The following is a 922,746-nucleotide window of genomic DNA, read 5'->3' as shown; positions in this document are numbered from 1 at the left end:
GCGACCAGATCTACGGCTGCATCACAGCGACCGGAGTCAACTACAACGGCCAATCGAATGGTATCACATCGCCGAACCCGGACGCTCAAGCCGATCTGATCCGCAGCGTGTATGACCGTTATGGAATCGATTCGTCTGACATCCAGTTCGTCATGTCGCACAGCACTGGGTCGAAGCTAGGAGATCCGATGGAGATCCAAGCGCTGACCAGCGCCTTTCGCAAGCCTGGCTCTCAAACGCAGAACTGTGCGCTCTCCTCGACCAAGCCGCTCATCGGGCACACGTTTGCCGCATCGGGCATCGTCAGCCTGATCAGCATGCTGATGGCGATGCGCGAACGCACCCTGTTGGGCTTGCACGGATTCGAATCAAGCAACGAGTACATCCGATTTGAGGAGAGTCCGTTCGTCGTCAGCACTGAGAACCGAGCGTGGACGACGCAGGAAGGCCGCCCGCGAGTCGGCGCGATCAGCACGACAGGGATCAGCGGCACGAATGCCCATGCTGTGATCGAAGAATACATTCCGACCGCGATGGCCGTGCAGGTAGAACGACTGGGCGCAGCACAGCAACTGGTGATCCTCTCGGCCCGAAACCACGACCGCCTGCAGCAAATGGCGGCTCGTCTGACCGAGCATCTCGCGAGCGAAGCGGGCCGATCCCTGACGCTCGCCCAGATCGCCTACACGCTGCAAGTCGGTCGCGAGCCGATGAAAAAGCGCGCAGCCTTCATCGTCTCTTCCAAAGAAGAACTACTGCAGCGCTTGCAGGAATACATCTCCTCGTCTGTTGTGGACGAGACACGTCCTGCACCAGATCGCCACCAAGCCAGAGCCCTTGTGGAAACCGCGCTGCAAGAGCGCAATCTTGAGCAGCTGGCCGCCCTCTGGCTCTCCGGCAGCAAAGTGCCGTGGCAGCGACTACATGACGACAAGAACGTGCAGCGCGTCTCGCTGCCGACCTATCCATTTGTGAAGCGTAGATGCTGGGTGGAGGGGCCGAAACCGCAAGAAAAGGAATTTGCCATCTCCAACAAGGCGGCCGAGTTCTATACGCGCGTCGTCGAAAGCGGAGACTCCGGCTTCCAAGAAGAGTATCTGACCTTCTGCCCGTTTGAGGAAAAAATTCCTGGCTTCTCGATCAGCCGCGTGTACCTGAACCCGGAACAATATCCAGCCGAACTTGAGATGGTGCGCAGCAAGCAGATCGAGATGCGCCGCGTGCTGTTCAGCCGAGGCGATTTCCAGCGCGCGCAGGCTCTGCTCGACATTGGATGCGGTCATGGGACAGACGTGATTCAGTTGGCCAAGCGTTACCCGCATCTGAAAACGCAGGGCTTTACGATCACGGAGGCGCAGGCGGACCTTGGCAACCGGAGAATTCAAGAACTGAACTTGGGCACACAAGCTGCCATCTTCCATGGAGACAGCTCCAAAGACCGATTCCCAGGTCGCTATGACATGATGATCGGAATCGAAGTCAGCTGCCACATCCCTGGCAAGCAGGGGCTGTTCCAAAACATGTCCTCGGCGCTCAACGAAGGGGGGCAGGTGCTGATGATGGACTTCATCGCGAACCTGTGCGGAGCCATTGCCGATCCGAGCATCGACATCTACATCCCGACTGTACATGGCTGGATCGACCTGCTGGCGGAGCATCACCTCGTTCTTGACGAAGTGATTGACGTCTCCAAGCAGGTCGCCAACTCTCTTCATGATCCTGAGCACGCGGAGAATACGAAAGGTCTTCCGGAAGTCGTACAAAATTCCATTCGGAACTTTGCCAATAGCTCGATCGCGCTTGAGAAAGGCTGGATCAGCTACTGTCTGTTCGTCATCATCAAAAATTCAGCTCTCAGCCCGACAGAACTGCGAGAGCACAACGCAAAGCAGATGTCCAACAGGACGCCGTATCTGGAAGCTCGGCGCAACATGTTGCAACAAATCTAAAGGAGTGAGGGAGCATGAGTTACGGGATGACCAGAACTGAGATCAAAGAGATCTTGTTCGAGATCTTCGAACAGACCTTGGGTTTGGAACGCACCGAACTGGAGCAAGCGGATACCTTCAAGGAACTGGGGATCGGATCGCTCAATGCGGTTGAACTGCTCGAAGCGATCAACGTCCGGTTCAACCTAAACCTGCCGACCAGCATCGTATTTGAATGTGCAGACCTTGAGTCTCTGGCAGTCTACATGGAAAAGCAGTTCCATACCCTCGGACAACCTGCAAAACAAGCACAGCCGACGGTATCGGTACCAACGCCGAAACCAGCACCAGCACCAGCACCGACACCCACTCCGCCCGCTCGCGAAGCACGGGTCGAGACCGATGAGATCGTCATCATCGGTCTCTCCGTCCGGAGTGCCGGGGCGAACGATCAAGAAGAATTCTGGAACCTGATTCGCGACGGGAAAAAATGCATCAGCGAAGTGAGCGATCCGAAACGGCTGGAATACATCCAAGATCATTCGTCCAATCCGTTTCCGATCAACTATGGCAAGATGGACGACATCGACCGCTTCGACCCGCTCTTTTTTAACATCTCGGCCATCGAAGCTGAGAAGATGGATGTCACCCAGCGTATTTTGCTGGAAGAAGCATACAAGTCTTTAGAAGATGCCGGCTACACCCCGACGCAGCTGCGCGGGCAGCCCGTCGGCACCTTCATCGGCACCGCCGGTTCCTCGGCGCTCGCTCAAGATTTTTCCCATTATTCCATGCTCGGATATGACATCAGCATCCTCGCGGCTCGCATGGCGTACTATCTGGATCTGAAAGGGCCGGCGCTGGCGGTGAACACGGCCTGCTCCTCTTCGATGGTGGCGATCGACCTGGCCTGCCAGCAGTTGAAGAGCGGGGAGATCAACCTCGCCATCGCAGGCGGAATCACGGTCTACAGCCATCCGGGCTCGTTCATCTCCATGCACAACGCCGGGATGCTGTCTCCTAATGGAGAGTGCCGTCCGTTTGACGATGGAGCGAACGGCATCGTTGTAGGCGACGGCGTCGGGGTCTTGATTCTCAAGCGCCTCTGCGATGCCGAGCGGGACAACGACCACATCTACGGCATCATCCGAGGCAGCGGCACCAACCAAGACGGCCAGACCTCCGGCATCACCGCGCCGAGCTTCCTCGCGCAGAGCCAACTGCAAGAATCGATCTACCGCAAGTACGAGATCGACGTGGAAGACATTCAATACATCGAAGCGCATGGCACGGGCACCAAGCTTGGCGATCCGATCGAGATTCACGCCCTTAACAACACCTTCCGCAAGTTCACGACTCAGAAAGGCTTCTGCGGAATCGGTTCGCTCAAGGCGAACATTGGTCACACGACGGCTGCAGCAGGCGTGCTGGGCGTGATCAAAGTCTTGATGAGCATGAAGCATGGAGAGATGCCGCCCTCCATCCAGTATGCACAGGGCAACAAGCACATCGACTTTGCCAACAGCCCGGTCTATGTCAACACAGCTCGTCGCGAGTGGACGCCAAATCGAAATGGCAAGCGCCTGGCTGCCGTAAACTCGTTCGGCTACAGCGGCACGAATGCCCATATGGTGATCGAAGACTATTCCAATTCGTCGCGTGCGGTTGCAACGCCGATCAACGAAGCGATGCCAGGTCTGTTCGTGCTGTCGGCCCAAAGTGTAGAATCGCTGCAAGCCAATGCCGATGCCGCGCTCCGCTACCTCCGCTCTCACCCGGACGTCTCGCTTTCCGACTTCCTGTACACCTATCAAGTGGCGAGAGAGAGCATGGCACAACGGCTTGCCATCGTTGTCAAAGACCGGGACCAACTGATCGGCCAGCTCGAACGCTACCTAGCAGGGGCCGGCAAGTCTGGAGAAATCTTCGTGGGCACCGTCGGCAAGAACGGCAGCGTCAACGGGATCAATCTGGCCGACACCGAAGAGGGACAAGCGTTCCTCCTGAGCCTGCTTCACAACTGCAAGCTCAAGACGGTTGCAGAACTGTGGGTCAACGGCAACCGGATCGACTGGGAAGGGCTCTACTCGGCGGGGACGGTCAAGCGACTGACCGGACTGCCGACCTATTCGTTTGCGCGAGAGCGCTACCCGCTGCCTGCGTTTGAAATCGTGCAGACAGGCTTCGGCAATCAGGCAAAATCTGCCGTCAACGCCCTGCATCCGCTGCTCCATCGCAACACGTCAGACCTGAACGAAATGCGCTACAGCACCGTCTTCGCCGGCGAGGAGACCTTCCTTCGCGATCGGATGGTGCCGGAATTCGCCCTGTTGGAGATGGCGCGCGCGGCTGTGGAACAGGCGTCCGGCGCTCTAAAGGAAGGTCGCACCCGCCTTCGCTTGCAAAATATCGTCTGGGAGTCGCCGCTCGCAGTGGGTGCTGACGGGTCGCAGGTGCACATCGCACTGTACCTGGCCGCTAATGGAGAGATCTCCTTTGAGATCTACAATGACGAGGAAGAGCTGCACGCATCAGGAAGCGCCTTGCTGACAGAGGACGAAGCGCCACTCCTCGATGCGTCCACCTTGCAGGAGCGGGGCGCGCGCGTCACGCTGCCGATGGTGCCTTCGCAGTTTCTGCTCCATCCACACTTGCTGGATGCCGTGCTGCAAGGGAGTGTGCCCGCCACCTTGCAAGAGGTCGCGATCTATGCCCCTTGCCCCGCCTCCATGTGGGTTGTGGCAGACGACGGCAACTTCACGTTCTGCGACGAACAAGGCAAGGTCTGTCTGCAAATCAGCGGTCTGCAAACGCAAAAGAACCGCCCGCAAGCGGTCTCTCTATCCGCCGAGCCGTTTGCCTTGATGACCTTTGAGGAGATCTGGCAAGAACAAGCTCGAAACAACCACACGCCGTCCAACTTGAACACGCTGCTCTGCTTCCTCTCAAATGCGGAGGCTCAGCGTGCGGTCGTGGAAGCGGTACAGGCGCGAAGCCCGCAGACGCAGGTCCTTTTCGTCGCGCAAGGGACATCCTGCCAGCAGGCGCTCCGCAGCGTCCAAGAACAACAGGGGGAAGTCGATGCCTTGCTCTACCTCTGGCCGCTGGAAGACGCTTCGCTCTTGGAGGACACGAAACCGATCCTCGACATCGTACAAGCCCTTGCGACGACGAAGCTTAAAGTCAAGAGCCTGATGCTCGTCGGCCAGCACCGAAATGCGACCGAGCGTGCGTACCTTGAATCATGGATCGGCTTTGAGCGCTCCTTGGGCTTGGTGCTCCCGGATACCCGAGCGGCTGTCATGATGCAAGAAGCCGGGGCCGTTTCCTTGCAGGAGAACATGCATCTCCTTCTGGACGAGCTTAATGCTTCCAAAATCGAAAGCGTCCTCTACCAAAACGGCAAGCGCCACGTCTGCAAGGTACAGCCGACCCGCATCCAAGCGGGCTCTTCCACCTTGCTGAAATCGGGAGGCACTTACCTGATCACTGGCGGTCTGGGCGGTCTGGGCTACCTGTTCGCCGAGCATCTGGCTGGCAAACACCCGGTCAACCTGATCCTGACCGGGCGCTCGGCGCTCGATGCTGCCAAAGAGGCGAAGATCGAAGCGCTTGAAAAACGAGACAGCCGCGTCTTCTATCTGCAAGCGGACGTCTGTGACCGCACGCGTATGGAGGCGGGGCTTGCAGAAGCCAGGTCGCAGTTCGGCCGTGTTCACGGCATCCTGCACGCAGCCGGCCACGTCGGAGCCGAGAGCATTCTCGACAAGGATGACCGCCGGTTCCAGCAAGTGCTCGACCCGAAGGTCAAAGGAACGCTTCTGCTCGACGAACTGCTGCAAGGGGAGCCGGAACTTGATTTTACCTGCTACTTCTCCTCTTCGTCGGCGATCATCGGGGACTTCGGCTCGTGCGACTATTCGATTGCCAACCGCTTCCAAATGGCCTATGGCGAGCTGCGCAACGGGACAACATTCGTCATCAACTGGCCGCTTTGGAAAGCCGGGGGCATGCATTTTGAGAAGAAAGAAAACACGGAAGCCTACTTCAAGACCAGCGGGCTACGCTTCTTGGAAGTGGAAGAGGGCCTTGCGATCTTTGACCGCATTCTGTCGCAGAACCGCACTCAGCATCTTGTGATGGTCGGCCAGCCGAGCCGCATCGAACGCATGTTAGGCCTCGAAAAGTCGGCAGCGCCCACTCCGGTGCCCGTGCATTCCGGCAGCAACACCTCTTGCGGCAAGGGAAGACGTCCGGAGATGAAAGGATTCACGCTCGAACAGTGCGTGGAGTGGGATCTCAAAGAGCAGATCAGCTCTGTTCTCAAGATTCCGCGCACAAAACTGAACGTCGAAGAGAACTTGGCCGATTTCGGGTTTGATTCGATCAGCTTGGCCGAGTTTGCCGGTTTCCTGTCGAAACACTACAGCATTGCCGTGACGCCCGCCTTGTTCTTTGATCATTCCACGATCAGAGCTCTGACCCAGTTTTACGCGGTCACACATGGGGAGGCAATGCGGGGCTTCTACCAAGAGCAAGCTGCATCCGCACCGGCGATCGGGGCAGCACCTGTCGCTCCAATCGTCAGCACCCCGTCCAAGCACCCTTCGCGCAAAAAGACCGGCAAGGTGCGATTCGCGGCCGGAGGAGCGGTGCGCAGTGCGCAGGAGCCGATTGCCATTGTCGGGATCAGCGGCAGATTCCCGCAGGCAAGCAACGTGCAGGAACTGTGGAAAAACATCCGAGACGGGAAGGAAGCGATCACGGTCGTCCTGTCTGACCGCTGGGACTGGCGGGAAGAGAAGGGCATGGGCAAATGGGGCGGATTTGTCTCGGACGTCGACTGCTTCGATCCCTTGTTCTTTAAGATCTCGCCCAAAGAAGCGGAGTATATCGATCCGAAACAGCGCCTGTTCCTGCAGGAAGCATGGCATGCGCTGGAAGATGCCGGCTATATGGGCGAGCGCATTCGTGGAACCGCATGCGGCGTCTATGTCGGGGTGGAAGAGGGAGAGTACGGGTTCTTGGCCGGAGAGGACAGTCCGCTGAACAGCAACCAAAACGCCACGCTCGCGGCCCGCATCTCCTATGCGCTCAACCTCAAGGGCCCGAACATGGCGATCACCGCCGCCTGCTCGTCCGGTCTCGTCGCGATTCACCAAGCCTGCCAAGCCCTGCGCCAAGGCGAATGCGACATGGCGCTGGCCGGCGGTGTCAGCCTGTTGATCTCGCCGGTGATTCACAACGGCATGGGCAAGCTCGACATGCTCTCCCCGGATGGCACCTGCTTTGTGTTCGACGGGCGTGCAAATGGCCTGGTGCCGAGCGAAGCGGTAGCTGTCGTCGTGCTCAAGCCGCTGAGCAAAGCGTTGGAGGATGGCGATCAGATCTACGGCTGCATCAAGGGCAGCGCCGTCAACTACGACGGCCAGACCAACGGCATCACCGCGCCGAGCCCTGCGAGCCAAGCAGACCTGCTTCATCAAGTCTATAAGCGCTTCGGCATCAACCCGGCCGACATCCAGTATGTACTCTCCCACAGCGTCGGTTCCAGATTGGGAGACCCCATCGAGGTGCAGGCGCTCACCAACGCCTTCCGCCGACACACCGACCGGACGCAATACTGCACGCTCGGCTCGATCAAGCCGTTGATCGGGCATACGTTCGCCGCATCCGGCGTCGTCAGCTTGATCTCCATGCTGATGGCGATGAAAGAGCGGACGATTCCGGCTCTGCACAACTATGAGTCAAGCAACGACTACATCAACCTGACAGACAGCCCGTTCGTGATTCATACCAAGAATAGATCGTGGACCACAGCCGATGAGCGCCCGCGCCTCGGTGCAGTCAGTACGACCGGCATCAGCGGCACGAACGCGCATCTTGTGGTCGAAGAATACATCCCGGCGCAGCAAGAGGCGGTCGATCACGAACCGACGGAAGCACCGCAGATCATCGTCCTCTCCGCGAAGAATCGCGAGCGTCTGGACGACGTTGCCGCACAACTGCTCGCGTTCCTCGAAGCCGACGAGAGCTTGAAGCTGCCTGACATCGCGCACACGCTGCAAGTCGGTCGTGACGAGATGGAGGCGCGGCTTGCGATGGTGGTACAAAGCCGCGACGAACTGATGCAAGGTCTGCGAGGCTATTTGAAAAAAGGCGACGCGCCCATCACGCTCTATCACGGCGATCTGAACGAGTCTCATTCCGAGATCCTCGATCTTCTGGCCGTGATCACCGGAGAGACCGTTCTTCGAGTCTTGCTGGCAGAGGGCAATCTTGGAAAATTAGCCCTCTACTGGGCGAAAGGCGGCAAGATTCCTTGGGAAGCGCTGCAAGGCGTCGCATCCGCCCGTAGCATCTCCTTGCCGACCTATCCGTTTGAGCGCCGCCGCTGCTGGCTGACCGCTCCGACAATCGCAAGACGAGAGCTGGCAACGCAGAGCCTGCCAGCAGTCGCTGCTGCTTCTGCTTCCGAGGCGGTTCCCGTCTGCGAGGAACAGGACCTCAACATCGCGGAGGATCTGCAGGAGCGAGTCATCGGCATCATCTCCGAACTGGTGGGCCTCATGCCTGCGGAGCTGAAGGTGAACAAGCCGCTCGACCACTACGGGTTTGACTCGATTCTGTTCATGCAGCTGCTGCAGCAGATACAAACGCAGATCGACCCTTCCTTCTCCTTCGTCAAACTGAGCGAGTGCCGATCGATGGAAGACCTGATTCGAGAGCTGGTCCCCAATGGGGCGACCAAGGCGAAACCGAAAGCGGAGATCGTGAGCCAGACTCCCGCACCGCCGCAAGCACCGCTCGCAGCACCACTGGCCCACAAGCCCGTGCAGACCAGCTTGCAGCAGTTCCCGGAACTCGTCCTGCTGAACCAAGCGACGGAAGGTCGTCCGATCTTCTGGATGCACGGGACGGCAGGCGGCGTCGGCATCTACTCGATGATCGCCAAAGTGAGCAACCGACCCTTCTACGGCATCAAAGCGCGTGGTTGGATGAGCAACCGCATCCCGATCCGAGGCATCTACGCGATGGCCGCGTATTACGTGCACATCATTCAGAGCGTGCAGCCGGAAGGGCCGTATGACTTTGGCGGCTATTCGCTCGGCGGCCTTCTCGCCTACGAAGTGGCCCGTCAATTGCAGGAATTGGGGCAAAAGGTGAACTCCATCATGTTCCTCGACACCTTGTATTCGGACAAAATCTATACCAAGACCATTTTACCGGAAGCGATGTTCAATAGAAAAACCGCGATCCTGCAGTCGGTCAACATGTCCCTGCTCACCGAGATTCAGCACGAGCCGGAGAAGATTCCGACCACATTGATTCACCGTGATGATCTGGACCCGACACTCTCGGATGAGGAATATTCCAAGCAGCTGCTGACCCTGGCCCGCGAGCGCGGCTACAAGCGCACGGAAGACTACCTGAACACCATGATTCAGAGTAGTTCTGACGTGCAGGAAGCGATCGACCGCAGCGGATTTACCATCTTGCCGTTGAGCTATCCGCAAGAGGTCAGCGCCTATTTCTTCCGCAACAAAAGCGGCTCGTTCCTCGGGGCACTGGAACCGTACTTCAAAGTCAAGACGAGCCCCGTATTCGACCAAGGGGATTATTGGTCCGAATTTGAACGTCAGATCGACGATTTCCACCTATTCGACATTGACTCGTCCAACCACATGATGCTGCTCTCGGAACCAAAAGCAGCTGCATCGATCCTTGCCTTCAGCCAAGAGCTCTACTCCGCATTTGGCCTGGACCCGACGTTCCTTGAAACGTTTGCCCATGAGCATCGCAGTCTCGTCGGCACCACTTCATAACGCCAAAAAGGGATTCTCACGCGGGTCGTGAGAATCCCTTTTTTTCTGTCTTCCAAATTAGTCTTTTTTGATCGCGAAGGTCAGTTCCGCTTCAGCGGCCAGCTCGCCGTCGACATAAGCAACGGCCTGTTCTTTGCCCATGACGCCTTTGAGTTTCGTGATCGAGACTTCGATGCGCAGTTGGTCGCCCGGAACGACTTGGCGGCGGAAGCGAGCACCGTCAATCCCGGCCAGGAAGGCAATCTTGCCTTTAAAGTCCGGCACGCTCAACATCGCGACGCCTCGAACCTGTGCCATCGCCTCGACGATCAGCACCCCCGGCATCACCGGAAATCCTGGGAAATGCCCTTGGAAAAACGGTTCGTTGATGCTGACATTCTTGAATCCGAAGGTACTGTCCCCAAGGAGGTCTCCGTCCGTCGAGATCCACAAAATCATAGCCCTCTGACAGCCCCCACGAACTCAGCGTTTGCCCGGAAAACCGCCCCACATCGGGGTCGCAGATGAGCACCCGAATCGCGCGCTACATTAATAAGGCGTTTCCGTAAGCCCGAGGTCCGAGCTCTGCCCGCGCACGCTGCGACCCGTGCAATACAACTGCTTCAAAGCGAAGAAGGGTACCACCTTTCGGTTCGTCGTATGATTGAACCCAAAAGTGTCTTTGGGCAACTGAAAAGTAACCGGGGATTCCGGCGTTTTCTGCTTCGTGGTTTGCCAAAAGTGAGTCTTGAGGTTGGGTGGCTTTCGCTGCCCACAATTTGCTCAAGTGGGCAACACTGAAGCAAAAGCGCAAGTTCTGGGGCTAGTTTAGCCCCGAAACTCGCGCTTTTTTTATATCATTCAAAATTCGAAGCGGTAAGGGCATCACAAGGTAGATAAAAAACTACTTTTGGGACAGCCCTTTTTTTCTTGTTTTTACCTGCTGCGGCGTGACTATCTGATTCCTGTTTTTCTCATACTAAAAGGGAAACGAACCCAAAGTACAGATAAAGGACTGATGACGGATGGATACGACGCAGCGGCAGCCTCTCTATTTGCGTTTACGCAAGCGGATTGGGATACGTCCCGAGAAGGAAGTGACGCTCGGGCAGGCGGCGAGGCTGCTTGGTGAGTCCGAAGAGCAGGAACAGCGCCTCGGCCAGCTCGTTCTATATCGTCACAGCAAGCCGGACGGCAACCGCGTCGTCATCGATTTGCTGCAAATTGTCAGCCGGCTGCGCGAGCTGGAGCCTGGTCTGTCTATTGAAGCCTATGGCGATCCGCAGGTACTGGTTATGATTGCGGATAAGCCGCCAAAGCCGCGCATTCCGCTGCTTATTTTTTCATGGCTGCTGCTTTTTTTCGGCGCAGGTCTGGCGATTATGAACTTCCATACGGATGTCAGTATGAAGGAGGTCCATATTCGGATCGTCGAGCTGATTACCGGAGAGCATAATGAACATCCGCTTTGGTTTCAAATTCCATATTCCTTCGGCATTGGGCTTGGCATGGTGCTGTTTTTCAACCATCTGTTCCGAAAAAAATTCAATGAAGAGCCGAATCCGCTAGAAGTAGAGCTGTTCACCTACCAGGAAAATGTGAACGCCTATGTTATCGCCGACGAGATGCGTAAAAAAAATGATCGCCAAACCGCTCGGAGTGAGGACGATGCTTGATTGGCCGATTCATGCGTTTATTGTCATGCTGGGCTTGTCGGGAGGGCTTGCGGTAGGCAGCGGACTGGTGGCGCTGCTAACAGTGCTGGATCTTATTCCGCGATTAGCCCAAATTGCCTATGCTTACAGCCTGTCCATTTGGTTTGAAACGGCGGTAATAAGCGGTGCGGTTTATTGGACATTCGCAGATTTTTTCGATTGGAAGCTTTCGCTTGCGGGCATTACGTCACAGATTGCTGTCGGGCTGCTCAATGGCATTTTCGTCGGCTTGCTTGCGGCGGCGCTGACGGAAGTGCTGAATGTGTTTCCCATCCTCGCCAAACGCATCCATCTGTCGGACTATTTAGTTGGCCTTGTGATGGCGATGGTGCTTGGCAAGACGCTCGGGTCGCTGCTGGACTGGCTTTGGTATCAATGGTAGGGAAATGGTAGAGAATGAGCAGGGCTATGCTGGAGAACTGAGGTGAAGGAAGAAGATGGATAAGGATCAAGAGCAGCACAATGTACCGGGGCAAGATTACAGGCAGGCGAGCATTCCTGGCATGATGAAGCTGGGAAATGAGCCGGACACCGAAGCGGGCAGGGAGAAGCATTCTTCCGGTAAAAGAGAGCGAGGCTGGCGGCAGGTGAAGGGGTTTATTCATGCCAAGCAGCTTGCTGGCGGGGAGAAGGAGAATCCGCATGTGGAGAGTAGAAGCGACCACCAGCAAAATAGGGAGGAAGGGCAGCATGGCCACGATCAGCCGCTGCATGCCCGTCCCAAAGCACAAGGAAGCAGGCAGGGACAGCGGCAAACGCAGGGACGAGGGAAGTCGCAAGGCAAAGAGCAAGGGCAGGATGGTCGCGAGGAGCGGATTCCTTCGGATTTGGATGATGTATTGGAGCGGCTGAAAAATGAGCTTGGCTACGGCAGCAGCTTCGATGTTGTTGTTCGGGAAATGATATTCGGCGAGCGGCGAGTCGCCCTCGTGTTTATGAACGGCCTCGCAAAGGATACGCTGCAAACAGAAGTGCTGAAGCGGCTGACCTACTTGCAGCCGGATGATTTATCATCCGATGCGCTGCATGCCTTTCTCGATATGTATGTGCCAGCATCTCAGGTCAAGTCCGAGCAGGATTGGAATAAGCTGCTGACGGGCATTCTCTCTGGCGGAACGGCGCTGTTCATCGACAAGGAAGCGACGGCGCTGCTTATTGACGCCAAAAACTTCCCGGCACGTTCGCCAGATGAGCCAAGCCTGGAACGGGTCGTCAGAGGCAGTCGCGACGGCTTCGTCGAAACGTTGATGATGAATATTTCGCTTGTAAGGCGCAGGCTGCGTGATCCGCAGCTTCGTTACGAGCTGGTGCAGATTGGCGAGCGCACACAGACCGATGTATGTATCGCTTACATTAATGATTTGGTAGATAAGGAATTGCTTAAATCCGTTAAGGAAAAAATTTCGCTGGTCAAGGTAGACGGCATTCCGCTTGCCGACAAGCAACTGGAGGAGGCGACCGTTAAACGGGGCTGGAGCCCATTCCCGCTCGTCCGTTATTCGGAGCGTCCGGATGTTGTGGCCTCGCATTTGCTGGAAGGAGCGGTTGTCGTCTTCGTGGACACATCGCCCAGCGTCATGATTTTGCCGACGACGTATTTCGATCTTATCCAGCATGTTGAGGAAAATCGCCAGACGCCGTTTATCGGCACCTATCTGCGCTGGGTACGGTTTATTGGCATATTCGCCTCGCTTTTTCTGCTGCCGCTCTGGCTGCTGTTCGTTATCCATCCGGAGCTGAAGCCGCAGGCGCTGGAGTTTCTCGGGCCATCGAAAACAGGCAAGCTGCCGCTGCTCGTACAATTTCTACTGGCGGAGGTAGGTGTCGATCTGCTGCGGCTCGCCTCGGTGCATACGCCAACTTCGCTGGCGACGGCAATGTCGCTCGTATCGGCTATTCTCATTGGCGATATTGCGGTCCAGACGGGCATTTTCGTCAATGAGGTCATTTTGTATATGTCGGTTGCGGCTATTGGGATGTTTGCGACGCCGAGCTATGAACTGGGGCTGGCGAACCGCATTGTCAGGCTTGTGCTCATTACGCTTGTTGCTGCCTTTCAGGTGCCGGGCTTCATTGTTGGGACGACGGTTATCCTGCTGTTTTTGTGCATGGAGCGTTCGTTCAATCGTCCCTACATGTGGCCGTTCATTCCGTTTGATTTCCGGGCGATGATGAATATCATTTTCCGGACGCCCGTGCTGCAAAATCGCAAGCGGCCCAATCTGCTGCGGCCCCAGCAACTCGATAAAATGCCCGAAACGGAGTAAAGCCGTAAATAATGCAAATGACTTGTTAAATTATCCATTACGCTTGCGGGTAGATTGCGATATACTGTTGCTATTGGTGTAAATCGAATCTATTCACGTATGGAGGAATAATAACAATGTACTTGCATGGAACGAGCAAAGTTAATGCTCAGGGGCATTTGGAAATCGGCGGCTGTGATGTAACGGAGCTGGCGAAAGAATATGGTACGCCGCTATATATTGTCGATGAGGCGCTAGTGCGAAAGCGCGCGAATGAATATGTGACCGCTTTTCAAAAATCTGGCCTGCAATTTCAAGTGGCCTATGCAAGCAAAGCATTCAGCACAATGGCAATGTGTGCGCTTGCCGAGCAGGAAAACCTGTCGCTTGACGTCGTTTCCGACGGAGAGCTGCACACGGCGCTGAAAGCGGGCTTCCCAGCAGCGCGCATTCACTTCCACGGCAACAATAAATCGCCGGATGAAATTAATATGGCGCTGGATGCAGGCATCGGCTGCTTCGTAGTAGACAATTCTACTGAGCTTAAAGTGCTTAATGCGCTGGCGAAGGACAAAGGCTTGACGGTTAAAATTTTGCTGCGGATTACGCCGGGTGTTGAGGCGCATACGCATGACTATATTTCCACGGGCCAACAAGATTCCAAGTTCGGCTTCGACTTGACGAATGGCGCGGCTAAACTGGCGATTAAGGAAGCGATGGAGCTGTCCAATCTGGATGTGCTTGGCGTTCATTCCCACATCGGCTCGCAAATTTTTGAAGTAGACGGCTTTAAGATGGCTGTTGAGAAAATGTCGGCGTTTGCAATTGAAATTCGCCAAGACCTTGGCTTGACGTTCCAGGTGATCAATCTTGGCGGCGGCTTCGGCATCCGTTATGTAGATGGAGATTCCCCGCTTCCAGTTGCTCAATACGTTGCAGCGATTACGGATACGCTCATTTCCAGCTTTACTGCAGCGGAATTCCCGCTTCCTGAAATTTGGGTTGAGCCGGGCCGCAGCATCGTTGGCGATGCAGGCACAACGCTTTATACAGTTGGAACTAGCAAGGAAATTCCAGGCGTGCGCAAATATATCGCTGTAGATGGCGGCATGATGGATAACCCGCGTCCGGCGCTTTATCAATCCGTTTATGAAGCGGTGCTTGCAAATCGTGCGAACGAGGCAAGCGAAGAGACGGTTACCGTAGCGGGCAAAGCCTGCGAAAGCGGCGACAAGCTCATTATTGATTTGGAATTGCCGAAAGCAAACAGCGGCGATCTGCTTGCAGTATTTTGCACAGGCGCTTATAATTATTCGATGGCGAGCAACTACAACCGTTTCCGCCGTCCAGCTGTCGTATTCGTAAAAGACGGCGTGTCTGATCTCGTCGTTCAGCGCGAATCTTTGGACAATATTGTCGGCAATGACTTGCTTCCGGCAAGACTTCGCAAAACAGCCCTTGCGAAATAAGGGTTAAATTTGGTAACGTAGTCTTATTCGGATATAGAAAGGTAGATGTTTAATAGATGGCAAAACAAGCGAAAATTACAATGGCAAACGGAGCAGAGGTTATTATTGACCTTTTTGATCAAGATGCGCCTAACACAGTTGCAAACTTTGAGAAGCTTGCAAACGATGGTTTTTATAATGGTTTGACTTTCCACCGCGTAATCCCGGGCTTCGTTGCTCAAGGCGGTTGTCCTACTGGAAATGGTACAGGCGGTCCTGGCTACACGATCAACTGTGAGATCAACCCAAACAAGCATGAGCGCGGTTCCCTTGCAATGGCACATGCTGGACGCAACACAGGCGGAAGCCAATTCTACATCGGCTATGCTCCACAGCCGCATCTGGATGGCGGACACACTGTATTTGGCAAAGTAGCTAAAGGCATGGAGCATGTTGACACGTTCCGCCAAGGCGAAAAAATGGAAAAAGTTGAAATTGTAACGGTTTAATCGTTTTGGGAAGGCCGCTTGTTTTTCCGATTGGTCGGGGGAACAAGCGGCCTTTTTTATAACAGGCTTGAACATCATGACTGCTAATTGAGAATCAGAATCGAAAACTCTTGCTTTTTCAATTTTGCGGTGGTAACATTTCATCAGAGTTACATTTTAAAAGTAAGTGACCATAAGAAAAAACGCCTGACGGCGTTCTTTCTATTTAAAAGCCATCGTTTGGCGAAACGTATAGACAAAAATAATACAGTGGCTTTCCTTCGGGGTCGGGTGAAAATCCCAACCGGCGGTGATCAGGAGGCTGTCTAAGCGCTTGGGATGTTGAAGCGACAGATGTGCTGCCTGTCAGTCCGTGACCCGTATACAATGAATTCAGAGCGTGTGAGCGCATGAACGGATTGTGTACGGCTGACCTGGTGCAATTCCGGGACCGACAGTACAGTCTGGATGGGAGAAGGAGACACTTTCAAGGCGTGATTTCATGCTTATTTGCTTGCACTTTTTTCGCTGGGCAATTAGGTCTGTTAAAATCGATTATTTGTGTACTTGAAAGCGGGTCTCTAAGATATACTCTCATCTCCGTTGGCTATGTTGCTAATGGAGGTTTTTTGCGTTCATGGATATTTTGAATGACAGTTATTATATGAGCTTAGCACTGGATATGGCAGAGAAGGCGGCTGGACAGACGGATATTAATCCAATCGTCGGCTGCGTCGTTGTAAAGGAAGGCCGAATTATCGGCATTGGTACGCATCTCAAGCGGGGAACCGGGCATGCTGAGGTGCATGCGCTGCAAATGGCGGGCGAAGAAGCGGAAGGCGCTACCGCGTATGTAACGCTGGAGCCGTGCAGCCATTTTGGCAAGACGCCGCCTTGCTGCGAGCGGCTTATTGATGCCAAGGTGGCAAGGGTAGTCGTTGCAACGACCGATCCGAACCCACAGGTAGCTGGGCGGGGGCTTGAACGGCTGAAGGAATGCGGCATTGAGGTTGAGGTGGGCCTTCTAGGGGAACGTTCCAACCAAATGAATGAAAAATTTAATAAATACATTACGACGAAGCTGCCGTTTGTCACCCTTAAGACAGCGAGCACGCTCGATGGCAAAATTGCTTCCCGCACCGGCGACAGCAGATGGGTAACGGGCAGTGCTGCAAGGGAGCAGGTGCATACGCTGCGCCATCAGCATATGGGTATCATGGTCGGTATCAGCACCGTTCTGGCAGACGATCCGCAGCTCACGACAAGAGCAGACGTACCGGCGCTGCATCCGGCGCGGATTGTCATCGACAGCAGCCTGAAGCTGCCGCTCACCGCGCGCGTGGTCACGGATCGGACAGCAAGAACGATCGTCATTGCGACTGAGCAGGCGGATGACGCCAAGGCGCAGGAGCTGCTGGCTGCTGGCGTCGAGCTCATTCGGGCAGGCTCCGGAGAGCAGGTTGATTTGCCGGAAGCGATGAGAAAGCTTGGCGAGCTGGTAATAGGGTCGATTTTGCTGGAAGGCGGAGGCAAGCTCAATGGCGCAATGCTAACAGCAGGACTCATCGATAAAATTATGATTTACATGGCTACCAAAATCATTGGCGGAGCAGCAGCTCCCGGCACCTTTGATTTTGAAGGCTTTGAAAAAATGGCGCAGGCTATTGAACTGGAGCGCACGCAGGTGGAGCAAGCGGGGACTGATATTTGCATAAGCGGCTACCCGGTCTACCGTCATGTTTAGAGAGGAGGGTTAGCCGTGTTTACGGGTCTGATTGAAGAAGTCGGCAAGCTGAAGCGGGTGGTCAAGCAGGGCGAGGCTATGGTAGTGACGATTGCCGCCTCCCGCGTCCTCGAAGGTGTGGCGCTGGGCGACAGCATAGCCGTAAACGGCGTTTGTCTGACGGTCATCTCCTTTACAGGCAGCACCTTTGACGCTGATGTAATGCCGGAGACATACCGGCGCTCCAATCTTCACCAGCTAAAGCCTGGTGAACAGGTCAATCTGGAGCGCGCGATGCTGGCTGGAGGGCGCTTTGGCGGTCATATGGTGCAGGGGCATATTGACGGCACAGGCGTCATTGCAAAAAGGGCAACCGACGCCAATGCTGTTATATTCAGCATTAAGCTGAACGATGCGGCAACGCTGAAATATGTCATTCCGAAAGGTTCGATCGCCATTGACGGCATCAGCCTAACGGTTGTTAGCACGAATGATTCGGGCTTCTCGGTGTCCGTCATCCCGCATACGCTTGGCGAAACGGCTTTGCTGGATAAGCGCATAGGCGATTCCGTTAATATCGAATGCGATATGATTGGCAAATATGTGGAGCATTTGCTGCATTTCAAGCCAGCTCGCGAGGCTGGAGCGACTTCCGGCAGCAAAGCTGGCACGGCAAGCGGAGCGAAGCTGAGCACTGCTTTTTTAAGTGAAAATGGATTTATGTAATAACGAATAGATGTTTAGTTGAAGTGGTGAACGATCAGGGAGGGAAGCTTTATGGGACAGCAGGATCAGCCTTTGGAGAAATCATTGTTTAATACGATTGAGGAAGCGCTTGAGGATTTGCTGCTTGGCAAGCCCGTTATCGTTGTAGATGATGAGGATCGTGAAAATGAAGGCGACCTCATTGCGCTGGCCTCAATGGCGACGCCTGAAGTGATCAATTTTATGATTACGAAGGCGCGCGGGCTTGTGTGCGTTCCGATTACCGCAGAGCGGGCGGAGCAGCTTGAGCTGCCGCCGATGGTAGCGCGCAATACGGATTTTCATGGAACGGCATTTACCGTTTCCGTTGACCATATTTCCACAACGACCGGCATTTCTGCGCACGAGCGCTCCGAGACGGTCAAGTCGCTCATTGACCCGAATACGAAGGCGGCGGATTTCCGCAAGCCGGGCCACATTTTTCCGCTGATTGCGAAAGATGGCGGCGTGCTCAGACGGGCAGGCCACACAGAGGCGGGTATTGATCTGGCCTTAATGTGCGGCTCAGAGCCCGCAGCTGTCATTTGCGAAGTCATTAATGAAGACGGCACGATGGCCAGATTGCCGGATCTCGTTGAGTTTAAGCGTGAGCATGATCTCAAGCTTATTACAATTCAAGAGCTGATTGTATACCGCAATGCGAAGGAAAAGCTCGTTGAGCGTGTCGTTGAGGTTAATATGCCGACGGATTTCGGAGATTTTAAAGCGATTGGTTTTACGAATGATGTAGATGGCAAGGAGCATGTTGCTTTTGTAAAAGGCGAGATTGATCCGGAAAGCCCGCTGCTTGTGCGCGTGCACTCGGAATGCTTGACGGGCGATGTATTCCATTCGCATCGCTGTGATTGCGGACCGCAGCTTGCGGCAGCGCTGACGCAGATTGAGGAAGCGGGCAATGGCGTGCTGCTCTATATGCGCCAAGAAGGACGCGGAATCGGCCTAATCAACAAGCTAAAAGCTTATGTGCTTCAGGAGCAGGGGCTCGATACGGTCGATGCCAATTTGCAGCTTGGATTTGCGCCGGACTTGCGCGACTACGGCATTGGAGCACAAATTTTGCGCGATCTCGGCATTCGCAAAATGCGCCTGCTCACCAACAACCCGCGCAAAATTAAAGGGCTGGAAGGCTACGGGCTTGAAGTTACTGAGCGTGTGCCGATTCAAATGGAAGCGAATAAGGACAATGACCGTTATTTGCGGACCAAGCAAGCGAAGCTCGGCCATCTGTTTGATTTTCAGGATCAAAATCAAGAACAACAGTAATATTACACGCATTATAAAAACCAATTGGGAGGAATTGAATTATGCCACATGTATATGAGGGACATTTAGTATCTGAAGGCTTGCGTTACGGAATCGTTGTTGGAAGGTTTAATGAATTTATTGCTGGCAAGCTGCTTAGCGGAGCGCTTGATGCATTTAAACGCCATGGCGCATTGGATAACGAGGTTGAGGTTGCTTGGGTACCTGGAGCTTTTGAAATTCCGCTTATCGCGCAAAAGATGGCAGAGAGCGGCAAATACGATGCGGTTATTACGCTGGGCGCCGTTATTCGGGGGTCAACACCGCATTTTGACTACGTGTGCAACGAGGCGGCAAAAGGAGTGGCGGCTGTTGGCTTGAAAACGGGCGTACCGACGATTTTTGGCGTATTGACGGTTGATTCCATCGAGCAAGCGATTGAGCGTGCAGGAACAAAAGCTGGAAATAAAGGGTACGAAGCTGCAGCCAGTGCAATAGAGATGGCTAATTTAACAAAATTGCTGCATAATTAAGCTTAAGGCTTGCAGCTCGCGCGAAGGGCCTCTGAGAAGAGGCCCTTCTATTTTTTATTGTAATGGATGAATGCTGTTGGTTGGCATCAGCTGTTTACGCTTACGAGTGGCGCAGCGATTTTATCGGAAGATTAGTCGGGAGGAAATGGCAGTGTCAGTGCTTTACAAGCTGGAATCTTTCGAAGGGCCTCTGGATCTGCTGCTGCATTTGATTGATAAAGCAGAAATCGATATTCATGAGGTATCAATCAACGAGATTACAGATCAGTATATGGACTATTTGAACGCAATGACGGAGATGGAGCTTGAGGTGACCAGCGAGTTTCTGGTGATGGCGGCTACGCTGCTGGCCATTAAGAGCAGGCAGCTGCTGCCGAAGCCGCCCGTGTTTGAGGAAGAGTATGAGGATTGGCCGGATGATGGCCTTGATCCTCGCGATGAGCTCATTCAGAAGCTCGTTGAATATCGCAAATTCAAGCAAATTGCCGAGCAGCTGCGCGAGAAGGAAACGCAGCGGAGCCTCGTTTTTTCGCGTGAGCCGGAGGACATGACCCCCTTTTTGCAGGAGCAGGACATTAACCCGCTTGAGGGCTTGCATGTGTCTGATCTGGTAGCGGCTTTTCAGCGTGCGCTCAAAAAGGCGGCGAGGCGCCAATTTGTGGCGACTGTGCAGCGGGACGAAATATCCGTAAAGGATCGGATTCGCGACATTGTTGAGGTGCTGCGGCAGTATGAGACGGTGCAGTTTTCAAAGCTGATTCGTGAAAATATGGACAAGCATGAAATCGTCGTAACGTTTTTGGCGATTTTGGAGTTGATGAAGATGAAGCATATTCGTTGTTTTCAGCATCAGCTGTTTGATGATATTGTGATTCATTGGAGAGGGGATGCGGAGGACAGTGGATTATCAGAAGTTGAAGTCGATTATTGAGGGCCTGCTGTTCATGGCAGGCGATGAAGGGCTGACGAAGCGGCAAATTGCAGATATTATGCAGTTTGATGCCGAGCTTGCTGCCGATTTGGTGTATGAGCTGCATCGGGATCTTGCTCGGGAGGAGCGAGGCGTTCAGGTAACGGAGGTTGCCGGTGCTTATCGATTGACGACGCATCCAGATCACGCCGCTTATTTTGAGCGGATGGCCTATACGCCAACACGTTCTCAGCTGTCGCAAGCAGCGCTGGAGACATTATCAATCGTTGCTTACCGCCAGCCGATTACCCGTATTGATATCGAGGAAATTCGCGGTGTCAAAACCGATAGAGCGATTCAGTCACTCGTCTCCAAAGATTTAATTGAAGAGGTGGGCCGCGCGGAAGCAATTGGACGTCCTATTTTGTATGGCACGACCAAAGCGTTTCTCGATTATTTCGGCTTGTCCAGCATTAAAGCTTTGCCAGAGCCGAAGCATATCGATGTGGAAGACGCCCTTGAAGAACAGACACAAATGCTGTTTGAACGCATCGGCGAGCGGCAAATGACGATTGACGAGATTCCACCGAATTAATCAGGCTTGCAGAGAATGAGATTTGACCGCCGGGTCATACTATATTCAACCCATAATAGGAAAACGGAGGAAGCACTATGCCCGGAAACCTTTACGGCTTGATGACGGCGGCAGGTCTCTTTTTTTTGTTCTTAGTGCTGCTTGCCCTTGCTTCGCCGGTACGCGTATATGGAAAGCTTAGAAGGAAGGGCGACCTTGACCATATCGATGTGCGAATTGTAGGGCTGTATGGACTGCTGCATTATAAGGTGAAGATTCCGCAAATGAAATTGCAGGGAGCCACAATCCGGCTGCATGAGCAAATAAGCACCAAGCAGGCGGGCGTGGAGCATTCCAAGGAGCTGCAGGGGAAAATTGACGCCGAAAATGTACAGCGGTTTATTGAAAAACTGAAGCATGCGCTGGAAGTAACCGATAATTTGCGAGGCTGGGTCAAGCAGCTGCTGAAAAAGGTGCAATTGACCGAATGGAAATGGTCGACAACGGTAGGCGTTGGGGACGCGATGTGGACGGCCATGACGACTGGGGCTGTGTGGTCGATTAAAACGACGATGCTGGGCGTCATATCACAGTTCGTATTGCTTAAAGCCGATCCGGTGCTCCAGGTGCAGCCGACGTACCAAGGGACTTATTTTCAGACAGAATGGCAATGTACGGCCAAGCTTAGCATGTTCCATGCGGTGAGATCAGGCTTGGCCTTGAAGCGGCGGCTCAAAAAAGGGTCGCAAGGCATTCAGGTGTGGCACCATATTTTGTTTGAATAACGGATGAGTAGAAACTGAATATTTCGAAATAAAGCAAAGCCGCCTCCTTAAAGAAGAGCGGGGTTTTGCTTTTTTTATTTTAGAAGCAATACATAAGTTTTCGTCGAACTGTGCTTTTATTTTTCTGACTGAAACGTACGGCGCCGTCAAAGGATGGCGACAGCCGTATACGTTTAGTACATACAATGTAGGGCTGCGGGAAACATTATTAGCGTAGCCTGCATTAAATTGATTTGTACAATTAGGAGGAGATGTCGTGAAAGAGCATCCAATACAAGGCCTTATGCAGACAGCAATGGAAAATATTAAAGAAATGGTCGACGTCAACACAATTGTAGGTGACCCCGTACAAACGCCGGACGGCAGCATTATTATGCCGATAAGCAAGGTCGGATTTGGATTTGTTGCAGGCGGCAGCGATATGCGGTTTAGCGGTGACAGCTCGACCTCGTCCAGCAGCTCAGATGACAGCCACAATGCTTCAGTAGTATCCCCATTTGGCGGAGGAAGCGGGGGCGGCGTATCGATCACGCCTATTGCCTTCCTCGTTGTTGGCACACAAGGCGTCAAAATCGTGCCGCTCGACAATAACACGCATCTGTTGGAACGAATTATTGATTCGACGCCGTATGTATTCGATAAGGTGCAATCCATGATGCGCAGCTCGTCCAGTGGCACGAGCCAATTAGCAGGCACCAATATGAATGCAGGCTATATGAGTACAACGGACTCAACCGTTATTTAAGGCCAAAGCTGCCCGCAAGGGCAGTTTTTCATTTAAAGCACAAAATTTTATAAGCGAAGCCGATATAAATAGGGTTTTATTTATGCGAAGCGGGATTTGTCCGCCGAGAAAAGGGTAAGTCATCTACACATTACAGTCTAATTTTGCCGAGACAAGCATACAGTGTACAAGGCGTTTAAAAATCTGTGGGGAAGGCAATGTCCTCTCATGAATATCGGACTTACACATAGGAAAGGGGCCGCGAACAATGATTAGCAATGTGAAAATAGCTCGTATATCGCTTTTGTTAGGTTTGGCGATCTGTTTGTTAGGGACAAGCCTGCCAGCGCCAGGCTACGCGGCTGAACCAGAACCGCTGAGCACACATGCATCAGCGTCGGCGCTGATTGATGTCACCTCGGGCAGATTGCTCTACAGTGAGGACGGAGACAAGCCGATGCTTATAGCCAGCTTAACCAAAATTATGACGGCAATTGTAGCGATAGAGCATGGCAATCTGTCAGGCACCGTCAAGACGGGCAAGCGGGCGGTAGGCAAGGAAGGCTCTTCGATTTACTTGCAGCTTAATGAAGAAATGAAATTGCAGGACATGCTATATGGCCTCATGCTGCGATCGGGAAATGACGCAGCAACCGCGATTGCAGAGCATGTCGGCGGTTCAGAGGAAGGCTTTGTTATGCTGATGAATGAAAAAGCGTCTTTTCTGGGAATGACAAACTCCCAATTTAAAAACCCTCATGGCCTTGATGAGAAGGGGCATTATTCCTCAGCTAACGATCTTGCTAAGCTGACCGCTTATGCGCTCCGCAATCCTGTATTCGCCAAAATTGTCAGTACACCCGTCAAGCAGGTCCCAAACCCGCATGAGCAGTGGCAATATAAATGGGTCAACAAAAATAAAATGCTCCAAATGTATGATGGCGCAGATGGCGTTAAGACTGGCTACACGAAACAGGCGCTGCGCTGCCTTGTCAGCTCCGCCACCCGAGGCGGTCAGCAGCTGGCAGCTGTCACGCTAAGCGATGGAGACGATTGGGCGGATCATCGCCATATGCTTGATTGGGGCTTTCAGCATTATCCGCTATCCCAAATAGCGGGCAAGGGACAGGCGCTCACCGGCTATCCTTATGCTGTAGGGCAAACCTTCAGCTACCCCCTAACGGAGGAGGAAAAAGGCCAGCTGACTTCACGGCTTATCGTTGTAAATACAGCAACGACGCGTTATGCATTAGGCGAAAGAGGATCGCTCGAGTGGTATATGAACGGGGCGAAAATAGGAGCTGTGCCTATCTATGATACGGGGAGCAGCAGACTTACGCTTCCGGAACGCAAAAAGGCTGAGGCGGATGCTTTTTTCAATGATGGATTGGGGAAGAAAAATTATTTGGCGTCGGCAGGCGAGGCTATTCGGGCTTTGTTTAAATGAAAAAGCCAGCAGCTTGCCTATTTTAATCGAATCTGAAACGGCTGCTTCGTTTTTGATAAGGTAGCCGCCGTTTACGCTTGACTGCTTGGGGAGGCGGGAAGCATGGTTAACTTTATTTGGCTGTTTTTAATTGTCATCAGCGTCGTCGTCGGCGCTTTTAATGGCAAAATTGATGCAGTAGCTGGAGCTGCATTCACAGGAGCGCAAGCTGGCGTGACGATCAGCTTCGGTCTGATCAGCATTATGGTGTTCTGGCTGGGCATGATGCGAATAGCGGAGGATGCAGGATTGTTGAAAAAGATGGCACAGCTGCTCGGCCCCATCGTTCGCTTCCTATTTCCGGATGTGCCCAAAAACCACCCGGCACTCGGCTATATTATGAGCAACCTGAGCGCCAACCTCTTCGGATTAGGCAACGCGGCAACGCCGATGGGCATTAAGGCGATGCAGGAGCTGCAGAAGCTAAACCCAGATCCGGCTGTCGCAACTCCAGCCATGTGTACGCTGCTCGCGTTAAATACATCCAGCATTACGCTGATTCCGACAACATTAATTGCAATTCGCATGAATTACAGCTCGGCGAATCCGGCGGAAATCGTTGGCACGACGCTCGCCGCTACGTTTATTGCTACCGCTGCGGCGATTGTGGCCGATCGCTGGTACCGGAGCAGGCAGAAGCCGCCTATTGTCAAAGGTCCGTCCCAGCCTCTTGCCCCAGCAGCCAAGCCGGGAGCAGCGGCAGCTTCGGGGGGAGGTGGCGGCATTGCTTGACGCTTTTACCAGAGCATCGGCATGGCTGATACCTGCTATTATCGTATTTATTCCACTTTATGCGGCTTTTCGCAAAGTTCCCGTCTATGAGACATTTACTGAAGGTGCCAAGGATGGCTTTGGTACAGCAATTGCAATTATTCCCCATCTCGTCGGGATGATGGTCGCAATCAGCATGTTTCGTGCTTCGGGCGCGATGGATTTTATGATTGGCGTCGTTCGCCCGCTGTTCGATTGGCTCAGCATACCGAGCGAGGTATTGCCGCTTGCGGTGCTTAGGCCGTTGACTGGGGCAGGGTCGCTTGCTTTTACCGCAGATTTGATTCAAACCTATGGGCCGGATTCGATGATTGGGCGAATTGCTTCTACTATTCAAGGAAGCACGGATACGACGCTTTATGTGCTGACCGTTTATTTTGGAGCTATCGGAATTCGAAAAACCAAATATGCGCTTAAAGTGGGCTTGTTTTCCGATCTGGTCGGTTTTTTAGCAGCAATTTTCATTTGCATGTACATATTCGGTTAACAGCGCTTGTGCTTTGCGCCTCATATCGTTATGATAAAGTTTGAGGTGAAAGTATTGGAACGTTTACAGAAAATATTAGCGCAAGCGGGCATCGCATCCCGGAGAAAATGCGAGGAAATGATTTTGGCTGGAGTGGTTGAAGTCAATGGCGAGAAAGTGACCGAGCTCGGTGTGAAAGCGGACCCTGCTGTAGATGTCATTCTTGTGAATGGCAAGCCAATCCGAAATGAGAAAAAAGTGTATGTGATGCTGAATAAGCCGAAGGGCGTTATTACGAGCGCGAGCGATCCGCAAGGCCGCAAAATCGTCTCCGACTATTTGCCGGGCATCAGAGAGCGCGTTTATCCGGTAGGCCGTCTGGACTACGATACGGAAGGGCTGCTGCTGCTCACGAATGACGGCGAGTTCGCCAATCTCCTGACGCATCCGAGCCATCATGTACCGAAAACCTATTATGCGACAGTAAAGGGCGTGCCTCACGGAACGCTGCTGGATCAATTGAAGAAGGGCGTTAAGCTTGAAGACGGCATGACCGCTCCTGCTGAGGTTGAGTACCAGGACGTGAATACGGAAGAAAATACATCAACTGTCCGTATTACGATCTATGAAGGCCGTAATCGTCAGGTTAGAAGGATGTTCGAAGCGATTAATCATCCGGTTGTTCGCTTGAGAAGGGTGAAGTTCGGCGAGCTGGGCTTGCATAATTTGGCAAGGGGGCAATTCCGCCATCTGACGCCTGTAGAAGTGAAAGAGCTGCGCGAAGCTGCTCGCAAGTCACATAAAGTTCATAAAAAGTAGACGGCGGCAGCGGCAATTGCCGCCAGCTTTTCGTTATAATGGATCTATCTATGTTGATACACTAACCGAAATGCAGGTGATGAAAGCTCTATGAAATCGTCACGCAAAATCATGCAGATCGTCATATTGTCAGCCGTGCTCATTATCGGAGGGTATGCGATTGGAACAACTTTGTTTGCTTCCGGCCAAAGCGGGGGCGTTCCGAAGGTGGGAGGAACACCTCCGGAGTTTAAGCTTGTAGATATACAGGGCAACGTACATCAGCTGTCCGATTACAAGGGCAAAGCGATTGTCGTTAATTTCTGGGGAACATTTTGCCCGCCATGCGTGAAGGAAATGCCGGAATTCGAACGTCAATTTGCCAAATGGCAAAATGATGGCCTCGAAATTCTGGCTATTAATTTAAGTGAGGATACACTCACCGTTAACAATTTTGTCCATCAGTTTGAGCTGAACTATCCGATATTGCGGGATGTGGACCGGAAGACGGAGCGGGAGTACGGACTAAGATCGTATCCGACTACTTTTTTCGTTAAACCGGATGGTACAATAATGGATATTACGGTAGGTGGAATGACTGAGGAATATATTGATGAGCGAATAGAGAAGCTGTTAACGTATTAGGAGGTTTCTTCCGTGTTAGCTATACATAACACCAAGTGTGAATGCGGGCATCAGAATGCGGTTGGAACCGTGCTGTGCGAAAGCTGCGGCAAGCCGCTTATGGAGGACCAGCAGCAAAGTGAGCCGCTGGAAATGCGTTATGACGGCATTGCCCGGCGTTCGCAGAAAAAAAACCAAAATCCAATCGACCGGATTTGGAGCTTTTTTTCTTCTGTGAAAATCGCCATTTATTTAATTGTGCTGACGTTTGTCAGCGCATCTCTCGGAACGATTTACCCGCAGGAAAACACATTTATCAATAATTTTGATATTGCGGCTTATTATGAAAGTACATATGGGACACCAGGCAAAATCTATCATATGCTAGGTTTGTCGCATACTTACGAGTCCTGGTGGTTCATTACGCTGCTTGTAATGATCGGGACATCACTCGTCATTTGCAGCCTGGACCGGATTTTGCCGCTTTATAGGGCGCTGAGCAAGCAGCAAATTCGCAAGCATCTCCAGTTCATCAATCGGCAGAAGACGGTATATTCCGCAAAAGTGGACGAGCCTGCCGAAGCATGGGTGGAGCAGTTTGCGGCTCAGCTAAAGCGGAAGCGCTACCGCGTTCATATGGACGGCTCGGCACTGCTTGCGGAGAAAAACCGATTTAGTAGATGGGGTCCTTATATTAATCATATCGGCCTTATATTGTTTCTGCTGTCGATACTCGCCCGCAGCCTGCCTGGCTGGCAAATGGACAGCTATATTTCGATTGCCGACGGCGCGACCGTACCGATTGAAGGCACCAACTATTATGTCAAAAATGAAAAGTTTACCGTTGATTTTTATACGGATGATGAGCTTCCGCCGGAGCTGAAGGGACAAGCAAGGGCAAAGCTTTATGAAACAGCGGCTGTGCTTTATACATGTACAAGCGGCTGCGAGGCTGGCGAGAAGCCGGTGCTTGAGGAAGTAGCGAAGCATGATATTATCGTCAACAGCCCACTGAAATACAAAGGTTTGAAGCTGTATCAGTTTGACTTCGATCTGACGCCGAAACTCATAAGCGTCCAGCCTATGCTGATTAACAAAGAGACGGGCGAGAAATACGGGCCTTTCGAGCTGACGATGAAGGATGCTGCGCTCGATTATGAGCTCGGCCCTTACAAAATGCGGCTGATCGCCAATTACATGGATTTTGCAGTTGGCGAGAACGGCGAACCAACGACGCTCGGGCGTGAACCAAATGCGCCAGCATTCGTCTTTCTGATTACCGGTCCGGGACTCCCTGAAGCGGGACAGCCTTATATGTATTTCCCGATGCAGAAGGACAAGGAGAAGTTTGGGCAAGATCAAATTAATGGCGCTTTAGCAAGCAAGTTTGAGATCAAGGTTGACGGGATGCAAAATGTCAACTTCTCAGAAGCTTCTACCTCGCTTAATGTTCGTGTGGACAAGGCGCTGAATTTTGTCTGGGTCGGTGCAGCTATATCAATGATCGGCTTGTTGATGGGTTCATACTGGCAGCATCGCAGAATTTGGCTGCGTATTGACGACGGCCAGCTGTCGCTTGGCGCACACACGAATAAAAACTGGTACGGCATGCGGGCGGATGTGGCAGGCGCGCTTCAAAAGATTGGCGTGACCGTAGATCCAAAGTCGCTAGATAACGGAGGGAATAACGCGTGAGTTTAGTTGATTTGAGCAGTGATGCTTTTATAGCCGCTTTTTTTCTGTATTGCTTTGCCTTTTTATTTTATGTCATTGCGATTGCGGGGAAAAAGTGGAGCAACCGCGATCCGTTTCAGCATGAGAAGCGTTGGGGACGCATTGCGTTTGTCACCTCAAGCTTGGGGCTGGCAGCCCATTTGACCTTCTTCTTCACAAGATGGGCAGGTAGCGGTCAAATTCCAACGAGTAATATGTACGAATTTATGACCTTCCTCGGTATGGCGATAATGATTGCTTTTACGATTATATATGCGATTTATCGTAAAGCACTGCTGGGCATGTTCTCCCTGCCGCTAACCGTTATTATCGTAGCTTATGCTTCGGTTTTTCCACAGGAGGTTCAGCCGCTAATTCCAGCGCTTAACTCCATATGGCTTAAAGTACATGTCACGACAGCTGCGCTGGGCGAAGCCTTTTTTGCCGTCGGTTTTGCTGCCGGGCTTATGTATTTGCTGCGGGTTGTTGATTTCAATAGCGAGACGAAGGAAGCGCGGAGATCGCGTTTTTGGGTAGAGTTTTCGCTATATACGATTATTATTATTATTGGTTTTCTGGTTGCGGTATTCGGTTTCCGTGCCGCTGGTTATGAAGCTCAGTTCTCGCAGGAGATGTCGACAGTTGACTCCAAAGGAATTGAGTCGTCTAAAGTCGAAACGGTTGATTATTCCCTGCCTCCGATTGTGAAGCCTTACAACAGCCAGGTCGTCCATTCTGACAGTTTCCTTGGCATGACCGACACGAAGCTGGAGGCACCATCTTGGATGAACGGCGTTAATGCAGGCCGTAAGCTCAATACGGTCATTTGGTCGATTATTGCTGGAACGATTTTGTATGGCTTGCTCCGCCTCGTATTCCGCAAGCCGCTTGGAGCAGTTATTCATCCGGTCATGGAGGGGGTAGACCCGGATGATCTGGATGAAATCAGCTATCGCGCCATTGCAATTGGCTTTCCGATTTTCACGCTCGGTGCGCTCATCTTTGCCATGATTTGGGCAAATATTGCATGGGGGCGGTTCTGGGGCTGGGACCCGAAGGAAGTTTGGGCGCTTATTTCCTGGCTTTACTACAGTGCTTATTTGCATTTCAGATTGTCGCGCGGTTGGCAGGGCCTGCGGTCCTCCTGGCTCGCGGTCATTGGCTTCGTCGTTATTCTCTTTACGCTTGTGGGTGTAAATCTGGTAATAGCGGGTCTTCATTCTTACGCGGGAACGAATTAATCGCGATTGGGAAAGGGGTTAGTGAATATGTCTAATTTCGCCAGCCGAATTTTGGTTGTTGACGATGAAGAACGGATTCGCCGTTTGCTCAAAATGTATTTGGAAAAGGAAGGCTACGTCATTGATGAAGCGGAAGATGGAGAATCCGCGCTGCAAATGGCTACGGCTACGGACTACGCGCTGATTTTGCTCGACGTTATGCTTCCGGGCATTGATGGCGTGGAAATGTGCTCCCGCCTTCGTCAAGTGAAAGCGACGCCTGTCATTATGCTGACGGCGAAAGGCGAGGAAATGAATCGCGTGCAAGGGTTTGAAGTGGGGGCTGACGATTATGTCGTTAAGCCATTTAGCCCGCGCGAAGTCATTTATCGGGTTAAGGCGATTTTGCGCCGCTCCTCGGCCACTGCTTTTTTGACGAAGGAAGTCAATTCCAGCAACAATATCGTATTTCCGCATTTGATCATTGAGCATGATGCCCACCGGGTAACAGCGGCAGGTCAGGAAGTGAGCTTGACGCCAAAGGAATATGAGCTCTTGCACTATTTGGCTGTTTCGCCGGATAAAGTGTTTTCCCGTGAGGAGCTGCTTAAGGATGTATGGAACTATGAGTTTTTCGGTGATCTCCGAACCGTTGATACACATGTCAAGCGCCTGCGCGAGAAGCTGAACAAAGTATCGGGCGATGCAGCAGCCATGATTACAACGGTATGGGGCGTCGGCTACAAGCTTGAGGTGCCAAAGTAATGAATTGGAGGAAGTACTCTCCTTTTCTACTGTGGCATAGCGTCGTAGGCAAGCTGTGGGTAACAATTATTTTGCTCGTGGCCGTCGTGCTGCTGACGCTTGGCGTATTTCTTATTCCGTATATCGGGTATTTATTTGAAAATGATGCCAGCCATGAAGTGATGCTGCTGTTCGTCATCGTTGCAGTTATCGGCTTTCTGATGTCGACCTTTTTTGCCTTTTTTCTATCGCGTAAAATTCAGCAACCGCTGCTCGAGCTGAAGGAGGCTGCGGATTCGATATCGCAAGGAAATTATCAGATGCGGGTGAAAATTCGCTCAAATGATGAAATTGGCGAGCTGGCGAATACGTTCAATAATATGACTGAGCAGGTCGATAAGCTAATTCATGATCTTAATCATGAGAAGGAGCATTTGTCGAGCATCCTGCGCAGCATGGGTGACGGAGTTATTACGTTCGATGCTGAAGGCGAAATCATTTTGACAAATCCGCCGGGGCATTTGCTTATAAACCGCTGGGCTGATCTGAATCAGGAGTGGGGCGATGCTTTTTACGATAGCACAAAGCCATACTCTTCTGTTCCTGGGCCGCTGCTTGATATATTCGAGAAGGTCATGGACGAAGGCCGCGATGTTTCGAATAAAGTATACGTGCACAACAGCATGTGGTCGGTCGTGATGGCTCCGCTGCTGCGCGAGGGCGTTGCCCGTGGAGCGGTCGCAGTTATTCGGAACGTGACGGAGGAGCATAAGCTGGAGAAGCTACGGCGTGACTTTGTGGCGAATGTTTCACATGAGATTAGAACGCCGCTTTCCATGATGCAAGGCTACAGCGAAGCGCTGCTTGATGATATTGTGGCTTCTCCAGAGGAGCGCAAGGAGCTTGTGCAGGTCATTTATGATGAGTCGCTGCGTATGGGCAGGCTAGTCAATGATTTTCTGGATATGGCACGTATGGAAGCTGGGCATGTGGAGCTGAATTTGCGGCAGGTCGATTTGCTGCAAATTATAAGGCGTGTGCATCGCAAGTTCCAAGTATTTGCCAAAGAACGGGAAGTTATGTTTAAGACAGAGCTGCCTGATATCCCGCTCTTGCTGCTAGGGGCGGATGAAGATCGGCTAGAGCAGGTGCTGACCAATTTGCTGGATAATGCGCTGCGGCATACGCCGCTTGGCAAGTCCGTGACGATTGCGGCAAGCCAAATGACGATTAATCAGACCCATTTTATTCAAATGCAAATTAAAGATGAAGGACAGGGCATTCCTAGCGAGGATTTGCCGTATATTTTCGAACGGTTTTACAAAGCGGACAAATCGCGCAAGCGAGGCTCCTCTGTTGGAACTGGTCTCGGTCTTGCGATCGTCAAAAATATTATTACCCAGCATAATGGGCAAATCGAAGTAGACAGCATACTCGGCAAAGGAACGACCTTTACGCTGTTGCTGCCTGTCGAAACGAAGCATTAGCTGTCAAGGCGCTCCTATCGGAGCGCTATTTTTTGTTGAAAAGAAGCATTAAATCTTGTTGCTCGTGAAACATTTTCATTAATAGAATAGAGTTTTCTAACAAAAAAAGTTTTTAAATGACAGGAACCTCGGATACGGCGAATGTATAGTTGATGCAGATGCAGTGGCTGCCTTACACTTTAGGTAGGAATGTCCTACGAGCTTAAGGGTCCAGATACGTTCAATCTTGGCGATAGCGGTGCATTGCTAATCACCTACAAGGCAAGACATTTAAGGCGGTAGAAGCCGATCAGGCCGTGTGTAGTGTGTAGTGTGTAGTGCATAGCAGCCTGTTGTCAGGAATATAGGAGAGAGGAGAGCCATAACAAGTCGATTGGCAAATAAAAACCCCTAAGTGGTCAATTAAGAACACTTAGGGGTTTCTTGCATGGACAGAAGTCCTTATTAGATTTTAATTTCTTTTGCAGTGTTCAGTTCAGTTAAGTTTGTAAGCTGCTCAAGAACCTCTTTCGGCGTTCCTTTGTCAACACGCAGCACCATAATCGCGGAGCCGCCCTCTAGCTGACGACCTACCTGCATCGTCGCGATGTTTACGTCATTCGTGCCAAGCAGCGTACCTACGCGGCCGATAATACCTGGCTTATCGTTATGCGAGATCAGAATCAGGTTGCCTTCTGGTGTAACATCGACAGGGAAGTTGTCAATTTGCACAATGCGAGGACCGTAACCTGTAAGCAGTGTGCCTCCAACAACGCGATCTTCCTTCTTCGTGCGCAGCGATACGGTTACGAGATTCGTAAAGTCCTTCGAAATATGCGATTTTTGAACGACAATGTTGACGTCGCGCTCTTTCGCAAGGTGCAACGAGTTGACGATATTCACTTGCTCTGTACCAAGGTGGTGGGACAGAATACCTTTGACAACGTAGCGAGTCAGTGGCTGTGTATCTACTTCCGCAAGATCACCCGAGTAGCCGACAACGATTTCCTGTACAGGACCGTCGGTCATTTGGGAAATAAAGCTGCCCAGCTTCTCTCCAAGAATGAAATACGGTTGAAGCTTGCTTTGCAGGCCAGCCGGAATTGGCGGCATGTTGACTGCGTTGCTGAACGGCTCATCACGCAAAATGTGCAGTACTTGCTCCGAAACGTCGATCGCAACATTTTCTTGGGCTTCTACTGTCGATGCGCCAAGGTGAGGCGTTACGATAATTTTCGGATGCTTCAGGAACGGGTGGTCCTCAGCAGGAGGCTCTACTTCGAATACGTCGAATGCTGCTCCAGCAACGATGCCTTGATCGATTGCATCAACCAAAGCAATTTCATCGATGATGCCGCCGCGAGCGCAGTTTATGATGCGCATGCCAGGCTTCATAACAGCAAATTGGTCTTTGCCAATCATATGATGAGTCTCAGGTGTAAGCGGGGTGTGCACGGTCATAAAATCCGCGTTACGGACAATTTCTTCCACCGATGCAAGCTTAATGCCAAGCTTCTCTGCACGTTCTTCCGTCATAAACGGATCGTAGCCGAGAATGTCCATGCCGAAAGCTTTTGCACGTTTTGCAACTTCGCTGCCGATACGGCCCATGCCAAGAACGCCGAGCACTTTGTTGCGAAGCTCTACGCCAAGGAAGGATTTGCGATCCCAAACGCCATTGACCGTTTTCATATATGCTTGAGGAATATGGCGGGCTACAGCCATCATCATGGCAAAAGTATGCTCGCAAGTTGTAATCGTATTGCCGTCAGGAGCGTTAATAACGATGATTCCGCGCTGGGTTGCAGCGTCCAGATCAATGTTGTCTACGCCAACGCCTGCGCGTCCAACGACTTTCAGAAGCTTGCCAGCTTCCATAATGCGTGCTGTTACACGCGTTTGGCTGCGAACGAGCAGAGCGTCATATTCGCCAATAATAGCGACGAGCTCGTCCTCGCTTAAACCTGGTTTTTTATCGACAATGATATCTTCCGCGTCTACAAGCTGTTGGATGCCCAGATCGCTGATGGGATCGGATACTAGCACTTTAAACATAAGTAGATTGCCCCCTAAAATTTTTGCGAATGTAAAAATCATTTCGTAAGCTACATCAGGTGTGATACTAAAATAAAAACCGCCCTTGCACACTATGCATGCGAGGCGAGAGTTTCATATAGTCAAACGGCTACTCGAATCATGTCGAACGGACAGAAAGGATAGCCTTTATCATTTTAAAGCATTAACATGGACAATTGCAATCCTCAAACTTGATCAAATGTGAAATTTTTTGATATGATTCATGCATTGCCTGCTTAAATAGATAAAGGGGAGAGACGAGACATGAACAATTGGGAAGAGATCGAAGCGGATGTTTTTTTGCAGCTTTTGGAGAAAGGACATATAGAGGCAGGGCAAGTCATTGACGTTCGTGAGTCATTTGAATGGGATTATTATCATCTGGAGCAGTCCACGCTTATTCCGATGAATACGATCCCTCAGCAATTGGGACAATTAGCGGATGACAAGCCGCTTTATATCGTATGCGCACATGGCGTTCGCAGCGCAAATGTATGCGGATATTTAGAAAAGCAGGGCTACGGCAGCCTCCTCAATGTGACGGGAGGAATGGCGGCCATAGCCCTGCTTCAAGGGTTTCAATACGATTAGCACCAGCGGGCGCTTAAGACGAGGTCGTGGTGAAGAAAGGCAGCAGCGGCAGCACTTCCTTGCTGTACATTTGCTCTGAGCCGCTGCTGTAGTCGCCGTTGCGTACTGCGGCTGTATTCATCAGCAGCTCAGCAATGGCAGCGATGGAGCGGATTTTCATTTTGCTCGCTTGCCCCGTCTTAATAAATTCATCGATCCGGATAACCAGATCCTGTGGATAGTAATTCGTTAGCTGCTTATGCGACAGCAAATGGTCGGCCATTAATTTGTTTTTCACAATAAGGGGCAGCTTGTTCCATTTGCTGATTTCCAAAATATTCGGGAATTTGTATTCGTTAGGAATATCACTGTTTACGGTAGCCGCCCATTTCATCATCGCGCTGTAATACGATTGCTGCGAGGATAGGGTTTGCTTCACGGCTGCTTGGTAAATGGAATCGTCATCAACGGCTGCAATGAGCTTCGCAGAATTGAGCGTCTTCGCTTTGTTTGCTGCTTTATTAGACGTTTGCTCAAACAATTCAAGGCTTTTAATGACGCTCGCCTGTGCTTCACCGAGCAGTGGCGATTGCTGCATGTTGAAGGAGGCGACCTCGGCGGCCTTTTTCTTGGCCAGCTTGGACAAATCCTTGAAAATGGCGTTGCCATCGGCTGAATCGTCCTGCTCCAGCTTCTTCATAGCATTGAACCATTCGTTTTGGAATTCACGGTAGGGCAGAAATACAGTATGATAGTAGGAGACGAGATCTTGCTGCTGATACGGAGTCGACTTGGATTTTGCCTCACTGTTTAACTGTTTCATTTCGTAGCTGGTTTTTGTCTGCTCACTGCCGTACTGTACACCGTAGAAAAATGCGCCAACTGCGCAAACCAGCATGAAAATAAAACCTATGCTGTAAAACATGGCGGAACGGGTTAGCTGCTTTTCCATAACAAAACTCCCTTTTTATGTATGTATTCATTATTGCTCTCTTTTGCAGCCTGTGCGTACAGGTGAATTTACTTCAAAAATACGAACCTCCAGGACGGGCGGGAAGTTATGAAAAAATTCGACATCCGTAAAATACGAGTGCGCAAGGTGACCGTTGACGAGCTTGACGATCGCATGCTGCTCATTAATTTGTACATGACGCAAGCACTTACTTTTATTATCGGCTTGATATGGGTTTTATTTCAGCGTCAAAGCATAATTACTTTATTTCATTTTCCGAAAGAGCTTGCCGTCGTATGGTTTGGACTAGGTTTGGCGGCGGTTGTACTGCTTGTAGATTTGTCTATTTCCCGTTTTGTCCCTGATGAAGCAGCCGATGATGGCGGTGTAAATGACCGGATTTTTCGTGAACGCCCGATTTGGCATATTATCGTATTGTCGTTTGTCGTCTCGGTATGTGAAGAGCTCCTCTTCAGGGGCGCTCTGCAGCATGCGTTCGGGCCGTATTGGACAAGCATTATTTTTGCAGCCATTCATGTCCGCTATTTAAAGCATTGGATTCCAACTGGACTTGTGTTTTCCATTAGCTACGGCTTAGGATGGATTTATATCGAAACCGGCAGCTTATGGGCCCCAATTCTTGCGCACTTTGCGATAGATATGATTATGGGCTTTATTATAAGATTCAGGAGGGAACCGAAAGGGCAATTATGAGCAGGGTACAAAAATTCGGGAAAGCGACGCGCAAAGGGCCGTCGCCCGAGACAACGGAAGCTCCCCGAATTGATGAAGAGGGAAGGGAGCTCCTTCCCCCAAGACGGAAAAAGTTCCCTTCGGGCGCTAGCAAAATAACGAGATGGTATTATAATGTATTGTTTTTCCTTTTTTTGAGCTTGGTCGGCTTATTGTTCTGGTACGGAGTGAAATATGCGAATTAAGCTGCTGTAGCGATTGGCTACCCCAGTTCTTTAATTCGTTTGCTCCGTATCAATTGCAGCCGGATCGATGAAGCCATAGCCCTTGTCTTCAAGCTGCGTCAGCAGCTTGTCAAGCGCTTCAGCGGTCCAGGCCAGCTCATGCATTAAAATGTTGGCGCCTGGATGGAGCTGCTCCAGCACACTCGCGACGACTTTATCAGGATCTCCGGGAGATTTCTGCTCCCAATCTAGTGAACCGTTGGACCACGTCATGTACAGCATGCCGTGGTTTTTGACGATTTCTTTGACGCTATCGTTGCCGGAGCCGTAAGGCGGACGGAAAAACTTTGGCGCTTCGCCGGTTAGCTTCATGACACGATCCTGAACATCAGCAACCTGCTGCTCCACTTTAGCGGCAGATTCTTTTTTCAAATTGATGTGGTCCCAGGAGTGGTTGCCGATCGTCTGTCCCCGCTCATGAATGAGCGAAAGCAAATCAGGATTCGCTTTAACCCGGTAGCCGTTTACGAAAAAGATCGCTTTGGCCTTATGCTTGTCCAGCGTATCGAGCAGACTGGTCAGCACCTCCTTGTTGTGCGGCCCATCATCAAAGGTCAGCAGCACGACTTTGTCCGTCACCCCTTTATCAATCGGCTTGAAGCGGTATACGCTGTCCATTTTGTAAAGCTTGGCTGCCGGTGCCTCGCTTGGCGACGGCGTTGCTTCGGCCTCTGTAGGCGGCGAGGCCGTTGGCTCCTCCTGCTGAAGGGTTGGCGAAGCGGCAGGCGACTGCCTTGCTGTTGGGCTTTCCAGTGCGGAAGCACTTTCCTGCGGCAGGCTGCTGCCTGAGGGGACGCTTTGCTGGCTGCAAGCGGCAGCAACTAAAGCGGCTCCCAGAACAACAGCGAGCGCTGCGGTCATTCGTTTAAACATAATGAACCTCCATTTATGTTGTAGTTGTCAATGGGTATTATTGTAGCATAATCAATAATGCTGTGTTTTGCAGGCTGCTGCATTTCCTTTATTAAGCAGGATAAATAAGGTGGGGCAAGCCACACTAAAAGGTGAAATCGAATATTGAATGGGGATTTTTTAAGGCCCTAAATCAAGGAGGTTTTGTCCTACTATGAGGCTAAGAGGATTTCTTCTCGGAGGGCTTGCCGGGGCAGCCGCTGCTCTCTATGTTGCCCGCAAGCGTCCAGGTACAGCTGCACTTGCAGCGGGCGTGCTGGCGAGCGCTTGCTCATCGATTAGCCATAAGGCGATGTCCTTGTGGAACGACAATTGGACGCAAAAGGCTGTAAATATGGGCCCAAAGCGTACAGACGATACCGCCGGAAAATCCGGAGACGGCTGGGTTCAGATTGAAGCAATGATGAACAGTGATCCGGAGCTGAAACAGCAAGCCGAGGAGATCATGGCGGAATCGTCGAACACGACACATTAACTAACAGTTTCTGGAAGGAATCGTTTGAACGAGGCACTGAAAAAGTGCAGATTCGAACGATTCTTTTTGCCTATTTTAGGTGCAATCCGAGTTTGAACATGATAAAGTAGTTACATAGTTTGATTTGACCATTTTGGTCACATCTTCTAATAAATTTCATACGCTGTTACAACAGATGCTGCAGAGGAGGATCCTGTCATGAAGATCGAACGACTTAGTCAGGACAAGATAAAAATATTTCTGACGTTCGACGACCTGCTGGAACGAGGGATCCAGAAGGACGACATGTGGCGCGAAATTCCAAAGGTGCACGAACTATTCAGTGAAATGATGGATCAAGCATACAGTGAACTTGGATTCGATGCCAGCGGACCGTTAGCGGTCGAAGTGTTTGCCCTGCCGGCCCAAGGTATGGTCGTGATTGTCACTCGCGGCAAAATGAACGGAAGCTCGGAAGAGAGAACTTCCGATGATGATGACGCAGATGACGAAATCTACGAAATGGAAGTGACGCTTGAGCAAAGCGATATCGTCATGTATTCCTTTCGGGATTTCGAGGATGTTATACAGGTTTGCAGACAGCTGCAAGCCGCTGCCCTGACAGAGGATGGGCGCCTGTATGCTTACAATAATAAATATATACTGGCGCTGGAACCGGCTTTGATTGAAACGTCCCGCCATAATGCTGTTATCGCCCTGCTGGCGGAATACGGCGAAGCCACATCGGTCACTTATGCGATGCTGGAGGAGTACGGGAAAGTAATTATGCCTTCCGAGGCTGTGAAAGAAATATGCACTCATTTTTTCAACTAGGCAATGCTTAAGCGAAGAGGGCGCAATGAACAGAGCATCTGCAGGAGTGTCAAGCCTGCTGATGCTCTTCTTCTTTTTTTTGTGAAAAAACAGGATTATAGTATCCCCCGCTTCTGCTAGGTGGCTCCACAGACAGGAAGAGCGTAGCGGTGCGGGGAGATGTCATTATGATAATAGGTATATCCGATGCGCCCGGAGCGTTGTATAATGAAGAGGAATTGAACATCCCTAATTTGTTGGACAAGCTGATTCAGACAGCATGCTGCTGGTGATGATTTCGAAATAGATGTGAAGCGGGATATATGAATAATACGCAGTTTGGTGCAAGTATGCGAAATCCATCAAAACCGTAAAGTGGATAGGCGGCTTGCCGCTTATATGGCGAAGAGCCGTAAAATGGAGGAAGCCTCCCTATCGGGGGCGGGTACAGCAAGGGGGTGAATAACGACGATGACCTGGATTTCTGTGTTGACAGCAGCAGTGGCACCGGGAATAGCGCTGCTGACTTATTTATACTTAAAGGACAAATACGATACGGAGCCGATACATATGGTCGTCCGGATGTTTTTGCTGGGCGTTCTGATTGTGCTGCCAATCATGGTTGTGCAGCGCGGCCTGCAGCTGTGGTGGGGGGACAATCCGATCGTATTTTCCTTTGTGCAATCGGCTGGCGTAGAAGAATTTATAAAATGGTTTGTTCTTTATCATTTTATTTATAATCATACGGAGTTTGACGAGCCTTATGACGGCATCGTTTATGCCGCCTCCATCTCGCTCGGATTTGCGACGCTCGAAAATGTGATGTATGCCTTCCTGACACCCGCAACGTTCGGATCGCTCATTATGAGGGCGCTGCTTCCGGTATCGGGGCATGCCCTATTCGGCATTATGATGGGCTATTATGTAGGTAAAGCGAAGTTCGAAAGCAATGGCAAAAAACGCAGAAATTATATCATTGTATCGTTTCTGCTGCCCATTATGCTGCACGGCAGTTATGACTGGATCATGATTACGATGCGTTCCAGCTGGATCTGGTTCATCATTCCGTTCATGGCCGTGCTATGGGTCGTCGGGCTCCGAAAAATGCAGCGGGCTAATTCGCGCTCTCCGTTTCGTTTTTTGAAGCGGGATGAAGAGGTTAAATTGTAACGATGCCGTCCATACTGTCAGCTAGAGGAAATTTTTCGAAAAGCTGGAGGTAGGGATGGAAGCAGTAAGAGTGAAAGTGACCATTCGCTGCAATGTATGTGGCGAGAAGTTCGTTTTGCGGGGCAAGCGCGAAAGCAGCGGCGTAGATACAGGTTTCAAGCAATGCATTTGCAACAACATCGACGATCTTGATATTGAAGAACATACTTTTTAACTGAATTGAATGCATAAAGCTCCTTTCGGCAAACCAAACTAACACCAGGTTTGCACAAGAAAGGAGCTTTTTGTATGGTTTATAAACGGATAAGCGCGGTGTTGTTCCCGATTGCTGCTATTTTGCTGGTCGGTTCGCTCTATTGGGGTTATCAGGAGCATCAGGAGAAAAATACGGTTTTGATGAAGGCGGAAAATCAGTATCAACGGGCGTTCCACGATTTAACTTACCATGTGGATAAGCTGCATCAGCAGCTTGGCAATACATTAGCCGTTAATTCCACATCACAAGCGTATCATCGAAAAGGGCTCGTTAACGTATGGCGGCTAACAAGCCAGGCACAAAACGAAATCAACCAGCTGCCGCTTTCGATGCTTCCATTTGACAAGGCGGAGGACTTTTTGTCGCGCATCTCCAATTTTGCCTATAAAACTTCCGTTCGCGATTTGACGAAGCATCCGCTGTCAGAGGATGAATTCAAAACCCTCAAAACGCTGTATGCCAACTCAAAGGATATTTCACAAGATTTGCAGGGCATGCAGGAAAAAGTGCTCTCTAATCATTTGCGCTGGATGGATGTCGAGCTGTCATTGGCTGCGCAGCAGGCTAAAGGCGATCAGACGATTGTGGACGGCTTCAAGGGAGTCGATAAAAAGGTAAGCGAGTATCCGGAAATCAACTGGGGACCTTCGGTTTCAAGCATGTACGAGAAGCGTCCGATCAGCATGCTGAGTGGTAAAGCTGTAACGCCGGATGAAATTAAGCAGCGTGCTGCCAAGTTTGCCGGCAAAAAAGGCGAGGGCAAGAACATTCGCGTGGAGGAAAATGGCAAAGGCACGGAATATGCTTCGTATTCCGCAGTATTGTCCGAGCATAAGTCCGGTAACTCGATTCATATGGATTTTTCGCAAAAGGGCGGCCAACTGATTGCTTATATGGATCCCCGTGATATTGGAGAGAAGCAGCTCGGCATCGAGCAAGCGAGGGCTGCGGCTGAAAAGTTTTTGAAAGAACATGGATTTGACGGCATGAAGGCAGTCAGTTATGACGCCTATGATAATGCAGGAACGTTCAGCTTCGTCGGCAACCAAGGCGATGTGCTGATTTACCCAGACAAGCTGACGATCAAGGTTGCCCTTGATAATGGAGATATAGCGGCTCTGCAGGCGAATGAATATGTTTTCGAGCATCATAAGCGGACGCTGCCTAAGGCAGGCATCTCCAATGCAGACGCGCGCAAGGCGCTGAATCCGCAAATGGAAGTGTCGAAAGAGCAGATGGCGCTGATCAAAAACGATGATGGCAATGAAGTGTTATGCTATGAATATACGGGCCGGATCAACGATAACGATTACCGGATTTACATTAATGCAGACAACGGCATGGAAGAATCGATTGAAGTTTTGACTTCGCTTGACAAAGTGGCAAGTTCCGGTAAATAACCTTATGGCTCCTCTCTATATGTCGTGTTATAATGACAGCATTATAGGGGGGAGCCAACTTGTTGCCGAAAATTAACCAAACGCTATTTTTCCAAATTGCTTCTTCTGATGAAGCAGAAGCTGCCATTGAGTACAAGGCGCGTATTGCCGAGGTGCTGGATGAAGGCTTTTTGATTGAGAACCCGATAAATAGCCAAAATGGCAGAATGAAAAGAATGTTTTTGGGCGACGAGCTTTCGGTCTATTTTGTATCGGAGGACGGAATCAAGCATTTCTTTAATTCCCACGTTCTTGGTTTCCGAGAAGATGTCGTCAAGCTGGTCAAAATCCGGAGGCCGGAGCTTGATCAGATTACAAAGGTGCAGCGGCGCAATTTTCTTCGAGTAGCTGCGGAGCTTGAAATCGCAGTGAAAACGCCGGAGCAGGTTCGCTTCGTGACGCTTACAGATGATGTTGGCGGCGGCGGAATTTCGTTCATTTGCGATGGTAAATGGCCGATTTCCCAAGGTCAGGTGCTGGAGTGCTGGCTGCTGGTTCCTTATAAAAATGGTTCTATAGAGCATGCATCATTTAATGCTGAAATTGTGCGGATTGTAAATCTTGAAACGGGGCGCAATCAGGCGATGATTAAATTTGCTGGCATTAATGATTCAGACCGCCAGCGAATTATTCGCTACTGCTTCGAGCGTCAGCTGGAATTCCGCAACCGCTGAATAGCGCAGGCACCCTCTAGGCATGCTATCCTTTAATAGGGATAGAAGGGAATGATTGCATGGCTCGAATGTTTGGGCAAAGCAAGAAACAGCAGGAGGGACAAGCTCCCGGCCAGTCTTTTTCAGCTCGGTTTGATCAAATAGGAAAAGGGCTTGGCATCATGGCTGCCGCGCTGCTTATCGCCTGTTTGCTTGCGCAAACGGCGCTGCAAAGCAGCGCGGTAAGACACTTGCTGTCGGGAGCCGAGCGTATGGAAGGAACCCGTCTAAAAGGACAGGTTTCTTCATAATGCGTTCAAATACTTGAAAGTGGGGTGGAGGGGTTTTTTGCATCCGCTCGTATAGTGTGGTATAATTTTCACGTCCGCAGGCAAAGCCTGCTTTTTTATTGAGAGGTTAGCGTCGCATCTGTCATGGTGTATCAAGCCAGCCATCTCGACATAAGGGGGGTTGACTTTTAGTGATGCAGCAAGACGGTGACGGCGAGCGGATCAACATTGCTATCGATGGACCTGCCGGGGCAGGGAAAAGCACAGTAGCGCGTAAAGTTGCCGAACAATTAGGATATGTTTACATTGATACAGGTGCTATGTATCGAGCCGTGACCTATAGTTCGCAGCAGGCGGGTATTAGGCCGCAGGAAGCTGGCAAGCTGGCTGACCATGTGACACATCTGGACATTAAGCTCCAGGCTGGCAACAATGGACAAACTGTATTTTTGAATGGAGAAAATGTCACTGAACAAATTCGTTCACGCGATGTGACGCTGAGTGTGTCTCATTATGCGGCGAATGAAGCGGTTAGGCAATTTCTTGGCGCAGCCCAGCGTAGGCTGGCTGAGGAAAAAGGCGTTGTAATGGATGGCAGGGACATTGGCTCCCATGTGCTTCCAAACGCTGAGTTGAAGGTTTTTTTAACAGCATCCGTTGAGGAGCGTGCGCTTCGCAGATACAAGGAGCTAGCTGGCAAGCAGCCAGTGACGCTGGAACAGCTTGCGGAAGAAATTTCGCAGCGGGACCAACTGGATGAACAGCGGGAGATTTCACCGCTCGTCCGCGCTGAAGATGCAATCCTGCTGGACAGCACAGCGATGTCGATTGAAGAGGTCGCCGAGGCTATTGTCAAATTAAGCAGAACCAAATTGGCGGGGGCGAAGTAAACTATGTTATACCTGTTGTTCCGATTTCTTCTCCGTGTGCTATATATATGCCTATTCCGTCTTGAAGCCAAAGGGCTTGAGAATATACCTGCTGACGGGCCCGTTATTCTATGCGCCAATCACGTCAGCAATTTTGACCCGCCTACGGTAGGTGTCAAAGTTAAACGGAAAGTCCATTATATGGCGAAAGCGGAATTGTTTAAAATTCCAGTTTTCGGGCCGCTCATTCGGGCATTTGGAGCTTTTCCAGTTAAGCGCGGAGGCGTGAGCAAAGAGGCGATCAAATCATCGATCACCCTGCTGAAGGAAGGCAATGTAATGGGGATTTTCCCGGAAGGCTCTCGCCGCAATCAAGGCGGGGAAGCGAAGAAGGGAGCCGCAATGATTGCGCTTCGCAGCAATGCGGTTGTTATTCCTGTGGCAATTGTGGGTAATTATTCCTTGTTTCGCAAAGTAACGGTCTATTATGGCAAGCCGGTTGATCTTACCGCATTTATTGATGATTCCTCACCGGATAAGCTGGACCGTCTGACTGATGCGATTATGAAGGACGTTCGCGCTCTTCTTGCAGCGAACAAATAAACATAGCTGTTTTAAATGCTGCTTAATGTTTTAATTTAGAACGTTGGCGGATTTAAATAAATTTGTAAGTTGAAAAGTTGTTGGATGAATTGAGGAGGTTATTTCAATGTCAGAAGAAACCAATGTGCAAGAGTCCGCAGTAGCGGAAAATCAAGAGGCTATGGATAATTTCGTATCCTTGAAAAAAGGGGATACAGTTAAAGGTTCGATCGTCAAAATCGAAGATAACCAAGCTTACGTAAGCCTTGGATATAAATATGACGGTGTTATCCCGATTCGCGAACTGTCCGCAGTTCAATTGGATAATGCAAACGATGCCGTACAAGTAGGCCAAGAGGTTGAGCTTAAAGTTATCAGCATTGATGACGAGAAAGAAAAGCTTGTTCTTTCCAAGAAAAGCGTAGATGGCGAGCGCGCTTGGGATTCGCTTCAAGCTCGTTTCGAGAGCGGCGAAGTATTTGAAGTTGTCGTAGCTGACGTTGTAAAAGGCGGCCTTGTCGCTGATGTTGGCGTGCGCGGCTTTATTCCGGCTTCGATGGTTGAGCGTCATTTTGTAGAAGATTTCAGCGACTACAAAGGCCGTACACTTCGCGTAAAAGTGAAAGAAATCGACCAAGAAAACGGCAAAGTTATCTTGTCTGCGAAAGAAGTATTGGACGCAGAATTCGAAGGCAACAAACAAAAATTGATCGCGGCTCTTGAGCCAGGCCAGCAGCTTGAAGGTACAGTTCAACGTTTGACACCATTTGGTGCATTCATTGATATCGGCGGCGTTGACGGTCTTGTTCACGTTTCCGAGCTTTCATGGCAGCACGTTGCTCATCCTAAGGATGTAGTAGCTGAAGGTCAAGCGGTAACGGTTAAAGTTCTTAAAGTTGATCCGGCTGCTGGTAAAATCAGCCTGAGCATCAAAGCTGCTCAACCAGGTCCTTGGGAAACAGCTGGAAGCCAATTCAACATTGGCGATATCGTAACAGGTACAGTTCGTCGCCTCGTTACTTTCGGCGCATTCGTTGAAATTGCTCCAGGCGTTGAAGGTTTGGTTCACATTTCCCAAATCGCTCACCGTCATATTGCGACTCCTTTCGAGGTATTGCAAGAAGGGCAAGAAGTTCAAGCGAAAGTTCTGGACTTCAACCCTGCTGAAAAACGCGTTAGCCTGAGCATCAAGGAAACAGAAGAAGCTCCTGAGCAACCGCAAAAGCCAGAAAGACAACAACGCGAGCGCGCTCCTAAACAAGAGGAACTGAACAATCCGAATGTTAGCTTGAACAGCCAAAGCATGAGCTACTCGCTGGCTGAGCGTTTCGGCGACAAACTGAATAAATTGAAATAATTCGTTTACAGGTATTCTCTCGAAAGGCCAGGCAGCTGCTTGGCCTTTTGTTTTTTTTATATAAGCAATTATATACCTCATTAATAGGGTGATATTATGACTATACATAAGCAATTGGAACGCATTAGGCAAAAGCTGAAGACCGCAGCTCAGACTGATGCAGACCATCAGCTATTTGGAGCGAGAAGCCATACATATGCAATGAACAGCCCGCTTAGCCTCGATGAGCTTCGTCAGTTTGAACAAGCGAATGGCGTCATTTTACCTGAGGAATTTTCAGCTTTTTTAATGCATATCGGAAATGGCGGTGCTGGACCCTATTATGGCATCCATCCATTAGGGACGAAGCAGGCTATTGATCTGGATCGAATAGGTGAGCCTTCTCCTTTGCAAGCAGCAATGACTAAGGAGCAATGGGAGAGCGAATATCCTTGGATCAAGGATGAAAGCGTATTAAGCGATGAAGAATACGGAAAATCGAGCGCAGAACTATTCCAAGGACTGCTCAATATAGGGGAACAAGGCTGCACATACGAAACGATGCTGGTCATTACAGGCAAAAACCGAGGAAAAGTCGTTTATATTGATCTCGATTATCAGAAGCCGTTCGTGACCTATGAAGCCCATTTTTTAGACTGGTATGAGCGCTGGCTGGATGAAGTCATTGCCGGGTATGTAACGAGCTGGTTTGGTACGAGGCGTGGTGGAGATGATAAACAGCTAGTTGAATTGTATCAATCTACAGCGGATGAACATGTGAAAATCGAGGCTTTGGATGGCATGTTTAAGCTAAAGGAGATTTCGCAGGAGACGATTAGCTTTTTAATAGGCGTGTATGCGGGACCTTCCATAGCCTTGCGATGCCTGTCGATGCAGGTGCTTGCAAAAATGAATGCTGCTGAGGCAGAAATTTTCATTAGGCAGGAGCTCACAAGCAGCCATGCTGAAAATCGTTTGCGTGCCATACAGTGCATTCATTGGTATATGCCAAAAGGAGATCCGCGCTTTAATCAGGAATTAATTGCGCTATTCTCAAAAGAGTCAGATGAGGAGGCGTTTCGCTTCATCTGTTATATTTTGCAAGCAGGCGGTGTTGACTTACTGCCTATGCTCCAGCCTTTTTTCAAGCATCCGAATGAAGAAATTCGCGTGCAGGCTGTATATCAGGCGGGCCAATCGAATAAAAAGGCAGATTATGTTGCCGATTTTATACAATTGCTTGATGATCCGGCGGTTAGAGTACAGCATATCACTTTGCAGGCACTGTCTGGAGTGACTAATCCGGTACTGCTCCCTATATATGAGCGTCTGCTGCAGCAGCATAAGACTGACAAAGATTATATTCGGTCTAATATTGAGAGACGGCTTAAGGAGTTTCCGTATAACTCTATGGAGCAGCTTGATAAGCTGCTTTCTTCAGCCTTAAAACAGGTTGGCAAGCTGTTTGGAAAAAAATGATGAACTTTAAATGCATGAACTGTAATTGAGGTTGTTCCTAATGTTTCATAATTAGGAATAGCCTCTTTTTTTTGGCGCATAATAGCTTCACGTGGGGTGATTTGGCTGTGAACGAAGGATATTTGTCGTTCTGGATTATGATTATGGCTTTCATATTAATGATGACAGGCTGGGCGGAATATGTCGGAGCAGGGCGCTCAAAGTTGTTCGTTGCTGCCTTGTGTCTACTTGCGCAGCCGTTTCATTATCTTGTAACCGTTTATGGGACAGCCATTGAGATTTATGGGAGTGTTATGGTTGCGGCAGCTGCTGTCTGCTGGACGCTGCGCAGAAGATCAGCCGGAGAATCCAGACGATACCTGCTGTTATGCGCTTGCTTGACCGGTATTATTTTGGGCGGTATTCAGAAGCTGTATCGGCTTGATCCGGTGTTTTATTGGCTTGACCCCGTTTCGGATGGAGGCCTGCTAGGCGGACTGCTCGCAGCTGCTTTTTCGGTGAAGGCGGGCCATCAATTTGGCCTATTGCTGCTTGCGGCAATAATGGCGGAATTAGCGAATGGGCTGTTATCAAGCGGCGGTTACATGGCTAGAATTGGCTCCTTGGCTTGGTGGGACAGCTTTTGGCTTGCTTTTGCTTGTGCGCGGATCATCAGTATTGCTTTCTATTTGCTCCGCGTTTCTTACAGCAAGGTGACTGGAGCGGGCTGGAGAAATAAAGGAGGGAGCTCCCCGAAATGAGCCACTATTTAATTGTGAATAAGCATCTGCTAGGTGTATTGCTTGGAATGACTTTCGGTATTGTAGCAAGGCTGCTGATGCTGAAAACCGATTATCGCCAATATCCGACTTATCCTCACGGAAGGATTATCCATATTTCGCTAGGCGTCATTGCTGCGGCGCTTGGGGCAGTGGCTGTTCCGGCGCTATACAGTAAAGACTATACGGCGATTACCTTTTTATCACTAGCCGCACAGCAATTTCGGGATGTCAGAAAAATGGAGCGTGAGACGCTGACGAAAATCGACAGCTTGGAGCTTGTCAGCCGTGGGGCAACTTATATAGAGGGCATCGCTATGGTGTTTGAAGGCCGCAATTACCTCGTCATTATGTCATCACTGCTTACTAGTCTTTTCGCTGTAATGGTTAATCTATGGGTTGGCCTGCTGGCAGGAGGAATATCGCTGCTGATCGTCCATCATTTTCGTTCGGGCAAAACGCTGTCGCACATTATTTCGGCGGAATCAGCAGAGGTACGCGTGGATGGGCCGGATTTGCTCGTCGGCGATATATATATTATGAATGTGGGGCTGAAGTCAAATCAGGATATCATTCGCGAGCGCGGAATGGGCTTTATATTGACACCTCTGAACGCGAACAGCAAGGTTACCATGGGTAATTTGGGCCAGCGTCAAGCGATTTTGTACGATTTGGCTACGATGCTGGGCGTTTACCGGGATGATGGCGAACCGGCCTTAATTCCAATGGCGAAACTAGATATGAAGGACGGCAGGCTTGCCGTATTTATGCTTCCGCAGGACAAGGACAAGAGCAAGGCGCTCAAGGTGATCGGGCGCGTTCCGATACTCGAATCGGCTGTACGCATGCCTACAGAAGCAAAAGTCAATAAGCAGGAGGGCTGAAAATGGCGAATATTGTAGCAGTCGTTTCGAGCAACCGGGATGTCTCAGGAGGCGGTGCACCAATCTTTTTCGCAGGCAGCGAGCAGGAATTGGAGCAGACTGCTTTTCTGCTGGAGAAGATTTTGAATGCGAACGCCCACAATCTTAAAAATGGCGTCATTATCCTCGTTAATCACCTTTAAGATGAAAAGTTAGCCAAGGCGGCTGTTTTTTGCTATGATGGTAAGCGTGAGAATTACTGAAGGAGTGAATCGATAACTATGGCAAGACCTGTTATCGCCATCGTCGGGCGCCCGAATGTGGGTAAGTCTACCATATTTAATCGGATAGTCGGCGACAGGCTGGCAATTGTAGAAGATAAGCCGGGGGTTACGAGGGATCGGCTGTACGGCACCGGAGAATGGAATGGCATAGCCTTTAATATTGTAGATACAGGCGGCATTGAAATTGATGGTGAAGATGAGATTATGAAATCGGTTCGGATGCAAGCCGAGCTGGCAATTGAAGAAGCGGATGTCATTATTTTCATGGCAGATGCGAAAGCGGGCCTCACCCATTCGGATGAAGAAGTGGGACAAATGCTGTTTCGCTCCCGCAAGCCTGTCGTACTCGCTATTAACAAGGTGGACAATGCGGGACGTATGGACGAGGTTTATGAATTTTATGGTTTGGGCTTTGGCGAACCGATTGCTATTTCCGGTTCCCATGGCATGGGCATTGGCGATTTGCTGGATGCAGCCGTATCGAAGCTGCCAGAAATTGAAGAGGTTGAATATGAGGACGACGTGATTCGCGTTGCCTTAATTGGACGTCCAAACGTAGGCAAATCCTCGCTTGTTAATGCGCTGCTTGGCGAAGAACGCGTGATCGTCAGCAATGTAGCAGGTACAACTCGCGACGCCATCGATACGCCTTTCGAGCGCGATGGACAGAAGTATGTGCTGATCGACACAGCTGGTATGCGCAAGCGCGGCAAAGTGTATGAATCTACGGAAAAATACAGCGTTATGCGTGCGATGAAAGCGATTGAACGCGCTGACGTTGCCCTCATCTTGATTAGTGGTGAGGAAGGCATTATTGAGCAGGACAAGCATATTGCAGGCTATGCGCATGAAGCGGGCAAAGCGTCTATTTTTGTTGTAAACAAATGGGATGTCGTCGAGAAGGATGAGAAAACGATGCAAGCTTTCTCGCAGACGATTCGCGACCACTTCCTGTTTATGTCGTATGCGCCGATCGTTTATTTATCCGCGCTGACGAAGTCCCGTCTGCATAAGCTGCTGCCTGTCGTGAATCACGTATCGGAGCAGCATGCTTTGCGCATTCAGACGCATTTGCTGAATGATATTGTTGGAGATGCGGTCGCTTACAACCCACCGCCGACGGACAAAGGCAAACGTCTGAAAATCAACTATGTGACACAAGTGGCGACAAAACCGCCGACGATTGTCATTTTCGTCAACGAGCCAGAGATGATGCATTTCTCATATGAGCGTTATTTAGAAAATAAAATACGGGCAGCGTTTAATTTTGAAGGCACGCCGCTACGGTTATTTACACGTCGCAAGTCAGACGAGGATTAGGGGAGAAGAGGCGTGCTGTACTCAGCCATTGCAGTTATTATCAGTTATTTATTAGGTTCCGTTTCATTCAGCATCGTCATCGCGAAATGGCTGAAAGGCATTGACATTCGCGAGCATGGCAGCGGCAATGCCGGGGCGACGAATACGATTCGCGTGCTTGGTAAAGGGCCGGGTATAACGGTCTTTTTGCTGGATATTGCAAAAGGGGTAGTCGCTGTGCTGCTGGGCCAGTGGCTCAGCGGGGGCTACGCTGAAAGCTGGACGCCTGTTCTATGTGGACTTGCGGCCATTGTAGGCCACAACTGGCCAATTTGGTTCCGTTTCAAAGGTGGCAAAGGCATAGCAACAACCGTTGGCGTCATTGTAACGCTTGCGTTCTTGCCAGCGCTGCTTGCGGGAATCGTCGCTATACTTGCGATTGCCATTACACGCTACGTATCGCTCGGTTCCTTGCTGTTCGCAGCATTGACGCCGATCTTTATTGCTTTGCTTACTTATTCCTTGCCGCTGCTTTGCGCGAGCCTTGTATTATGCGTATTCGCGTTTGTCCGTCACAAGGCGAACATTGTGAAGCTGCTGAAGGGAACGGAGAACAAGCTTGGCGCAAAGAAAGGAATGTGAGTCCAATATGGCAAAAGCAAAGTCTGAGCAAGCGCGCCGCGCTGCGGTGCTTGTAGCGGGAAGCTGGGGCACAGCGCTTGCTTCCGTTCTGGCTCGCAACGGCTATGAGGTGCTGCTGTGGACGCGTAATGCGGAGCAGGCAAGCAGCATCAATGAAAGCCGTATGAATGCTAAATATTTGCCAGGCGTAACGCTTCCGGATGGCCTTCGAGCAACGACCGATTTGCAGGAAGCGCTCAGCGGAGCGGAGCTTGCGCTGTTTGTTGCTCCATCCGGGGCGATGCGGGAAGTGGCGAAGCAGGCCGCTCCTTTTCTTGCAGCCGAGACGCTTTGCGTGCATGCAACGAAAGGGTTTGAAGCCGATACGCTTAAGCGGATGACGACGGTGCTTTCCGAAGAGCTGGGCCGTGCGCCTGAGCAAATTGTTGTGCTGTCTGGCCCGAGCCATGCGGAGGAAGTTATTAAACGTCAGCCGACAACCGTAGTTGTCGCTTCGGCAGACATGAAAGCAGCCGAGCAAGCACAGGATGCTTTCATGACCTCCGATTTTCGCGTTTATACGAATCCAGATGTCGTGGGCGTTGAGGTAGCTGGCGCGATTAAAAATATTATCGCGCTCGGTGCCGGCTTATCAGATGGGCTCGGCTTTGGCGATAACGCCAAGGCGGCGCTGCTTACGCGCGGGCTTGCAGAGATCGGACGCCTGGGCGCAGCCATGGGTGCCAATCCGCTCACCTTTGCTGGGCTAGCGGGGGTTGGCGACTTGGTTGTTACTTGTACGAGCCAGCACAGCCGCAACTGGCGTGCGGGGCATATGCTGGCGGATGGCACGCCGCTCGCCGAGGTGCTCACTAGGATGGGGATGGTCGTTGAAGGCGTGCGCACGACACGTGCCGCGTTTGAGCTGGCCAAGCGCTATGAGGTTGAGATGCCCATTACAGCACAACTGTACAAGGTGCTGTTCGAGGAGTTTTCGCCAAAGGCAGCGGTTGAGCATCTTATGGGCCGTCTAAAAACCCATGAGATTGAGAGTATCGGCTAAGACAGGCGCCTACACCAAACGATTGCCCGGCTCATATGATATCCCATCGGAGCTGAAGCTTAAGATCAACAAGCTGATGCGATTGCGATGGGAGGTAAAAGCATGGGGAAAAATATTTCAAAAGACGTGCTCGGCGCAATTAATAAAAAAACAGGCAAAAACATCTCCGAAAACTCGGTCAAGAAGCTGGCCAGCGGTGTAACGGATTCGACGATGCAGAACGAAGCCGAACTACGCAAGCTGATCAAGCAAGTGTCTGAGATGGCGAAGGTGCCTGTGGCAGAATCGACTATAAACGATATTGTCAAAGCCGTTAAGGCGACCGGCATGAATATGAACAGCATGGAATCGCTTGTCAAAATGATGATAAAGAAGTAACAAATCCTTATATTAGGGCAAAAGCGCAAAGCTTTGCTGCAGCGGAGCGATCCCGCTGCAGCTATTTTGCGCCTTTTGTCCTTTTTTGCAGTCAATGATATAATATGGGTTGCATTTATTACATTGGTGAAGAGTGGGAGAAGAGTCGACTATGGATGCTATGATGAAAATGTGGGTTTCGCTGATCGGCATCGGCTTAATGGCCATTTCGGCGGTAATCATTACATTTGCCCGGATTAAGACGAAGGGGATCGTTAAATTTATTTTATCGCTAATTGCTTTTGTTTTGCTGCTCATTGGTTTTATTTGCGGAGTCATTTCAATTATTTAACGGTTATACGAAAGGCATACATACATCCAGATAGAGAAGGGGACGGTTGCGCTTATGATTGAGCTTACGGGGAGAACGAGAACCGCGATTGTAGAAGCGGAGGACGGACTGTCGCTGCTGGACTTAGCGATGAAGCATGATGTGGATTTTGCTTTCTCCTGCACGCGTGGCACCTGTGCCCGATGTCGCTGTCAAGTGATCGAAGGAGCTAGCGGGCTCGAAGGAATAACGGATCAGGAATGGGATCGCATGGACCCGGAAGAGTTTGAAGAAGGCTATCGCCTTGCTTGCCAAGCGATTGTAAAGTCGGTCGATGTGAACATTAAAGCGGTTAATAAAACTTATTTTTAAAATACGAGCAGTTTTAAGTTTCACCTTGGCCGAATTGCCCCTCGTCATTTGCTGCTTTAACGAGTAGGTGAAGTTGATAGAGCAGCGCCGCCATTATTTTTGATAAAGGAAGTGCAAGTGATGAGCATTAGAAGACGAATCGAGCAAGCGCTGGCCTCCATCGCCCAACTGACAGCCGGAAGCGGTACCCCTTGGGTTGTTGGGGGCAGCGCAGGGCTTATGCTGAGAGGCGCGGCGCTGACCAGCGAACCTAGAGATTTGGATTTATACACCGATGAGGCTGACGTCGATCGTCTTCATGCCTTGCTTCAGCCATTTTCTACAGATATTCCAGTATTGGATGAGTCGGGCATATACCGTTCGAGGCTGAGCCACTATCTCATTGACGGCGTGACCGTTGAGCTTGTAGGCGGGTTTGTTGTGCGGGCACATGACAGCTGTTATGAGACGCAGGTGCGTTCGCTGCTGCTGCCATACGCAGAGCAGATAACGGTTGGTAAAGGCTCTGCTCTCGCTGCTACAGTGGCTGTTGTGCCGCTCGCTCATGAGCTATGGTTTAATGTGCTGCGTGATCGCCGAGATCGTTATGAGCTGATCATTGAAGCGTATTGCGAGGACGAAGCCCGCCATTCAGCAGCGCTTGAGCAGCTGGAAAGCCGCAATCAGCTGAGCACAGCACTGAAAGCGGAGGTGCGCCGCTGGATTGCGGAGCAGCGGGTAGGGCAGCTGATATGAGCGCCGAGGTGACGTTTCTGCCTGCTGGCAAAACAATCAAGGTACGCCCCGGTACGACGCTGCTGGACGCTGCAAAACAAGCGGGTATTGCGGTAAGAACGCGCTGCGATGGCAAAGCTGCTTGTTTTATGTGCAAAATGGAAGTAAAGCCGGGCAGCGAGCTGATGCCGATCGGCGATGTGGAACGGCGCAAGCTTGCAGGCTTGGAAGACGGCATGCGGCTTTCCTGCCAGGCGCGTGTGAAGGGCAAGGTACAGGCTGAAATTCCGATGGACCCGCTTCGCGCGGCGGTGCTTAAGCAGCTGGCGAGGCAGGCTGAGGAAGATGATAAGCTTTGGTAAGGCTTTGGAAGATAGGGGGACGCATTAAAATGTTTAATTTTGTGTTTGCGCATCCAATTAGCCGCGAGCTATGGGTGCGGAGGGCAGCGCTGCTGGCAACAGCCGCCGCTCTGCTGGTGTTAACCGGATGCATGTATCCGAATGATCGCCTATCGCAAAATCAAGGCGCTCCGAAAGAGGCAGTCCGGAATGTACAGGCTGCGATTGATGAGTATATGGCAGATACGGGTGTATTGCCCATTAAGAATAGCACGTCTGAAACGCCGTTATATGAGAAGTTCATCCTTGATTTCGTTCCGCTGCAAGGAAAAGGATATTTGGGCGATATTCCGTCAGCGGCGTTTGAGAAGGGCGGCAATTATTATTTTCTGATTACGGATGAAGAAACAGATCCTAAAGTTCGGCTGATGGATTTGCGCATTTATCAGCAGATCAACGATATTTCGAGCTGGGTGCAGGCGTATTCCACTGCTAATGCGGGCAAGCTGCCGAAAGGCGACGAGGCTTATCCGGGCTTTTACTACGTGGATTACAATTTGCTTGGCAAAAAAGCGCCTACGATTGTCAGCAGCTACTCCAGCTTGACGATGGCGGCAATGCTGGACGAGAAAGGCCAGGTTTATGCGGATTATGGCCCTGATCTGATGCAAGCGATCCAGAAGGATGGCAAAACGACCTTTGCGGCCGATTATGACCTGCGCCAGCTGTTGGTTGAGCGGGATGTTTTTGTCCCAGTAAAGGCGCCCGTCTATTATTGGGTGGACGGACAGCCGAAGGCGATATCGTAAATCTGTAATGATTTGATCTTCATAGATTCTGATAGTGGCGTCCTCCAAGCTTGATTCTTCGAGAATCGGTTTGGAGGATTTTTTGCTGTATTGGCATACTGCAGCTGTATTTTTCATATAACTCAATCTTGGAAGGGCAAGAGCGTGACTTAAGCTTTAAAAGAATTGATAACAATCGTCATAATTGGAGAGCTGGAACAATAGGATATTACTAGTCCTAAAAGCTGTACGAGTTGCGTCGCTGGCCTGCCCTCTTGTCCGGTGGAAGGCGGCGAACCGGGAAATCAATTGGGAGGGGATATTCAGTGGAGAAAGTAGACATTTTCAAGGACATAGCCGAACGTACCGGTGGGGATATTTACCTCGGTGTTGTAGGGGCTGTCCGCACGGGCAAATCAACGTTCATCAAGCGGTTCATGGAAACGGTGGTGCTCCCTAACATTACGAGTGAGGCTGATCGTGTACGAGCCGTAGACGAGCTGCCGCAAAGCGCCGCGGGCAAAACCATCATGACAACCGAGCCGAAATTTGTGCCAAACCAAGCGGTGAAATTGAAAGTAGCCGAAGGGCTGGAAGTAAACATGCGGCTGGTCGATTGTGTCGGCTATGCGGTGGAAGGCGCGAAAGGTTATGAGGATGAAAATGGGCCGCGGATGATTACAACACCGTGGTTCGATGATCCGATTCCTTTCCAGGAAGCAGCGGAAATCGGCACGCGCAAAGTCATCCAGGAGCATTCTACATTAGGCGTAGTCGTGACGACTGATGGTTCGATCGCAGAAATCCCGCGCAGCTCCTATGTAGAGGCCGAGGAGCGGGTCATCAGCGAGCTGAAGGAAGTAGGCAAGCCCTTTGTGCTGATTATTAACTCGACGCGTCCGCGCAGCGAGGAAGCGCTGCAGCTGCGCTCCGAGCTTCAAACGAAATATGATATTCCGGTCATTACGCTCAGCGTAGCAACGATGGGGGAAGAGGAAGTTATTTCGGTACTGCGGGAAGTGCTTTACGAGTTCCCTGTTCATGAAGTCAACGTGAATCTGCCAAGCTGGGTGATGGTGCTGAATGAAAATCACTGGCTGCGCAGCAACTATGAAAACTCGGTCCGCGATACGGTGAAGGATATTCGCCGTTTGCGGGATGTGGATCGGGTAGTAGCGCAGTTTATGGATTACGACTTTATCGCCAGGGCGGGACTCAGCGGCATGAACATGGGGCAGGGTGTAGCCGAGATCGACCTTTATGCGCCGGATGAGCTTTATGACCGGATTTTGATGGAAGTGGTCGGCGTAGAAATTCGCGGCAAAGATCATTTGCTCCAGCTGATGCAGGAATTTTCCCATGCGAAGCGGGAATATGACCGCTTCGCCGAAGCGCTGGAAATGGTCAAGGCGACTGGCTACGGCATTGCGGCTCCGACGCTTGCAGAGATGGCGCTGGAGGAGCCGGAGCTCATTCGCCAAGGCTCAAGATTCGGCGTAAGGCTGAAAGCGACTGCTCCATCTATCCATATGATCCGCGTCGATGTGGAATCGGAATTTGCGCCAATTATAGGCTCTGAGAAGCAGACCGAAGAGCTCGTAAGATATTTGATGCAGGATTTCGAGAGCGACCCGATCAAAATTTGGGAGTCCGACATTTTCGGCCGCTCGCTGCATTCCCTTGTAAGAGAAGGCATTCAGGGCAAAATTGCGATGATGCCGGACAACGCGCGCTACAAACTGCAGGAAACGCTGGGCCGCATTATTAACGAGGGGTCTGGTGGCCTGATCGCCATTATTTTGTAACGCTTCTAAACCTAGTTGAAAACAGCCGTTGCTTGAAAGGCCGATCAGGTCTTCAAGCAACGGCTGTTCTGCATTTGCGGCGGTTTGTGCTCAGGCGGCTGGGGCTTTGAAAATGAGGTTGCAATTTTTGAAAAGCGTTACTATAATGACAATTGTTGCGTCAATCGAGTTTTTTTGACAATATATTAAATTCCGATTGACATAGTGGGATAAAGTGATATGATTGCAAGGAAGCAATATACTGATGATGGTTGAGACATGAGATGGGGAGAGGGAAAGAACATGAAACAATGGGGTAAGCTTTCATTAACAATTTTTCTAGCTGCGGTACTACTGGTAATATCGGCTTGCGGAACGGCAAAAAACAATGCGCCTGCAGGTGAAGCATCGGCCTCGCCGACAGCATCAGCTGAAGCTACAGCAGACAATGCAGCTGGCGGAAGCAGCGATTTGGCCGCTTTAAAAGGTAAAAAACTTGCGCTCGTTATGCAATTTAATACAGGAACCTTTTCGTCCCAATATGTAGAAGGGGTGAAAGAGCAAGCCGGAAAATTTGGGGGAGAAGTAACGGTTTTCGCATCCGACAATGATTTGGCGAAAATGTCCTCAAACCTTGATGCAGCCATCAACCAAGGCTTTGACGGCATTTTGATTGACCATGGACAAGCTGCGGCGCTCGAAGCGGGAATTAAAAGAGCGAAAGAGCAAGGCATTTCTGTAGTCGTGTTCGATGCAGACGTGAAAGTGGATGGCGTGCCTGTATTGCAGCAGGATGACCAGAAAATGGCTGAAATTACGCTTGAGCAGCTCGCTAAAGATGCTGGCAGCAAAGGAAATATCGTTAAAGTATGGGTAGCAGGCTTTGCGCCAATGGAGCGCCGTCAAGTGGCCTACAAGCAGTTCCAAGAGAAATATCCTGACATTAAAGAAATTGCCGCTTTCGGTAATGCGAACAACCCAGCACTTGATACACAATCGCAGATGGAAGCGATTTTGCGCCAATACCCGAACAAAGGCGATATTACAGCGGTATGGGCGGCTTGGGATGAGTTCGCTAAAGGCGCTTCCCGTGCCATCCAGCAAGCTGGCCGTACAGAAATTAAAGTATACGGCATCGACATGAGCGATGAGGATCTGCAAATGATTCAAGACAAAACGAGCCCGTGGGTCGCTTCAGCAGCTGTTGATCCTAAAGATATCGGCCGTGTGCAAGTTCGTATTTTGTACAAAGAATTCAAAGGCGATGCGAATGAGCCTTTAGTCGTTCTGGAGCCGGTATACGTTCACCGTGATGCGTTGCCAGAAGCGAAAGTTAGCACTACGGAGCTTTCCGAGCATGTAAAAGGCTGGGGAAGCAGTTCGCAAGGTTATGAGGATTGGATGAAAGATTTGGAAGCATTGAAATAAGGGCTTGCCTTAAGCAATAGGCACATGCAGGGATGGAGAGATGCAAACGATGAGTGCAGACAAACAATTGCAAATGAAGGGAATCCGGAAAGCTTTTTCCGGCATTCCCGCTCTCCGGAATGTTGATTTTATCTTACAAAGCGGTGAGGTCCATGCGCTGCTTGGCGCCAATGGCGCGGGCAAAAGCACGCTGATGAAAATTTTATCAGGGGCCTACAGCCAGGATGAAGGAACCATTGTAATCGATGGCCAGCAAGTTCATATCAGTTCTCCAGGGGATGCCAAGTCATTGGGCATCCATTGTGTTTATCAGGAGGTTGATACCGCACTGGTTGCACAGCTAAGCGTAGTGGAGAATGTCATGCTGGATCGCATTTCGGCAAAAGGAAGCAAGGCGTGGTTGAACTGGGGCAAGCTGGAGAAGGAGGCAGAGGAAACTCTGGCTCGTTTAGGTGCGCGTATTCCCGTGCGGAGGAAGGCGGGAGAGCTGACGCTTGCGGAAAAACAGCTCGTATTAATTGCGCGCTTACTGACCGAGAAAGCTAAATATGTCATTTTTGATGAACCGACCGCCCCTTTGAGTTTGGAAGAAGCGGAGCGGTTATTCGGTGTTATAGCTCAGCTTAAGTCAGAAGGTATCGGCATCGTATTCATTTCTCACCGCCTGCCGGAAATATTTCAAATTTGCGATCGTGTCACCGTTATGCGTGATGGAGAGAGGATTGTTACCGAGGCTGCAGCGGCCATAACGATGCAGGATGTCGTCCACGCCATGCTCGGACGAGTGTTCGAGGAGGAGTATCCGAAGCTTGCTGCTGCAATTGGGAAGCCGCTTCTGAACGTTACCGGCATTCGTAGGGGCCATCAGGTTAAGGATGTAAGCTTTGATGTGAAGAGCGGTGAAATTGTCGCGATAGTCGGCCTTGTAGGAGCGGGGAAAACAGAGCTTTCCCGGCTGCTGTTCGGTGCAGACAAAGCGGATGGCGGTACGGTAAGCGTAAATGGACAGGCCGTCAATTTGGCTTCCCCAGCAGATGCTTTTAAAGGCGGGCTTGTGCTTGTGCCGGAGGAGCGCCGCAAGCAGGGGATTTTGGTAGAGGAATCGGTTAAAAATAATCTCAGCTTGCCGATTTTGAGCTTGCTATCCAAGCTCGGCTTTTTGTCAGGGAAGCGTGAGACGAATAATGCTGAAGCTGTAATTGGGCGGCTTGGGGTCAAAACCTCCTCACCGGAGCAAAAGGTCGCACATCTGAGCGGCGGGAACCAGCAGAAGGTGTCCATTGGCAAATGGCTGCCTACCGGCGCAAGCGTGTATTTGTTCGATGAGCCAACCAAGGGCGTTGACATTGGCGCCAAAAGCGATATTTTCAAAATTATCGGTACGCTCGCAACTCAAGGAAAAGCTATTGTGTATTTGACCTGCGAATTTGCCGAGGCGATCGGTATTGCCGACCGAATTATGGTTATGTGCGACGGGAAGCTCGTCAAGCAGTTTGGACGCGGTGAAGCGACGCAGGAGAAGCTGATGCTATATGCCAGCGGTGGAAGGGATGAAACGGTGTAATGGAGAAGTTTTCAAGCTTTTTATTTAAATATGGCTCGCTCATCGTTATTGCCATTGTCATTTTATTTTTCTCATTATGGGATGAGCATTTTTTCACTTATGCCAATCTTTCTGATATTTTGCGTTCGATTTCCATCGTGACCTTTGTTGCGATTGGCGTAACCTTTTCGCTGACGGTAGACGGCTTTGACTTGTCGGTTGGCTCGACGGTGTCACTGACAACGGTTGTAACCGCCGCTATGATGGTGTGGTTTCAGCAGCCGCTTATTGTTGTACTAATCGTGGCAATCGCGATCGGCGCCTTGGTAGGGCTGCTTAACGCGCTGCTCATCGTACGCATCCGAATTCCGGATCTGCTCGCTACGCTTGCCGTGATGTACATTGTAGCGGGTATTCACAAAACATATACGAAGGGTTACTCGATTTACAACAATATGCCAATGCCTGACGGTTCGACTGCGCCTGGCGTTTTCAACAGCTCCTTCCTGTGGCTGGGCCAAGGCAAAATCGGGCAAATTCCGGTACCTGTTATTTTGATGGTCATTGCTGTTATAGTCGTCCATCTGTTTTTCAAATACAGCAAATGGGGACGTCAAATGCAAACGACAGGCGGCAACGAAGAAGCAGCCCGCTTGTCCGGCATCCGCGTTCGCCGCATTCGTACAGCCGCCTATGTGGCTTCAGGGGTCTTCGCTGCGATTGGCGGGGTATTGTTCGCCGCACGTGTTGGAACGGGGCAAATTGACGCTGGAGCGCCTATGATGATGGAGGCCGTAGCGGCCGTATTTGTAGGTTATTCCGTGTTTGGCGCGGGCAAGCCGAATGTGATCGGTACTTTTTTTGGCGCGCTGCTGATTGGGGTGCTGCTCAACGGTTTGACCATGATGAAGGTGCAGTATTATTCCAATGATATTATCAAAGGTGTTGTGCTCGTTTTGGCGCTCGCCGTTACGTTCATTCATCTGAACAAACGCCGAAATGGGTAGCCTATTTTAATGAGAATCGTGAAAAAATGCGGAAACGCGCTGAAATACTTGAAATTGCCAAACGGCTGTATTACTATAGGTTTGGTAAATGCATAGAAAACTATGGCATGTATATTTTTAGGTGATTCCGTTAATAAGAGGGATAAGATGACTCTTCATTTGCCTAATAGGGAGGTGAAACGAATGAATAAAACGGATTTGATCAACAAGGTTGCTGAATTATCCGATCTGTCCAAGAAAGATGCGACTAAAGCAGTTGATGCAGTATTTGATGCCATCTCTGATGCGCTTCAAGGCGGCGACAAAGTCCAATTGGTTGGCTTTGGCAACTTCGAGGTTCGCGAGCGTCAAGCTCGTAAAGGACGCAATCCGCAAACCGGTTTGGAAATTGATATTCCGGCTAGCAAAATCCCGGCTTTCAAGCCAGGCAAATCGCTTAAGGATCTCGTATCCAACTAGCAGCAGCATTCGTTAAATCGGCGTCCGGACGTTAGCGTTCGGGCGCTTTTTAATAGATAAGCGTTTATAAGTGTGACACTTATAAACGACCTGTCTATCAGAGAGGAACGACAAGGGGGATGGAAAATGGAGCCGACAAACAGCGATTTTATCGTCATTAAGGCGAAGGATCAAGGGGTACAGGTTATTGGGCTGACCCGCGGACAAGATACGAAGTTTCATCACACCGAAAAGCTGGATCGCAACGAAGTGCTGATCGTGCAGTTCACGAACCATACTTCAGCCATCAAGGTGCGGGGAAAAGCGGTCATCATGACGAAGCATGGCCAAATAGAGACCGACCAATAGCGACCTGCCGCTCCCTTCTGCCTTGATGCAGGGCGGGAGTTTTTTTATGCGAAAACAGCCGCTCCAGGCATAGGCTGGACCAAATGTTTGTACAATGGGTATGAGGACATATTCGCGCGTACACACTTGGTATAAAAGGGCGAAACGAGCTTTTGTCACAAAGCTGGCAAAGCCGTTTACGCTTGAAATATAAGAATGATTGGGGTGTGTTGCCCATCATAAGGCTTATATTTCTACGCGAAACGAGCATTTGCCATTATTATGACAAAGCCGTTTACGCTTGAAAGGGGCGGTTATATTGCGCATGGCAAGGCCTTATTTGCTGTCGCTGGTTTTAGTGCTTGCGGTAATGGCGGGGCTTTCCCTGCTGCCAGATATGCGAAAGTCCGAATCGGGCGCGGAAGTGGCTGTATTTCGCCCATCTGCTGCAACAAGGCTGACGAACAGCAATCTTGTTGATATGATGATTGGCCTGCAGCTGGCTACGCCTATTATGCGGGTGGAGTGGGAAAATTCCCTGCTGACAGTGGAGTTTAAAGTGAAGGCGGGAAGAGAGCTGCCGGCAGAATGGACTCGCGATGTAGAGCAATTGCTGCGGTTGTCATTTGCCAGAATGGAAAATGTGAACCGAGTGCTGATCCGCTACGCTGTGCCAGCACATGAGGCAGCTTTACCAAGCAATGCAGGTTTGGCTGGAGGAGAGCGTACGGATCTAGCAGACAGCACGGTGAAATCACGGCTGCTGCTTGCGGCGGATATTCGGCGCACAGACAACTGGCTCGCAAGCCTTGGGGAGCTTGGCAGCGCTGATCCGCTGCATGATGAAATATGGCGGGAGAGGCTGCGGATGAGCTTCACATCGGAGTGGACGAAATGGTATGGGCCGGTGCCTACTTATTCTACCAGACCTGCTGCGGAGTAAAGGCTAATGGCCTGCTCCGACTTTCTCCTTGAAAAAATGCCAATCCTGTGGGCAGCTTCATATGCGCCTTACATAAAGTTGTGCTATAATAGTTTAGATTATTGAGCGGCAATATCTGCTTCTCTGTTCGGAGGCTTACCCCATGAAACCGTATCGTGTACCACAATTAGCGAAGAAGTACGTCGATTATGACATGATTCAAAACCATACGCAGCTTCCTGCTTTTCCCGATTCGCGTCTGCACCTGCTTCAAGCTTTCCTTAGCGAAACCCGCTCCTATGCGGAGAAGGCCGAGCTATTCGCGCTGGTGCTGTCTTTAGTGCAGCTAGGGCTGGATACGCATGATGAGATTGATGTAGAGGATGGAAGCCGCTCGGAGCGCGAGATGCGTTCAAGGCAGCTCAAGGTGCTTGCCGGCGATTATTTCAGCGGCCGTTTCTACCAACTGCTGGCACAAGCCGGAGAGATTGCAATGATAGCCAAGATCAGCCAGGCGGTATGCGAAGTCAACGGGCTCAAAATCACCCTTTATTTACGCATGCAGCAGGATGCCATTCAGGCTGACGATTATTTTAGCAGCATGGTCCAGCTGAAAAGTGGGCTGTTTCTTGCCTTTCAAGATTTGCTGGAAGGTACAGCAGCTCTTTATTGGACGGAGCTGCTCCACGCTTTAAGCTGCTGCGAGATTGTGCTGGAGGAGCTTGCGCGCTGCAAAGTGCCGGCGCGTTTTCACCAGAGCTGGGCCTACTGGCATGTTCTGCAGGTTGGTACGGATGAAGAGCAACTTGCGCTTGAAGGTCCGCAGATGGACGCTGGTTTCATTAGCGGCTTGTTTAACCAATATGATATTCATGCCAAGCTTGCTGTGCTGCTGCAGCAGGCTGTGGAAGATGTCCGGATGATTGCGGGCAAGCTGGAATCAGACAAGCTGATTCAGGAGCTGCAGCACATTTTGGACGCGGTGCTTTACAAGATTGCGGGTTTTGCTCCCGCTCTCAACGAGACGAGGTGACCTTAGACGAATGGATGCAAACTCCAAGGGGCATGTGCATGCAGTATTTGAAAACATCGCTCCCAAATATGATTTAATGAATGACCTGCTAAGCTTTCGGCGTCATAAGGCGTGGCGGAAGTTTACTATGCGTAAAATGAATGTACAGCGGGGCCAGACTGCGCTTGACTTGTGCTGTGGCACCTGCGACTGGACGATATCGCTAGCCCAGGCCAGCGAGAGCGGGGCCATAAGCGGACTTGATTTCAGCCAAAATATGCTGAATGTCGGCCATGAGAAAGTGAAGCAGCTTTCACTCGACAAGCAAATTACGCTTGTGCAGGGCAATGCGATGCAATTGCCTTATGAGGATAATTCTTTTGATTATGTAACGATTGGTTTCGGCCTGCGCAACGTACCCGATTATTTGCAGGTGCTTAAGGAAATGCACCGCGTCGTGAAGCCGGGCGGACAGGTCGTATGTCTGGAGCTTTCAAAACCGGGCTGGCAGCCATTCAAGGCCTTATATTATTTATATTTTGAACGGATTTTGCCAATGATCGGCAAGCTGGTAGCCAAGCGATTCCAGGAATATAAATGGCTGCCGGATTCATTAAAGCTTTTTCCTGACCTAAAGCAGCTGTCCGCACTGTTTGAAGAAGCAGGGCTTGAGCAGGTGAAAGGCTACCCGCTGACTGGAGGCATTGCTGCGCTGCATATAGGCATAAAGGAGAAGAAGCCAACATGATTCGCAAAATACGCATTATTCTTGAAATGATTAAATTTGAGCATACGATATTTGCGCTTCCTTTTGCTTTTATGGGAGCGATTCTGGGCGCTGTTGTCATGGAGCAGCGTCTTCCTTCTTGGGCGGAAATCGGCTGGGTTACACTTGCAATGGTAGGCGCCCGAAGCGCCGCGATGTGCCTTAATCGGCTCATTGATGCGGCGATTGATCTGCGCAACCCCCGCACAAGCAACCGGGCTATTCCGGCAGGCTTGCTGAAGTCAGCGGAGGTGCTTTTGTTTACGATTGTTTCCTTCGTGCTGCTCTTCGTTGCTGCGGCTAATCTGGCTCCGCTTGCGATGAAGCTGCTTCCAATTGCTGTCGTATTGCTGGTGCTCTACTCTTATACGAAGCGTTTTACTTGGTTGTGCCATGTTTTTCTGGGGCTAACGATCGGTTTGTCGCCGCTTGGCGGCTGGGTAGCCGTTACGGGTGGCTTTAACACGGCAGCATGGGTGTTCTACGTAACGATTGCGCTCTGGATTGCCGGTTTCGATATCGTCTATGCAACGCAGGATTATGAGTTTGACCGGAAGGAAGGCTTGAATTCCATTCCTGCCCGGTTTGGCGTAGCGAAGGCGCTGTGGATTGCCCGCAGTTTCCATATGGTGACGGCAGTAGGTTTTGTTACTTTGTTTATAATGACAAACTTGAGCTGGGTTTATTTGCTTGGAACGGTGCTTGCGATTGTTATGCTGTTCTATCAGCATTGGCTGGTGCGTCCAAACGATCTTTCCCGCGTTCAGCTTTCGTTTTTCGGAATGAATGGCACTTTAAGTGTCGTTTTGTTTTTGTTTGCGATTATTGATTTGATGGTATTGCACAAATGGTAGGGGGCGGAGCTGCTGGCGCAGCAGGCAGATGGGTAGTCGGAATAACCGGGGCGAGCGGCTCTATCTACGGCATTCGGCTGGCAGAGGAGCTGCTCAAAGCGGGCTTTGACGTCCATCTCGTTGTAACCGAGGCTGGCTGGAGAGTGCTTAAGGAAGAGCTGGGCTGGGTGTCGAGCCGCAGACAAGCTGCTGTCGAGCTGCATTTTGCAGAGGCAGTGCAGGCGAAGCGGCTTGTTTTGCATCCGAATGCAGATATTGGGGCTAGCATTGCCAGTGGCTCCTTCCGGGTACAGGGAATGGTCGTTGCGCCTTGCTCCATGGGTACGCTCGCTTCCATCGCTCACGGCATTTCCGATGATTTGCTGTCAAGGGCAGCAGACGTGATGCTCAAGGAAGGACGCAAGCTGCTGCTGCTGCCACGCGAGACACCGCTGCATGCGATTCATCTGGAAAACATGCTTAAGCTTGCAAAACTAGGCGTAACGATTGTTCCAGCTATGCCTGCCTTTTATTATAAGCCGCAATCGATGGATGACATGATTGATTTTCTGGTTGGCAAGTTATTAGACAGCATGGGAATTGAACATGCTTTGTTTACAAGATGGGGGGATGGGCCTGATGCTGACTAATGACAGCTTGCCCCTGATGATTGGAGAAATTGATTACGCGAATGCATGGCCGCTCTTTGTTGGTCTTGATCAGCGTCTTGATGCTTCTGAGCTGGGGCTGTGCTCTCGCATTCCGGCAGAGCTTAACCGCAAGCTGCGAGAAGGAGAGCTTCAGGCTTCGGCCGTCTCATCCTATGCTTACGGCTTAAACAGCAGAGACTACTTGCTGCTCCCTGAGCTATGCGTAGGATCGGAGGGCCGGGTTAATTCGGTTCTGCTGTTCCTTAAGCAGCCGATTGAGCGAGTGCGTCCACAGCGAATTGCGGTCACAACCGCTTCAGCCACTTCCGTTAATTTGCTCAAAATCCTTATGAAGCTTTATTACGATCTTGATGCGGAATATATTCCTGCTGAGCCGTCGCTTGACCAGATGCTTGAGGATGCGGATGGGGCGCTCATCATTGGCGACCCGGCTATACATGCTTCTTGGAGAAGTGAAGGGCTGCACATCATTGATCTTGGGGAGCTATGGCATCGCTGGACGGGTCTCGGCATGACCTTTGCGGTTGTGGCGGTTCATAAGGAAGCGGCAGCCGCCTTTCCACAGGAAATTCATGACTTGCATCAGGCGATGCTGGCGACTAAGCGTCACAATCTTGCCGACTTGTCCCCACTCGTGGACAAGGCTTGCAGCGAGCTTGGCGGCGAACGCTCGTATTGGCTGGACTATTTTACATGTCTGCAATATGATTTCGGACAGAAGCTGCGCGAGGGACTGGCGCTGTATTTCCGTTATGCGACACAATTAGGCCTGCTGGACCATGAGGCTCAGCTGGCGTTCTACGAAGACAATTCTGCCGAATAGGTGAAAGAATGAAACTATTAGATATGTACGCAAAATTAAAAGGCGATATAACGCAAATAGAGAAGGAGCTTGAACGCAGCGTCACTTTCGAGCATAAGCTGCTGAGCGAGGCATCCCTTCATCTGCTCAAGGCAGGCGGCAAAAGGCTGCGTCCTGTTTTTGTGCTGCTTGCAGGAAAGTTTGGGCGGTATAATCTGGAGGTCATGAAAAAAATCGCCGTGCCTCTTGAACTGATCCATATGGCCTCGCTTGTCCATGACGATGTAATTGATGATGCAGCTACCAGACGCGGCCAGCCTACGGTCAAGGCCAAATGGGATAATCGGGTCGCGATGTATACCGGAGATTATATTTTCGGCAGAGCGCTCGTTATCGCCACGGAACTCGGCAACCCGCAAATTCATCAGGTGCTGTCCAAGGCGATTGTACAAATGGGCATTGGCGAAATGGAGCAAATCCGTTATTTTTTCAATACGGACCAAACCATACGCCATTATTTGCTGCGCATCAGGCGCAAAACCGCATTGCTCATTGCAGTAAGCTGCCAGCTTGGAGCTATTGCAGCAGATGGGGACAGAGATACGGCAAACCGGCTGTATGAATATGGCTACAATGTGGGCATGGCGTTTCAAATTCGCGATGATTTGCTTGATTTGTTCGGAACCGAGAAGCAGATCGGCAAGCCGCCAGGCTCTGACATTAGACAGGGCAACATTACGCTGCCTGTTATTTTGGCTCTGCAGGATGAAGCAACCCGCGAGCGGCTGCTTGTGGAAATTGCCCGTATTCGCGAGCATAATGGCAATGTGGATACGCGAGATGCGATTGATTTGATCAAAAATAGCAAAGGCATTCATGTCGCTGAGCAGCTCGCAGCAAAGTATGTCGAGAAAGCTCTGGCTGCTTTGAAGGAATTGCCATCTATTCCGGCGAAGAAGAACTTATCCGATATCGCACATTTTGTCGGCAAACGCAATTATTAATCAAGATGCGAAAAGGAGCTGCTACAAGTGGAAAGAACTTTTTTGATGATTAAGCCTGACGGTGTTCAACGTGGCCTCATTGGTGAAATTATGTCGCGCTTTGAGCGTAAAGGGCTTCAATTGGTTGCAGCCAAGTTTATGACTGTAAGTCAGGAGCTTGCCCAAAAGCATTACGAGGAGCATGAAGGCAAGCCTTTTTATGAGCCGCTTCTAGCATTTATTACTTCTGGTCCCGTGTTTGCGATGGTTTGGCAAGGCGATAACGTCATTGCGCTAACCCGTGCTTTAATTGGCAAGACGAACGCAGTGGATGCGCTTCCAGGCACCATTCGCTCTGATTTTGCTGTACATACGAATTTTAATTTGATTCATGGCTCCGACTCGCCCGAAAATGCCGTGCGGGAAATTTCCATTTTCTTCACTCCTGAACAGCTTGTGGACTACGAACAAACGATGCAGCGCTGGGTTTAGCCAGTTGCGATACAAACGGAGGCTGAAGGCATAATGACGGACGATCGGGATTTTGCAACTTTTATCCAGAAGATGAGAGATAAGACCAACATTGATTTATCGCAATATAAGGAAGCACAGATGAAACGCAGGCTCACGACGCTGCGCATGAAGCATGGATTCCAGACTTTCGATGAATACTGGAGAAAGCTGGAGAATGACCGGACTTTGATGAATGAATTTCTCGACCGGATGACGATTAACGTCTCGGAGTTTTGGCGTAACCCGAATCGGTGGGAAGTGCTGAAAAATCAGTTTTTTCCAGAAATGCTGCAAAACAACAGCCGCCTGAAAATTTGGAGCGCGGCGTGCTCAACGGGCGAGGAGCCTTATACGCTCGCGATGATTTTGACGGAGATTGGCGCGATTGGCAAATCGTCGATTATGGCAACGGATCTGGATAATATCGTGCTGCAGAAGGCGCAGGAAGGCATTTATTTAGAGCGTTCGCTTAAGGATGTGCCGCCAGTATTCCGTCAAAAATATTTTGCTCCAGATCATGGGGCCTTTGCCGTATCGAATGATTTGAAAAAATCAATCCAGTTCAAGCAGCAAAATATGCTGCATGATACGTTTGACAGCGGATTCGACCTCATTGTATGCCGCAATGTTATGATTTATTTTACCGAGGACGCGAAGCGCATTTTGTACCACAAGTTTGCAAAAGCTTTGAAGCCGGGCGGCATTTTGTTCGTCGGCAGCACGGAACAGATTTTTTCGCCGGCCCAGTATGGCTTTGATACGGCGGATACGTTCTTTTACAGAAAAACGAGCAATTAATGTATATCGTCTTCCTTGTTCTCCTATACTAGTGGTAGTCAACACCATTTGGAGGCGGAACGAAAGATGGATAAACGCAAAGTGATTCAAGCCTATAAGCTTGGTTTTATATCGATTCAGGAGTGCGCTCAGATTTTGGGGCTGGACAGCGGCCAATTGCCGGGATTATTGAAAGCCCAGCAGTTCGCTTCCGATTACGCGGATTCGCAGAGCAAGCGCACGGTAAATAGCTGACGGAAGACCCATAGAGGGTCGTCGTTTGAAAAAGAGCAGGATCAGGTGCCCAATCAGGCCTCTGATCCTGCTTTTTTTTGACAAATAGGAAAGGATATGATTTTCCCATTCTTTCTCTATAGGTCTCGGACTGAAACGCGCCGCGCCGCCAGAGGACGGCTTTCGGCCGTTTACGCTTGAGATAAAAATGGCGTTTGGACGCGGATTGACGGTGCGCATTTCTTGTCAAACCCGCAAGGCTGTACTATAATGAGCAAAGATGTTTAGGGTAGCTGATGATAGCATGCGCCTAATAATCGGCAGAATGCGCACGCTTGCAGCGCCCCAGGCCATATTAGGTTGTTTGCGTTGAAGGAGGAGCTTTAGGTTGAGTTTACGATATTTGACAGCGGGGGAAACACATGGTCCCCAATTGACCGCCATTATTGAGGGTCTTCCTAGCAATTTAACCATTGATTTTGAGGAAATTAATTTTCAGCTTCACCGTCGCCAGAAAGGCCATGGCCGCGGTCGTCGCATGCAAATTGAGAAAGATACGGCAAACATTGTCGGCGGCGTTCGTCATGGTCGGACGACTGGCGCTCCTGTAGCGCTAATCGTTGAGAACAATGACTGGAAGCATTGGACAAGCGTAATGAACATCGCCCCGATCGAAGGCGGAGATGAAGAGAAGCGCCGGGTACACCGTCCGCGTCCTGGACATGCGGATTTGAACGGCGGTTTGAAATATAATTTGAAGGATCTTCGCAACGTACTGGAGCGCTCCAGTGCCCGCGAGACAGCAGCACGCGTAGCGGTGGGAGCGGTAGCACGTCAGCTTCTTGCTGAATTCGGCATTAAAGTAGGCGGACAGGTTATTCGCATTGGCGAGATTGAAGCGCCGGCAAACCAATTGCCGCTGGATGAGCTCATTCGCCTTACGGAAGAATCGCCTGTGCGCGTCGTTGATAAAGAAACCGAAGAGAAGATGACCGCGTACATTGACCAAATTAAAGCCGAAGGAGATTCCATCGGCGGCGTGGTTGAGTGCATTATTGAGGGCGTGCCAATTGGACTTGGAAGCCATGTGCAATGGGACCGCAAGCTGGATGCGCGCATCGCTGGTGCCGTCGTTTCGATTAATGCCTTCAAAGGCTGCGAAATCGGCATCGGCTTTGAAGCGGCGAAGCTGCGCGGCTCGCAGGTGCATGACGAGATTTTGTACACTGCACAGGAAGGTTATACGAGAGCGACGAACCGTCTGGGCGGATTCGAGGGCGGTATGACCAATGGCGAGCAAATCGTTGTCCGTGGCGTAATGAAGCCAATTCCAACGCTGTACAAGCCGCTTCGCAGCGTGGATATTGACACGAAAGAGCCATTCACAGCGCAAGTAGAACGTTCCGACAGCTGTGCAGTTCCGGCAGCTAGCGTTGTGATGGAGCATGTTGTGGCTTTTGAAGTAGCGAAAGCATTTCTTGAGAAGTTCGGCGGCGACTCCATTGAGGAAATCCGCTCGAACCTGAATCAATACCTAGAGCAAATAGGCAGGTATTAAAGGATGAGAGAGCTAACGGTTGATTTAGGCGAGCGCTCTTATCCAATCTATATCGGGGAGGGTCTCCTGCAGGAGGCTCCCTCTTTTTTCGAAAAGCATGGCATTAGCAAAAAATCTCCGCTGTTAATCATCTCGGATGACAAGGTGGCGCCCCATTATTTGGAGCCGCTTGCAAATGCGCTAAGCGCAGCAGGTTTCCAGCCGTCGACAGCAATCGTACCGTCGGGTGAAAGCTCGAAGTCTTTGGCGATGCTGGAGGATTTGGTTACTCATGCGCTGAAGGCTGGGCTTGACCGCAAGTCGGCGATCGTTGCCCTTGGCGGCGGCGTAGTTGGCGATTTGGCTGGTTTCGTAGCAGCGTCTTATATGCGCGGCGTGAAATTCATTCAAATTCCGACGACGATTTTGGCGCATGACAGCAGTGTTGGCGGCAAAGTGGCAGTCAACCACCCGCTGGCGAAAAATATTATCGGCGCTTTCCATCAACCGGAAATGGTGCTTTATGATTTGAATACGCTTCAGACGCTGCCGCCGCGTGACGTTTCTGCAGGCTTATCGGAAGTGGTCAAACACGGCTTCATCTGGGACGACGCTTTCGTGCAGTGGTGCGATGAAAACTCCGAGCGTCTGCTGGCGCTTGATCCAGAAGCACTCGGCTATGCCTTGTACAAGGGCTGCAGTGTAAAAGCGGCTGTCGTATCCAAGGATGAGCGCGAGAATGACCTGCGTGCGATTCTGAATTTGGGCCATACAATTGGACATGCGCTGGAGGCTGTAGCTGGCTATGGCGAGCTGCTTCATGGCGAGGCGATCTCCATCGGCATGATTGGCTCGGCCAAGCTTGGCCTACGTTATGGAGCGCCAGAGGACGTCTATACAACAACGAAGCGCGTGCTTGCGAAATGCGGGCTTCCGGTGAAGCTGCCGGAGCACTTCGATGTGGACGCGATTATGGAAGCGATGATGCATGACAAAAAGTTCAGCGAAAGCACTATGATTTTCGTAGTGCCGACGGCGATCGGCGAAGTGGAAATCAAGAAGGATGTACCGGCGTCATGGGTTCGGGAAATCGTGGAGGAATTGAAACAGGAGGCCGAGTAATATGAGCGTTAGGGGAATTCGCGGGGCAATTACCGTCGATACAAACGAGAAAGAGCCTATTTTAAAAGCAACACTTGAAATGCTGCATGCCATTGTCGCAGACAATGATGTTCAGCCTGACGATATTTGCAGCGTATTTATTACGGTGACGAATGATTTGGATGATGCGTTCCCTGCTGTGGCCATTCGCCAAATGAGCGGCTGGGAGCTTGTTCCACTCATGTGCGCGCTGGAAGTGCCAGTCAAGGGAAGCCTTGCACGCTGCATAAGGCTTATGGTTACCGTGAATACGGATAAAACGCAAGCCGAAATTAAACATGTGTACTTGGGAGGAGCCCAGGTGCTTCGTCCAGATTTAACGCAATCCTAATCTAATTGACGATCAGGCACAAGATGTTGTATATTGGATGAAGTAAATGAGACTAGTTGAGTAGCAAGTGAGCAGGTTTTAGTTGAAATTAGATGAGCAGAGCAGAGACGAGCATAGCCAAGTTGCGAATATAATGACTATAGAGCAGAGTGCGTAATTATGAAATAGATGATGTATAAGTTTAGCGCTTATAATCGCTTTCTATTTCATCGTGAGAAGAGCCTATCCATCTTATTAGATGGCGACAGCTGTTTTACGTTTACGAATGTACGTATGTGCAAGATGCTGCTATAGATTAATTTGCTGGCTGGCCTTTACTTTTTTGTCCTCATCTTAAATCAACGCCCCTGCCTTGGCAGGGGCTTTTTATTTTGAATGTTTCTACACATAGCGAGAAGGGGGACGTAACGATGAATAGTGAATTACAGCAAGTGGTCAAGCTCTCTGAGGAATACAATCTCATTCCGATCGTTCGTTATATGATGGCGGATACGGAGACGCCGATTCGGCTGTTTCAGCATTTTGCCAAGGAAAAGCATGCATTTCTGCTTGAAAGTGTAGAGGGCGGCGTGAAATGGGCGCGTTATTCGTTCATTGGAACCGATCCATTTATGATGCTGTATGGCAAAAACGGCGAAATGATTTTTGAGAAAAATGGTGAAAAAATCAGCTTCGACGATAAGCCGCTAAGCTTGCTGAAGGATCATCTTCGTTACTATCGCAGTCCGGCGATGTCCCATCTTCCGCCGTTTACGGGCGGGGCTATCGGGTTTTTCGGCTACGATTTGCTGCAATATTATGAGAAGCTTCCAGCCCACCGGATTGATGATTTGCAAATGAATGATTTGCAGTTTATGTTCTGCGATCAGGTCATTGTGTTCGACCACTTCAAGCAGCAGCTGCAAATTATCGGCAATGTGCATGTGCCGAAGGAGAAGACGCAGACGGGCATTGTTCAGTCCTACGGCGTCGAGGAAGCTTATAACGCAGCAGTTGCCAAAATCGAAGCGACGGTCGAGCGCCTGCAGCAGCAGGTGAAAATCCCCGTGCCAATCGGTGCTGGCGTGCCTACTATGCCCGAGGTTGGCGATGTGCAGTCCAATTTGACGAAGGAGCAGTTCATCGCCAATGTCGACAAAGCGAAGGAGTACATTCGCGCAGGCGATATTTTCCAGGTGGTACTGTCCCAGCGCTTCAGCATTGAGACGGATGTTGATCCGCTGCATGTGTACCGCGTACTTCGCACGATGAACCCTTCACCGTACATGTATTATTTGAAAATGGGTGAAGAGGTGATCGTTGGAACATCGCCGGAGGCGCTCGTTAAAGTAGATGGCAGCAAGGTGGAAACCCGCCCAATCGCCGGAACGCGCCCTCGCGGCAAAACGCCGGAGGAGGATCTGGCGCTGGAGCAGGATCTGCTGGCAGATGAGAAGGAGCGGGCGGAGCATCTGATGCTCGTTGACCTAGGTCGCAACGACATTGGCCGTGTATCCGAGTTCGGATCGGTGAAATGCGATTCCTTCATGGAAATCGAGCGTTATTCCCACGTTATGCATATCGTTTCGAATGTGACGGGCAAGCTGCGGGAGGATAAGGATTTTTACGATGCGTTTCTCTCTTGTCTTCCTGCCGGCACCGTATCCGGCGCACCAAAGCTGCGGGCGATGGAAATTATTGCGGAGCTTGAAAATGAAGCTCGCGGCGCTTACGCTGGAGCGATTGGTTATTTAGGCTTCGGCGGTTCGCTCGACACCTGCATCACGATTCGGACGATCATTTTCAAAAATGGCAAAGCCTACGTGCAGAGCGGGGCAGGCATCGTCTGGGATTCCGTTCCGGAGAGCGAATATACCGAAACGGTGAATAAAGCGAAAGCGCTGCTGACGGCCATTCGGGCCGCTGAGCAGCTGTTCGGCAAGCCAGGAGACGCTCGCGATCAGAGCTTCAATGCCATTAATAGCGATTATTACATTAAAGCAGGGGAGGGTTTCGTACAATGACAAACAGCCTGACACCGATTACGATGCAAAGCGCGTTAACTAAATTAATCGGCAGCGAGCATTTGTCACGGGAAGAAGCCCGCTCCGTTATGGATATTATTATGAACGGCGAAGCGACGCCGGTTCAAATTGCAGGCGTGGTGACTGCGCTGCGCATGAAGGGCGAGACGAAGGACGAAATTACGGGCTTTGCCCAGGCGATGCGGGCGCATTCGAGCCATGTGCAGACCGAGCAGGAGGGGCTGCTTGATACGTGCGGCACAGGCGGCTCCGGTATTCATAAATTCAATATATCGACGTCCTCGGCGATTATTGCGGCGGCAGCGGGCATTCGCGTAGCCAAGCATGGCAACCGTGCAATGTCGGGCAAAGCGGGCAGCGCTGATGTGCTGGAGGCGCTGGGCGTGCAAATTACGCTCACGCCGGAGCAGGCGGAGGAATGTCTGAAGCAGGTCGGCATTTGCTTCATGTTCGCGCAGCTGTACCATCCATCGCTTCGCCATGCTTCTGTTCCACGTAAAGAGCTGGGCATTCGGACGATTTTTAATATGCTGGGCCCGCTGACGAATCCTGCTGGTGCTGATCGCCAGCTAATCGGCTTGTATGATGCTAAGAAAACGGACACCGTCGCTTCGGTGCTGGCAGAGCTTGGCGTCAAACGCGCGATGGTCGTGAGCAGCAACGACGGGCTGGACGAAATCAGCATTTCGGCGCCAACTAGAGTATCGGAGCTGCGAAGCGGCGAGGTTCGCACGTATGAAATTACGCCGGAGGAGTTGGGCTTGACCCGCTATCCGATCAGCGAGGTGCTGGGCGGCGATCCTGCGGCCAATGCGGCGATTATTCGCGGCATATTCAGCGGAGAGCAGCGCGGCGCTTATCGCGATATCGTGCTTGCGAATGCAGGGGCTTGCATTTATGTGGGCGGAGCTGCTGCGAGCTTGACAGATGGTGTTAAAATCGCGGCGGACATGATTGATTCCGGATTAGCCGAGCAAAAGCTGCTGGGCCTCATTCAAACGACAGGAGAGCTGACCCATGTTTTTGGATAAAATCGTAGTAACAAAACGCGAAGAGGTTGAAGCATTATCGGCCACATTCCAATTAGCGGAATATGAGCGGACGATTGCCGAGCGTGCTCCGTGCCGCGGCTTTGAGCGTGCATTGACTGCGGGCCGCAAGCGCACCGTTGGACTCATTGCCGAGGTGAAAAAAGCCTCGCCTTCTAAAGGGCTGATTCGCCCTGAGTTTCACCCGGCGGAGCTGGCAGCTGCTTATGAGCAGGCCGGCGCGGATTGTATTTCCGTGCTGACGGATCGGCAATATTTTCAAGGGGCAAATGAGTATTTGACGCTCGTGAAGGATACGGTCAGCATTCCGCTGCTCCGCAAGGACTTTATTATTGATTACCGTCAGGTGTACGAGGCGAGAGTCATTGGGGCGGATGCGATTTTGCTCATTGCGGCGATATTGACGAAGCAGCAGATGTCTGAGCTGTATGATACAGCTGTTTCGCTTGGCATGGATGTGCTGGTCGAGGTGCATAATCGCGAGGAGCTGGAGGCGGTGCTTGAGCTGAATAAAGCGACGCTTATCGGAGTCAATAATCGCGATCTGAAAAGCTTTGTCACCGATCTGCGTACAACGGAGCAGCTGATCGGCTTGATGCCGCAAGGTGTGACCGTTATTAGCGAAAGCGGCATTGCCGGTCCGGCAGATATGGATTATTTGCAAGGTATTGGCGCGCAAGGGGTTCTAATTGGCGAACATTTCATGCGCCAGGCTGATGCAGGTCAGGCTATTATCGATTTGATGGGTCCGGTGGGCCGCTAGTGCAGATGCAGACGACTCCCCGTATTAAAATTTGCGGCCTGAAGACTGTGGAGACGATTCAGCAAATGGACGGATTGCCGTTCCATGATATTGGATTTATATTTGCGGCTAGCAAGCGTCAAGTGCTTCCTGCGCAAGCAGCAGAGCTGGTTGCGGCAGTACACAGCTTGAAGGCGGCAGCGGGGCAGCGTCCCCAAACCGTCGGCGTATTCGTCAATCCTGCGCTTGCGGAGCTGCGCGAGACGCTGGCTACTGCTCCGCTCGATGTGGTACAGCTGCATGGCAGCGAAACGCCTGCTTTTTGCCAAGCGGTCCGTGAGCAATTTGCGGTTAAGGTGTGGAAGGTGTTTTCTATACGTAATGAAGCGGTTGTTCAGTCTGAGGATTCCACAGGCAAGGGCGCTGACAAGGGCACGGATGCTCATACAAGTGCCGATGAGGCGGCTGCCCGACTCTCTCCTTATGCTGGCAAGGTCGATGCTGTATTGATCGACACAGCCGGGGGAGGTACGGGCAAAGCGTTCAACTGGGAGGTTATCGACGACTACCAAGCTGCGGCAGCACAGTTGAATGTGCCGCTTTATGTAGCGGGCGGTCTAAACCCGGACAACGTACAGGAATTGTTAGCTGCGTACGCTCCGAGTGGCCTTGATGTGTCCAGCGGAGTAGAGACGGACGGCGTTAAAGATATTGAGAAAATTAGATTATTCGTCAGAAAGGTGATGCAACGATGAACCGAGTACCGGATGAAAATGGTCGTTTCGGCAAGTTTGGCGGCCGTTATGTTCCCGAGACGTTGATGAACGCACTGCTTGAGCTGGAGGAAGCGTACAACCACTATTCCAAGGATGAATCCTTCCAAGAGGAAATCCGCAATCTGCTGCATAAATATTCGGGCAGACCTACCTCGCTCTATTATGCAGAGCGTCTGAGCGAGCAGCTTGGCGGCGCAAAAATTTATTTGAAGCGCGAGGATTTGAACCATACGGGCGCCCACAAAATCAACAATACAATCGGTCAGGGCGTCCTGGCGAAGCGCATGGGCAAAACGAAAATTATTGCTGAAACTGGCGCAGGCCAGCATGGGGTTGCTTCGGCAACGATTGCGGCATTGCTTGGACTGGAATGCAAAGTATTTATGGGCGAGGAAGATATGAAGCGCCAGCAGCTCAATGTTTTCCGTATGCAGCTGCTTGGAGCGGAAGTCGTGCCGGTTCTTTCGGGAACGCGCACACTTAAGGATGCCTGTAATGAAACGCTCCGCTACTGGGTTAGCCATGTAGACGATACTTATTATATTTTGGGTTCAGCGACAGGGCCGCATCCGTATCCGATGATCGTCCGCGATTTTCAGCGGATTATCGGTGACGAATCGCGCAAGCAAATTGTGGCAGAGGAAGGGCGCCTGCCGGATTATGTAGTAGCAGCGGTTGGCGGCGGCAGCAATGCAATCGGTATTTTTTACCCGTTCATTGAAGATGCGGCTGTGCGTTTGATCGGTGTTGAAGCTGCGGGACGCGGAGTAGAGACCGATGAGCATGCGGCTACCATGACGAAAGGCCGTCATGGCGTATTTCAGGGCTCGCTGAGCTATGTGCTGCAGGATGACAACGGACAAGTGCTGCCGGCGCATTCCATTTCGGCAGGTCTCGACTATCCAGGCATTGGCCCTGAGCATTCGTATTTGAAGGATTCGGGCCGGGCGGAATATTTTCCGATTACGGACGATGAAGCAATGGACGCTTTGCAGCTGCTGTCGCGTACAGAAGGCATCATTCCAGCGCTGGAGTCGGCGCATGCGATTGCCCAGACGGTCAAGCTGGCACCAACGCTTGCTAAAGATCAAATTATTGTCGTCAGCCTGTCCGGCCGCGGCGATAAAGATGTAGAGACGATTATGAGCAAGCTGGGAGGCGCAGTCGATGAATCTCATTGATACGGTATTTACAAAGCTACGTGAGGAAAAGCGTACCGCGCTGATCCCTTTTATAACGGTGGGGGATCCTGACCTCAAAACCTCACTGGCGATTATTAAGCAGCTGGAGGAGTCTGGCGCTGATCTAATCGAGCTGGGCGTTCCTTATTCTGACCCGCTCGCCGATGGTCCGGTTATTCAACGGGCTTCCGAGCGCGCCTTGAGAAGCAGCATTACGCTTCGCGACTGTATTGAAGCGGCAGCGCAAGCACGCGAAGCTGGCGTGAAGCTGCCTTTCATCCTGTTCACCTATTTCAATCCGGTGCTGCAGTTCGGTCTGGAAGCCTTTATGGAGTTGGTGAAAAATAAAGATATCAGCGGTTTGATCATTCCCGATCTGCCGATTGAAGAGGATGCCGAGGTCCGCCAGCTGGCGGAAGCCGCGGGCATTCACCTTATTCCGCTTGTCGCTCCGACCTCCAAGGATCGGGTCGTACGTATTTCGCAAAAGGCGAAAGGCTTCGTCTATTGCGTCTCCTCGCTAGGCGTAACGGGCGTGCGCGCCGAATTCCACAGTGGGATCGACGATTTCCTCGCTACCGTGCGGGAAGCGACTGATCTGCCGATCGCCGTTGGCTTTGGCATTTCGAGCCGCGAGCAAGTGGAGCGTTTCTCCAAGCAATGTGATGGTGTTGTGGTAGGCAGTGCAATTGTACGCAAAATAGAAGAATCCATTCCGCTGCTTGCAGAGGAGAAGACCCGCGCAGAGGGCTTGAAGCAGATCGGCGAGTTTGTAGCCGGGCTCAAAGGCTAGGGCATATTCAGCCTCTTAGCGAGAGGCATCATTTAAGAGGCGCAGAATACGAGCATATTCTGCGCTTCTTTTTTTTAGGCTAAAACGAACACACCTCACGTTGACAGTAAGGACCATGAGAACACAACGTCGAATAAGAAGATTATGTTGGTAACTTCATGTCTGTTTTCTGTGAAGGATACAAACGCTAAGCTTAGACGGATGGCTTATTGTTGAGCTTATGGTTAGTTTTTCCAAATAGTGTTAAAATGGTAGTATACCTAGAAGAGGAGGCAATCCATGTTTGATATTGAAAAAATAAAAGAGGTAGTTCCTCATAGATATCCCTTTCTTTTGGTTGATAGAATCTTGGAAATTGATGAGGGTAAAAAAGCTGTTGGAATTAAAAATGTGACAATCAATGAACCTTATTTCATTGGTCATTTTCCCGACTATCCCGTTATGCCTGGAGTCTTAATTGTAGAAGCACTGGCGCAGGTCGGTGGTATCGTTACGTCTAAAGGAGAAAGCAGTAAAATAGGATTATTGACTGGTATTGATAATTGTCGATTCAAGAGGCAAGTAAAACCAGGAGACCAACTTATTCTTACATTCGAAGTAACTCGAATCAAGGGGCAGATAGTTAAAGGAAAAGGCGTCGCCACGGTAAACAATGAACTGGTTTGTGAAGCCGAAATAATGTTTGCATTCAGCTCGATTTAGGTTTTTAAGCGGGGAACATCAGCAATAGAACGAACGCCGCAAGGCGTTTTTCTTAAGATATAGGAAAGTATATGATTTTCTCATCCTTACTCTATATTTCTCGGACTGAAACGCGCTGCGCCGCCAAAGGACGGCGATAGCCGTTTCACCTTATGTCAGCTCAAAAATAAGATTGATTATGCTCAAATAATGGCCTATACTAGCACTAGACCGACCGACGGTCTATAGAGGGGAGCGACGAAGCGGACGATGCGTATACTGAAAGATCCGGAAGAACGCAAAAATGAAATTTTAGATACGGCAGAAATGCTTTTTTATACGAAGGGCTACAATAAAACGACGATTAATGACATCCTTCAGAAGATTGGCATTGCGAAGGGGACCTTTTATTATTACTTTAAATCCAAAGAGGAAGTTATGGACGCGATCATTATGCGGATTGTGGCGGCGGATGTTGCTTCTGCAAAAAGCATAGCCGCAAGTTCGAATCTGCCAACCTTGGTCAAGCTGTTTCAAATTTTGATGGCTCAGAAGCCTAAGAATGGTGACCGTAAGGAGCTGCTGCTGGAGCAATTCCACCAGGTCGGCAATGCCGAAATGCATCAAAAAAGCCTCGTACAGACCATTATTCACTTGACGCCTGTATTAACAACAGTCATTGAGCAAGGCATAGAGGAGCAAGTTTTTCAAACCGAATACCCCAAGGAGACGGTGGAATTTTTAATTGTATCTTCCACTTTTCTGTTCGATGAAGGTTTATTCGAATGGCAGCCAGAGGAAATGATCCAGAAGGCGAAGGCTTTTATTCATGTTATGGAATTGACGCTGGGAGCGAAAAAAGGCAGCTTTGATTTTATTTTTGATATGCTGGCTAACCCGAATTAACCTTGAATAACCGCTTTAGCGCTGCATCCAAGCTGCCCATGAAAGGCGTGGCCGTTAGCGTATCCAGTTATCTGATACCTGTTCAATGGTTGGGTACGCTTGTATGCCGGCTTATTTTTTTGAATGTTATAGACTGACGGTCAGTCTATAAATGAACGAACCTATTTTTTAAGGAGGAGCTAATCGATGATACAAAGCCAAGCGAAAAAAGAGCTGTTCGGAAGAAGCTTCCAGCTGCTCCTATTGGGACAAATTATTTCGATTTTGGGCAGCGCTCTGCTGCGCTTTGGGCTATCGCTTTATGCGCTGGATCTTACAGGGCGAGCGGATATTTTTGGCACTCTCTATGCGTTATCCAGCATCCCGCTGCTGCTGTCGCCAATTGGCGGGGCCATTGCCGATCGCTTCAACCGCCGTCATTTAATCGTTATATTCGATTTTGCAAGCTGTATCGTTGTTCTGGGCTTTTTGTTCCTATTGGCGGGGGGGCACGCGACGGTTGTTGTTATTGGTATGGTGATGGTATTGCTTTCGCTGATCAGCGCGATGTACCAGCCTGCTGTGCAAGCGAGCATCCCGCTGCTGGTGCAGGAGAGCCGGCTTGAGCAGGCCAATGGAATGGTAAATGGCATCGGCGCCCTTGCCCAAATGGCTGCCCCGGTGCTTGGCGGCATCCTGTATGGCGTCCTTGGCCTGCAAACGTTAATGATCGGAAGCGGTATCGCTTTTTTACTGTCAGCCGTCATGCAGCTTTTTATGGAAATCCCGTTTGTAAAACGCGAGCAGAAGCGAAATATCGTCGCAACGCTTGCAGCAGATATGAAAGTCGGGTTTGCCTATGTAGCCCAGCAGCGCTCGATTTTAAAGGCGATGATATTAGCGGCGCTGCTTAATTTTATTTTAACGCCGTTTTTTGTCGTCGGCGGGCCGATTATTTTGCGGGTTACGATGCATAGCAGCGATACGCTTTATGGAGTTGGCATGGGCATTGTGGAATGCAGCACGATTTTAGGCGCACTAATGATCGGCATCTTTGCGAAAAAAATGCAAATGAGCTCTTTGTATCGGTGGCTGCTCATCATTGCTGCATTGATATTGCCATTATCGATGTCGCTAACGCCATGGATGCTGGGGCTTGGTTATTATCCAGCCTATGTTCTATTTATGGCAAGTGTCGTTCCGATTGCGATGGCACTGACGATGATTTCGATTTTTGTGCTGACCCGGGTGCAAAAGCAGACACCTAATGACCTGCTTGGAAAGGTGATGGCCATCATAATGGCGGTCGCACAGATCGCGGCACCTGTTGGGCAAATCGTCTACGGCAAGCTGTTTGAAACGTTTAGCTTGCAGGTTTATTTCCCTGCGCTGCTCATGTTCGTAGCAATGCTAGTGATGGCTTGGGTGACGAAAAGGTTTTATCACAATCAAATAGAGAAGGGGCAGGAAGATGCTAGAGAAAATGTGGAGAAAAGATATCGCAAGGAATAAGCTGGTTACCGCTATTTTATGTATGTTTATTATGATTTCCTCGCTGCTAGTGGCAAGCAGTGCAAGCATGCTTCTAGAGCTGTTTCGTTCGGTGGATGACTGGTTTGAGAAAGCGGGCGTCCCTCATTTTGTACAGATGCATGCCGGGGAAATCGACCAGCAGGAGATAGAGGATTTTGCCAGCCGCAGTAAGCTGGTGAAGGAGCAGCAAACGGTTGAGATGATTTCAATTGAACCGGCTCATGTTTATTTTGGCGCCAGCGGCGAGTCAGAGGCGGGCAGCGTCATGGAAATGAGCCTTGTGAAGCAAAACAAAGCGTTCGATTTTTTACTTGATTTGGACAATAAGCGGCTGGATGTGCTTCCAGGCGAAATAGCAGTGCCGATTTATTTTATGCAGCAGCATGGCTTGGAGCTCGGGGATACGGTGCGGCTGGCGACGGGCTCCTTTAGCAAAACCTTTACGCTAAAGGATTTTGTTAGGGATGCCCAGATGAATCCGTCTATTGTCAGCTCAAAGCGTATCGTTGTAAGCGATTCGGATTGGGAGACGCTTAAGGGCTATTTTGCCGAAAAAGAATATTTGATCGAATTTCTGCTGCATGATGGGGAGCGAACGAGCGAATTTGAACAGCTCTACCTAGCTTCTGGGCTTCCGCACCAAGGGACTGCGATTACATATGCTCAATTTCGGCTATTGAATGCGCTGACGGATGGCGTTGCGGCCGTTGTCATTCTTTTAGCCAGCGTGCTGCTGATCGTCATCGCCTTTCTCTGCCTGCGGTTTACAATGCTCGCTGCGCTGGAGGAGGAGGTTTATGAGATTGGCGTCATGAAGGCGATTGGTATAGCCGGAAGCGAAATCCGCCAGCTTTATTTAATGAAATATCGGCTGATCGCTTTGACAGCGACTATGGCGGGGTGGGTGCTTTCCTTATTTGCAGAACGGGCTTTCATGGCAAATCGGAGCCTATACATAGGCACAGCTGAAAAAAATACGCTAAGCTATATCATCCCCTTGCTGGGGGCAGGTTTTATTTTTCTATCTGTGATGTTGTTCTGCCGTGTGGTTTTGGGGAGATTTAAGCGAATATCAGCCGTTGAAGCCTTGCGCTCAGGCAGCACTTCGGCCAAAGGGCGGATGACAAAACGGCTGAAGCTCCATCGCAGCCGGCTTATCCCTGTAAATATATTTGTCGGCATTCAGGATGTGTTCGTCCGGATTAAAACATTCGGCTTGCTGGCCCTCGTATTCACGCTTTGCTTCTTCCTGATCATAGTGCCTGTGAATTTTTTGAATACGATGAAATCACCTGATTTTATGACTTATATGGGGGCGGGGAAGAGCGATATTCAAATTGATATGCGGCAAACAGGCGACGTAGCGCAGCGATACAGCGAGATGATCGCCTATATTCAACACGACAATGACGTGGAACTCTATTCTCCGCTCGTAACGAGTTCTTATAAGATGCGCAGCGACGATGGTGTCTATGAAAATGTGAGCGTGCAAACGGGCGATTTTTCGCTGTTCCCGCTAGCTTATTTAAGCGGGGCTGCTCCCGCTGCAAACGATGAGATCGCTCTTTCTTATCTGCATGCGAAGGAACGCGGCAAGCAGCTCGGAGACACGCTGACGCTCATCGTTGCTGGGGAAGAACGAGTGCTGAAGCTTTCGGGCATTTATCAGGATGTGACCAATGGCGGCAAGACAGCTAAAGCGCTGCTGCCTTATGAAGCACATTCCGTCCTCTGGTATATGGTCAGCTTGGATGTAAAGCCGGGCGTAGCAATTGGCGAAAAAAGGGCTGAATACGCAGATGCCTTCTACCCGGCTAAGGTGACGTTTATGGAAGATTATTTATCTCAGACACTTGGCTCCACCATAAGCCAGCTGCAAAAAATAACAGCGCTCACCTTAGCGGCAGCACTCGCCATTGCGCTGCTGATTACCGCTTTATTTTTCAACATGCTGATCGTGAAAGACGCTTCTGATATCGTCATTATGAGAAGCCTTGGGTTTTCCTTGAAAAATATCCGCCTGCAGTACATCATCCGCTCATTGACGGTATTGCTGGCGGGGATCGTGTTAGGTACCGCAGCAGCGGGAAGTCTTGGGCAGGGCGTAGTCAGCATGCTGATGTCATTTATGGGCGCAGCCCGCGTCGAATTCGTCGTTAATCCGTTTGTGGCCTACATGCTTATTCCTTTGATATTCCTCGCTGTAGGACTAGTAACGACGCTGCTTAGCAGCCTAACCATAACGGCAAATGTCAAAAGTGCTGGCGCAGCTAAATAATTTTCGAAAAGAGGGCATCATGATGACCATCGTGTTAGAGGCGAAAAACGTAAACAAAAGCTATTCTGTAGGCAAAAATAATGAACAGGCTGTGCTGAAAAATGTGAATCTGCAATTGCAGGCAGGTGAGTTCGTATCTATAATGGGGCCTTCTGGCTGCGGCAAGTCTACCTTGCTGTACACGATTAGCGGGATGGACAAAATGACGTCCGGCAGCGTTGCCATACAAGGGCAAGAGCTTGGCAGTCTATCCGAAGAGCGGTTGGCTCAGCTTCGCTTGAGCAAAATGGGATTTGTTTTTCAACAGAGTGGATTTTTGAAAAATCTCAGCCTGCTCGACAACATTATTTTACCCGCTTATATGGCGAAAAGAGAGAGCCGCGCTGCTATTGAACGGCGGGCCAGCGAGCTGATGCAGCGGACTGGAATTGCCGAGCTTGCCAATGCTGACAAGACGGAAGTGTCCGGCGGACAGCTCCAGCGGGCAGCCATTTGCCGGGCGCTTATCAACCAACCGGAAATCGTGTTTGGCGATGAGCCGACAGGAGCTCTTAATTCCAAGGCAAGCGATGAGGTCATGGCTATTTTAACCGAATTAAATCATGCGGGGACGACGATCATGCTGGTGACCCATGATGCGAAGGTGGCTGCCAAAACACAGCGCGTATTATTTATGCTGGATGGCCGCATCGTGGGCGAGCGGGTACTCGGTCAGGCTGAATTGAAGGTGCGGGAAGCAAAACTATCCTCATGGCTTGCCGAGATGGGATTTTAGATTTTTTCTTAAGGCAGACGCGATCAATTGCAATAGAACATCTTTTAAAGCGGGGCAAGATGTGAGACAATAAGCCTTATGCAATTGATATTTATATATCAATTAATCTGTAGATATATAAGAAGAGGTGGTCGGCAGCATGCAGCCAAAAAATAATATTTTACATCTCCCTGTCTATCAGCCTGGCAAGCCGGTTGAAGATGTGAAGAGAGAGCTTGGGCTAACTGAAGTCACGAAGCTGGCTTCCAATGAAAATCCACATGGTTGTTCGGAGCAGGCTAAAGCGGCAATCTTGGAAGAATTGAACCAAACGAATATTTATCCTGATGGCGCGAGCCTTGAGCTTGCAGCAGCACTTGCGGGCCATCTTAACGTAAAGCCGGAGCAGCTGATTTTCGGCACAGGCTCTAGTGAAATTATTTTAATGCTGGCTCGTGCGTTTCTCGTTGCAGGGGACGAAACGATTATGGCGGACGAGACATTCCCGCAGTACAAGCATAACGCTGAAATTGAGAACGCTCGCATCATCGAGGTGCCTTTGAAAGATGGCAAGCATGATCTTCCTGCCATGCTGGCAAAGGTAACGGAGCGTACGAAAATCATCTGGATTTGCAATCCGAACAATCCGACCGGCACCATTGTGACGAAGGATGAGCTGACTGCTTTTTTACAGCAGGTTCCGAGCCATGTGCTCGTTGTGCTGGATGAGGCGTATTGCGAGCTTGTTACAGATCCCGCCTTTCCTAATGGCATTGAACTGCTGAGCAGCTACCGGAACTTGATCGTACTCCGCACATTCTCGAAGGTATATGGATTAGCGGCGCTTCGTATTGGTTATGGCGTTGGCGACCCGGAGGTGCTTCGCTTTATTAATCAGGTGCGGGAGCCCTTTAATACAACGAGAATCGCGCAGGCAGCCGCTAAAGCGGCCGTGTCTGATCAGGCTTTTATTCAGCATGTTGTGCAGCAAAATGCAGCGGGCATCGCTTATTTTGCTGCGCAGTTTGACCGGCTTGGCCTTGTTTATTATCCGGCGCATGGCAATTTTATTATGGTCGATGTAAAGCGTCCATCTCCGGAAGTATTTGATGCGCTGCTGCGCAAAGGCTTTATTATTCGTTCCCGCTGGACGTATTACCCGACCTATATTCGGGTCAGCGTAGGCACGAAGCAGCAAAATGAGCAGTTTATAGCTGCTTTGGAGCAGGTTTTGCAGGAAGTGGCGGTGCAGTCATAAGGTTATGGTAAAAATAGCGATATTTGGCGTTGGATTAATTGGCGGATCACTTGCCCTTTGTTTTAAGGGCAAGCCGGACGTAACGGTTGTGGGCTATTCCAACCGGGCGTCCTCCGCAGAGAAATATGTCAATCGTGGCGTCGTTGATTCCGCAACGACGTCTGTTCGGGAGGCGGCTGTAGACGCTGACTTTATATTCCTCTGTGTTCCTGTAGGCAAGCTGGAGGAGTATGTAGATGAGCTGAGCCAGCTTCCGCTGAAGCCGGGCTGTATTGTGACGGATGTCGGCAGCACGAAAGCTTCCGTGGCGCTATGCGGACGCAGACTGGAGAGCCAGCCGGGCGTGTCGTTTATCGGCGGGCATCCGATGGCAGGCTCGGAGCGCTCTGGCGTTGAAGCGGCATCGACCCATTTGTTCGAAAATGCTTTTTACGTCCTCACGCCTGACGCGTCGACTCCGCAGGGCCAGCTGGACAAGCTCACCCAGCTGCTTGCGCTGACGAAAGCGCACATTGTTAGTGTGGATGCAAAGTCGCATGATGAAATCGTGGGCGCGATCAGCCATCTGCCGCATATGATTGCAGTTGCGCTGGTCAACCAGATCCGCGGCTACAATGAGCAGGATCAGCTTTATGCTTCGCTGGCAGCGGGAGGTTTTCGCGATATTACCCGTATCGCCTCAGGCGACCCGGTCGTATGGCGCGACATTTTGGTTAATAACAAAGGTGTGCTGCTTAAGCTGCTGAAAGACTGGAATGCAGAAATCGCTACATTCGTAGACCTGCTGGAGCGGGAAGATGGCGAAGGCATAGAGGAGGCGTTCCGTACAGCTGGGGAATTCCGCAGCAAGCTGCCTGAGCGCCGCAAAGGCATGCTGCATTCGATCTATGATTGTTATGTAGACGTACCCGATCATCCCGGCATTATCGGTAAAATCGCCAGCGACCTCGGCAAGGAGCGCATCAATTTGAGCAATATCCATATTATTGAGAGCAGAGAGGACGTTCCAGGCGTTCTAAGGCTTTCTTTCCGCACGCAGGAGGATTTGGATCAGGCTCAGCTTGTGCTTGCGGATGCGGGTTTTGCGGTTCATCAATAAAAATAGCAATTTGGCCCCGCAGCAGCTTTTGAGCTATTGCGGGGCTTTTTTATTTAGAAACCATGCTTCTGACGAACAAGCGACATTAGCTGGAAGGAATATAAGCGTTTTCAAAATATATTTCGAAAAAATGAAAACGCTTATTGACATATTGGAAGCGTATACATATAATAAAAGTACAGTATGGTTTCTCTCCACTCCTATCCAAAACTTATGTTCTGTAAATGAACATGGACCGCCTATATGGCGGTCTTTTTTTTGTTGTATTACGAAAGTAGCTTAAAGGACATTTATAGAGAGATAGTTCTAAATAAAAAAGGCTGACCAGAAGTCATTTCTAATGACTTCTGGTAACAGCCCTGTAGAGTAGACTAGATTATGCTAGTTTTTCAATGACAATAGAGGCACTCACGGTTGGCGTTCCGCCGCCGATAGCGTTTTGCAATACCACATTGCCCATGCTATCAATACGATTTAAAGTCAATACGCCGCCAGCGGTCAATTGCACAACGACTTGACCTTGGTAAGGATTGTTGCCTGCTGCTGTACCATAGTTGCTGCAAGGCACAAGTGTCGCGACAGTTGGGCCTGCTCCGTCCGGATCGAAGAATAAACCAAATGCAGAGTTTCCAGGGGTTGGGAATACTTCCCAGCTAATGTTGTAAAAGCCGTTTTCGTTAATGATAATATCGCTTGGTGGAGAGAACGTAAGCGCAGTTGCGCTAATAACCGTATTGTTAAAGGTTACTGCCCCTCCTTGCCCGCCTGGTACCGCTGCTGCTGCAACAATTTGTTCTTCCGTGCTGCATAGGAAGGCGAAGGAAGAAATACCGCCAGCTGGTCCTTGAGGCCCTTGAGGTCCTGTTAGCCCTGTTAGCCCAGTGGTTCCTTGCACGCCTTGAGGCCCTTGAGGTCCTGTTAGTCCCGTAGCTCCAGCAGGTCCTTGAAGTCCAGTAGCTCCAACTGGCCCTTGAGGTCCAGTAGCTCCAGTGGCTCCAGCAGGTCCTTGTGGACCCGTCAGCCCTGTTGAGCCAGCCGCACCTTGCAATCCTTGTGGACCAGGTGTAGGGGTAACATTAACTTTAACTTTAGGAGCAGGACACGATACTTTAACAACTTTTTTCTGTATAATAATATTCTTTTTTCTTTTAGGTTTACAAACCGTAATAACTTTTTTATGACAGCTTTTCATTTTCTTGTTTTTGTACTTATTAATCGTACAACTCAATGAATACACCTCCTAAGATTTGAGTTATCATACGTAGGAGGTGGAAATTTGGAAGGGTAAATACCCAAGGTTTACTAGACTAATATCTATCTTTGTGCAAGAAGGGCGAATAACGATAGATGATAGCCTTTTTTATAATAGAACGGATTGTCAAGGGGTTAATAATGGAGGCCATGCTAACTGTATTAGGCGTAGCGTTATGGCTGCAAGCTTAGCCGCATATCCTTTTGTCGAATAAAGCAGGATTTTGATTATGCAGTGCAAATTTATGTTTATCAGTACCTAATGAGTCAAAACATCTCTATCGGGAGTCCTATTAAAGGATCAATTAGAGAGCAATGGATCTCATTTTCTATATATTAATTTGGCTCGGTTTTATAAAAAACAAAGCAATTAAGCAGCATCCACAAGCAATAGCTACAAAAATATAAAACAACGATGCGATATGAAGTAGAAGCAGGGAAGCCACTAATGGACCACATGCAACGCCTATGAACCTTGTGCTGCTGTAAAATGAAGTGATAGTCCCACGCTGTTTTTTATCTATTCCTTCCGTAATTAACGCATCTAAGCTGGGTAGAACAAGGCCGATGCCTAATCCGCTAATAAACATGAGAGATATTAAGAAAAATAAGCTCTTCGTATTGGTTAATCCACAAATAAGCATGGCTGCGGCGATAAATACAAATCCAACCACGGTTAACCATTTCATTTTTATTTTATTTTTACCAATCCATTTCCCAGATGCAAAAGAAGCGATGCAAATTGCGCTGAGAGGGATGGCCAGCAGTGTGCCTTTCCAAATACCATCTATATGATAACTGTCTTCAAGGATGGATGATAAATAATAAAGAAAACCGAACATAATAAACATGGCACTACCGCCAAGTGTAAATATGACAAACAGCCACTTCCCATTTTCGGCAAAAATGCTTTTAAGGGAAACAAGAAAATCTCTAAAATCAAGCTTTGTTGTATTGGGCTGTTTAGGTGTTTTGACGAGAAAAATAACGGCCAGAATAGATACGGTTGAAATGACTGGAATGACAGCCAAAGGAAGAAACCAAATGATTAATGCTAATGCAGAACCTAGAATTGGACTTAAAACCTTTCCTAAAGTATTAGAGGTTTCAATGATGCCGAGTCCATTGCTAACTTCTTCCTCACTTTTATACATATCGCCAACTAATGGCATTACGATCGGGAATGCGCCAGCGGCTCCGATTCCTTGAATGAGTCTGCCTGCTAAAATGAATGCGTAAACATGATCATGCAGCAGCCATGCAGCTATACCTGAGATTAAACCACCGACAGCAGCAATACACAGCCCGATGACGATAATTCGTTTTCTTCCGAAACGATCGGAAAGATAACCGGCGAAAGGGATACATAAGATCGATATCGCGGCGTAGACTGTAATAATGAGGCTGGATTGAAGAGAAGAGATATGTAATTTTTTTTGAATAAGGGGAAGGACAGGAATGAGCATTGAATTCGCAAGCGTCATAATTAGCGGAATTGTTGCTAGAGCTGATAAATCCCACTTTTTTTTCTCATTCATATTCATTCCTCCCCTCGTTAAAGTATCATAACCTTGAGCAGTCGCCGTTATACGTTATTTTCGCCCATGTGAGTATTATCTGTAAGGTAGATAGGCAAACGCGATAGTGGCTGAGCAGGATTAGTTGCCTGCTTAACCACTTTTCTTTTGTTCAATAGGGTTAAGGAGGGGAGATTTTCAAAGGCAAGCTCTTTTTTCTAAAAAATTCCTCATTTATCCTTTTGTCGAATTAAGCAGGATTTTGATTGTGCGGCGCGAATTTATGTTGTTAGACCAGCGATTCGTAATTTTTATTATACATACCGCAACTTTTTGCTTCCGGCTTGGTACAATTTAATGATAACAGGGCCGGGAAGATGAATTCGCAGGTGGGGAGGTTCGCCTGTCATGACTGATTCCCAATTAATAAGGGAAATTAAAGATGGCAACATTGAGCTTTATTCAGAGCTAATGAGCCGTTATCAGCGCAAAATATTATCTTTTATTTTTCATATGCTCAAAAGCGCGAAGCTTGAGCTGCTTGCAGAGGATTTATGCTCGGAAACGTTTTATAAAGCCTATCGCAGTCTGCACTCGTTTCGTGAGGTGGATGCTTCTTTCTCCACGTGGCTTTACACGATCGCCCGCAACACAGTGCTTAGCGAGCTGCGCAAGCAGAAAGCAGCGAATTTGTCTCTGGATGAATCGGGCATTGTGCCGGTTACGGCCCCCGATGCTGGTCCGGAGCAGCTTGTGCTTCGCAATGAGCGCATGGCGATGGTGCGCGAAGCAATTAATAATTTGCCTGAAAAACAACGGTCCGCACTTATCCTTAGAGAATATGACCAGATGGACTACCAGGAAATTGCCAGCATTTTAGGGCAGACGGTCAGTTCTGTGAAATCCTTGTTATTCAGAGCCAGAGCCAGTGTGAAGGTTCAATTGGAGCCTTATTTTGGCGAAGCTCTCGGAGTGGAAGAATTTGAAGGGATGAAAACGCGATGAAATGCGAAGACGTTCAACACAAACTCCATATGTGCTGGGAGCTGCCGGAGGAAGATCCGCAGCGGCAGGAGATGGAGGCCCATCTGCTTGATTGTGAGCATTGCATGGAGCAGCTCCGTTTGTGGGAAGAGAGCGAGGAGCTGATTCGCTGCATTGCCGAGGATGATTCCATAGAACTGCCGCCAATGGATCATGTGACGCGCGGAGTCATGGATCGCATTTATGCAGAGGAATCTTGGCTCATGCCGGTTACACACAAAAGCTATCAGTTTTCTCCTTCCTTTCGTCGCAATGTAGCCCTTGTTGTGGCTGGCTGCATGGCGATGTTCGTTTGTGCGCTCGTATTTTTCGTCGTGGGCAACGAAACGAGTACAAGTCCGGATCAGTTGGCCCAATTAACAGGATTTATGGATACAGCTAATGCTTCGGGCAGCGGGCTCGTCATTAGCGCTGAATATGAAGTGCCGGTTGCAAGTATCAGCGATCCTTTTGTTCTTAAGGTTGTTCCGGCTTTTCCACAGTATTGGGTGGCGCTGTCGCTGCTTGGCATGGTCATGACGCTGCTTATGCTAAACTGGTTATCAAGAACGCGCAGCTAGCGCAGAGGGCTCCTTGACAGGGGTCCCTTGTTTGCGTTACCTTGCGGTAATAGAGTGCAATTAAGCTGGGGAGGCTGGCGGGATGATAATAGGTCTGGTGCGTCACGGCAATACGGATTGGAATAAGCTTGGAAAAATTCAAGGGCAAACCGATATTCCCTTGAATGAGCGGGGAGTTGCTCAAGCGATGGCACTCGCAAGCCGTCTGAGCGAAGATCAGAAGCTGTGGCATGCTGTTATTTCCAGTGATTTGCTGCGTGCCCGTGAGACAGCCCGAATTGTCGCGGATAAGCTGGACATTCCGCTGCTGGCACCGGATGATCGGCTGCGTGAGCGTTTTTATGGCGACATAGAAGGAACGACGGAGCAGGAGCGGATAGCGCGCTGGGGTGAGCAATGGCGCAAGGCTGAAGTTGGACAGGAGTCTGATGAGACTGTGCGCGTGCGTGGGCGTTCTTTTGTAGAGGAATGGCGGCAAAGCAATCCCGATGGGCGCCTGCTTGTCGTCACGCATGGAAGCTTTCTGGCGCAGCTGCTGGATGAGCTGTGCTCGGGACTCGATAAGCAGTTTCTCGATAATATGTCCTATTCCATCCTTCAGTTTAAGGAAAATGATTGGGAGTCCTTGCTCTACAATTGCAGCCGGCATTTGCAGCAGCTCGATCAGGTCGGCGTTTAAAATAATATGAAAGCTGCTCTATTATTCGCAGGAGCAGCTCGGTTATATCCATAGCAGCGCCATTCCTCTAACCGGAGGGATGGCGTTTTTTTTTGAAAAAAAAGCATAAAAACTATTTTTTCCGGAATTGCGGTTATAAAATCTGAGTTTCTTCCCATAATGGTAATAAAAAAGGCTGCTCTACAATCATGAGTGCAAGCAAGGCTGTTCATTAAAGCAGCAGTTAAGCGCGAAGGAGGAGAGACTATGAATTTATCGGATATGCTCGGCTGTGCAGATATCGGGCAGCTCAGCCGCATTGCCTCCGTCTATCAATGCGAGTGCAATAGCAACTCCAAAAATGAATTGATTCAGTCGATTCTCGGCGCTGTAAGCCGAAATGATGTTTTCGAGCAACAAATCAGCAGCATGGCGATTGAGGATTTGCGGTTTTTAAACTCGCTGCTGTTCGAGACGAGAGACGCTTTTAGTTTGGAGGAGCTTCTGGCTCGTGCGCAGCAGAGCAGGTTTAATGGCCCTGAGGCAGCGAGCGCGGTTCAAAAGGAAACAAAGGGTGAGCAGCCGGCTGCAGCAGAGAAAGCCTCATCTAATCAAAAGCCCGCCAAGCCTGCGCCGAAGCGCCGTTCCAAAAAAACGCCTGTTATGAAGGAAATCAGCCCCCGGGATATAATCGTTAAATTCAAGCATCAGGGCTGGCTGTTCAACGGCTTCACCGGGCAGAACCGTTATTTGTTTCAGGTCCCGGAAGATTTAAAGCAGCGGTTTCGTGAAACATTGAAACGCAAGTTTGCAGCACAGCTTGTGTATGCGGATGAGCCTCATGTGTACCGCGATGAGCAGGAACTGCTGCAGGCCGATATTCGCGGGCTGCTGCACTACATCCATCACAACGAGGTGACGATGGCGGCTGACGGTTCCCTATACAAGCGCTTTAGCTTGCAGCTGCTTGATTTGTTTTCGATCAAGGAGGAGCTGCCGGGCAAGGGAGAGTGGCGATTCGGCTACGGCAAATATTTTCACCATTATCCGAATCGAATGTCGCTGCTTTATGATTATTGCGTGCAAATGAACTATTTTGTAGAGGAGCCTCTTGGCTTAAAGCTTACGCCAGGTGGGCAGGAAAGGCTTCTTACAGCTCCGGCAAATGAATTGCAGCAGTTGTACAAATGCTGGCTTAAGCAGTATAAAGGGCCGATTCCGAACATTTTAGCGCTCGTCCAATGGATTGGCGGACTATCGGATCAGTGGGTAACGGCGCAATCGCTCAGCCAGGTACTGGTTCCGCTCATTAAACCATTTTATTATGATGATGCGGAGCGGATTTTTCAGCACAGATTGCTTGGTATGCTCGTCCATCTTGGTCTAATACGGCTAGGAGAGCATGAGCTGCACGGCATGGTCATCAAAACGACGAAGGCGGGCAAAGCGGTAATGTTGGGCATTAGCCTGGAAGAGCAGAACCGATTGTTCATGTATTGACAATGGCTGCGGCAGTTGATAGAATCACCCCACGCTAATGTAAAGGAATGGATGCATAGCAGTATGATGCTGAACTTCCATTGCAAATGAGAGGGGAATTTACGAGATGCTGCTGCCTTATTTGGGAGTAAGACCAACGATTCATTCCAGTGTTTATATCGGAGAAGGAGCGAAGCTGATTGGAGATGTGACAATTGGCCAGTACAGCACCGTATGGTTTAACGCTGTGCTTCGCGGAGATTTGGCGCCAATACATATTGGACATAGCTGCAATATACAGGATGGAGTTGTCGGGCATGTGAATACGAACCAACCGCTCATTTTGGAAGATGAGGTTTCCATCGGGCACGCGGCGATTATCCATGGCTGTACGATAGGCAAAGGCACATTAATTGGAATGGGGGCAATCGTACTTAACGGCGCGCAGCTTGGTGAATATGCTTTAGTAGGAGCCGGTTCGATTGTTACGGAGAATAAGAAGATACCACCCTATACGCTTTCTCTTGGTTCACCTGCTAAAGTCGTTAGAGAGCTTACGGAGGACGATTTGCTGCGAATGAAACGAACGATGGAAAGCTACGTGAAGAAAGGCGAAGAATATAGGATCTCTTAACGCCGGTGTGGAGGTGTATCCTATGGATAAAATGAAGGTAACGTATGAAGCGATGCTGTCGCTTGCAGCAGAAATGGCGCTGGATGAAGCGGTGCGAAAATTCCGTGCGGAGCGTATATACCGCGAAATTGACCAGTCGCTTGCGGCTGGCGATGAGGATATGTTTTATCGCTTAGCTAAAGAATTGAACGAAATGAAGTGAAGGCATAACGTGGATGCAAGAATGAAGGGCAAAATAAGCTTCCATCAGAGGCTCCGGCGAGAAAGCTCGCGGGCTGAGGTAGAAGCTTATTTTGCTGTGCATCACAAAGAATCGGCAGGCAGAAGGGGAAAACCCATTGGCAAATGGGGAATAAAACGTTAACATAGACAAAGGCTTGGTATATAAAATGGAGGCTCGTAGGCTTTCGCAAGCTGCGATAAGCCAGCTGTAGCTGCAAGCGGAAGGAGATCTTGGCAATGAAATTTAGCGATGTGCAAGAAGAACAGTGGGAAGAGCTGCGTCCTTATTTGGATACTTGTATGCTGCCTGTCACAGGCATGAGCGGCGAAGAGCAGCCTTATGAGGCGACTGCTGCTCTGGAGCGTCTGCGTGATGTTATGGATCTGATTGAAATTCCTTTTAAAGGGCGAGTCGTCACTTATCCAGCGCTTCATTATGTAGGTGCCCGCGCGGCTGTTGATATGATTAATGATGTATGCGCTTCACTTAGAGGCGCAGGCTTCCGATATATAATTGTAGCGACAGCATCCGGCAAGCTGGATTTGGCAGGCGTTCAAGCCGATTTGCTGCTGGGGCCAGATCAAGCGGGTGAACTGCCTCATGCTGCGGACGTGAAGGAGCGCGTTTCGCTCATGTGGAATCCAAAGCAGTCGACGGAATGATACACCCTGCGCCGCCAAGGACGGCTTTCGGCCGTTTCACCTTGAAATATAGGAAGGGATATGATTTCGTTATCCATTCTCTACATTCCACCCTCGAAACGAAAGCTTTGCTGCTAGAGGACGGAAAAGTCGTTTACGCTTGATTTGCATAATTAAACGATTTTATGGGGAAAACAAATGCCATGCAAGGTTAAATGTGACAAATTAATTACAAATTAAAAATCAACATTTTATTAGGCAGTCAATCATCAGCCATATTCTTGACGCTCCTAAGCACCTAGGCTATTATAAGTATGTCCTAGTTCGTCATGTGTTTTGCTATGCGCTAAAACACAAGAAATGGTTGGCAAAGGGGGTAGAACAGAAGATGAGTAACCACGAACATCAAGAATCGGCACACAAGCCGCTTCAACGCAAAGAGATGTCAAGACGGCAGTTTTTGTCGTATACGCTCGGTGGAACAACCGCTTTTATGATGGGCGGAGCCGTGCTTCCAATGGTGCGTTTTGCGGTAGACCCATTATTAGAGAAAAAAACCGAAGGCACCTTTGTTAAAGTAGTAGAAGAGAGCAAAATTACAACAGATCCGCAAGAGTTTAAGTTCCAAATTCACCAAGTTGATGGATGGTACGTCAGCGATCCTGAGCTGTCTGCTTGGGTGTCCAAAGACGCAAATAACAAAGTATTTGCGCTTTCACCAATCTGCAAACATCTGGGTTGCACGATTGCCTGGAATGCGAAGGGTAAAGATGAGTATGACTGCCCGTGTCACGACGCGCGTTATACGAAAGACGGCAAGAACATTACCGTAGCACCAAATCCATTGGATGAATACGAAGTGAAGATTGAGAATGGATTTGTTTACTTGGGTCCAGTTAAGCCAAATTCACGGGTAGGCTAAGGAGGCGAATGATCAGATGTTTAAAAGTGTATACAATTGGATCGATGAACGTCTTGACATTACGCCGTTGTGGAGGGACGTTGCGGACCATGAGGTTCCTGAGCACGTTAACCCTGCGCATCACTTCTCGGCGTTCGTCTATTGCTTTGGCGGCTTGACGTTTTTTATTACCGTCATTCAAATTTTGTCCGGCATGTTCCTGACGATGTATTATGTTCCGGATATTCTGAATGCTTATGCAAGCGTTGACTATTTGAACCATAAGGTCGCATTCGGCGGCATCGTTCGCGGTATGCATCACTTTGGTGCGAGTCTTGTTATTGTTATGATGTTTTTACATACGCTGCGCGTATTCTTCACCGGCTCTTATAAAGCGCCGCGCGAAATGAACTGGGTAGTAGGTATGCTTATTTTCTTCATTATGTTGGGCCTTGGTTTCACGGGCTACCTTCTTCCATGGGATAACAAAGCTTACTTCGCAACTAAGGTCGGCGTTCAAATCGCGGAATCCGTTCCGTACATCGGACCTTACATCGGGAAGTTCCTGTATGGCGGCGACATCGTAGGTGCGCAAACGCTGACTCGCTTCTTCGCGATTCACGTATTCTTCCTGCCTGGCGCATTGCTTGCTATGCTAGCGGCTCACTTCCTGATGATTCGGAAACAAGGTATTTCGGGACCACTTTAAGCGAAGGGAGGACTTTATGATGGCACATGGTCACAAATCAGACGAAAAGGTTGTATTCGTCGGAGATTCACGGGTGAAGAAAAACAATCATCCGAATATTCCGCCCGACTATACGTCTTTTCCAGGGAAGTCAGAGGCGTTTATTCCTAACTTCCTGCTGAAAGAGTGGATGGTTGGCTGCGTCGTACTCGTCGGTTTTCTCGTATGGACGATTGCAGAGCCAGCTCCGCTTGGCTATCCGGCAGATCCGACAAACGCAGCGTTTATTCCGATGCCGGACTGGTATTTCTTGTTTTTGTATCAATTTTTGAAATATCCATATGTTTCACAGGATTATATCGTGCTCGGTACGATGGGCATACCTGGCGTTATGTTCGGCGGCTTGCTGCTTGCTCCTTTCCTGGATACAGGCAAAGAGCGCAGATTTTATCGTCGTCCAATTGCTTCCTCGCTCATGATTTTATCATTGATCGCGACAGTGTATTTGACGGTTGTATCTTGGGATCACTACCAGCACCAGCTGGAAATTACCAATACAATTCCTGAGCATCACGTTCGTGAAGAGAAAGCCAGAGAAGCGGCGGCTAAAGGTGAAGAGGCTCCTAGCACGACGAAGAAGCCTGAAACCGCGGCTGTTGCAATTGTAGAAGCGGATGATCCAGCTCATAAGCTGATGGAGCAATCCAAATGTCTGACCTGTCATGCAGCAGACATGAAGGGTAACCCACCGCAAATTCCTGCACTTCGTGGTATTGGAGATGTCTTGTCCAAGGAAGAAATTGTTGCTACCGTCACGAACGGTAATGGCAATATGCCTGCCTTCAAAGACAGCCTGAGCGCTGAGCAGATTGATCAAATTGCAACGTGGCTTTCCAAGCAGAAAGCTGCAACTGAATAAATAAGTAACAGCAAGAACCTGATTGCTTCATTGCAATCAGGTTCTTTTCAAACTTATTAGGCAAGGCAATGCTCGCTTGGTACAACAAGGCTGGGAATATAGGGGCTGAAAACAATGGGATTGTCATGGTTATGGAGCCGCATGCTGTGGATGAATCGTACGATCTTGTGGCTGCTGTTTATCGTTAATTTTTTAGGGACCGTTTACGGTTACATATGGTACTGGAATCAATTGGTTTATACTTATGAACGTTTTCCGTCTTGGCTGCTTGTATTTGTGCCGGACAGTCCGACAGCTAGTTTGTTTTTTACCCTTACGCTGCTTTACTTGCTGTTCCCGCCGCCAGAATCGGCATCTAGATTCGTTCAGGTGACTAGAATGATTATCGAAGGACTTGCAGTTGTCACGTCGGTGAAATATGGCTTGTGGGCGGTGTCCATGATCGTGGCGACGGGAGCGCAGGGCGGGGAACTGAATTGGCAGCACGGCATGCTCGTTTTTTCTCATCTTGGCATGGCTGTAGAGGTGCTTCTGTATGCTCGTTTTATGAAAGCGGGATTCAAGGCTGTCGTTGTTGCCACAGCTTGGCTGCTGCTTAATGACACCATTGATTATTCGTTCGGCGTATTCCCGTGGCTGGCTGATGAGCTGATGGACGATTTGCCGCAAGTTCGCCTGTATACATATGGCTTATCCATCTTTAGCTTTGTCGTGGGCTGGCTGGCGCTCCGAGCGAGAAAACAAGCATAAAAAAGCATAACGATGGACATCCCCTCATAAGCTTAATTATGGGGGGATGTCCATGAGAACGCGTATTGCAATGCCCATTCTATTAAGTATCGCAATGCTGCTTGGCTCTGTTTCTGCGACTTGGGCTTATGCAGGCGAACAACCGCTTGGCGCAAGGCAAGCGGAGGCTGTCGATGCTGAAGTGCTCATGCGTCGTTTCGAGGAAGCGGCTAATTCATTATATAAGGCTTCTTACGCAGACAACCGCCAAGCTGGTTATAAATATGTCCAGCAGTTGGAGCGACTGCTGCCGCAGCTGGAGACTGGCATTGAAGGCCGCCCAGCTGGGTGGATTATGCTGCAGCAAAGCATACAGGCTGTCTCGGAGGAGCTTCTGAGCAAAAGGCAGCCCGCCGGGTGGCTGGCTACCTCTGCCCGCATTCATCTAACTGCGGATGCGATGCTTAGGCCAGCCAGTGGGTTATGGATGCAATATGAGCGGGTTATGCTCGAGGATGTAAGCCGTGTGAGAAAAGCATGGAAGCGCCCATATGAAGAGCGGGCTGCTGCTGCGAGGGCGGCGATAGACAACTTAAGCGCGCATTTGGCGCTTGTTGAAGGTCCTGCCTTTATGCTGCGTCCGGAAGGACGGACAGCAGAGCTGCATGAGCGGATACGCTATACGAATGTGCTGTTATCCGCTGGACCTCAAGACCAAGCGCAAGCGAGTCGAGTCGACGAGGCGCTGACGCAGCTTGGAGCAGCCGTAAGCAGATTGTTTACGGACAAGCCGCAATCTGTTGTTGAAGAGCCTGCGCTTGCGCCACCTGCATCGGCTAATCCGGTAAGCTGGACGCTGCTGCTCGGTGCTATTATTATGGCTGTGCTTGCCTATAAAAGCTGGCGTAAATACAAGCAGCAGCCTTACGGCATAAAGCCGCTCCCTTGATGGGAGCGGCTTTATGCTTTTATTCCTCGTTGAATCCTTCGCCCAGCACATCGTGGACATCATTAATGATGACGAATGCACGAGGATCAACGCTGCGAACGATTGCTTTGAGGCGGCGCAGCTCCTGCCGCTGAACGACGCAATATACGATTTCCTTTTGCTGACCGGAAAAGGCGCCTTTTGCCGGCATCAGCGTCACACCGCGTTCCATTTCAATCGTAATGCGCTGCGCCATCGGAGTCCCTTTGTCTGTAATAATCGAGAAGGATTTGGCGGCATAAGCGCCATCCTGAATGAAATCAATGAGCTTGGCGGCAACAAATACCGTTACGAGCGTATACAGCACTTTTTCGATAGGAATAAAAAAGAGCGAGCCCCCGATAATGACAATATCGAGAATGAGAATAATCTGCCCCATGCTCAGCGTTTTGCGACGTGATACGATTCGGGCTATAATATCCACGCCTCCAGTCGTTCCGCCAAAACGAAAGACGATGCCAAGCCCTGCGCCGAGCGTAACTCCCGCATACAAAGCAGCAAGTATGTAATCGGTTGAAGTGTGGAACGTTACGACCCAGCCTTTGGCAATAAGCTGCTCCATTACGGCTAGGAAGAAGGAAAGCGAAACGATGCCAGCGAGCGTATAAAGCATTTCGGTACGGCCAAGCGTCCTCCAGCCAAGCAGAAACAACGGAATGTTGAGGACAAGCGTCGTAATGGACAGCGGCCATCCGGCTGCATAATTTAGCAGAACCGCTATACCGGTTACACCGCCCTCCATAAGCATATTCGGTATAAGAAAATAGTGCAGCCCAAAAGCATATATGGCTGTGCCTAGCAGAATAGGCAGAATAATTTGTAATTGCTTGGTTACTTTACGAAACATCATTAGAATTCTCCTTTTTTAAAATATAAGCATATAAGTATAAAAAATCCATTATTTCACTTATTCGCTTCCCTGTCCACTGCTTGCGATAAATCTTCTAGAGGCGACAGCCGAAAAACGCCGATGATGATCAGATGGCGGTTTCCATTCTGTAGTATAGCGCAATTTTCATCGTTCAAAAACATTGTTTTCATCGTCTCTTTGCGTTAACATATGAATTATTGACAACAATTAGTTTTAGGCTTGTTTTCCAACTGCAATAGATGTGGGAAACGGTAGTCTTGAAAGAAGGGAATTTCACCTATGGCTCAAAAATCGTTGGCAGATATCCAGCAAGAAGTGGATGATTATATTTCTCAATTTAAAGAAGGCTATTTCAGTCCACTGGCACTGATGGCAAGAATGAGCGAGGAAGTCGGCGAGCTTGCGCGTGAAGTGAACCATTCCTACGGCGAGAAACGCAAAAAGGCGGATGAAGCCGACAACTCCATTGAAATGGAGCTTGGCGATATTTTATTTCTTTTATCCTGTTTTGCCAATTCGCTCGATATTGATTTAACGGAAGCACACAACAAAGTCATGGACAAATTTAATACACGGGATAAAAACCGCTGGACTTTAAAAAACGCTGAACAGTAATGCCGCCTCTCACATATGCTGTACCATCAACCTGTGTACAAGGAGGATGGGCGGTAATGAACGGGGAAGCTTGTATCAAAAAGGCGTATGCTTTCATTTTGACCAGCGATTTTGAACAGGCTATTATCTGGTTTGAGCAAGCGATTGCCGCAGAGCCTGACAATGCCAGTTATTATCATAAATGCGCTATTTCATGCGCGCGCAGCGGGAAATGGTCGAAAGCTTATGAACATGCCCGCAGGGCGCTTGAGCTGGCGGAGGATGAACCGGAATATATTTATCATTTTCAGACGATAGAAGCAAGGCTGCAGCTTTCGAATGCGCAGCAACTGTTGACACAAGAACCGCCGGCATTGGAAGAGGCGCTGCTGCTGCTAAAGCAGGCAGTAGAGCTTGATCCGCTGTGCTTTGACGCTTTTTATTGGATCGCAATGACGTATGCTGAACTTGGGCAGCTGGATGAAGCTGCTGAGCATGCGCGCGAAGCGATTCGGCTTGACCCGGGGCATTCAGCCGCCAGAAGGCTATTTGCTGATGTGAGCCGCCGGCGGCGCTTGATGCGCTACCGGATTAACGGACAACATAGACGAAGGAACAGGTGATGGATAAGTGGATACAATTAAAGTAGCAGTTATCGGAGCAGGCGGTCTTATGGGCCGTGAAGTGGTAAAAATGGTGCTGGAGGATGAGGCGCTGGAGCTCGTATCCGCCGTCGCGCCTTCAGCAGGCGCTGTAGATGCAGGAAGCTTTGCGAATAAGCCCAATACAGGCATCATCGCTTGCAAAACGATTGAAGAGGCGCTTAGCAGCGCAAAGGCCGATGTTATGGTAGATTTTACGGCTCCGCATGCTGCCTATGAACATACAAAAACAGCCATTGAATTTGGCGTTCGTCCTATAATGGGAACGACGGGTTTTACACCTGAGCAAATTGAAGAGCTTAACCAGCGTTGTATCGAGAAGCAGCTTGGCGGGCTCATCGCGCCTAACTTTTCGATTGGCGCTATTCTGATGATGAAATTTGCTGCACAGGCCTCAAAATATTTGCCGCATGTTGAAATTATCGAATATCATGGCGACCACAAGCTCGATGCTCCTTCGGGCACATCGATCAAGACGGCAGAGCTCATTGCTGAGGCTCGCCAAGAGCTGCGCCAAGGCAATCCTAATGAGAAGGAAACGATCGAAGGAGCAAGAGGCGGTTACTACAATGGCTTCCGTATACATAGTGTGAGACTTCCGGGCGTATTTGCGCAGCAGGAAGTTGTATTTGGCGGTTATGGCCAATCGCTCAAAATTCGCCATGACTCCTATGACCGTGCGGGCTATATGCCAGGCGTTAATGTAGCAATCAAGAAAGTGATGGGTTACAGCGGATTAGTATACGGGTTCGAGCATTTGATGGATTAGTAGAAGGATTGAACTAGACAGCGGAAGAGGGGCCTCACCTATGAAAATAGCATTCATCGCGCATGACCGAAAGAAAGAAGAGATCGTCAACTTTGTTATTGCCTACGAAAGGGTTTTTGTAGGCCATGAGCTCTATTCAACAGGTACGACCGGTACGAGAATTATGGAGCAGACGGATTTGAGCATCCACCGCTTCATGTCGGGACCGCTTGGCGGCGACCAGCAAATCGGGGCCCTTGTTGCCCAAAATGAAATGGATCTGATTATCTTCCTGCGTGACCCGCTTATGGCGCAGCCGCATGAGCCAGATATTATTGCGCTGCTTCGCCTTTGCGATGTGCAGGGTATTCCGGTTGCGACAAACGTAGCGACAGCCGAATTGCTAGTCAAGGCGCTGGAACGCGGGGATTTTGCTTGGAGAGAGCTTGTTCATAAGTACAAGCCTGAATTGCCGCTATGAGTGAGCCGTTAGATATTCTCGTATTTGGCGCTCATGCAGATGATGCTGAAATTGGAATGGGCGGCACCATTGCCAAACATACAATGGCAGGCATGCTGGTTGGTATTTGTGATTTAACCGAAGCAGAAATGTCTTCGAATGGCACCGTAGAGCAGCGAAGGCGAGAAGCCGATGACGCTGCTGCGGTGCTTGGTCTTTATTCACGGACCAATTTGCAGCTGCCGGATCGCGGACTTGAGCTTACCCGCAGCAACATCGACAGCATTGTGGCGGAAATTCGCCGCAGCCGTCCGCGCATCGTGTTTGCGCCGTATTGGGTTGATCGGCATCCCGATCATATTGCATGCAGCAAGCTGGTCGAGGAAGCTGTATTTAATGCCAAGCTGCGAAAATATATGCCGGAGCTTCCCCCTGTCCAGGTGCAGCAGCTGATTTATTATTACATAAATGACATGGAGCAGGTTTCGCTTGTTGTAGATGTCAGTGAGCAATACGAAACGAAGCGCCAATCGCTGCTTGCTTATCGCTCGCAGTTTCAAGCGGTTTCTGGGGCGGAAGACCGCGTTTCGACGCCGCTCACCGACCGTTATGTGGAACGGGTGGAAGCGAGAGATATGCTGCTCGGTCAAGCGCGCTCCTGGGAATATGCGGAAGGCTTTGCTTTGAAACGGCCGCATGAGGTGAAATTATTTTAGAAGGCCAGGCAACAGATTCGGCAAGATATACAAACCATTGGGAATAGAATTCATTATAAAAGCTAGAGACGGCAGGAGTGAGCAGGACATGGCACGTAAGTTGAAAATTGGGATAACCTGTTATCCTACGCTTGGCGGCTCTGGTGTCGTTGCGACTGAGCTCGGCAAGCTGCTTGCAGAGCGAGGACATGAAATTCATTTTATAACGCACAGCATTCCGTTCCGGCTAGGCCATTTTAATAAAAATATTTTTTTCCATGAAGTTGAAGTCAATGATTATTATGTGTTTCGTTTTCCGCCCTATGACTTATCACTGGCAAGCAAGATGGCACAGGTTGCCAAGATGGAGAAGCTGGATTTGCTTCATGTGCATTATGCGGTTCCTCACGCCGTCTGTGCCCATCTCGCCAAGCAGATGATAGGCGAGGAGCTCAAGACGGTTACAACGCTGCATGGAACGGATATTACGGTGCTCGCGCAGGATGAGTCGCTTAAGGACTTGATTAGGCTTGCCATTAATAAAAGCGATGCCGTAACGGCGGTTTCCCAGGATTTGATTCAGGAGACGAGAAAGCTGCTTGATATTACGAAGCCGATTGATCTCACCTATAATTTTGTTGACAAGCGCATTTATTATCCGCGGGATGTCGCCTCGCTGCGACTGGATTATGCCAGCCCGAATGAAAAAATATTAATGCATATTTCCAATTTCCGCCCGGTTAAGCGGGTATCAGACGTCATTGAAATTTTCCAGCAGGTTGCTAAAACGGTACCTTCGAAGCTGCTGCTAGTCGGAGAAGGACCGGAGCTATCGAAAATCCAGTGCAAAATCCGTGAAATGGGACTGGAGGATCGCGTCGTGTTTCTGGGTAAGCAGGAGGATGTGGCGCAAGTGATATCGCTTGCCGATGTGCTGCTGCTCCCTTCGGAGAAAGAGAGCTTCGGTCTAGTAGCGCTGGAGGCCATGGCTTGCGGCGTACCGACCATTGGCTCCACAGCAGGTGGTATCCCTGAGCTTGTGACGCATGGCGAAACGGGCTTCCTTAGCCCGATCGGCGATGTGGACAGCATGGCAGCCAATGCCATTCGTTTACTGACAGATGAAGAGCTGCATGCGAAATTTAAAGAAGCTTGTATTTACCGTGCCTGCCATAATTTCTGTAATGATCGCATTACGGCTGAATATGAAGAAATTTATTATCGCGTGCTTGGCATGGAAGCTGAGCTTCCTGCGTCTGCGGTCGTTTGCGAATAAGAGGACAGAGGGTGAGAAAATGGAGCGCTGCACCTCGATTCCGATAGCGATGCGAAAGGCGCTGCCCATTCTCGCAACCTTGAACGAGCACGGCTATGAAGCCGTGTTCGTTGGAGGCTGCGTGAGAGATACCGTTATGGGCCTCGCGCTTAAAGATGTAGATATTGCGACGTCGGCGACACCGGAGCAGGTAGTTGCCTTATTTGCGTATTGTATTCCAACCGGCCTGCAGCATGGGACGGTGACGGTGATGCAGGATGGCACCGGTTATGAGGTGACGACGTATCGCAAGGAATCGGTATATGAGAAGCATCGCAGGCCGGAGAGCGTGGCTTTTATTTCGGAGCTGAAGGAAGATTTGCTTCGGCGGGATTTAACGATTAATGCGATGGCGATGCGCGTAAACGGCGATTATTTCGATCCGTATGGCGGCATGGGCGACATTGAGCTCAAGCAGGTGCGCTGTGTAGGCGATGCGGAGGCAAGGTTTCAGGAGGATGCTCTTCGCATGGTGCGCGCTCTCCGCTTCGCTTCACAGCTTCGCTTTCGGATCGTGTATCGCACTTGGCGGGCGCTGCTTAAGCAGCGCGAGCTGCTGCGCTACGTAGCGATGGAGCGTGTGCAGGCCGAACTCGATAAAATGATTGGCGGCCCCGCTCCTCATTATGCAGCAGCGCTGCTCGCAGGCAGCGGGCTGCTTGCTTACACGCTTGAGCCTTTGCCGGCAGCTCGCGCCTTGCTAGCTGAAGCTGCGAGGATGGAGCGTGTTCAGCTCGATTATTTGACCACGCTCAGAGGCACGGACATTCGTTATGCCGCATTGATGACGCGCCCAGGCGTAACACAAGCGGAGGCCAAGGCGACGCTGCAGGCACTGCGCATCTCAGGAAGCCGCAGCAGCGTCATTATGGCGATTGTATCGCTTCATCATGAGCTGCTCGTAAACCGAAGCCTGACCGAAGAGAAGCTTCGTACAAGCTGGATCGAAGCGGTGCTGCGCTATGGGCGAGAGGCAGCCGCAAGCTGGCTGCATATTGCGGAAGCCAATGGGCAAGAGCACCCTTTTTCAGCTGATGTACCGCGTATGAAGCACTGGCTGTCGCATATGGAAATTTCCTCGCTGAAGGAGCTGGCGATAAACGGTAATCAGCTTGCAGCCTACTGTGATCGCAAACCGGGCGTCTGGATGGGTGAGACGCTGAAACGGCTGCTGCTCTTAGTTGCGCTTGGCGAGCTCTCTAATTCGCAGGAACAGCTGCAGAATCAAGTTGACAGATGGAAGGAAGAAACGGATGAGCCATGAAAACTTGCTGCGATTGTTTGCGGATCGTGAAGGCGAATATGTATCAGGCGAGCATATTAGTCGCGAGCTGAAAGTAAGCCGCACGGCAGTGTGGAAGCAAATACGCAAGCTGGAGTCCCAAGGATATGAATTTGAAGCTTCACGCAGACTCGGTTATCGTCTGCTTTCCATGCCGGACAAGCTCAATATGGCAGCCTTGCTAACCAGCCTTAATACCAAAAGATTTGGCCAAAAGCTGCAGGTGCTGGAATCGGTTGAATCGACGCAAAATATTGCGCAAGTGCTAGCAGAAGGCGGTGCGGAGGAAGGTACGCTCGTTGTTGCTGAGCAGCAGCTGAGCGGGCGGGGCCGCATGGGCCGGGGCTGGATATCTCCTCTCGGTAAAGGCATATGGATGAGCATGGTCATGCGCCCGACGGTGCCGATTTATTTTGCCCCGCAGCTGACGCTGCTTACGGCAGTAGCGCTTTGCCGCAGCCTTAAGCGGCTGACGAAGCTCGACATTGGCATTAAATGGCCAAACGATCTGCTCATCAATGGCAAAAAAATTAGCGGCATTTTACTGGAATCCGCCGCAGAGGATGAACGGCTGCGCTATGTCATCGCTGGTATCGGCATCAGCGTTAATTTGCAGCAGGCCGATTATCCCGAGGAGCTTTTGGAGAAAGCGACCTCCCTGCGTTTGGCAAGCGGCGAGAAGCAGGTGCGAGAAGCGATAATCGCCGATTTTTTGCTGGAGTGGGAGCAGCTTTATGAGCTGTATCAAAGCGAGGGCTTTGCCCCGATTGTGACCTTATGGGAGTCGCTATCGATATCGCTTCATAAGCCAGCAACACTCATAACCCCACAAGGCGTCGTTGAAGGCACGCCGAGGGGGCTTGATGCTAGCGGAGCGCTTATCGTAGAAAAGCTGGATGGCAGCCAGGCGCTTATTTTTTCGGCAGAAATGGGCGAGCCTCGGGGCAAGTAATATTTACGAATCGACATATTTTTGCTAGTATGGGGTTAACAGGCGGTATCTGAAAAGAGCTGCACTGTGCTAAACCTCATGCCAGCATTGGTATGGATTTGCAAGAAGGATTTGATTGCAGTAAAGGTAGTCTGCTCTGAGCCGAAAGGACCGAGACAGAAGGAAGCAGTAAAGTGATATACGTTTCCTTTTTCGAAATATAAGCATTTATAAGTTTCACACCTATAAATAGGCTTATATTTCTCGGGCTGAAACGCGCCGTGCCGCCAAAGGACGGAGGGCAGCCGTTTCACCATGTTTTGGGACCTTTTTAGCGACGGCTAAAAGGTTTTTTTGTGTTTATCCTAAAACAGAATTGAAGAAGGGATGAGGCCAAGATGAGGAAACGTTTAACGATAACGAACTTGCAGCAAATGAAAGAGGAAAACAACAAGCTCACCGTCATGACCGCTTACGATTATCCGTCGGCTATGCTTTCGGAGGAGGCAGGCGTCGATATTATTCTTGTAGGGGATTCGCTTGGCAATGTGGTGCTCGGTTACGATACGACGCTTCCGGTCACTTTAGACGATATGATTTATCATACGAAAGCGGTAGCACGCGGGGCTCGCCATACGTTCATTGTGACGGATATGCCCTTTATGACGTACGGCATCGGGCGTGAAGCTACGCTGCGCAATGCAGCCAGAATGATGCAGGAGGGCGGCGGCCAGTCGCTTAAGCTTGAAGGCGGGGAAGAAATTGCGAGCGAAGTGGCAGCGCTGGTTAAAGCGGGCATTCCGGTGATGGGCCATATCGGGCTTAAACCGCAATCGATTCATACGCATGGCGGCTTCAAGGTACAAGGAAAGCAGGAGGCGGAAGCTGAGCAAATACTTCGAGATGCCAAGGCGCTTGAACAGGCTGGCGCTTACGCCATCGTACTGGAGCTTGTAACGGAGACAATTGCGGACCGTATCAGCCGCGAGCTGTCGATTCCAACGATTGGCATTGGAGCAGGCCGCGGATGTGATGGACAGGTGCTTGTGTATCATGATATTTTGCAATATTCATCACCCGTTATTAAGAAAAAAATGGTGAAAGTGTACGCAGACATCGGTTCAACGATTCGCGATGCCATCGGAGCTTTCGTAAGTGAAGTCAAATCCGGTGAGTTTCCAGCGGAGGAGCATGTGTTCGGTAAAAGGTCTGAGGACGCTGTAGACAGCCTCTATGGCGGTTCAGCGACCCGCGAGCATGTGAATGGTGTCAAAGGTGCGGGTGATAGCGAGCAGGCTGGAGAGGGGGCTGAGCAGCGTGATTTTGTGCCGAACCATAGATGAGCTAAAAGCGCAGCAAAAGAAGATGTGGAGCGGCGGCAGTAAGCCAAGTATCGGTTTTGTGCCAACGATGGGGTATTTGCATGAAGGACATGCCAGTTTAATGCGGCAGGCAGCAGCGGAAAATGATATCACCGTACTTTCGATTTTCGTCAATCCGCTGCAATTTGGGCCAAGCGAGGATTTTGAAACGTATCCGCGCAATGAGCAGCGCGATCTATCCATTGCTGCTGAAAATGGCGTTGATCTAGTGTTTATGCCATCCGTCAGCGAAATGTACCCGCGCAAGGTGCTGACGAAGGTGCTTGTCAGCGATGTGACAGACCGCTTATGCGGTGCATCGCGCCCAGGCCATTTTGACGGCGTTGGGACGGTCGTCAGCAAGCTGTTTCATCTGGTGCAGCCACACCGGGCATACTTTGGCATGAAGGATGCTCAGCAGGTTGCGGTCATTGCGCAAATGACCGATGACTTGAATTTTCCGGTAACGATCGTGCCCTGCCCGATTGTAAGGGAGCCGGATGGTCTGGCGCTCAGCTCGCGCAATGTGTATTTGAATGCGGAGCAGCGGGCGCAGGCTGTCGTCCTTTCTTCGTCGCTTGCAAAGGCGCGGGAATGGATGAAGGAGGCTTCGCTAACGCCAGCAGCGCTCGAGAACAAAGTGCGTGCTGCGATCAGTGAAGCACCGCTTGCAAATATCGATTATGTCGAAGTGCTGGAATATCCAGCGCTTGCTACTCCTGTTGCGGAGGTACCGTTTCACCGGGGCCAGCAGAGTTATATTTTGGCTTTAGCCGTAAAATTTGGGTCAACCCGCTTAATTGATAATGAGTTGTTTGAACCTTGGGAGGTGAATGGCAATGTTTAGAACGATGATGAAATCAAAGCTGCACCGCGCGACGGTAACGGAGGCCAACCTCAATTACGTCGGCAGCATTACCATTGATGAGGATTTAATGGATGCGGCGGATCTTTGGGCCAATGAAAAAGTGCAGATCGTCAACAATAATAATGGTGCACGCCTTGAAACGTACGTTATAAAGGGGGAACGAGGCTCTGGCGTTATTTGCCTGAATGGCGCAGCCGCCCGCCTCGTGCAGCCAGGAGATACGGTCATTATCATTTCTTATGCATCGATGACGGAGGAAGAGGCTAGAAATTACAAGCCGCGAGTCGTTATTTTGGATGAGGCGAACCGTCCGGTTTCGCAATTGACAGAAGAAATACATGCGACGATTTTGTAAGCAGGCTGTTGTCAGTTCCTCCGTTATGTAAAGGCTGGTTCCAAGTATGAAAAGCACCCGCTTAACAAAGAATGAGGTTATCACTCCTCAATTCTTTGGTGAAGGCGGGATGCATGATGTTCCAGCATATGTTTGCGACGATGAACGAAATGCTCGACAACATTATTGATTCCTACCCTCTGGCGGCGGAGGAACAGAAGCAATATTATGATGAGCAGCTTTACGCTTTAAAGCAGATCAGCGATTCTTTAATTGAGCAATGGATTGATTTTGAAGAAAAATTTGCCGGTTTTACAGAGGATGAAGCTGAGCAATCCAATGCTTCACTGCTTACAGCGGCAGCGGAGTATGAAGGTCAAGCATTAGCGGCTGTGCAGCAAGTGTCGTCACCACTGCAAGCGGACAAACCAAACGTTTCGCAGCAGCCTATTTCTGGCATGACTGTGGAACAAGCGGAGCTCATATCCAAAGGACAGGGCTATTATCAATTATTTATGTTTTCCCATGCTGCAAAGCAGTTCCAGCTTGCTGTAAACCACCTGCCGGAATGCAATTTGGCAAGGCTGTTTTTGGCTATGACGAATATGCACCTGCAAAATTGGAGTGAGGCGCAGCGTCATTTTCAACTGCTAATTGGACTTACGGACTATCCGAAATGGCTCGCTTTAAGCTATAATGCCCTTGGGTGCATTCAAGCGGTTCATTTAAACTTGGAGCAGGCAGAGCAATTTTTCCTTAAAGCCTATGAGCTGGACCCAAGCTTTAAGGATCCGCTGAATAATTTGCAGAGCTGCCGGGAACGTCCACAGCAGTTGTCATTATTGTTCGGCAGCACGGAGCTATGCTGCTTGTGAGAGGATCGGATTTATTTTATGAAATATGCAGTGCTTGATTTGGAAACGACCGGACACAGCGCCTCCGATGATATTTTACAGGTGGGGCTGGTCCTCCTAGATGATGATCTTGAAGTTATTCATACGTATAATTCGTTTGTAAAGCCAACGATTGCCATACCGCCGTTTATTACGCAGCTTACCGGCATTGACGAGGCGATGGTGGCGGATGCGCCGGAGCTGTCTGATGTGCTGATGGACATGATTCCGCTGCTTGATGATGCGGTGCTCGTGGCGCATAATGTCAATTTTGACGCTGGTTTTCTAAACCAAGCGCTCGATCGCAGCGGGTACCATACGTTTGCAGGGCGCAGGCTCGATACAATTGAGCTGCTGCGCATTCTTTTTCCATCGATAACTTCTTATCAGCTTGGTGCTGTTTCTGAGCAGTTCGGCATTACGCATGAGCATCATCATCGCGCTGATAGCGATGCGATGGCGACCGCCGTTATATTTGCCAAATCGGTACAAAAGCTTCGGAGCCTGCCGCTGCTGACTTTGCAGCGGTTATCTTCGCTTGTAGACAATGGCAGCGATTTGAGCTGGTTTATTACGGTTACGCTAAAACAGGTAGAACAAAACATCGTAATGGGCGTCCCCGATTATGATTTTTTCAACCAGTTTGCACTGAAAGCTAGAGAATGGACAGAGGAAAAGCCCGCGCGCAGCGAAGAGGGAGCCTCGCCTTTGCAGGAGATGTCATTCGAGCAATATTTGGATGAAATCAAGCAGCGCTTTATTGAGCAATTTCCTAATTATGAAGAACGCGAAGCGCAGACGACGATGTTCCGTGAAGTGTTTGACTCGCTCGACAGCAAACGCCATTTGCTTATTGAAGCAGGAACGGGTACAGGAAAGTCTCTCGGCTATTTAATTCCCGCGCTCTATTATGGTATCCGCCAGGATGAGAAGATAGTCGTCAGCACGCATACCATTAATTTGCAAGAGCAGCTGAGGCATCGCGATGTACCGCTGCTTAAGCAGATTTTGCCGATAGAGTTTCGGGCTTCAATCTTCAAGGGCAGAGGGAATTATTTGTGCCTGCGCAAGTTTGAAAGTAAAATAAATACAAGGGATATGATGTCCCCCGTTGACGATGCGATTACAGCCTCGCAAATGGTCGTGTGGCTGGGCGAGACGGAAACGGGAGATCAAGAGGAGCTGAATTTCAGCAATAAGGGGACCGACTTCTGGTCTACCGTTGCCAGCGATGCAGATTCCTGTCTGAACCGGGCGTGTCCTTGGTTTAAACGCTGTTATTATCATCGTGCGAAGCATGAAGCCAATATAGCTGATGTGTGCATTACGAATCACTCCATGCTGTTCACAGACATTCAGGCCGATCATCGGCTGCTGCCGACCTACAGCCATTTGATTGTCGATGAGGCGCATCATGTGGAGGAAGTAGCAAGCAAGCATCTGGGCATGCAGCTCGGCTACTATACGATAACCAATGCGTTTACGCGTATGTTTAAGGACGCTCGTTCCGGGCTGCTGCCATCTCTGCGCATTCATCTCCAGCAGGAAAGCGATGAGCGGGTGCAAGGCTGGCTGGAAACGATTGATACCATTATTCCCGCCTTTACGGAAGTGAGGGAGCATTGGGAAAGGCTGTTTGAGATGCTGTACAGCTTTGTTCAAGCTTCTCCTGATGCGACGGGTGAAAACAATCAATCTGTGTACCGTTTGCGAGGCGATAGCCTCCCGGAAGGCTGGTCCGAAGTGCTCGCCGAAGAGACCAATATTCATACGGAGCTCATTCGGGTGCTGAAGACGGCTGAGAAAATGTCCGAGGAGATTAAAGATCGCATCGATGAGCTGGCGGTACAGGCGCTTGTAACGGACTTGAATGGCGCTTTACGCGATTTGACGAGAGTCAAGGATGATCTGCGCAGCTTTATGAAGGTCGATCAGACGACGGACGTGTTCTGGCTGGAAGCCAATATGACTTACAAGCATCGATCGCTGCATCTTTATGCGGTGCCGATTGATGTGAGCAGCCAGCTTCAGCAGTATTTATTCGATGTGAAGGACAGCATTATTTTAACGTCCGCCACTCTATCGGTACAAAAATCATTCCAGTTCGCTGAAGAGCAGCTTGGTCTTGGCGGCTTTGAAGAAGCGGGAAGGCTGCGTACCGTGCAGCTGGCATCGCCATTTAATTACCGTGAACAAGCGCTCGTTATTATTCCGCGCAATTTCCCTGTTCTTAAAGGCTCAGCGGGAGAGCCCGCATTTATTTCAATGCTCGTCTCTTCCTTAGCAGATGCGGTGCAGCAGACTAATGGCAGAATGCTAGTGCTGTTTACCTCTTACCGCATGCTAAAGCAGGTATACGATCCGCTTAAGGCGGCGCTTGCGGCCACCAGCATTCAAGTGCTAGGCCAAGGCATCGACAGCGGCAACCGTACGAAGCTGACGCGGCGGTTTTTACAGCAGCCGGAGTCTGTGCTGCTTGGCACAAGCAGCTTTTGGGAGGGCGTTGACATTCCTGGCGAAGCCTTAACTTGCCTTGCCATCGTCAGACTGCCATTCCAACCACCGAATCATCCGCTGCTGGAGGCGAAGTCGGAATTGCTGCAGCGCCAAAAGCAAAATCCATTTATGAAGCTGTCGATTCCGCAAGCGGTTATTCGCTTCAAGCAAGGATTTGGCAGGCTCGTGCGAACGGCGAAGGATAAAGGGATAGTCATTATTTATGATACGCGGGTTATTGAAACGTATTATGGCAAGCATTTTCTCTATTCTTTGCCTGGACCGAAAATTGAGCATATGCATATCGAACAAATTGTACCGAGAATGAGAGAATGGCTTGGTGCCGAGAAGGAGGAGGAGAACGGGTGAAGCAGACGAAAATATCGGAGGCCGTCGTAAGACGCCTCCCCATTTACCTGCAAGTGCTGAACGAGCTGAACAACCGGGAGGTGCAGACCGTTTCGTCCCAGGAGCTTGGCGTCAAGCTGGATTTAAATCCGGCGCAAATCCGCAAGGACTTGGCGTATTTCGGCGATTTTGGCCGCAAGGGCATCGGCTATGATGTGACATATTTAATTGAAAAAATTCGCCAAATACTCAAGCTTGATCAGACGATTAATGTGGCGCTTGTCGGTGCGGGTAATTTGGGTCATGCTCTATGCAATTATAATAAATATTCTAAAGACAATATGAAAATTATTGCGGTGTTTGATGTGCATCCATCTAAAATCGGCTCGCAAATTAATAATTTGACCGTAATGCCGATGGATATGCTGAAACATACGGTTGAGGAGAATAATATTCGAATTGGGATTATTACCGTTCCCGGATTTGAAGCGCAAAACGTTGCTAATCAATTTATAGATGCGGGCATTGAAGGCTTGCTCAATTTTGCGCCAGCGATATTGAAGGTACCAGAAGAAATTCGCATTCATCATGCTGACTTTACGAAAGAGCTGCTAAGTCTGGCGTATTACTTGGAGAGGGAAAGGAATGACGAAAATGAGCCAAATTTGGATTGAAAATGGACGTTTTGTAACGATGGAGGACGGCGAGCATGTGCTTCAAGGGCATATGGTTGTGACCGATGATCGCATTACATATATCGGAGCAGAAGCTCCAACCGGGCTGCAAGCCGATGTGCAGAAGCTGGACGGCAGCAAGCTTGCTTTTATGCCAGGCCTAGTAAACACACATGGGCATGCGGCTATGACCTTGCTGCGCGGCTATTCCGATGATCAAAACCTGCAAGTCTGGCTGGAGCAAAAAATGTGGCCGATGGAGGGCAAATACATCGACCTTGATACACGTGCGGGCAGCGCGCTTGCCGTGGTAGAAATGCTGAAATCCGGTACAACGGCTTTCGTGGATATGTATGACCGCATGGATCAGCTGGCCGAAGTCGTGGAACAGTCCGGCATTCGCGGCTGTCTGACGCGCGGTGTCATTGGCCTCTGCCCAGAGGATGTGCAGCAAGCGAAGCTGGCGGAAGCGATCGCTTTCGCACGCGATTGGAACGGCAAGGCAAATGGCCGTATTACGACGATGATTTCGCCGCATGCGCCTTATACATGCCCACCCGATTATATTGAGAAATTCGTGCAGGCTGCTCATGATTATGATTTGCCGCTGCACACGCATATGTCTGAATCGATTGCCGAAGTAGAGCAGAACGTTCGCGATTATGGCGTTCGTCCCGTTCAGCATCTCGACAATTTAGGCTTCTTCTCGCGTCCGGCACTTGTCGCTCATGCGGTGCATTTGAATGACGAGGAAATTGCGCTGCTTGCGCAGCGCAAAGTAGCTGTATCGCATAACCCGGTCAGCAACCTCAAGCTGGCAAGCGGCATTGCCCGTGTTCCTGATTTGCTTCGCGCTGGTGTAACGGTATCCTTAGGCACGGATAGCGCGGCGAGCAACAACAATCTTGACCTGTTCAAGGAGATCAACCTTGCGGCTCTGCTGCATAAGGGTGTTTCTGGCGATCCTACGGTTGTTCCTGCCATTGAAGCTTTGCGTATGGGAACGGTATACGGCGCTCGCTCCATTTGGCAGGAAGATTCAATTGGCCGCCTACGCGAAGGCATGAAGGCGGATTTCATCGCCATCGATATTGAACAGCCGCATTTTTACCCACAGACGGATATTGTGTCCCATCTGGTGTACGCGGGCTCGGGCCGCGACGTCAAGCATGTATGGGTAGACGGCCGTCAGGTTGTACGGGATGGCGAATGCACATTGCTTGATGAGGAGAAAATTCGTCACGATGCTCAGGCGAGCTTCGAGAGGTTGTTGAAGGCATAATGCGGGCGAGAACGAGAAAGCCGTTTTGGACGGTAAAACGGGCTGTCTTTATTTCAATTGTTTTTGTTATCGCCTTGTTGACCGTTACGATTGTTTATTACCGTGCTGTGCATAAGGAATTATGGGCAGAGGAAGCTCCAATTAAGGCGTATGCTGTAGAAGCCGCACAGTTGACGGAAGTTACGGGCATGACAAAGCAGGTGTGGGATGGCATTTCCTGGGTAGTAAAAGGGAAGACCGCGGATGAACAAGAAGTTTACGTATTTCTGACAACAGTCGAAAGTCCTGTGCTTACACTGAAAGCAACGGAGCATATTACAGCAGAACAGGCGGAATCTGCGTTACTGAGCAGTAAGCCGGATGCGGATGTTAAAAGGACACAGCCGGGATTGCTGAACGGCGAGCCGGTATGGGAAATTTTTTACAGCCGTGATGAAGCGATAACGAAATATTATTATGCCTATTATTCGTTCCGCGATGGCGCATTTGTGAAGCAATATAGTTTAGTAGGTGACAAGGCGTCCTAGCTGTATGGAATGCTTAAGCTGTAACAGCTGGAATTGCTGGCTATTATTACACCCCCTTATTCAAAGGGCGATGTGATATACTTTCGTGTATCGGAGTTGATATACGAGTGATATATCACCGTCATTTTGAGAGGGGGATTTTTACGATGTTCAAACTCAGGATCATGCCGATTTTGCTAACAGCTGCTGCGTCCGCCCTCGTTTTGTTTGGAGGCTGGCTTATTTATCATCAGGTTGCATTCGCAGCTCCGCTTGCCAAGGCGGTTGATCAAATAGAAGGCATTGCTTCATCCGACACACCTATTATGGATACGGACCGTATTACTTTCCCGCTGACGCTTACAGCCGGAGCGGATTTAAAGCATGTATATGAAACGATAGTCGAGCAAAGCAAATCAGTCGCCAAGAGTCGCGACATTCAGCTCGATATTGCGAATACCGGCTCGAATGCGAAGCTGGATCAGCTGTGGTCATCGTCTTTATTCAAAGTGGCCGAAGCGATGGAGCACAAAAACTATTCTGCTATTCCGGAGGCACTTAAAGCTTTGGCAGATGAACATTCGGGTGTGGAGGCCATTACCGATATCGATGACAGCAATGTCTATATTACGCTGAAAGATGGCAAGGCTACGAAGTATATCATCCTTCCGCGCGTTGCCCCGCAGCTGGAGGTGTCCAGCTATGCGTAAATACGGCATCGAAATGGCGATTGGCTTTGTTCCGGTATTAATTGCCTTTCTTTTATTTGTAAATGTGGATTTAATGCCTTTCGTACTGCTTGTCATTATCGCAGCTGCTGTCGTGTATTTAGCGACTGGCAGAGGCAAATTCGCACATGCTTCCGGAACGAAGCGGCGAAAGGTGTCAAGCAGCGTGCCCTTTTCCTTTGAGCAAATCGGCGGACAGGAGCGTGCCAAGCAGGAGTTGATCGAGGCGCTTGATTTTCTCGTCCGACATGAGGAACTGAGCAAGCTGGGCATTCGGCCCTTGAAGGGGATTTTGCTGACGGGACCTCCGGGAACCGGGAAGACGCTAATGGCGAAAGCCGCAGCACAGTATACCGACTCGATTTATCTGGCTGCCTCCGGCAGTGAATTTGTGGAGATGTACGTCGGCGTCGGCGCAGGCCGGATACGCGATTTATTCAAAGAAGCCCGGACGAAGGCGAAGAAAGCGGGCAAGGAAAGCGCCGTTATTTTTATCGATGAGATCGAGGTTATCGGGGGCAAGCGCGATGGCGGGCAGCATCGGGAATATGATCAAACGCTCAATCAACTGCTCACGGAAATGGACGGTATTCATGCCGATACAGCGCCGCGGCTGCTCATTATTGCAGCAACGAACCGTAAAGAAATGCTCGACAGCGCCCTGCTTAGGCCCGGACGGTTCGATCGCCATATTGGGGTAGAGCTGCCGGACAAAAAAGCGCGCCATCAAATATTGAATATTCATGCGGCCAACAAGCCGCTTGCCGATACGGTGGAGCTGGAGAAGGTAGCGGCCGAGTCGTTTGGCTTTTCCGGTGCCCAGCTGGAGAGCGTCATGAACGAAGGTGCGATTTATGCGATGCGGGAGCAAAGCGAGGTTATTGAAGAGCAGCATCTGGCTATGGCGATAGACAAGGTCATGATGGGCGAGAAGACGGACCGCGAGGCGACGAAGGAGGAGCGCGAGCGTGTGGCGCTGCATGAGCTCGGCCATGCGATTTCAGCTGAGCTGCTCCGCCCGGGCAGCGTATCTCAGGTTGCCTTGTCTCCACGTGGTCAGGCGCTAGGCTATGTTCGTCATAATCCAGAGCAGGACCGTTATTTATACACACGGGATTTTCTAAATGGGCAAATTATGATTGCGCTTGGCGGGGCGGCGGCCGAGGAAATCTTCTACGGCAATCGCAGCACAGGGTCGCGTGGCGACTTTGACCAGGCGATGAACATTGTCCGCACACTTGTCGAGTCGGGCTTAACGGAGCTAGGCATTATTCATCCCGAAATGATGACGCCTGATGCATGGGCGAAAATCAATCGCTCCATCCTTGACGAATTAATGGGCAAGACGATTGCAATGCTGGCACCGAAGCGTCAGGTTTTTCTAGACGCGCTAGATGTCCTGATCCGTGAAGAAACGCTCAGCGGCGCTGAGTTTCGTGAATTGCTTAAGAAGTTGTCACATAGCGCATCATAATACAGCATGAAAAATCCTCAATTTATTACAATTTGAAGGCAGACGACATGTCTGTCTTCTTTTTTCTCAGAAAACCGTTATAATTAACATTGAACATAACTATAAAGAGAATGTTTCTCATTTACATGGTGTAGGGAAACGACAAGGAGAGAATCATGTCTATTAAAAAAGTTGGCGTCGTTGGCGCTGGTACAATGGGCCAGGGCATTGCCGAAATGTTGGCCTCGAAAGGGCTGGACGTTCATTTAATCGAGATTTCGGAAGAAAGATTGACATATGGCAGGCAAATGATTGAGCTTAGCTTGGACAAGCAGATTGAGAAATGGGCTTTGACGCAGGCCGAGAAGAAATTGATTATGAATCGTATTCATATGACCCTGTCCTATGATGCACTGGCCGAATGTGAGCTGGTCATTGAGACGATTACGGAGGATCTGGAAAGCAAGAAGGCGGTCATTAGCCAAATCGATGACATTTGCGGCGCTGAAGTGATTTTGGCGAGCAATACGTCCACACTCAGCTTGACGGAGCTGGCTAGCGCCTCTGCACATCCGGAGCGGGTTATCGGGCTTCATTTCATCTATCCGGTACTCAAAATCGATTTGGTGGAAATTGTGCGTGGTCTTAAAACGAGCGAAGATACCTTCACAAGCACCAAACATTTCGTTGAAGAAGTTATTAATAAAAAAGGTGTCATGGTATTTGAATCCCCTGGATTCGTAACATCCCGCCTTATTTGCTTGTTCATAAACGAAGCTCTGCACGTATTGGAGGAAGGCGTCGCTTCTGCGGAAGACATCGACAGCGCGATGCGTGTCGGCTATTCCTTCCAGCATGGTCCTTTCGAGATGGCGGATCGCTTTGGCCTCGATTCCGTGCTTGCGGCACTGGACCGGATGTTTCGTGAATATGGCGAGCTCAAATACCGCCCTTCCATCGTATTGAAAAAAATGGTGCGTGCTGGTCAACTGGGTGCAAAAACTGGCGTTGGCTTTTTCAAATATGATAAGGATGGGGATCGGATCTAATGAAAGTACTCGTTATTAATGCAGGAAGCTCTTCTCTGAAATATCAGCTTTACGACATGCGCGATGAATCGGTGCTGGCTAGCGGGCGGGTTGAACGAATCGGGATGGACTCCTCCATCGTGACGCATGAACCAGCAGACAAGCCGGAAGTGCGCGATGTGAGCGAAATTTTAGACCATGTGACCGCAGTTAAAAAGGTTATTGACATGCTGACTCATCCAGAACATGGTGCAGTCGCGACAATGGATGAAATAGAGGCGGTCGGCCACCGCGTTGTGCACGGCGGGGAAGTATTTAACAGCTCGACGCTTGTTACAACTGAAGTCAAGCTTGAAATTCGCCGCTTGTTTGATTTGGCGCCGCTGCATAATCCGGCCCATATGATGGGGATTACTGCGGTTGAAGCAAATATGCCGGGTGTTCCACAGGCTGTAGTATTCGATACAGCGTTCCACCAGTCGATGCCGAACACTTCTTATCTGTATCCGATACCTCAGGTGCTGTACCGTCGCCACAAGGTACGCCGTTACGGCTTCCACGGCACATCTCACCAATATGTGAGCCAGCAAGGCGCAGAGCTGCTTGGAAAGCCGCTGGAGTCACTTAAAATGGTTACGGCTCATATTGGCAACGGCGCAAGCTGTACGGCGATTTTGGATGGCAAATCATTCGATACAAGCATGGGCATGACCCCGCTTGAAGGTTTGATGATGGGTACACGCAGTGGTGACCTTGATCCGGCGATCGTTCCTTTTGTCATGAATAAAGAAGAGCTGACACTTAGCGAAGTGAATTCCATGCTGAATAAGCATAGCGGCATGCTGGCGATTTCTGGCATCAGCAGCGATATGCGCGAAGTAACGGAAGCGATGGAGGAAGGCGATCGCAATGCGAAGCTTGCTTTTGATATGTATACGTATCGCGTTCGTAAATATATTGGCGCTTATGCGGCTGCGATGAACGGCATTGACGTTCTGTTGTTTACGGCCGGCGTTGGCGAAAACTCCTCGGCATTGCGCAAAGCGGTATGCGATGGCATTACCTTCCTTGGCATTGAACTGGATGAAGAGAAAAATGCAAAGCGCAGTAAGGATGCGCGGGTTATTTCGACAGACGCTTCGCGCGTGAAGGTATTGGTAGTTCCTACGAATGAAGAGCTGTTGATAGCTCGCGATACGTACACACTGGTACAGGCTCAGGCAGCGGGTGCAGCAAACGTTTAAGCAGGTTTTAATGGAAAGGCGGGCAAGCAGTGAGCAATGATGACATCTGGAAAGCTTATTCGCGCGGTATGGGGGCTGTAATGGAGGAGGGCGGTGTGCACATTTACGCCGTGCTGCTGCGTTCTTATCGGCAGCTTGGGCTGACGGATAGCGAGCTGCTGCTGCTGCTGCAGCTTAAGGCATTTCGGGATGTGGAGGGAAATGGCTTCCCGACGCCAGACGAGCTGGCGGAGCGTATGGACGCAAGCGAGCGCAGTATCGTCGAGCAGCTTGGAAAGCTGATGAAAGAAGGCTTTCTAGCGATTGATGAGCACCTGGACTCCCAAACAGGCATCCAATCCGAGCAGTATAACTGGAGCGGCTGGCTGCTTAAGGCAGCCGAATGGGCGGCTCTGGAAAAACGCGAGTCGAAAAAAGCGGATAAAGCGCAGCGCCAGCCGGTGCAGCGGGTAGCAAATCCGGTTAATCTGTTTAATATTTTCGAGCAGGAGTTTGGCCGGCTGCTGTCGCCAATCGAATGCGAAACCATCAGCGGATGGATGGATGAGGATAAATATGCGGAAGAGCTTATTCGCTTTGCGCTTAAGGAAGCGGTATTTGCTGGGAAGCTGAGCTTCCGCTACATTGACCGCATCTTAATCGAGTGGAGCCGCAATCGTGTGACGAACGAGGATGAAGCCCGCGCCCATGCGCAGCGTTTTCGCGGCGGCAGGGGATAGGGGCACGGCGCGCCTTGTTATTTTTGTCAGTGAGCCAATGAGTATTATGGGCTAATTATAGCAGCGGCCGTCATCCTTAATAGGGTGGCGGCCGTTTTATTGACTTTTTGGTTGCTGGGTAAATGCGTTCGAGCAGGCTTTCTTCTGCTATACGTTCTAGTGGGATTCGGATTATAAAAGCAGCACCAGCTTGCTGGCTGCGTGCAATAGAGATGCTGCCCGCATGCATATGCATGATCTCCTTGGCAATAGCGAGGCCCAGCCCGCTGCCGGGAATGCTGCTGTTGCGAGAAGCATCGACTCGGAAAAATGAATCAAATAAATAAGGTTTCGCCTCATCTGGAATGCCGCTGCCCTCATTAACGATTTCCAGTGCAAAATCGTGCTCTTCTTTTTTCATGGAAACGGTTATAACGGAGTGTTCGGGAGAATATTTGATGGCATTGCTGATTAAATTGTCGATGACGCGGCTCAGCAATTGCTTGTCTGCCCGTATAATGCCAACATAAGGCTGCTGCATGTTTACGAGGCGGAGCTCACGGCCGGCTGCGCGAATTTCTTCCTCCCAGTCTTGAATCAGCTCCTCCAGCAGAGCAGCTGCCTCCCAGTATTCAAGCCTAGGCTTGATCTGCTTCATTTCCAACAAACTCAAATCATTCAAATCTTTAACTAGCCGATTAACGGAGTCCAGCCTGTCATTTGCTTTACGCATATAGCGCCCGCTTTGCTCCGGCTTGATGGTCCCGTCAAATAAAGCTTCTAAATAGCCTTTTACAAGCGTGATCGGCGTTTTTAAATCATGTGAAATATTGGAGAGCCACCGTTTGCGCCAGCTCTCCATTCTAGCCAGCTCATCAAATCGGAGCTGCAGCTGGCCATGAGCCTGGCGCAGCGCATCTGTTCTTTCTGCTACCTTATGCTCCAGTTCCTCATTTTGCTGATGCTGGCGAAGCAGCAATTCCTCAATGGTAGCGGTCATGCGATTGAACATTTGCTGCAGCTTATTAAATTCACGGATATTGCCATCCTCCAGCCGAATGGAAAAATCGGCATGGCTGATTTTGCTAAATGCCTTCATCAGCGTGATGAGCGGCTTGGATATGCGCGACCAAAGCATCAAAGTCAGGGACAAGCACAGCAAAAGGGCGGCGCATAAAATCGTTATCAGCTGCTGCAGCAAAAGCGCGCGGGTTTCCTTGACCAAGGCGGCGGAAGCCTGTGTGGTGGGCAGCAAGAGCTCATCCCTCGGAACGACATAACCGAGAATCCAGCCAGAAGAAGGGACGGTTTTCGCAAACAGCAGCTTGGAGCTGCCGTTAATCGTTATTTCGCGGCTGCCCAATTGCCGTTCGATGTTGCTCAGCGCACTTCCCGGCAGCTCGTGAATTTCCTCCTGCCCCTGACTTTGAACAGCAATGAGCTTGCCATCACCTTCGAGTAGAAAAGCATATGCATTGTGCTCGGTAAAATGGACATCCAGCACATTTCGTACAAAATTTCGAGTTGTTACATCAGCGGCTACAACGCCTTTCAACTTGCCATTTGGCCCATATACCGGAGCAGTAGCCGTGAACATCCAGCCATTTGGCGTAATGTCATTATAGGGCTTGGTCCAAATGACGCGGTTTTCCTCAGGACCAACGGCAAGGGCATCCAGGTAAAAACTATAGGAGGTTAGCGGCTGCGCGAGCGGTCGATCCTGATAGAAGGAGGGATACAGAAAGCTGCCCGAATCGGGATGAATGTAATACATCGCCACTATATTAGGGTTTTGGCGAATTTCTTCCTTGAATTGAGGCTCTAAATAGCGGCTTTTTGTCAATTCCTCAAGCATAGGCTGTGTAGGGTTAGGCGACATGCCGGAGAAGCTGATTGTGCCTCGGTCGCGGTCAGGCTCGTCTACCGAAGAGAAGCGCTCATACTTGCTGTCATAGCGCAGCTCTGAAGCAGCAGCTGGATACTGGTCGGGAAGGGCGAATAGTTGCTCCGCAATAGCCCGCGCCAGCTTGACGGATTGCTCAACCTGTTGCAGCTCCCCCTCTATGGCATAAATATGGGCGTTCATATAGGTCTGATAAGTCTGAATGTAGCTTTGCTCGGTTAGCTGCTTTTCACGTGCAGAGTAGCTGTCGAGGTTTTCACTGGTTGTCCGCAAGGTGAGCAGGCCTGAAACCGATAAAGGCAGCACGGAGCAAAGCAATATAACGAGCAAAATTTGTGCGGCAAGCGAGGAGGGCCACCAAAAGCCTTTGCGCTTAGGCCTGCTCATTGTATTTGTAACCGATCCCTCTCACATTAATGATGGCAGTGGGCTTTGCTGGATCGCGCTCCACCTTTTTGCGTAGCGTTCCGATATGCACCTGAAGCGTTTTGGTATCGGTATCCGAGTGATAGCCCCATATCCGCTGCAAAATTTGCTCAAAGGACAGTACCTGACGGGGATGGCTCATCAGCATCGCAAGCAGCTGAAATTCTTTGGTGGACAATTCAATCGGTCTCCCGTCCAGCATTACCTCATGAGACAGCCTGTTGATTTGCAGCGAGCCTACTCCTGTCCAAGCATCCTTTACGCTGCCTCCTTCGGCAGAAGCAACGACCAATTTGCTGCGCCGCAAATGCGCCTTGATTCGCGCCAGCAGGGTGAGCGGACTGAAGGGCTTGCTGACAAAATCGTCACCACCGACGCTCAGCCCAATGACCATATCCATCTCGGTGTCCTTGCAGGTGAGAAAAAGAATAGGAACCGTTGTCGTTTTGCGAAGCTGTGAGCACAGCTCATAGCCTTCTATATCAGGAAGCTGCACATCTAAAATAATGAGCTGCGGCGTAAATGCGGCCACGAGGCGCAGCGCCTCTGCTCCAGAAGAAGCCGTACGAAACGGATACCCTTCCTTGTCCAAATACATGCCAATCAACTCCGATATATCAGGCTCGTCGTCAACGATAAGGATAAGCTCTCCTGACATCACGTTTCTCCCCCTTCTCTTGATAGCTATGAATCGCAAATCTTACTCCTAATATAGTGACCTGCTGCGAATTACGCAATATTTATGTTAGGTATCATAACATATAAATAATGGGTTTTACTTTTTCTTTACTTTTTATTTGGCGTTTCTTTAATATAGCGTGGTTATTAATTTACTCTCGTACTCTAATATTACGTTATCGAAGGTTGGCACAGCTGATATGTCATTAAATGTGACATAAAAAGAATGATGCAGGACCGCCAATCTTTCAGTACAGCATAATGGAGGAGAAGTTAATGAGAAAAAAGAGATGGACGATTGCTGCACTGGCTATGTCAGGCATCCTGTTGACCAGCGTACTGCCGGGAGTGCAAGTACCTACGTCTGCAGCGATTGTGGCGCCTAAGTCTGAGAATGACCCGCTTAATCCGCTGACCGCACAGGAGATCAACCAGGCCCGGAAAATCATTGCCGCAAGCCCGCATTATAAGAAGGGGATGGTGTTTAACGAGATTACACTGCAGGAGCCGAATAAGCAGGAGGTATGGAAGTGGGTCCTTGAATCGGCTTCTTATAAAGCGCAGACAAAGCTTAAGCGTGAAGCGAAGTTTGTTATTTCTGAGCAGCGGGGCGTTTATGAAGGTGTTATTGATTTGGATAAAGGCACACTCGTCTCCTGGAATAAAAATGAAACGGGCGGTTATTCCTACGTAGGTTCTTCTTCTGTAGCAACCGAGGTGCTGAGTAAAAATAAAGTATGGTTAGCTTCCTTGAAAAAACGCGGTGTCGACGACATTTCCAAGGTCATCGCTTTCGGACTGTCGCTTGGCTATTACGGTCCGACCGATGCTGATCCCAACCGGAGGCTCGTGAAATATAGCGCCTACTACAACACAGGGGATGGCAATTATTTTACACATCCGATCGAAAATTTGGTCGCTACCATCGATATTGATACGAATGAGGTTGTTAAAATTGAGGAAGGCGAAGTTGTGCCTATTCCCATGAACGATCACGGCTTTACCGGAAATGATAGCTCGGGAACGAGGGAGGCGCCGAAACCGATCCTCATTATGCAGCCGAAGGGGGTCAACTACCAAATTACCGGGCAGCAGATCAGCTGGCAGGGTTGGAAATTCCATGTCCGTCTTGATCCCCGTGTCGGTACGATCGTCAATGCCGCTACCTTCAACGATAATGGCAAAGAACGCAAAATTATGTATCAGGGCAATTTGGGCGGTATGACGGTTCCTTACGGTGATCCTTCAATGAACTGGTATTGGAAAACGTATATGGATGCGGGCGAATATGGTGTGGGCAAAAGCGGGCGTCCTTTGCTGCTTGGTTCTGATGTGCCAAACAACGCCAGCTTGATCGATGCAACCTTGAATGATGACGAGGGCAAGCCATATACCTCGCCTAGCGTTATCGGCGTTTTCGAGCGTTATGCGGATGCTGACTGGACGCATAAGGAAGGCGATATTACCGAAGCGCGTCCCCGTCTGGAACTGGTCGTCCGTTTCGTAGCGACGGTAGGCAATTATGATTACATTTTTGATTATGTGTTCCAGCAGAACGGCAATATTAAAATTAATGCTGGCGCCTCCGGCGTTGCTGCAATTAAAGGGGTAAAAACCAAAACCGTTTACAGCACGGACAAAGCTTATGTCGATACAAGCAATAAGGATTTGAACAGCGGGATACTCGTTGAGGACAATGCGCTAGCCGTCTATCATCAGCATATTTACAACTTCCGCCTCGATATGGATGTGGATGGCGAGAAAAATACCGTGCTGGAGCTGGACCCGCATGCCGAGAAAATTAGCGGAAATCCGGTAAAAGCAACCGCCATGGTGCTCAAGCAGAAAACCTATTTTAAAGAGCAGGATGCGATTCAAAAGTTTAATCCGGAAAAAGTCGTGCTTGTCACGAATCCAGATCATAAAAACAAGCAGGGCTACTTGACCGGCTATCAAATTATCGCCAATGCAGGCGGCACGCATCCGTTTGCACAAGAAGCATTATTCTCGGATGACGACTGGCTGATGAAGCGCGCAGGCTACTTGAAAAATCATATTTGGGTTACGCCATTTGCACCAGACGAGCAGTATCCAGAGGGTAAATATATAAACCAAAACCCAAGTGATACGGGCTTAGGCTCCTGGGTTAAACAAAACCGCAGCATCTACCAAACGGATGATGTTGTCTGGATTACGACAGGAACGACCCATATTCCGCGTGCTGAGGAATTTCCGATGATGTCGACGGAATGGGCGTCTACGATGCTCAAACCGTTTAATTTCTTGGATCGCACGCCGACGCTTGATTTGCCAAAAACGATTATGGAATAACAGGCTGAGAAAAAGGAGGCGGCACATGAATACGCATTGGAAATGGCTGCTGTTCGCTGGAGGCTCGGCAATCGCCTTGCTGGCGGTTGTCGCTGTTTATGGATTACCAGGTGTGAAGGGGGCAGCGCCTTCCAAGCCCGCCGAATTCAATCCGCATACCCAGCATAAAATGGCTGCTATGTCAGCATCGCTGCCTGCCGATATGACGGACCCTTATCTCGATCCGGTATCGCTCCAGATGAGCCATATGCATGCCTCCGAATCCGAACAGACGGAAGGAGAGAAAGCGGTCCGAGTGCAGTGGAGTTGGCCAGAGGGTGTGCCGGCAGCAGGGGAGCTGAAGAAGCTGCGGCTGTCGATTGCTGATGGTAACGGTCAGATGATTCCGGCCTTCATGGTTACCAATGAGAAGCTGCTTCATCTCATCGCTGTCAGCAGCGACTTGCGTTTTTTTCAGCATGTTCATCCTGTTTATAAAGGTGAGGGGATTTTTGAGCTTCCGATTACATTCGAGCAGGGTGGAAGCTATAAGCTGTATGCCGATTTTATGCCGGAAGGCATGGCAGAGCTGACTCGCACTGGCAGCGTCAAGGTAGAGGGGGCATTCGCAACGCCAGCTGAGCTGGTATCAAGCGCCTCAATGACCCAGCATGCAGAAGGGCTTATGGTAACGCTGCACAGCGGAGCTCTAATGGCAGGCATGCAGTCTGAGCTGACCTTCAGCTTTCGAGATGCACGGACGGGCAAGCCAGTCTACGATATGGAGCCGTATCTGGGTTCGATCGGCCATGTTGTTGCAATTGATGAGAAGCTGGAGCAATATCTTCATGTTCATCCTGTAAATTGGGCCGCAACTGGGCCAATAGCGGTATTCGGTGTTATGTTCCCCAAGAGCGGCTTATACAAAATATGGGGGCAGTTTCAGCGGGGTGGCAAGCCCTTCATTGTGCCGTTCGTCCTCGAGGTACCCTAAGCAGCAGCAACAGTAGTAGTGGAGCCTTATGAATAAGGGCTCCACTTTTTTTGCTGATAGGGATATTTTAGTTCGAATGATATGGCTCCCTATTTTTTATAAAACGGTAGGAACAACAATAGTAGAAAGCGAATGTAAGGGAGAGCATGATTAAAGGAGATGAGTAAAGCATGCAGCTTGCAAACAAAATTGGCGTAATTGTCGATAGCTTTGGCGTCGGCGTAAGCGAAGGCCTGCGTTTGGCGAAGGATGTTGGAGCGGAGGGTGTGCAAATATATGCAGTAGATGGGGAAATGGACCCAGCAGTACTGACAGGAGCCAAGCGCAAGCAGCTCAAGGAGGAAGTTGCTCAGCTTGGTCTTGAAATATCGGCGTTATGCGGCGACTTAGGTGGGCATGGATTTCAAGACAAATGGGCCAATCCGTTGAAAATCGAAAAATCCAAGCGCATTCTGGATTTGGCGGTCGAGCTAGGAACAAACATTGTCACGACCCATATTGGCATTGTACCGGACGATCCGAACAGCGAAGTTTACGCCTCCATGCAGCAGGCGTGTGAGGAGCTGGCGAATTATGCAACTCGTCAGCAGGCGTATTTTGCGATTGAGACGGGCCCAGAAACAGCAGCGCATTTGAAAGCATTTCTCGATACTTTAGGCTCTCGCGGCGTTGCGGTTAATTTTGACCCGGCGAATATGGTCATGGTCACGGGGGATGATCCTGTGAATGGGCTGCATATACTGAGGGATTATGTTGTACATACGCATGTGAAGGATGGCGTCCGCCACCGTGTTGTGGACCCCCGGCAAGTATATGGAGCGCTAGGCTATGAAAAAATGGATCATGGGCAAATCGCGCAAATGGCGTCCGAAGGCCCGGATTTTTCAGAGCTGCCGCTTGGCGAGGGCAGCGTAAATTTCACTGCTTATTTTAACATGATTCAAACGATTGGGTATAAGGGCTATTTGACGATTGAACGAGAGGTCGGCTCGCAGCCAGAGGCGGATATTCGCAAAGCTGTCGAGTTTATTAAACGATACCGCTAACGAGCTGAATATTAGCCTGATTGCACACAGGCCGCCAAGCCTCCCATCATCTCTTCATCAGCCAACCTCTCCATTAGGTCATGGAGAGGTTGTTTGGGCTGTTTGCTATTCAATGGACTAATAGTGGACCGTTTCCCTTGCCTTGAATCTGTAAATGGAATTTGATTAAAGTGATGGAGATATGTATAATTATTCATTGTGAAGAATTAATATTCATTTCAAGGGGGAGTTTTATGCAATATAAAGTATTTGTTGATGGCCAAGAAGGCTCGACAGGCTTGAAGATCTTTGAGTATCTGTCAAAACGATCGGACATTGAATTTCTCAGGATTGATTCCGACAAAAGAAAAGATCCTGAAGAACGAAGTAAATTTCTTAATGATGCAGATATCGTTTTTCTTTGTCTGCCCGATTCAGCTGCAAAAGAATCCATTGCGCTAGTGAAAAATGAAAAAACAAGAATCATAAATACCAGCACTGCCTTTAGAACGGATAAAAACTGGGTCTATGGACTGCCTGAGTTGAAAAATCAGAGAGAATTCATACAGTCCGCATCGAGAGTCTCCGTTCCTGGCTGTCATGCAACTGGCTTTATTCTGACGATTAAACCGCTAATTGAAGCAGGCATTCTCCCAAAAGATTATCCTGTTACGTGTTATTCTGTGACAGGCTACTCTGGAGCTGGCAAAAGCGGGATAGAGGAATATGAAAATTCAGCATTAATTGCTGAAAGAAAACTTCATGTTCCAAGACATTATGCGCTTCACCACAATCATAAGCACATACCTGAGATGCTGATGTATTCAGGACTTTCATATGAGCCATTATTTACGCCCATAAAAGCTAATTATGCACAAGGAATAGCCATGTCAGTCCCCTTAATGAGCAGGATTTTGTCCAAAAATGCTTCTGCAAAAGATGTACATGAAGTATTATCAGCGTATTTTGAATCGGAGCGTTTTGTTCATGTGATGCCATACGATTCAGCAGCATATCTTGATGAAGGCTGCTTCATGATTTCTGAGTGTAATCATACGAATCGACTGGAAATTTTTGTTTTTGGACAAGAGGGCAAAATAAATATTATTTCCAGATACGATAATTTAGGCAAGGGTGCATCAGGTGCTGCCGTACAAAACATGAATATCATGCTTGGATTGGATGAAGGTAATAGCCTGGTGAACTAAATCAGTTTATGCACAGCGTTATCCGCTTGCAGATAACGCTAGTTTTATAAAAAACGGCAGACTAGGTGGCGCCATGGCTATTGACGTTGAATTTGCTGCCGTCGCTCAAGGCTTCTAGCAAAGCGAGAGTTGTCAATGTGGCATCAGAGGCATCCCGCAATCATGGGGGGCTGGCGCTGCCAGAAGATTTAACGGATACAGCTGATTTTACAGCAAGGGGCTCGTCAGCCATCTATGGAAAAACAAAGCTGTTGAATATTATGTTTACCGGGGAGCTTTCCCGTCAATTATCTGGCACCTGCGTAGCTGTTCATGCGCTCAATCCCGGATTTAATGTAACAGGGCTTGGACGCGAGCTTTGATTTGCCCCGATGCTTGAACGAATATTAAAAGGGCTGCGAATTGGAGATCCGCGCAAAGGTGCCGAGATTATTACCCGTTTAGCGATTGACCCGCAGTATGGAGGAGTCACTGGCGGGTATTATAACGTTGGGACAGGCAAATCCATTCTTCCTGTGCATCCTGGCGGCGATAAGGCAATGCAGTCTAAACTGTGGAAGGAGACGCAGCGATTGCTGCAGCATAGGGAATGGATTTAATCATAGGTTTAAGCAGGTGTATGATGACTACTCCGGTTTTACCGCAAAAAGCATAACAGCGGCGGTATCTAACTGCTCCACGACGATGGAGTAGCGGTGCGACTTGAGCCATTCTTGAAGCTCATGCAAGTGTAACGGCTCGATAGGGACAGCAAGTGGCTTCCTAACAGCAGCAGCAGGAGCAGAATTAGATAAGCCTGCTTCCTCTTCGTTATCGAGGCTTATATCGGTAATAGCCAGTCGTCCTCCCGGCAGCAAAATACGGTCCATCTCAGCCAGAGCCAGCAGCTGCTGGGAGCCATTCAAATGATGCATCGCAAAGCTGCAAGCGATGAAGGAGCATACGCGATCCGGTAGCGGCAGGGTGAGCAGGTTGCCGAGCTTTGCTTCCACATGCGGCAGACGCCCGCGCAAAATGCTGAGCATTTGTGCTGATTGCTCAATAGCTGTTAAGTGTACGCCCGCCTCGGCGAGCTTGACTGACAGATTGCCGGTTCCGGCTCCAAGCTCGGCGCCGCACTCGCCCGCAATCGGGTCAATCCATTCCAGCGTTTTCATAAGCGCTTGTTCATAGCCAGAAGGGGTCAGTACCTTTGCTAATGCGGCCATTGGGGCCGCCTTGCCATGCTCCAGCGCCAGACGATCATAATCCCAGCGGTCATTCCAGCTGCTTCGCTCGGAGCGGAAGTGCTTCATCATATCCGCCGCGTCCTCAGCTGTGCTAAGCTCAGGCTGAGCTTGACGCTGCCATATGGCAATCGTATCATCAAGCGCCTGCAGCTTTTGACCCGCGGTGACCCATTCCTCATACAGTAGAGCCCGCGCACGATCGGCTAATCGCAGAAAATCATCATGCTGTTGTACCGTTTGCAGCACCTCGCCGATGACAGCCAGCGGCAAACCCAGCTCACGCAGCGCAATAATCCACCGCAGACGCTCCATATCTGCCTCGCTATACAGGCGATAGCCGTTTTCTCGCGCTTTCGTTGGCGCAACGAGCCCTTTTTCCTCGTAAAACCGCAGCGTACGCGGAGTTGTGCCAAGCAATCGTGCGGCTTCAAATACCTTCACAACGATTCCTCCTTTACTAAAGCATGAACCTTTCCCTAACGTAAAGGTCAAGCATTTTTTAAAATATAGGAAGTATAATTCCTTGAAAAAAGAGCCGCCTCCGCACCGTTGTGCATCGAGACAGCTCTTATTCGTCTTAATCTTTATATAGTTTGCGATTGAAGCGGCACATTATTTGCGGCCGTTCAACAGCTCCCAGCGATATACATATTCAAATATGAACTCAAACGCCTCCAAATGGCGCTTCGCTTCAAACGGATTTGCTCCCCAGGCGTAAATGCCATGCTTGCGCAGCAAAATGCCGGGAATTTCCGGCTGCAGGCGCTGAGTCACCTCGGGAACGATTTGCGGTATGTTGGCGAAGTTGGACACGATCGGAATGTCGATATGTGCTTCCTCGTCCCAAATATTGAACGCCTTAATCAGCTCGACACCATCGACTGGCACGGATTTGCGATCCCAGAACCATTCCGATATGACGCTGTTAAAGACGGTATGCACATGAAAAATAGCGCCTGCGCCCGTCTGGCGATAAATTTCGCAGTGGATCAGCGTTTCCGCTGAAGGCTTCAGCTTCGTCGCTTCGACAGCTTTGCCTTCTTTATCGACGAATAAGTAGTCTTCCGGTGTATGAACCGTTTTATCCTTGCCGCTTGCCGTAATGGCAAAATGGAACTGCTCGGGGTCGAAATCGCCGACGCGTACCGACAGATTGCCGCTCGTGCCAGGGAACCAGCCGCGCGAGGCGAACAGTTCCTTCACTTCACGCAGATCAGCCAGCGCTTTCTGCTTCTGCTCCGTTGTAATTTGCTCAAATGTCATTACGATTCATCCTTTCCCTTGTCAAGCACGCGAATAATATCATGGAACGTCTCATATTCGGAATGAGGCAGGCCAAGCTCTTGGCATCTCGTCGTCAGGTGCGAGCGGGAAAATACCGTATCCGCCAGCTTTGCGCCTTCAAAGTCCGTCACGCTGTCGCCAATGACAATACGTTCATATTGCTCAGCGGGGAAACGTCGCATAATGGTCGTTTTGCACATGCCGCATGCGTTGCTGCACTGTCCGTCACAAGGATGCGGCCATGTAATTTCAATATTAGGGCCGCTAAAATCGTGGCCATTGCAATAAATATGATCCTGCGGAATATCGAAGGGCTCAAGCACCGGATAGACGAAAAAGTCAATGCCGCCGCTTGTTACGTAAAATTCAATATCATTTTTCCGGCAGTAGGAGAGGAGCTCGCCAAAGCCTTCGCGAATGCGCGCATTCGTAATGCCGAAATGAACAACCTCGCTCATTATCGAGGAAGGGAGGAGGCGGAACAGCTGGCCCACCCCTTCACGGATCGAAATTTGCTGCGAAATCGTCTGCTCCACAATGGGCTCCCAGCCTGGCGGGTTAAAATGGCGGATAATCGCAATAATATTATCGTTTATCGTAATCGTTCCGTCGAAATCGCAGAAAATAATGCGTTTTTTTGATGCTGTCATTCTTTAATCCCCCAAGCGTCAATGGCAGCTTGCAGCGCTTCGCCGCCAGGAGCCGCGGCAGCTTCGCGCAGATGAACGCCATTCATCGCCGCATCAATTGCGAGGCGGAAGGCTTGTCCGCCAGCAGCAGTGCCCATTGGATGGCCGTGAATGCCGCCGCCCGCGTTGACGACTACCTCGGTGCCAAAGTCGCGCAAAATAAGCGGAACAAGGCCCGGATGAATGCCTGCGGATGGAACAGGGAAGCTGGCAAGCAGTTCGCTAGATGGTGCCAGGAGCGCATCCTTGACGGCGAGATTTTCTTCCTTCGGCATGACGACCGAGCCGTATGGAGAAGGGAACAGCACGAGATCAGCTCCCGCAAGGCGCATAAGCTTGCCAAGCAGCACGGAAGCGCCAATGCCATAGTGCGGCGAAGGATACATCGCGCCCGCCATAGCCGGATGTGCAGCAATAGGGACATTGATGGTTGGGTCTTTGCTAAGCTCATGCAGCACATCGTAGCCGTATGCCAGCACATTAAAGAGCAGGGCGTTAGCGCCAGCGGCAATTGCTTTGCGCGCCTGAGAAGCTAGCTGCGAAGTAGGACCAGTCAAATTGACGGCATAAAGCAGCTTTTGGCCTGTTTCCTGCTGGGCGCGCTCGGCAGCTTCCATACAAGCCTCAACGCGTTTTTCCAGCGGGGTCAGCGGATTTTCAAACAAAATTTCATCATCTTTAATCAGATCCACGCCGCCAAGCGCCTGCTTATAAAACTGCTCCTGCAAGTTGGCCAGATCATGTCCGACAACGGATTTGAAAATGCTCATCAGCAGCGGTCGCTCCTGTACGCCGAGCAGGTCCCGAACGCCCTGCAGGCCAAACTTCGGACCCGGGAAAGCAGAGCCGAACGACTGTGAAACCTCAATATCAATCAGCTTAATTCGACCGTCCATCGACAGCTTACCGAAAATCGTAACGAGCAGGGCAGGGATATCACGGCTGAAATTAATATCTGGATAAGCAATGCGAATATCAGCGAAGCGATTGCCTTCTCCGCCTTCATGCACCTCGACGGACAATACTTTGCCAAGATGCTTCTCCATTTCGGATTTGCGGGCTTCCGGCAGGTCGGTCCAGCTTCCAACCGTCAGGCCGACGGCGATGGATAACGCTTTTTTATCAAAATCTGCTTTATCGTCAAAGCTGCGGTAGGTAGCAATGCAAAATTCACTCATTATTTCAAGCTCCTCTCAATATCGGCTCCGATTTCGGCCGCGCGCTCGGCGGAACGCTTCATGCCGCTAGCAATTGTCTCGGCTAAGCCTTTCTGGCTCATCACCTCAAGCGCTGCTTGCGTCGTTCCGTTCGGGGATGTCACTTTGCGTCTCAATTCGGCAGGCTCCTCGCCAGTTGCGCGTACCATCTCTGCAGCACCGAGCACCGTCTGGGTGACAAGCTCCTTCGCAGCCGTTTCGCTAAGGCCCATTGCCTTCGCCGCATCAATCATCGATTCCATAAAATAATACACGTATGCTGGGCCGCTGCCCGATACGCCGGTAATGACGTCCTGATAATTTTCCTCAACGACGGAGGTTATGCCAACGGATTGGAAAATAGCTTCCGCCAGCTGCTGCTGCTCCTTCGTCACCGCTGCGGAATAACTAATGCCGGTAACGCCGAGCCCGATCGTGCAGGATGTGTTCGGCATTGTGCGGACAATGGACAGCTTGCGGCCAAGCAGCAGCTCAATTGACGCAATCGATAGTCCGGCAATAACCGAAATAATAAGCTGATGCTCCGAAATAAAAGGCTTAATGCCCGCAATCGCTTCAACCGCATCCTTAGGCTTCATCGCGAGAAAAATAATGTCGGCTTCCTTCAGAAACGCTTCGTTCGAGGAGCCTTGCAAAATCGTCTGAACGCCATACTGGCTATTGAGCTCGGTGAGCCGATCGGCATTTTGCCGATTGAGCATCGCAATGCGTCCCGGCTGGGTTAGCTTCTGATTAATCATGCCGCGGGCGATGGCTTCAGCCATGGAGCCGGCGCCATAGAACGCGATTTGCAGGGACTGAATACGATTACTCGTCTGGGTGTCTGTATCTATTGGCATAACGGTTTCCTCCAGTATTTTGAAATTGTAAAGGGAATGCGGAATTAGCCGCGAATTTGTCCTGAGCCAGTAATCCGGTATTTTGTTGATGTGAGAGCAGGCAAGCCCATTGGCCCGCGCGCGTGGAGCTTCTGCGTGCTAATGCCGATTTCGGCGCCAAAGCCGAATTCAAACCCATCCGTAAAGCGGGTAGAAGCATTGTGATAGACGGCGGCCGCATCAATTTCCTGCATAAAGCGTGCTGCATGGCCAGCATCCTCGGTCACGATGCATTCGGAATGCTGCGTCCCGTAGGTGCTAATGTGGGCGATAGCTTCATCCAAGCTATCAACGATTTTCACGTTCAGAATATAATCATTATACTCCGTCGCATAATCTTCATCAGTTGCTTGCTTAATGCCAGAAATGAATGGCATCACACGTTCGCAGCCGCGAAGCTCTACCTTTGCCTTCTTAAACTGCTGGGCTAGGGAGAGGAGCGATTCACTGGCAAAAGCCTCGTGAACGAGCAGCGTTTCCATGGAGTTGCACACGGAAGGGCGCTGTGCTTTTGCGTTAAGGGAAATACTTGCTGCCATTTCGGCATTTGCACTTGCATCAATATAAGTATGGCAAATGCCTGCGCCAGTTTCAATAACTGGGACGGTGGCATTTTCAACAACGGTGCGAATGAGCGCCGATCCGCCGCGTGGAATAATGACATCAAGTAGTCCGTTCAGCTTGAGCATTTCATTGACCGATGCGCGGTCCGAATCTTCAATGAGCTGGAGTGCGTCGGCTGGCAAAGCCGTCGTTTCTAGCGCCTGGCGCAGCACCTCGATAATTTTGCGATTCGATTCAAGTGCAGCCGAGCCGCCGCGGAGCACGACGCAGTTGCTAGTTTTGAGGCACAATCCAGCCGCATCGACCGTCACATTCGGACGCGCTTCATAGATGATGCCAATAACGCCGAGTGGTACACGCGATTTTTCAATATGCAGCCCATTCGGACGGTCGAACTGCTCCAGCAGCTCGCCGACTGGGTCAGGCAGCAGGGCGATTTCTCGGAGCGCTTGGGCAATAGCTTCAATTCTTGTTTCATCAAGTGCGAGACGGTCGAGGAGGGAGCGGCTAGTGCCGGCTGCTTCTCCGTTTTGCAAATCGAGCTTGTTCGCTTCCATTATGTCTGCTGTATGTGTAATTAAAGCGTCAGCGATCGTTAGCAGCGCCGCATTTTTCTGATCAGTCGTTACGGTATTCATGATGCTTGCAGCACGTTTTGCCAATGTGGCTTTTTGGACGACTTCGCTTGTCATAGATTTGTTCCTCCTAATAAAATAGTGAAATACAATCGGACCCTTACCTATGAAATAGCAGGCTTATTTTAATGAAACCCATTCATCCCGGTGGATCACTTCAATCCGGTTCACGTCAATTCTGCGCTTCACTTCTTCGCTGCCAAGTCCAGCTGCGGCTTTCGTTTGCCAGGCGGCGTAGTTGACGACGCCGCGCCCTATCGTATCGCCGCTCGCGCTAAGCACTTCAACGATATCGCCGGGATGAAAATCGCCGCTGCTTTCTATAATGCCGGCAGGGAGCAGGCTTTTGCCTCCTGTAAGCAGGGCAAGCTCCGCTCCTGCATCGACTGTAATCGTGCCTTGAGGCATAGAGTGAAAGCCCAGCCATTGCTTCTTCATCGGCAGGCTGTGCATTTCCGTATCGAAATACGTGCCTTGGCCGGAACCGCTTGTAGCAAGCGACAGATCGCCGGGCTGCTGTACTTTCCCGATAAAAGCGGGCACGCCGCCGCGCATGGCAATCCGGGCTGCTTCAATTTTGGAGCGCATTCCGCCCGTTCCAACTGCCGAGCCAGCACCGCCAGCGAACTTCATTATGTCTGCGGAAATGCTGTCGACACGCTCGATTTTGACTGCTAAAGGATTTTTGCGTGGATCTTCCGTATACAAGCCGTCCATATCTGTAATAATAATGAGCTGACCGGCTTTTGTCATCGTTGCGACCAGCGCCGACAAGTTGTCATTATCGCCAAATTTCAGCTCATCGGTTGCAACGGTATCGTTCTCATTAATTATCGGTATCGTGCGCAGCCTGAGCAGCTCTTCAATGGTCATCAAAGCGTTTTGAATTCGCTTGCGGTTCGAGAAGTCGGCCCTTGTCAGCAAAATTTGTGCCGCTCCAATGCCGAACTGGCTAAAAGCCTCCTGATAAGCCTGCATAAGCAGTGCTTGCCCAACTGCTGCGGCCGCCTGCTTCTCGTGAACGGCTTTGGGCCTTGACTCATAGCCTATTTGACGAAAGCCTGCGGCTACGGCGCCAGAGGTGACTAGTATGACCGAGCGGCCTGCTGCATGCAGCGCGGCAAGCTCAGATACAAAATAAGCGATGCGTTCCTTATTCAGTCCGCCTTCCTCAGAGGTTAGCGAGCTGCTGCCGATTTTTACAATGATTCGTTCCGCCATTTATCCATCATCCCATTTCCTGACAAAATAAAAAAGACTCCCGTCCGTAAAGGACGAAAGTCTTATAAGCTTCCGCGGTACCACCTTAATTGACTGTATGCCGCTTAAGGCAAACAATCCTGCTTGGGCCTCGTAACAGGAGGTGCTGTCCGATTCATCATCGGCCGTTCAGGGGCAGGTTCAGCGAGCAGTCGAGGTAAATTCTTGCAGCCTCTGGAATTCACTCTCTGGGCACGACCTAGTCAAGCTTACTAGTCCCGTCATAACGTTTCATGTTCAGTTGGTGTAAGCATATCATGATCGACTGGCTGCTGTAAAGAGAGGCATTCGCAGGCGGCTAGGCTTTGAAAATGCCAAGCTTGCCAATACGTTCAATCGCTTCCTCCAGCCGAGCTTCGCTCGTAAGCAAACCAAGCCGCACATACCCTTCGCCGAATGAGCCGAAGCCGACTCCGGGCGCGACAACGACATCCGCTTCCTGCAATACGAGATCCGCGAACGATTCAGACGTGTAGCCTTCCGGAACAGGCAGCCAGCAGAAGAAGGAGCCTCCTGGGCGCTCTGCTTTCCAGCCGATGCGGTCAAGGGCGCCGAATAAAGCTTCGCGTCTGCGCTCATAGGTAGCGTTCAGCTCCGTTACGCATTGCTGCGGACCGGTTAGCGCTTCAGCAGCCGCTTCCTGAATGCCGCCAAACAGGCTGCAATAATAATGATCCTGCATAAGATTGATTAAAGAAATGATCTGCGAGTTGCCCAGTGCAAAGCCTACGCGCCAGCCCGCCATATTGTAGGATTTGGACAAGGTATAAAACTCGATGCCCACTTCCTTTGCTCCCGGCGTTTGGAGGAAGCTGACTGGACGCTCGCCATCAAAGCCAATCGCGCCATAAGCAAAATCACTTGCGACAACGACGCCTGTGCGGCGGGCGAATTCAACCGTTTGGGCATAAAATTCTGGATTCGCGACCGCTCCGGTCGGATTGTTCGGATAGTTCATAAACATCAGCTTGGCACGCTCCAGCGCGGCTTCGTCAATGGCCCTATAATCGGGCAAAAAGCGGTTTTCCGCCGTTAGCGGCATAAAGTGCATATCCGCTCCAGCGAGTGCCACGCCTGACCAATAATCGGGATAGCCCGGATCAGGCACGAGGCAGATATCGCCGGGATTCAGCAGGCACTGGCTAATTTCCACCAGGCCTGTTTTGCCGCCGAACAAAATAGCGACTTCTGTGGTTGGGTCTATATCAACGTTATAATCTTCCTTATAACGTTTTGCGACGGCTTCCTTGAGAAAAGGGTAGCCGCTAAAAGGCGGATAACGGTGATACATGGGGTTAGCGGCAGCTTCTTGAAGCTTTGCCACAATGTGCGGCGGAGTCGGCTGATCGGGATTGCCTTGTCCAAGGTTAATAACGTCGCGGCCCTTGGCAACTTGGGCATTAGCCTTAGCAACCAATTTAGCAAAAAATTGCGTGGGCAAGCCCGTCATACGATCTGCTGGTTTAATGATATGCTGTTCCAGCTTTGTTTCCATTTTTATTCACACTCCACATCCAATAGTTGCTCATGAACAATAAGCCGTTAAGCATTACTGTAGCACGCAAAAACCATTTATGTCGAGTGATTCAGTTGGAATGGATTCTTAAGTGGCCGGAATGCCGACTTTTTTAATAAAAGCTGCGATGTCGGCTTTAAACAACAGCAGCAGCGGCCTGCGCTGTTCATCAAAAACCAACAGCTGAGGGGCTTTGCCTCCACATACGAATAAAAACACTTCTTTTACTTGGAGTGAAATATTATTCGTGCTCAGGTTGTATGCTTTTGCAAGTGGAACGCGATAAACATAGGTACAGGTGTTGTCATTCGTTAATTGGGGGGCAAGACCCGTTACAGAGTCCAGCCAACTGTTTGCCATCTTTTGATAGTCGTCGTCATTCGGTACAGTTAGAACGACCTTGCCGGCTTTTACATCAAAAACTTGAACTGGTCCCACGGTCGGTTGCTCTTTCGCTGTCTCCTGGGCAAAGCCGGTGGAGGCGAAAATAAATAGTGAGCAAGCTGCGCACAGGGCAGCTATCCATTTTTGCAGCTTCATGTTGGCATGCTCCTTGTCTGTATATGGCTTGGTAATTGTACTTGAGTTATCATCCCCATCTTGACACAGAACCATGTGAAGGTATCATTAGGGAAAATGAATGGTTGCATCATAATAGGAGGCTCGCCGAAAATGAATACTGAAAAATTAAACCTTGCGCTGCTGCAAATGGATATAAAAGCTGGAAATCCAGAGGCTAACTTTGCCAAGCTTGAGCAAATGCTGGAGAAAGCGGTAAGCGGTGGACGCAAGCTGGACGTTATTGTTTTTCCCGAAATGTGGAACACGGGCTATGCGCTGACGGAAATTGAAACGCTGGCCGATGCGAATGGAGAGCGGACGAAGCAGTTTTTGTCAGCCTTCTCGGCCAAGCATCAAGTGAATATTGTTGCGGGCTCAATCGCGGAAAGCAGGGCGGATGGGGTTTACAATACGATCTTTGCTTTCGACCGTGCAGGGGAAACGATAGCCGATTATTCTAAAATCCATCTGTTTCGGTTAATGGACGAGGAAAAATATTTGCAGGCTGGCGATAAGCTAGGCTCATTCCAGCTTGGCGGACAGGAAGCCGGCATGATGATCTGTTATGATATCCGTTTCCCTGAGCTTGCTCGCAAGCTGGCGCTTGGAGGCGCCAAGCTGTTATTCGTTCCAGCCGAATGGCCGAATCCGCGCCTGCATCACTGGAAAACGCTGCTGAGCGCCAGAGCGATTGAAAATCAAATGTTCGTCATTGCCTGCAATCGGGTTGGGCAAAGCGGCGAAACGAGCTTTTTCGGACATTCACTCGTGCTTGATCCGTGGGGGGAAACGATAGCCGAGGGTGGGGAGGACGAAGCGATTATTTATGCGGAAATCGATTTGGCGCTAGTTGATGCCGTTCGAGGCAAAATTCCCGTCTTCGAAGACCGCAGGCCGGGACTGTATTAGAAGCATGATGAAAAATCAGTTCTGCTGTCTGTTTCATCATGCTCCCCAGCAAACTTATTATTTATAGTGGACAATGGTTTTGTTCATCGTTCTAATGAAAGCTTCCGTAGCTTTAGACAGGTAACGGCCCTTGCGGCTGGCGATGACCAGCGTCCGTGATGCTTTGGGCGATAGCGGCAAATAGATGGGGGCGAATTCGCTCCCTCTTTGGCGTGTCAGCATTTTCGGGACGAAAGCGATGCCCATGCCGCCCGCGACGAGCGATTGGACGGTTTCAATATTGCTGCTTTCAAATACGATTTGCGGCGTAAAGCCAGAAGCTTGGCACAGCTCGACTGTAATTTGCCTGAAGCCCTGGCCTTTTTTTAATCCGATAAATGGTTCATTGCGCAATACGCTAATCGGTACAGGCTCTGTGCTTTCCGCAAGCGGATGCTGCGGCGGGATCGCCAAACAAATTTCTTCTTCCATTAATGGCTCCCATGCAAGCGAGGTGTCGGCTAGCGGAAGAGACAACAAGCTGAGGTCGGTGCCGCCGCTTGCTGTAAGCTGCTCCAGCTTTGCTGAAGTATCCTCCACGAGCACAACTTCAATTTGAGGATACTGGGCGCCGAATACCGGCAGGACGAGCGGCAGTATATGCGAGCCCGTAATCGGCAGCGTTCCGACGACGAGGCGTCCGCGCCGCATTTGCGCCATATCGTCCATTTCCTGCTTGAGCTGCTCGATTGCATCAAGGATCGTTTGGGATTTGTCGACAAAAACTTGCCCGGCCTGCGTCAACTCAACGGAGTTGGTCGTGCGCCGAAACAGCAGCACGCCAAGCTCCTGCTCCAGCTTCGACAGCTGCTGGCTGAGCGATGGCTGGGCGATATGCAGCTTTTCCGCTGCGCGGGAGAAGTTTTTTTCAATTGCGATTTGCAGCACATACTGCAGTTGTCTGAGCTCCATGGGCATCCTGCTTTCTTTGTTTTAAATATAAGAATTTATAAGTGTTCTCGTATAAATACGCTTATATTTCTCGGACTGAAACGCGCCGCGCCGCCAAAGGACGGCGATAGCCGTTTCACCTTGCTGGGAAGAGCTTCTTCATTTACCGTTATAGTTGTTACCTATAGACATTATAGATATTATATCTTGGATCAATCAAGTGCCAAGTGTTATGCTTAGAGCATCATTTTGAAGAGAAGTCGAACAATGGGGTGAATTTAATGGCTAAAAGAACGATGTTTGAGAAGATTTGGGACAATCATGTCATTAATCAAGAAGAAGGCAAGCCGAGTATCATTTATATCGATCTTCAACTGGTTCACGAAGTAACTTCGCCGCAAGCTTTCGAAGGTCTTCGCATGTCTGGCCGTAAAGTGCGTCGTCCAGATTTGACATTCGCAACGATGGATCACAACGTTCCTACGAAAGACCGCTTCAACATTACAGATCCTATCTCCAAGCAGCAAATTGATACACTGACGCAAAACTGTAAAGATTTCGGCGTAAAGCTGTTTGATCTTGACAATATTGACCAAGGCGTTGTACACGTTATGGGTCCTGAAATTGGCCTTACGCATCCGGGCAAAACGATCGTTTGCGGCGACAGCCATACTTCCACGCATGGTGCGTTCGGCGCGCTGGCATTTGGTATCGGTACTTCCGAGGTTGAGCACGTAATGGCAACACAATGCCTGCAGCAATCGAAAGCAAAAACGATGGAAGTTCGCTTCACGGGCAACCGTAAACCGGGCGTAACGGCAAAGGATATGATTTTGGGCGTTATCGCAAAATACGGTACGGACTTCGCTACTGGCTACGTTATCGAGTACACAGGCGAATCGATTCGCTCGCTGACGATGGAAGAGCGTATGACGGTTTGCAACATGTCGATCGAAGGCGGCGCTCGCGCAGGCCTGATCGCTCCTGACGAAACGACGTTCAACTATCTTCGTGGACGCGAGTATGCTCCAGCAGATTATGATGCGGCTGTAGAAGAGTGGAAATTGCTTTCCACTGATGAAGGCGCAACTTATGACACAATCGTTGATTTTGACGTTGATTCCCTGATCCCGCAAGTAACCTGGGGTACTAGCCCTGGTATGGGTACAGATATTACATCTTCGGTTCCTTTCCCAGCACAGCTACCTACGGAAAATGAGCGTAAAGCTGCTGAGAAAGCATTGGAATATATGGATCTGAAGCCAGGTACGCCTATGAACGAAATCGAGATCGATTATGTGTTTATCGGTTCTTGTACAAATGGACGTATTGAGGATCTTCGTGCTGCTGCTGAAATCGCTCGCGGCTACAAAGTTAGCGATAGAGTGACAGCAATCGTTGTTCCAGGCTCAGGCCGCGTTAAAATTCAGGCTGAAAAAGAAGGCCTTGATAAAGTATTTATCGAAGCAGGTTTCGAATGGCGTGAAGCAGGCTGCTCGATGTGTCTGGCGATGAACCCGGACGTTCTGCAACCAGGACAACGCTGTGCTTCGACATCGAACCGCAACTTCGAAGGCCGCCAAGGCCGCGGAGGCCGTACGCATCTTGTATCTCCAGCAATGGCTGTTGCTGCAGCTGTTATGGGCCGCTTTACAGATGTGCGTGATTGGAATGTCAAAACAGAAGTATTGAACTAATCAGGACGTGCGAGAGGGGTATTACCGATATGGAACCATTTAAACAGTTTACGGGCATTGTTGCTCCAGTCGATCGCGTTAACGTAGATACGGATGCGATTATTCCTAAACAATTTTTGAAGCGCATTGAGCGCAGCGGCTTTGGACAGTTTCTATTTTTCGAATGGCGCTTTCATGAGAACGGTGAAGTCAACGCTGAATTTGAACCGAATAAGCCTCGTTATCAAGGCGCTTCCGTGCTCATTTCACGCGCTAACTTCGGTTGCGGCTCCTCCCGTGAGCATGCGCCATGGGCGATTCTCGACTATGGCTACAAAGTCGTTATCGCACCGTCTTATGCAGATATTTTCTACAACAACTGCTTCAAAAACGGCATTTTGCCGCTTAAGCTGAGCGAAGAGCAGGTTGAAGATCTGTTCCAGCGTACGGCGAAGCATGAGGGCTACACGCTGAATGTTGATCTGGAAAATAATCGTCTGACTGATGATTACGGTCTGGAAATCAACTTTGAGCTGGATGAGCACCGCCGCCAGTTCCTTCTGCAAGGACTTGATGATATCGGCCTGACGCTGATGCATGAAGATAAAATTACAGCTTACGAGCAAAAACGCGCTGCAAAAGCGCAAGCATAAGCTGTAAACAAGGTGAAACGGCTATCGCCGTCCTTTCTATTAGACGCCATCGTTTTGGCGAAACGTATAGAGAAGGATGGAAAAACCATATACTTTCCTATATTTTAAAAAGAGGGCAATTTCCTGTCGGAAAATTTGTCCTCTTTTTTCCTCTATACGCAACTTTTTCTGACGCTATGCGTCTAATATTTTAGTCTGTTTAAGTCGAATGCACCCCATTCGATGAGGGCAATTTCAGTCATCGAGGTGGAAAATGAAGAAATTTGTATCGATTCTGTTGCTCATGTCGTTGTTATTCACGCTGTTTTCCAGTGCAGGACATGCTGCCGAGGTTGTGCCAAAGCTTTATTTGAATGGGGCTTTACTAGATTCGAAGGTAGCGCCGCAAATCGTAGACAACAAGTATACGCTTGTGCCAATGCGGCTCGTGTCGGAGAGTATCGGCTACAAGGTAGGCTGGTCGTCAGCTACACAGACAGTTACTGTACATAATGGCTCTGATTCAATCGTTCTTACTATTAATCAGGATGTCGCTTTTGTTAACAATGAGCAGGTGAAGCTGGATACGCCAGCACTGCTGCAAAAAGGGACAACCCTTATTCCGCTGCGTTTCGTTGGGGAATCTCTCGGAATGCAGGTCAACTGGGATCAGTCGACAAAATCCGTCCAATTGTTTAAAGAACCGGAACCAACGCCAACGCCAAGCCCATCAACAGATCCGGTTGTCACACAGCCTGATGGCGTTGTAACGGGTATTTCGTATGACAATGAAAATGCGATTATCATTCATTACGAGGGAAGCGCAGTCTACAATCAGCCCTTCAAGCTTGAAAGCCCAAAACGAATCGTAATGGACATTCCAAAGGTGTCTTATTCGGATACGCTTATAGCGCAGTTGAACTCAGGACAGATCAATCTTGAAGTAGGCGAGCATCCTTATTTGAGCGGCATACGCTATTCCTTGTTCTCGTCAAGCCCGGCAACCGTCCGCATTGTGCTTGATCTGAAAGCAGATGCCGATGTGGATGTCATGAACAGTGCGCTAGGCGAAATTCGCATTAATGTCATTGATCCGCTGCCAGTGGAAGCTACACCGACACCAACGCCGACGCCTTCTGCGACGCCAACGCCAACTGCGGGTCCGACACTGCCAGCAAACGGTGTTTATTCGATCGTAATTGACGCGGGGCATGGCGGCTCTGATCCCGGTGCCAAAGGAATTAACGGCAGATGGGAGAAAGAATTTAATCTCAGCATTTCTTTGAAGGTGAAGGCTTTGCTGGATAAGGAATCGAAAATAAAAGCTTATTTATCCCGTCCGGATGACAATTATGTGAAGCTGGAGGATCGGGTAAAGTTTGCTGAAAATCTTAAAGCCAATCTATTCCTGTCTGTGCATGCCAATAGCAATCCAAGCAGTGCCGCAACAGGCACGGAAACCTATTACACAAGAGCTAGCAGCAAAGCATTTGCCGATGCGGTGCATAAGCAGTTTGCTAAAGCAACAGGTCTTAGGGACCGCGGGGTCAAGCAGCAAAGCTTGCATGTAACGAGAGAAACGACGATGCCGGCGATTTTGCTCGAAGCAGGGTTTTTGTCTAATGCCGACGATTACAAGAAGCTGTTTGATGATTCCGTGCAAAACAACATCGCTGCCGGAATTGTAGCAGGAATCAAGGACTATTTAAAGCTATCGTAGAGAGAGGGGGATAACAGATGCTGCGAACAATAAGCCAGTTCATGTTGACTTTATGTATAGTTGGACTCGTTGCGGGCTGCGGCGCGGTAAACAAGCCGGCTGAATCAGGCGCAGGCAGCAGCCCGTCGCCTTCTATTCAGCCATCGGCTTCGCCATCCGCTGAGCCGTCAATTGAGCCTGAAAAACAGACACTAGAAATAAAGGTATATGCGGGAAATGAAGAGCTGGATGGTTTAGTGGAGCAGCAGGTTCAGGTTGCATACAGCTCAGATCTGGAATTAGTTCAAAACGCAATAACAGCACTGCAGCATGTGGAGGGCGAAGGCGCTGTATCACTGTGGAAGCTGATCGAAGTTAAATCGGTGCTGCTGGGAAGCGATGGACAGGTGACGATTGATCTTCATTTGTCTGACGAATCCCGGCTTGGTTCGCCTGGCGAAGTATTAGTGCTGGAGACGCTCCAAAAAACATTGTTCCAGTTCGACTTTGTAAAAGCCTATGATTTGCTCGTAGATGGAGACAGCGCTGATACGCTGATGGGCCATGTTGAGCTTGAGCATCCAACAGTCAAGCCTTAGCTTTGCCACCAAAGGACGGCGACAGCCGTTTACGCTTGAAATATAGGAAAGAATATGATTTTTCGATTCCTTCTCTATATTTCTACGCGAAACGGCAGCTTTGCCACCAAAGGACGGCGACAGCCGTTTACGCTTGACGTTTTGAAACTATTCGGGGGGAACGATAATTATGGCATTGTCACGATCATCAAAATCTATTATTGCAGGCACGATTGCATTTTCCGTTTTGGCGGGACCGTTTGTGGTTCCCGCCCCTATTTCGTATGCGGCGACAGTAAGCTCCAATCCGTTTAGCGATGTAGCATCGAATCACTGGGCGCAAAAGCATATCACTAAGCTTTCGTTTCAAGGCATCATTAATGGCTCAAACGGTCTATTCCGCCCAGCTGACAATGTTACGCAGCAGGAAGCTGTTCTTATGGCTTTGCGTTTTATTGGAGCAGCTAATGAAGCTCCAGCTGATGATACCGTTGCGTTCCCAGAAACGTTCGTCATTAAGAGCGACTTTAAGGGCGAAGTTAAGCTCGCTTTCGATAAAGGCTTGCTGGATCAGGCTGAAGAATATGCGCTTGCCGCTTCCGGCGATCAAGCTGTAGGCTGGGGACAGCGCCCAGCTACACGGGAATGGGTAACGAAGCTGCTCATTCGTGCTATTAATCAGAAGAGCACAGCGGACAGCCTGCAAAATGCCGTTTCATCGTTTAATGATGCGGATCAAATTGCCAGCAGCTACCGTGGTTATGTCAATGCTGCTGTTTCACTAGATTTGGTTAAAGGGATAACAGCAGTCAAGTTCGATCCTAAAGCGAATGTAAACCGTGCAAGCCTTGCAACACTGTTCAGCCGTGCTGAGAAGCTGTATCCGGTTGAATATGCAGGACAAGCAACGGGTGTGCTGCTGCAAGCCAGCGACACGGGTATTACGATTTACAGCAAGGAGCAGTCGGCTGTGTATACGCTCAGCGCGAATACGGCCATTTATCGTTATGACTCCGAAACGCCTATTGCAGCTAAGGATCTTGTACAATATGCAAATGTAACGGTTATTACGAAATCAGGTGCGGCTGCTTACGTGGAGCTTCAGGATGACAAGCCGCAAATTAAAACGATAACAGGTACGGTTGGCCGCGTGCTGCCGGATCAGAAGCTGCTATATGTATGGATCGATAATAAGCCGGTAGAGGTTTATTATGACGACTCGCTTATCGTAGCCGAAACGTCTGGCAAGACGATTGCCATTAGCGACTTGAAGGAGAACAGCGCAATTACAGTGACGCAGGATACGTTCCGTACATCCCCTAAAGCGCTGAAAATTACAGTTGATCAGCAAACAGGAGCTGCCGTGCTGAAAGGCACGTTTATTTCTGGCGATGCAAGTGTCCTTACGTATGAAGACAGCGCAGGCAAGCTGAACTCCAAATTTTTGAGCAGCACGATTGAAATTATAATCGAAGGCATCGTAGGGCCTACGATTGGCGATTTGATTAAAGATGTGGATCAATTGCAAATTACAACGAATGACCAGGATCAGATTACAAAAATCGAGGTCATAAACCGCAACGTTCAGACGCTTGTTGGCGCTCAGGTGGAAAGCTATAATGCGGACAAAAAATTCCTTGTCGTTTTTGACTCTACAGGAACAAAAGCATATCCGCTTTATTTGACTGAGAAAACGAGAATTGACAATAACGGCAATGCAATCAAGCTGGACGACATCGGAACATGGCTGACAAAAAACCGCAAGCTGACCATTACTTACAGTGGAGACAAGGTAGTGTCCTTGTCGATTGCAAGCAAATATACGGGCAAACTCGTTTCCATTAATGGCTCCAGCAATTCCGTTACGCTGAGCGTGCCTGGCGGCGTTGATGTTACGGTTGCTTATTCGGCGCCAACGGTAGAGGTTCCGGGCATTGCAGCGGCATCTCTGACTGATCTTAAAGTTGGCGATACGATTACAACGGTTATGAATGTGAATCAGGATCGGGCAACGCTCATTCAGGTTCATCGTCCAATCCAATATGAAGTGCGCGCAGTCAACACTGGCACCAAAAAGGTTACGGTCGTTAATGCGCAAAATGTACAGACAGATCTAGTGCTGTCGGGAATCGATATTACGAATGAGACTGGAAGCAAAGTAGCGATCGATACACTTGTTCCGGGCACTTTGATTAATGTCAGCTACATTGGCAAGCAAATGATTGCCGTGAAATCTATCGTCGTATCTTATGGAACTGTTCAATCGGTAGGCACAAACAGCATTACGCTGACGAATGAGAACGGTCAGACAATAACGGTTGCACTTGGTCAAACTTTCTTCATTACGAAGGGGACATCCACTTCTGCGACTACGTCAACGCTCGCAACTGGCGATCGGGTCCAACTGAGCAAAAATGAAAATGATGTGGTGCAGGTCACAGTAGCCGTTGGCCAGACGAGAACGTTTTGGCAGTATGACGCTACGGCTGGACAGCTGTGGACACTCAAAATGACCGACGCGGACAACGCCAATTATTTTTATGTGACAGGCGCAACGAAGCTGTTAAAAGATGGAAAGGCGATTTCGCTGCAGGACATTAAATACGGCGATCAGATCATCGTTTATGCTTTCAAAAATAAAGCGGTGGAAATTGTAAAAGTGTAAATTGGTAAGGTTATGTGACAAACTGCCCTACGGGGCAGTTTTTTTATGATTTTTTCAATATTTATGGTGGATTATAGTTGCATGGAGAGACGATTTTCGCTACACTTTGAACGATAGTGTTTGGAATGGGAGAGAGGACGATGAATGCGAAGCAGAAGATGCGACACATATTGGATACTCTTGCGGAGATGTTTCCGGACGCACATTGCGAGCTGAACCATTCTAATCCGTTTGAGCTGACGATTGCTGTCTTGATGTCTGCGCAATGTACTGATGAGATGGTGAATAAGGTAACCGCGAACCTATTTCAAAAGTATAAGCAGCCGGAGGACTATGTGGCGGTTCCGCTGGAAGAGCTGGAGCAGGATATTCGAAGAATCGGTTTATTCCGAAGCAAAGCTTCCAATATTCAAAAATTGTGCCGCATTCTCATTGATAAATATGATGGAGAAACTCCTTCCACGCATGAGCAGCTGGTTGAGCTGCCGGGTGTTGGACGCAAGACGGCGAATGTCGTCATGTCTAATGCGTTTAATGTGCCGGCTATTGCAGTCGATACCCATGTTGAACGTGTATCCAAGCGCCTTAGGGTAGCGAAGTCTGATGATTCTGTGCTGGAAGTTGAGAAGAAGCTCATGAAGCTTGTTCCCAAAGACGAATGGACCCTTACCCATCATCGGCTCATTTTTTTCGGCCGCTATCATTGCAAGGCGCAAAATCCGCAATGCGAGGTTTGTCCGCTGCTGGATATGTGCAATGAAGGAAAACAACGTATGAAGCCAGGCTTAAACAAGAAGACTGTTAAGAGAGTGGCTAAATAAGGTTGGCTAATAACCAATACTTTTAAAATGAAGGATGATGACAGTGAAGTGTATTTCCGTGTATACAAATAGTTTTGAGCTTTTCTCTGATATTTATGAGCAAGTGCTTAGCTCCCCGCCAGAAGAAAACGAAGATATCGTAGTGGAAGGCGTAACCGTTAGCGGCTCCGGCGACGTGCCTGACCAATACATCGAGCGTATGCGTCAAAAACCGGAAGTCGTTGTTATGCGCGAAAAAGAGCGTAACATTATGATTTTGCAGCATGGCAATGTATTCGAAATTTGCATGCCTTCCGATGATGAGGAAATTGCATAGATTATGGCTGAAATGACGGTACAACGCATTGAAGAAGCAACAATCCTGGCGGCCCGCGAAATGACGGACGCAGGTGATGCGCTGCACGCCAAACAAGTTATGGAGGTACACAGTAAGCTGGCCGAGGGTCGGCTTACTGTTGCTTTTTGCGGTCATTTTTCCGCAGGCAAGTCCACGCTGATCAATCGGCTGTGCGGGGCTCAGCTTCTGCCTTCGAGTCCGATTCCGACCAGTGCGAACGTAGTGTCCATAAGAGGCGGAGCAGAGGCGCGGGCAAGCATCATCACGGAGAAGGATGGCAAGGCGTCTAGCCTCAGTGTTTCTTTGGAGGATCTGGATCGCTATTGCGTAGACGGTGAGCAGTTCCAATCGGTCTCGATTACGTATCCAACAGAAAGATTAGGCAATCATACGGTACTTCTGGATACGCCGGGCATTGACTCTACGGATGATGCACACCGGATGGCAACGGAATCAGCGCTGCATTTGGCGGATGTCGTGTTTTATGTCATGGATTATAATCATGTGCAATCGGAAATTAATTTTGCGTTTGCCAAGCAGCTTAAGGATTGGGGCAAGCCGTTATATTTTATTGTGAATCAGATTGATAAGCACAGGGAACGCGAGCTAACGTTTGCTGAGTATCGCAAAAGCGTAGAAGAGGCGTTTCAAGCTTGGCATTTGGAGCCAGCGGGAATCGTTTATTTGTCGTTGCGCCAGCCGGATCATCCGCATCAGGAATGGGAGGCGCTTACGCGGCTGCTTGACGAGCTGAAGGAATTACGTGAGCCGCTTGCTGCTTACAGCGTCGATGCTTCGCTGCGCCATCTTGCAGCGGAGCATTTGAAATGGTGCGAGATGCAGGATGAACCGGAGAAGGAACGGCTGCTTGCCGAGGCAGGCGGAGAAGAGGAAGCGCAGCGGGTGAAGACGGAGCAGGGCGAGCTGATGCTGCAAACGAAGCAGCTCGAAGCAGAACCGGAACGTCTGCGTCTGGAGCTGCGCCGGGATTTGCAGGCGCTGGTAGACAATGCAATCATTACGCCAGCTCCAGTGCGGGATTTAGCGCATGCGTTTCTGGAAAGCAGGAAGCCGGGCTTCAAGACGGGGCTGTTGTTCGCTGGAGCGAAGACGGCGGCTGAGCAGGAACGCCGTGCGGAGCTGTTCTGTCATGATTTTGCTGGCCAAGTGAATGCGGCAGTTGATTGGCATGTAAAGGATTTACTGCGCCGCGCCGCTGAGAAAGTCGGCTACGCAGCGGAAACGCTGGAGCAGCAGCTTGCCGAGCAGTTTAGCTGGAAGCCGGATACTTCATGGCTCATTCAGCGCGTAAATACGGGAGCGGTATTCGGCAACGAATATACGATGACGTATACGCGCGAATTAGCCGCGGAGGTGAAGGAGCTTTACCGGAAGCGCGGCAATGAGCTGATTGACGCGCTGACGGCGCATGTGGCAGCGGCGAGCGAGACGGCCGCTGCAGATGTGCGAGGACGGCTTGCGGCGCTTGATGCGCAGGCCGGGGCGCTAGGGCTGCTTGCGGCGCTGGCGGAGCGCGCCGCGCAGCATGCGGCGCAGGTTGCGGGGACGCTGCCGCAGCCAGTTGCGCGGCCGGCGCTGCCGGCGCCAAAGCGCGCAGCGGCAGATGCACGCGCGCGCGCAGGTGTAGACGGCGGCGCGGCAGATGCCGCCGCCGGGCAAGAGCTGGGCCGCGCGAGCGAAGCTGCGCAGCGCGGCGATGGGGCGGCAGCGGGCGACGCTGCTGCCGCAAGGGCCAGTGGCGCGGGCGTTGCCGCGACGCCAGCGCAAACTGCGCTCGGCAGCGGCGAAGCGCTGTCGCAGCAGCATGGCGCAGCCGCGCGCTTGCTCAGCGCAGCCGCGCTGCTGACGCCGCACGCGCCGCTAGCCGCGGCCGCGCAGGCGATGCAGGACAAGGCGAACCGGCTCCGCAGCAGCCGGTTCACAATCGCGCTGTTCGGAGCGTTCAGCGCGGGCAAATCCTCGCTCGCCAATGCGCTTATTGGCGAGCCGGTACTGCCGGTGTCGCCGAATCCGACGACGGCGGCGATCAACCGTCTCGTGCCGCCATCGGGCGGCCGCGAGCATGGCACGGCGGGCGTCGTCATGAAATCCCGTGACGCCGTCCTGGAAGACCTGCGCTATTCGCTCGCTTTGCTCGGCGAAGACGCTTCTGACGCTGCGCTGCCGGACGCTGCCGCTCTCATGCGCGCGATCGACCGCCTGTCGCCAGATGCGATTCACGCCGGCGGACGGCCGCACTACAGCTTCCTGCGTGCTGCACGCGCAGGCTGGGAAGAGCATGAGGCGCTGCTTGGCCAGCGCCTCACCGTCTCACAGGCGGAGTACGAGCGCTTCGTAGCGGAGGAATCGCGTTCCTGCTACGTCAGCGAAATCGAGCTTTATTACGATTGCGAGCTGACGCGGCAGGGCATCGTTCTCGTCGATACGCCGGGAGCGGATTCCGTGAACGCCCGCCATACGGGCGTTGCGTTCAATTACATTAAAAATGCTGACGCTGTCCTGTTCGTCACCTATTACAACCATGCTTTTTCACAGGCAGACCGTCAGTTTCTCATGCAGCTTGGACGGGTCAAGGACCAGTTCGAGCTTGATAAAATGTTTTTCCTCGTCAACGCGGCCGATTTGGCAGCTGACCAGGAGGAGCTTGCGGGCGTCCTGAAGCATGTGGAGCATAACCTGCTCCAGCATGGCATTCGTTCGCCGCGTCTCTATCCGGTTTCAAGTCTGGACGGTCTCGACGCGAAGCAAAATGGCGATGGCGAGCTGCTGGAACGCTCGGGCATTGACGCTTTTGAGCGCTCCTTCCTGCATTTCGTAAGCGAGGATTTAGGACGGCTTGCGATTGACGCAGCTGAGCAGGAAATTGTGAGGGCGGCAGCTACCGTAAATGGCTGGCTGAACAGTGCCACAGGCGATGCGGCTACGAGAGAGCAGGAGCTCAGAGGGCTGGCTGCGCTTCAAGAGCAGGCACAGCTGCTGCTTGCTTCTTATCGTTCCAGCGAGGCGCCGCCTCAGCAGGCACAGGAGCTAAGCGAGCTGCTCTATTACGTCGTGCAGCGCCAGCAGCTTAGATTCGGTGAATTTTACAACTACGCGTTTAATCCTTCTGTCTTGCAGGATGATGGTCGCGATTTGAAGAAAATGATTTGGACGGCTTGGCTTGATTTGCAGCGGCAAATTCAGATGGAGCTCGCTCAGGAGCTGCAAGCGACCTCGCTGCGTCTGGAGCGAATTTTGAATGGCCTTTTGCGCAAGCAATTTGACAGCTGTGCATCCGAGCTTGCCGCTCTGCTAACGGGCTATCAATCCATCCCTTATGAGACGGCGGCCATTCCTACTCCGGAAATCGACGTCGATTGGACGACAACGGATATTACAGGCAAATGGCTGTGGAGCCGCTTTAAATCGCCGCGGCAATTTTTCGAGGGCGACGGTAAAGGGCAGCTGCGCAAGGAGCTTGAAGCGCTGCTCATTCCATCACTCCAGCAGTGGATGGCTGCCGAGAACAGGCAGTGGACCGAGCGCTACAGCGCGCTTTGGAAAAAGTACGCCGAGCAGTCAGGCGAGCAGCTGCAGCAGGACGTTGTCAACTATGTAGAGGGCAAGCGCATCTCGCTAGCGGATAATGCCGATGTGGGTCAATTGCGCGAGCTGCATCAGCAATTGATTCATCTTCATAGCGCAACAATTGCATAAGCTTTCATCTAATAATAGTCTGAATGCTTTCAGCGACTGATAACAGTTGCTGAAAGCATTTTTTATTTTGCCAGCCTGATTATAAGTTTCACACATGTAAGCGGTCTATATTTCACCCTCGAAACGACAGCTTTGCCGCCTGAGGACGGCGACAGCCGTTTACGCTTGTGGGATAATCCATTTATTTGGAATATGTTTTGAAAACCGTCTGTGTTTCAATAAAAAGTCTATTTATGCAGCCAAGCTACGTAAAATTGTTTAGGCTTGTTTTGTGTGTTTTTGTGCAAAAATGGCGTAAGACGCACACTTTAGGGATGATTTAAGACGATACTTGAGCATAGGTTAGTTAGTGTTTCCAAATTGCCATAATCGGCTGTTTCAATGTAATATACGGAAATTTACTCAGATTGCTCCTGTCATGGGTTGCTGATAATATTCATTCATGCTTACAAAAAAGAACAGGGAGTGGGATTTACTTGGACGTCTTTAGGCAACTCAAACGATTTTACTGGGTCGAACGAAAATTCCTTCTGACCTCCATCGTCTGCCTGATGTTTGCGACAGCGCTCGGACTCGTATATCCGAATTTGCTTCGCATCTTAATCGACGATGTCATTAAAGAAGAGCAGTATGGCAAGGTGCCAGCGTTAGCGCTAACCGTTGTGGGGGTTGTGACGTTAAAGGGATTAATGCAATTTTTACATGGTTTTTTTGGGGGAAGGATCGGCAACCGAGTAGCTTTTAGGCTTCGCAATGCTTGTTATGACAAGTTGCAATCGTTATCTTTTCAATATTATGACAAAGCGAAAACAGGCGATCTCATGTCGCGCTTGACCGCGGATTTGGAAGCGATTCGCAACTTTATCGGCTTTGGCTTCGCCCAAATTTTGAACGTGGTGCTGATGGTCGTGTTCGGCGGAGCGATGATGCTGTCCATCCACTGGCAGCTGACGTTAATTACGTTGGTTACGATCCCGCTGCTGGTGTTTACAGCTTTGCGCTTCGAGCGCAGAATCCACCCGGCCTTTCAGGAAATGCGCCGCGCGCTCAGCAGCCTGACGACGGCCGTTCAAGAAAACATTACGGGTGTTCGCACGGTGAAATCCTTTGCCCGCGAGCCGCATGAAGTGAACAAATTTTCAGTGAAAAACGAAGCTTATCAGACGAACCAGATCGGTGCAGCGAAAATCTGGGCGCATTATTTCCCTATTATGGAATTATGCGCCAACATAAGCGCAGTCATTCTGCTTCTAGCAGGTGGAATGCTCGTCATTAGAGGAGAGCTCAAGCTTGGCGAGCTAGTTGCCTTTTTCAGCTTAACTTGGTACATTATCGGCCCGATGTGGGGCATTGGGTTCCATATTAACAACTATACGCAATCCAAAGCTTCCGGCGAGCGGGTGCTGAACCTGCTGAACGAGCATGTCCATGTGAAAAACCTTGAGCATGCTATTGTGCTGGACGATCAGTTGGTTAAAGGGCATGTCCGTTTCAACAATGTAACCTTTCATTATCCAGATAAGGCTCCGGCATTAACGAATATCTCGATTGATGCGCCGGCAGGCTCGGTAATTGGTTTTCTGGGAGCTACAGGCTCTGGAAAATCTACGGTTATCCAGCTTCTCATGCGCGCCTACAATGTGAAAGAGGGCAGCATTACGCTTGATGGCATGGATATTCGGGACATTGACGTGTTCAGCCTCCGCAAACAGATGGCTCCTGTTTTTCAGGAAACGTTCCTGTTCTCCGCGTCCATTCGCACGAATCTGGCTTACGGCATGCAGGACGTAACGGATGAGCAGATTGAACGCGCTGCGAAGCTGGCGAAGGCCCATGATTTTATTTTGGAAATGCCGGAAGGCTATGACACCATTGTCGGTGAAAGAGGAATGGGTCTGTCTGGCGGACAGAAGCAGCGGATCGCGATTGCCCGCGCTCTTATTAAAAATCCGCATATTCTCATTCTTGATGATGCGACGAGCGCTGTAGATATGGAAACGGAGCATGAAATTCAGGCTGGCTTCAAGGAGCTCATGGCGGGCCGCACGACCTTCATTATTGCCCACCGTATTTCCTCGCTGCGCCATGCAGATGAAATTATCGTTTTGGATCAAGGCGTTGTCGTGCAGCGTGGCACGCATCAGCAATTGCTCGCGCAGCCTGGCCCTTATCGCGATACTTACAAAATTCAATACGCCGACTTTCCGCTCGAAGAGCTCGAGCAGGCGGGCGCGCAGTGGAAGGAGGGGGCGCTCTGATGAGCAGCACATCCGGCACGGATAAATACGATAAAAAAGAACGTTTTATTTACAAAGATGATGATGCGATCGAGAGGCCGTTTAACTGGGCGCAGGTGGGTAGATTGTTCGTTTATATGAAGCCTTATAAGCGCCAGCTGATCCCGGCCATCTTCATGATGATTATTGGCACACTGACGCGGCTCGCGACTCCCGCACTCGTCATCCTCGCGATTGACGAGGCCATCCAGCCGGCTGAAGGGGAGGCAAGCTTGCCAAAGCTTTACCTTTATGCCGGCCTTATGCTGCTGTTGTATGTCGTTCAATGGGCTGCCAACAGCTACCGGATCAAATATACGAATATTATTGGTCAAAAGGTCATTTATGACCTACGGCAGGATCTATTCAAGCATATCCAGAAGCTTAGCTTCCGCTTCTTCGACAAGCGTCCGGCAGGCTCCGTGCTTGTACGGGTTACGAATGACGTTAACGCCCTTCAGGACTTGTTTACGAACGGTGTTGTCAACCTGCTGATGGACTGCGTTCAGCTGCTCGGGATCGTTGTCATTTTGCTGATCTGGAATTTCAAGCTGGGGCTTGCGATCATGGTGACGGTGCCGCTGATGTTTATCGTTTCGACTGCGCTGCGCAAACGGATCCGCTTTGCTTGGCAGGATGTTAGGATGAAGCAATCGCGGATTAATGCCCACTTAAACGAAAGCATCCAGGGGATGAAAGTAACGCAAGCTTACGTCCAGGAAAAAGACAATATGCGTTTCTTCGACTACATGAATACGGTAAATGTGAAATCATGGAATAAGGCATCGGCGCTCAACCAAACATTCGGTCCGGTCATTGAAATCACCTCAGCGCTCGGTACATTTATTTTGTTCTGGTACGGTGCTCATCTGATTCAGCAAGGCGCGATTACAATCGGCTTGCTTGTCGGCTTCGCCAACTATATCGGCAACTTCTGGGACCCGATTAATCGGCTCGGCCAAATGTACTCACAGCTTCTGATTGCGATGGCATCCTCCGAGCGGATTTTTGAATTTATCGATGAGGAGCCAAATGTAGGCGAGAAGAACGCAGCGAAGGCGCTGCCGAATATTCGCGGCGACGTTGTGTTTGACAACATTATTTTTGAATATGAAAAAGGGCGCCAAGCACTCAAGGGCATTAGCCTGGAGGCTAAGGCTGGCCAATCAATCGCTCTCGTTGGGCATACCGGCTCCGGCAAAAGCACAATCATCAACCTGCTTTGCCGTTTCTATGATCCTGTAAGCGGCAGCGTGAAGATTGACGGGAAGGATATTCGCGATGTCACAATCGAAAGCTTGCGCTCCCAGGTCGGCATCGTTATGCAGGACACGTTCATATTTTCGGGCACGATTCGCGACAATATTCGTTACGGCAGACTGGATGCATCGGATGCGGATATTGTGGAAGCGGCTAAAGCGGTGCATGCCCATGACTTCATTATGAATTTGCCGGATGGATATGATACGGAAGTAGAGGAGCGCGGCAACATATTGTCGATGGGCCAGCGCCAGCTGCTTTCCTTTGCCAGAGCGTTGCTTGCGAATCCGCGCATTCTCATTCTCGATGAAGCGACAGCAAGCATTGATACCGATACGGAGCTGAAAATCCAGGAGGCGCTTAAGACGCTGCTTGCTGGACGGACATCCTTCATGATCGCCCATCGCCTGTCAACGATTCGCAATGCCGATGAAATTATCGTGCTGGATCACGGCCGCATCGTCGAGCAGGGCAAGCACGAAACGCTAATTGCCAAAAAGGGCATATACAATGGGCTGATTGAAGCCCAATATCGTTTCTTGTCAGCTTAAGTCGAATCGAAGCGGTCAAGGTCTTGATTTTTACTGCAGGAACCTCCACAATGGAAGAAAAAACAATTCGGAATCGGACTCGCTGCCCTGAAGGGGCAGCCACCGAAAATTATCCGGTTTGCTTCCAGGAGGTTCTTTTTATTATGTATGGATCACCATTGTCCGGAGCTTCGCGCAAGCTTATGCTGCTGGGATCAGGAGAGCTTGGCAAGGAGGTAGCGCTCGAAGCGCAGCGGCTCGGCGTTGAGACGATTGCGGTGGATCGCTATGAGAACGCGCCGGCGATGCAGGTTGCTCATCGCTCTTATGTGACTGATATGCTGGATGGTGCAGCACTTAGACGTATCATTGAAGAGGAGCGCCCAGACTATATCGTGCCGGAAATTGAAGCGATTGCAACCGAAACGCTGCTGGAGCTTGAACAGGAGGGCTTCCGCGTCATTCCAACGGCCCGCGCTGCGTGGCTGACGATGGACCGGGAAGGCATTCGCCGCCTCGCTGCCGAGCAGCTTGGCCTGCCGACGGCCGCCTACCGTTTTGCCGATTCGCTGGAGGAGCTGCGTGAAGCGGCAGCAGCGCTAGGTTTCCCATGTGTCATTAAGCCGATCATGAGCTCATCTGGCAAAGGGCAAAGCGTCTGCCGCAGCGAGGCGGAAATTGAAGCCTGCTGGAGCTACGCCATGGAAGGCGGTCGCGCAAAGAAGCAGCGGATTATCGTTGAAGGCTTTATTACGTTTGAATCGGAAATTACGCTGCTTACGATCCGCTCTGTATCAGGCACAAGCTTCTGTGCGCCTATTGGTCATGTGCAGAAGGATGGCGATTACATCGAATCATGGCAGCCGCATGCGATGAGCACCGAGCAAATCGAGCAGGCGGAGGAAATTGCCCGCAAAGTGACCGAAGAGCTGGGCGGCTACGGCCTCTATGGCGTCGAATTGTTCCTTACGCAGGGTGGTGTGCTGTTTAGCGAGGTTTCTCCACGTCCGCATGATACGGGCATGGTTACGATGGTGACGCAGGATTTGTCTGAGTTTGCGCTGCATGTTCGCGCTGTATTGGGCTTTCCGATTCCAACGATCAGATTGCTGTCGCCAGGTGCTTCACACACGCTCAAAGCGGATCGCGAAAGCAGCGAGTTCCGTATTGGCGGTGTGAAGGAAGCGCTGGCGCTGCCGCATACACAGGTGCGTGTATTTGGCAAGCCAGAGACGAAGGTTGGGCGCCGGATGGCTGTTGCGCTCAGCACGGCTGCAGATGTGGAGCAAGCACGGGAAACGGCGCGGCAAGCGGCGGAGCTGCTGCACATCACATACGGAGAATAAGCTGCAGAAGGGCTGCCGCGTCCAGTTATCGTATGGGCGCAGCAGCCCTTCTTTCCCGAAATATAAGAATTTATAAGTTTCACACTTATATCCGCTTAGAATTCTAAGGCAAAGCTCTTCGCTCGTCCTAAAAGGACGACGAAGTCGTTTTTGCTTGAAATATAAGAATTTATAAGTTTCACACTTATCATTAGGCTTATATTTCTCGGAGTGAAACGCGCCTTGCCGCCAAAGGACGGCGATAGCCGTTTCACCTTGCCTATTTTGTTTTTTTCCAATACACGCCTGTTGAATCTATCGTGATGAGCGGATCGGTAATATGATAGGCGTTGCGGAAATCGGTTACAGCTGCGGAGCAATAGCCAATGGAATAATCGTCAATAACGATAAAGCCGCCGATGGTTACTTTGGGATACAGATGGGTCAGCGCATCCATCGTCGAGGAATACATGTCGCCATCGAGGCGCGCTATTGCTATTTTATTCGTTGGCGCCGCTGGCAGCGTATCCTTGAACCAGCCTTTAAGAAAGATAATGCCATCGTCATACAAATCGTATTTTTGAAAATTTCTGACGACCTCAGGCAGGGAAACGCGCAAAAAGTCCTGTTCGTGAAATTTCGAGGTTTCGTCGATCGGACAGCGGGCCTCCGGCTTTGGCAGTCCTTCAAAGGAATCGGCGACGATGACTTTCCGGTTCGTTATGCCATGTACTTTTAGAAAGCCGCGCATAAAAATACATGTTCCGCCGCGCCATACGCCTGTTTCAATGAAATCACCCTCGATATTGTTGCTAATGACAGCATTCATAAGCTGATGCAGATGATTCATGCGGATACGCCCGATCATACTATGTGCTATGAGTGGCCAATCGAGGCCTTGAAAGCGATTTTCCTTCGTAGCGCCAGGCTCATGCTCCAGCCAAATTTCAAATAATATTGCTTTTTTCAACATTTCCAAATACATCTCTTTTGGTGTATTATTGCTCATAATCACAGTCCTTTTCTTTTTTTATGGTTAACGTATGAATATGAATCAAGTTTGAAAATGGCTTGTGTGTACGACCACTGGCGCGAAAAACTTATACATCGCCCATCATTTGTAAATGATTGTGAAAAAGGAGAGAGACAAGCGATGCGTTCATCCAAAAGATTAGGCATTTTAATTGGCAGCTGCTCCCTGTTAATCACGATATTAATGCTTGTAGGCATTGGTTATTCGATTAAGGATCAGTTGTTTCCCTCTGTTTCGGCACAGCCGCAGGGTACGGCGCTACCAGGCCAGACGCCTGAGAAAAATCAGCTTCGCATTGTAGCGATTGGCGATTCTTTGACCAAGGGTGTTGGTGATTCTACAGGCGAGGGTTATGTCAAGCAGGTCGTAGACAGCTTGGCTGCTGATCCGGACAAGCAGGCGGAGCTCGTCAACAATTTGGGCATTAGCGGCCTGAGAGCCGACCAGCTTGCAGGAAATTTAAAGACGGATAAGGGCATCGCTTATGCGCTTCAGCAGGCCAATGTCATTTTGCTGACGATTGGCGGGAATGACCTGTTTCAATCGCTGCAGGGTGCTGGGGATTCCAATACTTCTGCTGGAGCTGAACAAAGCATGTCGCTCGAGCTGGTAGAGAAAGGGCTTGAGGAGGGCTTGAAGCGGCTGGATGATGTTCTGTCGGAGCTGCACCGGATTAATCCGGACGCCCGCGTCATTTATATGGGCCTCTATAATCCGTTTTTTGATGTAGAAGAGCTGCGGGATGGCAGCTTGCAGGTACAGAAGTGGAATGAAAGAGCTTATGAAATGCTGCATGGATATTCGAATATGACGATGGTACCGACATTCGATTTATTTGAGGAACGGATTGGCAGCTACTTGTCCTCAGACCATTTTCACCCGAATCATGAAGGTTACAAACAAATTGCGCAGCGGTTCGTGCAGGCGTTGTAGCAGAAGGAGTCGCTATGGAACAGTCAAATTTAGTGCTGCAAGTGACAAATCTAAGCAAAAAAATTCGCGGCAAGCAAATTATTCACGATGTCAGCTTTGAGGTGCGGGCGGGTGAAATTTTTGGGTTCCTTGGACCCAATGGCTCTGGCAAAACGACGACGATCCGCATGCTGGTCGATCTGATTAAGCCGACCTCTGGGCAAATACGGATTTGCGGGCATGATGTGCAAAAACAGCCGGAGCAGGCGCTTCGCCATATCGGGAGCATTGTGGAAAACCCTGAAATGTATGGATTTATGACGGGCTGGGACAATTTGCAGTATTTTGCCAATATGCTTGATGATGTGGATGAGGCGAGAATTAGCGAGGTTGTCGAAATCGTCAGTCTGACAGAGCGTATTCATGAAAAAGTCAAAACGTATTCGCTCGGCATGAAGCAGCGTTTAGGCATTGCCCAAGCGTTGCTCGGACGTCCGAAGCTGCTTATACTTGATGAACCGACGAATGGGCTTGATCCTCTGGGCATCAAGGAGCTGAGGGCTTTTGTACGAATGCTTGCTGGAGAAGGCATCAGCCTGTTCATTTCAAGCCATTTGCTCAGTGAAATTCAACTGATGTGCGATAGAGTGGCCATTATTGACAAAGGCAGAGTGCTTGCCGTAGGCTCGGTGGATGAGCTGGTGCAGCAGGCTGGAACGTATGTATTATGGCAGCTGGAGCCTCGGGAGCAGGGTATTGCTTTGCTGCTGCAAGGCGGCAAGGCGGCAATCGTCTCGGAAGAGGAGCACCGTATTGATGAAAGCGTGCTTGCCAGCATGCCGGGGGCAGTGGTCACAACGATGCCGCTGGAGGATATTGCAGGTACCGTGAGCCGGCTGGTGGCAGCAGGCATTAGCGTAGAAGGGGTGCACAAAGCCGCTCCTACACTGGAAGAATTGTTTTTGAACATGACGGAGGGGAAAAGCCTTGCATAAACTACTGCTTCTTACCGAGAATGAAACCTTGAAGATGTGGAAAAAAAGAAGGTTTCTCGTCATTATCCTCGTACTTCTTGTTATTATTCCAATGTTCACGTATGCTCAGTTAACCGTAGCCCAGAACAATAAAGACAAATTTGCCGACTGGCGCAATGAGGTGCTGCAGCAAATTACGGATATGCAAAACAGGCTGTCGAGCAATCGGATTCCTGAGGAGTGGAAAAAGCAGCAGCGTATAGCCGTGCAGCAGCTCCAATATTATTTGGACCATGATGTCAATCCGAGCAGCCCAAACGGCGTGACGTTCACGCGGGAATTCATGAATAATGCGGTAGGGCTGTTTATTCCGCTGCTTGTCTTGACCATTGCCTCTGATCTCGTATCCGGAGAACGCGGCACCGGAACGATCAAAATGCTGCTCACCAAGCCGGTTCGCAGATGGAAGGTGCTGCTTAGCAAGTTTGCGGCGCTTACGCTTTATGTATCGCTGCTTGTCGGGGTGATGGTGCTGCTTTGTTATTTGATATCGGGCATGTTTTTCGGCTATGGAGGCTGGGGCTTGCCGATATTTACCGGTTTTACAATCAATGGCAGCGAGGTCGACACAAGCTTTGTGCACGTTGTTCCCCAGTGGCTGTATATGCTCATGCAGACGGGACTCGTATGGCTGTCCGCCATGACCGTAGCGATTCTCGCCTTGATGGTATCGGTTCTTGTCAGAAGCACGGCGGCAAGCATGGTCATTATGATGGCTTCCGTTATTGCAGGAACGATCCTTTCTAGCATGTCCTCCTCATGGGAGAATGCCAAATATTTATTCGCCGTGAACCTCAATTTACCGACATATTTGGAAGGATCACCACCGCCGATTGAGGGCATGTCATTTTCTTTTTCCCTTATCGTGCTTGCGATTTGGGCGATTGCGGGGCTTATTGTCTCGTTCAGCGTCTTTACTAAACAGGACATCTTGAATTAAAATAGCTTGAAGATACGGTAACGAATGTAACAAGTGCTGCAGATAAGGGGGGCGCATATGGCAGAGCATACAGATGTTTTTACACAAGCACCGGCCGCAGATCGGAATTATGAGGCCGATGATATACAGATTCTTGAAGGCTTGACAGCCGTACGGAAACGTCCGGGAATGTATATAGGCTCTACGAGCAGCTCAGGGCTGCATCATCTCGTTTGGGAAATCGTCGACAATGCTGTCGACGAGCATTTGGCAAAGTTTTGTTCCGCCATTGAGGTAACTTTGCACAAAAACGGCTCCATTACGGTCTATGACAATGGACGAGGCATTCCGACAGGGATGCATAAAAGCGGCATTCCAACGCCGCAAGTTGTATTTACGATCCTTCACGCTGGCGGGAAGTTCGGCGGTGGGGGATATAAAAAATCAGGCGGCCTGCACGGCGTCGGCGCTTCGGTAACAAATGCGCTATCCGAATGGCTGGAAGTGGAAATTTTCCGTGATGGAAAAATACATAAGCTTCGGTTCGAATATTGGGTAGATGCGGATGGCAAGGAGCATGTCGGCGAGCCGACAACGGGACTCGAAGTGACGGGAACGACGTCGCGTACGGGAACGAAGGTTACGTTTAAGCCGGATGGACGCGTGTTTCAGACGGGAACTACGCTGAATTACGATACTTTGGCGGAACGGCTTCAGGAAATCGCTTTTCTCAATTCGGGGCTGAAAGTGACGATCAAAGATGATCGCAGCGGCAAGCTCGATATATTCCACTATGAAGGCGGAGCGCGCCAGTTCGTCGAGTTTCTCAATGAGGACAAGTCGGTGCTGCATGACGTCGTTCATTTTACTGGCGAACGTGAGGATATCGAGGTTGAAGTGGCGCTTCAGTACAATGATGGCTATACGGAAACACTGGCGTCCTTCGTTAATGCCATTCCTACACGCGGCGGCGGTACGCATGAAACGGGCTTCAAAACCGCGTATACGCGCGTCATGAACGATTATGCCCGCAAAACCGCGATGCTGAAGGAGAAGGACAAAAATCTGGAAGGCAATGATCTGCGCGAAGGCATGATGGCGGTCATCAACATTAAGATGTCTGAGGTAGAGTTCGTCGGCCAGACGAAGGACCAGCTCGGCAGCGCATCTGCACGCGGCGTCGTCGATGCGATTGTGACGGAGAAAATGCAAGTGTTTCTCGAAGAAAATCCGCAGGTTGCGCAGCTGCTGCTCAAGAAGGCCGTTCAGGCTTCCAGAGCGCGGGAAGCGGCGCGCAAGGCGCGGGAAGATATGCGCAGCGGCAAGAAGAAGAGCGAAAGCTCCAATCTTGGCGGCAAGCTGACGCCGGCGCAATCGAAGGATGTTACGCGCAATGAGCTGTTTATCGTCGAAGGCGATTCGGCGGGCGGCTCGGCCAAGCAAGGCCGTGATTCGAAGCATCAGGCGATTTTGCCGCTCAAGGGCAAGCCGATGAATCCGGAGAAAGCTAAGCTGCATGATATTTTAAAAAACGACGAGTATAAAATGATTATCGCCGCGATTGGCGCAGGCGTAGGCCCGGAATTTGATTCCGAGGAATGCAACTATCACAAAATTATTATTATGACGGATGCCGATACGGACGGTGCCCATATCCAGGTGCTGCTTCTGACGTTCTTCTATCGTTATATGAAGCCGCTCATTGACAGCGGACGCGTATATATTGCTCAGCCGCCGCTTTACAAGCTGACGCGGAAATCCGGCAAGCTGGAAACGGTGCGTTATGCATGGACGGATGAGCAGCTGCAAAATTATTTAAAGGAATTCGGCAAAAACTTTGAGCTTCAGCGCTATAAAGGACTTGGCGAGATGAATCCGGACCAGCTGTGGGAAACGACGATGAATCCGGAAACGCGGACGATGCTGCAGGTGCAGATCGAGGATGCTGCGAAGGCGGAGCGCCGTGTGTCTGCGCTGATGGGCGACAAGGTTGATCCACGCAAGCGCTGGATTTTGGAAAATGTTGATTTTGCGGAATATCAGGAATAGGAGGCAAGCAGCATGAGCAATTTGGAACAGTTTCTTCCAGCTTTTCTTGAAGAAATCGTGGGCGATCGTTTCGGCCGCTACTCTAAATATATTATTCAGGACCGCGCTATTCCCGATGTGCGCGATGGCTTGAAGCCGGTACAGCGGCGTATTTTGTACGCAATGTACGATTCCGGCAATACGCCGGACAAGCCATATCGCAAGTCTGCGAAAACGGTCGGCGATGTAATGGGCAACTATCATCCTCACGGAGACTCGTCTATTTATGAAGGCATGGTGCGGATGGCACAGCCTTGGAAAATGGGACATATACTCGTTGACGGTCACGGCAACTGGGGCTCGATGGATGATGATCCCGCTGCGGCCATGCGTTATACGGAAGCTCGTTTATCTCCGCTGGCAATTGAACTGCTGAGAGATATTGATAAGCGTACGGTCATGTTCAAGGATAACTTTGATAATACGACGAAAGAGCCGGTTGTGCTGCCGTCTCGCTATCCCAATTTGCTCGTAAATGGGACCAGCGGCATCTCTGCCGGCTTTGCGACTGAAATACCACCCCATAACTTGCGTGAGGTCATTGATGGCTGTATCGCGGTTATGAACCGCCCAGAGACGACGCTCGAAGAGCTGATGCAAATTATTAAAGGGCCTGATTTTCCAACGGGCGGACTGATAATGGGTGAGGAAGGCATACGCGATGCTTATGCGACCGGCAAAGGCCGCATTTATTTGCGCGCCAAGACGGCGATTGAGGACATGCGTGGCGGACGCCAGCAAATTGTAATCACCGAAATTCCTTATCAGGTTGTCAAATCACGCCTCGTGACGGCCATGGAAAACATTCGTCTGGAGAAAAAGGTCGAAGGTATCGCTGAGGTTCGCGATGAGAGCGGACGCAATGGCCTGCGGATCGTTATCGAGCTGAAGAAAGATACGGATGCAAACGGCATTTTGGCTTATTTGCTTAAAAAGACGGATTTGCAGGTTGCCTACAGCTTTAATATGGTAGCCATTGTTAATAAAACGCCACAGCAGCTCGGCATACGCCAAATGCTGGACGCTTATATTGCGCATCAAAAGGAAGTTGTTACATTCCGTACGCAATATGATCTGGAAAAGGCTGAGGATCGTGCCCATGTGCTGGAAGGGCTAGTGAAGGCACTGAATTTGCTTGACGAAGTGATCGCAGCGATTAAAGCCTCCAAAAACCGTGCCGACGCACAGCAAAATCTCGTGCAGAAGTTTGCGTTCAGCGAGCGCCAAGCGGATGCGATTTTAACGTTGCAGCTCTATCGTCTGACGAATTTGGAAATTACGTCGCTGGAGAAAGAGCATAAGGAAGTAATGAAGCGCATCGCTTATTTGCGCAGTATCCTGAACAGCGATAAGAAACTGATTGGTGTCATTCGTGATGAAATGATGGAAATTCATGCGAAATTCGGCATTAACCGCCGTTCAGATATTCAGGGAGAAGTAGAAGAGCTTAAGGTAAACCTTGAGGTGATGGTTACACCTGAGGAAGTGCTCGTTACACTTAGCAATGAAGGCTACATGAAGCGGACAAGCATGCTGTCGTTTACACGCTCCGGCGGTGAGGTTGGCAACGCGGGCGTGAAGGAAGGCGATATCGTCCGCGGCTTGTACGCTGTCAACACCATTGATAATTTGCTGCTCTTCACGAAAAAGGGACAATATTATACGCTGCCCGTCCATCAAATTCCTGAGTTCAAGTGGAAGGATACAGGGACCGCAGTCGTCAATATCGTACCGATTCCGAAGGATGATGCGATTATCAGCGTCATCCCCGTGAAGGATTTTAATGTTCCAGGCGCTTCGCTTGTCTTTGTTACCAAACGTGGACAGGTGAAGCGGACCGAGCTGAAGGATTACATGTCAACGCGCTCGACCGCGATTGCAGCCTGCAAAGTATCCGAAGGCGATGAGGTCATTAAAATTATGCCGAGCGACGGTACGAAGCAGCTGATGCTAGTCAGCAAGCAAGGCTGGAGCATCCGGTTCTCCGAAAGCGAAGTAAACCCTATGGGGCGTGTCGCTGGAGGCGTGCGCGGCATGCAGCTGAAGGAAGACGACGAACTGATTGCGGCAGATTGGGTCTCCGAGGATGAGGGAGAATTATTCGTCATCTCTGACCTTGGATATGCCAAGCGCTCGCTGCTGCTGGATTACCCTGTTCAGGGCAGAGGCGGCAAAGGCGTTCAGACGTTTGAATTTAAAGAAGGCAAGCGCGTGAAGCCGAATGGCTCAGCACTCGTTTATGCTGTTTATTGCAAGGAAGCGATTGATCTGATCGCGCTAACCTCATCCGGGGCTAAGCTGCCGATTACGACGGAGAAATCGTCAATTGATGATCGCAGATCGATAGGGCGGGCTATCGTTCCGATCGAAAAAAATGATGCCATAACAGCGGTCATTGTCCGCCCGTCTGATGTCATTCAATCATAAGGGCGATTAGGCGGATCAAAGCGTTCAATTAACTGGATCATCGCATCCAACATAACCCACAATGGTACGAGCTCATCCGGGCGATCGAGCCATTGTGGGTTTTTTATAATGCCGTAAGCTTTGATTTTGCGAATAATTTCGGCTTTCTCGTTGTCCATAGAGGTTCACTCCTTATGAGGTGAGGATGGCGAAATAGGGAAAGCGCCCAGATTCATTGTATGTCTACTCTTGTCAAAACGTTCGGGTATATCGCAGTTTGTGAGGGAAATTATTAATTGGGTTAACCTTTTATTCGACAATCTCGGATGGTATAATTGGAATTAAAGAGAAATTGGACAGGAAGCGGGTGCATGAATGGTTTCTGATGAATTTACTCGATTGTGGACGAAGCTAAGCAGAGAATGGAGGACAGGTCTGGAAGAGGGGCTGGCGCCGCTCACTGAAGGTCAGCTGAATGTGCTGGATTTATTGCTGCAGAACCAACCGATGAAGCCATCTGATCTATTGCAGCATTTGGCCACGACACCGGCAGCGATTACAACTTTGCTCGATCGTATGGAGCGCAATGAACTAATTGTACGTACAAGAGATACAGCCGATAGACGAATTGTATGGATATCCGTTTCCGGCAAAGGGAAATCAGAGGCACAGCGTGGCAAGGAAGTACGAACAAAGCTCATTTCCGAAGCGCTGGATCGGATTTCCTCCCATAATCAGCAGCTGCTTGTTTACTTATTAGGCAAGGTAGCGAATCGATAGTTTGGCCATTGCAGAAGACAGGTGAATAGGCGAGCAAGGCAAGACGCCGGCGCTATATTCTGTGCATAAAACGGGCGTTGCCGTCTAAGGACAGCAACGCCCGTTAATGCTCAACCCTTCGGTCTGCTGCCTCGCATGCTCTAAGAAGCTTCTAAGACATTGATTCGAGCCTTGTACGCAGCAGGCTGAGATTTTTTTTCAGAGAAGCATATAGATCCGGTGTGAGCAGCTTGCTTGACTGCTCCGCCAGCGTCTGCTCGACAGGCAGTATGCGATAGCGATAATTATGATCCGGTTTGTAGCGGTAGACCCAAGTCGGAATCGCTTCAATATCGGCAAGCTGGATGCTGCCGTCCCCGTTATTTTTGCGAATAAGCACTTGATAAATAACGCCGTAATCCTTCGTGTCTCCACGCTGGTTGGAAATAAAATTGCCCATCGAATATATAATAAGTCCTTGGCGCTCGCGCCCGTTGTCATCCGTTGCCTCCAGCACCTCATAGGGCTGAATAACATGCGTATGCGAACCTGCTATAATGTCGGCTCCTTCCGCAATCAGCTTGCGGGCAAGCGTCTTCTGCTCCTCATTTGGCTTCGTCTGATACTCTGTTCCAAAATGGAGCGCCACCGTAACAAAATCAGCTCCTGCTTTCTTCAGCTTCTTAATGTCGCCAATCATTTTTTGCTCGTCAATTAGCGGAACCATATAGGGTTTTCCTTTAGGAATAGCAATGCCGTTCGTACCATATGTGTATGCGAGCAGCCCCATGCGAATCCCGTTTTTTTCGACGATAATATTTGTATCCGCTTCCTTTTGTGTGGCGGCGGAGCCTTTTATTATAAATCCTTTCTCCTTCATATGCGCAAGCGTCAGCAGCAGCCCTTTTTCGCCTTTGTCTAGCACATGATTGTTGGCATTGGTCAATATGTTGAAGCCGGCGTTTTGCAGCGCATCAAGCAGGGCAACGGGCGCATTAAACGTCGGGTAACCGGTATATTCGAATGCTGATCCGGCAACAGGCGTTTCTAAATTCGCCAAAACCCAGTCGCCTTCCTTCAATATCGACTCTACATCTTGAAAGAAAGGGTCAAAGTTATAGCTTTTCGTTTTTTTATTATAGGCCCCTGGCAGCTCCGGGGAGTGCATCATAATATCGCCAACTGCGACCCATAGCGCTTCCTGATAGCTCTTAGAAGGGCTGGATGGGGGAGAGGCTGCTTCCTGCGTTGTAGTCGGCACTGGTGATGGTTCAGATGAAGGCACAGGGGAGGTCGTTGCACTAGGAGCTGTTGTCGGTTGTGCGCTGGCGCCTGATTCCGACGCCACTTCCAGCGTGGAATCGCCGCTGTTAGCGGTAAAGCTAGCGGTAAACGGTAATGAGCTTGCTAGTGTCGGGAAGAAAATAATAAGGAGTCCTGCTGCTGCCAGCAGCAGCAGGAGCAAATTGACGGCAAGATGAATTTTAGTCCTTCGGCGCATGTGCGGAATCTCCTTCAGCCAAGTAGACGTCTGCTGCGGCTTCCAGCTCGGCTTGCGGCCACCAGCTCCAAGCTTTCGAGCCATAAGGGATGGAGCGGAAGCAGACGTGTTCCTTCGTTATGGGATGGGAAACCGAAACGGAAGTAGACCAAAGTGCGATATCGGCAACGCCGCCCGTTTGCGGCGCTCCATATTTGCGGTCGGCCACCAGCGGGCAGCCGATAAAGGCCATTTGCGCGCGAATTTGATGAGGCCGCCCCGTATGCAGCATGACCGCTACCAAAGAATAACGGTCTATACTGGATATAACGGTATATTCCAGCACAGCCTCCTTCGCTTCAGGTGCTTCCTGCTTGAATACGGTCACCTGATTCAGCTTCGCATCCTTGCGAATAAAGTGGCGAAGCTTGCCGCTTGCCGCATGAGGCTTGCCATGTACGACGCACACATAGGTTTTGCCAAAATTTCGGCTGCGAACAGCTTCGGAAAGCCGTGAGGCCGCTTTGGAGGTTTTGGCGAACAGCATTGCGCCGCCTACAGGCTGATCAAGCCGGTGAATAAGGCCGAGAAATACATTTCCCGGCTTATCGTGTCGTTTTTTTAAATCGCGTTTGAGCAGTGTCAGCATATCCGGCGTACCGGTGTGATCCTCTTGGGAGGGAATGCCCGGCTGCTTTACAACTGCCAAAATATGATTGTCCTCGAACAGCACTGGAATTTCGCCAATGCTGCCCCCAGAGGGGCCTGCCATTAGACAGACTCCCAGCGGCCCAATATGCCACAAGGCAGGTTAAGCCCGGATGCGGTAATAGGCAGGCCAATTTCGCCGCAATGAATGGCCCCGCCGAAGCGCTTCGCCATCGTCATATGAAGCAGATTATGCAGCACGGATGGGGATAGACCTGTTGTATACGAATTTATCAGCATAAACAATGGATTATCGGATAAAATCGTCGTGCAGAACTCAAGGAACGGGAACAGGTTCTCTTCCAGCTTCCATGTCTCGCCATTCGGGCCGCGTCCGTAGGATGGAGGGTCCATAATAATAGCGTCATATTGACGGCCACGACGCTGCTCACGTTGCACAAACTTGAATACATCATCGGTAATGAAACGGATTGGCTTGTCGGACAGCCCGGACAGCTGGGCGTTTTCTTTTGCCCACTGCACCATGCCTTTAGAAGCATCCACATGAACAACCTCTGCGCCGGCTGCTGCAGCGGCAACTGTAGCTCCACCGGAATAGGCAAAAAGGTTCAGTACGCGAATCGGACGGTCCGCCGTGCGGATTTTGTCCATCATCCAGCTCCAGTTTACCGCTTGCTCAGGAAATAGCCCCGTATGCTTGAAGCTTGTCGGCTTAATATGAAAGGACAGCTCTCCGTAGGATATCGTCCAGCGCTCAGGCAGCTGGGAATTGAACTGCCATTCGCCGCCGCCTGAGGAACTGCGATGATAGTGGCCGTCTGTTTTTTGCCACAAGCCGTCTTCCTTCGTTATGGGCCAAATAATTTGCGGGTCCGGCCTGCGAAGAATATAGGAGCCCCAGCGCTCGAGCTTATCTCCATTTCCTGTATCTATTACCTCGTAATCTCTCCATTTATCTGATACGTACATGATTTTAGTATTCCTTCCCAATTTCAAAATTTGTATTATAATATTATGGTCAACGCTAATTATAGCGAAGCAAACAAGTTGAAGCAATTAGGAGAGGATATTTATTCGAAAGGGATTTTGGGGATGGATCGCTGGATTTGCTGCAAGCGTGCTTATATTTGCATTAACTGCACAGCAGGCTGTACGCCTGGAGCTGTCACAGCTGGACAAAGAAACAGCCGCATTCGCTCAGCAAATGCGGGGAGAAGGCTGGACAGCTTTTTTTAGAGTGCTGTCTTATATGGGATCTTCGCTCTTTATTATCGCAGCGACTTTTGCGCTTTTTCTATGGTTCGGCTGGCGCAGCGGCTGGCTGAAAGCAGCACCGATTATAGTTGGTACTGGACTTGTATACATAACGAATACTTTGGCCAAAATGGCCTTTGACCGGGGTCGGCCAGAGGAGGCTTGGGGAATAGAGGCAGCTAGCACAAGTTTCCCGAGCGGGAATGCCATGATGGCGCTTTCGCTTTATGGGTTGGCAGCTATATGGATTGGAAGGGATGCCTGGTTCAGTCAAACGACGAAACGGATCAGCTATGTACTCGCCGGCTTGCTTATTTTATTAATGGGCGCCTCAAGGCTTTATTTCAGCGTCCATTACGCAACGGACATTATTGGCGGTTATGCAGCCAGCTTTGCTATCCTCGCACTGATGATGGCCGTTCTGACGGCTCGCCGCTAACGAAGGCAGCAGGGCATCAAGATGGCTAAGAATTATTCCGACTCGCGTAGGACACTAAGCATCTTGTCAATGGACGCTTTTCGCTTGTCTTCATCCATATAATTCAGCAGCCGCAGCAGCTCTTGCGTTTCTTCCCTGGCTAGCCCAGCCTCTTGCTGGCGGGTTTCACCTTCAATAATATAATCCGTCGTTACATGAAAAAAGAAGGCGAGCTTAATCAGCGTTTCATATACAGGCTGGCGATTGTTAATTTCGTAATGACTGTAGGCTGATCGGGTGATTCCGATCGCACGGGCAACGGCTTCTTGCGAAAGATTTTTTTGTAAGCGGAGTTCCTTCAATCGGTCTCCCATCGTCATTTTAGTGGCTCCTTCAAAAAGGCTGAAATAATAATACAAGCTTAACTATTAATTTATGATACAAAATGTATCATTGTCAATAGTTTTGGCGAAATTAGCAGGAAATATTTGTATTTAGGGAGGGCGAATAAACAGTGGTGCTAACCTTTGAATGTGTTTGCGGCAATCAAACCGGACTGTTCGCAACCGGAGATCGAGATGATCAGGGACGCGAATATTTGGAAGCGGAGGACGATGATCGCATCAGCTGGGTCGTGGGTGAGACAGGCATATTGTTCAAATGCTCCTTCTGCGGTCATACGTACCGATTAGAGAAGCAATAGCTTGTCGGGAGAGGTACCTTTTCGGAGTGTCATAGTAATGAGATTGAGTCGTCCGTACAACTTGAGTGAGATATGGGATTTAATCTTTTATTATGTACGTACAAGTTAGAGTGGCAATGCTGCTAACAAGCATTAATAGGAGGGAAAAAGCCGGATTTTACGCTTTATGCGTAAAGTTCGGTTTTTTTTTGCTTTTGTTTGTCACAAAAGAGGAGGCTTCTTTGTCTTATCTTATGAGAACCGAAAAACACCAACCTACCAGGAGGAATTTATAATGAAATTAAGAGTAAACTATCGCACGGCGAACCCGGCTGTATTTAAAGCGTTGATGGAATTGGAGAAAGCAGCATCAAGCTCCGGCATTGATCCTATCACCTATGAGCTTATTAAGCTGCGGGCGTCGCAAATCAATGGCTGTGCTTTTTGTCTGGATATGCATAGTGAGGATCTTATGAACAAGGGCGAAAGCTTGCAGCGCATTATGCTGCTAAGCGTATGGCGAGAAGCGCCAATTTATACGGAGAAGGAATGTGCCGTATTGGAATTGACCGAGCATGTGACTCAGGTTTCGGAAGCGGGAGTGCCGGATGAGCTGTACAATCGGGTGAGAGACTATTATGATGAAGCGGAATATACCGCATTAATTTTAGCAATTATTACAATCAACAGCTGGAATCGAATTGCCATTTCAACCAGCATGTTCCCTGGCTGCTTTGACTAGGGCGTGTCTGAGAACGCTGAGGACAGCAAAATTTGCCGAATTTTCGTTCCATGCAAGGCGCGCTTGTGAAGGCGTACCGGGGGTACGTCAAGCAAACGGAACGAAGCAGGGGGCGAAAAGGCGGTGAAAGGGGCCACTGAACGGGTTTTCAGACACGCCCTAAAGGGACATTATAGGAATTTATAAATTTGGTTATTTTGTTGAGGGAAAGGAAGTTTTGGACGCGAGATGGCGGATACTCAGGTGTTGTGGAAAGTAGCAGAGTGGTATGCGGATTATAAGTCGCTGCTTAGCTCGCTTGCATACAAGCTGCTTGGATCACGGCAGGAGGCGGACGATGTCGTCCAGGATGTTTTTGTGACGCTTCAGTCGGCGGAGCCTTATCCGCTGAGCAATGTCAAAGCCTATTTGTGCAAAATGACGGTCAATCGCTGTATGAATGTGCTGCAATCTGCCCGCCACAAGCGAGAAGCTTATATCGGCGAATGGCTGCCGGAGCCATGGAGCGGCAATTATGGTGATGAGCCTTTGGAGCAGCTTGCGCGCAGGGAAACGATCAGCTATGCGATGCTCGTCATGCTGGAGCATTTATCCCCATTAGAGCGTGCTGTATTTGTGCTGCGTGAAGGCTATGGCTATGGCTACGATGAGCTTGCTGAGCTGGTAGGCAAGTCAGAGGCAAACTGTCGCAAAATTTTAAGTCGTGCCAAGCAGGCGCTCGACCTGTACCGCCAGCTTCCACAATCGCATGCTGAAGAACGAGAGCTAACGGTGGACGCAGCTGCATTGGAGCCATTTGTTGCGGCATTTGAACAGGCCGATATTGGGAAGCTGCTTGCGTTGATGCGTCAAGATGCTGTGCTTATCACCGACGGCGGGGGCAAAGTTACTGCAGTGAGGCGGCCCGTTATTAGCGCACGCCGCGCTGTCATACTGTTGCGGAGAATGTCTACGCACAGCCTGCACGCTGCGAGCTTATCTGTCTCCATCATAAACGGGCAGCCAGCGCTCGTCTTTCGCCGTGAAAAGGCTGTACAGGCGGTTATATGTCTGGAATGGGTTCATACGGAGGCCGGCAGCCGTATCAAGCGTATTTATACGATGTATAATCCGGATAAGCTATCGCTTATTTAATGTGAGGTTCTACTCATAATTTGCTTGCGGGATGCAGAACATAAAGCTGAGTAAGCAGCAAATGAATGAGGGGGAACAGCATGATGAAGCGTATGACACTCCGGCTGCTAAGCCTGTGTTTGGCTGTATGGCTAGGCTGTCTTGGCATGGGCAGCGCGTTGGCACAGCCGGGGGTTTATCATTTCGGGTTTAAGAAAAGCACAGGAGGACAGCTGCCTTCGATTAATGAGGAGGGCTTTAAAGGCATCGTCCAGCAAAATGGGGCGATTTTCCTCGGCGATACGAAGCAAAAGGAGCTCTATCTGACCTTCGATAATGGCTATGAAAATGGCTATACGGCGAAGGTATTGGATACGCTTAAGGCGAAGGGTGTTCCTGCCGCTTTTTTTGTAACGGGCCATTTCATTAAAGATCAGCCGGAGCTAGTCAAGCGAATGGCGTCGGAAGGGCATATCGTTGGCAACCATTCCTGGAGCCACCCGGATATGACACAGCTAAGCTCAGGACAAATTCAGACCGAGCTCCAAAAGGTGGAGGAGCAGTCCGCGCTGCTGACGGGCCAGCAGCAAATGGCGTATTTGCGTCCGCCAAGAGGTATTTTCAGCAATCAGGTGCTTGCTGTCAGCAAGCAGGCTGGATATACAAGCGTATTCTGGTCGGTTGCCTATAAGGATTGGGACATTAACAGCCAGAGGGGCGCAGCATATGCCCAGGATCAAGTGATGCGCCAGCTTCATCCGGGAGCCGTTATTTTGCTGCATTCGGTTTCCTCCGACAATGCTGAGGCCTTAGGAGCGATTATAGACGGTGCGAGGGCGCAAGGCTATACGTTCAAAAGCTTGGATCAACTGACCAATCGCAGCTATTGATATCTACAGGCTGCTTTGCAACTTGAATGGTTGCAGCCGAATACGATGAGTAAAAATGGAAGATATGCAAAGACAAAAACCAACCCCGTGCTGCCCTAACTAGAGCACGGGGTTGGTTTTATGTGTATACTGAGCATGCTGTGCGCAGGAAGAGCGCCGTTATGTGTTATTTTGTTCCAGCGGTATATTGGGCACTTGGAAGTTCAACGGTCCAGCCAAATGGGTCGGCAATGACGCCCGTTTGGATGCCTGTTAACGTCTCATACAGCTTGCGTGACAAAGGTCCTGTCTCTCCGCCGCGCAGCAGCAGCTGCTCATCGAGGTAATGCAGCTCTCCAATTGGAGAAATAACCGCTGCCGTACCCGTTCCGAAAGCTTCCTCCAGCGTATCGTTATGATAAGCCTCGACTAGCTCGTCAATGGACAGCTTGCGCTCCTCAACGGGAATGTTCCACGATTTAAGCAGCTCAATAATCGATTTGCGCGTAATGCCGTCGAGAATGCTGCCATTCAGCGCCGGAGTTACAATTGTGCCATTGATGCTGAAAAAGACATTCATGCTGCCGACTTCCTCTACGTATTTGCGCTCAACACCGTCCAGCCACAACACTTGCGTACAGCCTTTAGCTGCCGCTTCTTCCTGGGCTTTCAGGCCTGCGGCATAGTTGCCGGCTGTCTTGGCATTGCCGACGCCGCCTTTAACCGCACGTACATATTCGGATTCCACAAAAATCTTCACCGGATGAATGCCTTCCGCGTAATACGAGCCGACTGGTGAAAGGATAATCATAAACATGTAGTTTTGCGAAGGGGCTACACCAAGTGATGATTCATTCGCAATAATGAATGGACGGACGTATAGGGATGTTTTATCCTCATCAGGGATCCAGTCCTGATCAACAGCAATGAGCTGCTTCAAAGCTTCCAGCGCAATTTCCTCGTCAAGATGCGGAATGCTCAGACGTTCGTTAGAGCGGTTAAGCCGTTTAAAGTTTTCTTCCGGACGGAACAGCAAAATGCTGCCTTTATCTGTGCGATACGCTTTCAAACCTTCGAACACCGTTTGTCCGTAATGGAACACCTTGGAAGCAGGGTCGAGCGTAATCGGCTGGTAAGGAACGATTCTTGGGCTATGCCAGCCTTTCGATGCTTCATAGTCCATAATGAACATATGGTCGGTATAATATTTTCCAAACCCAAGTTGATCGGCTTGTGGCTTTGTTTTTTTGGTAGCAGCTAATTCAATGGCAATCGGTTGGCTCATTTTTGAATCCTCCCACTTATATTCGTGATAGTCGTGTAGTTGAATCGTACCACTTAACCAAGTATATTGATAATATCTGTTTTGTCGGATCATCATACTTTTTAGGTATAGGAGAATGCATATGGATATACGTCAGCTCAAATACTTCCTGGCGATCGCCAAGGAAGGGCAGATTACGCGCGCCGCCAAGCTGCTTAATATGGAGCAGCCTCCGCTTAGTCGCCAATTAAAGCAAATGGAGCAGGAACTGAACGTCACTTTATTTGACCGCAATGGCAAAAGCCTTGTGCTGACCCACGCGGGAGAGCTGCTGCGCGATAAGGCGGAAAGCTTAGTCAACCAATTTAATGAAACGATGCAGGAGGTGCGAGAGCTCGATGCGGGCATTCAGGGCGTGCTGCCTATTGGCTCGGTCGTGTCCTGCATATCGTTGCTGCCGCCTGTCATTGAGCGGTTTCGAGACAAGCATCCCGAGGTAACGTTTAAAATTTGGGAAGGCGATCATTATTTGCTGGGCAGTCAGTTGGAGAAGCGCAGCATTGAGCTTGTCGTTGCCAGACTCCCGTTTGAATCGGCGTCTGATTCATTGCCTTATTCGATTTTGCCGCTGCCATCCGATCCGTTTGTAGCCGTACTGCCTTCAAAGTGGAGCACAGATCCACACAAGCAATCGATGCAGATGAGCGAGCTTAAGGATTTGCCGTTTCTTGCCCTTAAGACGGAGCGGACAACGGCGATGCATGAGAAGGTGATGATTGAATGCCGCGCTCATGGCTTTGAGCCGAAAATCATCTGCGAATGCTCCAGCGTCGCCATTATAATGGCACTTGTGGCAGCTGGGATCGGCGTTACCGTCTTTCCCAAATCGGTCATGGCCTCTTTCCCGCTGCCAACGATTCGCATGCTGGCCATCACGGACACGGATTTTCAATCAGATGTCGGTATCGTTTGGCTCAGGAATCGTTATCTTTCCAATGCCGCCCGTCATTTTATTCAAATGTTTCAGCAATAGCCGCCGCTTCGGGTTCTTCCGGCGTTATTTTGAATTTGCGCGTTTCTTCCCGCAGCTCAGTAGAGAGCGATGTTAACGCTTCTGACGAAGCGCTCATCTGCTGAACGGTCGCCATTTGCTCCTCGGAGAAGGAGGAAATGTTGCGAATGTCCTCGGCAATGCTTTGCGACATCGTAGCTAGGCGTTCCGACAAATCAGCCATCGTGCGCGAGTCATCGCCAAAATGGCTGACAGCCGCTGTAATTTCTCCAATATGAAGCGAAGCTTCTTGTACGGAAGTATCGATATTACGGAACGACTGGCCGGCCTGCTGGACCACCTTCATGCCCGCTTCCGTTTCTTCAATTCCTACGCCAATCGAATGGGAGGCGGTATTCGTATCCTTTTGAATATTGGCGATGAGCTCGAAAATTTGTTCTGCGGAGACGCGTGCTTCCTCTGCGAGCTTGCGCACTTCGCTTGCAACGATGGCAAAACCTTTGCCTTGCTCGCCAGCATGGGCCGCTTCTATTGAGGCATTCAAAGCGAGCAGATGCGTCTGGCTGGCAATCGCCGTAATGACATCGGCAATGGCGCCGATCTCCTGCGACCTTGCCGAGAGCTGATGAATGATCGCGAATGTCTCTTCCGTCGAATGTTTTATCTTCTCCATTTGAATAACGGTTTGTTCAATAACTGAGCCGCCATAATTTACCTCTTGAACGACTAGGGCAGACGCATTCAGGCTGATGTCCGCGGACTGCTTCATCATTTCAGCCCGTTCGAAGTTGCTTTCGGCTTTATGACGTGCACCCAGCATACCCTCATGCTGCTGCTGGACTTGCCCGGATATCGTAATGATATGAGCCGTAAGCTGTTTCGCGGCCACTGTATTTTTCTCCGAGCCGTCATGTAAAAGCAGGGAAGAGGTAGCTACTTGCTCAGCTCCTTGATTGATTTGTCCGATGAGCTGCAATAAATATTGCTTCATTCGGTTGATTGCCCGGGCGGTTTCACCAATTTCGTCATTTTGCTTCAGGGTCAGCTCAGAAACGAGTAAGTTTCCGTCGGCAATTTGTTCAATATTTCGCGATATGCGAACAACAGGCTCTGCTATGTAATGGCTGATGGCTCGTGCAACAATTAAGCCAAGCAATATAATGAGACACGTAAGAAGCGGAAAAAGCAATTCGGCAACGCTAGCGTTTTTTTCTGAACTGTCGTCCTGAAGAATGGTATTCAGCTGTTGCTGCTCATAGTCAAGCCATGCCCTGACTTTATCGGATGCTCCAGCATTTGTCGCTGCTGCGGCCGCATCGGCCAGTAGCTGTTGTCTCTCTGTATTGACGATGCTTTGCTTCAGTGCAGCATAATCCTTATCCTTGAGATTCAGCTCAAAATAGGAGAGGCCTGACAAACCGATAATTAAGACGAGAATGATTGAAAATCCGGCCATGATTTTTTTGCGAAGCGTAAAGGCTAGCAGCTGATGGAATTCAGATTTAAAGTCGTTCACCACAGTTCCTCCTGATAATTATAGAATGATTTTTTGGCATGTTCTTGTCGAATAATAACTGTTGTTGTCAGTTAATGTTATTGTACAATATAATCATTTTGTACCGTTAATACTATTTTTGTGATTCTTAAGGACTAAGGAGCTGAAGGCGTGTATCAACAAAGGCATTTGAAAAGGCTTGAAATGGGATCTTTTATATTAAGAATCGTAATGGGAATCATCTTTATATTTCACGGTGTCGACAAGTTTATTATGGGCATGGATAGCGTTTCAACGATGTTCAACAACTTTGGCATTTCGGGATTTTTCGCCTATGTGATCGCAACTCTTGAGGTAGTGGGCGGAGCTGCGCTGATTCTCGGCCTTGAAACCAAAATATTTGCCGCTTTATTCGGTATTCAAATGATTGTTGCGACCTTGTATGTATCGTGGGAAAAAGGCTTGATCAACGGCTTTGAAATTGATTTGCTGCTCTTTGCCTGCTGTGTCCATTTGACGATGAACGGCAGCAGCTGGCTATCGCTCGACAATGTATTTCATGGCGGCAGAAGAAGGGTTCAGTCAGAGGAGGCCTAAGCCTTTACGATACCTGTCATTGAGCGAGGACTGGCTTTTGTATATAATGAGGATACGTATGGGTGAGCTTGACGAGAAAGGTTGGAATGATGCAGTTGCCAAATGGAGAAAAGACGGCGGAGACAAAATCATCGAAGCGTTTACAGCCGATTACAACGCGATTCAAGCAAAATGAAGGTAAAGCGATCGTTTTGCAGCGCGCTGATCCGTGGATTTATAAGCATGTAGACGGCTGGTATTATTTCACGGCAACTGAGCCGGATTATAATTATATTGAGCTGCGCCGCTCGCAGACGATCGTTGGTTTGGCTGATGCGGAGCCGGTTGCAATCTGGCACAAACATGAAAGCGGCGAGATGAGCGAGAAAATTTGGGCTCCTGAAATTCATTTTATCGATGGCCGATGGTACATTTATTTTGCTTCGGGCAGGACGGATGCAGGCTTTGCTCATCGTACCTACGTGCTTGAAAATGAAAGCGCTAATCCGCTGGAGGGCGCATGGACGGAGAAAGGCAAAATCGTAATGAACTGGGAGTCCTTCAATCTGGATGCTACGACGTTTGAGCATAAGGGAGAGCGCTATCTGGTTTGGGCGCAAAATGATCCAGCGATTAAAGGCAATACGAACCTGTACATCGCGGCGATGGAAAACCCTTGGACGATTCGCGGGACTCAGATTATGATCGCAACCCCGGAATACGATTGGGAAAAAATCGGCTATTTGGTTAATGAGGGGCCAGCGGTCATTAAACGGGGCGGCAGCCTTTTCATCAGCTATTCTGCAAGCGCTACCGATTTTAATTATTGCGTCGGTTTGCTTACGGCATCTGAGGACAGCGACCTGCTTGATGCTGCTTCGTGGACGAAATCGCCGGAGCCGGTATTTAAGACGGATGAGGGGCGCGATCAGTATGGGCCGGGCCATAACGGCTTCACTGTAGCGGAGGATGGCGAGACGGATGTATTCGTGTACCATGCCCGCACCTATAAGGAGATTGAGGGAGACCCGCTAAATGATCCGAATCGTCATACGTTCGTCAAGCAGCTGCATTGGTCGGAGGATGGCAAACCTGATTTTAAGGTTTGGAATGAAGGCTGGACAAGGTGAAGGGGCTGTCGCCGTCCTCTGGCGGCGCGGCGCGTTTCATTCCGAGAAATAGAGAGAAAGGATGCAAACATCGTATCCTTTCCTATGTTTTCAAAAAAAGTGGCCCACATCTCTGTGGGCCTGTCCTAGTTATATGATCAACTGTGGGGTTGATAGTTATTATTATATAAACAAAACCTTAGTCGAACCTTAAAGAACTTTGTCTAACGATTGTCTAAAACGTGAATGATTGACGTCAAATGTGACAAAATTCGCTATAAGGTTGAAAAAATGCTCAAATCCAGCTGAAGCCCTTGCTTTAGCTGGATTTTTTTGAAATATAATCCTATTATAATGTTCCCCCTTAATATGGGCTTATTTTTCACCCGCGAAATGATAGCTTTGCCGCCAGGCGTTTTTCTTAGTTTTTCACTTTTGTCGATTAACCCATGGGAAACTGTCACAATTCAGCATTCTTTATTGTGATTTCAATCACAATCAAAAACGTATTCCTTGTTTATACTGGTGAAGATCAAGTTTGAAGGATACTTAAACCCGTGAGGAGAGTGCGATGATGCTGAGTGAGAAGACCATTGCCACAATTAAATCTACCGTTCCTGTATTGGAAGTCCACGGCACGACAATTACGAAGCGTTTCTATGAAACGATGTTTGCGGCTCATCCGGAGCTGCTTCATATTTTTAACCATGCCAATCAAAAACAAGGCAAGCAGCAAGCGGCGCTCGCAAATGCGGTTTACGCTGCCGCTCTTCATATTGATAATTTGGCTGCTATATTGCCAGTTGTGAAGCAAATTGCCCATAAGCATAGAAGCTTGGGGATTTTGCCAGAGCATTATCCGATTGTTGGCAAATATTTGCTTGCTGCGATCAAGGATGTGCTGGGCGATGCGGCTACGGATGATATTTTGCAGGCGTGGGCAGAAGCCTATGGCCTTATTGCCGATGCGTTTATCGGCGTGGAGAAGGAAATGTATAAGCAGGCAGAGCAGCAGCATGGCGGCTGGGAAGGGTTCCGGGCTTTTGTGGTCAATAAAAAGGTTCAGGAGAGCGACAACATTACATCCTTCTACCTCCTGCCGGAGGACGGCGGTGCAATTGCAAGCTTTAAAGCTGGGCAATATGTGAGCATGAAAAGGGAACTGCCGAACGATGCTTTTACCCATATTCGCCAATATAGTTTATCGGACTCGCCAAGCAAGCCTTATTACCGTATTTCGGTCAAACGCGAGGATGGGCGGGATGGCCAGCCTGCTGGCAAAGTGTCCGTGTCTTTGCATGAGCATTTGCGCGAAGGAGATGTCGTTCATTTGTCAGCACCGGCGGGCGATTTTACCGTGGATTTGGAGGATACGCGGCCTGTCGTGCTCATTAGCGGCGGCGTTGGGCTGACACCGATGATGAGTATGCTGCATGCTGTAGTGGAAGCCAGTCCAGAGCGGCCGGTTACCTTTATCCATGCGACCACGAATGGAGACACGCATGCGATGAAGGAGCAGGTAACCGCGCTTGCCGGCCGTCACCCGCAGCTGTCCGTCTTCTACTGCTATACGCAGCCTACGGCACATGACAAGGCGCTTAAAGATTACCATAAGGAAGGGCTGATCAATTTCCCATGGCTTCGCACAGCTATTCCGACGACGGATGCCAGCTTTTATTTTTGCGGACCACAGCCATTTATGAAAATGATCAATCGCGCCTTGCGGGTGTTTGACGTTCAGGCTTCCGATATTCATTTTGAGTTTTTTGGTCCGGCTGAAAGCTTGAACGATGGGCAAGGCGAGCAGCAGGAAACAGCCGATACCGTTTAATTAGAAGGATGCTTTCTTCACTGCGCTCTCGGTGGCCTTTGCGCGCAGCAGCCGATTGACTGTTTCGCGGCGCAGCCCGATCAGCTGTCCAATTTCATCCTGCGTCAGCACATCGCAAAGGGTAGCTGGTGAAATATACTGGTCGAACCATTGCTCCAGCTTGCGGAGCTTATCAATCGGTGCGGCCTGCGTCAATTGATCGATGCGCTGCTGCATCATGCGCAGCTTGTTTTGCAGCAGCAGCGCAATATCACGGCATTTTTCCGGCTCGCTCTCCAGCGTTTGGTACCATTCTCGGGGCGGCAACACCTCAATATTGCAGGTGACCAGCGCTACAGCTGTTCCGTGATACGCCTGCTGGGTAATGAGCGAATGATGGGGAATCGTTTCTCCAGCGGTGATAATATTCATTAGAATCGGATTGCCATCCTCATGCAGGCGAATAATTTTGAGCATCCCGCTTTTAATGTGGTAGAGCGGTCCTAGCTCTCCTTGACGGAACAGTGTTTCTCCTTTATGAAGCAGCATAACGAGCATCTTCCTTCCTAGTATTTCTAATATATAAATAATATCGGCATTTCATAGATGGGATCAATCAGTGCCAGGCTGATTGGTCTTTTTTTTGCAATATAGACATGCATGAGCTATTCTTTAGTGACCTATCTCACAGTGGTTTGGCACATTATACTGGTACATTGAAATAAATGAGAACAGCTTTTGAAAGGACGACCTTCTAATGAACATACACAAGGAGAAGAACGATAGCAAGCATCAGAGAAAAGCAGTGACGCTAGGCGACGCGCAGCAGGCCTTGCTCGATCGGGTCCATCAGGCCGGTACGGTCAAAATAGCACTGGCCGATGCAGCAGGCTATAGCTTGGCTGAGAATATTCACGCACGAGAAGCGATTCCGCATTTTCGCCGCTCCGGCATGGATGGCTACGCCATCAGAACGGCGGATTTGCAGCAGCTACCTGTTATGCTGGAAGTTATTGAACAGCTGCCAAGCGGTACTGTGCCGACAAAAGTGATTATGCCTGGCACAGCAGCACGAATTATGACTGGCGGGATGGTGCCGGATGGTGCCGATGCCGTCATTATGCTGGAAATGGCTGAGGAGGCCGAAAAGGCTGGCCAGCCTTATGTCATGCTGCGCAAGGCAGTACCCGCCGGAGCGAACATATCGCCAATCGGCCAAGAAGCACTTGCTGGTGAGCTAATGCTGGAGGCGGGTGAACGGATCGGGCCGGGGCAGATGGCTCTGCTGAGCGCACTCGGCTGCGCGGAGGTTCGTGTGCACCGCAAGCCGCTCGTTGCGATCGTTTCAACTGGGAGCGAGCTGTTGTCCATTAATGAGCCGCTGGAAGGCGCCAAGATCAGAAATAGCAATATTTATATGCTGGCGGCCCAAGTGCGGGCATGCGGCGCTGAACCGCTTTTCGTGGAGCACATTGCTGATCATTATGCGAACGCTGAAAGCATGCTGTACAAGCTGCTCGCAAGCGACGTGGATATCGTGATTGCAACGGGAGGCGTATCTGTCGGGGATTATGATATTATCGCTGATTTTTTCCAGCAGTGGGAAGGGGAAACGCTGTTTAATAAAATCGCGATGCGCCCAGGCAGTCCAACGAGCGCAGGCGTATGGAAGAATAAACTGTTTTTTGGATTGTCCGGCAATCCGGCAGCATGCTTTATCGGCTGTGAATTATTGGTGCGTCCCGTATTGCTCGCCATGCAGGGGGAGCATAAGTCAGCTGATGTTCAGGGGCATGATGCTTTTCTTGCAGCCGATTATAATAAGGTTAATGCCTACCCCCGCTATGTACGGGGCATTCGATATTTCAACAACGGACTGGTGTACGTAAAGCAAGAGGGCGTGGATATGTCGAGCGCGCTGGTTACGTTAAAGGATGCAAACTGCCTAATCGTCATTCCGCCTACGAAGACAGGCATCAAGGCGGGGACGCTTGTTACGGTCATTCCTCTTGCCGCTTCTACTTTATAAGATTGGGCAGTCCTGCACTGTACAAATTTGCCCTATAGCGTATGCCATGAAAAAGTGCCGCCCATTCACCTCCCGAGCTGTATCCGGAAGGGAAGAGGGGCGGTTTTGTGCGGCACAGCATAATTAGTGGTTAATGCGCACGGGATTATTGCGCAGCCCCCGCACTCGGCCATCCTAGGCGTCTAAATCAAGAGTCTGCTGCAGAGACGGCAGCGGCAGTGCTAACGCGGTCAACAGCGTCCTCCTTCATACGTTTGCGCGTATTCCAGTCAAAACGCCGCGCATTGCTCCAAAAATTATATTCTCCTGTATAGTACCCCTGTTCATCTACCTCGAGCTTTTTGCGGGCAATCATTTTGACATAACCGATGACGCGGCTGAAGGTGGCGATATCGTCGCTGCCGCATACAGGACAGGAGTGAATGTTTTTTCCATCTTCAGCGACGATTTGCTGGCTGCAAGTAAGACAGCTTGTCAGAGTCGGCGTGAGCGTAATATATTGAATCGGCTTCTCGAAAATTTTCTTTAAATAATCGGCGAGTCTCTCCGGAGCCAGCTTCGTTTCAAGGAAATGATGCAAAATGCTGCCAGATGTCGCATAAGCCTGAAATTCAGCGCTGTTCTCCACCTGGCGCAGAAAATCATCTTCGCTGAACGGCAGCATGCACCCCGAGGTTAAATAAACGTTATCCCCTGTACCCTGTACGAAAATACTGCGGTCATGGTTTTTTGCCCATTTAACATCATGACGGGCCAGCTTGATCGCGGCATTTTCACCCGGTGCATATTCGATGCCGCAGGCAACCTGATCGCGGACGATAAATTCATTGATCGTCTCTGTCATGAACTGCATGATTCGGTGGGCGAGCTGCTTGCCTGCCTCATTGTTCATCCCGCCCTCATAGCCGATATTGATTAGCCCCTCATGCATGCCAGTAACGGCAAACACATTAAAATAATTGGACAAATCACGGTTTAAGGCGAAAAAGGTCGGATACAGCTCTTTGTTTTGCTCAATCCACTTGCGCTTGGCCATATGACCTTCCTGCATAATGTTCAGCAGCTCCTTGATTTTCGCAAGCAGCGTATCTTCATGTCCGCCGTATTCCATTAGGACGCGGTTCATGTTTAAATTAAGAACTTGTACGGCACCGGTAGAGCCAGTGGAGCTGCCAAAAATCCCGCTTCCGAGACGTGACAATATCGTTAAGTCTATTTGCAGTCGGCAGCACAAGCTGCGGCTGACCTCGGGATCACGCGGTTTAATATAAGGGTTCAGACGGCGATAATGCTCGCTCTCGAACGGCTTGCTGCGGAAGTTTTCGAAATAAACGCCGCCCCATTGGTACATGCCATCCAGCAGCTCTAGAAACAACGGATTGCTGTAGTCAAAATAATCGTCAATCGGTACTGTCAAAAGCGGAAAGGTGAACGGGATGCCATTGCCTGTACCTTGCTTCATCACCGCAATAACCGCCTCGTTAATCCGGTCAAAGTAGGCGGATGGAATTTCCTTGTAGCGCATGTCCAGCGGCGAGCCGCCAATGACGACACAATCATCCTTGATTTCATCAGAAGGCTTGCCAAATTCAAGCGTAATGTTGGTGAAGGCAGATTGCGAACCACCGCGCAGCGGCATATTCATTTCCCAGATCAAGCTTTGGAACAGCTGCTCAAGCTCCGCGGCGGTGAAGCTATGGCCTCTGACAGTCTCCTCATAATAGAGATAGGAGGCGGATACCGTCGTCATCTGCGAAAGCATGACAGCGCCGGATACCTGCTGCGACATCAGTACGACGAGATTGCTGAAATGGCGCAGCAGCGTTTCGAGCTTTTTTGTCGGCTGCGAGGACATCATATTTTTCGCCAGTGTTGGGATGCCGTTCGCCGCAATATCCTTACAGCCTACACTTAGGCAATAAGGGCTAAGCTGCTTGTCGTGAATGTACACAACGCCGTCCCAATAGAGCTCGGTAAGCGCGGGCGGCAAAATATGCTCCAGCAAATACTCCTCCTCGGCAAAATTGTTCAAATTATGGCGCAGCAGCGGCAGCGAGTAGACAAAGTTGCTGTTTTCTCTTTTCAAGTAGTCGGCTTGCTTCGTCTCGGACCCGGAAGTAAACGTGTGGATAATATCGGTAGATTGGCTAAACATCATCGGCCTCCGTTCTATTTTTGCGGTGGATGGTAGGGATTCAGGTAATAAGGTACAATACTGTCATACTTGTCTTTCAACTGCTCAATATAGGAGGCAATCTGGACGAAAAACTCCTCGCTCAGCAGCGGATAACGAACCGTCCTTACTTGGCTCAGCCTGCTGTTGTGGCGAATGACGAGATCGACGGAGTCGAGGATGTCCTGACAGAAGCGGTCGGAAGGCTGGGCGCCGATAATCGCCTCGAATACCTCGGCATCCTCCACTGGGTCCAGCAGGTGAAAGGGCAGCTTCATATCGATATGAACGCCGTCGATCAGCGCCAGTTCCAGCAGATGCTTCAGTTTGCCAGGGAACGTGCCATTCGTCATAACAATGATTTTCCCTCTGAAAATAAGGCGCACACGCCGCAGGAAGCTTTCCAGCTCAGCCGCGCTGCTGATTAAAAATTCGCCCCCGCTGAACAGCACAGCGTCGAACAGCCCATCGCTGCCGCTCAGCCGCTCAAGCGTCTGCTCTGGGGTTAACAGCAAATGCGGAACCGGCTTCTGCGCGATTAATTCCGCATCATTATGGCAGCCGTAGCAGCGCATATTACAGCCGTTCCAGGCGTGAATCAGCAGGGAGAGATGCCCGGGCAAATCTGTAAAGGTACGGATGAACCGGGGGTAGAAGGTCAGCATCACATTCTCCTTCCTACTGAAATAACTACATTTAGTTTCAGAAGCTAATGATAATACAACATGTGGTAGTCGTGAAGTGATAGGGATCACAGCAGCGCGAGAAAAAGAAGGAGAGCGACCATTGCATACTTCCATTATTCAAATTGTCGGCTTTAAAAACACCGGAAAAACGACGCTGACCGCAGCGCTGGTCAAGCAGCTCGCCGAAGCCGGCTGCCGCGTCGGCACGGTTAAGCATGACGGTCATGATTTTGACATTGATCATCCGGGTACTGATACATGGCAGCATCGCGAGGCGGGTGCGCATAAAATCGCCATTACCTCGCCGCATCGCACGGCGATTATGGAGCAGCGGCCGACGCCGCTGAAGGAGCTGCTTCAGCAGTTTGGCGACATGGACTGGGTCATTGTCGAGGGCTTTAAACAAGAGTGCTATCCGAAGATCGTCTTGATTCGCGAGGAGGAGGACGAGGCGCTCGTTAAACAATTAGAGCAGGTCGTTGCGGTTGCATCATGGTATCCGGTGAGTTTTGGTGGGCTCCCGGTATTCGCTGTGCAGGACAGCGCTGGTATGGCAGCTTGGATTCAGGAGGAACGCGGCAAGGGAGCATTCGTGCTGGAGGAACCGACATAAGGGTATAAGCGGGGAAAGGTGAATTAAAGCAACCGCCTGCTGGAGTTGGTATCGCTCCGTGAGACGCTCGTAGTGTTACTAGGAATAGACAACAACACGAATAGGAATAGGCAAGCCGCGATGAGGATCATCGGCAGCTTGCTTATTTAGAAGGCTATTTTCTGAAATATTGTTGCTAAATAAAAAACAATTATAGTCATTATACCCTCGCAATAGATTCACTTAGAGAGGTATGATAGACATTAGTACAGTTTATAGAGGGAGATTTATTATGAATACAAATGCTCGTTCCGATTCCAAAGAAAACATTTTTGCGATTGAATGTAAGGATGTCATTCTACGAGAATTTTTAGTTACGGATTTAGATGATTTTCATTCACTCACCTGGCAACCTGAAATACATGAATTTTTGCCAGGCTGGAACGTATCGAAAGAGCAGAGGGAAGATTGGTTTATCAACTATGAAATTCCAGAAAATAAACAGTTTTTGAATGCTGTATCAACAAGTGAAGACATTGGTGAACTCCGTCTGCGATTAGGAATTATATTGAAAGAGACAGGAGAATTTATCGGTTGGTGTTGTTCAGGAATTAAAGAAGAATTGCCGCCGCCAAATCGAGAAATCATGTATGCAATATCTAAGGATCATAGAGGTAAAGGCTTTACAACCCAAGCGTCACAAGGAGTGATTAATTATTTGTTTGAGAGTACGAACGTTAAGGTGCTTAGTGCTATTGCTCTATTAAATAACGTTCCGTCCAATAAGGTAATACAAAAATGCGGTTTTAACTTTCAGAGTATTATTGAAATGGATAACGAAAAATATAACTATTATAAACTTGATAAAAAGGATTGGGCCGGCAAACGTTAGCTTTGCCACCCAAGGGCGGCGAAAGCCGTTTACGCTCGTACCTAGCAATAGCCTAGAAATTCCTTCGCCTCCTCCGACATCATGGCGGGCTGCCATGCAGGCTCCCAGACGACATTTACGTCGACGGAGGTGAAGCCCAGCTCCCCCAGCAGCACATGCCGGACGCCGCCAGCAATCATATCGTGCATCGGGCAGCCTGGCGTTGTCAGCGTCATGATCACGGTAATATGTTCATCTTCCCCATTCAAGTCGTATACAAGGCCGAGATCGACAATATTGACGCCCAGCTCAGGATCATGCACCTTGCGCAGCAATTCCCATACCTGCTCCTTCGTACTCTCTTCCAATTGTTCGCCCAAACGTTCATCTGATCGTTTCTCCATCCTGCTCCTCTCCCCTCCAAAGTTCTGCTTCTCATTTTGTAAATACCAAGGCGATTAATGAAATATAACCGAGTGAAAATAAGGAAAAGCCAAGTCCGCCTACAAGCGTCAGAAACGGCAGGCCAAACAGCAGCCCCGCAAACAGCAGCAGCAGGGAAAAAGCGATGCCGGTAAGTCCAAGATTGACGCCGTTATCTCCCAACAAAGCGGCCATGGTAGGTATGCCTGGCTTGCCGACCTGCGGACCGTATTTTTGCGTCCACCATAGGAAGGGGACGATTTTGGACAAGTAGCATAAAATCATAAAACTGGCCCAGCCGCCTAAATAAATCCAGCCCGCAGCTGTTACCAGCTCAGCTGAGCCAAACGCCTGCGGATAAAACGCCGTATAGATCAGCGCACTGATGGCAAACAGCGCAATAGCGCGGCAGCTGTTCAACGACCATACGATGCCTGCGCCGGGATGGCGCTTATGCCGATGCTTGCGAATTTGCGCAAGGTGAACATTGTAGGCAAGCAGCGCAAGCACGAGAAAGAGCAGCGCGGTCCATTTTGCCCAGAAGCCCCAGTCAAACAGGAAGGAGGCAGCGCCCATCAGCACGCCAGCATTCCATAAGCCGAGCGTGACATAGGACAGGCGTGCTGGAAAGCTGTGCGCCAAATAAAACATCGGCAGCATTTTATAGCTGAAGCCGGTAATGAGCAGCCCGAACCACCCTAAGGTGCCGAGCCAAATATGGGCACCGAACATGCGCTCATGCAGCCCGCTCCAGGCATTGAGGGCGAAGTTCAGCCCCATCCCCATGCCGGATAGCCCTGTGAGCGCCAAATACAATACAGCGCAAGCGGTGCTGAGCGTGATGGCATTCCACTGCTCGGCGCGCCATAGAGTATAAATGACATTAAAGGCGAACAGCAGCAGACCGATTAGAGCGAGCACGGCAAACCCGGCAATCCAGGCAACTTCGCCTTTAATGAACCCGTAAAGCAGTCCGCACACCCCGGCGGTGAAGCAGCCGTAATGGACATAAGCGAGCCGTTCGCTAAAAATTTTTGATTGTAAAATAACATGAATGAGCTGATATACAGCGCCCATTGCAATCATCGTTGCCCATCCAAGGATGATGAGATGGATGTTGAACCATCCTGTGGGCCCGCGGACAGGATCTCCTATCCAGTCGGCAAGCGACAAAAGGGAGGTGAGATGGAACAAGGTAAAACCGGTAATGCCTGTTGCGATAAAGAGAAAAGGGAGACGTAACATAAGCTGAGGCCTCCTAGCTTTTTTGAATGAACACTTGTGCGGTACCGTCTTCCTGCTCTTCAATTGTAAAGGCGTAACCAAGCGAGTTTAGCTCCTCAATGAGGAAGACGGGAACTCTATCATTATGAATGATGACTTCATCGCCGGTGCCCAGCTTCTCCAGCGCATGCAAGGTGCGAATCATCGGCTGAGGCGGCTCCAGTCCGCGGTTGTCCAGCCGAATGATTTTTTTGCCGGAATGCTCTGAAGAAGCTTGGGAGGCTGCCGCTTCGGTATCTACTGCCTCGTCCCTTACAGCATCCTCCATCGCTGCATCGGGCTCTGCATCCCATGCCTGCAGGAAGCTCTTGTTTTTTTTGTTGACGAAAGTGACGCTCCAGTGCTCAGGGCCAACCTGCTGAACTTTATTGGCGTAGCCCTTTACCTTCATCAAGCCAAGCAGCGGGAGCATGGAGCACGAGCACATCATGGGTTTCCAGCTCCTTCACCTGATCCATAATGAGCTGGAAGGGCTCCAGCTTTTGGCGCAAATAAGGCCTGACATCAAGCTCCACAATTCGGGTTTGCTTAGCTAGCATGGCTGCTCTCCTCCTCCGATCGTTAAAGGTAAAGCCTCGCTTCCTCGTACAGCCCCGTCATTCCTCCATATAAAGCATAGAAAAAGGAGTCCGGCGCATCGAGTGAAAAGGAGGTGTATTGCTTGGGGTCCGTATTCAGCATTCGCTCGAAAAGCGATGCGCTGTCGTAAGCATAAAAGCAAAAATACGTATAGTTGAACTGCGGCATTTTTTCCACCATGGTGACGATGTCGAACGCATATTCCGTAATATGGGTCTGAGCATCGCGGATCATGGTCAGCGCATCCTCCAGCTGGACCGCAATTTTAATCGTTTTTTCATTGACGATAGTCACTTCGGCCATTTGCTTGCCTCCTTATCGAAGCTATTTTACAAAGCTTTTTGCTGCTACAGCGCAAGCTTTCCGATTTTGACGCGAAAAAGCTCAGGGCCCTGCTCGATATATTCCCAATCAAACTGATCCTTGTACATCGATTCGAATTGGAAGCGGAGCGGCACGGGATCATGGTCGTTAATGAGCAGCATTGCTTCGGAAGGCTTAAGCTCCTGAAACGTTTGAAAAATAACTTTGTGCTTTAATTGCGGCGGATACTCCGTAGCGTTGACAGTTGCAGTGAAAGCTTGCATAAAACATTCCTCCTCGAAAAGATTGGTTTTGGCTATGTCTAAAGCATAATCGAAAGCGAGAGGCGGCTTTGTGACGGGAATCACATTGTGCGGGGCAAAGGGTATGCGAGCAGGAAGACGCTGCGGGTGACGGCTGTCACAGCCATCCTGTCTAGTTTGCTGTAGACTCGCGGTATAACGAAAGGAAAGGCCGCGCTGATTGAACGCGGCCAAGCGGGAGGGGAATATGGAGCAGCAAATGGAGCATAAAAAAGAGCTTGAACAGCAGGTGGACATTCGGGTGCTGCCAATGGGCAGCGATTTAGTCTTTCTCATCACCGGGGGAGCGGCCCATATTGGCGCTTCAGCTACCGCGTATTGGACAGCATGGGGCGCTCATTTAGCTGCTCCTAAATGTGATACCATCACACTGCCAGGACACCAAGAAGGAGAGCTGGCAGCGGAACTGGCGATGCTGGCGGCAAGCAGCCTCGGCGTAACCGCTACGGTGGTCGTGGGCATACATCTGGAGCAGCCGACTCGCAGCGAAATAACGAACATCGTCAATCGAACGAGAGAGGGCATGAAGCAGAAAATTGCGCTTCTGCGCTAATGCTTCATCGCTGGCTCATGCGTATCCTTGCCGTCTTTTGTTACGCGTAATATCGCGGTGGCGCCCTTGGCGGCATCATTAAACTGATGCGTCACAATCGGATAGTCGCCTTCTTCAGTTACAGTCACCTCGACTACAGCACCGCCGCTTGCCGGAAGCAAATAGGTTTGCAGGCCATACAGCACATTACGCGGATTGCCGTCCATATAAACCCGGTCCAGCAAGGTGCCTACAATATGAAACGAGCTGACCTCGTTCGGACCGGCGTTATTGACATAAAACCGCACCCGATCTCCGACTTTGGCAAGGAAAGGCTGTTCTTTCAGCCCAAAATCATTGCCATTAAACACGACATAGATAGGCTCATCATTTAAAAAAGCTTGATAGTCATGCTCCGTATACCACTCGCTTTGCACAATCGTGTATTCCCGGTCAATGTCTGCATCGCTAGGATAACCATTCGCAGGCGCTACAATAATCATGCCGTACATGCCGTTTGCGATATGGGCGAGTGCCGGACTTGTCCCGCAATGATACATAAACACGCCCGGCGACTGAGCTTTATAACTAAAGTGACCTTCTTCATTCGGCATCACATCGATGAATTTTTTGCTAGGTGCAGCATGAACAGCGTGAAAATCCATCGAATGGGGCACGTTCGGGTCCATATTTTTCAGCGTAAAATCAATCGTGTCGCCTTCGTTCACATGCAGCACAGGTCCGGGTACCGTCCCATTGAACGTCCACGCATTGTAAAAGACGCCTTTGGAAATTTCCACATCGGTTACCTGAGCAGTCATTTCAATCTTTACCGTGCTTCCCTCCCGGTGAATAATCGGTGCTATAGGCGGCTGATTCAACGTTTCCGCCGCTTCCGCAATAGCGGCCGCATCATTTTCCTCCGCAGGGATGTATGCGCAGAAAACAGCGATTGCCCCCAAAATTGCAAACACAATCATCATATGCCTCACATTCAGCATGGTCATCCTTCCTTTCAATCCAGTAGATGCCTAAAGTGATACCGTACACCTCAACAATAAAGTAAGGTGCCGCTTGCGAATGTGACGGGACGCACAGTTGCGCTCCAGAATGTTTTCTAAAATAAGGACAGTTTCTATTTTGCTAAGGAGAGGAGGGAGAAATATGAGCATGACAGTAAACAAACAGGAGCGCGATTACAACGTTAATCCATTTATCGTCATTTGGGAGGTGACCCGCGCCTGTGCGCTCAAATGCCTGCATTGCCGAGCGGAGGCGCAGTACAAGGCAGATCCTCGTCAGCTAACACTTGCTGAAGGCAAGCGGCTGATTGATGAAATCGCGGCGATGGATCGGCCGTTATTTGTTTTTACAGGTGGTGACCCGCTAATGCGGCAGGACTTGTTTGAGCTTGCTAAATATGCATCCGAGGAGCAGGGACTGCCGGTTTCGATGACACCTAGCGCCACGCCGAAGGTTACGTATGAGGCGATTTGCAAGGCAAAGGAAGCGGGCTTGTCGCGTTGGGCGTTCAGTCTGGATGGCTCGACAGCGGATATTCATGATCATTTTCGCGGAACGAGGGGCTCGTTTGACCAGACGATGAAAGGAATCGCATATTTGCAGGAGCAGCAAATTCCACTGCAGGTGAACACAACCGTGTCGCGCTACAATGTGGACGATTTGCCTGCAATCGCCGAGAAGGTGAAGGAATTGGGCGTCGTCTTGTGGAGCGTGTTTTTTCTCGTCCCGACGGGCCGGGGAATGGAGGCAGACATGATTTCGCCGGAGCAGCATGAGGCTGTAATGATGTGGCTGTGCCAAATTCAGCGAATGATGCCGTACGGAGTGAAAGCGACGGAAGCACCGCATTATCGCAGAGTTTTTATGCAGCAGCAAAAGCGGGAGCAATTGGAGGGGCGAAAACATGCAGGTGAGGAAATAGCGGGATGCATAGATAGAGGCGCGAGCATGGGCAAACATGCCGACATGCTGGGACGTGCGCCCAAAGGCGTCAATGATGGGGACGGCTTTGTTTTTATTAGCCACACGGGGGATGTTTATCCAAGCGGTTTTCTGCCGATTGCATGCGGCAATGTACGCGAGCGGCCGCTCGCAGACATTTACCAGCATTCCCCTATCATGCAGCAGCTGCGGGATAAATCGCTGTTAAAGGGGAAATGCGGAATCTGTCGCTTCAAACACATATGCGGCGGTTCAAGGGCGAGGGCCTATGCTCTCACTGGCGATTATTTGGAGAGTGATCCTTATTGTGCTTATATACCGAGTTTAAATTAAATAGGTAAAGGCGGGGAGTTCATGCCTTATAAAAAGCTATGGGCGGCATTGGCGCTCGTATTTGTTCTATCCTTTGGCGTATTGCTCTATTACGGCGGAGAAATTATTCAGGAGAAGCCGCCGATCCCAGAGCGAGTGGTCACGGAGCAGGGAGATGTGATTTTTACTAAAGCCGATATTATGTCGGGTCAACAGGTGTGGCAGCGAATGGGCGGTCAGGAGCTGGGCAGCATCTGGGGCCATGGCTCCTATGTAGCGCCGGATTGGACGGCTGACTATTTGCATCGGCAGCTTGTATTTATGAATGATTATCACGCGCAGCAAAAATACCAGCTGCCTTATAACCAGCTGACCGAGGAGCAGCAGGCGGAGCTTAAAGCCACGCTCAAGCGTGAAATCCGCACCAATACGTATGACGCACAGACGGGTGACCTTATCATTACAACGCTACGGGCATTGACGGCTTCTGAGCTGGGTGACTATTATGCAGCTGTATTCGGAGATGCGCCTGAATGGGCCGTATATCGCGAGCAAATCGCGCTGCCGGCCAATACGATAAGCTCAGCGGCGGACCGCGAGAAGCTAAACGCCTTTTTTTGGTGGGCGACTTGGTCGACCTCGACGAATCGATTAGGCTCGGATATTACGTATACGAATAACTGGCCGGGCGAGCCGCTCATTGACAATGAACCGACCAGCGTTTCGCTGCTTTGGTCCATTGTGAGCGTCGTTTTGCTGCTTGCGGGAGTAGGAGCGCTTGCTTGGTATTACGCAGTACAGCGGAGCAAGGAGCAGGATGATAGCGAGCATATACCGGAGCAAGATCCGCTCCTGCAAGTAAAAGCGACGCCTTCCATGCGCGCGACGATGAAATATTTCTGGATCGTGACGGCGCTGATCGCCGTGCAGGTAGGTCTCGGAGCGATTACGGCCCATTACGCGGTGGAAGGCAATGGCTTTTACGGCATTCCGCTCGCGGAATGGTTCCCTTATAGCGTCACGCGAACCTGGCATCAACAGCTTGCGGTATTTTGGATTGCGACCGCATGGCTTGCAACGGGTCTGTACATCGGACCAGCGATTTCGGGGCATGAGCCTAAATACCAGCGTTTAGGGGTGAACGTGCTATTTAGCTGCCTGCTGCTGATCGTTGCCGGTTCAATGGCGGGCGAATGGCTTGCGGTCAAAGGCTACATTACAAGTGCGACGCATAATTTTTATTTTGGACATCAGGGCTATGAATATGTCGATTTAGGCCGGGCTTGGCAAATTTTTCTGACGGTCGGCTTATTTATCTGGTTTTTCCTCATGGCGCGGGCAATTTGGCCGGCTCTGAAGAAAAAGGGGGAGAGCCGTCATCTGCTGACGCTGTTTCTGATCGCCTCGGTTGCGATTCCGACATTCTACATTCCGGGCTTAATGTGGGGGCCTCAGGCACATTTGACCATTGTGACCTACTGGCGCTGGTGGGTCGTTCATTTATGGGTGGAAGGTTTTTTCGAGGTATTCGCTGCTGTTGTTATCGCATTTCTGTTTTCTCGTATGGGGCTTATACGCACGGCAACCGCGACGGCAACGGTGCTGTTCTCAACCGTTATTTTTCTTGCTGGCGGCATTATTGGCACGTTTCATCATTTATATTTTGCCGGGACGCCGATTGGGGTGCTCGCTTTCGGTGCATCGTTCAGTGCGCTTGAGGTCGTGCCGCTGCTATTGATTGGGTTTGAAGCTTATGAAAATTTGCGTCATGGCCGGGCAAAGCCGTGGGTAAAGCGCTACAAATGGCCAATCTTTTTCTTCGTCGCCGTATCATTCTGGAATTTGGTCGGAGCAGGTCTCTTTGGCTTCCTGATCAATCCGCCCATTGCGCTGTATTATATGCAGGGGCTGAATACGACGGCGCTTCATGCGCATACCGCGCTGTTCGGCGTTTATGGCATGCTCGGAATCGGGCTTATGCTGTTCTGTCTGCGCGGGCTCACCGGAGAGAAGGAATGGCGGACGAAGCTGCTGAAATTTTCCTTCTGGTCGTTTAATATTGGCTTGATGACGATGGGGCTGGCAAGCCTGCTGCCCGTAGGCATACTCCAAACGCTGGCGAGCATGGAGCATGGGATGTGGTATGCGCGCTCTGCCGAATTCCTTCATACTCGCACAATGCAAAATCTCGTCTGGCTGCGGGCTGTCGGCGATACGATTTTCGCTCTAGGCGTAGTAGGCATTGTTATTTTTGTTATCGGTTTGGCGACAGGCCGATCCTATAAATCGGACGTTAGCTAATCATATACGCTTGCTGGAAATCGGCATGCTGTGGGGCTGTCAAGCGGCGGGCGAATCGCTGCTTGACAGCCCATCTTAGACGAAGGAGGGGGAAGGCTTGCCCAAAAGCTGGATTCATCTAACGCTTGGTTATTTCCTCGTAACGGCGGTAACTGGCCTGCTGATGCGCAGTATGGCATTTGTCACGCTGCCGGGGCTGCGATACGATTATTTGCTGCATGCCCATTCCCATTTAGCACTGCTCGGCTGGGGATATATGGCGCTGTTTATATTGTTTCTCGCTGTTTTTTTTAACTCAGCCAGTGGCAGGGTAGAGGGCGTCTTCAAGGAACTGAAAATCCGCGTGATGCTGGTGACAACACAGCTGACCCTATCCGGAATGTTTTTAGCGTTCTGTATCCAAGGCTATGCCGCCATATCGATCAGCTTCTCAACGCTGCAAATTTTGCTTTCCTACTGGTTTGCTGGATGGGTGTGGAGAAGCTTAGCGGCAATGGCAAGAGAAGGAACAAAACCGGATCGAGAAAAAGGCTCATATCCAAGCACGGGTCAGCCGCTCTCCTTTCTGTTCGTCAAAGGCAGTCTGCTATGTCTCGTCATTTCCTCGTTTGGTCCTTGGTGGCTTGCCCTGCTGAGTGCCAATGGATGGAAGGACAGTCCGCTATATGAAGCAGCGATTTATTTTTATTTGCATTTTCAATATAACGGCTGGTTTACGCTCGGCTTGCTCGCGGTGCTGCTGCGGTTGATGGAACAGCGGCAAATCGCCTATTCTGTGAAAGTCGTCAAGCTGCTGTTTTGGATGTATGCGCTGGCAATGCTGCCTGCATTTCTACTATCGGTGCTCTGGCTGAAAATAGGGCTGGCCGCCCAACTCGCCGCAGCGCTCGCTGCCGTCATTCAGTGGGCGGCTATGTTGCTATTTTGCGCCGTCCTGCTCAAAGCCCGCTTCGCCTTGTCCACCGTATTCACAGGCTGGGCGGCACGTTTGCTCATGCTTGCGCTGCTGCTCGCGGCAGTCAAGGCAACGCTTGAGCTGGGCCTTATCGTGCCGCAGCTGGCGGAGGCTATTTATCAATCGCGCAGCATCGTCATCGGTTATTTGCATCTGACGCTGCTCGGTTTCGTAAGCTGCCTGTGCCTAGCACTTTTTCTCCAGCAGGGCTGGCTGAATGGTAAGGGGAGGACGGTGCATATCGGTTATATGAACTTTATTGCTGGTTTTCTGCTGAACGAGCTGACGTTATTTTTACAAGGCTTATTCGATTGGACAGGTCGCGGGGCGCTTGTATTTGTACAGGAAGCCGTCTGGGCCGCAAGCCTGATAATGGTGACGGGCATCGCCTTAATCTGGGGAAAAAGAAAAGCCGCACAAGTGCAAGGCTAACCGCCTTCACTTGTGCGACCAGGTTTTTAATGCTTCATAGTCATGAATCAGGTAGCCGCTCCGCTGAGGCTCCAAAATCCCTTCCTTACGCAGCTGATTAATGAGCCGGTTGACCGTTTCCCTCGTCGTGCCAATTGTATTGGCAAATTCCTGATTGGTCATCGGCACCTCGACATGGACGCTGCCGCCGTGCTCCGTTCCATAATTTTCAGCAAGCTTGAGCAAGAAGGAGACGCCGCGGTCCTGCACATCCTGCCCTGTGAGCTCCTGCAATTTTTCCTGCAGCTCCATTATTTTACCGCTCAATACGCGCATTACCTTAATGGCGATCGCCGGCGTATTCATCATGAGCTGCTCGAACGCATGAATAGGAATGGCCAGCAGCTGCGTCTCGATAATCGCCTCTGCCGTTGCCGGGTACGGGTGCTGGTTGAAAAAGCCCGTGTGAGGAAACATATCCCCTGTTTTGAGGAAGGACATAATATGCTCATTGCCGTTTTCATCTGTTTTATAGGTTTTAATCAGCCCGTTCTGGACGAAAAATACGGCCTCTTTATGGCTGCCCTCCGTAAAAATAGCGGTCCGCTTGCGGTATGACCGAGGAATGACGATGGCCCATATCCGGGCCAGCTCATCCGGCGTCAAATCGCGAAATAAAGAAATTTGGCGCAAAAGCTCCATCTGCTGCATCACCGTACACCTCCGTTTTTTTCATTATAACTCAGACGATTTAGGCGTTATGTGACGCTAGTCACAGGTTTAGTCTATCTCTTCAATCATGTGCCGCCTATTTCCCGTTCGTATGACCCATATCACATCCGTTCCGTTTCCAGCATGGTATCGTAATCTGGACAGATGAAGGGGGATGGCAGAATTGGGAGAGGCACCTAAGCAAATCATCATCATTGGGGGCGGGATAACAGGTCTGAGCGCCGCCTTCTACATGCGACAGCTGCTGGATGGGCAGCAAATATCGGCAGAAATAACCCTTATAGAAAAAAGCAGCAGCCTTGGCGGGAAAATAAAAACGCTGCGCCGGGATGGCTTCCTCATCGAGCAGGGGCCGGATTCGTTCATGGCGCGCAAGCAGCCCATACTGGATTTGACAAGGGAGCTTGGTCTTGAGCCGCAGCTGGTAGCGGCGAATCCGAAAGCGAAGGCGAACTATATTTTGCATAAGGGCAGGCTGCATCAAATGCCTATGGGCCTGATGCTCGGCATTCCGACGGAAGTGACTCCGTTTATGAAGACGGGGCTGTTGTCGCCGCTGGGCAAGCTGCGTGCAGCCTTTGATTTATGGCTGCCGAAGCGGGAGGAGGCAGGGGATGAGTCCTTAGGTGCCTTCATTGAGCGGCGGCTTGGCCGTGAGGTGCTGGAGCAGGTTACGGAGCCGCTGCTGGCGGGCATTTATGCTGGAGATGCCAAAGCGCTCAGCCTGCAAGCGACCTTTCCGCAATTTCGGCAGCTGGAGCAGCGGCATCGCAGCTTGATTTTGGGCATGCTCGCCAGCAAGAAGCAGGCGCGTGTAATGCCGAAGGAGCTGCCGGAAATAGCCCGCCGCAGCCTGTTTCTCACGTTTAAAGGCGGGCTTGGAAGCCTGATCGAGCGTTTGGACGAGCAGCTTTGCTCCATCCGCCGGCTGACTGGACAAGCGGTCAAGGAAGTGACGAGGGAAGGGCGGCGCTATCAGGTTCGGCTTGAGCACGGAGAGGAGCTGCAGGCGGATGGCGTTATTATGGCGCTGCCGGCTTACGAGACCGCCGTTTTACTGGAAGGAAGCGCAGGAATGCAAGTTCAGACGCAAAGATCAATACAGGCGCTGCGCGACATTCCCTATGTATCGGTTGCTAATATCGCGCTAGCCTTCAAGCCGCAGGACATTAAGCTTCCGCTGAATGGCTCCGGATTTGTGGTGCCGCGAAGCGAGGGCCGAATGATAACCGCATGCACCTGGACGTCGTCGAAATGGCTGCATACGGCACCGAATGATCACATTTTATTGCGGGCTTATATCGGACATGCGGGGGCGCAAGCCTGGACAAAGCTCACGGATCGCGAGCTGCTGGATGCAGTTCGCCAAGATTTGCAGGCGATAATGGGCATTGCAGCTGAGCCGCTTTTTACGGAGCTGACCAGGTGGGGACGGTCGATGCCGCAGTATCCAGTGGGGCATCTGGAGCAGTTGGCAAAGCTGCGTGAGGGGCTTGCGGCTAGCCATCCCGGCATATTGTTGTGCGGCTCCGGCTATGAGGGAGTCGGTCTGCCGGATTGTATCGGGCAGGGAAGGCGAGCGGCTGAAGCGCTGCTGCTATTTTTCAAGCAGTGATCCTCATCACAAACATGCTGGCTGGCCTGCGCTATACTAACAGCAGCTCAAGCTTCATGAATATAAAAGGCCGGAGCTGCAACATTATTTTATGGAGGTGCGAAAAATGACCATGTTTAACGGTACAGAGAAAATTGGTGAAATTGTGACGCGTTATCCGGGGGCAAGCAACCTGTTTCGAGCCTATAACATTGATTTTTGCTGCGGGGGCAGTCGCTCGCTGCATACGGTGCTGCGGCAGCAGGGAACGGATGAAGCTTTGTTTTTAAGCGCGCTCAATGAAAATTTTGCCGAGGCCAGCAAGCATAAGGGAGAGGATATCGACTGGAGCAGCAGACCTTTTACGGAGCTGATTGAGCATGTGATTCAGACGCATCATGTGTATGTCCAGCAGGAGCTTCCGCTGCTTAGCGAGTTTACGACGAAAATATTGCGGGTGCATGGGCATAAGCAGGCTGATGTGCTGCCCCGGCTGCATAGATTATTCCACGAAATGAAGCTGGAGCTGGAGCAGCATTTAATCGACGAGGAGGAGCAAATCTTTCCGCTCATCCGCCAGTATGAGCAGGAGCCATCTCCCGAGCTGCACCAGAAGCTGACAGCGGCGATAACGGAGCTTGAGTCCGAGCACAGCCAGGTAGGTGATCTGCTCAAGGAAATACGTGCGGTTACGCATCATTTCGAGCTTCCGGAAGGGGCATGCCGTACGTATACGTTAACCTTTCAAAAGCTGGAGGAACTAGAAACCGATCTATTCCAGCACATTCATTTGGAAAATAATATTTTGTTCCCGCGCGTTCTTCAGAGCGCATAGCTTGATTTAATAGAGAACAGAGATTATAGAACAAATAGTATAAAGCAAATAAATAATACAGAAAAAAAGCCTTCCTACAGGTTGAACCATTGCAGGAAGGCTTAATTAAATGCGGCAAACCTCCTTCGGACATTGCTCGCAATTGCAAATCGCTTTCAGATGCTCGATGTCTTTCAGCACGATATAGCCGTGATCGAATGACAATACCTCTTGTTTTTTTAGCTCGCCGAGCATGCGGTTGACGCTTTCCCTAGCAGCGCCGATATAGTCGGCAAGCTCGGTATTCGTTATTTTCTCAGTAATCATCACGCCATCCTCCGTTTGCTTCCCGAAAGAGTTCGCCAGCCGAATAAGCGTCGAGGCCAAAGCTCCCTGCTTCCCATAAATGACGAGGTCGCGGAATTTGGTCTGGGTCAGACGATGCATAAGCCCCATCCACTTCATAAATTCAATCGCCAAATCGCCATGCTGCCACAATAAAATTTCCAAATCGCTTTTTTGAATAACGCCGATGGTGCAGTCCAGCACGGCCTTTGCGCTTGAGCTGTGGCAAGTAGGCTTGAAAGGATCGAACTGGCCCAGAATATCACCTGTTTGATATTGCGAGAAGACAAATTCCTTGCCATCGGTATTGTGTTTAATTAGTTTAACGCGGCCTTCCATTATGTAATAGAGCTTGTCGTCGGCATCGCCCTCCCAGAAAATATGGCTGCCGGCCGGAATATGATGGGTATACATAATTTCACTGAGTTTCTCAAAGCTGGTCTCTGAAAAACAAAATGTATTGTATACGGTTTGTGTGTAAGGTCTCGCTACTGTCATTGGTTTCATCCCCAATTACCGCCTTTGCTGCTAGTATAGCGGGACTATCCGCTTGAAATAACCTACTCCCAATGTAACAGAAGTCCATCATCGCCAGAGTGACTAAAATCACACTTTGGCCATAAAAATTGTAAATAAAGCCTAAGAGAGTGATATTTGTAACAGTATCGCCGTATAAAACCTTCTATAATGTAGCCAGAAAAGGGTGTCCACTACAGAACGGAGGGACATATATGCTGACGGGAGCCATATTAGCCGGCGGGCAAAGCCGCAGAATGGGCGGTCGCCATAAAGGTCTGCTTCCTTTTGTAAACGAAAGCATTGTCGAGCGGCAGATCCGCACGATGAAGCAGCTTTGCGCTGAAGTCATTTTAGTAACGAATGACCCGCGAAGTTATTTGCCGATTCTGGGGAGCAGCATTCGCATCATTACAGACTATATTCCAGGCAAAGGGCCGCTGAGCGGCATGCATGCCGCCCTAACCCTAGCGACACATTCGGACATTTGGGTCGTGGGCTGCGACATGCCGCTTATTTCAAGCGCGGTTGCCGAGCAGCTGTGGAAGGTGAAGCGGGAGCGTCGCTCTGCGGCGGCAGTTCCATCTATGGCTGGCAAGCTGCATCCACTGCACGGCGTTTATGACAAGCGCAGCGCTGGCGAAATTGAGAAGCTGCTCGATATAAAAGAATACCGAGTGATGACTTTTCTGAACCGGATTTGCTATAACGGAGTAGATTTGCAGCAACTCGAAGCACCGGCCGAGCAGCTTAGCTGTGTGGCGAATGTGAACACGCCTGAGGAATACGAGCGCATCATCAGCTTGTATGACGCAGCCTTGGCCTCTCAAACTTCAAATGCCTAGCTTCAGACAGATGCTTTGAATTCAATTTTCCTTAACGCTGAATAGAGCGGAGGAAAATTGTTTTTTTTTTGAACAAAAAGTGACGAAGGTTTTAGTGTGATGACAATCACAGCGATACATCCGTCTGCAATGGTTTAATGGGGGCAGAAAACATCGAAGAAGGAGAATTTGCCATGGATCGAGCCTTTGCTTCCAAATTTGCGAAAATGTATTTCATGACCGTAGTAGCGCTGCTGATTCTCGTGTACGTCGGCACCCGATTTTTCACCCATATCGACCTTGCCCTTTATGGCTATATGGTGGGCACGCTCGTTTTCATCGGGGGATTTTTCTATCGGTTTATTGCTTGGGCCGAGCGTCCACCGACGAAGCTGATTATGAAGAAGGGGCTTAAGCTGCTGTTTCGCAAAAGCACCCCGCAGACATCGGTTGAGCATCTGGCGACCTACCGTTTCATCTTCAAGCGTGGCGTTTACCGCTGGACACAGCACGTGCTGCTTGGCTGGGGATGTATTTTATCCTGCTGCGTTACGTTTCCGCTGGTGTTCGGTTGGATGTATTTTACGATGGGCGAAAATGGCCTGTACACCGTCGTCGCCTTCGGTATCAATGTAATGCAGGTGAAGGCAGACGGCTGGATCGCCTTTCTATTCTACAATGCGCTGAACATGACCGCCTTTATGGTTATCGCCGGGGTATGCATGGCGCTGTATCGCCGACTTAACGATATGCAGGCGAAGGCTGAACAGACATTTACCTATGATTTTTTGCCGCTGTTTTTGCTGCTCTTTATTAGCATTACGGGGCTGCTGTTGACGGTCAGCAACATTTTTCTGCATGGCTGGGGCCATCCGGTTATGTCGCTCATCCATCAATGGTCGGTTATTGTTACACTCATTTATTTGCCTTTTGGCAAGCTTGCGCATATTCCTTTCCGTCCTATGAGCGTACTCGCCAAAAATTATCGCGAAGCTTACGGCGAGCAGCAAATGAAAGCCTGTAAAGTATGCGGCAGCAGCTTCGTATCGACGGAGCAATCCAGCGATGTCATTCAGGTGCTTGCCCAAAACGATATTTCCTTCGAGATGAAGGAAGGCTTCCATCTCGCGGAGCTTTGTCTGCCTTGCAGACGCAAATACCGGATGTCCCGCTTTACTGGCATTCCGACACATGAAATCAAGGTCAAGGAGGCCAACCAGCATGCTAAAGGATAAGTTCCAGCAAGATATTCCCAATAAGCATCATCCGAAGGAAAAGCTGGTCAAAACCCACTGCGCCTACTGCGGCATGCAGTGCGGGATGAATTTGCGGGTCGATACCGACAAAAATACGATTATCGGAGTGGAGCCAAGATACGACTGGCCCGTCACACGCGGCAAAATGTGCCCGAAAGGCGTAACCGCCTATCAGCAGACGAATCATCAGGACCGGCTGCTAAAGCCGCTCATTCGGGATGACGCTTCGAAAAAAGGGACAAAGGAAGGCTTCCGCGAAGCCAGCTGGGACGAAGCCTATGATTTAATTGCCCGCCGCTTCAAGGAGCTGCAATCCGAATATGGCAAGGACACGCTGTCCGTATTCAGCGGTGTCTCGATGACGAATGAAAAATGTTATCTGACCGGTAAATTCGCCCGAGTTGGGCTGCAAACGAGATACATCGATTACAATGGGAGATTTTGTATGGCGAGCGCAGCAGCGGGCTTCCTTCGGAGTTTTGGGATTGATCGCGGCTCAACGCTGCCGTGGACGGATATTCATCAGACGGATTGCTTGTTCATCGCAGGAAGCAATACGGCAGAATGCCATCCAACGTCGATGTTCCGCGTCTGGGAAGTGCAAAATCGCGGTGGCTATCTCATCGTCGTCGATCCAAGGGAGACACCGATTGCCCGAAGGGCGGATGTCCATCTGGATCTCAGACCGGGAACGGATTTGGCGCTTGCTAATTGCATGGTAAATCTGCTCATTCAGAACGGTCATGCGGATCATGAATATATCGCGAATTATACGAGTGGCTTTGAAGAGACGGTAGAGATTGTGAAGATTTTCACACCGGAATACACGAGTGAAATTACCGGGGTAGCTCCGGAGAAGCTAATCCGGGCAGCGGAAATTTTCGGCAAGGCGCCGAATGCGATCGTCATGTTCGCCAGAGGCATTGAGCAGCAAGTTAAAGGCGCAGACAACGTCTCGGCCTACACGAATATGGCCCTTATTACCGGAAAAATTGGACGGCCCAAATCGGGTGTAGCGACGCTTACGGGACAGGGCAACGGTCAGGGCGGACGCGAGCATGGGCAAAAGTCCGATTTGCTGCCGGGCTATCGCAAGCTGACGAATCCGAAGCATGTGCAGGAGGTCTGCGAGGTGTGGGGCATTACGCCGGAGGAAATGCCACTGCCGGGTGTATCGGCCTTTGAAATGTTCGAGCTGATGGAACAGAAGACGATTCGCGGCTTATATCTGCTATGCTCGAACCCGGCTGTTTCCGCGCCGCATCTCAATTATGTGCGCTCGGTATTGAAGGATTTGGACTTTATGGTTGTCGCCGACTTCTTCCTGTCGGAATCAGCCGAATTCGCCGATGTTGTGCTGCCGTCTGTTACATGGTCGGAGGATGAAGGCACGGTGACGAATTTGGAGGGCCGCATTATTAAAATCAACAAGGCACAGGAACCGCTGGGTGAATCGAAGCCGGATTGGCTCATTCATGTAGAGCTGGCAGAGCGGCTTGGACGCGGTGACTATTTCCGCCATTTGCAGACGGCAAGCCAGGTTGCAGATGAGTTTCGCCTCGCTTCCAAGGGCGGATATGCTGATTATTACGGTGCCACTTGGGACAAAATCGATCGACAGGATGGCGTGTTCTGGCCCTGCAAGGATGAAGCGGATACGGGAACGCCCTATATGTTCGAGGATCACAAATATTTCCACCCCGATGGCCGGGCAAAAATTTGCGCATTGCCTTACCGCCCATCAGCGGAGGAGCCATGCGAGGAGTATCCGCTCCGCCTGACGACAGGGCGGGTTGTCTATCATTATTTATCGGGCAATCAGACGCGGCGGATTCCGTTTTTGCGTGATATGTGCCCAGAGCCGTATGTTGAGGTTCATCCTGAGACGGCCCAGCAGTATGGCATTGCGCATGACGAGGTTGTCAAATTGTACACCCGCCGGGGCGAATGCTTATATAAAGTGAAAGTGATTGAGGCGATCCGCAAGGATACCGTATTTGTGCCTTATCACTATGGTCATGAGCAGTCGGTCAATTTGCTGACGATTGCTGCCCTTGATCCGATGTCGCGAATGCCGGAATTTAAAGTCTGTGCCGCACAAATGACGAAGGTGCCCGCCGCAGGAAAGGAGGCAGCACGATGAAAAAGCTGCTTTACATTGAAATGGACAACTGCATCGGCTGCCGCAGCTGTCTCGCCGCTTGTACGCAATGCGGCGGACACGACGAGCGCAACCGAAACTATGTGTACGACGTCAACCCGCTGGTTGATCGCCAGACAATTCCGCTCATGTGCCTGCACTGTGTCAACCCGGCGTGCGCGAGAAGCTGCCCGGCGCAAGCGATTCAAATTACTGAGGAAGGCGCAGTGCTGTCTGCGCTTGTCGAGAAATGCATTGGCTGCCAAAACTGCACGATCGCTTGCCCTTATGGCATTCCTAAATTTGATGAAGAGCAAAATTTGATGTATAAATGTGACCTCTGCTACGACCGGACGAAGGAAGGCATCCCGCCGATGTGTGCTTCCGTCTGTCCGACCAATACGCTGCAATGGATTACAGAAGAAGAGCTGGCGGAGAAGCAGGAGCAGCACCGACTGGGCAAATGGGTTTCCAGCCACCAGCCGTTCGAGCCGCTTGAAGGCGAGACGAATGTAAAGATCAGCCTTCCCGGCATTTTGCAGGGTGTCCAAAAGCTGTTTTAAACGATAGGGCTTTACCGGCTTTGGCATTATGATGCGGCTTGGAACGTTAGCTAGTAGAAGGAGGTTCGGATGCAATGGACAATGAAGCAGGAAAAAATAATAAAGTGCCATTTGAAGAGGATAATTACACGCATAACATTCACAAAAATAATGAACGCCAGCTGGACCGCAGGGGCTTTCTGAAAACGATGGTTGGCGCAGCCGGCGTGTTCGCCGTATCCACGCTGCCTTGGGGCGGCCTTGCTGCGAAGGAACTGATGGGTTTTGGAAAAAGCAGCCATCCGAAGAAAAAAATCGCCGATGTGCGGGCGCTCAAAGTAGGAGAGGCGGTGGAATTCCACTACCCCGGCGACCATGAGTCAGCATTGCTCATTCGGCTAGGCGACAATCAGTATAAGGCTTACCAAAATGCCTGTACCCACTTGAAATGCCCGGTATTTTGGAGCCGCGAGGAGGATCAGCTCGTCTGTCCTTGTCATCATGGCTTTTTCGATCCGCAATCGGGCAAGCCGACAGCAGGACCACCACGGAGAGCGCTGCCTGAGATTTTGCTTGAACTCGATGGCGGAGCGATTTATGCGACAGGGGTGAAGCGGTATGAAACGTAGCTACAGAGGGGTGTTGCTGCTGTGCGCGGTGCTTTTTTTGAATATCGTCTGCACGCAGTACGTCGTTAATCATTATTTTCATGAAAAATATGAGCTTGTTCTCGTTTTTGCCTTGCTGAATGTACTGCTTTTCCCGCTGGCCCTATGGATTTATAAAAAGGAGGTTCGCAGATGAACGGAAATAAAACGCAATTATCGATTCAGACGGGAAGCCTAATTCTTGGGTTTATGGTTTGGGTTATTCTTTCATCGCTTATTCCGTTTATTAAGGAGGATATCCAGCTGACATCAGGCCAGCTTGCCTGGGTGACGGCGATTCCAGTGCTATTCGGCTCAGTGCTTCGGATACCGGTCGGCTATTGGACCAATCGCTATGGCGCGCGCAAGCTGTTTGGGTTTAGTTTTCTCCTTTTGCTTGCCCCCGTCTATTGGGTCAGCCTTGCAGACAGCTTTATCGATTTGATTATCGGCGGGATTTTCCTTGGTATCGGGGGCGCAGTGTTTTCGGTTGGCGTCACTTCTCTGCCGAAATATTACCCGAAGGAACGGCATGGCTTTGTGAACGGCATTTATGGCATCGGAAATTTGGGTACGGCGATTACAGCATTTACCGCTCCCGTAGCGGCTAACTATTTGGGTTGGAGCAAAACAGTTCTGCTGTATCTAGTGCTGCTCGCCATATTCATTTTGATTAATTTTATGCTGGGAGATCGCAATGAGCCGAAGGTGATGGCTTCTTTGTCGGAGCAGATCAAAGGGGTATACCGAAATGAAAAGCTGTGGGCGCTCTGTTTGTTTTATTTTATTACGTTCGGCTCTTTCGTCGCTTTCACGGTCTATTTGCCAAACTTCCTCGTCTCGCATTTTGAGCTGAGCAAGGTGGATGCGGGGCTGCGCACAGCTGGCTTCATCGTACTGGCGACCATCATGCGGCCTGTTGGCGGCTGGTTAGGAGACCGTTTCAATCCATTTGTGATTTTGATGTTCGTGTTTGGCGGACTTACGCTGTCAGCGGTCGTGCTGTCTTTCGCGCCATCCATCGGCATGTATACGGTGGGCTGTCTGATTATTGCGTTTTGCGCGGGTACTGGCAACGGGACGATTTTCAAGCTGGTGCCGCTGTACTTCACCAAGCAGGCGGGCATTGCGAATGGTCTAATATCCGCTATGGGCGGGCTTGGCGGATTTTTCCCGCCACTGCTGCTGTCCGTGCTGTACAACTGGACCGGCCATTACGCCATCGGCTTCATGGCACTGTCTGAGGTTGCGCTGGCGAGTCTAATCCTCGTCATTTGGCTGTACTATCAAGAGAAGCTTGGGCATGCTGAGCGCCTGATTCTGCAAAACGCTCAAAATGCGCAAAACGACCACAGCACAAGAAATAGACTGCCGGGGGATATGGTCAAATCTTAAAGGTTACAGGTCAGGCTCCATTTGATAGATGCACGGGGAGGGATTGACGATGAAATCGGAATTTATGCTGGATTTATGCTTCATCCGCAAGCAGGAGCTGGGAAGCTCATTTACTAAATCAATTGAAGGGCTGCTCCAGCAGCTGTTCGCCAAGAAATCCTCCTGGTTTCTGGAAGAGAAGCAGGAGGGGGAGCTTGAGGTCGTCAATGCGGCGGTAAAAGGCTACAGTGACTGGGAGAAGGATGAGGAGGTGCTGTTGTTTATTGAGGAGCAGGCACCTCCGGAATTTTGGGAGTGGATTCAGGGTTATAGGCTGGAGCTGGATTTGAAGCGTCCCGAGGAATGCAGGCACTGCGGCGAGAAAGCGGGCAGTCCAAATACGGGGGCAGGTGCAGCCTCATGATGGAGATGCAGCGCTTGGTGGATGAGCTGATGCCGTATGCGGGCAGCCGCATTAAGGTGTGGATGGAAGATCGTTCAGGGGAAAAGCAAACTTTGCCGAAGCCATATACGCTGTTTAAGGTAGAGGCGGCAAGTGACGGAACGCAGCTGTTGTTTTATTTTAACAAGGAGCAGTTTCTGTCGGTTCCGGTGTTTGATGAGAAGCATACGCTGCTGGAGCAGACGAAGGCCGGGCCGCGCTTTGTTTCGCATGATGAGCAGTCGCAGCTGCATTATTGGGTGTATTTTTTATAGGTGAGTATAGCCTTCGCTATAAAGCTCCAACGTCGCTGGGTTCGTGACGGCGGGGCTTGTTTTTATAATGTCGGTTTGACAGTATGGTTTTTATCAATTATCATTTAGATATTATCAAATCGACAATATTGAAAACGGAAGCGGGGAACGAGCCATGTTTGGATTCGAATTCGTTAAGTTTCAACCGAGCGATTATATTATTCAGGTGAAGAACGGGAAGGTTGTGAAAGAGGGCGTTGGTCTGTCCTTCTATTATTATGAGCGTGCGTCCTCGGTGGTCGTCATTCCGATTTCCTCGATCGATGTGCCGTTTATGTTTGAAGAGATTACTCGCGATTACCAGACGGTAACGGTGCAGGGACAGCTGACCTACCGGATTGTGGACTACCGCAAAATGATGGAAATTATGAATTATACGTACAACATAAAGAAAAAAGCCTATATTTCCGACGATCCGCTTAAGCTGTCCCAGCGTATGATTCAACTTGCCAAGGTGTTGACGAAGAAACAGCTGGCGCAGCTGCCGCTTAAGGAAGCGATCCAATCGAGCGAACGGCTGGCGAAAATGATTAGACAGGACATCAGCCAGCATGAGGAGCTGACGAAGCTGGGCATCGAGCTGATGGGCTTATCTATTTTGGCGGTGCTGCCGAACAAGGAGACGATGCGGGCACTTGAAGCGCAGTCGCGCGAGCAAATGCTTCAGGATGCGGATGAGGCGCTGTACGTGCGGCGAAATTCCTCCATAGAGCAGGAGCGGCGCGTGAAGGAAAATGAGCTGAACACGGATATTGCGGTTGAGCTGAAGAAGAGGCAAATTCGCGAAGCGCAGCTTGATGCGGAGCGCTCGGTGCGCCAGAAGCAAAACGAGCTTAAAGAGGTGCAGCTGCAATTTGATACGCAGCTTGAGGAGAAGAAGCAAGCGATAATTGAGCTGGCTGCTGCGAATAGGCGGTCTGAGGCGGATGCCAAGGCGTATGAGCTCGCCGCTGTTATGAAGTCGCTGCATGACACCCAGCCGTATGTGCTGCAAGCGATGACGAATATGGGCATGGATTCGAATAAGCTCATTGCGATTGCTTTCCAGGAAATGGCGGAAAAAGCGGAGCGGATTGGGCAGCTGAATATTTCGCCGGATCTGCTGCAAAGCCTGATTCCCGGAGCTGGCAATGCGTCGGGCTCGGGCAAGGCGGAAGCCAGAGGAGGGGCAGGACGATGAGCCGGGCAGCGGGTGCAGATGCAAAGTTTATCGTCGTAAAGCGGAAGACGAGGCTGGAGGAGCTGCTCGTTCGCTACAATACGGTGCAGCAGGCGAAGTTTTACATTGAGCGGCTTGGCGCTGACTTTGGCGACTATTGGCTGGAAAATGACGTGTATCAAAATGCTGTATCACTGGCGGTAAGCGAGCTGGAGCAGCAGGGCAGAGTTCAAGTGCTGGATCGCGAGCATGTGCCCAGCTTCCTATTCGGCGACCACGATATCGTCGTCGCAATTGGCCCAGATGGACTAGTCGCGGGTACGCTGAAATATTTGGACCGCCAGCCGCTCATTGGCGTCAATCCGGAGCCGCAGCGCTGGGAAGGCGTGCTGCTGCCCTTCACGGTTGGCGATTTGCGCCTGCTTATTCCCGAGGTGCTGCGCGGCAAGCGCCGGGTTCAGCCTGTTACGCTGGCAATGGCGCAGCTCAACAATGGCCAGTGCCTATACGGCGTTAACGATTTGTTTATCGGACGCAAAACCCATGTATCCGCACGGTATGAAATTAAGCTCGAGCAGCATGCCGAGCAGCATTCTTCAAGCGGCATCATTGTGTCGACTGGCCTCGGCGCAAGCGGCTGGCTGCGCAGCATTCTTGCCGGGGCGGCGGGCATTGTAAGCAGCGCGACACACCAGCCGCTGACGCTCACACCGGAAAATTTAGGCGCGCCTGAGGAGCAGGCAAAACGGCGGCTGGACTGGTCGGCGGACTCGCTTTATTTTACAGTGAGAGAGCCATTTCCAAGCCGGACGACCGCAGCTTCGATTGTGTTCGGGCAGATCAACGGGCAGCGCAAGCTGCGAATCACGTCGCAAATGCCGGAAGACGGTGTTATTTTCAGCGACGGGGTAGAGAGTGATTTCCTTACTTTCCATTCAGGGCTTGAGGCAACGATTGGACCCGCTGATCGACAGGGACATCTCGTTATTTAAGCAAGGTTTAGAATAAGCACAAGCACAAGATTAAGAACAGGGCGCAGGGCGCGATCATTTTGGAAATCTATAGGGAGATTCGCACGCCAGTCCGCAGCAATCATGCTATAATTGGGGCATGGGTTGATGGGGATGATTCGGATTAGCAGGAATACGCTTGTGAACCTAATCTAGAGATGAGAGAGTGATTTTGAAATGCTGCGTCGATTTTTTTCGTATTATCGTCCCTATAAGGGGCTGTTCTTTCTTGATTTCGGCTGCGCCATTCTTGCCGGATTGCTGGAGCTGGCTTTTCCGCTTGCGGTCAGTCAATTTATTAACGATTTGCTTCCCAGCCAGAATTGGACGCTGATCGTTGCTGCCTGTGCGGGGCTGCTTGCCGTTTATGCGCTCAATACGGCGCTGAATTATGTCGTAACCTACTGGGGGCATATGCTAGGCATTAACATTGAAACGGATATGCGGCGCAAAATGTTCGACCATATCCAAAAGCTCAGCTTCCGCTTCTTCGACAATCACAAAACGGGGCATTTGATCGGCCGCATTACGAATGACCTGAATGATATTGGCGAAGTCGCGCATCACGGACCAGAGGATGTATTTATTGCGGTTATGACGCTTATCGGCTCCTTCTCGCTAATGGCCTACATTAACCTCGAGCTTGCACTTATAACCTTCATCATTATTCCGGTTATGGCTTGGCTGATTATCGTCTTCGGCGGCAAAATGAGCAAAACGTACCGTCGATTGTTCGGCGATGTCGGCAATTTTAATGCCCGTATTGAAGACAATGTCGGCGGCATTCGCGTCGTTCAATCGTTTGCGAACGAAGAGCATGAGAAAAAGCTGTTTTCCGTAGACAACCAAAATTTCCGCCTGACGAAGCTGCTCGCTTACAAAACGATGGCGAAAAGCATTTCTGTCAGCTATATGATGATGCGTCTCGTTACGATTTTTGTCATGATTTGCGGCGCTTACTTCTTTATTCAGGGCAAGCTGGATATGGGTGAATTTATGGCGTTCATTTTGCTTTCGAACATTTTCTTCCGCCCGATTGAGAAAATCAACGCGGTCATCGAAAGCTATCCAAAAGGCATCGCCGGCTTCAGACGTTACACAGAAATCATTGATACAGAACCTGATATTGAAGATCGGCCAAATGCGACAGAGCTCAAAAAAGTCGTCGGTAATGTCCGTTTTCATGACGTGAGCTTTGGTTATGAAACGAACAATATGATTTTGCAGAAAATCAATTTGGATATTAACGCTGGAGAGACTGTGGCATTTGTCGGGCCGTCTGGCGCAGGGAAAACGACGATTTGCAGCCTGTTGCCAAGGTTTTATGATGTGCTTGCGGGCAGTATTACGGTAGATGGTAAAGATATTCGGGACATTAAGCTGGAATCGCTGCGCAAAAATATTGGAATCGTGCAGCAGGATGTGTTCCTGTTCTCGGGCTCCATTCGCGAAAATATTGCTTATGGAAACTTGAAGGCAACAGAGGACGAAATATGGGAGGCGGCGCGCCGGGCATCGCTTGAAGATTTGATCAGAAAAATGCCTGAAGGGCTGGATACCATTATTGGAGAGCGCGGCGTCAAGCTTTCGGGTGGACAGAAGCAGCGCCTGTCGATTGCTCGAATGTTTTTGAAAAATCCGCCGATTCTCATCCTCGATGAAGCGACCTCGGCACTGGATACGGAGACGGAAGTCGCGATTCAAAAATCGCTGTCCGACCTGTCCGTAGGCAGAACGACGCTAGTCATTGCCCACCGCCTGACGACGATCAAAAATGCGGATCGCATCATTGTCGTCGACGAGAGCGGCATAGCCGAGCAAGGAAGGCACCAAGAGCTGGTTGCGGCAGGAGGCATTTACAGCAAGCTGCATCAAGCCCAATACAGCACGGTCTAGCCATTACGGCGAAAGGCCGTTTACGCTAGATAGAATGGCCTGATAATCCTCCGGCGTATTCATATTAATGAACTGCTTGGCAATCGCCGGATTGTCAGGCTTGTAAGGAATGATGGACAGCTGGGGGAACACATCCATGACCTTCAGATTTCGGCTATACAGCGCGGCGGCCCATTTGCCCAGCGTTCGTCCATGGAAGATGGCAAACAAAGGATGGCTTCGCTCCTCGATGATCGGGATGACAGCATCTTTGGCTGGATGGCTGCCAAGCAGCGCCAGCATTTCAATAAAAGGCGCAGCGGTGAGCAGTGGATAGTCACAGGCCGCGACAACGTAAACCGTGTCCGGTTCCTGATCGCTCATTCCGGCATGCAGTCCGGCAATCGGGCCAAGACTTGGAAAGATATCAGGCTTAAATGTAATAGAGGGAGCAAGGAAGGGATATAATTCAGGCTCATTAGTAATGATAGAAATGCGGTCTGTTAGAACACTTAGCTGCTCGGTTATGATTTGAATAACAGGCTTGCCATTAATAACGAGCAATTCTTTACGCTGCTGCATGCGGCGGCTTTCTCCTCCTGCAAGTACAATAGCTTCCAGGTTCATCCTCGTTCACCTTGCTTTCCATAATTCGTTGATGTTAGGAACATTGACAAATACTTGACCTCTATTCATAATGTAAGGAACTTGTTCGCTATTTACCATAGTGTAAAGTATGAAGCTATGATTTAACAATATTCTCTTTTGTATAACCTGAGGTGAGGAGCTTGGAGCATTCAATAAAGGATCAATTGAACCGTGGTCTGCGGGACCTGCGTTTATCTGTTACCGACCGTTGTAATTTCCGCTGCCGTTATTGTATGCCGGCCGAAATTTTCGGCAAGGACTATCCGTTTTTGCCTGAGGACAAGGTGCTCAGCTTTGATGAGATAGAACGGCTCGTAACGATTTTTGTATCATTGGGTGTCAAGAAGCTTAGAATTACTGGCGGAGAGCCGTTGCTTAGAAAAGATTTGCCAACGCTGATCAAGCGCTTGAATGCAATCCCGGGCGTTGAGGATATTGCACTCACGACCAACGGGGTTCTGCTGCCCAAATCGGCTGCTGCACTTGCAGAAGCTGGAATGCGGCGGGTAACGGTCAGTCTGGATTCGCTGAATGACGAGCGGTTCCGGCTAATGAACGGAAACCGCAGCGGCGTACAGGCCGTGCTGGATGGCATTGAAGCGGCTTCTGCGGCAGGCATGCCAGTCAAAGTCAATATGGTTGTCCAGAAGGGCACCAATGATCAGGATATATGGCCGATGGCAGCTTATTTTCGCGAAAAGGGGCATATTCTTCGGTTCATTGAATATATGGATGTGGGCAATTCAAATGGCTGGAAGTGGGATCACGTTTTTTCAAGCAAGCAGATTTTGCAGCTTCTGGAAGAGCACCTGCCGCTTGAGCCGGTGGAAGCCCATTATGCAGGCGAGGTTGCTTCACGCTACCGCTATCTGGATGGATCGGGGGAAATCGGTTTTATTTCCTCCGTAAGCGACGCCTTTTGCAGTAGCTGTACACGGGCACGCATTTCCGCGGAAGGCAAGCTGTATACCTGCCTGTTCGCCTCGAAGGGCTATAATTTAATGGAGCTGCTGCGCGGTGACGAAACGGATGAGTCGATTCGCGAATCCATCGCCCGCATTTGGACGAATCGCGATGATCGTTATTCGGAGGAACGGGCTACCCGTACCCAGTCGCCAGCAAAAATCGAAATGTCCCATATCGGCGGCTAATTTCATAAAGAGTGACCGGCTAAGGCCCTCCCACCACGCTTCTGCGAGAAGCGTGGTTTTTTTTGTGAAAAAAACATCATAATCGTCTATCACTTTTTCTAATGGAAATCATCATAATTCTTAATTTATAAGGCTAAATCAGGGTAAAATACCCCCATTTCACTCGGATTTAGCCGCATTTTGCTTCTGAATCGACTTTTTGGGAAAAATTAGGTGGAAATGTGCGCATTGCCCGATTGCACTTAATATGTTAGTTTGAATATTAATGATGGACTAAAGTGTGTAAGCGCAGTTTACAAGGTGAAACGGCCGAAAGCCGTCCTTTGGCGGCGCGGCGCGTTTCAGTCCGAGAAATATAGAGAAAGGATGAGAAAATCATATCCTTTCCTATATTTTAAAACAGTATGATTTCATGTTTATGAGAGGTGGATTTTGTTGCAACTTCAGGTGACGAACAGTCCTTTTAATCAGGAGCAGGTTGAGCTTCTTAACCGCCTTCTGCCAACTTTGACGGAATCGCAGCATATATGGTTATGCGGATATTTGTCCGCAGTTCAGAGCACAGCAGCTTTTGCCCCTATTAGTGCAGAGCCGCAATTAAGCGCAGCACTTGCTGTAGAAGGTGAAGCGCTGTCAGCACCCGCTCAGCCAGCAGGCTCGCGAGAAGTGACGATTTTATTTGGATCACAGACAGGCAACAGCCAGCGGCTGTCCGGCAAGCTTGCAAGCAAGCTTGAGGCAAACGGCTTCCAGGTTACATTGTCCGCAATGAACAAATTCAAGCCTAATGGCTTGAAGAAGGTTGAAAATTTATTGATTATTGCAAGTACCCATGGAGAAGGCGAACCGCCGGATAATGCAATCTCCTTCCATGAGTTCTTATATAGCAAAAGAGCGCCGCAGCTGGATGAATTGTATTTCTCCGTTCTGTCGCTCGGTGATACTTCGTATGAATTTTTCTGCCAGACGGGTAAAGATTTCGACGTTCGTCTTGAGGAATTGGGCGGCAAGCGCCTGACGCCGCGTATCGATTGCGACTTGGATTATGATGAGCCGGCAGCAGAGTGGTTCAATCAAGTTGCGGCAGCGCTAAACGAGCGTTTGAATGGATCGGCAGCTGCACAGCCAGCAGCTGTATCCACAACGGCTTCGGTTAGCTCGACTGAATCCGAATATTCGCGTACAAATCCGTTTCATGCGGAAGTGCTGGCGAACATTAATTTGAACGGTCGCGGTTCAGACCGCGAGACGCGCCATCTGGAGCTGTCGCTTGACGGATCGAGCCTGCAATATGAGCCGGGCGATTGTCTGGGTCTTTTTCCAGAAAATCATCCGAAGCTTGTAGACGAGCTGATTCAGGCTTTGGGCTGGAGCGCGGATGAGAAGGTTCCATTTAACAAAAAAGGCGAAGAAGGCTCGCTGAGCGAAGCGCTTCTGAAGCATTATGAAATTACAGTATTGACGAAGCCGCTGCTGGAGCAGGCTGCGAAGCTTTCGGCAAATAGCGGGCTTCAAGAGCTTGCAGCGCCCGGCAAGGAGAAAGAGTTGAAGGATTACATCAACGGCCGCGATTTGCTTGATCTGGTGCAGGATTTTGCGCCTTGGAACTGGTCGCCTGCTGCATTTGTCGGTATTTTGCGCAAGCTGCCAGCACGTCTTTATTCCATTGCGAGCAGTTTCCAGGCCAACCCGGACGAGGTGCATTTGACGATTCGCGCCGTGCGTTATGAAGCAAATGGCCGCGAGCGTTATGGCGTTTGCTCGATTCATACGGCAGAGCGTCTGGAGCCAGGCGATACCGTGCCGATTTATATTCAGAACAACCCGAATTTCAAGCTGCCGGCAAGCGCGGAAACCCCGGTTATTATGATCGGTCCAGGCACAGGCGTAGCACCTTTCCGGGCATTCATGGAGGAGCGCGAGGAAACGGGAGTGGAAGGGAAATCATGGTTATTTTATGGCGACCGCCATTTCGTAACGGACTTCCTGTATCAAACGGACTGGCAGCGCATGCTGAAGGACGGCGTTCTGACGAAGCTGGACGTTGCGTTCTCACGCGACTCGGAAGAGAAGGTGTATGTACAACACCGTATTCTGGAGCAAGGCAAGGAGCTGTATGAATGGCTGCAAGCCGGCGCCCATGTATATGTGTGCGGCGACGAAAAGCATATGGCACATGATGTGCATTCCGCACTCATTACGGTCATTGAGCAGGAAGGCGGCATTAGCCGCGAGAAAGCAGAGGCTTATCTCGCCGACATGCAGCAGCAGCAGCGCTACCAGCGCGATGTGTACTAAACCGACTTAAAGCGAGTGTGAGAGGAGAAAGCAGCAATGGCAAATGATCAAATCGTAAAGCCTATCGGCGGCCCGCCGAGCGATGTTGAACATATTAAAATAGAGAGCAATTACTTGCGTGGAGCACTCGTTGAGACGCTTCGCAATCCGGTTACAGGAAGCTTGCCGGAGGACGACAACCGCTTGATGAAATTCCACGGCAGCTATATGCAGGATGACCGGGATCTGCGCAATGAGCGCGAGAAGCAGAAGCTGGAGGCTGCATACCAGTTCATGCTCCGCGTCGTTGTGCCTGGTGGTGTAGCGACATCCGAGCAATGGCTGGCGATGGACGAACTGGCCCATAAGTACGGGAACGGAACGCTGCGTCTGACGACTCGTCAGGCTTTCCAAATGCACGGCGTGTTGAAATGGAATTTGAAAAAGACGATCCGTACGATCAACGACAAGCTCATGACGACGCTTGCTGCCTGTGGCGATGTTAATCGTAATGTGATGAGCAATCCTAACCCGCATTTGTCTGAGGCTCATGAGCAAGTGAATGAGTGGGCAAGACTTATTAACAATCACCTCGCGCCGCGCACACCTGCGTATCATGAAATTTGGCTGGATGGCGAGAAGGTAGAAAGCTCGGAAGCTGCTGGCGAAGTGGAACCGATCTATGGACCGGTTTACTTGCCGCGTAAATTCAAAATCGGGATGGCCGTTCCGCCATCCAACGATGTAGATGTTTATTCTCAGGATCTGGGCTACATTGCGATTTTGGAAAAGGGCAAGCTCGTCGGCTTCAACGTAACCGTTGGCGGCGGCATGGGCATGACGCATGGCGATACGGCGACCTATCCGCAGCTTGGCCGCGTTATTGGCTTCTGTACGCCTGAGCAAACGATTGACGTTGCCGAGAAAACAGTTATGATTCAACGCGATTATGGCAATCGCTCTGTTCGTAAAAATGCCCGTTTCAAATACACGATTGACCGCCACGGTCTGGACTGGTTTGTTGACGAGCTGCACAAAAGAATGGGCTGGAAGCTGGAAGCGCCGCGCGAATTCCACTTCGACAGCAATGGCGACCGCTATGGCTGGCTTAAAGGCACAAACGGCAAATGGAACCTGACGCTGTACATTCAAAGCGGGCGGATTCAAGATGAAGGCGACTACAAGCTGATGACGGGCCTCCGTGAAATTGCGAAGATCCATACTGGAGACTTCCGCCTTTCGCCGAACCAGAACCTCGTTATTGCCAATATTACGACGCAGAAAAAACGCAAAATTTTGGAGCTGATCGAGCAATATAAGCTGACAGATGGCCTGCATTATTCTGCTTTGCGCCGCAGCTCGATTTCCTGCGTAGCGCTGCCTACCTGTGGCCTTGCGATGGCGGAAGCGGAACGGTATTTGCCGATTTTGATCGACAAGCTGGATGTGGTCATGGATGAAGCTGGTCTGCGTGACGAGTCCATCGTTATTCGCATGACAGGCTGCCCGAACGGCTGTGGCCGCCCAGCGCTGGGTGAAATTTCATTTATCGGAAAATCGCCAGGCAAATATAATATGTATTTGGGAGCAAGCTTCAACGGCGACCGTTTGAACAAGATGTACAAGGAAAATATTGACGAAACGGAAATCATCAGCACGCTGACGCCTATTATTAACCGCTTCGCGAAAGAGCGCGAGCAGGGCGAGCATTTCGGCGATTTCGTCATTCGCAATGGTTATGTGAAGGCTACGACGTCGGGGCTTAATTTCCACGACTAGAGGCTCCGCTGCAGGCTATAGCAGGCGAGCTTAGGAAAGGCGAATCATACGCTTGCCAGTTGCTCTATTTTTCTCAAAACGATAGATAGGAAATAAGGTCTGGGGCATTGGCTCCAGGCCTTATTTCGTATATTGCCTATTGAGCGGCTGATGCTTATAATAATTGAGTTGATGTAGAGATAGAGAATGCAATTGGACGTATGAAAAGAGAGGAGCACGTCATAGCGATGATGCCGGAAAAAAAAGTAACGTGGCTGGAGCTGTTTTATGATTTATTGTTTGTCGCGGCTGTCTCCAAGGCCACACATGTGCTGCTTCATGTCGAGCATAGCAGCATTACTTGGGAGCATTTATCCAAATTCATCTTGATTTTTGTGCCGATTTGGTGGGCATGGGTTGGACAGACGATGTACAACAATCGTTTTGGACAGGATACGCTGAAGCACCGATTATTTATCGTGGTGCAAATGTTTTTCGTCCTTATTATGACAGCAAGCTTGAATGTTGATTTTGACGCGTATTATGTGCCCTTTTTTATTGGTTATATCGGGCTTCGGATTATAACGACCGTGCAATATTTGCTGACGGCACGTTCAGAGGTGCTGCATAAGCTGCAAACCGCACGATTCTTTGGTACTTATTTTTGGCTGGGGATAGCGGTATCGTCATGTTCCTTGTTTTTTGATTCGTGGCTGCGTTACGCGATTCTGTATGCGGGCATTATTTTGGACATCATCGTTCCGTTAATTGGCCGCAAGCATCTCGTTGTCACGCCGATCCATACCCCTCATTTACTGGAGCGTTTTTCGCTGTTTACGCTGATTTTGCTGGGGGAATCGGTCGTTAGCCTGCTTTCGATTTTGGATGCCGGAGATATGAGCTTTACTTCTATTGCATTCGTTGCACTTTCCTTTATTCTCGTCATTGCGATTTGGTGGCAATATTTCGAGAACATGGAGAAAAATGTGGATAAAACGAAGCGAACGGCGGGGCAGACGATTATTTACGGCCATTTGTTTATCTATTTATCGCTTTGCATGATCGCTGCTTCGATTCAGCTGGTATTTTTGAACAAACTGGAATATGGCTTTATGCTTGGATTTGTTTTTGGCTCTGTGTTCATTTATTTTCTGTCGGTTATGTGCGTGTTATACAGCTACCGCTTTGAGCATTTGCGTCCAACCGTGAAGCATATTGCGCTGCTGTTGCTGCTGCTGCTTGTTTTATTCAGCGTGAACTTGCTCGTTGTAGTGCCGCCGACGGTCGTGCTTTTGGAGCTTGTGCTGTTCTTTATCGTATTTGCCAAAACAACGGCTTAGCTATTGAAGTACGAACGCTAGGCGGCTGTCAGAAGAAAATAATGTTTTAGATTGAAAAATATCAATAACTAATATAGAGCTCGAACTCTCTCCAAATAGGCTAGCACGTTATTATGATCGCGGGCAGGATATTCATAGTTAAGCTTGTCCGCAATCGGCTGTCCTAATTCGGCGGAATGAAAGATCGATTCTTACTCCATCCGTAAACAGCATGAGAAAAATGTATTCGTCCTCGCCATCCATCTTAATATCCGTTCTGCTGCATCATAATCAATTCTCCAAACGTTCCATTCCAATCCTGATGATCCATATAATATCTTGGCTCGGCAACAACAAATATTAGATCATAATCGCAAAAGATATCCTTCGTCACATTCGGGTTTACTCGCGATCCATTCAGGATAACGGCCCTTACCTTCTCATCCGAATAAGCAAATTGCAATAGTTGGTCGATAACTTCTAGTTCTGTTCTTACTTGCAGCCTCCTTTGTTTGTGGATTGAAGATATTTACATTGTATAGCTATATAATCGAAAATATCAATTCAACTATTGCCAATTAGCTGAAGGTGCCTAAGGTGAATAGAGAGGACCTATGAAGCCTAAGTGAATCGTATTGGATTTGGATGGTACTCTTCTAAATTCAAAAAAACAAATATCTAAAAGAAATTTGTTTGCTTTGCAGAAGGTGAAAGCTGAAGATAAAAATCGTCAGTTTACTCCCAGTTTGGTGGCATGAGTAAGTTAGAAAGTCTTTTTCTCGACAGTCTGAAAAAGTAGATCTATTTCGGAAAAATCAGTCCAGAAGGACGCTCAAACACCTTCCTCTCCCCATTACGTATAATCGGCTGGACAGCAAGCGCGGCATTCATTATGATTTAAGTATGAAAACGTTATCAAAATGGATGCGTTATTATGCGGGCAGGGGGCCAGGGGCTTGCGCAAATCGATGTTCGTCAGCTTGTTTGCTGGATGTTTGATTATTTTGTTTTTCACGCTAACCTCGATGATAAAGGTGTTCTCCTCCAATTTAATTGAGCCTGCGCTTACATCGGAGCAGCATAACAGCTACCGGCTCGTACTCATTACAAGCGAGCTGGATACTCCGTTTTGGGCGAAGGTGGAGAATGGGGCTATGGCAGCAGCCGAGCGCTATGGTGCAAGCTTGGAGGTATGGGGCACCTACGGCTCGAATCGCGATGATTTTCTGAAAAATATTGAGGTTGCAATTGTATCGAAGGTAGATGGCATTATTGTGCAGGGACTGGATACGGATGAATTCAAAAGCTTGACCAAGGTGAAGGCCGCAAGCAGCGGCATTCCGATTATTACCGTCGCAAACGATGTTCCGATGAATGAGAGCCTGCGCCGGACCTATGTCGGCTCTGATCATTTGGAAGCAGGCAGCATGATCGCGCGCCAGCTGGTGTCGGATATGGGCTTCGCGGGCAGAGTGGTGCTGATGGTCTCGGACCGTCAGGAATATTTCCAGCGCTCGCGCCTGACGGGCATTTTAAATGTGCTGAAGCCGTATCCCCAGATCGAAACGCTGATCGTTGCGGCAGGCGATTCGCGTGTGGATGTGGCCAGCGCTACGAATAAGCTGCTGAACGAGGCTCCTAACGTGGATGCCTTTGTTGCCGTGTCTGCGAATCATGCAGGCTCTATTATTCAGGAAATTAGCAAACGGAAGCAGGTCGAGCCATTTTACATCTATTCTTTCGATGATTCGCCAGAAACGTTGACCTTGATGCAGCAGGGCAAAATTGATGCGTTAATCGCACAGTCCCCGGAGGCGATGGGAGAGGAAAGCGTCACCCATATGATCAAGTGGCTGACTGGCGAGCAGGTGCCGCTAAACCCTGACGGTTATTTTACGGACATCAAGGTACTGCGGGCAGGGGAAACACGATGAACAGCATACAGCGAAAAATTTTGACAATGTCGGTTATTGTACTGTCCATTATGGTTTTGATTTGGGTCGTGCTCACTTACTATAATCAGAAAACACAAGCGCAATATAATGATATTCTTCAGCGCTATTTGCGCATGAATGAAGTAACTGATCACAGCCACCAGACGATTATTGCTTTAAATGACTATATGCAAAAGCCATCTGCGTTTAAGCTGAGCAAGCTTGACCAGAACAAAAAAAACATGCTGATGGCAAAGCTGCAGACGGTCACGCTGCGTAATAAAGACAACGCTTTTACCCTGACGAGCTATATCAATATGATTGATAGCCTGATCGCTTCAGCGGATTTGACGGTTATGTTTCTCGGACAAGGAAACGCGGAGCAATCGTCTGAGAAGTTCGAGGAGGCAACCCGCATTGACAAATATATTGCCGAGACGACGATTACCCTGATTGACAAAGAGGTGCGGACGTACGATGCGTTTTACCGCGGCATTATTGAGCAAAGCACAGAGCTAAAACGGCTTGGCGCTTGGCTGCTCTCCTTAATTACGATTATATTATTGCTGTTTACCTACTGGTTTTCCCTCAGCATTACCCGGCCGATTCAGAAGCTGACGGTGGCCGCCAAGGAGCTATCGCGCGGGCGATTCGACAAACCGATTGAAGTACACTCCAACGACGAAATTTCATTCCTCGCGAAGACGTTTGACCGTATGCGCGTAAATATCAACAATTTAATCTCCGAGATTCAACAGAAGGCTCAGCTTGAGAGTGAGCTGCAGCAAAGCAAGCTGCTCCTGAAGGAAAGCCAGCTGATCAGCCTGCAAAGCCAGATTAACCCCCACTTCTTGTTTAACACCCTAGATACCCTCTCTAAGAAAGCTTATCTCGATGGTTCTGAAGAAACAAGCGATTTAATTGCAAGCGTCGCTGGCTTACTGCGCTATAATTTGCGCCGTCTGGACCGGGCGGTAACGCTTGAGGAAGAACTGTCGGTTGCTTTGAAATATATCGAGATTCAAAGTGCGCGCTTCACCGATCGGCTTCGATTTGAGCAGGAGGTCGATGAGAGCTGCCTTCAGCTCAAGCTTCCCTGCCTTACGCTTCAGCCCATTATTGAAAACGCGGTAATTCATGCCGTAGAGCCGCTTGAGGATGGGGGGAGCATAACGCTTCGCATTTATGAAAGAGGGCAATGCGTTTGGATTGAAATTGAGGATGACGGAGCTGGCATGACGGCTGAGAAGGTGAACCATATTTTGATGGAGGGCGGCAACGCCGATGGTCTGGGGCACTCTACGGGAATAGGCTTCAGCAACGTGGTTAAGCGGCTGCGGCTGTTCGTCGGCGCTGAGGATGTCATTTCCATTGACAGTGAACCCGGCTGCGGAACCAAGGTAACGATAAAAATACCATTGGCGGGGAGCGAAGGCTAGCATGCTTAAACTATTAATTGTGGATGACGAACAGGTAGAACGCGAAGGCTTGCAGGCGATTTTGCACAAGGGCTTTCCTACCTGTGAATTTAAGCAAGCGAGAAATGGCGCAAAAGCGATTGAGCTGGCAAGCGAGTGGCAGCCGGACCTTATTCTGATGGATATTAAAATGCCAGGCGTAAACGGAATTGAAGCCATTGAGCGGATATCGGTCTTTTTGCCAGATGCAAAATTTATTATGGTAACGGCATACGACACATTTGATTATGCCTGTAAGGCGATTAAGCTGGGGGTTAAGGATTATTTGCTCAAGCCTAGCAAGGCGAGTGAAATTATAGCCGTTATCGGCAAGGTTATCGATGAAATTCTGCAGGAAAAAACCATACTGGAGCAGCGTTTGCTTGACGAGGAGAAGCTGCGGAAGATGATGCCGCTAGTGGAATCGGATGTTGTAATGCAGCTGCTGTTCGACCATATCCATGAAGTACATATTGATGACATGCTTCAGCTTCTAGGAGGAGAGATTACAAGTGAGGCATTCGTCATGCTCTTGATGCTGCCCAGCGAAGGAGCGGCAGAAGCGCTCTATAGCACATTGAAAGCAAAGGTGAGAGAGGTAGGAAAAGGCTGGGTAGGGGCCATGTCGGGCCGTCAAATTCCGATTATCGTGTTCCGCGAGGCGGCCAAAACATTCCGCGCGCAGGCGGCATCGCTCGTGCAGCAGCTTCTTCTGCTGCAGCGTTCCGCTGGTGGAGACTTTTTCATAGGCATAGGCAACTGCTACGCGGGACTTGGCAATGTTCGGTTATCCTACCAGGAAGCACTGCTTGCAAGCGCCAATACGAAGCAGCCCGCCAAGCATCAATTTTATGGAGAGATGGATAGGGAAGACACTTTCGGAAGCGGTTATCAGGACAAAGAAACAGAGAGGCAGTTCGTCGACCGAATTCGTTTAGGGCAGTGGCCGGAGGTGCGGAAAATGATTATGGGCTTAATTGACCGCTGTGACCAGAATCAGGCCTCCCTGACGGAAACGGGGCAATATGTACTGGAGCGGTTATGGCTCATCGCCCGTGTGGCTATGGAAATGGGAATTGAGATTGAGAAGCCGTTATTTTCCTTTCAAGTACGGCAGTATCAGCAGCTGCGCGCCGAAACCGAGGGTTTGCTCAGCAAGATGATGTCTACGCTTGAAGTCCATCAAGCAAATGTACAGCCCGATGCGGTAGGTCGAATGAAGCAGTACATTATAGAACATTCCGAGAAAGAGATTTCACTGGAGATGATGGCGAATCGAATAGGGCTGAGTCCCTTTTATATGAGTAAAATGTTCAAGGATCAGGAGGGCATCAACTATATCGATTTTCTCACCGAGTGCAGAATTGAGAAAGCGAAGAAGCTGATGGCTGACCCGGAACGCAGCTTAAAGGAGATCACGTTTGAAGTGGGCTATAACGATCCCAATTATTTCAGCAAGGTGTTCAAAAAGGTGTGCGGCACATCCCCAACCGATTACCGGCGGGCGATTATAGGCAGTAAGCGATGAGAGGGCAGTCCATCTTAAAAAAATGCAGATGATCGCAAAAGAGTGCTGGAAGTGGTTTGCTCGCCTATTCCAAATATATGCTATATTTGAAAATATAAGCATTACATTTTGTGAGATAAGGGAGCGAAGAAAATGGGGAAACGTTTGACAAGAGGCGGGGTTGTATCCATTGCATTAGCTTTGATTCTTGTTCTGTCAGCTTGCTCGGGCGGCAACGGCAACGGAAAAGAAGGTTCTGGATCAGGCACGAAAGAAACGACCGGGAAGGCGAACAATGCCAAGTCAGGGGATGAAAAGCTGGTCATTGGCTTCTCGCTGGATACGCTTCAAGAGGAACGCTGGCAGCGTGACCGCGATTTGTTCATTGCGGCAGCCGAGGCACTGGGCGCGAAGGTAGAAGTACAGGCAGCGAATAGCGATGACGCAAAGCAAATCTCGCAAGCGGAAAATTTGATCAGCCAAGGCGTCGACGTGCTGGTCGTTGTTCCTCATAATGCGGAAGCTACCGCTGCTATCGTAGAAAAAGCCCATGCTGCAGGCATTAAAGTGCTGGCGTATGACCGCTTGATCAAAAACTCCGACCTCGATCTGTATATCTCATTTGATAACGAAAAAGTAGGTGAAATGCAGGCTGAGGCTATCGTGAAGCTAGCGCCAAAAGGAAAATTCGTTTACATTGGCGGCTCGGAAACCGACAATAATGCTCATTTGTTCAAAAAAGGCGCGTTTAATATTTTGCAGCCGCTTATTGACAGCGGTGACATTCAGGTTGTCTTCGACCAATGGACGAAGGATTGGAATCCGGCGAACGCACTTACGAATATGGAGAATGCGCTTACAGCAAACGATAATAAAGTCGACGCCGTTGTTGCGGCAAATGACGGTACGGCAGGCGGTGTTATCCAGGCACTGGCCGCTCAAGGGATCTCTGGCAAAATTCCAGTATCCGGCCAAGACGCCGAGCTTGCGGCAGCACAGCGTATCGTTGAAGGCACACAAACGATGACGGTTTACAAGCCGATCAAGGATTTAGCTGAGAAAGCGGCCGAGTTAGCGGTGAAGCTTGCCAAAGGCGAGAACGTTGGCGCGGATAAATCGGTCAATAATGGTAAAATCGATGTGCCTTCGGTCTTGCTTGATCCCGTTGCTGTCGACAAAACGAATATCGATGCGACAGTGATTGCGGACGGCTTCCATTCCAAAGAAGATGTATACAAAAACATGAAATAGAGGCTTGCGACGAAGAATGAGGGGATGAAGCGATGGGCAACATGACGCGTCTCCCCTCTTTGTTATTTTCGGAGGTGTTTAAGGGATGACGGCTGCATTAGAGATGCGCAACATTACAAAGCAATTTCCAGGCGTTAAGGCGTTGAACGACGTAACCTTTTCGGTGAAAAAAGGCGAGGTGCATGCGTTATGCGGCGAGAACGGCGCTGGCAAGTCCACTTTGATGAAGGTGCTTAGCGGGCTTTATCCGCATGGCACCTACGATGGGCAAATCATGATTAACGGCGAAGAGAAGCGCTTCGGCAAAATTAAAGATGCGGAAGAAGCGGGCATCGCTATCATCTATCAAGAGCTTGCCCTTGTGAAGGAGCTGTCGATCGGCGAAAACTTGTTCCTCGGCAAGGAGCCCGCAGTCTTTGGCATCATCAACTGGGAGCGGGTGTTCAAAGAAAGCGGGCGGTGGCTGAAAGAGGTTGGCCTGCATGACGTAAATCCGGAGCATCCGATTGGTGCGCTCGGGATCGGAAAGCAGCAGCAGATTGAGATCGCCAAAGCACTGTCCAAGCGGGCAAACATCCTGATTTTAGATGAGCCGACAGCAGCATTGACGGAGCAGGAGGTCGAGATACTGCTCGGCATTTTGCGGGAGTTCAAGAAACGGGACGTTACCTGTATTTATATCTCCCATAAGCTTAATGAGGTGTTTGCAATCGCGGATACGGTAACGGTGCTCCGTGACGGGCAGACGGTGGGCACCTATCCGATCGCCGAAGTCAACGAGGATAAAGTTATTTCGCTTATGGTAGGACGAGAGCTGAAGGAGCGCTTTCCTAGAATGGCGGCGATTCCAGGCGAGGTCGTGTTGAAGGTAACAGACTATACCGTTATGAATCCCGAGCGTCAGGGGAAGAAGGTCATTGACAATCTTAGCTTTGAGCTGCGCAAGGGTGAGATTCTAGGTATTGCCGGGTTGATGGGGGCGGGCAGAACGGAGCTTGTCATGAGCTTGTTTGGCTCCTATGGCGGTCAAAACCAAGGGACGATCGAAATTGAGGGAAAGCCAGTCAAGCTCAAAAATACCCAGCAAGCGATCAAGGCAGGCTTGGCGCTTGTATCGGAGGACCGGAAAAAATATGGTCTTGTGCTTGGCATGGATATCAAGAGCAACGTGAGCTTAGCGAGTCTTGGCGCGATTTCCTCTGGCGGCATTCTTCGCCCGAATGAAGAAATAGCGGCAGGCAATCAATATTTGCGCTCGCTGCGCGTGAAGGCGAACTCGGTGGAGACGATTGTAGGCACATTAAGCGGAGGCAATCAACAAAAAGTGGTGCTCGGCAAATGGCTGATGACGGTTCCGAAAATATTGATTTTGGATGAGCCGACACGCGGGATTGACGTAGGCGCCAAATTCGAAATATATAGCATTATGAATGAATTGATCGGCCAGGGCGTTTCCATCATTATGGTATCCTCGGAGCTGCCGGAGCTGCTTGGCATGAGCCACCGAATTATGGTTATTGCGGAGGGCAAGTATATGGGGGAGTTTGCCGCTGAGGAAGCGACACAGGAAATGATCATGACGGCTGCCACAGGAGGAAAAGGACGATGAGCATGAATCAAGAAACCGTATTCAACCAAACGAAAACAAAGCGGCGTCCGAATTGGTTTAAATTTGATGCCCGTGCCTATACGATGATTGGAGCGCTATTGTCCATATGGGTGTTGTTTTCATTGCTGCATGAGCGCTTCTTGTCGCCAACGAATATTTCGAATTTATTTTTGCAAATGTCGGTAACGTCTATTCTGGCTATCGGGATGGTTCTCGTTATCGTTGCCGGTCAGATTGATTTGTCTGTTGGCTCACTTGTGGGGTTGACCGGGGGCATCGCAGCGATCCTGAATGTATGGTACGAATGGAATACATTTCCGGTCATTATAGCCACTATGGCCATCGGTGCTGCAATCGGCTTCATCCAGGGCTGGATCATTGCTTACCGGGCTGTTCCGGCGTTTATCGTCACCTTAGGCGGGATGCTTATCTTCCGGGGCATTTTGTTTGGGACGACAGGAAGTGTGACGATTGCTCCGCTGACGCCTTCCATGAAAGCGATCGGACAATCTTATTTAGGCGATTTAATTGGCTGGATTTTTGGCATTGCCGCTTTGGCGGTGGCTGGTTATTTGGTCATGCGCAAACGGTCGGCTAGAGCGAAATTCGGGTTCGATGTCGAGCCCTTTGCGGTAAGTGTGCTGCGTTTGGGTGTCATTGGTGTGCTTGTCATCGGCTTCGTGTATTTGATGAACAGCTATAAGGGCATTCCTGTTCCCTTCGTAATGGTCATCGTACTGGCACTCATTTTCACGTTCATTTCGAAGAATACGACGTTCGGACGTCAAGTCTATGCTATCGGCGGAAATGCCGAGGCAGCGCGTCTATCAGGCATCAATATCAAGCGGCGCATTCTGCTGGTATTCGTTCTCTGTAATACGTTAGCTGCGATCGCTGCGCTTGTTCTGACAGCCCGACTGAATGCGGCAACGATGAGCTCCGGGCAAAACTACGAGCTGGATGCCATTGCGGCATGCGTGATCGGGGGAACAAGCCTGATGGGTGGTACCGGAACCATCGTAGGAGCTATTATTGGGGCGCTCGTCATGGCGAGCTTGGACAACGGCATGAGTTTAATGAATTTAGAGTCCTTTTGGCAGTATATCGTCAAAGGCGGCATTCTCATTCTCGCGGTGTACGTGGACATTTATTCGAGGCAGCGGAAGAAGGTTTAAGCTTGCAGCAATACGGCAGGAGGCTGGAGGAACGGGGGACGCATTTGGAAAATGCACCTCCCGTTTCCTTTTATTAGCCTATGGTTGAGCTTTTAATCCGTTCAAATAGTCCTCGCGCAATAGGCCGTAATAGTCAATATCCTCGTAGTTATCCCATTTCAAATAATGCTGTAGAAACGTGCCCTCATACTTCATTCCCACTTTTTTCATGACGCTCGAGGAAGCGGGGTTTTTGCTCATCGCTGCCGCATGAATTTTGTGAAGGTCAAGCTCTTCGAAGCCAAAAAGGAAAAGCGGCACTTTCGGCGCCAGAAAGGCTTCTTTCATCTGCTTAGCGCTGTCCTGATAGAAACGAAGTGTTAGCGGTGAAAGGTTTTTGGCCTTGCAATCGAGAATAAAGGAATGAAGCAGATCTTCAAAACTGAGTTGTTATTTAGTTTGGCTTGGATTCTCTGCGTTTTCCAGCTTGTTCTGTCAACAAAGAACATTCATTTCCCATTCACCTCACTTTCTGACAGCAGGTGAAGTGCTTCGGCTAAATGTTCGACAGGATGAACTTCTCATGCTGGGCAAACTGCACCAAAGAGCTCGGCAGTCCACCCTTTTTCATATAAAAGCTGAGCAAAAGACTTATAGATGCGCAGGTTACAATTAAGAGTGCGTAAAGCTAGACCCTCGTCAAGCAGACTGGGCAGCACCTGCTTTTTGAAGACGGAAGGTGAGAGATCTCGTAGTTGTAGCCTCCAAATCATCGAGATGCTGGTGGAGTTTTTCCAAGCCATTGCGATAACGACGATTGCTCTCCCTACTGAAGTTCCTGACTTTGCAATCTTGAAGAAATAACGGTACACCATCGTTTCAATCCGAGTTTAATTTAAAGATCACACTATATTCACGCTGCAAACGGACATTTTATTTACTCGCCAGCATACCACTATTGTTTCGAAAAAATGGCATAATCGATTAAGAGGAGAAGACATGGAACAAATCATTATCCAACCAGTGACCACCGAAAATTGGGAAGAAGCTATTGAGATTTCTGTCAGTGAGGAACAGAGGAACTTCGTTCCGTCAGTGATTGAGTCACTCGCGTATGCCTATATCAAACCGTGGGATGAAGCGTTAGACCCGTTTGTCCAATCCATAAATGGAAAAATCATTGGGTTCTTTTATATTTCGTACACGCCCCACAGTTCTGATAATTACTGGATCGGCGGATTTCAAATTGACCAAAAGCACCAATGGAAAGGCTACGGAAAAAAAGCAATGGTTGCAATCATTAAGTTTATAAGGGAATGTCATCCGAATTGCAGATTAATTTCCTTAACCGTGGCACAAGAGAATCTTATTGCACAGAATTTGTATGAGGGAATAGGTTTTATCAGAGGACACCGTTCGAACCAGGATGGGGAGATTATCTATACCATGCAACTAAACTCAACGGTATTCATTTCATAATGGAGGTAGTTACTCTTTGACTAATATTAAATTACATAAAATTACAAAAGAGTTCGAAAGCGAGTGTACTCAATTAAGCGTGAGCAGCCAACAGCTTGACCTGGTCGCAAGTAATGGAAATTCACTGTTACATGCAGCTAATGAACCTACATCTGTTCCATACGGCATTTTTTCTGAAGGAATGATGGTCGGGTTTATACTTTTTGATAATGAAATATATAAAGACGGTTATTATTGGATTCTGAGATTTATGATTGACGAGAGATTTCAGAGAAAGGGTTATGGAAAAGCAGCGATTGAACAAGTAATTAAGATGCTCAGTGCCAGGGTGGACTGTAAACAAATCAGGGTATCACATATCCCACACAATATAACCGCAAATAAACTTTATAAGGATTTAGGGTTCGTAGAAACGGGAGAGTTGGAAGGAAACGGGGATATTATTTTGGCTTATTTTATGTGAGATTTTTGTCTCCCTGTTGCTTGAACTTAGGAGCAATTGCCCGATTGCAAAATAGATTAACGCTGGTTGTATTCACCTTTTGTGATAGATACATATGTCTATTTCCTCATACCGGGCCAACAGAATGTTGCTTAAGGATCATTAAACGAAATTCCAATTCATGTTAAAATAATAGAATTACAAATAGAAAGGTGCGTAATACGATGGGATCATGGGGAACGGCATCGCTGGAAAGCGATGAAGGACTTGACGTACTTGATGCTTTAAGCAAATTTGCAGTGGACCGCCAGTCTTTTAAGTTGAAGGAGCTTTTAGCTCATTATAGAGAGCTCGGATTCCTTGCGGAAGATCCGGAAGAGGAGGATTTCCTTTATGATAATTCGGCTATTGCTTTGGCTGAAATTGTGTGCGCCTATATCGAAAACGGCAAGACACAGTACGAGGCTCTGAGTGGTTTGAAGGAGATCGTCTGGGAAACGGAGGATCTGCTCGAGTTGAAACAATTGGTTCAGCAGGTGCTGGATAATAAAGGCGGAGAACGCGAGCTGTATGAACTGTGGGAAGGAAATCAGGACTGGATTAACCATATGGAAAATGTAGTTCGTATTTTATCAGAGCAGGTTTAAATAGTGAAAAAAATAGGCTGCAGCCGCATTAAGCGATTGCAGCCTATTTGCTATTTGCTGTTCATCATCAGCTTATATTATGCTTCATAAGCGGCAGTTTATAAAATCTGCTATTTTTTAATTTGTCCATTTCTTTTCTCTCAGTGCTCAATAATGACTCCATTCATATTATTATACTTTAACAAATTGAATCCACGTTTTACCTACTCTTTTCATCCTTTTTTTGTGAATTATTATAAAAAAATACAATAGAATATACCGATACTATGAATAGAAGAGAATAGCCCAAATAAATAAATGGAATAGGGGTGCGTTCAGAATGAAGATTTACAGCTCAGCCCAGTACGACTTGAATTTATATACCAACTCCAAACAACAGGCTGATAAGCCGGCCTTAGTCACAGGCACGATACCCGGGCTTTCACATGATACCGATATAGTGGCGATCAGCCCGGTCGCCAGACAGTTGGCGCAATCCGATATTGTGAACCATTCGGCTAAATACTTTGGAACCGTTCAAATTAATGATTCGCTGAACCGCCTTCTCACAGATCAGCCGACGGAGGTAAAGGAAGCTGTTTACGGCATTATTCAATCCAATATCATTACAGACAGAACTGGAGATGAGGAAAGATCAGCTTTATTAGAATTGGGACTTACTCAACTCCAAAACGAGGACGGTAGACCCTGAAACGAATGATTTCCGTTGCGAAACCCCGCCGCAAAGGCCTATTGGGGCTCCAGATAATTATATCGATTTGAACTATATAAGTTCAACTAATGATTTTAGTCTTGATGAGATTCTGTAAGGAAGATTCCTGACGGACACACAGAAGGTCGATGATGGCCCATTTGTTTTTGGAAATCTCGTCCATGAACGTCTTCACATTCTTACGGATCTCAGCCACTGTATGATAAAACACATGGTTAATGACATCGGTTTTCAGCCATTTCCATAGCCCTTCCACTATGTTAAGCTTCGGGCTATACGGAGGTAAGAAGGCGAATGCCAACCGGTCTTTCTGTTCTTCCAGAAAAGGCTACAGTCATTTCGCATGATGAATGCAGGCATTATCCAGTACCATCACAATCTTCCCTGCAGGGTAGTGAATAAGGACGGTTTTCAGGAAAGCCAAAAATGTTTCGGCTGTATATGGCTCATCTTCTTGCCATACGATTTCACCAGTCACGTAGTCGACCGTCGCGAGCAGCTTCACGCCACGATGGTTGCCAGTGATCGGAATGATCCGTTGCTTCCCTTTCTCGAACCAGGTTTGCTGCAAGGCTTGATAATCCCGGATCATACTTTCGTCTTCAAACAGCAGATGATGAATCTCATCGTTCATTACTCTTTTTTAACTGGGGAAACCGTTCGCGCACAAACTCCTTTTGCTTGCCTTCATCCGCTGCTTCAAGCGTATACGTCGGTCTGGTAAACCGCAGATCCAGTCGGTGCAGCAATTTGGCCATACCCGCTATCGTGTAGCTTCGTTCAAACTCATCCTTCACATAAGCGACAGCTATGATAGTGGAAATTACTTCAAAAAGATGATGATGGGTTCCGGAGCAGCGATTGATACAGGAACGTTAGGCGGAGCTGCAGGACCGGGAGACTTGGCTTATCCATGGAATCATTATAAGAATGAAATGCCGGCTCTGGGAGGCATGTTTATATGGAACGGGTTTGATTATCGCGGGGAGCCGGCTCCATGGAATTGGACAACCATAGAAGGTATTTCTTCTCATCGGTACGAATGATTTGGGATATGGAGATCAGCCAGCGAATCAAAAGCGGACTGCCAAAGGTTCATTTAATCGTCGAATCCGTTTTCCAGTCAATCGAAGCAGCACGATAGAATCCTTATTCCCGATGGTTGGCATCCGAACAAATGCGGCTATACGGCAATTAAACGAATACCTGCAGGGCTTGTGTTCCGAGATGAACTTGAATGACATGGACGTGTTCTCAAAATTGACGGACGAGAACGGGGAGCTTCAGAAATATTTATAAATTTTTTCATTTAAAACGCTATGGAACGTCACCTCATGAAGGTGGCGTTTTATTTCTGTTCTGTAAATTTTGCAGGCGGCAGGAACACTAAGTCGGAAAAGGATATCTGATGAGTCGTCCTGCGTATAACGCCTAGTTCGTTTCCCTGTGTACAATAACATTCAGTAGGAGATTCATACAACAGAGAAAGCACTTGATCGGGAGGCGAAATGAATGAAAGCAACGGCGGTATCGAAGTTGCCGGGCACGCGTAAAAAAAAGAAAAATTGGAAGTCTTATATACCTTTGTATTTGATGGCTTCGCCAGCGTTAATTTATCTTTTCATTAACAATTTCATGCCCTTGTACGGCATGCAAATCGCATTCCGGGAGCTTGATTTTTCCGGCAGCATATTCAATGGCACGTTCGTATGGTTCGATAATTTTAAGTTCTTGTTCGCTTCCGACGATGCTTGGATCATGACGCGGAATACGATTTTATACAATCTTTTATTCATTGTCGTGGGCACGTTATTTGCCATCGTCGTAGCGATCCTTTTTAACGAAATCATAAGTAAAAGGATCGCAAAGGTTTATCAGTCGGCCGTACTCATTCCATATTTCATTTCCATGGTTATTGTCAGTTACCTAGGATTCGCGTTTCTAAGCAGTGAGAACGGGTTTATTAATCACTCCATTTTGAAACCGCTAGGGATCGATGTCGTATCGTGGTACTCGGAACCGAAATATTGGCCTTTTATTCTTCTCTTTGTTAATAGCTGGAAGGGAATAGGGTATAGCTTAATGTTCTATACAGCAAGGATACTTACGATCAGCTCCGATTATTATGAGGCAGCAAAAATAGACGGAGCAACGAAATGGCAGCAAATTCTTCATATTACACTGCCTCTTCTCAAGCCCGTTGTCATCTTAATGACGATTATGGCTGTCGGCAGGATGTTCTATTCGGACTTCGGACTGTTTTACCAAGTGCCGATGAACTCGGGAGCCCTGTATGACGTCACCATGACGATCGACACGTATTCGTTCCGGGCGCTCATGAAGCTTGGCGATATCACGATGTCGACAGCAACAGGCGTGTACCAATCAGTTGTCGGGTTTGTACTCGTAATCATTGCAAATGCGGTCATTCGCAAATATAGCAAAGAAGATTCCCTATTCTGAGGACGGAGCGATCAACTATGATTGATTTAAAAGATAAAAAATGGTCCATTGCCGGACATACCCTGATGATTGTCCTATCCATTCTGGCTGTAGCGCCTTTCATTCTTCTCATAATGTCATCCCTCACGGATGAAGCAACCGCTCTGAGAAACGGTTACAGCTTTCTTCCGGAGAAGTTCTCGTTGGAGGCTTACAAATATGTGGCCAAGGAATGGGAGCTTATTGGGAGAGGGTACCTCGTATCGATATTCGTAACCGTCGTCGGTACGGTAGGCGGAGTATTCATTACCGCTATGCTTGCCTATACGCTAAGTAAGCCAGACCTTCCCGGCCGCGGATTACTCATGTTTCTGTTGGCCTTCACGATGTTGTTCAATGGCGGATTGACATCGACTTACATCGTGTATACGCAAATTTTCCATATCAAAGACACGATTTTAGGTTTGTTGCTTCCTAACTTACTAATGAATGCCTATTTTGTCGTCATGTTCAAAAATTATTTTGAACACACCTTACCGGGAGCACTGGTGGAATCCGCTCGAATCGACGGCGCTACTGAGTTTAAAATTTTTTATAAGATCGCAATACCGTTATCGATTCCGATGTTCGTCACAGTCGGGATGACTGCAGCTCTAACGTATTGGAACGATTGGATGAACGGGATGTACTTTCTTTCGACGAACAGCAGCATTCAAAGCATACAAACGATCTTGAACAACATTAATGAAAACATTAAGTTCCTGCAGCAGAATGACGTAGGCGGAGCAGTTTCAACGGCGGATTTGCCGTCAGTTACCGTACGTATGGCCATTGCTTTTGTCGGCGTCTTGCCAATGCTGTTATTATTCCCTATTTTCCAAAAATGGTTCGTTAAAGGCGCGACAGCTGGAGCGGTTAAGGAGTAATTCCGAAAATTCGAATAGGGAGGCTAAGAATCATGGAACGAAATTATGATCAGTTGATTTCGCAAATGACGTTGGAAGAAAAAGCTGGTATGTGCTCCGGTCTTGATTTCTGGAGATTGAAAGGTGTAGAGAGGCTTGGAATCCCGTCTATCATGGTCACGGACGGACCTCACGGCTTGCGTAAGCAAAAGGAGGGGGGAGACCATCTCGGTATTTTCAACAGCGTGCCGGCTACTTGCTTTCCTTCTGCTGCAGGCGTTGCAAGCTCTTGGGACCGAGAATTAATCGAAATGATGGGGAAGGCGCTAGGCGAGGAGTGCCAGGCTGAAGATGTGGCGATTTTGCTGGGACCCGGCGCGAACATCAAACGATCCCCTTTATGCGGGCGGAACTTCGAATATTTGTCGGAGGATCCTTTCTTATCTTCTGAGATGGCCGCTCATCATATTCGCGGCGTGCAGAGCCAAGGCGTAGGCACTTCCATTAAGCACTTCGCGGCTAACAATCAAGAGCATCGACGTATGACATCCGATTCCATCGTCGACGAGCGGACGCTGCGGGAAATTTATCTGGCGAGCTTCGAAGGTGCCGTCAAAAAATCGCAGCCGTGGACGGTAATGTGTTCTTACAATCAGGTCAACGGGACATTCGTATCCGAGAATGAGTATCTGCTGACGGATATATTGAAAGAGGAATGGGGACACGAAGGCTTTGTCGTGTCGGATTGGGGCGCCGTCAACGAAAGAGCGGATGCGCTATCCGCTGGCTTAGAGTTGGAGATGCCGTCCAGCGCAGGGGCTGGCGAGCAAAAAATCATCGAAGCCGTTCGCAGCGGAAAGCTGCCTGAAGAGAAACTCGACCGAGCGGTTGAAAGGTTGCTTCGCATTATTTTCAAAGCGGCGGACAACAAACAGCATGGCGTGGCCTACGATGCCGAGGAGCATCATCAATTGGCAAGAATCGTAGCCAGAGAAAGCATGGTACTGCTCAAAAACGAAAACGATTTGCTGCCGCTGGCCAAAGAAGGCCGGATTGCCGTCATCGGAGCGCTGGCGGAGTCGCCTAGATATCAGGGCAGCGGAAGCTCCCGCATTAACCCGACCAAGCTGGAGGACATTCGGGAGGAAATAAGGATAGCCGCAGGGAACTCGGCGAATGTCGTGTATGCCAAAGGCTACGAATTGGACAAAGACGCCGCAGTCGCTACATTGGTTGATGAAGCTGTTCAGGCGGCCGGCACAGCGGACGTGGTCGTGTTATTCGCGGGATTGCCTGACCGGTACGAATCGGAAGGTTATGATCGCAGCCATCTCCGACTCCCGGACAATCAGATTGCGCTGATCGAAGCGGTAGCTAAAGCTCAGCCGAATTTGGTGGTTGTGCTGAGCAATGGTTCTCCGGTGGATATGCCCTGGATCGGGAACGCGAAAGCCGTCCTGGAGGCGTACTTGGGCGGACAAGCGCTTGGCGGCGCTATCGCCGATTTATTGTTCGGGGATGCGAATCCTTGCGGAAAACTCGCAGAAACGTTTCCGGCGCGGCTCGAGGACACCTCGTCATACCTGTTCTATTTCGGCGAAGAGGATCGGGTGGAGTACAAAGAAGGCGTTTTCGTCGGCTACCGGTATTATGACAAGAAAAAGATCGAACCGCTTTTTCCGTTCGGTCACGGCCTAAGCTATACTAGCTTCACATATTCGGCTTTGACTTTTGCCAATAAGAGCATTCGGGACGATGAAACGTTAGACGTTCAGGTCACAGTGAAAAATACAGGAAATCGAGCCGGCAAAGAAATCGTTCAGCTTTATGTGCGCGAAACCGGCAGCAGGGTCATTCGTCCGGAAAAAGAGTTAAAAGGATTCGCAAAGGTAGAGCTTGCGCCGGGCGAAGAGAAAAAGGTGACTTTCACGCTGGATCAACGATCATTTGCTTATTACGATGTGGACTTAAAGGACTGGCGGGTCGATTCAGGATCTTTCGAGATTATGATAGGGAAGTCATCCAGACAGATTGAGCTGACGGACACGGTTATGGTTGAAGCGACAAAGGTTTACCGTAAAAATGCAACTCGTAATACGACGATAGGTGATTTGATGGCTGATCCGGCAAGACGTCCCATCATTGAAGGAATTCTGCAACAGCAAAACAGCATGGGTGACGCTAGCGATCATGGGGATGATTCGGAGATGATGGAAGCCATTATGGAAAACATGCCATTGCGTGCGTTAATCAACTTTAGCGGAGGTGCGATGACCGAAGAGCATCTTGATCACATTTTAAGCGCATTAAACGCGGAGCATTAAGGGTAAGAATGGAAAACAGAAGTAACCAAATAGAGGAAGAGGTGCACGAACACATGTATATATGCAATCCGATCAATATGGAATACAAATACCAATTTTTAGAGCAGATGGGCAGGGTGATGACCTTCCGGGAATCTGCAGATCCGTCGATGGTGATATTTAAAGAGAAATATTATCTGTTCCCCTCGATGACGGCGGGGTTTCTGGTCAGCGATAATCTGACCGACTGGGCCTTCCATTCGCTGAAGGGCTTGCCGATTCACGACTATGCTCCGGATGTGCGGGTTATTGGGGATTACCTTTATTTCTCGGCATCGCATATTTCTAAAAATTGTTCTTTTTTCAGAACGACTGATCCGGTTAACGGTTCCTTTGAAGAAATCGAGGGAACATTCCCTTTCTGGGACCCGAATCTTTTCGTCGATGACGATGACAGAATTTATTTCTATTGGGGATGCTCAAATCAAACACCTATCTATGGGGTTGAGCTGAATGCTGAGGATATGAAGCCGAAAGGGGAGTCTTTGGCACTCATTTATGGCAATACTTCTGTTATAGGCTATGAAAGAAATGGCGAGAATCACATACCCAAAACGCAAGAGGAAATAGATGGTATAGTTCAAGGGTACGCCAGCATGAATCCCGGTATGACGGAAGAGCAGTTAAATGTGCTTAGGCTGGCCGTAGGCAATGATCCATACATCGAAGGAGCATGGATGGACAAGCATAACGGTAAATATTATTTACAATATTCAGCTCCGGGAACTCAGTATAATACCTATGCTGACGGGGTTTACGTGGCAGATCATCCGTTGGGACCGTTTAAGCTGGCGAACAACAATCCTTACTCTTACAAGCCAGGCGGTTTCATTCCAGGAGCCGGTCATGGTTCGACCATGGAAGATAAGCATGGGAACTTATGGCATTCCGCAACGATGCGTATCAGCGTCAATTATATATTTGAACGAAGATTGGGGTTATGGCCTGCTGGATTCGATCAAGATGGCGAGTTATATTGCAATCAGCGCTACGGAGATTGGCCCTTCAAGCTCGAACAGTCGCGAATGAATCCTTGGAGCAATCCGGAGTGGATGCTATTGTCCTATGGCAAGTCTGCAAGTGCCTCGTCCTCAGTGGAAGGAAATGAAGCTTGGAAGGCGACGGATGAGAATATCCAGTCCTGGTGGAAAGCAGCTTCTTCCGCTCCCGGAGAATGGCTCGAAGTGGATTTGAACCATGTATGCGCTGTACATGCCGTACAAATCAATTTTGCTGATGACCAACTGAACGTTGAACTACCCGAAGGAGCCGTTATTCAAGAAGGAAGATTCATCGACGAACGTCAGCATGCCACCAGATGGACACTCGAAGGCTCGGTGGACGGCATATCGTACTTCATGATTGAGGATAAATCGGAAGCGAATACCGATCTGTCCCACGATCTCATCGTCAATGAAAATGGTTTCAAGGCAAGGTATATCCGCTGTACGGTCAAGGAACTCCCTTACAACCAACAGGCCTGTATCTCCGGCCTTCGCGTGTTCGGGCTTGGCGAAGGAGCACTCCCTGAGCAAACAAGCGGTGTCCAAACCGAACAATTAAGCGAGCTTGATCTTTCCGTATCGTGGGATAAAGACGAATCGATCGGATACAACGTGCTCTGGGGATTCGCGCCGGATAAACTGTATCACAGCCATATGATTTTTGGCGTAAATCAATTGACTGTCAAGGCCTTAGTCAAAGGCCAACCGGTTTTTCTCAGAGTGGATGCCTTCAATGAGCGAGGGATTACGGAAGGCGAAGTATACCAGGCCATAGAATAGTCGGATTTTCGGAATCCATGAAGTCGGAACACGTATAACGTTATCCAAGTCCTCTCTTGTATATTTATAGAGGGAGATAGCAAGCGAACTTATCTATTCAAGGGGGATATGACATTGAAAAAGAAAATCTTACTAGCAGTATTAGCTTCCTTCATGATGATTGGCGTGATCGGCTGCAGCAATGACAACAACGGAAATGCAACGACCAAGCCTAGCGCTCCTGCAGCAAGCGAAGGCGATGGAACTGGGAAAATCAATTTCGAGGAAGAGCCTTATACGATTAAAGTCAACTACGCGGTTCTGGGGCAAGAACAACCGGATCTGCCTAAGATCGAAGAGAAATTGAATGAAATTACATTGAAAGAAATCAATGCAAAAGTCGATCTTGAAGGCGTGAGCTTGTATAATATGGCGAACGTGTATGCGCTTAAAGCTTCCAGCGGCGAGAAAACGGATCTTATGCTCCTCATGCCGGGGAATCAGTATCTAGCTGCTTTCGCCAACAATAAGATGATTCGCCCGATTGATGAAGAATTGGCCGAATGGGGACCGACGTTACAGGAAACGGTAGGCGACCTGCTCCCTGCAGGACAATTTAAAGGGGGGCAATACGCGATTCCCCAGAGAATGGATCAGCAACTTACGTTTGGCATTAATATGAACAAGAGCATATTGGATAAATACAATATCGATTTCTTGAAAATTAAGACTTTGGAGGACATGGATTCCATATTCGCAACGGTGCATGAGAACGAGCCAGGCATGACCATGATCGCACCGGAAGTAGCTTCTGGCGACATTGCGGGAACCTTCGTTTATGCAGACGGTCTCGGCAATCAGTATGGCGTGCTCATGGATGGGACGGATACGAAAGTAACCAATTTGTACGAGTCGCAGGAATGGACCGCTACGGTGAAGAAAGTACGGGAATGGTACCAGAAAGGGTACATCTCGAAAGACGTCAGCACATCTCAAGAAGATGGCAGCGCGTTGCTAAACAGCGGGAAGGTGTTTGCTACGGCTGCGGGCTCGGTGGGAGTATCTCTGGGTCTATCTGAACCGATCGAGACAAAGGCGGTCGCCTTGAAACCGCCGGTTGAGCAGACGACGGATTCACAGTTGTTCTTGTGGTCGGTAGCATCTTCCAGTAAGCGACCTGACAAAGCGATTCAGTTTCTTAATCTCGTAAACTCCAGCTCGGAGCTGGCAGTCTTGCTAAATTTGGGGATTGAAGGGGAACATTATGAAGTGTTGGCGGACGGCACCATCGACAACACCAAGAGAGCAAATTACGACAATAACAATTGGCAGATGTTCGGCGATTACAACAAAATGCCGCTTAGCCAAGCTTTAGTAGGACCTACTGGACTGAGCGCGGATCAATTTAAAAAGGCAATGAAAAAGTGGAATGAGAATACAACGAAGTCGCCAGGGTATGGCTTTATGTTCGACCCTACGTCCGTAAAGACGGAAATCGCTGCGCTTGATGCGGTAACCGAACAATATAATAAAATCATCGGCAATGGCAGCGTTGATCCTGATGAGCTGGTCAAAAAATTTAACGATGCGCTATACTCTGCAGGTTTGCAGAAGGTTATGGATGAGAAACAGCGTCAGTTTGATGCTTGGCTTGCCGAAAGTAAAGAATAAGTCATCTTTAAAATAATGGACCCGAAGCTGTCCCGCCGCTGTTTAGCTGGCGGGACACTGCATTCTTACACGTTAAAAGGGTGATGGAACGATGACACAAAATTACATGACGTCTTGGCGGGAAACGAAAATAATTTTATTTTGCCGTTCTTCTGGCAGCATGGAGAAGACGAAAGCGTGCTTCGGGAGGAAATCACTCGCATACACGAATCGGGAATTCGTGCGGTCTGCATGGAGGCAAGACCGCATCCGGATTATCTAGGTCCGAAATGGTGGACGGATATGGACGTCATCATGGAAGAGGCAAGGACGCGCGGCATGCGGGTGTGGATTCTGGATGATGAACATTTTCCTACTGGATATGCTGCAGGGCGTTTGAAAGAAGTACCGAAAGAGATTCGCAGGCTCCATTTGCAGGAAGGCCATTGGCGTATCTTCCAGCTCATCGAAACTCCGTATGGCGGAGAGCCGACTAAGCTCGATTACGTGAATTACCTGAATGCGAATTCCGTTCGCGTCTTGATAAGTTAAAGGTCGATCTCCCATGGAGCAGGGCATTTCTTCAGGGCACTTGGCGGTCAGGATATGTCAGGTTTAGACGTTGTTCTTTGGCAGTTGAAACCTGGATTTGATGAAATGCCTGCCAGAGGGGTCACTTCGGAACTCGATTCCGAGTTTTTCAACTACGGGATGGCGAAGATGGCGGTTTCTCTTGCGCATCTCGATCTGAGGCTCAGGTAAGATAGAAAATAGCATTGAACAATAATGTTGATGCCATAATAGAAAGAGATGAGAAGTGCTATATGTTACGCAAATTTCCCGAGTCCTTTTTATGGGGGGCTTCGACAGCTGCTCACCAAGTAGAAGGACATAACGTTCATTCCGATTATTGGGTGATGGAAAAATTGGAAGACAGTATGTTCGCCGAACCATCCGGCAGCGCCGTTGACCATTATCGTCTGTACCGAGGCGACATTGGGTTAATGGCGGGACTCGGTTTGAATTCTATCGCTTCTCTATTGAATGGGCCAGAATCGAACCAGAGGAAGGCCACTTCGATGAAGCAGCCGTAGAGCATTACCGGGATGTGCTGGAAGCATGCAAAGAATATAACTTGACCCCGATCGTGACCCTTCACCATTTTACATCGCCGCAATGGCTTATTCGTAAAGGAGGATGGGAGTCCGGGGAGACGCCTACGCGATTCGCCCGGTATTGCGAGTATGTCATGTCAAAGCTCGGGGATGCCATTCCATATGTATGCACGATCAATGAAGCGAACATCGCGATCGGAATAAAGAAAATAATGGAATCGTATCAGTCGGGGGCGAAAGCCCAAGTCGGAATCAATACGGATATGACGAGAAATCAAAGCTATTATAGCGAACTCGGCAAAGCTTTTGGCGTATCTCCTCTCGAAATACACACGTTTCTGGCGCCGCGTTCCGATCGCGGCATGGAAATCGTTTTTCGCGCGCATGCAGAGGCAAGAGAGGCTATCCGCCAAGTGTGTCCGGCAGCGCGAATCGGGCTGAGCCTATCGCTGCATGATTTCCAAGCCGTCCCTGGCGGAGAGGAGCATGTCGCGAACGAATGGGAGGAGGAGTTCCTTCAATTCCTACCGTATCTTGAGGGAGATGATTACTTCGGCCTGCAAAATTTTACGCGTTCGGTATTTGGGCCCGATGGCCTTCTGCCTGCCCCTGAAGGCGCTGAAATGACGCAAATGGGCTACGAATTTTATCCGCAAGGCTTGGAGTCGGTCATTCGTTACGCCTACGACCATTTGAACAAACCAATCATCGTGACGGAGAACGGCGTAGGAACGGACGATGACGAGCGTCGCGTTGCCTTCATCGATCGGGCTCTGGAAGGCGTACATGCCTGCATCGCCGAAGGAATACCCGTGCTGGGCTACATGCACTGGTCCTTGCTGGATAACTTTGAATGGCAGCTCGGGTTTTCCAAGCGATTCGGCTTGATCGAGGTGGATCAATCCACGCAGAAGCGGCTGCCGAAAAGAAGCGCCTATCATTTCGGAAGCATCGCGAGAAACCAATCGATTTAATTAATCTTCCAAATAAATGTATATCGGAGGGTGCACAATAGGGAAATTATCCGGGAAAGTTGCCGTGATTACAGGAGCCAGCGGTGGGCTCAGCAAGTTTATTTCCATTTGTTTCGCGGAAGAAGGCGCAATGCTGGCCTTATGCGATATTAATGAAGAATGTTTAAACGAAACGGCGAAAATGTGCGAGAGCAAAGGAGCTGCTGTTGTCGCGACGACATGTGATGTCTCTAGTCTGGATCAAGTCCAGTCCTTTATCTCCTCGGCAGGAGAAAAATTCGGCGGGATCGACATCTTGATTAATTTGGCCATCGCGATCAAACCGCCGCACTCGATCCTCGAGCATGATTTGGAAACATTGGATGTCAGTTACCGTACGTGATTGCTATCGACATGGAATATGATTAAACTATGCTACCCGTACCTGAAGGTAAATGGGGGTAAGATCATTAACTTCGGTTCGGGAGCGGGAGTGGGGACCTGACAATATTAACGTGAACATCGTGAATCCCGGCGAGCCTTACGAAGACATCGCGCCGGTCGTTGTTTTCCTGACAAGCGATGATTCGAGGCACATAACCGGACAAACCTTTAATGTCGACGGCGGCGCTTCGATTCACGCCTAACAGACTCACAAGAAAAAAGCCATTCCTCGGAATGGCTTATTCTTCGTCTAGCTGAAAGGAATCGACTTGCTCGGTGAATTGGGCGGGAACAATGAGCTCGCTTACTGCGCCGTTTTGATTGAAGAAGCGCCACTTCGCTTTCCCCTCGAACAATAGGGAAAGGCGCTGCACGCTGTTACGGATCCCGATATGTTCGCCGTTTTGGTCAATGATGACTCTGCCTTGATTCAACCGTTCGAGTTGGTGATCCGGGTAGCCATATCCCGTATCGGAAATGATAATCTTGGCATAAGGGTAGAAGTCGACTTCGAATGATTCAACGTTGACCGAAATATGAATGTTTTTATCGGCTTGTATGGCATACTTAATCGAATTTTCCACGAAGTTTTGAATGAGCATGGGCGGCACGAGCATGTCCGCAATTAGCGGACTGGTTTCGATGGAATAGGTGAATTTGTTCTTATAACGGATCGATTGTATCTGAAGATACGTATTGACGTGTCTGATTTCTTCGTACAGAGGGACAAGATCAATATCCACCTTTACCATGTACCGATAGAAATCAACGGAATGCACGATCATTTTTTTTGCAGTTTGAGGATCATTGTTCTCTAATAGATTGTAGACCATATTTAACGAATTGATTATAAAATGCGGCTGTATTTGCATTTGAAGATTGCGTAGCCGGGATTTCTGGGCCTTGATTTCCTCTTCATAAACGCTTATTTTCAATTCCTGAACCTCATCCATCATCTGGTTAAAGGTTTGGTTGACGACGGCAATCTCGTTCGACACGCGATAGGGAGAAATACGGAATTGAAGCTCGCCTCGCTGGATATGTTTCATCGCATTATTCAGCTTTTGAATGGGTTGTACCACGATGGTTCTCAATAAAAAGTACGTGAAGGGCAGAAGCAATAAAACCATAATCGATACGATCAACGTATATTTCTGCATGAATGGCAAAGACTTCAAGATGGTATCGAAAGGGATGATCTCAACAAAAGAGATGGGCGCAGCTCGAGACGATACTGTAATGACAACGCCGCTTTCCGAATGCTCGGAACGAACCGTTGTTGCTTCCTGAGTTCGCAATAATAATAAGGAAATCTGGCTGTCGTTTGGGGTATAATGGCTTATCAGCCTGTCCAAATTCACGTAAAAACCGGTTACTACGCCATTGTCGCCAGTACTTATATACACCATGCTGAAATGGTTATTAATCTTTGCGATATTCCACCGCGATTTCATACCGTTCGTTTCGAGCTCCGGAGCCATTTCTATGACGTAGGATTTAACGGCGCTTCGTTCCGCAGTTTCCAGACTTATTTTGTGTGCAGGTATAAAATCATCGTCGGTAAAGACGAAGAGCGTATCGATAATATTGCCGATATTGACGATTTGTTCTGACAGGGTCAAAGAAATTCTTTGTTTGGCTAACACGGATTCTGATTCCTTGCTGCTTAGAGCAAGTTGAGGGTCGTTCTGGAACAAGGCGGTATTGATAGCGAAGGTGGCCGCATTGTTAAGCTGATTGTCGATTTGCAACCAATAGGACTCCAGCAAGTTCTTGTGCGTATCCTGAACTTGATTAACAAGCGTGTCGCGGGATTGGTAATTGTTGTAGATAAAAATTCCGATTACTGGAATTAAAATAGCAAAAATAGCGAGGATTTTAAAAAAAATCGAATTGTAAACATCCTTATGCAGCAATTGTTTCATCTAAGTTCTCCATAACATAGGATTTAGGCCGATCATGTTATACTCATTATAAGTCTGGAAGGATAGAAGTCAAGTCCGCATCAGGAGGAGATTCCGTATATGAATGTGCTGATTGTTGATGATGAAATAAGCGCGATCGAAGCGGTGCAAAATGGAATACAATGGGACAAGCTGGAGATCCGGAACATCTATACGGCAACGAATGTAAAGGATGCGATTCGCAGGCTAGGCGACTATCCGATCGACATTCTGCTTAGCGATATCGAAATGCCGATGGGCTCGGGGCTCGAGTTGTTAAAATGGACCAACGAGCATGTTCCAAACGTGAAGTGCATCTTTATGACTTGCCATGCGGATTTCCACTTTCTACAGGAAGCCATGCGATTAGGTAGTCTCGATTATATCTTGAAACCGTTAGACTACTCCAAAGTAGAGCATGTACTCTCGAATACCATAGAGAAAATCCATACAGAGAGCATCTTGAAAGAGAATAGCAACTCTTGGATTCAGAATAAGAAAACGGTGGTCAAGCAGTTCTGGAAAGATTTTTTTCTTGGAGAAATATCGCCGAACAGGGATAGTCTCACCAACTACTTCCGTCAGAAACGACTGGATTTCGATCTCGAGAAGGGATACCTTCCCATCTTGATCGTGACAAAGAAATGGACGGAGGAATTTAGTAAAGTCGATCAAAAATTATTGCAATATGCGCTCAGAAACATAGCGGATGAGCTTGTCGTTATTCACGAAACCGAGAAGGATATGATCTCTTTCTCGGACACGTCTGTACTAGTTATGCTCCGAATGAACCCAGGTTTGGATGTAAAGCATTTATATAAGAGAATCGAGGAATGCTGTCGTCTATTAATCGATGCCGCAGAAAAGTATATCAAGGAAATCGTCTGCTGCTATGTGGGTCTCAAACAGACTATTTACGACATGCCAGCGATCATTGAATCGCTTCAAGAGGGTGATTTCAATAATGTCATTTATGAATCCAATGTATTTTTTCTTCATCAATGGACCTTTCACAAAGCGGAGCTCGACTATTCGGACAATTCAACAGCCAAGTGGAGGGAATGGTTAAAACAAGGAAGGTATGACCAGGTACTGATCGAAATTTCTGCGCGGCTGACCACGCAGGAACAGAAGATCACGATAAACCGTGATTTTCTAACGAAATTCTCGAGAGATTTTTATTATTTGATTTTTGCTTTTGCCAGCGATCGTCATGTATTTATTAACGAACTGTTTGGCGACGAGCGTTCCTTTAAGTTGTTGGAAAGAGCTTCGGAATCTTTGGACGATCTGTTTGTTTGGGTGAATCACGCCATGGATTTAATGCGGAATTTCGATAAAACGAACGCGAATCGCGATAATCCGGTTGAGAGGACGAAGACTTACATCCAACTTCATTTGTCCGAAGAAGTTTCGATGGAGCAAATTGCCAATCATGTTCATCTAAATGCGGATTATTTAACAAGGATCTTTAAAAAGGAGGTTGGCGTATCAATCAGCAGATACTTGATCAATAAAAAAATGGAAATGTCGAAGGATCTGCTTATTCATACGGATAAAAGCATCGGGGAAGTTGCCATGTTGGTCGGATATTATAACTACTCCAGTTTTAATCGTATTTTCACCAAAGAGACCGGAATATCGCCTCAGGAATTCAAAAATAATTATAAGAGCAACGTGTGATCGAGCTGCCTCCCTGTAACTTCTACAGACGAGGCGGCTTTTTCATTTTCCGGAATGAAGTCGGAAAGTGATATAGGAAACGTCGTCATAAGGATAACGCCGCTTGCTATTTTCTTTGTAGAATATGCTCCAATAGGCTTCAATCAATCAATCATTCGAAAGCCGTTCATGAAGAAAGTGAAAGGCGTTAATTTGGGGAATTGGCTTGTGCTCGAGAAATGGATGAACCCGGCAATGTTCGAAGGAACGGAGTATGAAGACGAAACATGGCTATGTAGAACGCTGCCCCATGATATGAAGGTCGCCAGATATTCCTAACATCGGAAGACGTTTATCACGGAACGCGATTTTGCTTATATTGCCAATAAAGGGTTAAACACGGTTCGAATCCCGCTTCCTTATTTTATTTTCGGCGACGTTGAGCCTTTCGTAGGTTGTATCGAGTATTTGGATCGTGCATTTGGCCATACCTTTACCGCCAGTCCCAAGCTTGTGCTGGAGGGCGGACATTTCTGCCCGGTGTGTGAACGAGAAAGCTGGAATTACAAAGAGCGTGCGAAGCGGGAGCCATTTTTTGCCCAGGTATGGAACTCGTTTCATGGAAAAAATGATGGTCGGGTTTACAAAAAAATTGTCTCTGAGCTTGACGTTGAACTATAGGAGGGCGCAGGAATTTAATGCCGCAGCATCTCTTTCAGGGTGACTTCCGGATGATATTACTGCCAAAAGTATTAAATGTATCGAGTGAACAAATACCCGCCTGCTACTGTTTGGAGGAATGTAAAACAGGGCATGCGGGTATTTTACTTCTATTTATAACATAAGCTTAATCCGTACATGATGTAAATTAGCAGGGGAGGGAGATGGTTTCAATAAAAATACAATTGTACAAGCAGCTTGAGGACATTCTTGTCTCTTCTGTAGATAATAAAAACATATTTGGGACGGTTCTTAGAATAGAATCAGGAAATAAACAGTTGATATGGACAGGAGCGGCTGGCGATATGAGTCCAGGCAATCCGTTTTTTATCGCGAGCACAACTAAGCTTTATGTAACGGCAGCCATATTAAAGCTGAGAGAACTGGGGAAAATCCAGCTGACGGACAAAATAAGCTGTTACCTAGACTTGGAGCTTCTTGCGGGAATCCATCACTACCAAGGAACCGAATATTCTTACGACATTACGATTGGACAATTAATGGCCCATACTTCGGGGCTGCCCGATTACTTTGGGCAGGAAAGACAAGGCCGTAAGAGTCTAAAGGCTGAGCTCCTTGCTGGACATGATCATGCATGGTCATTCGAAACGGTGATGGAGGACGTAAAGCAAATGAAGCCACACTTCCCGCCTGGTAAGAAAGGCAAGGCATTATATTCCGATACCAACTATCAATTGCTTGGCAAAATTATCGAGAACGTAATGAATAACCATTTAGAAGATGTTTTCAAGTCGTTCATTTATGAGCCCTTAGCTTTATCTAAAACCTACCTCTATAGAAACAACCATGATCAAACTCCCAAGCCACTTTACTATAAAAAATCCTCCTTGCATATACCAGAGGCCATGGCATCCTTCGGCCCAGATGGGGGAATTGTCTCTACTGCAGATGAGCTGATGCGGTTTCTGAGGGCTTTTTTTGAAGGTGAATTATTTCCTAAACCATGTTTGAGTGAGCTATATGTTTGGAATAAAATCTTTTTTCCGTTACAGTACGGCATTGGAATCGCGAAATTTAAGCTTCCTAGGTTTTTCTCACCGCTGCGATCAATGCCAGAGTTAATCGGACATTCCGGTTTATCGGGGGCTTTTGCGTATTATTGTCCAGAGAGGGATTTGTATTTGTCAGGCACGGTCAATCAGATTTCCAATCCGAGCTTGTCCTATAGGCTGATGCTTCGAGTATTACAAGCCATGTAAACATATAAACCCTTCTTGACCGGAAAGCATCAAGGGCTGTCTTTTTTTGTGCGCCATTGTGAGTATAGGTTGAACTATAGTAAAGATTGAATGATAGAGAAAAATTTACAAATCTATTTTTATATTTTATTCCAAAATTCGATATGATTTGATATAATATCCCTTGCGAATAGATAAGAGACTCTCATTTCTAGTACCTGAAACACTCTTCCACGAAGAAGGGGGATGTCCGTATTCGCACCTCAATTTCATAACAACATGGCGCAGTCAGATTAGAAATGCTCGTTTTTTTGAAAATAACTAATTTTTCAGAGGAGACTGAAGCCATGAACAAAACCCTGCACTTTGAGCTCGTATCTAATTCAATGGAGGTACCGCTCACCTTGCATATCGGGCAGAAAAAGTATGCGCTGAACAATCATACACCGCAAACGCTGCTCGATTCGACTAGGACCAATAGTGCGCTTGCACTAATACCTGAACAGCATAGACAGAAATTCACGCATTTTGTTGAAATATCCGAGTCTGTGTTCCAAAGTGATCGTTTAACCCGCATCCGCGTAACCTCTCCTGATGACGATCCGAATGTATACCTCCCCAAGCTGCATCATGTATCCTTTCACATTCCGAAAGTACACCGAGTCAATCACTTGAAGGGCAAGCTTGCCGCTAACCCGCTGCATTTGCATCCCAAGCTGACAAGTCTTGGTGTCGTCCAGCTTAACACTTCTGATGCCCTTCAGGTCAACCTTGATACAGAGGATCTGTTAAGTCCATGGGATATTGCAACGTCAATTTTGTTCCACTACCCGGAGCTCTCCTCCAATAAACCTTATACAGCGAATATCGTTTTGAACGATCACATCGCACCACCTCAAAATATTAATCCTACCCAATATAACCAAGTGTACAATCTAGCAACAATTCTAAGCAAACAGGGTCCTGCATCCTCAACAGGCGGCTGGGCTAAAATTACAAATTCAGTCGATCAAAACGGCACTCCCCTTACGTACGGCTATGACATGGGTACCCATAAAGCCGGGGATGCGATTCTCATATATAGCTGGTCAGATTTAACTGTCCAAAACGCAACCTCACCAATGACGGGCGCCATGCAAAGTGCCAGCAACGATAATTCGCTGCAAAATCAGACCTGGTCGGTCAATCAGGGCAAGACTGCCTATCAGCAGGATGGAGGCTCCACAACGAGCTCGCTGCAAAAATCGTTCTCAGCATCCCGTGCAACGCTCAAGGCTGTTGGGGATCCGTCGTTCAAATGGACAGTGAAAGAGGAGACTCCTCACCACGGCCTTAGCGTTTATTCCGATACGATTTCCTTTAGTGACAAAGGCAATTTTTCCATACAAGTGAAAAATACGTATTTGCGCACCTTGACTGCCTATGCGGAATTTTTCAATGAGAACGGGGATGCGATCGCCAACCCTTCAGGCTGGGTAGATCAATTGCCATCCGTGATTTCCGGCTGGTTTGAGACGGACAAGAAGAAATTTATCTCTAGCGTATCTGCCGTCAATACGATTCTTGGTATTCCGATGCCAACGGATCCGACGACGCTTTCGTTCGTTTTTCCAGAGGATGCTACGCAGCTAAAGCTGCTCTTTGGGGGTCTCGGCACCTCAAAATGGGATGGAGATGTCGATCCATCAGGCGCGATTCTTACAGGTATTTTTCAATACGGTATTCCTTCGATATTCCTAATCGCTGGTGCAGCCATTACGAGCACCAAGTGGTTCAAGGACTTCGTGTCTGAAACCGAAAATATTGTGGCCGCCCTTGCGGTTGCGTTTCCGATTGTCGGCGGTGGCGTTACAACGGCTGCAGCCTTAACCAATGTCAAGTCTGTACTAATTAGCTTCGCGGACGCTATGGCTGGAATCCTGCTTGCTAAAGGGCTGGAGAAGCTGGCGCTTTATATCACAGGCCAGATCACGGTCGCAGAGCTGGAGGACGAGGTGCCGTTTGTCGGCTGGGCGCTGCGGGCAGCCAACATGGCGATCGACTTTGCGGAAATGATGGTTACGACTGGAGAAGTTCTGTCCTCGCCAGCTACGCTGTCCATTGACATCTGTCGTACGATGGATCTGAATTTCAAGCTGCAGCCAGATCCAGCCCATGGAGAGGCGGGGCATCCGGAAACAGCGGTATGGCCAGCTGTATCTGACCATTATCAGGTTACCGTGCAGTACAAAGGGGGCACGAACTTCGTGCTGAGCGGCAAGATGCCGGCTACAACATCGAACACGCCGCTGCAACTGACCTATGCGGATATGCCTGTCGGCGGGAGCATCCAGATCACAGCCGGTATCTATTCGGCCAACGGCTGGCTCTGTGGCAAATACCAGAGTGAATGGATGGATGCTTTCCCGAGCAGCGGCTCCTCTTCCCTTTCTCTGAGTGCGGATATCACCGAAATTTTGGTGCCGCTTACTCAGGATACACAGTACAACTACAAAGAGAAAATCGTATACGACCAAAACTCGGGTAAGCATGTGTGGCATGCCGGTGATCTGCCGACGGCCACAATATCTAGTCTGGACTGCAGCAGCGGTGGCCATTATATTTGCAAACCGGTCGATATTACGCTGAATGACCAAGCTTACCAGATTGGCTATGTATGGAGCGCCTCGGGTCAGAGTTATATGGCTCAGAACGTCTCTGTGCTGGCTGATCCACAGTCACGCTACAAGTCGTCCGAGGTTCAACTTACGGTGCAGCCTTATATCGCCTATGACCAATTCGGCCTTCAGCCAGATGGTAGCGGACAGGAGACTGTTAGCCTGAACAACTTCATTCTCGATACCCGGAACAGCCAAATGAATTTGCGCCAGGTTAACTTGATGGACGGCCAAAGCGGATTTGGTTTGAATGACCCGAATTTGAAGAGCTGGGGACGATTTAACCTCTCTAATATCGACGCGATGGTCGTTCATCCGGATGGAGCGGTTATTGCCGTCAGCTGGAAAGACAGCAAGATGGAAATTCTTCAAATTCCAGACGCGCCGAGCGACGATGCGCATGCGCCTGACGCTCAGATGGTATCCGGGCTTGGGGTTCGCCAAGGGCTGCTGCAAGGGCCGAAATCGATTTCCGTAACGCCAGACGGCCGCGTACTGATTCTTGAAACGCTTAATAAGCGAATTCAATCCTTCGATACGAAAGGCAATCCGGTTTCCAGCTTCCTTGGTGATAAGCTGTTCACGCTTGAAGCTGCGGACTATGCATCAGACCTGGATAAAGGCGTATTCTCGGCTGCGCTGCAGCTTCAATTCCAGAATAATGGCCTGACACATATTTTCGATCTAGCTGAATCGCTAGCAGAGAATCTGGATCAAGATCAGCTTACAGACAGCATCATTAATGCCTTTGCTGCTCAAGGCGTAAATCTGACCTACGAAAGCGATCAAATGGGCAATCATGCAGTCAGCACATACATTACCGTGATCACGCCGGGTGAGGCATGGACCATTACTGACCCGAACAAGAATGCAGACTACAGCATTAAGAAAAACGATCTAGTTCTCAACGTATTTGATGTACTGAACAATGTAACCATTGATGTCCGCGCGAAGGGCAGCGTTTGGGTGGTAGAGGATTGGAACGGCGCGCAATCGTATTACATCTCCACCGATGCGGCGAGCAGCCAGACTCTTAATGTCAGTCGCTATTTGTCCTTCATGCTGCTTTATAATCCTGAAAACCGCACTGACATCACGTATTTGGACGTAGCGGTCGAAGCGAAAGGCTATCTCTACGTGCTTTCTTATGTAGCTGGAGGCAAGGAGCCAAGCGATTACTTTTTGGACATCTATAACCCGGACGGCACGTTCCTTGTCCGTACACCGGATTCGAAATTACAGCCGACGAGTCCGCAGTTTATCAGCGCAGCGAAGCTTGTCGTTGACGTATGGCGCAATGTCTATACGCTGAACTACGAGCCCATTATAGGCCCGAACAACATGACGGAACCATCGATCAGTCATTGGATTCCGACTCCACCGCTGTTCGATTTGCCGCTCAGCGACCAGCCGAACTTCGATAATGCCAATGTTGCGGCGGTTCAGGCTGCTTTCTCAGCTAACGGTATTACGCTGGCGAACCCGACTACAATCCAAACTATAAATTCAAGCGGCTACTGGAAGGTATCCGATTCGACACAGACATATGAGGTCATCCGCAGCGGCGCGAATCTGGAGGTCTATTCCATTCCAGTGGCTTAAGGAGCAGCCTTCGAATCAATAGCAGCCATGAAGGAATACAAGAGTATGTGATGCAGCTTAAGCGTCATACAAACCTACATTCTGTAGCTGTATGGCGCTGGAACTGCAATCCTAACAGGCGAGGAAAGGGAGGAACGAACATGGGCGATTTATTCAGCCAAACGCTGCAGCTTCTCGGTTTGTCCGAAGCGGATGCAAGCAAAGGCACACTTACAACAGGGGATAAGACAGGGCCAACCTATCTATCAACTCGGCCGGAATTTGAATCCGCACTGGCAGCCAAGAATATGACGGTTAAAAGTTTAGAGCAGCTGCAGTCGATAATCGGAACCAACGATTCAAGCAGCAGTGAGCTTGACATTCCTGAGCCGTGGCCAGCAAGCAAATCCGGCTTGAAGACCCAGGATCTTACCGAGCTGGATGAGCGGCAGCTTTATGACGCGCTTCGCGCCTGCCTGGCTGGCCGGCAAAACGAGGTGCAGAGCTACAGCGAAATTTTAAATGCACGGTACTTTCCAATGAATCTAAGCGCGTTCACTGCTCAGAATATTGTCGTCTCCGCTGGCAGCCCGCTTATTATTTCCCCTCAAGGACATGATCCAGTGTCGGTCACATGCGATACGCTGACGCTTGAGCAAGGCGGTCAAATCATTTGCGAAGCACCGGTTATTCTCACCTGCAATACGTTCATTAAAAACTAACGGGCACCCCCCGATAACCTAGGAGGAACTATACAATGCTGACTGCACAAGATATCCGCAATCAATTTATGGCGAAATTTAGTTTGACCGATGAGATTATTCAAAAAGGAACGCTTACAACGAGCGGAGGCGGCACGTACATCTCGGCTAATCCAAACCATGACACCGCGATTAAGCCTTTATATGTAACGATTGAATCGATTGATGATTTCAAGTCATTTGGTGGGAACTCCGACGAGCATTATGCGAGCAATCTGCTTCAAGAGCATCATGAAGCACTCGCTGAATGGGATGCAAGCAACAACCATAAGACTTACTCGGAGCTGTCTGTACTCGAAAAATCAGCCGTCTGCAATGCCTATCAGACTTATATCTACGGCAACTCAAACAATGTCCAATCTTATAAAGAGGTGCTGCAAAAGCATTTCTTCCCGGCACAGCTTGCTGTCTGCGCAGGGCAAGATGTTGTGGTCACACCAGGAAACCCACTTATTCTGGCTGGCGATGGCGACAATCCGATTACCTATAGCTTTAATACCATTACGATTCAACCGGGCGGGCAAATTATTAACCAAGCGAATGCCACTTTGCTTGTCGATACGCTTATTCAGGAAGAGGGCGGAGCCATGCTTGCGGATTCGCCGCCGACCAACAACTTTGTAAGCATCGGAGCTGACGGACAAAGCGGGGCTGTAGGCGGCAACGCTGGCAACGGAAATCCTGGTAGTCAGGGCAGTGCAGGCTCTGACGGTAAAAATTCCTGTGACATACAAGCAGGACAAGGCGGCACAGGTGGAACGGGTAATCCGGGAACGCAAGGCGGCAACGGCTCTCGCGGCTCTGACTCTCAAGTCGTTAAAGCTACTCTAACTGTTGTGCAAGGGCCGATCGTGCTCATGTCATGCGGTGGTAATGGCGGTGCTGGCGGCGTAGGCGGCAATGCCGGCGCTGGCGGTGTAGGCGGTAATGGCGGCAGCTCGACCTCCCATTGCTCAGCTGGCGCGCAAGGTAAAGGAGGTCAAGGCGGCAACGGTGCTAACGGCGGCAACGGCGGTGATTCGGGCAATGGCCAAAATATTTACTGTACGTATCAATCGCTAGGTCCTAATGGCTCTATCTCCCTTGGCGTTCCGACGAAAGGGCAAGGCGGGCAAGGCGGAGCGGCAGGCAATGGCGGCAACGGTGGACAAGGTAATCCGAACGGCGGCGGCGGTACAGCGGGATCACCAGGGGCAAATGGCAAAAACGGCACGAGCGGAACGGTCTATATCAACAACGTCCCTCAGCAATAATCGCTACTTATTATAGAAGGAGGTCAGCAGAACATGAGCGCAAGCTACGATATTGTCATTCAAGGCGCAACCGGAACCAATGGGGCGAATGGCACGCAAGGCGAGAGTGCGGCGACAAGCGGCAGCAACGGCATGAACGGGACGTACAACAAAAAGGACACACCGCATTGTACCAGTGCTACGAATGGTCAGCAGGGCCAGAATGCGCTAGTCTCGGGTCAAAATGGCGAGCAGGGCAGCGCAGGCGCCTCAGCCTCCGCTTTCTTTTTGAAGTGCCAATCCATTGTTTCTCAGAGCCCGATTACGATCTTTAGCGCAGGTGGTGCAGGCGGTAATGGCGGTAGTGGTGGCAACGGAGGCAATGGCAGCAATGGCGGCAACGCCGGCCAGCAGAATGCCAAATGCTCCAGCTCCATCCCCCCAGCAATGGGTGGAAATGGTGGCAACGGCAGTAACGGTGGAAGCGGGGGAAATGGCGGAAATGGCGGCAACGGCGGCGATATTACCATCCGTTATGTGAGCGCATCGCTTACCATCCCAGTTCTTGCCCAATCAAACGGTGCTATTGGCGGGCAAGGAGGCAGTGCGGGCTTTGCAGGGGTAGGCGGTGTAGGCGGCGCGAATGGAACCGCACCGGGGCAAAACCCGTCCAATGCCGTTAATGGCGCTTCCGGAACGAACGGAGCACCTGGCGTGAACGGGAATTCAGGAATTAACGGCAGCGTCTCCATCAAGGAAGTCAGTCAAATATAATTAACAATCGGCGGGGGGAATACGAATGTCCTCGACCATGATGACATTTATCGGAAAATGGATATTCAGCGATACAGCTGGAAGCACATCTATTAGCCTGGATGGCTCTACCTCTCAACTGGTGGCTGTCCAGGCTTCCGCCGTCTCTCCTGACCAGCGCTTCAACGCTTATGGAGATATCGGCACCGGATTTTGGCTCCAGGCCAATAATGGCAAATATGTTGTCTATGCTGGAAGCAGCTATGCGGCAACAGAGGATCGGAGCGGGGCTCCTGCACGGTTTATATTAGTTTCAAGCGGCGATGCTGTCTTGCTAGTCGAGCAAGTATCGGGCACACAGTATGACGTCAATATGAGCGGAGGCACGATTAGCAGAGTAGCGGTCGACAATCCGCCAGCGACGGCTTTATTCCATCAGCAGTCAATCACACCGGGGCTGGTGCAAATTCAGCAGGCCTCGGTTATACATTCGGCCGATTTGTCATGGGCGTATTTAGCTAAAGCTGACCTCAGCCAAATTGATTTTTCCGGCTCCAATCTTAGCGGTGCAAATTTAGACTCCTGCAACTTGTTTGAAGCGACATTCCAAGGACCAGATACGATTATTACGAATTCGAGCTTTGCGAGCGCGTCAATGAGCTACGCCATTCTGGATAAGTGTACGGCTTTGAACGTCGATTTCAGCAACGCCACTATGAAATTTGTGTCGCTTTCCGATGCGAGCCTAGCTGGCTGTGATTTTACATCTGCCAACCTGTCTAGTGCTTCTGTAGACGGTGTTGACCTGACAGGGGCATGCTTGGCAAGTGCAAACCTTTATGGTACGGTGCTCATTCATTCTAATCTGACGAAAGCCGACCTGACCGGTGCCAATCTGCTGCTGGCGAATCTGGACAGCATTCAAATTCCCGGTGCTACGTTGACGAATTCGACACTAAACAACCAGGATTTGACGACAGCGATCATCGATTCCCAAACGAACTTTACGGGGGCTATCATGCAAAAGGTTCGCCTCAACAATTGTTCTTTAAAGAACGTAACCTTCACGCATGCGGATTTGACGGGTGCGCTGCTGGATGGCAGCAATCTAATTGGCGCTGATCTCAGCTTCGCGACACTGACCAATGCTTCCCTGCAAAATGGAGTCGCCCTGTTCAGCGCTTCCTTATCCAATGCGACGCTGACTGGCGCAAACTTGACGGGTGCGCAGCTTGGAGCCAAGCAGGAAGCGTTTACGCTAAGCACCTCGCTCATCTCCGATTTGAACGGCGGCGCTGTCACATCTGCGATCAGTCAGGCTTTTCAGAATGCAGGGTATCCGCTTTCGAACGCCGCGACCATCACGGTCCGCATTCCGAGCCAGAACTGGGTCATCACCGATAACAATACGGTATATACCATTACGAACGGCGGAGCTGTGCTGAACGTATGGCTGTATGTATCAAGCAATGATGCTGCCGTTCTAGCGGGTGCCTATATGCCTAATGCCATTTTTACCGATGCGAACCTGTATGCGGTCAATATGTCGGGCGTCAATTGGTACGGAAACTCGGCAAAAGCGGATAACGCCGATCTGGAGGAAGCCGATCTCGCCAATGCCAATCTCGGCAGCATGGATTTCTCGCAGGCCCGGATGTACGGCTGCAATCTGGATTCAGCCAATCTAATTGGAACGACGATGAACGGCACGTATTTGACGCCATCGATTAACAAGAAGCAGGCTTCGCTGGCTTTTGCCAATATTCAAGGGGCAATCTTCCAGCAGGCACAGCTGCAGAATGCAGTATTAACGAATGCAGCGGTATCGCTAAACGAAGGCCCGTTCTTTACGCTGCCGTCATCGTATGCGGTCGATCTAGACAACCAGACGATATCTGCTGCGCTGCGCAGCCAGTTCCAAAGCAACCATTATCCGCTGGATCCGGCGGCGACTGTAACAGCTGTAACACTGGGCAGCAACTGGACGATTAAAAATGCTTCAAATCCGATTTATCCGATCTATTCAATTATCAAAATAGACGCGCAGTTATACGTATCCGGCGGTCCGATTGGTGTTCATTTGTTTAATTTGCCACAGTCCATGAGCAAAGAGCTTGATTTGAAAAATCTAGCCTCTGACATTCAGAACGCTTTCAGCAGCGCGGGATATCCGCTCGTCTCCACTGCAAGCATCGACCAAGTCATCATCCCGGGCAGCAAATGGCATTTGAGCAATATCAGCACGGGTACTTCTCAATTACAGCAGGGCTATGTGGAATTTTATATTATTGCAAACGCTGATCAAACGCTGCATGTATACGGATCGGTGCTGATGGTGATTCGTTCTGATGACACCCATACGATGGAACAGGTTCGAATCGTGCTCGCTGCGACACAGATGACTCAGGATGTTATGGACGGTACGACGACATGTCCTAATGGGCAAAAGCTGAAGCAGTATTTGAACCAGCAGCCTCCACAGCACATTACATGGGAGCAGATGATGACGGCTGCTGCGCCGCCTAAGCCGCCCGCATGTGTGCCAGACCCGTTTCATTGGTGCTGATAAACCTATATCAAGGAGGTTATTAAATGGCAAGTCAGGTCGGTCCATCACCAATGGATTATGCAGTTCTGCTTGCGGGGGCGCATCCGGAGCTGTCTTCGCCGGATCCGGCAGTTCAATCCGAGGTCAACAGTCATATCAACAGCCAAACCAATTTGCTTTATGAACTCGCGACAGCATTCAGCAAACAAGGTCCAGCTTCTCCTAACGGAGGCTGGGCCACAATCGAGCAGATCGGGAAGCTCGGCACGGAACCCGTTTATCAATATACGCTGTCATCTACGACTGCCGCGGCAACTGGTCCAATCATTGGAGGAACGCTTGTACTCGTCAAGCAGGACGCCAAATTGCTAAATAAGCTATGGTCGGTTCAGCAGGGCGTCGCCGGTTCTTATCAGCCTGTTATTCCGCCAGCTGCTGGTTTTCAGTGGACGGCGGACAATTTTCAACCGCAATGCGGCATTACGGTACAGGCAGTCAGCGCAGATCCTCAATCGAATCAATTCCAAATTGTGCTGCAAAATAGTTATCCGGCATTCTACAGTCTTTATGCGGAATTTCTCGATGCTTCCGGTGCAGTCATAGCGCCTGGCTCAGGGGAATGGACATCAAGGCTTCAGTCAGGCTCGCGGTTTGAAACTGCGACGAAGAAGTTTATTGGACTCGTGCCGCCCACACTCGGAATTGAAGGTATGCCTGCCACTGCCAAGCAGACGACGCAGTCATTTCACATTCCGCAAGCAGCAGTAACTGTCCGGCTTACCTTTGGAACATTGGGCGCGCTTGGGTGGAACAGCGTTACGAATCCGCTGCCATTTTTTTTCTCGGCCGTGCTCGGCTACGCTGTCCCTTGGATCATGAAGTCCGCTGGTGAGTATACTTCGGCAACAGCCGCATGGTATTACGAGTTGTTTAGCGACAGCGGAATTAGAATAGAATTGGAAAAGAACGCGGGGCTGCTGGCATCTGCTGCTTCAACGTCGGATGCAATCAATCTGCTCTGTACACAGACAGGCAAGCTGCTCTTTGGCGGCTCTCTGCCTAAGCTGCTCGCCGCATTGCGTCTCAAATACAAAGACGATGCGCTTATTCAGGCAGCGCAAAGCACATATTGGCCGCTAGCGGGCATGTTGTCTTCTCTGCAGAGCGGTGTAGTAAGCGGTGTGGTAGAGACGCTGTCTGTTCCTGCAACGTTTACGCAGACTTATAGCATGAATATGATCGCAGCTTCAACGGTTGAGGTATATCCGGACCCCGTCCACGGCGCTTGGCCGCTTTCGGCTGCTTCCTATACGATTAAGTGGGCAGGAAATGGCGATGTGCAAACAGTGAGCGGATCGATGAACGGCATATGGAGTGATCCGCTGTTGAAGTCGTCGTTTGCCAATGTACCACATAATGCTGCCATATCCGCGACGGCGTTCATTTACGATGCTTCTGGAAATGTAGTTGGGCAGGGCGAAGCAAGCGCAGTGGCATCCTCCATCCTCAGCATCGTTATTCAAGAAAATGTCCCGGCGGCGGCAGCGAAGGGCTACCAGCAAACGCTGGCGCTGGCCTTTAGCGATGAGGCAGGTTTCAATTGGCAGCCGGCAGCTGAGGAAGATCCCTCGACGATTGCAAGCCTGGACTGCAGCAATGTCGGAACCAATCTATGCCAACTGACAGGTCTATCATTTAATGCTGCTGCTTCGGCGCTTGTGTATGGCTGGCGGGCATCTGGCACAGCGTGCGCGCCATGCAGCGGCGGCGGGGCAGGGGCGCAAATGTACAGGCTTCAATCTATTTCAATTTCGTCATCGCCTGCCCGTTCGCTCAAGCCTGCATCCTGTGGTTTCTATACGATGACGACCATTGCAAATGGCCACAATTGCGATGATAATCTGTTTTTTGATACACGTACGGCGCCGTATGCGCTCAGGAACATCACACTCGGAGATGCTGGCGTTTTTCAGTTTCCTACAGAAACAAGCCGAGGTTATTTGACGCTTAGTACGGTGGATGATTTGACCGCTCATCCAGCTGGATTTGCGGCTGCAGTCAGCGCAGCCGCAAACATGCTGCAGATTGTGCAGCTAAGCGCACAGCCGGTTGCGGATAGCGCGGCACCGGGACCTTATTCGGTAGGTGGAATGGGGACACGACCCGGACTGCTGCAGCAGCCCGTAGCAGTCGCAGCTGCGCCTGACGGTACCCTCATCGTACTGGAGGCAGGGAACAAGCGGCTGCAGGCCTTCGACGTGTTCGGCAACAGCCAGAATTATTTCGCTATGTCCCCTATGCTGCCGCTTCGCCAGACGTCCGGTATTTCGTACATTGATCTGGATATCGATACGGATGGCAATATGTATGTGCTGTCCTATTCCGGAAGCGGCAATCAGGCAAGTCAGTATTTGCTTGACGTGTACAGCCCGCAGGGAGCGCTGCTTTCTTCAACGGAGGGTGTAAATGCAGCGAAAATTGCCGTAGATGAATGGCGGAATATATATGCACTCGACTATAGCCTATTGCAAGGGCCGCAGGGAGATACAAGTCCTGCCATTCGGGTATGGACGCCGATAACGACTTGAGGTTGGAAAGGAAGGCTATCACGATGTCTATGCAAAAGCATCAGCAGTTCGCGAAGGAGCAGACTCACACGAATGAGGAAGCCATTGCAATTATCGGCATGGGCTGTCGTTTTCCCGGCGGAGTGAATAGTCCGGAGGAGTTTTGGGAGCTGCTCAAAAATGGTACAGACGCGATCGTGGAGGTTCCGCCAGAGCGATGGAAAAACACGGATTTCTATCATCCCGACCGCGACAAGCCGGGTAAAATGGTAACGAGGCACGGCGGATTTATCGACGCCATCGACCGATTTGATCCAGAATTTTTCGGCATTTCCCCGCATGAAGCGCATCATATGGACCCACAGCAGCGTCATTTGCTGGAGGTTACATGGGAAGCGCTGGAGGATGGCGGGCAGCGCCCCGAGCTTCTTCGTGGCCGGGAGGTTGGTGTGTTCGTAGGGGCATTCGCGCTTGATTACCACGCGCTGCAATTCGGCGATCCATTTCAGCGGGACGCCGGGCCGTATACCGCCGCAAGCAGCATGACCACGATGATTTCGAACCGGATTTCATACATTTATGATTTTTGCGGCCCGTCCATGACCATTGATACAGCCTGCTCGTCTTCACTTGTTTCGCTGCATTTGGCTTGCGAAAGCCTGCGTAAGGGCGAGAGTGAACTTGCGGTTGCTGGTGGTGTTGTGCTGATTTTCACCCCGCAATATACGTTGGTAGAAAGCAGAGGCGGTTTTCTGTCGCCGGAAGGCCGATGCAAAACGTTTGACACCACTGCGGACGGCTATGTCCGGGGCGAAGGCGTTGGCATGCTAGTGCTGAAACGACTGGAGAATGCTATAGCTGATGGCGATCCGATTCAGGCGGTTATTATGGCAAGCAGCGTCAACCAGGATGGGCATACACCTAGCATTACCGTGCCCAGCTCCGCGGCGCAGGAGCGGCTGATTCGAAAAACGCTGGGCAAGGCGGGCATTTCTGCAGCAGACGTGCAATATGTTGAAGCGCATGGAACAGGCACGCCGGTAGGCGATCCAATCGAGGCGCGAGCCATTGCCGCAGCCTATGGAGAAGGGCGGGCGGAATCGGAGAAGCTGTTCATCGGTTCTTGTAAAACGAATATTGGCCATACCGAGGCAGCGGCAGGTGTAGCTGGCCTAATAAAAACGGTGCTTTGCCTTAAACACAAGCAAATTCCACCGAACCTGCATTTTAACAATCCTAATCCGAACATCAAGTTTGATGAATGGGGCATCCGCGTACCTGTCAAGCTTGAGCCGTGGCCTGCTCATGATGGGGATGCGATAGCAGCGGTTAATTCATTCGGCTATGGCGGCACGAATGCGCATGTAATTGTGCGGGAGCTGTCTGTTGGCGAAAAGGATAGTTTGCCGCAAGCTGCGAAGCAATTGCTAGCCGTTCAAGCTGGTAATCGCTACGATGGTGAGCTGCTTCAGACAGCGGCAAGCAACAATTTGGACACGATGGCAGCAGCCGATCCATCCGTTGTAATGGAGCAATCAGACGCAGTCGCACAGCGCTCGTATTTACTGCCGTTCTCGGTACGGCGAGCGGAGGGGCTGAAGCTGCTCAGTAAAAGCTACATAGAACTACTGAACGACCCTCGCTTAGTACTCGATGATCTGTGCTGGAGCATTGGTGAACGTCGTGAGCATCATGCTCACCGTCAAGCGAATGTAGCCAAAGACTCCAATAGTCTGGCGGAGCTTTTGGCTACAGCTGGCGCAGGAGGAGCGGCCAAGGGCGTCATCACCGGCATGAACAGGCCAGGCGAGAAGCCGAAGCTTGCTTTCGTCTTCTCAGGTATGGGTCCGCAGTGGTACGGCATGGGAAGGCAGCTGTTGAAGCTGGAGCCTGTGTTCCGAGAGGTAATGGAGCAGTGTGACCGCTTGTTTGCCGAAATGGCCGGCTGGTCGATGCTGGCCGAGCTCGCGAAGGATGAGGCAGAAAGTCTGATGGACGAAACTGAAATTTCAATGCCGATCAGCTGCGCACTCCAGATCGCATTGGCGAAGCTTTGGTGCTCATGGGGAATCGTGCCGGAGTCCATTGTAGGCCACAGTGCAGGCGAGGTTGCCGCATTTTATGCAGCGGGCGTTTATTCCTTAGAGCATGCGCTTCAAATTGTTTACCACCGCAGCCGTCTTCTGCAGCGCTTAAGCGGTAGGGGAGGCATGGCAGCTGTCGGCGCCAGCGAGGAGGAAGCGAAGAAGTTATTGGAGGGCTTTGAAGAAACCGTAAGCATTGCTGCCATTAACAGTCCTTCCTCGGTCACGCTTGCCGGAACGATTCAGTCCTTGGACGATGTTTTGGCCTTGGCAGCAGAACAAAAATTATTTAATCGTAAACTGAAGGTGCAAGCTCCTTTTCACAGCCATTTTATGAAGGAGATTGAAAGGGAGCTGCTGGGCAGTCTGGAAGGAATTCCGTCCCTAACAGCGTCCATCCCGCTTTATTCCAGCGTCACAGCTGAGCCTGTTGACGGGGCGTCTGTAGATGCTCATTATTGGTGGCGCAATGTGCGTGAACCCGTCCGCTTCGCACCAGCGATTGAACAAATGCTGCACAACGGCAGTACAGTTTTTGTGGAAATCGGAGCGCATCCTGTTCTTACTGGAGCATTGAATGAATGCTTTGGCGCTCGCCGGGCTTTGGCTGTTGCCTCCATCCGCCGCAAGGAAGACGAGCATGAAGCGATGCTGCTCTCGCTTGCCGAGCTTTACACTTGGGGGCTCGACCCGAATTGGCGCGCGCTTTATCCACATGCGCAGTGGACGAAGCTTCCGGCCTATCCATGGCGCAAGGAAGCCTACTGGCATGAACCGGAGGTTATTCGGCTCATTCGGCTCGGGCTGCGCGACCATCCGCTGCTCGGGCGTCCTTTGCTTGGCGCAGCGCAAGCCTGGGAGGGCGAGGTCTCGCTCATTCGCTTTCCCTATTTGCGAGATCATCGGGTGCTGGATCAGACGGTTTTCCCAGCAGCAGCCTACATTGAAGCGGCTATGGCGGCTGTTCAGCACACATTAGGCGGAAGCGGGTATGCGCTTGAGCAAATTGAATTGCACCGCAGTCTTACGCTGCCGCAGCCGTCTACCGTCATGCTTACTCAGCATTATCTTGACGTGGAGAACGGCACGTTCCAAATTTATTCGGCGGCGGATACGTCGGGAAGTGCCTATACGCTTCACGCATCTGGCCGTGTAAGACAGCTCCAGGCGGTTGCTCCATCGGCACAGCTGAATCCGAGGCTCGCGAGTCAAACGATGCATCGTACCGTGGATCACGAGCAGGCCTATCGCATTTTAAATCGTATGGGCTTCGATTATGGACCGATGTTTCAAGGCTTGCAAACCGTCTATGTCGGAATGGATGAGGCTTGGGCAGAAATCGAAATGGAGCTATCGGCGGCGGATTCGGAAGGCTACACCTTCCATCCACAGCTTATGGACTCCTGCTTTCAGGCACTGTTAGCCGCGGAATTTCCACTTGAAGGCGAGACGCCAAAAGAAGCGAGAGATGAGTTTCGTCTTCCGGTGCGAATCGGTGAAATTCGCTTCTATCGGAAGGCGAAAGGGAAATTATGGGCGCATAGTCGATTGACGGAGCGAAACGAGAAGATTACAAAGGGAAACCTGCGCATTTACGACGGAGAAGGATACTTGGTCGCCGAGTTTCTTGGCTTCGTCAAACAGGCGGTCGACGCGGGTGTAGGCAAAATCAGCAGTGCTCAATTGAAGCGCTGGTTCTATGAGCCACAGTGGCAGCTTGCACCTGATCTGAGCGATCCGCCGCTGCGTGTGACCAAGAAGGATGTTTGGGTGTTTCTTGCCGATGATAGCGGTGTTGCAGAGGCAGCAAGCACAATTTTGCGCCAACAGGATTTTGAGGCGGTCATCGTAAGAGCTGCTGCTCAGGGTGAATATCACTTCGTACCTGCTTTAAAAGGGAGTAGCCTACATCCTGGTACGAAGCAGCATTACGACAGCATGGTGAAGGATGCCCTACAGGCATTTGGGAGCCGTCTTCGCGGCATTGTACATGCCTGGAATTTAGATCTCCCTGAACCGGGGAGCGTACATTTGCCTGCGCTTGAAGCGGAAGGTGTGCAGGGCAGCACGTGCTGGAGCAGTCCATGGATGGATGGAAAAGATAGCTTTACGCAGTATAAAGCGTTGTCTCTCTACTCTATGCTTTATTCGGTGCAGAGCATATCCAGTCATTCTACTAAGGTGCGTCTGTGGACGCTGACACGTGGAGCACAGCTCGTCCATCGCGGGAATGAGCTTGCCGTTACAAAGCCGCCAGCAGTATTTCAAGCTGCAGCATGGGGACTTGGGCGATCGATTGCTCAGGAGTTTCGCGATTATTGGGGCGGCCTATGCGATATCGATCCTGATGCCACCGCTTTAGAAGCGGCGCAGCAGCTTGTTCGGGAGCTGGTCAGTGAGGAAGCGGGACGCGAGGATCAGCTGGCCTTTCGGGATGGTGAGCGCCATGTGCTTCGCCTCAACCAGGCATCTCGTATCCCGGGAACGTCACTTCCTCTGCGCTGCCGTGAGGACGGCGCCTATCTCATTACTGGCGCCTTCGGCTCGCTCGGCCAGAATGCCGCGCGCTTGCTTGTCAAGCGGGGCGCCAGAAGGCTGATTCTAATTGGACGAAATCCATTGCCGGAACGGCATGAATGGAAAGGCTATTTTGCGGAGCATTCCAATCATCTGACAAAGGCTGCGCAAGCAGAGCGGATTGCCTTCGTATTAGAGCTGGAAGCTGCTGGTGTATATGTGCAGAGCCTTTGTATCGACGTAACAGACCAACAGAGCTTAGCAGCCTTTATGGACAATTATACGAGCAGTGGTCATCCCCCCATACGAGGCGTTATTCATAGTGCAGGTGCTGTTCAAGATATGCTGCTGAGGCAAATGCCGGCACGGATTTTCGATGAAGCCTATGAACCGAAGGTTAAAGGGGCATGGTACCTGCATGAAGCCACACGCTCCGAGCCGCTGGAATTTTTCGTCATGTTCTCCTCCATTGCAGCACTGCTGCCGCCAGCAGGACAGGGGAATTATGCCGCAGGCAATGCGTTTATGGATGGACTGGCACACTATCGCCTCAGTCAAGGGCTGCCAGCCCTGAGCATTAACTGGGGACCGTGGTTGTCCGGTATGGTCACCAGACTCAACTTGGCAGCTCATTTTCAGGAAAATGGAATAGATTGCATACTCGACGGAGAAGGTGAGCGGCTGCTTGAGCATTTGATCGGTCAGCCGATTGCCCAAGTAGCGGTCCTCTCCGCAGAATGGAATGCAGTCCGCATGCTGTATCCTGACACGCCGCTGCTAAATCTGCTTGAGCAAAAAGCGCTTAGTGAAGGTCAGCAGCTCGAAGAAGCGATCAACTGGTCAGAGAAATTAACAACACTTGAGCCAGCAGGAAGAGCTGCTGCTGTATTGGCGCAGCTCACGGCAATTATAGCGGAACTGCTTCGTTACGAGGCGGAGTTTCTGGAAACGACGCGCAGCCTTCCGGAGCTTGGGCTTGATTCCATGATGGCCATTAAACTCCGCAATCGCATTACGAGCGAATTTGGCTGCGCGCCAATGGTGGGCGATCTTCTCAGCGGGAACACGGTTGAAATGCTAGCAGATGTGTTAGTCAGCTTATTGGAAGAGGAGCAGCAGGGTGTAGAGCAGAGTTTGGAAGCGAGTGTACTGTAATCGTGCTAACCCAAAAAAGTCGCCGTTTTGGCGACTTTTTTGGGTTTACCATAACACTTACTACAAACAAGCGCTAGATCCAAGTATCAACGGCTTCTGTTAATTCGGACTCCGTCACGGGAGTAGTTGCAACGCGTTTAGGCTCTACCAGCATGAGATGACATTCCTTAACAGCAGAAGGCTTCATCTCGATGCCTTTCGGGACAATATACATCTCACCCTGGGAAATTTTCACTTGACCATCACGAAAATCAAGGATCATCTCCCCTTCGAGTGCAATAAATACTTTATCGGTATCCTGATGGACGTGCCATTCATAGTCCCCAACAATTTTAAGAAGCTTAAATTGATAATCATTCATTTCACCAATGACCTTCAGTGACCATAAGTCGTTGAATTTAGCTAGCTTCTCTTTCAGATTAATAGATTGATACTGGATATGAATCCCTCCATAGCTTTATGGTTTTCAATATAATGTTCGACAACATGTACTCTTTGATTTGACATTATTATAGTAAATTCATTTTAATATTAAAATGGCTGCTTGATTAAATTAACATGGATTATTGATGAACCTCTCGCGATATTCAGTAGGTGAGCAACCAAGCTGTTTTTTGAACACTCTGCTAAAATAAAAAGGGTCTTCAATTCCAACCGTGTACGCAATTTGTTGCACAGGAGCATCACTTGTAAGTAGCATTTTTTGCGCCATATTGATGCGATATTTCAATACATATTCGGCTGGTCCCATACCTGCATGTCTTCTAAACACATAAGAAAGCCGATTTCGATTAACGTTATTTAGTTCTGCAAGCGATGTAATAGTTAAGCTTTGATCATAATTTTCTTGAATATAATGACATACCCGTTCAAATAGCGTATGAGAATTACAACTATTTTGCCTATTATCCACACATAATAAGGCTTCATTTAGCACATCGCGAAACAGCATCTCGGTCTGAAACATGGAAAGACCTCCGCGCTGATTATAAACATGCCACAGACGCATAATTAATTCAGTAAGACGGGGAGATTGACCCGTTAATAATTCAAAATGCTGATGTGATAAGCTTGATTTTTCTAGTTCATTGTCACATATTCGGTATAAAACGAGGATGTATTCCCAGTCCGTTTTATCAAACATTTTTTGGGCGAGTTTCATTTTTGCACCCCCATGTACAACTTTTCCTGGCGAAAAGACATAGGGGGTGTCATTAAATTGAAATTGTATTTTTCCCGAAAGCGGAAATACAAATCCAGGAAAAGAATCTGTATAGTCAGCGTGAGGCACACCTGGATTTCTAGCATACCGATATACTCCCTGTACTTGAAAGGGAGTGTGTGCCAGATGCTCTGCTAACTGATTAACGTCTATTTTCACATTACATACCTCATTAAAATTTCATTTATTATCAAAGGGGTCTACATAAGGATAAGCAAAAGCATAAGGATACGGGTTATCCTCAACCTTTACATTATTGATAGCTATTATCAATGTCAACCTCAATGAATAATAAAACGCTGAACTGCACGACATTTTAAAATCGCAAAAATACCCGCCTGCCGCTGCTTGGACGAACTCCAAACAGGGCAGGCGGGTATTTATATGCAAAGCCTTATGGAGGAGGCTCGATTAAATTTCTTCGTCGGATTGGTTGATGAGCCATTGAATGCCGAATTTGTCCTTCAGGCTGCCGTACCCTTTGCTCCAGAAGGTTTCCTGCAATTCCATCTCGACGGTGCCGCCTTCTTTGAGCTTGTTGAAGACTGACTGCAGTTCTTCAAGGTCCTTGCTGACGATGGAGAGGCTGATGTTCGTGCCTTCAACGAAAGGCATATCTGGAAACACATCGGAAAACATAACTAAACTGCCCATAATTTTCAGCCGTGTATGCATGACCAAAGGCTTCACTGCTTCTGGCATCTCAAAATCCGGATTTGGAGGAGAATCCCCGAATGTCATAATTTCAGGCTTGTCCGTTCCGAAAACCTCTGCATAAAACAATACCGCTTCACGACAGTTGCCATTAAAATTCAAATACGCCTGAACAGCCACTTACGTCACTCCTTCATAGGGTTGAGTTGGGGTTAAGCATGGTTAATTACGCTCCTATTGTATCATTAAACGGAGCTTGTTCAAACCTGCGAGTTGAGAGGTGCTGTCGAGGGATTTTCACCAAGGATTAGGAATTAAACCGTCCATAAGACTTATTGTTCTCAGCACCCACCACGGATAAAATAAGAGAATAATCTTCGTTTGCAGTCGACACTGAGAGCTTGCAGCCTGAAGCGTTTCATAGCTTGCCTCAAAGCCGGGCCCCCATAGCGGGTGCCCTTTCATTTTTTTTCAAAGCTGATGTGTTCAGGTTTAATGAAATCGGGTATTAATTGTTGGTATACATAACGGTTATTGCTTAACTTTTAAAAAGGAAAGTGGAAGGTGAGTATAGACGATGGAGGCAGCACAACGAGCGGAAATAGATGAGATGAAACGAGAGATTCACCAGTGGTTCGACCAATTGGAGAAGCAGGATGGAGCAGACGTGATCAAGCGCACCAAGCTGCAAGTAGGGGTTTTTGATTATGCACGAATAGACTGTACAGCTCAAAAGATAGACATTATCGACCATGATCTGGGCATCGGCTGGCCGGATGAAAAGGATAAACAGCCTGACCCGCATGCGCTGTTTACAGTGGAGCAAATCGAGACGCTTGTTAAGCCGCAGCTTGCGGAGGAGATTGAGGAGCGACTTAAATTGCTGGCGGCATCACCCGTTACGGATTACCGCTTTGCTTTTTGCGGGAAGTTCCGGGCTGTGGAAAGCGTCATAGAGCTCCCGCTTGTGGAATACGCGAATGAGGCGAAAAAGCAGGAGCTGCTGGGAAATATACAAGCTTATGTGGCGCAAAAGCTGGATGCGGGCAAGTTTCCGACAAAGCCGCTGGAGACATTTTTTCTGGCACGGCACTTGCTCAGTGAGCAGCTTTTTCCACAGCTGGACGGCGAATGGATCATTGCCAAATTCGAGAAAATTTTAGAGCTCAATAAATCTCGTAGAGAAGCGCTGCAGGAGCATCGCAGCAACATCATTATCATGCTGAAAGCCTGGGTGGAAAACCAATTGCTGCCGCCGTTTTTTACCATAGAGGAGGGCGAGGATGGACGGAAGCAGTATAAATTGAAGTCCGGGGCTGCTGCCGAGTCTGTACAGCCGGGGCTAATTACGCTGCTGCTTTATACGGCTGTCGCTATTCTTCGCTTCGAGCCGAGCTACAGCAAGCAGAGGGGACTTACCTTTATCGATTGTGCCCGTCAGCTCGGAAGCGACAAAGCAGCGCAGCTGCTTGAAGAAGGCAGCGGTGCTTATCCGCAGGAAGATAGCGACTATAGCGATGCTTATGTGCATTGCAAGGCGAATGATGTATTTTCGACGATAACGATCGTCATCAAGCAGGAGGAGCAGCAGAGCTACGCACGGGCGGTAGCGTTCATCATTCGGTTGCTTCAGCAGGGCTTCCCTAAAAGCTATAAGATCAAGCTTAAATCGAGCGTTAAGCAATATTTGCCGCTGAAAGGGCTGGCCAAATCGGATACGCACCGCTTCTTTGCGAATGTGCTTGCCTTTGAAGAGCTGCATCCGCTGCTGGAGCAGTATGCGCGCGAGGCAATGGAGGAGTTCGAATGGTACGGCGATGCGGAGGATGAAAAAAGCTGCATGCCGGGAAGCTATGCTGTTTTCGGTCTTGGCCTAGCCGCTCCCCGTTATTTTCCGCTTGCTCAGCAATATATGAAGCTGGTAGATGTGGAGCATCAATTGGTGCAAAATAGATTTACCGCCGAGTTTGCGGCCCGCTATGGCGTTAATGCAGATTCTATCGCAACGCTTGTTGTTTGCATGCTGAATAGCACGGAAGAGCTGAAGCTCAAAATCAAGCCGACTTTCGAAGAGGAAGGCAATCTGGCGCTGCTGCTGGAGCAAGTGAAGGGGAGGCAGGATTATGAAGTGGAGCATCTCATTTATTTGATCTGGGGCGGGACAGACAAGCTGAAAGCGGCAGCTCGCAAAACAAAAGACGTGCGCCAGCCCCTTATGGAGCAACTGCTGCAAGCCGCCTATTAATATAGCTCAAGCGCGAGCACAAGCGGGAGCAAATGAGCAATAAGCAGAGCGAAGCGCTTTTTATAAAAGGAGGGGCCTGCCCATGTATATCGTATCGCCTAATGGTTCGCCTATACCGGCCGAGAAGCTGCATCAGCTGGAACAAGAGCAGCAGTTGACGCTGCCTGAAGCGTATGTCCGCTTCTTGGTTCTTCACGGCCCAGGCACTTATCGCGGCTGGTTTAATATTGAAGTCCCTGATCCCGGTGTGCTGAAGCCGTTCGCGGAGGAGGAGTTTTGGGAGCATGATGCTGCCAGCCCGATTACGCAGCAGCAAATCGCCGAATGCGTGTCGATTGGCACGACGATTGACGGCGACTTTCTCGCGGTGCATCCGGCTGTAAAGGGCATCCTTTGGCTGCCGCGGCATTCGGAGATCATTGAGCTGTATGCCGAGGGTGCGCTTGAGCATGCCGACTATACGGAATTTCTTAATCAAATATATGGCGAAAAGCTAGCTCAGGAAGCGGCGGTTCCGGCTTATTTTGAGCCGTGGACCCAAATGCGGAAGCATCAATTTTTTCATTTTGACCCAGATAAGGCCGGATTCGAGCTGCCGGAGCTGGCACGTGAGTGCAAGGAAAGCTTTGAGCCGGATTTGCAGATTGAAAATGCCTATACATGCCTATTGTTTTTGCAAGGTCTGGGCGGGTATATCCGTTTCAATTATGCTTACCGGCTGGAGGTTGCCATTTTCTATGAGGAGGGGCAGGAGCCGCTCTTGCAACAAATAACCGCTTTTTTGAAAAATCATAATTGTAAATCGTTAATCTAATCGAAAAGGTGGGAGCGAAATGGAAACATTAAATCGATTCGTCTGGAACAGTCTGCCGAGCCAAGAGAAGGAAATTGTATTGAAAATGCTGCTGGATAAGCTTCCGGAAGGGTTTGAATATCAAGGGCTGAAGGCGTTCCAGCGTTATGGCAGCGGGCTCGAAACGGGTGTTTATGACTATGAGGGCTATAAGTTCGTTTATGCGCCGGGAGACAAGGTAACGCTGGGCTGGGAGCGTTGGGAGCAAGGCTTGGATGCCGCAACAGCTGAAGATTTTCAAGAGACGATGAACGAATATGGTGTTGAGGATCGGGATGCGTTTATCCGCGATCAAATGTCGCCGGTCCGCGAGGCGGAAATTGGCGCTTTGCTCGTGGAATGCGAGACGCATTCGCTAGGCTGGTACGAGGTAGAGCTCGATGACGAGGATTTGGCCGAGGATGAGGATTTTCAGGAGGAATTGGAAAAATTCAAGCTCAGCACCTATTCAGAATACGAGCGTCATCAAAATTTTCGCTTCGTACGCGAAGGGGAGGACATCCTCGCTTATTTGTTTAATGATGAGCTGGACGCGGATATCGTCGCTGAGCAAATCGAGCAATCCGGCTTTAGCCTGCCTACGGAGGATGAGTGGGAATATCTTTACGGCGGCGGCTGCCGGACGTTGTATCCTTGGGGCGACAGCTTTGATTATGGGCTGAACCTCAGGCATTTTGAGGAGCTGGCAGAAGGCGAGAGAGGACCTTATGATTTGGAGCTGCCGAATGCGTTCGGTGTTTGCTTCTCGGGAGATCCTTACCAGTATGAAATGACGCTGAAGGATAAGGAGTTTTTTCCGAAGGGCGGAGATGGCGGCAGCTTGGTATGCGGAGGAACAGGACCGGTTGTAGGCTATTTGCCAGCGACAGCGGTCTACTATCGCGATCCTAATGTGTTTGAGCTGGACTTCGCGGATATAGTCGGCAATTTGCGCTTTAGACGCATTATCCGGTTGTAAAAGGGAGGGTGAGCAGCGTGGGATGGTTCGGGTTCGGATTTAATCGAAAAAGAGGATCGAAGCAGCTCCGGCAGCAGCAGGTTGCTTCGCCCGAAAAGGATGACCCGCAGCTCAGAAGCACAGCGCTGCTGGAGCTGAGCAGACGACTTGCCTTCGGGCAGTCGCAGATCGTGGACGAAGTTTCTGAGGCTATGCTGCATGAAGAGGATTATTTTGTGCGCTGGTTCTGCCAGTGAGGTGATGCGTACCGCGCATGCAGTGAATAGATGAGTTGTGTCAGTAGGGCTCAAGAATGTTGGCTGGTACTCTGTTCAATTTCCACTACTAAAGCAGGAAAATAGTTTAACTATCCAGAAAATACAAACAATAATGTTTCTTTAATCTTGGTCAAGAGTACTCAATAACTATTGAATCCAATGTTCTGGTAGAATCATTTTGTATCTTTTTCCCTGAAAGCATGGTTGAAGAGGTTTATCGAAATATGGTGACCACTAATGAGCAACTACTAGATAATGTACCTCTGTCAATAGAGTAGACACAAAAAACCGAGAGTCTTAAGCAGCCTTTCGGTACATACGTTCGCATTCATTGGGAGTGAGATACCCGATGGTCGAGTGAATACGTTTGTCATTGTAAAAACAGAGAATGTACTCAAGGATGCTGCTGTCTTGATACGCAAAGTAATGAACTAGGCTGCTATACTTTTATCCGAAATACCTCCGGCCGGAATGGCTCGGAGGTATTCCGGTTGAACTATATTAAACGATACGGATACTGCTCTATACCTGGAATCGTGTAGACTCTGCGATAGCCTGCATCTATAAGGACTTGTGCCGCTATAGAACACTTATATCCCCTTTGACAGTAAAGGATTAATGAAGTATCCTTTTGCGCGCATACCGAGAACGGGTTATTTGTTAGATCAAGTAACGGAATACAAATGCTTTCCCGAATATGCCCTGTTTGATAATCGTCATTAGTCCGCACATCTATTATCATTACAGTAGGATCATTTAACATCAGCTCCCATGCTTCATCGGGGGCTAGATGTTTACTTCGAAATACTCTGCCCTCAGTCTGAGGAATACGCTGCTCCCTATTAAGCATTCTTGCAACAACTTCTTTGGCTTCCGCATGAGTTAAGCTGCCAGCAACGTCGAATAGGTTAGGGTCACGCCCGGGCATTATACCTTTCACATACATCTGCGCGATATGCATGACGCAGGTATGGCAGGAATATAAGTCCCTAAGATTTTCTGCCGCCGACCATTCGTACTCATCTTTTTCTCCGAATTCTGTTAAAAGCACCTCATGAATGATTCTTGCAGCGGAGCGGCGCTCAATGGGTTTGCTTATGTTTGTTAGATCATAGTCCTCCATTACTCCCTTATGCAACGCGTAATCCATATACCCTGATGACCAACTGCCGCGCGTCGGCTCTATATGGCCTTTACTGCTTCTAATGACCATGGTCACAAACTGTTCAGTAGTAATATGATCTTCTGTTTCCATTTCTTTTCTCCTATTAAATGCGAGTAACTCTTAAGGTAATATTGTCATAGGCGTCAATGCCTGTAACAGAGAAGGTTCTTGAAGGGTTTGTTGTAACCGCACCTGTCCATAAATCCTTTAGGGAATAGCTTGCCGCATGTTTGAATTTTTCAGCATCAATCATTTTATTCCCAAGATAATCGATAATGCGGCTTACATCAACGGAATGCTCCGTCGTATCTCTTGAGTCGCTGAGATTGATAAAGGATATGGCAATATCTCCGTTCGCAAGAGGCTTTACCAGAATATCAACTCGGTTGTTATTGGCGATATAGGCTGTATCGGGATTGGCATTATCGATAGAGCAGTAAATTCTTTTGGCCTGGATACCGAGGGAATCCTGATTCAATGCGATGACCTCTTTGTTCGCAATAATTCTCCATAGCTCGTTACTCTTTGCAACCCGTCTTAAATCCATTCCAAGCATAATCGGAGAATTCATCATGCACCACATCGTCATATGCGTTTTACTCATGGTAGTTGTAATCCCGTTCATACCGATGACTAGCATATCGGGATCATTCCACCCCTTGTCAAGTCCAGCAAACTCATCCATAATAACCGCCTTACTATATTGCGAGGTTATACTTGCCGTATGGTTTGAACTCCATTCGGCGGAGCCCGGATTGCCATCGGAGCCGACACTGAAGGTTATATCATTAAGAATACGCCAGGAGTCTCCAACCTTATATCCCCAGTTTTGCGGCTGCGTTTTACCCCATTCACAGATTGAGAATACAATATCATGGTTAGGGTCAGCCATGTTCAAGCCCTCGAGCAAAACCGCATAGGAATTAAGGGTATTTTCCTGCCTTCTGTGGTTCATTAGACGTATGATGTTTTCTCCCTCATTCAAGAACACCTTTATTTCTTCCGAATTGGCAAAGTCAGTCGTACTTTCGATAAGAGGAAGCATTTGATCAAAATATCGAGTTTCATTCTCTGCGCTTCCTACTGCTAGCTGAAGCCAGCGTCCCGTGCCATCCTGTTCGCCGATTGCGTAATTTACGGTTATGGCGTATTTTCCGCCAGCCGGGGCGTTCACCGTAAACGCAAGCTCGCTCCAGCGGTCGCCCACAGGTGTTGTACCTACGTTTGTTCCGTCGAATGTACCGATATGGGTCACATAGTCGCCGCTATTTTTTGATGCACCCTGGCCTAGGAGCACACCGTCCTTAACCGCATTTAAAGTGATATTCAGTTCTTCGCCCGCAACCGTTATGCTTCTGATATTCGGGGCATAGGAATATTTGGCATTTGTTGAGTCTGAGAACGTGGCATTGTCCCAAAGGTAGTAGCAGTTATCAACCTTGATAAAGTCAACCCCCCAGTCTATATACGACCTCGTGTCGACATCCTCAAATCCGCAAGTGCCTACCGCAGAGCCTGCGCAAAGATGGGTGCCTATATCATTGTACATGCCGAATTTAAGTCCCTTGCCGCGGATGTAGTCGGATAACGCCTTAAAGCCGCTTGGAAATTTAATCGTTTCGTTTGAAAGCAATCCGTTGACGCGTTCGGACTTATAGCAGCCGTCATCGAGCACGACATACTTGTATCCCAGATCCGCAAGTCCCAAATCAACCATGGCGTCTGCCATTGCCTTCGTGAGCGCCTCGTTGTTCTTGCTGCCAAATGCATTCCAACTGTTCCAGCCCATGGCGGGGAGGCGTCCCTGCTTTTTATTCAGAAGCACCTTACCGTTCGAGAAAGCCGGAAACATATAGTCGTGATCCGTGATCTCGTCCGGCGCTGTCCTTGATGTAACTCTAGCCGTTACTTTGTCCATAAAAAATCCTCCTCGCAAGTCGCATTTTCATTGTTATGATAGGACAAATAAAGGTGTTGATAAATAGGTTTTTAACGAGTGATTATGGGGAAATGTGATATATTAATTGCGGGAGCTGATTTCAATGAAACTCTATTATGCGAAAAGCCCTTTAATCTCATCCGATGTTTATCCCATGCAATATGGTGAACAGCAGTGTGATCGCGGATATTCCTTTGGACCTGCAGTGCGAAACTTCTATCTCATCCATTACATTTACAGCGGGCAAGGCGAATTGCATATTAATAAAAAAGCTTATAAAGTACACGCAGGCCAGTTTTTCCTGATCTTTCCGAAACAAACGGCATATTATAAGGCGGATAACAATGATCCTTGGCTTTATCGCTGGATTGAGTTTGACGGCAGCTTCTCGGAGAAGATTATGTCTGTGACAGGCTTCTCACACGATAACCACGTTATAAATGATGATAACGGCGTCGGAATCGCGCTGAAGAATATAATAGATTTAGGCTGGACTGACTTTGAAACGATCATGAGCCATTTTTGGCCGTTTATCGCAGCGCTGACGAAGGGTAAATTATCGAAGAAAGATGAGAATACCGCAGAAACATATGTTTCTTATGCCAAAAACTATATTAGAAGCAATGTTCACAAACGGACATTCGTTTCTGAAATTGCACATTTTCTAAACATAGACCGCAGCCATCTGGCGCGTATCTTCAAAAGCATTTGCGGCATAAGCACACAGCAGTTTATCATTTCACTCAAAATGGATATGGCCTCACAATCACTCAAAAAAAACAGTATGACCATCAAAGAAGTAGCCAATAGTGTCGGATATGACAATCAGATGGAATTTTCGAAGCTGTTTAAAAAACACTTTAATATGACCCCCACACAGTGGAGAGAACAGGATTTCTTTCGACAGTCCATAAAAAACCATGAATAAAAGTAAGTATCCCGTCATGCTGAACGAGCTTTCGACCCAGCACGTTTATCTCGCTTGCGGCAGCACAGATTTCCGAAAATCAATATCGCTTAGTCAGCGGCAGGCACATCGCCATTTAGCAAATCATTCCTTACTTAAATCGCCATATGTCTCAGCAGGCATAGCATGTGCAAAGGTGAAATCTTACCCTATGGAAAATTGAACGGAATCTCCTAACCCCGAAGTACTCCAACAAAAAATTTTGAAGCAGGAACAGCAAATCGCCGAATTGTCTGCCAAGCTTAAATGGTACGAAGAGCAGTTCCGCCTGGCTCAGCAGAAGCGTTATAGTACTTCCAGCGAGGAGACGCATCCGGATCAAATGGACATGGAGCTGTTCAATGAGGCCGAAGTACTGACGGAGCGTCGAAACTTCGAGAATCGGCCTGCATGCTGCATTCGCATGTTCTTTAGAGGCCAGGTCGACTCCGGTGGTGGCCGCGATATTGTCACGCTTGAACATAAGCGAAAGGAGCTTGTCTCTGGCAACTTCCGCCAAGACGGTACCCGTCAGCTGAATCGGTACCATCGTGCCGGATCCGCCGCTGGCCGCGCAGAGGCTGTTCCAATTGGAATTGAAACATCAAAAAACATTTTCACTCAAGCTTGGCCATAATCACGTAAAAATGAATGCAGGCAATAGAAATAGTGCTGATGGGAGGTTAGACATTCTCCTATTACAATGAAAGAGAAACTTAGCTCTCTTAAAACTTAAACATGAGGGATTGGAGCTTATTGATGATGATCGCGATCAGGGGATTTCGTATGCTAGATTTCTTCCTGAAATAGCGCCGATTGTCATTGTTACAAACGGGATAGAAACTCGATGGCAGAGACCAAGATGAGCACAAACCAAGTCATCGAGAATTAAATAAGGCGATTGGATTGGTATCGCATGGTATCGGGAGTGGTTCATTTGTTTATCTGAGACGGATATTTGAAAACTTGTTTAGAAGAGGCTCACCAAGAAGCTAAACAAAAAGTTTCTTCGTGGGATGAACAACTGTATATAAAAGGGCGAGTGGTAGATAGAATTGAACTACTTTCAGATTTGCTTCCTCAATTCTTAGTCGAGAATAAAGCGATCTATTCAATCCTAAGCAAGGGAATGCATGAGTTAAGTGAGCAATCCTGTCTTGAAATGTTTCCAGTCTTGTTACTAAGTATAGAGTTAATACTTGATGAAAAAATAGAAATGCAACTGAAGCAACGTAAAATTAGTGGTGCAAGGAAATCAATATCCGCGCTGATGAATAAGTTAAAGTAGATTGGATTATTTTGTTAAGAAGCAAAGGTCATGTGTAATGAGCATAATGGCTGTTACTGATGTATTGCATCAGTAACAGAATTGTGCCTAGGATATTCACGTCCAATGCCGTTGTCGGCTCATAGCAGGTCTAATGCCGATCTACAAGGCGACCACAGAAGACGCTGCTCTCGGTGAGCTTGAACGATTCGAGGAACTCTGTGGTACGAAGTATTGTTCCTGGTGAAATAACGGGAAGGAACTGGCAACCTTCTTTAAATACCCACTGAGATTCAAAAGCTGATTTTCACAACCAACGTTATCGATGGTTACCACCGGCAACTACGCAAAGTCACGAAGTGGTCCTTCGGATGAAGTTGCCGGTGGAACGATTGGCAGTTTTGTTGGGGTAATAATCAGAATAGTTATTATGAAAGTCTTTCCATACTCAGAGGGGGGATTTTTTATAATCATTTATAATGTGGATTTATAAGGCGGGAGGTGGGATTTATCTGATAGTCATCATATACATAATAAAGTATTAAGGTGGTGTATTGCTTATGGCAAAAATAAGTAAGAAGAACCAACATTATCGGACAAAAGAGGAAATGGCAAATGATATTTATAACGTTCTACGGGTAGATACATTGTCACTGGCCGCCAAACATGCTGTGATTTTTCAAATCACATGGCATTGGACAGAGTTTTTCGGCAAGTATACAGGCTGTCCTTGCTGGTCAAAAAAGGCATTAGTAAATATAAATGTTCCTGAAAGTACAAAATCTAAACTGCTGAGACACGATCATGTTATTCCTAGAAAGACTATTTTGGATCATTTATTTAAGCATGGGGGCGGGATGAGTAGAAACGAGGTATATCACTTTTTAGATAAAAATTTAGTCGGCTGCATCCTACTAAAAGAAGAAGATTATGTAGTAAGTAAGCAGGGGAAACGACAAACCATGCCCGACGGGTGGGGGTTTGGAGATAATATCTGGGAGCGCTATATCTCAACTGATATCGAAGTGTTTAAAGTTGAATGGAAAGGAAGAAATGGTACAGTCCAGAAGGAAGTGAATTTCCGTCGAGACTAAGTTCTTATTAAATAATGCAGATGTTGGATAGATTTCTATTGCTTTTCATAGCCATCATTCCGGTCCCGTGTTTTTTATTTTCATCCTAACTCGGGTGGTTGAGAAAAAGATATCCGTTTAAATTTTGGTTCTACTAGAAGCTAAGGTCATCGCACAGATCAGGGGGGAATGCAGCAGGGAACATTTATCATGTTATTACCATTTATGGTTTAATTTAATTAAAAAAGAAGAATATAAAGGGGATATGAAACTTATTAGTTCATCAAAAATAGAATAATATAGAAAAACACAGGGGGTATTCAAAATTTGTTCGATTCTTTGTTTAAATCGTTATTAGATCCTGCTGTAGCCTTTAGTGGTTTTGCACTACTAATTATCTCAGGAATTCGTAAAATAAATCCGATTAGTCTACTTTCACAAGCTTCATTGGAAGAATAGAATTTCATGACTCGAGGAACAAGATGGTATAGAAAATTTTCACTGTCCTTCGACAGCATATGTCAGAGGACAAGAACGTATAGGGATTAGAAGCCGCATGAATTAAGGCTTTTTTATTTTAAAGATATAAGTTCTTGTCCAAACTCGAGGACAAGAACTTATATTTTTAGCCGATTTGGAGAACACATCATGCTTTCCAATAACCACTTATGATGAAGGTGTTGTCATTAAGCTATCTGGCAGTATTCCTATGGAGCGCCTGGTAATGATGGGTTTGTGGACAACACATCTAGGAGGCGCTCTTATTAAGAAGTTTAAGCAAACTGATGCACAAAATCAACGGATTGAACAGATTACCACCTCGCATCTTGTCATCGGGATCGACATGGCCAAAGAAACGCACGTTGCTCAGGAAATATCGATTAAAGTAGCTCATTATCGGCATGGAACCAACCGGTCACTACTGATTTAACTTAGCCAATTGGTTATCATATAAAGGCGTACATGTGGTCATGGTTAATCCGCCACGACCAAGAGAAATAAGGAAAACAGGGACAACAGCCCATCGAAGAATGACCCTAAGGATGCTCTTGTCATAGCAGACGGAGTGAGCCGAGGATTCAACTATGAGTACACACGTCGATCACTTGTGTTTCAACGAATAAAGACAATAATGAGTGATCGGGAGATCTGGGTGACTAATAGTGTACGGCTACAGAATCGGATAGTACGTTGGCTGGACATTCGGTTTCCCGAATATCCTTCTGTATTCTTGTAAACGATCATTGGCAACTCTTAAAACCTTTCCATGCCCACAGGATCTCGAGAACTATAGAGTACCGGATGTCATTGACGCCTGGAGAGTGCATATGCAGCGAACTGGGGGCTCAACAGGGCTTGAGAAGGCTGCACAACTTATCGCACTAGCGAAATGTAGTGTCGGAGAACAAGCCGCTGCATAAGAAGCAAAAGCAGATTTAAGACGGCTCATCGAAGAATTTGAGCGTGTAACTACGATGCTTGCTTGAACAGAGGTAACAGTAGCAGTAGCGGATGCGGTCGTATAAAAGATTGATATTGATCGAGCAGGCTTCCATCCGATCGTACTGCGAATAGGGGCATATTTGTAATCTGCCCAAGTAATTGAGAGACATAAACAATCTTTACCTCATCTAGATACATAGGATAGAGCCTCCCCCTTCATATAATGAGTAATATAAATGCAATCATAATCAAAATACTACAATTTGACCTATTGAAAAGTTTGTCGGAATAGGTAATCGAATCTGTCGCCTTGCGTATAACGTGAAAGCAATCCTCTACGTTAATATAGTTTCTATAAAGGTTTTTAATAGACTGCAAGAGAGGGGTTAATTATTATCATGACACGTGAATTTCCAAAGGAATTTTTATGGGGGGCATCAACTGCCGCTCATCAAGTAGAAGGAAACAACCTGAACTCTGATTACTGGTTAATGGAGAGTTTGGCAGGAAGTACGTTTGCCGAGCCATCTGGCAGCGCGGTTGACCATTACAATCTATACAGGGGCGATATTGGTCTTCTGGCGGGGCTCGGGTTAAATGCTTACCGGTTCTCTATCGAATGGGCTCGGATCGAACCGGAGGAAGGGCAATTCGATGAATCGGCCATTCGACATTACCAAGACGTACTGAAAGCTTGCAAAGAATACGGGGTCACCCCAATCGTAACGCTTTATCATTTCACGTCTCCGCAATGGCTTATTAGAGAGGGAGGATGGCATTCGGAAGAGACACCGGCTCGATTCGCCCGTTATTGCGAGTATGTCATGTCCAGACTGGGAGATGAGATCCCGTATGTCTGTACGATTAATGAAGCAAATATGCCCGTCGGAATCAAAAAAATCATGGAAAGGTATAAAGAAGCAGGGAAAGCGCAGGTCGGGATCAATACGGACATGTCTAATATACAATCCTATTATACCGAACTGGGAAAAGCCTTCGGCGTATCGCCGCTCGAAGTACACACCTTCTTGGCTCCTGCTACCGATCAGGGAATGGATATCATTTACCGCGCGCATACGGAGGCACGGACGGCAATTCGCAAGGTTAGCCCGAACACACAAATCGGAATTACGATGTCTTTGTTCGACGTCCAATCCGTTCCAGGCGGAGAGGAGCTCGCGGCGGAAGAATTGCATGAAGAATTCATTCAGTTCCTCCCCTATCTTGAACACGACGACTTCTTCGGGTTGCAAAACTATTCACGTTCGGTATATGGTCCCGATGGTCTTCTTCCTGTTCCTGAAGGGGCGGAAAAGACCCAAATGGGCTATGAATTTTATCCTCAAGGGTTGGAGGCTGTCATTCGTTACGCCTATGAGAGTTTGAAGAAGCCGATTGTTGTGACGGAGAATGGTGTCGGGACGGACGATGACGAGCGGCGGGTCGCTTTCATTGACCGTGCCCTGGAGGGGGTACATGCTTGTGTTTCCGACGGCATTCCCGTGCTAGGATATTTGCATTGGTCACTATTGGATAACTTTGAATGGCAGCTTGGGTTCTCAAAAACATTCGGCTTGATCGCCGTGGATCGCTCTACTCAACAGCGTTTTCCCAAGAAAAGCGCCTATCATTACGGAAGCATTGCAAGAAACCGAACAATCTAACTGTGCCCAAAACAAAAAAATGCGATGCAGCCTCCTGTATCCCTGCAAGTGTTATCCAAGCAAAATCCGGCATTCCCGAGCGGGAAGCATTCAGGATTCAAGGAAGGCGTTACAGAACTATCAACGAATGCTCAAAGAAAGAGCTACCCAGTACCGGACGAGGTTGAAGAGATCGTTCATGGAATGAGCGTGGAAGAACTAGCGCGATTGAGTGTGTGCGCTTCCCATGGCTGGGGGATGCATGAGAAGGGCGAAGCGGGTAGGGTTTACTTGATTGAACCTTATGAAATGCCTGAATATACCGTCGCCGACGGAAATAACGGTGTCAATATTGTGAAGCCGAATATCGGTATGCCTTGCAGCAATACGGTATGCGCAACCTTCAATCCACATTTGGCTTACGACATTGGCCGGGTCATCGCGGAAGAGGCCAAAGAGAACAATATTCATATGATTCTGGCTCCCGGAATGAACATCCACCGGAACCCGCTCAACGGCAGACATCCTGAATATTTCAGTGAAGATCCTTACTTGACAGGCATTATGGCGGGGAATCAAAGCAAGGGGCTTGAGGAGAATGGCGTTTCCAGTTGCTTAAAGCATACCGTAGCCAATAATTGTGAGTCTGCAAGAAAACGGAACAATAGCATCATAACAGAACGCGCGCTTCGCGAGATTTACCTGAAGGCGTTCGAAGTAGCGATCCGCGTGCACAAACCGGATGCAATCATGACTGGATATAATGCGGTGAACGGGGTATTCGCGGCCGAGGACGAGGAAATGATTCAGGGGATTTTCCGCCGGGAGTTCGGCTTCGAAGGATTCGTTATGACCGATTGGAATTCATACGATACGGCAGATGTAGTTGCGGCCATTCAAGCAGGAAATGGCTGGATGACTCCTGGTACTACGGATAACACGTTCGTTACACCGATCATAAACGGAGTTCGCGAAGGGAAAATCGACCTGAAGCGACTGCGTCATAACGTTAGCTCGATGCTGAGGGTCGTCGAGAAACGTACGGGACGCAAAATTGTGAAGAAGCAATAGCAGTCACGCTTAGACAACGAGACCCAAATGGGGTCTCTAATCCTATGATGAGAAAGAGGATGCTAAAAATGATTCGAGTTTCTTTTAACGATAACTGGACAGTAGGCAAAAAAAGCGGCTTTTTTTCTGAAATGACGAGTACACCGGTGCAGCCGAAGCCTGTTACTTTGCCGCATGACGAGATGATCGTAAGAAAACGTCAGAAGCCTGAGGATGGAAGCGATGCCGGTAAACATCTAAACGCCGTTGGCTATTTTCCTGAAGGTGAATACGACTACAAAAAGACATTTTTTGTCCCTGCTGAATACAAGGAAAAAAGAGTAACGTTCGAGTTTGAGGGCGTATATGCTAATGCGATGGTGTATATCAACGGCGATTTTGCGGGACAGTGTCCGAACGGCTATACGAATTTTTACATTAAAGCGGACCGATTCCTTAAATACGGCGAAGACAATGAAATCAAAGTCGTGGCGATGAATTATAAAGACTCCCGCTGGTACACAGGTGCCGGTATTTATCGCAATACGAAGCTTATCGTCGGAGAATTGGTCCATATCGCCCTTGATGGCGTGAAGGTATCCACTCCGGATATTACTAGCGATCGTGCAGTAGTTGCCGTAGCAAACGTCATCGAGAACGAAGGGATTCACACCCGCACAGTGAACGTGCAGACGGAAATCGTGGATGCAGGCGGGAAAGTCGTGGCCAGCGATGTCGCGACCATAACCCTATTCGCAGGGGAAAGCGCTACGCTTCGCCAACGTGTCTATGTCAGATCGCCCAAGCTGTGGAGCGTGGAGCAGCCGAATTTATATAGCTGCAGGACTCGTCTTGTGGCCGATGAGGAACAGATCGACGAGGAGATGAATACATTCGGCATTCGTTCGTTATCCATTGATCCAGACAAAGGACTTAGCATCAACGGGGAGGTCGTGAAGTTGCGCGGCGCTTGCATTCATCATGACAATGGCGTGATCGGGTCCGCAACGATTGATCGGGCTGAAGAGCGCCGCGTCGAAATTTTAAAAGAAGCGGGTTTCAATGCCCTGAGAAGTGCGCATAATCCGATAAGCAAAGCCATGCTGGACGCCTGCGACCGCCTCGGAATGCTGGTCATGGACGAGAGCTATGATATGTGGACTTCAACCAAGTCCGATTACGATTATGCGCTTCATTTTCCACTCTGGTGGGAGAAAGACATCGAAGCGATGGTCAACAAAAACTACAATCATCCATCCGTTATCATGTATTCAATCGGCAATGAAATCCCGGAAACAGGACGTGCCATCGATTCCGTGTGGGGGAGGAAGCTGGCGGAGATGGTTCGTTCCCTAGACAATACCCGCTTTGTAACGAATTCCATTAACTTTATGGTTTCCATTATGGACGAATTCAAGAAAATGAGGCAAAGTGGCGGCGACTCTGAGGACAACAGTGATGGCATCAATACAATGATGAACAATATGAAAGATATTATGGCCGCGATCACCGCGAGTGACTTAGCTACGGCAAAAACGACAGAGTCGTTTGCGTATGCGGACATTGCTGCCTATAACTATGGGGATTCCCGCTATTTAAAGGATAAGGAGCTTTTCCCGAACCGGGTGATCGTTGGCGGAGAGACGTATGCATCGAGCATCGATAAGAATTGGAAGTTGGTGAAGGAGAACAGCCACATTATAGGTGACTTTACCTGGACAGGCTGGGATTATCTCGGAGAATCGGGAATCGGAAAAGTCACTTATGACCAAAGTGAATTGGCGGGCGGTGTCTTTGGCGCTTATCCTTGGCTAACGGCTATGGTAGGAGATATCGATATTACCGGTTACCGTCGGCCGTTTTCCTATTATCGCGAAATCGTGTTCGGACTTCGTAAGGACCCGTACATTGCGGTGCTGCGGCCGGAGTATTATGACAAACAGGCGATTTCGTCGATGTGGGGCTGGAGTGATTCCGTCTCTAGTTGGTCATGGAACGGCTATGAGGGTAAGCCAATCAAGGTGGAAGTATATGCCGACGCAGAGGAGGTTGCGCTCCTAGTGAACGGCAAATCGGTAGGGAGAGCCGCCGTGGGCGAGGAGCAACGCTTCAAAGCGGAGTTCGACACGGTATACGAATCTGGCGAAATCGTAGCGGTAGCCTACGCAAAGGGAGAAGAAATCGGACGAATGACGCTTCGTTCGGCGACCGGCGCCATCACTTTGAAAATTGAGGCGGATCGCACTGAAATTGCTGCTTCTGATAGCGACCTTTCGTTCGTAACGATCTCCCTAACTGACGGGGCACGAAATTTATACAACACAGCCGACCGCAAAGTAGCGGTACAGTTAGAAGGACCAGGTGTGCTGCAAGGCTTCGGCAGCGCCAATCCGAAGCCCGAGGAAAACTTCTTCGATACCAAACGCACAACGTTCGACGGCAGAGCGTTAGCGGTCATACGTCCAACGGGCGCAGGCCTCATCACGGTTACGGTAACGGCGGAAGACTGCGCTTCACAATCAACGCAAATTCATGCCATATAAAACGAACGAGCGTCAGGGACATGGACACTTCCCTGGGTCTGAGGAACACGTGCTTCATAAAAGATGAAATAAATTATAGCCGTTACGGATCAGGACTTAATAGTAACAGCTATTCCAAAGTAAGATCAGATTTCAGTTTGTTGATTTTCCGACAGCCTTTTTAATGTGCGCCCAGCATGGACGCTACCTCTAGTGTTCAAGTCCCGAATGGTGAAGACAGTAGTAGCCATAGCTTAAGGCAAGAGTGCTTTCATAAAGTCGTAATGGAACCGCATTAAAACTTCACATTCATTTCCCATTTGCAGTTTAGACTGTCGAGGACGGCATATCTCACGAAGCGAAGGTTCCTCTATTCCAGTTCCATATCTAATTCGTCAAGGACGATGTTCGATAATAATGGACTCAGTGGACCTCCTTGCAAGAAAACAAAACTTAATCAGCCGCTGCCAAATTATTAGGCAGCGGCTGATTTTTATTTCGGAAATTATGGAAATGAAGTCACTAGCGTTGCATAAATGTTCTCTGAATTTTCAATGTTTTCTGTAATTACTGTACCTAGACATAAAAAAGATCCTTTACAATGGAATGGCAGGTAGTTCCTGTCCATAATCCACTAAAAAGGACCAATCGCATGGATAAGGATACCCTATTTTCTTCATTTGGTAAATGGATTTCACCTATTATTACGAAATCGTTCAAAGATTCCATCGCTGAAAGCGGCCAAGACAAGTATGTCAAAAAGCTGACGACAATCGCTTACTGCAAGCTTTTCCTGCATGCTCAGTTGCAAAACCGCGAAAGTCTACGGGACATTGCTGATGATGTCAGTAACCTTGAATTCCAGCGGGAACTTGGATTCTCATCGATCTCCGCAACTCAACTTTGTCGCAAACATAACCAAGTCGATCCCGGCCTACTTCAGCACGTATTCGAGCAGTTGGCTGCGAAAGTCTTGTCGCACCGTACTTCTCCAGATAAACGGACCGCGATGAAAGTGATCGACTCGACCACCGTTTCACTGTGTCTACAGCAATTCAAGTGGGCAAGCTTCCGGAAGACCAAAGCCGGTATTAAGCTTCATTTACGTTTAGCTTTTGTTGATGTAGACGATGTTGTACCAGAACGAGCCACAATTACGGAAGCCAAGAAAAATGATCGTACACAGATGGATTCGCTCATAAATGAGGAAGGCATGACATACGTCTTTGACCGTGGATATGTGGACTACGAAGCTTTTGACTCTTATTCTAAACGCGGCATTCACTTCGTTACTCGCCTTAAGATCAATGCGGTTATTGAACCATTAGAGAGCTTTGAAATCCCAACAGGCAGTAAGGTAACCATGGACGAGAAGGTACGTATAGGCTCTGCTCAAAAGCGTACCAACCACGTATTTCGCATGGTTGAAACAGCAGACTCCGAAGGAAACCTGCTCATTCTCGTGACGAATCGTTTTGATCTGACGTGTGATGAAATCTCAGATATGTACCGTAGTCGCTGGGCAATCGAGACGTTTTTCAAGTGGATGAAACAACATCTGCGACTCAAGCATTTCTATGGAACAAGCGAGGAAGCCGTTCGAAACCAAGTGTGGATCGCACTCATTGCCTTTTGTTTGCTTGCGCTAACGAAGCGAGAAGTCGAAGTCACACACTCGTTGTTGCAACTAAGCCGCTGGCTCAAAGCACTGTTGTGGAAACCTTATGGACAATGGTTGAATCGTATGAAACGACCACCCAGCCGAAAGTCGGTCGGAAGAAGACGTAAGGATTCCTCGTAAGAACGAAAGCGAAGAGTAGACAGACGATACCCAGTCTAACATACATAAATTACCAAGTGGATAGAAATACCTTTAAGGGCAGTTCTATCTTTTGATTTTTAAACAGCGATATTAATTTCTGAATTTTCTAACTAAATGTATCTGAACGTTTATGCAACACTAGTGAGAGGAATTAGAATGCTCAGAAAATATCGTTATCTTAGTAATGATGTAACTTATAGTCTACAAGTTCTATTTATAATGGGGTAGGGAAAAGTCCTTGTTTTAAGTATGATAGCGTAGCAAATTTATTTTTAAGGATGTTGGGTTGGTCAGTTCCCCCACAGACTGGATTTGATCGTGCCGGATAGTGACGAACGTTCTTAAATAATCTGAACTGATTGACTATTGGGAAGGAGGGCCATTGCCATGAAAGCTATGCAAGAAATAGAGATGCTGGCGATAGAGATCGCCGATGCCGACATAACGTCTTTTCAGACTCTTTTTGAAAATGGCGTACGTTACTATAACCCTACGCTATATACTACTGGCGAAGGACATGCGCCAATCATTTCCGTCTGGTCGTGGGAAGCTCCGGAGACGGAATCGTCCAGGCAAGGAGACGAAGTGGCACATCGGGATCGACGATTGCGGAACTCATCAAATGGTCCTATGCCATTTATCTCTATTGATTAGCGATACATCGATACAGCTGTTTCCACCGCCCGTGCCCTGCAATAAAATAGCCTCATGCTCCAGCTGCTCTCAAGTTGCATAATTCGCCAACGAACGCAAAATCCGCTCCGCGGCATTCGCATACAAGCTTTTCTCGCCGGGTTCCACAAGCTCTGCCAGTTCCAACATAAGCCCTCCACGATGACAAAATATAACCATTTGTATTCGGTTACATAATAATGGCCTTATACAGAGGAAGGACTCTAGAATTCGGAGCCTCTTTTTTTTTTTGCGAAGTGCTGTCCACTATCAAAACCGTATTTGGCGAGATACTGCGGATACGAATGAAGATGCATAGCCCTTGTCGTGCGCTGAGCTTCCTCCCGATGTTCTGGAACCTTCTCAGCCTCTACATAATCAGCCAGCACGTCGATGACGTCATCAAGCAGCTTCGCCCGAAAATATAGCTCCAACCGTTCGAGGGCCGCAGTCCCCGCTTCTGCCCGAACTTTATCTCTTCATACCGACCACGACGGATCCTTCGTTAATGGCCAAAGCAGTACCGAGTAGTCCATCGCCGCATCGCCCTGGCCAGTTAGGTCGTCCCAGTCGATTATCCGGAAGCCGTAATTGTCGCATGTTAATACGTTGTTGCTGTTCAGATCGTTATGAACAACATCGCTCGCAGGGTGTAGAAATGCTGGGGTGTGCCGAACGATATCCCGCAGCCTCTGAACCTCTTCCCCAAACCACAAAATCGTCTCGTCCGATACAAAATCACGGAGCAGCTCGCGCGAATTTCGGATTTCTTCGAGATCCTCCGTAAACCGGGTAATATACTCGTCCTCGAACGCCTCCGCATAATTGCGAGTCTCAGCCTTAGGCAGCATTCCGCGAAGACGTTCGTCGCGATGGAGCTTAGCGACGGTCTCTATGACCCCCGTTAGCGTAACCTCAGGATTCCGTGTTTCCATAAGCGGGATCGCTTTCTCGATAAATTCAAAAACGAGTCCGTAGGGATATCCCGGCACGAATTCGTACTCAATTGCATGGACCAGCCTGGGCGCGGTGTAGTTCTCGGCAAGATAATCACTGACGCCCGCCCATTGCCGCAGACGCGCAGCCTTGCTAGGTGGGGCCAGCTTGACATGAAGCTGAGTGTGGCCGTCCGTAAGCCGGACAGACAAGTTGCCGAAGCCTCCAGGGTTATAAATATATGACGCATGGATATGATTTGGCTCTAAACCAAGGGCATCGGCGTTCACTGACGCCCATTCCGCAATTATTTTTTCAACCATTTGTACCTGCATAGCTACACCCTGCTTTCGCGGCATATTTTGGTCAATTCCGAATAGTTTTGCATATGATTAGCCTGAAATATATTCCCCGAACAGCTGCCGCGCTTTATCCCAGTCTACGCCTAGCTCGCCCTTCCAGCCTGCCCATGGCATCTCCATATCGGAGCGTCCTTTCGTATTGCTTAGCTGAAGCTCGCCGTTCAAAATGTCCTCCATATTCGTCCAAGAATCAGGAGTGAGGGGGAGAACCGTATTGGGCAGTACCCCTACCGATGCTAGGGATTTCAGAATGCTGCGGCGCATGCCAGGTGTTCCTTTCAGAAGCTTCGCTGCGGTAAGGCGCTTCTCCAATTTGCCGGGCGTTTCATCGTCCTGGGCTTCATCAATGAAGTGCAGAAGCTGGGTGAACTTTTGAATATCCTCAGCCGTTGGAACAATGGGGCCATGCTCAGTCAACTCAGCTAGCTCGGTCAAATGGGCGTATGCGCCCACTGTCGAATCATAAGCATTGCCCAAATGAATGGCGTACCGAATATACGTTAGATGCTCGTACTGGTCTTTGCTGAATCCGCAATATTTGCAGCATACGAAACGCTCCGCCTGCTCATACGGATGCTCCTGCATATAAATCATCTGTTTATAGTTCATTAAAGAAGAGATACCTGCTGGAAAGCTGCCGCCGACGCCGGCAATGAATACGCCAGTAATGCTGCCCCATGAAAATGCTTCAATGGATTGAAGCGAAATGAGCTTGCGGTTCAGCTCGTCATGGGTAAGCAGCTCGATTTTATTAGCTTCCCACTTATAATGCTCAAGCAGTTCACGCTCACTTGGCTCCAAAATATCCGTGTTATATAAACTGATGCTGCGATCTGGATCGTAGTGGGAATTGGCATACTTATACAGCTTTTTGAGCGCTTTCATCCGTTTTTTATCCATTATGTAGACTCCTTGTCTAGTATAAATGATGTAGAATGCCCTTCAAACCTAAGCTTAATAGCAACGCATGGAAAAAGGCAAATCGGGGAGGAAGAATTGGTGGAATACGCTAATAGGATGGTACAATAGGAAGCAAGAGCATGGTGAGCAGGAAGCAGGAATAGTAGAAGCTAAAATGAAACAGAAGCTGGTTATTATCGGCAAGGAGGGCATGGATAATATGAAAGAAGAGCTTATGGAACGACTAAAGGCGTTCCTTTATCGGGAGGATAATCTTTCTTTAGTCGGCATTGCTGCCAGCCAAGAAGAAATCGCAATGGCACAGGAGCGGCTGAATGTAAGCTTTCATGCGGACTATGTTCATTTTATTCAGAAATTTGGCGGTGCGTATGCGGGTCTGGCTGTTCATGCGTTCTCGAATGGCTCCAGCATTGGAAAAGAAACGGTTGTTGATTTGACGCTGGAGTTTCGAGAGCAGTTTGAAGGAAGTTTACTTGCCGAGCTTTTGGAGAGCAGCTATGTGATATCAATGGATGGCTCCGGCGATCCTATTATCATTAATCCGGCTGGGCAGGTTCTCATCTGCTATCACGATAATGGGGAAATGAAGCCACTGGCAGACTCATTTGAGGCGCTGATTGAGGATTGTTTTTTGGAGTGGTGAGTGATGACGGACAAGAAAAATCAGGCTGGCGGAGATTGGGGCTCCCTAACGGAGGCTGAGCAGGAAGTCGCGGCTTTATGGCTGCTGGAAGCCGATATGTATAACGGCGGATTTTTGCAGTTTTTTTGCAACTGGGGATATGAAGCTTATTTGCACGCCGTTCGTGCTTTAAACACAATTGCAGCGCCAAAAGCGCTGGATATTCTCACAGGCTGCTATGCGGTGATTGATGCCTATAAGGATGATCCGCGATTGGAAGCGCTTTGGGACATCCCGAAGGTGCTGACGGAGGAAGAGAGCGATGCGCTCGAAGAGCAGGATGAGCAGTTTTGGGCGGATGAGGATAAGCTGTCCGAGAAGGCTTATGCGCATTATCATCTTTTGTTGCAGTTGAAGCCTTAATCATGGAGGAAATAGATGGGGACGGATATTCATTGTTTTGTAGAGCAAAAAATGTATCGGTATGCGGGCTTAGATGATACAGAAACATGGATTTCAATTGATAAATGGACTAGAAGCCGCTGGGCCATTCTGTATCCAGAACGTAACGAAGAGGCGCCTTGGGTAGTCGAGAGGGAGGATATGATTTTTAAAGATAGGAATTATGATCTCTTCGCCATTCTCGCCAATATTCGGAACCCTGACCAAATGCCTTTTATTAGTGAGCCGCGCGGATTGCCTGACGATGTTAGTCCTGAAATTCGGCTTCAAATGAAATATGGTGAGTATCACAGTACTACTTGGTTTACCGCCAAAGAAATCTTAGAATACGATTGGAACCAAGTGTTTGAATTCGAAGACGAAACGATGGACGGAAAAGTTTATATGGATACCGTAAATTATATGGAATGCAGCCGTGCTTTCTTGGATGTCGTCAACCGTTTGGTTGGAAGGAGAGAACCATCAGAGCTACGTCTGATTATTACGTTTGATTGTTAAAAAACCTTAAACGAACCCGTCAATTTGGTGCATGAACTGTCGGACTCCTTCGGGGCGAATTTGATACTCTACAAGTGTGGAAGGGAGGGCAACTAAAGATGCTTGAGCACATGAACCGTGCATTGGCCTATATTGAAGAACATTTGACGGAGGAGATTGATTTTAAAGAGGCGGCAAGGCGGGCGTTATGCTCGGAATATCATTTTAAGCGAATGTTCTCATTCCTTGCTGGGCTTACGATGTCGGAGTACATTCGCCGCCGGCGTCTAACGCTGGCTGCCTTTGAGCTGCAGCAAAGCCAGGTTAAAGTCATCGACGTTGCGATGAAATATGGCTATCAATCACCGGACGCATTTACGAAGGCGTTTCAGCTTTATCATGGGGTTACGCCATCCGAAGCAAGAAGCAGCGGACCATCGTTAAAGGTTTGCCCTCGCATGACCTTCCAGTTAATCGTTAAAGGAGGAGTCGAAATGAATTATCGCATCGAGGAAAAAGCGGGTTTTCGCATCGTCGGCATTCACAAGCGGGTGCCCATCCAGTTTAACGGGGTTAACCCGGAAATCGCGGCAATGTGGCAAAGCTTGGACGAGCAAAAGATAACAGCGCTCAAGCAGCTATCCAATAGCGAGCCTTATGGCATGATTAGCGGCTCGGCGAATTTCTCGGAAGGCCGGATGGAGGAGAAGGGCGAGCTGGACCATTATATTGGCGTGGCCACAACGCTCGCGTGTCCGGAGCCATTTTCACAATTGGAGGTTGCAGCATCTTCCTGGGCCGCATTTGAAGCAGTCGGGCCATTCCCGGGTACGCTTCAAGAAATTTGGGGCCGCATTTATTCGGAGTGGTTCCCGTCTTCCAGCTATGAGCAAGTGGAGGGGCCGGAGCTTTTGTGGAATGAGAACAAGGACGTCACGTCCGCAGCGTTTAGAAGTGAAATATGGATACCGGTCAGAAAGCGGATGTAAGACAGTAGCGATTGATGCAGCGTATAAGAAAGGGAAGCCGGAAGGAAGCGGGCTTCCCTTTTTGCATTCGTTGAGATTGCTGAATCAAGGTTATGGGCAACGCTCCAGGCAGCAGCTATGATTCCCACTATTTTCATTTTTAGCAGCATGCGCTATATTTGAGAGAAATAGAATGTAACGGTAAATGAGGGGTTTATAATCATTTTGAGAAAACAGATTAAGTTAAGCCACGTCATTTACTTAGTATTTTTTGTTTTGCTGCTGAGTGCTGTGCGCTGGAGCTGGCAAAATCAGCTCACCGTAGAGAAAACGCCAACGGTAAAGCAAGGCGTGCTGGATTTGCGCGGTGTGGAATTGGATGAATCCAAGCCATTTCTGCTGGACGGAGAATGGTTATTTTATGCGGGGCAATGGGTTGGCGCGTCTAATGTAGAAAGCGCTGTTAAGGGACAGCTGCTCCAGGTGCCGGGCAAATGGAATGCGGCCTTCGACCATGCTGCTCAAGAGGCATACGGATACGGAACGTATTATGTGCGGATTTTGCTCGATCGGCCTTCGGTGGAGCCACTTAGCGTGTGGTTTCAATCCATTTATACCGCTTCGGAGGTGGAGATTAACGGGGAGCTGCTGACCAAGTTCGGTGAGCTTGACGAGGGGCAGGAAGGACATGTTTCCGAAAATAAGTCATTCAAGGTGAGCTATGACGGTGAAAATCAAGTGGAGCTGGATTTGTTCATTCGAGCATCCAATTATGAAGCGCCGCTGAACGGCGGCATTATTCGTTCTGTACAGATGGGCACAGAGGAAGGCATTGACCGAATCTATACCTATTCCAGTGCTTTTCAGCTAATCGTCATTGTCATTTTCCTGCTGCATGCGTTATATGCGCTGATCATTTATTTGATTAATGTTCGAAAAACAGAATTTATTATGTTTTTTCTCATGATGATTGCAGCGGCCATGACGGTTGCCGTCCATCACCATGGGCTTTTATTCCAGTTAATCCCTGCTGATTTTGGATGGACGTTGAAGCTGAAAGCTTATGCGTACGCATGGTTCTCTTTCTTTCTGCTCATGATGGGCAGGGCTTTTATTGGGGTTACCCGCAAAGGACTGTTGTTTTATAGCTACGTCTGCCTACTAGCGGCGTATACGATTTTTGTCGCAATGGGTCCGCTAGAGCTGGTGCTTTATTCGATAGAATCGGGGCTATACATGCTGCTGTATTACCTCCCTTTGTTCTGGACGACCTATTATTTTATGAAAATGGTGTTAAATCAGGCAGAAGGCGCATTATTTCTCTTATTTTCCGTCGTATGTGTCATTAATAATATTTTGTGGGGAACGGTGTATTACGCCGGAACGTCGCAATATATGTTTTATCCGGTCGATTTAATTGCTGCGATTACCAGCTTCTCGGCCCATTGGTTTAAAAGATATTATCACAATTGGCATGAAAATGTTTCGCTCAACGCCCAATTGGCGGAGTCGAATCGCTTGAAGGATCGTTTTCTCGCCAATACGTCGCATGAGCTGCGCACGCCGCTGCACGGCATTATGAACATTGCCCAAAGCGTGCTGACAAGAAAAAAACACGTGCTGGATGGGCAAAGCCAGCGCGACATGGAGCTGCTCATTATGATCAGCCGCCGGATGTCGCTTATGCTGAATGATCTGCTGGACGTCGTCAGGCTCCAGGATAAAAGGATTCAAGTACGAATGACCGCGGTGAAAGTTCAGTCAGTAGCTGCTGGTGTGCTGGATATGCTGCGGTTTTTGACCGAGGGCACGAAGGTTAAGCTGCGGATGGACATGAAGGAAAATTTGCCGCGTGTTTATGCCGATGAAGAACGATTAGTGCAGATTATTATTAATTTGGTGCACAATGCATTGAAATACACCCAAGAGGGAAGCGTGGAGCTGGCTGCTGAGCTCATAAACAGGCAAGTGCAGATACGTGTGACGGATACAGGAGTGGGTATGGATGAGTTGATGCAAAAGCGTGCTTTCAAGCGCTACGAGCAAGGCGCTTCTGGCAGAGGGGGAATTGGGCTCGGGCTAAGTATCTGCAAGGACTTGGTCGAATTGCATGGCGGCGAGCTGTTCGTCCAATCCCAGCCGGGCAAGGGAAGTATGTTCAGCTTTAACTTGTCCGTGTTTGATGAGAGTGTGGAGGATGCGCTGACTCAACCGATGATTCTTGTGAAAAAGGAAGCGGAACCACTGGCGTCTGTCGGCGCACAGCTTGCAGCAGGAGCGGACGCAATAGCAGCCGCCCGTTATGATTTAACCAAAGTCGATCTGCCTGCTTTAAAGTCTGAAGGAGGTGCTGAACGAATTCGTGTGCTGGCCGTTGATGATGATCCTGTCAATCTTAAGGTGCTGGTTCATATTTTGTCCGCGGATATGTACCAAATTGAAATGGCGTTTTCCGCGCAAGAAGCATTGGACAAGCTCCACCGCGAGCAGTGGGACCTTGTTATTGCAGACGTTATGATGCCCGGCATATCAGGGTATGCATTGACGCGGTTAATTCGCGAGCGTTTTACGCTGTATGAGCTGCCGATTATTTTGCTGACCGCGCGCAGCGAGCCGGAAGACATTTATGCCGGTTTTGTGGCGGGAGCGAACGATTATGTTACCAAGCCCGTAGATGCGCTGGAGCTAAGGTATCGGGCGGGGTCGCTTTCATCGCTCAAGCAAGCGGTTAATGAACGATTAAGCATGGAGGCCGCTTATTTGCAGGCGCAGATCCAGCCGCATTTTCTGTTTAATGCTTTGAACTCGATTTTGGCGTTAAGCGAAGTTGATGCGGATAAGATGAGAAATCTAGCAGAAGCGTTTACATCTTACCTGCGTATTAGCTTTGACTTTCTCACCGCAGGCAAGCTGGTACCGCTGTCGCGGGAGCTTGAGCTGGTGGAAAATTATTTATATATTGAGCAGCAGCGTTTTGGCGAGCGGCTTAAGGTCGAGTGGGAAATACAGGCGGATGTTGATAAGGGCATGCCGATTCCACCGCTTACCATTCAGCCGCTAGTAGAGAATGCGGTCAGGCATGGACTGCTAAGCCAGCGCAAGGGTGGAACGCTGGGCATTCGTATTGTACAGCAAGCGGATACGGTGGAATTTTATGTGAGGGATACGGGGATTGGAATGGATGAGGAGCAGATTAGCCAGTTGTTGAAACCGGCAGGAAGAGAAAATCGCGGGATTGGGCTGCTGAATACGCATAGCCGCTTGACTCGGCTTTATGGTCGAGGGCTGAATATTGAGAGTAAAGAAGGTGAGGGGACCGTTGTAGGGTTTGGGATTTCAAGGTTTGGGAAGTAGAAGTTTTGCACAATGTGATAGGCAGGGAACGTGATGGCGTTCTAATTTTGCGGGAATTGAGGGAACAGATTTGGACTGGAGAAAAATGCTTGGTACGTTATTGACCGTTGTTGTTGTGCTGCTGCCCGGCAACACAGCGTATGCGGTATCATCGGAAAGCTATACGTGGAAAAATGTATCTATCGGGGGAGGAGGGTATGTGACAGGAATTGTAATTCATCCTTCTGAACCGGATCTGGTGTATATCCGCACTGACGTTGGCGGGGCATACCGTCTGGACCCGAATGATTCAAGCTGGATTCCGCTAATGGACGGACTGGGCCCAGAGCAGAGCAATTTGTATGGAATTGATGGTATTGCGCTTGATTCACAAAACCCTGATATCGTCTATGTATCCGCTGGAAAAACAGGGAGTGCATCCCCCAGTGATATTCTGAAATCTACCGACCGCGGGAATACGTGGTCCAGAACAAATTTGAACAAGCGCAATGAGGCTAACGGCAATGTGGAGCGGGCCATGGGGGAGAGTATTGCAGTTCACCCGAATCTATCTAACATAGTGTATGCGGGTACCCGGTATGACGGCTTGTATAGGAGTCAGGATGCAGGACAAACCTGGTCCAAAGTAAATGAGGTTCCCGCCGGGACAAGCGGCAAAGGGATTCGCAGCTTGATCTTCGGTAGCGTTCCCGGGGCAGCTAACCTGGAGACAGCACTTTATGTCGGTGTAATGGGAATTGGAATTTATGAGACACGAGGCGAGGGCTCTACTTGGAATCTGATTCCGGGAAGCCCTGCACATCCGGCGCGTTTGGCCGCAGGACAGGATGGGTCTTTGTATGTAACTACGCCCAATAACGGAGTGCATAGGTATAAGGACGGAAGCTGGAGCAATATTACGCCTAATGCAGCATATACGTCCTATTACGGCATTGATATTGATCCGCATAACGACAGCCATCTCTTGGCTGCGGTCAGGACAGGCGGAGCCCAGCTTCCGCTGTATCGTTCCATCAACAGGGGAGAGAGCTGGACGCTAGTGAACAAGGCTCAAACCTCCAAGCCCGGCTGGTGGCAGCCTAATATGTTCTTTTCAGCCACGTCTACTGTCGTGTTTGACCCACATCATGCCGGAACCGTTTATTCCGCAGACTGGTTTGGCGTCTATCGAACAAAGGACATCGGGACGTTGTGGACAAAGTGGGAGACCTTATCCAATGGCCATGAAGAGGTGGTTGCCCTCACAGGAGCTGCGCCGCCAGAAGGAGCACCGCTATTCACGGGAGTAGCCGATGTTATTGGCTTTCGTCATATGGATGTGAATGCTTCGCCTGCAGCTAGGCTGGAGATGAGTTCGATGCGGGAGATGGTTAGTGTTGACTATCACGAAGCTAATCCACAATATATGGCCTTTATCGGGAGTGATGACTGGTATGGAACAGTTACCCGCATGTTCGTTTCATCAGATAATGGGCTGACAATGGAAGCCCGCCCCGTACCTGCGGGCTCTAAGCTGGGCAGACTGGCTTATTCCGCTACAGATCTTAATACGATTCTATGGTTCCCTCAATCTGGCAGTCCAGTGCGGACAACAGACAGAGGAGCTACATGGGAGGCCATGACAGGGGCGCCGACGGGAACGGTGGGCGGGAGTATGATATTTTCATACAATCATCCGATAGCTGCTGATCGGGTGGACGGAAGCAAGTTTTATGCCTATAAATCGGGCTATCTGCATGTGAGCTCGGATGCAGGACAAAGCTGGTCCATCGCTAACCAAACGCCGCTGCCAGGGGGAAGTCCTGTGAAGGTTGAGGCAGCTCCCGGAATGGAAGGCGTGCTCTGGATTAGCTTAGGTGCCAATGGCGTATATGTCTCAGCCAATTCAGGAGCCTCTTTTACCAAGCTGGATCAGATCAAGGAGGCTAGATTGTTTGCATTCGGCAAAGCGGCCCCGGGACAGACACAGCCAGCAGCTTTTTTATATGGAGAGGTTGGAGGGATAAAGGGAATATTCCGTTCGGATGATAGGGGAAGCACATGGATTCAAATTAATTCGCCGCAAATGCAAATCGGAAATGAGCCTCAGGTTATGGTGGCAGACCGTCAGGAATACGGAAAAGTATATATTGGCACGAACGGGCGCGGCTTTATGGCCGGAACAAAGGATTAGGCTTGAGAGGCTGCGAAGTCTATAAAATCGCATTTCATTGAAGAGTTGCCCAATGATAATTATAACCCACGGTTTGTTTTTCCCATGTAATGGTTGCTGCGGTGACTTCATTATATAGGAAGCATCCGTGGGCTTTTTTTAACGCTGCAGATCAAATGAATGTGAGTCGATTGAAATCTCCTAATAATGAACAAAAAATTACAACAAAATCCAAAAAAAGTATAACTAAACGATTGATAAAATATGTTAGGATTGAATGGAAAACGTTTTCAATATTTAGAAAAAATTATCAATTAATTACGCTTGGCAGCATAATTGCACGATGTGTGTTTATTCCACTGGCTTCCTGCAAAGTGTTTTATTTCGGAAAAATGCAAGCGCTTTCAATGTGGTGTAGGCCATATTTCCAATGAAGACGGTATTAAAACCAACAATCGGAGCACGAACCTTTACAAAGGCTTTGGCGAGATAGATTAGGGGCGGTTCGGTTTCGGAATCACATATGTTGGGGAAAGTGGAGTTTAAAAAAAATAGGAGGAGGGCATGACAACTGAGCAGGGTCAAGCGACTGGCGGAACTGCAAATAATCGTAATTGATAACGGGACTTGGGATGCTAACGTAGATTATTTGGAAATTAATGAACGACAAATTTATTTAGGAGGATTTTAATATGTATAAGCGAATATCTCTTTTTTTATCGATTTTACTTTTACTCATGGGTATGATGTCAAACATCTCGATATCTTCAGCTGCCACTTTTACAAATCCATTTGTATATGCTGATGCTCCAGACAATGATGTGATCAGGGTGGGCAATACTTTTTATATGACGAGCACGACTATGCACATGAATCCTGGCGTTCCCATCATGAAATCTTATGACCTTGTAAACTGGGAAATCGTAAATTATGTTTACGATACCTATGCCAACAATGATGCACAAAATCTTAATAACGGGAAAAACGAGTATGGAAGAGGCTCGTGGGCAAGCAGCCTTCGATATAATAACGGAATCTATTATGTGTCCTTCGGCTCTAATTCTACCGGCAGAACCTATATTTATCAAACTAGCAACATAGAAACGGGTCCTTGGACATCTTCCGTGCTTGGCAGCTACTATCATGATGCATCGCTGCTTTTTGATAATGATCGTGTATTTTTGGTTTATGGCAGTGATGATATTAGAATCATTGAGCTTTCCGCAGATGCAAAATCGATCAAATCAGGTGGACTAAATCAGATCATCATTCCAAGTTCGAGTAACATTGCAGGGTCCAGCTTCATAGTCAAGGCCGAAGGCGCACACATACAAAAGATCAATGGAATGTACTATGTATTCCTTATATGCTGGCCATCGGGAAGCGGGCGCACACAATTAACCTATCGTGCAAGCAGCTTGACCGGAGCCTATACAGGTCAGGTTTCATTAAAGGATTCAGGCATAGCACAGGGAGGGATTGTTGATACGGCTTCTGGCGCTTGGTATGCTATGTTGTTTAAAGACAGTGGGGCAATCGGACGTATGCCGTATCTTGTTCCGGTTACCTGGGCAAATAATTGGCCGGTATTCGGCGTTAATGGCAAGGCACCTCTAACAATGAATCTTCCTGTTGAGGGTTATCCGGTTAAGAAGGTCTATGCATCAGATGAGTTTTCTTCGGATCAAACCCCGAGTCAGCTAATGGTAAACGGAGGATTTGAAGATGCAACCATAAGCCCTTGGACGAATAACAATACAGCAACTATCGCAGCCACCACTGCAGACTTTTTCAGCGGATCAAAAAGCCTGTTTGTTAGCGGCAGACAGCAAACAGCTGCTGGCCTAAAACAAGTCATTACGGGAAAAGTGACAGCAGGCGGCGTATATCAATTTTCCGCAAAAGTTAAATATACCGATGGTCCCGCGACTAAAGCATTTAACTTCAATATCCAAAACGGTCCAAGCTACACGGGTATAGCCATTCTTGGCTCTAGCACGCTAACCAAAGGTCAATGGGGCACGATTCAAGGAACCTATACACTTCCGGCAGGTGCCGATCTCTCGCAAACCTTTATTTTTATTGAGACACCCTACAGTTCAACCCCTAATCAGACAAATGACCTCATGAATTTCTATGTAGACGATGTTTCGTTTACAGGAACTGCTTCGTCAGGGGCGACTCTTGCAAAGGTGTGGCAGTGGAATCACAATCCTGACAATACGAAATGGTCCCTTGCACAGCGGCCCGGATTTATGAGGTTGACTACAGGAAAGCTGAGCACAAGTATTCTTGATGCCAGAAATACGCTTACGCAAAGGACATTTGGCCCCCAATCTACAGGAATCATTGCTATGGAAACAAGCGGCATGAAGGACGGAGATTATGCCGGTCTTGCGGCTTTTCAGGCTAAATATGGTTTTGTTGGTGTGAAAATGTCCGGAGCCTCGAAGTCCATTGTGATGGTAAATGCGAGCTCGGGAACGATGACTGAAGTGGCAAATATCCCGATCACTCAGGGCCGAGTATATTTTAAGCTTTTCTGTGATTTCACAAATCAGACGGATAAAGCCTATTTCTCCTACAGTCTTGATGGCACAAATTGGACGTCCATAGGCAATACGCTCCAAATGTCTTATACCTTGCCTCATTTTATGGGATACCGTTTTGCTCTGTTCAATTATGCGACTAAATCAACGGGTGGTTTTGTTGATTTTGATTATTTAAGATTGCAGTAATGAGATGGCTGTAAAGCATGCATCCGCAGTGTTCTGTGGGAGTGCTGCGGATGTTGACAGTGCCCGCTAGAGAGATAGCTGCAGCGGTTCGGAGGGACGAGATTAACGATACTAGTATTTAATGATTAGGAGGCACATGATGTTTAAATCAAAACTAGTTAGTGGATTAGTGGCATTGGCGCTTTCCGTTACGTTAATGTCCAGCTCAATGGTGCCAGGAGCCAGTGCTGCTGATGTGAACTGTCCGAACGGCTACGTAGGTTTAACATTCGACGATGGCCCCAATACCGGGAGCACGACAAATCTGCTCAATGCGTTGAAGCAGGCCGGATTGCGCGCAACGATGTTCAACGTCGGACAAAACGCACAAAATAACCCGTCTCTGGTGCGGGAACAAGTGGCCGCGGGCATGTGGATCGGCAACCACTCCTATACACATCCGCAAATGACTGCACTTAGCAGCTCGCAGATGACGTCGGAAATTACACGGACGCAGCAGGCGATTCAGTCCATTACCGGAACCGCGCCAAAGCTGTTCCGTCCACCGTACGGTGCTACCAACGCGACGCTGAAATCTGTCGTGGCTCAAAACGGTCTTAAAGAAGTGCTGTGGAACGTGGACTCCTTGGACTGGAACGGTGCCACCTCTGCTCAGATCGTGGCCGCCACGGGCAGGCTGCAAAACGGTGACGTCATCCTGATGCATGACCAGTTTCAGGCTACGCGCCAAGCGATCCCGCAGATTGCTCAAAGCCTCAAGAGCCGGGGCCTTTGCTCAGGCATGATCTCGCCGACCACGGGCCGTGCGGTCGCTCCTGACGGCGGCGGTACAACTCCGTCTCCAGGAACAGGTACGAAAGTGGAAGCTGAGAATATGACCAAAAGCGGTCAGTATACTGGAAATATTAACTCGCCATTCAACGGAGTTGCTTTATATGCCAACAATGATTTAGTGAAATACACGCAATATTTTGCGAGTGGCACTCATCATTTTTCACTGCGTGGTGCTTCGAACAACTCCAGCATGGCCAGAGTCGACTTGAAAATCGGTGGACAGACGAAGGGGACGTTCTACTTCGGCGGGAGCAATCCAGCGGTCTATACGCTAAACAATGTCAGCCATGGAACCGGGAATCAAGTGATTGAGCTTGTTGTAACAGCGGATGACGGCACATGGGATGCTTACCTTGATTATTTGGAGATTAACTAAAAAAACGAAGCGGTAAAGGAGTCTTTGCGTTAATGACTTGAATTCTAATCTTTATAACAAAAGCCTGGCGGGAGCCTCCCCGCCGGGCTTTTCGACGTTCACAGCATAGTAATCTGCCGAATCATTTGTTGGGAATAGGGATATAAAAATATCTATTGAAAACTAAATATAAATAATATATAGTATACATAAAATAGCCGATAGTTAGGATGAGTTAGAAATGTCATACTCCACGGCTCTATCGCAAGGAATTGCCATATTGCTCTATATTCACAGCATTGCGGAGGAGAACTGCTCTACCTTTTTGTCTACAAAAGTGATTTCTGAGCAATTGAATATTCCCGTTCCAACGACGGTTAAAGTCATCAGGAATCTGAATAATGCTAGGCTGACGCTTGCTAAAGAAGGAGCGAAGGGAGGCATTCTGCTGGCAAAGCCACTAGTAGAAATTACGTTATTAGATGTTTTTTTAGCGGTCGAACCTGGCAAAACGCTGTTCAAGCTTCATACCGATACCACGCTTCAAGGGAAAGAAGTAGACGCAGTCAAACAAAAGATTGCCTCCAGTCTGCAAACCGTTGAGATGGATATGCAAAATAACTTAAAAGAAGTGAGGTTAACCGACTTTTTGCACTGAAAAAGGGTTACCTTCTCTTTTTTTGAAATGAACTAGATATAATTAATATTTAATATATTATATTAATCACTTTTTAGTTATATCAAACGAGAGGGGCATGAATATGACTTTTGAAAATAGAACAGTAAAAGCGATCAATGGGGTTGAAATTCCGCAATTGGGGTTTGGGGTATACAAAATAACGAAAGAAAAAGAGTTTGAAACGGCGATCAGCGAGGCGATTCGAATCGGATATCGGCATTTTGATACCGCTAAAATTTACGGCAATGAGGAAGCATTAGGAAGAGAAATACAGAAAAGCGGTCTGCCGCGCGAGGATTTTTTTATTACGTCTAAAGTGTGGAATACGGATCTTGGCTATAAAGCGACCAGGAAGGCTTTTGAGCAAACTTGCAAAAAGCTGAAAGTAGATAATCTGGATATGTACTTGATTCATTTTGCCGCACCAAATGATTTGGAAGCGTGGCGAGCGATGGAAGAGCTGTACTCCGAAGGGAAAATCAAAGTGATTGGCGTTGCAAATTTTGAGATTCAACACCTTGAACGATTAATGAAGCATGCTAAAATCCCACCGATGATCAATCAAATTGAGACGCATCCCGAATTTGCCCAAAATGACCTGCATCAGTATCTCAATCAGCATCAGATTTTACATGAGGCATGGGGGCCGCTAGGGCAAGGGAATAAAGCGTTATTGGAGCATCCGGAATTAAAAAGAATCGCTGATTATCATCATAAAACAGTGGCTCAGGTCATTTTACGTTGGCACTTGGAGCGAGGCATCATCGTTATTCCAAAATCATCGAGCCCAAAAAGAATGAAAGAAAATAGTCAGATATTTGATTTTGAGCTGACTAGTGATGAAATGGAGCAGATCAACCAGCTGAATATAGGCAAAAGGTATTCGGTTAATCCAACGGGTTATATGATACATCCTATCTATAATAAACTGATGAAGCTATTTATTAAATAAATGCAGCTGGATTTAATTGATCAGTTTTGGCATATGGCTAGCGTATTGGATTGCCCTTAGATAAATAATAAACCAACGAATAGGCCACCGGGCAAACGGTGGCCTATTCGCGTGGGCGAAGTAGCCCCAACATTAAGGTAACATCACGCTCTTGCTTGCGGCTGAAGTCGATACTGCTTCGGACTGACGCCATAGCAGGCGCTGAAATGGCGCGTAAACGGGTGGATGGAGGGATAGCCGAGCCGCTCAGCAATGGCGGTTACACTAAGCTCGGTTTCCAGCAGGAGATTGGAAGCCCGCCTCATCAGCAGCTTGTGATGATAGGCTTTGGGCGGCCCATTTTTTATTTTAGCCAGGAATGGAGGGGGGCAATGAATATAATTTTCGCTTTTCAAACAAAGTATTAGATTAAAAATACTACCTTGACAGACATAGTAGTGTGCCGTATTATACAAATACGGAGGTGATTATATGAGTGAGAGCAAAATTACATCCGACCTGCTGCGCGGACATACCGATACAATGATTTTACGGCTCTTATCCGAAGCTGACCGATACGGATACGAGATTGTCAAACTAATTGCCGAGCGCTCGGGCGGCGAGTATGAATTAAAGGAAGCTACGATGTACTCCAGTGTCCGGCGGCTTGAGGCAGACGGCGATATCGAGTGGTATTGGGGGGATGAATCGCAGGGCGGGCGGCGCAAATATTTTAGGATTACCGATAAGGGCAAAGTGACTTACGACCGCAACAAAAGCAATTGGGAGTATTCAAAGCGCGTGCTAGAAAACTTATTATAAGGAGATGTGATGTGATGAATCAGAAATTGACCAGCTATTTGAATGGCGTGTTTACGCCATATGATGGGGTGAAAAGCGTCACCGAATTAAAGGCGGATCTGCACTCCGATTTGCAGGAGCGATATCATGATCTCAAAACCGAGGGCAAGGATGATGAAACAGCGTTTAACATGACCATTGAGAGCATCGGCGACATCGAACAAACGATAATGGAGGTCGCCAACCTCTCTCGCTCGCTGGAGCGGCAGGTGCTGACAAACCTTAGCGCAAGCAACTTGCAAATGAGCGACTTTGCTGGCGTTATTGCCCATAAAGGTCAATTTAAAGCTAGCGCATTGCGCGGTTCCGACTTTGCTGGCGCAGACTTGACTGGAAGCTCGTTTAAAAGCAGCGACGTACGTGAAGCCAATTTTGACGGGGCAAATCTGACGGACTGCATTCTATCCACCTCTGACCTTACGAAGGTTAGCTTTAAGCAATCCATCCTTGTACGCACTACCTTCAGCATGTCTGGGCTGGATGGAGCAAAATTCACAAGTATAAAACTGACCGACGTCACATTAAGCAAGACCGACCTTAGAAAAACAATCTTCGAAGGCTGTTCCTTTAATGGCGTGGACTTCGAATATTCCGACCTGAGCGGGCTGTGTCTGGATGGGCAGACCTTTATCGGCGTTAAGTTTGACAAAGCGGCATTAAACGAAGTTTCGTTTAGGGGCGCTACACTCAAAAATGTCTCCTTCAAGTCTGCGTTTTCCTTTTCTAAAAGGTATTATCGTGCAATCCAATCGATCTGCTTTGACGGCGCAATGATGGATAAACTGACCTTTGCTGTGCTCAAAGGCATGGAGGCCGATTTATCAAAAGTTAAGGTGATATAAGGAGGGGAAATATGAAAAATAAGTCCATTCAAGTGATTGGAATGACAAAGTCCTACAAGCAGCAACAAGTGCTAAAGGGCGTGGATTTCGAGGTGGAGGAGGGCAGCATTTTCGCCCTGCTCGGCTCTAACGGGGCCGGCAAGACAACGGTTGTCAAAATTCTAACTACGCTGCTCAAACTAGATAGCGGAACCGCCTCAGTAAACGGATTCGATGTTGCATCGAGCCCCGAGCATGTAAAGCAGGCGATCAGTCTGACCGGGCAATTTGCTGCCGTGGACGATATATGGACACCATCATCTCGGTCACCATCATGCCGATTGCGTTAATGCTGCTGTTCGTCTATGTATTCGGCGGTGCCATTCAAAGCGGAACGGATAACTATGTGAATTACCTGCTGCCTGGCATACTGCTAATTGCTATTGCTAGCGGTATATCCTACACGGCCTTCCGCCTGTTTACCGATGTGCAGCGTGGCATATTCGAGCGCTTTCACTCCATGCCGATTTCACGTTCCAGCTTGCTGTGGGGGCATGTACTGACCTCACTGGTGTCCAACACCATATCTGTTGTCGTCATCATTCTCGTAGCACTCGTTATGGGCTTTCGTTCGTCGGCGGGGATACTGTCATGGCTTGCAGTAGCTGGCATACTGGCTCTGTTTACGTTGGCATTAACTTGGGTCGCGGCCATTGCCGGACTGTCCGCCAAATCGGTGGATGGCGCAAGCGCCTTTTCCTATCCGATTATCTTCCTGCCGTTTATCAGCTCGGCGTTTGTGCCGACCGAGTCGATGCCGTCGGCCGTTCGCGCCTTTGCCGAAAACCAGCCGGTGACCTCAATCGTGGAAGCCATCCGTGCGCTATTGTCAGATCAATCGGTGGGTAACGATATATGGGTCGCACTGGCGTGGTGCGTCGGAATTTTATTCGCAGCATATTTTTTAGCAATGTGGGTGTATAAGAAGCGGGTGTGAATTTTATGGATGCCGTGAATTTTCTAAATGCCCCTGCAGCAGCTCGGCTTAAAGCACCTAAGAGGTGCTTTTTATTTTGTAACCTTCCAACTGCAATAGCTTGGTTTTCATCTCTATTCCACCTCGATAGCCAGTGAGTGTCCCGTTTTTGCCGATAACACGATGGCAAGGAATGGTAATGAGTATCGGGTTCGCACCAATGGCTGCACCAACAGCTCGAACCGCCGCGGGTTTTTGAATATGGTTGGCAATATCCGAATAGGACCAGGTTTGCCCATATGGAATGCTGCAAAGAGCCTGCCATACTGCCTCTTGGAAAGGTGTTCCTTGAAATACGGTAGGGATTGTAAATGTTTCAAGCGTTCCTTGCAAATATTGAGCCAGCTCAGCCTTATACGGAAGCAGCTTTTCAGCATCCCGAATCAATGGGCTATGCGGAATACGCGACGCAGCCCATTTCGCTAACTCTTCATAGGGCTGTTTCTGCGAACCTACAAAGCAAAGCCCTTCGTTTGTAGCTGCAACGTGCAGGCTCCAATCTTCATAACTAAACAGCGACCAATATATGCCCCCGCTAAATGAATTCTTCATTTTGGAGATCTCCTTTATTTGTTGTTATTCCACCATTGTTATGCCACTGTCGGTAGCCTTCTGGTGTATGCCCGGTTTTCTGCTTGAACAAGGTAATAAAATAAGGGGTATTTGACAAGCCGACATATTCGCCTACTTCTGCAATTGGTGTAGGGGAAGAGAGGAGTATCGCCTTGGCTTTTTCGATTCTAATTTGCTGGATATAATCGACGGGTGTTTTGCCCGTTACTTTTTTGAACGTTCGGTGCAAATGATACGGCGTGCCATGGCAAATGGATGCAAGGGTGGCAAGCGTTAGCTTTTCTTTGTAGTGTCGATCAATATATACGGTCACCATCGCGATCCATTCTTCATCTGGCAATCGTTGCCCGGTCGGTTTACAGCGTTTACATGGACGAAATTGGGCAGCCAACGCTTGCTCGGCAGTCAGAAAGAATCCGATATTTTCCCTGTTGGGCGGTCTAGATTTGCAGGACGGCCGGCAAAAAATACCCGTTGTTTTGACAGCGTAATAAAATTGACCGTCATATGAAGGGTCATTGCCTACGATGGCTCGCCATTGTTCATTAGACACAGGCGCGGGCGGGAATGGCTCGTCCTGATAGCGCAGGCTGTCAGAAATCTGATCCGGATTCGCTTTCCATTCGTCGGACATTGTCGTTCACCTCTAAGGTTAGTATAACCGTGAATGGGGGTATTTGTGTGCAATCTGGAATGTAATAGCAAGATAACGAAATGATCAGGCTTGAGTGGCCCATTGCTGCCATCTGAGGCAATAGGGGTCTTTTTTCGTTTGCACCCAGCCAAATCCATTGAGGTTTGCTGGTAAATGAATTATAATTTTGGTTGTTGATAATAATTCTCAATAATTGAAAAAACGACATAAGATTCTACATAAAAAGGGGCTTATCACTTGACTGTCACGATCAATGCGGAAGAGCATATCCAGCTATGGAATGCTGCTGCTATCAAGGTGATTGACGTAAGGCACTTCAGCATGATGCATGGCGAGGAGTTGCGGTCGTACCTCTTTCCGTCTAGTGTCTTCCTATATGCCATTCGCGGCGAGGCTCAGGTGCTGCTGGACGGGATCGAACATTCCGCGAAGCGCTTCCATCTATGGCACGGTGGAAAAGGGACCTGTCTGGATATTTTTCCAACGGAAGCGGAGTTTGAATATTATTTGATCTTCTATAAAGCAACGATTCCATCGACTGGCAGGCGGGAAATCTTGCATCTTATAGAGCGGTATAATCCGTTTCAACTGCAATATAGTTTGGCTCCACTGTATGCTGCTGTTTTATTTGACAAGGTGGATACCATGCTGAAAGAATGGCAGAGCTCGCGCACGTTAGAAAAATTTCATGTTAAAACGTTGTTTTATCAATTTGTTTATGAACTGCTATGGCAGCTGGAGCATCAGCAAATTGGCATGAAACGACCTGATCTTGCAGCCCAGGTCGTTCGCTATATTCAGGAGCATTACCATGAGCCTGTAACCCGCGAATCGATCGCGCAGATTTTTCACTACAGCGTCCCCTATGTATCCAGACAATTTAGACAGGAAACGGGCATAAGCATGATTGATTATGTGATAAAAGAGCGTGTTAACAAAGCCATGGAATACCTGCAGAAAACAGATATGACTGTGCAAGAGGCTTCCGCAAGTGTCGGCTATGACGATGTATCCTATTTCACGAGAATTTTCAAAAAACATACCGGGATGACTCCCAAGCAATTCAAGGATCAGGATAAAGCAAAGAAAGCGGGGTTCGATTATCCTATCATTAGGGTTGGATCGTCCCTTTTCCCGCGCAGGCTGCAACGTTATATTGGTAGTGGATATGAGAATCATTATCGATATAAAAGAGAGGGAGATTTATCGATGTACAGACACAAATCATCTATGGGGGTCACTTTACTATTATGCCTTACGCTGTTACTTAGCGCGTGCTCAGGAACAGGCAGCTCTAATAATGGATCAGTTGCGTCATCTGCCCCAGCAGCAACGACAGATGGAAGCACTCAAGTGCAGGCCTCAGCATCAAACAGTGGTGCAGCGAGCGCAGCGGAAATGGTGACTTATTCGGCAGTGAATGGCGAAGTTAAAATTCCCAAAAATCCGCAGCGTGTCGTTATTATAGCGGGCGCCTTTGTTGGCCATTTGCTGGCACTCGGCATTAAGCCGGTTGGTGCGGGAGAAGAGGCTTTTAACAGCTATACGGAAGGAAAGCTGGATGGGGTTGAAAGTATAGGTGATGGGATTGCGTATGAAAAGATTTTGGAGCTGCAGCCGGATCTCATTATCGTATGGAACGACCCAGCTGTTCTCGACAAGCTGAACCAGATTGCTCCGACGGTAGTTGTCGATTATGGCGTGCCTGTAAGGCAGCAGCTGCTGGAATTCGGGAAAATGACGGGCCGGGAGGAGCAGGCAAATGCCTGGATTACGGCTTGGGATAAAAAGATAGCCGATTATAAGCCGAAGGTGCAAGCGGCTGTGGGTGACAAAACCGTTGCTATCTTTGACTCTGGCAGCGCTAAAGAGTTTTATGCTTACGGCAATAAGCTTGGAAGAGGCGGCGAGATTATTTATGGCGAATTCGAGTTGAAGGCGCCGCCCATTATTCAGAAGGAAGCGATCGACAGCGGTACAGGCTGGGCGAAGCTGTCTTTGGAGCTGCTTCCCGAATATGCAGGAGATTATATTTTTATAAGCGAGTGGACAGGCAAGGACAATCCAGAGGCTGTTTTTGAAGGCAGCATGTGGGAGCAGCTGGAAGCAGTCAAAAACAATCACGTTTTCCGTGAAAAAGGAAGAGGCTTTATGTTCAGCGACCCTGTGTCTTTGGACGCTCAGTTGGAGTTTGTTGTAAAGAGCTTTATTGGGAAATGATTGGTTTTTGACAGGGAGAAGCCAGAACCGTGATATGCGGTTCTGGCTTTTTTAAAATATAGGAAAGGAAATGATTTTTCTATCCTTTCTCTATATTTCTCGGAATGAAACGCCCCGCGCCGCGCTGCCAGAGGAAGGCGAAAGCCGTTTCACCTTGACCTAAATTTTTTATTATTTTTAAAATCGGTATGGAGTTGTGGGGCTATAACCTTTATAATTTGACGAGAATACTTTAATAAAGGAATAGGTGTTATTGATGAGCATATTAAATGTAGAGCGGCTGAGTCACGGTTTCGGAGACCGGGCGATTTTCAGCGATGTATCATTCCGCCTTCTGAAGGGCGAGCATATCGGTCTGATTGGTGCCAACGGTGAAGGGAAGTCCACCTTTATGAACATCATCACAGGCAAGCTGCAGCCGGACGATGGTAAAGTTGAGTGGGCAAGACGCATGCGGACGGGCTATCTGGATCAGCACGCTGTGCTGACAAAGGGACAGTCCATGCGCGATGTTCTGCGCGGTGCGTTCCAATATCTGTTCGATATGGAGCAGGAAATGAACGACATGTATGGCAGAATGGGTGATGTCTCTCCAGAGGAGCTGGAGCAGCTTCTGGAGGATGTCGGAACGATTCAGGACACGCTAACGAATCAGGATTTTTATATGATCGATGCCAAAATCGATGAAACGGCTCGTGGTCTTGGACTTACGGATATCGGTTTAGACAAGGATGTTCATGATCTCAGTGGAGGTCAGCGCACCAAGGTACTGCTGGCCAAATTGCTGCTAGAGAAACCGGATATCCTATTGCTTGACGAGCCTACGAACTATCTCGACGAGCAGCATATCGTATGGCTTACCCGATATTTACAGGAATACGAAAATGCCTTTATTTTAATCTCGCATGATATTCCGTTCTTGAACAGCGTCATTAACCTGATCTACCATATGGAAAATCAGTCGTTGTCGCGCTATGTGGGAGATTATGAGTATTTCCAGCAGGTGTACGAGGCGAAAAAGCACCAGCTTGAATCTGCCTTTAAACGGCAGCAGCAGGAAATCTCGGAATTGAAGGACTTCGTTGCACGCAACAAGGCCAGCGTGGCTACGCGTAATATGGCGATGTCTAGGCAGAAAAAGCTCGATAAGATGGACGTTATAGAACTCGCAAGGGAAAAACCAAAGCCGCAGTTCAACTTCAAGCCGGCGCGCACTTCCGGCAAGGTTATTTTTGAAACGAAGGATCTCGTCATCGGCTATGATTCACCACTGTCGAGACCGCTGAACCTGAGTATGGAGCGGGGACAAAAAATAGCGTTGGTCGGTTCGAACGGGATTGGTAAAACAACGCTGCTGCGCAGTATTCTCGGGCAAATACCGGCGATTTCAGGCTCAGCAAGGCTAGGGGATCTGCTGGAAATCGGCTATTTCGAGCAGGAAATGAAGGAAACGAACAACAACACCTGTATTGAAGAGGTTTGGAAGGAGTTCCCGTCCTTTACACAGTTTGAAATCCGGGCGGCTCTTGCCAAATGCGGCCTGACAACCAAGCACATCGAGAGCAAAATCGTGGTGCTAAGCGGCGGAGAGAAAGCCAAAGTCCGCTTGTGCAAGCTGATCAACCACGAGACGAATCTGCTCGTGCTGGATGAGCCGACCAACCATCTCGACGTGGATGCAAAGGATGAGCTGCAGCGTGCGCTTAAAGCGTATAAGGGAAGCATTTTGCTGATTTCCCATGAACCCGAATTTTACCGCGATATTGTGACGGATACGTGGAACTGCGAAGATTGGACAACGAAAGTGTTTTAATGGTAAAACAGGAATACAGGGCTGCCCTCATAGAGGCGGCCTTTTTTTACTGGAGGAATGAACCATTTATACGATGAATCCGAGCTTGAAACGAAGCAATCGAAAGGAATGAGAGAGATGAAACACCCTTTTCATCTGAAGGCGGTATGGAATGGTGGGCGTAACAGTGAAGGACATATCAATGCCGGCGGGTTAAAAACGGTCGTTTCGATTCCGCAGGAGATGGGCGGGCCGGGAACTGGAACAAACCCTGACGAAATGCTTTTGGGGGCAGCAGCAACCTGTTATCTGATTACCCTTGCAGCGATGCTTGAACGCTCGGATATTACACCGCAGGAGCTGACTCTGGAGTCTGAAGCGATTGTAGATGTAACGAATAATGTGTTTACGTACGAACGGATTGTACACAAACCGCGAATTGTGCTCAAAGCGGATGCATCAGTGGCGGAACACACGAAGGCCGAGCGGCTGGCTTATAGGGCAGAAGAGTCCTGTATGATCTCCAGAGCAGTGGCAGGCAATGTCTCGATAGAGACGCAGCCTATTATTGTGATAACGGGGGCTGATGCAGATTAACATGCTGAATAGTGGGTAATGTGGATTGAAGTATAAGTTGCATTAATCCCTTAGTATACACAATAGATAGGCACGTGAAAATGCCTTCTCTTTACTGATAAAGCTGATACCTGCTCCTATTTAATCAATGATTTGAGCCTCTTTTAATATTTTTAAATGATGTAATACTGAGGGGCGAGATAACTTGGTCTGCTCTGTAATTTCACCAACTCTCATGCCAGGCATTTGCGAGCCCTTCATTAGAATGTTTCAATGGTTTTAGGATAAGCTTATGCTGGTAGTATTAGCAGGAGAGTATTAAAAAACTTCTACGTTCTTTAGGTAAATTAACAGCTGTATAATAATGCAATTAAATAATGAAGAGGAGTAATTATTATGAGGATTATTGCTGCAACTGATTCGCACTACGAATATATTAGAAAACATGACCATCACATTTCAGAACACTTAATCTTACCGAAAATTAGGGGGAATGAGATATATATTCTGCAGAATGAAGAATATAGTATCGTTGGGTGGATGCGGCACAGCTATTTTTGGGATAACACACCTTTTATGAATATGATTTGGATCGATGATACATATCGAAGTAAAGGATTAGGTAAGAAAGCAATTCTTTTTTGGGAAGATGAAATGAAGAAGCTCGGTTTTAACTTAGTTATGACCTCCACTTTAGCTAATGAAGGGGCTCAGCATTTTTATAGAAAATTAGGTTATCGAGATTCAGGATGCTTATTACTTGAAGATGAGCCTTTGGAAATTATCCTTACTAAGAGCCTGAAGTTATAGCAGTAAAGCTCGACTACGCCAACGAGGAACTTAATATTTTCTATATGAGGACAGGATTTTAGCGGATTGTTACCGAGAAAAGCCTGTTTTTTTAGTTAGGGGGCGAAAAGGCGGTGAAAGGTGCCACTGAACGGGTTTTCAGACACGCCCTAACATCGCTCTACCTAAAATCCGGTGCAGCAGATTAAACTTTAGAAATGAGCAGGGAGTTGGATTGACGACGGCCCTAAAATAAATTTGCAATGAAGGCTTCCTCTGCGAGGTGCAGCTCTAATTTATATATTAGTTCTTAATGCCTATGAACAAATAAAGATATAGTTTTAAAGTCATGGTCTAACTGATGATTAATTCTAGAAATATGATTCTTATAGATCATTTTTTTGGAATTGCTAATGTATTCCAGATATATTTCCGAATATTTTTTTAACCAGTGTTCAGGAATCCATATTAGAGAATAGGTAATCCACTTAGGGAGGAACTATCATTGTTAGTTAAAGATTATGAACAATTAATCGGTAAAACACTAACGAAAAGCATCCGCGACACAAAGGGAACGCTTTTAATCAGAAAGGGAACTATTCTTCTAAAAAGTCACACCGAGAGACTTGCTAAATTTAAGATCAAAATCGGGGAAGTCAAAACTATCGATGCGAATGCTTCTGAGCTGAATCAGGAGGTTTCTGAGCATACACCTAAACAAAAGCCAACCATCCGAGAATCATATGAAAGGGCTAAGCAGCATTTTAACGATATGGATCAGTTCGTTCGCCAAAACGGGATTGTTCCTATCGATGAGCTTGAACGAGAAGTTCTTCCCTTTATAAAGGAAATAGCGAAGCGATATAATCTATTTCAGTTATTTTCCGAGCTTAAGGAACAGGACGATTACCGGTACAGGCAATGTATAGGAACGGCCGTTATTGCGACATCTTTAGGTAAGCGGCTTGGACTGAAAGAAAACGAATTGGATTTGCTAACGACTGCGGCGAGTCTTTACGATATTGGACTGGTCAAGCTGCCAACTGCAATCGTTTCCAAACAGTCAAGGTTAGACCCTCATGAATACGCGATTATAAAGCAGCATACCATTCTCGGACACGAGCTATTACTCCAATCGGGGGTTGAGCCTCGGGTTGCTCTGGTCGCCCTTCAGCATCATGAACGAGAGGACGGCAGCGGCTATCCAAGTGGTCTGAAGGGGAATGGACTGGATCATTTTAGCAAAATTGTAGGTTTGACAGATTTTTATATGGATATCATCTCAGAAAGACCTTATCGGGCTGCGCTGAAATTTTTTGAAGCCATCGAAGAAATTCATCAACAAATTATTTTAAATCGCTTTGATTCGGTCATTGGGCTGACGTTTCTGGATATGCTTCTCTCCACCCAAATCGGTTGTGAGGTTGTTTTATCAGACAATAGAAGAGGAACGATTCTACTAAACAACTATAATTACCCGACTCGACCATTTATAGCGCTTGAAAATAATCAGTTTATTGATCTTAGTAAGTTTGATGATATTAAAATAATTGAAATTGTCGGATAAGAGGACTGGCATATAACTTAAGCATTACGCAGGGGCCATGAAGGCCCCTTATTTTTTTGTTAATAGCCGACTATTCCAATCCTCGAAACTAATGCAAAATGGATGGTCTGTATATGTTAAAATAGATAGTATTTGAGCTCAATGAATGGTGATGGAACGCTACATAAAAGGAGAAATGAATATGAGTCAAGACGAGTTTTTTATGAGAGAAGCGATCAAGCTTTCTAAGCTTGCGGTTGAGCATGGAAACGAGCCTTTTGGAGCAATACTCGTTAAAGACGGGGAAATTGTTTTTACAAATGAAAATCAAATTTATTCGGCAACCGACCCAACTTTCCATGCAGAGGCAGGGCTGCTGCGGCGATTTTGCGAGGAAACCCACATTACGGATTTACATGAATACACCTTATATTCGAGCTGTGAGCCTTGTTATATGTGCAGCGGTGCGATGGTTTGGACAAATGTGGGGCGACTGGTATATAGCGCAAGCAACATGGAATTGTGCAGTATATTGGGCGAGCAGGGAAGTCCTTGCTCTCAAATCGTATTTGAAAATTCTCACCATAAGCCTGATATCACAGCTGGGATATTACGGGAGGAAAGTCTTAGTGTATTGGCTGCCTATTTTTCGCACAACACAAAGGGCTGAAAAATTCCAGTAAGCAGCGATTGGAAAATTTAGCATATTAGGGAGCAAGCTGCTGAGGCATCTGCTCCCTATTTGTTGAAGAGTACAACGATACCATCGCATCCGAAAGTAACATTGCTCCCCCAAGGAGGCCTAATCTTGCAAACGATCATGATTGTCGAAGACGAGCCGGCTATTTCCCGCGTTTTGGCGGCGTATATACGAAAGGCAGGCTTTGCGAGCATTATTTTTGACCGAGGGAAAGAAGCGCTGGAACAGCTGGCTGTGCTTCAGCCCGCGCTTATTTTGCTCGATGTCATGCTGCCGGAAATGGACGGCTGGGAGGTGCTTCGTGAGGTGCGAAGGAGCAGCGTCTGTCCAGTCATTATGCTTACAGCTAAAGGGGAGATTGCTGACCGTCTGGCAGGTCTGAACAGTGGAGCGGATGATTACATCACCAAGCCGTTCGAGCCGCAGGAGGTAGTAGCACGCATTCAAGCTGTGTTGCGGAGAGGCACGCATGCTTTAATTGCGGAAAATCAGATTCAGTACGGCAGCCTGAAAATCAATCTAAACGACAGAAGCGTTTACTTAAACGATATATGTCTATCAATAACGCCGAAGGACTTTACGCTGCTGCTTTTTTTGACGGAGCATCCTAATCAAATTTTTCATCGGGAGCAAATCATCGAGCAGGTATGGGGAACAGGCTACGACGGGAGCGACCGGGCAGTGGATCATGCCATTAAACGCTTGCGTCAGGCGCTGCTGCATTTGCCTCCGGATGAAGGAAAAATCCGCACCTTGCGGAGAACGGGGTACCAATTTTATACCAGACGAGAAGAGTAAGCGAGGGCTGCTGCTTTGCACGTCCAGTCATAAAATGTCGGGTTAAGCCAAGCAAATGTAATGTCTCTATTTTTTTGCCATTTTCCTGACACATTCTTCCATTATTCTGTAAGGGTTAGATTCTCTGAGTGATCTACTCCAAGATGTAGCTAAAGATAAGAAGTCAAAGAGCTGCGAGCATCCACGATTGCAAACGTTGAATAGATGACGAAGAGGATTCTTTATTAAATAGAGCGGAAGGTGGATGAAGGATTATGGCGGATGTAATTGAATATCAGGTAATTGTTTCTAAGGCGAGGACTTCGGATAATAAGCTGCTTGTTATTACAGCGGCTGAGAGTGGGGAAGGCATAACGATTTTGCCACAGGTGTACGGAAATGAACATCAATTGTGGGAAAAAAGAAAGGTGCGCGCTGGAGATGACAATGCCTACGCGCTCGTTAACAAAGCGACGGGAAAATGCATCGGAAGAAAGGACTCCACGCAGGGCTCAAAGATTTATCAGGCGCTCGTTACAGAAGCGGACGTCAACGGTCTCATGGTATGGCGTGACGACAATGTTGCCGGAACGCACAATGCGATTAACAGCTATGTGGATTGGGAGCAGAAGCTTAATATTCCTGGCGACGGCCCATTTAAAAGCGGCGACTCGCTTGTTACGTGGGAATGGTGCCACGGACAGATAAATGAATTATGGGTTTTCGTACCCGATCGCAAGAAGATTACAGTCAAGAAAATGGAATTTCAAATGGACAGCAAAATTGTGATCAATAGTGTGCCGATCGTAGCAGCCAAACAGCTTGTAACCAATCATTCGAATGTCCAGCAAACGCAGCAAGTTACATTGAAATTTTCCAAAAGCCAAACGTACAATTTCAAATGGGAGAGAGGGCTGAAGGTGTCGGAAACGCTTGAGTTTAAAGCAGGGCTGCCGCTTGTGGGCGATACGGGTGTGAAAATCTCGGTAGAGGGCTCACGCAGCTATTCGGAATCCAAGACACAAGACGAGTCCCAGGAGGTTTCGCTGCAGGTTCCAGTCGTTTTGCCAGCAGGTGCAACGATCGAGGTTTCCGCTATTTTATTGCAGGGCGTTATCGATGTGCCCTATACAGTGACTTTTGAAGTGGAATACCCGACTGGAAAAACAACCGAAACAGCTTCAGGCAAATATACCGGCGTGAATACGTTTACTGTTAATACCGAATATAAAACGATCGTATAGCTTATGTATTCCATGTCATCATAATTTAAAGTTGAACGATAGCAGGCAGAGGGAGGCGGTAGCTTCTTTTTGACTGCTATCGTTTTTTTTTGCTCCGTAAAGAAATGGGTAGTTCCTACATATAAATTAAGTTAAACTAACATTAAAAGAAAATAGAAAACTAAGCGAGCAGGAAATTAAAGAAATTAATGAGGAAATTGAACAGCAATTTGAGAAGCAGCTTGAAAAACAGGAGGAGAAGCAAGAGGATACGCCAGGCAATAAGGAGAAGTAATTTATTCGTTGAGCGTCTTATGTTATATTAAACTCCTATTCAATGTATAGGACTATAACTCGAAAAATTCCTACTAACGAGGTGCACAATGGCAAGTTTAAAAATATTAAATCCGTCCGTTAACGACGACATATATGCTTTTCAAGCAGGTCCCGAGGATGAGGTGGCGGTACGTGAGTTGATTATGGAAACAGCTCGCTGGCTTAACGGCATGGGCTCAACGCAGTGGGGCGGCCTGCTTCAAGGAGAGGATAGCCATAATCTTGCAGGGGCGATAGCGCGTGGCGAGGTTTTTGCATTTCGCAAAGCAGGGGGAGAGGAGCTAGCGGGGTCTGTTATTTTGCAGCAGCAGCCTAGCGATTGGGATCGGAAGCTTTGGGGCGAAGTGGAAGCAGGCAAGGGAAGCGCGATCTTTTTGCACCGGTTAGTCGTTAATCGTCAGTTTTCCGGCAAAGGACTTGGCAGCGATATGATGGCTTGGGTTGAACGGGGTATTCAGTATTCCGGCAAAGACCGGATTAAGCTGGATTGTATTGCAAACAATGAAAAGCTTAACCGTTTCTACAAGCAATGTGGTTATACGTACAAAGGCGAAGCGAGTGGCTGGAGCATTTATGAAAAGCTGCTTCCAGATGTAAGAGTTCATTGAACAACGGCTGTTTATGAATAGGTCAAAAGTAATTCTAATGCAGGCAGACTAATGAGAAGGAAATTAGCAAATTCTGTCGAATACCTGTGAAATTATGCTAACTAAACGAAAAATAGTTCTCGTCACTGGTCTGTTCCTCTGTCTGCTCATATCGATCCGTTTAATTTGGATTTATATGACCATCCCTCCTGATCATCCTGCTATCGTGCAAGGGCAATTGGATTTGCGCGGGTATAGTCTGGCAGACTCGGAGGCCATCAGGCTGGATGGCGAATGGGAATTTTATGCTCATCAATTACGAACGCGCGGCCCAGAAAATGCGGAAGCAGCCAAAGGGCAGGCGTTCATTCAGGTGCCTGGAAACTGGAATACGGTGTTATCCCCGCAGGCGGATTCAGCGTATGGTTACGGAACGTATCGTCTGCGTATATTCATCGATTCAGTTAAAAGCCAAACGTACGGCATCCGCTTGAAGAACATTCCGTCGGCTTCCTCCGTGTATGTGGACGGAGAGCTTGTGGCTCAAGCAGGACAGCCAGCACCAGAGGAGGAAAGCTACACAGCACGCAACGTGCCTTATTCGGCGTCTTTCATATCCGATAAGCCAGTTATCGAGCTTGTTATTCAGGTAGCCAACTATGATTCATCGAGCTCCGGCGGCATACTTGGCTTCATTTCCTTTGGGACGGAGAAAGCAGTAAGCAAGGAAACGGCAGTTGGCCTCCATTTGCAAATGATGGTCGTCATTATTTTTTTACTACATACTGTGTATGCTTTTATTTTGTATTTTATTGGCTTGCGGCAGCGGGGGTTGCTGTTTTTCGCCGGCGCTATGACCTTCTCTGCACTTTGGCTCCTAGTATCGGACGATATGCTGCTGATGGTCTGGCTGCCAATGAACGATGATTGGAGCTTAAAGATCCAGTTTCTTTCCTATATGGGTGCTGCAATATTTATGCTTGAATTTACGAAGCGCTTATTAACCGAATACCGGAAAAAGCGAATTTTTCGCTGGTATACATCGCTCGGCATGTTGTTGGCGGTATATGTGCTGCTTGCGCCAGCCTCTTATGTATTAGCGGTAGCTGGCTTGCTCGGTATTTATGTTTTTCTTCCCTTCCTCGTCAATCCGGTCATCACCTTGCGAACCGCGATGAGAAGCGATAAGGATGCGATTGCGCTGCTGCTCGGTGTGGCTGCGATGTCGAACAATATCATTTGGAGCGTTGCAAAGGATGCAATTGGCGTAGAAAGCTCCTACTACCCTGTCGATCTGGTCGTCTCCTTTCTCGGGTTCGTATCGTATTGGTTTAAGCAATACATTCATACCTTCGCCCAGTCGAAGCAGTTTTCCGAGGAGCTGCAGCAGGCGGACAAGCAAAAGGATGATTTTTTGGCGAACACGTCCCATGAGCTGCGAAATCCGCTGCATGGCATGCTGAATATGACGCAAATTGTGCTGGATAGAGACAAGCAGGCGCTCAGTGATCAAAGCGTGAAGCAATTGGAGCTTATTTTAACGGTTGGCCGCCGGATGTCATTTATGTTGAATGATCTGATAGATTTGACCCAACTGAAAGAACAGCGTATTCGGCTGAATCGAGGCAGCGAGCAAGTACAGAGCGTCGCTGCTGGCGTAATCGACATGCTCCATTATATGGTGGAAGGAAAGCCTATTCGGCTGACCAATACGATTCCACCCGCATTCCCCCATGTCCTCGCTGATGAAAACCGTCTCATTCAAATTTTGTTTAACCTGCTGCACAACGCAATTAAATTTACTAGCGAGGGAAATATTGCTATCCATGGCGTCCACCAGGGCGGAATGGCCTGCATAAGCATAGCTGATACAGGCATGGGAATGGATGAGGAGACGCAGCGCACGATTTTTGAACCGTATGAGCAGGGAGATTCGGGCATGGCCGCTGCACCTGGCGGCGGAATTGGGCTTGGACTTAGTATTTGCAAGCATTTGGTCGAGCTGCATGGCGGAACGCTTGAGGTCCGTTCGCAGCCGGGGCAAGGCTCCGTGTTTACTTTTACGCTGCCGCTGGCAGAAATGGGTGCCGCTTCAGAAGCGAGTAACGAACATGACCATGATCATAAGCTTCTGCCGTCCGTTCCGTCTGCGGAAATGCTCGTTGCCGCGGCCAATGTCACAAGCACAGCCTATCTAGGGGAGCAATCAATAGAGCACACTGGCGATAGGCATCTACCTCTACCATCCCAAGCGAAAGATCGTCCAGCTATATTAGTGGTAGATGATGACACGGTTAATTTGCAGGTGCTCGAAAATATGCTTGGCGTGCGAGATTTTGACATTGTGTCGCTCACAAGCGGCAAGGAAGCACTAGCTCTGCTGGATTCGAGAAAGTGGGATTTGGTTATTACTGATATTATGATGCCTCATATGTCGGGATATGAGCTCACGCGCCTTATTCGCGAGCGTTATGCTCTCTCGGAGCTGCCGATTCTTCAGCTAACCGCACGCAATCGGGCGGAGGATATTGCCGCAGGCTTCCTGTCGGGAGCGAATGATTATGTGACGAAGCCGTCGAATGCGCTAGAGCTGAAATCGCGCGTGCTCGCTTTGATCCATGTGAATCGATCGATGAATGAGCGGCTTCGTATGGAAGCGGCCTGGCTGCAGGCGCAAATCCAGCCCCATTTTTTACTTAATTCGTTGAATGCGATTGCGGCTCTGAGTGTCATTGATTTGGACAAAATGCATGTGCTGCTTTGGGAGTTCAGCAACTACTTGCGGTCGAGCTTTGATTTTAGAAATTCAGAGCAGCTCATTCCTCTGGAGCGGGAGCTGGATTTTGTCCGTTCCTATTTATATATTGAGCAGCAGCGCTTCGGCAATAAATTGCAGCTTCATTGGCAGGTGGAGGCCAGTCTAAAAAGTATGCTTCCGCCGTTGACGATCCAGCCATTAGTCGAAAATGCGGTGAGGCATGGCGTGATGAAGCGTGCTGCGGGCGGAAGTATTTCAGTGCAAGTGTCCGAACGCGATGATCAGGTGGAGGTTGCGATTATAGACGACGGTGTCGGCATGGATGCGGCGGTATTGGATAAGCTATTGGATAGAAGTGCCAGCGAGCGGCAGGGAATTGGATTGCTAAACGTGGATCGGCGATTAAAGCAAATGTATGGACAAGGCTTGTTTATTCAAAGTGTATCAGGCCAAGGCACAACGGTGTCTTTTAAAGTGAGGAATTAAGCAGGAGGGTTACAGAGGAAGGGAGAGGGGAGGTAAGCCATTGTCTTTATCCACTGAATATTTGCATTATGAGCCGTTTATAAAATCGCTGCCGCTTAAGTCCCGATATGAGCCTGCTGATTTACTTGTTCCGGACTTTCTTATCGATCGTGAGGGGGAGGTTGAAATGTTTTACGCCCCGCATAACGAATACCGGAACAACTCGGCGAGCCTTTTAATTGTCGGTATTACGCCCGGCTGGACCCAGATGGAACTGGCCTACCGAACGGCAAAGCTCGCATTGGAGCAAAATAAATCGGCGGACGAGGTGTGCAAAGCAGCCAAAATCGCCGCCAGATTTTCCGGTGCGATGCGCCGCAACCTGATGCAAATGCTGGATAGCCTGAAGCTGCCAGAGTATTTTGGGCTTCCAGACAGCGAGGCTCTCTTTGCTGAAAATAATCCGCTCTTGCATACGACTTCGCTGCTCAAATATCCGGTATTTGTAGCTGGAAAAAATTACACGGGGCATAAGCCCCCACTTGCTAGCCATGCTTTTCTGCATACCTATGCGCTGAAATTTATTAAGGCTGAGCTGAAGCTGCTGCATAAGCCGCTCATCATTCCTTTAGGCAAAACGGTGGAAACGATGCTCAAAGAGCTTGTTGACAGCAAGGTACTGGGGGATACGCTAGAGGAAAAGCGCTGCTTATGGGGATTTCCCCATCCTTCCGGGGCTAACGGTCACCGCCACAAGCAGTTCGCTGATGCGAGAGATCAGATGGAGGCGAAGGTCGCCGCTTTTACCGCTGAAAGAGAGGGACAAGCTTAGGTGTATTCAAAGCAAATGACAGCCTTGCGCAGCTCTTTATCATAAAACAAAAATACATTATCTGCGCCATAAGCCTGAAAATAATAGCCGGTTATTGAGCCGATATAATCAAAGACCTCTCCGTTTGCTTTTTTAGGAACATGAAGGAGATTGGTGTTTTCGAATCTGCGCAGCTCTTCTACGGTTTCATTATACTTTTGTAAATACCCTTGGGCTTCATCGGACATAAATGCGATATCATCCCATATTCCATTAATCTCGGGATAGCTTAGTCCCCAACCATCCGCTTGCTTTTTGTTAAAATCCGCTAGCAGTTCCTCAGCAGAGGAGAATTCTTCGCTAAGTCGGGAATAGGGGTAAACTTTCTGATTGTTTTGGTAAAATTGCTTTCGGATCTGATAATCCAGCTCATTTTGCGCATAGGCAGCCTTCAAGTCCTCATCGATTTCTGAGTCTGCTGAATGCTCCTGCTGATGCAAGGTGAAGTAATTCCAGTCTGCCTCAAATTTGTATTTGCCATCTATGACATCAAACCCCAGCATATCTTCTTTCGTAAAAAGGGTATGGTAGCTTTGCGTGCTGTCACCCACACAGCCCTCATAAATTTCCTTGGCTGATACGACATGCAGCCATTCATCAAGCTCAGGATCGATGCATTTCAAATGAATGGAGCAAATGGGCAAAAAGTGCTTGCGATGATTTTCAATATCGTCATAAAAAACATCCTCATACGTGGGAAACGGCTTAATAAAGGCTTCAGGAATGTTCATCCGGCAGCATACCTCCAACTTATTCATTAGATTTTATTTCATTATAAAGTGGAAAGTGGGAACTCCTTTTATATTAAACGAACAGAGCTGAAATCAAAACAGGCTGTTCAAAAGATTCGCAAAAATTTCCTCTTTGGTTGACTTTGATAAGCTAATTAAGATAATATCTAATTAGATATTTATTAAATTAGATAACAGCGAAATTAGACATAAGTTTAATGACATGCATCAGTTATTCGATCAGGAGGTGAAAAACAATGCAATTGGACAAAGTGGTCGCTTACCATAAAGCGCTTGCCGATCCAACAAGGATCAAAATTTTAATTTTGCTGTCAGAAGGAGAACTTAATGGCCAGGTTTTAGCCGAAAAGCTAGGCGTCTCCCCGGCTACGATAACCCATCATGCAGCAAAGCTGCGTGAAGCAAGCTTGATTAATGAGCGAAGAGAGAAAAACACGATCTTCTTTACTTTAAATGATTACTTTATCAAAAACAGTGCCACAGCGGCTGCCGAGCTGATTTATAAAAACACAAACACAAAAACAAAAGGAGGTACAGATATTTTGGAGGATGACAAAAACAAGCGGCTTCAGCTTTCTGTTGTTAAAAACTTTTTTACGCTAGACAATAAATTGAAGCACATCCCCGCACAGCTCAAGAAAAAGCTAATTGTCTTGGAGCACCTGGTATCAGAGCTAGAGACAGGCCGAAAATACAGCGAAAAAGAAATCAATGCGTTCATTAAAAGCTATCACGAGGATTTCGCCACCATACGCAGAGAATTTATCATGCACCAATTCATGTTCAGGGAAAACGAAATTTACGAACTGAATCCGCCTGAAATGTGGGCGAAATGGGAGAATCTAGCGTGAGATTATGCTCCATTTTAAGCTAAGGAAGGTGTAGAAGCTGATTCACTTAAAGTTAGTAACTGATCCTCTATCGACAGAGAGTATAAAAATTCAAAAGACGATGATGAATTCACAGCCTGAGTTTAATCTCTTAGTCATTGGTAAGCGTTCTCAAACAATCGAAGATATTAGGGAGGAAAATAAGAAAAATCTCGAACATGGCGAAAAAATGTTTCACTTGATTGAAAATAACGCATGTGTTGGAATGATTACGTATCTCCCGCAAAATCCGAATGATCTTCATCCGTGGATTGGACTGCTTATTATTCATAAGGAGCATGAAAGGGCAGGAATTGGAACGCTAGCATTGAAATTATTAGATGACGAATTGGCAGCACAACGTATAGACAAAGTCAGACTTTGTGTTCAGCATGGCAACCATAAAGGAGCTTCATTTTGGCAAAAGAATGGCTTTCATAAAATTAGCGATGGGCTGGATAATTATAATAATCAAATTGATATCTACGAAAAAAAGAAATGAGGAGGCGCATACGATGCAAGAAGAGGATCACTTAAAGGTACAAGCTTTATCGGATATCGCTCATCTTAAGGTTCATGGAAGAACGACAGGCAAACTCTCTCCATTAACGTTATTTTGGACGGGAAGCTCCGTTGAATTAAATGCACAGGGGTCTGAGCTTTGGATAGAAGTAGAGGTGAATTACGACCAGTATGAGCCTTGGATCAGCATCCTGATTAACAGTATGCCGGTGAGCAGACAAATGTTAACGGCGGGCAGGTACTGGGTTTGTATATTTAGAGGCATGAACAAGGCCGCGATTAAAAATGTTCGCATCGTAAAGGATGTACAGGCGATGAGCGCCGATTCCAGCTGCCTCTTGCAGATTCACGCTGTGAAGGGTGACGGCGAATTTGCCCCGATTGAAGCAAAGCCATATCGCATCGAATTTATAGGCGACAGCATTACCTCTGGAGAAGGGGCCATTGGAGCGAGAGCCGAGACGGACTGGATTCCGATGTGGTTTAGCGCCGTTGACAATTATACGGCAATGACAGCGGAAGCGCTAAATGCAGAGTACCGTGTCCTTTCTCAAAGCGGATGGGGCGTGCTTACAAGCTGGGATAACAATCCGCATGCCAATCTTCCTGATTATTACGAACAGGTTTGCGGCCTTCTTACTGGCGAGAACAATAAAGCTTTAGGCGCGTTTGACAAAAATGATTTTGACTCCTGGCAGCCAGATGTCGTCGTCGTGAATTTGGGATCGAATGATGGCGGCGCTTTTCATTCTCCAGAATGGGTGGACACTGCGACTGGCAAAGCTTACAAGCAGCGATTAAAGGCAGATGGGACATTTGAGGATGAGGATCTAATGACATTTGAGGAGGCGGTTGTGCGCTTCCTTATTAAACTTAGAACATATAACCCAAATGCGCCTATCATCTGGGCCTACGGCATGCTGGGTCTACCGATGATGCCAGCTATTTACCGAGCTGTAAACGCTTATAGCAGGCAAACAGGGGATAAGCAGGTATCCATTTTTCAGCTTCCCAATACAAGAGACGAAACATGGGGAGCAAGACAGCATCCCGGAAAATTAGCCCATGCGGAAGCAGCCAGAGAGCTGACGGGTTATTTAAAAGAAGTTTTACGTTCCTCTTCTATGTCTTAGTCGGCCGAAACATCGCGACAACCATTACGACAAGCAGCGGAACGAGCAGCACGAGTCCCGTCCATAACGGATGAATTTCTGTTACAATATGTCCCCATTGGCTACTGCTGTCATAAGTGACGAGCCCCATCAGAAATCCGGTCAAAGCTAACGGCATAATGATGACATGGTTGTCCTTCATGCCGCAAAGCTTCGCCATAAAGAGGCTGAGCACATAGAGGGAAAGCGTCGCCTTCATATATGAGCCGAGAATGAGCGACATGCCAATAATGGACTCCACCCGTTGGAAAATTTCCTGGAATTCAATGAGCCGGGCTATGGAGTACAGCATATAGGGTCCAGCCCCTGCGCTTGTACCGAATACCATTAATGTACACACCGTCACAGCACAGAGTACGATTAGGTTTGCCGCGTAGGAGATAGACAAGGTCGTCATCAGCTTTTTTTTCAGTTTTTTCCCCGCAGCGAAGGGCAGGAGCATGCCAAACAAAAACACTTCAGAGTAAGGGAAGCCAAACGTGTAATAGGCTCCTGCCATCACGGGCGTCAGGCCTTTAGGCAGGATCGGAAGCAGCTGTTCAGGTTGGTATTCAGGAATGGCAAACAGCAGCACGACGACCATGAAAAAGGAAGTTAACAGCATAATCAGGGTGAACATGCGGGCTATAACTTCTATGCCTGCGCGTGCCGTAAAAGCAGCAATAAGAAAAATAAGGGAAGTAAAGGCGTACATCGGTGTTTCTCTCATCATCGCCCCAATCATGAACTGGCCTACGCCTACAACAATAGCCGCTTGCATATGCAGCAAATACGAGATGGTCAGCAGCCCTAACAGCACCGTCAGTACGTTGCCAATCAGCTTGCGGCTGTAATCAATGTAATCCAGGCCGGGAAATCGGCGATGTAAATACAGCAGTATCATTAGGATGCCAAACCCGATTGATCCAGACAGCAGCAAGGAGAGCCAAGCAGCAGCACCCGCTTTTCCAATCAGCGGCCCAGGCACAAAAATGATCGAGGAGCCGGTCATGAACACAAAGAAAAGCACGCCCAATTGAAAAGAACTGACCTTTTGTTTATTCAAGCCAAATTCTCTCCTTTCTTAGCTGTGCCCAGTTTTATCAACGAATTTCCACTCTAAATCTGCCCTTTATCGCTTCGCTGGCCGAAGCATTGCCACAACGGTGACAAGGACCAGCGGAGCAACGATGACAAGCACGATCCATAGTGGATAAAATTCCATTAAGAAATTGTTCCAATGCGTATTGCTATCGTAAGTGACCAGCCCCAGTAGCAAGCCGCACAGCGCAAGCGGCATAATGAGCGTATTGTTGTCTTTTAGTCTGAAAAGCTTCGCGATATACAAGCTTAGCAAGTATAAAGAAATGGTTGCCTTCATATAGGAACCGAGAATGAGGGACATACCGATAACGGATTCAATACGCTGTATAATTTCTTGAAATTCAATAAGCCGGGCTACGGAATATAGAACGAATGGGTTGAAAGCCGCTGTCTGGCCAAATACCATTAATATGCATACCGTCACTGCGCAAAGTGTGAGGATGCTGGCAGCTAGAGCAAGCGATAGGGATAGGTGCAGCCGCTTTGTCGACGTGTCCCCTGCTACGAATGGCAGCAGCATCCCAAACATAGTCACTTCGGCAAAAGGAAGCCCGAACGTAAAATAAGCTCCGTAAGTGATTGGCAGCATCCCTTTAGGAGAAAGGGGGAGCAATTGTTCCGGCTGGTATTCAGGGAGCGCAAATACAAGTACGATGATGATGAAGAAAGTAGTCACAAGCATGATGAGGGAGAACATGCGTGCTATTATCTCAATTCCTGCGCGTGCCGTACAAGCAGCAATGAGAAACACAAGAGAGGAGAACAGGTATAAGGGCGTTTCTCTCATCATGGCGCTAACCATAAACAAGCCAACCCCTTCGATGATAGAAGCTTGCATCGGCAATAGATAAGAGATGGCTGCAAGACCAAAAAGCATCGTCATTACGTTGCCGATTAACGCTCGACTGTAGTCAATATAATCCCGTCCAGGAAAGCGGCGGCTTAAATAAAACAGCATCATGAGAATGATAAAGCCAATTGCGCCAGAAAGCAGCAGGGATATCCATGCGCCAGCACCAGCTATGCCAATTAGCGGCCCAGGTACATAAATGACCGCAGCCCCAGTCAAAAATACATAAAGGAGCACAGCCATTTGAAAAGAACTGACTTTTTGACCATTCAATTCAAAGGGACTCCTCTCCTTGTTTTCTTAACCAGGTCCGCCCAGCATGCGATTAATCTGTTTAGCGGGGCCGGCCAAAATTTGCTCAACGACGTCAAAATAATCGAGCCAGTCCTTGTTTACTACATAATCAATAGCCATGTAGAGGCAAGCAGATACAAGTAAGGCATAGATCCACTTATCCTTTTTCGTTGTTTTCCCACGCAGCGTGATGCTGTCATAAATGAGCATTCCCCCAAAAACTACTGTCACAAGTAGCGTTCTTTCCCACATCGCATTTGTCCTTTCTACTAGCTATGAGGATGGTCGGCTGTTTATCGTTCCTCCTGTCACCAGCTTAAGCTCTGCTTTAACTTCAATCGGCAGCTGTGCAAACTGCTCATCCCAGTCTTGCTGCAGCTTCAGCCACTCTTTGGGGCTTTGACGGTACAACTGGTTGCCAATACCAATAACCTCAAGCTTATTTTTTTGTAAAAAACGAAGCGTTCCCCCCGTTTGCCGAACAATAGCTGCTGAAAATTTCTCAATAAATTTTTGTTCGTCCTCAAACGATATAATCGATGAGCATTTCAGTTCGGTAATCGCAAGCTCTCCTTTAATATGAAAGCTCACCTGGGGCCGACCATCATGGATTTTCGTTGTCATCGCCGTTTGAAGCGAGAGCACTTCGGCGGTTTCCTTTTCCCCTTTCATGCCTGAGCAGGGTGTCTCTAGCACGCCGGAATGATAGTCGTTACGCAGCATGAGCAGCCCTTCCACTTTATCCGGGGGCATAATTTTCTTAAGCTTGCCATCCTTGATCAGGGCAAGCCCGGCAGTGGACATCGATTCCTCTGGGCTAGCTTCGTTGTATACATAGGAGAGGACGGCGTCGGGATGAGCGCTTTCCCTTTGCAGCAGCAAGCTAAGTAGAGTGGTGTCCATCGTTTTAGCTGCATTGAGATAAGAAAACTCCTCTGTTCGCAAAATTTGCTGCGCCGTCGTTTGTTCAATAAGCGGCTGCTTCTCCAGCATTTTGTGGGCTGGACCCTTGGAGATAAGCAGCTTAACGCTGCTGCGCGGCTCATGATCACGGTAAAAAATGTCCAGTGTTTTGCCTAAATCCTGATTTCTTGCCAGCTTTTCTCCAACAATAATGATTCTGGTATGGCTCCACTGGGCTTTGCGACCCAAATGAATGGGTATGTCTCGAATCGCCTCCATCACCGTGTCATCATGCGTTCGAATGCTGACGCTGGACGTTTGGGTTGTCGCTGACTTGCCGGTTTCAACCGAGGCTGGGCGATAAATTTGCGTCAGCATTTCGATTTTTCCATCCTTCGTTTCATCCAGTGCGACGCCCATCACAAATCCACGCTCGGTCAGCTCATATTTGCTCCAGCAGCCTGTAAGCACAGTTGAGAGTAGTGTCAGCATGATGATTAATGAGGCTGGAAGGGGGAAATCGCCCGTTTGTTTTCTCATATCGATCCATTCTTTTTCATATTTTTGAGTTTGCTGCGGCTGGCAGCAGGTACTTAATGCCGATGCATTTTTTGCGGCTTTTGCAGCAGCCTTTTAAGCGGGATTCTCATAAGGACATCGCGAAGCTCGACCAGCCGAAAAGGTGCGAGCGGAGCCATATAAGGCTGACCAAGCGACCTCAGCTTGCATAGATGAAGCAAAATAAATAGAAAGCAAATCATCATTCCGAACCCGCCGAGCAGAGCTGCGGAGATCATAAGCGGAAAGCGTAAAATGCGAAGCGCAATAGCGATGCCGTATTGTGGAATGGAGAAGGAGGCAATCCCTGTCAGCGCGACGACGATAACCATAATGGGGGAAGCGATCCCGGCGCTTATCGCTGCGTCTCCAATGACGAGTGCCCCGACTATGCTGACAGCAGAGCCTACCGTCCTTGGCAGACGCACCCCAGCCTCACGCATCAGCTCGAAGAAAAATTCCATCAGCAGCGCCTCGAAGAAAGCGGGGAGCGGCAAACCCTCACGCGCATTCAGCACCGCAAGCAGCAGGACGGTCGGGATAAGCTCGGGATGAAAGGTCGATAGCGCAATATAGACGCTGGGCAGCGACAACGCGATAATAAAGGCAATAATTCGCAGCCAGCGTATCATCGTGGAAATTACCGTACGCTGGTAATAATCCTCGCTGGATTGGAAAAATTCAGTAAACATGCCTGGACAAATCAGCATGCCGCCGGTTCCTTGCACGAGCACGACGATTTTGCCGTTTAATAGCGCTGCCACAGCCATGTCTGTTCGTTCTGTATAGCGATGCTGAGGAAAAGGAGAATAGCTGGAATCTTCAATAAGCTGCTCGATATAGGAGGTTTCCAGTACATCGACCGTCTTAATGAGCTCCATTCGCTTCTTAAACTCGGCGAGCATTTCGTTATCCACTTTGCCTTCCAAATAACCGAATGCGACCGTTGTGTTTGTATCGCCGCCGCCGCTCATGAGCTCAATTTTAAATTTCGGCGTTTTCAGCCGCAGCCGAAGCAGCCCTAAATTTTTCTGCAGGTTTTCAACGGTGCTTTCCCGAGGCCCCTGCACGACCGATTCATTGACGGGCTCATTGACCTGTCTCGTCTCAACGGATTGGGCTTTAAAGCTGAGTGCCTGATTCCATCCATCGAATAAAATGAGCAGCTGTCCGCTGGAAATGCTGCCTACGACAGCATCTAAATCGTTTACGAGCTGTACTTTTTTACCGGAAGGGCCATGGTTCTCGAAAAAAAAACGGACCTCGTCAATTCCGGCTTCCATCCCGGGTCCGACTTCATGCGCTACAAGATCCTGCAGCGATATTTTCATATAGTTAATGGTATCGTCCTGAATGAGCGAGCTGTAGTAGATCGAGCATGCTTTATGCTTCATTTCGGGACCGTATTGCCAATGCATAAAGATGATGTCGGAGCTGCGATCAAAGACAGATTCCAGATAACGAAGATTGTCCTCCAAAGTGGAGTTAATCGGTTGCTTCCCATCCCCGCTGCCTGATTGTCCACTTTGTGGTACGGACGGCATCGTATGCTGAGTGCTGGTCCCCGTATGTCCATTCTCGGTTGTCATGTGCGCTCACCTAGTTTCCATGTTCTGGTTTCTTACATTTACCAGTATGGCTTGCGCTCTGGAAAACTATACGACATAAAAAGACAACGTCCACGAGGGAGGTTGTCTTGGTTTTCAAATTATTGCTGTATGAGCAGCGGCGCAATGTGCTGGCGGAAAACATCCGCTGGAGGCTTGCCTCTTTTCAGCCTGTCATTGGTGACGACTGCGACGATATGGAGGCTGGGAACAACGGTAATCGTCTGTCCGCCAAATCCTAAAGCATAATAAAAATCGAAAGCAGAAGGCGAAGCGGAGTCCGCAGCTGCTGAATAAGAATCGACCCACCAATGCCAGCCGTACTGGCCATGACGAGGAGACTCGGCGGCTATTGCCGGATAGACAGAGCGTTCTACTAAAGCTTGAGAGATAAGCTGCTGTCCATTCCATTTACCCTGCTGCAAATACAGCTCTCCCAGCTTCAGCATATCGGCAGGCAGCAGTCTTAGTCCGAAGCCCCCTGTATGAATGCCCTGTGGATCATGTTCCCATTCATATTGAGTAATGCCTAAAGGCTGGAACAGGTAACGCTCGGCAAATGCAGCAGTGGTCATGCCGCTTGCTTGTGCGAGAAGGGCGGACAGCATTTGTGAGAGGCCAGAGTTGTACTCCATTCGTGAGCCAGGCTCCTCCGACAAAGGCTGCTCCAAGGCAAATTGAATCCAGTTTGGCGTTTGCGTCATGCGGGGGAAGGAGTTTTGCCCGCCGAACTCCGTCCAGTTGAAGCCAGCAGACATCGTTAATAGATGCTCCAGCGTGATCGCTTGTTTTCGCGGATCAGGATCTTCAGCAAGCTGGGGGAAAAATGAAGCGGCGGGCGTCGATGCCCCCAGTAGAAGCTGCTTGTCCATCGCGATACAAATCAGCGCAGAAACGACGCTTTTGGTACAGGAATTAACTTTTGCAATTTCTTCTCTCGTACGCTCATTTCGGTAATGCTCAATGATAAGCTTGCCATTATATGACACCAGGCAGCTCCTTAAATCCAGCGGCTCAATAGCCGGGAGCAATGATGACAGGTTCATCTTTATTTTCCTACTTTCCTCATCTATATGTTCTTTCGATTATAGGGGGTTGGAGGAAAAGAAACAAATGGTGCCACTGAACGGGTTTTCAGACACGCCCTAATCTGCCGGCTTGCTTTCTACTTTGTACTTTAAGGCTGGCTATCTGGTTAAGGCAAGCAGTTGTGTCCATTGTCAGCAGCGGAAAATGAATCTATACTACCAGCGAACTTATAGAAGCTGGAGGCAGAAGATGAATAAACAATTGGAGCTTTATGATGTAACGATAATCGGTGGCGGTCCGGCTGGATTGTACACAACCTTTTATAGCGGCATGCGCGACTTGAAAACAAAGCTGATCGAATCACAGCCGGAGCTCGGAGGACGAATTCTAACCTATCCTGAAAAAATGATCTGGGATGTAGGGGGGATAACCCCGATCCGTGGAGAAAAATTGATCGCTCAATTAGTAGAACAAGCGAAAACCTTCGAGCCAACGATCGTACTTGGCCAGCAAATTTCAGGCTTTGAGCGGCAGGAGGATGGCACGATTGTGCTGACGGCATCGAGCGGCGAGCAGCATCATACGAAAACCGTTATTTTGGCCATAGGTTATGGAGCCCGCAAGCTGGTCAAGCTGGAAATCGAAGGAGCAGACCGTTTCGAAGTAACGAATTTGTATTACACCGTTCAGGAGTTGGAAGGCTTCCGCGGCAAGCATGTGCTCATTTCGGGAGGTGGCGATTCGGCAGTTGATTGGGCGAATGAACTAGAACCGATTGCAGCAAGCGTCACTGTTGTACATCGCCGCAGCCAATTCGGCGGACATGAGCGAAACGTCTCGAACATGAGAAGCTCCTCGGTGAAAATATGTACGCCTTATACCGTAGAAGCTCTGCAAAGCAGTAATGGGACTAGCATTAATCAGGTGACCATCGCTCATTTGGAAACAGGCGAGCGTGAGCTGCTGGAAGTCGATGCGGTGATCGTCAATCACGGGATGAAATGCGATTTCGGGCCAGTGGAGGGCTGGGGTCTTGACCTCGGAGCGTGGCATGTAACCGTCGGCGAACATATGGAAACGAATTTGCTGGGCGTATTTGCCGCAGGCGATTTCGTAACCTATGGCAGTAAAGTTGAGCTGATCGCTGGCACATTTACGGATGGCATTATGGCACTCAATAGCGCCAAGCAATATTTGGACCCGGAAGCCCCGATGATGGCCTATGTATCCTCGCATAATGAGAAGTTTAAAGAGAAAAATCGCGCGTTAGGCGTAACGGAGGACGAAGAGAGCGAATAGCCAGCCGAATAGATTAAAAATAATAGTGAACAAAAAGAACGGTGAGCATTGGATCACCGTTCTTTTTGTTGCATACAGGCATGAACTGCTGAATGCATAACGAATTTAGCCATGAAGCTGCTTGACTACTGTTCATATCGTTTACCGGTATATGTTGAACATTTATATGTTGAACTGATATATGCTTTATGTTAATATAGGTTTACACAATGATATTTACAAAGAAGGTGGGGAATTTTTTGAACAGCCAAGATGTGATTTTGGGTATTTTAATGGATGAAAATTGTTCGGGCTACGAAATCAAGCACAAATTTGAAACGCTGTTTTCGTATTTTTACAACGCCAGCTATGGAACGATTTATCCGACGCTCGGCAAGATGGAGAAACAGGGATTAATTACGAAGGAGAGCATTTTGCAGGACGGCAAGCCGAATAAAAACGTATATACAATTACAGAAGCGGGCCGGGAGCAGTTTATGCTTTATTTAAAAAGCGATATCCAGGCTGTGGAAACGAAATCCGATTTTATGGTGAGGCTCGTTTTTGGAAAATGGGCAGATCAGGAGCAAGTGATTCAATGGCTGGAGAAAACGATTGCCAAACAGGAGGAAGAGATTGCCCAATTAACGGCAGATTATGCAAATTGGAAACCCAACATGAATGCTACCCAAGAGCTGTGTATCACAATCGGTATTGCCAATCAGGAGAGCTCCCATCGAATTTTGGTAGAAGGATTACAGAAGCTGAAAGCTCAATTATAAGGAGAAGGGGTTCAACATGAACAAGGAAAAAACAGGGCTGATCATATTGGCAATGGCACTCGGCCTGCTAATGTCGTCTCTCGACAACACGATTACCTCTGCGGCACTGAGCCATATTATTAAGGACATTGGCGGATTTGAGCAGGTCAGCTGGGTATTTACCGCCTATATGCTCGCGTCAACGAGCATGATGCTCGTTTTTGGCAAAATGTCCGATTTATTCGGCCGCAAGCTATTTTATCTCATTGGCATATCGATTTTCCTCCTTGGTTCAGCCTTATGCGGCATGGCGCAGGATATCACACAATTAATCGTGTTCCGGGCTATTCAAGGAATTGGTGCGGGGGCGCTGCTGCCAATCAGCTTTACGATCATTTACACGGTGTTTGCCGATCCGAAGCAAGCTTCCAAAATGGCTGGCGTTTTTGCTGGTATCTTCGGCTTGTCTTCCGTTGCAGGACCGCAAATCGGGACGTTGTTATCAGAGGCTTGGGGCTGGAGATGGTGCTTTTACGTCAATGTTCCGATTGGCATCGTATCCTTTCTTGTATTGCTCTTTGCCCTCAAGGAATCTCGTTCGGAGCGGAAGCCAAAAATCGATTATTTAGGAACGGCATTCCTCATCATTTGCACCATTTCCTTGATGCTCGCTTTGGAGTGGGGTGGCAAGGACTACGCGTGGACGTCTTGGCAGATTTTATCGCTGTTCGCGGTGTCGGTTATCGTGGGCTTGCTGTTCATATCCGTTGAGCTGCGTGCAGAGGAGCCGATATTGCCCTTAGTTTTGTTCAAAAATCGGATGGTCGTCGGGCTATGTCTCGCTTGTCTCTGTCAGGGAGCGATTATGTTTTCGGCCATTGCTTATTTGCCGATTTTCTCAACCGCTGTATTAGGGCAGGAAAACTCCAACGCTTTGTTGACTCCGATGATGGTTTCGTTAATATCCGGAGCGGTTTTGTTTGGCTTTTTGCAATCCAAATTTGCTTATCGGACGCTTATTGCTTTCACAATGGCAGCCGGAGTTGTCGTGAGCTACTTGCTTAGTACGGTTAGCCATGATGCTTCCAAGTGGTATATGATTAGTCTGATGATACTGCTTGGGCTCGGAGCTATCGGCCCTTTGATGAGCATGTCGCAGACAGCTATGGCGGCAAGCGTGGAACGCAAATACATTGGCATTAGCTCGTCCATCGTTGGTTTCTGGCGCAGCATTGGCGGCGTTCTCGGCGCATCGATCATGGCGACCATAGTCAACAACAACTTGAAGACGCTGCTGTCGGATGGAGCGGCTGAGCACCACATTCCGCAAGATCAGATCGCAACGCTGGCGAATCCAGAACAGCTCGTGCGAGGGGCAGGCAATGTTCCGCAAGATATTATTGCTTTCGTACGTGATTCTTTGGGAACCGCGATTAATCATGGATTTATGCTAAGTATGGTCTTCGCTGTTCTTGGCATTGTGGCTGCATTCGTTGCAGGGCCAGGCAGGCAAAGCACTCCTAATGCACAATCCGCTGCCAAGCAGGCTTCATGAGCAGGTTAACTAAGCTGTATAGTTCCAGAGCCTGAAGGTAAGATGGTCACATGAGGTTTAAGGTCCAATAGGATTGCAAGTGAACAAAAGAACGACGAGCGTTGGGCTCGACGTTCTTTCTTTTGTATACAAGCATGATCTGTTGAATGCAAGCTGAAATCAGCCTTGAAGCTTCTTAATTAGCGTAATCAGCGTGCAAGCAGCAATTTCATTTGCGTATCCAGCTGCTTATGCAGCGAAATAGGGTCGCTAACGCGGAATTTTTCCAATTGTGTGTGATAGACGTGATTATTCTTCACTGCAGGAAGAGATTTCCACCATAAAGTAGCGGATAATTGCTTAAACCGATCGGGATCGACTATCGTCAAAAAGAGATGATCGCCCACATAAAGCGGGAGCTGCTCCTCCGAAATAATGCGGTATGCTTCCTTGTTAATCATTTCCCGCTGAATAATAGCTGGGGCAGCGAGTTCCAGACCGTCATATAAATTGTAGGCGCCTCTGCACCAGAAATTGCCGAACACATAAATCGAATCCGAGCGAATTTCAATAGAGGAGAACGTTTCGTCACTTGCAAAAATATCAGCTAATCGCGCCTTATGCCGCTCAGTTTTCCGATTGTATTGCACAATCCACTGCTCAGCCTCCTGCTGCTTATTGAACGTTTCTCCAAGCATTTGAAGTAGGGAGAGCGGGTTATGCTCATTACCTGACAACAATAGGGTCGGAGCAATGGTGGACAGCTTGTCGTAATCGTTTTGGCAAGGGGCAAGAATGAGCTCTGGCTGAAGATTGGCTATTTCCTCAAGCTGCATAGGGATGCTGTTAACCTTATGAATATCTGAGCTTAGCTCGCGAAGATGCAAATTGTTCGCCAGGTTTTTGGCAGCAGCAATGGGGCGAATGCCTAGCGCAAGCAAATGGCCGAGACAGCTCATCGCGCAAATGTTAACCTGCTGTTTTTTATGATTGCGAATGAATTGGCCGGGTGATATCCCTACGGTTTGCTTGAAGCGCCGATTAAAATAAAACTCATCCCGGTATCCGACGGTATCGGCAATTTCCTGCAGGCGTCCGCCGCTCAGCAGCAGCTGCTTGGCTTGATTTATCCGCAAAGCGGTCATAAAGCCGGATACATTGGTGCCGGTCAACAGCTTAAACCAATGGGTAAATCGGCGAATGCTGATTTTGGCTTGCCTGGCAAGCTCCTCAACGGATACGTCCTGCTGGTAATTCTCCTTCAACTTAGCGATGATTTCCAGCACAGCCTGTCGCGAGTTTTCTGTTTTTTTATGCGGTCCCAGATGCTGAAGCAGGCTGCCCATCAGCTTCTGAAAGCTGTTATGTGCAGCCATTTTCTCCTGAGCATCAGCTGTATGCTGGTGCTTGGCGATTTCCTTAAGCTCGCGGATTAACGCCTCGAAGGACGGGACGCTAAATTCCCCAGCGTTTAAAAGGGAAGGCGGATGACTCTCGTTCGTATGTATGGAAAAGGTTAAAATCCACAGCGATAGCGGGGATTGATCTGTATTTTTTATCTCAATCGTACAGTGTGGATTTAGCAGAAAGCAGGTGCCGTACATTAAGGAATGCTCTTCGTTGTTCCAAGTCAGGACACCTTCCCCTTGCTGTACAACGATCAGCGTGTACGTTGTAAGCTCCTGCTGTGGTACGATTAATGGGTGAGAATAGCTGCCTTGCAGCATGCCATGCAGTTGAAAGGATAGGGAGTTTACCGGGCTCGTGGCATGCAGCATATTCAAATTCAAAACAAACACCTCTTTTTGAGAATAGTTATCAATGGAATTGATTTTACACGAAATGTCCATTCATTACAATGCATCCGATTCGTCCATCTGCCTTCCGATTGGTGCAAAAAAACAGCCGTTCTATCCATTGTGGCACAATTAAGTGTAGCGATATAATAAATGATGTTGAGAATCATTATCGATATATAAAGGGGAATGTGCAAAATGAAAGCTTTATTGAACAAGACACCATGGTTATGGACGAGTCTTATGTTTATTTTAATGGCAACGATGATTAGCGCTTGTGGCAGCAGCAACGAGGCTAACTCGGTGCAGGGAGAAGCAGCGCCAGCCGCAACGGGAAATACGGAATCACAGGTAGCAGCAACGAAAACCGTGACGGATTCAACAGACAGAAAAGTAGAAATTCCTAGCTCGCCGCAGCGGGTCGTATATACAGACAATACGGTAGGCGATATTTTGTTATTTGGTATTCTGCCTGTGGGATTAGTGCAAGGCGGTTTGGAAAATGCCGTATATAAAGAGAAAATTAAAGATGTTGCAGATGTGGGCTGGCCCATTAGTGCAGAGAAGCTGATCGAGATTCAGCCGGATGTTATTATTACCTCGGTTACGGATGCCGCACAAATTGAAGCGATGTCCAAAATTGCTCCGGTTCTCGTAACGAACGAATGGGACCCGATGGCAGAGCGTATTAAACGAATTGGCGAATGGTTCGGTTATGAAAAGGAGGCAGATGCTTTTCTAAACGAGCATAATGGGAAAGTGGCTGACATGTGGAAGGCTTTGGTGACGGATGGAACGATCAAAGAGGGTGAAACAGCCTCTGTATTTCAGCATATGTTAACGGCGAACAGGCTGAGCGTATACACAACCAGCTATTTAGCAAGCTTTGTTTATGATAAGGACGGCTTTAAGCCGACTGAACCGATTCAAAAGCTGATTGAGGATCCAAAAGGCTATGGCTATGTCGATATATCTGCCGAAATGCTTCCGGAGTTGGCTGGCGACCGCATTTTCATCGTCTACATTGATGCAGAAGAAGGCGAAGCGGCGAAAAAAATGATCACTGAGCCGATCTGGAGAGATCTCCCGGCAGTTAAAGCAGGGAAAGTTTATTTTATTGATGGAAGCCTAGGCGTTTCAACTGATCCGCTTGCAAGAGAGAAGCTGATTGAAGTGCTGCCAGGGATTTTGAAGCAGTAGCAGCTCAATAGTTTTATATCAAGCTAGAAAAACAAAATAAGCCTTTGCATTCCATATGGAATGCGAAGGCTTATTTACTTCAAGAAAAGTGTTGCCAAGTGTTAACTTAATACATTGCGAATATCGCAGCAAACATAAAGCCGCCTACCCCAAGCACCGTCAGAAACAGTGGAGGCGCGGATAAAATAATGCCTGCAATTGCCATGCCTTTGCCGCTTGAGGAGCGCTTGGATGCTAAACCGAAAATAAAGCCGAGCAGGCTGAAGATGACAATAAGAATGCCAGAAATAATAAAGCTCGCCATTCCGACTGTGTCATCGGCATAAGGATTTAGCGCCGTTCCGATAAAGATGAGCAAGCCACCAATACACAGCAATACGCTAATAATGCCAAAAATAAGCGATATAATCGCTAAAGCCAGCCTATTTTTCGGTTGTTTGTTGTGCGCAACTGGTGCGGGTTGTGGTACAGGTCGAGCAGACGCAGGAGGAACGGCTTGGCGTGCTGCTGCAGTCGCTTGTCCGGAGGCCACTCGCGGATTGGCAACTGGCCGCTGAGTTTGGGCACGGGTAGGCCTCGCTGCTGAGGGCGGCCCGGGCCTATAGGGCGATGTTCCCGGTCTTCTAGGTGGTGTTTGCAAAGATATGACTCCCATCTATAGTTATATAGTCTCTCTATACCTGTCATCATTCGTCAAAGTTTTCCAAAATCCTTTTTTTAGAATAATTAATTATGGAAGACATAGGGCGAATAACTTAAAGTAATCTTACATAGAAGGTTAGAATAAATTTCCAAAATTATCAAAAAAAGCTTCACAAAGGAAAGACTCTCGTGTAATATGAAATCAGCTTCAAAAGTTTGAAAAAATTTCCTTATTAGGTAGGTGATAGGTTTAAGGCTGACTACTAGCAATGAAAGGTAAGTGGCCCGTCGCAACCGTCTCTCAACCCAGATAACAGCTTTGGCATTCGCCTGAATGAAAATCAACAGGTACTCGCTTGCATTTATACCATAGTATTCATATTGGAGGAGTGTGTTTTATGAAAAAGAGAGTAGCTTCCATTGTTGCAGGTATGCTGGTATTTGGTTCATTCGCCTCGATAGTCGCAGCAGAAGAAAATAGCGAGCCAAATTTCACTGATTCCTCGCAAATTTTCATTACGGCGCCGGATTGGGTAGCTCCTTTGGCTATATCTCCTGAGGAAAAGGTATGGGGCTATTTGGAAAGTGTAAGAGACAGATTGAATGTTGGCACAGAGGGTGACATTCGTGATCATTTCCGTATTGTAGAGCAGCAGATCAATGATTCAACCGGGACGATCCATTTTAGGCTGAGCCAATATGCGTCGGGCATTCCTGTATATGGTGCCGATCAGACGCTGCATGTTGATAGTGAAGGACAGGTGGCGTCCCTTCTCGGCAGCGTTGTTGAAAATGTGCAGGAAAAGCTGCCGCAAACGCTCGTTCCGGTCATTCCGATTAGCGAAGCAGACGCGATTGCCGCCGCCGAGGCTGACGTGGCACAGGAGTATGGCGCGCTTGGCGAGTCGCAAACGACTCCTAAAGCAGATTTGTATTATTTCGTACAGGATGGCCAGCCGGTATTATCTTATATTACAGAAGTGAATGTACTGGAGCCTGAGCCGCTGCGGGTTAGATATTTTATCGCGGCGGAGACAGGCAGCGTATTGTTTAAATATAATATTTTGCATCATATAACGGGTACGGGAACAGGTGTGAACGGAGACAGCAAAACATTTGAAACGAGGCAGGTTGGCTCCAATTATCAGCTGTATGATACAACGCGCGGGAACGGCATTGTAACTTATAATGCAAATAATGGACTGTCGCTTCCAGGAACGATTTTCTCCAGATCAACGAACATTTGGACGGATAGAGCAGCCGTTGACGCTCATGCTTATGCAGCTAAAACCTATGATTATTATTTCCAGAAATTCGGCCGCAACAGCTTGAACAACAATGGCTTGCAGCTCCGTTCTACGGTTCATTATTATACGAACTATAACAATGCGTTCTGGAATGGCGTGCAAATGGTATACGGCGATGGCGATGGTGTCACCTTTGTGCCGCTGTCTGGCGATTTGGATGTAGTCGGCCACGAGTTTACGCATGGCGTAACGGAATATACGGCTAATCTGGAGTATTACGGCGAATCGGGAGCTATTAATGAATCGATTTCCGATATTATCGGCAACTCCATTGAAGGGGACGGCTGGTTGATCGGGGATGATGTGTATACGCCAGGCATTCCGGGAGATGCGCTTCGCTCGCTAGCCAATCCAACTTTGTATAATCAGCCCGCCCACTACAGCAATCGCTATACGGGTTCCGCTGACAATGGCGGCGTGCATATAAATAGCGGCATTAACAACAAAGCGTTTTATTTGCTGGCGCAAGGCGGAACGTTTAGCGGGGTGAGCGTTACGGGCATTGGCAGGGAACAAGCGGTACAAATTTATTACAATGCGCTTGTATACTATTTGTCGACATTCTCTAATTTCTCCGCCACTCGTGCAGCAGTCATCCAATCGGCAACGGAGCTGTACGGCGCAACTTCGACGCAAGTAGCTTCAGTTAAGCAAGCTTATAATGCCGTAGGCGTCTTTTAAAAAATGTAAGTAAAATGATATATAATAGGGAAAAAGGCCAATCAGGAACGTCTGGTTGGTTCTTTTTTTGAAAAAATGTATTCGTTTATGAGCGTATGCTGCTGATAATCTTCTTTACGGATATTGCCTATAGCCTGCTATCGCGCTATGCTGGTATAAGCCTTTATTACAAAAGTTAGGGAACGATAAAAATGAAAATTGGTTTTTTGGATTCGGGTATTGGCGGGCTAACCGTAATGGCTGAGGCGCTTCGACGACTCCCTGCTCAGGATTATCTTTTTATGGCTGATAATTTGCATGTTCCTTATGGAACGAAGTCGAAGGAGGAAGTCAGAGCTTTTATTCTGGAGGCTGTGGAAACGATGGTAGGCGAAGGAATTGATGCCTTGGTTGTTGCTTGCAATACAGCGACCAGCATTGCTGTTGCCGAGCTGCGAACGATGTATTCTTTTCCCATTGTCGGCATGGAGCCGGCGGTTAAGCCAGCGGTTGAGATGAACCGCAGGACGGGGAAGCGGGTGCTGGTGTTCGCGACACCGCTAACGCTGCAGCAGCCTAAGTATTATGCTCTTGTGTCACGGGTAGACGATGAGGGGATTGTAGATTCCTTGCCGCTTCCTGAGCTTGTCCGCTATTGTGAGGACTTGCAGTTTGACAAGCGCATTATGGGCGACTATTTCCACTCCAAGCTGGCTGGGTATGATCTGGACCGTTATGGCATTGTCGTCCTGGGCTGTACCCATTACCCCTTCTATAAAGGGCTGCTCCGCGAAATATTGCCGCCACACATTCAGATTATAGATGGCAATGCGGGCACGATAAAACGCCTCACGGCGCTGCTAAGCCGAGTAGGCATGGTAGGCGGCGTAAGAAGCGGCAGCATTCGCTTTATGTGTACCGGCAATGATCCTGCTTACATTGAGAAAATACGAACAGCTTTTGAATTGATAAGCGAGAGCAATGTGCAGAACGAAGAAATTATGAACTAATGAAAATAAACAGTCTAAAGCGGACGCCTGTTATAACGGGGGCGGCTTTAGGCTGTTTGCTTTTTTCCAGTAATGCTTGGGATAGATAGCGCTCATTTGAGCTTCGTAATCCAGAAGCCAATCACGACGATGGCAAGCCCTGCAATTGTTTTCCAATTGGGCATTTCCCGCAAAAATATCATGCCAATGACTACACAGACCAAAATTTCAATGCCTTTTGACAAGGTGAGAGCAAAGGTCAAATTTCCAAATCCTTTATACAAAAATTTGACGCCAAATCCAATCATGACATTTGCAGCAAAAATGACTGGAAGCAGCTTGAACTGATACCATATCGTGGCCCAGAAAAGAGGATCAATATGCTTGCTCTGATAAGCGAATACGGCATTCACCGCGAATAATCCTCCAAGCAGGAGGGCGACAGCATAAACAAGCAGCATGGGTTTGCGGCTCCTTTCATTCAAATATTCCGTTGCGCTTATATGTTGCCCAAGGGAAAGATTTTTTAAAGGAGGCAATTGTGAAATATACAGTGGAAGGCCTCGAACATTGAAACATGCATCCAGATATGATACGTTGGGCAGTATGAGAACTGTAAAATTACCAGAAGCCAATGAAATGAAGCTCACAACGGTGCTGCATGCGCTGAGTGACCCTGTGCGGCTTAAAATTGTTTTATGCCTTGCCAAGGCAGGAGAGAAAAACTGCTCCTCCTTCGAGGTGGAGCATCTGTCCAAATCAACGCTATCGCATCATGTCAAAATATTGCGCGAAGCAGGAATCATTCAGCCGCGAATTGAAGGCAAGCAGCACTACTATTCCGTTCGCCGGGACAATCTCGACTTATGTTTTCCAGGGCTGCTGGATTCCATTCTGGGAACGGACGAGCGGTATATTTGAGAGAATTCAAGGGGGAAAAATAAAAAAAGCGGCTAAGCGGCCGCTTTTTTTAATGCGTATTAACGTTTCTCGGACACTGGAACCGCATTGTAATATTCATCAAGCGTAATGTCGCGCTCGTTAAGCTCTTTGGCCAGCTCCTTGCCGACATATCGAATGTGCCAAGGCTCATATTTATAGCCGGTAATGCTGTCTTTCCCTTCAGGATAACGAATAATGTAGCCATATTCCCATGCATGATCTGCGAGCCAAATTGCTTCAGGCGTGCCCGCAAAACAATCCTCTGCCGCACATTTGCCATCTGCACCCGTAACATCAATGGCTAGGCCGGTCTGATGCTCACTCGTACCCGGAACTGCGCTGTACATGCGAGCGGCTTCTTCGCCATCCTTTTTCACATAATTGTCGAACAGTGTTTTCTGGCGATCATAAGAACGATAGCCGGAAACGCCAGCTAGCTTAATGCCATCACCAGCTGCTCCGGCGAATAATTGCTCCAAAGCGTCAGCCGCTTCCTTGCGGAGCATGCGCTTGTCGATTTTCTCAGTGAAGGTGAATGCCACATCAGGATATACCAAATCCTGCGGCTCATAACCTTCTGGCAAGCTGTATTGCTTGTTTACGAGTACGACAGCTGCAGCAGGGTTCGCTACAACAAGCAAATCTTCAACGGTACCAGACGTTTCTTGCACAGCATTATCCACTGCTGGCCCAGCAGCTTCGGTATTCGTATTGCTCGCTGGCGATTGGCTAGCTATGGGCGATACGGTTTCTTGTGCGCCAGTACAGCCAAAGGCAAACAGCAGCAGCAGAACCGTCAGAGCCTGTCCTGTTCTTTTTATCTTCATGTTCAAAAATGCCTCCTTAAGTGATCCCTATGACGAATTATAACGGGCAATTGTTTCGAAATATGTAGAAAATGTATCGAAATTGTAACATTTTCAGTTTTGGAACTGTGGGCTTGTTTTGATGAAGATGAAACGGCATTTGTACCCTGTGGTAAAATGGAAGCAAAATGCATGGATATTGTGCAAGAGGGGTGCTGGATGAACATAAACAGGATAGCAGGACTTCGCCTGCAAAATCAAGGGATAGCATTAGTTGAAAGCAATTGGTCGCCTAAGCAGGTAGTCCAGCAGCTCGGCGCTGTGCAGGCTCAGGATTATATGCAGGCGATGTGGGCAATTGGCCTGCGTTCGCCTGGAGCAACGCTGTCCAAGGTTGAGCAGAGCATTGCAAGTCGCGAGATGGTACTGACCTGGACGCAGCGCGGAACGATTCATTTTGTGCCAACGGAGGATGTATTATGGCGGTTGTCACTCGCTGCCCCGCGCTTGCTTCAGCAGTCGAAACGGCGGAGGGAGCAGCTAGAGTTAGATGATGCAACGCTTACGCGCAGCGAAAGCTTGATTCACAATATGCTGCAAGGGGGAGCGCAGGTTTCGCGCGGAGCACTGCTAGAACAGCTGGAGCAGGCGGGCATACGCACGGACAGCCAGCGGGGTTATCATATTTTATGGCATAGCGCCTATAAAGGGCTGATTTGCTTTGGACCGATAAGCGGCAAGCAGCAAACGTTCGTGTTGCTAGATGAGTGGGCAACTGATGCGCAGAAAATGACGCGTGAAGCTGCGCTTGCGAAGCTTGCTTTGCGATATTTTACCGCCCATGGTCCTGCTACGGTTCATGATTTTGCCTGGTGGACAGGGATGACGCTTGCGGATGCAAGGGAAGGGCTCGAAGCAATAAAAGGCCAGCTGGATAGTGAGCGAATGGACGGGAATGACTATTGGATGCTAAAGCAGACAGCCGGTGCTTGGACAGAGCAGGGGGATAAGAGGCATTCGAAGGATGAGGAGCAACAGGGTAAAGCTTCCGGCGTTTATTTGCTGCCTGGCTTTGATGAATTTATTTTAGGCTACAAGGAACGCAGCGCCGTGTTGAAGCCTGAAATTGCTCCGCGAATTGTTCCTGGCAATAATGGCGTGTTTTTGCCGATGATTGTGGTTAATGGACAAGTCGTAGGCACATGGAAGCGAACGATTAAGAAGAAGGGAATCGATGTTGTCATTCATCCCTTCGAACCTCTCACTGGCTTCGAGGAGGGAGTTGAGCAGCAAGCAGAAGCTTATGCGAAATTTATGGAGCTGCCGCTTGGGAAGCTGGTGTTTGAGCAGGTGGTTAAGTAAGGCGCAAAAAAATGACGTCTTCAAAGCGATCATCCCGAATCAGGGGTTCATGCTAGCTTGATACACATCATCCCTACATTTTTTCTATAATGGAATTATCCAATCTAATTGCGCGTAGTTTCGTTGTCCTTTTTGATGAAAACGAATGGATTAAAAAAATAAAAGAATTCACTTTATTCCACTTTGCATAAAAGTGAAAATCTGATAGGATATATATTATAGTCTATAGATTTAGTAAGGATTAAAGGGAGGCATTTTTTTCATGGACAAAATGATGCTTGATTCCATAGATGCAACGACACATCTGGATCAACTCGAGGCTGAGGCGATTTATATTATTCGAGAAGTAGCGGCGGAATGTGAAAATCCCGTGATGCTGTACTCGATCGGTAAGGATAGCTCCGTGATGCTGCATTTGGCGTTGAAAGCCTTTTATCCGGAGAAGCCGCCGTTTCCTTTCATGCATATTGATACAACGTGGAAGTTCAAAGAGATGATTGAATTCCGTGACCGTAAGGCGAAAGAATTCGGAATCAACATGCTTGTTCACTCCAATCAAGAAGGGATTGAGCAAGGGATCAACCCATTTGATCATGGCTCCGCCTATACGGATATTATGAAAACCCAAGCCCTGAAGCAGGGCCTTGACAAATACGGATTCACAGCTGCTTTTGGCGGTGGAAGACGTGATGAGGAGAAGTCGCGTGCGAAGGAGCGGATTTTCTCATTCCGTAATAAAAATCATGCCTGGGATCCGAAAAACCAACGTCCGGAAATGTGGAAGCTTTTCAATACAAGAATTAATAAGGGTGAAAGCATCCGTGTATTCCCGATTTCCAATTGGACAGAAAAGGATATCTGGCAATACATTCACAGAGAGAACATTGATATTGTTCCTCTTTATTTAGCCAAAGAACGGCCTGTCGTTAATCGCGATGGACAGATCATCATGGCGGATGATGATCGGATGAGGCTCGAGCCGGGTGAGAAGATTGAAATGCTGAAGATGAGATTTCGCACATTAGGCTGTTATCCGCTGACTGGCGGCGCCCTGTCAGAGGCGGACACGCTGGATGCTATTATTGAAGAGACGCTTGGCGCGGTATCATCCGAACGGACAACAAGGGTTATTGATCAGGAAGAAGCGGGAAGCATGGAAAGACGTAAACGGGAGGGCTATTTCTAAGATGAAGAGTCTGCTTAAATTTATTACTTGCGGAAGTGTGGATGACGGCAAATCCACTTTAATTGGACATATGCTTTATGAGGCTAAGCTTTTGTTCGCTGACCAGGAGAGAGCCTTGGAGCTGGACAGCAGGCTGGGCAGCCGTGGCGGCAAAATTGACTACTCCTTGCTTCTAGATGGACTGCTTGCTGAACGTGAGCAGGGGATTACGATTGATGTGGCTTATCGGTATTTTACGACGGATCACCGTTCATTCATTGTAGCGGACACGCCGGGGCATGAAGAATATACACGCAACATGGCCGTAGGTGCATCTTTTGCGGATCTTGCCATTATTCTGGTGGACGCAAAAAAAGGAATTATTACGCAAACGAAGCGCCATACCCGGATTTGCGCTCTCATGGGAATCAAGCATCTGGTGTTAGCGGTAAATAAAATGGATTTGGTGGATTTTGATGCGAAAATATTTGATGAAATCAAAGAAGACTTTTCTCGCACCGCCAGTGAATTCCAGTTTGAAAGCATTCAGGTAATCCCTGTTTCTGCAACAGAAGGGGATAATATTACGAAAAAATCGCCTAATACGCCTTGGTACGAGGGTCTTCCTTTGCTGCCCTATCTGGAAGGTGTTGATGTCCATGCAAGCGACGATGAGTTGCCGTTTATGATGCCCGTTCAGCGGGTATGCAGGCCAGACCACACCTTCCGTGGATTTCAAGGACAGATCGAAGCGGGCAGCATTGCAGTTGGCGATGAGCTGACCACTCTGCCTAGCCGTGAGAAGGCGAAGGTCAAACGAATCTTTGTAACAGACCAAGACAGGGATTCGGCTCATGCCGGACAACCTGTAACGATTCAATTGGATCGGGAAGTTGACGTTTCACGCGGATGTGTATTTACGAAGGATGATCAGCTCCAAGAGGCCGACAGCTTTAGCGCCACGATTCTTTGGATGGATGATTCTGTCCTGACGCCGGGAAAAAATGTTCTGGTGAAGGTAGGTACAAAGGTTCTTCCTGGTACTGTGACGGCAATTAAACACAAAATCGATATTAATACAGGCAACACGGTTACAGCCGATCATGTGGTTAAGAATGAAGTGGCTAAATGTGAATTTTCATTATCGGATGGTATTATCTTTGATGCATTTGAAAAAAATAAAAGCATCGGTGGATTTATTCTCATCGATCGCGTAACGAATATGACATCCGCTTGCGGCGTCATTGACGAAGCTCTTCAAAGCTCTGATAGTGCGGGCCAGATCGATACGGAAATCACAAGAGATGTACGTGCCCAGCAAAAAGGGCAGCAGCCATTAACGCTTTGGCTTACGGGTTCAGCTTCGGACAACTTGGCTCTTGCGAAGGGAATCGAGAAACGGTTGGTAGCGAGAGGCTATCATACGATGCTAATCGATAACAGCTTAGGAGAATCTGTGCGGCAAATCGCTGGTTATGCCACATTGCTAAACGATGCGGGACTTATTGCCTTGGTACTGGTCGGTTCTGCAAGCGACAACGACCAAGCCATTGCGCAAGAAATAATCGGCCAAGCCTTTTTGCCAATCGATGCTGCTGTATACAGCTCTTCGATTGACGAAGCGGCTAACGATGCCGTGAAACGTGTTGTGAAGGCTCAAATATAAGTACAGCCAATCTAATAAAGTTTGCTTTATCAAAAAGGTCAAGCCAGAGGGTTAATAGCCCTCTGGCTTGACCTTTTTTCATCCATAAAATAAATATACAAATTATTTCAAACGGAGCATCATCGTCCATAGATCGGCGCTTTCGTAGCCAAGGCGCCACGCTGCAACACCTGCGAGATCATATTTTTTCGCCATATTGATGCGGGCTTGCACGGTTGAAGCGGTCTCTGCCCAAAATACATAGGTAAAACCATCTTTTACATAGGTGTATTTCGTTTGACCGGATGTTACATCCGGCGTGCCTATAGCGTTCGTATCTTTAATGAGCTGCGGCACTTCCTTCATATATATAGCGCGATTGCTAATAAGAGCACCTGCGCTATCCAGCTTCCACTCGCGGACGTAAAAAGGAATGCCGAGCATAAGCTTTTTGCGTGGAATGCCGTAATCGAGAAACTGTTTTACGCCCTCTTCAGCCCACGCCAAGCTGGAAACGGAGCCCGCTTCCGGGCCTGTGCTCCAGTGCTCGTCATAAGCCATAATAATAATCGTATCGACAATGCCTGCCAGTGCAGTGTGGTCATACGCCGTTGCCTGATTCCAGCTGGCGCTGCCGCGCGGCAGATCGATCGATACTTTCATGCCTTTGGCATGAACAGCTTTCGTGAGTGCTTTGACAAAAGCGGTATAGCTTGCCCGGTCCGACCCAGCTACCTCTTCAAAATCAATATTGAGGCCATAGACGTGAAGCGCCGCAAGCTTGGTGACGAGACTGCTAATGAAAGCTGCCTGCGCAGCTGGATTGGCGAGAAAGGCACTTGTCATCTTTTTGTCAAACTGGTTGTGCAGAAGCGGCATGACGAGAACGCCCTGAGCCTTCAAGGTGCTGGCGGTCGCAGCATCCGACATATCGTTCAGCTTGCCATTCGCGTCCCCTAGCTCGAACCAAGTCGGAGAATCAATATCAAGCCCTTGTGTCCCCGCAACATGCCCCATAATCGTCTGGCTGTTCGAAGATCCATTCCACCCCATATAAATCAGCTTTGTTGCATTGCTCCATAATACCCGTCCATCCGCATTTCGAACGGTGGCATTTGCGTAGCTTTTGGCTAGCGTCACTGCGGATTCTTTGGTGTGTACGCTTTTGATGATTTTATCGTTTTGATAAACGGATAAATAAGGCTTGTTGGTCCACCAGACTACGTTATTGTAAACGATATCTGCGCCAGCATATTTTTTGGCAAAGGGTATTGCGGCATCAACACTAATAAAAGCTTTGATGGTTTTGCCATTTTGCTGAACTTCGTAACTGCGAACATTGGAGAAAACGACCTTGCCTTTCGCAGTATTGGTTACTTCACTGCCTTCTTGCTTGGCTGCTGCTTGAACAGCGTCATAGAGGTAAGCGTATGTTTTGGTGCCGGAAATTTGCCCGCCATCCTTCGTTATCGTGTAAATCGCTTTGCCTGCACGCTGCCCTTTCTTTTGGGCAGCCGTCACATTGTCCCATACCCACTCATTCGTGGAGCGTTTAATTATATGGGAATTGCCCCAATTGGCAGCTTCCTTCTTAGCGGCTGCAAGGGTAGCAAAGCCCCAGCTGCTTTTCGTATTTTCGCCTTGATAGAGCTGGAACTTGGCATAAGATTCATAAACCCAGCCCGGCTGCTGTAAATCTCGAATATGTACTTGACCTAGCTGCTTCGCTGCGGCCTGTGCTTGTTCGTAGGTGCGATATTCCCACTTGGGATTGGAGGCGCCGCCTTGATATACCTTATACTTCGGAAAATTGTCCCATACCCACACTCGGCCCGAAATTTGCTCGACATGGCTGTAGGTAAAGCTTTGGGCATAGGCAATTGCCTGCTTCTCGGTTGCAAATTCCTTGAGCGCTGCATCGTTCTGATACACCCGGTACTTGGTTGCGGAGCTCGCAGCTATACTGCTGCCCGCGGCAAATGCCTGGCTCAGCATAAGCAGCACCAGCAAGGCGGTCAGCTTTCTCATTTTAAATTTCATAAGCGTTCTATCACTCTCCTCTAGTTTCTCTACTCTATTAGACGCAAGGGGAGGCTGGAGGTTGCGAACACAACTGCCTTATTCCATCAGGTAAAAAAATGAAATAAATATAAGCCTTATGCGGATAAAAAAGGTGGAAAACAATAACAATAAGGACAGCAAAGCAGGAGGTGGCAGCTATGAAGCGGCTGTATGCGAAGGAAAAGCTCGATGAGGAAGAGTTAGAACTGGAGGAGCTCGAGAGGAGCCTCGCTGAGGTGTGGCAGGTCAACCGCTATTTGGGCGGCAATCCGGTGCTGTTCAAGCATTTGGAGCGGCTGCTCAGACAGACGACTATCGCACGGCGAGCACAGGAGCTGGAGCTGCTATTTGGGCAGGGCGCCGGGCTGGAGCAAGGAGCGGCGAAGAATTCGCAAGGAAAACAGTGGGGATGGACCGGGTCAGGATCTAGGCCTGCGCAAGGCGATAGGGTGAAAATAAAGCTGCTCGATGTGGCGACAGGGCTGGCGGATATCCCGATCGCCTTGGAGAAATGGTGCAGCAGGCGCGGTATGGCGGTAGAAATTGTCGGCGTGGATATTCATCCTAAAATGGTGGAGCTTGCGGCAAAACGCACCGCTCATCAGACTGCCATACAGGTGCTGCAAGCAGATGGGACCGCTCTTCCATTCGAGGATAACAGCTTTGACATCGTCTTCAGCAATTTGGCGCTGCATCATTTGGATGACGGGGAGGCGAGCCGCATGCTGGGGGAAATCGACCGGGTTGCGAGGGTCGGCTGGGTCGTCACCGATTTGGAGCGGCACCGGCTGGCGCTGCTGTCCGCGCGAATGCTTGCGAAGTTCATCTGGCGCAGCCCGGTGACGAAGCATGATGGGCCAATGTCCGTCCAGCGCTCCTATACAGCGCGCGAAGCGAAGGAGCTGCTTGCACAGGCAGGTGTTCCCGCTGCTGTCGTGCATCGGCATTTTCCATTTCGCTTGGCGCTAGTGTGCCATGCATGATGTCATCATTGTCGGTGCAGGACCAGCTGGCAGCGTACTGGCAGCACTATTAGCTGCTCAAGGTGTAAAGGTGCTTGTGCTGGAGCGTGAATCGCTTCCGCGGCGCAAGCCGTGCGGCGAATCGCTGAATCCTGGCGCAGTCGCTGCGCTTGCGCGTGTACTGCCTGCTGGCAAATTCGCGGCGATCCTCAGCAGCATGGAGCATTCGCTCATCCATGGCTGGCGGCTGACAAGCGGAAAGGCGGAGCTGCTGGCGTCTTTCCCCGCAGGCCAATTCGGAATGGCCTGCGCCCGTGAAAAGCTGGATTATGCGCTTGCGCTGCATGCTGGGGAGGCTGGTGCGAAGGTCATAGAACAAATGCGGGTGCAGCGTCTCATTTGGGAGCAAGGGCGTGTGGCTGGTGTTGTCGCTTATTCCGCAGCGGGTCAGGCAGCGGAATTTCGGGCGCGCCTCGTTATTGGCGCCGATGGGATTCGCTCAGCAGTGGCCCGCTGCGCGGGGCTTAGCAGCTTCGGCCCGCTGCGCAAAACAGCGTTCACGGCACGGGTGAGCGGTGTGCGGGATTTGCAGCCACGTGTCGAGCTGTTCACTGGGCGCGGCCTCGTTGTTGGGCTTGCGCCGATTGGCGGAGGTGAGGCCAATATGACGCTTGCCCAGCTGTCGGGAGATGGGAGTGCGGCAGCAGTAGCCGCAGGCTTGAAAGAAAGCGGAGCTGTTAAGAATGAAGCTGGTCATGCGGATATGGATACATATACGGCTACGGATACGCAGATGGAGACGCTTGAAGCCGCATCGTTTTTTGTCAATGTAAGTGGAAAAGCTCCTGCCTCTTGCGATGGGACTGTCCGTGCTTCTGCTCCGGCTGAAGCGGATAACAGAGCTGCTTCTGCTAAAAGCAAGGAGGGGCGCGCTGCATGGCTGCTGGGAAAGGCGGGCGAGCTGCCAGAGCTGGCGGAGCGCTTGCAGGGTGTGGCTTGCACAGGCGAGGTGCTCGCCTGTGGGCCATTTGACCGCCGTGTGCGGGCAACGCAGCAAGCAGGGCTGCTGCTCATCGGCGATGCTGCCGGTTATTATGATCCGCTGACAGGCCAGGGCATTTACCGCGCGCTCAGCAGTGCGGAGCTTGCTGCGCCGCTGCTGCTTCAAGCGCTCGAGATCGACAGCGATGCGCCGCTTGCTCGCTATGCGGCACTTCAGCAAAGCCGCTTCGCACCAGCTATTCGGCTGCAAAAACTGATTGAATGGACGAGCAGGCATGAGCTGCTGTGGCAATCCGCTTTGCGTGGACTTGGCTCGCTGCCTGCCGCCCGCAGTCGCCTGGCGGCAGTAATTGGCGATTGCTTATGAATAGATACACATACAAGGAGGATTGAATACACATGCATACCTACAACGAGGTAACGATGCGCTGTGAGTCGCTGACGGCCTTCCAATATGCCCGAAAAATCGAAAATTGGCCGCAGCTGCTCCCGCATTACCGCCAGATCCAGTTTCGCTATGGCGGCAGTGAGCGGGGAGGACTCGTGAGAATGGCCGCCGTTCGGCCATTTAAACGGTTTCAGTGGCCGGTCTGGTGGGAAAGCGAAATGGTAGTGAATGAGGAGGAACTGATCGTTGGTTACCGCCATGTGCGCGGTGTAACGAAAGGGATGGAGGTAGAATGGCGCATTGTACCGGCTGGAGAGAAGGTTTCTGTATCGATTGTGCATCGCTGGAATTCTCCACCATGGAGCCGCAGGCTCTTCGCCGGTTTTATCGGCAAGCAGTTCGTCTATGCGATTGCGGAGAGAACGCTGCAAGGCTTGAAGCAGCAGGCTGAGCTTGAAGCCGCGCTTGCTGCCAAGAAGCAAGCTGTGCAAGAAGAGCTCCCTGATTCCGGGCAATGGACAGACCTGCAATGGGAGGCTCTAAGAGAACAATTAGCTGAGCAGTTCGCAAACGATGCGGCAGAGCAAGCCAGTATTCAACAAAGAGAGGCAGGTGGGCGCAATGGCTAATGCGATTAAGGCGGTCATAACCGGAATAGGCTGTGTAACGCCGATTGGCGCAGGCGTGGAGCAGTTATGGGAAGGTCTAGTGCGGGGGCAAAGCGCGGTGAGAGAAATTGAACGTTTTGTGCCGGAAGGGCTGCGGAGCCGAATAGCTGCACAAATTCCGGATTTTCAGGCGGAGCATTATATGGATAAAAAGCGGGCGCATCGCATGGACCGTTATTCGCAGCTAGCCGTTGCCAGCGGCGCACTGGCGCTGCGCGACGCCGGGCTGAACCCTGCCGATCTCGATGCTGATCGGGCAGGCGTATTTATGGGCAGTGCGCTGGGTGGCATCGCCTATGCGGAAGAGCAGTGCAGCCGCTACCATAATGGCGGCTTCCGGGCCGTGTCGCCGACGCTGGGGTTTTCCGTGTTCGGCGGCGCGGCCTCGTGCAATCTTGCCATGGAGTTTGGCATGACGGGCTTGAATGAGACGAACGCAATGTCCTGCGCTTCTGGTGCCGTCGCCATCGGCCGGGCGCTGCAAGCGATCCGGCGCGGCGAAGCGGACGTCATTATGGCAGGCGGCTCGGAAGCCCCGCTTGCGCCGCTTTCCTTCGGCGCCTTCGACATGCTGCGTGCGATGTCTACTCGCAATGAGTCGCCGGGTGTGGCAAGCCGGCCGTTTGACCGCAATCGCGACGGCTTCGTCATGGGCGAGGGCAGCGCCGTGCTCGTTATTGAAGCCGAGCATCATGCGAGGGCGCGAGGCGCGAAAATATATGGCGAGCTGGCAGGCTTCGGGCTGACCAACGATGCGCATCATATGAGCGCGCCGCTCCCATGCGGCACGCAGGCAGCACGCGCCTTGCGCCAGGCGCTGACGAGCGCGGATATGGCACCGGAGGACATTGACTATGTCAATGCCCACGGCTCTTCGACGCTGCTCAATGATGTGACGGAATCACGGGTCATCCGCCAAGTATTTGGCAACCATCCGGTAGCCGTCAGCGGCACGAAAGGCTTGTACGGCCATCCGCTTGGCGCATCAGGCGCTATTGAAGCAGCGATTACGCTGCTTGCGCTGCGCAATGGGTGGCTGCCGCCAACTACGAATTTGGATGAGCCAGACCCGGAGGCGCAGCTTGACTTGGTTGTCAAAAATCCGCGTACGGTGAAGTCCGCGGCAGCAGTGTCCAACTCCTACGGCTTTGGCGGAGTCAACGCGGTGCTTGCTTTTCGCCAGTATTAAAATGTACCTGGCATTGACTTATGGCTAGGCCATACCTATTATTGAAAATAGAGTTGACCGTAAAAGCGGAAACATCCTGATACAAGGGATGTTTCCGCTTTTTTTGAAATATAGGAAAGTATATGATTTCGCCATGCTTTCTCTATATTTCTCGGAGTGAAACGCGCTGTGCCGCCAGAGGACGACGAAGTCGTTTTTGCTTGCTTATGTCGATCTGGATAAAAAGGTTTCACATATAAGGAGGCGATTTTTATGAATGCACAAGCTGCGCTAGCCTATGTAGATACGTTGCGTGAGGAATTAATCGCGCTGCGCAGAGATTTTCACAAGCATCCCGAGGTATTATTTGAGGTGGGCTGGACTGCAGAGAAGGTAGCGGGCTATTTATCGGGATGGGGCTTGCAAGTTCAGCGGCATGTCGGCAAGCATTTTGGCAAAGGCGTTGTTGGCATTCTCAGCAGCGATAAGCCGGGACCGACGATCGTGCTGCGAGCAGATATGGATGCTCTGGCGATTACGGAGGAGAATACATTTGACCACCGTTCCGCGAGCGAAGGAGCTATGCATGCCTGTGGTCATGATGCTCATATGACGATGCTGCTAGGAGCAGCAAAGGCGCTCAGTCGGCACCGAGATATCTGGTCAGGAACGATTAAATTTGTATTTCAGCCCGCTGAGGAAAGTGCGCTTCCTAGTCCAATTGATGGGCGGATGATAAGTGGTGGTCGAGATATGATTGAGGCTGGGGTGCTGGAAGGTGTCGACCTATGCTTTGCCATGCATGTATGGCCGGAGCTGCCTACGGGTGTTGTTGGCATTCATCGCAAAGAGGCGATGGCGGCATCCTCGCATTTCCACATTGCTTTTCAAGGGTTGAACGGTCATCATAGTACGCCGCATTTGGCTGTGGACGCGCTGTCGATGGCGGTGCAATTTGTTTCTGATGTTAAATTCGCTCTTGCAGTGGAAACAGACCCTTGGGAAACGAAGGTGTTCGCATTCGGTACTTTGCATGCGGGTACTGCGATTAATGCAATTGCGGGGGAAAGCAAGCTGAGCGGGACCTATCGCGTTTTTCACCCGGAGCTGACTGCGCAAATTCATCAACTTCTGGAAAAGAGAGCAGATGCTGTCGCCAGCACTTATGGCGGCAGCTATACGTCGCGATATCGGCTAGGAACACCGCTGCTTAATAACGCGTCAGCCGTTCAGCTGACCATTCAGGCCGGGAGAATCGCCTTGGGTGACGATAAGGTTGTTATTTTGGACAAGCCTAGCCTTGCTGGGGAAGACTTTGCGCTGTATGTACAGAAGGTGACGGGAGCATTCGCGTTTATTGGCAGTGCCCATCCAGCAGCTGAAACGGTTTATCCGCTGCATCATCCCTTATTCGATATCGATGAAGAGGTTCTGACGGAAGGGGCAAAGCTGTTCGTGCAATGGGTGCAGCAGGCGGGGGAAGAGTATGTGAGCCAGTAAGGCTTGCATACCCCCCTTTCCAAAACCCAGCCTATGCGCTATAATAAATCGTAACGTTTACGAATAAAGCGATGTACTTCTCCAACTAAGAAAGGAAGACAACAAGGATGGCTATAAAGTTTTGAGCAGCAGCTGGAGCAGGTTGAAATCGAGCAGGAGGGCATCTTCTGGATTTCTTGAACATATGGCCGCCATTTAGCGCAATGGCCCGACCAACAAGCTGGGTTTTTCGCGCGAAAATTTTATCGAAGGAGTCTTGCTAACATGAGTAAAAATCAAAGCAATCACCGGCTGCCAAGGGCCAAAGGAACGGATATGGCTAGCTTTTACAGCCCGAAGGACTGTGCGAAAAAGGTGAAACGTATCGTGCTGCCGCCGATGAATCGGCAAATCGTGGAAGAATTTTTTACGATTATGGGCATGAAGGAAAAGTTTGAGGAGCATGATGTGCCAATTCCCAACAAAGTCGTTATGTACGGGCCGCCAGGTACGGGAAAAACATTGACCGCCTTCTACATTGCGCAGCGGTTGGATGTTCCGCTTATTTTGGTCAGGCTCGATGCGATTATCCATAGTCATCTAGGAGAGACGGCGAGCAATGTCCGCAAAATATTCGATTACGCCAAAGCGACCCCCTGCGTCTTATTTCTCGATGAGTTCGATGCGATTGCAAGGACCCGTGAAAATAATGATGAAGTGAAGGAAATGGCGAGGGTCGTTAATACGCTATTGCAGTGCTTGGACGAGTTTGATTGCGAAAGTATTTTTATTGCGGCAACTAATTTGGAGGAGGAGCTGGACAATGCGATATGGCGGCGCTTCGATACGAAGATGCATTACGGCATGCCGGATGATCGCAGCAGGTACGAATATATATCGCTTTTAATTGGAGATTTTGAACAGCAGGCTCATATATATGATACGGCCGCCAGTCTGCTTGCCGGATGCAGCTTTGCGGATATGGAGCAAATTGTGCTCAAGGCGAAGCGTAAGGCGATCATTGATAGCAGCCCGCTGCTCCAGTCTCATATTCAGGAGGCGTTGAGTGAATATAAACCAAAAATCATCGCGGTGTAGTGGTTAGCTTTTTTTGGCGATGTGGAGGGAAGGCTCGGTTTATACGATTTGGAGAGAAGGATGGTGAGGAAGCGTGTCTTATATGACAAGTTTGAGCATGGCTTGCGAAGCGGAAAAGGTAATAAGCATGCATGCTGCGCTGCGCTGGCAGCGGCGTGAACGGGAATTGCAGAACTGGCGGGCGCGTGAAAAAATAACCAAGCATCCGAAGCAAACGTTGCTGCTTGGGCATGTCGCGATAGATGCGGAGCTGCTTCCTGCGCTCACGCTGCTCAAGGAGCAGAGCATACCGACGGAATTTTCATGCGCTGGCGTGAGCGTGCTTGATGAGCCGGAGGATCATTCGCTGTATGCGTATATTACGTTTCTGGCTTGTGAGCAGACGGAGCGATTCATACAGCTTGCGATGAAGCGGATGAAGCATCGCCTGCTCGTAACGTTCGAACCGGCTCGGAATCGCTATGACCTATCCTCTTTTTATATTGGGCATAACCGATCTTTTTGTCTGATGATGCTGCGCTGCGCTCAAGCTGCAGCCAATGAGCAATGAGGAGCAGCGGCTGAAGGGGCAGTAAGGTATTTAGATGTAAGCTTACATAACCAAACACCCCGCCAGCAAACGGCTGACGGGGTGTTTGGTATTTTTTCTTCTAAGTTAAGCACTATTTCCATTTCTGCTCAATAAATTCGTCGCGGCCCGATTGTGCACGATCCTCTTTGTAATGCATTGGATTTTTCATATGGAAGTTTTGATGATATTCCTCCGCTGCATAAAACGTATCTGCCGCCCGAATCTCTGTTACGATCGGTTTATCGAAACGTCCGCTGCTTGCAAGCTTCTTCTTGGTAGCGAGAGCCAGAGCCTGCTGCTCTTCATTATGATAAAAAATGACCGTACGGTACTGGCTGCCGCGATCTTGAAATTGACCGCCTTCGTCCGTCGGATCAATTTGCGGCCAATACAGCTCAAGCAGACGCTCATAAGGGAACAGCTGCGGATCGAAGGCAATTTGCACAACCTCGGCATGTCCCGTCTCTCCTGTTCTCACCTGCTCATAAGTCGGGTTCTCCTGATGTCCGCCCATATAGCCAGATATAATACTATGTATGCCTGGGAGCTCCTCGAAAGGGGTAACCATACACCAAAAACAGCCGCCAGCGAATGTTGCATATTGCATAACGTATTCCTCCTTGACGCTTATAAACATTTAATAGACTAAACGTTAGCCTGTCTGGTTAAAGAAGTCAATTGTGATTAGAAAATGCAAAAACGATTTATATGGTTATTTTGCTTGCCTTTAGCAATTGACTAAGGGGAGGTATTGAAGGTGCAAAAAGACCCGAATTTGTTTTGGGTTGACGAAGAGAAGGAATAGTTTTATTAATGTTAAATTACTAAATCACAAACAAAATATTATGGGATTTTGTGGTATAAGCATACCCTAGTATTAACCCAATTTTCTAAAAATAGTTTTTAGTCTAGCGAATACAGGGTATTAGTCCATACCTAAAAAAACCGACTCACGTACACTGAACCATATATAGGGAGGTGTCAGTATTGAGTTGTCCCGCAACAAAAAAACGGTGTAAAAAGAAAACCACAATTGTGTGCCATCCAAAAGATAAAAAAAAGAAACGTCGTCATCGGGAAATTAAAAACAGGGTTTGTAAAAAGTGTCCCCCGCCTGAAGGACAGCAATTACTTCAAGGACTTGCGGGAGCGATAGCAGAAGCTGGGCCTCAAGGAGTTGCAGGAGCACTCGGCCCCCAAGGATTAGCAGGACTTGTCGGAGCAATTGGCGCACTTGGACCCGAAGGAATTGCAGGAGCACTTGGCCCCCAAGGATTAGCAGGACTTGTCGGAGCAATTGGTTCACTTGGACCCGAAGGAATTGCAGGAGCACTTGGCCCCCAAGGATTAGCAGGACTTGTCGGAGCGATTGGTTCACTTGGACCCGAAGGAATTGCAGGAGCACTTGGACCTCAAGGAGCAGCAGGACTTGTCGGAGCGATAGGTGCTCTTGGACCACAAGGACTAGCAGGACTAGCAGGACTAGCAGGAGCAATTGGTACGGTTGGACCAGCCGGACCTGCAGGACCAGCAGGACCTGCGGGAGCAGAGGGTTCAACTGGTCTAACAGGAGCAACGGGACCAGTGGGACCAGCCGGAGGAGTATTAGGCTTTGCAGATTTTTTTGCCTTGATGCCTCCTAATAATACAGCAACTGTTGCTCCCAACACGGACGTAAGTTTTCCGCAAGATGGTCCAATTAGCGGGACTGCAATTACCCGTATAAATGCGAGCTCCTTTAACTTGTCGGCAATTGGCACATATCAGGTTTTGTTTCAGGTCAATGCAAACGAAGCGGGTCAACTGATTTTAACATTAAATGGGGCTGATCTGGCCTATACGGTGGTCGGGCGTGCAACAGGTACTACTCAAATAGTAGGAATGGCGCTTGTGCAAACAACTACCATTAATTCAATCATCACCGTTCGCAATCCTGCTGGCAATTCTACGGCACTCACGATTTCTCCATTAGCTGGAGGAACATGGTCAGATTCCGCACACCTTGTTATTATGCGAATTGCATAAAAAGGAAAAAAATAATATTTTCCGATGAAATACCAAATAGGTAATAAAGGAAGACCTTCATATTTCTGTGTTACCATTCTTGGTACGTGGACATTGTGCGCCTCAGATACAACTATAGACATACCTTTATATTAAGGCAGTTGGAAAAGGAAAAGAAAAAAGAGAGTGTAAATCATTAATTTAATGTGCAGATGATTAAGTTAACAGAGCACGATAGTTCAATAAAACAGTGGCAGTCTAGGGCTTTATTTACTCGCCCAGGGCTGCCTCTGTTTTTATTTCTGGGGTCGGTATAATCCTTTATTTGCTTCTGATACAAGGGAGCAGCCTGCGAACGGTTTCGTCTAAACAAACCGTACCGTTATATCTCACCTTCATGCCTGCCAGGCAGGAGCTCGCGAGGATCATGAGAACGGCTTATTATTGTCACATTTTTTGCTGTGCAATAGCTCGATAGGGCTATTATCATTCAGGGCTTCTTAAGGTACGATGAGGCAGGTAATCTTGTATCATTTGAAAATATGGAGGTAAGCTTACATTGCATATGCGAAAAATCATCCCATTCATTCTATTCATCGGTTTGCTGCTGCTCGCGGCGGCCTGCTCCAAAGGGGCAAATACGAACGGAGAGCAATCACAACCGCCTGAGAAGGAGCTGTCCTTTCTGTTTAACTTTGCAAGCCAAACGATAGATCCACATCTGGATTACACCCCGCTCCGAGCAGGTGTTGTTGAAACGCTGGTCAAGCTGGGCGAAGACCTCCAAATCCAGCCTTGGCTTGCAAAGGAGTGGAGCAGCCCAGATGGGCAGCATTGGACGTTTAAAATTCGGGAACAGGTGACGTTCCAAAATGGTAAGGCGCTCGATGCGGATGCTGTCAAGCAATCCCTTGAGCGGGCGATGGAGCAAAACCCGGGCGTGAAGCAGGTTTTGAAAATCAAGCAAATGGAAGCCAGCGGACAAAGCTTGCAAATTACGACGGAGCAGCCATTTCCCCAGTTTCCATCGGAGCTGGTTCATCCCAATACAGCGATTATTGACGTGTCTGCACCGGAGCCGGATAAAAAGCCAATCGGAACCGGTCCGTTTCAAGTAGCCTCGTTCACTTCAGGCAGCTCGCTTAAGCTGGATCGCTACGACAAATATTGGGACGGTGCTGCAAAGCTCAACCATGCGACCTTCAGCTTTAATGAGGATGCCAATGCCCGCTTGTCAGCGCTCATGGCAGGGGATGCGGATATTGTGTACCGTCCGCCAGTTGAAAGCATGGAAACGATGAAAAATGATGCCAGCCTGCATTTGGATTCTGTTGTCAGCTTGCGGACACATGAGCTTATTTTTAATACGAAGCATGCAGATTTTCAAAACAAATATGTTCGCAAAGCTTTCGATGCACTCGTCAATCGCGATGAGTTGAAGGACGCCATTATGGGCGGCCAAGCGACGGTTGCCAGCGGTCCTTTTTTGCCGGAATTTCCGTTCGTGCCCGGCTATGAATCGAAGGAAAGCGGAGTTGACGCTGCTCTCAAATGGTTTCAGCAAGCAGGCTATGAGGTTAAGCAGGGCAAGGTGACCAAGGATGGCCAGCCGCTTTCCTTCAAGCTGGTCACGTACGCTTCGCGTGCGGAATTTCCATTGCTGGCCCAAGTGCTGCAATCGCAAGCGAAGGAGCTTGGCATTGCCATAACGATCGCACAAGTCGATAAATACGAGGATTATTTGCTGGAGAAGGATGATTGGGATTTGGGCACATACAGCCCGTTAATTGCGCCGCGCGGGGATGCGAGTTATTTTCTAAATGTAGCCTTTAAGCCGGATGGCTCGCTCAATTTCGGTAAAATCAACGACCAAGAGCTGAGCGCTTGGATTGATGAGCTGGATCAGACGGTGGATACGAATGCGCGTTATGCTTTAATTAAACAGGCGCTTACCCGCATTAATGAAGAAATGTATTATTCCTACCTCGTTCATCCCAATACGCTCGTTTTGTACCGTGACAAGGTGAAAAACTGGGTGACGAGTAAAAGCGAATATTATATGCTGACGAATGAGCTGGATGTAGAAGTGAAATGAGCATCGTTTGGAAAAGGGGCGTAGAGCTTGTTCTGTTTATTTTGCTGCTTTCCTTCGTCAGCTTCGTCTTCGTTAAGCTTGCTCCGGGAGATGCCGTTAAGCAAATGCTTCGTTCAGATGACGTTGCGATCACAAGCTCAGAAATCAAGCAACAGAGGGAGGAGCTGGGGCTAAACGAGCCGGTATTGGTTCAGTATGGCAGCTGGCTTGCCAGGCTGGCCCATCTAGATTTGGGAAAGTCGTATATGACGAATCGGCCAGTCAGCGAGGAGCTGCTTCGTAAAATGCCAGCCACGCTGCTGCTTACTGGCAGCTCGCTGCTCATTTTATTGCTCATTGCAGTTCCGCTCGGCGCTTTGTCGGCCCTTTATCCCAATCGTTTCATTGACCGCGCAAGTAGGCTTCTTGCTGTTTTGGGAACTTCAATCCCTAGCTTTTGGCTAGGGCTTCTTTTAATAGAAGGGCTATCTGTAAGGGCGGGCTTATTGCCGTCAATGGGAACGGGGACTCTTGCACATCTCGTGCTGCCTTCGCTGACGCTCGGGCTTACGATGTCTGCCGTTTATGTCCGCTTGCTTCGCTCCAGCCTGATGGATAGCTTAACGCAGGATTTTATTAGGGGAGCGAGGTCGCGCGGCATTGGCAGCGGAAAAATTTTGCTCCGTCATGCCTTTCGCCATGCGCTTACGCCCGTTGTGACGATGTTCGGTGTCAGCATAGGCAGCTTGCTCGGCGGCACGGTTGTCATTGAGGTGCTGTTTGCTTATCCAGGCATGGGCAAATTTATTGTGGATGCCATTCAGAGCAGGGATTATCCGGTCATTCAAGGTTATATGGTCGTGATGGGATTTGCCGTCACGCTTATTCATTTGCTGGTGGATTTGGCGAATCATGCTCTGAACCCGGAAATGCGTTTGAAAGGGGAGAACCGATGAAGAAAATAGGTTTTGCCGGATATATAGCCATGCTTCTTATCGCTGTGCTTTCTTTGTCGGTTTTCCTCGTTCCACATGATCCATACGTAGTGAATCTTAACGACCGCTTGCTGCCGCCGACGGCGCAATATTGGCTGGGAACCGACGGACTCGGCAGAGATTTGTTTTCGCGTCTGCTCCTTGGAGGTCGGAATACGATAGGCGCGAGTGTGATCGTGCTTGTGGCAGCGCTAAGCATTGGCATCCCTGTAGGGCTGCTGTCGGGATATATCGGCGGCTTCGTCGATCGCCTATTCATGCGTGTGTCGGATTCCTTTCTTGCATTTCCGGATTTCATCATTGCTATTGTGTTAAGCGGCCTGCTAGGACCGGACATTTTTAATCTGATTTTTGCCATTGCAGCGGTCAAATGGATCGCTTACTCACGTATTGTGCGCAATAGTGTCAGGTCTGAAAAGCACAAGGATTATATAGCGATTGCCCGCTTGAATGGCTTAAGCTCGCTCCATATCGTCATGAAGCATTTGCTGCCGCATGCCTTCAGCCATGTGATCGTTATTGCTTCGCTGGACGTGGGCAAAATTATTTTGATGATTGCGTCGTTATCTTATATTGGACTTGGCGTTCAGCCGCCGTCTCCAGAATGGGGAGCGATGCTGAATGAAGGCCGCGCCTATTTTCATCAGGCTCCGTATTTGATGCTTGCGCCGGGACTTGCGATTATGCTAGTTGTACTATTGTCCAACGCTTGGGGGGATCGGATTCGTGATCGGCTGGATGTGAAGCGCAGCAGGGAGTAAAGGAGGTCACAGCGATGAGCGTATTGAAAATAACAGGACTTAGCTTAAACGCAGGGCGGCAGCAGCTTGTTCAAGACCTTCATCTATCTATTGAAAAGCAGCAATGGCTCGCATTAATTGGTGAAAGCGGCAGCGGGAAAACGCTGACGGGCCTCGCGATCGCGGGTTTGCTGCCTCCGTCTGTGCGTATGACGAATGGCGAGATTTTGGTCAAGGGACAATCCCTTTCGGAGCTTTCGGCCCATCAAATAAACGGGCTGCGAGGCAAAGAGATTGCTTATGTTTTCCAAGATTATGCGGGGATGTTCAGTCCCTTTATTCGACTGGGGAAGCAGCTGGATGAAACGCTGCAAGCCCATAGTGGCTTAGGACGCAAGGAGCGGAGAAAGCAAATTTTGACTTGCTTAGAAGAGGTGCTTCTACCGGCAGAGCGCGTATTTAAGAGCTATCCGTGTGAGCTCAGTGGAGGCCAATTGCAGCGGGTTTCGATTGCGGCAGCCATGCTGCTTCAGCCGAAGCTGCTTATTGCCGATGAACCAACGACTGCGCTGGATCAGGAAACGGGAGAGGAAATACTCTGTTTGCTGAAGAAAATGCAGGAGCGAGTCGGCTGCGCTATTCTGTTTATTACACATGATTTAAAGCATGTCAGGCGTTATGCCGATCAAGTGGCCATTATGCGCGGAGGCTGCGTGCTCGAGTCGGGTGATGTGCGGTCTGTACTGGAACAGCCAGCCCATTTCTATACGAAGCAGCTCCTTGCGGCTGAGTCGGCTCTAGTGTCGTCACCAACAATAACGCTAAAACAAGAAGCGAAGCTGCAATTAGTAGATGCCGATCAAACGATGCTGGATCAGGGAACAGGGGCAGCATCTACGAGAGGGAATGCTATGCTTGCTGCTCAAAACCTTGTCAAAACGTACCCGAAAGGCATTAAGGCGCTGGATCAAGTATCTTTTACGCTGAAAGCTGGGGAGTGCTTAGGACTGGTCGGCGAGAGCGGCAGCGGTAAAAGTACAATGGCTAGATGCTTAATGCTTATGGAGCCGCTTGACGAAGGAGAGCTCCTGTTCCAGCAAATGCCGCTGCATAACCGGAAAGCTGCTGCAAGGTCGTTCATAAACGGACGTATTCAAACGGTATTTCAAAATCCAGCAGCCAGTTTGAACCCGAGGCTGACGATTGTGGATTCGTTAATGGAGCCGCTCGACGTATTCAAGGACAAAACACCAGCTTTTTTAGGTGATAGCCGATATAAACGGGATGAAGCGGCTGCTCTTTTGCTCGATATGGTGGGGCTTCCGGCTAGCGTCATGCGGCAATATCCCCATGAGCTGAGCGGAGGTCAGAAGCAGCGGGTATGCATCGCTAGAGCGATCAGCATTGCGCCTGATTTTATTATTTTGGATGAGCCGACCGCGAGCCTGGATATGATCATCCAAGCCCAGATTTTAAAGCTGTTGCAGCGATTACAGCAGCAGCTTGGTTTTACCTGCTTGTTTATTTCGCATGATTTAGCGGCCGTGCAGTTCATGTGCAGCCGAATTATGGTACTGGAGCGTGGGAACATCACAATCGAAGATGAACGATTTCCTGCTTCATCAATTCAATAAAGCGTTGTGCCGCTTTGGTCAAATAACGGTCCTTTAGCCAGATGAGTCCGGTGGCAAAATGAAGCTCGCTGTCTGAAATGGCGAATGATTGAATGTCATAGCCTTGATGCAGCTCAAGAACGGACTGTGGCACAATGGTTGCTCCATCCCCGTAGGCTACCCACTTCAACAATAGGGAAATATCGGAGCATTCTCCAATCACATTAGCCTGTAAGCCGCGATCAGTAAACTGCTGGATGATGCTTTTATAAAGGCCGAGCCCTTCCGCACTGGGTAAGATAAGCGGATAACGCTGAATATCACGGTAGGAGCATTTGTCAGCGGGGTGCAGGACACTGCTCGCGGCAACGAAATAAAAGGGCTCCGAAGGAAGCTCCAGCACTTCGAAATCACCTAGCTCAAGCGGCAGCCGCACGATGCCAAGCTCAATGGAACGTTCCTTGAGAAGCCGGACAATTTGGGCAGATTCATTTTGCTGAATCTTATAAGTGATAAGCGGATATGCTTCTTTAAACTTATGCAGCAGCTGTGGCAAAACGATGGATGACAACGTATTTATACCTAGCATTAATTTGCCCCGCGTACCACTGCCAATTTCTTTCACCTCCAGCTTGGTCTCTTCGAGCGCCTTTGTTAAGGATAAGGCACGCCTATATAAAGCCTCCCCGGCGTCAGTAAGCTCCAGCCATTTCCCGCTTCTTACAAAAAGCTGTACCCCGAGCTCTTCCTCCAGCCCTTTCAGCTGTTGTCCAAGCGGAGGCTGTGTCATATGCAGCCTTTCAGCGGCCGCTGTAATTTGTTTCTCTTCCGCGATCGCAATGAAATAACGAAGCTGGCGAATATCCATGCGGCAAATCCTTTCCATTCCAAACGAAAAAAGTATGGAAAACGAATTTTTTAAATATTTTTAGTATGATGATAGCTATGTTACCATAGTTTTAAGCTGAAATGAAAGCGGGGCTGACATGGTGAATACATCTTATTGGTTAACCAATGCAAGGCTGGAGCAAGGGTTTGAGTTTGAGGCTGGACGGATAACGGGTACCAAAACGGGCAACTGCCATTTGCGGATAGAAAACGGAACCATTGCTGAAATTTTGGAGGATGGGGTGGAGCTAGCCAGCACTCTGCCGAAATATGATGCAAAAGGATTATTGCTGCTGCCATCGTTTGAGGAAGGACACATTCATCTAGACAAAACCTATTTTGGCGGTCCGTGGAAAGCGGTCGAGCCTGTAGCGAGTATTTTCGAACGGATAGAGGAAGAGAAGGTTTTATTGCCCCAGCTTATGCCGACGGCGAAGCTGCAAGCAGAGCGTATTTTGTCACTGATTCAACGATTTGGCGCCACGCATGTGCGCAGCCATTGCAATATTGAACCCGTCAGCGGACTTAAGCGGCTAGAAGCTACGAAGCAGGCTTTGGAGACGTTCTCTGGTAAAATCTCGTCCGAAATTGTAGCTTTTCCCCAGCATGGCCTGCTTCGCTCTGATTCGGTTGCACTCGTCAAGCAATCATTGGCTGAGGGTGCCACCCATGTTGGTGGGGTAGATCCGTATTCAGTAGATGGAGATATTGAAAAATCGTTGCAAACGATCATTGAATTGGCCGTTCATTATGGTGCGGGCGTCGATATTCATTTGCATGATGGACACGAAACTGGACGGGAAACCTTAAGCCGGCTAGCGGAGCTGGCTGAAGAAGCGGGCCTGCACGGAAAAGTAACGGTCAGCCATGCCTTTTGGTTTGCAGGCGCTGAGCCGCAGGAGGCAAAAGAAATGGCTGGACGAATGGCTAAGCTGGGCATGTCCATTGCTTCTACAGTGCCGATTGGGAAAATGAATATGCCGCTGCCGATGCTGAGCCGTCAAGGCGTAAAGGTGAAGCTGGTAACCGATAGCCTCACGGATCACTGGTCGCCATTTGGCAGTGGGGATTTGCTGGATAAGGCAGGACGCTACGCTGAATTGTATGGTTGCCAAGAGGAAGCCTCGTTGTCCCAGACACTTGCCTTTATTACAGGCGGAATTACACCGCTCAATGCGAAAGGCGAGCAGGTGTGGCCCAAAGTAGGCGATGCCGCCAGTTTTGTATTGACGCACGCGAGCTGCTCGGCGGAGGCTGTTGCAAGAAAAGCGCAGCGGCAGTCCGTATGGTATAAAGGAAATTTGGTGAGTGGGGCTATATAAGCCTCATGAAACGAGCGAAATCAGCTAAACTAGCTAGAAAAAATGCCCGAAGGCTTTAATATAGGAGCCTTCGGGCATTTTTTAGGGCGTGTCTGAGAACGCTGAGGACAGCAAATTTTGCCGAATTTTCGTTCCATGCAAGGCGCGCTTGTGAAGGCGTACCGGGGGTACGTCAAGCAAACGGAACGAAGCAGGGGGCGAAAAGGCGGTGAAAGGGGCCACTGAACGGGTTTTCAGACACGCCCTAGTTAGCGATTATGAAAAATAAGGAAGTTAGCAGCACATAATGAATGAAGGCACGTCGTTACATAAATTTAATCCAGCTCGGCGCGAGTAAATAGATCGCTGATTAAATCATGATCCTCACAGGCTGCTTTGAAGGCTAACGCAAAATTCATCAGTGCTTTCCGATTGCTTGAATATACGCAGAACATATCTGCCTCTGGATCGAAGTGGATTTGCTCGGCAAGCTCAGGTGCTTTTTCCTCCAAAAACACGGCTGCAAGCGAGCCCCAGTCATAGCCGCTGCCTTGAAAGCCTTCTTCCGCCCTCGTATCAAACAGAGGCGTTCAACTGCTCAATCACCTGCTCGATAGCTTCATCCGTCATAGCGAGAGTGCGATCCGTTACGATGATCTTTCCCAGCTTGATACGATCATCGAGCCAGTCCGTAATAAAGGCTGGCGCATAGCCGCCTGTGCTAAACTCGCCTTCGCCGAATGCGATCAGCTTATCATAGTCGTCTAAATATTTTTTCCGTGCAGGATTCGGATAGGTTTTCGTATAAAGCCAAAATTGCAAATCATACATCAAGGTAGACAGCTCGTCGGCTTGAAAGACGAAATACCCTTTCTCCTCGGTAATCTGTCTGCCAATCGACCGGATTTTTCCTTCCAGCTCATCGGTTTCCGTCACAGCGGCACAAAGCTCAGCCAATAGAGGGGAAAATGCGCCTTCGGCTACTTTCTTCAGATCGGCTTCTTTCTCTTCAGCTGATCTATCGTACACATCATCATGAACGAGCCCTTTAATAAACTGTTCAAAGCTGCATGCCAAATAAGTAATGTTGTATTCGTCCTCTTGATTAACGTGAACGACGGCAGGTTCGCCTTCTGGCCCGCAGAAGCGGTAATCCAGCATGATGACATCATGACCTGCGGATGGACAGTCGCAAATAACGACCCCAAGGTCAGGATAGCCCCATTCTTCGATCATAAACCGGCTGCCCAAATCTCCGCCTAGCGTGTAGGATTTATTTCGTCCAATGCCCATAATGCCAGTAATCGCGACGTGATCTTCTGACCAGGAGGTTGGCTCCTCCGCTGGAAAGCGGCAATTGACCGGAATTCCGCCGTTTTGGCTGTTCATTAGGGCAATGTAGGAGGCTGGCAGCTTGTAGCTAAGCTCCTGCTCAATGGAGGCAATCAGCTCATCGGTTGGAGGCGGCAGCACATAAGACTTGCGGGCATAGTCGCTGTCCTCCCAAAAGCTTTGTAAATCAAGCGAGGACAATGGTGCGTCTTGCTCGGAGCCCCGATTTTGACTAGCCGCTGCGCTTTCCTCCACATAACGCTTGTGCTGGCGTACCATTTTATCAGCGAGCGGCTTGGTCCACTCCAAAAACTCTAAGGTTGGCTCGGATTTGGGGTCCAAGCGGAAGGACAGCTCAAAAGCCTGCAAGGCGTCCACGTAACGAGCCAGAAAATAAAAGGCATAGCCTTGGCGAAAATGCCATAAAGGGTCGTGTTTCCCTTGCTCGGAAATGAAGGAAAGCTGCTTTAGTGCATCGCGGTAACAATCTGTATTGTTAAGGGCTCGGGCAAGCTGGATAATGACCTCATAATCTCTGTCGGCTTCAGGGATTTCTTGCAGTCGATCAACAATGCTCTCGAACGCTTCTTCTTCATGCCAAAGGTTGATTTGTGCCAGAAGCTGCTGGTCCATAGGTATGCTTCACTCCTCATTATGAAATAGCTATATCTGTTATGATATATTGTTAATTATATCCTGAGACGAAGGCGGCTGGCTAATTGTAGAGCGGCTAAGCGGGAACGCGGGATGTAGTTCAAGATGTAGTATAATGAAGAAGTGTACAAATTAATGAAAAAGTAGGCGATCGAATATGAGCGAGAAGCAAGCCAATATACATATCGGATGGAACTTTGACAACAGCTATGCAAGACTGCCAGAAGGATTATTTACAGCAACAAACCCAACTCCGGTACGTTCTCCAGAGCTGATAATTTGCAATGATAAGCTGGCTGAAGCGCTAGGACTGGGTGCCGAGGCGCTGCAAAGCGAGGAAGGCGCGGCTATGCTTGCGGGCAATCTAATTCCCGAGGGCGCTTTGCCGCTTGCTCAGGCTTATGCAGGCCATCAGTTTGGTCATTTTAACCGCTTAGGAGACGGGCGTGCCTTGCTGCTGGGCGAACAAATTACACCCTCAGGCGAGCGAGTCGACATTCAGCTAAAAGGCCCAGGCCGAACGCCCTATTCCCGTGGTGGCGATGGCCGTGCGGGGGTTGGGCCGATGCTGCGTGAATACATCATTAGCGAAGCCATGTATGGGCTGGGCATTCCCACTACCCGCAGCTTGGCGGTCGTGAAAACAGGCGAGCCTGTTTACCGCGAGGATACACAGCAGGGTGCCATTTTGACCCGCGTAGCTGCGAGCCATATCCGTGTCGGAACGTTCCAATTTGCTGCACAATGGGCAGCGGCAGAGGAGCTGCGAGCACTGGCGGACTACACCGTGCAAAGACATTTTCCGCAAATTGCTGCAGATGACAATCGCTATCTTTCCTTGCTTCAGGAAGTGATTAAGCGCCAGGCATCACTTATTGCCAAATGGCAGCTCGTCGGTTTTATTCATGGCGTCATGAATACGGACAACATGGCGATTAGTGGCGAAACGATTGATTACGGCCCATGTGCCTTTATGGATGCTTTTAGCCTAGCGACAGTGTTCAGCTCCATTGACAGTCAAGGCCGTTATGCGTATGGCAATCAGCCTTACATTGCGGTCTGGAATTTGGCAAGATTAGCTGAATCGCTATTGTCGCTGCTGCATGACGATGAGGAGCAGGCTTTGAAGCTTGCGGAAAAAGCTTTAGCGGATTTTACAGACCAATATCACCGTCATTGGCTCGCAGGCATGCGTGGAAAACTGGGCATTTTCAATGAGGAGGAGCAGGACGACGAGCTGATGAAAGACCTGCTCACGTTGATGGAGAAGCATGGCGCAGACTACACCAATACGTTTGTGGCGTTAACGTTTAACAAGCTGGAGGACTCGGCTCTGTTTAGTAGCCCTGAATATACAGAGTGGCATGAGCGCTGGCAGAATAGGGTCGGCAGGCAGGAGCAGTCATTAGAGGAAGCGGGGCAGCTCATGCGCAGCAGCAATCCAGCCATCATTCCGCGCAATCATCGGGTGGAAGAGGCACTGGAGGCTGCGGTTAATGGAGATTATACGGTGATGGAGCGGCTGCTTGAAGCACTTGCCGATCCCTATGCCCATTCTCCAAAGCAGGCTCAATATGCAGCATTGCCTGAGCCGTCAGGCCGCGCTTACCGTACTTATTGCGGAACGTAAATGCACGAATATGGACATTGCTGCCATAATCCTGCATAATACACTCAGGAACGACATTTGGAAATAAGCCTGTAAACTATTGTCGAAATATATACGAAATGCGAGAGGTGGAATCGTTTTGCCCGAAACGGAAGAAATCACCGCTTTTATAGAAGCATTGGACGTGCCATGGCAGGTTGACGTATCGAATCAACTGCGCAGCCTCATACACGAGGTCATTCCAGACGTTCAGGAGCGATTGCAATATAAGAAGCCTCATTTTTTGAAAAATGGCAAGTATGCGGCGGTCATTTCGCCTTCTAAAAAAGCGGTTTCCTTTACCTTATTCCATACGACGGGTCTGGATTTGCCAGCGGAGCTGTTTGAAGGGCCGGAGGAGCGGAAAACAATTAAAATTCAAGAAAAGGATACCCCCGACTATTCGCAATTGACGAAGTATTTGGAGCAGGCGTCGAAAGAGCTTTAAGCCTTTCCCGCTCGCCTGAAACCTATAAAGCTGTCCAAGCACAAGAATGGAACTGAGGGGCTATTGCAGCTCACAGCACAACTTTCTGATTTGTGCGAGGACAGCTTTTTTTCTTAATACAATGCTATTACATGGCGAAACTTGAAAATGCAAGGAGAGGTCAATGAATAGGGAAGAGGCTTTAGTATTATTAAAATGTCATGCCTTTGCGTTTGAAGATATCGAGCAGGAGAAGATGACGAACGGATTTCTCGGCATGCTTCGCCCCTTTAGCGGCCAGCTCGTGGAGGATAATTTTCATGAGGTGATGGCCATTCTTGATGTGCTGTCGCCCGAATTAGCGAGCAAAAGAGAGAGGAACAAATGATGGAATGGACGCTTGAAGATGTAGAGCAGACCAGCAGGCTGTATCCAGACAGCTTCTTTATCCCGCCTGCGAAGGAGCGGCGGGCGCAAGAAGTAGGAAGACGGGTCAGATTGCATTTTACACTGGCAAACCCGGGTGAAAATGAGCCGAGAGCCGAACGAATGTGGGTGGAGGTTACAGGCTTTAACCAAGCGACTGAGCAATACACCGGGGTGTTGACGAACCAGCCGGTCTATTTGAAAAGCTTGAAGTCAGGAGACAGCCTAGTGTTCGAGCCGCAGCATATTGCCAGAACGATCCTGCGGGAGGGCGATGAGAGATGGCTTGCGGATGGCGAAAAGATGGCACTCGTATCTAGGCGCTGCTTGGAGCAGGGCGATGCCGTATGCTGGATGTACCGTGAAGCTGGCGACGATGAGCAGGACAGCGGCTGGCGTTTGTTCGCAGGTGATGAGGAAGACAGCTATATTAACGCCGATAATATTTTCAGAGTGCAGGTTTATGAAATGGTAGACCGGGACGCTAGTTTATTGGCGCCCTTTAAGGGAGCACATGGTTCGTCGGTTGAAAGGCAAGGAAGAGAAGCTGCCTGGGGAGAGGTAGTGGAGGAATAGTAGAATGACCCGCTACCCTTGCAAACGACAATTTATTTCTTTATTCTGGATTAATAGCGTAAATTCAGCATGCTAGATTAGTAGAGGAGAGAGCCTAATGTCTGATTTTGATGATCTCGCAGCGCAAAGGCGCAAAAATCTAAAGCTTATTCAATTCAATCAAGAGGATCAATCGCTTGTCGAGTCAGATAAGCCAGCGGAAACGTTCGATGATGTAGGCGGTTTGGAAGATGTTAAGAAGAAAATTCGCATGAACTTTATTTTGCCGCTAAAGCAGCCAGAATTGTTCGCAGCCTATGGCAAATCAGCAGGAGGAAGCCTGCTGCTGTTCGGGCCTCCGGGGTGTGGCAAAACGTTTCTTGCGCGAGCGGTGGCGGGCGAAATTGAAGCTAATTTTATTCATATAGAGCTGCAGGCAATTCTTTCGATGTATACGGGGCAGAGCGAGCATAACTTGCATGACTTTTTTGAAAAAGCGCGCCAGTGCAGGCCTTGTGTCATTTTCATAGACGAACTGGATGCAATGGGCGGCAGCCGGAACCAAATGCGCCAGCATCACGACCGCATGCTGGTCAATCAGCTGCTGCTTGAGCTGGATGGTCTGCAAGCGGAGAACGAAAATGTTTTTGTAATTGGAGCAACTAATACGCCATGGTATTTGGATTCCGCGCTTAGACGTCCTGGACGCTTTAACCATCTTGTATTTGTACCGCCGCCAGAGGAAGCGGAGCGCCAAACGATTTTGGGGCTGAAGCTGAAAGGCAAGCCCGTGGATTCGCTGAATTTGGAGCGAATTGCTGCCGAGACGAAATATTTTTCCGGAGCTGATTTGGAGCAGGTCGTTAGCGATGCGGTGGAATCGGCGATGGAACGCATGCTGGAGACGGGCGAAGTGCAGCCGATTTCCCAAAATGATGTGAAAGCGGCAGTGAAATCCCGCAAAGCGACAACGCTGGAGTGGTTTTCCACTGCGAAAAACTATGCCACCTTCAGTGATGTCAACCGTGACTATCAGGTTGTGCTGGATTATATGAAGAAGCACGGCATTAAGTAGCAGGAAGGGGCAGGGAGAAGCTTTGGCGGAAGAAAGAGATTTTGAGCAAAATACGTATGCTGCTGTATATCAATTGCTTGAGTGGAAGCGGTATAAGGAAGCTTTGGGGCAAGCAGAGCAGATTTTGCGCCATAACCCGGAAGATATAGATGCATTGGCACTTATAGCTCAAATTTATTTGCAAATGGAAGATTACGAAAAAAGCTTGTATTGGTCTGGTGAAGTGTTGAAGCGTGATCCGGACCATACGGTTGCTTGGTATGTACGCGTTGTCACCTTTTACGATACGGATGATGTGAAGGCCTTTTTCGAAGCGGCACATGAAGCTTTGCGAATTGAACCATACAGAGCTCATTACTACTTTTTGCTTGCTAGTCGAATGAACAAAATGGGGAAATTCAAGGAAGCGAAGGAGCATCTGCTGCAAGCGCTCCAGCTGAATGCGGAGTCGCCGCTTTATATGGCTGTGCTGAGCTATACGGAAGCGCTGCTGGGTCATTTTGAGGAATCGGAGCATTTGGACAGGCAGGCGATTCGGGCAGAGGCGGAAGAACCAGGTGTGCTGCTGCATCTCGCTTGGGCGGCAGGCCATCGGGGCGACTATACGCTGCAGGAAAAGTATATGCAAAGCGCCGTCAGGCTCAATCCAGAGGATAAGCAGTATCAGGATGAATATTTGAATGCCTTGCAAAACAGCAATAAGCTGTATCGTATCTTTTTAGCACCGATGAAGGTCATAAGGCGCATGAAACGCTGGCAGATTCTCGTTAGCTGGCTAGTGGCGGTGATCTTTTTTAAACCGCTCCTTATTGTGTTCATTGTACTGTATGTTTTAGCTCATTGGGCGACGAAGGGCATTGTGCATGTACGCGTTTTTGGATGGCGGCGTCGCGGTTCTTAAATGGTCCTTTTTGCAGCAAAAAAAATCTGAAGCGAGGCGATAAGCTGTTTCCGGTATTGCATCGGAGATGGCTTATTCGTCTATATTCCGACTGAATAGGCTGCAAAATTGAAGGCTCTAGGATGAAAGAAATGAAGGGAGGGTGGTCATGCACAATCTAGCAAACTTGATGAGGAGACTTATCTTTACTTCGATTCACTGCTTTTCTTTCCGGGGTCAAGCGGACGATCCATTAACCCCGAAATTAACTCCTAAAATGCTCCATACCTATGCCATAGGCTATGTAACCGCTGGCAAGGGTTTGCTGAAAATAAGCGGTCATGCCACTCCAGTCAAGTCAGGTGATTTATTTTTTCTACAGCCTGAAACGATGGTCGAAGGGTATTCTGATTCCAGGGATCCGATTCAATATTCATTGATTCTGTTTTCCTGTATGCATTTAAGCAAGCCGATAGAAGGCTGGTCGGTTAAGCGGCCCATTTTCCCATTGCAGGGGAAGCTTGCGTTAGTGGACGATCGTTCAGCCGTAGAGGGTTTAATCCAGCAATTGCTTGAGTTAAGTCGGCATTTCCGAGTACAGGAGAGGCATACGATCCATTATATTCTTTCAAAGCTGCTGCTGATGATGGGCAAAAGCAGGCCTGAGCAGCAGCAGACTGTAGGTATGGACCAGGTGCTGGCCTATATGAATGAAAATTACCAGAAGGATTTGCAGGTTAGCCAATTGGCGGAAATGGCAGGCTTCAGTCTGAATCATTTTACGAAAACGTTTAAAAATCAAATGGGCAGCACACCTACGGAATATCTTTTGCAACAACGGATTACAAAAGCAAAGCAATTATTGGTTTCCTCGATGAAAGCGAAGCGTGTAGCTGAGCAGGTCGGATACAAGGATGAGCATTATTTCAGCAGAGTTTTCAAAAAAGCCGAAGGCGTTGCCCCTACCTTATATATTAAAAATAAATGCCATCGCATTGCCGCGTTATATTATGGGCTGGATGACCATTTAATTACACTTGGATATGAGCCGGTTGCTGCGCTGTCCTATACGAATCGGGTTTCCTCGACCTGCACCATTCCGATGCTGAATGCGTACAGCCAGCAAAGCTCTATGCTCCAAGGCGGTCACACGAATTACGACAAGCTGCTGAGAACAAAGCCGGATCTGATACTGACAAGTGATCGCTTGGAGCGGGATGAGCTGCTGAATCAGATTGCGCCAACTGCGATGCTTAAGCATTCGAACAAATACGGACAGACGCTGGAGCAGCTTGCGGGCCTATTGGGCAGAGAGCAGCAGGCGGCAGCATGGATAAGCAGGTATGGCGAGAGAACGGAAAAGCTGAAGGAACGATTGAAGGCGCATTGGGGAGGACAGAGCGTTTATTTTATAAGGGTGAGCCAGAACTTTTATCGGGTATATGGAAAAAGCAATCAAACGGGCAGCCTTTTTTATGATGATCTGGGATTATCGCTTCCGGATCGGTTCCCTGCCCACGAATGGGCGCTCGATATCCAGCTAAACGACCTGCCATTATTTAATCCACAGCATATTTTTCTTATGGCTGACTCCACTAAAGGCTCGAAAATGCGCTTGCAGCATCTGCTTCAATCGGAAGAATGGCAATCACTTGATGCGGTACGTCGCCATCATGTTTATGACGCTAGTGATTTATTTTTCAAAGCGCTGGGTCCTTCCGGTAGGATGTGGGCGATGAACTATGCAGCATTAAAGCTCGGAATAATAGAGTGAAAAGATCCACCTTAATCGCATGGATTTATCCATGGTTATTGAAAGGGCCTTTCTTTATGATTAGTGATAATGATTATTATTACTATAAAGAGAGGGTTAAAAACAAATGAATAAGTATCGAATGATGTACCTTGTATTACTTTCTATGCTGCTGCTTGCGGTTACGGCTTGTGGTAAAGGAGAAGGTCAAGCGAGCGCACCCGAGCAAACGAATCAGCCTGTGAATCAACCAGTGGAAAACGCGACTCGTACCGTTACCCATCTGAAAGGGGAGGCGATCGTTCCTGCTAAAATCGACAAAATAGTCGTGCTTTCCGCTGCGTATATTGATCATCTGCTGACTATCGGTGAAAAACCAGTTGGTGTCAATGTGGAGACCCGTTATGGTGGAGACTATCTTCCTTATTTGGCAAGCGAGCTTGCAGGTGTACAGCTGGTAGGCTCTGCGGATAGTCCCAATTTGGAAGCGATTGTTCAGCTGGAGCCGGATGTCATTCTCATAGAGAGCCGGACTGCGGAAAATACGTATGATCAGCTGGCAAAGATCGCACCGACGATTGTGCTTGGAACGGAGTGGCTGGAGTATGACGATGATACGACCTACTGGACTGCAGATTTATTGAAAGTGGCCGAGCTGTACGACAAAGTGGATTTGGCTAAGGAGAAAATAGCCGAGCTTGATGAAAAGACCAGGCAAGCCAGCGAGAAGATACAGTCTATCGAAAATCTTAATCTTGCCTACTTAAGGGTCAGAGAGAAGAATTTGCAAATCTACGCGGAAAAAGGTCATCCTACCACTACGCTGTTGTACCATGATCTCGGCTTTTCAAAAACATCGTTGACGCCAGAGGAGCAGCGCGGCGAGCTGTCTTTAGAAGTGATTTCTGACCTCGACGCTGATTACATCGTGCTTGAAGTTGATCCTAATGGACAGAAAAATTTAAATAGCATGAAGGACAGCCCCTTCTGGAATAAGGTTTCTGCGGTGCAAAATAATGAGGTGTATGAAACAGACTCGTTTTGGCTGTTTAAAGGCTGGGGCGTCATTGGCCGTGGACAAATTATAGATGAAGTATTGAAAATGATGGAGTAAGCAGATGGAGGAGTATGCCCAGCAGGAACAGGCCGCTTGCTTTTTACAACAGAATTTTCGTATTTCCATAGGGGAATTGGAGAAGGAGGCCTATCCATTTTCTGCCGTAGAGCTTCTAGATCCTACCAGATGTTCTCACATTATGAGGCTCCAGTCCAGACAACTGGAAGATCCCGGCGATATCGTAGTGGGAACCTTGTTTGCAAAACGTTACGCCGTATTTTTTATGGGGCTGGTGTCTGCTGTTAGTTTATTTGATTGTAGACTTGCAATAGCGCCTGAAAGTGTGCGATTTCGAATAACGAGTCTTGCCGCAATGGAATATCAGGTAAGGACAGCGGCGCATCCATCACTGACCATTTTTGAGCTGGAACAGCGCAAAGTTGAGGTTGAAAATTGGACAGATCGTTTGCTGCAGCATACAGAAATGATTTTGGCGGCGGTATCCTCGCATACAGGTGCAAAGGTGAACATGATGTGGTCGCTCATTTCGAATTATGTTCAGAATAGCTATGTCCGTCTGGAGCAGAATGTGGATGTTTGGCGAACGGAACAGCGATGGCAGCTTATTTTGGCCGATCGGAGTATTTTGTTAGAACAAAGGAAGGGTAATCCGCTGGCTGTTTCATTTCGCGAATTTCATCATCCTCAATTTGAAGGGGCTCCAATTGTTTTACGCCGTTATTGCTGCTTGGCTTACCGGCTGAGGCGGGAGGGACAACAGGTGCATGGGTATTGCAGCACTTGCCCAAAAATCAGTGATGAGGAAAGGCTCGATCTATTGGGCTATGGTGCAAATAATTAGCGGTTAACGTATAGATTGGGTGTGCTTATATTGAGGCTCCTGCAGCGCAAGCTGCTGGGAGTTTCTTTTTTATTAAGGAGAAATTTTAAAGGCTTGTGAGATGAAAAGAGGGGGAAGTCAAAGAAGCCTGCTCGTGAGGGAGCCGGTTTCTTTGTGCTTTAAACTATTCTTATGAAGAAAAGGCATACGTACAAACCGTGTGCTTGAAAAATCCATTAACTAGTAGTAGAGAAGTAATGTCGAGGAATTGGTAAACAAAGCATGTTAGAGCGTTGGGTGAACGCTGACTTTCATATAACTCTCTTTATTAGCAGGGCAGGGCGAGAACAAATAGGTTTACTATTTTATCGTTAGCAATATTTTTATGATTCTAACGGTCTGAGGCAATAGGGAGAACCGCATAAAGGGAGTGGCTAGGCAGATGTATTTAAGCAGCTCGGGATATTGCAGCAATTGCCAAGGAGGTTCAAATAACCATTGTACTTGTGGCGGTCAGTTAAGCTGTAATGGAATACCCAGCAAGAAAGGCGTAACGGGGGCAACAGGGGCAACCGGTGCGACAGGAGGAACAGGAGCGACGGGAGGCACTGGAGCTACAGGTGAAACCGGGGTGACTGGAGGAACAGGAGCCACAGGAGCAACCGGGGCGACGGGTGGAACGGGAGCGACAGGTGGAACTGGGGCGACGGGTGGAACGGGAGCAACTGGTGGAACTGGGGCGACGGGTGGAACGGGAGCAACTGGTGGAACTGGGGCGACGGGTGGAACGGGAGCGACTGGGGCTACTGGGGCTACTGGGGCTACTGGGGCTACTGGAGCTACAGGAGCAACAGGTGGCACCGGCGCAACGGGGGCAACCGGTCCCAATTTTGCTACACAAGGATTTTCTGCATTTTTATCTAATATTGCGTTATCCGCAACTGGACAGCTTACAAACTGGTCGGTGGCGAATCCTTATTATGGACATCCGAATTTTAATGCCGTAACAGGGAATTTCACAATTCCGGCAACCGGAAGATACACGATTTTAGCGACTATAAATTATGCAACAACCGCTGCTCTGAGTGTCACACTTGGTGCAGGAATTAACCCATTTTTTGTTGTTCAAAGAACCTCTCCTACTGTGACTTCTTTAGTTGCAGGTCTGTTGCCTATACTAAATGTCAGCGTCGTGCTGGTGTTAACATTACGCGCTGTTCTCGGAAGTGGAGAAGTAACTTTAGCGGGCGAGGTTACGCTTACGGCAGGCGATGTAATTGGATTATTTTATAATGCGAATGGATTAACTATTGCACTTAACATTGGGAATGGGGCCACGAATGGCGTTGTTTGGTCCATGCACGAAATCACCTAAATCGTTTTTTGAAATAAATTCTCATCATGTATAACCATATGCGGAGGAGGAACATTTAATATAAGTGAGTGACTGAATTGTCGTTGTTGAAAGAGGGAGAATATGCTGAAAAAGGGACGTCGTTCAAGAAGAGAAGTCTTGCCAACGTTTATGATCGTTCTCAAAATGAATTCCTCCTGTATTCAGAAAATCAAACGCAAGCACAAACGCAAATTTAACTGCAAGGTAAAGAAAAGACGCTGTCGAAATCGCAGGCGAAAACGGAGAGTGCGTCCGGTTTTTTTAAACCGTCCCAAACGCTTCCGTAAAATACTATCCTTCCCAATTACATTCCCCACTGCACCTTGTTTAGATCCCGTGTACCCTGTGAATCCAGTAATTCCAGTGAATCCCGTGAACCCAATCAACCCAATCAACCCGGTAAAGCCTTGTAAAAATGCTAACGATATTGTCATTGAAAAAGAGTGCTGTGGTAATGTGCTCATTCAAGGTAAGCAGCCTGAATTTTTAATATGGGAGGCCGATGTCGACTCCCAAACAACGATTGCACAAATTAGCATTTTTTCTGATGCTGCGAGCACGGATGCTTTGAACGTAGACATAAACGGCGATGAGCTAAAGCGGATCATTGTATTGCCCGGAAATACATCTAATTTTATTGGGCAAGGTGTGAAATCAGTTAGATTATCAGTACAAGGCAATGATTTCACCTATGTGGAAGGGAAATATGTTATTTCAACCACCTTGCAATTATCTGCTGGCTCCTCCTCGCTGAACGGGCAATAAATAAGGTGGTTCTCCATCGAAATGGAAGAACCACCTTATTAAAACCTTTTTATTTTATAGGTTGTAACGTACAGTAATACAGAATTCGCCTTGTACAGCTGCGGTTGAAGTTAAGGAAATGGATTGAAATCGCGCTACAGTGAACGATGCGCTTCCTCCGACAGGAATAACGATCGTTTCAATGGGGGCAACAATTCCTGCAGCGAAAAAATTTACGGTTAGAGCACCCGTGCCTGTTTCATATTTCACAAAACCTGTACCGCTAATAATTTGAGGTATGTTATCTGAAAAAATAACTTGAGTACCTGCAGCAGCTAACTGCCAGTTGATACATACTTTATCTTGTACAATAATTTTGTCCGTACAACAACTAAGTGAAGGTGCAGTATCACACATATGCGTTTATACCTCCTGCGTCCTTTTTATTAAATAGGGTACCGGGTAGTAATACAAAACTCTCCTTGATAAGTGCCTGGAGATGCTGCCGGCAGTGTAATTTGGATAGCGCTGAAACGACGATAGGTAAATGCCATGCTTGTTCCAGGAGCAAGTGTAAAAGGAGTAGGGTTAATAGGGGTTCCGGTACTGTCAAGGAAATCAAAGGTGATATCAGCAGGACCGACGTCATATTGCAAATAACCAGTTCCTACAATATTTTGGTTAATATTATTCGTAAAAGTAACAACAAGGACATCAGCCGCTACAACTGTGCCACTCCAAGGCGTACATACTTTATCTTGAACGAAATTTTTATCTGAACAGCATGTAAGAGCAGATGCACTGTTACTACAAGCCATAGCGTAATACCTCCTAATGATAATTTCTAACTATTTAATGCAGGCAGAAGCTTGCTCGCTTGGACATATGCCTGATTTTCAAATATTAATTGAAATTAAGTATAGGTATTGTTGAGGGGAGATTGAAAAATCAAACCAAGAGGTTCGCCATAAAATGGTCGATAACGTCAATAAAGCGGTCAGCGTGGATGTAATATAAACAAGCTGTTGCTGCGAGTAAGTTGCACCGCTGCAGCGCAAAACGCTACAATGATTAGAAAGGCAGAAGGGGTAGATTGGTATGAGATATCCAGGTCATTATGTATCGTATTTAGTTGAGTTTCATGTAACGAGAGACTTTTTCGAATGCCATGAGCAGCTGGAAGAGTATTGGAAGGAGCATCCCGAAGATGAACGGGCGCTTATATGGGTAGGGCTGATCCAGCTGGCTGTTGGCCAATATCATGAGCGGCGGGGCAATCTTGCAGGTGCAGCAAAAATGTATGAGCAAGCGCTTGGCAAGCTGACTGTCGAATCACTGGACAGCCTCGGGCTAGATGGCGCTGTAGCTGTAATAGAACTGGAAGCTGCACTTTCAAGGTCAAAGCAGCTAGAAGATGCTACTTCGCCTGCTTATAAGGATATGAATCTCGTTATTGTCGATGCCCAGCTTCAATTGTTATGCGAGCAGCAATGCGCCGAGAGAGGAATGGCTCTGTCGCAGTGGGGATTGCCGAGTGATAAGACAGACGAAGCGCTTATCCATCGTCATATGTTGCGGGATCGCAGCGATGTCATTGCCGCGAGAGAAGAAGCGATTGCCGCGAGAAAAAAGAAGCCATCGACGCACAATCGTTGAACGGCTCTGCGAAAGCAGTGAACGGTTCAGCTTCCCTTTTGTGCGGGAATGGCTTCTTTATCAAATCAATAGATATTATGTAGGAAAGGCTTGCGGCTATTCTTGTTTCAGTCTGTCATAGCCGTTGACAATCAGATCGAGTTGTCCTGTTTCCGGCTCAATCGTCATGCCATGCACAGGAACATTAGGCGGAAGCAAGGGGTGATTGCGGATAATGCCTACGCTTTTCTCCACGCTTTCTTTCACATTGTCGAATCCGGTCAGCCAGCGCATGAAATTAAGCCCAGAGTGCCTTAGCGTTTCAACCGTCTGCTCGGGTACGCCGCGTTCCGTCATATGCTGAACGATGACCTCGGGATTAAGACCGGTCATGCCGCAGCCATGATGCCCGACGACAAATACTTCATCGGCTTGCAGCTCATAGATGGCGATTAAAACACTCCTCATAATATTGCCGAACGGCTGGGTGACGATGCCGCCAGCATTTTTGATAATTTTGGCGTCTCCATTGCGCAGGTTCATCGCTTTCGGCAGCATTTCGGTCAGCCGCGTATCCATGCAGGTGACGATGACCATTTTACGGTCGGGGAAACGGCTCGTTATGTACTGCACATAATCTTTGCGCTCGACAAAAGCTTTATTGTCGTTCATGATTTGGTTAACGTTGTTCATAGGCTCCTCCTATATCTGGTGTTGCAGGTTAATCTTAGTTAAAAGTTCATAAAATACAGTGTAGCTAGGCTGGAGCCGTCAGAAATCGCAAATTAAGGGAATAAATTTGTCCGTCGCTTTTCAAACTGAATGTTCCACGATCCGTATCGTAACCGATGCGCAGTTGAGGTTCAAAAAAAACTTCATGGCGGGGTTCATACAAAAAGGCGAAGGGTTGTCCTTGTGTTAATCGGTCGTCTGCACTAGATTCCTTTACAAGCTGTAGGGCGGGGACACCGCTGACGACGCAGCCGCAGCCTTCGGTATCATGCAGCAGCTTAAGCTGGTGAACGCCGTCTTCTAAATAGGGAGAAAGCTGCTCAACTGCGGATGGTGAAAAAGTTATAAACATAGGTGATGCCTCTCTTCCATATCAATTCGCACTTTAATGATGTTTAGATTAAAGTTGATTATACGTACAGTAATCGTTAAGATCAAGTTAAGATCAGATGAAAGATGAAGGAATGGTGTTATTCTTTGGCAGCAATTGCACATTTCATGTTGAAATAGGCTGATCTTTTATTTATTTGGAAAGGGTGATGAGAAATGACCGTACATAATTCGAAGGCGCTAGCTCCATTTCTAGAAACGGTGAAAAAATTGAAAGCTTACGGCGAGGCACTTGGCGTACTTTATTGGGATTTGCGCACCGGCGCTCCGCGCAAAGGGATGGATATGCGTTCAGAGGTCATCGGATCTTTGTCCGGCGACATGTTCAAGCTCTCCACATCGCCTGAATTAGGTGAATGGCTGAGTGAGCTGGAACAGCCAGAAACATTCAGTGGACTAAGCGAAATAGAGCGCAAGCTTGTAACCGATACAAGGGAAGAATACGATCGCAGCGTCAAAATTCCACCAAAGCTTTATGAAGAGCATGTCGTTATTTGCTCTCAGGCTGAATCCAAGTGGGAAGAAGCGAAGGCAGCGAACGATTACGAGGGCTTCCAGCCATATTTGGAAAAAGTAATCGACTACACGCAGCAGTTTATCGACCTCTGGGGACCGAAAGAAACCCGTTATGACACGCTGCTTGACCAATATGAGCCAGGCATGACCGTGAAGGAGCTGGATAAAGTGTTTGGCGGCTTGCGCGAGCAGTTGGTTCCACTCGCAGCAGCAATTGCTGCGTCCAAGCATCAGCCGGATACGTCCTTCCTGCGCCAAAACTATGATAAGCAAGCTCAAAAAGCATTCAGCCTGCGGATTTTAAAGCAGATGGGCTATGATTTTGAAGCGGGCAGGCTTGATGAAAGCGCGCATCCGTTTGCAACGGGACTCAACACAGGCGATGTGCGAATTACGACTCGTTATTTGGAAGACGATGTGACGAGCGCCTTGTTCGGCACCATTCATGAGGGCGGACATGCGCTGTATGAGCAAAATATTATGGCTGAGCTGGATGGAACGACGCTGAGCACGGGCACTTCAATGGGCATTCATGAATCGCAATCGCGTTTCTGGGAAAATGTCATTGGCCGCAGCAAACCGTTCTGGCAGCATAATTTTGCCGCTTTGCAGCAGCAGTTTCCGGGTCAGCTGGATGTGACGCTGGATCAATTTTATCGGGGCAATAATGTCGTTCAGCCGTCTCTTATTCGCATTGAAGCCGATGAGCTGACGTACAATCTTCATATTATTATCCGCTATGAAATCGAGAAAATGATATTTAATGAAGGTGCGAAGGCTGCAGATCTTCCAGCCATTTGGAATGAAAAATATAAGGAATATTTGGGTATTGAGCCGCCGACAAATGCAGAAGGCGTTCTGCAGGATGTGCACTGGTCAGGTGGCGCATTCGGCTATTTCCCGTCGTATTCTCTGGGCAACATGTATGCGGCGCAATTCGCCGATACGCTGGAGCGGGAGCTGCCGAACTTCTGGGAGCTTGTAAGTACAGGGGATCTGCTGCCGATTAAAGAATGGCTCAGCGAACGCATTTATAAATATGGCAAGCTCAGAACACCTTCTGAGTTGATCCAAAATGTAACCGGAAAGCCGCTGGACCCGCAATATTTGGTGAAATATTTGGAGAAGAAATATAGCGAGATTTATAAGCTGTAATAAGGAAATGGTTGTAAGTTGTAAGGAAAGATTGTAAGGAAAGCTTGCAAGGAAGGTTTGGTTAGTGGGGGAAGGGAGCTGCGACAGTGGCAGGAACCGACTCCCCACGCGAACCCCAAGCTGCCATGAAACCCCCGGGACGTTCGCACTCCGCGCCCAATAAGGGGAAATGCGGATTTTGGGTTAAATAATGGGACGGATAAGAGAGAGGGAAATGAGGTTCGCGAAAATGAGCCTTTTTTTCCTTGCTAGGTAAGGAGTGTTTGGGTGTGCTGTCGCTCCCCGTGCGGGAGCGTGGATTGAAACCAGTCTCCGGTAAAGGTGCCGACGAGGAAATCAACGTCGCTCCCCGTGCGGGAGCGTGGATTGAAACTGAGAATGAATGACGGCCACTAATCTAAATTAGTGTCGCTCCCCGTGCGGGAGTGTGGATTGAAATGTTTATTAACTTCTATAAAATGCAAATTTATTTTATTGTTTTCAAATGATGTGTATGCAAACGGAAGCTCTTCCTGCTGCACCTTGCTAAGTACGTATTCGAGGCCAATACCCTCTGACCATTCAAGGCTTAAGGAAGCACAGCCTACGATTGTTATTTAGAGCACAGTCACAGAGACCACTGTGGCTGAGAATATGTATTTTTGGAAACTTATTCCTTTTTTGAAGGACTGAGTTTCCGTTATTCTGCATTTCACTTCCATTTCGGGCCTTAAGCGGACAGAAGATCCGCTATTCCCTTCATAATACTCTCAAAATGACGATGGACAGCGCATTAGCGTCTCCTGAGTCCGCAGCCTGTGCCAAAACCAGTGATTCGGTTGAAATAGCGGCTGCTGTGTCCTCCAAGTCTATCTTTGTGTCTTTGTGTAGGGAGCAAAGCTCCAAAAAGAGCAGCATGAAGCTGCTTTTTGGTGAGTAGGCTCACATTTATGAGTTATGCCATTCTCAGCAGTAGAGGGAAGACGTTTGAACGCTGGCTTCTTTCGAGATCTAGCTTGCTAGCGTTTGCATACATGCCCTAGTAGAGCCGTTATTCCGCATCAGGTGGAATAACGGCTTTTTCATGCCCAAAAAGCGGCTAGCGGCAATCACCGCCGAGCGTGCGCACGCATAGGCTGGAGTACAACACGCAAGCTGTAAATAGCGGGAGGAGAAAAAGGATGAGGAGAAGATGGACAACGTTGCTGCTAGTTGTCACGCTGGCTGCAACCGCTGTGCTGGCAGGCTGCGGTGGGAAAAGTGAGAAAACAACGCTAAAAGTCGGCGAGGTCACGCGCTCCCTCTTTTATGCGCCACAATATGTAGCGCTGGAGAAGGGTTTTTTTGCTGAGGAAGGGCTGAATATTGAACTAACGACAACGGCTGGCGGGGACAAGACGATGACGGCGCTCCTGTCAGGCGTAATCGATGTGGCGCTTGTCGGCTCGGAGACGTCGATTTATGTGTATCAGCAGGGCGCGGATGACCCGATCATCAATTTTGGCCAATTGACGCAGACCGATGGTACGTTTCTCGTCGCTCGCGAGCCTGAGCCTAGCTTTGATTGGCAGTCGTTGAAAGGAAAAACTTTCCTTGGACAGCGGAAGGGCGGCATGCCGCAGATGGCTGGAGAATTTACGCTGAAAAAATTCGGAATTGACCCGCAGAAGGATTTGGAGCTGATCCAAAATGTCGATTTCGCCAATATTTCGGCAGCTTATGCTTCAGGAACAGGCGATTTTGTACAGCTTTTTGAGCCGACGGCGTCTATTTTTGAGAAAGAGGGCCGTGGCAAGGTTGTCGCTTCCTTCGGGGCGGAGAGCGGTCATTTACCTTATACCGTTTATATGGCGAAGCAAAGCTTTACAAACAAAAACAAGGGTGCGCTGCAATCTTTCACCAATGCGATTCATCGGGCGCAATTATGGGTGGCTGAAAATAATGCTGAAACCATTGCGGACGTTGTCATGCCTTATTTTGAAAATGTAGATCGCGGTATTTTGATAAGCTCAATCGATCGTTATAAGCAGCAAGGCTCTTTTGCGGATGACCCGATCATTGATCAGGAGGAATGGAATAATTTGCTGGACGTCATGACCTCGGCCGGCGAACTGAAGGCGCGAACCGAGCATGATGCCATCGTAAACACGGCCTTTGCGGAAGCTGCGATTGAAGCCGTGAAGTAACGATGGTTGCGAGGAGGAAAAACGATGGCGAATAGTGACCCCGCGCTTACGCTGCGGCAAGTGACTCATGTATATGTGAATGAGAAGGGCGCCTCGCTTGCTGTGGAGGATATGAACTTGACCGTTCAGCGCGGCGAGTTCGTCAGTCTGGTCGGCCCGAGTGGTTGCGGAAAAACGACGGTGCTCAGCATGCTGGCTGGCTTATTTTTGCCGACACGCGGCGAAGTGCTCCTGAACAATCGGCAGGTAGTAAAGCCGTCTACCCTTGTTGGTTATATGCTCCAGCAGGATTATTTGTTTCCATGGCGGACGATTTTGGATAATGCGACGCTAGGGCTGGAACTAACGGGGAAAAAGATGCATGCTGCGGTTGAAACCGTAGCCGATTTGCTGGCAGAACTCGGCTTGCCCGGAGCGGAAACCCGTTATCCGCATGAGCTGTCGGGCGGTATGAGGCAGCGTGTTGCCTTGGCGCGGACGCTGGCAACTGAGCCTGAAGTATTGCTGCTGGATGAGCCTTTTTCGGCGCTGGATTTGCACATCAAGCTTCAACTGGAGGATTTGGTACAGGAAACGCTGCGAAAGCTTGGAAAAACAGCGCTGCTTGTCACGCATGATTTATCTGAAGCTGTGGCGATGAGTGACCGCGTCATTGTACTGGCAGCAAATCCAGGGAGAATCCGCTGCGAGCTGACTATTCCGGATTCCATTCGGCAGGCATCGCCGATGAAAGCTCGACAGCTGCCGGAGTTTCAGCCGCTGTTCGATCAATTATGGGCAGAGCTGGATGCTGCCGAGAAGACCCTCTGGGAAGGGAGCGAAAGCAATGAAGGATGACGGGGAACATGCAGATAGAGAGCCAGAGCGAGTAGGGCAGGGACAGAAGCAATCTCCTTCTGATGTGAAAGAGGTCAGAGCAGAATGGCTAGACTGGCTGCATCGAGCTTATATGAAGCGGGCAAAAAGGACGACTGTGCTAGTAGGGGTTACACAGTTAATTATTTTAGTACTATTTATTGGACTATGGGAGGCCGCGGGACGAAATCGGTGGATTGATCCGCTGCTGTTCAGCTATCCAACGAAGATGTTCCATCAATTGTGGGGGACGATGTCGGACGGCTCAATCTGGCCGCATATCGGAGTTACCGTATCGGAAACGATTGTCGGCTTTGCGCTAGGCACACTACTGGGCACGCTGCTTGCTGCGCTGCTATGGTGGTTCCCTTTTGTATCGCGGGTTGCGGACCCTTATTTGGTCGTGCTGAACAGCATGCCGAAGGTCGCGCTGGGGCCAATATTTATCGTTTGTCTTGGCCCTGGCTTTCTCTCCATTGTAGCGGTCACTTTGTCAGTAACGGTTATTATTACGACTTTAAACATTTATAACCAGTTTCGCGAGGTGGACGCAGGCTATATTAAAGTTGTCCGGCTGTTCGGAGCGGGGCGGTCACAGCTTTTTCGCAGCGTAATTTTGCCAGCCTCGTTCCCGGTTATTATTTCGACACTGAAAGTGAATGTGGGTTTGGCATGGATCGGCGTTATTGTAGGCGAGTTTCTCGTTGCGAAGCTGGGGCTGGGCTACCTTATTATTTATGGCTTCCAAGTGTTCAACTTTACGCTTGTTCTTTCCAGTCTGCTAGTCATTGCGGCGGTTGCCACGGTTATGTACAAAGCCGTTTCTGCGCTGGAGCGCAAGCTGATGGCGGGCTGGCGTGAGCAATAGTACATTGTACGCAGTGATTTTTGTGTAAGCAAATTAGCTAGTGCGTGGTTGAAAAGAGGTACAAAAACAGGCTTTGGCATAATGGCCGGGGTGGCTTCATAACTATGAGTATAGTTCGATTTTAGCTGGCGCTTTCGTAATAGGAGCGGGAGCTGCAAGGGTGAAAAAAAGGATTTTGCGGCGAGCCTCCCGCAAGCTGCTCGTATATAGCGGCCAACTAAAGGCGGGGAAATGGGGAGCGAAGGTCTTGGGGAAACGTGGATTTACGTTTTGCAGCGGGTTTTGTGGGTGTTTTTTAAAACAATCTCTCTTTGTCTGCATTCGTTTTATCAACATTCGCCCACGTCCTGCATACACTTTAAGTGAATGATTGCATGGAGGAGGTTAAATCAATGGCTAATGCAGATAAACAGCTTCAGTACAGAGAAATTATCACCAAAGCTGTCTGCGGCAAAGGTCGTAAGTTTTCCACTGTAACCCATACCGTTACGCCGCCTCAACATCCGACCAGTATTTTGGGCGCATGGATTATCAACCATCAATATGAAGCGGTTCGTTCGGGCGATGGAATTGAGGTCATCGGTACTTACGACATTAACATCTGGTACTCGTACAGCAAAAACTCGCAAACCGAGGTTGCGAAGGAATCCGTTCATTATGTAGAAAATGTTCCGCTTTCGTTTGTCGATCCGAAGCATCGCGCTACAACCGTGGAAGTTTCAGCCGACGCGCTTCAGGAGCCGAATTGCATTGAAGCGAATGTTTCATCGAGCGGCTCCGGCGTTGTCATTCGGGTTGAACGCGAATTTTCGGTAGAGCTGGTTGCCGAGACGAAAGTGACGGTTGCTTGTATCCCTGGAGGTTTGGACGGCCTCGATGCCAAGGAATACGAGTACGGTCTCGACGATGAAGACTACGAAGATCTTGATCCGGATTTGCTCGACGACGAGCTTTAATCTGGCAGCCTGACGGCCGTATGGCTAGCGTGGATTGAATCTTCCCGGCAAGGAAGCTTAAATCCTCAACACGTCAGCTTAACGCCACTGTGCCTCGGCTTCTGTACGGTATGATATGCGGCAATGTCCGCAAACTTGAGGGCGAAAGCCCTCTTTTTGTTGATATTGAACATATTCGGGCGTATGCCCTGGGGCTGAAATGGAGAAGGGGGAGGTTTGGTCAGGAAATGGTGCTCATAAGTTAAGGGTGAGTAGGTTATGGCAGAAAGGAGCAATGAGATGGCGGCAGTGTGGTTGTGGAACAGCAGTACCGGGCGGTTGGAGCAGGCAGGTAAAGAGGCTGCTGCCGCTGGATCACCTCCGACAGCAAGCTTGCTTGATGAGGTTAAGCCTGGCGACGCGGTTATCGTGAGCAGCTGCGCTTTTGAGAAAAAGGAGGGGCTGCCTGCTTTGCCAAGCGGCATCTGGCTGCTGAATGAGGGCGAGCTCGGCTTTGCGGCGATGTCTGCCGCCGAGCAGCAGCAAAGGCTGCGCCGGGCAGGCCTGCTTCGGTGGCAGGAGCTGGGAGATAGCGACCGATTATATAGGGTCGCTATTGCGCATTTGGAGCCGATCGAGCTGCAGCGCCTCGATCGGTGGGGCAGGCCCGCAGCGGGGCAGCCGCTGCTGAGGGCGGAGCCAGGCGGCCATGCGGCAGCGCCATGGCCGCGGGATGCGGCTCTGCGGCGGGTCATCCGCGCCGCAGTCGCCGCTTTGTATGCACTCGGCCTCGATATGGGCGAGGCCGAGGTTGTGCTGGGCGCAGGCGGGCGAGCCGCCGTCCGCGCAGCGGGGGCTGTGCGCGATGCGAAGCTGCGCGCAGTGGGCTTGGCGCGAATGGCCGCCTGGTATGAGGCGGCCGCAGCGCCTTTGCCGGGAACGGCGCCCAAGCTGATGCTGGGCGCCGACCCGGAGTTTGCGCTGATGCGGCCGGATGGGCGAATTGTGCCGGCTTCGCGTTTCTTTGGCGATGGGGCCCAAGGGGCTGCGGGCAGCGATGCCATGCTTATTGGGCGACGGATCGTCTATCCCGTCGCCGAGCTGCGGCCCGAGCCGGCCGAAAGCCCGGCCGCGCTGGCCGCGAATCTCCGGCGGCTGCTGCTGCGTGCCGCCGAACGTATAAGCGACCCCAGCCTCTGCTGGGTCGCCGGAGCAATGCCCGTGCCGGGGCTGCCGCTCGGCGGGCACATTCATCTCAGCGGCACGCCGCTATCCAGCCGATTGCTGCGGCTGCTCGACAGCTACGCGGCGTTTCCGCTCGCTCTCGTCGAAGACCCGGCCGGCCGGGGCAGACGCCCCCGTTACGGCGCCCTTGGCGAATACCGCCAGCAGCCGCATGGCGGCTTCGAATACCGCACGCTGCCGAGCTGGCTCATCTCGCCAGCAGCGGCAAAAGCCGCGCTCGCGCTCGCGCTGCTATGCGCGCGCGAGACTAGAGCCCTCACAGACATACCGGCTCTTGACGAGCGGTATGTCGAAGCCTTCTACTCCGGCGACCGCACGGCGCTGGCCGGGTGCCTAGACCCGCTAGCCGCAGCTCTCGCGGCGACGCCAAGCTATGCGGCGCTTGCAGCCGACATCGAGCCTTTGCTCGATGCAGCGCGGCGCGGCATAATCTGGGATGAGCGGGCTGACATCCGCCACAAATGGCGCATCCCCATGCCAGCTCCTGCTTCTAACAGGTCGTCTAACAAAAAGACGACCTAATGTTTAGTCCGTAGTCCTTATTCTCTAATCTCTAATCTTTAGTCTTTAGTTTTTAGTTTTTAGTTTTTAGTTTTTAGTTTTTAGTCTTTAGTCTTTAGTCTTTAGTCTTTAGTCTTTAGTCTTTAGTCTTTAGTCTTTAGTCTTTAGTCTTTAGTCTTTAGTCTTTAGTCCTTAATCCTTAATCCTTAATCCTTAATCTTTAGTCTTTAGTCATTAATATTTAATGTCTATTGCATGCTTCATCTCAGTTCTATAATGGAAGCCAACGAAGCTGACATTATAACCAACCTACGCGCTAGCAGTTATCGCAGCGGCAAAGCGGGGAGCTCTTTTTTAACAAGTAAATCCTCCAAGCCTACGAGGGATATTCGTTTTTTTTTCAGATCGCCCTATTTTCCACACGTGTTCAACAATAGGGCTTCCCTGGGCTTTCAAAATGGCTTGTATACCAATCAAACAGGCCATTTCCCTCTTTTCTCCGCTTTACTTCCCGCTTTATTTCTCCCGTTACTTCTCCCTTTATTATGCAGACTCCCCCGGCTGTTCTCCCTTTATGCACACCCGGAAAAATAGACAAGTTGGCGCGGCAAGCCAACGCTTGATATAATAGTAGAAAGTTGCTTGATTAGAATTTCGGAGATTTGGCGGAATTTACGGCTCTGATGATACGATAAACCTAGATTGCGAACGCCCGCGTTCGCTTACAAAAATAAAGGAGGGGCAACAGTGGCAAGCTATACCCCGATGATTATGCAATACCTAGCGATTAAAGAAGAAGCGAAGGATGCGTTTCTTTTTTTTCGTCTGGGCGATTTCTATGAAATGTTTTTTGAAGATGCGATTGCGGCCTCGCGAGAGCTTGAAATTACACTAACCGGAAGAGAAGGGGGCGGCACTGAAAAAATTCCAATGTGCGGCGTACCCTATCATTCTGCGCAAAACTATATCGCAAGACTCGTTGAAAAAGGGTACAAGGTTGCCATTTGCGAGCAGGTCGAGGACCCAGCTGCTGCCAAGGGCGTCGTACGACGTGAAATTGTTCAGGTCATTACACCGGGAACGGTCATGGAGTCGAAGGCACTCTCCGATAAAACGAATAATTTTATTTCAGCCGTTGCCCTATTAAATGGGAAAGTATCGATCTCCTCCTGCGACTTATCCACGGGAGAGCTGTACGTTACTTCGTTCCCGCTCCAGATGGAAGCGCTGATTGATGAAATTAACGTCTATCAGCCCGCTGAAATTGTTGGTGATGAGGAATTGCTAGGCAAGCTTCAAGCTTCAAATGCTTTGAATCGCCCGATATTGCTGACGAAGCGCGAGCTCGTGCCGGAGCAAAAGCTGCTCGACCAGTTCGGCAAGCAGGAGCTTGTACAGCTGAATGAAGCATGCTTGCGCGCCGTGAACCTGCTGATTGGCTATTTGGATGATACGCAAAAACGTTCACTCGGTCATGTTCGCGCAATCCGCAGCTATGAGCCGGGTCAATATATGATTCTAGATCATTATACCCGCCGAAACCTGGAGCTGACTGAGACCGTGCGCGACCGCTCGAAGAAAGGCTCGCTGCTCTGGCTGCTCGACCGCAGCCAAACCTCAATGGGCGCAAGGCTGATGCGCCGCTGGATCGACAAGCCTCTGCTTTCGCGCACCGCGATCGAAGCAAGGCTGGAGGCCGTTGATACGTTGTATCGGAATTTGATTTTGCGCGATGATATTCGCTCTGAGCTGCACGATATTTATGATCTGGAGCGTTTGGTCGGCAGAGTGGCGTTTGGCAGTGCCAACGGACGCGACATGAATGCCCTCAAAACGTCCATTCAGCGCGTTCCTCAGCTAGTCCAGCTATGCAGAGACTCGGGATCGCAGCGGCTGGAGCAGCTGGTTGACGGACTGGATGATTGCACCGATTTGGCAGATATGATTGCGACGGTCGTCGTTGACGAGCCGCCAGTCTCGATTCGCGAAGGCGGACTTATTCGTGCTGGCTACGATGATTATTTGGATCAGCTTAAGGAAGCTAGCACTAATGGTAAAAAATGGCTCGCTGAGCTGGAGCGTGCGGAACGCGAAGCAACCGGCATTCGCTCGCTCAAAATCGGCTACAATAAAATATTCGGTTATTATCTCGAAGTTTCCAAAGCCAATCTCGCGATGCTGCCGGAAGGCCGCTATGAAAGAAAACAGACGCTTTCCAATGCTGAGCGATTCGTAACGCCTGAGCTGAAGGAGAAGGAGCGTCTTATTCTTGAGGCTGAGGAGAAAATGGTCGATCTCGAATATGAGCGGTTTCTAGAGCTGCGCGAGCATTTAGCAGGGCAGCTTCACCGTCTGCAGCTCCTTGCCGAGGTCATAGCAGAGCTTGACGTGTATCAGGCATTTGCGACGGTCAGCGCAGAGCGCAGATTTACCCGCCCATCGATTACCGATTCGTTCGATATGGTTATCGAAGAAGGCAGGCATCCTGTTGTTGAGGCCGTTATGGAAAATGGTGCAGCGTTCATCGCAAATGCGACGCAGCTTCATAAAGAAAGTAACACGATGCTGCTTATTACGGGGCCGAATATGGCAGGCAAAAGCACCTACATGCGCCAAGTCGCATTGATTGGCATTATGGCGCAAATCGGCTGCTTTGTTCCGGCAAAATCGGCACAAATTCCACTGACTGACCGGATTTTCACGCGGATTGGCGCGGCGGACGACCTGATTGGCGGACAAAGTACGTTCATGGTCGAGATGAAGGATATTCAAATTATGACCGAGAAGGCGACGGAAAGCAGCCTTGTCATTATTGACGAGCTGGGACGCGGCACATCTACGGGCGAAGGCATGGCCATTGCCCAAGCGGTTATTGAATATGTGCATCATCAAATTCGCTGTAAAGCGCTCGTATCGACCCATTTTCATGAGCTGTCGCATTTGGAGGATTCCTTGCCGCTGCTGACCAATGCTTGTATGGCGGTACAGGAAAGCGGCGATCATGTTACCTTTTTGCGTAAGCTGATACCTGGCGCAGCTGGAACGAGCTACGGCATTTATTGCGCGAAGCTGGCAGGCTTGCCAGAGTCCATTATTTCCCGCTCCTATGAGCTATTGGAAGTTTCGGAAGCAGTGGTTGAAACGAATGTGAGCAGCAAGGTGAGCACAGGTGCTGTTGCTGGAACAGAGAGTCAAACGGCTGATCAGCAAGCTCCTTATGTTGAATCAGAGAAGGAACAATTGTATGAAGCTATACAGTCTGGTGCTGCTTTATCCAATGCTACTGAACATGCCTATAACAGCAATTCCTCTGAAACAGATCATTCGGCCACCCAAGCATCGAATGCTGGCGTACGTGAAACTGCTGCGGCCATCCAGCTGTCCATTTGGGATGAGCCAGCTGCCGCGCAGGCTGATTCGGGCCGCCGTAAAGGAAATGCCAAATCCGAGCAGCTTGCTGATCAGCTGCGCAAGCTCGACCTATATAATATGACGCCGATGCAGGCGATGCAGTGGCTGGGTGATATGAAACGCAAAATGAACGACTAGAAGCGGCAAGTCCGCGTGGGAAGGAGGAGCATACAAATGGGTAAAATTCTCGTGCTGGACGAGCAGCTCGCGAATCAGATTGCCGCAGGCGAAGTGGTAGAAAGGCCTGCTTCGGTTATTAAGGAGCTGGTCGAAAATGCTGTCGATGCCGGCAGCTCCACAATCGACATCACAGTGGAAGAGGGCGGCTTAAACCTTATTCGTGTTATTGACAATGGCTCCGGCATTCCTGCCGAAGAAATTGAAACGGCATTCCAGCGCCATGCCACAAGCAAAATTGCCACGAGCAGCGACTTGTTCCGCATCGCAAGCCTAGGCTTTCGCGGCGAGGCGCTGCCAAGTATCGCGGCCGTTTCTCGGCTGGAATGCTTGTCTTCTACCGGACAGACCGGCTTAGGCCATAAGCTGTCCATCGAAGGCGGAACGATAACGGCCAGCATTCCGGCTGCTACTCCGCAAGGTACGGATATGACGGTGCGCGACTTGTTTTACAATACGCCTGCCCGGTTGAAATATATGAAGGCGGTGCAAACCGAGCTTGGACATATTTCAGATTATATTTACCGTATTGCGCTTGCGCATCCCGGCATCGCTTTTACACTTAAGCACAATGGCAATACGCTGCTGCGAACGCTTGGTACAGGCGACCGTCTGCAAGTAATCGCTGCTATTTACGGCTCGAATACGGCCAAGGCAATGATGGCAATACAAGGCGAAAGCCCGGATTATGAGCTGTTAGGCTATATTTCCAAGCCTGAGCTGACACGGTCGAATCGCAATGGCATAACCGTCATTGTGAATGGGCGGTATATTCGCAGCCATGCGGTTAATCAGGCGATGCTTCAGGCATATCATACGCTGCTGCCGATTAATCGTTTTCCGCTTGCGATTATTGAAATTGGCATGCATCCGAGCCTGCTTGATGTAAACGTACATCCCTCCAAAATGGAGGTTCGCTTCAGCAAGGAAGCAGAGCTGCGGACGCTCGTTGAGTCGGCTATACAGACTGCACTTGGCAAGGAGCGTCACATTCCAGGCCCGGATTCTATACATAACCAGAAAAGGTCCGGTCCGGTATTCGTTCAGGGAGCCATGTCCTTTCATCGTCCGGAGCCCAAAGCACCGTCTTCACCAGCGGGAGGCAGCAAAGGGGACAAGACGATTGCGCAAGCACCTTATTCCCCATTTGGACAAGGTGCTCCTAGAGAATTTGTGCCGAAGGATGCGGCGGAACGTTTGTACAAGCCTGCCCAGACTGGAAATGGTATGGCGCGCGAAGCAGGCGCAGCATGGGAGAACATTGCCTCTGAGGCAAAGCAGCCCCATGGACGTGTTGCGGCGAATCGTTCGCCGTCGCAAAGCCAAGACGCTCCGCTTCCAGCCGAGCCTTCCTGGATTCGTCAAGACGCGGCTAGCATGGCTAGCTCGCAGACTGTGGCAGACGGAAACGAGCCCGGCAACGGATTGGAAGGCATAGGGGCAGCAACTGCCGATTTAAGCAGTGAAGCTGCTGCCATTGTTAATCCGGCCTCCTTGCCCGACATGAATCTTGGACAAGGCAGCCAAGCGCCAGCTGCTCCAGAGCAGCCTTCAGCAGCGAATGAAGCGGGTTTTCCCGAGCTGCATTGGATTGGCCAGCTGCATGGCACGTATATAGTGGCACAGTCGGAGGAAGGACTGTATTTAATTGACCAGCATGCGGCGCATGAGCGAATCAATTATGAATATTATTATGCCAAGTTTGGCATGCCCGAGGCTGCAAGCCAGCAGCTGCTAGTGCCGCTTACGCTGGAGTTTACGCCGGGTGAGGCAGAGCAGTTGCGCGGCATGCTGCCGTTATTTAATGAAGCGGGCGTCGAGCTTGAGCCATTTGGCTCCCAAACGTTTCTTGTTCGAGCCTATCCGCAGTGGCTGCCGGATGGCGAGGAGAAGGACATTATTGAAGAAATGGCGGATCTGCTGCTCTCCGAGCGCAAATCGATAAATATTGCCAAGCTGCGCGAGAAGGCTGCTATTATGTGTTCTTGCAAAGCATCGATTAAAGCCAATGACAGGCTTACACGGGAAGAGGGCGAAGCGCTGCTCTTAAGGCTTGGAGCGTGCCATCAACCGTATACCTGTCCGCATGGACGCCCGATAGTCGTGCATATGTCCACCTATCAGCTTGAAAAAATGTTTAAGCGGGTGATGTCATGATCGTAACGACCGCCGATCGTCCGTCTGAGGCGACGGTAGCCAAGGCGAGAAGAATTGCAGGTGAACTCTCCGTTCCTTATCAGGCGAGGGGCAGAATGACGCTGCGGCAAATCGGCGCCGAGATGGCCGAGATTCGCCTGTTTGTTGTGACGGATCGCGAAGTCAGGTATTATGAAGGACAGACGGATACGCCGTTATTTTTTCACCCCAGCATGGCTTTTGTAAGAGTCAAGCGGCTTCGAAGGGGAGAAACAGATCCGCTCATCATGCTCTCCCGCTGCGAGGAAGGCGATACAGTTGTAGATTGTACAGCTGGACTTGCCTCTGATTCTCTCGTGTTCGCTTATGCGGCGGGCACATCCGGACAAGTTACCGCTATTGAAAGCGAGCAGGTGCTATGCGCCTTGGTGCGTGAAGGGCTTGCCGTCTATGAATCGGGGCTTGCTGATGTGGATGCGGCGATGCGCAGAATTCGCATGCTCAGCATGAACCATCTGGACTATTTGCGGCAGCTGCCAGATCAAAGCGTCGACGTTGTATATTTTGACCCGATGTTCCGGCAGCCGATTCATGAGTCGAGCTCGATTCAACCGCTGCGCCAATTGGTCAATGACAGCGCCTTGTCTGCCGAGGCAGTGGCCGAAGCGCTGCGAGTGGCGCGCAAAACCGTCGTGCTTAAGGAGCATCGCCATAGCGAGGAGTTTGCAAGACTCGGCTTTGAGCGGCGGCATTTACATTCTTCAAAAATTGCTTATGGAGTGATAGAGGTTGCCAGAACAAGAGAATAAGCGGGTAACCGCGCTGGGCAAAAAGCAGCCTTTGCTCGTATTAATTGGCCCTACGGCAGTAGGCAAAACCAATTTAAGCCTGGAGTTGGCCAAAGCTTGGCAGGCGGAAATCATCTCGGGCGATTCGATGCAGGTTTATCGCGGCATGGACATCGGAACAGCCAAGCTTCCTCTGGAAGAGCGCGAGGGCATCCCGCATCATTTAATTGATATTCGTGATCCGGATGACCCGTATTCGGTGGCAGACTTTCAGGCGGGCTGCGGAAGCAGTATTGAAGAGATTGCTGCTAGAGGGAAGCTGCCCTTCATCGTTGGCGGCACGGGCCTCTATGTGGAAGCTGTGTGCTATGGCTTTGAATTTTCAGAGAGCGGCTCTGATGAGGCCTTTCGCCAGGAGCAGGAGCAGTTCGCTTTAGCGCACGGCGCCGAGGCGCTGCATGGGAGACTCGCGCTCGTTGATCCGAAGTCCGCGGAGCGCCTGCATCCAAATGACCAAAGGCGCGTTATACGTGCGCTTGAAGTGTTTCATTTAACAGGCATCAAGCAATCTGAGCAGCTCGAGGGTCAGAAAAAAGAATCCCCGTACGAATTGTGTATCGTCGGGCTGACGATGGATCGGGCGGAGCTTTACCGCCGGATTGAGCTGAGGATTGACCAGATGCTGGAGCAGGGGCTGGTCGAGGAAGTGAAGGCGCTGCTTTCGCGCGGCGTTCCGCCTCATGCAGTAGCTATGCAGGGACTCGGCTATAAGGAAATAGCGTCATTTTTACGGGGAGAATGTACGCTTGAGGCTGCGGTAACTTTGCTTAAACGGGACACGAGACGCTTTGCCAAGCGCCAATTGTCATGGTTTCGTCACATGAAAGATATCGAATGGATCGATATGGGGGAAAATTTTCACAACAATTTACATCGGATTCATGGTATAATAGCAGGAAAGTTTCAAGTCCATCTTGAATATACTTCTAATCAATCATTAGTAGACGGAGGTAACGTCCAATGAACAAATCCATCAACATTCAAGATACGTTCTTGAACCAATTGCGTAAAGATAACATTCCTGTTACAGTTTTCCTGATGAACGGGTTCCAAATCCGGGGCGTTATTAAAGCGTTTGACAACTTCACCATTATTATTGATAGCGAAGGCCGTCAACAAATGGTGTACAAGCATGCCATTTCGACGTTTACTCCGCAGCGAAATGTATCTCTCATGCAGGACAACAGCAGCTCTGACTCGTAAGGCGCACGCCATTAGTGAAACTTTCTAATAGCGATCTGCGTTTAACTAGATAGCGGAAGGAAAGGGCAGCCCGCTTTAACAGGGGTTGTCCTTTTCATTCCGGGGGTATAAATAAGAAGACAGACAGCTTCTAGGAAGAAGCGCAGGAGGGGAGTCACTATGGCTGATCGCAGGCAAAGAACACAACCTGAGAAGAAAACGAAGCCTAAGAAGAAAAGAAGAATGTCGGGGAAAACGTGGTTTTTCCTGTTGTTTTTCACTGTAGTTATTGCTATTGTGTGCGGTATCATCGGGTATTCGCTTATTATTTTGAATGGAGAGCGGATGCTTAAGGAAAGAGCCGATATGATGGTCATGGGCGAAGCATCCATTGTTTATGATGCGAATGGAGATGAAATTTCGCGATTGTCTACAGCAGAAGAAAATCGTGAAATTGCCGAATACGATGAAATTCCGAAGGAAATGATGAATGCAGTTGTGGCGACGGAGGATCAGCGTTTTTACGAGCATGCCGGCATCGACTTTTTTGCGATTGGACGGGCACTCGTCAAGGACGTTATCGCTCGCAGCGCGGTTGAGGGCGGAAGTACGATTACTCAGCAGCTAGCTAAAAATATGTTTTTATCCTCGGATAAAACGTTGTTCCGGAAAGCGACGGAAGCTTCCATTGCCGTAGCTTTGGAAAACAACAAGACGAAGGAAGAAATATTGACGCTTTATTTAAATCGGATTTACTTTGGTAAAGGAGTTTACGGTGTCAAGGGAGCTGCTAAATATTATTTCAACAGCGAGCTGAAGGACTTGAAGCTTTGGCAAATGGCTACGCTTGCCGGAATGCCGAAGGCGCCAAGCCGTTATAATCCTGTAAATGATGCGGAAGGCTCCAAGGTGCGCCGCGGAGTTGTACTTCAGCTAATGTATGATCAGGGCTACATTACGAAGGACGAAATGGATGAGGCGAAGGCCGTCGATTATGTGACTCCTCCTTCAGTAGAACAAAGCAAGGATGAGCCTTACAAAGCGTTTGTTGACTATGCAGTAGAAGAAGCATTGAGAGTGATGCCGGATATGACCGAAACGGACCTGCGCATCGGCGGTTACCGGATCTATACGACGCTCAATCCAAAAGCGCAAATGGTCGTCGAAAAAGAATTTGCCGACGATTCCAATTTCGAGGAAAGCGTTGACGATAAGAAGGTTCAGGGTGCAATGGTCATTATTGACCATCGGGACGGGGCTATCCAGGCTATCGCAGGCGGACGTGATTACGAACGCAAAGGCTTGAACCGCGTGGAATTGCCGCGGCAGCCAGGCTCAGCATTCAAGCCGATTACTTCTTACGGTCCGGCACTAGAAACCGGTCAATATTTTCCGTGGACAGTTTTGAAAAATGATAAAACCTGCTTTGGCAACTATTGCCCTAAAGATTCAAGAGGCGCAACGCCGATTACGATGCAGGAGGCGGTTAAGCATTCCCGCAACTTGCCTGCCGTATGGACGCTGAATGAAATTGGCGTTAGCAATGGCGTGAAATTTGCGACAAAGCTTGGTTTTAAACTGAGCGACCAGGATCGCAATCTTGCGATTGCGCTTGGCGGATTGACGGAAGGTGTTACACCGCTGCAGATGGCGACTGCTTACAGTACTTTTGCCAACAGCGGCCAAACCGTTGATTCACATACCATTAGAGAAATTACGACGAGCAGCAATACGGCTGTTTATACGTATAAAGCTCCGTCAGCAGACCAGGTCATGAATACTGATACCGCTTGGTATATGACCGAGATGCTGCAGACGGTTGTCCAATCTGGCGGTACGGGAACAGGTGCGGCAATAGATCGCCCAGTTGCCGGCAAGACGGGTACGACTCAGCACGGTATTCCTGGCTTTAACTCCAGCGCAAACCGTGATGCTTGGTTTGTAGGCTACACGCCAGAGTGGACTGCCGCTGTATGGATGGGGTACGATCGAACGGATGAGCAGCATGTGCTCAAGAAGAGCAGTGCCCAGTCGGCAGCCATGTTCTCCAAGGTGATGAAGCAGGCGATGGCAGACATGCCGAAGTCCAGCTTTAAGAAGCCGCAGGGCGTGAAAGAGCCGGTTAAAGAGGTAGGTGCAGTCACGAATTTTAATGCGGTGTTTGTGCCGGAGCAAATGAAAGTTGCTTTGTCATGGCAAGGTGCAGCAAGCAGCAGCATTTCGTATAAGGTTTATCGCAAAGCGATGGACCAAGCAGATTACAGCTTGTTTGTTGATGCTGCTGGTACAACGGTTGATGATATGTCAGTAGCACCAGGCATGACGTATGACTATTATGTCGTAGCGATCGATGCGGAAAATAACCTGACTAGCAAGCAGTCCGAGACGATTACCGTACAAATTCCCGAAACGGTTATTGATGTTCCGGACGTCCCGATGGATTCCATTGATCCAGATGAAGGTGAAATTGAACTGCCATCCTTCAGTCCTGACAGCGGCATGACGCCAACCCCGACGCCGGGCACGGAGACGCCTCCGGTTGAATCCATTGACCCAGGGACAGTTAGTCCCGAGCCAACGGATAACCCTGCTAGCCCTCCAGTAGAGGAAGGCTGGCAAAATGGCGGCAACGCAGGTGGCGAGGACAATCCGGCGAACGCGACGCCGGATCCCGCCCAAGGGGATGGAACGACTAACGAAGCCGGGTAGCAAGCGGCAATACGTAAGGAGCTGGTTACAAGAATGAGCAGGAAACAGTGGACGGTATGCAGTGCTTTTCTAATGGCACTCCTCATAATGACATTGCTTGCCGGCTGTGGAGCGAAAGGGAGCTTGACCAGTCAAGGAGCTGCGGCGGAATCCGGCAATGCCGAAAAGGTGATGCGCTGGGAGCGCATGCCGGAGATGGAGCTGGATCTCAATAAATCGTATACCGCCGTATTTACAACGAATAAAGGGAATTTTACTGTGAAGCTGTACGCTAATGAAGCGCCTATAACGGTAAATAACTTTGTTTTTCTGGCGCGCCATGGCTTCTATGACGGTTTGACGTTTCATCGCATTATTGAATCATTTATGATTCAGGGCGGTGATCCGCAAGGCAACGGCGTTGGGACACCTGGCTATTCGATTCCCGACGAGCTGGACACGGAAATTAAATATGAGCCCGGTATTGTTGCAATGGCCAATGCTGGAAAGCCGAATACAGGCGGCAGCCAATTTTTCATTTGCACAGGCTCCGGCTCCGAGAATCTGAATCAGAACCCGAACTATTCGATTTTCGGCAAAGTCATAAGCGGCATGGATACGGTGGCTGATATAGCCAAGACACCAGTTGACAATAATGAGCCGCTTGAAGATATCATTATTCAAAACATAGTCATCGAGGAAAAATAGCACTGCTATCGCCGTCCCGTCACCGGGGCGGCGATTTTGCAGTTTGGGAAAGTGGAGCTTGGTTTATTTTTCAAGTCGGGTGGAGATGCGCGGCTGGTTATGGTAAGCTTTTTACAAAGCTATCCTTTACCTCGAAAGCCGTTGCTTCAGGGCTTATCTCAACGGAAAGGTACGTTCCGTATGAAACGAAAATTTTCTGACCGTGCGAACTGGCGTCGCATTTTGCGCAAGAGCTACTCTTGCATCACGCTGGACAATGATGAGTTCCGAGGCTTGGTAACCTTTTACCGCATTCACGAATTGCGTGAGCCGCTTTGGAAAGAGTACAACGGACGTCGGCTGTGTCTGGCCGATCGTGGCTATTTGTGGATGCAGCATTTTCCTCGTGGCGAGCATTTTGTCGTGACGACGATGTTTGATGACAAGGGCCGTGTTGTACAGTGGTACATTGACATTTGCAAGACTCAGGGACTGACGGATCAACAGGTTCCCTGGTTCGATGATCTGTTCCTTGATGTAGTTGTGCTGCCAAGCGGAGAAGTGTTTCTGCTCGATGAGGATGAGCTTGAGGATGCGCTGCGTCAGGGCGATGTTACTGGTAAGGAGGCTGCTATGGCACGCAAGACAGCCGGCAGACTGCTTTCCAATATCCGCAATGGGCGTTTCCGTTATTTTACGCTAAGCTTGAAGCATCGCAAAAGCTTGGCGGAGAAGACAGGGGAGTTAAGCGAGTCATGAAGCAAATGCTAAGGACAGGGAGCAGCCGGCGCAAGCGGCGGACGAATAAGCGTCCGGGGCTGCTCCTGTTTCGTATGCTGGCATGGTGTACGGTTGCTGGGGTTTTCTGGTGTGGTTATGTGTTATGGGTCATTAACAGCTATGATGCTGCTAAAGAGAGCAAGAAAGCAGAGGTCGGTATTGTGCTCGGTGCCGCACTTTGGGACAATGTGCCAAGTCCAGCACTTAAAGAGCGTCTAAACTTTGCTTATAAGCTGTATGAGCAGGGCAAGGTGGACAAGCTCATTATGAGCGGCGGTCTTGATGCAGGAGGCGCAGTTGTCACAGAGGCGGCGGGAATGAAGACGTATTTGGTTGATAAAGGCATTCCAGAGGACAAGGTGCTGCTGGAGGATCAATCGACAAGCACATATGAGAATCTGCTGTTTAGCAAAACCATTATGGAGCGCGAAGGTTTTGCGAGCGCTTTAATTATTACCCATCAATTTCATGCGCCTAGAGCATTTGAAATTGCGAAATTTTTGAACTACACATCGGTTGAGGCTGCTGGTACGCCTTCACAGGTGTTGAAGCCGTGGAATGCTGAGGGGCGTGAGGTTTTGGCATACACGAAATGGAAGTTTGATGCCCTGATGCTCTGGCTAGGCTGACCATATGACAGCTATAGTTATAAAATCTGTTAATAGGACCGTTTATGCCTGAATACACTTGTAAAGCGGAACAATGCCCAAGCAGCGAGGCTGCTGCTAGGGAGCGGCTTCTGCTTGAATGCAGCGCTATGTATTTGCGCTCATTCCTAATGACAAGTGCGAAGGATAGGTGATGCGTCAGATGAGCGGACATGTCAAATCGGGCACTAATAGCGGACCCAGGCCTTCAAGGCAAATTAACGTTATTCTCAGAAGCCATGAGACGTATGCAGTTGCAGCTTCTGCGCCCCTGATTGAAAGCGAGTCTCTGTCAGCGGTGAAGCCTTTGCCTGCGAGCGACCATTTTGCTGAAATTCAGAAAGAGCTTGAGCCAATGGTCGGGATGGAAAATGTGAAAACGCTGATTTATGAAATTTATGCACTTCTCTATATAAGCCGCATGAGGACGGAAGCAGGCCTTTTTGGCGGCTCGCATGTGTACCATATGATTTTCAAAGGCAATCCCGGCACTGGAAAAACGACGATTGCCCGCATCGTCGCCAAGCTGTTTCAGAAAATGGGTGTGCTGTCGAAGGGCCATCTGATTGAGGTGGAGCGTGCAGACCTTGTAGGCGAATACATTGGCCACACGGCGCAGAAAACGCGTGATTTGGTTCGCAAGGCCATGGGCGGCGTACTGTTTGTCGATGAGGCTTACAGCCTTGCCAGAGGTGGAGAAAAAGATTTCGGCAAGGAAGCGATTGATACGCTTGTGAAGTGCATGGAGGATCGGCGCAATGATTTTGTGTTGATTCTAGCCGGCTATCCGGCCGAGATTGATCATTTTTTACTGACGAATCCTGGATTGCCTTCGCGGTTCCCGATTCAGATTGATTTTCCTGACTATTCGGTGGACCAATTAATCCAAATTTCTGAGCTGATGTCCAAGGATCGTGATTATCATTTGGCTCAGCAGTCCATATTTAAGTTAAGGCAGCATTTAATGACGGAGAAGCAAAATGACATTTTTTCCTTCAGCAATGCAAGATACGTTAGAAACATATTGGAAAAGGCGATTCGCCATCAGGCGGTGCGGCTGCTAAATCATTATGCAAGCGGTGTACCGCCAAAGCAGGATCTGATGACCATCAGGCCAGAGGACTTCAAATGGGAGCCGAAAGCTTGATGGGAGAAACAAAGAACGATTGAGAGGGTAAACATATGCGAGAAAAGACGCACGATACACAGACTGATATTCAGGATCGCGCTATATTGGTCACTTTGGTCACACAACAAATTAAACGCGGCTCCAGCGATCCGGAGCATTCGCTTGAGGAACTGGTTAAGCTTGCCGAAACGGCAGGCGTTGAAGTGCTCACAACCTTAACGCAAAACCGTGAAAAGCCCGATACAAAATGGTTTATCGGCAAAGGCAAGGCAGAGGAGCTACGTCTGGTTGCCGACGAAATGGGTGCGACAACCGCTATTTTTGATCAAGAGCTTTCTGGGGCGCAGGTACGTAATCTCGAAGAGATGCTGGATGTGAAAATTGTAGACCGCACGCAGCTTATTTTGGATATTTTCGCCCAGCGTGCAGGAACGCGCGAGGGGAACATACAAGTTGAGCTGGCTCAGCTCAGTTACTTGCTGCCGCGCTTGTCGGGACACGGCAAAAACCTGTCGCGTCTTGGCGGCGGCATCGGTACGCGCGGTCCCGGCGAGTCCAAGCTGGAGACAGATCGGCGCCATATTCGGGGGCGCATCACTGATCTTAAAGCTCAATTGGATGAAGTTGTTCGCCATCGGCATTTGTACCGCGAGCGCAGAAAGAAATCCGGCATCATTCAAGTAGCGCTGGTCGGCTATACGAATGCGGGTAAGTCGACGCTGCTCCGTCAGCTGACGGATGCCGACGTATACGTGGAGAATCAGCTGTTCGCCACGCTAGACCCAACTTCACGCACACTTGAGCTGCCTAACGGCCGAGAAGTGATTTTGACCGATACGGTTGGCTTTATTCAAAATCTCCCGCATGATCTCGTTGCCGCTTTCCGCGCGACGCTTGAGGAAGTGAACGAGGCGGACTTAGTGCTGCATGTCGTAGACAGCAGTTCGCCGATGCGTGATGAGCAAATGTCCGTTGTTGATCGCATTCTGAACGATCTCGGGGCAGCAGGCAAACCTACGCTGACGATCTATAATAAAATCGATCTTTGCTCGCCTGAGGAAGCCTACACGCTTCGTTCTGGTGGAGATTCTCTGATCATTAACGCATACAAGGAAGCCGACTTGAAGCAGCTTTGCGATACGATTCAGGAAAAGCTTATGGGGGATACAGTTGTGTTTGCGCTGCCAGCCGCCAGAGGCGATTTAATTGCGCTTGCTTATCGTACGGGAGAAGTAATTGAGCAAGAAGTGGATGGGGAAGAGGGAGAACTGCTTCGTCTGACCATTCAGTTGAGCAAACAGGATTATGAAGTGAACGGGCACCGTCTGCATCCTTATATCGTCTAAGGATGCTTTGGAGCCGATCGACAAAAGGGAGAGACTACAGCAGCAATGAACGGAAATAGCGGAGTTGACAATGGACGGAATGGCAATGAAGAAGATTTGGTATGGAAACGGCTTGAGGAGCTTGCTGAGGAAGCAGAGGAGCTTGCAGGCGATCGAATGAAGGCGGTTGACCGCATTGCAGAACGAAATCAATGGAAGGTCATTCAGGCTTTCCAGAAGCATCGAGTAAGCGATTACCATTTTAGCGGCTCTACTGGCTATGGCTATAATGACCGTGGGCGTGAAGTGCTTGATTTGGTATATGCCGATATTTTCGGTGCAGAGGCGGCGCTCGTTCGCCCTCATTTTGTGTCGGGAACACATACGATTAGCTGCGCCTTATTTGGGGTATTAAGACCTGGAGACGAACTTTTGTATGTGACGGGCACACCATATGATACGCTGCATAAAGTCATTGGCAAGCCGGGCGATGGAAAGGGCTCCTTGCAGGATTTTGGCATCCAATACAATGAGGTGGCTCTGCTGGAAGACGGCGGACTTGACTGGGCAGGAATTGAAGGAGCCATTACAGCGCAAACTAAAGTAATCGGCATTCAGCGCTCTCGCGGCTACAGCTGGCGTGCTTCTTTTACTGTGCAGCAAATTGGTGAAATAACGAGCCGCGTCAAGCAGATCAAGCCTGATGTGCTGGTGTTTGTGGACAATTGCTATGGTGAATTTACCGAGCTTTTGGAGCCGACCCAGGTTGGCGTTGATATAATGGCAGGTTCATTGATTAAAAATCCTGGAGGCGGTCTTGCCTCGACTGGCGGTTATATTGCCGGTACATCTGCGGCAGTCGAGGCGGCGGCTTACCGCTTGACTGCTCCGGGCATTGGTGGCGAGGTAGGTGCCATGCTGGGGACGCTTCGTTCGATTTACCAAGGGCTGTTTCTAGCCCCGCACTTAGTGGGACAAGCAGTTAAAGGCAGCGTACTAGCTTCGGCATTATTCACTCAGCTTGGATTTGATACGCAGCCTCACTGGGATACACCGCGCACGGATTTAATTCAAGCTGTCAAATTTGGCAGCGCGGAGCACCTGATTGCATTTGTACAGGGCATTCAGCAGGCAGCGGCAGTTGACTCCCATGTTACACCAGAGCCATGGGACATGCCAGGATATGAACATCCTGTCATAATGGCGGCAGGAACGTTTATTCAAGGCGGAAGCCTTGAGTTATCTGCAGATGCGCCAATTCGCGAGCCTTATATCGCTTACATGCAGGGTGGGCTTACGTTTGCCCATGCGAAATACGGTATTTTGACGGCATTGAAGCGTCTCGTTGTTGAAGGATTAATTGTAATTAAACCTCACACGACTTGACACTTCCTTGGTAGGACGTTAAAATAGATGTAAATGAGCGACTGGAAGGTTGATGTGATATGGCTGACGAGATACGTAGAAATATGGCCTTATTTCCAATAGGCATTGTAATGAAGCTTACTGATTTAACAGCCCGCCAAATTCGTTATTACGAGCAGCATGATTTGATAGTACCGGCTAGGACGGCTGGGAACCAGCGATTGTTTTCTTTTAATGATGTAGAACGGCTGCTGGAAATTAAAGCTTTAATTGAAAAGGGCGTCAACATAGCTGGAATCAAGCAGGTTATGAATCCGGTTTCCAAAGAATCCGACGATGCGACTATTGTAAGTGAGCAATCGGAGGTTACGCGTAAGGAACTGTCTGATGCCCAGCTTCACCGCATGCTCAAGCAGCAGCTATTGGAGAAACGGCCTGGTCAGGCCTCGCTTATACAGGGTCAGCTATCGCGTTTCTTGCACAAGCGCTAGGATGCAATCGTACCATTATAATCAAGCAAACAAGGGAGATGACTTTTAGTGAGCTATACTAAAGAGGATATCAAGAGAATTGCCGAGGAACAAAACGTAAGATTCATCCGCCTTCAATTTACAGATTTGCTGGGAACGATTAAAAACGTTGAAATTCCAATGAGCCAGTTGGATAAAGCGCTTGATAATAAAATGATGTTTGACGGTTCTTCCATCGAAGGTTATGTGCGTATTGAAGAATCTGACATGTACCTTTACCCTGATTTAGATACATGGGTTGTATTCCCATGGGTTGCACAGGATCGTGTAGCTCGTCTGATCTGTGATATTTATATGCCCGACGGCACACCGTTCGCAGGGGACCCGCGTGGTATTCTGAAACGTGCGCTGAATGAAGCGGAAGAAATGGGTTATACGGCGATGAACGTCGGTCCTGAACCGGAATTTTTCCTGTTTAAAACCGATGAGCGCGGCGAGCCTACAATGGAACTGAATGATCAAGGAGGATATTTTGACCTTGCTCCTATGGACTTGGGCGAAAACTGTCGCCGTGAAATCGTTTTGACGCTTGAGGAAATGGGCTTTGAAATCGAAGCATCTCACCACGAGGTTGCTCCAGGACAGCATGAAATTGATTTTAAATATGCAGATGCGATTAAAGCCGCTGACCAAATTCAAACGTTCAAGCTCGTTGTTAAAACGATTGCGAGAGAGCATGGTTTGCACGCTACATTTATGCCTAAGCCGCTGTTCGGCGTGAACGGATCGGGTATGCACTGTCACCAATCGCTGTTCCAAGGCAGCACCAACGTATTTTATGATGAGAGCGACAAGCTGGGCCTTAGCGCAACCGCTCGTTATTATATGGCAGGTATTTTGGAGCATGCTCGCGCAATGGCTGCTATTACGAATCCGACAATCAACTCGTACAAGCGTCTTGTACCAGGTTATGAAGCACCTTGCTATGTGGCATGGTCTGCAAGCAACCGTTCGCCAATGATCCGTATTCCGGCTTCAAGAGGACTGAGCACGCGCGTTGAAGTGCGTAACCCAGACCCTGCAGCTAATCCATATTTGGCACTAGCCGTTATGCTGAAAGCTGGCCTGGATGGCATCAAGAACAAAACGACTCTTCCAGCTCCAACAGACCGCAACATCTACATTATGACTGAGGAAGAGCGTATTGAATCCGGTGTGCCAAGCTTGCCGGTTGATCTTAAGGAAGCGTTGGACGAACTGCTTCGCAGCGATGTTATCTGCAGCGCGCTCGGCGAGCACGCTCTGGCTCACTTCTACGAGCTGAAAGAAATTGAGTGGGATATGTACAAGACGCAAGTTCACCAGTGGGAAAGAGATCAATATTTGACATTGTTCTAGAAGGTGAAACTCTTGGGACTCCCTGATTGTGAGACGGGGATCAAAACACCTTGAAAGATTAAGCAGCCAGTTGCCGGGAATCTTCCGGTGACTGGTTCTTTATTTCTATTCCATCGGGGCATTATCAGTGGGCATTTCCTGTAGGGAGATGCTTATGGTAATGCCTTTTCCCTTTACCGCAGCTCGGCAGGTATGAGATATATTTATGCTAATATGATTACAACTATGGAGCTGTCTTTCGAGATGTATGAAATAACCGTGTACATTCGTATAACATTAAAATTCTGTCTTGCCAACATAGTTGCGATCATGCAATGATGAATGTATTAAAATTAAAATTAAAATCGATATTCAAAATAAAATAAAAGATGGTGGCGCCATAAATGGAGACAGCGAGTTATCTGCTTTTTAGCATATTGGATGCAATTGCGATGGTTGTATTGATGATTAAATCGTATAGGCAGCCACTTGCAGCATATAAATGGAATATCCTTTACGTATGTGTTGGAGTCGCCTGTTGGTCATATGTCGTCCGGGTTGTTATTGGCTTATCTCCCTACATAGATATATTTGGGCAATTTTTAATCTTTGCAGCGTTTTTTCGGTATTCTCTGAAAATTAGACTTGTTTATTCTGGTTTGATGGTAGCAGTAGGATATGCTGCCTATGTATGCATACAGTTTCCGATCTATTTTGCTGTGACTGCACTAGGTGTTAGCGATGTTGTTGCTCAAAATACGGGAGGCAACGGGGTTATTGCGATTCAATTTTTCACAGATACCGCTTCGTTGATGGTCGGATGGCTGATATCATTGTTTAATTATGGGTTTACTTTCATTGTCATTCCACCGCATGACTTAAGCCGCAAGGAGAAACTATTCACCGGAACGAATGGAATGCTTGCCGTATCAACATTGGCTGCAGCAGCAATAATCACGACATCTTTATATTTGACCGTTCATTACGATGCAGCCTTGTACGCGTACCCCTTGGTATTATTGATACTTGGCACCCTGTATTTCCTCTCTAGAAGGAGGGAATCAGAAGATGATAGAATTTTTATCACAAAAAACGGCGCTATTCATAAAAAGGTTAGATCCTAAGGGCGACGTGTCTGTAGAAGTGATGGCATTTTCTTTGGGGAATTGGATTTGTTCTGCGACTATAATCGTATTCACATTGATATTTGGGATTGCAACAGAATCTTTTATACCGTCATTAATCGGTCTATTGGCTTTTTGGATACTGAGAAAGTTTACTGGTGGCTTTCATTTCAAGTCTCTTACAACGTGTGTGGTTGTCTCAACTTTTCTTTTATCTATTATTCCACATATTGTCTTAAGTGGCACGGTCATGATAATATTGATATTGTTGAGTTTAACGTTATTGATTTGCTGGGGTAGAGGCAGTGAAAGGAATTTACCTTTGTTGCTCATTTTGTTAAATATATTTTTTCAATCAGATGTTGTTGCGTTAGCTTTCTTCGCTCAAATGGTATTGGTAATCATTCATCAAAGGGATGGAGGTGTTGAATATGATGCAAAAATTAGCGCGTAAAATTGCAGAGAAACTGCAAAAAGACGCTGAACGTTCCGTCGCAACTGGAAACCGGAAAGGGTTCATTGGGGCTCAACCAATCCCGAAAGAACTTCGTAAGTAGAGTGGTTATTATATGGATCTAACGACTGAGATTTTAGGACAACGAATTTACGATGGGGAAATCGATGGAGAGCAATTTGATACATTCAAATTAGGTGAAGTTTTTTTTGTAGATATATTTCAGCCCAAAAAAAACTATCATATCCCGAGATTCCATACCACTAAGGGCCTTTTTACATTTATAACGACACTAGAAGCATGTAAACAAATATTTTTGCCACTGGGATTTGTTGCATTGGATGTTAACAACCTCGTGAACGTACAACATATTATAGAGGTTACTAAAACATTCTACGCCATAACTGCGCATTTTGAAGGTGGTTACACAGCAAATGTAGCTAAGGGGAAATTGCCTTTAGTAGAACATTTACTAAAAAAGAGCTAAATCCAGAAATGGGTTAGCTCTTTTTTAATACACATTTTCATTATTATGTCAATAAAAATCGGTACTAGTATCGAACGTGTAAATAATTCGACAAAAAACGACAAAATGTATTGGTATCCTGTGTTATATTAAAAATGTAAAACAGAGGGAAACGAATATCATTATAGAGACAGAGATATTAAAGCAGCAATGATCGATTTCCATGCAGCGGGGAGATAAAGCCGCACTACATCTCGTCTCACAGTTCAGCGAACGGGAACTAGTTTCACTTCACTATACTGCTGAGTGCGGGATGTTGAGCTCTTCCTCGCTGGGTTCGATCAGATTCACAGCATCGAATGAATGAATGATTAAACAATAGCATAAGTAGTTCCGATAACCGAATGTAACTTCGGAGAAGGCTGACGCAAGCATGACTGATGTAGATATCAGTAGTGCTCTCGTCAGCCTTTTTATATGTAGTTAGTTATTGATTCGACACTACTGATTGTGATGAAACAAAGTTAAGTGAAGTGAATAGTCTGAATATTTTTATATATTTTTAATAATTAGGTCCAAATTCCTAAAATATACATCTCTTGCAAACGTAACGAACGGCTTAAGCGCTCCGGTATCGCAGAAATAGATAAGATGGAGGGCCGACAGTTTGAGAAATATCTTGGACTTCTTCAGAGGTCCATAGCTACAGGGTAACAGTGACACAGGCAGCAGGGTCATTTCCAATAGTGGATATACAGAAGCTGCAGTCACATTAGCCAAATCAAATGCGGTTACTAAATGTCGTCATACCGAAGCAGTCTGAGTAGAAAGTACGAGAGCTAGAAAAAATCCTCTGCCTAAATAAAAAAGCTGCATCCAGCCCGTTTCTTATGCGGGCAAGGATACAGCTTTCTTCATGTATGAAGAGTATGAAATATAAACGATTAATGGAAATCCCGGAACAAGCCAATGACTTTGCCTAAAATCGTAACATTCTTCAGGCGAATAGGTTCCATTGTTACGTTCTCAGGTTGGAGACGGATATGATCCTTCTCACGGTAAAAGGTTTTGACCGTTGCTTCATCGTGCTCAGTCATAGCGACCACAATATCACCGTTAGTAGCGGTTTGCTGCTGGCGCACAATAACGTAGTCGCCGTTATGTATGCCTGCTTCAATCATGCTCTCTCCAATGACATTCAGAATGAATACATCATCATCACCTACATAATGGGAAGAGATTGGGAAATATTCTTCAATATTCTCGGTAGCGGTAATCGGCACACCTGCAGTAACTTTACCGACGATCGGTACATGGGTAACAGCAGGGCGTATAATTCCATCGACATCTTCCTGGTCCAAAATCTCGATAGCACGTGGCTTAGTCGGATCGCGGCGGATAAGTCCTTTCTTCTCCAGACGGTCCAGATGACCATGTACGGTTGAGCTTGAAGCAAGTCCAACTGCTTCTCCAATTTCACGTACGGAAGGCGGATAACCCTTCTCGCGAACTTCGTTCTTTATAAATTCCAGAATCGACTGCTGGCGATTGGAAGCTTTGGACAACATGATCACTCCAGTTCACGCACTCCATGATGAGTGCGACAAGATTTTTGATTGAAACTTTGATTCAGGCACTGCATTCGAAGCGCAATATGAGTATTTATTTCTCAAATTATAACATGGAACCGCCGTTCGTACAAACATAAGTTCCTAAAAACAAAAGTTCGCATTGTGTGTTGACCGCAAACAAATGTTCGTGTTAATATCAAAACAGAACAAACGTTTGGGAGTGAGGGCAATGATCATTTATCCAGAATCCTATCAATCTATTTTTTCTGAGAAAGCACCTGTTAAGGTGGCAAAGATGAAATCGCAAATCAACATGGCTGCAGTTAGCAACTACGCTTTGAAGTTGGCAGTGTGTCTGGCCCTGTTTATTGTATTGTTTTCTGGTTTTTTATTGGTGCGTACAGAAGCTTCAGTAAATCATGTTGCACCAGCGTCTGCTGGAGAGCAGATGGTAGTAGTCGCACAAGGCGATACATTATGGGAGATTGCACGTAAATATTCGGACAGTTCTGATGATATACGCTGGTCCGTCTTTCAAATACGGGAGCGCAACCGGCTGTCGTCACCGGATATATGGCCTGGGCAGAAGCTGGTCATTCCTTCATCCTAGTGTCGTTTAGCAACAATCCTCTTTGGTATAGAAAGGTGCCAGCTTGATAGAAATCATATAGCTGAACTTTGGAGCTCAGGAAGTGCCAATACGCTATCTAAAATACAGAATAGATCGGAACAATGATAGCATTATCGTTGTACGATCTATTCTGTATTTAATTACACCCCCATTTTCTTGAAATATAGGAAATTATATGATTTTCTTATCCTTTCTCTATATTTCTCGGACTGAATCGCGCTGCGCCGCCAAAGGACGGTGACAGCCGTTTCACCTTGACAACAGCGTATTGGTAATGTCAAAGTAGAAAGAGTTTGGGAAAAGTACAGCAAGTGAGGTGAGCAACCAATGGAAGAGCTTATTGCAAGAATTAATGAATTATCCCGTAAAAATAAAACGATCGGTTTGACGCCCGAGGAACTGACGGAACGGGCTGAGCTGCGCAGTAAATATATGGAGCAGTTTAAAAGTAATTTTCGCCAGCAGCTTGATACGATTAAGTTCGTAGAAGATGAAGAGAATGAAGCGGAAGACGAGAAGCCACAGCATTAATCATTTTAATGGGAGAGGCGGGCTTTATTTATGAAATACCAATTGCTTGGACGTAGTGGACTGGCTGTTTCTGAACTTTGTCTTGGAACAATGACGTTTGGCAATACAACGAATGAACAGGATTCGCTTGAAATGATCAATCGTTTTGTTGAACGAGGTGGTAATTTTTTAGATACGGCTAACGTTTATGTAAGCGGACGCTCTGAAGAGATAGTTGGGAAAGCCATTAAAGGGCGTCGTTCGGAGATGGTCGTTGCGACGAAAGTTAGAATGACAACATCGCCTGATATTAATGGAGTAGGCTTGTCCCGCAAGCATATTATGGACGGCGTTGAAGCGAGCCTTAAGCGACTGCAAACCGACTACATTGACTTGTATCAGGTTCACGTATGGGATCATGCTACACCGATTGAAGAGACGCTGCGGACGCTCGATGACCTTGTCACATCAGGCAAGGTACGTTATATCGGCTGTTCCAACTTTTTTGCGTGGCAGCTTATGAAATCCTTAGCTTGGAGCGATGCTAGTCGTTATGTACGCTTTGTTTCGCTGCAGCCTCAATATAGCCTTGTCAGCCGTCAAATGGATCGCGAAATGATGTCACTTTGTCTGGAAGAAAACGTGGGTGTTATACCATGGGCTCCGCTTGGTGGCGGTTTTCTGACGGGCAGGTATGATCGCACTGAGCCGACAGAGGGCAGATTGACTAGCAAAGTAGGCGAAAGCGCTTGGGCAAATCGGGCAAGTGAGCACAATTTTGCTGTTTTGGATGCTGTAGTAGCGGCCGCCAAGGAGCTTGATAAAACACCTGCTCAAGTTTCATTAAATTGGCTGCTGCAGAGGGAAGGCATTACGTCCCCAATCTTTGGAGCTAGTACGCTTGCGCAATATGAGGATAATATGGGAGCTGTCGGCTGGTCGATGCCTGAAGAGGTATGGAATCGTCTGGACGAGGTCAGTGCGCTTGCCGAAGACTATCCGAATCGTTTTATTGCAAAATTCAAACGCCCGTTTTAACAGAGTGCAGTGGAAGCTATAGATAAACAGTGTCAGTCTGCATCACTTGTCAAACTAGAACGATAAAGTTTGATTTTGTGAGGCAGCATTATAAGGAGGAACGATTTTGTCACGTACATGGGAGCGCAAAGTGCGCCGAAATACGAATCAAATTAATAAAAATCGCAAAAAACAAGGCGGTCCGAGCTTTAAGCCTGCTGGACCCCAGTCAGATCGTTTTGTTGGCCGCAGCTATATTGCACCGATTTTGCTCCTACTGTTTATTGCCATGTACGTTATTCTTGCACAAATGGACCCGCAATTTAAATTCGACACCTTGCTGGGTGTGACGATTGGCTGTTATGTATTTCTGGCAATTGTGTTTTTCCTGCGGCGCCCGTATATTACAATCGGTAAAAACTATGTTCAAACTCGCAAGCTGACTGGAGACAAGCGTCTAGGTGCAGAGGCGATCAAGACGATTCGCGTACAGCCTGGCTATGTGTCGATTGAACCGCAAAAAGGGTCGACGTGGGCATTTTCACGAGCATTTCATCGGTATCCAACGGATGAAATCAGCGCGAAATTAGAGCAGTTTGCCAAAGAAAACGGCATAACATACGAACAAAAATAAATCGACCAGGAGAGTCTGTGAACAATGGCAAAGCTAGCGGTATTATTTGATTTGGATGACACGCTGCTATGGGATGACCGTAGTGTGCAAGAAGCATTTGATGCGACCTGTCAAGCAGGTGCGGAAGCAGCGGGCGTAGATGCGGTAGAGCTGGAGGAAGCTGTCCGCAAGGAGGCTCGCAGCCTATATGAATCGTATGAAACGTTCCCTTTTACGAAAATGATCGGAATTAATCCTTTCGAAGGCCTATGGGCCAACTTCCGTGAGGGAGAGCAGGAAGAGTTCAGAAAGCTGGAGCAGCTTGCACCAACTTATCGTCGTGAAGCATGGACGAAAGGACTTAAAGCACTTGGCGTTGACGATCAAGAGCTTGGTGCCAGACTGGCCGAGCAGTTTCCAGCAGAGCGTAGGGCGCGCCCGATCGTTTATGATGAAACGTTCCGACTGCTAGATGCGCTAAAGGGCAAATATAAGCTGCTGCTGCTGACGAACGGTTCTCCAGATTTGCAGCAGGAGAAGCTTACAGGCGTTCCACAGCTTGCTCCTTATTTTGATCATATCATTATTTCTGGCGCTTTCGGAGAAGGCAAGCCGGCAGCTTCGATTTTCCGCCATGCGCTGGACAGCCTGGGCATTGAACCGGAGCAGGGCGTTATGGTTGGGGACAAATTGACAACGGATATTCTGGGTGCTAATACGATTGGAATGGATTCGGTATGGATTAATCGCCATGGCGCTGTTCGCTCGGATGAAATTGTGCCTACATATGAAATCAAGCATTTAGAGGAATTGCTGCCGCTGCTGGGGTAATCGCGTATACTCGCGCCATTGCTGCTGCATAAGCATAAAAAGAAGCCCCTTGGTCCATTGGAAATGGCTCATGGGGCTTCTGCATATAATGACGAAAGTCAATAATGATATAATCAAGCTTTTGAGAAAGCAGGGTCTTCGAATGGGTGGGCAATCCAGCCTTCTGTTTCAATAAACAGACGAACAGCAACGATTTGGCGGTTGTCCATCAAAGTAAAGAAGTGAGGAATCGTTTCTGGAACCGAAATAACGTCTCCAGCTTCCAGCTCAACGTCGAAATAACCGACTTCTTCGCTGCCTTTAATAATAAAGATGCCGCGTCCGGCTGTAATTGCGCGTACTTCATCTTCTGTGTGCGTATGCACTTGCTCAAAACGTTTCAGAATATCATCAAGACCTGGTGTAGCGTCTGAAAGGGCAACAATATCCCATGTTTTGTAACCGCGACGCTGGGCAAGCTCACGAATTTCAACATCGTAAGTAGCGAGAATTTCCGCTTTCTCTTCATCGGATAATATAAATTTATCTTGCAGATGGCCTGGCAACTTGCTAGCATCCCAGTGTTCATAAAGGACTTCTTGGCTTTCCAAAAACGCGCGAACGTTCTGCTCGCCCGATATTCTTTCCTCAGTATTGCGAATTCTAATCTCAGCCATCACAATTCCCTCTTTTCCTATTGAAATTAAATGTTATATTAAATATATACTGATTATAATGCAAAATCAGTGGATTGTCGATTGCAATTGCTTTTCACATTGCGACGATTCTGTTAAACTGAACTTTAGTGATTTTCACAGGAAGGGTGCAGGAAATTGTCGAAACCAACCATACAAGAAATGATGCAAAAGCGGATATTGATTTTGGACGGCGCAATGGGAACGATGATTCAGCAGGCTGATCTTACCGAGGATGATTTTGGCGGCGAGGATATGGATGGGTGTAATGAAATACTCGTGCTGACGCGTCCTGATGTCATCCGTACTATACATGAACAATATTTAGAGGCAGGCACGGACATTTTGGAAACGAATACGTTCGGAGCTACAAGCGTCGTACTGGCTGAATACGATATACCTGAAAAGGCGCGCGAAATTAACCTTGCTGCGGCAAAAATTGCCCGTGAAGCGGCGGATAAATATTCGACACCTGAGCATCCGCGTTATGTGGCAGGGGCGCTTGGTCCGACGACGAAGACGCTTTCCGTAACAGGCGGGGTTACTTTTGAAGAGCTTGTAGACAGCTATTACGAGCAAGTTGTTGCGCTCATGGAGGCGGATGTAGATGCGCTGCTTCTGGAAACATCCCAGGATACGCTTAATGTGAAAGCGGGCAGCATCGGCATTCGCAATGCATTTGAGACGATGGGACGCGAGCTTCCGATTATGATTTCGGGAACGATTGAGCCTATGGGAACGACGCTGGCCGGTCAAAGCATTGAATCCTTCTACATTTCGCTGGAGCATTTGAAGCCAATATCCATGGGGCTGAACTGTGCGACGGGCCCTGAGTTTATGCGTGACCATATTCGTACCCTAAGCGAAATTGCCAATTCGGCAGTCAGCTGTTATCCGAATGCAGGCTTGCCGGATGAGAACGGGAATTATCATGAGTCCCCGGAATCGCTGGCGAAAAAAATGTCTGCTTTTGCCGAGCAGGGCTGGCTGAACATTGCTGGCGGCTGCTGCGGTACGACGCCGGAACATATCCGCGCACTTGTCGAGACGATGGCGAAATATCCGCCGCGTACCAAATATGGTGAGCATCCTGCAGCGGTATCCGGCATTGATACCGTCTATATTGAGCCTGAAAACCGCCCGATTATGATTGGGGAGCGCACGAATATTTCCGGCTCGCGGAAGTTCAAGCGTCTCATTAAGGAAGAGAAGTTTGACGAAGCTTCGGAAATTGCCAGAGCGCAAGTAAAAGGCGGAGCCCATGTCATTGATATTAACTTGCAGGATACGGATATTGATGAAGCATACGCCGTTCATAATTTTTTACCACAAGTCGTCAAGAAGATTAAAGTGCCGCTCATGCTCGATTCAACCTACGATCATATTATCGAGCTGGGCCTTAAATATTCGCAAGGCAAAGCAATCATTAACTCCATTAACTTGGAGGATGGCGAAGCTAAGTTTGAAAAAATTCTTCCCCTTATCCATCAATATGGCGCAGCTGTTGTTATGATTTTAATTGATGAGCGCGGTCAAGCGGTTAGCCGGGAAGCGAAGCTCGAAGTAGCAGAGCGTTCTTATAATTTGCTAGTGGATAAATACGGAATGAATCCAGAGGATATTATTTTTGACCCGAATATGTTCCCGGTTGGCTCTGGCGACCCGCAATATATTGGCTCTGCAGTGGAGACGATTGAGGGTATTAAGCTAATCAAAGAAAAATATCCGCTAGCCAAAACCATTCTTGGTCTCAGCAACATTTCATTCGGTTTGCCGGATGCGGGCCGCGAGGTGCTTAACTCGGTTTATTTGTACCATTGTACAAAAGCGGGACTCGATTATGCGATTGTGAACACCGAGAAGCTGGAGCGATACGCTTCGATTCCTGAAGAGGAGCGCAGACTGGCGGAGGAATTGATTTTTAATACGACGGATGAGACGCTAGCTGCTTTCGTTGCAGCCTTCCGCGAGAAGAAAGTGGTCAAGAAGGAGCTAATCTCCAACCTGACGCTCGAGGAAAGACTCGGTTCCTATGTCGTTGAAGGCACGAAGGAAGGGCTGCTTCCTGATCTGGATTTGGCGCTTGCCAAATATACGGCGCTGGAGGTCATTAATGGACCGCTCATGCGGGGGATGGAAGAGGTCGGCAGACTGTTTAATAATAATGAGCTGATTGTGGCAGAGGTACTGCAAAGCGCAGAGGTCATGAAAGCTTCGGTTGCTCATTTGGAGCAATTTATGGAGAAGGATGAATCGTCCGTAAAAGGGAAAATTATATTGGCGACGGTAAAAGGCGATGTGCATGATATCGGCAAAAACCTCGTTGAGATTATTTTGTCCAACAACGGTTACAAAATTATAAATCTCGGCATTAAAGTACCGCCTGAGAAGCTTATAGAAGCTTATCGCAATGAAAAGGCGGATGCGATTGGCCTGTCGGGCTTGCTCGTTAAATCTGCGCAGCAGATGGTCATTACGGCTCAGGATATGCGCAGTGCAGGCATTGACGCGCCGATTCTTGTCGGTGGTGCGGCGTTGACCCGGAAATTTACGAAGACGCGGATTGGTCCGGAATATGACGGCTTGGTGCTGTACGCCAAGGATGCAATGGACGGGCTTGATATTGCCAATAAGCTGATGGATAAGAACCACCGTCAACGGATGGAAGATGAAATGGCCGAATACAAAGCATCGGGCGGCGAAGAAGAGGTTCAAAGCAAAGAGCTGCCTAAGCTTACCCGGATCGAGCGTTCGAAAATTTCTGTAGACGCTCCTGTGTACATTCCACCTGATTTGGATCGCCATATTTTGCGCGATGTTCCGCTGCCGCATATTATTCCTTATATCAATATGCAAATGCTGCTCGGTCATCATCTTGGCCTGAAGGGCAATGTAGAAAACCTGCTGAAGGAAAAGAACGAGAAGGCGGTTCATCTCAAAGAAACGGTTGACAACATTTTGCATGAAGGAACGACGAACGGGATTTTAAAGGCTAACGGTATGTACCGCTTCTTCCCGGCGCAGTCCTCAGGCAACGATATTATTATTTATGACGCTAAAGATCAGACGAAGGAAATCAAACGCTTCACCTTCCCGCGCCAGCAGGTAGAGCCATTCCTTTGTTTGGCTGATTTCCTGAAGCCTGTAGATAGTGGCATCATGGATTATGTTGGATTCCTCGTCGTAACGGCTGGCGAAGGTATTCGTGATTTGGCAGGGCAATGGAAGGATCAAGGCGACTACTTGCGTTCGCACGCGCTGCAATCGGTTGCGCTTGAGGTGGCAGAAGGGCTTGCTGAGCGCGTCCACCATATGATGCGGGATATTTGGGGCTACCCAGATCCGCATACGATGACGATGAAGCAGCGCCACGGCGCACGTTATCAAGGGATTCGCGTATCGTTTGGCTATCCGGCCTGTCCGGATCTGGAAGATCAAGGCCCATTGTTCGAGCTGATGAAGCCGGAGGATATTGGGGTTGAGTTGACAGAAGGCTTTATGATGGAGCCAGAAGCATCGGTATCTGCGATGGTATTTTCCCATCCGGAAGCGCAATATTTTAACGTTGAAAAGGTTGAGCGTTAGGGAGCATAAATAGCAACATGAATAGCAGGGAAAGCCTCCGTAAAATCGTTTTTAACGATTGGCGGAGGCTTTATCCTATTTTTGAACAGGGGGCGGTAGGAGCATGGAAATTTGGTTTCTTGGAACAGGTGCGGGAAGGCCGTCGAAAGAACGAAATGTGACGTCGATCGCGCTGCGGCTGCCAGAGCCAGATGGCGGGCTATGGATGTTTGATGCAGGCGAAGGAACTCAGCATCAAATGATGCGATCCCCGCTGAAAATGGGCAAGCTGAATGCTCTATTCATTACGCATCTGCATGGTGATCACACCTTTGGCATTCCGGGACTGCTTAGCACAAGGTCTTATTCCGGGGGCAAAGGTCCGCTCCATTTGTTTGGTCCCGTGGGCATTGAAGAGATGGTGCGAACCGCGCTGCGGCTGAGCGGAACCCATATTGATTACGAGCTGATCATAACCGAGATCCAAGGGGATGGCGTTATTCATGAGGATGAGCGATTCGTTGTGGAAGCGTGGTCATTAGATCATCGCCTGCCCTGTTATGGCTACCGCCTGCTGGAGCGCGATTGTCCAGGCAAGCTTAATACAGAGCGTTTGAAAGCGCTTGGTGTTCCGTCAGGGCCGCTATATGGCAAGCTCAAGCAGGGCGAGGATGTGGAGCTGCCAGATGGCACGAAGGTGCGTGCTGCTGATGTAGCTGGAGCTCCATTGAAAGGCAGAATTATTGCGATTGCTGGCGATACCAGCCCATGTGCCAACATTGCCCGGCTTGCCGAAAATGCGGATTTGCTCGTTCACGAAGCGACGTTCGCGGCAGGACAGGAAGAGAAAGCGCATGAATATGGCCATTCGACGACGGTTGAAGCGGCGCAGGCTGCGAAGGATGCAGGGGTGCAGCAGCTTATTATGACGCATTTCAGCTCGCGTTTTATGCTTGAGGATATGCCGATGCTGAAGGAAGAGGCACAGCGTATTTTTCCGCAATCGGAAGCGGCCTATGATCTGTTTCATGCTAAAATAGCGCGGCGCAGCGACTGCTAGTCATCAAGGGCTTTTGTTCAGCCTAATACACTAGACTCAAGGTACCCTTACGAAATCAACATATGCTGAAAATAATGCGTTGACATTAGCCTCGTATGATGGCTGTGAACAATAGTTTACACATCGGGAGGCTGATTCGTGATGGATACAGCAAGCCATTTATTGTTCGGCGCAACACTTGGAGGACTCGCGATGCTCGACCCTGCACTGGCTGCGCAGCCAGCCGCGATGCTTGCCGTATGGACAGCGACGCTGCTCGGCAGCCATGCACCGGATTTTGATACGGTGATGCGCTTAAAAGGCCAAGCGGCCTATGTTCGCCATCATCGCGGTATTACGCATTCGCTGCCTGCGCCCGCCATTTGGTCGTTGCTGGGCTTGCCAATTGCGTGGCTTTATGGCGTGCCGGAGCTCGCCTGGCAAGTTGTAGGCTGGATGTTCGTAGCGGTCTGTTTTCATGTTTTGCTGGATTTGTTCAATTCCTTCGGGGTGCAATGCGCTAGGCCTGTTTCGCAGAAATGGCTGCATTTAGATACGTTATGCCTATTTGATCCGTATTTGTTTGTCTTGCATGCGTCAGGCTGTATTCTTTGGGCGTCAGGCATAGCCGTGCCAGGTCCGATGTTTGCCATTATTTACACCATAACGGCTTTCTACATCGGATGGAGGCTGCTAATAAGCCGAAAGGTGAAGCGGCTGCTCCGGGTAAGCTTTGGCATCAGTACAGGCATAACGCTTGTACCATCGCTGCTTGGCTATAGCTGGCAGTTTACAGCAGACTGCGGCGACCATTATGCGGCGGGAACGGTTGCTGGAGGTTTGGTTACAATCGAGACGACAGTCAGCAAGTCGGATAGTACGGAGCTGGCTCCGGTCGTGCGTGCGGCGATGAATGAAGAAGGGGTAAAAGCTCTTTTGTCTTTTTCCGAGCGGGTTCATGTGAATGTACAGGAGAAGCATGGTGGTTACGAAGTGACCTGGAGCGATGTGCGTTTTTGGAATAAGCAGCAAATGCCGTTTGGGGTAGCTGTGACGCTCGATGCAAATATGAAGGTGCTGAATCACCGACTAGGCTGGAATAAAAAAACGTGGGAGCCACCCCACGTTTAGTGAAATATTTTGAGGAAACGCACGGCTAGCGCTCTCCCAAGGGCGCTAATTTTTTTTGGCAACAAAGACCAGAGAGAAGACCGACAGGATGGATACGAGCACAACCACCGTCAGAAAGCTTATCAACTGCAGCATGCCTGGCAGGAACACCGTCACAATAATGAGAAAGCCGCCCCAGAAAAATATTTTGGCCGAAAGCTGATGGGTTTTGCGCCACACTTGTTCGTTGTTCAGTGTTAGCGGTGTTTTGATGCCGACAATGCGATTGGGCTTCATGCGCGGCAAGTAGTTCCCTATCGTAATGTACAAAATGCCGATAAACGGGATAACGACCATTTGAATATCAAGCTGGACGCCATAGCCATACGCGATGTTGAAGCCTTGAATAGCGGCTAGGCCAAGCATCAGTATTTGATTGATGGAATCGGTGCTTTTGATGGTGCTGGAGCTTGCAGCCAGCTTGGGGTCGATTTTCGGCAAATATTTAAATAACAGCATAAGCAGCACCATAATGGCCGGGATGAGAAATAGAGCAAACATTTTGCCAGCATACCGATCTGGTTCGCCATATACATTCCAATGTACGGGCAAGGTGCCAGGCAGAGAAGAGTAGGAGATCATCCCGGCAATAAAAGATAGTGCAACAATGAGCCAATTCCAAAGGTTCTTTTTCATCATTCATCGTTCCTTTCCAAGTCAGGTGGTTAATAAGTTAAGGTTTTATTGAAAAGAAGCAATCCATTTGAGCAAATCCTGAAAGACGGTCGTATTTAGCGAGTAGTAAATATGCTGGCCTTTACGCTCATCCGACACCAGCTCAGCTTGCTTAAGCAAGTTTAAGTGATGGGAAATGCTCGGCTTGGTCATTTGAAAATGGTCAGCAATTTCCCCCGCTGTCAAGTCCCGCTCTTTCAATAAATCAAGTATCGTGCGTCTCGTCGGATCGGATAATGCTTTAAACGCCTGGTTAATCGACAATGAGGAGCTATCTCCTTTCGATATTTAGATAATTATCTAACAATCTAATATAATCACATTGTAATCGCCATGCTCCAAGCTGTCAAGAAACGGATACCCAAAAAATAAAATTGCAGGCCGAACATGTATTCTTGTAAAATGTAAGAAACGAGTGGCCTTTATAAGTCAGGATACAAGGAGAGAAACAGTCATGAACCGCTGGACGGGAAAGACCTCGGGACTCGAGGAGTGGCTGGAGCTGCTGAAGCACGATCAGGACATAATGGATAATATCACCCATTGGCGGACCATTCCGCCGCGCGAGGCTAGTACTGCGGCATTGCCTGCGGATCTGCATCCGAAGCTTGCGGAAGCGCTGCGCACAAAGGGAATTGATGAACTATACACACATCAGGAGACGGCTTATCGGTTCGTACGAGAAGGCCATAGCATTGTAGCGGTTACCCCGACTGCCTCTGGCAAAACCTTATGCTATAACCTGCCGGTGCTCCAGTCATTATTGGAAGATGACGAAGGTCGAGCGCTTTATTTATTTCCGACGAAGGCGCTGGCGCAGGATCAGGTGGCCGAGCTTCAGACGCTTGCCGATCTGATGGACGTTGATCTCAAGACAAATACATACGACGGGGATACCCCTCCAACAGCGAGACAAGTAATTCGCAACGCTGGACATATCGTCGTGACCAATCCGGACATGCTGCACTCGGCGATTTTGCCGCATCATACGAAATGGGTTAAGCTGTTTGAAAATATTAAATATATTGTGATCGATGAGCTTCACGCATACAGAGGCGTGTTTGGAAGCCACGTTGCCAATGTGATCCGCAGGCTCAAAAGAATTTGTCGGTTTTATGGGTCGACTCCGCAATTTATTTGTGCATCAGCGACCATCGATAATCCCGCCGAGCATGCAGCAAAGCTAATAGGCGAGCCTGTGCGGCTCGTTGATAACAATGGTGCGCCGACGGGGGAGAAGCATTTTATATTTTACAATCCGCCTGTTGTGAACAGGCAGCTCGGCATTCGCCGCAGCAGTGTGCTGGAGACGAGGAAGCTGGCAGGCTTGCTGCTCCGCCAAGGCGTGCAGACGATTGTATTCGCCCGAAGCCGGGTGCGTGTGGAGCTGCTGCTGACCTATTTGCAGGACATCATTAAAGACAAGCTTGATGCGAAAACCATCCGCGGCTATCGCGGTGGATATTTGCCCAAGCTGCGTCGGGAAATTGAACGCGGTCTGCGCAGCGGTGAAATTCGCGGCGTCGTAAGCACGAATGCGCTGGAGCTTGGTATTGATATTGGGCAGCTGCAAGCTTGCGTGCTGAACGGTTATCCAGGCACAGTAGCAAGCACCTGGCAGCAATCGGGACGTGCGGGACGCCGCCAGGGCAGCGCGGTTACTTTTTTAGTGGCAAGCAGCAATCCTTTGGATCAATATATGATTCAAAATCCTGACTTTTTTTTCAATCGGCCGCCGGAGCGTGCGCTTATTCATCCCGATAATTTACTTGTGCTCATTGATCATGTGAAATGTGCGGCATATGAGCTTCCTTTTGAAGAAGGCGAGAAATTTGGGGAGGAATCGCTTGCGGACATGATGGAGTTTTTAACGGAGGAAAAGGTGCTGCACCGTGCGGGCAGCCGCTGGTATTGGATGGAGCAATCGTTTCCCGCCCATAACATTTCGCTGCGCTCCGCGGCTCAGGAAAACTTTGTCATCATTGACATGACCGAGGGCAGCCGAGTACTGGGCGAAGTCGATCGCTTCAGCGCACCAACGCTTATTCACGAAGAAGCGATTTATATTCACGAGGGCGTGCAGTATCAGGTCGAGAAGCTGGATTATGCAGAGAAGAAAGCTTATGTGCGCAAAGTCGATGTCGATTATTACACCGATGCGAATCTCGCAGTAGAGCTGAAGGTGCTATACGTAGACAAAGAGCGCGAATCGGGCGAGCTGACGCGGCAGTATGGCGAGCTGGCGCTGAATGCGAAGGCGACGATTTTCAAAAAAATCCGGCTGCGAAGCCATGAAAATATTGGCTCAGGTCCGATTCATTTGCCGGAGGAAGAGCTGCATACGAGCGGCTACTGGTTCTCGTTCAGTGAAGAGGCTGCAGCGCGCAAAAGCAAAAATGAAATGCAATATGCACTGCTGGGCATTGCGAATGTATTGGTTCATATTGCACCGCTTTATCTAATGTGCGATCCCTATGATATTCGCGTCGTGCCGCAGGTGAAGGCTGTGCATACTCAGAAGCCGACGATTTATTTTTATGACAGGTATCCAGGCGGCATCGGACTGAGTGAAAGATTGTTTGAGGTGCATGATGAACTGATCCGGCAGGCAAAGTCACTCATTCGCGGCTGTACTTGCTTGAGTGGCTGCCCTGCTTGTGTCGGACCGATTGAAGAGGTTGGACTGCTGGGCAAGGAGCAGGCACTAAAGCTTCTGGAAGAAGCGGAGGGAAATACATGAGCAGTTTGCGAGAGCGAATGAATCGCCTGCGCAGCAGCGCAGCTGGAGCAGCAAGCAGCACAGGCGGAGCACCAGAAGGTGCAGGGGAACAGCCCTATCGAGAGCCTGATTTAGAAGCCTCTCTAGAAGGCTCCCTAGAAACCTCGATAGAAGGAAATAAAGAAACCAATATACTAGCCAATAGCAAAGTGCATGAACTTGACGATTCCCATACTGCCAATATGGATGGCACTATTTTGGAAACAGAAACAGAAACAGAAACAGAAGCAGGCGCCGAGCAGCTTCCCGAGAGCTGGCTTGCTATGGGCGTCAAGCTGCAAACCAATGAAGTCGGCACCTTCTTGCTGCGTGAAGTGAAATATGCTGCCGCTCATCAGCATGGCATTCACCGGCTGTCGGAGCTTAAGGAGGCGAGCAAGGGGTTATCTGCTTTTCACGGGGAGCAGATTGGTGCAGAGCACTTGCTCATTCTGGATTTGGAGACGACCGGCCTCGGAGTCGGGACAGGCAATGTGCCGTTTATGGTCGGCATCGCCTACTGGCAGGAACAGCAGTTCATAGTAGAGCAGGCGCTAATTCGCCATCCGGCAGAGGAACGGGCGATGCTGGCCTATTTGAAGGAAAAGCTGACGGCCTATGCGTACCTGGTAACGTACAATGGAAGAACGTTCGATTGGCCCGTTATGCTAAACCGATTTATCTTGAATGGCTTTGGCAGCAAAGTTTGGGCGCCGCTGCATCTGGATTTTCTTCATCCTGCACGAAGCGTTTGGCGCAATACGCTTGCTTCCTGCAGGCTCAGCCATGTGGAGGAAGAGCGGCTTGGCATCGAACGTGTGGATGATGTGCCGGGCTCGCTTGCCCCGCAGCTGTATTTTCAATATTTAGCCGATCAAAATCCGGAGCCGCTGGCAGGCGTATTCCGCCATAATGAAATCGACATGCTTTCTCTTGCAAGCTTGGCGATCCGTTTTGGGCATTTGCTTAATGGCGAAGCGGGCTGCGGCCCGCTTCCGATGCCGGAAGAGCCGGAGGAAATTGTGCGAACAGGGCTGTGGCTCGAGAAGATGGGACAGGCGGAGAAGGCAGAACGCCTATTCGCGGTGGCGGAGCAGCTTCCGGGCATGACGCTTAATGCTTTGCTGCTGCTCGCTGCACGTGACAAGAAGGCTGGAAATTGGCGGCGAGCTGTGTTATTGTGGCAGAAGGCTGTAATGTTGCCGCTCAAATTTGGGGCAAGCGACGACAGTGCCTTTATCGAGCTCGCTATGTATTACGAACATAAGCTGAAAGATTATGAATCGGCTTTATTATATGCGGACGAAGCGCTGCAGATGGCGCTTAGCCATCCGCTTCGGGGGCGTCAGACTGCCAAGCAGCGGGCGGAGCTTGCAGAGCTTCGCAAGCGGTCATTGCGCTTGCAGGGCAAGATAGGAAGGAAGCTGGGGAATCATGGGACATAATTTGCCTGAAATGCGAGGCTTGCTCATCGATCTCGATGGCACGCTTTATCATGGAACGAGAAGAATTGTTGGTGCAGATGCCTTGCTGCGCAAGCTTAAAGAGCTGAATCTTCCTTACCGCTTCGTTACGAACAATTCCTCGGCCACGCCGGAAGAAGTAGCGGAGCGGTTGAACAGAATGGATATTCCGGCGGAAGCGCAGGATGTGTGCACATCGGCGCAGGCTGCTGCTGAATATGTGGCTTCGGTAAAGCCGGGGGCTTCTGTTTTTGTTATTGGGGAGGCAGGTCTGCGCGCGGCAATTGTAGAAGCGGGCTTGCGGCTAACGGAAGAACAGCCGGATTTTGTTATTCAAGGTATTGACCGAGAGCTTAGCTATTCGAGGCTTTCACTTGCGGTTCGCTATATTCATGGCGGAGCTCCGTTTATTTTAACGAACCCGGATTTGCTGCTTCCTTCAGAGGGCGGTTTAATGCCGGGGGCTGGTTCAATTGGAGCGATGCTGCAAGCAGCAGCGGGCAAGGAGCCGATTGTCATTGGCAAGCCTTCATCTATTTTGATGGATTATTCCTTAAAGCAATTGGGTCTTCCGGCTGCGGACACTTGGGTAATCGGTGACAATCTAGCTACGGATATTGCGGCTGGCCGCGCTTCGGGCTGTGGGACGCTGCTCGTGTTGACAGGACTTACAACAGAGAAAAATTATAAGCACTATTCGGAACGCGCGGGCTGCGAACCGGATAAAATATGTAGAAATTTAGATGAGCTGATCTCTTATATTACGGAAACTGCAAACTGCTGACATAGGGATAGCGTATAGACAGGAAGGAAGCGAACAGCAATGCCGGAATTGCCGGAAATTGAAAATTATCGCGTAATATTAACAGAACGGCTCGCAGGAGACCGGATTACAGGAGTGCAAGTGCTGCAAGAGAAGCTTCTAAATGTTTCTGCTGAGCAGTTTGACGAGGCGCTTACGAATAGAACGATCTGGTTTGTCGAGCGTCGTGGCAAGCATCTGCTGCTGCATCTTGATAACGGCAAACGTTTGTTTGCGCAGCTCGATGCTGGAGCGTCGCTGTTTTATGGGCAAGGCGATGAACGCCCGCAGAGCGAGGCGCAAATTGTCATTCAATTGGAAACGGGAAGCCTTTATGTTGTAGGAATGCGGCAGGGCTTCGTGCATCTTTTATCAGTAAAGGAGACTGGGCAGGTGCTGGCAGAATTGGGGCCAGATCCTTTGGATAAAAGGCTGACGCTTGAAAAGTTTACCCAGTTGTTCCGTAAAAAACGCGGAGCATTGAAGGCCGCAATGGCTGATCAGCAGGTGATAAGTGGAATCGGTTCCTTTTATGCCGATGAGATTGCATACGCTGCCGCTGTGCGGCCAGATATCAAAATTCCGCTTATTCAGGAAGAGGCATGGAAGCGTCTATATGAGGCGATGCACGCAGTACTGAAAGAAGCGGCGGGTAAGGGAGGCAGCGTGGAGCAGCCACTTACTATGGACGACAAGCTGACAGGCGGCTATTACACACAGCGCCGTGTCTATGAGCGTGCGGGGGAGGCATGCGGCACTTGCGGCACCCCAATTGAAGTAGTTGGCACTGCTGCGCGCAAGGCATTTGTATGTCCTTCCTGCCAGCCGGAGCAAGAAGAAAGCTAAAATCGCGAACGGGGGAATCGTTCATGATTCATCTTTTTTTAGACGATTACAGGCATTGCCCAAAAGGATTTGTACTGGCTTTGACAGCTCAGCAATGCAAACAAATCATTGACACGGAAGACATTGATATTTTATCTCTTGATTATGATTTGGGCTGGAACCAGGATACGGGTGCGGAGGTTGTTCGCCATATGGTGAGCACGGGACGTTATCCGAAGCAGGTTTTCCTGCACACCTCCAGCGCAGCAGGGCGGGTACAAATGTACCAGATGCTGTACGCCCATGCACCGAAGGAAACGAAAGTGCATAATGGGCCGATGCCGTTCTCGCTGCTGGAGGAAATTGCTTCATTGTAAAGGTTTGTGTGATGTTAGGGAGGTGGCGTTATGAGCCGGTGGATTGGTACGGCTAATCAAGGATATGCTGCCTATGCGGTCGAAGAGCTGAGGCGTTTATTAGGCCAGCTGAAAGTGACACAGCTTGCGGCTGGTGAAGTGTTTTTATTTGAAAGTCCGCTTTCAAGGGAAGAAACCTTGGAAGCGGTTCTGCGGCAGCTGCCGATTTTTTTGCGGCATTTGCAGCCGGTTGACCGTGTCATTGAGACGAGCGGCAATGCGGATGATTTGGAAGAGCTGTCCAGGGTTGTGCGGAATGCGCAGCTTTCTTTTGTGGACAAGCAGGTATCGATTCATTTGCGCAAGGCGAAGATAACCGTCTACCCATATTCTGCGGCGGATACGAAAGCGGTGCTGGATGCGGTACTCGAAGAAATCGGTGCCGAATCAGCGAGGCAAAAGCCAGATATGATTATTGCAATATACGCAGCAGCCGGGCAGCTTTATGTAGGCTGTGGCACACCAGGCGAGATGTTGTCTGATTGGCCGGGTGGCGCTGTGCGTTTTCAACGGGAGGAAGGACAAATTTCCCGTGCAAAGTTCAAGCTGCTTGAAGCGGAGCGGGAGTTCGGTCTGAATTATGAAACATTCCAGCAAGCGCTGGATATAGGTGCAGCACCGGGAGGCTGGACATCGCTGCTGCTGGAGCGTGGCCTTCGAGTAACGGCCGTCGATCCTGGCGAGCTGCATCCTTCGTTGAATGGACATTACGCTTTGACTTATCATAAGCGTAATGCGTCGGATGTGAAGCTGCCCGCAGAAGCCTATGATTTGCTCGTCTGCGATATGAGCTGGAGCCCCATGCAAATGAGCAGGCTCGTGCTTGACCTGCAGCAGTCATTGGCGCGTGAAGCTACAGCGATTATTACAATTAAGCTCATGCACCGCAAACCGCTGCAAACGATTCGAGATGTGTCAGAGCGGCTCAGCTCCGCTTTTACGATAGAGAGGGCAAAGCAGTTATTCCACAATCGCGACGAAATTACATTGTATTTAAAGTATCGCAAGGCCTAGAAATAGAAGCAATAGGTGATGAGCGCTCCAACCGGGGCGCTTATTGTCGATAAGGGGGCAGTTCCTTTGCGTAATATGAGAGCGCTTTATGCGAATTTGCGTATTAAACATAAGCTGTTCCTTCTCCTCTCCGCCGTCCTCCTAACCGTTGCGGTTCTTGGCGGCGTTCTTCAGCAATATGCCTTCGACATCTACGATCAGAAAATCTATGAGCAATCTGCCAAAGCGTTAAGTCTCTCAGCTGTAAGCATTGAGAATGAGCTTCGAAAAATCGAGCAGTTGTCCTATACGATTGCAACAGACACCAAAGTACAGGAATATTTGCGGACCATTAAGAGCGGTGGAACAGAATACGATAATTACGTGCTTCAAGTCAATATTCAGGACCGCGTCGTTAATTTAGGTGGTTTGGATAAATACATTCATTCCGTTCAGCTATATGATGTGCATGACAAGGCATATGCAACCGGCGTTCGAACGATAAATTTATCCAGTGCAAGACTGGAGCGGCTTAAGCTGGAGACGAAGCGAAATGAAGGGGGCAATACGTGGGTGGCGCCTGGCGAAAGTGACAGTGCGTTGTCGGCAGCCCGTGAAATTCGCAGCTATAAAAATTTGGATATGGATTATTTAGGCACCATTGTTGTGCGCGTAGATGCGGTTAAGTTGTTTCATGACTTGTCAGCCGGACTTGACAGCAGTGGAGCCAATATGATGATTGCCAGAGGTGCGGAATTAATATATCCGGACAATGCTATTTTTTCCATTGAAGAGCTCTTAAGTTTGACAGCAGGGTCCAGTGGATACCGCATTATGGAGCGGGAAGGCAATTCCTTTTTTGTCACCTACGTCGCGTCCAATCGAATGAATTGGTATTATTATACAATCATCTCGTTTGATGATATTTTTCGCAATGTGGTTTGGGTCAAAAATTTCGTTATTGCGGCTTTTGGCTTGCTGTTTATTATATCGGGCATATTTGCGCTGCGGGTTGCTAATGGCATCACCAAGCCGATTGAACGGCTTAATGCCAATATGAAGCGCATTCAATTGGGGTATTTCGATTATGTAGAGGACCCGGCGGAGCGGGCGCTTGCGATGGATGAGGTAGGCCAAATGCAGCGAAACTTCCGTATTATGGTCGAGCGAATCAATGAGCTCATTCATGAAAACTATGTCAAGCAGCTCGCGATCAAGGATACGCAGTTCAAGGCGCTGCAGGCGAACATTAATCCACATTTCTTGTACAATACACTGGATTCGATTAACTGGAGCGCTAAAATGAGCAATCAGCTGCAAATTTCACAAATGGTGGAGGCGCTCGGCTCCTTGCTTCGCACGTCGATCAACTTGAAAGAGTCGATTATTCCACTGCGGACGGAGCTGGAAATCGTCAATCATTACATTACGATTCAAACGTTTCGTTTCGAGGAGCGCCTTGATTTCAAGCTTGATGTTCCGGCTGAACTGCTCACTTGTGGCTTGCCAAAGCTGGCGCTGCAGCCGCTGATTGAAAATGCCATTCATTATGGATTGGAAGAAATGATTGACAGCTGTACCATTAGCATTCAGGCTTATACAGAGGAAGAGTACCTGTATATCGTTGTACGGGATAACGGGCCTGGCATGGAGCAAGCGTATGCAGATAAGCTGTTAAGCGGCGAAGCGAGGGCGAAAGGAACCGGGCTTGGACTGCGAAATATTGATGAGCGTATTAAGCTGTTGTATGGCGAGGAATATGGCCTTCATGTGAGCAGCCAGCCGAATGAAGGGGCGGCGGTCAGCCTGAAGCTGCCTTACGAAAGGAAGGATTAGCTTGTTCAAAGTGCTGTTAGTAGACGATGAACGTATTATTTTGGAAGGGATTTCACAAATTGTACCGTGGACAAGCTCTGGGGCAGAGTTAATCGGCACAGCCAGAAATGGCCTGGAAGCGTTGACTTTCATGGAAGAACAACAGCCTGATATTATTATTTCAGATATTAAGATGCCAGGCATGGATGGTCTTCAGCTCGTAGAACGGGTGAAAGAGCTGTATCCCCAAATTGCATTCATTTTGCTTTCTGGGTTTAGTGAATTTGACTATGCACGTACTGCGATGACTTATGGGGTCAAGCATTATCTGCTTAAGCCTTGTAATGAGACGAAGATTACGGAGGCGCTTACTGAAGTTATCGAAGAACTCCAGTCGCAGCTCACGCAGCATCAATTCGTTCAAACGATTCAAAGCGAGCTGACCAGAGTGCTTCCTCATGCGAAAGCGCAATTTCTTAAAGAGCTGGTTACGAATAAAACATATGGCAAGCGCGATTGGGATACGTACCGCAGGATGTTTCATATTTCGCATGAGACTTTGCCAATCAGACTCATATTGATGCAGGTGGAAGGAATGTTTGAATACGAGCATATTTTTGCGCTGACGAACATTGCCGAGGAAAAGCTTGGCGAGGAGATTGTTCTGCTTAGTACAACGATTGGTCGTCACGTCCTGCTGCTTATTCAGGAAACGGAGCAGCAGGAGCAGCTGTTCTCCCGGCTATCGGGCATGAAGTGCACCTTCACTGATTTTTATAAGCTTGAAACGACGATTGCCGTCAGCGGCGCCGGAGAAATTACCGATGCACGCAAAATGTACCGTGAGACGCTTGAATGCCTGAACTTCCGCTTTCATGTAGGGGAGGGGGCGATTATTACGCCACAGGATCTTTCAACCGCAGCAGCGGCGCGGCTTTCGAGCTTTGACTATGACGAGGAGCAGCTCGGCATGGAGCTTAAAGCGGGAAACTGGGAAGCAGCGAGCGAGGAACTGGGCCGTTTTTTTCAATTGCTCGCCGATCAGCGCATGGATACGGTGCTGACGAAATCATATGTCATTCCGCTCTTCGTTTCAATTGCTCGGCAAAGTACACCGGAACGCTTAAACGATTATTTGCAAATGCTGGCACGACTTGATGAGCTGGAGACGCTGAAGGCTATTGAAGCTTTCGTGAGCCAGGCGGCTAAAGACATCTGCGAGGCGAATTTTGATTCATTTTCCAGCAAGCAATCGACGGTTATTAAAAAGATGATTGAGGTTATCGCATCGAACATAGCTGATCCGGCATTGTCACTCAACTGGGTAGCCAATGAAATTTTATATATGAATGCTGATTATTTAGGAAAACTATTCAAAAAAGAAACGGGCGAGCGTTTTTCAGCCTACGTCATGAAGCTGCGTGTGGAGAAGGCGATGGAGGAAATTGTGCGGACGGAGGACGTTAGAGTATTCGAGCTGGCGGAGCGTTTCGGCTTCGGTGATAACCCGCAATATTTCAGCCAAGTTTTTAAAAAACATACCGGCTACACGCCATCCGACTACAAGAGATCACTATAACCGTATAGTGATCTCTGTTTTTTTAACAAAAAAAGCGGTTTTCTTTATTAAGAAAACGCATACAAAACGCTATAATTTGATTTGTAAGCAAGATAAATAATCACTAAGAAGAAATAAGGGGGAATACGAAATGAAGAAGCAAGCTAAAAAAGTTGTTCTCGCCCTCATGGCGTCCGCACTCATGCTGGCTACCGCTTGTGGCAGCAACGCAGGAACGAATTCGGGAACAGGCACAAATACAGGTACGAACAGCGGTGGCGGCGATAAGCCGATAACACTTCGCATGTCATGGTGGGGCTCTGAAACACGTCACGAATACACGAAAAAAGTCATTGACCTTTATAAAACAAAAAATCCAAATGTAACGATTGAAGTGGAATATGCAAACTACGATGACTATTGGAAAAAAATCGCTCCGCAAGCGGCAGCTAATGAGCTTCCAGACATTATGCAAATTGATACTGGCTATTATGCACAGTATGCAGGTAAAGACCAGCTAGCAGACCTTACACCTTACTTCGGCAAAGAAATTGATGTAACAAACATTTCTGAAAATGCTTTGAACGGTGGTAAATTGGGCGATGGCGTGTATGGGATGAACCTTGGCGTCAACTCTCTAGGTTTCCATTACGATCCGGCAACACTTGCTAAAGCTGGCGTAGACAGCATCCCGGAAAATTGGTCGTGGGATGATTATCTGTCCATGGCGGCGAAAGCGAAAGAGAACGGCATTTACATCGACGGCGGCATGCGCGCAGAAGTATTCTTCGGCTACTACCTCCGTACAGTTGGCAAGAAGCTTTATAATGAAGCAGGCAATGGACTAGGCTATGAAGATGACCAATTGTTCGTAGATTTCTTTGGCAAACTGGCGGATCTCGTGAAATCCGGCGCAGCGCCAACTCCAGATACACTCGCTCAAATTAAGGGTGTTGAGGATGATATGACGGTAAAAGGCACGCAAGTCGGCGTGTGGCAGTGGTCCAACCAGTTTGTTGCCCTTCAGCAAGCGGTGAACCGTCCGATGAAAATTGCTTCAATGCTGAACCCAGGCGCTAAAGAAGGCTTGTACCTGAAGCCAAGCATGTTCTTCTCGATTTCCAAAAACTCGAAAGCGAAGGAAGAAGCAGCTAAATTTATCAACTTCTTCGTTAACGATGCAGATGCAAACAAGCTGATTCTCGGCGAGCGTGGCGTTCCAGTATCCAGTGTTATTAAAGAAGAGCTTAAACCGCTATTGTCCCCAGAGCAAGTTCAAGTATTTGATTATGTAGCTTGGTCGGAAGAAAACAGCTCCCCAATGGATCCAGTTGATCCTATCGGTGCTATCGAAGTATTTGCATCGCTGAAAAGCTTGACGGAGCAACTGAACTACGGACAAATTTCGGCAGAGGATGCTGCTAAGAAATTTAGAAGTGAAGCAGAAAACGTTTTGAAAAAAAATAAATAAAGGTTGGAAAAGCGGGCGATGGAGCTTATAAGATGGCCCATCGCCCTTCCCTTAAACCGACTTAATAGACTTCACTAGGAGCAGGAGCTGGTATGATGAAATCATTGTCCTTGCGTAATAATCTCGTTGGTTATACCTTTATATCTCCATTTGTCATTGGCTTTCTTATTTTCACCCTTATACCTGCGGCTGCGTCCCTTTATTTCTCCTTTACGGATTATGATTTGCTGTCCGCGCCGAGCTGGATAGGGCTTGAAAATTATACTTCTATGTTTACCTCGGATGACCGCTATATGCAATCGCTTAAGGTGACGATGCTTTACGTGTTTCTGGGTGTTCCACTGCGGCTGATTTTCGCTTTATTCGTCGCTATGATCTTGAATACAACCTCGAAAGCTGTCGGGTTATATAGAACGGTGTATTATTTGCCTTCAATTATTGGAGGAAGCGTCGCAGTATCGATTATGTGGCGGAACTTGTTCGGTGATCAAGGGGTTATCAACGTGATGCTGAACTCGATAGGAATAGACAGCGTGCGCTGGTTCGGTGATCCCAATGCCGCATTGTTTATGCTCGTAACGCTATCGGTATGGCAGTTTGGTTCTTCCATGTTGATTTTCCTAGCGGGGCTGAAAAATATCCCGACTGAATTGTATGAAGCATCCGGTGTTGATGGTGCAGGCTTCTTTACAAAGTTTTTCCGCATCACGTTGCCAATGCTGACTCCGATTATTTTGTTCAATCTGATTATGCAATTAATTAGTGCTTTCATGACCTTCGTTCCAGCCTACATTATTTCCAAAGGCGAGGGCGGTCCGCTAGATGGCACGCTGCTGTATTCCTTGTATCTGTTCCGTCAAGCCTTCGTATTCTTCGATATGGGTTATGCATCGGCTATGGCATGGGTTATGCTCATCATCGTTGGTGTTTTGACAGCGGCAGTATTCGCAACATCCAAGCTATGGGTTCACTATGAAACAGAAGGAGGCCGCTAAACATGATACTTAAAAAATTTAAGTGGCCGATTTATCACATTTTTGTTGGTCTGCTGGCGATCGTTATGGTGTATCCTGTTATTTGGCTGCTCATGAGCTCCTTTAAGCCTAGTAATCTTATTTTTACAACATCGAGCTCACTCATTCCTGATCCATGGATTTGGAGCAACTACGTTACGGGATGGATTGGGTCCTCTGGACAATCTTTCATGAGCTTTATTACAAACTCGCTGGAAATCGTTATTCTCTCGACGATTGGAGCGGTATTGTCTTCCGCTTTTATCGCCTTTGGCTTCGCACGTCTGCAATTTAAGGGTAGAGCGATCTGGTTCGCTATTATGATGGTTACGCTTATGCTGCCACATGACGTAGTACTTGTTCCGCAATACATTATGTTCTCCAAGCTAGGCTGGATTGGTACGATTTCGCCAATTGTTGTCCCTCAATACTTCGGTGTTCCATTTTTCATCTTCCTGATGGTTCAATTTATACGGACCATTCCAAGAGAGATGGATGAAGCAGCTACGATTGACGGAGTTGGGAAGTTTGGATTGTTTTTACGAATTATTCTGCCGCTTATTATTCCGGCTCTGGCAACCGCTTCGATCTTTTCCTTCTACTGGCGTTGGGAAGATTTAATGGGTCCGTTGCTTTACCTGAATAAACCAAGCGCTTATACCGTATCACTAGGCTTGAAAATGTTCCTCGACAGCGAAAGTGTATCCAACTGGGGTGCCATGTTCGCGATGTCGATCGTAAGCTTGATTCCGGTGTTAGGTGTATTCTTCTTATTCCAGCGTTATATTGTTGAAGGAATAAGCACAAGCGGGTTGAAATAGCAATCATGCATAATGAGGAGACGAGTGAAATGCCACAGCTGCAATTTGATGAACAGCATATACGTGAAGTAATCGATAAAGTCGTAGACCGTACGTTTCGTATGGATTTTGGCTGGGATTGGCCCGGCGGCGTCGCATTCTTCGGCGTATGTGAAGCTTATGAGGCAACGGGAAATGAAAAATACTTAACGCTGCTAAAAGAATGGGTAGACGAGAAGCTTGAGGACGATCTTCCTAAGCTTTCGGTTAATGGCGTATCCATTGGCCACGCTCTCATTACGTTATATAAGGCAACCGATGACCGTAAGTATTTAGATATTGCAATTAAAATGGCAGATTATTTGCAAAACGATGCGGTACGGTTTGCAGAAGGCATTTTTCAGCATACGGTTAATTCTGAAACCTACAATTTTCCTGAGCAGGCGTGGGTTGATACGATGATGATGGCAGGCTACTTCCTCATTCGCATGGGCGAGCTTCTGGGGCGGGAAGATTATTTGGAGGACGGACTGCTGCAATATCATGGACATGAGCGTGTATTGCAAGACCCTGTCAGCAACTTGTATTATCATGGCTGGGATAATATTGCACAAAACCATATGTCGAGCATTTTCTGGGCACGCGGCAATGGCTGGGCTGCGCTTACGATGGCCAAAGCGCTTCCGCTCATTGCCGTACAGCACCCATCCTTTATGATTATTGAAGGGTCGCTGCGCGATCAGGCAGCTACGCTAGTGCGCCTGCAATCAGAGAAGGGACTCTGGCATACGATTGTGACCGACCCTGCCTCCTATGAGGAAACATCCGGTTCGGCAGGCATCGGGGTAGGCTTGTTCACTTTCGGGTCGCTGTACAATAAATACATCCAGAAGTCGATTGACGGCATTTTGGAGCAAATTACTGAAGATGGCGCTGTACAAGGTGTATCGGCTGGTACGGCTGTTATGAATGATGCGGAAGGCTATAAAGGAGTATCCTGTAAACGGATTCAAGGCTGGGGCCAAGGGCTGACACTCGCTTTCCTGGCAACGGTGCTGCAATCTAAAAAACGAGAGTTTTCGTAGCAGTAAAAAACGCTTCTCCACTTTAGGTGGGGAAGCGTTTTTTTTAATCTGCTTATCTACTCAGCCAAAGCCTTCTCTGCCAAAGGCTTAATTCCGCTCTGCAACTTAAATAATGGAAGGAGAATGGCTACACCTGCAAGGAAAAATAAACCTGCAATGATATACATAGGCGTGAGCGAAATGGCATTTTTCATTAAACCCGACAGCATCATCGTAATGACCATCGAGCCCATGAACATCGGAGTTAGAATGCCATTTACGCGGCCGATAAAGGATTCCTTTGTATTTTGTAAAATCAAAGTATTAATGCCAATTTGGATGCATGGCAGCGCAAAACCGCTTATAAACTGAAGACCAAGCGTGAACCAGTAATCCTTCGATAGTCCCATAGCGATCATTGCTAGGCTGTCGACCGTCATGCCAAGCGCCAGAAGCTTCTGCGGCGATAGTTTGCTGGAGAAGCTCATCGCAAGCACGCCGCCGATAATCATGGCTATGCCGTTCACTAATAGAAACCACTGCAAATAATCCTCCGGTTTCCCGAGCCGCTCCGTAATAAGGAAAATGCCCATTGGTTGAATCAAGCCGAGGCCAAGTCCAGCAGCAATGAAGCCGCCGCCGAGTGTACGCAGAATTTTACTTGACCATACGTAGCGGAAGCCGGCCTTAATGTCCTCCAGCACCCGGGAATTTTGCTGCTCCCCAGCATCGTTTCGATCATGCGGCAGGAAAGCTAGCGAAGCAGCAGATAGTAGAAAGGCTGCTCCCGTTACACCAATGGCCGTCTCGATGCCGTAGCTTTGGTAGACAAATGTCCCAACGACGGGGCCGAAAATCATAAATACGGCGAACAGCGTTTGATATAGCGACATCCCCGTCTGTACTAAATGCTCAGGAACATGCAGCTTGAACAGCTTCATGCCAGCAGGCTGAGAAAATTGAGACAAGATGGCTGAAACTAATGTTGCAAAAAAGACGGCATGCCAAGTCCCATTTTCCATGGCGAATAGCACGGCTAGAATGGATAGGGCGCTTAACAGGTCGCACCATACCATCGTTTTCTTGGGTCGCCAGCGGTCTGCGAACGTCCCGCCAATAAACGAAAATACGAAGATGGGCGCGAATTCCGCTACGGAGATGAGGGACACGGCAAATGCATCATCATTAGTCATTTTTTTCACATAAAGCAGAACCGCGATATTCCGTACCCAGATGCCGATTTGCAAAAATAAAGTGGGCATCAATATCGCTTGCACAAATCGATTGCTTAACAGCGAAAATGCTGAAGCAGGTTGATTGGCTGTCATCGTTTTCACCTTTCCTTTTTCACTTTTTTTAAAATATAAGAATTTATAAGTTTTCACGTATAAATTGTGCTTATATTTCTCGGACTGAAACGCGCTGTGCTGGTATATCCATAAGTATAATATTTTGTAAATCTAGGAAGCAGCATAAGGATACGATGTGGCTTATTGGGACGACAGCTTACGAACAAGCGATGCTGAGCGAAAAAGCAAAGAAAGCATCTGCCACCATCGAACTGACCTCGCCTGCAACAACTTATCGTTTTCCCGTACTGAACCGGGAGACAGCTAAGAGCGTTAAAGCAGGTGTCTATAAGGTGACGAGGGAAAAAGGAAGCTGGTGGTGACGGAGCCATCAGTAGAGTCAACGCCAACGGCTGCTCCAGCAACCGAAACTTCGAATGTGGAGGAGTCACCAACGGGTGTGGAAGATGCGGGAGCGAGCGCTGTACCAACACCAATTCCAACACCAATTCCAACACCAAGCTCAACTTGAAAGCGATAGTATTCAAGGTGAAACGGCTGTCGCCGTCCTCTGGCGGCGCGGCGCGTTTTATTCCGAGAAATATAGAGGGAGGATAGAAAAATTATATACTTTCTTATATTTTTAAAAAGCATGCAGGGAGCAATCGAGCTACACCCTGCATGCTTTTTTGCTGCCCTTTTTTTGGCTGAAAAAGGGCTGGATTTAGGGCATAACCACTATAATCCTCAACTCACATCTGGCTGTAACCCTTGCGCCACAAGGGATTGCGCCATAACATATGGCGTGGTGATTATAGGCAAACTGCCCCGGCGGGGTATACGATAAAAGGGTAACAAGAGCACCTAAATGAATTCCAAATTCGGGAGGTCAAAGCATGAGAAAGAAACAAATGGCATCAACATTTCGTGTCTTGTGTACTACGACATTAGCAGGCTGTATTTTGGCAGGTTGTGCATCAGGCTCAGGAGTGAAAGAGGGAAGCGCAACATCAGGCACTAATCAAGGAGGCGCACCTACGAGCGAAGCACAAGCTCCTTTTAAGCTGACAATAATGACAAACTTGCATACACCCGAAGTTCCTACAGATGCGATTGAGAAATTGCTAGAGGAAAAAACGAATACGGATTTGACGATTAACTGGGTACCAGATGGCAGCTATGAAGAAAAACTGAACTCGTCATTTGCAACGGGCTCCTTGCCTCAGGCTGTATACATGAAAAATCAGACCACCTACATTCTATTCCGCGACGCGATTCGCAATAACCAATTTTGGGAAATTGGTCCTTTCATTAAGGACTACCCGAACTTAAGCAAGCTCGATGAGCTGGTTGTGAAAAATACAGCAGTAGACGGCAAAACGTATGCTATCTATCAAGAGCGTCCGCTATCGCGTCAAGGCATTATTTTCCGCAAGGACTGGGCGGATAAGCTAGGTCTCGCAGCACCAAAAACGACGGATGAGCTGTACAATATGCTGAAGCAGTTTAAGGAAGGCGATCCGGATGGCAACGGCAAGGCGGATACGATGGGCCTGACCGACCGCAGCGATTTGGTGTATGGCGCTTTCAAAACGGTTGCCTCGTATTTTGGCACACCAAACAATTGGGGCTTAGCAGACGGCAAGCTGCAGCCGGAATTTATGTTCTCGCAGTATAAAGAAACGATGGATTACTTCAAGAAGCTGTATGACGAAGGCCTAATCAATAAAGACTTCCCGGTTACGAGCAAGGAAGATCAGCAGAATCTGGTCATTACAGGAAAAGCGGGCATGTACATTGGCTCGATGGCGGATGTGCAAAGCTTGCACCAGAAAACCGTGGAAATTAATCCAAACGCCCTTTACGATGTAGCGAATCACATTAGCGGACCGAACGGCGATGCGGGTATTTGGTCGATTCCAGGCTACGGAAACTTAGTATTGTTCCCGAAATCAGCCGTTAAATCGGAAGAAGAGCTGAAAAATATTTTAGCTTTCTATGACAAGCTGATGGAGCCAGAGCTGGCCAATCTCGTGAAATGGGGAGTTCCAGACAAGCATTACACGCTCGTAGAAGGCGGCTTAGTGCAAAAGGTCGAAGACACGAAAATGACAGACCGCGAGCAAAAGCCTTACGAAATTTTGCAAGTGGGCGGCGAAAGCACGATTGATATGCTGCGTCCCTACAACAAGCTTCCAGCTAAAGCAAAAGCAGAGGAACTCATTATCGAAAACAACAGCATGCTGATTAACGATCCAACAGCGGCACTTGATTCCAAGACATTTGGCGAGAAGGGTGTAGAGCTTCAGCAAATTATTAACGATGCGACGTACCGCTATATTCTAGGCAATCTGGACGCCGCAGGATTTGATGGTGAAATCGAGCGTTGGAAAAAAGGCGGCGGCGAGAGCATTATCGCTGAATACAATGATTCTTTAGCTAAATCGCAATAGGAATAGAACTCCTGTAAAAACAGGGAACCGAAAGGATGTTTCACATGAGCAGCAACTCAGCGTCAGCAGTAGCAGCCGTTAAGCCGGACATGAAGAAGCATGACCTTCGCCGGCGTATATTGAAAAATAAAGCAATCTACCTCATGATTTTGCCGGGACTGCTGTATTTCGTCTTATTCAAATACTTCCCCATGTGGGGGCTTGTGATCTCCTTCCAGGAATACCGTCCATACGACGGTATTCTCGGAAGTGATTGGGTAGGCTTCAAGCATTATCAGCGCCTGTTTACCGAACCGATGTTTTGGACTATTTTTCGCAATACGATCGTCTTGTTTCTGATGAACTTAATTTTCTTCTTTCCGGTCCCCATCATACTTGCGATCTTGTTAAATGAAGTAAGACTGCAAGCCTTCAAGCGTTTTGTACAAACGATTGTGTACATTCCGCATTTTATGTCCTGGGTTATCATCGTATCGATTTCTTTCGTCATGGTCACGATGGATGGCGGTATGATTAATGAGGGGCTTGATGCGATGGGCATGCAGAAAATCAACTTTCTGCTAAGCGATGAATGGTTCCGGCCAATGTACATATTGCAGGTCATCTGGCGTGAAGCCGGCTGGGGAACGATTGTGTACCTGGCGGCCATTGCGGCCATCGATCCGCAGCTGTACGAGGCATCGCGGATGGACGGTGCCAACCGTTTCCGCCAAATTTGGCATATTACATTGCCGTCAATCCGCAGCGTTATTGTAATCCTGCTCATTTTGAAAATTGGCGATGTCCTAGAGCTGGGATTTGAGCATGTGTATTTGCTGCTTAACGCGATGAACCGGAATGTGGCGGAAATCTTTGATACGTATGTGTATACAGCGGGGCTTAAACAAGGGCAGTTCAGCTACAGCACCGCGGTAGGCTTCTTCAAATCCTTCGTCGGTTTAGTACTGGTAATGTCCGCGAACTGGCTGGCCAAAAAATTCGGCGAAGAGGGCGTATATTAAGATATACGTTTGCCGCCGAATCAACATCTTGAGGAGGAAAGGCTATTATGGTGCATGACAAAACGATTGGCGGCCGCTTATTTGATGGCGCTGTCTATGTAATATTATTTTTAGTTGCGTTAGTGACAATTCTTCCTTTCCTGCATATTATTGCTGGATCGCTAACGACAGTTGATGAGCTTGCGCAAAAGCGGTTCGTCCTGTTCCCAACGAAAATTAGCTGGGATGCGTATGCCTATATTTTCTCAACGAATACCATTTTTCGCAGTATGCTGGTTTCGATTGGGGTTACTAGCTTTGGTACGCTGTTCAGCATGATACTTACGTCACTGATGGCCTATGGCTTGTCTCGACGTGATTTGGTTGGTCGCAAGCAGATCATGTTTATGATTGTGTTTACGATGCTGTTCAGCGGCGGGATGATTCCGACCTTCATCGTCGTCAAATCGCTAGGCATGATTGACAGCTATGCGGCGCTTATTGTGCCAACGGCTATTAATGCGTTTAACTTGATTATTTTGCGCAGCTTCTTTCAAAACTTGCCGGATGGTCTTGAGGAGTCGGCAAAAATCGATGGCTGCACGGATTGGGGCATTTTATTCCGTATTGTCATTCCGCTCTCCATGCCTGCGATTGCAACGATTTCCCTCTTTTATGCCGTAACGTATTGGAACACGTATTTGCCGGCGATTTTGTACATTGATAGTGCTGAAAAGTGGCCGATTCAAGTATTACTGCGGCAAATTGTTATTTTGGCAAGCGGCTTGACGGCGGATTCATCGGGCTTCTCGGGTGATTTCGTTACGCCTCCAGATCAGACGATCAAAATGGCCGTCATCGTGGTAGCGACCGTTCCGGTATTGCTCGTATATCCATTTTTGCAAAAGTATTTTGATAAAGGCGCTTTACTGGGCTCGGTGAAGGGGTAGTCTGCTTGCAGACACTTCCCTTCGGGGGTTCCCGGGGTTGTCATCCTTGTATCCTATATGAAGAGAGGTTGTAGTCAAATGAGTCTATCCACTTTAGCTGAAACGATGCGTGTACGCGATGCGTTAGCGCTGGAATGGGGCGTTGCCGCCTGCGATTCCTTAATGGCGAGATTTCCCCAAGCGCATGACTTGCCTCCAGCAAACCGCTGGCATTACCATCAAGGCGTATTTTTGTATGGTATGCTCAAGGTATGGGAGCAAAATGGCGACGAGCGTTATTTGCTTTATATTAAAAGCTATGCGGATGCCTTAATCGATTCATATGGGAATCTGACTTTTGATCGCGGCGAGCTGGATGCGATAATGGCTGGGCTGATTTTGTTTACGCTGGATGAACAGTTTGATGATCCGCGGTATCGCCTGGCGGCAGACCGTCTGCTCGGACTGTTCGGGACGCTTAATCAGACATCAGAGGGAGGCTTCTGGCATAAGGATAAATATCCGTATCAAATGTGGCTGGATGGTCTCTATATGGGCGGTGTATTCGCAATGATTTATGGTGCGAAATATGACAAGCCTGAGCTGCTGGATATGGCGCTCAAGCAGGAGCGATTAATGAATCGGCATATGAAGGATACACGGACAGGATTGCTGTATCATGCGTGGGATGAGACGCGAAGCATGCCATGGGCAAACCCGGAGACGGGCTGCTCACCAGAGTTTTGGGGCCGATCACTCGGCTGGTATGGCATGGCACTTGTAGATTTTCTCGATGTATTGCCGGCTACACATACGGGCAGAGCTGCAATCGAGCTGGAGGTCGCGGCCCTTGTTGAAGCGCTCACCGAGTTTCAGGATGATAAAAGCGGATTGTGGTATCAGGTTGTCAATAAAGGCGAGCGGGAGGACAATTGGCTGGAAACCTCGTGCACATGCCTCTTTCTATATACGATAGCGAAAGCGATTAAGCATGGGTGCATTTCGAAAGCTTATTCGGAGATTGCGGTAAAAGGCTATGAAGGGCTGCTCCGCACGCTGCATTCCGATGAGACGGGACTAATTGTGACCGGCATCTGCATCGGAACGTCAGCGGGGGATTATCGCAACTATGTGACGCGCCCAACTAGCGAAAACGATTTGCATGGTGTAGGAGCCTTCGTTCTGGCTTGTGTGGAGCTGGATGGCGTACTTAGTTTGCTGCCAGCTCAAGCACAACAGGAATTGGCAGATTAGCCGGGGGAGCAGTAATTGGCTACCCCGGCTGATGCAGCTCCCGGTATTTGCCGGGAGTTGTTCCTTCGAGCTTGCGGAAGGAACGAATGAAATTTTGCGGATTCGTATATTGCAGCCGCTCGGAAATTTCCTTGACCGATATATTGGTATCCTGAAGCAGGCCAAGCGCGATGCGGTGACGATGCGCAGCCAAATATTCGCTGAAGGAAGTTCCAGTTTCCTTGCGGAATACGCTGCTTACATAGTTCGCATTGTAATGCATGCTCGCCGCAATGGCTTCCAGCGTAATCTCCTGGTCATATTGCTGGTGAATCATATGAATGATCTCCTCAGAAATATTTTTATACTGAGAATTGGTTCGCTCCTCTACCGCTACAATAATCGGTTCCACGATGTTTTGCAGAAACCAGTTGCGAACTTCCTTCGGAGAGTGCGGCTTGAACAAATATTCAAATAAGGATGAATGGTCGCCAAGCTCCATCTCGTGAATGCCGAGCGACTGGGACAGATGAATCAAATCAATTAGCAGCCTTGCAGTCGTCAGCTCAAAATCATGGGCGCTCAGCTGCTGCTTAAACACCGCTTCGAATAGCTCCGCCAGCGCTTCGTCGCTTTTGGTGCGATCTCCAAGCTTGATAGCGTCATTTAGCTCCGTCTGCAGGCGTACCGGATAAGAAGTATTGAAGCTCAGCTTTTGTGGCAGATCCCGATAAAACATCGCCGAGGAGTCGCCAAACCGCTTTAGATGCTTATAAGCCTCCATACTTTCCTCAAGCGCAGTGCCCGCTGACTTGAGCTTGTCATGGTAGCCGCTAAAACCGAAGCTGACGGACAGATTCAGCACTTCTTTTACGGTTTGCGCAATTTGCTCTGCCAATGGAACCAATTGGGCAAAAAAAGTATCCTGATTATGCTCACGGTTCAGCAGAAGTGTAATTTGCGACTGTTCGTAGACGATAGGCGCCAGCCTGTCGCTCGCATCAACCAATTCCTCCACAATATTATTCACGGCGAACAGCAGCAAATCGGTATCGCCCTTCGAATAGCTCGTTCCTTCAAAAAAATCAATACGCAGCGTCATAATCGCATAGCCATTAAACGCCGTAGGCAAGGAAAGCGTCTTGAGCCGCTCTTCAATCGTTCGACTGTTGCTTTTTCCTTGGTACAGCTCCATCATGAACAATGTGCGCAAGCTGTCAATCTGATTGTTCATCGTGCTTTCCAATTCACTTTTCTCACGAATGACATGCCGAATTTGATCGGCAATATAGACGAACCCGTCGTGGCTTGGCTTATCATGCTTGGAGGGAAACAGCTGGAAGACGCTCACAAACAGCTGCTCAATCGGCTTATACAAGCGTTGAGAGCCGAACCAGGTCACAAGCAGCGTAATAGCAAGCAAAGCTAGGCAAATAAACACAGTAAACCAGCCAATGGCACGGGATTGCTTCGACAACGCATGGAGAGATGTAATAGAAGCATACGTCCATCCGTTATAATCAGACTTGCGGTAGGATACCGTATAGTCTGTCCCTTCAAGCTGCGTATCAAATTGAGCAAGGAGGGAGTCAGATTTAGTAATATCCTGAAAAAGGGCAGTGAATAAGCCCTCAGACGGCAGCAGCTCTTCATTTTGCCCAAACAGCAGCTCGCCTCTATCATTAAATACGAGCACAGCTTCACTATTTTTATCAAAGGAAAGCAGCTCGTTCAAATAGCAGGAAGGGATCGTCGACACCGCAAGCCCATTTTTGGTTGAAGCCGTCAGCGGCAGCTTCTTTACGAGGCTGATGCCGTATGTACAACGACTTGAGGATTGGCCAAGCAGCACAGTATTGCTGACGGGCTCCGTAATCCATTGCGAATCAAAGGGCAGCTCCTTATATTGAAGCAGCTGGTCTTTTTTGTCCAATTCACTCAGCCGATATAGGCCAGAGTTGTCAATATACCAATTTTCCCGGGTACTTAATAAAATAATATTTTCAATTCCTGTATCAAATGTCTGTAAATGGTTGACTTCTTGCTTGATTTGGTTAAATAATTGAAATTGTTCCACATTAAGCGGTTCCAACATGGCGGACTTCAAAAAAGACGAATTGACGAAATACGTCATGGAATGGTCTACGGTACGCATGACCTGCTCCACATTCATTTGCATTTGCTCCAACTGCAACAGCTTGGATGCGTTTACATTTTGCTGAATTGTGTCGGAGGATTTCATGTAGGAGAATAGTCCAACAATAATGACGGGTAAGGAACTAATTAGAAAGCCGAACAGCAAAATGCGCAAAAAATACCGGTTAGGTGGGGCTGTCATCATATCTCCTCCAAAACTATTGCGAGCCATACGCTGCACTGCTTCGCAACTTTAATTACTAGGGTATTATACCAGAAAGTGGGTCAAGTTGCCTATGAATTTTGTGAAGAGACAGATTCATCGCTGTGCGAAATTGGTTTTAACGGCCTTAGCATGCGGAGCAGCTGTAGTGATGGTTTCCTGCCAACAGCTCGATGAGAGTGTGGCCGCTCATAGCAAGGAAGCGCCGCTTGCTTTAACGTGGACAGCCGTTCAATACACGGAAAGCCCGCCATCCGATGTTGTGCTGGGGCATATTGAGGAAGCGACCAACACGAAGCTGTCCATTATTTGGGTCGCTGATGCAATGAAGGAGGATAAGCTGAACATCGCGCTTGCTTCGGATGCGCTTACCAAAATCGTCACGATTCAGGATATTCGCAATTCTGCTTTTTTGAGCGCGGTGCGTGCCGGTGCTTTTTGGGAAATTGGTCCTTATTTATCGCAATTTTCGAATTTGAACGCAATGGACAAAACGATTTTGCAAAATACATCAATTGATAACAAAATATATGGCATATATCGGGAACGTGACTTATCCCGCCAGGGCATCATCTACCGCAAGGATTGGCTCGACCAGTTGAAGCTGGAAGCTCCGTCAGATCTGGAAAGCCTTTATAAAGTAATGGAGGCGTTCACGAAAAATGATCCTGATGGCAATGGTTTAAATGATACTTACGGCCTAACGGATCGCAACGATTTGAAGTTTGGAGCTTTCCAAACGCTGGCCTCTTATTTTGGCACGCCTAATGATTGGGGCTGGATGGGTGGAGAGCTGCAGCCTGCATTTATGTTCAGCGCTTATAAAGATACGATGAAGTTTATGCGGGAGCTGTATGAAGGGAAATTGATGAATGAGCAGTTTGCGGTGACGAGCAAGCAGCAGCAATGGGAGGAATTTACGAAGGGGCGCGCGGGTGTTTATATAGGTAACATGGATGATGGCCGCAATTTATATAAGACGCTTATTCAAAGCAATCCAAAAGCCGAAATTGATTTGGTGAACCGGATCAACGGGCCTGACGGCAAGCCGCATGTATGGTCGCAGGCGGGGCATAATGGCATATTCGTATTCCCAAAATCGCAGGTGAAAAGCGAGGCTGAGCTGCTGCGTATTCTTGAATTTTTTAATCGGCTTGCTGACCCTGAGCTCATATATATGCTGAATTATGGCGTTGAAGGCATTCACTATAAGCTGGAAAATGGTGATATGGTAGAGCTGCTCTCCAATGAAAGCGAGCGATGGGAGCAGGAGGTACGGCCGCTTATTTCGCTGATGGGGCTCAGAGCGCTTGCTATTCGTCCGCAGGGTGATCCGCTTAGGGAAAAAAGTGACCGCTTGACAGAGGATAATCGCAGCTTCCTCGTCGTCAACCCTGCCGCCTCGCTTGATTCTCCAACCGCCAATGAACGTGGAGGCGAGCTGAATATCATTATTCAAAATGCGACCAACTCTTTTATACTTGGTTTGCTTGATGAGCAAGGGTTCGATAAGGAAATAGAGCGGTGGAAGAAGCTTGGCGGCGACCAGATTATTCAGGAGTTTAACGCGGGATATGCGGGCAGATCGTAACATTCGCATAGTGAATAATACTCAAATTGGTATTCTTTTTTTGATGTCTGCATGATATAATCAGCGTTAAAATAAAGCTTAATGTTATTTAAAACCATGAGCGGGAAAGCATCCCGGCTGGGAGACGAACGAGATTCGTCTGTCCAGCCGGGATTTTTTGCATTTCTAGGGAAGGGTGACCAACATGGAAAGAAGCAAAGTTATCCGTGAAGGAGAGCATGAACTCCCACTTTGGGAGGCGGGTTCAATAATAGCAGATCGCTATGCCGTTATCCGGGTGCTGGGCAAGGGCGGAATGGGCATCGTATATGCGGTGGAAGACCGAAAGCTTCAGGGCAAGCTGCGGGCAATTAAAATTACACCTCTATCGGTAGAGGAGGAAGTGGACGAAGCTCATTCAATTACCGCGGAGGCGGGCATGCTGGTGCGGCTAAATCATCCGAACCTACCTCATATCGTGGATGCTTTTCTGATACATAAACATTCTGTGCATGCGGTTGTGATGGACTTCATTCATGGAGAAACGCTTGCTGTACAATTTCAAAAACGACAGTGCCAAATGCTGCTGCTTGAGGTGGTTCAGCTTGGCCTCCAGTTGTGTTCGGCACTTAACTACCTGCACCGTCAAAGGCCGCAAATCATTCATCGGGATTTAAAACCGTCCAATGTCATGGTGGAGGAAGAGGGCGGATATCTGCGTTTAATTGATTTTGGCATTGCAAGGCAGGTTAAAGCAATGGCAGGCCCAGATACGCAAAAGCTTGGTACACCGGGCTTTGCAGCTCCTGAGCAGTATCAAGGCAGCAGCCAAAGAGATCCCCGAACGGATGTATATGGGCTTGGAGCACTGCTCTATTATTTGGCAAGCGGGGGTGAGCTGTATCAGCCCCTGCCCGTTGTTCCACGTCTAGAGCCTCACTTTCAATGGAAGGGTCGAATGAATGCAGAGAGCTCTCTCATGTTGGCTAATGTGCTTAGCAGGATGCTCGCCTATCGACTCGAGGAACGCACCGCAAATATGGAGCAAGTAGAGCGCGAACTGCTGGCAATCGTTCAACTTGCGGGTGGCGATCATGTCAGGCCGGCATTCGGCTGCCCCAATAGGCAAGGTCACGTTAGTGCGGAAGCAAATGGCGTAACGATTGCCCTATTATCATTGTCACCCGGAGCGGGAGCAACTTTTGCCGCTATTACGCTAGCCAAGCTGCTTGGCCAAAGCGGAGTAAGCTGCATCGCAGCTGAATTTCCAAGCAATCAGTCGGAATGGCATGCACTCCTGCCCTCTCAATATGCTAGCGGAAGGCTGGCATTCGATAATTATTGGACTTGGCAGGAAGGCGCCATTCAATGGCTTGCCCAAGAACCTGCCCGTATAGAGCCAGAAGCATACGACTTGGAAAAATGGGAGCTTTTTTTGAATCAGCAGCATTACGGAGTGAAAATTGTCGATTACTCGAGCTTTAATGAGCAGGCAGCAGGCGAGTGGCTGTCACGGTGTCAACTGGTTTGTATTGTCGCCGATCCTTTTCCGGCAAAATGGCAGCAGCCACAGCTGCGTCGCCTTCAAACGCTTCAGCAGAAGCTGAATGCTCAGGAAGGGCGTTTCGTATGGTTGGCCAATAAGGATAATCGCTTCGTGGAGCGGGAGCAATGGCTGCAATTATTGCCAAATCGGCCAGTAGCAGTGCTGCCTATGCTGCCAGCAGCCGAATGGCTTAATGGGCTTTGGAGCGGCAAGTGGGTGACGGAGGACAAACGGCTTGGCAAGCCTGTTAAGCAGGCATTTAATCCGCTGCTTGAGTTAATTGGCGAAATGGTGAAAAAGGGTAAAGGGAAATGAGGCTGCCGATGGAGCCAGTCGGTTTAACTCCCTTTGTCCACCTCACAGCAGCAGCGACCTGAAGAGACAAAGCTCACATTGAAATTTTACACAACAAAGCAGCTCTTGTGGTACAATAGATCGGGCATAAACATATGTAAGCTTAAAAACGACAAGTATTGCGCACCGACACAAACGCCGAAAAGGCAAAGTGATGCGGGCGTTTTCATACGATGAGGCTTTGTTTGTCCTATTCCCAGCCTGGGAATGGAGCAAATCCTTGCCATAAACAAGTGCATGAATGGAGCTAAGAAGAAATGAGTTTATTAACAGTAGAGCAATTATCCCATACGTTTGGCGACCGCGTTTTGTTCAAAAACGTATCGTTCCGCCTGTTGGCTGGCGAGCATGTTGGTCTTGTAGGCGCCAATGGAACGGGAAAATCGACAATGATGAACATTTTGACCGGAAAGCTGCTTAAGGATGAAGGCAAAGTAGAATGGACACCACGCGTCCGCTACGGCTATCTGGATCAGCATACGAAATTAACGCCGGGCAAGTCGATTCGGGATGTGCTGAAGGATGCTTTTGCACCGATGCTGCTGCTCGAGCAGGAATTGAATGATATCGCACTGCAAATGGGCGATGCCGATCCGGATACGCTGGAGCAGCTGCTGGAGCGGATGGGTGAAATTCAGGAAGAGCTGGAAATTGGCGATTTCTATTTAATCGATGTCAAGGTTGACGAGATGGCCAATGGTCTAGGGCTGAATGCGATTGGGCTTGAACGCGACGTAACGGCTTTGAGCGGTGGACAGCGGACGAAGGTGTTGCTTGCCAAGCTGCTTCTGGAGAAGCCGACGGTCTTATTGCTCGATGAGCCTACGAACTATTTGGATGAAGAGCATATTAATTGGCTCACGAACTATTTGAAGTCGTATCCTTATGCGTTCGTACTGATTTCCCATGATACGGGCTTTATGAACCAAGTGGTTGATATTATTTATCATTTGGAGTTTTCCAAGCTGACCCGTTATTCCGCCAACTATGAGAAGTTCCTTGAGATGGCAGATATGAACAAAGCCCAGCATATTGACGCTTATGAGAAGCAGAAGGATTTTATCAAGAAGCAGGAAGATTTTATTTCGCGCAATAAAGCGCGTGCTTCGACTTCTGGACGGGCGAAGAGCCGTGAGAAGCAGCTTGATCGGATCGATCGCATCGACAAGCCGGAGGAAGCGGCTAAGCCGACCTTTGGTTTTAAGGATGCCCGTACGAGCGGTAAAACGGTATTCGAAGCGGAGGGGTTGTCCATCGGCTACAATAAGCCGCTGCTGCCTAAGATGAACATGCTGATCGAGCGCGGTGACAAAATTGCGATCGTAGGCTGCAACGGTGTTGGCAAATCAACGCTGCTTAAAACGATTCTCGGCGTCGTTCCAGCGCTTGACGGTAAAGTTTATCGCGGCGATTATTTGCACCCGGCCTATTTCGAGCAGGAAGCAAAGGCACCAACGATGACGCCGCTGGATGATGTATGGAATGAATTTTCGAATATGACGCAAAGTGAAGTTCGTGGAGCTCTTGCCCGTTGCGGCTTGAAAAATGAGCATATTACGCGGGCGCTCAACCAATTGAGCGGCGGCGAGCAGGCGAAGGTTCGTCTTTGCAAGCTGATGCTACGCGAAAGCAACTGGATTTTGTTCGATGAGCCGACGAACCATTTGGATGTCATTGCAAAAGCCGAGTTGAAGCGCGCGCTTAGCGTATTCAAAGGCACCGTCGTTCTCGTGTCCCACGAACCTGATTTTTACGAGGATTGGGTTACGAAAACTTGGGATGTTGAAAGCTGGTCCATGCAAACCCAGAATTAAACGGGCTGCAGCTTGAAATATAGGAAAGTATATGATTTTGCCATACTTTCTCTATATTTCTCGGACTGAAACGTGCCGCGCCGCCAGAGGACGGTTTTCGGCCGTTTCACCTTGATCGTAATATCGCTTGAGGAAAACAAGCAAGCCGGACTGCAAGCGGCAGTAGTCCGGCTTGCTTGCATTTGAATCGAAGATTCCTTTATGATGAGTACAAAACGGGTCCATGCAGGACTATTTGCTAAGGTAGGTGAACGCTTAAGATGAAAGAACGTGTCCTGGTAGTAGAAGATGAAGCAGGCATTTCCCGCATTTTACAGCTTGAGCTTGAGCATGAAGGTTATACAGTAGGCACGGCTTTGGACGGACGGACAGGCTATGAAATGGCATCGTCAGGGGAGTGGGAGCTCGTGCTGCTGGATGTCATGCTCCCGGAGCTTAATGGTATTGAGGTTCTGCGCCGTCTGCGACAGGCGGGCAATACGGTTCCCGTTATTTTGCTTACAGCGAGAGATACGGTTCCCGATAAAGTTAGCGGCTTTGAGCATGGGGCTAACGATTATATTACGAAGCCGTTTGCTATGGAGGAGCTGCTGGCGCGCGTTCGCAATATTTTGCGCATATTCCAGCAAAATCCGCGTGAATCCGAAGGCTCGGATATGATTAAGGTAGGCGATTTGACGATTGAACTGCGCACGCGCAAAGTTTTCCGCAAAGATATTATTATCGAGCTGACGCCGCGAGAATTTGAATTGCTCGTTTATTTGGTTGAAAACAAAAATGAAGAGAAATCCCGTGAGGATATCCTCTCCGAAGTATGGGGGTATGATTTTATCGGCGAGACGAATCTGGTCGATGTGTACATCCGTTACTTACGGCAAAAGCTGGACAAAGGCTACCGTCACAAGCTCATTCATACCGTTCGGGGTGTTGGCTATATGGTCAAGGAGCCTGACGCATGACGCTGCGTAAACGATTTACGCTTTTCACGATATTCTGGCTTATCTTTATCTTGATTTTGTTTAATATTTTCGTTTATTTTTATGTCATTAAAATTACGACAGAAAGCGAAGAGCGCGTCATCGCGAACAAAGTCAATCTGATGCTGGAAAATCCGCAAATCCAAAGCGGCAAAGGGCTAAACAATTCGGATTTGCTTAGTGAATATTATAATGTGAATGAAATGATTCGCATTGTGCAGCCAGATAGCAAGGTCGTCAATATTACAGGCTCGGACCCTGTGCTGTTGGGTCTGCCAGCAGCTTTTGAAAACCAGCATGACACGGGGATGATTTCAAAGGGCGGCGAACGTATTTTGTACATGCGCGTTCCTCTGTATGATGGGACCGAAATCGTCGGCATGCTGGAAATTAACAGAGTTCTTAACGAGCTGGATAATTATTTGCAGATTTTAGTGGCCGCGCTCACGGTAACGAGTGCGGGGGCGATTTTGTTTGCGATATTCGGTACGTATTGGTTTACGTCCAGACTGACAGCGCCCATCCAGCAAATGGTAACGACGATGCGGGAAATCGACCGCAGCGGGAAGCTGCGGGTTATTGAGACGACTAGTCACGAGGAATCTGCGGAGCTGCAGCAGTTGATTAGAGCTTTCAATCAAATGATTGAGCGGCTGGATCGTACGTTTGAGAAGCAGAAGCAGTTTGTGGCAGACGCATCTCATGAGCTCAAAACGCCGCTAACGGTCATTTCCAGCTATGCCAATATGCTCAAGCGCTGGGGACGCGACGATGCCGCAGTGCGAGATGAAGCGATTGAAGCGATTGACCGGGAAGCGAAACGGATGCAGAACTTGACTAAGTCTATGTTAACGCTTGCTGAAGCTGAGCAAGAGGATTGGCTGAAGCAGGAGCAGTTCGATGTCGTTCAGGCTATCGATGAGCTGGCAGGTATGCTGCAGACAACGTTTCACCGTCCGATTCGGATTAAAACAAGCTCGAAAATTATTAGAATGTATGGCGATAAAGAAAAAATTAAACAACTGTTCGTCATTTTGCTCGATAATGCCATAAAGTATAGTAAGGATTCGATTGATGTTTCGGTTAGCCAAGTGAAAACAATCGTCAAGATTGAAGTCAAAGATAGAGGCGTAGGCATTCCAGAGAGTGATCTGCCGCATTTGTTTGAACGTTTTTATCGGGTCGACGGTGCTAGAAGCCGTGCGACTGGCGGAGCTGGACTCGGTCTATCCATTGCAAAACGAATTGTTGATTTGCATGATGGCAAGGTAGATGTATTCAGTCAGCAGGATATTGGCACGACGATTACACTTCAATTTAAACAACGAAAGTAACGGTAGGAGGGTCGGTTTTGAAATATAGAGTAGCGGCCGTTCAATACAAATTGGCCGACATCAGCTCTTTTGAGCAATTCGCCGAGCAGGTCGCGCATTATGTGCGCAATGCCTCGGAATACGGCACACAGTTTCTTTTATTTCCTGAGTTTTTTACAACGCAGCTGTTGTCGATCAGTGACAGCAGCGGCAAACCATTATCCTTTGACAAACTCCCGAGTTTTACAGCCGTCTATGAAGAACTGTTTGCCAAGCTTGCGGCGGAATACAATATGCACATTGTGGCAGGAACCCATGTTGTAGAAGTGGAAGGCGGCAAGCTTCGCAATGTTGCGCATCTGTTCCATCCGGATGGAAAGATCGACCGTCAGTCGAAAATCCATCTGACCCCTACGGAAGTGAGCGATTGGGCGATGTCACCAGGCGAAGGTCTGGAAGTGTTCCAAACCCCGTATGGCACAATTGCCATGCTGACTTGTTATGATATTGAATTTCCAGAAATCGTGCGTATGGCAAGAGCGAAAGGGGCGGACGTCATTTTCTGTCCATCCTGCACGGATGATCGCCACGGCTTTTATCGCGTTCGTTATAGCGCTCATGCACGCACGATAGAAAATCAAGTCTATGTGGTGACGACGGGTACAGTGGGCTCGCTGCGAAAGGTTGATTTTATGCGGGCCAACTTTGGGCAAGCGGCGATTTTGTCGCCCAATGATATCCCCTTTCCGCCGGGCGGCATTTTGGCAGAAGGAATCATTAATGATGATATGCTTGTTGTGGCTGATCTTGATCTGAAGCTGCTTGAAGATGTGCGCACCGCAGGCTCCGTTACAACGTGGCGGGACCGTCGCACTGATCTTTATACCGATTGGTATTAAAGCTTTCCCTGGCAGAAGGGATGTGGCATTATTCGTAAACAATTATATGTATATCATGAGGGTGCTCCGGTAGAGGCTGTCATTCGGCGCTACTCCGAGCAGGACTTTGCAGGGCTGATCGACGTACAGCGCGAAAGCTTCCCGCCACCGTTTCCTTCGGATTTATGGTGGAGCAAGGAGCAGCTTGCCGAGCATGTTTCCCGTTTTCCTGAAGGTTCGCTATGTGCTGAAATAGATGGCAGGCTTATTGGCTCAATGACAGGCCTTGTTGTTAATATGGATGATTATGGACATTCACACAGCTGGGAAGCCATTACGGATAATGGATTTATTCGCAATCATGACGGCAGCGGCGACACGCTTTATGTTGTAGATATTTGTGTGATTCCAGAGTATCGAAAGTCAGGCATTGGAAAATGGCTGATGCAGACGATGTATGAGACAGTCGTACATTTACAGCTGAAAAGGCTGCTTGGCGGAGGGCGTATGCCCGGCTACCATCGTTATGCAGACGAAATAACACCGGAAAATTACGTTAGTGGGGTCGTTGCTGGAACATACAGCGACCCTGTTCTGTCTTTTCTGCTGCGCTGCGGCCGTACTCCTACAGGGGTGGCGGCTAATTATTTGGAAGACGAGCAGTCCTGCGGCTATGCAGCTTTGATGGAATGGCGTAATCCATTTCTTGCTGCCGATTAAATCCAATACCTGTACATAATGAAAGGGGATAATTTCATGCTGTATCATCGTATTACGTCGATTGACGACCCTTATTTTGCGGAGCTGCATAAGCTGCTTCAAACGATTTTTCCGCCAGAAGAAGTGCTGGCTTATGAGCTGTGGAGAGAACCGCTCGAGGAAGCGGGTATCCATGTTTATGTTGCGGTAGAAGACGGCAAAGTAGTAGGCTCCACGGAATATCGTTATTATCCAGAGCTGCGCGTTGCGATGACCGACTTCACCATTATTGGACAAGCTGGCAAGGGGATCGGGCGCTTCCTGCTGCGTGCCAGGGAAAAGGATTTGGCGCGTCTGGCTGAGCAATCCGGTACAGAATCGATCGGCATGTTTGCGGAAATTTATAACCCATATGAAAGGGAAGAGCAGCATGCATTTGGTGGCGTAACGCCAATGAATCCATTTGTGCGCCGCGAAGTATTGTCGCATATCGGATATAACCGATTGGATTTCCCGTATGTACATCCGTCATGGGACCATGAGGGGCAAGCCGTAACGGGCCTTCAGCTCAGCTTCCTGCCTGCTGATGAGAATTTAGCGTTTTTGCCGGCTTCACTCATCGTGACTTTTCTTGAAGGCTACTATGAGGCGCTGCCTAATAAACCACAAGCTTGGCTCGATATGATCAATCAGCTGCGACAACAGGAGCAGGTCGCACTGCTGCCGCTATAATGCGCATTACATTTCGCGGGACAGGCGATTCGATGGGAGTTCCGCGTGTTTATTGCAGCTGCGCGGTATGTGAAGAGGCGAGAAGCACGGGTATTAATCGCCGCTTGCGTTCTCTTGTGCAGCTTGATGGATTGGGATCGGGACCTGCAGGTGTAGCTGATGAAACGGTATGGATTGACTGCGGCCCTGATTGGGGAAGGCAAATGGAAGCAGCAGGCCTCCGTTTCGTCAGACGGATTTTAATTACGCATGCCCATTTTGACCATATTGGCGGTCTAGTGGAATGGGCTGACGCTTGCCGCTGGATGAACGTGAAGGGCGAGGCTTTTGCAGCTGCTGAGGTGATTAGCGAAATTAACGCTCGTTTTCCTTGGCTGCAGCAGCAAATCGATTTTCATGCGATAGACGGCGGAAATTTGCGGATTGGCAGCTGGGATATAACAAGCTGGAGAATTAATCATGGCAAAAATGGCTATGCTTATGCTTTTCGCTTCGATCATGCGGTCGAAATGCGTTCATGGGCTTATTGCTCTGACGCCATTGGGCTGACCGATGAACAGCAGCAGCCGCTTTATGGTCTTGATCTGCTGGTGCTCGGCACTAGCTTTTATAAAGAACCGTTCGCCTATGAAACCCGTTCTGTTTATGATGTAACGGAAGCGCTGGAGCTGATTCAACTTTGGCGGCCGAAACATACGATTTTTACGCATATGTCTCACGACATTGATTTGAATAACGATTATGGACTTCCAGCTGCTGTACAGTTTGCAAGGGCGGCTCTGGAAGCGACGGTATAGCCTGGCCCGACAGAGCTTGAGCATGAAGTTTCTGGCGAATGCTAATGGGGTTGACAAGAGGCTTGTACTTGAAGTAAATTGGATTTATATTTTGTTGGCTGGATGGTTCAGGAAGGGGTTTATTTTATGTTGACAGGTGTTCTTAACTCATAAATTGGATAGATCAGATCGCGTTGAAGGCGAATGGGAGCTTGCTGGCTGCTTTGTGCAGTTAAGGCAGGTTTCTATGAACGTATCTTCATCAGCTGTCTGATACCAAGAGTTAAGAACATGTGGACTCCGCCTGAATGCTATTCGGCAGCGGCCTGACCACCGTGCTCTTGCAGCACGGTTTTTTGCGTTATTTCCAAATAATAACCGTTTATATATGGCGGTTGTATTAGGCTGAATAACGTTTGGTGAGGTATAGCAGCCGTTTAAACAGGAATGGAACGCTCATGCGTTCCATTCCTGTTTTTTTTGTGAATAGGCATCTATATCTGCACGAATTGGTCGTTTCACATAAGGCGACAACGTTGTGTAGGCTCGGTTTATTTCGAATCATTCACGCCAACAAAATAGGAAATACATCTGATTTTAATGAGGAGCGATTGAAAATGATGCACGAAGCTACGCTAAAGCGTTTGGAATATGACAAATTGAAGGAACAATTGATCGACTATACCGTTTCGCCAGCGGGGCGATTACTGGCGGAACGCCATATGCCCAGCATAGAAATCAGGCAAATTCAAGCATGGCTGTCGGAGACAGAGGAAGCCTCCGCATTGCTTGCATCCGGGGCAAGTGTTCCTTTATCCGCGATGGAGGGGATTGATCCTTTTCTGGCGCTGCTGGGCAAAGGACGAATTTATGTCGAGCAGGAGCTGGAGCAATTGCAGACATGGCTAGCTTCTGTTATGCAAATGAGGAGATATATGGCCAGTAAGCGGGGGATTGCACCGATCATTGCCAGCTATGCAGACTCCATGCATGATTGCCCGGAGCTGCGGGAGGAGCTGAGCCGCTGTATTCGTTACGGAAGCCTCACCGATCAAGCTAGCGCTGCACTCGCGGAAATTCGCAGGCATCGCTACGCGGTAGAGGATAAAATCAGTCGTAAAATGGAAGCTTCGCTTTCCAAATATAAATCAGCCTTACAGGAGTCGATAATCAGTAAACGAAGCGGCAGGCTTGTTATCGCCGTGAAGCGCGAGCTGCGCAAACAGGTGCCGGGCACGGTGTGGGATGAATCGGCTAGCGGGCAAACCTTATTCGTAGAACCGGTTGATGTGGCCGATTTGCAAGTAGAGCTGCGACAATGGGAGGCAGAGGAGGAGCGCGAGCGCACTGTTATTTTATCAGGCTTATCCGATTTGGCTGATGCGCACGAATCCGAGCTTAGACTCAATTTAGAGGCGATGGCCACTTTCGATTTAATTATGGCGCGCGGCAAGCTTTCGCGTTCCTACGCTGGTCAATCGTTTCAATTGACCGATGAACCTCACATCTCTTTATCACAAGCCCGTCACCCGCTGCTTGGCCAGTCGGCGGTTCCGCTTGATGTGGAGCTCGGTCCGAATTGGAGCCAGCTCATTATTACAGGGCCCAATACGGGCGGGAAAACAGCAACGCTGAAAACGATCGGCCTGCTTGCGCTGCTCGCTCAGTCAGGGCTGCTGGTTCCGGCGAGGGAAGGGAGTCGCTTCGGCATTTTTCGGACGATTATTGCAGATTTAGGAGATGGACAAAGCTTGGAGCAATCGTTAAGCACCTTCTCCTCGCATATTCGTGTATTAGGCGAAATGCTGGAATCAGCTGGACCGCGCTCCTTGCTGCTGCTTGATGAACTGGCGGCAGGCACAGATCCAGGCGAAGGCATAGCGCTATCAATAGCCGTGCTGGAGGAGCTTCACAATCGAAGAGCTTTGACGGCGGCAACGACACATTTTAATGAGATTAAGCAATATGCTTCGCGTACGAAGGGCTGTATGAATGCACGAATGGCTTTTGATCCGGATACCTTGCTTCCGTTATATCAATTGATCATTGGGGAGGCAGGGGAAAGTCAAGCTTTCGCAATTGCCCGTCGATATGGTTTGCCAGAGCGGGTGATGCAGCGGGCCGAGCAGCTTGCAGCTAATCGTCAGCAGATCGTAACACTAGGCCAAGATGAACTAAGCGCAGATGTTAAAGCAGAACAAATCGAAGCTCAAACTGAAGCTCAGACCGAGGCCAAAGTGAAAAATAGCAGCAAAAAAGAAGAGGACGCAGGCAAAACCGCCTTGCAGCCCTTACAAGCGGGCGACGCGGTATGGGTTTATCCGCTGAAGCGTCTGGGTATCGTTTTTCGTCCAGCTGACGCCCGAGGAGAGGTCATTGTTCAGGTGCAGGACCGCAAGCTGGCCTTCAATCGAAAGCGGCTGAAGCTGTCAATTGGTAGGGAGGAGCTGTATCCTGGGGAAGATTATGATATGAGTATCGTCTTTGATTCCAAGGAAAATCGCAAGCTCCGCAAACAGCTCAGCCGCAAGCATGTGGAAGGGCTGGTCATCGAGATGAAGCCCGAGGCTTTTGAATAATGCTTATGCTGTCAGTCGTTATTACTTAATCACGGCTCTGGATAATGAGCAGCATTCCGTTATCAATCGTAATGCTTCCTTCCGTCTCCGCGAGTACATTGCTTATGCCTAGAGATTGGCCGATCTTCAAGCTGGCATTATGCAGAGGATATTGAAAGCCGCTTAATGTAATGCCAGAAACAGCAGAAGTTAAGGGCAGCAGGGAAACATTCGAATAAAGCCCTTTCTGTATTACTCGTTTAGAGGAAGTGACAGTAATACAGTTATGTTCGTCGATAATACAGGCGGGGATACCCCGATGTTCGGCGAGCACAAGCAGCTGCACATTCGATAACGAATGATCAAAGCGAGTGCCTAAGGCGCCCAGTAAAATAATTTCATCCGGATTTTGCTCAAGCGCATAGCGCAAAGCCATTTCTGTATCCGTATAATCTTTATAAATCGGATCACAGGTGATGAGCTCTTTGCTTACTGAACGTATGAGCTCCAACTGCTCGTCCGTTACGGAATCAAAATCACCTATTGCAAGCTGCGGTGCATATCCCTGCTCTACCAAAAATAGTGCGCCGCGGTCGGCGCCAATGCGAAAGGCATCCTGCTTCAGATGCGGCAGCGCAAAGGCACCAAGCTCGCCGCCTGAGCAAATGACTATTCGTTGAGGCATATTCGCTTCCTTCTTTCTCTAACCTATTTGTTCAAATTATAAGCAAGTATAAGCTACACCTTTATAAGGGGCCTATATTTCACCCTCGAAACGGTAACTTTGCCGCAAAAGGACGGCGACAGCCGTTTCACCTTGTTGCTTGTCGCTTTTGCTAGTATATAGTTTCTTTGAGCAGAAACACCAGTAGCAGGTAGAATTTCGGCAGCAAATTGACGAAATATGTCGTTGCTTTACGAAAGCGTCGGGGCTAAAATGGGAAAGGATAGACCATTCGATAGATGACATTGGATGGGAGAACGGAAGCGGGGGCGTACACGTTGGATTTGGAGATTTTTGGCGTATTCAGCATTATCGGCACCATTGCCTTTGCCGTCAGCGGCGCGGTTGTGGCAATGGAGGAGGAATACGACATTCTTGGCGTTTTTGTGCTAGGTCTGGTTACGGCGTTTGGCGGAGGGGTTATAAGGAATTTGCTTATCGGCGTTCCGGTCACGTCGCTTTGGAGCCAGGGGAGCTTGCTGAAAATCGCGCTCATCGCAATGACGATTGCTTTTTTGCTGCCGGTTAAATGGATTTATACGTGGCGCAAAAGCGAAGCTTTTTTCGATGCGATCGGTTTATCAGCTTTTGCTATTCAGGGCGCGCTGTATGCGACGCAGATGAACCATCCCATTAGCGCCGTGATGGTAGCGGCTATGCTGACAGGTATCGGCGGAGGCATCATTCGCGATGTGCTGGCAGGGCGCAAGCCGCTTGTGCTTCGGGATGAAATTTATGCCGTTTGGGCGATGATTGGCGGTTTCGTTATTGGCAAAGGCTGGTTTCATTCGACGCTCGATTTGCTGCTCCTGTTCTTGCTCATTATTGTGTTCAGGATGCTGTCGGTGTATTACAAATGGAAGCTGCCGCGTCGCTCGCTGCGGGAGAAAATCGTTCAGGAGAAAGGAGAGGCCTAATTGAAGAAAAGAGTATTGTTTGTTTGTCTCGGCAATATTTGCCGTTCCCCGATGGCGGAAGCTGTTTTTCGCAGCAAGGTGGAGCAAGCGGGACTGTCAGACCAAATTATTGTAGACTCGGCGGGTACGGGAGATTGGCATATCGGCCATCCTCCGCATGAAGGCACACGCAAGGAGCTTGATTTAAACGGGATATCCTATACGGGTATGAAGGCGCGTCAGTTCACGCAGCAGGATGATGTGGATTTTGACTTTATCGTCTGCATGGATACGAAAAACGAGCGCGATGTGCGTGAAATTCTTGGAACGCGTGCGGGAAGCGCAGAGGTGCTGACCTTTATGAGCCTGCTGCCCGAGCGTGGCGTAACGGATGTGCCAGATCCTTATTATACGGGACAATTCGATTATGTATTTGAACTGGTGGATGCGGGCTGCGAGCGGCTGCTAGACCATGTGAAGCTTAAGTAAACTGGCCTTGTGAGAATGCAGCAGGTGAATAGCTCAAGGTGAAACGGCTCTCGCCGTCCATGGCGGCGCGGCGCGTTTCAATCCGAGAAATATAGAGAAAGAATAGAAAAATCATGCTTTCCTATATTTTTAAATAAACAAACAAAGCCTTGGCTTCCTCCTTGGGCGGGGGAAATCAAGGCTTTGTATCATTTTGGAGGCAAGACGGCAGCGCTTATTGACGCTCAATAAAATACATTAATGCTTCCGGTAGCTCTTTCTGCCAAAAGCCCCATTGATGTTGGCCTTCTTTTTCCGCATAATAAAAAGGAGCTTGTCTTTCTTCAAGCAGCCTTTTGGCTTCACGGTTTAATTCGACAAAATTATGCACGCCTTTATCCGTTGTTTCATAAGCCGTTTCCTGCAGGCCGACAATCATGTAGAGCTCCAGCCAGGAAAGATCATTCTGAGCAGCCATAATTTCAAGCGAGCGCTCGAAATAGGCGCCTGACAAGGAAAGCACGCGGCTAAACAGCTCCGGATAGGCTAGCGCAAGATGAAAGGAGATGGTGCCGCCAAGCGAATCGCCGGCAAGTACGCGATGCTCGGCCTCACGACGGACCGGATATTTTGCTTCTATATAGGGAAGCAGCTCCTCGCCGAAAAAGCGGACATAAGCCTCATGGCGGTCTCCGTCAGGAGCATATTCCGCTGTGCGGAATGTTTTATTCACATCGACGCCAACAATAATGAAGGGCTCCACGCCTTCATCCAAAATAATGCGGTTCGCCGTCGTCGCTATACGGCCGAAGTTGAAAAAATCTTCTCCGTCCTGGCAGTAGACGACGGGGTAGCTCAGCAGCTCATTGTAGCCGGGCGGCAAATAGACGCGAAGCGAGCGCTGGCCATCTTGCAAATAGTTGCTTGCAACCGTTTCCCTGAGGACGGTGCGTTTCAAATAACGTTCATCTGTCATCATTTCTTCCTCCGTTGGTTGAATGGAATGGGAGCATGTGGGTAAACAATAGATAGATGCCATAGTGATGCGGGTTCGGCAGCAGACGGAAAGGCTGTACAGGCTCCATAGTTTCAACATTGTATTATGCTGTTACATAACTTTTTAACAGCTGTTACATATACAATTTCTTAACAAAAAGGGCATAAGCGTTGAAAATACAACGTATTTTTTGCTTTTTGCTTTGACCATTTTTGTTAAACAGGTTTATAATAATTCTATAACAGAGTACTGTAATATTCAAATATTAATGATTGAGGTGAGCGTTCACAATGAGCAAAGTGCTTAGCAAACTGCCATATGAAGTTCAAACGGAGCCAGTTACACCATTGTCCGTCTTGTCGCTTGATGGTGAAGTTGTTAACCCGGATGAAATGCCGGAGCTTACGGACGACCAATTAAAAGAAATTATGTACCGTATGGTATTTACCCGTACATGGGATGATCGTGCCGTGAACTTGGGTCGTCAAGGCCGTCTGGGCTTCTACGCTCCAGTATCCGGTCAAGAGGCTGCTATGATTGGTAGCGAATACGCTTTGAATAAAGATGACTTCATCTGTCCGGGCTACCGCGATATTCCGCAGCTCGTATGGCATGGTCTTCCGCTGTACCAAGCGTTCCTGTATTCCAGAGGACATCAGCATGGCGGACAAATCCCTGAGGATGTTCACGTTCTAATGCCGCAAATCATCATTGGCGCGCAAATTTTGCACGCAACTGGTGTTGCCATGGCTTTCAAGAAAAAGAATGAAAAACGCGTTGCAATTACGTACACAGGCGATGGCGGTTCTTCCGAAGGCGATTTCTACGAAGGCATGAACTTCGCAGGCGCGTTCAAGCTTCCGGTTATTTATGTTGTACAAAACAATGGCTATGCGATTACAACTCCTTATGCTAAACAAACAGCTGCACTTTCTGTTGCGCACAAAGCGCTTGCTGCTGGTATCAAAGGCGTACAGGTTGATGGCATGGACGTACTTGCTGTTATTAAAGCAGTTAGAGATGCTGCTGAGCGTGGCCGCAATGGCGAAGGCGCTACGCTGATCGAACTTCTTACTTACCGTTATCGTGCGCATTCCATGGCAGATGATACGACAAAATATCGCACCAAAGATGAGGAAGCGGAATGGGCTCCTAAAGATCCACTCATTCGTTTCGGCAAATATTTGGAAAGCAAAGGTCTCTGGTCGGAAGAGGATACAGCTCGCGTGAAGGAAGAAGCGAAAGCTACAGTTAACGAGCAAATCAAGAAAGCGGAAGCTGTTGAGAAAATGACGGTTGAAGGCTTGATCGACTCGATGTTTGAAACAACGCCGCAGCACCTCGAAGAGCAAAAAGCTGATTTCCAATAATAGCCTTTAACGAAGGAGGAACTATAGATCATGGCTCAAATGAACATGAAAGAAGCGATCCGTGACGCAATGCGCGTTGAACTTAAACGGGATACCAATGTATTACTTTTTGGCGAGGATGTTGGTAAAGTCGGCGGCGTGTTCCGTGCGACCGAAGGCCTTCAAGCTGAATTTGGCGAAGACCGCGTATTTGATACGCCGCTTGCGGAGTCCGCTATCGGCGGTTTGGCAGTGGGTATGGGTATTCAAGGCTTCCGCCCAATTGCTGAAATCCAATTCGTAGGTTTCATCTATGAAGCGATGGACCAAATGTTTATTCAAGCGGCTCGTATGCGCTACCGTTCCGGCGGACGCTACAACTCGCCAATCGTATTCCGTACGCCTTTCGGCGGCGGCGTGAAAGCAGCTGAGCTGCACACAGATTCCCTGGAAGGTCTTGCTGTACAGACACCGGGTATCAAAGTTGTTATTCCATCCAATCCTTACGATGCAAAAGGTCTGCTTATCTCGGCTATTCGCGATAATGACCCTGTATTTTTCATGGAGCATTTGAACCTTTATCATGCTTTCCGTGCAGAAGTGCCAGAAGGCGAATATACAGTTGAAATCGGTAAAGCAAATGTCGTTCGTGAAGGCAGCGACGTTACAATTATTGCTTACGGGTTGATGGTTCACACGGCTGTTAAAGCGGCTGACGAGCTTGAGAAACAAGGAATCAAGGCTGAAGTTATCGACCTTCGTTCCCTTGTGCCTCTCGATATCGATACCATTGTCGCTTCTATCCAAAAAACGAACCGTGCAATTGTCGTTCAAGAAGCACAAAAAACTTCCGGCGTTGCCGCTGAAGTAATCGCTCAAATCAATGAAAAAGCAATTCTGCACTTGGAAGCTCCTGTGCTTCGGGTAGCAGGTCCGGATACCGTTTATCCGTTTGCGCAAGTTGAGGATGCATGGCTTCCATCGGTAGCCCGCATTTCTGCAGCTGTCCAAAAAGTACTTGATTTCTAAAGGAGGATACACGCGGTGGCTAAATTCGAATATCGTTTCCCTGAGCTTGGCGAAGGCTTGCACGAAGGCGAAATCATTAAAGTGCACATTAAAGCCGGCGACAAAGTAACAGATGATGACATTATTATGGAAGTGCAAAACGACAAGGCGATTGTTGAAGTGCCTTGTCCAGTTAACGGTACGGTGCTTGAAGTTTTGGTTAAAGACGGCCAAGTTTGCCATGTAGGTGAAGTAGTCGCTTTGATCGATGCTGAAGGCGAAGTGCCTGAGCAAGCAGCTCCAGCAGCTGAAGAGCCTAAGAAGGAAGAAGCAGCTCCGGCCCCTGCTCCAGAAGTGGCAAAAGCTGCTCCGGCAGTAGAAGCAGCTAAAGAAGCTCCTAAAGCTACAAATGCTTCTGTGCTTGCTACACCAAGCGTTCGCAAGTTCGCTCGCGAGCAAAATGTTGATTTGACACAAGTAAGCGGCACTGGCAAAAACGGCCGTATTACGCGTGAAGATGTTACAGGCTTTGACGGTTCTGCTCCTGCAGCGTCCGAGCAAGCGTCGGCTCCTGCTGAGCAGCAAGACAACGCAGCTGTAGCTGCGAAAGGTGCTGGCGAAGCGAAAGCAGCTCCAGTTGCTGCTGGTACAGCTTATCGTCCGGAAGAGCGCTTGCCATTCAAAGGCATTCGCAAAATTATTGCGGGCGCCATGTCCAAATCCGTTTATACAGCTCCGCATGTAACGATCATGGATGAAGTGGACGTTACTGAGCTTGTTGCACTTCGTGCGAAATACAAGCCTTATGCAGAGAAGAAAGGTGCTAAGCTTACGTACTTGCCATTCATCGTGAAGGCGCTCGTAGCTGCTGCCCGTGAATTCCCAATTATGAATGCGACGCTTGATGAAGCTAATCAAGAAATCGTTTTGCGCAAATATTACAACATCGGTATTGCTACAGATACAGACAACGGCTTGATCGTTCCTGTTATTGAAGATGCGGATCGCAAAAACATTTGGAAAGTGGCTGACTCGATTCGTGATCTGGCTGTTCGTGGACGCGACGGCAAGCTTTCGGCTAACGAGCTGAGAGGCAGCACGATTACCATTTCCAATATCGGTTCGGCAGGCGGTATGTTCTTTACACCGGTTATCAACTTCCCTGAAGTTGCAATCCTCGGTACTGGACGTATTTCCGAAAAAGCAATCGTACGCAACGGCGAGATCGTGGCTGCTCCTGTAATGGCTCTGTCACTGAGCTTTGACCACCGTCTAATCGATGGCGCAACCGCTCAAAACTTTATGAACTACATTAAACAGTTGCTGGGCAACCCAGAACTGTTCATTATGGAGGTATAAACGATGGTTGTTGGAGATGCTTCATTAGATATCGATACTTTAGTCATTGGTGCAGGTCCTGGTGGTTACGTAGCGGCAATCCGCGCTGCGCAATTGGGACAAAGCGTGCTTTGTGTAGATAAGGAATATGTAGGCGGTGTGTGCTTGAACGTGGGCTGTATCCCGTCCAAAGCTTTGATTTCCGCATCCCATCAGTATGAGTCCATCAGCCACGCAGACGCTTTCGGTATTACAGCTAGCGATGTGAAGGTTGACTGGAGTAAAGTACAGGAGTTCAAAAGCGGCATTGTCAAGAAATTGACTGGCGGCGTAGGCTCCTTGCTTAAAGCGAACAAAGTACAGTTTTTCAGTGGTGAAGTGATGTTCATCAATGATAACGAAGCGCGTGTATTCAACGATCAAGAAGCTCCGCGCTACCGTTTCAAAAACTGTATTATTGCTACAGGCTCCCGTCCAATTGAGCTGAAAGCATTCCCGTATGGCAAGCGTATTATCTCCTCTACAGGAGCTTTGTCGCTGCCTGAGCTGCCGAAAAGCGTTATCGTAATCGGTGGCGGCTATATCGGTATTGAGCTTGGTCAAATGTTCTCGAAATTCGGTACGAAAGTAACGGTTATCGAGGGCGGAGACAGCATCCTGCCAGGCTTTGATAAAGACATGTCTTCTCTTGTCGTTAAGAAGCTTAAAGGTACGAAAGTGGATATCGTAACAGGAGCTCTTGCACAAAGTGCTGAGCAAACGGATAACGATGTAACACTGACTTACAAAGTTGGCGACAAAGAAGAAAAAGTAACGGCGGACTACTTGCTGGTTACTGTTGGCCGTCGTCCTAACACAGATGGCGATCTTGGTCTTGAGCTGGCTAATATTACAGTTGGCGAGCGCGGTCTGATTGAAGTTGACGATCAATGCCGTACTAGCAACAAAAACGTCTATGCAATCGGCGATATTATTGCTGGTCCTGCACTTGCTCACAAAGCAATGTATGAGGGACGCGTAGCGGCAGAGGCGATTTCCGGCCTGCCTAGCGTGATTGATTATAAATGTGTTCCTGCTGTCTGCTTCTCCGATCCAGAATGCGCAAGCGTTGGCTACACGGAGAAGGATGCAAAAGACAAAGGGCATAATGTTAAAGTGGGTAAATTCCCATTTGCTATCAACGGGCGCGCAATGTCGCTTAATGCGGCTGAAGGCTTCGTTAAGCTCGTTGCGGATGCAGACAGCGGTCTTGTGCTCGGCGCACATATCGTTGGTATGGAAGCTTCCAATATGATTGCTGAGCTTGGTCTTGCAATTGAAATGGGCGCTACGCTTGAGGATATCGCTCTTACTATCCATGCGCATCCAACGCTAGGTGAGATCGTGCTTGACGCTGCAGAAGTAGCGCTTGGTCACCCGATCCACACGGTTCTTAAGTAATTAATTGCTTTGCTTCAATAAAATAGCAGCTGCCGTATTTGCGGCGGCTAGAGAAGAGGTCCCGCGGCTGCTGAAGCCTGCGGGCCTTTTTTAATGAAAAGTTAATAATTATGTGCTTGGGTGAGAATTTATACAGAATTAGCATAGGCAACTATTTTAAATGATTGATTATAATGATATAATACAAATCTATATGTCCAAAATAGGAGTTGTAAGTGAATGAGTGTTCATACTAGTGAGAACGAATACTTGCAGCTGCTGCGCAGCGTTCTGGAACGCGGCACGGTCAAAGAAGATCGTACCGGAACGGGAACGATTTCCACGTTTGGTTACCAGATGCGCTTCAACTTAAACGAAGGCTTTCCGCTCATTACGACGAAGCGCGTGCCGTTTAAGCTGGTTGTCAGCGAGCTGTTGTGGTTTATAAAAGGCGATACGAATATTCGTTACCTGCTCCAGCACAATAATAATATATGGAATGAATGGGCTTTTAAGAAGTGGATTGAGAGCTCTGATTATACAGGCCCAGACATGACGGGCTTTGGCCTGCGCTCGCAAAGTGATGAAGCTTTTAATGTGCTTTATTTGGAACAAATGGAGCTGTTCAAGCAGCAAATTTTGCGCAATGATGCTTTTGCGGAAAAGTACGGAGAGCTGGGTAATGTATATGGCAAACAGTGGCGCGACTGGAAAACCTCGCAAGGCGAATCCATTGATCAACTGAAGGATGTTATTCATACGATTAAGACCAATCCCGATTCCCGCAGAATGATTGTTTCCGCATGGAACCCAGAGGATGTTCCTAGAAATATGGCTCTACCGCCTTGCCATACGATGTTTCAATTTTACGTATCAGAGGGCAAGCTTTCTTGCCAGCTGTATCAGCGCAGTGGAGATATATTTCTCGGAATTCCTTTTAATATTGCCAGCTATGCCTTGCTCACACTGCTTATTGCCCATGAATGCGGCTTGCAGCCAGGAGAATTTGTGCATACGCTTGGTGATGCGCATATTTATTCTAACCATATGGAGCAGATTAAGACGCAGCTTGCCCGTGAGCCTCGCGAGCTTCCACAAGTACGGATTAATCCAGCCGTAAGCTCATTATTTGATGTGGAAGTGGATGATATTGTACTGGAAGACTACCAGCCTCATCCTTCAATCAAAGCGCCTGTAGCCGTATAGAAGGGATGGATACACGATGTCGATTACATTAATAGCAGCGATGGACCGAAACAGAACGATTGGAATTGGCAATAAGCTGCCATGGCGGCTTCCAGCGGAGATGGCGCTGTTCACGAAGCACACGCTTGGCAAAACCGTTGTAATGGGCCGTAAAACGTTTGAATCGCTGCCTAAGCCGCTGAAGGACCGCCATAACGTCGTCTTAACAAGGCAGTCTGATTTTGTCTCTGAAGGCTGTGAGACGGTTCATTCGATTGAGGAGGTTTTGTCGCGTTTCGGTGCGGAGGAGCTTATGGTTATAGGCGGAACGGAAATTTATACGCAGTTTTTACCGATTGCAGACAAGCTTCACCTGACAGCTGTGGATGTGGAAGTAGCGGGAGGCGACGCTTTTTTTCCTGCGTTCAATGAAGCGGACTGGGAATTGGTGGAATCCATCCCTCATCGCAAGGATGAACGCAATTTGCATGATTTTACATGGCAAACTTTTACACGTAAAAACCGTTAATCGGCTTTTTTCGCGAGGGCACAGAGGGCAAATATGACATCTGAAGCGCATTTATTTGAGTCGACTGGTAGAAACGTACGAACATTATGTTATAAAGTGCAAATGATTGTACGGATAATCCATTAACGATGGCAGGTAAGAGTGTTAGGATTTTGTAAAATGGCTCGCGAAAATTGAAAATGTTTGTTATTGAATAATTGCTGAATTCCCGATATAGTTTGTTAGAGAAGCCTTACAACGGTTGACGGGAATAACGGATGGAGGAAAAGCGATCATGTCTACACCTACTGGTTTTATGGAATATCAACGAGAACTCCCAGCCGATCGCGATCCGATTGAGCGGATTAAAGATTGGGAAGAATTTCATAAGCATTTGTCCGATGAACAGCTTCGTACCCAAGGTTCGCGCTGTATGGACTGTGGAACGCCTTACTGTCATTCGGGAATGGAGTTAGCTGGCTCAACGTCGGGTTGTCCGATTAACAACCTCATTCCCGAGTGGAACAATTTGATTTATCGCGGTTTATGGCGTGAAGCGCTTGATCGTTTGCACAAAACGAACAATTTTCCTGAATTTACGGGACGGATTTGCCCGGCTCCATGTGAAGGCTCCTGTACGGTTGGCCTGATTGGTGATGCGGTTACGATTAAGACGATTGAGCAAGCGATTATTGACCGCGGCTTTGACGAAGGCTGGGTTGTTCCACAGCCTCCGAAAGTGCGTACAGGCAAACGTGTAGCGGTTGTCGGTTCAGGCCCAGCGGGTCTTGCGTGCGCAGCGCAGCTTAACAAAGCGGGACATCTTGTAACGGTGTACGAGCGTGCGGATCGCATTGGCGGACTTCTCACTTACGGTATTCCTACAGTCAAGCTTGACAAGAAGGTTGTTCAGCGTCGTGTAGACTTGATGGCGGAGGAAGGCATAAACTTCGTTGTAAACACAGAGATCGGTAAAGATGTATCGGCTGATGAGCTGCAAGGTCAGTTCGATGCAATCGTATTGTGCGGCGGCGCTACGAAAGCGCGCCCGGTAGATATTGAAGGCCATGAGCTTGAAGGCGTTCATATGGCGATGGATTATTTGAACGGTACAATTAAAAGCTACCTGGATTCCAATCTGGAAGATGGCAACTACATTTCAGCGAAAGACAAAAATGTCATTGTTATCGGCGGCGGCGATACTGGAACAGACTGCGTGGCAACCGCGCTTCGTCATGGCTGTAAATCAGTTACGCAATTCGGTACGCATGCTAAGGCTCCACTGGTACGCGATAGTATCAACAATCCTTGGCCGCAGTTCCCGAACGTCTATACGCTTGATTATGCACACGAAGAGGCAAAAGCGCTGTTCGGCGAAGACCCGCGTGCTTTCTCCGTACTGACGAAGAAATTTGTTGGCGAGAATGGCAAGCTTACTGAGCTTCATACGGTACAGATTGAGCGTACGGTTGATCCGGAAACGGGACGCAGAATTTATACAGAAATCGAAGGCTCCGAGCAAGTATGGCCAGCTGATCTTGTATTTATCGCAGTCGGCTTTGAAGGCCCTGAAAATACACTGATTGATGCTTTTGGCCTAGAGCAGGACCGTCGTACGAATGTGAAGGCGCCTTATGGCAAATATACGACGAATGCAGAGAAAATATTCGCAGCTGGCGATATGCGTCGTGGTCAAAGCTTGGTTGTATGGGCGATTAACGAAGGTCGCGAAGCGGCTCGTGAAGTGGATAAGTTCCTGATGGGAGCTTCCTTGCTTCCCTAAATTAATGGTATGATGAATGGAATAGCAGCTTATGAGGAGCGCCTTCGGGCGCTTTTCTTGTCGATAGGAGGGAAATGAAGCGTTATGATTAAATATGGGCTGGATGCGGTAACAGAGCTAAAGTTTGAGAAAATCGTGGCGAGCATGGAGCGGCGCAATGATCAATGGGTGGATATTGAGCTGTTGTTTGAGCTTGCGGAGGAAACTCCTGCGCCTGACGATCTCATTGACTTCAGCGGACTGGTCATATGTACGCCGGAGGGCAGTATTGCTCAAATGGTGCCGCTGGACGAAGACTGTGACTGTGAATATCAATTTACTGCATCTGAGAAGGAACAAATTACAGCCTTTATTTTGCAGGAGCAAAATCAGCTGAGAATTAGGCAGCTCCCCTCCCCAATATAAGGAAAGTTGTGGTAAAATCAGTGTGAGATGACGTGAAGGAGCGATTCGTCATGCATGCTGAAGAAGCTTATGTGTTATCCCCGGCAGATGTCAGCAATATTCGAAAATATGTCCAGCATAAATATGGAGCGCTACCGCAGGAAAAGAAAACCGAAATGATTGCCGATGCGGTGAATCGCATTATACATAAGCAGCTTCCGTCTTTTGACGAGTCGATTAAGCGCCAGGTGACGGCGCAGCTTATTCGAACGGCAGTACTGGAGCAGAAGCGCCCCGTACGTGCAGATGATATTTTTGCAGCTTGTTTATTATTGCTTGACGACCGAGAGCAGGATATGGAGCAGCCGATGCATCAATGGGTGGAGAAGCAGTTGCAAAGCGTCGTCGAGATCGAGCGCTACCGGCAGGCGATGGACAAGCTGCGTAGTTCTATAGAGCACACGGACACGAGCGCGCTCTCTTTGCCAAGTGCAAGTCTAACGGTGAACGAGAGCTGGCTTCAGTTGAAAAATCATTTGCAGCCGGCTGACGATGAGCCACTGGCTGAAGATCTGCTTAGAACGGGGGCGGCCGGATCCCCCGGCTTGGCTGACGTCATACCACTGCCATTGCCGCTTGCAGCACCTCAGAACGCGCCAGTCCCTCATAAACGGCGCAATCACGTTATTGTGTACGGATTGCTCAGTATGCTGCTTGTGAGCGTTACGCTGCTGTATGGAGAGTCTCTGACTCGTACGTTAAGAGGGGCGCAGCCGGAATCTTTAATCTTTGCTCCCATTGAACCTGTGGAGATTGTAGAACTGGATGGTTTGCCGCAAGAGCTGCGTTATGTAGAAATTGATAAGAAGAGGCTGACGGAGTATTTGAATGGAAAGACGTCCATACTTGCCAGGAAACCTTATTTAGAAGCAATTATTGCCCAGGCGAAATCATTTGATATACATCCGCTGCTGCTTTTTGCTATAACTGGACAGGAGCAGGCTTTTGTTCCTACTACGAACAAACAGGCGAAGGAAATTGCGAATAATCCATTCAATGTGTTTCACAGCTGGAAGGAATATAATACGACGATTAGCGATTCCGCTGAAATTGCGTCGCGAACGATTGTGAATTTAAGCAAGGGACGTCCAGAAGGAATGGATCCCTTCACATGGATTAACCGAAAATATGCCGAAGACCCTAACTGGTCGAACGGCGTTCGGTCGATATTTGCTTCCATGAAGCAATATGTGGAGACAACAAGCAAGAAGTAAAGAGGCGATTTGTTGAAGACATTAATTATTGCGGAGAAACCGGATATGGGCAGGACGATTGCTGCCGTGCTTGAGCCAAAGGCAGCGAATCGCCGAACGTATCTGGAAGGCGACCGTTATATTATTACATGGGCGATTGGGCATCTGGTATCACTCGCTGAGCCTGACCAATACGACGCGCGCTACAAACGGTGGAATGATCAAGACTTGCCGATCATTCCGCAGGTGTTCAAGCTATGGCCGAATCCGCGAACGAAGGATCAGCTTAAGACGATTGGCGAGCTTGCCAAGCGATGCGGCAGACTTGTTAACGCATGCGATGCCGGGCGCGAAGGCCAGCTTATTTTTCACCTAATCAGACAATATTTGAAGCTGGCGCAGCCCACGGACCGGTTATGGATATCGGATTTGACAGCGGAGACAATTCGCCGCGGTTTTGACTCGCTGCGCAGTGATGACGAATATGAGCCGCTTACAAAAGCAGCACGTGCCCGCAGCGAAGCCGATTGGCTGATCGGCATGAATGCTTCTCGCGCTTTTACGATTCGCCATAAAGCCTTGCTTTCTGTGGGCCGTGTACAAACGCCGGTTTTGGCACTGCTGTATGATCGCCATAAGGAAATTACGGCGTTTCAGTCGGAAACTTATTTTGTCGTTAAGGCGGCGTTTGACCAGTCCGGATTTGGCTATTCTGGCATTTGGCAGGGGGAGCGTCTGACCGATAAAGCGAAGGCGGAGGCGTTGGCTGCAAAGACAGCAAATAAGCCTGCGAAAGTGGAAGATTACCAGGTGGCGGAAAGCAAAGAGTATCCGTTCAGGCTTTATGACCTGACGCTGCTGCAGCGGGAAGCCAATGGCAAGCATGGCTATTCGGCCAAGAAGACGCTCGATATTGCCCAAGCGCTCTACGAGAAGCATAAGGTCATTACGTACCCGCGGACCAACTCCAACTATGTAACCGAGGAGAACATTCCGGTCATGGGCAATGTATTAACGATGCTACAGGGCACTAGCGGCTATGGCGAGCTTGCGAAGGGAGCGGACCGTTCTCGTGTTCACAAAGGGAACAAAGCGGTGTGTAATCCATCCAAAGTCGAAGATCACCATGCCATTATGCCTACACCGAAGCGTGCTTCTGGCCTCAGCCAGGAGGAGCAAAACGTCTACGACATGATTGTCAGACGTTTTCTATCGCATTATTATCCGCCGGCGGTATACAAAAACCACACGGTGCTGACGGTCGTCGAAGGCGAAACCTTCCGCACAAAGGCGAAGGAACAGCTGGAGCCTGGCTGGAAAGTAGTGCTGCCCCAGCAGGATTCCACTGCGGCTAAGCCAGCTAAGCGAGGCAAAGCCAAGGATGATAAGGAAGCCGATGATGAGGAAATGCTGACCGATAAGCCATTTAAGCTGGACCCGCATGGAGCGGTTCATTGCAGCAGCGTTGAGGCGATGGAAAAAATGACTCAGCCGCCCAAGTCCTTTACAGAGGGCACGCTGCTCAAAGCTATGGAAGGCGCAGGAAAGTCCATGGAGGATGATGAGCTGAGGGAAGCGATGAAGGACACCGGTCTTGGCACGCCTGCAACACGGGCAGCGACAATCGAGCGGCTGAAGCATGTTGGCTATATCCAACTGGCAGGTAAGAAGCTGGATATTACGTCCAAAGGGCTCGCTGCGATTGAGCTTATCCGGAATGCAGGCGTTGAGCTGCTCGCTTCGCCAGAAATGACGGGACGCTGGGAGCAGCGGCTGCACCAAATTTCCAAAGGCGAAGCTTCGGATGATCGTTTTATTGCACAGGTGAAGCAATTCGCAGCAGTCATCGTCGATAAGGTTCGTCAGCAGCGTCCTGCCGCGCCTGGGACGTTCGAGGATACCTCTGCGAAAGGGAAGAAGGCAGCAGGCTCGACGAAAGGCGGAGGCCGTACAAGCAGCTCACGCTCGTCAGAAGCGAAAGCAGGCACGAAGTCGCCTGCCGGGGTTAGCAAGAGCAGGAGCTCCACACGGTCAGTCGGTAGCGAAGCGGCGAAGCCGTCCAAGCAAGCAGCGGCTTCTGCTGCTTCAAGAGGGCCGCTAGCTGCCTGCCCGAGGCAGGGCTGCAATGGCAGTATTATTGAAGGCAAGCGTGGTTATGGCTGCAGCAGCTTTCGCGAGGGCTGTTCTTTTGTTATTTGGAAGGAGCAGCAGGGGAAGAAGATTACGCTGCCGATGCTGCAATCCCTGCTGGAGAAAGGGGCAACCAGCCAACTCACCTTTAAGCAGTCTGATGGAAACAGCTTGAAGGGCAGGCTTGTATTGACCGACCGTGACAAAGGGACGCTCACGATTCGGCCTGCTGACTAGATATCTAACTTTCGTACCATAGTTGCTTGAGCATTTTTCGATTTGTTCAAGCGCTACCGAACATCGCAGCAAAATAAGCCGCCGAACCAACAAATCTGCTGGTAGGGCGGCTTATTTCATCTCGAAACGGTATCTTTGCCGCTAGAGGACGGCGACAGCCGTTTACGCTTGAGATTAATCTTGTATTTCTTTAACTAGCGATTAATATATCCATAGATGGCTTCCGGCACTTCAACTAAATCATTCAAAGTGAAAAAGGCCCCTTTAGGCTCAACTTCAATATTGACGACATTATATTGCCATTCGGTATCCTTGCGCATATGAATGGCGTGGATGCCGGCAGTCAAGGCAGGCACAACATCCGTACGAATGGAGTTGCCAATCATCCAAGTGCGAGCGCGATCCAGCGCGGTTTCTGCTAAAATATGCTCTAATGCCTCATTGGTTTTATGTTGGCGGATATAGATGCGGTTATTAAAATATTTGCTCAGATTGAGCTGATCGATTTTGCGGGTTTGAATCAACTGCTCGCCACCTGTATAGAGATGCAGCTCATGCCCCTGATTTGCTAAGGAGTACAGCGTCTCCTCCATATTTGGATAGGGCTCAGTATCATGCTCATATACGCTAAGCCCAAGCTTCCATAGAAAGTCCTGCTCAACAGTAGAGCGCTTCCGACCTGTAACGTCGGAGAAATAGGCGTAGCTGTCAACGAAGGATTGGGGGAAATGCTCGCTCTTGAAACCAAGCACAGCAATTCCGGCGATATCAATTTCTGTTTGTTTATCCCTTACAGCGTTTGCAGTAACGTCTTCATATCCGGCAAACCAGGTCGTCATCGCATCTACAAATTGACTAATGACCAAATAGAAATATTTATTACAATGAATTAATGTATCGTCGAGGTCAAACATAATGTGTTGCTTCATAAAAAGCACGGCTCCTTTAGCGCAAAATAGACGGTGTATGAAATCAATCTACAGTATCGGGAGCCTTACGTCAACGCAGCAAACCCGTTTTCACAACAGTAAATTAGGAAAATTAAGGATGAACAGTAGGACAGCCGGACATTTTTATGAAAAATCAAGCATATTTAAGCTGCGACACCAGCAGCGTTGTCTTAATAAAAGCGATGCGGCGGCGGATATAGAAATCCAAGCTGTCGCCCCGCAGGTCATTCGGAGAGATCACCTCCTCAGAGCTGTTATCAATAATCGTCAACTCTCCGTTTGCATAAAACTTAAAAGTTAAATCCCGACGTGGCCAATTTTTCTCAACGTAACGAAAATTTTCGCAAGTGCTCTTCATGGTGATCCTGCCTCCCTTATTAGATGTTTGAAAAATAGTCAATAGGAACCTTTGTTCTTGTTTTTATTATAGCAAACATTTGTTCGTGTGGAAACTGTTTTTTGTTTCCCGTAAACTAGATTTATATAAATGAGCATTTTGCATAAATCCCCTCAGCAACTTTCAATTTACAATATTTTGAGCGAAGCGGTTTTATCGGTCTAAATATTGCACCTGGGAGCGACCCGAATCGAATTATACAAAATGCTGAAAATATGATGCGTGAAACAAAGGGGCGCGGAAAATGATAAGAATTTCGAATTTGACGAAGGTAATTCCAGGAGGGCCGAAAGTGCTCGACGATATACATTTGGATGTGGAAGATGGCGAATTTATCGCCATTAAGGGCGCGAGCGGAAGCGGCAAGTCGATGCTGCTTAAATGCTTGGCGCTGCAGGAAAAATGGACGCGGGGAACTTACAAGCTGGATGGAACGGACGTACTAAAGCAAGGTCTAACCGGTAGATTTAAAGTTCGCCGTGAGGTGGCTTATTTGGAGGAGAAGCCTGCTTTGTATCCGAGCAAGACGGGACTGAAAAATGTGGTTATCGGATCGGTGACCCAGACGCCGGCTTGGCGGCGATGGACCGGCATGGTACGCGGCGACGATTATATGGGCGCCATGGATACGATAGAGAAGCTTGGCCTTCTCGATAAAGCACATCTGAAGGCGGAGAAGATGAGCGGGGGAGAACGCCAGCGCATCGCCGTTGCCCGTGCGCTCGTGCACGGCGCGAAAATCATTTTGGCGGACGAACCGGTATCCGGACTTGACCCGCACACGGCTGATCAGGTGCTCGGGGATTTAAAACGGCTTTGCACAGAGCAGCGCGTTACGGTTATTGCCGTGCTGCATCAAGGGGATTATGCGGAACGTTTCGCGGACCGCATTATTGGGCTCAATAATGGCAAGCTTGTCATTGACATTAGAGGCAGGCGCTTGACCGAACGGGAGAAAATGCTGCTATGAGCGAAGTAAAGCTGAGATTGATTCAGCAGCATGAGCTTTTACAGGCGCTGGAGCTTGAGCAGCGCTGTTACTCACCTGAGGCCGCGGCGACTGGAGCGGGATTTCAGTACCGTTTTCAAGAGTATCCTTCGTATTTCTGGTCCGCCTGGTCAGAGGATGGAGAACTGCTTGGCATAGCCAATGGGATTCGAACGGAGCAGGAAAGCTGCGGTGATGAGATGAAGGGAAGTCACCAAGGCGAATACGCGGGAGACAACTTTTGCATACTGACTATTGCTGTAGCTCCGGCGTTCAGGCGCAGGGGAATTGCTGCAAAACTGCTGGACAAGCTGATCCAAGCATGCGAAAATGAAAGGCTGAAAGCGATTATACTAATGTGCGAGCAGCCTCTTATTTCTTTTTATGAGCAGGCGAAATTTACATACGTAGGCAAGGCTTCTTCCACACATGGAGGAATTGAGTGGCATGAGATGAGGCGTAATCTGCATACAATGGAACATTCTAGCGAATAGGCAGGTGTAGCCCCATATGGCGTTCCAATCTCCTGTAATCGTTCAGTCTGTCCGCAGTACGTCTCCAAAGGCCGAACTGTGGCTGCCTCATATTAGCGGGGGATCCAATGAGGCAGCGGATAGTCAAATCAATGGGATCATTCACTCAGCAGCGCAGCATCTCATAGCCGAGCAAGGTACGCTTGAAGACCCGCATGCGGAGATGCAAGGATATTTTGAGCTCAAAAACAACCAGAAGGATGTGCTCAGCCTGTCTTTGTTCAACTATGCTTATACAGGAGGAGCGCATGGACTGACGCTGCAGCAGTCGCTTACCTTCAAGCTGACAACGGGACGTTCTTATGCGCTTGCTGAGCTGTTTAAGCCTGGCAGCAATTATATCGTCAAGCTGTCTGCGCTGGTCACCGCTCAAATCAGGTCACGAGATATTAGCACGCTGTCGCCGTTCAAAGCCATAAGGCCAGATCAGGACTTTTATATTGCGGACCGGACGCTGGTGCTTTATTTTGCCCTCTATGAGCTGACGCCTTACGCTTTTGGTTTTCCGTATTTCCCTATCTCCGTCTATGACATTGAGGATATGATTAATGAAAATGGCCCGCTCGGACCAATGGTCGTCAATTATTGATTTGTGCAACTTTGCAGCAGGAGAGAAGACAGCATGATGTATATTATTTTATTATGCGCTGTATTTGTCACGACGATCGCTTTCGTTGTTTATTTGCAGTATGTGAAAAAGGACACGGGGCCGAGCCTTTCCGCGCCCCCCGTTCGGCGACAGTCTTTAAGCTTGCAACTGAGTCCAGTAAAGAAAAGCTTTCCTGGCAAGCAAGGCATCGGGCGCAGCCAGCAGGCGCTCAAAGCTTTGGCTGGCAGCGCGGATGCAGCAAAGATAGCGGAAGGTAAAAAGCTGCTTATAGTTGACGACCAGCCGCTCATTCGGCTGATGCTGGCAGAGCTGTTTCAGAAGGCGGGATTTACCGTGTATGAAGCTGCGGATGGGATGAGTGCGCTTGAGCAATTCGAGCGTCATGGTGCGGACTGCATTTTGCTTGATTTTATGCTGCCTGATATGGACGGATTGGACGTGCTGTGCGCGATTCGCAAAAGCGATGCGAGCGTTAAAGTATTGCTTATTACCGCCTACGGGGAGCCTGAAAAAATGGAGGCTGCGGCTGAGCTGGGCATTACCGAGTGGATAGAAAAACCGTTTGATACCGACCAATTGTTGAATCGGGTGCTCGCGCTAGTATAGGGTGCCTGCTTTTGCCTAATAGTTAATGTCATAAATAATTAATGTCATGATTTATTCTGCTTGATTGCTGGCATGAGCCCTTCAACCCTCACATATAATGCTTAACGATGGGGGTGGTGGGATGATTGCGCTCGTAATCGGGCTAGCTTTATTTTTCGCTGTATGTGCGGCTGCATTAGCTGGGGCTGTGAAGGCGCAGCAAAGTATCAAATCTTCAAGCCATCAGAGCATGACGGCTTATGCCACCTATATTCAAATGCAGCAGGATAAGCATGATTTGAATCTGTTTGGGCTTGCCCAGCAGCTTAGACGCAAATTTGGAGCGGCTGCTTCATTCGGACTTTCATTCAACACGATGGGGCTGTGTGCAGCAGCTTTGTTGTTTCTCGCGCCTGCCCTGCAGCAGGGTGGGCCCATTGTCGTCGGCATCGGCATTCCGCTTGCTGCGCTGTTTGCCTTAATGGTAAGTGCATCGCTTGCTGAGTTGTCATCTGCTATTCCGACCGCCGGTGGCGTCTATCACTGGTCCTCCGCATTAGGAGGACGTGTATGGGGCTGGCATGCGGGCTGGTTTCACATGGCTGGATACATGGGTCTCCTGCTGCTGACCAATCTGCTATGCGCCTCCTTGCTGGATGGACTGCTTGCGGGCTGGCTAGGTTATATGCCTTCCATATGGACGAAGGCCATTATTGCCTTGGCAATGGTGATCACGCAGGCCGCTTTACACAGCCGGGGCGTCCGCCTGCTGGCTGTTCTGCTGCGCAGCGGACTGTGGCTGCAGCTTATCGCTGCAATCGCTGCAATCGGCATTCTAATGGCGCTGTATTGGCCGGGCGCTTTTTCACCAGAGCTGTTATTTACGCTTCCTGCCTATAACGGAGAGGGGAAGGGGCAGTCCACCATTGGCCTGCTTGCAGGCTTTCTGCTTCTGCAAAAGCTGTTTCTCGGCATGGACAGCGCTGCCCAAGGTGCCGAGGAGACATCCGATCCCCGCATTCGCGTGCCATGGGCGATCTATTTATCGACGGCTTACACGTTTATTATTGGCTTTGTGCTGCTGGCTGTGCTGACTCTTGTATGGCCTGGCTTCTCAAATGGAGGCATACCGACTGGCGGGAGCGTGTGGTTTGCGGGCAGTTTGCTGGATGCTATAAGCCGATCCCCGCTCGTGTCACTGCTTCTAGTCGTACTGCTCTATTCAAGCAGCAGCAGCGTCCTGATCGCTTGCTCGCGATTGTTGTACAGCCTGACGCGCGATAAGGCGCTGCCTTTCAGCAAGCAGCTGTCGGGCGTTAACCCCGCAACTCAATCACCCAGGAAATGCGTCTGGCTCGCTGCCGTTTTGTTTTTCTTTATCCTCGTGACATCCTGTTTGTTCATTCCAGAGCAGCTGCTGACGGCTGTCGTCCCCAGCTTCACACTGATTTGCCTATACACGGCGTATGCAATACCGATAGCGTTAGCGCTGCGCGCAGGCAAGAAGCACAAACTGCTCATAGATGCGCCTTGGCATCTCGGAAGGTGGAGCCCTGCGGTGAATATAACGGCACTGGTCTGGCTGCTGCTTAGCGTTGTGCTGGCGGCAATCGTGCTTGGCAAGGAGGGCATCATGGGAGCGGGTGCGGTGCTGCTTGTGTCGGCAGTGCTGGATTTGCGGTACCGAAGACGTCATCTAGAGACGCTGCAAAGCCGCCTGAATAAAACTCACGGAGAAATTATTAGAATTGAGCGAAAATTCGAACTAACGGAATGAGGAGCGAGTATGGGAAATAGAGAGGTGGAAATGAGCCGTCTATTTCCCGGGGAAGCGCACAATCCAACATGTTTAAAATGATTTCGACAGCAGGCTAACGATTGCCTAATAAAGCTTAAAACACGAGATAGCGTGTCTGCCCACAACAGATGGAGGGGGCAAAATCAGTGGAAACTAGATATGGCAAAATGAAGGCGCTCAGAAGCGATAAAGCAGTATCTAGCTGTTACAAAATGTGTCGAAGCTTGCCTGTAAAAGGGCACTTCAATTAAGGGGAAATAGCGAATGTCATCGGCTGATTTCCGCTTTTTTGCCAACTTCTGCTCCCAGCAAGTATAATAAAGGCAGCAACTGGTAGCTTAGGGGAGGACAAAACCATTGAGTCAGCATGATTTTTCAATATTTTTGGACCAATATGAGCTTGGCGCACGATGGGAAATAGCTGCCGGAGACAGCGGCATGAACAATACAACACGGATCGTGCAGGCGGGAAATAACCGCTATGTGCTGCGAATTTACAACAATCATCAGAATAAGTCCACCGTTTTGCTGGAGCACGAGGTGTTATTTGGGCTGTTGGGGCAAAAAAATCGCCATTTTGACGTTCCGATGCCTGTAGCGAACCGCGCAGGGCAGACCGTAACAGAGGCGCAGGGCGGCAAGTTGGCGACATTATGCCATTTCATTGAAGGCAAGCGACCTTCCGTCGAAAATAATTCCCACATTAGGGGACTCGGAACCGCTGCGGCTGCCTTATGCAAAGGATTAAGTGTCATTAAGCCACAGGGGGAGCCTATTTATGATCCCTATTACAAGCTGGAGCAATCTTATGAGGCCATAAGCATCCCAGCAATGCGTGATATTACCGGCGAAGCTGGGCTGCTGCCGGAATTTGAGGAGCAAATCACTTGCTTGCAGCAGGAACGAGAAAGCTTGCGCAGCTACCTGAAAAGCATAGCCGAGCTTCCCCATCAATGGATTCATGGCGATTTGAATTTCAGCAATTCCGTTGCACGTGGGGATGCTGTAGTCGGCTTGCTGGATTTTGAATTTTGTACCGTCGATGTAAGGGCAATGGAGCTTGCAGTCGTTATTGTGGATTTGATTGACTGGGCAGATGAAGGGCAGCTTGAGCGTATCGCCTTGTTTTGTGAAGGCTTTGGGGCGGAATTGCGGTTGACAGAGGAAGAGGCACACGCCATTCCGCTGCTGCTTAAGCTGCGGATGCTTGATGTGACGCTGCATTTTATGACACGCTGGCGAGAGCAGCTTGACGAAGCGGCGGTTTTGCAGAAAATTGTAATCCAAGCGGCAAATATCGTTGAATGGACAGGCAGCAATGAACTGCGTTTGAAAGCGCTATTTCAGGAGCGGCTTGCTGGTGTTGGTCAACCACAATAATTTGGAGGAGTTGGGCTCATGAGTGTTGCAGCCGCATTAGGATACAGCAGCGATGAAAGACTGCTCATTGTTAATGCAGATGATTATGGCTTATGTGGTTCAGTCAATAAAGCGGTGGAGCAGCTGTTGGAAGAGCGTGCAGTAAGCTCGGCAACGATTATGATGCCGTGCCCCGCAGCACGGGAAGCGGCGAGGTGGAGCGCACTGCATCAGGAGCATGATGTTGGTGTTCATTTCACGTTTACAAGCGAGTGGGATAATTATCGCTGGGGGCCCATAAGCAAGCCCGACGATGTTCCTTCTTTGCTCATAGAGGGCGGATATTTCCCGAAAGATAGCCGCACGTTCGAGCTGCAGGCCGACTCCGAGCAGGTTGAGCGAGAGCTGGTTGCCCAGATAGAGCTTGCCCTGCAATTAGGGATCAAGCCGAGCCATGCCGACAATCATATGGGCAGCTTGTATGGGCTTGCGACAGGCAAGCATTTTTTACCTATTGTATTCGACGTGTGCGCCAAATATGGCTTGCCTTTTCGCCTTCCGCGTCATTTGCTTGGTGATCGTGCACAAACAGCCTCTCCAGAGCTTGCTGAGCAGGCGAAGCAGCTCGGAATGCTGGCGGATTCCAAAGGCGTCATCATACTGGACTACTTAGTCGCCTTGCCATTTCAACTGCAGGCTGGGGAGACGTATGTGTCGTTCAAAGAGGCGATGAAACAGCAGCTGCGCAGCCTTAAGCCGGGTTTGACAGAGCTTATTATTCATCCGTCGCTCGTAACCGATGAGCTGTTTTCCTTCCATGGCCAGCCTGAGAAACGCGGGCTTGAGTTCCAGCTGTTCCGTGATCGCGAGATCGTGCAGGTACTGCATGGCGAGGGCATTCGGCTCGTTCGCTGGTCGGAGCTGCAGCGTGTGCAGCGCGAGCGCTGTGGCTGGGGCCAATAGAACATCTTATTCTATAGTGAAAAAAAGGAGCTGCTAATATGTCTTACCAATCCATTGCTGCATTATCTGAACAGCTGAGAAGCAATATTGGCCGCGTTATCGTAGGGAAAGAGCATATTGCCGATTTATTGTTTATCGCATTAATTACCGGCGGCCATGTGCTGCTGGAGGATGTGCCCGGAACGGGCAAAACGCTGCTGGCCAAATCGCTGGCGAAGTCGCTCAGCCTGACCTTTCGGCGTGTGCAGTTTACACCGGATTTAATGCCGTCAGATTTGACGGGCATTCATTTTTACAATCAGAAGCAGGGCGATTTTGAGTTCCGTCCCGGCCCTTTGTTTACGAATATGCTGCTGGCTGATGAGATTAACCGCGCCACTCCGCGAACGCAGTCCAGCCTGCTCGAATGTATGGAGGAGCGGCAAATTAGTCTTGAGGGCGAGACGATGCCGCTTGCGCGGCCGTTCATGGTTATGGCGACGCAAAATCCCGTCGAGCATCAAGGAACGTTTCCGCTGCCAGAAGCGCAGCTGGACCGTTTTTTATTCAAGATTAAAATGGGCTATCCCACAACGGATGAGGCGCTGCAAATTTTGAAGCGCTTTAAAGAACACGACCCGCTGGAGCAGCTTGCACCTATTGCAGGGGCAGACGAAATTGCTGAAGCTCAAGCGCTGTATTCCTCCGTACGCGTATCGGATGATGTGCTGCTTTATATGTTGAAGCTTGTAGAGCAGACACGGAGCAGAGAAGAAGTGCAGACGGGCGTAAGCCCTCGCGGCAGCCAGGCGCTGCTGAGAGCCTCGCAGGTGCAGGCGATTTTGCGGGGAAGAGATTTTGTAACGCCGGATGATGTTAAAGCGATGGCGCAGCCCGTGCTGGCCCATCGTCTTGCGCTTCGTGGACTGCAGCGTACACAAGGCAGCGCAGATAAAATTATTGAAGATATTATTAGGCGAACCGAGGTTCCTGCCGAGGCAGGGCTTCTCGTTAAATAGGCTAGTTAATAGACGATGCTTGTCTTTTCTTTTATTATCGCTGCAATCATTATTGTTATGCTTCAGGCTAAAATTTTTCGCAGATTTGCTCTGCGGAGCATTAGCTACTCTAGGCGGTTTAGTCAATCAACCTGTTTTAGTGGTGATCGTATGGAATTGGTGGAGCAATTGTCAAATGGCAAGTGGCTGCCAGTTCCTTGGCTTCGCGTCGAATCTCAATTATCCTCTCAGCTCATCTTTCGCTCGCAGGACAATCTTGCGGTGAGCAGCGGGGAGCATTACCAGAATCATAAAAGCTTTTTCAGCCTTATGCCTTATACAAAAATTACTCGCACGCATTCGTTCGTCAGCGCCAGGCGGGGGGTGTACAAGCTTCGCTCGGTTGCCCTGACCGGCGGCGATTTGCTGGGCATTCAGCATGATATGAAGCAAATGATGATTGAAGGCGAGCTGCTTGTATATCCGCTCCCTGCACAGGTACCGTTGGATGAGCTGCCCTCCCATAGCTGGCAGGGCGAGACGTCGGTGCGGCGCTGGATTGTGGAAGATCCATTCGTTGTGGTAGGCGCAAGAGATTATCGCCCTAGCGACTCCTTCAAGGCGGTCAACTGGAAAGCGACTGCTCGGGCAGGAAAGCTGCAGGTTCATCAATATGATTATACAGCTGACCGGAAGCTGATGATTTATTTGAATGTTGAGGATCATGAGGGCATGTGGCGTACGATTTCGGATGAAGCATTAATCGAACGGGGCATTGAATGGGCAGCAGGAGCAGCGGAGGCTGTTACGGCGAGCGGTATGGAAGTCGGCTTTGCCGCTAACATGCCGCTGCAAGGCGAGCTTGAAAGTGCCATGCTGCTGCCCCGCAGCGGACATGACCAGTGGCTGGCGATACTGGAGCTGCTCGCCAAGCTGTCGCTGACCCGGACGGAGCTGTTCAGTGATCTGCTGCAAAGGGAGAGCGAGCGCGGTGTTAGCGGCTGCGATGTGCTCATTATTTCTGCGTATTGGAATGAAACGCTGGAGCTTGCTGCCCAGGAGCTGCGTTTTGGAGACAACTCCGTCTCGGTTTGGCTATTAGCAGGGCAGGCTAACGAACAGCTGCAGGCAGGTGGCGTATCATGAACAAATCGCTTTCGCTTAGCGGAAAAATCGCAGGAATAGCTGTAGGGAAAGGCTTGCTGGAGCTGTTGTTTTTTCTGCCTTTCGTTTTGCCGTTCGGTGCTTATGCGCTCTCAGGCAGCCTCCTTATCGTATGGCTGATCAGCTTGCCATTATGCTATGGCGCTGGCTCGCTGCTGCTTGCCATTTCAGAGAAGCTGATTAACAGCAATCGGGCAACAAGACTATGCCTTGCTTTGTTGATTGGCATTTTACTTTCTGATGGCTTGCTTGCTATATGCGGGGCAATGGCTTCAGCATCAGGAGCAAGCTGGGAAGCTTGGTGGCCCGTGCTGGCTGTTTTCAGCAGCATCGCTGCTTACCGGGGAATGAATGAACGGCTGCACGGCTGGTCTTTTATATTTACAGGAAGTACGATGATGATAGGCATTTTCGGCTATTTAGCACTGCAATTGGCCCAATTTTGGCTCATCCCGCTGCAGCAATACTCGATTTTGATGACAGCGGGCGGAATCATAGCGTTGATTGTTTATTTTTTCATAATAAATGAGCGTCTTATGCAGCGCGAGACGAATCAGACGGGGCAGCATCGTCCAATCTCAGCTTCTATAGAAGCCTTCAAGCGTCAAAATAGATGGATGCTTGCATTGCTGCTGCTGCCTATTATTGCAATTGGCTTCATCAGGCAAATTACGCAGGGGATAGAATGGGCAGTGCGTTCCCTCGTTCAGCTGCTTCTGTCATTAATGACGGGACGCGAGGCAGAGACACCTGCCTCACAGCAGCCGGAAGCATCGCCGCCGCCCGCTTTTCCGCCTGTGGAGCAAAAAGATCCTGCCCCTTGGCTCGTTTGGATAGAAAACGTATTGAAAGTCGTTATTATAATTATCGTGCTTGCTGCGATAGGATTGACCCTATATTGGCTGCTGCGAACCGCCTATCGACTCTCGAAAAAATTTCTCGCCAAGATGGCAGAGCGCTCTGCTGAAAGGCTGGGAGCCGAACAGGGCTACACGGATGAGGTTGAAAGTTTAATGACCTTAAATAAATGGCAGAACGGCTGGCGGCTGCGCAGAAAAAGCAAAAGGGGAGAGCCTGCTGTTAAGTGGGAGGAGCTCACAGGAACGAGGGAGCGTATTCGCTATTTATACAGCCGCTGGGTGAAGCGCAGCATAAGCAAGGGTTATGTGTATCAGGCTCATTTGACGCCTAGGGAAACGGCCGAAGAACTGGTCAAATGGCAGGCGGCTGCAAAAACAGCGGATAGCTATAGCGAAGCAGAACAAAAGCAGCTAATCAAGCTTTATGAGGAGGCGCGCTATAAGGAGGAGGAGCCGCAGGAGGAAGCGGTAAATGCCTTGTATGCACGCCAGCAGAAACGCGGTAAATAGTTCAAAATAGCCTGGTCGGAGAATGGTCCGGTCAGGCTGTTTTGAATGGGTGTTCAAGGAAATGATATATACTTGTAGTTGGAGGTTTTGCGGTTTTTTCGTGTGGAAGTTCATACGCTAAAAGGTGTCGGACGTAAGAAATTCACCGTTGCGAACAGCGGACAGCAAGACATACTTTTTTGGAATTGGAGGGTTATAAATGAAGTACTTTTACGGAATATTATCTTTTTTGGGACTCGTCTTGCCCTATTCGCAATTCATCCCTTGGGTCGTGCACAACGGCCTCGATTTGTCTCTCCTATTTGCAGCCATAACCAATACGCGTATCGGAGCTTTTGCATGGATGGATGTTTTAGTTACCGCGATTGTGCTTATGGGATTCATTCTGTTAGAAGGCAACAGAAAGAGAATGAAATATTTATGGCTGCCGATTGCAGGTACGCTACTGGTAGGTCCTTCACTGGGTCTTCCCTTGTTTTTGTTTCTTCGACAATTACACTTGGAGAAAAACATTCTAAAATAAAATCAAAGGTGGGAACGGAAATATGGTTAAATGAATCAGTTTAAAAATATTCGGCATTTCTTGAACGTCATGATGCCACGATCGTTTGCTTGCTCAGATTGAGGCATCTTCCCTTACTCTTTTTCCCGAGTCATCAACAGAATTAAAGCCGCGGTTAGAAGAGTGGGAAACAAACGTCCGACAATAGAACTTATTGGTTCTTTAGTAGTGTACATCGTAAACGAGAGGTCTGATGTTGAAGTCGAAGTAACAGCTTTAGTTTGAAAACTTGCCGTTACTGACGGTGATGAATAATTTGTCACAAGTACCGGCAAGCCTTTATATGTAATTTTCTTCAAATGTAGGAATCGGAATGCTCATACGCCGACTTTTACGGGTTGAGCTCTTGTCGTTAAGTAAATTAACGATCAGGTTGCTTGGATAAATAAAAAAGAGCCGCGCATTATGCGGCTCTCAATCTGATTTTATCGACCAATCGTGTTCGAAGCCCAGACAGGAATCCAACTACTGGGATAATTGCTATTTGTCAGGGTTGAGTTATAGAGAACTAAATTCCCATCATTTTGCATGATTAGCGTGTCACCAGTTGTGTTAGTTGGCAAACCTCTTCCGTGCTTAGAAATCCAAGAGGCGGTATCGGTAAACCAAGCGTCTTGAATTTTAGTAGTGTCAATTACCCAAACCGTATCATACCCCCACCCATAGTGATATTCGAATTTACCTGTGGCGTGGTTGAATCCAAAACGATAAGCATATTGGTATACATTTATAGGTTTTGATCCATATTGGTACATTACCAGTTTCCCAGTGGGTTCAAATTTAAACGAAAAGGCCCCAATTTTATTAGTACGGCTGCTCCAAAGAGAAGAACCATTCTGATAGATGACAAAATTTCCGTCACTCTGCCAAATGGCTGAAAACCTACCATCCTGCGAGGTGAGATAGTCGCCCATTGCAAAGCTGCCACCTATAGTAAGCCTATCTCCAAGATTGCCTGCGGAAGCCGTCGCTGGTAAGGCAAATACCAAAAGCAACAAGTAAGGTATCAAAATACGAAAAAAACGGGAAAAAAGTGGTTTACTCATATGACACACTCCTAATCTTTATATTGGTTAAAGCTAAATGCATAGAATTACAAACTGTTTCAGTTAGTGCATGTTTCTGTACAGCATTCTGTCAGGGGTGGCAAAGGAGAAATTAACCCGCCCCAATTGGTATGAAACTGGAATTAAGAATGGAAGCCTCTGATTTTATTTATATTGCTGCATGAGGGGACCAAGCGATTTGGAGAACTGAGGCGAATGCTTCCGGTAATTACGCAGGGTATGCTTACCAATCAACTGCGGGAGCTCGAACGGGATGGGCTTGTCGAACGTCGTGTATATCAGGAGATTCCTCCTAAAGTTGAGTACAAATTAACCGTTCATGGACAAACGCATAGAATAGCATGCGGAAAGCAGGAATAGATTAACGAGACTTGCCGTTACAGAAAGCGCACTGAACCGTATCATAAATAAAGGCAGGTTTTTGTGAAGGACTCCATGCGGGGCATGGATTTGTATATATGTGTGTAGGATTAGGGCTATGGTTCATGAAAATGATAGATGTAAGAGAAATTACTTTTTTTGAAATCGAATTAATTCCATTTTTTTGTAGATATGGCATAGAATAAAGGTAGGCATTCAAGGACAGCAACGGTCTGCCCAAATACATAGCAGTTTTGGCTTAAAATTGTAGGAATTGGACCAGGCGGAGCTGTTTTATGTAAAGGTTTACAAAAAATAGCCTGAATGATTGCAACAAGAAGTCCGGGGAGGGTGGGACTTCTTCGATGTCAAATCTTAATAGTCTAGCCGGTCTGTGATATACCCGGATACATGCCATGTATTCGTGCTGTTATAAAATTTAAAATAATTTCCGACCGGTTGGCTTAAACCGTATACACTGCCAGGAATCGCCGAAGCGACCTTCACATTATTTTTGTAAATATCGAATTTGCCATTGATCTGATCGACGGTAGTCGATCCAAGACTGACTAGTCGGAATTCAAAACGGTCGGTTCCGACTATCGAGATTGCATTGAAAAATGCCTGATTTCCTGAGGCCAGCGGGGCTTCTGTCCAACTCGCTATCGCATTGCCGCTTGTCGAGGTCAGCCAATTGCCTGTCGTTCCATCCAATACATACAACGGTTTTTGTGAAAAAACACCGTGGACATATGTGGATGGTGCTGCCGAACTGCTTAAACTAAAACCCATTACAAAGATGGAAAACAATAGAACAATAGAAGTGACTAGCCTTTTTTTCATTATTCCACTCCTTTAAATTAATAATTGCCTCCCCACAAATGGAGCATATGATAATAAAACTAATATATACATAAATATGAAAATAAGGGTAATTTACCGCCGTTTTGTTCTCGATTAAATCGATCTCTATTTTCAACACAGAGTCAATCCTAAAGTTAGAATTGAAGTGATGATAGGCACAATGGCTGATCTCGTCAACGGTCCAGAACAAAAATGTCTTAAATTGCTTGAACCGGTTTTAACGGGCAGGAGAGTTGAATAACGAACTGAAGTTTAAGGCAGGTGTTGTAGATGTCAAATAACAGTCGACTTACGATATCACAAAATAGGGCGATTCAGCATATCAAGCAGTATGCTTCTTCGAGAAGGGTAGCTGCGCAGGCATCAATTCGAGAAATTCTCCATTTGTCGAATATCCCTTTGAGTAGTTTTGAAGATGCTGTCTCGAAACTTCGATCGCATGCCAGAGTAGCGTTGCATTTCCATCCTGATCGTCCACTTGCTGACAAGAAAAGCGTGGCACAAGCATTACTTGAGCAAGGGATATATAAGAGTCAGTTTGAGACGCAGATTTCTAATGGCAGCGTGTCCGCCTACCCGGGAGGCGCTCGGGATCTCTGGGAGATGAAGTTGTTTGGAGGCGCTTATCAGTTGGAAGGCATCACCAACAGTGAAAGGCCAAAATACGGCGCGTTAGATTTAATGTTGCATTCTGATGGTCCGTCTCCGAGGTTTGGTTCGTGTTATTTCCTTCTTGCTTCACAGGCATCCTATCGTTGCACATATACTTACGGTGGTTCTCAGGATGATCCTCTAGAAAAAGGAACCTATGAAGAATTCGATGACATTTTAGCCGCCGTTCTTAAAGATGCATTCTTCCGAGAATATGCTCTTGGAGAAAAGAATCTGTCGCCCCGAAAAGTGGTCGATTGGCTTTTGTTCTGCTTAAATCTCCCTATCACTGAACGTATAAAACAGATGCCTAGTCGAAATCTTAATCACTTCATTGAGGCCCAAATTCACGGTGATATTTTTCTGCAAGATGACGTGGAAATACTGGTGGCCGATCCTTCATTTCAAGGAACAGACATAGAGGGAACTTTTGAGAAGCTATGCTTAAAATATTCAATAGAGCTTCATTGGCATAAGGGATTTGCTATCCAGGCCGATAAAGTACCACCGGATTTTAGGGGGTCAACCATGCCATTACTCGCCAAACGTATAGCCATCGACAATCTAATTGACGTTAGAGCAGTCGGAACTGCGGTCAATGATTTGATATGCACTCCGGATCTTTGGAGTGATAGAGGAAATTTAGATGGGGTGCTTCAGGAATTAAAATACATGTGGCACGTGCTGGTGCGATTCGGAGAACCGTACCATAAGTAGCGGCAATTTTTTTTGTTGAAACGTAAAGAAGATGATTTAAACTACTTAGGAAAGATGGTATCTTGGATACAGATTATGGTGAGAGCGAGTCATTTTTGATGATAATTAAATTGTACAGGGAAAGGGTGAGTGAATAACAATAGAGGAGGTAAGCCTTTGTACAACCATTTAGAACTAATGAGCATTCAAGCAGAAGTTCTCTATATTCATGATCATGCTGGACGTATCACAACGATTAATGAGCCAACGAACCAGCCTGCTCCTCGATTTTTTTTGGGACAGACCGTTGCTGGTCGCATTGTAAGATTCCGTCGCGACGTACCAAATCGCCTAGTCCATGACATTCTGCAATTCATGGATCAGGGTGATTCAACCGAGCAACTTGCTAATGTTATTCGCACGTTGGAGAAGGACAGAGAAATTAGAGGCTTATGGATGGGCCCGGCTTTTACATTTCATGAAACTGTAAAGGATTACACAGGCGCCACCTTGGTTACTGAAGACAATAAATACTACTTGGAACCAGGGTTTCCTACTCTGTTATCGGAACTGAAGTTTCGAGGACCTTGTTTTATGGTGACGGAAAACAACATGGCTGTATCTGTCTGTTTTAGCGCAAGAAGTAGCAATAAGGCTGCAGAGGCCGGAGTCGAGACATTGAAAGATTATCGAGGAAAAGGATATGCGATGCGCGTAACATCCTCATGGGCCCAAGCGATAAGATGGTCTCAGAGGATCCCTTTATATAGTACATCATGGGATAATTATTCTTCGCTGTCCATTGCAAAACGCCTCCGTCTTCACCTTTATGGAACGGATATTTCAATACATTAAGATTTACATCTAAAAGAAAGGCCATCCCGAAAAGGATGGTCTTAAAACTTGCCGTTACGAGCAGCGCGGAGAGAGGAAATATTATCCCGTTATTCCGAGTATTTGGTACGAACCATGAGGTAGTGTGCCCCCCTTGTTCGGCAGCATATTCTTCACTTAACCATACCAGACCTGCCGGCAAAAAATAAAGCTTGAATTACAGATTTACTTTGTCTATAATAATATTTGCAGCTCAATAGTGGATATTAAGTATCTTTAATAGGTGGTTTTAAAAAGATATTTTATACAAAAAAAGGTGTGATATTTTTCCAATCTCTAAATAATCGTAGCACAATAGAAAACGATGAGAATTAGAATGGTTTTTTTTATTTTTCAATTAAAGACATTAAAACTCTCGGAAGGTGGTTAATATGGAACAATTGATGGATGTTGCGATTATTGGTGGAGGGCCGGCAGGGCTTAGTGCCGCGCTAGTATTAGGCAGAGCGAGGAAGAGTGTTATCGTCATTGATGAAGAGCGTCCGCGCAATCGGGTGACACAGGAGTCGCATGGCTTTTTAACGAGAGATGGAATTAAGCCTGGCGAGTTTCGTCAAATCGCGCGCGAGCAGATCAGTGTCTACCCATCCGTTCATTTTGAAAATGATTCAGCCGTGGCGATAACGGGAGTCGATGGGGCATTTATGATTACGACCGCAAAAGGATCAGCCTTCGGGGCCAAAAAGCTGCTTTTTGCCGTAGGGATGAAGGATCTTCCACTTGATATTGAAGGATTAAATGACGTTTATGGAAAAAGCGCATTTGTGTGCCCATATTGTGATGGCTGGGAAATGAGGGATAGGAAGCTAGTTATAATATCCAAGGGGGATCATGCGCTGCACTTTGCCAAAATAATAGCAGCCTGGACAAGCCAATATACCATTTGCACCGATGGTCCAGACGAAATGACTGCTGAGCAGCGCGAGGAATTGCAGCAGCATGATGTGCCCATATTTGACTCGAAAATTCAGCGAATTGAAGCAGCTAACGGCAGCGTTCAGCAAGTTGTGCTGGAGGATGGATCGATCCTATCGTGCGAAGGTATCTTCTTTGTGCCAAAGCTGGCGATTGGATCGGATCTTCCGCAGACAATAGGCTGTGCAATGACAGAAGCAGGGGCTGTTATAGTCGATGAGTTTGGCAAGACGAATGTGCCGGGCATCTATAGTGCCGGAGATGCTGCTTCCCAAAAGTATCAGGTCGTTGCGGCGGCTTCAATGGGATCAATGGCGGCTGTAAGCATCAATAGTGAATTATTGGGAAAAGCATGGAGCGAGCGGGGCTAACCGTTTCATGACAGATTTATAAAAGAGGCTGCCCATACTCAGGTGCACAGCGCATTATATTGCGCTCTCTGGGCATGGGCAGCCTATAATCGTTATGGTTCCTGCATTTTATTTGTCGGCTGTGGTGCTTTGAGCGATATGCGCGGCAATTTTTCTGCCGTGGAAACGTCCGGTTTCGATGAAAATTTCATTCGCTTCATGGCGTGAAGCAACAACACCGGCCAAAAACAAGTTTGGCACATTCGTCTCCATCGTCGCTTCGTTGAAAAATGGATAACCTTCCTCGGCCATCACGACGCCTGTGTCCGTCAGAAAATCCCGATCCGGATGAAAGCCAGTCAGCGCAAGCACAAAATCATTTGCAATCGTATGTTTGTCCTCGGGGTCTTCAAGCGTGACGCTGCGGTCGTCGATGCTCGTAACGCGAGAGCGGAAGCGCATCGTAATTTGCCCCTTGGCTACTTTGCTTTCAAAGCCTGGTTTCACCCATGGCTTAATGCTTGATGAATAATGCTCACCGCGATAAATGACGGTCACCTTCGCCCCGATCCGTTCAAGCTCAAGCGCTGCATCTATAGCAGAATTGCTGCCCCCAATAATCGCGACCTCCATTCCAGTATACGGATGGGCCTCGCGGAAAAAATGCGTCACCTTCTCCAGCTCTTCCCCAGGAATGCCCAAATAATTTGGATGGTCAAAATAACCGGTCGCAATAATAACATAGCGGCTGGAATAGGTCAGCGATTCGCCAAAGCGATTGGTGCTGGAGAGCGTGAAGCGGCCATTATCACCAACGACTCTCGTTACCGTCTCATAAGGATTAATCCGAAGCTCATGGCGCAGCGCCGCTGTGCGATAATAATTCATCGCTTCAAGCCGCGAAGGCTTGTCATTGGGCGTCGTGAAGGGAATATCGCCAATCTCAAGCAGCTCGGGCGTACTGAAAAAGTGCATATAGGTCGGATACTGCGAGATCGAATGGACCAGATGGCTTTTTTCTATGATAAGGGGCTGGATTCCGATGCGCTGCAGCTCAATTGCCGCAGCAAGGCCGCATGGACCAGCGCCAATAATGATAGCTTCTTCTCTAATCATGTATGTACCTCCGATAATGATTTCCCCACCATTGTACTGCGGCGCGTGGAATTAATGCAAATTTGGCGAATGGCTATCTTGTACACCAGTTGGATTATTGTATAATAATGTGGAAACGTTGTTTTATAGAAGGAGGTCAAACATGCCGCGACGGTTTGTTATAGAGGCAGTGATGGTGGCAACTTATGGTCACCTTCTCGTTCCAAGCAGTGCCATTGATTATGTTGTTCCTTATTCATCCATTTTAGAGCTTTATGATATGAGAGACGGATCGGATCCCGTAATGGAAGATCCGGATGATGATGCTCATGTCAAAAATAAAATTGGCGAGCTGATTGCTTTTTTTGAAGATCCGCTCAACCGTAAAAAAATCGAACGTACGATGCAGGTACCTTGGCGGGAAAGCTCGCCGCTGCTGCTAAACGAGCGGATACAGTTTACAATTGTACATGCTGTAGATAGCGCACAATACGGCGAGGCATTTGATCCGATCGAAACGGAGCTGCTGCTGACCGCATTGAAATTTAATTTGCCGCTGCTTTCCGACCAGTTTGAGTTTCAAGATAAGCTGATTCAAGCAGAAATCCCTGTACAAATTTACGATATTGAAGATTTTGAGTTTGCGGTGGAAGAGGGCATTTCCGCTACAGATATGGAGCTGTCCAAAGATTTTTGAGCATATTATATAGCACAAAACGAAAAGCCTTCTTGCATAAGCTGAACGCCAGCTGCAGCCGAGAAGGCTATTTGACTTTAGTTGGCTTGACTAGCCTAGGCCAGTTGGCTTCGCCAAATATCCAGAGTTATTCCCGATCAATTGCTTCCGCCATCGTCTTATCGGTCAAATGGGCGTAAATTTGCGTCGTCTCCGGAGATGCATGCCCAAGCTGCTCCTGCGTTTTGTACAAGTCATTGCGCAAATAATAATCAGTTGCGAACGAATGGCGCAGCTTATGTACGGATAAATAGGGCTTGCCGAAACGCTTCGCGTATTTCATAACCATGGCCTGCACCGCCCGTTTCGTCATCCGCGAGCCTTCTTTTTTGCCGTTAGCAATGGCAAGGAACAGCGCTTTTTCACGCTTTGGCGCTTTATAATGCGTATCGCGCATTTGGAGGTACACCTGAAGGTCATCTACCGCCTCTTGGCGAAAATAGACCGGGGTTTTAAACGAATCGTCGTTTTTACCTTTGCGGTAAACATGCGCGAGCTTTTTTTTCATATCAATGTCGTCGACGTTGAGATTGATTAGCTCAGATACGCGCAGGCCGGAATGCAAAATAAAGCTGATGATGCACGTATCCCGTATTTTGTTCAGCTCATAGGAATACAGCGCCTGCTTGTTGCTGGCAAGATCGCTTTCGTAGCCGCTGGCAATATAAGCAAGAAACTCCCCAATTTCCTCCTCCTGCAGCAGCTTGCCTTCCAGCTTCGCCGCTGTATCCTTAGGCTTGCTTGTGCGCTTAATAGCAACCTTCGCCATGACATTGCGCTTCAATAGCGGATAGAACTGCTCATCCTCAGCGATCTGACTCAAATAATGAAAGAGCGAGCGCAGCGAGGACAACTTGCGAGTTATCGTCGTTTTACGATTATTATGGCTCGGATGGGTGGCGAGAAACATGCGGAAGCTGTCAATGCTGTCCATATGAAGCTGCTCCAGCTCCGTTAGCTGAACATCCTTGATTACCGCAGCCTCAGAGAGGCCTTCTGTAATAAGCCAATTTAGAAAAAGCTCATAATCCCTTACATACTCAAGCAGCGACGAAGGAGAGAGGTCTGGCAGCTTATAATTAATAAATTTCTCAATATACCAAGGCATGGATGGAACCCGTTTGTCGAGCTCCTGCCGATCCTTCACTTTAATAATGTTCATCCTTTATCACCTCTGCCGATCATCTAACCCTCATTATAGCAGTTCCCTGGAGAAAACTCCCGTACAGCGTATAAATGAGCCGAGTACAGCTGTTCAAACATTAGTAAATTCATGTAATTAAGCAAATACGGTTACTTTCATATTAATACTATGCTAAACTCATACGAGTGCTGAAATTAATAAAAAATATATTTTCAAAAAATAAGTTTTAACTTGTTTTGTAAAGGAGGAATATTAGAATTATGAAAAATAAACGAATATTTCGCAATTGCTTATCATATATATTTGCAATTGTTATGGTCGTCAGCTTGCCGCTTCAAATCGTTGGAGCCGCGGCACCAGCTACACTGAGCTATGGCAGCAAAGGGGTAGATGTTCCCGACGTTCAGTATCGATTAAAGGTTTTAGGGTATTTTATGAATGACGAGGTAACGGACTTCTACGGTAAAATGACGGAGGATGCCGTGAGACGGTTTCAAAAAGATTATGGCCTTCAATCCGACGGCATTGCTGGCAAACAAACCTGGAAGACGCTGAAAAAAGTATCCGTCAGCGAGCATGAGCTTAATCTGCTGGCTCGTATTATTTTTGCCGAATCGCGTGGCGAGCCGTTTAAGGGGCAGGTCGCTGTAGGCGCTGTTGTTATGAATCGGTTAGCTTCCTCGCAGTTCCCTGATACGCTTAAAGGCATTATCGAGCAGCCAGGTGCGTTTACAGCAGTTGATGATGGACAATACCAGCTTAAGCCGGATTCTACAGCATACAAGGCCGCAGTCGAAGCCGTTGCCGGGAACGATCCGACGCATGGCGCGCTGTATTATTTTAACCCGAAGACGGCAACCTCATCCTGGATTTGGACGAGGGAACAAATCGTACAAATTGGCAATCATATTTTTGCTATTTAAAAGTATTATATCCAGCACGCAGCAGCAAAAACTCGCTCGCTTCCTGAACAAGGAAAGCTTGGCGAGTTTTTTTAAAATATAAGCATGTATAAGTTTCCCCCTTATACTCCGCTTATATTTCACCGCGAAACGTCAGCTTTACCGCCAGAGGACGGCGAGAGCCGTTTACGCTTGTAGGCTTTAACTTGTTTAATTGGTATAATATTCATAATCAAAGGAGAGGAGCAGGCAAATGAAGCGTAATAAGAAATGGCGAAATATGATGATTAGCGGGCTGGCATTGCTAGTGCTGCTTGGCGTTTTAGAATATAAAGGAGTCATTTCGCATAATTCCATATTTGCGAATGCCTATGAGGTGAAAGGGCTGGATGTATCGCATTATCAAGGTGAAATAAACTGGCAGCAAATAAAGGCGACGGGGAAATATGAATTCATGTTTGTGAAAGCGACGGAGGGCAAGGATTATACCGATAAGTGGTTCGAAGCAAATTGGCAGGGAGCGAGGGAGCAGCGCTTTTTGACGGGAGCGTATCATTTTTTCACAACGATGAGTACGGGGGAGGAGCAGGCGGCCCATTTTATAAAAACAGTTCCTTATGAGTCGGATAGTCTACCCCCAGTCATCGATTTGGAAATCAGCCTGGACCATGACCAAGCTAAAATACATAAGGAACTGCAGGCGCTAGCGGACGGTATGGAGGCGGGTTATGGCAAAAAGCCTATATTGTATGTGACGTACGATACTTATCATACTTATATAGAAAATGTATCCGCGTTTGCCGCCTATGAAATCTGGATTCGCGACATTGTAAAACATCCGAAGCTTGAAGAGCGCGGCTGGCAGTTCTGGCAATATCATAACCGTGGACATGTGGCAGGTATTGACATGTACGTCGATATCAATGTGTTTAAAGGAAGCCGTGGTGCTTTTATGAAGCAGTTTGCGGTTTCTAATTTAACTAATACGGAACAAAAAGGGTGAAAAGCTTAAACAAATTCGTAACAGTATAACTATATTGTTTAAGATGTGTATGGCAACCGGAGTAGGCTTTCTGCGCCTTGCTTAGCGTATATTCGAGTTCAACCTCATCTGGCGATTAGACCTCGCAGTTCGGGACGTTCCTAGCATTCTGACGCTCCTTCCTTGCTTTTGGAGGACTGAGGCTCCGCTATTCTGGTTTTAAATGCGATCTCAGGCTGTACGCGGACAGGAAATCCGCTATTGACTTCATTATCTCGTCAAAATGACGATTGACCGCACATTAGCGGCTCCTGAGTCCGCCACCTTGCTATAATCTATGATTTTGTTAAAATAGCGGCTGCTGTGTCCAGCAAGTCTATCTTTGTGCAGAATGTCAGCGCTGAAACGAAGCGCATGAAGCCGCCATTCGGTACGTAAATTCATCAGGATCTGGTTGGCTATGTTAATTTTGTTAGACTGCCCAGGCTGTAGCCGCATAAAAAACGGCTGACAGCAGCAGGCAAAGCGGCGTAAACAAATACAAGTCAAATCTGGCAAAGCGGGTATTGCGGACTTTGCGGAACACGCCAACATAGTTGAAATCACCAATCGTCCGCAGCATAAAGGCAGCTGCACATGCCCAGCAGCTCCACTTGATGAAAGCTGCATCTAAGAAAGCGGGGAGCAGCTTTCCCAGCATAAGCAGCAGCATCGCTGCGGAAAACAGCAGGCAGGCTACGATTATCGTACCTGCTGCTCCCGGTACAAATAGTGTTTGCTGCGATCCTGCCTTCTTAGGCAATGCGGCGCTTGCGCCCCATTTTCCGCCAAAAGCCCAATAAACATGAATGGCGCTAAGCAGCAGTAAAATAAACCCGCTTATTGCAATCCACAGCATCATGCGAATTCACCTCTTATTTTTAAGCCTTCCCAGATAACTTCAAAACGGCGTTCAAAGCCGGCCTGCATATGTGACATATCCTTATGGGAGGCTGCCCAATCAAGCAAAGCATGAAAGTACATCCCCGACAGCACCGCAGCTATATCTGCGGAAGCTAATTGGGACGGCAATTTCTTGAGCTTCTCGGCCTCATCCAAAAGGGTGCAGAGCAGCTCTTCAAATTTATTAATGACGTTAAATTCTTCTTGCAGCAGCAGAGGAGAGCGCAGCATTTCCAAAATGGTGAGCTTTGCAAGCTCAGCATTGACAGCATATTTTTGAAACAAGTCGCGAAACAGGGTCAGGAATTTTTCTTTAACGTCGTTAATTAAGTGGTATCGCTCAAGGTTTGTTTGAGTGACTTCCATCTGTGTCTGGCCCAAATCCAGCAGAATCGCTTCCTTGCGAGGAAAGTAATTATAAAAGGTTCCTTTTGCAATGCCGCAGCTTTGCGTAATCTCATCAATTGTGACGTTTGCAAACCCTTTTTCCCGAAATAGTTGCAGTGCCTGCTCAAAAATACGCTCCTTGAGCTCTTGTTTGCGTTGTTGTCTCAGTACCATAAAGCACACCGCCTTCGCTGAATAATGACTTTGGTCACTAAATGACCGCAGTCATTATTTTAGTATGTATTCGATTTTTTTTCAAGTTTTTGTAAGCGCTATAAAAAGTCCACCATTCACGGTATTGCTATTATCGCTAACACTCGTTGTGGCAGGATGCAGCGGCACAGGCAGCGGGGGAAACACGCCCACAAGTGAAGGAGCCAGCAGCCAGCAGCCTGCGGAAACGCCGAAGGGAGAGGCGACATCAACGCCTGAGGAGAAAGAGCCTGTAACGCTCAAGTTTACGTTTTGGGGAAGCCCGCAGGAGAAGGCGGCGATGGAGCAGGCGACCAAAACCTTTACGGAAAAATACCCGTGGATTAAAGTAAACGCCATTCATATCCCGGAAGCTGACTATGATGCGAAAATTACGGCGATGGTTGCAGGCAACGACTCACCGGATCTCGGCTATATGCATGGGGAGCTTGCAGACCCTTGGCAGAAGGAAGGCAAATTCGTCAATCTGTTTGAGCTGCTCGATAATGACGGCGAGCTGAAGCGCGAGGATTTCCTCGACTATATTTGGTTCAAATCTTCCGAGGATTTTGCTTACGGCATTAGCACAGCGGGCGAGACGTTCGGTTTATTTTACAACAAGGATTTGTTCGATCAGGCGAATGCAGCGTACCCGCCCTCGAAGGCGGAGGATGCTTGGACTTGGGATGAGTTCGTCGATGTTGCCAAGAAATTGACGATTGACAAAAATGGCAAAAACGCCTCTGAAGCGGATTTTGATCCGAAAAACATCCGTCAATACGGTGTATCCTTTGAAACCTGGCATGGCCCTGTGCATGCGACGGTGATTAACAAAGAAGGCGAATGGATTACGAAGGATGGGAAATTCGGCTTTAGCCAGCCGGAAGCGACTGAAGCGATCCAGCGTTTAGCGGACTTAATTAATGTGCATCATGTTGCGCCGTCTCCGGTACAAATGAAGTCGATTCCTTCACAGGCTGTGGCGCTGCAATCGAAGCTGGTTGCCATGTCGATGCATGGGCAGTGGAGTAATCTCGATCTCGGGGCGGCTGGAGTCAACTACGATATCGGCGTCCTGCTGAAAATGAAGCGCAGCGTGCCAATGGGCATTAGCGGGGCGTCGGTCATTTACCAATCGACGAAGCATTTGGAGGAAGCGTGGCTGCTTACGAAATTCCTGGAAAATCCGGAAGGCTCGATCGACCTCTACAAAGGCGGCCTTTGGATGCCAACGATGACGAAATGGTACACCGATCCCGAGCTTGTAGCGAAGTGGGCTGAAAATAACCCGGCGCTTCCTGCGGGCTTCAAGGATGCGATGATGAATAATCTTTTGCATAACGGCGTTCCGAATGGCTCTTATTATATTAAAAATTTCTCGAAGGTGAATGCGATTACCTTCTCCGGCATGGATGAGGTATGGCTCGGCCGCAAAACAGCGGCAGAAGCGATGAAGGAGCTCGAAGCGAAGGTACAGCCTGAAATTCAAGGCCGCTATGATGTGAGCGAATAAACGATAAAACGAGTTTGGAGAGAGCTGTTATGAAACCACTGGCAAGCGTTCATGAGCGTGAATTAAAGGCGGAGCGCGGAGTCAGGCAAAAACGGAAATTCGGAGAGCTGGGCTTCGGCCTGCTCTTCGCTTCTCCAGTGCTGCACGGCTACGTCATTTTCGTCATCGTGCCGATTGCGGCAACCTTCTATTTGGGCTTCACTTCCTACAGCGTCGGCATTGTGCCGAAATGGCTCGGCGATACGACCTCCGTGGTGCCGACGCTCCTTTTATTCAGCTTATGGACGCTGGGCAATACGATCGTTATTTTTCTAGCAGGCTTGCAGGGCATTCCGGGTCATTTATACGAGGCGATCGAGCTGGATGGTGGTAATCGGCTGCATAAGCTGATTTATATTACCATTCCGATGAGCTCGTCGATTATTTTTTTCAATACAGTCATTGCTTTCATTAATGGGTTTCAGACATTTGTGCAGCCAGCAGTTATGACACAGGGCGGGCCTAACAATGCGAGCTTGCTCTATGTGCTGTATTTGTTCACCTAAGGCTTCAAGTCTTCGCGAATGGGCAGCGCCAGCGCGATTTCCGTGTTGCTGTTTCTCGTCATTATGCTGTTCACCGCAGCGATTTTCTACTTCTCCAAGTCTTTGGTCTATTATGAGGGCAAGGAGGAGCGCAGATGAAAAAGCAATCATTGGGCAATCGAATCGTTATTTACACACTGCTTATAGCAGGCAGCCTGTTTTTCCTGTTTCCGATTTTTTGGATGCTGCGCACCTCGCTCATTAATATGAGCGATCTGTATCAAATGCCGCCGAAGCTGCTGCCAGACGATTTAAGCTGGGATAATTTCGAGCAGGCGCTGGGTGCCTATCCGTTCGGGCGATTTTTTCTCAATAGCACCGTCATTACTCATCTGCGATGCTAGGCGTGTTATTTTCAAGCTCCGTCTGTGCCTACAGCTTTTCGCGCATTCATTGGAAGGGCCGCGACAAGGTGTTTGGATTTATATTAACGGGGTTAATGATTCCGTTTTTTGTCGTTATGATTCCGCAATATGTGCTCTGGAATGCGCTGCATTTGACCGATACGTTCGTACCGCTCATTGCGCCCGCGTGGTTTGGGGGAGGCGTGTTCAACATTTTTCTGCTGCGGCAGTTTTTCCTCAGCATCCCGGCAGAGCTGGATGAAGCCGCCAAGGTGGACGGTGCCGGACATTTCCGCATCTACTTGCAAATTATTTTGCCGATTGGCAAGCAGGCGATGATTGTGGTTGGCCTGCTCACGTTTCTCGCCAATTGGAACGATTATTTAGGACCGCTGGCATTCATTACCTCAGAAAGCAATTACACGCTCATGCAGGGGCTGACCCTGTTCCAAGGCTCCTATTCGGCACAGTGGCATCTGATGATGGCGGCAACCTCCGTTATTGTTATTCCTTCGTTGATTGTTTTTCTCGTTGCGCAGCGGCATTTTATTGAAGGCATCACCATGACGGGCATAAAGGGGGAGCAGGGGAAGATAAACGTGGGAAAACGAACATGTCCATGAAAAACAAAAAGGGAAAGCGCCTGCTTGTTCGAGCAGGCGCTTTCCCTTTGCTGCAAATATAAGGGTAGTATAAGTTTCCCCCTTATCCTCCGCTTATATTTCTCGGACTGAAACGCGCCGCACCGCCAAAGGACGGCGACAGCCGTTTCACCTTGAAATATAAGAATTTATAAGTTTTACACGTATAAATGGGCTTATATTTCTCCGGCAAAGCTCTTCGGTCGTCCCAGAAGGACGACGAAGTCGTTTTTGCTTGGTGCATTTATCCGCTAGCCAGCTTACTCAGCAGCACGGACTCCACCTTGGAAATATGCGCCTCCATAAGCAGGGAGGCGTCCGTGGGCTGCTGTGCAGCAATGGCATCATAGATTGCCTGGTGCTCGCCTTGCAGACGCTCTGCAGTTGAGCGTTCGGCATAAAACCATAGAGCCCGCGTATCCTTCATGCTTTCATGCAGCTTGGTGGACAAGGATTCCATCATCTCCAGCAGCACGGGGTTATGCGTCGCCTTCGCAAGCTCCTGATGGAAGCGGATATCTGCCTGCTCGCTGAAGGCTTCATCGCCAAGGCGTTCATGCATGCTCTTCAAAATGGAGGCCAGCGCTTCAAGATCGGCTTCGGTCCGATTGCGGGCAGCAAGCGCAGCGCAGCCCGTTTCCAGCACTTTGCGCACCTCCAAAATATGGCGCAGCGTCTCCGCACGGTCCATCCACGCTTTGTCATAGAGAAAGCTTGGAGCCGATAGGGGTGCAGGCTCAGGAGGAGCTGTAACAAACGTTCCGCTGCCTTGGCGAATGTTCAGCCTGCCCATAGCCCGCAGCGCGCTCAATGCTTCGCGGATTGTAGACTGCCCAACGCCATAGGAGGCGGCAAGATCGGCAACAGAGGAGAGCTTATCTCCTGGGGCGAGAGAGCCTCCGTCCATTTTTTGCTTAATATCGTTCATGACCCACTCGTAGCTTTTGAGCGGCCGGTTTGGGTTAATCTCCATATTAACTCCCTTCAAACAACGAATTAGCATGCTCCAAAATAACGCTTTCGCTTTTATCTATTTTATTGTATACTTTTTTCAATTCAAAGTCATCAGATGACCTGATTAATTGATTGATTAATGGATGGAAGCTTTATTTTATGGAAGGGGACATCAATATGCTGCAGGAAACGATTCGACAACAACTGATCGCTATAGTGGGAAGCGATTTTTATAAAGATGATCCGCAGTCGCTAGTGACTCATTCTTATGACGGGACACCGATGCTGCAAGCGCTGCCAGATGGCGTTATCTATCCCGCGAGCACGGAGCAGGTGAGCGCGATTATGAAGGTGCTGAATACGCATCGCATTCCCGTCATCGGCCGAGGCTCAGGCACGAACTTATGCGGTGGTACTGTTCCTGTAGAGGGCGGTGTTGTGATGGTCATGCACCGGATGAATCGCATTTTGGAGGTCGATCTTGAAAATTTGGTTGCAATCGTCCAGCCTGGCCTCATTACAAAATCTTTTATCGCCCATGTGGAGTCGCTCGGCTTATTTTACCCGCCCGATCCGAGCAGCATGGCGATTTCAACCATTGGCGGCAACATTGCCGAATGCTCCGGCGGGCTGCGCGGACTCAAGTACGGCACGACCAAAGATTATGTCCTCGGCCTGGAGGCGGTGCTGGCCAGTGGCGAAATTATTCGTACCGGCGGCAAGCTGATGAAGGATGTAGCAGGCTATGACTTGACCAAGCTGCTCGTCGGCTCGGAAGGGACGCTTGCGATTATTACCGAAGCGACACTCAAGCTAGTGCCGCCGCCAAAGTACAAGAAGACGATGCTGGCGATGTATAAGGACTTGTATGGCGCGGCGCGAACCGTGTCTAAAATCATTGAAAACCGCATCATCCCTTCAACGCTCGAATTTCTCGATAATGCGACGGTGCGGGTGGTCGACGATTTTGCCAAGCTTGGCTTGCCGCTCGATATGGAGGCGATTCTGCTCATCGAGCAGGACGGAGAAACTGAAATGGTAGAACGAGACATTGCCCGGATTGAGGAAATTTGCCGAAGCGAGCAGGCGCACAGCGTCAGCGTCGCTGAAAGTCCAGAGGAAGCGCTCAAGCTGCTGACGGCAAGGCGCAGTGCTTTTACCGCACTTGCACGCTTGCGGCCAACGACGATTCTTGAGGATGCGACGGTGCCTCGCTCCAAAATTGCCGAAATGGTGCTGGAAATTAATCGAATTGCCCACAAGCATCAAGTGACGATCTGTACCTTCGGCCATGCGGGCGACGGCAATCTGCATCCTACAGCAACGACTGATGCACGGGATAAGGAAGAAATTCACCGCGTTGAGGCGGCGTTTGAGGAAATTTTCGAGGCAGCGATTCGGCTCGGCGGGACGATTACAGGCGAGCATGGCGTTGGCCTTGTGAAATCCCCTTATCTCGAATGGAAGGTCGGCTCCGCAGGCATCGAAGTGATGAAGGCCGTTAAACAGGCGTTCGATCCGCATCATTTGCTCAATCCCGGCAAAATATTTGCCAAACAGTCGCGCAAGAGGGTGGTGCTACAGCATGGTTAAAACGGAAGACAGGCTAACTGTTGGAATTACATCAGCAACAGCCGCAAACGTAAATACGCATGGAACGGAACCAGCGTGCAGTTCGCCGCGCTCCCCGCAGCTTCAGCTTGCTGGAAAGCTCAAGCTGCGGCTCGATGAGGATCAATTGACGAATTGCATGCGCTGCGGCTTCTGTCTGCCTGCATGCCCAACGTTTCGTGAAACGGGTATTGAAGCGGAATCGCCACGCGGCCGCATCGCATTGATGAAAGCGGTTACTGATGGTTTGATGATGCCCGACCAGTCCTTTGAGGAGCAGATGAGCCATTGTCTCGGCTGCCGTGCCTGCGAGCCGGCTTGTCCGGCAGATGTGAAATATGGACAGCTCATTGAGCAGACGAGGGAGGCGATTGAAGAGCATACGGAAAGCCACCGGTGGTGGGTGAAGCCGCTGCGGCAGGTGGTGTTCAAGCAGCTTTTCCCTCACCAGAAGCGGGTGCGGCTGCTCGGCGGAGCTATGCAGCTGTATCAGCAATCCGGGCTTAGGAAGCTGGCGCGCAGCGCTGGCGTTATGAAGCTGCTGCCAGCTCATTTGAGCGAGATGGAGCAGGTGCTGCCGAATGCCTCAAGCAAAGGCATTGTCCAGAAAATCGGCAGCCATCATCCGGCCAAAGGGATGAAAATAGCTACAGTGGGCATGTTTCGCGGCTGCCTCATGGATATGCTGTTCACGGAAACGAACATCAAGACGGTGGAGCTGTTGACGGAAGCTGGCTTTGAGGTCGTTATACCGGATACACAGGCTTGCTGTGGAGCGCTTCACGCACATAGCGGGGAGACGGAGGATGCCCGGTCACTAGCGAGGAAGAACATTGCTGCTTTTCAGGCAGCTGGTGTGGATTACATCGTATCCAATGCGGGCGGCTGCGGCGCCATCTTATCGGAATACGATCATTTGCTGCATGAGGATGAGCAGTGGAGGGAAGGCGCAGTGTGGCTGGCGAAGCGTGTGGTGGATATTAGTGATTTGCTGATCCGTTCCGGCAAGCTTGCTACTGCCCAGACAAAGGAACAGCCGATTCGGATTACGTATCAGGATTCCTGTCATTTGCGCAATGTGATGCGCTCTGCCGATGCTCCCCGGAAGCTGCTGAGAGAGGTAAGTGGAGCTGAGTTTGTAGAAATGTTTGAGGCTGATCGCTGCTGCGGCTCGGCGGGCACTTACAATATTGTTCAGCCGGAAATGGCGGGCGGGCTGCTGGAGCGCAAAATGGAGCATGCCAATGCGACAAAGGCGCATTATTTGCTTACGAGCAACCCGGGCTGCCTGCTCCAAATGAAGCTTGGAGCAGCCAAGCATGGAGACGGTCAAATGCAGGTCCAGCATATTGTTGATTTTCTGCATGAGCGTTTGGTTCATAACAGCTCCGAGAAGGCCAAGGAGCAAGCATAGGAGAAAGCATACAGACAAACAGAAGAGGCCAGAAGAAGGAAACATGTGAAGCGATAAAATTTCAGGAGGCTGAAGTTTAATGGCATTAACCATTGAAGATTGCAAAACGGAGTATATGACGAATCCGCTTGGTATTGAAGCGGCTAAGCCGCGCTTGTTCTGGAAGCTCCGCTCAGAGGAGCGTTCTGTTCGCCAAATGGCGTATCAGGTGCTGGTCGCTTCTTCAATAGAACGGCTGGCCGCAGATGATGGCGATCGCTGGGATAGTGGGAAAACAGAATCGAGCGAGTCGATCCAAGTGGAATATGGCGGCAGCCCGCTTGAAGCGGAAGCCGAATGTTTTTGGAAGGTGCGCGTCTGGGACAATTATGGGCGCGTATCGGAATGGAGCGAGCCTGCCCTCTGGACGATAGGACTGCTTCATAGGGCAGCATATCGGGGGAAATGGATTGGCCGCAAGCATGATGAGGGGGCAGCAGGCAGACAGCCTTCACCCCACTTGCGCAAGCCATTCACCTTGGGCGGCAAGGTGCGCCGCGCCATGGCCTATGCGACAGCGCTCGGCTTGTTTGAGCTGTACGTTAACGGGCAGCGGGTAGGGGATTATTTTGCCCCAGGCTTTACGGACTACAATGTCCGCTCACAGGTGCAGGCTTATGATATTACGCCGCTGCTGCATGAAGGCGACAACGCCTTTGGCGCCATTATTGGAGAAGGCTGGTATGCGGGAACGGTTGGATTTCTTGGCGACAAGGTGTACGGAGAGCGTCCGTTTTTTATGATGCAGGCTTACGTGGAATATGAGGATGGCACGAAGCAAAGTATCACAACCGATCATACGTGGAAGGTGAGCAAGGGGCCAATTTTATATTCCGATTTTATTATGGGTGAAGCTTATGACGCGCGGCTTGAAATGACGGGCTGGTCGGAAGCAGGCTTTGATGACAACCAATGGGAGGAGCCTGATGTGCGGCCTGGCTATAACGGCATGCTGGTGGCGTCTAACGAACCGCCGATTAAGGTAATGAAGACGATTAGGCCAATCCGAATGGAGCGGACACCAAGCGGCAGCTATATTTTTGATATGGGACAAAATATGGTCGGCTGGACGGAGCTTCGCGTTAGCGGGGAACGCGGCACGACGGTCACGATCAGCCATGCGGAAATGCTGAGTCCTGATGGCTCGCTGTATTTGGAAAATTTGCGCATTGCTGTTCAGCAGGAGCATTATACGCTTAAAGGCGAGGGGCTGGAGCGCTATGAGCCGCATTTTACATTCCATGGCTTTCGTTATGTGGAGCTGATTGGATATCCCGGCGAGCCTGATTTGGATACAATTGTGGGCAAGGTTGTGTATTCCGACACACCGGAGACTGGGCATTTGGAAACGTCGAATGCGATGATAAATCAGTTGTTTTCCAACATTACTTGGGGGCAGCGCGGCAACTTCTTGTCGGTACCAACCGATTGCCCTCAGCGGGATGAGCGTCTCGGCTGGACGGGGGATGCGCAGATTTTTGCGCGTACAGCCTCGTACAATATGGATGTGGCAAGGTTTTTCAATAAATTTATGTGGGATATGATTGATTGCCAGCAGCCTTCGGGCGCTTTCACCGATGTGGCGCCGGATGCAGGCTGGATTCGCTATAAAAACTGGAGCACGCGACTGAACTGGTATGCGCCAGATAATGCAGGCTGGGGCGATGCTGGCGTCATTATCCCTTGGACGCTGTATTTAATGTATGGCGATGTGCGGATTTTGGAAACGCATTACGAGGCGATGAGCAGATGGGTCGATTACTTGCACGCAACGACCGAAGAGCTAGTAAGGCCGAACTATGCCAACTATGGCGACTGGCTGTCCATTGATGCCGATACGCCAAACGAGGTGCTGGCAACCGCTTATTTTGCCTACAGCACGAAGGTGCTTGGATTAATTGCCGGCGTGCTGGGCAAGGAGGAGGATGTTCGCCGGCTGGAGCAGCTGTTTCAGGGCATTGCCGCAGCATTCCGCCTTGCTTTTGTAACGGAGGAGGGCCGCATACATGGGGAGACGCAAACGGTATATGTGCTTGCGCTGCAATTTGGCCTGCTGACAGACGAGCTGCGGTTAAAGGCAGTCGACCATCTCACAGCGGATATTGCCAGCCGCGGCAACCGCTTGACGACAGGCTTCCTTGGCGTTGGTTATTTGCTGCCCGCGCTATCTGATAACGGCCGGCTCGACGTAGCTTATCAGCTGCTGACGCAGGAGGCTTTTCCATCGTGGATGTATTCCATCAAGCATGGAGCGACGACCATTTGGGAGCGCTGGGATGGTTGGACAGAGGAAAATGGCTTTCAGACGCCGCAGATGAATTCTTTCAATCACTATTCACTAGGCTCCGTTGGCGAGTGGATGTTCCGCTATATGGCAGGCATTGAAGCAGACAAGGGAGCACCTGCCTTCCGTCATGCGATTATCCGTCCTCAGCCGGGCGGCGGCCTTAATTATGTGAAATCTCATTTCTCTTCGTTATATGGGAAAATCGAAGTAGACTGGCAAATCGATAAGTCCGGAGAGTTCCAGTTAAACGTAATCATTCCCGCTAATACGACGGCAACGCTATACATTCCTGGGACGGTCAAGGCAATCGATGGAGCAGCCATTCATACGCTTGAGGATGCAATAACTTCTACAGAGCTGCTTCCAGCTAGTCCATCTGGCAGCGAGGATATTAAGGTGATTAAAGCCATTGGCAGTCAAACGGTGCTGGAAATCGGCTCCGGCTCCTACCGCTTTGCCAGTCAAGTTAAAGACTAGTCAAGCCAAGCCTGCTATGCATGCAAGTCTTCGGAAAAGACCCGTTTTTCCGATTCGTTTTTCAGTTTCATAATGAAAGGAAGCAAATGTAATCGCCCAAAGCTGTCTCGTATGAGAGAATCGGCTTTGGGCTTTTTAAGCTAGTCATTTTTTGTTATAGGTTCGCTTCTCCCGATTCGTTATAATGAAAATAAAACAGGATGTGCCTGAGGGGGAATTATTATCCGGCTGCGCAATGAGCTGTTGCTGAGCTACTTTATTATTATTTTGGTGTGCATTACATTAGTCGGTTCGGTCTCCTTCTATATTTCCTACAAAACGATGGCAACTCAAGCGGAGGCTGCCAGCCTGCTGCTCGTCCAGCAAATTGAAAAAAATATGGATAATGATTTTCATAGCAAGCGCAATCTGCTGCTGGCCTCCTACAATGAGCAGAGCTATATTGACGGCGTTAATCGTTACCCCGAGCTTAGCGATCGCGAACGGTTCCTGTTTCGGCAGAAAATCAGCGATTTGTATTTGAAAAGCTTCAATGTAACGCCAATTCGTGATTTTTTGCGTTTTCAAATTTATTATAGCAACGGCGAGCTGCTTAGCTCCTCTGACGAAAGCGGACAGCATAACCCGGCGAAGGTGCGGGGCTCCGAATGGTTCCGCCAAACGGTAGCGAAGGATGGCGAGGTGTTTTACAGCGGCTTCATCCCGGCGGCAGACCGGACAGTGGATGGGGAAACGGCCTATTTTTCCTCCATTATGATCCGCGATTTTTCCAATCCCGAGCAGTTTATTTTAGTGCGTGCCGAATACCGTGCCGAGCTGTTCAACAGCATTGGCCGCAACGACGGACTTTCGGCAAACAGCAGCATTGTCATACTTGACGAAGGCAACAGGCTTGTTTATGCGCCTGGTGAAGCGCAGCGTTATGCAGGCGGGAAGGAGCTGACAAGCCGTATTAACGGCAGTCAAGGCAAGTTTTGGCTCAATCTGGATGGAGAGGATCGACTAGTGTCGTATACGAATTCCGCTTATTCGAACTGGAAGGCTGTGCTTATCGTGCCGAAGCATGATATTTTTGGCGCATTAGATATTATTAAGACGACGGTTATTGTGACCGCTTTCATTGCTTTTGCAATTACGCTGATTATTTCGATCCTGTTCGGGCAGCGGATTACGAAGCCGATTCTAGACTTGTACAAGACGGTTAACCGCATTAAACGCGGCGATTTTTCGGTGCGTGTCGAGGTGCGGCGCAATGATGAAATCGGCAGAATCGGCATGAACTTCAATGCGATGCAGGATGAGCTGCAAAATTTGATTGAGACGCGGTATGTAAACCAGATTAAGCTGCAGGAGGCGCAGCTCGCCATGCTTTATTCGCAGATCAATCCGCATTTTCTGTACAATACGCTCGACAGCATCCGAGCGATGTCGGACTATTATCAAGTGCAGGAAATTAGTGAAATGGCGCAGTCGCTCGCTGATATTTTTCGCTACAATACGAAAAACAAGGATGAAATCGTCACGCTGCAGGAGGAGCTTGTGCAAATCGAAGCATATATGAACATTCAGCGCATTCGCTTTGAAGACAAAATTTCCTTTGAGCAGCAAATTGATGACGACCTCTACAGCTTTCCTATGCTTAAAATGACGCTTCAACCGCTCGTTGAAAATGCGGTATTCCATGGCATTGAGCGCAAGCGCGGCAAAGGAACGATCGCTGTAATCGTCAGCAGAGAGGGCGGCAGCATAACGCTCACCGTCAAAGACGACGGAGTGGGCATATCCGACAAGCATTTGGCCGATATCAGAAGCAGCTTGAAGCCTCCGCTTCAACAGGGCGAAGGGTTGAGCTCGGACACGCGCAGCGGCATCGGGGTGCAAAATGTGTATTCGCGTTATCGGATTCGTTATGGCGACCGCTTCGAGTTTCATATTAACAGCCGCAAAGGTGCAGGGACCGAAATTAAGCTCCTTATTCCTGAATATTTTGAAGCGCATTCATAAAAGTCGGAATATTCAACATTAGAAGTCAAAATCATAGACAGAATTAAGGAAGCGCTTTCAATACAATAAAGAGGCAGATCATTATGAATGAGAGGGTGTCTTATCATGAGAAAGATGAAAGCGGTTCACCTCACAATGGCGCTAATGCTGGGAGCATTTTCACTAACCGCTTGCGGCAGCAACAATGGCAGCTCGCAAGGGACGAATGCCCCGGAGGGAACAGCAGCAGCTGAAGCATCCGCAAAGCCGTCAGCAAAGCCCGTTACGCTGACCTTTCTAATTCCGAATACGGAGGATGTCACGCCTTACAATCTTATTTTCAAAGAATTTGAAGCGAAGACGGGCAATAAAGTCGAGGTACAGGCGCTGCCGGGAGGCGACTATGACAATATGCTGAAAACTCGCTTCTCTACAGGTGATTTCCCTGACGTATTCCTCATGCAGCCGGGCACGAAGCAATATGTAAAGCTCAGAGCGGATGAGACGCTGTATGAATGGTCCGGCGAGGCTGGCGTTTGGGACAATGTCATCGATACAATTGTGGATTTCCAGAAGGATGCGGCTGGCAAAGCTTATGGCGTGCCATTTGGCAAAACGGGCATGATGGGCGTCTTTTACAATAAGGATGTATTTGAAAAAGCCGGCGTTGCCGCTCCAACAAATTATGCGAATTTAATTGAAATTGCTAAAAAGCTGAAGGGCGACGGCGTAACGCCGTTTTATGAGGGGGTAAAAGATGGCTGGCCGACGCAAGTCTTTTATTTGACCGGCTGGGTTAGCCAGGTAGATCAGGAGATCGGCGACGAAGGCGTGCAGAAGCTGAACGTCAATCAGTTGAAGCTGTCGGACATCGCGGCGCTGAAGGATCTTTTTGTAAAATCGAAGGAAATCAAGGATCTCGGCTTGTTCCAAAAAAATACGCTGTCCGGCACATTCGACGAGCTGCAAAACGAGCTGGGCGAAGGCAAGGTAGCAATGGCCTTTATGCTGGACGGCATTTTGCCACAGCTTGAGAAGAAATTTGGCAAAGATTTTGTAACGAATAAAATCGGCTTCTTCCCATTCCCAACTGCAACAGACACCGGCACGGCCATGATTACGCCTCCGAACCAGCTGATGGTGCCATCGAAGGCGAAAAATCTGGATGCTGCTAAAGAATTGGTTAAATTTATGATTTCGAAAGAAAGCGTCAATACCTTCTACCAAAGCCAGCCGGGCATCCCGGTGTTCAAGGATGCGACCAGCGAGCTGTATCCGATGCAGCAGACGGTTAAAGACTATATTGATGAAGGCAAATCGAAGGTCAATGTGCAAAATCGCTTGACGGCATCGTTCCTGGACTTGGGCAAAATTCTGCAAAACTTCCATATCACAGGCGACGTGGACACCGCGATCAAAGAAATGGATGCGAACTATGTGAAGGACGGCAACTCTAAGCGTCTTGAAGGCTTTGAATAAATGAACGGGGCAAAAATAAAACACAGAGACGGCAGCAGAGCAAGCCGAAGCTGTTAATTACCGGACGGGATAGGTACTGCGGGCGATGCGATCAAGGTGATCGAGACGATTAAGGTCACCCAAGGCGTCGCCCCTCGCCATCCCGGCCAAACAAGGCAGGAGCAGGAGGGCAGGCCCTATGGAGAGAAGCAAATATCCGCTATATTTTTCATTTCCGGCAGTTATCGTATTTTTATTGTTTTTCATTACGCCAACCATTATCGGAATCTATTACAGCTTTACCGACTGGAATATTAACGCCGATGCGATTAAATTTATTGGACTTGAAAATTACAAGGAGCTGTTTAACGAGCCTCGCCTGAAGCAGGCTTTTATAAACACCCTTATTTTCGCCGCCGCCGTTACGCTGCTGCAAAATGCAGTCGGCCTTGCCTTGGCGCTATTATTGAATGAAAAGCTGAAGCTGCGCAATCTGCTTCGGATGATCTTTTTTATGCCGTATGTCATTGCTCCGCTTGTTATCGGTTACATCTTCCGAGCGATCTATCATCCGGAGCATGGCATCGTCAATCAGTTTTTCGGGATGCTCGGCATCGATTTTATGGTCCAGGATTGGCTGAATGATCCGCGCTTCGCGCTGTTTACCGTCATTATGACCGACATTTGGCGGGTGGCTGGCTTTTCGATGGTCGTGTATTTGGCGGGCTTGCAGTTCATCCCGAAGGATTTGACGGAGAGCGCATCCATTGATGGGGCGAACTATTGGACGCGGTTCAAGCATGTTGTTTTTCCGCTGCTCGCACCGGCGTTTACGGTTAACGTGCTGCTGGCGATGATTGGCTCGATGAAGGTGTTCGAAATCGTAATGGTGCTGACCGAAGGCGGCCCAGGCTACACGACGGAAGTATTTTATACGTACATCCGCAATACGTTCAGCTCCGGTGAAATGGGCTATGCGACGGCGATTAACATGCTGCTGTTCGTACTCGTCACGCTTGTGGGCATTCCGGTATTGCTGGCCATGAAGAAGAGGGAGGTGGAAATGTGAGAAGCCGAAAATATTCTCCTCTGCTGCTGGAGCTGCTCGCGATCTGCCTGGCTATGCTCATTCTCATTCCGTTTTTTATGATATTCATTAACTCCTTTAAGGATATCCGGGAGTCGGCGCTGTTCGGGCTGTCGCTGCCGAGCAATTGGGTGTTCAGCAATTATGAAGAGGTATTTAATCAGGATAATCTGCTGCGTGGTTTCAAAAATAGCTTCCTGCTGTCGGCGCTCGTCGTCGTCAGCGTTAATTTTTTCGCTTCGATGGCTGCATTCGTCATCCAGCGGCGCGGCGGGAAGTTTTTGCAAGGCGTCTATCTTGCCTTCATTATGGGGCTGATCGTCCCCGTGTCGATCATTCCGACGATTCGGCTGATGGATTTGCTGCATATTAAAGGAAGCTACTTAAGCATCATTATGTATTATACGGCGGTGCTGCTGCCGTTTGCGGTGTTTCTGCTCGTTGGATTTATTAAATCGGTGCCGCGCGAGCTGGATGAGGCTGCGATTTTGGAAGGCTGCGGCTACTTCCGGCTATACTTTAAAATCATTTTGCCGCTCATCAGCACGGTGCTGGTGACCGTCTCAATCGTCGTCATTGTATCGGTATGGAATGACTTTTTCGGCCCGTTTTATTTGGTCACAGACAGTACCAAATGGACGATTGTGCTTCAAGTATTTAACTTTGTTACGCTGTACAGTACGAATTGGGGCGTCGTATTTGCCTTTATGATTGTTGTCATTACACCGGTGCTGATCATTTATTTGTTCCTGCAGCGCTACATTATTGACGGCTTGACCGCAGGCTCTGTGAAAGGCTAAACGAATAAAAAGAAGGCAGCAGGAAGGGGGCGCGGGCCATGCGCAAGGTCATGGTTGTAGACGATGAACGCTGGATACGGCGAGGACTTATTCAAATGATTCCATGGGAGGAGCTAGGGCTTGAGCTTGCCTGTGAAGCGGTTGATGGCGAAGAAGGCTACGAGCTTGCGCTGCTGCATAAACCCGATCTGCTCTTTCTCGATATGCGTATGCCGGGCTTCGACGGCAAGGAGCTGCTCGGCCTGCTGGCGGAATCTTTGCCAGACGTTGTGACGATTGTCGTCAGCGGCTACTCGGATTTTGAATATACGAAGGAAGCCATCCGCCATAAGGCGTTTGATTATTTGCTCAAGCCGCTTAAGCGGGAGGAACTGATTACGGTGCTGGGCAAGGTGCTCGCGCTGCTGGAGGAACGCGACCTACGGCAAGAGCAGCAGCAGCGGGACAGCCGGAGAAAATGGCTGCTCGACGTTTTACAGCGAGGCATGCGCTCTACACAGGATCAGACCCAAGCTTCTGCTCAGTCGTCCGCGATATCAGAGATAAAGACAGCGTCATTGACGCAGAGCTTAACTGAGCTTCCGGGCGGAGACTCAGACCAAAAAGCGCTGCTGCTGCTCGCACATCCGGACTATTATACGGAGCAGTCCAGCATTCAAGAGGCAGTTGGGAAAATAGAGCGCAGGCTGCAGCAGTGCCAGTCCTTTTATTTTGAAGGCTGCTGGACGTTTATCGCAGCCGCTTCCCCGGTTAACCTCGGCGAAATAGCCATCTGCTTGTTTGGCAGCCGCTTCGAGCATATGGAAATACAGCGGCTTGCCACTTTGCTTCAAGGCACGCTGCATGAGGAGACGGGGACAAGCTACAGCATTACCGCTGGGAGTAAGCCCTGTCTTGCTAATCAGCTTCCAGCTGTCTACAGCAAGCTTCAGCGGCGTCTGGACGGGAGGCAGCTGGGAGAAATGGCGATTATGGGATTCGTGGAGTGTGAGTTGGAGCCGGTGGAGAAGCCGGGTAAGCAACAACCGCATTTGCCTACAGGTGCTGGAAATGGCGATTTTTACCCGGCGGAGCTGGAACAAGCGTTCCTCGTGCAGCTGCAGCTTGGCAATGTGGAGCAGCTGCGCGCGGAATTCAATCGTTTTTTCACGGCGCTTGCGGCTCCTTCGCAGACGGTGGATGGTTTGCGGCGCAGCGCCACCATGCTGGTGCATGCGCTGGAGCGGCAGCTTCAAGCGGCGCACACAAGTCTAGAGCAGCTGAGCGGGAAAAGCGCACTCGCCTATATGGAGCTGATCCGGCTGCGCAAAGATCATGTTTCGGTTAAGCGGCTGTTTGAGGAGCAAATATTGCCGGCCCTTGCTGCCCAGCGCGGCAATAGCCAAGGACGGCATGGCGAGCAGTTGATCCGCGAAATCCAAAAGCTGATTGAGCTGCATTATGACCAGCCGCTTAGCCTGCCGCAAATCGCGGAAAGCCGCTTTTTGAATGCCGATTATGTGGGCCGTTTGTTTAAGAAAACGACGGGCAGCAATTTTGTCGATTATTTAACCGAATATCGGATTGCCAAGGCGACCGAGCTGATGCGTTATCCGCAGTATAAAAACTATGAAATAGCCGAGCTTGTCGGCTATGAGGACTACCGTTACTTCAGCCAAATTTTCAAAAAGAAAACCGGGCAAACGATTGGCGAATACCGCGGCGCAGTCGAAAAAACGCCGCAATAAACGTTAGGGAGAGACTTGCGATGCAAACGAGACAAATACCAGCTACGCTGACGCTTGCGGACAGAGCAGGACATGCAATGAATGCAATTGTGGGAATGGCAGACCGCGACTATAACGATATCCCTTTTTTTGCTGCAAACCTGATGAAGGAACCAGCCAATTTGACACATGGGGACTGGGATTATGGCTCGTCTCATGGGCGGATGGTGGACGGGATGATTTTGGCCCGCCATATGTCGGGGGAAACGTTCGGCAAGGAGACGGAGGAGAAATACCGGGCGAATCTGCTCTCTTTTTTCAAGGAAGATGGCCTTAGCTATCGCCAGAAGAACCCGCATCACAACTGGGAGCCGAATGCCAATCTGATCGACCAGCGCGCGGTCATTTTGTCGCTGACGAGCTGGTATATGGAGACGGGTGATCCGCTCGTGAAGGAGGCGGCGGATAATCATGTTGCGGCGCTTAAAAGGATTGCAATCAAGGAGCGCGATGTGTGGTATTATCCGGCGTCAGAATATAAGGAAGGCGGCTGGCCTTCGTCCAATGCCATACTGCTGCGGCTTGCGCCAGATCCCGCTGCCTTCTGTGGACGGCTCGTTATGCCGCTGCTGAAATACCATGAGCTGACCGGCAATGCGGATGCGTTCGAGCTGTGCCAGTTTTTCACGGCCCTCATCGTGCAGCGAAGCGGCGTATTCAACGCCGACGGCAGCTTTAACGATGCGCTCGCTTACCGCAGCGGACATTTTCATACGAGGCTAGGAACACTCGACGCATTGGCGCGGTTTGGCGTATTCACGGGGGATGCGGCGCTGCTCAGCTTTGTGGAAAAAAGCTACGCTTGGGCAGTAACCCAGTGTACCGCCTTCGGCTGGACGCCGGGCGACATGAAGGAGCAGGCCTATGAGCATGAAACCTGCTCGCTCGTCGATCTCATCGCTACGGGCATTACGCTTGCGCAAAGCGGCTATACGCGTTACTGGGGCGTGACCGAGCGTTATATTCGCAACCACCTTGCCGAGTCGCAGCTGCTCGATATGGACTGGGTTAAGGAAACGGAAGACCGATCTGGCAACATTCCTGGACTAATTACGCATGAAAATATTGCCAAGCGTACGCGAGGCGCTTTTGCCGGCTACTCGGCACCGAATGATTTTTGCTGCAACGTCAACCACGGGCGGGGACATACGAATGATTTACAAATTTGCTGCCTCGGCTCGGGCACGCGCGGGCTGTTCATGGGCTGGAGCAACACGGTTACCGAGAAAAAAGGTACCGTTAGCGTTAATTTCCTGCTCAACCGCAGCTCGGCTTGGCTCGATGTCGACAGCTATTTGCCTCATGAAGGCAAGCTGGTGCTGCATATCCACCGCGATATTCCGCGGCTTCAGGTCCGTATACCCGAGTGGGCGGGCTTCGCGAAAGTAGCCTTTACCCGTGAGCTGAACGGCAGCACAGAGCAGGGCAAGGGCAGCGAGCCGAGCCGCTGGGTAAATGAATGCTTCCTGCTGCTTGGCGCAGCATCCGCTGGAGAAACGATTACGATTACGTTCCCGCTATCGCGCCGCCAGACGGTTGAAACCGCAATCGGGCAAACGTTCATAACCCAGTGGCAGGGCGATGATGTAATTGGCATTTCGCCGGAAGGGGAGCATCATCCATTCTACAGCGGCAGACAGGTATATGAGAAAGCACCCATGCGCGAAGGCAGCATAAGGCGGGTAGAGAACGAGCTGATCTGGTAGTTCTGTAGAGCAGATTAAAGAACAGCATAATGAACAGGTTCAATAATCGATCCAAATGGAGGCTGGGAATATGACAACGGTAGTTGCGGTTTATACCGGACAAGGGCTTGCTGATCCGCTGAAGGCTGTGTTTCAGGAGGTGCTGTCAGGCGTGCGGCTGGTCAACATTATTGATGACAGCCTGATCGGCGATGTCGTCAAGGCGGGGCATATTCCGGCGGGAGTGAGCAAGCGGCTGACGCAATATTTTCAGCATGGGGAGGAGCTGGGGGCGGATATCATTCTGAATACCTGCTCCTCCGTCGGCGAAGTGGCTGATGCTGCGAGGGGAGAGCTTGGCATTCCACTCGTGAAAATTGACGAGGCGATGACCGCCAAGGCGGCAGCCGAATACGACGCGATTGCAGTGCTGGCCACACTGCCTTCAACGCTTGAGCCGACGATGCGGTTTTTGGCGAAGCAGGCGGAAGCCATTGGCAGAGAGGTCACCGTCTTGAACGGGCTCGCAGTTGGAGCCTTCGACGCATTGGTAGGAGGGAATCCGGCGGAGCATGACCGCATTTTGCTAGAAACGGCGCTTGCGCTCAGTGATAAAGCGGATGTTATCGTACTGGCCCAAGGATCAATGGCTCGGATGGAGGGCGCCGTACGAGAGGCGACAGGCAAGCCGGTGTTATCGAGTCCGCGGCTTGCTGCCGAGCAAATTAAGGCGATGCTGGCAGAGCGAGGCCTGCTGTAGCGGCAATGATTTTAGCAAGAGCAGCTGCAGCAAGGCATAAAGGCAGATTTTGCGGGAGGGAAATAGCATGGAACAAGAAAGAGTAACGGCCGTCTATTTGATAGAGACACCCTATACGCTGGAGCATGCTGCCGAGGTCATTGCTGGCGAGCAGTCGACGGGCACCTTTACAGCAGTGCCAGGCGAGACGGACCAGCTGAAGGAGCGGCACGGGGCACGGATTGAACAAATTGTCGAGCTTCCGTCTGTGTCCTCTCCGTCGCTGCCTGGCTCCAAAACGCCGCCGGGTCATGATGGTTTTTATAGACGCGGAGAAGTAACGGTATCCTTTCCGCTGCACAATTTTGGTCCGTCCATTCCGAATTTAATGTCTGCCATTGCGGGCAATTTGTTCGAGCTGCAGGAATTGTCCGGGCTGCGTCTGGTTGATTTAGAGCTGCCCGAAGCCTTCGCAGCAAGGTACCCCGGCCCGAAGTTCGGCATCGCGGGTACTCGGGAGCTAACCGGCGTGTATGATCGTCCGATTATGGGGACGATTGTCAAGCCGAGTATCGGGCTTCCAATGGCTGACTTGCAGCAGATGATTATGGACGTATCGGCTGCCGGGCTTGATTTTATAAAGGATGATGAATTGAATGCAAATGGGACCTACGCCCCTCTAGCACAGCGGGTGAGTGCGGTTATGGATGCCGTCAACCGAGCGGCTGATGCTACGGGTAAAAAAATCATGTACGCCTTCAATATTACGGGGGATATCGATGAAATGGAGCGTGGGCATGAGCTCGTCGTCAAGGCAGGCGGCAACTGTGTCATGGTCAGCATAATGAGCGTCGGACTGACGGGGCTTGCCCATTTGAGCAAATATAGCGAGGTTCCGATTCACGGTCATCGCAATCAGTGGGGCATGATGACGCGCTGTCCGCTGCTGGGCTTCGCTTTTCCAGCCTATCAGAAGCTCTGCCGTCTGGCAGGAGCAGACCATCTGCATGTGAACGGTTTAGACAGCAAATTTTATGAAAGCAACAGCTCTGTCGTCAGCTCTATTCGTGCTTGTTTGAAGCCCATGTACAATGGCTATGGGACAATGCCTGTCGTATCCTCGGCACAATGGGCGGGAACTGCTCCGGCTACTTATGAAGCAACAAAAACGGTAGATGTGATGCATTTGGCAGGCGGCGGCATTTTGGCCCATCCGGGCGGGGCAGCGGCTGGCTTTGCAAGCATGAAGCAGGGCTGGGAAGCAGCCGTTCAAGGCATTCCGCTCGCTGAGTATGCAAGTCGGCATCCTGAGCTGCAGCAGGCTATAGCAAAATACGGAAAGGGCTGAGCGGTGATGGACAGAGGGGAATTAACGCATAAGCCAGACGATTGTGAAACAAGCGGTATCGGCAGGGAGCTGGCATTCAGCAAAGGCAATAGGGGGGATGCCACGCGGCAGCAAGCGCGGGCACAATGCGCCGATCGGCTCCCGGCAGCGCAGCGCCTGCTCAGCTACTATGGGGACGATTTCACAGGCTCAACCGATGTGCTGGAAGCGCTGTTCCGAGCTGGCCTTCGCGCAGCGTTGTTTCTGGAGCCGCCTAGCGAGCAGCTGCTTGCCAGCAAATTTGCAGATCTAGAGGCCATAGGAGTAGCGGGCATCGGGCGTTCGCTGACGCCAGATGAGGCGGAGCGCGAGCTGCGTCCGGTACTGGAGCAGCTTCGGAAAATAGGGGCAGCTGTTACGCATTACAAAATATGCTCTACATTCGATTCCTCCGCTGAGGTTGGCAGCATCGGCAAGGCGGCGGAAATAGGCCGTGCGGTGTTTGGAGCTGGTTATGTTCCGGTACTGGCAGGGGTTCCTTATTTAGGCCGCTATACGTTGTTTGGCAACCATTTTGCAGCGGCGGGCGATGAGACGTACCGGCTTGATCGCCATCCGACGATGTCGCGCCATCCGATTACACCGATGGCGGAAGCGGATTTGCGCCAGCACTTGGCGCAGCAGACGGATTTAAAGACGGCGCTGATGGATATTTTGGCGCTGGAGGGAGCCGAGTCCGAAGTGGGCGAACGGCTCGCTAGGCTTGTAGAGCGCGAGCAGCCTGATCTCGTGCTGTTTGATGTGCTTGACGAAGCTAGACTGGCAGCGGCTGGACAGCTGATTTGGGCGGAAGCCCAGCAGCGCGACGGCTTATTTGCCATTGGCTCCTCTGGCGTGGAGTATGCGCTTGGAGCCTGTTGGAGGCAGCTTGGCTTGCTGCCGCAGCAGCCAGAGATTAGTGCTGCTCCAGCAGCAGAGGTTGAACGTCTGCTCGTTGTGTCGGGTAGCTGCTCGCCAGTTACGGAGCAGCAAATCAAAGCAGCGCGGGCAGCGGGTTTTGTGGGCATTCGGGTACCGGCAGAGGAGCTGCTGGACGGAAAGAAAGGCGCGGCTGCCCGGCAGCAGCTGCTGAAAGAGGCTCGGGAAAGGCTTGCCGAAGGGCACAGCCTGCTGCTTTATTCAGCGGAAGGTGTAGACGATCCAAGCATTCCGCTTTTCCGTGAAACGCTTGCTGCGCAGGGCTATGGGCCTGAGCAAAGCAGTCGCCTATTGGGCGCTTTGCTTGGCGCGCTGGCGCGGGAGCTAATCATTGATGAGCAGCTTACACGCATCGTCATCGCTGGTGGGGATACGTCCGGTTATGTGACGCGCGGCCTGGGCATTTATGCGCTGGAATGCGTGGCTGCGCTGACGCCAGGGGCGCCGCTATGTCGAGCCTTCTCGGAGGAGTCCGCGCTGGATGGGCTGGAGCTAGTGCTGAAGGGTGGACAAATCGGAGAGCGGGATTTTTTCACCCGTATGAAGCAAGGGAGGGCGGCTCATGCCAATTGAACGCGAGCAACTGCCAGATTATTGCAACTTAAACGTGCTGGAGCGCAGTACAATGCCGCCACGCAGTGAACTCATTCCATTTGACAATACCGCAGCCGCGCTGCGTGGTGACCGGAACGAATCGCCCTATTACAAGCTGCTCAGCGGGAATTGGCGTTTCCGCTACTTTGATTCGCCTATGCACTGTGCGGTCGATAGCCATTTGGAGGCTTGCGATGATACGCTGTGGGATCATATTCCCGTGCCCTCCAATTGGCAAATGCACGGTTACGGACAGCCACATTACAGCAGCTGTCCTTATCCATTCCCGCTTGACCCTCCACATATTCCACTGCTCAACGCTACTGGCTGCTACCGTACCAGCTTTACGGCACCTGAGCATTGGGAAAAACGCCAAATTCGCCTCGTATTTGGCGGAGTCGATTCCTCCTTCCATGTATGGCTCAATGGCGAGCTGGTCGGATACAGTCAGGGAAGCCATCATATGGCAGAGTTTGATATTTCCCAGCTGCTCCGCCCTGGCTCTAATTTGCTTGCAGTACGTGTCTACCAATGGTGCGATGGCAGCTACTTGGAATCGCAGGACAAATGGCGGCTGAGCGGAATATTTCGCGATGTTTATTTAACGGCACAGGCTGCTGTCACAATTGAGGATATACGGGTGCGAACCACATTTGTACCCGACTCCGCGTACCAGGAGGCGAGCCTCAGCTTGCAGCTTACGCTTGCTCAACGCAGCATTTGGAAAGACGCGGTAGAAACCGCGAGCCAAACCATAAACGAAACGGATTACAGCTCGGGAGAAGGCTTCCATTTAAGCGCCGCCTTGCTAGATGCTGGTGGAGAGAGCGTCGCTATTCAATCGTTCAACCTTCCAACGTCACATTCGCTTAAAGAGCTCCGAACGTTAGCAGTGCAGTTTCCTATTTCAGTGCCTCAGCTATGGACAGCGGAAACGCCTTATTTGTATAAGCTTTTGTTGACGCTCCATGGCCAAGACGGAGCGATAGCGGAGGTAAAGCAGCTTTCAGTTGGCTTCAGGGATATTCAAATTGAAAAAGGGAAGCTGCTTATAAATGGGCAGCCTATCGTCATTCAAGGCGTCAACCGCAATGAGTTCCACCCGCAATTGGGTTATGTAACGACCCCCGAAGCGATGCTGGAAGATATAAGGCTGATGAAGCAGCATAATATTAACACGGTTCGGCTGTCCCATTATCCGAATGATTCACGTTGGCTCGATTTATGCGACCAATTTGGCTTATACGTTATAGACGAAGCAGATTTGGAGACGCACGGCTTTCATTTTATGGGCGATGAGTCTTATTTGAGCAAACATCCAGATTGGCGTGAAGCCTATATGCATCGTGCGCAAAAGATGTTTGGACGGGATAAAAATCATCCTTCTGTCATCGTATGGTCGCTCGGGAATGAGTCTGGCTATGGTAAAAATCATGATGCTATGGCGGAATGGATCCGCAGCGCCGATCCGACTCGCCTGGTTCACTACGAGCGGGCTTATGAAGCCGCAGTCGTTGACATCGTGAGTTCCATGTACCCTTCAGTCGACATGCTCATAGAAGAGGGACGCAAGCCGGATGACCGCCCTTATCTCATGGTCGAGTTCGGTCATGCCATGGGCAATTCCACGGGCAATTTGCAGGAATACTGGGATGCGGTTTACGAATATCCCAGGTTGCTGGGCGGCCTTATTTGGGAGTGGTCAGATATGGGTATTTTGCGGCAAAAGGACGGAGAAGCTGCGTTTTACGCATATGGCGGCGATTTTGGCGATGCCCCGCACAGCGGACCATTTTGCATGGACGGGCTGCTGTTTCCAGATAGAAGCATTAAAGCATCCCTGCTGGAATATAAGAAGATCGTTCAGCCGGTGAAAATAAAGCCGGACCCCGCACAGCTTGGCAGAGTTCATATTGTAAATCGCTACAGCTTTTTGTCGCTGGGACATTTGAAAGGACATTGGCAGCTGCTGCGCAGCGGCGCTGCGGTTGCGCAAGGCGAGCTTGCCCGCTTGCAGACGCCGCCCGGGGGGGAAGAGACGTTAGACATTCCGCTCCCTTTGGAGCAATTAATGGAAAAAGGCGAGTATGCGCTGCATATCCGTTTTACAGAGCGCAATAATAGCTTGTGGTGTGACGCCGGTCATGAGACAGCTTGGGCCGATTTACTGTTTGAGGAGGCGGGTTGGTACCCGCAGGAAAATGCTACAGCGTATAACGCTAATGCTGAGTTTTCTAGTACTGTTCGTCTGGTCGCAGCCGAAGCTTCCGAATTGATTCCCGTACCAAAGCCGCCTAAGCATCAAAATTTGCAGCGGGAAGACGGCAAGCTTGTATGCCGCATAAGCGGGAACGGGTTTCAGGTAGACATCGATCAAATGACAGGCACAATCAGCAATTGGCTGCATTACGGCGATGAGCTGCTGCTCACAGGTCCACAGCTGCAGCTATGGCGTGCCCCGCTGGACAACGATGTTCATTTGGCAAAAGAATGGGTGAAAGCCGGTTATGATCGGCTTGAGTGGCAGCTGCGCCAGTTTTCGGTGACGGTTGACCATCAGGGAAGCGTCATAACTACGGCTGAAGCGATCATGGGCGCAAAAGGCGAACCAGCAGCTTTCCTCTGCAAAATGATTCACCAAATCAACGCTGACGGTTCCATAGGCGTGGAAACGACGATTGAACCGCTTGGAAGCGAGCTGCCGCCACTGCCGCGATTTGGTTTGGAGCTGCGTCTCCGTGACAGCTATGACCAGTTCAGCTGGTATGGCAGAGGTCCTCATGAATGTTATGCCGACCGTAAAGAAAGCGGCAAGCTTGGTATTTACGGCGGCACGGTAGCGGAGCAGTTTGTTCCCTATGTTAAGCCGCAGGAAAATGGTAATAAGGCTGATGTCCGCTGGGCAAAGCTTGGGAATGGGGAAGGTGCTGGAATCGGGATAACAGGCAGCGAGCGGTTCAACATTAGTGTCCATCATTATTCCACGGAAGATCTGTCGCGCACCAGCCATGTCCATAAGCTGACCAGACTGCCAGAAACGATTGTCAAAATCGATGCCATACAAAGCGGCATTGGCAACCACAGCTGCGGATACGCGCCGACGCTGGACGCTTATTTAGTAAAGCCGCAGCCGATGAAGCTGTCTATTATGCTTTTTCCGCTGACGAGCGCTTAGTAGGATGGATACTTATCAACGAATATTGAAGTGGGGAAAAATAGCAGGAAAAGGCCGATCCGGTTGCTGGATCGGTTTTTTTTGTTATTTTCACAGCATGCCGGTTGGTTCACATTCAGTTCACAAACGAGGATTAATATCCATCTATAAACCGCTTTAGGGAGGCATTACAATGACAGTAAATGATCGATATAAAGAAGAAATAGGGAAGAAGGGCGGCGATTGGGCAGTTGAAGCGAGTGGACTTGTGAAGATGTTTGGCAGCAATCGCGCGGTAGATGGCGTAGATTTGAACGTGCGCGCCGGAACGATTTATGGTGTGCTTGGACCTAATGGAGCAGGCAAAACAACGACCATTAGAATGCTCGCCACGCTATTGCGCCCCGATGCCGGCTCGGCACGCATCTTCGGGTACGACGTGGCGAAGGACCCGCAAATCGTAAGGCAATTAATCGGGGTGACAGGCCAATACGCATCAGTCGACGAAGCGCTCAGCGCTACGGAAAACTTGGTTATATTTTCACGGCTGTTAGGGCTTGGGCGATCAGAGGCTAAGCACAGGACGGCGGAGCTGTTGGAGGAATTCGGACTAACGGAAGCGGCGAAGCGTCCTTTGAAGCATTTTTCCGGTGGCATGCGGCGTCGGTTGGATTTGGCTGCCAGCCTTATTGCACAGCCGCCACTTATTTTTCTGGATGAACCGACGACAGGACTTGATCCTCGTACACGTACACAAATGTGGGATACGATCCGCCGGCTAGTGAAGACCGGCTCAACGGTGCTTTTAACGACGCAATACCTGGATGAGGCTGATCAGCTGGCTGATCGAATTGCGGTTATTGATCGCGGCCAGGTCGTTGCAGAAGGGACGGTCGATGAGCTGAAAACATCCATCGGCACTTCCTCGCTGCAATTAAAAATTCAAAATCCTCAGGACATTGCGGCCACCCGCGAAATCATGGAACAAGTGCTTATGGTCGAATCTATGGTGTCTGGGGACCATGCAAAAATTACAGCGCCGCTAGCGGATATTGACAAGGTTACCGACCTGCTGGTTGCGCTTCGGGAGGCGGGCATTTATTTGGCGGAGATGAGTGTACAGAAGCCTACACTTGACGAGGTGTTTTTAACGATTACAGGCCATGGTGTGAAAGACCATGCATCATTGTCATCCGAACCATCCAATAAGAAAGAGGAGGCAGTCGTATGAAAAGCGCGACCATCCATCCACGTAGCATCCGCCAGTTGAAAAAGCACACAAGCTTGGGACAGTCGATTCGCAACTCGCTCACGATGGCCTACAGAGGATTATTAAAAATTCGCCGCACACCGGAGCAATTATTTGACGTGACGCTTCAGCCGATCATTTTCACATTGATGTTTGCTTATATTTTTGGCGGCGCCATCTCAGGAAATGTCGTTGATTATTTGCCGGTTATTATTCCTGGTATTTTGGTGCAAACGGTAATTACGACGTCCATTGTCACGGGCGTTCAGCTGCGGGAGGACATGGATAAAGGCGTATTTGACCGCTTCAAGTCACTCCCAATAGCACGAATTGCTCCACTTGCGGGAGCTCTGCTGGCAGATACGGTGCGCTATACAATTGCGACTGCACTCACTTTTTCCATGGGTTATATTTTGGGGTATAAACCTGACGGAGGCTTAGGATACGTCATTATTGCGGCCCTTATTGTCATCGTATGTGCGTGGGCGATTAGTTGGATTTTTGCTTTTTTTGGCGTCATTTCGCGTACGGCATCCAGCGTTCAAGGTATCTCGATGATTGTGTTGTTCCCGCTCACCTTCGTGTCCAATGCTTTTGTCCCGGTTGACACGATGCCAAGCTGGCTCCAGTGGTTTTCAAGCATTAATCCGGTTTCCCATTTGGTTAGTGCCGTAAGGGAGCTTGCCAATAATGGTGTAATTGGCGCAGATTTTGTATTTTCGCTGGTCGGTGCAGCCGTCATTGTCGCGATTTTTGCTCCGCTAACGGTAAGGGCCTATATGCGCCGGACGTAGATGTCCAGCCAGTCAGGTTTACGAAATTCGAGAATAGTTGATAAAATAGGATAAAGGCGGTGAACGGGATGACCCGAATATTAGTCGTTGATGATGATCCGCATATCCGAGAATTAATTGGTCATTTTTTGCGGCAGGAAGGCTTTGAAATCGTTGAGGCGATAGACGGTCTTGATGCGCTGCGGATGCTTGCCGATGTTAAGGCGGATATGGTGATTTTGGATATTATGATGCCGGGAATGGATGGGTGGGAGCTGTGCCGCAAGCTGCGGGAGCAGACCGACCTGCCGCTGCTGATGCTGACTGCCAAAGGAGAAGCGTCCCAGATCGTAAAGGGCTTTACGCTTGGAACGGACGACTATTTGGTTAAGCCATTTGATCCAACCGTGCTGGTCGCCCGTGTGAAATCTTTATTCAGGCGCTATCGCATTCAATCCTCGCAAGCGGTCAAAGTTGGCGATGTGACGCTGCGCCGCGATACGTTCGAGTGCCGCGTAGGTGAACAAGATCTGACCTTGCCGCTTAAAGAATTTGAGCTGCTGTTTAAGCTCGCCAGCTATCCACGCAAGACGTTCACACGCGATCAGCTGATTGAGCAGATTTGGGGCTACGATTATGAGGGCGACGAAAGAACGGTCGATGTGCATATTAAACGGCTTCGGGAGCGGTTTCCGGAGGCGGAGCATGGCTTTCGCATCAGCACGATCCGGGGACTGGGCTATCGGCTGGAGGTGCTGTCGTGAACCGGAAACCGGGCTTCCTCCATGTTGCGACGAATTTTGTGCTTGTCCTGTCGGCCCTGCTCGCCAGCTGGATCGTTTCGTTTTATATAACAAAAGCCGTCTATTCGGCAATCGCATGGACCCCCCATGACTTGCTCAGTTTGCTCATAAATGCGGTGCTCGGTTTTTGTTTCTTTGGAATTGGAATTGCCATTGTGAGCAAGTATTTTCACCGGAGGGAGCATTACTTTCTGAACGACATGCTTGAAGCGCTAAAACGTATTTCACATGGCGACTTTCGGGTCAATCTGGAGTGGGATTTCGGCAGAAACAACGAACAGCAGCGGCATCCCTATGTGCAGCTCGTTGACAGCATCAATAGCATGGCGGCAAATTTGAAGGAGATGGAAGAGCTTCGGCAGGAGTTCATCTCGAATGTATCGCATGAAATCGGCTCGCCGCTTACCTCGATCAGCGGGTTTGCCAAGGCGCTAAAGGATGACAAGCTGAATGTGGAGCAGCGGCATCGATATTTGACCATTATCGAAACGGAATGCTTCCGTTTATCAAAGCTTAGCGATAATCTGCTGAAGCTGGCCGTTCTGGATTCGGATAGACAGCCGTTCCATCCGATCACTTATCGGCTGGATAAGCAGCTCGTATCGCTTATTCTCGCTTGTGAGCCGCAGTGGGAGGAGAAAAATATCGATATGAGTGTGGAAGCTGATGAGCTAGAGATCAGCGCGGACGAGGATCTGATGAGCCAGGTTTGGCTGAACCTGATTCATAATGGCATTAAATTTACTCCTGAAGGCGGGAAAATAGCGATTTCCCTCACACGCACCGAAGACTATGCGCTCGTGCGCATCGCGGATACAGGTTCAGGAATTGATGAGCAGGATCATGCACGTATTTTCGAGCGCTTTTATAAAGCAGACAAATCACGTGGCAGAACGATAGGAGGCAGCGGCCTTGGGCTGTCCATCGTCCATAAAATTATGGAGCTGCATCGCGGCTCAATAGCCGTACGCAGCAAGCTGGGAGAAGGGACCGAATTTACGGTTTCTTTGCCACTGCAATTAGATGCTGCTAAAGCTTAGAAATATTTGGGGAAAAGACCCGAATCTCATAAAAATGAGTAGAATCGGCAGCTCACTTAACCTATAATATGGATATCACGAGACTTTGTTAAAAGACAATGGAATCTCAGGACGTCTTGCCCGGCAGATCATGACGTTCCAATAATAACCGGATTGCCCCTGCAGATCAGCGGGCGATTCGGTCATTTATGCTGGGATGGTTTCGTGCATATTTTATACTACTACGAAATGGGAGAGTGAGAGATGTTTATCAATCTTTCGCAACAAATGAAAAGGATCGTCGCGGTTAGCGTAACTTCCTCCATTCTCGCCTGCGGCTTGTTGGGAGCATCGGTTGTGTTTGCTGAGAAGCCTATTATTAGCAGCACCACCCCAATGTATGGAGTTGGCTCTGCTCCAGCAGTCAAACCAATGTGGAGCTTGCCGCTTGCGAAATTTGATCAAGATGGCCGATCCATAACAGCAGCGCTTGCAGAGGAAGGGCGGCTGTTCGCACTTGTAAATGGAGGGCAGCTTGCTGCTTATGATGGCACAAGTGGAAGACAGCTGTGGAAATATGGTTCTGGCCTGAGGCCTGTGCTCGCCTATGATCAAGGCAGCCTGTATGGTCTTACAACAGATGGCTCAGTCATTGCTGTTACCAAAAATGGCAGCAAGCAGTGGACGACAGCGATTGGTGCGAATAAAGCCGAGAGCATCGTTCCGATTGGGGATACAATTTATGTGACGCAAAATTTCACTCTTTTTGCACTAGACCGGGCAACGGGTAAGCTGCGCTGGAAAGTAACGGAGAAGGATAACTTCTACTCATCAGGATCAAGTGACATAATCGTAAGCAAAGGTGTCGTGCTGCGTAATTATTTGGTTCAAGGCGCTCTTACCTCTAATCAGATTAATGCCTACGACCAGGCAACAGGCAAAAAGCTTTGGATGTCCTTTGCTCAATTTTCCCCGCTCTTGGTCAAGGACGGGCTGGTCTACTCGGTCATGGACACATTCATGAGGGGAGATGACGATTCCAGCAATAGAAGTTTGCAAATCGCCGTCCTTGACTTAGTGTCTGGGAAGAAGAAGGGCGAGCGAGTGTACAACTGGACAGTAGTGCCTGAGGTACCTGGACAAATAGAGTTCGGAGGCGCTAATGGCTCCGCATTTCTGGACGGTAATGACCTATATATTTATCAGGGAAAAGCGGTTGCCAAATACCATTTTTCCTCGTATGCCCCAAACGGTAAAGCTGTTCAGCGGTGGAATGCGCCAGATCCTAAAGAATATCAACCGCTCTATAGCATTTATGGCGGCAAGCTGCTCTATCAGAGCTTCCGCGATAATTCCATTCTCGCTCTAAAGACGACGAGCGGGCAAGAAGTCCCGTTCCCGTTCGGTATTCAGCCCGTTCAGACGGATATTTTCGCCAACGGCTTGTTTGTTGCACGTGCAGATGGAACGCTGGATGCGTATAATTTTGCAACCACAAAGCCCGTTTTCAGCGTGAATACGGGCTCGCGCGAATTTGATCCGACGCTGAAGTCTGGCGATATGATCTATGTTCGCTCTGGCGGGACGCTGCTTGCTGTAAAGCTGCCTGCAAGCTTAACAAAGAGTTAGATAGATGAGATGGGTAAATAGACGCCTCGTTGAGAGTGCGTCTATTTAGGATGTGTATGCAAATCGGAGTCTTCTTTCTGAACTTGGCTTAGCGCTTATTCGAGGCCAATCTCATTTGACAATTCAAGACTTAAGGAGCCGCAGCACGCGAATACGGATAAGAGCAATGTTACTGAGACCCCTGTGGCTGAGGCCATGAGGCTTGGATGCGCACTACTTTTTTTGCAGGACTTAGTTTCCGCTATTCTGGCTTTTTATCCTATTTTTGGACGCGTGCGGACAGGAGAAGCGCTATTGCCCTCGTTTTCCGGTCAAAATGGCGATTGGCAGTCCATTAGCGGCTCCTGAGTCCGCAGGCTGCTCCATACCGTTGATTTTGTTGAAATAGCGGTTGCTGTGTCCGCCAAGTTTATTTTCGTGTTTTGTGCAGGGTAGGTTGTGACCCTCTGCAACGAAGAGCATGGAGCTGTCTGTTCTCTGCAAAATCAGACATTTTTCTACAAAATCTCCGCTTGCAATTGGAAATCAGACAGCAGTACGATAAAGGTATTCTCATACCCAAAATGAAACGAACAGGAGCGCTGTCCATGTACAACATTTTGCTTGTGGATGATGAACCGGGGCATTTGGCGGGACTATCCAAAATGCTGCAAAAGCTCCGCCCTCTATATGCGATTTCTACAGCGCGCAACGGAATGGAAGCGCTGTAGAAATGCCAGGAGCAGCCATTTCAGCTGATCATTTCCGACATTCAAATGCCTTTGATGAATGGGCTTGATTTTCTGGAGCAGCTTCCCTCATCGAATCAGCCGCAGAAATTTATTTATTTGAGCGGTTATGACTATTTCGATTATGCCCAAAAAGCGATAGGGCTCGGCACCTTTGATTATTTGCTAAAGCCTGTGGATCAGGAGAAATTCGCGCTTGTGCTGGAGAAGGCGGAGCGAAGCCTTAAAATCGAGCAGGAAGTACAACTGGCGAATAGCAAGCTTGAAGTTGAATATTATGGAAAATCGCTTTGATGGCATTTTTAAAGTGGCCTATGATATGGAAGGGGTACCGGAGGATTGCCTCGTTCCGAAGCTTTTTCTCCAGCCGCTAGTGGAAAATGCGATCATACATGGCTTTGAATCTGGTGAACCGGGTGAACAGGGCGGTCTTGTGAAAATTAGCGGCAGGCTGGCGGAGGATCGGCTGGTGTTCGAGGTAAGCGACAATGGAAAAGGCATGAGCCCGCAGCAGGGAGCAGACGCAAGGAGCACGGAAAGCACAGGAATCGGAATGAGAAACGTCATTTCGCGCCTGGCATTGCTGTATGGAGAGTGAGCTGAGCTCCGTGTGAACTCTACAGCTGGCGAAGGCACGACGATTACCGTTGTCATTCCCTTTAGGGAGGAATAGGCACGATGAAATTTGAACACATCACCTTATGGACACGCAGGCTGGATGCGCTGTATTCCTTTTATAACGAGCAGCTTGGTTTCCAGGTTCTGGATAGAAACGAGCAGTCCTTCACTACGGTCATTGGCAGCACAAAGCTTACATTTCGGGCGACAACGGACCAGACCAAGCCCTTCTATCATTTTGCCATTAATATACCGGAAAATAAGCTAGCAGAAGCGAAACGCTGGCTGAAGGGAAAAGTGACACTTATTGAGGAGGAGGGCAGAGACGAGGTGTTTTTCGCATCATGGGATGCAGGGGCCGTTTATTTTGCTGATCCTGCTGGAAATATCGTCGAGTTCATTGCCAGGCATCAGTTGAAAAATGGTACAGAGCACCCGTTCAGCTTCTCCGACTGCCTCGAAGTTAGTGAGCTGGGCATCGTTGCTGCAGAGGTCATCCCTGTCGTTCGGGAGCTAAATGCGCTGGGCATTCCCAACTGGCGGGAGGATAGCGAGGGATTAACCCCGGTCGGCGATGAGCATGGGCTATTTATTGTGGTGAAGCAATTTCGCAAATGGTATTTCTCAGGCGGCAGACAGGCGCAATTTTATCCGGCGGAAGTAGTAATCGCTTCTTTAGGACGATTGGAGTTTCCGCGGGTTTCGCAAATTCACTTGCACCATACTTAAGCGATTGTTTATAAATGAATAAAGATCTTTATTTTCCTTTTTATGCATATTAGAGAAATAAATCAAAGTATTAGCTTTTCTATGACATAGATAGGACAACGGAGGTTTATTTTCTGAATAGTCTGAAATCAATCAGTTGGATACATAAATATAATTATGTAAACAAAATAAGGGCAGAATGGGGAGAGGGAACTGAAAGCATTTATTTTCGACATGGATGGTGTCATTATTGATAGTGAGCCGCTGCATTTTGACGTGGATATGGAAACGATGGAGCATTTGGGCTTCAAAGTGACGCAGAACGGCCTAGAAAAATACGTGGGCATGACCAATCCGGCTATGTGGCGTCTTATTCGCGTGGAATATGGCATTAAACAGACGGTGGAGGAGATCATTTCTTACCAGCTGCGGCGAAAAATAGAGGAGCTTCACGCTCGTGATTTTGCGCCAATGGAGGGGATTGAGTCCCTTCTTGCCGAGCTAAAGCTGCGGAACCTTCCAATCGCTCTAGCCTCTTCCTCACCGCGGATTTTTATTGAAGAAGTGCTGCGCAAGTTTGATATTGCTGATTATTTTGCAAGTATCGTGAGCGGAGAAGAAGTGCCTAGCGGCAAGCCAGCGCCTGATGTTTATTTGGAGGCAGCTTTGCAGCTTGGCGTGTCACCGGCAGATTGCGTCGTTTTGGAGGATTCCCGTAACGGAGTAATCGCAGCTAAAGAGGCAGGCATGCGCTGCATCGGCTATATTAATATTCATTCTGGCGATCAGGATCTTTCCCGCGCCGATTGGATCGTTAAAGCTATTAAGGATATTCCTTTATCACAATTATAAGGAGGTTTTACTTGTTGAATACTCGTATGACTACCCCCGAGCTTGTGGAGCAAGTTGAGAACTCCGAGCTTGTATACATGCTGGATCGAATGAAGGCCATTCAGGAACGGGAGCATAATCCGATGGGGATAGCGCTTCAGCGCTTCGGCCCAGCAGTGGCTATTGCGAGCCGAGAAATGCCATGGCCGCAATTTAATACGGTTAAAGGCTTTGGCTTTGCAGGCACAGCACAGCTGGATGAAGTGCTAAAATGGTATAAAGAGCAGGGCGGGAGTCCGCAATTCGAGATCGTGCCTTCGCGTATAGATGGGGAGACGCTGCTGGCGCTGGCCAAGCAAGGTTTTTATCAGTCGGGCTTTCATGCGAGTATGGCAGGAAGCATCGCTGAACAAGCAGGCATGAGGTCGGAGGAAGGTCACACGGGCGTTGTCGTACGCAGGCTGGGTGAGCACGAGGTTGATCTTTACGCAGAGCTGCATGCGCTGGGCAGCGGGCTGCCGATTGCTGGAAAAAACCACATTGCGGATAATAACCGCATGCTGTTCAACCGGGAAGGCTGGCAGTTTTATGCTGCTGAGATTGATCATATCGCTGTTGGGGTTGGCGTCATGCATATACATGAACATATCGCTTCCCTTACATTTGCCGCAACATTGCCGGAGTATCGCAAGCGAGGTGTTCAAGCGGCGTTAATTGCAGCGCGCTTGCGTGCTGCTGCCCAAGCGGGCTGCATCCTCATGGTCGGACAAGCCGGCTATTGCTCTAGCAGTCATCGAAATATGCAGCGCGCCGGCATGAGCCTTTGTTATACGCGAAGTACATGGAGCAGACTTCCCTCTATGTAAAGCTGTCTCTTGTTTACCTACAGGCGAGAAGACGGTTAGCCAAATCCTGAAAAATAAGGCAGCAAACCGTTCATCGACGGTCTGCTGCCTTATCCTTTTTCCTTAGCTTCAAAGTTCAGGCAAGGCTTCCCGGAGGAAGCCAGTACAACTTGGCTTGGCATCGCCTGCGATTTAAAACCGAATGCCCTGCAGCCTCTTGGCGCGCCGGGGTCCCAAGTTACATAATAATAGCGGCATTTCATGCAATTTTTGCGCTCCTGCTCTGTCATTACAATGAATCATCCTTCTATGAATAAGATGCTAACGTTTATTATAGCATTTCTCGGAATAAAACGCGCCGCGCCGCCAGAGGACGGCCACAGCCGTTTCACCTTGAAATATAGGAAAGGATATCCGAAAGCATTCCTTTCTCTATATTTCTCGGACTGAAACGCGCCGCGCCGCCAGAGGGAGGCCACAGCCGTTTCACCTTGTTTTATGCTATAATGGCAAAAGATTTATGGATTTAGCTAATGGAGGGATTACTTTGTCTGGATTGATGAACAACAAAAAAATCGTAGTAATGGGCGTCGCGAATGAACGCAGCATTGCTTGGGGAATCGCCAAGTCGCTGCATCGGGAAGGGGCTCAGCTTATTTTTACATACAGAAAGGAACGTTCATTCGAGAAGCTGAAGGGTTTGCTTGCACAGACAGGCATTACTCCACTGCTGACAGTATCCTGCGACGTATTGGATGATGAAAGCATAAGCGCAGCTTTTGCCCATATTAAAGAGCAGGCCGGAAGCATTGACGGAATCGTGCATTCGCTTGCTTTTTCGGATAAAGATGAGCTTAAGGGCGAATACCTGGAAACCTCGCGTGAAGGCTATCTGCTGGCGCAAAATTCCAGTGCTTTTTCGCTTGTGGCGATCGCTAAGCAGGCGAAAGGCGTAATGTCCGAAGGCGGTAGCATCGTTACCCAATCCTATATCGGCGCAGAGCGCGTAGTGAAAAATTATAATGTCATGGGCGTTGCCAAGGCAGCGCTTGAAGCAAGCGTACGATATTTGGCCGAGGATCTTGGCAAATATAATATTCGGGTCAATGCCGTTTCTGCAGGGCCGATCAAAACATTATCCGCAAAAGGTGTGTCCGGCTTTAACGAAATCATGCAAACGATTGAGGAGCGGGCGCCGCTGCGCCGCAACATTGATCAGGAAGAAGTGGGCGACGCGACGCTATTCCTTCTTAGTCATCTGTCACGCGGCATAACTGGCGAAGTGCTGCATGTCGATGCAGGCTATCACATATTGGGCTTGTAACTTTAATACAGTAGGCAGAGAGCGGAGGAAAACGTTTGAACGTCAAGCAATTGGCAGCAGAGAAAGCCGTTCAGCTTGTGCAGGATGGCATGCTTATTGGGCTAGGAACAGGAACGACGGCATATTGGGCGATTTTAAAGCTGGCGCAAAGAATGAAGCTCGAAGGACTGGACATTAAAGCCGTTGCCAGCTCCAAGCAGTCTGAGGATTTAGCGGCTGAGTACGGCATTCCGTTAGTTCCGCTCGCTGAAATTACGGCGATAGATTTAACGATTGACGGTGCGGATGAAGTAGACGGCGAGCTTCATTTGATAAAGGGCGGCGGCGGTGCGCTTTTGCGGGAAAAAATTCTTGCTGCGCATAGCAGAGCATTTATTGTAATCGTGGACGAGTCCAAAAAAGTTAGCCAGCTTGGACATTTTCCCCTACCGGTGGAAGTGGTGCCCTTCGCCTCTAATTTGACGCTGCAAAAGCTGAGGGAGCTTGGCTGCACTGCTGAGCTGAGGGCATCGGCTGACGGCATTTTTGTAACGGATAACGGCAACTATATTGCCGATTGCCGCTTCGGTAACATTGCTTCTCCTGCTGAGCTGCATGATCAGCTGAATGCGATTCCCGGCGTGGTGGAAAATGGCTTGTTCATCTCTATGGCTAGCCAAGTGATCGTTGGCTTCAATACAGGTGAGACCGAGATTTTAACAAGAGACACACCTTAATTGATTTGCGAAAATTTTGCATGATTTTAAAAAATAGGATTCAGCGAGCGTTGCCTTAAAGGCAGCGTTCTTTTTATTTTTTTGAGGACTACAAATCGATCTTTACAGCCCATAATCTAAGGAAGGAACTGCTGTATAAATGTACATTTGGGGTGTTGCGCCAAAAATCACGTGTATTACTAAAAAGTCCATTGAATAATTAAGTTCTACTATTTATGATAAGCAAGGCAAACAAATGAGAATAAATATCAGTAGAGGGAGCGGAAAAGATATGGCTTTTGGTAAAAAAGACTTGTCCTTATTGAGTGGTATATTGGTGCTTGTCATGGTGCTTGCAGCATGCGGAAGCGGAGAAGGGAAGGAAGAGGCGAGTGCGGTACAGACCGAGCAAGCATCGCCAGAAAAATCTCCTGAAAATCAATCCACGAATATGCGCACCTTTGAGCATGTGCTTGGTAAAATTGAAGTCCCTGTGCAGCCGCAGCGCATTATTGGATTATTCGTTGAAGACGAAATGAGTACGCTTGGCGTTAAGCCGATCCTGCAATACTCGAGCGGAGCTTATTATCAGACCTATCTGGAGGAATATTTGAAGGATGTTCCGAAGCTCGACACGAGTACGATTAACTTTGAAGCCGTAATGGCTGCACAGCCGGATCTTATTATTCTTGGCTTCCAGGGTTGGGCAGAGGAAGGCGCCTATGAAAAATTATCACAAATTGCGCCGACCTATGTATTTACAGGCAGTGAAATTCAATATCCGGAAAACTGGAAAAAAAATCTCCTTATTGTAGCGGATCTGCTCGGAAAGACTGATCAAGCGGAAGCTGTAATTAAAAAGCGTGAAGCGGAAACGAAGCTGGCTAAAGAGCAATTGCAGACTGCTGCTAAAGGGACAACAGCAGCTATGGTTCGCATCCATGCCAGCAAGGAGCTTAGATTGTATGGAGGACCTGGAGGTCAGGTGGGGACAGCATTGTATGGTGATTTTGGGCTGGAGCCTGCTCCAATTGTACGCAAGCTGGCTTGGGGAGAAGACAAGGATATCCAGACGATTTCCATGGAAATTATTCCACAGCTCGATGCCGACTATATTTTCCTAGCTGTAGATGAAGGAAGAGAGGGGCAAGCTAAAGAGCTTAAAGAAAGCAGATTGTGGAAGAGCATTCCTGCCGTCCAGCAAGGTCATGTCTATGAAGTGCGCGGTGATGTATGGATCACAAACGGTCCACTTGCCTATGAGAAAAAGCTGGAGGATGTCATGAAGGCGATCATTCCAAGCAAATAACAAATAACAAAGAAGAAGCTAGTTAGCCTAATGGTTGACTAGCTTCTTCTTTGTCTATTAGAATGATGATAATAATTCTCAATAAATGCAGGAGGCATCCGTGAATTCAACGAATAGAAGTACTCCAAATAGGGCCTACCAAGCGACTCCTTTTCATTCGTACTTTTTTAGACTGGTTGATGTTATATCCCTTGAACACAGTAGGGACAGCGAGATCTTCCCTAGTATCAGTCAGAGCTACAGGCTGATTATTGTATCAAGCGGCTCAGCCAGCTTTCTTATAGACGACAGCTGTTATGCAGCCACCCTTGGCAGTTGTTATGGAATAGCGCCTGGTGCAAAGCTTGACATCGCCGCTGATGGAGGAGAGGAGAAGGAGTTGCACTATATGTGCATGACCTTTGACATCGTTTGCTCTCCACTCAACAGCAGCCTTCCTCTTCCTTTCGCTCATGGCGAAATGATAATCAAGCCTTTCGGTCGAATGCTGGCGGGAATACGCAAGCTGATCGCCATGAAAAATTCTAAAAGTGAGAAAGATCGGCTCAGCTATTATTTTCGTTTCCAGAAGCTTATGTATGCGATCCTAGAGCAAAATACGGTCGTCTCAGAAACGACCACTTCCATGCAAGCCGTTGAACGGACTGTTTCTTTTTTAAAAGACCATTATCACGAGGAGATAAGTACGAAGCAGTTAGCAGAGCAGGCTGGCCTTGGCACAAAGCAATACATTGTTTTATTCAAAAAAATAACAGGCTCAACGCCTCATGAATATGTAACAGAGCTGCGAATACGCAAGGCCAAGGAACTGCTGCTTATTTCTCGGCAGCCGCTTTCTGACATTGCAGAGCAGGTCGGATTCCGCGACAGCTATTATTTTAACCGTCGCTTTAAGCAGGTAACAGGTGTACCGCCGCGAGTATATGTCAACACGCGCAAGTATAACATTATGTCCATCGATTATGCTTGTGCGCTGCTAGCGCTTGGCATAAAGCCGGTTGGCGCACCTGCGTATCATTTGGGCTATTATGCTAGGCGTTCAGGAGAAGCCATTTCTAGCATTGGAGATAAGTCAACTTTCTATTACGACAAAATGACTGCACTAAAACCTGATCTTATCATTAGTAGTGACACGTTAGACATTGAAATACAACAAAGGCTTGAGCGTATAGCTCCGATTGTAAACATTCCATGGATGGGGCTGCAAGCAACGGGGCATTTACAGGAGATCGGTGATTTGCTTGGGGTGAGCAAACAGGCACAGAGCTGGATCGACGGCTACGAAATGAAGCGAGCGGAGGCTCACTGGCGGATCAAGCCCTATTTAAATGTGAATGAAACGGTTGGCCTTCTCGTCATAGAAGGAGAGGAGCTATTTGTACTTGGGGATCGTAATGCGGGCGAGGTCATGTATCGTTCCTTTGGTTTGCAGCCACCCCCGCTTGTTCAAAGCGAGCTTGCTAAACATCCTAACCAATACGGCAGGAAGGTAGCGATCGAGCAGCTCTGGCAATATGAAGCCGATCGGTTGTTTATCATCGTATATGGGGCGGAGGCTGCCCTAACCTATAAGAAATTGCAGCACAATCCTATCTGGAGGGAATTGTCGGCTGTCCGCCAAGGCAAGGTGCAAACGATAGATCCGGAAAAGTGGATTTATTATGATGTGCTTTCGCTCTCAGGACAATTGGAGGATGGAATCAGCATGCTTGCTAAACCATGATGCGTATAAAATTGGAGCAATAAGGAAACCTATAAGTGCTATTATCATTTAAAATAAACGCTTGGGGTGGAATTCGAGATGGTTAAGGCGCTGCATCAAGTAAGCTTTCTACAAATTTGCATGATTCTTATGATGACGGTCGGTTTAACGAATCATGTCATTGTGAATCCTTTAATTTTGGAAGCTTCGGGCAGAGATGCATGGATTTCCGTCTTATTGACAGGTGTATTATTTCTTCCATGGTGCATACTGCTTGTTCTATTTATGAGGAAATCCGGTCAACAGAAATTGCACCCTTGGCTGGCATCCAAGACGAATCCATTCGTAGCTTGGCTGATGATCATTCCGATTTGTTTACAATTGCTTTTCATCGGGGGATTTACATTGATTGATACGGTCAGATGGACCACAACCAATTATATGCCCAATACGCCAAGATCGGCTTTAATTATCACCCTGTGTCTCGTATGCTGTTATTTTGCAATATCTGGCATTCGCATGATTGCGATCGCTGCAGGTATTATGCTTCCCATAGTCATATTGCTGGGTTACTTTGTGGCGATAGCCAATACGCCACAGAAGGATTATCGTCTTTTGCAGCCTGTCCTTGAACATGGCTGGCAGCCTGCCATTCATGGCATGATTTATGTTGGTGGTGGATTTGTAGAAATGATAATGCTTTTGGCTGTTCAGCATCGCATCAAATCCCGGGTTAAGGCATGGCAGCTTCTCATTTTGGCCGTCCTCTTAATTTATATTACGCTTGGGCCTGTAATCGGAGGCATTGCGGAGTTTGGACATGTAGAAGCGGCGAAGCAGATGGAATCCCCCTTTGAGCAGTGGAGGCTTGTTAAATTCGGTAATATTGAGCATGTAGATTTTTTATCAGAATTTCAGTGGCTGTCCGGAGCCGTTATTCGTATAAGCTTTGCGATGTTTTTATTGGGAGAACTGATCCCCTTACCAAACAAGAAGGCGGCGCAGCGACTCATTCTCCTGTTGACACTCGGCTATATTCTCTTGGGATTCATGCCCATTAATGGTTACTCCTCTTATCTATGGCTTTATCACTATTATTTCCCCGTTACGCTGTCCGCGGTTTTGGTTCTTTCGGCCATATTCATTACAATCGCTTTGCTGAAGCGGCAGGGGAAGGGGAGTCTGGCATGAACAAAACAAAGCTTGAGCCTGCCAAGCCGTGGAGCCTGCAGTCAATTTCCGCCTTATTTCCGCATTCTGCAGATGTGTTAATCCAGCGATTCCAATTTGATGAAGATGTGCGTTCAGAGGTCATCCTTATTTATAGCGAAGGATTATGCGATACCTCTCAAATTGGAAAATATATTCTACCGGATCTAGAACAGCTATACTTTAAAAATGGGTTTGCTCATTTGCAATCGGGCAAATTATACGGGACGCTGCCGCTCATTCCAGCAACTACGGATGCGCTGCCAGAGCAGCTTTGCGAGTGGATTTTTCAAGGTGATTTGCTGCTCCTATTTAATGAGACGAAGGCGTTATTTCGAATGACGCTCGCTCATCACCCTAATCGTACACCGGAGGAATCAACAACGGAAGTATCGATTAAAGGGCCTAGAGATGGCTTTGTCGAGGATATTGGCATTAATGTGGCTCTCATTCGCAAGCGGATTCGCAGCCAATCTTTATGCTACGAGACGGTAACGCTTGGCAGAAGAACGAGAACGAAGGTTGGTTTATTGTACATCGACGACATTATTTCGCCAAATGTGCTGCACGAGGTGAGGAATCGTTTAAATAGCATTGATGTGGATGGGCTTTACAGCATTAACCAATTAGAAGAGATGCTTGTGGAAGAGAAGTATAGCTTGTTTCCTTTGCTCGACTTTACTGGCCGACCGGATTATGCCGTAAGCAGCTTGCTGGCAGGCAGATTTATCGTTATCGTGGATGGCAATCCAATGGTCTTAATTGGGCCTAGCACCTTTCTGCTCATGTTGAAATCACCAGAAGACTTGTATTTTAATTTTCAATACGTTTCCTTTGCGCGCTTGCTGCGTATATTCAGTTTTTTTATTTCTATTTTGCTGCCGGGGCTGTGGATTGCGCTTTCTGCGTTTCATCAAGATCAAATACCGTATAGGCTGATGGCAACGATGGCTGCTACCCGAGTTGGACTGCCATTTTCAGGAGCGTTGGAATTTTTAATTTTGCTCCTGCTGCTGGAAATATTCAGAGAGGCCGGTGTCCGTCTGCCAAGCTCCATCGGTCAAAGCTTAACTGTCATTGGCGGTTTAATTATTGGAGACTCTGCTATTCGGGCAGGCTTTGTTTCGCCGAGTGTCGTCGTTGTGGGGGCAATTACGGCAGTAGCTGGAGCGACACTCGTCAATCAATCGTTAAGCACGACGGTGAGCGTCATCCGTTTTCTGCTGTTTATAGCGGCTTCATTCCTGGGAATGTTCGGATTTATTTTAGGGATTGTCGTACTAATTGGATATATGGGACGGCTCAGCTCCTTCGGTGTCCCTTATCTGTCGCCGTATTCTCCTCCTATTATGAAGGAGCTTCTTGCGGCTACGCTTCGGCTGCCCTGGGTAAAGCAGAAACAAAGGCCAGAAACGTTGCATACGGTTGATTCGGACAAGCAAGGAGAAGATTAGCATGAGAGTATGGTTAAAATGGGGACTTATTGCTGGTTTGCTGCTGCTAAGTCCAGGCTGCTCTGATTCAAAGCCGATACAAAACATGGCTTATGTTACTGCTATCGGACTTGATTATAAGGATGGACATTTTATTACTTACGCGCAGGTGCTGAATTTCTTAAATGTGGCAAAATCCGAAAGTAACGAAATAGGGAAAAACATACCGGTATGGATCGGCCGTGGCACAGGAAAGACGGTGACAGAATCATTGTCCTCGCTGTCCGAAACATCGCAGATCAGAATGTTCTGGGGACATGTCAAAGTTGTTGTAGTGGATGAGGAGCTTCTAAAATCGCAAGCGATTGTTCGGCAGAGCTACGAGGCTATCAATCGCTATCGCGAGGTTCGATATAATATTTTGCTCTATTCAACGAAGACGCCGATGGTAGACATATTCAAACAAAAGTCGATTTTTAATCTGCCGGCATTGGATTCCATTTTGGATACACCCGAAGATACCCATGCACAGCGCTCCAACCTTGATCCCCAATATGGTTTCAAATTAATTGCTGAATTTAATGAGCCGGGCAATACGGCTATGATTCCTACGATTGGCATAACGAAGGAGGTATGGAGGGAGGATGCCCGGAAAATGCCGATGTTTAAAATTACGGGGGCTTTTTTTATGCGGCAAAATGAGAAAACAAGCTGGTTTTCAGAAACAGAATTGCTTGGAAGAAGATGGGTGCAAAAAGAAAATAAACGCTCCGTTCTTCTAATCGGAAATAGAGAAGATCCAACTGCTAACCTCATTATTGTAAAACCGCATTACCGAATACAGCATGTTAGCAACAACAAGCAATTGCAATTTAAGGTTGAACTGAAGGCGAAAGCCTTTGTAGAGGGAATGATTAAAGAGGCAACAGTAAAAGAAATGGAGGCTCTTGCGGCAAAAGCCATTCGCGATGAAATAATGGCTACCTATGAGAAGGGTCTTGCGACTCAAACAGATCTGCTAAATTTATTTGGCGAGCTTTATCGCAGTGACGCCAAGCTTTGGCATCAGCTGAATAACAGCAAACAGCTTCTATTAAACCAAAAAACGCTGGGCCAAATCGACGTAAAAATAATGATTTCCAATACTGGAAAATACAAAGGTAGACTGTAACATTTTCTGGTTAGATCAGGGAGGCTGGCGGGGTTGAGAGTCTTGACTTAAGCGTCCATGAAGTGATATATTATGTCAGATTGCCTGAACGTGTAAATGAAAGGGATGTAAAATATATTGGCTACGAGCGAAGACATTACGAAACCGAAATTATTACCTACCAAAATTTTGAAATGTAAAAACCCCGAATGCAAAGCGTGGGTAAGAGATGAATTCGCCTCGGCAGAGCAAACCTGCCCGTTATGCAAAGGACCGATGCTAAGAAGCATGAAGCATTTGCCAGCCGTGCAGAACAAGCCAAAGCCGCAGCCTAGAAAACCGAAATCCGACTTTTAATTTCAATTTGAAAAAAACCGCCCGAACGGCTGCGTGATTTTAGCGCAGCCGTTCGGGCGTCTATTTGGAGGCGCTGCAAAGTATGACACAACATCATTATCCGTTTGATTTTGACCCGTCACAGCCTTACATGCAGCAGGCAAGCGACTGGATCGCGGATGTTTTTTACGAGAAGCTTCCCGAAGCTGGGCTTGAGCTGCGCGATGAGCAAATTTATATGGCGTTTCAGCTGGAACGGGCTTATGCGGACAAGCAGACGATTTTCGCCGAAGCGGGCGTCGGTACTGGCAAAACCTTCGTTTATTTGCTTTATGCCATTAGCTATGCACGTTACACTCAGAGGCCAGCTATTATTGCCTGTGCTGATGAATCGCTCATCGAGCAGCTGGTAAAGCCGGAAGGCGATATTGCCAAGCTTTCCCGTCATTTGGGGCTGACAATCGACAGCAGATTGGGAAGATCGCCTGACCAGTATGTCTGCTTGAACAAGCTTGATGATGCACGCGGCGACGCTCAATTAGAGGGCGCTGAGCATTTTGACGACATTTACCGCAGCTTGCCGGATTTTGTTCATAAACCGGAAACAATGCAAAGCTTTCATCCTTACGGCAATCGCCGGGATTACCCGGAGCTCAGCGATGAAGTATGGGACCATGTCGGCTGGGACGTCTTTCAGGACTGTATGGTATGCAGCCGCAGACATCGCTGCGGACAGACGCTGTCGCGTGATCATTACCGCAAATCGACGGATTTAATTATTTGCTCGCATGATTTTTATATGGAGCATGTATGGACTTATGAAGCGCGCAAACGCGAGGGACAACTGCCCTTGCTGCCGGAGCATAGCTCAGTCGTATTCGACGAAGGGCATTTACTGGAAACAGCGGCGCAGCAGGCATTAACGTATAAGCTCAACCATGCGGTATTTGAGAGCATTATTACGCGTTTGCTGGAAGGGGAAATCCGCGAATCGCTGGCGCTGGCTATTGAGGATGCAATTGTGCAAAGCGAGCAGCTATTCGACCGTATCCAGCAAAGCAGCCGCGCTGTAGCAGCATCAGATCGTCGTGAGCTGCTGTGGGACAATACGCTTATACAGGAAGTCAACCGACTGCATCAGCTGCTTGATCTTATTGAGGAGGAGCTTGTATTCGAAAGCGGCTTGTTCACGCTTGATGAATATCAGCTCAAAATCGTCGAGGAGCATTTGGAGATGATTCAATATGCTCTCTCGCTGTTCCGCAAACCCGAAAAGCCGATTAGCTGGGTGATGGAGGATAAGTCAGGCATTTCACTTGTGATTATGCCCAAGATGGTGAAAGAAGTGCTGGAGGAGCAGGTGTTCTCTCGCAAAATGCCGATTGTGTTTTCATCGGCTACGCTGTCGGTTGACGGCTCCTTCGAATATACGATGGACAGCCTTGGCATTAAGCAGGCCGAGTCGTTCTCGGTTGCTTCGCCATATGATTATGAGAATAAAATGCGGGTGCTTGCATCCGATTCTGAGGAACTGAATGAATTTGCGAACCAGATGCAGGCAACGGTGAAGCTGCTTGGGGAAGCGGAGGGCGGAACGCTTATTTTGTTCCCTTCTCGTGAAGAGCTCGCTAGCTTCAAGCAGGCGATGAATGACGAGCCGCTTGCGCAGCAAAGACGGTTTCTTTATGAAGGAACGTCGGAAATTAGCCATTTGATTGAGGCATTTCAAGCCGATGAGTCCAGCATACTATGTGCTGTGACGCTTTGGGAGGGGCTGGACATACCGGGTCCGTCTTTATCGCAGGTCATTGTATGGTCTCTGCCATTCCCTCCAAACGATCCAGTGTTTGCTGCAAGGCGTGCGGATGCCAAGCTGCCTTTCGAGGAAGTGGATATGCCTTATATGCTGCTGCGCTTAAGACAGGGCATGGGGCGTTTGATTCGTACAAGCAGCGACCAAGGTACGGTTGTCATTTTTGGCGAGGAAATGCGCCAGCCGGCTGTTAAAGAGCGGATTAGCGCCATAATGCCGAAAGGTGTTAAGCTGCTGGCTCTATAATTGTATAAATTCATGCTCAGGCTCGCTTTGCTGCTAGGTTCTTTCTCAGCGCTGGGTCCGCTGTGGTCGCTCGTCGTTCCCTTATTTTTCTTTGTATGCTCGATCGGTATTACAGCTACTGCTTCGTTTTCGCTGGCTATGGAAAATCAGGCTCATATTGCTGGCAGTGCATCGGCCTTGCTTGGCTTGCTGCCTTTTATGCTTGGCGCTGTAGCCGCGCCACTCGACGGTATTGCCGGAGAGGAAACAGCTGTGCCGATGGGCGTTATTATTTTCACCGCCAGCATGCTTGGAATGGTTGCTTATTTCGGCCTTGTCCGCTCTAAGCAGCATGCTTCAGGAAAATAGATTAGCAAGCAAGAATTAAATAAAGCACGCCTTATTTAACGGGTACCTATAGTCTGGACACTTTGAACAAAGTGATCGGACTGTGGGTACCTTTTTTTAATTATAAGCATGTAACGGCTTCTGCCGTTTCACCTTGAAATATAGGAAAGTATAGCATTGAGCGATACTTTCTCTATATTTCTCGGAATGAAACGCGCTGCGCCGCCATAGGACGGCGACAGCCGTTTCACCTTGTTTTTCACAATAAGTGGTTAAAAACAGGGAAATCAGGAAAACATACACTTTATTCAATCAAGCGCAAAACGAAGGGATGGCGGTGCAAAATGAAGGCATTTCTAGCCTATATACCAGAATACCCTGTATTCCTTCAGGCGCTAGCCGTGCTAATCGTGCCAATTATATTATCAGCCGTTTTTACATGGGCTGAGTCGGAAAGGAATTGAGTGATGAGTAAGGAAAACAGCATTGAAAGCCGTTTAGTATCCATCAGAGAGCAGTTAAAGGAATATGGAGATGTCAATATACGGAATTTTGAGCTGGGTCAGACAAAGGTCAAAGCAGCCATTATGTATTGTGATGGACTGACGGACAGAGAGCAAATTGATTTGCATGTATTAAAACCATTAATGTCCTATTCGTTTGACCATCAGCTGATTTCGAAGGAGCTTATTCAGAATACGCTGTTGTCTACAAGTGAAATTATGGAAGTGGAAACGCAGGAAGAGATGCTTTCCAAAGTGCTTATAGGATTCACCGCCTTAATAGTTGATGGGATTAAAGAAATCATATTAATCCACGCGCTGGCGAGCAAAAGCCGCAGCATCGAAGAGCCTATATCGGAAGCGCTCGTTCGCGGGCCAAGGGCCGGATTTAATGAAAATCTATCCGACAATATCGCTTTGCTGCGCAAACAGGGTGAAAATAAAGACCTGTGCTTGCTCAAGCTTCAGGTTGGTGAGCGGGCGAAGAAGGATCTGTATATCGCTTATATGAAAGGAATCGCGAATCCGGATCTAGTAGAAGAGGTGCGACGGCGGGTAGCTAAAATCCGCATCGACAACGTGCTGGAATCGGGCTATATCGAGCAGATGATTGAGGATAATTATTTAAGCCCATTTCCGCAAATTCAAAACACGGAAAGGCCAGATAGAGTGACAGCAGCCCTAATGGAGGGTAAGGTAGCGATTTTGCTCGACGGTACGCCATTTGCTCTAATCGCACCGGTTACCTTCAGTATGCTGCTGCAGTCGCCAGAGGATTATTATGAGCGCTGGATCGCAGGTACACTACTAAGGATTATGCGCTTTTTCGCCGCCATTATGGCTTTGTTCGTTCCTGCTACTTATATTTCCTTCATCTCCTTTCACCCAGGCTTAATTCCAACTAAATTGGTCATTTCTATCATTGCTACGAGGGTTGGTGTACCCTTTTCATCTCTGCTAGAGGCGCTGATTATGGAAATAGCCATTGAGATATTGCGGGAAGCAGGGCTCCGTCTGCCGAAGCCGATTGGTCCAGCGATGGGAATCGTAGGCGGCCTCATTATCGGGGAATCTGCTGTACAGGCAGGAATTGTCAGCCCGATCCTCGTCATCGTCGTGGCATTGACCGCAATATGCTCGTTTTCGATACCGCAATATAGTGCAGGCATTTCTTTGCGGATGCTGCGCTTCCCGGCGATGTTCTGTGCAGCCGCCTTTGGCATGTACGGCGTTGTCTTGTATGCCCTGCTGCTTGGTGCACATATTTCGAGACTGCAAAGCTTTGGTGTCCCGTATGCCAGCCCTGCTGCTCCTTACCGTTTAGGGGAATGGAAGGATTTTCTTATGCGCGCGCCGCTGCGGATGATGAAGCGAAGGCCAAAGCTGCTTTATCCACAAGATTCTATAAGAAAAAGGTGAGCCAATGAGCGGTAAACAACAAGCTAAAAGCAGCCTTCCCCAAGTAAAACTAACGACGATTCAGGTTGCAGTCATCATCTCCAACTTTATGCTAGGCTCCGGCATTTTATCGCTGCCTCGTGTAGCAGTGGATAAGGTGGGGACGCCGGATGCTTGGATTTCCGTCATTTTGGGCGGCGTTGTTGCCCTTGTGACAGGAGCCATTATGGCTCTTTTATCACAAGCCTATCCCGGCCAAACCTTCTATGAATTCAGTCGGAAAATAATAGGCTCTTGGCTGGGGCATTTGCTAGGCGCTGTCATTATTATTTATTTTGCGGCAACTGCAGCCTTTCAAGTCCGTTCTTTAGTCGAGGTCTCCAGCTTTATATTGCTGGAAGGAACGCCGCAATGGGCAACCGTTGCCGTCTTTTTATGGGTGGGGCTGTATCTCATGCTAGGAGGAATCGGCGCCATTGCTCGCCTGTTTGAATTGATTTTGCCGCTGACTATTGTCATTTATTTATTAGTTACGCTGATGGGATTCAAAATTTTTGAGCTGGATAATCTGCGCCCTGTATTAGGTCAAGGAATCTGGCCTGTATTCAAAGGCATTGAGACAACGTCGCTCTCTTTTACAGGCTTCGAGATTATTCTTTTTTTGACCGCCTACATGCAGCATCCTAAGAAAAATGTGCGGGCTGTTGGCGCAGGTATTAGCGTTCCTTTGGTCATCTATATCGTTACCGTTATTATGGTCATCGGGGCATTGTCGACAGATGGAGTTATGGCGAGAAATTGGCCGACGCTGGATCTGGCCAGAAGCTTCGAGTTATCCGGTTTGATTTTCGAACGCTTTGAGTTTCTGCTGCTTATTATTTGGATTATGCAAATTTACTCCAGCTTCACCATTGCTTATTATTGTGCATCACTTGGCATTTCTCAGCTATATAAAATAAAAATGAGAACCTGCCTCTACGGCTTGCTGCCCATAGTATACATAATCGTTGCTATTCCAAAAAAATTGGACGACGTGTTTACACTTGGCGATTGGATTGGCAAAGTCGCGATCTATTTGTTTGGTGTACTGCCCCTTATATTTTTGGTTTTAACGAAATGGAGGACAGGCAAGCATGCGAATAAGACATAAAGCAAAACACCTGTTTCTTATCGTCTTATGTACGGCAGTGATGTTCCTGCAAACGGGCTGCTGGAGCAAGGATGAGATCGAGGATCAGAGCATCTATGTTGGCATGGGACTGGATCCGGCGAGTGAATCGCGTCTGGAAAAACAGTTTCGCAAAGAAGGCAGCGACTATCGCAAGCGCAAGCTGCTCACATACACGCTGCAAATTATTAATGTGCAATCAGAAAACCAGCGTGGCGGAGGGCAGACGGCTAGCTCGCAAAAGCCGTATTATAATATTTCGGAAACCGGAGATTCAATGTTTCAGCTTATTCGTGAGTTTTCAACACGGATGGAGCGTCCGGTCATTGGTCATCATTTGAAGGTGATTGTTATTAATGAAAGGCTGGCACGAAAATACAGCATGAATGAGCTGCTGGATTTTTTCTTGCGCGATAATGACATTCGTCCAAGCTGTCAGGTGCTCGTTAGCAAAGGAAGCGCACGCGGTACGATGGTCGCTAAAGATAATACGGTTATCCCATCCTTACGACTTTATGGGCTGATTGATAACCGCTATCGCTCTCTGAGCATATTGGAGCCGATGACTTTATCGAAGCTGGAGGGGAAAATGCATGGGGAGCAAAGCTATTTGCTGCAAAATGTCATTGCGGCAGATGGCGAGGTCAAATTTTCCGGCAGCTCTATCATAAAAGGTAAAACGCAAAGGCTGCAGGGGATTTTAAACGAAGAAGAAACAATCGGCTCTGTATGGCTGATGGGGAATGGGAAAGGCGGCTTGGTTAAAAGCTATCATGAGAATCGGCAGCCGGTTGTCTATGAGGTCAAAGGCATGAAAAGTAAAATAACTTCTAAAGTAGCAGGTGATGATATTTCTTTTCATGTAAGCATAGAATCGAAGGGGCGGCTCATTGAAGAATGGGCGAATACGAATGAAACGATTGATTCGGCATTCAGAAAGCAGGTGGAGGAAGCGACCGAGAAGGAGGTCCGGAGGCTGACCAGTCTGGCGCTCAAAAAGGTTCAGAAGCAATATGGAATAGATGTGCTCGGTTTCGGAAAGCAGTTTAGTATTCAGCATCCGCGCAAGTGGGAGAAAATAAAAGACCGCTGGGAAGAGATATTTCCTGAAATCCCGATTACCGTAAGTATTGATATGGAAATTACCGAATATGGGGCTAAAATTACTCGTTAGTGCCGGAAAAAGTGGCATTTTGAGCCTGTTTTACATCTAAAAAAACTGCGTGAAATACATATTTCACGCAGTTTCCCTTTACGGGCATTATATTTATCAGCTATGATAAGGAATATATCAAATTTAAGCTTTAAAAGTTTGAATTTGAGGAGCTGGAGGTAGCAAGCAGCATGTGGCAGCATGAAATTATCGATACGTACACGCAGGAGTTGGAGCTGTTCTCCATCTGGATGAAAAACAAAGGGATGACGGCAGCGACGCAGCGGGCCTATTTAAGTGACACCCAGCATTTTTTACATATGGTACATCCGAAGGCGCTCGATCAGGTTGGAAAATTGGATATGGTGCGATTTATGTCTGCTTGTCGTGAAAAAGGGGCAGGGGATGAAGCGCGCAATCGCAAGCTCTCCTCCGTGCGTTCCTTTTATAAGGCGCTAATCGAGCTAGAGGCTCTCAGCGTTAATCCAGCTGCGCTTATTGCCAAGTCAAAGCAAGAGAAGGGGCGCATCCCTGTCTATTTGGAGGAGGACGAGCTGGAGCAGCTTGTTGCTGCGATTGGTGGAAAATATTATGAGCGTAATCTCGCGATAATGCTGCTCATGTGTTATGCGGGGCTGCGGGTAGGCGAGGTTCATCGACTGAACATGCAGCATTTTCATTCCGACGGCTCGCTTCATATTCTCGGAAAAGGGCGGAAATGGCGAGTTGTCCCGCTGCCTGCGCCACTACAGGAGGTGCTTCGCCGGGCGATAGAGGCGCGAAAAGCGCCAGGGCAATTGAAGGAACAGGCGATGTTCGTCTCGCAATTCGGCAGGCGGCTATCTATTCGCATGATTCAGACCGTTGCGGATGAAACAATTGGACTGATGAAGGAAAGGCTCCCAGAGCTTGAGGGAAAAAAGCTTTCCAGTCATAAGCTAAGGCACTCCTTTGCGACGCTGCAAATTCGCAGCGGTACGGATATTCGTACGCTGCAGGAGCTTATGGGCCACGCGAGTATAGCGACGACCCAAATTTATACGCATATAGACAACAAACAGCTGCAAAATGCGATGAATAATATTGCGGGTAAAATGAAGATTGGCAGCAGAAAAGCTTAGCCGACGGGTATAGTACAAGAAGGGAAGCGTTGCATCTTGGATGCAGCGTTTTTTTTATGATGTGGATGTCGGTTGAAAATGAGCGGCATATAGCTTGCTGTTTTCCATAGCATTAAGTTTACATAATTATAATTACGGTAACTAAATTAAATTCCCTCAAATTGTAATAAAAATCAATAAAATTCAATTTGCTTAATTTTTAATAAAAATACATACAATGTTCATATTTTCCTATATAATGAAATTGCTCGACGAAATTAGACGAAAGGAGGTTAATGTTGATGGTACTAACAGGGGTGATGGAGAACCGGATTGCGGCGAGCATTTTCGCATTTCTTCGCTTGTATATTGGGATAAAGTGGCTTTCGGCTGGCTGGGTCAAGCTGACTGGAGAAGGTTTTAACTCGGCGGGCTTTATAGCGAATGCCGTCGAAAATCCGATCATGGATAAAGCGACAGGCCAGCTTGTTTATCCTATGTACACGGGGTTTTTGGAGAATTTCGCCTTGCCCAACACAGGCCTATTTAATCTCATTATTCCCATTGGTGAATTCCTTGTGGGCCTGGGCCTAATTGTAGGTGCATTCACCACGACGGCCGTATTGTTCGGATTGCTCATGAATTTCATGTATTTATTTGCAGGCTCTATATCCATGAATCCTTGGATGGTGCTGCTCGGCGGCATTATTCTAATCGGAGGAGCCAATGCAGGCAAGTTCGGGCTGGATTATTTCATCTTGCCCTACTTGAAAACAAGATATCAACGTATCGCTGGCAAAAGACTGAGAGATGGAGAGAGTCCATTTAAGCCGACAGCTGGCTAGTGGGCCTCATTGTTCCAGCCAGTTGCTCTGCGCCACTTACATAATCAGCAGCATCTGACATCGGATCAAAGGTGGCGCAGCGCAGTGACTGTTCAGCCCAGTGCTTGCGTTCAAATAAACGACACAAATAGACGAAAACAGCCAATCGTTTTGTATATTGTGAAAAAAATCACATATTAATGTTCGGCCATCCCTTATGATAAAGACAGAAACAAACAACACATAAACACTTAAGGAGTGAGTGGTCATGTTATACAAATGGCTGAGAGAAAATCGAATTGCGGCAGGTGCGCTGTTACTGCTTAGACTATATGTCGGGTACCACTGGCTGGAATCGGGCTGGGGCAAGCTGACAGGCGGGGGCTTCGATACGGCAGGATTTTTGAAAAATGCAGTTGAAAATCCAGTAGCTGACCGGGCGACAGGCCTCGCCGTCTATCCAACGTATACCGCATTTATCGAGCATTTCGCACTGCCTAATGCAAAGCTGTTCAATTTTTTAATCCCGCTTGGTGAATTTCTGGTAGGTTTGGGTCTCATCGTTGGTGCACTTACAACAACAGCTGTATTTTTCGGGCTTCTCATGAACTTTATGTTCCTCTTCGCAGGAACGATCTCGGTTAACCCATGGATGGTGCTGCTGGGTGTCATTATCATCGTCGGTGGCGCGAATGCTGGCAAATATGGTCTTGACTACTACGTGTTGCCACTGATGCGCAAATGGTATCAACGTCTTGTTCCTCACAAAAATGACGGAGAAAGCACCGGGCTGAAGCCCTCGGCGAGATGACGCTGAGCAGGGGTACAATTAAATAAAAGCAAGCTGCATCTAGCGAATCATGGTTCTGGATGAACCTATGAGGGCTGCGATGCAGCTTTTTAAATATAAGAATTTATAAGTTTCATACTTATAAATGGGCTTATATTCCACCTGCGAAACGGAAGCTTTGCCACCAAAAGACGGCTTCAGCCGTTTACGCTTGTGCGAAAAAACATGCTTTTAACAATTTCCTTCCTCATTTGTATGCACAAATACGTCATATATTGGTATGATGTACAAAACGGGAGGGGGATGAGCCAGATGAGCGCAAATAGCTCTAACGAACGAGGCAGCTTCGCTCGACCTGCTATTGCACAAGGAGAAGGCATTGCGGCCTTCTTCACCCCAGCTGATTTGGAACGTATAACCGAGCGGATGAGCATGCACCGTTATGAGGCGGGCAATCATTTATTTTGGGAAGGCGATGCAGCGAGCTACCATTATTTAATTGTTTCAGGAAGAATAAAACTGACCCGGATGATGGCGGATGGCAAAAGCCTAACGCTGTCTTTTGCCAGTCATGGCGATTTTCTCGGTGAATATGGCGGTGAAGGACAACTGCTGCATGGCATGAGTGCTGAAGCAACGGAGGATGTTGTGGCTGGTCTTATCGCCTCTGACGAATTGGAACTGCTGCTTAATACAAATGGGAGTATGGCGGTCAGCTTTGCCAAGTGGTTAGGCATGATGCAGCAAATTAGCCAGTCAAAGCTTCGGGATTTGACGCAGTTCGGCAAATTGGGTGCGCTCGCTTCGACGCTGATTCGGCTTAGCAATATGTACGGGGTGCTGCGTCCAGAAGGGCTGCACATCGATATTCGCCTGACCAATAACGAGCTTGCCGAGCTGATTGGAGCAACGCGTGAAAGTGTCAATCGCATGCTTGCCGCGCTTAAGGATGAAGAAGTAATCAAGGTCGTCCGCGGTGAAATTATTATCCTCAAGCTCGATGAGCTTCGGACCCACTGTGAATGTCCGACGGGACCGGCCTGCGCGAAGGGCGTTTGCCGTCTGTAAAATATCAGCGTATGACAATCGTTAATGGGAATGCGGGGAAAGAGGCGCGCGTGTACCATTAGCGATTTTATTTTGCCCTTTAATTTCTAAGCTGGTCCCCTCAATCGTTTGAGATATATGACAGTAGTTGTCATCTAGTGAACGTTATAATGGGTGAGACTAGAAGAAGCAAATAAAAGGGAGCGTGGCTTGTAATGAAACCGTTAGCCGGAAAAGTTGCTGTTGTGGCGGGAGCGACAAGAGGAGCGGGCAGAGGGATTGCAATTGGTTTGGGGAAGGCAGGGGCAACCGTCTATTGTACAGGGCGCAGTGTGCGAGGCGGCTTGTCGAATATGAACAGGCAGGAGACTATTGACGAAACGGCGGAGATGGTTGCGGCAGTTGGGGGAATTGGCATTGCTGTGCGTGTAGACCATACGGTGGAGTCGGAGGTTCAGGCATTGTTTGAGCGGGTGAAAGCCGAGCAGAATGGGCAGTTAGACCTGCTGGTGAATGATGTATGGGGCGGTGATCCATTAACCGAGTGGGGCAAGCGGTTTTGGGAGCATTCGCTGGAGGATGGCCTGCTTATGCAGCAGCGTGCTGTTTTTTCTCATATGATTACCAGTTATTATGGTGCGCCGCTTATGACAGCTAGAAAACAAGGGCTCATCATTGAAATTACCGACGGAGTAGATAGCCAATATCGCGGCAATTTGTACTATAGCTTGGCCAAAACGTCGGTTATCCATTTGGCTAAAGCGATGGCAGAGGACTTACGCCCTTATGGCGTAACTGCTTTGGCTTTAACGCCGGGTTTTCTGCGTTCGGAGGCGATGCTGGAGCATTTTGGCGTGACGAAGGCGAATTGGCGGGATGCCGCTGCGCAGGAGCCGCATTTTCTGATGTCTGAGACACCTGCCTATATTGGTAGAGCGGTTGCCGCGCTCGCATCTGATCCAGAAGTACATCTCAAAACAGGGAAAGCGCTAAGCACTTGGGGGCTTTCGGAGGAATACGTGTTTGACGATGAAGATGGCACCCGTCCACATTGGGGGAACTATGCAGCTACCCTAGAAACGATTCCGATTCCGGAAGCGAGCGACGGAAAATCGACTTAAAGACAGGAGGGATATCAGCTGCGGGCAGATCGATTAATTGCCATATTGCTGCTGCTGCAAAATCGCGGCAGAATGACGTCACAGGAGCTGGCGAACCAGCTTGAAGTATCGGGAAGGACAATCCATCGCGACATGGAGGCGTTAAGCACTGCGGGCATTCCGATCGTGGCCGAGCGCGGGACGAATGGCGGCTGGATGCTTGCCGAAGGCTACAGGACGAATTTGACCGGGATGAAAAAGGAAGAAATCCAGTCGCTGCTTCTGTCCCAGCCTACGGGCATTGCCTTAGAATTGGGGATCAGCGATAACTTTGACGCTGCTTTTCAGAAGCTGATCGCCGCATTTCCGTCGATGTATCGGGAGGAAGCGGAAAAGGTGCGGCAGCGCATTCATATCGACGGTGCGGGCTGGCGGGAAGCAAGCGAGCAGGTGCCGCTTCTCCCGCTGATTCAAGAAGCGATTTGGCTGGAGCGGAAGCTGCTCATTGCATACACTCGCGGAGCGGAGCTGGCTGAAAGGCTAGTTCAACCACTCGGGCTTGTGGCGAAAAATAATGCGTGGTACCTCGTTGCTGACACGGAAGGCGGAATGCGAACGTATCGCATTTCCCGGCTGCATGAGGCGGCTATGCAAGGGGAGAGCTTCGATCGGCCGGAACGGTTCGATTTAGCCTCTTACTGGCAGCAATCCATTGCGCAGTTCAAGTCTGAGCTGCCGCGTTATCCGGCGAAAATCCGCATGAAGGAAGCTGACCTTCCCCGATTTCGTAAGCAGTGGTATGTAACGGTTACGGCAGTAGGCACTGTTTATCAGGATGAAATCCAGGCGGATGTGCTTTTCAATACACTGGAATCCGCCTGCGAAATTTTGCTTAAATTCGGTTCAACGGTCGAGGCTCTTGAGCCGTTAGAGCTGCGCCAGAAGCTGCTTCAAGAGGTACAGTCAATGATGTCGCTTTATACGGACAAGCAAGAAGAAGGGCCAGATAAGCCGATTAAAGGGAACTAAGCTGTCAATTGAGCAATTGTAAACAAATGGGCTGCTCACACATATGCTGATCTAAATCATGATCCTTATTTGTGGAGGCTAATAGATGAATTGGGTTGATTACCAATGGAGAAGTTCAGTGTTTATGCCTGTGTGGACAACAACCCCACAGCATGCGCTAACGTTAATAAAAGAAGCGGTACAAGGGGAACGAAATGATGAGTTGTTCTATGATGAGCTGATTAGGCTTGCGCCGAATGCCGAGCAGGCAGGGATCATTATGTCTATTCGCAATGATGAGCGCAGTCACAACCACATGTTTCGCGGGATTTACAGGCAGCTTACGGGTCAGGAAATTACCGGTATCAGCAATGAAGCCCATCAGCCGGTGAACTCCTATCTGGCTGGATTAGAGGAAGCATTATTAGGAGAGCTTGCGGCAGTCGAAAAATATCGCAGTATTTGGTTCGGCTTGCCAGCGGGTATATACAAAGACACGGTTTTTGGCATTATTTTAGACGAGTTGAAGCATGCAAGTAAATACAATTATTTGATTACTTTAAATCGAACGAAGGGTTAGTTAGAAAAAAATAAAGCCGGATGCTCCTGATAAGGGAATGTCCCGGCTTATTTTGTTTACATAATAAAAAATATGTTCCCTTTTATCATTGACATTCGTGAACGCAATCATATTTCCTATTTTCCTGCATATGTTTAGTTTGTTAAGGATAAATTCCAGTCGTATACGGGTGGGGTGTGATGAAATGAACGCGGATGACATGCAGTGGGTGCGATTGGCTGCCGCTCATTTGCCAGTTGGAGCGGAGCTGACTGAAATTTCGTGCCCGTCTCCACATTATGCAGTTGTAGTGGCGGATTTTAATGGGGACGGTTGCCCCGAGGTAGCAGCGGTGTATCGTTTGAATAACGAATATTTTGTAATGATTTTGCAGCATTGTCAGCTTGGCTGGGTGATAGGCGCTTGTGTGAAAGGAAATGGGTACGGCGTAACGGTGATGACTGCGGCCCCTGTGACCAGCTGTCTATGCTGTAATTTAATCATTGGCTGGCAGGTTGGAGCCATTTGGTCCACGCTGTCGGTGTATGCCTACAGCAATTTCAAGCTTTGCCCTGTGCTGCCGGATGGCATCAATTTCAGCTATGTGGATGTAGAGGATATGCCTGGACCAAATGGAAGGGATGGGCAGGCCGAGCTGGCATTATGGGCACATGACACGGGGGAAGCGTATGATGTCCACGTCATGCGCTGGTCGAAAGGAATGCTTGTTCCGGCGCCAGATGTGTATCCTTATTACTTCTGCAAAGTCGTCCATTATTACGAACGAATGGTAGCCGAGCATCCGGATTATGGCTTCTATTGGTTTCATCTTGCAGATGCGCAGTTTAAAGCGTGCCAGTTGCAGGCGGCGCTTGACTCTGTCCACAAGGCGCTTAGCTTCCCTGAGCCTTACCCATCGCTTGAGGTGCTGAAGCAATTAAAGCAAGCCATATTGGCTAGCGGTAGAGGGGAAGCTGATACAGAGGCAGCGCGGCTAGCAGCAGGAATGACTGCCGATATGGGCGGTTTTGATCACGCTGGAACTGCAGCTAATATGATGGGAACAACTTCGCCAGTGGGGCTCGACTATCCGCAAGCCTTGCAGCAAGGAAGGGATTGGGCCAGTAATGACACGGATTGGTCTCTTGATGGAACGCAATATGTAGAAGCTGCATTTGAAACAGGGGAAATGGATCATGCTCGCCGAGCAGTTCTCCTTCCGGCAGCCGTAAAGACGACGAGCGGAACAAAATGGGGTTACATCGACGCAAAAGGGAGCTTCATCATTGAGCCGCAATACAGCAGTGCTGATGCTTTTCAGCCAAATGGGCTCGCTGTCGTGCAGTCAGGCAACAATAGCGGTCTAATTGATAGGTCAGGCGCTTTCCGGATTCAGCCGATCTATGATTTTATCGGCCCGTTCTCGGAAGGCCGGGCGGTCATCATAGATAGCGCAGGCTTTAAAATCATCGATGAGCGAGGGAATGTACTTACCCCCAAGGCTTATTCATACATTTCCGCGTTTGCAGATGAACGGGCGATGTTCTATGACATGAATGAAGCAGACAACAGCTCCAAATATGGGTATTTGGATCGTAAAGGGGCGGAGGTTATACCGGCACAGTTCGAAAGCGCCGGCGATTTTACGAAAGGAAAAGCCGTCGTGAAGCTGCATGAGCAGGCCTTTGCGCTAATTGATCGAAACGGACGCAAGCTTACCGAATACCCGTTTTATGATGTAGGCCAGCTCGGAGAGGGACTGCTTTCCTATCAGCCGGAGCAAAATGGCAAATACGGGTACATCAATGAGCGCGGCCAATCGGTCATTTATCCGGCGTTTACGTCGGCCATGCCGTTTCAGGATGGCCGGGCAATTGTAAATACAGCGGAGGGTTTTGGCGCGTTGTATGGCGTTATTGAGAAGCGGGGCGGCTATGTCGTGCAGCCGGCCTATAATGATATTCGCCAGCTGGGCGAGCAGCGGCTGGCGCTGGGCAAGGCGAGAAACGCAGATCAGCCGTATCTGGGCTCACTATATGCAATTGCAGATCATGACGGCAAACTGCTGACGGACTATTTTTTCACGGATGTGGCGGATTATAAGTATGGGCTGGCTTCCGTTACCGATGGGAAACAGACCTACTTTATAAATACGAAGGGACAGCCCGCCGAGGGGTATCCGCGGCTGTCTGGCAGAGGCGTATTAACGATTATGGACGGCGTTGTACAGGCAATTGTTGATAACCGGGAGTCCTATTATACGCGCAGCGGGCGCCTCATTTGGCAAAGCAATACGGTCATTCCGCTTCGGGTTCCGCTGCGTGTCAAGGAGCACAAATATAAGCCGAACGTTGATTATTTGGTGTATTATCCAAGCGTTGAAGGCATGGTGAACCAGGCGGCACAGCAGCAGGTGAACCGTAAGCTGGAGGAGCTGTCGCAGGTCAAGAGGGTCCCGGCGAATGTGCAGCTGGAGTACTCGTATGACGGCGATTTTGACGTTACCTGGTTCCACAAAAACCTTCTAGTCCTGCAGTTAAATGGCTACAATTTCCCGTTCGGGGCTGCACATGGCATGCCGACGATGATTTACAGCCACATCAATGTCATCGACGGGTCGATGTACGAGCTGAGGGATCTGTTCCAGCCAGGCAGCAATTATGTAAAGGTGCTTAGTGATATCGTTGGCGAGCAAATTAAGACGGATCCTCAGTATAGCTATGTATTTCCAGATACCTATACGGGAATTAAAGCGGATCAGCCTTTTTATGTGACGGAGGATGCGCTGCATTTATATTTTAACCCGTATGATATTGCGCCGTTTGCGGCCGGGTTCCCGACGTTCCGCATTCCTTATGCCCAAATACGCTCCATTATTGCGACAGAAGGCGCTTTCTGGCGATCCTTTCATTGAAGCTAGAGGCTTTTATAGCATTATGGTCGCGCAAGCGGGGAGCATGCTATAATAGCAGGAAGGACTACCGAGCAGAATGGAGCAACGAGTAATGAAGAGGTTTAAGAAATTTTATGTGGAGATTACGAGCATCTGCAATTTGGCGTGCACCTTCTGTCCCCAGACACAGCGGGCAAAAGGCTTTATCCAGGTCGAGGACTTCGAAAAGCGGCTGGAGCAGATTAAACCGTTTACGGACTATATTTATTTTCATCTAAAAGGCGAGCCGCTGCTGCATCCGAAAATTGACGAGCTGCTGGATCTCAGCCAAAAGCACGGCTTTAAAGTCAATTTGACGTCAAATGGGACGCTGCTTCATAAAGTGAAAGAGAAAATTTTGACAAAGCCGGCGCTGCGCCAAATGAATTTTTCCTTGCATAGCTTTGACGGACACGTTGGCTCCACAAATAAAGAAGGTTATATTCGAAGCGTATTGGATTTTGCACGTGAGGCGGTTGAGCGGACAAATATGATCATTTCGCTGCGCCTGTGGAATTTGCATACCGATAATGCGACGAATGCGGAGCGCCAGCGCAATCGTGACGTTTTGTCGATTATTGAACAGCAATTTGGACTGGATTACTTCATTGAGGAGCGGGTTGCTCCCGGTAAAGGACTGAAAATTGCTGATCGCATTTACTTGAATCAGGATCATGAGTTTGAATGGCCGGATTTGAATGCGGAAGAGGATGACGGCAAAGGCTTCTGCTACGGACTGCGCAATCAGGCAGGTATATTGGTCGATGGAACGGTCGTTCCATGCTGCCTCGACGGCGAAGGCGTCATTGATCTTGGCAACATTAATGATAAATCGTTCTCGGACATTATTGAGGATGATCGGGCGATTAAGCTGGTCGAGGGTTTCTCCCGCAGGGAAGCGGTCGAGGAGCTGTGCCGGAAATGCGGCTATCGCAAGCGCTTTGGAGCTGGGGCGTAAAATACGGGCCCGATGGAGCTCGACACGGCGCCTGCGAATGTGAGCGTGATAAGTGTCTAACGAAAAACCGGAATCCTTAATTGAAGGAATCCGGTTTTTTCGACGTTCAGGCATCACGGCGTCCAGGTATGAAGGCTCTCTTTTTTAGTCGATTGAAAATTCAGCAAGTTGACAGCATACTTTTGTCCACTCCATATCATCTCGAATCTCATAATCTAACATATGTTGAATAAGGAGATGATAGATTATGAGAAAAGCACCTTTGAAAAACAAAAAGATAGTCGTACAGTCGGGGAAGAAGATCATAAGCCGTAAAAGTATCGTTGTAAGCATTAAAAAAGCCGTTCGAGTTACACAACTTGGCGATGGTTTTGCGCGATTTACCTTTGCACCAGTGACAATTCCTGCATTTAGCTCTAGAAACTATACGGTAAATGGCAACAGCTACAACATTATTAGTGGTTCTTGGTTTTTAACTGGCACACAGCAAGGCTATTTGCTCAATAACTATTCCTCGGGAGAAAGCACATGGTTCTTCACTGCATGGAATCCATCGAACGCAGCCAGATCTGCTTATTACGTTGTTATTGCGAAGCTAAAGCCATAATGTTCATTGGCTGTTAAGCATGATCTATTTGACAAAAACCTTACCGCGTAAATCTACGCACAGCTCCGTGGTGAGCGTCGGAGAGAACTTTATCGACGATTTTTTTAGTGAATAACAGCGGCGGAGTCCTTTTTTAGTCCGCCGCTGTTCAACTATATCAGCTAATAGCTTGGCAAGATTACCCGTAAAATGACCTCAAATCTTATTTGTTGGAAATTCACTTAAAAACCGAGGTGTAATACCGGGATACATAGCTCCAAAGGCGTCTTTGCAAGCCGGAAAACCTGATCTAAAACAGCTTGGAATTGTAGTTTAGTCTGAATTCATATCTTTGAAAAGACTCATATTGTCTTGTAAGATTGAAAAAGGATCAACCAGAAGGAGCTGGTTAATCTCATAAAACGAAGAGCAGATTAATTTAATAGTGAACCTATGACCTATGCTTGTCAGAGGTTATAATTGGAAGAATAGGACTCAAATTACTTGATAGGGGATGCAGATGTCGGACATATAGGCAATTGTATTGGTATTTAGGAGATCAGGATAAAGTTTAAAAAGAGTTTAACTTAGCTTATCAGTTCAATAATGATTGTTTTGATGCATTGTGGAACACGGCGCATAGTTGGTAAACTAATTAGGAAGTTGTTACTATCTTACAAACGAAAAGAGGCAGAGTGATGGAAAAAGACCCTTTCGCACAACTTATTATTTGGCATCAAGAAGATGAACATGAAAAAATAGTAGGTAGAATTATGGAAATTCCCCAATCAGATAGAGATTATAATACGGTCAGTTTATTGGCAAGAGCTATGAATAATCTGGAACGTTACGATGAAGCACTTCAACAGCTTTTGACTATTGCAAAACAAGGTGAGGATGACCCTCTTTGGCATTTTCGCGTGGGCTACTCCTACTATTATCTTGAGAGATATGAGGAAGCATTAAGAGAATTTGAAATGACAGATAAGCTAGAGCCAGGAGATAGCTCTACTTTAACATTATTAGATTGGAGCCGTAGTAAAGTCGACCGAAAGTCAGACAAAATTAAACCATCGGTGCTAGAAGTGCAAAATAATAGTAGTGCGTCATTTGAATATTTAAAAGATATGTATATTGATGGATATTACCCTGATTTTCTTGTTGATAAAGTCAAAGCTGAACTAGTTAAAGTTGTTGAATTTTTGGAACAAGGAAATCAAGATATCGAAGAAATTCAATCAAAGCTTGATATCGCCATTCATGCAATCAATGCTCTTGCAGAAGAGTTTGACGAAAATGACAGCGAAATTGAAACCGTTGCGAGAGAATCAATTGCACAAACTGTTGAAGATATTTTAGCCTTTTTTGGTATCGAAATAGATACAGAAGAAGCCATTCGTGAACGTGATTGGTAGTCTGTTGAGGAGAAGGAGGAAAATGGTATAGCTATCTATTTTAACATTTCAATGCCTGTTATGGATTTTCTTACTGAGAGCCACAATGCCATGCAGAGTCATGGAGTTAAACTATATGCCGAAATATTTGTTAACGCCCAGGGTGAACGTCAATATTCATCTTTCGAAAGGGAAAAAATCGATTTGTTCTCCAGTTATTTTAGTGATACTGCATATAACTCTTTTTTCTTTTCCTGCCATCCCATTCAAGATATAACACGAATCAAAGAATTCGGATACTTTTACGACACACCAAGCTCCTGTTCTATTGAAGTTAAAGGCGGCAGAGAATCCTATAAAAGTCGAGAACTTATACAAATGCGTATGATATCAAAGAATCCTAACAAACAGATACAAGCTTTTTATCGAGCATTTCAAAGGGACTTAAAGAAAATTTCAGGATTGCAAAAGCATACCCAAAAGAACTATTTTTACTTGCCAACGGAAAAAATTATAATTCCTGCTAATCCACAATCACAGAACACAAGAGATAATTGGGAAGACTATTATCTTTCAAAAATTGATCGTGAGCACATGAGATGAGCAATTAAACCTGAAACAAAGTCAAAGTCATTCCTGTGGAATTAAAAGTTGAACGTCACTTGCAGCGACCCAGAGCTTGTAATGCGAAGTACATCCATATACCACGAAATAGGCATTTTATAATATTGAAATCATTATTTGATTAAAATTAGAGGAGAGAATATAAAGATGGATAAGGACCTATTGAAGCAGCTTACTCTTTGGCATAACGAGGACCAGTATGAGAAAATCATTAACAAAATTATGGAAATACCCGAAGCAGACAGGGACTATGACTTAGTTTGCCATTTGGCAAGAGCATTGAATAATCAAGATAATTATAAGGAAGCGATTGAATATTTTTTATCTGTGCAAAAGCAAGGCGAGCACGACCCTCTTTGGCATTACCGATTAGGCTATGCTTATTATTACCTTGAACAGTATAAGGAAGCGATAGTTGCTTTTGAACAAGCTGTAGCGCTAGACCCTGAAGATGCACATGGCAGGAGGTTTTTAGAAATGAGCCGCAACGCCGCTGGTAGAGCAGGAAATGAAACCATCCCTATAGTTAAAGCTGAACAGGATGAGGGTTTGTTAGAAGTTAATGAAAAAATAAACCCATTTGGGCTAGTTGCGCATAACAATGGAAGCATATCCATGATTTTAAGCGTTGGCCAATATAAGGATGAAATTTTTCAAACACGAGCCGAAGAAGGATTTGAGGGTAATGGCTATGATTGGGGTTCATTAGCAGCCGTGTTTCTTGAAGAAAAAATGCCTCATTTAGTTGATATCGTACGATTTGACCCTGAAGCTGATATGTTCGCTGCTTATACAGACAATAGAGAAGCAATACTTAGCTTTGCCATCGCCTTTAAGGAAGCATGTGAAGATGACTCATTAATTAAAGATCTTTTTTCACGAGCTGAATTAGATTAATTGGAAATATCAAGGTACAATATTATCCTTTGTTTCATTGAAATGACATTAGCCGATCTAACTTTCTAGAGGTGATGACTGTATGGGAACATGGAGTGCTGAGGTTTTTGGTAATGACACCTCATGTGAGATCAAGGAATATTTCTATGAGCAGTATAATCGGGGGTCTGAGGTTACTCAGATTGTCAGTGAATTACAAGAGAAATTTACTTGTAGCTTAAATAGTACAGATGATAGAAACAATGTATTATTTGCGTTGTCCTATTGCCTTTGGGAAACGAAATGCTTAGAGGATTCGCTGTTTGAGCAAGTGGCTCAGATCATTGAGAGTGGGAGTGACTTAACTGTCTGTGAACAGCTTGGAGCAAATGTGCAATTTATTAACCAGCGAAAAAAGTATTTACATACATTTATCGCCAAAATTAGCGTACCCAAAAGTATAGCAAAAAAGAGGGTCAAGCCGCCTATGCAATTTGAAAGTGCTTATCACAATGGCAGCTGCCTTACTTTTCAATATCCCAGTGGCTTATACGGCGGCATTATCATTATCGATTGCGCCTTTTATCGTAACCGAGGTTCAATGCGCATAGCATTCACCGATATTGAGCAGCACTCTGCACCCGATTATAACGATTTTCTAGCCTCTCGCCTGACCAACTTCAGCTGGGAGGGAGTATGGGGAGAGGCAAACAAGTATGCCGCCTTGAAGGGGAAGACTGCACGCATTTCTACCTATCCGTTGAGCTATGATCATGCTAAAGAGCGTGCTTCTTATTTTGAGTATAACGATATGTTCTTTACAATTGTGGGCGAGCTCCCTAAATACACCCAATGCCTGTTAGCTACAGTTGGCATTGGAGTTCATTACAATCTTGCTTATCCTGAGTTCGCCCTCTCTATGAAAAAGACATTACTTTATTGGAAGCAAAATGAAGACCTATACAGTAAAAAAGTTTCTAAGGAAACGATTACTAAATTAAATAACTTATTAGTCCTCAACAAATAGCTTATTCAGAAAATTAAAATGCCTAAAAGAAAGTGGAGATGAACATGTACATAAGCAAATGGTGGGGAGATTTAATTGGCGGTTCCGATGATTCGCTGGCATTAATAGACTATTTGGAACAATTGGACTTAACGGAAGTGACGCTCAATCAGATTTTAAAGGACTTGGGTTTCGATATACTGCTTTCTAAGGGAGACTTGAAAAACGGCGGAAATATTGGATTTGATAGAAGAAGTGCTAGCGGCATGTTTCGGGTAGAACTTGATATTGCCTGCGGCGCACTAATCGATCTTTCAGCCATTGTGCTGGAGAGTCTTAAATCAGGCTATGTCGATTTGCATGATTTGGATGAGGCTAGGCAGCCGTGCAAACTTTCTATCGATGCCTCCGAACAAGAAATAAACCTGATTAGGGATGAATTGAACAAGTTTTCCGGTAATCCGCTGTCCTACGATTTAGCCGAGCTTGTTCCGGCCGATGATATGAGGGAGCTTGCGGAAAAGGCAAAAATGATCGCTGATGAGCTGTTATAAGGAAATGAAGGAAATGGGTATTCCATTTTTGCATGACAAACCTACTCAAGGGAAATATGCTGCTTTCGTTGATCCGTTTGGTAACGTGCATGAAATCGCTGAAACATACAATTAAGTATTGAAAAAATGGGCTGTCCTCACTTTGTTTCTTGGAGCGTCTTCTCCTGCTTTTGGCGTTTGAAACGAAGCTTAAGCTCGTGCGTACGACGAGACCAGTATATGCCCGTATGCCCCGAGAACAAATAGCTGATGATGCAGCCCAGCAGCAAATAAGGAAAGGCTTCGATGCCAAAAAGCTCCATGCCCATTATCGCAGCGGCGAGCGGGGTATTGGCGGCACTGCCGAATACAGCAGCGAAGCCGATGCCTGCAAGCAGCGGCACGGATACAGACAGCAGGCCGCCAAGGGCGCTGCCCAGCGCGGAACCGATGACGAACAGCGGCGTGACTTCGCCCCCTTGAAATCCGGCGCCAAGCGTAACGGCGGTGAACAGGATCTTAAGTAAAAAAGCGAAAGGCGATAGTGACTCGTGAAAAGCCTCTTCCATAAGTGGCAGTCCCAAGCCGATATAATCACGAGTACCCAAAACGTAGACGAGCAAAATGATGAGCAGACCGCCGACGAAGCTTTTGATAGCCGGATTCGGTATATAATGGCTGAATATTGCTTTGAGCTTATGGGTAAGCACGATAAACAGCCGCGCTGTCAGGCCGTACAAAACCGAAGCTAGTAAGATCGCGAGCAGCAGTTGCATATTGAAGCCTGGCAGGCTGCCGATCGCATAATGACTATGATGCGTACCTAGCCCCAGGGCGACGGCATGTCCAGTAAAGCCTGCCGCCAAAGCGGGCAGCAGCAGCCAGTAGGGTACGAGACCTATTGCGAGCAGCTCCAGGCTGAATAGGGCTCCTGCAAGCGGGGTACCGAAGACAGAGCCGAACCCGCCGCTAATGCCGCAGATGAGCAGCATTTTTCGCTCTAATCCACCAAGTCGACATAGGCGTCCGACATAGCTCGCCATGCTGCCGCCCATCTGCACTGCTGTCCCTTCACGTCCAGCCGAACCGCCGAATAAATGGGTGATCATCGTACCGAATAGGACGAGCGGCGCCATACGCAGCGGCACTCCGCCATCTTCCTCATGCAGCTGCTCCAGCACAAGATTGTTCCCTTTGCCTGTATTTCTGCCATACTTCATATATAAATAGCTGACCAATGCCCCGCCTAGTGGAAGCAGCCAGAGCAGCCAGGGATGCGCCAGACGCTGATTCGTTGCTTCATTCAAAAGCGCCAGCAGCAGCGCAGAAGCAGCTCCCGTGAGCACCCCAGTGGAGACAGCAATGCCAAGCCATATAAGGAAAATCCGTATTCGCTTCTTCATTAATTGTAAATCCCCTGACCTGATATGGTGATAGTTAAGTGTATAGCCCTTTTTTGGATGAGTCAATGAATTGCGATCTGAACAACTCTACCATAACATAGATAATTGTGCGTCATCCTATAGTTCTTGTTACAATGCTCGTATTAGGAGCATAAACTTAGGAAGGTAGATGATAATGAAATATTATGTCATTGATGCGTTTGCTGATATTCTTTTTGAAGGAAATCCAGCTGGTGTTTGTATTATGGCTGTATGGCTGCCGGATGAGCTGATGCAGAAGATTGCTATCGAGAACAATTTATCTGAGACAGCTTTTGCGGTTAAGGTCACAGAGGCTTGCTACCATATAAGATGGTTCACACCAGGCGGCGAAATTGACCTTTGCGGTCATGCAACGCTGGCAACAGCTTATGTGCTTATGAATTATTACGATACAGCGCTAATGCGCATTCGTTTCACGACACTGAGTGGCGACTTAATCGTAGTAAGGGACGGAGATCTTTACGAAATGGATTTCCCGAACAAATTGCCCAAGCCCCATGAGCTAACACAGCAGATGGTTGAAGCGCTGGGAATTGTGCCCGTAGAAACTTATCTTGATCGCGATTTAATGTTTGTACTGGAATCGGAGTCTGATGTTAGAAGCCTGAATCCGGATTTCACCAAGCTTGCCGCGCTATCAGATGGACTAGGTGTACTCGTTACTGCTAAAAGTGAGCAGTATGATTTTGTATCCCGCTGCTTTTTCCCAAAACTAAAGGTAGAAGAAGATCCCGTATGCGGTTCTGCCCACTGCAATTTTATCCCTTATTGGGCAGAGCGTTTAAACAAGCAGGAAATGACGGCAAGACAGGTTTCCAAAAGAGGAGGCACCTTGTACTGCAAGCTTGCTGGTGATCGCGTGAAGATAAGCGGCCGGTCTGTATTGTATTCCATCGCTGACCTCTTTGTCGAGTAAGATTAGTATAAGTATGAATGGTATAAATGCCTATATAGGCTAATCGCTATAAACTAAATGGATAGAAAGAGGAGATTGGCATTGACTAACCCATTGCAAATTCAACTGAATCGGGATTACATACTCGAATTTTTAAATCGATTGCTGCAAACGCCAAGCCCTAGCGGCTACTGCATGGCAATTATGAAGCTGCTGGAGGAGGAAGCTCGCAAGCATGGCTTTGAGCTGGAGCTGACGCCGAAAGGCAACGGAATCATTACGATTCCGGGAACAGGAGATTCTACAGCAGGCACGCTTGCTTTAACCGCTCATGTGGATACGCTGGGCGCGATGGTGCGGGCGATTAAGCCGAGCGGCATGCTGCGTTTTACGCCTATTGGCGGTTATGCGATGCATACAGTGGAAGGCGAATATTGCATCGTCCATACGCGTGATGGCCGCCAGTATGAAGGAACCGTGCTGTCGACGAAAACATCCGTCCATGTGTATCCGGAGGCAAGGGACTGGAAGCGCAGCGAGGAAAATATGGAAATTCGTCTGGATGCGGATACAGCGTCCAAAGAAGAGACAAAGCAGCTTGGCATCGAGGTCGGCGATATCATTTCGTGGGACCCACGCACAAAAATGATGGACAATGGCTGGGTAAAATCGCGGCATTTGGACGATAAAGCGAGTGTCGCTGCCTTATTCGGACTGCTGGAGTGGTTCGGACGCGAAGGGAAGCGTCCAGAGCGCACGCTTAAGCTGATTTTTTCCACATATGAAGAGGTAGGACATGGCAATGCCTATATGCCGCCGGATGTGACGGAGCTGATTGCGATTGATATGGGCGCTTTAGGCGATGATTTATCCGCAAGCGAGCGGGATGTATCGATATGTGCCAAAGATTCCTCGGGTCCTTATGATTATGCGATGACATCGAAGCTCATTGAGCTGGCTAAGGCTTCAGGCATTTCCTATGCAGTCGATATTTATCCGCAATATGGATCGGACGCATCAGCTGCACTGCGAGGAGGCAGCAATATTCGGGCGGCGCTGATTGGACCGGGTGTGCATGCTTCGCATGCAATGGAACGGACGCATGCAGATGCGATAATTAACACGGCAGTCTTGTTATTATCCTACATAAGCGAGGGATATTCATGGACAACGAAATCAAGCTAAAGCTGGACTCGCAGCAGTTGGGACAGATTGCCCAGCATCATTTCGGCAAGGAGCTTGCGCATTCGCGCGAGCTCACCGATGGCTGGGCCAATACGGCGTATCAGCTAACACTGGCGGACGGCTTCCAGTCGGTTCTGAAAGTAGCGCCCACGGCGGTCGGGGCGCTGATGCGCTATGAGCAGGATATGATGAAAACCGAGGTGGAGGTTATGAGGCTAGTGTCTCAGGATCGCCGCATGCCAGTTCCTGAAGTGTACGCTTTTGACCAATCGCGGTCGCTGGTACCGACTGATTATTTTATAATGCAGTGGCTGGAAGGAGAGCCCTATAACAAAGTAAAGGAAAGCTTTACCCAAGAAGAGCGCGAGCAAATTGAGCTTCAGTTGGGCGAATATAATGCCTGTATTAACGAATTCAGCGGGGAAAAGTTTGGCTATTATCCGCTTCATGAGGCGTTTGCAAGCTGGACGGATGCATTTTGGGCGATGCTGCAAGGCGTGCTTGATGACGCAACGGATGCGGGTGCTGCGCTTCCAGCAGAGCGCACTGTCATTGAACAGGAGGTAAAGGAGAGATTGCCTTATCTGAATGCGGTGACTAAACCAAAGCTGCTGCACTGGGATTTGTGGGATGGCAATATTTTTATTAAGGATAAGCAAATTTGCGGCATTATCGACTTTGAACGGGCGATGTGGGGCGATCCGTTGATGGAGCATTATTTTAGCCATTTTAACTTGTCGGAGACGTTTTTGCGGGGTTACGGTCGTGAAGGACTGACGGCCGAAGAGCAAATACGACGCGGGCTATATGATTTATATTTGGATTTGATTTTGTTAATTGAATGCGCTTTCCGAAAATATAGCGACGAAACGCATGTGGAGTGGGCAAGCAGCAATGCTGCTGACGGCTGGGAGCGGTTTTTGAAGCTGAAATAAGAATAAGAGCAAAAATAAGAAAAGCCGGGCAAGGGCGCGGAAGCTTGTAAAAAGCTTGCTTACCGCTTGCTTGTCCCGGCTCTTTAGTACAATCAGCGTCCAGAGAGCTGCTGCTCCGCAATTTGAATAAGACGGCGCGTAATGTAGCCTCCGATGGAGCCCATGTCACGCGTGGTCATGTGTCCATAATAACCATCCTGTGGCAATTGAATGCCAAGCTCCTGCGCAACCTCAAACTTCATTTGCTCAAGCGCTACACGCGCCTGCGGTACAACCAGCTGATTTGAACCTCTAGCCATAAGGGTGACCTCCTCAAGTAATGAGCGGCAGCATTTTTATAAGAAACCAAGCTTTCCTATATTTTAAAGAAAAATGGCTTCCAAGCGCTGGCTTATTGCTATTATGTGGAGGAATGTACCCGATTATTCACTAATTTCTCCTGAATTTACCGCAGATCAGCTGGACCTTTCCATGCTAGAATGATAGAACAGCAAGGGGGAAACGGCATGTTTAAGCGACCAATGCTGATGACGGCATGTGATCAGCCTTTTGATAACGAGCAATTTCTATTTGAGCCGCTCATTGATGGGCAGCGCTTGCTGCTTTCTTTTATGAATAGGAAGGCGCGATTGTTCACGAAGCATGGTTATGAGGTCACTCGCCAGTATCCGGAGCTGCTCAAGCTGCCACTGACCCGGCCTGTGGACGTCGTGCTGGATGGTGAGCTTTCCTATAAGAACCCGGACACAGGACGGCTTGAATTTGCTCCGCTCATTGACCGCTACAAAATGACGAAGGAAACGCGCATTCGCGAAGGCGCGCTAAAATGGCCTGTTCGTTATTATGTGTTTGATTTGCTTTATTATAACGGAGTGGATTTGCGCAGCAAGCCGCTGCTTGAGCGGAAGAGGCTGCTGCAAGCGCTGCTTGAAGATAATGGATTTTTTATGAAGCTTCCATTTGTAGCTGGAAGCGGCACACAGCTGTGGAGACGAATTGCCGATTATGAGCTGGAGGGCATGGCTGGAAAAAGAAGTGAGAGCCAATACCTCGCCGGGCGAAGTGCACATTGGCTGAAAATGACGAATGCGGCGTATTCCCGCATACATATGGACTCGGATACGGCTGCATTGCTCTGATTAGGGGCAATGCCTTTTTTTTAATATAAGAATTTATAAGTTTCACCCTAATAATCAGCCTATATTTCACCGTGAAACGGCAGCTTTGCCGCGAGAAGCAGGCGACAGCCGTTTACACTTGTGAAGCAGTGCTGCGTTTATGTCTGGATTTGTTCCATTTGCCTAGCAAGCGGTCCAGAGCATAGGAAAACAGGAGGCCGATGCTGTATCTGACTAAATCAATACCGCTGAAGCCTTGTCCCAGCACAAGGCCACCGAGCGTCGTATGCCGAAGATTTCTAATCCAGTCTGCCTGATACAGCTGGCTGAATTCAATGCCGAAGCTGAAGGCCGCGCTGCAAGCGAGTGAAAGGAGCAGGGGACGTTTAGCCTGCAGAATGCGAAAGCCGAAGTAAACCATGCTTGCCCATAATATATCGCCAAAATGAGTGACAACGAATGACGGCAGCTGGCCGGCAAAATGCCGCGAGCTATAACCAAGCGCCATCGTAATGAGGACGGCTGCCGCATAATAAACTATTTTTTTAAGCATCGGTTGTTCGTGCTCCTTTGTTTCCTTTATCTTTATTTGAATCCATGCATCTGCTTAAACTCTCCAGGTGTACAGCCTACATAAGCTTTGAACAATGTATTAAAATACGTCGGATTTTCAAAGCCGACCTGGCGGGCGATTTCATACAGCTTCATGCCACCGCCGCGGATGAGCAGCTCTTTGCCTTTATTAATCCGCTCTTTATTGACATATTCCATGGGGCGCAGCTTAAACGTTTTTTTGAAAAGCAGGCATAGATGCTGCGGCGTGACATGCAGCAGCTCCGCCAGCTCGGGCAATGTAATCGGGCGATGCAGATTCGCCTCGATATATCGCAGAACAGGATGAAGCCGCTCATTCATTTGCTGCGTGGCCAGACTGCCTTCGGCCAGCTGCTGACGCAATCCAAGCAGCACGCTATAAATTTGCTTAGAGCCGAGCATGCCAAGGCCCGGCTGCTTCTCTCTCATAAGGCGGAGCATATCGCTCATCATCTCTAAGACAGGTCGCGAGTCGTTAATCGTATAGATGCCAGGGCGAGTCAAGCCTGCCAGCTGGTTTAGCGATTCGGCGAGTGGCCCATCATACGTAAACCAATAAGCATCCCAAGGCTCTTTGACCGCATGGTAGCTATGGGTTAGTCTGGGAGGGAGGAGGAAACCATCGCCCTGCTTTACCAGAAAACGTTCCTGCTCGATAATAAGCTCGCCTTCTCCCGAGACAACCTGCGTCCACTGGTAGTCGGGATAGCCTTCCGGGCGACGAATGCCCTCCTGATGGTCCCAATGTCCCACACCGGTTACATAGACAGGCAGCTGATAATCCGTCGTCGTCAGCGTCGTATAAATAATTTCATTCATGGGAAGCATCCCCTCTTAGTTGCTAATGTTCAAATCTTTAAGTAAAATACGAAAATAGTTTAATGATCTTTACTTTTCTAGCTTTTATAATATGAATATTATAACTAATCTTATTCTGAGTTGAAAGAGGTGCCTTCATTGTCAAAGAGCAAATTTACGTATCAGGCTCCAGCTAACGGATATCCAGAGTGGAATAACAACCCTACTATTTTTGAGCTTAATCGGTTGGATGCACATGCAACCCGTATTTCCTATACAAGCACCAAGGAAGCGCTTCAAGGCGAGCGTACAGGCTCCGAGCGTTATGTTTCGCTCAATGGGGATTGGAAGTTTTCCTTTGCGGAAAATGCGGAAGCACGCATCGCTGATTTTTATAAATTGGATTATGACTGCAGCAGTTGGGCTTCGATTCCAGTGCCTAGCCACTGGCAGCTTCAGGGGTATGATTACCCGCAATATACGAATGTGACTTACCCATGGGTGGGCAAGGAGGATATTAAGCCGCCATTCGCGCCTGTTAAATATAATCCGGTCGGTTCCTATGCGACAACCTTTACCGTTCCTGAGGGCTGGGATGGACAGCCTGTGTTTATCAGCTTCCAGGGTGTGGAGTCTGCCTTCTACGTTTGGGTAAACGGTGATCTTGTAGGTTATAGCGAGGATACATTTACGCCGGCGGATTTTGATTTGACGCCTTATTTGCAAGAGGGTGAAAACAAGCTGGCGGTAGAAGTATACCGTTGGTGCGACGCAAGCTGGCTGGAGGATCAAGACTTTTGGCGGATGAGCGGTATTTTCCGTGAGGTTTACTTGTATACGGCGCCTCAGGTCCATATTTATGACTTCTTCGCTAAGGCGGCGCTGGATGCGAATTATGAAGATGGCGAGCTGACGATAGAGGTGAAGGTTCGTTTCGAGGAGGAAGCGTCCGAGCAGCAAACGGCTGTCGAAGCGATGCTGTATGATGCCTCCGGCGAGCCGGTTTGGCAGCAGCCGCTGAGTGGAGAAGCGATTCGTCAGGAGAAGGGCGAAACGGTTGCATCCTTAACACTGAATACAAAGCTTGCACAGCCGCTCAAATGGAGCGCTGAGGAGCCGCATTTATATACGCTTGTGCTGTCGCTTAAAGATGCAGAGGGCAAGCTGACAGAAGCCGTTAGCTGCAAAGTCGGTTTCCGCACGTTTGAAATTAAAGACGGCTTGATGCAGATCAACGGTCAGCGCATTCTTTTCAAAGGCGTCAATCGCCATGAGTTTTCCTGTGACACCGGGCGTGCGCTCAGCTACGAGGATATGGTGACCGATATTAAGCTGATGAAATCGCATAATGTCAACGCCGTACGTACTTCGCATTATCCGAACCATCCGCTATGGTATGATCTGTGCGATGAATATGGACTTTATGTTATTGACGAAGTCAATCTCGAAACGCATGGTTCATGGACATATGGGCAAAAAGAGGTCGGAGACGCCGTGCCTGGCAACTTCCCAGAATGGACGGCAAATGTGCTTGACCGCAGTCGCTCCATGCTCGAACGCGATAAAAACCATCCATCGATCGTTATTTGGTCGCTTGGCAATGAATCGTTTGGCGGGGATAATTTCCTGAAAATGGCCGATTATTTCCGTAAGACGGATCCGTCCCGCATTGTGCATTACGAGGGCGTGTTCCATTGTCGCGAAAGCGAAGCGGCTTCGGATATTGAGAGCCACATGTATACAAGTCCAGCAGGCGTAGAAGCCTATGCCAAAAATAATCCGCAAAAGCCGTTTATTATTTGCGAATACAGCCATGCAATGGGCAATTCCTGTGGCGGCCTGCATAAATACTGGGAGCTGTTTGACAAATATCCGATCCTTCAGGGCGCTTTCATCTGGGATTGGATCGATCAGGCTATTCGCACGCAAACACCGGATGGCATTACGTACATGGCCTACGGCGGCGATTATGGCGATAGCCCGAACGATGGCAACTTCTGCGGCAATGGTTTGATTTTTGCTGATCGGACCGTATCCCCTAAGCTGCATGAAGTGAAGGCCTGCTACCAAAACATCAAAATTCATAGCCCGAACTGGGAAGCTGGTACGGTACGCGTCGACAATAAAAATCTGTTCGTATCGCTGGATGCGTACGAGCTGCACTGGAAGCTGAACAGCAACGGCATTATTATGCAAAAAGGCGTGCTGACCGTAGACATCGCAGCGGGCGCCTCTGCCGAACTGGCCATTCCGTTCCAAATGCCGACAGAAGCAGGTCTGAATGAAGAAATTACGCTTACGGTAAGAGCTGTGCTTAAGGAAGCTACGCCATGGGCGGAGCAAGGACATGAGGTGGCCTTCGGTCAATTTATCGCGCCCGCACTGCCTGTCTCCCCTGTTGCTGTAGAGATTGCATCGCCGCAGTATGGTGCAATAGCGGTTGAAGCGGTATCTAATGGAGCCCTTGTGTTAACGGGAGAAGGCTTTGACATTCGCTTCAATCAGGCGAGCGGCGAGCTGGAGTCCTACCAAATTGGCGGTTCTGAGCTGCTGTCTTCGCCGATTGTCCCGAATTTCTGGCGTGCATACACGGATAATGACCGCGGAAATGGACATGTCGAGCGCTGTGCGCCTTGGCAGGCTGCTTCGAAGGAGCGCCAATTAATCCGCTTCAGCTGGGAAGCGCTTGGAGATCGCGTGAGAGTAAAATCGCAATACCGCTTAAGCGCTGCTGCTGAGACATGCTGCGAGCTAGCTTATACGATTTACGGTGATGGGCTGATTGAAGCTGAGCTGCTGCTGCAGCCTGGTGAAGGCTTGCCGGAAATACCAGAAATCGGCCTGCTTTTCACAATGAATGAAACGTTTGATTCTATCGCTTGGTATGGCAATGGCCCACATGAATCATATTGGGACCGTCAAACAAGTGCGCGTCTTGGACGTTTCGGCGGCAAGGTGAAGGATCAGCTTATGCCTTACATTCGTCCGCAGGAATGCGGCAACAAAACCGAAGTGCGCTTCGCAGCAGTAACCGATGCAAACGGAAGCGGCATTTCGCTTCAGGGCGAGCCGCGCTTCGAATTAAATGTGCTGCCTTATACAGCTGATGAGCTGGAAGGGCATGATCATCCTTACAAGCTGCCTGTGAGCGATAAAACAGTCGTTCGCGTCAATTATCGTCAAATGGGCGTTGGCGGAGACGACAGCTGGGGAGCGCGGGTTCATCCGGAATATACGCTTCCAGCGAATCGCGACTATCGTTTCCGCGTCTCGCTGCGCGGACAATAATCGAGGACTAACGCTAGGATTGCTTTGTGTTAAACATATAGCTACAATACGGCAAACTGCCGCTATGACCGATCAGGTCGCAGCGGCAGTTTTTTTGCATTTAGCGGGCATATTTGAAGGGAAGGGGTTAACCAGGCATAACAAAAGTGTTGACTAAAACCAAACAAAATAATATTATGTCTAAGTAATATGCAAACATATCTTAATTTTGTCTAATTAAAAACTAGAGGAGTTGCAAAAATGTTTAGTAATCGTTTTTTTCGCACGATCATCCTGTCCAGAATTTTGCTCCAATTGGGTATTTGGATTAGGAACTTTGCGATCTTGCTGTATGTGACGGAGGTCACGAACAATGATCCCTCAGCAGTATCGCTTATTTCAGTGGCAGAGTTTGCGCCGATTTTTGTATTTGCCATCATTGGCGGCACGTTTGCTGACCGCTGGAAGCCTAAACGGACGATGATAAGCTGCGATTTCTTGTCCGCTTTTTCCGTCCTTGGCGTATGGGTCGCATTGCTTAGCGGCTCTTGGCAAGGACTGCTGCTGACGACGCTGGTTTCGGCCGTGCTTTCGCAGTTTTCCCAGCCCTCTGGCATGAAGCTGTTCAAGCAGCATGTGCCAGAGGATCAGCTGCAAGCGATGATGGGGATGTATCAGACAGTAACGGCTGTCTTTATGGTCATTGGGCCGCTGCTCGGGACATTTGTGTATCAGCATTATGGCATCGAGGTGGCAATTGTTGCTTCAGCTATACTATTTTGCGGATCAGCAGCTATCTTGATGCTGCTGCCGCGAGATGCCGAGCCTGAGCGCACACGGCAGGCAGCAAGCTTCAGACGGGAGCTTACGGCGGGACTTCATTATGTTTGGGGCCAGCATGCGCTGCGTTCCTTGGGTCTTACGTTCGCGGCAATTGGCCTCGCTTCTGGGCTTACCCAGCCGCTATCATTGTTTATTACCATTGATAATTTAGGACAGGATAAGTCGTTTTTACAGTATTTATTAGTGGTTAGCGGGGCAGCTATGCTAGTTGGCGGTGGGGTGGTAATGTCAATCGGAAAAAAGGCAAGTCCGCGCAGGCTGCTCCTATTCGGCTTGTCGGCAAATGCACTGGCTACGCTGGGCACCGGCTGGTCGGAGAGCATCCCGCTAACTTTTGCGCTGCTCATTCTAGGCGGCTTCTGTGTTCCGCTTATTCAGGTGGGCATTAACACCATTATTCTTCAAAACACCGATGCTGCCTTCATCGGTAGGGTCGGAGGAACGATTACGCCCATGTTTACTGGCATGATGGTCATCGGAATGTCGCTATCCGGCGTATTAATGGCTGCATGGACGCTGCCCATTGTTTTCAGCTTAAGCGCAGTCATATTCGCCATTGCGGTTTTTACAGTTAAACTCGGGAGCGGGGCGAGGACAAGCAGCGCTAAAGCATCGCCGCAGGTGTGAAAATACATCTTGAATCGCTGAATTATGGTAAAATAAAGCGATCACACGCTTTTTTGAGGAAGGATACCGTATGCTTTATTATTTTGCAGCGCTGCTTGCCGCTGCTTCGCTGCTGCTGCTGACAAATCCGCGGAGCGAGTCGAATCGCTGGGCCGCTTTCTTTCTCGGATTTGCGTCTATAGGCGGGCTGGCTGATACACTGGCCGCAGGAGAAATGAATGTATTAGCTCATCTCGTTCAATTGATGAATCACACGTTTACACCTTATGGCGTGCTGGTGTTCAGCATCGTTTATTCGGATAAAGTGGCAAATGCAAGGGTGCGCCTGCTGCTTAAAGGGCTGCTGCTGCTTCCAGTAGTCGGCATGCTGTCCATAACGCCGATTGCGCCGAGGCTGGAGCTGGATTACCCGATACTGCTAGCCTGGACAGCTCCTTATTATTTAGCCTCCTGCTATTTGCTGCTCGTCTCGCTTTGGAGTGAGGAAAATAGCCGCCGGAAGCGAAATCGTTTTATAATTGCCCTTATTATGGTACCGACACTGCTGGCGGTGCTTATCCTTATTAATGTAGCGAATGTCATTTCGCCTGCCTTCGATTATTTCCGTTATATTTCGCTCTTCATCTTTTATTCGCTTACGGTAGCCGTATTGTGCACATTTGCTTATGGCGTGCTCGGCGTCAAGCTGCGTTTCGAGCGTGATCAATGGGAAAGCACTCGCAAGGCGGTCAGCTCTGGGACGACGATACTTAATCATACGATTAAGAACGAAATTGGAAAAATTGCGATCAGCACGGAAAATTTAAAAAGCGAGCTGTCTGCCGGGTCGCCTGAGGCAGCGGAGCAGCTGCGAATCATTGAAACGGCTTCCAGCCATATGCTTGCGATGGTAACGAGCATTCACAGCCAAACCAGAAGCATTGTGCTTCGCGAGCAGCCGGTTCGTTTGGATGAGCTTGTGGAGCGCTGTTTGCAGCAGCAGCCGCTCGAAGGCAGGCCGATTCAGCTCAAGCTGCATTCGTTATGCAGGCCGACTGTGCTGGGTGATCCGCTTCATTTGCTGGAAGCATTGAATAATCTGGTGCAAAATGCGATTGAAGCCATTCCAGAAGGAATAGCTGGAGAAGTAAAGGTGACGCTGAGCTGGCACAAAAAAGCGGTGCGTCTCCTTGTGAGCGACACCGGCAAAGGGATGACTGAGGAGCAGCTGAAGCAAGCGCTGGAGCCTTTTTATAGTACGAAAAATCGCAGCCGCAACTTTGGACTGGGACTCGCTTATGTGTATAATGTCGTACATCAGAGCGGCTGGACGATCGAGCTTTCCAGCGTTATTAATGAAGGGACAGAAGTGCTGCTGCATGTTCCTGCCCGCAAAGTGATGGAAATCAAGGAGGGAATGGGATGAGCCATATTCGGGTGCTGCTCGTAGAGGATGATCCCGATTGGGTGAAGGCGATGACGTTATTTTTAAATAAAGAAGCAGATTTGCTCGTCGTGGGGGCGGCATCAACTGCGGAAGAAGCGCTGAGTCTCGCTCGAACCTTGTCGTTTGATGTCGCACTTCTCGACATTCAGCTCGCTGATCACCAGCAGAACGGTATTTATACGGCGGTCGAGATGCATCGCATTCATTCCGCGAAAATCATTATGCTGACCTCTATGAGCGAAGAGGACATCATGACCCAGGCGTTCACGGCAGGAGCGATCAACTATATTGAAAAGACTAACTTTCGCCAGCTGCCGGAAGCGATCCGCAGCGCTTATCATCATCCTGCACCGATGGAAGCGCTGCTTAAGGAATTTGCCAGGTTAAAGCGCGAGGAGCAGCTAAAGGATTTAACCTCCGCAGAACGGGAAGTATTCGAGCTGATTGAACAGGGCTACACGCAGACGCAAATCGAGCAGAAGCTGTATAAGGCGGAGAGCACGCTGAAAAATCAAGTGAACAAACTGCTCAAGAAGCTTGGCGTCCGCAGCCGCAAGGAAGCGGTGGAGAAGGTGCGGCGCAAAGGGCTGACCGTTGGTGTGGAGGAAAATAAAGAATAATCGTATAAGCAAGGGGAGGGTACTACGATTTGTAGTACCCTTTTTCGTGTGCCCACTACAAAAGTTAGCACTGATCAAATGCTGCTTTTCCTACTACAATGAAGGAAAGAACGGAGGGGCATCATGCAAGCACCTAGAAAAAAACGACCGGGACGAGCGCTGCTGCTCGTTGATGGACAATGCCAGCTGTGCAGTAAAATCTCGCAATTCGTTATTGCGCGTGATCAGGCAGCCTACTTTCGCTTTGCTGCCCTGCAATCGCCTGCAGGGCAATATGTGCTGGAAGCTTATTTGCTGCCTTCGGGCGACTTGGACACCTTTATTATGATCGAGGAGGGCCGCTGCTACACAAAATCGGAAGCAGCACTGCGCGTCCTTAGGCAATTAAAGGGGCTTTGGCCGCTATTCTATGTTCTAATGGTTGTTCCTGCTTTACTGAGAAACGTTGTTTACGATTGGATTGCCGCTAAGCGTTATGGCTGGTTTGGACAGGTGAAGCTTTGCTTGCTTCCAAACGCTAATCAGCAAAGCCTTTTAATAGAAGAAAGAGAGGAGGCGGCTTCCTATGTCAAATAAGCGAAGAGATAGGTCGATTTATGTCGAAACGACGATCCGTACGGATTTGGATACGCTCTGGAATTACACACAAATTCCAAGCAAGCATGTACAGTGGGATATGCGCTTTACAGCCATTGAATATTTGCCCCGCCGCTCGGAAGAGGAAATTCAGAGGTTTCATTACCAAACACGCATCGGTTTCGGACTTGCAATAGCGGGCACAGGGGCGACTCGTGCAGGATGGCTGGAAAAGGAAGAAAGGCAATCCCGCCTGTCCACCCTCTCCTTCAGCTCGGAGCAAAAGCTGTCGCTGATCAGCAAGGGGAGAGGCTACTGGCAGTATACCGAGCGCGGAGAGGACGTTATTTTTCTCACCCGCTATGATTATAAAACACGCTTTGGCGCTGCCGGAAAAGCCTTCGATCGCCTTCTATTTCGCCCGCTATTCGGGTGGGCAACCGCTTGGAGCTTTGATGTGCTCAAAATATGGCTGGAGCAGCATATTCCGCCTGCGGCAACGATTCAGCGTGCACTCATTCATTATGTGAGCCTGGCGCTGCTTGCTGTACTATGGCTTTATCAGGGCATCGTGCCCAAGCTGCTCTACCCGGAGACAGGAGAGCTTGCGCAGCTGCAAGCCTCGGGGCTATTTTCAGGCTGGGAGGAGCAGGCTCTCGTATTTCTCGGGCTCGGTGAAGTAGCGCTGGCGATTATTTGGGTTGTGTTTCATCGTTTTTCAATGATTTATTGCTTGCAGCTGACAATGCTTCTGCTGTTGCCAACGATAGCTCTGGCAAACAGCCCGGAGCTGTTGCAAGCTTCCTATAATCCAGCCACGATAACGCTCCCGATGATTGGCCTGTGCTTTGCGGCATGGCGGACCTTCAATGGGCTGCCTGATGCGTCACGCGGCTTACGTAAACCTAAGGTGAAAGCTTAATAACAGAGAGGGGACCGTTACGATGGCTTCGATTTATGAGAAGGTGTTAGGTGCTGACTTTGCTAGGCTGCATCCGCGCATTCAAGAACGGTTTGGCTTCAGCAGTACGGATGGCATGGCTTCGATTGGAGAAGGCGTCATGGAAGAAATTTGGTACAGCAAGCGGGTTGCCATCCCGCTTTACATCGGCAGCTCGCGCCATATCATGTTCCCGCAGGGTGGCAGCCAAATTCCGTTTACGATTGGGAATTATGCCTATGCAGACCAATTCGGCCGGGAAACGGTAACATGGATCAGAACCTTCAAATTTCCGCAAAAAATACGAAGATTCGACGCTACGATGATTTATAGTCGAAAACATGAAAAAATTGTCGATTACCTTGGAACAAAGCAGCATCTGGCTGTAGACCTTGATATTTCTGCCGTACCGGGTGGAGGCATTCGCATCCGTTCTGGCCAGCAGCGCTTCTATGAGCGCTTCTTGCAATTCCGCTTTCCTAGAATGTTGACGGGCGAAGCCGATGTGACGGAATGGTATGATGAGGCTCTGGATAAATACCGGATCTCGGTTCAGGTGAACAATCCGCTGCTCGGTACGATTTTTCGCTATTCGGGCTCCTTTCAGGCTTATTTCATCGATACCGGCAAGCAGCCGATTCCGCTTGATGTGAAGCCTTTGCGCGAGGAACACAGGGAGTAGATTCACAACTTGTTCAAAGTATGAATGCGTATTTTGCCCGCCATGCTGGTATGATTAGGATGTGTTTGAAGATCATTTCGCCAGGAGGTAACACAGATGTCAACCCATACGATGAAAACAGCGATCGGCCGACTGCGCCTGTTCGGCATAACGGAAGGGATTTCGTTTTTAGTGCTGCTCTTTATTGCCATGCCGCTAAAGTACGGCGCTGGCATTGACGAGGCGGTTGCGATTACAGGGATGCTGCATGGCTGGCTGTTTGTCATCTATCTAATTGGCATAGCCAACGCGTTTTTCGTCAAGCAATTATCCTTCTTTCATTCTTTTTTGGCAGTCCTTGCTGCTTTTGTACCCTTTGGCCCATTTTTACTGGATCGCAAGCTTCGTTAACAGACGTATATGTGACAGATGTCTCAATGGTTTAGGCAGTCTGGAGACCCGTAATTGGGGAGCCAGACTTTTTTTTATGCTGCGTGGACTTTCGGTAAAATTTTTTTGAAAAACGGTGTCTTAAGCACTAGTACGATTAAACCTAGATATGCTATGGTATTTCTATGATTCATCCGGCTCCCCACGAATAATCAATAAGTATTTTTTGGAAATTTATCCAAAAGAAGAGGATTTCGCCAAATCGTGTGGAAACTTACTTAACCAGTATTTGAGACATGACGAATAAGAATCCGAGGTAAATGAATGCAAAATTCAGTATTTTTCAAAAGTGTGATTAACTCTGATTCGATCTTGGATTCTATTGGGTTGTTAGGACAATACCTGGAGACATTGATCGGTTGCCAGCATATTTGTTTGTTGCTGCCGCACGATAATGGGCGAAATGAGCTTATACCATATTCTTTCAAAATCAATCAAACGGATCTGAAGCTTCTGCAGCAAATGGCGATAGACACCGATTTATTTTCAGACATGTCCTCGGGCATGCGCCTCTGTATAAAGATGAGCAGCGCCAAACCTGCGATTAAACTCCTGTCCATGACAACTTTCCAATCGCTATATACCTTTCACCTAAACCGTTCTGTCTATGGCGCGATTTTATTGTGCTTCCGTTCTGAGGTTCAATTGACAGACGAGCAGCTTCATATCTGCCAGATGGTTACAATGCAAATGGAACAGTTAATCGAGAAAATTTATTTTCGCAAGCAGGTATTGAAGCAGCAATCCTACGAGAATTTGGTCAACACTTTGCGGATGAAGGATGGCTTTACGCTTAATCACTGTTATAATGTGGCCTTCTACGCTTCTTTGCTGGGCGCCAAAGTAGGGGTTGATGCTGAGCAGCTGGAGCAGCTCAAAATTTCGGCACTGCTGCATGACATTGGAAAAATCGCCATACCGGACTCGATACTGCTCAAGCCTGATCGACTGACGGAGGATGAATTTTCGGTTATTAAACAGCATCCTGCAATCGGATACGAGCTGCTCAAGGATTTGCCTGATGTTCAGAAAATATTGCCTGTCGTACGCTGGCATCATGAGCGTATTGACGGCAGTGGCTATCCGGACGGTCTCAGCGGGGATGAAATTCCTTTGCTCGTGCGAATTGTCAGTCTGGCAGACGCCTTCGACGCTATGACCTCTACGAGAGTATACCGGCATTCCCTTCCTGTCTTCGAGGTTCGGAGGCAGCTGGAAATCAACGGAGGTAAGCAGTTTGACGGGCGGCTTGTAAAAGCATTTTTGCAAATGCTTGATGATCATATGATTATGGACAGATTGGTTTGGGATGAGTGATTTTATAGTGAAGAAGGTTGGGGACATATATGCGCAAGAGAGTTTTTATTGTCGACGATGAGCCTCACAACATCCATATACTCCGTGTTTTCTTGACATCGCTGAATTATGATATTTATGTAGCCGAGAACGGCAGGCAGGCGGTGGAAATGATTGACGCTGTTGCGCCGGACTTGATTTTACTGGATGTTATGATGCCGGATTTGTCGGGATTTGAGGTTTATAAACGCTGGCTGGACAAAGATGATTTTGATGTGCCGATCATTTTTCTGTCTGCCAATGTGCAGAAGAAGGCGATGCTGGAAGGCCTTCAACTTGGCGCATTTGATTATTTAACCAAGCCTTATGATCTTGATTTGCTCGAGATGAAGGTGTCGATTGCCTTGCAGCAAAAAATGAAGCTGACGAGCTTGAAAAAGGATAATGAGCAGCTTGCAGAGCTAGCTTATGTGGACGCGCTAACGGGACTTTACAACCGTACATATTTGGAAGTCGTAGCCCAGCAAATTAAAGACGGAGAAAAGCATTATGAGTCCGTCCTTATGATTGACATGGATAATTTTAAAACGATTAACGATACTTTCGGTCATATGATTGGCGACCAGACGCTTCGCGACATTGGAAACATCCTTTTCCAGGTGCTGACTCCTTATGTGCATGTGACTTTCCGTTATGGGGGAGACGAGTTTCTCGTTATTTTGCAGGATAGAGGGGCAGCGCTCATGGCGGCAGAAGCCATTATTGCCGCTGTGGATCAAATGCAGGTCGGCCATCCTTCCCAAAAGCAGATTCAAGTTTCCGTTAGCATTGGAGTGTCTCACAGCTTAGACTCCAGCACCCTTCATCAGATGATATCGCAAGCGGACTCTGCATTATTAGGCTCGAAACGAGGCGGCAGGCACCAAATAACAGTGAATTAATCTACGATGAATGGATGATGTGAAGTGATGGAATTAAAGAGCTTCAAGAAGCTGTTTCATATGACCAAAATTATCAATTCGCAATATGAGCAGTCTGAAATTTTGCAAGTGTTCGTTGATGCAATAGCAAGTGAACTTACCCAGGCCGACCTAGTTGGCTTTTTTCTCAAGCAGCCAAATGGAACGTACAAGGGCTACAAAGGCAATAAAATGCCTGTTGATATAACCGAGTTAATCATTGATCCATCGAAGGATGCTTTCGTACACGATATTATGCAAAATCGGACAATTGGCTATATTCCTGATACGAGCAAAGACAATCGCATTGACGATGCGAAAAAAAATCTGCTGAGCATCAAGTCGATTCTGGGGATTCCGGTTATTGTCGATGATAAAATATTCGGGCTTGTGTTCGTTCATGACTTTGGCAAGCCAATGAATTTAACACAGGAGCAGATGGACGTAACAGAAGCGTTCGTCAATATGGCCAGTGTGGCGATCCGCAATTTGCAAATGTTCGAGCAGTCGCAGGAGCTGCTGGAGAAGCAGCAATTGCTGCTTGATGCAACAAAGTCGCTGTCCAAGTCGCTGTCCGTGCGTGAAGTTTTAAAAACCTGCTTTTATTATATGCAGCGTGCCAGCGGCTCGGATGATGTTGCCATTCATCTGTTCAATGAGAAGGATCGGACAGTTGAGCCTTTCCATCTCTCTTCTCTGAATGTGAAGGAAGAGGACTGGCGTGGGAAGCATCGCGATGTGATCAAGCTGAGCATTGACAATGACAAGCTGTTTTACGAAGTCATTATGCACAAACGGGCGATCTTCATTCCGGACGTTTTTGCGGACGAGCGTCCTAATCATAAAGCATGTGAGATGTTCGGAATTAAAAGCTTGCTCGCTATTCCGCTAGTGGCCAAGGGCAGCGTATTTGGTATTATTGCGATTCCATCCATTCATAAGCCTACAGAGTACGAGGAAGGCAAAATAGAGTTTTGCCATTCCATTGCCGACGTAACTGCTACGGCTTTGTCTAATGCCCTGCATACTGAGCATTTGGATCAGGCAGTAAGTGAACGCTCGATGGAGCTGCAGCAGGCGAACTTCAAGCTGGAGGGGCTTGTCAAGGAGCTGGAATACTTAAATGAGCTCAAAAATGATTTCATTGCAACGCTGTCCCATGAACTGAGAACGCCAATCACTGCAATCAAGGGCACCGTCGATATATTGGGCAAAGGGCTGCTTGGCCAATTAAACGATGCGCAACATGATTTGCTCGATACGGCGGGCAGGTCCATTGAGCGTTTATTGAACCAGGTAAATGAGCTGCTTGATTTTGCCAAGATGGAAAATGGGAAATTTGAGCTCTGCTATAAGGTTGTTGATTTCAATGATTTAATTCATGAGGCCGCACGCATCGTCCAGTCGCTGGTCAATAAGAAGAAAATCAACTTGGAAATAGAAATCGAAGAGACGGCCGATATGATTATTCAGGTGGATCGGGAACGAATTTTACAAATATTGCTTAATTTACTGTCCAATTCGGTGAAATTCACGCCACAGCAAGGACAAATTACGATTCGCGCTTCCTCCGACGATGATCATTTAAAGCTGGAAGTCTGTGACAATGGCATCGGCATACCGCTTGAGAAGCAAAAAAACATTTTCACGAAATTTTATCAGGTTAATAATCAAATTAATGGTACGGGGCTGGGTCTTGCTATCTCCAAGCAGCTGATTGAGCTGCATGGCGGTCAAATCTGGTTTAATAGCAATGAAGGAGCAGGCTCTATATTCACGTTTATGCTGCCAAAAAGGGGGCAGAGATAATGCGTGCTATTGAAGCGGGTCTGCGCTTTTTGATCCAGCAGGGGGTTAAACATATATTTGGCATTCCTGCTGGTTCGATAAATGCCCTTTATGATTGTTTATATGATTTGCCAGAGCTGCAGGCAGTAGTAGCCAAGCATGAGACGAGCTCCGGCTATATGGCGGCAGCTTATGCGCGCATCACCGGCATGCCGTCGGTATGCGTAGGCTCCAGCGGTCCGGGCGCTACTAATTTGGTGACACCAGCAGCCAATGCATGGAAAGAGAAGCTGCCGGTCATCTTTATCTCCGGCTCGGTGCCGTCGCCTAGGCTTGGCAAAGGAGGCGCACAGGAGCTCGGAGCTGATCCGATTTTTGCGCCAGTCACGAAGCTCAGCCGCATGGTAATGAAGGCTGAAGAGCTGCCGGGAGCTATTGCTGAGGCGTATTGGACGGCGATTAGCGGGGTTCCAGGACCGGTACATCTCTCAATACCGATCGACCTGCAGATGACCGATATAGGGGATATGGTGCTGCCTGAGGTGCCGTCGCTACAGGAGCAGCTGGCTCTGGCAGACATAACGCTCATGGATGCGACATTGGAAGCGGTGCTGCAAGCTGGCGAGCGCGGGGCCTTATTGCTCGGTCATGGAGCGAAAAGCGCCCAGGCTGAAGTGCTCGCATTTGCGGAACAGACAGGCTGGATGGTCGCCACGACCCCGCGTGGAAAGGGAGCTTTCCCTGAAGACCATCCCCAATCGCTCGGCGTATATGGCCTGTCCGGCAATGATAAAGCCATTGAATTTCTAAACAGCGATGGCCATAAGCTTATTATGGTACTGGGCTCAAGCCTTGGCGAACTTGCCACCTGCAATTGGGAAACGAGACTGACGGCGGGCAAGCAGCTCGTTCATATCGATTATGATGAGCAGGAGCTTGGGCGCTGCTACGAAGCGGACTTCGCCCTGCACGGTGAAATTGCTCCTGTAATGCGCCAACTGAGCGCGGGGCTTGCGCAGGCAGGAATCGGCTTGAGCCCAGAGCGGAAAAAGCTGCTGGAGCAGCTGCATTTTGCCCGCTTAGAGGCGGCGGCCGATGCTTTGGAGATGGAGACGTGGAATACACGTACTGCGATTCGTATGCTTGGGGCAAACGCGCCAGAGCAAACCCGCTTTTACATCGATATTGGCGAGTTCATGACGTATTCCATTCAAAATTTGCTCATTCGTGAGCAGCAGCAATTTGATATTAATATTAATTTTGGCGGTATGGGCTCAGGCATAGCGGGCTCGCTAGGTGCGAAACTCGCGGAGCCTGAGCGCCCAGTCCTTTGCATCACGGGCGACGGCTGCTTTTTCATGCATGGCCTTGAAGTAATGACAGCTAAGGAATACGGCTTGCCAATCGTTTTCGCTGTCATTAACAACGCCCGTCTGGGCATGGTCTATCATGGTCATATGCTGCAATACGATCGCTGTCTCAGCGATTTCTCGCAGCAGCGCGTCAGCATTGCAGCAGTCGCCCAGTCGCTTGGCATTCGCCATATGCAAGTCGAGTCTGTGGAGCAGCTTCAAGCCGCGCATGTTCAGCAGTGGTTTGCCGAAGGCGTAAGTGGACCCATCGTCGTAGAAATTGTCGTGGATGGCAATGAAATTCCGCCAATGGGCGAACGAGTAAAGTTTTTGCAAGGGGCGACGTATTAAAGCTTCAACTAGGGAGCCTGCTATTATAATAATAAAGCCTGAGAAGGCTGTCACATGATGGTGACGGCCTCCTCAGGCTTCTTTTTATGCAAATCTATGGTGGTCGATGTTCGTTAAATATTCGAAATAAACTCAAACTGCTCCTGCGTCGAGGAAGCAACTTCTTCTGTCGAAGCCGTGCTTTGCTGCGACATGGCGGCAACACTTGCAATGACCTCAGAAATTTTGCCGGCATTATCATCAAGCTCCGCCGTCGAGACGGAGACGGCTCGAATGTGGCTGCCAATTCCGTCGATGGATTGCCTAATCCGCTCGAATGAATCCCGCGTCCCATTAACCGCCGTTACCTGCTGCTCCACAAAACCTTCCGCATGGGACACCTCGCTTACGCTCTGACGGCTTTACGATAGAACTGTAAAAATGGATAAATATTCTATTTCAAAGTCACTTATAGCATATTCTTGCTGTTGGTTAAAGGGCATATTGGACAAAACTGCCGCATACCTATAAAGTGGGAGCGAAGTTTCAAGCCACTTGAAGAGGAGAAGCCGGAACGAAGGAGCATTTTGAACAGCAATGGAGGTATGAAAATGAGCGCTGAGCTACTCATTCAATTACTCGTGCTTGTCATCATGATCATCGGGCTGGCGAACAAATCGGGAGACTCCTGAAAGCACAAAGCTTATGGAGGAAGGAAAGCCGGAGCATGCGATTGTGCAGCTCCGGCTTTTTGGCGTGTTTATCGGCTAGCTCACAATGATAACGGGGAAGACTTGCTTTCCTAACCGAAAGGTTATATACTTACAATTATAAAGTTACAATATAACTCGAAAGGGTGTTTATGATGAACGTAAAAGGAATCCATCATCTATCTGCCATGACAGGCAGCGTATCCTTAAACTACAACTTCTACACGCAAGTGCTTGGCATGCGACTGATTAAAAAAACAGTAAATCAGGACGACACATCCGCTTACCATCTCTTTTATGGCGATGAAAGAGGCAATCCGGGTACAGAATTGACGTTTTTTGATTTTCCCGGCATTGGCAGCAACCGTCCTGGCGTAAGCAGCATCTCCGGCACTTCGCTGCGGGTAGCGAGCGACAAGGCGCTGGAATATTGGCTTCAGCGCTTTGATCAGCATGAGGTTAAGCATTCAGAAATAACATCGTTTGCCGGGCGCAACGTTATCTTTTTTGAAGATCCAGAAAGGCAGCAGCTTGCCCTTGTATCTGATGAAACGAACAGCGGTGTTGCAGCCGGAACACCTTGGGATCGCAGCCCAGTGCCGGTAGAATACGGGATTACAGGTCTCGGCCCTGTAAAACTGACTGTTCGCAAGCCTGATTCAACCGTTGCCGCTCTCAAGCTGCTCGGCTTCAAAGAAACAGGGCGCGTTCCTGCTCTCGTCGAAGGACAGGACGATATTATTATTATGCAGGCTCATGAGGGCGGCTCCGGCTCTGAAGTACAGGTAGAGCCGCGCAGCGATTTATCGGTCGCTGGCCTTGGCAAAGGCGGTGTTCACCATGTAGCTTTCCGTGTAGAGGATAAGGAAGAGCTTATGGCGTGGATCGACGTACTGAATAAGGCAGGCTTGCAAAACTCCGGCTTCGTGGAACGCTACTACTTCCGTTCGTTATATTTCCGCGAGGCGAATGGCATTTTGTTTGAATTGGCTACAGACGGTCCAGGCTTCGTAACGGACGAGCCTTTCGAGACCCTTGGCGAATCGCTTGCGCTTCCTCCGTTTCTGGAGCCGCGCCGTGAAGCCATCGAAGCACGGCTTAAACCCATTGATACGACGCTTAAGGCTTAAGTCCTAACGAAATGAGGCTTGCCGAGTTGTCATTGTTCTCCAAATTCTTTTATACTAATGTATAAAGCGAACGTAATGGGGGGAAGGCATTGAAGCTGACTGAAAATGCGGTACTAATCATTGACGAGGAAGATGTTTCCGGTATGTATTGTTATCGCGACCGTGACGGCACAGATTTCATTGATGGTTTTAAATTTGAATTGCAGCTTCAGGATATTGTCGTTAAGCAGGGAAGCATTGCCTCTGTGCAGTTTCCAGAAGAAATGTACAATCAACCTGAAGAAATCAAGCAGGCTGTATATACGGCGATTAAGGAATTGGAGCGAGAAAATGGGTAATTACTTCATTTATTAGGTTGGATGGAGCATTCGGAAGCATTTCCGGATGCTCTATTTTATTTTGCATGTAAAACGGGGTTTGAAGGAAGAAGCAGTAGAATTGCTTGTCAAAAGCCGTTAAGCGAAAATGGACAGGAAGCTCGCACTAGCGGGTTTTTGTCATGCAAGAACAAGGGAATATTATATTTTTTTGTAATCATGTAGAAAAAGAAGGGTGTTTATGGTAAAGTTCCTTTGAGTCCCTTTTTTGAACGCGCTTTCATTAAGGTGCATCTATATGGGACAACCTATTAAAGAGGAGGAAGTGAAGTGACAAAGAAACGATGGTCAAAGGCTTTTTTAATGTGCTTGGCTTTTACTTTGCTGCTTGGCGGGATAAGCTTGGGGCAGGGGGAGAAGGTTAGTGCAGCGGACAATTACAAATTTGATTTTGGCAATAGTGGTGTGGCCTCCGGCTACATTGGCGTCTCTGCTACGCTCGGCTTTTCAGCTTCGACGGGCTACGGCTTTAATACACCAGCCAATATGCAAAATGTAACCGCTTCCGGAACGGGCGTAGGCAGTGATGCGGTACGCTTCCTTACATTCGGTACGAAAAGCACGAATACGTTTAATGTAAATTTGTCGAACGGCCTCTACGAAGTGAAGGTCATGCTTGGTAATACGTCGAGAGCAAGCGTGGCCGCAGAAGGCGTTTATCAAATTATGAATATGACAGGCAATAATGCAACGGACTCTTTTCAAATTCCAATTACCGACGGGCAGCTTAATATTCTGGTAACAGAAGGCAAGGTCGGCACTGTCTTTACGCTCAGCTCGCTGGAAATTACGAAAATTTCAAATAATCCGGTTACGAAGCGGACGATTTATATTGGCGGCGATTCTACGGTCGCGAACTACTATCCATTGGCAAGCAGCATACAGGGCGGCTGGGGACAAATGTTGAAGCAATATGTTAACAGCAGCACGTTTCAGGTACGGAATATGGCGACAGGTGGACAATTCGCGAGAGGGTTCCGGGATGATGGACAACTGGAAGCGGTTTTGAAATATATTAAACCGGGCGATTATTTCATTCTCCAGTTCGGCATTAACGATACTACCGCAAAAAATGAAACGACCGAAGCGCAGTTCAAGGAGATTATGCGCGATATGGTTACCCAGGTCAAGGCGAAGGGAGCGACCGTCGTCCTTTCCACGCCGCAAGGCCGGGCAACTGATTTTAATGCGAGCAATGTCCACAACTCAACGGGCAGATGGTACAGAGCAGCAACAATGGCGCTGGCTGTCGAAGAAAATGTGAAGCTCGTTGATCTCAATGTGCTTAGTTCGGCTTATTTCACCTCCATCGGCCCAGCAGCAACTTTGAACCTGTACATGACAGGAGATTCGCTGCATCCCAACTATGCGGGTGCCCAGAAACTGGCTCAACTTGTGAAAAACAATCTCAGCAGCCAAGGCTTGAGCGGCTTTTAAGGAAATAGCGGGCGTGCTAGCGAGAACTTCGCTGCATGCCCGCTATTTTTCTAACTCCGCTTGCAGTTCCGCACGAGGCGCCTTGACGTAAATTATCGTTGTGTCCAGACTATTGTGTCCCATAATTTGTGCCAAGCGGTGCAACGGGGTGTTTTCTGCCATCGCATACTCGAACCGGTGCCGTAGATCGTGGGCGCTCAATCCTTCTAGGCGAGCCGCTTTCATGTATTTTTGAATCACATGGCGTAAAGATGTTTATTCCGTTTTCCAGAACGAACCGTAAGCTGACCACTGTGAATCCTGGATTCCAGCACGGCTCACTCGAAAAAACGTTTCAGGGTAATAAGCCGTCGGTTAATGGTCGGCTGTCTCAAACCAACCGATAAAAGGTTTCAAGTCGCTTGCGTACTCCTTTAGTGTTTTGGGATTCAAATCTTCGTGGGTGGTGAGATCGAACAACAAGTTAACTCGCTCGATCTCAAAATTTGCTATTTTTTCTTTTATTTGGTATGATGGTATGTTAATAAGCCCAAATATGAAATGAGGAAAAATTAAAAGATGAAGCTAAAAAAATCTATCGTTATGCTTACATCAGCTACATTATTAATGTGGAGTTTTCCTTTAACCGGATTTTCTTCAGTAAGTAATGTTACGAAAACCATCGCACCAATCACCCAGCAAACAAACACCGGCAATTATTATGCTACTTTTGATCAAAAAACCAAAGACTTCCTCGATACGTACACGAAAAGCGGAGTAGCAAAAGAATTCTCCGAAAAAGATGAAAAAATAATTATACTACATGACAATACCGAATACTTGAAATCAGCATATGGGTTAACTAATGAATATGTTTCTTTATTAAGAAGGTTAGTTAGTGATGCAAATCAAAAAAATGTACTGTCGAAAACTCCTGTAAGTGGAAGTACCCTCGCAATGGCTTCTAATTCAACTGTTTCACCAAATCTTCACATAAGTGACTGGAAAATCTATTTTAATCAAAACGACATCCAACAGTATCTGTTCGTAGCAGCAAGTATTGGTGTTCCAGCGTTTATTATTGCATTGGAAGGTGTTTCTGTAATACTAGGTCCTGCTGGCCCTATTCTCACTACAGTTTTAACAATAGCTGGATATGGTGGAATGTCTAATCTTTGTTACCTGATTATACAATCAAAATATAATAGTCAAAGTGGAGTTTATTTCGGAATCTCTTGGAATGGAATCTTTCCAAATCTGTCACAGGGGACATGGTAATATGACGCGAGATTATAGTAAACTGAAGGATACTGAACGGAAATTACAAAAATTTTCAATCGTTTCGTTCGGATTATTATATGGTCCACTATTCGGCTATTCTCTCAACAAAGACGCATATTATTTCTGGCTTATACTCGCATTCATTGGCAGTATATCTTTAGTACTTAAAATAAGGATGATCAGACCAGAAATGAGATTCAAAATCGGCCTTTACGAGATTATTTTTACCGTAGTGTTGATCGTATGGATTTTCTCCGAAGCAATCAATATTCCTATAATTATAAAACAATTTGTATTTTTCGTTATTGTTGGCGTAGCAGGCTATAAATACTTTAAGTTGCTGTACGATGGTAAACTTGCAATAGAATCAAAGTAAATGAAATGAACTGACCGTAAATGAACTGCACCCCAATTATTAGACATAAAAATCTAATAATTGGGGTGTTTCATCATGAAAAAATTTACCGCAGATGAAAATTGCAACCCGGTTAATCCTTAGAGTAGGGAAACCAGCTTTTCTCATGAACATTTAGCTTAGCGTATATGATCGTTAAAATGTTGGCAGGATCCCTGCATAGTGATTTAGTATACTACTTAAACAGGAGGCTGAGAAATGGAAAATACTTATGTTGTTCAGCAAGCAGGGATAGACCAGTTGGATGAACTGGCGACGCTATTTGATTTGTACCGTATGTTTTATGGACAAGCGCCAAATGTGCAGGGAGCACGCCGTTTTTTGTTTGAGCGTTTTGAGCAGCGGGATTCGGTCGTCTTTTTAGCCAAACATATCGGGAGCGGCGAAGCGGCTGGTTTTACCCAGCTGTATCCTGTGTTCTCGTCGATTTCGATGAAACGCTCCTATATATTAAACGATCTATACGTTTTGGAATCCCACAGAAAGCAGGGCGTAGCCCAATTGCTGCTGGATCAGGCGAAAAGCTATGCCAGCCTGCTGCAAGCGAAAGGAATTGAGCTGTCTACCGCGGTTTCGAATGTGCAGGCTCAGCGCCTTTATGAACGAAATGGCTATTTGCAAGATACAGAGTATAAGCATTATTATTTAACGTTATAAACTAATTAGTTAATGCCATAAACTATTTCGAAACGGTAGCTTCGCTGCCAGAGGCCGGCAACAGCCGTTTACGCTTACTGCCCAGCAGATTAGTGCCGACTACCCCCGCAATAATGAATAGGGAACCGATCACATGATACATCGTCAGCTCTTCACCGAGGAAAAGGGCACCTCCTGCCATAGATACAATCGTCGATAAATTGGTAAATACACTCATTTTCGACGCCTCGATTCGCCCTAAAATGTAATTGGACGTCAGAGAAGTGATGAGCGAGGAGATGACTCCTAGATAGAAGATGGATAGCAGGAAGGACCCGCTGCGCAGCGGCGTAAGGAAGCTGCCCATCGTCCCCGAACCCATGTGCTGTACCAGCGATATCGTGAGAAAAACGACAAAACCAATCCCGAGCATCAAATAGGTCAGTTCTGCCGGGCTAAAATGCTTAGAAAGCGAGCGTGCTAGTACGCTATAGCCGGCAAAAGCGAAGCAGGTCAGAAACAGCAGGGAAATACCGAGCATATTAGATAAATCGATGCTGCTGCCCTTCATCAAGAAAATGAACACAACGCCAAATACCGAGAGGAAAATGGACAGCTTTTGCAGCAGGGTTGTCGTTTCTTTCAGGAAAATGGCCGCGATTATCATTGTCACAACAGGCGTAAATGCATATAAAATGCCGCCTTCGGCAGAGCTTGCATGCAGCAGGCCAAAAGCCTGAAGGGTGAAAAAACCGAGCGGATACATCGCTGCCAGCAGAAATGCTTTAAATAGGGGCTTGCCGCGATAATTCAGCTTAATCATGCCCAGTGCGACAGGGATCGTCATGATGAGGAACGAAAAAGCAAACCGGAACGTGAGCGTATCCAGCGGCTGGGCGCTTCCGAGCGACAGCTTGGCAAATAAAAAGGAGAAACCGATAATGACGGCATTTAATACAGCGAATATATAGGCGAGCTTAATACTTTTTTCTTTCATAGGTATGACTTCCTTCCTTGGCTTAGGCGAGGTCGTGTTCGCGAACGTCTCATCTTGTTAAATTAAAGATAAAGCATTTGTCAGTACCGCACGATAGCTGATTTCGAGAACTGTATCAATACAGTTTGGTGATTTGGAGTATAATAATGGGAGAGTGAAGGCAGCAGGAGTAGGGAGGGGCATAATGAAAAAGTATTTTGCGATTTTGTCCGACATGGAACAGAAAATTCGTGATGGGCATTATCGTCCAGGCAGCAAGCTAGTGTCCGTTCGCAAAGCTGCGGAGCTGTACCACTGCAGTACAAATACAATTACCCGTGCATATGCGGAGCTGGAAAAGCGCCATGCGATCTATTCCATCCCGCAGAGCGGCTATTATGTAGTGGACAAGGCTGGCAGCGGAAGCGAGCAAAGTGAAGACAGCATTCAAGGCAAGGGCATTGATTTTTCATCGGCATCACCTGATCTGTTTGTATTTCCGTATTTGGACTTCCAGCATTGCTTGAATAAAGCTATTGATACGTACAAATATCATCTGTTTACATATGGCGATCCTCAAGGAATGGCAGAGCTTCGGGAAACGCTCGTCCGCCATTTGGCAAATGACCAGGTGTTTGCCAAAACCGAGCGGATTTTTGTGACGTCAGGTGCTCAGCAGGCGCTGGAAATATTGGCGAAAATGCCGTTCCCGAATGGCAAGCGCACCATTCTTGTTGAACAGCCCACGTACAATCTTTATTTGCGGTTTCTGGAATTTGAGCAGCTGCCAACAGCTGTTATAGCCCGCACCGCAGCAGGAATCAGCTTACAGGAGCTGGAGCGGATATTTAAGGGCGGGGATATTAAATTTTTCTACACGATGTCGCGTTATCATAATCCGCTGGGCACCTCTTATACAACCGAGGAACGGAAAGCAATAGCTGCATTGGCGAAAAAATATGATGTCTACATTGTCGAGGACGATTATATGGCAGATTTAGGTGTGGAACGGGGCTTTGATCCGATTTATAGCTATGATTTGACAGAGCATGTCGTTTATTTGAAAAGCTTCTCGAAAATTATTTTTCCCGGCTTGCGTCTGGGGGCTGCTGTATTGCCGGAACAGCTCATTGAAACGTTCTACCGCTATAAAAAATACGGTGATACGTCATTCCTCTCACAAGCGGCTCTGGACATTTATATTAAAAATGGGATGTATGAACGCCATAAGCACGCCATAAGCAGCCTGTACACCTCACGAATGCTGGCGCTGAACAAAGCGCTAGAGCGGCATAACGGAGCAGGGCTTATTCAAGCCTCGGGTGTGAGCTCGGGCATCTATACCCAATATAGACTGCCTATTACCGTCAATATGGAGCAGCTGATGGAACGGCTATCGGGCAGACATATTCGGGCTGTTGACGGGAAAGGCTTCTATTTGCCAGAATATCTGGAGCGGGAAAAGTTTTTGCGAATCAGCATCTCCCGGGCAAGCGAGGGGCAAATCGATGAGGGCATTGCGGGTATTGTGGAGGAAGTAAAGCGGGCTAATCATTTTTATTAACAAAAGCAGAGGAGCTGGCATCACGAGCCCGTTCCTCTGCTTTTTTATGATCCAGCAATTAACAACTTAATCTCGTCGCTACTTTATCGGCTTGCTGCGCTTTAAAACCGGCCCATAAGCTTTGCGCAGCGGAATAAGAATCGTCAAGCTGACCAAGGTGACGAAAATGGTGGCGCCCATATCGGATAAAATGGCGATCCACAGCGTGAGCCAGCCTGGTATGGTCAGCAGCAGCGCCAGCACCTTAAGCCCAAGTGAAACCGCAATGTTAAAGCGAATGACCCTGTTTACCTGTTTGGCAACAGAAATAGCCTCGGGCAGCTTGCCCAAATGATCCTGCATGAGCACAATGTCCGCCGTTTCAATGGCGCTGTCTGTGCCCTTGCCCATGGCAATGCCAAGCTGGGCAGATGCGAGGGCGGGGGCATCATTAATACCGTCACCGATCATGGCGACTTGGCCGCTTTCCGCAAGCTCTTTAATACGAGCTACTTTATCTTCCGGGAGCAGACCTGCGTAGAAAGAAGAGACTCCAACGGCCGAAGCCACTTTTTCGGCTGTTTTTTGGTGATCGCCCGTCAGCATGACGGTGCGTTTAATGCCCTGCTGATGAAGTGCAGCGATGACTGCATGGCTTTCCTCACGAATTTCATCCGCAATTCCGAACAAGCCAAGTATTTGCTCAGCATCGGCAACAATAACGAGCGTGAGGCCGGCTGCTTTCATTTGTTCAATATTTTCACTCACCTGATCCGGGAAGGTTAAATGCGCGATGCTCTTTTCATTTCCGAGCCAGTAGCGTTCGCCATTTATGACAGCTTCCATTCCACGGCCAGCAACATTTATCATTTCCTCTGGCTCAGGCAAGCTGACCCCACTGTCTTGCACGGCCTTCATAACCGCTTTGGCGAGCGGATGGGAGGAGGAGCGTTCCATCGCGCCGGCTACCTTATAGAAAAGTGTCTCCACATAAACCTCTGCCTTTACGACATGCGGCTCTCCTTTGGTTAAAGTGCCTGTTTTATCAAAGGCAATCGTATCGATTTTTCCAAGCTGCTCCAAATATACGCCGCCTTTAATCAAAATGCCGTTGCGCGCATTGCGCGTAATGCCCGAAACGATGGCGATTGGCGAAGAAAGAATGAGGGCGCATGGGCAGCCGACAATAAGCACAGAAAGGCCTTGATAAAGCCATTTCGTCCAATCCCCTTGAAGCAGCAGAGGAGGGAGCAGGGCAACAAGCAAAGCAATCGCCATAATAAGCGGTGTATAATATTTGGCGAATTTATTAATGAACAGCTCGGTTGGCGTCTTTGTTTCCTGAGCTTCTTCTACCAAATGCAAAATCTTCGCTAGCGAGGAATCTTCATAGGCTTTATCAATCCGGATGACCAGTACACCTTCATTGTTGATGCTGCCGCCAAATACGGCATCACCGACCGCTTTGTCAACGGGAAGCGATTCACCAGTAAGGGCAGCTTCATTAACCGAGCTTTTCCCTTCCGTGACGGCACCATCCGAAGGAATTTTCTCGCCCGGCTTGACCCGTACGATGTCTTGCGCCTTTAGCGAGGTAATGGGAATAACAAGCTCCTTGCCATCCATAAGCTTGGTCGCTTCCTTCGGGGCTACTTGCAGCAGCATCTCCATTGACCGTCGCGCCTTCTCCATGCCATAGCCTTCCAGCCATTCATTGACACCGAACAACACGGCGACGAGCGTTGCTTCCTTCCATTCACCGATGGCAATGGCGCCAACAAGCGCAATCGTCATGAGCGTATCAATATTGAATTTTAGCTTGAACAGATTGCGCAGTCCGCGCCAAAAGGTCGTATAACCGCTGATCGCAATAGCTGCCAAGTACAGGGCAATTAACAGTGGAGCGCTCAGTGTTTGCTCCAGCAGCAGCGCTCCCCCATAGATCACGCCGGATGCAATCAGCAGCTTCAGCATGCGGGAGTTTCCGCCTTCATGGCTATGATCATGCCCATGGTCGCCATGATCATGGCTGTCGCTATGCGAATGGGCATCATGCCCGTGACAATGACCGTCCTGGCAAGCGTGGTCATGATTCGAATGACCGTGAGGATCGGCGCTAGGGGCTGAGCCTTTATCCACAGCGGGAGCAGAAAGCTTTTCTAAATAAGCGCCCTCTGACTTCAAAATTTGCTCAACCTTCTGCATCGAAATTTGCTCATTGACGAGCAGCTTGCCCGAATTATAGCTGAGCTTGGCATCTTCGCCAAACGTCAATTTTTGAATTTCTGTTTCCATCGTATGGGCGCAATGGCCGCAGGTAAGACCTTTTACACGATATTCAACCATGGTTCAGCCCTCTTTCGTAGCAATGTATGAATAAGTGCTCATATATAAATAATATGCCTCGATGACAGCATCTGTCAAACCTATCTTTGCCAATTTGCTCCGGAAACATGAGGCAAGGCCGCTTAAAAGCAGATTATGCAAGACATGGAGCAGCGTGTCTAATGCATATAAATAGGGAGTAGAAGGAGCGTGATGATATGTTCGAGAAGGTGAAGAAATATTACCAGCTCAAGCAGAAGCAGAAGGAAACGGAGCAGGAGCTTGCTGGCCTGCGAACAGAAATATTAGCTTATTGTGCGGAGCAGGAAGCAGCTGAGTTGACTGTAGGGCGCTATAAAGTAAAAATTGTCGCACAGGAGAGGCGGGAATATGATGAGGCGAAGCTGCTTGCAGCCCTTCCAGAGCCTGATGCCTGGCGCCTCGTATCCAAAGTGGATCCATCAAAGGTATCGAGCTTGCTGCAGCTAAACATCATAAGCGAAACCAGTTTGCAAGACACCTTTACAACGAAAAAAATATCCTTATTGCAAGTTGATAAACTATAATTTTTAAAATTTCTCACGAATAATGGATCGAATAAAAAATCCGTTTAGCGGTATTTAGAATCCGTTTTAAGGTAGCCGCCGTTTTCACAATGGATTACGCTTTAAACAGAGCAGCACTAAAAAAACAGCTGCAAAGGGAGAAGTGGTGAAAATGGTACGAATAAGACTTAGCATATTTTTTAGTGTTTTTGTGGCCATGGTCGGATTAATGATCATAGCTCCTGTCATGCCGCCGCTTATCCGCGAATTAGGGCTAAGCGAGACACATTCAGGCCTAATTATTTCCTTAGGCTCTATTGCCATGGCTGTGATGGCCCCGGTATGGGGGAGAAGAAGCGATCTGTTAGGGCGTAAGCCTGTCATTCTAATCGGATTTTTAGGCATGTTTGTCAGCTATATTCTGTTCACGCTCGTTATGTATGCCGGGCTTTCAAAATGGATAAGCGGAACGCTGCTAGTTGTGCTGCTGATTGTGGCGCGCGCGATGGTCGGTCTATTTATCCCAGCCGTACCTTCGTCGGCCCAAGCCTATATGGCGGATGTAACCGATGAAAAGGGACGTTCTGCTGGAATGGCCTTAATTGGGGCTGCAAATGGGCTGGGTCTGGTGCTCGGACCAGCGATTGCGGGCATTTTTGTCCTGATCGGACTGATGTGGCCGCTATATATCGGTGCCGCGCTGCCACTCATTGCATTTGTTGTCGTCCTCTTGTTAATTCCGGCTCATAAACCTGTCATTCGAGCGAAGCCGCCCAAAGTTAATCCGTTCGCCAAAGGGCTTCGTCTCTATTTGTTTGCTGGACTTGCCACGATGCTGAGCATCGTCACTTTGCAAGTCATTGGCGGCTTTTATTTTCAGGATCAGCTCGCTTTGTCGACGCAGGAAACCGCCCGCATGGTATCGCTTGGCCTTATATTTAGTGGAGTCGCGATGATTATTACCCAAGGGCTGCAGATGAAAAATTCGAAATGGCAGCCAAAGCCGCTCATCCTTGCTGGCGCTTTGCTTGTGCTTGTCAGTATGACTATTTTTCTATTTGCTATGAGCTTCATCGGTTTTTATACGGCTTTCTTTATCTTCGGAATCGGTGCGGGATTGATGATGCCGGGCTTTATGGCGGGAGCTTCCCTTGCAGTTGCGCCAGAGCAGCAGGGAGGCGTCGCGGGTATGATTGCATCGGTGCAGGGCTTGTCCGCTGTGATCGCGCCTATCCTGAGCACGACCTTATATCAGGTGGATAAACACCTTCCTTTTGTCGCTGTTGCCGCGATTGTGCTCATCATGGGCCTTACATTGCTTTCCGTGAAAAATAAAGTCAATGCCGTACAGCCCATTTCTGAAAAACATTTTTCTGCTTGACTTTTTAAATGCGGTAGACGTAATATAATACCTACATCTTCATAATCGGCATTGACCAAAGACATGATTCCAATTCCGGACCGCCCAGAGAGAGAAGCGATTGCTGCAAGCTTCTTCGGATACCGGATATGGTTTTACCCCTTTGCAGCCGTGCTGCTGAACCCGCTCCCTTGTGCGAAAGTAAGCTTCACCGCTTTATCCGCGATAACGGATACCAATAAGGGCCTTTTATTCAGGGTGCTGCAGCAAGGGCTGCGGCAGACTGGCGATTAGGTCGAATAAGGGTGGAACCACGAGCTGAACGCACTCGTCCCTTTCCGGGATAGAGGCGTTTTTTTGCGTTCCCAAGGTGAAACGGCTATCGCCGTCCATTGGCGGCGCAGCGCGTTTCAGTCCGAGAAATATAAGCATATTTATAAGGGCAAACTTATAAATTCTTATATTTTAAATGAGCAGAGGTGGAGGCACAAACGATGGAAAAACAGAGCGACTATCAAGATCACATTCAAATCAAGCTGCCGGATGGCGCAATCAGAAGCTGCCCGGCCGGCATAACAGTTGAACAATTGGCGGAAGCGATCAGCCCAGGGCTGCGTAAAAAGGCTGTCGCTGGCAAAATAAATGGCGAGGCCGTTGATTTAAGCCGTTCCATTGAGGCAGATAGCGACGTAGAAATTATTATTTTGGACAGTCCGGAGGGGCTGGAGATTTACCGCCACAGTACAGCGCATCTTTTGGCGCAGGCATTGAAGCGGCTGTATGGCAAGCAAGAAGTCCAGCTCGGAATTGGCCCTGTCATAGGCGACGGTTTTTATTACGATATTGCCATTGCAAGCCCGCTGCCGAATGAACAGCTCGCCGTCATTGAGCAGGAGATGGCCCGGATCGCGGAGCAAAATCTGCCGATCATCCGCCGTGTCGTCAGCCGGGAGGAAGCGCTGCAGCTATTTGTACAGCTAGAGGAGCCGCTTAAAGTTGAGCTGATTCAAGCTTTGTCGGAAAATGTCGTTATTTCGCTTTATGAACAAGGCGAATTTATTGATTTATGCCGCGGGCCGCATTTGCCCGCAACAGGCTGGATTAAGGCGTTCAAGCTGCTGCACACAGCGGGTGCCTACTGGCGTGGCGATTCGAATAACCAAGTGCTGCAGCGCATTTACGGAACAGCCTTTCCGAAAAACAAGCAGCTGGAGGAGCATCTCCACATGCTTGAAGAAGCGAAAAAGCGCGATCACCGCAAGCTGGGCAAGGAGCTTGGCCTGTTCATGTTTTCGGAGGAAGCGCCCGGCATGCCGTTTTATTTGCCAAATGGCATGATTATACGCAACGAGCTGGAAGAGCTGGAACGCGGGCTGCATCGCGAGCGAGCCTATGATGAGGTTCGTACACCGCTAATGCTCAACAATCGGCTATGGGAACAATCCGGTCATTGGGAGCATTACAAAGACAATATGTATTTTACAAATGTCGATGATGCGGTATTTGCCCTCAAACCGATGAATTGCCCAGGACATATGCTCGTATTCAAAAATGAGCTTCGCTCCTACAGGGATTTGCCGATCCGCCTTGCCGAGTATGGACAGGTGCATCGCCATGAGTTTTCAGGAGCGCTAAATGGCATGATGCGGGTGCGGACGTTTTGTCAGGATGATGCGCATTTATTCGTCAGACCCGATCAAATCGAGGAGGAAATCGCCAAAGTAATGGCGCTCATTGATCATATTTATTCGATCTTTGGCTTCACTTATCGGGTAGAGCTGTCCACAAGGCCGGCCGATTCTATGGGCTCTGCACAATTGTGGGATCAAGCAGAGGAAGCACTCAAAAATGTGCTGGTCCAGCAAAATGTCCCATATATGCTTAATGAGGGGGACGGCGCCTTTTATGGGCCGAAAATCGACTTCCATATTCGCGATGCGCTTGGCCGCAGCTGGCAATGCGGAACCATTCAGCTTGATTTTCAAATGCCTGAAAAGTTTGATTTGACTTACATCGGCGAGGATGGCGGGAAGCATCGTCCTGTCGTCATCCATCGCGCTGTATATGGCTCCATTGACCGTTTCATGGGCATTTTGACAGAGCATTTCAGCGGCGCATTTCCGCTGTGGCTGGCGCCCGTTCAAGTGAAGCTGCTGCCTGTTTCAAGCGTGCATTTGGATTATGCCATGCAGGTGAAGCAGCAGCTTCTAAAAGCAGGCCTTCGTGTACAAGTTGACGCTCGCAGCGAAAAGCTTGGCTACAAAATTCGGGAGGCGCAGCTGGCGAAGGTGCCTTATACGCTCGTAATCGGGGACCAAGAGGCAAGCGAAGGGACGGTGTCTGTTCGCCGGCGCGGTGTGAATGAGCAGAAGGAGATGGGCATCGAGCAGCTAGCGAGGCAGCTTTCCAAGCAGGTTGCAGCGAGAGAGCTGAACGCTAACAAGAACGTATAGCAGGCAACAAGGCAAGTGGAAAGAGCGAACGGACGAAAGGACGGCATAATGGCTTAATAGCCTGGATGCCGTCCTTTTTTTGTCGATTAAGAGGATGTCCCTGTGTAAACGAGCACCGCATCGCGTAAAAATGCAGCAGAACCGGGCTGCTTCTCATCGTAATAGGCAGTGAAGCGCTCATCATCAACGTACATTTGGGCAACGCCAGCATGTGCTTCCTTTGTGTAGCTGCCCCAGTAAAAGCTTAGCCATTGCTTGTGCAAATCAGCTGCTTTCTGTGCCAGTTCGCCAGCAGGGTCGCCTGTCAAGAATGCCGATGCAAGCGTGGTCAGCACCTCCTCGCCGAGCTTTTCTACTTCAGCATGCTGCGCTTCCGTCATATTTTTAAGGGCATGGTTCGAACGGTTGACAGCTTCCTCACCATATTTGGCCCTGATTTCTTCGCCATACTTGGCTTCATTGTCATCCAGCAGTTGCTGCTTGAAGCCTGCAAACTTTTCCTTATCCTTCATCGTTTGTTTCCCTTCCTTCTGTAATAATGTTTGGTCTAGATTGGCAATGAGCTGATCGAGCTGCTGCCTGCGCTCCAGCAGCTTGCTGCGATGCTCCCGCAAGGCCGCATGAACGTCAAAATTAGGCGACGTAATAATCGCTTTAATTTCTTCCAAGCTGACGCCAAGCTCCTTGTAAAATAAAATTTGCTGGAGGAGATCAACCTCGTGCTGCCCATAAATCCGGTACCCCGAAGAGTTGATGCGCGACGGCTTCAATATTCCGATTTCATCGTAATAACGCAGTGTTCTCGTACTTACGCCAGCCAAATAGCCTAGCTTCTGAATGGTGTATTCCATATGTTCACCTCCTGACAAATTTATCGTACACCTTAACGGCGCGTGAAGGTCAACCGTTATTTTTTCAGCAGCCGAAAAGCCCCATCCGAAGAGAACGCTCTTCCTCTGGGGCTTATTGGTTTCATTTATTTGAAATTGAAATTTAAAATTTAATGCTGGCGCCGAGAAAATAGCCGATTGTAACAAAGATAAGCACCCATGTAAGGGAGCCGAGGCTCGTAATGAGCAAATATTTGCGGAAAGGCATCGATGTAATGCCAGAAATGTAGCTGGTCATGCTCCTTACACCGGGAATGAAATAGCCGAAAAACAACGTCCATAGGCCAAAACGGGCAAACCAGCCCTTTACCTTTTCAAAACGCTTTGTTGTGAGGCCGACCCACTTGCCATGCTTGTCGATTAAAGGCTGTCCGAATGTTTTGCCCAGGGTGTAGCTTAAAAGCATGCCCGTTATGGCCCCCATGAAGCTGACTAGCAAAGAAACCGAATAATTCAACACCATAATCGAGGATAAATAGCCGATGAATAACATTAATAATTCGTCTGGAACTGGAAGCCCAATAATGCCGAGAGCGAGCAGTCCAAAGACGGCGTAATAACCATACTGAGAAATCATTTCTATAGCAAAAGTCATAACCGTCTCACTTCCTTGCGTAATCTTTTTTGAAAGCGGGAAATGGGATTCGGCTGACCATTAAGATAGAGAGCAGACCCATTAAGGCGAGAGCGGCAGCAGGCTTCATTTGACTATTTAAAATAGGAGCAAGTGCCAAAATGACCCCAGCTGCAGTAATTGGCAGACCAACAAAACCTTTCACTTGGCCCTTTATATTGAATCTTGCCAGACGCAGTGCGCCGCAAGCTAAAAATAATACAGCGGCAATCGGTCCTAGCCACAATGAAGCTTCCAGCTTGTACAGCAGAACCAGAAATACAGGTGCAATTCCGAAGGAGACCAGATCAGCCAGCGAGTCCAGCTGTTTGCCGAAGTCACTCGTACAATGAAGCCATCTGGCAAGCAGACCATCGAGTACATCCCATAAAGCTGCCGTCATCACCATGGCGAGCGCAAGCTTATACTCGCCTTTTATCGTAAAAAGTAAGGACAAGGTCCCAGCTCCCAAATTCAATAGCGTACAGAGGGAGGGCAGCCAGTTTTTATTCATGTCAATCAGCCCCTTGATGAATGAAATCTTTTTTACTTGCAGGATAACAATGTAACAGGCGGCTGTGACTTCCATGTGTCCACTTGTCCTTATAAGTATATCTTTAACGACAAAATCCCTGTTAATTCACTTTATTAAACGATAAAGTTAAATTTTAATGTTGATTTCCATCCAAAAGAAAATCGCCCGCTTCTCAGTATATACAGGAAAGTGGGCGATGAATATAATCATTTATAATTTGAACTATTTTACATTAATGAATAAGCGCCTCCACCAGCAAGTGCAACACCAAGCAGCGAAGCAAATAATAGACCTCCGATCAGCTCGGCAAGTCCAGCGCATACGACCATCGCTGCACCGGGACGCAGGCCAATCGCTTCAAAAAAGCCAGCCGCTCCCTGGATGCCTTCGCCGCCAAACCAGCCGAACAGCTTCTTGCAGCCATGGCCAATCATAATGAGTCCAATAACTAATCGTATAATTAATAATCCTAAATCTAACATTTATTATTCAACCTTTCTCATTATCGCATTCCGTTGCACTCATTCTAAGAAACACTCATACTGAACTCTGATTTTTAAGTCAATATAGTGCAAAAAAATAATTTATTTTTACGGTTGGCTTGTATCAGAGCATGGAAATATGCTAATGTCGTTGTCGATATGATGAACAGGAGCGATAAGAGATGAGCCAAGCAAAACTTTGTTTTATCGGTGCAGGCTTTCATGCCTCCACAAATATTTTTCCGTCCGCAGTAGAAGCAGGAGCTGAGATTGTAGCGGTCTCCACACGAAGCCTTGATCGTTCGCAAGCGGCATTGACCCGCTTCGGCAGCAGCGGCACGCCGTATGACGACTATAAGCAAATGCTGCAAAAGGAAAAGTGCGACGGTGTTGTGGTGGTAGCCCAGCCAGGTGATCAAACGCAAATCGTCATGGACTGCATAAAAGCTGGTAAACATGTATTTGTCGACAAGCCGCTCGGCTGGACTGCCGAGGAAGCGGCAGCCATTGCGGAAGCAGCTGAGGAGACCGGTATTGTGCTGATGGTTGGCTTTATGAAGCGTTATGCCCCCGTATACATGAAGCTCAAAGAGCTGATTGAGTCGGACGAACTTGGAGCCGCACGCTCGTTCCAAATTCGTTTTGCCTGCGATAGTACAGGCTTTAGCAAAACGGAGGAGCAATTCTTGAAGCTGGCTGCTATCCATCTCGTCGATCTTATGCGCGGCTTGTTTGGCGAAGTGGCGCAGGTTGCAGGCTTTAACAACAATTTGGGCGAAAATATTTCCCAGTCGTTTTCCTTGAAATTTGAGAACGGCATTTCCGGCAGCGTCTATTTTGCTGGCATGACTGCTTGGTCGAGCGAAAGTGAAAGCGTGCTGGTCACTTTTGATAATGGCCATGTCGCAGCTGAAGATTCCAAAAAGCTTTCGATCCACAAATCGCCTTTGCCCGGCTCCTCGTCGTTCCAGACGCTATCCGAGGAAACAAAGGTGCTGACACCGCCAGCTTCCACGATGTCCGGATGCTTAGGCGACCTTTACGCACGCGGCTTTATCGGTGAAATGGCCCATTTTATCGCTTGCAGCAAGCAGAAATTGACGCCGAATTCGAGCGGACGCGACAATATTGGCACAATGGATTTATGCGACCGCCTTTTGGACGCGCTGAACTAGCCAAGTCGGCAATCGGTATCAGAGCATATGATGGCCGCAAAAACTTTGCCAAAACGGACTTATGTCCTTTTTAAAAGGGGAGAATAGGTTTACATTAGAGTAACTGAGGATGAGCGATAGCAAAGAGGGTGCCATATTGCGTACAGAATCCATTGAGCGGATTATTCAGGGACATGGCTGGCTGAAGGAAATGTTTGACGAGCTTCCGGAGCAGGTGCAGAATTGCTGGGAGGTGCGCTGCTTTTATCCGGGCGAGACGGTATGCGATCAAGGCGGAGACATGGTTTATGTGTATATTTTGATTGCTGGCGAGCTTGCCGTAGAACGAAAGCTGTCCGACGGAAAAATGTTCCGGCTAGCTATGCTGCTGCCAGGAGACGTCATCGGCGATATCGAGATTAGCCTGGGTATGCCGTTTATTAATCAGGTCGAGACGACACGCGAGTCTACGCTGCTTGCCATCGACAAGCAGCGCTTCAAAAAATGGGTCATCAACAGTCCCGCTTTTTTGCGTCGGTTGAATGACCAGCTAGCGAACAAGCTGTTCCAGCAGGGGAGAAAAACGCTTGAAAACAGCTTTTATTCGATGCAGCAGAAGCTGCTTGCTTATTTTTATGAGGCATTGCGTCATGCTGATTTTCAGAAAAAGCCGGTGTATGAGCTCATCGCCACCCGTGAGGAAATTGCGAGCCAGCTTGGCGTGGCGGTTCGGAGCGTGAATCGGATTATGAAAATACTTAAAGACGAGAAACGATTCGTCGTAAAAAAAGGGCGGCTGCTGTTTACCCAGCAAAGCCAGCAGTGGATTGAGCAGAAGCTGAACAGCAGCCACCAAGCGACTTTTTAATGGCAGTATTTAAAAATGCTCATACCAATAAGCTAGCAATTAGACCAGCGCACGACGTGTTTCTTCTATATATAATAGAGATCTGCTGAGAGTCCGAATTTACCATTTATAATCTGTAGAAAGATTCGCTGCTGAAGCGGGTCTTTTTTTATTTTCCAAACAAGCTTTTCATAAGTTTATTCATATGCTAATGTTAGCTTATAAAAGCTTTAAGAAACCTAACAAAACTAACTAGACACCTTATTTTAATGAAAGGATGTGCAGCTATGGCTAATAAAGTGACGATGCAGCAAATTGCTGACTATTTAAATGTTTCAAAATTCGCTGTTTCTAAAGCGCTTTCAGGTAAGCCGGGAGTTAGTGCGGAGACGCGAGAGAAAATTGTCAGCGTCGCCACACAGCTAGGGTATTTTGCCGGACAGAAGCTCAAAGCTCCTTCCTCCAGCTTAAGCGGGGATAAAGCAAGCGAGCGTCAAACTCGCGATACGGTGATTTTGCTTGTACCGAATGTGAGATACCAGACGAGGGACTCTTTTTTCTGGGGCAAAATTATGGATGGCATTACGATGGAGCTGGAGGAGCGGGAAATTGGCACGATGATGATTACCGAGCAGTTTAAAAATCATTTCGCGCAGTTTATTAACCCGAGCAGCATTCGCGGCATTATCGGCGTCGGCCTAATTTCCTCGCAAATGCTGCTGGAAATCCGCAGTCTAGGCATTCCTTTCGTGCTGGTGGATCATGAAGATCCGCTCATTCCTTCGGATACGCTGTTTATGAACAATATGGAGTGCATGCGCCGCGTGACTAATTATTTGATTGGCTGTGGCCATCGCAAGCTGCAATTTGTTGGCAACACCCACTTTTCACGCAGCTTTCTAGACCGTTTTCTCGGGTATAGCTCCATGCTGGAGGAGCATGGGCTTGTCCAAGCCCAGGAATCCGCACTGTTGACGTTTGAAGGAAATAACCGCTCGGAAATGACAGAGGCGCTGGAGCTGATTGTGAAAAAAATGGTAGAGGAAGCAGCGCTGCCGACCGCCTTCATTTGTGCAAATGATTCCATAGCGATATGTATGATGACGGTGCTTGCTAAATTAAATGTTGCCGTTCCAGTAGAATGCTCTGTTGTCGGCTTTGACAATATTGAGGATGCGGCTTGGTCAAAGCCTACCCTCAGCACCGTCGATGTGCAGAAGGAGGCTTTTGGCCGCCGCGCCGTCGAAATGCTGCTGCGCCGGCTGGAGCATCCCGGCAGCCCACAAGAGAAAATTTTGCTGTCAGGCGATTTTGTCATGCGTGAATCGACGGCAAGCTCCATGACGCAAGCTTAAGGGGCGAATGCTATGGGAGACTCAAAATTTTGGCTGCGGCGCTGGACGATTTTCCCCGCAACCCGCATGGAAGCGAAGCTGTTTATTGTGTTCGTGCTGCTGATCGTTATTCCGGTTGGTGGGCTGACGTATATTTCATCGCTGCGTTACACGAATACGATCGAAAAAAACACGGTTACCTATGCAGCAGAAATTTCTGACAAAATGGTCAGCAAGCTCGACGACTACACGAAGGATATGAAAAAAATATCAATTATACCTTCGTATCTCGGTGAAATTCAGGAGGGCCTTAAGCTCTCAAATCGATATTATTCGCAGGTGGAGGCCGAGACAGGCGGCGATCTGGACCAGTATTACGTTAAAAACATGCAGATGAAGGTGCAAATTCAGCGCAAAATCGAAAGCAGCATTTATTTTATGAACAATATTAAGGAAGGGGCCAGCAGCGTCTATTTGTTTGATGCGTATGGCAACCCCTATTATGTGATGAAAAGTGGAGGAGTCCGCGCCAATCTGCCTGAGTTCTATAATCGCTGGCATGAAACCGCTGCTGCTGCAAATGGCAAGCCTGTACTGATCAGCACACAGGAGGTCAGCGGGGATGCCAATCGCAAACGGTATGTGTTCACGATCGTACGCAATATTATTGACAGCACCTACCATTCGATAGGCATGATTGCGGTTGATGCCAGCATTGAGGTCATTGAGAACGTTGTTAACGATTTGGATGAGACGACGAGAGGCACAACGCTCATTTTGGATGAGGCGGGTACCGTTATTTACGATAGCGAGCAGGCCTTTCTTGCTGAAAATTTATCCAGCGATGCACTGCTTCAGCAGGCAGAAGGGCAAAACGGCAGCTACATCGTCGATAAAAATGGCAAGGAGCAGCTGGTGATTTACCGTAAATCCGAGGAATCCGGCTGGCTCACGCTCATTCTCATTCCGAAGGAGCAGGTGGAGGCCGAGGCGATTCAGACCCGTAATTACACGGGGGCGGCAGCGATTGCCATTATGACGCTGGCTCTGCTTATATCGTTTGTGCTGATTTTTGCGCTGACGAAGCCGATGCGCGAAATGGTGAAGCTGATGAAGCAGGTGCAGGCTGGCAATCTCGATGTTGCCTTTCCGGTGCGTCGCCGTGATGAGGTCGGCATGCTCGGGAATGCCTTTAACCGCATGATGGCGAGAATCCAGCTGTTGATTGAAAATATTTACCGCATTGAGCAGCGTAAAAACCAGATTGAGCTGGAGAGCTTGCAGCGCCAGATTAATCCTCATTTTATATACAACACGCTGGAGTCGATTCGAATGACCGCAGTGCTGAACGATGATCCAGAGGCCGCCGAGATGGTTCAACTTTTAGGGCAGCAGCTCAGATACAGCATTCATGCCGGTGATGAAATGGTGACGGCGAGTCAGGAATTTGAGCATTTGCGCATGTATATGCGGTTGATCAACGACCGCTTCGGTGATCGGTACCAATTGGAGCTGCCTGAGGGAGAAGCGGCCTCCAGCATACGGGTTATGAAGCTGCAGTTTCAGCCTATTGTTGAAAATTCAGTCAACCACGCGTATGAGAATTCACGCGAGGGCGAGAAGATGCTCATTAGCGTAGGCTGGCGAATCGTTGGCAAAGAGCAATGGTTTACCGTTGCCGATGACGGCTGCGGCATGGATGAAGGGCAGCTGCTTCAGGTACGCAATGCCTTGTCTGCCGCCGAGCCGCCAGGTCCAAGCGGAAGAGGCATTGGCCTGCGCAATGTGCATGAGCGCTTGAAGCTGCGTTTTGGCGCCAGCTACGGCTTAACGATTGACAGCGAGCTGGGGAAGGGCACGCGGGTAACGATTCGGATGCCGCTGAATCAGGAATGAATACAGGAATGAAATACGCGGGGAAAAGGAAGGAGTGGCAACGATGGATATTGTAGTCGTAGACGACGAGGAACGAATTAGACTGGGGTTATGCAAGCTGATTGAGCAGGCAGGCGAGGAATACCGGATTATTGGCGCCTATGGCAGCGGGCAGGAGCTGCTGGACCAGCTCGATCATATTCATCCCGATTTTGTGCTGACTGATATTAAAATGCCACAGATGACCGGGCTCCAGCTCATTGCCAAAGTGAAGCGGCTCGGTAAAAATATTAAATTTGCTGTGCTGAGCGGCTTTAATGATTTTGAATATGCCAGGGAATCGCTGCGTCAGGGAGCAGAGGATTATTTGCTAAAGCCAGTCAACCTCGAGGAGCTGATTCGCCTGCTTGCCAAGGTGAACAGCAAGGTTAAGCAGGAGCGCAGCCGCAGCCGCCTTGAGTCCGGCGATTTAATTAGCCTGCTGCTTTATGCCGATGAGAAGCAGCTGCCTTCCTATGTCGTGGAGGACGTGTGTGGAACGATTGATCAACTGCCGCTGTTTCTGCATCACTATGCGGTGCTGTTATTAACGACTGCCCCAGAGCTAAACGAAATTCAGCTGGAGCGATTCATGGCCGACTGGCTTCGCGAAAGAATCATTATTACTGGTGAAGGCGGCAAAAGGGTTATCCTCATCTCCATTCACGATTCCGACCATGCCGAAACCGTCAGGGAGCTGTCCGTTACGCTGCTTCAGCGACTTCCTGCCTTTACGCGTGCCAAAATAGGCTTTAGCAGCATTTTCCGCGGCAGCAGTTGGCTAACGCATGCCTATAGCGAAGCTTTTTCCGCCTATCAGCATGCTTGGTATAATCCGGAGCCGCGCTGGTCCTCCGGCGCTGTTAGTCGTGTCGCGCCTGTCGATCATTTGCTGCGTTTGACGCATATCGTGAGCAAGGAGCTGCTGCCGGCGCTGCAAATGAATGATTTTGCCTTGGCGCAGGCGAAATTTGAAGGGTGGCTGCAAGAGGCTGCTGCCCAGCGCATTTGCTGGAAGGAGCTGCAGGAGGCCTGCTTTGGCATTAGCGCTCACATTGCCGAGGAGCTGAAAAAACGCAGCGTCCAGCTTGAATATGGACAGGTGAATATGCCGATCGATCCTGAAGCAAGCGAAAACTGGGAAGCCTTCGCCCAGGGGCTGCGGGCTGGAATGGAGGAAATTAGCGCTTTGCTGGGCAGCACGCGTTCAGATAATAGAGCCATAGATAAAGTGAAATCGTATATACAGCAGCATTTTACCGAGGAGCTTGAGCTGCAGCGCCTCGCGGATATTGTATATTTGACGCCAAGCTATTTAAGCAAGCTGTTCAAGACGGAGACAGGCGAGACGATTACCGACTATATGATTTCTGTGCGGATTGAGGCGGCAAAACAGCTGCTGCGCCAGGAGCAGGGGCTCAAAACGTATATGGTCGGCGAACGGGTAGGGTATGCTGATCCCGCTTATTTCACTAAAGTATTTAAAAAAATGGCTGGCCTAACACCAAAGGAATATCGCGATAAAGTTAGGTAAAGAAAGTTAGGTTCCCGTTATCCAAATTGAAGACAATAAAACATAACAAAGACCATTATAATCGGGGCCAGCTTCTCCTATAATGATGAAAACGCTAACAACGGTGTTCATTAAAAGAAAGCGAGGGTGGCCTTATGCATCAGTTCTCTTACAAAACGCAGCGATATTTAATTTTGTTCGGGTTTTTGACAATTCCCGTGCTTCTGTCGCTGACCTTCTCGTATTACCCGGCCGTATCTTTGCTGTATTACAGCTTGACGGATTGGAGCGGTCTTGGCTGGGACATGAATTTTATTGGCCTTGACAACTACAAGGAGATTTTTACAAAGCCCGAAGTATTCGGGGCGCTTAAAAACAATGCTTATTATTTCATCGGGGGTTTAATTCAAGTTGTCTTCTCGCTCTATTTTGCCGTCATATTGACGAGCAAGCTGCGGGGACGAAATGGGTTTCGAGTCATTCTGTTTTTGCCATATGTGCTGCACAGCGTAGCAACGGTCATTATGTTCAAAAACGTTTACCATGTGGAATACGGCTCGCTAAATACGCTCCTTGGATCGATTGGACTTGAATCGTGGCAGCAAAGCTGGCTGGGCGATAAGCATTTGGTCAACTTCTCGCTTGCCTTCATTTCTATGTGGAAGTATATGGGGCTTAATATGGTTATTTTCATCGGCGCCTTGCAGTCGATTCCTGACGATTTGTATGAAGCGGGCTCAATCGATGGCGCATCAGGCTGGCAGAAGTTCAGATTTATAACGCTGCCAAGCATTCGCAAAGTGCTGGAGCTTATGCTTATTTTAACGCTGACAGGGGCGCTCGAGGCTTTCGATATTCCTTATGTCATGCTGCTAGGTGCGAACGATACGTCAACCTTCGTCATCAAGACGGTGGATACGGCATTCAAATATCAAAACTTCGGCCTTGCCTCGGCGATGGCGGTTGTCCTGCTTATGATGGTTCTGCTGTTTATCGTTATTCAGCGCAAGTTTTTGTTCAAAGGAGGGGAATAGACGATGGGGCAGAGTAGAGAAGGTTCACCATTATTTACGATTTTCAAATATGTGACGCTGGTTATCGCGCTGTTCGTCGTCTTATTCCCGCTTTACTCGATTGTGACTGGCGCGTTTAAGACACAGATCGAGTATTATCAATCCGGTCTTGCTTTGCCGGCAAACTTCTTGAACTTTGATAATTTTCAAAAGGTGTTCGACATCGGCAAGCTCGGGCTCGGCTTCCGTAATATTGCGATCATTCTGGTCATCGCTGTAGCGGGCAACATTATGTTCGGCACGATGGTGGCGTACGCGCTGGGCCGGTTTGATTTTAAGCTGAAAAAAGGGATTATGGGCATGTACCTCGTTGCCCAGGTCATTCCTATGGTAACGACGCAGGTCGCTACATTTAGCGTCATTAAATATTTCTCGCTTTACAACACGATGGGTGCGCCAATCATTCTTTATTTGGGAGCCGACGTGCTGCAAATCGTCATCTATCTGCAATTCGTCAACAGCATTCCGCGTGATTTGGATGAAAGCGCAATGATGGAAGGCGCATCGCTGTTTAAAATTTATCGCTCGATTATTTTCCCGCTGCTCGGGCCAGCAACAGCGACGCTCGTTATTTTGAAGACGATCTCGATTTACAATGACTTTTACACGCCTTATCTGTATATGCCAAGCCAGAAGCTAAAGGTTGTATCGACGGCTATTTATGCCTTCGTCGGGCCGAATGCCGCCCAGTTGAACGTTATTTCCGCAGGCATTTTAATTATTTTCATCCCGACGGTGGCGATTTTCCTCTCGATGCAAAAGTTTATTTTTGCCGGAGTAACGAGCGGTGCAGTCAAATAATCAGATTACAAACCATATATGGATCGTGAGTTGAAGGGGGAAACATACTTGCAGCAGTGGAATGAGCAGGTTTTTGGAATGACATGGGGCTGGACGGGAGTTCGCGGTACGTGGGCAGGACCTGCGGCGGCGGCCTCCATCGCCGAAATGGCCAAGCTGAACGTAAACTGGACGGCCATTGCGTTCGCAGCGGTTCAAGAAACGCCGCAATCGACGGAAATTCCCTATTGGAGCGAGCCGACAGTAAGTGATGAGGAAATCCGCTGGGCGATACGCGAGGCGAAAAGCCACGGCATTAAAGTATGCCTCAAGCCGGTAGTCAATGTGGGGAATGGCACATGGCGGGCGCATATCGGCTTTTTCGATCAGAATACGCCAGGAGAACCGAGCTGGGGCGAGTGGTTCGCTTCCTACGGGAAATTCATTGCCTATTATGCAGCGATAGCCGAGGAAGAGGGCTGCGAAATGTTCTGCATCGGCTGTGAAATGGTGCAGACGGACAAGCGCGAGCGGGAATGGCGCGATTTAATTGCCTTGGTGCGGACGCTTTACAGCGGACCTATTACTTACAACTGCGATAAATATCAGGAAGAGCGAGTGGGCTGGTGGGATGCCGTCGATATTATTTCGTCCAGCGGCTATTACCCGATTGAGCAATTCGAGGAGCAGCTTGATCGCATAGAGGCGGGCATTGCAAAGTGGAATAAGCCGTTTTTCTTTATGGAGGCAGGCTGTCCGAGCCGCGAAGGCTCGGCTGCAAAGCCAAATGACTGGTCGCTTCCAGGCGCACCGTCTGAAATCGAGCAGGAGCGTTATTATGAAGCGATGTTCGCTGCTTGTGCCAAACGCGATTGGATGCTCGGCTATATGCTGTGGGATTGGCCAGCTCAGCTGTACAATACGAAAGAAGCTTCCCGCAACGATGATTATTGCATGTATGGCAAACGTTCGGCAGCGGTCATCCGCTCCTTCTATGCCAAGGGACAGGGACAGCCAGTAGGCTAGGGAGGCGAAAGAAAAATGAGCAACGTGACAGGAACGCAAAATATGCTGGATATCGCCGAGTGGCAAAATTCGCTGACAGAGGAAGTGCGCGAACAAATTCTTGGCTTCTGGATGAAGCATGCGGTAGATGAGAAAAATGGCGGATTTATTGGCTATATGGCAAGCGATGGCGCTGTTTCGGAAGATGCAGATAAGGGCCTCGTGCTGAATGCGCGGATTTTATGGTCTTTCTCGTCGGCGTACCGCACTTATAAGGAAGCGCCATATTTGGAAATGGCAGAGCGGGCTCTGGATGCGCTGCGGGAACATTTTCACGATCAGGAACATGGCGGTTTGTACTGGATGGTTGATAAGGATGGACAGCCGGTTCAGACGAAAAAGCAAGTGTATGGGCAGGCATTTGTTATTTATGCATTAGCAGAATATGTACGGGCTACTGGCAAGCAGGACGTGCTGCCGTGGGCAGAGGAAATCTACAGATTGCTGGAAAAGCATGCCTTTGATCCGGTTCATCTTGGCTATATTGAAGCGCTGGCGCAAAACTGGCAGGAAACGGACGATTTGAGTCTCAGCGGCAAGGATCTCAATGAGCGGAAATCGATGAATACGCATTTGCATGTGCTGGAAGCTTATACGAATTTGTATCGAGTTTGGAGGCCGGAGGGGCTTCGCGACAAGCTGAAGACGCTTATTGAGCTGCATCTGGATTATATCATTGATCCCCAAAACCATCATTTTAAGCTGTTTTTTGATGATGCATGGAACTCCAAATCCCGTCATATCTCATACGGCCATGACATCGAAGGAAGCTGGCTGCTGTGGGAAGCGGCTGAAGTGCTGGGCGATCAAGCACTTGAGGAGCGCGTAAGAAAAGCAGCTGTTCAAATGGCGCACGCCACGCTTGCCGAGGGCGTAGATGCGGATGGCGGCATTTATAATGAGGCCGATGGAGACGGACATCTGGATGCAGCGAAGGATTGGTGGCCGCAGGCGGAAGCGATGGTTGGTTTTCTAAATGCTTATGAGCTGACGCAGGAGCAGCGGTATTTGGATGCGGCGTGGAGCAGCTGGCAGTTTATTACGGCTTTCGTATCCAACAAGGAAACGGGCGAATGGCACTGGCAAGTATCCCGCGAAGGTGTTGCGGACGAAAACTATCCTAAAATCGATACATGGAAATGCCCGTACCACAACAGCCGGGCCTGCTTCGAAGCTATCGAGCGCTTAGAACGAATTAAGATTAATGGCATTAATAATTAATGAACATAAATAAATTCGAAATCAATCATTAGGAGGCCCTTATGAATCAATGGTTGGAACAGCTTAAAGCAATATCGGAACGGCATGAGCAGCTGCTTCATGCGCCTAATAAACAAGTTCAGCAATCAAATGGTGTATTTGCAAGATTTGAGCATCCCGTTATTACGAATGAGCACACGCCTCTATACTGGCGTTATGATTTGGACCCGGAGACCAATCCGTATTTAATGGAGCGGATCAGTGTAAATGCCGCTTTCAATCCAGGAGCCATTGAGCTCGGTGGCAAGTTTTATTTAATGGTTCGCGTAGAAGGGGCAGATCGCAAATCCTTTTTCGCCGTTGCCGAAAGTGATTCTCCCGCAGAAGGCTTCCGCTTCTGGGATTATCCGGTATTGCTGCCGGAAACGGAAGAACCAGATATTAATGTGTATGATATGCGGCTTGTGAAGCATGAGGACGGCTGGATATACGGCCTGTTCTGCACCGAGCGTAAAGATCCGGAGGCACCAGCTGGCGATACGTCAAGCGCGGTTGCCCAGGGCGGCATTGCCCGCACGAAGGATTTGCGCACGTGGGAGCGCCTGCCAGATCTTGTTTCCCCGTCGCCTCAGCAGCGAAATGTGGTGCTGCATCCTGAATTTGTCGATGGTAAATATGCTTTTTATACACGTCCTCAGGACGGTTTCATTAATACCGGAGCAGGCGGCGGTATCGGCTGGGGATTGTCGGAGAGTATGAATCCGGCTGTCATCGCCGAAGAAACAATCGTCGACTGCAAGCTTTATCATACGATTAAAGAAGTGAAAAATGGACAGGGGCCAGCACCGCTCAAGACGGCTGATGGCTGGCTGCATATTGCTCACGGTGTGCGCAATACAGCGGCAGGCTTGCGTTACGTATTGTATGCTTTTATGACGGATCTGAATGACCCGAGCAAAGTTACGTATGCGCCGGGTGGACATTTGCTAGCACCAGAAGGAATTGAGCGGATAGGCGATGTATCTAATGTTGTATTTTGTAATGGCGCCGTCCAGCTCCCGGGCGGCAAAGTGTACATTTATTACGCTTCCTCCGATACAAGGGTTCATGCAGCTGTAACGAGCATTGACCAACTGGTGGATTATGTGTTGCAAACGCCGCCGGATCATCTGCGTTCCCGCGCAAGCGTGGAGCAGCGTACCGAGCTGATCAGCCGCAATCTTGAGTTGATGGAGCAGGCGGAATATGCTTTTCTGCGCCGCAGCTAAGCAAACTAACAAAAGATGACGCTGTTAGCATAATTCATGACAATAAAAACAAAACAGCGTCATATTATTTTGTTTTCAGAGCGTATATGATTACGATGTAAGCGATACCAAATATGACTCAGGGGGTAACAAAATGAAAAAAGGCTTGGCTTTATCTTCCGCAATTTTATTAATGACTACCATTCTCGCTGCCTGTGGCGGCAATAATGCACCAGCAGAAAGCGCTCCAGCAGCTTCTGCAAGCCCTAGCGATTCCGCTGCCAGCCCAGAAGCAAGCGCAGCTAGCGAGCTGAGCGGCAAAATTAAAGTTTTGACGCATCGTACCGATTTTCTCAACGATGGGACGCTAGATAAATATGCAGCAGCTTTTAAAGAAAAATATCCGAAAGCTGAAATTGAGTTTGAAGGCTTGACCAACTATGCAACAGACATCCAAGTTCGCCTAACAACGGGCGAAGCGGGCGACGTATTGATGCTTCCAGCTGGACTTGCCGTATCGGAATATCCGAAATATTTTGAACCGCTGCCGGATGATTTTTTCACTAATACTTTTTTCGCTGACCTGTCGCTGTTCGATGGCAAACGTTATGGATTGTCGACTGGCGTAAATACGCAAGGGATCGTGTATAACAAAAAAGCTTTTGCAGCAGCAGGCATCGACAAAGTTCCAACTACGCTTGATGAGCTGTATGCGGATGCGGAGAAGCTGAAAGCTGCAGGCATCATTCCGCTTTATATGAACTATGGCGCACAATGGCCAATGGGCAACTGGGGTGACGGCTCTGCATGGTACGTTGCGGGCGATCCGCAGTTTGTATCCAAGCTCGTAACAGATAAAGCACCATTCAAAGTGGACAACGCTTGGGGTATTCTTGCCAACATCGGCCGTACTTTCATTGAAAAAGGCTGGGTTGAAAAAGATCTGTCGACAAACAACTGGGAAATGTCGAAAGGCGAGGTTGCATCGGGTAAAGCGGCTATGTACTTCCTTGGCAACTGGGTCATTCCACAAATCGTAGGCGCTGGCGCATCGTCAGACGACATTGGCTTCTTCCCGCTTCCATACGACAATAGCGGCAAATACAATGCACCGCTTGGTTCGGATTATTTGGTTGGCGTAAGCAAAGACAGCAAAAACAAAGAGCTTGCGACAGCTTGGGTCAACTTCTTCGTGAAAGAGTCCGGTTATGTAGAGCAATCCGGATTCATGCCAATCGACAAGTCGGCACAGTCGACAATTGCTCAATTGGCTGAGTTCCAAGCAACTAACCCAACACTGCTGGAAAGCGAAGCAACAGATCCGAAATTCAATGAAATTGCCAATAAAGCGCAAATCGGCATCGGTACTGGCAACTATGTACAAGAGTATCTGGTTGCTGACGATCTGCAAGCAGCTTTCGACAAGCTGAATGCAAAATGGAAAGAAGCTAAAACAGCTTTGGGCTACTAATAGCAATAAGTAGAATTAACGATAAATTTATTAGCGGTAAAATGCATGGCAACCTTGCTTCGGCGGCTCAGTCTCCGGAGTAAGGTTTCATGTGTTTAACTGACTTTTTTCATTTTCAGGAGGATACGATGAAAGAGCAATGGATGATTGGGAATTGGAATTTCAAGGAAAAAAATCAAGGAGAATGGCTGCCGGCTGTCGTGCCAGGCTGTGTACATACGGATTTAATTCAAAATGGCAAGCTGACAAATCCATTCTATGGAACAAATGAGAAGGACGCGCAGTGGGTGGACAAACAAGACTGGGAATATGTATCGAGCTTTCAGCCTTCACCGGAGCAGCTTGCTGGGGCGAAGCAGGAGCTTGTATTCGAGGGGCTTGATACGTATGCGGATGTGTATTTGAATGGAGCGCATGTACTGGCTGCAGATAATATGTTCCGCACATGGAGAGTGGATGTCACGGACATGGTAACAGCTGGCGACAATGAGCTGCGTGTTCTGTTCCGCTCGCCAATTAAAGAAGATTTGCCGAAGCTGGCTCAGCTTGGTTATGCGCTGCCAGCACCAAATGATCAATCCGAGGTCGGCGGACTTGACCATCAGAAAATTAGCATTTTTGCCCGCAAAGCGCCCTACCATTATGGTTGGGACTGGGGTCCGCGCTTCGTAACGAGCGGTATTTGGCGTCCTGTATATTTGGAGGGCTGGTCCTATGTCAGGATCACCGATGTATATATTCGTCAGGATGAGGTAGGGGCGGAGCTGGCGAAGCTTACAGCCGTCGTTGAGCTGGAAGCCGAACGCGAATGCGATGTCATGCTGAAGCTGGCATCATCCGATAAAGGCATGTTTAGTGGGCATTCTGCTTCTTTAGCCGCAGGCAAACAGACGATTGAAATTCCATTTGAAGTTGAAAATCCGCAGCTGTGGTGGTGCAGAGGTCTCGGCAATCCAGAGCTGTATACGTTCCAGATCGAATGCTGGCAAAGCAATAACGAGGTGCGATATGATTCGCAGAAGGTGACGACCGGACTTCGCACGATCCGTCTCGTTAGGCAGAAAGGCGAGGTTGGCACTTCCTTTTATATGGAGCTGAATGGCGTTCAGGTTTTCGCCAAGGGAGCGAATCATATTCCGAATGACAGCTTCACGACGAGAGTCGGCTACGACCGTTATAAACATGAAATCGTAAGCGCCGTACAATCGAATATGAACATGCTTCGCGTCTGGGGCGGGGGCTTTTACGAGGAAAAAGCCTTTTATGAGCTTTGTGATGAGTATGGCCTGCTCGTGTGGCAGGATTTCATGTTTGCATGCAGCATGTATCCGGGAGACGAAGCGTTCCTTCGCAGCGTGCAGCTGGAAGCTGAGGATAACATTAAACGGCTGCGCAATCATCCATCGATTGCTTTATGGTGTGGCAATAATGAGATCGATACCGCATGGTCGCATTTTATTCCAGATGGCGGCTGGGGCTGGAAAAAGGAGTTCACGCAGGAGCAGCAAACGAAGCTATGGGCAGACTATGAGGCGATTTTCCATCGTATTTTACCTGAAGCTGTAGCGTCCTTGACGGTAGGAATCGATTATTGGCCTTCCTCGCCAATGGTTGATCTGACCGGCGACCTTACGCAGCACTCGGATTCGTCCTCGACTAGCGGAGATATTCATTATTGGGGCGTGTGGCATAATGTAGAGCCATTTGAAAACTATAATCGTTATGTCGGGCGCTTCATGAGCGAATATGGCTTCCAGTCGTTCCCCGAGTACAAATCGGTTCGCAGCTATGCGGAAGAGGCGGATATGGAGCTGGAATCCACCGTCATGCTTGCCCATCAGAAAAATGGCGCCGGCAACCGTCTCATTAAGCAATATATGGAGATGTATATGTCCGAGCCGAAGGATTTTCCGGCGTTTTTGTATATGAGCCAAATTTTGCAGGCGGAAGCGATGAAAACGGCTATTGAAGCGCATCGCCGCCGCAAGCCGTATTGCATGGGCTCCTTGTATTGGCAGATGAATGATTGCTGGCCTGTAGCCTCCTGGGCGGGCATGGACTATTACGGGCGCTGGAAGGCGCTGCAATATTATGCTGCAAGAAGCTTCGCAGACTGCCTGCTGTCGGTAAACGATCGCAAGGAAGAGGGGGAAATCAGCTTCCACATCGTATCCGATCAGCTTGTTCCCGTACAAGGCCAGCTGCGTCTGCGATTGTACAGCTTTAGCGGCGAGCTGCTGGGAGAGCAAAGTGCTCCTGTCCGCGTAGACGCAAACGGTGCGGCTAATGTGCTGACGCTTCAGCGCTCCGAACTGCTTGGAGCTGCCAACACCGCAGCAAGCGTATTGCTGGCAGAGCTGCTGGATGAATCGGATGGACGTACTCTGTCAAGCGAGCTGCATTATTTTGAGCCAATGAAGGATATCACGCTAGCCCATGCCGAACTGAAAATAACAGAATCCGAGCACGATGGCTGTACCCAGTGGACGCTGGAGACGAATACGCTTGCTAAAGGCGTTTGGCTGACTTGCGAGCGTGAAGGCCGCTTTAGTGATAATTTCTTTGATTTGCTGCCGGGAACGGTTAAGACAGTAACGTTTATTCCGCATCATCTAGGAGATTTCAATGCAGACGCAAGCACGGGCGTGGAAACGAGTGATAGCCGCGTTACGGCGCGTTCGATGGTCGATTTCATTGTTCAGGCGAATTCATAAATAACGATCGAAATTAAAAGTGGAACGCTATACTTAAAAAAGAGATGACAAGATGAAGCGCTTTCAGCTATAATGTCTGCATAAGGTTAAAATTTCAATGCCGCGTAATGTAGATTGCCAGTTGACTGGCAGTCGCAAGCGCGGTTCATTTTCACTAAGTTAAGCGCTATACCTAATCATTTTTTTCGTCGCATAGATTAACCAATAGCAAGCTACGCCATGGAAAGGATTTGTGATCATTCGATGTCGATTTATTTTCAAACAGAGGAAAGTGCACAGCATCGTTTTGGCGACAAAGATAGCGCCATTTTGAAGCTGCTGGCCGACCGTTATGTTGGTGCGAATCCGCAGGCGGGATTTATTTTCCGCGCTTTTAACAAAAATGGCGTTTTGCAAAATGCAGAAGGGCTGTATGAACTGGATTTGGCTTTACGCTTTCCAGAGGCCAAAGCTGGGCAGCTGAGCTATGGAGCAGGGCTCGTATGGAGCGATGAGGAGCGCAGCTTGGATATTAACGTGCGCTGCCTTGGTCCTGTAAGGCTATATTTCAACGGCGAGTTAGTCTTTCGTTCGAATGTAATAGAGGAAATCAGCCCGGATGCAACGGTTAAGCTGAGTCTAGTATTTGCAAAGGGCTGGAACAGCTTATGGCTGTCGATGACTTGCACGCCAGCGGGCTTCGGCTGTCAAATCGGCTCTGACGAGGCCAAGGTGCGGATTATGAATGTCCGTGCACCGTTCGAGGAGCGTTACGGGCAAGCAGGATGGATTTTCTCGCAGCCGGTTGATGCTGCGCTTGAGTCAGGCAAACGGGTGGAAGTGGCGCAGCCGGACTTATTGGGATCACAGCGGCAGGAATCGGGGCTGGACTGGCTGCCTGTCATCGAATGGACGGAGGAGGAGTGCGGCCTTGGCCAACTGGAACGGATTTTCGGAGAGCAGCGTGGCAAAGCCGCCTATGCCTGGACGACAATAAATCAGCCGCTGCCTGGGAAACAGGCCGTCGTGCTGGAAGGCGAGTCCTCTGGCGAGCTGACCTTGTGGCTGGGAGGACAACAGGTAGGTGAAAGCACATCAGCAGGATCTTTCCGATTTGAGCTCTTGCTGGATACAGGCAAGCATCATTTCGTAGCCCGCAGTGTGTGCGGCGAGCAGTCTTGGGGCTTCGAGCTGACGGCTGCAAATGCCAAGGATGGCAGCGCTGTCAATTTGAGCTTGCCGCAGCAAGTGCATGGCTCTGGAGCAGGACAATGGTTGTATGTTGGGCCATTTGCAGCGGAAGCGACTAGCCCTACTTGGGAGCAGCTTATTCGCACCGATCTTCTTTATCCTCTTAACAAGGTATCGGAGCCTGCTGCACAGAGGAAGTTATTGAACACCTACTGGCAGCTCGATCGGCCGAACACCTGGGTACGTCCCTATTACGAAAATGCTATGCTAAGCAATAAATGGACAGTGGGTACGGTATCCAATTATGCGCGGTGGGATTATCCGCTTGGCGTTACGATATACGGCTTGCTGCAAACGGGACGTTTTCTGGAGCGTCCGGATATCGTCAGCTATGCGACTCAGCATGTGGAAGCTTGCACGGAGATGTACGATTATTCCTTCTGGGATCGAGAGCAATACGGGTTCCCAGCCATTAATCAGCAGCTCGTCATGATGAAAATGCTCGATAATTGCGGCTCGTTCGGCTCGGCTATGCTGGAGTCAAGGGTAGGAATGGCTTCTGCTGAGTTAGAGCCAATTGCCGAGCGCATCGCCGATTTTATGCTGAATAAGCTGGAACGCAAGCCCGATGGCGCGTTTTATCGTACCTGCGAGGGCGAATATGCCGCCAATACGATGTGGGCCGATGATTTGTACATGAGTACGCCATTTCTCTGCCGCTATGCTCGCTTAACGGGCAATCGTGAGGCACTGGATGAAGCGGCGAAGCAGTTTTTGCGCTTCAAAAGCTATTTATTCATGCCAGAGGAGAAGCTGATGTCCCATGTGTATGATTTTAAATATGACAGGGCGACAGGCATTCCTTGGGGACGGGGCAATGGCTGGACGATTTTTTCACTGACCGAAGTGCTGGAAGCTTTGCCGCAGGCGCATGAACTGCGAGATGAGCTGCTGGACTTCTTTAATGAGCTATGCGAAGGTTATGCCGCTCGTCAATCGGAGCGGGGGCTGTGGCATCAGGTAGTCAACCGTCCGGATACTTATTTGGAGGCTTCCTGCACGGCGATGTTTGCCTATGGCTTTGCTCGGGGCGTTCGCTTCGGCTGGGTGAAGCAGCCAGCCGCTATCATGAATGCGGCGTTCCGCGCATGGGACGGTTTGACGCGCTACGCTATTGACCGCCAAGGCAATGTTCACGGCGTATGCAGCGGCTCGCGCTACGCTTTTACAGCGGATTATTATGATCAGGATTTGCGGACGGTCGTCAACGACAATCACGGCATTGGCATTATGATGCTTGCCGGCACAGAAGTCGCCAAGCTGAAGCGGCATTTGCAAACGCAAACAAACGACGATAACGCAAAATAAGATGTGGAAAAAGCAAGGCTACAAGGTGAAACGGCTGTCGCCGTCCTTTGGCGGCGCGGCGCGTTTCAGTCCGAGAAATATAAGCGGAGTATAAGGGTGAAACTTATAAGTTCTTATATTTCAAGAAAAAACTTGTCAGTGACTCTATGTTGTAGTAGCCTATGGATGAAGCGCTTAATCTAAAATATTAGGCGCCATTCCTTTGATGAGTTAAGCGCTTAATCCAATGCATAAACATAGTTGCTGCAAGCTTGCTATAAACTTGATGAAAGTGTTCAGATTATAGATCTACGATAGGAGGAAATGGATATGACGACGATTAGATTGACGATGGCGCAAGCGCTGCTGCGGTTTCTGGATCAGCAATACATTTCGATTGATGGTGAGGAAACGAAGTTCGTTGAAGGAGTGTTCGGCATCTTCGGTCATGGCAATGTGACCGGCATGGGCGAGGCGCTGGAAAGAAGCGCAGGAAGCTTAACCTTTATTCAAGGTAAAAATGAGCAGGGCATGGTGCACACAGCAGCAGCCTTCGCCAAGCAGCGTAATCGCAAGCAGATTTATGCTTGTACGACATCGATTGGCCCAGGTGCGCTGAACATGGTAACGGCAGCGGCAACAGCGACCGTTAATCGCATTCCGGTGCTGCTGCTGCCCGGCGATAACTTCGCTTCGCGCCAGCCAGATCCTGTGCTGCAGCAGCTTGAGGTAAGCAGCGACTACACCCTATCAGCTACGGATTCCTTCAAGGCCGTCAGCCGTTACTGGGACCGTATCGTTCGTCCCGAGCAGCTGATTACCGCAGCGCTGCAGGCGATGCGCGTGCTTACAGACCCGGCGGAGACAGGGGCGGTCACGCTCGCGCTGCCGCAGGACGTACAGGCGGAAGCCTATGATTATCCAGAGAGCTTCTTCGCAAAACGCGTGCATTATGTTGACCGCCGCGAGCCGGCGGCGGATGCAGTAGCCCGTGCAGCGGAGCGTATTGCAGCGAGCAAGCATCCGCTTATCGTAGCAGGGGGCGGCGTCTTGTATGCGTCCGCGACCTCCGAGCTGCGAGCGTTCGCCGAAGCTTTCGGCATTCCGGTTACGGAAACGCAGGCAGGAAAAAGCGCATTTGATTGGCGCCATCCGCTGTATGCGGGAGCTATTGGCGTAACCGGTGCGCTGGCAGCGAACGAATGGGCCAAACAAGCTGATCTGGTCATTGGTGTCGGCACGCGCTACTCGGATTTCACAACTGCTTCCAAGTCCGCATATGCGAACCCGGATGTGCAGTTTATCAACATTAACTTAAATGGCGCTGACGCAGCGAAGCTGGGCGGGGAAGCGGTAATTGCCGATGCCCGCACGGGTTTGCAAGCGCTGCAAAATGCGCTGCAAGCAGCGAATTACAAGAGCAGCTACACCGATGCGGAATTGGCAGAGCGCAAAGCGGCATGGGATGCAGAGGTTGATCGTCTTTACAAGGAAGAGCATGAAGGCGGCTTCTCCCAAACTCGGGCACTCGGCGTCATTAATGAAACGATTGATTCATCTTCCGTCGTCGTTGGCGCTGCCGGAAGCCTGCCTGGCGATTTGCATCGCTTATGGCGCTCGACCGAGCCGAAAACGTATCATATGGAATATGGTTTTTCCTGCATGGGCTACGAAGTTAGCGGCGCTTTCGGAGCGGCACTCGCCGAGCCGCAGCGCGAGGTGTACGCCATGGTTGGCGATGGCAGCTACTTGATGATGCATTCCGAGCTGGTGACGAGCTTGCAGGAGCAGCGCAAGTTTACGATTTTGCTTTTTGACAATCATGGGTTCCAATGTATCCATAACTTGCAGCGCGAGCATGGCAGTGATGGCTTCGGCAATGAGTTCCGCTATCGTGAAGCGAGCACAGGCAGATACACGGGTCAGCCGCTGCCCATTGATTTTGCTGCCCATGCCCGCAGTCTTGGAGCAAGTGCTTACAAAGCAACAAATGCGGAGGAGCTGCGTGTTGCTTTGCTTCAGGCGAAGCAGGAAGAGCACACGACGCTGATTGAAATTAGCGTATTGCCGGGAACGAACTCCGGCGGCTATGAATCCTGGTGGCATGTCGGCGTTCCTGCTGTATCAGAAAGCGACAAGGTGCGGAGGGCACATGAAGCCATGCAGGCAAAGCTCAGCAAAGCGAAGCAGCTGTAGCAGGTTGATCCTATTTTTTCAATAAGGAGCTGGGGTAAGCGATGAAGCCATTTACATTTTCACTCGGCATTCACCCGATTAACTGGGTGGGCGAGGATGTACGGGAGCATGGGGCGGATACGACCTATGAGCAGATTTTGGATGATATTCAGCGGCTGGGGCTGACCGGAACGGAAATGGGTCGCAAATACCCGGCTGACACTGCCGTATTGCGCGAGGAACTGGGCAAGCGAGGCATTCAGCTCGTGTCCCAGTGGAAGTCGGTGCTGTTCTCCGATCCCGCATACCGCGAGGCCGAGCTTGAGGGCTACAGAAAGCATGCCGAGTTTCTGCAAAGCATGGGGAGCAAGGTGATCAGCACGGCTGAGGTTGGCGGCTCGCTGCATTTTGATCCGCGGCGTACGCCCAATGAGACGGAAGTGCTGCGGCTGGATGAAGCCGGCTGGCAGTCACTTGCGACAGGCCTTAACGCTGCTGGGAAAATAGCGGCTGAATACGGCCTAAAGCTGGCTTACCATCACCATGGCGGAACCGTAGTTGAGCAGCCGGAGGAAATCGACAAGCTGATGGAGCTGACGGACCCTGCCTATGTGCATCTGCTGTTCGATACGGGTCATGCCTATTATGGTGGAGCGAACCCGCTGGATGTGCTAAATAAGCACTATGACCGCATTGCCTATATTCATTTGAAAGATATTCGCCAGTCTGTACTCGATGAAGCCCGCTTCGAGCAGGCCGATTTCGTCACCTGTATTCGCAAAGGCGTATTTACAGTGCCGGGTGACGGCTGCCTTGATTTTGCGCCAGTCCTTCAGGAGCTCACAGCCCGCGGCTATAACGGCTGGGCGATGCTCGAAGGAGAGCAGGACCCTGCGACTCATAATCCGTATGAATATGCGAAGGAAGCGATTCGCTATTTAACTTCATTAAATAAATCGAATTAAGTATTTATAACATTAAAAAAACTGCTGGAGGTGGGCCTAGGGATGTCTTATATCACATATAACGCAGCGAAGCCGCTGGATTTTACGGCTATTGGCCGCTTGTGCATCGATCTGAATGCGAATGAAATTAATCGCCCGATGGAAGAGACTATGACGTTTACGAAATATGTTGGAGGCTCTCCGGCGAATATTGCGATTGGCATGTCCCGACTCGGGATGAAAACATCGTTTATTGGCAAGGTTGCCGATGACCAGATGGGCCGTTTTATTACGACTTATTTGAAAAATAATCAAATTGCCACTTCGGGCATCGTGACGGATGACAGCGGTGCAGTGACAGGGCTTGCTTTTACCGAAATTAAAAGCCCGTCGGAGTGCAGCATTCTGATGTATCGCGACAATGTTGCTGACCTGTTGCTTAAGCCGCAGGAGGTTAGCGAGGAGCTGATTGCTAATTCCAAAATGCTCCTTATCTCGGGTACGGCGCTGGCACAAAACCCTTCACGCGAAGCCGTGTTCCTGGCAATTGATTATGCCCGCAAGCATGGCGTCGTTATTGCCTTCGATCTTGACTACCGTCCATATACGTGGAATTCGCCGGAGGAAACGGCCATCTATTACAACCTGGCGGCTGAAAAATGCGATATTATTATGGGTACTAGAGAAGAATTTGACAATATGGAAACCTTCGAGCCTAATCCGGAGCGTGATGATCATGTGACCGCAGCGAAATGGTTTAATTATGCCGCACAAATTGTCATTATCAAGCATGGCAAGGACGGCTCCATCGCTTATACGAAGGATGGCGCTTCACACCGGGCCAAAAGCTTCCCGGCCAAAGTCATTAAAACGTTTGGAGCAGGCGATTCGTATGCGGCAGGCTTTTTGTACGGCAGCATGCAGGGCTGGTCAATTGAGAAAAGCATGGAGTTCGGCAGCGCCGCTGCATGTATCGTTATTTCCAGCCACAGCTGCTCAGACGCTATGCCGTCCGCCGACCAGGTTCAAGACTATATTGACCGCTGCAACCGCGGTGAAATCATCGTTTAATTTTAAAACAGAGAGGATTGAGTGGATATGACAGCAACATTAAGCAATTGGATTGGCGGAAAATGGGTAGCCTCGGTATCACAGCAGACAGAAGCCGTTTACAATCCGGCGACAGAAGAGGTGCTGGCTTATGTGCCGCTATCTTCGAATGAAGATGTGGAGCAGGCTGTAGCGGATTCGAAGAAAGCATTCGCTTCATGGAGCCGTACGCCTGTACCAAAACGGGCCCGCGTGTTGTTCAAATACCAGCAGCTTCTCGTTGATCATTGGGAAGAGCTAGCACAGCTGGTAACAAAAGAAAACGGCAAAAGCTATGCCGAAGCTTACGGCGAAGTGCTGCGCGGCATTGAATGCGTTGAGTTCGCGGCTGGCGCGCCTAACTTGATGATGGGCAAACAGCTTCCTGATATTGCTACTGGGCTTGAGTCCGGCATGTACCGCTACCCAATTGGCGTCATCGGCGGCATTACGCCGTTTAACTTCCCGATGATGGTGCCGTGCTGGATGTTCCCGCTTGCGATCGCCTGCGGCAACACGTTTGTGCTTAAGCCGTCGGAGCGGACACCGCTGCTTGCGAATCGCCTTGCCGAGCTGTTTCAGGAAGCAGGTCTTCCGGATGGCGTGCTCAACATCGTTCATGGTGCGCATGATGTCGTTAACGGCTTGCTGAAGCATCCTGATGTTAAAGGCATTTCGTTCGTTGGCTCGCAGCCGGTAGCAGAGTATGTTTATCGCACAGGGACTGCGGAAGGCAAACGCGTACAAGCGCTCGCTGGCGCAAAAAATCATTCCATCGTCATGCCGGATGCTGACCTTGACCTGACGGTTAAAGAAATTACGAATGCTGCCTTCGGCTCGGCAGGCGAACGCTGCATGGCCTGCGCAGTTGTTGTAGCTGTCGGTGATGTGGCTGACAAGCTCGTAGAAAAACTGCTGCAGACGGCTGATTCTCTGACGATAGGCAATGGCCTCGAGTCAGGTGTCTTCCTTGGTCCGGTCATTCGCGGACCGCACAAAGAGCGGACGCTTCGCTATATTGAAATCGGCGAGCAGGAAGGCGCACAACTGCTGCGCGATGGACGCAAAGATGCTGCGGCAGCTGCTGATGCGAAGGGCTATTTTGTCGGCCCGACCTTGTTTGATGGCGTTCAGAAGGAAATGACGATCTGGAAAGATGAGATTTTCGCTCCGGTGCTGGCGATTGCGCGGGTTGAAACGCTGGAGGAAGCGATTGAGCTTGCGAATGCATCAGAGTTTGCAAATGGCGCCTGCCTCTTCACGAAGGATGGCAGCAACGTCCGCACATTCCGCGAAACGATTGAAGCGGGCATGCTCGGAGTCAATCTTGGCGTTCCAGCCCCAATGGCGTTCTTCCCTTTCTCCGGTTGGAAAAAATCATTCTACGGCGATCTGCATGCCAACGGCACAGATGGCGTCGAATTTTATACTCGTAAAAAAATGGTAACCGCTCGTTGGTAGTTTAACGGTCTGCTAATCAGATAATGGATAATCGCATAAAGGAGAACGATCAAAATGGTACAAAAAATTAAAATCGGCATTATCGGTGCAGGCCGCATCGGAAAAATCCACGCTGACAACTTGCTAAGGCTCCCACAAGTGGAAATTGTCGCAATCAGCGATTTGTTTGCAAGCGCAGAGCTGGAAGCTTGGGCCGCTGAGCGCGGTATCGCTACCGTTACGAAAGACAGCGCTGCGCTTATCGCAGACCCTGAAATCAACGCCATTTTTATTTGTTCTTCAACAGATACACATGTACCGCTCATTAAACAGGCTGCCCAAGCTGGCAAGCATATTTTTTGCGAAAAACCAGTCAGCATGACGCTTTCGCAAACAGAGGAAGCAGTAGAAGCGGTACAGAAAGCCGGCGTAAAGCTGCAAATCGGATTTAACCGCCGCTTCGACCACAACTTTAAACGGATTCGCGAGCATGTGGAGCAAGGAACGATTGGCGAGACGCATATTGTGAAAATTACGTCGCGCGATCCGAACCCGCCGCATAAGGATTACATCAAGGTATCCGGCGGCATTTTCATGGACATGATGATTCACGATTTTGATATGGCAAGATTTTTGGCTGGCAGCGAGGTTGAAGAGGTTTTTGCGCAAGGCAATGTTCTCATTGATCCCGTATTCGCCGAATGCGATGATCTCGATACTGCAATTGTGACACTGCGCTTTCAAAACGGGGCGCTTGGCGTCATCGACAACAGCCGTCAGGCCGTATATGGCTACGATCAACGAGTTGAGGTATTTGGCTCCAAGGGCAGCGCCGCCGCAACGAATGATCACCCGAATACAGCGGAAATCAGCACAGCGGAAGGTATTGTACGGGATAAGCCGCTGCATTTCTTCCTAGAACGCTACAATGCTGCTTATGTAGAGGAAACCGAGTTGTTTATCGAAGCGCTGCTGCAAGATAAGAAGGTAAAGGTCGACGGTAACGATGCGCTGCAAGCCGAGCGAATTGCAAAGGCGGCGAAGCTGTCAGTGAAGCTAGGGCGACCTGTGAAGCTTAATGAGCTTCATGAACTGACGTAAGTAGACGGACCCAGGAAAGGTTGTGTGCGCAAGTGTCAGAGTTAATCGTAAAACCAAGCGCTGCTCCGGGCGAGCAGGGCGAGCTCATGAACATAACACCGCAAAGCGCAGGATGGGAGTATGTCGGTTTTCGCATCGTTCATCTGGAGCCGGGCGAGCAGCTTAAGCAGAACACGGATGAAAATGAAGTGTGCCTCGTACTGCTGAGCGGACGCGCGGATGTACAGACGCAAAATGAAAAATGGAGCAATATCGGCCAGCGGATGAGCGTATTTGAGAAAATCCCGCCGTTTTCGGTTTATGTGCCAAATGACAATTTTTATCATATTGAAGCCGTAACCGCACTGGATATCGCCATTTGCTCTGCGCCTGGCCAAGGCCAGCATCAAGCGAGGCTCATTGCCCCGGATGCTGTCGGTGTAGAACAGCGCGGATATGGCAATCTGGAGCGCCAAATCCATAACATTTTGCCAGAGACAGCGCCGGCGGACAGCCTGCTTGTCGTTGAAGTTTTTACGCCAAGCGGACATTGGTCCAGCTACCCGCCGCATAAGCATGACCAGGATGCGCTGCCGAATGAATCGCTGCTGGAGGAAACGTATTATTTTCGCGTAGAGCCTGAGCAGGGCTTCGCCATTCAACGTGTATATACGGATGACCGTTCGCTAGACGAGACACTCGTCATTCGCAATGGGGAAGCGGTTCTCGTACCGCGAGGCTACCATCCGGTAAGTGCGCCTCCGGGCTATGAGGTGTATTATTTGAACGTTATGGCTGGTCCTACGCGCATTTGGAAATTTCATAATGATCCAGACCATGCTTGGATTATGACAAAACCAGCTGAGGAAACGACAAAAGCCTAGGTCGTTTCACATATCAATAGACATAGCAGAAACCAGCTTTCCTTCAGCGGAGGCTGGTTTCTATCATTTTAAACCAATTCCTCCAATTACATTGCAAGATAACATGATGTGATACATAATAAATCTACCAGTTCAAAAGTAACGGAGGTTGTCGATGAAAGCCACCATCTATGATATCGCAAGGGAAGCGGGAGTCTCGATTGCGACTGTTTCCCAAGTCATTAATGGCAAAGGAAAAATCAGCGAAGAACGGCGCAATGAAGTCATGCGCATTATGGAGCGGCTTAACTACCAGCCGAGTGTAATCGCTTCCGCGCTGACCGGGAAACGGACGTTTACGCTTGGTCTGCTCGTTCCAGACATATCCAACCCCTTTTTCGCCGAAATTGCCCGCGCCGTTGAGGACCAGAGCCGCCGCTTAGGCTACAGCCTCGTCATATGCAGCACCGACAATAAAGATGAGCGAGTGGAGCGCTATCTGTCGCTGCTGCGGCAAAAAAGCGTGGACGGCATCATTATCGGTACCGGGATTGATAATGAGGACATTATTAAACCGCTGCTGACGCAGTCCATTGCCGTAGCGCTAATTGCGCGGGACATGCCTGCTCTGGCTGTGCATACAGTCATTGTGGAGGATTTTAAAGGTGGAGCGCTTGGGGCTCGGCATTTGCTAGAGGAAGGACATCACCGGGTCGCGGTGCTTGCCGAACATATGAAGGTCAGCAGCAGCCGCGAGCGGGTCAGGGGATTTAGAAGTGTCGTCGATGCAGCTGGGCTGCCTTGGTCCGACGCCTCCGTCAAGTTTTGCGACTACACGCTGGAGGATGGCAAGCGCAAAGCGCTGGAGCTGCTGAAGCTGACGGAACGGCCAACCGCCTTGTTCTGTTGTAATGAGCTGCTCGCCATCGGTGCGCTGCAGGCAGCGAAGGAGCTTAAGCTTCGTATTCCACGTGATGTATCGGTTATCGGCTTTGATAATACGATTTTGGCCTCGGTAAGTGATCCGCCGCTAACGACCATTGCACAACCGATTGAAGCGATGGGGAAAAAGGTTGTTGATCTGCTGGTAGAAGCGCTGCAGGATAAATCAGCTGCGGCAAAAGCAGAACGCATCGTGCTGGAGCCCGAGCTGATCATTAGACATTCTACAAGCTCCATACATGTATAACGTTGGACCATGATTGACTTAAGGGGGAACCGCTCAAGAAGAGGAGCGGCTCGCCCTATTTTTGATTACAGCCCAGATAAATAGGAAGGTCATTAAGCCGCCTTCAATAATGAGCGATACGAGCGGAAACCAATAGCTTAAATACCGATCAACTATATGGCCTTCGGTGCTGTATGGGAACATAGGGCTCAATATAAGTATGGCGCCGAACACATATACCCATGGTTTATGAGACTTCATCCCGAGCCACTGCGCGGTTCCTTCCGTAATAGCGTAATATAAGGTTGAGATCGTAATGAACGATCCCGAAATAAAGATAAGCAGCAGCAGCACCTCGATTCTCTCGAAAATAAGAAACTGCGTAATTCTCGACAGGATATAGATTGGATTTTCAAAATGCGCTGCCATCATAGGACCCATCACCACTATGCTGTACAATAAATAAATCGTCATGATCGAAGTGCCCAGTACAACGGCATAGACCTTCATTTTTAAAATGCTCTTTTGTTGCTTAATATGCGGCATCAGCATTCCCATCATGATGCAAATCCCAAACCAGCTGCCGGGATAGATAGCGCCTTGCAGGGCGGGAAATATACCGTGCTCGAAGGGAGGGAGCAGGTAGTGCAGCTGGATATAGGGAATGGAGCTGGTAAATAAAACAATGGAGGTTAGCAAAATAATGACGCCAATAATTTGGCTCAGTCTTGCAATGGCCTCAATTCCCTTTACGGCAGCAAGCCCGGCACATATCGTCATCGAGATGGAGAAGACCAACCGAGGGGTTTCGGGCATAAGGGTTCTAGACAAGAAATCACAATAAATCCACATTGCTGTAACCATTACTCCGAGAAAAAACAGCAGGAAAATGAGGCCGACAGCCTTGCCGGTTTTCCCCAATATGGAGCGTGTATATTGAATTAACGATTGTCCAGCGTACATTCTGCCCAGCCGATAAAGAAGGATAGCGACATAAATATCGATTAAAGCGCCCAAAATCATCGACAGCCACAAGTCCTGCTTAACCTTAGCGATCAGCTGGCTCGGAACCGAGAAAAACGTGAGCGAGGTAATCGATACAAAAATAATGAAAAAGAATTCACCCGATGAAATTAGACTCTTTTTCACTTTACATCATCCTTTTTTATTTTGCTGTCAATTAGCAAGCCGGATTTTACAAGCTCAATAGAAATACTGCTCTGCACCTTGATATTAGCAAGCTCCTCGTTCCAGCCCTCTTTCAGCATTTCCCAGATTTTTGGATCTTTGCGATGGATCGTTTCTCCAAATCCGACAGCGTCGCTTTTGTAGGAGTGAAAGAGCTTATGTAGAGTTCCTTCTATTGATGCTGCAATTGCGCTGCTCAGCTCTGTTTTGATTAGATCCGTCGTTTTCTTTTCCGTCAAATCCATCACCTCCGTAGACGTCTTAATGGAAGCTCTGGTTTTCATACGAACGTTCATTTGCAGCTGTCCATTTTCAAATGCTGGCTTCATAGCAATGTGGATGTTCTTCAACTCAAACATGATTGATTTCTTATCTTTGGTAGTCATCTGGAACAATCCAAGTGAAGACAGCTTGGTCAACCAGCTTACAACCTGTGTTTCCTCGCTGTTCAGCCAGCCGACCATTTTATTATTTCGAAAAACAGCAAGATCCGTAATTTCCATCACCAGGTCCTTAGAGCCTGACTTGCCAACCTGGAGCAATCCAGGCACCGCTACTTGAAAGCCTGACTGCTCCAGTCTAGGCAAAAATTGATAAAGCTGAATGCCGCCGCTTGTCGGCTTGTAGGTTTTATTTTTAAAATAAGCTTTCCATTCCTCGGCTGCTACAGCTTGCAGCTCTTTGGAGTCAGTCAGCACTTCCTTGACAGGACGCCGTGAAACCATCACCCAGCAGTTAAAATTTTGGTTAGGCTCCCGCCAGAAAAAATCCATACTATCATTTAAGCCTTGTTTGGCTAAACGTTCTCCAATGAGAAGAACCTTCGTTTGGGAGAAAAAGAGGCTTTTCTTCGCCTGCTTGCGAATCGTCTCAAGTGCATCTTCAACGGTAATGCCGTTTGCTGTATACGTCGCAATCGCTCTGCGCTGCTGTACTCCTCCGCCAGCGGCAACGGGGAGTGTCGGATTCACGAGCTGGACGGTAACCTGGAGCTGTCCCTGTTTATTCAAATCCAATCCTATGGCTGAAACAACAGTCAATTGATCAAAATTGATTTGGCTCCAGCAGCCGCTAAGAAGCAGCAGCATACTAAGGAAACAGGCATATTTACTAAGGTGGAGAAACACATAGTAGTCCCCCTTTTTTAAAATATAGGAAAGGATAGGATCGTTCCATCCTTTCTCTCTCTTTCTCGGATTGAAACGCGCCGCGCCGCCAAAGGACGGAGGGCAGCCGTTTCACCTTGGACTTCAATTTTCACGTTTTTTGCGAAGTGTAAACCAAGGAACACGAAATATGGCTTTCTCGGCTTCTTTTTTCTTAAACGGAGCGAATGGCGATAAATAGGGCAAACCTACCGATTGAATGGAGGCAAGCTGAACGCCCAGCATAAACAGCCCAATAATGATCCCGTAAAGCCCTAGAAGCGAAGCGAGCATCAGCATGAAAAACCGCAGCATCCGTATCGTCCCCGATAGAGAAATCGAAGGAATCGTGAACGAGGCAATCGCTGTGCCCGCAACAATCATGACCGATGGGGAAGAGATAATACCGGCTTGTACTGCGGATTCGCCAATAACGAGTGCTCCTACGATACTGATGGCAGATCCAATTGAACGGGGCATCCGAATGCTCGCCTCGCGCAGTCCCTCAAAAATGATTTCCATAATCAGCGCCTCCATTAAGACGGGAAAAGGAACGCCATCGCGTGCAGACAAAATGCTGCTCAGGAGCTGCGGAGGCACCATCTCCGGGTGGTAAGTCAAAATGCCGACATAGGTAGAGGGCAGCAGCAGCGTAATGAAAAAACCGGCATAACGAATCCACCGAATGAAAGTAGCTACAGGGTAAGCCAAATATAAATCCTCGGTCGTCTTGAGCAAATGAAACAGTGTACAAGGCAGGGCGAGCACAAATGGAGTGCCATCGACCACAATGGCCACACGCCCGTCCAATATAATGCCAGCCACATCATCAGGCCGCTCGGTACTGTATACCGTAGGGAAAAAGGAGGTAGGGCTGTCTTTAATAATCTCCTCAATATAGTGGGATTCCAATACCGCATCGATATCGATTTTCTGAAGCCGTTTGCGTATTTCGTCAACCGTTTCCTTCGCTGCCCGGTCATGAATATAGACCATCGCTATTTTGGTATGCGACAAGCTGCCAACCGTCAGCGTTTCCACACGAAAAGCCTTGTCGCGAATACGCCTGCGTATGAGCGAAATGTTGACGCCCAGAGCTTCGACGAAGCCATCTCGCGGGCCGCGGATGACACTCGATGAAGCTGGTTCATCAATGCTGCGGGTTTCAAGGCCTTGCGTATTGACCGCAATGGCTCCTTCGCTGTCATCTACTAAAATAATCGTCCAGCCGAAAACGAGCAGAGGCACGCATTCCTCGCACGTATAAACCATTTTCACATGATTGGCTGTCAGTATGTAGCTGCAAAGCAGCTGATGAGGCGATTCACTTTGATCCAGCAGCTTCATTTGCTGAGTTCCTGAAATGAGCGGTGAAATGACATCGGTATTTAAATTTTGCTTGCTTACGAGTCCGTCTATCCAGACGACAGAGGCTGGAATACGTTCCTCGCCGATCAAGCAGTTTCTCGTTGATAAATCTGAGCTGTTGCCAAGCTCGGACACTAGCTCATTATAAAGGTCGCGCGTCGTGTTTACCTTGCTCTCGGGCATGATGCTGCAGCTCCTTTTTGCTAAAGCTAGTCATGTTCGTACGTACCACATATTTATTGTGGCTAAAATTGGTTTTATTATTCGATGAATGCACAGCGTATTTGAATCGAAAAGCTAGTCATTTTTTGGGAAAGCAAGTAACATGGTAGGTAAGATAACGATTTAATCAAGCGTTACGGAGAAAGGGGCTAATTAAAATGGCCAAAACAATTGGACTAATCGTAGGGAGCCTACGGGAAAAATCATATAATCGAATGGTGGCACAGACGCTAAGCGAACTGGATGCTACTCTTGCATTCAAGTGGATTGAGCTAAAGGAGCTTCCTTTGTTTAATGAAGATTTGGAAGCGGGAGACGGACCAGAGGCCGTGCAGGTATTTAAGGCGGCTATTCAAGCAGTGGATGGCGTCATTATTGTATCGCCGGAGTACAACTCAGGCATTCCCGGCGTGCTTAAAAATGCGATTGACTGGGCATCCAGACCATCTCGCGGCTCTGTACTGCGCAGAAAGCCATTCGGCCTAATTGGCGCAACGCCGGGCGGCATGGGAACCGTTCATGCCCAGCTTCAAACTAGGCATATCCTGGAGTCCGTCCAGGCGCAGGTGCTTCCTTTTCAAAAGCTGCTTATATCACAAGTGCATACGAAAGTGGATGGGGAGCAGCATCGCCTAACGGATGAGAAGACGAAGGAATATTTGCAGGCTTATTTGCAAAAGTTTGTGCATTGGATCGATCATGTTCCTGAATTGGATTAAGAGTACAGAGGAGGGATTGCCTTGAAACAAGTGATGGATGTTGCTGATACATTGGTCAAGCATATTAAATCTCATTTCGCAAAAGATGTAGCGATTATTGCTTATTATGGCTCATACGCACAGGGAACGGCTACAAAGCGCTCTGACTTGGACTTTTTTTTCATTCCAACTACGCCAGAAGGCTACAAGGCGATGATTCAGTTTGTAATCGATCAAATAAGTTTTGATTTTTGGCCAATTAGCTGGGAGCGAGCAGCCAAGATGGCTGCCTATCAAGAGCCTAATACCTCGATTATTGCAGATTGCAAAATCTTGTATGCGCGTTCAGAGGAAGATCTCGCCCAATTCGAGCAGCTGCGCGCTAGTATTGCCGCTGCTCCGCAAACGGATGGACTGGCATTCACGGAGAAGGCGGAGGAAGAGCTTCGCAAGTCTTATATGCATTTGTATGCAATGGTGAGACGCGAGGCAGGGGAACTCGCTACATTTCGCCAAGAAGCAAGCGGCGTGCTGACTCATTGTTTGAGCAGCCTTACCCTGCTTAACCGCACCTATTTGAAGAAGGTGTGGGGAAAAAGCACCGAGCAAATTTTAAGCTTTTCGATACAGCCAGCTGGACTTAAACAGCAAATAAATACAATTTTGCGCTCTACTTCATGTGAAGAACTGCGGCAAACATGCGAGCAGCTTGTTGATGATATTCATCAGTTAATTAATGATGAGAAAGCTGCGTTTGACGCCGGTTGCTCGTATCCCGACCGTTTAAAAGGCTTTTACGAGGAAATCAAGGGCAGCTTCGACAAGCTGCGGACAGCGTGTGAGCAGAACGATTATGAAACGGCATTTTTCTGGTCCATTTGGGTGCAGGATTTAACTGCCCAACTGCTCTATTTTGGCGAAAAAGGCTATTGGTCGGCTAATCTGGCTTCAGAAAGAAATCATCAGCAGCTATATTTAAGCATGGGGTTTCCTGATCTTGTGCAGGCTCTTGATCCGCAAAATTTAGCTCTGCTTCTTAGCGCCGTAGAAAGCTTGGACTTGCTGCTCGAAAGCCATCTTCGTGAACAGGGTGTAGCTATCCGGCATTTTCAAACTTTGGAGCAGTTTGAGGCATTCCTTCAGCAATCATTGAAATAACAACGATGGATTTTAGCCAGCACATGTGGGGGAGGAGCCCATTTAATGGAATCCGCATCAGGAGAAAGATGGTATGAAATTGCTAACACGGTTAATCAAAGCTGCGTTTTAGCAGATCATTTAAATCAGCTGTATCGCTCCAGTTCCTTAGAACAGAGGGTAAATATGCCGGAAGAGCTAGGGCGCGGCTATTGGCAGCTTAGCCAGATTCAATCGTCCATGGAGCTCGTGTTATGCGATGCCTTCTTTAATAGAGAGACGTCGTTGCAAAGCCTGGAGCGGGATAACAGCTTAAAACTAAGCTTTTGTCTAGGGCAAAGCCTCCAATGGAATGCAGAAGGGCTTAGAAAAGAATATCATTTGGAGCATGGGGAAGTTTCGGCGTTTGGCCTTCTTCCTACGAACAGCAGCTGCCAGTTTAACGTCAATCAGCATATACGCGGTCTAACTCTCAAATTGGATCGCCTAACGGAGATTGGCGCTCTGCAGCAGCTGCCGCTGCATAAAATTTCATCCATTTTGACTGAAAAGCGTGAGCCGTTTCATCATTCCTCCATGAGTTTGGGGATGAAACGGATTGCGCAGGATATTTTTCATTGCCATTATCAAGGTGGTGTTAAGCAGCTTTATTTAAGCGGGAAGGTACTCGAACTGCTTGCCGTATATTTCAATGAAGCGATTTTGCAAAAGCACTCCGAGCCACGCGTGCCCGGATTATCCCGGACCGATATCGACAGCCTGCACCGCGCCAAGCAAATTGTGGATGCGCAATTGGTAACGCCCCCTAGCCTGGAAGCGTTGAGCAAGCTCGTTTGCTTGAATGAGTTTAAACTCAAGAAAGGGTTCAAGCTGCTATTTGGCCTGCCCGTTCATGCTTATATTATTGATCGAAGACTAGACGACGCCTATCGTTTGCTTGAAGAAGGGAAGTTTAACATAACCGCAGCGGCAGCAGCCGTTGGCTTCAGCAAAGCAAGTCATTTTTCAGAACAATTCAAGCGAAAATACGGGATCAACCCCTCTGAATATTTCAAATCCTCCTCGCTAAAGGGCTTCCGCCGCTAAAAATCCGGTTTTGGGTCATCTTGCTCCCGATTTGGGTATCCGGTGAAAGCAGACATATGCGATATTAGCTTATATCTCACACGCTTTGTTTGAGAATGATTTTTAATATCAATGATGTTGGGACGGAGTGAAATGAATACGAAATCAGAAGTGTCCGGCTTGATGCAAATCGCTGGCGAGCGGAAAGGGCTGTTAATAACGGCCAGTATTTTCTCGACCCTTTCGAGCCTGCTGCAAATTGTACCGTTTATTGCGGTATATAAAATCGTGCAGGAGCTGCTCATTCATGCGCAGCAGCCAGCCAATATGAACAAAGAGCTGCTCATCGCTTGGGGAATCGTCGCCTTTGTCTCCTTGCTTGCTATGCTGGCCGCGATGTATATCGGGGGAATGTGCTCCCATATTGCGGCTTTCAACATTCTCTACGAGCTTCGGGTACGGCTTGCAGAGCATGTGGCGAAAGTGCCCATGGGGTACCATACGAAAACGGCAACGGGCGAGCTCAAGAAAATTATTGAGGTGAGTGTTGAAAAGATTGAAAAGTTTATCGCCCATCAACTGCCCGATCTTATCAGCGCTCTCGTCATACCCGTTGTGTTAATCGGCTATTTGTTTTGGCTTGATTACCGAATGGCACTGGTATTAATGCTGCCTATTGGCGCCGGTTTGTGGCTGCAAACCAGATTGTTCGGCAGTAAAGCTGGCAAGGAGGCGTACCGCGAATTTCAGTATGCCATTGAAGAGATGAATGCAACGGGAGTCGAATACGTACGGGGAATGCCGGCTGTTAAAGTGTTCGGCATCACCGCAGATTCGTTTCTGACGTTCAAGCAAGCCGTTATAAAATACCGTGATGTTTCTTTAAGAATTACGGACATTTGCAAAACGTCATACAGTCTCTTTTTTGTCATCATTATTTCGCTGTTTACGTTTGTCGTTCCGATCGGCCTACTGCTGTTCAGCGGTCAAGCTGGCAGCCAATCCTTCGCTATTACGTTTATTTTGTTCCTCATCGTTACACCGAGCCTATCGGCACCGCTGCTGAAGCTCATGCATTTAGGAAGCGGGCTGCGGGAAATTGTCGAGGGACACAAGCGAATGGAGGCCGTGTTTGCGGAAAAGATTGTTGTGGAGCCAGCTTCGCCCCGGTTGCCCGAGCATTATGACATTGCTTTTAAAAACGTTACCTTCGCTTATGAGCAGAAGGAAAGCAAAGATTTTAAGCCCGTTCTGCAAAATGTAAATTTTGTAGCGCATGCTGGCGAGCTCACTGCCCTAGTCGGACCGTCAGGCGGAGGGAAATCAACCATTGCGAGCTTGCTGCTGCGGTTTTGGGAGGTGCAGGAGGGCGTCATTACGATTGGCGGTATTCCTATTCACGACATTGGGACTGACAAGCTGATGGAGCTGGTGTCCTTTGTTTTTCAAGATGTTCACCTCTTTTACGACACAATTGAGGAAAACATTCGGATGGGCAACACGTCAGCCACCAGGGATGAAGTGCTGGCAGCTGCAAAAACGGCATGCTGTCATGAATTTATCGAGAAGCTAGGCCAAGGCTACGACACCAAAATTGGCCAAGGCGGTACCTATTTATCCGGCGGTGAGGCTCAGCGCATTGCGATTGCCAGAGCCTTGCTTAAACGCGCCCCGATACTCGTACTCGATGAAGCAACAGCCTATGCCGATGCTGAAAATGAATACAACATCCAGCAGGGCATCGCCCAGCTAGTGAAAGGTAAAACCGTCATCATAATCGCCCACCGCCTTTCCACCATCCGTTCAGCGGAGCAGATTCTCGTCATTAAGCAGGGCGGCATTGTCGAGCAAGGCACACATGAACAGCTGCGCAGGGAGCAGGGGCTGTATGAGCAGATGTGGCAGGCTCATCAAAGCGCGGCCTCATGGAAATTGGGCGTTAGAGGAGGCGAGCCTCACCTGTGAAAAACTATTTTTATAACATTTCCGGCGGTTCGCCGAAAAGCTTATGGCCTTCTGCTGCTGCCGCTATTTTAGACGGGATTGCCAAAATCATTCCTGCAGCGCTGCTTGTTGATCTTTTTAATACGATTTATGTTTCATTTGCCCATCCAGCGCTTGGACTGAATATGAATCGCATGTGGATCGTTTGCAGCATCCTATTCGCTTGGCTGCTTGTAGAATATGCAGCTTATGCTTCCCTGTACGATAAAACGTACCGAGCGGCCTACAGCCTATCTGCAACGGGCCGATTAAAGCTGGCAGAGCATATTCGCCACCTATCGCTTGGTTTTTTTGGCAAGCGGGATCCCGGTGATTTGACAAATCTGATATTGAGCGATTATGGACAGGTGGAGCATACGATTTCTCACAATGTGCCGCAGCTCATTAGTGCTGTCGTACTGCCCATTATGGCGCTAACCGGGCTTATATGGCTGGACTATCGAATGGCGCTGGCGATGTTTATTGCCGTTCCGCTTGGGGCTTTGTTATTGTGGCTGACGGATAAGCTTCAAGCACGTCTTAGCGAAAATCATGTGCAAGCTAAAAATGAGGCTGCCAGCCGTCTACAGGAATATTTGACGGGCATTCGTGAAATTAAAGCTCATAATATGGGCGGCAAACGCTTTGAGCGGCTGCGCCTTTCGTTTGACCGTCTTAAACAGGCGTCGATCCGGCTCGAAGCATTTATGGGACCGATGATTATGGGCGCGATGCTGCTTGCCCGTTCAGGAATGACGCTGATGATTTGGACCGGCAGCTATTTGCTCGTCGGCGGAAGCTTGTCTTTGCCTGTCTTTCTGCTGTTTCTGCTCGTTGGTACAAAAATCTTTGAGCCCTTGACGATTGTGCTGATGAATTACGGTGAAATGCGTTATTCCGCGTATAGTGCCCAGCGAATTATGGATGTTCAGCAGGAGAGGGCGATGGAAGGCAGCGCAGATATAGCGGCTGCTCATCCCAGTATTATTTTTGATTCGGTGACCTTCGGGTATGAGGCGCAGACGGCTGTGCTCAGCGGCGTATCCTTTACGATTAAGCCCAAAACGATTACGGCGCTTGTTGGTGCATCGGGGAGCGGTAAAAGCACAGTTACCCGTTTAATTGCGAGGTTTTGGGACATTCAGGCGGGGACGATTTACATTGGCGATCAATCCATCCGTACGATTGCTCCCGAGAAGCTGCTGCAGCACATTTCGATCGTCTTTCAGGATGTTTATTTGTTTCAGGATACGATCGGAAATAACATTCGAATTGGCAAAATGGATGCTACCCAAGGGGAGATTGAAGCAGCGGCGAAGCGTGCATGCTGTCATGACTTTATATCGGGGCTTCCGCAGGGCTACAATACGCCAGTTGGGGAAGGCGGCTCGACGCTGTCAGGCGGCGAAAAACAGCGAATATCGATTGCACGCGCGCTGCTGAAGGACGCTTCCATTATTTTACTGGATGAGGCTACAGCTTCTCTTGATCCTGAAAATGAAGCGGCTGTCCAGCAAGCGATTAATGCGCTGGTAGCGGATAAAACGGTTATTTTGATCGCCCATCGCCTAAAGACGATTCAAAACGCAGATAACATTATCGTGCTGGACCAAGGGCGGTTGGTCGAGGAAGGAACACATGACGAACTGCTGGACGGGCGTGGCATTTACTTCCGCTTGTGGCATTTGCAGCAGCAGGCCGAAGGCTGGCAGGTAAAAACCTGAGCCGAGCTATCTAGCTTATACATTTTGAGAGGGGAAACAACGATGAAAAAGACAGTTATGATGTTGGTATTAAGTTGTATGATCATATTGGCAGGCTGCGGCAGCCAGAGCACGAATGGGACAGAGGCGAATAGTAAGCCTGAAACGACGGCAAGCGTTGAAGCGGCAAGTGTAACGAAAACGGTGAAAAACCCAAATGGGGAAGAGGTAGTTGTTCCACTCAAGCCTCAGCGCGTTGCCGATCTTTCTGGAGCAACTGAGGAGCTGCTGCTGCTTGGCATTGCCCCTATTGCTACCGCAAATGCAGATTACGGCAATCAAAGCGAGCTGTCGCCGACCATTAAAGAACTTATGAGCAAGGATACCATTAATTTGGACTGGTATGCAGAGCCCATCAATATTGAGCTGGTAACAGCCGCTGATCCGGATTTAATTATTTTGGGTGCCACGTTTAATACGGAAATGTATGAGCAGCTTAGCCAAATTGCCCCTACTATTATTATTCCGCATGCCTATTATGAATGGAGAGAGCGCTTCAGTTTCTTGGCCGAGCTGTTTAATGAAGAGGAGAAGATGAAGCAATGGATAGCCGGTTATGATGCAGCAGTAACGCAATGGAAAGAAAAGTTAGCGCCGGTCATCAAGGATGAATCCTTCGGAATGGTTGAAACGTATCCGAACAACATCGTTATTTACTCTACTACGGGATCGGCGGAGCTCATTTATAAAGATCTAGGCTTTAAACGAACAGAAGGCATACCTGATCCCGAAGATTGGGGTGGCAAGGAAATCAGCCTGGAGGGCTTGTCCACGATCAATCCGGAAAATATGCTAATAATGGAAAATTCTGAAAATAAAATGGCGGACAGCAACGTTTGGAACACTATAACGGCTGTCCAAAAAGGCAACATTTATAAAATTACGAATGTTGATAACTATAACTATTCCTATACGGCTATGGGGCGGCTGGAGCTGCTGAACCGAGTGGGGCAGCTTATTTTGGACAATCATATGGCTTCATAACATTAGGCATAAAACAAAAGGCGAAGAAGCAAAATACTCCTTTAAGCAGATATGTGCAAAGGAGGAGGATGCTGAAAATGAAAGCCGATGCAGTCTCTAGATTACCTAAAATTACTCGGGCGAACAGGAATGAACAACTTGCCCATTTTGAACAAGGCGCTTCCATTGATGGTGAGGTCCGGTATTTATAGTAACCATATTTTGGTGCAGATTATGACGGAGTGGTTGAAGAAAAAGGGGATTGAAACGTTCGGGGATCTTCCCGAAGGGAAGCTGTCCATTCTTGCATCAAACATAAGCAATGGAAAAATCGTTGTGTTTCCCAATGATTTGCCCCACTATGGTTTATCAGCGGCTACTTTTCCGATAGCGGCGGCTGTAAGAATGAGTACTACGCTGCTTTTCTTTTTTCAGCCTTATATGTGGCAAACAGCAATTAATAAGAAGCCCTATTATATGCTTGATGGCGGCATGCTTAGTAATTATCCCATCTGGCTGTTTGATGTGCAGGGAATTCCCCGGTGGCCAACTTTTGGTTTCCGTTTGTCGGAGAAACGAACCTATGCGCAGTCCCAGAACATTAACGGCCCGGTATCTATGCTCAAAGCTACAATATAAACATAAGTTTAGAGAAAAAGAAAATACAGCTGCTATTTCTCTTCTTCCAGGTGAAAGCCAGCCACATGGTAAAACAACTTTGTATCACTAAAAAGTAAAAGTTGGTAAGCAGGCTGTTGCTGCTGCAGGGCATTATTCTGCGGCGGCAATAGCTTATTTTTTTTCGGCAGATTATACAAATCAATAATTAAGCTACTCCTGGTCATTACAGCCGAAGCAAATCGTAATGAAAGACACCGAGTATTATATTCATCAATACCAGCCGGGGCTTGTTGCGGATGAAATATTGGACTTGGCTAAACGGTAGATTCGAGTGGCATTATGATGTAGGAAGAATAAGGGCAATTCCATTTTACTTATAGTATAATGGTTACTTCAATAGGAGATGGAAAATAGGAAAAGAGGGACCGAATGCTTACTATACTGGTTGCTGACGATGATGCGAACATTCGCGAACTTGTCTGTTTATTTCTGCGCAACGATGGTTTCGCAACCGTCGAAGCCGCGGACGGCAAGGAAGCACTAGCCGTCTACGCCTCAACGCATGTCGATCTTGTCGTGCTCGATATTATGATGCCGATTATGGATGGGTGGACGTTATGCAAGGAGCTCCGAAGAGCCAATCCTGATCTTCCGTTGCTTATGCTGACCGCGCGAGGCGAAACATGGGAGAAAGTAAAGGGGTTCGAGCTTGGGACAGACGACTATTTGACGAAACCATTCGACCCATTGGAGTTGACGGCTCGGGTTAGGGCGTTACTCAAACGATACCGTATTGGCTCCACGCAGACGATTCAGTTCGGCGATGTCATCCTTGATCGGCAATCCTATAAGGTGATGAGAGGGACAGAGTCGCTCACATTGCCACTCAAAGAATTCGAATTGCTGTATAAGCTCGCTGCAACTCCCGGACAAGTTTATACACGCGAGCAGCTGATCGATCAAATTTGGGGAATCAATTATGCCGGTGATGATCGAACGATAGACGTACATATTAAACGCCTGCGCGAACGGTTCGGGACTACACCGGAATTTCGCATTGAGACGGTGCGCGGACTTGGCTACCGTCTTGAGGTTTACGAATGATCAGCTCCTTATACACGAAGCTCTTGTCCCAAGAGGGCAAGGGCTTGTTTTTTTATGCAGAATTCTTAATGGGAAAGCATCCGTATCGATAACTCGATTAAGCCGACAAATTGATAACATACCTCCTGTATCGTATTGATATAATACAAAAGACCTATATATTGAATATTAATTCTGTTGTATTATTCATGATAGATTATGCATTTCTGTCGAATTATGTAATAACTGATTCGACAGTTTATCTGACGGTATGGGAGGTATCTAATGCAACGCAAGTCAGGGTATGACGATCAAGAACAATCGGAGTCTTTTTCCAAATCTGAGCTTACTCTTCCTAAAGGGGGAGGAGCGATAAGAGGAATGGGGGAGACATTCGAGCCGGATTTATTTACGGGCAGCATGCATATAAGTATTCCCGTCTATGCATCGCCCTGTCGTGAGTTTGAGCCGGAGCTTCAGCTCCGATACAGCTCTGGCAGTGGGAACGGTGTATTTGGACTAGGCTTCTCCTTATCCTCCTCTTCCATTTCCAGGCGTACGGATATCGGTGTTCCTCAATATAATGGTACGGATCGCTTCCTGTTCGACGGCGAGGAAATCATCCCGAAGCTAGATTCTGACAGCTTGAAGCCCATAACCCGAACAGAACATGTCGGAGAGCAGATTTGGACGATTATAGAGTATATTCATCGCTTGGAAGGGGCTTTTGCGAAGATTGAATTTTGGCAAACTACTGAGACTTCCTATTGGAAGCTTCTATCGGGCAGTAACATATGCTCTGTATATGGTCAGAGCAGCACAGCTCGAGTAGCTGATCCCTCACGTTCTGAAAGGGTGTATCAGTGGTATCTGGAGCAGGATGTTGATGCAAAAGGAAATAAGCGAGTCTACACGTATTTTCCCGAGAACAAAGACAATGTTCCGACTATGCTTTCCGAGCAGAATAGACAAGTGTCGGCAGCCAGCTATTTGCACAGTATCGATTACGGCAATTATATCGACACCCATAATGAAGAAAAGTTTGCCTATCAGCTTGTATTAGATTATGGAGAATACGATATTTCCAATGATTCATTAAAACAGGCCGACTGCAAACCGCACATTCCCCAAACGACCTGGCCGGCACGACTTGATTCTTTCTCCACTTACCGCGGCGGGTTCGAAGTACGAATACACCGACTTTGCCAGCAGGTTCTAATGTTTCATCGTTTTACAGAGCTAGGCCCAGATCCTTGTCTTGTCCGTATAACACGCTTCACCTACTCTCCCGATCCGCTTATTAAACTGAACCGTCTAGCATCGGTCGAAATGATCGGTTGTCAAAGACAAGTTGATGGTAGCTACTTCACTCTTTCCACCCCCCCCTTAGAATTTACATACGCATCATTTCAACCAAAGCAGCAAGCCTTTAATATCCTTCAAACGGAAGACGAATATACGATTCCTGGATACCTGGATGGTTCATCTTATGATTTCACCGACTTATATGGGGAAGGCTTGCCCGGCATTATGCAGGTTAGCTCCAATGCGGCAACCTATTGGGAACCGATAGGGGGCGGCATTTATAATCACCCCCGAGCTGCTGAAGCATTCCCGTTAACAGAGGAATCTGCCTCAGATTCCAAATCGTTCACTCTAACAAGCCTGAATGGCAACGGTGTCATGGATTTAGTGGTTGCCGATTCGCATTGGGTTGGCTTCTACGAAACGGAATACGGGCGCTCATGGAGCGGCCTGCAGCCATTCACAAGCTTTCCGCTCGAATATCTCCAAAGCCCCTACCCGAAAGAGATGTCGGACATGCAGGGAGACGGCGTTCCTGATTTGGTTATTTTTGAGGATCGTCAAATCAAAATATATCCGTCGATGTATGAACAAGGATATGGGGCTCCCCTTCGTGCAGCTTACCCTGAATATGACTCAGAGAGCTTTCCGCTCAGCTCGACGGATAGTAGGAATGAAATCGTGACTTTTGCCGATTTCGTAGGCGACGGGCTTTCACACCGGGTCCGTATTCGCAACGGCAGTATAGAATGCTGGCCCAACCTGGGATATGGGCAGTTCGCATCCGTCATACGTATGGATCAAGCTCCTTATATTGATGGAAATTTCGATGCTTCCCGCTTGGTTCTAGGTGATTTGAACGGCTCGGGATTAACGGATATCGTGTATGTCTACCCGGATCGGGCGGAATTGTTTCTCAATCAGGGCGGTAATGCATTCAGTTCACCCGTGTCCATTTCATTGCCGGAAACTTTCGGTGAAGGGGACCGTATGCAGTTGGCTGACGTTCTCGGCAACGGATGTAACGGTCTGCTCTTTACCAAGGTTAGTACGGATACGGTGAAGCATTATTACTATGACTTTTCAGGGGGACATAAACCGTATCTCCTAACCCGTACTGATAACGGCATAGGAGCCATTACGGATATCCAATACGCAAGCTCCGTTCAGTTCTATCTGGAGGACAAGCGAGCAGGGAAGCGGTGGGAGACTATTCTTCCATTTCCCGTGCATGTGGTGGAGAAGGTTCGTGTGACAGAAGCTTGTTCTGGCAATCAGCTTGTGACCCGATATAAGTATCATGAGGGGTATTACGATCCAGTGGAAAAGGAATTTAGAGGCTTCGGCTTCATGGAGCAATGGGATACAGAAATGTGTTCAAGCGGATTCGAATTACCAGGAAACGCCCCCGTGTACTGGAAGAGATGGTACCATACCGGCTCCTCCCGGAATTCGGCCACCTTGTCCAGGCACTTTCATAAACAGTATTACGGGCAGGATACCCTCGCTTATGTTATGCCAGATAGTCATCTGGATGAAGCACTACTCGGCGCTGACGGGGAAACGCTCCGTCAATGCTATATAGCTTTGAAAGGTCTTCTGCTGCGTGAGGAGGTATATGGATTAGATCAACCGGGCGGAATCTCTGTGCATCCGTATACGGTTCATGAAACCAATTATACCGTAAAGCTTATTCAAGAACGGGGAAATGCTCTTTTTGCCGCGTTGTATGCGCATGCCAGAGAATCAATTGACTATCAATATGAACGAAATCCTAACGATCCGCGTGTACAACATGAAATAGTCGTGGAAACGGATTTGTATGGTCATGTTACCAAGGCGTTACAAATTCATTATCCGCGCCGCTTAAGCTCGAAATTCTCCTTACCTGAACAGCAGCAGCTGCAAATACTTCTGAAGGTGACATCTTTTGTGAACGTCACAAATACGTTTCGCATCCTTGGCGTGGAATCTGAGAGCCGGTCGTATGCTTTGTCGGGTATCCAATTACCTGCATCCTTCTATTTTAATCTAGTAGATTTGCAGGCTCTACTACCTGGGGCATTGGAGCAGGTTATTCCCTATGCTACGCCGCTCACCGCTGGTATGTTCCAATCAGAGCTGCTCTCCTGGGATCGCCATTATTATTGGAATGCAGCCCAGACGGATGCTTTGCCGCTAGGTCAAATGACAGCTGTTGCGCTTCATCATCACAGCGAGCATGCAGTAACTACTTCCGACCAAATCAGTAAAATCTATGAATCAAGGTTGACAGACATCATGATGAGTGACGATTGCGGCTATAGTCTGCATGACGGGTACTGGTGGAATCAGGGGCTGGTACAGCATTATGCATTAGGTGCGGATAATTGCTTCTACTTGCCTTGGAAATTAGAAAACACAATGCTCTCCGAAAAGAGGAATCTTTTCTACAGGATACAGTACAGCTACGATCTCTATTGTCTATTTCCAATTAACACGATTCAGCATGTGAGTGAGACGGCTTCAACCTCCATGTCTATTGTTCTCGATTACAACGTAATCAAACCGGGACGTACAACGGATATTAACGGAAATATGGCAGAGGTTGTGTATGATCCCTTAGGCATGGTAATAGCCTCTTCCTTATATGGAACACATCAGAATCGGCGTGTAGGAGACGGTGATCTAGCACAATACCTGCCTGTGAAGGATGGCTCATTTGAGGATGTACTGGCTCACCCCGAACGATATCTTCAGCAGGCTTCTTCTTTCACTTATTACGATGTTCATGCTTGGAGGCTGGGGAAGGGGCCTAACCGAACCGTGGAGCTTTACCGGGAAACGAGTGTCTCGGAGGAGTCTGGCGATGCGCCCACCCGCATTCTATTGCATGTAAGCTATTTGGATGGACTAGGCAGGGTCATTGAATCGAAGAAAAGATCGGATGGAGGCGTGGCATTCGGAGTTGAAATCGCGGATGCTCCGGCAACTGACGTATTTAATCCCCCTACAGTAATAACAAACGTACGTTGGCTCGTTTCAGGCAGAACGGTATATGACCATAAGGGTAGACCCGTAGAGCAATATTTGCCTTATTACTCAAACGTTCCTGCATTTGAAGAGCAGGCAAAGATGGCGGGCTTGCTGCCTCCGCCGACGCTCACTCATTATGATCCGCTTTCCCGTATTTACCGTGTGGATTCGCCCAAAGGCTATTATACAAAGACGCTATACACGACTTGGGAGGAAGCACATTACGATGCGAACGATACCATCGCAGATTCTGACTATTACCAAAAATTTATGCGGGATTATCCGAGTGGGCCGGACTTAAATCAAATTGATGAGAAGGATGCTCTACTGAAGACATACCGATTTCGAGACACTCCGGTCATTCTAATTAAAGATCATCTCGAGCGTGTATTTCTGCAATTGCAAAATAATTTGGGTGAAACCTCAAGCGACCTGTTCAACGATATGGAAAAGGAAAGCACAATAACCGCATCCGATATATGGAATGAGCTGGTTCACAAAGGATATATAGATATTACGGATTCCGCTACGGGACGCGGAAAAGCTTCAGCGAATTTCCGACCATATTCTCCGGGCTTCTTGCTTAATATAGATGCCAAATACGAGCCTTATGCACAAGAAATTCTAGTGCTGCTGAGACAGAGCTGCCTGCCAGCCTATACAGGATACGACAGCAAGGGAAACGTTCTTTACGAGGTGAATGCGAGAAATTATTATGCCGGAGACCTCCAAGGACTGTTGCTGAAAGATGTACAGTTTACCTACGATATGCAGAATCGGTTATTGTGTACGGACAGCAGGGATGCCGGTATACGGCTCGGAATCGACAATATGTTCAATGATCCGGTGCATACATGGGACAGTCGCGGCTTCCATACGACCACTCTATATGACGGGCTGCAACGCCCTGCGCAAATTATAGTAGATGGAACGGATCATGCTTCTAATCTTGTATTGGGGCAGACGGTTGAAAAGTACGTCTACGGGGATAATGCCGGTCTTAGCGTGGAGGATGCCCAAAATCGCAATCTCTTCGGTAAGCTGTACATGTTGTACGATCAGGCTGGTGTGATGAGCCATCAAGCTTACGGCTTGCAAGGACATATTCTGGAAACGGAGCAAACGCTGCTTGCGAATTATTCCTCAGAACCGAATTGGAGCGAAGGAAGTCAAGGTGCACTGTGCAGCGAAACATTCGTCACCTCTTTTATCTACGACGGGCTGGGCAGATTGATTGCGGAAACCTCTGCGGATCAGACGGTGTACAGAAGCGCTTACAATTTATGCGGGCATTTACAGAAGGTTGTGGTTGATTTCCCAGAACAGCCGAATGTTCCGTTTATTCAGGACATCCAGTACGACGCAAACGGTCAGCATACGCTAATTGTCCGGGGAAACGGAACCTCAACAGCCTTTACCTATGAAGAAACCACCGGAAGGCTGCTTGGAATTGCAACGTCCCGATCGACCGCCGACAAGAAGGGAAATGCGAGGAGTCCGATTCTACAGAAGCTGACGTATTCGATGGACCCTGTCGGTAATATAACGAGGTCACGCGACTATAGCTTCCAAACGGTTTTTCAGAATCAGCAAATCGTGGAGCCGTTAAGCGATTACACCTATGATGCTCTCTACAGGTTGATTCAAGCTTCAGGCAGACAGCATCCAGGAATTCTGTCAAGCACGCATGCAGCAGGCTTTAAGCAAAGCGAATGGATGCCAATAAGCCAGCCACACCTGAATGATGTGGAGAAGCTTGAAAATTATACGGAGACTTATATATACGACGAGGCTGGAAATAAAACTCAAACCCGTCATGCGGCTGCTTCCGCCAGTTGGACACGAACACTTAAGGTTTGTGAGAATTCCAATTGTTTAAAGGAAATGACCGCAGGCAGCTTGGCGGGCATCCAGGTACAACTGCAATACGATAATAATGGCAACCTCCTAGCACTCGAACACCTGCGTTCCATGCAATGGAACTATAGAAATAATTTAGCTAACGCAACGATCATTGAGAGAGACGGCGACCAGTCTGACTGTTCTTACTATGTTTACGACAGCGGAGGGCAGAGGGTCCGTAAGGTGCTGGAGCGCAAAATTAGCGACGGATTAACCGAAATTCAAGAAAAAATATATGTAGGACGATTAGAAATCAAGCGAATTTCGCGAGTCCAAAATGATGTGTCAACCCTCATACTGGAACGGCATTCTTACCGAGTCATGGAGGATGAGCGGACAGCAGCCATTACGAATTTCTGGACCAAGGATGACGCAGGCCGTGAAACCGATAGCTTGGGCAAACGGCAGTTGCGTTATCAATTAAGCGATTTCCTGGGCTCTTCAACGATGGAGGTAGATGAAGAGGCTTGCTTAATCAGCTACGAAGAATACTTGCCATACGGAGGGACCTCCTACATTACAGGAACAAGCCAGCGGGAGGTGCAGCTGAAGGAATATCGTTACAGCGGTAAAGAGCGAGATGATTGCACAGGTCTATATTACTATGGGGCGCGATATTATCCGCCATGGCTAGGCTGCTGGATTAACGCCGATCCGGCCGGTACAGCGGACGGATTGAATATGTATGCTTTCGTCGGCGGCAATCCCGTGCGGTTCGTTGATCCGGAAGGATTGGCGAAGGCTAAGAACGATAAAAAAGTCGCTAAAAAAAAGCTGAACGCCAATTTTAAAGCAAAGAAGAGGAAAGAAGACTTGAAAAGTTTTTCCTCTGGTGATGGTAAGAAGCAGGCGGAAATGATTACAGAGATGAGAGGACGTTCACTCAGGGTTACAAAGAACAGACAAATTCATATCCGGAAGATGCTCCACAAGGCAGCGGATAAAGCGCAGATGGAGCTGGATCAATTTGACTTGCCGCCAAGCTCAGGAAAATCCCTGCCGAAGAAGGTAGCTGAACCAACCAGCGTGCAGGGAGCATTTTTCGCAGGCAGCCATACTTACATCGAAAATCAACAAATTGTTTCCCAAGCGAGCCTTAACGTGGATGGCCGCGATTCTACCAATGACACAATGGGAAAAGCCAGCGCCTTCCACAATACGAACAATTTGCCCGCAAGTCTGTATTCCAAAAGGAATGATTCGGGATCGGGAGGCTTGGGCGAAGCCTGGTGCCATCTGATTGCTCACTGTCTGGGCGGTGCGGAGGCCTCCAATAATCTTGTAGCGGGAAGCCAAGGCTCCAATCTCGTTCAACTAGGTATAGAGCTTGCGGTAAGGGATTTTGTCAAAAAAACGGGCGAGAAGGTGCTAGTTAAAGTAGGAGCGAATGTGAGGCTGAGGGCCGACGGCACCATAACCCATATTGCAGATGATTTTTTTTATCAGATCAATGATATGAGTGGAAAACAGATTTACTCCACCAAGTTCAAGGCGAATATTTTACGAGCGGATACGCTCCAGAAGCAGAAGAAGAGGGAAGCTACACGAAGCATGAAAAGTCATTTTGGTTATTAATTTATTCGGGCAACAAGGAGGGTCTTATATTCATGGATATTCAATCGTATTTGAGTGACGCGCATCCGACTTTGGCACAATTTTATGCCAATAACCCGAATTTCGATATCCACCATTTTCAGTTCACAAACACGGCTTCCGTGCAAGCGTTAGACGGGTCCGATGATCAACATTCGGAGGCTCTAAACCTGCTTAGCAGCTATCAAAGACTGCTACGGCTCACCAATGATCCACAGGCAGCCAGCGTACTACTAGCTGGCAGCAGCAAGGGAGAAAGCGAAAACGGGAATGGTACAGGCAAGCCTGCGTTGCATTCAGCCCAACAAATCGCAGCCATCAATCCAGATCAATTTGTGAGAGCCTATGGGCCGCTGCTCGGTGAGGACGGAGCAGCGCAGGCCGCTGCCATTTATACACAGGCGAAGCATGTTGAAGCCCAGACGATGCATCAATGGGCGTCCATCTCCCAGCTTTCAGCACCTCATACGAGAAATTACGCCGCCAATTCGATATCGGATGCTATTCTCCAGCATTATGAAGCGCTGCCTGATTATCAGGAGATCTTCGGTACGCTAAATTACTGCGAGTGCGATGAATGTAAATCTATCTTTGGTCCGGCTGCATATTTGGTCGATTTGATGCGGATTGCGAGCCAATACATTACGGTGCCCAATAGCACGACCATTCCTGCCAACATGGCCCTTTCCGCTCGTCGACCGGACCTGGCAGGCATTCAGCTTACTTGTGAAAATACGAATACGACCATGCCTTATTTACAGATCGTTAATGAACGGCTAGAGGCTGCTGTCTGTTCGGCTTTAAACATCAAGGGGGATATCTATCAGACCTTGGCGGGTGAGGTCTATCCGTTCAACTTACCTTTCCAATATCCTTTGGAACAGATGCGAATTTATTTGAATCGTATGAATGTGTTGCTTCAGGATCTGTACTCGGTATTTGGCTCACCCGCTGCAAGTGTAGCCGCAGAAATACTCGGTCTATCTCAAGAGGAGTTTTCACTCATTTCAACCTCCACCAAAGATGAAGCCCAATTGAAGGCATTCTACGGGGTATCGGATTTGAAGGTGCTGTCAGATGTAGATACATTTTGCAAACAAACCGGATTAACATTGGTGCAGTTGCAGACGCTGTTTAGCCAAGATCTTTCTGTAGCCGAAATCCAAGCAGGTTTGGCAAAATCGTTTTTTATTAATGATGGTTTAGCGCAGCCTCTGCAGGTCAATAGCGAAGATACCGTCTTGACTATAGTGAACTTGACTAACGATTCCTTGGACCGGATTCACCGCTTCCTGAGGCTGAGTAATAAGCTGAGCTGGAGCTATGCGGATTTAGACTGGGCGCTGCAATGTGTAAAATCTGGTGCACCGCAGCTGGATTCTCAAGCATTGACAGAGCTGGCCAAGCTGAAAACTGCTAAAGAGCAATGGAATCTGTCGATAGAGCAGGCAGGAGTGCTGATCTTCGATGTAAAAACGTATGGGCAGGGAGCTGCCTCAATCACAAGTACCGCATTCGACAAGCTCTTTAACGGACCGGAATCCACTCCTTATCATCCTGGGGACGAGCTGAAGGGCAGCTATTCCTTCAATCCGATGTTTACCGATACCCTCCTCTATTGGAAGGTAGGCGCGGCGGATGCAGATAATATGAAGCTCGCAGCCCGCATTGCCGCAGGGCTGAAGCTAAGTCAGAGCGATCTAAACCTGCTAGCTGCAGCGTTGTTCGGAAATCAAGTGAAAGTGCCGTTAACGGTGGGCAATCTATCCGTACTCTATCGTTATTCTTTGTTCGGCAACTTGCTGGGAATGCCCACAACGCAGCTTGTTTTGCTGCTAACGCTTTTCAAACAGCTGACCTTAGTCCCTACGATGGATGCCTGGGTCTTAATGAAGAATAACGCGGATCGATTGAAACGCTCAAGGATTAATGTGTATGAATTGGATTATGTAGTGAACGGCAACGCTTCCGATTTTGTGGACCCGCTTTATCGGCCTACAGATTTGGAAGGCTGGTTGAATAATCTCCCACAGCTCATTGCAAGTACGGCCTCCCGGCAAGAAGCGGGAGCCTTGCTGCAAGAGCAACAATTAAAACTGCTCGGGCAAATTTCCGCATTCTTCCATGTTCAAACCGTGCAAGTAACGAGTTTGATCGCTTTGTTAAACGATACTGATTTGGATCTTGTCGCTATATTCACTGATACAAAGCAGAGATTAACGGCTGAAGACAAGATGAAGCAGATATCGCAGTGGCTTGTGCTTGCACGCAAGTTTTCGCTGACCAGCGATGACTTGGCGACCATTAAGGACAGCCACATCGCTTTCGGTATTGCGGACACTACGAAGTTGACCGCGCTCAACGTGCTTGATGTGTACGCCTATCAGGAGTTGAAAGTGTTTTTCAATGATGTAATTGGCGATATTTCTCATTACATGAATGCTGCTACGGACACGGACGCAGCTGCAGCCATAGTAGAAATAACAGGACTTGCAGATACCGAGCTGCTCTCCCTGTTTGCGTCGTTCCCGTTATTGTCGCGAATGGAACGGCTTTATTTGCTGCAAAAGGTTATCAATGTTATGAAGTCCACAGGCGCGAGCTTCAGTCTGCTGGACAATGTAAGCAAAGTTGCCGGTCTCGGTGCTGAGGCGAATTGGGCGGATTATACTGTAGCCGCTAATAATCTGTTATTGACGTTAAAGGCGCGCTTGGGCGCGGATAATTGGGAGACTCTGTATCTTCAGGTTAACGGGGCCGTACAGGAGAAGCAGCGAACAGCTTTAATTTCTACTGCGCTGAACGCATTGTCGAAAATGGAGGATCTCGGATGGATTCAGAATGGTCGTCATTTATATGAATATCTGTTAATCGACGTCGAAATGAGTGGCTGCGCAACGATCTCTTATATTAAAGAAGCGCTGAACGCCATACAGTTGTACCTGCTCAGAAGTAGGGAACGGCTGGAGCAAGGTGTCATCCATTTTGACATACCTGCGGTATGGTGGAGCTGGATGATTAACTACCGGATTTGGGAAGCGAACCGCCAAGTGTTTTTATATCCTGAGAATTACATTGATCCTTCCTATAGGCAAAATAAAACCGCGCTCTTCACAGAGTTTGAAAATACGCTGAAGCAAGGCGATATTACAAAAGATACGGTGGAAGCCGCGTATCGAAAATATTTGGACCGCTTTGCGGAGCTTGCTAAGTTGAAGGTAGTCGATACCTATCATACCCATGTCACAGATCCAACGCATGACAACGCAGAGGTCACCTATCTTTTTGCCAGGACAGAAACACAGCCCTACAAGTATTACTATTTGACACGGGATGAAGGCAATGTATGGTCGGAATGGAACGAGATTAAAGTCACAATTAATGCTGACACGGTATCCCCGGTTTATGTATTTAATCGTCTCTTCCTGTTCTGGGTGGAACAAAAGGTCGTGAAAGATAGCGGTACTGGCTCGACTGGGCAAAAATCGGTTAGAGCAACCATTCGTTATACGTTCTACAATTTTAGCGGTAGCTGGGTTCCCCCGCAAACGTTGGCGGAAGATACAGTCATCTCGGCGGATAACAGTACATTTATGGTTCAGGACGGGGTCAAAACGCTCTTTAATACATCCCAGTTCGATCCTGCCAGACTTTGGTGGAATAAGGTGTATCCGCTCAAAATCGAGAAAAACCATTATCTTACGCCAAACGTCGGAGCCAACCGATTTGAGAAGCTGGTGCTGTTCTTTGGTCCTATGATTGACATTGGAGGTTTATCCACATTCACGATGCCGAATGCTCCTGTTTCTTCAACGGATACGCTGCAGCAATTTGAGAATCGTTTGTATAAAGTCGTGCAGCAATTTGTTCTGGCTAAAAAGGTCGGGCACACGGGATTCCTGCCTCTGTTTCAACCAATCGTTATCAATGATGATCTGCAGCCCGGCTTTATCGTCAATCCTGATGAGTACATCATTGCTGCTAAAGAAGCGTTGATCAGCCAGACATATTTCCGTCCTGAAATTGACCGAAGCTCCGGCAGACTGAATCTGATCGATACCACACAGATTCTTTATGATAACTATGCTGCTGATTCCATTCGAAATCCGTCGCCAGTCCTTGCTCCGGTATCTTTGAATGATTCTTCTTTCATTTCAACGACATTGGAAATGGATGCGATACAGTCCAAAGCGGTCTGGGGCGGTCTGGTGAAATCAGGCTACTTTAATGACAGAGGTTTGGCTAAAGGCTCCTTTAACTTTGTTCAGCTTGGGAAAGACGTTGCCGGCTATCTTGCAGGACAGACCAATGTACAGGCAAAAGCATCGTATGTGCTCAATAAGATCAGCCAGGCGAGTGGAACGGTAGCTTTGTCCAGTACTATGAGAGGCACCGAATACGAACTGCTTACGGTGAAAAACCATCCGGCTGCGTTCTTGTTCAAAGGGGATAAAGAGGCATTCCTGTTCATGGATACAGCTTCGGAGGTACAGGATAATGTACCAACCATCAGCGAGGCGCTTCTAAATTCGGATACGATTTTTGCGCCGACCTCTTTTATTTCGTCCAATCTGAATATTGACGCGAACGGTTCGCAAACCATCTATAATTTACTCGTCAAAGGAGGATATTTGGATCAGGAGGGGGTTCTGGAAAATTACTCGGATGCCCAAAGCCTGACAGAGTATTTACAGCCGCAACTGGTTGCGAGCACATCGGCGGTCGTAAATGTGTTGATGAATAGCCCGATGTTTACCGATCATTCCTTCGTGGCGGCTGCTCCTGTTGATATTGAGGTTTCCGGTTCTCAGTTGATTTTTCAACAATGCATAAAATCGGGTTACCTTGATCCTAATGGCAGAATACTGGCGGATATTGATTTCTATGAGCTGCTCGAATACGTCACAGGGCTGCTCGATGGACAGCCGAACGAGGATCTGAAGGTTCGGCATGTTATGGATACTTTGTATCAGTGGCCTTTTCCGGTGTCTGTCGGCTTTCTGGACAGAAACAAGGATGGCATCGGCAGCATAAAATACCGTTTCTCCGCCTTCCGTCTTACGACGGCCGCGGTGCACAGGCTTAGCTCTACGCTATTTACAGGCGGTGTCGATGCGCTTCTCAGTCTGGAGTCGCAACAGATTCCAATCGAGGCGGAATTGTTGTTTAAGCGGTTCCAATTCGATGGCAATTATGTAGTTGCTCCCGATGCAGCCGATGGTTCGCAAGTTGATTTTTGGGGGGCCTACAAGCCTTACTATTGGGAATTGTTTTTCCATGCCCCTTACTTAATTGCGGACTTGCTGAAAACGAACCAAAGCTATCAAGCGGCCGAGAAGTGGTATCAGTATATATTTAATCCGACTTTGCAGCCTTTTCAGATCAGTGCGGAAGATTTTCAAACCTCGACGATCGGGCTGACCAGTTCACAGCGCATTTACAAAATTCTGGTTGATCAAAAGATTATTACGGATGCAGGTGCGGTAAGTGCGGATTTCTCGGATGCAACGCCGATCAGCCAGCTTTTCTTCTTTTTGGACGATAAGCAGATCGATTCAGTCCGAAATCGGTTGTTAAACGATAAATTAGGCAATCCGGCGGCTCGCTTCTGGCAGTTTAATCCTTTCCGGAACCATACACTGGAAACGTTAAAGGAACAATTGACCAATCCGCAGGAGATTGCGGCCTATAATATGGATCCGTTCAATCCAGATGCGATTGCAGGGCTGCGAATCGGTGCATACGAGAAAGCGGTGGTAATGGCCTATATTGATAATTTATTGCAGTGGGGCGACTCCTACTTTATGCAATACACATGGGAAGCCATCGTGACCGCAACGATGATGTACGTATACGCTTATGATTTGCTGGGACCAAGGCCCGAAAATATAGGGAAATCCCCAGAGCCTGCACCGAAAACATTCGCCGATCTTCTTGCGCAATTCAAAGACGGCATTCCGCAGTTTCTAATTGCGCTAGAGCAGGAGACAGCCGCGAATGACGCTTTAATGGCCTATGCACCGTTCAATGCACTGGACACTTATTTCTGTGTGCCGGAAAACAAGCAATTTATTGCCTATTGGGATCGGGTGGAAGACCGTCTGTTCAAAATCAGACATTGTCTCAACATTCAGGGAATCCCGCAAACACTGGCTCTATTCGAACCGCCGCTTGATCCTGCCCAATTGATTCGCATGGTCAGCGCCGGAGTGAATCCATTAGCCTCACTGAAACCGGCTAATCAAGGTGTTCCTTACCGATTTGCATTTATGCTGGAACGGGCGAAATCCATAACAGGCACATTAACACAGTACGGTAGCAGCCTGCTGGCCGCACTTGAACACAATGATGCGGAAAGCTTGTCTCTGCTCCAGAGCACACATGAAAAAAACATTCTTAATCTCTCCACAATGATTAAAGAGCAGCAATTGGAGGAGATTGCAAGTACGCTTGCGTCATTAACGGAAAGCAGAACGAGTGCGGCATTCCGACAAGAGCATTACAGCACTTTATATGAGGAGAACATCAACGGATTGGAAATTACGGATATAACATTAAGGGGGTTATCCACGGAGCTTCAGGTGGCTTCCATTGCCATTCATGGGCTCTCGATAGGGGCCTATCTGGCTCCGAATATTTTTGGCTTGGCGGATGGCGGGATGCAATTCGGTGATGCCGTGAATGCTGGTGCATCTATGGCTGACGGGGCGGCGAACGGCTTGGATAAAGCCGCAGGCTTAATTAATACCGGCGCTCAGTATGTGCGCCGCCGGGAAGAATGGGGGCTGCAGCGGGATGTCGCGGCATCTGAAATCAAGCAGCTGGATCAACAGATTACTGGAGGGAATGTGCGCTCCGCCATGCTGCAAAGGGAGCTCGACATTCATCAACAAAACGTAAAGCAGCATGATGAGATGGAACAGTTCCTGCGCGGCAAATTTACGAGCCAAGAGCTTTACCAGTGGATGATCAGCCGATTATCGACAGCCTACTTCCAATGTTATCAGCTCGCAGTGGATATGGCGATGGCTGCGCAAGCGGCCTATCAATATGAGCTGGAGCGGCAGGATCAATTTTTGCAATTCGATTACTGGGACAACCTCCACAGGGGACTTCTTGCCGGGGAAGGCTTGTTGCTGGCCTTGAATCAAATGGAGAAAGCTTATCTGTTCAATAACTCGAGAGATTTGGAGCTTGAAAAGACCGTATCCTTGCTTCATCTGGACCCGGTTAAATTTATTGCTTTTAAAGGGGGAATGCCAGGCGGCACGGGGGTTCAAGGCAAGCTGGATTTCGAATTGAATGAGAAGCTGTTCGATTTCGACTTCCCTGGCCATTACTGCCGCAAAATCAAGTCAATCTCTATTTCCATACCGGCTGTAGTTGGACCCTATCAGAATATCAATGCGATACTAGTCCAAAATAGAAATGCTGTCGTCGTACAATCCGATATTACAGGGATCAGCTATCTCCTGAATCCGGCTGATCCTGCACCGGGACCAGAAGTATTAAGGCAAAACCATGTGTCGCAGCAGGTTGCCGTGACTCGGGGGATGAATGATTCCGGTCTGTTTGTTCTGGATTTTAAGGATGAGCGATATTTGCCGTTCGAGGGGACAGGCGCGGTATCTTCGTGGACGTTACACCTGCCGCCGGAAACCAATCGCTTTGATTTCAGCAATATCTCAGATATTATCGTCAAGATTCAGTACACGGCCAAAGACGGTGGGACTCTACTCGCTAACCAGGTGAAACAACAGCTGCATGCCGAAAGCGCTCCTTATCCTTATACTCCGGCCAAAATGATCGACCTGAAGCAAGCGTTTCCGAGTAATTGGTTCGCTTTGTTCAGTCCGCAAGCGACCCAAGGGGTACAGCAAATAAGCTTTCCTGTCACGGATCGTACCATCTTGACCCACTTGTCGGATGTAAGACTGCTGTCCGCCACGGTTCTGATCCTTACGTCCAATCTGGCAATCGTATCCGATAAGGATCAGAGCACGCCGTTCTTGAGTTTAAAAATGGGGGACAATGCTGTGATCCCGGTAAACGTAAACAATAACTTGGGAACATGCAATTTAAGCAATGTCACAGGAACCGGCTTAAACGCCATTTTGCAATTTTCTTTAGCCAATACGCCGGATACTCTTTTGTTGAATGGGGCTTTAAATCAGGAGGTATTAGCAGGGTTAACCGTTATTATAACTTATCAATCAAATGTGTTCACAAAGACAAGTATGACTAACTAAACGAAAAGAGGTAATGAAAAATGGATTGTTTAGACTCTCTTGAAATCAATTTGGGTAAAGCGCAAAATTTAACGGATGTAAACTGGTCTCAAGTGAATCCTCAGGATATTAACAACAATAATTTTCAATTCGGAAAGCCTTTTTATCTAGTATGCCCCGGACAGCATTGTCAGGATAATGTTAACTTCTCCCCTCAAGCCCATCGTTTATGCCAATGTACGGATATTAACGGAAACCCTGTGCCGGGCTGTTCCCCGCATGATTATCTGTACCCGTTTGCAGCTCAGGTATGCTTTGATACGCGCAATCCTTCCGATATGAGCCATGCGACGCTCGGCAACCGCGGCTGTATGGGTTTGGGAGAAACCTGGAACGTTGTCACCTGTTATTGCTGCTGCTCCTGTTTCGCCCACGGTACGCAAATCGGGACACCACAGGGCCACACTGCAATCGAGAAGTTTAGTGTAGGGGATAAAGTCATTACAGCCAGCTTGCAGCAAAGCGAGCAAGGTATCCAACTGGAGTGGAAGAAAGCCAGATTGAACTTCAGCAACGGCACTGGTCCTCAAAGTCATCAGCCTGCTATGGTCTACATCCGATTCGGCGGTCATGGAAGCATCATCGTCACTCCGGACCATCTGTTCCTAATGCCTAGCGGCAAGCTTAAGCGGGCTGACCGTCTCGTGCCGGGTCATGACTTGCTGATTTCCTATAATGCTACGGAGGTAGAAATTAACGAAATCAGCATCGGCGAATACACAGGCGGGGTGCATCATATCGCTACAGACGTTTCCTTTAATGGATCGCTGGACGGCCATTTGCTGCTTTCTGAGGGATTGGTTTCCGGCGATTTCAACCTGCAAATTCGTCAGCGGGACCTTATGGAAAGCGGTCTGCTAGAGGATATGGAGGCTCAACCGAAATTGGGAACCAAAGAATATGAAGCGGCTCATTCACACTTGGTTGCCGGGAATTATATGTCCTTTAGCACAAAGAGCAACGCTGAATCGGATACGTTATCCGTTGCTGCTGCTCCTGAAGCGGCTGCGAAGTTGAGCAAATTTTATGTACACGGATCAAATGTAGCTTTTGTGCCAGACAATGCTGCTGCCTTCCTTAGCCCTTTGCAAGCGATTGACGTAAACGATAGAGCGGAAAGATGGAACTTTACGGAAGTGAGTATTGGCAATGCCATGGTAAAATACCTAGTGAACCTGTTCCAAGGCTTCTACCCGGATATTACGTTCTATCATGATATCGGACGTCTGGAGCCCAACGCTTACGCCTTCACCCAATACGGCAAGCAATACGTTGTACTTTCGGGCGGTTTAACGCGTATCAAGGGGCTTGGCATGGAAGGAATGGCGTTCATTCTCGGGAATATGGTCAGCCGTCTTCAGAAGAGCGCGCCTTTGAACGCAGATGGCTACACTTCTGTTGGCATGAGTGATTACTATACACCTGCTATTTTGCAAAATATGTTCTTCGGTACGCTTTACGCCCCATTGATGACTAGCGCGCTGCACCAAATTCAACTTGTCATCTTTAATAACATAAATGTTTCGTTGCATGATGCTTATGAAAGCGATTTTTACAAGCCAACTACGGGAACTAGAATGGATGCCATAGAAGCAGGCAATGGCATGAATTTCCCACCGAACGGCATTGGTGGTCCAGAAGCGAACGGCTTGAAGGTAATCGGAGCGAAAGTAACTGGAGCGACCATTAGAGCATCCTCGCTGGTGACAGCTGATATAACGCCTGACATCGCAGCGAAAGCATTCAAGCTGCTGCAGGATAATCAAATCGTCGATGCAACAGGTTTGATCACAGCGGATTTCGCAGTAGTCACAGACCTATCGTTCCTATTCGCGGATCTGACCGGGGAAAATAAAACGCTGCTTACAGAAGAGGTTCGTTACGCTTTGCTTCATGCCAGCTCCAGCGTTGAATTGCAATTTAATACAGCCGTTAAGGCGCTGAATGCAGCCGATGAGGATGATTTTTCATTTGAGCCAAGTGCCCTTATTAGCGCTGTAACATCTGGCAGCAGCCGTTCTTCCGTATTGCTGAAGGTCAATCTACAGCGCGGAGTGGCTTATACCGTTTCGGTGTCCAGAGCGCTAACATCAGACATCGGCTCGACCTTGGACCCGAATTCCGCTTCAGCTGAAATAACGTTGAAATAAAAGTTGAACGATTAAAAGCACAAAGGAGAATAGCTATGAAATCAGCCGCCCAAGAGATGGGAGCATTCACGGGAAGTATAAAAGAGCAGTGCGAGCAATTCGGCATCATCCTGGGTTTGAAAGGTCCGGTTTCGGAAAAGGTTCTTTTTGCGGCTGTTCATGATCCAAGTTACGCGCATAATTTATTGTCAGCACGAAGGTCGGAGATGTTTCTAACTCATTTGCTGAACAATCCTCCAATTGTGGAGATGGGCGAAGGAGAGGAGGTTTTAGGATCGCCCGGAGTATCAGGTACAACGGGTGCTTCTGATGCATCACTCTCACATGCAACAGAGGTGTCTACTTTTACTGGAGGGCCTGCGGCGGCACATTCCAATACGGATTTGGCCAAGAAAGCCGGACAAGCGCTGTGGAAGTGGGCAAGAGCAGGTTTTGCCACTGTGGAAGACGATATTTTCCGCAAACGGATGAACGCTTGCATGACTTGCCCGCACATTCAAAACAAGCCGGATAAGCTGTTGTACAACGCACTTTCCGGAACCACTTCGGCCACTGTCGATGCCGCGGAGAAAATCTGCGGCAAGTGTGGATGTGTGCTGTCCAAGAAGACCAAGCTTCCGACGGAGTCTTGCCCGGATGACCATCCGGATCTGGTGGGTATGACACGCTGGGGAGAGCCGATATCAGCCTCCTAACTTTATAAAAAACCATCCTTGCGAAATGAACTGTAACCTCAATTATGGACAGTGTTAAAAAACGGTATTGAAGCCTTAAGCAGCTAGGAGATGACTTCTGAATTCATCGAGGCCACTGAAAAACTTACGTTTATAATTTGTTAAGATTTGTTTTAAATCAAAAAGGCGAAATTTCGTTCACATTGGAACGGAATATCGCCTTTCTCTTTATTCTTTTACTTTGAATCTTTCATGAGTGTAATGATTCGCTTGAGATTAACAGAAAATATGGCCATGGCACCTTGCATTTGCATGCCAACAAGACCCGAGGACGATGCAACATCATACCCGTGTCTATGCTTGAGTTCACTGTTTTTCGCTTCAATTTTATAACGTTCTTTCGATTTCTCCTTGAAATCATCACTATTTTGAAATGCCTCATGTTCCTTATGTTCGGTGGATTTGATGGTTACAGAATAGGTTTTACTTTTCGCACCTTCTTTATAGCACCCGTCTTTCATTGGACATACTTTGCATTTTTCAATGTCAAACATGTAGGTATTCTTTTGGTTATTATTCATACCTTTCTTACCTGTGCGCGCTCTTTGAATCGCCATATGTCCAGCTTTACAAACGTACATACCTGCATCTTTATTAAACTCAAATTCCTCTTCTTTTTTACGAGTTCCTTGTGTGATATTAGGGTTTAATTTTGATATTAATTGTAATTCGTTGTGATTGGCATACTGAATATTATCTTTTTCAGAATAGGCTGCATCTCCAATAACGGTATCGATCTTCATACCTGTGTCATGACTTTTTTCGATGAGAGTTTGAAGTTGTTTTCCATCATTCTTTTCACCCGTCGTAATCACCGCTGCTGTAATGATTCGTTCTTCATTCATTGCAAGATGTGTTTTATATCCGAAGAAAGAGGAGTCGGCTGTTTTGTGACCTAAACGTGCATCCGGATCATTTGCGAATTGAAGATGCTCTTCGTGATCTTCTACGATTTCTTTTAAATAGTTCAGCTTTTCTTTTACTTTTGGGTATTCGCGAATCTTTTCTTCCTTTTCCACAGCCTGAATGACTTTTCGGCAATAGTCCAATTCATCTTCCAATTTGTTTGTTGTTGTTTTTGAAGGGAATTTATCTTTCATCTTTTCATCCATTTGATAAACGGCTTTTCGTAGCAGCTTGGACTTCTCCATTAAAATCTCTTTGGGTGATTTTTGATTGTAACGCGCTTTTGAATGTGTGGCGTCTACAATAATCGCGGTACTTTTTATGATTTCTTTTTCCAATGCAATCGCTACTGTTTTTTGAATAAGTATGTCTAGTAGGTTTACATCTTTCAAACGAAGTTTTCGAAACTTCGTTAAAGAACTCGAATTAATGACGCCATCTTCCGGCGCCATATCCAAGAAATATTTAAAAGACATGTCATATTTCGATCGTTCTACAACATCCACATCGGATACATCGAAAATAGATTTCAATAATAAATATTTGAACATACGTATAGGAGGTACTGCATTGCGACCGTTATCAAGGCAATATTTATTTTGTAATTCTTCATGGACAAAAGAAAAATCAACAAGGTCAATAATTTGGCGGAGCATATTATCTTTAGGTACAACTATATCGTAAATTCCCACATACGGGCTGAGGTTAAGAGTTTGTTGATTTGAAATCATCCGAGACACCGCCTAGAATTATTACAGCTATTATACAGCAAAACAGAATACCCTTCCTCGCAAAATCGAGGAAAGGTATTCTATTTCTAAGGTGTGGACTTTTTCAGTGGCCTCGAATTCATCAGGAGTCATCTTTTTTAGTGTCCACTGATAGCGTTCTGTATTGTAGTGGATCACATACTCATTAACCCGTAGCCGCAGCTCTTTAAGAGATTTACAGTCCTTGTAGTCAAGCTCGTCCTTCATATGACCAAAGAACGTCTCCATGGACGCATTATCCCAGCAGTTCCCTTTACGAGACATCGACTGCTTAAACCCAGCTTCGGCGATGAGGAGGCGGGTTTTCGGGTGCGTATAGTGCATGCCCTGGTCAGAATGGAAGATGGCATCGGGATGAATATTTCTGTCCAATCGTTTGAGTAGGCGAGCCACTGTCCGCTCAACCAAGGATAGCTCCAGCGTTGAAGATAGATAGTGTGCCAGAATCTGCTTCGTAGCACCGTCCTTCACACAAGAAAGATATGCCCATTGACCGCCACCATAGCGCATGTATGTGATATCTGTAAGGAGGACTTTCTCTGGTTCTCCTTGATCAAACTGACGCTCTAGGAGATTAGGACATGTACGATGTTCTTGTGTTGCTTTAGCCATTTTGCGATAGGGATTGGTTTGACGGATCGTAGCTACTAGCCCAAACTTGCGCATGATACGACGAATCTTTTTATGATTCATGACAATGCCATTCAGTCTCTCCAGCCTCATTTTGATAACCAATGCGCCTACTTTCCCATTCAATGCTTCAAAATGCTCCCTAATAAGCTGAAAGTCGTATTGATCGGCTGTCTCTCGCAATTGACGCGACTCTTCAGCGTTACACCAACGGTAATAGCCACTTGCACTTACTCCGGCAATCTTACAGAGGTAACGTGTTAAACGTCGTAAATCATGCTTACGAATCGTTTGATGAATGAGCTGAAAGCGCTCGGAAGGTGTCAACTCCTTACTTTTTCGCCTTTCGAGCGCTTCTAGCTTTTTTAATAGCTCGTTCTCCGCTTCAAGGAGTTTAATCCGAGCTTCTGCTTGTTGCAGCTTCTCTTCCACTGATGATTCCGTTTTTGATCGTCTACCCGTACTTCCAAGGCCTCGGCGCTCTTCTAACAAACCAGCCTCACCGTGCTTAGTGTAGGTCTCTCTCCAGCGATAGAGGCTTTCTGTAGGTGTTCTCTGGCCAACGAGCTCAATACTAAAGCCTGCTTTCAAAAAAATCTCCATTGGTGGCTCTCCTGCCTGGTTAGCTTGCACTGCTGCGAGTTTAAAAGCTGGAGCATACGAGACGTTTCTCCCCGATACGCGGCTGACATTCGGATTGGACTCCAATAGCCTGATCTCTGTTTCAGTAAATCCTGTTCTGGTTTTCCTCATGATGTTCATTCCCCATGTATTCTCGATAGTATGATTAAAGCACAAAAACCCGTAAGAGGTCACTTTTTTCAAGTGTCCATCTTACGGGTTACAGTTCAGAAAATGCCGCAGGGATGGTTTTTTTTGGAAAGGGCGATGGCAATCTTTAGCGAGCTGATTAACAGGGAACTGTGTTAAATAAATCTAAATAAAAGCTTCACATCCGTGTGGACTTCTTGTTGTTCGGCTAGGATTTTCCAATGTCTGGGAGATCGCTGGAAAGGGTCATTCTAGCGTTAAAGCAGTGCGAAAGAAGTCATCCCAGCATTAGCGCTTTCTACCATATTCAAGTAGCATAATCTATGCACAGGAAATAGCATTATCGTGTTGGTCACTACATATGAGGAGTGATTGAATGCAACAAAGAGGCTTGATTCACCAATTGTTTGAGCAGCAGGCGGAACGCACGCCAAATCGTGAAGCTGTTAGATTCGAGGAGGAGTCGTTGACTTACACCGAGTTGAACCGCCGCGCGAATCGGTTAGCGTTTCGTTTGCGTGCGATCGATGTCGGTCCTGACGTACTGGCAGGAATCTGCATGGAGCGTTCGATTGAACTAGTCGTTGCCCTGTACGGTGTTCTGAAGGCAGGGGGCGCATACGTGCCGCTGGATCCGGATTATCCGAAGGATCGGCTAGCCTACATGATCGAGGACAGCAAGGTAAGACGAATCATTACGCAGTGTCAATTCGCGGAATACTTCGCGGGGTTCGACGGTGAAATACTGATCTTAGACGAGTCAGAGCTATTGGACGGATATGGAGAGGAGGAGGGCAACCCGAATATTGCCTTGCATGAGAGCCATCTTGCTTACATGTTCTACACCTCTGGATCGACGGGAAGACCGAAGGGGGCGATGAATACGCACGCTGCCATTCGCAATCGGGTTCTCTGGCTGCAGCACACTTTCAAAATGGAGGAAAAGGATAAGCTTCTTCAGAAATCTCCTTACAGCTTTGACGTATCGGTATGGGAATTTTTCTGGCCGCACATCTGTGGAGCATGTCTCGTCATGGCCAAGCCTAAAGGCCATCTTGATAACGCTTATATGTGGGAGGTCATCAAGCGCGAATGTATCACGTTCGTGCAGTTCGTTCCAACGATGCTCCAGACGTTCTTGAGTACGGAGCAGGCTGAGGACCTTCCCTTTCTGAAACATGTTTTCTTATGCGGGGAGCCATTGTCTGCCGCACTGAACGAACGGTTCTGCCGTACGATGTCTGCGCAGCTTCACAACTTATATGGTCCGACCGAGGCAGCGGTGTTCATTACCAACTGGACTAGCGATCGCAGCCTGGATCGATCGGTCATTCCAATTGGCAAGGCTATCCCCGAGAATGCAATGTACGTATTAAACGATCGTTATGAACCAGTCGCACCTGGTGAAATTGGGGAGCTCTTCATTAGTGGCATCGGGCTCGCACGCGGCTATTACGGCAGACCGGATCTGACAGCCGAGCGATTCGTGCCCGATCCGTACAGCAACGAACCGGGAGCACGCATGTACCATACCGGAGATCTTGGACGCTGGCTTACGGACGGGAATTTGGAATGTCTGGGCCGCAACGACGATCAGGTGAAGGTAAGGGGCTTTCGTATCGAGCTGGGCGAAATTAGCACGGTGCTCGAACAGCACCCAGGTGTCAATCAAGCTGTGACGGTTGTCTGCGAGGATCAGCCCGGAGACCAGCGCATTACCGCCTATTTCATTCCAAATGCTGAGCTCGCTCCCTCGATCAGCGAGCTGAGGAGCCATCTACAGCAGCATTTGCCGGACTATATGGTTCCTTCCTATTTCGTCGAGATGGAGGCCTTCCCACTGACGCCTAGCGGCAAGACGGACCGTAAGCTCCTGCCGAGTCCGACGCTGTCCCGCCAGATGATTGGGCAGACATATGTTCCGCCGGAAACCTATATCCAGAAGGAGCTTGCCCTGATCTGGTCAGGCTTCTTCAGTTTCAATCAAATCGGGCTTGATGATGATTTCATCGACTTAGGCGGCCACTCGCTCGTCGCTACTCAAATTCTTGTAAGGTGCGATCATGTGTTAGGGGTGAAGGTTTCACTGAAGGATATGCTCACGCAAGGAACGACGATTCGCACCCTCGCATCGATTATCGAAGCCAAGCTGCTTGCGGAAACTGACGATGCCGAAATTGAAGCGCTGCTGAGCGAAATGGAGCATCTATCGGAAGAGGAAATTGAGGCGCTGCTGAAGCAATAGCCAGCAGATGGTCAGGAGGAGACGATTCGTGGCAAATTTCGTTCTTAGCACGCATATGACGAACGGAGATGTACTGCCGTTTCTACGGTTAGCGTCTGCACTTCGCCGGCGCGGTCACCAAGCAACCCTGGTAACGCACGGCGTATTTGCGCCGCTGGCCGAGAAGTCCGGCATCGCGTTTCGCGGCATCGATAAACCAGAGGAATATAACGAAATTATGAAGGATCTCTATATGATGGAGGATCCACTGAACAAGCCCGACCTCTATGAAGCTTATCAACGCAAGTATTATTCGAAAGAGAAATTCCAACAGGAGTATGACATCCTGACAGAGCTGTGCCAAGAGGAGGGCTCCGTGCTGATTTGTAAGGAGCGTGACGGCTTCGTAGCGATGATCGTATCTGAGATGATGCAGGTGCCGATCGTAACGGGCGTTCTGGCGCCCAGCTATGTGACACAGCTGCATATTTGGGAAGAGCTTGGATTGGACTTTGCGATATCTCTTATTAACACATTTCGCAGCAATCTTGGTCTTACGCCGGTCTCAAGCTGGACATCATGGATGGGCGCCGTGAAAAAAAATATCGGTTTCTGGCATGAGAGCTTCGATGCTGCTGTCGAAGCACCAGAATGGGCACTTAAGGTGGATACCGTCGGATTTCCACTGGCAGATGCAATTGAATATGAGTCTTTGCCAAACGACCTGCTAGATTTTATTCAAGCTGGAGAACCGCCTCTCTTGATAACAGGCGGGACAGGGAAAATGATTAAACCAAACTTCTATCAAGCAGCAATCGAGGGCGTCAAGCTGCTTGGGCAGCGAACTATAGTTGTTACGAGGCATGAAGAATTCATTCAAGGCGAGCTTCCGGATCATATCCGCTGGTACAGAATATTGCCGCTCGCCAGTGTCTATCCGCTAATCAGCAGCGTCATCCATCACGGCGGAATCGGTACGATTACGGGAGCCATGACCGCCGCTGTGCCACAGCTGGCACTCGCGGCTGATACGGATCGGCCAGATAACGGAATGCGGATTAAGCATTTGGGTATCGGTGATTATTTACCACCGCTGCAGTGGGAGCCCGCGCTGATTGCAAATGCCATGAAAGGCATTCAGACAAGCGTAGTGAAGGAACGCTGCCGCCAGTTAGCGAAGGTCATGGCGGAGCATGATACGATGGCAGCGGCCTGCACAGCCATGGAATCGGTAATCGGCAAGCCCGACTACGCCATTGCCTCGGAGCAGCTTATTGCTGATTACGTTGCAGCGCAGCGCCAGCAGTCCTTGCGGAGCGTAGTGACAGCGCCTGATCAGCGCCTGGACGCAATCAATCAGTCACTATCAGCAGGCAAGCGTTCACTGCTCTCGCAGTGGCTGGTGCAGCGCCAGCTCGGAAGTCATCCCCTGCCTTTGAAGGAGGCGCGCTATGAGTAAAACGATTGATCGAATCGAGCAGCTTTCACCCGAACGACGGGCGCTCCTCGCTCTGAAAGCCAAACAGAATAAGGCAAAGGCTGCCGCAGCTTCGTCCGTAATCCCAAAGCAGCCTAGGCAAGCAGGAAATAACAAGTTCCCGCTATCCTTTCCGCAACAGCGTATTATGTTTTTTGAAGAATATATGCCAGGGACAGAGCGGTACAATTTTGCCAACGGCTACAAGTTCATCGGGAAGCTGAATGTCTCTGCCTTGCATCGCACACTGAACGAGATGATCAAGCGTCATGAAATTATGCGCGCTGTTGTTGCTTATGAAAGTGACGATTACGTTCAGATCATTCGCCCCGAGCTCACGATCGACCTCCCCATTATCGACTTGGCCGATGAAAACAAGGTCTATGAGATTATGGAAAAGGAAGCCACGGAACCTTACGATTTCCTGAACGGACCGCTTGTAAAGGCAATGCTCTTCCGGTTGGATCCCGAAAAGCATGTTCTCGTCTGGATGACGCATCACTTGATCTATGATGGCTGGTCGGCCAACGTTTTCGACGAAGAGCTCGCCGCGATCTATCGTTCCTTTGCACTGAAAGAGCCGCTTTCGCTTCCGGAGCTGCCGATTCAATATCCGGATTTTGCCGTTTGGCAGAGGCAGTGGATGACAGGATCGGAATACGAGGACCAGCTGCGCTACTGGAAAAATAAACTGATGCCAGCACCGGCGACGCTGGATCTGCCGACGGATTACCCGCGCCCCTCAATTCAAGTTGAGCGAAAAGTCGGTTTCTTCAGCCTGACGCTCGATTCAGCATTCTCGCAGCGTATCCGCGAAGCGAGCAAGCAGCTCGGCTGCACATCGTTTGTCCTGCTGTTAGCTGCATACAAGGTACTACTCGCAAGCTACAACGGCAAGCAAGAGATCGTTGTCGGGACGCCCATGGCGAATCGAGGCAAGCAGGAAATCGAGAAGCTTGCTGGCTTCTTCGCGAATACGGTCGCACTTCGCTCCCCGATTGACATGGGCAGCAGCTTCAGCGACTTTATCTCGGCAGTCCGTGAGACGGTGCTGGAGGCAAATGATCATCAGGATTTGCCGTTTGACAGAATCGTCGAAGAGATGAATCCAGATCGTGTTATCGGCCATGCGCTATTCTTCGATACCATGTTCCTGTTCGAACGGCATGGGCAGGCGCTGAGGGAACTGCCTGACCTTGAGATTGTACCGTTTGTGGGTGATCGTACGCGAGGCGGGATGCTGGATCTGACGATGACGGTATTCGAAAATCAAAAGTTAAGTATGGAAGTCACTTTGACCTATCGCCCAGATCTATTCCGCGAGTCGACAATCCAGCAAATGGTGGAGCATTACTGTATGATCTTGGAACGCGTAATAGACAATTCCGCACTGCCGCTATATGCGGTTGCGGCTCTCTCGGGCGAACAGCTGCGAAAGGTGCTGGTCGACTGGAATGCCACCGAGTCTGTCGGGGCAGAACTCCAATTGCCGCATCTTCTCGTGGAGCGCCAATCGGCTCTCACACCTATGGCTGCTGCCGTATGCTCTGAGGGACGTACGCTTACCTATCGAGAGCTGAATGAACGGGCTAACCGATTGGCTCACTATTTGCGCGGTATGCAGGTCGGACCTAATACAACAGTCGGTCTTTACATGGAGCGCACCGTCGATATCATCGTCGGCTTGGTCGGCATCTTGAAGGCAGGCGGCGCCTATGTGCCGCTTGATCCTAAACTGCCGGTTGAGCGCTTGCGAATGATTGCACAGGAGGCTGAGGTATCCGTCATCGTGACCGAGGAAGCCTTCGCTGATCTACTGCCGCAAAACGAGGAGGCAGCAACTGCGCCCATACGCATGGTTTCACTCGACCGGGATTGGGATAAAATAGCACAGGAAGAGGCAGGCAATCCCGAGGTAGTCTCAAAGCTGGGCGATCTTATGTATGTGCTGTTCACCTCCGGATCGACGGGGAAACCGAAGGGCGTGGCGGTGGAGCACCGAAGTTATGCCAACTATTTGGAAGGAATCATGCAGCGTTTGGAGCTGCGGGAAGGCCTCCATTTCGCCATCGTCAGTACGCTTGCTGCGGATCTCGGCACACCGATGATTTGGGGGGCGTTCGGATCAGGAGGCACCCTGCATGTTATTCCGTATGAGCGGGCCGCTGATCCCGATGCTTTCGCCGCTTATTGCGTGGAGAATCCGATCGACGTCATGAAGATCGTTCCAAGCCATATGGAGGTGCTGCTCGGCGTATCGAATCCCAGCGTCATCATACCGCGCGAATGCTTGATTCTTGCTGGAGAAGCCTCGCATTGGGGGACCATTGCGGACATTCGGAGCCTTCGTCCGGGCTGTAGGATCCAAAATCATTATGGCCCTACGGAGACAACCGTTTCCGTGCTCACCTATGAGGTGCCAGTAGGTGGAAGCGAGCAGGATCATCTTGCGGTGCTTCCGCTTGGACGTCCGATACCGAATGCACCGGTCTATGTGCTTAACGCAAACTTGCAGCCGGTTCCTGCTGGCGTCATCGGCGAGTTGTATATTGGGGGGAGCGCCGTTACGCGCGGCTACTACGGCAGGCCGGATCTGACGGCCGAGCGTTTCATTTCGAATCCGTTCACAGACCGGCCGGGCGAACGGATGTATCGCACGGGCGACCTCGTTCGCCATTTGCCTAACGGCACTATTCAGTTTATTGGACGAATGGACCAACAGTTCAAGATCCGTGGCTACCGGATCGAGACAGGCGAGATCGAGCATGTTCTTCTGCAAATGGAAGGTGTGCGCGACGCGGTCGTGACTATTCGCGAAGATGAACCAGGAGACAAGCGGCTAGTTGCCTATCTGGTACCGGAGCAGCACTTGTTACGAGATTCTCTGGAGCAGGCTATGCGTGGGGCTCAGATCGATGTAAGCGCGATTCGAAAACACATAAAAAGCATTTTGCCCGACTATATGCTGCCTTCGGCCTTTGTCGAGATCGAGCGGCTGCCGCTTAACGCGAACGGTAAGCTGGATCGTGCAATGCTGCCTGCGCCTAGCGCCGAAAATCGTGCGGGCGACAACGAATTTGCTGCGCCGGAGACTAAGGAAGAGCATGAAATCGCCGCTGTCTGGCAGGAAGTATTGGGGCTCGATCAGATCGGCATCAACGATGAATTCTTCGACCTTGGTGGTGATTCGTTCAAGGCGATTAAGGTCGTACGCAAAATGGGCAATTCCTTCAGCGTAATGGATCTCTTCCAGCATCCGACGGTGCGTGAACTGGCCGAGCATCTCGCTTCCGGCGCTACGCGGAGCAATGATCTTCTGATCGAATTCAAAAAGGCATCCAACATCGGCGGCAAAGCGATTACGCTAGTTTGCGTGCCGTATGGCGGCGGCAGCGCGATTACGTTCCAGCCGATAGCCAAGATTTTGCCACCAAACTATGCCTTGTTCGCGGTCGAACTGCCTGGTCATGATTACAGTAGACCTAGCCAGTTGCTGGCCTCGCATGCGGAAACTGCCGCTCAGATTGCCCAAGAAATCAAAAGCAAGGTCAAGGGAGAAGTCTATCTCTACGGCCATTGCTTAGGTGGGGCAATGGTGCTCCGAACTGCGCTTTTACTGCAGCAAGCCAATGTAGAGGTTAGCGGGATTTTTATGGCGGGAACCTTTCCGGGTGCCAGACTGCCATTTAAGCTGACGGAATGGTGGCATCGCTTGTTCCCGCGGGAGAAGTGGACGTCCGATAAGTTTGCACGCGACATGCTTCGCGCCTTTGGCGGCTTCGATGACGAAATTTCTCCAGAGGAACAAACGTTCGTTCTACGCAACTTGCGGCATGATGCACGTGAGGCAGAGGATTATTACACGGCGCTCTTCGCACTGCCGAATAAGCCGAAGCTGAAGGCGCCAGTTGCTTGCATTGTGGGTGGAGCCGATCGAATGACCGAGTTTTACGAGGAACGTTATATGGAGTGGCAGGATTTCAGCGAGGATGTGCGACTGCACGTTGTTGAGCATGCTGGGCATTATTTTCACAAGCATCAATCAGACCATACCGCGAAAATCATGTCGCAGCAGATTCGCATGTGGGAGGAAGAACGCGACTTCGGGGCAAACCGGGCAACCGAGCACACGGTTTCTCAGACCTCGTCCGCTCCTCAGTATGTACCTATTCAAGAGCAGGGGAGGAAGGACGTTCAGCCAAGCGTTAAATCTTTTCTGTGGGTAACGCTGTGCCTGATTATTGCCACAATCGGAACGTCACTGACCGGATTTGCGCTGGGCATCTGGGTTTTTCAGCAAACCGGGTCGATTTCAGATTATGCGACGATTTCGCTTTACGCTATTCTACCTACGCTTCTGCTGCTTCCAGTGGCCGGTGCAGTTGTGGACCGCTATGATAGGCGAAAGGTCATGCTGGCAGGTCAAACGTTAGCGTTATGCTCCGTAATCTTCCTCTCGACTATGCTCTATTTGGATGCGTTGTCGCTATGGGCTATCTACGTGGCTGCCGGCATTGGATCAATTGCAGGCGCTTTCACCATGCCGGCCTATCAGGCGGCAACAGCTCAACTCGTGCCGAAAAGATACTTAGGACATGCAAACGGATTAGGACAGCTCGTCATGTCATTGAATGGAATTATGGCTCCAGCGCTGGGAGGGGCTCTGGTCGTATTGATCGGTCTGAAAACCATTGTCGTCATCGATCTAGTGCTGCTAAGCTTGTCTATCGTCATCCTTTCGCTGATTCGATTCCCGAACCTGATGTTTAAAAAACGCGAGGAACCGATGAGCAGGGAAATCGTTGGAGGATGGAAGTACATTATTCAAAGGAAGAGCATGGTCGCGATGGTCGTGTTTTTCGTCGTTGTCAATTTCTTCATGAGCTTATATAACGTACTGACGACGCCGTTTCTGCTTCAGTTCATGACCGCTGACAAGGTAGGCATCGTTATTGCGTTTGAGGGTGCAGGACTGCTTATCGGCTCGATACTTATGACGATATGGGGCGGCTTTGACCGCCGAGCGGACGGAATGGTCGGTTTCGTTATGCTGACCGGTTTATCAATAGCGGTTGTCGGCATCTATCCTTCACTTGTAACGGCAGCCATCGGCTTATTCGGCTTTGGCTTGGCGCTGGCGCTCATCAATACGCACTGGCTGTCCCTGATACAGACGAAGGTAGGGCTTGAGCTGCAAGGCCGCGTATTGGCAACAAACCAAGTCATGGCTTTCAGCATGCGTCCCCTTAGCTTTCTGCTTGCAGGACCACTTGTTGCATCTGTTTTCGCTCCGCTTGCATCGGCGTTGCCAGCTGGTACGGAGGAGGCAGGACTGTTCGGAACAGGAGGCGGGATGGGCATCGGGCTGCTGGTCACTTCAATTGGCGTCATCTTGTTCGTCTGGGGGTTGCTCGGCATGCGTTATCGGCAACTGCGCCACATGGAGACAATCTTACCAGATGCCGTGCCGGATGCCGTTATTATTCGAGATAAGGATCAGCTGCAGCAGCTTGCAGACCGCCAGATGAGCGCTGGAATCTAATTATAGAAAATTATAGAATTGTAGAATAGGGGAGGGAACTCTTAATGGAGAACGAAATGCTAGAAGTGAGTTACAAAGTAGTCGTCAATGTCGAGGAGCAATATGCGCTATGGCCATTGCACCTGCACAATCCAGCCGGCTGGAGCGATGCCGGCAAGAACGGCACGAAGGAAGATTGCCTGGCATATGTGAAGGAAGTGTGGAGCGACTTGACGCCGCTAAGTCTCCGTCAAGCATGAACTCTGTTCCAGCGATCCGTGCATTGCGCATGGATCTGCGTTCAGTCCAAGAAGAGCTTGAGCGTATCGCACGCCTACTATTAAAGTAGTAGAAAACTAGTAAAATGAAGTGAACCAAATTTCACTAGTTTTCCAGGCATTGTTCATAAACAGGGAGCATCGTGCATTGTGCATTGTGCAGCCAACCTGTTAATGAGCATGCTCGGATGTTCTATGTGATCTAGATGGGCAAAGGATTAGGGTTAACCATTTCGAATGGTTAACCCTTTTTAATGCCATTTTCGACTATGGATTTGGATTGTCTATGAGATGTGCGATTGATGGTGGTCATTACATGCAAATGGTCGTATATTAATAGTATGTGGATGATGAGAGACCATGACCCACATTACGCAATGATAAACGATTCTACATAGAAGGAAGGGGAAAAATGAATTTTCAACCGCTTGTTTCATTTGTTGACCGTATCACTTCCTGGCGAGTTCCGTGGGCAGAGGTACTGGTAATGTCTCAAAATGATATCGTTTTCCGTTACCGTAGCGGCTATGCTAACCTGGAGGCACAGACGCCTATCAGTGATAGAGCGATCTTCAATCTCTACTCCTTGACGAAAATAATGACCTGCGTGGCAGCGCTCCAACTGGTGGAAAGAGGCGATATGCTGCTAAGTGATCCGGTTTCCGACTATCTGCCGGAGTATGCTGAAATGACGGTGAAAAAAACGTTGCCGAACGGGGAAGTCAGGCTTGAAAAAGCAACCCGTCTCATTACGGTTCGCGACTTGTTTACGATGACTGCAGGGTTCTCCTATGATGTAGGTTCTCCATCTTTTAAGGAAGCTGTGCAAAGTACCAACGGAACACTACCCACACGTGCATTCGCGAAAGCGCTTGCCAAGGAACCCCTTTTGTTTGAGCCAGGTACGCATTGGAACTACAGCATGTGTCACGATGTGCTAGGAGCATTGGTGGAGGCTGTCAGCGGAAGACGCTTTGGTACGTATCTGCAAGATGAAATCACCGGACCACTTGGCATGAACGATACAGCGTTCGATCTTAACGATGAACAGCAGACTCGACTGATTCCGCAGTATGCGTACAATGACGAGCTTGAAAAAGCCGTACGTATAGATGGAAACGGGTACCGAATCGGTACCGAATTTGAGAGTGGTGGCGCCGGATTATTGTCTACAGTTAGTGATTATTCACTGTTCCTGAACGCACTGACTGGGTATGGAACCAGTCCGGAAGGCGTGCGGATTCTGTCACAGGCCTCGGTGGAACTGATGCGCACGGACCATCTGAACGAGCAGACCCGCGGCGATTATTCATGGGATCACATGAGTGGGTACGGCTATGGCCTTGGTGTCCGTACTCATGTCTCCAAGTCATTAAGCGGCTCACTGAGCCCAGTCGGCGAATTCGGATGGAGCGGCGCCGCCGGTTGCATGGCTATCATTGACCCGGATTCCAAGCTTACCGTTATGTATGCGCAGCACCTTCTAAACAGTCAGGAGCCTTATGTTCAGCGACGCTTGCGAAATGTCGTGTATTCCTGCTTGTAATGTAGAAGCTGAAGTCTTAGCGCGGCATATCGTTTGATTTGTATCGCGGGACAATAGCTTGGTTCCGTTACTTTCCAAAGAGTAGAAGAAGGACTGCTAAAGACTATACTATTGGAGCATAGACAATGCATTTCCTAGATAGTGTCACTTGTTGGGACGAAATAGTTGAAATTTGGGAATGCACTACAATTGTCCGTACCAAGACGAACTTAACAAAGAAACAATTCAATCCATGATTTCTTTTACACCTCAGTAAATTGCGATGTTCGTTATGAGCAACTGAGATGAAGAGAATATCCAGCTACAAAAGTCGATCGATCAATATGTAAAGAAATCGAATTTTCAAACCCGTGGAACTTTAATTCAAGATCAACGGGTTTTTGATTGTGTGAATAATAAAGGAAAGGGAACATAAAAATTTTATGGCAACGTGTACAGTGAACTAAAATAGGTTGCATTAAAGGTCTTGATAAACAAGGCTTTTTTTGATTGCAACCTAATCGCTATTTATGAGCATACCGAATTACAAATAACAGTTGTTCTTTGAGTAAATTCCCCCTTGATATTGTTAATCCACGTTTTGCTGGTGGGACCCCTAATTGAAAATAAAGATTAAAGGAGCCAACTAAATGATAAAACAATTACCAAGCACGAAATTTCCTAGTCTAGAGTACACACCTGGCGAATCTATTTGGATAGATAACCTAATACCTGATAACAAGATCCCGGTTTATTTTAATGTGTCGGATAAAATCACACAAGATGAGAGCGCTATCGTTAGAGTTTCCCATGCACTTGATCACATGGATGAGTTGGTAAACAAGGCTCGGGCGCATCTAAGAGATATTATTCAAAATACAAAGGACCCTAGTTATAAGCTGCTTCATGATTTCTTTGCTTTTCATCTTTTAGAAATGGATGATGAGAGCGTAAAACTAATGTTTGGGATGGAGCAACTTGAAACATTAAGTGAACTGGAGATGCTTGACCTACTTATGCTAAAAAGCTTGGGAAGCAGCCTGGGCGAAGGGTGGTTGGGAAGTAACTTTGAAAAAGAGCAGAAAAAACAGATTTTCATCATTGATTTTACTTTTGACCCAGAATATACGGATCAGTTGATTGTTGTCTATTTGGATGCGAATAATAACATACTGACTATTAGCCATGAAAGTTAAGAACAAGAATCTAAGAGAGGTCTTGCCAGGTTTAAGGAAGGAATATCGCAAAATTCATTCTGATTCTCACAATTTGGCATCAAGAAAATGAATATGACAAAATAGTAGATAGAATTATGGGAATTTCCCAACATTTTAACGGTTTTATACGTTTAGCTAAATCGTTGAGTTTAAATGTCCGCTAATAGAGTACTAGATGAGGGTTTGATCACTGGAATGGAGGAGTTATGTGGATACCGATAAGCCAGTGTTTCAAATTCACAGCGTACAAGAAATTCTGGCACCCTTGGCCAATATGCAGGTATCGTTGTCTCGCCATATGCGCAATAAACTTTCCACAGTGCCGCTAATGGACTTTGAAGAAAGCGAATTGCCCGGACAGTTGGGAACATGTCTCAGGATGTTTCATCCGGATTTGCCAGAGCATTATCCTTTCACTTTTGTTTGATAACGATCAGCGTTTGGGAGAGCGGTTTATGAATATAGATCATGAACGCCAATATTGGGCGCTTATAAGGAGAAGTGGAGACAATGACCGATTTTGCAGCGATCCGCAACTTGTTTCATATCACGGAATCCTGTGGTTTCGACGTGAAGGAATTGCAATCGTGGATCAGTCGATATGGGAGTATACCCGAAGTGTTGAAGGATTATTATCTGGAATTGGGCGCACATCCGCAATTGAATGGTTCCCAGGATTTCTTGCTTAAGCCGAAAGATTTTTATCAATATGAGAATGACGACTATTTGATTTTCTATTTGGAAAATCAGGGTGCTTGCGTTTGGGCCATACGCCGGGAGGACTTGGCAGTGTCCAATCCCCCTGTGTATGAGAACTACGGGATGGAGGAGTGGTATCAGACAAGCGAGTCTCTTACGGAGTTCTTACATGCCATGGCCTATTTTCAAGCAGTGATTTCGATGGAGTTCTGCACTGAGGAATACTGGCAAATCGACAAACAGGTTGTGGAAGGGATTAAGTTGTTGTTTCCATCCAAGCAAGCGGATTCGGGCTTGTACACGGGCGTGCAGTTTTATGGTCAAGCGGGCGAGGTGATTGTGGTCATGAACAACCGTGACGGATATCTGCTGATGTTCTCAGCGGAAGATGAACAGCGATTTGACGCGTTGCATGCGACCTTGCTGGGGTTGGTTGATGGTGGAGGAAGTGGGGGAGAAGGAATCGCATTATGCGATGGAGAGATTCTTGGTGAAACATGAGCAATATCAGGAAAAATTCGGATTATTTCTATTAAAGTTATGAACTCAGCAATGAGGCGGCAGCCGATATCCGAAAACTGAAGCTGCCATATTTAGTATCAATTGAAGAATATGAGATACGCTTTGGCGTGGTTATGCTCATTGATTTCTATTTGGAAGAAGAGTAAATGACTCAGGTTCTAAAACTATTTTCAACAAAGCTCTGCAAAAATAACATATTCTTACCGTGATACGGTTTGGCAAAGCTGTTTTGAGATCTGAAACATATTGTTTAGGGGGAGTTTGAGTGAAACAATCGTTCACCTTTCATGACGAAAAATCCAGTAAATTTTGGTGGATAGATTATAGTGACTGTGACTTTGTTGTGAATTATGGAAAGACAGGCGTAGTTGGAAAATATGAAATTAAAGAATTTGACTCTGAAGAAGAATGTATCAAACAAGCTGAAAAACTTATAAAACAAAAGTTAAAGAAAGGTTACAAGGCTGATAATAATTTTGATTTTAACAACCATTTATACTTTGATGATGAGGAAATAGGTCTTCATATCAAGACATCCCATCCTAACTTTGTTAAACATTTTAAAGACGATTTTTATTATGACTGCGGCGAGGAAGAGGCGCCTTTCGGCAGTGATGAAGGATCGGATACATTGGCGGAATTAACTGAAAGTCTACGAAAGAAAAGTCAATTGAATTTTGCTGAGTTCCCTAAATTTATTATTGAAAAGGTATGGGGGATGAAATATGTTCCCGTAAACAGCTTGTTGGAAGATGAAGTGAAAAGAGTATTAGAGACTGACGAGATGAACATGCTCCAAAGTGATATGGTCACTTATGCAGTCGCTTTTGGTCAGATAAAAATAACTGGGGTAATTGATCCTGGGCTAAAACATTGCGCCATTGATTCCTTGAAAAGAATTCAACAAACGGCAAAAATTTCGAACTGGGGAACGGATTCAGAAATAAGCAGAAAAATGATTGAAGATCTATGTTCATTTTGACAACATATGAAGATGAAGATGCATAATTAAATCAGATTATAATAGGAAAACAAGCTGTCGTGGAAATTATCAATGTCAGCTTGTTTTTTTATGTGGCTGAATGGTTTCAACAGATCGAACAGAAAAAGGAAAAGGACATAAACGAAATTACTGGACGAACTTCGCTGCAAATCGGCATTCATGACCTTTTACATATCGAGTATAGGGATGGGAACATCAAATTATATTCTTGGATTAAAGGTTCACCTGAATATCAGCACAAGGGTACTCGCTTTGATAACCCACTGATCCATAAGGAATTAGAAAATTCGTTGATACCTTTGCTAGATAAGGGAATCAGACAAAAGCTGCAAATCTATGAGGACAGCGCCTTGGTGAACTTTTACACAAAACCCGTATTTCTTTTAGTTTTATTAAATAGGCAATAAGTCTTTTAAAATAGATATTTATATAATATGTGTCACATTAATGACGTATTTTGATAGTAACTAGCTAAGGTGTACTAACATAATAGAGGGCAGCTACCGTTTATTTCTGGTAACTGCTTTTCTTGTGGAAAGGCATTAAGTAAGTGGGAGTAATTCCTTGTTTCTCTGTCCATGTCCCGATTCCAGTCTCCAGTTCAACCTAACGAATCGAGTGCAGCCAGAATAAAAAGCGAATCATTCGCCGACGTGTTCAAGAAAAACAACATAAACCAAACAAGCGCGAGCTACAAAGGGTAAGTAACCCTTCAGCTTGCGCTTCATCTTTTCTTATCCATTCTTGACAGCTTAGCAGCATCACCGATCAAGGTTTGTATAGATGTCGCATGTAAGAAGAGGGGGACTCACCGAATACTTTTTTGAAGACTTTACTGAAATAAAAAGGGTTCTGATATCCAAGCTGTGCACTGATCTCCGAGATATTCAGCGTACTGTTGCGCATGCATTCGATGACCTTGTTCATGCGCAAACGGGTAATGAGAATTTGCTGCGCAATTTTGATCTCAAAGCAGGACTGTGGAGCTACAGCGGTAATGGAGGAACGACGAGCGCAACAACAATCTCCATGGATGGGCCCGAGCATTGGCATTGGGGATGGGAGTCTCCAACCTGTGAGCTGCGTGGACATATGATGGGACACTGGTTATCGGCAGCGGCCCGCATCTATGCCCAGACTGGAGATGGAATTGTCAAATCGAAAGCCGATGCCATCGTCGAAGGACTTGGTCAATGTCAATCCGCTATCGGCACCGGCTGGCTTGCCGCTTTCCCGGAAACTTACATGCACCGTGCAGCGAATGGCAAATGGGTATGGGCACCACACTATACGGTCCATAAGTTGCTCATGGGGTTGCATGAAATGTATGCGCTCGCCGGAAATCAGCAGGCACTGGCCATTATGACGGAAATAGCGGACTGGTTTTATCAATGGAGCGGTGAATTCGACCGGGAGGAAATGGATGACCTACTGGACATTGAAACGATATTTTTACGAGCAGAGGAACGGGTCACATTTTTTTTGCTGAAAAAGCGAAACAATGGTTTGAAGAACAGGCAGATGGGTTTGTCAATTTTGAATCGTTTAACTCAAAAGTAGCGACACAAGCAGAAATAGACGCGGCGAACGATTACCTGAAACCTGTACAAACAAAGGTGCACCATTGGCTATCGAAAATTTTAAAAATGCCGAGAAAATCAGACCTCTTGGCAAAAAGGAACAGCAGTTGTTTAACCAAATAAATAAGTGACCATAGTAGGGTCTTCATCATATAAACCTGATATGCTAGTGTTTGAAAATTTCATACCAACAAAAAGCACAAAACATACGATATGACATTATTGAAAATAACAAGCCGCTCTTCCCTGCTAAGGAATAATCGGCTTTTTTCTTACTACTGTCGGAAGAAAATATAGGATTAGACTGGGAATGGGCATAAAGCTAACTTTTTGAAGAAGAAGTTGCTGACATCATCGGCATTTGGTAGAAGAAGGCGGGTTATGTAGGGTGTGTTTTATAGGATGTCAGAACTATATATCGGAAAAATTTGTCATGTTACTATAATAGAAATAGTCAGGATGAGGAGGAACGCAGTAATGACAGATTATAATCAGCCAGTTTTCGATGCATTGCCACCAAAAGGGAGTAGCAGAGAGAAGGCTATCTCGGAGCTCGGAGCTAAAGAGGCGCCTGAGCTGTTGCATCTGGCTAGTACAGAGCGCGGGAAGAGTAAGCTTGCCGCCCAGAGGGCACTGGCTAAGATTGATTATGAACCGGCTACAGCTTATTGGAAAAAGCTATTAAAGTCACCTCAAAAATGCGAGAAAATATTAAACCACACATTCTCGAATACAGTGTCGGATCTGCTTGCTGATCTATTGCTAGCTTTTTTGCAGACGTTTCTGGAGAAGAAGCCTGGCAGCAAGATCAGCTGGGAAGAGCATGAAACACTGCTTGCCTTACTTGGCATGATGCCGGGCAAAGCGAGTGAGAAAATGTGCGAGGTGTATGAGCTTGCAGCAGAGCATATCCAGAAGGTTTCATCATTTAAGCGCGACAGCGAGGTACTAAAGTTAACCCACAGAGATACTTCTTCCTTTGATATAAGCGATACGTTGGAAGGTATGACTTTAGAGCAAGCCTTTCCTATGATTTTGGCTGGCTCTGTTTTGATGGATGGAGATATTAGGCTGCAAGCGCTTGCTTCCAAGCTATTTGAACAATATGGGGGAGCCTGGCTGTCTCCTGTCTTTGCTTCTGCGCTTTTAACCAAGCCAGCTGGCGATGTTTTCGAGGTCTTTTCACCGTATTACAAAGACCCGATGGCGCAGTGTTTTATTTTGAACGTGCTAGGTACGGTGAAGTTTGATACTAAGCAAAACCGGCATACGTTTAGGTTTGGCTGGGGTCATATGATTAGGGATGATACATATTTTTCACTTACTCCGCTGCTATTTGAGGATTTGGATGTACGCTGGATAGAACTTTTGGCAGCAGATCCGGAGAAGAAAAAGCTAAGCGGTCTTATTAAAACAAGCTATTATGTTGGACAAGTAACTGGAGAATTTGATGATGTGCTAGGTGACCTGCTTCCGCTAAATAATAAAATTTGCTGCCAAAAGGTTCAATCGTATTTTCTGAAAAGAGCGATTCTAGATGATGGAATTGGCGCGACATATGTTGGTATTTTGTATCGGATAGGTTATGAGGACGTTGAATCGATTCTTATGAAAAAATGGTCCCAAAAGGAAAATGCAACCTCTATTTGGAATGTGTCCAGTGATTTGCAGTCATTTACCCATTGGTCAGCTCAGAAAAGAGCAACGCTTTTTGAACAGGTTGGACAATTAGTTCAGGACAAGAAATTAAATATAAGCTATTGGAAGACGAACACGGCCGAGGATCTGAAGAACAAGCTACTCAAGTAGCTTCGAGGAATTCTATGAGAACATTTGGTTAAGAGGTGCAGTGTCAAGCATAAGGGTGTTCATCCAGTAGGAGGAAGTATGAATAAGAAATGTAGTGAATTCATTAGTTGGACTAAAGATAATGGATGGGATATAACTGATAAATCTGAATATGAATTAAATTTAAAAGATAGTATAGCATCAAGGTATAAAGAGATCCCAGAAGGTTATCTAGAATTTTTAAAAAGGGTTAAAGAATGCATAACGCCTAGTGAGAAAACATGGTTTATATGTGAGGATGAGTATAATGATAACTCGGATACTGCATTTAAATGGAATGAATTTGAAGTGTTAAGCTTAGAAGCAGCAGAGAATGATGAGAAATGGAAATCAGAAATAACTTCATGGTGGGATAACTATCTACCCATAGTTATGTCAGTTGATGATGGATATTCATTCTATGCAATTGATTTAACGAATGATATAGGTGCTATTGTACAAGGATATGAGCCTGAATTCGAAGAGGTAGAAAAAATAGCAAATAGTCTTGAAGATTTTTTTCAATTAATCATGTCTAATACAATAAAGATGCAATAGAAAAAATGCATAAAAATTGTATAAATAACTACATAAAATCATGGCTTCCTCAAATTGATCGAGTTCGACAAGAGCCATTTCTTCAGATACAGCTTTGTAAATGGGCTTCAGGTCAGCCGTTACCTTCTTCAAATCTTTGTAAGAGACATAGCGGGTGGAATTACGTATTTGGTGGATGATGCACTTTTGGATTTCTGTCTTTGGATAGCAGGCTGAGATGGCTTGTGTAAAGCTGTTTAAATGGTCTACACAAGTGATGAGTATGTCTTGCACACCGCGATTCTTCAGGTCATTTAAGACGCATAGCCAGAACTTTGCGACTCATTTTCGCCTATCCACATGCCCTAATACTTCCTTGCTTCCGTCCAGATCAATCCCGATCACCATGTAGGCTGCTTTGTTCACAATAGCCCCGTCCTGCTTGACTTTGAAGTGAATGGCATCTAGAAAAACAACGGCATAAACGACTTGCAGAGGGCGATTCTGCCACTCCTTGATGAGTGGAATGATCTTGTTCGTTACATTGGAAATGAGCGTTGGTGAGACCTCAATACCATACATATTTTCAAGGTGATCTTGAATGTCCCTGGTGCTAACTCCCTTGGCGTATAAGGCGATAATTTGGTCTTTAATTCCCGTTACATTCGACTGATGTTTTTTGACCACTTAAGATCTATCGGAACGCTACACCCAAGGTACGGGATCAGCTGCTAACGCGTCTTTTTGATCCTGCATGTGATGAAGCAAGTCATTTACTGCTCTGCCTCGCCCTGCAAGGCGATGAAGTCTTTCAGGAAGCATTCCTGAAGCTGGAGAGAAATCCGCTGCCCTGGCGCAGCAAGCTGTATGTGAATCCGTCTGTCTATGCCCATCATGGTGGCTGGCATTTCGATGATCGGGGGAATTGGAGTGCTGGCCATTCCCATCTGCCCGAATTGCATCACCTTCACTGAAGAGACGTTCGTGTGCTATGACGAAAATGGTCGTAGTGAGATCATTCCTTTTGAGCCACCCTTAACGAAAAATTATTGTTCGGAAGATGATCTTCTGGAGATGAGCCGGAATCAGCTCACACTTAGTGCCGAGGCGATACCGAAGCATTACGCTAGCGGTGGTGATGAGGTCTTCACAATCGGAGGCTGGCCGGATTGGGTGCAGGACGCACAATTCGCGACATGCTCGGACTGTGGTCAAACCATGAAATTTCTCGCAGCGCTTCCATGGAACGTATTGATGGATGGCTCTGAAGGTACGTTGTATATAGAGATTTGTACCGAATGTCGCAAGCTATGCCTGTTCCATCAACAGACATAATGAATCGGTGTTGACAGCAAAATGCTAAACGAGTACATCCGAAGAGGTGAGCGTAATGAAACAAGTGGAACAGCAAGATAGGGAATTTCTATTCCAAGGAAGTGTTGAGGATGTTGATACATTTTTGAAAAGGCATCCGGATGTGTTCAGTGGCGATGATCGGACAGACTTCTTGCAGGCAGCAAGGGAAGAGGAGTTGTTGTCGGTACGAGCTAATCTGTTTTCCAGGGTGTATGGGGTGATTGTGGATTGGCGAGAAGAAGATGGTGAGATCGTCCGTTTATTTGGCGAATTTTTACCTGGAGAAGTGATCGTGGAAGAGATAGATGAAGGACTGACCATGTCATATGCAGGTGAGATCTATTCGATTCCACTGACGTTTTCGCCTAATGATCGTTACATTACGATTCGAGGTATTGCGGATATCATTCAAAAGCAGTTTGAGATTCGGTTGTTTCGGGATTCCTATTGGTCGGATACCCATGTGTTTGTGCTCATGTCGCATGTTCAATGGCAGGAACTTGAGCGCAGCCATACTGCCGAGGTAGAGAAGATCTTTCAAAAAATTACACCAGAACTCGATTTCCCTTGAGGGAAAAACACAAGGAGTGTACCAACATGAGAGAAAGATGGAGAAAGCAAGCTATTATAGAATTACTTAGCAAATATCATGGCGAGGAAGATGAGCAAGTAGCGGCGTTGCTGCATCAGCATGCAGAAGTGGCGATGAGGCTGGAGTTGGTCGGGGAAGAAGATTACAGCCGGACAGGCAACAGCCGGGTAGCGGGTCGTCCGGATCTCCCGCCGTCTATCGCTTGGCCCTGTACGGAGGAGGGAGAATATTATACGTTCCTGGCTCAAATCAATCTGGGAGAGTTGCCTTTTACACCTGCAGATGATTTGCCTACCACAGGCATGCTGTATTTTTTTCTAGGAGCAGACGAGCCAGCCTACAATGTGGATCATCGCGTCATTTACTATGATGGTGACCTGCAGCAGTTGACATTGGCCGAGCCTCCAGCAGATAAGAAAGAGGTATATGGGGATGAGCGGGAGTTTGTTGCTCATCGAGTCACGTTTGCCCCGCATCTGTCCCTTGCAGATTTGGGGGAAGAGACAGAAGAGTTAATGGATAAATATGAAGAGCTGTATTTGGAGGTACGTGATCAGAGTGATGCGCTTTGGGGTGGTTTGCAGTCCTGGTCTGGCGATACGTCTCTGCATGCCTATCTATGCAGGAGTGGGATGGAGGCTTTGCTCTATAATACCCATAGAACCGAGGAGGAACTGCGCGAGAAGGCAAGAGAAGCGTTGGCTGGCGGACAGAATCAATATGCCGAACATATTGAAAACGAGCGAATTCCACTCTTGCAAGTGTTTAAGGCACGAGAATCGGAGCATCGTGAAGCGGCTCGGAACTGGCGATTGTTGTTCTCACTCTCCTCACTTGATGCTGCGGGTATGTGCTGGTGGGATGCTGGCTTTCTTGAATTTCTAATCGACCGCAACGATTTGCGCCAGAGAAGGTTTGACAATACCTATGTGAATTTAGCAACTAGTTGATTAAAGAAAAAAGATTAAAACAATCGAACACAGAAAGGTGAAAACGTAATGAAATTGGATGCTAATTTAAACTATTTAAAAGACATGTATAACAACAGCTACTAACCTGTTTTTTTAGTGGATAAGGTGAAAGAGCAGATCCTGATGGTGGTGAATTTTTTGGAAAGCGGGGCACATTCGAACGAAGTGATACAAGGCAAACTGGATGGATGACGATCGCCATCAACGATTTGCAGGAAGAATTCGATGAGCATGACAGCGAAATCGAAACTGTGGCACGGGATTCCATCGGGACGACCGTAGAAGTGATTCTGTATGCGTTTAAGGTGGATATCGATACCGAGACGGTCATCAGGGAGAGAGACTGGTAATTTTCTAGCTAGAATGGAGGTATAGGAGTGAAAGAGATAGACCTTGATTTCAAGCAATTATGGAATGAAAGGAAAGAGGATTTTAAAAGACCGATTTTTACAGAAGAAGAGAAGTTGCAATATGAGAAGAATCTTCAGTATAAATTACCACAATCCTATATATCGCTGTTACAGAACACTCAAAATGGAGGTCTCTTGAAAAGGAACTGTTTTCCTATTTATGATGAGAATCAAAATGTTAAACAACTTTTCATTTGCTCCTATGTCAGTTCCATTTGTGAATTGGAGAGTGAAAAAGAACGAAAAGATTATCCCGGACTTGTCAATTTGCCGGATATCGGAATCTATTTTGGTGAAAATCTAGATGCAGCACGTACAGAACGTTTTGTATTTGATTACTCACAATGTACTGCAAAAGATGAGCCAAGGGTCACTTTTGTAAAACAGATATATCAAGTCGGGTATGAAAAAACAGTGTTAGCTAATAGTTTTAAGGAATTCTTGGACAAGTTAATCCGAACTCCAACATCTAAGCCTTTTGATTATGATGAAATCAAAAAACAGATAAAATCTGCTACTCGAACAACCTTTTCTAATATGGTTAATCTCTATGAACAAGAAGAAATTATTGCTTTTGGGCTGTATTTGGATGCTAACGCAACTATGGTATGCCCTGCAATGAACACAAAAGATTTTTTTTTACAGGTTGTTGAGAAAGATCCCAAGGAACAGGAATTTTACAAGTATGAAACAACAGAATGGAAATATGAAGGTGAACATACAGAGCATTTTAATGTTGTGTGCGAGACGATGGTGAAGCATGTAACTCTGCTTACCAGCAACAGTAAAGTTAATCAGTTTAGAAACAAGATGGTTGAGATGTGCATTCAAGTGTTGGAAGAGTTAAATGCTGATCTTTTCTTTACACAAATTTGCGAGCGAGATATTCTCCTTACGATAAATATATCAAATGGAGAGCTGTTCGGACAAAAAAAGAAACAGATTAATAGACGACTAAATGGTTGAGCTTGGTCAGTACTTTCGGAAAACATGAGGTGAAAACGCAAGATGGCACAACACACCCTGATCAACACGGTAGCGGAAGAAATACTTTGTGCAGTGGATGAATGGTTTCAACAGATCGAACAGAAAAAGGAAAAGGATGTAAACGAGATTGCTGGGTGAACTTCGCTGCAAATCGGCATTCATGACCTTTTACATATCGAGTATAGGGAGGGGAAAATCAAATTATTTTCTTGGATTAAAGGTTCACCTGACTATCAGCACAAGGGTAGTCACTTTGATAACCCACTGATCCATCAGGAAATAGAGAATGCGTTGATACCGTTGCTAGAAAAGGGAATCAGACAAAAGCTGCAAATCTATGAGGACAGCGCCTTGGTGAATTACCGATTTCAAGCAAGCATCAAAGTCGGCGGATCCGAAACACTTCCCATACTTAACGATGTGAACCAGCGCAAGCGCGAGCTGCTGTTGCAGCGCGTTCAAGCCTATATCGAGGACAAACTGGAGGGCCAGTCTTATCCGACTGATCCGCTGGAGAGCTTTTTTCTCTCTCAACATCTGGTCGATCCGCAGCTGTTTCCGGATATGGATACTGCCTTTATTATGCATGTATATGAGCTGGTGATGAAACGGAACAAAGGGAATAAAACAAAGATGTACGATCATCGTTCCCAATTCATTCGTGCGTTTAGTCAGTGGGCTGAAAGTGTGTTTTTGCCGTTTTACTTTCATAATGGCAAGCCCAAATGGGGGCGAGCTGAATATACGATAAAAGAGGGTATCGACTTAACCGCTATGGAGCCGCAGCAAATGGAACTGGTTCTGCAAACGGCCATTTTGATTATTAAATACGAACCCAACTACAGTCGACAAAATGGACTCGATCTGCTGGAAAGGCTGAAGGAACTAGGCATTACGCAGGCGGTTAAGGTGTTCAAGGAGGGTAGCGGAACGCTTCCTGCAGAAGATATCCATTATAAGGATGAACAGATCGAATGTCAGGCTCATGACGTTTTCTCGATTATCACCATTCGAATCAAGGAAGAGTGCGCAGACAGTTATGCAAAGGGTCTCGATTTTATTTGTCGCCTGCTGGAGAAAGGTTTCTTCCGAAGCTGTCAGATCAAGCTGAAATCGCAAGCCAAAAACATAGTTTCTGTTCCCGGTCTGGCGAAATCGCAAACCCATCGTTTCTTTGCTAATGCCTTGCAGTATGAGGAGTTGCATCCGAAAGGGGAATTGATAAAGAAAATTGTTACACCTGCTCAAGCTTGGATAGAAACGAAGAAATGGGCGTCTCGACAAGGGTACCCAATTAATTGAACGAGGTGAGACTAATGTTAATTACAGCTATTTGGTTGGAACAAGATTATTGTTCCAACCAAATAAAAGATGCATATTTGAAATCTAGATATTTCAATCTTAGAATACCTTTTAGTGAACAACAGAGTGAGTATGAAATTTGTAGATTTAAACTTATTGTTGAAGAAGTGAGGGGGGATAAACAACTATTGTTGGATTCTGCTGTGTTAGGTGAAAAAATAGCAGAAGCGGAGTATAAGAGCGTATCGTTTTCAGAAAATGATATTATATATTATTCACATGAGAATAATTTCACGGATAGTGAGAATAAAACCATTCAAACAGCTATTATCGAAGGTGTATTACGCCAAAAAAATCTTTACCAAAGAGAAAACATAGAATTGTCCGGGGAGTATCATGTAAATATTCAAGTTTTTCGGAAAGAGATATCTCAGCCAGATTTTTTATCAGTGGAAGCACCACCCATTTTAACAGACTACGAACAAAAAATTGAAACAATTACTGTGTATATACTGATTTTCAAAGACTCTATTGATTTGAAAAAAAACAGTAGACTTAGTAGTACCTCTGTTTACGGTAGCTTGGGAAACCTAGGCTTTTTTATGGTTGATCTTGATTTATTTAGTGAATTTATAAGAAGTGAGGTTGGTGACGGGGCAGTCAATCTTGTGGATTTATTTACAACAACTGATCTGGTTGATAAATGTTTTGAAGAGGGGTTATTGATAATCACTTGGGGGATAAAGCCATGGCACTATTATATTCACGCAATGAATAATTCAATTATATTCGATGAATGTATTGTCAGTGGAACTTACAAAATTAAAAATAAGACCAAAAAATTATCTGTAATTCCAGGGAATGGATTGCTTACATGGCCTAAGTGTCTTGAAAAAGAATGGCCTACAATTTGTATAGAGGGTGACGGTGAAAAAATTGTTTTATCGCTATGTACTTATTCTGGAAATATTGGAAATGAAATAATTCCTTTGTATACACTCCGTAGAAGTGAAGAGCCTGTAGAAAATATTGAACCGATTATTAACTACAATTTTCTCGATTAATACCTCTAGCGCTGAAATTGATCTTTATCACGCAAATTTGGGAGGAGAAATCCGTAGCAAGGAGGATAGCGATGAAAGCATATCAGAAGTTTGTCATTTATTTCTTGGATGACCCGACATGGTAGAAGCGAAAAGACGGGCCGCCGCTCGAATTGTTCGACCGCATGACGGCGGAAGAAGAGCTTCTCCGCATCGTAAGCCTGTGTGACAACTGGCTGGTCATAGCGCTCGGCTATTTGCGATCGCACAAGGCGAAAGACATTTTGTACGAGCTTCTTCCCGGAGCCGAGGGGGAAATGAAGGTTGACATTGCGCTTGCGTTATGGCGCATCGGCCGTGATAAAGAACTCGTGGACATCGCACTTAACGCAAGTCGTACAGAGATTAGTTTAGGTTCTTTAGAAACACTGACAATTCGTGAAGTAGAGAATTTTTTATCTTTTTTAGAGTATCAGCTGGGTAATACAAATCTCACGATTAATCGCAAGTTATCGTCACTGAAATCCTTGTTTGATTACCTGAAGAACAAGGCTGAGACCGCTGAGCTAAAGCCCTATATTCAGCGGCCAAAATGGATTTAAATGTCGTCAAGGAAAGCCAGGAAACCATTGCGAACCGTATTGAAGGGAAAATTCTCAGAGAAGACGAATTTGAGGGGTTTAGACAATTTGTAGCCCATGATTTTGGAGAAGTGAATAAAGAGAACAAACGGATTTATAACTTCCATCAGATGAATCGTGAACGGGATACAGCGATCGTATCGCTTATTTTAGGCTCCGGACTTAGGCTTTCTGAGGTTGCCGGAATTAAGCATTAACCTGGAAGATCTGGATTTAAGTAAAGCTATCGTACGAGTGATACGCAAAGGCAATAAAGAACAATATGTTTACTTCAGCAAGCAAGCATTATTAGATGTGGAAAGTTATCTGCAAATTCGAGAATCAAGATACAAACCAGAAAAACTGGAACCCTTTTTGTTTATTGCAGCTCCTATCAGCCGTAAAGGAAAAAGCCGGCGCTTAACGCAAAGATCAATTGAAAAACTAATGGAAAAATATGCAACCGCTTTGGGGAAACCAGCTTTAACCGTACACTCACTAAGACATTCTTTCGCGACACGATACCATCTAGAGAACAATGATGTACCGAGATTAAAAAATCAATTAGGACATTCATCGATACAAACAACAATGATATATACACATCTAACAGATGAAGAGATGAGGAAAGCTGTAGATAACATGGACCGATAAACCTGCGTGGTTACGCGGATTCTCAAATACATCTTCACAAAACCCGTATTTTATACATATGTGTATATATCGATTATACCCCTTGGCACCACTAGATTTTAACTTAGTGTCATCATATAGCCTTAACTGTTAAGCGACAAACTTACTTTACACGGTGGCGTCAGGAAGGACTGACTCCTAACGTGAGACAAATCAAAACACCTTCAAGAACATACCTTCATGTTGAAAAAGATGAAGATAATCTTGGAGGTGTTTTTTCGTTGGCAACAAGAGTGATCTATCCTGTGGATATTAAATCGTCTTATCTAAGTTACATTTCTTTATCACGCGCTCTTGTGACCAAAAATCAAAATTTAATTAATAGCTTCTAGGACAAGCGCTGCAACTTCCTCTGCTGTGCCAAGCTGTAAAGCCTCAGCTGCTAACTTCTTCATTTCGATAGTGGATAACTTCGCAATCTGGCTGCGTGCAGGCAGAATGGAAGTAGCGCTCATGCTGAATTCATCCAGACCTAGGCCCAGTAGCAAAGGAATCGCCATAGGTTCCCCCGCCATTTCCCCGCACATGCCAACCCACTTCCCTTCAGCATGTGCAGCGTCGATCACCGTTTTGATTAGACGTAGAATGGCCGGATTGTACGGCTGGTACAGATAAGAAACCTGTTCATTCATGCGATCAGCGGCCATCGTATACTGAATAAGATCGTTCGTCCCGATGCTAAAAAAATCAACTTCTTTGGCGAATTGGTCAGCTAGCACAGCAGTAGAAGGTATCTCCACCATAATACCCAACTGCATGTTGTCCGATACCTCCTTGCCTTCTTCGATTAGCTTAGCCTTCTCTTCAAGCAGCATCGCCCGGGCGGCACGGAATTCGCCAAGGGTGGCAATCATCGGAAACATAATTCGCAGATCACCATGAACACTTGCTCTTAGCAAGGCACGCAGCTGTGTGCGAAACACATCCTTCCGGTCCAGACAAAGGCGAATCGCACGGAAGCCGAGAAACGGATTCATTTCCTTCGGAAGCTCCAGATAAGGAAGCTCTTTATCACCGCCAATATCCAGCGTACGCACGACAACGGGTTGTCCGTTCATGCTTTCAAGCACCATCCGGTAGGAATTGTACTGAACTTCCTCGGAAGGCAGCTTGTCCCGGCCCATGTACAGAAACTCGGTGCGGTACAGACCAACGCCCTCTCCTCCATTCTCGATTACACCGTTCACGTCATTTGGCGTACCAATATTGGCTGCAAGCTCAACATGTTTCCCATCAGCCGAAACCGTGGCCTCATCACGAAGCTTCTTCCACTCGACTATCTGTTGATCATATGCTTCCTGCTTGCTCGTATATTCTGCCACCTCAGCCTCAGTAGGGTTAACCAACACATCACCGCTTAGACCGTCAACGATAATCAAATCCCCTGCCTTAACCAATGACAAAATATTTTTCGTACCAACAACCGCAGGAATTTCCAAAGAACGCGCCATAATAGCGGAGTGAGAGGTGCGTCCACCAATATTTGTTGCAAAGCCTTTCACGTATTTGCGGTTAAGCTGCGCCGTGTCGGATGGCGTCAAGTCCTCCGCGATCACAATAACCTCTTCGCTAATTTCCGCAGGACTTACATAAGTGATCCCCAGCAGATGGTTCATCACGCGCTTGGTCACATCACGCATATCAGCTGCGCGTTCCTGCAGGTAGGCACTTTTCATATTTTCGAACATCTTAATGAAGTGGCTAGCCACTTCATTAAGAGCGTAATCTGCGTTGACGAATTCCTCTCGGATTTTGTCTGTCACAGGACCAATCAGCTCAGGATCAGCCAGAATAAGCAGATGAGATTCAAAAATCCCCGCTTTCTTTTCCCCTAGTTCGCTCAGGGTACGCTCTTTAATACGTTGCAGCTCTCCCCTAGATTTTTCCAGGGCGCTCTCCAGCTTGGCAATCTCAGCCCCAACATCGCTGATGCTCTTATTTGTAATGGTGTAATCCGGATGTTCCAGGATAAATGCACGAGCTATTGCAATACCTGCCGAAGCAGCGATTCCTGCATGTTTACTCATGAAGTTCTCCCAACCCTTCTTTAATCATAGCGTCATGAAGAGCGATTAACGCTTCATTCTCTTCGTTGCCTTCCGCAATCAGAGTCAACGTATCCCCAGTATCGAGACCTAGAGACAGAACACCCAAAATCGACTTAAGGGTTACTTTTTTGCCATTAGCCTCGGCAAATATTTCAACACCACTAAACTTAGTAGCTATATTGACCAAAGCAGTTGCTGGACGAGCGTGAATTCCGTCTTCATCAATAATTCTGTATGTTTTTTGCATTATAATCTCACCTCAAACCTATCTTTTTTGTGTGTTTCCTACTTGATGCCTTGATGCTATGCCATCATTTCAATTACTTCAAATCTTCGCCGTTTGTTTCAATCACTTTTTTATACCAATCAAAGCTTTTCTTTTTCATCCTTTTAAATGTTCCGGTTCCGTCATTATTCCGATCAACATAAATAAATCCATACCTTTTCTTCAATTCGCCAGTTCCCGCGCTCACAATATCAATGGGCCCCCAATAGGTGTAACCCATTAGTTCAACGCCATCAATCACTGCTTCTTTCATTTCCTCGATATGAGACCTTACGTAATCAATTCGATAATCATCATTAATTTCTCCGTTTTTCAACTCGTCATTCGTTCCCAGTCCATTTTCTACTATGAAAAGCGGCTTTTGATAACGGTCGTATAATTCATTGCATACATAACGAAGGCCTTTTGAGTCAATCTGCCAGCCCCAAGGGGTAGCATCCAAGTAAGGATTAGGTGTGCCAGCAATTCCACCTGTATGCCCCAAAATTCGCGTTCCTGCTTTATGCGTAGTAGAACGATAGTAACTAAAACCTAAATAATCCGAAGGATACGTTCTAATCAAATCCAAATCCGTATCTTCCATCTCCACATGTACATCATTTTCATCCCAAATACGATGAATATAGGTTGGGTATGCGCCTCGAAGCAGAACATCGCCAAAGAATAATGAGCGTCTCCTAACTTCATAGGTGTCAAAAACATCGTCTGGATGACATGTATTCGGATATACCGCACTAAGTGCCAACATTGCACCCATTTTAGAACCAGGTATAATTTCATGACATAATTTTGTTGCTAATGCGCTTGCTACAAAACAATTGTGACTTGCCTGATAGATTGCTTGCAGACAGTTCTCATCTTCTTCAACAAGAATGCCTCCTGCGGCTGTTGGACTTGTATAAATATTATTAATTTCATTAAAACCCATCCAATATTTCACTTTGCCCTTATACCGATTAAAGACTGTTTCACAATAACGGATATAAAAATCAATCATCTTGCGATTTTTCCAACCGCCGTATTCCTTCACTAAATGCCACGGTGTTTCAAAATGAGAAAGTGTCACAACAGGCTCAATTCCATGCTTTAGTAATTCATCGAAAAAATTGTCGTAGAACTCCAGCCCTTTTTCATTAGGACTCATTTCGTCTCCATTTGAAAAGATTCGGCTCCAAGCAATGGATGTGCGGAATACCTTAAAGCCCATTTCTGCAAACATGGCCACATCTTCTTTGTAATGATGATACAAACCAATGCCTTCATGATAAAGGTTCAAATCGGTGCTATCCTCTTTAATGCCTGCCAGAAGCCCATTTGGCATTAAATCAACAATGGATAACCCTTTACCATCCTCTAAATGAGCACCTTCTGTCTGATTGGCAGCAATTGCCCCACCCCATAAGAAGTCGCTTGGAAAAGTTTTATATATATTCAATTCGATTTCCTCCATCTCTCTATACCTGCATGTATTTTGTTTTATACTACTTTAAAACAGTCAGTATCTGTTCCCCTTCGGTTACCTGCTTAAAGCTCACAGGTAAAACATCCAGGAAGTCATTTGTATTTGTAATGATAATAGGTGTTGTTGTTTGAAACCCATCATCCTTAATACCTTGAATATCAAAAGTAACTAATTTTTCACCTTTTTTCACCACTGCACCTGATTCGACATGTGCTTCAAAATGCTTCCCTTTTAGCTTAACAGTGTTAATACCAATATGAATTAATATTTCAACACCATCATCACTCACTAAACCGATTGCATGCTTAGTTCGAAATAAATCAACGACCTTTCCGTCAAATGGAGAATAAACAATTCCTTCGGTAGGCTCAATGCCGATACCTTTACCCATTGCAGCACTTGAAAATACCGGGTCATCTACATTTTCCAGCGGAATGACTTTACCTTTCAATGGTGAAAGAATATCCATTCTTTTAGCATCTGTAGCTGGAATTTCAACTTGAACTTGATGATCATTTCCATCTTCATTTGTTTCTTTTGTTGTTTCTTTTTTTCTACCGTCTAATCCAAATATGAATGCTAACAAAGTTGCTGAAATAAAGGCCGATCCAATTCCAATTACATATCCTACGGTAGGGGTGTAGTTCGGTATCGTAAATATACTGTTAAATACGAATGTAGAAATCTTTACACCGAATATGGCAATCATAGCACCACCGATAGCACCTGAAATAAGCATAAGTGGAATCAATCTTTTATAGCGTAGAATCAAGCCATACAGGATGGGCTCGGTTACACCGGCCAAAAGTCCTGACATCGTTGCTGCAAAAGTAAAAGAAGCCTGTTCTTTATTTTTTCTTGAACGAAGGAATATTCCGAATGCAATACCCATTTGTGCAAAAACAGCAGCCGCAGTAATCGGCTTAATCATGTCCCCGCCATTCGACATGTTGTCAAGGATGATCGGGAAGATGCCCCAATGGACGCCGAATATAACAATAAATGGCCAAGCGGATGCGATCAAAATACCGGTTATAATAGGAGAAATATCTAACATAAAGGTAACGAAGTTTCCAATACCTGTACTAATGTAGCTTCCGAATGGTCCGAATACAAGTGCGGTAAGTGGAACCATAACAATAATACCTATCATCGATACAAAAAATAATTGGATGGTGTCTGGTGTCACTCGTTTTAACCATTTTTCCAAAGGAGCATAAACGACCATCGCCATCAAAATCGGAAATACAGTTGATGAGTAATTGGCGATAATTAATGGAATACCCATAAAGGTCGTGTCGCCTGTAAACTCAGATAAGGCGGTGAATTTAGGATCTAATAACCCCGCTGCAACGACACCACCAACATAATGATTTGCACCCAACTTTTTCGCGGCAAGTATACCCACAAAAATCGGCAGGAAATAAAATAGGCCACTAGATGCTGCATTTAACAATGCATAAGTAGATCCTTTTACATCAATCCATTCAAAGAAAGTTAATATGGCAAGTACAGCTTTTATCATACCCGCACCAGCCAGTGCTGGAATCAGCGGTGAAAAAACACCTGAAATATAATCAAATGCCTTAGCCATAATGCCTTCTTTTTTTCCATTCTTATCGCCATTATCATCCGAAGTAATTTTATGGTGATTCATAATTTCAGTAAAAACTTTTCCAACCTTATTCCCAACAACAACCTGAAGCTGTCCACCTTTTTCTACAACAGTTAATACATCCGGAATTTTTGACAATGACTCCTTATCTGCCTTTTTATTATCTTTAAGCCTAAATCTCAAACGTGTGGCACAGTGTACAAGAGAATCAATATTTTTCTCCCCACCTACCAGATTAACGATCTTTTCACCCAATTCTGTATTATTCATAGCTGCCTCTCCTTTATTATGCTTTTTCTAAAAAAAAGACTTGAATTAAACCTAAACCAATTGTCAAATTGACAATGCTCTAGATTAAATTCAAGTCTGGCCTCCCGAAGAGTAACAAGGTTGAACGAAATTATTCAGTTTTCCTATCTAACAAACGTTGAATGTGGATAGTTAAATAGGTAACCTCCATATTAGACACTTCATAGGAATATTGCTTGTTTATGAACTGCTGTACCTTTTGCGAAATTTCGAAAGCTCGCGTGTATCTTTCTTTTACTAACTCGTATATAAATAGATCTTCTCTATCCTCATGTGCATCTTGAGAAAAGATCCGATTCGCAAAAAACTTTAAATGCATTAAAAATCGAAATCCCGTTAAAGTTTCTTCATCGACTGTACTCTTGAGCTGATACGTAATGATACTAAGTATTTCTGTTACAAACTGAGTAATTTTCGCAACGGTATTCATGCCATTATTTAACTGAGCATTGACAAAATGAAAAGCTATAAATCCCGCCTCATCTTCTCCAAGCTCAACTTTAAACTTCTCATTAATCATTTGCACAGCTTCTTTAGCGACTACAAATTCTTCATGATAGATTTTTTTTATCTCCCACAGTAATCCATTTTTCACATTCAGTCCATCTCTTGTTCGTGTAACCGCTAAACTAATATGATCAGGCAATGAGATATAAATGCTTTCGTTTAAGTTTTTTTTAAGCCTTCTTTTTGCTAAACTGATTATGTCATCCGATACATTTATCTCTTCAATTGAAACTTCTTGCAACAGTTTTTTGAACTTAGCATATAAGCCCTTATCCTCTAAATAAAAGCGCTTTTCAATTTTTTGATGATCAATGGCATCTCCTTTTTTCTTACCAAATGCTAAACCCTTCCCTATCAGTATGACTTCATCCCCTTGGGAATCGATACTAATGGCAATATTATTATTAATAACTTGTTTTATTACCATATAACCCCCTCCGAAAAAAGACATAAAAAAGCAAGACTTCGACAAATACAGGGTATAATATCCCCATTTTTGTTGAAGTCTTGCCTGCATGATCAGTAACAATCTTCAATTCAATTTATTTAGTTAATGAATTGATAATACCTCACAAAAGTATAAATGTAAACACTTACTTTTAACGTCCTACTGTAATACCTGCCAATTCCTCTATTCCTGATTGCTTAATCATGAAGCACTCCCAGCCCTTCTTTAATCATAACATCATGAAGAGTGCTTAACGCTTCATTCTCTTCGTTGCCTTCCGCGATTAAAGTCAACGCATCCCCTGGATAAAGATCTAGAGACAAAAGGCCGAGAATCGACTTGAGGTTTATTTTTATGCCAGTAGCTTCAGCATATAGTTCAACATCATTAAATTTCATGGCTGCACTTACCAGGGCTGTTGCTGGGCGAGCATGAATTCCGTTTTCATCAATGATAGTGAATATTTTTTGAATAATGATTCCTCACCAAACCTCTCGTTTCTTCTGATTACTATTCCAAACCGTTCTTGCTTTTCCAGACAAGCAACACACTACATGCGAGCACTTGTCACAACCTATTTCTGTACTCTAGGGGTGTCATTCCTATTTTTTTCTTGAATAGTTGATGAAAAAACTTCATGTCCGAATATCCGACCGATGCGGAAATTTCTGTTACACTGCTATGACCTTCCGTCAGAAGACGACATGCAGCATCCATACGAATGTTATGCAAGTAATTAGTAAAGTTCATTCCGATCTGATTCTGAAACAGGCGGCTGAAATGCCGTTTGCTAAGGTTTGCTTTACTAGCAAGATCGCTAAGTCTAAGCCTGCTCGCATAATTGTTTTTAATAAATGCTATTGCTTCGTCGACTGCCATCCATTGTTGTTTATACTCAAAGGCCGCATCATTCTGAAACCGCTGCCTATATAAACCGATTAATATTTGCACGACAAGAGCGGAAAGTACGGCTAAATATCCTGGAGGTTTTGCCGAGTATTCACGATATAGTTCTTGAAATAAGAAATGATACGATCCATCTGGATCTTTTATCGAGAACCAAAGTAATTGTTTGTCTGCAAAATATTCAAAAATTTCCGATGCTTGAGGGAAACAGGATTGAATTTCGCTTAAATATTCCTTCTGAAACAAACAGTTATAAACGATAAGTGGATCGTCTTTCGTACACGTTCTGGGTCTAAACACATGACTACAACCAATTGGAATAAAAAATAAAGTCCCATGCTCAACAGGAACTGCTTCATCGTCAATGTAATGTACACCTGCACCTTCACTTGTATATGTTATCTCTATAAACTCATGGGAGTGGGTATTTAGTTCAAATGTTTCACTAACCCTGTTTACATTAATCCGAATACCAGACTCGAAATAACGATCTCCGGACATGATAAAAGTGCTACGTCCGACACTCATAATGATTCTCCTTTCAATTTGCTTTAGGTTGGACATTATCATACGAAATAATACTTTAAAAGTCCATATTCACCTATAAATATGTCACTTATACCCCCTATTGAAACTTCTCCCCTTCTGTACAATAGAGTTATTGCTAGCATAGATAAAATCATCAGTAAATATTGAATTGTTCTGGGCATGGTTCTGAATTTAGTATTGGAAGGAGAATTTGATGTTTCGTTAAAATTTGGAGGCTTAGGTAACATAAAAATAATCAGAGGATGTTAGACAATGAAAAAAAATATTTTATTACTTATAGCTTTATTTGCAGCAGCTTTGAATTTACGACCAGCAATTAATTCTATAGCTCCACTATTGGATGATATTCAAGGAGATCTTGGAATGAGTGCTGCATTAGCCAGCTTGCTGACTTCAATACCTGTACTTTGCATGGGGCTTTTCTCACCATTTGCAGTAAAAGCAAGTGGGAAATGGGGAATTGAACGAATTATCGGGTACTCCTTATTAATTATAGGAATTGGAACGGTTATTCGTTTCTTTACTCATTCTACTCTTGTTCTTCTCTTATCTTCCTTAATCACAGGAATAGGTATTGCATCTATCGGTCCACTAATCTCAGGTTTTATTAAAAAGTACTTCCCTGAACATGTTCCATCTATTGTTGCAGTCTACAGCATTGCATTAACCATTGGGGCCGCTGGCAGCTCGATGCTTTCCGGTCCATTGCACGGGTATTACCATTCTTGGCAGAAAGCAATTGGGCTATGGGCATTTATTGCTTTTATTGCTGCAATAATCTGGTTTTTTTCGGTTACTCCTGTAGCTAGTCAATCAATTAGATCTTCAGAAAGTACGAAAATCAAATTGCCTTGGAGGAACAGAAAAGCCTGGACTCTCACTTTTTCGTTTGGATCAATGGCCATGTTAATGTATTCTTTTACAGCTTGGCTTCCATTAATTATTCAGGAGATGGGTTATTCAAAAGCCTACGCAACACTCTGCCTTACTGTTTTTGTTGTGATTCAAATCCCTATTAGTTTAGTACTTCCAATATTATTAAAGACATTCCCTTCAAGACGAGTTTGGATGATTACTGAGTCTTTAATTGTACTGGTTAGTTTAATTCTACTACTTTCTAATGCTTCGCCAATTATTGCAACTTTTCTTTTTGGTCTTGGGGGTAGTGGATTATTCACTTTAAATCTTATGTTGCCAATAGATGCTACAAGTAATGCCAATGATGCTACTTCTTGGTCAGCAATGCAACAGTCTGTTGGTTATGTTATTGGTGCGTTAGGCCCAATTATGTTAGGTTGGATTCATGATGTTTCTCATAGTTTTACACCTGCTATTATGGTGATGATATTTATCAGTATTTTAATGATAGTTACGCAAATTGCATCGACCTCAAAAAAGCAAACCTTTTTAAACCTATAGTATAAGCATTTTTCGAAAGGATGATCGTATGTCACATTATACTGAGCCTAATTGGATGCGTAGTGCATTAATTACAATTGACATCCAAAATGATAACTCCCTTCCCGGTTCCAAAGCCGAGGTACCAGGAACTGCCGCTATTTTACCAACGATGAAGCAGCTAGTAGAAGCATATCGCAGAGCAAAGCAGCCAATCATTCACGTCATTCGATTGTATAAAGCAGATGGATCTAATGTAGATCTTTGTCGCAGAGAAATAGTGGAAAATGGATTTCATTTTGTTGTACCCAATACAACTGGTGCTGATCTAGTAAGCGAAATTAAGCCAGCAGATAGTCCAGTCCTCAATGGGGACCTACTCCTCAATGGTCAATTTCAACAATTGGGTGAATATGATTGGGTGATGTACAAACCTAGATGGGGAGCGTTCTACCAAACATATCTTGAAGAATTCCTCGTTCAGAAAGGTATTGATACTTTAATTTTTGCTGGATGCAACTTCCCTAACTGTCCGCGAACAAGTATGTATGAAGCTAGTGAGAGGGATTTCAAAGTAGTTATGACCGTCGATGCTATATCAGGTATATACAACAAAGGGATAGAAGAAATTATAAGTATCGGAGTATCTGCTATAAAATCAAGTGATGTTCTAAAAAATTTAAATGCCATACACGGGAGTATAGAATAAAATAAACTAAAAGAAATACGGGTTTTGTGTAAATGTATATAATGATTATTGGATCATATTTGTATCATTATCTGAGGTTTCATTCATAATGCTAATTTACATTCCTATTTTAGATCCATTTTCTTGGACTGCATCAACGACCTTTTTCAAATAAATCCATGGAGTTCCCTCATTTTCATTTATCTTAGTAATAATTATAGACGAACTAAAAAGATGAAACAAATCGTCGTTGGAATGCATACGAAAAGAAACCCGAGGTCTTTGAATGACCTGGGTTCCTCTACATTTTGATACAGGGCTTACCATTCCTACACAAACAACTTTCCAGTTGTTTTATTAGCTCGTAGCAGGCTGTAATGATTCGAGTAGTTTCTTGATTTGTTCATCATATTCCAGTTGAAATGATGGAATGATTTCATCTAATCTTTGCTGGAACAAATCCGGATTTAGCACACCAAGTTCAGCTCTTAACTCCATTTCTTCTTCTGAACCGTTGTCGTTCAGAATCATGTTCAGGATATCACTATTAAAATATTCACTTGGAGGAAGGATTAAAGCATTCATCAGGAACTGCATAAAAAAGAGATGATTATCTTGTTCCTGATAAGATTTTTTCATTGCCTGCTTCGTAAACAAATTGATATATTTCTGAGCAAAAGCAACTCCTTTCAATTCGAATGGCCCACCATGCTCAACCCCTTTCCAACGCAGGTCGGCCACAGAACTTAACCACCAAGCCGGTTCGATAGCCTGCTGCATACGAATTAACACTTTTCGCTCAAACTGTGGATCAGGATGTGTTTGTTGTGTCTCTAAACATTTCCCTATAGTCTCCGCTTCAATTGCAGCAACTGTGATACCTTGTCCATGAATTGGATCGAAGCTGCAAAAAGCATCGCCAAGGACGAGTAATCCAGAGGGCCAAGTCTCCATGAGTTCAAAATGCTGACGAACAGACTCGGATATACGGTATCCGCGTGGCCCTTGCACAGGCTCCACCCGTTCCATCAACTCTACAATTTTATCTGAAGCAAACAAATGTTTGAGTTGTTCTTGAAACTCCTCTGGCTGAGTGGACGGATACTCATCTCCTCCAGCATTGAAAAGAATGAGTCCAGCGATATCATCCTCAATGCGCGTAAATATGCCTGCACGAATACCTTGTTCAGGATCTGAATCAGACATCACCCATTCGTTCGGAATAGATGATTTTATTTTGTAATAGCGGGTACTGTAACCAAGAGATACCTTCAGCACCTCCGGTTCCGGCACAGACAATCCTATCTTATCAAGCCATCTGATCAATTTGGAAGAACGTCCGGAGGCATCAATAACCATATCGGCTGGAATTCGTTCTTCCTGTTTATCCCCGCTTCTTTCTTTTGTATAAATGCCTGTAATGGAACGCTGATCTTCAGATACCATTAGCCCGGTAACTTCCGTACTTGTTAAGAAGCTTATATGAGAAATGTTCTGGATTCGCTTGCGCAGCACCCATTCCAGTAGAGCTCTGCTGCACGATGCATTTTTAAAGGAAGAAGCATCCTCCTTATTAACTAATGTACCGTATCGATTGATAACCACAAGCTTCTCTTCGTGTGAAGAGATTGCGCCTAATGCGATCAATTCGTCATTATACCCTGGAAAGTAATTTTCCATAATGAGTCCGCCGCGTGGTTGTACACGATGTGGATGATAAGATTGAGGTACACCCTGCCGGTTCAGCGGCTCCGAAGGGAATTCATCTCTTTCAATAACACATACTTCTTCATAATATTCAGATAACATTCTTGCAGTAATCAATCCTGCAATCCCTGCCCCAATCACTACCGCTTTTTTCATGTCAGACATCTCAACTTCATCCTTTCTTCAAAATTATGTTTTATCTACGATTGTAGACCACTAAAAATATTGTTTATAATACCAGTATATATTAAAAATCTCTCTTCTGGTAAGAATCAATATAGAGATGCTATATAGTTAAACTACGATATGGAAGAGGTGTAGATGAAAATTATTGAGAAAAAGGTTGATTTAAGAGTTGCCCGAACTCACAAATTGTTAACAATGGCACTTAAAGATCTCTTATCCGAGCAAGGCAAACTATTCAGTACTATCACGATTAATGAAATATGTGACAAAGCCATGGTTCACCGTACAACGTTTTACAAACATTTTGAGGATAAATTCGCGCTGTTAAACTCGACCCTAACCTGGGTGCTTCAGGATTATTTACTAATGAATATCGAAGATCGGCTGCGGCAGCCTTTGCAAAGCTTATCTAGAATCATGTTGGAAAATTTACTTGAGCCGATGGTACAGAACCAGAAGAATGATAAGGGGTTTACTGATTTTTTCAAAAATTATATCGGAGAAATATCCAAACGGGATCTTCTGGAACTAAAGAAAAGAGGTAAACAATTTTTGCTTCCGATAGAACTTTTAGCCGAATATCACTCGGGGGTCATTAGTTTACTTGTGACGTGGTGGATATATCATTTCGAAGAAGATATGACAGCAGAACAGATGGATCAATATTATTACCAATTAATTAACGAAAAAATCATGTTAGAATAGCAAACAGCTCACTTTGAAATCAATGACTGATTTAAAGTGAGCTTCTTAGATTTCAGTACCACTCCGATCCACTTCACCCATGCTGACTTCCTTCCGTTAGATTCATGAATTATAGGAACCCTTAAATATGATATTGTAAGTGTGAGCCTTATATATTTGTATATTCATTTGGAGAACAGCCACAAATTTTAAGGATACAAGTTCTTGTCCTCGAGTTTGGACAAGAACTTGTATCCTTAAACAAAAAAACCGCAATTTACGCGGTTTCTAATGCATATATGTTCTTGTCCTTTGACACTTAGTGTCATACACTAAATAACACCATTTTTTATCAAAAAAATATAAGTTAAAAAACACACAGCCGGCCCCTATGAGCCGGCTGTGTTGAGTCAGACCCTACCCCTACTTTAGTAAAATGCGATGCTCCCAGGTTAATGAATACTATTATAAATGCTTTTAAATTCTTGAACAAAATCAATCGGCAGCATAGGGTCATCAGAAGCGGCTACTCGTTGAAGCTCTTTTAACCAGTTCATTGATTCTTCATCCAAATTTGACACATCGTTTGCTTGATGAAAATTAATATACAGCAATGCATGACGAAGTTTAATAGAATCTTGTAAATATACTATTTCTTCTTCTTGGATTGTATTTTCCTTCAGATATCCTTTCATAAAATGGCGGAAAAACAATTTATAATATTCCGCTTTATTTTCAAATTCCTTAAACGGATAAGAAAGTGCATAATACAATGTAATCCCAATATCGTTTACGAAATACGTATAACCGTAATCATCAAAATCGAACAAATAAATGTCTCCGTTATGCAGATAAAAATTACTTTGATGAAAATCAGTATGAGTCAAACCGTATGTATCTTTGGACTTGGGCAGAGAAGTAAGTTTTGTTAATCTTTCTTTTAGAATTGAAATCATTACATCATCAGGTCGCAGGTATTTCTCCGCCTTTAATTGAACTTCTTGGTCCCAGGCTTGTCGTTTAAACGCCGGATTACTCCATTCATAACCCTTTGTGGCATGATGGATTTTCCCAAGAAATTCGCCCCATTTTTCGTAAAGCGATTCATTCCAATCTTCATCCGACACTTCTTTTCCAAGAGACATTTCGTATGAAATGGCTAGGAACGAACCATTTTCTGCAGCAATTTCTTCAACCATGTTACCCCTGGTCGATGGAACAGCATTTGAAACTGCAAGTCCTTTATTCGACAGAAAATTTAAAAATTCAATTTCACCCCGTATATTATTTCTTGATCTTCTAATTGTATGTGAGATTTTTAATATGAAAAATGCGTTGTTTTTCTGGTATTCATAAACAAAGCTTTCATAACCGCCCAATGAACGAACAGTGTCATTATTAATGTCATATCGCTTTATTGCTTCGGTAAGGATCTCTTCAGTGAATTGCTCTTTAATTTCTCGTAACATTTCCTACACCTTCTTTCATTCATAAGTTAAGTAGTTGCATAATTTTTTTAATCGAAAATTTCGGCGACCACCTGACGAAAGGCCTCCGCTGACCGCTTTCCAGGTAATTGTCCAGTAGCGCCCTCTCTCAGAAGCACATCGAGTGTTGGTCTAAAGCCTAGCAGCGGCAAGCCCAACATACGTAACCCTTGTTGAATAAACATTATATGATAATAACCGTTAGCAATAATTCCCCCTCCTATGTAACACAATATTTAAGAAGCTATTTAATAATAGAATAGACAAAATTATAAATTTTATCTGCTAAATATTACATTGTATTTCATACATATGTATAAATGAAAACTAAAATCCTTGTCCATCAAGACTTCTTATATGTCCAGTTGTCGGAGTACAAGAACATATATAATTAACTGTAAAAGCGGTCAAACTTACATCCCTTTTACTCGAAGAAAAAATCTTCATTCTGAAAAAAGCTTTTTACTGCAATAAATTTCATTACAATAAATAGAACAACCGATGGAAAATCAGGAGTGGTTACCTGTATGCCATCGGTTGTAAGAGACAACTTATGAAAGAAGACGAGTTTAAACCCCTCTTCTAACTTGGCAGCTTCTTGCCTGCTCGAAAATGGTTTCAATCATGGAGTGACTTAGCAAGACTTCTTATATTCAACTGATCAAGTATCGGGATTAGTCTCCACTCGAAATCGTCCTGCTGTATATTTCTTTTTTGTTTATCATTCCGTTCAAATTAAAAGACTTATTCGTTCTCCAATTCATAATCTTTCAAAGCATCTTGACACTGTTAATCAGCACTAAAAAAACCACCAATTGACCGAAGAAGTAACATAAACCAGTTTTCTTTCTCCACTGTTCGCTCAGTGATTAAATCAACCGTTCTTAATTGTACGACGCTTTGCCCTTTGACTACGTAAGTAAATGTCGCCGTTCCAGCTTTTGTACCAGCTACCACAGGGGCAGCGAGCCCACCAGGAACTAAATTGACTGTAGCAATAGGTTGGGTAGATACATCTGATTTCGGGAGAATAAAATAAACATCATCTTTTGTTACTATCTGAACATTTTTTTCTTTCCCACCCTTGACAGGAGATGTTTCCATCCCAGTGACTAAACTCCCAGCAGGAATTACTTGGTTCATTGTAAAGTGATTGAATCCATAGTCTAATACCTTTGCCGTCTCTTCGAAGCGGCTCCCCATCGATGGAGTCCCCATGACAACACTGATTAAACGCATACCATTGCGCTCTGCAGTTCCGGTAAAGCAATAGCCTGCGCTTTCGGTATATCCTGTCTTGAGCCCATCCAAGCCCTCATAAGCATAACTCGGAATAGCTTTGTTAGTCTCTAGCATCCGGTTTGAATTGACAATTGGATCTTTATCGGACTTACGCATCTTGTAAACAGGAATGGCTGTGACATCAGCATAATCTGGTTCATCTTGAATAAGGTTTTTCGCCAATGTGGCCGCGTCTTTTGCTGACATCAGCGTTTCTCCCATTTCATCAGGGAGAAAGCCTTCTGGCATGTCAGCGCGGCTCAGTCCGGTAGCATTGATAAAATGGGTTTTAGTCAGTTCCATGCGTTTGGCTTCCTCATTCATAAGTGTTACAAAGTTCTGTTCTGTGCCCGATACATGCTCAGAAAGAGCAATGGCAGCATCATTCGCGGATCCCACTGCCATTGCGGTGTACAGTTCTTTTACCGTATGCTGATCTCCTTCTGCAAGAAATGCACGGGTACCTATGCTTTTAGATGCATGATCGGTGACTGTAACGATGTCATCCCAGGATAGTTCTCCTGTTCTAACTTTTTTGGCAACAATGTACTCTGTCATCATTTTGACCATACTTGCCGGCGCAAAGCCCTGATCGGCGTTGATGGACAATAGAACATCTCCTGTAGTTTGTTCAATAAGAATGGCGGATTTAACATTAAGATGCAATGATTCCACAGTCGGTATGTCAGACATCCCCGATGAGTTAAGTGTTCCTTGGTTCGTGGCTGAAACTGCGAGCGGTAACACAAATATTGCCAGTATACAAACGACGATTACTGTGATTAATGGTTTGAATATTCTAAAAATCAATGTTCTCTATCCTCATCTCTGATCATTGGACGCTCCAAATCGATGTGTCCCATTAAGCTTTCTTTATGTTCTCCATCAACCAAAAGTTCAATAGAACTCACCTCACCAAATTATAGAACTGAATGATTTAATGTCAACCTTATTTTTTTTCTAGTCTTAAGAAATTCTTTTGAAATTACTAAAACAATCTTTTTTAAATGGTTTGTTTGCATGCTTCTAAGGCTTGGGCTAAAACGTGCAAATCCCTTTACATCAATTTATTCGACAATGGCACAATGTTCTTGTCTTTCTCGGCTAAGGAACCAAGTTCTTGTCCTTGGCTTTGGCTTTGGACAAGAACTTGGTTCCGAAAAACAAAAAAAGCCGCTTTGTAAGCGACTTTGAATGGAACACCACTAAATTGTGTAACTTCCTCGGGCTGAACCCATATGACTCATGATCATTTCGGCAGCCCGCTTGTAACCGCCAGCCTGGCGTAAAGATTCACCGATGAGGTAAGCCTGCCGTTTATAAAGTGAATTGTGCAGGACTTCTGTTACCGCCTCTCTCAAATCAATTGCACTGAGGTTATGTTTATTCAAAGTAATACCCGCACCCAACTCCTGTACCCGATCTGCAACAAGAGGCTGATCTGACGTTAATGGGATCATCACCATCGGAACGTTGTAATATAGCGCCTCACTCGTGCTGTTCATTCCAGCATGTGTAATAAAAACATCTGTATGCTGCAGCATGTCCAACTGTGCAATGTATGGCTTGACGATAAAATTAGGAGGAATTTGTTCCGTCAGCGGATCCATATCCGTGTATTTCCCTGAAGATAGAACAACATTCACGGGTAGATCCCCTAATGCTTCAAAGCAAAGCTGATAGAAACCCAAGTTCTTATTTAAAATCGTACCCATGGCAATGTACACGGTTTGAGGGTACCGTTCACGAAGCAGCTCGAACGCGAAGGCCGGAGCATCTTGACGTGTTATGATCGAAGGACCAGTGAAAATAAAACGATCATCCAGCTTTTCTGCCTGCGGCTGAAAATAACGGCTGGTGTACACGAGCTTTAACTGACCTGCATGTGCCGGAATCTTTTCCATGGCTGGAATACTCACTTGAAACTCTTCGGATAACTCAGTTGTTATCTTCATCGTAGTCTCATAAAGCTCCTTCGTCTCCGTCTCATTAAGGTCTGATCCAGACCCGAGAGGCTCTACAAAAGCAAAGGAGGCAATCGAACACACCGCGGGAATTCCCAGTTTTTCTGAAAGAATAGTCCCTCCCCATCCCATCAGGGAATCAAAGATTATATAGTCAAACTTTTGATTCTCTATTACTCGCAGCACATTGGGGATGATCCTCCGAATGATACCGCTTACCATCATATAAATGAACTGATAAGAATGCTTGTACTCCTGGGGTTTCAACACCGGATCATGAGAGAAGGCATCTTGTGGAAATGGATAGGTAAGTATCTGGGCACCGGTTTGTTCAATTCGGGAACGATACTCCTCCGTGCATACATAGATGACTTCCTCACCATTGTTCGTCAACTGAGTAACTAATCCTAACGACGGATTCACATGTCCTTCAGCTGGAGTAATGACTACTAATACACGTGCCATCTTATCCACCTCCCTATGCAATTTGTCCCCCCGTTCTTCGTGATGTATTTAACGACGCGGCCGTCATCCGTTACATGGAAATGTTGTCCTTCACCTGGCTGATCGGATGATGTTCTTGATGAACGAGTTTGTTAATTCGTAGTGCTGCCAAGAAACTTAACAAGACTAATAGTAATTGCAGTGTTAACACGATCAAAACGCCTGTCGATATGCCCCATTGTAAAGTTTCGGACAAGGCAATCAGAGCGCCACCAACTCCAATGCTTACTCCCATATAGAAGGAATCCACAAATTGCAGATTCGCGGACATTTCTCCCTCTTTCCTGGGCATGGCATGTTGTAAAGCAATGGCTGCAGTAGTAGGGTTGGCCAATCCAACACCGAACCCTGTAATCATTTGCGAGAGAAGGATGAGTATAATTCCACCGTCCGTCAAAATAAGAGCCAGGATCACGAGTACAGTTCCAGCGATCATAATCCCAATGCCGGTCATGACTCTGCCCTTTCGGGCAAGACCTTGATCTCGTGCATCAAGCTTGGCTTGCAACCACGCTGCGGCGGACCAGCTCAGAGAACCTGCTGCTACAAGAAGGCCAGCAAGGTCAGCTGATAACCCCTTCACTTCGGTTAGTGCCAAGATCACAAAACTTTCCGTTGTAAAATAACAAGCAACATATAGCCCTCTGGAAACCAAAGTAGCAGGCAATCCTTTTTTCACCGAAAAAGTGCCCACAGGCAGCAGTTTACGCATTGGTGGGATCATGACGACTATTCCACCCAAAGTGAGTACTATGCCTTTCCAATCGGTTATCATACCAAGTCCTGTGAGTAACAGCCCCGTTCCAACGGCAAGTAGAATCGCATAAATAATCTTCGAGTCGGTTGCTCGCGCTGGACCTGTCAGATCTTGCCGAAGCTGCAAATCACGGAAAGAGCGGAATGTAAGACTGAGCGCCAATCCAATTAAAGGTAGAACGATCCAGAAAACATATCGCCACGAGATATAGGAAGCAATAAGGCCTGCTACATAAGGCCCGATCAAGGAAGGCAGTACAAATGCCATGGAGAATGCGGCCAGGATTTGAGTACGAAGTGCATCTGGATAATGCAATGTCACACAGGTATAAACGCATGTGATCAGGGCCCCCGCTCCAAAACCTTGAAGGGCTCTTCCGGCAATAAGCATGTGCATATCGATAGAAATAGCGGAGACCACAGTTCCTAGCACAAAAACACTAAAAGATACCAGCATGGATGTAAAAACACCGCGCTTGTCAACCTGCTGACCCATAACCAAGGTTCCAATAAGCTGAGATAACAAAAATGCGCTGAAGATCCAACCGTATAAATGAATGCCCTCTAAACTTTGTGCCATTTTCGCGGCAATAGTCGTGATAGCCAGCCCTTCGAAAGCTACGGTTGCTAGAACCAGCATAATACCAATTGTAGGCGCCCTGTACTGAGCATCAAAAATCCCAATCTGATTGTTGGTTGTCATCCACACCTCCGTAAGTTGATGGTTATTATGGTAAATTAAACCTCTTATCATTCTGAATATACATTAAGCATTCTACTTTGTAAAGTTAAATGTTTAAAAAGTGGAGTCGTGCTCAAGAATATGATCCACATATTCAATAGGAGATTTTGCTTGAAAATATGCCATTTTCATTACAGTCAATTTGGAGAAGTTCATCCTGTAAGATCCAGGCATCTGTTTTTTCAACAAAGAAATGAAATCCTTCAATGGATTGAACCAATGCGGGATCGATCGGTGTAGCACTCGCATTTATGCCAATCGTAAAAGCATCTGAGCCTCCTCCGATATATTTTTCATAAATCCTTACATATTGTCCCTCTTCCAATTCCCATTCATTCTTAAATGAATTTTATTCATGGTGAATCCGCCTAGCATTCCACTTTCTTCATAGTCAATCTCAAGACCATCAATATAGGGTATAAGATAAACCACTACATCCCCCTTCATCAACGCCTACTCTAAGTGATCATCTTCATTCCTCCGTATGGCGTACAAAGGGGGTTTCGGAGCAATGTATTCTAATGTGTCCCTTCGCTTTTTAGCCAGTAGAAAAAGTTTAAATACGCAATAACAGAACTCTCACCAATCCTAGTGATTTGATGATGATAATATTCGGTGAGAGGTATAAATGGTTGCTTTTCATGATCAAATACGATGAGTCGGTACTTACTAACTGTCCCCACTGGACAGTATTGAGGAAAATAGCTCCCCATATTCTCCCTTAAATAACCGTTCAAAGACAATAAAAAAAAGGCCACTCCCGATAACAAAAATGGGACGCGCCAATATCATGTGACACATGATATGAGAATACAGCTCTTGTATAGCATCGTCAATCAAACTTGTAACTAAAGAATAATCGGAAATGATAAGCGAAAAACACAATCCAAATACTCATTTGCAGGGGCATGGAGGAATTGATGCGAACACAGGATTATAACGATATCTCCGTCACGCAGATCATTAACGTGTCCGGCGTGGGTAGAGCCACCTTTTATCGTTTGTTTGACGATAAATCGGATGTCGTGCTGTACCAGATGGAATCGGTATTCAATGAATTAATCCGGCGTATGGGCCCCAGTACCGATCCCAATGTGGTAGTTAAATCTTTATTTGATCTCTGTCTTTACCACAAACTGCTCTTTTTATCCTTGGTAAAAGCAAATCTGTATGGGGAGTTTCAAACCCAGCTAGCCTTTGTAATGGGTGAAAAACTGAAATTCATTAAAGAAGAGTATACATATTTTCGAGTTCAGTAATCGTTTTGCCTGCTATTGTAGTAGGAATGGCCTGTTCACCAAGACCTGATCCCTTACATTTTGGGCAAGTAATTGAGACTTCCTTAATTCCCCATAAATTGATTTCTTTATCCGCAGAATGATGTCGGATGTTTTTGCTAGTCCAATGCTTCTGCATATCATGAAAAAAAACGACTGCCCCGACAAATCCACTTTTCCGGCAGCCATATTTAAACAATAACAATGACTCATCTGATAATGTACCGATCGTGCTGTTTACGTCTATATTATGCAGTTGGCAGAATTTTTTGAAATTTCCTCTATGATGTCTGTGCTTTATCAAAAAACCATCGAAAATGTTTTTGATCGGCATGTCTGTTTTAATAATTGCATCTTCGTCAATTTCATGATAACTTCCACTACCTAAACATTTTACACACATGCATTTAGGAGAGTTTTTCTGAAAAAATTCCATAGAAAGAGGTAAACCATCATATTAGATTGACGAATAATGCGCTGTTCAACTGCTACTGTAGGAGACAAGCCGGTTATACTATCAAAATGGGAAACAGAATCCACCATAAATTGGGTTCCCGAAAATAAGAGATAACGATGCTTGCCCTCCTCATATAATGTATCGAATGCAAGACTTGTTTTACCGCTGCCCGATACTCCTGTAATGACAGTAAGCTTGTTTCGCGGGATTCGTATATCAATATCCTTTAAATTATGTATTCGTGCACCTTTTATTTCAATAAATTCATTCATGACACCCTCCATTTTGATAAGATGATAGAATGAGCATTAGGCATGAATAACGCAGAACATTTTGGATATCAGATCGGGAGCTTTTATACGGTTGGTTTTTTGAATAATCATTCATGCATGATCACCCTATCAGGTACTATTTTAAAAACAGCCTCTCTGGACACAAAAAAACGGTACATGACTGTACCGATCATTGACTCACTCAATCTATGTCAATATACTAAGCGTCTCTAAGTCCAGCACCAGAAGAAATCGTCACGATCCCACGCAGCCTTTCCGCGATTATACTTTGATATTGAAATTATATCCCCGTTTATGGCCTTACTACGACGGCAATTCTTCTTATTCAGCACGCTCAGCTCATCAAAAACTATTGACATGGCTCTGCAAAAAACGTTAAACGTGAAGTTAAATGACCCGGTAATCAATGACTCATCATCAAAAATATATAGCTTGGTATAAGGTCTCCCTGGCCATACAATTTTGCGCCAGCCTGCAGGAGTTGCTCCAACCCAAGAATGCTGCTGGCGGACACCATTAAAGCGAACACCATCAAACAACCATACTTAGTAGCCGATTAGTATCCGTTAAGCTTTCCGGTTAATCCAAACCATTCAGCAAATGCTGCCTGCAGGCCGCTCGCGCCTAGCTGCGCTCGAATATCAGCTGCTGTACCTTCAAGCTCAATTTGACCTCCTCGTAGCAAAGCAATGCGATCTGCCAGAGCTTCGGCTACATGAAGCTGGTGCGTGGAGAAGATAACGGTCTGACCGCTCGCGGCGGTTTCTTTAACCATACGTACAAAAGATTCGATCCAGTAAGGATCAAGTCCATTCGTAGGTTCATCCATTAGAACGACAGGTGGCTTTGCCAGCAAAGCCTGCGCAAACAATATACGCTGCCTCATTCCTTTAGAGAAGCTGGAGACTGATTTTTTTCCCGTATCCTCAAGACCAACTTCTTGCAGAAGCTCCTTTACTCTCCTCTGTGGTACCCCACGAAGCGCGGCCCAGAAGGCGAGTGTTTCAAATGCGGTCAACCCCTGACTAAAGCGAAAATCATCAGGCATATAGCCAATAAGGTCCGCATAACGCTTACGATTATTTTTCCACTGTAAACCGCCAACCGTAATCTTGCCACTGTCAGGATGCGAAATGCCCGCAATCATTCTCAGAATCGTGCTCTTGCCTGCACCGTTCCCACCGCATAATGCGACAATTTGGCCTTCTTCTATTTGTAGATTAAGCCCTTCTATAATCACTTGCTTCTTCATCTTTTTTGTAATCCCATCTAGCCTAACCATCGGTTTAGCCACGCAAGCGCCTCCTCTCCCATATGAGTTGTGCAGCTGCCATTACACTGCCAATCCATATCAGTGCAACTGCTACAAAATCAAAGTTGCCGCTAGGCCGTCTGATCCATGTAATCCATTCATAATATTCAGGACCTAGAATTGCTCCCCCTCCAAGCTTTACAACTGTAAATAGACGGGACAGCTCCGCTGGATTAAGAAAGGTAAGCAGCGTCACCGTAGGTTTGATCATGGGGTAAGGCATGAAGCCAAGCACTGCAATAAGCAGCGGAGGCCAGCCAATAATCGCAAAAAACCAGATCGCTACGGCAATCGTTAATGCCTGCCAACGGTTTTTCGCTAGCGTACCTATTAACAGAGCGATCGCTAGAAAAAATAAGGCCACGCTGCTGGAAAAAGCCAGCAGCTGCAAGTAAGTAAGCAGTCCAAAGCCAGAGCCTGCAGCAAAACCTAGAGCACCTGCCAACCCGAAGCCTATCGAAACAATAACAAGCAGCACAATCGCGAGCCCGATATATTTGCCGAGGATAAAGGACCATGTGCTTAATGGATAGACGGATAACAGCTCCCAGCTCCCGTCCTCCTTCTCGGCAGTCAAGGAAAAAGAGCCCAGCAGCAATGCCATTAGTGGCAATAAGTATAAAATTAAATTAAGCGTCGTTCCCGTGATGCCCGAATAGCCTTGTACGTAGCCCTGCGCATTGATGAGGAGCAGACACAGCATAAATATAGCAAACAGTCCCATGAAGGAATAGGCCCACGGATTGCGAAACCCTAGCCTTACTTCCCTTATTGCAATGTGCGCGGTCTGAATCACGAGTCCTTCCCTTCTGTTCCATGACCCATTTCCATCTCTTCTTTACTATCATCGGAGTGCATGCTTTCGTTGTGCATCTCCATATTTTCCATGTCCATCATATCGCGGTTCACTTCCCACTTATGATCCTTTAGATCAGCTGAGCTAAGCAATTCGCCCTTACCTTGTTCAGCGATATAGGCTTGTGCGGAAGCTTGGTTCTCGAAGGCGATAACGCCGTAGGCCATTGGGGTCACATATTCCGCGTCGTAAGCATAATAGGCATTTTCATATTTGAGCCAGTTTCCGCTGTTATGGTCTCTTACAAACTCAGCCCCTACCGTCTCCGTTCCATTCTGAACCTTCCAATCATTCATACAGCCAATGTCATCAAATTTCAAGGATTGTCCATCCTTCGTAATGATTTGCGTAGCATAGGGGTCGTCTTTTACGGCCATGTTACAAATGACACATATATCGGTTTCTTCATTAATCTCCTGCGGCTTATATTCCTTTGCTCCACAGGCACTCGTTAGCAGTACGATAACCATTATCAAAAGCATTGCGTTAAATGACTTCATTTTCATCTTTTTCTTACCCCCATATAAATGAATAACATAGATAGACAAAGCAATAAGACGCCTATGATAGCGGAGTGCTGCAAGGTCTGCTTGGATATAACTAAGCGAGCATTTTCCGTTGGCTCCATCAAAGGAGAAGCATCTGATGCCCATTGCTCTTTTTGTGACTGGTAAAGCCCTTCAAGAAAGACCATACCTGGAGACTGAAAGAAAAGCTGAAAGCCTGGCTTTGCTTTCACAAGACTTTGGAAAAAAGGATTAATCGCGTAAGAAATCTCGCTTTTTCCATCTCCGTCCAGATCAATGCCTTGAAAAGTATCCCAATAGTTTCCATCGAGTGTATTATTGACACTGTTCCTAGACGCAGCACTTGCCACATTGCCAATAAACTGATTTCCGCTCATGGTATTGTTTTCAGCATCTAGCAACTGGAGGCCAATAAAGTTTCCAACGATGCTATTGTTTGTAATACGGTTGAGTGTTGATTGCTCCACGTATAACCCAACCCGGTTTCCCTCCAGATGATTATCGAAAACCATTATTTCATGTGCGTCAAACAAAAGGATTCCCTGTGAGTTTACATTCTCACTTTGTTTCGTGAATTGATTATTAGAAAGCTCAACCTTACGGGCCGCCATAACCATAGCTCCGGTAATATTCAACCTCCCGATGTTATGGCGTATAATCGTTCCCTTTGTATACATGCAGTGCACGCCATAACGCAGCCGCTCAAAATGATTTTCTTCAACCAAATTGTTGTCGCTGTTCTCCATATAAATGCCATCATGCATAGCGATGACGGTATTTCCATAAAACATATTGTTATCCGAGTCATACAGATCCATTCCGTTTCCCTTGTCGGACATCTTGATTGACCGCTTAGCCCCCTTCCCTGCCCATACAATACTCGTATTTCGCACTTCACCATAATCAGCCTTCCTCATCTTAATGCCGAAGGAGCCCGTATGGATATGCAACTGATCCAATAACACGCCGTCTGCCTGAATCAGCACAGTTGGCTGCTGCTTAACCTGTTCATCACGAATTGTGATTCTTGTTAACGCCACATCATTAGCAATAATTTGAATAGCGGGTTTATTAGAAGGATTGTTTATTGTGACCTCTTCCCCTGACTTCGCCTCCAATTGAAGGGGCTTGTCAATCACTATGGGGCCCTCATATATTCCTTGCGGCAGAATAATCGTAGTGCCTGGCTGTGCCTCATTAATGAGGGACTGCAAATCTTTGGCCTGTTTCTCTGCTTTTATGGAAGGCGTTATGTAAATAAAGGACAAAACACCCAATAGGACCAGCAATATGGATTTTTGAACGTTCTTCATTGAACCACAACCTGCTTCTTTTTCGTTAAATGAATATCCTCGGTATATTCGCAATTTTTCACCTACCCGCCATAATTTCTTATTTGTATTTTAACAAAAATAGGATTTTTTCCGTATGCCTCAAAAGGGCTATGAGGAACATGCACCATTCATTCTAATTCGTAAAGCTTGCGATATCGCATATTTCCCCTCATAAGCTGCTCATGCGTGCCTCGCATGCTGATCCTGCCTTGATCCATAAAAATCACTTCATCCATCTCTTCCATGCCACTGAGATGATGGGTGACCCAAACGACCGTTTTTCCATGCAGAACGCGGAAAACAGTCCGCATAAGCTCGCGCTCATTTTTTGGATCAAGCCCAACAGTAGGTTCATCCAGAAGTACAATCGGGTGGTTTTGCAATAAGATACGTGCGAGCGCGATTCTTTGCTTTTCACCGCCTGAAAAACGAAGCCCTGTTTCTTCCATCCTTGTATGGTATCCGTCTGGCAGAGACTCAATCAGCTCATTCAAACGCACCTGCTCGGTAACCAAACGCACCTCCTCATCGCTAGCTTCCGGGCGGCCAAGTCTTATATTATTAGCAACAGAAGTATCAAACAGATACGGATTCTGATTTAATACGGAGAACGAATTCGAATTTCCGGCTTCGGCATTTACAGGAATACCGTTCACCTTAACACTGCCCCTATCAGGCTGTAATTCTCCTTGAATCAGATTCAATAATGTCGACTTGCCGGAGCCACTGCGTCCTAAAATTGCGATTTTTCCTCCTTGAGGAAGCTGTAAAGAAATATCATTTACGGCCCATTCCCGTGAATGAGAATAACGAAAGCTTACTCCCTGTAGGTCAAGCAGCCCTGCTTTCGGCAACAAACTTGAGGGCTTAGGGGCAGGGGAATATGTGAAAATGCGACCATCCGTGGCATTTGCATTTTCTATAGCCTGCAGACGCTTAAGTGAAGTCTGGTATTCCGGCAATTGGACTACGGCCCCTGCTGCACGTACCATAGCCTCTAGAAGCGGAAAGGCAATAAGCGCCAGTGCGGCTATCCACGTCACTGGAATCGTTCCTTCATCTGCTAGCCGTCCTGCCCATAGCGTCATAACCATAACCGCAGCACCTATACCGCACTGAGAAATCCAGTTTACCCGCCATTCGCTGCGGCGAAGCGAGTTCTCTATCCGCGAAGAGGATTCCTGCTTTTTGAAAAAGGATTGCAGAAACGGCTGAATTCGGCCGCTTAGAATCCAGTCGGACATGCCGAACATTGCATCCGTCAGCTCCTGATAAGCTTCACTACGGACTTGCTTTGCTCTGCGCCTTCTCCCCATCGATGCCATCAAAGCAATGAAGGGTACTAGAAATAGTAAAAAGCCGCAATATAGTGCCATCATAAGGGAGAGCATACGATCCAGACGTCCCAATGCGGCTACTCCTGCAGCATAAATGAGGATAGAAGATAAGGCGGGAAGCAGGAATTTTAAATAAACGTTCTGGAGCTTTTCAATGTCCTCTGCAAGCAGCCCTAGTAAATCTCCTGTGCGAAACCGGGTTTGGAGCTGCAGCGCCTGCGGCTCCAAGACGCGATACAATCGAACACGCATGCGTGATAATACGCGAAGTGCCGCATCATGACCAGTCAGTCTCTCCATATATTGAATAATAGCCTTGCCAAAGCCAAAGGTGCGTACAAGCACAATCGGCACATACACCATCAAAATATTTTCAGGTCTTAATGCCGAGCGTGAGATCAGATAGCCCGAAGTGAACAGCAGTGCACCTGCACAGCCAAGTGCCAAAGCACCGAGTAAAAGTGCGGCTGTGAAGGTCCAAACATGCTGTCTCAGATAAGGCAGCAGCCATCCGATTTGTCGATGGTCATTCCCCTTCATAGCCACCCTCCCCCGAGCCTTGCAAGATCAAATTATAATAGACGCCTTGCTGCTCCATTAACTGCTCATGTGTTCCACTTTCTGCAAGGCGACCCTGCTCCAGTACTAGGATAAATTCCATTTCTGGCATCCAGTGCAGACGGTGTGTAGCCATAAACACCTTTCTTCCTTGCAAAACAGTTAACATCATCTGCTTTAGTTCGTATTCGGTCTCAATGTCAAGATGGGCCGTTGGCTCATCGAGTAAAATGACGGGACGGCTGCTCAGAAGCGCACGGGCCAGTGCAACACGTTGTGCCTGCCCCCCACTTAGCACTCTTCCACCCTCTCCAATTTTCGAATCGCTTCCCATCTGAAGCTGATCGACCAAAGAACGCAGCCCAACTGCGTCTATCGCCCTCTCAACCTGTTCCTGTGTGGCATCTGGAGCATAGAACCTGACATTATCAGTGAGCGATTGACTGAACAGGTGGGGATGCTGCGGAATATAGGCCACTTGGCGTCGCCATTCTTCTCTGACGGTTCCGGTCATCCGTACGTTGTTCACCCGAAACTCACCGCGATCCGGTTCAATGAACCCGCTCAGCAAGCCAAGAAGTGTCGTTTTCCCTGCCCCGCTGGCACCAACAATGCCAATTCGGGTAACATTTTGCGGAAGCTGCACGGACACCTTCTTCAGCAGAAAAGTCCCTGCATCGCCCGCAACCTCGATGCCAGAAAGCTCCATAGCCAGCTCTCCTTTTTGCTCTGCTAGCATAGAAGGAGGTTTGTCTTCCTGCCCTGCTTCAAATTGTTTTTTAGAGCTAACAATGGAGCGAATCGTGCCCCAGGCTTCTTTGCCATCGAGAGAAGCATGGTAATCCGTACCCAGCAGCTTGACGGGCGTGAAATATTCGGGTGCGATTAAGAGCACGGCCAGCGCAACCTCGAGTCCGAGATTTCCATTTACCAAACGAATGCCCAAGCCTACTGCGACAAAAGCAACCGATAACATACTGAAGAAATCAAGGGCAAAAGACGAAAGAAATGCCACACGCAGCGTTCGCATAGTCGATACCCTGTATTGATTGCTGACATTTCCGACCGACTCGCTATGTGCTCTGCTCCGTTTCAGAAAGCGCAGCGTCAGCATGCCCCGCAAGGAATCTGTGAAATGATGCGACAGCATCCGATGAGTTCGCCATTGCTTGTCAGCCTGCTTCCTTGCCGCGAACCCGAGCAGAATGAAAAAACCGATCAGTATCGGAAGCGTACACATCAGAATGATTCCCGATATCATGTCCAGCCTATATACCCACAGCAAAAGTAGAACCGTAACACAGAGCATATCAATCGTACGGGCAATCGACAGCTCCAAATACGTACGAAAACGATCCACTCCATCCAACACCAGCGTAACCAGTCGCCCGCTCCCCTGCTTCGCTGCAAAACTCGGACCATGCCCGAATATCGCCACAAGCAGCTGCTGCCGAATGGCTTCAGCTGTTTTTTCTGCGAAGCCGCCGGAAAGCCGTCGCTGAAGCCAGACGAAAGTTTGGCGAGCGACGAAGCTTATCAAAAACAGGAGCAACGGCTGAGTTGCTTGATCAATCGGCTTATTTTCAAATAACAACGTAATGGCTTTGGCTAAAAAGGTGGCTTGACCTATAATAGCTGCTCCTTGAAGAAGGGAAAGCACAATCAGCAGCATATGCAGCTGGATTCCTTTTAATTGAAACCATGACCTGTCCATTAATATTCCAAATGCTCCTTCTCGTTGACACGTTTATGGAAGACAAAGTAGCTCCAGGCTTGGTAAGCCAGAACAAGGGGAAGGAGCGTAGCTGCCACAATCGTCATTGCTTTTAATGTATAAGCACTGGAAGCGGCGTTATAAAGCGTCAGATCAAACGCTGTATGAATTGAGCTGACCATGAATCGAGGGAAAAGTCCAACAAAAAACGATCCAAATGTCAACAATATCAACAGCCCCGACATGCAGAAGGCTCTGCCTTCCTGTCCCCGCTTCAGGAACCATCCGGAAAGCAACACCGCAAGGACTCCGATCATGACAAATACCAGCAATAAGCCCCCACGGCGTTCAAATAAATCAGTGACGGAATAGGTCCATACCACAAGCACAGCCAACAAAACAGCTTGCACGGGTAAAAATTTAGCCGCCATATGGCGGGAACGCTCTCTCAGCTCTCCCATTGTCCGCAGAGAAATGAAGGTAAGGCCATGCAGCAAGCACAAACCGACAATCGTAATGCCTGCCCACAAGCTGTAGCTGTTCACAACGTCGGCGAATCCAGATCGCATCTCCATGTCTTGTCCTATGGGCAGCCCCTTGAGTAACCCAGCAAACATAACACCGAATAACAGCGGAGGAACACTGCTTCCAATCAGAATGGCTATATCCCATGTTTTCCTCCACCACGAATGGTCCACCTTGCCGCGAAACTCAAATGCGACACCTCTTAAGATCAGTGCTATCAAAATAAGCGTAAACAGGACATAATAGCCGCTGAACATCGTAGCATACCAATGCGGAAAAGCAGCAAACATAGCCCCGGCGGCCGTGATTAGCCATACCTCATTTGCATCCCAGAAAGGACCGATGGTATTGATAAGCACTCTTTTCTGCCTATCATTGCGACTAAGCAAGCCCGTTGCCATACCAACACCAAAGTCAAAGCCCTCAAGAAAGAAAAAGCCTGTAAATAATACGGCAATTAACAAAAACCACAAATCACTAAGCGACATCGTCAGACCCCTTCCTTGAATTGATATGGATCTTGCAGGGCGATTTCTGGCTCATGGGCTGCATACGGCCCTTTGCGAGCTTCGCGAACAAACAGAAAAGCCAGAACACCCAATAAAATGACATAAAGTACGGTAAACAAAATGAAGGAAAACAGCACTTCCCCCGCGCTCGTCGTCGTAGAGACGGAATCCTTCGTTTGCAGAAGTCCAAATACCGTCCACGGCTGACGGCCTACCTCTGTCATAATCCAGCCGGAGGTATTCGCGATAAACGGCAGAGCGATTGCAAACATCATCACGCGCATAAACAGCTTATTTGACTGTTCAAGCTTTTTGCGCACCGCAAGATAAGCTCCATACAGTCCTAATAAAATCATGGCACTGCCGCAAGCGATCATAATTCGAAAGCTCCAGAAGGTTGTGCGTACAGGCGGGATATAATTTCCGGGTCCATACTCAGCCTCATAACGAGCTTGCAGCTCTTTCATTCCAATAACCGAGCCTGAGAACTGGCTGTAAGAGAGATAGCTGAGAAGGTAAGGCACTTTCAGCTCAAATGAATTCTCCTGTTTATCCGGATCAATGCCTGCAATAACGGTCCAAGGTGCGGGATCGCTGCTCGTTTCCCATAAGCCTTCGCTTGCAGCCATCTTCATAGGCTGTGTCTCCACCAAAAATTGAGCCTGACCATGGCCGAATAATGCAATGGCTATGGACGATACAAAGGCGACGATGATGCTTAAAGTAAAGGAGGGCTTAAAGAACGCCATATCCTTTTTACGAAGCAGCTTCCATGCGCTGATTCCTGCAATCAAAAATGCGCCTGTTGCAAAGGCTGCAAACAGCGTGTGCGGAAACTCCCAAAGCACCTGTTCGTTCGTTACAAGCGCCCAGAAATCGACCATTTCTGCCCGGCCATTATTCAAAGTAAATCCGACGGGACGCTGCATAAATGAATTCGCCGTCAAAATCCAGAATGCCGATAACATCGTTCCAATGGATACCAGCCACATGCAGGCGAGATGGACGCCCTTGGATAAGCGATCCGAGCCGAATACCCATAGTCCAATAAAGGTAGATTCCAGAAAAAAAGCTAGAAGCGCTTCAATGGCTAGAGGAGTCCCAAACACATCTCCAACAAACCGTGAAAAGTCAGACCAGTTCATCCCGAATTGAAATTCCTGCAAAATACCAGTAACGACGCCAACAGCAAAGTTGATCAACAGAAAATGCGCCCAAAACTTCGTCATCTTCTTGTACAATTCTTTTTTTGTAATGACATACATCGTTTCCATGATAGCCACAAGCAAAGACAAACCTATGGATATGGGGACAAAGACAAAATGAAGGATCGTTGTCGTTGCAAACTGAAGGCGTGCTAATTCTACTACGTCCATCTAGGTGGTTACCTCTTTTCTGCATGTTATGTACTGAAAAAAGTATGTGATTTTCTTCACTCACTTTCAGATAATCATCATTATAGATCATCATTGATGTTTTTGTATGGCCCCATTGAGCGGCTACGTGTGACAATGCTGTCACGAAAAAGCGGCTACTTTGTGAAAAAAGGCACAATATTGACTATCGTGTGACATTTGTTCTTTATGATTGTGAAAATAGCTCCTACGAGTCATTAAGTTGCAACATGCTTTACTTATATAATGAATGAGTACGAAGAAGGGAGAACGAGACATGCTGTATTGGTTTATTTTAGGAGGATTATTTTTAGGTGGCGGCGCTTACGTTATGCTCAACGGAGCGAAGCTTGTACAGGAGGACAATGAGCTGCAAAATAGCATCGTTCCTCATCCAGTCGTAAGTGATAAGGATAATCAGGTATGATAACAAAAAAACGCAGCCCCCTTCTTATCGCAGTCATTATTTTCGTGGCGGCCTTGGTCGCTTATCTTGTGTATACGTTTCAAGGAGGAAGCAGCAAGCTTCCTGTATTGAGAGAAGCCCCAGCCTTCACCCTTCAGGAGCTGGACGGCACAGCCTATAATCTGAGCGACAGTTTGGGAAAAGTAATGCTGATCGAATTTATGTTCACAAGCTGTCCGGATATTTGCCCTGCAACGACATATAATATGGTGCTGCTGCAGGATGAATTGAAGAAACAGGGCCGTTTTGGAGAAAATGTACAATTCGCAGCCATAACCTTTGACCCTAATTCGGATACACCGGAGGTTTTTGCAGCTTATGCCGAGCGTATGGGTATTGATCGGTCAGGCTGGAAGCTGCTGCGTGGAGACGAGGCCTATACGATTGAGAAAGCAAGAGAATATGGGATTGCGATTCAAAAGCTGAAAGATGACCAGTTCGTACATACGGTAACCTCCCTCATGCTGCTGGATGCCAATCATCAAATTCGCAAGGTCTATCGCATGGGTGAAGAAATGGATAACTCCGCTATTTTGAAAGACATTAATGCTCTCCTTAAAGAAAAATAATCCGTTAAAATGACATTGAAAAATTTAATTGAGCTCCTCCCAACCAGCTATTCCGACTTAGGATGGCTGGTTTTTATTATCTTCTTCTGCTTCGCGTATTGTTCATTAGTTCGTTACATTTTATCGATTTTTAGCTATATCGAGGCATATTACTTCATATTCGTAAAGAGCATAATGATGCAAGATAGTCAGCTAATATAACCTTGCTGATTCAACTCATTGCTTAATGGAGGGTCGCTACCTTGAAACAAAAGAAAAGTGTTATTCTCGTTATTAGTCAGGAAAAACATACCCAAGCTCAATTGAATTCCTTTTTTTTGAAAGAGGGCTATCCTACAGACACCACGTCTCATGTGAAAAATGCTTGGCTTAAACCAGATCGCAATCATTATGGTTTAATCATTATTGACCATGCGGAAACCGGCTTGAGTAATATTCAATCATGCATCGCCATCAGGAAAAGATTACAAACCCCCATTATGTTAATTACAGAGAATGGCAAGGAAGACCAGCGATTAGCTGGCTTTGAAGCAGGAGCCGATGATTGTTTAGAAAAGCCATTTTCCTATAAAGAAATGATATGGCGAACCAAAGCTATTCTTAGAAGAAGCACTGTTCAAGCCCTGAAAGCAACAAGCAGAACGAATTATCCAACTATACAGTTAAGTAGACTCACCATTAATCCATCTGCTCACCGTATTGTAGTAGATGGCACGGAAATCCACCTGTCTCTAAAAGAATTCGATCTACTCTATTATCTTGCGCTTCATGCAGATATCGTTCACACGCGTGCTCATCTTCTTGGTATCGTATGGAGACAGTCTGAAGTAAACGATTACCGAACGGTAGACACACATATCAAACGTCTTCGCGAAAAGCTGACCCCCCTTTCACCGGATATAGGAGCCATGATCAAAACGGTGCGAGGGGTAGGCTACATATTTAGCAAGGCAGGCCTAGTATGATGAAGATTGAATTAGGAACAAAACAAAAACGGCAGCGCTGCATCATTACAGCGCTGCCGTTTTTATCTAGGCTTTTGCTCCGACAACCATTTGGAAACACTTTGAATATCCTCTGCCGAAATGTTTTTTTCAAACTTGGGCATTCCATTTTTGCCGTTTGTAACAATGTCAACGATTTCCTCTTCCGTTAATCGACTTCCAATGCTCTGGAGACTGGGCCCTCTTCTACCTTGAAGATCAGTACCATGGCAGGACATGCATTTCTTCTTGTATATGATTTCTGGAGCGCCATTTTGGACACTCATTTCTTCTGTACTGTTATGATTCGTTGCAGCGTCAGCTCCTGAACCTCCGCATGCCGATATTACCAACACACCTAGAAGGACGCCTACTACAAAACCGTTCTTAAGCTTACTATTCATATAACTCCCTCCTTCCTCATTCCGTTCACATGCTATCATAACCATTCCCCAGCTATTAAAATGAACGACGAAATGGTTGTAAACGACGGAGCGCTACTCGTGTTTTCGAGCAGTTCCAGGCATAGGGATGATTGTCTACAATAAGAACGCGTACTTGTTGATTGGTCATTTAAGCTACACCTGCCTCCCGCTGTATTACTTCAAGTACGGTTCTTTCCGATTCTCGTCTCATTTGGAGTTCCCATCCCAACTCTATTGTCCGTTTCTCTAAAAATTTCAAGCCATAACTGCCTTCCTTGAGCAACGGATCATCGGTAAAGCCTAATCCATTGTCTGAAATACGACATGTCCAGCCGTATTCTGTTGATTCTAAGCGAATCCGAATATGATTGACTTCCTTCGCATGCTTTCGAATATTAAGCAATCCTTCTCTAATAAATGCGTATAATGCTATTTTTTCCTTATCCGTTAAATTAATTTCTGATATTGGCCAACTATATTCGGTGTTTATATCTGAATCGAAATGCAGCTCATTAATTAAGTTGCTAATGGAATCATTCCAAGGTTCAATGGCTACCTCAGGCGGATATTTTAAATGGGAAATGGACTGACGAACGTATTCGTTGACCTCCCGTACCGTATTTTTAATAGACAGCAGCTTCTCGTCTTGTTCCATAATTGGTTTAAGCTGCTCGAGCTGAACAGAAACTAGAAATAAGGACTGGGCAACGCCATCATGAAGTTCTTTAGCCAGCTTTTCACGCTCCTGAAGCGCCATTTGTATCAGCCTTGCTTGCTGCAGTTCCTCTTGAATCGCTTCTAAAATTGTAAAAAGCCGCGTGATCAGCAGCAGAGTGACTACAAATACAATTAACGGTGAAATCCAATTCCCCGCATCCATGGATATATAGGGCAATAAATATTCATGCCGAACATACTCCCATACCCAAATGGTTAGAGTAGGTATAATTAAAATTAACCATTTAATTTGTTTATACAGTGCGAATATCCCCCTTTGAGATTGACAATAGAACTTTTAAGCATATGTCTATTGTCGCTTATTTCTACTTCTTAACACATGACTCATAAGAGCTAATTGTTTAACAAAATTCTCAGCTTTGTAACCATGTCATTGGCATATGGTGGCTATATCCCTGTAGCCAAATCAATGGGCTATAAGCTCGCAGGAGAATTTGGACCAGCAGAAGTGACGCCAACACAAGGTGCAGGAAACGCCAAATTGGCGGATAGCAAGCTAGTTGAAATTCGAAATTTTCCAGAAACAGAAACTCAAGCTTTAGTAGCGCTTATTAGACAAAACGCTGAGAAGCTGGGATTGAAGTTAAGCAAGTAGTAAACAAAAGCAGGGGCAAATCCATCACGGATTATGCCCCTGCTTTTGTTTACTTAGAATTAGTCCACCTTCTAAATCGGTTATCATGTTGCTTGCTTGTAAAAGAGGTGAATGCGAATCCGCATCAAGAGTCACTATAAATCCACATTAAAAAATTCAGTTAATTAGACTTCTTCACCATCGGCTTCCGCTGCGAGCACGCGCATGCCTGCTTCCAGCGTCCGAATAATGCGGCTCGTATCATAAACACAACCTTTCCAGGTTCCGCCGCTGGCAGACTGCAGCGCGGCCCAAAGACGGGTATCGTCCGGTAGCTCCGGGTCCTCCGCAAGAGAGGGATGCGGCGGTCTAGTGGAAAGGATCGCTGCCCCTGCCTCCGGCGTATCCGGCAGCTCGCCGCAGCCGACCATATCGATCGAGCCCTCTAACTTGCGCGTGTCGATGCGGATGTCTACCCAGTCCCCGTCTCGCAGGCGCCCGACGGGACCACCTGCCAGCGCTTCCGGACCGATATGTCCGATGCAGGCGCCGGTCGACACGCCGGAGAACCTGGCGTCGGTCAGGAGCGACACCTGCTTGCCGAATGTCAGATGCTTCAGCGCCGACGTCAACTGGTAGGTCTCCTCCATCCCGGTTCCTGCCGGGCCGCGGCCGATCAGAGCCAATATGTCGCCAGCGAATATGCCGCCTGTCTTGATTGCGCGGATCGCATCGCGCTCGGTCGTGTACACCTTTACCCGTCCAACATGCCGGAATACACCCTCGACGTCAAGAACCGACGGGTCGATGGCTGTCGACTTAATGACGGAGCCTTCCGGCGCGATATTTCCGGACGGGAACGTAACGGTCGGCGTCAAGCCAGCGGTCCGCGCCCGATCGGGGCTGTATATGACCGTATCCGGGTCGATCCCTTCCCGCTCAGCAAGATAGTTTCGCATACTCTTCCGCCGCTCGGACGTCTCCCACCAGTCCAGCGTTTCGTTCAGTGTGACACCGCTCGCGGTGAGCACGCTTACATCCAGCACGCCGAGCCGCCGGAGATGCAGCATCACCTCCGGTACTCCCCCGGCAAGAAACACACGGACTGTCGGATGAGGAACAGGCCCATTCGGCAGTACACTGACCAGTCGAGGAACGTTGCGGTTGATTGTCGCCCAGTCCCCGGCGTTCGGCACCGTGAGACCTGCTGCATGAGCAATCGCAGGAATGTGCAGCAGCAGGTTCGTGGAGCCACCGAAAGCCGCATGAACAACCATAGCGTTACGGATAGACGCGTCCGTCAGCAGGTCACCAAGTGTGAGGCCCCTGCTTGCAAGCGCCATAGCCGCACGGGCAGATTGGCGCGCCATCTCCGTCCAGACCGGTTGGCCTGACGGGGCCAACGCGGCGTGAGGCACAGTCATTCCTAGTGCCTCTGCCACGACCTGCGCCGTTCCCGCCGTTCCGAGGAACTGGCAGCCGCCGCCCGGCGTCGCGCAGGCTCGGCAGCCAAGATCGGCAGCTTCCTCCAACGACAGCTCGCCGTTCGCGTATCGGGCGCCAATCGTCTGGATTTTGCCAGCATCCTCGCCATTCGTCGGCGGCAGCGTAACGCCGCCCGGCACAATAACGCCAGGCAGACTTTTCATTCCGGCAAGCGCCAACATCATCGCAGGCAGGCCCTTGTCGCACGTCGCAACGCCCACAACGGCCGCTCGGTTAGGCAGCGAACGGATCAGTCGGCGCATGACCATTGCTGCGTCGTTGCGGTAAGGCAGTGAATCAAACATGCCCGGCGTGCCCTGCGAGCGTCCGTCGCACGGATCACTAACATGAGCGGCGAACGGGATACCACCCATGTCGGCAATCTCTTTCGCCGCCGCTTTCATTAACAGGCCGATCTCCCAGTGGCCGGTGTGGTAGCCAAGCGCGGCAGGTGTGCCGTCCTCATTGCGGATACCGCCAAGCGTGCCCAAAATTAGAACCTCCCTGCCCTGCAAGCGATCCGTCTGCCATCCCATGCCGACGTTCTGGCTCCAGCCGAACAGATTGCCGCTAGGCTCGTTCAGAAGAAGCTCCGGGGTCAGCGGGAGCTTGCCAGGCGGCCCAGCCGCATGTGTGGTCACCTCGAAATAATCCGCTCCGTCTGGTCCCATAACGTTTTTCAACAGATCCTCCATCGCGCGTATCCCCTTCTGGTTAAGGCTTCATGAACACCGTTTTCACTGCTGTGTAAAACTCGATAGCCGCCTGTCCCTGCTCGCGAGAATGGGAGCTGGAGCCTTTCATTCCTCCGAACGGCGCCTGCAGCTCCACGCCCGCTGTCTCAGCATTAACCCGGACGAGCCCTGCATCCGTTTCCTGAATAAACTTCAGTGCATAACCCAGATTGCTCGTATAAAGGGAGGCACTGAGTCCATATTCCGTATCGTTCGCGAGCTCAATCGCCTCATCAAGGTCACGCGCCTCAATCAGTGCCAGCACTGGCCCGAAAATTTCCTCCCGCGCAATGGCCATCTTCGGCATCACCCGGTCGAACACGGCCGGTGTGATGAAGTAGCCGTCCGCGAGTGCCGGATCGTCCGGCCGCTCGCCGCCGACGAGAAGCTCTGCGCCTTCCTCCTTGCCCTTGCGAATGTAATCAAGCACGGTTTCATACTGCTTCTGGCTGGCACATGGTCCAAGCCACGTCTCCGCGTTCAAGCCATCGCCCACCTTTAGCCTTTCCACCTTCTCGAGCAATTTCGACCTGAACGTCTCGTAAACATCGCGCACGACGATAACGCGGCTCGTTGCGGTACACTTTTGGCCGGTTGAGCGAAGGCCTCCGCTGATTGTTGCATCAACCGCGAGGTCCAGATCGGCGTCGGATGCGATGATAATTGGATTTTTACCACCCATCTCCAGCTGATACTTCGCCCCGCGTGCTAGAGCTTTCTGGCCGACACGCTTGCCGACCACATCAGAGCCCGTAAAGGTTACGGCGTGAATGCCCGGATGCTCGGCGATACCCTGCCCAATGACGGCACCGTTGCCAATAACCATATTCACAACGCCCGCTGGAAAGCCAGCTTCATGGAAGCAAGCCATAATCAGCGAGGCGGTGAAAGCCGTCTCTGCCGCCGGCTTCCAAACGACAGTGTTTCCGAATACCAGTGCGGGCGCTATTTTCCAAATGGGAATCGCTACAGGAAAATTCCAAGGTGAAATGACGCCGACGACGCCGAGCGGCGCGCGGGTCGTGAACATTAACGCTTCTGCGTCTGTTGCCGGAATCACGTCACCGACAGGACGCATACCCTCGCCTGCGTAATAGCGTAAAATGGCTGCGCCGCGGGCCGTCTCCCCCTTCGCCTCGCCAAGCGTCTTGCCCATCTCGCGGGTCATCGCAAGGCCGATCTCCTCCAAGCGACTCTCCAGCAGATCAGCCGCCTTGAACAGCAGGGCGCCGCGCTGAGCTCCGGTTTGCTTTCGCCATGCCTGGCGGGCAGCCTCAGCGGATGCGACCGCAACGTCTAGATCGTCGCAGTCGGAGTCAGGCGTTAAGCTAACGATTTCGCTGTTGCGGGCCGGATTGCAGCCAGGCTTGCGGCTGCCGGAGAGAGGCGACTTCCATTCGCCTCCGATATAGTTATCTATTGCCGGAATTTCCGGGTTCACCGTGTATTCGCTGTTTACCATTATTTTTTCCCCCTTAGGCGTGATTAGGAGCCATGTCCAGCTCATGAGTACTAATTACCGTGTTCACCAGCGTCCCTATACCTTCGATTTCAATTTCGATGCGGTCGCCGGAGGCCAGCGTAAACTGGTTAGGCGGAACGAGACAGGTGCCTGTCAGCAAAACCGTACCGTCGAACAGCTCGTTATCTCGTTTCAAGAAGCCAACAAGCTCCTCCAGTTTGCGCTTTAACAGGCCGGTATGAGCCGTTTCTTCAACGACCAGCGCTCCGTCCCGGTAAATGCGGCAGGCAATTGAGAGCGCGTAAGGGTCAGCGACCGTCTCCGCCAAGCGGACGAACGGTCCGATCGAGCAGGAACGCTTCCAAATTTTCGCCTGCGGCAGGTAAAGAGGATTTTCGCCCTCGATGTCGCGGCAGCTCATATCATTGCCAGCTGTATAGCCGACGATTGCACCAGAACGATCTAAGACAAGCCCAAGCTCTGCCTCCGGCACCTGCCACGAGGAGTCGCTTCTCAGGCAAACCGACTCACCAGGTCCAACGGTACGGGCCGCTGTCGATTTCATAAACAGCTCCGGCCGTTCGGCCTCGTACACCTTGTCGTAAAATGTGGCCGCATCGAGCCTTCCATCCGTCGCTTCATAATTTCGCGCCTCACGGCTGCGCTGATAGGTTACACCTGCCGCCCATACCTCCGGTGCGTCCAGTGGCGTCGTCAGGTTCAGCGTTTCGGCGGGAGCACCTATCGGCGAGAGACTGCCGAGCATCGTCTCAATATAAGCAGCGGTTGTCAACCCGGCGGTGCGGGCATTTGCGACGAGTGTCATAAGATCCGGCGCATCTAGCCGATAAGAATCTCCGTCTTCTGTCTTTACTCCCAAATAGGGAAGCGAGTTTTCGAGGTAACGAAATATACGCATAATGACATGACCTCCAATCAAATTGTTTTACATTATAAAACCGCGTTCTTATATTGTGGTAAAAAAAGATCCGCCCAGAATCTTTGCATATAATCGCATTATCATGGACGGTAGCCGAGTCCGCGTGAAATCTGTTCTGCCGTCTCCTGCAAAAGCAGGACGAAAGCCGCTAATTCCTCATCTCCGACTGTTGACGTCATCGTCGAGATGCTGATCGCCGCCGTAATGTTTCCGCTGTGGTCATACACCGGCGCCGCGGCACAACGGACACCTGCTTCATTCTCTTCCCGGTCGTAGGCGACGCCTGCATTTCGCGAGGAGATCAGCTCTTTCAGGAAGTCCGACTTGTTTGAGATTGTATGTGGCGTATGAATGGAATAGTCGTATTTCTCCAGCAACCCCTCCAGCTCAGCCTCCGGCACGTAAGCCGCTAGCATCTTGCCGACTGCGCTGCTGTGCAGTGGTACACGTCGGCCAATCCGGGAATATCGAATGGCTGCTTTGCTGCCTTCAACCTTATCAATATAGACGCCTTCCGCTCCGTCCCGGATGACAAGATGAACAGTCTGTCCCGTCTTCCCTGACAGTGCATCCATCGGTCCTCTTGCGATCTCCCGGATGTCAAAGCTCTGCAATAGCAGCTGCCCCTTCTCCAGCAGACGCATCCCGAGCCGATACAGCCCATTCTCATCCTGTTCAATGTAGCGATGATGTTGAAGCGTCTTAAGCAGGGAATGCACAGTACTTTTATGCAAGCCGACCCTGGCACTGATCTCGGTTATTTTCAATACTCGATTATGCTCATCAAACAAATCCAGAATAGTAAGTGCACGGTCGAGTGATTGAATGATGGGCATGGAATGTATTCTCCTCCTTTCGTTTTATAATTTAAAACAGCGTTCTCATATATTGTACCAAACTATTGACAATGTCGTCTAGCTTGTTTAGAGACAACCGTAACACTAAGATCATTGATAATGTAGATCAATTGTTCCAGTGTCGAACTTGGCTTTCATATTATCTAGTACCTGGTCACGACTGGTTCCTTCGAAAGTAACACAAGCGAATTGCCCGCATTACTTTCACTCTGTTGACAATATTAATTATTCGTTTTTTTTCGAGCCCGATATAGCTGCGGTGTTACGCCGACAACTCTTTTGAATAAGTTAGAGAAGCTTCCCAGGCTGGTATACCCTACATTCTCCGCAATATCGGTAATCTTGTATTCGGTTTCTTCCAGCAATCGTTTGGCCTCCTGTATTCGTTCGTGAATAATCGCGTCTGACAAGGATAATCCGGTCTCCTTCTTGAATAATCTGGATAAATACGCCGGGTTTAGATAGACATGGGCGGCCAGTTCTTCGCGATTGATTTCCTGATTCAAACGTGCACGAATGTAATGTCTGATCTTGGTGACGACGGTAGAGGAAACATTCTTGCTTGTCCTAAGAAGTAATACGGTCACCCCTAGAATCCCTCTCGTCCAATTTTGCAAACCTACCGAGTGTTTTGGATAACTTTCCTTATCCAATAATTGCTTTAATTCCACTGACTCGTGCATGGACAAACCTTTCTTGGCCAGAATGGTATGAACAATAAAGAGAATGCCATGAATGAATTGTCGATGCGATTCATTCGTCCATGTGATCGCCTCACTGCTGCAGAACCATTGCTTAACACGGCTATCCAGCTCATCAAGCTCGCCGAGTTCTAGAATGGTCGCCCACTCTGCAAACAAGTTCATTGGAGCAACTACCGGTATTTGATTCAACAGCTTAGCGGAAGGCGGATAGGCCGGAGTGAACACTTGCTGTGAGCTGTTTAGGTTGCTTTGCTCTCTTTCTGTCACGTGAGCATAAGCGCTAACGATCTCCGGCAGGAATACCGTCGGGCTGATATAAATCGACAAGGAACAATGAAGAATCCGTTTGCACTCATTCAGGAACTGCCGGCAATTGTAACCAAGCACGTTACCAACAAGAACCTCTTCGCCCCTCACATATACAATCGCCAAATTGAGGCCTACATGATCCTGAAGTACGACGCCCTCTAGCCCTCTCAGGAGCAGCTCTCCAGCCAAATTGCGAAGGGCGTACTCCATAATAGCCTCATCACGAGCGCTTAAATTTTCCTTCCATTGTTCCAAGCCTAACAGAACTAGTATATAACGATCATCCTTTTTGAAGTCTAGGCCGCAAGTTTGCGTAGACCTTTGCAATGATTCCGGGAGAAGGGATGTGCGCTGGCTAAGGATGTCTTGCCAGAAGCGTTCCACTAATATAGGCAGCTGATGCTCCCATTTTCTTCGATAGTCTTGTATAAGCATTTCAAATTTATGCTGCTCTTTCTTCCTGGCGACTTCTGCGATAGCTTCACTGGCCACCTGTTTCAATTGCTCGTAATCAACAGGCTTCAACAAATAATGGAATGCCCCATGGTGGATGGCATGCTGTGCATACTCAAAATCAGCATGGCAAGTGAGCATAATCGTTAGCGTGTCCGGTGAGTGCTGCGATACCCAGACTAATAATTCCAGCCCGCTCCTCCCTGGCATCTCAATATCACAAATAAGCAAATCTACAGGATGGCGCTCCAGGCACTCCACTGCTTGTTCTACGTTTTCCGCCAGATTGACATCGGCAATACCTAATTCGTTCCAATTCACGCCTTGTTGCAAACCAAGCAAGGCAAAATATTGGTCATCGACGATCAATATCCGGTACATATGTAAGATCACAGCCTCCTATGTATAGGCAACATTATTTTTATAACTCCACCGCCCTGAGGATCATTGTAAAAGGTGATATTCGCCTGTTCATTATAGAACATACTCAAGCGTCGGCGTACATTCCATATCCCTAATTGGCGGTCTGTCGGATCTTTTTCATACAATCCTAGGTTAAGCCTTTCGAGCTGCAGCTCGGAGAAGCCCGGACCAGAGTCGCTGATTTGGATGACCATATATAAAGCGTCATCTTTGCCGACTTCTTCATTTATCGTAATGTTGACTCTAAATGGTTTTGTGTTATTAATAAATCCATGCTTAATCGCATTCTCCACGAACGGCTGCACAAGCAAGGGTGGTATAAGCGCATTCTCTAGCTCCTTCGGGAATCTATCATGAAAGCTAAGCTTGCCTGGGTACATAACCATCTGTATTTCCATATAATTTCGAATATGATTCAATTCACTAGTAAGTGTAATCCACGTATCGTTGGTGCTCATAATGAATCTGAAATAGGAAACGAGGTGGGCAATCATTTTCTTAATCAGCGAATACTTCTGAAGCTCTACAAGATGAAAGACAATATTCAAAGAGTTCAAGAAAAAATGCGGGTTTATCTGAGCTTGAAGATGCTTAAGTTCTGCTTGCTGCACTTTCATTTTTTCTTCATATACATCGATTTTAAGATTTCCGATTTGTTCGGCCATCCGATTGAACTGCTCTGTAATCAACTGGAACTCCTTCGATTTCCCTTCCTTAAGACGGTAATCCAATTGTCCCTTTCCAAGTATGCGCATCCCGCTGGTCAACTGTTGAATAGGCTTAAACACGAGCCGATTTAGTAGAAAGAACATAATAACCAATATCACAACAACCGCGATAGGAATGGCTTTAATCACGCGTTGGAACATAGGCAGCTCATCCAAAAGTGATTCTTCATCCAATAGAATGAATACGTTGAGATCCGAGAAAATGGACGGTTTGTCTACAAACAAGTAGCTGCTCCCATCATTGAGGCGTATGGATGCACTAGCATGATTCGATTGATCATTCAACTTACTGCGGAGCAAGGCAAGATCCTCCTTTGAGAATTGCCCCCATAGCAAATTGCCATCCTTGGATATAATGCCGATCTTTTCGTCGCTACTGACAGACTCCAATTGGGTTAAAGGCTGTGCTAATGAGTCAATGCTGACAAGTACACCGATGAGCAGCCTCCCACTTTTATCAGGCAGCACCTTAAACAAGACCGGCTCACCTCCGACGGTAACGATTTCCCACTTCAAGGAAGTCGGAAGCTTGAAGGTCTTCAGCTGGGAAGACAGTCCGGAACGAATGGCGTCCTTCTCCTTGTAATACTCTTTTTGGCTGCTGAGGAAGAGTTCATCCCTATCAAGGTGATACACAAACACGCTGCGAATACTGGAGTAATAGCTGACATCGCTATACCATTGATCCATTAATTTTCGTATGGATAAATAATAATTAACACTTTCCGGATCACTTTCCGAGTATAGCTCCAGCAGCATGCTCTCGTTTGACGTACGAAGTAAATAAGTACTCGTCTGCTCTAGCAATTCATCAAGAGCACCTAAGTGAAGGGTCAGTGTATCCGATGCAGATTTTGCGACTTTCTCCCGAACAATGTTTGTAGAATAAATGTTAGTGTAGTATAAAAAAAGAAAAATAGGCGTCACTAGAAGCAGAACGAGAGCGCTTACTTTAAATTGTAAAGATAATTTCACAGTTTCTCTCCTTTTCCTATCCTATTAACGCCTGTGAGGCACAAAAGGGGAAAGACCTCATCAGTCTCCCCCTTTGCCTGCTTATTTTTGCTTCGTTTTCCATTCATCGTACTGCTTTTGAACTTCGGCGCGGATGTTCTCGATACCGTTAGCTTGTAACTTTCCGTTGTATTCAGCCAATACCTTGTCTGCGTCCAAGCTTCCCGTTTCAAGCAATGGGCGATATTCCTTAATAATATTGCTGACGACAGACACTTCTGTTTTGACGGGAACCGTATTAAAGTTAAAGCCGAATGACTTCACCTTATGAGATTTCTCATTATAGGCCTTGAACTTCTCCCATTTGTCAGCGCTTTCTCCTTCCCACAAATAAGTGAGTGTCTGATTGCCGAACATCCACTCGATGCCCGGAGCCCATCCCGTATCCGTACGGGTAGCCACGCCATCCGGCAGCTTAATGAAATTATCCTTTCCTTCTACCTTGACATATTGCCGGTTTTCCACACCGAAGTCAATCAGATTGATTAGTTTCTTATCGGTATGCAAAAGATTCAGCAGCATCATTGTCCGCTCCGGATCGATAGATGTACGCCCTATTGCCATCATGGAGTTGCTAACGCTAGCCGTGCTGATCTCGGGATCGTTCCCTTTAAGCTTGACGAGCTCAATACCCGTAGCAATGGAATCCTCTTTGTCGGAATCCGGTTTATCGGACCCAAACTTCATCCATGTTTTCCCAGCCTTCAGCGCGTCTTCGGCACTCGTTTTGGTTGTTGCAGCATCTTGGTTAATGTACCCCTTCTTAAACCAGTCACTGTAAAGTCTCATTCGATAAATAGCCATATCGGACTCCATAGAGCTGATGATCATCTTGTCTGTTTTCGTGTCCAGCACGATTCCGGCAGGCGCACCCGCTACGAGCTCGTAGCGAAAGTTTTCCTCCACACTCGGCCTTGTTTTGTCGAAATAACCAAGTGTATCGGAGCCGCTGCCAGAAAGCCAGATTGGAGCAATGCCAGGCTCCTTATCCTTAATCGTTTGAAGCCATGGCTCCAGATCCTCCAGCGTATTGATCGAGTTGACATCAAATCCATATTTATCTACTAGATCCTTCCTAAACATAATCGTATGGCTTTCACCAATTTCTTTATTGGTTGGAATGGCGTAGATTTTATCATCTACTTTGCCGCCGTCAAGAAAACGGGGATCCAGCGTCTCTGTAATTCCTTGTCCGTATTGGGCTAACAGATCGTCGAGCGGGAGGAAAGCCCCTTTAGATACATTATTGGCAAAATCAGCCCAGTTCGGAGCAAAGGTCAAGTCCACTTGTTCACCGGACTGGTAGGCCAGCGCCATCTTTTCCGACCAGGTGGACCAAGGTAGTCCTTGAAAGTCGATCTCGGCATTAATTTTCTCTTTCAAATATTTGTTGATTTCTGCTATAACTTCCTTCGAGTCGTTCTGAGGGAAATTACCTACGGTATACACTTTGAGCTTGCGGTACTTCGAGATGTCGGGATTGCCGGATTCGCTGTCTCCGGATGTCTTGCTGGTTGACGCCGGATCTACGCTAGGCGTATTGGTTGAGCTTGAGTTGCTACTGCAACCGGAGATTGCCAGCATGGTCACGGTTAGCCAAGCAAGCGCAGTACCCCACCCTTTTATTTTCTTCATTTCGTTGCCTCCCCATTCATATAATCATATATTCTAACCAGCCGTAAAGCCAGAGTTAGACCATTTAACCTTTAATAGCTCCGATGGTGAGTCCCTTGGTGAAATACTTCTGGAAGAATGGGTAGACGAATAGAATAGGACCAATAGAGACGACTACCATCGCCATGCGAAGACTTTCCGTTGGAACCGCTTCTTGCACCATAAGTGCTACGCCGCTTCCCGCCAATTGATTTTTAAAAAACTCCGCTTGGCGAATCATTTGAATCATGACATACTGCAAGGAATATTTATCAGTATCATTAATGAATAACATCGAATTGAACCAATCGTTCCAATACATCAGCGTCGTGAACAAACCCACAGTTGCGAGGACTGGAAGAGAAATAGGAAGAACCAGCTGAAAGAAAATTCGCCACTCCGATGCTCCGTCTAATTTACCCGATTCAATCATCTCTTCCGGAATGGTCTGCTGAAAGAATGTACGAGTAATGAAGATATAAAACGCGTTCGAAAGGCCAGGAAGAATGAGCGCGGCGAACGAGTCCTTCAGCTCCAAAAAGTTGACGTATAGCAGATAGAACGGGACCAGCCCTCCTGAAAAAAGCATCGTAATCAGAAGATAAAAATTAAATGCTTTTTTGAAAGGGAAATCCTTGCGGAAAATGGGATAGGCATATAAGGCAATTAATAATACTGCAATTATCGTTCCAATAATGGTAACGCTAAGGCTAACCCCATAGGCTTTTACGAGTGTTGTGGAATTGGTAAATAGATACTGATAGGCGGATACATCCAGTTTGTCAGGCCAGAACTTGTAGCCTTGTAACGTTAGCTGTTTTTCATCTGAAAACGAAATAGCGACAATCAGCACGATAGGCATAATACATGCGAGACTAAAAGTGATGAATATAATGTGAAGGATAGCCTCGGCTAGCCTAGAGTCCTTCTGGGACGTTTTAACGCTTGCTTTTGGGTTCATTTCGATTCTCCGTTCTAGAAAAGTGCTGTATCGCGATTAAGTTTTCGAGCCAGACTATTGGCTCCAATGACAAGGAAAAATCCAACAACCGATTGGTAAAAATTTGCCGCAGAGGACATTCCCAAATCATTGAGCTGAATCAAGCCTCTGTAAACATAAGTATCAATGACATCTGTCGTAGAACGCAACGCGCCAGAGTCCAGCGTAACGTGATAGAACAAGCCAAAATCCGAGCGGAAAATGCCTCCTAAATTCAGAATCGTCAGGATGACCATCACAGGAGTAAGGAGCGGAATCGTGATTCGGGTGATCTGCTGCCATTTGCTAGCTCCATCCATTTTCGCAGCTTCATATAACTCCTCACTGATCCCGGTTATTGCCGCCACATAGATGATGCTGCCTATACCAACAGAGTGCCACATTTTTGTTATCCATAAAATATAAGGCCATGCCTGAGGGTGCATATAAGCATTGACGGAAGAGTAGCCGAACAAGGGCAAAATATATTTCACCAAAAAGCCGTATTCCGGATGTAGAAAAGCATACACGATATAGCTGACAACGACCATAGATAAGAAATTCGGCATGATCATAATGGTCTGATAGACTCGCGAAGCAAGCTTGGCACGCACTTCATTAACAGCAATGGCGACTGCAACCGAGAGAATTAGCCCGGATACAATAAAGGCAACATTGTAGGAAACCGTATTAATGGTTACTCGCCATGCATCTGAGGTCGCGAAGAGGAATCGGAAATTGTCCAGCCCCGTCCAAGGGCTGCCCATAATTCCATCAATATAGTTAATATTCTTGAAAGCAATGAACACCCCAAACATGGGGATATAGCAGTTAACAAAAAAAATAAGGCTTGTTGGCAGCAGCATAAGCAGCAGCACTCGATGTTTCACAATATTTCGCAGCAGAAGGGTGATGCCCCTCTGTCGCTGTGAATGCGTTTGCTTAGACAAAGAATTTACAGGGGATGGAATAGCCATAGTCTTTAACCTCACTCTAATTAACAGGATAGATTTATTATAGTGGAGGAAGATCTAAGTTATCTCTATCGCAGGTGACCTCTTTTATTCAAAAGTTACTTTTTCTATTATTTATTATTAATATAGAGTGTTCTCCCAATATAAATGATTAAATAAGCCTGTATTTATATCCATCGTTTAAATGATCACTTTAATAGATCCCGCACTATACACATTGTTTCTTTATTTATGAGCTTAAGCTTCATTCAATAGCTTAACCGAATTGATATTTTTTCATCTCTCTTCTATGTTTTTATTCCAATAAAAAAGGCAGTGATCCTCTGATCGACTGCCAAGCCACATACTATTAATTGGCGGAAACTTTGCTTCGATCCGATCCAAAGCTTCTTGTACCGTTGTCGGAGAAGGTGCTTGTTCCCACCAATTGGACGTCCAGGTTCTGACGACTGTCAGCTTAAACTTGAAATTTTTGAAAAATGAGCTGAGAAAAATGAAATAAATCATTTTTCCATACTGGCCAATCGTGGCCTCCGCTCTCCTCGTACCAAATGTGAGGTACATTATACTGGGACAAATAAGCATGTGTCAGGTCGCTGACATGTTTAAGATTATCCAGCACTCCGCATGAAAGCCAGAGCAGCTTAAGTTTCGAGGTTGTTTCCTCAGGATTAGGTACTAGCCGTTCAGGTGCCTTTGTATTAGGAGCAGAAGAGAAACCGCCAATCCATGCAAAATGGTCGAGATTCCTCAACCCGATATTCAGCGATTGCCCTCCGCCCATAGATAAACCGGCAAGCGCACGATTCTCTCTTTCGGCCAGAACCGAATAGTTTGATTCTATAAATGGAATGATTTCATGTAACAAATCATATTCAAAATCCTCGAAAGCCTTCAGCTTATCAGTATCGAATAGATTTCCCTCCGCTCGATCATTGGGCATTGCCCGACCGTTTGGCATGACGACGATCATCGGCGCAAGCTTGCGCGCTGCATACAAATTATCAAGAATAACTTGCGGATTGCCATGATGGTACCATTCCGTTTCGTCCCCACCGATACCGTGCAATAAATAAAGTACGTTATACCTTTGATTCTCTGTATATCCGGGTGGGGTGTAAATCATCATTTTGCGTGAGGTGCCTACCGTTCTTGAGAAATATTCAACCGTGTCTATTTTTCCGTGGGCGATTGTTTCCCCATATTGGTCATACCCTGCTGGTGCGTTATTCAATATTAAATGATATTTAGCCATGTTCATTATCTTCCTTTCCTTAATGGAAGTACTTCACTGCCAACAGTGTAGTACTTCCATTCATTACTAACAACCTGTCGATTCATACTTCTTTCTCATCCCCCCAAAGTAGAGTTAAGCGGGGCATACCCCATAATTCGACAGGTTGCCGTCGACCATTGTCTAGTAGTAAACTCATTTTGCAAGCGCATACATTTAGTTCCATTGGAAAACTCGCCACCAAAGAGAAAGGTATTGGCCGCTCCACCCTACCTAATTACTACCATGATTCACATAAATCAAAAAAATAAGGGAGATGTATCGAATGAGTAAGAAGAAAGTTAGTTTAGGAGTCAAGGTTATGCTGCTTCTCGCACTATTGATATCACCGATGCTGCTAAGCGGAAATCCGGCAGAAGCCTGGGTTGGCATGCCAATGTCCAAGCTCCATGTTAATGGTAACCAGTTGGTAAACACTGACGGTCAGCCCGTATTGCTTAGCGGGTGGCATCAGCCTTCCGGTGCTTATTGGACCTATCAGAACAGCAACTACTATCTGAATCAGAACGGCGGGAATCGGCATGCTGCTATTCTGGAATATTTGAAGGATATTACCGATACCTTTACGAGCACTTCCGCCAAATACGGCAACAACCATGGATGGTATATGAATCAGGTCCGTCTATTCATAGATCGGGAAGACATGGGAGACGTTGCAGCGGGCACCTATAACTTTGCTGGTTTGCAGGCCGTCACCCAGAACGTAATCATTCCTTATATCAACTATGCTAAGACCAAAGGCCTATATGTAACACTCGGTCTCGATTACACATTGAATAACAACCAAGCGACAACGCCCGACAACCTTGCTAAATTCAATCAGATCTGGGGCTACCTAGCTGACCAGCCCGGCATTAAGAGCGCGGATAACGTCATGTTCGAGCTAATCAATGAGCCTGTATTATCCGATGTTAACGGTGTTTGGGGCGGAAATCCTTCCCAGTCCAATTTCGTTGCTCACTGGAACTCGCTCAAAAATTTCCAAAACTCGATGATTTCTACAATCCGCAGTAAAGGCGCAGATAACGTTGTCTGGGCGGCGGGACTCGGCTGGGATCAATACTATCAATTATGCGCAGCGTATCCACTGACGGATCCACTGAACAATGTTGGTTATTCGGTCCATTGGTATCCAGGCTATGGCGCCAATGACAATTATGCGCCTTTACAGCAGCAGTGGGATACCAATATTAAGCCTTGCGCTGATAATTATCCAATCAATATTACGGAAACCACCTGGTTTAAGAAACAACCCGGAGACTCCTCCTATTGGGAGCTGTTTAACGGTTCAAACGAGGGATTCGGCAAAAACACGAAAGCGATCTTCACAGCAGCAGGCAATGTGAGCATTGCCGTCCATATGAACGGGTTTTTGCTGAATTCCGGCACAAGAAGCTCGTTCGCAGACCCGACAGCTGGCTTGCTGTATGATGGCAATACAGCCCGCGATGGGATGGCCCGTTTTATTTTTGAATGGTATTATGAACGCGCCCAGTTCAATCCTTGGAATGGTGTTTGGAATGGAGTGACGAATGGTGCCACGTACAAGCTTGTGAACCGTGCATCGGGCAAAACACTCGAGGTGCCGGGCGGGCAAAATACGAACGCCCTGCAGCTTCAACAGTCGACGGACAATAATACGGCGGCGCAGCGCTGGGTCGTTACGAATCAAGGAACCTATAACAACTATTACAAGTTGCGGAGCGTGAGCTCATCTGACAATAAAGTCATGGATGTTCGTAACGGAACGAAAAACAACGGGGAAGCGATTCAGCTTATGCAGGATCTCTCTAATACAGCACAACAGTTTCGATTGATCAAGCTGAGTAACGGATACTGGAGCATGCTTAATGTGAATAGCAACAAAGCAGTTGAAGTGCTGGCATCCTCCACGGCAAATGGTGCGAAGATCCAACAAAATTTATACCGAGGCGATCTGAATCAGCAATGGCAGTTGGTTCAAATTAATTAGCCAGCCGATTTTTGTTTGATAGAGTAAGAAACCAAGGAACATGAATGGAATATGTTTTCTCAGCAAAAAAGCTGGTGCCTTGTTTATCAAGCGCCAGCTTCTTAGCTAAGAATAGGATTTCGGAGCAAGGTGCAAAACCAAAAAATTGCTCTTGCTTAACGCTTGAAATATTGCCTGACCAGAAATTGCATAACCTCACCCGGAAGCTTCTCCACAAACTCCGCCTTTTCCGCAAATTTCATGCCGTATGGTGCTTCCGCTGTACACGGTTTCCATAGAGGCATATCCTCTCCGGTTGAATCTTTACCATTTGGATCTCCCGTGCCAATGAAATAGGCAAGATAGTTGCACATCTGACGGGCAAGATCATAATGCTTGCCCACAAAGGGCCGCCAGCATTTGGCCAGTGTCTCGAAGTGAAACCACAGATCCACCGAATGAAAGGTTCCCGGATTGTCCCAGCCTGGAATGTCGGCATCAAAAGTGTAATAGTACATAGGGACGCCGCTGCCGGAATCACTGTTGGCCTTAACGGAAACACGGGCCGCGTATTCAATATGGTTAACGGAAGCCTGACTTATCATTTCCTTCAGATTTTCTGAATGATCAGCAAATAGCTCAAGGTATTCCTTCGCTTCCTCGCCGAACATTTCAACAGCCATAGCTCTGAATTCATCCACGCTGCTGACAACGGGTACACTGAAAAATTCGGAGGCGGTATTTCCCAGCATAATCGGTACCTTATGTTGCTGCCCCTTCAGAAAAAGGTCATAGGGATTGCCTTTACAGTACACTTGGTCCACAACTGTTCCCCATAATCCCCTATAATCTAGCATTTTATCGCGAATATATACGGCATCCAGTTTGCGAGCCTCTTCCAGAGTCGACACACCTATAAATTCAAAGAAGGACGCTCCTTCCTCCTCAGCCGTCCTTAGGGATCGGTTTCTTGGAGGCACTGGGTTGTTTGGGTAGAGCGGAGTAAAGACACCGCTCATAATCACGGCCCGCTGGAACAGCCCCTCATTTTGCGGCGAGGTCAGCTGGCTCAGCACACTGCCGCCGCCAGCTGACTGTCCCCCTATTGTGATTTGATCAGGATCTCCGCCAAAAGCAGCAATGTTTCGTTTCACCCACTGCGTACCCGCCTGCTGATCAAGATGTCCAAAATTCGCGGGAGCATCGGGCGATTCGGCAGTAATTTCAGGATGGCTTAGAAAGCCAAAGGCATTCAAGCGGTAATTCACGGTTACTACGACAATTCCTCTGCGGGCAATACGTTCGCCGTCAAACTCCATTTCGGCCGTATGTCCGACCTGGAACCCTCCGCCAAAATACCATACAAAAACAGGAAGCTTCTCATCGGTCTGTTTGGCAGGTGTCCACACATTAAGGTAAAGACAGTCTTCATCCATCGGAAGGTTTGGATCAACTGCCCATTCCCGGGAATAAATATTATTGATATCAATGACAGTCGGTGCTTGCATTGAAATGGGGGCAAAATCATACGCTTTCCGTTTCCCATCCCAGCTTTGCACAGGCTGAGGAGCACGCCAGCGGTTCTCTCCAACAGGCGGGGCTGCGAACGGAATTCCCTTGAAGCTGGTAATACGCGGATCAGCCGCTGGCAGACCTTGAACGATACCATTCTCAACATGCACTTCTCTTAACATGCATTCGCTCCTCTCTGAATATAAGCTCGAACTTACCCTTTTACTCCGCCTACCATCATGCCTTTAACAAAATATTTCTGCAGGAACGGATACACCATAATAATCGGCACCGAGGCAACAATCGTCATCGTAGCACGAACTGCCATAGGCGTAACCATATTTTGCTGTCCTCCGGTGGCCCCTTGAATCATTCCATCCATGCTGGATGTTCCGGTGGTCGTATTGGAGTTCTGTAAAATTTTCTGCAGTTCATATTGCAAGGTGCTTAAATTGCTGTCTGATGAATTATAAAGAAATACGTCAAACCACATATTCCATTGGTATACCCCGGAAAATAAAGCTACCGTTGCAAGCACGGGCACCGTTAACGGCAAAATAATACTGAAAAAGGTTCTGTAATCTCCTGCACCGTCAATTTTTGCCGACTCAAGAATACTTTCTGGAAGATTCTCAATAAAGGAACGGATAATGATCAGGTTGAAAACGCCAATGATACCCGGAAGAATATACACCCAGAAGCTGCCCACCAGCCCCATGTCTCTCATAAGGAGATAATTAGGAATCAATCCTCCGTTAAAATACATGGTCATAATGAAGGCCACGGTGATGAATTTGCGCAGCACATATTCCTGTCTGCTAAGCGTAAAAGCCACCATGGCTGAGCAGAAGACTGTGACGACGGTTCCTATGACTGTGCGCAGGACTGATATGAAAGTCGCATGAAAAATGGTCGCCTCTCTAAAAATGTAGCTATAGTTAGCGAGTGTCCACTCTCTTGGCAGCAGATATATTCCGCCTTTTATTGAATCCTGTGCACTGTTGAGAGAAACCGCAAGTACATTCAAAAAAGGGTAGAGAGTAATGATCATCAAAAAAATCATAAAGCTGTAGTTGCAAATGATGAACAAGCGGTCACCGATGGAAGAGTTCATTTGATGCTTGTTCCGTTTATTCTTTTTGACTGCTACGGTTTCCATTCGTGCTCCTCCTTTTCTAATACAGCCTGGCTTCGCCCATGCGTTTCGCAGCGTTATTCGCTATGAACAAGAGAATGAAGCTGACCACGGTCTTGAACATGCCTGCTGCAATGGAAAGAGAGAAATTACTCTGGGCAATCCCGTATTTCAACACGAAAATATCGATGTTTTCGGAATAATCCACATTCATGCCGTTGCCTAGCAAATATTGTGGTTCGAATCCCGACTCCAGCAGATATCCGATATTCATAATTAGCAGTATGATCACAACAGATTTAATACCAGGCAATGTAATATAGATCATCTTTTTGAAACGGTTCGCACCGTCAATCTCTGCAGCTTCATATTGTGTAGGATCAATCGTGGTCATCGCCGCCAGATACACAATGGTATTCCATCCTATGTCTTTCCAGATAGAGCTGGCTCCGAATATGGTCCAGAAATACTCAGGAATGCCTAAGAACAATATCTCACTACCGCGATCAATAAAGCCTAACCCTACCAACAATTGATTGATCGTTCCATCCGGCGACAGAGTCGTTTGGATAATGCTCGCGGCTACCACCCATGATATAAAGTGAGGTAAATAGCTGACTGTCTGAACTACACGTTTAAAGGCAATATTGCGTATTTCATTAAGCAGCAAAGCAAGTGTAATCGCTGTAACGAAGCCAAAAATCAGATTAATCGAGCTCATCGCCAGCGTATTCCGAAGAACCCTGAGAAACCGATCATCCCCGAACAAAAATTTAAAATGCTCGAACCCAATCCAGGCTTGATCCATAAATTTCTTAGCCGGCTTATAATCCTGGAAAGCGATGGTCCAGCCCCATAGCGGTAAATATTTAAATATAATTAGCCATATTAAAAAGGGAACGGACATGATAGCGAGGGCACGCTGTTGAAACAGCTTTTGAAAGAAAACACTGATTCGGCTCGGATGTTTGTTTGCCTTTGACTGTGACATGGCCAATACCGTATTTTTGTCCACCTTTATTCTCTCCTTCCAAAACCATACGGGTAAAGCAAACATTCAGAAAGGCCAGCCTCAACCGATGCAGTCCGGCCTTTCTCCTAAACAGGATTACTGGTTCGCCATCTCAACCTTCAGCTTCACTTGCTCCGTTGTCCATTTTTCATAGCCAGCAGTGTCTAGCTTACCGAACTCCTTCATATACTCCTCCCATATGGCATCAAACTTATCTGGAGCTGCCATTACCATTTTCGGGAAGTACTTCTTCGTCATTTCATCCTTGCTTGCTTCCCATAGCTGTTCCGGTGAATTTTGCTCCTTGGCAAATCCCCAAGCAGGGAAGTAAGGACGGCTGACCGGCTCAGCATACAACTGGCTATAGGTTTGAACACCATATTTCTCCAGAATGAGTTTATCCTTCTCCGTCAGTGTCATTTGGAAAACCTCTGGCTGGCTGGCAACATTTCGGGCATTGCCGTCAGCAAGTGTAGAGGTAGCATTATACATTGGCCAGTTCCAACTGTAATATTTGAAGCCAAAGCTTTCTCTGAACGGCTCATCAATTTTGTCAATTTGCTCTTGAGTACGATAGTAGCGGCCTTCTTCATTTACTTCATAGGTTTCGCCCTTGATTCCCCATGACAACAGTGTTTGATTCTCTTCTGTCAGCATATTGTCAAAGTACTGAATGATTCGGACCGGATCCTTGGCGCTGACCGTAATCCCGATTCCGCGGTTGGTTACCAGTCCGCCTGGAGGATCAAGATAAGCATCTGGGGTATTTTCATCAAAGGTTATCGGCAGCGGGAAATAATTATATCCGTCCAGGGAAGGATCTTTTCTTGCCGCATCCTTCAGGACATTAAGCGCATTGTCTACCTGCCAGCGGTAATCGAAAAAGCCGAGTACCTTATGGGAAGTTAATTTGGCGATATACTGGTCGTAGTTATCAACAAAGGATGCTTTATCAAAAAGTCCGTTTGCATTGAGAGTATTTAATTGTTTCAGCCACTTCTTGGTGGCGTCTGAACCTGCATACGTTTTGGCTTCCCAAGTGTTGGTATCTACCATAACGTTGCCGTCATTCGGATAGCCCATAAGGTGCATAGGCGGATTGGAGGTTGCAAAAAATCTCCAGTCATGTGTAAGTGACACTAATCCTGTCAGATTTTCGTCCTTATGCTTTTCCCGATAATTCGTGATCAGCTCGACATACTGATCCAACGTTTTGATCTTGGGATATCCGGCTTCCTCCAGCACACGACGCTGCACCCAGAAAGCCGCTCCCGCTTCCGGCTCAGGAATAAAATCGTTCACCTGCGCGGCAATAGGGAGGAAATAGATTTTTCCATCTTTAGATTTCATTTGATTCAGTGATTTTCCATAAACCCGCTTGATATTCGGACCGTATTGCTCAATGAGATCATCGAGCGGTATAAAAGCACCTGCATTCAGCACTTCTTCTATTGCTGCATCCGGAATCAGCACATCAGGGTAATCGTTTGCGGCAATCATCGTTCCAATCTTTGTATTTAAGTCACCAACTACAAACTCCAGTTTAAAATTCACACCGGTTTGATCCTCAAGAAGCTTACCGATTGTAGTTTGATTGGTATTACCATCCTTCGAGCCGGCTACCCCGTTGAAAATTTTAAATGTGACTTTATCCTGTTTGGTTTCTGTAGTCGGATTACCACTCTGCTCCGCTGTTCCTGTACTCCCCTTGGTATTATTGTTGCCAGAGCAAGCTGTAATCATAGATAACGATAAAACGGCTGTTAAACAGAGAAGCCACATTCTTCTGGTTTTGCTCATTGCTTTTACTCCCCCTTATATATGAATGGTGTGCTACTCCCTTAGTATAAAAGCGTTTTCATCCCATCGTTACCCATTAAATTATGGTTTATTCTTTGAAAACTATGGATTCGATGGGATTTTTAGCACGATCCGTGTTCCTTCACCAGGATGGCTATGTACTTCAAATACCATTCGGTCGCCATAAAGCATTTTGCCTCTGTAGATGACATTCTGTATCCCAATCCGGTCACCAATAATTTCCTCCGACTTGAGGTAATCATACAGCCTGCTGACCTGTTCCCCGTTCATGCCAATTCCATTGTCTTTGACCGAAAAAACGACAAAATCCTCCTCAATCCCAATCCGGATATCAATTCCCCCGCCTTTTTTCAGCGGTTCAATTCCATGAATGCTGGCATTCTCCACAAAGGGCAGAAACACCATCTTAGGGACTACACAAGCACGAGCCTCAGGCTCTACATCAACCTGGTATTTCAACTTGTCTTCAAAACGGTATTTCTGTATTTCTAAAAAGCACATGATAAAACCCAGTTCCTCCTCCACCGTTACCCATTCCTTATTCCAGGTTAAAGAGCTGCGTAGAATCATCGCCATACTTTGAATCATTTTGGCTGTCTCCTTCTCATGCTTAAGCAGACTCCGCATCCGTATCGTTTCCAGCGCATTGAACAGGAAATGGGGATTAATCTGACTTTGAAGAGCATTCAGCTGCGCCTTCCGCCGTTCCAGCTCAAGTGATTTTTTCTGGATGGCCGTGATATACACATCGTTAATTAATGTCTTAATCTGCATAATCATATTGTTGAATTCGAGCGTCAGCTGACCGATTTCATCACGGGCTTCCCCATACATGATCATCTGGAAGTTCTGTGTTTTTACTTTCTTCATATGCTTCAGGATTTCGATAATCCGTACGTTAATGGATCTTGTAATAAATAAGATAATTACAGTAGGAAAAATCATCATTACGCAACCGGACCAAAGAATGAAATAGCGGGACTTCACCTCCGCCTTAATAATCTCATGCTCATTGATGGTACCCACGATCTTCCAGCCGCGCAGATAACTAATGCTGCCATATCCCTTTTCAAATTGAATGAGATTATCTGATTTCAAGGAGCTGTACAGATGCTTGGTATTAGCCTGCCAGTCAATTGCCCGGTTGGTTGTGTATTCTATCCGGTCTCCTGGACCCAGCAGGTACATATCTCCCTTCACATTCAAATTAGAAAAAATTTCTGTGATATCAATCGTCTTGAAGTCAAGTTTGATCAGCTTTTCCTTGTCCATTCGATCCGCGAAATAATCCATTCTCCGCAGCAGCGAAAAAGATTGAAACTTGCCCTCCGGGTCTTCGATGCGAACGAATACAGGCTGTGGTGTCGCATCCTTCAGCCAAAGCTTATACCATGCTTCTTCACGAACCTCATCGGATAATATGCCGATATTTCCTGAATTCAAAAGCGTGGGATTGTCTACATATATCGTTTTGTTTTGCAGAGAAGAAGAGAACGGGGAGTAATTGTTCAGAATTGATCTTAAATAGAGATCATAGGCTTCTACATAGTCTTCCGTATGCGTGAAATTCATGTTTAACACTTCATTGGTTTTGTAATCCGCATAAAAAAAGGAAGACAACCCTACACCTTGGTCAACCATTAACTGGAATTCATTTTTAATTTGCTCCACGGCACGGTCAATATCATTGATTCTTTGTTCTTTTACATTCTCGGTAATAATATTATAAAAAATCGCATTCGTCAGAATGATAGGAGCAATGACACCAAGGAAATATACCAGAAACATTTTGTTCCGCAGCCGGATATTATTCAGTAGATTCATAGATTCCCCTTCCCCTCCTCGCTTTAGCGCTTGCCGATCCGATTTCTATATTCCGTAGGGGTCATCTGTCCCAGCTTTTCAAATTGAGTCACGAAATAATCAGCATTTTTAAAGCCCACTTGTTCGGCAATTTCATAAATCCGCAAGTCGGTCTGTCTTAGAAGCTTCTTCGCCTCAGTAATACGCAGCTGGAGCAAGTAGTCGTTGAAATACATACCATAGTTTTTTTTGAATATTTGTCCGAGATAGGCAGAATTCATATAAAATTGATTAGCAATACTCTTCAGATTTAGATTTTCATGAAAATTTTTATCAACATAACACTTAATCTTATAAATCCCGCCACTTCCATAGCTTTGATAGAGACTCTGAATCAACCCGGCAGCCTCCAGAGCAAAGGTTTCAAATAATGCCCGGAGCTCGCTAAATGTGATGTTATGATCCTGCCAGTTCATGATCGGCACAAGACTTGCCAGCCGTTTTTCATCTCCTTCCATACTTCTGACCGTATTCAGCACACTGTGGACACATTGGATAGTGGCCGCTTTTATAGCTTCCTGTGATACAACCTTCTCTGCAAACTCCGTAAACATTCGGTCGATAACCAAAACAAGCTGATGCTCGTTGTTCTCTTCAATGGCTTCGATGATTGTCCGGTGCACCTCGTCCCTGATATGGACATAATTGAGATCCATATCGGCAATGTCCGAATGCAGCAAGATTCGCTGGGTGTGTCTGAAGTATTTATATTGCACGGTCTCCTTGGCACTGACGTAAGAATGCTTCAACAGCATGAAGGAGCTTACCGTTCTGCCCACATAGGCTTGAATGTCTAATGAGAAGAGATTATCGAGCTGGAGCAGACAATCTGCCATGAAGCTCCGGGCATCTCCATTATGTCCGCTTAAATAGAGATCAGGTATAATAAATCCAAATGCGCGGCGATGCTCGTACACAATCGGAGTTTCCGAACAAATCTGCTGAACCGATTGCTGAATTGCATTTTTGAGTTCTGCCTTAGGAGGGATGAGCCTGTCTCCCCAAGGAAACACATTATTGATTTCCAGCAATCCGTACATGAATTCCTTCGCTCCCATCCCAGTCCAATGCTTTTCCCAAGCCTCGAGAACATTGTCCTTAGCTTCACCGCGGATGAGCGTCTCAATCAGTTTCTCTCCCTCATGTGTAATAAGTCTCTCTTGTAGCTGTTTCTGTGCAGAAAACTTGTCACGATATTTATGAAGCGCTTTCACAATTTCATTCTCATTAATAGGCTTGAGCACATAATCCAGCACCCCATACCGAACCGCCTGCTGGGCGTACCGGAAGTCGTTATACCCGCTGATAATAATAAATTCGGTTTCAAGCTGCGCCTCTGTTACGGCTTGAATCAGTCCGATTCCGTCTAGGCTTGGCATACGAATATCAGTAATGACAAGATGCGGCTGCAGCTTGCAGATTAGATCCAGAGCGTCTTCTCCGTTGTCTGCCTCACCTATCACCTCAAAACCGCTGCTTTCCCAATCAATCATTTCAATCAATCCCTTGCGGACAAATAATTCATCGTCGACAATAATGATTCCATACATAAGGATCTCACTCCCATACTCAAGTTCATTCACAACACTTTCTGCATTCATAACCATTTTTAATGATCAAAAATCCCGATTGCATGGATAAAAATTTACAGCATTAATTTTTACTGACTACTTATTGAAATATCCAAAGAAAGGACAAATATTCCAAGCAGACCATTCAATACACGATAACCAAGCTACCTAACCAAGCTACCTAACCAAGCTACCAAATCCTGGGTAAATCACAAAGCAAGAGGTGGGGTTTAATAAATCGGAGCATATCAGGAGCATATAGTCTTTACTTAAGAAAAGCAAAGGGTTTTCCTATGAATTCCCTTTGCTCCAAAAATTGTAGCTTAGCCAGGCTCTATACAACTGCTCATTTCATCCTAATTCTGCCTATTATAATGAAAATAATCAAAATCAGCATAACCGCCCGACTGAATGGTCGCATAGTTAAAGAGGCCAATCCTGTACCCCATAAAATGATCCAGCGTGTATTTCATTTGCAGCGTCCGGCCGATCGGCTTCCACGCGATCCCATCTTCCGAATAAAAGAACCTTGCCTGGTCGATGCTGTCCTCAAAATTAAAATAAATTTTAAGATAAACCCTTTCACCAGTGAACACAACGCTTTCCACCGTATCCTCGTATCCGTCACCGCCGTTGATACACATATCAATACTGAACTGTCCTTGCTCACCGGCTGCAATCCCAACAGTTCCAAAACCATTCTGCAGCGCCACCATTCCTGCCCGGTCACCGGGCTGCATTCCGGATATCTCCAGCACTGTCTCTACGCTGCAGGCTGGTCCCTCCGTCCGCTGCGTCAGCGTATTGCGAGCCTGCAAAATGCCCTCTGCGATTTGACCGGTTTTGAGCCGCAAATAGCTAGGCCGCTCTGTAACAGACCAAAGCCTGTTATCAGGATTATGATTCCACTGCCAGTTCAGAGCAAGCCGGTCAGCAGCATAGTCGAATCCATCACTGATAACAAGCGGCTTCGGTTCAGCAGCGGGAAGCTTCGTCATAACTACATTAGGTGCTGTACCGTTATCCCCGATTACAGGCCAATCGTCCTCCCACCTCATGGGAAGCACACAAGGAACCCGACCAACCGCATCACGATCCTGGAACAGTACTGCATACCATTCGTGATCTGGCGTATCGACAATACCGCCCTGTGCTAAACCGTTATTATAATAGCCCATGTCGTCATCCAGGACTATCTTTCGCTCATAGGGACCCAGAAGCTCACGCGAACGGTAACATATCTGACGTCTGCGCTTATTTCCGGTTCTCGGCCATTCAATAAAGAACAAGTAGTAATAGCCGTTCATTTTATATGCATGACACCCTTCGATCCGCAGACCTATGTCAGTCCGTTCGCCTTCGAGCAGCAGTTGGTCGACTCCACCCGGCTTCATAGCCGTAAGATCTTCCGTAAGCTCTTTAATACGAATATCACCATTGCCGTAGATGATATAATTGCGGCCATCGTCATCCAGCAGAAGACCCGGGTCATGGTAAAGATCTGGTATTACCGAACGCTCCCACATTCCATGTTCAATATCAGTTGTGTGGTAGATATAAAACCGGTTCATGTCATTGGATGAAAAACAAACGTAGAACACCCCATCCTTGTAACGAAGCGATGCCGCCCAAGAGCCTTTGCCATAAATACCTTCTCCGTTCAGCAGCCGATGGGCATCATTATCCTCAAAGGTATCATATATATAATTTACAATTTCCCAATCTTTCAAGTTAACCGATTTCATAATCGGGCAGCCCGGCATTGAATGCATACTGGTGCTAGTCATATAGAACTCAGACCCAACCCGAATTACGTCAACATCCGGAACATCTGACCACATGATAGGATTAGTTATGATAGCATTCACTTATAATACCTCCTAAGGATATATTTCTCTAATCGATAAACGGCCACGCTTCAAGCTTGAACAGTCCCGTTTGCGGCGAAACGGGCAATTCGCCAAATGACTCTCTCCTATTCTAAGTTAAACCTCACAAAAAAATAAATAAATAAATAAATAAATAATTGTATAAAACTAGCCTGAACGTTCACAATCCTATCCATTTGCAAGCTGTAACATTCCAAAAACACTCTTCTCCCGAATCTAGAAAAAAAAGAGAGAAGGAAGCCTCAACAGCTTCCTTCTCTCGCTTCTTTCTTGCTTTTCCCTATAATTAGGATGGCTTTTACTTAAAGCTTACTCTCCGTAAATTCTGTAGATAATTACTGCCGCTTCCGCTCGTGTAGCTGTTCCGGTTGGATGAAGGGATTTTCCATCTCCGTGGATAATCCCTTCCTTGACCAGGGCTGCTATACTATCGATGGCGTATTTGGCAACCTTCGTTCCATCTGTATAGCCGCTTAAGTCTCCGGCGCTGTCACTGGCGGTTAGCCTATTCACTGCCTTCAACGCTCTGGCTGCCATAACCATCATATCCTGCCTCGAGATTTCTCCCTTCGGATTGAAGTTATTGCCGTCCATTCCCTGGATAATCTCCAATTTCTTAGCAATACTGAGGGCTTCATAGTAGTATGCTCCTTGACTTACATCTGCGAAATGGGTATCGGCTTCTGCATCGAGGCCAAGAGCACGCACCAGCAGCAGCACAAAGTCGGCTCTCGTAATGTTTTTCTCCGGACTAAAGGTCGTTTCGGAGGTTCCTTTAATAATACCCTTTGCATACAGCGCATCAATCGCCTCAGAAGCCCAGCTGTATTTGCTGCCCAGATCTTTAAAATCACTTGCTGGCACCGGTGTCGGCGTAGGTGTTGCTGTTGGCGTAGGTGTCGGTGTTGCTGCTGGTGTCGGAACCGCTGGCCCCCCGCTGTTGCTGAGCGTGGTTACACGGGTGTTTGGACCGTCCATACTCCAGTTTCCTGCCGCATCACCTGCCTGCACCGAGAACGCATACCCTGTGCCCGCCGCAAGTCCGGACACCTCGTACCTATGCACCGTTCCAGGCAGCGTCGCAATCTCCTCCTGTCCGCTGTAAATCTTGTAAGCCGTGACTGCTGTATTATCTGTAGACCCCGTCCATGTCAAGGTGAGTCCGGAAGCCGTTATTTGAGAGGCTTCGAGCTTGCTTCCCTCCGACCATGACGGAGGGGTAGTGTCTGAAGCCGGCAGTGTGGTTGCTGAAACAGATGGTCCGCCCGTACTCCAATTCCCGCCTGTATCCCCGGCCTCTATCTTAAACGTATATTGCGTATTCGGTTTTAATCCCGTTACTTGATGACTGTATACAGACCCGGTTACAGTCTCCGTATACACGGCATCCGTAACCGTAACGGACTTGTTATCAACTCCATTCGTGATCCGGTAACCAGCAATACCGCTATCATCCGCAGCCGTCGCCGACCACGTCAAGGTCAGTCCCTTACTCGTGACATTGGAGGCCGCGAGCATACTTCCTTCTGCCCAAACCGGTGGCGTGGTGTCTGACGTCGGCAGTGTAGTTACCGAAACGGAAGGTCCGTCTGTGCTCCAGTTGCCGGCAGCATCTCCTGCTTCCACCTTGAAGGTATACTGTGTATTTGGCATCAATCCGGACAACAGCTGATGATATACATCTACCGTTACCGTTTCAATGGATTTGCCGCCAGCTACGGTAACTGGTACCTCATCGATACCGTTGTAGATCCGGTAACCGATGACTCCTAGGTTATCCGCAGCCGCTGGCCACGACAAGGTGACTCCGGTGCTAGTTACATCATTAGCTTCCAGCTTGCTGCCACCTGCCCAAGTCGGCGGAGCCTGATCTCCTTTGCCGATAAGGGTTAGGCTGCCGAACACCTCTGTCGACTTTGTCGCTCTGCCAAGCAGATCATTCCAGGTTGCCACGCCGACCAGATTCGCTCCCGTTGCATTGTTTACTTGTGCATCAAACCGGATTTGTGTCCCGTTTACCGGGGTGATGGTTTTGAACGGAATCTTCATTTCCACCGTATATTCCGTTCCGGCTGTTAATGCCGCCGATTCAAATCCGGGAGAAACCGCCGGTGTCGAATTACTGAGGAACTTGAAGGACTGCTCGCCGGCAAAATTGACCCGGTATTGTCCGTCATCTTCGCGGTATGGCCATGCATTGATGCGGTCCTCGTCCACATAGGCTTCGACTGAGTCCTGCTTTGTCTTATCTGCGTTGTCTTTGCTCAGCTGCGTATCCTTCACCTGAAACAGCACATACAGGTTTTCATCGTCCCACAGCGTTTTCGCTGTTCCGGATGCTCCGGACGATATCATCAGTTGGTTATCGATTTGAATCTCAGGCGCATCCTTCCAGATGTCATCAATGGTTCCATTGATATCCGGCGTACCATACAGCGCAGTAGAGCTCTTGGTTTCAGGTGTGATATAGAGCGGATGCTCGGCCAGATATTTCTCCGGATTGATAATGGCATAATAAGCCGGCTTCGGTGCCAGAGAACCAACGAAAGGCAGAGGATTCTGGCTGGCTCTCCAGCTGGAGCTGTCTGTATATCCCCAGATGGTGACACGCGCAATCTTATCGGCATGCTTCTTATAGATCTGGAACAATTGGGCATACAAATTAGCTTGCTTCTCCGCCCACTCTGCAGAAAGGGAGGAATTCATTCCAGCGAGAACATCAAGTTCGCTTATGGAGATTTCAACACCAAGGGAAGCGTATTTGACAATTGCTGCTTCCACATTGGCAGGCTTCGTTCTCATATCGTAATGTGACTGCAGTCCGATTCCGTCAACCAGCATTTCTCCGGGATGAGTCAGCGCGTAACGGTCATTGATTTCTTTAACCATGTCGTAGATGGCGTCCCGCTTCTCCGGAAACTCGTCATTGAAATCATTGTAATACAGCTTGATATCGTTCCATTCTGGGTGTTTAACCAGCACTTCCCTTGCCGCAATAAATGCTTGCTCCACAAAGTCAGGACCTACGGAGTAGTACCAGGGGGACTGCCGGAGCGCATCCTTCCAGTCAGCAACAGCTGGTGGCCCATCCTGCATGGCTTCATTGACGACATCCCACGAGATTACCTTATCCCCAAAGTGTTCCATTACAGTTTGGATGTGGGTTCTCATATTCGCGAGCGCCTCATCGCGGCTGAGATAGATTGGGTTGCCTGCCTGATCCTTCAATGCATTGCCCGCTGCGTCCACTTGCTGTGTAAACCATGCCGGGCTCTGACTGTGCCATACCAGTACATGTCCGTGTACTTTCATTCCCATAGCCTGAGACTTTGCTGTCATTTCATCAGACCTCGTAAATGTAAAGGTACCCTTGTTCTTCTGCAGCGCATCCGGCTTCATCTCATTGCCAAAGGTTACACTATTAAAATGATAGTTAAAGAAGGCATTCTGCCCGTTGCCCGGGGTAATTTCATTATTGCCCGGTACATTTCCAAGCAGGAAGTCACTCTTATAGACATCTTTAAGAGGTACAATATTCTGCAGCGCTGTATCTTCGAAGCTAAAGTCATCAATATAATACGATGCTGCAGCACTGTTAGGGCTTTCTACATATAGAGTGACATCATTGTGCAGATAACGGTAGGTGCCTTCCAGCTTGACCCACTCTCCGTTTTTACTGACGTTCTGGGTTGAAAGACTGATGTAATAAGGCGTTGGGGCATTGACCAGTGCTGTCAGCTTAAGCTGAGCGCTTGCCGGGTCAATCAGCTTAACCCATACAGTAGCTTTGTACTCATTGCCAATCTTGACAGCGTCCTTCAAATTAACGGACGGGCCGTCCGAATTGGCGGTTCTGCCGGTTACTTTGAGGGAATAAGCTCCTCCCTGAGTATGGTTGGCTTCGTTGGTAGCCGTAAGCGTCACGCCAGCACTGCCCTTTGGCTTGAAGCCTTGTACCGTTTGATCCTCAAAATCCCTTGTGGATTTCACACCGGCCACAATGGTAAGCAGGCCAATCGATACGCTTGCGCTACCTTTCGTTATGATTAGCGTAAAGCCACCATTCTGGTAGGAAAGTGCTGTGGTCACTCCAAGCGCCTTCAGCTCTTCATTGTTATTAAGGTATTCTTGTGCTTTGGTCTTCAGCGCAGCTGCGTCATCACCAGCTGCATTCGGAACCGTTATCCGGTTACCGATTAGCGCGGCTGCTTCTTCTACAGCGAGTTGATCCTCACCCCGTCCTCCGGATTCATCTAATGTCTTAACCAATGTCACGCTCGAGAAGGTAACCTTGAAATCGGTCGAGGCACTGACATTGGTTCCATACAATTGAACTTTTGCATCCTTGAAGAAATCTGGGGCATAAGTTGACGAACTGCCCATAGGCGTCCAAGTTGTGCCGCTATTCGTCGAAAAATACCCTTGAACCGTATTTCCTTCCTTAACAATTCGGAGAAAGTAGTTTGTACCGCTCAAATTGGTCTGATTGGTATTGTTGGTAAATGCGGTACTGCCTGTTTTGCCTGAATTATTAACTTTGATATTCGTGCTTACTTTTCGCGCATTTATTCTGTAAAACTCACCGCTAGATGCTCGGCTGATGCCAAGCCCCACTTGGGAATTTTCACCCATTGCAGAATCATTAAGCGGCTTATCTACGGCAAGCTTCGCCGTCAGCGTCCAGCTGCCTTCAGCTGAACCCGGAAACTGCAGCATATTATGGCTGTTGGGATAATCCGTATCGCCCTTCAACGTCTTGATCGTCGCACCCTCAGCGCTATAGCTTAATGCATTTTGCGGCTCAACCGGATTCATGACTTCCCAATCTACTGGAAGGCCATTGGTAAAATCAATAATTTCGTTCGTACTGAAGGAAATTTTATACGACTTAACATTTTCGCCTTTGATAAAACGGACAACTGCGGTACCTTGTGTGCTGTCCGCCTGCGAAATGCTAATGAGTTCAGCAGGATCGTTAGAAACTGCCGTTACTTTCGGTATGGTGCTGCCAGATACCGTATAGGCGTAATCATGTCTGGTAGCATCAAAATTAGCTGGCTGAACGCCGTCAATAAAAATACTGTATGAAGCTACAAGCTCAGGAGTCAGCGACAGCTGATCCGCATACAGGATGTTGGCATCCTTTGCATACACCGCTATTACCACCTTCGCAGTACCTGCCGGTTCATCATAAGTAAACGGCTGGTTAGGCGTCTCATGCCAGTCTGCAACCTTCACGTCAACGGGCTGGAAAGAGCTTAGGGTGAGCGGCCCGCCTTCAAGTATGCGCCCGATAAACTTGCCGTTGCTCCAATAAGCAGGATCACCAGCCTCACGGGCTGCGTAAGGCTCAGGCATATCGCGCTCATTAACCCCGTTCATGCCCAGCTGATTACCGTTCTTGTCGTAATACACAAGTGCAACTTCCACGTCACCCGGATTTTCCGCTGCGACATCATAGCTCTCAGGCCGACTCATCATAGAGAGGAAATAGCCCTTAAAGTTATAGCTCTCTCCCTTGTTCAGCTTTCCGGTAACATCCTGCCACATGCCGTCATATTGCTGCGCGGAATCAATGCGGCCCGACATCTTCCCAGCTCCGGCAACCTTCGAGGTAGCGTTGTTTTTCAGATATCGGGAAAGGCCCGAGTAGCTCTGAATGGTATCCGCAGTTAACGCAGGTCCATTCACAACCATTTCAAAGCTTCCATTATTGTAACGTCCTGTGGTCCAATTATTTGTATTGGAGGACGTTGCTGTATCAAAATCTCCATTTTGCAGTAGGTTCCCTGGTATGGATGCCACCGAGTTATTAGCGGCAAGACTCCAGTCGGAATCATTGGCTCCGAACAGGAAGCGGTCAACGATAATCGCACCATTAGATCCGTTCGGTTCGGCAATCATATACAGATCCTTATGGCCATAGGCGCTAAGATCGCCTGTATTGACCATCGACTGAAATTTACCGTATGTTTCATTGGCTGGAACCGAAATTTCCGCTACTCGCGTACCGTTGGACTGGACATCAGCACTGCTGCTCACAGCGGTTCCTACCGGAATAACATAAGCGGTAAGCCTCCCTCCTTGAGCCGACTTCGTCTGAGCGGTCAAATATAACAAGTGTCTGCGGACAACACCGCCGTTGGCGGAGCCATCTGCGAAGTTCAGGTTTTTATAGGCCAGGTATTCACCGGCACCGAGTGACACCGCCTCGCCTGCGCGGCCGGCATTTCCGGCGCTGTCGCCAGGTATGCCGTTATCATTTCCCTCCGCCTCAAGAGTGGAGAAAATGTCGCGTTCGCCGTCAAGGCCCTTATAGGTGGCAAAAGTACCCTGAGACGGAACGATAGTAACAATGCTGGCGGACGGGATGTCGATGACGAACTTGCCATTCGTTACCGGAATCGTTCCCAGCTTCTTCTGATTTTCGCTTCCTGAAGTACGGAACACGGTTACACTTGTAGTGCCTGTCGGGAAATCCTTCAGGCTGAATTCAAGCGGCTGAATGCTGTCATCATTTTTGGCATTGGAAACCGTGATCGAGTAATCATTGGTATTTTGGTTCTTGAACCCAATAACATTCATATCGGCTGCGGGAACACGTGTAACATCAAAACGAACATCGCCGGGATTCATAAACCGGGAGAAATGCCCGTAGCCGTAGAAACGCTTGAATATACGATATTCACCAGTTAACGTACTGATACGTCCCGGCTCCTGTTGAGAGTTGGTAGTGACGAAGCGAATCAGGTCAGAACCGTCCGCTCCGTTACTATCCCACATGCTCCACCAGACGAAGCCGTTAAAGCCGGGGTTGCTGCTGAACATATTGGTCATCAAATTAGACCAGCGCACAGCGTCATTGATATTCTGATTGCCGTACCGCTGCGTATATGCACCGGCTGATCCGTCAGCGGTATCCTGATTCATAAACTCTGCCTGCCACAGTTTATACTTGGTCAGGTATTCGGGATACTTGCTTCCATCCTTTGAATAATCCAGAGGACTCTGGGAAAAGTCACCTGTATGATACAGTTTGTTCTCATCCGTCCCTATGCCGACCGTACCATACAAATGGGTGGTAAATAAGTCGAGATACGGATTTTTGTCCAATGCATTATCAGGGTCGGTTTGAGAGAACACTTCGCCGCCTCTGCTTAGTGAGGCGCTGAGATTGGTACCGTCCACAGCGGCAAGCTGCGGAATAAAGTCAATGAGCTTTCCGTCTGGGTTTTGGATATCATAAAGGGCCCCGCCTGGCTGCATCGATTTTTTCAAGGTAGGACCGATATACCCATTAATTAGCTCTGTTACATATGAAGCTGTTCCGCCTGCAAGATCAACCTCGTTGAAGGGATTGATGTGAGTGATCGGAATCCCCCATTGCTCCCACATTCCCCGGATATACTGAACGAGATAATCTGCGTAGGCCTGATAGTAAATTTTTACCGGTTTACCGTTTATGGTAGCTGTGTCGCCACGTACAATTTTGCTCGGTGAATTGGTCGAAGATTGGCTCATCCAGTAAGGTACGGTCCACGTACAAGCATAGAATTGCTTGACGCCATACTGCATCGCCTGACGCATCGTCCAGACCTGATCGAAATCGAACAGCTCTTTACGGGTACGCGGCGAGTTTTTAATTACAACAGGATTTTCCCCCGGTGCGCTAAGGAGATTGGTTGGTCCTCCATCGTCATTGCCAATTGGCTGATTCCATGACGGATAATCCCAGACGAAATCTTGCACCGGTACCAGCGTGCCTGGAGCGTGTTCAGGTTCAACAGGCCAGATACTGTCGGTATTGCCGTCTGCATAGCGGTTTTCAGCTTCTATTTTATAACCATACTGACCCGCTGATCCCCTCATGGGAATGGCATTTCCTTCAACATCGAAACCAGGGTTGCTGACATCTGCAAGCAAACCTGTTAGAGGATTGAACCCTGGGCTGGCTGCTGTGGCGCCTGTAGTGGCAAGGCCTCCATTATCACCAATGATGACCCGAACAATGTCGTGGCCCGTGCCTTCTTGTTCACTGAAGGTCAGATCCAGCAGATGCCTGACGGTGTCTTGATGACCAGCCGTAGCCAACTGCATCATATGAATGGAATCCGTGTACGCATAAGCGGCACCTACCCCATCCATTGTCTGATAGGTCTTGTACCAATCGGCGGTTACCTGTGCCGGAGCTGCAACTGTCGGAGCTGCCTGAATTGGGGTGGAAAATGGCACTGGAGTCATAACAGACAGCAGAAGCGCGCCAGCTATTGAAACCGCAAGTGTCTTTCTCCGAATTTTTTTAATCATTATACGTGTTCCTCCTTTTATCATGTAACTTGCTGTAAAATAATCGTGCGCATTTGATCTACAGAGCACTCATTCTCAATCAGCGCGTTCGGTATTGAAATGTGAATTGCCCCCTTTCCTAAATTTAATACTGTATGCATACTGTATGCGCTTACATTTTTTGCTTGGTTATAGCTTACCAATTCAAAATTGAAATTTATAGGAGAACGATGCACGAATCATTTTAAAATAACACTATAATGATTTGTTTTTTTACGAAAAGAAAATTTCTGATTATTGCCGAATTTACTCTCGCAAACAGCAAAAAGCCCAGTTATAGAGAGAGTGGGCTTTTCACTCCAATCTCTCCATAAAAGAGCTTAGCTTTGGGAAGTTCAATTATTAGTTTTTTATGAGTTCTGTAGGATTCATACCGGTTATTTTTTTGAACAGTGTGCTGAAGTAGGGAATGTTCTTATAACCGACCCGCTCCGCCACTTCATACACCAGCATATTCCGCTCCATAAGCAGCTCGCGCGCCTTCTCGATCCGAACTCGGGTCAGGTAATTGTTAAAGGTTTCTCCGGTCATATTTTTAAAAATAATAGACAAGTGGTTCCGTGAAATGTATACCTTATCCGACAGCTCGGCGAGTGTCAGCTCTTCGGCATAGTGCTCATGAATGTAACTGGTCATGAATTCGACAACCTGCCGGTGCTTGCTGCTTCCTTTCCATTGTCTGCTGCTGCAGATCTTGGTGATTTTGTCCATCAGCCAGCTTGCCAGCTGGTCCGGTACGATCAGGCTATTGATTTCCTTGGCAATCTGGTCATTGGTGAACAGGTCATCCAGTACCAAGCCGGATTCATACAGCGAGTAGGTTATAATTCCCCACAGCTCGCTCCCAAGCATTTGTACGTATCCCTGCGAGATCCCCTCTTGATTTTTCATTTCCATTATATATTCCAGTACAAGCTGATGGGCTTCCACTTCCTGCGATGCCTTCATTGCTGTTGCCAGCTTATACGAGAATTTGACCGGAAAGAGGGCGACATTACCCGGTTCGCTGCTGCTGTTCTCCTGGTATCTATACACTTCATGTGAGGAGGCGGCACGCAATGCCCTTTGATCCATCGCACGGAAAGCTTCCTCTGTTGAGTCTGAGAGGTTGGTCCATGAATCCTTCACTCCCCCGATTCCTATACGTGTAATCAGCTTTAGATAACTGCCAATACTGTCAATCAGCCTGATCCCCAGCTCTTTCAGCTTGTTTTCTAACTGTTCGAGATTTCCTGCATCCGGGTGAATAATCAGTAATGCTCGGGTACTGTGCAGCTCTGCATATTCCAGATCAGGGAACAGCTTACGGGCTACTTCACAAGCAATATTACTGACTGCAAACCGGAACAGGTTCCAATCGGAGACGGATAGACATCCGGCTCGTTCATCCCGAATCAGCTCGATGCCAACTGTGACATGCTTGCATTCCTGCCAAAAAAGATAAGACGGAGGAAGACGCGTGCTGTCTCTATATGCATGGTCAAGGGTACCTACAGCTGCGGAGCGGACCCACTCCTTTTCAACAAAAGGCTCATACAGCGTCATTTTAAACTCAAGCTCCCATTGCCTATTTCGCCTCTCCTCCTCCTCCTCCAGTTCCTGTACGACATTGCTCAAAATGGATTTTAACGTTGGCAGACTGATTGGCTTGGATACATATTCGGTCACTTGAAACCTTAAAGCTTGTCTCGCATGCTCAAAATCCGAATAACCGCTGAGAATAATGATTTTGCCTTTAAATCCTTCCTTCCTCAGCTGCTCCATCATATCCAGCCCACTCATCACGGGCATATAAAGATCAGTGATTACAATGTCCGGTAGGGTACGGCGGATTACCTCCAGGCCGTCCTCTCCGTTCATAGCCTCTCCAGCCCACTCTGCTCCCAGTTCATCCCAGGGAATCGCCCGTTTCATTCCATTAAGGACTTGCCGCTCATCATCGATGATTGCGATTTTCCACATTACGCTTACCTCCTAAACGCCTAAACTCCTAAACTCCTAAACTCCTTAAGTACGAAAGCACGCCCGTCGCTCACTCCCTCTAAGGAAGCGCTTACTTTAATCATATCGGGGATCAGTCATTTTTGCTTGGTGGCTCTGTCAGCAACGGTAGCGTGATTTCCACTCTTGTTCCGCCTTCTTCACGTTCTCCCAGAACAATTCCATAACTCACACCGAAATATCCGGCAATCCTCTCTCTCACATTGCGTATACCATAGCCTCCTGTATGACGGTTATGCGGCCTGTCTTCAGACTGCTTTAGTCCCGAACCGTTATCATCAATGACAATGTGCACAGTATTAGCAATTATCTCCATTACGATTGACACATGGCCGCTTCTCTGTTTGTTGAAGCCATGAACGATAGAATTCTCCACGAACGGCTGCAGTGTAAGCTTTGGAATATATAACGTCTGAAGCTCGGAGGAAGCCTCAATCCTGTATTCAAGTCCTTCTCCCCAGCGCAGCTGCTGGATTTCCAAATAACAATTTATATGCAGCAGTTCATCAGCTATTGGGATAAAACTGTTCCCGTTGGATAGACCGATCCGAAACATACGACCCATCAGCTCCAAAATACGGCTAAGTTCATCCTGCCTTGCCTCAATCGCCATCCAGTTCAGTTGATCCAGCATATTATAAAGGAAATGCGGATTAATATTGGCCTGAAGTGCCTCAATTTCGGCTTTCCGCTGCTGTTCGTAACGGCGCTCCAAAGAGAGATACAGTTCTTCAATCCTCTCGTTCTGCTTTCGGTAACCAGAGAATAAATAACCGAATTCATTCTCATAATCCATCGGAAGTTCTACATTGTCGCCTCCTACGGAGTACACTCGCATCGCAGTTACAAGCCTTTTGATAGGCTTCGTAAACTGCCTGCTTAAAAAGTGGGTCAGGAGCACGACCAGCAAGACTGCTGCAATACCGATCAAGCCGATCCATTCTGCCAGCTTCAGGCTGCTTGCCGTGATTTGTTTCCAGGATGTAAATTCAATAAGCGTCCAGATGGAATTATCCATTCTGGAGTAGACGAGCAGTGTATCATGTGAGCCATCTTTTGCCGGAATATGGACATAACCGGATTTATTACTTTTCACATCAATCCACCTAGACCAATCGTTCTGGTCCAGCGCATCACCTATTTTCATAATTTGCTGACCTTCGCTATCCGCCATGATCCTGTTTGATCCATCCGAATTGCCTGTTAACAGTTTTCGTATTTCGTTGGCTTTGATGTGAACGACTAGAACTCCCAAATAGTCATTCTCAAAGACTATTTTTCTGTAAAAGCTAAGTACAGGAATCTCGCCCTGCGTACTGGGGAACCTATACTCTTTGGACCAGCAATAATCGTTCTTCGCCAAACATTCGGCTCTTCCCTTAGTATCCAAATCCATAAAATTTCGGAATTGAATATAGTTTTGCCGTTCACTTTGGATTGGATTATCCATATACAGGTCAATTCCTTGGATTAGAGGAATAGCATAAGTCAAATTTGCAAGAGCGCTTTCCACTTCAGCACGTCTGCGGTATCTCTCAAATTCGTCTTGTCTGTTCAGAAGATAATTGGTCAGCTCGCTATCGCGGGAACTGGACAGTGATATCTGTTCGATCATGACCAGCTTGGTGTTAATTTCATTATTCAATTCATCAAGAAGCTGTTGCTGGTAGTGGGAGGTGGTCTGTACGAGCGCCTTGGAAGAATTGCTGTAGCTTGTCCATGCGGTAACACCGATTACTGCAATAAGCACAATGGCAAAGCTATGAAAAAACAGACGGTCAATTCTATATTTTTTAAAAGGATTGAGCAAATGCTTGACCTCCCTTCAAGTCCGGTTCAGACACAATAAACGGTAAAGCAGCGAAGGGCATTCGACGCTTTACCGTTTATTGAGAGATGTTTTTTTACATCTTATCCTTTAATTCCAGTCGTTGCAATCCCTTCCACAAAATACTTCTGGAGAAACATAAAGAGGATGGTTGCCGGAAGAATAGACACTAGTGACATGGCAAGCAGCTGACCCCACTCCTGAGCAGACTGAGAATCATTGATCATTCGAAGCGCCAGGCCGACCGTATATTTGTCTACTGTGTTGATATACAGGAGATGACCCAGGAAATCGTCCCAATTCCACAGGAAGCAGAAGATGGTCACGGTAACAATTGCCGGAAAAGCAAGAGGCATGACCACTCTCCAGAAGATTCCGAACCAGGAGCACCCGTCAATTTTGGCAGATTCATCTAGTTCTCTGGGAACACCGCGTATAAATTGGATCAGCAGGAAGACGAAGAAGCTGCCGCCTGCCCCTCCAGCCAGCAGATGGGGAATGATGAACGGGAGATACGTATTCACCCAACCCAGCTGATAAAACAGGGTATATTGAGGAATGATCAGCACTTGTCCAGGCATCATTAATGTCAGCATGAGGATGGAGAACCAAAAGTTTTTCAACGGAAAATCCAATCTAGCAAAACCGAAGGCAACCAGTGTACAGGATAACAATGTTGTGACAATTACAGCAAGTTCAAGTCCAAAGGTATTAAGATAGAAATCGGTAAACGTATGTCCGGGAACCGCGTTCCAGCCTTTAGTGAAGTTGCTCCATTGCGCAGCAGCAGGGAAAATGGACGGCGAGGTAAGCTCTGTGCTGTGTTTCAGTGAAGCACCGATCCACCAGATAACCGGATAAACCATAACGAAGCTGAAGAGAATCATGAACAGATGACGAAGCGCCGACTTCCATTTTAGTGTTGTTGTCATTTGCGTTTTCTCCCTCCAGTGTCTGTTTCATAGAATACCCAATACTTCGAGGTGTGGGAAATCAGGACGGTAGCTGCAATAATGGCCAATAGCATTATCCAGGCAAGTGCCGAAGCATATCCCAGCTCGTAGCGGCTGAATGCCCTCTCATACAAGTACATCGCATATACATAAGTGGCATTCATCGGCCCGCCGTTCGTGATCACGAATGCGGAGGTGAACATTTGGAAAGCGCCAATGACTGCCATGATCAGGTTGAAATAAATAATCGGTGAAAGCATCGGCAGCGTGATTTTAAAGAATTGGGATACTTTGCTTGCCCCATCTACAGAAGAAGCCTCGTACAGATCATTCGGAATTTGCTTGAGTCCTGCCAGAAAAATAACCATGGTAGATCCGAACTGCCAGACTGTCAGCAGAATCAGCGTGCCAAGCGCCGTATCGGGATTGGTAATCCAGCCCTTTCCTTCAAAACCAAAGACAGCAATCAGTTTGTTAAAGACCCCGTCTACACCAAAAATATTGCGCCAGAGCAGTGATACCCCGATACTTCCTCCAATGAGTGATGGGAAATAAATCGCTGTGCGGTAGATGCTGATACCTTTTACGGCCTTACTTAGGATCATAGCTACAAAGAGAGCGGCTATTAGCTTCAAAGGCACGGACGCCAGCACATAAGTAAAGGTTACCTTAGCGGATTGGATGAATTTGGGATCTGCTGTAAAGATACGCTCATAATTGCGGGTCCCGATCCACTTCATCGGCTGCATCAACGTGTAATCGGTAAATGAATAGTACAGAGATAAGAATAACGGGTACGCCGTAAGCGCTAGAAACCCGATCAGCCAGGGGGAAATAAACAAATATCCTGCTAGCGGAGCGTTCCATCTGCTTTTGAAGTATGAGTTTTTTTTCGTTTTCGCAGCAGTTTGGGCTATAGTGGCTGTAGAACGGTTCATCTGTGGTCACCTCTTGTGCTTAATTTTTATAGTTTAAGTATATAGGCCGTATATGTCCCGCTAAAGGAGGGGAATGCTCGAATTCTTTCAAAATATAACGATAAAAAAGAAGAACTAAACTTCCTTACCGAAATAAATGCAAGGCCCGAAGCAAGACTGCCCCGGGCCTTCGTTCTTGCATTATTTTTCGTAAGATTGCGCGGCTTCTTTCAGCTGCTCATAGGCTTTCTCAGGCGTAACTTTTTCAAAACTGAGCTGATCTCTGACAAGCACCCAGTCTTTATCGATAAAGTTTGTCCAGCCGCCTGCTCCAGCCGACCAGGTTTGACCATCCGGCTCTGTAGCACGGAGGAGACCTAAACCAACCTTATCCAGATCACTCATGCTTGCTTCCAGAGAGGTCGCTATTTCCTTGTTAGCTGGCAGGCCGCGGAATGTCTGCAAAATGTTAGCTGCTTCCTGATCATTCACAAACCAATTAATGAATTTTTTGGCTTCTTCAGCATGCTTGGAATTTTTGGAGACAGACAGATACATCGATGGCTTCAGCCATCCGCCTGCTTCTTCTGCACGCGGCATAGTTACAAGTGCATAAGCTCCTGGTTTAATACTGTCCCAAGTGCCTAAATTATTGGAAAAGCTGTACCGGAACAAAACCTTACCCGCGGCCATCAAGTCCATTTGCGGATCGTTTTCCTTGTCGGATGCGTTTACGTCAGCTGGAGGAACCAGTCCCTCCTTGCGCAGCTCTTCAAATTTCTTGGTCCATTCCAAATAGGTTGCTTGATCTGCATTGAAATGCCCATCTTTAGTGATAACCTGGCCTTTACCTTTAGCATATTGGTAGGCTGAATACATAAAGTAGTTACCTGCATAATCCAAGGTGAAATATTGTCCGCTTGGCAGCTTAGACTTGGATTCTTTGGCCAAGGTGAAGAAATCATCCCATGACCAGCCATTGACCGGATTTGCAATACCGAGTTTATCCATTGCAGCCTTGTCATACACCATACCAAATGCAACTGAACCCAATGGAACAGCGTATTGCTTACCGTCAAGTTGACCTCCTGCCAGCAATTTCTCGTCGAATTTGCTTATATCAACCTCAGGAGCCAGCTCAACCAATTGGTTGCGCGACATCCAGTCCGGCATCCAGCCTGGATCAAGCTGAACGACATCCGGTGCGTTATTAGCGGCAGCCTGTGTCGATAATTTATCCAGATATCCATCCATGCCTGAGTATTCCGGCTCAAACGTAACATTAGGATTGTTCTTTGTGTACAATTCCAGCGCAGCCAAGGTCGCCTCATGGCGTGGCTGGGACCCCCACCACATAATACGCAGCTTAACAGGTTCATTGCTAGGTGCAGCCGTTGACGCAGCATTAGTACCAGCAGGTTCTGCAGTGGATTCTGCATTGTTATTCACTCCGCCGCATGCCGCCGCCGTTCCCAGCAAAGCCGTCATCGCTAAGACTGTAAGAGAACGCTTCCATTTCAACATCTTAACCCTCCTAATTCAATCCGTATTGTCTTTCTACACTGTTATAGTAACAATTATAAATGGAAGTTCATATGAGGGTGATGCACGATTTATTTTAAAATCTCACGAAAATGATAAGGGCATGCTTCCTTTTACTGATGATTTCAAGCAGGAAGTACCGCAATTATTGCTATGTTTTTACGTAAGTTCTCCATAATAAACTGCACGAATTGGCGTTCCTGTGCCCACCTCGTCCTCACGTTGTATGCGTTGTATGATTGATCAGGCTATCTTCTGTCTGTGAATATTCCCAGTAGTCGCCAGCAAGTCCCTCGATGACCGAACCGCCAGCCCAAGGCATCAGACAGAACCAGGTGCTGGCTGGAGTACCATCCGCGTACTTTTCGGTGACAAGTCCTTCCGAATGGCAGAACCGTTCGGACATCCATCCTTTTTTTCCATAGCCGTATTCCTGATCATAGCGATTGTATGTCTGACAGCCCCAGCCAATTGTGTCCATCATGCGCTGAAGAACATAAGCTTCCTCCCGCTGCTGGACGTAATAAAACAGCTCATCCACTAGATTGCTGGACATAGGATGAATATGTGGATTGGCTACTGAAGTAACACTCCCCCAGAACTGGACCACCCCAATGTACTGAGCGGCGGAATCTTGACGGGTGAGACTTTTGTTCCAACAGACATTATGCCTGAGCTGGTTCGCAACACGATGAACTATATTGAGGTCAACCTAGCGAGGGAACTGACTCTTGAACATTTGTCAGAAGTGTTGTGCATGAATAGTACCTATATCAGTCGGCAATTTAAAAAGCACACCGGACTCACCATTCGAGCGTACATTCTCAGTCGCCGCATCGAGTTGTCGAAATATTATTTAACCGAGGGTATGAGTATTACGGAGGCCTGTTATCAATCGGGTTTTGGTGATTATGCGAATTTTATTCGCAGCTTTACGAAGGTGAACGGGATTTCTCCTGGAAAATTCATCAAAAATGGCCCCGCAGACTAATCGGATGAACTGCAATCCCATCATCCATTTTGCGAGGTCATTCTTAATCTACAGCAAGTTTTTGCAATTTTTTAGAATACGACGGTTTCAGGGGTGACGCCTTTGGGATACTCTTCTTCCCATACCTTTTTCTCTGCATATGCTTGGTACCACATGTTAGCAATCACATCTGGATCATTGATCGTGCCAATACCTGGCTCCTTAATAAAAACACCTAAAGATCGGTGCCCCACGAATATACCTTTTGACGACAGTTCTGTATGCAGATTAGCCAAATAATTGCGCAAGCCCGCACCTGCGATACCGATATTCCCCATCATTGGAACGGGATACATAGCGGATAACCCGGTTGTAAACAGTAAGGAACCTTCCTTCTTGGCGAGCATATCCGGCAGAACGGCATTGACAACGTGGATGGCACTGACGACGTAGCCTTCCAATACGTCCCTTGCATTCTCCGCCGTTAATTCCAATACAGAAGTCGGAGGGAAATGACCTGGTGTAGGGCTGAATTCCAGCACGTCAATATGGCCATACTTTTCTTTAATTCCAGTTATGGCCTGTTCAATTTGTTCTTTGCTGTAAATATCAGCTGTAAAATAGGAGGCTTCAATACCAACGGCTTTTAGCTCGTCTACCATTTCTTGCAGCTTACCAGCATTTCGCGCAACTATTGCCACCTGAAAGTTTTCCTTACCAAAACGCTTCGCCAAGGACAAGCCCAATCCCTTGCCTGCTCCAATTATTACTAATGTTTTCATATCGTTGTCTCCTTTGTAAAGGACTGAATTTCTATTGCATTTGACAATTTTAATTGTAAAACCTAGAATTAAACCATTCAATGGTCGATATTTATCAATGTGATAATTAAATATCACTTTTCTTTATTTTGACTATTATTTTCATTGAAGGAAGGGCTTTCATTTGGTTAAAGATAAGGTAGATCTGCGTATTGTTAAAACAAGGAAAGCCATTAAAGAATCCTTCTTGAAGCTGGTTCAAACAAAAGGCTATGAACGGATAACCATACAGGACATTGCAGACGAAGCGATGATCAATCGAAATACTTTTTATTTACACTATGTAGATAAGCCGGATTTGATGGAAAAATTAAGTAAGGAAAATGTGGAGAAACTAAATGTTTGCATTAGCTTGGAAGTTAATAATATCCATGAAGCGGGTAAGGAAATGCTTATTTCTGCCTTAAATAAAATGTTTGATGTTATCGAAGCCAACATGGTTTTCTTTAAAACGATGCTTACTCAAAACGGTCAGCCCAGCTTCTCCACTTATTTAAAAGAAGCCTTAAAAACATTCATTCTCTCTGGTATTGGTAAATATCATAATAATCTAAAGATGACTGTTGGTTTGGAATATATGGTTGCAGGATTAGTTGGTGTGATTTGTCTCTGGATTATTGATCCTGAGCAGTATCAGGTTGAAGAGATTATCGAACAATTGAGCGAAATTCATTTTAAAAATGTACTAGACTTGATAAAAAATATTTAGGGCGTGTCTGAGAACGCTGAGGACAGCAAATTTTGCCGAATTTTCGTTCCATGCAAGGCGCGCTTGTGAAGGCGTACCGGGGGTACGTCAAGCAAACGGAACGAAGCAGGGGGCGAAAAGGCGGTGAAAGGGGCCACTGAACGGGTTTTCAGACACGCCCTAATTGCAGTAGCTTGAATGATTCAAAAATGCGCAGCCATTACACGGATTCAATGAATGAGTAAATCCTATATCTAGAAAACCTTTGAATTTACATCTCTCTCTATAAGATCAGGATTGTAAAACATGGAGGTAGACCGTATATAAGAAAAAGACTGCCAGTTCTGCTGGCAGCCTTGGTTGAGCCTATCAAAATTTATTCGAATAGGGATTTGATGCCTTACATCAAGTATTTCCCCGTAATCGACTGCTCCGCATGGATAATCTGCCTAGGTGCGCCCTCGAACATTACCTCGCCGCCCTTGCTTCCTCCGTCTGGTCCCATATCGATGATCCAATCCGCTTGGCTGATTACATCGAGGTTGTGTTCAATGACGATTACCGTATTGCCGGCATCCACGAGGCGGTTCATAATTTCCAGAAGATGGCCGATATCTGACATATGTAGGCCGGTTGTCGGCTCGTCCATCACATAGATACTGCCCTTCTTGTGCAGCTCGCTTGCCAGCTTAATCCGCTGGCATTCCCCGCCCGAAAGCGTGCTGAGCGGCTGTCCGAGTGTAATATAGTTGAGACCCACATCACTCATCGCTTGAAGCTTGCGTACTACCTCTTTGAGCTGAAAAAATGCCAATGCCTGCTCTACGTTCATCTCCAGCACTTCTGCAATGGACTTGCCGTCCAGCTTGTACGCGAGCACCTCTTCTTTGAAGCGTCTACCTCCGCATACTTCACATGGCAGCTTCACGCTGTCGAGGAAGGCAAGGTCTGTATACACAACACCCAGCCCTTGGCAGTTCTCGCAAGCCCCCTTGGAGTTGAAGCTGAATAAGCCTTGGCCCACCTTGTTCGCGGAAGCAAATGCCTTGCGCACATCATCCATAATGCCCGTGTAGGTTGCGGGATTCGAGCGTGTTGACACTCCCACCGCCGATTGGTCGATGACGATTGCATCTGGATGCTGGCTGAGGAATACTTCGTTTATTAGTGTGCTCTTGCCCGAGCCGGCGACACCCGTAACGACTGTCAGCACTCCGGTTGGAATATCTGTACTCACGCTCCGCAGGTTGTGCAGTGTCGCATCCTTGATGGACAACTTCCCGGATGGCTGCCTGCAATCATGCTTCAGTTGGAGCGGCCGCTTCATATGGGTGCCTGTCAGTGTCCCTGACTCCAGCAGGCCTTGGAAGCTTCCTTCATATACGATGGTTCCGCCGCGGCTGCCGGCGTGAGGCCCGACATCTACGATATGATCCGCCAACTTAATCACATCGGGATCATGCTCCACCACAATCACAGTATTGCCCTTGTCGCGCAGCTTCTGCAGCAATTCATTTAACCGATGCACATCACGGGGATGCAAGCCGACACTGGGCTCATCGAAAATGTAAGTGACATCCACCAGACTGCCGCTCAGGTGCTTCACCATCTTCACGCGCTGCGACTCGCCGCCGGACAAAGTATCCGTCTCGCGGTTCAGCGTCAAATAGTCAAGTCCGATATCCACCAAATGCTGCAGCCGCTCCGTCAGCGACTTGGTGACTGGCGCAGCGACAGGATCATCAATCTCGCGAATGACACGAATGAGCTGCCCGACCTCCATGGAGGACATCTCCGCAATATTGAATCCATTGATCCTGCAGCTGAGCGCAGCCTGACTCAGTCTCGCTCCGTGGCAGCTGGAGCAGGGACCTTCGGAGATAAACGGCGCAACAGCTCGTTGTGTCCGCTCGGACTTCGTCTTCACATCCTGCTTAATGTACTTGTTCATGAACTTCTCAATGATGCCTTCGAGTGTAATGTTCATCGCCTTACCGGCGAACTGCATCTCCACTTTCCCTGCCTTGCTGTACAGGAGCTGCTCCAGTTCCTCAGCCGAATAATCGTTCAGCTTCTTGCCTGGATCGAAGAAGCCCGTCTGCACGATTAGGTTCCAATCCCAAGCGTCCACCGCATAGCCTGGCAGCAGAATTGCCCCTTCATTCAACGACATTGACATATCCACCGCTTTGCTCATGTCGACGCCCAGCCTGCGCCCCATCCCATTGCACTCGGGACACATCCCTTGCGGATCGTTAAACGAGAACATGTTCGCTTGTCCAACATAGGGCTGACCCACTCTGGAGAACAGAAGACGGAGAATGGGAGAGATATCGGTAATCGTGCCCATAGTAGAATGGGAACCGCCGCCAAGCCGCTTCTGATCCACAATAACTGCCATGCTCAGATTCTCGATCGCGTCCGTATCCGGCTGCGGGACGCGGGGCAGAAAGTTGCGTACGAACATGCTGAAGTTCTCATTCAGCAATCGCGTGGATTCTGCGGCGATCGTATCGAAGACAATCGATGATTTGCCTGATCCGGATACCCCGGTGAAGATGGTGATCTTTCGCTTGGGAATGCGCAAGGATACGTTCTTAAGATTGTTTTCCCTCGCACCCGAGATTACGATATAATCCCGATTAGATTCGCTCATGCTTAACATCCTTCCAATTCGCTATAATAAGCCTTAGACATTTGGGCAATCACATACTAGCTTTAGATATATGCACTTAGTTCGAACTTGACACGAAACGACAAGAATATGTCAGAAATAGACGTAAAAAGGCTGCAATATACATGCAGCCTATGCAGCCTTTTTATGTGTTGATTCAGGTCAAGCAAGGTTCAATGATCGTCCCCACTATTTCAGCATGGGGAATTAAGCTGTTTTAACACCGAAGACGGTTATTGCTCCAATACCTGTTCAAACCCGCCGAACCAATTGGTCCAGCCATACCTAGCGCCTTCAAGTCCTTGAGTATTGGAGAATCCGGTTTGCTCAAGATGAAGATTAACCTTACCGTCCCCTAAATCCTGCAGCGTCCAGGTAACCGTGTGCTGCTCCCCTCCGCTGGCCCAAGTATAGGACAAACGGTTTGGTTCTTCCACGATCAGTACTTCTCCGATAATAATGCCATCCCACCATTCGGACGGCTGCGTGCGGAACTGAAAACGGTGTCCAACGACGGGCTTAAAATCATTTTCCATGATCCATTTGGCAAGCTTGCTTGGATCAGTTAAAGCGGACCAAGCCTTCTCGATTGATGTCGTGTACTGAAAATCCAAAGATAATGTTAAACTCATTCTTCTTCCTCCTCAAATAGTTGGTTCAAGCGCAGCATATTCGCACTCCAAAATTTGCTGTAGAAGCCTACCCAATCTTGAATTTCTCTGAGTGGAGAGGCGTTTAGCCTAAATCGCGTTTCTCTGCCGACTTTTCGATCAAGCACCAGCCCGGCCTCTTTCAGGATTGTCAAATGCTTGGATACTGCTGTTCGGCCCATTTGAAACTGTGCCGTTAACTCATGCAGCGGTATCTCCTCTGTTTCTGCTAACAGCTGAATCAATCGGCGTCTAGTTGGATCTGCAATCGCGTCAAACACATCCCGCATCGGGTTGTTCTCGCTCACAACACCCTCTCCTAAAAATTATTACCAAGGGACAGCCGATAATTTCACAACCTTCTTAAATTATGCGGCTTTTCGGACGCAGCGCCCACGAGGCGAGAATTTTCAATTAGACACCATTTAGTGTCACTTAAATAATAGGTCACCATTTGGTGTCGTGTCAACAACATTTTTAAACTCCGTATTATTGGATATCAGCATAAGCCATTTCCTCGAATATTCCTAAATAATCAAGGGCAGACTTCGTTTAACTTATTTTGCAAGATCATTAAACGGAGGTCTTCTGCATGCTAATTGGCAGTCACGTATCCATGGGTGGCAAAACAATGCTGCTTAGAGCAAGTGAAGAAGCTGCGTCATATGGTGCTTATACATTTTTGATATATACAGGAGCCCCTCAAAACAGTAAACGAAAGCCTATAACCGGCTATAATTCGCCCTATAAACATGAGATCGCGTTGCTCCGAAGAGAAATAACTGTACCGGTTTTAAAACAGCTCGACCTTGATGCGAATACAGATATGGATTAGTAATATGCTTGCACTTAACAGTTGTAACTATTAGATAGTCAAATCAACTAAAATAACGTAAAAAACAAAAGCTGCATAATTTGATTGCAGCTTTTGTTTTATTGACGTAACTCTATTTGTTTATATAACGCATCATGTTGTTTAAACCGCTTGCGATTCCGATAAACGCTGACCTCGTAAGTTCATGACGATCAAGATGGTGGCCAGTATCGTAAGGATGAATCCGAGCATTTGGAAGCCTATAGCACTGAACGCATCTCCCATAACGATTCCAATCAATAATGATGATAAAATAGTGCCCAGATATCTCGAAGTATTAAAAATCCCCGATGCGACACCGATCATTTCTTTCGGCGTGCTCTTGAACAAGGCCGCCTGCATACCGACACCACTGAGCCCATTGCTTATTCCAAATAAAGCTAAAATCAGGATTACACTAACGACTGGTGAATTTTCATCCAATAGCATGATCCATATAGACCCGAATGTCATGAACCCTGCTGATACAATTAAAGCTGGCCGTGAGCCTGATTTGTCAATCCAACGTCCAGCAAAAGGAGCAATAACAAGTGAACACAAGCCTAGGGCCAGCATGAGAATTCCGGTATTAAATTCATTGATATGACGTACCTGCTGCAAATAAGTCGGTATGCCAAAAAACAGGGAGTAAAAAAGAATATTGATGAGCATGAATTGCACATTCACCCAAGTCATTGCCGGATATTTAGCGAAGGCTCGCAAAGGGATAAAGGGTGATGACGTTTTTAGTTCGTGTCGTATAAATGTCACGAGTGCAATACAACCGATTCCTCCTGCCAGCAGATTCCATGTTGAAAGATGTCCGGATGACTTGAACGAAAGCAACCCAATCAGCAAACCAACCAAGGCTACCGTAAACAACAAGATACCTGGGGCATCAATCAAAGCTAGCCAATTCCGAATGGACCTTTCGCCAGAAGGAGATTCGCTTGGCTCGTCCTTAGGGATTGTTCTCCAAGCAAATAAAAAGCTTGCTAATACAAGCGGAATATTAACAATGAAGATGCTAGGCCAGTTCCACCAATGAATTAATATACCACCAATAAAGGGGCCAATCGCTGCTGCTCCGGATAGAAATATCGCCAGGACGGACAAAGCAGCTGCTTGCTTATCGGTCACGTAAATTCTTACAATCGCCATTCCGACCGCAACCATCATGCTTGTGCCAATAGATTGAACGATTCGAAATACAATGAGCCACGAAAAGCTCGGCGATAACGGGGCTAACATGGAGGAGACAAAGACAACAACAAGACCGGTAAGGAATATCTTCCTGCGGCCGAACAAATCACTGCACTTGCCCATGACAGGTTGAGCGACGGCACTTGCTATGTAGAACGAAAAAATAATCCATGACACGTCTGTAAAATCAAGCAGATACACCTGTTGCAGCCTTGCAATGGCAACAGAAATCATGGAGGAATTTAGTGGGTTCAGCATGATTCCCAATCCGACAGATATCAATAACCATTTATTTCGATCGTTCATTTTAATCACATCTCCTTGTCTTGCTGTCATCTTACATGAAACGATTCATTCTTTCCAACGCATTTTATGTTATGATTTAATGAACCAGAAGGAATAAGGGGCCATGTGAAATGGAGCTGCTTCAACTACAATATTTTCTGACAGTCGCCCGATGCGAGCATGTTACGGAAGCCGCAGGAAAACTGCATGTTACGCAATCCTCACTCAGCAAAACGATACAACGGCTAGAGGATGACCTAGGAGCTCCTTTATTTGATCGAATGGGGAGAAAGCTGCGACTAAACGAATTCGGAAGAACCTTTCTTCGCCGAACCGAAAAAGCCTTATTTGAATTGGAACAAGGAAAACGGGAAATCAGTGACCTCGCAAGTCCCGAACAGGGCACTTTGGAACTCGCGGTGACCACGGCAAGCACATTGCCAAGCATCCTGCGGGAGTTTCGGAAAAACAAACCGCACATAAAATTTCATGTGCAAATGGCCACCTTACGGGACATGTCCACGCTTCTTCATCGAGGAGAGGTCGATTTTTGTCTGTCCTCCCCTCCGATTGAAGGCGATGATATAGAATGTCAAATCCTGTTTTCCGATCCAATTATTGTATCCGTTCCAGCTAGTCATCGATTTGCGGAGCGAAGCAGCGTATCGTTAGCAGAGCTTAAGGATGAATCGTTTGTAGGCGTGAAGAAAGGGTACGGTGTTCGTGATCTGGTGGATTCCAAATGCCAATCCGTCGGTTTTGTACCTAAGTATGTCTACGAAGGAAATGAACCCGCAAGATTAACTGCACTTGTGGAAGCAGAAATCGGCATCGCATTTATACCTAGAACAGCAAGAAACCCACGAGATCACATTAAATATCTCCAAGTAGAAGATCATCTGCTGATGAGGGAAATTGCTTTATTGTCGCACAAAAGCAGGTACATTTCGAAAGCAGCTTTAGAGTTTCGCAGAGTTGTTATTGACTATTTCAGTGCAATGTCACAAGAAATATATTAATTCCCCTCTCCGCTTGCCGAACAACAAGAAAGCCGATCCGGCTTTTAGACCGTTCGGCTCTTTTGCTGTACCTCTAGCAAGGAAAAATCTTCTATCAGCACAAACTACCATGCATGAGATCATGAAGCAAGGGAAAATCCGTTCCACCGCTCGCAAGCGCTATCGAAGCTGCTGTCGGCATCGTTGGCGTTAAGCCTGCTGTCTGCTTCGGAGCTGCCGACTTGCCGCCGTTCAAAGGCTTCATGATTCTGGCAAGCATTTTTTGCTTCGGCTTGTTCCATGTTTGCCAATCGTCTAACAGCAATCCGCCGGTATCTCCGCTGTTCGGATTGAGGCTCCAGTAGGTCCAATACAGATCATTCTTCCCGATGTAGTCGACAAGCGCATTTTGCCACTTGCCCTCCTTCGAAGCCGAATCGACGCTGCGGCCGCCGAACTCCCCGAGCAGTATCGGCGCGATTTTCTCCTTGTGGATATAGCCCCAATTAGCCTCCCATACACCAGGCAGGTTGGCAGGAAATTTCTGATCGGTGAACCACGGCTGCGACGAAACACCCGGGCCGTAATCATGCGGAGAGTAAACGAGCTGGTTGGGCACTTTCAGCCGGACTGGATATTTGCGGACGCCCTTTAAATTGCCGCCCCACCAATAGGAGCCGCTCTGTCCCTTTACATTTGTGTCGACCCCTTCCACTACGATCAGCCAGTCCGGATTGACAGCGAGAATCGCATTGCCCGCCCGTTCCGCAGCCAACCGCCAGTCACTGGCTGAATCGCCGCAGCCCCAGCATACGGAACCGTGCGGCTCATTATGCAAATCGGCTCCAATCACCGTGTCGTTAGCCAGGTAGCGCTTTGCCAGCATCGACCAATCTTTAATCCAGGTCTTTTCCGGCACCGATTGGGTGTACCATCGCTCCGCCTGCCCCGAGGAGGTTGGGCGGTGACGGTCAAGAATGATTTTCATACCGCGCTTTTCCGCCTTCTGAACGAGCTTGTCCAACAGCTGAAGCGGCGTCAGCCCCTTCAGGTCGGGATTTTTCACATAGTCGATCCCGCTTGGTTTTTTACCGGGAAGCAGCATTTCGTTCGTATACGGAATTCGCAGCAAATTGTACCCTTCTTTTGCAAGCTGGTCCAGCATGCCATCCATTGATCGTGTCCACAAGCCGTGGGGAGAAAAATTTTCCGTCTCAAATCCGAACCAGTTCACCCCGTTGAAATTAGCCGGTTGGCCCTGCGCATCGACGATGCGGTTGCCTGACGTGTGGTAATAGCCCAAAGACGAGGTGGGCTTGCCTGCAGCAGTCGCCCCAATGCTCGAGAAGAGCACGGCTACCAGCAACAGGCATGTTCCTATCCATTTCATTTGATCCTCCCTTTCTATTATCCGGGATTAACACACAGTGCATAGCTTTGCAGTTAAATCACTCTAGTAATAGCCTCTCTTTGAATATATCGGATAATCAGCGTTGCTACTGTATATCACATCATGTAATTGGAACTATATCAAAATTTTGCTATACTAATGTATGCTAGATTCCCAATTAATGAGATGGAGGAAAACCTAACATGCTCCGTAAACGAGTTGGTAAAACAGTTGCCGCCACCCTTCTTGCCTTAGCCTTGCTCGGAACCAACCCAAATATCGGTGATGTCTATGCAGCACCCGCTATATCCGTCACGCTGGATCATGTTCTACTGCAATTTGATACAGCCCCGCGGATAGACAAAGGGGTTACCTATGTCCCCTTCCGGACGGTTGGAGAAGCCCTTGGAATCCATATCACATGGAACAGTCGTTCGCAAACGGTCAAAGCGACAGGCAGTGTTAAAGGACAAGTAACGGAGGTCCTTCTTCAAGTGGGCAGCACAACGGCTACTGTAAATGGAAAAAAAGTGAAGCTCGCGGCAGCACCGATCCAGCTTGAAGGACGTGTGCTCATCCCTCTCAGTTCATTCAGCGGTCAATTCGGTGTCGCTGTAGCCTGGAATCAGACAACACGTACCGTTTCTCTTCTATCCCCACAGCGCGAAATGCATTTGAGAGCCTTCTATGCATTGCAATCCTTTCAGGAGCGGGATTTGGTTTCATCCATGAACTCAGTAGCTTTTGGCTGGAGTCGCATCGATCGCGAAGGTCAGTTTACACTTCAGGGTGACGAGTATCGGCTACCTGACGCGGCAGGTGACGTTACCCCTCAATCCCTTGTAGCGGATGCAGCGAATCAGAGCATTAAACCGTACCTTATGGTTTATGCATTAGACGGAAATGGTGAACTAACGAAGGTTTTGAGTGATAGCAGTATGCGCGAGAAGTCCATTCAGGGCATAACGGCTTCCGTTGCAGAGAACGGATTCGGAGGGATTGTTCTTGATTTTGAAGGATTGGGTTATAAATTGGATGCTGTGCAGCAGCAGAAGCTGCTGAACGATTACGTTATACAGCTGAAGGCTTCCCTGCCAAGTGACATCTCTCTTTCATTAGCAGTGCCCCCTTTAAATAGTGCCTATAAAGGCTACGATTACAAGACTCTGGCTTCCCTCGCAGATGATCTCATCATTATGGCTTATCAGTATAATCCTGTCGGTACCAAGTCACAGGTACCCGAACCCAATAGTCTAGTAGATCAGGCGATTCAGCTTGCGCTCGATGCTGGTGTCCCTAAGCAAAAGCTCCTGCTCGGCATAAGCCTAAGCAGTGAAACGCCCTCTTCCATCAATGACAAACTTGGTCTTGCCAAGCGTTATGATTTAAAAGGTGCCGCTTTCTGGCGCCTAGGATTATTTCGTGCCTACAATGATCAGATGGAAAGCGCTGTGAATGCCTCCGTTGTAAAAGAGTAGGAAAAGTAAGATTACATTAATTCTCAAATTTCTATATGATCCTTTTCCAATCATTGAACCAAATCTCCTGATTCTGCATCTTGCATCAATAAGTAATTAGTTCATTTCCTGTTCTATAACAGATCTAATTGCTTCGTAATCAAACGGATTAGCGATCACAATATCATTAATTATAATGGTTGGGGTTTGCTCTATTTTAAACTGCTTCACAAGCCGCTGGTCATGATCGACCAATTGTTGCATCTCATTCAATTTAAGATTTTGTTGAAACTTCTCCTCATCAAGAGCGGGAACTGAGGCTTTCGCAACCTCTAACAATTTTTCTTCTGTTATCCAAAGCCCGTCATGATTATCTTCCGGCTGCTCATCGGACAAAGCTTTATGGAAATTCCAGAAAACCTCTGGATTACTATTCAATATGGCTTCGCTAGCTTGTTCAGCTAATTTTGATTCCTCTCCATGAAATAATACATTAACATAAGAGAATGATGTTTTCCCCGAATCAACATACTCTTTCTTTAGTTGCGGCCAAAATAGAAGAAACTTGATAATAGCTAGGAACTTTTAAATTCTTCTTTAAACAGAAAGAGATAGTTTTTCTGTGTATGGAAGTAATCTGACCTCGGTTTAGCTATTAAATCCTATTAAGCCATGGGTTTGATATTGCTTAACCCAATAGTGTAAAGTACGTTTTGAAATTCTCTTAATTGATGATATCTCCTTTATTGAAACACCATCAATTAAGTAAGGTTGAATGATATAGTACTTCTCCCAAAAGTAGTTAGACTATCTTTTTGTAAATCTAAATTTTGTAAACCTGCAGAAACTCTTGCGTATCCAACCACTTTTATTAATTAAGGGGGAACAAGAAAATGAAAACTTATGACGCATTTCCAGAACCAATTGGCGGCTATACTGTCGGTCGAACCCAGATGGATTTTGAGTACACGGCATCAGATCACTCAAAAAGAGAACTGACGGCGTTTGTGTACTATCCGTCCGACAGTAGCGAAGGTAAGACTACATCAACGTACATGTTTCCTGAAGTCTACGAGATGTTTAATGAGCAGCCACTTGTCACTGCGTATCTTAACGGGAAGGAATTTTTCTCTATAGATATCAAGACCCAGTGTTACGACGACCTTGCTCTCTCCGGGAAGGAAAAGCGCTATCCGGTGTTATTCTATGTTTGCGGCGGGGGCGGTTCTCCAGAATGGGGTACAGTGATCTGTACAGACTTGGCAAGCATGGGATATGTTGTGGTAAGCATCGGCCATCAGAATAGCACGATGTATAAGCGTAAAGATGGGCGCCTGTTTAATGTATCAAAGGATTTTTCGGATGTCATTATGGCGTTTTCTGAAAATCCGGAGATGCTGGCGTTGGCTGGCAAGATGGAGATGCGGCCTGACGATGAAACTGCCATTGAGATGTGCCATAACGTGCTTACACTGCCGAAACTTGCCAAGTTAACAGAGTATAGTGAATTACAGGCTGAAGATGTAAGGTATGTAGCCGATTATCTTTACAAACTGGACTCTGGAGAACTGAATTCCATCTTTAAGGGCAGATTGTTGCTTGACATCGGCATGGGCATAGTCGGACATTCTTATGGAGGGCCTACGACGGCAATTGTTTGCCGGGACGACGTCCGGTTCGCCTGCGGGATTGGCTTGGATAGCGGTGCGTTCGGCCTTCTCGACAGCGACCTTAAGAAACCCTTCTTGCTACTGTTTTGTGAACCTAACTATAACATGAATGCGATAATTGGCGCTAACAATAGCATGGATACCTATTATTTCTCTGTTGATCGTGTTGCGCATTTAGATTACTGCGACATCGTGTTTACCAGTGTTAATGAGGAACTCAGAGGCGAACGGGATGCTATGGAGATGCGAAATCTTGTTACAGACTATACGAAGAACTTTTTTGATCATTATATACTGCAGAAGGCTGCAAGTGTGGAACGTCTGGCATACGATGGCGTGGACTTGATCAAGAAGACCAGCAACAAGTGACATAACCGAGAGGTTGCTGATAAACGCATGTACAAGAGCTAGCCGTACAGACACAGAGCCGATAACCCTATTACGCGGTTATCGGCTCTCTCATATTTCAGGCTTGGTAATACCGCCATAGGCGATAAACAGAAAAAAGACTGACGCCGCAATGAGCAAGACCGATTTTTCGAACAATTCGATTTTTCGAACGCCTGTTTGCGGCCGGAAAGGCATTTTTGCACCTAGCATCGGGATCAATGCTACCGCAGAGAGGACGACGGCGATTAAAAACAAAGCGCTGTACGATTGGTTCTCTGTAACCCAAATGCCGAACATCGGACCGATGGCCATAGCCAAGGTCATGGACGATGTAAAAAGTTTTTTAAGGTTCGCACTGATCATGCTTACAACGATAATCAGGCTGCAGTCAGTCCCTCTTGGGCTTTTCTCTCTTTGGAAAGCAGTATCATAATCTGCCGATCATGAATCTCAAAAGCCAAGTCTGTCAAATCTTGAATCAGCTCTAATAGGTATGCTACTAAAATGACTTGCAGCTGCAAATCCCGTATGTATTCAAGCTTTTCAATAACCTTCAAAAAAGAATCCGAAGAGCTGGTACCTAGAATTTCCCTTAACTACAGTACGACCCAGCTTAAGTTTAAGAAACGGACAGGAGCCCGGAGCCAAAATGCCCTAAGGCACATATTCTGGTTATGAACACCGGAATGGTTGGGATGAATATGGGAGGCTATGCGACTAAATATAATGTAAGCAAATCCTCGCTTCACAACGAGGAACTTCGCCGGAATGTTCCCGAGGCATGGCAGCTATAAATACCAACTGGAAACGCCAGCTAGAACCTTCAACTCCATGGATAGTTTGATTCAATCCATTAGTAAAAAGACCAAAAATTGTTCTTACGCTGTTCAACGCGGAATTAATTCATTACAACATAGCGGTCGTCGCTTTGATCTGAGGATCATGGTACAGAAAAATCCCAAGGGAAAATGGGAAACGACCGGCAGCGAATCCCCAGCCCGCAATTTATGGATTTAAACCTTGAAGGATAAGCGTATATATCAAAAGATGTGTCGTTATCAAAGAGCGTACGGCAGGCGTTAACCAGTCGATTTAAGCTCTTCCCTGCAATGGAGAATTCTCATAATATAATTCTCATAAAATACACCATCTTGTATGATTCAGATGAGTCGGGGATGATGAAAAATGAAAGTTTTAATGCTGGTATCGCGGTTGAATATTGGAGGAACCGAAAAATATGTACTTTCTCTCTCGCGAAGTTTATTAACACATGGGGTTCAGGTTGGTGTTGCAACTGATGGAGGACCACTCGCAAACTCATTTCAAAAAGCTGGGATTAAGCTTCATATTGTGCCAAATGGAAAAGGTTTAAGACAAATATCCTTATTGTCTTCGATCATGGACAAAGAAAGGTATAACCTGATCCACGCCCATGATTCCAATGCATTTGCTCAGGCTGCAACCTTATCTCAAAAGCATAAAATCCCTTTAATTGTTACTATACATGGCACCTATCATCGTCGGGCTGACCTGTTATCGGCAGCAAGAACTTCCAAACGCATGATTGTGGTTTCACCAAAACTGACCAAATGGTTGGTGAATCATAAAATTCCTACGGACAGGATCCAGATGATCCCTAATGGAATTGACATTGCAACGTTCCGTCCTGCGGCAAATAAAAACCATTGGAGAAAGGCGCTCCGTTTACCGCAAACCTCCCAAATTCTTGTGTACGCCGGAAGATTCTCGTCTGATAAATATCCCATAGCCAGAAATGTAGTCTTGGCGGCAGAACGAATTGCTAAATACAACCGCCAGTTTTTAGCCGTTCTGGTTGGTCCCGGGTCTCGTCGTTCAGATCTGGTTCAGCTTGCGGCTAAAGTTAATCTTCGTCTTGGTCGAACAGCAATTATCATTCGTCCTCCGATGTCTAATATCCAACATGCCTATTATGTCTCGGATGTTGTTGTAGGAACGGGACGTGTTGCACTTGAAGCAATGGCATGCGCAAAACCGGTTGTTGCTGCAGGCGTTGCAGGGTACTGTGGTATTGTACAGCAGAAAAATATAAATAAGATGGTTCAATGTCATTTCGGCGACCACGGAGCTTTTGCACCGATCACACCCGAAATACTTTCGTCAGACATTATCAGCCTATTAAGAATTCCAAAAAAAGCCCGTGCTTTAGGAAATTTAGGCGTTACAACAGTAAAACGGAGATTTTCCATAAAAACCATTGGTTCTCGGATAATTCAAATATACAAGGAGGTCATGCAATAAAAAAAGCGGTTATTGAATGGATGTCCGAGAAAAATTTTGATCAAATCACGATACAGGATATTTCCGACAAAGCAAATATGAGCCGATTTTCTAATCAAAGAATTCAGCAATAAGGGAGCAGCCACAAAGGCTCCTCCCTGGTAATGCGCTTTTTTGCATGGTCATTATATTTTTACCAAGTAATCCAGCCACCCGTTCGTTGATAGCTGTGTAATACGTGCTCTCTTTGTTGTAATGTTTTACTTTAATAATGCCGATACCGTTTCATGAATGCCTTCAGGGAATGAAATCATGTTCCGGTTATTTTGTTCAGAGCCTATTGGATCGTCTTGCTTCAAGATTACCAAAGATTCACGATCAACGCCTAATCCGATATAAAGCCGTTTCTGACTCATAGATTCCAGCACGAATCCTTTATATAATGCTTCTAATTCAAAAAACTTCTCATCCTGGACAAAGTTTTTGTTATTTCTTATGTTTGGAAGCATCTCACCGCCACATATAGGACATTTAGGGATGAGTTCCTGCGGAATTTTATAATCAACAACACTCTCGGCCATTTCCATTACCAGTATTTCAGTAGAATAGACCCTGTCATGGCAGCCAATTGCACACTGTAGTTTTCCGTAATTGCCTTGAACCTCAAATATTTTATCAGATGAAAAACCTGCCAGCTCGAATTGACTGTCGACAGTCATGGTCAGCACGAAATAATGCTTCTCATTGATCAAGCTATATAAATCCTTGTAAAGCCGGGCAGGACCGGCTTCATACCGAGTATGACGGATTAGTTTTGCCCAAAAGCCCCATTTGTCCTCTTGTGCCGGGAACGCAGATAAGCCAGACGCATACATATCGTTTAAAGAAAAATGACGAATACGTGGAGCAAACTTGTCCGTAAACCTTTTCCCGCTACACAATATGCTAGCAGCAGCCGAAATACCCACACCACCACCCAATAGAATATATTCAGCCTCTGCTATAGCCTGTTTTGCCTTTTGTATACGTGTTTGAAAATGATCGAGCTCCAACTTCCTGCTCCTCCTACTATAAAGTAGATATGTCGATTACGAATCGGTAACGCACATCACTGCGGATGATACGCTCAAAAGCTTCATCGACTTGACCGGCATTGATAACCTCAATTTTAGGGGCAATGCCCTGTTCAGCGGAAAAATTGAGCATCTCCTGGGTTTCTCGAATGCCACCAACGAGTGAGCCTGCGATGCTGCGACGCTGCATAATCAAGGAAAATACATGGTATTGATCTGGCTCGCTAGGTGCGCCGACGTTTACAAGCGTTCCATCTAACCGAAGCATCGATAAATAGGCATCAACATTGAGATTGGCAGACACTGTATTTAAAATAAGGTCAAAACGATTGGCTAACGCCGTGAACGTAGCAGAATCGCTAGTTGCAAAGTAATGATCTGCTCCAAAGCTAAGCGCTTCCTCTTTCTTATTCAACGATTGGCTCAGTACTGTAACTTCTGCCCCTAAAGCATGAGCATATTGGACAGCTAGGTGACCAAGGCCCCCCATCCCTACAATAGCAACCTTCTTGCCTGGGCCGATGTTCCAATGCTTCAAAGGGGAGTACGTGGTTATCCCCGCGCACAAGAGCGGACTTGCAACATCCAAATCCATGGCATCTGGTATGCGGACAACAAAGTCTTCTTTGACAACGATTTTCTGGCTATAACCGCCGTAGGTTTGATTGCCCTCGTAATCTAAAGAATTATAAGAATTGATAACGCCTTTTATGCAATATTGCTCCTCTCCGCTGAGACAGTACTCGCATTGTCCACAGGAATCAACGAAGCACCCGACTCCAACCCGATCGCCAACAGCGAACTTTATCACTTCTGTTCCTACTGCGCTTACTACTCCTGCCATTTCGTGACCAGGTACCATCGGAAACATGCCGTTACCCCATTCATCGAAGGCATTGTGAATGTCGGAGTGGCAAATGCCGCAATATTTAATATCGATTAAAATATCATTCGGTCGTAATTCTCTCCGCTCCAAAACCGTCTTTTCAAAAGGCGCTCTTGCGCTTGGAACACTTAGAACATTCGTTTTACACATATTTTTTCTGCTCCCTCGCTCTGTTTTTATTGGTTTGCTACAAGGAGTAGCTTACACTCTGGAGTTCACTCCAAGTCAATAAGAAACATCGCAAAGCGTTAAAATAAAAAAAGCCGCCACATTGGCGACTTTTAACGACTTCCCCTGCACAGGGACTCTACTCTACGCTACACTTCTACAAGCAGCTGTTTCAGCTTCGGAAATACCCGCAGCGCATTGTTATAAAAAACATCCTCCCAGTGAGCCTCAGGAATCAGATGCTTTACAAACTGGATATAGGCATCCAGCGGAACAAGCGGCCAATCGGTACCGAACACAAGCCGGTCATATTTTTCGGCAAACACAATGGCGCGTCGGAAATGATCCGTATACGTTTGCTCCTGCAGCAACCGTTCCACCTTCGCGGCATCGCCTACTATCCAGCCCGATAGATCTGCGTAGAGATTCGGATTTTTTTCCAGCAATGCGGCTGTTTCCATGACCCAGGGATCACCGAGATGACAAAGCATAAAGGTTAGATTACGATGCTTCAAAAAGGTTTCTTCCATAGACAGCGGATGCGAATATTTGAGCAAGCCTTTGTCCGAATAGGTCAGTCCTCCATGAATGACGATGGGAAGCTCGTAAGTGGAAGCGAGCCTATATACCGGGTCATAAATTTCATCACCGACATTGTAGTGGTAATAACCTGCATACAGCTTAATACCAACGACATTTTTCGAGCGCAACGATTGTTCCAGCGCTTCGAGCTGACCATCCAGATGCAGGGTTAATGGATTAATACCGACACAAGTAAACAGATTATCAGGAAGCTGCCCGCTCAAATCAAGCAGCATGGGATTAAGGGCTGCGGAATCCGGGAATGCCCCTTCAACCGTTTCCGTAACGCCCATCCCCACACCCGCAATGACTCCAGCATTTCTAAACTCCTTTAGCAAACCGCTTGCTGTGTAATCAATAGCTGCCAAAGCTTGTGCCGTCTCTTTAAAGGCTGCAATATTGGAATAATGGACATGTGCATCTATAATTTTCATTAAAGTATCCTCTCTTAAGTCAATTGGTCAAAACGAATGTTGAGCAAATCCTGATAAGCTTCCTCCGGGGCAAGCAGATCAGAAATGATATAGAACTGCGGTTTGCTGAATTGCTGCTTTCCGTCTTGCAAAAATAGTTTTTCTGTTGCTAAGGATGCCACTACATGGGTATTCATATGCAGCTCGCTTGAATCAAGCTCTGGGTGGGCCATGAAGGTCAGCCTCTGCTTCCGCTCACGGGAGCTATACTGGAAGATTCCGTTTGGACTGCCCGCGCTATACTGAACCCTGCCAGCCTTATAGGTAATATTTTCACCATTGCTATTTTTGACATGCCCCCTGCTATCCTTGATATCGCTGCTGGCCTGGTAGAAGGTCGAACTGGAAAGGGTCAGCGGATGCAAAGGCGCACCTGTATTTTGCTCCACCCGAGTGACAGTTGCCAATACCGGTACCCCTGGCAGCATTAAGAAATAGTGATGGAGCACAAGTCCTCTGAGTTTTGCATGGCTGCTGATCGTCACACTCATTCGGATACCTGACCAGCTATTTCCCAGATTATCTGTAATCGCTGCAAAGGCTGCCTCACGCGGCTCTTCCATCAAGCTCGCTGCGGACATGCCGGATACTTCTGCTGCAATGCCGCCAATCCAAGGATTCCACCAAGACTTGGGACCTGGATGAGGAAAGGAGGAATCGAGCCATTCCACGCCGCTATGCTTTAGTGAGAATAAGGCTGGTGCAAAGCCGCTGCTTGCCTGAATTTGCAGAACCCCATTACCCGCCGTCAGTACTTCCCCCTCATCTGAAGGCTCCGTTTTTTGGACTATAGGATGATTCGATAGCGGGAAAATAAGGCGGCTTCGTCCTATTTCATAGGTTTCCATATCCAAACGCAGTGATAAAATGTCGGCCTCTGGACTGGATTTTCTAGTTAGCGACGCAGCCGTTTCGGTGAGCTGCTGCTCGCCGGATATTAAGTAATTCACCGTATCCACACTGTCCAATGCAGAAGTGATTGCTATTTCACCGTCCAAAAATGTATTTTTCCGCTCAACAATCCGAACCTCGAGCGCTCCTTGGAGAAAGGGATTTCCTTGATTCACAATCGTTTCCAACTGCTCGGCAGCCCTGAGATCCTGTGACGCTCCATTGTTCTGGGCAAAAGAACGGAAATCGCGCCAATTTCTCCACGTTCCCAGCGCAATGCGGATAGGCTCAGTCTTTACAATACCCCCAGCGGGTATGACACCTAGTGGATGCTCAAGCCCGTAAAACCAGCCCTCTGAAATGATTTCTAATTGTGCTGGCCAAGTAATTCCCCGTGATGACTGTCCGTTATTAGCAAAAATCCAATTTTCCGTGAACCTATTTTTTTCCCAATAATCGGAGTTGTAGGCGTCAGGTCCTTTGCTTAAATCCACATATTGGCCTTCATAAGGAATAACGCTGTCCTCCAGATTGAAATTGAAGCTTTCCTTCAAAAATAAGGGCTCATCCGAGGCGGAGGAAGCTTTGCGCTGTACAACATGATGACGGGTAATGATGCCATTGCTGTACAATTTGACGACAAGAGTTAGCTGCAGGTCAACTGCAGTCAAATCATACTCAGCTTCGAGCACCATAGCATCGTCTTGTCGACATGTCACACGCGAGACAGGATTTTTTGCAAATGCTCCACTATAGGGCAAGCCAAATTTGGGATAATGCAGATTCATTACCCCGCGATCTCCCTCATTAATGGACAGCATATTGCTTGATTTATTTAAACGAGCGGAATATTGTCCGTTAAAGATTACCCAGTCCTGATCGGTTTCGCCTCCGAAAGCAGCATGTATGCCCGGGAACACAAGACTGACCTCCTGCTGCGATACAAGTAATTCGCTATTACCGACCACCTTGTGAATAGCGAGACGATGATGCCAAATGCCATAGGCCAGCAATCGAGCTTCAATAGTAATGGTCCTCCGGCCTCTGGCGGGTACCTTGATACGAACAGAAGGCTGTCTGAAGGAAAGAACAGCATCATCGGCCAGCTCGAAAGCAAACTCAGCCTCTGTCTCGTACTCATTTTCTACTGTTAAATCAATCGCAATAGGTTCGCCGGCATAAATGGGACCAGCTGGTGCTTGAAGCTTTAGCTTCGCTGGAAATTTTGGCTCAATGCCGATTTTGAAGGTAGCTGGCAAACCATTAATGAGCAGCTCCGCTTCAACAACCGGATGTGTCTGAAATAAGTTCTGATCCTCTTTGGTGGCTTGGACTAAAAAGCTGCCTTCTATTCGTTCCTGTGACTCAACCACTCTGGATTCATGCAGCTCAAAGCTGATTGCAGCATTGCCAACGCTCTTGATTTCCAAAGCTAGAGTCTTACCGCTTTTATTGACGGCTTCATATACGATCGGATAGCTTGCACCGAAAGGCAGCTTATGGTGATTTGGAATCGTTGCCTTAATGAGGTAGTCATCCGTTTCAATTAGTCTTAACCCGCGTCCCGTCCGCTCATATTCCATCCTTAGATGCAAGGAGCCCTTTCTCCACTCATAAGTAAAATAATCAAAACCTTGTTCCTGGCGTCCATCGGGACTAACCTCAATTTCGCGTATGCTATCCGTGTACCAGTTGATTTCTTCAAAATAATCCTTCACAGCGCCGGTCTGCAATACGGATGGAATCAAGTTCATTAGATGGGTGGTGTCATCCCTTTTCTCCCAGAAAAACCCGCTCTTCTTATACGCAGGGACAGCTTTGGTATTGCCTGGCCACGTATAGAGGTCGAGTCTAGGCCAGCCAAGCTTCAAGGTTTCCTCTAATGCACGCAAAATAAGTCGCTTGCCGACTTTGTGACCGTGATAATCAGGGCGGACATTTAGTAAAGGAATGTACAGGGCACCTGCATCCTCCTTGTAATGGGAGAAGCTGCAATACCCAACAACCTCCTCACCAGCTATCGCCAAAAATACTTGAAGAAATGTACTGTTATGATGTTCTTTAAGAATGCTTTCCTCCGTCTGGAGCGAGTTGTCCCCACCCCAACTCTCATTGCTTGTATTCCACATCGCAGCAATGGAGCCCGCATATCGGGGTTCATATTCGACGATAGTTATTTCTTGATTTCTATTCATAAGAGCACTCACCTCCTGAATTTGCTGCACATTTCAAAAACAAAATTCGACATTTTACTGACTGAACGTTCAGTATATATTGTATCATGTGTGTTTTTTCTGGTCAATTTTCCTGAATCTCTTAATCTATTGGCTTCTTCACCTATCGGTTTACAAATTGTGTAAAAATATGTAATCTATATTTGTAAACACATATGTAAAGGAGATGAATAGGTTGAGTAATCGCTACTTAATTAAGAACGGCTATTTTTTAACAATGGATAAAGCTCTAGGAGATTTTAAGAAAGCTGATATGTTAGTTGAGGACTCTATCATTGTCTCGATTCAAGAAGAGCTCGATGCTTCAGACTGCGAAATCATCGATGCAACGGATATGATTGTCATGCCAGGCTTTGTGGATACCCATCGGCATGTTTGGGAGTCCTTAGTCCGCACGATAGGAGCTGACTGGTCACTGCCGACCTATTTGCAAAATATTTATTATGGCGGATTTGGCAGCAAATTGCGCCCAGCAGACTGCTATGCTGCCAATTTGCTAGGTGCTTTGGAAGCGCTGAATGCCGGCGTAACTACCCTTTTGGATTGGACGATGATTTATTCTCCCGAACATGCAGACGGATTAATTCAGGGCTTGCAAAATGCTGGCATTCGCGCCGTATTCGCGTATGGAGCCTCCGGCGAGACTGAATATTGGGACCGCAGCAGCAAAAAGATCGTTTCCGATGACGTCTATCGCGTAAAAAGGCAGCATTTTTCCTCCGATGATCAACTGCTAACGATGGGCTTAGCCATAAGAGGACCTGAGTTCAGCCATTGGGACGCTACCGTTCAGGAAATACGGCTTGCAAGAGAACTCGATGCGATCTGTTCCATGCATGTCGGCTTTGGCAGTTGGGGCCCGGATGACCGCTCTATTGAAAAGCTATATAAGGCCGGCCTGCTTGGTCCCGATTTAAATATGGTTCACGCTAATACGATGGGCTATGACGAGTACAAAATGCTTGCAGATTCAGGAGCGTCGATATCGATTACTCCTGAGGTGGAAATGATGATGGGGCATGGCTATCCAGCAACCGGGCTGTTTATTGAAAATGGCGGAACGCCTACCCTTGGCGTAGATGTGGTGACTTCAACCAGCGGAGACATGTTTACACAAATGAAATTTATGCTGCAGGCGGAACGGGCAAGAACGAATCAGAACCTTTTAGCATCCAAAAACATGCCCGGTGAATTAAGTTTAAAGGCACAGCAAGTATTAAATTTTGCAACGATAGCTGGAGCCAAAGCTTTAGGATTAGACCGTAAAGTCGGAACCCTAACGCCTGGAAAAGAAGCCGATTTCATTATGGTTCGGATGACAGATTTGAATCTGTTCCCTGCCTCCGATCCGGTGGGGGCCATTGTACAATTTGCAAACCCGTCCAACGTTGATTCCGTATTTGTTGCCGGACGTCCGGTCAAACGTCACGGCCAGCTGCAGCATGTCGATTTAAATCATATACGTAAAATGGCAAACGAAAGTAAAGAATACTTATTTTCTGCTTTTGCAAATACCACAAACGGGGTCATTTAACCCGTCCAGCTTAGGAATATTTTCAATGGCATATACATGCTTATATTTGAACAAAAACCGGTCTCCAAAGGTTGGAAGCCGGTTTTGACCTGAAAATTTAGCCAATGAGCCTCTTAACATTCGCTCATATTTGCCATTATTATTTCATCATATCAGCAATAAGGACCTTCTGCCCAAGCCGCGCGCTCTCCAGCGATGCAAGCACCATGGCCATGCTGTAAATATTATCGCTGCTGTCGGTTTCCGGCTTGCGCCCTTCATCAAGCGCTGCAAACATTTCATCAAGACAGCCTTCGTGGAACTCATTATTCAGCTGCACAAGTCCACCCTCTATGCGCACATAATCGCGAATAAATTTGCCCGTCTGATCGCTTGGAGCAACAATTTCTGCATAGGGCTCACCGTTTCCGTCCCAGATGGCTGTACCATATTCTCCTGTTATACGCCACTGAGCTTCCCATGACGTAATCGCACCCTCCGCGCACCATGAGCCGCGATAATTAAATAGTGAGCCGTCTGACATTTCAAAAATACAGAGCGCTGCGGCATTTCCTTCATACCAAGAGCCAGGAGGGTTAAATTCATGGCAGTAGACCGATACCGGATTCGCTCCCGATACATACCGAGCCTGGTCGAACGTATGAATCGCCATATCGAGCAGCAGCGGGCTGCTCATCGCATCACGAAATCCGCCAAAGTGCGCGCCGATAAAAAAATCCGCACCGATAAAGCCGGTTCGCCCAATGTGGCCATCCGTCAGCAGCTTGCGCAAAGCGCGAATGCGCCCATCGTAACGGCGATTTTGCATAACGGCATGGGTATGGCCCGTGCGCTCCGCCAGCTTCACAATAGACAGGCACTCTTCCATTGATTCCGCCAAGGGCTTCTCGCCAAATACATGACAGCCCTGCTCTAGCGCTGTTTTGCCGATTGAATAATGACTAGATGGGATTGTAATATCAAAAACAAGGTTCGCTCCCGTCTCCACAAGTGCAGTCTGCAAGCTGGTAAAAGTCGGACAGCTCAATCCTTTACGCTCAGCCATCGCCTGGGCAAATTCCTCTTTAATATCGACCAGACCAACAATTTCCGTATCCTTCCTGCCTATTGCATAGTCCACCCATCTGTTCGCCATTCCGCCGCAGCCTGCGACAACCACCCGATATTTTGCTGGCATCGTGTTATTCCTCCCGCTTCTATTCAGCTCGTTTTATACGCTTGGATTTGGAACAAAATCGCCACCGCGGCAGCGCTTCAAATAATTTAAGGCATGAACCTGACCCGTCATTTCCAGCTCGTCCTTGTACACAGGATCATGCCAGCCTTCGATGTCGATTGTGCCTCTATAGCCATTTTGACGCAAAATCGTTATAATATCGCTCCAGTTGCTGTCGCCAAAGCCCGGCGTCCGATGCCACACAAATGGCTGCGGACCATGCACACCTTGCTCCTTCACAATATCCCAAGCGATCGTCGCATCTTTGCCATGAACATGGAATACTTTGCTTGCCCATTTGCGAAGCTGCGGGATCGGATCAATCAGGCTGACCATCTGGTGGCAAGGCTCCCACTCCAGGCCGATATTATCTTCCGGCACTGCGTTGAACATAAGCTCCCACGCTGCCGGATTATGCGCAATATTCCAGTCTCCCTGTGTCCAAGTGCCACCCATATCGCAATTTTCAAATGCAATTCGCACGCCTTTGTCCGCCGCACGCCTCGTTAGTTCCCCGAACACTTCCTTAAAACGCGGGATGGATTCATCAATCGGCTGGTCCGTCAATCGCCCGGTAAACCCAGATACAATATTAGCGCCAAAGAGCGGCGCATGGTCGATTAAGCGCTCCCAGCTAGCTAAAGTATCCGCATTGTCGCCTGTACCTGTAAGCGGATTGCCGAAGACGCTAAGAGCCGACACCACAAACCCATGCTGATCGGATAACGCTCTTACACGTTTAGCCAATTCCGTCAAATCGGTTTCGCCCGTAGTCTGCCAGAACGTCAAATTAAAAGATTCAAAACCATGTCCCACGATTTGCGGTATCATCACATCGGCATTCCCGCCGCCTACCAAGGTACCTATTCGAATTTGTTCACTCACTTGAATATCACTCCAATATTGGCTTATAGTATGCTTAGCACCTTCATTATAACGAGAGAATTACAAGATGACTCTAAACAATCTTGAGCAAAAGTAGTCTAATCTTGTGGTGGTGAATGATATTATGACGTATCCAAAGGAACTTTGGGAAAATACGCGACTAGAGCATAAGGCTTATCCCATTCAATTATTTCATAACCAATCACTTGGCATTAAACCGGGTGACAGCATGCTGTATTTGCACTGGCATGAGCATTTCGAGATTATTCTGATGCGGGAAGGCAGTGCGCTGCTGCATATCGACAGCAGACCTTATGAGATATCGCAGGGGGAGCTGATCGTTATTCCGGGAGGCGGCCTGCATGTTGGCTATGCGCTTAGCGAGGGTGATATTCGTTATGATTGTATCGTCTTTAATGCCTCGTTGTTCAATGAGTGGGTTCATGATCCTGTGCATGCGCAGCTTGTTGCGCCTTATCTGGAGGGAACGCTAAGATTCCCCGTCAAACCGCTAGAGCATGAGCAGCATGGCGGCGCTATCGTGAAGCTGCTGGATGAGCTGGTGGGAGAGCTTGACGACAAGCAGACAGGCTATCAACTGCTCGTCAAAGCGAAGCTGTACAGCGTGCTAACACTGCTTGCCCGCCGTTACGACAGCCAGCCGCCAAACAGTGGCAGAGGCGCAGCAGCCTCTCATTTGGCTAACCGCGACCGCTTCAAACAGCTGATCAAACGGTTGGAATCCGATTTTCAAACCAAAATAACGGTAGAAGCAGCGGCGCGGCAGGTTAATCTGAACCCATTCCATTTCTGCAAGCAGTTCAAAAAGCTGACTGGGCGCACCTTCATCGAATATGTTAATGTTTGTCGCGTAAACGAGGCACAAAGGCTGCTGCTGCAAACGGCATCTACCATTGCCGAAATTGCAGCAGCAGTAGGCTGCGACAATCCGAATTATTTTACAAAGCTGTACAAGCAGTACAAAGGCGTAACCCCGTCGGAAGCGCGCAAACGGCCATTGTAGCGCAGCACGGTGTTTCCTCTGGCATTGATGTGACGCTTTCACATACCAATCTGCTGCCTTTTGTTAATAAAAGAGACACAAGAGGCTCAGCCACGTTCCTGACTGTGTCTCTTGTGTCTCTTGTGTCTCTATCCCTTTGGCTAACATTCTAGCCTTTTTGATTAATGGCATGGAGCTTCGTATTGCTGATGTTAGCTGAAAGTACCCGCGCCTTCCGCTCAGGAGCAGTGTTTGTTTTTCTATGACTGAAGGATCTTCATCGGCAAATGAGTTAACGACTGCCCTACGGCGGAAGTTGTAAGGTAACGCTCCAGGTCAAAGGATTCAACAGCTTCAATTCCCGAAACCTTCTCCACAAATGCTCTTAGGGCAATGCTCAGCTCCATCCTCGCCAATGGGGCACCTAGACAAAAGTGAGGGCCATTACCAAAGGTTAAGTGCTTTTTGTTATTGGCACGATGAATATTGAGCTCAAACGGATTTTCAAACATACGCTCGTCCATATTCGCCGCGCTCATCCACGCGATGACAACGTCACCTTTTTTCAAATCGACGCCTAACAGATTGTTATCCTGCTTAACCGTACGATGTCGTTTGGAGCAGTGGAACCGGAAGCGAAGCATTTCTTCAACAGCTAGAGGAACTAGACTTGGGTCTTTCCTTAATTGATCATACAACGGTTTGCCTTCATTCAAAAAGGAATAAAACATACTGGAAATCGTATGGCTCGTTGTTTCTATTCCTGCTCCTAACAAAAGCATCGATGTCCGGACCACTTCGTCTTCGGTAAACTTCTCGCCATCTACCTCCACCTTCAATAGATCCGTAATGATATCGTCGCCAGGATTTGTCCGTTTATCGACGACCATAGGGTATAAAAATTGGTAATATTCCTGGGCTGCTGCCTGCTTTTTCAGTTCAATCTCATGCGCATTCTCCTCGCTCGCTGGCTGGAACAAAATGTCTACCCAGCTTTTAAAGAGGCCGCTGTCCGTAAGCGGGATTCCAAGCAAATCAGCCATTACCATAGCGGGCAGCGGAGTTGCCAGTGCCTGAACGAGATCAATCGTCGTGTTTGGTTTTATGTCCTCCACAAGCCGGTTCGCAATTTCGTTGATTCGAGGCTCCCAGTTTTTTAAGCTGCGGGGTGTAAAAGCAGCAGATAGCAAGGAACGGCTTTTTAGATGGCGTGGAGGGTCTACGTCTGTAATATTCAGCTTATCCGGAGGGGTTCCCTCCCGGTTTTTTGCCCCAACTAAAATGGTTGTTCTGGACCCTTCGCTCGAAAAATATTCATGCTTGCTCAGCACCTGCTTGACATCATCATACCTGAAGACATTCCAGGTGTCGGTACCTTCATGATAATATACAGGATGTTCGGAGAGCATATTCCGATACCATTCAAGCGGGAAAAACTCTTCCGATCTAGACTGAAACCGCGAAATTTCATGAACCGCAATCACTTCTTTATACATAAAGATGCCACCTTCCGGATTAGCTCTAACACAATAATTATACCATTCGTTCATTTAATTGGAATAATTCGTAAGAACTATTTGGGATTTGGCTATTTAAAAGGGTTTTATTATACAAATCGTTCATTTTTTCGATCGTCCGTTTAGCTTATCTCGGATGTGGTCTGCTTTGCTTCATATAGCACCAGCATTCTTTGACTATTTTTCTTGCTTCATTCTGATAGGAGCTGGATTCAAATTCGATTTGAAAGGCCGCTAATACCACTTCCACCATTGTTTTATTGAGCTCAGCATCCATAATCAATGATAGAAGCCCTTCTGTAAGTTCTTTGGCTTTGATGGTTGCTTGCGATTGATTTATGGAACGGTTGAACGTTTGAAGTTCAGCCACTAAGCTGTTTTTATCAAGCACGGTCGGTTTAGATAATGGGTTGATCAACGCAAGGCTGTCAGGATCAATCATATGTTCATGCCTCTCTTGCATGGCTTTCAACAAAATTTCGACATAATTCAACACCTTGGGCACGAGACTTTTCCAATCCGGCTGTTCGAGGCGAAAATTCCGCCATGTATTGGAAATTTGATGGATCATGCCCAAACAAAATATAGCTCCTTCATAGGTATAGTCTTGTAATTCTTCACCATATAATTGGGTCAGTCGTCCCGATAGCCAATCCAACTGAATTCGGGTCAGATTTTGCAAATCGATTTCCCCTGAATATAAGCCTGTCCAAAATAATTCCAATACAAGCTGCTTTTCCGGAATCGTTATTGGAATGACAAGTTGATCCACGAGCAGGTCGAAATCCGAGGTGTAGTTGCGAGTTTCCAAATCTTTTCGAATGATCATGTCCTCGTGCGTACATTGTTCCAAAATGGCCAGGATACAATCATCCTTGGACCCGAAAAATTTGTAAAATGTGCCTTTGGATACGCCTGATCGCTCCAAAATCATTTGAATAGACGTATTTGCTATACCATATTCCTCAAATAGCACAAGTGCTGTATCAAGCAGTAGTTGTTTGCGTTTATTCATAAGCTCCCCCTGGGTTCTTTCGCTTTGAAATGTATAAAGTGATTGTATCACCCTATGGGCAAAGGAAATAGAGCTTTGGTTGCCTAATAAGCTCGACCGAGTCATAAAAAACACCCCGGAATCCTTATGGATTTCGGGGTGTTTCCAAGTAATTTCGGCAGCCTTATTCCTTTTATTGATGAATCTTCCACTTGCATTCTGTCATTTCAAACTCACTAAAAACAGCCTTAAAAGAAGATTGTTCTGGGCTGCAGGCGTAGATGCCAAATTGTATTTCGTCTCCACCTTCGAACAAATGGAATATTCGCATTTGTTTATAACTGATTCCGTCATATGAACTTTCAATGCAATAATCACTTTCACGACGGCTTAATCGATAGTACATCGTCTTTACATTTGCCGGAATATCCGTCGTTGCCCAATCCGAAAACCCATGGTTGGTGACAACACTCCCTAACCGTTGATATTCATCATTTTCAAATTCGATAGAGGCTTTGAACCAGTTTTCACTATTTTGATAAAGGATAACCCCGCACTGGTCATAACGATGTTTACTGTCAAACTCTGTTTTCACAACAAATGAGAAGTAAGGCTCGGCTGTTTTCAGCAATAAAGCGGGGGCAGAATCATTTTGAAAACCGTAATAGGTGCGCTGCCAAAAATCGGTTCCCGGCTCTGTCGTAATCGTAACCTTATGGGGTTCGACGACATATTTTTTCGGTTCATGAAGCCAAAATGTACGTTGCAATTCATATTTCATTGTATAGGCCTCCTTATTTATCCAATCTAGACTCTAGAACAAATATCCATGCTGCAGTGGAGACAGCGCAATCGCCTTTTTGTAGATTAGTATGGAATCGCCCTGCTGGATATATTGTTTCAGATCTCCATAACCAAGCTCCGCATTAAAGTTATCTAAATAGTACAGCTTTGAGTCTTGCGAGTAAAAATAAGCGGCTGCATGATCGGTAATTTGAAAAGTATCCTTTTCTTGATAACCATAAACTTCAAAGGGATCATTGTTCTGATTTGAATTTTTTGTGTATAGCAGCAAACCGTCCTTCGGGTAATAGGTTGAATGTAATAGCTGAACGTCGTTAGAGATTAAACGACTTTCACCATTCAAGTAGCTGTGCAGCTCACCAGTGCTATCATTAGCTACATTTTTGAAATAAAAGAGTGATGAATCTTCCGGGATATATGTGAATTTATAAATATCCTCGGCGATCACTTGGCGATTAGCAGGTACTCCATCATCCAACTCATATCTCGCTAGCTGATGTTTGGATTGGATGATTTCATGCGTATATAACAGCTTACCATCTGCGGATATTGCAGCGTAGACTAGTTGTACGCCTTTTACCAACAACAATGAATCAACTCCGGCATCGCCCACGATATACGTTTCCTTATTCCTCGTGTTCCAATTGTACGGACTACTATTAAAGTTCATAGTAGCTGGTTGATCCTCATTCAAATAATACCTTTTCGGTTCAAATTGCTCATCCTCATATGCAGGGCTATAACTCCCCTCGCCTGCCTCATCTTTTTGATAGATAAGAACTTGATGCTCCACATTGCTGAATTGGAAGCTGCTAAAGTGATCGCCCATTTTCTTCGACTGGCCATCTTTGTAGAAATATAAAGACATTCCTGCACTACTGGTTGTTTCTTCATCTGTAGCGCGTGACTCCTCCTGCTTTTCTACTACCGTATAATAAAATGAATGGACTTGCGACCCCGCTATGTAGGTATCAAACTCCTGCAATAGGATGATTGGATCCGAGTTCGGAGTTTTGCTATAAAGCATTTTATAGTTTTCAGCTTTGTCTTCATTGAACTTAGAGTATAAGATAACGCCCGATTCCTCGTCAAAATATTCAACATTGCCTATATCGGAGTCAAGCATCACTGACTGATCAGGAGTGTCCAGCTCAGCGGAATATAACATCACTTTGTCGTCACTATCTAATTTCGAATAGTAAATGACCGATTTGGCAGCAGAGAACCATACATTCTTAATTTCAGAAGCAATCTTCAATTCTTTGCTCAGATTATGAATGTAGAGGCTTTCGTTGTGCAGCTCGTCCTCTTTAGAATATATGATCTGACCGCCGTCACGGCTCAGCATAAAGTAACAATAGTCGGTAACAGCAAGTAATTGACTTTTCGCTCCGTTGACTACTGATGTTTTTGAATTCATGTCGACATAATTGAGCTTGCAGCTATTTTCTGTTGCTCCACTAAAATAATACAGCTTACTATTGTCAGAGCTAAATTTAGCATACGAGTCTATCACTTCTGGAAAAAACAAGTCTGCCATATAAAATGGATATCTCCCACCTGATTCCTCTCTTGAGAAAAAAGGACTAGCTATCACAATAGGCTCTTGCTTATCTTTCACCTGCAGCAGCAGCTTGTTTTCCCCAAAAATAATGAGCGGATGAGTTGCTGCTTGATTTACAGAGTTTGAAAGAAGCACTACAGTCACGATAGTGATCATTCCTATTACAGCTAAACCTGCCATTTTTCTTTTTGAACCCATAAGCCCCGCTAATTTCTCTTTAATCGAAGTAATCAATGATGCTCCCCCTGTTTCCCGCATAAAAATAAAAGCTACAAGAAAGTTGCTTTCTTGTAGCTCGAATAGATACAGTAAATCTAAATCCCTCATTATAATGGAGTTAGATTCCAATATATAGATTGTCGAACAATTAGTCGTATCTTATCATAGCCATTTGGAAGTTTCAACAAATAAATCCGTAATTATAGTTACATTGTAGCTAAGCTTTCATCTTCTCCAAGCAGCTTAAAATAAAGGCTTGCTCCCGCTCCAGATTGTCCTGCAGCTTGGCATAGATGCTGCAAGACAGCTTCTCGTCCTCTTTAAATCTGTATTTAATCACTAAATTTCGCAAGGACAAGTACCGATGCTTCAAATCCGCGCTAGTGTCTAGCAGTCGCTGGTCGTATAGCATGTACCCATGATCCATCAAATAGGCAAGACGCTTTTCCATTAAAAGTTTGTGCTCATACAGCAGGTGATACGCGCGCAGGTCAAATTTTCTATATTCAGATGATGAGGTATCCATATTCTGTGGATCTGTAAGAAGCCGCTGCAGCGCTTGAAATCCGAATTCGAACTGCTGTTCCACCACCAAATCAAACGTGGGTCTGGCGTATAAATAATTTTGCAGACTGGCAGCAATTTGTTCCATACTAATATCGCATTCAAAGTCTGTCTTGCGCTTCAAAAAGCGAATTTCTGTATAGAAATCATATTCATCAGACGCACACCAATAACCCTCCTCCAACTCCGAAAAGGGGCATTCCGCCTTTATAAATTGCTCCACAAAGTTGTCTGCGACAAGCGCCATATCCTTGTCCAAATCATATCCGTAAATGAATAGCTCATGCATATGATGATCATTTTTATACGAATCTGTCAATGATATATAATAGCGGTCTACGAAAATATGTACATAATAGCCACGATCTATCGAGTCGATAATAACATCCTTTAATGATTTTCCCCATTTGGCAATGACTATGTCCTGAGGAAGCTGATTATAGGATAAGCCAGGACAGTTTTTGAGCAACATATGGTGATTGTCAAAAGCAAACATTTCCCATAAATAAGCATATCTGATTTGAATAAAATTATTGAATACCCACCGCCATAACGGTTCGTTTATGATGGAGAACAAAAATCCGTACGGGGTGTACGTGTTAACTTCCGGTTCCTGAAAGTAAAGCGCTTTTCTTGACATGGCTTGCCACCTTCCCTGTGTAATGACCATTCCAGGCTGCTAGCCTAAAAAATATGACAGCCTGCATCGACATGGAGAACTTCACCAGTAATACCTCGTGAAAGACGACTTAGTAAAAATAATGTCGCATCACCTATCTCATCCTGATCAACATTGCGCCGCAGCGGCGCCTGCTGCTCCATAGCTATCAGCTTATCTTGAAAATCAGCAATCGCTGAAGCGGCCGATGTGAGTACGGGGCCTGCTGATACTGCATTTACACGGATGCCATGCTTGCCTAGATCTTCAGCCAAGTAGCGCACGCTCGCTTCGAGCGCAGCCTTCGCAACACCCATGACATTATAATTTTTCACGACACGACCAGATCCTATGTAGGTTTGCGTCACAATCGCGCCACCCTCTTTCATTAAACCGCGCGCCTGCTTAGCCATAGCCACTAATGAAAAGCTGCTGGCGTTTTGCGCCAGCAGGTAGCCTTCTCTCGTCGTATCTATATACTCTCCTTGAAGCTGATCCGCATAGGCAATGGAATGTACGAGTCCATGAATCGTTCCAACCTGCTTCGCAATGGCGTTGAATGCTTCGGCAATGCTCGCATCATCTAGTATATCGCACGGTACAACAGCTGCCGCTTCAATGCCATACTCCTGAAGCAGCTTCGTCATTTTGCGCAACGACTTATCCTTTCGATAGGTGAAAACAAGCCTGGCCCCTTCCCGATGAAGCGCTTTGGCAACTCCCCACGCTAAACTCTTCTCATTGGCTACGCCTGATACGACTATGACATGATCTTTCATCAGCATCGGATTTATCTCCTCCGAACAAGGTTAAAATTTCTCTCAGCAGCTAGCTGTTACTGAAGCGTAGAAAGCAGGCTTTCCAACTCCTCGTAATCCAACTGCTTAAAGATGGGCACCGTCTCCTGATAGGTACACAGTGCCATCGCATGCTCTTCATCTGCAAAGGTTTGCATAAAATAAGCAGCAGAAGCCCCTTTTTCAAGGCTTGCCTCCACTTCACCGTCCGCCTTGATTAAGAAAGAGAATGAATCAAGCGGGATCGACATTCCTTTGCCCACTGCCTTAATATAGCTTTCTTTCAACGTCCACAGCTGGTAAAAATACGTGAGCTGACGGCTGACGGCCAGACTCATCAGCCTATTATATTCAACCGGAGCGAAAAACCGCTCTGCAATGGACAAGTCCTGTGGTTTCATTAGCTCAACGTCAATTCCAACCGGGCAGTCGCCAAAGGCGCAGACTACCCAGTCACCGGAATGTGACACATTGAAATGGAAGTCGATGGAAGAATGATCTAGCAACGGCTTGCCAAACTCATTTTTGTAAAAAGAAAGCTCAGCATTTGATAGCTTCCATCGCTTGGCAATAGCAAGTCGTGCCAATATCTCACCCGTCACCGAACGATAGGCATCAATCGGCCGGCGGAATCGCCCGGCCGCTTCCCGCTTGCTTGGTGAAACGTAATTCAACATAACTTCATACAGCGCCGCAGCTTTCTTCTCATCCAGCCGCAGCATATAAACCTCTATCATGGATAAACTCCTATCGGGAAATTTTTTCTGCTAGACGCGAAGGAGCAAGATAGTCGTTTAATTCATAATACATACCCGTCTCGTCAATAATTTGATGGAGCCAGCGAGTCTGCTCTTCTACCGAAACCTTCTTCGTATCCAAAATGATTTTCAGCAAATCGAGCGCTGTTCTCATTTGTTCCAAAGTTGGCTTCTCCCCAGTCTCCTCAAGACGATCCTGAATCTCCTGAATTTTGCGATACGACTTCACAACCTTCTCCTGATACTCCTCATTATCCCAGTTTTGGTTGAGGGTAGCTACTGCCACCGCCAAGCTGCGCGTAATAATAGTTGGAATATGCTTTCTGAGGCCCGGATAAGCCGCTAAAATTTGCTCGATTTTTTTGCGATCCTCCTTCGTGCCATAGCAGAGCGCTTCAATACCTTCCACATTCGCCTTCACCATATTGGTCAATACGTTTTTAGGTCCCATTTCGACCGTAAGCGTAACGCCTTTATGTTTAAAATATTGCATCGTACGCTCCCATTGTACCGGGCTAGTTATATGCAGCGCAAGATTTTGCGCCACTTTCTCCGAATGCGCCATCGGCTCGGCATTGCGGTTCGTAATGACCGGATATTTGAAGAAACCGTATTCCAGCCCCGACAATTTGTCCAATAATTGGTCGGCCATCGGCTGCATAAAGCTGCAGTGGAACGGAGCGCTGGCAAGCAGCGGCGTTGCCAGTCCGCCATGATTCGCGAGCCTGTCCTCCAGCTCCATAACCGCATCGCTTTCCCCGGAAATCGCGGTTTGAGTAGGCGTATTATAGCAGGATACCCAAACCTGGCGGCCCTCCAGCTCCATCGCTTTGCATTCATCCACAACCAGCTTGCGTTCGACACCATCAATAATGGACATCGCTCCAACATCGCTTGCTGCTACCTCGTCGGTCAGTTTTCCCCGTTCATGCAGCAGCTTCACCGCATCGGCAAAACGAATGGCTCCCGCGCAAGTAAATGCGGCATATTCACCAAGGCTGTGCCCTGCAAGAAATTGCGGGACAATACCGATCTCTTGCATATAAACGCGGAAGCTGGCTACGCTTGATACGAGAATAGCCGGCTGGGCATTTTTCGCTTTGGACAGCTCGGCAAGCGAGCCTTCAAAACAAAGCTTAGCCAAATCATAGCCAAGCACTTCGTTTGCTTCCTCAAACGTTTGCTTCACAATCGCATATTGATCATAAAGACCTTTCGACATGCCGACAAAGTGAGAGCCTTGACCTGGGAACAGAAACGCCATTTTTTCCATTATTACTTCCTCCAATATCATATTAGCCGTATTTTTTCCAACAAACAGGCATGCACGACAATTCAACCTGCTATCCTGCTTCAGCTAAACGCTCTAGCCGATATTCATCGTGAACCTGTCTTATTCATTCATTAAACACGGCTGATTAAGGTGAGATAGTCTGGAGCACTTTGCAAATGAGCGACATCATGCTCGAAAATGAGCATTCCATCATGCTCCTCTACTTCCTTGAAGCCGGCAAATTTATACGTAAGCAGCATCATGCGATTACGGTCTGTAGGCACGAACTCGGCGCGTAGTACCGCTCCCGCATCATGCGCCATCTTGGCGACGTATTGCAGCATGATACTGCCTACTCCTCTAGACATAACACGGCATGACATTAACAACAGCTTCAGCGTCCAAATGTTGTCCTTGCATTCAAGCAGCGTTAAACCGATTTTGCCGTACGTGCCGTATTTATCCTCCAATTCGGATATAAGCAGCTTGTGATTCGGTGAATGACGGAATTCATCCAATTCCTCATAGGAGTAGGTGTAGCCGGTTGCATTCAGCTGATGAGTTCTTACCGTCAGCTCCTCCGCCCGCTTCAAATCGTCTCCCTCAACCGAAGAAACCGTAAACACCATACCCAGTGAGGCGAGAAACTCCTCCTGCGAGCCATCGAAGCTGGATTCAACTTCATTGCGTACGATATCGCTCATGTAGAGGCTTCTGCGGTTCCGGGAGTCCTCCGTAATAAAGGTTGGATTAAATTCCGGCCTCTCGAGCAGCCCTTCTGTCTCGGCAGCATCTATGCACAGGACGTCAGGATGGTTGAAGCTGACCTCTTCCCGCTCAAACGGCTGATCGTCGATAAAAGCAATCGTGTCCATCCCGATATTAATCGATTCGACAATCGTCTTGATTGCAGCTGATTTGCGGTTCCAGCTAATTTGCGGATAGATGAAATATTGCTCAATCCCGAGCTCTCTCATTTTCTCCATCGCCACATCATGCTCATTGCGGCTGGCAATCGACTGCAGGATACCACGCTCATCCAGCGTTTTAATGACGTTAACAATATCGCTTCGCAGCTCAACAGTCGTATCTTCCATTAAAATACCGTTCCAAATCGTATGGTCCAAATCCCACACGACGCATTTAATTTTACGCTTTGCGGTATCCTTCTTCTCCTCAACATTGTACGCCACAGGCACTCATCTCCTTATGAATTGGCTGTTTGAGCCATTGTCCGCCCTGCTCGGCGGCTTGTCACGAACTGCTGCTCAGCAATCAGCATTTCATGCATCTGCGACGTTCCCTCGATGATTTCATTAATTTTGGCATCGCGGAAATAGCGTTCCACCGGGTACCCGCTATGGCAGCCGTTAGCTCCATGTATTTGCACCGCATCGTTAGTAATTTTGGTCAGCATAGTCGAAGCAAAATATTTAGCCGTCCACGTTTCCATAATGCTGTCGGGATCGCCGCTATCGCGTAAATATCCAACTTTATAGCAAAGCATTCTAGCCGCCTTCACCTGTACGGCCATTTCAGCAATCATCTTCTGAATCAGTTGATTATCCTGGAGCGGCCGTCCAAATTGGACTCTTGTGCTGCCGTATTCTAACGAAGCCTCCAGGCAGGCCTGCGCCAAACCAACGCAGCCGCAGGCTATTGTATATCTGCCGTAATCGAGACAGGGCAGCGCAATATGCGTCAGTCCCATGCCGAGCTTGCCCAGCAAATTTTCTTGCGGAATTCGGCAGTCGGAAAGCACAACTTCGGCGATCATGGAGCCTCTTGCACCAAGCAGACCGGACATGGGTAGCACCGTTACCCCGAGCCGCTCCCGCTCTACGAGAAATGCCGCTGGCTGGCCCTCGCATTTGGCAAAGATGAGAAACAAGTCAGCAATTTGTGCGATCGTAATCCATTTTTTGCGGCCATTTAATACGTATTCATTCCCGTCTAACTCTGCCGTTGTTGCGATGCTCTTGGCATCGCTGCCAGCGTTCGGCTCCGTTAGGCCAAATGCTGCCAAAGTGCTGCCCGTCGCCAGCTTGGGAAGCCACTCGCTCTTCTGCTGCTCCGTTCCCCAGCGCAAAATCGCAAGGGATACCATTCCGTGAACGGTCAACAAGCTTCTTGCTGAAGAGCAGCCGCGCCCCGCCTCCTCGTTGAGAATGCCCAGGGTCACGTTGTCCAGCTCCATACCGCCGTATTTTTTAGGCAGCATGGATCCCAGATAGCCGGCTTCTGCCATTTTCCGGAGCATATCCGGATGGATACGCTCCTCGCGGTCATTTAGATCAGCTAGCGGCACCATTTCGTTATCAACAAATGCACTGAACTCATTTTGCCAATTTTCCTGTACCTCAGTCAGTTCAATTTTCATCCTTAACCTCCCGAAACTTGTGAAGACTGCTGATCGACTGCTGCTTTCTCTTGAATTAGACTGACCATCCGATTAATGGTGCGGAAGTTGTCCAAATCCATGTCACGGCTATCAATAGTAAGCGCAAACTCCTTCTCCAGAAACATAACCAGCTGCATCGCGAACAGTGAATTGACAAATCCTAGGGCGAAAATATCCTCATCGTCACCAAGCTCATGCTTGCGAAAAAACCGCGATAAAAACTTTTTAATTTTCACTTTCTGTTCTTCCATTATTGACACTCTCCTCATTCCGATTTGGGTGAATCTATTATTAAATCAAATCCATTCATGACTAAGCATTAATACGTATAAAATCCTTGACCGCTTTTGCGGCCATGCAGCCCCGCGTCGACCATTTTCCTAAGCAGCGGACAGCAGCGGAACTTCGAGTCCTGATAGCTTTCATAAAGCACATTCAAGGAATGCACGACCGTGTCCAGGCCGATCAAGTCAGCCGTTTCGAGCGGACCCATCGCATGTCCGTAGCATTTTTTGAAAATTTCATCGACTTCCTCCGCTGAAGCCACCTGATCCTGCACGACATAAGCAGCTTCATTCATAAACAAATGGGAAATCCGATTGGATACAAAGCCCGGATAGTCGTTAACGACGATCATTTCCTTGCCCATGGCGCCCATAAGCCCGTCAACCGCACGGATACATTCCTCAGAGGTATGAAAGCCGCGAATGACCTCGACCGTTTTTTTGGTGGGCACCGGATTCATGAAATGAGTGCCGATCACTTGCGGTGCGCGCTTCGTAACAGCCGCCAGCTTTGTAATGGAGATACAGGACGTATTAATCATAAAAATGCATTCTGGCTGGCAGATGCCATCAATAAGCTCATAAATGCCGCTTTTGACGTCCCAATTTTCCGTAGCGTTCTCGATGACAAAGCTGACATCGCTGAGGCTATGATGCTCCGTCGTAAATGCGATGCGGTCCATAATTGAATCCGTTGCCTCCAAGTTCCCTGAGGAGCCGAACAGCCCGCGAAATCGCAGCTGGGTAGCAATTTCCTCCCTAGCTTGTTCAAGCTTCGCATGCTCAATATCGACCAATACAACCGCTAAGCCTGATTGGGCGAGTGCTTGGGCAACCCCTCTTCCCATTACACCTGCTCCGATTACCCCGATTTTCACAGCATTCTCCACTTCTTTCTTCATTGGATTTTGATAGGCCAGCTCCCGCCCCCAGCCAATCCGCTTGCTAGCAAAATGCTGCCTAGTAAGTCGATTGGCTGCCTTCCAGCTCAAGGGTCTGGGGATGCATGACTACGAGCTTTGCCGCGTATTCCCGCTCCAGAGCAAGTGCCGCGTCGAGCTGCACGTTCAGTTCAACCGCAGCCTGTGCGCTTAATTTGGTGGAAAAAACCGCTTTGGCCACTAGGGACCGGACTTGCTTCCAAGCTTCCAGGCTATTCACAACCGCGCTCTGAAGCTCCAAATACCCACCGGCTAATTGCTCATAACGATAGTGGTCTACGAGCTTGGCATTTACGATTTGATTAAGCGTATCAAGCAAGCTTTCGCCATAATCCTTAATCAGCTGCCCAGCCTGTAGAGCTTGTTTAACCTTTTCCAGAAATCTGCACAGCGCATGCAGGCTGCCTTCCAGAAGCTGCTGCCTATGTGCAGCGGCGGAAGCAGTCGTTTCTAGCAAGCTATCAGGTGTAGACCCTACACCATCAGAAGTGACAGCTGAAAATTCATAATAAACAGGCGTTTCGCTGCCAAAATGGTCCATAAAACCAAGATGGCCCTGCAGCGTATCCTCGTAGCTCACCCATCTCTTCTCATAGGTCAGCCTTTCGATATGGTCATGCTCAATAACGCCGAACATCTGCGTGCTGTCATCAAAGCCGAATACGAGCCAGGAATGCGGCCAATGCCTCTTTTGGTACGTTTCCGTCCGGTCTGAGGCGTAGTAGCAGTCAATTCGCACAATGACCGGCTTATGGCTGAGAACCGCTCGTTTGAGTTCCTCGATTACGGAATGGCCGACCTCTCTCGTTTCCATCCCAATGCCTATTCCAAGCAAAAGCTGCTCTAATGGCTTTGCCGCTGCATAATCTACCTGAAAGTGGACCGTGTCCTCGTCATAGCGATAGATGACCGTATCATTAGCGAGAATAGGCAATAGACTTTGCTGGTAGTAGGATAGAATCGGAAACAGCGAGTGATAGAAACATTCCTTGTAAAATAAATCGTTAAACGGTTTGATTCGCTCAACATGCCTCAGCGTCATCATTGCTGCACTAGCGAATGCATCAGATCCAGCTGCCGCTTGGCTCCTGTGAGCAAAAGGCGCTGCTGCTTCACCGTTCATCCTCCTCAGGAAGCCCCTAATTGTCGGGTAACGGTAAATATCCTCGCTTTCAAAGGACAATCCCGCTTTCTCCAGCTCGACCTCCAGCTTCAATGCTTTGAGCGAATGTCCGCCGATATTAAAGAAATCGTCGGTTACGCCAATCGTCTCTAGCTCCAGCACAGCCTTCCAAATGAGCAGCAGCTTCTCCTCCTGTTCATCTGCTGGCGGCTCGCCGATGAATAATCCGCTGACCGCTTCATAAGGACTGGGCAGCTGCTTTCGGTCTATTTTTCCGTTTGGCGTATACGGAAGCTCACTCAGCGGAATATAGAACGAAGGCAGCATATAATCGGGAAGCCGGGAAGCTATTGCGCTTCTTATGACATCCGCGAGCAGAACGGCCGAGGATACGTAGTAGGCGCAAAGAATGGGGCTCCCCATGCTGTCCTCCTGCGCAATGCAAACGGCGGCTTTAATCTGCTCCATGCTCAAAAGTGCAGACTCTATCTCGCCCAGCTCGACTCTAAAGCCCCTGATTTTCACCTGATGATCGATACGCCCCAGAAATTCGATGTCCCCGTCAGGCAGCCGCCTTGCCAGATCGCCTGTCCGGTACATTTTCCCGCCGCTTCCGCTTCCATAAGGGCACGGAACGAATCTATCGGCAGTCAGCTCCTCCCGGTTCCAGTAGCCGATAGCTACGCCATCTCCAGCGATGCACAGCTCCCCAGCCACGCCTTCCGGCAGCAAACGAAGATGCGAATCAACAATATACATTTGCGTATTGGCGATGGGTGCCCCCAGCGTTATGCTGCTCGCACTCGTCACATCCTTGACAGAGGACCACACCGTCGTCTCTGTTGGACCGTACATATTGTATATACTTGCCCCTCTGCACCTTTCTCGAAGCTGGTGAAGCAGCTCATCCGGGAAAGCTTCCCCGCCTACCATAAGCGTCGTTATTTGATCCATGCCTGCTTCCGCCCCGTTATCGTTCAGCAGCAGTTGAATCCGGGAAGGCGTCGCCTGCAGCAGCTCGATCCGATTATGCTTCAGCCACCGCTGGAGTAAGGCTGGATTTTGCTGCTCCTCTTCGCCCGCAATGACGACAACCAGACCTTGTGTCAGCGGCAGGAGCGTCTCCAGCACGAATATATCGAAGCAAAGCGTTGTAACGGCAGCAATTGTTTTTCCTCCGGTGAAGGCAGGGATTCGGGTTGTAATGCCCGTAATAAAATTCACAACTGCCTTGTGCGGAACCAGCACACCTTTCGGCAGGCCAGTAGAGCCGGATGTATAAATTAAGTAAGCAGCATCCTCCGGGTCGTTCACATTAGACAGCAGCGGATCGAATTGTCCATATACCCGTCTATCGTCGAGATTTACGGTTTCCCCTTGAAAATCAACATGGCTGATTAGTCCATCCTGTGTAAGCAGTACGCCCGCCCCGCTGTCGGCCAGCATATGCTTGATCCGGTCTGGCGGATAAGTTGGGTCAATGGGCAGATAGGCACCCCCAGCCTTGAGCACCGCCAAAATAGCAACCATCATTTCCAAAGAGCGATTCGTCATGACAGCGGCAACCCGCTGCCTGCCAATCCCCTTGCTGCGAAGCAGGCAAGCTAGCCGGTCCGAGCGATCTTTAAGCTCCCCGTAAGAAAGCTCATTCCCGTCAAAACGCAAGGCGGTCCAATCTGCCGTATGCATGGCTTGACTGTCAAACAGCTCCTGTACCGTTTTATCCTTTGGATAAGGTACAGGTGCCAGATTAAACCGATCAAGCGCGTCCATTTCCTCCTGTGAAAGCATGCTTATCTGGTTCAGCAGCTTATCGGTACTATGAAGCACCTCGCTGAGAAAGCCCACAAAGTGGTTGAAAAGTCGTTCCATGTATCGCTGCGAATACATGGAACGTTCATAAAGCAGCTCCAATTGAAGGCGATTGCCTTCCATCATGAAATAAAAGGTAACCGATGCTTTCGAGTCCTGCATGTATATGGGTGCATGCAGTGTATTCAGCGCAACGACTGTTTTAAAAGCATGGACAACGGCTTCGGGGTCCTGCTTAAGCAGCCTGATGATAGCTGGAAAAGGAATATGCTTGTACTTCCTCGCCTCCTGCACCGTTTGGCCAACGCGCTGTAAATATTCCTTGAAGGACGACGCTTCATCAATAGGAACCTGCAGGGCGATCAACCGGTTGGGAGCTGTGCTTTCTGCCGTTTGTTGTCCGGATGGCATTCCAGCGGTCACGATCTGCTCACCTGTATATCGATGAAGCATATAGAGCGCACCTGACAGCAAAAACGCATACAGGCCTTGCTGGGAGTTCCTGCAAACGGACAGCAGCCTTTCAGTTAAAGCAGGCGGAATCGGGCCCTTGATCAAATCTACCGCTCCCTGACGCAAGCCTGCATCTTTCAGATCGCCCTCAAAGGCAGTCGGCTCAGCTGAAGGATCGAGCTTGCTGAGCCAATACTCCCGTTCCTCCTGCCACTTGCCACTCGTCAATAGCATATTTTCCGAATAGGAATCCATATTCATTCCCTCCCTTCTTTTCTACATGCTTGATGGCACAGGCGCCTATAAATTAAAGGAAATTTCCTCATCATCCTCATATAAAGGCACATCGGTTTTGCTGCTGGACAGTTCAATATTTTGCAAAAGGATATCGGGCTTCTTGGTGATCGCATCAAGAATGCTCATGTAATCCTCCAACATCCGCTCCGCTGTTTGCATATAATAAAGCCGCGAATTGTACTCCAGCCGAAGTCGAAGCATTCCGCCCTGCTCCATCGCCTCCAGCGTCAGTTCATAATCGGTCAGATTGTAAATCTCATCGATAGAATGGCCAATCGCTCTTTCATCAACAGCCACATTTTGATAAATAAACACCGTATCGAACAGCGGGTGGCGGTTCGCGCTTCTCTTCACGTTCAACTGCTGGATCAGCTCGTCCAACGGGTAATCCTGGTTGTCGAAAGCCTGTACAGCGCTTGCTTTAATATGCTCTAGGCAGCTCAAGAAAGTGAGCTCCTTGCGGGGACTAACCCGCATCGCCATCATATTGATAAACATGCCGAGAATTCTGTCCATTTCCCGCTTTGGCCGTCCTGTAACCGGTGATCCGATGACAAGGTCGTCTTGCGCAGAATATTTGGACAGCAGCACGGCATAAGCGGCGAGCAGCAGCATATACATCGTCGTTCCTGATAAGCTTGCCAGCTGTTTCAGCTTCTCCGTCAGTTCGCGGTCAGCCAAGCTCATCACTAAACCGCCTTCAAAAACAAAATGCTCGGGTCTTGGCTGATCTGTCGGCAGACGCAGCACGGGAATTTCGCCCGCAAACATCTCTTCCCAGTAATGCTGCTGGCGCTTCATTTGCTCCGTCTGCGCGAAGGCGAGCTGCCACTCCACATAGTCCTTGTATTGATAAGGCAGGGCAGGCGGCGTTTCGCCCTTGTACAGCTGCACAAGCTCCCTCATGAATATTTCCATCGATACTCCATCCGTAATAATGTGGTGGGCATCGTAAAGCAGGTAATATTTTGCCTCCTCTACCTTCACAAGGCCCAACCGGAAAAACGGCGGTTCATTCAAATTAAACGGCTGCTTAAACCGATTAATAATGTCTTTAGCCTCGGCCTCTCCAGCTTCCCAATAACCCATCTCAAATGGGACTTGTCCGCTGATCACTTGGACAATTTCCCCTTCTATGCTCGTAACGGCTGTTCGCAGCACCTCATGCCTGTCAATCATGCGGCGTACAGCCAGCTCCATCCGCTCAGGCTCCACCCGGATGTTCAGCACTGAAACTCTAAACTGATTGGCGCTTGTCAGCTGCGGTTCCCGTTTAAAGCCAAGGAACATGCGCTTCTGGGCGTGGGAAGCTGGATAATACGGCTTTGCACCCGCCTTCTGCATAGGAGGATACTGGCCGGAGCGGACAGGTCCAAGGCTGGCGGTTTGCTTTTGCAGGTGCTCCGCCAGTTGAACGATGGTCGTATGTTCGAATAAATCGCTGATGGACACCGATTCGAATGTGTGCGTCTCGATCTCGCCCTGGAGCTTCATTAATACGAGTGAATCCGCGCCCATTTCAAAGAAGTTGTCATAGATGTCAATCTCCTCATAGCCGAGGACAAGCTTACAGCATAAGGCAAGCTTCTGCTCGAGCTCCGAGTAGCTGCCAGCCTCCCGGCCAAGCAGGACCACACCGTCCGCACTGCGTTGCTTCTTTTGTCCACTGTGGCCGCTTGGCTTGCGTTTGCTGTCTTTCTTCGCCGCAATCCGCTTCCGAATCGAATCGGAGCAAGCTACACCGGAGCGCTCAAGCAGCATCGCTCCTGCCCCGTCATAGTGGATTTGCCCAACTAACGCTCTGCTCACACCGCTCTTCAGCAGTTTTGCAAAACCTTCAAGCCCTTGCTCGGTCGGCAGCGTCTTAAAAATCGTATCGAATACGTGTCCGCCGTCAAAGGCCATTCCGGTTTCCTTCCACGTCGTCCAGTTTACCGTAATCGTACGTCCGCCTCTTCTTTGACGATAAGGCGCATAAGCATCCAAATAAGCGTTAGCCGCCGCATAATCCCCTTGCCCAAAGGCGCTGAATATGGTCGCGACCGACGAGAACATAATGAAAAAATCTAACTGCTGGTCTTGCGTAAGCTTATCGAGCACCCAAGTACCGTACACCTTCGGTGCATAGATGGCCTCGAACATATCATCGCCTCTGTCAGCAAGCGGCCCGTCGTTTGAGATGCCTGCACCGTGCACGATACCCCGTATTTGCCCATACTTGCTTTTCAAATCAGCGATAACCTGCTCCATAGCGCCATAATCGGCTGCATCGGCACCGATGCATTCTACCGTGGCTCCCAGCAGCTCCAGCTCCTTCACCGTAAGAAGCCGCTTTCTCAGCTTTTCCGAAGCGCTGCTGCCATCAAGAACAGCCTGCCATTCCGCGCGCGGCGGCAGCGGAGTTCGGCTAATTAAAGCTAAATTGACCTTGCTCTGAGCTGCAAACCATCTCGCCATTTCCAGCCCAATGCCGCCTAGTCCGCCAGTAATCAGGTATACTCCTTGCTCCTGCAAGTTCAAGCCTTGGCTAGTTTCTAGCTGCTCGCTTGGCAGCTCGGCAAATATTTCGGTGTATCTGTCGCCATTTCGAAGCGCAACTCCGTACACGTCAATCGCCTGAAGCTCTCCCATAAGCTGTTCGTGCACCGCCGATTCCTCTATATCGATAAATTTGCAGGCAACATCGGGCAGCTCCTTGGCGATAACCTTGCCCATGCCGTATATAGGAGCATGATCGGGAATAAGCAGCTTCTCAGCGCCTGTAGCCTCTACAGCATTGCTAGTGAGGATATGCAGCGCAATTGGCTGCTGGATTTCCGCCTGCACCAGCGCTTTTATTAAATAAAACAGGCTATAGGCACCGCTTGTCTGCCGCCGCTTCAGCATCTCCAGCGTATCGCTGACGTCCTGTGTGTTCAGCGCTAACAGGTGAATGATTTGGCCAAATGGCTCATCCTTCAATGCCTGCATAAGCTGGAAATAGCTTGCCTTTGTTCCGTCAATTCGGTAGCCTTCGGCGCTTGAGCTGGCCGTGCAGCCAAAGGGCACATCGTCCTCCGCAAGCTCCACCTCGATCACCTGCCTGCCGCTTTCCCGCAAAGATGCTGCTATTGACTGTCCGACTCCCGCCCGATCCATAAATATGACGGCTGCTCCTTCAATGCCGGAAGGCACGGGGATTCTGCTGCACTTGCGCCACTGCATGGCGTAGAGCAGCGTATCTTCAGTCCCGTCTTTGCCGCTCCGCTGCGGCATATTAAGCTCTAGCCAGCAGCGCTGTTTCTCAAAGGCGTAGGTTGGCGCATACGTTTTGCGGCGGGCTTCGCCCTGATACAGCTCCTCCCAATTGACATCCGCACCGCGGACATACAGGCTGCCAATGTCTTGAAGCAGCTGCTTATCCGTTTTGCCAGTGCCGATGAACTGCCGAACCTTCTCGGAGGCGGTGCGTGTCAGTTCCGCATGCTGCGGCTTCTTAATTTCATTTTCAGCCAATACCTGCTTATTTCCCGAGACGACCTTATGTCTGCCGTAGTGCATATCATTGTGAATGCTTTCTTCAAGAGCATTGCTCGCCATAAGAGCAATTTTGCGCCTTAAGTCAGCGGCATTCTCGAAAATGATAGCAATGCGGTGCGCATAATGGCCTCTGCCGGTGCTAGCCGTATAGCATAAATCCCGAAGCGGGATTTGTGCCTCCCGGTTTAAGAACTGCTCGTAGCGAGATACGATTCCAAGCAGCGGCGCCATGCTTTTGGCCGATATCGCAAGGACATGGGGCATGCCAGCGTAGACATCCTCGGCCTGCTCCGGCTGCTGCGGTGGAACATACTCCTCCAGAACGATATGGCAATTGGTTCCGCTCAGGCCAAAGGCGCTGATGCCGCATCTGCGCGGATGCTCGGCAGCTTCCCACTCCCGCAATTGGGTGTTGACGTAGACCGGCGAATCACTGAAGCTAATCGCCCCATTCGGGCGGTTGAAATGGGCAGTAGCCGGTATTTTGCGATGCTTTAACGACATAGCGCCCTTGATAACGCCGGCAATGCCGGCGCATTCGTACAAGTGGCCTACGTTGGTCTTAACCGTGCTGACTGCGCAAAACTGCTTCCGGTTCGTATGCTTTTTGAAGGCCCTATACAGCCCTTCAATTTCGAGCGGATCGCCAAGCCTCGTGGCTGTGCCATGCACTTCAATGTAGGAAAGCGTCTCGGGATCGATGCCAGCGTCCTTCCACGCTTTAAGCAGAACCTCGGCTTGGGCAGCCGAATTGGGAGCGGTTATGCCGATTGAAGTGCCATCCTGATTAATGGCGCTGCCTTTAATAACCGCATAAATCCGGTCCCCATCCTTTACAGCCTGGCTTAGCGGCTTTAGCAGAACAGCAGCACTGCCTTCTCCCCAGCCAGCGCCCTCGGCTTCTGCATCAAACGTCCGCGTCCGTCCATCCACCGCCTCAACACCCAGCTTCAGACCGGAGTTGTCGATAGGCAGAAGATTGAGCCTGATGCCGCCCGCAATCGCCATTTTGCAGTCGCCATTATGAATGGCCTTGCTCGCTAGATGAATGGCAACCGATGAGGAGGAGCAGGCCGTATCCAAAATAAGCGTAGGCCCCTTCAAATCAAGCATGTAGGAAATTCTCGTCGGAAGCATGGCGGCAATGTTGCCTGTCAATGCCGTTGCCGCTGATTCCGGCTCCGTTTCCAGTATCATGGAATGATAGCTTGAGCTGCTGGAGTAGCCCACATATACGCCTGTATGACTTCCAACAAGCTTATTCCCGCCATAGCCCGCATCCTCAATGGCTTCCCAGGCCGTTTGCAAAAATATACGCTGGGACGGATCCATCAGTGCAGCCTCATTCGGCGTTATGCGGAAAAAGCCATAATCGAAGGAAGCGATATCGTGCATATAAGCACCAGGGGAATATTTTAATTCCCAGCCCATTTCATCCAGCATGTTGGTCAGATAGCCGTCAATGTCTGCGCTTCTTTCTTGCGGAAAGGCGCCTATTAAATCAACGCCAGAGGCGATTTGCCGCCAGAACTCCTCTGAGGAGTCGGTTCCCGCTATATGGGAGGCCATCCCAATAATGGCGATGTCCTCCTTGCGGTTATCCTCTTGCTCTGCCTGTGCCTGCCTAAGCAGTGTGACCATGCGAATCGCATCTTCTTTTTCGATTTTTCCTTCGGTAGCTCTCTTGAGAATATAGTGGTACAGCTTATCCATAGCCTTTTACCCTCCGGGCGTCCAAATTTGCTGCGCCAATTACTTTTTCCTTGCTTCGCTGCTGTCTTGTCCGGTCTTCGTCAACTGGTCAATCGCCTGTTCAATGGAAAGCGTACCCTTGTCCAGTTCCTCCATTAACCGCTTCGTATCCTCCTCCAAGCTGGCGCCAGCACTTACCTGCTGCAATACTTGCGACATTTCGCGGTCGTACGCAAGATGTTCCAGAGCTTCTGTGCCTGCTGTATCCTGCTCCTCTTCATCCTCCCGCATGTACTGCTGCAGCTTGCTGACGGAGGTGTATTCGAACAAATCCAGCAATCTAACCTTGCCCGGATAATGCTTTTCCAAAGAAGCATGAACTCTGCCAAGTAAAATCGAGTCGCCGCCAAGCTCGAAGAAATTATCGTCCATATCGATTTCATTAAAGCCAAGTACCTCGCAGTAGATTTCCGCCAGCTTCGTTTCCAGATCGGTGTATTCCCCGTCTTTTCCCGTAAGCTTGATTTCTCCTTCGAAACGTCTTTGCGAAGCCAGCTGCCTTGCCTCCCAGCGCTTCTGGGACCCCGTTATAGCAGCGTCTATCGGCGCATCCAGCAGCTGCGGAACGAGACCAAGCTCCCACAGCAGATCCGAGCCGTAGTTGAGCTCCCCGATAAGAACGTTCGATACGCTCCGGTTCAAAGCTTCGTCCAGACCGCGCATGGCCACTGCAGTAGGCAGCGCCTTGAAGGCTCCGTCTGCATTGACGCCAAACTCTACGGCCATGCCTGTTTCCTTCCAAGCGACCCAGTTGATGGACAGCGCTTTTTGCTGGTTCAACGTTTTGTGTTTGGCAAATGCATCCAAAAACGTATTAGCTGCGCAGTAATCTCCCTGCCCTGGCACTGCAAAACGCGAGCTCATGGAGGAGAACATCAGGAAGAAATCTGGTCGATCCTGCTCGGTCAGCTTGTCGAGAATCCATGTCCCAAACACCTTCGGATGAACAACCTCGTTGAACACCTGCTCTTCCTTCAAATAAAGGAAGCCATCGCCGCCTACACCGGCGCCATGGACGATACCGTTAATGCGTCCATAACGTTCTCGCAGCCCGCCAACCAACTCTTCCATTTGTTGCAAATTGGCGATATCAAGACTGTAGCATTCGACATGAGCACCCATTGCTTCAATCTCGCGAACGGCTTTCATTCTCTGAATAGCCTTCCGGTCGGTTCTGCTGTTGCGGTCGATAATATCATCCCATGTCCCTTTATCTGGCAAAGGCGTACGGTTAATGAGCGCAATGTTGACTTGCTTTCTCGCTGCCAAATATCTGGCCGTCTCAATTCCCATGCCGCCTGTGCCGCCCGTAATGAGATATATCCCTTCTTCCCTAACTTCGATCGGCTGCTCGTTTGCTTCTTGTACACGGTATTCTTTGAAAATTTCGGCATACCGCTCATTGTCGCGGAAAGCGACCATATAATACGACGGTGCTGCCAATATTTCGCGCATGACCGTCTCCAAACTCGTCGCTTCATCAATATCAATAGCGCGACACAGCATGCTCGGCAGCTCTTGCCTTGCGGATTTTCCAAGTGCCAGGAGCGGTGCATTCCATGGATTGACACGGGATTCGCGGCCGCTTACAACATCTACATGATCCGATATAATAACCGTATCGGTTACAGCGCTTAACCCCACCTGGGCTACCGCTTTGGATAAGTAAAACAGGCTGTAGACGCCTCTATACTGCGTCTCATTAAAGCCGTTCCAGTCTACCGCCATGCCTTCCGGCACGATGCTGAACAGGTGGATCATTTTGCTCCAGGTTCTGCCCTTATTATCCCTCAGCAGCTTCACATAATCTTCCACCGTACCACTTATGTGATAGCTGCCATCATCCAGCTTGGCATACTGCTTTCGCAAATAAACTTGAACGGTCTCGGTTCCCTTCCGGTTCCACTCATCAGCGAGCGATTGTCCTAAGCCCTTCTCGTCCATAAAGATGAGAACTGGTCCAGCCTGTGTAGTCTGCTCGGCCATTAGCTGCTCCTGCCTTACCCACTGTCCCCCGTAATACAAGCCGCCAGCCGTTACTTCTGTCACAGCTTGCTCGTATTCGGGAATCTCAACCCAGCAGCGTTCACGTTCGAACGGATAGGTCGGGAGGCTGATCCGGTGCAGCTCTTCACCGAAGTAGAATGGCTCCCAATCGGTTTCTACACCTTGTACATAAAGCTCGCAAATGTGCGGCAGGCTGGTGTCATCAGAGCGTTCCCCATCTACATAATCGTCGACCAATTGTCCGAACTGCTTCGTCATGCTTATCCGCTGGCTTTCCGAAATTTCGCCCTCGGATTTTTTCGCTTTCGTTTCCGATACGATTTTGTGGTAGCCATAGTACAACCAAGGCTGTTTTAGGTTGTCGAACCCGTATTCGTCCACCTCACTAAGCTTCCGGTTGAAATCGTCCACATCGTTAACGATAAGAATCAGCCTGTGCGCGTAGTGGCCACGTCCAGTGTTGGCCGTATAACAAGCATTGCGGAAGGCAGCAGCTGAACCATCGCCAAAACGCTGCGATTTATATTGGCTGACCAGGCGCCGAAGCGCAGTTTCCGTCAGTGCGGAGAGTGTAAACAGCTGCGGACGGAGGCTAAGCCCCTCTTCGCCCTGCAGAAGCAGGGTTTCAGCTCCCAAATACTCTTCCATAACGACATGGCAGTTCGTTCCGCTCATGCCGAAGCCGCTCACACCGCATCTGCGCGGATGGCCTTCCGTCTCCCATAATTTACGGGTTGCATTGACGTATACTGGTGAGTTCATAAAGTCGATTTTTCGGTTCGGGCGGTTAAAATAAAGGTTTGGCGGCAGCTCCTTGTTTTTGAGCGTCAAAACCGCTTTAATCACGCCCGCGATGCCCGCAGCCTCCGATAAATGCGTCAAATTCGTTTTTGATGATCCGACCGCGCAAAATTGTTTCTTCTGGGTATAGCGTTTAAATGCGCGCCCAATACCCTGAATTTCAATCGGATCTCCCAATTGGGTGCCCGTTCCATGTGTTTCAATATACGTAACCGTCTCAGGATCAATAGCGGCATCTTCCCATGCCTGAATAATGACTTCCTCCTGAGCAGCCGGGTTTGGTGCGGTCAAGCCAGCGGAGCTTCCATCTTGATTCGATGCGCTTCCCTTGATGACAGCATAAATATTGTCCCGATCCTCGATCGCCTTCTGAAGCGGCTTTAGCAGAATCGCTCCTACCCCTTCGCCTGTTCCCGTGCCTTCGGAGAGCTCATCAAACGCCCTTGTTTTGCCGTCACCCGACTCCATGCCGATGCCTCTTGGCGAGCCTTTGCGGAATATAGGCATCATATTCAGCCGTACCCCGCCGGCAATCGCCATTTCGCAGTCGCCCATGCGTATCGATTTGCAGGCTAAATGCACGGAGGTCAAGGAGGAAGAACAGGCTGTATCGATAACGACGCTCGGGCCCTTCAAATCAAACAGATAGGATACCCTTCCTGTTGCTACCGAAGCGGTATTGCCGACTAGCGAAGCACCTTCCGACTGCGGCTCAACCTCGCTAATGAAGCGATGGAAATAGACCATATTGGAAGCGAAGCCGAGGTAAACCCCTGTTTTCGTGCCGTAGATCTTTTTGCCTCCGTAGCCCGCATCTTCAATGGCATGCCATGCCGTCTGCAAAAACAGACGATGGTTCGGGTCAGTCGTGCTCGCTTCCTTCGGTGACATTCGGAAAAAGCGATAGTCGAACTTGTCTATTTCGTCCAAATAACTGCCCTGCTCGTAGTCGACCGCATTGAGCGGCCAGCCCTTGAAGGCAACGTATTTTTCCATATCTTTTCTTCGTACATCCGGATAGCCGCTGCCGTTATCAACGCCAGCTTGCAGCGCTCCCCAGAATTCCTCGTTCGTGCTCGCCTTAGGGAACTGGAAAGACATGCCGATTACGGCAATATCGCTATCCGTTGACAAGGCTTCACGCGCAGCGATCGTCTGCTGAGGCATGCTGCTCTCAGCATCCTGTTCTACGATATATTCCGCCAGCTTGGAAATCGTCGTATGCTCAAACATATCCGCAACCGTTAATAAGCCTGTATAGCGCTTATCCAGTTCAGCGTGGATACGCATCAGCAATATCGAGTCGGCACCAAGCTCGAAAAAGTTGTCGTTAATGTCGATTTCGGCATAACCGAGCGCATTTTGGCAAACCGCGGCAATCGTCTTCTCGGTTTCGTTATAGGCTGCTCCATCACGGCCGGTCAGCTGCACCTCGCCGTTCTTTGCTGCCGCCTTCGGCTTCGCAGCCTTGTTGCTGGAGCCAGAGCTGCCAAGCTGCTGCTTATAATAATCCAGTCTGCGCTGCAGCGGCTCTGACAGTCTAACCGTCGCTTTCTCAAGCAATATAATGCCCAGCCGATCGTAGTTGAAGCTGCCGATTAACGCTCTGCTGCTTTGCTTGTTCAGCAAGGCAGTAAATCCTTCAATACCGCTCGATGTTGGCAGCGTCTGGAATATGGTACTTACCGCAACGCCGCTATTTTTCGCCATTCCGGTTTCCTTCCAGGTTGTCCAGTTAATCGTCAGCGACTTCTTGCCCTGCCTGCTTCGATAATGAGTAAATGAATCCATATAAGCGTTAGCCGCTACATAATCGCTTTGGGTTGATCCGTAATAAATGGTAGCCACGGATGAGAACATGACGAAGAAATCAAGTTGATCCTCCTCCGTCCATTTATTAAGCAGCCACGTTCCGTTCACTTTAGGCAGGAGCACCTCGCGTATGACGTTTTCCTGCTTGTCCTTCAGCAACTGGTCGATGGCGACGCCAGCGCCGTGAACGATACCGTCAATTTTTCCATACTCGCTGCGAACTTCCGAAAGCATCGCTCTAAGCTCCGACTCATCGGAAATATTTGCCTGACACAGCTTAATCTGTGCTCCAGCTGCTTCCAACTCGCGAATGGCGTTAATCTTGTGAATTGACGGCAGATCCGTCCCCGTCTGAGCAATCGCATCCCATTGCTCCCGATCAGGCATCGCCGACCGGTTTACGAGGACCAGATTGACAGAAGCTGCACGTGCGGCTAGCGACTTGGCAACCTCAAGGCCGATTCCTCCAGTTCCTCCCGTAATGAGATAAACGCCCTGCTCCTTAATCGCTACAGGCTCATCGGCCATGCGATCAAGCTCCATTTGAGCAAATTGCTCGATATAGCGGCTGCCTGCGCGGAAAGCAACAGCATAAGGCGATGAACCTGTGCCATACATAATCTCTTCCTTCAGCTGCCCCGCATCTGTTTCCTGATCCCTATCAATGCTTCGAACGTTGAACTGCGGATGCTCCTTGCTCACAACCTTGCCGAAGCCAATAGCGGTCGCGTGTTCCGGACGAATGTGCGTCTCCACACCGCTCACTTCTTGGGCACTGTCTGTTAGGAGAACAACGTCAAGCTGCTGCTTTCCGTTTGTATGCAGCCAAGCCTTATACAGATAGAAGAGGCTGTATAGTCCGCGTTTTTGACTCTCATCCAACTGCTCTACGCTGTCGATTGGCCCGCTGCTATCCAAATTGAGCATATGGACAATTTGCTGAAGTGTCCCCGCTCCAATGTCTTCGAAAAGCCTAATATAATCGCCTTGCGTGTTGCGGATGGTATAAGCGCCAGAATGATGCTGGATGTATTCCTCTCCTAGCGAAACCTGAATCGTATCCCTCTGTTCCCCTGCATACGCTGCCTCCAGGGCTTCAGCCATTTGCTTGCTGTCGCCTGCTCCACCAATGAGTAGGACAGCACCAGTCAAAGCTTCTCCGGATTTGGCAGAACGCTCCTCTTTCGTCCATACAGGCGCGAAGTAAAGACCATCCTCCTTCGTTTCCTCTGACGCTTCCAGCTCGGGAAAGTCCAGCCAGCAGCGCGCATTTTGCAGCGCATAGGTCGGCAGGCTGACGCGCAGTCTCCGTTCTCCCTCATAAAGCTCGGTCCAGTTGACATCGCCGCCGCTTGCATAAGTGGAGCAAAGCGAGTGAAGCGACTGCTCATCCAATTTTCCAGATGCAATCCAGCTCTCTAAATGCTGCGCTGCCTCACCGCCAAGATGGCGCTTCTCCTGTTCATCGATTTCACCTGGTTTCGGCGCTGCGTTGGCACGGGCTACACGGTGGAATCCATAGAAGGCCCATGGGGCCGTAAAAGACTCCAGATCAGCTTCCAAGCAAGCACGGATTTTCACATGCAAATCGTCCAAATCAGCAGCCATTAGCGCAAGGCGGTATGCGTAGGTACTGCGACCAGTATTGGCCGTGAAGCATATATTAGAAAGCGTTGAATTACCGCCGCTTTGCTGCAAATATTCATCGTACAGCTGCAGCAGTTCCCGCAGCGCTTTGCTGCTTCTCGCCGAGAGTGTAAACACCTCTGGCCCCGCAGACGAAGGTTCTGCATTCGCTTGCTCTGGCGCTTCCTCCAGCACAAGATGGCAGTTCGTGCCGCTCATGCCAAATCCGCTAACCCCGCCTCGTCTTGGATGCCCGTCCGTTTCCCAATCACGAAGCTTCGTATTGACATACAAAGGCGAATCCGTGAAGGAGATAGAGGAATGCGGCTTTTGAAAATAGATCGTTGGCGGCAGCTTCTTATATTTCAGCGACAACGCCATTTTGACAATACTCGCGATGCCTGCAGCCTCGCTTAAATGTCCGATATTCGTCTTGACGGAGCTGATTGCGCAAAACTGCTTTTTATTCGTATATTTTTTAAAGGCGCCTTCAATGCCTCTAATTTCAATCGGATCACCGAGAATCGTGCCTGTTCCGTGTGTTTCAATATAATCAAGCGTCTCCGGGTCGATGCCCGATTCTTCCCACGCCTGCTGGATGACCGAGGTTTGTGACGCCGGATTCGGCACGGTTATACCTGCTGTCTGGCCGTCATGATTGGCGGCATTGCCTTTAATGACGGCATAAATATGATCTCCGTCCTTAAGCGCCTTCTTGAGAGGCTTAAGCAGCAATGCGCCAGCACCTTCGCCAACTCCCGATCCGTCAGCCGTATCGTCAAACGCCCGGGTTCTCCAATCGCCCGACTCAATGCCGATGCGAATGTTTTCATCATCGACTGGAATAATATTCAGCTTAATCCCGCCGGCGATAGCTTGATCGCATTGCCCTGTCTTGATAGCTTGGCAGGCAAGCTCAATGGCTACTAATGCCGACGAGCAAGCCGTATCTACCACAAGTGCAGGCCCTTTCAAATTCAACAAATAGGAGATGCGGGTCGCCGCCATCGCCTGCATATTGCCCACCGTTGCAATCGGTATCAAGGTCGGATCAATATCCATAATCATTTTGCAATACAGATCCTTCGGGCTTTGCGTATAGCCGAGATAAACGCCGGTTTTGCTGCCTGTCAGTCTATCGCCACCGTAGCCGGCATCCTCAATTGCCTTCCACGCCTGCTCCAGAAAAATACGCTGATGCGGATCAGTTAAGCTTGCTTCCCTTGGCGACATGCGGAAAAACTCATAATCAAAGCCGTCAATATCCTCTAAATAACCATATTCTGGATAAATGATTTTATCCTGATCAAGCTGCTTGAACTTGATATAGTCGTCGGTGTCATTTTTACGGTTTTGCGGAATTTGCTTGACCGTATCTATCCCATTTTCAATATTGTTCCAGTATTCATGGATATCCTGGGCTCCCGGCAGCCTGGCAGACATCCCGATTATGGCGATGTCATCCTGCACCTTTGCTCCGCCCTGCTTCAGCATGGCAATCATCTCAACAGCCGTTTCCTTGTCGATGTTGCCGCTTGTCGTCTGATTCACGATAAATGTAAAAATATTGTTCTGCACGATTCTCCTCTTTTCCTACAGATCTTCAATAACGTGAATGGCTTCTTCCAGACTCATATTGCCTTCCGCAAGCTTCTCGAATATGTCCCTTGCTTCCTGACGAACGTCACTGGCAGCTGCAGCCACTGGCTGCTCTTGCTCTTCTTTGTTAATATGCTGCGCCAGCCGCTGAACGGAAGGGAACTCGAACATGTCGGTGATCGTCACCTTGCCCGGATACTCCGTCTCAATCAATTTATGGATTCTCATCAGCAGCAGCGAGTCCCCGCCGAGCTCGAACAAAGTATCATGGATGTCGATTTCCGGATAGCCAAGAATGGTGCTGAATATATTGGCTACCTCCTGCTCGACCGCATTATAGCCGTCTCCCTGCTTGCCCCGAAGCTCGGCTTTCGAAGGCTTGGAGCTGTTGCTCACGGGGCTGTTGCCTTTCGGTAAAATAATCAGCCTGCCTTGGTCGAGCATAGCGGCATCATAATTTCCATTGGAGATGATCTTATGCCCTTCCTGTTCGAAATTTCCGTTTAACAAGCGGCTGACCCGATCATTCAGCTCTTCCGTTAAATCAAATGGAAATGCCATCAGCAAGGACAAATATTCTGGACTTTCGTTCATTTCTCCGATGAGCACCCTCGTCATATTCCGCTGCAGCGCCATATCCATGCTTTCAATGGCTTGCACGGTAGGTAGCGCCTTATAGAAGGAATCGACGTTAATGCCGAAGCGGACGGACATGCCCGCCTCCTTCCAGGAAACCCAGTTTAACGCCAGCGCATGGCGCTCCTCTTTTCTCCTGTAGGCAGCAAAAGCATCCAAATATGCGTTTCCTGAAACGTAGTCCCCCTGCCCAGCTTCTCCAACCATCGAAACGCCCGATGAGTGCATAATGAAGAAGTCGAGCTGATCTTGCCGGGTAAGCCTATCCAATATCCAGGTTCCCGCCACTTTCGGCTGCAGCACGTTTTTGAAGATGTTCAAATCCTTCTTGAACAAATAGCCCGCACCAGCTATACCAGCACCGTGAATAATGCCGTTAATTCGTCCAAACTCTTCCCTTAGCCCGCCGATGAGAGCCGCCATCGCTGCATAGTCCGCTATATCTACGCTATGGAGCGTAATACGGCCGCCCAGCGCTTCAATTTCCTGGAGCTTCTGTATTTTACGAATCGTATCCGCGTCCTCGCCGCCTGCAATAACGGCTTCCCACTCCTCCCTCGGAGGAAGCTGGGAACGGTTCACAAGGGCAACATTCACATTTGTCTTGGAGGCCAAATACTTGGCGTTTTCAAGCCCAATGCCTCCGGTGCCGCCCGTTATGAGGTAAACCCCGGTATCGCGAATTTCCGCCCTAACTTCCTCCAGCTTGAGCGGATCTATCGGGCCGTACTCCTCCGTATACCGACAGCCTTCGCGGTAAGACACGTGATATTGCTTCGTAAAATGCTCCAATTCCGGCCAGATGGCCTCCACTTGTGTGAAGTCGTCAATATCAACCGCTTTGCATGCGATTTGCGCAAACTCCTGTGGAATAACTTTCCCTAAGCCAACGAGCGTTGCCCATTCAGGACTTAATTCAGCTTCCTGCCCCGTTGCCGCATGCAGCAGCTTCGTAAACAACAGCATATGCCGTTTTGATCTTGGGTCGTGCCTCATGAGCGATCTTGTTAAATAGAGCAGGCTGTATATCCCGTACTGCTGGCTTTGCTCCAGCTGCTCCAGCGTTTCGGCAGCAAGCCTTTCGGATAGTCCGCACATATGCAAAATATGGGTAACGGGACGCCCCAGCAGGTCAGCCATCAGCTTGTCGTAATCGCCTTCACTGCTCGTAAGCGTATAGTGGTTAGCTTCAATCCTCTCAAAGCTACTCCCAAGGGAAGCTACGATGACATTTCGCCCTTGCTCCCGCAGCTTGTCAATCGTCGCCTGCACAAACGGTGGACGGAATTCGTCCTCGATAATGAGCACATCGGCCATTTGTGCGCGCTCCGCATCCTCTGACAGCTGCTCGGCTCTCCAGTTAAACCCGTAAAATAGACCACGCTCTTCTTCTTCTGGGGACTGTACTTGCTGCTGCAGCGGGGCATCGATCCAGCATCTGCTCCGCTCGAAAGGGTACGCAGGAAGCGTTGCCTTTGAGGGCTTCACTTCTCCAGCCAGCAAATCCCAATCCACATCGGCGCCTTTGACATACAGCCCTGCTACTTGCTCGATTAGGCTGCTCGGCGCATCCGGCTCAGCCCAGTAAGCAGCTATTATAGCCGCCGCCTCTGCGCTTAGCCGTTCCTGATCCTTCACCTTCAAGTCGTTTGCTTCAAGCGCCTCCTTAGAGGAATCAATGAGCCGGTGAGCCCCGTAATATATCGCTCCTTCACTTTCATCAAGACGAGCACTGAAGAGCTTGTCCCGCAAATCCGCTATACTTGACGGAAGCAGCGCTAACCTATGCGAGTAATGGCCTCTGCCAGAATTTGCGGTATAGCAAACCTCATCTAAATTCAGCTGGTCGTTATGCGCCAAATAGTCCGAATAGAGGCTAATTAATTCAAGCAGTACTTGTTCCGACTTGGCAGATAATGTGAACAAACGTGGTGCCACAGACTTTTGCTCCGAGACTGCTTGTGCAGGAGCCTCCTCCAGTACAACGTGGCAGTTCGTTCCACTGATGCCGAAGGCGCTTACCCCGCATCTTCGCGGTCCTCCATCCGTTTCCCAAGCACGCAGCTTTGCGCTTACGTACACCGGCGAGTCTTCAAACGGTATAGACCGATTCGGATGGTTAAAATGGATCGAAGGCGGCAGCTGCTTTGTCCGCAAAGCCATCACGGCTTTTATGACGCTTACGATGCCAGCAGCCTCGCTTAAATGACCAATATTCGTTTTCACAGAGCTGACCGCGCAAAATTGTTTTTTGCCCGTATGCCTGCGGAAAGCCGAATGAATGCCTTGAATTTCAATCGGATCTCCCAAATTGGTGCCGGTACCGTGAGTCTCAATATAAGCAATCGTTTCCGGGTCGATGCCGGCGTTTTCCCACGCCTGCAAAATAACATCTGTCTGTGCTTGCGGGTTTGGCGCGGTAAGTCCTGCGGACCTTCCATCCTGATTGGTGGCGCTCCCTTTAATGACCGCATAGATGACATCCTTATCTCTCAAGGCGTCCTTTAGCGGCTTCAGCACGATTGCGCCAATGCCTTCCCCTACCCCAGAACCGTTCGAATGGTTATCGAACGTCCGCGACACCCCGTCGGTCGATTCGATGCCGGTCTGCATATAGTCCTTGCTGAGCGGCACCGTATTAATGTTGATGCCGCCAGCAATTGCCATTTCGCAAGTGCGGCTGCGCAGCGCCTGGCAGGCCGAATCTATCGCAACAAGCGAGGAGGAGCAAGCCGTATCAATGACCATGCTTGTCCCCTTCAAATCGAGCAAATAAGAAATTCTGCCAGAGATGACGGCGTTCAAGTTTCCGACCAAACCAATCGAAAGCGCAGTAGGATCAATGTCCTCAATCATCTTGGCGTACATGTCCCTATAATTGCTGGCATAGCCGACGAACACGCCTGTCTTTGAGCCCTCCAGCCTGCTTCCTCCGTAGCCCGCATCCTCAACGGCCTGCCAGCTTGTCTCCAGAAACATTCTCTGGCACGGGTCCATCAAGCTTGCTTCACGAGGGGACAACTTAAAAAACTTATAATCAAATTTATCGATTTCCGGCAAATAAGCGCTTTTGTTATAACGGATTTCCTCCTCGGGCACCCCCTTGAATCGAAGGTAGCGGCTAATATCGCTGCTGCGCGTTTCTGGAAAGCCGGTAATGCAATCAACGCCGCTTTCGACAACTTCCCAAAATTCCTCTATCGTGCTCGCAGACGGGAGTTTGGCAGCCATGCCGATAATCGCAATATCGCCGGCATCCGTTACCGCTTCTGTTTCGAGCAGCTTAATCAAGTCAATGGCTACCTGCCTGTCGATCTTTTTGTCCTGAACACCCTGCACCAAATATTTGTACGCCTTGTCCATATTCTCACCTCTCTTTGGAGCCAAGCTTGGAGAGCACCTGTTCAAGATCGAGCGCCCCATTATCAAGCTCGTCAAACATCCGGTTTAATTCGTCATCCTGCAGTACCGTCCGATTGTTTATCGGGGCAGCTGCCGTGTCCATCCCTGCTTGCCGCCGTTCGATATGCTTAGCCAGCTTATGAACCGTCGGGTACTCGAACATATCGGTAATGACAACTTCTTCGGTGTACAGCTGCGAAAGCTTCTGATAAATCTGCCGAATCATTAGCGAGTCAGCACCCATTTCGAAAAAGCTTTCATGGATGTCGATTTCGGTAAATCCGAGCACGCCTTTGCAAGCCTCGGCAACCTGCCGCTCGGTATCGCTGAACGCATCATGCTCGCTTCCGATCAGCGTAACAGCTGCATATCCGGCAGACTTAGATGATCTATCCGGCGCTTGCGCCAGACGTTCGTTCAACGCCTCAAGGCTTGTCATAATGTCATCTGACAATTGAACCGCATAGTTATGCAGCCACAACGCCATTCTGCTCTCCAAATGCAGTTCCCCGATCAGCACTCTGCTTTGCGGCGTGCACCAAACAAGGTCCAGCAGCTCCATCGCACGGGCAGCCTGTATCGTTTTAAAAATCGTATCCGCCTGAAAATTTTGATCAGAAGCCATGCCCTTGCCTTGCCATGTCGTCCAATTAATCGTCAACCTTCGTCTTCCATCGCTTGATGGCGCTGTACTATAGGCATCAAGATAGGCGTTTGCCGCCAGATAGTCGCTTTGATAGCCCGTCTCGAACATCGTCGCAATAGAGGAATACATAATGAAGAAATCGAGACGATCCTGCTGAGTCAGCTGATCCAGCAGCCATGTGCCGTAGATTTTGGCACTGATGACTTGCTCAAACGTATCCAAGCTCTTATCCATTATGGACTCGGTACGTGCTATACCTGCGCCATGTACGATTCCTTTGATTTCCCCGTGCGTTAGCCGGATATCTTCCAGCATCGCTGCGGTTTCATCGTAATGGGATACATCAGAGCGATATACAATCACTTCTGAGCCACTAGCTTCGATCTCTCGAATGCCTGCTATTTTCTCGCACAGCTTGTGATCCTCGTTTTGCAGCAAAATGCCATCCCACGTCCGCCGATCAGGCAGTTCGGAACGATTGACTAGGACCAGCTTTATGCGGCCTTTGGTGCTTAGCCATTTTGCCGTCTCAAGTCCTATTCCGCCTGTGCCGCCCGTTATGAGATAGACGCCTCCTGCTTGAACAGTCAGTTCCTCGCCGCTAGGCGTATTTAGACTGCTGCATGGCTCAAATATCTCGACATAACGAGTACCGTTTCGAAAAGCAACGAGTCTGGCGTCTGAATTTATCGATAATTCAGATAAAACATCCTCCAGCTTCAGCTCTTCGTCCATGTCGATGCTGCGGCAGCTTATATTCGAATGCTCTTTGGAGAGTGCTTTGGCTAGCCCAAGCAGTGGAGCATTTTCGGGCCGAAGCTGCTGTTCTGCCCCTGTAATGCGGCAGGCATTTTCAGTCAGCACGATCATTTCCGCAGCTTGCTCAAAACCGCATGCTGCCCACGCCTTCATAATCAGGAACAAGCTCATTGCGCCTCTATGCTGGCTTACTTTCAGCTCTTCTATGCTGGATATACTGCTTCTCGTCAGGCTGCCGCAATGGATGATTTGAGCAATTCCTTGCTCCGCTGCCTCCTGCAAAAGCTGGCTATAGCAATCTAGCATTCTCCCTTCTACCGCAGTCATCTCCTCGGTAATGGACCAATCAGGGGTCTGCGCTATGAGCACCTGCCTGCCCTGATTTCTTAATGCGCTGGCCAAACGGTCAGCAAAGCCTTCGCTGTCCTTGACGATGACTGTGATACCACCAGCGGGCTTGGCCGCTGAAACCACTAATCGTTCCTGCTGTTTCCAGCTCATCGTAAAGGCAGATGGCAGCTTATCCGTTACGACAGCAGTGTCAGCAGAAGCAGCATGGAGCAAGGCTTGCTTCGCATATTTAGGGAAGTCCGCCCAGCATTTCGTCCGCTCGAACGGATAAACCGGCAGTTGAACTTTGGCGTGCGGCTGTTCAGCATAGAGCTGCTCCCACGGGATATCTGCACCCTGCACATAAAGCTGGCAAAGCTGCTCCAGTGCTTCGGTACGAGATGCCACCGGTGCATTTTCCAACGCCAAGACGGCTTGCTCGCCTTCTCGTCCGAGCTCGCTTTTTCTCGCCTCTGTAATGTCGCCTGGGCTGCGAATACTGCGCTCGTCGCTTACCGCCCGGTATTCGCCGTAATAAACACCTTCCGCTGAAAGCGAGCTGAATGTCTCCTGCTCGGCCAAATGCTTCAGCTTGCCGGTCAGGTCAGCCCCATCAGAGACAATAAGGGCAAGGCGGTGAGAGTAATGTCCTCTCCCTGTATTCGCCGTATAACATATGTCAGCAAGTGTCCCGGCAGCGCCATTCATAAAGCGGTCGGCATAATGTCGGGTCAACCTTCTAAGCGATTCTCTGCTGGCCGCTGATAAAGTCAATATTTGAGGCGGTGATTGCCGCTTCTCTTCCTCTTCAGATTCAGCAACCTCCGGTGTGTACTCCTCAATAATCATGTGACAGTTCGTGCCGCTTAGGCCAAAAGAGCTGACCGCGCATCTCATGGGCTGCTCTTCATTTTCCCATTTTCTTGATTGGGCGTTGATGAACAGCGGAGAATCATGCAGGTCGATTTTTGGATTTGGCGTTTGGAAGTAGAGCGTCGGCGGTATTACCCGATGCTTGAGCGCCATGACCGATTTAATAATGGAGGCCATTCCGGCCCCTTCGTTTAGATGGCCGATGTTCGACTTTACAGAACCGATTGCACAAAACTGCTTCTTGTCCGTATAAGACTCGATTGCCTGCTTCAAGCCGCTGATTTCAATCGGATCGCCAAGAGCAGTACCTGTGCCATGTGCTTCAAAAAAGGCGATCGACTCCGGATGAATGCCCGCCTTCTCCCACGCCCGCGTTATAACGTCAGTCTGTGCGGCCGGATTTGGCGCGGTAATGCCCATTGATGCGCCATCCTGATTGATGGCGCTCCCTTTAATAACGGCATGGATATGATCGCCATCTGCCTTGGCTTTGCTAAGCGGCTTGAGTATGATGGCCGCTGTTCCTTCGCCGCTGCCTGAACCATCCGCATAGGCGTCGAATGTGCGCGTTTTCCCATCCGTAGATTCAATGCCGATTTTGTTATGCTCATGGTCAAGCGGAATGAGAAACAGCTTTACACCGCCGACAATCGCCATGTCGCAATCACCGCCCCGGATCGCATTGCTCGCCAAATGCACAGCAACTAATGAGGAGGAGCAGGCAGTATCCACGACCATAGTCGGCCCCTTCAAATCGAGCAAATGGGAAATGCGGCTTGGAAGCATCGCTGATACGTTGCCGACAATCGCTTCCGACATCATGACAGGATCAACATCGGTCAGCATCTTCTGATACGAATCGCGAATAATGTTGGCAAACCCGACATAAATGCCTGTTCGGCTGCCGCGCAGCTTATCACCGCCATACCCCGCATCCTCAATAGCATGCCACGCCTTCTGCATAAACACCCTCTGGCAAGGGTCGGTCAAATTAGCTTCCTTCGGCGATATTCGGAAAAACCGGTAATCAAACTCATCAATACCTTCTACAAAAGCGCAGTCCATATAGCCGGGATGTTCGTCAGGAGACTGTCCTGTAGCTGCCAGATAGTCCTCTGCGTAAATGCGCCGCTCTTGCGGGATAGGTCCCGTGCAATCTACGGCATTGCTGATGTTAGTCCAGTATTGGTCAACGGAATCTGCTCCTGGAAACAGCGCAGACATTCCGATAATAGCTATGTCATCATCATGCGAGGCAGGGACATGCCTAGCAGCGGTATTTTGCTTGACCGCTTTGCCGTCTTCCTTAGTCAAAAATGACGCCAGCTTGGCTATTGAAGCGTAAGCGAATAAATCGGCTATTGAGGTTTGTCCCGTGTACCGCTGATCTACCAGCTTATGCAGGCGATGCAGCTGCACCGAATCTCCGCCTAGCTCGAAGAACGTATCGTGGATGCTCAGCTCCTCGTAACCGAGCACCTCGCGGTACAGACCCGCAAGCGTCTGCTCCACTTCGGAGTAAGAGCCGTTCTTGCTGCCTAGAAGCTTCACCTTCGCTTCCTGCATAGGCAGCGCCTTGCCTAGAACTGCCTGCTCCCTGCTGCTGTCACTAAACATGATAGCTCGCAGCTTTTCCGGCAAGTGGAATACATCTTTGCTGAACAGCTCCAAACCGCTCGGATTAGACGTATTCACTTCACCGATTAATACACGGGCCAGATCTTTGCTGACGGCTTGATCGAATCCATGGAGCGCTAATGCTCGGGGCAGCGTTTTGAAAATGCTGTCGATCGTTTCGCTCGTTCCTTCTCCCATTCGCGCCCCATCCCATACGACCCAGTTGATGGAAAGGGCCGGCTTGCCGAGCTTCCTCCGATAATCAGCAAAAGCATCCAGATAGCAGTTGGCAGCTGTATAATCGCCTTGCCCCATCTCTCCAACAAGGGCAACGCCTGACGAAAATAAAACGAAGAAGTCGAGCTCATCCTGCTCGGTAACTTTATCTAAAATCCAGGTACCCGTAACCTTCGGATTTAGCACCTCTTCGAATACGGCAGTGTCCTTGCGAATGAGAAAGCCTCTGCCCGCTACGCCAGCCGCATGGATGACGCCATTTATTTTTCCATATTTTTGCCGCAGCCTCTCCATTGTGGCGCTCATTTCATCCAAGGAGGTGACGTTAAGCGGGATGCACTCTACCTGTGCTCCAGTAGCAGCAATTTCTTGCAGCTTCTTGATGGTGTCATGCAGCCGTGATCCGCCATCCTGCTCCAAATACGAGGGCCAGTCCTCCTGCTTCGGCAGCGGGGTACGGTTTAACAGCGCCAGATTTATTTTCCCTTTTGACGCCAAATGTTTCGCCGTAAGCAGCCCGAGGTTTCCAGCGCCGCCTGTGATGACATACACGCCTTCCTCTTTCATAGAAACGGGCTTGCCTTGCATTTGCTCAACATCCGTCTCTTCCATTATTTCTGCAAAACGCTTGCCGTTCCGATAGGCGATCTGATAGGTCGTTTTGTTAAGACCCATCTCCGAAATGACATCGCGTGCAGCAGTCGAAGCATCTACATCTATCGCTCTGCAAGTAATATGCGGGTATTCAATGCCAATGACTTTACCTAAGCCGAACAATGGCGAGTTTTCTGGCTTCAGGCACGCTTCCTCTCCAGTAATCCGGTTCACATAGTCGGCTGCGATAATGATTTCATGCTTATGCCCAACGCCTGCTCTCAGGAGCGCTTTAGTCAAATGGAACAAGCTGTATACGCCTAAGCTTTGTCTTTCACTTAGCTGCTCCACCGACATCATCTCATTCGGTCCGTTGTAGCAAAGCAAATGCAGTATTTTTGTGAAATTCACATGTTTAATGGCTTCCGTCAGTTTGTCGTAATCTTCCTCTTTCTCGCTGATGATGTAGGACTCCGGGCTAAGCACCTGGTAGTGCGAGCCCCGCTTAACATGTATGCAATGAACGCCTTCCTCCTCTAGCTGCTGCGAGAGCTGATGCCATTCGCCCATAATAAGGACCGTTTCCCCCCGCATGGTGCGGGTGCGATGATCTGCCGCCTCCTCCATCCACTTCATCGTGTAAAAGAGTGCGTTTGCACGCTCAGCAGGTGCAGACTCTGGGATTTGCAGCCAGCTGCGCTTCCGCTCAAACGGATAAACGGGGATATGCGCCCTTTTGGCTCTGCTTCCTCTGTACATAGCGGACCATCCAATAGCCGCTCCAGCTGTATACAGCTCTGCGATTTGCTGGAGCAGTTCTGGGCGCTCAAGCACGGCAGCGGTTTTCAACTGTTTGACAAGCTGCTCGGCCAGCTGTGCGAAATGAGCATGATCGCCTGCCAGCTTCGATGTACCATAAGAAAGCCAGGGAACATCCAAGCTCGTTAGATGCTGCCGACATGCGATTAGCTGATGCAGCTTCTGCTTAAGATCGGCGATATCTGTGGCAATAAAAGCGAGACGAAGCGGATGATGATCGCGCCCTGCCGCCAGCGTATAGCTAATATCCTTAAGGCTGGCCCGTTGTTCCCCTTCAAAATATTCGCCCATATGGAGAAGCAGCGTATGCAGCGCTTCCTCGCTTTTCGCCGATAGCGGAATCATATACGATTGCTCCGGGGCGGCTGCCGCCAGTTCAGTGGTCGCGGCCTGAGCGGTATATTCCTCCAGCACCATATGACAGTTGGTACCCGACAAGCCGAATGAGCTGACACCGCAGCGCCTTGGAGCCTCTCCCTGCGCCCATGGCTTCTGGGACGTGTTTATGTATACCGGCGAATCGATGAACGGAATTTGTTTATTCGGCGTCTTAAAGTGAATGCTTGGCGGAAGCAGCTGATGCTTGAGCGCCAGTGCCGCTTTAATTAGCCCGGCTATTCCTGCACAATCATAGAGATGTCCAATATTCGTCTTCACTGATCCGATGGCACAAAACTGCTTCTTGTCCGTATATTTTTCGAACGCCTTGCTGATTCCTTCAATTTCAATCGGGTCGCCCAGCTTTGTCCCCGTGCCATGTGTTTCGATATAGGCAAGCGTTGCTGGGTCAATGCCCGCCTCCTTCCAAGCCTTACTTAGAACGGCCGTTTGGGCGGAAGGATTCGGAGCCGTAATCCCCATGGAAGCGCCATCCTGATTCACCGCGCTGCCCTTGATGACGCAATAGATCGAATCGCCATCCCGCTTAGCTTTGCTGAGGGGCTTGAGCAGAACAATCGCTGCGCCTTCCCCCATTCCCGATCCGTCGGCTTCATCGTCAAAGGCGCGGGTCTCATCATCCGTAGACTCGATGCCCAGCTTCGCGTGATTTTTGTTTTGCGGAAGCAGGTTAATGCGGACAGCGCCAGCCAGCGCCATTTCACAGTCTCCCCGGCGAAGCGCCTGGCAGGCCAGATCGACAGCTATCAGCGAGGAAGAGCATGCGGTGTCCACGGTCATGCTTGGCCCCTTAAAGTTAAGCAAATAGGAAATCCGGCTTGGAATAATAGAAGATAAATTTCCCGGCATCGCTGCCGATACCAAGGTGGGATCAACGGCTTCAATCATCTCCCGGTATACATAGCTTTCAACGTCTCCGATATGGCCGGCATAAACCCCGATGTTGCTGCCAGAAAGCTGCTGCGGCCCATAACCTGCATCTTCAAACGCATTCCATGCTGCCTCTAGAAATACACGCTGACGAGGATTCATCAGCAGCGCTTCCTTCGGCGGAATGTTGAAGAAAGAATAGTCAAATGCGTCAATATCCTCTAGATAAGCGCCGTTGGAGTAGGGAAGTTCCGCTTGTCCCGAATATCTGACATACCGATCAGCATCCTCCCGACGCTTTTCCGGAAATTTCGTGACGCAGCTTACCCCATTTTTAATATTTTGCCAGAACGCCTCTGTGTTGCGGGCATTTGGAAAACGCGTATAAATACCGATGATGGCAATATCGTGGTGATTGGCTTCCTTTATGGCTGCCGTTGGCAGCTCGTCCTGGCTTCTTAGACGCAATTGCGTCAAATCCGGCGATTTCGTCTTCAACTTCATCCCCCTGTTCTTCAGCGGTTCGCTAGACCGAAACCTTATCGCTATTCTCCACGATATCAGCGAGCAACAGCATGTATTGGGTAAAAAGCTCCTTTATTTTGTGCTCCTTCAGTTTTCGGGAGTTAAAGCCGCACAGCACCTCGACTTGCTCATCGTATTCTGCGAGCTCGACCACAAGATCAAACACTTCAAGCCATTGACCTTGCGTGGATGCGGCATCTGCCTGAATAACGAAGAGCGGCAAAATCCGAAGCTCTTCACTTTGCTGGATGCGATCCAGATCCTTGGCCGTGTAGACGGATTCATCTCCATCCTCATTGCCGCTAGGGGCTTCCAGCTTCGTTACAGCAAGCTCAATCAGCGTCTCCAAGGAATCTACCTCTGCAAAATCGATGGTCAGCGAGCGGAACTGATTTTCATCAGCCGCCACTTGAACATGAATCGTGTCCTCACCGGATGCCAGCTTCAGCAAATAAAGAAAACCGGACAACAGGACATGCTTGAGGTCCGTCTTCGCCTCATCAGCCATAGCTTGAAGCACGCTGCATGTTTCGGAATCCAGCTCAGCCTCAAAGGCTGAAACGCCCTGACTGCCCTCCTTGTTAAAGTAGGCTTCATCCATGCTGACGGATGGTAGGCTTAGACTCCCGCCGCGGTCGATAAACGCAGTCAGTTTAGCAATCGTCGGATATTTGTACAGATCAGGCACGGATACGCTGCAGCCATGCCATTTTTCCAGTTCATCGGAGAGCTGGGTGAGAATCAGCGAGTTGCCTCCGCTTTCATTAAAATGGTCGTGGATACCAAGCTCCCGCCCCAGCAAGTCTTGGCAGAGCCTCAGCAGCAGCTGCTCTGTATTTTCGGAGGCAGCCTGCTTGCTTTTGATGCTCTCCATGTCACGAATGAGCGAGTCAAACTGCCCGCTCGTGTATTGCTCACCCAGCTTATAGCGCTGTATTTTTCCGCTCGTTGTTTTGGGTATGGATTTGACAGGGATAACATGGTCGACAAAGATGCCCATCTTCCGGTGAATATGCCGCTTGACCCGGCTGGCAAGCTCGCAGAACGCCTCCAGATTTTTACCCCTGTACAACAGGAACAGGCATGCTTCCTCCGTATCCGCGAGCTTCCCTTTCGTTCCGCAGGCTGCGACATTCCATAGCTCGACCCCGTCTACTTCCTCCGCCACTCTTTCAATGTCATGGGAGAAAACATTTTGCCCGTTGACGAACAATATGTCCTTTGCCCTTCCAACAAGGACTAGCCGCCCATGAAGCATAAATCCAATATCTGCTGTATTCAGCCAGTCATCTGCCAGCCTTTCAGCTGCTTCCGGTTCGTTATAGTACCCTCGGGTGACACTCGGCCCTTTAATTAAAATGTAACCGACCGTAGACATAGGAAGCGGCCTGCCCTGTTCATCCCCAATCATTACTTCGCAGCTTTCAATAGAACCACCTACATCTACATAAAGCAGACTGTTTGGCTCCCCTCGCTCAAGCAAACGCACGGTCTCTCCTACTTGGAGAAATCTTCGGTCCACAGCCACTGCCTTGAACGGCTCATGTTGAGGGGTGAAGCAAACGCCAACCGTTCCCTCTGCAAGCCCGTATGCTGGTCTCATGGCTGTCTGCGGGAGATTATACTTTGCTAGCTGCTCCATAAAACGCTCGCTAATTTCCGTTGATATGGGCTCGGCCCCGTTGCAAAGGCAGGAAAGGCCGGATAAATCCCAGCCGTAGTCATGCTCTTGATCGTAAAAGGCCAAAAAATATTTATAGCCGAAATTGGGACTGTACAGCATATTAATGCGGTGCCTATTGGCCTTCTCTATCCACAGAAGCGGGTTAAGAATAAACAGCTTCGTCCGCATAATAAACTGCGAGGATTGTGTATAGGCATGCAGTAGATGCATCGCAATTAAACCCATGTCATGCGTGAGAGGCATCCAGCTTAATACCCGCCCCCCTGCATCTAAATTCCATACTTTCTGCATGGCTGCGACGTTCGCCATAACGTTGCTATGGGTTAGCACCACACCTTTCGGGTCGCCCGTCGATCCAGAAGAGAACTGAATAAATGCAATATCTTCCGGTTCAGCCTCCATAAGATCCGCAATGCTTTCCCCTTTTAAGGACGCCGTGTTTATAAATCGGGCTTTCATGACGTCCACACTTGGACCACATTCCGCGTACTCCTCTGCAAATGAAGCCAAACCGTTCATCGTTGCTTCGCTGCCAATAATATGCGGGGTGCTTAGTTTGCCCCACACCTTATTCACCTTCAGCTTCGTTTCATCATTGGTTGCCACGGTTACCGGGACGGCGATGATCCGCCCCAGTATGCAAGCCCAGAAAACCTCAAGAAACAACCGGTTATCCTGTATTTGCAACAACAGCTCGTGGCCCGCTTGCACCCCGTGATGACGCAAATCCTGGAGCAGACATAGCGAACGCTCGTAAAGCTGGCGGTAGGAGACAAACTCTTCCTCGTCTGCCTCGTTGATAAATGTGATTCCCCGATCAACTATTTCACGGTTTGCTGCGAAAATATGATGCATGAGCTGCTGCTTGTCCATAACCGCTGGCTCACCCCCATTCGTTTTATAGGTTCAGCGCAAAGGTCAATTCGCTCGCTTAGCGTACGCTGCTAAGCAAGGTGCGATTGATATGCTGAATGACCGTGTCAAAGCTGTCGTTAATATAAAAATGTCCGCCCATAAATTTATGGACTGAAAATTCGCCAGTCGTGTGTTTGCCCCATTCGGCAAAATCCCGCTTATTGACATCCCAGTCTTTCACGCCTGTCATCGCATTAATGGCTGTTGACAATGGCTCTCTGCTGCCGTCATAAACATAGGATTCCATCGCATAAAAATCGGCCCGCAATATTGGAAGAAATGCATCCGCAAGCAGCGGGTTTTCAAACAGCTCCGGAGATGTTCCTCCAAGCTCCAGCAGCCGCTCTTTAAGCTGCTCGTCTGGCGTACTTGGATTCACTAAATCCGGTCTTGTAATATGGGGAGCCCATCTGCCAGACACGAATATCATCGTAGGGTCATGACGTTTTTGTTCCCTCAGCTTATGCGACAATTCAAAAGCAAGCATACTACCCATGCTGTGGCCAAAAAAAGCATAAGGGCCATCGTCAATAATCTTGTCGATTTGCTCATACACGTCCTCAATCGCCTCATCAAAGGTGTTGTACAAAGGATCTCTTGGCCGGGCACCTCTGCCTGCAAGCTTCACAGGCACAAAGTCAATATGGTCGGGCATATGTTTTTTCCACTTGTAGTAGTACATGGACGAGGCACCGGCAAAAGGAAAGGCAAGCAGCTTCAGCTTCTTCATCCCGACTCCTTAATGCTTAGCCGATAGGGCTGCCACGCGCTCGGATGGTCTGAGATGAACGAGCCGAAGCGACCAAAGCTCGATAAAATGCTCTGCTATTTCCGGTTTTGTCAGTGCAGTGCCGCCGAGTTCATCGGCAAGCTCGTCCAGCGATTTTTGGCCGTCTGAAAGCTCCAGCATGAGGAATATTTCCTCCGGTATCGCTTTTTTGTATTTATCTCCAAAATGAAGCCTTACTTCATGGAGTGTGCGTTTCGTGCCCTCAGCGGAATAGCCAATCGATTTTTTCAATTCTGAATTGACCAGCCTCGTCGGCACCATATGCAAATAATCAGCCTTGTCTACTTCCTTTTTGTCTACCATATAATCGCCGATAGCCAAGTAGTGGATATTCGTCGTCAGGAAGCTTGCGATCGCATCCTCCTCCGAATCTACGATTGGCTCAACATTGTTGTTGAACGACGTGTTCAGCAAAATCGGCACCCCGGTCAATTTCCGGAATTCATTAATTAGCTCCCAATACCGTTCATTCGTTTCTTTTGAGACCGTCTGAATGCGAGCGGTGCCATCCACATGTGTAACGGCTCCAAGCAGCGGCTGCTTATCCTTTTTTGTCATGAGTACAAAATTCATATACGAGTAAGGCGCTTTCGTACGCGGCATCTCATAGTAGTCGCCCACATGCTCTTCCAAAATCGATGGCGCGAACGGCCGGTAGCCCTCCCGTTTCTTCACCATCTCGTTAATAATGCTCTTGTTCTCCGCTGGCCTTGGATCAGCAAGAATGCTGCGGTTGCCTAGCGCACGCGGACCAAATTCAGAGCGCCCCTGAACCCAGCCAAAGACGGCCCCATCCGCAATTCGCTTGGCTGTCTCCTCGGCGATATTGTCCACCTTGCGGAAGCTGACGAAACGTTCCCACCGTTTTAAAATTTGCTCCAAGCCCTCATTGCCTTGAATTTCGCTTCCCCAATACAGATGCTGCAGCTTCTCCAGCGACTTGTCAGGCGCAAATTTATTGGATACGAACAAGGCACCACCCAGCGCATTGCCTGCATCATGTGCAGCCGGCTGTACGAAAACCTCATCGAAAAGCCCAGCATAAAGTACTTTTCCATTCATGGAGCAGTTATGCGCTACACCGCCTGCCATGGCAAGCTTCGTATGTCCGGTTGCCTGCTGATAATGCGTTAGCATATGCATGACAATCGTTTCGAGCGCCTCCTGCAGGGAAGCGGCCAAATCCATATGCTCCTGAGTAATCGGACCGCCCTTCTTTCTTGGCGTCATAAAATCGAAAAGTGCAGTTGACCAGGCCAAATTAATTTTGAACTTGCCTTCGGGAAGCAGGACATATGCTTTTCTGAGCATCCGTCTGAATTTGCTTGGATCGCCATACGGCGCGAGTCCCATTACCTTGTATTCATCGTGCTGGTGATAGCCCAGCATGCGAATAACCGAAATATAGAAGGAGCCCAAGCTGTTTTCATTGGAGATGCGGTCAAGGATTTTGAAGCTCGTTCCTTCGGCACTAATAATATAGCCGGCGTACCCCTCCTGCGATTCCCCATCAATCGTAACCGTCAAGCTGCGGTCAAAGCCGGACATGAAATGCGCGCTGGCTGCATGGCAAATGTGGTGGTCGACAAAAACGATATTATTCGGGTCGTATTTCGTGCCGTCAATCTGGTAAAAGAAATCTACCAGCAGCTCTCTCGTATTTTTATGCAAGGAGTCGCGATAGAAAAACTCATCCCGCACAAGCAGGTTGGTCTCCTGCTCTCTTGTCGTTATAACAACCTTATCAATATCCGCAAACGTAATACCGAGCCGCTTCAAGCATAAATGGATCGTTTGCAGCGGAGCCTTGCCGGTATGCTTCACCCGGTTCAGCCTTTCTTCCTCTGAGGCGGCAATTACCTCCCCGTCTTTAATAAGAACAGCAGCAGAGTCGTGCGCAATTCCGCCGTAGCCAAACACCTTCAAATCCTCATGCGGCAATTCTATGCCGCCATTAAGACCTAATACTAGCATGATCATCCTCCTATCTATTCTCTTTACTAGATTTACCTGCTCCGCCTTTTACTACATCCTTCAAACGGTAGCTAAAGCAATGGTTTCAAATGGGTGCAAATGAATCAGCCTCAAAGACCATAAGTCTATCAATTCATCTACGATATCCTCTTCGGTCTTATTGCCGCAGCCTGCAAGCTCAACCAGCTCTGCCAGCGTCTTATCCCCGTCGGATAGCTCTAGCAGCCGGTACATCTCTTCCGATAACGCAGTCTTATATTTATCTCCAAAGTGGAGGCGTATTCCGTAACTCGTTTTCTTGCTTCCTTCGGCTGTATAGCCGACCGACTTCTTCAGCTCCGAGCTAAACGGCCGTTTCGGCACAAACTTCATAAATTCTTCCTTGCCGACCGTTTTTTTATCGATGACGTAGTCTCCGATAATCAAGGTGTTAATATTGGTGGTCAGGAAGCTGACAATGGCGTCCTCTTCTGAATCTACAATCGGCTCCGCATTGTTGTTAAACGATGTATTCAGCAGCACTGGCACACCCGTCAGCTTGCGGAATTCATCAATTAAGTGCCAGTACTTCTCATTCGTTTCACGAGATACCGTTTGGATGCGCGCCGTTCCGTCAACGTGAGTAACCGCGCCGAGCAGCTCCTGCTTGTCCTCCCTCGTCTTCAGCACGAAATTCATGTAGGAGTAAGGGGCTTTTGTCTGCGGCAGCACATAATAATCGTCTGCATACTCTTCCAATATGGAAGGGGCAAACGGCCGGTAGCCCTCCCGTTTTTTCACCATGGCATTAATAATGCTTTTGTTTTCCACTGGACGCGGATCAGCCAAAATGCTCCGGTTGCCTAGCGCCCGAGGGCCAAACTCCGAGCGTCCCTGCACCCAACCGATAACTGCTCCCTCCGCAATTAGCTTAGCCGCAACTTCGACAACATGATCTGCTTTGCGGTAGGTAACGAACCGCTCCCATTGCTTCAAAATTTCCAGAATGCGATCATTGTTCTGAATAGCGCTTCCCCAGTAGAGATGCCGCAGCGTTTCTGTCTGCAAGCTTGGAGCCAGCTTGCGGGACTGCAGCAGTGCTCCTCCAAGCGCATTGCCCGCATCATGGGCGGCAGGCTGCACAAACACCTCGTCGAATAAGCCGGAATACAAAATTTTTCCGTTTAGCGTACAGTTGTGCGCTACGCCACCAGCCATGCACAGCTTTTTTCGCCCAGTCGCCTGCTGAAAATGGGCGAGCATATGCATGACAACGTTTTCGAGCGCTTCCTGAAGCGCAGCCGCGATGTCCTTATGCTCCTGGGTAAACAGTTCACCTTTCAACCGCGGGTTCGGAATTGAATCCATCAGCACATAATAGAAGCTTCTATTAAGCCGGAATTTCCCTTCTGGCAGCAAGGTAAACGCTTTCTTAAACAGCCTTCTGAATTTAGCAGGATCTCCATATGGAGCGAGCCCCATTACTTTATATTCATCATGAGTTGTATAGCCGAGAAATTCGATGACTTGCGTGTAAAAGGCCCCTAAGCTGTCATCGTTGGAAATATGGCTGAGCGCCTTGAGCGAAGTTCCTTCAGCATCAAGCACAATTCCGGCACTGCCTTCCAAGGAAGCACCATCTATTGTAACGACAAGCGCTTCATCAAAACCGGACATATAATAGGCGCTCGCCGCATGGCAGTAGTGATGATTTTCAAACACTACATTCTCTTTATTAAAATCCGTATCAAAAAATTGCTTTAGTCGTTCGACCACCCACGCCTTTGGATCACTGTACGGAAATTGCCGATACTGATGCCGATGGGTAGTCGTTTCATATTTAAACTGGGTTTCCTCGCAGTAAAAGACGATTTTATCCACATCGTCCAAACGTATTCCACCCAGCTCCAGACAACGGCGAATCGATAAAATCGGCAGCTTTCCAGAGTGCTTAATCCGATTGAGACGTTCTTCCTCATAGGCAGCCACCACTTGCCCATTCTCAATTAATACAGCTGAAGCATCATGAACCTCTGAATTCAATATCGTTGTTACATATCCATCCTCATGAGGGAAATCGATTCCGCCGCTAATGCCAAGTATCCTCATAATTTCACCCTTTCTTATTTCTTTAAAATCTAGCGAGCGGCAACGTTGCCGCCAGCCTATAATACTTAAGCTTCCTGCTGCATCGCTTGTGGAAGCCACTCTTGGGCTTTCTTCTGTGTATGATGGAGGCGGCTGTATGCGCCACCAGCTGCCAGAAGCTCGTCATGCTTGCCCTGCTCCATAATCCTCCCGCGGTCAACGACTACAATTGTGTCCGCTTGCTCAATGGTGGACAGCCGGTGGGCGATGGCAATCGTCGTCTTCCCTTCCATCAGCCGCTCGATTCCTTGCTGGACCGCCAGCTCTGAATCGCTGTCAAGTGCTGAGGTTGCCTCGTCGAGCAGCAAAATAGGTGCATTTTTCAATATGGCTCGGGCAATGGCTATTCGCTGCTTTTGACCACCGGACAGCCTCACGCCTCTTTCGCCAACCGCGGTATTGTAGCCATCTGCCTGCTCCGTAATAAAATCATGGGCAAACGCTGCACGCGCTGCTTCTACAACTTCTTCAGCCGTCGCGTCCATTTTTCCGTAGCGAATATTTTGCTCGATCGTCCCTTCAAACAGATAGGGATCCTGAGAAACGTAAGCCATCCTATCCCTAAGCTCCTCAAGTGAATATTCCGAAAAGCTTTTGCCCGCAATTCGAATATCGCCGTCGGAGAATGGATAAAATCCAAGCAGCAGCTTCATTATCGTGCTTTTGCCGCCCCCGCTGGGCCCTACAAGCGCGACATGCTGTCCTTTGTCCACCTGAAGATTCAAGCGGTTTAGCACATTTTCGTCTTTGTGGTAGGCAAACGATACGTTTTTGAAATCGAGCATTTCATCTTCGTTTGAGCTTGCGACCGCAACCTCCTTCGAGACAGCTGCATATCGCTCAGGTTCTTCTGCTACATCCAGCAGATCAAACACCCGGTCAGCTCCCGCCAGCGAGGATTGCAAGTTGGCCCAGAAAACGCCTAAATTGCGGAAGAGATTCGTTACGTTCTCCAGCAGTAAAATAACCCCCAGCAAGCTGCCGATTGTCAGCTGGCCGTTAATCAGCATAAAGGCTCCAATAATAAAAGCACCGCCATTATTGATCCACAGCAGAAAATAATTGGTGCTTGTTAAATAGGCGCTTTTTTTCGCTCGCAGTAAAAACAAGTTTGCAAGCCGAGTCGTCGTCTCCTTGTACTTGCGGTTCATCCCATCGACCATCTGAAACGTTCTGCTCACCTGCGTGCCAGCAACGAGATTCGTTAACCGCTCAAGCTGTACGCCGGACTGCTCCTGAATTTCGGTGCCAATCGTTCTAAACGGCTTTGCGTATCTTGAGTTCACGTACGTAGACAGCATTCCTAAAAAAATCATGGCAACGGCAAATCTCCAGTCCAGATAAAACATAATAACGGCTGATATTGTCCCGGTAGCCATTAAGGAAAGAAGCGTAAGTGCTTCTCCAGAAAAGGCATTTTCCATCGTCTGCAGATCATTTGTAATTCTGGACAGGCTGTCACCGCTATGGCTGTTCTCGTAATAAGTAACAGGAAGCTTCTCCATATGATGAAAAACGCGAAGCCGCATGCTGTTCATGATCGTCTTGACCGTTTTACCGTACCAATATTGGAAAAGTGGCGTTAGTATACACATAGCAATGACGATGAGCATGAACTGGATGCTGAGCGTCATAACGGCAGCCATATTTTTCTCGGTTATCGCATCGAGAAAAGTAGAGACCAGCATGGCTGTAATAATCGATACGCTTGAGCTCATGAGACCGAAACCCAGAAAACTTAGAATAAAAGATAGTTTGCGCCGACCAAGCAATTGGGCAAGTCTCGCAATTTGTTGTTTATTGCTCTTTTTCAAGCAACTATGCCCCCTCTTGACCAAGCCCGTACGGCTGGTCTCCACGATTGCTTGCCTGATTGCTGTAAAGACGATGATAAGTGCCGTTTTTGGCAAGCAGCTCTTCATGTGTGCCGCTTTCTTCAATACGCCCCTCGTTCAGCACCAAAATGTGGTCTGCATTCATGACCGTAGACAGGCGATGTGCAACTACCAAAACCGTTTTGTTTCGCATAATCCGGTTAATGGATTGTTGAACAAGCTGTTCGGATTCGGAATCAAGCGCCGAAGTCGCCTCATCCAGCAGCAATATGGGGGCATCCTTTAATATGGCCCTGGCAATCGCTATCCGCTGCTTTTGTCCGCCTGACAGCTTTACTCCCCGTTCACCGACAAGCGTATCGTACCCTTGTGGAAGTACCCGAATAAATTCATGGATATTGGCAAGCTTAGCTGCGGTTTCTACGTCTTCTATGCGGTAGCCGTCATCCGTGCACGCAATATTTTCGGCGATGGAGCCTGGAAAAAGGAATGTATCCTGCGAAACATGTGAAATGAGCGCCCTTGCGGATGACAGCTTCCAATCGGTGAGCGGCTCGTTATACAGCTTGATTTGCCCACCCTTATAATCATAAAAACCGGTTATAAGTTTAAAGATGGTCGATTTGCCTGAACCGCTTGGGCCAACCAAGGCGACCGTTTTACCTTGCGGCAATGTAAAGCTGACCTCGTCAAGCACCTTCGAATGATTGTCATAGGAAAAAGTGACCTGTTTAAATTCAAGTGCAGGAGCTGACAACGAAAGGTTTTCCGGCTGCTTGCCATCCATCCGTTCTGTTTCAGCATCCAGCAATTCAAAAAGATGATCGACAACGCCAGCTGTTATTTTGAATCGGCTAATCTGATTTGGAATTTCTCCCATTCCGGACACGAGATAATTGATGAACTGAACAAACGCGATTAAAGCGCCTATTAAAAGCTGTCCTTCGCTAACCAAATATCCGCCGAACACAAAGAACACAACCAGCGGAGCCGTTCGGACAAATACACTGAGTGCCCCAATAGCAGCAACGCGTTTCTCGATTCTCAGAAAATGTTCAAGCAGCTTGTCAAGCAGCAGCTGGCACTTTTGATACACAACCTGTACCAGATTGTAAGACTTAATCATATAGATGCCGCCAATTGTATCCTGAACAACCGTGCTCATTTGAGCCATGCTTTGCTGCACATCTGCCGCATATTGATTTAACGGGCGGCTGATTTTTTCACTCAAAAAGGTCATAAACAGCAGCATGCCGAAGCAAAACAGCGTAAGCTGCCAATTCATATAAAACATAACCGCAATACAGGCAACGACCCGGACAATATGAAAAATAAGAGCGGCAAAATCATTGTAAATAAACCCTTCAATTTGATTGATGCTGTTCGTCATTCTGGAGCTAAAGTCGCCGGAGTGGCGAGCTTCCATATACGAAATAGGCAGTTTATTAATATGCTCGCTAACTTTATTTTTCAAATCTCGGGTTACAAAGGCGCTATAGCGTCCCGACGAATAAACGCTGAAGAAATTCACAATGATGCCTGTCACTATAAAAAGGAGGATTAATTTTACAGCCTGCATCACGCCATCCATATCGCCAGTCTGGGTGGACGAAAATAAAAGGTTAATAATATAGATGAGCAAAATATCATTTGCCGCTATGATGATCGTGCTTAACAGCTTGAGCGCTATCCAAAACCGATAGGGTTTAAGAAAGACAAACAACCGGCGCATCGACAAGAATGCAGAGTTACGGCTTGCTATTTGCATAAGTGCCCTCCACTATAGGGTAAGATTGCCGCACTGAGCCCCGCGAGCGGAGAAAATTAATGATCTTGCCTTTCAACTAGCTTTTGTACGCTTTCCTTAAACTGCCCCAAGGTAGCAAAATGGTCGATAATTAAAATTTCATTTTCAAACTCGACATCAAATTCATTTTCCAAAGCTACGATTAATTTAACAAAGGAAATCGAGTTAAGGCCTACCGTTTCTAAATCCGATTGCAATACACTCTCATCAATCGTCAACAGCTCAATATTTTTTTGCAAAATTTCATTAAACCTCGCATTAAAATCCGCTACTTTTACTTCCCCACTCATCATGTAACCTCCCTAAAATCGTTCATTTTCACTTTCAAGGCTGCCTTAAATCATTCCTCCATCGACAATAATCGTCTGTCCATATATGTAGCTTGCATCGTCAGAAGCTAGGAATAGGGCTACCTTTGCAATTTCATCAGCCTCGCCTAACCGGCCGCAGGCAATTTTATCAACAAAATGACGGCGCACGCGATCGGGAACTTTCCCGAGCATATCCGTAACGATATATCCTGGTGCAATGGCATTCACACGGATGTTTTTTCCAGATACTTCTCTTGATAGTGATCGAGTCAAGCCAATGAGGCCAGCCTTGGACGCACTATAATTCGTCTGACTTGAGGCACCAGCTAAGGCGGAAACGGAGGAAATATTCACGATGACTCCGTGCCTCTTGCTGATCATCGAAGGCAGCACCGCTTTGCAGCAATTGTAGGCGCCTTTCAAATTTGTATTAATGACCTTATCCCAGGAGGATTCCTCCATCAGCATCAGAAAAGCATCTTCCGTTACGCCCGCATTGTTGACCAGCACATCAATCTTTCCAAACTCCTGAACAGCCTCCTCGATTACAGCAAGCGTATTCATATGATCGGATACATCCAGCGCGAACGCTTTCGCCTTGCCCCCATTTTCCTGCAGGGAAGCTTCCAGCTTCTCAGCTTCGTCCTCACTGCTTTTATAGGTAAAGAGAACAGTAGCACCTTCACTAGCAAAAGCCTGTACGATGGCGTAGCCGATTCCTTTTGCTCCTCCGGTAATAAAGACGACTTTATCGGCAAATTTCAAAGGTTCACCTCCGGACCGTTCCAAGGATAACGCTGTGCAAGCATCCGTTGACATCATATCCATTCACTAATATATATTCGTAATCGCCTAAACGCGGTTCATGATGGACGATATCCAGCTCTAAAGCGGCATCCGGCTCGGTGCAGCCTGCAGTTAGAGGCATGCTCCCTTTGGCAATGGCAAGGGCCCCCGCTGCGACATTCAACATAAACGAAGCGCCAAGCGTTTCGCCCGTTGCTCCCTTAATCGAAGAAACCGGTATGGAAGCGGCACGCTGGCCAAAAACTTCATGAATAGCTTGGGCTTCCGCCTTGTCGGTATAACGTCCGCCTCCGGCAGCCATCAAAATGCCATCAATAACGCTAGGAGAAATGGAGGCATGCTTGAGCGCCATATCCATCACACGAGAGAACAGCTTTGAATCCGCATCGGCACGGTCTTTGCCCAGGTAGCCTTTCCCTATTAAACTTGCATACCCGACAACCTCGCAAACGATACGTTCCGGACTGCAGACTAACACGCTCTCTGTCTCAAGCAGCAATGCAGCGGCGCCCTCGGTCATTCTCGTTCCACTTCTATTACGGTCTAGAGGTCTGCACAAATCGTTTTCATCCTTTGTAACGTAGGCCTGCTGCTGAAAGGATTCGAGCAGCTCTTGGCAATATTCCTCTACCCCGCCGCATAATATCGCATCTGCCTTACCGCTTTTGAGCAGATCAGATGCATAGGCAACCGCATTGCTTCCCGTTAGTATGGTGCTCGCACCCTTCAGCTTTAAACTCAAGCAAACGTGGCCGATTCCCGAGTTGTATACCGTACTTGCGAATACGGTGGGACTTACCATATCGACGCCACCTGAGACAATTTGATTGCTGAGGGCAAGGTTAGATACCAATGGACCATATCCTGTCGTAAAAACAGTGCCAATCCGGTTATGATCCAATTGCTCCTGCACGATCAGCTCTTCATCAAGCACTTGTTTCGAGGCGCTCATGGTCAACCGTGAAAAGCGATCCATCCGTCTGGCAACCCGATTTTCAATATTTTGCGGAATATCCACCGGCAGCTTAAGCTCATCCGGCCTCACTGCCGCCTGTACGTTTATGCCTTCCCAAAATTCATCTGCACCGGACCCTGCACAGCTTATCGCTCCAACAGCCGTAACAAATATTTTATGCATATGGATTCTCCCAAATTTATGAATTATGCACTGCGGAATTAAATACCACTTTTATTTAATTGGAATAGCTTAAGGTCAGCAGTCCAGAAGCGACCATTTTATCGCCGACTGCAGCCGTACATTTAATCTGGTGAAAGATGTGGAAGGACTCGACTAATTCTGCTTCTACCGCAAATGTATCGCCCGGCACAACCGGATGCATGAACTTGATCTGGTTAACCGCGCTTAAATAAAATTTGTGGGCCGCAGGGCTCTCCTCGTTGTAAAAAATAAATCCGCCGACCTGCGCCATCGTCTCAATCATGAGAACGCCTGGATAAATAGGTTCATCGGGGAAATGCCCAACTGCCCACTGCTCATTAAAGCTTATATTTTTGTAGCCTTTGGAACGCTTCATATAAAGGGCCTCAGTAATTCGGTCTACCATGACAAACGGGTAGCGATGAGGCAGGCCTTTTGCAATATCAATGGTTTCCATCCCTGACAGCTCCCAGCATATGGTGTATGATGCTTAGACCTTTCCGACAACTATACTTGCAGAATGGCCGAAGAAGGCGTATGAGTTGGACATCGCGTATTTGATTGACCGTTCCTCATAGTTCCCTTTAACAATCTGAAGGTGCTGAAAAGGTTCAGGCTGCTTCTTCAGAAATGCAGTTGGAGGCACAATGCCGCGATCTATGGCAAGCAAGGTTGCCGCCAGCTCCACGCTTCCCGCAGCTCCCAAGCAGTGGCCGGTAACCGCCTTCGTTGAAGAAATCATAACCTGGGACGGCTTCTCCTCGGTTCCAAAAACCTTGGACAGCGCTCTCATTTCCATTAAGTCATTCAGCTCGGTTGCCGTTCCATGGGCATTGACATAATCAATGTCTCCCGGCTGCAAGCCCGCATCCTCCAAAGCCATCCGCATCGTCCGTACAGCCCCTTCTCCTTCGGGATCGGGACTTGTAATATGATAGGCATCATTGCTTAAGCCGTATCCCAGCAGCTCGCCGTAGATGTGAGCTCCTCTTGCCTTCGCTCCATTCAGCGTCTCCACGATAAAGACGGCGGCTCCTTCGCCAAGCGACATGCCATCCCTATCCTTATCAAACGGCACACAGCCACCAAGACTCATGGACTGAAGGCTGTGAAACCCGGCAATGTAGTTATCCGATAAGGGCTCTGCTCCAACAACGACCATTAAATCAGCCATTCCGTTGCGAATAGCGTCTAGAGCGATTCCTGCTCCCGCAGTTCCAGCGGCACAGGCCGACATCGTTGTGTAGGCTTGGCCCCTTATGTCTACATACGAAACAATATGTGAAAGCATAGATGGAATTTCGATTAGACCATCGGGGTCATTCCACTTTTGCTCCCGATTATTTTGAATATATCTCATCGTTTTAATATGGCCTGGGACAGATTCTGAAAGGGACAAGCCCGCTCTTGCTTCCAGCTTGCCAATATCCTCTTTCGTCAGTCCGCTGTCGGCCAAAGCTTCATCAAGTGCGGCATAAGTCATTTGAACGGCCCGTTCATCCTCTTCCATATCTCGATACAGCTTGTCAACGCTGCCAGCTACCTCGCCGCTTACGCCAAGCTTTTTCAGCTTTTCGTGAGCCCGAAGCCCGCTGGCGCCATTCACAATTGACTGGAAGAAAGCTTCTCTGTTTGAGCCGCCTGGCGCGATGATTCCAATTCCGGTTACTACGGCTTGCGGTCTGCTCATCGATTAATCCCCGATCGTGCTGCGGATGATGTTTGCAATCGAGCCAACGCTCTTGAAAACAGACATATCACTGCTTTGCGGCTTAACGCCAAAAAGCTCCTTCAGTCCAACCGCCAGCTCCAATGCGTCAACAGAATCCAGGTCGAGCCCTTCACCCTGTTCATTCACATCAAATAGCGGATCATCATCGTTGATATCCTCCGGCGAGATGTCCAGTCCAAACTTAGTAACAATCATGTTTTTAATTTGATTTTCGATCGATAGCTGTACGTTTTCCATTGTTTCAGCTCCTTTATTGGATAAAAGATTGCATGTCATTCCTAAGGCAGTTTAAATAGCTGTTAAATTAGAGAGCGCTTTCATTGTCTTGTGTTAGACATCGCTCGGCACTCACTCCTTAAATGGAAATAACATAGGCAGTGCAGCTTAAAACAGCAGTCTTCAATTGTACAAACTCATCTGGATGAAAGTGCGTCAGAAAGGAAAACAAAAGTTGTGGGTGGGTTGAGAGAAGTTCATTCATAGTTGAATGTGTCGCTAAAGGAGTAGACGACTATACCTCTTGAGGAATGTTGCTTAACAAAGATGCGGCCGTCGATGCAACCAATAACGCCGTTAATAAAGTTATACCATAATTCTATGTTTTTTTACAATATTTATTTTTATGTCTAAATTTATATTTAAGTTACAAATCATGTAACTTTTATTTGTCGCTGCTGGTGTCGACGCTTTCTGGTTTTGACGAATAACCGTATTTTTTTATTGGAATCGGCCAAGAAATGACGACTCTGCTTGTTAAGACACTTATTAAGGGCGTATAAATGATGAAACCCCTCTCAATATTAAACAGATATTGGCGGTATTTGGATTGATGTACCTGGCTGCGTGAAGGAAAGAAAACGCGCTTGTGGGGCAGAAAATTGTCTAGGGGCATCTCCCCTTAGGTGGAAAAAACGGAACTATTCCCAATATACCACAAATACCACCCACATAATACCATAAAAATGCGTCATAAAACCACCTAAAAATTAGACAATTCAAACACGAAAAACCAGTTGCTGAACATTTTCAGCAACTGGCCTTTCGAAAAAAGTCCATAATCTATTCCATAGCTCGTAAAACGCATCAAAATCCAAAATAGCGGAATCTCTGTCCGCAAAAAAAAGAGGAGGCTGCTCAGTCTCCGCAACAGCGATCTTAATTGCAATCGCATGTATGCTGCCCACATTCTTGAATCGTCAGCATCTCAGCATCGCCAGATTAGCGGATCTCCGTTATTCCTACAAAATTCAACAAAAAGCTGACCTCACAAATGCGAGGTCAACCTTCTTGTTAATTTTCCAAATATTTACTTATTTGCCACTGATTATTTCCTATTCGTTATTTTCCATCCATTGAAAATGGAAGCTGCCTTGTTGATCCAGACGCTCAAACGTATGCGCTCCAAAATAATCACGCTGTGCTTGCAGCAGGTTAGCTGGCAGTCTTTCTGTACGATAGCTATCATAGTAAGCCAGTGCCGATGCGAAAGCAGGAACCGGAATCCCTCTTGTTACGGCAATCGCAATCACTTTTCTCCAAGCTTCTTGGTAGTTATCTACGATTCCGCCGAAATAATCATCGAGGAACAAGTTTTTAAGCTCCGGATCACGGTCATAGGCATCTTTAATGTTTTGCAGGAAGCCTGCACGGATAATGCAGCCGCCACGGAAAATCATCGCGATGCTGCCATAGTTCAGGTTCCAGTTGTACGTGTCAGAAGCAGCGCGCATTTGCGCAAAGCCTTGGGCGTACGAAGCGATTTTGCTGGCGAATAGCGCTTTGCGGACCGCTTCAATAAACTCTTGTGCATCGCCGTCATAGCTCGATACCGCAGGGCCATTCAGCTTCTTGCTAGCCGCTACGCGTTCCTCTTTCATCGCAGAGATAAAGCGCGAGAATACGGATTCGGTAATGATCGACAATGGAACGCCGAGATCAAGAGCGCTTTGGCTCGTCCATTTGCCTGTTCCCTTTTGGCCTGCGGAATCGAGAATTACATCGACCATCGGCTTGCCTGTAGCTGGGTCTGTTTTCGAGAAAATGTCAGCTGTAATTTCGATCAAATAGCTGTCCAACTCGCCATTATTCCATTCGGTGAAAATGTTATGCAGCTCAGTTGTGCTTACACCAAGCACATCTTTCAGCAAATGATACGCCTCACCAATCAGCTGCATATCGCCATACTCAATGCCGTTGTGCACCATTTTCACATAGTGTCCAGCGCCGCCTTCGCCAATATAAGTGGAGCAAGCATCGCCATTCACTTTCGCAGAAATAGCTGTCAGGATTGGCTCAACGAGCTCATAAGCGTCTTTTTGACCGCCTGGCATAATCGCTGGACCTTTAAGCGCGCCCTCTTCGCCGCCGGAAACACCCGCACCGATAAAGCGGAAGCCTTTAGCCGAAAGCTCTTCATTTCTTCTTTGCGTATCAGGGAAATAAGCGTTGCCGCCATCAATCAATATGTCTCCTTGGTCAAGAAAAGGTACAAGCTGATTAATCGTATCATCTGTTGGCGCGCCTGCTTTTACCATAATTAAAATTCTGCGCGGAGTTTCTAGCGAGTTTACAAACTCTTCGACGCTGTATGCACCTACAAAATTTTTACCTTTGGCTTCTTCAAGAAGCTCATTTGTTTTTTCTGGGGAACGGTTGAATAGCGCAACCGAGAACCCTCTGCTTTCAATATTTAAAGCGAGGTTTTTGCCCATAACGGCAAGACCAACGACACCAATTTGCTGTTTACTCACGGTTTTCTGCCTCCCAGTCCTATTCAAACTCTTTTTATATAAGCGCAAACGGCTGTCGCCGTCCTCTGGCAGCAAAGCTGCCATTCGAGGATTAAATTATAAGCCCCTTCTTACAGGGAAGTTTTTTTCCAATCAGCTGCAAATTTCTCCATGCCTTGATCAGTAAGCGGATGCTTCGAGATTTGCTCGATAACCGCGAATGGTACAGTTGCAATATGCGCGCCAGCCATCGCTACGCGAGTAACGTGATCCGGGTGACGAACCGAAGCCGCAATAATTTGCGCATCCAGTTGGTGTGTGCGGAACAATTCAGCAATTTTCGACACTAGCAGAACGCCATCCTCCGAAATATCGTCCAGACGGCCGAGGAACGGAGAAACATAAGTTGCGCCAGCACGAGCAGCCAGAAGCGCTTGGTTGACTGTGAAAATAAGCGTTACGTTCGTTTTCACGCCTTTTTTCGTCAGGTAACGACAAGTTTCCAGTCCAGCAAGGTTCATCGGAAGCTTGATTGTAATATTTTTATCGTTGTTGTTGATCTTGATCAGCTCGTCCGCTTCAGCGATCATTTCTTCAGCTGTAATGGCATTAGGCGTTACTTCCGCAGAAACGGATTCAACCTCAGGCACGATTTGCAAAATCTCAGCAATACGATCTTCAAATTTCACGCCTTCTTTAGCAACCAAAGATGGGTTAGTAGTCACACCGGATAATACGCCGATTTTGTAAGCCTTCTTGATATCTTCCACATTAGCCGTATCGATAAAAAATTTCATAATCAATTACCTCCGTTTTTTGGGTTCATTTTGATTTGCACTTTCATTTTAAATTCGATTGCCAAGCATTTCAATTATTTCACTAATTCTTTTGCCAGGCTCACAACATTCTCAGTTGAGAAGCCAAAGTAATCCATTACCTGGTTGCCTGGGCCTGATGCGCCAAACGTATCAATGGACAACACTTTGCCGCTTGGCCCGGCATAACGCTCCCAGCCAAGCGAAATGCCCGCTTCAATGGCGATGCGATTCGACACGGAATCAGGGAGAACGCTTTGCTTGTAAGCTGCTGGCTGACGCTCAAACAGTTCTCTGCTCGGCATAGCCACGACGCGAACGGATAGGTTATCCTTCTCCAGCTCGGCTTTAGCACTAACGGCAAGCGATACCTCTGAACCTGTAGCGATCAAAATAACGTCTGGCTTCTCGCTTGTTTCTGTCAGGACATAAGCGCCTTTAGCTACCTCTGCAACGTTAGCTTTCGTTGCTTCATAGATCGGCAGATTTTGTCTGCTCAGCACGAGGGCAACCGGACCGTCATTTTGCTGCAAAGCATAAGCCCATGCACTTGCTGTTTCATTGGCATCCGTTGGGCGAATGACCGTAAGCCCTGGAATCGTACGAAGCGCCGCCAAATGCTCGACCGGCTCATGCGTAGGGCCATCTTCTCCGACAGCAATGGAATCATGCGTGAATACATACGTAACTGGCAGCTTCTGCAAGGCAGCTAGTCGAATCGACGGGCGCAAATAATCGCTGAATACGAAGAAGGTGCTGACGAATGGTTTTACGCCGCCATGCAGCGCCATGCCATTGCCTGCCGCGCCCATAGCATGCTCGCGAACGCCGAAATAAATGTTGCGTCCTGCATACGATTTAACCGCGAATGTTTCTTCGCCTTTAATGTCCGTCATCGTGGAATGCGATAAATCTGCACTGCCTCCGAAGATCGAAGGAACAGTTTTCACATAATGATTGATCGCTTCACCGCTCGCTACGCGAGTTGAAATCGATTTGGAAGTATCAAAGGTTAAAATGTCAGCTGCATCAATCGTGACCGTTCCTTCTATGACTTGAGCCAACTCCTTGCCCTGTGCCGGATATTGCGCTGTGTAGGAAGCAAGCTGCTTATTCCATTCCGCTTCTTTAGCCGCACCCTCAAGCTTCAACTGCTCGTAATGAGCTTTGACTTCAGCCGGAACAGTGAACTCTTCTTCATACTGCCAGCCATAAGCGGCTTTCGTTGCAACGGCTTCTTCTTTGCCAAGCGGATTGCCATGCGCTTTATTCGTGCCCGCTACTTTGCTGCCGTAACCGATAATCGTCCGGATTTCAATAAGTGTTGGCTGCGAATCGTTGTTCTTGGCAGCCGCAATCGCCTCAGCGATGGCAGAAATATCATTGCCGTCTTCTACACGGAGATATTGCCAATTCGCGGATTCCGCTCTTTTTTGAATATTCTCCCCAAAAGAAAGATTTAATTCTCCGTCGAGGGAAATATCATTCGAATCATACAATACGATCAATTTGTCCAGCTTCATGTGACCAGCCATGGACATTGCCTCGTAGGAAATCCCTTCCATCAAGCAGCCGTCGCCCACAAGCGAATACGTATAATGGTCAATGATTGGGAAACCGTCTTGATTGAATTTCGCAGCTAGATGAGCTTCTGCCATCGCCATTCCGACTGCCATCGCAATCCCTTGGCCTAGAGGGCCAGTAGTCGCATCTACACCATCTGTATGTCCAAACTCAGGATGGCCTGGCGTCTTGCTGTTCAGCTTGCGGAATTGCTTCAAATCATCAAGCGACACTTCATAGCCGGATAAGTGCAGCAGGCTGTAAAGCAGCGCCGAGCCGTGACCCGCCGAAAGCACGAAACGATCGCGGTTGAACCATTTGGCATGACCCGGATTGTGGCTCAAAAATTTGGACCATAACGTGTACGCCATTGGAGCTGCCCCCATAGGAAGACCCGGATGACCGGAATTGGCGCTGTTAATTGCATCAATGGATAAAGTACGAATCGTGTCAATCGCTAACTGATCAATGGTTTGTGTGATAGGCATATTGTTGTCCCTTCTGTGCTTTAGTTTGTTGTTCCAGCTTGGAATCGAACCACCAGTGGTAGCCGTCCTGCGCTAGCAAGGCATCGGATTCCGAAGGCCCGTATGTGCCAGCAGCATAATGATGAAGCGGAACCTGATTTTCTTCAAATGCTTCCAAAATCGGCTGAACCCAAGCCCATGACATTTCAACTTCATCCCAATGCGCAAAAAACGTAGGATTGCCGTTTAACGCATCGTGAATCAAATTTTCATAAGCTTCAGGAAGCTCTTCCTTGTTCGGGTGAAAATCGATTTGAATCGGCTTGAACTCGCCATTTTGCTGCGAATCCTTTGAATTGAGCTGAAGCGTAATGCTTTCATTAGGGCTCATTTCAATGACGAGCAGATTAGGCGCCACACCCTCTTCGTTTTCGGAAGGCGCTTGTTTGAGCGGCTCTTTAAATTCAATGACGATTCGCGTCGATTTTTCTTTCATTCTTTTGCCGGTACGAATATAGAAAGGAACGCCCCGCCAAAAGTAATCGTCAATTTGCAATTTAGCTGCAATAAATGTGTCGTTCATCGACGTTTCAGCAATTCCCGGCTCCGACTTATAACCGACAACCGGCTTGCCTTGAATGCTGCCGGCGCTGTATTGTCCGCGAATGATGCTCAGGCCAACGTCTTGCTTTTGCAGCGGCTCAAGAGCTTCCATCACCTGTTTCTTCTTGAATCGAACCTTTTCAGCATCGCTCTTCTGCGGCAGCTGAATAGCTGTCATCATAAGCAATTGCAGCAAATGGTTCTGGAACATGTCTCTAAGTGCACCGACATGATCATAATAACCAGCTCTTTCCTCTACGCCGACCGTTTCATTCGCTGTAATTTGCACGTTGGCAATGTAATGATTATTCCACAGCGCCTGAATCACCGGATTCGTCTGCTGCAAAGCTTCGAGTCTTTGTACCATCGGCTTGCCGAGGTAATGATCGATCCGGAAAACTTCCTTCTCCTCGAATGACCGGCTAAGGCTTTCATTCAGATCACGGGCAGATTGCAAATCATGGCCGAAAGGCTTCTCAATGACGAGACGTTTCCATCCCTGCGCCGAGCCAAGCCCGCTTCCCTGAATGTTGGAAGCGATTGTTTCGAAAAACTCCGGCCCAACCGATAAATAAAACAAGCGATTCGGGGCAAGATTTAAAGCTTGTTCCCGCCTTTCAATCATTTGAAGCAGCTGCAGATAATCTTCCTTATGGTCTATGTTTAGAACTTGGTAACGGAATGCTTGTAAAAAAGCTTTCACGCTCGCCTCGTCCTTTATTTCCCGTCTGGAAAAATCACGGAGAGATTGCTCGACATTCGCCTGAAAGATTTCATGCGTCAGCTCTCTTCGTCCAAGGCCAATCAAGGAGAATGCTTGCGGCAGTTTCTGCTCGATGAACAAATTATACAAAGCGGGGTAGATTTTTCTTTTTGCTAAATCCCCTGTCGCTCCAAACAACACAAAAGTGGTTGGCTCCATCTTCCGTTCTCCTTCCAATTCGTTAGCTATGGTTTCTTTTTCTTAGTTACACTATAATACGTTTAAGAGCCATACAAGTAATTAATATATTTAAGAGGAGGTATAGATCCCATCTATGATCAATAATTACGAATTGTACAAGGTTTTTTATTGGGCCGCTAAAACAGGAAGCTTGACCAAAGCTGCTAATGCTCTGTACCTCACTCAACCGAGCGTCAGCCACGCCATTAAGCAGCTGGAGAACAGCTTCGGCATTACTCTGTTTTATCGAAATTCCAAAGGGGTTGCGCTGACACAGGAAGGTACGATTTTGTATTCCTACATCGAGCAGTCGCAAATATTGATCACACTGGCGGAGGAGAAAATGGCTGCGCTGAAAAATTTGGAGAGCGGAGAACTGCGGATTGGCGGCAGCGATTCGCTGTTCAAGCATTATTTGCTGCCGTATTTAGAAAACTTTCATTATATGTATCCCGAAATCAGATTGCATCTCAATCATGGCACGACGCCGGAGGTTATTTCTTTCCTGAAGGAAGGCAAAATTGACCTCGGCGTCGTTCGCATGCCGATTGTCGATCCCCAGCTTGAAGTGCGCGAAAGCATTCAATTGAAGGATTGTTTTGTTGCAGGCGAGCGTTATGCGGAGCTGAAAAATAAAGTTTTGACACTGGATCAATTGCTACAGCATCCCGTCATTCTGTTTTCCCGCAATAGCCGGGTACGAATGGCCATTACGGAGCTTTTTCAAAGCTACGGTTATATACTGAAGCCTGAAATTGAGGTCGGAAGCGTCGATCTGCTGATCGAATTTGCCCGGAGAGGGCTCGGCATTTCGTATGTAACGAGGGAATTTGTATCGAAGGAACTGGAGGATGGCTCACTCTTTGAAATCCAATTAGACGTGCAGCTGCCACCATCCCATGTGGGCATTATGACAATGAGGAATCTTCCGCTGTCGAGCACAGCAAGCCGGTTTATTGAGCTTGTGCACTAGTCCTAGTCCTTTATCATCGCTGCCGCTTGCTCTTGAGCGTTTCTAAGAACGCCCATAAAGTAAAAACCAATGAGAACCACTCATTGGCTAACGCAACAAATCATTTGCCGTACCATGAATCCTATCCATGTAACCAATTAAACTCTCGTTTCACACAAGCATGCTTGCTATTGGGTGGGACCGTTCCATGACATGATGCCACCTCTAAGATGTGCGAGCCGGCTGTAGCCTCTCCGGCTCAACAGCTTGGCAGCTTGCTTGCTCCGCATTCCGCTTCGGCAGTATAAGTACACTTGCCGATCTAGTGGGATCTCACCCAAACGCTTTGAGAGCTGACTTAGCGGAATATTAATGGCGCCTGCAATATGTCCCTCTTTAAATTCATGACTTTCACGAACGTCTATCAACTTATTCCCTTTATATTCGCTTTTAAACTGTTGCGGTGTTAAATTTCGCAAGCCTTTGACCGATGTGAATGATTGATACAGCATCCATAGCAAAAATAGGGCAATCAATATATATATGGCAATCACTATTGTTCACCTACCTGCTCTTAATTAAAAGCTCTACGGCTTCCTTCACTAGTTTGCTGCTATCTCTACCTGCTTCCTGCTCTTCCATGATGCATTGCTCCAAATTAACCGCCACTACAAGAGCGAGCGTTTTATCGATCGCACTGCGCACAGCAGACAGCTGACTAACGACATCTTTGCAGTTTTTTCCTTCTTCCATCATCTTGAGCACTCCGCGCACTTGCCCCTCTGCTCGGTTAAGGCGTCTTTTCATATCATCATCGTATTTCATGTAGTAGCCCCCTATAAGTATATAGGTATATTATAACCATAATGGGGAAGCGAAGCATCAAATGAACAAGTTCACTTTTGCATCCGCTGCGTCCCCCAAATAAGCTGCAACACCAGCGTAGTCGATCTCGTCCATTAATTCTTCCTTTTGCAAGCCTAGCAAATCCATTGTCATCGTACATGCAACCAGCTTAACCCCTTGCTCTTGAGCGAGCTCGATTAATTGCGGGAGGGTCAGTACATTGTGTTTTTTCATCACATGCTTGATCATTTGGGGCCCTATTCCGCCAAAATTCATTTTCGAAAGTCCCAGCTTATCCGCACCACGAGGCATCATTTTCCCAAACATTTTCTCAAGTATGCTTTTCTTAACCGCAATCGGCTGATCCTTCCGAAGCGTGTTCAATCCCCAAAATGTAAAGAATATCGTCACTTCATGATCGTAAGCTGCCGCTCCATTCGCAATAATAAATGCTGCGATTGCTTTATCAAGTTCACCGCTAAACAATACAATTGTTGTTTTCTCATTTTCAGCCATGCAAGCCACCCTTTCTATTTTGCAACTACTTGTTACCCTTCTTGACTAGAAACATAAATACACCGTTTGCTTCTTTAGTTTCTACAAGCTCATGGTTGGTTTGCTTCACCCATGCTTGGAAATCTTTCATGGAGCCTTTGTCCGTTGTATGCAGCTCCATCGTTTGACCACTTTGAATGGAGTCGATTCCCTTCTTTGCTTTCACGATCGGCATAGGGCAAGCTAGCCCTTTCGCATCAATTACAATATCCGCCATTTGATTTTTCCTCCAGTAAGTTTAATTTAGTTTTTAAATTGATTTTTCATTATTCGTCGCATTCTACGGGGCCATCCCACATCAACATGCCAGGAATGACGTTGTTCACTTTGGAAAATCCTTTCTCCACGAGAAGCTGGCACGCTAAATCGCTTCTAGTCCCTGTTCTGCATACAACAGCATACTCTTCATCTGGAGACAATTGACTAAGCATCTTTTCCAGCTCACCCATCGGAATAGATATGGCTCCAGGGATACGTTGGAAACAGTATTCTGCCGGCTCGCGGACATCCAGTACCTTAATGTTATCGCCAGTGGCTATTTTTTTGCCAAGCTCCTCATTGCTGATGATATGAGGATGCTTAACCTCGGGTTTCATTTCTCTTTCCGAGGACTTCCGTATAAAGTGTCGGAAAACGCCTCCCTCCTCTTTTATCCCAATATATAGATGGCCTATTCTAATCGCCCAACTCTGCAAGTCCGCAACCGAGCCTTTGTCTGTTGCTCGTATTTCAAGCACTTCGCCAGGTACCATGTCCTCCATCGCTTTCTTGGTTTTTACAACCGGCATGGGACAGGCTAAGCCTTCGCAATCTAATAAACGATTGGTTTGAATCCTTGCTGACATAATCGCACACCTCTTTATGTTTTTATTTTCCGTACGTCTTTTCTCCGTCCCAATGGGACATGCCTCCCAGCAGGTTTGCTACGTTATATCCCCGTGCCTCAAAAAGCTCGCAGGCTAAACCGCTGCTACTTCCTGAGCAGTAAATGCCAAAAATCCTAAAGCTGGCGGGATAATGCATTGTTTTATATAAATAACAATACTAATACCCGTAAGGGTATTTAAAAATCAAAAAAAATCTCTTATTTCTATTTATCATGAACAGCGCAGCGGTTCGGTCCCATTTCCATTTCGCGCTGCTCTGCTTCGTTTGGAGTGATTCGCCCCATATTCGTTTGACGAATTTCCTGATAAGCATTTGGTTGAGGTGGAAGATGCTCTGTCACTGCCACCCTGAACTCATCATCGTTGTTGATGTTCAGCCCAGCGTTGGATACAAACAAATCACCGAGCCTGGCTGCAACTTTGCCTCCTTCTCCAAGCTCCGTAGCTTTACCAAAGTGAGCAGGCAGAACAATGAGATCTTGGGATAAGTTTTTGTACGTTTCATATAATGTCTTTCTCAGATCCGCAACCCAGTCCGCCGCTTTGCCTGCAAGGTCTGGACGGCCAATGGAGTCGACAAATAGAATATCCCCGCTTAGCAAATAGTGATCGTCCACAATGAGAGACGTACTCCCAATCGTGTGCCCTGGAGAGTATACTGGTTTAATGAAAATCTTTGTATTCCCGACCATGATTTGTTTCCCTTCCTCCAGAGCCTCATATTCAAAGGTTACCTCTTCCGCATCTTTAGGAGGCAACCAATACGTGGCATGATTCATTTCTGCGAGGTGCCTTCCTCCAGAAATATGATCGGCATGCAAATGTGTGTCCAGTGTATGCTTGATTTGAACACCCTTGTCTTCAGCAAACTGCTTGAAGATATCAGTCATTCGCAGCGTATCGACCATTGCCGCTTCACCATTCGACACGATCATGTAAGAGAGACAGCCTTTACCAATGCGGACAAACTGAAATATTTCGCCTCCATCCCTCAGATCGCCAACTTTAACGGGTTCCAAATATTCGCTCCACGCCTTCATGCCTCCTTCCAGATAGTGGATGTTAGTTCTGCCAGCCTCTATCAGCTGCTCGGCAATAAATATAGAGGAGCCTTCCTTGGAGCAAACTACGAGAACATTTTTGTCGTCTGGAATTTGGTTCAAAGCAGGTTCAATTCCATCTAATAAATCAAAATATGGCATATTGACGATTTCCGTTTTCCCGCCCTCAATCTGCCAGCTAACAAATTCCGTTGTGTTGCGCACATCAAGTATGAAGAGCTCCTCGTTATTTAGAATCTTCTTCGTTAGCTCTCGAGCATTCATCGCCTTTATTGTAGTAGTCTCCATCGAGGTGTCTTCCTCCTTAAAATGTTGGAATTACTGTTCTTTTATCAAAGCATAGCCCTTCAAAATACCCATAAGGGTATTTTAGAGGGTAAAATTTTATACCCCATAGGGTATGAACACATAATACCGCGTTTATTTTCCTCTGTCAACAGCCTTTGATTCAAGTTGGAAAAGAAACCCCCCGCTTTGTAAAAAAGTGGGGGGTTAGCGATTATATTTTGATCTGAAATAAGCATTACAGCATCTGATTTAACACTTTTGCCTGTTCTTCCAAATGCCCTGCCGCTTCGCCAAATCCGGCAAAATCGTCTACGGCCTTCTTGATTTCCTGCTGGCTGCTGGCAATCGCATCTCTGGAGATTTTTGAGCTTCCACTAACCTTTCCTACTTGCTGAGAAATCCCTTCAAGCGAATGCTGAATTTCGCTCGCCGCCTCCTGAACATGCAGGGCAAGCTTTTTGACCTCCATCGCAACAATATTAAACCCGCGCCCATGCTCGCCAGCATGCGCCGCTTCAATTGCTGCGTTTAAAGCGAGCAAATTAGTCTGTGAAGCAAAATCGCGTATCGTCTGAACGATTCCCCGTACAGCTTGGGTTTGCTGCTCCAGCGTTTGAAGGAAATCAATTTGTATTTCATTATCACTGACAATCTGCTCGATAACAGAGGCAACTTGCTCACTGCGATCGATGCCTATTTTAGTCCGTTCCAGCAAATCCGCTGCCATTAGCTGCAATTCGTTCGTAATTTGAGCAACGGCCTTCTCACGGGCCGAAATGTCTGTCGCTACTTTAAGAACAGCGAATGGCTTACCCTCTTCATTGCACACGGGCATATACGTCGCTTCAAGCAAGATGCTGATGCCATTTTTCGCTACGCGCACAATTTTTTCCTGAAAAGCGATGCCTTTACGCAAATTATTCCAGAACTGCGTATACGCATAGCTATTTGCAAAATTAGGCTCGCAAAATGTTCGGTGATTTTTCCCTAACAATTCTTCGACCTCATAACCTAAGGCTTGGGCAAAATGATCATTAGCCCATAACACCTCTCCTTGCAAATTAAACTCAATCATAGCCAGAGACTGCTCCAATGCGGAAATTACCGCTTTTCCTTCCAGCACCTGCGAACTTTCCCCAACACGTTTCCTAACATTATCCAATTCTATTCCCCTTCCACAGACCAATAATTACCATTTAAAGACCTGCATAAAAAAAGAACTTGATACTCAGATCAAATTCTAATTTTTACTCTTCTTCCCGGTGACAAGCCCTTCACTTCCAAGCACAATACAGAAAAAGTCGGACGGTTTCCCGCCGACTCCAATCGTTACATTTAAATAATTCAAATAAGATGTGCTAGAGGCTTTCAGCTCTCGTTCCAAAATTCACCTGACACAGGATTGCCCAATTAGCGCTGACAAGGAGCTTCCGAGCAATTGATCCGGGGATCAGCCCATCATTACGTTGTTGTTCCGGCATTAAACCAAACCTCCAGAGTCAAAAACGTTTGCTTCGCTGACTCAACGACTTGATTAGCTTCTTCTTCCGATAATACAGACTGCGTGACAAATTGGCTGAACTCTGCCCATTTTGCCCGAGTTTCAGAACCATAGGCGTTAAAATAGGCCGTTCCCTCACTTACATCCTCTGTAAGCGGCAAAAATTTGCGGACCTGCTTCGTAATAATTTGGCCGCCCATTGTAGAACCTTCAATGACGTACATATAACCTAGCACGGCAGCGACAGTAGCAAGCTGTGGAAGCTGCTCGCATTCTGGAAGCTGCTGCACCTGCTCCTCACTTAAACCAAGTACAAGCAAATCGCGTTCCAACAGCGGGGATTTGGCGCGGTTTTGAATAAATTCACCAAGCTCCTGTACGTTTTGCGCTTCTGATAGAGCAGCAATATGGCGTTCAACAGGCTTAATAAAACCGTAAAACTTCTGCAGGTAAAGGGAGTATTCCGTTACGTTTAAAGTTTGATTCATGATGGCTTTGGCAAAGCGGTTGTCTTCGATCTGCTTGTGATTTACAGCAGTCTCTTCCTTCAAGCGAGCCATGACGTTCATATGGGCGTTCACTCCTATCCATTTATAGGCTGTCAGCATAAACATCGCTGTGCTTCACGCTGAAAATATGAGTTTTCATCGTACAATCAATACATAATTATAACTGAGAAAATCAATATAATCAAAGTGTTTCTCCATGGATTTTTGTAACAACACCTACTCGCCGGCCGTTATAGCACCCTTTCAATGGCCGTCGTAAGTGAAATGATATTGTCCGGAGCCTAGCGCAAGCGTGACGCTACCCGCTTCTTCATGAATCGCGGTTATGCCAGCCGCTTTGGCAAGCGCAGTACCATTTTCAAGCACACGGGCTGCCGATTGCGCTCCTGGAAGCTTGAGCGTTGCATAGGCATTGCCCGGCACGGTCACCTGAATTTCCATTTGACCTGCCTCATTGAGGCGCCAGGAGGAAACGACCATTCCATACATCGTCATAAGCCTCGCTTCGGCCCATGTCAAACCCGGACCCGGCTGCGGGCTGATTTTCACATGCTTGAATCCCGGCTGCTCCTCATCTGGCTGAATGCCTGCCACGTAGCTGTACAGCCATTCTCCGATTGCGCCATAGGCATAATGGTTGAAGGAGTTCATATCGGCGCTCCAGAAGCTGCCGTCCTCCTTGATGCCATCCCAATGTTCCCAAATCGTCGTGGCGCCTTTCGTAATTTGATAGAGCCAGGATGGATAATCCTCCTGCAGCAGCAAGCGATAAGCTAGATCATTGCGCCCAGCTTCGCTAAGTACAGGATTTAAATACGGCGTACCAACAAAGCCTGTCGTCAGATGGTCATTTTGTTCCTTTAACAGCTCCGCAAGCTTATGCTCCGCTTTCTCTTTCGCCGTCCCCGACACGAGGCCGAAGCGCAGCGCCAGAACCTGCGCCGTTTGTGTCGGAACAGACAACCGCCCGGATGGGGTTAGAAACTCATGCTGGAATGCGGCAATAATTTTCTCATGCCATAACGCTAGGCGTTCCAGATCCGCTGCCTTCCCTAATGCTTTAGCCGCTTTGGCAACGAGCGATACCGAATAAGCGTAATAGGCCGTTGCAACAAAATCTCTATCCGTTGCCCCGACATAGCTGTCCGCCTTGGAATCAAGCCCGAGCCAATCGCCAAAGTGGAAACCGGTATTCCACAAATAAGGATCGCTGCCCTGCTCAAAAATATACTGAATCCATTGGTTCATGCTGTCATATTGGGCCTCCAGCAGCCTAGTATCGCCATACGCTTCATACAGCGTCCATGGACAGATGACCGCCGCATCGCCCCAGGCCGCAGAGGAATGGCTCGTATCCCCCCAGCCTTCGGAAAACTCAGGCTTCAGATTAGGGATGTAGAACGGAATGCCCCCTTCTGGCGTCTGGTCGGCTTTCAGATCTAGCAGCCATTTAGTGAAAAATGGGGCAACATTCATCACATACGAAGCTGTTCGAATGAACATCTGTGCGTCTCCCGTCCAGCCAAGCCGCTCGTCGCGCTGCGGGCAATCGGTCGGCACATCGACAAAATTGCCTTTTTGTCCCCAGACGATATTATGATGCAGCTGGTTCACCTTGGCATCCGAGCATTCAAAAAAACCTGTACGCTCCATATCCGAATGCAGCACTATGCCACTGAAAGCTTCAAGCAAAATTGGCGCTTTAAACCCTGTCAGCAACACATAACGGAAGCCTTGAAAGGTGAAATGCGGCTCAAACGTCTCCTTCCCTTTCCCTTTCAACGTATACTGGATGCGCTGCTCGGCCTTGCGAATATTGCCCATATAGAAGTTTCCAGCCTGATCCAGCACCTCGGCATGCTGCAATTCAACCACATGCCCGGCGGCGCCTTCAACCTCAAATTTCACCCAGCCGACCATGTTTTGGCCAAAATCAAGCACCGTATCGCCCTCTGGCGTTTGGAGCACGGCAATCGGCTTAAGTATTTCAGCCGGGCGAACAGGCTCATTTACCTGCTGGGTTATCATCGATTTAGAATGTGTAATGATTTCAACTGAATGCCAGACGTCTGAATCGGTCGCTTGCCCACTATGCCACTCCAACTCCAGCCGGGCGTCGTAACGCTCTCCATGATACATTTCGGACATCAGAATTGCGCTTCCCGTCGCTTGCCAATCATTTCCTGACACGACAACGTCCTCCGTGCCGTCCTCATAGCCAATATGAAGCTGGAAGAGCAGCGCCGCGCGCGAACCATAGGTTTCTTTTTTCTGCGTCCATCCAAGCTCCCCTTTGTACCAGCCATTGCCAAGCAGTGCGCCAATCGCATGCGTGCCAACGCCCAACTGCTCCGTTACATCATATACCTGATATTGCAGCCGTTTGCCGTAGCTGGTCCACCCCGGTGTAAAATAGTGGTCGCCAATGCGATTGCCATTCCATTGCAGCTCATACATGCCTAGCGCCGTAGCGTAAATCCGGGCGCTTTTGACCGTTTTTTCAACGGTGACAAAGGTTCTGAGCAGCGGACAGCGCTCCGCATCCTCTTCCCTCGCAGCCAAAACAGATGGCGCGCTAATCCACTCCGCTGTCCACTGGCTGTAGTCCATGATACCGGTTTCAAAATATGCCGTTTCCGACCAGTCGCTGCCTTCCAATTGCTGCCCACAGGCCCAAACCTTTACCCGGTAAAAATAACGCGTGCGTGCTTTCAGCTCGATTTGATCCAGCACGACATGAACGGATTGACCGGTATCGTTCCGGCCAGAATCCCATAAAACTTGCCCGAATTCTGGCTCCAATGAAACTTGCAGCTGGTAGGCCTGCTGCTGAATGCCTCTTTCCTCTGATTGGATTTGCCAGCTGATTCTAGGATGCAGCACATCTATGCCTAGCGGATTTTTCAAATATTCACATCTGACTTTTACGATCTGTACCATGAGGCGACCTCCTCTAATCAGGAAAAGCTGCTGTTCATTACTTACCCTGTTATCGTATAATTATAGCGTCCATTCCCATAAACAATCCTTGTAAGAAGGCCAATATATCCCGGTCATTCTGCCATCTCATTTAAGGGGAGCATGTCATGAAGAAACCTATACAGTGGTTTAAAGGCGAGCATTTTTTTTGCAGTCAGCTTCTGATTTTTGTTAATCGCTGCTCGGAGGATTTCAATGTCCCCCTCCATGCCCATGATTTTATAGAATTCAGCTTTGTTGCCGAAGGAAAAGGCTTTCATCACATTGGAGACGATATTGTTGCCGTGAGCAAAGGACTATTTTTCACCATACCGATCGGCGTTCCCCATGTATTCAGGCCTTCTTCATCGGATCGATCCGAGCATCCGCTCATCGTATATAATTGCTTATTTGCGCCGCAGCTGCTGCTTGCGATGTCCGCCTTGTTCAACGATCCGCTGCTGGAGCAATATTTAGATGAGCTGCAAAATAATCAAGTCACCTATCATTCGATTCAGGATCGCGATGGCTCAATTGAAAAACTGCTCGTTGCCATGCATCAGGAATTTTCCTTCTCGGCAGCGGGAGCGAACACTTATCTATACGCGCTTCTCCTGCAATTGATCATTACCCTTCACAGACTGCGAAGCGACGATCGCCCGTTGATCATAAAGGATGTCTCCCACTTCAACATGCTCGTTCAATTTATGGAGCAGCATGTACATGAAGAATTGACACTCGCGAAGCTTGCCTCAAGGTCCGGCTGGAGCGTCCGGCATTTGCAGCGGCTGTTTCTCCAGCACACTGGACAAACATTTGGAAACTATTTGAACCAACTGCGCATACAAAAAAGCTGTGAGCATTTGCGCTTAACACAGCTTAAAATTAGTACAATTGCCGAAATGGTCGGCTATAGCCACATCGATTCGTTTAATGCGCTTTTCAAGAAAAGAGTCGGCCAGACGCCGGGCCAATATCGCAAGCAGTTTAGATGAGGCTGAGCGATTACAGCAAGCTTCTCATCCCAATGTGCTGGCAGTCTACTCCACCCTCTCTTGTTTAATTCCTTCGAAAGCACCCGTTATTAATGACTTAATGATGCTGTCCTCCAGCCCGTCTCCTGTAACTAGCAAGCGATAAAAAATCGGCCCATAAAGCAAATCAATACACAATTCAATATCCAGCTCCCGCTTTAGTTCTCCACGTTCTACCCCTCGCATCAGCAGCTGCCCTGCTTCGGAGCGGCGCGGACGGACATACTCCTCCCGTAAAGCGGCTGCAAGCTTCGCATCAAATTGCCCCTCTCCGATAATTTCAGTAATGACCGCTCCTTCACGGCTCGTTAAAAATCGGGATAAATTAGTCGCATGCTGCAAAATATCTTCAAATACAGTACCCGTATCCGGTATCGGCAGCCTTGCCGATATGGCATACATAAAACCCGCCATTACAACGGCTCCTTTATTGGGCCACCATTTATAAATCGTAGCTTTGCTCACCTGTGCCTGCTCGGCAATTTTCTCAACGGTAACGCCGCCAAATCCAATTTCAAGCAGCAGGTTGTAGGAGGCTGTTAAAATAGCACGCTCCGCTTCAACGTTGCGAGGTCTCCCTCTTTTTGTATTCAATGGTCATTGCTCCTTTAGTGGACTTTCTTTACATTATATAAAATTTTGGGCACGTTGAAAAAAAACATTTTAAATACTGTACGTATAGTATATAATATAGCCATAAAGAAAAAAAGGATTGACACCTCCATTTGAACAGAAAGAAGGCAGGTTATTATGAAAAACTTACGCTCCAAGGACAAATCCATTCCGAACTGGCTTATGTTTCTTCTTGCCGCTGCTTGCGGCCTCATCGTGGCAAATCTTTATTATGCCCAGACGTTAATCGGGCCGATTAGCGCATCCATCGGAATACCGTTAGGGGCAGCAGGGTTAATTGTAACGCTAACTCAAGTCGGTTATGTTATCGGTCTATTATTTATCGTCCCGCTCAGTGATCTGATTGAAAATCGCCGTCTAGTCATCACCTCATTAGTTGTCGTCATTATCGCGCTAATCGGAACTATATTTGCCTCTCATACAGCAACCTTTCTGATCTCAGCTTTATTTATAGGAATAGGCTCAGTTGCTGCTCAAATTCTCGTCCCCTACGCCACTTTCCTGGCAGCAGAGGAGCAGCGCGGACGTGTTGTGGGCAATGTGATGAGCGGCCTGCTGCTAGGCATTATGTTTGCTCGTCCTTTAGCCAGTCTCGTGACGGAATACTTGGGCTGGAGAGCCGTTTTTATTTTATCTGCTATCGTGATTACAATGCTCGCAATTGTTCTATCCCGTGCGCTTCCACAGCGGAAACCAGCACCATCCCTCCAATATGGAGCATTGATTCGCTCTTTAGGCTCGTTATTGAAAGCAACGCCTATTTTGCGTCGCCGCGCCTTTTATCAAGCTTGTTTATTTGGCTCCTTTAGTTTGTTTTGGACCGTCATTCCGCTGCGTTTATCTGAACATTTTCATTTAACCCAGCAAGGCATCGCTTTATTCGCTCTCGCTGGTGTAGCAGGCGCTGTAGCGGCACCTATTGCCGGCAGACTGGCTGACCGCGGCTTGACTAAATGGCTGAGCGGCATCGCGATTGCGGTTTCTGCCCTTTCCTTTTTGACTGCCTATCTCGTGCGTGGGGATTCTTTCGCCGCTCTAGCGTTGCTGCTGGTTGCCGCTATCGTTTTGGATATGGGAGTGTCTGGAAATCTTGTATTGGGCCAGCGCATTATTTATTCGCTAGGCAGTGAGATGCGGGGACGTCTTAATGGGCTGTTCATGGCCATTTTCTTTATCGGCGGAGCCGTGGGGTCCTTTTTGGGAGGATGGGCCTATGCTTATGGCGGATGGGCTTTAGCTTCCCTGATCGGTATTTCTCTGCCAGTGGTTGCCTTTCTATATTACTTAACCGAGGCAAAACAGCCATCAGGGAATGCATAAACCTTCCTGCTTGGTATAAAGAAACTTCTTACAGCGGATAATAACTTAATTGCTCATTATCTGTCTGCTTTTTGACTGCGTTCCATAAAGAATCATGCTCAAATACACCTGGAATAAAAATAAGGGGAAGCGCCGCCTAAACCAATCTTGCATAGGCAAGTCGAGCGCTTCCTTTTTGTGTACCCAAAGCCGTTCACCCTCCTGAGGCTGCGCTAGCAGTTCTCCATCATAGGTGGTTACAGCTTTTTTTCATATAAATTTGCGCTCCAGCCATCTGCATCGTATCTGCCGCATAAAGTCAAGCCTTGGCTGACATAAAAGGCGTTAAGTGACGGGTTTTCTGCCATGCAATCGAGTCGCATCCAGGCTTTGCCGCGCCCGCGAATATAAGCTTCCGACCAAGCAAGCAGTTGACCGCCAATACCTTGCCCCTTGATGCTGCGCGCTACAGCCAGCCGATGTACATAACCGGCATCCGTATGAAATTGCTCTCCCCAAATCGGCTCGTCCCCCCATTCGACCGAAAAACAGCCCGCAAGCTCGCCCTGCAGGTAAGCGACGAATACTTCTTTCTCCCTAATAAATCCCTCCAAATATGCCAATGTAAAAGAATCCTCGCTCCACTGGCGCAAGCCCTTCGCCTCATATATCCAGCGGGCTGCTTCCTTGTATAAACGAAGCATCGCTTCCAGATCATCAGATGTAGCGTGTTTCATTTCAAGCTCGGCTTTCAAGGCAGACACTGCCAAGTTGAGGCTGTTTTTTCCTTTCTCTGCATGCCAATCATATTCAATAATAGCTGCTGTTTGCTCAGCCCGCTCTTGACCGTGCAGCCTTGCCACGACATAAAGTGCAGCATCCATGCCAGCCGTCACTCCTGCGGACATAACGCATTTTCCATTATCCACGTAACGCACGTTCTCAACAATCACAGCACTGGAAGGCGCAAGCTCACGAAGCAAATCAAGCGCCCGGCGATTCGTTGTAATCCGCAATCCATCCAGCAAATTAGCTTTGGCCAGCAGCAGCGCTCCTGTGCATACAGATAAAATAAGCTCAGCATGCTCTGCCATTTGGCGAATCCAATTCGTAAGCTTCTCATTATGCATCTCCGTACGCGATCCCATGCCACCAGGAACGATTAATAGATCAGGAACAGGACAATCCTCGAAGCTATGCGCCGGTGTGATCGCAATTCCGCTAAGCGTAAGCAAAGCTTTCTTCGTCTCGCCAACCGTGTATACGTTAAAATCTCGGTCCTTTCCACTTGAGATGGCGAATATATCAAATGGACCAGCAAAATCAAGTGTATCCACTCTCTCATAAACTAACACTGCTACATTTCTCGTCTGCTTCAATTTGCCCTCTCCTCAAGCGCAAACGGCTGTCGCCGTCCTCTGGTGGTAAAGCTAACGTTTCGCGGTGAAATATAAGCGGAGTATAAGGGGGAAACTTATACTCCGCTTATATTTTAAAATAGAAAAGTATTTGGTCAGATGACCAAATACTTTGCCCAGGCGAACGGCTGCTATGATATATGCGCTCCCCCGTAGTGCTCTACGTTTTCGCCAGTTACGCATACCAATAATTAATGCTAGTATAGCTGATTTCCGTTATTTGTCAACAACCAATTCCGACTTTCTAAATCGGCATTGAATTCCCTTCATGATCAACGAACATAAAGCGGCCGTCCGGCGTGCGGCGCTGCTCCAATAGCCCAATAATGCCGCGCGCGCTATGGCTCGCATCCAGCGGCGCCTCTCCACCGCCCATATCCGTCCGCATCCAGCCGGGATGAATACTGAGCACCTGAATGCCCCGCTTCTGCAAATATACATGTAGCTGCTGCGTGAACATATTGAGCGCTGTTTTGGATATCGCATAAGGATAATCGCCTGGATAAGCATGCGTAATGCTGCCCGCTTCAGAAGAAATATTAAAAATGGCAGCGTCCTTCTCCGTTAATAAAGGCAGCAAATGCTTCACGACACGCATAGGTCCATATACATTAATATCCATCGTCAGAGCCACTTCCTTAAAATCCAACTGTTCGATGTGTGTATTTCGAGAATTAAGAATCGCTGCATTATTGATGATCGCTCCAAGGCTCGCATTCTGCTCCTTCAATTGTGAAGCGAGCGCTGCAATGCCTTCCTCATTTGTGACATCCAGCTCCACAAGTGCTAGCCGCTCACCATATTTTTCCGCAAGTGCCGACAGCTTCTCATTTGGCGATCGAACACCCGCGACAACCGAATGTCCGCGCTCCAGCGCCTCGCTCGTCAGTTCATAGCCAAGTCCTCGCCCTGCTCCTGTAATTAAAATGTTCATGCTAAACCAGCTCCCTCTAATCAATTTCTTTTCCGAAGGAAGCTTCTGCTTCCTTAAGCGACTGCTCTAATCTGCTGCGCAGCTGCGACATCCATTCCGGCTCATTATGCCACGTTTCCGCTATCGCCCGCCTTAACAGTCAACCGTACAGAGCTCAGTCTCTTGCATTAATGCAATCGTTTCCAGAACAATGAAGCCATTGTCCTTCAAATAAGCGCTAAATGCAAGCTCCGATAGCGTATTTGCCTTATTTTTCTGTCTTACAGACCAAACTTCGGAAATCACGATTTAATCTTGACACGTTGCGTTTACACTTGTAAACTTTAAATATCGTTTACAGCTGTAAACAAATAAAATAAAGAAGGGTGAATACGATGCACGAGTCCCCACACATTACCGAGGCCGAAAGCGAAGTGATGAAGCTCCTCTGGCAAAAGGAGCCTTTGTCCGCCAGTGAGATTATTTTCAAATTAACCCAACAAATGCATTGGTCGGATCAGACGATTAAAACCTTCCTGAATAGACTTCACAAGAAAAAAGCGATTCGATTCGAAAAGTCCGGCCGGAACTACCTCTACTATCCGCTGGTTTCGCATGATGAATACTTAAAGGCCGAGAATCGTTCATTTCTGAATAGAGTTTATAAAGGAGCAGTAGGGATGATGTGCGCGAAATTTCTCGAAGAAGAGACACTATCGGATAAAGATATTGAGGAGCTTCAACAAATATTGGAGAACAAGAAGAAGCTATGAAGTATCTGGAAACAGTCTTTTCTCTTCTGTTCACTGCGTCAGCGGTATCGACGGTAATCCTATTCATACTACTCTTGATTAGGAAGCTGTTCCAAAAGCACCTTAAACCTAGAGTTATCCATATATTGTGGTTTATTGTGTTAATTAAGCTGCTGGTTCCCATTGCTCCACAGAGTCAGTTAAGCTTGTTTAATGTGCTGCCGAAAACGTTCCCGCTGGAATGGAATTCAGTTCAGAAGAGTACGCAGCTCACTCCCTTTACTAAGATCGGCACCGACACGGAAATTAATTCCAATGATATGGATATAAATAAACAGCCTCCCAAGTTCATCACGAACCAAGCAGACGAAACAGAATCTTCAGTCCCAACACGTTCTTCTCAAGACCATATTTCAGAAAGCACGGATGGAATGACTTGGCTATCGATAGGCTCGCTGGTATGGCTTATAGGGCTTCTATGCTTGGGTGGATATTACCTGTTTAGCGCGCTGATTTTCAGGAAAATAGTCGGAAACTCAGTAAAAATCGAGGAAGCTGAAGTACTCATGGCTCTTGAGGCGTGCAAACAGAAGCTGATCATAAAAAAAAGAATATACGTCTATGAAACAAGCCATCTTCGTAGCCCTTGTCTTTATGGTTTATGGAGGCCGCGGATTTATTTGCCCGAGGATATTAGCACGATCGCCGATTCAAACCAGCTAACGCATATCCTGATGCATGAACTCATCCACTACAAACGTAAGGACTTATGGTTCAACTCCCTGTGGGCTCTTTCCGTAGGAATGCATTGGTACAACCCTTTGGTGTGGCTTTCCGTAAGAAAGATGAAAGCCGATCAGGAGGTGGCCTGCGACGCGCGTGTTCTTGAAGCGCTGGGCGAGCATGAAGCTTTGTCCTATGGCAGAACCTTACTCATGCTGTCGCGTTTATTTTCCCATTCCCCCTCTTCTCGGGTCAACCTATCGTATTTTGGGGACAACAAAAATGAAGCAAAACGGAGAATGATAATGATTGCCAAGTTTAAAAAAGGTTCGTACAAGCTCTCCGCCGCTGCTATTCTCTCGGTTATTGTCTTGAGCGCCATCTTGCTTACCAATGCGTCGGATCCAGAGAAAGGTGCCGAGCTCGATATGGTTACTCAAGCAGCAATCCCTAGTTTGGATCTATATCCTATGTACAACGATTCATTCAGATGGTTTCATAGTCTCGATCGGGCACTCGATTTTCCGAAATATAACTTTAAAATACCGGATTATCTTCCTGAAGGTTATCAGTTCGAGAATGTATTATACTCTAAAAATTTCACCAGCGCCAACGATACCAATCTTATTGATGTAGCATCCATTACTTTTGTAGCTAACTTTGGCAAAAAAAATAAACAAATTATAGAAGTCAAAGCTTCTATTGGCAATGGCAATTTGTTGGAGCACAATCAATTACGGGGGGCGGCTCAATATCCCCAAAGTGCAAACGAGACTCCTCAGTACCGACAGGAAACGATGACGATCGGCGATGTCAAAGGCACTTTATTCACGGATAAGAGACGCGACAAGCAAAGGCCAGAAACGGGCACAAGCTTCTACTGGCAGGATGACAATATATGGTACGCAATCGATTATTATAGCGAGTATATTTCGCAAGAAGAGCTCACAAAAATGGTGAAATCCTTTGTTATACCGCAAAAAGTTCAGCATGTCCGCTACGACGGAGCCGGAAATTCGTTTCCTCTTTATGATGAAAAGGATTTGCTTGCGGCGGAAAACATTCTCGACTTTACGGTGAAAATTCCTTTGGAATTGCCGGGGCTTAAGCTGAGCGGTTCGATATTACTTAGGGCCGGCGATCAGAATACGGAGTATGCGTTCAGACAAGCGACCGACGCTCTATGGACGAACTATCGCGCATCGTACGATTCCTCAATCTATAATATAGAGGATACTTTCTCGCTTTATCAGAGCAAGGAGCCGCTTTTCGACACATCCAAGCTCACGCTCACTCGGAATCTGGAGATTAATGGCGTCGAAATTTCGGCTTATGAAGACAAGAACCAAATCTACGTATCACCTACGACGCCTTATTACTTGTGGAAGCAGGACAATATTTATTATACTGCCGTTTTCTCTGGTATGGACAAGTACCAAGAAGACAACCTGAAAGCTATGATTTCGGCTCCAAAGAATTAGCCCTAATGGCGAGAGCGGATGCTTTCGGAAATAGCCTGAAGTAGCAAGCCCCGATTGGCTTCCGGGCATCTGCTCTATTTTTAGGAAGGAATCATTTCTCCTTCTTGGTTTACCGCCCCGTCAGAGCGGGGCTCAAGCTGCCTGCGCCTTGCCGTAAAACCGACCAGTGCAATAAAGCACAAGCTGAACAGCAACAAATACAACCGGTTGACGCCCCAATGCGTAATGACCACACCGCCCAGGGCACTTCCGATAATGCCTCCAATTCCGGAAGTAAGCGCCACAAATAAGGTCTGATACGTCGCTTTGGCATAGCTCGGCGCATAGCGGTTAATCACCTCTACCGAAGCGCTTGCCATGAACGCAAAGGCGATGCCATCAAACAGCTGCACCGCAAGCACTAGTCCCACCTGAGTAGAGAAAGCCATAACGAGGCATTTCAAGCTGTAGCATAGAGCCGCCAGCATCATCATTGGAATTAAGCCAAAGCGCCTATGCAGCTTAACCGCGAACCAGAACATTGGAACCTCAATAATGGCGGCAATGCTGTAGGCTGCCCCAATCCAGCCTTTATCAAAGCCTGCCTCCTTGAAGTAAATCGGGAGGAAGTTAAAATTAATCGCGATCGACGTAGCGATGAGAAAGCTGAACAGCACAAAAGTCAAAAAGCTTTGGTGCTTCAAGATTTGCGAAGCATGCTGCTTCAAGGACACTTTAGCTCTCGTCACAGTCTTATATGGGACGGTATAGAACGTAACGAGCGCCAAAACCATCAGCAGAGCGTAGCTAATAAAGCTGGCACCATATCCGATTTTTCCATACACGAATCCGGTAATGAACGAGCCGAGCGCAAAGCTCAGCGCACCCCATAGTCTTATGCTTCCGAAGGAGAAACCTTGGCTGTTAGCGATTTCAACCGTCAGCACATCGCTCAAAGGAGCAGAGGACGCTTGGAACATGGCATAGAAGAAAGACACCAGGCACAGCGCAAAGACCGTATCAAAATAATAATAGCCCAAAGCAAATAATGGCATGAGCAGCAGGCACAGCAGCACGATACGTCTAGGGTCAGATAATCGATCATTTAAAATCCCCATAAACGGCTGAGCAAGGATGCCTGTAAGCGAAAGCATCGACAAAATCAAGCCAATGCTTATGAGGCTAATCCCCTTCTCGCTTAAATAAATGCTAATGTAAGGACCAAAGGATGACGCAGCTAAATAATAAAAGAAATAATAAAGACTCAATTTTCTCAAGTTGTCATCTCCAAAGTCGGCATCAAATCTCATTCTCTATTACTTTATCATTAGCAGCAGCAGAAAATCTGCTTTCTGGCTCAAAAAAGCACAATTGCAAATGAACTCGCCATAAAACAGGAAAAGAGCCGGCCCAGATGGCCAGCCTCTTGTTTCCTACTCGATAACAAATCTTATTATATAAAGGTATTAGGACGTGTAGTTTTTGCCAAGACCCAGCTCGGTCAACAGCTGGCGGTAAGCAATCGAGGTCCGGTCTGCCGGAATATGTGCTTCAGCCTGTAGATCGAGCGGCAAATCCTCCGGTGTCTGTGCTTCGACCATTTCGGCATCCTCTTGGAACACCTTTAGGTTAAAATCAATCGTATCTTGAATCGGAGCAGTTTTATCAAAATTACGCGATATTGGGCAGAAAAGCCTTGTATATCGGGCCGATACCGGAGATGCGCAGTTTAAAATATTTAATTTCCCCTCATCTGGAAAATATACGGTGAGCGATGCAGCGAACGGCGGAAATACACGGAATTCACGCAGCCACATAAAGTCATCAGGAGCCGGGTTATCCTGTCCCTTGCCATAGTTGCTGACGGTGCTCCAATATTCCGCAAGCAGCTCCTGCCCTTCCCGCTTCACCTTATATTGCGGCACCTCGGTGTTGTTGCGGTCGCCGAACGTTTCCGTATGCACATAAGCGAAATGCGACACATCCAGGAAACCTTCCATTTGGCGTCCAGCAGAGCCGGCAATATCAAAGCTCGGCGGCAAAATATTCAGATAATCGGGATCATCCCAGCGGGGGAATGCCGGAATATTTTCCTCCAAGGACATCAGCGACGTCCAAATCAAGCCATAACGCTCTACAGCCGGATATGTGATGAGCTTTAGTTTAGGAGAGATACGCGAATTGGGATGCGCGGGCACCGCCGTGCATTTGCCTTCGCAATTGTAGCGGAAACCATGATACGGACACACGATTTCGCCATTTTCAATCCAGCCCTTGCTTAGCGGGGCTCCGCGGTGAAAGCAAAGGTCACGGGCGACGACAACCCGGTCGCTGCTGCGGTAACAGACGAGCTTCATATCAAGCAGAGTTACCGCAACCGGCTTATCTGCAATCTCGTTTGCAATCGCGATCGGATACCAATATTGCGCCAATACATGCCAATCCTCAGAGGAAAAGGTACAATTCCGCGGCAAATCGCTTTCTTCTCTTTTTTTAGCTGCCGCCTTCGTGTTTTGCTCCATAATTGTCATATTGTCCACCTCTTTATCGTAATTAACCGCTTTGACTATAGCGTGTATGGGCTGCCTGTTTATACCGCGCGTTCCAATTAAACTTGGCTAAGAATGCGTACCGGAACGTTCAAGTCTTCCTCCAGCTTGCGGTAATGCTCACCTTTGGCTATAATCGCCTGCACGCCGACGAGCTTGACGCCCATCGCTTCCATTTGGGCAGCAATCGAGCGAATCGTTGCACCGGAGCTGATTACATCATCAACGAGCAGAACATGGTCGCCTGCCTGAAAGCCGTCAAAGCAAATGCGATTTTCGTTGTACGCCGTTTCGCGCTTGGCCTCCAGATGAATATCTTTATATAAATCCGTGCTCAGCCTTAAAATGTTAATCGGCTTCAGGAGCTTATACGCCGCAAGCATCCCCCATGTGTGACCTCCGGGCTCTGGCGATACGATATAATCGTAATCCTGAAAATGCTCCTGAATGCTCACCGCCAAATTATCGGTAATTTCATTTATAAGCTCCGGTGCAATATACGTTCCCCGCTCGCCGAACGGATAAAGTTTGAAGTCATAAAAGGTATCCTTCGTTTTCTGAATTTTGACCGTTCTGGCATTAGCAATGGAATCGGACAGTCTGGTGCTTGTGAGGCTCATGCGCTTCTCTCCCTTAAATTTCTCTAATTAAAAACCCCAGACTTAAGAGACTTCAGCTTCATTTCCCTGCTGCAATCAGCCCTAGGGCACTGCAAAACAGGAAAAATTAGTCGCTTTCAGTCTCTTGTAGCCTGGGGCAATTCTCGGTTGCCTGTAGAAACGCCCATTCCTTATTAATGGGCTTATACAAGAGCAATGCTTTTATGATTTAATGTTAGTTTATCTAACATTATAGGTTTTAATTATAATAGCACCGCCCTTTTCTACTGTCAATGACGAATTTTGCGTTATGTTATCTATCATTGAAATACTAGAACTATCCTAACATTTCCTGACATCACTAAAAAAATGCTCACCTCGCAATTGCAGGCAATGAATGCATGGGGAATGTCTCATATCGAGCATCTAAACGAACTATATGGAGAGAACAAGTCAAGTCAAAAGATGAAGCAATCTACAAGCATATTGAACGTAACTAAGCAATTAAAAAGAGCATGCTCCGTATCGAGCATGCTCTTTTTAATGCAACAATCTCCTAAATCTCTATTTCTTGGCTAAAATTTGCCGTACACGATCGCTGACTTCATTGCGAGAAATGCAGCACGATAGGGAATTCCGGATCTGCGTCATGACGGCATTATATTTTACTTTCCATGTTAGCTGAAATCTTTTGCGATAAAGAGATTAACAGCTCTTTTTCTTGCTCCGAAAGCCCTTTCGACGTTATCCTTTCCATTTCTGTCCAAACGGCGGTGGACTTCGCTACAAGCTCGCGGCCCACTTCTGTTAGTTTTACAAGCGTAACACGCCCGTCCTTTGGCGAGCGTGAACGAGTGACCAATCCCGCATCCTCCAGGCGTCGAACCGATTTGGCCACTGTCGAATGGTCCAGTCGCATTGTGAAGCCCAGACTTTGTTGCGATTGCTCATCTTGCTCCCCTAACTGCATAAGCATAATTTCCTGGCCAGCGTACAAGCCTATGTCGCGTAGTAAGTGTGCAGCCAAACCCCGATGGGACCTGGCTAGGGAAAAGATAGCAAAATTTATTGGGAACCGTTGAATCGCTTGCATTTCTTCTTTGGGCAATCCTTCGGATAAACCATTCTCTATCCCATCCATGTTTAACTTAACCTCCTGCAGTTGCTTTACTGATTATTCAAGGGTAGTGGATAACCCCTCGATTGTAAAGATGCAGTTGCTTAACATGGTCTCTTTTTGGCTTTATTTGACGATAAAAAAAGTTCAAGCCACACCATAGCCCGTCACTTATGAAATGGCGCAAGCAATGCACATCCATTTAGATCTGAATTCAATTCATTGCAGGGTAATCCGTGTAGCCGCGTTGGTCACCACCATAAAAGGTGGACGGATCAGCTTCGTTCAGCGGACCGCCTGCTTTCAAACGTTCCACAAAGTCAGGATTGGCAAGCGCCCAAGTGCCTACCGATACGATATCTGCAACTCCTGCATCAACGTCTCGGCTTAGTTCCTCCAGAGGGCGGCTCGGACGATTAACCATGAGCACAGTCGGCCAAGCTGAGCGAATTTCACGAAGCGTCTCTTCATTGCCGCTATGCAAGACATGAAGATAAGCCAGGTTAAGTTTGGCAAGTTCTGAAATCAAGTATTTGTATACTTCCGGCCCTTTATTGCCCTCAACAAGGTCTCCCAGTGGAACTCCAGGAGAGATACGGAAGCCTGTACGCTCAGCTCCAATTTCTTCTGCTACGGCTGTTGCTACTTCAATGGCAAAACGTGTGCGATTTTCAATCGATCCACCATACTGGTCTGTTCGTACATTTGCATTCTCTGAAATAAATTGATGAATCAAATAACCGTTTGCCCCATGAATCTCCACACCATCCGCTCCAGCCTGAATGGCGGCTGCGGCTGCCTTGCGGAAATCTTCAACGGTCGCCTTGACATCTTCAAGGCTTAACTCGCGCGGAACGGGAATATCCTGCATTCCGGTTGCAGTAAACATCTGTGCCTTGGGTGCAATGGCAGACGGTGCAACCGGCTGGCGATGATGTGGCGTATTTTCCGAATGCGACATGCGCCCCACATGCATTAATTGGATGACTAAATATCCGCCAGCTTGGTGAACTTCATCGGCTATCTTCTTCCAGCCTGCAATATGTGCAGCGGTATAGATACCCGGTGTATACAAATAACCTTGGCCATCCTCTGAAGGCTGCGTACCTTCACTGATGAGCAGGCCCAGTGAAGCGCGTTGCGCATAATATAGCGCACTAAGTTCTCCCGGTGTCCCGTCGTGAAGTGCACGGGATCTAGTCATGGGAGCTAAGGCCAGGCGATGCTGCAGGATTACGTTTCCGACTTTTATAGTATTCCATAACTTTGTCATTTTTAAAGCCCCTTTACTTTATATAGTTGCCGACCACATAAATATATCATAATAATATGTGGTCGGCAACTATATAAATTTCTAAATAGTCTATCGTTCAATACAAAAGGAGCGACCCGCATCGGGGCCGCTCCTTTTTGCTTTAGAATATTGAATATTTAGATTGCCCAGTTTCCATCACGGAAAATAGGCTCCGCTGATCCGTCCTGCGTGATGCCGTCAATGTTCATCTCAGCCGATCCGATCATAAAATCCTCATGCACAAGACTTCGATTCGCCCCATGTGCAAGCAGCTCCTCAGGCGACATGGACGTACCGCCGGCCAGATTGACCGGATAAGCCTGCCCCAACGCCAAATGGCAGGAAGCATTTTCATCATACAGGGTATTAAAGAAAATGACATTCGAGTTGGAAATCGGCGAGTTGTGTGGCACGAGTGCAACTTCGCCGAGCTTCGCTGCTCCTTCATCCGTTCCCACCAAATGCGATAACGCTTCGTAGCCCTGTTCAGCCGAATACTCCGTCACCTTTCCAGCCTTAAACGTTAAGGAAAAACCGTCGATAACCTGTCCATTGTAATTAAGCGGCTTTGTGCTGCGAACCGTGCCATTTACGCCATCCTTATGCGGCATCGTAAATACTTCCTCAGTCGGCATATTCGGATTGAACAGCACACCTTTGGCATTTGCCTTAGCCCCGCCCAGCCAGATGTGGCCTTCTGGCAAATCTATTGTTAAGTCCGTACCCGGCGCCTGATAGCGAAGCTGACGATAACGCTTGCCATTAAGCAGCTCAACCACTTGCAGCAGCTTGGCATTATGCTCGCTCCAAGCTTGAATCGGATTTTCCAAACCGATGCGTGTCGCCTCAATAATTCTCTCCCATAGCTTCTTCACCGCTTCCTCTGGGGATACATCCGGAAATACCTTAGCTGCCCACTCAGGAGTCGCGTAAGATATGAGCGTCCATGCGTTCGAATGATTCATCAGCGCAGCGCGATAACCGCTGAGCGCAGTCGAAGCGGCTTTCGTTGCTGTCGCAACCCGATTGGAATCCACACCATTCAGAAGCTCTGGGTTCGGCGAATAAATGGTGATAAACGCTGCTCCTTGCTCGACATACCCTTCCCATGCCTGAGCACGCCACATTGGATATTCGCCAAAAGCCTCTTCCGGCGCCATTTTGTACTTAATGCGAGTAAGCTCCTCATCGTTATACTCCACTTGCACATGCTTGGCTCCCGCTTCATAAGCCTTGGCGGCAATCAAACGTGCCAGCGGTGCCGCTGCTATCGGAGTCATGAGAACGACCGTCTGTCCTTTTTGGACATTGACGCCTGTTCTAACGGCCAATGCCGCATAATTTTCTAATTGCTGCTGTGTTGGATTCATATGTAAAATCCCCCATTTCATTAGGATAATGTGTACCGCACATTTGTAAAACAATCGCGAACTTACTTTCATTATAATCCTCTTTACAGCTGATCTCAAATGCGGCTAATCTAACGCCGTTCCACAAGCTTTAGCAATTTTTCCGCAAGCTGAGACGTCGAACAGTCGGCAAACACCTCAACTGAAAAGGGGCGATTATTAATCGTGAGACTGCGAATGTCTTTTTTTACAATTCCCATCCATACGGGCGAGTGCCATGTTTTACGGCAAACTAAATAACGGTTTCCATCAGCAACAACCTTCCATTTCATACGCGAATCCACTCCTAAATTTCAAAAAAGGAGATAGAGGCACAATCACAATTCCCCCATCTCCTGCTGATTTATGCTTCTATTCGTTGCCTATGCCAAAACGTTTGGCTGATTTGGCACGGGCACGCTCTATTTCAATTTCGCGATTGCGCGGCTCGGCATTCGTCACAAGCGAATCCATTAGCTTTCCCGCTGCTGCCGCGACTTCTGCAACAGCGATGCGGAAAGCTTCCTCATTTGCTTTCGATGGTGCGTTATAGCCGGATATTTTGCGTACAAATTGCAGTGAAGCCGCCATAATTTCGTATTCCGTTGCTGGAGGGTCAAAGTTAAACAAAGGCTTAATATTTCGGCACATTTTCATTCTCCCCCTTGTCGTTGATCGCTTGCTATATAAATTGGACGATTGATTAGCATGAGGGTGATGGTCATCACTGCCCCATTGCTTTCTTTCGTTCAACTTATATCGCTCTGGCAGTAGGCAACAACCTGCTCGTAAGGCAATGCGCCGCCGTAAATATCCAATGCGCTGCCGATCGTAATATCCAGCTTCCCGCCAGAGAGGCTCTTGAACAGCTCTAAGTCAGCCAGCGAACGAGCGCCGCCCGCATAAGTACAAGGAATTGCAACCCATTCTGCCAGCGCCTTCACCAAGCTTTGCTGGATGCCGCTCTGCTTGCCTTCAACATCAACGGCATGTATGAGAAACTCATCACAAAATTGCTCAAGCATCCGAATGTTCGCCTCATTCACTTCAAAATCACTGAACTGCGTCCATTGGTTCGTCACCACATACCACTTGCCATCACGCTCTTTGCAGCTCAAATCGATTACTAATCTGTCCTTGCCAACCTCAGCGACGATTCTTTCTAGGTTGTCTCGGTTGAGCTGTCCATTGCTGAAAATGTACGAGGTCACAATGACATGCGAAGCGCCTTGTCCGAGATAGTGCTGCGCATTGCCTGCATGGATGCCCCCGCCAATTTGCAAGCCACCCGGATACGCCTGAAGCGCGCGAACCGCTTCCTCTTCGTTGCCGCCGCCCAGCATAATGACATGTCCGCCAACGAGCTCGTCCTTCTTGAACATCTCAGCATAATAAACGGAGTGATGGCTGGAAACGAAATTTTCCACGACCGCCTGCTTGTCCGTACTGAGCGTCTCTCCAACGATTTGCTTCACTTTTCCATCATGCATATCTATACAAGGTCTGAATTTCAATGTGATTCCTCCATCGTTGAGTCGAATTATGAATTCGTATTATTTTTTATTCACACATATTCTACAGTAGTTATTCCTTCCAGTAGCCGTCGTTTTTAATGGTGTCTATGCTGATTTGCGCGCGATTGTTGAGCGATCTCTTGTCTCTCAGCTTAAAAAGCGACAGCTCATGTCCTGGATCAATGACCAGCGGCTTTTTAATAATATCCTCCAGCAAATATAGCGCTGCTTCATATGACTCAAATCGAATGGCATCGGAAATCGTTGGACGAATCGCCTTAACCATTTCAATCAAATGCTCCGCATACATTAGCTTGACGATGCTGTCCGCACTCATTAGCTGCTTCATAACAAAGGCAACCACATTTTGCAGGACTCGCTCGTCACTGTGCACCTTTACAATGGCCAGCAGCGAGGACGCCGCCTCCCAATCTCGAATCGATAATTGCTTCGTGCAGCTGTCTATACATTCGTTAATCCATTCATTTTCTACTTCCCTATCAATCTCGAACTGCTTGTACGCTTCATACACGCCTTCCCGGCGCATGCTCATAAAGCTGCCGAAATGCTGAAGGAACAGCTCCTTCGCTCTTTCCATCATTCATTTCCTCCTACATATTTAAAGACACTTGCCTTGTCCCTTCCCATTATAAAATTTATTCGGCATGATTCCAACCGACTAATCCGAATAAATCCGATTTAATCGGAATTCATTCACTTTAATCCCCTTTAATCCGCTTTAATGACCAAGCTTTCGAATATAGCGGTAACCTTTTGGCCTAAATTACGTCTAGTAATTATTGCCATTATTTATACCGAAAGTGAGGATGACTAATGAAACGACGTTTCTTGCACGCAACAAAGCTCGCTGGCCTGACGCTAGTCGCCACTGTAACCGCATTCACCGCTGTGTCCGATGTTTCTGCCAGCATGTCCAGCCCATGGACGGACGATACCGCTTCTGAAAATAATTCGGCGCAATCGCGTGTTTCCGTCTCTTTTCAAAATACGACTGTCAGCCTTCCCCTGCCTCCGCAAATGATAGAAGGAACGATCATGATTCCCGGAAAAGCGCTTCTGGAGGGGCTCGGTTACCATATAACCTGGCACGCCGCTGAAAAACAGCTAATCGCTGAACACCCACGCAAGCCTAAGCTCGTATTTTGGGCGAATCGCAAGGAGGCGGAGCTGGGCGGAAAACCGCTTAGCCCTTTGAAATCCGTACCTTATCTGGAGCGAAAAATGATCTGGCTGCCGCTGAGGACCGTTGCGGAAGCAGCCGGTCTGAGCGTCACCTGGGACGCCTTCAACCGAACTGCATTTGTGAGCGATCCGCAAGCTCTCCCCCAGTTTAGCGTAATGACAAGACCAAATGACGGCACGGTAACTCCACCTATGCCGCTGCTCAAATATATGCAGGAGCATATGAACGTCGATGTACGCCTGCAATTGGCTGACCCTGAATTGTATAAGCAAAAAACGGCCGTTATGTTCGCCGCAGGTCAGCCCGCTTCCATTATGCTGCTGGAAGATCCGTACCAATACAATGATGAGCTGCTGGAGAGTCTGGCAGTTGATTTGACGGGACAGCTGGAAGCTTTTCCACGTTTAAAGGCGCTTGCTGGCAATAATGCCGGAGGAAGGCGATTCATTGATGGCAAGCTTTATGGCATTGCCCGTCCCAGTGATCATCATGACGCCCCCTTCCCAGCCATTAGGCAGGATTGGCTGGATAAGCTGAATCTGGCGCAGCCCAAGACGATGGATGAACTATATGAGGTATTAAAGCAATTTACGTTTAGCGATCCGGATGGCAATGGAAAACACGACACAATCGGATTAGCGGGCTATTCGTATGACGCCGGACTTGGAACATTATCTTGGGTGGAGCACGCTTTTACAGGCAGCCCGGACCGCTTCTCCATGAAAGATGGCCAGCTAATTGATCATGCCGTCCAGCCGCAGCAAGCATTGGCGCTGAAATGGCTCGCCGGCGCTTATCGCGATGGTCTATTAGACAAAGAATTTGCGGCTAGAAGCGACGAACAGACGAAAGTCCGCCTGAGCGAAAATCTCACAGGACTTGCTGCCATGAGCGTCACTGAGGCAGCTCAGCTTTCAACCGGGCAAGCGGTGTGGGTGCCGCTCTCAGGCATCCAGGCTACTTCAGCAAGCCCAAGGATTGCCCCTTGGAAGCTGGAGGGAAATGGGATGTACATCATTAGCACCATGTCGAGAACCGACCCTGAGCTGCTGCTGAACTGGCTGAATCGCGGCTATGAAATGACGGAGAAAAACGAATGGGGTACAATCGCCGAGCTTGGTGCCGCTGATTATTCCGCCATCAATCATTTGTTCGGGCAAAAAGATATGCTTAAGGGCAACCAAAGTGTGGCAGCATTGCCTGCCAGCATACAGAGCGCTTACGAAGCAGCAGCTTCCGAATGGAGCAAAATTTCTTATGCTGACACGACTTTGCCGCAGCTTAACAGCTTTTGGAATCAAGGCAAATATGCCGATCTAAACAATGAGCTGGCGCAATTTAAAATCAAAGTCATTATGGGCGCTGCAACGATTGAGGAATGGGAGCGTTATGCAGCCTCTCTAGCCGCTAGTGAGGAATATAAACGAATGATCGCAGATATTCATACTCATCTTGCAGCCTCGGCCAAGTGAGAAGCTGGCTAGCAGAGCTACTATAGGCAGCTCGCCCTGCTGTTCATTGACCTATTTACAAGTCTGGGCATATAGTGGAGCATCTTAGTTTGAGAGGAATATGAAGATGCCTGCTACTTTTGCAAGCCATAATCACCATCACTATCGCACGTATCCGATGAATGGCTGGCAAGCCCAGCCTCATCATGCCTCGATTCACGTGAAAGCACAGCCGGGAGAGCCTACGCAGCCGCTTACCTTTGTGCTCATTCACGGCGCTTGGGCGGATGCCAGCTTTTGGGACGAAACAGCCGCCGAATTGCGCAAAATGGGCCATACGGTATATACGCCAGAGTATCCTGGGCATGGCAAGGATACGAATAAAGCGGTGACCCACGCGATGCTATCGCGCTCCATTGCAGATTACATTATTGCCCATCACTTGCGGCAAATTATCCTAGTGGGCCATAGCTTTGGCGGTTCATTAGTTCAAAAAGTGGCAGAGCTTGTTCCGGACCGCCTGAAACGTCTCGTATTTTTCAACGCCTTCGTGCTCAATGACGGAGAAATGGTCGCGAACGAGTTCCCGCCCGCCGCCCAGGCCCTGTTTCAACAACTGCGAGAAAGCTCCAAGGATGATACGATTATGCTGCCTTTTCCTTTTTTTCGGGAAACCTTTGTCAATCTTGCAAGCCTAGGACTGGCCAAACATATGTACAGCCAAATTTCTCCAGAGCCAGCTGGCCCATCCTATGAAAAGCTGGATCTCAAAAAATTTTACAGCCTCACTACTCCTAGAAGCTATCTGTACTTCACAGTAGATAACGTTATGCCACAATATAATCAAATGTATGGCTGGCATCCTCATATGTCCAGCAGACTGGGCTTATTCCGGCTTATATATGGGCATGGCGACCATCTGTCTACCGCAAAAACCGAGCCGCACATGCTGGCGCAGAAGCTATATGAAGCGGGACGGGACTAACGCATTCCGTAGAAAAAGGCAGCTAATCAGCTGCCCTTCCCTCCATACCCCAATCATTACTATTCCTGCTTTAAATGAATGGAAAACAAGCTTCTCCCACTTACATCTGCTTCCCTGTCTTGAACGACCTGCCACTGCCGATGAATAAGCGCTTGCAGCTCATTTGCTGCGTGCTCATTCAGCTCAAAACCTCGCACTCCATCATCCACGCTGCTATAATCCCGCTCCGCTTGAAGGCTGAAGCGGAACCGAAGCAGCTTCTTCAAACCATTCAAATGCAAAAAGCCGAATTCATAGCCGCTGCGGAAAGCTTCCTCCAAATCAATATGCAGCTCCTCCGCAAGCTGAACCCGCTCTACGAATGCCATTGATGGCTCGGCCGTCCTATTCATAATGGATGAGAACTCCTTGCTTTTAATGCAAGCTACAATATGCGCATCCGATTCACCGCTGCTTCGGCAGTTCTCAACTAGCAAAGCTAACGGCAGCGGCAGCTGCATTTTATGCTTCATCTGGCACTCCTCCTGTTCCTCCAGCAGCGGCAAGATGATTATCCAGCCAAGCGTTCACTTCACGAAGCGCCTCCACGCGATAAGAAGGTTTGCCGCTTTTGAGGAATGCATGATTGGAGCCGGGATAGCGAATGAGCTTCGTTTGCTTGCCTAGCCGCTTTAGAGCGGTGTACCACTCGTCCGATTGCCCGACCGGGCAGCGAAAATCCTGTTCCCCGTGCATAATGAGCACCGGAGCCTTCACGCTGCTTACATAGGTAAGTGGGGATTTGCCCAGCAGCAAGGCCTGCTGCTCCCAAGGGTTCCCTCCCACAATGCCTTCTGTGTAGGAAATCCCGATATCGCTCGTCCCATAGAAGGAAAGCCAATTCGAAATACAGCGCTGTGACACGGCAGCTTGGAAACGGTTATTCTGGGAAATGATCCAGTTGGTCATTAACCCGCCATAGCTTCCTCCCATAACCCCCAAGCGCGTAGCATCGACAAAATCAAATCGTTCGAGCGCCACGTCAACGGCGTCCATTAAATTACGGTAGTCGCCGCCCCCGAAATCACCTCTGCAGCTCTGCGCGAAGCTCTGTCCGTAGCCGAAGCTGCCGCGCGGATTTACATAGAGAACAGCATATCCTGCGGAAGCAAGTGTTTGCAGCTCATGGCTGTAGGTTGGCGCGTACATCGCATGCGGGCCGCCGTGAATGACAAGCACCAGCGGTGCCTTTGCGCCCTGAGGGAGCGCTGGCGGGCGCAGCATCCACCCTTGGATGCGATCGCCATCCGTGGAATCGAACCAGAATGTCTCAGGAAAGCTGATGTCCAGCTCCTCCATTGCCGCCTTATTCCAAGACGTCAACCGCAGCTCTTCTCCGCTAAGCCGATCCAGGCGGTAAAGCTCGCCCGATCCATGTGCATCCATAGATAACACAATGAAGTAGCGGGCATCTCCCGTTTCCGCGAACTGGTAAATGTCGCGTTCTCCTAGCGAGACCGCCACTGGCTCTTCTCCAGCACTGAACCGGTAAAGCTGGGCTTGTCCATGATAAGTACCTATGGCAAATACACTCTTTCCATCAGCAGCAAAAGACGGACCAGGCCTAACAGCAGCCGTACGCATGTCGTTCAAAATATAATTGCCGACCTGAACATCCGTCCCCTGCCATGCAACAGGAGTTCCCCCAGTATTCAGCACGGTGTAGATGCTGCTTTGCGTTCCGCTGCCGTACTTGCGATCTTCAGCGATTAAAGCAATCGTGCTGCCATCCGGCGAAAAGCTGAACTCGCTGATGCTCAGTGAACGATTCGTAATCCGGCAAAGCTCCCCGCCAGCCGCGCTGACCGTAAACAAATCCTGATAAGAGATTAAATCGGCATCGAGCTTAGGATCATCGAGCTTTTTACTTAGAAAAGCAAGCTTGCTCCCATCTCCCGTCCACATAGGCTGTGACACATTGAATGCGCCTGCCGTAAGCTGCGTCACTGCTCCGCTCGCAACCTCAACCCGAAAAAGCTGGCTGTATCTGCCGTCCCACCAGCCCGATCCTTCAGCTTTCGGAATCGTCCGCTCATAGCTTCGGCCACGGCGGCCTTCCAGCTTGCGAATTTCGTCCTGCGAGCGTTTTTCCTGCGCTTCTTCCTCGCTGATTCGGCTCGTATAGGCGATTGCATTCCCATCCGGCGACCAGACGAAAGCGGCAACCCCTTGCTTTGCCGAAGTAAGCTGGACAGTCGTGCCGTCACTCACATCTGCCAGCCACACCTGCTTGCCATTTTCGTTCACCCGCAAAAATCCGAGCTTCAGCCCGTCCGGCGACCAGCTTGGGGCAAAATCCTTTGGACCATCCGTTAATGAAGCATCCTCTCGGCCATCTATGCTTACGACGCGGATATGCGTCTTATAATCATTTTTATCCTGATCGATTTCTTTGTACACATAAGCTACTGAAGATGTAACCGGATGAATCGCCGGATCGCTGACCCAGCTGTACCTATATAAATCTTCTGGCTCGATTAAGCGTTTAGGCTCTGGCATATAAGCGCCTCCTCTTGATCTTAGCTTTTGTCTAGTTCAGCGGAAAATGACAGGCCGCCATGTGCCGGGAGCCGGAAGGCTTTAAGGCAGGTGCTTCTATTTTGCATATAGGCTGTACGTAAGGGCAGCGGGGATGAAAGGCACAGCCAGTCGGCGGATTAACAGCGCTCGGCAACTCACCGGACAGCACAATGCGCTCCTTGCGGATCGTCGGATCAGGCACAGGAACGGCTGAAAGCAATGCCTGCGTGTACGGATGCTTCGGCCGCGCAAACAAGTCATCACGACCGGCAAGCTCGACAATTCGCCCCAAATACATGACCGCAATGCGGTCGCTAACATGTTTGACCGAAGGCAAGCCATGGGCGATAAAAATATAAGTGAGCGAAAATTTCTGCTGCAGCGATTTCAGCAAATTTAAAATTTGCGCTTGAATGGAAACGTCCAGTGCCGATACCGGCTCATCACAAATAATCAGCTTTGGCTTAAGCGCCAGTGCCCTAGCGATACCGATCCGCTGCCTTTGTCCGCCGCTGAACTCATGAGGATAGCGGTCCAGCTGATGTGCACCAAGTCCTACCGTCTCCAGCAGCTCCACTACCTCGCTATGCAGCTCTCGCCCCTTCGCCAGGCCATGAATTTTAAGCGGCTCGCCGACAATATCCTTAATCGTCATTCTCGGATTCAGCGAGGCATAGGGATCTTGAAAAATAATTTGCAGCTCCCGTCTTACATGCCGGATGTCCTGCTCATTCATTCCCGTAAGACGCCTGCCTTCAAACCATATCTCGCCAGACGATGGCTCAAGCAGCTGCGCTACCATCTCGCCCGTTGTTGATTTGCCGCAGCCAGACTCGCCTACGATGCCTAGCGTTTCCCCTTGATTAATGGTGAAATCGAGGCCATCTACTGCGCGGACATATTCATTCCCCCTCGCAAACCAGCCCCGTTTCAAGGGATAATACTTTCGTAAATCCTTCACTTCCAGAAGGGGCGCAGCATTAAAGTCGCTCTGGCTCATCATGACACCTCCTCGCTTTTCAGGCATCTCGCATAGTGACCATTGCCAACTCGCTCAAGCTCCGGTTTAATAACGGTGCATTCGCTGCCTGCATAGGAACAGCGAGGGTGAAAGGGACAACCGCTTGGCATGTCCAGCAAATTAGGCACCATGCCGGGTATCGATGCGAGCTGCTCCCTGTGCTCATCCATTCTTGGCAAAGAACCGAGCAGACCGACTGTATAGGGATGCTTCGGAGCTGCAAACAGATCGATGACCGATGCTTCTTCGACGACTTCCCCTGCATACATAACGACAACCCGATCCGCCATCTCCGCAACAATGCCTAAATCATGCGTAATTAGAATAACGCCCGTCTGCTGCTTCTTGCTGAGCGTTGAAATCAAATCTAAAATTTGCGCCTGAATCGTCACATCGAGCGCCGTTGTTGGTTCATCGGCAATAAGCAGCTTCGGCTCACAGGCGAGCGCCATCGCAATCATAACCCGCTGCCGCATTCCTCCAGACAGCTGATGAGGAAATTGGCGAACCAGCTTGGAAGCATTGGCTATACCTACGCGCTCCAGCATGTCCACACTTTTCTGCCTGGCCTCCGCTTTGCTTGAGCCTTGATGAACCCGAAATACTTCCGACAGCTGATTGCCGATCGTAAATACAGGATTGAGCGATGTCATCGGCTCTTGAAAAATCATCGACATTTCGTTGCCGCGCAGCTTCCGCAGCTCCTTGCGGGAGAGCTTCACCAAATCGCGACCCTGTAATGCAATTTCCCCGCCCGTTATAGAACCGGGAGAAGCGATGAGTCCCATTATGGACAGCGAAGTGACGCTTTTTCCGCAGCCAGATTCCCCTACAATCGCAAGCGTTTCCCCCTCTTCGACGGAGAAGCTTACACCGTTTACGGAAGGAATCACGCCTTTATCTGTTTTAAAGCTCGTATGCAAATTTTTAACTTCCAGCAAAGGTGTCGGCATATTGCTCCCTCATTTCCCTTCTTATTCCTTCGATTTCATGCGAGGGTCCAGCATATCGCGAAGCCAATCTCCGAAAAAGATTACGCCTAGAACCGTAATCGTAATGGCAAGTCCCGGAAAAGTAGCAACCCACCAGCTTGTAGCCAAATATTGGCGTCCATCGCTCAGCATCCCGCCCCAGGAAACCGCAGGCGGCTTAATGCCAAGTCCGAGAAAGCTGAGTGACGCTTCCATAATAATCGTCGTTGCCACGCTCATCGTGGAAATAATAATGAAGGACGACAATACATTCGGCAAAATATGGGTGAAAATAATCCGTCCATTACGTGCGCCTAATGCTCGCGCAGCTTTTACAAAATCCCGTTCCTTCACGCTGAGCACTTCCCCGCGGACAACCCGCGCATAAGAAACCCAGTTGGTGACACCAATTACGAAGATTAGCGTTCCAAGTCCTGGTCCAAGTACGGCGAGTACAACAAGCATGAACAAAATAGCTGGAATCGCGATAAAAGCATCGGCAACCCTCATAATAATGGCATTTACCCATTTTCCATAAAAGCCCGCCAGCAAGCCCAGAAGTGCTCCGATTGCGCCCGACAGCATAACGGCTCCAATTCCGACGATTAAGGATACTTGCGAGCCGTAAACAATGCGGCTCCAAATGTCTCTGCCCAAATTGTCCGTCCCCAGAAAATGCTCATGCATGCCGCCCTCCAGCCACATCGGCGGAAGCAGCCTCTGCGCCGGGCTGATTTTCGCTGGCTCATGGGTGGCAAACAACGGCGCGCCAATGGCAATGATGCATACGGCGAGTACGATCAGAATACCGAGCGTACCGGTCTTGCTTTTTAATAGCGACTTGATTCCCTGCCGCCATCTGCTTTCCGACTCCTCAGGCCGCTTGCCCGGCAAGCCATCCGCTTGCGATTTGGATAATAACGACATCTGCCTCACCTCTGGCTTTAACTGTATTTAATGCGTGGGTCCAGATACCGGTATACAATATCCGTTAATAAATTCACAACCAATACGATGATGGCAATGACGAATACGGCTGCCTGTACAATCGACATATCATGCGTATTGACGGCCGACACTAGCAGTTGCCCAAGTCCTGGCCATGAAAACACAGTCTCGGTTACGAGCGTCCCGCCAATCAGGCTTGTAAATTGCAGGCCCATGATCGTAACGACGGGAATCAATCCATTGCGCAGCGCATGCTTGAAAATAACAACGGTTTCCAGCAGCCCCTTGCTTCTGGCCGTACGGATATATTCCTGATTCAAAATCTCCAGCATGCTTGCCCGAATGAGCCTCGTCATTTGCGCCGCAATGCCGGCTCCTAACGTTATAGCAGGCAGGACGAGATGCTCCGGTCCGCCCTTTCCGGAAACGGGGAAAATGCCCAATATAACCGAAAATAATAAAATCAGCATAATGCCCGTCCAAAAATTTGGCATTCCTTTGCCCAGCGCAGACAAACCTGAAATAAATAGATCCAAATAAGTGTTGCGCTTCAGCGCCGAAATAATGCCTAGCGGAATGGCAAGCAGCGTTGCAATCAGCATTCCCGCTCCAGCAAGCTGGAAACTGGCAGGCAGCCTTTCCAGCACAAGCGGCAAAGCTGATTGTCCGTAATGGAAGGAATGTCCGAAATCTCCCTGGACAGCATTATAGAGAAATAGGCCGAATTGAACATATAACGGCCGGTCCAGCCCAAGCGCCTTCGACAGAACGGCCCGATCCTCCTCTGTCGCCGTTTCAGGCAGCATCAGATTGACCGGGTCTCCCGTCACATGTACAAGCACAAAAACGATGGCGGAAATGAGAAATAGAACCGGCACCATTTGCAGCAAAGATCTAAGAATGTATTTGCCCACTGAACGGCCCCTCTCCTAAGGAATGAATTAAAGCAAAAGGAAGGGAATAAAGTGCTATCCCCTCCTTTATGGCTGCTGTTATTTCAGCGTAATATCTTCCGCATAATACATCTCATCAAGCCTTGGCGTGTAGCCGATGCCTGCTCCGATGCCGTAAATGCCCTTCATTTGGTACAGGTAAATCGTCGGACGGTCAACTGTAAATTGCTGCTGAACCTTCTGGTATTGCTTCTCGCGATCAGCTAAATCCATGTTTTGCAGCGCCGATTGCAGCAGCTCCTCTACTTCTGGATTGTTATAATCTGTCTCGCCAGCCGCATTTTCTTTCTTGAAGCGATTGTAATTGTTCGAGGCATCAAATAAGGAATTTCCTACGCCAAGCAGGAACAGCTCGCTGAATTTCTTCGAGTTCAGCTTCTCGCTGAAGCTGCTTGCCTCCAAAATTTCCAAATTGACTTCAAAACCTACATCTGTAAGCATAGCAGCTACTACCTCAGCCACTTCTTTATATTGAACGGAGGATGAGAACGACACTTTCGCGCCATTTTCATAACCAGCTTCCTTCAGCAATGCTCTCGCACGCTCCTGATCATACTCAAACGTTTCATACAAGCTCGGATCTGAACCGAAGTTTCCAGGTGTAACCGAAGTTCTCGTTGGAATGCCTGCCCCGCCGGCAATGCTGTCAATAATAACCTGATTGTCGATCGCAAGATCAATCGCCTCGCGAACCTTTGGATCAGCGGTAATTGAACCTTCGGTCATGCGCATAATGATATGAAGCACACGCTGAATTTTCGCTTGCTCCACACTTAGGCCATCAACACCTTCAATACGCGCAATGTCCGTTGATGGAACACCAGCAGCAATATCTACTCCGCCTGTCAGCAGCTCGGAAACCCGTGTCGACGCTTCAGGAATGGAGCGGAATACAACATTTTCCCATTTAGGCGTTCCACCGAAATATTCGGCATTTTTCACCAGCTCAATCCGGTCATCCTTCGTCCATTTGGAGAATTTATAAGGGCCTGTGCCTACCGGAGCTTTCAAGAAAGCTTCGATGCCGTTTTCCTCAATATATTTGGAAGGCAAAATGCCAGCTCCCATACGGGACAAACGATTAAGCATAATCGGGTCTGGCGTTTCCGTAACAATGTCAACCGTATAATCATCAATAATATTAACTTCTTTAATATGCTTGTAATACGTATTTTGCTTCAAAGCAGTGTCCTTTGCGACACGCTCAAGCGAGAACTTTACATCCGCGGCTGTGAATGGATCGCCATTGTGGAACTTGACGTCGTCACGCAGCTTCAATCTCCATGTCGTATCATTGACCTGCTCCCACGAAGTGGCAAGCACGGGCACCTTGTTTTGCTCCGCGTCATTTTTCAGCAAATAATCAAACACATTGACGAGTACCGCTTCGCTCATCGTATTGTTGTTGTTATGAGTATCAAAGCTTTCAATATCCGTCGCGTTAGCGATCGTTAAAGTCGTTTTGTCCCCGCCCGCTGGAGCGCTAGCCGTCCCGCCATTCGTTTGCGTCTCATTCTTCGTCTCTGCGGCGTTGCCGCATCCTGTAACAACCAGCATAACCGCTATTATTGCTGCAAAGCCCTGTACATACCATCGTTTCAAATCGCACAGCCTCCTGAAATTCGTTTTAGTTTGTTTATTCCCGTGGATCAGCCAAATAGTTAAGTGCAAGGGCTGACAGCATGGCAGTTCCGTAAGGAAGAGCAGCTTCATCCAAATCAAACTGGGGGTGATGCAGCGGGTAGGAGGTATATTCCTCGCCGCTTCCAACGCCTAAACGGAAAAACACGCTTGGCACTGCCTCGGAATAAAAGGCAAAGTCCTCGCCGCCCATCGACGGCTTTACATAAATCCATTTTTTTCCATCCAATAGTTGTTCACTTGTCGAGGTAAGAAAATCAACCATCGCTTCATCGTTTTGCACAACCGGATAGCCCATCTTGTAGTTCAATTCATAGTCTGCCCCGAAGGATGAGGTCACGCCGCGAATGATGTCTTCAAGCAGCTGCGGCATCCGCTCGCGGACTGCCGGCGTCAGTGTCCTGACTGTGCCGACCATCTCCACTTCAGGAGCAATCGCCGCCCCCATGTAGCCTCCGTTGATTTTGCCAATCGTCACGACAACCGGCTCAAGCGGATCAACTAGACGACTCGCCACATGCTGCAAGGCTGATATCACCTGTGCCGCTACCGTAATCGCATCTACCCCTTCATGAGGACGGGCGGCGTGGCCGCCTTTGCCGATGATCTTAATCGTGATGCTGTCCGCTGAAGCGAAGGCGTCTCCCTTCGTTACGGAAATGGACCCTGTCGGCAGCGAAGGGAAAACATGCAGCCCGGCCATTACGTCCACAGCGGGGTTTTGCAGCACACCGTCGTCCATCATCGCTTTCGCGCCAGCTAGCCCTTCCTCAGCGGGCTGAAACACAAATTTGATATTTCCGCTGGCTGGCTTGCCTAGACCCGCAAGCAGCTGAGCCGCACCCATAAGCATGCTTGTATGAGCATCATGGCCGCATAAATGGGCTTTGCCGGGTATTTTCGATTTGTAAGAAACGGATTTCAGATCCTCAATCGGCAAGGCATCCATATCCGCCCGAAGGGCAATGGTGGGACCGGGCTTTTCACCGCGAAGCAATGCGACAACGCCTGTTTTCCCTATATTCGTCTGAACCTCCAAGCCTAGCTGCCGCAAATGCTCAGCGACGATTCCCGAAGTTCTTACTTCCTCAAATCCAGTTTCAGGGTATTGATGGAGGTCTCTGCGCCATGCTACTAGTTGTTCCTTCTGCTGATTTGCAAGAGCAAGAAGCTCATTTAATTTCAAAATCTTCACCCTCCTACAGTGCCGGTTGACCAGTTAACTGTCTCCTTCGACAACGACACGCGCATAAATCGCATGTACGGTTTCGTCGATATGCTGCTTCATCGCTTCTTTCGCGCCGTTTCCATCACCGGCATGAAGCGCATCAAGCAGCAGCATATGCTTATCATAACTTGTCCGCCTGACGTTCTCGTTATAGGGCATCAAATCCAGTGCAGGATTAATTTTGGTGCGAATTTTCCTGACTGCCTTCTCGAAATAATCGTTGCCGGAAGCTTTCGCAATCGACAAGTGAAATTTGACGTCCAGGGAACGGAACATTTCACGCGTGCAATCCTCTTCCATGCTCGTTTCAATAAAACCTCGCAGCTGTTCGAGCTCTGCCGTACTTATCCGCTTTGCAGCAAGGTAGGCCGCTTCTGGCTCTATAATGGAGCGATATTCGAATACTTTCAGCATATCGTCCCAGCCGCCGCGCACTTCCTCCCGCGTTCTCTGATGCGAGTTTATCGTTAAAGGAAGAACGAATGTGCCGCCCTTGGCTCCAATTCGTTTCTCAATTAGCCCCTTGCCCTCAAGCTCGGATAACGCCTCCCTAACCGCAAGCCTGCTAGCCTTGAACACCGCTGCAAGCTCCCGTTCCGTTGGCAGCTGCTCCTCCGCTAGAAAATCTTTAAGGATAATCGCTTCCTCTAGCTGCTCCAAAATAAAATCGCTAACTTTTTTAGCGGATACTTGTTCGAACTGCATTTGACCCCTCCAAATCAACAGAAAAACATTAAGGTTCAAACCTTAGACCAAAACTACCATATCAATCCCTATCTGTCAACTTGGTATTTGAATTTTCTTATAACGCTGAACCTTATCATTTCTTATATTTCAAAAAAACCGCCGTAGAGTTTGGACGTATAATCCAAACCCTACGGCGGTCTGCCCTGCTATTTCATGTTGATTTTGGAGCTGTGTAGACAGCTTTAAGCAGCTTTTACGCGAGTAAAGTACCGAGTACACTGAATGAGTACAATTAGCCAAACCAGACTAATCAAATACGCCCCTACAACATCGCTCGGATAATGCACCCCTAAATAGATTCGACTGCCACCGATGCCGACAATCATAATGGAGCTGAAGGCAAGCAGCCACTTTCTTATTCGCTCTTTGGGAATATGACGCCAGCATAAGTATGTAAGAATTCCATAAAAGGTGAATGCATTCATCGAATGACCGCTTGGAAAGCTGTACCCTACTTCCGTAATAATCGCATTCAAACTCGGCCTTGAACGTTGAAACATTAGCTTTAGCCCCACATTAAGCAGCGCGGAGCCAAATACAGCAATCAAAAAAATGACCGTCTCCCTGCGGCTCTTCCATACAAAGAGCAAAAATAAAATAATCGGAACCGAGCCTATAGACACTGCGTTGACAGAGCCAATAAAAGAAAGAATTTTCATAATGCTTGTCCAGAACGGAGCTTCAAACGCTTGAATGTGATGAATCAACCATTGGTCCATGGTTTTCACAAATGGGATTTGAAACGTTAATCCGATTATAATAAAGAGAACGAAGCAGACTATTGCTAGCAAATTCAACTTTGAAATAGTGAAACCAACCACTTCCTTACTGTCTCGAAATCTTAAGTAAGACCACATTATACTACGATATCCTTTATTTATGGAAACCTAGCGCATCCACTACCTTTTGCCGAAACAGCTATAGGGTTGTATAACAACCAAAAAGCCTGTGTGAACAGGCTTTCCTCCTGTTTTCATTCGCCTATCCTCCCTTCACTTATAGTTTAGGGACGTTTTCGAATCAAGCGATTTAATGCTACGGTCATCGCCTTCTGATTAACGCTTTCCGTCTCCGCCTTTTTTAGCGCAAGCAAGGCCAAGCCATCACCAATCAACGACAACGAAGCTGAAATTTTAAATAGATCGTCAGAGGTTATTTTTTGTTCATCGGCCATTATTAACCCCTCCTCAATAAATGATTATATCCATCAGCCATATATATAAAGCGAGATTGTTCAAAACCTCGTCAGGAGGAATCCTCTTTCTCCGCTCTGGCTTTTAAAACAGCAAATAGCCCAAAAAGATCGCCAACCACTAATATAACAGCAGACCATAAGGCGAGATCATCGGCTGAAGGCTCATTCGATTCCGGTTTTGTAGTGGTTTTTGACATCCGGATTAAGCTCCTTCGTTTCTTAGTAATGATAACAGCCTATGCAGTAAGTCACTATGCGGTATAGGCATATGTAACCCCTTTTCGAAACTTTCCCCCTCACTTGAACGCAAAAAAACCGTCAAAGTGTGCTTTGACGGTTTTGTAAACGTCTCATTCTACTATTGCAGCTCTGTTGCCCGCACATCAAAATTCTGTATTTTCACAAGTTCCTGCTCGCCGCGATTGCCGCTCTCGATCACCTGTTTGCCGGCTTCTTCATCCCATGTTTTTTTTACGAAATCGCCTGTCAGCAAATTATAATCGTCTTCATCGGCATTTTCCATTAGTTCATTGCCCGTAAAATAAGAACCCGTTGTCGCTCCTATTAAAAACCAGTCAGCATCCTGATAACGAAAACGATACGTATTGTACCATCTCCAATTGCTACCGCCAAAATTCATGATCCTGACCGGAGAAAGCAGGCGCTGCGCTTACCGAAACAGGAGCGACCTCTGGCTCAACACTTGCAGCATTCGTATCCGCGCTGCTGCATGCGCTTGTGAGCAGCAAGCAGATGATAACTAGCGTGTAACCAATGCTCAAATATTTTCCCCTTCTCTAGGTCCATCACCATCCAACCGCTTTAGCTCCTCATCGGTAAAATGCTTAATCGCTTTCTCTTTGGCAAATTTCCCGGCATTGTATTGCTTCGAGCCGTTTCTTGGCACGGACAGACTGTTCCATTCATTTTCCTTTAACCCTTTTGCCGCATAAACGATTTGTCCAATGTGATAGGGATAATGCGCCAACTGACGGTTGATTGCTTCTAGAACGGTATGCCCTTCGTTGCGAATATAAACAACTTGACCAAGCTGCTCCGGCTGGAGCGAATCTATCGCCTGAAAAAAACAAGCCCATGCTTCGTCCCAGCTCGCGAGCAGCTCTTCCTTATTCGCCCAGTCGTTTTCAAACTCGGCATCGCGATCCCGCCAATCCTTTTCACCGTCTGCTGTCAGGAAGTCTGTCCATCTGGACAAAATGTTGCCGCACATATGCTTGACGATCGTGCCAATGCTGTTCACATCCTCTTTAGGCTGCACAAATAGCTGCTCCGGCTCAACCTGATTCATCGCTTTCTCAGCAAGTTTTTTGTAGTAGTGGAACTGTGATTGGATGCTATCCAAATAAACACGTTGTAAATCCATTCCAACGCCCCCTTTTTCGAGTGAAAAATAGTCTTTCCAGCTATTGTATGCTACTCCATGCTCCAGCCCATGCGCTCACGCAGCCGGGTAATATGGGCGATATGATGATTGCCATGCCAAGCATAATTGCCTACATTCCAATCCAGCTGAATCGTATTTCCAGATTCGGGATGAATAAAAGCACGCTCTAGCTGCTCACGGCTTAACGAGCGAAGCAGCAGCAGCCACCTGCTGTGCAGCGCATCAAGAAGCGCTAAGGACAACTCAATAGGGCCTGTACGCCCGTCACTTAGTTCGGCCCATCTTTCCTCATAATAAGGACGTATAGTTGGCGTTTCTTCTGTTAGCGCCAGCTTATATCGTGTATAGGCGTTCATGTGGCTGTCCGCCATATGATGCACAACCTGTCTTACCGTCCAGCCATCCGGGCGATATGGCGTATCCAACTGCTCCTCATTTAAGTCGATTACAGCTGCTCGAAGCCGTGCTGGGGCCGATTCAATGTCGGCAAACCAGCGATCCAACTGCTGCTGCGAAATATCACCCTCATGCTCAAACAAACCGATGGGAAAGCGCAAATCATCCATTTTCCAGCCTCCTGCAAGCATAATGCTGATATTTTCCTATTTCTTATTGAGATTATAATAGCATTTCCACTTGTTTGGAAAGAACTTTTCCATCTGTTGAACATCCTTTCAGAAAATGTTATACGAGCGATTTGGTCATTATAAAATCTATTTGTTCTTCATCGCCCATAAAGAATGAGTGGGCCCCTGTTTGCACAAAGCCGATTTTTTTATAGAAGGCAATTGCGCTCTCATTTTTTTCCCAAACCCCTAGCCAGATTTTCTCTTTGCTCCGTTCTATCGCTATATGCGTAGCTTTATTTATTAGATGCTTACCAAGCCCCTGCTTATGAAGTTTTCTCCTTATATAAATCCTCTCGATTTCAAGCGAATCATTGCCCATTATTTCAGTTTGAGCACCATCTGTGTTTAGCTTTAAATACCCAGCAAGCTCCTCATAAGAATAAATAAAATAGAAATCAGAAGAGCTATTAGATAATTCTTTTTCTAATTGCTTGAAGTTAAATGCTTTTTCCAAGTAAGCTTTCATATTTTCAGGCGAATTTTGATGGTTAAATGTCTCATAAAATGTTTCAACACTAACTTCATGAAGTAATCTAACATCTTCAAATGTGCACTTCTTTATATTTACAGTCATTTTTTTGCCTCCCTTACTTCCTTTCTCCGTAGAAAATAGTTTTTTTTGGTTATATTATTCTTTTCAACTGAGGTAAAAAAATAGTACACCAATTTTGTTGCATTTACAACAAAAATCCTCGCAGCATTTTCCACGTCTGCAGCTTTATTTTCTTTCTGTAAGCATAGGGAAACGGCGCAGGTGGTCTCGCCCAAACGCCGACAGGCCGCAAAATCACGGAAAATTTAAAAAAGCGAAAATAAAAAGAGAAGCTCACTAAGTGGACTGATTAAATGGATTGAAGCCCGGCGCACAAAGAATAATTCCTTCCGACTCCAGCAGCTTGCGAATCTGCTTGACGAACAAGAGAGCCTTCTCGCCATCACCGTGTACACATATCGTTTCCGCAGCAAGCGGAATCTTCACTCCCTGCGCCGACCATACAGCCCCTTCTGTCAGCATCTGAAGGAGCTGCTTCAGCGCTTCCTTCGGCTCCTCTATTAGGGCGCCTGCTTGACTGCGCGGTGTCAGTGAGCCGTCTTGCTGGTAGGTACGATCTGCAAACACCTCGCTCGCCGTGCGCAGCCCTCGCTTTTTTCCCGCATGAATCAATTCGCTCCCCGACAAGCCATATAAAATAAGCTCCGGATTCACCTTATACACCGCATCAGCAATCGCTTCAGCCAGTTCAGCGCGTCTCGCCGCCATGTTATATAGGGCGCCATGAGGCTTCACATGCTGCATCACGCCGCCCTCCGACTTCACAAAACCATTCAGCGCGCTGATTTGATAGATGGTCAGATCATAGGCTTCCTCTGGTGATATCGCCATCTCTCGCCGTCCGAAGCCGATTAAGTCCGGCAGTCCAGGATGGGCGCCGATGGCAACGCCATTTTCCAGCGCCAGCTTCACCGTTCGCCTCATCGTCCCCGGATCGCCGGCATGAAAGCCGCAAGCAATATTGGCTGATGTAAGGAGCGGCAGCAATTCAGCGTCCTGCCCCAACTCATACACGCCAAAATGCTCGCCCAAATCACAATTCAAATCGATGGTCAGCGCCATTCGTCTACCTCTCCTCTCTATAGCGTATTTCAATAAACATGGAGAGACGCTGCATTTGAAGCTCGTGCTTGATGTAAAGCTCTTCCGATTTTTGCCGTGTAATTTGCTGGAATCTAATTGTCTCTCCCGGTTTTGCTTGCGCAAGCAGCGGCAAATCTACCGTGGCAACTTGGGCGATTTTCGGATAGCCGCCAATCGTCTGGTGGTCCGCCATCAAAATAATCGGGCTGCCGCCAGCAGGAACCTGAATGGTCCCCATGGATACCGCCTCAGAAATAGGCTCCAGCGCTGCTGCTGTTCCAAGACGCGGCCCTTCCAGCCGATAGCCCATCCGATCCGATTGCGTCGAAATTCGGAAATCACTCTGCAAAAAATGCTTCCTGCTCCCTTCGGTAAACGCATCAAAATGCCGTCCCGGCACGAAGCGAATGACCGGATTTTTCCGATAAAAGGGACGTCCCTCTGAGCCAATCGACCAGCTGGTTGCAAAAAAAGGCGCGGCGTCCTGCCTGTCTTCAGCTTCCTGCTCCCAATAAAACAGCGTTTCCGACGCACCTTCTCCAATCGCCAGCACATCGCCCGCTTTCAACGCACGACCTGCAAAGCCGCCTATCGCCGCACGCGTGTACGTGCTCCTGCTCCCCATAACTAGCGGGACATCAATGCCTCCAGCCGCTGCTATATAAGCGCGGGCGCCCGCCTGGCAAGCTCCGAACGACAGCTCATTCCCTGCTTTTATGTACACCGGCCGCCACAGCGGTACGGCTGCTCCTTGCACGGCAGGCGACAGATTGCCCCCGCATATAGCGATTAATGCATCCTGCTCAAAAATCAGCTTCGGGCCGATGAGCGTAGCTTCCAGCACCGCTGCTCCCGCCTCATTTCCAACGAGCAAATTAGCGGTGCGAAGCGCAAAATCATCCATCGCCCCGCCTGCAATAATGCCCTGCTGCCTATATCCGGGACGTCCCCGATCCTGCACGGTCGTGAGGAGACCTGCATGTTTGATTCGAATGCCCATTATGCCTGCTCCTCCCATGCCATAAATGCCTCATAGCTAATTGGCTCAAAATAAATCTGATCTCCCGCCTGCAATAAGCTCGGCTGCTCATGTGACGGACGGAACAGCGCGAGCGGCGTACGCCCGATAATTTGCCATCCGCCAGGGGAGACGATAGGATAGACACCCGTCTGATTGCCGCCGATACCTACGCTGCCTGGCTCAATACGCAAGCGGGGCATGCTCCGCCGAGGTGTCGCGATTCGCCCAGGCAAGCCACCCAAATAAGGAAAACCAGGTGCAAAACCAACCATATGTACGAGATAAGGCTGCGCCGCATGCAAGGCGATGACCTCTTTTTCTGAAAGTCCGCTATGTTCCGCAACCGCTGCAAGATCCGGTCCCAGCTCTCCGCCGTAGCAGACGGGCAGGGTTACGATTCGCGGAGCAGCAGCCTGCTCGTCTTCCAGCTTGCTGACCATGTCCGTGAGCAGCTGGCATACCCATTCATAAGGAGATGCAGCCGCTTCAGCTTGCAAATTCCAGTTGTTTTCGGCTAGCGGAGCCAGCAGCTTCATTGGATCATAAAAAATCGTCAGCGTTGCATAAGCCGGAACAAGCTCAATGAAGCCAGGAAATGGCTCGCGCTGCAAATAAGTACGGAGTGCTTGCACGCGCTCATGCGTCTTACGGTCAATCGCGCTGCCGAGCTCTACAATAATCGCCGTATCTCCAAGAGGCGACAGCTTTACTTCAAAGACTGGATTGACAGGAGCAATAGACACGCCCTCACCTCTTTTTTTCAAAAATAAAATTAAACCCTTACTTCTTATATCGGTCACTAGTGTCCATAATCACATCCCAGCCTATAGATATTTGCTTTGCTGCTTCCTTCCCCCGCACGCCAATATCTGGCATGAGCTCCTGCTATAACATTCGGCAAAATATAACGTACCTCCTTCCTTCACCCCTCAGCCAAAAATCAGGCCTAAAGCTTACGGAGGCAATAAAAAACTGTAAACCGCCGTTTGGCAATTTACAGTTTTGTCAGCCTTTTATGTTTCGTGCTTAGGCCGTCCTATAGAGCCTCCCCCAGCTCGCATGCTCAATTGCCTGCGGTCCAGCTGAAAGGCTACGACACTTAAAACAATCAACCCGGCGGAAAAAGCCGCCAGCAGCCATACCGACTGGTTCACCTGCAAATGATCCAGCCCCCAGCCCATCGTAAGCGGAAGCACGGCACCACCGACGCCGCCCGCTGCAATCATAAAGCTTGGGGTAGATTCCTCAGCGCCTGGCAGCAGCTTGCTCGAAAAGACGAGCGCAATAGAGAACACCCCGGACATGGCAAGTCCCAGCAGCAAAATGACCGCGAAGGCGGACCATACCTGGTTCATGAACGGAAACAAGATGAACAACAGCACCGTCGCACCACAGCTTGCCATAATGTACACCCGGTATTTGATTTTCTCGGCTATGACGCCAGCGAACAATCGACCGAATGCCATTGCAACCCAGAAGCAGGTTACACTCAGCGTTGCTCCTGCCTCCTTCATGCCCAGCTTCTCAATAAGAATGGCTGGCATAAAGTTTGCAAGGCTCATCTCCGTCCCCACATAGAGAAAGAAAAACACAAGGAATAAGGAAAAAATAATCCACTGCTTGCCCTGATAAAGCGGCTTGCCTGCCCGTTTCGCCTGCTGCCGTTCCTCTGCTGCCGCTATGACTGACTTTCGCAGCACCGCATCAAGCTCGCCAAAGGAGCCTTTTGCCCACAAAATCAAAGACAAAATGGAAAAAAGTGAAACGAACACAAATGACAGCTGCCAATAATTGGCCCAGATCAGGCCACTTGCAATTAGCGGCATCACCATAGCGCCAACGCCGAAGAACACCTCAAGACGGCTCATTGCGACGGCCGTTTGATTTTTGACTGCTGCGATAATAATGGTTCCGATTACCGCTTCGATCATGCCAAAGCCAAAACCGGCTACAATGGCTATCGCATACAGCCAGTTCCAAGGCGGCAGCAGCATGAAGGCAAGCTCAGCGCTAAACAGCATAGCGAAAGCAAGGAGCAGTCCGCCTCTTTTGCCCAAATGACGGTTCAGCCACGGCGAGAGCAGCACTCCGACTAGAAATCCGCCGAACTGCGTGAAAATGAGCGTGCCTCCCTCGCTGTAGGCTTTGCCATAATGCTCAAGCACAACGGGCAATACAGAGCCCAGCACAACATGGGCAAGCCCGATAATAAAATAAGACAAACATCCTAGCCAAATCAATCGTTTCATCATATACTCCTTTTCGGAAAATAAGATTGCCAGAAACAATTGTATGACAAATGGGAGCTAAGAGCCAGCAGATTCCAAATAATTGTTTCATTCATTGCATTTAAACTAGCAGTCGACTATGAATGCGCGCTCCGCTGTGATTGCTATCCAATTGCAGGGCGGCGCCAAACTGCTCCGCTGCCTGTCCACGCTCGCCAAGTCCCAGAAGGCCAAGCCCCATCATATAACGGCAATGAATTTCGTTGCGTTTGCTTAAATCATCCTCGAACACGAGGAAATCCGGCAGCGATACAGCAAAATAATCAAATTCGACCCGGTCGAAAATATGCTTTTCCGCATAATCAAGCAGCTTATGGAAGCGGCGCTTCGCCTCCTGCTCATTGCCCAGCTTCAACCACGACAACCCTTGATAAAAAATCATATCCGGCGGCTGGTCATTGTAATACAGCGCGCTTGCAGGCTCCTCCAGCCCTTGGGAAGCCTGCTTAAAGCACTCTTCCGCTCTTTGCGGATCATTCAGCGCTACATATGCACAGCCTAAGTAATAATAAATATTGTTTTCCTGCGCGCCATGCAGCTTGCCTTCTCCATAATGCTCCGGAAAGATGAGCGCCATGTTCAGCAATTGAATCGCCTGGGGAGCATTCCCTTGCTGAAGCGCCTGTTTGGCGAGCTCCACATGCGTGAGCACATGCTGCCCCGTTACCTTGCCTTCTCCGCCCTCCCAAGGGTGGAACTGGCGGGAAGCGAGTGCAACTACTGCTTGAGCATGCTGCCCAGTCGCATTCAGCAGCGTGACATATTCGATGTACAGGTCGTCGCGAAGCTCGACAAGCGATTGCTGCTGTTCCAGCTTGGCGAGCCGCTGCTCAGCGGGATACCCTAGCTTTTTATACAGCTGATCCAGCTCATAGAAGACGCGGGCGTCGGCCTGATCAAGTGCGAAAGCCTGCTCCAGCGCTTCAAGCGCAGCTGCCTCGTCGCCGCGTTTATTGTAGTAGGCAAGCGCTAAGTTGCGATGTACTGTGGCAAAATTCGGCTCTGCTGCGCGCGACGCCTCCCAATGGGCAATCGCATCGCTATGCCTTTTTTTGTCATACAGTAAATTGCCTAAATAATAATGCGCCTTCGCATCATGCGGATTGGCCGCAATTGCATGCTCCAGAACGAGCAGCTCAAACAAGCTGTTCGGGAAGCAATAATGAGGAGCATTCGATTCCGCAGCTTGCCGCGAAGCAGCAGCGGCTTCCATATGGCCTGACTGCTCATAGGCATAAGCAAGCGTATAATGCAGCATCGGATAGATCGCTGCCGCTTGGTTTTCTAGTGAAGTCACGATGCACGCCAGCACCGCAATCGCTTCCTCATGCAGCCCGCTGCCAACGTAGTCGGCAGCTAAGTTCAAATAATTGTGCGCATCGCCGCGCATAAGCCGCAGCAGCTCGGCACGCGCCTGATCCGCCAGCTGCTGCTGCCCTTCAGCAGCCAGCGCCAAGCAGCGCTCGTTGGCCGATCCGAAATCGGCCACATCGAGCCCGAGCGTCTCCGCCGCGAAGGCTATCGCCTCCTCGCTGCGTCCCAGCTTGCGCAGCAGCGCCGCCTTCAAATGGCGCGCTTTATAATTGCGGGCGTTCCGCACGATGGAACGCTCTACCAGCTCCAGCGCATCCGCAAGCGCGCCTTCCGCGCAAGCGATCTGTGCCAGCGAGAAGTAGCTGGCATCCTGCCAAGCCGCTGACCACGTTGCCTTGTAGAAAGCAGCGAACGCTTCTTCGCGCTTCCCTTGATGCTTCAAGGCAACGCCAAGCTGGTAAAGCGCCTCGCTGTCATATGGATTCGGATTGCGCCATGTCAGCGACTTAATGGCGGTGTGGAAATAGCCTTCCGCCTGTTGAAATTTCCCCTGCCGCAGCAGCAGCGTACCATAAGCGACATTTATACGGCTGTCGCTAGCGTCGCGCTTCAGCCCTTCCAAATAATACGCCTCCGGCTCAAAGGTCGCGTGGCGATATTGCTCCAAGTGAAGCCCGGCCAAATACAGCTGCTCATTCGTCTTGAGCGCAGCTGGCGCTTCAAGCGGCTTCGCCGCGTCAGGTATTTGCTCAAGCGAGGGCTTGGCAGGCTGGTAGGAAATGAGCAGCCTCCCTGCCGCATCACGGACCGTCAGCAACAAATCAAAAGTCTGGTCTGAATCATCCAATGTAACGACAGACTTGAAGATGTCGGTCGGCGACAGCTTCACCTTCTCTTGAATATAGCTGCGCCCCCGTCCGCGCAGCTCGATTTGGGCAGCCTCGAACACAGCTGTCGCATAAACGTAAAGGGTAGCCTCCCGCGTCTGCTCGTCGACTTCTAAATTAACAGCGGCATCGATGGACGCATTTTTGACGACTCCTATCTTTTTGTAGGGCATAAAATATTGCTTGAACGACTTCTCCTCATACGGCTGAAGCCAGGTGAAATCCGGCTGATTGTCCGTATAGACGCCCGTCATCAGCTCAATATAAGGCCCGTCCTCATCGGTCAGATTGCGATCCCAAGCGATGCCAAATTCGCCGTTCCCCCAAGTCCACTGCTTTTTGCCCGGGGAAATATGATGGTTCGCTACATGCAGCAGGCCCGCCTGCACCCCATGGTCATACCCACCCACAAAATTATAATCGGATTTGTAAGCCATATAAGAGGTTGGCACGGGAATGTTGCGATAGCGGGAAATATCAACGCCAGCGGAATAATCCATTTTATAATAGGTGCCGGTTGCAATTGGAAAGCGGCTTACGTCCCGCTTACCGTGGTCGAAAACCGCTGTTACATCAGGGGGAAATACCGACTGCGTATGCTCATTAACAGCGACCGCCGGATTTGCCCACCATAAAAAAGTTTGCGGCTGCGGCGTCCGGTTGTAAAGCTGTGCGGAAATTTCCAAATAAGCCTTGCCGGGATATAGTGTAAAGCCAGACGTTACCTTCGTGCCATACATGCGGTCAATTTCGCTGACCCATACCGTAGCGCTGCCGTCTTTATTTTCAGCTAGACGATATTCTACTGGCCCGTAGGTGTTTGGACGATGATGCTGCGGCCAGTTGAATTCAATGCCACCGGATATCCACGGCCCCGCTAGCCCCACGAGCGCAGGCTTAATGACCTTGTTGTAATAAACGAAATCGTAGTCATTTGTTTTATCCAGCGCCCGATAAATGCGTCCGCCCAGCTCTGGCATCATTTCGATACGCACATATTCATTTTCGAGAATGACGAGCTTGTATGGCTGAGGCTGCTTTTCATTTTCGATTTTATCAATAACGGGATGCGGATAAACCCGGCCCGAGCTGCCTTGATACACTCTTTTTTCTAAAAACATCGGATTTCGCTCTGGTTTGCCTATGCCGTAGGTCGGTATGGAAACCGTCTCCTCCCAAATCTTCACCTGCTGCTCCAACGTGATTCCTCCCTAGCTTTGATGCTTTAACTTTAGCGCCTGAGAGCGAGAGAGCCAATTCACGATACACTTGTTCTAATGGACTATATTCTGATTTCATGAGGCATCAATTGAACCGACTTCCGCGCCAGCTCTTCACCTCCGTCTAGGCAGCTGCATACACTGCTGGAAAAACTGCGATTTCAGAAAGGCAGGCCGATCATGAGTACAGAATATGTAGACCTCGCTTCACCCGCATTAAATTTGTTTTACGATGTTAATTGCGCCCCCTTGTTCCATAAGGACTCCTGCAACTACTTAAACCAATTAACGGCACAGGAATTGCCTGTGCTAAGAAGCACGTCGTTTTTCGATGCGCATATGACCAAAAATTATATTGTTGAGCCGCATTGGCATCCCAATACGACGGAGCTTGTATTCGTCACGCACGGTGAAATTGTCGTTTCGATTTTAAATCCTTTTACGAAGCAGCTGCTTACTTACCGGTTATGCGACCATCAAGCCGTATACATTCCGATGGGCTGGTGGCACTGGATTATTGCGTGCAGCGAGCATACGCATTTTATTACGATTTTTGATGACCGCTGTCCACAAACAGTATTCGGCTCTGACGTACTGCGTATTACGCCGAAGGAAGTGTTCCAGCTCGCCTATTGCGTCAATGCCGGTCAGCTGGCCCATGTGCTGTCCCCGATTCAAAATACGACCATTATCGGACCGGCGTGTGTCAATGCCCAAGCTGGCGCAAGCGGATATGAAGGCTACGGCCACGGAGCGGCGCAAGGCGTACAATGGCGAATTGGCAACCCGCCGCCACAGGCTTTGGATGAGGAGCAAGAGCAGCAGCAGGAGTGGCAAAGATAAAGACAGCTTCCTATCCTCTGCTCACCTAGCGGCACATGCAAAAGGCACACCAGCTCCACCTGAAAAGGTGCAAGCTGGCGTGCCTTTCGTTTTGTGACAAAGCTCCACAGCAATAAAGCCTTGTAATTATGGAGGATTTTTGTATTATTAGAGGAATAAGCTGACCCTGTATGGAGTCATTTTTCAAAATATAGGAAAGGATATGATTGTTCCATCCTTTCTCTATATTTCTACGCGAAACGGTAGCTTTGCCGCTAGAGGACGGCTTTCGGCCGTTTACGCTTGAAACTATTCATTGTGAAATGGAGTTCTTTACATGCTAATTGCAACAGAGAGGTTGCGGATTCGCCCTTTTAAATCAGACGATTGGAAGGCTGTATGGGCATACACCTCCAATCCTGCTGTTATGACTTACATACCCGGAGGGGTACAAAGTAGAGACGATGCACAGCAGTTTGTCAATGATAATCTTGGCAATCAAGCACAGCATTACGCTGTACTCTTGAAAGACAGCCATCAGCTTATTGGACATCTTGTGTTTCATAAGTATTTTGGCGAGCACACCTATGAGATCGGCTGGGTATTCAGCCCGCATTATCGCAATCAAGGCTACGCAACGGAAGCTGCACGCTCCATGCTGAAATATGGGTTCGAGGAGCTGCGGCTCCACCGAATAATTGCCACCTGCCAGCCCGAAAACACTCCCTCCTATCGGGTGATGGAGAAAATCGGCATGCGACGGGAAGGCTTTTTCAAAAAATGTATTCCTAATGGCGCCCATGATTGGTGGGACGAATATTATTACGCCATACTGCAAGAAGAATGGCTAGCCCTCACTTGCTGATCAGCAGCGATAGCAGTCCCGCCGCAATAAGCGGACCGACCGGAACGCCTTTGAAAAAAGCAACTCCAATAATGGTGCCGATAATCAGCCCGGTCACAATTGTCGGCTGGCTGGACATGAGATGAAAGCCGCGCCCGCCCAAATAAGCAACCATCACGCCGACGACGATGGCCGCTATCGATTTCCAATGGAGAAAGGATTCATAGACGGATTTCATACTGATCGTTCCGCTCGCCAGCGGCGCGAGAATGCCAATCGTCAATATGATGATGCCCAAAGTGAGGCCGTGTTTCTCGATCCACGGGAAAGCCTGATGCACATTCGTTACCCGGAGAAGCAGCAGAAATACGGCAGCGATGGTGATGGAGTTATTTTTGCTCAATATGCCCAGCAGCGCGAAAAAAAGCAGCAGGACAGACGGCGTGTCGATTTGCGGCATTTGCTAAAATCCCCTTTCTCTTAATAATCAATAGTTTTTCATTTGTCAGGCTCTGCTATTCCTTGCAAGGATTAGCGTCTTCGATTACGCCGTTTGATCCATTCCATCAGCTCCATACAGCCGATAAACAATGCAAATAAAATAAACAATGGAATCGTTTTTCCGAAATCCATTAGTTTGAACAGAGGAGCGACAACCGCTGTCGTCCCCACAACAACTAGTCCCAGCACCGAAAGGCGCCATCCCGTAAACATAAACCAGCTTCCTCCCAGTCCTTTTCGCAAAATGACCAAAGAGCCTGCCTGCGGCAAGCTCTCTCGTTTTCTACGGCTATGCAGCTAGCCTTGAACAACCGCAACGGCCAAAATGACCCAACCGATCAAAAAACACAGTCCGCCCAGCGGAGTAACCGCGCCCAGCTTCTTCACACCGCTGAGGCTAAGAGCATAAAGGCTGCCGCTGAACAAAATAATGCCAGCAAATAAAAACCAGCCTGCGGTTACGACGAGTCCGCTCGTAAGTATGCCGTCTGCTAACACACCGGCAAGCAGCAAGCCCAACGCATGGGCAATCTGGTATTGCACCCCAGTCTGATAAATAGCCAGCATGTCGGCGGAAAGCTTCTTCTTCAATGCATGCGCGCCAAAAGCGCCGAGCATAACCGCTAAAAACATATTGATGCTGCCGAGCAGCAATAAAGTCGTCATTTCGTCCTCCTGCATCTTCCCATTATTCGCTACGGCTTTGTCCATTGTATCATTATTACAAGTAACAACCTAGATCAAATATTCTCCGCTGGAGACATGCAGGGCCATGTATAGGCAAGCAGCTCAAAGCCTCGTTTCGCCAAAATCAGGCGGCTCATTGGACTCGCATCCACCGTCATCAAACGAAAGCCTGCGTGCCAGGCAGCCTGCGCACGCACAGCCAGCAGCGCTGTATAAAACCCTTTGCCGCGGTATTCCGCGAGCGTAGATCCTCCCCAAATGCTTGCAAACGACGTTCCCTCGTGCAAATACATCCAGGCGGCACTGACCATTTTGTCTCCCTCATAAGCGGCATAGATGCGCAGCCCAATTTGCTCATCCTGCAAATCCTGCTTTAATCGCTCCCCATGCTCGATATGGGCAACACCCCATACCGCTTCTTCCAGCGCTACTAATGCATCAATGCCTGCCGCATCCGTCACAGGGCGAATGGCTGGTGAAATTTCACACTGGAGCAGCTCATGCCCTTCCGCAAGCTGAATAACCATCATCGCTTCTTCTTCGCCGATGTCGAAGCCATGTGCCAGCAAGCGCTCTTTGAGATTGTGAGGCTTGTCACCGCTGTACACCTTCCACTCAAACGATTGCCCAAGCTCGCGAAAATAAGCGAGCTGCGCCTCAATGGCTTCATCCACGTTGTCCTCGTTCAAATCCGTATAAAGAACGAAGCCGCCTTCGCCGTCATTTTCGAGCGCGATTTGCCGAATAATATCGCCGTCCGTCTCGCGACGATATCCCGGAAACGCTATATCGATTCGCTGCTCCTTCGTAAATATGGCTATCAACTGTTCTCGGTTCATCTCAAGCTCCTTCCTCTTGCTCTATCTTCCGCCTATCCTTGTCCACCAAAATCAAAAGCGTCATGCTTTATATATATCGTCTTGCGTTGTTTTCCTTCTCGGCCCAGCCGAATGTTGAACGAATCTGTTTTGGCCAGCGCCGCATATTGCGGCTCGCTGATGGCCCTTGGAATGGCGCTGCGGATAAGTTGGGCCGCAAACTGGTGGAACAAAACCAGCTCGCCCCGCATCATGTTCTCAATATCGCCGCCCAATATTTTTCCCCCATATGCTTTGCGCTGCTCATTTAAATTCGTCATTAGCTCTGGTACGAACTGATACAGCCAGGCGATATTATAATTTTCCGAATAAGGCTCCGCATCTTCATAACCCTGCTCGCCATAGGCCTCTACCCGATAGCCAAATAATTCTACCGTACTGGGGGATGCCTGCAAGCTATATTCAATGATGCTAATGGCTCCGATCCGTCCCTCCTGCTGCCTGGCATACAGCCGATTGCACAGCTGGCGAAAAGCAGATAAAAACAGCTCGATCAGCTGTTCTTGATGGATGTGGTAATAACGATTTTCCTGAAATACCGTTTGTTCAAGAGCAGGTATAAAGCAATTTTTATAGAAGTGCCTAAGCGCCCGTACTTTTCGGATATCCTTCCGCTCTCGCCGCCTGCACGACACTTCCCGTCCAAATCCTGTCAGCCTGATCCATTGGAAAGCTGCCTCCTCGGCATCTTTGCTGCTGTGGCCTGTACCGCCCAAAGCATTCCCTCCTCCAACCATTTTCCCACGCGCCCTCGTTTATCGTTCTATTATATGTACACGGCGCAGCCCGTCTAAAATGACATCGCATAGATCTTTTAATTATATCGGTGGGAAATGTTGGATTGTTAAGAGGATATTTCAACAGATTCCAAGAAACCTTGTGTGCCGAAAAAATCTAGCAGCTGCCGGAACGGTTAATTTTTCTCGATTGATGCCTGCATATGATTATTAATTCGCAGCATCAGCGAAATCATAAGCTCATATTCCTCTGCGGAAATGACCTTCTTGACTTCATCGTTTACCGACTCATTTATGGCGATGGTTTCATTAATAAGCTGCTCGCCTTTGTCCGTAATATAAACAACAAAGCTGCGTCGATCCTGAACGCCAGGCCGCTTGTAAATCAGCTGCTCCTTCTCCAAATGGTCGATGATACGGGTAACGGTGGGATTTTCCTTGCTCGTCCGCAAAGCAATTTCCTTCTGGATCAAGCCCTCCGACTTGCTAATTTGAAGCAGTACCGACCACTGCTCTGGCGTAATCGCATATTCTCTCAAACGTTGCTGAAAAAAATTAGTAAGCTTGCGATACGTCATTCCCATTGTAAAGCCAATTGACTGCTCAAGTCCCTGATAAGGCATAAACCTGTCCCCCACTCTAAAATAACTCCAACTGCTCCACCGCTGGCGGCTCTGGCTCATTGCGAACAAAATAAGGCCCTTCCCCATCCGGACAGTTCAGTCCAAGCAGGTCCATCAGTTCTTTGGCATTATCAGCCGCGTCTCCGCCGGAGTTATTGTTAAAAATAATGCAAATATGCTTGCTCTGCTGCTGCAGCTCCTTGATATGTTCTGCCCATTCTCGCAGCTCAGTACTGTTGTAGCGGTATAAATAGCGAACCTCGCGCCAATTCGGTGCTCCGCTCTGGTTCCAGCCCGATACATTTCGACCATGCAGCCTAACGAGCGTCAGCTCCT

The 922,746-nt window shown here is 48.3% G+C and carries 784 protein-coding genes, 23 pseudogenes and 3 riboswitches (2 of these 810 only partly in view); of the genes and pseudogenes, 541 read left to right on the top strand and 266 right to left on the bottom strand.

Annotation, left to right across the window (positions count from 1 at the left end; genetic code table 11):
* A protein-coding gene (locus tag MHB80_RS17685; RefSeq protein ID WP_341278217.1) for a PfaD family polyunsaturated fatty acid/polyketide biosynthesis protein crosses the window boundary here: on the top strand, nt 1-1,949 show its end. 10,486 nt of this gene lie to the left of the window's left edge; the window shows 1,949 of its 12,435 coding nt (coding positions 10,487-12,435); its start codon lies off the left edge, out of view; its stop codon occupies nt 1,947-1,949.
* Between the two features lie 14 nt (nt 1,950-1,963).
* Nucleotides 1,964-9,754, top strand: a complete 7,791-nt coding sequence (locus MHB80_RS17680; RefSeq protein WP_341278216.1) for an SDR family NAD(P)-dependent oxidoreductase — start codon at nt 1,964-1,966, stop codon at nt 9,752-9,754.
* A gap of 57 nt (nt 9,755-9,811) precedes the next feature.
* Here the strand turns inward: MHB80_RS17680 and fabZ (MHB80_RS17675) are convergent, their stop codons facing one another.
* Nucleotides 9,812-10,192 (bottom strand): 3-hydroxyacyl-ACP dehydratase FabZ, encoded by a 381-nt coding sequence (fabZ, locus tag MHB80_RS17675; RefSeq protein WP_341278215.1) that lies wholly within the window; start codon nt 10,190-10,192, stop codon nt 9,812-9,814.
* Between the two features lie 147 nt (nt 10,193-10,339).
* On the opposite strand from fabZ (MHB80_RS17675), the pseudogene MHB80_RS17670 reads away from it, so the two are divergent.
* The 23 genes and pseudogenes from MHB80_RS17670 to MHB80_RS17560 form a co-directional block, all read left to right on the top strand.
* Nucleotides 10,340-10,560, top strand: a pseudogene (locus MHB80_RS17670) (transposase); the annotation flags it as partial.
* Between the two features lie 198 nt (nt 10,561-10,758).
* A complete protein-coding gene (locus tag MHB80_RS17665; protein WP_341278214.1) occupies nt 10,759-11,409 on the top strand; it encodes a stage V sporulation protein AA in 651 nt (216 codons plus the stop codon).
* The gene (locus tag MHB80_RS17660; RefSeq protein ID WP_341278213.1) at nt 11,402-11,830 is read left to right on the top strand and encodes a stage V sporulation protein AB; all 429 of its coding nucleotides are present in this window, start codon (nt 11,402-11,404) and stop codon (nt 11,828-11,830) included. Before MHB80_RS17665 ends, MHB80_RS17660 begins: the two co-directional genes overlap by 8 nt.
* 55 nt (nt 11,831-11,885) lie before the next feature.
* Entirely contained in the window at nt 11,886-13,715 is a 1,830-nt protein-coding gene (locus MHB80_RS17655) for a spore germination protein (protein WP_341278212.1), read from the top strand.
* 116 nt (nt 13,716-13,831) lie between these two features.
* Nucleotides 13,832-15,163, top strand: coding sequence for a diaminopimelate decarboxylase (gene lysA / locus MHB80_RS17650; protein WP_341278211.1), 1,332 nt, complete (start codon nt 13,832-13,834; stop codon nt 15,161-15,163).
* A gap of 56 nt (nt 15,164-15,219) precedes the next feature.
* Nucleotides 15,220-15,651 (top strand): peptidylprolyl isomerase, encoded by a 432-nt coding sequence (locus MHB80_RS17645; RefSeq protein WP_341278210.1) that lies wholly within the window; start codon nt 15,220-15,222, stop codon nt 15,649-15,651.
* A 252-nt stretch (nt 15,652-15,903) separates the two neighbouring features.
* Nucleotides 15,904-16,114: riboswitch (FMN riboswitch) on the top strand.
* 153 nt (nt 16,115-16,267) lie between these two features.
* Nucleotides 16,268-17,374 carry a bifunctional diaminohydroxyphosphoribosylaminopyrimidine deaminase/5-amino-6-(5-phosphoribosylamino)uracil reductase RibD gene (gene ribD, locus MHB80_RS17640; RefSeq protein ID WP_341278209.1) on the top strand — a complete coding sequence of 369 codons (1,107 nt, stop codon included), beginning with the start codon at nt 16,268-16,270 and terminating at the stop codon, nt 17,372-17,374.
* 15 nt (nt 17,375-17,389) lie between these two features.
* Nucleotides 17,390-18,079: a riboflavin synthase gene (gene ribE, locus MHB80_RS17635; protein ID WP_341278208.1), complete on the top strand. Its 690-nt coding sequence runs from the start codon at nt 17,390-17,392 to the stop codon at nt 18,077-18,079.
* 51 nt (nt 18,080-18,130) lie between these two features.
* Nucleotides 18,131-19,381 (top strand): bifunctional 3,4-dihydroxy-2-butanone-4-phosphate synthase/GTP cyclohydrolase II, encoded by a 1,251-nt coding sequence (locus MHB80_RS17630; RefSeq protein WP_341278207.1) that lies wholly within the window; start codon nt 18,131-18,133, stop codon nt 19,379-19,381.
* A gap of 41 nt (nt 19,382-19,422) precedes the next feature.
* Nucleotides 19,423-19,893, top strand: a complete 471-nt coding sequence (ribE, locus tag MHB80_RS17625; protein WP_056028895.1) for a 6,7-dimethyl-8-ribityllumazine synthase — start codon at nt 19,423-19,425, stop codon at nt 19,891-19,893.
* Nucleotides 19,894-20,044: 151 nt separating this feature from the next.
* Nucleotides 20,045-20,824 (top strand): segregation/condensation protein A, encoded by a 780-nt coding sequence (locus tag MHB80_RS17620; RefSeq protein WP_056028893.1) that lies wholly within the window; start codon nt 20,045-20,047, stop codon nt 20,822-20,824.
* Nucleotides 20,793-21,398, top strand: a complete 606-nt coding sequence (gene scpB / locus MHB80_RS17615; RefSeq protein ID WP_046231988.1) for an SMC-Scp complex subunit ScpB — start codon at nt 20,793-20,795, stop codon at nt 21,396-21,398. The genes MHB80_RS17620 and scpB overlap by 32 nt, the downstream gene beginning before the upstream one ends.
* A gap of 77 nt (nt 21,399-21,475) precedes the next feature.
* Complete coding sequence (locus tag MHB80_RS17610) at nt 21,476-22,162, top strand: DUF2953 domain-containing protein (RefSeq protein ID WP_341278206.1); 687 nt, start codon at nt 21,476-21,478, stop codon at nt 22,160-22,162.
* Nucleotides 22,163-22,418: 256 nt separating this feature from the next.
* Nucleotides 22,419-22,907 (top strand): GerW family sporulation protein, encoded by a 489-nt coding sequence (ytfJ, locus tag MHB80_RS17605; RefSeq protein WP_341278205.1) that lies wholly within the window; start codon nt 22,419-22,421, stop codon nt 22,905-22,907.
* Nucleotides 22,908-23,154: 247 nt separating this feature from the next.
* Nucleotides 23,155-24,333, top strand: a complete 1,179-nt coding sequence (locus tag MHB80_RS17600; protein WP_341278204.1) for a D-alanyl-D-alanine carboxypeptidase family protein — start codon at nt 23,155-23,157, stop codon at nt 24,331-24,333.
* Between the two features lie 102 nt (nt 24,334-24,435).
* On the top strand, nt 24,436-25,104 hold the full coding sequence (locus tag MHB80_RS17595; protein WP_341278203.1) for a nucleoside recognition domain-containing protein: 669 nt from the start codon (nt 24,436-24,438) through the stop codon (nt 25,102-25,104).
* Nucleotides 25,097-25,630 (top strand): spore maturation protein, encoded by a 534-nt coding sequence (locus tag MHB80_RS17590; RefSeq protein ID WP_341278202.1) that lies wholly within the window; start codon nt 25,097-25,099, stop codon nt 25,628-25,630. The genes MHB80_RS17595 and MHB80_RS17590 overlap by 8 nt, the downstream gene beginning before the upstream one ends.
* Nucleotides 25,631-25,684: 54 nt before the next feature.
* Nucleotides 25,685-26,428 (top strand): pseudouridine synthase, encoded by a 744-nt coding sequence (locus MHB80_RS17585; RefSeq protein WP_046231994.1) that lies wholly within the window; start codon nt 25,685-25,687, stop codon nt 26,426-26,428.
* A gap of 90 nt (nt 26,429-26,518) precedes the next feature.
* A complete protein-coding gene (locus MHB80_RS17580) occupies nt 26,519-27,052 on the top strand; it encodes a redoxin domain-containing protein (protein WP_341278201.1) in 534 nt (177 codons plus the stop codon).
* A gap of 12 nt (nt 27,053-27,064) precedes the next feature.
* Complete coding sequence (locus tag MHB80_RS17575) at nt 27,065-28,726, top strand: cytochrome c biogenesis protein ResB (RefSeq protein WP_341278200.1); 1,662 nt, start codon at nt 27,065-27,067, stop codon at nt 28,724-28,726.
* A complete protein-coding gene (gene ccsA, locus MHB80_RS17570) occupies nt 28,723-29,985 on the top strand; it encodes a cytochrome c biogenesis protein CcsA (RefSeq protein ID WP_341278199.1) in 1,263 nt (420 codons plus the stop codon). Before MHB80_RS17575 ends, ccsA begins: the two co-directional genes overlap by 4 nt.
* Nucleotides 29,986-30,012: 27 nt before the next feature.
* Nucleotides 30,013-30,729 carry a response regulator transcription factor gene (locus MHB80_RS17565; protein WP_341278198.1) on the top strand — a complete coding sequence of 239 codons (717 nt, stop codon included), beginning with the start codon at nt 30,013-30,015 and terminating at the stop codon, nt 30,727-30,729.
* Nucleotides 30,729-32,195 (top strand): ATP-binding protein, encoded by a 1,467-nt coding sequence (locus tag MHB80_RS17560; protein WP_341278197.1) that lies wholly within the window; start codon nt 30,729-30,731, stop codon nt 32,193-32,195. The genes MHB80_RS17565 and MHB80_RS17560 overlap by 1 nt, the downstream gene beginning before the upstream one ends.
* Nucleotides 32,196-32,639: 444 nt before the next feature.
* Here MHB80_RS17560 and serA read toward each other — a convergent pair whose 3' ends face one another.
* Entirely contained in the window at nt 32,640-34,229 is a 1,590-nt protein-coding gene (serA, locus tag MHB80_RS17555) for a phosphoglycerate dehydrogenase (protein ID WP_341278196.1), read from the bottom strand.
* A 285-nt stretch (nt 34,230-34,514) separates the two neighbouring features.
* On the opposite strand from serA, the gene MHB80_RS17550 reads away from it, so the two are divergent.
* A complete protein-coding gene (locus tag MHB80_RS17550) occupies nt 34,515-34,841 on the top strand; it encodes a rhodanese-like domain-containing protein (RefSeq protein WP_341278195.1) in 327 nt (108 codons plus the stop codon).
* A gap of 13 nt (nt 34,842-34,854) precedes the next feature.
* On the opposite strand, the gene MHB80_RS17545 is transcribed toward MHB80_RS17550, so the two are convergent.
* Nucleotides 34,855-35,772 carry a hypothetical protein gene (locus MHB80_RS17545; protein ID WP_341278194.1) on the bottom strand — a complete coding sequence of 306 codons (918 nt, stop codon included), beginning with the start codon at nt 35,770-35,772 and terminating at the stop codon, nt 34,855-34,857.
* 108 nt (nt 35,773-35,880) lie between these two features.
* On the opposite strand from MHB80_RS17545, the gene MHB80_RS17540 reads away from it, so the two are divergent.
* Complete coding sequence (locus MHB80_RS17540) at nt 35,881-36,486, top strand: CPBP family intramembrane glutamic endopeptidase (RefSeq protein ID WP_341278193.1); 606 nt, start codon at nt 35,881-35,883, stop codon at nt 36,484-36,486.
* A gap of 254 nt (nt 36,487-36,740) precedes the next feature.
* Here MHB80_RS17540 and MHB80_RS17535 read toward each other — a convergent pair whose 3' ends face one another.
* Complete coding sequence (locus tag MHB80_RS17535; protein ID WP_341278192.1) at nt 36,741-37,622, bottom strand: polysaccharide deacetylase family protein; 882 nt, start codon at nt 37,620-37,622, stop codon at nt 36,741-36,743.
* A gap of 193 nt (nt 37,623-37,815) precedes the next feature.
* On the opposite strand from MHB80_RS17535, the gene MHB80_RS17530 reads away from it, so the two are divergent.
* The 55 genes from MHB80_RS17530 to MHB80_RS17260 all read left to right on the top strand — a co-directional run bounded on the left by MHB80_RS17530 (nt 37,816) and on the right by MHB80_RS17260 (nt 86,936).
* The gene (locus MHB80_RS17530; protein ID WP_341278191.1) at nt 37,816-38,136 is read left to right on the top strand and encodes a hypothetical protein; all 321 of its coding nucleotides are present in this window, start codon (nt 37,816-37,818) and stop codon (nt 38,134-38,136) included.
* Between the two features lie 198 nt (nt 38,137-38,334).
* On the top strand, nt 38,335-38,949 hold the full coding sequence (locus MHB80_RS17525; RefSeq protein WP_046232007.1) for a genetic competence negative regulator: 615 nt from the start codon (nt 38,335-38,337) through the stop codon (nt 38,947-38,949).
* Between the two features lie 450 nt (nt 38,950-39,399).
* Nucleotides 39,400-40,098, top strand: coding sequence for a glutamic-type intramembrane protease PrsW (gene prsW / locus MHB80_RS17520; RefSeq protein WP_341278190.1), 699 nt, complete (start codon nt 39,400-39,402; stop codon nt 40,096-40,098).
* Between the two features lie 55 nt (nt 40,099-40,153).
* Entirely contained in the window at nt 40,154-40,312 is a 159-nt protein-coding gene (locus MHB80_RS17515; protein WP_338551755.1) for a hypothetical protein, read from the top strand.
* Between the two features lie 74 nt (nt 40,313-40,386).
* Nucleotides 40,387-41,754, top strand: a complete 1,368-nt coding sequence (gene ypeB / locus MHB80_RS17510; protein WP_341278189.1) for a germination protein YpeB — start codon at nt 40,387-40,389, stop codon at nt 41,752-41,754.
* Between the two features lie 59 nt (nt 41,755-41,813).
* On the top strand, nt 41,814-42,467 hold the full coding sequence (locus MHB80_RS17505; RefSeq protein WP_341278188.1) for a PilZ domain-containing protein: 654 nt from the start codon (nt 41,814-41,816) through the stop codon (nt 42,465-42,467).
* A gap of 59 nt (nt 42,468-42,526) precedes the next feature.
* Nucleotides 42,527-42,757 (top strand): hypothetical protein, encoded by a 231-nt coding sequence (locus MHB80_RS17500; protein ID WP_341278187.1) that lies wholly within the window; start codon nt 42,527-42,529, stop codon nt 42,755-42,757.
* Between the two features lie 173 nt (nt 42,758-42,930).
* Nucleotides 42,931-43,626, top strand: a complete 696-nt coding sequence (gene cmk / locus MHB80_RS17495; protein WP_341283016.1) for a (d)CMP kinase — start codon at nt 42,931-42,933, stop codon at nt 43,624-43,626.
* 3 nt (nt 43,627-43,629) lie between these two features.
* Nucleotides 43,630-44,208, top strand: coding sequence for a lysophospholipid acyltransferase family protein (locus tag MHB80_RS17490; protein WP_341278186.1), 579 nt, complete (start codon nt 43,630-43,632; stop codon nt 44,206-44,208).
* A 106-nt stretch (nt 44,209-44,314) separates the two neighbouring features.
* On the top strand, nt 44,315-45,544 hold the full coding sequence (rpsA, locus tag MHB80_RS17485; protein ID WP_341278185.1) for a 30S ribosomal protein S1: 1,230 nt from the start codon (nt 44,315-44,317) through the stop codon (nt 45,542-45,544).
* A gap of 96 nt (nt 45,545-45,640) precedes the next feature.
* The gene (locus tag MHB80_RS17480) at nt 45,641-47,002 is read left to right on the top strand and encodes an SMI1/KNR4 family protein (protein WP_341278184.1); all 1,362 of its coding nucleotides are present in this window, start codon (nt 45,641-45,643) and stop codon (nt 47,000-47,002) included.
* A gap of 107 nt (nt 47,003-47,109) precedes the next feature.
* The gene (locus MHB80_RS17475) at nt 47,110-47,742 is read left to right on the top strand and encodes a hypothetical protein (RefSeq protein ID WP_341278183.1); all 633 of its coding nucleotides are present in this window, start codon (nt 47,110-47,112) and stop codon (nt 47,740-47,742) included.
* Nucleotides 47,739-48,644 carry a YIEGIA family protein gene (locus MHB80_RS17470; RefSeq protein WP_341278182.1) on the top strand — a complete coding sequence of 302 codons (906 nt, stop codon included), beginning with the start codon at nt 47,739-47,741 and terminating at the stop codon, nt 48,642-48,644. Before MHB80_RS17475 ends, MHB80_RS17470 begins: the two co-directional genes overlap by 4 nt.
* A 2-nt stretch (nt 48,645-48,646) precedes the next feature.
* On the top strand, nt 48,647-48,826 hold the full coding sequence (locus tag MHB80_RS17465; RefSeq protein WP_046232017.1) for a hypothetical protein: 180 nt from the start codon (nt 48,647-48,649) through the stop codon (nt 48,824-48,826).
* A gap of 78 nt (nt 48,827-48,904) precedes the next feature.
* Nucleotides 48,905-50,227: a ribosome biogenesis GTPase Der gene (der, locus tag MHB80_RS17460; RefSeq protein ID WP_341278181.1), complete on the top strand. Its 1,323-nt coding sequence runs from the start codon at nt 48,905-48,907 to the stop codon at nt 50,225-50,227.
* Between the two features lie 12 nt (nt 50,228-50,239).
* Nucleotides 50,240-50,848: a glycerol-3-phosphate 1-O-acyltransferase PlsY gene (gene plsY / locus MHB80_RS17455; protein WP_341278180.1), complete on the top strand. Its 609-nt coding sequence runs from the start codon at nt 50,240-50,242 to the stop codon at nt 50,846-50,848.
* Between the two features lie 7 nt (nt 50,849-50,855).
* Entirely contained in the window at nt 50,856-51,890 is a 1,035-nt protein-coding gene (locus MHB80_RS17450; protein WP_341278179.1) for an NAD(P)H-dependent glycerol-3-phosphate dehydrogenase, read from the top strand.
* 102 nt (nt 51,891-51,992) lie between these two features.
* Entirely contained in the window at nt 51,993-52,268 is a 276-nt protein-coding gene (locus tag MHB80_RS17445; protein ID WP_341278178.1) for a stage VI sporulation protein F, read from the top strand.
* A gap of 151 nt (nt 52,269-52,419) precedes the next feature.
* Nucleotides 52,420-52,599 carry a DUF2768 family protein gene (locus tag MHB80_RS17440; protein WP_046232021.1) on the top strand — a complete coding sequence of 60 codons (180 nt, stop codon included), beginning with the start codon at nt 52,420-52,422 and terminating at the stop codon, nt 52,597-52,599.
* Nucleotides 52,600-52,653: 54 nt separating this feature from the next.
* Nucleotides 52,654-52,950: a 2Fe-2S iron-sulfur cluster-binding protein gene (locus MHB80_RS17435; protein WP_341278177.1), complete on the top strand. Its 297-nt coding sequence runs from the start codon at nt 52,654-52,656 to the stop codon at nt 52,948-52,950.
* Nucleotides 52,951-53,070: 120 nt separating this feature from the next.
* Nucleotides 53,071-53,685 (top strand): hypothetical protein, encoded by a 615-nt coding sequence (locus MHB80_RS17430; protein ID WP_341278176.1) that lies wholly within the window; start codon nt 53,071-53,073, stop codon nt 53,683-53,685.
* The gene (locus MHB80_RS17425) at nt 53,682-54,026 is read left to right on the top strand and encodes a 2Fe-2S iron-sulfur cluster-binding protein (RefSeq protein ID WP_341278175.1); all 345 of its coding nucleotides are present in this window, start codon (nt 53,682-53,684) and stop codon (nt 54,024-54,026) included. Before MHB80_RS17430 ends, MHB80_RS17425 begins: the two co-directional genes overlap by 4 nt.
* Before the next feature lie 29 nt (nt 54,027-54,055).
* On the top strand, nt 54,056-54,814 hold the full coding sequence (locus MHB80_RS17420; RefSeq protein WP_341278174.1) for a hypothetical protein: 759 nt from the start codon (nt 54,056-54,058) through the stop codon (nt 54,812-54,814).
* 305 nt (nt 54,815-55,119) lie between these two features.
* On the top strand, nt 55,120-56,598 hold the full coding sequence (spoIVA, locus tag MHB80_RS17415; RefSeq protein WP_341278173.1) for a stage IV sporulation protein A: 1,479 nt from the start codon (nt 55,120-55,122) through the stop codon (nt 56,596-56,598).
* Nucleotides 56,599-56,880: 282 nt separating this feature from the next.
* Nucleotides 56,881-58,005 (top strand): sugar ABC transporter substrate-binding protein, encoded by a 1,125-nt coding sequence (locus MHB80_RS17410; protein WP_341278172.1) that lies wholly within the window; start codon nt 56,881-56,883, stop codon nt 58,003-58,005.
* Between the two features lie 49 nt (nt 58,006-58,054).
* Complete coding sequence (locus MHB80_RS17405; RefSeq protein WP_341278171.1) at nt 58,055-59,569, top strand: sugar ABC transporter ATP-binding protein; 1,515 nt, start codon at nt 58,055-58,057, stop codon at nt 59,567-59,569.
* On the top strand, nt 59,569-60,555 hold the full coding sequence (locus MHB80_RS17400; protein WP_338551735.1) for an ABC transporter permease: 987 nt from the start codon (nt 59,569-59,571) through the stop codon (nt 60,553-60,555). The genes MHB80_RS17405 and MHB80_RS17400 overlap by 1 nt, the downstream gene beginning before the upstream one ends.
* A 183-nt stretch (nt 60,556-60,738) precedes the next feature.
* Complete coding sequence (locus MHB80_RS17395) at nt 60,739-61,014, top strand: HU family DNA-binding protein (RefSeq protein WP_046232030.1); 276 nt, start codon at nt 60,739-60,741, stop codon at nt 61,012-61,014.
* A gap of 126 nt (nt 61,015-61,140) precedes the next feature.
* Nucleotides 61,141-61,362 carry a trp RNA-binding attenuation protein MtrB gene (gene mtrB, locus MHB80_RS17390; RefSeq protein WP_341278170.1) on the top strand — a complete coding sequence of 74 codons (222 nt, stop codon included), beginning with the start codon at nt 61,141-61,143 and terminating at the stop codon, nt 61,360-61,362.
* Between the two features lie 298 nt (nt 61,363-61,660).
* Nucleotides 61,661-62,284, top strand: a complete 624-nt coding sequence (locus MHB80_RS17385; protein ID WP_341278169.1) for a hypothetical protein — start codon at nt 61,661-61,663, stop codon at nt 62,282-62,284.
* A 142-nt stretch (nt 62,285-62,426) separates the two neighbouring features.
* Nucleotides 62,427-63,296, top strand: coding sequence for a heptaprenyl diphosphate synthase component 1 (locus MHB80_RS17380; RefSeq protein WP_341278168.1), 870 nt, complete (start codon nt 62,427-62,429; stop codon nt 63,294-63,296).
* Nucleotides 63,297-63,306: 10 nt separating this feature from the next.
* Nucleotides 63,307-64,023: a demethylmenaquinone methyltransferase gene (locus MHB80_RS17375; RefSeq protein WP_099519932.1), complete on the top strand. Its 717-nt coding sequence runs from the start codon at nt 63,307-63,309 to the stop codon at nt 64,021-64,023.
* The gene (locus tag MHB80_RS17370; protein WP_341278167.1) at nt 64,020-64,895 is read left to right on the top strand and encodes a UbiA-like polyprenyltransferase; all 876 of its coding nucleotides are present in this window, start codon (nt 64,020-64,022) and stop codon (nt 64,893-64,895) included. Before MHB80_RS17375 ends, MHB80_RS17370 begins: the two co-directional genes overlap by 4 nt.
* A complete protein-coding gene (locus tag MHB80_RS17365) occupies nt 64,889-65,524 on the top strand; it encodes a UbiX family flavin prenyltransferase (RefSeq protein ID WP_341278166.1) in 636 nt (211 codons plus the stop codon). Before MHB80_RS17370 ends, MHB80_RS17365 begins: the two co-directional genes overlap by 7 nt.
* Nucleotides 65,514-66,368 (top strand): menaquinone biosynthesis protein, encoded by an 855-nt coding sequence (locus MHB80_RS17360; RefSeq protein ID WP_341278165.1) that lies wholly within the window; start codon nt 65,514-65,516, stop codon nt 66,366-66,368. Before MHB80_RS17365 ends, MHB80_RS17360 begins: the two co-directional genes overlap by 11 nt.
* A gap of 8 nt (nt 66,369-66,376) precedes the next feature.
* A complete protein-coding gene (locus MHB80_RS17355; RefSeq protein WP_341278164.1) occupies nt 66,377-67,351 on the top strand; it encodes a polyprenyl synthetase family protein in 975 nt (324 codons plus the stop codon).
* 27 nt (nt 67,352-67,378) lie between these two features.
* Entirely contained in the window at nt 67,379-67,822 is a 444-nt protein-coding gene (gene ndk, locus MHB80_RS17350; RefSeq protein ID WP_341278163.1) for a nucleoside-diphosphate kinase, read from the top strand.
* Nucleotides 67,823-67,855: 33 nt separating this feature from the next.
* Nucleotides 67,856-68,641, top strand: a complete 786-nt coding sequence (locus tag MHB80_RS17345) for a protein-glutamate O-methyltransferase CheR (RefSeq protein WP_341278162.1) — start codon at nt 67,856-67,858, stop codon at nt 68,639-68,641.
* Nucleotides 68,642-68,707: 66 nt separating this feature from the next.
* Nucleotides 68,708-68,875, top strand: a complete 168-nt coding sequence (locus MHB80_RS17340; protein ID WP_341278161.1) for a hypothetical protein — start codon at nt 68,708-68,710, stop codon at nt 68,873-68,875.
* A gap of 367 nt (nt 68,876-69,242) precedes the next feature.
* Nucleotides 69,243-70,412: a chorismate synthase gene (aroC, locus tag MHB80_RS17335; RefSeq protein WP_338551723.1), complete on the top strand. Its 1,170-nt coding sequence runs from the start codon at nt 69,243-69,245 to the stop codon at nt 70,410-70,412.
* Between the two features lie 3 nt (nt 70,413-70,415).
* Nucleotides 70,416-71,513: a 3-dehydroquinate synthase gene (aroB, locus tag MHB80_RS17330; RefSeq protein ID WP_341278160.1), complete on the top strand. Its 1,098-nt coding sequence runs from the start codon at nt 70,416-70,418 to the stop codon at nt 71,511-71,513.
* Between the two features lies 1 nt (nt 71,514).
* Nucleotides 71,515-71,883 (top strand): chorismate mutase, encoded by a 369-nt coding sequence (aroH, locus tag MHB80_RS17325; RefSeq protein ID WP_099519937.1) that lies wholly within the window; start codon nt 71,515-71,517, stop codon nt 71,881-71,883.
* Between the two features lie 410 nt (nt 71,884-72,293).
* The gene (trpE, locus tag MHB80_RS17320; protein ID WP_341278159.1) at nt 72,294-73,886 is read left to right on the top strand and encodes an anthranilate synthase component I; all 1,593 of its coding nucleotides are present in this window, start codon (nt 72,294-72,296) and stop codon (nt 73,884-73,886) included.
* Nucleotides 73,883-74,938: an anthranilate phosphoribosyltransferase gene (gene trpD / locus MHB80_RS17315; RefSeq protein WP_341278158.1), complete on the top strand. Its 1,056-nt coding sequence runs from the start codon at nt 73,883-73,885 to the stop codon at nt 74,936-74,938. The genes trpE and trpD overlap by 4 nt, the downstream gene beginning before the upstream one ends.
* On the top strand, nt 74,925-75,719 hold the full coding sequence (gene trpC / locus MHB80_RS17310) for an indole-3-glycerol phosphate synthase TrpC (protein WP_341278157.1): 795 nt from the start codon (nt 74,925-74,927) through the stop codon (nt 75,717-75,719). The genes trpD and trpC overlap by 14 nt, the downstream gene beginning before the upstream one ends.
* 5 nt (nt 75,720-75,724) lie before the next feature.
* Entirely contained in the window at nt 75,725-76,453 is a 729-nt protein-coding gene (locus MHB80_RS17305; protein ID WP_341283015.1) for a phosphoribosylanthranilate isomerase, read from the top strand.
* Complete coding sequence (gene trpB, locus MHB80_RS17300) at nt 76,450-77,655, top strand: tryptophan synthase subunit beta (RefSeq protein ID WP_341278156.1); 1,206 nt, start codon at nt 76,450-76,452, stop codon at nt 77,653-77,655. Before MHB80_RS17305 ends, trpB begins: the two co-directional genes overlap by 4 nt.
* Nucleotides 77,642-78,448 (top strand): tryptophan synthase subunit alpha, encoded by an 807-nt coding sequence (trpA, locus tag MHB80_RS17295; protein WP_341278155.1) that lies wholly within the window; start codon nt 77,642-77,644, stop codon nt 78,446-78,448. The genes trpB and trpA overlap by 14 nt, the downstream gene beginning before the upstream one ends.
* Nucleotides 78,449-78,727: 279 nt before the next feature.
* Nucleotides 78,728-79,150: a 3-hydroxyacyl-ACP dehydratase FabZ gene (fabZ, locus tag MHB80_RS17290; RefSeq protein ID WP_341278154.1), complete on the top strand. Its 423-nt coding sequence runs from the start codon at nt 78,728-78,730 to the stop codon at nt 79,148-79,150.
* Between the two features lie 249 nt (nt 79,151-79,399).
* Nucleotides 79,400-80,035, top strand: a complete 636-nt coding sequence (locus MHB80_RS17285) for a TetR/AcrR family transcriptional regulator (RefSeq protein ID WP_341278153.1) — start codon at nt 79,400-79,402, stop codon at nt 80,033-80,035.
* Between the two features lie 186 nt (nt 80,036-80,221).
* Nucleotides 80,222-81,526, top strand: coding sequence for an MFS transporter (locus tag MHB80_RS17280; protein WP_341278152.1), 1,305 nt, complete (start codon nt 80,222-80,224; stop codon nt 81,524-81,526).
* Nucleotides 81,486-83,825 carry an ABC transporter permease gene (locus tag MHB80_RS17275; protein WP_341278151.1) on the top strand — a complete coding sequence of 780 codons (2,340 nt, stop codon included), beginning with the start codon at nt 81,486-81,488 and terminating at the stop codon, nt 83,823-83,825. The genes MHB80_RS17280 and MHB80_RS17275 overlap by 41 nt, the downstream gene beginning before the upstream one ends.
* A gap of 22 nt (nt 83,826-83,847) precedes the next feature.
* Entirely contained in the window at nt 83,848-84,600 is a 753-nt protein-coding gene (locus tag MHB80_RS17270) for an ABC transporter ATP-binding protein (RefSeq protein ID WP_341283014.1), read from the top strand.
* 139 nt (nt 84,601-84,739) lie between these two features.
* Nucleotides 84,740-85,837, top strand: coding sequence for a histidinol-phosphate transaminase (gene hisC, locus MHB80_RS17265; protein ID WP_341278150.1), 1,098 nt, complete (start codon nt 84,740-84,742; stop codon nt 85,835-85,837).
* Between the two features lie 4 nt (nt 85,838-85,841).
* On the top strand, nt 85,842-86,936 hold the full coding sequence (locus tag MHB80_RS17260; RefSeq protein ID WP_341278149.1) for a prephenate dehydrogenase: 1,095 nt from the start codon (nt 85,842-85,844) through the stop codon (nt 86,934-86,936).
* 376 nt (nt 86,937-87,312) lie between these two features.
* Here the strand turns inward: MHB80_RS17260 and MHB80_RS17255 are convergent, their stop codons facing one another.
* Both MHB80_RS17255 and MHB80_RS17250 read right to left on the bottom strand, forming a co-directional pair.
* Complete coding sequence (locus MHB80_RS17255; RefSeq protein WP_341278148.1) at nt 87,313-88,173, bottom strand: collagen-like protein; 861 nt, start codon at nt 88,171-88,173, stop codon at nt 87,313-87,315.
* A 343-nt stretch (nt 88,174-88,516) separates the two neighbouring features.
* Nucleotides 88,517-89,776 carry an MFS transporter gene (locus MHB80_RS17250; RefSeq protein WP_341283013.1) on the bottom strand — a complete coding sequence of 420 codons (1,260 nt, stop codon included), beginning with the start codon at nt 89,774-89,776 and terminating at the stop codon, nt 88,517-88,519.
* 336 nt (nt 89,777-90,112) lie between these two features.
* On the opposite strand from MHB80_RS17250, the gene MHB80_RS17245 reads away from it, so the two are divergent.
* The 12 genes from MHB80_RS17245 to MHB80_RS17190 all read left to right on the top strand — a co-directional run bounded on the left by MHB80_RS17245 (nt 90,113) and on the right by MHB80_RS17190 (nt 99,129).
* On the top strand, nt 90,113-90,709 hold the full coding sequence (locus tag MHB80_RS17245) for a sigma-70 family RNA polymerase sigma factor (protein WP_056028760.1): 597 nt from the start codon (nt 90,113-90,115) through the stop codon (nt 90,707-90,709).
* A complete protein-coding gene (locus MHB80_RS17240) occupies nt 90,706-91,308 on the top strand; it encodes a hypothetical protein (protein ID WP_341278147.1) in 603 nt (200 codons plus the stop codon). The genes MHB80_RS17245 and MHB80_RS17240 overlap by 4 nt, the downstream gene beginning before the upstream one ends.
* 82 nt (nt 91,309-91,390) lie before the next feature.
* On the top strand, nt 91,391-91,987 hold the full coding sequence (locus MHB80_RS17235) for a histidine phosphatase family protein (protein WP_341278146.1): 597 nt from the start codon (nt 91,391-91,393) through the stop codon (nt 91,985-91,987).
* A gap of 246 nt (nt 91,988-92,233) precedes the next feature.
* Nucleotides 92,234-93,466 (top strand): hypothetical protein, encoded by a 1,233-nt coding sequence (locus MHB80_RS17230; RefSeq protein ID WP_341278145.1) that lies wholly within the window; start codon nt 92,234-92,236, stop codon nt 93,464-93,466.
* A 106-nt stretch (nt 93,467-93,572) separates the two neighbouring features.
* Nucleotides 93,573-94,079, top strand: a complete 507-nt coding sequence (locus MHB80_RS17225; protein WP_341278144.1) for a gamma carbonic anhydrase family protein — start codon at nt 93,573-93,575, stop codon at nt 94,077-94,079.
* Nucleotides 94,080-94,101: 22 nt separating this feature from the next.
* The gene (locus MHB80_RS17220; protein ID WP_341278143.1) at nt 94,102-94,281 is read left to right on the top strand and encodes an IDEAL domain-containing protein; all 180 of its coding nucleotides are present in this window, start codon (nt 94,102-94,104) and stop codon (nt 94,279-94,281) included.
* A gap of 257 nt (nt 94,282-94,538) precedes the next feature.
* Entirely contained in the window at nt 94,539-94,964 is a 426-nt protein-coding gene (locus MHB80_RS17215) for a DUF2487 family protein (protein ID WP_341278142.1), read from the top strand.
* A 367-nt stretch (nt 94,965-95,331) separates the two neighbouring features.
* The gene (locus MHB80_RS17210; protein WP_341278141.1) at nt 95,332-95,865 is read left to right on the top strand and encodes a ubiquinol-cytochrome c reductase iron-sulfur subunit; all 534 of its coding nucleotides are present in this window, start codon (nt 95,332-95,334) and stop codon (nt 95,863-95,865) included.
* A 16-nt stretch (nt 95,866-95,881) separates the two neighbouring features.
* Nucleotides 95,882-96,553: a cytochrome b6 gene (locus MHB80_RS17205; RefSeq protein WP_338551698.1), complete on the top strand. Its 672-nt coding sequence runs from the start codon at nt 95,882-95,884 to the stop codon at nt 96,551-96,553.
* A gap of 19 nt (nt 96,554-96,572) precedes the next feature.
* Nucleotides 96,573-97,451, top strand: coding sequence for a c-type cytochrome (locus MHB80_RS17200; RefSeq protein WP_341283012.1), 879 nt, complete (start codon nt 96,573-96,575; stop codon nt 97,449-97,451).
* 114 nt (nt 97,452-97,565) lie between these two features.
* Nucleotides 97,566-98,201: a DUF1405 domain-containing protein gene (locus tag MHB80_RS17195; RefSeq protein WP_341278140.1), complete on the top strand. Its 636-nt coding sequence runs from the start codon at nt 97,566-97,568 to the stop codon at nt 98,199-98,201.
* Between the two features lie 52 nt (nt 98,202-98,253).
* Entirely contained in the window at nt 98,254-99,129 is an 876-nt protein-coding gene (locus tag MHB80_RS17190) for a sporulation protein YpjB (protein ID WP_341278139.1), read from the top strand.
* A gap of 19 nt (nt 99,130-99,148) precedes the next feature.
* Here MHB80_RS17190 and MHB80_RS17185 read toward each other — a convergent pair whose 3' ends face one another.
* Complete coding sequence (locus MHB80_RS17185) at nt 99,149-100,018, bottom strand: YitT family protein (RefSeq protein WP_341278138.1); 870 nt, start codon at nt 100,016-100,018, stop codon at nt 99,149-99,151.
* A 300-nt stretch (nt 100,019-100,318) separates the two neighbouring features.
* Between MHB80_RS17185 and MHB80_RS17180 the strand changes: the two genes are divergently transcribed.
* From MHB80_RS17180 to MHB80_RS17080, 21 genes are all read left to right on the top strand, one after another.
* Nucleotides 100,319-100,654 (top strand): nucleotide pyrophosphohydrolase, encoded by a 336-nt coding sequence (locus MHB80_RS17180; protein WP_341278137.1) that lies wholly within the window; start codon nt 100,319-100,321, stop codon nt 100,652-100,654.
* 56 nt (nt 100,655-100,710) lie between these two features.
* A complete protein-coding gene (locus MHB80_RS17175) occupies nt 100,711-101,256 on the top strand; it encodes a tetratricopeptide repeat protein (protein ID WP_341278136.1) in 546 nt (181 codons plus the stop codon).
* A gap of 7 nt (nt 101,257-101,263) precedes the next feature.
* Nucleotides 101,264-102,064 carry a 4-hydroxy-tetrahydrodipicolinate reductase gene (gene dapB / locus MHB80_RS17170; RefSeq protein WP_341278135.1) on the top strand — a complete coding sequence of 267 codons (801 nt, stop codon included), beginning with the start codon at nt 101,264-101,266 and terminating at the stop codon, nt 102,062-102,064.
* 40 nt (nt 102,065-102,104) lie between these two features.
* Nucleotides 102,105-102,524, top strand: coding sequence for a methylglyoxal synthase (mgsA, locus tag MHB80_RS17165; RefSeq protein ID WP_341278134.1), 420 nt, complete (start codon nt 102,105-102,107; stop codon nt 102,522-102,524).
* A complete protein-coding gene (gene bshB1 / locus MHB80_RS17160; protein WP_341278133.1) occupies nt 102,521-103,219 on the top strand; it encodes a bacillithiol biosynthesis deacetylase BshB1 in 699 nt (232 codons plus the stop codon). Before mgsA ends, bshB1 begins: the two co-directional genes overlap by 4 nt.
* A gap of 88 nt (nt 103,220-103,307) precedes the next feature.
* A complete protein-coding gene (bshA, locus tag MHB80_RS17155; protein ID WP_341278132.1) occupies nt 103,308-104,474 on the top strand; it encodes an N-acetyl-alpha-D-glucosaminyl L-malate synthase BshA in 1,167 nt (388 codons plus the stop codon).
* Between the two features lie 19 nt (nt 104,475-104,493).
* A complete protein-coding gene (locus MHB80_RS17150; protein WP_341278131.1) occupies nt 104,494-105,777 on the top strand; it encodes a CCA tRNA nucleotidyltransferase in 1,284 nt (427 codons plus the stop codon).
* Nucleotides 105,767-106,747 (top strand): biotin--[acetyl-CoA-carboxylase] ligase, encoded by a 981-nt coding sequence (locus tag MHB80_RS17145; protein WP_341278130.1) that lies wholly within the window; start codon nt 105,767-105,769, stop codon nt 106,745-106,747. Before MHB80_RS17150 ends, MHB80_RS17145 begins: the two co-directional genes overlap by 11 nt.
* 377 nt (nt 106,748-107,124) lie before the next feature.
* On the top strand, nt 107,125-108,069 hold the full coding sequence (panB, locus tag MHB80_RS17140; RefSeq protein ID WP_341278129.1) for a 3-methyl-2-oxobutanoate hydroxymethyltransferase: 945 nt from the start codon (nt 107,125-107,127) through the stop codon (nt 108,067-108,069).
* A 22-nt stretch (nt 108,070-108,091) separates the two neighbouring features.
* Nucleotides 108,092-108,934, top strand: a complete 843-nt coding sequence (gene panC, locus MHB80_RS17135; RefSeq protein ID WP_341283011.1) for a pantoate--beta-alanine ligase — start codon at nt 108,092-108,094, stop codon at nt 108,932-108,934.
* Nucleotides 108,927-109,310 (top strand): aspartate 1-decarboxylase, encoded by a 384-nt coding sequence (panD, locus tag MHB80_RS17130; RefSeq protein ID WP_341278128.1) that lies wholly within the window; start codon nt 108,927-108,929, stop codon nt 109,308-109,310. Before panC ends, panD begins: the two co-directional genes overlap by 8 nt.
* Nucleotides 109,311-109,423: 113 nt before the next feature.
* Nucleotides 109,424-110,164, top strand: coding sequence for a hypothetical protein (locus tag MHB80_RS17125; RefSeq protein WP_341278127.1), 741 nt, complete (start codon nt 109,424-109,426; stop codon nt 110,162-110,164).
* An 18-nt stretch (nt 110,165-110,182) separates the two neighbouring features.
* On the top strand, nt 110,183-113,047 hold the full coding sequence (dinG, locus tag MHB80_RS17120; RefSeq protein ID WP_341278126.1) for an ATP-dependent DNA helicase DinG: 2,865 nt from the start codon (nt 110,183-110,185) through the stop codon (nt 113,045-113,047).
* Nucleotides 113,044-113,700 carry a redox-sensing transcriptional repressor Rex gene (locus MHB80_RS17115; protein WP_341278125.1) on the top strand — a complete coding sequence of 219 codons (657 nt, stop codon included), beginning with the start codon at nt 113,044-113,046 and terminating at the stop codon, nt 113,698-113,700. Before dinG ends, MHB80_RS17115 begins: the two co-directional genes overlap by 4 nt.
* Nucleotides 113,672-114,982 (top strand): amidohydrolase, encoded by a 1,311-nt coding sequence (locus tag MHB80_RS17110; protein ID WP_341278124.1) that lies wholly within the window; start codon nt 113,672-113,674, stop codon nt 114,980-114,982. The genes MHB80_RS17115 and MHB80_RS17110 overlap by 29 nt, the downstream gene beginning before the upstream one ends.
* The gene (locus tag MHB80_RS17105) at nt 114,982-115,509 is read left to right on the top strand and encodes a hypothetical protein (RefSeq protein WP_341278123.1); all 528 of its coding nucleotides are present in this window, start codon (nt 114,982-114,984) and stop codon (nt 115,507-115,509) included. Before MHB80_RS17110 ends, MHB80_RS17105 begins: the two co-directional genes overlap by 1 nt.
* Nucleotides 115,510-115,655: 146 nt before the next feature.
* Complete coding sequence (locus MHB80_RS17100; protein ID WP_341278122.1) at nt 115,656-116,198, top strand: hypothetical protein; 543 nt, start codon at nt 115,656-115,658, stop codon at nt 116,196-116,198.
* Nucleotides 116,191-117,690, top strand: coding sequence for an AAA family ATPase (locus MHB80_RS17095; protein ID WP_341278121.1), 1,500 nt, complete (start codon nt 116,191-116,193; stop codon nt 117,688-117,690). The genes MHB80_RS17100 and MHB80_RS17095 overlap by 8 nt, the downstream gene beginning before the upstream one ends.
* Nucleotides 117,691-117,845: 155 nt before the next feature.
* Nucleotides 117,846-118,718 carry a 3-hydroxyacyl-CoA dehydrogenase NAD-binding domain-containing protein gene (locus MHB80_RS17090; protein WP_341278120.1) on the top strand — a complete coding sequence of 291 codons (873 nt, stop codon included), beginning with the start codon at nt 117,846-117,848 and terminating at the stop codon, nt 118,716-118,718.
* Nucleotides 118,718-119,941, top strand: a complete 1,224-nt coding sequence (locus tag MHB80_RS17085; RefSeq protein WP_341278119.1) for an acetate kinase — start codon at nt 118,718-118,720, stop codon at nt 119,939-119,941. The genes MHB80_RS17090 and MHB80_RS17085 overlap by 1 nt, the downstream gene beginning before the upstream one ends.
* A gap of 29 nt (nt 119,942-119,970) precedes the next feature.
* The gene (locus MHB80_RS17080; protein WP_341278118.1) at nt 119,971-120,660 is read left to right on the top strand and encodes a DnaD domain protein; all 690 of its coding nucleotides are present in this window, start codon (nt 119,971-119,973) and stop codon (nt 120,658-120,660) included.
* Nucleotides 120,661-120,736: 76 nt separating this feature from the next.
* Here MHB80_RS17080 and MHB80_RS17075 read toward each other — a convergent pair whose 3' ends face one another.
* Nucleotides 120,737-122,929 carry an ATP-binding protein gene (locus MHB80_RS17075; protein WP_341278117.1) on the bottom strand — a complete coding sequence of 731 codons (2,193 nt, stop codon included), beginning with the start codon at nt 122,927-122,929 and terminating at the stop codon, nt 120,737-120,739.
* The gene (locus MHB80_RS17070) at nt 122,916-123,626 is read right to left on the bottom strand and encodes a response regulator transcription factor (protein WP_341278116.1); all 711 of its coding nucleotides are present in this window, start codon (nt 123,624-123,626) and stop codon (nt 122,916-122,918) included. Before MHB80_RS17070 ends, MHB80_RS17075 begins: the two co-directional genes overlap by 14 nt.
* Nucleotides 123,627-123,922: 296 nt before the next feature.
* Here MHB80_RS17070 and tynA point away from each other — a divergent pair, with 296 nt between their 5' ends.
* The 5 genes and pseudogenes from tynA to MHB80_RS17045 all read left to right on the top strand — a co-directional run.
* Nucleotides 123,923-125,977: a primary-amine oxidase gene (tynA, locus tag MHB80_RS17065; protein ID WP_341278115.1), complete on the top strand. Its 2,055-nt coding sequence runs from the start codon at nt 123,923-123,925 to the stop codon at nt 125,975-125,977.
* A 25-nt stretch (nt 125,978-126,002) separates the two neighbouring features.
* Complete coding sequence (locus tag MHB80_RS17060; RefSeq protein WP_341278114.1) at nt 126,003-126,950, top strand: hypothetical protein; 948 nt, start codon at nt 126,003-126,005, stop codon at nt 126,948-126,950.
* A gap of 170 nt (nt 126,951-127,120) precedes the next feature.
* Nucleotides 127,121-127,996, top strand: coding sequence for a sugar phosphate isomerase/epimerase family protein (locus MHB80_RS17055; RefSeq protein WP_341278113.1), 876 nt, complete (start codon nt 127,121-127,123; stop codon nt 127,994-127,996).
* Nucleotides 127,997-128,229: 233 nt separating this feature from the next.
* Entirely contained in the window at nt 128,230-129,183 is a 954-nt protein-coding gene (gene argC / locus MHB80_RS17050) for an N-acetyl-gamma-glutamyl-phosphate reductase (protein ID WP_341278112.1), read from the top strand.
* A gap of 59 nt (nt 129,184-129,242) precedes the next feature.
* Nucleotides 129,243-129,782 (top strand): annotated as a pseudogene (locus MHB80_RS17045) (short-chain dehydrogenase); the annotation flags it as partial.
* Nucleotides 129,783-129,809: 27 nt separating this feature from the next.
* Here MHB80_RS17045 and MHB80_RS17040 read toward each other — a convergent pair.
* The 9 genes from MHB80_RS17040 to MHB80_RS17000 form a co-directional block, all read right to left on the bottom strand.
* Nucleotides 129,810-130,853, bottom strand: a complete 1,044-nt coding sequence (locus tag MHB80_RS17040; RefSeq protein ID WP_341278111.1) for a MerR family transcriptional regulator — start codon at nt 130,851-130,853, stop codon at nt 129,810-129,812.
* Between the two features lie 171 nt (nt 130,854-131,024).
* The gene (mtnB, locus tag MHB80_RS17035) at nt 131,025-131,675 is read right to left on the bottom strand and encodes a methylthioribulose 1-phosphate dehydratase (RefSeq protein WP_341278110.1); all 651 of its coding nucleotides are present in this window, start codon (nt 131,673-131,675) and stop codon (nt 131,025-131,027) included.
* Complete coding sequence (locus MHB80_RS17030) at nt 131,675-132,346, bottom strand: 2-hydroxy-3-keto-5-methylthiopentenyl-1-phosphate phosphatase (RefSeq protein ID WP_341278109.1); 672 nt, start codon at nt 132,344-132,346, stop codon at nt 131,675-131,677. Before MHB80_RS17030 ends, mtnB begins: the two co-directional genes overlap by 1 nt.
* Nucleotides 132,343-133,563 carry a 2,3-diketo-5-methylthiopentyl-1-phosphate enolase gene (locus MHB80_RS17025; RefSeq protein WP_341278108.1) on the bottom strand — a complete coding sequence of 407 codons (1,221 nt, stop codon included), beginning with the start codon at nt 133,561-133,563 and terminating at the stop codon, nt 132,343-132,345. Before MHB80_RS17025 ends, MHB80_RS17030 begins: the two co-directional genes overlap by 4 nt.
* Nucleotides 133,563-134,441 (bottom strand): pyrroline-5-carboxylate reductase, encoded by an 879-nt coding sequence (gene proC / locus MHB80_RS17020; protein ID WP_341278107.1) that lies wholly within the window; start codon nt 134,439-134,441, stop codon nt 133,563-133,565. The genes MHB80_RS17025 and proC overlap by 1 nt, the downstream gene beginning before the upstream one ends.
* A 44-nt stretch (nt 134,442-134,485) precedes the next feature.
* Nucleotides 134,486-135,736: a glutamate-5-semialdehyde dehydrogenase gene (locus MHB80_RS17015; protein ID WP_341278106.1), complete on the bottom strand. Its 1,251-nt coding sequence runs from the start codon at nt 135,734-135,736 to the stop codon at nt 134,486-134,488.
* A gap of 63 nt (nt 135,737-135,799) precedes the next feature.
* Nucleotides 135,800-136,900 (bottom strand): glutamate 5-kinase, encoded by a 1,101-nt coding sequence (proB, locus tag MHB80_RS17010; protein ID WP_341278105.1) that lies wholly within the window; start codon nt 136,898-136,900, stop codon nt 135,800-135,802.
* A 337-nt stretch (nt 136,901-137,237) separates the two neighbouring features.
* Nucleotides 137,238-138,434, bottom strand: a complete 1,197-nt coding sequence (locus MHB80_RS17005; RefSeq protein ID WP_341278104.1) for a pyridoxal phosphate-dependent aminotransferase — start codon at nt 138,432-138,434, stop codon at nt 137,238-137,240.
* 108 nt (nt 138,435-138,542) lie between these two features.
* Entirely contained in the window at nt 138,543-138,995 is a 453-nt protein-coding gene (locus tag MHB80_RS17000; RefSeq protein ID WP_341278103.1) for a hypothetical protein, read from the bottom strand.
* Between the two features lie 132 nt (nt 138,996-139,127).
* Between MHB80_RS17000 and MHB80_RS16995 the strand changes: the two genes are divergently transcribed.
* Entirely contained in the window at nt 139,128-139,925 is a 798-nt protein-coding gene (locus MHB80_RS16995) for a carbon-nitrogen family hydrolase (protein WP_341278102.1), read from the top strand.
* A 57-nt stretch (nt 139,926-139,982) separates the two neighbouring features.
* On the opposite strand, the gene MHB80_RS16990 is transcribed toward MHB80_RS16995, so the two are convergent.
* Nucleotides 139,983-140,876, bottom strand: coding sequence for a LysR family transcriptional regulator (locus tag MHB80_RS16990; protein ID WP_046234749.1), 894 nt, complete (start codon nt 140,874-140,876; stop codon nt 139,983-139,985).
* A 260-nt stretch (nt 140,877-141,136) separates the two neighbouring features.
* Here MHB80_RS16990 and leuC point away from each other — a divergent pair, with 260 nt between their 5' ends.
* The 11 genes from leuC to purT all read left to right on the top strand — a co-directional run bounded on the left by leuC (nt 141,137) and on the right by purT (nt 158,392).
* Nucleotides 141,137-142,552 (top strand): 3-isopropylmalate dehydratase large subunit, encoded by a 1,416-nt coding sequence (gene leuC, locus MHB80_RS16985; RefSeq protein WP_341278101.1) that lies wholly within the window; start codon nt 141,137-141,139, stop codon nt 142,550-142,552.
* Between the two features lie 29 nt (nt 142,553-142,581).
* Nucleotides 142,582-143,184, top strand: a complete 603-nt coding sequence (leuD, locus tag MHB80_RS16980) for a 3-isopropylmalate dehydratase small subunit (RefSeq protein WP_341278100.1) — start codon at nt 142,582-142,584, stop codon at nt 143,182-143,184.
* A gap of 253 nt (nt 143,185-143,437) precedes the next feature.
* Nucleotides 143,438-144,883 (top strand): N-acetylmuramoyl-L-alanine amidase family protein, encoded by a 1,446-nt coding sequence (locus MHB80_RS16975; protein ID WP_341278099.1) that lies wholly within the window; start codon nt 143,438-143,440, stop codon nt 144,881-144,883.
* Between the two features lie 17 nt (nt 144,884-144,900).
* The gene (locus MHB80_RS16970) at nt 144,901-145,461 is read left to right on the top strand and encodes a GerMN domain-containing protein (protein WP_341278098.1); all 561 of its coding nucleotides are present in this window, start codon (nt 144,901-144,903) and stop codon (nt 145,459-145,461) included.
* Between the two features lie 169 nt (nt 145,462-145,630).
* Nucleotides 145,631-148,105 (top strand): S-layer homology domain-containing protein, encoded by a 2,475-nt coding sequence (locus MHB80_RS16965; protein ID WP_341278097.1) that lies wholly within the window; start codon nt 145,631-145,633, stop codon nt 148,103-148,105.
* Between the two features lie 140 nt (nt 148,106-148,245).
* Nucleotides 148,246-148,926 carry an endonuclease III gene (gene nth / locus MHB80_RS16960; protein ID WP_341278096.1) on the top strand — a complete coding sequence of 227 codons (681 nt, stop codon included), beginning with the start codon at nt 148,246-148,248 and terminating at the stop codon, nt 148,924-148,926.
* A gap of 43 nt (nt 148,927-148,969) precedes the next feature.
* Nucleotides 148,970-149,242, top strand: coding sequence for an NAD/NADP transhydrogenase alpha subunit (locus MHB80_RS16955; RefSeq protein WP_338551653.1), 273 nt, complete (start codon nt 148,970-148,972; stop codon nt 149,240-149,242).
* A 3-nt stretch (nt 149,243-149,245) separates the two neighbouring features.
* Nucleotides 149,246-152,980, top strand: a complete 3,735-nt coding sequence (locus MHB80_RS16950; RefSeq protein ID WP_341278095.1) for a dynamin family protein — start codon at nt 149,246-149,248, stop codon at nt 152,978-152,980.
* Between the two features lie 476 nt (nt 152,981-153,456).
* Nucleotides 153,457-155,238: an ABC transporter ATP-binding protein gene (locus MHB80_RS16945; RefSeq protein ID WP_341278094.1), complete on the top strand. Its 1,782-nt coding sequence runs from the start codon at nt 153,457-153,459 to the stop codon at nt 155,236-155,238.
* Complete coding sequence (locus tag MHB80_RS16940) at nt 155,238-157,067, top strand: ABC transporter ATP-binding protein (protein WP_341278093.1); 1,830 nt, start codon at nt 155,238-155,240, stop codon at nt 157,065-157,067. Before MHB80_RS16945 ends, MHB80_RS16940 begins: the two co-directional genes overlap by 1 nt.
* Before the next feature lie 143 nt (nt 157,068-157,210).
* Nucleotides 157,211-158,392 carry a formate-dependent phosphoribosylglycinamide formyltransferase gene (purT, locus tag MHB80_RS16935; protein ID WP_341278092.1) on the top strand — a complete coding sequence of 394 codons (1,182 nt, stop codon included), beginning with the start codon at nt 157,211-157,213 and terminating at the stop codon, nt 158,390-158,392.
* Between the two features lie 259 nt (nt 158,393-158,651).
* On the opposite strand, the gene MHB80_RS16930 is transcribed toward purT, so the two are convergent.
* A complete protein-coding gene (locus MHB80_RS16930; RefSeq protein WP_341278091.1) occupies nt 158,652-159,380 on the bottom strand; it encodes a TylF/MycF family methyltransferase in 729 nt (242 codons plus the stop codon).
* Nucleotides 159,381-159,524: 144 nt separating this feature from the next.
* Between MHB80_RS16930 and MHB80_RS16925 the strand changes: the two genes are divergently transcribed.
* The 5 genes from MHB80_RS16925 to gyrA are packed head-to-tail and all read left to right on the top strand — an operon-like array spanning nt 159,525 to nt 166,784.
* Nucleotides 159,525-160,337 carry a GDSL-type esterase/lipase family protein gene (locus tag MHB80_RS16925; RefSeq protein WP_341278090.1) on the top strand — a complete coding sequence of 271 codons (813 nt, stop codon included), beginning with the start codon at nt 159,525-159,527 and terminating at the stop codon, nt 160,335-160,337.
* Between the two features lie 14 nt (nt 160,338-160,351).
* The gene (locus MHB80_RS16920; RefSeq protein WP_341278089.1) at nt 160,352-161,311 is read left to right on the top strand and encodes an ABC transporter ATP-binding protein; all 960 of its coding nucleotides are present in this window, start codon (nt 160,352-160,354) and stop codon (nt 161,309-161,311) included.
* Nucleotides 161,304-162,290, top strand: coding sequence for an ABC transporter permease (locus tag MHB80_RS16915; protein ID WP_341278088.1), 987 nt, complete (start codon nt 161,304-161,306; stop codon nt 162,288-162,290). The genes MHB80_RS16920 and MHB80_RS16915 overlap by 8 nt, the downstream gene beginning before the upstream one ends.
* Nucleotides 162,291-162,347: 57 nt before the next feature.
* Nucleotides 162,348-164,318 carry a DNA topoisomerase IV subunit B gene (parE, locus tag MHB80_RS16910; RefSeq protein ID WP_341278087.1) on the top strand — a complete coding sequence of 657 codons (1,971 nt, stop codon included), beginning with the start codon at nt 162,348-162,350 and terminating at the stop codon, nt 164,316-164,318.
* Nucleotides 164,319-164,330: 12 nt separating this feature from the next.
* Nucleotides 164,331-166,784, top strand: a complete 2,454-nt coding sequence (gene gyrA, locus MHB80_RS16905; RefSeq protein ID WP_341278086.1) for a DNA gyrase subunit A — start codon at nt 164,331-164,333, stop codon at nt 166,782-166,784.
* On the opposite strand, the gene MHB80_RS16900 is transcribed toward gyrA, so the two are convergent.
* Nucleotides 166,775-166,942 (bottom strand): hypothetical protein, encoded by a 168-nt coding sequence (locus MHB80_RS16900; RefSeq protein ID WP_172455590.1) that lies wholly within the window; start codon nt 166,940-166,942, stop codon nt 166,775-166,777. The genes gyrA and MHB80_RS16900 overlap by 10 nt on opposite strands.
* 196 nt (nt 166,943-167,138) lie before the next feature.
* Here MHB80_RS16900 and MHB80_RS16895 point away from each other — a divergent pair, with 196 nt between their 5' ends.
* Nucleotides 167,139-167,543 carry a MarR family transcriptional regulator gene (locus MHB80_RS16895; RefSeq protein ID WP_341278085.1) on the top strand — a complete coding sequence of 135 codons (405 nt, stop codon included), beginning with the start codon at nt 167,139-167,141 and terminating at the stop codon, nt 167,541-167,543.
* Between the two features lie 151 nt (nt 167,544-167,694).
* On the opposite strand, the gene MHB80_RS16890 is transcribed toward MHB80_RS16895, so the two are convergent.
* Genes MHB80_RS16890 through MHB80_RS16880 form a run of 3 tightly spaced genes read right to left on the bottom strand, consistent with a single transcriptional unit; the run spans nt 167,695 to nt 170,640 of the window.
* On the bottom strand, nt 167,695-169,023 hold the full coding sequence (locus MHB80_RS16890) for a CapA family protein (protein ID WP_341278084.1): 1,329 nt from the start codon (nt 169,021-169,023) through the stop codon (nt 167,695-167,697).
* Nucleotides 169,007-169,774: an RluA family pseudouridine synthase gene (locus MHB80_RS16885; protein ID WP_341278083.1), complete on the bottom strand. Its 768-nt coding sequence runs from the start codon at nt 169,772-169,774 to the stop codon at nt 169,007-169,009. The genes MHB80_RS16890 and MHB80_RS16885 overlap by 17 nt, the downstream gene beginning before the upstream one ends.
* Complete coding sequence (locus MHB80_RS16880) at nt 169,774-170,640, bottom strand: class I SAM-dependent methyltransferase (RefSeq protein WP_341278082.1); 867 nt, start codon at nt 170,638-170,640, stop codon at nt 169,774-169,776. The genes MHB80_RS16885 and MHB80_RS16880 overlap by 1 nt, the downstream gene beginning before the upstream one ends.
* A 148-nt stretch (nt 170,641-170,788) precedes the next feature.
* Between MHB80_RS16880 and MHB80_RS16875 the strand changes: the two genes are divergently transcribed.
* The gene (locus MHB80_RS16875; RefSeq protein WP_341278081.1) at nt 170,789-171,364 is read left to right on the top strand and encodes a phosphatase PAP2 family protein; all 576 of its coding nucleotides are present in this window, start codon (nt 170,789-170,791) and stop codon (nt 171,362-171,364) included.
* Nucleotides 171,365-171,396: 32 nt separating this feature from the next.
* On the opposite strand, the gene MHB80_RS16870 is transcribed toward MHB80_RS16875, so the two are convergent.
* Complete coding sequence (locus MHB80_RS16870; RefSeq protein WP_341278080.1) at nt 171,397-171,723, bottom strand: helix-turn-helix transcriptional regulator; 327 nt, start codon at nt 171,721-171,723, stop codon at nt 171,397-171,399.
* A 134-nt stretch (nt 171,724-171,857) separates the two neighbouring features.
* On the opposite strand from MHB80_RS16870, the gene MHB80_RS16865 reads away from it, so the two are divergent.
* The 4 genes from MHB80_RS16865 (at nt 171,858) to pdaA (ending at nt 174,770) form a co-directional block, all read left to right on the top strand.
* Nucleotides 171,858-172,046, top strand: a complete 189-nt coding sequence (locus MHB80_RS16865) for a hypothetical protein (RefSeq protein WP_341278079.1) — start codon at nt 171,858-171,860, stop codon at nt 172,044-172,046.
* Between the two features lie 274 nt (nt 172,047-172,320).
* Entirely contained in the window at nt 172,321-172,767 is a 447-nt protein-coding gene (locus tag MHB80_RS16860) for a carboxymuconolactone decarboxylase family protein (RefSeq protein ID WP_341278078.1), read from the top strand.
* 228 nt (nt 172,768-172,995) lie between these two features.
* Nucleotides 172,996-173,901: a sigma-70 family RNA polymerase sigma factor gene (locus tag MHB80_RS16855; protein ID WP_341278077.1), complete on the top strand. Its 906-nt coding sequence runs from the start codon at nt 172,996-172,998 to the stop codon at nt 173,899-173,901.
* A gap of 83 nt (nt 173,902-173,984) precedes the next feature.
* A complete protein-coding gene (gene pdaA / locus MHB80_RS16850) occupies nt 173,985-174,770 on the top strand; it encodes a delta-lactam-biosynthetic de-N-acetylase (protein WP_341283010.1) in 786 nt (261 codons plus the stop codon).
* 166 nt (nt 174,771-174,936) lie between these two features.
* Here pdaA and MHB80_RS16845 read toward each other — a convergent pair whose 3' ends face one another.
* The gene (locus MHB80_RS16845) at nt 174,937-176,034 is read right to left on the bottom strand and encodes a branched-chain amino acid aminotransferase (protein ID WP_341278076.1); all 1,098 of its coding nucleotides are present in this window, start codon (nt 176,032-176,034) and stop codon (nt 174,937-174,939) included.
* 121 nt (nt 176,035-176,155) lie between these two features.
* On the opposite strand from MHB80_RS16845, the gene MHB80_RS16840 reads away from it, so the two are divergent.
* Nucleotides 176,156-177,046, top strand: a complete 891-nt coding sequence (locus MHB80_RS16840; RefSeq protein WP_341278075.1) for a LysR family transcriptional regulator — start codon at nt 176,156-176,158, stop codon at nt 177,044-177,046.
* Here the strand turns inward: MHB80_RS16840 and MHB80_RS16835 are convergent.
* Nucleotides 177,024-178,541: a HAMP domain-containing methyl-accepting chemotaxis protein gene (locus MHB80_RS16835; protein WP_341278074.1), complete on the bottom strand. Its 1,518-nt coding sequence runs from the start codon at nt 178,539-178,541 to the stop codon at nt 177,024-177,026. The genes MHB80_RS16840 and MHB80_RS16835 overlap by 23 nt on opposite strands.
* Nucleotides 178,542-178,691: 150 nt before the next feature.
* Between MHB80_RS16835 and MHB80_RS16830 the strand changes: the two genes are divergently transcribed.
* From MHB80_RS16830 to hmpA, 3 genes are all read left to right on the top strand, one after another.
* Nucleotides 178,692-179,117 carry a DoxX family protein gene (locus MHB80_RS16830; protein ID WP_341278073.1) on the top strand — a complete coding sequence of 142 codons (426 nt, stop codon included), beginning with the start codon at nt 178,692-178,694 and terminating at the stop codon, nt 179,115-179,117.
* Between the two features lie 62 nt (nt 179,118-179,179).
* Nucleotides 179,180-180,226: a glycoside hydrolase family 43 protein gene (locus MHB80_RS16825; protein ID WP_341278072.1), complete on the top strand. Its 1,047-nt coding sequence runs from the start codon at nt 179,180-179,182 to the stop codon at nt 180,224-180,226.
* Between the two features lie 553 nt (nt 180,227-180,779).
* On the top strand, nt 180,780-182,036 hold the full coding sequence (gene hmpA, locus MHB80_RS16820) for an NO-inducible flavohemoprotein (RefSeq protein ID WP_341283009.1): 1,257 nt from the start codon (nt 180,780-180,782) through the stop codon (nt 182,034-182,036).
* Here hmpA and MHB80_RS16815 read toward each other — a convergent pair whose 3' ends face one another.
* Nucleotides 182,037-182,564: a Crp/Fnr family transcriptional regulator gene (locus MHB80_RS16815; protein WP_341278071.1), complete on the bottom strand. Its 528-nt coding sequence runs from the start codon at nt 182,562-182,564 to the stop codon at nt 182,037-182,039.
* A 208-nt stretch (nt 182,565-182,772) separates the two neighbouring features.
* Here MHB80_RS16815 and glp point away from each other — a divergent pair, with 208 nt between their 5' ends.
* The gene (gene glp, locus MHB80_RS16810) at nt 182,773-184,044 is read left to right on the top strand and encodes a gephyrin-like molybdotransferase Glp (RefSeq protein WP_341278070.1); all 1,272 of its coding nucleotides are present in this window, start codon (nt 182,773-182,775) and stop codon (nt 184,042-184,044) included.
* Nucleotides 184,045-184,231: 187 nt separating this feature from the next.
* Here the strand turns inward: glp and nrdD are convergent, their stop codons facing one another.
* Together nrdD and MHB80_RS16800 are read right to left on the bottom strand one after the other, a co-directional pair.
* Nucleotides 184,232-186,202: an anaerobic ribonucleoside-triphosphate reductase gene (gene nrdD, locus MHB80_RS16805; protein WP_341278069.1), complete on the bottom strand. Its 1,971-nt coding sequence runs from the start codon at nt 186,200-186,202 to the stop codon at nt 184,232-184,234.
* 11 nt (nt 186,203-186,213) lie between these two features.
* The gene (locus MHB80_RS16800; protein ID WP_341278068.1) at nt 186,214-186,882 is read right to left on the bottom strand and encodes a radical SAM protein; all 669 of its coding nucleotides are present in this window, start codon (nt 186,880-186,882) and stop codon (nt 186,214-186,216) included.
* 121 nt (nt 186,883-187,003) lie between these two features.
* Between MHB80_RS16800 and mobB the strand changes: the two genes are divergently transcribed.
* Both mobB and MHB80_RS16790 read left to right on the top strand, forming a co-directional pair.
* Nucleotides 187,004-187,516: a molybdopterin-guanine dinucleotide biosynthesis protein B gene (mobB, locus tag MHB80_RS16795; protein ID WP_341278067.1), complete on the top strand. Its 513-nt coding sequence runs from the start codon at nt 187,004-187,006 to the stop codon at nt 187,514-187,516.
* Between the two features lie 271 nt (nt 187,517-187,787).
* The gene (locus MHB80_RS16790) at nt 187,788-188,387 is read left to right on the top strand and encodes a GNAT family N-acetyltransferase (protein ID WP_341278066.1); all 600 of its coding nucleotides are present in this window, start codon (nt 187,788-187,790) and stop codon (nt 188,385-188,387) included.
* Nucleotides 188,388-188,428: 41 nt separating this feature from the next.
* Here MHB80_RS16790 and MHB80_RS16785 read toward each other — a convergent pair whose 3' ends face one another.
* Genes MHB80_RS16785 through MHB80_RS16760 form a run of 6 tightly spaced genes read right to left on the bottom strand, consistent with a single transcriptional unit; the run spans nt 188,429 to nt 191,239 of the window.
* Nucleotides 188,429-188,770: a metal-sulfur cluster assembly factor gene (locus tag MHB80_RS16785; RefSeq protein WP_341278065.1), complete on the bottom strand. Its 342-nt coding sequence runs from the start codon at nt 188,768-188,770 to the stop codon at nt 188,429-188,431.
* A gap of 31 nt (nt 188,771-188,801) precedes the next feature.
* Nucleotides 188,802-190,034 (bottom strand): hypothetical protein, encoded by a 1,233-nt coding sequence (locus MHB80_RS16780; protein ID WP_341278064.1) that lies wholly within the window; start codon nt 190,032-190,034, stop codon nt 188,802-188,804.
* Between the two features lie 13 nt (nt 190,035-190,047).
* Nucleotides 190,048-190,503 carry a DUF2249 domain-containing protein gene (locus MHB80_RS16775; protein WP_341278063.1) on the bottom strand — a complete coding sequence of 152 codons (456 nt, stop codon included), beginning with the start codon at nt 190,501-190,503 and terminating at the stop codon, nt 190,048-190,050.
* Nucleotides 190,439-190,612 (bottom strand): hypothetical protein, encoded by a 174-nt coding sequence (locus tag MHB80_RS16770; protein WP_341278062.1) that lies wholly within the window; start codon nt 190,610-190,612, stop codon nt 190,439-190,441. Before MHB80_RS16770 ends, MHB80_RS16775 begins: the two co-directional genes overlap by 65 nt.
* Before the next feature lie 22 nt (nt 190,613-190,634).
* Nucleotides 190,635-190,955 (bottom strand): hypothetical protein, encoded by a 321-nt coding sequence (locus MHB80_RS16765; RefSeq protein WP_341278061.1) that lies wholly within the window; start codon nt 190,953-190,955, stop codon nt 190,635-190,637.
* Between the two features lie 44 nt (nt 190,956-190,999).
* Nucleotides 191,000-191,239, bottom strand: coding sequence for a DUF2249 domain-containing protein (locus MHB80_RS16760; protein ID WP_341278060.1), 240 nt, complete (start codon nt 191,237-191,239; stop codon nt 191,000-191,002).
* Between the two features lie 226 nt (nt 191,240-191,465).
* Here MHB80_RS16760 and MHB80_RS16755 point away from each other — a divergent pair, with 226 nt between their 5' ends.
* Complete coding sequence (locus tag MHB80_RS16755) at nt 191,466-191,831, top strand: hypothetical protein (protein WP_341278059.1); 366 nt, start codon at nt 191,466-191,468, stop codon at nt 191,829-191,831.
* Here the strand turns inward: MHB80_RS16755 and MHB80_RS16750 are convergent.
* Nucleotides 191,828-192,811 carry a multicopper oxidase domain-containing protein gene (locus MHB80_RS16750; RefSeq protein ID WP_341278058.1) on the bottom strand — a complete coding sequence of 328 codons (984 nt, stop codon included), beginning with the start codon at nt 192,809-192,811 and terminating at the stop codon, nt 191,828-191,830. The two genes, MHB80_RS16755 and MHB80_RS16750, sit on opposite strands and share 4 nt — an antisense overlap.
* Nucleotides 192,812-192,980: 169 nt before the next feature.
* Here MHB80_RS16750 and MHB80_RS16745 point away from each other — a divergent pair, with 169 nt between their 5' ends.
* From MHB80_RS16745 to MHB80_RS16735, 3 genes are all read left to right on the top strand, one after another.
* Nucleotides 192,981-194,108 (top strand): TIGR04053 family radical SAM/SPASM domain-containing protein, encoded by a 1,128-nt coding sequence (locus MHB80_RS16745; protein WP_341283008.1) that lies wholly within the window; start codon nt 192,981-192,983, stop codon nt 194,106-194,108.
* 21 nt (nt 194,109-194,129) lie between these two features.
* A complete protein-coding gene (locus MHB80_RS16740) occupies nt 194,130-196,388 on the top strand; it encodes a nitric-oxide reductase large subunit (RefSeq protein WP_341278057.1) in 2,259 nt (752 codons plus the stop codon).
* 97 nt (nt 196,389-196,485) lie between these two features.
* Nucleotides 196,486-197,775, top strand: a complete 1,290-nt coding sequence (locus MHB80_RS16735; RefSeq protein ID WP_341278056.1) for a hypothetical protein — start codon at nt 196,486-196,488, stop codon at nt 197,773-197,775.
* A gap of 6 nt (nt 197,776-197,781) precedes the next feature.
* Here the strand turns inward: MHB80_RS16735 and MHB80_RS16730 are convergent, their stop codons facing one another.
* Nucleotides 197,782-198,465: a Crp/Fnr family transcriptional regulator gene (locus MHB80_RS16730; protein ID WP_341283007.1), complete on the bottom strand. Its 684-nt coding sequence runs from the start codon at nt 198,463-198,465 to the stop codon at nt 197,782-197,784.
* A gap of 184 nt (nt 198,466-198,649) precedes the next feature.
* On the opposite strand from MHB80_RS16730, the gene hemG reads away from it, so the two are divergent.
* Both hemG and ric read left to right on the top strand, forming a co-directional pair.
* The gene (hemG, locus tag MHB80_RS16725; RefSeq protein WP_341278055.1) at nt 198,650-200,101 is read left to right on the top strand and encodes a protoporphyrinogen oxidase; all 1,452 of its coding nucleotides are present in this window, start codon (nt 198,650-198,652) and stop codon (nt 200,099-200,101) included.
* A 106-nt stretch (nt 200,102-200,207) separates the two neighbouring features.
* The gene (gene ric, locus MHB80_RS16720; protein WP_341278054.1) at nt 200,208-200,915 is read left to right on the top strand and encodes an iron-sulfur cluster repair di-iron protein; all 708 of its coding nucleotides are present in this window, start codon (nt 200,208-200,210) and stop codon (nt 200,913-200,915) included.
* Between the two features lie 105 nt (nt 200,916-201,020).
* Here the strand turns inward: ric and MHB80_RS16715 are convergent, their stop codons facing one another.
* A complete protein-coding gene (locus MHB80_RS16715; RefSeq protein WP_341283006.1) occupies nt 201,021-201,737 on the bottom strand; it encodes a Crp/Fnr family transcriptional regulator in 717 nt (238 codons plus the stop codon).
* Nucleotides 201,738-201,970: 233 nt separating this feature from the next.
* On the opposite strand from MHB80_RS16715, the gene MHB80_RS16710 reads away from it, so the two are divergent.
* The 12 genes and pseudogenes from MHB80_RS16710 to MHB80_RS16655 all read left to right on the top strand — a co-directional run bounded on the left by MHB80_RS16710 (nt 201,971) and on the right by MHB80_RS16655 (nt 213,359).
* Complete coding sequence (locus MHB80_RS16710; protein WP_341278053.1) at nt 201,971-202,600, top strand: molybdenum cofactor guanylyltransferase; 630 nt, start codon at nt 201,971-201,973, stop codon at nt 202,598-202,600.
* Between the two features lie 173 nt (nt 202,601-202,773).
* Nucleotides 202,774-203,814, top strand: a complete 1,041-nt coding sequence (locus MHB80_RS16705) for a hypothetical protein (RefSeq protein ID WP_341278052.1) — start codon at nt 202,774-202,776, stop codon at nt 203,812-203,814.
* Entirely contained in the window at nt 203,801-205,978 is a 2,178-nt protein-coding gene (locus MHB80_RS16700; protein WP_341278051.1) for a molybdopterin oxidoreductase family protein, read from the top strand. The genes MHB80_RS16705 and MHB80_RS16700 overlap by 14 nt, the downstream gene beginning before the upstream one ends.
* Nucleotides 205,975-206,538, top strand: coding sequence for a 4Fe-4S dicluster domain-containing protein (locus MHB80_RS16695; protein WP_341278050.1), 564 nt, complete (start codon nt 205,975-205,977; stop codon nt 206,536-206,538). The genes MHB80_RS16700 and MHB80_RS16695 overlap by 4 nt, the downstream gene beginning before the upstream one ends.
* A gap of 74 nt (nt 206,539-206,612) precedes the next feature.
* On the top strand, nt 206,613-207,146 hold the full coding sequence (locus tag MHB80_RS16690) for a Rieske 2Fe-2S domain-containing protein (RefSeq protein WP_341278049.1): 534 nt from the start codon (nt 206,613-206,615) through the stop codon (nt 207,144-207,146).
* Nucleotides 207,136-207,321: a hypothetical protein gene (locus MHB80_RS16685; protein WP_341278048.1), complete on the top strand. Its 186-nt coding sequence runs from the start codon at nt 207,136-207,138 to the stop codon at nt 207,319-207,321. Before MHB80_RS16690 ends, MHB80_RS16685 begins: the two co-directional genes overlap by 11 nt.
* Nucleotides 207,318-208,493, top strand: a pseudogene (locus MHB80_RS16680) (nitrate/nitrite transporter); the annotation flags it as partial. The gene MHB80_RS16685 and the pseudogene MHB80_RS16680, both read left to right, overlap by 4 nt.
* 115 nt (nt 208,494-208,608) lie before the next feature.
* Complete coding sequence (locus MHB80_RS16675) at nt 208,609-208,962, top strand: hypothetical protein (protein WP_341278047.1); 354 nt, start codon at nt 208,609-208,611, stop codon at nt 208,960-208,962.
* A complete protein-coding gene (locus MHB80_RS16670; RefSeq protein ID WP_341278046.1) occupies nt 208,959-209,255 on the top strand; it encodes a hypothetical protein in 297 nt (98 codons plus the stop codon). Before MHB80_RS16675 ends, MHB80_RS16670 begins: the two co-directional genes overlap by 4 nt.
* A gap of 154 nt (nt 209,256-209,409) precedes the next feature.
* A complete protein-coding gene (locus MHB80_RS16665) occupies nt 209,410-210,474 on the top strand; it encodes an SPFH domain-containing protein (RefSeq protein WP_341278045.1) in 1,065 nt (354 codons plus the stop codon).
* The gene (locus tag MHB80_RS16660) at nt 210,471-211,445 is read left to right on the top strand and encodes a sugar kinase (RefSeq protein WP_341278044.1); all 975 of its coding nucleotides are present in this window, start codon (nt 210,471-210,473) and stop codon (nt 211,443-211,445) included. The genes MHB80_RS16665 and MHB80_RS16660 overlap by 4 nt, the downstream gene beginning before the upstream one ends.
* A gap of 195 nt (nt 211,446-211,640) precedes the next feature.
* Nucleotides 211,641-213,359 (top strand): ABC transporter ATP-binding protein, encoded by a 1,719-nt coding sequence (locus MHB80_RS16655; protein WP_341278043.1) that lies wholly within the window; start codon nt 211,641-211,643, stop codon nt 213,357-213,359.
* 3 nt (nt 213,360-213,362) lie between these two features.
* On the opposite strand, the gene MHB80_RS16650 is transcribed toward MHB80_RS16655, so the two are convergent.
* Nucleotides 213,363-213,965, bottom strand: coding sequence for a molybdenum cofactor guanylyltransferase (locus tag MHB80_RS16650; RefSeq protein ID WP_341278042.1), 603 nt, complete (start codon nt 213,963-213,965; stop codon nt 213,363-213,365).
* A gap of 161 nt (nt 213,966-214,126) precedes the next feature.
* On the opposite strand from MHB80_RS16650, the gene moaA reads away from it, so the two are divergent.
* The 4 genes from moaA to MHB80_RS16630 all read left to right on the top strand — a co-directional run bounded on the left by moaA (nt 214,127) and on the right by MHB80_RS16630 (nt 220,512).
* Entirely contained in the window at nt 214,127-215,137 is a 1,011-nt protein-coding gene (gene moaA, locus MHB80_RS16645; protein WP_341278041.1) for a GTP 3',8-cyclase MoaA, read from the top strand.
* A gap of 435 nt (nt 215,138-215,572) precedes the next feature.
* Nucleotides 215,573-217,435, top strand: coding sequence for an assimilatory sulfite reductase (NADPH) flavoprotein subunit (locus MHB80_RS16640; RefSeq protein WP_341283005.1), 1,863 nt, complete (start codon nt 215,573-215,575; stop codon nt 217,433-217,435).
* A gap of 36 nt (nt 217,436-217,471) precedes the next feature.
* Entirely contained in the window at nt 217,472-219,193 is a 1,722-nt protein-coding gene (cysI, locus tag MHB80_RS16635; protein WP_341278040.1) for an assimilatory sulfite reductase (NADPH) hemoprotein subunit, read from the top strand.
* Nucleotides 219,194-219,423: 230 nt separating this feature from the next.
* A complete protein-coding gene (locus MHB80_RS16630) occupies nt 219,424-220,512 on the top strand; it encodes a low temperature requirement protein A (RefSeq protein WP_341283004.1) in 1,089 nt (362 codons plus the stop codon).
* 244 nt (nt 220,513-220,756) lie between these two features.
* On the opposite strand, the gene MHB80_RS16625 is transcribed toward MHB80_RS16630, so the two are convergent.
* Nucleotides 220,757-220,954: an aminoglycoside 6-adenylyltransferase gene (locus MHB80_RS16625; protein ID WP_341278039.1), complete on the bottom strand. Its 198-nt coding sequence runs from the start codon at nt 220,952-220,954 to the stop codon at nt 220,757-220,759.
* A gap of 172 nt (nt 220,955-221,126) precedes the next feature.
* Here MHB80_RS16625 and MHB80_RS16620 point away from each other — a divergent pair, with 172 nt between their 5' ends.
* The 7 genes from MHB80_RS16620 to MHB80_RS16590 all read left to right on the top strand — a co-directional run bounded on the left by MHB80_RS16620 (nt 221,127) and on the right by MHB80_RS16590 (nt 229,424).
* Nucleotides 221,127-221,249: an HAD hydrolase family protein gene (locus MHB80_RS16620; RefSeq protein WP_341278038.1), complete on the top strand. Its 123-nt coding sequence runs from the start codon at nt 221,127-221,129 to the stop codon at nt 221,247-221,249.
* Between the two features lie 198 nt (nt 221,250-221,447).
* Nucleotides 221,448-222,425, top strand: a complete 978-nt coding sequence (locus MHB80_RS16615; protein ID WP_341278037.1) for a substrate-binding domain-containing protein — start codon at nt 221,448-221,450, stop codon at nt 222,423-222,425.
* Nucleotides 222,422-223,864: a histidine kinase gene (locus MHB80_RS16610; protein ID WP_341278036.1), complete on the top strand. Its 1,443-nt coding sequence runs from the start codon at nt 222,422-222,424 to the stop codon at nt 223,862-223,864. The genes MHB80_RS16615 and MHB80_RS16610 overlap by 4 nt, the downstream gene beginning before the upstream one ends.
* Before the next feature lies 1 nt (nt 223,865).
* Nucleotides 223,866-225,410, top strand: a complete 1,545-nt coding sequence (locus tag MHB80_RS16605) for a response regulator (RefSeq protein ID WP_341278035.1) — start codon at nt 223,866-223,868, stop codon at nt 225,408-225,410.
* Nucleotides 225,411-225,542: 132 nt separating this feature from the next.
* The gene (xylF, locus tag MHB80_RS16600) at nt 225,543-226,640 is read left to right on the top strand and encodes a D-xylose ABC transporter substrate-binding protein (RefSeq protein ID WP_341278034.1); all 1,098 of its coding nucleotides are present in this window, start codon (nt 225,543-225,545) and stop codon (nt 226,638-226,640) included.
* A gap of 85 nt (nt 226,641-226,725) precedes the next feature.
* Nucleotides 226,726-228,249 (top strand): xylose ABC transporter ATP-binding protein, encoded by a 1,524-nt coding sequence (locus MHB80_RS16595; RefSeq protein ID WP_341278033.1) that lies wholly within the window; start codon nt 226,726-226,728, stop codon nt 228,247-228,249.
* A 2-nt stretch (nt 228,250-228,251) separates the two neighbouring features.
* Nucleotides 228,252-229,424 carry a sugar ABC transporter permease gene (locus MHB80_RS16590; protein WP_341283003.1) on the top strand — a complete coding sequence of 391 codons (1,173 nt, stop codon included), beginning with the start codon at nt 228,252-228,254 and terminating at the stop codon, nt 229,422-229,424.
* Between the two features lie 78 nt (nt 229,425-229,502).
* Here the strand turns inward: MHB80_RS16590 and MHB80_RS16585 are convergent, their stop codons facing one another.
* On the bottom strand, nt 229,503-229,751 hold the full coding sequence (locus MHB80_RS16585) for a GNAT family protein (RefSeq protein ID WP_341278032.1): 249 nt from the start codon (nt 229,749-229,751) through the stop codon (nt 229,503-229,505).
* A gap of 651 nt (nt 229,752-230,402) precedes the next feature.
* Here MHB80_RS16585 and MHB80_RS16580 point away from each other — a divergent pair.
* From MHB80_RS16580 to MHB80_RS16565, 4 genes are all read left to right on the top strand, one after another.
* Complete coding sequence (locus MHB80_RS16580) at nt 230,403-230,882, top strand: GNAT family N-acetyltransferase (protein ID WP_341278031.1); 480 nt, start codon at nt 230,403-230,405, stop codon at nt 230,880-230,882.
* A gap of 16 nt (nt 230,883-230,898) precedes the next feature.
* The gene (locus MHB80_RS16575) at nt 230,899-231,345 is read left to right on the top strand and encodes a GNAT family N-acetyltransferase (RefSeq protein ID WP_341278030.1); all 447 of its coding nucleotides are present in this window, start codon (nt 230,899-230,901) and stop codon (nt 231,343-231,345) included.
* Nucleotides 231,346-231,548: 203 nt separating this feature from the next.
* Nucleotides 231,549-231,971, top strand: coding sequence for a DUF4259 domain-containing protein (locus MHB80_RS16570; protein ID WP_341278029.1), 423 nt, complete (start codon nt 231,549-231,551; stop codon nt 231,969-231,971).
* Between the two features lie 319 nt (nt 231,972-232,290).
* Nucleotides 232,291-232,662, top strand: a complete 372-nt coding sequence (locus MHB80_RS16565; RefSeq protein WP_341278028.1) for a hypothetical protein — start codon at nt 232,291-232,293, stop codon at nt 232,660-232,662.
* An 82-nt stretch (nt 232,663-232,744) separates the two neighbouring features.
* On the opposite strand, the pseudogene MHB80_RS16560 reads toward MHB80_RS16565, so the two are convergent.
* Both MHB80_RS16560 and MHB80_RS16555 read right to left on the bottom strand, forming a co-directional pair.
* Nucleotides 232,745-233,275 (bottom strand): annotated as a pseudogene (locus MHB80_RS16560) (IS630 family transposase).
* 31 nt (nt 233,276-233,306) lie between these two features.
* On the bottom strand, nt 233,307-233,480 hold the full coding sequence (locus MHB80_RS16555) for a winged helix-turn-helix domain-containing protein (RefSeq protein WP_341278027.1): 174 nt from the start codon (nt 233,478-233,480) through the stop codon (nt 233,307-233,309).
* Between the two features lie 200 nt (nt 233,481-233,680).
* On the opposite strand from MHB80_RS16555, the gene MHB80_RS16550 reads away from it, so the two are divergent.
* From MHB80_RS16550 to MHB80_RS16495, 12 genes are all read left to right on the top strand, one after another.
* Nucleotides 233,681-233,827: a hypothetical protein gene (locus MHB80_RS16550; protein WP_341278026.1), complete on the top strand. Its 147-nt coding sequence runs from the start codon at nt 233,681-233,683 to the stop codon at nt 233,825-233,827.
* A 368-nt stretch (nt 233,828-234,195) separates the two neighbouring features.
* Complete coding sequence (locus tag MHB80_RS16545) at nt 234,196-235,146, top strand: ABC transporter permease subunit (protein ID WP_341278025.1); 951 nt, start codon at nt 234,196-234,198, stop codon at nt 235,144-235,146.
* A 17-nt stretch (nt 235,147-235,163) separates the two neighbouring features.
* Entirely contained in the window at nt 235,164-236,051 is an 888-nt protein-coding gene (locus tag MHB80_RS16540; protein WP_341278024.1) for a carbohydrate ABC transporter permease, read from the top strand.
* Nucleotides 236,052-236,083: 32 nt separating this feature from the next.
* Nucleotides 236,084-238,354: a glycoside hydrolase family 3 C-terminal domain-containing protein gene (locus tag MHB80_RS16535; RefSeq protein WP_341278023.1), complete on the top strand. Its 2,271-nt coding sequence runs from the start codon at nt 236,084-236,086 to the stop codon at nt 238,352-238,354.
* 53 nt (nt 238,355-238,407) lie between these two features.
* Nucleotides 238,408-240,177, top strand: coding sequence for a family 43 glycosylhydrolase (locus tag MHB80_RS16530; RefSeq protein WP_341278022.1), 1,770 nt, complete (start codon nt 238,408-238,410; stop codon nt 240,175-240,177).
* A gap of 114 nt (nt 240,178-240,291) precedes the next feature.
* Nucleotides 240,292-241,827 carry an ABC transporter substrate-binding protein gene (locus MHB80_RS16525; protein WP_341278021.1) on the top strand — a complete coding sequence of 512 codons (1,536 nt, stop codon included), beginning with the start codon at nt 240,292-240,294 and terminating at the stop codon, nt 241,825-241,827.
* A gap of 177 nt (nt 241,828-242,004) precedes the next feature.
* On the top strand, nt 242,005-242,358 hold the full coding sequence (locus MHB80_RS16520; protein ID WP_341278020.1) for a hypothetical protein: 354 nt from the start codon (nt 242,005-242,007) through the stop codon (nt 242,356-242,358).
* 54 nt (nt 242,359-242,412) lie between these two features.
* On the top strand, nt 242,413-242,568 hold the full coding sequence (locus MHB80_RS16515; RefSeq protein ID WP_341278019.1) for a hypothetical protein: 156 nt from the start codon (nt 242,413-242,415) through the stop codon (nt 242,566-242,568).
* Between the two features lie 62 nt (nt 242,569-242,630).
* Nucleotides 242,631-242,900 carry a family 1 glycosylhydrolase gene (locus MHB80_RS16510; protein WP_341278018.1) on the top strand — a complete coding sequence of 90 codons (270 nt, stop codon included), beginning with the start codon at nt 242,631-242,633 and terminating at the stop codon, nt 242,898-242,900.
* Entirely contained in the window at nt 242,846-243,895 is a 1,050-nt protein-coding gene (locus tag MHB80_RS16505; RefSeq protein WP_341283002.1) for a family 1 glycosylhydrolase, read from the top strand. The genes MHB80_RS16510 and MHB80_RS16505 overlap by 55 nt, the downstream gene beginning before the upstream one ends.
* Nucleotides 243,896-243,959: 64 nt before the next feature.
* Nucleotides 243,960-244,277: an SDR family oxidoreductase gene (locus MHB80_RS16500; RefSeq protein ID WP_341278017.1), complete on the top strand. Its 318-nt coding sequence runs from the start codon at nt 243,960-243,962 to the stop codon at nt 244,275-244,277.
* Nucleotides 244,278-244,329: 52 nt separating this feature from the next.
* Complete coding sequence (locus MHB80_RS16495; RefSeq protein ID WP_341278016.1) at nt 244,330-244,521, top strand: SDR family oxidoreductase; 192 nt, start codon at nt 244,330-244,332, stop codon at nt 244,519-244,521.
* Between the two features lie 36 nt (nt 244,522-244,557).
* Here MHB80_RS16495 and MHB80_RS16490 read toward each other — a convergent pair whose 3' ends face one another.
* Nucleotides 244,558-246,243 (bottom strand): histidine kinase, encoded by a 1,686-nt coding sequence (locus tag MHB80_RS16490; protein WP_341278015.1) that lies wholly within the window; start codon nt 246,241-246,243, stop codon nt 244,558-244,560.
* A gap of 99 nt (nt 246,244-246,342) precedes the next feature.
* Between MHB80_RS16490 and MHB80_RS16485 the strand changes: the two genes are divergently transcribed.
* From MHB80_RS16485 to MHB80_RS16435, 11 genes are all read left to right on the top strand, one after another.
* A complete protein-coding gene (locus MHB80_RS16485; protein ID WP_341278014.1) occupies nt 246,343-247,944 on the top strand; it encodes an AraC family transcriptional regulator in 1,602 nt (533 codons plus the stop codon).
* Nucleotides 247,945-248,112: 168 nt separating this feature from the next.
* The gene (locus MHB80_RS16480) at nt 248,113-248,262 is read left to right on the top strand and encodes a hypothetical protein (protein WP_341278013.1); all 150 of its coding nucleotides are present in this window, start codon (nt 248,113-248,115) and stop codon (nt 248,260-248,262) included.
* A 129-nt stretch (nt 248,263-248,391) separates the two neighbouring features.
* Nucleotides 248,392-248,604 (top strand): hypothetical protein, encoded by a 213-nt coding sequence (locus MHB80_RS16475; protein ID WP_341278012.1) that lies wholly within the window; start codon nt 248,392-248,394, stop codon nt 248,602-248,604.
* A 203-nt stretch (nt 248,605-248,807) separates the two neighbouring features.
* Complete coding sequence (locus MHB80_RS16470) at nt 248,808-249,863, top strand: serine hydrolase domain-containing protein (protein ID WP_341278011.1); 1,056 nt, start codon at nt 248,808-248,810, stop codon at nt 249,861-249,863.
* A 326-nt stretch (nt 249,864-250,189) separates the two neighbouring features.
* Complete coding sequence (locus MHB80_RS16465) at nt 250,190-254,101, top strand: hypothetical protein (RefSeq protein ID WP_341278010.1); 3,912 nt, start codon at nt 250,190-250,192, stop codon at nt 254,099-254,101.
* Nucleotides 254,102-254,241: 140 nt separating this feature from the next.
* Nucleotides 254,242-254,802, top strand: coding sequence for a hypothetical protein (locus MHB80_RS16460; RefSeq protein ID WP_341278009.1), 561 nt, complete (start codon nt 254,242-254,244; stop codon nt 254,800-254,802).
* Nucleotides 254,803-254,837: 35 nt separating this feature from the next.
* Nucleotides 254,838-256,094: a hypothetical protein gene (locus MHB80_RS16455; protein WP_341278008.1), complete on the top strand. Its 1,257-nt coding sequence runs from the start codon at nt 254,838-254,840 to the stop codon at nt 256,092-256,094.
* Between the two features lie 33 nt (nt 256,095-256,127).
* Nucleotides 256,128-256,847: a hypothetical protein gene (locus MHB80_RS16450; protein WP_341278007.1), complete on the top strand. Its 720-nt coding sequence runs from the start codon at nt 256,128-256,130 to the stop codon at nt 256,845-256,847.
* Between the two features lie 25 nt (nt 256,848-256,872).
* Nucleotides 256,873-259,392: a pentapeptide repeat-containing protein gene (locus tag MHB80_RS16445; protein ID WP_341278006.1), complete on the top strand. Its 2,520-nt coding sequence runs from the start codon at nt 256,873-256,875 to the stop codon at nt 259,390-259,392.
* Between the two features lie 26 nt (nt 259,393-259,418).
* Nucleotides 259,419-261,962, top strand: coding sequence for a hypothetical protein (locus MHB80_RS16440; protein ID WP_341278005.1), 2,544 nt, complete (start codon nt 259,419-259,421; stop codon nt 261,960-261,962).
* Between the two features lie 23 nt (nt 261,963-261,985).
* On the top strand, nt 261,986-267,697 hold the full coding sequence (locus MHB80_RS16435; protein ID WP_341278004.1) for a type I polyketide synthase: 5,712 nt from the start codon (nt 261,986-261,988) through the stop codon (nt 267,695-267,697).
* Between the two features lie 73 nt (nt 267,698-267,770).
* Here the strand turns inward: MHB80_RS16435 and MHB80_RS16430 are convergent, their stop codons facing one another.
* From MHB80_RS16430 to MHB80_RS16420, 3 genes are all read right to left on the bottom strand, one after another.
* Nucleotides 267,771-268,136: a cupin domain-containing protein gene (locus MHB80_RS16430; RefSeq protein WP_341283001.1), complete on the bottom strand. Its 366-nt coding sequence runs from the start codon at nt 268,134-268,136 to the stop codon at nt 267,771-267,773.
* Nucleotides 268,137-268,250: 114 nt separating this feature from the next.
* Nucleotides 268,251-269,078 (bottom strand): AraC family transcriptional regulator, encoded by an 828-nt coding sequence (locus tag MHB80_RS16425; RefSeq protein ID WP_341278003.1) that lies wholly within the window; start codon nt 269,076-269,078, stop codon nt 268,251-268,253.
* 252 nt (nt 269,079-269,330) lie between these two features.
* A complete protein-coding gene (locus MHB80_RS16420; protein ID WP_341278002.1) occupies nt 269,331-269,753 on the bottom strand; it encodes a VOC family protein in 423 nt (140 codons plus the stop codon).
* Nucleotides 269,754-270,150: 397 nt separating this feature from the next.
* Here MHB80_RS16420 and MHB80_RS16415 point away from each other — a divergent pair, with 397 nt between their 5' ends.
* The 4 genes from MHB80_RS16415 to MHB80_RS16400 all read left to right on the top strand — a co-directional run bounded on the left by MHB80_RS16415 (nt 270,151) and on the right by MHB80_RS16400 (nt 273,865).
* On the top strand, nt 270,151-271,818 hold the full coding sequence (locus tag MHB80_RS16415; RefSeq protein ID WP_341278001.1) for a DUF6138 family protein: 1,668 nt from the start codon (nt 270,151-270,153) through the stop codon (nt 271,816-271,818).
* An 82-nt stretch (nt 271,819-271,900) separates the two neighbouring features.
* Nucleotides 271,901-272,632 carry a hypothetical protein gene (locus tag MHB80_RS16410; protein WP_341278000.1) on the top strand — a complete coding sequence of 244 codons (732 nt, stop codon included), beginning with the start codon at nt 271,901-271,903 and terminating at the stop codon, nt 272,630-272,632.
* A 19-nt stretch (nt 272,633-272,651) separates the two neighbouring features.
* A complete protein-coding gene (locus MHB80_RS16405) occupies nt 272,652-273,629 on the top strand; it encodes a hypothetical protein (RefSeq protein WP_341277999.1) in 978 nt (325 codons plus the stop codon).
* A 17-nt stretch (nt 273,630-273,646) separates the two neighbouring features.
* Complete coding sequence (locus tag MHB80_RS16400; RefSeq protein ID WP_341277998.1) at nt 273,647-273,865, top strand: hypothetical protein; 219 nt, start codon at nt 273,647-273,649, stop codon at nt 273,863-273,865.
* A gap of 318 nt (nt 273,866-274,183) precedes the next feature.
* On the opposite strand, the pseudogene MHB80_RS16395 reads toward MHB80_RS16400, so the two are convergent.
* The 3 genes and pseudogenes from MHB80_RS16395 to MHB80_RS16385 all read right to left on the bottom strand — a co-directional run.
* Nucleotides 274,184-274,306, bottom strand: a pseudogene (locus MHB80_RS16395) (IS3 family transposase); the annotation flags it as partial.
* Between the two features lie 76 nt (nt 274,307-274,382).
* Complete coding sequence (locus MHB80_RS16390) at nt 274,383-275,141, bottom strand: rhodanese-like domain-containing protein (RefSeq protein WP_341277997.1); 759 nt, start codon at nt 275,139-275,141, stop codon at nt 274,383-274,385.
* Nucleotides 275,142-275,154: 13 nt separating this feature from the next.
* Nucleotides 275,155-276,969 carry an alpha-galactosidase gene (locus tag MHB80_RS16385; protein WP_341277996.1) on the bottom strand — a complete coding sequence of 605 codons (1,815 nt, stop codon included), beginning with the start codon at nt 276,967-276,969 and terminating at the stop codon, nt 275,155-275,157.
* Nucleotides 276,970-277,093: 124 nt separating this feature from the next.
* Between MHB80_RS16385 and MHB80_RS16380 the strand changes: the two genes are divergently transcribed.
* The 12 genes and pseudogenes from MHB80_RS16380 (at nt 277,094) to MHB80_RS16325 (ending at nt 289,410) form a co-directional block, all read left to right on the top strand.
* Complete coding sequence (locus MHB80_RS16380; RefSeq protein WP_341277995.1) at nt 277,094-277,918, top strand: AraC family transcriptional regulator; 825 nt, start codon at nt 277,094-277,096, stop codon at nt 277,916-277,918.
* Nucleotides 277,919-278,156: 238 nt separating this feature from the next.
* A pseudogene (locus MHB80_RS16375) lies at nt 278,157-278,309 on the top strand (hypothetical protein); the annotation flags it as partial.
* 585 nt (nt 278,310-278,894) lie between these two features.
* Nucleotides 278,895-279,224, top strand: a complete 330-nt coding sequence (locus MHB80_RS16370; RefSeq protein ID WP_341277994.1) for a hypothetical protein — start codon at nt 278,895-278,897, stop codon at nt 279,222-279,224.
* Nucleotides 279,225-279,339: 115 nt separating this feature from the next.
* A pseudogene (locus tag MHB80_RS16365) lies at nt 279,340-279,563 on the top strand (transposase); the annotation flags it as partial.
* A gap of 200 nt (nt 279,564-279,763) precedes the next feature.
* Nucleotides 279,764-280,297: a hypothetical protein gene (locus tag MHB80_RS16360; protein ID WP_341277993.1), complete on the top strand. Its 534-nt coding sequence runs from the start codon at nt 279,764-279,766 to the stop codon at nt 280,295-280,297.
* Nucleotides 280,298-281,000: 703 nt separating this feature from the next.
* On the top strand, nt 281,001-281,207 hold the full coding sequence (locus MHB80_RS16355) for a hypothetical protein (protein ID WP_341277992.1): 207 nt from the start codon (nt 281,001-281,003) through the stop codon (nt 281,205-281,207).
* A 123-nt stretch (nt 281,208-281,330) separates the two neighbouring features.
* Entirely contained in the window at nt 281,331-281,513 is a 183-nt protein-coding gene (locus MHB80_RS16350; protein WP_341283000.1) for a hypothetical protein, read from the top strand.
* 604 nt (nt 281,514-282,117) lie between these two features.
* Nucleotides 282,118-283,383 (top strand): family 1 glycosylhydrolase, encoded by a 1,266-nt coding sequence (locus tag MHB80_RS16345; RefSeq protein WP_341277991.1) that lies wholly within the window; start codon nt 282,118-282,120, stop codon nt 283,381-283,383.
* Nucleotides 283,384-283,566: 183 nt separating this feature from the next.
* On the top strand, nt 283,567-284,433 hold the full coding sequence (locus MHB80_RS16340; protein ID WP_341277990.1) for a glycoside hydrolase family 3 N-terminal domain-containing protein: 867 nt from the start codon (nt 283,567-283,569) through the stop codon (nt 284,431-284,433).
* A gap of 68 nt (nt 284,434-284,501) precedes the next feature.
* Nucleotides 284,502-286,955, top strand: a complete 2,454-nt coding sequence (locus MHB80_RS16335) for a glycoside hydrolase family 2 TIM barrel-domain containing protein (RefSeq protein ID WP_341277989.1) — start codon at nt 284,502-284,504, stop codon at nt 286,953-286,955.
* 631 nt (nt 286,956-287,586) lie between these two features.
* On the top strand, nt 287,587-288,735 hold the full coding sequence (locus MHB80_RS16330) for an IS4 family transposase (protein ID WP_341277988.1): 1,149 nt from the start codon (nt 287,587-287,589) through the stop codon (nt 288,733-288,735).
* A gap of 408 nt (nt 288,736-289,143) precedes the next feature.
* Nucleotides 289,144-289,410 carry a DUF4303 domain-containing protein gene (locus MHB80_RS16325; protein ID WP_341277987.1) on the top strand — a complete coding sequence of 89 codons (267 nt, stop codon included), beginning with the start codon at nt 289,144-289,146 and terminating at the stop codon, nt 289,408-289,410.
* A 242-nt stretch (nt 289,411-289,652) separates the two neighbouring features.
* Here the strand turns inward: MHB80_RS16325 and MHB80_RS16320 are convergent, their stop codons facing one another.
* From MHB80_RS16320 to MHB80_RS16310, 3 genes are read right to left on the bottom strand one after another with little or no spacing between them, the layout of a single operon-like run.
* Nucleotides 289,653-289,862 (bottom strand): hypothetical protein, encoded by a 210-nt coding sequence (locus tag MHB80_RS16320; protein ID WP_341277986.1) that lies wholly within the window; start codon nt 289,860-289,862, stop codon nt 289,653-289,655.
* Between the two features lie 45 nt (nt 289,863-289,907).
* The gene (locus tag MHB80_RS16315; protein WP_341277985.1) at nt 289,908-290,699 is read right to left on the bottom strand and encodes an aminoglycoside phosphotransferase family protein; all 792 of its coding nucleotides are present in this window, start codon (nt 290,697-290,699) and stop codon (nt 289,908-289,910) included.
* 57 nt (nt 290,700-290,756) lie between these two features.
* A complete protein-coding gene (locus tag MHB80_RS16310) occupies nt 290,757-291,626 on the bottom strand; it encodes a hypothetical protein (protein ID WP_341277984.1) in 870 nt (289 codons plus the stop codon).
* A 220-nt stretch (nt 291,627-291,846) separates the two neighbouring features.
* Here MHB80_RS16310 and MHB80_RS16305 point away from each other — a divergent pair, with 220 nt between their 5' ends.
* The 10 genes from MHB80_RS16305 (at nt 291,847) to MHB80_RS16260 (ending at nt 305,240) form a co-directional block, all read left to right on the top strand.
* Nucleotides 291,847-292,290 (top strand): SMI1/KNR4 family protein, encoded by a 444-nt coding sequence (locus MHB80_RS16305; protein WP_341282999.1) that lies wholly within the window; start codon nt 291,847-291,849, stop codon nt 292,288-292,290.
* Nucleotides 292,291-292,293: 3 nt separating this feature from the next.
* A complete protein-coding gene (locus tag MHB80_RS16300) occupies nt 292,294-292,692 on the top strand; it encodes a DUF4375 domain-containing protein (RefSeq protein WP_341277983.1) in 399 nt (132 codons plus the stop codon).
* 15 nt (nt 292,693-292,707) lie between these two features.
* Nucleotides 292,708-293,229 carry a hypothetical protein gene (locus MHB80_RS16295; protein ID WP_341277982.1) on the top strand — a complete coding sequence of 174 codons (522 nt, stop codon included), beginning with the start codon at nt 292,708-292,710 and terminating at the stop codon, nt 293,227-293,229.
* Nucleotides 293,230-293,327: 98 nt separating this feature from the next.
* Nucleotides 293,328-294,197 carry an AraC family transcriptional regulator gene (locus MHB80_RS16290; protein WP_341277981.1) on the top strand — a complete coding sequence of 290 codons (870 nt, stop codon included), beginning with the start codon at nt 293,328-293,330 and terminating at the stop codon, nt 294,195-294,197.
* A gap of 204 nt (nt 294,198-294,401) precedes the next feature.
* On the top strand, nt 294,402-297,530 hold the full coding sequence (locus tag MHB80_RS16285) for an ATP-binding protein (protein ID WP_341277980.1): 3,129 nt from the start codon (nt 294,402-294,404) through the stop codon (nt 297,528-297,530).
* 70 nt (nt 297,531-297,600) lie between these two features.
* Nucleotides 297,601-299,703 carry a hypothetical protein gene (locus tag MHB80_RS16280; protein WP_341277979.1) on the top strand — a complete coding sequence of 701 codons (2,103 nt, stop codon included), beginning with the start codon at nt 297,601-297,603 and terminating at the stop codon, nt 299,701-299,703.
* Nucleotides 299,704-300,374: 671 nt separating this feature from the next.
* A complete protein-coding gene (locus MHB80_RS16275) occupies nt 300,375-302,420 on the top strand; it encodes a family 43 glycosylhydrolase (RefSeq protein WP_341277978.1) in 2,046 nt (681 codons plus the stop codon).
* 139 nt (nt 302,421-302,559) lie between these two features.
* Nucleotides 302,560-303,630: a polysaccharide deacetylase family protein gene (locus MHB80_RS16270; RefSeq protein ID WP_341282998.1), complete on the top strand. Its 1,071-nt coding sequence runs from the start codon at nt 302,560-302,562 to the stop codon at nt 303,628-303,630.
* Nucleotides 303,631-303,850: 220 nt separating this feature from the next.
* Nucleotides 303,851-304,267 (top strand): Rrf2 family transcriptional regulator, encoded by a 417-nt coding sequence (locus MHB80_RS16265; protein WP_341277977.1) that lies wholly within the window; start codon nt 303,851-303,853, stop codon nt 304,265-304,267.
* A 103-nt stretch (nt 304,268-304,370) separates the two neighbouring features.
* Entirely contained in the window at nt 304,371-305,240 is an 870-nt protein-coding gene (locus tag MHB80_RS16260) for an aldo/keto reductase (RefSeq protein ID WP_341277976.1), read from the top strand.
* A 143-nt stretch (nt 305,241-305,383) separates the two neighbouring features.
* On the opposite strand, the gene MHB80_RS16255 is transcribed toward MHB80_RS16260, so the two are convergent.
* Nucleotides 305,384-305,545, bottom strand: coding sequence for a helix-turn-helix domain-containing protein (locus tag MHB80_RS16255; protein ID WP_341277975.1), 162 nt, complete (start codon nt 305,543-305,545; stop codon nt 305,384-305,386).
* A gap of 166 nt (nt 305,546-305,711) precedes the next feature.
* Between MHB80_RS16255 and MHB80_RS16250 the strand changes: the two genes are divergently transcribed.
* The 4 genes and pseudogenes from MHB80_RS16250 (at nt 305,712) to MHB80_RS16235 (ending at nt 307,898) form a co-directional block, all read left to right on the top strand.
* Nucleotides 305,712-306,041: a PadR family transcriptional regulator gene (locus tag MHB80_RS16250; RefSeq protein ID WP_341277974.1), complete on the top strand. Its 330-nt coding sequence runs from the start codon at nt 305,712-305,714 to the stop codon at nt 306,039-306,041.
* A gap of 14 nt (nt 306,042-306,055) precedes the next feature.
* Nucleotides 306,056-306,922: a pentapeptide repeat-containing protein gene (locus MHB80_RS16245; RefSeq protein ID WP_341277973.1), complete on the top strand. Its 867-nt coding sequence runs from the start codon at nt 306,056-306,058 to the stop codon at nt 306,920-306,922.
* An 11-nt stretch (nt 306,923-306,933) separates the two neighbouring features.
* Nucleotides 306,934-307,209: pseudogene (locus tag MHB80_RS16240) on the top strand (ATP-binding cassette domain-containing protein); the annotation flags it as partial.
* Nucleotides 307,209-307,898 carry an ABC transporter permease gene (locus tag MHB80_RS16235; RefSeq protein ID WP_341277972.1) on the top strand — a complete coding sequence of 230 codons (690 nt, stop codon included), beginning with the start codon at nt 307,209-307,211 and terminating at the stop codon, nt 307,896-307,898. The pseudogene MHB80_RS16240 and the gene MHB80_RS16235, both read left to right, overlap by 1 nt.
* Before the next feature lie 57 nt (nt 307,899-307,955).
* Here MHB80_RS16235 and MHB80_RS16230 read toward each other — a convergent pair whose 3' ends face one another.
* Nucleotides 307,956-308,489 carry a methylated-DNA--[protein]-cysteine S-methyltransferase gene (locus MHB80_RS16230; RefSeq protein ID WP_341277971.1) on the bottom strand — a complete coding sequence of 178 codons (534 nt, stop codon included), beginning with the start codon at nt 308,487-308,489 and terminating at the stop codon, nt 307,956-307,958.
* Entirely contained in the window at nt 308,473-309,144 is a 672-nt protein-coding gene (locus MHB80_RS16225) for a bifunctional transcriptional activator/DNA repair enzyme AdaA (protein ID WP_341277970.1), read from the bottom strand. Before MHB80_RS16225 ends, MHB80_RS16230 begins: the two co-directional genes overlap by 17 nt.
* 258 nt (nt 309,145-309,402) lie before the next feature.
* Between MHB80_RS16225 and MHB80_RS16220 the strand changes: the two genes are divergently transcribed.
* The 3 genes from MHB80_RS16220 to MHB80_RS16210 all read left to right on the top strand — a co-directional run bounded on the left by MHB80_RS16220 (nt 309,403) and on the right by MHB80_RS16210 (nt 313,774).
* The gene (locus tag MHB80_RS16220) at nt 309,403-311,385 is read left to right on the top strand and encodes an AraC family transcriptional regulator (RefSeq protein ID WP_341277969.1); all 1,983 of its coding nucleotides are present in this window, start codon (nt 309,403-309,405) and stop codon (nt 311,383-311,385) included.
* Between the two features lie 256 nt (nt 311,386-311,641).
* Nucleotides 311,642-313,198, top strand: a complete 1,557-nt coding sequence (locus tag MHB80_RS16215) for an ABC-F family ATP-binding cassette domain-containing protein (protein ID WP_341277968.1) — start codon at nt 311,642-311,644, stop codon at nt 313,196-313,198.
* Nucleotides 313,199-313,315: 117 nt separating this feature from the next.
* Nucleotides 313,316-313,774, top strand: coding sequence for an OsmC family protein (locus MHB80_RS16210; protein WP_341282997.1), 459 nt, complete (start codon nt 313,316-313,318; stop codon nt 313,772-313,774).
* 138 nt (nt 313,775-313,912) lie between these two features.
* Here MHB80_RS16210 and MHB80_RS16205 read toward each other — a convergent pair.
* Nucleotides 313,913-313,993 (bottom strand): annotated as a pseudogene (locus MHB80_RS16205) (ArsR family transcriptional regulator); the annotation flags it as partial.
* Nucleotides 313,994-314,149: 156 nt separating this feature from the next.
* Between MHB80_RS16205 and MHB80_RS16200 the strand changes: the two are divergent.
* The 8 genes from MHB80_RS16200 to MHB80_RS16165 all read left to right on the top strand — a co-directional run bounded on the left by MHB80_RS16200 (nt 314,150) and on the right by MHB80_RS16165 (nt 323,766).
* Complete coding sequence (locus MHB80_RS16200; protein ID WP_341277967.1) at nt 314,150-314,563, top strand: GNAT family N-acetyltransferase; 414 nt, start codon at nt 314,150-314,152, stop codon at nt 314,561-314,563.
* A 484-nt stretch (nt 314,564-315,047) separates the two neighbouring features.
* A complete protein-coding gene (locus MHB80_RS16195; protein WP_341277966.1) occupies nt 315,048-316,109 on the top strand; it encodes an HD domain-containing phosphohydrolase in 1,062 nt (353 codons plus the stop codon).
* A gap of 145 nt (nt 316,110-316,254) precedes the next feature.
* Nucleotides 316,255-316,758, top strand: a complete 504-nt coding sequence (locus tag MHB80_RS16190; protein WP_341277965.1) for a nucleoside deaminase — start codon at nt 316,255-316,257, stop codon at nt 316,756-316,758.
* 138 nt (nt 316,759-316,896) lie between these two features.
* Nucleotides 316,897-317,586: a response regulator transcription factor gene (locus MHB80_RS16185; RefSeq protein WP_341277964.1), complete on the top strand. Its 690-nt coding sequence runs from the start codon at nt 316,897-316,899 to the stop codon at nt 317,584-317,586.
* 254 nt (nt 317,587-317,840) lie between these two features.
* Nucleotides 317,841-318,809: an ETX/MTX2 family pore-forming toxin gene (locus MHB80_RS16180; RefSeq protein ID WP_341277963.1), complete on the top strand. Its 969-nt coding sequence runs from the start codon at nt 317,841-317,843 to the stop codon at nt 318,807-318,809.
* Between the two features lie 362 nt (nt 318,810-319,171).
* Nucleotides 319,172-319,732: a GNAT family N-acetyltransferase gene (locus tag MHB80_RS16175; RefSeq protein ID WP_341277962.1), complete on the top strand. Its 561-nt coding sequence runs from the start codon at nt 319,172-319,174 to the stop codon at nt 319,730-319,732.
* Between the two features lie 94 nt (nt 319,733-319,826).
* Nucleotides 319,827-322,955 carry an ATP-binding protein gene (locus MHB80_RS16170; protein ID WP_341277961.1) on the top strand — a complete coding sequence of 1,043 codons (3,129 nt, stop codon included), beginning with the start codon at nt 319,827-319,829 and terminating at the stop codon, nt 322,953-322,955.
* Between the two features lie 40 nt (nt 322,956-322,995).
* On the top strand, nt 322,996-323,766 hold the full coding sequence (locus MHB80_RS16165; protein WP_341277960.1) for a uracil-DNA glycosylase family protein: 771 nt from the start codon (nt 322,996-322,998) through the stop codon (nt 323,764-323,766).
* On the opposite strand, the gene MHB80_RS16160 is transcribed toward MHB80_RS16165, so the two are convergent.
* Entirely contained in the window at nt 323,763-324,536 is a 774-nt protein-coding gene (locus MHB80_RS16160; protein WP_341277959.1) for a siderophore biosynthesis protein, read from the bottom strand. The two genes, MHB80_RS16165 and MHB80_RS16160, sit on opposite strands and share 4 nt — an antisense overlap.
* A 257-nt stretch (nt 324,537-324,793) precedes the next feature.
* Between MHB80_RS16160 and MHB80_RS16155 the strand changes: the two genes are divergently transcribed.
* From MHB80_RS16155 to MHB80_RS16145, 3 genes are all read left to right on the top strand, one after another.
* The gene (locus MHB80_RS16155) at nt 324,794-325,408 is read left to right on the top strand and encodes a metalloregulator ArsR/SmtB family transcription factor (RefSeq protein ID WP_341277958.1); all 615 of its coding nucleotides are present in this window, start codon (nt 324,794-324,796) and stop codon (nt 325,406-325,408) included.
* A gap of 100 nt (nt 325,409-325,508) precedes the next feature.
* The gene (locus MHB80_RS16150; RefSeq protein WP_341277957.1) at nt 325,509-325,928 is read left to right on the top strand and encodes a GNAT family N-acetyltransferase; all 420 of its coding nucleotides are present in this window, start codon (nt 325,509-325,511) and stop codon (nt 325,926-325,928) included.
* Nucleotides 325,929-325,941: 13 nt separating this feature from the next.
* Nucleotides 325,942-327,081 carry an SGNH/GDSL hydrolase family protein gene (locus MHB80_RS16145; protein WP_341277956.1) on the top strand — a complete coding sequence of 380 codons (1,140 nt, stop codon included), beginning with the start codon at nt 325,942-325,944 and terminating at the stop codon, nt 327,079-327,081.
* Here MHB80_RS16145 and MHB80_RS16140 read toward each other — a convergent pair.
* The 6 genes from MHB80_RS16140 to MHB80_RS16115 form a co-directional block, all read right to left on the bottom strand.
* On the bottom strand, nt 327,071-328,165 hold the full coding sequence (locus MHB80_RS16140; protein ID WP_341277955.1) for a GerAB/ArcD/ProY family transporter: 1,095 nt from the start codon (nt 328,163-328,165) through the stop codon (nt 327,071-327,073). The genes MHB80_RS16145 and MHB80_RS16140 overlap by 11 nt on opposite strands.
* Before the next feature lie 66 nt (nt 328,166-328,231).
* Nucleotides 328,232-329,326, bottom strand: a complete 1,095-nt coding sequence (locus MHB80_RS16135; RefSeq protein ID WP_341277954.1) for a GerAB/ArcD/ProY family transporter — start codon at nt 329,324-329,326, stop codon at nt 328,232-328,234.
* A 27-nt stretch (nt 329,327-329,353) separates the two neighbouring features.
* Nucleotides 329,354-329,578, bottom strand: a complete 225-nt coding sequence (locus MHB80_RS16130) for a hypothetical protein (protein ID WP_341277953.1) — start codon at nt 329,576-329,578, stop codon at nt 329,354-329,356.
* A gap of 42 nt (nt 329,579-329,620) precedes the next feature.
* Complete coding sequence (locus tag MHB80_RS16125; RefSeq protein WP_341277952.1) at nt 329,621-330,790, bottom strand: Ger(x)C family spore germination protein; 1,170 nt, start codon at nt 330,788-330,790, stop codon at nt 329,621-329,623.
* Nucleotides 330,791-330,843: 53 nt separating this feature from the next.
* On the bottom strand, nt 330,844-332,397 hold the full coding sequence (locus MHB80_RS16120) for a spore germination protein (protein ID WP_341277951.1): 1,554 nt from the start codon (nt 332,395-332,397) through the stop codon (nt 330,844-330,846).
* Nucleotides 332,398-332,516: 119 nt separating this feature from the next.
* Nucleotides 332,517-333,461, bottom strand: coding sequence for a serine hydrolase (locus MHB80_RS16115; RefSeq protein WP_341277950.1), 945 nt, complete (start codon nt 333,459-333,461; stop codon nt 332,517-332,519).
* Between the two features lie 232 nt (nt 333,462-333,693).
* Between MHB80_RS16115 and MHB80_RS16110 the strand changes: the two genes are divergently transcribed.
* From MHB80_RS16110 to MHB80_RS16100, 3 genes are all read left to right on the top strand, one after another.
* Nucleotides 333,694-334,743 (top strand): NAD(P)/FAD-dependent oxidoreductase, encoded by a 1,050-nt coding sequence (locus tag MHB80_RS16110; RefSeq protein ID WP_341277949.1) that lies wholly within the window; start codon nt 333,694-333,696, stop codon nt 334,741-334,743.
* Between the two features lie 239 nt (nt 334,744-334,982).
* Nucleotides 334,983-335,504 (top strand): PadR family transcriptional regulator, encoded by a 522-nt coding sequence (locus MHB80_RS16105; RefSeq protein ID WP_081418542.1) that lies wholly within the window; start codon nt 334,983-334,985, stop codon nt 335,502-335,504.
* A gap of 16 nt (nt 335,505-335,520) precedes the next feature.
* Nucleotides 335,521-337,038, top strand: a complete 1,518-nt coding sequence (locus MHB80_RS16100; protein ID WP_341277948.1) for a DHA2 family efflux MFS transporter permease subunit — start codon at nt 335,521-335,523, stop codon at nt 337,036-337,038.
* Nucleotides 337,039-337,226: 188 nt separating this feature from the next.
* On the opposite strand, the gene MHB80_RS16095 is transcribed toward MHB80_RS16100, so the two are convergent.
* The gene (locus MHB80_RS16095; RefSeq protein WP_341277947.1) at nt 337,227-338,807 is read right to left on the bottom strand and encodes a helix-turn-helix domain-containing protein; all 1,581 of its coding nucleotides are present in this window, start codon (nt 338,805-338,807) and stop codon (nt 337,227-337,229) included.
* A 204-nt stretch (nt 338,808-339,011) separates the two neighbouring features.
* Between MHB80_RS16095 and MHB80_RS16090 the strand changes: the two genes are divergently transcribed.
* On the top strand, nt 339,012-340,013 hold the full coding sequence (locus MHB80_RS16090) for an ABC transporter substrate-binding protein (protein ID WP_341277946.1): 1,002 nt from the start codon (nt 339,012-339,014) through the stop codon (nt 340,011-340,013).
* Between the two features lie 106 nt (nt 340,014-340,119).
* Here the strand turns inward: MHB80_RS16090 and MHB80_RS16085 are convergent, their stop codons facing one another.
* Complete coding sequence (locus tag MHB80_RS16085) at nt 340,120-340,653, bottom strand: hypothetical protein (protein WP_341277945.1); 534 nt, start codon at nt 340,651-340,653, stop codon at nt 340,120-340,122.
* A 400-nt stretch (nt 340,654-341,053) separates the two neighbouring features.
* Here MHB80_RS16085 and MHB80_RS16080 point away from each other — a divergent pair, with 400 nt between their 5' ends.
* Both MHB80_RS16080 and murI read left to right on the top strand, forming a co-directional pair.
* Nucleotides 341,054-342,643: a M4 family metallopeptidase gene (locus tag MHB80_RS16080; protein WP_341277944.1), complete on the top strand. Its 1,590-nt coding sequence runs from the start codon at nt 341,054-341,056 to the stop codon at nt 342,641-342,643.
* Between the two features lie 191 nt (nt 342,644-342,834).
* Nucleotides 342,835-343,632 (top strand): glutamate racemase, encoded by a 798-nt coding sequence (murI, locus tag MHB80_RS16075; protein ID WP_341277943.1) that lies wholly within the window; start codon nt 342,835-342,837, stop codon nt 343,630-343,632.
* 92 nt (nt 343,633-343,724) lie between these two features.
* Here murI and MHB80_RS16070 read toward each other — a convergent pair whose 3' ends face one another.
* Nucleotides 343,725-344,072, bottom strand: coding sequence for a hypothetical protein (locus MHB80_RS16070; protein WP_341277942.1), 348 nt, complete (start codon nt 344,070-344,072; stop codon nt 343,725-343,727).
* 178 nt (nt 344,073-344,250) lie between these two features.
* Between MHB80_RS16070 and MHB80_RS16065 the strand changes: the two genes are divergently transcribed.
* Nucleotides 344,251-344,532: a metalloregulator ArsR/SmtB family transcription factor gene (locus MHB80_RS16065; protein WP_341277941.1), complete on the top strand. Its 282-nt coding sequence runs from the start codon at nt 344,251-344,253 to the stop codon at nt 344,530-344,532.
* 59 nt (nt 344,533-344,591) lie between these two features.
* Here the strand turns inward: MHB80_RS16065 and MHB80_RS16060 are convergent, their stop codons facing one another.
* Nucleotides 344,592-345,380 (bottom strand): M15 family metallopeptidase, encoded by a 789-nt coding sequence (locus MHB80_RS16060; RefSeq protein ID WP_341277940.1) that lies wholly within the window; start codon nt 345,378-345,380, stop codon nt 344,592-344,594.
* Nucleotides 345,381-345,578: 198 nt separating this feature from the next.
* Between MHB80_RS16060 and MHB80_RS16055 the strand changes: the two genes are divergently transcribed.
* The 3 genes from MHB80_RS16055 (at nt 345,579) to MHB80_RS16045 (ending at nt 349,552) form a co-directional block, all read left to right on the top strand.
* The gene (locus MHB80_RS16055; protein WP_341277939.1) at nt 345,579-346,721 is read left to right on the top strand and encodes a winged helix DNA-binding domain-containing protein; all 1,143 of its coding nucleotides are present in this window, start codon (nt 345,579-345,581) and stop codon (nt 346,719-346,721) included.
* A gap of 262 nt (nt 346,722-346,983) precedes the next feature.
* Nucleotides 346,984-347,907 (top strand): sulfate adenylyltransferase subunit CysD, encoded by a 924-nt coding sequence (cysD, locus tag MHB80_RS16050; RefSeq protein ID WP_341277938.1) that lies wholly within the window; start codon nt 346,984-346,986, stop codon nt 347,905-347,907.
* A 1-nt stretch (nt 347,908) separates the two neighbouring features.
* Nucleotides 347,909-349,552, top strand: coding sequence for a GTP-binding protein (locus MHB80_RS16045; protein ID WP_341277937.1), 1,644 nt, complete (start codon nt 347,909-347,911; stop codon nt 349,550-349,552).
* Between the two features lie 102 nt (nt 349,553-349,654).
* Here MHB80_RS16045 and MHB80_RS16040 read toward each other — a convergent pair whose 3' ends face one another.
* Nucleotides 349,655-351,571, bottom strand: a complete 1,917-nt coding sequence (locus MHB80_RS16040; protein ID WP_341277936.1) for a glycosyl hydrolase family 18 protein — start codon at nt 351,569-351,571, stop codon at nt 349,655-349,657.
* 179 nt (nt 351,572-351,750) lie between these two features.
* Here MHB80_RS16040 and MHB80_RS16035 point away from each other — a divergent pair, with 179 nt between their 5' ends.
* The 7 genes from MHB80_RS16035 (at nt 351,751) to MHB80_RS16005 (ending at nt 358,907) form a co-directional block, all read left to right on the top strand.
* A complete protein-coding gene (locus tag MHB80_RS16035) occupies nt 351,751-352,575 on the top strand; it encodes a methyltransferase domain-containing protein (RefSeq protein ID WP_341277935.1) in 825 nt (274 codons plus the stop codon).
* A complete protein-coding gene (locus tag MHB80_RS16030; protein ID WP_341277934.1) occupies nt 352,568-353,923 on the top strand; it encodes an NAD(P)/FAD-dependent oxidoreductase in 1,356 nt (451 codons plus the stop codon). The genes MHB80_RS16035 and MHB80_RS16030 overlap by 8 nt, the downstream gene beginning before the upstream one ends.
* 32 nt (nt 353,924-353,955) lie before the next feature.
* The gene (locus MHB80_RS16025) at nt 353,956-354,573 is read left to right on the top strand and encodes an SRPBCC family protein (RefSeq protein ID WP_341277933.1); all 618 of its coding nucleotides are present in this window, start codon (nt 353,956-353,958) and stop codon (nt 354,571-354,573) included.
* On the top strand, nt 354,566-355,801 hold the full coding sequence (locus MHB80_RS16020; protein ID WP_341277932.1) for a beta-ketoacyl-[acyl-carrier-protein] synthase family protein: 1,236 nt from the start codon (nt 354,566-354,568) through the stop codon (nt 355,799-355,801). Before MHB80_RS16025 ends, MHB80_RS16020 begins: the two co-directional genes overlap by 8 nt.
* A 252-nt stretch (nt 355,802-356,053) precedes the next feature.
* Entirely contained in the window at nt 356,054-357,280 is a 1,227-nt protein-coding gene (locus MHB80_RS16015; protein WP_341277931.1) for an amidohydrolase, read from the top strand.
* Between the two features lie 264 nt (nt 357,281-357,544).
* Entirely contained in the window at nt 357,545-358,357 is an 813-nt protein-coding gene (locus MHB80_RS16010; protein WP_341277930.1) for an ATP-binding protein, read from the top strand.
* A gap of 82 nt (nt 358,358-358,439) precedes the next feature.
* Complete coding sequence (locus MHB80_RS16005) at nt 358,440-358,907, top strand: hypothetical protein (RefSeq protein ID WP_341277929.1); 468 nt, start codon at nt 358,440-358,442, stop codon at nt 358,905-358,907.
* 112 nt (nt 358,908-359,019) lie between these two features.
* On the opposite strand, the gene msrA is transcribed toward MHB80_RS16005, so the two are convergent.
* The gene (gene msrA / locus MHB80_RS16000; RefSeq protein ID WP_341277928.1) at nt 359,020-359,535 is read right to left on the bottom strand and encodes a peptide-methionine (S)-S-oxide reductase MsrA; all 516 of its coding nucleotides are present in this window, start codon (nt 359,533-359,535) and stop codon (nt 359,020-359,022) included.
* Nucleotides 359,536-359,915: 380 nt separating this feature from the next.
* On the opposite strand from msrA, the gene MHB80_RS15995 reads away from it, so the two are divergent.
* The 5 genes from MHB80_RS15995 to MHB80_RS15975 all read left to right on the top strand — a co-directional run bounded on the left by MHB80_RS15995 (nt 359,916) and on the right by MHB80_RS15975 (nt 366,375).
* Complete coding sequence (locus MHB80_RS15995; RefSeq protein WP_341277927.1) at nt 359,916-360,953, top strand: collagen-like protein; 1,038 nt, start codon at nt 359,916-359,918, stop codon at nt 360,951-360,953.
* A gap of 544 nt (nt 360,954-361,497) precedes the next feature.
* Nucleotides 361,498-363,027 carry a nickel ABC transporter substrate-binding protein gene (gene nikA / locus MHB80_RS15990; protein WP_341282996.1) on the top strand — a complete coding sequence of 510 codons (1,530 nt, stop codon included), beginning with the start codon at nt 361,498-361,500 and terminating at the stop codon, nt 363,025-363,027.
* Complete coding sequence (nikB, locus tag MHB80_RS15985; RefSeq protein ID WP_341277926.1) at nt 363,024-363,962, top strand: nickel ABC transporter permease; 939 nt, start codon at nt 363,024-363,026, stop codon at nt 363,960-363,962. The genes nikA and nikB overlap by 4 nt, the downstream gene beginning before the upstream one ends.
* On the top strand, nt 363,959-364,762 hold the full coding sequence (gene nikC, locus MHB80_RS15980) for a nickel transporter permease (protein ID WP_341277925.1): 804 nt from the start codon (nt 363,959-363,961) through the stop codon (nt 364,760-364,762). The genes nikB and nikC overlap by 4 nt, the downstream gene beginning before the upstream one ends.
* A gap of 14 nt (nt 364,763-364,776) precedes the next feature.
* Complete coding sequence (locus MHB80_RS15975; protein WP_341277924.1) at nt 364,777-366,375, top strand: ABC transporter ATP-binding protein; 1,599 nt, start codon at nt 364,777-364,779, stop codon at nt 366,373-366,375.
* Here MHB80_RS15975 and MHB80_RS15970 read toward each other — a convergent pair.
* A complete protein-coding gene (locus MHB80_RS15970) occupies nt 366,332-367,222 on the bottom strand; it encodes a LysR family transcriptional regulator (protein WP_341277923.1) in 891 nt (296 codons plus the stop codon). The two genes, MHB80_RS15975 and MHB80_RS15970, sit on opposite strands and share 44 nt — an antisense overlap.
* A gap of 118 nt (nt 367,223-367,340) precedes the next feature.
* Here MHB80_RS15970 and MHB80_RS15965 point away from each other — a divergent pair, with 118 nt between their 5' ends.
* A complete protein-coding gene (locus MHB80_RS15965) occupies nt 367,341-368,564 on the top strand; it encodes an amidohydrolase (RefSeq protein WP_341277922.1) in 1,224 nt (407 codons plus the stop codon).
* Between the two features lie 314 nt (nt 368,565-368,878).
* Here the strand turns inward: MHB80_RS15965 and MHB80_RS15960 are convergent, their stop codons facing one another.
* Both MHB80_RS15960 and MHB80_RS15955 read right to left on the bottom strand, forming a co-directional pair.
* Nucleotides 368,879-369,127: an Imm51 family immunity protein gene (locus MHB80_RS15960; protein WP_341282995.1), complete on the bottom strand. Its 249-nt coding sequence runs from the start codon at nt 369,125-369,127 to the stop codon at nt 368,879-368,881.
* On the bottom strand, nt 369,120-370,508 hold the full coding sequence (locus tag MHB80_RS15955; protein ID WP_341277921.1) for an SMI1/KNR4 family protein: 1,389 nt from the start codon (nt 370,506-370,508) through the stop codon (nt 369,120-369,122). Before MHB80_RS15955 ends, MHB80_RS15960 begins: the two co-directional genes overlap by 8 nt.
* A 178-nt stretch (nt 370,509-370,686) precedes the next feature.
* Here MHB80_RS15955 and MHB80_RS15950 point away from each other — a divergent pair, with 178 nt between their 5' ends.
* From MHB80_RS15950 to MHB80_RS15900, 11 genes are all read left to right on the top strand, one after another.
* On the top strand, nt 370,687-372,159 hold the full coding sequence (locus MHB80_RS15950; protein WP_341277920.1) for a YdiU family protein: 1,473 nt from the start codon (nt 370,687-370,689) through the stop codon (nt 372,157-372,159).
* A gap of 118 nt (nt 372,160-372,277) precedes the next feature.
* Nucleotides 372,278-372,625 (top strand): DUF1801 domain-containing protein, encoded by a 348-nt coding sequence (locus MHB80_RS15945; protein ID WP_341277919.1) that lies wholly within the window; start codon nt 372,278-372,280, stop codon nt 372,623-372,625.
* A gap of 163 nt (nt 372,626-372,788) precedes the next feature.
* On the top strand, nt 372,789-372,992 hold the full coding sequence (locus MHB80_RS15940; protein WP_341277918.1) for a hypothetical protein: 204 nt from the start codon (nt 372,789-372,791) through the stop codon (nt 372,990-372,992).
* Nucleotides 372,989-373,606 carry a DUF2185 domain-containing protein gene (locus tag MHB80_RS15935; RefSeq protein ID WP_341277917.1) on the top strand — a complete coding sequence of 206 codons (618 nt, stop codon included), beginning with the start codon at nt 372,989-372,991 and terminating at the stop codon, nt 373,604-373,606. Before MHB80_RS15940 ends, MHB80_RS15935 begins: the two co-directional genes overlap by 4 nt.
* 97 nt (nt 373,607-373,703) lie before the next feature.
* Entirely contained in the window at nt 373,704-374,660 is a 957-nt protein-coding gene (locus MHB80_RS15930; RefSeq protein WP_046232510.1) for an ATP-binding protein, read from the top strand.
* Between the two features lie 22 nt (nt 374,661-374,682).
* Nucleotides 374,683-375,561 (top strand): tetratricopeptide repeat protein, encoded by an 879-nt coding sequence (locus MHB80_RS15925; protein ID WP_341277916.1) that lies wholly within the window; start codon nt 374,683-374,685, stop codon nt 375,559-375,561.
* 148 nt (nt 375,562-375,709) lie between these two features.
* Entirely contained in the window at nt 375,710-377,314 is a 1,605-nt protein-coding gene (locus MHB80_RS15920; RefSeq protein ID WP_341277915.1) for an AraC family transcriptional regulator, read from the top strand.
* Between the two features lie 106 nt (nt 377,315-377,420).
* Nucleotides 377,421-378,407, top strand: coding sequence for an ABC transporter substrate-binding protein (locus MHB80_RS15915; protein WP_341277914.1), 987 nt, complete (start codon nt 377,421-377,423; stop codon nt 378,405-378,407).
* Nucleotides 378,408-378,411: 4 nt separating this feature from the next.
* Nucleotides 378,412-379,212, top strand: a complete 801-nt coding sequence (locus MHB80_RS15910; protein ID WP_341277913.1) for a (2Fe-2S)-binding protein — start codon at nt 378,412-378,414, stop codon at nt 379,210-379,212.
* 421 nt (nt 379,213-379,633) lie between these two features.
* Nucleotides 379,634-380,566 (top strand): hypothetical protein, encoded by a 933-nt coding sequence (locus tag MHB80_RS15905; protein WP_341277912.1) that lies wholly within the window; start codon nt 379,634-379,636, stop codon nt 380,564-380,566.
* 102 nt (nt 380,567-380,668) lie between these two features.
* Nucleotides 380,669-381,352 carry an S-Ena type endospore appendage gene (locus tag MHB80_RS15900; RefSeq protein WP_341277911.1) on the top strand — a complete coding sequence of 228 codons (684 nt, stop codon included), beginning with the start codon at nt 380,669-380,671 and terminating at the stop codon, nt 381,350-381,352.
* Nucleotides 381,353-381,406: 54 nt separating this feature from the next.
* On the opposite strand, the gene MHB80_RS15895 is transcribed toward MHB80_RS15900, so the two are convergent.
* Together MHB80_RS15895 and MHB80_RS15890 are read right to left on the bottom strand one after the other, a co-directional pair.
* Nucleotides 381,407-381,748 carry an S-Ena type endospore appendage gene (locus tag MHB80_RS15895; RefSeq protein ID WP_341277910.1) on the bottom strand — a complete coding sequence of 114 codons (342 nt, stop codon included), beginning with the start codon at nt 381,746-381,748 and terminating at the stop codon, nt 381,407-381,409.
* A 29-nt stretch (nt 381,749-381,777) separates the two neighbouring features.
* Nucleotides 381,778-382,149, bottom strand: a complete 372-nt coding sequence (locus tag MHB80_RS15890; RefSeq protein ID WP_341277909.1) for an S-Ena type endospore appendage — start codon at nt 382,147-382,149, stop codon at nt 381,778-381,780.
* A gap of 280 nt (nt 382,150-382,429) precedes the next feature.
* On the opposite strand from MHB80_RS15890, the gene MHB80_RS15885 reads away from it, so the two are divergent.
* The gene (locus tag MHB80_RS15885) at nt 382,430-382,987 is read left to right on the top strand and encodes a DUF309 domain-containing protein (RefSeq protein WP_341277908.1); all 558 of its coding nucleotides are present in this window, start codon (nt 382,430-382,432) and stop codon (nt 382,985-382,987) included.
* A 96-nt stretch (nt 382,988-383,083) separates the two neighbouring features.
* Here the strand turns inward: MHB80_RS15885 and MHB80_RS15880 are convergent, their stop codons facing one another.
* Nucleotides 383,084-383,659, bottom strand: a complete 576-nt coding sequence (locus MHB80_RS15880) for a carbonic anhydrase (RefSeq protein WP_341277907.1) — start codon at nt 383,657-383,659, stop codon at nt 383,084-383,086.
* A gap of 64 nt (nt 383,660-383,723) precedes the next feature.
* Nucleotides 383,724-384,050, bottom strand: a complete 327-nt coding sequence (locus tag MHB80_RS15875; RefSeq protein ID WP_341277906.1) for an iron-sulfur cluster biosynthesis family protein — start codon at nt 384,048-384,050, stop codon at nt 383,724-383,726.
* Nucleotides 384,051-384,244: 194 nt separating this feature from the next.
* On the opposite strand from MHB80_RS15875, the gene MHB80_RS15870 reads away from it, so the two are divergent.
* The 24 genes from MHB80_RS15870 to MHB80_RS15755 all read left to right on the top strand — a co-directional run bounded on the left by MHB80_RS15870 (nt 384,245) and on the right by MHB80_RS15755 (nt 412,615).
* On the top strand, nt 384,245-385,759 hold the full coding sequence (locus MHB80_RS15870) for a carboxypeptidase M32 (protein ID WP_341277905.1): 1,515 nt from the start codon (nt 384,245-384,247) through the stop codon (nt 385,757-385,759).
* Between the two features lie 1,160 nt (nt 385,760-386,919).
* A complete protein-coding gene (locus MHB80_RS15865; protein ID WP_341277904.1) occupies nt 386,920-387,924 on the top strand; it encodes an ABC transporter substrate-binding protein in 1,005 nt (334 codons plus the stop codon).
* Between the two features lie 24 nt (nt 387,925-387,948).
* On the top strand, nt 387,949-388,761 hold the full coding sequence (locus MHB80_RS15860; RefSeq protein WP_341277903.1) for an ABC transporter ATP-binding protein: 813 nt from the start codon (nt 387,949-387,951) through the stop codon (nt 388,759-388,761).
* A gap of 112 nt (nt 388,762-388,873) precedes the next feature.
* Nucleotides 388,874-389,647: an ABC transporter permease gene (locus tag MHB80_RS15855; RefSeq protein ID WP_341282994.1), complete on the top strand. Its 774-nt coding sequence runs from the start codon at nt 388,874-388,876 to the stop codon at nt 389,645-389,647.
* 392 nt (nt 389,648-390,039) lie between these two features.
* A complete protein-coding gene (locus MHB80_RS15850; protein WP_341277902.1) occupies nt 390,040-390,603 on the top strand; it encodes an outer spore coat protein CotE in 564 nt (187 codons plus the stop codon).
* A 279-nt stretch (nt 390,604-390,882) separates the two neighbouring features.
* Nucleotides 390,883-392,349, top strand: a complete 1,467-nt coding sequence (locus MHB80_RS15845) for a hypothetical protein (RefSeq protein ID WP_341277901.1) — start codon at nt 390,883-390,885, stop codon at nt 392,347-392,349.
* Between the two features lie 726 nt (nt 392,350-393,075).
* Nucleotides 393,076-395,877, top strand: a complete 2,802-nt coding sequence (gene mutS, locus MHB80_RS15840; RefSeq protein ID WP_341277900.1) for a DNA mismatch repair protein MutS — start codon at nt 393,076-393,078, stop codon at nt 395,875-395,877.
* Nucleotides 395,878-395,913: 36 nt separating this feature from the next.
* Nucleotides 395,914-398,073, top strand: coding sequence for a DNA mismatch repair endonuclease MutL (gene mutL, locus MHB80_RS15835; RefSeq protein ID WP_341277899.1), 2,160 nt, complete (start codon nt 395,914-395,916; stop codon nt 398,071-398,073).
* Complete coding sequence (locus MHB80_RS15830) at nt 398,070-398,861, top strand: class I SAM-dependent methyltransferase (protein ID WP_341277898.1); 792 nt, start codon at nt 398,070-398,072, stop codon at nt 398,859-398,861. Before mutL ends, MHB80_RS15830 begins: the two co-directional genes overlap by 4 nt.
* Nucleotides 398,842-399,864 carry a tRNA (adenosine(37)-N6)-dimethylallyltransferase MiaA gene (gene miaA, locus MHB80_RS15825; RefSeq protein WP_341277897.1) on the top strand — a complete coding sequence of 341 codons (1,023 nt, stop codon included), beginning with the start codon at nt 398,842-398,844 and terminating at the stop codon, nt 399,862-399,864. Before MHB80_RS15830 ends, miaA begins: the two co-directional genes overlap by 20 nt.
* Nucleotides 399,861-400,103, top strand: coding sequence for an RNA chaperone Hfq (gene hfq, locus MHB80_RS15820; RefSeq protein WP_056028072.1), 243 nt, complete (start codon nt 399,861-399,863; stop codon nt 400,101-400,103). Before miaA ends, hfq begins: the two co-directional genes overlap by 4 nt.
* 159 nt (nt 400,104-400,262) lie before the next feature.
* Entirely contained in the window at nt 400,263-402,791 is a 2,529-nt protein-coding gene (locus tag MHB80_RS15815) for a PBP1A family penicillin-binding protein (protein WP_341277896.1), read from the top strand.
* Between the two features lie 33 nt (nt 402,792-402,824).
* The gene (locus MHB80_RS15810) at nt 402,825-403,478 is read left to right on the top strand and encodes a peptidylprolyl isomerase (protein ID WP_341277895.1); all 654 of its coding nucleotides are present in this window, start codon (nt 402,825-402,827) and stop codon (nt 403,476-403,478) included.
* Nucleotides 403,479-403,658: 180 nt separating this feature from the next.
* A complete protein-coding gene (locus MHB80_RS15805; protein WP_056028063.1) occupies nt 403,659-404,216 on the top strand; it encodes a DUF402 domain-containing protein in 558 nt (185 codons plus the stop codon).
* Nucleotides 404,213-404,866 carry a YdcF family protein gene (locus MHB80_RS15800; RefSeq protein WP_341277894.1) on the top strand — a complete coding sequence of 218 codons (654 nt, stop codon included), beginning with the start codon at nt 404,213-404,215 and terminating at the stop codon, nt 404,864-404,866. Before MHB80_RS15805 ends, MHB80_RS15800 begins: the two co-directional genes overlap by 4 nt.
* 181 nt (nt 404,867-405,047) lie before the next feature.
* Entirely contained in the window at nt 405,048-406,031 is a 984-nt protein-coding gene (locus MHB80_RS15795) for an AAA family ATPase (protein WP_341277893.1), read from the top strand.
* A gap of 35 nt (nt 406,032-406,066) precedes the next feature.
* A complete protein-coding gene (gene hflX, locus MHB80_RS15790; protein WP_341277892.1) occupies nt 406,067-407,359 on the top strand; it encodes a GTPase HflX in 1,293 nt (430 codons plus the stop codon).
* A gap of 45 nt (nt 407,360-407,404) precedes the next feature.
* Nucleotides 407,405-408,724 carry a methionine gamma-lyase family protein gene (locus tag MHB80_RS15785; RefSeq protein ID WP_341277891.1) on the top strand — a complete coding sequence of 440 codons (1,320 nt, stop codon included), beginning with the start codon at nt 407,405-407,407 and terminating at the stop codon, nt 408,722-408,724.
* Nucleotides 408,725-408,783: 59 nt separating this feature from the next.
* Nucleotides 408,784-409,194 (top strand): MerR family transcriptional regulator, encoded by a 411-nt coding sequence (locus MHB80_RS15780; RefSeq protein WP_341277890.1) that lies wholly within the window; start codon nt 408,784-408,786, stop codon nt 409,192-409,194.
* Between the two features lie 48 nt (nt 409,195-409,242).
* Nucleotides 409,243-410,571, top strand: a complete 1,329-nt coding sequence (gene glnA / locus MHB80_RS15775) for a type I glutamate--ammonia ligase (RefSeq protein ID WP_341277889.1) — start codon at nt 409,243-409,245, stop codon at nt 410,569-410,571.
* Nucleotides 410,572-410,954: 383 nt separating this feature from the next.
* The gene (locus MHB80_RS15770) at nt 410,955-411,674 is read left to right on the top strand and encodes a hypothetical protein (protein ID WP_341277888.1); all 720 of its coding nucleotides are present in this window, start codon (nt 410,955-410,957) and stop codon (nt 411,672-411,674) included.
* Nucleotides 411,619-412,128: an accessory gene regulator B family protein gene (locus MHB80_RS15765; protein WP_341277887.1), complete on the top strand. Its 510-nt coding sequence runs from the start codon at nt 411,619-411,621 to the stop codon at nt 412,126-412,128. The genes MHB80_RS15770 and MHB80_RS15765 overlap by 56 nt, the downstream gene beginning before the upstream one ends.
* The gene (locus MHB80_RS15760) at nt 412,106-412,231 is read left to right on the top strand and encodes a hypothetical protein (protein WP_341277886.1); all 126 of its coding nucleotides are present in this window, start codon (nt 412,106-412,108) and stop codon (nt 412,229-412,231) included. Before MHB80_RS15765 ends, MHB80_RS15760 begins: the two co-directional genes overlap by 23 nt.
* Nucleotides 412,232-412,243: 12 nt before the next feature.
* Nucleotides 412,244-412,615 (top strand): dipeptidyl aminopeptidase, encoded by a 372-nt coding sequence (locus MHB80_RS15755; RefSeq protein ID WP_341277885.1) that lies wholly within the window; start codon nt 412,244-412,246, stop codon nt 412,613-412,615.
* 923 nt (nt 412,616-413,538) lie between these two features.
* Here MHB80_RS15755 and lexA read toward each other — a convergent pair.
* On the bottom strand, nt 413,539-414,159 hold the full coding sequence (lexA, locus tag MHB80_RS15750) for a transcriptional repressor LexA (protein WP_046232543.1): 621 nt from the start codon (nt 414,157-414,159) through the stop codon (nt 413,539-413,541).
* Between the two features lie 235 nt (nt 414,160-414,394).
* Between lexA and MHB80_RS15745 the strand changes: the two genes are divergently transcribed.
* The 5 genes from MHB80_RS15745 (at nt 414,395) to MHB80_RS15725 (ending at nt 417,767) form a co-directional block, all read left to right on the top strand.
* Nucleotides 414,395-414,775, top strand: a complete 381-nt coding sequence (locus tag MHB80_RS15745) for a LysM peptidoglycan-binding domain-containing protein (RefSeq protein ID WP_341277884.1) — start codon at nt 414,395-414,397, stop codon at nt 414,773-414,775.
* Nucleotides 414,776-415,123: 348 nt separating this feature from the next.
* Nucleotides 415,124-415,327, top strand: a complete 204-nt coding sequence (locus MHB80_RS15740) for a DUF896 domain-containing protein (RefSeq protein WP_341277883.1) — start codon at nt 415,124-415,126, stop codon at nt 415,325-415,327.
* Nucleotides 415,328-415,357: 30 nt separating this feature from the next.
* Nucleotides 415,358-416,344 carry an aldo/keto reductase gene (locus MHB80_RS15735; protein ID WP_341277882.1) on the top strand — a complete coding sequence of 329 codons (987 nt, stop codon included), beginning with the start codon at nt 415,358-415,360 and terminating at the stop codon, nt 416,342-416,344.
* A 106-nt stretch (nt 416,345-416,450) separates the two neighbouring features.
* The gene (locus MHB80_RS15730; RefSeq protein ID WP_341277881.1) at nt 416,451-416,957 is read left to right on the top strand and encodes a hypothetical protein; all 507 of its coding nucleotides are present in this window, start codon (nt 416,451-416,453) and stop codon (nt 416,955-416,957) included.
* 24 nt (nt 416,958-416,981) lie between these two features.
* Nucleotides 416,982-417,767, top strand: a complete 786-nt coding sequence (locus tag MHB80_RS15725; protein ID WP_341277880.1) for an HAD family hydrolase — start codon at nt 416,982-416,984, stop codon at nt 417,765-417,767.
* 113 nt (nt 417,768-417,880) lie between these two features.
* Here MHB80_RS15725 and MHB80_RS15720 read toward each other — a convergent pair whose 3' ends face one another.
* Nucleotides 417,881-418,423 carry an acireductone dioxygenase gene (locus tag MHB80_RS15720; protein ID WP_341282993.1) on the bottom strand — a complete coding sequence of 181 codons (543 nt, stop codon included), beginning with the start codon at nt 418,421-418,423 and terminating at the stop codon, nt 417,881-417,883.
* A gap of 156 nt (nt 418,424-418,579) precedes the next feature.
* Here MHB80_RS15720 and metH point away from each other — a divergent pair, with 156 nt between their 5' ends.
* From metH to MHB80_RS15705, 3 genes are all read left to right on the top strand, one after another.
* Nucleotides 418,580-422,026 carry a methionine synthase gene (gene metH / locus MHB80_RS15715; protein WP_341277879.1) on the top strand — a complete coding sequence of 1,149 codons (3,447 nt, stop codon included), beginning with the start codon at nt 418,580-418,582 and terminating at the stop codon, nt 422,024-422,026.
* Between the two features lie 103 nt (nt 422,027-422,129).
* Nucleotides 422,130-423,065 (top strand): ribonuclease Z, encoded by a 936-nt coding sequence (rnz, locus tag MHB80_RS15710; RefSeq protein WP_341277878.1) that lies wholly within the window; start codon nt 422,130-422,132, stop codon nt 423,063-423,065.
* A 141-nt stretch (nt 423,066-423,206) separates the two neighbouring features.
* The gene (locus MHB80_RS15705; protein ID WP_341282992.1) at nt 423,207-424,175 is read left to right on the top strand and encodes a metal-dependent hydrolase; all 969 of its coding nucleotides are present in this window, start codon (nt 423,207-423,209) and stop codon (nt 424,173-424,175) included.
* A gap of 45 nt (nt 424,176-424,220) precedes the next feature.
* On the opposite strand, the gene MHB80_RS15700 is transcribed toward MHB80_RS15705, so the two are convergent.
* Both MHB80_RS15700 and MHB80_RS15695 read right to left on the bottom strand, forming a co-directional pair.
* Nucleotides 424,221-424,853 carry a DUF1648 domain-containing protein gene (locus MHB80_RS15700; RefSeq protein ID WP_341277877.1) on the bottom strand — a complete coding sequence of 211 codons (633 nt, stop codon included), beginning with the start codon at nt 424,851-424,853 and terminating at the stop codon, nt 424,221-424,223.
* Between the two features lie 42 nt (nt 424,854-424,895).
* Nucleotides 424,896-425,147 (bottom strand): autorepressor SdpR family transcription factor, encoded by a 252-nt coding sequence (locus tag MHB80_RS15695; protein ID WP_341282991.1) that lies wholly within the window; start codon nt 425,145-425,147, stop codon nt 424,896-424,898.
* A gap of 196 nt (nt 425,148-425,343) precedes the next feature.
* Here MHB80_RS15695 and MHB80_RS15690 point away from each other — a divergent pair, with 196 nt between their 5' ends.
* The 12 genes from MHB80_RS15690 to MHB80_RS15635 all read left to right on the top strand — a co-directional run bounded on the left by MHB80_RS15690 (nt 425,344) and on the right by MHB80_RS15635 (nt 439,888).
* Entirely contained in the window at nt 425,344-427,629 is a 2,286-nt protein-coding gene (locus tag MHB80_RS15690) for a DEAD/DEAH box helicase (protein WP_341277876.1), read from the top strand.
* The gene (locus MHB80_RS15685; protein WP_341277875.1) at nt 427,626-429,092 is read left to right on the top strand and encodes a ribonuclease H-like domain-containing protein; all 1,467 of its coding nucleotides are present in this window, start codon (nt 427,626-427,628) and stop codon (nt 429,090-429,092) included. The genes MHB80_RS15690 and MHB80_RS15685 overlap by 4 nt, the downstream gene beginning before the upstream one ends.
* Nucleotides 429,082-429,894, top strand: a complete 813-nt coding sequence (locus MHB80_RS15680) for a TIGR01457 family HAD-type hydrolase (RefSeq protein WP_341277874.1) — start codon at nt 429,082-429,084, stop codon at nt 429,892-429,894. Before MHB80_RS15685 ends, MHB80_RS15680 begins: the two co-directional genes overlap by 11 nt.
* Nucleotides 429,895-429,933: 39 nt before the next feature.
* Nucleotides 429,934-430,758 carry a DNA-formamidopyrimidine glycosylase family protein gene (locus tag MHB80_RS15675; RefSeq protein ID WP_341277873.1) on the top strand — a complete coding sequence of 275 codons (825 nt, stop codon included), beginning with the start codon at nt 429,934-429,936 and terminating at the stop codon, nt 430,756-430,758.
* A gap of 23 nt (nt 430,759-430,781) precedes the next feature.
* The gene (locus tag MHB80_RS15670) at nt 430,782-431,114 is read left to right on the top strand and encodes a cyclic-phosphate processing receiver domain-containing protein (RefSeq protein ID WP_341277872.1); all 333 of its coding nucleotides are present in this window, start codon (nt 430,782-430,784) and stop codon (nt 431,112-431,114) included.
* Nucleotides 431,115-431,144: 30 nt separating this feature from the next.
* A complete protein-coding gene (locus MHB80_RS15665; RefSeq protein WP_341277871.1) occupies nt 431,145-432,167 on the top strand; it encodes an SAM-dependent methyltransferase in 1,023 nt (340 codons plus the stop codon).
* Between the two features lie 75 nt (nt 432,168-432,242).
* Nucleotides 432,243-433,982, top strand: coding sequence for a histidine kinase (locus tag MHB80_RS15660; RefSeq protein ID WP_341282990.1), 1,740 nt, complete (start codon nt 432,243-432,245; stop codon nt 433,980-433,982).
* Between the two features lie 10 nt (nt 433,983-433,992).
* Nucleotides 433,993-435,540, top strand: a complete 1,548-nt coding sequence (locus MHB80_RS15655; protein WP_341282989.1) for a response regulator — start codon at nt 433,993-433,995, stop codon at nt 435,538-435,540.
* A gap of 130 nt (nt 435,541-435,670) precedes the next feature.
* Nucleotides 435,671-436,990 carry an extracellular solute-binding protein gene (locus MHB80_RS15650; RefSeq protein WP_341277870.1) on the top strand — a complete coding sequence of 440 codons (1,320 nt, stop codon included), beginning with the start codon at nt 435,671-435,673 and terminating at the stop codon, nt 436,988-436,990.
* A 95-nt stretch (nt 436,991-437,085) separates the two neighbouring features.
* A complete protein-coding gene (locus tag MHB80_RS15645; RefSeq protein ID WP_341282988.1) occupies nt 437,086-437,985 on the top strand; it encodes a sugar ABC transporter permease in 900 nt (299 codons plus the stop codon).
* 2 nt (nt 437,986-437,987) lie between these two features.
* Entirely contained in the window at nt 437,988-438,824 is an 837-nt protein-coding gene (locus MHB80_RS15640; protein ID WP_341277869.1) for a carbohydrate ABC transporter permease, read from the top strand.
* 29 nt (nt 438,825-438,853) lie between these two features.
* Entirely contained in the window at nt 438,854-439,888 is a 1,035-nt protein-coding gene (locus tag MHB80_RS15635) for a glycoside hydrolase family 88 protein (RefSeq protein ID WP_341277868.1), read from the top strand.
* A gap of 56 nt (nt 439,889-439,944) precedes the next feature.
* On the opposite strand, the gene MHB80_RS15630 is transcribed toward MHB80_RS15635, so the two are convergent.
* Nucleotides 439,945-441,195, bottom strand: a complete 1,251-nt coding sequence (locus MHB80_RS15630; protein ID WP_341277867.1) for an MFS transporter — start codon at nt 441,193-441,195, stop codon at nt 439,945-439,947.
* A 155-nt stretch (nt 441,196-441,350) separates the two neighbouring features.
* Here MHB80_RS15630 and MHB80_RS15625 point away from each other — a divergent pair, with 155 nt between their 5' ends.
* The 6 genes from MHB80_RS15625 (at nt 441,351) to MHB80_RS15600 (ending at nt 446,772) form a co-directional block, all read left to right on the top strand.
* On the top strand, nt 441,351-441,539 hold the full coding sequence (locus MHB80_RS15625) for a hypothetical protein (RefSeq protein WP_341277866.1): 189 nt from the start codon (nt 441,351-441,353) through the stop codon (nt 441,537-441,539).
* A complete protein-coding gene (locus MHB80_RS15620) occupies nt 441,536-441,688 on the top strand; it encodes a hypothetical protein (RefSeq protein ID WP_341277865.1) in 153 nt (50 codons plus the stop codon). The genes MHB80_RS15625 and MHB80_RS15620 overlap by 4 nt, the downstream gene beginning before the upstream one ends.
* A 364-nt stretch (nt 441,689-442,052) precedes the next feature.
* Nucleotides 442,053-443,609 carry an extracellular solute-binding protein gene (locus MHB80_RS15615; RefSeq protein WP_341277864.1) on the top strand — a complete coding sequence of 519 codons (1,557 nt, stop codon included), beginning with the start codon at nt 442,053-442,055 and terminating at the stop codon, nt 443,607-443,609.
* An 89-nt stretch (nt 443,610-443,698) separates the two neighbouring features.
* Nucleotides 443,699-444,610, top strand: a complete 912-nt coding sequence (locus MHB80_RS15610) for a sugar ABC transporter permease (RefSeq protein WP_338556793.1) — start codon at nt 443,699-443,701, stop codon at nt 444,608-444,610.
* A gap of 47 nt (nt 444,611-444,657) precedes the next feature.
* Nucleotides 444,658-445,539, top strand: coding sequence for a carbohydrate ABC transporter permease (locus MHB80_RS15605; protein WP_341277863.1), 882 nt, complete (start codon nt 444,658-444,660; stop codon nt 445,537-445,539).
* 78 nt (nt 445,540-445,617) lie between these two features.
* Complete coding sequence (locus MHB80_RS15600; protein WP_341277862.1) at nt 445,618-446,772, top strand: glycoside hydrolase family 88 protein; 1,155 nt, start codon at nt 445,618-445,620, stop codon at nt 446,770-446,772.
* 19 nt (nt 446,773-446,791) lie between these two features.
* Here the strand turns inward: MHB80_RS15600 and MHB80_RS15595 are convergent, their stop codons facing one another.
* Nucleotides 446,792-449,092, bottom strand: coding sequence for a helix-turn-helix domain-containing protein (locus MHB80_RS15595; RefSeq protein WP_341277861.1), 2,301 nt, complete (start codon nt 449,090-449,092; stop codon nt 446,792-446,794).
* A gap of 169 nt (nt 449,093-449,261) precedes the next feature.
* Between MHB80_RS15595 and MHB80_RS15590 the strand changes: the two genes are divergently transcribed.
* The 10 genes from MHB80_RS15590 to MHB80_RS15545 all read left to right on the top strand — a co-directional run bounded on the left by MHB80_RS15590 (nt 449,262) and on the right by MHB80_RS15545 (nt 462,348).
* A complete protein-coding gene (locus tag MHB80_RS15590; protein ID WP_341277860.1) occupies nt 449,262-450,701 on the top strand; it encodes an extracellular solute-binding protein in 1,440 nt (479 codons plus the stop codon).
* 184 nt (nt 450,702-450,885) lie between these two features.
* Complete coding sequence (locus MHB80_RS15585; protein WP_341277859.1) at nt 450,886-452,541, top strand: serine/threonine-protein kinase; 1,656 nt, start codon at nt 450,886-450,888, stop codon at nt 452,539-452,541.
* Between the two features lie 296 nt (nt 452,542-452,837).
* Nucleotides 452,838-454,394 (top strand): ABC-F family ATP-binding cassette domain-containing protein, encoded by a 1,557-nt coding sequence (locus tag MHB80_RS15580; protein ID WP_341277858.1) that lies wholly within the window; start codon nt 452,838-452,840, stop codon nt 454,392-454,394.
* Nucleotides 454,395-454,654: 260 nt separating this feature from the next.
* Nucleotides 454,655-455,353 carry a response regulator transcription factor gene (locus MHB80_RS15575; RefSeq protein ID WP_338551486.1) on the top strand — a complete coding sequence of 233 codons (699 nt, stop codon included), beginning with the start codon at nt 454,655-454,657 and terminating at the stop codon, nt 455,351-455,353.
* Entirely contained in the window at nt 455,350-456,705 is a 1,356-nt protein-coding gene (locus tag MHB80_RS15570; protein ID WP_341277857.1) for a HAMP domain-containing histidine kinase, read from the top strand. Before MHB80_RS15575 ends, MHB80_RS15570 begins: the two co-directional genes overlap by 4 nt.
* A gap of 17 nt (nt 456,706-456,722) precedes the next feature.
* The gene (locus MHB80_RS15565; protein WP_341277856.1) at nt 456,723-457,583 is read left to right on the top strand and encodes a carbon-nitrogen hydrolase family protein; all 861 of its coding nucleotides are present in this window, start codon (nt 456,723-456,725) and stop codon (nt 457,581-457,583) included.
* A gap of 27 nt (nt 457,584-457,610) precedes the next feature.
* Nucleotides 457,611-458,282 (top strand): GNAT family N-acetyltransferase, encoded by a 672-nt coding sequence (locus MHB80_RS15560; RefSeq protein WP_341282987.1) that lies wholly within the window; start codon nt 457,611-457,613, stop codon nt 458,280-458,282.
* A gap of 36 nt (nt 458,283-458,318) precedes the next feature.
* The gene (locus MHB80_RS15555) at nt 458,319-458,993 is read left to right on the top strand and encodes a GNAT family N-acetyltransferase (RefSeq protein WP_341277855.1); all 675 of its coding nucleotides are present in this window, start codon (nt 458,319-458,321) and stop codon (nt 458,991-458,993) included.
* Nucleotides 458,990-459,790, top strand: coding sequence for an MBL fold metallo-hydrolase (locus MHB80_RS15550; RefSeq protein ID WP_341282986.1), 801 nt, complete (start codon nt 458,990-458,992; stop codon nt 459,788-459,790). The genes MHB80_RS15555 and MHB80_RS15550 overlap by 4 nt, the downstream gene beginning before the upstream one ends.
* A gap of 596 nt (nt 459,791-460,386) precedes the next feature.
* Nucleotides 460,387-462,348: a DNA mismatch repair protein MutS gene (locus MHB80_RS15545; RefSeq protein ID WP_341277854.1), complete on the top strand. Its 1,962-nt coding sequence runs from the start codon at nt 460,387-460,389 to the stop codon at nt 462,346-462,348.
* Between the two features lie 25 nt (nt 462,349-462,373).
* Here the strand turns inward: MHB80_RS15545 and MHB80_RS15540 are convergent, their stop codons facing one another.
* Nucleotides 462,374-463,012: a thiamine diphosphokinase gene (locus MHB80_RS15540; protein ID WP_341277853.1), complete on the bottom strand. Its 639-nt coding sequence runs from the start codon at nt 463,010-463,012 to the stop codon at nt 462,374-462,376.
* A 323-nt stretch (nt 463,013-463,335) separates the two neighbouring features.
* Between MHB80_RS15540 and MHB80_RS15535 the strand changes: the two genes are divergently transcribed.
* Nucleotides 463,336-463,968, top strand: a complete 633-nt coding sequence (locus MHB80_RS15535; protein WP_341282985.1) for a trimeric intracellular cation channel family protein — start codon at nt 463,336-463,338, stop codon at nt 463,966-463,968.
* Complete coding sequence (locus MHB80_RS15530; protein WP_341277852.1) at nt 463,969-464,436, top strand: low molecular weight protein-tyrosine-phosphatase; 468 nt, start codon at nt 463,969-463,971, stop codon at nt 464,434-464,436. It abuts the gene before it with no gap.
* Nucleotides 464,437-464,650: 214 nt separating this feature from the next.
* On the opposite strand, the gene MHB80_RS15525 is transcribed toward MHB80_RS15530, so the two are convergent.
* On the bottom strand, nt 464,651-465,391 hold the full coding sequence (locus MHB80_RS15525; protein ID WP_341282984.1) for an alpha/beta hydrolase-fold protein: 741 nt from the start codon (nt 465,389-465,391) through the stop codon (nt 464,651-464,653).
* 311 nt (nt 465,392-465,702) lie between these two features.
* Between MHB80_RS15525 and pdhA the strand changes: the two genes are divergently transcribed.
* From pdhA to MHB80_RS15475, 10 genes are all read left to right on the top strand, one after another.
* Nucleotides 465,703-466,782, top strand: a complete 1,080-nt coding sequence (gene pdhA, locus MHB80_RS15520; protein WP_341277851.1) for a pyruvate dehydrogenase (acetyl-transferring) E1 component subunit alpha — start codon at nt 465,703-465,705, stop codon at nt 466,780-466,782.
* Between the two features lie 30 nt (nt 466,783-466,812).
* Nucleotides 466,813-467,790, top strand: a complete 978-nt coding sequence (locus MHB80_RS15515; RefSeq protein ID WP_341277850.1) for an alpha-ketoacid dehydrogenase subunit beta — start codon at nt 466,813-466,815, stop codon at nt 467,788-467,790.
* Between the two features lie 15 nt (nt 467,791-467,805).
* Complete coding sequence (locus MHB80_RS15510) at nt 467,806-469,128, top strand: dihydrolipoamide acetyltransferase family protein (RefSeq protein WP_341277849.1); 1,323 nt, start codon at nt 467,806-467,808, stop codon at nt 469,126-469,128.
* Between the two features lie 3 nt (nt 469,129-469,131).
* A complete protein-coding gene (lpdA, locus tag MHB80_RS15505) occupies nt 469,132-470,547 on the top strand; it encodes a dihydrolipoyl dehydrogenase (protein WP_341277848.1) in 1,416 nt (471 codons plus the stop codon).
* Nucleotides 470,548-470,766: 219 nt separating this feature from the next.
* Nucleotides 470,767-471,732: a thymidylate synthase gene (locus MHB80_RS15500; RefSeq protein WP_341277847.1), complete on the top strand. Its 966-nt coding sequence runs from the start codon at nt 470,767-470,769 to the stop codon at nt 471,730-471,732.
* 16 nt (nt 471,733-471,748) lie between these two features.
* On the top strand, nt 471,749-472,240 hold the full coding sequence (locus MHB80_RS15495; protein WP_341277846.1) for a dihydrofolate reductase: 492 nt from the start codon (nt 471,749-471,751) through the stop codon (nt 472,238-472,240).
* A 274-nt stretch (nt 472,241-472,514) separates the two neighbouring features.
* Nucleotides 472,515-474,002, top strand: coding sequence for a glutamate synthase subunit beta (locus MHB80_RS15490; RefSeq protein ID WP_341277845.1), 1,488 nt, complete (start codon nt 472,515-472,517; stop codon nt 474,000-474,002).
* A gap of 84 nt (nt 474,003-474,086) precedes the next feature.
* The gene (locus MHB80_RS15485; protein WP_341277844.1) at nt 474,087-474,407 is read left to right on the top strand and encodes a hypothetical protein; all 321 of its coding nucleotides are present in this window, start codon (nt 474,087-474,089) and stop codon (nt 474,405-474,407) included.
* 50 nt (nt 474,408-474,457) lie between these two features.
* Nucleotides 474,458-475,660 (top strand): hypothetical protein, encoded by a 1,203-nt coding sequence (locus tag MHB80_RS15480; protein ID WP_341277843.1) that lies wholly within the window; start codon nt 474,458-474,460, stop codon nt 475,658-475,660.
* 12 nt (nt 475,661-475,672) lie between these two features.
* On the top strand, nt 475,673-478,006 hold the full coding sequence (locus tag MHB80_RS15475; RefSeq protein WP_341277842.1) for a DNA topoisomerase 3: 2,334 nt from the start codon (nt 475,673-475,675) through the stop codon (nt 478,004-478,006).
* 194 nt (nt 478,007-478,200) lie between these two features.
* Here the strand turns inward: MHB80_RS15475 and MHB80_RS15470 are convergent, their stop codons facing one another.
* Both MHB80_RS15470 and MHB80_RS15465 read right to left on the bottom strand, forming a co-directional pair.
* Complete coding sequence (locus MHB80_RS15470) at nt 478,201-478,935, bottom strand: HAD family hydrolase (RefSeq protein WP_341277841.1); 735 nt, start codon at nt 478,933-478,935, stop codon at nt 478,201-478,203.
* Between the two features lie 154 nt (nt 478,936-479,089).
* Nucleotides 479,090-479,314 carry a hypothetical protein gene (locus MHB80_RS15465; RefSeq protein WP_046232593.1) on the bottom strand — a complete coding sequence of 75 codons (225 nt, stop codon included), beginning with the start codon at nt 479,312-479,314 and terminating at the stop codon, nt 479,090-479,092.
* A 283-nt stretch (nt 479,315-479,597) separates the two neighbouring features.
* Between MHB80_RS15465 and MHB80_RS15460 the strand changes: the two genes are divergently transcribed.
* From MHB80_RS15460 to MHB80_RS15410, 11 genes are all read left to right on the top strand, one after another.
* Nucleotides 479,598-480,323, top strand: coding sequence for an ATP-binding cassette domain-containing protein (locus tag MHB80_RS15460; protein WP_341277840.1), 726 nt, complete (start codon nt 479,598-479,600; stop codon nt 480,321-480,323).
* Complete coding sequence (locus MHB80_RS15455; RefSeq protein ID WP_341277839.1) at nt 480,320-480,835, top strand: GNAT family N-acetyltransferase; 516 nt, start codon at nt 480,320-480,322, stop codon at nt 480,833-480,835. The genes MHB80_RS15460 and MHB80_RS15455 overlap by 4 nt, the downstream gene beginning before the upstream one ends.
* A 16-nt stretch (nt 480,836-480,851) precedes the next feature.
* Nucleotides 480,852-481,463: a DUF3298 and DUF4163 domain-containing protein gene (locus MHB80_RS15450; RefSeq protein ID WP_341277838.1), complete on the top strand. Its 612-nt coding sequence runs from the start codon at nt 480,852-480,854 to the stop codon at nt 481,461-481,463.
* A gap of 33 nt (nt 481,464-481,496) precedes the next feature.
* Nucleotides 481,497-482,090, top strand: coding sequence for a response regulator (locus tag MHB80_RS15445; RefSeq protein WP_341277837.1), 594 nt, complete (start codon nt 481,497-481,499; stop codon nt 482,088-482,090).
* A gap of 121 nt (nt 482,091-482,211) precedes the next feature.
* Nucleotides 482,212-483,846, top strand: coding sequence for an amino acid permease (locus MHB80_RS15440; protein WP_341277836.1), 1,635 nt, complete (start codon nt 482,212-482,214; stop codon nt 483,844-483,846).
* Between the two features lie 378 nt (nt 483,847-484,224).
* The gene (locus MHB80_RS15435) at nt 484,225-485,247 is read left to right on the top strand and encodes a phosphotransferase (RefSeq protein ID WP_341277835.1); all 1,023 of its coding nucleotides are present in this window, start codon (nt 484,225-484,227) and stop codon (nt 485,245-485,247) included.
* 18 nt (nt 485,248-485,265) lie between these two features.
* Entirely contained in the window at nt 485,266-486,189 is a 924-nt protein-coding gene (locus MHB80_RS15430) for a polysaccharide deacetylase family protein (RefSeq protein ID WP_341277834.1), read from the top strand.
* 38 nt (nt 486,190-486,227) lie between these two features.
* Nucleotides 486,228-487,187, top strand: coding sequence for a MoxR family ATPase (locus MHB80_RS15425; protein ID WP_341277833.1), 960 nt, complete (start codon nt 486,228-486,230; stop codon nt 487,185-487,187).
* A 150-nt stretch (nt 487,188-487,337) separates the two neighbouring features.
* Nucleotides 487,338-488,312: a DUF58 domain-containing protein gene (locus MHB80_RS15420; protein WP_341277832.1), complete on the top strand. Its 975-nt coding sequence runs from the start codon at nt 487,338-487,340 to the stop codon at nt 488,310-488,312.
* Nucleotides 488,309-489,700, top strand: coding sequence for a DUF4129 domain-containing protein (locus tag MHB80_RS15415; protein WP_341277831.1), 1,392 nt, complete (start codon nt 488,309-488,311; stop codon nt 489,698-489,700). The genes MHB80_RS15420 and MHB80_RS15415 overlap by 4 nt, the downstream gene beginning before the upstream one ends.
* A 199-nt stretch (nt 489,701-489,899) precedes the next feature.
* Nucleotides 489,900-490,223 (top strand): DUF2834 domain-containing protein, encoded by a 324-nt coding sequence (locus MHB80_RS15410; protein WP_341277830.1) that lies wholly within the window; start codon nt 489,900-489,902, stop codon nt 490,221-490,223.
* Between the two features lie 464 nt (nt 490,224-490,687).
* On the opposite strand, the gene MHB80_RS15405 is transcribed toward MHB80_RS15410, so the two are convergent.
* Nucleotides 490,688-491,308 carry a hypothetical protein gene (locus MHB80_RS15405; RefSeq protein ID WP_341277829.1) on the bottom strand — a complete coding sequence of 207 codons (621 nt, stop codon included), beginning with the start codon at nt 491,306-491,308 and terminating at the stop codon, nt 490,688-490,690.
* A 147-nt stretch (nt 491,309-491,455) separates the two neighbouring features.
* Here MHB80_RS15405 and MHB80_RS15400 point away from each other — a divergent pair.
* Nucleotides 491,456-491,659: pseudogene (locus MHB80_RS15400) on the top strand (helix-turn-helix domain-containing protein); the annotation flags it as partial.
* 405 nt (nt 491,660-492,064) lie between these two features.
* Here the strand turns inward: MHB80_RS15400 and MHB80_RS15395 are convergent.
* Nucleotides 492,065-492,532, bottom strand: coding sequence for a hypothetical protein (locus MHB80_RS15395; protein ID WP_341277828.1), 468 nt, complete (start codon nt 492,530-492,532; stop codon nt 492,065-492,067).
* A 291-nt stretch (nt 492,533-492,823) separates the two neighbouring features.
* Between MHB80_RS15395 and MHB80_RS15390 the strand changes: the two genes are divergently transcribed.
* The 3 genes from MHB80_RS15390 to MHB80_RS15380 all read left to right on the top strand — a co-directional run bounded on the left by MHB80_RS15390 (nt 492,824) and on the right by MHB80_RS15380 (nt 496,080).
* A complete protein-coding gene (locus MHB80_RS15390) occupies nt 492,824-493,921 on the top strand; it encodes a DUF3626 domain-containing protein (protein WP_341277827.1) in 1,098 nt (365 codons plus the stop codon).
* Between the two features lie 156 nt (nt 493,922-494,077).
* Nucleotides 494,078-494,755: a GNAT family N-acetyltransferase gene (locus tag MHB80_RS15385; RefSeq protein WP_341277826.1), complete on the top strand. Its 678-nt coding sequence runs from the start codon at nt 494,078-494,080 to the stop codon at nt 494,753-494,755.
* Nucleotides 494,756-495,165: 410 nt separating this feature from the next.
* Nucleotides 495,166-496,080 carry an NAD(P)/FAD-dependent oxidoreductase gene (locus MHB80_RS15380; protein ID WP_341277825.1) on the top strand — a complete coding sequence of 305 codons (915 nt, stop codon included), beginning with the start codon at nt 495,166-495,168 and terminating at the stop codon, nt 496,078-496,080.
* 108 nt (nt 496,081-496,188) lie between these two features.
* On the opposite strand, the gene MHB80_RS15375 is transcribed toward MHB80_RS15380, so the two are convergent.
* The gene (locus MHB80_RS15375) at nt 496,189-497,175 is read right to left on the bottom strand and encodes a YpdA family putative bacillithiol disulfide reductase (RefSeq protein ID WP_341277824.1); all 987 of its coding nucleotides are present in this window, start codon (nt 497,173-497,175) and stop codon (nt 496,189-496,191) included.
* 142 nt (nt 497,176-497,317) lie between these two features.
* Here MHB80_RS15375 and MHB80_RS15370 point away from each other — a divergent pair, with 142 nt between their 5' ends.
* A complete protein-coding gene (locus MHB80_RS15370; protein ID WP_099520235.1) occupies nt 497,318-497,851 on the top strand; it encodes an ADP-heptose synthase in 534 nt (177 codons plus the stop codon).
* Between the two features lie 127 nt (nt 497,852-497,978).
* Here MHB80_RS15370 and xerS (MHB80_RS15365) read toward each other — a convergent pair whose 3' ends face one another.
* Entirely contained in the window at nt 497,979-499,052 is a 1,074-nt protein-coding gene (gene xerS / locus MHB80_RS15365; RefSeq protein ID WP_341277823.1) for a tyrosine recombinase XerS, read from the bottom strand.
* Between the two features lie 242 nt (nt 499,053-499,294).
* Between xerS (MHB80_RS15365) and MHB80_RS15360 the strand changes: the two genes are divergently transcribed.
* Nucleotides 499,295-499,957, top strand: a complete 663-nt coding sequence (locus MHB80_RS15360) for a cell wall hydrolase (protein ID WP_341277822.1) — start codon at nt 499,295-499,297, stop codon at nt 499,955-499,957.
* 232 nt (nt 499,958-500,189) lie between these two features.
* On the top strand, nt 500,190-500,939 hold the full coding sequence (locus MHB80_RS15355; RefSeq protein ID WP_341277821.1) for a GH25 family lysozyme: 750 nt from the start codon (nt 500,190-500,192) through the stop codon (nt 500,937-500,939).
* 451 nt (nt 500,940-501,390) lie between these two features.
* On the opposite strand, the gene MHB80_RS15350 is transcribed toward MHB80_RS15355, so the two are convergent.
* On the bottom strand, nt 501,391-501,819 hold the full coding sequence (locus MHB80_RS15350; RefSeq protein ID WP_341277820.1) for a DUF3995 domain-containing protein: 429 nt from the start codon (nt 501,817-501,819) through the stop codon (nt 501,391-501,393).
* Nucleotides 501,816-502,421: a TetR/AcrR family transcriptional regulator gene (locus tag MHB80_RS15345; protein WP_341277819.1), complete on the bottom strand. Its 606-nt coding sequence runs from the start codon at nt 502,419-502,421 to the stop codon at nt 501,816-501,818. The genes MHB80_RS15350 and MHB80_RS15345 overlap by 4 nt, the downstream gene beginning before the upstream one ends.
* Nucleotides 502,422-502,485: 64 nt before the next feature.
* Here MHB80_RS15345 and MHB80_RS15340 point away from each other — a divergent pair, with 64 nt between their 5' ends.
* The 4 genes from MHB80_RS15340 to MHB80_RS15325 all read left to right on the top strand — a co-directional run bounded on the left by MHB80_RS15340 (nt 502,486) and on the right by MHB80_RS15325 (nt 505,503).
* Nucleotides 502,486-503,952 carry a sugar ABC transporter substrate-binding protein gene (locus MHB80_RS15340; protein WP_341277818.1) on the top strand — a complete coding sequence of 489 codons (1,467 nt, stop codon included), beginning with the start codon at nt 502,486-502,488 and terminating at the stop codon, nt 503,950-503,952.
* A gap of 29 nt (nt 503,953-503,981) precedes the next feature.
* Complete coding sequence (locus MHB80_RS15335) at nt 503,982-504,497, top strand: sugar ABC transporter permease (RefSeq protein ID WP_341277817.1); 516 nt, start codon at nt 503,982-503,984, stop codon at nt 504,495-504,497.
* A 134-nt stretch (nt 504,498-504,631) separates the two neighbouring features.
* On the top strand, nt 504,632-504,880 hold the full coding sequence (locus MHB80_RS15330; RefSeq protein WP_341277816.1) for a hypothetical protein: 249 nt from the start codon (nt 504,632-504,634) through the stop codon (nt 504,878-504,880).
* A 68-nt stretch (nt 504,881-504,948) separates the two neighbouring features.
* Nucleotides 504,949-505,503, top strand: a complete 555-nt coding sequence (locus MHB80_RS15325) for a carbohydrate ABC transporter permease (protein WP_341277815.1) — start codon at nt 504,949-504,951, stop codon at nt 505,501-505,503.
* A gap of 262 nt (nt 505,504-505,765) precedes the next feature.
* On the opposite strand, the gene MHB80_RS15320 is transcribed toward MHB80_RS15325, so the two are convergent.
* Entirely contained in the window at nt 505,766-506,494 is a 729-nt protein-coding gene (locus tag MHB80_RS15320; RefSeq protein ID WP_341277814.1) for a FadR/GntR family transcriptional regulator, read from the bottom strand.
* A gap of 158 nt (nt 506,495-506,652) precedes the next feature.
* Here MHB80_RS15320 and MHB80_RS15315 point away from each other — a divergent pair, with 158 nt between their 5' ends.
* From MHB80_RS15315 to MHB80_RS15200, 24 genes and pseudogenes are all read left to right on the top strand, one after another.
* Nucleotides 506,653-508,068 carry an FAD-linked oxidase C-terminal domain-containing protein gene (locus MHB80_RS15315; protein WP_341282983.1) on the top strand — a complete coding sequence of 472 codons (1,416 nt, stop codon included), beginning with the start codon at nt 506,653-506,655 and terminating at the stop codon, nt 508,066-508,068.
* A complete protein-coding gene (locus MHB80_RS15310; protein WP_341277813.1) occupies nt 508,061-509,500 on the top strand; it encodes a (Fe-S)-binding protein in 1,440 nt (479 codons plus the stop codon). The genes MHB80_RS15315 and MHB80_RS15310 overlap by 8 nt, the downstream gene beginning before the upstream one ends.
* A gap of 79 nt (nt 509,501-509,579) precedes the next feature.
* Nucleotides 509,580-512,303 (top strand): glycoside hydrolase family 78 protein, encoded by a 2,724-nt coding sequence (locus MHB80_RS15305; RefSeq protein ID WP_341277812.1) that lies wholly within the window; start codon nt 509,580-509,582, stop codon nt 512,301-512,303.
* Between the two features lie 243 nt (nt 512,304-512,546).
* The gene (locus MHB80_RS15300) at nt 512,547-514,307 is read left to right on the top strand and encodes a sensor histidine kinase (RefSeq protein WP_341277811.1); all 1,761 of its coding nucleotides are present in this window, start codon (nt 512,547-512,549) and stop codon (nt 514,305-514,307) included.
* A gap of 105 nt (nt 514,308-514,412) precedes the next feature.
* The gene (locus MHB80_RS15295) at nt 514,413-515,765 is read left to right on the top strand and encodes an ABC transporter substrate-binding protein (protein ID WP_341277810.1); all 1,353 of its coding nucleotides are present in this window, start codon (nt 514,413-514,415) and stop codon (nt 515,763-515,765) included.
* A 178-nt stretch (nt 515,766-515,943) separates the two neighbouring features.
* Nucleotides 515,944-516,813: a sugar ABC transporter permease gene (locus tag MHB80_RS15290; RefSeq protein ID WP_341277809.1), complete on the top strand. Its 870-nt coding sequence runs from the start codon at nt 515,944-515,946 to the stop codon at nt 516,811-516,813.
* Nucleotides 516,810-517,631, top strand: a complete 822-nt coding sequence (locus MHB80_RS15285) for a carbohydrate ABC transporter permease (RefSeq protein WP_341277808.1) — start codon at nt 516,810-516,812, stop codon at nt 517,629-517,631. The genes MHB80_RS15290 and MHB80_RS15285 overlap by 4 nt, the downstream gene beginning before the upstream one ends.
* Before the next feature lie 38 nt (nt 517,632-517,669).
* Nucleotides 517,670-519,358: a response regulator gene (locus tag MHB80_RS15280; RefSeq protein ID WP_341277807.1), complete on the top strand. Its 1,689-nt coding sequence runs from the start codon at nt 517,670-517,672 to the stop codon at nt 519,356-519,358.
* A gap of 20 nt (nt 519,359-519,378) precedes the next feature.
* On the top strand, nt 519,379-521,103 hold the full coding sequence (locus MHB80_RS15275; RefSeq protein WP_341277806.1) for a hypothetical protein: 1,725 nt from the start codon (nt 519,379-519,381) through the stop codon (nt 521,101-521,103).
* Nucleotides 521,104-521,173: 70 nt separating this feature from the next.
* Nucleotides 521,174-521,842 carry an aspartate/glutamate racemase family protein gene (locus tag MHB80_RS15270; protein WP_341277805.1) on the top strand — a complete coding sequence of 223 codons (669 nt, stop codon included), beginning with the start codon at nt 521,174-521,176 and terminating at the stop codon, nt 521,840-521,842.
* Nucleotides 521,843-521,909: 67 nt separating this feature from the next.
* The gene (locus MHB80_RS15265) at nt 521,910-523,169 is read left to right on the top strand and encodes a ribulose-bisphosphate carboxylase large subunit family protein (RefSeq protein ID WP_341277804.1); all 1,260 of its coding nucleotides are present in this window, start codon (nt 521,910-521,912) and stop codon (nt 523,167-523,169) included.
* Nucleotides 523,170-523,175: 6 nt separating this feature from the next.
* Nucleotides 523,176-524,699 carry a four-carbon acid sugar kinase family protein gene (locus MHB80_RS15260; RefSeq protein WP_341277803.1) on the top strand — a complete coding sequence of 508 codons (1,524 nt, stop codon included), beginning with the start codon at nt 523,176-523,178 and terminating at the stop codon, nt 524,697-524,699.
* Entirely contained in the window at nt 524,689-527,895 is a 3,207-nt protein-coding gene (locus tag MHB80_RS15255) for a glycoside hydrolase family 2 TIM barrel-domain containing protein (protein WP_341277802.1), read from the top strand. Before MHB80_RS15260 ends, MHB80_RS15255 begins: the two co-directional genes overlap by 11 nt.
* Nucleotides 527,896-528,067: 172 nt before the next feature.
* A complete protein-coding gene (locus MHB80_RS15250) occupies nt 528,068-529,105 on the top strand; it encodes an ATP-binding cassette domain-containing protein (protein WP_341277801.1) in 1,038 nt (345 codons plus the stop codon).
* Nucleotides 529,102-529,917, top strand: a complete 816-nt coding sequence (locus MHB80_RS15245) for an ABC transporter permease (protein WP_341277800.1) — start codon at nt 529,102-529,104, stop codon at nt 529,915-529,917. The genes MHB80_RS15250 and MHB80_RS15245 overlap by 4 nt, the downstream gene beginning before the upstream one ends.
* 68 nt (nt 529,918-529,985) lie before the next feature.
* Nucleotides 529,986-530,660: a response regulator transcription factor gene (locus MHB80_RS15240; protein ID WP_341277799.1), complete on the top strand. Its 675-nt coding sequence runs from the start codon at nt 529,986-529,988 to the stop codon at nt 530,658-530,660.
* Nucleotides 530,657-531,739 (top strand): HAMP domain-containing sensor histidine kinase, encoded by a 1,083-nt coding sequence (locus tag MHB80_RS15235; protein ID WP_341277798.1) that lies wholly within the window; start codon nt 530,657-530,659, stop codon nt 531,737-531,739. The genes MHB80_RS15240 and MHB80_RS15235 overlap by 4 nt, the downstream gene beginning before the upstream one ends.
* A gap of 243 nt (nt 531,740-531,982) precedes the next feature.
* Nucleotides 531,983-533,347 carry a PQQ-binding-like beta-propeller repeat protein gene (locus MHB80_RS15230; protein WP_341277797.1) on the top strand — a complete coding sequence of 455 codons (1,365 nt, stop codon included), beginning with the start codon at nt 531,983-531,985 and terminating at the stop codon, nt 533,345-533,347.
* Nucleotides 533,348-533,934: 587 nt separating this feature from the next.
* Nucleotides 533,935-534,057, top strand: a complete 123-nt coding sequence (locus MHB80_RS15225; RefSeq protein WP_341277796.1) for a hypothetical protein — start codon at nt 533,935-533,937, stop codon at nt 534,055-534,057.
* Between the two features lie 15 nt (nt 534,058-534,072).
* Nucleotides 534,073-534,369, top strand: a pseudogene (locus MHB80_RS15220) (response regulator); the annotation flags it as partial.
* Nucleotides 534,353-534,673, top strand: a complete 321-nt coding sequence (locus tag MHB80_RS15215; RefSeq protein WP_341277795.1) for an ATP-binding protein — start codon at nt 534,353-534,355, stop codon at nt 534,671-534,673. The pseudogene MHB80_RS15220 and the gene MHB80_RS15215, both read left to right, overlap by 17 nt.
* An 80-nt stretch (nt 534,674-534,753) precedes the next feature.
* On the top strand, nt 534,754-535,422 hold the full coding sequence (locus MHB80_RS15210; protein WP_341277794.1) for a VOC family protein: 669 nt from the start codon (nt 534,754-534,756) through the stop codon (nt 535,420-535,422).
* Nucleotides 535,423-535,614: 192 nt separating this feature from the next.
* A complete protein-coding gene (locus MHB80_RS15205; protein ID WP_341282982.1) occupies nt 535,615-536,253 on the top strand; it encodes an HAD family phosphatase in 639 nt (212 codons plus the stop codon).
* Nucleotides 536,254-536,267: 14 nt separating this feature from the next.
* Nucleotides 536,268-537,098: a GNAT family N-acetyltransferase gene (locus MHB80_RS15200; protein ID WP_341277793.1), complete on the top strand. Its 831-nt coding sequence runs from the start codon at nt 536,268-536,270 to the stop codon at nt 537,096-537,098.
* 89 nt (nt 537,099-537,187) lie between these two features.
* Here MHB80_RS15200 and MHB80_RS15195 read toward each other — a convergent pair whose 3' ends face one another.
* A complete protein-coding gene (locus tag MHB80_RS15195; RefSeq protein WP_341277792.1) occupies nt 537,188-537,367 on the bottom strand; it encodes a uracil-DNA glycosylase in 180 nt (59 codons plus the stop codon).
* Nucleotides 537,368-537,624: 257 nt separating this feature from the next.
* Between MHB80_RS15195 and fabI the strand changes: the two genes are divergently transcribed.
* The 29 genes and pseudogenes from fabI to MHB80_RS15050 all read left to right on the top strand — a co-directional run.
* Nucleotides 537,625-538,401: an enoyl-ACP reductase FabI gene (fabI, locus tag MHB80_RS15190; RefSeq protein WP_341277791.1), complete on the top strand. Its 777-nt coding sequence runs from the start codon at nt 537,625-537,627 to the stop codon at nt 538,399-538,401.
* A 35-nt stretch (nt 538,402-538,436) separates the two neighbouring features.
* The gene (rpiA, locus tag MHB80_RS15185; protein WP_341277790.1) at nt 538,437-539,117 is read left to right on the top strand and encodes a ribose-5-phosphate isomerase RpiA; all 681 of its coding nucleotides are present in this window, start codon (nt 538,437-538,439) and stop codon (nt 539,115-539,117) included.
* 271 nt (nt 539,118-539,388) lie between these two features.
* Nucleotides 539,389-540,405: an ABC transporter substrate-binding protein gene (locus MHB80_RS15180; protein ID WP_341277789.1), complete on the top strand. Its 1,017-nt coding sequence runs from the start codon at nt 539,389-539,391 to the stop codon at nt 540,403-540,405.
* A gap of 388 nt (nt 540,406-540,793) precedes the next feature.
* Nucleotides 540,794-542,128, top strand: a complete 1,335-nt coding sequence (locus MHB80_RS15175) for an AraC family transcriptional regulator (protein ID WP_341277788.1) — start codon at nt 540,794-540,796, stop codon at nt 542,126-542,128.
* Between the two features lie 78 nt (nt 542,129-542,206).
* The gene (locus tag MHB80_RS15170) at nt 542,207-543,298 is read left to right on the top strand and encodes an endospore germination permease (RefSeq protein ID WP_341277787.1); all 1,092 of its coding nucleotides are present in this window, start codon (nt 542,207-542,209) and stop codon (nt 543,296-543,298) included.
* Nucleotides 543,295-544,770, top strand: coding sequence for a spore germination protein (locus tag MHB80_RS15165; RefSeq protein ID WP_341277786.1), 1,476 nt, complete (start codon nt 543,295-543,297; stop codon nt 544,768-544,770). The genes MHB80_RS15170 and MHB80_RS15165 overlap by 4 nt, the downstream gene beginning before the upstream one ends.
* Nucleotide 544,771: 1 nt before the next feature.
* Nucleotides 544,772-545,920, top strand: coding sequence for a Ger(x)C family spore germination C-terminal domain-containing protein (locus MHB80_RS15160; protein ID WP_341277785.1), 1,149 nt, complete (start codon nt 544,772-544,774; stop codon nt 545,918-545,920).
* Between the two features lie 117 nt (nt 545,921-546,037).
* On the top strand, nt 546,038-546,256 hold the full coding sequence (locus MHB80_RS15155) for a cold-inducible protein YdjO-related protein (RefSeq protein WP_338551421.1): 219 nt from the start codon (nt 546,038-546,040) through the stop codon (nt 546,254-546,256).
* Nucleotides 546,257-546,338: 82 nt separating this feature from the next.
* Complete coding sequence (locus MHB80_RS15150; protein ID WP_341277784.1) at nt 546,339-548,294, top strand: ATP-dependent DNA helicase; 1,956 nt, start codon at nt 546,339-546,341, stop codon at nt 548,292-548,294.
* A complete protein-coding gene (locus MHB80_RS15145; protein WP_341277783.1) occupies nt 548,295-548,642 on the top strand; it encodes a hypothetical protein in 348 nt (115 codons plus the stop codon). It begins immediately after the preceding gene.
* Nucleotides 548,643-549,127: 485 nt separating this feature from the next.
* A pseudogene (locus tag MHB80_RS15140) lies at nt 549,128-550,543 on the top strand (spore germination protein); the annotation flags it as partial.
* Between the two features lie 4 nt (nt 550,544-550,547).
* Nucleotides 550,548-551,672 carry a spore germination protein gene (locus tag MHB80_RS15135; RefSeq protein WP_341277782.1) on the top strand — a complete coding sequence of 375 codons (1,125 nt, stop codon included), beginning with the start codon at nt 550,548-550,550 and terminating at the stop codon, nt 551,670-551,672.
* Nucleotides 551,656-552,864: a Ger(x)C family spore germination protein gene (locus MHB80_RS15130; protein WP_341277781.1), complete on the top strand. Its 1,209-nt coding sequence runs from the start codon at nt 551,656-551,658 to the stop codon at nt 552,862-552,864. The genes MHB80_RS15135 and MHB80_RS15130 overlap by 17 nt, the downstream gene beginning before the upstream one ends.
* 170 nt (nt 552,865-553,034) lie before the next feature.
* Nucleotides 553,035-553,964 (top strand): tyrosine-type recombinase/integrase, encoded by a 930-nt coding sequence (locus MHB80_RS15125; protein WP_341277780.1) that lies wholly within the window; start codon nt 553,035-553,037, stop codon nt 553,962-553,964.
* 281 nt (nt 553,965-554,245) lie between these two features.
* The gene (locus tag MHB80_RS15120; protein ID WP_341277779.1) at nt 554,246-554,788 is read left to right on the top strand and encodes a DoxX family membrane protein; all 543 of its coding nucleotides are present in this window, start codon (nt 554,246-554,248) and stop codon (nt 554,786-554,788) included.
* A 247-nt stretch (nt 554,789-555,035) separates the two neighbouring features.
* On the top strand, nt 555,036-555,578 hold the full coding sequence (locus MHB80_RS15115; RefSeq protein ID WP_341277778.1) for a DoxX family protein: 543 nt from the start codon (nt 555,036-555,038) through the stop codon (nt 555,576-555,578).
* A gap of 291 nt (nt 555,579-555,869) precedes the next feature.
* Nucleotides 555,870-556,625, top strand: coding sequence for a Crp/Fnr family transcriptional regulator (locus MHB80_RS15110; protein WP_341277777.1), 756 nt, complete (start codon nt 555,870-555,872; stop codon nt 556,623-556,625).
* Between the two features lie 194 nt (nt 556,626-556,819).
* Nucleotides 556,820-557,725, top strand: coding sequence for an SDR family oxidoreductase (locus MHB80_RS15105; protein WP_341277776.1), 906 nt, complete (start codon nt 556,820-556,822; stop codon nt 557,723-557,725).
* A gap of 18 nt (nt 557,726-557,743) precedes the next feature.
* Nucleotides 557,744-558,733 carry a YafY family protein gene (locus MHB80_RS15100; protein ID WP_341282981.1) on the top strand — a complete coding sequence of 330 codons (990 nt, stop codon included), beginning with the start codon at nt 557,744-557,746 and terminating at the stop codon, nt 558,731-558,733.
* An 85-nt stretch (nt 558,734-558,818) separates the two neighbouring features.
* Nucleotides 558,819-559,292 (top strand): ferritin-like domain-containing protein, encoded by a 474-nt coding sequence (locus MHB80_RS15095; RefSeq protein WP_341277775.1) that lies wholly within the window; start codon nt 558,819-558,821, stop codon nt 559,290-559,292.
* 184 nt (nt 559,293-559,476) lie between these two features.
* Nucleotides 559,477-562,185, top strand: coding sequence for a WG repeat-containing protein (locus MHB80_RS15090; protein WP_341277774.1), 2,709 nt, complete (start codon nt 559,477-559,479; stop codon nt 562,183-562,185).
* Between the two features lie 91 nt (nt 562,186-562,276).
* Nucleotides 562,277-563,161 carry a radical SAM/SPASM domain-containing protein gene (locus tag MHB80_RS15085; protein ID WP_341277773.1) on the top strand — a complete coding sequence of 295 codons (885 nt, stop codon included), beginning with the start codon at nt 562,277-562,279 and terminating at the stop codon, nt 563,159-563,161.
* A 247-nt stretch (nt 563,162-563,408) separates the two neighbouring features.
* The gene (locus tag MHB80_RS15080) at nt 563,409-563,768 is read left to right on the top strand and encodes a hypothetical protein (protein ID WP_341277772.1); all 360 of its coding nucleotides are present in this window, start codon (nt 563,409-563,411) and stop codon (nt 563,766-563,768) included.
* A gap of 1,064 nt (nt 563,769-564,832) precedes the next feature.
* Complete coding sequence (locus MHB80_RS15075) at nt 564,833-565,162, top strand: DUF5713 family protein (RefSeq protein WP_341282980.1); 330 nt, start codon at nt 564,833-564,835, stop codon at nt 565,160-565,162.
* Nucleotides 565,163-565,252: 90 nt separating this feature from the next.
* Nucleotides 565,253-565,744: a hypothetical protein gene (locus MHB80_RS15070; protein WP_341277771.1), complete on the top strand. Its 492-nt coding sequence runs from the start codon at nt 565,253-565,255 to the stop codon at nt 565,742-565,744.
* Nucleotides 565,745-565,912: 168 nt separating this feature from the next.
* Entirely contained in the window at nt 565,913-566,662 is a 750-nt protein-coding gene (locus MHB80_RS15065) for an Imm51 family immunity protein (protein ID WP_341277770.1), read from the top strand.
* 82 nt (nt 566,663-566,744) lie between these two features.
* Nucleotides 566,745-567,668 (top strand): hypothetical protein, encoded by a 924-nt coding sequence (locus tag MHB80_RS15060; protein WP_341277769.1) that lies wholly within the window; start codon nt 566,745-566,747, stop codon nt 567,666-567,668.
* Between the two features lie 44 nt (nt 567,669-567,712).
* Nucleotides 567,713-568,201, top strand: coding sequence for an imm68 putative immunity domain-containing protein (locus MHB80_RS15055; protein WP_341277768.1), 489 nt, complete (start codon nt 567,713-567,715; stop codon nt 568,199-568,201).
* Nucleotides 568,197-568,316 (top strand): annotated as a pseudogene (locus MHB80_RS15050) (VOC family protein); the annotation flags it as partial. The gene MHB80_RS15055 and the pseudogene MHB80_RS15050, both read left to right, overlap by 5 nt.
* Before the next feature lie 22 nt (nt 568,317-568,338).
* Here the strand turns inward: MHB80_RS15050 and MHB80_RS15045 are convergent.
* Nucleotides 568,339-569,583, bottom strand: coding sequence for a chloride channel protein (locus MHB80_RS15045; protein WP_341277767.1), 1,245 nt, complete (start codon nt 569,581-569,583; stop codon nt 568,339-568,341).
* Between the two features lie 175 nt (nt 569,584-569,758).
* Between MHB80_RS15045 and MHB80_RS15040 the strand changes: the two genes are divergently transcribed.
* From MHB80_RS15040 to MHB80_RS15030, 3 genes are all read left to right on the top strand, one after another.
* Nucleotides 569,759-570,541 carry a PhzF family phenazine biosynthesis protein gene (locus MHB80_RS15040; RefSeq protein WP_341277766.1) on the top strand — a complete coding sequence of 261 codons (783 nt, stop codon included), beginning with the start codon at nt 569,759-569,761 and terminating at the stop codon, nt 570,539-570,541.
* Between the two features lie 93 nt (nt 570,542-570,634).
* On the top strand, nt 570,635-571,705 hold the full coding sequence (locus MHB80_RS15035) for a M42 family metallopeptidase (RefSeq protein WP_341282979.1): 1,071 nt from the start codon (nt 570,635-570,637) through the stop codon (nt 571,703-571,705).
* Nucleotides 571,684-572,640: an aminoglycoside phosphotransferase family protein gene (locus MHB80_RS15030; RefSeq protein ID WP_341277765.1), complete on the top strand. Its 957-nt coding sequence runs from the start codon at nt 571,684-571,686 to the stop codon at nt 572,638-572,640. The genes MHB80_RS15035 and MHB80_RS15030 overlap by 22 nt, the downstream gene beginning before the upstream one ends.
* Nucleotides 572,641-572,732: 92 nt before the next feature.
* Here the strand turns inward: MHB80_RS15030 and MHB80_RS15025 are convergent, their stop codons facing one another.
* Nucleotides 572,733-572,939 (bottom strand): alpha/beta-type small acid-soluble spore protein, encoded by a 207-nt coding sequence (locus tag MHB80_RS15025; RefSeq protein WP_341277764.1) that lies wholly within the window; start codon nt 572,937-572,939, stop codon nt 572,733-572,735.
* Nucleotides 572,940-573,146: 207 nt separating this feature from the next.
* On the opposite strand from MHB80_RS15025, the gene MHB80_RS15020 reads away from it, so the two are divergent.
* Nucleotides 573,147-573,779, top strand: coding sequence for a hypothetical protein (locus MHB80_RS15020; protein WP_341277763.1), 633 nt, complete (start codon nt 573,147-573,149; stop codon nt 573,777-573,779).
* Nucleotides 573,780-573,891: 112 nt separating this feature from the next.
* Here the strand turns inward: MHB80_RS15020 and MHB80_RS15015 are convergent, their stop codons facing one another.
* Both MHB80_RS15015 and MHB80_RS15010 read right to left on the bottom strand, forming a co-directional pair.
* Nucleotides 573,892-574,311, bottom strand: a complete 420-nt coding sequence (locus MHB80_RS15015) for a DUF2809 domain-containing protein (RefSeq protein WP_341277762.1) — start codon at nt 574,309-574,311, stop codon at nt 573,892-573,894.
* A gap of 32 nt (nt 574,312-574,343) precedes the next feature.
* Nucleotides 574,344-575,171 (bottom strand): AraC family transcriptional regulator, encoded by an 828-nt coding sequence (locus tag MHB80_RS15010; protein ID WP_341277761.1) that lies wholly within the window; start codon nt 575,169-575,171, stop codon nt 574,344-574,346.
* 138 nt (nt 575,172-575,309) lie between these two features.
* Between MHB80_RS15010 and MHB80_RS15005 the strand changes: the two genes are divergently transcribed.
* The 12 genes from MHB80_RS15005 to MHB80_RS14950 all read left to right on the top strand — a co-directional run bounded on the left by MHB80_RS15005 (nt 575,310) and on the right by MHB80_RS14950 (nt 590,306).
* Complete coding sequence (locus MHB80_RS15005) at nt 575,310-578,438, top strand: glycoside hydrolase family 2 TIM barrel-domain containing protein (RefSeq protein WP_341277760.1); 3,129 nt, start codon at nt 575,310-575,312, stop codon at nt 578,436-578,438.
* 240 nt (nt 578,439-578,678) lie between these two features.
* Nucleotides 578,679-579,887: an MFS transporter gene (locus tag MHB80_RS15000; protein ID WP_341277759.1), complete on the top strand. Its 1,209-nt coding sequence runs from the start codon at nt 578,679-578,681 to the stop codon at nt 579,885-579,887.
* 70 nt (nt 579,888-579,957) lie between these two features.
* Nucleotides 579,958-581,292: a HAMP domain-containing sensor histidine kinase gene (locus MHB80_RS14995; protein ID WP_341277758.1), complete on the top strand. Its 1,335-nt coding sequence runs from the start codon at nt 579,958-579,960 to the stop codon at nt 581,290-581,292.
* Nucleotides 581,289-581,933 carry a response regulator transcription factor gene (locus MHB80_RS14990; protein WP_341277757.1) on the top strand — a complete coding sequence of 215 codons (645 nt, stop codon included), beginning with the start codon at nt 581,289-581,291 and terminating at the stop codon, nt 581,931-581,933. The genes MHB80_RS14995 and MHB80_RS14990 overlap by 4 nt, the downstream gene beginning before the upstream one ends.
* 123 nt (nt 581,934-582,056) lie before the next feature.
* On the top strand, nt 582,057-582,509 hold the full coding sequence (locus MHB80_RS14985; protein ID WP_341277756.1) for a DCC1-like thiol-disulfide oxidoreductase family protein: 453 nt from the start codon (nt 582,057-582,059) through the stop codon (nt 582,507-582,509).
* Nucleotides 582,499-583,431 carry a DoxX-like family protein gene (locus MHB80_RS14980; protein WP_341277755.1) on the top strand — a complete coding sequence of 311 codons (933 nt, stop codon included), beginning with the start codon at nt 582,499-582,501 and terminating at the stop codon, nt 583,429-583,431. Before MHB80_RS14985 ends, MHB80_RS14980 begins: the two co-directional genes overlap by 11 nt.
* Before the next feature lie 22 nt (nt 583,432-583,453).
* Complete coding sequence (locus MHB80_RS14975; protein WP_341277754.1) at nt 583,454-584,131, top strand: DUF4166 domain-containing protein; 678 nt, start codon at nt 583,454-583,456, stop codon at nt 584,129-584,131.
* A 96-nt stretch (nt 584,132-584,227) separates the two neighbouring features.
* Nucleotides 584,228-584,521: a DUF3817 domain-containing protein gene (locus tag MHB80_RS14970; protein ID WP_341277753.1), complete on the top strand. Its 294-nt coding sequence runs from the start codon at nt 584,228-584,230 to the stop codon at nt 584,519-584,521.
* Between the two features lie 303 nt (nt 584,522-584,824).
* Entirely contained in the window at nt 584,825-585,877 is a 1,053-nt protein-coding gene (locus tag MHB80_RS14965) for an HD-GYP domain-containing protein (RefSeq protein ID WP_341277752.1), read from the top strand.
* A gap of 29 nt (nt 585,878-585,906) precedes the next feature.
* The gene (locus tag MHB80_RS14960) at nt 585,907-586,797 is read left to right on the top strand and encodes a diguanylate cyclase (RefSeq protein ID WP_341277751.1); all 891 of its coding nucleotides are present in this window, start codon (nt 585,907-585,909) and stop codon (nt 586,795-586,797) included.
* Nucleotides 586,798-586,824: 27 nt separating this feature from the next.
* A complete protein-coding gene (locus tag MHB80_RS14955) occupies nt 586,825-588,624 on the top strand; it encodes an ATP-binding protein (RefSeq protein ID WP_341282978.1) in 1,800 nt (599 codons plus the stop codon).
* Entirely contained in the window at nt 588,624-590,306 is a 1,683-nt protein-coding gene (locus MHB80_RS14950; RefSeq protein WP_341277750.1) for a thiamine pyrophosphate-binding protein, read from the top strand. The genes MHB80_RS14955 and MHB80_RS14950 overlap by 1 nt, the downstream gene beginning before the upstream one ends.
* 113 nt (nt 590,307-590,419) lie before the next feature.
* On the opposite strand, the gene MHB80_RS14945 is transcribed toward MHB80_RS14950, so the two are convergent.
* Entirely contained in the window at nt 590,420-590,686 is a 267-nt protein-coding gene (locus MHB80_RS14945; RefSeq protein ID WP_341277749.1) for a hypothetical protein, read from the bottom strand.
* Between the two features lie 464 nt (nt 590,687-591,150).
* Between MHB80_RS14945 and MHB80_RS14940 the strand changes: the two genes are divergently transcribed.
* From MHB80_RS14940 to MHB80_RS14930, 3 genes are all read left to right on the top strand, one after another.
* On the top strand, nt 591,151-592,125 hold the full coding sequence (locus MHB80_RS14940; RefSeq protein WP_341282977.1) for a ring-cleaving dioxygenase: 975 nt from the start codon (nt 591,151-591,153) through the stop codon (nt 592,123-592,125).
* Between the two features lie 89 nt (nt 592,126-592,214).
* A complete protein-coding gene (locus MHB80_RS14935) occupies nt 592,215-592,463 on the top strand; it encodes a hypothetical protein (RefSeq protein ID WP_341277748.1) in 249 nt (82 codons plus the stop codon).
* Between the two features lie 342 nt (nt 592,464-592,805).
* Nucleotides 592,806-593,939: a GDSL-type esterase/lipase family protein gene (locus MHB80_RS14930; RefSeq protein ID WP_341282976.1), complete on the top strand. Its 1,134-nt coding sequence runs from the start codon at nt 592,806-592,808 to the stop codon at nt 593,937-593,939.
* Nucleotides 593,940-593,981: 42 nt separating this feature from the next.
* Here MHB80_RS14930 and MHB80_RS14925 read toward each other — a convergent pair.
* Nucleotides 593,982-594,431: pseudogene (locus tag MHB80_RS14925) on the bottom strand (tyrosine-type recombinase/integrase).
* 66 nt (nt 594,432-594,497) lie between these two features.
* On the opposite strand from MHB80_RS14925, the gene MHB80_RS14920 reads away from it, so the two are divergent.
* Together MHB80_RS14920 and MHB80_RS14915 are read left to right on the top strand one after the other, a co-directional pair.
* Nucleotides 594,498-595,196, top strand: a complete 699-nt coding sequence (locus tag MHB80_RS14920; RefSeq protein ID WP_341277747.1) for a hypothetical protein — start codon at nt 594,498-594,500, stop codon at nt 595,194-595,196.
* Between the two features lie 616 nt (nt 595,197-595,812).
* Nucleotides 595,813-596,271, top strand: a complete 459-nt coding sequence (locus MHB80_RS14915; protein ID WP_341277746.1) for a GNAT family N-acetyltransferase — start codon at nt 595,813-595,815, stop codon at nt 596,269-596,271.
* A gap of 22 nt (nt 596,272-596,293) precedes the next feature.
* Here the strand turns inward: MHB80_RS14915 and MHB80_RS14910 are convergent, their stop codons facing one another.
* Nucleotides 596,294-597,247: a DMT family transporter gene (locus MHB80_RS14910; protein WP_341277745.1), complete on the bottom strand. Its 954-nt coding sequence runs from the start codon at nt 597,245-597,247 to the stop codon at nt 596,294-596,296.
* A gap of 184 nt (nt 597,248-597,431) precedes the next feature.
* On the opposite strand from MHB80_RS14910, the gene MHB80_RS14905 reads away from it, so the two are divergent.
* Nucleotides 597,432-598,790 (top strand): PLP-dependent aminotransferase family protein, encoded by a 1,359-nt coding sequence (locus MHB80_RS14905; RefSeq protein ID WP_341277744.1) that lies wholly within the window; start codon nt 597,432-597,434, stop codon nt 598,788-598,790.
* Between the two features lie 78 nt (nt 598,791-598,868).
* On the opposite strand, the gene MHB80_RS14900 is transcribed toward MHB80_RS14905, so the two are convergent.
* On the bottom strand, nt 598,869-601,115 hold the full coding sequence (locus tag MHB80_RS14900) for a heavy metal translocating P-type ATPase (RefSeq protein ID WP_341277743.1): 2,247 nt from the start codon (nt 601,113-601,115) through the stop codon (nt 598,869-598,871).
* A 197-nt stretch (nt 601,116-601,312) separates the two neighbouring features.
* On the opposite strand from MHB80_RS14900, the gene MHB80_RS14895 reads away from it, so the two are divergent.
* The 4 genes from MHB80_RS14895 to thrS all read left to right on the top strand — a co-directional run bounded on the left by MHB80_RS14895 (nt 601,313) and on the right by thrS (nt 605,452).
* Nucleotides 601,313-601,660: a hypothetical protein gene (locus MHB80_RS14895; RefSeq protein ID WP_341277742.1), complete on the top strand. Its 348-nt coding sequence runs from the start codon at nt 601,313-601,315 to the stop codon at nt 601,658-601,660.
* Between the two features lie 151 nt (nt 601,661-601,811).
* On the top strand, nt 601,812-603,020 hold the full coding sequence (locus tag MHB80_RS14890; protein WP_341277741.1) for an MFS transporter: 1,209 nt from the start codon (nt 601,812-601,814) through the stop codon (nt 603,018-603,020).
* Nucleotides 603,021-603,083: 63 nt separating this feature from the next.
* Nucleotides 603,084-603,293 (top strand): hypothetical protein, encoded by a 210-nt coding sequence (locus MHB80_RS14885; protein WP_341277740.1) that lies wholly within the window; start codon nt 603,084-603,086, stop codon nt 603,291-603,293.
* 200 nt (nt 603,294-603,493) lie between these two features.
* Entirely contained in the window at nt 603,494-605,452 is a 1,959-nt protein-coding gene (thrS, locus tag MHB80_RS14880; RefSeq protein ID WP_341277739.1) for a threonine--tRNA ligase, read from the top strand.
* A gap of 86 nt (nt 605,453-605,538) precedes the next feature.
* Here thrS and MHB80_RS14875 read toward each other — a convergent pair whose 3' ends face one another.
* From MHB80_RS14875 to MHB80_RS14860, 4 genes are all read right to left on the bottom strand, one after another.
* Nucleotides 605,539-606,303: a MerR family transcriptional regulator gene (locus MHB80_RS14875; protein ID WP_341277738.1), complete on the bottom strand. Its 765-nt coding sequence runs from the start codon at nt 606,301-606,303 to the stop codon at nt 605,539-605,541.
* Nucleotides 606,304-606,445: 142 nt separating this feature from the next.
* On the bottom strand, nt 606,446-606,937 hold the full coding sequence (locus MHB80_RS14870; protein ID WP_341277737.1) for a DedA family protein: 492 nt from the start codon (nt 606,935-606,937) through the stop codon (nt 606,446-606,448).
* A gap of 7 nt (nt 606,938-606,944) precedes the next feature.
* On the bottom strand, nt 606,945-607,469 hold the full coding sequence (gene pssA / locus MHB80_RS14865; protein ID WP_341277736.1) for a CDP-diacylglycerol--serine O-phosphatidyltransferase: 525 nt from the start codon (nt 607,467-607,469) through the stop codon (nt 606,945-606,947).
* A 248-nt stretch (nt 607,470-607,717) separates the two neighbouring features.
* The gene (locus MHB80_RS14860; protein ID WP_341277735.1) at nt 607,718-607,972 is read right to left on the bottom strand and encodes a DoxX family protein; all 255 of its coding nucleotides are present in this window, start codon (nt 607,970-607,972) and stop codon (nt 607,718-607,720) included.
* 182 nt (nt 607,973-608,154) lie between these two features.
* Between MHB80_RS14860 and MHB80_RS14855 the strand changes: the two genes are divergently transcribed.
* The 20 genes from MHB80_RS14855 (at nt 608,155) to MHB80_RS14760 (ending at nt 635,581) form a co-directional block, all read left to right on the top strand.
* On the top strand, nt 608,155-609,147 hold the full coding sequence (locus MHB80_RS14855) for a Gfo/Idh/MocA family oxidoreductase (RefSeq protein WP_341277734.1): 993 nt from the start codon (nt 608,155-608,157) through the stop codon (nt 609,145-609,147).
* Between the two features lie 109 nt (nt 609,148-609,256).
* The gene (locus tag MHB80_RS14850) at nt 609,257-609,994 is read left to right on the top strand and encodes a Crp/Fnr family transcriptional regulator (RefSeq protein ID WP_341277733.1); all 738 of its coding nucleotides are present in this window, start codon (nt 609,257-609,259) and stop codon (nt 609,992-609,994) included.
* A gap of 266 nt (nt 609,995-610,260) precedes the next feature.
* Nucleotides 610,261-611,328, top strand: a complete 1,068-nt coding sequence (locus MHB80_RS14845) for a LacI family DNA-binding transcriptional regulator (protein ID WP_341277732.1) — start codon at nt 610,261-610,263, stop codon at nt 611,326-611,328.
* A 12-nt stretch (nt 611,329-611,340) separates the two neighbouring features.
* Nucleotides 611,341-613,203, top strand: coding sequence for a sensor histidine kinase (locus tag MHB80_RS14840; RefSeq protein ID WP_341277731.1), 1,863 nt, complete (start codon nt 611,341-611,343; stop codon nt 613,201-613,203).
* A gap of 43 nt (nt 613,204-613,246) precedes the next feature.
* A complete protein-coding gene (locus MHB80_RS14835) occupies nt 613,247-614,755 on the top strand; it encodes a response regulator (RefSeq protein ID WP_341277730.1) in 1,509 nt (502 codons plus the stop codon).
* Nucleotides 614,756-614,889: 134 nt separating this feature from the next.
* Nucleotides 614,890-615,768: a sugar ABC transporter permease gene (locus tag MHB80_RS14830; RefSeq protein ID WP_341277729.1), complete on the top strand. Its 879-nt coding sequence runs from the start codon at nt 614,890-614,892 to the stop codon at nt 615,766-615,768.
* Between the two features lie 3 nt (nt 615,769-615,771).
* On the top strand, nt 615,772-616,608 hold the full coding sequence (locus MHB80_RS14825; RefSeq protein WP_341277728.1) for a carbohydrate ABC transporter permease: 837 nt from the start codon (nt 615,772-615,774) through the stop codon (nt 616,606-616,608).
* 78 nt (nt 616,609-616,686) lie between these two features.
* Nucleotides 616,687-617,613, top strand: coding sequence for a 1,4-beta-xylanase (locus tag MHB80_RS14820; protein ID WP_341282975.1), 927 nt, complete (start codon nt 616,687-616,689; stop codon nt 617,611-617,613).
* A 15-nt stretch (nt 617,614-617,628) separates the two neighbouring features.
* Nucleotides 617,629-618,873, top strand: a complete 1,245-nt coding sequence (locus MHB80_RS14815) for an AGE family epimerase/isomerase (protein ID WP_341277727.1) — start codon at nt 617,629-617,631, stop codon at nt 618,871-618,873.
* A 41-nt stretch (nt 618,874-618,914) separates the two neighbouring features.
* Nucleotides 618,915-620,120, top strand: coding sequence for a glycosidase (locus tag MHB80_RS14810; RefSeq protein WP_341277726.1), 1,206 nt, complete (start codon nt 618,915-618,917; stop codon nt 620,118-620,120).
* A 133-nt stretch (nt 620,121-620,253) separates the two neighbouring features.
* Complete coding sequence (locus MHB80_RS14805) at nt 620,254-621,570, top strand: extracellular solute-binding protein (RefSeq protein WP_341277725.1); 1,317 nt, start codon at nt 620,254-620,256, stop codon at nt 621,568-621,570.
* Nucleotides 621,571-621,698: 128 nt separating this feature from the next.
* A complete protein-coding gene (locus MHB80_RS14800; RefSeq protein WP_341277724.1) occupies nt 621,699-624,284 on the top strand; it encodes a glycoside hydrolase family 2 protein in 2,586 nt (861 codons plus the stop codon).
* A gap of 219 nt (nt 624,285-624,503) precedes the next feature.
* Nucleotides 624,504-626,822, top strand: a complete 2,319-nt coding sequence (locus MHB80_RS14795) for a glycoside hydrolase family 88 protein (protein ID WP_341277723.1) — start codon at nt 624,504-624,506, stop codon at nt 626,820-626,822.
* A 309-nt stretch (nt 626,823-627,131) separates the two neighbouring features.
* Nucleotides 627,132-628,997: a 3D-(3,5/4)-trihydroxycyclohexane-1,2-dione acylhydrolase (decyclizing) gene (gene iolD, locus MHB80_RS14790; RefSeq protein WP_341277722.1), complete on the top strand. Its 1,866-nt coding sequence runs from the start codon at nt 627,132-627,134 to the stop codon at nt 628,995-628,997.
* Between the two features lie 41 nt (nt 628,998-629,038).
* On the top strand, nt 629,039-629,941 hold the full coding sequence (gene iolE, locus MHB80_RS14785) for a myo-inosose-2 dehydratase (RefSeq protein ID WP_341277721.1): 903 nt from the start codon (nt 629,039-629,041) through the stop codon (nt 629,939-629,941).
* A 42-nt stretch (nt 629,942-629,983) separates the two neighbouring features.
* A complete protein-coding gene (iolC, locus tag MHB80_RS14780) occupies nt 629,984-630,991 on the top strand; it encodes a 5-dehydro-2-deoxygluconokinase (protein ID WP_341277720.1) in 1,008 nt (335 codons plus the stop codon).
* 27 nt (nt 630,992-631,018) lie between these two features.
* On the top strand, nt 631,019-632,470 hold the full coding sequence (locus MHB80_RS14775; RefSeq protein ID WP_341277719.1) for a CoA-acylating methylmalonate-semialdehyde dehydrogenase: 1,452 nt from the start codon (nt 631,019-631,021) through the stop codon (nt 632,468-632,470).
* A 54-nt stretch (nt 632,471-632,524) separates the two neighbouring features.
* Nucleotides 632,525-633,550: an inositol 2-dehydrogenase gene (iolG, locus tag MHB80_RS14770; protein WP_341277718.1), complete on the top strand. Its 1,026-nt coding sequence runs from the start codon at nt 632,525-632,527 to the stop codon at nt 633,548-633,550.
* A 32-nt stretch (nt 633,551-633,582) separates the two neighbouring features.
* Nucleotides 633,583-634,413, top strand: a complete 831-nt coding sequence (gene iolB, locus MHB80_RS14765) for a 5-deoxy-glucuronate isomerase (RefSeq protein WP_341277717.1) — start codon at nt 633,583-633,585, stop codon at nt 634,411-634,413.
* A 154-nt stretch (nt 634,414-634,567) separates the two neighbouring features.
* The gene (locus tag MHB80_RS14760) at nt 634,568-635,581 is read left to right on the top strand and encodes a LacI family DNA-binding transcriptional regulator (RefSeq protein WP_341277716.1); all 1,014 of its coding nucleotides are present in this window, start codon (nt 634,568-634,570) and stop codon (nt 635,579-635,581) included.
* Nucleotides 635,582-635,614: 33 nt separating this feature from the next.
* On the opposite strand, the gene MHB80_RS14755 is transcribed toward MHB80_RS14760, so the two are convergent.
* From MHB80_RS14755 to MHB80_RS14745, 3 genes are all read right to left on the bottom strand, one after another.
* Entirely contained in the window at nt 635,615-636,709 is a 1,095-nt protein-coding gene (locus MHB80_RS14755) for an endospore germination permease (RefSeq protein ID WP_341277715.1), read from the bottom strand.
* Nucleotides 636,706-637,875, bottom strand: a complete 1,170-nt coding sequence (locus MHB80_RS14750; protein ID WP_341277714.1) for a Ger(x)C family spore germination protein — start codon at nt 637,873-637,875, stop codon at nt 636,706-636,708. The genes MHB80_RS14755 and MHB80_RS14750 overlap by 4 nt, the downstream gene beginning before the upstream one ends.
* A 123-nt stretch (nt 637,876-637,998) precedes the next feature.
* On the bottom strand, nt 637,999-639,444 hold the full coding sequence (locus MHB80_RS14745) for a spore germination protein (protein ID WP_341277713.1): 1,446 nt from the start codon (nt 639,442-639,444) through the stop codon (nt 637,999-638,001).
* 197 nt (nt 639,445-639,641) lie between these two features.
* On the opposite strand from MHB80_RS14745, the gene MHB80_RS14740 reads away from it, so the two are divergent.
* The 12 genes from MHB80_RS14740 (at nt 639,642) to MHB80_RS14685 (ending at nt 667,744) form a co-directional block, all read left to right on the top strand.
* On the top strand, nt 639,642-640,202 hold the full coding sequence (locus MHB80_RS14740; RefSeq protein ID WP_341277712.1) for an NAD(P)H-dependent oxidoreductase: 561 nt from the start codon (nt 639,642-639,644) through the stop codon (nt 640,200-640,202).
* Between the two features lie 30 nt (nt 640,203-640,232).
* Complete coding sequence (locus tag MHB80_RS14735) at nt 640,233-641,339, top strand: nucleotidyltransferase domain-containing protein (RefSeq protein WP_341282974.1); 1,107 nt, start codon at nt 640,233-640,235, stop codon at nt 641,337-641,339.
* Between the two features lie 45 nt (nt 641,340-641,384).
* Complete coding sequence (locus MHB80_RS14730) at nt 641,385-642,404, top strand: AraC family transcriptional regulator (RefSeq protein WP_341277711.1); 1,020 nt, start codon at nt 641,385-641,387, stop codon at nt 642,402-642,404.
* Between the two features lie 132 nt (nt 642,405-642,536).
* Nucleotides 642,537-644,348: an ABC transporter ATP-binding protein gene (locus tag MHB80_RS14725; RefSeq protein ID WP_341277710.1), complete on the top strand. Its 1,812-nt coding sequence runs from the start codon at nt 642,537-642,539 to the stop codon at nt 644,346-644,348.
* Complete coding sequence (locus tag MHB80_RS14720; RefSeq protein ID WP_341277709.1) at nt 644,345-646,090, top strand: ABC transporter ATP-binding protein; 1,746 nt, start codon at nt 644,345-644,347, stop codon at nt 646,088-646,090. Before MHB80_RS14725 ends, MHB80_RS14720 begins: the two co-directional genes overlap by 4 nt.
* Before the next feature lie 42 nt (nt 646,091-646,132).
* Nucleotides 646,133-647,113: an ABC transporter substrate-binding protein gene (locus MHB80_RS14715; protein ID WP_341277708.1), complete on the top strand. Its 981-nt coding sequence runs from the start codon at nt 646,133-646,135 to the stop codon at nt 647,111-647,113.
* Between the two features lie 129 nt (nt 647,114-647,242).
* Nucleotides 647,243-647,731, top strand: coding sequence for a patatin-like phospholipase family protein (locus MHB80_RS14710; RefSeq protein WP_341277707.1), 489 nt, complete (start codon nt 647,243-647,245; stop codon nt 647,729-647,731).
* A gap of 411 nt (nt 647,732-648,142) precedes the next feature.
* The gene (locus MHB80_RS14705) at nt 648,143-648,817 is read left to right on the top strand and encodes a response regulator transcription factor (RefSeq protein ID WP_341277706.1); all 675 of its coding nucleotides are present in this window, start codon (nt 648,143-648,145) and stop codon (nt 648,815-648,817) included.
* A gap of 264 nt (nt 648,818-649,081) precedes the next feature.
* The gene (locus tag MHB80_RS14700) at nt 649,082-656,593 is read left to right on the top strand and encodes a SpvB/TcaC N-terminal domain-containing protein (protein WP_341277705.1); all 7,512 of its coding nucleotides are present in this window, start codon (nt 649,082-649,084) and stop codon (nt 656,591-656,593) included.
* 32 nt (nt 656,594-656,625) lie between these two features.
* Complete coding sequence (locus MHB80_RS14695) at nt 656,626-664,860, top strand: neuraminidase-like domain-containing protein (protein ID WP_341277704.1); 8,235 nt, start codon at nt 656,626-656,628, stop codon at nt 664,858-664,860.
* A gap of 20 nt (nt 664,861-664,880) precedes the next feature.
* A complete protein-coding gene (locus MHB80_RS14690; protein WP_341277703.1) occupies nt 664,881-667,049 on the top strand; it encodes a Hint domain-containing protein in 2,169 nt (722 codons plus the stop codon).
* 35 nt (nt 667,050-667,084) lie between these two features.
* Nucleotides 667,085-667,744, top strand: a complete 660-nt coding sequence (locus tag MHB80_RS14685) for a hypothetical protein (protein WP_341277702.1) — start codon at nt 667,085-667,087, stop codon at nt 667,742-667,744.
* Nucleotides 667,745-667,959: 215 nt separating this feature from the next.
* On the opposite strand, the gene MHB80_RS14680 is transcribed toward MHB80_RS14685, so the two are convergent.
* Nucleotides 667,960-669,420, bottom strand: a complete 1,461-nt coding sequence (locus MHB80_RS14680; RefSeq protein ID WP_341277701.1) for an IS1182 family transposase — start codon at nt 669,418-669,420, stop codon at nt 667,960-667,962.
* Nucleotides 669,421-669,450: 30 nt separating this feature from the next.
* Nucleotides 669,451-670,842 (bottom strand): IS3 family transposase, encoded by a 1,392-nt coding sequence (locus MHB80_RS14675; protein ID WP_341277700.1) that lies wholly within the window; start codon nt 670,840-670,842, stop codon nt 669,451-669,453.
* Nucleotides 670,843-671,236: 394 nt separating this feature from the next.
* On the opposite strand from MHB80_RS14675, the gene MHB80_RS14670 reads away from it, so the two are divergent.
* From MHB80_RS14670 to MHB80_RS14620, 11 genes and pseudogenes are all read left to right on the top strand, one after another.
* The gene (locus MHB80_RS14670) at nt 671,237-673,105 is read left to right on the top strand and encodes an amino acid adenylation domain-containing protein (RefSeq protein ID WP_341277699.1); all 1,869 of its coding nucleotides are present in this window, start codon (nt 671,237-671,239) and stop codon (nt 673,103-673,105) included.
* A gap of 28 nt (nt 673,106-673,133) precedes the next feature.
* The gene (locus MHB80_RS14665; protein ID WP_341282808.1) at nt 673,134-674,543 is read left to right on the top strand and encodes a nucleotide disphospho-sugar-binding domain-containing protein; all 1,410 of its coding nucleotides are present in this window, start codon (nt 673,134-673,136) and stop codon (nt 674,541-674,543) included.
* On the top strand, nt 674,536-680,103 hold the full coding sequence (locus tag MHB80_RS14660) for an amino acid adenylation domain-containing protein (protein ID WP_341282807.1): 5,568 nt from the start codon (nt 674,536-674,538) through the stop codon (nt 680,101-680,103). The genes MHB80_RS14665 and MHB80_RS14660 overlap by 8 nt, the downstream gene beginning before the upstream one ends.
* A gap of 44 nt (nt 680,104-680,147) precedes the next feature.
* A complete protein-coding gene (locus MHB80_RS14655; RefSeq protein ID WP_341282806.1) occupies nt 680,148-680,342 on the top strand; it encodes an MbtH family NRPS accessory protein in 195 nt (64 codons plus the stop codon).
* 430 nt (nt 680,343-680,772) lie between these two features.
* The gene (locus MHB80_RS14650) at nt 680,773-681,906 is read left to right on the top strand and encodes a serine hydrolase domain-containing protein (RefSeq protein ID WP_341282805.1); all 1,134 of its coding nucleotides are present in this window, start codon (nt 680,773-680,775) and stop codon (nt 681,904-681,906) included.
* Nucleotides 681,907-682,535: 629 nt separating this feature from the next.
* Nucleotides 682,536-683,081: a DUF2004 domain-containing protein gene (locus MHB80_RS14645; protein WP_341282804.1), complete on the top strand. Its 546-nt coding sequence runs from the start codon at nt 682,536-682,538 to the stop codon at nt 683,079-683,081.
* A 229-nt stretch (nt 683,082-683,310) separates the two neighbouring features.
* Nucleotides 683,311-683,529 (top strand): hypothetical protein, encoded by a 219-nt coding sequence (locus tag MHB80_RS14640; RefSeq protein ID WP_341282803.1) that lies wholly within the window; start codon nt 683,311-683,313, stop codon nt 683,527-683,529.
* 83 nt (nt 683,530-683,612) lie between these two features.
* A complete protein-coding gene (locus MHB80_RS14635) occupies nt 683,613-684,302 on the top strand; it encodes a hypothetical protein (protein WP_341282802.1) in 690 nt (229 codons plus the stop codon).
* 86 nt (nt 684,303-684,388) lie between these two features.
* Nucleotides 684,389-684,466 (top strand): annotated as a pseudogene (locus tag MHB80_RS14630) (DNA alkylation repair protein); the annotation flags it as partial.
* 122 nt (nt 684,467-684,588) lie between these two features.
* Nucleotides 684,589-685,305: a WGR domain-containing protein gene (locus MHB80_RS14625; RefSeq protein WP_341282801.1), complete on the top strand. Its 717-nt coding sequence runs from the start codon at nt 684,589-684,591 to the stop codon at nt 685,303-685,305.
* A 59-nt stretch (nt 685,306-685,364) separates the two neighbouring features.
* Nucleotides 685,365-685,733: a DUF6138 family protein gene (locus MHB80_RS14620; RefSeq protein WP_341282800.1), complete on the top strand. Its 369-nt coding sequence runs from the start codon at nt 685,365-685,367 to the stop codon at nt 685,731-685,733.
* Between the two features lie 361 nt (nt 685,734-686,094).
* Here the strand turns inward: MHB80_RS14620 and MHB80_RS14615 are convergent, their stop codons facing one another.
* The gene (locus MHB80_RS14615; RefSeq protein WP_341282799.1) at nt 686,095-686,232 is read right to left on the bottom strand and encodes an AraC family transcriptional regulator; all 138 of its coding nucleotides are present in this window, start codon (nt 686,230-686,232) and stop codon (nt 686,095-686,097) included.
* A 123-nt stretch (nt 686,233-686,355) separates the two neighbouring features.
* Between MHB80_RS14615 and MHB80_RS14610 the strand changes: the two genes are divergently transcribed.
* From MHB80_RS14610 to MHB80_RS14600, 3 genes are all read left to right on the top strand, one after another.
* Nucleotides 686,356-686,886: a beta-L-arabinofuranosidase domain-containing protein gene (locus MHB80_RS14610; RefSeq protein ID WP_341282973.1), complete on the top strand. Its 531-nt coding sequence runs from the start codon at nt 686,356-686,358 to the stop codon at nt 686,884-686,886.
* A 497-nt stretch (nt 686,887-687,383) separates the two neighbouring features.
* A complete protein-coding gene (locus MHB80_RS14605) occupies nt 687,384-688,715 on the top strand; it encodes a hypothetical protein (protein ID WP_341282798.1) in 1,332 nt (443 codons plus the stop codon).
* A gap of 78 nt (nt 688,716-688,793) precedes the next feature.
* On the top strand, nt 688,794-689,291 hold the full coding sequence (locus MHB80_RS14600) for an SMI1/KNR4 family protein (protein ID WP_341282797.1): 498 nt from the start codon (nt 688,794-688,796) through the stop codon (nt 689,289-689,291).
* Here the strand turns inward: MHB80_RS14600 and MHB80_RS14595 are convergent.
* A pseudogene (locus tag MHB80_RS14595) lies at nt 689,259-689,957 on the bottom strand (IS256 family transposase). The gene MHB80_RS14600 and the pseudogene MHB80_RS14595 sit on opposite strands and share 33 nt — an antisense overlap.
* A gap of 86 nt (nt 689,958-690,043) precedes the next feature.
* Nucleotides 690,044-690,211: a hypothetical protein gene (locus tag MHB80_RS14590; protein ID WP_341282796.1), complete on the bottom strand. Its 168-nt coding sequence runs from the start codon at nt 690,209-690,211 to the stop codon at nt 690,044-690,046.
* Between the two features lie 133 nt (nt 690,212-690,344).
* Here MHB80_RS14590 and MHB80_RS14585 point away from each other — a divergent pair, with 133 nt between their 5' ends.
* The 8 genes and pseudogenes from MHB80_RS14585 to xerS (MHB80_RS14550) form a co-directional block, all read left to right on the top strand.
* Entirely contained in the window at nt 690,345-690,605 is a 261-nt protein-coding gene (locus MHB80_RS14585; RefSeq protein ID WP_341282795.1) for a hypothetical protein, read from the top strand.
* Nucleotides 690,606-690,660: 55 nt separating this feature from the next.
* Nucleotides 690,661-691,197, top strand: coding sequence for a hypothetical protein (locus MHB80_RS14580; protein WP_341282794.1), 537 nt, complete (start codon nt 690,661-690,663; stop codon nt 691,195-691,197).
* 26 nt (nt 691,198-691,223) lie between these two features.
* Entirely contained in the window at nt 691,224-692,168 is a 945-nt protein-coding gene (locus MHB80_RS14575; protein WP_341282793.1) for a YwqG family protein, read from the top strand.
* Between the two features lie 117 nt (nt 692,169-692,285).
* A pseudogene (locus tag MHB80_RS14570) lies at nt 692,286-692,539 on the top strand (DUF5713 family protein).
* A gap of 27 nt (nt 692,540-692,566) precedes the next feature.
* Nucleotides 692,567-693,565 (top strand): DUF4303 domain-containing protein, encoded by a 999-nt coding sequence (locus MHB80_RS14565; protein WP_341282792.1) that lies wholly within the window; start codon nt 692,567-692,569, stop codon nt 693,563-693,565.
* Between the two features lie 165 nt (nt 693,566-693,730).
* On the top strand, nt 693,731-694,888 hold the full coding sequence (locus tag MHB80_RS14560; protein WP_341282972.1) for a DUF6138 family protein: 1,158 nt from the start codon (nt 693,731-693,733) through the stop codon (nt 694,886-694,888).
* 14 nt (nt 694,889-694,902) lie between these two features.
* Entirely contained in the window at nt 694,903-695,952 is a 1,050-nt protein-coding gene (locus tag MHB80_RS14555; RefSeq protein WP_341282791.1) for a hypothetical protein, read from the top strand.
* Nucleotides 695,953-696,347: 395 nt separating this feature from the next.
* A pseudogene (gene xerS, locus MHB80_RS14550) lies at nt 696,348-697,205 on the top strand (tyrosine recombinase XerS); the annotation flags it as partial.
* Nucleotides 697,206-697,558: 353 nt separating this feature from the next.
* Here the strand turns inward: xerS (MHB80_RS14550) and ptsP are convergent.
* From ptsP to MHB80_RS14515, 7 genes are all read right to left on the bottom strand, one after another.
* Complete coding sequence (gene ptsP, locus MHB80_RS14545; protein WP_341282790.1) at nt 697,559-699,271, bottom strand: phosphoenolpyruvate--protein phosphotransferase; 1,713 nt, start codon at nt 699,269-699,271, stop codon at nt 697,559-697,561.
* Complete coding sequence (locus tag MHB80_RS14540) at nt 699,264-699,539, bottom strand: HPr family phosphocarrier protein (protein WP_341282789.1); 276 nt, start codon at nt 699,537-699,539, stop codon at nt 699,264-699,266. The genes ptsP and MHB80_RS14540 overlap by 8 nt, the downstream gene beginning before the upstream one ends.
* 73 nt (nt 699,540-699,612) lie before the next feature.
* Entirely contained in the window at nt 699,613-701,028 is a 1,416-nt protein-coding gene (locus MHB80_RS14535; RefSeq protein ID WP_341282788.1) for a family 1 glycosylhydrolase, read from the bottom strand.
* A 31-nt stretch (nt 701,029-701,059) separates the two neighbouring features.
* Nucleotides 701,060-702,925, bottom strand: a complete 1,866-nt coding sequence (locus tag MHB80_RS14530; protein ID WP_341282787.1) for a beta-glucoside-specific PTS transporter subunit IIABC — start codon at nt 702,923-702,925, stop codon at nt 701,060-701,062.
* A 130-nt stretch (nt 702,926-703,055) separates the two neighbouring features.
* A complete protein-coding gene (locus tag MHB80_RS14525) occupies nt 703,056-703,898 on the bottom strand; it encodes a PRD domain-containing protein (protein WP_341282786.1) in 843 nt (280 codons plus the stop codon).
* A gap of 218 nt (nt 703,899-704,116) precedes the next feature.
* Nucleotides 704,117-704,392, bottom strand: a complete 276-nt coding sequence (locus MHB80_RS14520) for an HPr family phosphocarrier protein (RefSeq protein ID WP_341282971.1) — start codon at nt 704,390-704,392, stop codon at nt 704,117-704,119.
* Between the two features lie 94 nt (nt 704,393-704,486).
* Entirely contained in the window at nt 704,487-705,353 is an 867-nt protein-coding gene (locus tag MHB80_RS14515) for an AraC family transcriptional regulator (RefSeq protein ID WP_341282785.1), read from the bottom strand.
* Between the two features lie 273 nt (nt 705,354-705,626).
* Between MHB80_RS14515 and MHB80_RS14510 the strand changes: the two genes are divergently transcribed.
* Nucleotides 705,627-706,793 (top strand): MFS transporter, encoded by a 1,167-nt coding sequence (locus MHB80_RS14510; RefSeq protein WP_341282784.1) that lies wholly within the window; start codon nt 705,627-705,629, stop codon nt 706,791-706,793.
* Between the two features lie 28 nt (nt 706,794-706,821).
* Nucleotides 706,822-707,481 carry an isochorismatase family cysteine hydrolase gene (locus tag MHB80_RS14505; RefSeq protein WP_341282783.1) on the top strand — a complete coding sequence of 220 codons (660 nt, stop codon included), beginning with the start codon at nt 706,822-706,824 and terminating at the stop codon, nt 707,479-707,481.
* A 336-nt stretch (nt 707,482-707,817) separates the two neighbouring features.
* Here MHB80_RS14505 and MHB80_RS14500 read toward each other — a convergent pair whose 3' ends face one another.
* Nucleotides 707,818-709,332 (bottom strand): FAD-dependent monooxygenase, encoded by a 1,515-nt coding sequence (locus tag MHB80_RS14500; RefSeq protein WP_341282782.1) that lies wholly within the window; start codon nt 709,330-709,332, stop codon nt 707,818-707,820.
* A gap of 156 nt (nt 709,333-709,488) precedes the next feature.
* On the opposite strand from MHB80_RS14500, the gene MHB80_RS14495 reads away from it, so the two are divergent.
* The gene (locus MHB80_RS14495) at nt 709,489-710,058 is read left to right on the top strand and encodes a TetR/AcrR family transcriptional regulator (RefSeq protein ID WP_341282781.1); all 570 of its coding nucleotides are present in this window, start codon (nt 709,489-709,491) and stop codon (nt 710,056-710,058) included.
* A gap of 431 nt (nt 710,059-710,489) precedes the next feature.
* On the opposite strand, the gene MHB80_RS14490 is transcribed toward MHB80_RS14495, so the two are convergent.
* The 6 genes and pseudogenes from MHB80_RS14490 to MHB80_RS14465 form a co-directional block, all read right to left on the bottom strand.
* Nucleotides 710,490-711,506 (bottom strand): phosphotransferase, encoded by a 1,017-nt coding sequence (locus MHB80_RS14490; protein WP_341282780.1) that lies wholly within the window; start codon nt 711,504-711,506, stop codon nt 710,490-710,492.
* Nucleotides 711,507-712,313: 807 nt separating this feature from the next.
* Nucleotides 712,314-713,615 (bottom strand): D-alanyl-D-alanine carboxypeptidase family protein, encoded by a 1,302-nt coding sequence (locus tag MHB80_RS14485; RefSeq protein WP_341282779.1) that lies wholly within the window; start codon nt 713,613-713,615, stop codon nt 712,314-712,316.
* 395 nt (nt 713,616-714,010) lie between these two features.
* Entirely contained in the window at nt 714,011-715,234 is a 1,224-nt protein-coding gene (locus MHB80_RS14480; protein ID WP_341282778.1) for a macrolide family glycosyltransferase, read from the bottom strand.
* Nucleotides 715,235-715,304: 70 nt separating this feature from the next.
* Complete coding sequence (locus MHB80_RS14475) at nt 715,305-716,732, bottom strand: MFS transporter (protein ID WP_341282777.1); 1,428 nt, start codon at nt 716,730-716,732, stop codon at nt 715,305-715,307.
* A 133-nt stretch (nt 716,733-716,865) separates the two neighbouring features.
* Nucleotides 716,866-717,096 (bottom strand): Fe-S cluster assembly protein HesB, encoded by a 231-nt coding sequence (locus MHB80_RS14470; protein WP_341282776.1) that lies wholly within the window; start codon nt 717,094-717,096, stop codon nt 716,866-716,868.
* A gap of 29 nt (nt 717,097-717,125) precedes the next feature.
* Nucleotides 717,126-717,234 (bottom strand): annotated as a pseudogene (locus MHB80_RS14465) (iron-sulfur cluster assembly accessory protein); the annotation flags it as partial.
* A 454-nt stretch (nt 717,235-717,688) separates the two neighbouring features.
* Between MHB80_RS14465 and MHB80_RS14460 the strand changes: the two are divergent.
* A complete protein-coding gene (locus MHB80_RS14460) occupies nt 717,689-718,030 on the top strand; it encodes a TetR/AcrR family transcriptional regulator (protein WP_341282775.1) in 342 nt (113 codons plus the stop codon).
* Here the strand turns inward: MHB80_RS14460 and MHB80_RS14455 are convergent.
* The 10 genes from MHB80_RS14455 to MHB80_RS14410 all read right to left on the bottom strand — a co-directional run bounded on the left by MHB80_RS14455 (nt 717,996) and on the right by MHB80_RS14410 (nt 728,846).
* A complete protein-coding gene (locus MHB80_RS14455; RefSeq protein ID WP_341282774.1) occupies nt 717,996-718,484 on the bottom strand; it encodes a hypothetical protein in 489 nt (162 codons plus the stop codon). The genes MHB80_RS14460 and MHB80_RS14455 overlap by 35 nt on opposite strands.
* A complete protein-coding gene (locus MHB80_RS14450) occupies nt 718,442-718,777 on the bottom strand; it encodes a hypothetical protein (RefSeq protein ID WP_341282773.1) in 336 nt (111 codons plus the stop codon). The genes MHB80_RS14455 and MHB80_RS14450 overlap by 43 nt, the downstream gene beginning before the upstream one ends.
* 577 nt (nt 718,778-719,354) lie before the next feature.
* The gene (locus MHB80_RS14445) at nt 719,355-720,092 is read right to left on the bottom strand and encodes an ABC transporter ATP-binding protein (protein ID WP_341282772.1); all 738 of its coding nucleotides are present in this window, start codon (nt 720,090-720,092) and stop codon (nt 719,355-719,357) included.
* Nucleotides 720,085-720,906 carry an ABC transporter permease subunit gene (locus tag MHB80_RS14440; protein WP_341282771.1) on the bottom strand — a complete coding sequence of 274 codons (822 nt, stop codon included), beginning with the start codon at nt 720,904-720,906 and terminating at the stop codon, nt 720,085-720,087. Before MHB80_RS14440 ends, MHB80_RS14445 begins: the two co-directional genes overlap by 8 nt.
* Entirely contained in the window at nt 720,903-721,472 is a 570-nt protein-coding gene (locus MHB80_RS14435) for a nitrous oxide reductase accessory protein NosL (protein WP_341282770.1), read from the bottom strand. The genes MHB80_RS14440 and MHB80_RS14435 overlap by 4 nt, the downstream gene beginning before the upstream one ends.
* Entirely contained in the window at nt 721,469-722,806 is a 1,338-nt protein-coding gene (locus MHB80_RS14430) for a NosD domain-containing protein (protein ID WP_341282769.1), read from the bottom strand. The genes MHB80_RS14435 and MHB80_RS14430 overlap by 4 nt, the downstream gene beginning before the upstream one ends.
* 149 nt (nt 722,807-722,955) lie before the next feature.
* Nucleotides 722,956-724,704 carry a thiol reductant ABC exporter subunit CydC gene (cydC, locus tag MHB80_RS14425; RefSeq protein WP_341282768.1) on the bottom strand — a complete coding sequence of 583 codons (1,749 nt, stop codon included), beginning with the start codon at nt 724,702-724,704 and terminating at the stop codon, nt 722,956-722,958.
* On the bottom strand, nt 724,691-726,436 hold the full coding sequence (gene cydD / locus MHB80_RS14420) for a thiol reductant ABC exporter subunit CydD (RefSeq protein WP_341282767.1): 1,746 nt from the start codon (nt 726,434-726,436) through the stop codon (nt 724,691-724,693). Before cydD ends, cydC begins: the two co-directional genes overlap by 14 nt.
* Complete coding sequence (gene cydB / locus MHB80_RS14415; protein WP_341282766.1) at nt 726,436-727,449, bottom strand: cytochrome d ubiquinol oxidase subunit II; 1,014 nt, start codon at nt 727,447-727,449, stop codon at nt 726,436-726,438. The genes cydD and cydB overlap by 1 nt, the downstream gene beginning before the upstream one ends.
* A 2-nt stretch (nt 727,450-727,451) precedes the next feature.
* Nucleotides 727,452-728,846 (bottom strand): cytochrome ubiquinol oxidase subunit I, encoded by a 1,395-nt coding sequence (locus tag MHB80_RS14410; protein WP_341282765.1) that lies wholly within the window; start codon nt 728,844-728,846, stop codon nt 727,452-727,454.
* A 295-nt stretch (nt 728,847-729,141) separates the two neighbouring features.
* Between MHB80_RS14410 and MHB80_RS14405 the strand changes: the two genes are divergently transcribed.
* The 3 genes from MHB80_RS14405 (at nt 729,142) to MHB80_RS14395 (ending at nt 730,864) form a co-directional block, all read left to right on the top strand.
* The gene (locus MHB80_RS14405; protein ID WP_341282764.1) at nt 729,142-729,291 is read left to right on the top strand and encodes a hypothetical protein; all 150 of its coding nucleotides are present in this window, start codon (nt 729,142-729,144) and stop codon (nt 729,289-729,291) included.
* Nucleotides 729,288-729,899 carry an SCO family protein gene (locus MHB80_RS14400; RefSeq protein WP_341282763.1) on the top strand — a complete coding sequence of 204 codons (612 nt, stop codon included), beginning with the start codon at nt 729,288-729,290 and terminating at the stop codon, nt 729,897-729,899. Before MHB80_RS14405 ends, MHB80_RS14400 begins: the two co-directional genes overlap by 4 nt.
* A gap of 242 nt (nt 729,900-730,141) precedes the next feature.
* The gene (locus MHB80_RS14395; RefSeq protein ID WP_341282762.1) at nt 730,142-730,864 is read left to right on the top strand and encodes a response regulator transcription factor; all 723 of its coding nucleotides are present in this window, start codon (nt 730,142-730,144) and stop codon (nt 730,862-730,864) included.
* A 62-nt stretch (nt 730,865-730,926) separates the two neighbouring features.
* Here the strand turns inward: MHB80_RS14395 and MHB80_RS14390 are convergent, their stop codons facing one another.
* Together MHB80_RS14390 and MHB80_RS14385 are read right to left on the bottom strand one after the other, a co-directional pair.
* Nucleotides 730,927-731,286, bottom strand: coding sequence for a cytochrome c (locus MHB80_RS14390; protein WP_341282761.1), 360 nt, complete (start codon nt 731,284-731,286; stop codon nt 730,927-730,929).
* 169 nt (nt 731,287-731,455) lie between these two features.
* Nucleotides 731,456-732,187 carry a histidine kinase gene (locus MHB80_RS14385; protein ID WP_341282760.1) on the bottom strand — a complete coding sequence of 244 codons (732 nt, stop codon included), beginning with the start codon at nt 732,185-732,187 and terminating at the stop codon, nt 731,456-731,458.
* A 195-nt stretch (nt 732,188-732,382) separates the two neighbouring features.
* Here MHB80_RS14385 and MHB80_RS14380 point away from each other — a divergent pair, with 195 nt between their 5' ends.
* Nucleotides 732,383-732,640: a hypothetical protein gene (locus tag MHB80_RS14380; protein ID WP_341282759.1), complete on the top strand. Its 258-nt coding sequence runs from the start codon at nt 732,383-732,385 to the stop codon at nt 732,638-732,640.
* 164 nt (nt 732,641-732,804) lie between these two features.
* Here the strand turns inward: MHB80_RS14380 and MHB80_RS14375 are convergent, their stop codons facing one another.
* The 10 genes from MHB80_RS14375 to MHB80_RS14330 form a co-directional block, all read right to left on the bottom strand.
* On the bottom strand, nt 732,805-734,799 hold the full coding sequence (locus MHB80_RS14375; RefSeq protein ID WP_341282758.1) for a YjhG/YagF family D-xylonate dehydratase: 1,995 nt from the start codon (nt 734,797-734,799) through the stop codon (nt 732,805-732,807).
* Between the two features lie 19 nt (nt 734,800-734,818).
* Nucleotides 734,819-736,300 carry an alpha-ketoglutaric semialdehyde dehydrogenase GucD gene (gucD, locus tag MHB80_RS14370; RefSeq protein ID WP_341282757.1) on the bottom strand — a complete coding sequence of 494 codons (1,482 nt, stop codon included), beginning with the start codon at nt 736,298-736,300 and terminating at the stop codon, nt 734,819-734,821.
* 13 nt (nt 736,301-736,313) lie between these two features.
* A complete protein-coding gene (locus MHB80_RS14365; RefSeq protein WP_341282756.1) occupies nt 736,314-737,219 on the bottom strand; it encodes a fumarylacetoacetate hydrolase family protein in 906 nt (301 codons plus the stop codon).
* Between the two features lie 101 nt (nt 737,220-737,320).
* Nucleotides 737,321-738,076 carry an IclR family transcriptional regulator gene (locus MHB80_RS14360; RefSeq protein WP_341282755.1) on the bottom strand — a complete coding sequence of 252 codons (756 nt, stop codon included), beginning with the start codon at nt 738,074-738,076 and terminating at the stop codon, nt 737,321-737,323.
* Between the two features lie 242 nt (nt 738,077-738,318).
* Complete coding sequence (locus MHB80_RS14355) at nt 738,319-739,944, bottom strand: response regulator (RefSeq protein ID WP_341282754.1); 1,626 nt, start codon at nt 739,942-739,944, stop codon at nt 738,319-738,321.
* Between the two features lie 8 nt (nt 739,945-739,952).
* Nucleotides 739,953-741,689: a histidine kinase gene (locus MHB80_RS14350; RefSeq protein WP_341282753.1), complete on the bottom strand. Its 1,737-nt coding sequence runs from the start codon at nt 741,687-741,689 to the stop codon at nt 739,953-739,955.
* A gap of 81 nt (nt 741,690-741,770) precedes the next feature.
* Complete coding sequence (locus MHB80_RS14345) at nt 741,771-743,363, bottom strand: ABC transporter substrate-binding protein (RefSeq protein WP_341282752.1); 1,593 nt, start codon at nt 743,361-743,363, stop codon at nt 741,771-741,773.
* 64 nt (nt 743,364-743,427) lie between these two features.
* A complete protein-coding gene (locus MHB80_RS14340; protein ID WP_341282751.1) occupies nt 743,428-744,342 on the bottom strand; it encodes a carbohydrate ABC transporter permease in 915 nt (304 codons plus the stop codon).
* Nucleotides 744,343-744,356: 14 nt separating this feature from the next.
* Nucleotides 744,357-745,250: an ABC transporter permease subunit gene (locus MHB80_RS14335; protein ID WP_341282750.1), complete on the bottom strand. Its 894-nt coding sequence runs from the start codon at nt 745,248-745,250 to the stop codon at nt 744,357-744,359.
* A gap of 541 nt (nt 745,251-745,791) precedes the next feature.
* Nucleotides 745,792-746,589 carry an alpha/beta hydrolase-fold protein gene (locus tag MHB80_RS14330; RefSeq protein WP_341282749.1) on the bottom strand — a complete coding sequence of 266 codons (798 nt, stop codon included), beginning with the start codon at nt 746,587-746,589 and terminating at the stop codon, nt 745,792-745,794.
* 304 nt (nt 746,590-746,893) lie between these two features.
* Between MHB80_RS14330 and MHB80_RS14325 the strand changes: the two genes are divergently transcribed.
* Nucleotides 746,894-748,600 carry an RICIN domain-containing protein gene (locus tag MHB80_RS14325; protein ID WP_341282748.1) on the top strand — a complete coding sequence of 569 codons (1,707 nt, stop codon included), beginning with the start codon at nt 746,894-746,896 and terminating at the stop codon, nt 748,598-748,600.
* Nucleotides 748,601-748,755: 155 nt separating this feature from the next.
* Here the strand turns inward: MHB80_RS14325 and MHB80_RS14320 are convergent, their stop codons facing one another.
* From MHB80_RS14320 to MHB80_RS14255, 14 genes are all read right to left on the bottom strand, one after another.
* Complete coding sequence (locus MHB80_RS14320; protein WP_341282747.1) at nt 748,756-750,273, bottom strand: carboxylesterase family protein; 1,518 nt, start codon at nt 750,271-750,273, stop codon at nt 748,756-748,758.
* A 32-nt stretch (nt 750,274-750,305) separates the two neighbouring features.
* Entirely contained in the window at nt 750,306-751,205 is a 900-nt protein-coding gene (locus MHB80_RS14315; RefSeq protein WP_341282970.1) for a carbohydrate ABC transporter permease, read from the bottom strand.
* A gap of 61 nt (nt 751,206-751,266) precedes the next feature.
* The gene (locus MHB80_RS14310; protein WP_341282969.1) at nt 751,267-752,217 is read right to left on the bottom strand and encodes an ABC transporter permease subunit; all 951 of its coding nucleotides are present in this window, start codon (nt 752,215-752,217) and stop codon (nt 751,267-751,269) included.
* Between the two features lie 117 nt (nt 752,218-752,334).
* Nucleotides 752,335-754,038 carry an ABC transporter substrate-binding protein gene (locus tag MHB80_RS14305; RefSeq protein WP_341282746.1) on the bottom strand — a complete coding sequence of 568 codons (1,704 nt, stop codon included), beginning with the start codon at nt 754,036-754,038 and terminating at the stop codon, nt 752,335-752,337.
* A gap of 102 nt (nt 754,039-754,140) precedes the next feature.
* Nucleotides 754,141-755,883: a sensor histidine kinase gene (locus MHB80_RS14300; protein WP_341282745.1), complete on the bottom strand. Its 1,743-nt coding sequence runs from the start codon at nt 755,881-755,883 to the stop codon at nt 754,141-754,143.
* A gap of 23 nt (nt 755,884-755,906) precedes the next feature.
* Nucleotides 755,907-757,472, bottom strand: coding sequence for a response regulator transcription factor (locus tag MHB80_RS14295; protein ID WP_341282744.1), 1,566 nt, complete (start codon nt 757,470-757,472; stop codon nt 755,907-755,909).
* A 377-nt stretch (nt 757,473-757,849) separates the two neighbouring features.
* The gene (locus MHB80_RS14290; protein WP_341282743.1) at nt 757,850-759,361 is read right to left on the bottom strand and encodes a glycoside hydrolase 43 family protein; all 1,512 of its coding nucleotides are present in this window, start codon (nt 759,359-759,361) and stop codon (nt 757,850-757,852) included.
* Nucleotides 759,362-759,691: 330 nt separating this feature from the next.
* Nucleotides 759,692-767,689 carry an endo-1,4-beta-xylanase gene (locus MHB80_RS14285; RefSeq protein ID WP_341282742.1) on the bottom strand — a complete coding sequence of 2,666 codons (7,998 nt, stop codon included), beginning with the start codon at nt 767,687-767,689 and terminating at the stop codon, nt 759,692-759,694.
* Between the two features lie 381 nt (nt 767,690-768,070).
* Nucleotides 768,071-769,690, bottom strand: a complete 1,620-nt coding sequence (locus tag MHB80_RS14280) for a response regulator (protein WP_341282741.1) — start codon at nt 769,688-769,690, stop codon at nt 768,071-768,073.
* A gap of 112 nt (nt 769,691-769,802) precedes the next feature.
* Nucleotides 769,803-771,539, bottom strand: coding sequence for a histidine kinase (locus tag MHB80_RS14275; protein ID WP_341282740.1), 1,737 nt, complete (start codon nt 771,537-771,539; stop codon nt 769,803-769,805).
* A gap of 101 nt (nt 771,540-771,640) precedes the next feature.
* A complete protein-coding gene (locus tag MHB80_RS14270; RefSeq protein WP_341282739.1) occupies nt 771,641-772,489 on the bottom strand; it encodes a carbohydrate ABC transporter permease in 849 nt (282 codons plus the stop codon).
* Entirely contained in the window at nt 772,486-773,448 is a 963-nt protein-coding gene (locus tag MHB80_RS14265) for a sugar ABC transporter permease (protein WP_341282738.1), read from the bottom strand. The genes MHB80_RS14270 and MHB80_RS14265 overlap by 4 nt, the downstream gene beginning before the upstream one ends.
* A 180-nt stretch (nt 773,449-773,628) precedes the next feature.
* A complete protein-coding gene (locus MHB80_RS14260) occupies nt 773,629-774,951 on the bottom strand; it encodes an extracellular solute-binding protein (protein ID WP_341282737.1) in 1,323 nt (440 codons plus the stop codon).
* Nucleotides 774,952-775,186: 235 nt separating this feature from the next.
* Nucleotides 775,187-775,525, bottom strand: coding sequence for a hypothetical protein (locus tag MHB80_RS14255; protein WP_341282736.1), 339 nt, complete (start codon nt 775,523-775,525; stop codon nt 775,187-775,189).
* A 78-nt stretch (nt 775,526-775,603) separates the two neighbouring features.
* Here MHB80_RS14255 and MHB80_RS14250 point away from each other — a divergent pair, with 78 nt between their 5' ends.
* On the top strand, nt 775,604-775,960 hold the full coding sequence (locus MHB80_RS14250) for an AraC family transcriptional regulator (protein WP_341282735.1): 357 nt from the start codon (nt 775,604-775,606) through the stop codon (nt 775,958-775,960).
* A gap of 71 nt (nt 775,961-776,031) precedes the next feature.
* Here the strand turns inward: MHB80_RS14250 and MHB80_RS14245 are convergent, their stop codons facing one another.
* Nucleotides 776,032-776,721: an SDR family NAD(P)-dependent oxidoreductase gene (locus MHB80_RS14245; protein WP_341282734.1), complete on the bottom strand. Its 690-nt coding sequence runs from the start codon at nt 776,719-776,721 to the stop codon at nt 776,032-776,034.
* Nucleotides 776,722-776,884: 163 nt separating this feature from the next.
* Between MHB80_RS14245 and MHB80_RS14240 the strand changes: the two genes are divergently transcribed.
* A complete protein-coding gene (locus tag MHB80_RS14240; protein WP_341282733.1) occupies nt 776,885-777,469 on the top strand; it encodes a TetR/AcrR family transcriptional regulator in 585 nt (194 codons plus the stop codon).
* Between the two features lie 379 nt (nt 777,470-777,848).
* On the opposite strand, the gene MHB80_RS14235 is transcribed toward MHB80_RS14240, so the two are convergent.
* The 3 genes from MHB80_RS14235 to MHB80_RS14225 all read right to left on the bottom strand — a co-directional run bounded on the left by MHB80_RS14235 (nt 777,849) and on the right by MHB80_RS14225 (nt 781,080).
* Complete coding sequence (locus tag MHB80_RS14235) at nt 777,849-780,104, bottom strand: excinuclease ABC subunit UvrA (RefSeq protein WP_341282732.1); 2,256 nt, start codon at nt 780,102-780,104, stop codon at nt 777,849-777,851.
* A gap of 251 nt (nt 780,105-780,355) precedes the next feature.
* Nucleotides 780,356-780,754, bottom strand: a complete 399-nt coding sequence (locus tag MHB80_RS14230) for an SRPBCC domain-containing protein (RefSeq protein ID WP_341282731.1) — start codon at nt 780,752-780,754, stop codon at nt 780,356-780,358.
* Nucleotides 780,751-781,080, bottom strand: a complete 330-nt coding sequence (locus MHB80_RS14225) for a metalloregulator ArsR/SmtB family transcription factor (protein WP_338556431.1) — start codon at nt 781,078-781,080, stop codon at nt 780,751-780,753. Before MHB80_RS14225 ends, MHB80_RS14230 begins: the two co-directional genes overlap by 4 nt.
* 284 nt (nt 781,081-781,364) lie before the next feature.
* Here MHB80_RS14225 and MHB80_RS14220 point away from each other — a divergent pair.
* A pseudogene (locus tag MHB80_RS14220) lies at nt 781,365-781,499 on the top strand (deoxyribonuclease IV); the annotation flags it as partial.
* Between the two features lie 249 nt (nt 781,500-781,748).
* Here MHB80_RS14220 and MHB80_RS14215 read toward each other — a convergent pair.
* Nucleotides 781,749-783,134, bottom strand: coding sequence for an MFS transporter (locus tag MHB80_RS14215; protein WP_341282730.1), 1,386 nt, complete (start codon nt 783,132-783,134; stop codon nt 781,749-781,751).
* 110 nt (nt 783,135-783,244) lie between these two features.
* Here MHB80_RS14215 and MHB80_RS14210 point away from each other — a divergent pair, with 110 nt between their 5' ends.
* A complete protein-coding gene (locus tag MHB80_RS14210; protein WP_341282729.1) occupies nt 783,245-784,132 on the top strand; it encodes a LysR family transcriptional regulator in 888 nt (295 codons plus the stop codon).
* 94 nt (nt 784,133-784,226) lie between these two features.
* Here MHB80_RS14210 and MHB80_RS14205 read toward each other — a convergent pair whose 3' ends face one another.
* Nucleotides 784,227-785,501, bottom strand: a complete 1,275-nt coding sequence (locus MHB80_RS14205; protein ID WP_341282728.1) for a glycoside hydrolase family 5 protein — start codon at nt 785,499-785,501, stop codon at nt 784,227-784,229.
* Between the two features lie 203 nt (nt 785,502-785,704).
* On the opposite strand from MHB80_RS14205, the gene MHB80_RS14200 reads away from it, so the two are divergent.
* Nucleotides 785,705-786,979, top strand: a complete 1,275-nt coding sequence (locus MHB80_RS14200; RefSeq protein ID WP_341282727.1) for a stalk domain-containing protein — start codon at nt 785,705-785,707, stop codon at nt 786,977-786,979.
* A 96-nt stretch (nt 786,980-787,075) separates the two neighbouring features.
* On the opposite strand, the gene MHB80_RS14195 is transcribed toward MHB80_RS14200, so the two are convergent.
* Nucleotides 787,076-787,528, bottom strand: coding sequence for a thioredoxin domain-containing protein (locus MHB80_RS14195; RefSeq protein ID WP_341282968.1), 453 nt, complete (start codon nt 787,526-787,528; stop codon nt 787,076-787,078).
* A 323-nt stretch (nt 787,529-787,851) separates the two neighbouring features.
* Between MHB80_RS14195 and MHB80_RS14190 the strand changes: the two genes are divergently transcribed.
* On the top strand, nt 787,852-788,997 hold the full coding sequence (locus MHB80_RS14190; RefSeq protein WP_341282726.1) for a choline esterase: 1,146 nt from the start codon (nt 787,852-787,854) through the stop codon (nt 788,995-788,997).
* 90 nt (nt 788,998-789,087) lie between these two features.
* Here the strand turns inward: MHB80_RS14190 and MHB80_RS14185 are convergent, their stop codons facing one another.
* Entirely contained in the window at nt 789,088-789,381 is a 294-nt protein-coding gene (locus MHB80_RS14185; protein WP_341282725.1) for a hypothetical protein, read from the bottom strand.
* A 26-nt stretch (nt 789,382-789,407) separates the two neighbouring features.
* A pseudogene (locus MHB80_RS14180) lies at nt 789,408-789,614 on the bottom strand (hypothetical protein); the annotation flags it as partial.
* Between the two features lie 172 nt (nt 789,615-789,786).
* Between MHB80_RS14180 and MHB80_RS14175 the strand changes: the two are divergent.
* The 3 genes and pseudogenes from MHB80_RS14175 to MHB80_RS14165 all read left to right on the top strand — a co-directional run.
* Complete coding sequence (locus tag MHB80_RS14175) at nt 789,787-790,035, top strand: YheC/YheD family protein (RefSeq protein WP_341282724.1); 249 nt, start codon at nt 789,787-789,789, stop codon at nt 790,033-790,035.
* 168 nt (nt 790,036-790,203) lie between these two features.
* Nucleotides 790,204-791,298 carry a glycosyltransferase gene (locus MHB80_RS14170; protein WP_341282723.1) on the top strand — a complete coding sequence of 365 codons (1,095 nt, stop codon included), beginning with the start codon at nt 790,204-790,206 and terminating at the stop codon, nt 791,296-791,298.
* A pseudogene (locus tag MHB80_RS14165) lies at nt 791,277-791,384 on the top strand (TetR/AcrR family transcriptional regulator); the annotation flags it as partial. The gene MHB80_RS14170 and the pseudogene MHB80_RS14165, both read left to right, overlap by 22 nt.
* Nucleotides 791,385-791,537: 153 nt before the next feature.
* On the opposite strand, the gene MHB80_RS14160 reads toward MHB80_RS14165, so the two are convergent.
* The 4 genes from MHB80_RS14160 to MHB80_RS14145 form a co-directional block, all read right to left on the bottom strand.
* Nucleotides 791,538-792,329: a Sir2 silent information regulator family NAD-dependent deacetylase gene (locus MHB80_RS14160; RefSeq protein WP_341282722.1), complete on the bottom strand. Its 792-nt coding sequence runs from the start codon at nt 792,327-792,329 to the stop codon at nt 791,538-791,540.
* A gap of 16 nt (nt 792,330-792,345) precedes the next feature.
* Entirely contained in the window at nt 792,346-793,386 is a 1,041-nt protein-coding gene (locus MHB80_RS14155; protein ID WP_341282721.1) for an NAD(P)-dependent alcohol dehydrogenase, read from the bottom strand.
* A 167-nt stretch (nt 793,387-793,553) separates the two neighbouring features.
* Complete coding sequence (locus MHB80_RS14150) at nt 793,554-794,420, bottom strand: amidohydrolase family protein (RefSeq protein WP_341282720.1); 867 nt, start codon at nt 794,418-794,420, stop codon at nt 793,554-793,556.
* Nucleotides 794,421-794,434: 14 nt separating this feature from the next.
* Nucleotides 794,435-797,545 carry a GNAT family N-acetyltransferase gene (locus MHB80_RS14145; protein WP_341282719.1) on the bottom strand — a complete coding sequence of 1,037 codons (3,111 nt, stop codon included), beginning with the start codon at nt 797,543-797,545 and terminating at the stop codon, nt 794,435-794,437.
* A gap of 214 nt (nt 797,546-797,759) precedes the next feature.
* On the opposite strand from MHB80_RS14145, the gene MHB80_RS14140 reads away from it, so the two are divergent.
* A complete protein-coding gene (locus MHB80_RS14140) occupies nt 797,760-799,118 on the top strand; it encodes an amidohydrolase family protein (RefSeq protein WP_341282718.1) in 1,359 nt (452 codons plus the stop codon).
* Nucleotides 799,119-799,257: 139 nt separating this feature from the next.
* Here MHB80_RS14140 and MHB80_RS14135 read toward each other — a convergent pair whose 3' ends face one another.
* Nucleotides 799,258-800,295, bottom strand: coding sequence for a Gfo/Idh/MocA family oxidoreductase (locus MHB80_RS14135; protein WP_341282717.1), 1,038 nt, complete (start codon nt 800,293-800,295; stop codon nt 799,258-799,260).
* Between the two features lie 33 nt (nt 800,296-800,328).
* Nucleotides 800,329-801,219: a sugar phosphate isomerase/epimerase gene (locus MHB80_RS14130; protein WP_341282716.1), complete on the bottom strand. Its 891-nt coding sequence runs from the start codon at nt 801,217-801,219 to the stop codon at nt 800,329-800,331.
* 124 nt (nt 801,220-801,343) lie between these two features.
* On the opposite strand from MHB80_RS14130, the gene MHB80_RS14125 reads away from it, so the two are divergent.
* Nucleotides 801,344-802,243 (top strand): AraC family transcriptional regulator, encoded by a 900-nt coding sequence (locus MHB80_RS14125; RefSeq protein WP_341282715.1) that lies wholly within the window; start codon nt 801,344-801,346, stop codon nt 802,241-802,243.
* Nucleotides 802,244-802,482: 239 nt separating this feature from the next.
* Here the strand turns inward: MHB80_RS14125 and MHB80_RS14120 are convergent, their stop codons facing one another.
* The 33 genes from MHB80_RS14120 to zwf all read right to left on the bottom strand — a co-directional run bounded on the left by MHB80_RS14120 (nt 802,483) and on the right by zwf (nt 865,744).
* Nucleotides 802,483-803,718 carry a cytochrome P450 gene (locus MHB80_RS14120; protein ID WP_341282714.1) on the bottom strand — a complete coding sequence of 412 codons (1,236 nt, stop codon included), beginning with the start codon at nt 803,716-803,718 and terminating at the stop codon, nt 802,483-802,485.
* A gap of 148 nt (nt 803,719-803,866) precedes the next feature.
* Nucleotides 803,867-804,754, bottom strand: a complete 888-nt coding sequence (locus MHB80_RS14115; protein ID WP_341282713.1) for a TetR/AcrR family transcriptional regulator — start codon at nt 804,752-804,754, stop codon at nt 803,867-803,869.
* 172 nt (nt 804,755-804,926) lie between these two features.
* Nucleotides 804,927-805,514 carry a DUF1349 domain-containing protein gene (locus tag MHB80_RS14110; protein WP_341282712.1) on the bottom strand — a complete coding sequence of 196 codons (588 nt, stop codon included), beginning with the start codon at nt 805,512-805,514 and terminating at the stop codon, nt 804,927-804,929.
* A gap of 33 nt (nt 805,515-805,547) precedes the next feature.
* Nucleotides 805,548-807,335, bottom strand: a complete 1,788-nt coding sequence (locus MHB80_RS14105; RefSeq protein ID WP_341282711.1) for a hypothetical protein — start codon at nt 807,333-807,335, stop codon at nt 805,548-805,550.
* A 202-nt stretch (nt 807,336-807,537) separates the two neighbouring features.
* Nucleotides 807,538-808,524, bottom strand: a complete 987-nt coding sequence (locus tag MHB80_RS14100) for a hypothetical protein (RefSeq protein WP_341282710.1) — start codon at nt 808,522-808,524, stop codon at nt 807,538-807,540.
* Between the two features lie 44 nt (nt 808,525-808,568).
* On the bottom strand, nt 808,569-809,327 hold the full coding sequence (locus tag MHB80_RS14095; RefSeq protein ID WP_341282709.1) for an SDR family oxidoreductase: 759 nt from the start codon (nt 809,325-809,327) through the stop codon (nt 808,569-808,571).
* Between the two features lie 50 nt (nt 809,328-809,377).
* On the bottom strand, nt 809,378-810,076 hold the full coding sequence (locus MHB80_RS14090) for a 4'-phosphopantetheinyl transferase superfamily protein (RefSeq protein ID WP_341282708.1): 699 nt from the start codon (nt 810,074-810,076) through the stop codon (nt 809,378-809,380).
* Between the two features lie 10 nt (nt 810,077-810,086).
* Nucleotides 810,087-811,370: an ACP S-malonyltransferase gene (fabD, locus tag MHB80_RS14085; protein WP_341282707.1), complete on the bottom strand. Its 1,284-nt coding sequence runs from the start codon at nt 811,368-811,370 to the stop codon at nt 810,087-810,089.
* A 131-nt stretch (nt 811,371-811,501) separates the two neighbouring features.
* Nucleotides 811,502-812,563 (bottom strand): HAD-IIIC family phosphatase, encoded by a 1,062-nt coding sequence (locus MHB80_RS14080; protein ID WP_341282706.1) that lies wholly within the window; start codon nt 812,561-812,563, stop codon nt 811,502-811,504.
* A 14-nt stretch (nt 812,564-812,577) separates the two neighbouring features.
* Complete coding sequence (locus MHB80_RS14075; RefSeq protein ID WP_341282705.1) at nt 812,578-813,750, bottom strand: acyl-CoA dehydrogenase family protein; 1,173 nt, start codon at nt 813,748-813,750, stop codon at nt 812,578-812,580.
* A 2-nt stretch (nt 813,751-813,752) separates the two neighbouring features.
* A complete protein-coding gene (locus tag MHB80_RS14070; RefSeq protein ID WP_341282704.1) occupies nt 813,753-814,022 on the bottom strand; it encodes an acyl carrier protein in 270 nt (89 codons plus the stop codon).
* Between the two features lie 68 nt (nt 814,023-814,090).
* The gene (locus MHB80_RS14065; RefSeq protein ID WP_341282967.1) at nt 814,091-814,957 is read right to left on the bottom strand and encodes a 3-hydroxyacyl-CoA dehydrogenase NAD-binding domain-containing protein; all 867 of its coding nucleotides are present in this window, start codon (nt 814,955-814,957) and stop codon (nt 814,091-814,093) included.
* Between the two features lie 58 nt (nt 814,958-815,015).
* Nucleotides 815,016-818,639 carry a non-ribosomal peptide synthetase gene (locus MHB80_RS14060; protein WP_341282703.1) on the bottom strand — a complete coding sequence of 1,208 codons (3,624 nt, stop codon included), beginning with the start codon at nt 818,637-818,639 and terminating at the stop codon, nt 815,016-815,018.
* Between the two features lie 45 nt (nt 818,640-818,684).
* On the bottom strand, nt 818,685-823,913 hold the full coding sequence (locus MHB80_RS14055; RefSeq protein ID WP_341282702.1) for an SDR family NAD(P)-dependent oxidoreductase: 5,229 nt from the start codon (nt 823,911-823,913) through the stop codon (nt 818,685-818,687).
* 39 nt (nt 823,914-823,952) lie between these two features.
* Nucleotides 823,953-831,776 (bottom strand): SDR family NAD(P)-dependent oxidoreductase, encoded by a 7,824-nt coding sequence (locus MHB80_RS14050; protein WP_341282701.1) that lies wholly within the window; start codon nt 831,774-831,776, stop codon nt 823,953-823,955.
* 15 nt (nt 831,777-831,791) lie between these two features.
* Nucleotides 831,792-835,796, bottom strand: a complete 4,005-nt coding sequence (locus MHB80_RS14045) for an SDR family NAD(P)-dependent oxidoreductase (RefSeq protein WP_341282700.1) — start codon at nt 835,794-835,796, stop codon at nt 831,792-831,794.
* 4 nt (nt 835,797-835,800) lie between these two features.
* A complete protein-coding gene (locus tag MHB80_RS14040) occupies nt 835,801-843,477 on the bottom strand; it encodes an SDR family NAD(P)-dependent oxidoreductase (protein ID WP_341282699.1) in 7,677 nt (2,558 codons plus the stop codon).
* Nucleotides 843,478-843,505: 28 nt separating this feature from the next.
* Nucleotides 843,506-846,061 carry a non-ribosomal peptide synthetase gene (locus tag MHB80_RS14035; RefSeq protein WP_341282698.1) on the bottom strand — a complete coding sequence of 852 codons (2,556 nt, stop codon included), beginning with the start codon at nt 846,059-846,061 and terminating at the stop codon, nt 843,506-843,508.
* 58 nt (nt 846,062-846,119) lie between these two features.
* Complete coding sequence (locus MHB80_RS14030) at nt 846,120-846,833, bottom strand: thioesterase domain-containing protein (RefSeq protein WP_341282697.1); 714 nt, start codon at nt 846,831-846,833, stop codon at nt 846,120-846,122.
* A gap of 9 nt (nt 846,834-846,842) precedes the next feature.
* Nucleotides 846,843-848,867 (bottom strand): carbamoyltransferase C-terminal domain-containing protein, encoded by a 2,025-nt coding sequence (locus MHB80_RS14025; RefSeq protein ID WP_341282696.1) that lies wholly within the window; start codon nt 848,865-848,867, stop codon nt 846,843-846,845.
* A gap of 60 nt (nt 848,868-848,927) precedes the next feature.
* Nucleotides 848,928-850,955: a carbamoyltransferase C-terminal domain-containing protein gene (locus tag MHB80_RS14020; protein ID WP_341282695.1), complete on the bottom strand. Its 2,028-nt coding sequence runs from the start codon at nt 850,953-850,955 to the stop codon at nt 848,928-848,930.
* Between the two features lie 65 nt (nt 850,956-851,020).
* The gene (locus MHB80_RS14015) at nt 851,021-852,808 is read right to left on the bottom strand and encodes an ABC transporter ATP-binding protein (RefSeq protein WP_341282694.1); all 1,788 of its coding nucleotides are present in this window, start codon (nt 852,806-852,808) and stop codon (nt 851,021-851,023) included.
* A 4-nt stretch (nt 852,809-852,812) separates the two neighbouring features.
* The gene (locus tag MHB80_RS14010) at nt 852,813-854,597 is read right to left on the bottom strand and encodes an ABC transporter ATP-binding protein (protein ID WP_341282693.1); all 1,785 of its coding nucleotides are present in this window, start codon (nt 854,595-854,597) and stop codon (nt 852,813-852,815) included.
* Between the two features lie 56 nt (nt 854,598-854,653).
* Nucleotides 854,654-854,929 (bottom strand): phosphopantetheine-binding protein, encoded by a 276-nt coding sequence (locus MHB80_RS14005; protein WP_341282692.1) that lies wholly within the window; start codon nt 854,927-854,929, stop codon nt 854,654-854,656.
* Nucleotides 854,930-854,971: 42 nt separating this feature from the next.
* Entirely contained in the window at nt 854,972-855,712 is a 741-nt protein-coding gene (gene fabG / locus MHB80_RS14000) for a 3-oxoacyl-[acyl-carrier-protein] reductase (protein WP_341282691.1), read from the bottom strand.
* Nucleotides 855,713-855,716: 4 nt separating this feature from the next.
* Nucleotides 855,717-856,892, bottom strand: coding sequence for a beta-ketoacyl synthase N-terminal-like domain-containing protein (locus MHB80_RS13995; protein WP_341282690.1), 1,176 nt, complete (start codon nt 856,890-856,892; stop codon nt 855,717-855,719).
* Nucleotides 856,893-856,947: 55 nt separating this feature from the next.
* Entirely contained in the window at nt 856,948-857,370 is a 423-nt protein-coding gene (gene fabZ / locus MHB80_RS13990) for a 3-hydroxyacyl-ACP dehydratase FabZ (RefSeq protein WP_341282689.1), read from the bottom strand.
* A 33-nt stretch (nt 857,371-857,403) separates the two neighbouring features.
* Entirely contained in the window at nt 857,404-858,603 is a 1,200-nt protein-coding gene (locus MHB80_RS13985) for a beta-ketoacyl-[acyl-carrier-protein] synthase family protein (RefSeq protein WP_341282688.1), read from the bottom strand.
* 3 nt (nt 858,604-858,606) lie between these two features.
* Nucleotides 858,607-858,882, bottom strand: coding sequence for a phosphopantetheine-binding protein (locus tag MHB80_RS13980; protein WP_341282687.1), 276 nt, complete (start codon nt 858,880-858,882; stop codon nt 858,607-858,609).
* A gap of 1,094 nt (nt 858,883-859,976) precedes the next feature.
* Nucleotides 859,977-861,395, bottom strand: coding sequence for an NADP-dependent phosphogluconate dehydrogenase (gene gndA / locus MHB80_RS13975; RefSeq protein WP_341282686.1), 1,419 nt, complete (start codon nt 861,393-861,395; stop codon nt 859,977-859,979).
* 110 nt (nt 861,396-861,505) lie between these two features.
* A complete protein-coding gene (fsa, locus tag MHB80_RS13970) occupies nt 861,506-862,171 on the bottom strand; it encodes a fructose-6-phosphate aldolase (protein WP_046230868.1) in 666 nt (221 codons plus the stop codon).
* Between the two features lie 74 nt (nt 862,172-862,245).
* Nucleotides 862,246-864,234, bottom strand: a complete 1,989-nt coding sequence (gene tkt / locus MHB80_RS13965) for a transketolase (RefSeq protein ID WP_341282966.1) — start codon at nt 864,232-864,234, stop codon at nt 862,246-862,248.
* The gene (gene zwf, locus MHB80_RS13960) at nt 864,218-865,744 is read right to left on the bottom strand and encodes a glucose-6-phosphate dehydrogenase (RefSeq protein WP_341282685.1); all 1,527 of its coding nucleotides are present in this window, start codon (nt 865,742-865,744) and stop codon (nt 864,218-864,220) included. Before zwf ends, tkt begins: the two co-directional genes overlap by 17 nt.
* Nucleotides 865,745-865,859: 115 nt before the next feature.
* Between zwf and MHB80_RS13955 the strand changes: the two genes are divergently transcribed.
* On the top strand, nt 865,860-866,738 hold the full coding sequence (locus MHB80_RS13955; RefSeq protein ID WP_341282684.1) for a LysR family transcriptional regulator: 879 nt from the start codon (nt 865,860-865,862) through the stop codon (nt 866,736-866,738).
* A gap of 167 nt (nt 866,739-866,905) precedes the next feature.
* Here MHB80_RS13955 and MHB80_RS13950 read toward each other — a convergent pair whose 3' ends face one another.
* The 9 genes from MHB80_RS13950 to MHB80_RS13910 form a co-directional block, all read right to left on the bottom strand.
* Nucleotides 866,906-867,229 carry a rhodanese-like domain-containing protein gene (locus MHB80_RS13950; protein WP_341282965.1) on the bottom strand — a complete coding sequence of 108 codons (324 nt, stop codon included), beginning with the start codon at nt 867,227-867,229 and terminating at the stop codon, nt 866,906-866,908.
* A 52-nt stretch (nt 867,230-867,281) separates the two neighbouring features.
* The gene (locus tag MHB80_RS13945) at nt 867,282-867,542 is read right to left on the bottom strand and encodes a metal-sensitive transcriptional regulator (protein WP_338556365.1); all 261 of its coding nucleotides are present in this window, start codon (nt 867,540-867,542) and stop codon (nt 867,282-867,284) included.
* A 57-nt stretch (nt 867,543-867,599) separates the two neighbouring features.
* The gene (locus MHB80_RS13940) at nt 867,600-868,079 is read right to left on the bottom strand and encodes a DsrE/DsrF/DrsH-like family protein (RefSeq protein ID WP_341282683.1); all 480 of its coding nucleotides are present in this window, start codon (nt 868,077-868,079) and stop codon (nt 867,600-867,602) included.
* 25 nt (nt 868,080-868,104) lie between these two features.
* Entirely contained in the window at nt 868,105-868,335 is a 231-nt protein-coding gene (locus MHB80_RS13935) for a sulfurtransferase TusA family protein (protein WP_341282682.1), read from the bottom strand.
* Nucleotides 868,336-868,384: 49 nt separating this feature from the next.
* Nucleotides 868,385-868,963 carry a sulfurtransferase TusA family protein gene (locus MHB80_RS13930; protein ID WP_341282681.1) on the bottom strand — a complete coding sequence of 193 codons (579 nt, stop codon included), beginning with the start codon at nt 868,961-868,963 and terminating at the stop codon, nt 868,385-868,387.
* 245 nt (nt 868,964-869,208) lie between these two features.
* Complete coding sequence (locus MHB80_RS13925) at nt 869,209-870,354, bottom strand: MBL fold metallo-hydrolase (protein ID WP_341282680.1); 1,146 nt, start codon at nt 870,352-870,354, stop codon at nt 869,209-869,211.
* Between the two features lie 235 nt (nt 870,355-870,589).
* Entirely contained in the window at nt 870,590-871,516 is a 927-nt protein-coding gene (locus MHB80_RS13920; RefSeq protein WP_341282679.1) for a methyl-accepting chemotaxis protein, read from the bottom strand.
* A gap of 299 nt (nt 871,517-871,815) precedes the next feature.
* Entirely contained in the window at nt 871,816-872,424 is a 609-nt protein-coding gene (locus tag MHB80_RS13915; RefSeq protein ID WP_341282678.1) for a biliverdin-producing heme oxygenase, read from the bottom strand.
* A 183-nt stretch (nt 872,425-872,607) separates the two neighbouring features.
* Nucleotides 872,608-875,304: a family 78 glycoside hydrolase catalytic domain gene (locus MHB80_RS13910; RefSeq protein WP_341282677.1), complete on the bottom strand. Its 2,697-nt coding sequence runs from the start codon at nt 875,302-875,304 to the stop codon at nt 872,608-872,610.
* A 146-nt stretch (nt 875,305-875,450) separates the two neighbouring features.
* Between MHB80_RS13910 and MHB80_RS13905 the strand changes: the two genes are divergently transcribed.
* Nucleotides 875,451-876,317 carry an AraC family transcriptional regulator gene (locus MHB80_RS13905; protein WP_341282676.1) on the top strand — a complete coding sequence of 289 codons (867 nt, stop codon included), beginning with the start codon at nt 875,451-875,453 and terminating at the stop codon, nt 876,315-876,317.
* Between the two features lie 45 nt (nt 876,318-876,362).
* Here the strand turns inward: MHB80_RS13905 and MHB80_RS13900 are convergent, their stop codons facing one another.
* Nucleotides 876,363-876,950 carry a TetR/AcrR family transcriptional regulator gene (locus MHB80_RS13900; protein WP_341282675.1) on the bottom strand — a complete coding sequence of 196 codons (588 nt, stop codon included), beginning with the start codon at nt 876,948-876,950 and terminating at the stop codon, nt 876,363-876,365.
* Between the two features lie 156 nt (nt 876,951-877,106).
* Between MHB80_RS13900 and MHB80_RS13895 the strand changes: the two genes are divergently transcribed.
* Entirely contained in the window at nt 877,107-878,309 is a 1,203-nt protein-coding gene (locus MHB80_RS13895) for an MFS transporter (protein ID WP_341282674.1), read from the top strand.
* Between the two features lie 28 nt (nt 878,310-878,337).
* Here MHB80_RS13895 and MHB80_RS13890 read toward each other — a convergent pair.
* The 3 genes and pseudogenes from MHB80_RS13890 to MHB80_RS13880 all read right to left on the bottom strand — a co-directional run.
* Nucleotides 878,338-878,537: pseudogene (locus MHB80_RS13890) on the bottom strand (DNA mismatch repair protein MutT); the annotation flags it as partial.
* A gap of 8 nt (nt 878,538-878,545) precedes the next feature.
* Nucleotides 878,546-879,667: a GNAT family N-acetyltransferase gene (locus MHB80_RS13885; RefSeq protein ID WP_341282673.1), complete on the bottom strand. Its 1,122-nt coding sequence runs from the start codon at nt 879,665-879,667 to the stop codon at nt 878,546-878,548.
* 146 nt (nt 879,668-879,813) lie between these two features.
* A riboswitch (ZMP/ZTP riboswitch) is annotated at nt 879,814-879,895 on the bottom strand.
* A gap of 55 nt (nt 879,896-879,950) precedes the next feature.
* A complete protein-coding gene (locus MHB80_RS13880; protein WP_341282672.1) occupies nt 879,951-880,640 on the bottom strand; it encodes an SDR family oxidoreductase in 690 nt (229 codons plus the stop codon).
* Nucleotides 880,641-881,014: 374 nt separating this feature from the next.
* Between MHB80_RS13880 and MHB80_RS13875 the strand changes: the two genes are divergently transcribed.
* A complete protein-coding gene (locus MHB80_RS13875) occupies nt 881,015-881,392 on the top strand; it encodes a BlaI/MecI/CopY family transcriptional regulator (RefSeq protein WP_341282671.1) in 378 nt (125 codons plus the stop codon).
* Entirely contained in the window at nt 881,389-883,575 is a 2,187-nt protein-coding gene (locus MHB80_RS13870; protein WP_341282670.1) for a M56 family metallopeptidase, read from the top strand. Before MHB80_RS13875 ends, MHB80_RS13870 begins: the two co-directional genes overlap by 4 nt.
* An 80-nt stretch (nt 883,576-883,655) precedes the next feature.
* Here MHB80_RS13870 and MHB80_RS13865 read toward each other — a convergent pair whose 3' ends face one another.
* The 10 genes from MHB80_RS13865 to MHB80_RS13820 all read right to left on the bottom strand — a co-directional run bounded on the left by MHB80_RS13865 (nt 883,656) and on the right by MHB80_RS13820 (nt 892,616).
* On the bottom strand, nt 883,656-884,831 hold the full coding sequence (locus MHB80_RS13865) for an MFS transporter (protein WP_341282669.1): 1,176 nt from the start codon (nt 884,829-884,831) through the stop codon (nt 883,656-883,658).
* A gap of 189 nt (nt 884,832-885,020) precedes the next feature.
* Nucleotides 885,021-886,076, bottom strand: coding sequence for an aromatic ring-hydroxylating dioxygenase subunit alpha (locus MHB80_RS13860; RefSeq protein ID WP_341282964.1), 1,056 nt, complete (start codon nt 886,074-886,076; stop codon nt 885,021-885,023).
* A gap of 86 nt (nt 886,077-886,162) precedes the next feature.
* Nucleotides 886,163-886,723, bottom strand: coding sequence for a phosphoribosyltransferase (locus MHB80_RS13855; protein WP_341282668.1), 561 nt, complete (start codon nt 886,721-886,723; stop codon nt 886,163-886,165).
* A 107-nt stretch (nt 886,724-886,830) separates the two neighbouring features.
* A riboswitch (purine riboswitch) is annotated at nt 886,831-886,933 on the bottom strand.
* A 427-nt stretch (nt 886,934-887,360) separates the two neighbouring features.
* A complete protein-coding gene (locus MHB80_RS13850) occupies nt 887,361-887,843 on the bottom strand; it encodes a MarR family transcriptional regulator (RefSeq protein WP_341282667.1) in 483 nt (160 codons plus the stop codon).
* A 190-nt stretch (nt 887,844-888,033) separates the two neighbouring features.
* Nucleotides 888,034-889,092 carry an alkene reductase gene (locus MHB80_RS13845; RefSeq protein WP_341282666.1) on the bottom strand — a complete coding sequence of 353 codons (1,059 nt, stop codon included), beginning with the start codon at nt 889,090-889,092 and terminating at the stop codon, nt 888,034-888,036.
* A 158-nt stretch (nt 889,093-889,250) separates the two neighbouring features.
* Nucleotides 889,251-890,483, bottom strand: coding sequence for an aminopeptidase (locus MHB80_RS13840; RefSeq protein ID WP_341282665.1), 1,233 nt, complete (start codon nt 890,481-890,483; stop codon nt 889,251-889,253).
* A 110-nt stretch (nt 890,484-890,593) separates the two neighbouring features.
* Nucleotides 890,594-890,794, bottom strand: a complete 201-nt coding sequence (locus MHB80_RS13835) for a hypothetical protein (protein ID WP_341282664.1) — start codon at nt 890,792-890,794, stop codon at nt 890,594-890,596.
* A 79-nt stretch (nt 890,795-890,873) separates the two neighbouring features.
* Nucleotides 890,874-891,152, bottom strand: coding sequence for a DUF2277 domain-containing protein (locus tag MHB80_RS13830; protein WP_341282663.1), 279 nt, complete (start codon nt 891,150-891,152; stop codon nt 890,874-890,876).
* 98 nt (nt 891,153-891,250) lie between these two features.
* On the bottom strand, nt 891,251-892,015 hold the full coding sequence (hisA, locus tag MHB80_RS13825) for a phosphoribosylformimino-5-aminoimidazole carboxamide ribotide isomerase (RefSeq protein WP_341282662.1): 765 nt from the start codon (nt 892,013-892,015) through the stop codon (nt 891,251-891,253).
* Between the two features lie 70 nt (nt 892,016-892,085).
* The gene (locus MHB80_RS13820; protein WP_341282661.1) at nt 892,086-892,616 is read right to left on the bottom strand and encodes a hypothetical protein; all 531 of its coding nucleotides are present in this window, start codon (nt 892,614-892,616) and stop codon (nt 892,086-892,088) included.
* A gap of 233 nt (nt 892,617-892,849) precedes the next feature.
* Between MHB80_RS13820 and MHB80_RS13815 the strand changes: the two genes are divergently transcribed.
* A complete protein-coding gene (locus MHB80_RS13815) occupies nt 892,850-894,691 on the top strand; it encodes an extracellular solute-binding protein (protein WP_341282660.1) in 1,842 nt (613 codons plus the stop codon).
* 106 nt (nt 894,692-894,797) lie between these two features.
* Nucleotides 894,798-895,655, top strand: coding sequence for an alpha/beta hydrolase (locus MHB80_RS13810; protein WP_341282659.1), 858 nt, complete (start codon nt 894,798-894,800; stop codon nt 895,653-895,655).
* Nucleotides 895,656-895,714: 59 nt separating this feature from the next.
* Here the strand turns inward: MHB80_RS13810 and MHB80_RS13805 are convergent, their stop codons facing one another.
* From MHB80_RS13805 to MHB80_RS13700, 22 genes are all read right to left on the bottom strand, one after another.
* Nucleotides 895,715-896,167, bottom strand: a complete 453-nt coding sequence (locus MHB80_RS13805; protein WP_341282658.1) for a hypothetical protein — start codon at nt 896,165-896,167, stop codon at nt 895,715-895,717.
* The gene (locus MHB80_RS13800; RefSeq protein WP_341282657.1) at nt 896,157-898,193 is read right to left on the bottom strand and encodes a S9 family peptidase; all 2,037 of its coding nucleotides are present in this window, start codon (nt 898,191-898,193) and stop codon (nt 896,157-896,159) included. The genes MHB80_RS13805 and MHB80_RS13800 overlap by 11 nt, the downstream gene beginning before the upstream one ends.
* Before the next feature lie 31 nt (nt 898,194-898,224).
* Complete coding sequence (locus MHB80_RS13795; RefSeq protein ID WP_341282963.1) at nt 898,225-899,214, bottom strand: dipeptide ABC transporter ATP-binding protein; 990 nt, start codon at nt 899,212-899,214, stop codon at nt 898,225-898,227.
* The gene (locus tag MHB80_RS13790; RefSeq protein ID WP_341282656.1) at nt 899,214-900,188 is read right to left on the bottom strand and encodes an ABC transporter ATP-binding protein; all 975 of its coding nucleotides are present in this window, start codon (nt 900,186-900,188) and stop codon (nt 899,214-899,216) included. The genes MHB80_RS13795 and MHB80_RS13790 overlap by 1 nt, the downstream gene beginning before the upstream one ends.
* 21 nt (nt 900,189-900,209) lie before the next feature.
* Nucleotides 900,210-901,133: an ABC transporter permease gene (locus tag MHB80_RS13785; protein ID WP_341282655.1), complete on the bottom strand. Its 924-nt coding sequence runs from the start codon at nt 901,131-901,133 to the stop codon at nt 900,210-900,212.
* A 17-nt stretch (nt 901,134-901,150) separates the two neighbouring features.
* Nucleotides 901,151-902,068 (bottom strand): ABC transporter permease, encoded by a 918-nt coding sequence (locus MHB80_RS13780; RefSeq protein WP_341282654.1) that lies wholly within the window; start codon nt 902,066-902,068, stop codon nt 901,151-901,153.
* A 78-nt stretch (nt 902,069-902,146) separates the two neighbouring features.
* The gene (locus tag MHB80_RS13775) at nt 902,147-903,664 is read right to left on the bottom strand and encodes an ABC transporter substrate-binding protein (protein ID WP_341282962.1); all 1,518 of its coding nucleotides are present in this window, start codon (nt 903,662-903,664) and stop codon (nt 902,147-902,149) included.
* A 79-nt stretch (nt 903,665-903,743) separates the two neighbouring features.
* Entirely contained in the window at nt 903,744-904,934 is a 1,191-nt protein-coding gene (locus MHB80_RS13770) for an amidohydrolase (RefSeq protein WP_341282653.1), read from the bottom strand.
* Nucleotides 904,935-904,967: 33 nt separating this feature from the next.
* Entirely contained in the window at nt 904,968-905,681 is a 714-nt protein-coding gene (locus MHB80_RS13765; RefSeq protein WP_341282652.1) for an FCD domain-containing protein, read from the bottom strand.
* Between the two features lie 224 nt (nt 905,682-905,905).
* Nucleotides 905,906-906,442: a phosphatase PAP2 family protein gene (locus MHB80_RS13760; RefSeq protein ID WP_341282651.1), complete on the bottom strand. Its 537-nt coding sequence runs from the start codon at nt 906,440-906,442 to the stop codon at nt 905,906-905,908.
* 284 nt (nt 906,443-906,726) lie between these two features.
* The gene (locus tag MHB80_RS13755) at nt 906,727-906,897 is read right to left on the bottom strand and encodes a hypothetical protein (RefSeq protein WP_341282650.1); all 171 of its coding nucleotides are present in this window, start codon (nt 906,895-906,897) and stop codon (nt 906,727-906,729) included.
* Nucleotides 906,898-906,968: 71 nt separating this feature from the next.
* Nucleotides 906,969-907,115 (bottom strand): hypothetical protein, encoded by a 147-nt coding sequence (locus MHB80_RS13750; RefSeq protein ID WP_341282649.1) that lies wholly within the window; start codon nt 907,113-907,115, stop codon nt 906,969-906,971.
* A gap of 161 nt (nt 907,116-907,276) precedes the next feature.
* The gene (locus tag MHB80_RS13745) at nt 907,277-907,558 is read right to left on the bottom strand and encodes a hypothetical protein (protein WP_341282648.1); all 282 of its coding nucleotides are present in this window, start codon (nt 907,556-907,558) and stop codon (nt 907,277-907,279) included.
* Nucleotides 907,542-907,700, bottom strand: coding sequence for a hypothetical protein (locus MHB80_RS13740; RefSeq protein WP_341282647.1), 159 nt, complete (start codon nt 907,698-907,700; stop codon nt 907,542-907,544). Before MHB80_RS13740 ends, MHB80_RS13745 begins: the two co-directional genes overlap by 17 nt.
* The gene (locus MHB80_RS13735) at nt 907,697-908,302 is read right to left on the bottom strand and encodes a DUF1572 family protein (RefSeq protein ID WP_341282646.1); all 606 of its coding nucleotides are present in this window, start codon (nt 908,300-908,302) and stop codon (nt 907,697-907,699) included. The genes MHB80_RS13740 and MHB80_RS13735 overlap by 4 nt, the downstream gene beginning before the upstream one ends.
* A gap of 50 nt (nt 908,303-908,352) precedes the next feature.
* Nucleotides 908,353-908,889 (bottom strand): YfiT family bacillithiol transferase, encoded by a 537-nt coding sequence (locus tag MHB80_RS13730; RefSeq protein ID WP_341282645.1) that lies wholly within the window; start codon nt 908,887-908,889, stop codon nt 908,353-908,355.
* A gap of 118 nt (nt 908,890-909,007) precedes the next feature.
* Nucleotides 909,008-909,526: a GNAT family N-acetyltransferase gene (locus MHB80_RS13725; protein WP_341282644.1), complete on the bottom strand. Its 519-nt coding sequence runs from the start codon at nt 909,524-909,526 to the stop codon at nt 909,008-909,010.
* 255 nt (nt 909,527-909,781) lie between these two features.
* Nucleotides 909,782-910,567: a 5-oxoprolinase subunit PxpA gene (locus MHB80_RS13720; RefSeq protein ID WP_341282643.1), complete on the bottom strand. Its 786-nt coding sequence runs from the start codon at nt 910,565-910,567 to the stop codon at nt 909,782-909,784.
* A 4-nt stretch (nt 910,568-910,571) separates the two neighbouring features.
* The gene (locus tag MHB80_RS13715; RefSeq protein WP_341282642.1) at nt 910,572-911,588 is read right to left on the bottom strand and encodes a biotin-dependent carboxyltransferase family protein; all 1,017 of its coding nucleotides are present in this window, start codon (nt 911,586-911,588) and stop codon (nt 910,572-910,574) included.
* Nucleotides 911,588-912,352, bottom strand: a complete 765-nt coding sequence (gene pxpB / locus MHB80_RS13710; RefSeq protein ID WP_341282641.1) for a 5-oxoprolinase subunit PxpB — start codon at nt 912,350-912,352, stop codon at nt 911,588-911,590. The genes MHB80_RS13715 and pxpB overlap by 1 nt, the downstream gene beginning before the upstream one ends.
* Before the next feature lie 270 nt (nt 912,353-912,622).
* Nucleotides 912,623-913,861 (bottom strand): MFS transporter, encoded by a 1,239-nt coding sequence (locus MHB80_RS13705; RefSeq protein WP_341282640.1) that lies wholly within the window; start codon nt 913,859-913,861, stop codon nt 912,623-912,625.
* A gap of 97 nt (nt 913,862-913,958) precedes the next feature.
* The gene (locus MHB80_RS13700) at nt 913,959-917,297 is read right to left on the bottom strand and encodes a DUF5107 domain-containing protein (protein ID WP_341282639.1); all 3,339 of its coding nucleotides are present in this window, start codon (nt 917,295-917,297) and stop codon (nt 913,959-913,961) included.
* Nucleotides 917,298-917,498: 201 nt separating this feature from the next.
* Here MHB80_RS13700 and MHB80_RS13695 point away from each other — a divergent pair, with 201 nt between their 5' ends.
* Together MHB80_RS13695 and MHB80_RS13690 are read left to right on the top strand one after the other, a co-directional pair.
* Nucleotides 917,499-918,161, top strand: a complete 663-nt coding sequence (locus MHB80_RS13695) for a cupin domain-containing protein (RefSeq protein WP_341282638.1) — start codon at nt 917,499-917,501, stop codon at nt 918,159-918,161.
* A 316-nt stretch (nt 918,162-918,477) separates the two neighbouring features.
* Nucleotides 918,478-919,005 carry a GNAT family N-acetyltransferase gene (locus tag MHB80_RS13690; protein ID WP_341282637.1) on the top strand — a complete coding sequence of 176 codons (528 nt, stop codon included), beginning with the start codon at nt 918,478-918,480 and terminating at the stop codon, nt 919,003-919,005.
* Here MHB80_RS13690 and MHB80_RS13685 read toward each other — a convergent pair.
* From MHB80_RS13685 to MHB80_RS13655, 7 genes are all read right to left on the bottom strand, one after another.
* On the bottom strand, nt 918,995-919,444 hold the full coding sequence (locus MHB80_RS13685; protein ID WP_341282636.1) for a DUF441 domain-containing protein: 450 nt from the start codon (nt 919,442-919,444) through the stop codon (nt 918,995-918,997). The two genes, MHB80_RS13690 and MHB80_RS13685, sit on opposite strands and share 11 nt — an antisense overlap.
* 71 nt (nt 919,445-919,515) lie before the next feature.
* Nucleotides 919,516-919,698: a hypothetical protein gene (locus MHB80_RS13680; RefSeq protein WP_341282635.1), complete on the bottom strand. Its 183-nt coding sequence runs from the start codon at nt 919,696-919,698 to the stop codon at nt 919,516-919,518.
* An 84-nt stretch (nt 919,699-919,782) separates the two neighbouring features.
* Complete coding sequence (locus MHB80_RS13675; protein WP_341282634.1) at nt 919,783-920,151, bottom strand: DUF423 domain-containing protein; 369 nt, start codon at nt 920,149-920,151, stop codon at nt 919,783-919,785.
* Nucleotides 920,152-920,225: 74 nt separating this feature from the next.
* Nucleotides 920,226-921,011 (bottom strand): N-acetyltransferase, encoded by a 786-nt coding sequence (locus MHB80_RS13670; RefSeq protein WP_341282633.1) that lies wholly within the window; start codon nt 921,009-921,011, stop codon nt 920,226-920,228.
* Between the two features lie 32 nt (nt 921,012-921,043).
* Nucleotides 921,044-921,766, bottom strand: a complete 723-nt coding sequence (locus tag MHB80_RS13665) for a hypothetical protein (RefSeq protein WP_341282632.1) — start codon at nt 921,764-921,766, stop codon at nt 921,044-921,046.
* Between the two features lie 197 nt (nt 921,767-921,963).
* The gene (locus MHB80_RS13660; RefSeq protein ID WP_341282631.1) at nt 921,964-922,410 is read right to left on the bottom strand and encodes a MarR family transcriptional regulator; all 447 of its coding nucleotides are present in this window, start codon (nt 922,408-922,410) and stop codon (nt 921,964-921,966) included.
* A 16-nt stretch (nt 922,411-922,426) separates the two neighbouring features.
* Nucleotides 922,427-922,746, bottom strand: the 3' portion of a protein-coding gene (locus MHB80_RS13655; protein WP_341282630.1) for a DUF72 domain-containing protein. Its footprint extends 583 nt past the window's final position; only the last 320 of its 903 coding nucleotides appear in the window; its start codon lies beyond the right edge, outside the window — the gene reads right to left on this strand; it ends in the stop codon at nt 922,427-922,429.

Source organism: Paenibacillus sp. FSL H8-0537, assembly GCF_038051995.1.
Lineage (GTDB): Bacteria > Bacillota > Bacilli > Paenibacillales > Paenibacillaceae > Pristimantibacillus.
Note: the sequence above shows the minus strand (reverse complement) of the source record. Positions and strands in the feature narration are given on the sequence as shown.

Coding starts and splice junctions, on each gene's coding strand:
- MHB80_RS16080 (WP_341277944.1), top strand. CDS start 341,054: ATGAAAAAGAGAGTAGCTTCCATTGTTGCAGGTATGCTGGTATTTGGT.
- MHB80_RS14385 (WP_341282760.1), bottom strand. CDS start 732,187: ATGGATGCGGGGAATTGGATTTCACCGTTAATTGTATTTGTAGTCACT.
- MHB80_RS16110 (WP_341277949.1), top strand. CDS start 333,694: ATGAATAAACAATTGGAGCTTTATGATGTAACGATAATCGGTGGCGGT.
- MHB80_RS15370 (WP_099520235.1), top strand. CDS start 497,318: ATGCCGCGACGGTTTGTTATAGAGGCAGTGATGGTGGCAACTTATGGT.
- hflX (WP_341277892.1), top strand. CDS start 406,067: ATGCGAGAAAAGACGCACGATACACAGACTGATATTCAGGATCGCGCT.
- MHB80_RS16530 (WP_341278022.1), top strand. CDS start 238,408: ATGTATATATGCAATCCGATCAATATGGAATACAAATACCAATTTTTA.
- MHB80_RS17230 (WP_341278145.1), top strand. CDS start 92,234: ATGAATTTATCGGATATGCTCGGCTGTGCAGATATCGGGCAGCTCAGC.
- MHB80_RS16385 (WP_341277996.1), bottom strand. CDS start 276,969: ATGGACAAAGTAACGGCTAGAGTTACATCAAGGACAGCGCCGGACGAG.
- trpE (WP_341278159.1), top strand. CDS start 72,294: ATGAATAGTGAATTACAGCAAGTGGTCAAGCTCTCTGAGGAATACAAT.
- MHB80_RS15805 (WP_056028063.1), top strand. CDS start 403,659: ATGAAACGAAAATTTTCTGACCGTGCGAACTGGCGTCGCATTTTGCGC.
- MHB80_RS16885 (WP_341278083.1), bottom strand. CDS start 169,774: ATGGCAGGCCCCTCTGGGGGCAGCATTGGCGAAATTCCAGTGCTGTTC.
- MHB80_RS14155 (WP_341282721.1), bottom strand. CDS start 793,386: ATGTGTAAAACGAATGTTCTAAGTGTTCCAAGCGCAAGAGCGCCTTTT.
- MHB80_RS14475 (WP_341282777.1), bottom strand. CDS start 716,732: ATGACAACCAACAATCAGATTGGGATTTTTGATGCTCAGTACAGGGCG.
- MHB80_RS13910 (WP_341282677.1), bottom strand. CDS start 875,304: ATGGTACAGATCGTAAAAGTCAGATGTGAATATTTGAAAAATCCGCTA.
- MHB80_RS17660 (WP_341278213.1), top strand. CDS start 11,402: ATGCTTGATTGGCCGATTCATGCGTTTATTGTCATGCTGGGCTTGTCG.
- MHB80_RS14615 (WP_341282799.1), bottom strand. CDS start 686,232: ATGCGCAACAGTACGCTGAATATCTCGGAGATCAGTGCACAGCTTGGA.
- MHB80_RS13915 (WP_341282678.1), bottom strand. CDS start 872,424: ATGAACGTCATGGCTCGCTTGAAGGAAGAGACTGCTGTAAATCACAAG.
- MHB80_RS15935 (WP_341277917.1), top strand. CDS start 372,989: ATGATGGAATGGACGCTTGAAGATGTAGAGCAGACCAGCAGGCTGTAT.
- MHB80_RS15430 (WP_341277834.1), top strand. CDS start 485,266: ATGAGTGTTGCAGCCGCATTAGGATACAGCAGCGATGAAAGACTGCTC.
- MHB80_RS15070 (WP_341277771.1), top strand. CDS start 565,253: ATGCAGAGTCATGGAGTTAAACTATATGCCGAAATATTTGTTAACGCC.
- pssA (WP_341277736.1), bottom strand. CDS start 607,469: ATGAATAAAAACTGGCTGCCCTCCCTCTGTACGCTATTGAATTTGGGA.
- fsa (WP_046230868.1), bottom strand. CDS start 862,171: ATGAAATTTTTTATCGATACGGCTAATGTGGAAGATATCAAGAAGGCT.
- MHB80_RS16920 (WP_341278089.1), top strand. CDS start 160,352: ATGGAACAGTCAAATTTAGTGCTGCAAGTGACAAATCTAAGCAAAAAA.
- MHB80_RS14985 (WP_341277756.1), top strand. CDS start 582,057: ATGCAAGCACCTAGAAAAAAACGACCGGGACGAGCGCTGCTGCTCGTT.
- MHB80_RS15665 (WP_341277871.1), top strand. CDS start 431,145: ATGAGCCGGTGGATTGGTACGGCTAATCAAGGATATGCTGCCTATGCG.
- MHB80_RS16655 (WP_341278043.1), top strand. CDS start 211,641: ATGCTGCGTCGATTTTTTTCGTATTATCGTCCCTATAAGGGGCTGTTC.
- MHB80_RS14940 (WP_341282977.1), top strand. CDS start 591,151: ATGAACGTAAAAGGAATCCATCATCTATCTGCCATGACAGGCAGCGTA.
- MHB80_RS16115 (WP_341277950.1), bottom strand. CDS start 333,461: ATGAACCTGTCATCATTGCTCCCGGCTATTGAGCCGCTGGATTTAAGG.
- MHB80_RS17125 (WP_341278127.1), top strand. CDS start 109,424: ATGATGTTCCAGCATATGTTTGCGACGATGAACGAAATGCTCGACAAC.
- MHB80_RS15180 (WP_341277789.1), top strand. CDS start 539,389: ATGGCTTTTGGTAAAAAAGACTTGTCCTTATTGAGTGGTATATTGGTG.
- MHB80_RS15125 (WP_341277780.1), top strand. CDS start 553,035: ATGTGGCAGCATGAAATTATCGATACGTACACGCAGGAGTTGGAGCTG.
- hisC (WP_341278150.1), top strand. CDS start 84,740: ATGCAGCCAAAAAATAATATTTTACATCTCCCTGTCTATCAGCCTGGC.
- MHB80_RS13985 (WP_341282688.1), bottom strand. CDS start 858,603: ATGAGCAGACCGCAAGCCGTAGTAACCGGAATTGGAATCATCGCGCCA.
- MHB80_RS14235 (WP_341282732.1), bottom strand. CDS start 780,104: ATGAGCGAATCTAATCGGGATTATATCGTAATCTCGGGTGCGAGGGAA.
- MHB80_RS17630 (WP_341278207.1), top strand. CDS start 18,131: ATGGGACAGCAGGATCAGCCTTTGGAGAAATCATTGTTTAATACGATT.
- MHB80_RS16685 (WP_341278048.1), top strand. CDS start 207,136: ATGAAACGTAGCTACAGAGGGGTGTTGCTGCTGTGCGCGGTGCTTTTT.
- MHB80_RS16845 (WP_341278076.1), bottom strand. CDS start 176,034: ATGAGCCAACCGATTGCCATTGAATTAGCTGCTACCAAAAAAACAAAG.
- MHB80_RS16340 (WP_341277990.1), top strand. CDS start 283,567: ATGAGCGTGGAAGAACTAGCGCGATTGAGTGTGTGCGCTTCCCATGGC.
- MHB80_RS16005 (WP_341277929.1), top strand. CDS start 358,440: ATGACAAGTTTGAGCATGGCTTGCGAAGCGGAAAAGGTAATAAGCATG.
- MHB80_RS16390 (WP_341277997.1), bottom strand. CDS start 275,141: ATGGAAACAGAAGATCATATTACTACTGAACAGTTTGTGACCATGGTC.
- MHB80_RS16455 (WP_341278008.1), top strand. CDS start 254,838: ATGCTGACTGCACAAGATATCCGCAATCAATTTATGGCGAAATTTAGT.
- MHB80_RS13860 (WP_341282964.1), bottom strand. CDS start 886,076: ATGGAGCAAAACACGAAGGCGGCAGCTAAAAAAAGAGAAGAAAGCGAT.
- MHB80_RS15120 (WP_341277779.1), top strand. CDS start 554,246: ATGGTACTAACAGGGGTGATGGAGAACCGGATTGCGGCGAGCATTTTC.
- MHB80_RS17225 (WP_341278144.1), top strand. CDS start 93,573: ATGCTGCTGCCTTATTTGGGAGTAAGACCAACGATTCATTCCAGTGTT.
- ric (WP_341278054.1), top strand. CDS start 200,208: ATGACCATGTTTAACGGTACAGAGAAAATTGGTGAAATTGTGACGCGT.
- MHB80_RS15895 (WP_341277910.1), bottom strand. CDS start 381,748: ATGTGTGATACTGCACCTTCACTTAGTTGTTGTACGGACAAAATTATT.
- iolD (WP_341277722.1), top strand. CDS start 627,132: ATGACGACGATTAGATTGACGATGGCGCAAGCGCTGCTGCGGTTTCTG.
- mutL (WP_341277899.1), top strand. CDS start 395,914: ATGGGTAAAATTCTCGTGCTGGACGAGCAGCTCGCGAATCAGATTGCC.
- purT (WP_341278092.1), top strand. CDS start 157,211: ATGTATGGATCACCATTGTCCGGAGCTTCGCGCAAGCTTATGCTGCTG.
- MHB80_RS16170 (WP_341277961.1), top strand. CDS start 319,827: ATGCTAACTAAACGAAAAATAGTTCTCGTCACTGGTCTGTTCCTCTGT.
- MHB80_RS15735 (WP_341277882.1), top strand. CDS start 415,358: ATGAAATACCAATTGCTTGGACGTAGTGGACTGGCTGTTTCTGAACTT.
- MHB80_RS13805 (WP_341282658.1), bottom strand. CDS start 896,167: ATGAAGCATAAAATGCAGCTGCCGCTGCCGTTAGCTTTGCTAGTTGAG.
- MHB80_RS16750 (WP_341278058.1), bottom strand. CDS start 192,811: ATGCTGAATGTGAGGCATATGATGATTGTGTTTGCAATTTTGGGGGCA.
- MHB80_RS14120 (WP_341282714.1), bottom strand. CDS start 803,718: ATGTATAAAGAAGTGATTGCGGTTCATGAAATTTCGCGGTTTCAGTCT.
- MHB80_RS14875 (WP_341277738.1), bottom strand. CDS start 606,303: ATGGAATACACCATTCAGAAGCTAGGCTATTTGGCTGGCGTAAGTACG.
- MHB80_RS14860 (WP_341277735.1), bottom strand. CDS start 607,972: ATGTTAGATTTAGGATTATTAATTATACGATTAGTTATTGGACTCATT.
- MHB80_RS15025 (WP_341277764.1), bottom strand. CDS start 572,939: ATGGCTAGAGGTTCAAATCAGCTGGTTGTACCGCAGGCGCGTGTAGCG.
- MHB80_RS17550 (WP_341278195.1), top strand. CDS start 34,515: ATGAACAATTGGGAAGAGATCGAAGCGGATGTTTTTTTGCAGCTTTTG.
- MHB80_RS14760 (WP_341277716.1), top strand. CDS start 634,568: ATGAAAGCCACCATCTATGATATCGCAAGGGAAGCGGGAGTCTCGATT.
- MHB80_RS15375 (WP_341277824.1), bottom strand. CDS start 497,175: ATGATTAGAGAAGAAGCTATCATTATTGGCGCTGGTCCATGCGGCCTT.
- MHB80_RS14575 (WP_341282793.1), top strand. CDS start 691,224: ATGAGAGAAAGATGGAGAAAGCAAGCTATTATAGAATTACTTAGCAAA.
- MHB80_RS14310 (WP_341282969.1), bottom strand. CDS start 752,217: ATGTCACAGTCAAAGGCAAACAAACATCCGAGCCGAATCAGTGTTTTC.
- MHB80_RS16550 (WP_341278026.1), top strand. CDS start 233,681: ATGGAATTGGACAACCATAGAAGGTATTTCTTCTCATCGGTACGAATG.
- MHB80_RS17540 (WP_341278193.1), top strand. CDS start 35,881: ATGAAAAAATTCGACATCCGTAAAATACGAGTGCGCAAGGTGACCGTT.
- nikC (WP_341277925.1), top strand. CDS start 363,959: ATGAAGAAAATAGGTTTTGCCGGATATATAGCCATGCTTCTTATCGCT.
- MHB80_RS17420 (WP_341278174.1), top strand. CDS start 54,056: ATGTTTAATTTTGTGTTTGCGCATCCAATTAGCCGCGAGCTATGGGTG.
- MHB80_RS15360 (WP_341277822.1), top strand. CDS start 499,295: ATGAAAAATAAACGAATATTTCGCAATTGCTTATCATATATATTTGCA.
- MHB80_RS17365 (WP_341278166.1), top strand. CDS start 64,889: ATGGTAGGGGGCGGAGCTGCTGGCGCAGCAGGCAGATGGGTAGTCGGA.
- MHB80_RS15595 (WP_341277861.1), bottom strand. CDS start 449,092: ATGATGACAGCCCCACCTAACCGGTATTTTTTGCGCATTTTGCTGTTC.
- MHB80_RS15955 (WP_341277921.1), bottom strand. CDS start 370,508: ATGGACCAGCAGCTTCTGGCACAAATCAACCTTTGGCATGAAGAAGAA.
- MHB80_RS15865 (WP_341277904.1), top strand. CDS start 386,920: ATGAGGAGAAGATGGACAACGTTGCTGCTAGTTGTCACGCTGGCTGCA.
- MHB80_RS13895 (WP_341282674.1), top strand. CDS start 877,107: ATGAAAAACTTACGCTCCAAGGACAAATCCATTCCGAACTGGCTTATG.
- MHB80_RS17600 (WP_341278204.1), top strand. CDS start 23,155: ATGATTAGCAATGTGAAAATAGCTCGTATATCGCTTTTGTTAGGTTTG.
- MHB80_RS15860 (WP_341277903.1), top strand. CDS start 387,949: ATGGCGAATAGTGACCCCGCGCTTACGCTGCGGCAAGTGACTCATGTA.
- MHB80_RS14205 (WP_341282728.1), bottom strand. CDS start 785,501: ATGAAATGGATAGGAACATGCCTGTTGCTGGTAGCCGTGCTCTTCTCG.
- MHB80_RS17655 (WP_341278212.1), top strand. CDS start 11,886: ATGGATAAGGATCAAGAGCAGCACAATGTACCGGGGCAAGATTACAGG.
- trpD (WP_341278158.1), top strand. CDS start 73,883: ATGACAAACAGCCTGACACCGATTACGATGCAAAGCGCGTTAACTAAA.
- MHB80_RS14805 (WP_341277725.1), top strand. CDS start 620,254: ATGAAAAAAGGCTTGGCTTTATCTTCCGCAATTTTATTAATGACTACC.
- MHB80_RS14535 (WP_341282788.1), bottom strand. CDS start 701,028: ATGGAGGAAATCGAATTGAATATATATAAAACTTTTCCAAGCGACTTC.
- MHB80_RS13935 (WP_341282682.1), bottom strand. CDS start 868,335: ATGGCGGATATTGTAATTGATGCGAAAGGGCTAGCTTGCCCTATGCCG.
- MHB80_RS15590 (WP_341277860.1), top strand. CDS start 449,262: ATGGTTTCCTGCCAACAGCTCGATGAGAGTGTGGCCGCTCATAGCAAG.
- MHB80_RS15605 (WP_341277863.1), top strand. CDS start 444,658: ATGGTGCATGACAAAACGATTGGCGGCCGCTTATTTGATGGCGCTGTC.
- MHB80_RS14795 (WP_341277723.1), top strand. CDS start 624,504: ATGGAAAGGATTTGTGATCATTCGATGTCGATTTATTTTCAAACAGAG.
- MHB80_RS16345 (WP_341277991.1), top strand. CDS start 282,118: ATGACACGTGAATTTCCAAAGGAATTTTTATGGGGGGCATCAACTGCC.
- MHB80_RS15900 (WP_341277911.1), top strand. CDS start 380,669: ATGCTGAAAAAGGGACGTCGTTCAAGAAGAGAAGTCTTGCCAACGTTT.
- MHB80_RS17180 (WP_341278137.1), top strand. CDS start 100,319: ATGGCTCAAAAATCGTTGGCAGATATCCAGCAAGAAGTGGATGATTAT.
- MHB80_RS16660 (WP_341278044.1), top strand. CDS start 210,471: ATGAGCCGGGCAGCGGGTGCAGATGCAAAGTTTATCGTCGTAAAGCGG.
- cmk (WP_341283016.1), top strand. CDS start 42,931: ATGCAGCAAGACGGTGACGGCGAGCGGATCAACATTGCTATCGATGGA.
- MHB80_RS14825 (WP_341277728.1), top strand. CDS start 615,772: ATGGGGCAGAGTAGAGAAGGTTCACCATTATTTACGATTTTCAAATAT.
- MHB80_RS17095 (WP_341278121.1), top strand. CDS start 116,191: ATGCGTAAATACGGCATCGAAATGGCGATTGGCTTTGTTCCGGTATTA.
- MHB80_RS17580 (WP_341278201.1), top strand. CDS start 26,519: ATGAAATCGTCACGCAAAATCATGCAGATCGTCATATTGTCAGCCGTG.
- MHB80_RS14145 (WP_341282719.1), bottom strand. CDS start 797,545: ATGAATAGAAATCAAGAAATAACTATCGTCGAATATGAACCCCGATAT.
- MHB80_RS15615 (WP_341277864.1), top strand. CDS start 442,053: ATGAGAAAGAAACAAATGGCATCAACATTTCGTGTCTTGTGTACTACG.
- panC (WP_341283011.1), top strand. CDS start 108,092: ATGTGGAGCGGCGGCAGTAAGCCAAGTATCGGTTTTGTGCCAACGATG.
- MHB80_RS15845 (WP_341277901.1), top strand. CDS start 390,883: ATGGCGGCAGTGTGGTTGTGGAACAGCAGTACCGGGCGGTTGGAGCAG.
- MHB80_RS15085 (WP_341277773.1), top strand. CDS start 562,277: ATGAAGAGGTTTAAGAAATTTTATGTGGAGATTACGAGCATCTGCAAT.
- MHB80_RS17190 (WP_341278139.1), top strand. CDS start 98,254: ATGAGAACGCGTATTGCAATGCCCATTCTATTAAGTATCGCAATGCTG.
- MHB80_RS14645 (WP_341282804.1), top strand. CDS start 682,536: ATGATAAAACAATTACCAAGCACGAAATTTCCTAGTCTAGAGTACACA.
- MHB80_RS15855 (WP_341282994.1), top strand. CDS start 388,874: ATGAAGCGGGCAAAAAGGACGACTGTGCTAGTAGGGGTTACACAGTTA.
- MHB80_RS13840 (WP_341282665.1), bottom strand. CDS start 890,483: ATGAATCCAACACAGCAGCAATTAGAAAATTATGCGGCATTGGCCGTT.
- glp (WP_341278070.1), top strand. CDS start 182,773: ATGAACATACACAAGGAGAAGAACGATAGCAAGCATCAGAGAAAAGCA.
- MHB80_RS16150 (WP_341277957.1), top strand. CDS start 325,509: ATGATGAATTCACAGCCTGAGTTTAATCTCTTAGTCATTGGTAAGCGT.
- MHB80_RS15410 (WP_341277830.1), top strand. CDS start 489,900: ATGAAGTACTTTTACGGAATATTATCTTTTTTGGGACTCGTCTTGCCC.
- MHB80_RS14910 (WP_341277745.1), bottom strand. CDS start 597,247: ATGAAAGAAAAAAGTATTAAGCTCGCCTATATATTCGCTGTATTAAAT.
- MHB80_RS14775 (WP_341277719.1), top strand. CDS start 631,019: ATGACAGCAACATTAAGCAATTGGATTGGCGGAAAATGGGTAGCCTCG.
- MHB80_RS16705 (WP_341278052.1), top strand. CDS start 202,774: ATGGATCGAGCCTTTGCTTCCAAATTTGCGAAAATGTATTTCATGACC.
- MHB80_RS17490 (WP_341278186.1), top strand. CDS start 43,630: ATGTTATACCTGTTGTTCCGATTTCTTCTCCGTGTGCTATATATATGC.
- MHB80_RS15780 (WP_341277890.1), top strand. CDS start 408,784: ATGGCTGACGAGATACGTAGAAATATGGCCTTATTTCCAATAGGCATT.
- MHB80_RS16610 (WP_341278036.1), top strand. CDS start 222,422: ATGAACAGCATACAGCGAAAAATTTTGACAATGTCGGTTATTGTACTG.
- MHB80_RS16715 (WP_341283006.1), bottom strand. CDS start 201,737: ATGACAGTAGCGAGACCTTACACACAAACCGTATACAATACATTTTGT.
- MHB80_RS15020 (WP_341277763.1), top strand. CDS start 573,147: ATGTTTAAGCGACCAATGCTGATGACGGCATGTGATCAGCCTTTTGAT.
- MHB80_RS17440 (WP_046232021.1), top strand. CDS start 52,420: ATGGATGCTATGATGAAAATGTGGGTTTCGCTGATCGGCATCGGCTTA.
- MHB80_RS16125 (WP_341277952.1), bottom strand. CDS start 330,790: ATGAGAAAACAAACGGGCGATTTCCCCCTTCCAGCCTCATTAATCATC.
- MHB80_RS14175 (WP_341282724.1), top strand. CDS start 789,787: ATGTTCCCGAGGCATGGCAGCTATAAATACCAACTGGAAACGCCAGCT.
- MHB80_RS16995 (WP_341278102.1), top strand. CDS start 139,128: ATGAATACTGAAAAATTAAACCTTGCGCTGCTGCAAATGGATATAAAA.
- MHB80_RS13750 (WP_341282649.1), bottom strand. CDS start 907,115: ATGTCAAAAACCACTACAAAACCGGAATCGAATGAGCCTTCAGCCGAT.
- MHB80_RS14025 (WP_341282696.1), bottom strand. CDS start 848,867: ATGCTAGTATTAGGTCTTAATGGCGGCATAGAATTGCCGCATGAGGAT.
- MHB80_RS16435 (WP_341278004.1), top strand. CDS start 261,986: ATGTCTATGCAAAAGCATCAGCAGTTCGCGAAGGAGCAGACTCACACG.
- MHB80_RS15885 (WP_341277908.1), top strand. CDS start 382,430: ATGAGATATCCAGGTCATTATGTATCGTATTTAGTTGAGTTTCATGTA.
- MHB80_RS13725 (WP_341282644.1), bottom strand. CDS start 909,526: ATGACTGTAAATATAAAGAAGTGCACATTTGAAGATGTTAGATTACTT.
- MHB80_RS14480 (WP_341282778.1), bottom strand. CDS start 715,234: ATGGCACGTGTATTAGTAGTCATTACTCCAGCTGAAGGACATGTGAAT.
- panB (WP_341278129.1), top strand. CDS start 107,125: ATGAGGAAACGTTTAACGATAACGAACTTGCAGCAAATGAAAGAGGAA.
- MHB80_RS15230 (WP_341277797.1), top strand. CDS start 531,983: ATGTTTATCAATCTTTCGCAACAAATGAAAAGGATCGTCGCGGTTAGC.
- MHB80_RS16545 (WP_341278025.1), top strand. CDS start 234,196: ATGAAAGCAACGGCGGTATCGAAGTTGCCGGGCACGCGTAAAAAAAAG.
- MHB80_RS17515 (WP_338551755.1), top strand. CDS start 40,154: ATGGAAGCAGTAAGAGTGAAAGTGACCATTCGCTGCAATGTATGTGGC.
- MHB80_RS15670 (WP_341277872.1), top strand. CDS start 430,782: ATGATTCATCTTTTTTTAGACGATTACAGGCATTGCCCAAAAGGATTT.
- MHB80_RS16710 (WP_341278053.1), top strand. CDS start 201,971: ATGCTGACGGGAGCCATATTAGCCGGCGGGCAAAGCCGCAGAATGGGC.
- MHB80_RS15015 (WP_341277762.1), bottom strand. CDS start 574,311: ATGCTTAAAAAAATAGTTTATTATGCGGCAGCCGTCCTCATTACGATG.
- MHB80_RS16605 (WP_341278035.1), top strand. CDS start 223,866: ATGCTTAAACTATTAATTGTGGATGACGAACAGGTAGAACGCGAAGGC.
- MHB80_RS16990 (WP_046234749.1), bottom strand. CDS start 140,876: ATGGAGCTCAGACAACTGCAGTATGTGCTGCAAATCGCAATTGAAAAA.
- MHB80_RS14635 (WP_341282802.1), top strand. CDS start 683,613: ATGACCGATTTTGCAGCGATCCGCAACTTGTTTCATATCACGGAATCC.
- MHB80_RS17085 (WP_341278119.1), top strand. CDS start 118,718: ATGAAAGTACTCGTTATTAATGCAGGAAGCTCTTCTCTGAAATATCAG.
- MHB80_RS15720 (WP_341282993.1), bottom strand. CDS start 418,423: ATGGCTGAGATTAGAATTCGCAATACTGAGGAAAGAATATCGGGCGAG.
- MHB80_RS15910 (WP_341277913.1), top strand. CDS start 378,412: ATGGAGGAGTATGCCCAGCAGGAACAGGCCGCTTGCTTTTTACAACAG.
- MHB80_RS14070 (WP_341282704.1), bottom strand. CDS start 814,022: ATGGAAGAACAGAAAGTGAAAATTAAAAAGTTTTTATCGCGGTTTTTT.
- MHB80_RS15425 (WP_341277833.1), top strand. CDS start 486,228: ATGTCTTACCAATCCATTGCTGCATTATCTGAACAGCTGAGAAGCAAT.
- MHB80_RS15680 (WP_341277874.1), top strand. CDS start 429,082: ATGGGACATAATTTGCCTGAAATGCGAGGCTTGCTCATCGATCTCGAT.
- MHB80_RS14330 (WP_341282749.1), bottom strand. CDS start 746,589: ATGGCTAAATATCATTTAATATTGAATAACGCACCAGCAGGGTATGAC.
- MHB80_RS16255 (WP_341277975.1), bottom strand. CDS start 305,545: ATGAGGCGGGCTTCCAATCTCCTGCTGGAAACCGAGCTTAGTGTAACC.
- MHB80_RS15870 (WP_341277905.1), top strand. CDS start 384,245: ATGACCGTACATAATTCGAAGGCGCTAGCTCCATTTCTAGAAACGGTG.
- MHB80_RS16360 (WP_341277993.1), top strand. CDS start 279,764: ATGGCAAAAATAAGTAAGAAGAACCAACATTATCGGACAAAAGAGGAA.
- MHB80_RS13870 (WP_341282670.1), top strand. CDS start 881,389: ATGAAGTATCTGGAAACAGTCTTTTCTCTTCTGTTCACTGCGTCAGCG.
- MHB80_RS14600 (WP_341282797.1), top strand. CDS start 688,794: ATGAATAAGAAATGTAGTGAATTCATTAGTTGGACTAAAGATAATGGA.
- MHB80_RS15540 (WP_341277853.1), bottom strand. CDS start 463,012: ATGCCTCAACGAATAGTCATTTGCTCAGGCGGCGAGCTTGGTGCCTTT.
- MHB80_RS14300 (WP_341282745.1), bottom strand. CDS start 755,883: ATGAATCTACTGAATAATATCCGGCTGCGGAACAAAATGTTTCTGGTA.
- MHB80_RS14010 (WP_341282693.1), bottom strand. CDS start 854,597: ATGCAAATAGCAAGCCGTAACTCTGCATTCTTGTCGATGCGCCGGTTG.
- MHB80_RS15260 (WP_341277803.1), top strand. CDS start 523,176: ATGGACAGAGGGGAATTAACGCATAAGCCAGACGATTGTGAAACAAGC.
- MHB80_RS15295 (WP_341277810.1), top strand. CDS start 514,413: ATGAGAAAGATGAAAGCGGTTCACCTCACAATGGCGCTAATGCTGGGA.
- rpsA (WP_341278185.1), top strand. CDS start 44,315: ATGTCAGAAGAAACCAATGTGCAAGAGTCCGCAGTAGCGGAAAATCAA.
- MHB80_RS16060 (WP_341277940.1), bottom strand. CDS start 345,380: ATGAAGATAAAAAGAACAGGACAGGCTCTGACGGTTCTGCTGCTGCTG.
- MHB80_RS15940 (WP_341277918.1), top strand. CDS start 372,789: ATGAATAGGGAAGAGGCTTTAGTATTATTAAAATGTCATGCCTTTGCG.
- MHB80_RS15195 (WP_341277792.1), bottom strand. CDS start 537,367: ATGACAGAGCAGGAGCGCAAAAATTGCATGAAATGCCGCTATTATTAT.
- MHB80_RS17240 (WP_341278147.1), top strand. CDS start 90,706: ATGAAATGCGAAGACGTTCAACACAAACTCCATATGTGCTGGGAGCTG.
- MHB80_RS14450 (WP_341282773.1), bottom strand. CDS start 718,777: ATGAATGAATTTATTGAAATAAAAGGTGCACGAATACATAATTTAAAG.
- MHB80_RS15810 (WP_341277895.1), top strand. CDS start 402,825: ATGAGCAGGAAACAGTGGACGGTATGCAGTGCTTTTCTAATGGCACTC.
- MHB80_RS13855 (WP_341282668.1), bottom strand. CDS start 886,723: ATGAGCCTCACAAGCACCAGACTGTCCGATTCCATTGCTAATGCCAGA.
- MHB80_RS16245 (WP_341277973.1), top strand. CDS start 306,056: ATGAATCAGAAATTGACCAGCTATTTGAATGGCGTGTTTACGCCATAT.
- MHB80_RS15355 (WP_341277821.1), top strand. CDS start 500,190: ATGAAGCGTAATAAGAAATGGCGAAATATGATGATTAGCGGGCTGGCA.
- MHB80_RS16330 (WP_341277988.1), top strand. CDS start 287,587: ATGGATAAGGATACCCTATTTTCTTCATTTGGTAAATGGATTTCACCT.
- iolE (WP_341277721.1), top strand. CDS start 629,039: ATGAAGCCATTTACATTTTCACTCGGCATTCACCCGATTAACTGGGTG.
- MHB80_RS15640 (WP_341277869.1), top strand. CDS start 437,988: ATGATACTTAAAAAATTTAAGTGGCCGATTTATCACATTTTTGTTGGT.
- MHB80_RS17185 (WP_341278138.1), bottom strand. CDS start 100,018: ATGATGTTTCGTAAAGTAACCAAGCAATTACAAATTATTCTGCCTATT.
- MHB80_RS15830 (WP_341277898.1), top strand. CDS start 398,070: ATGATCGTAACGACCGCCGATCGTCCGTCTGAGGCGACGGTAGCCAAG.
- MHB80_RS15450 (WP_341277838.1), top strand. CDS start 480,852: ATGGCGTTCCAATCTCCTGTAATCGTTCAGTCTGTCCGCAGTACGTCT.
- MHB80_RS13765 (WP_341282652.1), bottom strand. CDS start 905,681: ATGCAGTTCGAACAAGTATCCGCTAAAAAAGTTAGCGATTTTATTTTG.
- MHB80_RS16770 (WP_341278062.1), bottom strand. CDS start 190,612: ATGCTAGCTAAGCAAACCCGAATTGTGGAGCTTGATGTCAGGCCTTAT.
- MHB80_RS17340 (WP_341278161.1), top strand. CDS start 68,708: ATGGATAAACGCAAAGTGATTCAAGCCTATAAGCTTGGTTTTATATCG.
- MHB80_RS15390 (WP_341277827.1), top strand. CDS start 492,824: ATGTCAAATAACAGTCGACTTACGATATCACAAAATAGGGCGATTCAG.
- MHB80_RS14115 (WP_341282713.1), bottom strand. CDS start 804,754: ATGAATAAACGCAAACAACTACTGCTTGATACAGCACTTGTGCTATTT.
- MHB80_RS14745 (WP_341277713.1), bottom strand. CDS start 639,444: ATGCCCGAGAGCAAGGTAAACACGACGCGCGACCTTTATAATGAGCTA.
- MHB80_RS14850 (WP_341277733.1), top strand. CDS start 609,257: ATGAGCGATAGCAAAGAGGGTGCCATATTGCGTACAGAATCCATTGAG.
- MHB80_RS14045 (WP_341282700.1), bottom strand. CDS start 835,796: ATGGACAAGGCGTACAAATATTTGGTGCAGGGTGTTCAGGACAAAAAG.
- MHB80_RS16515 (WP_341278019.1), top strand. CDS start 242,413: ATGTCAGGTTTAGACGTTGTTCTTTGGCAGTTGAAACCTGGATTTGAT.
- MHB80_RS13815 (WP_341282660.1), top strand. CDS start 892,850: ATGAAACGACGTTTCTTGCACGCAACAAAGCTCGCTGGCCTGACGCTA.
- MHB80_RS15460 (WP_341277840.1), top strand. CDS start 479,598: ATGATAAGAATTTCGAATTTGACGAAGGTAATTCCAGGAGGGCCGAAA.
- MHB80_RS14845 (WP_341277732.1), top strand. CDS start 610,261: ATGGCTAATAAAGTGACGATGCAGCAAATTGCTGACTATTTAAATGTT.
- MHB80_RS15465 (WP_046232593.1), bottom strand. CDS start 479,314: ATGAAGAGCACTTGCGAAAATTTTCGTTACGTTGAGAAAAATTGGCCA.
- MHB80_RS15265 (WP_341277804.1), top strand. CDS start 521,910: ATGGAACAAGAAAGAGTAACGGCCGTCTATTTGATAGAGACACCCTAT.
- MHB80_RS15745 (WP_341277884.1), top strand. CDS start 414,395: ATGATCATTTATCCAGAATCCTATCAATCTATTTTTTCTGAGAAAGCA.
- MHB80_RS14955 (WP_341282978.1), top strand. CDS start 586,825: ATGGAATTAAAGAGCTTCAAGAAGCTGTTTCATATGACCAAAATTATC.
- MHB80_RS14435 (WP_341282770.1), bottom strand. CDS start 721,472: ATGAAAATGAAGTCATTTAACGCAATGCTTTTGATAATGGTTATCGTA.
- MHB80_RS16230 (WP_341277971.1), bottom strand. CDS start 308,489: ATGAAGAATTCATTTAGCGGGGGCATATATTGGTCGCTGTTTAGTTAT.
- MHB80_RS15725 (WP_341277880.1), top strand. CDS start 416,982: ATGGCAAAGCTAGCGGTATTATTTGATTTGGATGACACGCTGCTATGG.
- MHB80_RS16595 (WP_341278033.1), top strand. CDS start 226,726: ATGACGGCTGCATTAGAGATGCGCAACATTACAAAGCAATTTCCAGGC.
- MHB80_RS14820 (WP_341282975.1), top strand. CDS start 616,687: ATGACATGGGGCTGGACGGGAGTTCGCGGTACGTGGGCAGGACCTGCG.
- lpdA (WP_341277848.1), top strand. CDS start 469,132: ATGGTTGTTGGAGATGCTTCATTAGATATCGATACTTTAGTCATTGGT.
- MHB80_RS14060 (WP_341282703.1), bottom strand. CDS start 818,639: ATGGATTCCTATTCGGAAAATATGCTATTGACGAGTGGCAAGTGGCAG.
- MHB80_RS15625 (WP_341277866.1), top strand. CDS start 441,351: ATGTGGCTTATTGGGACGACAGCTTACGAACAAGCGATGCTGAGCGAA.
- MHB80_RS15490 (WP_341277845.1), top strand. CDS start 472,515: ATGTCTACACCTACTGGTTTTATGGAATATCAACGAGAACTCCCAGCC.
- msrA (WP_341277928.1), bottom strand. CDS start 359,535: ATGCAATATGCAACATTCGCTGGCGGCTGTTTTTGGTGTATGGTTACC.
- MHB80_RS14885 (WP_341277740.1), top strand. CDS start 603,084: ATGATTCCAATTCCGGACCGCCCAGAGAGAGAAGCGATTGCTGCAAGC.
- MHB80_RS17270 (WP_341283014.1), top strand. CDS start 83,848: ATGACCATCGTGTTAGAGGCGAAAAACGTAAACAAAAGCTATTCTGTA.
- MHB80_RS14530 (WP_341282787.1), bottom strand. CDS start 702,925: ATGAATAATACAGAATTGGGTGAAAAGATCGTTAATCTGGTAGGTGGG.
- MHB80_RS14315 (WP_341282970.1), bottom strand. CDS start 751,205: ATGAACTCTTCCATCGGTGACCGCTTGTTCATCATTTGCAACTACAGC.
- MHB80_RS14150 (WP_341282720.1), bottom strand. CDS start 794,420: ATGAAAATTATAGATGCACATGTCCATTATTCCAATATTGCAGCCTTT.
- MHB80_RS14605 (WP_341282798.1), top strand. CDS start 687,384: ATGACAGATTATAATCAGCCAGTTTTCGATGCATTGCCACCAAAAGGG.
- MHB80_RS14685 (WP_341277702.1), top strand. CDS start 667,085: ATGAAATCAGCCGCCCAAGAGATGGGAGCATTCACGGGAAGTATAAAA.
- MHB80_RS13995 (WP_341282690.1), bottom strand. CDS start 856,892: ATGCATAAAATATTTGTTACGGCTGTTGGAGCGATAAGCTGTGCAGGG.
- MHB80_RS17025 (WP_341278108.1), bottom strand. CDS start 133,563: ATGAGTGAATTTTGCATTGCTACCTACCGCAGCTTTGACGATAAAGCA.
- MHB80_RS17175 (WP_341278136.1), top strand. CDS start 100,711: ATGAACGGGGAAGCTTGTATCAAAAAGGCGTATGCTTTCATTTTGACC.
- MHB80_RS15905 (WP_341277912.1), top strand. CDS start 379,634: ATGTATTTAAGCAGCTCGGGATATTGCAGCAATTGCCAAGGAGGTTCA.
- MHB80_RS16480 (WP_341278013.1), top strand. CDS start 248,113: ATGAAGAAAGTGAAAGGCGTTAATTTGGGGAATTGGCTTGTGCTCGAG.
- MHB80_RS16290 (WP_341277981.1), top strand. CDS start 293,328: ATGCTTGAGCACATGAACCGTGCATTGGCCTATATTGAAGAACATTTG.
- fabZ (WP_341278154.1), top strand. CDS start 78,728: ATGTTTGATATTGAAAAAATAAAAGAGGTAGTTCCTCATAGATATCCC.
- MHB80_RS16190 (WP_341277965.1), top strand. CDS start 316,255: ATGGTGATGGAACGCTACATAAAAGGAGAAATGAATATGAGTCAAGAC.
- murI (WP_341277943.1), top strand. CDS start 342,835: ATGAAAATTGGTTTTTTGGATTCGGGTATTGGCGGGCTAACCGTAATG.
- MHB80_RS14705 (WP_341277706.1), top strand. CDS start 648,143: ATGCTTACTATACTGGTTGCTGACGATGATGCGAACATTCGCGAACTT.
- MHB80_RS17055 (WP_341278113.1), top strand. CDS start 127,121: ATGCAGCTTGCAAACAAAATTGGCGTAATTGTCGATAGCTTTGGCGTC.
- MHB80_RS16030 (WP_341277934.1), top strand. CDS start 352,568: ATGCATGATGTCATCATTGTCGGTGCAGGACCAGCTGGCAGCGTACTG.
- MHB80_RS16015 (WP_341277931.1), top strand. CDS start 356,054: ATGAATGCACAAGCTGCGCTAGCCTATGTAGATACGTTGCGTGAGGAA.
- MHB80_RS15175 (WP_341277788.1), top strand. CDS start 540,794: ATGTGCATGACCTTTGACATCGTTTGCTCTCCACTCAACAGCAGCCTT.
- trpB (WP_341278156.1), top strand. CDS start 76,450: ATGAACCGAGTACCGGATGAAAATGGTCGTTTCGGCAAGTTTGGCGGC.
- MHB80_RS14950 (WP_341277750.1), top strand. CDS start 588,624: ATGCGTGCTATTGAAGCGGGTCTGCGCTTTTTGATCCAGCAGGGGGTT.
- MHB80_RS17220 (WP_341278143.1), top strand. CDS start 94,102: ATGGATAAAATGAAGGTAACGTATGAAGCGATGCTGTCGCTTGCAGCA.
- MHB80_RS17375 (WP_099519932.1), top strand. CDS start 63,307: ATGGATGCAAACTCCAAGGGGCATGTGCATGCAGTATTTGAAAACATC.
- aroH (WP_099519937.1), top strand. CDS start 71,515: ATGAGCGTTAGGGGAATTCGCGGGGCAATTACCGTCGATACAAACGAG.
- xerS (WP_341277823.1), bottom strand. CDS start 499,052: ATGAACATTATTAAAGTGAAGGATCGGCAGGAGCTCGACAAACGGGTT.
- MHB80_RS17260 (WP_341278149.1), top strand. CDS start 85,842: ATGGTAAAAATAGCGATATTTGGCGTTGGATTAATTGGCGGATCACTT.
- MHB80_RS13830 (WP_341282663.1), bottom strand. CDS start 891,152: ATGTGCCGAAATATTAAGCCTTTGTTTAACTTTGACCCTCCAGCAACG.
- MHB80_RS15445 (WP_341277837.1), top strand. CDS start 481,497: ATGATGTATATTATTTTATTATGCGCTGTATTTGTCACGACGATCGCT.
- MHB80_RS17545 (WP_341278194.1), bottom strand. CDS start 35,772: ATGGAAAAGCAGCTAACCCGTTCCGCCATGTTTTACAGCATAGGTTTT.
- MHB80_RS13850 (WP_341282667.1), bottom strand. CDS start 887,843: ATGGATGGGATAGAGAATGGTTTATCCGAAGGATTGCCCAAAGAAGAA.
- hmpA (WP_341283009.1), top strand. CDS start 180,780: ATGCTGAGTGAGAAGACCATTGCCACAATTAAATCTACCGTTCCTGTA.
- MHB80_RS15440 (WP_341277836.1), top strand. CDS start 482,212: ATGATTGCGCTCGTAATCGGGCTAGCTTTATTTTTCGCTGTATGTGCG.
- MHB80_RS16695 (WP_341278050.1), top strand. CDS start 205,975: ATGAAAAAGCTGCTTTACATTGAAATGGACAACTGCATCGGCTGCCGC.
- leuC (WP_341278101.1), top strand. CDS start 141,137: ATGGCTAAAAGAACGATGTTTGAGAAGATTTGGGACAATCATGTCATT.
- MHB80_RS13980 (WP_341282687.1), bottom strand. CDS start 858,882: ATGGAAAACGTACAGCTATCGATCGAAAATCAAATTAAAAACATGATT.
- MHB80_RS14090 (WP_341282708.1), bottom strand. CDS start 810,076: ATGATAGAGGTTTATATGCTGCGGCTGGATGAGAAGAAAGCTGCGGCG.
- iolC (WP_341277720.1), top strand. CDS start 629,984: ATGTCTTATATCACATATAACGCAGCGAAGCCGCTGGATTTTACGGCT.
- MHB80_RS16325 (WP_341277987.1), top strand. CDS start 289,144: ATGAAAGCTATGCAAGAAATAGAGATGCTGGCGATAGAGATCGCCGAT.
- MHB80_RS14305 (WP_341282746.1), bottom strand. CDS start 754,038: ATGAGCAAAACCAGAAGAATGTGGCTTCTCTGTTTAACAGCCGTTTTA.
- MHB80_RS17400 (WP_338551735.1), top strand. CDS start 59,569: ATGGAGAAGTTTTCAAGCTTTTTATTTAAATATGGCTCGCTCATCGTT.
- MHB80_RS14930 (WP_341282976.1), top strand. CDS start 592,806: ATGTGCTTGGCTTTTACTTTGCTGCTTGGCGGGATAAGCTTGGGGCAG.
- MHB80_RS15555 (WP_341277855.1), top strand. CDS start 458,319: ATGCTGTATCATCGTATTACGTCGATTGACGACCCTTATTTTGCGGAG.
- MHB80_RS17395 (WP_046232030.1), top strand. CDS start 60,739: ATGAATAAAACGGATTTGATCAACAAGGTTGCTGAATTATCCGATCTG.
- MHB80_RS15765 (WP_341277887.1), top strand. CDS start 411,619: ATGATAGAATTTTTATCACAAAAAACGGCGCTATTCATAAAAAGGTTA.
- MHB80_RS15060 (WP_341277769.1), top strand. CDS start 566,745: ATGGGAACATGGAGTGCTGAGGTTTTTGGTAATGACACCTCATGTGAG.
- MHB80_RS17610 (WP_341278206.1), top strand. CDS start 21,476: ATGCCCGGAAACCTTTACGGCTTGATGACGGCGGCAGGTCTCTTTTTT.
- MHB80_RS16460 (WP_341278009.1), top strand. CDS start 254,242: ATGGGCGATTTATTCAGCCAAACGCTGCAGCTTCTCGGTTTGTCCGAA.
- MHB80_RS15495 (WP_341277846.1), top strand. CDS start 471,749: ATGTCGATTACATTAATAGCAGCGATGGACCGAAACAGAACGATTGGA.
- MHB80_RS17145 (WP_341278130.1), top strand. CDS start 105,767: ATGAGCCATGAAAACTTGCTGCGATTGTTTGCGGATCGTGAAGGCGAA.
- MHB80_RS16260 (WP_341277976.1), top strand. CDS start 304,371: ATGACTTTTGAAAATAGAACAGTAAAAGCGATCAATGGGGTTGAAATT.
- MHB80_RS17565 (WP_341278198.1), top strand. CDS start 30,013: ATGTCTAATTTCGCCAGCCGAATTTTGGTTGTTGACGATGAAGAACGG.
- MHB80_RS15405 (WP_341277829.1), bottom strand. CDS start 491,308: ATGAGTAAACCACTTTTTTCCCGTTTTTTTCGTATTTTGATACCTTAC.
- aroB (WP_341278160.1), top strand. CDS start 70,416: ATGAGAGAGCTAACGGTTGATTTAGGCGAGCGCTCTTATCCAATCTAT.
- MHB80_RS16250 (WP_341277974.1), top strand. CDS start 305,712: ATGAGTGAGAGCAAAATTACATCCGACCTGCTGCGCGGACATACCGAT.
- MHB80_RS15610 (WP_338556793.1), top strand. CDS start 443,699: ATGAAGAAGCATGACCTTCGCCGGCGTATATTGAAAAATAAAGCAATC.
- MHB80_RS16180 (WP_341277963.1), top strand. CDS start 317,841: ATGGCGGATGTAATTGAATATCAGGTAATTGTTTCTAAGGCGAGGACT.
- MHB80_RS14840 (WP_341277731.1), top strand. CDS start 611,341: ATGGGAGACTCAAAATTTTGGCTGCGGCGCTGGACGATTTTCCCCGCA.
- MHB80_RS14815 (WP_341277727.1), top strand. CDS start 617,629: ATGAGCAACGTGACAGGAACGCAAAATATGCTGGATATCGCCGAGTGG.
- MHB80_RS17500 (WP_341278187.1), top strand. CDS start 42,527: ATGGCTCGAATGTTTGGGCAAAGCAAGAAACAGCAGGAGGGACAAGCT.
- MHB80_RS13930 (WP_341282681.1), bottom strand. CDS start 868,963: ATGTCAGCAAGGATTCAAACCAATCGTTTATTAGATTGCGAAGGCTTA.
- MHB80_RS13745 (WP_341282648.1), bottom strand. CDS start 907,558: ATGAATTTTGGCGGTAGCAATTGGAGATGGTACAATACGTATCGTTTT.
- MHB80_RS13790 (WP_341282656.1), bottom strand. CDS start 900,188: ATGCCGACACCTTTGCTGGAAGTTAAAAATTTGCATACGAGCTTTAAA.
- MHB80_RS14810 (WP_341277726.1), top strand. CDS start 618,915: ATGAATCAATGGTTGGAACAGCTTAAAGCAATATCGGAACGGCATGAG.
- MHB80_RS13675 (WP_341282634.1), bottom strand. CDS start 920,151: ATGACGACTTTATTGCTGCTCGGCAGCATCAATATGTTTTTAGCGGTT.
- MHB80_RS17110 (WP_341278124.1), top strand. CDS start 113,672: ATGACGAAAATGAGCCAAATTTGGATTGAAAATGGACGTTTTGTAACG.
- MHB80_RS16970 (WP_341278098.1), top strand. CDS start 144,901: ATGCTGCGAACAATAAGCCAGTTCATGTTGACTTTATGTATAGTTGGA.
- MHB80_RS16265 (WP_341277977.1), top strand. CDS start 303,851: ATGTCATACTCCACGGCTCTATCGCAAGGAATTGCCATATTGCTCTAT.
- MHB80_RS16175 (WP_341277962.1), top strand. CDS start 319,172: ATGGCAAGTTTAAAAATATTAAATCCGTCCGTTAACGACGACATATAT.
- MHB80_RS17435 (WP_341278177.1), top strand. CDS start 52,654: ATGATTGAGCTTACGGGGAGAACGAGAACCGCGATTGTAGAAGCGGAG.
- MHB80_RS16570 (WP_341278029.1), top strand. CDS start 231,549: ATGGGATCATGGGGAACGGCATCGCTGGAAAGCGATGAAGGACTTGAC.
- MHB80_RS14590 (WP_341282796.1), bottom strand. CDS start 690,211: ATGGCCAGCACTCCAATTCCCCCGATCATCGAAATGCCAGCCACCATG.
- MHB80_RS16765 (WP_341278061.1), bottom strand. CDS start 190,955: ATGGCCGAAGTGACTATCGTCAATGAAAAAACGATTAAAATTGCGGTC.
- MHB80_RS14065 (WP_341282967.1), bottom strand. CDS start 814,957: ATGAAGAAAGAAGTGGAGAATGCTGTGAAAATCGGGGTAATCGGAGCA.
- MHB80_RS15690 (WP_341277876.1), top strand. CDS start 425,344: ATGAACCGCTGGACGGGAAAGACCTCGGGACTCGAGGAGTGGCTGGAG.
- MHB80_RS14585 (WP_341282795.1), top strand. CDS start 690,345: ATGAGCCGGAATCAGCTCACACTTAGTGCCGAGGCGATACCGAAGCAT.
- nikA (WP_341282996.1), top strand. CDS start 361,498: ATGCGAAAAATCATCCCATTCATTCTATTCATCGGTTTGCTGCTGCTC.
- MHB80_RS15115 (WP_341277778.1), top strand. CDS start 555,036: ATGTTATACAAATGGCTGAGAGAAAATCGAATTGCGGCAGGTGCGCTG.
- MHB80_RS15040 (WP_341277766.1), top strand. CDS start 569,759: ATGAAATATTATGTCATTGATGCGTTTGCTGATATTCTTTTTGAAGGA.
- MHB80_RS15600 (WP_341277862.1), top strand. CDS start 445,618: ATGAGTCTATCCACTTTAGCTGAAACGATGCGTGTACGCGATGCGTTA.
- MHB80_RS17535 (WP_341278192.1), bottom strand. CDS start 37,622: ATGTTTAAACGAATGACCGCAGCGCTCGCTGTTGTTCTGGGAGCCGCT.
- MHB80_RS14270 (WP_341282739.1), bottom strand. CDS start 772,489: ATGACAACAACACTAAAATGGAAGTCGGCGCTTCGTCATCTGTTCATG.
- MHB80_RS16840 (WP_341278075.1), top strand. CDS start 176,156: ATGGATATACGTCAGCTCAAATACTTCCTGGCGATCGCCAAGGAAGGG.
- MHB80_RS14295 (WP_341282744.1), bottom strand. CDS start 757,472: ATGTATGGAATCATTATTGTCGACGATGAATTATTTGTCCGCAAGGGA.
- MHB80_RS13925 (WP_341282680.1), bottom strand. CDS start 870,354: ATGGAGACTACTACAATAAAGGCGATGAATGCTCGAGAGCTAACGAAG.
- MHB80_RS13950 (WP_341282965.1), bottom strand. CDS start 867,229: ATGCTGTATCAATCATTCACATCGGTCAAAGGCTTGCGAAATTTAACA.
- MHB80_RS16535 (WP_341278023.1), top strand. CDS start 236,084: ATGGAACGAAATTATGATCAGTTGATTTCGCAAATGACGTTGGAAGAA.
- MHB80_RS15415 (WP_341277831.1), top strand. CDS start 488,309: ATGAACAAATCGCTTTCGCTTAGCGGAAAAATCGCAGGAATAGCTGTA.
- MHB80_RS16270 (WP_341282998.1), top strand. CDS start 302,560: ATGTTTAAATCAAAACTAGTTAGTGGATTAGTGGCATTGGCGCTTTCC.
- MHB80_RS14135 (WP_341282717.1), bottom strand. CDS start 800,295: ATGCCAGCAAAATATCGGGTGGTTGTCGCAGGCTGCGGCGGAATGGCG.
- proB (WP_341278105.1), bottom strand. CDS start 136,900: ATGGCGGAACGAATCATTGTAAAAATCGGCAGCAGCTCGCTAACCTCT.
- MHB80_RS15340 (WP_341277818.1), top strand. CDS start 502,486: ATGTATTCGATTTTTTTTCAAGTTTTTGTAAGCGCTATAAAAAGTCCA.
- lysA (WP_341278211.1), top strand. CDS start 13,832: ATGTACTTGCATGGAACGAGCAAAGTTAATGCTCAGGGGCATTTGGAA.
- MHB80_RS17470 (WP_341278182.1), top strand. CDS start 47,739: ATGAGCCACTATTTAATTGTGAATAAGCATCTGCTAGGTGTATTGCTT.
- MHB80_RS15585 (WP_341277859.1), top strand. CDS start 450,886: ATGGAAAGAAGCAAAGTTATCCGTGAAGGAGAGCATGAACTCCCACTT.
- MHB80_RS17215 (WP_341278142.1), top strand. CDS start 94,539: ATGAAATTTAGCGATGTGCAAGAAGAACAGTGGGAAGAGCTGCGTCCT.
- MHB80_RS16070 (WP_341277942.1), bottom strand. CDS start 344,072: ATGCTGCTTGTTTATGCTGTCGCCCTCCTGCTTGGAGGATTATTCGCG.
- MHB80_RS14540 (WP_341282789.1), bottom strand. CDS start 699,539: ATGCAAAAAACATACAGAATTATTGATGAAGACGGAATTCACGCTCGT.
- MHB80_RS16510 (WP_341278018.1), top strand. CDS start 242,631: ATGTTACGCAAATTTCCCGAGTCCTTTTTATGGGGGGCTTCGACAGCT.
- nrdD (WP_341278069.1), bottom strand. CDS start 186,202: ATGATGTTTAGCCAATCTACCGATATTATCCACACGTTTACTTCCGGG.
- MHB80_RS14960 (WP_341277751.1), top strand. CDS start 585,907: ATGCGCAAGAGAGTTTTTATTGTCGACGATGAGCCTCACAACATCCAT.
- MHB80_RS16815 (WP_341278071.1), bottom strand. CDS start 182,564: ATGCTGCTTCATAAAGGAGAAACACTGTTCCGTCAAGGAGAGCTAGGA.
- MHB80_RS14345 (WP_341282752.1), bottom strand. CDS start 743,363: ATGAAGAAAATAAAAGGGTGGGGTACTGCGCTTGCTTGGCTAACCGTG.
- MHB80_RS16410 (WP_341278000.1), top strand. CDS start 271,901: ATGTATATCGTATCGCCTAATGGTTCGCCTATACCGGCCGAGAAGCTG.
- MHB80_RS15740 (WP_341277883.1), top strand. CDS start 415,124: ATGGAAGAGCTTATTGCAAGAATTAATGAATTATCCCGTAAAAATAAA.
- MHB80_RS17030 (WP_341278109.1), bottom strand. CDS start 132,346: ATGACAGCATCAAAAAAACGCATTATTTTCTGCGATTTCGACGGAACG.
- MHB80_RS14800 (WP_341277724.1), top strand. CDS start 621,699: ATGAAAGAGCAATGGATGATTGGGAATTGGAATTTCAAGGAAAAAAAT.
- MHB80_RS16860 (WP_341278078.1), top strand. CDS start 172,321: ATGAAATTAAGAGTAAACTATCGCACGGCGAACCCGGCTGTATTTAAA.
- parE (WP_341278087.1), top strand. CDS start 162,348: ATGGCAGAGCATACAGATGTTTTTACACAAGCACCGGCCGCAGATCGG.
- MHB80_RS15635 (WP_341277868.1), top strand. CDS start 438,854: ATGCCACAGCTGCAATTTGATGAACAGCATATACGTGAAGTAATCGAT.
- fabZ (WP_341278215.1), bottom strand. CDS start 10,192: ATGATTTTGTGGATCTCGACGGACGGAGACCTCCTTGGGGACAGTACC.
- dinG (WP_341278126.1), top strand. CDS start 110,183: ATGAAATATGCAGTGCTTGATTTGGAAACGACCGGACACAGCGCCTCC.
- MHB80_RS15485 (WP_341277844.1), top strand. CDS start 474,087: ATGATTAAATATGGGCTGGATGCGGTAACAGAGCTAAAGTTTGAGAAA.
- MHB80_RS15965 (WP_341277922.1), top strand. CDS start 367,341: ATGGTGAATACATCTTATTGGTTAACCAATGCAAGGCTGGAGCAAGGG.
- mgsA (WP_341278134.1), top strand. CDS start 102,105: ATGAAAATAGCATTCATCGCGCATGACCGAAAGAAAGAAGAGATCGTC.
- MHB80_RS14360 (WP_341282755.1), bottom strand. CDS start 738,076: ATGCCCATCATTCAATCACTCGACCGTGCACTTACTATTCTGGATTTG.
- MHB80_RS16760 (WP_341278060.1), bottom strand. CDS start 191,239: ATGCAAGCTTTCACTGCAACTGTCAACGCTACGGAGTATCCGCCGCAA.
- ribD (WP_341278209.1), top strand. CDS start 16,268: ATGGATATTTTGAATGACAGTTATTATATGAGCTTAGCACTGGATATG.
- nth (WP_341278096.1), top strand. CDS start 148,246: ATGAATGCGAAGCAGAAGATGCGACACATATTGGATACTCTTGCGGAG.
- MHB80_RS15650 (WP_341277870.1), top strand. CDS start 435,671: ATGAAGAAGCAAGCTAAAAAAGTTGTTCTCGCCCTCATGGCGTCCGCA.
- gucD (WP_341282757.1), bottom strand. CDS start 736,300: ATGGTAAACAGCGAATACACGGTGAACCCGGAAATTCCGGCAATAGAT.
- MHB80_RS16495 (WP_341278016.1), top strand. CDS start 244,330: ATGGGGGTAAGATCATTAACTTCGGTTCGGGAGCGGGAGTGGGGACCT.
- MHB80_RS14005 (WP_341282692.1), bottom strand. CDS start 854,929: ATGATGAGTGGGGAAGTAAAAGTAGCGGATTTTAATGCGAGGTTTAAT.
- pdhA (WP_341277851.1), top strand. CDS start 465,703: ATGAGCAAAGTGCTTAGCAAACTGCCATATGAAGTTCAAACGGAGCCA.
- MHB80_RS15095 (WP_341277775.1), top strand. CDS start 558,819: ATGAATTGGGTTGATTACCAATGGAGAAGTTCAGTGTTTATGCCTGTG.
- MHB80_RS15755 (WP_341277885.1), top strand. CDS start 412,244: ATGGATCTAACGACTGAGATTTTAGGACAACGAATTTACGATGGGGAA.
- MHB80_RS14725 (WP_341277710.1), top strand. CDS start 642,537: ATGAATACGAAATCAGAAGTGTCCGGCTTGATGCAAATCGCTGGCGAG.
- MHB80_RS16445 (WP_341278006.1), top strand. CDS start 256,873: ATGTCCTCGACCATGATGACATTTATCGGAAAATGGATATTCAGCGAT.
- MHB80_RS17280 (WP_341278152.1), top strand. CDS start 80,222: ATGATACAAAGCCAAGCGAAAAAAGAGCTGTTCGGAAGAAGCTTCCAG.
- MHB80_RS16450 (WP_341278007.1), top strand. CDS start 256,128: ATGAGCGCAAGCTACGATATTGTCATTCAAGGCGCAACCGGAACCAAT.
- MHB80_RS16470 (WP_341278011.1), top strand. CDS start 248,808: ATGGTTTCAATAAAAATACAATTGTACAAGCAGCTTGAGGACATTCTT.
- MHB80_RS16675 (WP_341278047.1), top strand. CDS start 208,609: ATGAAATCGGAATTTATGCTGGATTTATGCTTCATCCGCAAGCAGGAG.
- MHB80_RS15055 (WP_341277768.1), top strand. CDS start 567,713: ATGTACATAAGCAAATGGTGGGGAGATTTAATTGGCGGTTCCGATGAT.
- MHB80_RS15380 (WP_341277825.1), top strand. CDS start 495,166: ATGGAACAATTGATGGATGTTGCGATTATTGGTGGAGGGCCGGCAGGG.
- MHB80_RS15880 (WP_341277907.1), bottom strand. CDS start 383,659: ATGAACAACGTTAACCAAATCATGAACGACAATAAAGCTTTTGTCGAG.
- MHB80_RS13785 (WP_341282655.1), bottom strand. CDS start 901,133: ATGTCGTTATTATCCAAATCGCAAGCGGATGGCTTGCCGGGCAAGCGG.
- MHB80_RS14375 (WP_341282758.1), bottom strand. CDS start 734,799: ATGGAGGATCTGTTGAAAAACGTTATGGGACCAGACGGAGCGGATTAT.
- cysD (WP_341277938.1), top strand. CDS start 346,984: ATGGACAAAATGATGCTTGATTCCATAGATGCAACGACACATCTGGAT.
- MHB80_RS15455 (WP_341277839.1), top strand. CDS start 480,320: ATGAGCGAAGTAAAGCTGAGATTGATTCAGCAGCATGAGCTTTTACAG.
- MHB80_RS14430 (WP_341282769.1), bottom strand. CDS start 722,806: ATGAAGAACGTTCAAAAATCCATATTGCTGGTCCTATTGGGTGTTTTG.
- MHB80_RS17560 (WP_341278197.1), top strand. CDS start 30,729: ATGAATTGGAGGAAGTACTCTCCTTTTCTACTGTGGCATAGCGTCGTA.
- MHB80_RS13680 (WP_341282635.1), bottom strand. CDS start 919,698: ATGTTTACGGGATGGCGCCTTTCGGTGCTGGGACTAGTTGTTGTGGGG.
- MHB80_RS15685 (WP_341277875.1), top strand. CDS start 427,626: ATGAGCAGTTTGCGAGAGCGAATGAATCGCCTGCGCAGCAGCGCAGCT.
- MHB80_RS15875 (WP_341277906.1), bottom strand. CDS start 384,050: ATGTTTATAACTTTTTCACCATCCGCAGTTGAGCAGCTTTCTCCCTAT.
- MHB80_RS13660 (WP_341282631.1), bottom strand. CDS start 922,410: ATGCCTTATCAGGGACTTGAGCAGTCAATTGGCTTTACAATGGGAATG.
- MHB80_RS15065 (WP_341277770.1), top strand. CDS start 565,913: ATGGATAAGGACCTATTGAAGCAGCTTACTCTTTGGCATAACGAGGAC.
- cydC (WP_341282768.1), bottom strand. CDS start 724,704: ATGAAGGGGAATGACCATCGACAAATCGGATGGCTGCTGCCTTATCTG.
- MHB80_RS17645 (WP_341278210.1), top strand. CDS start 15,220: ATGGCAAAACAAGCGAAAATTACAATGGCAAACGGAGCAGAGGTTATT.
- MHB80_RS15515 (WP_341277850.1), top strand. CDS start 466,813: ATGGCTCAAATGAACATGAAAGAAGCGATCCGTGACGCAATGCGCGTT.
- proC (WP_341278107.1), bottom strand. CDS start 134,441: ATGCCAATAGATACAGACACCCAGACGAGTAATCGTATTCAGTCCCTG.
- MHB80_RS17595 (WP_341278203.1), top strand. CDS start 24,436: ATGGTTAACTTTATTTGGCTGTTTTTAATTGTCATCAGCGTCGTCGTC.
- MHB80_RS14835 (WP_341277730.1), top strand. CDS start 613,247: ATGGATATTGTAGTCGTAGACGACGAGGAACGAATTAGACTGGGGTTA.
- ypeB (WP_341278189.1), top strand. CDS start 40,387: ATGGTTTATAAACGGATAAGCGCGGTGTTGTTCCCGATTGCTGCTATT.
- MHB80_RS16665 (WP_341278045.1), top strand. CDS start 209,410: ATGTTTGGATTCGAATTCGTTAAGTTTCAACCGAGCGATTATATTATT.
- MHB80_RS17425 (WP_341278175.1), top strand. CDS start 53,682: ATGAGCGCCGAGGTGACGTTTCTGCCTGCTGGCAAAACAATCAAGGTA.
- MHB80_RS14675 (WP_341277700.1), bottom strand. CDS start 670,842: ATGAGGAAAACCAGAACAGGATTTACTGAAACAGAGATCAGGCTATTG.
- MHB80_RS16380 (WP_341277995.1), top strand. CDS start 277,094: ATGAAACTCTATTATGCGAAAAGCCCTTTAATCTCATCCGATGTTTAT.
- MHB80_RS14650 (WP_341282805.1), top strand. CDS start 680,773: ATGAATTTTCAACCGCTTGTTTCATTTGTTGACCGTATCACTTCCTGG.
- MHB80_RS16975 (WP_341278099.1), top strand. CDS start 143,438: ATGAAGAAATTTGTATCGATTCTGTTGCTCATGTCGTTGTTATTCACG.
- leuD (WP_341278100.1), top strand. CDS start 142,582: ATGGAACCATTTAAACAGTTTACGGGCATTGTTGCTCCAGTCGATCGC.
- MHB80_RS14690 (WP_341277703.1), top strand. CDS start 664,881: ATGGATTGTTTAGACTCTCTTGAAATCAATTTGGGTAAAGCGCAAAAT.
- MHB80_RS15010 (WP_341277761.1), bottom strand. CDS start 575,171: ATGAATGAAATTATTTATACGACGCTGACGACGACGGATTATCAGCTG.
- MHB80_RS15310 (WP_341277813.1), top strand. CDS start 508,061: ATGGTTAAAACGGAAGACAGGCTAACTGTTGGAATTACATCAGCAACA.
- MHB80_RS16120 (WP_341277951.1), bottom strand. CDS start 332,397: ATGACAACCGAGAATGGACATACGGGGACCAGCACTCAGCATACGATG.
- ptsP (WP_341282790.1), bottom strand. CDS start 699,271: ATGAGTAAACATGCAGGAATCGCTGCTTCGGCAGGTATTGCAATAGCT.
- MHB80_RS16950 (WP_341278095.1), top strand. CDS start 149,246: ATGGCTGAAATGACGGTACAACGCATTGAAGAAGCAACAATCCTGGCG.
- MHB80_RS13735 (WP_341282646.1), bottom strand. CDS start 908,302: ATGGATTTACAACGTGTTTATTTGGATAGCATCCAATCACAGTTCCAC.
- MHB80_RS16565 (WP_341278028.1), top strand. CDS start 232,291: ATGAAGATTTACAGCTCAGCCCAGTACGACTTGAATTTATATACCAAC.
- MHB80_RS15270 (WP_341277805.1), top strand. CDS start 521,174: ATGACAACGGTAGTTGCGGTTTATACCGGACAAGGGCTTGCTGATCCG.
- MHB80_RS14715 (WP_341277708.1), top strand. CDS start 646,133: ATGAAAAAGACAGTTATGATGTTGGTATTAAGTTGTATGATCATATTG.
- MHB80_RS15395 (WP_341277828.1), bottom strand. CDS start 492,532: ATGAAAAAAAGGCTAGTCACTTCTATTGTTCTATTGTTTTCCATCTTT.
- MHB80_RS14215 (WP_341282730.1), bottom strand. CDS start 783,134: ATGAACGATCGAAATAAATGGTTATTGATATCTGTCGGATTGGGAATC.
- MHB80_RS15305 (WP_341277812.1), top strand. CDS start 509,580: ATGGCATTAACCATTGAAGATTGCAAAACGGAGTATATGACGAATCCG.
- zwf (WP_341282685.1), bottom strand. CDS start 865,744: ATGGAGCCAACCACTTTTGTGTTGTTTGGAGCGACAGGGGATTTAGCA.
- MHB80_RS16295 (WP_341277982.1), top strand. CDS start 292,708: ATGGGGACGGATATTCATTGTTTTGTAGAGCAAAAAATGTATCGGTAT.
- MHB80_RS15930 (WP_046232510.1), top strand. CDS start 373,704: ATGTCTGATTTTGATGATCTCGCAGCGCAAAGGCGCAAAAATCTAAAG.
- MHB80_RS14655 (WP_341282806.1), top strand. CDS start 680,148: ATGGAGAACGAAATGCTAGAAGTGAGTTACAAAGTAGTCGTCAATGTC.
- fabD (WP_341282707.1), bottom strand. CDS start 811,370: ATGGAAAAAATGGCGTTTCTGTTCCCAGGTCAAGGCTCTCACTTTGTC.
- MHB80_RS14125 (WP_341282715.1), top strand. CDS start 801,344: ATGACGTATCCAAAGGAACTTTGGGAAAATACGCGACTAGAGCATAAG.
- MHB80_RS16485 (WP_341278014.1), top strand. CDS start 246,343: ATGAATGTGCTGATTGTTGATGATGAAATAAGCGCGATCGAAGCGGTG.
- MHB80_RS15645 (WP_341282988.1), top strand. CDS start 437,086: ATGAAATCATTGTCCTTGCGTAATAATCTCGTTGGTTATACCTTTATA.
- MHB80_RS14995 (WP_341277758.1), top strand. CDS start 579,958: ATGCTTTATTATTTTGCAGCGCTGCTTGCCGCTGCTTCGCTGCTGCTG.
- MHB80_RS14255 (WP_341282736.1), bottom strand. CDS start 775,525: ATGTCCAGCAATCTAGTGGATGAGCTGTTTTATTACGTCCAGCAGCGG.
- MHB80_RS16235 (WP_341277972.1), top strand. CDS start 307,209: ATGGACACCATCATCTCGGTCACCATCATGCCGATTGCGTTAATGCTG.
- MHB80_RS15255 (WP_341277802.1), top strand. CDS start 524,689: ATGCCAATTGAACGCGAGCAACTGCCAGATTATTGCAACTTAAACGTG.
- MHB80_RS15760 (WP_341277886.1), top strand. CDS start 412,106: ATGATGCAAAAATTAGCGCGTAAAATTGCAGAGAAACTGCAAAAAGAC.
- MHB80_RS16275 (WP_341277978.1), top strand. CDS start 300,375: ATGTATAAGCGAATATCTCTTTTTTTATCGATTTTACTTTTACTCATG.
- MHB80_RS16045 (WP_341277937.1), top strand. CDS start 347,909: ATGAAGAGTCTGCTTAAATTTATTACTTGCGGAAGTGTGGATGACGGC.
- MHB80_RS15920 (WP_341277915.1), top strand. CDS start 375,710: ATGCACAATCTAGCAAACTTGATGAGGAGACTTATCTTTACTTCGATT.
- MHB80_RS15000 (WP_341277759.1), top strand. CDS start 578,679: ATGTTTAGTAATCGTTTTTTTCGCACGATCATCCTGTCCAGAATTTTG.
- MHB80_RS14230 (WP_341282731.1), bottom strand. CDS start 780,754: ATGAGTTTAACATTATCTTTGGATTTTCAGTACACGACATCAATCGAG.
- MHB80_RS14030 (WP_341282697.1), bottom strand. CDS start 846,833: ATGAAGAAGCTGAAGCTGCTTGCCTTTCCTTTTGCCGGTGCCTCGTCC.
- MHB80_RS15890 (WP_341277909.1), bottom strand. CDS start 382,149: ATGGCTTGTAGTAACAGTGCATCTGCTCTTACATGCTGTTCAGATAAA.
- MHB80_RS14510 (WP_341282784.1), top strand. CDS start 705,627: ATGAAAAAAAATATTTTATTACTTATAGCTTTATTTGCAGCAGCTTTG.
- MHB80_RS15545 (WP_341277854.1), top strand. CDS start 460,387: ATGATGCACGAAGCTACGCTAAAGCGTTTGGAATATGACAAATTGAAG.
- MHB80_RS14610 (WP_341282973.1), top strand. CDS start 686,356: ATGGATGGGCCCGAGCATTGGCATTGGGGATGGGAGTCTCCAACCTGT.
- trpA (WP_341278155.1), top strand. CDS start 77,642: ATGAATCTCATTGATACGGTATTTACAAAGCTACGTGAGGAAAAGCGT.
- MHB80_RS17380 (WP_341278168.1), top strand. CDS start 62,427: ATGAAACCGTATCGTGTACCACAATTAGCGAAGAAGTACGTCGATTAT.
- MHB80_RS15580 (WP_341277858.1), top strand. CDS start 452,838: ATGAGTTTATTAACAGTAGAGCAATTATCCCATACGTTTGGCGACCGC.
- MHB80_RS14355 (WP_341282754.1), bottom strand. CDS start 739,944: ATGTACCGGATATTGATCGTCGATGACCAATATTTTGCCTTGCTTGGT.
- MHB80_RS14285 (WP_341282742.1), bottom strand. CDS start 767,689: ATGATTAAAAAAATTCGGAGAAAGACACTTGCGGTTTCAATAGCTGGC.
- MHB80_RS13685 (WP_341282636.1), bottom strand. CDS start 919,444: ATGCCGCAAATCGACACGCCGTCTGTCCTGCTGCTTTTTTTCGCGCTG.
- MHB80_RS17525 (WP_046232007.1), top strand. CDS start 38,335: ATGAAGATCGAACGACTTAGTCAGGACAAGATAAAAATATTTCTGACG.
- MHB80_RS17360 (WP_341278165.1), top strand. CDS start 65,514: ATGCTGACTAATGACAGCTTGCCCCTGATGATTGGAGAAATTGATTAC.
- MHB80_RS14365 (WP_341282756.1), bottom strand. CDS start 737,219: ATGCGTATATTTCGTTACCTCGAAAACTCGCTTCCCTATTTGGGAGTA.
- MHB80_RS15225 (WP_341277796.1), top strand. CDS start 533,935: ATGTACAACATTTTGCTTGTGGATGATGAACCGGGGCATTTGGCGGGA.
- MHB80_RS16225 (WP_341277970.1), bottom strand. CDS start 309,144: ATGTCCGACGAATGGAAAGCGAATCCGGATCAGATTTCTGACAGCCTG.
- MHB80_RS14515 (WP_341282785.1), bottom strand. CDS start 705,353: ATGAGTGTCGGACGTAGCACTTTTATCATGTCCGGAGATCGTTATTTC.
- MHB80_RS14505 (WP_341282783.1), top strand. CDS start 706,822: ATGTCACATTATACTGAGCCTAATTGGATGCGTAGTGCATTAATTACA.
- MHB80_RS16090 (WP_341277946.1), top strand. CDS start 339,012: ATGAAAGCTTTATTGAACAAGACACCATGGTTATGGACGAGTCTTATG.
- MHB80_RS13715 (WP_341282642.1), bottom strand. CDS start 911,588: ATGGGCATTCGAATCAAACATGCAGGTCTCCTCACGACCGTGCAGGAT.
- MHB80_RS17345 (WP_341278162.1), top strand. CDS start 67,856: ATGACGGACGATCGGGATTTTGCAACTTTTATCCAGAAGATGAGAGAT.
- MHB80_RS15335 (WP_341277817.1), top strand. CDS start 503,982: ATGAAACCACTGGCAAGCGTTCATGAGCGTGAATTAAAGGCGGAGCGC.
- MHB80_RS17370 (WP_341278167.1), top strand. CDS start 64,020: ATGATTCGCAAAATACGCATTATTCTTGAAATGATTAAATTTGAGCAT.
- MHB80_RS14390 (WP_341282761.1), bottom strand. CDS start 731,286: ATGAATAGTAAGCTTAAGAACGGTTTTGTAGTAGGCGTCCTTCTAGGT.
- MHB80_RS16630 (WP_341283004.1), top strand. CDS start 219,424: ATGCCGGAAAAAAAAGTAACGTGGCTGGAGCTGTTTTATGATTTATTG.
- MHB80_RS15480 (WP_341277843.1), top strand. CDS start 474,458: ATGCATGCTGAAGAAGCTTATGTGTTATCCCCGGCAGATGTCAGCAAT.
- MHB80_RS13880 (WP_341282672.1), bottom strand. CDS start 880,640: ATGAACATTTTAATTACAGGAGCAGGGCGAGGACTTGGCTATGAACTG.
- fabZ (WP_341282689.1), bottom strand. CDS start 857,370: ATGGAAACCATTGATATTGCAAAAGGCCTGCCTCATCGCTACCCGTTT.
- MHB80_RS14695 (WP_341277704.1), top strand. CDS start 656,626: ATGGATATTCAATCGTATTTGAGTGACGCGCATCCGACTTTGGCACAA.
- der (WP_341278181.1), top strand. CDS start 48,905: ATGGCAAGACCTGTTATCGCCATCGTCGGGCGCCCGAATGTGGGTAAG.
- MHB80_RS15320 (WP_341277814.1), bottom strand. CDS start 506,494: ATGGAGATTAACCCAAACCGGCCGCTCAAAAGCTACGAGTGGGTCATG.
- MHB80_RS15675 (WP_341277873.1), top strand. CDS start 429,934: ATGCCGGAATTGCCGGAAATTGAAAATTATCGCGTAATATTAACAGAA.
- MHB80_RS15090 (WP_341277774.1), top strand. CDS start 559,477: ATGAACGCGGATGACATGCAGTGGGTGCGATTGGCTGCCGCTCATTTG.
- MHB80_RS15525 (WP_341282984.1), bottom strand. CDS start 465,391: ATGACAGATGAACGTTATTTGAAACGCACCGTCCTCAGGGAAACGGTT.
- MHB80_RS15330 (WP_341277816.1), top strand. CDS start 504,632: ATGAAAAAGCAATCATTGGGCAATCGAATCGTTATTTACACACTGCTT.
- MHB80_RS16690 (WP_341278049.1), top strand. CDS start 206,613: ATGGACAATGAAGCAGGAAAAAATAATAAAGTGCCATTTGAAGAGGAT.
- MHB80_RS15815 (WP_341277896.1), top strand. CDS start 400,263: ATGGCTGATCGCAGGCAAAGAACACAACCTGAGAAGAAAACGAAGCCT.
- MHB80_RS17235 (WP_341278146.1), top strand. CDS start 91,391: ATGATAATAGGTCTGGTGCGTCACGGCAATACGGATTGGAATAAGCTT.
- MHB80_RS13760 (WP_341282651.1), bottom strand. CDS start 906,442: ATGGACCAATGGTTGATTCATCACATTCAAGCGTTTGAAGCTCCGTTC.
- MHB80_RS15160 (WP_341277785.1), top strand. CDS start 544,772: ATGAGAGTATGGTTAAAATGGGGACTTATTGCTGGTTTGCTGCTGCTA.
- panD (WP_341278128.1), top strand. CDS start 108,927: ATGTTTAGAACGATGATGAAATCAAAGCTGCACCGCGCGACGGTAACG.
- MHB80_RS15570 (WP_341277857.1), top strand. CDS start 455,350: ATGACGCTGCGTAAACGATTTACGCTTTTCACGATATTCTGGCTTATC.
- MHB80_RS16465 (WP_341278010.1), top strand. CDS start 250,190: ATGAACAAAACCCTGCACTTTGAGCTCGTATCTAATTCAATGGAGGTA.
- cydB (WP_341282766.1), bottom strand. CDS start 727,449: ATGTCGCTTAGTGATTTGTGGTTTTTGTTAATTGCCGTATTATTTACA.
- MHB80_RS14895 (WP_341277742.1), top strand. CDS start 601,313: ATGTTCGAGAAGGTGAAGAAATATTACCAGCTCAAGCAGAAGCAGAAG.
- thrS (WP_341277739.1), top strand. CDS start 603,494: ATGGAAAAACAGAGCGACTATCAAGATCACATTCAAATCAAGCTGCCG.
- MHB80_RS16700 (WP_341278051.1), top strand. CDS start 203,801: ATGCTAAAGGATAAGTTCCAGCAAGATATTCCCAATAAGCATCATCCG.
- MHB80_RS13755 (WP_341282650.1), bottom strand. CDS start 906,897: ATGGCCGATGAACAAAAAATAACCTCTGACGATCTATTTAAAATTTCA.
- tynA (WP_341278115.1), top strand. CDS start 123,923: ATGAGAAAAAAGAGATGGACGATTGCTGCACTGGCTATGTCAGGCATC.
- xylF (WP_341278034.1), top strand. CDS start 225,543: ATGGGGAAACGTTTGACAAGAGGCGGGGTTGTATCCATTGCATTAGCT.
- MHB80_RS16800 (WP_341278068.1), bottom strand. CDS start 186,882: ATGCTGACCTTCTACCCCCGGTTCATCCGTACCTTTACAGATTTGCCC.
- MHB80_RS16925 (WP_341278090.1), top strand. CDS start 159,525: ATGCGTTCATCCAAAAGATTAGGCATTTTAATTGGCAGCTGCTCCCTG.
- MHB80_RS16155 (WP_341277958.1), top strand. CDS start 324,794: ATGCAATTGGACAAAGTGGTCGCTTACCATAAAGCGCTTGCCGATCCA.
- MHB80_RS13695 (WP_341282638.1), top strand. CDS start 917,499: ATGAGTACAGAATATGTAGACCTCGCTTCACCCGCATTAAATTTGTTT.
- MHB80_RS14260 (WP_341282737.1), bottom strand. CDS start 774,951: ATGTTGAAATGGAAGCGTTCTCTTACAGTCTTAGCGATGACGGCTTTG.
- iolG (WP_341277718.1), top strand. CDS start 632,525: ATGGTACAAAAAATTAAAATCGGCATTATCGGTGCAGGCCGCATCGGA.
- MHB80_RS16200 (WP_341277967.1), top strand. CDS start 314,150: ATGAGGATTATTGCTGCAACTGATTCGCACTACGAATATATTAGAAAA.
- MHB80_RS15915 (WP_341277914.1), top strand. CDS start 377,421: ATGAATAAGTATCGAATGATGTACCTTGTATTACTTTCTATGCTGCTG.
- MHB80_RS14410 (WP_341282765.1), bottom strand. CDS start 728,846: ATGGACGTAGTAGAATTAGCACGCCTTCAGTTTGCAACGACAACGATC.
- MHB80_RS14890 (WP_341277741.1), top strand. CDS start 601,812: ATGGTACGAATAAGACTTAGCATATTTTTTAGTGTTTTTGTGGCCATG.
- MHB80_RS14970 (WP_341277753.1), top strand. CDS start 584,228: ATGTCAACCCATACGATGAAAACAGCGATCGGCCGACTGCGCCTGTTC.
- MHB80_RS17090 (WP_341278120.1), top strand. CDS start 117,846: ATGTCTATTAAAAAAGTTGGCGTCGTTGGCGCTGGTACAATGGGCCAG.
- MHB80_RS16025 (WP_341277933.1), top strand. CDS start 353,956: ATGCATACCTACAACGAGGTAACGATGCGCTGTGAGTCGCTGACGGCC.
- MHB80_RS14920 (WP_341277747.1), top strand. CDS start 594,498: ATGAAGCTAAAAAAATCTATCGTTATGCTTACATCAGCTACATTATTA.
- MHB80_RS16035 (WP_341277935.1), top strand. CDS start 351,751: ATGAAGCGGCTGTATGCGAAGGAAAAGCTCGATGAGGAAGAGTTAGAA.
- MHB80_RS13820 (WP_341282661.1), bottom strand. CDS start 892,616: ATGATGGAAAGAGCGAAGGAGCTGTTCCTTCAGCATTTCGGCAGCTTT.
- MHB80_RS14095 (WP_341282709.1), bottom strand. CDS start 809,327: ATGCTGATGAAAGATCATGTCATAGTCGTATCAGGCGTAGCCAATGAG.
- MHB80_RS14855 (WP_341277734.1), top strand. CDS start 608,155: ATGAGCCAAGCAAAACTTTGTTTTATCGGTGCAGGCTTTCATGCCTCC.
- MHB80_RS17450 (WP_341278179.1), top strand. CDS start 50,856: ATGGCAAAAGCAAAGTCTGAGCAAGCGCGCCGCGCTGCGGTGCTTGTA.
- MHB80_RS15470 (WP_341277841.1), bottom strand. CDS start 478,935: ATGAAGCAACACATTATGTTTGACCTCGACGATACATTAATTCATTGT.
- MHB80_RS16310 (WP_341277984.1), bottom strand. CDS start 291,626: ATGGATAAAAAACGGATGAAAGCGCTCAAAAAGCTGTATAAGTATGCC.
- MHB80_RS17410 (WP_341278172.1), top strand. CDS start 56,881: ATGAAACAATGGGGTAAGCTTTCATTAACAATTTTTCTAGCTGCGGTA.
- MHB80_RS17430 (WP_341278176.1), top strand. CDS start 53,071: ATGAGCATTAGAAGACGAATCGAGCAAGCGCTGGCCTCCATCGCCCAA.
- MHB80_RS16215 (WP_341277968.1), top strand. CDS start 311,642: ATGAGCATATTAAATGTAGAGCGGCTGAGTCACGGTTTCGGAGACCGG.
- MHB80_RS13905 (WP_341282676.1), top strand. CDS start 875,451: ATGAAGAAACCTATACAGTGGTTTAAAGGCGAGCATTTTTTTTGCAGT.
- MHB80_RS14730 (WP_341277711.1), top strand. CDS start 641,385: ATGGAATCCGCATCAGGAGAAAGATGGTATGAAATTGCTAACACGGTT.
- MHB80_RS17015 (WP_341278106.1), bottom strand. CDS start 135,736: ATGACAAGCGAAGTCGTCCAAAAAGCCACATTGGCAAAACGTGCTGCA.
- rnz (WP_341277878.1), top strand. CDS start 422,130: ATGGAAATTTGGTTTCTTGGAACAGGTGCGGGAAGGCCGTCGAAAGAA.
- bshA (WP_341278132.1), top strand. CDS start 103,308: ATGGCACGTAAGTTGAAAATTGGGATAACCTGTTATCCTACGCTTGGC.
- MHB80_RS15245 (WP_341277800.1), top strand. CDS start 529,102: ATGAAAAGCGCGACCATCCATCCACGTAGCATCCGCCAGTTGAAAAAG.
- MHB80_RS14200 (WP_341282727.1), top strand. CDS start 785,705: ATGCTCCGTAAACGAGTTGGTAAAACAGTTGCCGCCACCCTTCTTGCC.
- bshB1 (WP_341278133.1), top strand. CDS start 102,521: ATGAGTGAGCCGTTAGATATTCTCGTATTTGGCGCTCATGCAGATGAT.
- MHB80_RS15700 (WP_341277877.1), bottom strand. CDS start 424,853: ATGATGAAAAAGAACCTTTGGAATTGGCTCATTGTTGCACTATCTTTT.
- MHB80_RS17075 (WP_341278117.1), bottom strand. CDS start 122,929: ATGAGCAGGCCTAAGCGCAAAGGCTTTTGGTGGCCCTCCTCGCTTGCC.
- MHB80_RS14710 (WP_341277707.1), top strand. CDS start 647,243: ATGAACAACTTGCCCATTTTGAACAAGGCGCTTCCATTGATGGTGAGG.
- MHB80_RS16930 (WP_341278091.1), bottom strand. CDS start 159,380: ATGAGCAATAATACACCAAAAGAGATGTATTTGGAAATGTTGAAAAAA.
- MHB80_RS17355 (WP_341278164.1), top strand. CDS start 66,377: ATGAAACTATTAGATATGTACGCAAAATTAAAAGGCGATATAACGCAA.
- MHB80_RS15575 (WP_338551486.1), top strand. CDS start 454,655: ATGAAAGAACGTGTCCTGGTAGTAGAAGATGAAGCAGGCATTTCCCGC.
- MHB80_RS13690 (WP_341282637.1), top strand. CDS start 918,478: ATGCTAATTGCAACAGAGAGGTTGCGGATTCGCCCTTTTAAATCAGAC.
- MHB80_RS17060 (WP_341278114.1), top strand. CDS start 126,003: ATGAATACGCATTGGAAATGGCTGCTGTTCGCTGGAGGCTCGGCAATC.
- MHB80_RS17005 (WP_341278104.1), bottom strand. CDS start 138,434: ATGGAAACAAAGCTGGAACAGCATATCATTAAACCAGCAGATCGTATG.
- MHB80_RS16065 (WP_341277941.1), top strand. CDS start 344,251: ATGAAGCTCACAACGGTGCTGCATGCGCTGAGTGACCCTGTGCGGCTT.
- MHB80_RS14980 (WP_341277755.1), top strand. CDS start 582,499: ATGTCAAATAAGCGAAGAGATAGGTCGATTTATGTCGAAACGACGATC.
- MHB80_RS14975 (WP_341277754.1), top strand. CDS start 583,454: ATGGCTTCGATTTATGAGAAGGTGTTAGGTGCTGACTTTGCTAGGCTG.
- MHB80_RS15280 (WP_341277807.1), top strand. CDS start 517,670: ATGCGCAAGGTCATGGTTGTAGACGATGAACGCTGGATACGGCGAGGA.
- MHB80_RS13875 (WP_341282671.1), top strand. CDS start 881,015: ATGCACGAGTCCCCACACATTACCGAGGCCGAAAGCGAAGTGATGAAG.
- cysI (WP_341278040.1), top strand. CDS start 217,472: ATGGCAAATGATCAAATCGTAAAGCCTATCGGCGGCCCGCCGAGCGAT.
- MHB80_RS17200 (WP_341283012.1), top strand. CDS start 96,573: ATGGCACATGGTCACAAATCAGACGAAAAGGTTGTATTCGTCGGAGAT.
- MHB80_RS15215 (WP_341277795.1), top strand. CDS start 534,353: ATGGAAAATCGCTTTGATGGCATTTTTAAAGTGGCCTATGATATGGAA.
- MHB80_RS16540 (WP_341278024.1), top strand. CDS start 235,164: ATGATTGATTTAAAAGATAAAAAATGGTCCATTGCCGGACATACCCTG.
- serA (WP_341278196.1), bottom strand. CDS start 34,229: ATGTTTAAAGTGCTAGTATCCGATCCCATCAGCGATCTGGGCATCCAA.
- MHB80_RS15850 (WP_341277902.1), top strand. CDS start 390,040: ATGGCTAATGCAGATAAACAGCTTCAGTACAGAGAAATTATCACCAAA.
- MHB80_RS17105 (WP_341278123.1), top strand. CDS start 114,982: ATGCGGGCGAGAACGAGAAAGCCGTTTTGGACGGTAAAACGGGCTGTC.
- MHB80_RS17150 (WP_341278131.1), top strand. CDS start 104,494: ATGGAGCGCTGCACCTCGATTCCGATAGCGATGCGAAAGGCGCTGCCC.
- MHB80_RS16100 (WP_341277948.1), top strand. CDS start 335,521: ATGAACAAGGAAAAAACAGGGCTGATCATATTGGCAATGGCACTCGGC.
- MHB80_RS14035 (WP_341282698.1), bottom strand. CDS start 846,061: ATGGACAAGCAGCAGCTCATGCATCATATTTTCGCAGCAAACCGTGAA.
- MHB80_RS16890 (WP_341278084.1), bottom strand. CDS start 169,023: ATGCGCCGAAGGACTAAAATTCATCTTGCCGTCAATTTGCTCCTGCTG.
- MHB80_RS15045 (WP_341277767.1), bottom strand. CDS start 569,583: ATGAAGAAGCGAATACGGATTTTCCTTATATGGCTTGGCATTGCTGTC.
- MHB80_RS13810 (WP_341282659.1), top strand. CDS start 894,798: ATGCCTGCTACTTTTGCAAGCCATAATCACCATCACTATCGCACGTAT.
- MHB80_RS16145 (WP_341277956.1), top strand. CDS start 325,942: ATGCAAGAAGAGGATCACTTAAAGGTACAAGCTTTATCGGATATCGCT.
- MHB80_RS16900 (WP_172455590.1), bottom strand. CDS start 166,942: ATGGACAACGAGAAAGCCGAAATTATTCGCAAAATCAAAGCTTACGGC.
- gyrA (WP_341278086.1), top strand. CDS start 164,331: ATGAGCAATTTGGAACAGTTTCTTCCAGCTTTTCTTGAAGAAATCGTG.
- MHB80_RS15240 (WP_341277799.1), top strand. CDS start 529,986: ATGACCCGAATATTAGTCGTTGATGATGATCCGCATATCCGAGAATTA.
- MHB80_RS14190 (WP_341282726.1), top strand. CDS start 787,852: ATGAAAACTTATGACGCATTTCCAGAACCAATTGGCGGCTATACTGTC.
- MHB80_RS14490 (WP_341282780.1), bottom strand. CDS start 711,506: ATGTTACGAGAAATTAAAGAGCAATTCACTGAAGAGATCCTTACCGAA.
- mtnB (WP_341278110.1), bottom strand. CDS start 131,675: ATGACATTTGAGCAAATTACAACGGAGCAGAAGCAGAAAGCGCTGGCT.
- MHB80_RS14185 (WP_341282725.1), bottom strand. CDS start 789,381: ATGATCAGTGCGAACCTTAAAAAACTTTTTACATCGTCCATGACCTTG.
- MHB80_RS16965 (WP_341278097.1), top strand. CDS start 145,631: ATGGCATTGTCACGATCATCAAAATCTATTATTGCAGGCACGATTGCA.
- MHB80_RS15210 (WP_341277794.1), top strand. CDS start 534,754: ATGAAATTTGAACACATCACCTTATGGACACGCAGGCTGGATGCGCTG.
- MHB80_RS14170 (WP_341282723.1), top strand. CDS start 790,204: ATGAAAGTTTTAATGCTGGTATCGCGGTTGAATATTGGAGGAACCGAA.
- MHB80_RS16305 (WP_341282999.1), top strand. CDS start 291,847: ATGAAAGAAGAGCTTATGGAACGACTAAAGGCGTTCCTTTATCGGGAG.
- MHB80_RS16440 (WP_341278005.1), top strand. CDS start 259,419: ATGGCAAGTCAGGTCGGTCCATCACCAATGGATTATGCAGTTCTGCTT.
- MHB80_RS16210 (WP_341282997.1), top strand. CDS start 313,316: ATGAAACACCCTTTTCATCTGAAGGCGGTATGGAATGGTGGGCGTAAC.
- MHB80_RS15105 (WP_341277776.1), top strand. CDS start 556,820: ATGAAACCGTTAGCCGGAAAAGTTGCTGTTGTGGCGGGAGCGACAAGA.
- hfq (WP_056028072.1), top strand. CDS start 399,861: ATGAACAAATCCATCAACATTCAAGATACGTTCTTGAACCAATTGCGT.
- MHB80_RS16020 (WP_341277932.1), top strand. CDS start 354,566: ATGGCTAATGCGATTAAGGCGGTCATAACCGGAATAGGCTGTGTAACG.
- MHB80_RS15170 (WP_341277787.1), top strand. CDS start 542,207: ATGGTTAAGGCGCTGCATCAAGTAAGCTTTCTACAAATTTGCATGATT.
- MHB80_RS13800 (WP_341282657.1), bottom strand. CDS start 898,193: ATGCCAGAGCCTAAACGCTTAATCGAGCCAGAAGATTTATATAGGTAC.
- MHB80_RS16315 (WP_341277985.1), bottom strand. CDS start 290,699: ATGCAGGTACAAATGGTTGAAAAAATAATTGCGGAATGGGCGTCAGTG.
- MHB80_RS14325 (WP_341282748.1), top strand. CDS start 746,894: ATGAGTAAGAAGAAAGTTAGTTTAGGAGTCAAGGTTATGCTGCTTCTC.
- MHB80_RS17480 (WP_341278184.1), top strand. CDS start 45,641: ATGACTATACATAAGCAATTGGAACGCATTAGGCAAAAGCTGAAGACC.
- MHB80_RS16870 (WP_341278080.1), bottom strand. CDS start 171,723: ATGACGATGGGAGACCGATTGAAGGAACTCCGCTTACAAAAAAATCTT.
- MHB80_RS15110 (WP_341277777.1), top strand. CDS start 555,870: ATGAGCGCAAATAGCTCTAACGAACGAGGCAGCTTCGCTCGACCTGCT.
- MHB80_RS17445 (WP_341278178.1), top strand. CDS start 51,993: ATGGGGAAAAATATTTCAAAAGACGTGCTCGGCGCAATTAATAAAAAA.
- MHB80_RS17665 (WP_341278214.1), top strand. CDS start 10,759: ATGGATACGACGCAGCGGCAGCCTCTCTATTTGCGTTTACGCAAGCGG.
- MHB80_RS15630 (WP_341277867.1), bottom strand. CDS start 441,195: ATGACAGCCAATCAACCTGCTTCAGCATTTTCGCTGTTAAGCAATCGA.
- MHB80_RS15130 (WP_341277781.1), top strand. CDS start 551,656: ATGCGAATAAGACATAAAGCAAAACACCTGTTTCTTATCGTCTTATGT.
- MHB80_RS16650 (WP_341278042.1), bottom strand. CDS start 213,965: ATGAACCTGGAAGCTATTGTACTTGCAGGAGGAGAAAGCCGCCGCATG.
- MHB80_RS14905 (WP_341277744.1), top strand. CDS start 597,432: ATGAAAAAGTATTTTGCGATTTTGTCCGACATGGAACAGAAAATTCGT.
- MHB80_RS15250 (WP_341277801.1), top strand. CDS start 528,068: ATGACAGTAAATGATCGATATAAAGAAGAAATAGGGAAGAAGGGCGGC.
- MHB80_RS15785 (WP_341277891.1), top strand. CDS start 407,405: ATGAACGGAAATAGCGGAGTTGACAATGGACGGAATGGCAATGAAGAA.
- MHB80_RS14740 (WP_341277712.1), top strand. CDS start 639,642: ATGGCCAAAACAATTGGACTAATCGTAGGGAGCCTACGGGAAAAATCA.
- MHB80_RS14110 (WP_341282712.1), bottom strand. CDS start 805,514: ATGAAATATGAATTGCAACGTACATTTTGGCTTCATGAACCGAAAAAA.
- MHB80_RS15150 (WP_341277784.1), top strand. CDS start 546,339: ATGACACAACATCATTATCCGTTTGATTTTGACCCGTCACAGCCTTAC.
- MHB80_RS14455 (WP_341282774.1), bottom strand. CDS start 718,484: ATGGAATTTTTTCAGAAAAACTCTCCTAAATGCATGTGTGTAAAATGT.
- MHB80_RS14320 (WP_341282747.1), bottom strand. CDS start 750,273: ATGTTAAGAGAAGTGCATGTTGAGAATGGTATCGTTCAAGGTCTGCCA.
- MHB80_RS14500 (WP_341282782.1), bottom strand. CDS start 709,332: ATGTCTGACATGAAAAAAGCGGTAGTGATTGGGGCAGGGATTGCAGGA.
- MHB80_RS17405 (WP_341278171.1), top strand. CDS start 58,055: ATGAGTGCAGACAAACAATTGCAAATGAAGGGAATCCGGAAAGCTTTT.
- MHB80_RS15660 (WP_341282990.1), top strand. CDS start 432,243: ATGAGAGCGCTTTATGCGAATTTGCGTATTAAACATAAGCTGTTCCTT.
- MHB80_RS16415 (WP_341278001.1), top strand. CDS start 270,151: ATGGAGGCAGCACAACGAGCGGAAATAGATGAGATGAAACGAGAGATT.
- MHB80_RS13705 (WP_341282640.1), bottom strand. CDS start 913,861: ATGATGAAACGATTGATTTGGCTAGGATGTTTGTCTTATTTTATTATC.
- MHB80_RS13720 (WP_341282643.1), bottom strand. CDS start 910,567: ATGGCGCTGACCATCGATTTGAATTGTGATTTGGGCGAGCATTTTGGC.
- MHB80_RS17000 (WP_341278103.1), bottom strand. CDS start 138,995: ATGAAGCTGCAAAAATGGATAGCTGCCCTGTGCGCAGCTTGCTCACTA.
- MHB80_RS15290 (WP_341277809.1), top strand. CDS start 515,944: ATGGAGAGAAGCAAATATCCGCTATATTTTTCATTTCCGGCAGTTATC.
- MHB80_RS17210 (WP_341278141.1), top strand. CDS start 95,332: ATGAGTAACCACGAACATCAAGAATCGGCACACAAGCCGCTTCAACGC.
- MHB80_RS14965 (WP_341277752.1), top strand. CDS start 584,825: ATGCAAAATTCAGTATTTTTCAAAAGTGTGATTAACTCTGATTCGATC.
- MHB80_RS15345 (WP_341277819.1), bottom strand. CDS start 502,421: ATGGTACTGAGACAACAACGCAAACAAGAGCTCAAGGAGCGTATTTTT.
- MHB80_RS16590 (WP_341283003.1), top strand. CDS start 228,252: ATGAATCAAGAAACCGTATTCAACCAAACGAAAACAAAGCGGCGTCCG.
- MHB80_RS16755 (WP_341278059.1), top strand. CDS start 191,466: ATGGAGCAGCAAATGGAGCATAAAAAAGAGCTTGAACAGCAGGTGGAC.
- MHB80_RS16775 (WP_341278063.1), bottom strand. CDS start 190,503: ATGATGTGCTCGTGCTCCATGCTCCCGCTGCTTGGCTTGATGAAGGTA.
- MHB80_RS14525 (WP_341282786.1), bottom strand. CDS start 703,898: ATGGTAATAAAACAAGTTATTAATAATAATATTGCCATTAGTATCGAT.
- MHB80_RS16855 (WP_341278077.1), top strand. CDS start 172,996: ATGGCGGATACTCAGGTGTTGTGGAAAGTAGCAGAGTGGTATGCGGAT.
- MHB80_RS15135 (WP_341277782.1), top strand. CDS start 550,548: ATGAGCGGTAAACAACAAGCTAAAAGCAGCCTTCCCCAAGTAAAACTA.
- MHB80_RS14245 (WP_341282734.1), bottom strand. CDS start 776,721: ATGAAAACATTAGTAATAATTGGAGCAGGCAAGGGATTGGGCTTGTCC.
- MHB80_RS14055 (WP_341282702.1), bottom strand. CDS start 823,913: ATGGATAAGCTGTACCACTATATTCTCAAGAGAGCTACCGAAGGAAAA.
- MHB80_RS16335 (WP_341277989.1), top strand. CDS start 284,502: ATGATTCGAGTTTCTTTTAACGATAACTGGACAGTAGGCAAAAAAAGC.
- MHB80_RS15030 (WP_341277765.1), top strand. CDS start 571,684: ATGGACAACGAAATCAAGCTAAAGCTGGACTCGCAGCAGTTGGGACAG.
- MHB80_RS17285 (WP_341278153.1), top strand. CDS start 79,400: ATGCGTATACTGAAAGATCCGGAAGAACGCAAAAATGAAATTTTAGAT.
- MHB80_RS14670 (WP_341277699.1), top strand. CDS start 671,237: ATGCAACAAAGAGGCTTGATTCACCAATTGTTTGAGCAGCAGGCGGAA.
- MHB80_RS13835 (WP_341282664.1), bottom strand. CDS start 890,794: ATGAAATGGAAGGTTGTTGCTGATGGAAACCGTTATTTAGTTTGCCGT.
- MHB80_RS16790 (WP_341278066.1), top strand. CDS start 187,788: ATGAATACAAATGCTCGTTCCGATTCCAAAGAAAACATTTTTGCGATT.
- mtrB (WP_341278170.1), top strand. CDS start 61,141: ATGGAGCCGACAAACAGCGATTTTATCGTCATTAAGGCGAAGGATCAA.
- MHB80_RS16160 (WP_341277959.1), bottom strand. CDS start 324,536: ATGAACATTCCTGAAGCCTTTATTAAGCCGTTTCCCACGTATGAGGAT.
- MHB80_RS17070 (WP_341278116.1), bottom strand. CDS start 123,626: ATGTCAGGAGAGCTTATCCTTATCGTTGACGACGAGCCTGATATATCG.
- MHB80_RS15795 (WP_341277893.1), top strand. CDS start 405,048: ATGAGCGGACATGTCAAATCGGGCACTAATAGCGGACCCAGGCCTTCA.
- MHB80_RS15500 (WP_341277847.1), top strand. CDS start 470,767: ATGAGTGTTCATACTAGTGAGAACGAATACTTGCAGCTGCTGCGCAGC.
- MHB80_RS16585 (WP_341278032.1), bottom strand. CDS start 229,751: ATGAAAGAAGCCTTTCTGGCGCCGAAAGTGCCGCTTTTCCTTTTTGGC.
- MHB80_RS14830 (WP_341277729.1), top strand. CDS start 614,890: ATGCATCAGTTCTCTTACAAAACGCAGCGATATTTAATTTTGTTCGGG.
- MHB80_RS17680 (WP_341278216.1), top strand. CDS start 1,964: ATGAGTTACGGGATGACCAGAACTGAGATCAAAGAGATCTTGTTCGAG.
- MHB80_RS16785 (WP_341278065.1), bottom strand. CDS start 188,770: ATGGAGAAACGATCAGATGAACGTTTGGGCGAACAATTGGAAGAGAGT.
- MHB80_RS13775 (WP_341282962.1), bottom strand. CDS start 903,664: ATGCTGGTTGTTACAGGATGCGGCAACGCCGCAGAGACGAAGAATGAG.
- nikB (WP_341277926.1), top strand. CDS start 363,024: ATGAGCATCGTTTGGAAAAGGGGCGTAGAGCTTGTTCTGTTTATTTTG.
- MHB80_RS15350 (WP_341277820.1), bottom strand. CDS start 501,819: ATGATGCTGTGGATTGCAATAAGCGGGTTTATTTTACTGCTGCTTAGC.
- MHB80_RS15165 (WP_341277786.1), top strand. CDS start 543,295: ATGAACAAAACAAAGCTTGAGCCTGCCAAGCCGTGGAGCCTGCAGTCA.
- MHB80_RS17530 (WP_341278191.1), top strand. CDS start 37,816: ATGAGGCTAAGAGGATTTCTTCTCGGAGGGCTTGCCGGGGCAGCCGCT.
- MHB80_RS16040 (WP_341277936.1), bottom strand. CDS start 351,571: ATGAAATTTAAAATGAGAAAGCTGACCGCCTTGCTGGTGCTGCTTATG.
- MHB80_RS17245 (WP_056028760.1), top strand. CDS start 90,113: ATGACTGATTCCCAATTAATAAGGGAAATTAAAGATGGCAACATTGAG.
- MHB80_RS16055 (WP_341277939.1), top strand. CDS start 345,579: ATGAACATAAACAGGATAGCAGGACTTCGCCTGCAAAATCAAGGGATA.
- MHB80_RS17205 (WP_338551698.1), top strand. CDS start 95,882: ATGTTTAAAAGTGTATACAATTGGATCGATGAACGTCTTGACATTACG.
- MHB80_RS16580 (WP_341278031.1), top strand. CDS start 230,403: ATGGAACAAATCATTATCCAACCAGTGACCACCGAAAATTGGGAAGAA.
- MHB80_RS16405 (WP_341277999.1), top strand. CDS start 272,652: ATGGAAACATTAAATCGATTCGTCTGGAACAGTCTGCCGAGCCAAGAG.
- MHB80_RS14100 (WP_341282710.1), bottom strand. CDS start 808,524: ATGTCAAGAAAAGCGCTTTACTTTCAGGAACCGGAAGTTAACACGTAC.
- MHB80_RS14870 (WP_341277737.1), bottom strand. CDS start 606,937: ATGACTTTTGCTATAGAAATGATTTCTCAGTATGGTTATTACGCCGTC.
- MHB80_RS15770 (WP_341277888.1), top strand. CDS start 410,955: ATGGAGACAGCGAGTTATCTGCTTTTTAGCATATTGGATGCAATTGCG.
- MHB80_RS16300 (WP_341277983.1), top strand. CDS start 292,294: ATGACGGACAAGAAAAATCAGGCTGGCGGAGATTGGGGCTCCCTAACG.
- MHB80_RS14700 (WP_341277705.1), top strand. CDS start 649,082: ATGCAACGCAAGTCAGGGTATGACGATCAAGAACAATCGGAGTCTTTT.
- MHB80_RS14340 (WP_341282751.1), bottom strand. CDS start 744,342: ATGAACCCAAAAGCAAGCGTTAAAACGTCCCAGAAGGACTCTAGGCTA.
- MHB80_RS15275 (WP_341277806.1), top strand. CDS start 519,379: ATGCAAACGAGACAAATACCAGCTACGCTGACGCTTGCGGACAGAGCA.
- MHB80_RS15080 (WP_341277772.1), top strand. CDS start 563,409: ATGAGAAAAGCACCTTTGAAAAACAAAAAGATAGTCGTACAGTCGGGG.
- ribE (WP_056028895.1), top strand. CDS start 19,423: ATGCCACATGTATATGAGGGACATTTAGTATCTGAAGGCTTGCGTTAC.
- MHB80_RS13940 (WP_341282683.1), bottom strand. CDS start 868,079: ATGGCTGAAAATGAGAAAACAACAATTGTATTGTTTAGCGGTGAACTT.
- pdaA (WP_341283010.1), top strand. CDS start 173,985: ATGAAGCGTATGACACTCCGGCTGCTAAGCCTGTGTTTGGCTGTATGG.
- MHB80_RS13670 (WP_341282633.1), bottom strand. CDS start 921,011: ATGAACCGAGAACAGTTGATAGCCATATTTACGAAGGAGCAGCGAATC.
- MHB80_RS15705 (WP_341282992.1), top strand. CDS start 423,207: ATGGATACAGCAAGCCATTTATTGTTCGGCGCAACACTTGGAGGACTC.
- MHB80_RS16010 (WP_341277930.1), top strand. CDS start 357,545: ATGAGTAAAAATCAAAGCAATCACCGGCTGCCAAGGGCCAAAGGAACG.
- MHB80_RS14900 (WP_341277743.1), bottom strand. CDS start 601,115: ATGGTTGAATATCGTGTAAAAGGTCTTACCTGCGGCCATTGCGCCCAT.
- MHB80_RS16490 (WP_341278015.1), bottom strand. CDS start 246,243: ATGAAACAATTGCTGCATAAGGATGTTTACAATTCGATTTTTTTTAAA.
- MHB80_RS14680 (WP_341277701.1), bottom strand. CDS start 669,420: ATGATTTCAAATCAACAAACTCTTAACCTCAGCCCGTATGTGGGAATT.
- MHB80_RS13955 (WP_341282684.1), top strand. CDS start 865,860: ATGATCAATAATTACGAATTGTACAAGGTTTTTTATTGGGCCGCTAAA.
- MHB80_RS16880 (WP_341278082.1), bottom strand. CDS start 170,640: ATGTACGTATCAGATAAATGGAGAGATTACGAGGTAATAGATACAGGA.
- MHB80_RS16895 (WP_341278085.1), top strand. CDS start 167,139: ATGGTTTCTGATGAATTTACTCGATTGTGGACGAAGCTAAGCAGAGAA.
- MHB80_RS17100 (WP_341278122.1), top strand. CDS start 115,656: ATGTTCAAACTCAGGATCATGCCGATTTTGCTAACAGCTGCTGCGTCC.
- MHB80_RS13795 (WP_341282963.1), bottom strand. CDS start 899,214: ATGAGCCAGAGCGACTTTAATGCTGCGCCCCTTCTGGAAGTGAAGGAT.
- MHB80_RS14075 (WP_341282705.1), bottom strand. CDS start 813,750: ATGAAAATTGAACTGACTGAGGTACAGGAAAATTGGCAAAATGAGTTC.
- MHB80_RS15800 (WP_341277894.1), top strand. CDS start 404,213: ATGAAGCAAATGCTAAGGACAGGGAGCAGCCGGCGCAAGCGGCGGACG.
- MHB80_RS16355 (WP_341277992.1), top strand. CDS start 281,001: ATGATGGGTTTGTGGACAACACATCTAGGAGGCGCTCTTATTAAGAAG.
- MHB80_RS13945 (WP_338556365.1), bottom strand. CDS start 867,542: ATGAAATACGATGATGATATGAAAAGACGCCTTAACCGAGCAGAGGGG.
- MHB80_RS14660 (WP_341282807.1), top strand. CDS start 674,536: ATGAGTAAAACGATTGATCGAATCGAGCAGCTTTCACCCGAACGACGG.
- MHB80_RS16730 (WP_341283007.1), bottom strand. CDS start 198,465: ATGCAGCAGATGGAGCTTTTGCGCCAAATTTCTTTATTTCGCGATTTG.
- cydD (WP_341282767.1), bottom strand. CDS start 726,436: ATGGACAGGTCATGGTTTCAATTAAAAGGAATCCAGCTGCATATGCTG.
- MHB80_RS15970 (WP_341277923.1), bottom strand. CDS start 367,222: ATGGATATTCGCCAGCTTCGTTATTTCATTGCGATCGCGGAAGAGAAA.
- MHB80_RS16740 (WP_341278057.1), top strand. CDS start 194,130: ATGCCTTATAAAAAGCTATGGGCGGCATTGGCGCTCGTATTTGTTCTA.
- MHB80_RS16670 (WP_341278046.1), top strand. CDS start 208,959: ATGATGGAGATGCAGCGCTTGGTGGATGAGCTGATGCCGTATGCGGGC.
- MHB80_RS14915 (WP_341277746.1), top strand. CDS start 595,813: ATGGAAAATACTTATGTTGTTCAGCAAGCAGGGATAGACCAGTTGGAT.
- MHB80_RS14020 (WP_341282695.1), bottom strand. CDS start 850,955: ATGAGGATACTTGGCATTAGCGGCGGAATCGATTTCCCTCATGAGGAT.
- argC (WP_341278112.1), top strand. CDS start 128,230: ATGCAATATAAAGTATTTGTTGATGGCCAAGAAGGCTCGACAGGCTTG.
- MHB80_RS17465 (WP_046232017.1), top strand. CDS start 48,647: ATGGCGAATATTGTAGCAGTCGTTTCGAGCAACCGGGATGTCTCAGGA.
- MHB80_RS13730 (WP_341282645.1), bottom strand. CDS start 908,889: ATGGATGATTTGCGCTTTCCCATCGGTTTGTTTGAGCATGAGGGTGAT.
- MHB80_RS14495 (WP_341282781.1), top strand. CDS start 709,489: ATGAAAATTATTGAGAAAAAGGTTGATTTAAGAGTTGCCCGAACTCAC.
- MHB80_RS15420 (WP_341277832.1), top strand. CDS start 487,338: ATGGAATTGGTGGAGCAATTGTCAAATGGCAAGTGGCTGCCAGTTCCT.
- MHB80_RS15315 (WP_341282983.1), top strand. CDS start 506,653: ATGCTGCAGGAAACGATTCGACAACAACTGATCGCTATAGTGGGAAGC.
- MHB80_RS14405 (WP_341282764.1), top strand. CDS start 729,142: ATGCTGTATTGGTTTATTTTAGGAGGATTATTTTTAGGTGGCGGCGCT.
- MHB80_RS14990 (WP_341277757.1), top strand. CDS start 581,289: ATGAGCCATATTCGGGTGCTGCTCGTAGAGGATGATCCCGATTGGGTG.
- MHB80_RS15950 (WP_341277920.1), top strand. CDS start 370,687: ATGAGCGAGAAGCAAGCCAATATACATATCGGATGGAACTTTGACAAC.
- MHB80_RS14210 (WP_341282729.1), top strand. CDS start 783,245: ATGGAGCTGCTTCAACTACAATATTTTCTGACAGTCGCCCGATGCGAG.
- trpC (WP_341278157.1), top strand. CDS start 74,925: ATGTTTTTGGATAAAATCGTAGTAACAAAACGCGAAGAGGTTGAAGCA.
- MHB80_RS17305 (WP_341283015.1), top strand. CDS start 75,725: ATGCAGACGACTCCCCGTATTAAAATTTGCGGCCTGAAGACTGTGGAG.
- MHB80_RS17195 (WP_341278140.1), top strand. CDS start 97,566: ATGGGATTGTCATGGTTATGGAGCCGCATGCTGTGGATGAATCGTACG.
- MHB80_RS14555 (WP_341282791.1), top strand. CDS start 694,903: ATGTTAATTACAGCTATTTGGTTGGAACAAGATTATTGTTCCAACCAA.
- MHB80_RS16745 (WP_341283008.1), top strand. CDS start 192,981: ATGACAGTAAACAAACAGGAGCGCGATTACAACGTTAATCCATTTATC.
- MHB80_RS14265 (WP_341282738.1), bottom strand. CDS start 773,448: ATGAACCGTTCTACAGCCACTATAGCCCAAACTGCTGCGAAAACGAAA.
- MHB80_RS14280 (WP_341282741.1), bottom strand. CDS start 769,690: ATGTGGAAAATCGCAATCATCGATGATGAGCGGCAAGTCCTTAATGGA.
- MHB80_RS16780 (WP_341278064.1), bottom strand. CDS start 190,034: ATGTTACGTCTCCCTTTTCTCTTTATCGCAACAGGCATTACCGGTTTT.
- MHB80_RS13845 (WP_341282666.1), bottom strand. CDS start 889,092: ATGACAAAGTTATGGAATACTATAAAAGTCGGAAACGTAATCCTGCAG.
- MHB80_RS14400 (WP_341282763.1), top strand. CDS start 729,288: ATGATAACAAAAAAACGCAGCCCCCTTCTTATCGCAGTCATTATTTTC.
- MHB80_RS14580 (WP_341282794.1), top strand. CDS start 690,661: ATGAAACAAGTGGAACAGCAAGATAGGGAATTTCTATTCCAAGGAAGT.
- MHB80_RS15975 (WP_341277924.1), top strand. CDS start 364,777: ATGAGCGTATTGAAAATAACAGGACTTAGCTTAAACGCAGGGCGGCAG.
- prsW (WP_341278190.1), top strand. CDS start 39,400: ATGACCTGGATTTCTGTGTTGACAGCAGCAGTGGCACCGGGAATAGCG.
- MHB80_RS17275 (WP_341278151.1), top strand. CDS start 81,486: ATGCTAGAGAAAATGTGGAGAAAAGATATCGCAAGGAATAAGCTGGTT.
- MHB80_RS16940 (WP_341278093.1), top strand. CDS start 155,238: ATGAGCAGCACATCCGGCACGGATAAATACGATAAAAAAGAACGTTTT.